This window comes from Occallatibacter gabretensis (assembly GCF_001449115.1).
Classification (GTDB): Bacteria; Acidobacteriota; Terriglobia; order Terriglobales; family Acidobacteriaceae; genus Telmatobacter; species Telmatobacter gabretensis.
Window position 1 is genome coordinate 1,246,114 of record NZ_LAIJ01000009.1, and the last position, 922,746, is coordinate 2,168,859.

Annotated in this window: 767 protein-coding genes, 8 tRNA genes, 3 rRNA genes, 2 other RNA genes and 5 pseudogenes (1 of these 785 only partly in view); 443 read left to right on the forward strand and 342 right to left on the reverse strand. The window is 57.8% G+C overall.

The features are described 5' to 3' along the window. Positions 1-591: 591 nt before the first annotated feature. Positions 592-3,357 carry a serine/threonine-protein kinase gene (locus tag VO84_RS11505; protein WP_058187745.1) on the reverse strand — a complete coding sequence of 922 codons (2,766 nt, stop codon included), beginning with the start codon at positions 3,355-3,357 and terminating at the stop codon, positions 592-594. Positions 3,358-3,424: 67 nt separating this feature from the next. After that, on the reverse strand, positions 3,425-4,015 hold the full coding sequence (locus VO84_RS11510) for an ECF-type sigma factor (RefSeq protein ID WP_058187746.1): 591 nt from the start codon (positions 4,013-4,015) through the stop codon (positions 3,425-3,427). A 483-nt stretch (positions 4,016-4,498) separates the two neighbouring features. Between VO84_RS11510 and VO84_RS11515 the strand changes: the two genes are divergently transcribed. The 3 genes and pseudogenes from VO84_RS11515 to VO84_RS11520 all read left to right on the forward strand — a co-directional run bounded on the left by VO84_RS11515 (position 4,499) and on the right by VO84_RS11520 (position 9,741). Then, positions 4,499-8,152 (forward strand): chitobiase/beta-hexosaminidase C-terminal domain-containing protein, encoded by a 3,654-nt coding sequence (locus VO84_RS11515; RefSeq protein WP_058187747.1) that lies wholly within the window; start codon positions 4,499-4,501, stop codon positions 8,150-8,152. Positions 8,153-8,229: 77 nt separating this feature from the next. Continuing rightward, a pseudogene (locus tag VO84_RS23320) lies at positions 8,230-8,427 on the forward strand (cysteine rich repeat-containing protein); the annotation flags it as partial. A 48-nt stretch (positions 8,428-8,475) separates the two neighbouring features. Next, entirely contained in the window at positions 8,476-9,741 is a 1,266-nt protein-coding gene (locus VO84_RS11520) for a hypothetical protein (protein ID WP_231737889.1), read from the forward strand. 364 nt (positions 9,742-10,105) lie between these two features. On the opposite strand, the gene VO84_RS11525 is transcribed toward VO84_RS11520, so the two are convergent. The 3 genes from VO84_RS11525 to VO84_RS11535 form a co-directional block, all read right to left on the reverse strand. Further along, positions 10,106-11,461, reverse strand: coding sequence for a glycosyl hydrolase family 28-related protein (locus tag VO84_RS11525; protein ID WP_157439842.1), 1,356 nt, complete (start codon positions 11,459-11,461; stop codon positions 10,106-10,108). Between the two features lie 111 nt (positions 11,462-11,572). Beyond that, positions 11,573-13,852, reverse strand: coding sequence for a GH92 family glycosyl hydrolase (locus VO84_RS11530; RefSeq protein ID WP_058187750.1), 2,280 nt, complete (start codon positions 13,850-13,852; stop codon positions 11,573-11,575). A 76-nt stretch (positions 13,853-13,928) separates the two neighbouring features. Beyond that, positions 13,929-16,208: a glycoside hydrolase family 3 N-terminal domain-containing protein gene (locus tag VO84_RS11535; RefSeq protein WP_231737890.1), complete on the reverse strand. Its 2,280-nt coding sequence runs from the start codon at positions 16,206-16,208 to the stop codon at positions 13,929-13,931. 295 nt (positions 16,209-16,503) lie between these two features. Here VO84_RS11535 and VO84_RS11540 point away from each other — a divergent pair, with 295 nt between their 5' ends. Continuing rightward, the gene (locus VO84_RS11540; RefSeq protein ID WP_058187752.1) at positions 16,504-17,919 is read left to right on the forward strand and encodes a hypothetical protein; all 1,416 of its coding nucleotides are present in this window, start codon (positions 16,504-16,506) and stop codon (positions 17,917-17,919) included. A 111-nt stretch (positions 17,920-18,030) separates the two neighbouring features. Here the strand turns inward: VO84_RS11540 and VO84_RS11545 are convergent, their stop codons facing one another. Next, a complete protein-coding gene (locus tag VO84_RS11545) occupies positions 18,031-18,810 on the reverse strand; it encodes a tetratricopeptide repeat protein (RefSeq protein ID WP_058187753.1) in 780 nt (259 codons plus the stop codon). Positions 18,811-19,037: 227 nt separating this feature from the next. Beyond that, positions 19,038-22,772, reverse strand: a complete 3,735-nt coding sequence (locus VO84_RS11550) for a TonB-dependent receptor (RefSeq protein WP_082661909.1) — start codon at positions 22,770-22,772, stop codon at positions 19,038-19,040. 1,032 nt (positions 22,773-23,804) lie between these two features. Between VO84_RS11550 and VO84_RS11555 the strand changes: the two genes are divergently transcribed. Both VO84_RS11555 and VO84_RS11560 read left to right on the forward strand, forming a co-directional pair. Continuing rightward, a complete protein-coding gene (locus tag VO84_RS11555) occupies positions 23,805-24,665 on the forward strand; it encodes a type IV toxin-antitoxin system AbiEi family antitoxin (protein ID WP_082661910.1) in 861 nt (286 codons plus the stop codon). Further along, on the forward strand, positions 24,655-25,566 hold the full coding sequence (locus VO84_RS11560) for a nucleotidyl transferase AbiEii/AbiGii toxin family protein (RefSeq protein WP_058187756.1): 912 nt from the start codon (positions 24,655-24,657) through the stop codon (positions 25,564-25,566). The genes VO84_RS11555 and VO84_RS11560 overlap by 11 nt, the downstream gene beginning before the upstream one ends. Positions 25,567-25,596: 30 nt before the next feature. Here the strand turns inward: VO84_RS11560 and VO84_RS11565 are convergent, their stop codons facing one another. Next, complete coding sequence (locus VO84_RS11565) at positions 25,597-26,559, reverse strand: LysR family transcriptional regulator (RefSeq protein WP_082661911.1); 963 nt, start codon at positions 26,557-26,559, stop codon at positions 25,597-25,599. 103 nt (positions 26,560-26,662) lie between these two features. Here VO84_RS11565 and VO84_RS11570 point away from each other — a divergent pair, with 103 nt between their 5' ends. From VO84_RS11570 to VO84_RS23330, 3 genes are all read left to right on the forward strand, one after another. Continuing rightward, a complete protein-coding gene (locus VO84_RS11570; protein WP_082661912.1) occupies positions 26,663-27,097 on the forward strand; it encodes a carboxymuconolactone decarboxylase family protein in 435 nt (144 codons plus the stop codon). A 173-nt stretch (positions 27,098-27,270) separates the two neighbouring features. Then, positions 27,271-27,600 (forward strand): winged helix-turn-helix transcriptional regulator, encoded by a 330-nt coding sequence (locus VO84_RS23325; protein ID WP_058187757.1) that lies wholly within the window; start codon positions 27,271-27,273, stop codon positions 27,598-27,600. Positions 27,601-27,713: 113 nt separating this feature from the next. Next, positions 27,714-27,959: a muconolactone Delta-isomerase family protein gene (locus VO84_RS23330; protein WP_058187758.1), complete on the forward strand. Its 246-nt coding sequence runs from the start codon at positions 27,714-27,716 to the stop codon at positions 27,957-27,959. A 37-nt stretch (positions 27,960-27,996) separates the two neighbouring features. Here the strand turns inward: VO84_RS23330 and VO84_RS11585 are convergent, their stop codons facing one another. Beyond that, on the reverse strand, positions 27,997-28,833 hold the full coding sequence (locus VO84_RS11585; protein WP_058187759.1) for an AraC family transcriptional regulator: 837 nt from the start codon (positions 28,831-28,833) through the stop codon (positions 27,997-27,999). Positions 28,834-28,941: 108 nt separating this feature from the next. On the opposite strand from VO84_RS11585, the gene VO84_RS11590 reads away from it, so the two are divergent. After that, positions 28,942-29,886: a CPBP family intramembrane glutamic endopeptidase gene (locus VO84_RS11590; protein WP_058187760.1), complete on the forward strand. Its 945-nt coding sequence runs from the start codon at positions 28,942-28,944 to the stop codon at positions 29,884-29,886. 400 nt (positions 29,887-30,286) lie between these two features. On the opposite strand, the gene VO84_RS11595 is transcribed toward VO84_RS11590, so the two are convergent. From VO84_RS11595 to VO84_RS11610, 4 genes are all read right to left on the reverse strand, one after another. Then, entirely contained in the window at positions 30,287-31,105 is an 819-nt protein-coding gene (locus VO84_RS11595; RefSeq protein WP_197413995.1) for an SDR family oxidoreductase, read from the reverse strand. Between the two features lie 71 nt (positions 31,106-31,176). After that, positions 31,177-31,998, reverse strand: a complete 822-nt coding sequence (locus tag VO84_RS11600; RefSeq protein WP_058187762.1) for an alpha/beta hydrolase — start codon at positions 31,996-31,998, stop codon at positions 31,177-31,179. Positions 31,999-32,101: 103 nt separating this feature from the next. Then, positions 32,102-33,100 (reverse strand): hypothetical protein, encoded by a 999-nt coding sequence (locus VO84_RS11605; protein WP_058187763.1) that lies wholly within the window; start codon positions 33,098-33,100, stop codon positions 32,102-32,104. A gap of 111 nt (positions 33,101-33,211) precedes the next feature. Next, complete coding sequence (locus VO84_RS11610; RefSeq protein WP_058187764.1) at positions 33,212-33,676, reverse strand: hypothetical protein; 465 nt, start codon at positions 33,674-33,676, stop codon at positions 33,212-33,214. A 583-nt stretch (positions 33,677-34,259) separates the two neighbouring features. On the opposite strand from VO84_RS11610, the gene VO84_RS11615 reads away from it, so the two are divergent. Further along, a complete protein-coding gene (locus VO84_RS11615) occupies positions 34,260-34,766 on the forward strand; it encodes a hypothetical protein (RefSeq protein ID WP_197413996.1) in 507 nt (168 codons plus the stop codon). A gap of 193 nt (positions 34,767-34,959) precedes the next feature. Here the strand turns inward: VO84_RS11615 and VO84_RS11620 are convergent, their stop codons facing one another. From VO84_RS11620 to VO84_RS11635, 4 genes are all read right to left on the reverse strand, one after another. Next, positions 34,960-35,841 carry a CPBP family intramembrane glutamic endopeptidase gene (locus VO84_RS11620; RefSeq protein WP_058187766.1) on the reverse strand — a complete coding sequence of 294 codons (882 nt, stop codon included), beginning with the start codon at positions 35,839-35,841 and terminating at the stop codon, positions 34,960-34,962. A gap of 234 nt (positions 35,842-36,075) precedes the next feature. Continuing rightward, positions 36,076-36,702 carry a DUF1700 domain-containing protein gene (locus VO84_RS11625; RefSeq protein WP_058187767.1) on the reverse strand — a complete coding sequence of 209 codons (627 nt, stop codon included), beginning with the start codon at positions 36,700-36,702 and terminating at the stop codon, positions 36,076-36,078. Beyond that, positions 36,699-37,094: a PadR family transcriptional regulator gene (locus VO84_RS11630; RefSeq protein ID WP_082661914.1), complete on the reverse strand. Its 396-nt coding sequence runs from the start codon at positions 37,092-37,094 to the stop codon at positions 36,699-36,701. The genes VO84_RS11625 and VO84_RS11630 overlap by 4 nt, the downstream gene beginning before the upstream one ends. A gap of 172 nt (positions 37,095-37,266) precedes the next feature. Continuing rightward, positions 37,267-37,971, reverse strand: a complete 705-nt coding sequence (locus tag VO84_RS11635) for a TetR/AcrR family transcriptional regulator (protein ID WP_058187768.1) — start codon at positions 37,969-37,971, stop codon at positions 37,267-37,269. 101 nt (positions 37,972-38,072) lie between these two features. Here VO84_RS11635 and VO84_RS11640 point away from each other — a divergent pair, with 101 nt between their 5' ends. Together VO84_RS11640 and VO84_RS11645 are read left to right on the forward strand one after the other, a co-directional pair. After that, entirely contained in the window at positions 38,073-39,146 is a 1,074-nt protein-coding gene (locus VO84_RS11640; RefSeq protein WP_082661916.1) for an alpha/beta fold hydrolase, read from the forward strand. A 107-nt stretch (positions 39,147-39,253) separates the two neighbouring features. Continuing rightward, a complete protein-coding gene (locus tag VO84_RS11645; protein WP_058187770.1) occupies positions 39,254-40,108 on the forward strand; it encodes a hypothetical protein in 855 nt (284 codons plus the stop codon). Positions 40,109-40,244: 136 nt separating this feature from the next. On the opposite strand, the gene VO84_RS11650 is transcribed toward VO84_RS11645, so the two are convergent. Continuing rightward, positions 40,245-41,627 (reverse strand): hypothetical protein, encoded by a 1,383-nt coding sequence (locus VO84_RS11650; RefSeq protein ID WP_058187771.1) that lies wholly within the window; start codon positions 41,625-41,627, stop codon positions 40,245-40,247. A 259-nt stretch (positions 41,628-41,886) separates the two neighbouring features. Here VO84_RS11650 and VO84_RS11655 point away from each other — a divergent pair, with 259 nt between their 5' ends. Then, positions 41,887-42,642, forward strand: a complete 756-nt coding sequence (locus VO84_RS11655; protein ID WP_058187772.1) for a class I SAM-dependent methyltransferase — start codon at positions 41,887-41,889, stop codon at positions 42,640-42,642. A 519-nt stretch (positions 42,643-43,161) separates the two neighbouring features. Here the strand turns inward: VO84_RS11655 and VO84_RS11660 are convergent. Beyond that, positions 43,162-44,121, reverse strand: a complete 960-nt coding sequence (locus VO84_RS11660) for a quinone oxidoreductase family protein (RefSeq protein ID WP_058187773.1) — start codon at positions 44,119-44,121, stop codon at positions 43,162-43,164. A gap of 101 nt (positions 44,122-44,222) precedes the next feature. Here VO84_RS11660 and VO84_RS22165 point away from each other — a divergent pair, with 101 nt between their 5' ends. Beyond that, on the forward strand, positions 44,223-44,669 hold the full coding sequence (locus VO84_RS22165) for a winged helix-turn-helix transcriptional regulator (RefSeq protein ID WP_082661917.1): 447 nt from the start codon (positions 44,223-44,225) through the stop codon (positions 44,667-44,669). Between the two features lie 68 nt (positions 44,670-44,737). On the opposite strand, the gene VO84_RS11670 is transcribed toward VO84_RS22165, so the two are convergent. The 3 genes from VO84_RS11670 to VO84_RS22170 form a co-directional block, all read right to left on the reverse strand. Next, a complete protein-coding gene (locus tag VO84_RS11670; RefSeq protein WP_197413997.1) occupies positions 44,738-45,625 on the reverse strand; it encodes a helix-turn-helix domain-containing protein in 888 nt (295 codons plus the stop codon). A 202-nt stretch (positions 45,626-45,827) separates the two neighbouring features. Then, positions 45,828-46,652 carry an alpha/beta fold hydrolase gene (locus tag VO84_RS11675; protein ID WP_058187775.1) on the reverse strand — a complete coding sequence of 275 codons (825 nt, stop codon included), beginning with the start codon at positions 46,650-46,652 and terminating at the stop codon, positions 45,828-45,830. An 87-nt stretch (positions 46,653-46,739) separates the two neighbouring features. Continuing rightward, entirely contained in the window at positions 46,740-47,024 is a 285-nt protein-coding gene (locus tag VO84_RS22170; protein WP_231737892.1) for a hypothetical protein, read from the reverse strand. Positions 47,025-47,350: 326 nt separating this feature from the next. Here VO84_RS22170 and VO84_RS23335 point away from each other — a divergent pair, with 326 nt between their 5' ends. Continuing rightward, positions 47,351-47,968, forward strand: a complete 618-nt coding sequence (locus tag VO84_RS23335) for a CGNR zinc finger domain-containing protein (protein ID WP_082661918.1) — start codon at positions 47,351-47,353, stop codon at positions 47,966-47,968. Between the two features lie 26 nt (positions 47,969-47,994). Then, positions 47,995-48,711, forward strand: a complete 717-nt coding sequence (locus VO84_RS11690) for an alpha/beta fold hydrolase (protein WP_058187778.1) — start codon at positions 47,995-47,997, stop codon at positions 48,709-48,711. Positions 48,712-48,782: 71 nt separating this feature from the next. Here VO84_RS11690 and VO84_RS11695 read toward each other — a convergent pair whose 3' ends face one another. The 3 genes from VO84_RS11695 to VO84_RS11705 form a co-directional block, all read right to left on the reverse strand. Beyond that, positions 48,783-49,145, reverse strand: a complete 363-nt coding sequence (locus VO84_RS11695; protein ID WP_058187779.1) for a ParB N-terminal domain-containing protein — start codon at positions 49,143-49,145, stop codon at positions 48,783-48,785. A gap of 83 nt (positions 49,146-49,228) precedes the next feature. Further along, positions 49,229-49,642, reverse strand: coding sequence for a DUF6908 domain-containing protein (locus VO84_RS11700; RefSeq protein ID WP_058187780.1), 414 nt, complete (start codon positions 49,640-49,642; stop codon positions 49,229-49,231). Then, positions 49,642-50,559, reverse strand: coding sequence for an ArdC-like ssDNA-binding domain-containing protein (locus tag VO84_RS11705; RefSeq protein WP_058187781.1), 918 nt, complete (start codon positions 50,557-50,559; stop codon positions 49,642-49,644). The genes VO84_RS11700 and VO84_RS11705 overlap by 1 nt, the downstream gene beginning before the upstream one ends. Positions 50,560-50,883: 324 nt before the next feature. On the opposite strand from VO84_RS11705, the gene VO84_RS11710 reads away from it, so the two are divergent. Further along, entirely contained in the window at positions 50,884-52,044 is a 1,161-nt protein-coding gene (locus VO84_RS11710; RefSeq protein ID WP_058187782.1) for an IS481 family transposase, read from the forward strand. A 442-nt stretch (positions 52,045-52,486) separates the two neighbouring features. Then, positions 52,487-53,557 (forward strand): PDDEXK nuclease domain-containing protein, encoded by a 1,071-nt coding sequence (locus tag VO84_RS11715; RefSeq protein ID WP_058187783.1) that lies wholly within the window; start codon positions 52,487-52,489, stop codon positions 53,555-53,557. Positions 53,558-53,779: 222 nt separating this feature from the next. On the opposite strand, the gene VO84_RS11720 is transcribed toward VO84_RS11715, so the two are convergent. Continuing rightward, positions 53,780-54,004 (reverse strand): helix-turn-helix domain-containing protein, encoded by a 225-nt coding sequence (locus tag VO84_RS11720; RefSeq protein WP_058187784.1) that lies wholly within the window; start codon positions 54,002-54,004, stop codon positions 53,780-53,782. Between the two features lie 343 nt (positions 54,005-54,347). Between VO84_RS11720 and mobF the strand changes: the two genes are divergently transcribed. After that, on the forward strand, positions 54,348-57,074 hold the full coding sequence (gene mobF / locus VO84_RS11725) for a MobF family relaxase (protein ID WP_058187785.1): 2,727 nt from the start codon (positions 54,348-54,350) through the stop codon (positions 57,072-57,074). 151 nt (positions 57,075-57,225) lie between these two features. Continuing rightward, the gene (locus tag VO84_RS11730) at positions 57,226-57,456 is read left to right on the forward strand and encodes a helix-turn-helix domain-containing protein (protein ID WP_058187786.1); all 231 of its coding nucleotides are present in this window, start codon (positions 57,226-57,228) and stop codon (positions 57,454-57,456) included. A gap of 27 nt (positions 57,457-57,483) precedes the next feature. On the opposite strand, the gene VO84_RS11735 is transcribed toward VO84_RS11730, so the two are convergent. The 5 genes from VO84_RS11735 to VO84_RS11755 form a co-directional block, all read right to left on the reverse strand. Continuing rightward, positions 57,484-58,680: a Fic family protein gene (locus tag VO84_RS11735; RefSeq protein WP_058187787.1), complete on the reverse strand. Its 1,197-nt coding sequence runs from the start codon at positions 58,678-58,680 to the stop codon at positions 57,484-57,486. Positions 58,681-58,806: 126 nt separating this feature from the next. After that, positions 58,807-61,362 (reverse strand): polynucleotide kinase-phosphatase, encoded by a 2,556-nt coding sequence (locus VO84_RS11740; protein ID WP_058187788.1) that lies wholly within the window; start codon positions 61,360-61,362, stop codon positions 58,807-58,809. A 15-nt stretch (positions 61,363-61,377) separates the two neighbouring features. Beyond that, positions 61,378-62,139 (reverse strand): nucleotidyltransferase domain-containing protein, encoded by a 762-nt coding sequence (locus tag VO84_RS11745; protein ID WP_058187789.1) that lies wholly within the window; start codon positions 62,137-62,139, stop codon positions 61,378-61,380. After that, the gene (locus VO84_RS11750; RefSeq protein WP_058187790.1) at positions 62,129-63,079 is read right to left on the reverse strand and encodes a nucleotidyltransferase domain-containing protein; all 951 of its coding nucleotides are present in this window, start codon (positions 63,077-63,079) and stop codon (positions 62,129-62,131) included. Before VO84_RS11750 ends, VO84_RS11745 begins: the two co-directional genes overlap by 11 nt. Next, positions 63,072-64,469: a 3' terminal RNA ribose 2'-O-methyltransferase Hen1 gene (locus VO84_RS11755; protein ID WP_058187791.1), complete on the reverse strand. Its 1,398-nt coding sequence runs from the start codon at positions 64,467-64,469 to the stop codon at positions 63,072-63,074. The genes VO84_RS11750 and VO84_RS11755 overlap by 8 nt, the downstream gene beginning before the upstream one ends. A gap of 258 nt (positions 64,470-64,727) precedes the next feature. On the opposite strand from VO84_RS11755, the gene VO84_RS22175 reads away from it, so the two are divergent. Together VO84_RS22175 and VO84_RS11765 are read left to right on the forward strand one after the other, a co-directional pair. Further along, positions 64,728-64,973: a helix-turn-helix domain-containing protein gene (locus VO84_RS22175; RefSeq protein ID WP_082661920.1), complete on the forward strand. Its 246-nt coding sequence runs from the start codon at positions 64,728-64,730 to the stop codon at positions 64,971-64,973. Positions 64,974-64,988: 15 nt separating this feature from the next. Beyond that, positions 64,989-66,170, forward strand: coding sequence for a tyrosine-type recombinase/integrase (locus VO84_RS11765; RefSeq protein WP_058187793.1), 1,182 nt, complete (start codon positions 64,989-64,991; stop codon positions 66,168-66,170). Between the two features lie 85 nt (positions 66,171-66,255). On the opposite strand, the gene VO84_RS22535 is transcribed toward VO84_RS11765, so the two are convergent. Then, positions 66,256-66,377 (reverse strand) — tRNA-Met (locus tag VO84_RS22535). A 122-nt stretch (positions 66,378-66,499) separates the two neighbouring features. After that, complete coding sequence (locus VO84_RS11775) at positions 66,500-68,038, reverse strand: aryl-sulfate sulfotransferase (RefSeq protein WP_058187794.1); 1,539 nt, start codon at positions 68,036-68,038, stop codon at positions 66,500-66,502. A gap of 492 nt (positions 68,039-68,530) precedes the next feature. On the opposite strand from VO84_RS11775, the gene VO84_RS11780 reads away from it, so the two are divergent. The 3 genes from VO84_RS11780 to VO84_RS11790 all read left to right on the forward strand — a co-directional run bounded on the left by VO84_RS11780 (position 68,531) and on the right by VO84_RS11790 (position 71,727). Continuing rightward, on the forward strand, positions 68,531-69,154 hold the full coding sequence (locus VO84_RS11780) for a hypothetical protein (protein WP_058187795.1): 624 nt from the start codon (positions 68,531-68,533) through the stop codon (positions 69,152-69,154). Positions 69,155-69,333: 179 nt separating this feature from the next. After that, positions 69,334-70,494, forward strand: coding sequence for a hypothetical protein (locus tag VO84_RS11785; protein ID WP_058187796.1), 1,161 nt, complete (start codon positions 69,334-69,336; stop codon positions 70,492-70,494). A gap of 39 nt (positions 70,495-70,533) precedes the next feature. Then, entirely contained in the window at positions 70,534-71,727 is a 1,194-nt protein-coding gene (locus tag VO84_RS11790) for a glycosyltransferase (RefSeq protein ID WP_058187797.1), read from the forward strand. A gap of 29 nt (positions 71,728-71,756) precedes the next feature. Here VO84_RS11790 and VO84_RS23340 read toward each other — a convergent pair whose 3' ends face one another. The 5 genes from VO84_RS23340 to gltX are packed head-to-tail and all read right to left on the reverse strand — an operon-like array spanning position 71,757 to position 75,188. Further along, positions 71,757-71,981: an AbrB/MazE/SpoVT family DNA-binding domain-containing protein gene (locus VO84_RS23340; RefSeq protein ID WP_157439844.1), complete on the reverse strand. Its 225-nt coding sequence runs from the start codon at positions 71,979-71,981 to the stop codon at positions 71,757-71,759. Between the two features lie 19 nt (positions 71,982-72,000). Then, positions 72,001-72,585, reverse strand: coding sequence for a hypothetical protein (locus VO84_RS11795; protein WP_197414000.1), 585 nt, complete (start codon positions 72,583-72,585; stop codon positions 72,001-72,003). A gap of 13 nt (positions 72,586-72,598) precedes the next feature. Continuing rightward, positions 72,599-73,168, reverse strand: coding sequence for a hypothetical protein (locus VO84_RS11800; protein WP_231737893.1), 570 nt, complete (start codon positions 73,166-73,168; stop codon positions 72,599-72,601). Next, the gene (locus tag VO84_RS11805) at positions 73,165-73,653 is read right to left on the reverse strand and encodes a protein-tyrosine phosphatase family protein (protein WP_058187800.1); all 489 of its coding nucleotides are present in this window, start codon (positions 73,651-73,653) and stop codon (positions 73,165-73,167) included. The genes VO84_RS11800 and VO84_RS11805 overlap by 4 nt, the downstream gene beginning before the upstream one ends. 5 nt (positions 73,654-73,658) lie before the next feature. Then, on the reverse strand, positions 73,659-75,188 hold the full coding sequence (gltX, locus tag VO84_RS11810; protein WP_058187801.1) for a glutamate--tRNA ligase: 1,530 nt from the start codon (positions 75,186-75,188) through the stop codon (positions 73,659-73,661). A gap of 87 nt (positions 75,189-75,275) precedes the next feature. On the opposite strand from gltX, the gene VO84_RS11815 reads away from it, so the two are divergent. From VO84_RS11815 to VO84_RS22180, 3 genes are all read left to right on the forward strand, one after another. Then, positions 75,276-75,905 carry an NAD(P)-dependent oxidoreductase gene (locus VO84_RS11815; RefSeq protein ID WP_058187802.1) on the forward strand — a complete coding sequence of 210 codons (630 nt, stop codon included), beginning with the start codon at positions 75,276-75,278 and terminating at the stop codon, positions 75,903-75,905. A gap of 65 nt (positions 75,906-75,970) precedes the next feature. Beyond that, a complete protein-coding gene (locus tag VO84_RS11820) occupies positions 75,971-76,249 on the forward strand; it encodes an AbrB/MazE/SpoVT family DNA-binding domain-containing protein (protein ID WP_082661922.1) in 279 nt (92 codons plus the stop codon). An 8-nt stretch (positions 76,250-76,257) separates the two neighbouring features. Further along, positions 76,258-76,659: a type II toxin-antitoxin system VapC family toxin gene (locus VO84_RS22180; protein WP_269431423.1), complete on the forward strand. Its 402-nt coding sequence runs from the start codon at positions 76,258-76,260 to the stop codon at positions 76,657-76,659. Position 76,660: 1 nt separating this feature from the next. Here VO84_RS22180 and thiL read toward each other — a convergent pair whose 3' ends face one another. Continuing rightward, the gene (gene thiL, locus VO84_RS11830; protein ID WP_231737894.1) at positions 76,661-77,680 is read right to left on the reverse strand and encodes a thiamine-phosphate kinase; all 1,020 of its coding nucleotides are present in this window, start codon (positions 77,678-77,680) and stop codon (positions 76,661-76,663) included. Positions 77,681-77,974: 294 nt separating this feature from the next. On the opposite strand from thiL, the gene VO84_RS11835 reads away from it, so the two are divergent. From VO84_RS11835 to VO84_RS11850, 4 genes are all read left to right on the forward strand, one after another. Beyond that, positions 77,975-78,952, forward strand: coding sequence for a peptidoglycan DD-metalloendopeptidase family protein (locus tag VO84_RS11835; protein ID WP_082661924.1), 978 nt, complete (start codon positions 77,975-77,977; stop codon positions 78,950-78,952). A gap of 73 nt (positions 78,953-79,025) precedes the next feature. Beyond that, complete coding sequence (locus VO84_RS11840) at positions 79,026-80,180, forward strand: glycoside hydrolase family 5 protein (RefSeq protein ID WP_058187806.1); 1,155 nt, start codon at positions 79,026-79,028, stop codon at positions 80,178-80,180. Positions 80,181-80,206: 26 nt separating this feature from the next. Then, a complete protein-coding gene (locus VO84_RS11845) occupies positions 80,207-80,482 on the forward strand; it encodes a hypothetical protein (protein WP_058187807.1) in 276 nt (91 codons plus the stop codon). A gap of 145 nt (positions 80,483-80,627) precedes the next feature. Next, entirely contained in the window at positions 80,628-80,885 is a 258-nt protein-coding gene (locus tag VO84_RS11850) for a type II toxin-antitoxin system VapC family toxin (protein WP_058187808.1), read from the forward strand. 85 nt (positions 80,886-80,970) lie between these two features. On the opposite strand, the gene VO84_RS11855 is transcribed toward VO84_RS11850, so the two are convergent. From VO84_RS11855 to VO84_RS11865, 3 genes are all read right to left on the reverse strand, one after another. Then, positions 80,971-82,299 (reverse strand): PQQ-dependent sugar dehydrogenase, encoded by a 1,329-nt coding sequence (locus VO84_RS11855; protein ID WP_058187809.1) that lies wholly within the window; start codon positions 82,297-82,299, stop codon positions 80,971-80,973. 72 nt (positions 82,300-82,371) lie between these two features. Then, a complete protein-coding gene (locus VO84_RS11860; protein WP_157439845.1) occupies positions 82,372-83,406 on the reverse strand; it encodes a hypothetical protein in 1,035 nt (344 codons plus the stop codon). 48 nt (positions 83,407-83,454) lie between these two features. Then, positions 83,455-84,309, reverse strand: coding sequence for a PEGA domain-containing protein (locus VO84_RS11865; protein ID WP_058187811.1), 855 nt, complete (start codon positions 84,307-84,309; stop codon positions 83,455-83,457). Positions 84,310-84,698: 389 nt separating this feature from the next. Here VO84_RS11865 and VO84_RS11870 point away from each other — a divergent pair, with 389 nt between their 5' ends. After that, positions 84,699-85,202, forward strand: coding sequence for a hypothetical protein (locus tag VO84_RS11870; protein WP_058187812.1), 504 nt, complete (start codon positions 84,699-84,701; stop codon positions 85,200-85,202). An 82-nt stretch (positions 85,203-85,284) separates the two neighbouring features. Then, the gene (locus VO84_RS11875) at positions 85,285-86,313 is read left to right on the forward strand and encodes an aldo/keto reductase (protein WP_058187813.1); all 1,029 of its coding nucleotides are present in this window, start codon (positions 85,285-85,287) and stop codon (positions 86,311-86,313) included. Between the two features lie 65 nt (positions 86,314-86,378). Here the strand turns inward: VO84_RS11875 and VO84_RS11880 are convergent, their stop codons facing one another. Next, positions 86,379-86,849: a type II toxin-antitoxin system VapC family toxin gene (locus VO84_RS11880; protein ID WP_058187814.1), complete on the reverse strand. Its 471-nt coding sequence runs from the start codon at positions 86,847-86,849 to the stop codon at positions 86,379-86,381. Then, positions 86,846-87,565, reverse strand: coding sequence for a hypothetical protein (locus VO84_RS11885; protein WP_058187815.1), 720 nt, complete (start codon positions 87,563-87,565; stop codon positions 86,846-86,848). Before VO84_RS11885 ends, VO84_RS11880 begins: the two co-directional genes overlap by 4 nt. A 488-nt stretch (positions 87,566-88,053) precedes the next feature. Here VO84_RS11885 and VO84_RS11890 point away from each other — a divergent pair, with 488 nt between their 5' ends. Beyond that, positions 88,054-90,564, forward strand: coding sequence for a hypothetical protein (locus VO84_RS11890; protein WP_157439846.1), 2,511 nt, complete (start codon positions 88,054-88,056; stop codon positions 90,562-90,564). Positions 90,565-90,576: 12 nt separating this feature from the next. Here the strand turns inward: VO84_RS11890 and VO84_RS11895 are convergent, their stop codons facing one another. The 3 genes from VO84_RS11895 to VO84_RS11905 form a co-directional block, all read right to left on the reverse strand. Then, positions 90,577-90,945 (reverse strand): PIN domain-containing protein, encoded by a 369-nt coding sequence (locus VO84_RS11895; RefSeq protein ID WP_058187817.1) that lies wholly within the window; start codon positions 90,943-90,945, stop codon positions 90,577-90,579. After that, positions 90,942-91,136 carry a type II toxin-antitoxin system VapB family antitoxin gene (locus VO84_RS11900; RefSeq protein WP_058188735.1) on the reverse strand — a complete coding sequence of 65 codons (195 nt, stop codon included), beginning with the start codon at positions 91,134-91,136 and terminating at the stop codon, positions 90,942-90,944. Before VO84_RS11900 ends, VO84_RS11895 begins: the two co-directional genes overlap by 4 nt. Positions 91,137-91,233: 97 nt before the next feature. After that, positions 91,234-92,418 (reverse strand): pyridoxal phosphate-dependent aminotransferase, encoded by a 1,185-nt coding sequence (locus VO84_RS11905; RefSeq protein WP_058187818.1) that lies wholly within the window; start codon positions 92,416-92,418, stop codon positions 91,234-91,236. A 227-nt stretch (positions 92,419-92,645) separates the two neighbouring features. Between VO84_RS11905 and VO84_RS11910 the strand changes: the two genes are divergently transcribed. Next, entirely contained in the window at positions 92,646-94,826 is a 2,181-nt protein-coding gene (locus tag VO84_RS11910; RefSeq protein ID WP_058187819.1) for a S53 family peptidase, read from the forward strand. Here VO84_RS11910 and VO84_RS11915 read toward each other — a convergent pair. Next, positions 94,820-95,668: a sugar phosphate isomerase/epimerase family protein gene (locus tag VO84_RS11915; RefSeq protein ID WP_231737895.1), complete on the reverse strand. Its 849-nt coding sequence runs from the start codon at positions 95,666-95,668 to the stop codon at positions 94,820-94,822. The two genes, VO84_RS11910 and VO84_RS11915, sit on opposite strands and share 7 nt — an antisense overlap. 189 nt (positions 95,669-95,857) lie before the next feature. On the opposite strand from VO84_RS11915, the gene lipA reads away from it, so the two are divergent. Then, a complete protein-coding gene (gene lipA, locus VO84_RS11920; RefSeq protein ID WP_058187821.1) occupies positions 95,858-96,760 on the forward strand; it encodes a lipoyl synthase in 903 nt (300 codons plus the stop codon). Between the two features lie 174 nt (positions 96,761-96,934). Further along, positions 96,935-99,109 (forward strand): hypothetical protein, encoded by a 2,175-nt coding sequence (locus tag VO84_RS11925; protein ID WP_058187822.1) that lies wholly within the window; start codon positions 96,935-96,937, stop codon positions 99,107-99,109. A 65-nt stretch (positions 99,110-99,174) separates the two neighbouring features. On the opposite strand, the gene gyrB is transcribed toward VO84_RS11925, so the two are convergent. After that, positions 99,175-101,778, reverse strand: coding sequence for a DNA topoisomerase (ATP-hydrolyzing) subunit B (gyrB, locus tag VO84_RS11930; protein WP_058187823.1), 2,604 nt, complete (start codon positions 101,776-101,778; stop codon positions 99,175-99,177). Between the two features lie 366 nt (positions 101,779-102,144). Between gyrB and VO84_RS22545 the strand changes: the two genes are divergently transcribed. From VO84_RS22545 to VO84_RS11935, 5 genes are all read left to right on the forward strand, one after another. Beyond that, positions 102,145-102,321, forward strand: coding sequence for a hypothetical protein (locus VO84_RS22545; protein WP_157439847.1), 177 nt, complete (start codon positions 102,145-102,147; stop codon positions 102,319-102,321). A gap of 63 nt (positions 102,322-102,384) precedes the next feature. After that, positions 102,385-102,561: a hypothetical protein gene (locus tag VO84_RS22550; RefSeq protein ID WP_157439848.1), complete on the forward strand. Its 177-nt coding sequence runs from the start codon at positions 102,385-102,387 to the stop codon at positions 102,559-102,561. A gap of 63 nt (positions 102,562-102,624) precedes the next feature. After that, on the forward strand, positions 102,625-102,801 hold the full coding sequence (locus VO84_RS22555; protein ID WP_157439849.1) for a hypothetical protein: 177 nt from the start codon (positions 102,625-102,627) through the stop codon (positions 102,799-102,801). A gap of 63 nt (positions 102,802-102,864) precedes the next feature. Then, complete coding sequence (locus tag VO84_RS22560) at positions 102,865-103,056, forward strand: hypothetical protein (RefSeq protein WP_157439850.1); 192 nt, start codon at positions 102,865-102,867, stop codon at positions 103,054-103,056. Between the two features lie 165 nt (positions 103,057-103,221). Further along, complete coding sequence (locus tag VO84_RS11935; RefSeq protein WP_197414001.1) at positions 103,222-104,073, forward strand: hypothetical protein; 852 nt, start codon at positions 103,222-103,224, stop codon at positions 104,071-104,073. A gap of 329 nt (positions 104,074-104,402) precedes the next feature. Here VO84_RS11935 and rpmA read toward each other — a convergent pair whose 3' ends face one another. The 5 genes from rpmA to VO84_RS11960 all read right to left on the reverse strand — a co-directional run bounded on the left by rpmA (position 104,403) and on the right by VO84_RS11960 (position 113,685). Continuing rightward, positions 104,403-104,666 (reverse strand): 50S ribosomal protein L27, encoded by a 264-nt coding sequence (rpmA, locus tag VO84_RS11940; RefSeq protein ID WP_058187825.1) that lies wholly within the window; start codon positions 104,664-104,666, stop codon positions 104,403-104,405. Positions 104,667-104,714: 48 nt separating this feature from the next. Continuing rightward, on the reverse strand, positions 104,715-105,041 hold the full coding sequence (gene rplU, locus VO84_RS11945) for a 50S ribosomal protein L21 (protein WP_058187826.1): 327 nt from the start codon (positions 105,039-105,041) through the stop codon (positions 104,715-104,717). 743 nt (positions 105,042-105,784) lie between these two features. After that, positions 105,785-107,242 carry an endo-1,3-alpha-glucanase family glycosylhydrolase gene (locus VO84_RS11950; protein ID WP_058187827.1) on the reverse strand — a complete coding sequence of 486 codons (1,458 nt, stop codon included), beginning with the start codon at positions 107,240-107,242 and terminating at the stop codon, positions 105,785-105,787. Between the two features lie 26 nt (positions 107,243-107,268). Further along, positions 107,269-109,785 (reverse strand): glycoside hydrolase family 31 protein, encoded by a 2,517-nt coding sequence (locus VO84_RS11955; RefSeq protein ID WP_058187828.1) that lies wholly within the window; start codon positions 109,783-109,785, stop codon positions 107,269-107,271. Between the two features lie 111 nt (positions 109,786-109,896). Beyond that, positions 109,897-113,685 carry a carboxypeptidase-like regulatory domain-containing protein gene (locus tag VO84_RS11960; protein WP_197414002.1) on the reverse strand — a complete coding sequence of 1,263 codons (3,789 nt, stop codon included), beginning with the start codon at positions 113,683-113,685 and terminating at the stop codon, positions 109,897-109,899. A 260-nt stretch (positions 113,686-113,945) separates the two neighbouring features. On the opposite strand from VO84_RS11960, the gene VO84_RS11965 reads away from it, so the two are divergent. Further along, complete coding sequence (locus tag VO84_RS11965; protein WP_157439852.1) at positions 113,946-115,214, forward strand: hypothetical protein; 1,269 nt, start codon at positions 113,946-113,948, stop codon at positions 115,212-115,214. 202 nt (positions 115,215-115,416) lie between these two features. Here VO84_RS11965 and VO84_RS11970 read toward each other — a convergent pair whose 3' ends face one another. From VO84_RS11970 to VO84_RS11980, 3 genes are all read right to left on the reverse strand, one after another. Continuing rightward, positions 115,417-117,108 carry a PASTA domain-containing protein gene (locus VO84_RS11970; protein ID WP_157439853.1) on the reverse strand — a complete coding sequence of 564 codons (1,692 nt, stop codon included), beginning with the start codon at positions 117,106-117,108 and terminating at the stop codon, positions 115,417-115,419. A gap of 165 nt (positions 117,109-117,273) precedes the next feature. Next, positions 117,274-117,765 carry a nuclear transport factor 2 family protein gene (locus tag VO84_RS11975; RefSeq protein WP_058187832.1) on the reverse strand — a complete coding sequence of 164 codons (492 nt, stop codon included), beginning with the start codon at positions 117,763-117,765 and terminating at the stop codon, positions 117,274-117,276. Positions 117,766-117,848: 83 nt separating this feature from the next. Next, a complete protein-coding gene (locus VO84_RS11980) occupies positions 117,849-118,484 on the reverse strand; it encodes a hypothetical protein (RefSeq protein ID WP_058187833.1) in 636 nt (211 codons plus the stop codon). Positions 118,485-118,685: 201 nt separating this feature from the next. Here VO84_RS11980 and VO84_RS11985 point away from each other — a divergent pair, with 201 nt between their 5' ends. Next, on the forward strand, positions 118,686-120,737 hold the full coding sequence (locus VO84_RS11985) for an LpqB family beta-propeller domain-containing protein (RefSeq protein ID WP_058187834.1): 2,052 nt from the start codon (positions 118,686-118,688) through the stop codon (positions 120,735-120,737). An 86-nt stretch (positions 120,738-120,823) separates the two neighbouring features. On the opposite strand, the gene VO84_RS11990 is transcribed toward VO84_RS11985, so the two are convergent. The 5 genes from VO84_RS11990 to VO84_RS12010 form a co-directional block, all read right to left on the reverse strand. Next, entirely contained in the window at positions 120,824-124,537 is a 3,714-nt protein-coding gene (locus tag VO84_RS11990) for a TonB-dependent receptor (RefSeq protein ID WP_082662070.1), read from the reverse strand. A gap of 370 nt (positions 124,538-124,907) precedes the next feature. Next, complete coding sequence (locus VO84_RS11995) at positions 124,908-127,610, reverse strand: ABC transporter permease (protein ID WP_058187836.1); 2,703 nt, start codon at positions 127,608-127,610, stop codon at positions 124,908-124,910. A 6-nt stretch (positions 127,611-127,616) separates the two neighbouring features. Beyond that, positions 127,617-127,967: a PadR family transcriptional regulator gene (locus VO84_RS12000; RefSeq protein ID WP_058187837.1), complete on the reverse strand. Its 351-nt coding sequence runs from the start codon at positions 127,965-127,967 to the stop codon at positions 127,617-127,619. A 222-nt stretch (positions 127,968-128,189) separates the two neighbouring features. Continuing rightward, positions 128,190-129,818: a serine hydrolase domain-containing protein gene (locus VO84_RS12005; RefSeq protein ID WP_058187838.1), complete on the reverse strand. Its 1,629-nt coding sequence runs from the start codon at positions 129,816-129,818 to the stop codon at positions 128,190-128,192. Between the two features lie 90 nt (positions 129,819-129,908). Further along, the gene (locus tag VO84_RS12010; protein WP_058187839.1) at positions 129,909-131,126 is read right to left on the reverse strand and encodes a glycoside hydrolase family 5 protein; all 1,218 of its coding nucleotides are present in this window, start codon (positions 131,124-131,126) and stop codon (positions 129,909-129,911) included. Between the two features lie 161 nt (positions 131,127-131,287). On the opposite strand from VO84_RS12010, the gene VO84_RS12015 reads away from it, so the two are divergent. From VO84_RS12015 to VO84_RS12025, 3 genes are all read left to right on the forward strand, one after another. Beyond that, positions 131,288-132,466 (forward strand): diflavin oxidoreductase, encoded by a 1,179-nt coding sequence (locus VO84_RS12015; RefSeq protein WP_058187840.1) that lies wholly within the window; start codon positions 131,288-131,290, stop codon positions 132,464-132,466. Between the two features lie 63 nt (positions 132,467-132,529). Then, positions 132,530-133,522, forward strand: a complete 993-nt coding sequence (locus tag VO84_RS12020; protein WP_231737897.1) for an MBL fold metallo-hydrolase — start codon at positions 132,530-132,532, stop codon at positions 133,520-133,522. A 146-nt stretch (positions 133,523-133,668) separates the two neighbouring features. Then, positions 133,669-135,291 carry a DUF5597 domain-containing protein gene (locus tag VO84_RS12025; protein WP_157439854.1) on the forward strand — a complete coding sequence of 541 codons (1,623 nt, stop codon included), beginning with the start codon at positions 133,669-133,671 and terminating at the stop codon, positions 135,289-135,291. 130 nt (positions 135,292-135,421) lie between these two features. Here the strand turns inward: VO84_RS12025 and VO84_RS12030 are convergent, their stop codons facing one another. Together VO84_RS12030 and VO84_RS12035 are read right to left on the reverse strand one after the other, a co-directional pair. After that, positions 135,422-136,270, reverse strand: coding sequence for a ferredoxin--NADP reductase (locus VO84_RS12030; RefSeq protein ID WP_231737898.1), 849 nt, complete (start codon positions 136,268-136,270; stop codon positions 135,422-135,424). A gap of 36 nt (positions 136,271-136,306) precedes the next feature. Next, complete coding sequence (locus VO84_RS12035) at positions 136,307-136,669, reverse strand: VOC family protein (RefSeq protein WP_082661926.1); 363 nt, start codon at positions 136,667-136,669, stop codon at positions 136,307-136,309. 150 nt (positions 136,670-136,819) lie between these two features. On the opposite strand from VO84_RS12035, the gene VO84_RS22845 reads away from it, so the two are divergent. From VO84_RS22845 to add, 4 genes are all read left to right on the forward strand, one after another. Continuing rightward, the gene (locus VO84_RS22845; RefSeq protein WP_197414003.1) at positions 136,820-136,975 is read left to right on the forward strand and encodes a hypothetical protein; all 156 of its coding nucleotides are present in this window, start codon (positions 136,820-136,822) and stop codon (positions 136,973-136,975) included. A 145-nt stretch (positions 136,976-137,120) separates the two neighbouring features. Next, positions 137,121-138,695 carry an amino acid permease gene (locus VO84_RS12040; protein WP_058187843.1) on the forward strand — a complete coding sequence of 525 codons (1,575 nt, stop codon included), beginning with the start codon at positions 137,121-137,123 and terminating at the stop codon, positions 138,693-138,695. Between the two features lie 41 nt (positions 138,696-138,736). Further along, positions 138,737-139,234, forward strand: coding sequence for a nuclear transport factor 2 family protein (locus VO84_RS12045; protein WP_058187844.1), 498 nt, complete (start codon positions 138,737-138,739; stop codon positions 139,232-139,234). Between the two features lie 51 nt (positions 139,235-139,285). Further along, positions 139,286-140,320 (forward strand): adenosine deaminase, encoded by a 1,035-nt coding sequence (gene add / locus VO84_RS12050; RefSeq protein ID WP_058187845.1) that lies wholly within the window; start codon positions 139,286-139,288, stop codon positions 140,318-140,320. A gap of 159 nt (positions 140,321-140,479) precedes the next feature. On the opposite strand, the gene VO84_RS12055 is transcribed toward add, so the two are convergent. Continuing rightward, positions 140,480-141,082 (reverse strand): hypothetical protein, encoded by a 603-nt coding sequence (locus VO84_RS12055; RefSeq protein ID WP_058187846.1) that lies wholly within the window; start codon positions 141,080-141,082, stop codon positions 140,480-140,482. A 110-nt stretch (positions 141,083-141,192) separates the two neighbouring features. Here VO84_RS12055 and mutL point away from each other — a divergent pair, with 110 nt between their 5' ends. From mutL to VO84_RS12100, 9 genes are all read left to right on the forward strand, one after another. Continuing rightward, on the forward strand, positions 141,193-143,199 hold the full coding sequence (gene mutL, locus VO84_RS12060; protein ID WP_058187847.1) for a DNA mismatch repair endonuclease MutL: 2,007 nt from the start codon (positions 141,193-141,195) through the stop codon (positions 143,197-143,199). 313 nt (positions 143,200-143,512) lie between these two features. Continuing rightward, a complete protein-coding gene (locus tag VO84_RS12065) occupies positions 143,513-144,721 on the forward strand; it encodes a hypothetical protein (RefSeq protein WP_157439855.1) in 1,209 nt (402 codons plus the stop codon). Continuing rightward, complete coding sequence (cmk, locus tag VO84_RS12070) at positions 144,718-145,425, forward strand: (d)CMP kinase (RefSeq protein ID WP_058187849.1); 708 nt, start codon at positions 144,718-144,720, stop codon at positions 145,423-145,425. Before VO84_RS12065 ends, cmk begins: the two co-directional genes overlap by 4 nt. Before the next feature lie 682 nt (positions 145,426-146,107). Next, a complete protein-coding gene (locus VO84_RS12075; protein WP_157439856.1) occupies positions 146,108-146,692 on the forward strand; it encodes a hypothetical protein in 585 nt (194 codons plus the stop codon). 96 nt (positions 146,693-146,788) lie between these two features. Next, entirely contained in the window at positions 146,789-147,358 is a 570-nt protein-coding gene (pyrR, locus tag VO84_RS12080) for a bifunctional pyr operon transcriptional regulator/uracil phosphoribosyltransferase PyrR (RefSeq protein ID WP_058187851.1), read from the forward strand. A 79-nt stretch (positions 147,359-147,437) separates the two neighbouring features. After that, positions 147,438-148,478 carry an aspartate carbamoyltransferase catalytic subunit gene (locus VO84_RS12085; protein WP_082661927.1) on the forward strand — a complete coding sequence of 347 codons (1,041 nt, stop codon included), beginning with the start codon at positions 147,438-147,440 and terminating at the stop codon, positions 148,476-148,478. After that, a complete protein-coding gene (locus VO84_RS12090; RefSeq protein WP_058187852.1) occupies positions 148,475-149,779 on the forward strand; it encodes a dihydroorotase in 1,305 nt (434 codons plus the stop codon). Before VO84_RS12085 ends, VO84_RS12090 begins: the two co-directional genes overlap by 4 nt. A 143-nt stretch (positions 149,780-149,922) precedes the next feature. Then, positions 149,923-150,519 (forward strand): RcnB family protein, encoded by a 597-nt coding sequence (locus VO84_RS23160; protein ID WP_269431424.1) that lies wholly within the window; start codon positions 149,923-149,925, stop codon positions 150,517-150,519. 222 nt (positions 150,520-150,741) lie between these two features. Further along, a complete protein-coding gene (locus VO84_RS12100) occupies positions 150,742-151,038 on the forward strand; it encodes an RcnB family protein (RefSeq protein ID WP_058187854.1) in 297 nt (98 codons plus the stop codon). 492 nt (positions 151,039-151,530) lie between these two features. Here the strand turns inward: VO84_RS12100 and VO84_RS12105 are convergent, their stop codons facing one another. Beyond that, positions 151,531-152,322 carry a hypothetical protein gene (locus VO84_RS12105; protein WP_058187855.1) on the reverse strand — a complete coding sequence of 264 codons (792 nt, stop codon included), beginning with the start codon at positions 152,320-152,322 and terminating at the stop codon, positions 151,531-151,533. Positions 152,323-152,352: 30 nt separating this feature from the next. Between VO84_RS12105 and VO84_RS12110 the strand changes: the two genes are divergently transcribed. Together VO84_RS12110 and VO84_RS12115 are read left to right on the forward strand one after the other, a co-directional pair. Then, positions 152,353-152,670, forward strand: a complete 318-nt coding sequence (locus tag VO84_RS12110; protein WP_058187856.1) for a hypothetical protein — start codon at positions 152,353-152,355, stop codon at positions 152,668-152,670. Positions 152,671-152,680: 10 nt separating this feature from the next. Further along, the gene (locus VO84_RS12115) at positions 152,681-153,607 is read left to right on the forward strand and encodes a Kdo hydroxylase family protein (protein ID WP_058187857.1); all 927 of its coding nucleotides are present in this window, start codon (positions 152,681-152,683) and stop codon (positions 153,605-153,607) included. Positions 153,608-153,760: 153 nt separating this feature from the next. On the opposite strand, the gene rnpB is transcribed toward VO84_RS12115, so the two are convergent. After that, positions 153,761-154,194: RNase P RNA component class A (rnpB, locus tag VO84_RS16295), an RNA gene on the reverse strand. Positions 154,195-154,410: 216 nt separating this feature from the next. Here rnpB and VO84_RS12120 point away from each other — a divergent pair. Both VO84_RS12120 and VO84_RS12125 read left to right on the forward strand, forming a co-directional pair. Continuing rightward, entirely contained in the window at positions 154,411-155,379 is a 969-nt protein-coding gene (locus VO84_RS12120) for an Ig-like domain-containing protein (RefSeq protein ID WP_197414004.1), read from the forward strand. 342 nt (positions 155,380-155,721) lie between these two features. Beyond that, positions 155,722-157,050, forward strand: a complete 1,329-nt coding sequence (locus VO84_RS12125; protein ID WP_058187859.1) for a M24 family metallopeptidase — start codon at positions 155,722-155,724, stop codon at positions 157,048-157,050. Here VO84_RS12125 and VO84_RS12130 read toward each other — a convergent pair whose 3' ends face one another. Then, on the reverse strand, positions 157,051-157,602 hold the full coding sequence (locus tag VO84_RS12130; RefSeq protein WP_058187860.1) for a GNAT family N-acetyltransferase: 552 nt from the start codon (positions 157,600-157,602) through the stop codon (positions 157,051-157,053). A gap of 80 nt (positions 157,603-157,682) precedes the next feature. On the opposite strand from VO84_RS12130, the gene VO84_RS12135 reads away from it, so the two are divergent. The 5 genes from VO84_RS12135 (at position 157,683) to VO84_RS12155 (ending at position 161,280) form a co-directional block, all read left to right on the forward strand. Then, positions 157,683-158,171 carry a YybH family protein gene (locus VO84_RS12135; RefSeq protein ID WP_082661929.1) on the forward strand — a complete coding sequence of 163 codons (489 nt, stop codon included), beginning with the start codon at positions 157,683-157,685 and terminating at the stop codon, positions 158,169-158,171. 43 nt (positions 158,172-158,214) lie between these two features. Beyond that, positions 158,215-159,048, forward strand: a complete 834-nt coding sequence (locus VO84_RS12140) for a DUF6236 family protein (protein WP_157439857.1) — start codon at positions 158,215-158,217, stop codon at positions 159,046-159,048. A 25-nt stretch (positions 159,049-159,073) separates the two neighbouring features. Further along, positions 159,074-159,412, forward strand: a complete 339-nt coding sequence (locus VO84_RS12145) for a histidine triad nucleotide-binding protein (RefSeq protein WP_058187862.1) — start codon at positions 159,074-159,076, stop codon at positions 159,410-159,412. Between the two features lie 123 nt (positions 159,413-159,535). After that, positions 159,536-160,972, forward strand: coding sequence for a phosphoglucomutase/phosphomannomutase family protein (locus VO84_RS12150; RefSeq protein WP_058187863.1), 1,437 nt, complete (start codon positions 159,536-159,538; stop codon positions 160,970-160,972). Positions 160,973-160,992: 20 nt separating this feature from the next. Next, a complete protein-coding gene (locus VO84_RS12155) occupies positions 160,993-161,280 on the forward strand; it encodes a Dabb family protein (protein WP_058187864.1) in 288 nt (95 codons plus the stop codon). Between the two features lie 12 nt (positions 161,281-161,292). Here the strand turns inward: VO84_RS12155 and tyrS are convergent, their stop codons facing one another. Then, positions 161,293-162,555 carry a tyrosine--tRNA ligase gene (gene tyrS / locus VO84_RS12160; RefSeq protein WP_058188740.1) on the reverse strand — a complete coding sequence of 421 codons (1,263 nt, stop codon included), beginning with the start codon at positions 162,553-162,555 and terminating at the stop codon, positions 161,293-161,295. 134 nt (positions 162,556-162,689) lie between these two features. On the opposite strand from tyrS, the gene VO84_RS12165 reads away from it, so the two are divergent. Genes VO84_RS12165 through VO84_RS12175 form a run of 3 tightly spaced genes read left to right on the forward strand, consistent with a single transcriptional unit; the run spans position 162,690 to position 165,008 of the window. Beyond that, the gene (locus tag VO84_RS12165; protein WP_058187865.1) at positions 162,690-163,124 is read left to right on the forward strand and encodes a MarR family winged helix-turn-helix transcriptional regulator; all 435 of its coding nucleotides are present in this window, start codon (positions 162,690-162,692) and stop codon (positions 163,122-163,124) included. Further along, positions 163,121-164,419, forward strand: coding sequence for an MFS transporter (locus VO84_RS12170; protein ID WP_058187866.1), 1,299 nt, complete (start codon positions 163,121-163,123; stop codon positions 164,417-164,419). The genes VO84_RS12165 and VO84_RS12170 overlap by 4 nt, the downstream gene beginning before the upstream one ends. 34 nt (positions 164,420-164,453) lie before the next feature. Then, a complete protein-coding gene (locus tag VO84_RS12175) occupies positions 164,454-165,008 on the forward strand; it encodes an isochorismatase family protein (protein WP_058187867.1) in 555 nt (184 codons plus the stop codon). A gap of 2 nt (positions 165,009-165,010) precedes the next feature. Here VO84_RS12175 and VO84_RS12180 read toward each other — a convergent pair whose 3' ends face one another. From VO84_RS12180 to recA, 5 genes are all read right to left on the reverse strand, one after another. Then, a complete protein-coding gene (locus tag VO84_RS12180) occupies positions 165,011-167,635 on the reverse strand; it encodes an ABC transporter permease (protein WP_058187868.1) in 2,625 nt (874 codons plus the stop codon). Positions 167,636-167,638: 3 nt separating this feature from the next. Further along, the gene (locus VO84_RS12185) at positions 167,639-167,974 is read right to left on the reverse strand and encodes a PadR family transcriptional regulator (protein WP_058187869.1); all 336 of its coding nucleotides are present in this window, start codon (positions 167,972-167,974) and stop codon (positions 167,639-167,641) included. 110 nt (positions 167,975-168,084) lie between these two features. Further along, positions 168,085-168,567, reverse strand: coding sequence for a pantetheine-phosphate adenylyltransferase (gene coaD, locus VO84_RS12190; protein ID WP_058187870.1), 483 nt, complete (start codon positions 168,565-168,567; stop codon positions 168,085-168,087). 72 nt (positions 168,568-168,639) lie between these two features. After that, positions 168,640-170,637 (reverse strand): PP2C family protein-serine/threonine phosphatase, encoded by a 1,998-nt coding sequence (locus VO84_RS12195; protein WP_058187871.1) that lies wholly within the window; start codon positions 170,635-170,637, stop codon positions 168,640-168,642. Positions 170,638-170,804: 167 nt separating this feature from the next. Continuing rightward, positions 170,805-171,875: a recombinase RecA gene (recA, locus tag VO84_RS12200; protein ID WP_058188741.1), complete on the reverse strand. Its 1,071-nt coding sequence runs from the start codon at positions 171,873-171,875 to the stop codon at positions 170,805-170,807. A gap of 338 nt (positions 171,876-172,213) precedes the next feature. On the opposite strand from recA, the gene VO84_RS12205 reads away from it, so the two are divergent. Then, entirely contained in the window at positions 172,214-173,377 is a 1,164-nt protein-coding gene (locus VO84_RS12205; RefSeq protein ID WP_058187872.1) for a VWA domain-containing protein, read from the forward strand. 531 nt (positions 173,378-173,908) lie between these two features. Here VO84_RS12205 and VO84_RS12210 read toward each other — a convergent pair. After that, positions 173,909-174,328 (reverse strand): antibiotic biosynthesis monooxygenase family protein, encoded by a 420-nt coding sequence (locus VO84_RS12210; RefSeq protein WP_058187873.1) that lies wholly within the window; start codon positions 174,326-174,328, stop codon positions 173,909-173,911. Here VO84_RS12210 and VO84_RS12215 point away from each other — a divergent pair. The 3 genes from VO84_RS12215 to VO84_RS12225 all read left to right on the forward strand — a co-directional run bounded on the left by VO84_RS12215 (position 174,327) and on the right by VO84_RS12225 (position 177,831). Next, complete coding sequence (locus VO84_RS12215) at positions 174,327-175,232, forward strand: energy transducer TonB (protein ID WP_058187874.1); 906 nt, start codon at positions 174,327-174,329, stop codon at positions 175,230-175,232. The two genes, VO84_RS12210 and VO84_RS12215, sit on opposite strands and share 2 nt — an antisense overlap. A gap of 132 nt (positions 175,233-175,364) precedes the next feature. Beyond that, positions 175,365-176,996: an AsmA family protein gene (locus tag VO84_RS12220; RefSeq protein ID WP_058187875.1), complete on the forward strand. Its 1,632-nt coding sequence runs from the start codon at positions 175,365-175,367 to the stop codon at positions 176,994-176,996. A 58-nt stretch (positions 176,997-177,054) separates the two neighbouring features. Then, positions 177,055-177,831, forward strand: coding sequence for a heparin lyase I family protein (locus VO84_RS12225; protein ID WP_197414006.1), 777 nt, complete (start codon positions 177,055-177,057; stop codon positions 177,829-177,831). On the opposite strand, the gene VO84_RS12230 is transcribed toward VO84_RS12225, so the two are convergent. The 3 genes from VO84_RS12230 to VO84_RS12245 form a co-directional block, all read right to left on the reverse strand. Further along, positions 177,828-180,749: an FAD-binding and (Fe-S)-binding domain-containing protein gene (locus VO84_RS12230; protein WP_058187877.1), complete on the reverse strand. Its 2,922-nt coding sequence runs from the start codon at positions 180,747-180,749 to the stop codon at positions 177,828-177,830. The two genes, VO84_RS12225 and VO84_RS12230, sit on opposite strands and share 4 nt — an antisense overlap. Positions 180,750-181,788: 1,039 nt before the next feature. Continuing rightward, complete coding sequence (locus VO84_RS12240) at positions 181,789-183,693, reverse strand: amidase (RefSeq protein ID WP_157439858.1); 1,905 nt, start codon at positions 183,691-183,693, stop codon at positions 181,789-181,791. Positions 183,694-184,050: 357 nt separating this feature from the next. Further along, the gene (locus tag VO84_RS12245) at positions 184,051-184,449 is read right to left on the reverse strand and encodes a hypothetical protein (protein WP_058187880.1); all 399 of its coding nucleotides are present in this window, start codon (positions 184,447-184,449) and stop codon (positions 184,051-184,053) included. Positions 184,450-184,553: 104 nt separating this feature from the next. Between VO84_RS12245 and VO84_RS12250 the strand changes: the two genes are divergently transcribed. Beyond that, entirely contained in the window at positions 184,554-185,357 is an 804-nt protein-coding gene (locus tag VO84_RS12250) for an ATP-binding cassette domain-containing protein (protein ID WP_058187881.1), read from the forward strand. Between the two features lie 71 nt (positions 185,358-185,428). On the opposite strand, the gene VO84_RS12255 is transcribed toward VO84_RS12250, so the two are convergent. Beyond that, on the reverse strand, positions 185,429-186,274 hold the full coding sequence (locus VO84_RS12255; protein WP_058187882.1) for an FKBP-type peptidyl-prolyl cis-trans isomerase: 846 nt from the start codon (positions 186,272-186,274) through the stop codon (positions 185,429-185,431). A 125-nt stretch (positions 186,275-186,399) separates the two neighbouring features. Between VO84_RS12255 and VO84_RS12260 the strand changes: the two genes are divergently transcribed. From VO84_RS12260 to VO84_RS12270, 3 genes are all read left to right on the forward strand, one after another. Continuing rightward, positions 186,400-187,194: a sulfite exporter TauE/SafE family protein gene (locus VO84_RS12260; protein ID WP_058187883.1), complete on the forward strand. Its 795-nt coding sequence runs from the start codon at positions 186,400-186,402 to the stop codon at positions 187,192-187,194. A gap of 86 nt (positions 187,195-187,280) precedes the next feature. Continuing rightward, positions 187,281-189,836 (forward strand): ABC transporter permease, encoded by a 2,556-nt coding sequence (locus tag VO84_RS12265; RefSeq protein ID WP_058187884.1) that lies wholly within the window; start codon positions 187,281-187,283, stop codon positions 189,834-189,836. A 269-nt stretch (positions 189,837-190,105) separates the two neighbouring features. Next, complete coding sequence (locus tag VO84_RS12270; RefSeq protein ID WP_058187885.1) at positions 190,106-191,824, forward strand: pyridoxal phosphate-dependent aminotransferase; 1,719 nt, start codon at positions 190,106-190,108, stop codon at positions 191,822-191,824. Between the two features lie 109 nt (positions 191,825-191,933). On the opposite strand, the gene VO84_RS12275 is transcribed toward VO84_RS12270, so the two are convergent. Then, positions 191,934-193,586, reverse strand: coding sequence for a metallopeptidase TldD-related protein (locus tag VO84_RS12275; RefSeq protein WP_058187886.1), 1,653 nt, complete (start codon positions 193,584-193,586; stop codon positions 191,934-191,936). Continuing rightward, positions 193,583-195,343, reverse strand: coding sequence for a TldD/PmbA family protein (locus VO84_RS12280; RefSeq protein WP_082661935.1), 1,761 nt, complete (start codon positions 195,341-195,343; stop codon positions 193,583-193,585). The genes VO84_RS12275 and VO84_RS12280 overlap by 4 nt, the downstream gene beginning before the upstream one ends. 48 nt (positions 195,344-195,391) lie before the next feature. Here VO84_RS12280 and VO84_RS12285 point away from each other — a divergent pair, with 48 nt between their 5' ends. From VO84_RS12285 to dnaB, 6 genes are all read left to right on the forward strand, one after another. Continuing rightward, complete coding sequence (locus tag VO84_RS12285) at positions 195,392-196,726, forward strand: M48 family metallopeptidase (RefSeq protein ID WP_058187887.1); 1,335 nt, start codon at positions 195,392-195,394, stop codon at positions 196,724-196,726. Positions 196,727-196,866: 140 nt separating this feature from the next. Beyond that, positions 196,867-197,250, forward strand: a complete 384-nt coding sequence (gene gcvH, locus VO84_RS12290) for a glycine cleavage system protein GcvH (RefSeq protein WP_058187888.1) — start codon at positions 196,867-196,869, stop codon at positions 197,248-197,250. An 86-nt stretch (positions 197,251-197,336) separates the two neighbouring features. Beyond that, entirely contained in the window at positions 197,337-198,683 is a 1,347-nt protein-coding gene (gene gcvPA / locus VO84_RS12295; protein WP_058187889.1) for an aminomethyl-transferring glycine dehydrogenase subunit GcvPA, read from the forward strand. A 4-nt stretch (positions 198,684-198,687) separates the two neighbouring features. Beyond that, complete coding sequence (locus VO84_RS12300) at positions 198,688-198,882, forward strand: hypothetical protein (protein ID WP_058187890.1); 195 nt, start codon at positions 198,688-198,690, stop codon at positions 198,880-198,882. Between the two features lie 50 nt (positions 198,883-198,932). After that, on the forward strand, positions 198,933-200,444 hold the full coding sequence (gene gcvPB / locus VO84_RS12305) for an aminomethyl-transferring glycine dehydrogenase subunit GcvPB (protein WP_058187891.1): 1,512 nt from the start codon (positions 198,933-198,935) through the stop codon (positions 200,442-200,444). A 121-nt stretch (positions 200,445-200,565) separates the two neighbouring features. Further along, a complete protein-coding gene (gene dnaB / locus VO84_RS12310) occupies positions 200,566-201,972 on the forward strand; it encodes a replicative DNA helicase (protein ID WP_058187892.1) in 1,407 nt (468 codons plus the stop codon). Between the two features lie 53 nt (positions 201,973-202,025). Here dnaB and VO84_RS12315 read toward each other — a convergent pair whose 3' ends face one another. Next, complete coding sequence (locus VO84_RS12315) at positions 202,026-202,733, reverse strand: Crp/Fnr family transcriptional regulator (RefSeq protein WP_058187893.1); 708 nt, start codon at positions 202,731-202,733, stop codon at positions 202,026-202,028. 372 nt (positions 202,734-203,105) lie between these two features. Between VO84_RS12315 and VO84_RS12320 the strand changes: the two genes are divergently transcribed. From VO84_RS12320 to VO84_RS12380, 14 genes are all read left to right on the forward strand, one after another. Beyond that, entirely contained in the window at positions 203,106-203,489 is a 384-nt protein-coding gene (locus VO84_RS12320; protein WP_058187894.1) for a response regulator, read from the forward strand. Then, positions 203,425-203,643 carry a DnaB-like helicase C-terminal domain-containing protein gene (locus tag VO84_RS23165; protein ID WP_269431411.1) on the forward strand — a complete coding sequence of 73 codons (219 nt, stop codon included), beginning with the start codon at positions 203,425-203,427 and terminating at the stop codon, positions 203,641-203,643. The genes VO84_RS12320 and VO84_RS23165 overlap by 65 nt, the downstream gene beginning before the upstream one ends. Before the next feature lie 486 nt (positions 203,644-204,129). Next, positions 204,130-205,392 carry a PQQ-binding-like beta-propeller repeat protein gene (locus VO84_RS12325; RefSeq protein ID WP_058187895.1) on the forward strand — a complete coding sequence of 421 codons (1,263 nt, stop codon included), beginning with the start codon at positions 204,130-204,132 and terminating at the stop codon, positions 205,390-205,392. A 23-nt stretch (positions 205,393-205,415) separates the two neighbouring features. Beyond that, a complete protein-coding gene (locus VO84_RS12330) occupies positions 205,416-206,951 on the forward strand; it encodes a hypothetical protein (RefSeq protein WP_058187896.1) in 1,536 nt (511 codons plus the stop codon). Between the two features lie 6 nt (positions 206,952-206,957). Next, entirely contained in the window at positions 206,958-207,455 is a 498-nt protein-coding gene (locus tag VO84_RS12335) for a hypothetical protein (protein ID WP_058187897.1), read from the forward strand. A gap of 30 nt (positions 207,456-207,485) precedes the next feature. Beyond that, positions 207,486-208,985: a hypothetical protein gene (locus tag VO84_RS12340; RefSeq protein ID WP_197414008.1), complete on the forward strand. Its 1,500-nt coding sequence runs from the start codon at positions 207,486-207,488 to the stop codon at positions 208,983-208,985. Between the two features lie 21 nt (positions 208,986-209,006). Then, the gene (locus VO84_RS12345) at positions 209,007-212,588 is read left to right on the forward strand and encodes a hypothetical protein (RefSeq protein WP_058187899.1); all 3,582 of its coding nucleotides are present in this window, start codon (positions 209,007-209,009) and stop codon (positions 212,586-212,588) included. After that, positions 212,585-214,225 (forward strand): hypothetical protein, encoded by a 1,641-nt coding sequence (locus VO84_RS12350; protein ID WP_157439860.1) that lies wholly within the window; start codon positions 212,585-212,587, stop codon positions 214,223-214,225. Before VO84_RS12345 ends, VO84_RS12350 begins: the two co-directional genes overlap by 4 nt. Then, positions 214,218-216,938 carry an Hsp70 family protein gene (locus VO84_RS12355; RefSeq protein ID WP_058187901.1) on the forward strand — a complete coding sequence of 907 codons (2,721 nt, stop codon included), beginning with the start codon at positions 214,218-214,220 and terminating at the stop codon, positions 216,936-216,938. The genes VO84_RS12350 and VO84_RS12355 overlap by 8 nt, the downstream gene beginning before the upstream one ends. Before the next feature lie 4 nt (positions 216,939-216,942). Continuing rightward, the gene (locus tag VO84_RS12360) at positions 216,943-217,650 is read left to right on the forward strand and encodes a nucleotide exchange factor GrpE (RefSeq protein WP_058187902.1); all 708 of its coding nucleotides are present in this window, start codon (positions 216,943-216,945) and stop codon (positions 217,648-217,650) included. Between the two features lie 9 nt (positions 217,651-217,659). Further along, a complete protein-coding gene (locus VO84_RS12365; RefSeq protein WP_058187903.1) occupies positions 217,660-218,880 on the forward strand; it encodes a S1C family serine protease in 1,221 nt (406 codons plus the stop codon). A gap of 66 nt (positions 218,881-218,946) precedes the next feature. After that, positions 218,947-219,390, forward strand: a complete 444-nt coding sequence (locus VO84_RS12370; RefSeq protein ID WP_058187904.1) for a hypothetical protein — start codon at positions 218,947-218,949, stop codon at positions 219,388-219,390. Positions 219,391-219,457: 67 nt separating this feature from the next. Beyond that, positions 219,458-220,864 carry a chitobiase/beta-hexosaminidase C-terminal domain-containing protein gene (locus VO84_RS12375; RefSeq protein WP_058187905.1) on the forward strand — a complete coding sequence of 469 codons (1,407 nt, stop codon included), beginning with the start codon at positions 219,458-219,460 and terminating at the stop codon, positions 220,862-220,864. 37 nt (positions 220,865-220,901) lie between these two features. After that, the gene (locus VO84_RS12380; protein WP_058187906.1) at positions 220,902-222,668 is read left to right on the forward strand and encodes a tetratricopeptide repeat protein; all 1,767 of its coding nucleotides are present in this window, start codon (positions 220,902-220,904) and stop codon (positions 222,666-222,668) included. Positions 222,669-222,743: 75 nt separating this feature from the next. Here the strand turns inward: VO84_RS12380 and VO84_RS12385 are convergent, their stop codons facing one another. Both VO84_RS12385 and VO84_RS12390 read right to left on the reverse strand, forming a co-directional pair. Continuing rightward, a complete protein-coding gene (locus tag VO84_RS12385) occupies positions 222,744-224,957 on the reverse strand; it encodes a TonB-dependent receptor domain-containing protein (protein ID WP_197414009.1) in 2,214 nt (737 codons plus the stop codon). A gap of 441 nt (positions 224,958-225,398) precedes the next feature. Further along, complete coding sequence (locus VO84_RS12390; RefSeq protein ID WP_058187908.1) at positions 225,399-226,103, reverse strand: helix-turn-helix domain-containing protein; 705 nt, start codon at positions 226,101-226,103, stop codon at positions 225,399-225,401. Positions 226,104-226,838: 735 nt separating this feature from the next. Here VO84_RS12390 and VO84_RS12395 point away from each other — a divergent pair. The 4 genes from VO84_RS12395 to VO84_RS12410 all read left to right on the forward strand — a co-directional run bounded on the left by VO84_RS12395 (position 226,839) and on the right by VO84_RS12410 (position 231,337). Continuing rightward, positions 226,839-227,378, forward strand: a complete 540-nt coding sequence (locus VO84_RS12395) for a sigma factor-like helix-turn-helix DNA-binding protein (protein ID WP_058187910.1) — start codon at positions 226,839-226,841, stop codon at positions 227,376-227,378. Positions 227,379-227,529: 151 nt separating this feature from the next. After that, complete coding sequence (locus VO84_RS12400) at positions 227,530-228,618, forward strand: alpha/beta hydrolase fold domain-containing protein (RefSeq protein ID WP_058187912.1); 1,089 nt, start codon at positions 227,530-227,532, stop codon at positions 228,616-228,618. 157 nt (positions 228,619-228,775) lie between these two features. Further along, the gene (locus VO84_RS12405; RefSeq protein ID WP_058187914.1) at positions 228,776-230,899 is read left to right on the forward strand and encodes a tetratricopeptide repeat protein; all 2,124 of its coding nucleotides are present in this window, start codon (positions 228,776-228,778) and stop codon (positions 230,897-230,899) included. 102 nt (positions 230,900-231,001) lie between these two features. Beyond that, positions 231,002-231,337, forward strand: coding sequence for a hypothetical protein (locus VO84_RS12410; RefSeq protein WP_058187915.1), 336 nt, complete (start codon positions 231,002-231,004; stop codon positions 231,335-231,337). A 67-nt stretch (positions 231,338-231,404) separates the two neighbouring features. On the opposite strand, the gene tgt is transcribed toward VO84_RS12410, so the two are convergent. The 3 genes from tgt to folK are packed head-to-tail and all read right to left on the reverse strand — an operon-like array spanning position 231,405 to position 235,345. Beyond that, positions 231,405-232,559, reverse strand: a complete 1,155-nt coding sequence (gene tgt / locus VO84_RS12415; RefSeq protein ID WP_058187917.1) for a tRNA guanosine(34) transglycosylase Tgt — start codon at positions 232,557-232,559, stop codon at positions 231,405-231,407. 34 nt (positions 232,560-232,593) lie between these two features. After that, positions 232,594-234,855: a TonB-dependent receptor gene (locus VO84_RS12420; RefSeq protein ID WP_058187919.1), complete on the reverse strand. Its 2,262-nt coding sequence runs from the start codon at positions 234,853-234,855 to the stop codon at positions 232,594-232,596. Next, complete coding sequence (folK, locus tag VO84_RS12425) at positions 234,812-235,345, reverse strand: 2-amino-4-hydroxy-6-hydroxymethyldihydropteridine diphosphokinase (RefSeq protein WP_082662071.1); 534 nt, start codon at positions 235,343-235,345, stop codon at positions 234,812-234,814. The genes VO84_RS12420 and folK overlap by 44 nt, the downstream gene beginning before the upstream one ends. A 54-nt stretch (positions 235,346-235,399) precedes the next feature. Between folK and VO84_RS12430 the strand changes: the two genes are divergently transcribed. The 4 genes from VO84_RS12430 (at position 235,400) to VO84_RS12445 (ending at position 240,495) form a co-directional block, all read left to right on the forward strand. Continuing rightward, positions 235,400-235,618, forward strand: a complete 219-nt coding sequence (locus tag VO84_RS12430) for a hypothetical protein (RefSeq protein ID WP_058187921.1) — start codon at positions 235,400-235,402, stop codon at positions 235,616-235,618. Continuing rightward, a complete protein-coding gene (locus VO84_RS12435; protein WP_082661939.1) occupies positions 235,578-236,729 on the forward strand; it encodes a Gfo/Idh/MocA family protein in 1,152 nt (383 codons plus the stop codon). Before VO84_RS12430 ends, VO84_RS12435 begins: the two co-directional genes overlap by 41 nt. A gap of 151 nt (positions 236,730-236,880) precedes the next feature. Beyond that, entirely contained in the window at positions 236,881-239,526 is a 2,646-nt protein-coding gene (locus VO84_RS12440) for a glycoside hydrolase family 3 C-terminal domain-containing protein (RefSeq protein ID WP_058187923.1), read from the forward strand. A 249-nt stretch (positions 239,527-239,775) separates the two neighbouring features. Beyond that, positions 239,776-240,495 carry an energy transducer TonB gene (locus tag VO84_RS12445; protein ID WP_058187925.1) on the forward strand — a complete coding sequence of 240 codons (720 nt, stop codon included), beginning with the start codon at positions 239,776-239,778 and terminating at the stop codon, positions 240,493-240,495. A 110-nt stretch (positions 240,496-240,605) separates the two neighbouring features. On the opposite strand, the gene VO84_RS12450 is transcribed toward VO84_RS12445, so the two are convergent. Then, positions 240,606-241,304 carry a thioesterase family protein gene (locus VO84_RS12450; protein ID WP_058187927.1) on the reverse strand — a complete coding sequence of 233 codons (699 nt, stop codon included), beginning with the start codon at positions 241,302-241,304 and terminating at the stop codon, positions 240,606-240,608. Positions 241,305-241,316: 12 nt separating this feature from the next. Continuing rightward, positions 241,317-242,261: a UDP-3-O-acyl-N-acetylglucosamine deacetylase gene (lpxC, locus tag VO84_RS12455; protein ID WP_058187929.1), complete on the reverse strand. Its 945-nt coding sequence runs from the start codon at positions 242,259-242,261 to the stop codon at positions 241,317-241,319. A 231-nt stretch (positions 242,262-242,492) separates the two neighbouring features. On the opposite strand from lpxC, the gene VO84_RS12460 reads away from it, so the two are divergent. Continuing rightward, positions 242,493-243,728 carry a M20 family metallopeptidase gene (locus tag VO84_RS12460; protein ID WP_231737901.1) on the forward strand — a complete coding sequence of 412 codons (1,236 nt, stop codon included), beginning with the start codon at positions 242,493-242,495 and terminating at the stop codon, positions 243,726-243,728. Positions 243,729-243,867: 139 nt separating this feature from the next. After that, the gene (locus tag VO84_RS12465; protein WP_058187932.1) at positions 243,868-244,575 is read left to right on the forward strand and encodes a hypothetical protein; all 708 of its coding nucleotides are present in this window, start codon (positions 243,868-243,870) and stop codon (positions 244,573-244,575) included. A gap of 107 nt (positions 244,576-244,682) precedes the next feature. Here the strand turns inward: VO84_RS12465 and VO84_RS22570 are convergent, their stop codons facing one another. The 3 genes from VO84_RS22570 to VO84_RS12475 are packed head-to-tail and all read right to left on the reverse strand — an operon-like array spanning position 244,683 to position 245,944. Further along, positions 244,683-244,820, reverse strand: coding sequence for a VOC family protein (locus VO84_RS22570; protein WP_157439862.1), 138 nt, complete (start codon positions 244,818-244,820; stop codon positions 244,683-244,685). A 9-nt stretch (positions 244,821-244,829) separates the two neighbouring features. Continuing rightward, positions 244,830-245,705 (reverse strand): septal ring lytic transglycosylase RlpA family protein, encoded by an 876-nt coding sequence (locus tag VO84_RS12470; RefSeq protein WP_231737902.1) that lies wholly within the window; start codon positions 245,703-245,705, stop codon positions 244,830-244,832. A gap of 20 nt (positions 245,706-245,725) precedes the next feature. Then, complete coding sequence (locus tag VO84_RS12475) at positions 245,726-245,944, reverse strand: hypothetical protein (protein ID WP_058187934.1); 219 nt, start codon at positions 245,942-245,944, stop codon at positions 245,726-245,728. Between the two features lie 290 nt (positions 245,945-246,234). On the opposite strand from VO84_RS12475, the gene VO84_RS12480 reads away from it, so the two are divergent. The 3 genes from VO84_RS12480 (at position 246,235) to VO84_RS12490 (ending at position 252,813) form a co-directional block, all read left to right on the forward strand. Further along, the gene (locus VO84_RS12480; protein WP_157439863.1) at positions 246,235-248,301 is read left to right on the forward strand and encodes a kelch repeat-containing protein; all 2,067 of its coding nucleotides are present in this window, start codon (positions 246,235-246,237) and stop codon (positions 248,299-248,301) included. A 211-nt stretch (positions 248,302-248,512) separates the two neighbouring features. Beyond that, entirely contained in the window at positions 248,513-250,603 is a 2,091-nt protein-coding gene (locus tag VO84_RS12485; RefSeq protein WP_058187938.1) for a radical SAM protein, read from the forward strand. 137 nt (positions 250,604-250,740) lie between these two features. Then, a complete protein-coding gene (locus VO84_RS12490) occupies positions 250,741-252,813 on the forward strand; it encodes an AAA family ATPase (protein WP_058187940.1) in 2,073 nt (690 codons plus the stop codon). Positions 252,814-253,229: 416 nt separating this feature from the next. On the opposite strand, the gene VO84_RS12495 is transcribed toward VO84_RS12490, so the two are convergent. The 6 genes from VO84_RS12495 to VO84_RS12520 form a co-directional block, all read right to left on the reverse strand. Next, a complete protein-coding gene (locus VO84_RS12495; RefSeq protein ID WP_058187941.1) occupies positions 253,230-253,457 on the reverse strand; it encodes a hypothetical protein in 228 nt (75 codons plus the stop codon). 42 nt (positions 253,458-253,499) lie between these two features. Further along, complete coding sequence (locus VO84_RS12500; RefSeq protein ID WP_058187943.1) at positions 253,500-253,793, reverse strand: hypothetical protein; 294 nt, start codon at positions 253,791-253,793, stop codon at positions 253,500-253,502. A gap of 225 nt (positions 253,794-254,018) precedes the next feature. Then, a complete protein-coding gene (locus VO84_RS12505) occupies positions 254,019-254,924 on the reverse strand; it encodes a DMT family transporter (protein WP_058187945.1) in 906 nt (301 codons plus the stop codon). Positions 254,925-255,283: 359 nt separating this feature from the next. After that, positions 255,284-256,399, reverse strand: coding sequence for a cytochrome c3 family protein (locus tag VO84_RS12510; protein ID WP_058187946.1), 1,116 nt, complete (start codon positions 256,397-256,399; stop codon positions 255,284-255,286). Beyond that, positions 256,374-257,429: a tetratricopeptide repeat protein gene (locus VO84_RS12515; protein ID WP_197414011.1), complete on the reverse strand. Its 1,056-nt coding sequence runs from the start codon at positions 257,427-257,429 to the stop codon at positions 256,374-256,376. Before VO84_RS12515 ends, VO84_RS12510 begins: the two co-directional genes overlap by 26 nt. Before the next feature lie 180 nt (positions 257,430-257,609). Continuing rightward, positions 257,610-258,041, reverse strand: coding sequence for a hypothetical protein (locus tag VO84_RS12520; protein ID WP_058187950.1), 432 nt, complete (start codon positions 258,039-258,041; stop codon positions 257,610-257,612). Positions 258,042-258,176: 135 nt separating this feature from the next. Here VO84_RS12520 and VO84_RS12525 point away from each other — a divergent pair, with 135 nt between their 5' ends. After that, on the forward strand, positions 258,177-259,247 hold the full coding sequence (locus tag VO84_RS12525; protein WP_058187951.1) for an aldo/keto reductase: 1,071 nt from the start codon (positions 258,177-258,179) through the stop codon (positions 259,245-259,247). A gap of 51 nt (positions 259,248-259,298) precedes the next feature. On the opposite strand, the gene VO84_RS12530 is transcribed toward VO84_RS12525, so the two are convergent. Continuing rightward, entirely contained in the window at positions 259,299-259,655 is a 357-nt protein-coding gene (locus VO84_RS12530; protein WP_058187953.1) for a DUF1493 family protein, read from the reverse strand. Between the two features lie 87 nt (positions 259,656-259,742). Between VO84_RS12530 and VO84_RS12535 the strand changes: the two genes are divergently transcribed. Beyond that, complete coding sequence (locus tag VO84_RS12535; protein WP_058187955.1) at positions 259,743-261,008, forward strand: aminopeptidase; 1,266 nt, start codon at positions 259,743-259,745, stop codon at positions 261,006-261,008. An 85-nt stretch (positions 261,009-261,093) separates the two neighbouring features. Here VO84_RS12535 and larB read toward each other — a convergent pair whose 3' ends face one another. From larB to VO84_RS12555, 4 genes are all read right to left on the reverse strand, one after another. Further along, positions 261,094-261,840 (reverse strand): nickel pincer cofactor biosynthesis protein LarB, encoded by a 747-nt coding sequence (larB, locus tag VO84_RS12540; protein WP_058187957.1) that lies wholly within the window; start codon positions 261,838-261,840, stop codon positions 261,094-261,096. Beyond that, positions 261,840-263,384, reverse strand: coding sequence for a nickel pincer cofactor biosynthesis protein LarC (larC, locus tag VO84_RS12545; protein WP_197414012.1), 1,545 nt, complete (start codon positions 263,382-263,384; stop codon positions 261,840-261,842). Before larC ends, larB begins: the two co-directional genes overlap by 1 nt. A gap of 37 nt (positions 263,385-263,421) precedes the next feature. Then, positions 263,422-264,288, reverse strand: a complete 867-nt coding sequence (gene larE, locus VO84_RS12550) for an ATP-dependent sacrificial sulfur transferase LarE (RefSeq protein WP_058187961.1) — start codon at positions 264,286-264,288, stop codon at positions 263,422-263,424. Positions 264,289-264,358: 70 nt separating this feature from the next. After that, on the reverse strand, positions 264,359-266,221 hold the full coding sequence (locus VO84_RS12555) for a capsule assembly Wzi family protein (protein WP_231737903.1): 1,863 nt from the start codon (positions 266,219-266,221) through the stop codon (positions 264,359-264,361). Positions 266,222-266,475: 254 nt separating this feature from the next. Here VO84_RS12555 and VO84_RS12560 point away from each other — a divergent pair, with 254 nt between their 5' ends. From VO84_RS12560 to VO84_RS12570, 3 genes are read left to right on the forward strand one after another with little or no spacing between them, the layout of a single operon-like run. Beyond that, entirely contained in the window at positions 266,476-267,891 is a 1,416-nt protein-coding gene (locus tag VO84_RS12560) for a UDP-glucose dehydrogenase family protein (RefSeq protein ID WP_058187962.1), read from the forward strand. A gap of 41 nt (positions 267,892-267,932) precedes the next feature. After that, on the forward strand, positions 267,933-268,379 hold the full coding sequence (locus VO84_RS12565) for a YybH family protein (protein WP_058187964.1): 447 nt from the start codon (positions 267,933-267,935) through the stop codon (positions 268,377-268,379). Positions 268,380-268,432: 53 nt separating this feature from the next. Further along, a complete protein-coding gene (locus tag VO84_RS12570; RefSeq protein ID WP_058187966.1) occupies positions 268,433-268,738 on the forward strand; it encodes a hypothetical protein in 306 nt (101 codons plus the stop codon). Positions 268,739-268,745: 7 nt separating this feature from the next. On the opposite strand, the gene VO84_RS12575 is transcribed toward VO84_RS12570, so the two are convergent. From VO84_RS12575 to dacB, 5 genes are all read right to left on the reverse strand, one after another. Beyond that, the gene (locus VO84_RS12575) at positions 268,746-269,279 is read right to left on the reverse strand and encodes a P-loop NTPase family protein (RefSeq protein WP_058187968.1); all 534 of its coding nucleotides are present in this window, start codon (positions 269,277-269,279) and stop codon (positions 268,746-268,748) included. Positions 269,280-269,284: 5 nt separating this feature from the next. Beyond that, positions 269,285-271,354: a S9 family peptidase gene (locus VO84_RS12580; RefSeq protein ID WP_082662073.1), complete on the reverse strand. Its 2,070-nt coding sequence runs from the start codon at positions 271,352-271,354 to the stop codon at positions 269,285-269,287. A 100-nt stretch (positions 271,355-271,454) separates the two neighbouring features. Then, positions 271,455-271,814 (reverse strand): hypothetical protein, encoded by a 360-nt coding sequence (locus VO84_RS12585; RefSeq protein ID WP_058187969.1) that lies wholly within the window; start codon positions 271,812-271,814, stop codon positions 271,455-271,457. Beyond that, entirely contained in the window at positions 271,811-272,161 is a 351-nt protein-coding gene (locus VO84_RS12590; protein ID WP_058187970.1) for a c-type cytochrome, read from the reverse strand. Before VO84_RS12590 ends, VO84_RS12585 begins: the two co-directional genes overlap by 4 nt. 146 nt (positions 272,162-272,307) lie before the next feature. Next, the gene (gene dacB, locus VO84_RS12595; RefSeq protein ID WP_197414013.1) at positions 272,308-273,843 is read right to left on the reverse strand and encodes a D-alanyl-D-alanine carboxypeptidase/D-alanyl-D-alanine endopeptidase; all 1,536 of its coding nucleotides are present in this window, start codon (positions 273,841-273,843) and stop codon (positions 272,308-272,310) included. Between the two features lie 92 nt (positions 273,844-273,935). On the opposite strand from dacB, the gene folP reads away from it, so the two are divergent. The 5 genes from folP (at position 273,936) to VO84_RS12620 (ending at position 281,518) form a co-directional block, all read left to right on the forward strand. Continuing rightward, entirely contained in the window at positions 273,936-274,856 is a 921-nt protein-coding gene (gene folP / locus VO84_RS12600; protein WP_058187972.1) for a dihydropteroate synthase, read from the forward strand. Between the two features lie 76 nt (positions 274,857-274,932). Continuing rightward, positions 274,933-276,282: an amidohydrolase family protein gene (locus tag VO84_RS12605; protein ID WP_231737905.1), complete on the forward strand. Its 1,350-nt coding sequence runs from the start codon at positions 274,933-274,935 to the stop codon at positions 276,280-276,282. Next, positions 276,279-277,616 (forward strand): amidohydrolase family protein, encoded by a 1,338-nt coding sequence (locus VO84_RS12610; RefSeq protein ID WP_231737906.1) that lies wholly within the window; start codon positions 276,279-276,281, stop codon positions 277,614-277,616. Before VO84_RS12605 ends, VO84_RS12610 begins: the two co-directional genes overlap by 4 nt. Positions 277,617-278,507: 891 nt before the next feature. After that, positions 278,508-280,877: a dipeptidyl-peptidase 5 gene (locus VO84_RS12615; protein WP_231737907.1), complete on the forward strand. Its 2,370-nt coding sequence runs from the start codon at positions 278,508-278,510 to the stop codon at positions 280,875-280,877. Between the two features lie 71 nt (positions 280,878-280,948). Beyond that, positions 280,949-281,518 carry a regulatory protein RecX gene (locus VO84_RS12620; protein WP_058187973.1) on the forward strand — a complete coding sequence of 190 codons (570 nt, stop codon included), beginning with the start codon at positions 280,949-280,951 and terminating at the stop codon, positions 281,516-281,518. 6 nt (positions 281,519-281,524) lie between these two features. On the opposite strand, the gene VO84_RS12625 is transcribed toward VO84_RS12620, so the two are convergent. Further along, the gene (locus VO84_RS12625; protein ID WP_058187974.1) at positions 281,525-281,830 is read right to left on the reverse strand and encodes a putative quinol monooxygenase; all 306 of its coding nucleotides are present in this window, start codon (positions 281,828-281,830) and stop codon (positions 281,525-281,527) included. Positions 281,831-282,015: 185 nt separating this feature from the next. On the opposite strand from VO84_RS12625, the gene VO84_RS12630 reads away from it, so the two are divergent. From VO84_RS12630 to VO84_RS12650, 5 genes are all read left to right on the forward strand, one after another. Next, positions 282,016-282,984, forward strand: a complete 969-nt coding sequence (locus tag VO84_RS12630; protein ID WP_058187975.1) for an ABC transporter ATP-binding protein — start codon at positions 282,016-282,018, stop codon at positions 282,982-282,984. Next, the gene (locus tag VO84_RS12635; RefSeq protein WP_058187976.1) at positions 282,984-284,303 is read left to right on the forward strand and encodes an ABC transporter permease; all 1,320 of its coding nucleotides are present in this window, start codon (positions 282,984-282,986) and stop codon (positions 284,301-284,303) included. Before VO84_RS12630 ends, VO84_RS12635 begins: the two co-directional genes overlap by 1 nt. Positions 284,304-284,439: 136 nt before the next feature. Next, positions 284,440-287,439, forward strand: coding sequence for an alanine--tRNA ligase (alaS, locus tag VO84_RS12640; RefSeq protein ID WP_058187977.1), 3,000 nt, complete (start codon positions 284,440-284,442; stop codon positions 287,437-287,439). 15 nt (positions 287,440-287,454) lie between these two features. After that, complete coding sequence (locus VO84_RS12645; protein ID WP_058187978.1) at positions 287,455-288,498, forward strand: A/G-specific adenine glycosylase; 1,044 nt, start codon at positions 287,455-287,457, stop codon at positions 288,496-288,498. A 39-nt stretch (positions 288,499-288,537) separates the two neighbouring features. Next, positions 288,538-290,202 (forward strand): M28 family peptidase, encoded by a 1,665-nt coding sequence (locus VO84_RS12650; RefSeq protein ID WP_058187979.1) that lies wholly within the window; start codon positions 288,538-288,540, stop codon positions 290,200-290,202. A gap of 287 nt (positions 290,203-290,489) precedes the next feature. On the opposite strand, the gene VO84_RS12655 is transcribed toward VO84_RS12650, so the two are convergent. Beyond that, on the reverse strand, positions 290,490-291,995 hold the full coding sequence (locus tag VO84_RS12655; RefSeq protein WP_058187980.1) for a hypothetical protein: 1,506 nt from the start codon (positions 291,993-291,995) through the stop codon (positions 290,490-290,492). Further along, positions 291,992-292,309: a PadR family transcriptional regulator gene (locus VO84_RS12660; RefSeq protein WP_058187981.1), complete on the reverse strand. Its 318-nt coding sequence runs from the start codon at positions 292,307-292,309 to the stop codon at positions 291,992-291,994. The genes VO84_RS12655 and VO84_RS12660 overlap by 4 nt, the downstream gene beginning before the upstream one ends. 88 nt (positions 292,310-292,397) lie before the next feature. Between VO84_RS12660 and VO84_RS12665 the strand changes: the two genes are divergently transcribed. The 8 genes from VO84_RS12665 (at position 292,398) to VO84_RS12700 (ending at position 298,482) form a co-directional block, all read left to right on the forward strand. Next, on the forward strand, positions 292,398-293,171 hold the full coding sequence (locus tag VO84_RS12665; protein WP_058187982.1) for an ABC transporter ATP-binding protein: 774 nt from the start codon (positions 292,398-292,400) through the stop codon (positions 293,169-293,171). A 40-nt stretch (positions 293,172-293,211) separates the two neighbouring features. After that, entirely contained in the window at positions 293,212-295,002 is a 1,791-nt protein-coding gene (locus VO84_RS12670; RefSeq protein ID WP_197414014.1) for a hypothetical protein, read from the forward strand. 70 nt (positions 295,003-295,072) lie between these two features. Next, complete coding sequence (locus VO84_RS12675) at positions 295,073-295,798, forward strand: M15 family metallopeptidase (RefSeq protein ID WP_231737908.1); 726 nt, start codon at positions 295,073-295,075, stop codon at positions 295,796-295,798. Between the two features lie 373 nt (positions 295,799-296,171). Further along, positions 296,172-296,603, forward strand: coding sequence for an OsmC family protein (locus tag VO84_RS12680; RefSeq protein ID WP_058187984.1), 432 nt, complete (start codon positions 296,172-296,174; stop codon positions 296,601-296,603). A gap of 81 nt (positions 296,604-296,684) precedes the next feature. After that, the gene (locus VO84_RS12685) at positions 296,685-297,149 is read left to right on the forward strand and encodes a YdeI/OmpD-associated family protein (RefSeq protein WP_058187985.1); all 465 of its coding nucleotides are present in this window, start codon (positions 296,685-296,687) and stop codon (positions 297,147-297,149) included. Positions 297,150-297,235: 86 nt separating this feature from the next. Then, positions 297,236-297,322, forward strand: a tRNA-Leu gene (locus tag VO84_RS12690). A gap of 231 nt (positions 297,323-297,553) precedes the next feature. Continuing rightward, positions 297,554-298,051, forward strand: a complete 498-nt coding sequence (locus VO84_RS12695; RefSeq protein WP_058187986.1) for a hypothetical protein — start codon at positions 297,554-297,556, stop codon at positions 298,049-298,051. Positions 298,052-298,182: 131 nt separating this feature from the next. Beyond that, the gene (locus tag VO84_RS12700) at positions 298,183-298,482 is read left to right on the forward strand and encodes a hypothetical protein (RefSeq protein WP_058187987.1); all 300 of its coding nucleotides are present in this window, start codon (positions 298,183-298,185) and stop codon (positions 298,480-298,482) included. A gap of 18 nt (positions 298,483-298,500) precedes the next feature. On the opposite strand, the gene VO84_RS22855 is transcribed toward VO84_RS12700, so the two are convergent. The 6 genes from VO84_RS22855 to VO84_RS12730 all read right to left on the reverse strand — a co-directional run bounded on the left by VO84_RS22855 (position 298,501) and on the right by VO84_RS12730 (position 305,846). Next, positions 298,501-298,770, reverse strand: coding sequence for a hypothetical protein (locus tag VO84_RS22855; RefSeq protein ID WP_058187988.1), 270 nt, complete (start codon positions 298,768-298,770; stop codon positions 298,501-298,503). A gap of 566 nt (positions 298,771-299,336) precedes the next feature. Then, entirely contained in the window at positions 299,337-301,535 is a 2,199-nt protein-coding gene (locus tag VO84_RS12710) for an FUSC family protein (protein ID WP_058187989.1), read from the reverse strand. Positions 301,536-301,543: 8 nt separating this feature from the next. Next, positions 301,544-302,794, reverse strand: a complete 1,251-nt coding sequence (locus VO84_RS12715; RefSeq protein WP_058187990.1) for an efflux RND transporter periplasmic adaptor subunit — start codon at positions 302,792-302,794, stop codon at positions 301,544-301,546. Positions 302,795-302,806: 12 nt separating this feature from the next. Next, positions 302,807-303,079, reverse strand: a complete 273-nt coding sequence (locus tag VO84_RS12720) for a YtcA family lipoprotein (protein WP_058187991.1) — start codon at positions 303,077-303,079, stop codon at positions 302,807-302,809. After that, positions 303,076-304,512: a TolC family protein gene (locus VO84_RS12725; RefSeq protein WP_058187992.1), complete on the reverse strand. Its 1,437-nt coding sequence runs from the start codon at positions 304,510-304,512 to the stop codon at positions 303,076-303,078. Before VO84_RS12725 ends, VO84_RS12720 begins: the two co-directional genes overlap by 4 nt. Before the next feature lie 89 nt (positions 304,513-304,601). Further along, positions 304,602-305,846, reverse strand: a complete 1,245-nt coding sequence (locus VO84_RS12730; RefSeq protein WP_231737909.1) for an MFS transporter — start codon at positions 305,844-305,846, stop codon at positions 304,602-304,604. Positions 305,847-305,912: 66 nt separating this feature from the next. Here VO84_RS12730 and VO84_RS12735 point away from each other — a divergent pair, with 66 nt between their 5' ends. Both VO84_RS12735 and VO84_RS12740 read left to right on the forward strand, forming a co-directional pair. Then, positions 305,913-307,910, forward strand: coding sequence for a hydantoinase/oxoprolinase family protein (locus VO84_RS12735; RefSeq protein WP_082661946.1), 1,998 nt, complete (start codon positions 305,913-305,915; stop codon positions 307,908-307,910). Further along, positions 307,907-309,448 carry a hydantoinase B/oxoprolinase family protein gene (locus VO84_RS12740; RefSeq protein WP_058187994.1) on the forward strand — a complete coding sequence of 514 codons (1,542 nt, stop codon included), beginning with the start codon at positions 307,907-307,909 and terminating at the stop codon, positions 309,446-309,448. Before VO84_RS12735 ends, VO84_RS12740 begins: the two co-directional genes overlap by 4 nt. Before the next feature lie 49 nt (positions 309,449-309,497). Here the strand turns inward: VO84_RS12740 and VO84_RS12745 are convergent, their stop codons facing one another. The 3 genes from VO84_RS12745 to VO84_RS12755 are packed head-to-tail and all read right to left on the reverse strand — an operon-like array spanning position 309,498 to position 312,512. Next, a complete protein-coding gene (locus VO84_RS12745) occupies positions 309,498-310,418 on the reverse strand; it encodes a dihydrodipicolinate synthase family protein (RefSeq protein ID WP_058187995.1) in 921 nt (306 codons plus the stop codon). 16 nt (positions 310,419-310,434) lie between these two features. Then, entirely contained in the window at positions 310,435-311,547 is a 1,113-nt protein-coding gene (locus VO84_RS12750) for an NAD(P)/FAD-dependent oxidoreductase (RefSeq protein ID WP_058187996.1), read from the reverse strand. After that, positions 311,544-312,512 (reverse strand): proline racemase family protein, encoded by a 969-nt coding sequence (locus VO84_RS12755; protein ID WP_197414015.1) that lies wholly within the window; start codon positions 312,510-312,512, stop codon positions 311,544-311,546. The genes VO84_RS12750 and VO84_RS12755 overlap by 4 nt, the downstream gene beginning before the upstream one ends. Positions 312,513-312,635: 123 nt before the next feature. Between VO84_RS12755 and VO84_RS12760 the strand changes: the two genes are divergently transcribed. Together VO84_RS12760 and VO84_RS12765 are read left to right on the forward strand one after the other, a co-directional pair. Further along, complete coding sequence (locus VO84_RS12760; protein ID WP_058187997.1) at positions 312,636-314,516, forward strand: glycoside hydrolase family 127 protein; 1,881 nt, start codon at positions 312,636-312,638, stop codon at positions 314,514-314,516. Positions 314,517-314,555: 39 nt separating this feature from the next. Next, the gene (locus VO84_RS12765) at positions 314,556-316,298 is read left to right on the forward strand and encodes a M1 family metallopeptidase (RefSeq protein WP_058187998.1); all 1,743 of its coding nucleotides are present in this window, start codon (positions 314,556-314,558) and stop codon (positions 316,296-316,298) included. On the opposite strand, the gene VO84_RS12770 is transcribed toward VO84_RS12765, so the two are convergent. The 8 genes from VO84_RS12770 to prpB form a co-directional block, all read right to left on the reverse strand. After that, positions 316,299-317,747, reverse strand: coding sequence for a metallophosphoesterase (locus VO84_RS12770; protein WP_058187999.1), 1,449 nt, complete (start codon positions 317,745-317,747; stop codon positions 316,299-316,301). 50 nt (positions 317,748-317,797) lie between these two features. Then, a complete protein-coding gene (locus VO84_RS12775; RefSeq protein WP_058188000.1) occupies positions 317,798-318,643 on the reverse strand; it encodes a LytR/AlgR family response regulator transcription factor in 846 nt (281 codons plus the stop codon). An 85-nt stretch (positions 318,644-318,728) separates the two neighbouring features. Beyond that, positions 318,729-319,253, reverse strand: a complete 525-nt coding sequence (locus tag VO84_RS12780; RefSeq protein ID WP_058188001.1) for a zinc ribbon domain-containing protein — start codon at positions 319,251-319,253, stop codon at positions 318,729-318,731. 164 nt (positions 319,254-319,417) lie between these two features. Further along, positions 319,418-319,915, reverse strand: a complete 498-nt coding sequence (locus tag VO84_RS12785; protein ID WP_157439866.1) for a hypothetical protein — start codon at positions 319,913-319,915, stop codon at positions 319,418-319,420. A 101-nt stretch (positions 319,916-320,016) separates the two neighbouring features. Next, on the reverse strand, positions 320,017-322,395 hold the full coding sequence (locus VO84_RS12790) for a M1 family aminopeptidase (RefSeq protein ID WP_058188003.1): 2,379 nt from the start codon (positions 322,393-322,395) through the stop codon (positions 320,017-320,019). Positions 322,396-322,671: 276 nt separating this feature from the next. Next, positions 322,672-324,120 carry a bifunctional 2-methylcitrate dehydratase/aconitate hydratase gene (locus VO84_RS12795; protein WP_058188004.1) on the reverse strand — a complete coding sequence of 483 codons (1,449 nt, stop codon included), beginning with the start codon at positions 324,118-324,120 and terminating at the stop codon, positions 322,672-322,674. Positions 324,121-324,254: 134 nt separating this feature from the next. Continuing rightward, positions 324,255-325,409: a bifunctional 2-methylcitrate synthase/citrate synthase gene (gene prpC / locus VO84_RS12800; protein ID WP_058188005.1), complete on the reverse strand. Its 1,155-nt coding sequence runs from the start codon at positions 325,407-325,409 to the stop codon at positions 324,255-324,257. Positions 325,410-325,797: 388 nt separating this feature from the next. Further along, positions 325,798-326,706: a methylisocitrate lyase gene (prpB, locus tag VO84_RS12805; protein WP_058188006.1), complete on the reverse strand. Its 909-nt coding sequence runs from the start codon at positions 326,704-326,706 to the stop codon at positions 325,798-325,800. A 163-nt stretch (positions 326,707-326,869) separates the two neighbouring features. On the opposite strand from prpB, the gene VO84_RS22190 reads away from it, so the two are divergent. Both VO84_RS22190 and VO84_RS12815 read left to right on the forward strand, forming a co-directional pair. Further along, entirely contained in the window at positions 326,870-327,448 is a 579-nt protein-coding gene (locus VO84_RS22190; RefSeq protein ID WP_197414016.1) for a DUF2911 domain-containing protein, read from the forward strand. Between the two features lie 94 nt (positions 327,449-327,542). Continuing rightward, positions 327,543-327,848 carry an FmdB family zinc ribbon protein gene (locus tag VO84_RS12815; protein WP_058188008.1) on the forward strand — a complete coding sequence of 102 codons (306 nt, stop codon included), beginning with the start codon at positions 327,543-327,545 and terminating at the stop codon, positions 327,846-327,848. A gap of 73 nt (positions 327,849-327,921) precedes the next feature. Here the strand turns inward: VO84_RS12815 and VO84_RS12820 are convergent, their stop codons facing one another. The 4 genes from VO84_RS12820 to VO84_RS12835 form a co-directional block, all read right to left on the reverse strand. Continuing rightward, positions 327,922-328,473: a fasciclin domain-containing protein gene (locus VO84_RS12820; protein WP_058188009.1), complete on the reverse strand. Its 552-nt coding sequence runs from the start codon at positions 328,471-328,473 to the stop codon at positions 327,922-327,924. A 104-nt stretch (positions 328,474-328,577) separates the two neighbouring features. Further along, on the reverse strand, positions 328,578-328,934 hold the full coding sequence (locus tag VO84_RS12825; protein WP_058188010.1) for a hypothetical protein: 357 nt from the start codon (positions 328,932-328,934) through the stop codon (positions 328,578-328,580). After that, positions 328,931-329,584, reverse strand: a complete 654-nt coding sequence (locus VO84_RS12830; protein WP_058188011.1) for an RNA polymerase sigma factor — start codon at positions 329,582-329,584, stop codon at positions 328,931-328,933. The genes VO84_RS12825 and VO84_RS12830 overlap by 4 nt, the downstream gene beginning before the upstream one ends. Before the next feature lie 62 nt (positions 329,585-329,646). Next, the gene (locus VO84_RS12835; protein ID WP_058188012.1) at positions 329,647-330,342 is read right to left on the reverse strand and encodes a YdeI/OmpD-associated family protein; all 696 of its coding nucleotides are present in this window, start codon (positions 330,340-330,342) and stop codon (positions 329,647-329,649) included. Between the two features lie 16 nt (positions 330,343-330,358). Between VO84_RS12835 and rlmB the strand changes: the two genes are divergently transcribed. Both rlmB and VO84_RS12845 read left to right on the forward strand, forming a co-directional pair. Beyond that, positions 330,359-331,222 carry a 23S rRNA (guanosine(2251)-2'-O)-methyltransferase RlmB gene (rlmB, locus tag VO84_RS12840; protein ID WP_331458412.1) on the forward strand — a complete coding sequence of 288 codons (864 nt, stop codon included), beginning with the start codon at positions 330,359-330,361 and terminating at the stop codon, positions 331,220-331,222. Further along, positions 331,223-333,148: a M1 aminopeptidase family protein gene (locus tag VO84_RS12845; RefSeq protein ID WP_058188013.1), complete on the forward strand. Its 1,926-nt coding sequence runs from the start codon at positions 331,223-331,225 to the stop codon at positions 333,146-333,148. 161 nt (positions 333,149-333,309) lie between these two features. Here VO84_RS12845 and VO84_RS12850 read toward each other — a convergent pair whose 3' ends face one another. From VO84_RS12850 to VO84_RS12880, 7 genes are all read right to left on the reverse strand, one after another. Next, entirely contained in the window at positions 333,310-334,251 is a 942-nt protein-coding gene (locus tag VO84_RS12850; protein WP_058188014.1) for a hypothetical protein, read from the reverse strand. 152 nt (positions 334,252-334,403) lie between these two features. Then, a complete protein-coding gene (locus tag VO84_RS12855; protein ID WP_082662075.1) occupies positions 334,404-335,438 on the reverse strand; it encodes a carboxypeptidase-like regulatory domain-containing protein in 1,035 nt (344 codons plus the stop codon). Positions 335,439-335,699: 261 nt separating this feature from the next. Continuing rightward, positions 335,700-336,365: a PspA/IM30 family protein gene (locus VO84_RS12860; RefSeq protein ID WP_058188015.1), complete on the reverse strand. Its 666-nt coding sequence runs from the start codon at positions 336,363-336,365 to the stop codon at positions 335,700-335,702. 46 nt (positions 336,366-336,411) lie between these two features. Next, on the reverse strand, positions 336,412-336,822 hold the full coding sequence (locus VO84_RS12865; protein WP_157439869.1) for a hypothetical protein: 411 nt from the start codon (positions 336,820-336,822) through the stop codon (positions 336,412-336,414). A gap of 139 nt (positions 336,823-336,961) precedes the next feature. After that, positions 336,962-338,380, reverse strand: a complete 1,419-nt coding sequence (locus tag VO84_RS12870; RefSeq protein WP_058188017.1) for a flotillin family protein — start codon at positions 338,378-338,380, stop codon at positions 336,962-336,964. A gap of 225 nt (positions 338,381-338,605) precedes the next feature. Next, entirely contained in the window at positions 338,606-339,190 is a 585-nt protein-coding gene (locus VO84_RS12875) for an NfeD family protein (RefSeq protein WP_082661947.1), read from the reverse strand. Positions 339,191-339,362: 172 nt separating this feature from the next. Then, positions 339,363-339,878, reverse strand: a complete 516-nt coding sequence (locus VO84_RS12880) for a helix-turn-helix domain-containing protein (RefSeq protein ID WP_231737910.1) — start codon at positions 339,876-339,878, stop codon at positions 339,363-339,365. Between the two features lie 537 nt (positions 339,879-340,415). Here VO84_RS12880 and VO84_RS12885 point away from each other — a divergent pair. Then, positions 340,416-340,772, forward strand: coding sequence for a VOC family protein (locus tag VO84_RS12885; protein WP_058188019.1), 357 nt, complete (start codon positions 340,416-340,418; stop codon positions 340,770-340,772). A gap of 111 nt (positions 340,773-340,883) precedes the next feature. On the opposite strand, the gene VO84_RS12890 is transcribed toward VO84_RS12885, so the two are convergent. Continuing rightward, entirely contained in the window at positions 340,884-342,359 is a 1,476-nt protein-coding gene (locus VO84_RS12890) for an RNB domain-containing ribonuclease (RefSeq protein WP_058188020.1), read from the reverse strand. A gap of 95 nt (positions 342,360-342,454) precedes the next feature. Next, positions 342,455-344,347 carry an Ig-like domain-containing protein gene (locus VO84_RS12895; RefSeq protein WP_082661948.1) on the reverse strand — a complete coding sequence of 631 codons (1,893 nt, stop codon included), beginning with the start codon at positions 344,345-344,347 and terminating at the stop codon, positions 342,455-342,457. A 173-nt stretch (positions 344,348-344,520) separates the two neighbouring features. Between VO84_RS12895 and VO84_RS12900 the strand changes: the two genes are divergently transcribed. Further along, positions 344,521-345,081 (forward strand): nuclear transport factor 2 family protein, encoded by a 561-nt coding sequence (locus VO84_RS12900; protein WP_058188022.1) that lies wholly within the window; start codon positions 344,521-344,523, stop codon positions 345,079-345,081. On the opposite strand, the gene mnmG is transcribed toward VO84_RS12900, so the two are convergent. Continuing rightward, positions 345,078-347,051, reverse strand: coding sequence for a tRNA uridine-5-carboxymethylaminomethyl(34) synthesis enzyme MnmG (gene mnmG, locus VO84_RS12905; RefSeq protein ID WP_058188023.1), 1,974 nt, complete (start codon positions 347,049-347,051; stop codon positions 345,078-345,080). The two genes, VO84_RS12900 and mnmG, sit on opposite strands and share 4 nt — an antisense overlap. A 106-nt stretch (positions 347,052-347,157) precedes the next feature. On the opposite strand from mnmG, the gene VO84_RS12910 reads away from it, so the two are divergent. Together VO84_RS12910 and VO84_RS12915 are read left to right on the forward strand one after the other, a co-directional pair. Beyond that, on the forward strand, positions 347,158-348,075 hold the full coding sequence (locus tag VO84_RS12910) for a hypothetical protein (RefSeq protein ID WP_058188024.1): 918 nt from the start codon (positions 347,158-347,160) through the stop codon (positions 348,073-348,075). Between the two features lie 147 nt (positions 348,076-348,222). Beyond that, the gene (locus VO84_RS12915; RefSeq protein WP_058188025.1) at positions 348,223-348,522 is read left to right on the forward strand and encodes a hypothetical protein; all 300 of its coding nucleotides are present in this window, start codon (positions 348,223-348,225) and stop codon (positions 348,520-348,522) included. Between the two features lie 2 nt (positions 348,523-348,524). On the opposite strand, the gene VO84_RS12920 is transcribed toward VO84_RS12915, so the two are convergent. The 5 genes from VO84_RS12920 to VO84_RS12940 form a co-directional block, all read right to left on the reverse strand. Beyond that, the gene (locus VO84_RS12920; protein WP_231737911.1) at positions 348,525-349,298 is read right to left on the reverse strand and encodes a DUF3108 domain-containing protein; all 774 of its coding nucleotides are present in this window, start codon (positions 349,296-349,298) and stop codon (positions 348,525-348,527) included. Between the two features lie 64 nt (positions 349,299-349,362). Next, positions 349,363-349,980 carry a methyltransferase family protein gene (locus VO84_RS12925; protein ID WP_058188026.1) on the reverse strand — a complete coding sequence of 206 codons (618 nt, stop codon included), beginning with the start codon at positions 349,978-349,980 and terminating at the stop codon, positions 349,363-349,365. Then, positions 349,977-351,116, reverse strand: coding sequence for a glycosyltransferase family 9 protein (locus VO84_RS12930; RefSeq protein ID WP_231737912.1), 1,140 nt, complete (start codon positions 351,114-351,116; stop codon positions 349,977-349,979). Before VO84_RS12930 ends, VO84_RS12925 begins: the two co-directional genes overlap by 4 nt. 12 nt (positions 351,117-351,128) lie before the next feature. After that, positions 351,129-352,121 carry a tetraacyldisaccharide 4'-kinase gene (lpxK, locus tag VO84_RS12935; RefSeq protein ID WP_058188027.1) on the reverse strand — a complete coding sequence of 331 codons (993 nt, stop codon included), beginning with the start codon at positions 352,119-352,121 and terminating at the stop codon, positions 351,129-351,131. Beyond that, complete coding sequence (locus tag VO84_RS12940) at positions 352,118-353,401, reverse strand: 3-deoxy-D-manno-octulosonic acid transferase (protein WP_058188028.1); 1,284 nt, start codon at positions 353,399-353,401, stop codon at positions 352,118-352,120. The genes lpxK and VO84_RS12940 overlap by 4 nt, the downstream gene beginning before the upstream one ends. A 51-nt stretch (positions 353,402-353,452) precedes the next feature. On the opposite strand from VO84_RS12940, the gene VO84_RS12945 reads away from it, so the two are divergent. Together VO84_RS12945 and VO84_RS12950 are read left to right on the forward strand one after the other, a co-directional pair. Then, on the forward strand, positions 353,453-354,121 hold the full coding sequence (locus VO84_RS12945) for a hypothetical protein (protein ID WP_058188029.1): 669 nt from the start codon (positions 353,453-353,455) through the stop codon (positions 354,119-354,121). A 68-nt stretch (positions 354,122-354,189) separates the two neighbouring features. Continuing rightward, entirely contained in the window at positions 354,190-354,915 is a 726-nt protein-coding gene (locus VO84_RS12950) for a class I SAM-dependent methyltransferase (protein ID WP_058188030.1), read from the forward strand. A 6-nt stretch (positions 354,916-354,921) separates the two neighbouring features. Here the strand turns inward: VO84_RS12950 and queD are convergent, their stop codons facing one another. From queD to VO84_RS12980, 6 genes are all read right to left on the reverse strand, one after another. Then, a complete protein-coding gene (gene queD, locus VO84_RS12955; RefSeq protein WP_058188031.1) occupies positions 354,922-355,299 on the reverse strand; it encodes a 6-carboxytetrahydropterin synthase QueD in 378 nt (125 codons plus the stop codon). Between the two features lie 41 nt (positions 355,300-355,340). Beyond that, on the reverse strand, positions 355,341-355,604 hold the full coding sequence (locus tag VO84_RS12960) for a hypothetical protein (RefSeq protein WP_058188032.1): 264 nt from the start codon (positions 355,602-355,604) through the stop codon (positions 355,341-355,343). 15 nt (positions 355,605-355,619) lie between these two features. Next, positions 355,620-356,255 (reverse strand): bifunctional nicotinamidase/pyrazinamidase, encoded by a 636-nt coding sequence (gene pncA, locus VO84_RS12965; protein WP_058188033.1) that lies wholly within the window; start codon positions 356,253-356,255, stop codon positions 355,620-355,622. Continuing rightward, positions 356,252-358,228, reverse strand: coding sequence for an ATP-dependent DNA helicase (locus VO84_RS12970; protein WP_058188034.1), 1,977 nt, complete (start codon positions 358,226-358,228; stop codon positions 356,252-356,254). The genes pncA and VO84_RS12970 overlap by 4 nt, the downstream gene beginning before the upstream one ends. A gap of 168 nt (positions 358,229-358,396) precedes the next feature. Beyond that, positions 358,397-358,645 (reverse strand): CopG family transcriptional regulator, encoded by a 249-nt coding sequence (locus VO84_RS12975; RefSeq protein ID WP_058188035.1) that lies wholly within the window; start codon positions 358,643-358,645, stop codon positions 358,397-358,399. 502 nt (positions 358,646-359,147) lie between these two features. Further along, positions 359,148-360,062 (reverse strand): LysR family transcriptional regulator, encoded by a 915-nt coding sequence (locus tag VO84_RS12980; protein WP_058188036.1) that lies wholly within the window; start codon positions 360,060-360,062, stop codon positions 359,148-359,150. Between the two features lie 104 nt (positions 360,063-360,166). Between VO84_RS12980 and VO84_RS12985 the strand changes: the two genes are divergently transcribed. The 4 genes from VO84_RS12985 (at position 360,167) to VO84_RS12995 (ending at position 363,309) form a co-directional block, all read left to right on the forward strand. After that, the gene (locus tag VO84_RS12985; RefSeq protein WP_058188037.1) at positions 360,167-360,895 is read left to right on the forward strand and encodes an SDR family oxidoreductase; all 729 of its coding nucleotides are present in this window, start codon (positions 360,167-360,169) and stop codon (positions 360,893-360,895) included. Between the two features lie 69 nt (positions 360,896-360,964). After that, positions 360,965-361,399, forward strand: coding sequence for an SDR family NAD(P)-dependent oxidoreductase (locus VO84_RS23050; RefSeq protein ID WP_231737913.1), 435 nt, complete (start codon positions 360,965-360,967; stop codon positions 361,397-361,399). A gap of 55 nt (positions 361,400-361,454) precedes the next feature. Next, complete coding sequence (locus tag VO84_RS23055; RefSeq protein ID WP_231737914.1) at positions 361,455-361,868, forward strand: Rossmann-fold NAD(P)-binding domain-containing protein; 414 nt, start codon at positions 361,455-361,457, stop codon at positions 361,866-361,868. Between the two features lie 394 nt (positions 361,869-362,262). After that, on the forward strand, positions 362,263-363,309 hold the full coding sequence (locus VO84_RS12995; RefSeq protein ID WP_058188038.1) for an IS630 family transposase: 1,047 nt from the start codon (positions 362,263-362,265) through the stop codon (positions 363,307-363,309). A gap of 112 nt (positions 363,310-363,421) precedes the next feature. Here VO84_RS12995 and VO84_RS13000 read toward each other — a convergent pair whose 3' ends face one another. Continuing rightward, on the reverse strand, positions 363,422-363,790 hold the full coding sequence (locus VO84_RS13000; RefSeq protein ID WP_157439870.1) for a hypothetical protein: 369 nt from the start codon (positions 363,788-363,790) through the stop codon (positions 363,422-363,424). Positions 363,791-364,645: 855 nt separating this feature from the next. Here VO84_RS13000 and VO84_RS13005 point away from each other — a divergent pair. Together VO84_RS13005 and der are read left to right on the forward strand one after the other, a co-directional pair. After that, positions 364,646-366,205: a diguanylate cyclase gene (locus VO84_RS13005; RefSeq protein WP_197414017.1), complete on the forward strand. Its 1,560-nt coding sequence runs from the start codon at positions 364,646-364,648 to the stop codon at positions 366,203-366,205. Between the two features lie 189 nt (positions 366,206-366,394). Next, on the forward strand, positions 366,395-367,909 hold the full coding sequence (gene der / locus VO84_RS13010) for a ribosome biogenesis GTPase Der (protein WP_231737916.1): 1,515 nt from the start codon (positions 366,395-366,397) through the stop codon (positions 367,907-367,909). A 139-nt stretch (positions 367,910-368,048) separates the two neighbouring features. Here der and VO84_RS13015 read toward each other — a convergent pair whose 3' ends face one another. The 4 genes from VO84_RS13015 to VO84_RS13030 form a co-directional block, all read right to left on the reverse strand. Next, positions 368,049-368,621, reverse strand: coding sequence for a carboxymuconolactone decarboxylase family protein (locus VO84_RS13015; RefSeq protein ID WP_058188041.1), 573 nt, complete (start codon positions 368,619-368,621; stop codon positions 368,049-368,051). A gap of 44 nt (positions 368,622-368,665) precedes the next feature. Further along, the gene (locus tag VO84_RS13020) at positions 368,666-369,253 is read right to left on the reverse strand and encodes a carboxymuconolactone decarboxylase family protein (protein WP_058188042.1); all 588 of its coding nucleotides are present in this window, start codon (positions 369,251-369,253) and stop codon (positions 368,666-368,668) included. Positions 369,254-369,281: 28 nt separating this feature from the next. Next, positions 369,282-370,637, reverse strand: coding sequence for an APC family permease (locus VO84_RS13025; protein WP_197414018.1), 1,356 nt, complete (start codon positions 370,635-370,637; stop codon positions 369,282-369,284). A gap of 120 nt (positions 370,638-370,757) precedes the next feature. Further along, positions 370,758-371,177 (reverse strand): hypothetical protein, encoded by a 420-nt coding sequence (locus VO84_RS13030; protein WP_197414019.1) that lies wholly within the window; start codon positions 371,175-371,177, stop codon positions 370,758-370,760. A gap of 80 nt (positions 371,178-371,257) precedes the next feature. On the opposite strand from VO84_RS13030, the gene VO84_RS13035 reads away from it, so the two are divergent. The 8 genes and pseudogenes from VO84_RS13035 to VO84_RS13070 all read left to right on the forward strand — a co-directional run. Next, entirely contained in the window at positions 371,258-372,628 is a 1,371-nt protein-coding gene (locus tag VO84_RS13035; RefSeq protein WP_058188759.1) for a DUF2252 domain-containing protein, read from the forward strand. Between the two features lie 64 nt (positions 372,629-372,692). Further along, positions 372,693-372,917, forward strand: coding sequence for a helix-turn-helix transcriptional regulator (locus VO84_RS13040; RefSeq protein WP_157439873.1), 225 nt, complete (start codon positions 372,693-372,695; stop codon positions 372,915-372,917). Beyond that, positions 372,914-373,150: a hypothetical protein gene (locus VO84_RS13045; RefSeq protein WP_058188045.1), complete on the forward strand. Its 237-nt coding sequence runs from the start codon at positions 372,914-372,916 to the stop codon at positions 373,148-373,150. Before VO84_RS13040 ends, VO84_RS13045 begins: the two co-directional genes overlap by 4 nt. A gap of 16 nt (positions 373,151-373,166) precedes the next feature. Continuing rightward, on the forward strand, positions 373,167-373,415 hold the full coding sequence (locus VO84_RS13050; RefSeq protein WP_157439874.1) for a hypothetical protein: 249 nt from the start codon (positions 373,167-373,169) through the stop codon (positions 373,413-373,415). 47 nt (positions 373,416-373,462) lie between these two features. Next, positions 373,463-373,648, forward strand: coding sequence for a hypothetical protein (locus tag VO84_RS13055; protein WP_058188047.1), 186 nt, complete (start codon positions 373,463-373,465; stop codon positions 373,646-373,648). A 51-nt stretch (positions 373,649-373,699) separates the two neighbouring features. Continuing rightward, a complete protein-coding gene (hemL, locus tag VO84_RS13060) occupies positions 373,700-375,010 on the forward strand; it encodes a glutamate-1-semialdehyde 2,1-aminomutase (protein ID WP_058188048.1) in 1,311 nt (436 codons plus the stop codon). A 9-nt stretch (positions 375,011-375,019) separates the two neighbouring features. Then, positions 375,020-375,310: a nucleotidyltransferase family protein gene (locus tag VO84_RS13065; RefSeq protein WP_058188049.1), complete on the forward strand. Its 291-nt coding sequence runs from the start codon at positions 375,020-375,022 to the stop codon at positions 375,308-375,310. A gap of 80 nt (positions 375,311-375,390) precedes the next feature. Then, positions 375,391-375,669: pseudogene (locus VO84_RS13070) on the forward strand (HepT-like ribonuclease domain-containing protein); the annotation flags it as partial. A gap of 13 nt (positions 375,670-375,682) precedes the next feature. Here the strand turns inward: VO84_RS13070 and VO84_RS13075 are convergent. After that, on the reverse strand, positions 375,683-376,429 hold the full coding sequence (locus VO84_RS13075) for a polysaccharide deacetylase family protein (protein WP_058188051.1): 747 nt from the start codon (positions 376,427-376,429) through the stop codon (positions 375,683-375,685). A gap of 577 nt (positions 376,430-377,006) precedes the next feature. On the opposite strand from VO84_RS13075, the gene panB reads away from it, so the two are divergent. Continuing rightward, the gene (gene panB, locus VO84_RS13085; protein ID WP_058188053.1) at positions 377,007-377,888 is read left to right on the forward strand and encodes a 3-methyl-2-oxobutanoate hydroxymethyltransferase; all 882 of its coding nucleotides are present in this window, start codon (positions 377,007-377,009) and stop codon (positions 377,886-377,888) included. A gap of 73 nt (positions 377,889-377,961) precedes the next feature. On the opposite strand, the gene VO84_RS13090 is transcribed toward panB, so the two are convergent. Then, complete coding sequence (locus VO84_RS13090) at positions 377,962-378,450, reverse strand: hypothetical protein (protein WP_058188054.1); 489 nt, start codon at positions 378,448-378,450, stop codon at positions 377,962-377,964. Between the two features lie 63 nt (positions 378,451-378,513). Continuing rightward, a complete protein-coding gene (ggt, locus tag VO84_RS13095) occupies positions 378,514-380,256 on the reverse strand; it encodes a gamma-glutamyltransferase (RefSeq protein ID WP_058188761.1) in 1,743 nt (580 codons plus the stop codon). A 128-nt stretch (positions 380,257-380,384) separates the two neighbouring features. On the opposite strand from ggt, the gene VO84_RS13100 reads away from it, so the two are divergent. Then, positions 380,385-380,849: a cupin domain-containing protein gene (locus tag VO84_RS13100; protein WP_082661951.1), complete on the forward strand. Its 465-nt coding sequence runs from the start codon at positions 380,385-380,387 to the stop codon at positions 380,847-380,849. 269 nt (positions 380,850-381,118) lie between these two features. Then, positions 381,119-382,387: a TIGR03435 family protein gene (locus VO84_RS13105; protein ID WP_197414020.1), complete on the forward strand. Its 1,269-nt coding sequence runs from the start codon at positions 381,119-381,121 to the stop codon at positions 382,385-382,387. A gap of 24 nt (positions 382,388-382,411) precedes the next feature. On the opposite strand, the gene VO84_RS13110 is transcribed toward VO84_RS13105, so the two are convergent. Further along, positions 382,412-383,221, reverse strand: a complete 810-nt coding sequence (locus VO84_RS13110; protein WP_058188057.1) for a hypothetical protein — start codon at positions 383,219-383,221, stop codon at positions 382,412-382,414. Positions 383,222-383,418: 197 nt separating this feature from the next. Here VO84_RS13110 and VO84_RS13115 point away from each other — a divergent pair, with 197 nt between their 5' ends. Then, positions 383,419-385,920: a valine--tRNA ligase gene (locus tag VO84_RS13115; protein WP_058188058.1), complete on the forward strand. Its 2,502-nt coding sequence runs from the start codon at positions 383,419-383,421 to the stop codon at positions 385,918-385,920. A gap of 457 nt (positions 385,921-386,377) precedes the next feature. Next, complete coding sequence (locus tag VO84_RS13120; RefSeq protein ID WP_197414021.1) at positions 386,378-390,079, forward strand: carboxypeptidase-like regulatory domain-containing protein; 3,702 nt, start codon at positions 386,378-386,380, stop codon at positions 390,077-390,079. An 84-nt stretch (positions 390,080-390,163) separates the two neighbouring features. Here the strand turns inward: VO84_RS13120 and VO84_RS13125 are convergent, their stop codons facing one another. Continuing rightward, on the reverse strand, positions 390,164-392,530 hold the full coding sequence (locus VO84_RS13125) for a pectinesterase family protein (protein ID WP_058188060.1): 2,367 nt from the start codon (positions 392,528-392,530) through the stop codon (positions 390,164-390,166). 356 nt (positions 392,531-392,886) lie between these two features. Between VO84_RS13125 and VO84_RS13130 the strand changes: the two genes are divergently transcribed. Both VO84_RS13130 and VO84_RS13135 read left to right on the forward strand, forming a co-directional pair. Next, entirely contained in the window at positions 392,887-393,969 is a 1,083-nt protein-coding gene (locus VO84_RS13130) for a sugar kinase (RefSeq protein ID WP_058188061.1), read from the forward strand. A gap of 17 nt (positions 393,970-393,986) precedes the next feature. Further along, complete coding sequence (locus VO84_RS13135) at positions 393,987-395,270, forward strand: glycoside hydrolase family 28 protein (RefSeq protein WP_231737918.1); 1,284 nt, start codon at positions 393,987-393,989, stop codon at positions 395,268-395,270. A gap of 70 nt (positions 395,271-395,340) precedes the next feature. Here the strand turns inward: VO84_RS13135 and VO84_RS13140 are convergent, their stop codons facing one another. The 5 genes from VO84_RS13140 to uxaC all read right to left on the reverse strand — a co-directional run bounded on the left by VO84_RS13140 (position 395,341) and on the right by uxaC (position 401,563). Beyond that, a complete protein-coding gene (locus VO84_RS13140; protein ID WP_058188062.1) occupies positions 395,341-396,117 on the reverse strand; it encodes an SDR family NAD(P)-dependent oxidoreductase in 777 nt (258 codons plus the stop codon). 115 nt (positions 396,118-396,232) lie between these two features. Continuing rightward, positions 396,233-397,546 carry a tagaturonate epimerase family protein gene (locus VO84_RS13145; protein WP_058188063.1) on the reverse strand — a complete coding sequence of 438 codons (1,314 nt, stop codon included), beginning with the start codon at positions 397,544-397,546 and terminating at the stop codon, positions 396,233-396,235. A 25-nt stretch (positions 397,547-397,571) separates the two neighbouring features. Then, complete coding sequence (locus VO84_RS13150; RefSeq protein WP_058188064.1) at positions 397,572-398,840, reverse strand: nickel-dependent lactate racemase family protein; 1,269 nt, start codon at positions 398,838-398,840, stop codon at positions 397,572-397,574. After that, a complete protein-coding gene (locus tag VO84_RS13155) occupies positions 398,837-400,156 on the reverse strand; it encodes an MFS transporter (protein ID WP_058188065.1) in 1,320 nt (439 codons plus the stop codon). Before VO84_RS13155 ends, VO84_RS13150 begins: the two co-directional genes overlap by 4 nt. Positions 400,157-400,171: 15 nt before the next feature. After that, entirely contained in the window at positions 400,172-401,563 is a 1,392-nt protein-coding gene (uxaC, locus tag VO84_RS13160) for a glucuronate isomerase (protein WP_058188066.1), read from the reverse strand. A 285-nt stretch (positions 401,564-401,848) separates the two neighbouring features. On the opposite strand from uxaC, the gene VO84_RS13165 reads away from it, so the two are divergent. Then, positions 401,849-402,616, forward strand: a complete 768-nt coding sequence (locus VO84_RS13165; RefSeq protein ID WP_082661953.1) for a FadR/GntR family transcriptional regulator — start codon at positions 401,849-401,851, stop codon at positions 402,614-402,616. Between the two features lie 9 nt (positions 402,617-402,625). Here VO84_RS13165 and VO84_RS13170 read toward each other — a convergent pair whose 3' ends face one another. Further along, positions 402,626-403,408: a DUF429 domain-containing protein gene (locus VO84_RS13170; protein ID WP_058188067.1), complete on the reverse strand. Its 783-nt coding sequence runs from the start codon at positions 403,406-403,408 to the stop codon at positions 402,626-402,628. Positions 403,409-403,564: 156 nt separating this feature from the next. Here VO84_RS13170 and rpmI point away from each other — a divergent pair, with 156 nt between their 5' ends. The 12 genes and pseudogenes from rpmI to VO84_RS13235 all read left to right on the forward strand — a co-directional run bounded on the left by rpmI (position 403,565) and on the right by VO84_RS13235 (position 414,183). Beyond that, a complete protein-coding gene (gene rpmI / locus VO84_RS13175; protein WP_058188068.1) occupies positions 403,565-403,762 on the forward strand; it encodes a 50S ribosomal protein L35 in 198 nt (65 codons plus the stop codon). A 168-nt stretch (positions 403,763-403,930) separates the two neighbouring features. Next, entirely contained in the window at positions 403,931-404,302 is a 372-nt protein-coding gene (gene rplT, locus VO84_RS13180) for a 50S ribosomal protein L20 (protein ID WP_058188069.1), read from the forward strand. 119 nt (positions 404,303-404,421) lie between these two features. Continuing rightward, a complete protein-coding gene (gene pheS / locus VO84_RS13185; RefSeq protein WP_058188763.1) occupies positions 404,422-405,525 on the forward strand; it encodes a phenylalanine--tRNA ligase subunit alpha in 1,104 nt (367 codons plus the stop codon). Positions 405,526-405,567: 42 nt separating this feature from the next. Next, the gene (locus VO84_RS13190) at positions 405,568-405,978 is read left to right on the forward strand and encodes a four helix bundle protein (protein WP_058188070.1); all 411 of its coding nucleotides are present in this window, start codon (positions 405,568-405,570) and stop codon (positions 405,976-405,978) included. Between the two features lie 32 nt (positions 405,979-406,010). Continuing rightward, positions 406,011-408,116: a phenylalanine--tRNA ligase subunit beta gene (gene pheT / locus VO84_RS13195; RefSeq protein WP_058188071.1), complete on the forward strand. Its 2,106-nt coding sequence runs from the start codon at positions 406,011-406,013 to the stop codon at positions 408,114-408,116. 183 nt (positions 408,117-408,299) lie between these two features. Beyond that, the gene (locus tag VO84_RS13200; RefSeq protein WP_058188072.1) at positions 408,300-408,698 is read left to right on the forward strand and encodes a hypothetical protein; all 399 of its coding nucleotides are present in this window, start codon (positions 408,300-408,302) and stop codon (positions 408,696-408,698) included. 6 nt (positions 408,699-408,704) lie between these two features. Then, positions 408,705-409,028: a cell division protein ZapA gene (locus tag VO84_RS13205; RefSeq protein WP_058188073.1), complete on the forward strand. Its 324-nt coding sequence runs from the start codon at positions 408,705-408,707 to the stop codon at positions 409,026-409,028. Positions 409,029-409,783: 755 nt separating this feature from the next. After that, positions 409,784-410,193, forward strand: a pseudogene (locus VO84_RS13215) (TlpA family protein disulfide reductase). Between the two features lie 367 nt (positions 410,194-410,560). Beyond that, a complete protein-coding gene (locus tag VO84_RS13220) occupies positions 410,561-411,352 on the forward strand; it encodes a prolipoprotein diacylglyceryl transferase family protein (RefSeq protein WP_058188076.1) in 792 nt (263 codons plus the stop codon). After that, positions 411,345-412,415: an RluA family pseudouridine synthase gene (locus VO84_RS13225; protein WP_058188077.1), complete on the forward strand. Its 1,071-nt coding sequence runs from the start codon at positions 411,345-411,347 to the stop codon at positions 412,413-412,415. The genes VO84_RS13220 and VO84_RS13225 overlap by 8 nt, the downstream gene beginning before the upstream one ends. A 16-nt stretch (positions 412,416-412,431) precedes the next feature. Continuing rightward, entirely contained in the window at positions 412,432-413,457 is a 1,026-nt protein-coding gene (locus VO84_RS13230) for a VWA domain-containing protein (RefSeq protein ID WP_082661956.1), read from the forward strand. Positions 413,458-413,667: 210 nt separating this feature from the next. After that, positions 413,668-414,183 carry a hypothetical protein gene (locus tag VO84_RS13235; protein WP_058188078.1) on the forward strand — a complete coding sequence of 172 codons (516 nt, stop codon included), beginning with the start codon at positions 413,668-413,670 and terminating at the stop codon, positions 414,181-414,183. Here VO84_RS13235 and ligA read toward each other — a convergent pair whose 3' ends face one another. After that, positions 414,184-416,232 carry an NAD-dependent DNA ligase LigA gene (gene ligA / locus VO84_RS13240; protein ID WP_058188079.1) on the reverse strand — a complete coding sequence of 683 codons (2,049 nt, stop codon included), beginning with the start codon at positions 416,230-416,232 and terminating at the stop codon, positions 414,184-414,186. 49 nt (positions 416,233-416,281) lie between these two features. On the opposite strand from ligA, the gene VO84_RS13245 reads away from it, so the two are divergent. Genes VO84_RS13245 through VO84_RS13255 form a run of 3 tightly spaced genes read left to right on the forward strand, consistent with a single transcriptional unit; the run spans position 416,282 to position 418,574 of the window. Continuing rightward, positions 416,282-417,367, forward strand: a complete 1,086-nt coding sequence (locus VO84_RS13245; protein WP_058188080.1) for a metal-dependent hydrolase — start codon at positions 416,282-416,284, stop codon at positions 417,365-417,367. Positions 417,368-417,405: 38 nt separating this feature from the next. After that, on the forward strand, positions 417,406-418,008 hold the full coding sequence (locus tag VO84_RS13250) for a DUF6580 family putative transport protein (protein WP_231737920.1): 603 nt from the start codon (positions 417,406-417,408) through the stop codon (positions 418,006-418,008). Positions 418,009-418,052: 44 nt separating this feature from the next. Then, positions 418,053-418,574 carry a Uma2 family endonuclease gene (locus VO84_RS13255; protein ID WP_058188081.1) on the forward strand — a complete coding sequence of 174 codons (522 nt, stop codon included), beginning with the start codon at positions 418,053-418,055 and terminating at the stop codon, positions 418,572-418,574. Here the strand turns inward: VO84_RS13255 and VO84_RS13260 are convergent. Then, the gene (locus VO84_RS13260; protein WP_058188082.1) at positions 418,558-419,181 is read right to left on the reverse strand and encodes a YqaA family protein; all 624 of its coding nucleotides are present in this window, start codon (positions 419,179-419,181) and stop codon (positions 418,558-418,560) included. The genes VO84_RS13255 and VO84_RS13260 overlap by 17 nt on opposite strands. Before the next feature lie 186 nt (positions 419,182-419,367). Between VO84_RS13260 and VO84_RS13265 the strand changes: the two genes are divergently transcribed. Continuing rightward, positions 419,368-420,456, forward strand: a complete 1,089-nt coding sequence (locus VO84_RS13265) for a cell envelope integrity protein TolA (protein ID WP_058188083.1) — start codon at positions 419,368-419,370, stop codon at positions 420,454-420,456. Between the two features lie 10 nt (positions 420,457-420,466). Here the strand turns inward: VO84_RS13265 and VO84_RS13270 are convergent, their stop codons facing one another. Then, positions 420,467-421,024 carry a hypothetical protein gene (locus VO84_RS13270; RefSeq protein ID WP_058188084.1) on the reverse strand — a complete coding sequence of 186 codons (558 nt, stop codon included), beginning with the start codon at positions 421,022-421,024 and terminating at the stop codon, positions 420,467-420,469. Between the two features lie 400 nt (positions 421,025-421,424). Here VO84_RS13270 and VO84_RS13275 point away from each other — a divergent pair, with 400 nt between their 5' ends. Next, positions 421,425-422,192, forward strand: a complete 768-nt coding sequence (locus VO84_RS13275) for a DpnI domain-containing protein (RefSeq protein WP_058188085.1) — start codon at positions 421,425-421,427, stop codon at positions 422,190-422,192. Positions 422,193-422,315: 123 nt separating this feature from the next. Here VO84_RS13275 and VO84_RS13280 read toward each other — a convergent pair whose 3' ends face one another. Together VO84_RS13280 and VO84_RS13285 are read right to left on the reverse strand one after the other, a co-directional pair. Then, complete coding sequence (locus VO84_RS13280; RefSeq protein ID WP_058188086.1) at positions 422,316-423,734, reverse strand: chloride channel protein; 1,419 nt, start codon at positions 423,732-423,734, stop codon at positions 422,316-422,318. 36 nt (positions 423,735-423,770) lie between these two features. Then, positions 423,771-424,868, reverse strand: coding sequence for an alpha/beta fold hydrolase (locus VO84_RS13285; protein WP_058188087.1), 1,098 nt, complete (start codon positions 424,866-424,868; stop codon positions 423,771-423,773). A 50-nt stretch (positions 424,869-424,918) separates the two neighbouring features. Between VO84_RS13285 and VO84_RS13290 the strand changes: the two genes are divergently transcribed. The 8 genes from VO84_RS13290 (at position 424,919) to VO84_RS23345 (ending at position 430,600) form a co-directional block, all read left to right on the forward strand. Next, the gene (locus VO84_RS13290; RefSeq protein ID WP_058188088.1) at positions 424,919-425,947 is read left to right on the forward strand and encodes a hypothetical protein; all 1,029 of its coding nucleotides are present in this window, start codon (positions 424,919-424,921) and stop codon (positions 425,945-425,947) included. A gap of 42 nt (positions 425,948-425,989) precedes the next feature. Next, complete coding sequence (locus VO84_RS13295; RefSeq protein ID WP_058188089.1) at positions 425,990-426,289, forward strand: type II toxin-antitoxin system RelE/ParE family toxin; 300 nt, start codon at positions 425,990-425,992, stop codon at positions 426,287-426,289. Next, a complete protein-coding gene (locus VO84_RS13300; RefSeq protein WP_058188090.1) occupies positions 426,289-426,579 on the forward strand; it encodes an addiction module antidote protein in 291 nt (96 codons plus the stop codon). The genes VO84_RS13295 and VO84_RS13300 overlap by 1 nt, the downstream gene beginning before the upstream one ends. A 42-nt stretch (positions 426,580-426,621) precedes the next feature. Beyond that, positions 426,622-426,834, forward strand: coding sequence for a hypothetical protein (locus VO84_RS22860; protein ID WP_058188091.1), 213 nt, complete (start codon positions 426,622-426,624; stop codon positions 426,832-426,834). A gap of 277 nt (positions 426,835-427,111) precedes the next feature. Further along, a complete protein-coding gene (acnA, locus tag VO84_RS13310; protein ID WP_058188092.1) occupies positions 427,112-429,931 on the forward strand; it encodes an aconitate hydratase AcnA in 2,820 nt (939 codons plus the stop codon). Positions 429,932-429,940: 9 nt separating this feature from the next. Further along, entirely contained in the window at positions 429,941-430,153 is a 213-nt protein-coding gene (locus VO84_RS13315) for a hypothetical protein (RefSeq protein WP_157439877.1), read from the forward strand. A 43-nt stretch (positions 430,154-430,196) separates the two neighbouring features. Then, entirely contained in the window at positions 430,197-430,412 is a 216-nt protein-coding gene (locus VO84_RS13320) for a type II toxin-antitoxin system HicB family antitoxin (protein ID WP_058188094.1), read from the forward strand. After that, a complete protein-coding gene (locus VO84_RS23345; RefSeq protein WP_082661957.1) occupies positions 430,409-430,600 on the forward strand; it encodes a type II toxin-antitoxin system HicA family toxin in 192 nt (63 codons plus the stop codon). Before VO84_RS13320 ends, VO84_RS23345 begins: the two co-directional genes overlap by 4 nt. 61 nt (positions 430,601-430,661) lie before the next feature. Here the strand turns inward: VO84_RS23345 and pyk are convergent, their stop codons facing one another. Both pyk and VO84_RS13330 read right to left on the reverse strand, forming a co-directional pair. Then, positions 430,662-432,176, reverse strand: a complete 1,515-nt coding sequence (gene pyk / locus VO84_RS13325; protein WP_058188095.1) for a pyruvate kinase — start codon at positions 432,174-432,176, stop codon at positions 430,662-430,664. A gap of 138 nt (positions 432,177-432,314) precedes the next feature. Next, positions 432,315-433,211 carry a YihY/virulence factor BrkB family protein gene (locus VO84_RS13330; protein ID WP_058188096.1) on the reverse strand — a complete coding sequence of 299 codons (897 nt, stop codon included), beginning with the start codon at positions 433,209-433,211 and terminating at the stop codon, positions 432,315-432,317. 259 nt (positions 433,212-433,470) lie between these two features. On the opposite strand from VO84_RS13330, the gene VO84_RS13335 reads away from it, so the two are divergent. The 4 genes from VO84_RS13335 to VO84_RS13350 all read left to right on the forward strand — a co-directional run bounded on the left by VO84_RS13335 (position 433,471) and on the right by VO84_RS13350 (position 436,690). Then, on the forward strand, positions 433,471-434,232 hold the full coding sequence (locus VO84_RS13335) for a TIGR00266 family protein (RefSeq protein WP_058188097.1): 762 nt from the start codon (positions 433,471-433,473) through the stop codon (positions 434,230-434,232). After that, positions 434,233-434,778 carry a hypothetical protein gene (locus VO84_RS13340; RefSeq protein WP_058188098.1) on the forward strand — a complete coding sequence of 182 codons (546 nt, stop codon included), beginning with the start codon at positions 434,233-434,235 and terminating at the stop codon, positions 434,776-434,778. 29 nt (positions 434,779-434,807) lie between these two features. Beyond that, the gene (locus VO84_RS13345) at positions 434,808-435,836 is read left to right on the forward strand and encodes an AI-2E family transporter (RefSeq protein WP_058188099.1); all 1,029 of its coding nucleotides are present in this window, start codon (positions 434,808-434,810) and stop codon (positions 435,834-435,836) included. 344 nt (positions 435,837-436,180) lie between these two features. Beyond that, positions 436,181-436,690 carry a hypothetical protein gene (locus VO84_RS13350; protein ID WP_058188100.1) on the forward strand — a complete coding sequence of 170 codons (510 nt, stop codon included), beginning with the start codon at positions 436,181-436,183 and terminating at the stop codon, positions 436,688-436,690. A 40-nt stretch (positions 436,691-436,730) separates the two neighbouring features. Here the strand turns inward: VO84_RS13350 and VO84_RS13355 are convergent, their stop codons facing one another. After that, positions 436,731-437,690, reverse strand: a complete 960-nt coding sequence (locus VO84_RS13355; protein ID WP_058188101.1) for a chitobiase/beta-hexosaminidase C-terminal domain-containing protein — start codon at positions 437,688-437,690, stop codon at positions 436,731-436,733. Between the two features lie 66 nt (positions 437,691-437,756). Further along, positions 437,757-439,418: a hypothetical protein gene (locus VO84_RS13360; protein WP_058188102.1), complete on the reverse strand. Its 1,662-nt coding sequence runs from the start codon at positions 439,416-439,418 to the stop codon at positions 437,757-437,759. 123 nt (positions 439,419-439,541) lie between these two features. Between VO84_RS13360 and ygfZ the strand changes: the two genes are divergently transcribed. The 5 genes from ygfZ to VO84_RS23060 all read left to right on the forward strand — a co-directional run bounded on the left by ygfZ (position 439,542) and on the right by VO84_RS23060 (position 443,894). Continuing rightward, positions 439,542-440,651, forward strand: coding sequence for a CAF17-like 4Fe-4S cluster assembly/insertion protein YgfZ (ygfZ, locus tag VO84_RS13365; RefSeq protein WP_157439878.1), 1,110 nt, complete (start codon positions 439,542-439,544; stop codon positions 440,649-440,651). A gap of 27 nt (positions 440,652-440,678) precedes the next feature. Further along, complete coding sequence (locus tag VO84_RS13370; RefSeq protein ID WP_058188104.1) at positions 440,679-441,284, forward strand: DUF1844 domain-containing protein; 606 nt, start codon at positions 440,679-440,681, stop codon at positions 441,282-441,284. Between the two features lie 6 nt (positions 441,285-441,290). Continuing rightward, entirely contained in the window at positions 441,291-442,118 is an 828-nt protein-coding gene (locus VO84_RS13375; protein WP_058188105.1) for an MBL fold metallo-hydrolase, read from the forward strand. A gap of 8 nt (positions 442,119-442,126) precedes the next feature. Further along, on the forward strand, positions 442,127-443,071 hold the full coding sequence (locus tag VO84_RS13380) for a bifunctional riboflavin kinase/FAD synthetase (RefSeq protein WP_231737922.1): 945 nt from the start codon (positions 442,127-442,129) through the stop codon (positions 443,069-443,071). A 178-nt stretch (positions 443,072-443,249) separates the two neighbouring features. Next, entirely contained in the window at positions 443,250-443,894 is a 645-nt protein-coding gene (locus VO84_RS23060) for a VOC family protein (protein WP_058188106.1), read from the forward strand. A 14-nt stretch (positions 443,895-443,908) separates the two neighbouring features. Here the strand turns inward: VO84_RS23060 and VO84_RS13390 are convergent, their stop codons facing one another. The 4 genes from VO84_RS13390 to VO84_RS13405 form a co-directional block, all read right to left on the reverse strand. Then, positions 443,909-446,317, reverse strand: a complete 2,409-nt coding sequence (locus VO84_RS13390) for a penicillin-binding protein 1A (RefSeq protein ID WP_231737924.1) — start codon at positions 446,315-446,317, stop codon at positions 443,909-443,911. 295 nt (positions 446,318-446,612) lie between these two features. Beyond that, on the reverse strand, positions 446,613-447,797 hold the full coding sequence (locus VO84_RS13395; RefSeq protein ID WP_058188767.1) for a S41 family peptidase: 1,185 nt from the start codon (positions 447,795-447,797) through the stop codon (positions 446,613-446,615). Between the two features lie 83 nt (positions 447,798-447,880). After that, the gene (locus VO84_RS13400) at positions 447,881-449,158 is read right to left on the reverse strand and encodes an MFS transporter (RefSeq protein WP_082661959.1); all 1,278 of its coding nucleotides are present in this window, start codon (positions 449,156-449,158) and stop codon (positions 447,881-447,883) included. A 105-nt stretch (positions 449,159-449,263) separates the two neighbouring features. Continuing rightward, a tRNA-Met gene (locus tag VO84_RS13405) sits at positions 449,264-449,340 on the reverse strand. Between the two features lie 273 nt (positions 449,341-449,613). On the opposite strand from VO84_RS13405, the gene kdsB reads away from it, so the two are divergent. Both kdsB and VO84_RS13415 read left to right on the forward strand, forming a co-directional pair. Beyond that, the gene (gene kdsB / locus VO84_RS13410; protein ID WP_058188107.1) at positions 449,614-450,363 is read left to right on the forward strand and encodes a 3-deoxy-manno-octulosonate cytidylyltransferase; all 750 of its coding nucleotides are present in this window, start codon (positions 449,614-449,616) and stop codon (positions 450,361-450,363) included. 595 nt (positions 450,364-450,958) lie between these two features. After that, a complete protein-coding gene (locus VO84_RS13415) occupies positions 450,959-452,026 on the forward strand; it encodes a bifunctional transcriptional activator/DNA repair enzyme AdaA (protein WP_058188108.1) in 1,068 nt (355 codons plus the stop codon). An 11-nt stretch (positions 452,027-452,037) separates the two neighbouring features. On the opposite strand, the gene VO84_RS13420 is transcribed toward VO84_RS13415, so the two are convergent. The 4 genes from VO84_RS13420 to VO84_RS13435 form a co-directional block, all read right to left on the reverse strand. Next, positions 452,038-452,247: a hypothetical protein gene (locus VO84_RS13420; RefSeq protein ID WP_058188109.1), complete on the reverse strand. Its 210-nt coding sequence runs from the start codon at positions 452,245-452,247 to the stop codon at positions 452,038-452,040. Positions 452,248-452,293: 46 nt separating this feature from the next. After that, on the reverse strand, positions 452,294-453,043 hold the full coding sequence (locus tag VO84_RS13425; RefSeq protein WP_058188110.1) for a glucose 1-dehydrogenase: 750 nt from the start codon (positions 453,041-453,043) through the stop codon (positions 452,294-452,296). 109 nt (positions 453,044-453,152) lie between these two features. Continuing rightward, complete coding sequence (locus VO84_RS13430; protein WP_082661960.1) at positions 453,153-453,506, reverse strand: ArsR/SmtB family transcription factor; 354 nt, start codon at positions 453,504-453,506, stop codon at positions 453,153-453,155. Positions 453,507-453,551: 45 nt separating this feature from the next. Further along, the gene (locus tag VO84_RS13435) at positions 453,552-454,490 is read right to left on the reverse strand and encodes an ArsR/SmtB family transcription factor (protein ID WP_058188111.1); all 939 of its coding nucleotides are present in this window, start codon (positions 454,488-454,490) and stop codon (positions 453,552-453,554) included. Positions 454,491-454,598: 108 nt separating this feature from the next. On the opposite strand from VO84_RS13435, the gene ahcY reads away from it, so the two are divergent. Further along, positions 454,599-456,023: an adenosylhomocysteinase gene (ahcY, locus tag VO84_RS13440; RefSeq protein ID WP_058188112.1), complete on the forward strand. Its 1,425-nt coding sequence runs from the start codon at positions 454,599-454,601 to the stop codon at positions 456,021-456,023. A gap of 86 nt (positions 456,024-456,109) precedes the next feature. Then, positions 456,110-456,973: a methylenetetrahydrofolate reductase [NAD(P)H] gene (metF, locus tag VO84_RS13445; protein WP_058188113.1), complete on the forward strand. Its 864-nt coding sequence runs from the start codon at positions 456,110-456,112 to the stop codon at positions 456,971-456,973. 210 nt (positions 456,974-457,183) lie between these two features. Here the strand turns inward: metF and VO84_RS13450 are convergent, their stop codons facing one another. From VO84_RS13450 to VO84_RS13475, 6 genes are all read right to left on the reverse strand, one after another. Beyond that, the gene (locus tag VO84_RS13450) at positions 457,184-457,951 is read right to left on the reverse strand and encodes a glutaminyl-peptide cyclotransferase (RefSeq protein ID WP_058188114.1); all 768 of its coding nucleotides are present in this window, start codon (positions 457,949-457,951) and stop codon (positions 457,184-457,186) included. 1 nt (position 457,952) lies between these two features. After that, positions 457,953-458,693, reverse strand: coding sequence for a DUF4397 domain-containing protein (locus VO84_RS13455; protein ID WP_058188115.1), 741 nt, complete (start codon positions 458,691-458,693; stop codon positions 457,953-457,955). A gap of 170 nt (positions 458,694-458,863) precedes the next feature. Further along, the gene (locus tag VO84_RS13460; protein WP_058188116.1) at positions 458,864-460,171 is read right to left on the reverse strand and encodes an NCS2 family permease; all 1,308 of its coding nucleotides are present in this window, start codon (positions 460,169-460,171) and stop codon (positions 458,864-458,866) included. A 69-nt stretch (positions 460,172-460,240) separates the two neighbouring features. Further along, the gene (hemB, locus tag VO84_RS13465) at positions 460,241-461,227 is read right to left on the reverse strand and encodes a porphobilinogen synthase (RefSeq protein ID WP_058188117.1); all 987 of its coding nucleotides are present in this window, start codon (positions 461,225-461,227) and stop codon (positions 460,241-460,243) included. A 126-nt stretch (positions 461,228-461,353) separates the two neighbouring features. Further along, positions 461,354-461,866 (reverse strand): zinc ribbon domain-containing protein, encoded by a 513-nt coding sequence (locus VO84_RS13470; RefSeq protein ID WP_197414023.1) that lies wholly within the window; start codon positions 461,864-461,866, stop codon positions 461,354-461,356. A 66-nt stretch (positions 461,867-461,932) separates the two neighbouring features. After that, complete coding sequence (locus VO84_RS13475) at positions 461,933-463,138, reverse strand: carboxylesterase family protein (RefSeq protein WP_197414024.1); 1,206 nt, start codon at positions 463,136-463,138, stop codon at positions 461,933-461,935. A gap of 444 nt (positions 463,139-463,582) precedes the next feature. Between VO84_RS13475 and VO84_RS13480 the strand changes: the two genes are divergently transcribed. The 12 genes from VO84_RS13480 to VO84_RS13535 all read left to right on the forward strand — a co-directional run bounded on the left by VO84_RS13480 (position 463,583) and on the right by VO84_RS13535 (position 477,209). Continuing rightward, entirely contained in the window at positions 463,583-464,440 is an 858-nt protein-coding gene (locus VO84_RS13480) for a cytochrome c3 family protein (protein WP_058188120.1), read from the forward strand. Continuing rightward, complete coding sequence (locus VO84_RS13485; protein ID WP_231737926.1) at positions 464,437-467,598, forward strand: TAT-variant-translocated molybdopterin oxidoreductase; 3,162 nt, start codon at positions 464,437-464,439, stop codon at positions 467,596-467,598. The genes VO84_RS13480 and VO84_RS13485 overlap by 4 nt, the downstream gene beginning before the upstream one ends. Positions 467,599-467,604: 6 nt before the next feature. Beyond that, complete coding sequence (gene nrfD / locus VO84_RS13490) at positions 467,605-469,038, forward strand: NrfD/PsrC family molybdoenzyme membrane anchor subunit (protein WP_058188121.1); 1,434 nt, start codon at positions 467,605-467,607, stop codon at positions 469,036-469,038. Next, a complete protein-coding gene (locus VO84_RS13495) occupies positions 469,038-469,580 on the forward strand; it encodes a DUF3341 domain-containing protein (protein WP_058188122.1) in 543 nt (180 codons plus the stop codon). The genes nrfD and VO84_RS13495 overlap by 1 nt, the downstream gene beginning before the upstream one ends. 119 nt (positions 469,581-469,699) lie before the next feature. Further along, positions 469,700-470,380, forward strand: a complete 681-nt coding sequence (locus VO84_RS13500; RefSeq protein ID WP_231737928.1) for a c-type cytochrome — start codon at positions 469,700-469,702, stop codon at positions 470,378-470,380. Positions 470,381-470,451: 71 nt separating this feature from the next. Further along, entirely contained in the window at positions 470,452-471,738 is a 1,287-nt protein-coding gene (locus VO84_RS13505) for a hypothetical protein (RefSeq protein ID WP_058188770.1), read from the forward strand. Next, positions 471,725-472,330: a hypothetical protein gene (locus VO84_RS13510; RefSeq protein ID WP_058188123.1), complete on the forward strand. Its 606-nt coding sequence runs from the start codon at positions 471,725-471,727 to the stop codon at positions 472,328-472,330. The genes VO84_RS13505 and VO84_RS13510 overlap by 14 nt, the downstream gene beginning before the upstream one ends. An 80-nt stretch (positions 472,331-472,410) precedes the next feature. Continuing rightward, complete coding sequence (locus tag VO84_RS13515) at positions 472,411-473,331, forward strand: SCO family protein (RefSeq protein WP_157439880.1); 921 nt, start codon at positions 472,411-472,413, stop codon at positions 473,329-473,331. 4 nt (positions 473,332-473,335) lie between these two features. Beyond that, complete coding sequence (coxB, locus tag VO84_RS13520) at positions 473,336-474,424, forward strand: cytochrome c oxidase subunit II (RefSeq protein WP_058188125.1); 1,089 nt, start codon at positions 473,336-473,338, stop codon at positions 474,422-474,424. Next, positions 474,421-476,100 carry a cytochrome c oxidase subunit I gene (ctaD, locus tag VO84_RS13525; protein WP_058188126.1) on the forward strand — a complete coding sequence of 560 codons (1,680 nt, stop codon included), beginning with the start codon at positions 474,421-474,423 and terminating at the stop codon, positions 476,098-476,100. The genes coxB and ctaD overlap by 4 nt, the downstream gene beginning before the upstream one ends. Then, the gene (locus VO84_RS13530; protein ID WP_058188127.1) at positions 476,090-476,833 is read left to right on the forward strand and encodes a cytochrome c oxidase subunit 3 family protein; all 744 of its coding nucleotides are present in this window, start codon (positions 476,090-476,092) and stop codon (positions 476,831-476,833) included. Before ctaD ends, VO84_RS13530 begins: the two co-directional genes overlap by 11 nt. A gap of 37 nt (positions 476,834-476,870) precedes the next feature. Beyond that, a complete protein-coding gene (locus VO84_RS13535; RefSeq protein WP_058188128.1) occupies positions 476,871-477,209 on the forward strand; it encodes a cytochrome C oxidase subunit IV family protein in 339 nt (112 codons plus the stop codon). A gap of 53 nt (positions 477,210-477,262) precedes the next feature. Here VO84_RS13535 and VO84_RS13540 read toward each other — a convergent pair whose 3' ends face one another. Further along, positions 477,263-477,772 carry a GNAT family N-acetyltransferase gene (locus tag VO84_RS13540; RefSeq protein ID WP_058188129.1) on the reverse strand — a complete coding sequence of 170 codons (510 nt, stop codon included), beginning with the start codon at positions 477,770-477,772 and terminating at the stop codon, positions 477,263-477,265. A 217-nt stretch (positions 477,773-477,989) separates the two neighbouring features. On the opposite strand from VO84_RS13540, the gene VO84_RS13545 reads away from it, so the two are divergent. Next, complete coding sequence (locus VO84_RS13545; RefSeq protein WP_058188130.1) at positions 477,990-483,206, forward strand: beta strand repeat-containing protein; 5,217 nt, start codon at positions 477,990-477,992, stop codon at positions 483,204-483,206. 148 nt (positions 483,207-483,354) lie between these two features. On the opposite strand, the gene VO84_RS13550 is transcribed toward VO84_RS13545, so the two are convergent. Further along, on the reverse strand, positions 483,355-485,844 hold the full coding sequence (locus VO84_RS13550; protein ID WP_082661963.1) for an LPS-assembly protein LptD: 2,490 nt from the start codon (positions 485,842-485,844) through the stop codon (positions 483,355-483,357). 277 nt (positions 485,845-486,121) lie between these two features. Here VO84_RS13550 and VO84_RS13560 point away from each other — a divergent pair, with 277 nt between their 5' ends. The 3 genes from VO84_RS13560 to vapC (VO84_RS13570) all read left to right on the forward strand — a co-directional run bounded on the left by VO84_RS13560 (position 486,122) and on the right by vapC (VO84_RS13570) (position 488,336). Next, complete coding sequence (locus tag VO84_RS13560; RefSeq protein ID WP_058188133.1) at positions 486,122-487,633, forward strand: RDD family protein; 1,512 nt, start codon at positions 486,122-486,124, stop codon at positions 487,631-487,633. A 74-nt stretch (positions 487,634-487,707) separates the two neighbouring features. Further along, a complete protein-coding gene (locus VO84_RS13565) occupies positions 487,708-487,932 on the forward strand; it encodes an antitoxin (RefSeq protein WP_058188134.1) in 225 nt (74 codons plus the stop codon). Between the two features lie 11 nt (positions 487,933-487,943). Then, complete coding sequence (vapC, locus tag VO84_RS13570; RefSeq protein WP_231737930.1) at positions 487,944-488,336, forward strand: type II toxin-antitoxin system tRNA(fMet)-specific endonuclease VapC; 393 nt, start codon at positions 487,944-487,946, stop codon at positions 488,334-488,336. Positions 488,337-488,397: 61 nt separating this feature from the next. Here vapC (VO84_RS13570) and VO84_RS13575 read toward each other — a convergent pair whose 3' ends face one another. The 4 genes from VO84_RS13575 to VO84_RS13590 all read right to left on the reverse strand — a co-directional run bounded on the left by VO84_RS13575 (position 488,398) and on the right by VO84_RS13590 (position 494,103). Further along, positions 488,398-489,744 carry a cytochrome P460 family protein gene (locus VO84_RS13575; protein ID WP_082661966.1) on the reverse strand — a complete coding sequence of 449 codons (1,347 nt, stop codon included), beginning with the start codon at positions 489,742-489,744 and terminating at the stop codon, positions 488,398-488,400. Positions 489,745-489,850: 106 nt separating this feature from the next. After that, complete coding sequence (locus VO84_RS13580) at positions 489,851-490,747, reverse strand: ROK family protein (RefSeq protein WP_058188136.1); 897 nt, start codon at positions 490,745-490,747, stop codon at positions 489,851-489,853. 60 nt (positions 490,748-490,807) lie between these two features. Further along, complete coding sequence (gene sthA, locus VO84_RS13585; RefSeq protein ID WP_058188137.1) at positions 490,808-492,217, reverse strand: Si-specific NAD(P)(+) transhydrogenase; 1,410 nt, start codon at positions 492,215-492,217, stop codon at positions 490,808-490,810. 200 nt (positions 492,218-492,417) lie between these two features. Next, on the reverse strand, positions 492,418-494,103 hold the full coding sequence (locus tag VO84_RS13590; protein ID WP_197414025.1) for a methyl-accepting chemotaxis protein: 1,686 nt from the start codon (positions 494,101-494,103) through the stop codon (positions 492,418-492,420). A gap of 615 nt (positions 494,104-494,718) precedes the next feature. On the opposite strand from VO84_RS13590, the gene VO84_RS13595 reads away from it, so the two are divergent. The 6 genes from VO84_RS13595 (at position 494,719) to VO84_RS13620 (ending at position 501,629) form a co-directional block, all read left to right on the forward strand. Continuing rightward, positions 494,719-495,663, forward strand: a complete 945-nt coding sequence (locus tag VO84_RS13595) for a SphA family protein (protein WP_197414026.1) — start codon at positions 494,719-494,721, stop codon at positions 495,661-495,663. Between the two features lie 63 nt (positions 495,664-495,726). Further along, positions 495,727-498,135, forward strand: coding sequence for an arylsulfatase (locus VO84_RS13600; protein ID WP_082661968.1), 2,409 nt, complete (start codon positions 495,727-495,729; stop codon positions 498,133-498,135). A gap of 564 nt (positions 498,136-498,699) precedes the next feature. After that, positions 498,700-499,251: a YceD family protein gene (locus VO84_RS13605; protein WP_058188140.1), complete on the forward strand. Its 552-nt coding sequence runs from the start codon at positions 498,700-498,702 to the stop codon at positions 499,249-499,251. Positions 499,252-499,355: 104 nt separating this feature from the next. Further along, positions 499,356-499,544 (forward strand): 50S ribosomal protein L32, encoded by a 189-nt coding sequence (rpmF, locus tag VO84_RS13610; RefSeq protein ID WP_058188141.1) that lies wholly within the window; start codon positions 499,356-499,358, stop codon positions 499,542-499,544. A 26-nt stretch (positions 499,545-499,570) separates the two neighbouring features. Then, the gene (gene plsX, locus VO84_RS13615; protein WP_058188142.1) at positions 499,571-500,623 is read left to right on the forward strand and encodes a phosphate acyltransferase PlsX; all 1,053 of its coding nucleotides are present in this window, start codon (positions 499,571-499,573) and stop codon (positions 500,621-500,623) included. Between the two features lie 43 nt (positions 500,624-500,666). Next, positions 500,667-501,629, forward strand: coding sequence for a nucleoside hydrolase (locus tag VO84_RS13620; protein ID WP_197414027.1), 963 nt, complete (start codon positions 500,667-500,669; stop codon positions 501,627-501,629). A gap of 67 nt (positions 501,630-501,696) precedes the next feature. On the opposite strand, the gene VO84_RS13625 is transcribed toward VO84_RS13620, so the two are convergent. Beyond that, positions 501,697-503,772, reverse strand: a complete 2,076-nt coding sequence (locus VO84_RS13625; protein ID WP_058188144.1) for a S53 family peptidase — start codon at positions 503,770-503,772, stop codon at positions 501,697-501,699. Between the two features lie 1,002 nt (positions 503,773-504,774). Here VO84_RS13625 and rpsL point away from each other — a divergent pair. The 10 genes from rpsL to VO84_RS13670 all read left to right on the forward strand — a co-directional run bounded on the left by rpsL (position 504,775) and on the right by VO84_RS13670 (position 511,795). Next, complete coding sequence (gene rpsL / locus VO84_RS13630) at positions 504,775-505,179, forward strand: 30S ribosomal protein S12 (RefSeq protein WP_058188145.1); 405 nt, start codon at positions 504,775-504,777, stop codon at positions 505,177-505,179. 127 nt (positions 505,180-505,306) lie between these two features. Beyond that, positions 505,307-505,777: a 30S ribosomal protein S7 gene (gene rpsG / locus VO84_RS13635; protein WP_058188146.1), complete on the forward strand. Its 471-nt coding sequence runs from the start codon at positions 505,307-505,309 to the stop codon at positions 505,775-505,777. Between the two features lie 79 nt (positions 505,778-505,856). After that, positions 505,857-507,941 (forward strand): elongation factor G, encoded by a 2,085-nt coding sequence (fusA, locus tag VO84_RS13640; RefSeq protein ID WP_058188147.1) that lies wholly within the window; start codon positions 505,857-505,859, stop codon positions 507,939-507,941. Positions 507,942-508,062: 121 nt separating this feature from the next. Next, a complete protein-coding gene (gene tuf, locus VO84_RS13645; RefSeq protein ID WP_058188148.1) occupies positions 508,063-509,250 on the forward strand; it encodes an elongation factor Tu in 1,188 nt (395 codons plus the stop codon). Positions 509,251-509,354: 104 nt separating this feature from the next. Next, complete coding sequence (gene rpmG, locus VO84_RS22200) at positions 509,355-509,504, forward strand: 50S ribosomal protein L33 (protein WP_082661970.1); 150 nt, start codon at positions 509,355-509,357, stop codon at positions 509,502-509,504. Positions 509,505-509,623: 119 nt separating this feature from the next. Then, a tRNA-Trp gene (locus VO84_RS13650) sits at positions 509,624-509,699 on the forward strand. A gap of 53 nt (positions 509,700-509,752) precedes the next feature. Next, entirely contained in the window at positions 509,753-510,055 is a 303-nt protein-coding gene (gene secE / locus VO84_RS13655; RefSeq protein ID WP_082661971.1) for a preprotein translocase subunit SecE, read from the forward strand. A 32-nt stretch (positions 510,056-510,087) separates the two neighbouring features. Continuing rightward, positions 510,088-510,708 (forward strand): transcription termination/antitermination protein NusG, encoded by a 621-nt coding sequence (gene nusG, locus VO84_RS13660; protein ID WP_058188149.1) that lies wholly within the window; start codon positions 510,088-510,090, stop codon positions 510,706-510,708. Between the two features lie 168 nt (positions 510,709-510,876). Continuing rightward, positions 510,877-511,314, forward strand: a complete 438-nt coding sequence (gene rplK, locus VO84_RS13665; RefSeq protein WP_058188150.1) for a 50S ribosomal protein L11 — start codon at positions 510,877-510,879, stop codon at positions 511,312-511,314. Positions 511,315-511,477: 163 nt separating this feature from the next. Next, positions 511,478-511,795, forward strand: coding sequence for a ComEA family DNA-binding protein (locus tag VO84_RS13670; protein ID WP_058188151.1), 318 nt, complete (start codon positions 511,478-511,480; stop codon positions 511,793-511,795). An 80-nt stretch (positions 511,796-511,875) separates the two neighbouring features. Here the strand turns inward: VO84_RS13670 and VO84_RS13675 are convergent, their stop codons facing one another. The 4 genes from VO84_RS13675 to VO84_RS13690 all read right to left on the reverse strand — a co-directional run bounded on the left by VO84_RS13675 (position 511,876) and on the right by VO84_RS13690 (position 516,437). Next, on the reverse strand, positions 511,876-512,505 hold the full coding sequence (locus VO84_RS13675; protein WP_058188152.1) for a hypothetical protein: 630 nt from the start codon (positions 512,503-512,505) through the stop codon (positions 511,876-511,878). A 164-nt stretch (positions 512,506-512,669) separates the two neighbouring features. After that, positions 512,670-515,645, reverse strand: coding sequence for a M14 family zinc carboxypeptidase (locus tag VO84_RS13680; protein WP_157439883.1), 2,976 nt, complete (start codon positions 515,643-515,645; stop codon positions 512,670-512,672). Between the two features lie 103 nt (positions 515,646-515,748). Then, positions 515,749-516,159, reverse strand: coding sequence for a type II toxin-antitoxin system tRNA(fMet)-specific endonuclease VapC (gene vapC, locus VO84_RS13685; protein WP_058188154.1), 411 nt, complete (start codon positions 516,157-516,159; stop codon positions 515,749-515,751). Next, positions 516,156-516,437 (reverse strand): antitoxin, encoded by a 282-nt coding sequence (locus VO84_RS13690; protein ID WP_058188155.1) that lies wholly within the window; start codon positions 516,435-516,437, stop codon positions 516,156-516,158. Before VO84_RS13690 ends, vapC (VO84_RS13685) begins: the two co-directional genes overlap by 4 nt. A gap of 488 nt (positions 516,438-516,925) precedes the next feature. Between VO84_RS13690 and rplA the strand changes: the two genes are divergently transcribed. From rplA to rpoC, 5 genes are all read left to right on the forward strand, one after another. Next, on the forward strand, positions 516,926-517,636 hold the full coding sequence (gene rplA, locus VO84_RS13695) for a 50S ribosomal protein L1 (protein ID WP_058188156.1): 711 nt from the start codon (positions 516,926-516,928) through the stop codon (positions 517,634-517,636). Positions 517,637-517,837: 201 nt separating this feature from the next. After that, positions 517,838-518,371, forward strand: coding sequence for a 50S ribosomal protein L10 (gene rplJ / locus VO84_RS13700; RefSeq protein ID WP_058188157.1), 534 nt, complete (start codon positions 517,838-517,840; stop codon positions 518,369-518,371). A 217-nt stretch (positions 518,372-518,588) separates the two neighbouring features. Beyond that, on the forward strand, positions 518,589-518,966 hold the full coding sequence (gene rplL / locus VO84_RS13705; protein ID WP_058188158.1) for a 50S ribosomal protein L7/L12: 378 nt from the start codon (positions 518,589-518,591) through the stop codon (positions 518,964-518,966). Positions 518,967-519,710: 744 nt separating this feature from the next. Continuing rightward, positions 519,711-524,186: a DNA-directed RNA polymerase subunit beta gene (gene rpoB / locus VO84_RS13710; protein WP_058188773.1), complete on the forward strand. Its 4,476-nt coding sequence runs from the start codon at positions 519,711-519,713 to the stop codon at positions 524,184-524,186. Positions 524,187-524,374: 188 nt separating this feature from the next. After that, positions 524,375-528,565: a DNA-directed RNA polymerase subunit beta' gene (rpoC, locus tag VO84_RS13715; RefSeq protein WP_058188159.1), complete on the forward strand. Its 4,191-nt coding sequence runs from the start codon at positions 524,375-524,377 to the stop codon at positions 528,563-528,565. 111 nt (positions 528,566-528,676) lie between these two features. Here the strand turns inward: rpoC and VO84_RS13720 are convergent, their stop codons facing one another. Together VO84_RS13720 and VO84_RS13725 are read right to left on the reverse strand one after the other, a co-directional pair. Next, positions 528,677-529,828: a multiheme c-type cytochrome gene (locus VO84_RS13720; protein ID WP_058188160.1), complete on the reverse strand. Its 1,152-nt coding sequence runs from the start codon at positions 529,826-529,828 to the stop codon at positions 528,677-528,679. Next, entirely contained in the window at positions 529,794-530,978 is a 1,185-nt protein-coding gene (locus VO84_RS13725; RefSeq protein ID WP_058188161.1) for a tetratricopeptide repeat protein, read from the reverse strand. Before VO84_RS13725 ends, VO84_RS13720 begins: the two co-directional genes overlap by 35 nt. A 411-nt stretch (positions 530,979-531,389) precedes the next feature. Here VO84_RS13725 and rocF point away from each other — a divergent pair, with 411 nt between their 5' ends. Then, positions 531,390-532,370 (forward strand): arginase, encoded by a 981-nt coding sequence (rocF, locus tag VO84_RS13730; RefSeq protein WP_082661972.1) that lies wholly within the window; start codon positions 531,390-531,392, stop codon positions 532,368-532,370. A 15-nt stretch (positions 532,371-532,385) separates the two neighbouring features. Here the strand turns inward: rocF and VO84_RS13735 are convergent, their stop codons facing one another. Next, entirely contained in the window at positions 532,386-532,832 is a 447-nt protein-coding gene (locus VO84_RS13735; protein ID WP_058188162.1) for a DUF1772 domain-containing protein, read from the reverse strand. A 182-nt stretch (positions 532,833-533,014) separates the two neighbouring features. Between VO84_RS13735 and VO84_RS13740 the strand changes: the two genes are divergently transcribed. After that, on the forward strand, positions 533,015-534,172 hold the full coding sequence (locus VO84_RS13740) for a D-alanine--D-alanine ligase family protein (protein ID WP_058188163.1): 1,158 nt from the start codon (positions 533,015-533,017) through the stop codon (positions 534,170-534,172). Positions 534,173-534,330: 158 nt separating this feature from the next. Then, complete coding sequence (locus VO84_RS13745; RefSeq protein ID WP_058188164.1) at positions 534,331-534,843, forward strand: hypothetical protein; 513 nt, start codon at positions 534,331-534,333, stop codon at positions 534,841-534,843. Positions 534,844-534,949: 106 nt separating this feature from the next. Here the strand turns inward: VO84_RS13745 and fabD are convergent, their stop codons facing one another. Continuing rightward, entirely contained in the window at positions 534,950-535,891 is a 942-nt protein-coding gene (gene fabD, locus VO84_RS13750; protein WP_058188165.1) for an ACP S-malonyltransferase, read from the reverse strand. Between the two features lie 141 nt (positions 535,892-536,032). Here fabD and VO84_RS13755 point away from each other — a divergent pair, with 141 nt between their 5' ends. Both VO84_RS13755 and VO84_RS13760 read left to right on the forward strand, forming a co-directional pair. Then, complete coding sequence (locus tag VO84_RS13755) at positions 536,033-536,791, forward strand: hypothetical protein (RefSeq protein WP_058188166.1); 759 nt, start codon at positions 536,033-536,035, stop codon at positions 536,789-536,791. A 132-nt stretch (positions 536,792-536,923) separates the two neighbouring features. Continuing rightward, positions 536,924-537,451: an FUSC family protein gene (locus VO84_RS13760; protein WP_058188167.1), complete on the forward strand. Its 528-nt coding sequence runs from the start codon at positions 536,924-536,926 to the stop codon at positions 537,449-537,451. A gap of 22 nt (positions 537,452-537,473) precedes the next feature. On the opposite strand, the gene VO84_RS13765 is transcribed toward VO84_RS13760, so the two are convergent. Further along, positions 537,474-538,316 carry a rhomboid family intramembrane serine protease gene (locus VO84_RS13765; RefSeq protein ID WP_058188168.1) on the reverse strand — a complete coding sequence of 281 codons (843 nt, stop codon included), beginning with the start codon at positions 538,314-538,316 and terminating at the stop codon, positions 537,474-537,476. Between the two features lie 87 nt (positions 538,317-538,403). Then, positions 538,404-539,873 carry a M20/M25/M40 family metallo-hydrolase gene (locus tag VO84_RS13770; RefSeq protein WP_058188169.1) on the reverse strand — a complete coding sequence of 490 codons (1,470 nt, stop codon included), beginning with the start codon at positions 539,871-539,873 and terminating at the stop codon, positions 538,404-538,406. 228 nt (positions 539,874-540,101) lie between these two features. On the opposite strand from VO84_RS13770, the gene VO84_RS13775 reads away from it, so the two are divergent. The 5 genes from VO84_RS13775 to VO84_RS13795 all read left to right on the forward strand — a co-directional run bounded on the left by VO84_RS13775 (position 540,102) and on the right by VO84_RS13795 (position 542,614). After that, on the forward strand, positions 540,102-540,305 hold the full coding sequence (locus VO84_RS13775; RefSeq protein WP_058188170.1) for a hypothetical protein: 204 nt from the start codon (positions 540,102-540,104) through the stop codon (positions 540,303-540,305). Beyond that, complete coding sequence (locus VO84_RS13780) at positions 540,302-540,688, forward strand: carboxypeptidase-like regulatory domain-containing protein (RefSeq protein WP_157439884.1); 387 nt, start codon at positions 540,302-540,304, stop codon at positions 540,686-540,688. Before VO84_RS13775 ends, VO84_RS13780 begins: the two co-directional genes overlap by 4 nt. A 166-nt stretch (positions 540,689-540,854) precedes the next feature. Beyond that, positions 540,855-541,274: a hypothetical protein gene (locus tag VO84_RS13785; RefSeq protein ID WP_058188172.1), complete on the forward strand. Its 420-nt coding sequence runs from the start codon at positions 540,855-540,857 to the stop codon at positions 541,272-541,274. A 134-nt stretch (positions 541,275-541,408) separates the two neighbouring features. Then, positions 541,409-542,332, forward strand: a complete 924-nt coding sequence (locus VO84_RS13790) for a PA14 domain-containing protein (protein WP_058188173.1) — start codon at positions 541,409-541,411, stop codon at positions 542,330-542,332. A 54-nt stretch (positions 542,333-542,386) separates the two neighbouring features. After that, positions 542,387-542,614, forward strand: a complete 228-nt coding sequence (locus VO84_RS13795) for a hypothetical protein (protein WP_058188174.1) — start codon at positions 542,387-542,389, stop codon at positions 542,612-542,614. A gap of 73 nt (positions 542,615-542,687) precedes the next feature. On the opposite strand, the gene gatB is transcribed toward VO84_RS13795, so the two are convergent. Genes gatB through VO84_RS13815 form a run of 4 tightly spaced genes read right to left on the reverse strand, consistent with a single transcriptional unit; the run spans position 542,688 to position 546,687 of the window. Continuing rightward, positions 542,688-544,163 carry an Asp-tRNA(Asn)/Glu-tRNA(Gln) amidotransferase subunit GatB gene (gene gatB / locus VO84_RS13800; protein WP_058188175.1) on the reverse strand — a complete coding sequence of 492 codons (1,476 nt, stop codon included), beginning with the start codon at positions 544,161-544,163 and terminating at the stop codon, positions 542,688-542,690. Positions 544,164-544,188: 25 nt separating this feature from the next. Continuing rightward, on the reverse strand, positions 544,189-544,848 hold the full coding sequence (locus VO84_RS13805; protein WP_157439885.1) for a hypothetical protein: 660 nt from the start codon (positions 544,846-544,848) through the stop codon (positions 544,189-544,191). Between the two features lie 12 nt (positions 544,849-544,860). Continuing rightward, complete coding sequence (locus VO84_RS13810) at positions 544,861-545,739, reverse strand: creatininase family protein (protein WP_058188177.1); 879 nt, start codon at positions 545,737-545,739, stop codon at positions 544,861-544,863. Positions 545,740-545,757: 18 nt separating this feature from the next. Next, positions 545,758-546,687, reverse strand: coding sequence for a VOC family protein (locus VO84_RS13815; protein ID WP_058188178.1), 930 nt, complete (start codon positions 546,685-546,687; stop codon positions 545,758-545,760). Between the two features lie 116 nt (positions 546,688-546,803). Here VO84_RS13815 and VO84_RS13820 point away from each other — a divergent pair, with 116 nt between their 5' ends. The 6 genes from VO84_RS13820 (at position 546,804) to galU (ending at position 555,878) form a co-directional block, all read left to right on the forward strand. Continuing rightward, complete coding sequence (locus tag VO84_RS13820) at positions 546,804-548,252, forward strand: M20/M25/M40 family metallo-hydrolase (protein ID WP_157439886.1); 1,449 nt, start codon at positions 546,804-546,806, stop codon at positions 548,250-548,252. Positions 548,253-548,284: 32 nt separating this feature from the next. Then, on the forward strand, positions 548,285-548,893 hold the full coding sequence (locus VO84_RS13825) for a thymidine kinase (protein ID WP_058188179.1): 609 nt from the start codon (positions 548,285-548,287) through the stop codon (positions 548,891-548,893). A 139-nt stretch (positions 548,894-549,032) separates the two neighbouring features. Further along, the gene (locus tag VO84_RS13830) at positions 549,033-549,479 is read left to right on the forward strand and encodes a hypothetical protein (protein WP_058188180.1); all 447 of its coding nucleotides are present in this window, start codon (positions 549,033-549,035) and stop codon (positions 549,477-549,479) included. 74 nt (positions 549,480-549,553) lie between these two features. Further along, positions 549,554-553,150: a transcription-repair coupling factor gene (gene mfd / locus VO84_RS13835; RefSeq protein WP_058188181.1), complete on the forward strand. Its 3,597-nt coding sequence runs from the start codon at positions 549,554-549,556 to the stop codon at positions 553,148-553,150. Positions 553,151-553,169: 19 nt separating this feature from the next. Next, on the forward strand, positions 553,170-554,924 hold the full coding sequence (locus VO84_RS13840) for a DUF885 domain-containing protein (protein WP_058188182.1): 1,755 nt from the start codon (positions 553,170-553,172) through the stop codon (positions 554,922-554,924). Positions 554,925-555,002: 78 nt separating this feature from the next. Next, a complete protein-coding gene (galU, locus tag VO84_RS13845; protein WP_058188183.1) occupies positions 555,003-555,878 on the forward strand; it encodes a UTP--glucose-1-phosphate uridylyltransferase GalU in 876 nt (291 codons plus the stop codon). 57 nt (positions 555,879-555,935) lie between these two features. Here galU and VO84_RS13850 read toward each other — a convergent pair whose 3' ends face one another. Together VO84_RS13850 and ruvB are read right to left on the reverse strand one after the other, a co-directional pair. Further along, positions 555,936-556,493, reverse strand: coding sequence for a thioredoxin family protein (locus VO84_RS13850; RefSeq protein WP_058188184.1), 558 nt, complete (start codon positions 556,491-556,493; stop codon positions 555,936-555,938). Positions 556,494-556,528: 35 nt separating this feature from the next. Continuing rightward, complete coding sequence (ruvB, locus tag VO84_RS13855) at positions 556,529-557,566, reverse strand: Holliday junction branch migration DNA helicase RuvB (RefSeq protein ID WP_058188185.1); 1,038 nt, start codon at positions 557,564-557,566, stop codon at positions 556,529-556,531. A 104-nt stretch (positions 557,567-557,670) separates the two neighbouring features. On the opposite strand from ruvB, the gene VO84_RS13860 reads away from it, so the two are divergent. Further along, positions 557,671-558,891, forward strand: coding sequence for a glycosyltransferase family protein (locus VO84_RS13860; RefSeq protein WP_058188776.1), 1,221 nt, complete (start codon positions 557,671-557,673; stop codon positions 558,889-558,891). A gap of 38 nt (positions 558,892-558,929) precedes the next feature. Here the strand turns inward: VO84_RS13860 and VO84_RS13865 are convergent, their stop codons facing one another. Then, complete coding sequence (locus tag VO84_RS13865; RefSeq protein ID WP_231737932.1) at positions 558,930-560,210, reverse strand: MFS transporter; 1,281 nt, start codon at positions 560,208-560,210, stop codon at positions 558,930-558,932. A gap of 198 nt (positions 560,211-560,408) precedes the next feature. Between VO84_RS13865 and gyrA the strand changes: the two genes are divergently transcribed. Next, entirely contained in the window at positions 560,409-563,246 is a 2,838-nt protein-coding gene (gene gyrA, locus VO84_RS13870) for a DNA gyrase subunit A (protein WP_058188186.1), read from the forward strand. A 95-nt stretch (positions 563,247-563,341) separates the two neighbouring features. Further along, positions 563,342-564,469 carry an alginate lyase family protein gene (locus VO84_RS13875; RefSeq protein WP_197414028.1) on the forward strand — a complete coding sequence of 376 codons (1,128 nt, stop codon included), beginning with the start codon at positions 563,342-563,344 and terminating at the stop codon, positions 564,467-564,469. Position 564,470: 1 nt separating this feature from the next. On the opposite strand, the gene VO84_RS13880 is transcribed toward VO84_RS13875, so the two are convergent. Continuing rightward, entirely contained in the window at positions 564,471-566,474 is a 2,004-nt protein-coding gene (locus VO84_RS13880; protein WP_058188188.1) for a glycosyltransferase family 39 protein, read from the reverse strand. A gap of 201 nt (positions 566,475-566,675) precedes the next feature. Between VO84_RS13880 and VO84_RS13885 the strand changes: the two genes are divergently transcribed. Continuing rightward, positions 566,676-567,800, forward strand: a complete 1,125-nt coding sequence (locus VO84_RS13885; RefSeq protein ID WP_058188189.1) for a DUF5715 family protein — start codon at positions 566,676-566,678, stop codon at positions 567,798-567,800. A gap of 104 nt (positions 567,801-567,904) precedes the next feature. Then, positions 567,905-568,678, forward strand: a complete 774-nt coding sequence (locus VO84_RS13890; RefSeq protein ID WP_058188190.1) for a YIP1 family protein — start codon at positions 567,905-567,907, stop codon at positions 568,676-568,678. 92 nt (positions 568,679-568,770) lie between these two features. Here the strand turns inward: VO84_RS13890 and fabF are convergent, their stop codons facing one another. Continuing rightward, the gene (fabF, locus tag VO84_RS13895; protein ID WP_058188191.1) at positions 568,771-570,018 is read right to left on the reverse strand and encodes a beta-ketoacyl-ACP synthase II; all 1,248 of its coding nucleotides are present in this window, start codon (positions 570,016-570,018) and stop codon (positions 568,771-568,773) included. 3 nt (positions 570,019-570,021) lie between these two features. Further along, complete coding sequence (gene acpP / locus VO84_RS13900) at positions 570,022-570,270, reverse strand: acyl carrier protein (RefSeq protein WP_058188192.1); 249 nt, start codon at positions 570,268-570,270, stop codon at positions 570,022-570,024. A 315-nt stretch (positions 570,271-570,585) separates the two neighbouring features. Between acpP and rmuC the strand changes: the two genes are divergently transcribed. Continuing rightward, positions 570,586-572,064 (forward strand): DNA recombination protein RmuC, encoded by a 1,479-nt coding sequence (rmuC, locus tag VO84_RS13905; protein ID WP_058188193.1) that lies wholly within the window; start codon positions 570,586-570,588, stop codon positions 572,062-572,064. 3 nt (positions 572,065-572,067) lie between these two features. Here rmuC and VO84_RS13910 read toward each other — a convergent pair whose 3' ends face one another. Both VO84_RS13910 and VO84_RS13915 read right to left on the reverse strand, forming a co-directional pair. Next, the gene (locus VO84_RS13910) at positions 572,068-572,496 is read right to left on the reverse strand and encodes a hypothetical protein (protein ID WP_058188194.1); all 429 of its coding nucleotides are present in this window, start codon (positions 572,494-572,496) and stop codon (positions 572,068-572,070) included. Positions 572,497-572,556: 60 nt separating this feature from the next. Further along, on the reverse strand, positions 572,557-573,450 hold the full coding sequence (locus VO84_RS13915; protein ID WP_058188195.1) for an aldo/keto reductase family oxidoreductase: 894 nt from the start codon (positions 573,448-573,450) through the stop codon (positions 572,557-572,559). Between the two features lie 87 nt (positions 573,451-573,537). Here VO84_RS13915 and VO84_RS13920 point away from each other — a divergent pair, with 87 nt between their 5' ends. Beyond that, on the forward strand, positions 573,538-574,179 hold the full coding sequence (locus tag VO84_RS13920) for a TetR/AcrR family transcriptional regulator (protein ID WP_058188196.1): 642 nt from the start codon (positions 573,538-573,540) through the stop codon (positions 574,177-574,179). Here VO84_RS13920 and VO84_RS13925 read toward each other — a convergent pair. Further along, positions 574,176-574,742 carry an HIT family protein gene (locus VO84_RS13925; RefSeq protein WP_058188197.1) on the reverse strand — a complete coding sequence of 189 codons (567 nt, stop codon included), beginning with the start codon at positions 574,740-574,742 and terminating at the stop codon, positions 574,176-574,178. The two genes, VO84_RS13920 and VO84_RS13925, sit on opposite strands and share 4 nt — an antisense overlap. A 449-nt stretch (positions 574,743-575,191) precedes the next feature. Here VO84_RS13925 and VO84_RS13930 point away from each other — a divergent pair, with 449 nt between their 5' ends. After that, positions 575,192-577,255 (forward strand): 30S ribosomal protein S1, encoded by a 2,064-nt coding sequence (locus VO84_RS13930; protein WP_058188198.1) that lies wholly within the window; start codon positions 575,192-575,194, stop codon positions 577,253-577,255. 106 nt (positions 577,256-577,361) lie between these two features. Here the strand turns inward: VO84_RS13930 and VO84_RS23350 are convergent, their stop codons facing one another. The 6 genes from VO84_RS23350 to VO84_RS13965 form a co-directional block, all read right to left on the reverse strand. Further along, positions 577,362-577,823 (reverse strand): protein-export chaperone SecB, encoded by a 462-nt coding sequence (locus VO84_RS23350; RefSeq protein WP_082661974.1) that lies wholly within the window; start codon positions 577,821-577,823, stop codon positions 577,362-577,364. Beyond that, positions 577,756-578,391 carry a type II toxin-antitoxin system HicB family antitoxin gene (locus tag VO84_RS13940; protein ID WP_058188200.1) on the reverse strand — a complete coding sequence of 212 codons (636 nt, stop codon included), beginning with the start codon at positions 578,389-578,391 and terminating at the stop codon, positions 577,756-577,758. Before VO84_RS13940 ends, VO84_RS23350 begins: the two co-directional genes overlap by 68 nt. A 792-nt stretch (positions 578,392-579,183) precedes the next feature. Then, entirely contained in the window at positions 579,184-580,374 is a 1,191-nt protein-coding gene (locus tag VO84_RS13950; RefSeq protein WP_157439887.1) for a hypothetical protein, read from the reverse strand. A gap of 322 nt (positions 580,375-580,696) precedes the next feature. Further along, the gene (locus VO84_RS13955; protein ID WP_058188203.1) at positions 580,697-581,017 is read right to left on the reverse strand and encodes a helix-turn-helix domain-containing protein; all 321 of its coding nucleotides are present in this window, start codon (positions 581,015-581,017) and stop codon (positions 580,697-580,699) included. Between the two features lie 67 nt (positions 581,018-581,084). Further along, positions 581,085-582,518, reverse strand: coding sequence for a hypothetical protein (locus VO84_RS13960; RefSeq protein WP_058188204.1), 1,434 nt, complete (start codon positions 582,516-582,518; stop codon positions 581,085-581,087). Between the two features lie 112 nt (positions 582,519-582,630). Further along, on the reverse strand, positions 582,631-583,212 hold the full coding sequence (locus tag VO84_RS13965; protein WP_058188205.1) for a TetR/AcrR family transcriptional regulator: 582 nt from the start codon (positions 583,210-583,212) through the stop codon (positions 582,631-582,633). 116 nt (positions 583,213-583,328) lie between these two features. Here VO84_RS13965 and VO84_RS13970 point away from each other — a divergent pair, with 116 nt between their 5' ends. From VO84_RS13970 to VO84_RS13980, 3 genes are all read left to right on the forward strand, one after another. Then, complete coding sequence (locus tag VO84_RS13970) at positions 583,329-584,315, forward strand: SDR family NAD(P)-dependent oxidoreductase (protein ID WP_058188206.1); 987 nt, start codon at positions 583,329-583,331, stop codon at positions 584,313-584,315. A 190-nt stretch (positions 584,316-584,505) separates the two neighbouring features. After that, positions 584,506-584,775, forward strand: a complete 270-nt coding sequence (locus tag VO84_RS13975) for a hypothetical protein (protein ID WP_058188207.1) — start codon at positions 584,506-584,508, stop codon at positions 584,773-584,775. After that, on the forward strand, positions 584,768-585,202 hold the full coding sequence (locus VO84_RS13980; RefSeq protein WP_058188208.1) for a TA system VapC family ribonuclease toxin: 435 nt from the start codon (positions 584,768-584,770) through the stop codon (positions 585,200-585,202). The genes VO84_RS13975 and VO84_RS13980 overlap by 8 nt, the downstream gene beginning before the upstream one ends. A 90-nt stretch (positions 585,203-585,292) precedes the next feature. Here VO84_RS13980 and VO84_RS13985 read toward each other — a convergent pair whose 3' ends face one another. The 4 genes from VO84_RS13985 to VO84_RS14000 all read right to left on the reverse strand — a co-directional run bounded on the left by VO84_RS13985 (position 585,293) and on the right by VO84_RS14000 (position 590,320). Continuing rightward, positions 585,293-586,126, reverse strand: coding sequence for a carboxypeptidase regulatory-like domain-containing protein (locus VO84_RS13985; protein WP_058188209.1), 834 nt, complete (start codon positions 586,124-586,126; stop codon positions 585,293-585,295). A gap of 16 nt (positions 586,127-586,142) precedes the next feature. After that, entirely contained in the window at positions 586,143-587,603 is a 1,461-nt protein-coding gene (locus VO84_RS13990) for an alpha/beta hydrolase (RefSeq protein ID WP_082661975.1), read from the reverse strand. Between the two features lie 49 nt (positions 587,604-587,652). Next, positions 587,653-588,930, reverse strand: coding sequence for an ankyrin repeat domain-containing protein (locus VO84_RS13995; RefSeq protein ID WP_058188211.1), 1,278 nt, complete (start codon positions 588,928-588,930; stop codon positions 587,653-587,655). Positions 588,931-589,084: 154 nt separating this feature from the next. Beyond that, positions 589,085-590,320: an MFS transporter gene (locus VO84_RS14000; protein ID WP_197414030.1), complete on the reverse strand. Its 1,236-nt coding sequence runs from the start codon at positions 590,318-590,320 to the stop codon at positions 589,085-589,087. Positions 590,321-590,363: 43 nt separating this feature from the next. Between VO84_RS14000 and VO84_RS14005 the strand changes: the two genes are divergently transcribed. The 9 genes from VO84_RS14005 (at position 590,364) to VO84_RS14045 (ending at position 598,583) form a co-directional block, all read left to right on the forward strand. Further along, the gene (locus tag VO84_RS14005; protein ID WP_058188212.1) at positions 590,364-591,809 is read left to right on the forward strand and encodes a MiaB/RimO family radical SAM methylthiotransferase; all 1,446 of its coding nucleotides are present in this window, start codon (positions 590,364-590,366) and stop codon (positions 591,807-591,809) included. A 44-nt stretch (positions 591,810-591,853) separates the two neighbouring features. Then, on the forward strand, positions 591,854-592,489 hold the full coding sequence (gene infC, locus VO84_RS14010) for a translation initiation factor IF-3 (protein WP_082661976.1): 636 nt from the start codon (positions 591,854-591,856) through the stop codon (positions 592,487-592,489). A gap of 727 nt (positions 592,490-593,216) precedes the next feature. Beyond that, on the forward strand, positions 593,217-595,391 hold the full coding sequence (locus VO84_RS14015; protein WP_058188213.1) for a S9 family peptidase: 2,175 nt from the start codon (positions 593,217-593,219) through the stop codon (positions 595,389-595,391). Positions 595,392-595,475: 84 nt separating this feature from the next. Next, complete coding sequence (locus tag VO84_RS14020; protein WP_157439888.1) at positions 595,476-596,243, forward strand: hypothetical protein; 768 nt, start codon at positions 595,476-595,478, stop codon at positions 596,241-596,243. 114 nt (positions 596,244-596,357) lie between these two features. Next, complete coding sequence (locus VO84_RS14025) at positions 596,358-596,732, forward strand: ArsR/SmtB family transcription factor (RefSeq protein ID WP_058188215.1); 375 nt, start codon at positions 596,358-596,360, stop codon at positions 596,730-596,732. A gap of 36 nt (positions 596,733-596,768) precedes the next feature. Beyond that, entirely contained in the window at positions 596,769-597,170 is a 402-nt protein-coding gene (locus VO84_RS14030) for a VOC family protein (protein WP_231737934.1), read from the forward strand. Between the two features lie 4 nt (positions 597,171-597,174). Continuing rightward, the gene (locus VO84_RS14035) at positions 597,175-597,723 is read left to right on the forward strand and encodes an SRPBCC family protein (RefSeq protein ID WP_058188217.1); all 549 of its coding nucleotides are present in this window, start codon (positions 597,175-597,177) and stop codon (positions 597,721-597,723) included. Between the two features lie 15 nt (positions 597,724-597,738). Beyond that, on the forward strand, positions 597,739-598,128 hold the full coding sequence (locus VO84_RS14040) for a DoxX family protein (RefSeq protein WP_058188218.1): 390 nt from the start codon (positions 597,739-597,741) through the stop codon (positions 598,126-598,128). A gap of 26 nt (positions 598,129-598,154) precedes the next feature. Further along, a complete protein-coding gene (locus tag VO84_RS14045) occupies positions 598,155-598,583 on the forward strand; it encodes a DUF1801 domain-containing protein (RefSeq protein ID WP_058188219.1) in 429 nt (142 codons plus the stop codon). Between the two features lie 9 nt (positions 598,584-598,592). Here VO84_RS14045 and VO84_RS14050 read toward each other — a convergent pair. Beyond that, a tRNA-Leu gene (locus VO84_RS14050) sits at positions 598,593-598,679 on the reverse strand. Positions 598,680-598,838: 159 nt separating this feature from the next. Here VO84_RS14050 and purL point away from each other — a divergent pair. Beyond that, complete coding sequence (purL, locus tag VO84_RS14055) at positions 598,839-601,289, forward strand: phosphoribosylformylglycinamidine synthase subunit PurL (RefSeq protein ID WP_058188220.1); 2,451 nt, start codon at positions 598,839-598,841, stop codon at positions 601,287-601,289. Next, positions 601,286-602,797: an amidophosphoribosyltransferase gene (gene purF / locus VO84_RS14060; protein ID WP_082661978.1), complete on the forward strand. Its 1,512-nt coding sequence runs from the start codon at positions 601,286-601,288 to the stop codon at positions 602,795-602,797. The genes purL and purF overlap by 4 nt, the downstream gene beginning before the upstream one ends. Here the strand turns inward: purF and VO84_RS14065 are convergent. Further along, positions 602,794-604,149, reverse strand: a complete 1,356-nt coding sequence (locus VO84_RS14065; protein WP_331458426.1) for an MFS transporter — start codon at positions 604,147-604,149, stop codon at positions 602,794-602,796. The two genes, purF and VO84_RS14065, sit on opposite strands and share 4 nt — an antisense overlap. 352 nt (positions 604,150-604,501) lie before the next feature. Between VO84_RS14065 and VO84_RS14075 the strand changes: the two genes are divergently transcribed. Further along, entirely contained in the window at positions 604,502-606,712 is a 2,211-nt protein-coding gene (locus VO84_RS14075) for an elongation factor G (RefSeq protein WP_058188222.1), read from the forward strand. A gap of 65 nt (positions 606,713-606,777) precedes the next feature. Here VO84_RS14075 and VO84_RS14080 read toward each other — a convergent pair whose 3' ends face one another. Next, the gene (locus VO84_RS14080) at positions 606,778-607,923 is read right to left on the reverse strand and encodes a glycoside hydrolase family 5 protein (protein WP_058188223.1); all 1,146 of its coding nucleotides are present in this window, start codon (positions 607,921-607,923) and stop codon (positions 606,778-606,780) included. A 27-nt stretch (positions 607,924-607,950) separates the two neighbouring features. Next, positions 607,951-608,100: a hypothetical protein gene (locus VO84_RS14085; RefSeq protein ID WP_157439889.1), complete on the reverse strand. Its 150-nt coding sequence runs from the start codon at positions 608,098-608,100 to the stop codon at positions 607,951-607,953. Positions 608,101-608,185: 85 nt separating this feature from the next. Here VO84_RS14085 and VO84_RS14090 point away from each other — a divergent pair, with 85 nt between their 5' ends. The 3 genes from VO84_RS14090 to glk all read left to right on the forward strand — a co-directional run bounded on the left by VO84_RS14090 (position 608,186) and on the right by glk (position 611,552). Further along, positions 608,186-609,658: a TolC family protein gene (locus VO84_RS14090; protein WP_197414031.1), complete on the forward strand. Its 1,473-nt coding sequence runs from the start codon at positions 608,186-608,188 to the stop codon at positions 609,656-609,658. Positions 609,659-609,735: 77 nt separating this feature from the next. Further along, positions 609,736-610,533, forward strand: coding sequence for a 6-phosphogluconolactonase (gene pgl / locus VO84_RS14095; RefSeq protein WP_058188226.1), 798 nt, complete (start codon positions 609,736-609,738; stop codon positions 610,531-610,533). After that, positions 610,530-611,552: a glucokinase gene (gene glk, locus VO84_RS14100; RefSeq protein ID WP_058188227.1), complete on the forward strand. Its 1,023-nt coding sequence runs from the start codon at positions 610,530-610,532 to the stop codon at positions 611,550-611,552. The genes pgl and glk overlap by 4 nt, the downstream gene beginning before the upstream one ends. Positions 611,553-611,606: 54 nt before the next feature. Here the strand turns inward: glk and VO84_RS14105 are convergent, their stop codons facing one another. Further along, entirely contained in the window at positions 611,607-612,263 is a 657-nt protein-coding gene (locus tag VO84_RS14105) for a CPBP family intramembrane glutamic endopeptidase (protein WP_058188228.1), read from the reverse strand. Positions 612,264-612,300: 37 nt separating this feature from the next. Beyond that, a complete protein-coding gene (locus tag VO84_RS14110) occupies positions 612,301-613,881 on the reverse strand; it encodes a carboxylesterase/lipase family protein (RefSeq protein ID WP_058188229.1) in 1,581 nt (526 codons plus the stop codon). 88 nt (positions 613,882-613,969) lie between these two features. Between VO84_RS14110 and VO84_RS14115 the strand changes: the two genes are divergently transcribed. Genes VO84_RS14115 through VO84_RS14125 form a run of 3 tightly spaced genes read left to right on the forward strand, consistent with a single transcriptional unit; the run spans position 613,970 to position 616,400 of the window. Next, positions 613,970-615,358 (forward strand): ethanolamine ammonia-lyase subunit EutB, encoded by a 1,389-nt coding sequence (locus VO84_RS14115; RefSeq protein ID WP_231737936.1) that lies wholly within the window; start codon positions 613,970-613,972, stop codon positions 615,356-615,358. Beyond that, the gene (gene eutC / locus VO84_RS14120) at positions 615,355-616,116 is read left to right on the forward strand and encodes an ethanolamine ammonia-lyase subunit EutC (RefSeq protein ID WP_058188230.1); all 762 of its coding nucleotides are present in this window, start codon (positions 615,355-615,357) and stop codon (positions 616,114-616,116) included. Before VO84_RS14115 ends, eutC begins: the two co-directional genes overlap by 4 nt. Then, positions 616,113-616,400: a hypothetical protein gene (locus tag VO84_RS14125; RefSeq protein WP_058188231.1), complete on the forward strand. Its 288-nt coding sequence runs from the start codon at positions 616,113-616,115 to the stop codon at positions 616,398-616,400. The genes eutC and VO84_RS14125 overlap by 4 nt, the downstream gene beginning before the upstream one ends. On the opposite strand, the gene VO84_RS14130 is transcribed toward VO84_RS14125, so the two are convergent. The 3 genes from VO84_RS14130 to VO84_RS14140 form a co-directional block, all read right to left on the reverse strand. After that, positions 616,394-617,533, reverse strand: a complete 1,140-nt coding sequence (locus VO84_RS14130) for a tetratricopeptide repeat protein (RefSeq protein WP_058188232.1) — start codon at positions 617,531-617,533, stop codon at positions 616,394-616,396. The two genes, VO84_RS14125 and VO84_RS14130, sit on opposite strands and share 7 nt — an antisense overlap. Before the next feature lie 190 nt (positions 617,534-617,723). After that, on the reverse strand, positions 617,724-621,203 hold the full coding sequence (locus VO84_RS14135) for a TonB-dependent receptor (RefSeq protein WP_058188233.1): 3,480 nt from the start codon (positions 621,201-621,203) through the stop codon (positions 617,724-617,726). Positions 621,204-621,694: 491 nt separating this feature from the next. Next, entirely contained in the window at positions 621,695-622,573 is an 879-nt protein-coding gene (locus VO84_RS14140; protein ID WP_082661983.1) for an RDD family protein, read from the reverse strand. Here VO84_RS14140 and VO84_RS14145 point away from each other — a divergent pair. The 4 genes from VO84_RS14145 (at position 622,572) to VO84_RS14160 (ending at position 626,127) form a co-directional block, all read left to right on the forward strand. Next, positions 622,572-623,555, forward strand: a complete 984-nt coding sequence (locus VO84_RS14145; RefSeq protein ID WP_058188235.1) for a stage II sporulation protein M — start codon at positions 622,572-622,574, stop codon at positions 623,553-623,555. The genes VO84_RS14140 and VO84_RS14145 overlap by 2 nt on opposite strands. A 135-nt stretch (positions 623,556-623,690) precedes the next feature. Then, a complete protein-coding gene (locus tag VO84_RS14150) occupies positions 623,691-624,776 on the forward strand; it encodes a thioredoxin family protein (protein ID WP_058188236.1) in 1,086 nt (361 codons plus the stop codon). A gap of 19 nt (positions 624,777-624,795) precedes the next feature. Beyond that, positions 624,796-625,374, forward strand: coding sequence for a peptide-methionine (R)-S-oxide reductase MsrB (gene msrB, locus VO84_RS14155; protein ID WP_058188237.1), 579 nt, complete (start codon positions 624,796-624,798; stop codon positions 625,372-625,374). Between the two features lie 264 nt (positions 625,375-625,638). After that, positions 625,639-626,127 (forward strand): GAF domain-containing protein, encoded by a 489-nt coding sequence (locus tag VO84_RS14160; RefSeq protein WP_157439890.1) that lies wholly within the window; start codon positions 625,639-625,641, stop codon positions 626,125-626,127. Here VO84_RS14160 and VO84_RS14165 read toward each other — a convergent pair. Continuing rightward, a complete protein-coding gene (locus VO84_RS14165; RefSeq protein WP_058188238.1) occupies positions 626,109-626,441 on the reverse strand; it encodes a CHY zinc finger protein in 333 nt (110 codons plus the stop codon). The genes VO84_RS14160 and VO84_RS14165 overlap by 19 nt on opposite strands. Before the next feature lie 57 nt (positions 626,442-626,498). Here VO84_RS14165 and VO84_RS14170 point away from each other — a divergent pair, with 57 nt between their 5' ends. After that, entirely contained in the window at positions 626,499-627,587 is a 1,089-nt protein-coding gene (locus VO84_RS14170; protein WP_058188239.1) for an aromatic ring-hydroxylating oxygenase subunit alpha, read from the forward strand. A 3-nt stretch (positions 627,588-627,590) separates the two neighbouring features. On the opposite strand, the gene VO84_RS14175 is transcribed toward VO84_RS14170, so the two are convergent. Both VO84_RS14175 and VO84_RS14180 read right to left on the reverse strand, forming a co-directional pair. Next, positions 627,591-627,959, reverse strand: a complete 369-nt coding sequence (locus tag VO84_RS14175) for a hypothetical protein (RefSeq protein ID WP_058188240.1) — start codon at positions 627,957-627,959, stop codon at positions 627,591-627,593. 31 nt (positions 627,960-627,990) lie between these two features. Beyond that, the gene (locus VO84_RS14180; protein ID WP_157439891.1) at positions 627,991-629,058 is read right to left on the reverse strand and encodes a hypothetical protein; all 1,068 of its coding nucleotides are present in this window, start codon (positions 629,056-629,058) and stop codon (positions 627,991-627,993) included. 143 nt (positions 629,059-629,201) lie between these two features. Here VO84_RS14180 and VO84_RS14185 point away from each other — a divergent pair, with 143 nt between their 5' ends. Beyond that, positions 629,202-630,239, forward strand: coding sequence for a DUF2235 domain-containing protein (locus VO84_RS14185; protein ID WP_058188242.1), 1,038 nt, complete (start codon positions 629,202-629,204; stop codon positions 630,237-630,239). Positions 630,240-630,408: 169 nt separating this feature from the next. Next, positions 630,409-631,272, forward strand: a complete 864-nt coding sequence (locus tag VO84_RS14190) for a transglutaminase-like domain-containing protein (RefSeq protein ID WP_058188243.1) — start codon at positions 630,409-630,411, stop codon at positions 631,270-631,272. 94 nt (positions 631,273-631,366) lie between these two features. On the opposite strand, the gene VO84_RS14195 is transcribed toward VO84_RS14190, so the two are convergent. After that, positions 631,367-632,527, reverse strand: coding sequence for an acyltransferase family protein (locus VO84_RS14195; RefSeq protein ID WP_058188244.1), 1,161 nt, complete (start codon positions 632,525-632,527; stop codon positions 631,367-631,369). A 129-nt stretch (positions 632,528-632,656) separates the two neighbouring features. Continuing rightward, a complete protein-coding gene (locus tag VO84_RS14200) occupies positions 632,657-634,336 on the reverse strand; it encodes a S53 family peptidase (protein WP_058188245.1) in 1,680 nt (559 codons plus the stop codon). Positions 634,337-634,559: 223 nt separating this feature from the next. Here VO84_RS14200 and VO84_RS14205 point away from each other — a divergent pair, with 223 nt between their 5' ends. Beyond that, positions 634,560-636,731 (forward strand): OPT family oligopeptide transporter, encoded by a 2,172-nt coding sequence (locus VO84_RS14205; protein WP_058188246.1) that lies wholly within the window; start codon positions 634,560-634,562, stop codon positions 636,729-636,731. A gap of 11 nt (positions 636,732-636,742) precedes the next feature. Here the strand turns inward: VO84_RS14205 and pstS are convergent, their stop codons facing one another. Further along, on the reverse strand, positions 636,743-638,170 hold the full coding sequence (gene pstS, locus VO84_RS14210; RefSeq protein ID WP_231737938.1) for a phosphate ABC transporter substrate-binding protein PstS: 1,428 nt from the start codon (positions 638,168-638,170) through the stop codon (positions 636,743-636,745). A gap of 104 nt (positions 638,171-638,274) precedes the next feature. Here pstS and VO84_RS14215 point away from each other — a divergent pair, with 104 nt between their 5' ends. Beyond that, positions 638,275-639,342, forward strand: coding sequence for a threonine aldolase family protein (locus tag VO84_RS14215; protein WP_058188247.1), 1,068 nt, complete (start codon positions 638,275-638,277; stop codon positions 639,340-639,342). Positions 639,343-639,392: 50 nt separating this feature from the next. Then, complete coding sequence (locus VO84_RS14220; RefSeq protein WP_058188248.1) at positions 639,393-640,148, forward strand: SDR family oxidoreductase; 756 nt, start codon at positions 639,393-639,395, stop codon at positions 640,146-640,148. Positions 640,149-640,202: 54 nt separating this feature from the next. Here the strand turns inward: VO84_RS14220 and VO84_RS14225 are convergent, their stop codons facing one another. After that, positions 640,203-641,912 carry a PDDEXK family nuclease gene (locus VO84_RS14225; RefSeq protein ID WP_231737940.1) on the reverse strand — a complete coding sequence of 570 codons (1,710 nt, stop codon included), beginning with the start codon at positions 641,910-641,912 and terminating at the stop codon, positions 640,203-640,205. Further along, a complete protein-coding gene (locus VO84_RS14230) occupies positions 641,852-642,388 on the reverse strand; it encodes a YfiT family bacillithiol transferase (protein WP_058188250.1) in 537 nt (178 codons plus the stop codon). The genes VO84_RS14225 and VO84_RS14230 overlap by 61 nt, the downstream gene beginning before the upstream one ends. A gap of 343 nt (positions 642,389-642,731) precedes the next feature. On the opposite strand from VO84_RS14230, the gene tldD reads away from it, so the two are divergent. After that, complete coding sequence (tldD, locus tag VO84_RS14240; protein WP_058188252.1) at positions 642,732-644,198, forward strand: metalloprotease TldD; 1,467 nt, start codon at positions 642,732-642,734, stop codon at positions 644,196-644,198. Positions 644,199-644,267: 69 nt separating this feature from the next. Here the strand turns inward: tldD and VO84_RS14245 are convergent, their stop codons facing one another. From VO84_RS14245 to VO84_RS14265, 4 genes are all read right to left on the reverse strand, one after another. After that, positions 644,268-644,819 (reverse strand): DUF4199 domain-containing protein, encoded by a 552-nt coding sequence (locus tag VO84_RS14245; RefSeq protein WP_058188253.1) that lies wholly within the window; start codon positions 644,817-644,819, stop codon positions 644,268-644,270. Positions 644,820-644,950: 131 nt separating this feature from the next. Then, a complete protein-coding gene (locus VO84_RS14250; RefSeq protein ID WP_058188254.1) occupies positions 644,951-645,436 on the reverse strand; it encodes a helix-turn-helix transcriptional regulator in 486 nt (161 codons plus the stop codon). Between the two features lie 194 nt (positions 645,437-645,630). Next, entirely contained in the window at positions 645,631-646,317 is a 687-nt protein-coding gene (locus VO84_RS14260) for an ankyrin repeat domain-containing protein (protein WP_197414032.1), read from the reverse strand. A 14-nt stretch (positions 646,318-646,331) separates the two neighbouring features. Continuing rightward, positions 646,332-647,495: a hypothetical protein gene (locus tag VO84_RS14265; protein WP_157439892.1), complete on the reverse strand. Its 1,164-nt coding sequence runs from the start codon at positions 647,493-647,495 to the stop codon at positions 646,332-646,334. A gap of 670 nt (positions 647,496-648,165) precedes the next feature. Here VO84_RS14265 and VO84_RS14270 point away from each other — a divergent pair. From VO84_RS14270 to VO84_RS14320, 11 genes are all read left to right on the forward strand, one after another. After that, positions 648,166-649,575, forward strand: coding sequence for a TldD/PmbA family protein (locus VO84_RS14270; protein WP_058188258.1), 1,410 nt, complete (start codon positions 648,166-648,168; stop codon positions 649,573-649,575). A 14-nt stretch (positions 649,576-649,589) separates the two neighbouring features. Beyond that, positions 649,590-650,840 (forward strand): excinuclease ABC subunit UvrC, encoded by a 1,251-nt coding sequence (locus VO84_RS14275; protein ID WP_058188259.1) that lies wholly within the window; start codon positions 649,590-649,592, stop codon positions 650,838-650,840. Positions 650,841-650,868: 28 nt separating this feature from the next. Beyond that, a complete protein-coding gene (locus VO84_RS14280; protein WP_231737942.1) occupies positions 650,869-651,477 on the forward strand; it encodes a DUF4126 domain-containing protein in 609 nt (202 codons plus the stop codon). A gap of 66 nt (positions 651,478-651,543) precedes the next feature. Further along, a complete protein-coding gene (gene rpe / locus VO84_RS14285; protein ID WP_058188260.1) occupies positions 651,544-652,212 on the forward strand; it encodes a ribulose-phosphate 3-epimerase in 669 nt (222 codons plus the stop codon). Between the two features lie 73 nt (positions 652,213-652,285). After that, positions 652,286-653,791: an outer membrane protein assembly factor BamD gene (bamD, locus tag VO84_RS14290; protein ID WP_058188261.1), complete on the forward strand. Its 1,506-nt coding sequence runs from the start codon at positions 652,286-652,288 to the stop codon at positions 653,789-653,791. 96 nt (positions 653,792-653,887) lie between these two features. After that, positions 653,888-654,772, forward strand: coding sequence for a carboxylating nicotinate-nucleotide diphosphorylase (gene nadC / locus VO84_RS14295; RefSeq protein WP_058188262.1), 885 nt, complete (start codon positions 653,888-653,890; stop codon positions 654,770-654,772). A 23-nt stretch (positions 654,773-654,795) separates the two neighbouring features. Beyond that, positions 654,796-655,584 (forward strand): biotin--[acetyl-CoA-carboxylase] ligase, encoded by a 789-nt coding sequence (locus VO84_RS14300; RefSeq protein WP_058188263.1) that lies wholly within the window; start codon positions 654,796-654,798, stop codon positions 655,582-655,584. 28 nt (positions 655,585-655,612) lie between these two features. Continuing rightward, the gene (locus VO84_RS14305; RefSeq protein WP_058188264.1) at positions 655,613-656,419 is read left to right on the forward strand and encodes a type III pantothenate kinase; all 807 of its coding nucleotides are present in this window, start codon (positions 655,613-655,615) and stop codon (positions 656,417-656,419) included. Positions 656,420-656,429: 10 nt separating this feature from the next. Beyond that, complete coding sequence (locus VO84_RS14310; protein WP_058188265.1) at positions 656,430-657,137, forward strand: hypothetical protein; 708 nt, start codon at positions 656,430-656,432, stop codon at positions 657,135-657,137. Continuing rightward, positions 657,134-658,426, forward strand: a complete 1,293-nt coding sequence (gene rlmD, locus VO84_RS14315; protein ID WP_058188266.1) for a 23S rRNA (uracil(1939)-C(5))-methyltransferase RlmD — start codon at positions 657,134-657,136, stop codon at positions 658,424-658,426. The genes VO84_RS14310 and rlmD overlap by 4 nt, the downstream gene beginning before the upstream one ends. Positions 658,427-658,462: 36 nt before the next feature. After that, positions 658,463-661,183: a ComEC/Rec2 family competence protein gene (locus tag VO84_RS14320; RefSeq protein ID WP_058188267.1), complete on the forward strand. Its 2,721-nt coding sequence runs from the start codon at positions 658,463-658,465 to the stop codon at positions 661,181-661,183. On the opposite strand, the gene VO84_RS14325 is transcribed toward VO84_RS14320, so the two are convergent. Further along, positions 661,180-665,058 carry a carboxypeptidase-like regulatory domain-containing protein gene (locus VO84_RS14325; protein WP_082661986.1) on the reverse strand — a complete coding sequence of 1,293 codons (3,879 nt, stop codon included), beginning with the start codon at positions 665,056-665,058 and terminating at the stop codon, positions 661,180-661,182. The genes VO84_RS14320 and VO84_RS14325 overlap by 4 nt on opposite strands. A 244-nt stretch (positions 665,059-665,302) precedes the next feature. On the opposite strand from VO84_RS14325, the gene obgE reads away from it, so the two are divergent. Continuing rightward, complete coding sequence (obgE, locus tag VO84_RS14330) at positions 665,303-666,325, forward strand: GTPase ObgE (protein ID WP_058188269.1); 1,023 nt, start codon at positions 665,303-665,305, stop codon at positions 666,323-666,325. Between the two features lie 10 nt (positions 666,326-666,335). Here obgE and VO84_RS14335 read toward each other — a convergent pair whose 3' ends face one another. From VO84_RS14335 to mltG, 10 genes are all read right to left on the reverse strand, one after another. Then, the gene (locus VO84_RS14335) at positions 666,336-667,715 is read right to left on the reverse strand and encodes a DUF58 domain-containing protein (protein WP_058188270.1); all 1,380 of its coding nucleotides are present in this window, start codon (positions 667,713-667,715) and stop codon (positions 666,336-666,338) included. Then, entirely contained in the window at positions 667,715-668,710 is a 996-nt protein-coding gene (locus VO84_RS14340; protein WP_058188271.1) for an AAA family ATPase, read from the reverse strand. The genes VO84_RS14335 and VO84_RS14340 overlap by 1 nt, the downstream gene beginning before the upstream one ends. Further along, positions 668,707-669,948, reverse strand: a complete 1,242-nt coding sequence (locus tag VO84_RS14345) for a DUF4350 domain-containing protein (protein ID WP_058188272.1) — start codon at positions 669,946-669,948, stop codon at positions 668,707-668,709. Before VO84_RS14345 ends, VO84_RS14340 begins: the two co-directional genes overlap by 4 nt. Beyond that, the gene (locus VO84_RS14350; protein WP_058188273.1) at positions 669,945-671,066 is read right to left on the reverse strand and encodes a DUF4129 domain-containing protein; all 1,122 of its coding nucleotides are present in this window, start codon (positions 671,064-671,066) and stop codon (positions 669,945-669,947) included. The genes VO84_RS14345 and VO84_RS14350 overlap by 4 nt, the downstream gene beginning before the upstream one ends. Then, positions 671,063-672,043, reverse strand: coding sequence for a hypothetical protein (locus VO84_RS14355; protein WP_058188274.1), 981 nt, complete (start codon positions 672,041-672,043; stop codon positions 671,063-671,065). Before VO84_RS14355 ends, VO84_RS14350 begins: the two co-directional genes overlap by 4 nt. Continuing rightward, positions 672,040-673,035, reverse strand: a complete 996-nt coding sequence (locus VO84_RS14360) for a hypothetical protein (RefSeq protein WP_058188275.1) — start codon at positions 673,033-673,035, stop codon at positions 672,040-672,042. The genes VO84_RS14355 and VO84_RS14360 overlap by 4 nt, the downstream gene beginning before the upstream one ends. Continuing rightward, positions 673,032-674,036: a hypothetical protein gene (locus tag VO84_RS14365; protein WP_058188276.1), complete on the reverse strand. Its 1,005-nt coding sequence runs from the start codon at positions 674,034-674,036 to the stop codon at positions 673,032-673,034. Before VO84_RS14365 ends, VO84_RS14360 begins: the two co-directional genes overlap by 4 nt. Next, a complete protein-coding gene (locus VO84_RS14370) occupies positions 674,033-675,085 on the reverse strand; it encodes a hypothetical protein (RefSeq protein ID WP_157439894.1) in 1,053 nt (350 codons plus the stop codon). The genes VO84_RS14365 and VO84_RS14370 overlap by 4 nt, the downstream gene beginning before the upstream one ends. A gap of 409 nt (positions 675,086-675,494) precedes the next feature. Then, positions 675,495-676,439: a DUF4292 domain-containing protein gene (locus VO84_RS14375; RefSeq protein WP_058188278.1), complete on the reverse strand. Its 945-nt coding sequence runs from the start codon at positions 676,437-676,439 to the stop codon at positions 675,495-675,497. Beyond that, on the reverse strand, positions 676,436-677,413 hold the full coding sequence (mltG, locus tag VO84_RS14380; RefSeq protein ID WP_058188785.1) for an endolytic transglycosylase MltG: 978 nt from the start codon (positions 677,411-677,413) through the stop codon (positions 676,436-676,438). The genes VO84_RS14375 and mltG overlap by 4 nt, the downstream gene beginning before the upstream one ends. A 175-nt stretch (positions 677,414-677,588) precedes the next feature. Between mltG and ruvX the strand changes: the two genes are divergently transcribed. The 4 genes from ruvX to VO84_RS14400 all read left to right on the forward strand — a co-directional run bounded on the left by ruvX (position 677,589) and on the right by VO84_RS14400 (position 680,720). Further along, a complete protein-coding gene (gene ruvX / locus VO84_RS14385) occupies positions 677,589-678,038 on the forward strand; it encodes a Holliday junction resolvase RuvX (protein WP_058188279.1) in 450 nt (149 codons plus the stop codon). Positions 678,039-678,079: 41 nt separating this feature from the next. Further along, positions 678,080-678,391 (forward strand): Asp-tRNA(Asn)/Glu-tRNA(Gln) amidotransferase subunit GatC, encoded by a 312-nt coding sequence (gene gatC, locus VO84_RS14390; RefSeq protein ID WP_058188280.1) that lies wholly within the window; start codon positions 678,080-678,082, stop codon positions 678,389-678,391. A 2-nt stretch (positions 678,392-678,393) separates the two neighbouring features. Next, positions 678,394-679,872, forward strand: coding sequence for an Asp-tRNA(Asn)/Glu-tRNA(Gln) amidotransferase subunit GatA (gene gatA, locus VO84_RS14395; protein ID WP_058188281.1), 1,479 nt, complete (start codon positions 678,394-678,396; stop codon positions 679,870-679,872). A 107-nt stretch (positions 679,873-679,979) separates the two neighbouring features. Beyond that, positions 679,980-680,720, forward strand: coding sequence for a hypothetical protein (locus VO84_RS14400; protein ID WP_058188282.1), 741 nt, complete (start codon positions 679,980-679,982; stop codon positions 680,718-680,720). A gap of 49 nt (positions 680,721-680,769) precedes the next feature. On the opposite strand, the gene VO84_RS22875 is transcribed toward VO84_RS14400, so the two are convergent. Continuing rightward, complete coding sequence (locus VO84_RS22875; protein ID WP_197414033.1) at positions 680,770-680,910, reverse strand: hypothetical protein; 141 nt, start codon at positions 680,908-680,910, stop codon at positions 680,770-680,772. A gap of 382 nt (positions 680,911-681,292) precedes the next feature. Between VO84_RS22875 and yajC the strand changes: the two genes are divergently transcribed. From yajC to VO84_RS23175, 12 genes are all read left to right on the forward strand, one after another. Next, the gene (yajC, locus tag VO84_RS14405; protein WP_408033307.1) at positions 681,293-681,604 is read left to right on the forward strand and encodes a preprotein translocase subunit YajC; all 312 of its coding nucleotides are present in this window, start codon (positions 681,293-681,295) and stop codon (positions 681,602-681,604) included. Between the two features lie 39 nt (positions 681,605-681,643). Continuing rightward, positions 681,644-683,257, forward strand: coding sequence for a protein translocase subunit SecD (gene secD, locus VO84_RS14410; RefSeq protein WP_058188284.1), 1,614 nt, complete (start codon positions 681,644-681,646; stop codon positions 683,255-683,257). A 137-nt stretch (positions 683,258-683,394) separates the two neighbouring features. After that, a complete protein-coding gene (gene secF / locus VO84_RS14415; protein ID WP_058188285.1) occupies positions 683,395-684,366 on the forward strand; it encodes a protein translocase subunit SecF in 972 nt (323 codons plus the stop codon). Positions 684,367-684,572: 206 nt separating this feature from the next. Next, positions 684,573-685,301, forward strand: a complete 729-nt coding sequence (locus tag VO84_RS14420) for an energy transducer TonB (RefSeq protein WP_058188286.1) — start codon at positions 684,573-684,575, stop codon at positions 685,299-685,301. 223 nt (positions 685,302-685,524) lie between these two features. Beyond that, positions 685,525-686,268 (forward strand): MotA/TolQ/ExbB proton channel family protein, encoded by a 744-nt coding sequence (locus VO84_RS14425; protein ID WP_058188287.1) that lies wholly within the window; start codon positions 685,525-685,527, stop codon positions 686,266-686,268. Positions 686,269-686,413: 145 nt separating this feature from the next. Then, the gene (locus tag VO84_RS14430) at positions 686,414-686,854 is read left to right on the forward strand and encodes a biopolymer transporter ExbD (protein ID WP_058188288.1); all 441 of its coding nucleotides are present in this window, start codon (positions 686,414-686,416) and stop codon (positions 686,852-686,854) included. Positions 686,855-686,904: 50 nt separating this feature from the next. Continuing rightward, the gene (locus VO84_RS14435; RefSeq protein ID WP_058188289.1) at positions 686,905-687,339 is read left to right on the forward strand and encodes an ExbD/TolR family protein; all 435 of its coding nucleotides are present in this window, start codon (positions 686,905-686,907) and stop codon (positions 687,337-687,339) included. Positions 687,340-687,384: 45 nt separating this feature from the next. After that, on the forward strand, positions 687,385-687,810 hold the full coding sequence (locus tag VO84_RS14440) for an ExbD/TolR family protein (RefSeq protein WP_058188290.1): 426 nt from the start codon (positions 687,385-687,387) through the stop codon (positions 687,808-687,810). Positions 687,811-687,955: 145 nt separating this feature from the next. After that, positions 687,956-688,792: a tetratricopeptide repeat protein gene (locus tag VO84_RS14445; RefSeq protein ID WP_058188291.1), complete on the forward strand. Its 837-nt coding sequence runs from the start codon at positions 687,956-687,958 to the stop codon at positions 688,790-688,792. A 195-nt stretch (positions 688,793-688,987) separates the two neighbouring features. Beyond that, the gene (locus tag VO84_RS14450; protein ID WP_058188292.1) at positions 688,988-690,655 is read left to right on the forward strand and encodes a CTP synthase; all 1,668 of its coding nucleotides are present in this window, start codon (positions 688,988-688,990) and stop codon (positions 690,653-690,655) included. Positions 690,656-690,668: 13 nt separating this feature from the next. Beyond that, on the forward strand, positions 690,669-691,496 hold the full coding sequence (gene kdsA, locus VO84_RS14455; RefSeq protein WP_058188786.1) for a 3-deoxy-8-phosphooctulonate synthase: 828 nt from the start codon (positions 690,669-690,671) through the stop codon (positions 691,494-691,496). A gap of 366 nt (positions 691,497-691,862) precedes the next feature. Then, complete coding sequence (locus VO84_RS23175; RefSeq protein ID WP_269431412.1) at positions 691,863-691,991, forward strand: hypothetical protein; 129 nt, start codon at positions 691,863-691,865, stop codon at positions 691,989-691,991. A 17-nt stretch (positions 691,992-692,008) separates the two neighbouring features. Here the strand turns inward: VO84_RS23175 and VO84_RS14460 are convergent, their stop codons facing one another. Beyond that, positions 692,009-693,067, reverse strand: coding sequence for a helix-turn-helix domain-containing protein (locus VO84_RS14460; protein ID WP_157439895.1), 1,059 nt, complete (start codon positions 693,065-693,067; stop codon positions 692,009-692,011). Between the two features lies 1 nt (position 693,068). Then, positions 693,069-693,695 (reverse strand): hypothetical protein, encoded by a 627-nt coding sequence (locus VO84_RS14465; RefSeq protein WP_058188294.1) that lies wholly within the window; start codon positions 693,693-693,695, stop codon positions 693,069-693,071. A 204-nt stretch (positions 693,696-693,899) separates the two neighbouring features. Here VO84_RS14465 and VO84_RS14470 point away from each other — a divergent pair, with 204 nt between their 5' ends. The 7 genes from VO84_RS14470 to VO84_RS14505 all read left to right on the forward strand — a co-directional run bounded on the left by VO84_RS14470 (position 693,900) and on the right by VO84_RS14505 (position 701,982). Beyond that, positions 693,900-695,969, forward strand: a complete 2,070-nt coding sequence (locus VO84_RS14470; protein WP_058188787.1) for a S9 family peptidase — start codon at positions 693,900-693,902, stop codon at positions 695,967-695,969. A gap of 265 nt (positions 695,970-696,234) precedes the next feature. Next, the gene (locus VO84_RS14480; RefSeq protein WP_058188296.1) at positions 696,235-698,853 is read left to right on the forward strand and encodes a hypothetical protein; all 2,619 of its coding nucleotides are present in this window, start codon (positions 696,235-696,237) and stop codon (positions 698,851-698,853) included. A gap of 83 nt (positions 698,854-698,936) precedes the next feature. Further along, a complete protein-coding gene (gene ribH / locus VO84_RS23180) occupies positions 698,937-699,836 on the forward strand; it encodes a 6,7-dimethyl-8-ribityllumazine synthase (RefSeq protein WP_269431413.1) in 900 nt (299 codons plus the stop codon). Beyond that, the gene (nusB, locus tag VO84_RS14490; RefSeq protein WP_058188297.1) at positions 699,833-700,252 is read left to right on the forward strand and encodes a transcription antitermination factor NusB; all 420 of its coding nucleotides are present in this window, start codon (positions 699,833-699,835) and stop codon (positions 700,250-700,252) included. Before ribH ends, nusB begins: the two co-directional genes overlap by 4 nt. A 106-nt stretch (positions 700,253-700,358) precedes the next feature. Beyond that, complete coding sequence (locus VO84_RS14495) at positions 700,359-700,721, forward strand: YtxH domain-containing protein (RefSeq protein ID WP_058188298.1); 363 nt, start codon at positions 700,359-700,361, stop codon at positions 700,719-700,721. 99 nt (positions 700,722-700,820) lie between these two features. Next, on the forward strand, positions 700,821-701,366 hold the full coding sequence (locus tag VO84_RS14500) for a hypothetical protein (protein WP_157439896.1): 546 nt from the start codon (positions 700,821-700,823) through the stop codon (positions 701,364-701,366). A gap of 16 nt (positions 701,367-701,382) precedes the next feature. Continuing rightward, a complete protein-coding gene (locus VO84_RS14505; protein ID WP_058188300.1) occupies positions 701,383-701,982 on the forward strand; it encodes a hypothetical protein in 600 nt (199 codons plus the stop codon). Positions 701,983-702,002: 20 nt separating this feature from the next. Here VO84_RS14505 and VO84_RS14510 read toward each other — a convergent pair whose 3' ends face one another. Both VO84_RS14510 and VO84_RS14515 read right to left on the reverse strand, forming a co-directional pair. Further along, complete coding sequence (locus VO84_RS14510) at positions 702,003-703,928, reverse strand: alpha-L-arabinofuranosidase A (RefSeq protein ID WP_231737944.1); 1,926 nt, start codon at positions 703,926-703,928, stop codon at positions 702,003-702,005. A gap of 164 nt (positions 703,929-704,092) precedes the next feature. Continuing rightward, a complete protein-coding gene (locus tag VO84_RS14515) occupies positions 704,093-705,553 on the reverse strand; it encodes an outer membrane beta-barrel protein (RefSeq protein ID WP_058188301.1) in 1,461 nt (486 codons plus the stop codon). Between the two features lie 151 nt (positions 705,554-705,704). On the opposite strand from VO84_RS14515, the gene VO84_RS14520 reads away from it, so the two are divergent. Further along, positions 705,705-706,766: a YncE family protein gene (locus VO84_RS14520; protein ID WP_058188302.1), complete on the forward strand. Its 1,062-nt coding sequence runs from the start codon at positions 705,705-705,707 to the stop codon at positions 706,764-706,766. Here VO84_RS14520 and mnmA read toward each other — a convergent pair. The 3 genes from mnmA to VO84_RS14535 form a co-directional block, all read right to left on the reverse strand. Next, on the reverse strand, positions 706,763-707,878 hold the full coding sequence (gene mnmA, locus VO84_RS14525) for a tRNA 2-thiouridine(34) synthase MnmA (protein ID WP_058188303.1): 1,116 nt from the start codon (positions 707,876-707,878) through the stop codon (positions 706,763-706,765). The genes VO84_RS14520 and mnmA overlap by 4 nt on opposite strands. Before the next feature lie 119 nt (positions 707,879-707,997). Then, the gene (locus VO84_RS14530; protein WP_058188304.1) at positions 707,998-709,152 is read right to left on the reverse strand and encodes a cysteine desulfurase family protein; all 1,155 of its coding nucleotides are present in this window, start codon (positions 709,150-709,152) and stop codon (positions 707,998-708,000) included. A 143-nt stretch (positions 709,153-709,295) separates the two neighbouring features. Next, positions 709,296-709,517, reverse strand: coding sequence for a hypothetical protein (locus tag VO84_RS14535; RefSeq protein ID WP_058188305.1), 222 nt, complete (start codon positions 709,515-709,517; stop codon positions 709,296-709,298). Positions 709,518-709,896: 379 nt separating this feature from the next. Between VO84_RS14535 and VO84_RS14540 the strand changes: the two genes are divergently transcribed. Continuing rightward, positions 709,897-710,346, forward strand: coding sequence for a PCYCGC motif-containing (lipo)protein (locus tag VO84_RS14540; protein WP_058188306.1), 450 nt, complete (start codon positions 709,897-709,899; stop codon positions 710,344-710,346). 89 nt (positions 710,347-710,435) lie between these two features. Next, positions 710,436-710,789: a transfer-messenger RNA gene (ssrA, locus tag VO84_RS22210) on the forward strand. Positions 710,790-710,811: 22 nt separating this feature from the next. Here ssrA and VO84_RS22575 read toward each other — a convergent pair. Next, a complete protein-coding gene (locus VO84_RS22575) occupies positions 710,812-710,985 on the reverse strand; it encodes a hypothetical protein (RefSeq protein WP_157439897.1) in 174 nt (57 codons plus the stop codon). A gap of 231 nt (positions 710,986-711,216) precedes the next feature. Here VO84_RS22575 and VO84_RS14545 point away from each other — a divergent pair, with 231 nt between their 5' ends. The 8 genes from VO84_RS14545 (at position 711,217) to VO84_RS14580 (ending at position 726,196) form a co-directional block, all read left to right on the forward strand. Then, a complete protein-coding gene (locus VO84_RS14545; RefSeq protein ID WP_058188307.1) occupies positions 711,217-711,552 on the forward strand; it encodes a hypothetical protein in 336 nt (111 codons plus the stop codon). 891 nt (positions 711,553-712,443) lie between these two features. Further along, positions 712,444-716,133 carry a TonB-dependent receptor gene (locus VO84_RS14550; RefSeq protein WP_082661989.1) on the forward strand — a complete coding sequence of 1,230 codons (3,690 nt, stop codon included), beginning with the start codon at positions 712,444-712,446 and terminating at the stop codon, positions 716,131-716,133. Positions 716,134-716,248: 115 nt separating this feature from the next. Next, entirely contained in the window at positions 716,249-717,244 is a 996-nt protein-coding gene (locus VO84_RS14555; protein ID WP_058188309.1) for a tetratricopeptide repeat protein, read from the forward strand. Continuing rightward, positions 717,241-719,034, forward strand: a complete 1,794-nt coding sequence (locus tag VO84_RS14560) for a CRTAC1 family protein (protein WP_058188310.1) — start codon at positions 717,241-717,243, stop codon at positions 719,032-719,034. Before VO84_RS14555 ends, VO84_RS14560 begins: the two co-directional genes overlap by 4 nt. A 30-nt stretch (positions 719,035-719,064) precedes the next feature. Beyond that, a complete protein-coding gene (locus VO84_RS14565) occupies positions 719,065-720,486 on the forward strand; it encodes an MGH1-like glycoside hydrolase domain-containing protein (protein ID WP_058188311.1) in 1,422 nt (473 codons plus the stop codon). Positions 720,487-720,560: 74 nt separating this feature from the next. Continuing rightward, positions 720,561-723,113 carry a beta-glucosidase gene (locus tag VO84_RS14570; protein WP_058188312.1) on the forward strand — a complete coding sequence of 851 codons (2,553 nt, stop codon included), beginning with the start codon at positions 720,561-720,563 and terminating at the stop codon, positions 723,111-723,113. A 103-nt stretch (positions 723,114-723,216) separates the two neighbouring features. After that, a complete protein-coding gene (locus VO84_RS14575) occupies positions 723,217-724,113 on the forward strand; it encodes a glycoside hydrolase family 16 protein (protein ID WP_058188313.1) in 897 nt (298 codons plus the stop codon). Between the two features lie 259 nt (positions 724,114-724,372). Beyond that, positions 724,373-726,196, forward strand: a complete 1,824-nt coding sequence (locus VO84_RS14580) for a glycoside hydrolase family 16 protein (RefSeq protein ID WP_058188314.1) — start codon at positions 724,373-724,375, stop codon at positions 726,194-726,196. 34 nt (positions 726,197-726,230) lie between these two features. On the opposite strand, the gene VO84_RS14585 is transcribed toward VO84_RS14580, so the two are convergent. After that, entirely contained in the window at positions 726,231-728,885 is a 2,655-nt protein-coding gene (locus tag VO84_RS14585; protein WP_058188315.1) for an ABC transporter permease, read from the reverse strand. Positions 728,886-728,892: 7 nt separating this feature from the next. Beyond that, the gene (locus VO84_RS14590; RefSeq protein WP_231737946.1) at positions 728,893-729,246 is read right to left on the reverse strand and encodes a PadR family transcriptional regulator; all 354 of its coding nucleotides are present in this window, start codon (positions 729,244-729,246) and stop codon (positions 728,893-728,895) included. Positions 729,247-729,352: 106 nt separating this feature from the next. Here VO84_RS14590 and VO84_RS14595 point away from each other — a divergent pair, with 106 nt between their 5' ends. Both VO84_RS14595 and VO84_RS14600 read left to right on the forward strand, forming a co-directional pair. Continuing rightward, complete coding sequence (locus VO84_RS14595) at positions 729,353-729,739, forward strand: PadR family transcriptional regulator (protein ID WP_231737948.1); 387 nt, start codon at positions 729,353-729,355, stop codon at positions 729,737-729,739. Between the two features lie 26 nt (positions 729,740-729,765). Continuing rightward, positions 729,766-732,414, forward strand: coding sequence for an ABC transporter permease (locus VO84_RS14600; RefSeq protein WP_231737950.1), 2,649 nt, complete (start codon positions 729,766-729,768; stop codon positions 732,412-732,414). Between the two features lie 42 nt (positions 732,415-732,456). Here the strand turns inward: VO84_RS14600 and VO84_RS14605 are convergent, their stop codons facing one another. Together VO84_RS14605 and VO84_RS14610 are read right to left on the reverse strand one after the other, a co-directional pair. Next, positions 732,457-733,869 (reverse strand): cytochrome P450, encoded by a 1,413-nt coding sequence (locus tag VO84_RS14605; RefSeq protein WP_058188317.1) that lies wholly within the window; start codon positions 733,867-733,869, stop codon positions 732,457-732,459. Positions 733,870-733,976: 107 nt separating this feature from the next. After that, the gene (locus tag VO84_RS14610; protein WP_197414034.1) at positions 733,977-735,146 is read right to left on the reverse strand and encodes a fatty acid desaturase family protein; all 1,170 of its coding nucleotides are present in this window, start codon (positions 735,144-735,146) and stop codon (positions 733,977-733,979) included. Between the two features lie 468 nt (positions 735,147-735,614). Here VO84_RS14610 and VO84_RS14615 point away from each other — a divergent pair, with 468 nt between their 5' ends. After that, positions 735,615-739,073, forward strand: coding sequence for a fatty acyl-AMP ligase (locus VO84_RS14615; RefSeq protein ID WP_058188319.1), 3,459 nt, complete (start codon positions 735,615-735,617; stop codon positions 739,071-739,073). A gap of 9 nt (positions 739,074-739,082) precedes the next feature. Here VO84_RS14615 and VO84_RS14620 read toward each other — a convergent pair whose 3' ends face one another. Next, the gene (locus tag VO84_RS14620) at positions 739,083-739,868 is read right to left on the reverse strand and encodes a hypothetical protein (protein WP_058188320.1); all 786 of its coding nucleotides are present in this window, start codon (positions 739,866-739,868) and stop codon (positions 739,083-739,085) included. 85 nt (positions 739,869-739,953) lie between these two features. Between VO84_RS14620 and VO84_RS14625 the strand changes: the two genes are divergently transcribed. Then, a complete protein-coding gene (locus tag VO84_RS14625) occupies positions 739,954-742,167 on the forward strand; it encodes an MMPL family transporter (RefSeq protein WP_058188321.1) in 2,214 nt (737 codons plus the stop codon). A gap of 205 nt (positions 742,168-742,372) precedes the next feature. After that, complete coding sequence (locus VO84_RS14630) at positions 742,373-743,170, forward strand: hypothetical protein (protein WP_058188322.1); 798 nt, start codon at positions 742,373-742,375, stop codon at positions 743,168-743,170. Positions 743,171-743,346: 176 nt separating this feature from the next. On the opposite strand, the gene VO84_RS14635 is transcribed toward VO84_RS14630, so the two are convergent. The 6 genes from VO84_RS14635 to VO84_RS14660 form a co-directional block, all read right to left on the reverse strand. Continuing rightward, positions 743,347-744,294 (reverse strand): sirohydrochlorin chelatase, encoded by a 948-nt coding sequence (locus VO84_RS14635; protein WP_058188323.1) that lies wholly within the window; start codon positions 744,292-744,294, stop codon positions 743,347-743,349. Between the two features lie 14 nt (positions 744,295-744,308). After that, entirely contained in the window at positions 744,309-744,554 is a 246-nt protein-coding gene (locus VO84_RS14640) for a hypothetical protein (RefSeq protein WP_058188324.1), read from the reverse strand. Between the two features lie 298 nt (positions 744,555-744,852). Next, positions 744,853-746,037, reverse strand: a complete 1,185-nt coding sequence (locus VO84_RS14645; RefSeq protein ID WP_082661992.1) for an HD domain-containing phosphohydrolase — start codon at positions 746,035-746,037, stop codon at positions 744,853-744,855. 432 nt (positions 746,038-746,469) lie between these two features. Then, a complete protein-coding gene (glmU, locus tag VO84_RS14650) occupies positions 746,470-747,903 on the reverse strand; it encodes a bifunctional UDP-N-acetylglucosamine diphosphorylase/glucosamine-1-phosphate N-acetyltransferase GlmU (RefSeq protein ID WP_331458421.1) in 1,434 nt (477 codons plus the stop codon). Continuing rightward, complete coding sequence (locus tag VO84_RS14655; RefSeq protein WP_058188793.1) at positions 747,900-749,336, reverse strand: M16 family metallopeptidase; 1,437 nt, start codon at positions 749,334-749,336, stop codon at positions 747,900-747,902. The genes glmU and VO84_RS14655 overlap by 4 nt, the downstream gene beginning before the upstream one ends. A gap of 83 nt (positions 749,337-749,419) precedes the next feature. Further along, positions 749,420-750,940: a M16 family metallopeptidase gene (locus tag VO84_RS14660; protein WP_058188326.1), complete on the reverse strand. Its 1,521-nt coding sequence runs from the start codon at positions 750,938-750,940 to the stop codon at positions 749,420-749,422. A gap of 133 nt (positions 750,941-751,073) precedes the next feature. On the opposite strand from VO84_RS14660, the gene VO84_RS14665 reads away from it, so the two are divergent. From VO84_RS14665 to VO84_RS14675, 3 genes are all read left to right on the forward strand, one after another. Continuing rightward, complete coding sequence (locus tag VO84_RS14665; RefSeq protein WP_058188327.1) at positions 751,074-752,351, forward strand: amidohydrolase family protein; 1,278 nt, start codon at positions 751,074-751,076, stop codon at positions 752,349-752,351. 76 nt (positions 752,352-752,427) lie between these two features. Then, a complete protein-coding gene (locus VO84_RS14670) occupies positions 752,428-752,832 on the forward strand; it encodes a hypothetical protein (protein WP_058188328.1) in 405 nt (134 codons plus the stop codon). 110 nt (positions 752,833-752,942) lie between these two features. Next, positions 752,943-755,399, forward strand: coding sequence for a 3-hydroxyacyl-CoA dehydrogenase/enoyl-CoA hydratase family protein (locus VO84_RS14675; RefSeq protein WP_058188329.1), 2,457 nt, complete (start codon positions 752,943-752,945; stop codon positions 755,397-755,399). Positions 755,400-755,633: 234 nt separating this feature from the next. On the opposite strand, the gene VO84_RS22880 is transcribed toward VO84_RS14675, so the two are convergent. Continuing rightward, entirely contained in the window at positions 755,634-756,008 is a 375-nt protein-coding gene (locus VO84_RS22880; RefSeq protein ID WP_058188330.1) for a hypothetical protein, read from the reverse strand. A gap of 291 nt (positions 756,009-756,299) precedes the next feature. On the opposite strand from VO84_RS22880, the gene VO84_RS14685 reads away from it, so the two are divergent. Then, positions 756,300-756,896 carry a hypothetical protein gene (locus VO84_RS14685; RefSeq protein WP_058188331.1) on the forward strand — a complete coding sequence of 199 codons (597 nt, stop codon included), beginning with the start codon at positions 756,300-756,302 and terminating at the stop codon, positions 756,894-756,896. 437 nt (positions 756,897-757,333) lie between these two features. Then, positions 757,334-758,518, forward strand: coding sequence for an acetyl-CoA C-acyltransferase (locus tag VO84_RS14690; protein WP_058188332.1), 1,185 nt, complete (start codon positions 757,334-757,336; stop codon positions 758,516-758,518). On the opposite strand, the gene VO84_RS14695 is transcribed toward VO84_RS14690, so the two are convergent. Beyond that, on the reverse strand, positions 758,515-759,009 hold the full coding sequence (locus VO84_RS14695) for a hypothetical protein (RefSeq protein WP_197414035.1): 495 nt from the start codon (positions 759,007-759,009) through the stop codon (positions 758,515-758,517). The two genes, VO84_RS14690 and VO84_RS14695, sit on opposite strands and share 4 nt — an antisense overlap. A 293-nt stretch (positions 759,010-759,302) precedes the next feature. Here VO84_RS14695 and VO84_RS23185 point away from each other — a divergent pair, with 293 nt between their 5' ends. After that, complete coding sequence (locus tag VO84_RS23185) at positions 759,303-759,431, forward strand: hypothetical protein (RefSeq protein ID WP_269431414.1); 129 nt, start codon at positions 759,303-759,305, stop codon at positions 759,429-759,431. 200 nt (positions 759,432-759,631) lie between these two features. Here VO84_RS23185 and VO84_RS14700 read toward each other — a convergent pair whose 3' ends face one another. Together VO84_RS14700 and VO84_RS14705 are read right to left on the reverse strand one after the other, a co-directional pair. Further along, a complete protein-coding gene (locus VO84_RS14700; protein WP_157439899.1) occupies positions 759,632-761,263 on the reverse strand; it encodes an alpha-L-fucosidase in 1,632 nt (543 codons plus the stop codon). 95 nt (positions 761,264-761,358) lie between these two features. Further along, positions 761,359-762,048 (reverse strand): hypothetical protein, encoded by a 690-nt coding sequence (locus VO84_RS14705; RefSeq protein WP_058188334.1) that lies wholly within the window; start codon positions 762,046-762,048, stop codon positions 761,359-761,361. Between the two features lie 89 nt (positions 762,049-762,137). On the opposite strand from VO84_RS14705, the gene VO84_RS14710 reads away from it, so the two are divergent. Together VO84_RS14710 and VO84_RS14715 are read left to right on the forward strand one after the other, a co-directional pair. Further along, positions 762,138-762,578 carry a hypothetical protein gene (locus tag VO84_RS14710; RefSeq protein WP_058188335.1) on the forward strand — a complete coding sequence of 147 codons (441 nt, stop codon included), beginning with the start codon at positions 762,138-762,140 and terminating at the stop codon, positions 762,576-762,578. Continuing rightward, positions 762,579-763,628, forward strand: a complete 1,050-nt coding sequence (locus tag VO84_RS14715) for an LOG family protein (RefSeq protein ID WP_082661994.1) — start codon at positions 762,579-762,581, stop codon at positions 763,626-763,628. It begins immediately after the preceding gene. A 67-nt stretch (positions 763,629-763,695) separates the two neighbouring features. On the opposite strand, the gene rpsT is transcribed toward VO84_RS14715, so the two are convergent. Further along, positions 763,696-763,971, reverse strand: a complete 276-nt coding sequence (gene rpsT / locus VO84_RS14720; RefSeq protein WP_058188336.1) for a 30S ribosomal protein S20 — start codon at positions 763,969-763,971, stop codon at positions 763,696-763,698. 256 nt (positions 763,972-764,227) lie between these two features. On the opposite strand from rpsT, the gene VO84_RS14725 reads away from it, so the two are divergent. Then, entirely contained in the window at positions 764,228-766,717 is a 2,490-nt protein-coding gene (locus VO84_RS14725) for an ABC transporter permease (RefSeq protein ID WP_058188337.1), read from the forward strand. Between the two features lie 105 nt (positions 766,718-766,822). Further along, a complete protein-coding gene (locus VO84_RS14730) occupies positions 766,823-767,554 on the forward strand; it encodes a DUF4184 family protein (RefSeq protein WP_082661995.1) in 732 nt (243 codons plus the stop codon). A gap of 36 nt (positions 767,555-767,590) precedes the next feature. Here VO84_RS14730 and VO84_RS14735 read toward each other — a convergent pair whose 3' ends face one another. Further along, positions 767,591-769,507, reverse strand: coding sequence for a DUF3857 domain-containing protein (locus VO84_RS14735; protein WP_197414036.1), 1,917 nt, complete (start codon positions 769,505-769,507; stop codon positions 767,591-767,593). 569 nt (positions 769,508-770,076) lie between these two features. Here VO84_RS14735 and VO84_RS14740 point away from each other — a divergent pair. From VO84_RS14740 to era, 5 genes are all read left to right on the forward strand, one after another. Then, a complete protein-coding gene (locus VO84_RS14740; RefSeq protein ID WP_058188340.1) occupies positions 770,077-771,108 on the forward strand; it encodes a PhoH family protein in 1,032 nt (343 codons plus the stop codon). Positions 771,109-771,170: 62 nt separating this feature from the next. After that, positions 771,171-771,719: an rRNA maturation RNase YbeY gene (ybeY, locus tag VO84_RS14745; RefSeq protein ID WP_082661996.1), complete on the forward strand. Its 549-nt coding sequence runs from the start codon at positions 771,171-771,173 to the stop codon at positions 771,717-771,719. Beyond that, complete coding sequence (locus VO84_RS14750; protein WP_058188341.1) at positions 771,716-773,032, forward strand: hemolysin family protein; 1,317 nt, start codon at positions 771,716-771,718, stop codon at positions 773,030-773,032. Before ybeY ends, VO84_RS14750 begins: the two co-directional genes overlap by 4 nt. A 115-nt stretch (positions 773,033-773,147) precedes the next feature. Beyond that, on the forward strand, positions 773,148-773,879 hold the full coding sequence (locus VO84_RS14755) for a polyprenol monophosphomannose synthase (RefSeq protein ID WP_058188342.1): 732 nt from the start codon (positions 773,148-773,150) through the stop codon (positions 773,877-773,879). Positions 773,880-773,961: 82 nt separating this feature from the next. Further along, complete coding sequence (gene era / locus VO84_RS14760) at positions 773,962-775,017, forward strand: GTPase Era (protein WP_058188343.1); 1,056 nt, start codon at positions 773,962-773,964, stop codon at positions 775,015-775,017. Positions 775,018-775,286: 269 nt separating this feature from the next. On the opposite strand, the gene VO84_RS14765 is transcribed toward era, so the two are convergent. The 4 genes from VO84_RS14765 to VO84_RS14780 form a co-directional block, all read right to left on the reverse strand. Continuing rightward, a complete protein-coding gene (locus VO84_RS14765) occupies positions 775,287-776,327 on the reverse strand; it encodes a GGDEF domain-containing protein (RefSeq protein WP_058188344.1) in 1,041 nt (346 codons plus the stop codon). A 100-nt stretch (positions 776,328-776,427) separates the two neighbouring features. Further along, entirely contained in the window at positions 776,428-777,462 is a 1,035-nt protein-coding gene (gene moaA / locus VO84_RS14770) for a GTP 3',8-cyclase MoaA (protein ID WP_058188345.1), read from the reverse strand. Positions 777,463-777,523: 61 nt separating this feature from the next. Continuing rightward, a complete protein-coding gene (locus VO84_RS14775) occupies positions 777,524-777,802 on the reverse strand; it encodes a hypothetical protein (RefSeq protein WP_058188346.1) in 279 nt (92 codons plus the stop codon). 639 nt (positions 777,803-778,441) lie between these two features. Then, positions 778,442-778,747 (reverse strand): hypothetical protein, encoded by a 306-nt coding sequence (locus VO84_RS14780; protein ID WP_157439900.1) that lies wholly within the window; start codon positions 778,745-778,747, stop codon positions 778,442-778,444. Positions 778,748-778,930: 183 nt separating this feature from the next. Here VO84_RS14780 and VO84_RS22885 point away from each other — a divergent pair, with 183 nt between their 5' ends. From VO84_RS22885 to VO84_RS14790, 3 genes are all read left to right on the forward strand, one after another. Then, the gene (locus VO84_RS22885; protein WP_197414037.1) at positions 778,931-779,101 is read left to right on the forward strand and encodes a hypothetical protein; all 171 of its coding nucleotides are present in this window, start codon (positions 778,931-778,933) and stop codon (positions 779,099-779,101) included. 26 nt (positions 779,102-779,127) lie between these two features. Further along, positions 779,128-779,493, forward strand: coding sequence for a VOC family protein (locus VO84_RS14785; protein ID WP_058188348.1), 366 nt, complete (start codon positions 779,128-779,130; stop codon positions 779,491-779,493). Between the two features lie 400 nt (positions 779,494-779,893). Further along, entirely contained in the window at positions 779,894-780,457 is a 564-nt protein-coding gene (locus VO84_RS14790; RefSeq protein WP_231737952.1) for a DUF4136 domain-containing protein, read from the forward strand. Here VO84_RS14790 and VO84_RS14795 read toward each other — a convergent pair. Continuing rightward, on the reverse strand, positions 780,447-781,136 hold the full coding sequence (locus VO84_RS14795; protein ID WP_058188349.1) for an ankyrin repeat domain-containing protein: 690 nt from the start codon (positions 781,134-781,136) through the stop codon (positions 780,447-780,449). The two genes, VO84_RS14790 and VO84_RS14795, sit on opposite strands and share 11 nt — an antisense overlap. Next, entirely contained in the window at positions 781,133-781,897 is a 765-nt protein-coding gene (locus tag VO84_RS14800; protein ID WP_058188350.1) for an RNA methyltransferase, read from the reverse strand. Before VO84_RS14800 ends, VO84_RS14795 begins: the two co-directional genes overlap by 4 nt. 66 nt (positions 781,898-781,963) lie before the next feature. On the opposite strand from VO84_RS14800, the gene VO84_RS14805 reads away from it, so the two are divergent. The 15 genes from VO84_RS14805 to VO84_RS14870 all read left to right on the forward strand — a co-directional run bounded on the left by VO84_RS14805 (position 781,964) and on the right by VO84_RS14870 (position 797,100). Then, positions 781,964-782,824 (forward strand): ATP-binding protein, encoded by an 861-nt coding sequence (locus VO84_RS14805; RefSeq protein WP_058188351.1) that lies wholly within the window; start codon positions 781,964-781,966, stop codon positions 782,822-782,824. Between the two features lie 65 nt (positions 782,825-782,889). Continuing rightward, entirely contained in the window at positions 782,890-783,534 is a 645-nt protein-coding gene (gene mtnB / locus VO84_RS14810) for a methylthioribulose 1-phosphate dehydratase (protein ID WP_058188352.1), read from the forward strand. Positions 783,535-783,612: 78 nt separating this feature from the next. Then, on the forward strand, positions 783,613-784,194 hold the full coding sequence (locus VO84_RS14815; protein WP_058188353.1) for a 1,2-dihydroxy-3-keto-5-methylthiopentene dioxygenase: 582 nt from the start codon (positions 783,613-783,615) through the stop codon (positions 784,192-784,194). Beyond that, a complete protein-coding gene (gene mtnC / locus VO84_RS14820; RefSeq protein ID WP_058188354.1) occupies positions 784,191-784,961 on the forward strand; it encodes an acireductone synthase in 771 nt (256 codons plus the stop codon). Before VO84_RS14815 ends, mtnC begins: the two co-directional genes overlap by 4 nt. Positions 784,962-784,995: 34 nt before the next feature. Beyond that, positions 784,996-785,685 (forward strand): MarC family protein, encoded by a 690-nt coding sequence (locus VO84_RS14825; RefSeq protein ID WP_058188355.1) that lies wholly within the window; start codon positions 784,996-784,998, stop codon positions 785,683-785,685. Between the two features lie 19 nt (positions 785,686-785,704). After that, on the forward strand, positions 785,705-786,535 hold the full coding sequence (locus VO84_RS14830; RefSeq protein WP_058188356.1) for a M23 family metallopeptidase: 831 nt from the start codon (positions 785,705-785,707) through the stop codon (positions 786,533-786,535). Between the two features lie 902 nt (positions 786,536-787,437). Further along, positions 787,438-788,937: ribosomal RNA gene (locus tag VO84_RS14835) — 16S ribosomal RNA — on the forward strand. Positions 788,938-789,221: 284 nt separating this feature from the next. Continuing rightward, positions 789,222-789,298, forward strand: a tRNA-Ile gene (locus tag VO84_RS14840). A gap of 27 nt (positions 789,299-789,325) precedes the next feature. After that, positions 789,326-789,401, forward strand: a tRNA-Ala gene (locus tag VO84_RS14845). Positions 789,402-789,846: 445 nt separating this feature from the next. Then, positions 789,847-792,763 (forward strand): 23S ribosomal RNA (locus VO84_RS14850). 313 nt (positions 792,764-793,076) lie between these two features. Beyond that, positions 793,077-793,192 (forward strand): 5S ribosomal RNA (gene rrf, locus VO84_RS14855). The 16S, 23S and 5S rRNA genes sit together here with 2 tRNA genes alongside, the layout of an rRNA operon. Before the next feature lie 353 nt (positions 793,193-793,545). Then, positions 793,546-793,899: a protease pro-enzyme activation domain-containing protein gene (locus VO84_RS14860; protein WP_157439901.1), complete on the forward strand. Its 354-nt coding sequence runs from the start codon at positions 793,546-793,548 to the stop codon at positions 793,897-793,899. Beyond that, on the forward strand, positions 793,857-794,642 hold the full coding sequence (locus tag VO84_RS23355; protein ID WP_082661997.1) for a protease pro-enzyme activation domain-containing protein: 786 nt from the start codon (positions 793,857-793,859) through the stop codon (positions 794,640-794,642). Before VO84_RS14860 ends, VO84_RS23355 begins: the two co-directional genes overlap by 43 nt. Next, positions 794,537-795,814, forward strand: coding sequence for an Ig-like domain repeat protein (locus VO84_RS14865; RefSeq protein WP_157439902.1), 1,278 nt, complete (start codon positions 794,537-794,539; stop codon positions 795,812-795,814). Before VO84_RS23355 ends, VO84_RS14865 begins: the two co-directional genes overlap by 106 nt. 59 nt (positions 795,815-795,873) lie before the next feature. Continuing rightward, positions 795,874-797,100, forward strand: a complete 1,227-nt coding sequence (locus tag VO84_RS14870; protein ID WP_058188359.1) for an Ig-like domain-containing protein — start codon at positions 795,874-795,876, stop codon at positions 797,098-797,100. Positions 797,101-797,124: 24 nt separating this feature from the next. Here VO84_RS14870 and VO84_RS14875 read toward each other — a convergent pair whose 3' ends face one another. Further along, positions 797,125-798,537, reverse strand: coding sequence for a serine hydrolase domain-containing protein (locus VO84_RS14875; protein WP_058188360.1), 1,413 nt, complete (start codon positions 798,535-798,537; stop codon positions 797,125-797,127). Between the two features lie 284 nt (positions 798,538-798,821). Between VO84_RS14875 and VO84_RS14880 the strand changes: the two genes are divergently transcribed. Both VO84_RS14880 and VO84_RS14885 read left to right on the forward strand, forming a co-directional pair. Next, positions 798,822-800,552 (forward strand): TonB-dependent receptor plug domain-containing protein, encoded by a 1,731-nt coding sequence (locus tag VO84_RS14880; RefSeq protein ID WP_231737954.1) that lies wholly within the window; start codon positions 798,822-798,824, stop codon positions 800,550-800,552. Positions 800,553-800,895: 343 nt separating this feature from the next. Further along, positions 800,896-803,223, forward strand: coding sequence for a hypothetical protein (locus tag VO84_RS14885; protein WP_058188362.1), 2,328 nt, complete (start codon positions 800,896-800,898; stop codon positions 803,221-803,223). A gap of 24 nt (positions 803,224-803,247) precedes the next feature. Here VO84_RS14885 and VO84_RS14890 read toward each other — a convergent pair whose 3' ends face one another. After that, a complete protein-coding gene (locus tag VO84_RS14890; RefSeq protein ID WP_197414038.1) occupies positions 803,248-804,318 on the reverse strand; it encodes a multiheme c-type cytochrome in 1,071 nt (356 codons plus the stop codon). 242 nt (positions 804,319-804,560) lie between these two features. On the opposite strand from VO84_RS14890, the gene VO84_RS14895 reads away from it, so the two are divergent. The 3 genes from VO84_RS14895 to VO84_RS14905 are packed head-to-tail and all read left to right on the forward strand — an operon-like array spanning position 804,561 to position 810,448. Next, a complete protein-coding gene (locus VO84_RS14895; RefSeq protein WP_058188364.1) occupies positions 804,561-804,917 on the forward strand; it encodes a PadR family transcriptional regulator in 357 nt (118 codons plus the stop codon). Then, positions 804,914-807,658, forward strand: a complete 2,745-nt coding sequence (locus VO84_RS14900) for an ABC transporter permease (protein WP_058188365.1) — start codon at positions 804,914-804,916, stop codon at positions 807,656-807,658. The genes VO84_RS14895 and VO84_RS14900 overlap by 4 nt, the downstream gene beginning before the upstream one ends. Before the next feature lie 51 nt (positions 807,659-807,709). Then, on the forward strand, positions 807,710-810,448 hold the full coding sequence (locus VO84_RS14905) for an ABC transporter permease (protein ID WP_058188366.1): 2,739 nt from the start codon (positions 807,710-807,712) through the stop codon (positions 810,446-810,448). Between the two features lie 211 nt (positions 810,449-810,659). On the opposite strand, the gene VO84_RS14910 is transcribed toward VO84_RS14905, so the two are convergent. After that, entirely contained in the window at positions 810,660-811,019 is a 360-nt protein-coding gene (locus VO84_RS14910; protein WP_058188367.1) for a hypothetical protein, read from the reverse strand. Between the two features lie 284 nt (positions 811,020-811,303). Next, the gene (locus VO84_RS14915) at positions 811,304-812,077 is read right to left on the reverse strand and encodes a helix-turn-helix domain-containing protein (RefSeq protein ID WP_058188368.1); all 774 of its coding nucleotides are present in this window, start codon (positions 812,075-812,077) and stop codon (positions 811,304-811,306) included. 212 nt (positions 812,078-812,289) lie between these two features. On the opposite strand from VO84_RS14915, the gene VO84_RS14920 reads away from it, so the two are divergent. Next, entirely contained in the window at positions 812,290-812,742 is a 453-nt protein-coding gene (locus VO84_RS14920; protein WP_197414039.1) for a response regulator, read from the forward strand. 92 nt (positions 812,743-812,834) lie between these two features. Here VO84_RS14920 and VO84_RS14925 read toward each other — a convergent pair whose 3' ends face one another. Further along, entirely contained in the window at positions 812,835-813,218 is a 384-nt protein-coding gene (locus VO84_RS14925) for a hypothetical protein (RefSeq protein WP_058188370.1), read from the reverse strand. Between the two features lie 125 nt (positions 813,219-813,343). Here VO84_RS14925 and VO84_RS14930 point away from each other — a divergent pair, with 125 nt between their 5' ends. The 4 genes from VO84_RS14930 to VO84_RS14945 all read left to right on the forward strand — a co-directional run bounded on the left by VO84_RS14930 (position 813,344) and on the right by VO84_RS14945 (position 815,933). Beyond that, the gene (locus VO84_RS14930; protein ID WP_058188371.1) at positions 813,344-813,805 is read left to right on the forward strand and encodes an SRPBCC family protein; all 462 of its coding nucleotides are present in this window, start codon (positions 813,344-813,346) and stop codon (positions 813,803-813,805) included. Positions 813,806-813,943: 138 nt separating this feature from the next. Then, complete coding sequence (locus tag VO84_RS14935; protein ID WP_231737956.1) at positions 813,944-814,648, forward strand: tetratricopeptide repeat protein; 705 nt, start codon at positions 813,944-813,946, stop codon at positions 814,646-814,648. Between the two features lie 203 nt (positions 814,649-814,851). Then, on the forward strand, positions 814,852-815,475 hold the full coding sequence (locus VO84_RS14940; protein ID WP_231737958.1) for an RNA polymerase sigma factor: 624 nt from the start codon (positions 814,852-814,854) through the stop codon (positions 815,473-815,475). Beyond that, the gene (locus VO84_RS14945) at positions 815,472-815,933 is read left to right on the forward strand and encodes a hypothetical protein (protein ID WP_058188372.1); all 462 of its coding nucleotides are present in this window, start codon (positions 815,472-815,474) and stop codon (positions 815,931-815,933) included. Before VO84_RS14940 ends, VO84_RS14945 begins: the two co-directional genes overlap by 4 nt. A 52-nt stretch (positions 815,934-815,985) precedes the next feature. Here VO84_RS14945 and VO84_RS14950 read toward each other — a convergent pair whose 3' ends face one another. Continuing rightward, the gene (locus tag VO84_RS14950) at positions 815,986-816,330 is read right to left on the reverse strand and encodes a phage holin family protein (protein ID WP_197414041.1); all 345 of its coding nucleotides are present in this window, start codon (positions 816,328-816,330) and stop codon (positions 815,986-815,988) included. A gap of 95 nt (positions 816,331-816,425) precedes the next feature. Between VO84_RS14950 and VO84_RS14955 the strand changes: the two genes are divergently transcribed. Then, positions 816,426-817,259 carry a hypothetical protein gene (locus VO84_RS14955; RefSeq protein WP_157439904.1) on the forward strand — a complete coding sequence of 278 codons (834 nt, stop codon included), beginning with the start codon at positions 816,426-816,428 and terminating at the stop codon, positions 817,257-817,259. 126 nt (positions 817,260-817,385) lie between these two features. On the opposite strand, the gene VO84_RS14960 is transcribed toward VO84_RS14955, so the two are convergent. Then, positions 817,386-818,918, reverse strand: coding sequence for a tetratricopeptide repeat protein (locus VO84_RS14960; RefSeq protein WP_157439905.1), 1,533 nt, complete (start codon positions 818,916-818,918; stop codon positions 817,386-817,388). Positions 818,919-819,017: 99 nt separating this feature from the next. Beyond that, a complete protein-coding gene (locus VO84_RS14965; protein ID WP_058188375.1) occupies positions 819,018-820,544 on the reverse strand; it encodes a tetratricopeptide repeat protein in 1,527 nt (508 codons plus the stop codon). Positions 820,545-820,715: 171 nt separating this feature from the next. Here VO84_RS14965 and VO84_RS14970 point away from each other — a divergent pair, with 171 nt between their 5' ends. Continuing rightward, entirely contained in the window at positions 820,716-821,006 is a 291-nt protein-coding gene (locus VO84_RS14970; protein ID WP_058188376.1) for a hypothetical protein, read from the forward strand. Between the two features lie 28 nt (positions 821,007-821,034). Here the strand turns inward: VO84_RS14970 and VO84_RS14975 are convergent, their stop codons facing one another. Continuing rightward, positions 821,035-821,586: a hypothetical protein gene (locus VO84_RS14975; protein WP_058188377.1), complete on the reverse strand. Its 552-nt coding sequence runs from the start codon at positions 821,584-821,586 to the stop codon at positions 821,035-821,037. A gap of 268 nt (positions 821,587-821,854) precedes the next feature. On the opposite strand from VO84_RS14975, the gene VO84_RS14980 reads away from it, so the two are divergent. Continuing rightward, positions 821,855-822,412 carry a septal ring lytic transglycosylase RlpA family protein gene (locus tag VO84_RS14980; RefSeq protein ID WP_082662001.1) on the forward strand — a complete coding sequence of 186 codons (558 nt, stop codon included), beginning with the start codon at positions 821,855-821,857 and terminating at the stop codon, positions 822,410-822,412. A 208-nt stretch (positions 822,413-822,620) separates the two neighbouring features. Continuing rightward, positions 822,621-823,454, forward strand: a complete 834-nt coding sequence (locus VO84_RS14985) for a class I SAM-dependent methyltransferase (protein WP_058188379.1) — start codon at positions 822,621-822,623, stop codon at positions 823,452-823,454. 51 nt (positions 823,455-823,505) lie between these two features. On the opposite strand, the gene VO84_RS14990 is transcribed toward VO84_RS14985, so the two are convergent. Beyond that, positions 823,506-825,500, reverse strand: a complete 1,995-nt coding sequence (locus tag VO84_RS14990) for a M1 family aminopeptidase (RefSeq protein WP_058188380.1) — start codon at positions 825,498-825,500, stop codon at positions 823,506-823,508. A 38-nt stretch (positions 825,501-825,538) separates the two neighbouring features. Then, complete coding sequence (gene lpxB / locus VO84_RS14995) at positions 825,539-826,762, reverse strand: lipid-A-disaccharide synthase (RefSeq protein WP_058188381.1); 1,224 nt, start codon at positions 826,760-826,762, stop codon at positions 825,539-825,541. 113 nt (positions 826,763-826,875) lie between these two features. Between lpxB and VO84_RS15000 the strand changes: the two genes are divergently transcribed. After that, complete coding sequence (locus tag VO84_RS15000; protein WP_058188382.1) at positions 826,876-827,280, forward strand: VOC family protein; 405 nt, start codon at positions 826,876-826,878, stop codon at positions 827,278-827,280. A 215-nt stretch (positions 827,281-827,495) separates the two neighbouring features. Here the strand turns inward: VO84_RS15000 and VO84_RS15005 are convergent, their stop codons facing one another. Beyond that, positions 827,496-828,608, reverse strand: coding sequence for a 3-deoxy-7-phosphoheptulonate synthase (locus VO84_RS15005; protein ID WP_058188383.1), 1,113 nt, complete (start codon positions 828,606-828,608; stop codon positions 827,496-827,498). Positions 828,609-828,986: 378 nt separating this feature from the next. Between VO84_RS15005 and VO84_RS15010 the strand changes: the two genes are divergently transcribed. After that, positions 828,987-829,256 carry a hypothetical protein gene (locus VO84_RS15010; RefSeq protein ID WP_058188384.1) on the forward strand — a complete coding sequence of 90 codons (270 nt, stop codon included), beginning with the start codon at positions 828,987-828,989 and terminating at the stop codon, positions 829,254-829,256. Between the two features lie 152 nt (positions 829,257-829,408). Here the strand turns inward: VO84_RS15010 and VO84_RS15015 are convergent, their stop codons facing one another. The 3 genes from VO84_RS15015 to VO84_RS15025 all read right to left on the reverse strand — a co-directional run bounded on the left by VO84_RS15015 (position 829,409) and on the right by VO84_RS15025 (position 833,394). Next, positions 829,409-830,347 carry a DUF1684 domain-containing protein gene (locus VO84_RS15015; protein WP_058188385.1) on the reverse strand — a complete coding sequence of 313 codons (939 nt, stop codon included), beginning with the start codon at positions 830,345-830,347 and terminating at the stop codon, positions 829,409-829,411. 57 nt (positions 830,348-830,404) lie between these two features. After that, the gene (locus VO84_RS15020) at positions 830,405-832,192 is read right to left on the reverse strand and encodes a VWA domain-containing protein (protein WP_058188386.1); all 1,788 of its coding nucleotides are present in this window, start codon (positions 832,190-832,192) and stop codon (positions 830,405-830,407) included. 71 nt (positions 832,193-832,263) lie between these two features. Continuing rightward, entirely contained in the window at positions 832,264-833,394 is a 1,131-nt protein-coding gene (locus VO84_RS15025) for an acyltransferase family protein (RefSeq protein WP_058188387.1), read from the reverse strand. Positions 833,395-833,555: 161 nt separating this feature from the next. Between VO84_RS15025 and VO84_RS15030 the strand changes: the two genes are divergently transcribed. From VO84_RS15030 to VO84_RS15055, 6 genes are all read left to right on the forward strand, one after another. Beyond that, positions 833,556-834,722 carry an HrcA family transcriptional regulator gene (locus VO84_RS15030; RefSeq protein ID WP_058188388.1) on the forward strand — a complete coding sequence of 389 codons (1,167 nt, stop codon included), beginning with the start codon at positions 833,556-833,558 and terminating at the stop codon, positions 834,720-834,722. A gap of 166 nt (positions 834,723-834,888) precedes the next feature. Further along, the gene (grpE, locus tag VO84_RS15035) at positions 834,889-835,494 is read left to right on the forward strand and encodes a nucleotide exchange factor GrpE (protein WP_231737960.1); all 606 of its coding nucleotides are present in this window, start codon (positions 834,889-834,891) and stop codon (positions 835,492-835,494) included. 113 nt (positions 835,495-835,607) lie between these two features. Next, entirely contained in the window at positions 835,608-836,747 is a 1,140-nt protein-coding gene (dnaJ, locus tag VO84_RS15040) for a molecular chaperone DnaJ (RefSeq protein WP_058188389.1), read from the forward strand. Positions 836,748-836,865: 118 nt separating this feature from the next. Continuing rightward, positions 836,866-837,936: a type III polyketide synthase gene (locus VO84_RS15045; protein WP_058188390.1), complete on the forward strand. Its 1,071-nt coding sequence runs from the start codon at positions 836,866-836,868 to the stop codon at positions 837,934-837,936. Then, positions 837,926-838,663 carry a methyltransferase domain-containing protein gene (locus VO84_RS15050; RefSeq protein WP_058188391.1) on the forward strand — a complete coding sequence of 246 codons (738 nt, stop codon included), beginning with the start codon at positions 837,926-837,928 and terminating at the stop codon, positions 838,661-838,663. The genes VO84_RS15045 and VO84_RS15050 overlap by 11 nt, the downstream gene beginning before the upstream one ends. Beyond that, complete coding sequence (locus VO84_RS15055) at positions 838,663-839,817, forward strand: NAD(P)/FAD-dependent oxidoreductase (RefSeq protein WP_058188392.1); 1,155 nt, start codon at positions 838,663-838,665, stop codon at positions 839,815-839,817. The genes VO84_RS15050 and VO84_RS15055 overlap by 1 nt, the downstream gene beginning before the upstream one ends. Here the strand turns inward: VO84_RS15055 and VO84_RS15060 are convergent. Both VO84_RS15060 and VO84_RS15065 read right to left on the reverse strand, forming a co-directional pair. Beyond that, positions 839,778-841,577, reverse strand: a complete 1,800-nt coding sequence (locus VO84_RS15060) for an ABC-F family ATP-binding cassette domain-containing protein (RefSeq protein WP_058188393.1) — start codon at positions 841,575-841,577, stop codon at positions 839,778-839,780. The two genes, VO84_RS15055 and VO84_RS15060, sit on opposite strands and share 40 nt — an antisense overlap. After that, positions 841,577-842,341, reverse strand: a complete 765-nt coding sequence (locus VO84_RS15065; RefSeq protein WP_058188394.1) for a 4'-phosphopantetheinyl transferase family protein — start codon at positions 842,339-842,341, stop codon at positions 841,577-841,579. The genes VO84_RS15060 and VO84_RS15065 overlap by 1 nt, the downstream gene beginning before the upstream one ends. A gap of 425 nt (positions 842,342-842,766) precedes the next feature. Between VO84_RS15065 and VO84_RS23360 the strand changes: the two are divergent. The 10 genes and pseudogenes from VO84_RS23360 to VO84_RS23365 all read left to right on the forward strand — a co-directional run. After that, a pseudogene (locus VO84_RS23360) lies at positions 842,767-842,934 on the forward strand (TubC N-terminal docking domain-related protein); the annotation flags it as partial. A 63-nt stretch (positions 842,935-842,997) separates the two neighbouring features. Next, positions 842,998-847,008: a non-ribosomal peptide synthetase gene (locus VO84_RS15070; RefSeq protein ID WP_231737962.1), complete on the forward strand. Its 4,011-nt coding sequence runs from the start codon at positions 842,998-843,000 to the stop codon at positions 847,006-847,008. A gap of 80 nt (positions 847,009-847,088) precedes the next feature. Further along, a complete protein-coding gene (locus VO84_RS15075) occupies positions 847,089-847,847 on the forward strand; it encodes an ABC transporter ATP-binding protein (RefSeq protein WP_197414042.1) in 759 nt (252 codons plus the stop codon). Then, the gene (locus VO84_RS15080; protein ID WP_058188397.1) at positions 847,844-848,659 is read left to right on the forward strand and encodes an ABC transporter permease; all 816 of its coding nucleotides are present in this window, start codon (positions 847,844-847,846) and stop codon (positions 848,657-848,659) included. Before VO84_RS15075 ends, VO84_RS15080 begins: the two co-directional genes overlap by 4 nt. 24 nt (positions 848,660-848,683) lie before the next feature. Then, positions 848,684-849,451, forward strand: a complete 768-nt coding sequence (locus VO84_RS15085; RefSeq protein ID WP_058188398.1) for a thioesterase II family protein — start codon at positions 848,684-848,686, stop codon at positions 849,449-849,451. Continuing rightward, a complete protein-coding gene (locus VO84_RS15090; RefSeq protein ID WP_157439906.1) occupies positions 849,444-852,857 on the forward strand; it encodes a beta-ketoacyl synthase N-terminal-like domain-containing protein in 3,414 nt (1,137 codons plus the stop codon). The genes VO84_RS15085 and VO84_RS15090 overlap by 8 nt, the downstream gene beginning before the upstream one ends. Next, positions 852,854-855,085 carry a type I polyketide synthase gene (locus tag VO84_RS15095; protein WP_058188400.1) on the forward strand — a complete coding sequence of 744 codons (2,232 nt, stop codon included), beginning with the start codon at positions 852,854-852,856 and terminating at the stop codon, positions 855,083-855,085. The genes VO84_RS15090 and VO84_RS15095 overlap by 4 nt, the downstream gene beginning before the upstream one ends. After that, positions 855,082-861,597, forward strand: a complete 6,516-nt coding sequence (locus tag VO84_RS15100) for a non-ribosomal peptide synthetase (RefSeq protein ID WP_058188401.1) — start codon at positions 855,082-855,084, stop codon at positions 861,595-861,597. Before VO84_RS15095 ends, VO84_RS15100 begins: the two co-directional genes overlap by 4 nt. Continuing rightward, positions 861,597-866,186 carry a type I polyketide synthase gene (locus VO84_RS15105; RefSeq protein WP_058188402.1) on the forward strand — a complete coding sequence of 1,530 codons (4,590 nt, stop codon included), beginning with the start codon at positions 861,597-861,599 and terminating at the stop codon, positions 866,184-866,186. The genes VO84_RS15100 and VO84_RS15105 overlap by 1 nt, the downstream gene beginning before the upstream one ends. Before the next feature lie 27 nt (positions 866,187-866,213). Continuing rightward, a pseudogene (locus VO84_RS23365) lies at positions 866,214-866,633 on the forward strand (IS481 family transposase); the annotation flags it as partial. Between the two features lie 75 nt (positions 866,634-866,708). Here the strand turns inward: VO84_RS23365 and VO84_RS15115 are convergent. Next, the gene (locus VO84_RS15115) at positions 866,709-868,391 is read right to left on the reverse strand and encodes a serine hydrolase domain-containing protein (protein WP_058188404.1); all 1,683 of its coding nucleotides are present in this window, start codon (positions 868,389-868,391) and stop codon (positions 866,709-866,711) included. A 231-nt stretch (positions 868,392-868,622) separates the two neighbouring features. Between VO84_RS15115 and VO84_RS15120 the strand changes: the two genes are divergently transcribed. Together VO84_RS15120 and VO84_RS15125 are read left to right on the forward strand one after the other, a co-directional pair. Then, on the forward strand, positions 868,623-869,117 hold the full coding sequence (locus tag VO84_RS15120) for a hypothetical protein (RefSeq protein ID WP_157439907.1): 495 nt from the start codon (positions 868,623-868,625) through the stop codon (positions 869,115-869,117). Between the two features lie 81 nt (positions 869,118-869,198). Next, positions 869,199-870,224 (forward strand): arabinofuranosidase catalytic domain-containing protein, encoded by a 1,026-nt coding sequence (locus VO84_RS15125; RefSeq protein WP_058188406.1) that lies wholly within the window; start codon positions 869,199-869,201, stop codon positions 870,222-870,224. 39 nt (positions 870,225-870,263) lie between these two features. On the opposite strand, the gene VO84_RS15130 is transcribed toward VO84_RS15125, so the two are convergent. Next, the gene (locus VO84_RS15130) at positions 870,264-871,535 is read right to left on the reverse strand and encodes a PAS domain-containing sensor histidine kinase (protein WP_058188407.1); all 1,272 of its coding nucleotides are present in this window, start codon (positions 871,533-871,535) and stop codon (positions 870,264-870,266) included. 279 nt (positions 871,536-871,814) lie between these two features. On the opposite strand from VO84_RS15130, the gene VO84_RS15135 reads away from it, so the two are divergent. Beyond that, positions 871,815-873,725 (forward strand): winged helix-turn-helix domain-containing protein, encoded by a 1,911-nt coding sequence (locus tag VO84_RS15135; protein ID WP_082662006.1) that lies wholly within the window; start codon positions 871,815-871,817, stop codon positions 873,723-873,725. Between the two features lie 21 nt (positions 873,726-873,746). Here VO84_RS15135 and VO84_RS15140 read toward each other — a convergent pair whose 3' ends face one another. Further along, positions 873,747-874,655 (reverse strand): VOC family protein, encoded by a 909-nt coding sequence (locus VO84_RS15140; RefSeq protein ID WP_157439908.1) that lies wholly within the window; start codon positions 874,653-874,655, stop codon positions 873,747-873,749. Between the two features lie 296 nt (positions 874,656-874,951). Here VO84_RS15140 and VO84_RS15145 point away from each other — a divergent pair, with 296 nt between their 5' ends. The 5 genes from VO84_RS15145 to VO84_RS15165 all read left to right on the forward strand — a co-directional run bounded on the left by VO84_RS15145 (position 874,952) and on the right by VO84_RS15165 (position 880,839). Continuing rightward, positions 874,952-875,611, forward strand: a complete 660-nt coding sequence (locus VO84_RS15145; RefSeq protein WP_269431427.1) for a hydrolase — start codon at positions 874,952-874,954, stop codon at positions 875,609-875,611. 73 nt (positions 875,612-875,684) lie between these two features. Continuing rightward, on the forward strand, positions 875,685-877,496 hold the full coding sequence (locus VO84_RS15150) for an amidohydrolase (protein WP_058188410.1): 1,812 nt from the start codon (positions 875,685-875,687) through the stop codon (positions 877,494-877,496). A gap of 49 nt (positions 877,497-877,545) precedes the next feature. Then, positions 877,546-877,806: a DUF1427 family protein gene (locus VO84_RS15155; protein ID WP_058188411.1), complete on the forward strand. Its 261-nt coding sequence runs from the start codon at positions 877,546-877,548 to the stop codon at positions 877,804-877,806. Positions 877,807-877,814: 8 nt separating this feature from the next. After that, the gene (locus VO84_RS15160; protein WP_058188412.1) at positions 877,815-879,236 is read left to right on the forward strand and encodes an alginate export family protein; all 1,422 of its coding nucleotides are present in this window, start codon (positions 877,815-877,817) and stop codon (positions 879,234-879,236) included. A gap of 223 nt (positions 879,237-879,459) precedes the next feature. Further along, the gene (locus VO84_RS15165; RefSeq protein ID WP_058188803.1) at positions 879,460-880,839 is read left to right on the forward strand and encodes a glycoside hydrolase family protein; all 1,380 of its coding nucleotides are present in this window, start codon (positions 879,460-879,462) and stop codon (positions 880,837-880,839) included. A 324-nt stretch (positions 880,840-881,163) separates the two neighbouring features. On the opposite strand, the gene VO84_RS15170 is transcribed toward VO84_RS15165, so the two are convergent. The 9 genes from VO84_RS15170 to VO84_RS15210 all read right to left on the reverse strand — a co-directional run bounded on the left by VO84_RS15170 (position 881,164) and on the right by VO84_RS15210 (position 891,013). Continuing rightward, positions 881,164-881,239 (reverse strand) — tRNA-Ala (locus tag VO84_RS15170). A gap of 53 nt (positions 881,240-881,292) precedes the next feature. Next, positions 881,293-883,722, reverse strand: a complete 2,430-nt coding sequence (locus tag VO84_RS15175; protein ID WP_058188413.1) for a hypothetical protein — start codon at positions 883,720-883,722, stop codon at positions 881,293-881,295. Further along, on the reverse strand, positions 883,719-884,492 hold the full coding sequence (locus VO84_RS15180) for a DUF3142 domain-containing protein (protein WP_058188414.1): 774 nt from the start codon (positions 884,490-884,492) through the stop codon (positions 883,719-883,721). Before VO84_RS15180 ends, VO84_RS15175 begins: the two co-directional genes overlap by 4 nt. Before the next feature lie 71 nt (positions 884,493-884,563). Further along, on the reverse strand, positions 884,564-885,841 hold the full coding sequence (locus VO84_RS15185) for an EAL and HDOD domain-containing protein (RefSeq protein WP_058188415.1): 1,278 nt from the start codon (positions 885,839-885,841) through the stop codon (positions 884,564-884,566). A gap of 122 nt (positions 885,842-885,963) precedes the next feature. After that, a complete protein-coding gene (locus VO84_RS15190; RefSeq protein WP_231737964.1) occupies positions 885,964-886,428 on the reverse strand; it encodes a hypothetical protein in 465 nt (154 codons plus the stop codon). 205 nt (positions 886,429-886,633) lie between these two features. Beyond that, positions 886,634-887,884, reverse strand: a complete 1,251-nt coding sequence (rho, locus tag VO84_RS15195) for a transcription termination factor Rho (protein WP_058188416.1) — start codon at positions 887,882-887,884, stop codon at positions 886,634-886,636. 399 nt (positions 887,885-888,283) lie between these two features. Continuing rightward, on the reverse strand, positions 888,284-888,505 hold the full coding sequence (locus VO84_RS15200) for a DNA-directed RNA polymerase subunit omega (RefSeq protein WP_058188417.1): 222 nt from the start codon (positions 888,503-888,505) through the stop codon (positions 888,284-888,286). A gap of 513 nt (positions 888,506-889,018) precedes the next feature. Continuing rightward, positions 889,019-889,228, reverse strand: a complete 210-nt coding sequence (locus tag VO84_RS15205) for a hypothetical protein (RefSeq protein WP_058188418.1) — start codon at positions 889,226-889,228, stop codon at positions 889,019-889,021. 225 nt (positions 889,229-889,453) lie between these two features. Then, entirely contained in the window at positions 889,454-891,013 is a 1,560-nt protein-coding gene (locus tag VO84_RS15210) for a YifB family Mg chelatase-like AAA ATPase (RefSeq protein WP_058188419.1), read from the reverse strand. Between the two features lie 186 nt (positions 891,014-891,199). Here VO84_RS15210 and VO84_RS15215 point away from each other — a divergent pair, with 186 nt between their 5' ends. The 3 genes from VO84_RS15215 to VO84_RS15225 all read left to right on the forward strand — a co-directional run bounded on the left by VO84_RS15215 (position 891,200) and on the right by VO84_RS15225 (position 894,878). Further along, complete coding sequence (locus tag VO84_RS15215) at positions 891,200-892,288, forward strand: GGDEF domain-containing protein (RefSeq protein WP_058188420.1); 1,089 nt, start codon at positions 891,200-891,202, stop codon at positions 892,286-892,288. Positions 892,289-892,304: 16 nt separating this feature from the next. Then, positions 892,305-893,699: an L-serine ammonia-lyase gene (locus VO84_RS15220; protein WP_082662011.1), complete on the forward strand. Its 1,395-nt coding sequence runs from the start codon at positions 892,305-892,307 to the stop codon at positions 893,697-893,699. A 444-nt stretch (positions 893,700-894,143) separates the two neighbouring features. After that, a complete protein-coding gene (locus tag VO84_RS15225) occupies positions 894,144-894,878 on the forward strand; it encodes a 16S rRNA (uracil(1498)-N(3))-methyltransferase (RefSeq protein WP_058188422.1) in 735 nt (244 codons plus the stop codon). 6 nt (positions 894,879-894,884) lie between these two features. Here the strand turns inward: VO84_RS15225 and VO84_RS15230 are convergent, their stop codons facing one another. Both VO84_RS15230 and VO84_RS15235 read right to left on the reverse strand, forming a co-directional pair. Further along, positions 894,885-895,613 (reverse strand): MIP/aquaporin family protein, encoded by a 729-nt coding sequence (locus tag VO84_RS15230; protein WP_058188423.1) that lies wholly within the window; start codon positions 895,611-895,613, stop codon positions 894,885-894,887. A 105-nt stretch (positions 895,614-895,718) separates the two neighbouring features. Beyond that, positions 895,719-896,792: a purine-nucleoside phosphorylase gene (locus tag VO84_RS15235; RefSeq protein ID WP_058188424.1), complete on the reverse strand. Its 1,074-nt coding sequence runs from the start codon at positions 896,790-896,792 to the stop codon at positions 895,719-895,721. Positions 896,793-896,853: 61 nt separating this feature from the next. On the opposite strand from VO84_RS15235, the gene VO84_RS15240 reads away from it, so the two are divergent. After that, complete coding sequence (locus VO84_RS15240) at positions 896,854-897,921, forward strand: isoaspartyl peptidase/L-asparaginase family protein (protein ID WP_058188425.1); 1,068 nt, start codon at positions 896,854-896,856, stop codon at positions 897,919-897,921. Positions 897,922-897,991: 70 nt separating this feature from the next. On the opposite strand, the gene VO84_RS15245 is transcribed toward VO84_RS15240, so the two are convergent. Then, positions 897,992-899,668: a S41 family peptidase gene (locus VO84_RS15245; protein ID WP_058188426.1), complete on the reverse strand. Its 1,677-nt coding sequence runs from the start codon at positions 899,666-899,668 to the stop codon at positions 897,992-897,994. A 263-nt stretch (positions 899,669-899,931) separates the two neighbouring features. On the opposite strand from VO84_RS15245, the gene VO84_RS15250 reads away from it, so the two are divergent. Beyond that, the gene (locus VO84_RS15250) at positions 899,932-901,731 is read left to right on the forward strand and encodes a peptidylprolyl isomerase (protein WP_197414044.1); all 1,800 of its coding nucleotides are present in this window, start codon (positions 899,932-899,934) and stop codon (positions 901,729-901,731) included. Positions 901,732-901,828: 97 nt separating this feature from the next. Further along, positions 901,829-902,812 (forward strand): 3'-5' exoribonuclease YhaM family protein, encoded by a 984-nt coding sequence (locus tag VO84_RS15255; protein WP_197414045.1) that lies wholly within the window; start codon positions 901,829-901,831, stop codon positions 902,810-902,812. Between the two features lie 100 nt (positions 902,813-902,912). On the opposite strand, the gene VO84_RS15260 is transcribed toward VO84_RS15255, so the two are convergent. The 6 genes from VO84_RS15260 to VO84_RS15280 all read right to left on the reverse strand — a co-directional run bounded on the left by VO84_RS15260 (position 902,913) and on the right by VO84_RS15280 (position 907,029). Continuing rightward, positions 902,913-903,194: a BrnA antitoxin family protein gene (locus VO84_RS15260; RefSeq protein WP_058188429.1), complete on the reverse strand. Its 282-nt coding sequence runs from the start codon at positions 903,192-903,194 to the stop codon at positions 902,913-902,915. A gap of 142 nt (positions 903,195-903,336) precedes the next feature. Beyond that, positions 903,337-903,462 carry a BrnT family toxin gene (locus tag VO84_RS23370; RefSeq protein WP_197414046.1) on the reverse strand — a complete coding sequence of 42 codons (126 nt, stop codon included), beginning with the start codon at positions 903,460-903,462 and terminating at the stop codon, positions 903,337-903,339. A 44-nt stretch (positions 903,463-903,506) separates the two neighbouring features. Then, entirely contained in the window at positions 903,507-903,890 is a 384-nt protein-coding gene (locus VO84_RS15265; protein ID WP_058188430.1) for an EVE domain-containing protein, read from the reverse strand. Positions 903,891-904,259: 369 nt separating this feature from the next. Beyond that, positions 904,260-906,272, reverse strand: coding sequence for an ArnT family glycosyltransferase (locus VO84_RS15270; RefSeq protein ID WP_058188431.1), 2,013 nt, complete (start codon positions 906,270-906,272; stop codon positions 904,260-904,262). Between the two features lie 87 nt (positions 906,273-906,359). Further along, complete coding sequence (locus tag VO84_RS15275; protein ID WP_058188432.1) at positions 906,360-906,701, reverse strand: helix-turn-helix domain-containing transcriptional regulator; 342 nt, start codon at positions 906,699-906,701, stop codon at positions 906,360-906,362. Continuing rightward, positions 906,685-907,029: a type II toxin-antitoxin system RelE/ParE family toxin gene (locus VO84_RS15280; RefSeq protein WP_058188433.1), complete on the reverse strand. Its 345-nt coding sequence runs from the start codon at positions 907,027-907,029 to the stop codon at positions 906,685-906,687. The genes VO84_RS15275 and VO84_RS15280 overlap by 17 nt, the downstream gene beginning before the upstream one ends. A gap of 173 nt (positions 907,030-907,202) precedes the next feature. Here VO84_RS15280 and VO84_RS15285 point away from each other — a divergent pair, with 173 nt between their 5' ends. Together VO84_RS15285 and VO84_RS15290 are read left to right on the forward strand one after the other, a co-directional pair. Next, positions 907,203-907,823 carry a hypothetical protein gene (locus VO84_RS15285; protein WP_157439909.1) on the forward strand — a complete coding sequence of 207 codons (621 nt, stop codon included), beginning with the start codon at positions 907,203-907,205 and terminating at the stop codon, positions 907,821-907,823. Positions 907,824-907,920: 97 nt separating this feature from the next. Further along, on the forward strand, positions 907,921-909,468 hold the full coding sequence (locus tag VO84_RS15290; RefSeq protein WP_058188435.1) for a Ppx/GppA phosphatase family protein: 1,548 nt from the start codon (positions 907,921-907,923) through the stop codon (positions 909,466-909,468). Here the strand turns inward: VO84_RS15290 and sixA are convergent. Next, entirely contained in the window at positions 909,420-909,947 is a 528-nt protein-coding gene (gene sixA, locus VO84_RS15295; protein ID WP_058188436.1) for a phosphohistidine phosphatase SixA, read from the reverse strand. The two genes, VO84_RS15290 and sixA, sit on opposite strands and share 49 nt — an antisense overlap. Positions 909,948-910,099: 152 nt before the next feature. Between sixA and VO84_RS15300 the strand changes: the two genes are divergently transcribed. Continuing rightward, on the forward strand, positions 910,100-910,960 hold the full coding sequence (locus tag VO84_RS15300; protein ID WP_157439910.1) for a hypothetical protein: 861 nt from the start codon (positions 910,100-910,102) through the stop codon (positions 910,958-910,960). A gap of 63 nt (positions 910,961-911,023) precedes the next feature. Then, positions 911,024-911,671, forward strand: coding sequence for a class I SAM-dependent methyltransferase (locus VO84_RS15305; protein ID WP_058188438.1), 648 nt, complete (start codon positions 911,024-911,026; stop codon positions 911,669-911,671). A gap of 148 nt (positions 911,672-911,819) precedes the next feature. On the opposite strand, the gene VO84_RS15310 is transcribed toward VO84_RS15305, so the two are convergent. The 6 genes from VO84_RS15310 to VO84_RS15335 form a co-directional block, all read right to left on the reverse strand. Further along, positions 911,820-912,080 (reverse strand): hypothetical protein, encoded by a 261-nt coding sequence (locus VO84_RS15310; protein ID WP_058188439.1) that lies wholly within the window; start codon positions 912,078-912,080, stop codon positions 911,820-911,822. Between the two features lie 585 nt (positions 912,081-912,665). After that, the gene (locus VO84_RS15315; RefSeq protein ID WP_058188440.1) at positions 912,666-913,745 is read right to left on the reverse strand and encodes a CPBP family intramembrane glutamic endopeptidase; all 1,080 of its coding nucleotides are present in this window, start codon (positions 913,743-913,745) and stop codon (positions 912,666-912,668) included. Between the two features lie 153 nt (positions 913,746-913,898). Beyond that, entirely contained in the window at positions 913,899-914,444 is a 546-nt protein-coding gene (locus VO84_RS15320) for a hypothetical protein (protein ID WP_058188441.1), read from the reverse strand. Continuing rightward, on the reverse strand, positions 914,438-915,337 hold the full coding sequence (locus tag VO84_RS15325) for a DUF692 domain-containing protein (protein WP_058188442.1): 900 nt from the start codon (positions 915,335-915,337) through the stop codon (positions 914,438-914,440). The genes VO84_RS15320 and VO84_RS15325 overlap by 7 nt, the downstream gene beginning before the upstream one ends. A 32-nt stretch (positions 915,338-915,369) precedes the next feature. Then, positions 915,370-915,570, reverse strand: a complete 201-nt coding sequence (locus tag VO84_RS15330) for a hypothetical protein (protein ID WP_058188443.1) — start codon at positions 915,568-915,570, stop codon at positions 915,370-915,372. A gap of 224 nt (positions 915,571-915,794) precedes the next feature. After that, complete coding sequence (locus tag VO84_RS15335) at positions 915,795-916,331, reverse strand: DinB family protein (RefSeq protein WP_058188444.1); 537 nt, start codon at positions 916,329-916,331, stop codon at positions 915,795-915,797. A 155-nt stretch (positions 916,332-916,486) separates the two neighbouring features. Between VO84_RS15335 and VO84_RS15340 the strand changes: the two genes are divergently transcribed. Then, entirely contained in the window at positions 916,487-916,825 is a 339-nt protein-coding gene (locus VO84_RS15340; RefSeq protein WP_058188805.1) for a GIY-YIG nuclease family protein, read from the forward strand. A gap of 123 nt (positions 916,826-916,948) precedes the next feature. Here the strand turns inward: VO84_RS15340 and ppk1 are convergent, their stop codons facing one another. Next, on the reverse strand, positions 916,949-919,219 hold the full coding sequence (gene ppk1, locus VO84_RS15345; RefSeq protein WP_082662015.1) for a polyphosphate kinase 1: 2,271 nt from the start codon (positions 919,217-919,219) through the stop codon (positions 916,949-916,951). A 343-nt stretch (positions 919,220-919,562) separates the two neighbouring features. Here ppk1 and VO84_RS15350 point away from each other — a divergent pair, with 343 nt between their 5' ends. From VO84_RS15350 to VO84_RS15360, 3 genes are all read left to right on the forward strand, one after another. Further along, positions 919,563-920,258, forward strand: coding sequence for a hypothetical protein (locus VO84_RS15350; protein WP_058188445.1), 696 nt, complete (start codon positions 919,563-919,565; stop codon positions 920,256-920,258). Between the two features lie 330 nt (positions 920,259-920,588). Further along, on the forward strand, positions 920,589-922,034 hold the full coding sequence (locus VO84_RS15355; RefSeq protein WP_058188446.1) for a TolC family protein: 1,446 nt from the start codon (positions 920,589-920,591) through the stop codon (positions 922,032-922,034). 1 nt (position 922,035) lies between these two features. Beyond that, positions 922,036-922,746, forward strand: partial view of an HlyD family secretion protein gene (locus VO84_RS15360; RefSeq protein WP_058188447.1) — the 5' portion only. Its footprint extends 516 nt past the window's final position; 711 of the gene's 1,227 nt are visible here — the first part of the coding sequence; its start codon is at positions 922,036-922,038; the stop codon falls past the right edge of the window.

Genomic DNA, 922,746 nt, shown 5'->3' on the forward strand with positions numbered 1-922,746 from the left:
TTGATCGGGCGTGTAATTTCCGTTCCACTGCCAAATGCTTAGTCTGGCACCAATTTAATCCGCGCGCTCTTTCATCCCTCGCAAACCCCAATGTCCATACAGTCCACCACATCGAACAACCTTGTTCAGAATCCCTTCTCCTACTGACATGGCCTACTACAGCGAACTCATTACGAGTATGTATTCTAGAGAACCTGCGAATACCCTTGCGGCATCCCAGCGCATGAAGCAACGTTTCGTCAATGGCAGGAGACCTCAGTGCGATTAACAACGCCGCGGAGCAGGCAGCCAGAACTAGGTCTCGATTCTAAACTTCGAGAGCTCAAGGCTCGAATGGGTGTCGTTCATTGCTGATCCTTTATGGGCAACGGACACCAATCATCAGCGAGCGCGAATGCGGCCCAGTAGTAAGCGGAATGCAATTCTGTGCTCGAAGCCAAATGCCGCTGCGCCGCTAACAGTGCCAGTTCCGGGGAGTGCGTCTATAGAGAGCCTGGTAAAACTGGCGTATCCATTCCGACGTGGCCTGGTCGTCAACTGCTCATAGCGTATCCGAGGCTGGCGCGGTGAGCATTTGCTACAAGAGCCTGTTCAACTGCTCAAGAGCTCAGTTCGTGATTCGATCTCGAGTAGCCTGCGTATACGAGGTTTCGTTGCTCCCGGCGGTAGAACTGGCAATAGAGCTAAACCTTCCTTGGCCGCGGCGCGGGCTTTCTCTATCTGCCCTGCAGCATGATATGCCTGGGCCAGCGAAAGCAGCCACTTCGGTGTCTTGCGGTGGCTCAAGGCAACTCCACGCTCTGCCCATTCGACGGCCAGGCGTGGATCCCGAAGCGAAGCAGGCTCGATCTTGAGGATCGCTTGGAGTGCGGAATCGAGAACCGCCTCAGAACCCGGATCTTTCTCTACCAAATCCTTCAGGACAGCGAGACCTTTCCTGGACAGAGCCTCCGATTCACCCGGCAAATGCAAGACCTGCCGAAGTGATCCGATGCGCACCTGCGCTTGGGCCAGGCCCACCTTCCAATCTTCGTTGGCAGAGTTTTGTCTCAGCATTTGCTCCGAGACTGCCGCGAATTCTTCAAGGGATCGCTCTGCGGAGAGCAGGTTGCGGCGCCGGTCCTCCAGGGAGGAGTTCAATAAGGGATTCGCAGCATCCTCGTAACTGCGCGCAGTATCTTGCAGTGTTACGCCGATATCGTAGATGGCGCGTTGATCATTCGGATCCGCAGCTGCGATCTGACGATCAATCTGAAGAACTTCCTCGAAGAGGCGAATAGCCCGCGCATGCTCTCCCAATTCTTCCAGGGCCATGGCTTTTTTGCGCTCGGTTATAGCGCGATTCCGCACTGTGATGAGACTCTTCCGATCGGCTTCGGGAACACTGTCGAAGTATTGCAATGCAATCTCGATATCTTTGAGGGCCTGGGCAGGATCCGTATCGAGCTCCACACTTCCGATTTTCATTTGAAGTGTCCCGATGCCCCGCCGCGCCCTCACATTGCCCGGTTCCAGACGTAGCACACGATTCTCGAAGTCGATGCCCTTCCGGTACGCGGCAATCGCAGCGGGCAAGTCCACCAGGCCAGCCGACCCGCGCGCCCACAGTTGGTCGCCCAGCGTGTTGTAGGCCCGTGATACCGCGAGGAGCTGGGCGGGAGTGACATTGGGCAAAGCTGCCAGCCGGTCATACGTTGCAGCGGACGCCTTCATATAGGCGATGGCTTCCTGCGGCTTCTCTGTTACGTTCCAATACTCCACCTCACTGCGCGACTCCTGCGCGTTGGCCAGTGCTTCAAGAACATCTCGATCGTCGGGGTTGGAAGCTACCAATGGCTGAGCAATTGCAATAGCTTTATCCAGACTGGTCATCGCTCCCGCGCTATCGCCCAGGTTCTGATCGTAGGTGTTGCCCTGGATATTTCCCAGCTGAGTATACGCATTCACCAGATCGAGTTCTGTAAGTCGGTCGCCACGTGCGTCCTTGGCCATGCGGTCGAGGTGCTCCAGTACGCGGGTAATCAGCAGTTTCTGCGCGCCGGTCGAACCGGGAAGCTGCTTGATTGCCTCATCCAGCTCCGACAACAAACTGTCACTCAATTGGCGCAGGTCCGCGGAGCGCGCGTCGGATTTTCGCCGCTCCTCATTGGCGACCTTTGCCTGCCACAAGACCCCGGCAATGCCGGCTGCGAGGGTTGTAGCCAACAATATGGCGCTTGCAAGACCCAGCGTGTGCCGGCGGATGAACTTGGCTGCTCGGTAGCGAATGGTTCCCTGACGCGCAGCAACGGGCTTCCCCTCAAGATAAGCGTGCAAATCGGAGGCCAGTCGCTCGGCGGTGAGATAACGCTGCTGCGGTTCCTTTCGCAGAGCTTTCTGCAGAATTGCTTCAAGATCGGAGTCGAGCCGCTTGCCCGAGTCCAGCGCCTGAACCTTGCGAGGCGGCTCGTTGCAGATTACTCGTACCATTTCTTCCGTGGTGAACTCTTTCAATTCGTACGGTAGTGCACCGGCGAGCAGAAGGTAGAGCAACACGCCGAGCGAGTACGTATCAGAGGCAGTGGTGATGGGGTTGCCAAGAACCTGCTCCGGGCTGGCGTACTGCGGAGTAAAGGACATTAATCCCAGACGGGTGAACTCGTTTCCCTGCCCCACCAGAGATGGAGAGAGCAGCTTGGCCGTCCCAAAATCCAGCAGACGAGGAGTGCCATCTTCAACGATGAAAATATTGTCCGGCTTCAAGTCGCGGTGGACCACGAGGTTTTGGTGGGCAAACTGGACGGCCTCGCAAACCCGCAAGAACAATTCGAGCTGTTGCCGCGCGGAAAGGTGCTGCTCTTCACAGAAGCGATGGATGGGAACTCCATCCACATACTCCATGGCTAAATACAATTCCCCGTCCTGGGTTACTCCACCATCCACCAAGCGGGCGATATATGGATGCTGCAAGCCGGCCAGAATCTGGCGTTCCTGGCGAAATCTATCCCGGAAAACTTCGCTCGCAAGCGGCAGATCAATTAGTTTAATAGCGACTTTTAGCTCGAAATGCCCGTCGGCGCGATGCGCCAGGTACACCGCACCCATGCCGCCGCGCCCCAATAGACGATCCAGCAGGTAGGGACCGGCTCGCTTCGATTCGGGTGCAAACTTCCGACCGGCTTCCGACTCCAACCGACACGATGCCGCTTCGTTTTCTTCTGCTTTGCAGGCTTCGAGCAGCGAATGGACTTCGGCTGCGAGAGACCGGTTCCCTTTGCATCGGGTCTTGATCAATTCATTCCGCGCCTCATCCGGCACCGCGCGAGCTTCATGGAAGATCGCCTCCGTGAGCAGCAAGTTTTCCGTCGTAGGTTCCATCTAACGACTACTCCGTCTGTGGTGTTTATCACTTACCTCAGTATGCGAGAAACGAAGCAAAACTGAATCACTGTCCTACTGCTTTCTCGATGACGCAAGGACGGATACGCCGATACAGCCAGGATTTGATGAATTTCAGTTCGCGATCGACGGTGGCCTTGGATATCTTCATCAGGGATGCGGTCTCCTCAGCTGTGCAACCGAGAAAGTAGCGCAATTCGACGAGTTGAACCTTGCCGGGATCGAGCGCGCACAGCTCGTCCAACGCGCGATTCAGGTCCAGTAATTCCGGACTATCGATGTTGACCCACGAAAGATCGTCGCTAAGTGGTACACGTTCCTGGCCGCCGCCCCGTATCTGTGTCTGGCTCTCGCGCGCGTGATCGATCAACATCCTGCGCATCACTTTAGCCGCAAAGGTGTAGAAGTGGCAGCGATCTTCGCCGACCGCCTTTTTCTGTTGCAGCAGACGCAGGTAAAGTTCGTGGACTAAAGCCGTGGCCTGGAGAACGTCGGGATTTCGTTCTCTGCGAATGTAGGCTGCGGCTACCTCACGCAGGTGAGGGTAGACCAACGGCATCAGCTGCTCGAAGGCGAGGAGATCCCCCTCTTTCCACTTTGCCAGAAGCAAAGTGATCTCTCCAGTGGATGGGACCATGACTATCTCCGTCCTTGGGGGAACCTGAAGCGCAGTCTATCACCCTTCACAGTGTTCGCACGGCAGATTTGCTTGCTTTCGCCTTGAAGCGCTCACTTCGAAAATTGTTGAGGCACTTTTTGTCCAATTCTCGCTGTCTTAGTGAACCCGACCACACAGAGATCTTCCCCCGAGGAGCGTCACTGAAATGAAACACCCTGGAAGAGTACCGACGATCATTGCATTCACCCCTGTCGGGATTGGCGCACGTTCGGCTACCGCACAAGAAAGCGTGCTGTTCGGCGATTTGGCGGCCGAGATTCCCTCGATCCCGGATGATGTGAGGCATTCTGCGCGATTTCCACGCATACTTTGTGCCGGTGATTCAGTTCTGGCTCGCCCTAAGCATGAAAGATCTGATTTCGAGCAGTTGGCATGGCCCCCTACAGATGCTGCCCTTTGGCTTGAAATTCCAACCGCGTAATTCCAAATGAGGTTTTGAGAATGCTACCTGATCTGATCAAACTGCGTGTTTCTTTTGCCCCGCATATTGCGGTACCCCTTGTTGTTCTAGTCGGACTGCTGGCGGGTGCCGGGCCGTTGGTGCGCGCGCAAAAATCTGAAGTGCGGAGCGTGGCTCCGGTGCGCCTGATTCACCCTATTGACGAGTTTGACCTGGTACCGCTGGAAGACCACGTGCGCCGGGGCCTGACCCCTGATCGCGATCTGGGGCCGGTGGAAGACTCAATGCAGCTGCATCTCTACATGGTGCTGCAGCGCACACCAGAGCAGCAGGCAGATTTGGACTACCTGATTGCCCGACAGCAGGAGCGGACTGCGCCTGAGTACCACAGGTGGCTGACGTCGGAGCAATTTGGGGCGCGGTTTGGGGTGCATCTGGACGATATTGCAACGCTGTCAAACTGGCTGCGATCGCATGGGCTGGAGGTCCGCAATGTGTTGAACAACGCCAGCATCATCGACTTTGCGGCGACCGCGGGCCAGATCCGGGAAGCGTTCCACACGGAGATACACTACTTCAATATTGCCGGGGGCAAGTATGCGGCTAATGTAGCGGACCCGCAGATTCCTGCTGCCCTGGCGCCGGTGGTAGCGGGTATCCACGGGATGGTGAAGATCCCGGCGCCAATGAACCACACGCCGATTGCCCAGACGACCTACGACAATAATACGCGCAGCTGGCATCGTGTGAATCCGGCCACGACAGGCCAGGCCAAGCCCGATAAAGTCAAAGCGGATTGGGATCCGGGACCCGGCAGCACCGGTCGGCCGGTGTCTCCGCATGACCTGTACACGATCTACGACATCAACCCGGTTTTCACCGAGGGCGACCTGGGGCAGACTGCGACTGTTGCGGTGGCAGAACAGAGCGACATGGCGTACGGCACGGTGAACAGCACGACGCACGCTGCCACTGGCGGCGACGTTGTCACATTTCGTAAGTTGTTCGGCGTGCCAGGTACGCTGAACATGCACGTCTATCACGGATATGGCAAGACGACCTGCACCGATCCTGGAGTCACTACGAGTGACGAAGCTCAAGCTACGATTGACGCCGAGTGGGCAAACGCAACCGCGCCTTCGGCAAACCTGGTCTTCATGTCGTGCGACGACAGTACCGATGTAGGAGCCCTGAGTTCCTTGTTAGCCGTCGTCGACAACAACCTTGCCGATGTAGTGAGCTTGAGTTACAACATCAGTGAGCTTAGCGCAACATCGTCGGTCTACGTCTTTCTGGACACGGTGGAGGCACAAGCGGCAGCCCAGGGCCAGTCGATTTTGGTTGCAGCGGGCAACGGGGGTTCGGACGAGAAGGACTCAGGCACCACAACAGTGGCGACCAGCGGAATCAATGTCAGCGCCTATTCCAGTCCGCTGGTGACAGTTGTGGGCGCTACCGACTTTCAGGACTTCTTCGATGATGAGGTTTTTGGCGGCACTCACACCCTGTCGAACTACTGGTCCACGACAAACACCGAGTACTATACGGATGCCCTCAGCTACGTTCCGGAGTCTGCGTGGAACGATAGCTGCGCCAGCAGCCTGAACGCGCTATACGAACCTTATGAGTCGGAAGGCAAGCTTTACGCGCCCACCCGATGGTGCGCACTTCATGGAACTGGAGACAACGGGACGGTGCTTGGCGGCGGGGGTGGAATCAGTACCCACTACGCCGTGCCGGCCTGGCAAGCGGGGATCTCCGGCTACTCGAGCGACTTCCGCTCCTCGCCGGATATTTCAAGCTTCGGCTCCGACGGTCGGATCTACAACCGTGAACTGCTGGTCTGCGACTCAGCTATTGCAACCGCCGTATGTACCAGCACCTCGACTTTCGGCGCCGGCGGCGGTACCAATTGGGTAGCCCCCTATTTGGCTGGCGTTGCCGGGCTTCTGGTTACCCACAGCGGGTCCCGCCAGGGGCTACTGAATCCGACTCTTTACGCTTTGGCCAAGGCTCAGTACACCAGTTCTCCCACGTCGTGCTATGCGAACGGTCAGGCAGAGAACGATGAACAAACCGCAGGTCTGCCGGCCGCAAGCTGCATCTTTAATGATGTAACCACGGGCGGCAACGATGTGCCCTGCTCAGCAGGCTCAACGGGCTGCGTGTTATTCGCTACCGGCGAGCCTTACGGGCTCTTATCTGTGGACGATACAGCACCAGTAATTCCGAATGCGTATGCGTCCGCGCCTGGATACGACCAGGCGACGGGCATTGGCAGTTTGAATGTCACGAACCTGATTACCAATTGGGATACGGCGTTTAAAAGTGCAACAACTTTGACGGCATCTTCGAGTGATATCACTTCGAGTGAGAACACAACTTTGAAGGCAACGGTGACCGGTGCGGGTGGGACCGGCTATGTCGATAGTTCTCCTGTGGCAACCGGAACGGTGGGCTTCAAAGCGGGCACAAAGGCTCTGGGCAGCTGCACGCTGAGCGGAGGAAGCTGCACGCTTGTAGTCGATGGGACGTCACTTGTTTCCGGTGCGAATTCAATCACGGCAACGTTCGCGGCAAGCCCGCAATATCCATCTTCAACATCGAGCGTTTTGACAATAACGGTAACGGAAGGATCCACAGCGACGCCTACCTTCACTCCGGCTGCAGGAACATACACGGCCAAGCAATCGGTGACCATCGCCGACGCCACAACCGACGCAACCATCTACTACACCACTAACGGTACTGCGCCAACCACAGCATCCACCAAATACACCGGCGCTATCTCCGTCTCTGCAACCGAAACTCTGGAAGCCATCGCTGTTGCCACCGGATACACCAACAGTGCGGTCGCTTCCGCCAAGTACACCATCGAAACCCCTGCCGCAACGCCCGTCTTCTCCGTAGCGGCAGGAACTTACGCTGCCAAGCAATCGGTCACCATCACGGATACCACCTCAGGCGCAACCATCTACTACACCACTAACGGTACTGCGCCAACAACAGCCTCGACCAAATACACCGGAGCCATCTCCGTCTCTGCAACCGAGACTCTGGAAGCCATCGCTGTTGCCACTGGATACACCAACAGTGCCGTAGCTTCAGCCAAGTACACCATCGAAACCCCTGCTGCAACGCCCGTCTTCTCTGTAGCTGCAGGAACCTACGCCACCAAGCAATCGGTCACCATCACGGATGCCACCTCAGGCGCAACCATCTACTACACCACCAACGGGACCACCCCAACCACAGCCTCAACCAAGTACACCGGCGTTATCAGCGTTGCTGCAACGGAGACTCTGGAAGCCATCGCCGTTGCTACCGGCTACACCAACAGTGCCGTGGCTTCAGCCAAGTACACCATCGAAACCCCTGCCGCGACGCCCATCTTCTCCATAGCGGCAGGAACCTACGCCGCCAAGCAATCGGTCACCATCACGGATGCCACTTCAGGCGCAACCATCTACTACACCACTAACGGTACTGCGCCAACAACAGCTTCCACCAAGTACACCGGAGCCATCAGCGTCGCCGCCACAGAGACCATCGAGGCCATAGCGGTCGCGGCAGGTTACACCAACAGCGCCGTAGCCTCGGCCAAGTACACCCTGGACCTGGCCACCGCGACGCCTACCTTCACACCGCCTGCCGGAACCCGTTCGCACGGTGGTGCGGTAGGGGTCGGCAGGTGACTGTTGTTCTCGTAGATCGAGAAGAAAGTCTCGGTTGATTTGTATCGACAACCAGTTCCATGTGACAGGAGGCCCTGATGTCGAGGTCTAGAACGTCTATCATTCTGTGCGTAATTGCTGTTTTCGCCGAGTGTCTAATTCTGCCGCAAACTTCGACCGCGCAGACTGCCTCGCCTCAAGTCTCGGACGCCCGCACCGCGTGTGCCGCCGACATACAGAAGCTTTGTGCCGGCGTGTCTCCAGGCGGTGGGCGAATCCTTGCTTGCCTTAAACAGCACAAAGATCAAGTTTCGAACGGCTGTAAACAGGCCATTCTTAGTGCCATGGGGAAGTCCGGCGACAGTGCGAGCTCCACCGCAAATCCCGCTCCCGCAGCGGCCAGCCCTGCTCCGCTTGCGTCTCCGGCTGGGTATGGCGACAACACCGGTTCTGCGCCAACCGCCCCATCCGGTTCGCAAGGCAAATCTGATTTGCCAAGTAAACAGAGCAGCGGCTCTTCTTCAACTCCTTCAGCCAACCCCGGAGAACATTACTTCGTAATGAAGAAGGTCCAGATCATCGACCAGGGCCTGGGCAAGGGAATGCCCGCCTATGACCTCATGATCCCGAAAGACTGGCAATTCAAGGGCGCGGTGAATGTCGGCGCGGCCGAAAGCGGATGCTTTGGAGACTGGTTCTCCGTTGTTGCCACCGCCAACAACGTGGACAACTCCATGGCTCTGCAGATTCTTCCCCCGTCCACCTGGCAGTACACCGACGACCCGGGCGGCCAGCAGCAGATGCAGGCGCAAAACCAAAGCGACATGAGGTACGGCATGAAGGCCTGTCCGGTCCGCGCGTCGGTCCGTGCACAGGATTTTCTTCGTCAGGACATGGCGAAGAAATGTACGGGTTGCACCGTCATCTCCGTCGAGCCCTTTCCGGAACTTGCGGAGATGGTCCGCCACCAGCTCGGGCTGCCCCCTGCGGCTGCCGGAGCCAACACCGGCAACACCCGCGTTGACGCCGCCCGCATGCGCATCGCTTTCAACAACGCTCAAGGGCAATCCTCCGAGGCATGGGTCACAGCAGCCATCGTTGTGCACGTCATGCCCGGCCGCGGACGCGGCGCGGCTTATGATTGGCACGCCGTCGATGTCATGACCTTCGGCACTCCCAAAGGCCAGCTCGACGCCAATGAAAAACTCTTCAAGCTGATCGTCAGCACCATTCATCCCGAATTGGAGTGGCAGAAAATGAGCAATGGCACAATTGCCTCCCTTTACCAGATGAAGGCAAAGCAGGTTGCCATCCAGCAGCAGGCCATCTCCCAGTTCCGGCAACATGCCGCCGACGTCATCAACGGAATCACTGCAAATCAGATCAAGGGCGCCAACCAGGCCAGCTTTGGCCAGGACCAGCTCGTCCGCGGCGTGCAGACTTTCCGCGATTCGGCGACCGGCAGAACGTACGAACTCAGCAACCAGTACGACCGCGCGTGGCTCAATGGCGCCAATGAGTATGTCATGAGCGACAACCCGAACTTCAATCCGAACGGCAATCTCAACGGCAACTGGAATCAGTTGGAGGTGGTGCGACCTCAACCTTAAGCGACTCTGACTGAGCTTGGCCGCGCAAAACGTATTTTGAGGAAACGGCGCCAGTGTTTGCTTTCCATGCGAGGCAGTTCTTGAGGCAGACCTCAAACAGCGGATGCCTTCTCGGCGCACAGCTTCGACTGCCTTCGGGGCGAGAAGATGCACGAACTGTTGGAAGCATGTGGAGCTGTTTGGTGTCCACATCTGGTTGGATTAAAGAAATCATCAATGCATTCTCCGCTTCAAGACGAGGCAACCCAAATGCCGGCGTGGCAAGCGGAAAGCTATTTAGTGTGGAGGCAAGAACGCTCAGTCTCGCCTGCTTTCGACTTCATATACCGGCAAATAAAGAGGACTTTGTTGGGCTTAATGCAACTTAACGCGACGCAGCATTCAATCCAATTTGGATGTCCATCGTTGAAGTATTCTCTATCAGCGCTGGGCCCTCGAATAGATTGCCTGTGATCACTGCGCGTTCGACGGATTGTCCAAGGGAGATGTGTCGCTTTCTCTGACGGAATTCACATCCCCGGATAAGCAGACTTCCAGAGTACGCCTGGATCGCGGCGCGATCTCCTGTATTGCTCCATTGGACGAACGTGCAATCACTAAAGCCCACTGTGCCTTGTCCGGAGACCTTGGCGATTTGATTGCATGGGCCCCAAAACGCGCTGTTGCTGATGCGAACAACTCCGGTATTGGTATTGCTAACTTCCAACATTGTGGGATCGTCGCCATGAAATGAGGTGAACTCTCCGTTCGCGATAAGAATGCCGTAGGGAGCAGATTGCTCCACCTGCATGGCGCGGTTGCAATCGTCCGCGCCGATTCCCAGAAAATTTCCATTGCACGCACCGGTCGCAGTCTCTACGAATTTGTATCCGACGCGATAACCAAAGCAGAAGGTGTTGAGCACGTACTCCCAATCTGCGCGGCCAAAGATGAACGCCTCACCATTCGTGGTTTGCCACCGATAGACCTTACTGTGCGAATTCCACCATGGGTTGAAATGAACGTTCTCGATACGGCCGATATCGTAGATGGCATCGACCCAGATTCCGCGACGCAACGGCTGGCCGGTAATGTTGCGAATGTTATGGCGTTCGTTTTGACTTGCATCGATACCCTGGTAAGGATTGAGCAGTTCCAGATCGAATGCTGCTGGATTCTTACCGCGCATGGCGATGGTCCACGGGTAGGGAACGGGATTTTCGTCCACAACCTGCTCAGGATAATAGACGGTAAGTCCGCTTACAGAGCTGTTTGTATTCAACGTGAGAAACGGCTTCCCCTCTTCGTTCCCGCGGCCGGCGGTGACAAATAAGGCACTGCCGTCGTCTCCCGGTTTCGGTTGCCCATGGTCTCGAATGCCGCTATGCGACGATACGCAGCCAAAGGAACCTCGAAGGCCTACTCCGTCGGGAATAGTGAGCGTCCCTTTAAAGAGATAGCGTCCAGGCGGCACATAGACTGCTCCGCCACCTGCCTTGTACGCGGCATCGAGCGCGCGTTGGAATGCGGCAGTATCATCGCTTGTTGCGTCGCCCTTGGAGCCGAATGTCTTGACGTTCAAAGAATCAGGAATGGCTCCATGGTTGCGCTCGGGATCACGCTCGGGGTCGCGCTCGGCTCCAAATGCAACTCCTGGCCTTCCCAAGAATCCCATCGCACCGGCGGCACCCAGGGAAAGAAGATCCCGCCGCGAAGAAGTTCCTCGATCGCGAAGTGTCATTCCTGCTCCTCTGATTTGCAATTTGCTGATTTGTGACTTGCGTTGATTGGAGAAATCCGGCTGCAGATATTCCGGCAACTTCAGCTATTCCGCCGCAGGCAAACCGGAGCGTTAGTCGATCGTCGACTGCGGAGCGTCCTCCTGCCTGCTGCCCCACTTCGGATTCGGTTTGTCGCCCATTTCCAGAATCAGTGACCCGCCATTTGCGATAGCCGAGTGTGGAAACCACGGTCTATTGAGCGGCTTGCCATTCAATTGAGCCGACTGAATATATTTGTTCCGGTCTGAGACATGATTCGCAACGATTGTGAACAGCTTTCCATTCCCCAGGCGAACAGCAGTCTTTGCAAAGATCGGACTGCCAATTTCATAAGTGGGCATGCCGGGGCATACCGGATAAAAGCCAATAGCACTGAGAACGTACCAGGACGAAGTTTCACCCCCATCGTCGTCTCCAGGAATACCCAGCGGGCCGTCCCCATACCAGACATCCATCAGTTGCCGCACACGCCGCTGCGTTTTCCAGGGTTGGCCTGAAAAGTCGTAGAGGTAGGGGATGTGAAAGCTTGGTTCATTGCCCTGTGCATATAATCCGACTAACCCGGTGGCATCTGGAAACTGGCCGAGAAAACTATACTTGGAGGTCCCATATTGCTCTACAAACAGTTGGTCCAGTTTCGCATTGAAGGCATCCCGGCCGCCGATGAGGCGAATGAGTCCAGGGACGTCATGTTGAACACCGAAGGTGTATAGCCAGGAATTGACTTCAGTAAAATATTCTCTTCCTCCCTGCCCGCCACCTAACTTTGGATCGAAGTGCTCTACCCACTTCCCATCGGCGTCCTTCGGGGCCATGAAACCTATGTCAGCGTTAAAAAGGTTGCGGTAGTTAAGTGCCAATTTGCCGAAGTAAGCGGCATCCTGTTGCTTTCCGAGAGCTTTGGCAAGCTGTTCCGCACACCAATCGTCATAGCTGCTTTCGATGGTTACGGAGACCGCCTGTCTGCGCTCCGGAGTTACCTGCGGAACCGTTTCGCTCTGCCCCCAATCCAGCGCAGGAAAAAAGCCCTTTTCGAAGTACACACGATCCAGACTTGTGAGCGGTCCGCGGCTCCACGGAAGTAACGTTGATTCTGTGGCATTTTTTCGAATGGCCGTATATGCTTCCTCAACATCGAAGTCGCGGTAGCCCTTGGCATAAACGTCTACGATGAATTCTGCCGCGTGATGGCCGATCATTACCGCCTGTTCGCCGGCCACGGATGGAAACGATGGGAGCCAGCCGCTTTGCTCATACATGCGGAGGTAGGAGCGGACCATATCCTCCTGTTGGCGTGAATTCAACAGAAGCTGCAATGGGTGAAGCGAACGGTAGGTATCCCAAAGTCCGTCGTCGATATAGAAGTCGTGTCCGTCTGCATCGTGCACCGAGTGATCGTAACCGCTGAAGTACTTCCCGTCCTCGGTAATGTCGGTCATGCGGCCGAGAGACCGGTAGAGCGCCGTGTAAAAGATGGTGCGTTGGCGTTCTGTTCCTCCTGTTACGTCTATACCTGTCAGCGCTTTGTTCCATATCTCACGAGTCTGGGACTTTACCTGCTCAAATGTCCCTCTGGGGATCTGGCTATCCAGATTTTTGCGAGCTTGTTCGGTGCTGATGTAGGAGATGCCAACTCGAACTTCAATCTGCTCTCCTGCCGTCGTGCCGGTCTCCGTGACAATTCCGATGTTGTCACCGGTCTGCTCTGCGGCATGGGAAAGGTCGTTCCCTTTCCAGCTCTGATAGGAGTGAAGAGGGCGAGAGAACTTCGCGTAAAAATATTCTCGCGTTTCTTTATCCGTATCCGATGTCTTCCCAACGGTCCCTATGATTCTCTGACTTCCTTGTATGCTGTCGGCCCCGATCACTTCGAGCTTGGCGCCTTCTGCGGCAGAGATGATGAGGTGGGCATGCTGGCTGGCCGGAAATGTAAACCGGTAATAGGCAGCCTGTTCGGTCGCGGTAAATTCCGATTGAATCCCCCAGGTTTGTAAATCGGCTTCATAGTAGTACGGGGTCGCAGTTTCAAAGTCGTGGTCGAAGTCCGATGCGTATCTTTCCGGGCGCGTCCCCACTTCGCCGACCGAGGCCATCAATGTGGCCGCGCCTATTGGAAAGCCATATATCTTGTCTGCTAGATACCTGTCAGTGATTCCGGGAGTAGTTATTGGCGCGAGCCGCGCCATGCCGTGCGGCCGTTGAACATACGGAATAGTCGGCGTGAGCAGTTGGCCGATGCCGCCAATGTTAGGAGATACGTAGTCAACCGGGTCCTTCTGCCGGTGCACCTGGGCAGAGGTAATATCGGTTAGAAGGGTCAGTAAGACCAACGTCGTTGCGAACGTTTTCATTCCTCTCTCTTTTCTTGTCTCAGTGTTTGGAATTGTCAGCGAAGAAATGACATTTCGCTCACGGCCCTGTTCCCATTTACCGGTGAATGACAAACCTGGTGGTTAATGAAGCTTGTGAAGATCCGCCGACCCAAAGGGTGTACTGGCCTTCTTCGACCGTCCATTTGCTTTCCGTGTCCCACACGGCGAGCTGGCCTTGAGGAATACGGAAGGTCACATGCTTCGTTTCCCCGGGATTGAGAGCAATTCGGGAGAAGCCCTTCAAGGAACGGTCAGGGGTTTCGACGCTGCCGACATCTTGCCGCGCGTACAGTTGAGCCACTTCTTCTCCTTGCCTGTCACCATCGTTGGTCACATCTACTGTTACCAGGATGTCTCCGCTGCTTCCGGGCGATGGAGTTTGCACTGCGAGGTGGTCGTAGCGAAAGGAGGTATAGCTCAGTCCGAATCCGAAGGGAAACAGCGGAACGCCGTCATCGTCGACATACTTATGGGTCCGCGATGGGTCGAAGTTATAGAAGTCGGGCAATTGTCCCACGCTGCGTGGAAACGTGATCGTGAGCCGGCCCGCCGGATTGTTGTCGCCAAAGAGAGTTTCGGCAATCGCTCTGCCTCCGAACTCTCCCGGATACCAGGCTTCGAGAATGGCCGGGACGTGCTCTTTTGCCCAGCCGATCGTCAACGGTCTGCCATTCTCGAGGACCATGACGACTGGTTTTCCTGCGGCAACCACAGCCTCCAGCAGTTGCTCCTGATTGCCGGGCAAACTAAGGTCGGTGCGGTCGAATCCCTCGCCTGAGATGCCTTGCCATTCCCCTAAACCTAGAATGACTACATCGGCGTCTTTGGCCTTGGCTGCAGCTGCTGCAATGTCCTTGCCGGCGTCGAATTCGACAGCCGCTTGTGGAACCAGTGCGCGAATGCCGGCCAGCATACTGATGCGCGCGCCGTTTGACTCTTTTTCGTAGTCACCGTACCGGGCAACGTCGACGTTCGGACCGATCACTGCAATCTTCTTCGTCGATTTCGAGAGCGGCAAGAGATGGCCATCGTTCTTGAGCAAGGTCATCGACTGGCGTGCCGCGTCAAGGGTGAGATCGAGATGAGCCTGCGACCGGTAGGTTTGGGCGCGCAGACCGGGATTCGTCATCGGGTGATCGAACAAGCCCAGCGCAAATTTCACACGGAGTACGGATCTGACAGCCCTGTCTAATTCCGATTGAGGAAGCGAACCCTCGCGAACGCAGTCCATGAGCGCCTTCTGAAAGACTTCATGCTCGAAATCGTAGAACTGCATGTCTACCCCAGACTTGATTGCAAGACAGACCGCCTCTTTCGGGGTAGCGGCAACGTGGTGCACATTGTAGAGACGCTGAATTGCTCCGAGGTCGGAGAGTACAAATCCCTGGAATCCCCACTCCTGACGCAGGATCTTCTTGAGTAGAAATGGATCGGCTGTAATCGGGATTCCGTCGATTTCGTGGTAGGCGGCCATCACCCCCATTGCCTTTCCATCCCGAATCGACGGCTCGAACGGCTTGAGCATGACAGAACGTAACTCGCGCTCGCCTATATGCACCGGCGAAGTATTTGTGCCGCCCTCAGGAGAACCGTGACCGGCGAAATGCTTAGGCTCGGCTACTACGCTGTGGTCGCTGCTTAAACTTGGCCCTTGCGCCCCCGACACATATGCCAACCCGAGTTGGCCGGTCAGGTAGGGATCCTCGCCGTAATCCTCCTCGACGCGCCCCCAGCGCGGCTCGCGTGCGAGGTCCAGGACTGGAGCAAGGATCATGCCAACGCCGGTCGCGCGCGCCTCAGCGGCGATGGCTGCTCCGACCTTCTGCACAACTCCGGGGTTCCAGGTTGCGGCAAGGCCGATGGGAGCAGGAAATACTGTTCCTGTATCGAACCCGTGTAATCCCTCTTCGATAAAAAGCGTTGGAATACCAAGACGATTGTGTGCGAGGACCCATTCCTGAATGGTGTTTGCCTGTTCCGGCGTGGGGTTCAGGTCATGGATGGCGCCTACACCGAGATCGCCCCACATTTCCTGTGCTTTGCCAGGAAGGAAATGGGCTTCGGAAGTAGCGTGCGTTTCATCTGTGTGCTGATCCACCAACGTAGTTGCCCCGGAATAGAGGTCGAGCTGCCGCACCTTCTCATCCAGCGTCATACGACGGAGAAGATCGTCGACGCGCCGATCAATCGGAGCGTCCGGCTGCTTGTACAAGGCATTCGAAGGTGTCGGTAAAACGGGGTTTTGGGTCCTGGCTGGCCCGGAGTGAACGGCTGCCAGGCACGCAATCGACAGCACCCAGATGGCATGTTCATTTCGCCTGTAGTGTTTCTTCAATTCGCACCCGATTCCCAGCGGTTCCTTCCGGCAGGGTTCACATTAAGCGGTCAGTGGAGGAAGTGACAAGGTTAGCGCGGTCCCGGACTCCGATGTATTTATTTGAAAATAAACAGGTTATTATTCATGCGTTCGACCTAACAGTAGATACCTCCGGGAAAAATGCGCAAACCGGGCAAATCGAAACAACGATACGTCTGGGAAATTGCTCTTCTGGTCTGACCTGTCTTGCAGGACATCCAAATGTAGACTTTGAGGTGGATGAGTGCGAGAATCGTACTCGCAGATTTTCGATATGTTATCTCCCTCTTCTACCGATACTCGGATCGCAGAAATCGCCAAAATTGCGGAAACAAAAGGCGGCCTTGCGTCTCTCCAGCAACACCTCAAGGAGGTGATTGAGGGTGACGTCTTCAAGGGGAGCCACCGCAGCGGCCAGTTTCTCCAGTACATTGTGGACCAGGCAGTTGCCGGCCACTTCGACTCGCTTAAGGAGCGAGTGATTGGGATGGAGTTGTTTGGACGCTCCGCGTCATACGATACCGGCGATGATGCGATTGTTCGCGTTACTGCCAGTGATGTGCGCAAGCGACTTCTGCAGCACTACGGGCGATACGGAGCAACATCGATGTTTCGCATCAGCCTGCCCGCAGGGTCTTACATACCGGAAATCTTGTGCGATTCCCTCGGCGAGGTCAGCTTGCCTGAGGTAGTGGTGAACCCCCAGGATCCGGGGCCGCCGCTTCAGGAGTCCGCGCTGGCTGTTGTGGACAAGCCTGTTGTCAACCCCTCTGCTTTTCCCCAACTTGAGACGGCACAGCCGAAACTCGCCGCGTGGCGTTTGCCATTGCTCTTCGGGATTTTTCTCGTGGCACTGAATCTCGCGCTGTGGGGCATTTTCTGGAGTCGTTCTCTACATCCCGAAGCTGCACGCATTTCTTCTCTTCCGTGGTCGGCGCTTTTCGGATCTTCTCATTCCGTAGAGCTGATCACGAGTGATCCAAACATCGCCGAGATCCAGGGAATTACTGGCAGCCCAGTCTCTGTCTCCGACTATGCCAACCGCAATTACATCCCCGTACCGAACAAGCTCACGCCCGCGCAAGAGTACTTCTGCAAGACTATTCTGCGGGGGGATAACTCGGCCGGGGTCGACGCACCGATTGTCGCAAAAGTTGCGGCACTCGCTCAAACCAATTCAAAAAGCATAGCTGTCCGCGCTGCTCGAAGCATTCAATTGATAGATTTGAAGTCCGACAGCAACTTCATTTTTCTTGGAAGTCCCCGTTCCGACCCATGGGTCTCCCTCTTCAACGACCAGTTGGATTTTCGGTTTGAACTTGCCAAGAACGCTCGATCGGAATTTATCCGTAACGTCCGTCCTCGCCCAAGCGAGCAGCCGCAATATATACCAACTGCTCCCGGCTGGGGCACGGGCGACTCATACGCCATCATCGCGCTGGTGAAGAATCCCGACCAAAGCGGACAGGTTCTCCTCCTTGCAGGAGCGAATGCAGAGGGCACCGAGGCGGCGGGAAAGCTTGTCACCGACTTTCCTCGCCTATCTACAGAACTCAGTAAATGCGGAATCTCATCTACTGGTCCGGTCCGGCATTTCGAGATGTTGCTACATCTGAACACCATGGCCGGCACTCCGAATAACGTCGATTTGGTGGCGTGCCATATCTTACCGGACGGTTCCGCTCGCTGACTGTTCCCTCTTTGGGCGACGGTTAACGTCCGCTGGCCGCGCTTAATGAAACCTGTCGCGCGATTTCCTCTCTCATGGCATGAACTGCTTGAATGGATGAATGAGGCCTGCTCATTTGAGTGTTGTCTCGGTATCTGCTTTGTATTTCTCCAAATAGGCCTTTGCCAAATCAGGCTGTTTCAACTTCGTATAGATTCTTGACAGTAGAAAATGAATCTGCGCATCCGTGGTGCCGAGATCTGGCAGAGTCAGGGCTAGTTCTGCTTCGCGTGCAGCATTTTTGAAATCTTCCTCTTGTTCAAATTCGATTGCCATCGCAAAATGCGCCTGTCGGGACTGAGGATCAATCTGAATGGACTGTCGAACTTTTTCAATGCCGTCCCCGGGTCGGCCCAGCATAAGCAGGAACCTTCCGTATGCGAGGAGAATCAATGCTCTTTGAGGCGATTTCTCAGGAGAGAGATTTTCAGCCTGCTGGTAGAGGTCCAACGCCTGGGGTACATCTCTCACGGATTCGTGTGCCATTGCAAGATAGAACACCGGCATGGGGTTGTCAGGAGAGAGCGCCCGGGCTTTCTCAAGCGGTGAAATCGCCAGGCTGAAGTCGTTTTGATTGTAGTAAAACACCCCTAGAAAGAACTGCGCTTCTTCGGATGTTGGATCGGCCGTGATAGCCGTGATCAGACAGCTCTTGGCAACATCCGCATGATGCGCAAAAATGGCCAGCCGGGCTTTGAGGACCAGGGCTGGAACCATGTACGGGCTCTCATGCAGAGTCATATTAACTTCGTTCACAGCCTCGGAAAATTTCCGTTGGGCAAAATCCTGTTTTGCGTTCTCGTAATGTTGTGCCGGGCTGACTGCGAGTTGGAGGGCGAGAAGCCAGATCATAGAAACTTACTCCTGGCCGCTAGAGAGCAGCACTTGCAAGTGCATATGAGTTCCAAGCGGGCCATGCGCTTGATCGCCCTGGGCGATTGAACCTGAATGCAGTCGGCCGATCCAGTTCTTGACTGCCGGCCCAATGTTTACCTTCCGCCAAGAATACGCCCCTGCAAGCGAACAGGCCGGATGAATTCATCTGGCCTGTTCGCTTGGTACTTCAACCGAGTTGGCGCTTAGAACTGAATCCTCGCAACAAACTCGCCACTTCTTGGAGCAAAGTTGCCACCTGCGCCGGAGATGCTGTTCCCCAGATAGCCAAAGCCGTTGGCAATGCTTCCGTCGGTGTTATATTGAGCTGCTTGTGCGAAATTTCCCGTATTGTTCAGGCCGGGATATGCCCAGCGGTTAAAGACATTGAAGAAATCCGCGCGGAGCGAGAATCTTAGCCCCTCCTTGAAGTTAATGGCCTTTCCAAACCCCAATTGTTCGGCGGGATATCTCGGGCCACGGTAATCGCCGAAGTACGGCTTGGAAGTGGAGTAGGTCCCTGGGACCGGGTTTGCCCACGCGGCCGGATTGAGAAAGAACGTGGTGTAGGGATCAATGTTGTGGCTGTTGAGACCATGCAGGAAGAGCTTCTGGCCTGGAACGCGATTCGCAAAAACGCTATTTCCATTATTGCTCGACGTAAACGTCACGGAGCTTAGAGCAAATGACGTCTGCGCATTGGGTACTTGAATCGGGAAACCGCTCTGGTAGTGGAAGATGCCGTCGGTTGTCCAGCCCGAAAACAAGGCCGCCTTCCAGCCGCTTTTCGCAAAGCCAAATCTCGGCACCTCATAATTGAAGTAGAAATTGAGCATCTGCGGCTGGTCGATAGCCAAATAGGTTTTCTGGCTCTTGGGTGGACGGGTGGGATCCTGTATCGGTACTGCCGTGGTGTAAGTCCCGGTGCTCGAGACTGTTCCCAGATCCTTCGACCAGGAGTAACCGAGGCCACCCGACAGTCCTTTGCTGATCCGCTTGGTAACCTTCACCTGAAGCGCGTCGTACCAGGTATTCCCGTCGCGCTCGTATTGGTCGCCGATATTGCCAAATTGCGGGAATGGCCGTAACGCCTGAGCCAGGGTCTGACCGGACGGAAAGCCGGAGTAAGGCGCCTTGAATCCTCTGGCAGCGACAGCGGGAGATGAGATCGGCGACGTCAGAAGTTGTTGGTCAGCCGGCTTGGTAACGTCCAAACCGTATTTCGCAATGGTCGCTACAGGGAGTTGGTTGATCACGAACAGCCCGTCGGATTCAAGCCAAACCCCACGGTTGTCGACGAAATATGCCTCAAGCGACAGATCCTTGACGATCTCACGCTCAAACCCAACGGTTGTTTGCACAAAGCGAGCCGGACGGCCGTTGTTTGGAACAGTAAAATTCGGGGGCGATTGGATTGAACCCGGTCCCGGATAGGCACCAGGGTCGAAGTCAGTAGCCGTTATTGCGCCCGGGGAATATGGTATGCCATTTGCAAACTGACCGGCGGCAAGGCCATACGAGGGGCTGTTAAGGAACGCCTGGTTGAAGCCAAATCCCTGGTTGCTATAGTTGATTTCATTCATGAAGAGTTGCTGGCCGGAGTAGAGTCCGGATCCCACATGGAGCACAGTCTTCGCATTCAGCGCATAATTGATGCCGAGGCGAGGCTGAATCATCCAAGGATAGAACTTCTCATAAATGCAATTGCAACGCCCCGTCCCATATCCTTCATATTCCGTTCCACCTAACAGGCCGCCGGCAGACGGATTCACGACGGTGGGGCTGAATTGGGTTTCCCGATCACGCTGTTCGTGCTGCATCTGCTCCAAATCCCAACGCAGTCCATAGTTCACCACTAGTTTGTTCGTGATCTTCCAGGTGTCCGTTGCGTAAAATCCGGACTCGTTGCGGTGAAACCATTGAATGTTATCGTTTCCGATACTCGCGTTGTTCAACAGGCCAAGAGCGAAGCTCGCGAAACCATCGCCAAGGCTGGCGCCATTGGGAAAGTTACCCTGGGTGGATGGCAGAGACGTCTGAGAGCTAGTGAAGCCATAGTTCCCAGCAGATAGGTCGTTGTGAGTGCCAAACGTCTGATGACGAAGATCGCCGCCAAATTTGTACGTATGAGCACCGTGGATCCAGGTCCCGGATCCAGTGTAATACTCGTTATGGTCGATAAATGGAGCGTTGTTGTTGCCCAATTGGGGGACGGACTGACGGTTGGTGGTGAGTCCGTAGATGATGGGGAAGGTGTTGGCAGCGCCGCCGGGCATATTTGCCGCCGTGTTCAATCCAAGAGTCGACGCCTTGAAATTTTGCACCGCTGAATTCTGCGCGGCATTGTGGCTTGTATAGTCGAATCCGCCATGAAGCACGAGTTTGGGCGTAGCCGTATAGTCCAAATTGAGATATACCTGCGGAGCTGGGGTTGTGTTCCACCGCGTCTGAGCCGCTGTGCCGTTAATGCCGTCAGCCGCATTGTCCTTATTGGATTGCTCGGCGATGTAATAACCCGACATGTGCCATTTTTCGGCGATTGAGTGATCGATCTTGATGCTCGTCAGGTACTGATATTTGTTGTTCGGCTGCAAATTTGGGTAGTTATTGTTCAGCGCGTTGGCCGTGGCCCCCGTTGGAGTAGGAATGAAGGGGAGAACCGCCTGCGCCACCGGATCCCAGGTGCTGGGCGCGCCGATGAAATTGTTCGGGAATGGATTGCGAACCGACGTACCGTCCGGGCATTGCGAAGTCGAATTTGGGTTGTAGACCGCGCCATTAATCAGTTGCCGGCCCAGGCAATCCACCATCGGCTGTCCATTGGAATCAAGAATGGGCCCCTCCAGAAGGGAGCTCAGATCGCCATTGCGATAAGCCATCGTAGGAACAGTAATGAGCCCCTGGTTGAGAATTTGCGTGTTGTGGTATTCCTCGTAAGCGAAGAAAAAGAAAGTCCTGTTGTGGCCGTTGTATATGTGAGGAATCACTACCGGTCCCCCAAAAGAGCCGCCAAAATCCAGCTGCCGCTGCACGGGATTGTACTTCTCATAGGGATCTGCAGGGTTGTCGTTTGTGTAGTTGAAGGGCTGTCCGGCATCCAGATCCTCATTCTCAAGGTAGGCGAAGGCCGTCCCATGTAGCCTGTTGCCGCCGGATTTCGAGGTGTAGTCGAAGATTCCACCGGCTGACTGGCCAAATTCCGCCGAATAGTTGTTCACCAGAAGAGTTTGCGACTCAAGCGATTCGACGGAGGGCTGGTTTTCATCGGAGATGGCGCCCTTGACCGCCGAGGTATCATCTAAGCCGTCCATAAGGACGCGGTACGTCGTTGCCGGCGAGCCGCTGATGTGGATGTCATTCCAGCCACCCACGATAGTTCCTGGCGCCAGTGCTGCAAAACTCATCGGGTCGCGTATCGATCCGATGCCGGCGACGTTGAACGGAAGCTCGTTCATGTCTTTCGTGGAGACTTCTATATTGTTCTGTGGGCTGTCGGTTTGGAGCAGAGGAGCATCCTCCGTCACCGTAATCGTTGTCGCGCTCTGCCCAATACCTAGTTGCAGGTCAACATGAGCTGTCTCTCCAACTGAAACCGTGATTCCGCTGCGGACCAGCGTGGTAAAGCCGGGCGCAACCACCGTGACTGCGTAGGTGCCCGCCGGCAATTCCGGGACGGTGTATTGTCCCACGCCAGTTGTGACGGTGGTGTTCTGCGTGCCCATAGCGGTATTGGTGACGGTTACCTTGGCCCCCGTGATTCCGGCGCCAGACGGATCAGTGACGATTCCTGACACGCTGCCACGATCACTTTGCGCGGCTGCAAATGTCCCTGCAAACAAGATCCAGGCGTAAAGAACAGTGATTGTGCCAACCATCAATCGGGAGTAGCCCCAGGTTGTTATTGTCCTTGCGCGGTAAAACAATGAACTGTTTGACGTCATCTCTTCCCCTTGAATGTCTGAATAAATCGCTTTTCGTGACCTTCTGGACTGTGCTTATTAGTCGGAGGACACATTATGCCGTGGTAGAGAGACTCGCAACGTTAGAGGGGAGTTCTAACGGTTCCCGTACGCGACTGAAAATAATAACGTTGGTGTTTGAGGAGAACCGTAACAGTAGCTACTGTAACGGCCCAAAATCAAAACCCTGCGATCCAATAAGAATGACTGAATTGATGGCACAAGCAATAAATCTTGGCCACTCTAGCCGCCAAAACAGAAGTGACTCCCATCCGACGGTCAATATGAGGATGGCTCGCCGAGCAAATCCTTAGCGCTGATCTCGATCACCTTTAGGCCACTCATAGATGCATCCCTCGCCGCACCTCCGCACCCGGAACTACCTCGTTTTGGCCAACCGCAGCCTTGATGGCGTCGCTGGACCTACACTGGACGAGCCTCGCACGGCATCAGGAAGTTCTCGCTCGGAGAGCGAGAATCCTGTCGTTGCAGTGGCACAGGTGAATTCCGAGAGGGCTCCCAACGCGACTGTAGAGCGTGCGGAGACGACCGAAGCGAAGCCGGTTCGTGGAGTGGTTTTGGAGTTTGCGACAAGGATGCGACAAAGTCGCGGAAGGGAGGTGGCGCTAAATGATTGAAATAATTGGTGGACCTGATCGGGATCGAACCGATGACCTCTTCCATGCCATGATGTGGGTCGGAAGCTAAGTTATTGACGATACAGTGGTTATGAGTCGGATAAGCCGGTAAAACCGGCATACTTGGCAGCATTTGCTGCCAAAATGCTGCCAAATTCATCATCGGGTAATCGGGCTGATCCGTGGGCGGACAGCCCGATTGATTGTGTGAACCGTCTTTCCGAGGTAGTTGGCTTAGGACTGTAGATCGCCCATTCCAGCTAAATGGCTTTGGGCGGTTAGGTTTGCTGTATGGCGCTTGCGTGCGTTCATGGCGCACAATGATTGGATTTTGTGAACTTGACATTGGGTTTATGCATATGTGAATATGTGCGTCATGGACGCACAAAGATCATCTCGACTAAACCGCCTACTTCTGAGTCTCCCGGAGGGCTTCTTGGCGGATAGCGCCTGGCTCCAAGACCAGGGGATCTCCCGTTCATCGATACGAGACTATGTGGACCGGGGTTGGCTCGAAAGGATAGCTCCCCGCGTCTACAGGCGGCCCAGCCAACTCACAAAAGTCAAAGCCACGCTACGGTGGGATGTTGTGGTGCTCTCCCTCCAGCATGTCATGCACAAGTCACTTCACGTCGGCGGACGAACCGCAATCGCACTGTACGGGTATGCTCATTACGTTGAGGCCGGCGACACTTCGCGAGTTTACTTGTACGGGTCGGGCCTCCCATCGTGGCTTGCCAAGCTCCCGATATCCGCTCAGTTTGAAACCCGTTCTTTTGGACTGTTTGCAAACTCCAGTAGCGGCGTTGAAGCGAAGCATTACGATCTGCGTTCCGGCGAAGCATCAGGATCGCAAAAGGATGCGGAATCCACGAGCCCCTGGGAATGGTCGCTGACCATGTCAGCTCCCGAACGAGCAATCCTGGAGATGATCGATGAACTCCCGCATCACGAGAGCTTTCATCAAGTCGATGTCGTCATGGAAGGCTTAGCCAATCTCCGTCCTCAACTACTAGGGAAACTGCTGCGGGAATGCAAGAGTGTGAAGGTAAAGCGGCTCTTCCTCTGGTATGCGGACAGGCATGGACACCCCTGGTTCAAACATCTGGATCAGACTTCCATCGATCTTGGGAAAGGAAAACGTCAACTGGTTCCCCAAGGTCACTTCGACTCGCGCTATCAGATCACGCTTCCAATGGAATTATTCAACGCTGGAGGCAGCAACGATGGCCAGTGAAATTTTCGAGATGCAGGTTGCCCTTCTCGTTCGTGTACTGCCATATGTAGCGATCGAGAATTGCTTCGCTCTCAAGGGCGGGACAGCGATCAATCTTTTCATTCGAGATCTGCCCCGCCTCTCGGTGGACATCGATCTGGTTTACCTGCCGATTGAGGACCGAGAGACATCGCTTATCGGGATACGGTCTGCCCTGAGTCGCATCACCCAGAAGATTCGTAAAGCGATCCCTGACAGCGTCGTCATTGACAGCGCCAACGCGGACGGAACTCTCGTCCTTGTTCGTCAAAGAAACGCCCAAATCAAGATCGAAGTGACTCCCGTTCTTCGAGGTACAGTCCATCCTGTTGATGTGAAGACTGTGCGGCCAATCGTAGAGGAACGATTTGGCTTCGCGGAAATCCAACTCGTTTCGTTCGCCGATCTCTACGCGGGGAAATTGGTAGCGGCTATAGATCGTCAGCATCCTCGGGACCTATTCGATGTCCAACACCTGCTGGCGAATGAAGGAATCGACAAGGTTCTCTACCAAACATTTCTCGCCTATATCCTGAGCCACAATCGTCCAGCACACGAACTGCTACAACCCCGCTTGAAGGACATACGGCAAGCCTTCGACAGAGAGTTTGTCGGGATGACGGTTGACGAAACCTCCTTGGACACGCTCCTCTCAACCAGAGAACAATTGATCGCGGAGATTCGCTCCCGATTGGATGAGAATTCAAAACTTTTTCTCACGTCTTTTCATATGCTCAGACCGGACTGGGAACTCACAGGCTCATCGACCATTCGCGAACTCCCAGCGATTCGATGGAAGCTGATGAATCTGGAACGCCTGCAGATTGAGAACCCAGAGAAATATCGGACAATGCTTCAAAAACTTGACGCGGCATTGTCCTGAACATTCCTTATAGCTACCCCCTCGCCGCCATCAACCCCGCCGAGACTGAACTACCTTAGTGGAATTCCTTGAGACTCTTTTTGAGGCCATGAGCTTCTGATCGCCAGGGCTCTGTTTAAAGTGCTGCATCAGAAAATCTACAAATGTCTGAATCTTCGGCACTAGATGCTGATCGGGAAAAGTCAAAAGATGCACCGGCTTGGGTGTTGGAGAGAAGTCAGGCAGTAGCCGAATCAGTCGCCCAACCTTAATATCCTCCGCGATCAGCACTTCAGGCTGCATGATGATGCCAAGACCGCTCAAGGCAGCCGTGCGAAGTGCTTCTCCGTTATTGACGGTCAGGGCGAGTGAAACGGGCACGCTCACCGGACCCTGGGGACCTTCCAGAAGCCATTTCCGACTGGCTAGCGGATGAGCAAATCCAAGGCAAGTGTGCCGAGACAGATCCGCAGGTTTCTTAGGAGTACCATTTCGCTCGATGTAGGAGGGCGCAGCGCACACCACAGAGCGATACGGGAACAGAGGTCGTGCTATTAGAGTTGAATCAATCAAATCCCCAATTGCGACCATTACCTCAAAGCCCTCTTCGACCATATCGACGGGGCGATCACTAACGACCAGATCGATGGCTACTTCCGGATATTTATCTAAATACTCCGCGCATGCCGGAGCAAGGGCATGCACACCGAAGGAAACCGGCGTCATCACCCGGAGGCGACCTCTCGGAACTGCCTGAAGAGTCGATGTGCGAGACTCCGCATCTGCTATGTCACCGAGAATTTGCTTGCAACGTTCGTAGTACAGCTTGCCAGCATCAGTCAGGCTTTGCCGCCGTGTCGTTCGGTTCAGAAGGCGAACGCCAAGATGGTATTCCAACGCCTTCACATGCAGGCCAACCATAGTTGCAGTGAGACGTAGATCCTCCGCAACAGTGGAGAAGTTTCCACGCTCTACAGTGCGAACAAAGACATCCATACTTTGCAAGCGATCCATACCACCAGATTACCAAGCAATACTTTGAAATCACTAGCCAAAATGGATGTTTATCTTTCAATCGCTTATGAGTGAGGATGGATATGAATTGGAGGTCACCTAAATGATTTCAACCCCCGAATTGCGGGATCGCGGCCTTGCACTCTTCGAAACGCTGTACGGAACAGGCGCGGGAGATGCTCTCGTGAAGGATATGGAAGGGCTGTGCCCTGACTTCACCGACATAACGATCGAATGGGCGATTGGGGGAATTCTCAGCCGCCCAGGGCTTGACCACATCACCCGCGAATTAGTCGTGATTGCGTCATGCGTAACGCTCGGACATGCAGTTCCGCAACTTCGAGCTCATACCCAAGCGGCTCTAACCGCCGGAGCGACCAAAGAACAGGTCGTCGAAACCATCCTGCAGCTACTGTTTTATGCGGGCGGCGCTGCGGTCCGAAATGCCTTGGTAAATGTAAAGGATCTGCTTCCTGTGACGACACCGGACCCGCGTGCCGATAGTCAAGGCGTCGTCTGTCAAGGAGACGCTGCATGACGACGGGCTCGGCAAAACTCTTCGCTCCTGCAGCGTCTGGACTTTGAGCAACAACGCAGACGAGATGGACAGCCACAGAGCGCTACTCGAAACAATTGCGGTGCGAAGCATGACTTTTCGCTCTGCTCGGTTTCTGTTGTTGGTCGAAGTTCGGTATATGAGGATCGCGAGAAATGCATGACGACTGTGTTGTCTACATTAAGAAAGTTACGAGAGTAAAGGAAATCCTGGACGGCAAATGGAAGCTCCAGATTTTATGCGCCATGCGGAGCGGACCGGTTCGATTGAGCCAACTAACACGTCTTGCTCCTGCCGCCTCAAAGAAGGGTCTTCGCGCGAATCTGAGGTCGCTCGAATCGTCGCACATTGTTGTCAGGCGTGACCTGAGTGATAGCGTTCTTCATGTTGAATATGACTTTGAGGACAGCGTGCGAGAGTCTGTCTGTTCTCTCCTCGATCATTTGGCGGCATGGGGAGACGTAGGAGATGTCACGAGCGTTTAAAGTGAGTCGAGAAACCGCCGCGACATTATGCGGGCGAGTCGGAATGAGCATTAGGCAAGGAGGCAGAATTGCAATTTCTAGTAGTCACAAGGCGCCGCTCTGAAGCGTTTCCATTGGCAGCTTGGACGCCTCAACTCCTCGAAGAAGAGGCAGAGCATGTTCGTGCGCTGTACTTGGAAGGCAGCGTTCGTGCAATATGGCGGAGAAATGATGAACCTGGGGCAATCCTGATCTTTGAAGCGAACACGCAGCATCAGGTTGAGCAGATCATGGCAAATCTTCCGCTAGCCAAGCGAGGCATGCTAGAGGTTGCCATGACCACTGAGCTTACTCCGTATTCTGGCTTTGGTCCCCGCTGAATGAGCAGTTTGCCGCGGAACGCCCGGCTGAGAGCGATCAGGACTGACGTGCGTGACCCACCCGAGATTTGAATTGTCGACGGTAGTTCAAAGGGGTGAGACCAGTATGTCTTCGGAAAACATTTGAGAAATGGGCATGGTCTGCAAAACCAGCTTCGAAGGCGATTTGCGCCAGCGCGGAATCAGTCTCTCTGAGCTGCTTTTTTGCGAGATCCACTCGACATTCCCTTACATACTCTCCGGGCGTGCGGTGAAACCAACGCTTGAACTCCCTTGACAGGTGAGCGGGGTGGACTTCCACGGAGCACGCGATACCCTCCATGGTTATAGTCTCCGTCGCAGTGTCATGCAGCAAATCCTTAGCCTGCTTAAGCCAGTGTGGCGGCATGCTTGCCCGATTTTGTTCCCTGCGGTGAGCAAACCCGATCGCACTCATAAACAGTCCTTCAAGGACAACTGCTGACATCGAGTCGGGGTTCTTCAATTCGCACAACATCTGAGTCCGGAGCTGCTGAGTATCTCCGGCTGCGAAGCTAATCGAAGCGGACGGCGTCAGACCTGACTCGCGGAGGCGATCTAGAAATGCCGCACTGAATTCAGCGGCTAGGAACGTCGTGGCACAAGGAAACGAATCTCGTTGCAATCCTTCAGGTGGAATGAATAAGCCCGAGTTTTGGCTTAGTTCAACAATTCGGCTTCCTAGCTGCTTAGTGCAATGACCAGTTTCCACGAACACCACAGAAGACTGTTCGTTGCCATGCCATGACAAGCGCATACCATCGTCGTAAATGATCCTGCGAACAGTAAGGCGGTCAGAGGACCAACTCTGAAGCTGAGTGCCATAATGCTGGCCAGCAGGCAAGATGTTCGGCAACCGGAACTCCTCTCCTCAATATGAGACAAGAACGCAAAACACGTTCAATACAGAATCCTTGTTGTAGATCATGCTGGAAAGAGTTATGAAGCTAACCAAAGGCGAGCTATGACTTCTTCAAGAAAAACTGCTTTCGAAACTCCGGACGTCGGGCATTCCCCGTCAACAGGTAAAAGAGAAAGAGTCAAAGGGTTCTTGCACTTCTTCCTTTTCGCAATTGTAATGGCTGCGATCTTGATCGGATTGAAGGTGACGCTCACCAAAATACCCGCAACGGCAGTCCTCCTGCAGCAGGCACAAGCTGGAACACTGACTATCTCGCTGATGCTCGCCATAGATGGCTTGGGTTTCGCGGCTGTGATCCTGTTCAGCATCCTCGCTTCGAGATTGCAGAATGTTCCCTTTAGTTCTTTTGGGCTTCCAGCCAATTCCTTATTTGCAAGGAGACTCTTTCAAGGGTTTGCGTGGGGAATTCTGATCGCTTCGTTGGATGTTGGCGCTACGTATCTGCTTGGGGGCCTGCACTTCGGTGGCCTCATGCAGCGTCCAGCAGATTCCTTCAAGTACGGGTCTCTCTGGGTAGTAACGTTCATCGTGATTGCCCTTTTTGAGGAGACCTTGTATCGCGGATACGCGCTGCGATCGCTGAGTGCAGTGGTTGGCTTCTGGCCGGCGGCGATCCTGCTCTCCGCTCTATTCGGAGGGCTTCACCTCATGAATCCGGGAGAGACTCTCGTAGGGGCGCTGGACGTAATGTGCTACGGACTTCTCGCGTGTTTCACGTTGAGGAGGACTGGAAACCTTTGGTTTGCAGTAGGGCTACATGCCGCTTGGGACTTTGCCCTCACGGTGCTTTACTCAGTACCAGGGAGCGGCATGCAAGCGAAAGGTCATCTACTACGCTCTAACCTCTCTGGTGCGCATTGGCTAACAGGAGGTTCAGATGGACCAGAGGGAAGCGTCATTGGTCTTGCGGTCCTAGCTGCATCTGTCTGCGCGTTCTGGATTGTCTTTCCAACGCGACCATCAGATTATGGAGAGTATCCCGCGTAGGCTGAGTCGCCACTTGATTACTGCGCCTGCCAAATCCTCCTTATGACCCAACCTTAACGGCTCATCTCAACTCCTACCAGCAATGCAACAGCCGGACGGTTGACGCCTATGATCCGACGATGAGATCAATGACTGCCGTCAGACCACAGCATTGACAGACCACCTTCCAGTGCCCACGCGTGACGCCAGACCTGACAGGATCCGGCTGGCGATCTCCGCGTAAATTTGCGCTCGTCGGTGAGGGGTTAGCTGGAAGGAATCAATGCAACTTCGCGATCCAGGCCAGCGGGATAGTATCTTTCGATTCAGATCTTGGCTCCGATCACAACCGAACAGCAGCGACCAAAAGGGTAGCCGACCTGCAAAAGGGTGTTTAATTGCTCGGAGACCAAGATCGAAACTAGCTGAAGTTCGCGAGTGTCTCCGCCATGAACGTGTGGTCATCCTCCTTGCGCCGCTTCTCCAGGAGGGGCGCAGCGTCACTGCCGGCAGGATATCGTAATTGGTCCGAGCCGTCCGTCGCGGCCTTGTAGATGATCTCCGCCACAACGAGTGGATCAGCTCCATTCGCCATCATGGGCTCCACGGCGGTCATAAGCCCTTTGACGATCTTCTGGTACTCGGCGAGCGACTCGTCGTTGCTGAAAGCAAAAGATCGAGTAGCGAAGTCGGTTTTGATCGCGCCCGGCTCTACGATTTTAACCTTCACACCGATCGCCTGCATCTCGTAGGACAGAGATTCGCTGATGCCCTCAACCGCAAACTTGGTGCCATGGTAGAGCGTGCCCAGCGGGAAGGTGACCTTACCGCCGATCGATGAGATATTGACGATCACGCCGGAGTGCTGGGCGCGAAAGTGTGGCAACACCGCCTTTGTGGTCTCCAGCAGACCAATGACATTGGTATCGAATTGGCGACGCACGGTCTCCATGCTGGTCGCCTCCAACGGTCCGTAGGCGCCAAAGCCCGCATTGTTGACGAGCACGTCGATCGACTGGAACCGCTTCAATCCAGTCTTCACGGCCTGTTGGATCGAGTCCGAGTTGGTGACGTCTAACGACGTCACTAGAACTTGATCGAGCGCCCGCAATTCCTTCCCATGCTCGGGGTCGCGCATGGTGGCGATCACATTCCAACCCTGCTGCTGAAAGTACAGCGCTGTCGCCTTGCCGATTCCACTAGACGCGCCGGTGATGAGAACTGTCTTGGACTTCGCCATGTTCATTCCCCTGTCTGCTTGTACATAGATGCAATCACGCTGTAAAAGGAGCGAAAGGTGAGCCGGCTCAATCAATTGGTCAACAGTGCCGCACGGAGTGCGTTCCCGAGAGAGCGAATCGCTGTTTCTTGCCGGGCTGAGGTGTGTTCGTCAGCATGACATGCCCCTGGGATGCTTTTAAATGTATGGGGAATGGGAAGCCGGTCGAGCGCTTCATGCAAGTAAACCGCACCATCGTGCAGGTTGAACTCGTCTTTCTCTCCGCAATCGATAAATATTTGTGGGGCTACCTTGCTAAGAGACACCAGATTGTTCCGCAATATTCCATATACGCTATTGCTCGCGTATGTAGCAATATCCGTGCCCATTGCAAGATTCAAATCGTTGAGCACCGAAGAGAGATTTCGCATCGGAACCCTCTCAGATGTTTCGGCCGGGAAGATGGCCGGACTGAGTGCCGCCACTGCGACGCAATTGGATGGGTTGCGTAGTGCCACCTTCAAGGCACCGTACCCACCCATGGAAGCGCCGATCGCAGCCCATTGCGGAAGGAGGGCATAGCGGTTAGCCAAGTGTCGCGGGAGGTCGAGACTAACGAGAGACTCCCAACTAGGTCCACCAACGTGATCGATGTAGAACCCGCCCAGGGTAGGCGTCGATGCACAGGCGACAATCGCGGGAGGCAATTCGCCTTTCTTCCAAGCGAGGTCATAAGCGGGAATTGCTGCTTCGAGGGACTTCGCAGAAGACAGGGCGCCGTGAAAATGCAGGATGAGTGGAAGGGCCTGACCGGCTCGTATTGCGTTCGGAACAAGGATCTTGTATTCAACCTCGGTACCAGTCGAGCTTGCCAGGAAGCTTTCTGTGACTAGATGGCTGGTCTGTTCGGTCATTTCTCGTTTCGTTTTCTTCGGCCTCGGGACAACGTGGTCTCCTCAACAAACTGACAAGGATATCGAGTTTGACGGTTAAGCCAACCAGCGTCCTGGATCATTGTTAGGCTTTCGGGGTGTTGATCGCTGCCTTCTCGGCGCGATTCAAAATGGCGACATAACGTTTGGCTACAGTCTTTGCAACTTGATCCGCAACGTCTGTGTCCTCGGTTTCGCCCCGCATCGTGGCGGTTATCTGCTTGCTGATATTTAGCTTTCCTGATGCGTCCGTAATAGTGACATCGAACTTCATTTGTGTAGTCCCAACAAACTCCCCGATAGACCCAAGGGCTGCGCGTTTCACGGAATCGCCTTGCTTGAACGTCACAATAGAGATGTGAACGGTGTACTCGGGACAGGTCCCGCGGCCATCGTTCTCGCCGTCCCTATACACATGTTCAACATCTCTTGCGTGTTGAAGCCGGTCGATTAGATGCTCATACACAAGAGCTCGGTAGGCAGCAGGCACCTCCGCGTTGCTCCAGTCCGGAGCAGAGACGAGCACGCTCTTGGGTTCGATCGGTGCATTTTGGCAGTTCGTGTCTGAGACTTGCCGATTTAGGGTGGGAGCTAGCGCGAAGTTCTGAAGAGCATGTTCGGCCTCGTTCGCAGGCAGGAAGAAGACCGCAGAGCGCTTGCCTTCCTTGCTATCGTTGAACTCAACCGTAAGGAGGTCCACGCGGTGATGCATGACGGCAGCCGCTGCGCTGCCGCCACCATCGGGGATGCTCATGCGCAGCAGTTTTCCGGGGATACCCCAGATTTCTACTCTCTGGTTTCCTACGCTCACGGCCGTTACAGAACTGCGTAAGACCGACGCGCTTCCCGACTTTGCGGTAAAGGTAAGAGCATTTGCACTGAGCGTCAGTGTTCCTTTTTTGTTGTGCTTGATTTCAGGGAATCCATAGACGTGTTCTGCCTGCGTGGACTGCCAGATCGCTGCTGTGGTGAGATTTGCATGTTCTTGAGTGAAAGGCTGGCTGGTTGCAGCCGAGACAAATGTTGGCGCGTAAAAAGATGCGTGAAGGATGAAGGCCAGCGAAACACCAGTTATGGCTTTCATAAATCTCCTTTGAAGGTGTAGCTTCTTTCTCGGATCTTTGACTCTGCCCTTGGAGTGATCGTCACTGTCTTCTCCTGCTTTCTATCAGGGTGAAAGACACGACCGGTGCCTTTAGACAGGGTGGTGGAAATGCTTGACAACGAGCGCAATCGGCAGACCTACGCAGAACATGTGAATGACGAACTGGGTGATGAAAGATACCTTTGAGAATGGACGACGAAGGGCACTCATAGGTAGAACGATAAAGGTCATGACGAGATGTATAAGAATGCCGTAGAGGAGGCCGGCTATGATTGCGTGATTGGCTAGCATCGCTGAGTAGGTAGCGGCGACGTAGTAAACGGCGCTAGCTGCCAGAGCAATAAAGAAATGGAAAGCGAGGCCTAATGCGGCACCATTTTTGCCGGGCTCGAACGCTTTGGGACCCATCTGCGCGCTTGCGATGGTCTGCAGCATACGTTTCGGTGGGACGCCCATCGACGCAATGAGGATCGTTGCAGCGATGAGATCCAGAACTCCGGAAGTCGTTGCTGCCAAAAGGACGACCTCTACACCTGATTGAATTGACAACGACATGAAAGACTCCTGGCCAAACCAAGTACTTGATTTGCTAATTGCTATGGAATTCGTCGCGCCTCAAGATGGTCCGGTGGTTTCTATTCCGCGGCACGCTTAAATTTCAGTGGAAGAAGTTTGAGTCGTCCTAAAATGAGGACCATCTACAACTGTGTATTATATACGCAGTTGTAGCCTGCAGAAAAAAGGCTCGGAGGGAGGCCGCTGCAATTTCACCGAGGATGTGTCCTTTACGTCGTATGGTCATTTGGAGATCTCGTTGGTGGGATGTGTCACGAAAGGCCTTCTCTCTGGAACTTCTATCGGCGATTTGGCAGAGAGACTGAAAGATCGCTTCCAAATGGGACTGCGTCTCGTCCTTGAGCAATAGGACCCGCAGCGGCCTAAACTTTCCCCAGAACGCAGACGTAGTTGATCGCGAATAAGAAGAGCAATGAATGATCTACAAATGTCCCCTTGGTTGGCCAGAACGGGGTCATGGGAATCTTTGTCGACGAGACGTTCGAAGCATGGGAGCGTCTACAACAATATTCGAGTGATATTTGAAACCTGGAGGATGGACGTGCGCAAACTTTATGGTTGGATGGCGGTACTGCTTTGCATGACGACTACTGTGCTGGCGCAGAACAAACCGATGGCGGTGGTGCCGGAAGACTTTCAATTTGCGGGCGCATGGGATTGCGTCGGTGCAATGGGCGGCGGGAAGACGGTACATAAGTCCACATTCGGTGGAGCGATGACGGTGGGTGGGAAATGGCTGGAGTTGACGGAGGAGGATGTGCAGCCGGCTACGGGGTACATCGCGAAGTACCTGATTGGCTATGACGCGGCGCAGGGAAGGCTGGTGGAATTTGACGCGAATAACTTTGGAGCGGCGTCATACGCGAGCGAGGACGGCTGGCAGAATCATGTGCTGACGATGATGTCGCCGGTGAGCCAGGATGCGAAGGCGGCGTACGCGGTGAACCGGTTCGTCTACACCACGAAGGGACCAGATACGTTCAGTGTCGATTGGCAGGTGAGCAAGACGGCAGCGTTGAGCTGGGTGCAGGGCGATCACCTGGAATGCAAGCGGAGAACGGAGGCTTAAGGGACGACGTTGCTAGTCGGCACTGAGCACTGTATCGAAGAGGCGGACGGAGGCGGTGGTGAAGATGACCAAGTAAGCGCGAGGCCTTTGATCCATGGGGTGGATCGAACTCGCCGAGGAGGACGCTTCGGCGCAAGCGCCATTGTTGACCAATCGCCAATGCGCGAATCGAATGTGCCTCGGATGGAAGGTGTTAGTCAGACGAATGTCTGGGGTCCGTTGTGAGATGGACGGTCACCGCGATGAGCAGCATGACTGGGATGACCAAAATGCTTCCTTCTGGACCGACGGAACCTCCACTAAGCAATTCGTTACCACTCATGTGCGATCTGACCAGATATCCATGTATTCGATTGCCACTGTCTGCGACTCCGTATAGATAGGATTGCGCCCAGTCCCAGGATGCGTGCAAACCGAAGGCGGCGGCCAAAGATTGAGTCCGCCAAACAATAAAGCTGAACATCAGGCCCGTAAAGAACAGCGCAAAGATGCCAAACCAGTTCTCACCACTCCCACTCAAATGGACAGCTGCGAAGAGTATGGATAGGCATACCGCAGCGGGCCAGACATTCATGCCACGGCTCAGAGTCACGAACAGATAGCCACGAAAAGTGCACTCCTCGCTAAAGGCAACCGCAGAAAATAAGAGGCCCCAAAGAATCGCATAAAGAAGTGCCGAGCTACCGTGAGTATGGATTCCATCGAAATGCCAGCAGCCAAGGCTCCACAAGCTCAAGATCATGAGCGATACAGCGGCCAAGCCCATTAGCCAGCCGCGCACACACCAGGCAAGGAAACGCGGTCCTGATAGTCCGTAGGCGAAGATGTCGCGACGTTCCACTTTCGACATTACCCACGTCGCACCGAGTGTAGCGATGAGTTGCAGAGCTTCACCGACTGCAGCAACATGAAAAGGAATCTCGCGCCCCTTATCAACGTGCAGGAGATGACGCGAAGGGAGTCCCACTGCTGCATAGAGTGCTAACCAGCACACGATGAACAAAAGAGCGCGCCAGCCAGTTCTTATCTGGTTCGCACCAACAAAAATCCACTTTATCGATTTGATCTTGGACATAACGGTTTCCTTGACGGCTTCGAGTTCCGATGGGGATAGCCGAGCGGGTATTCCCGCGTCAATGAAGCGGTGCCTGATGAGATGGAAACAAAACGACTAGTTTTCGTGTCGAGGGTGCGACTGGCTAACACATGGGTTGATGAATGGTCACGTAGCTTCGCCGCTGCCAAGCGCTATCTTCCCGATGGGGCATTCGTGTAGGGAATGTTTTCGACGAGATACCTTGAGATGGCTTCATTGCTGGTTTCCAATCGAAGACACAGGAACGGAACCTTCCGATCTGAAGGTTCCGTTTCGCCACTGATGCATATGGCCCAGTAACGAGCGACTGCCAAGAATCGTCAACGATAGCAACAGAAAGCCAGTGACGCCAGCGACCGGTGTATACCAGGCTCCAAGTTTCTCCGTGGCATAGGGCGGGGGCGACGAGGTGAATCCTAAAAGAAAATGATTCGCGCCGAGCCACAAACCAACGTGTGCAGGAAAGGCCAGTTTGACAAGGGCAGTGATGATCAGACCGGTGCTGGCCAGATAGCCGAAGACAGCAAAGAGGAGCGCGAAAACTCCCCAGAGACCTCTTCTCGCAAAGATCCATAACGCGTGTAACAATCGCACCGGCGAAATACTGGCCCGTGCGTGGTCAAGAATTGCACTTTCGCGATACTGATTAGCAATCTCCTCCGGCTTTCCCAGCGCTCCAAGGACTGCGGGTAGAGAGAAGTCGCTGGATTCCGCTCGATCTCGTATGTGTGCGCCTATCTCCTGGAGAATGTCGTCCTGCTCATCGGTAGGCAGACCCCTGAGGGCATTGCGAAGACTCTCCAGGTAAAGTTGGACATCTCTATCTTCTAACGGGCTCATCGCTTCTCCTCCTTTTGGCCTTTATGGTCCAGGACTGGCTGGATGAGCCGTCTTAGATTCGCTGAAAAATCCACCCAGACTGCTGCCATGTGGCGAATGCGTTCACGGCCTGAAGCCGTCAAAGAATAGTATTTTCGAGGGTGCCCAGCTTCAGCTTCGACCCATTCTGACGTGAGCAGTCCTTCTTTTTTCAAGCGGCTCAGAATCGGATAAATTGTTCCTTCGGCGAGTACAAGTTCGGACTTGGTTTCTAGAAATCTTAAAATCTCGAGTCCATAAAGCGGTCCAGACCAAAGCGCGGCTAAGGCCGCCATTTCCAGGGTGCCCTTCTTCAACTGAGCTTGCCATGGATCGGTTAGATTTTCGACCGACTTTTGGTTATTGAATGTCATCGCTCTCTCGATACATTGTATTGCTATGTATATTGCATTGAATGATACGTGTCAATGGCTAAAATCTCGCGATGGTCTTTTGAAGCGGGATACGAGCGTCGGGTATCGAAAGCAAATCTCAGGATTTTGTCAGATGTGGCGAGTTGTTTATTCTGACAGGACTTGCCCGGTGTTATTTGACACGCGCTCGGATTCCATCGAGGATACAGTCGACCGCAAAATCGAAGGCGCGTGCGGGCTTTTTGGAGAATGCGCCCGAATCGAGGGCTTTCAGCAGAGCCGGATAGCGGTCCGCTTCCGACTTGAGCACATGAGCCAAATCGTGGGTCCACTCCTGAGTGGATTCACCCTGTTTTTTGGTCTCCTGGAATGTGGCGTGGCCGCGTACTTGGCCGATGAGGGCAAGAAAAGCAGAATGCCTGTCTGCAGCCGCCAGGCCGGACTCAGCCAGCATTGCCAGCGCGGCCTCCATCCACAACAACTCATTCGGACCCATGATGCTGCGACGCGCCGACGTAGCCTCCAGAAACCAGGGATGGTTCTGATAAATTGCCAGGCAACGACGGGCCCATTCCTTCAATCGCGTACTCCATGGCGACGTGGGCTTGCCAAAGTTCGGAACGGAATCGCCCGCGGAATCAATCATCAGGTCCAGAAGGTCCGCCTTTCCCGGGAAGTAGCGGTACAAAGCCATGGTCGTGACCCCCACCGTTCGCGCGACCCGCTGCATTGTGATTGCCTCCAGGCCCTCCGCATCCGCAAGTTCGATGGCGGCACGCGCAATCTCAGTCGTGCTGAGCGCGGGTTTGGGACCACGGCTTGGAGGTGGTCTCTTGCCCCAGGCCTGATTTACCTTATTGGCGTTTTTCGTCGGCATAGTCTTTGTTTCTGATTCTCTCATCCAACGTTCGCGCTCTGACCCTTACTCTTGCAGCAATTCCATAACTGTGTATAGTGTACACAGTTAGGAGAACATAAATGCTCTGGATGATTTGCGCGGTCATCGCGGTTGCCGTCGTGGGCATCCCCACCGCTCTACTGATTCAAAGGAAAGTACGGCAGGGGAAAGCCGCTGCGCGGTTGAGGATTGAGAGTGCTTGCGGCATTTCTGAAGAGCGCTTCGTAAAAATTGGCGGAGTTGAGCAGTGGATCGGAATCAGGGGAGAGGATGAGGCCAACCCCGTACTTCTCATCGTCCACGGTGGGCCAGGCAGTAGCTGCTCCATGTTCACTCCGCACATACGTTCCTGGGAGAACCACTTCACCGTTGTTCAGTGGGACCAGCGAGGGAGTGGACGGACGTTCCGCCGATTGGGGCGGCGCGGCAGCGGAGAAATCAGCATGGAGCAGCTCACCCGCGATGGGATCGAAGTCGCAGAGTATCTGCGCTCGCGCTTGCGCAAGGACCAGATCTTCCTGCTTGCGAATTCGTTTGGATCCACGTTTGGAATTCAGATCGTACGCCGACGTCCGGATTTGTTCTTCGCCTACATTGGCGCCGACCAGAACGTCGGTATGGCGCGAGGGCGGGATGAAAACCGCACTGAAGTGATGGAACGGCTCAAAACCGTAGGCCTCGATAAGGGGGTGAAGGCGCTCGAACGAATCGGTACCGATCCGACGCACTGGACTCCCGACGACTTCACCGCAGTTGCACGCTGGACGATGAAGTCCGATCCGCAGGGATATCGCCGCACGATAAAGCTTCTGAAAGATGCGATTTGGTTCGCACCTGGGTGGAGACTGAAGGACATTCGCGCATTTGTTTCTGGAATGAGCTTCTCCCTCGAACAGCTCTTGCCTGAGGCATCCCAATATGATGCCTGGCAACAAGGCACGCGGTTCGAGATTCCTTTCTTCATTTACCAGGGAGAAAACGACGTCCTGCTGACGCCGAGATTAGCGCGTACCTACTTCAATGACGTCGTCGCGCCCATCAAGCGGATGGTGCTAATTTCCGATGCCGGCCATTTCGCAGCGTTCCTGCAGCCAACGCAATTCCTGGACGATTTGCTAACTCACGTTCGTCCGTTGGCATCGTTTCCGGCTTAGCTGTACTTTTGTTCCCGGCTATCTCATAACCCACAGGGGGCTGGTTCCACTGACAGAGGGATCGACGGAATACCGCATAAATCAACCATCAACTTCGGAGAGTAATCATGAAACGGACTTCGCTGTTGCATCTATCGCTTTTCAGTTTGGCTATGACCTATCCCGCGATGGCTTTGGGTCATTCGCAGAGCAGCGCTTCCACGGCGCCGGTGTCTGCAAGCACTCAGGCATCTGCCAGTACGGAGTCCACTGCGGAAGACTACCTTGGGTTGAAATTGAGCGTTGGGCAGAAGTTTGGAAACATCTTTTCCAAGACAGTCTCTTATCAGGGTGGCGGAATCGATGAGGACGCGGGCCATGTGGGAGGGAGCGAACTCTATCAGGTGGTCGATGCCTCTCCCGAGCATCCAATATTCCTGGGCAGTTACCGATATGACGGTCGGGGCGGCAATAGCGTCAAATCCGAAATCCGTAATACCGGCCAGACCGTGTGCTCCGTGAAGTCAGGAAAATGCACACAGTATCTGGACGACAGTGGAAGTATCTTCGACGCGTTTTTATGGGGCAAGCCGACGGGGAAGATCGCGCCGGGAATGACTTGGAAGGTAGAGATGGCCGTTCCCTGGGAGCTTGGCCCGCCGGGAATCGAGACTGTCACGGTGATTCGCGTCGATCCGATCAACCATGAAGTCATGCTGAAACGCGAGGGCAGCGGAGAAGGTTTCTTTGCAGGTGACAACAAGCAGATCACAGTGAAGAAGGGCGGCAAGGAGTATTCCGTGGGCGTCACTCCGGGGACGACGCACTGGGTCGGATATACCGTGTTTCGCGAGGGTCTGACCGTGAGCGACGAGTTGCTGGAGACTCGAACTCTGACCGTCAGTTCCAAGGATTTTGGGACGTCGACTATCAATGAGCGGCAGTTCACCCTGCTCAATCAGACACCGCCTGATCTTCTCTAGCGGAGGTGCATTCCATTCCTCGACGCTGCGGAGCAACTATAATTTTCAGGAATTTGATCTGCAACTCCGGTCAGCCCATGCTTCCGAGGCTTCAAGTGAAATGGCTGGCTGATGAATTGCCTTCGCGTTATGTGTCTCATAGCGCGCGTCCCTTCATCGGAATTGCCACAGCGTCTCCGCCGTCCAAGCTCTCAACCCGCGTTGCTTTTCGCTCTGCAATATGGAGGAACTCACCCCAGAGCGCCACTGCTGCACAGATAAAGAACAACGCATACGCAAATTGTGCACGCGATACGCCAGTATCGAATGGAAACCAGATGCCAGGTACACCGATTGCGCTAAGCTCCGGCGCGAACTGCCCCACACTGGCCAGCACAACAAGTACACACAGTAATGCTCTAGACCTGCATTTCGACCGGATCAGCAAGTACAACAGACAACAGGTGGACACGAGATAAAACAATCTCACGCTTGTGACGGCGATGTGCAACGTAGTGGAACTACGAAGCAACGGCATACTCCCGACAAGAGACGATCCAACGTACAGGATGGTCACGACAGTGAAAGCTCTCGCCCAGTAAACGTTCCTGATGTTTAAAAGACGGGACCAACCGACTGTCCAGGCAGACAGCGACAGGGGATAAAGAAGTCCGAGGCTGACGATTTCGAACATCGGAACGCTTTCGAACTGGGTCCAGGCAAACACTGCTTGATTGAGCCTATAGGCGCCAGTTAGCAGAAAGGCTGCGCAGAGCCAGTTGTACCGAGTGGTATGTTCGATCCGCCCGAGAAGCCAGACCGAAAAACAAAAGAATGCGAAGCCGCAGGCCTCAATCACCTCGACTATATAGCCGCGAAGGGTCTCGATCCATTGCGAAGTGTAGACCCCCTTGATGCCACTGGCGGTACCTAGCGTCGGAGCAATACGCATACCGCCGCCCTGAGCATCTCCAAGATCCCACGGTGCCATCCACACCCGTACCGCGAGCACGATGTCTTGCGCCTGTTCGCCGCCAGTCCTCCCCTGTGTAATGGGAAATAAATGCGGCTGAATGCTCACAACCTTCGGTGGAGTGCTGTGAAAGTCACCATCTTGGCCCAGCAGAGAACCATTCCAGAACACCTGATAGGAGCTATCCGCCGCAGGCGGGCCTGCCAACACGAGGCTATCGCTCGTCGAACTAGCTACGCGGAGATGAAGGCGGTACCAACCATAACCGCTCTGCCCGGCATGACCACGCGCGCCCCAGCCCGGAACATACCCGCTCAAACCAACATCATCGTCATGAGCGCCGGGAGGAGGGGTTAGTTCCACCGTTTCCCATTCTGAGTCGTCGAACCGAGGATCAGCCCATGCAGGATTGTCACCAAGGCGAAACTTCCATGGGCCAATCAATGGGACTGCCGCTTTGCCCAACGTGGTGGCCTCCCCCACTATGCCGGTCATCGCGTGAGCAGAGCCGCAGAGCAGGACCATTCCCAGGATGAAACCTCGGGTTGCAAATGAGAGAGAGTACATTGTCCACCTAGATTACTGCTCAGAGACGGCTCGGTCGAAACGATTTGTGTAACTGAACTACTGGAGCCAGTGCTCGCCAGATCACTGCGCTACGCCTCTCTTCAGAACCCTTTCTGTGCCTGGGGCCGGGAGAACTCTCCATAAGCGCTAAGATAAGCGTTTCCGAATAGCTCGTGCTAATGGGAGAGGTCACATTGTGATGGAGAAGATCCATCAGTTCCATGCACCTGTCGTGCAGTCCACTTGCTAGACTTGGCTCATGAGCGAAGTTCAAGATCACTACAGAAATTTCCTGGCAAGGCACTACACATGGATGTTTGGCACGCCATTTGCGGCGAAGGTGGCCGAGCAAAAGACGATCCTTGAGGATGCACTCCAGCCGACGGCGGCCAGTCGTGATCTCGGATTAGCGATAGATTTGGGCAGTGGATCAGGATTCCAAACGTTTGCGCTTTCTGAGATAGGATATTCTCCGGTGCTTGCCGTAGATTCGAGCGAAGCTCTTCTCAAGGAGCTTCAGGCTCATCAGGGCAGTCGGCCCGTGCAAACAATTTGCGGCGATCTCTCGAAATTGAACGGGTTTGTCTCTCCAGCGACAGCCCAAGTAATCGTGTGCATGGGGGACACAATCACCCACCTCAGTAACGAAGGTGCCGTTGAAGAGCTTCTTCGTTCGGTCGCCGACACGCTCATCCCAGGCGGCACATTTGTTATCAGCTACCGCGATCTGAGTGTAGAGGTTACCGGCCTCGACCGCTTTATTCCCGTTTACGCTGACGAAGGCAAGGTCATGACCTGCTTTCTGGAGTTTGATCGGCCAGATACAGTGCTGGTTCATGACCTGCTTTACAACCGTGAGGGCCAGCAATGGCGACTCGAAAAGAGCAACTACCGCAAGCTGCGCTTGCCTGTCGATTGGCTTGAGGATGCTATGGTGCGAGTGGGCTTTAAGGTCCATCGGGGACAAGCTGGGAGACTTCTTCGTCTCGTCGGGCATAAACCGCAAGCTAGGTAAGAGAACTCCTAGCAACAGTCGCCGCTTCACCGCAAGGAGCCTATCTTAGAGCTTATAGGGTCCGCCATAAGCTCTAAGACAAGGATTCGAGTTGTGGCCTTCGATTTCGGCTTGGTTCGCTCAGTGCTTCGGCGATTTCGTTCCAGCGTTGAATGACAGATGCGAGGGGCAACCGAGGGGTGATAGCCGCGAGCACTTGGTGGAGTGCGAACTCGAACTCACGCCACGGACTGGGCGTGGGACGGTTGCGGCAAGAGGTAAACCCAGGGGGAAATGGTCTTTCCATGCAACAGCAGTGTCCGCAACAGAGCGTCCACTGACGGGAAAACCACGCAACCGACGAACTGAGCCGCTACTCCTGCTCAACTGCCGCCAATCCGAAGGAAACAGTCCCAGCAGAATCTGCCAGTCATCGAGTTCTGTCATGCGAAAAGATTATTCAGAGTCCTGAAAAGAGTCGAATCCTTATCTTAGCGCTTATGGGAGAACTCTCCGGGCCACCTTGTGTTGCGAACCGAACTACGGTTTGAGGAGCAACTTGCCTTGCGTCTTCCTGCTCTCGATGTCGCGGTGTGCCGTGGATGCTTGTTCCAGAGAGTATTCGGTTGCTTCACCGATCTTGAGCCATCCAGCCTGGATTGCATCGACAACCGCAGCGCTTCGCGCTTGCAACTCATTCGGATCTTCAATGAAAGCGAAGATCGAAGCTCCCGCCAACCTTTTCGCCTGGGGGATAAGCTTGAACGCCTCGATCGCGGGAGGAATGCCGGAGGCCGATCCGTAGGAGACGGCTGTACCGCGCGAGGCAAGTGCCTCCACCGTATCCTGCAAAGTAGTCTGGCCGACGGCATCAAACGCGACATCGACACCACGGTTGTCTGTGAGGCGCTTCACCTCTTGAAGGAACGGAGTAGCCGCGTAGTTGATGACGAAATCCGCTCCCAACTGCTTCACGGTTACGGCCTTCTCATCCGTCGATACCGTCCCAATGACTCGCGCTCCGAGATGCTTCAACCACTGCACCAGAAGCTGGCCGACTCCGCCAGCGGCTGCATGGACGAGAGCCGTATCGCCCGACAGGATCGTCCGATATTCCGCCAGCAGATACTGCGCAGTGATTGCCTGGAAAAGCAATCCCTCATTCAAAGTGAATGTCTCGGGGATTTTGATCGCTTGTGCCGCTGGCAGAACCAACTGTTCCGCATAGGAGCCAATTCCATTGACCCAGGCAATTCTATCTCCTACCTCGTAGCCTGTCACTTTGCTTCCAAGAGCTGCAATGTGTCCAACACCTTCAAGACCAGGTGTGTATGGCAGAGGCAGCGGATAGATGCCCTTTCGTTGATACACGTCGACGTAGTTGATGCCTGCCGCTTCCACTTCGACCAGCAATTCACCCTCGGTACACCGTGGCGGAGGGGCATCTACAAGCTCCAACTGTTCAGGTCCGCCAATCTGATTGATTTGTACTTTACGCATGACACTCTCCTTTGGTACACCTTCTATTAACAACGTAGGACTGTTGGTATGATTTGTGAAGAAGGCACTTTCTAGTGGTATAGGTACCCAAAGGTGACTGGATGAAAAAGCATAGACTGCCCCTCGATGTCTTCAGTCCCAACTGCCCCGCTCGTCAGGTGATCAATCGCGTCGCCGACAAGTGGACGATCCTGGTCTTCATGGCCCTCAAGGACGGCAGCATGCGTTTTAACGAACTGCGTCGTCTTCTCCAAAATGTCTCGCAGAAGATGTTGACCCAAACCCTCCGTCATCTGGAGGAGGATGGTTTTATCACCCGCGAGGTAATTCCAACCGTCCCTGTCACGGTGAGCTATGAGCTGACACCACTGGGGGAAAGTCTGCTTGAGGTGGTCGATCAACTCCGCACGTGGGCTTACTCGCATATTCCTCAGATCGAGCGAGCAAGAGAGAGGAAAGCAAAGCGGCCTTCTGCGCTCTCGCCAATCATCGCGAATAGCAGAATGCGAGGACCGGCCGCTCGCGCGTCGGTTAGCGCTGTACTCTAGCGACTGACTACGGGGAAGGAAGTGAGTTCACCGCGTGTCAGAAGGGAAAACATTGGTAGTTGCAACCGCTACGGTCGGTCCGCACCTCGATCGTCCAGTCTCCTAAACCACTCTGCGGTCTCTTCATTCGCGGGCAGCAGCGATTCGATGAGCAGCTCAGACATCGTGATGTCGGTCGGCGTTCCAAAGACCATTGTTGTACTGACCAGCGTAAGCAGACAACCTCTGACGCGAAGTTGTAACGGGATGAAAGCAGTATTCCTTTCTCCGAGCAAGACTTCAACCTGTTTCCTTCTCTTAGGCTTTGGGTCTATGCCATTGAAGCTGAGTAGTTCGTTCCTGAGCTCTTTCAAGTATGGATCGTCGTCTGAGTCGATCTTCTCTTGCAGCAGGTGAATTAAATGAGAACTCCATTCCTCCAGGTTTACGATCTGCTTACGCAGGCCTAGAGGATGAAGGCTCAATCGAAGGACGTTTATGGGAGTCTGGAGCATTTCCTGGGGAACATCCACAAGTAAATGGCGAACTGCTCTATTGGATGACTTAATATTCCAGTGTTTATCCAATGCAATGCACGGATACGGCTCGAGTCCGCTGAGAACGAGTTGAACCGCCCGAACGGCGTGCTCAAGTTGAGGGTCGTCGAGTTGACGTTGCGGATGCTGGACGGCGAAGCCGGCGGCTGTCAAGAGAGAGTTCTGATTTCGCATGGAAAGCTTGAGGGGACCCGACAACCTAAGCACCATTTCGCGACTGGGCTGCGCGCGGCCACCTTCGAGGAAACTCAGATGTTTCGAGGAGATGTCAGCATCCAAAGCCAGCTCGAGTTGACTGAATCGACGTTTCTTTCTCCAGGCCCTTAAGAGGTTTCCAAAAGACTCGTCCTTGGAATCATTCATCATCTTTAAACCATAATCGTTCCGTGGCTTGACTGCGATTACCGCTAGATCAGTCAAATTAAGCAGCCTCCTGACGGGCTATTGTGACTAGGCGTGGTGAGAGTGTCTCCAGCATTTCTGCCGTCGCCGAGTTCCTCTTGTTTCCTGAAGATGCGCATCGGTACACGTTCCTTCCGCATAGAATTTCCGTCGGTGCAGTGCTTGGAGCCGCTACGTCCTCTTACTCGAAGTCGTTCGCTACGATCGCTCAAACTTTCGATCATGCGCAGAAGAACTCTTTGATCTGGCGATTTAAGCGGCGACGATGTGTGAATGGAAGCCCATGAGACGCTCCAGGATAAGTCGTCCAAACGCTGCCAGCGATCATCTCCTGGGTGCGTTGGCCGGTAGCCGCGATGGGCGCAAAGACGTCGCAGTCCCCATGTACGATAGAAGTCGGCATTGTGAAAGAGCCCATGTCTTTGCGGAAGTCCGTCTCGCTGCTCGCCCGAAAAAGTTCGATCATCGCCATCACGGGGTTCTGAAGGGCGATGCCGATCAGCCAATCTGCCAACGGTTGCGTGACGTCGTCCTCAGCAGCCGTTGGATTGAAAAATCCTTCCATCGAAGCGCGAAATATCTGCGGCCGATCGCTCATCAGAGCTGCTCGAAACGGGTCGTAATAGAGCTCCCGCTCAAGACCCTCGGGATTGTCCGCACTCTTCAGAAAACAAGGCGTGATCGCTGAGATGAGCATCGCCTTCTCAACCCGTGCCGCACCAAAATTAGAAAGGTACCTTCCAAGGACTCCAGCTCCGAACGAGAACGTGACAGCGGAGAAAATCTCCAATTGCAGGTGAGAGATAAGGCAGTTCAAGTCCTCTGCCAGTGTGTCGAAGTCATAACCGCTGCTTGGCCAGTCGGACCGACTGAAACCTCGTTGGTCGTACACGATACATTGGAAACCCTCTTCCACGAGCTGTGGGATCTGAAAGTTCCACATCTCAGAACCAATGTTCCCTCCGTGGATGAAGAGAAGAGGGCGTCCCTTACCCCAGACTGTGTAAAACAAGCGTGTACCGTCAGAAGCGTTGCAGTAGGGCATGAATATCTCCTTGTGAAGTTGCGGTGCAGGACATTTGCACCCGATGTGTCTGTCTGAGTCGTAGTTTGTATTACCTCTGGAATGCAATCAATTACCTGAGAGGTAATGGACTCGGATATTGCTGTCAATCCAGAATTGCAGGTTGCGGACGGGTAGCAGGATACGAGCGGGTTTCGATCCTCCGTTGTATACCTCCTTGAAACAGCCTTGAAGCGCGGCTTCATGCTGGTCGGCGGGCAGCTTCGCCAGCAACAGCGCATGGCCTACGCCAATCTGATCGGCATAGAAGGCATCGACCGCTGCGGGGACAAGGTCTGCCAATTTCAGATCCGTAGTACCTCGCCGGTAGCCGCGGGCGAGACTTTGCAACATCGGCAGCGGCTCTCCCACGAACGAGTCGTGGCGACTCTCCGACTCCGGATTCGGACGTTGGAGGAAATCAATCGCGAGCAGAAAGAGCAACTCGAAGCCGCCTACGGCAGACTTGCGGTGGCACAGCCCGAAGCTGGGTCACTACACCAAACGTCAAAATAGTGCGCCAATGACCTGCGATCGATGCTCCGGGGCACTCTGAGGTACGTAGTTACCTCTAACCGACTTTTGTTGAGGTTCCCCTGCCTTGCTGCTTGAGACATCGTGCCCCTTGGTCGCAGGATAAAAGCGTTGATAAATGCGACACCATACTATATGGTGTCGGTATGAGATTAGAACAGCCAGCAGCCGATGATCTCCACTCCTTCAGATTTCGCGGAGGTTGTCCCTGCCTGAACCTTGTCGCGACTATGGGTTGGCGAAGCGCATCAAAGCCTGTGGAACGACTTCGGTCAACAGGTGACCTTGCGGATTGGTTGATTGCTGTGCAGCTTGTGACAGTTCGGCCAAAGGTTATGCCAGACGAACTTACAAGCGCGCGCCGATTGCGCGAGGCGGTCTATCGTCTCGTCATGGCAACGATGAAGCACCGATTGCCCAATCCGAACGACATTGCACTCTTAAACCGCTGGTCTCGTATTCCCCAGCCGGTTCCAACTCTCAAGTTAAGAGATGGTCTACTGCATCTTCAGGAAATAACACCCCAGCCGACGAGAGCCGCTCTATCGGTGATCGCACGAGACGCAATACTCCTCCTCGGCAGCAAGAGCATCCTGCGGGTGAAAGAGTGTGCCCGGCCCGACTGCACGCTCTTGTTCGTGGACGCGTCTCGGAGCGGACGCCGTCGTTGGTGCTCTATGGAAGCCTGCGGCAATCGTGCCAAGACTGTCGACTATCGCAGGCGGTTGAAAGGCCTAGAAATCCCTACGAAGACACCAGCGTAATAGCAAACAATTGGAGGCGAAAGAGTATGAAATTGAACCTGCATGAATGGGGTACTGGAGACCGCACCGCGCTCTTGATCCATGGTTTGTTTGCAGATCATCAGAACTGGTACCGGGTCGGCCCCGCTCTCGCAGAACGCGGCTACCGCGTGATCGCTCCCGACCTGCGCGGTCATGGCGCGAGCCCCCGAGGAGCATACTCTCCCGAATTGTGGGCCGCGGATCTCATCGAGAGTCTTCCAAAAAACGCCGATCTTGCAATCGGTCATTCTCTCGCAGGCATGGCGCTTGCTCTGGCAGCAGAGGAACTCGCCGTGCGTCGGGCTGTATACGTCGATCCGACCTGGAAGATGAACAAGGAGCAGCATGTAAGCTTCGGCTCAACATGGCGTGGACAACTGGCATGGACGGAGGAGCAGTGGAGAGCGGCGAATCCACGGTGGGGTTCTGGTGATATCGAAGCTCGTGTTGAGTCGATGAGGACGTTCGATCCTGCTTGCATCGAAGGATTGGCCAGTGGCAACGGTCACGACCACATGCCAGAAAGAACAGACATTCCGGCCCTGATCCTGGTAGCCGATCCCAGTTCATTCATTACTTCCGAAGATGCTGTTATGTTGAGCAGCAGAGGATTCGACGTGCAAACGTTGAAAGGAACCAGCCATTCGATGTTTCGTGAAGACTTCGACGCATTTATGTCCGCCATGGATGAGTGGCTCGTCAGGGATGCGATTCGACGATAGTCGGATCTTTCGCACTAAACGTACGATTCTTGAGGTTGACGTGGGGACCAAAGCTCGACCCGGCACGTCGTTTACATGTAAACGACGTGCCGCAACGCGGAAAGACAAAGAAAACACTTGCGAACTATAGATAACTCGACCAATTGAGCTTCTAACGCGGCGGCATCGGAGAGATGAACGATGCGGACGGGCACGGTCGGGACTTCGGCCATCTGCGCGGCGCGGTAACGCCGTGCTCCAGCGATGATCTCGAAGCCATTCTCAGTGAGAGGACGAACCAGCAAGGGCGAGAGTACGCCCTGGGTACGGATGGACGATGTAAGTTCATTCAAGGCAACTTCTTCGAAAGTGCGGTGCGGATTGGTCTTGGACTCACTCAGCAAAGCGAGTGTTACGTTGCGGTATTCGGTGGCATTGACGATCTGCGTTCCCATGATGGGGTGCTCCTTTCGAGCGGTTGAAAGGTGAAGGGGTGCGGAGCGGAGACACGGTGGCTGTTCCGCTCCAAGGGAGCGGACTAGCTATGAATGCACTTGTCCGTGAAAGCCTCTGCGAATCCCTGCAAACGCAGGTTGTTATCCCATGTCGCGGCAAAGCGTTTGTGCTGCTCGTGAAGCTGGACGAGATGCACGTAGCGGTCGCGCACGATGTTGCGGCTCCACTGCTCGACGGCAACGTAATCGTTACGCCAGTACCAGGGATCGAGATGAGCGCCGCCCGCCATGCCTAGCTCGAAGCACATCTCCGGGTCGCGCATGAGGTCGCCGTTCTGTTCGCCGTAGTGCGCGACGGAAAGCGCGGGAAGTCCCATCGGGCCGGGCTCGTCCATCGCCTCCATAACAAGCTCCATATAGGGGGCGTTGTCGATCTTGAGATACAGGCCGGGGTGCCACCCTCCGGCCATCTTGAGGATTTGAAGGATGGTCTGCATTAGGCCACCTTCGCCAGTTCTGCATCGGGCATCGTCTCTTCGGCTGCGGACGACTCCAAGGCGGCAAGGATGACAGCGGAGGTCTGCTGAATGACTTCCAGCGACTCAATCAGCAATGATGCGTTGCCATGATAGAGAGCGATGTAATCGGCGCTCGCGGTTCCAACCTCAAGCCCTACGGCTTTGCCGACAACAAACGCGATAGCTTCGGCCTCTGTCTCGCGCACAACCTTGGTTGTGGTGGTGCGCCGCTCGGCCTTGTGCAACATCTCATGCGCCAGCTCATGGAGCAACGTGGCGAAGGTTTCGGCCTTCGATTGTCCCGGCAGGATGGCGATGCGTCCGCCGTAGCTCATGCCAAGCGCGGGGGCGATCTTCTCGGTATAGACAAGCTCGATGCCCTGACGTTCGATGAACGAAACAAGACGGTCGTGGTTCTCTCCTACGTCGCCGTACACCTCGCGCATTGCGGGAAGCTCGACGCCTTCGGTCTGCTCCACATCGAAAACATAGGCATTGCGGAAGCCAACAAGGACGCGGGTGTTCTGCTTGGTGATGTCCTTCTCTGCCTCTTCATCGGATTTGCGCTTGAGGCCGATGATGGGAGCTAGAATGCGAATGCCTTTCTCGCCCTTCTTCACGCGGCGTCCTAACCGGTTCCACGCATACATGCCCGCGACTTTCGTGGCCGTCGGGCGCTGTCTCGCGATCTCCAAGACATTCCCGAAGGAATACGAATGAAAGCGGCTCATCGCATTCAGGTACGCCGTGAGTGCGTCCGAGTGTCCGGCCTCTAACTGCTCGATGAGGCTCTGGACGTTGGCGGCGATCATCTCTTTCGCTGTTTGCCGTGGCTGCGTCTGTTTGGGGTTTGGCGTGGACGGGGTGACGGTGAGGGTGGTGGATGTGCTGTTCATGGGGTGCTTCCTCCTTGGCGGTTGCCGTTGCTTTTCATGCCATGCGTGGCATGTACCTACATGCCGAACGCCTCCTGGCGAAGGCGGGGCGGCAAAGCGCAAGGGGAGGGGTATCTCCCATCCGGAGCAAAGCGGAGGACGAGCGAAGCGAAGGTCTGCACAAGCGCAGCGCGGAAGACTGTTGGGAAACCCCTTGCGCTGCGCCAGGGCAGAGCCCTCAGTAGGTACCGAGGACATGGTTTACACGAAAGACCGGAGACATCGTTTACAGATACGGAGGTCTGAGGGCTCTTAAGCATTGGTTGAACGCAAGAAGATACGTTCATGCCTTGGAAAGAGAGTCGTATTGTGGATCAGCGCTTGCAGTTCTTATCGAGTTATCAGAAGGAAGAGATGTCTGTTACGGACCTGTGCCACGAGTACGGCATCTCTCGCCCAACCGCATATAAGTGGATCAAGCGATATAACGAAGTCGGGCCGGAAGGCTTGCTGGATATTTCGCGCAAGCCCCACGGCTGTGCTCACGCAACGTCGTTGGAGGTCGAGAACGAGATCCTTGCATTGCGCAAGCGCTTTCCATCCTGGGGAGCGCGGAAGCTGAAGGCTCGTTTGGAGAAGATCAACCCGAACGTCGTGTGGCCGGCGGCAAGCACCGTAGGTCAGATTCTGCGCCGGGCGGGACTCACCAACCCTATTCGCAAGAGACGTAGAACGACCCCGTACTCAGAACCCTTCGCCGAGGTCACCGCTCCGAACCAGCTATGGTGCATGGACTTCAAGGGATGGTTCCGCACTGGCGACGGGAACCGATGCGATCCCTTCACGATCACCGATGCCTACAGTCGCTATCTGATCCGTTGTCAGGCAGTGGCTCGCATGGATACTGCGCACGTCCTTGCGATCTGCGAGGCCGCCATGCGCGAGTACGGTGTTCCCGAACGGATTCGGACGGACAACGGAAATCCATTCTCTGGATTAGGTGTGATGGGATTGTCGCGGCTGTCCCTAAGCTGGGTGAGGCTTGGGATCGTGCATGAGCGCATTCAACCAGGCAAGCCGCAGCAGAACGGCCGCCATGAGCGCATGCACCGCACGCTCAAGCAGGATACGACCAACCCGTCGGCAAAGACACTCCATGCGCAGCAGAAGCGATTCGATGAGTTCGTTCGTGTCTACAACCATGAGCGTCCTCATGAAGCTTTGGGGAACGAGACTCCAGGCAGCATTTACGTCCCGAGCTCGCGGCTCCTGCCACGGTACACGAAGGCCCATCAGTACCCAGCTCACTTCCAGACACGGCGCGTGAACGATGCGGGAGACATCAGCTGGCATAAGAGCAGGGTCTTTATCAGCGAGGTCTTCCGTGGTGAAGATATTGCGCTTGAAAAAGTTGAGGAGAACTTCTACCGAGTGTATTTCTGCTCTTTGGAAGTCGGCGAGTTCAATGTCGACGACATGCGATTTCGGCCCGGGCTTCGCCCATGAAAGCAAGCGTTGGAAATGCCGAGGAGTGGAAAGCATGGAAAACCATACAGCCGGTTTTCCACCCTTTCCACTCCTCTTGGAAATCCCTTCGGGATTCCCACATTCCCAACGCTTCGACGGCGACGAGATATCTTATTAAGACCGGGCCTAGCCAGCCATAACCCTGAACCAGAGCCACTTCCTCCGCAAGGGGCTTGTAAACCATCTCCCCCGGTCTAAAACGTAAACACTGTCCCGCTTCGCTCACCTCAGCGAGGTTTGGCTACCTTATTCGCGCGCGTCAGCGCGCCGGATTTCAGGGAGGGCGTTGCGGGAAGGAACGGCCCGCAGAGATGGGAAGCGGAGAGCCGTAGGATCGAAGTGCGGGAGGATGCCTACTCCCGCCAATCATGTTGGGAAAATGGTGCGACCCTTTGTCTATGATGGAGATTGGAAACGAGCGATGCCCTCAAAACCCCCATCATCGAAGTTGAAAGTAACAAAGAAAGACGAAGCGGCGTTCTCCGAAGTGGCCAAGCTGATTGCCGCCTCCAAAGAGAAGGCATTCCAAGCAGTCAACACAACCCTGATCGATCTCTATTGGAATATCGGTGCCACGATTAGCAAGAAGATCGAAACTGCGGAGTGGGGTGATGGGGTTGTGGATCGGTTGGCTCAATTCATCGCGCGAACTGAGCCAGGGCTGCGTGGATTTACTCGCAGGAATCTGTTCCGAATGCGGCAGTTTTACGAGGCCTATAAGGAAGAATCGATTGTGACACCACTGGTGACACAATTGCCGTGGTCGCACCATCTCATCATCTTGGGGCAGAGCAAGCGCGTGGAAGAGCGCGAGTTCTATATCCGAATGGCCATTCGGGAGCGATGGAGCAGGCGAGAACTGGAACGTCAGTTCAATTCAGCCTTGTTCGAGCGCGTCATCCTGCATCCGCCTAAAGTGACACCACTGGTGACACAAAGATATCCAGACGCAATCAACGTCTTTCGAGATGCGTACGCAGTCGAGTTCCTCGACCTACCGGCAAGCCACGCCGAAGCGGATCTGCATCGCGGTCTACTCGATAAACTGAAGAACTTCCTCATCGAGCTGGGACGAGACTTCTGCTTCGTAGGTTCAGAGTACCCTCTTCAGGTCGGCAATCGGGATTTCGCGCTCGACCTGCTCTTCTTCCATCGAGGGCTAAACTGCCTGGTCGCCATCGAGTTGAAAGTCAGCGAGTTCGAGCCGGAGTTCCTCGGCAAACTGGACTTTTACCTGGAGGCGTTGGATCGGGACGTTCGCAAACCACATGAGCAGCCATCCATCGGCGTTCTGCTTTGTGCAAGCAAGAACGACGAAGTCGTCGAATACTCGCTCAGCCGCAGCTTGTCCCCAACGCTGATAGCGCAATACGAGACGCAACTACCCGACAAGAAGCTGCTCCAAGCCAAATTGCATGAGTTTTATCTACAGAATGCTATCGAGTCGAAACCTCGTCTCGGAAAACGTCCGTTGCATACGAAGAAACTTTAGCGCGTTTGGCGTCAAAAGCAGGGACCCGCAATTGTCCAGACAGCGTCTGGACAATTGTCCCTCTGCTGAATGACCCAGACGGTATCTGGGCGATGTGGAGGGTGCCGGAATCGTCAGCCGTTGTCTGACGTTTGCTTGGGATCTTGCAAAGGGGATGTATGTGGACGCAATCTTGGATTAGCCAGACATCGTCTGGCCAATATTGTGACGCAACTCAGACAGTCAGGACGCGACTTCGACGGAGATGATCTTGACGAGATCGGAGGCACGGAAACGCCAGAGCTTGCCAAGCTGGTAACCCCTCACCTCACCTCGTCGTGCCATGCGCTGGAGGGTCTTGGGGTGAATTCTGAGGAGTGCTGCGGCTTCTTCCGTGTCGATCAGCGGCTCGATCCGTGAGTCACTGATTGCCGAAACTCGTGCGGGTGGTTTCTTTGCGAAGTCCATTGTGTATCTCCCTTGGTGGGAGGGGCCATTCGTTCAAAATCCCTCACCTTTAGCTTCTTCGAAGGTTAAGGATTTTGTCCAATGACTATTGCGACTTCCGTTATTCCTCCCAGGAATAAGAAGCCCAAGATGCTCATACCAAAGGCCGTACCGTCCGCCGCAGAGCTTTCACCCGACACGCGAAGGCTTAATAGCGAACCACGTTATTTAAAGATAGGGCCATATCTTTAAATAGTCGCCGAAATTGGAGACGCCCAACTCAGCGGTCAGGTCGAATGTGGAGCATCGCCCAGACAATCCACCGAGCTTGCATTGCAATTTCGAACAGCCGTAGCGTCGCCTTATGTTGACGATTCGGGCGATGACGGGCGGAGCTGGCTACGCACAGAAGCATTTGGAGCACAGCGACTACTTCGATCAGAACCGAACGGTGCAGGGCGAGTGGCACGGTCGAGGAGCGGAGTTGCTCGGACTGAATGGCACGGTAACGCATGAGCAGTTCGAAGCCGTTCGTGAGGGGCTCCACCCCGAGACAGGTGAGTTCCTCCGTCCGCGCCATAGCGCGGATCGAATTGCTACTGATGGCGAGGTCGAAAGCAAGGCGCGTTCGCTTTATGACTTTACGTTTTCGGCTCCAAAATCTGTCTCAGTCCAAGCTCTCGTCGGTGGCGATGACAGGTTGCTGGAAGCACACCGTCACGCAGTGAATGTGGCATTGCAGGAGGCGGAGCGCTATGCGGGCACAAGGGTGCGTCTGGACGGGGCGAACCATGACCGTCAGACGGGGAATCTCGTCATCGCGGCCTATACGCACGACAGCAGCCGTCTGCTTGATCCCCAGCTTCATACACACGCGGTCGCCGCGAACCTGAGCTACGACGGAGTCGAGGGACGATGGAAGGCGCTCCAGGCGTCAGGGGTATATGAGCGCCGTGCCTACATCACTGAGGTCTATCGGAACGAGCTAGCGCGGGAGGTGCGTGGGCTTGGATACGAGATTGAGAGTCAGCGGAATGCAAAGGGGGCCCATAACGGATTCGAGATCGGAGGCATTTCCAAAGATGTACTGGAGCGTTACTCACAGCGGAGCGAGCAACGGGATGAATCCATCCGGCAGTTTACGGCGGAGCATGGACGGCAGCCTACGGACAACGAAGTCGCCGTCCTTGTGCGGGAATCTCGCCCGGACAAGCTACATGAGATTAGCTCGGCGGAGGTTCACCGATTGCAGGTAAATCGCATCTCGTCACAGGAGCATACCAACCTAATCGGTCTTCGGGAGACTTCTATCGAGCGTGGCCAACCGCTCGTTCCTGAACGCGCCTCTGCTGCCCGATCCCTACAGCACGCGGAGGAACACCTCTTTGAGCGCAAGACAGTTTCCAAAGATCACGAGCTGATGACGGAGGCCCTGCGTCACGGCAGGGGTAATCTCGACCTTGGCGACTTGCATGGCAGCTATGAGTTCGAGGTATCGCGGGGCAAGCTGCTTCAGATGAGCGGGAACGTCGCGACTCAAGCAAGTCTTGAGCGCGAGCGCAGCATGGTTGCCGTCGTCGATCAAGGCATTCATCGCTACCCGGCGCTGGGTGGCAGCGACCACTTTGAGCCGAAGGTGAGCCTTCGGACCGAGCAGCGTCACGCTGTCGAGACGATACTTGCGTCTCAAGATTTCGCAATCAACTTGCGAGGTGCCGCAGGCACCGGGAAGACGGCGACCTTGCAGGAAATTGATCGCGGCTTGCACGCTGCGGGACATGAGGTCTTGGCAGTCGCTCCGACGCGGAGTGCTGTCGAGGAACTGCGTAAGGTAGGTTTTGGAAACTCGATGACCGTCTCGCGACTACTGGAGGACCAGACCGCGCAGCAAAGCCTTCGCGGAAATGTGCTGATCGTAGACGAGGCCGGCATGGTTTCGGGTCGGCAGATGGAAGGGCTGCTCGACCTAGCCCGCCGTGAGGATGCGCGGATTCTGTTCTCAGGTGACACACGCCAAATACAGAGTGTCGAGTCTTCCGATGCTCTGCGGATTCTGGAGCGCGAATCGCACATGACCAGTGTTTCCCTGGCGGGCATTCAACGCCAGTCAAACCTTGAGTATCGAGATGCCATCGAAACCTTTCGTAGATCGCCCGATCAAGGTTTTGCCAAGCTGCAAGACATGGGAGCCGTGCGGGAGGTGCCGTATGTGGAGCATGCACAAGCCGTGGCCGACGTGTATCGAGCGTTGACGGCAGGGCAGAACCGCAAGGTGCTTGTCGTTGCGCCGACGCATGAAGAGATCGGGAGAGTGACACACGCTATCCGTGAAGATCTGAAGCAGAGAGCTGTCCTGTGCGACGGTGACACGCTTCACCGGCATATCCCGTTGCAGTGGACGGAAGCGCAGAAGAAGGACATCTCGAACTATCAACCTGACCAGGTGCTGGTGTTCCATCGTGCCTCACATGGAATTGAGAAGTATGAGGCGCTGACGGTGACTAACGTATCCGGCTCCAGCATCCACACGATGAACGAGCGTGGTGAAGATAAGTCCGTCAGTCTCACACAGGCAAGATCGTTCTCCGTGCATGAGCGCACAGAGATTGAAATTGCTGCCGGAGATAAGCTGCTGCTGATGGGCAATCGTAAAGAGCCGGGATTCCGAGCAACGAACGGAGAGCTGACAACCGTTCGGAGCGTAGAGCGAGGCATCATCAACTTGGAAGACGGTCGAAGCGTACCGGCAAATTATCGTGAGTTCACGCATGGCTATGCTATTACGGCGCACCGGAGCCAGGGCAAGACTGTCGATCATGTCATCGTCTCTGCGGACGTAATGAAGCAGGAGCTTTTTTACGTCGCCGCGTCGCGTGGACGCGAGGGCATTTCTATCGTCACGTCGGACGTAGAGCGCTTGGGCGAATCGCTGGGTGTTTCGATGGCGCGTCCTTCTGCGATTGAACTAGCGAACGACATAGCCAAACAAAAGGTTTCGCCCAATCAGGACATCGCCCAAAGCCCCAAGCCGGAGATCAAGCTTCCCATCAAGACCCCAGAGATCGGGTTTGAGATGGGATTGGGTTTGTAACGTTTCTCGCGAAGAAATATTTTGTGTATTGCCTAGCAATGCTGAGCAACGCATTGCGCTCGTGTGCAGCTCTGAGTAATCCGTTGCTAGTCGCAGCCCTCTGGACAAGCCCCGTAGTTCGCGGCATTGTGGATATAGGGAGTAATAGGCCATGCCAAGTCCTTTTATATCCAGCGAAGCATTCATGAATACCGACGAAGCAGCGGCGATGCTTGGTGTCCACCCAAAGACATTGCAGCGGCTGGCACGTTCGGGGCGCATCACCGCCTACCGTGTTGGCAAGCTATGGAGATTCCAAGCTCGCGACTTGTGGGCGGATGTCGCCGTACGAGTCGTGCCTTTGAATGGGCTGTATGACGGTGTCGCTACGACTAGCATTTGATCTCTGGTTGGTTCTGAGCTCTGTCGGTCAAACTTGCGGGTACAGTCTTGGGAATAGTTCTTCCAGTGCGCTCTCTGGGAAGCGAAGTGAGACGGAACCCTTTGGCGTGGAAGATGCCAGCAATCCAAGCTCTGTCACGTCAGCGAGAATGCGACGCGCGGTACGTTCTGGAAGGCCTGTGATGCGCGCAATCTCTCCTCTTTCAAATTCACCCCGCATAAGCGCCTCTTCCAAGAGAGCGGCAGCTTCCGGCTTTAGAGTGTTACTTCTTTGAACAAGGGTCCGAAGTCTTAGCCTCAACTCATTCAGGTCGAACAGCCCTGACATGAACTGAACTTGATCCAGGCAGACTCGAAGAAACCAAAGCACAAAGTCTTTCAGCGCCTTCAGTGAAAGGTTTCCTCGTCCGTCCAAGTCCCCCTGTCGTGGCATGTCCGCCAAGTCCATCATGCTTTTGTATTCGCCTCGACTCTCAAGTCCTCGTGCAAGGCCACGCGAGATTGACCAAAGCCCGTGCGCTCCGATGCCTATCTGGTGTGCCATTGCGTGACTCATCAAACGGCTCACACGCCCATTCCCATCAGGAAATGGATGAATGTAATTCAGACGGTGATGCGCGGCTGGGATGGCCGTGATGCGGCCGGCTGTTCCAAGCTGAGATAGGCTGTACCGCTGCTCAAAATACCGCATGAAGTCCGCCACGCGTTCGCTGGAAGGCGGCAAATGCCGACCCACCGCATTGTCGTGTTCGGGCCTCGAACGCCATTGGCCTGGGTCCATCACGATTTCCCGTTTTTCGTTCTTAAGGGTGAGCATCGCCGAGGAAGCATCCCGATAAAACTCGTTGTGAATCCACTGAACGAATCCAGCGGATGTCGCGGGGGGCAAGGTACCCTGGAGAAACATTCGGTCGATTTCTGACTGCACTCGGACATGCGCCGCCGCTTCGATCTGCAGGTTGCGGCGTTCTTCATTCTGATCCAGCTCGCCCGATAGAGCGCGTTCTATGTCGCGTGGCCGTGTATTGTGCCCTTCGATCAGATTGCTGTAGTAGGTGTTCATGATGCGTACAGCATCGGCCAAATTCGCGGCTGTGAGGGGATGCAAAAATTTACCGAGGATGGATACGGCGGCTGTCAGATCTGCAACAACGTCCGCAATAGCGGATGAGGGCTCGTCAATGAGAGCCGGTTCGATTCGACTTGTAGTCTCAATGTCTGACATGGGATGAATGGCCGAAGTTATCCAGGAGAAACACCCTGTATCCATTGATAATACGCCACTCTGTTCGCTAACATTGGCCGATGTTGTGGCCGATCTTGGGCGAGGTCAAGCTTGTAGGGGAACGGCCTAAAGTCGCGGATCGATTGGCTCGCTCTCTAACGCGAGAACTCCAAAGACGCACTCATGCGTAAGGCGTAGTGGTTCCTTGCGAACGAATCGCTCAAGCGCCTCTATGCCAAGTGCAAACTCCCGGCTGGCGAGGGAACGCTTGGCTCCGACGTTCCGCGAACGCAGCCGTTCGAGGTTCTCGGGGAGGAGATACTCCGGGCCATAGATGATGCGAAGGTATTCAGCACCCCTGCACTTCATGGCCGGTTGGGTGATGCCACGTTTGCCCTCTGCGATGAAGTTGAGAGGTTTCACAACCATGCCTTCTCGGCCTTGAGCTGTCATCTCCGTCCACCAGGCAACTGCATCCGAAGTGTTCGCCTCATCTTGAAGATCAACAACCTTGAATGGAGTAGCGAACAATATCTCCGAATCCGCAGCGCAGAGCCTAGCAATCGTCTCCATGTGCCAAGTGTGCGGCTTGTCTGTATGAACTGCGCCTTCACTTGCCAAAATATGGAACGGTGCGAGTTTGAGATCGCCTAATGAGCCGACCGGCCAGCAATACTGCCGATAGGCTTGGATGTAGTGCTCAACAGCATCGAGGCGTGCAGTCATCTGCCCAGAGAGGGCTCCCAAATCAGAGACGCGCTGCACAGCTTGATTGATGAGTTCGCTCTCAGCTCGAAGAGCATGGACGCCTGCATTGCCGACAGGCGCATACTGCTTCTGGAGCAGCTCCTGCGCCTTCGCAGACCAAGGCATCAGCTCGCAGTCCAGGCAGAGCCAGTCTGTGGCGAGTTCATCCCATAGACCAGACCTCTTGACTGCTGATTGCAGGCGGGCTAGGAACTGATATTCCAATGCCTCATCGGTGAAGAACCGGCGACCGGTGCGGGTGTAGACCGTTCCGAGTGATGCTTGTACGACACCGAAGCGCTTTTGCGAGACGGCCTCGTCTTTGCAAAGAACTACGACAGCGCGGGAGCCCATATGCTTCTGTTCGCAGATGACGGTTGCGATGCCTTCCTTGCGGTAGAAGGCGAATGCCTCGTCGGGATGTTCGAGCAGGTTCTCGTGCTTGCTTGTCTCTGTGGGTGACATTGTCGGCGGAAGATAGATAAGCCACTTGGGGTCGCTCGCAAACCGGCTCATGACCTCAAGCGCAGCGATAGCGTTTTCTTCTCGAATCGTGATCTTCGGCTTCAACCGCGTGTCGATGAGACGTTTGCCAACTACATCTGCAAGGTCAAGCACATCGTCCTGGGCGTGCTGCAAGGGCCGCTTAGTCTCGGTCGTTTCAGGCAAGAAGGGACGGGCAGGTTCGTAGTATGTCTGATGCGCTTTGACGGACACGATCTCGCGCTCGGGATAGCGCAGCGCTGTGAGCTGGCCCCCGAAGACGCATCCGGTATCGATGTTGACCGTATTATTGAGGAAGAGCGGCTCGGGTACGGGGGTGTGTCCGTAAACCACCAGAGCCTTACCGCGATAGTCCGCTGCCCAGTTGTAGCGAACGGGAAGGCCAAACTCGTCCGTCTCTCCGGTTGTCTCACCAAAGAGGGCGAATTCCCGCACTGCTCCTGACCCACGACCGTGCATGGACTCCTTGAGGCCAGCGTGGGCAACAACTAGCTTTCCGTCGTCGAAAACGTAGTGGCTAACGAGGCCATCGAGAAATTTGGCAACTTCGACGCGGAAATCATTCGACTCATTGCCGAGTTGTTCCATCGTCTCTGCAAGCCCGTGTGTGCGCTTCACGTCCTTGCCTCGTAACGCGCGTACGAGCTTGATGTCGTGATTGCCCGGAACGCAGAACGCTTGGCCGGACTGCACCATGCTGGATACGAGACGAAGAACTTGAACTGTTCCTGGACCACGATCTACAAGGTCGCCTACGAAGACGAGCTTGCGGTCGCCCGAGGATGACACCGAATACACATCATCGGTTCGATTCACGGTGTAGCCGAGCTGCGCCATCAGTTCGACAAGCTCATCAAAGCACCCATGAACATCACCGATGATGTGGAAGGGGCCGTGCTCGGTCTTCTTGTTATTCCAAAGTTGGTGGCGCTCAATCGTTACGGCGTCCACTTCCTCAGGGCTTGAGAGTTTGAAGACGTGGCGGATGCCTTCTCGCTCCAACCCGCGCAGGGAACGGCGGAGCTGCTGCGACTGGTTGCGAATGACATGCGGCCCGAACTGCCGGTCAGGACGGAGCACGTTGCGATCCTGACATACGCGCTCCGAGAGGTCGAAGACAATTGCCTCTGCGAAGAGATGAAACTCCTTTGCCAGTGCGATCAGAGACTTCCTTGCCTCGGGCTGGACATTCGTTGCGTCGACTACCGTCAGACGACCACGAGCGAGCCGCTTACGCACAATCTCATGCAGTAGATCGAAGGCATCTCCGGTAGCAGACTGGTCGTTCTCGTTATCAGAGACGAGTGCTCGGCAGAAGTCAGAGGAGACAACTTCTGTGGAAAGAAAGTGCTTTCGTGCGAACGAAGACTTGCCGGAACCGGAGGGGCCGACCAAAAGCACGAGAGACAGTTCGGGAACGCTGATCTTCATGGACGGTTTTGCTTTCTATGGCCTTTTGGCTAGGGAGGCCAGTCGCACTCTGACAAGAATATCGTTCAGTGCGGGTTGAGCAGTGTGGGATTCCGGCAGAGCGGTAATGGAGGCTTCTTCGATAAGGCGCGTGCGCAAACTATGGAATTCGCCCTCGTATTGGTCGATTTCGCCTCGATTTAGTGTTTGTTGCTCCGCCCCTGCCAGCTTGCGAGCAATGAGATCCGGAATGAATGGCAATCGATAAATCTCATTGAGCAAACCGAGGTTAGCCTCAATCTCACCAGATCGCATGAGATGAATCCCTGTGAGCAATACTCGAAACGTATAAAGCAGAGGCTTAACTCTGGGATGCTCCTCTTTTTGAAACAGCTTCCACTGGTTCTCAGCGAAGCCAAGGTAATGGTGAAAGTGATGTTTCGTTATACAGGCTGGCGCAAGCTGCTTCAGTTCCTCATGTTCGGCGGTTGTATGAACAATGATCGGCGATAGCAACTGCTCGAGCACATAACCATTCGGACGTAAAAGTAACTTGATGAACTTGCGGACATCGTGCGTGACTAGATCTAGTTCAATCTCATTGTCTTGAGAAACTTCGATTGTCTCTTCCAGAGGCAGCAGACTAACAACCTGTTCCACAGGAAGAATATGGACGCCTCTTAAGTCCCAATCCGAATTGGGTGATGGAAATCCATAGAGATGCGCGCCACTCACGGTGGCAAAGAGCAGTGGATAGCGATGCTCACGAGCTGCGGCCTTTACTTGCTCAGGAACCAAGCTTCACCTCTACCATCTTTCTGCGAGCCCAGACCAAAAGCCGGTTCGCCTCTACGTAATCGGGCGATTCCGGAAGGCGGGTCGATCGAAATGCCGATTCGAATTCCTTATGAAGTGACAAGCGCCATGCGTTCACTTCATCCCACCCTCGAACACCATCGCGCACTGCGAGGAGCATTTCGCGGTGTTCTGACACGCGCACAGGAACATAGGCTTCCGTTAGAACGCTTATCCCTTGGAGGAGCAGCCGAATAAGGTGCATTGCGTGCTTCCATTTCACCTCTCCTGTCGCTCGGAGATCTTGCTCCAGCCTCTTGAACTGCGACATTACGTATCCGTTGTATGTCTGATAAACCAGCTTCGAGAGGAAAATATGGCGTTTCGCCAGGATAGCGTCTGCGATCTCAGAACTTTGTTCGATCATGGGAGTGAACAAGCATTCGAGAATGTTCGGGTTCGCCTTTAGGGCGAGCACGAGAAATTTCTTGAGTTCCCAATAGCACTCTTCTGATTCGTGGCTCTCTATTTGCTCAGGAACTCCGTAGATTGACCATTCAAGTTCTGCTGGCGGAATGTAAATCCCCCGACGATCTACATCTGAACCTTCGCGGTTCAGTCCATAAGCTTGGGACCCAACGACGCAGCGATAAATCACGTACTGGTCTAACTCGTGTTCTGCATGAGCTGCCTGCGAATCTACGAGCGGTCCAGTCTTGACCTGTTTGAGAATGGAAAAGTGGTGGCGGTGGAGGCTGATCTCTGAGCCGTCAACCAAGCGGACCCGATATGCGTGCTGAGCGTCCGCTGGATAAGAGAGGATTTCTCCAACAGCACCTTGAGAATTCGCTTCAGTCAAGCCGACGGTAATAGCTTTGCGCACCACCACTTGCGTTCCGATAGGAACGATCAAGCTGGCCGAAAGTTTGTTTTTCTCATGCAATTGAAAAGACCGCCATCTGCGTTGGTGCCCCTCGTTCTGCATCGACTGGGCCTACTGGTTCGAATCGGACTGCGTATCCAAACCGCTCTGCAACTCCAGTTGCCCAGCCCTCAAACTCAGGACGCTTCCACTCGAAGCGATGGTCGCCATGCCGAAACTCGCCCGCTGGAAGAGTCTCAAAGACGGTGTTGTACTCCGCATTTGGAGTGGTCAGGACAACATGCGTCGGTCGGGCAAACTCAAAGACGATGCGTTCAAAGGTGGCGAGACGGGACACATCCAGATGTTCGATTACCTCCACGATGGCGGCTGCTTCAAATCCATTCAGCCGCTCGTCACGGTAGGTCAGCGATCCTTGGATTAACTCGACGCGACTGCGCTGCCGATCTGGAAGCTCATCCAATCGCAGGCGCTCCTTCGCCGTCTCCAGAGAACGCCAGGACACATCCATGCCAAGGATGGTTTCGAACTGTTTCTCCGACAGAAGCAGTTTCAGCAACTTGCCTTCACCGCATCCGAGATCAACAACGCGCTTCGCACCTGTCTCCCGTATGACCGACAGAACCGTCTGCAACCGCTGGTCGTGCAGGGAAGGTGCGCGTTCCCACGCAGGCGATTCAAGCGAAGGCAACTCGCCCGCTTCATCGGTCGGCATATCCTCTGCTAACAATCGGCTCAGTGCTTCTCGTGTGAGGCTCCGTTGGCGTTTTAGGTAGCGCGAGACGATGAGGTCTTTTTCGGGATGGCTGCCGAGCCATCCTTCACCACGCTTCAGCAGCTTCTCGATCTCGTCGCTGGCCACCCAGTAGTGCTTCTCATTGTCGAGGACAGGAATCAGGACATAGAGGTGTGTCAGCAAATCCTGCAGCCGAACAGTACCTGCGATGGTCAATGCGACATAGGGGGCCGCACCCCATTCAGGGAACTTGTCGTCAAGCTGTGAGCCCTGCATTTCTACGGAGTAGCCCAGCGGCTCGAACAGACGCTTGACCAAATCTTCACCGCCACGGGCAGCGATGACCGGTAGATGGGCAGTCAACGGAATTGCCGTCTCCGCCAGTTCGGGTCGATCTTTGCTCCGCCCGCTCATTGCTGTGCTGAATATCCGGCCCATCGCGACGCTGAGAAAAGAATTCGCAGCATACGGACGGTCATTCACGTACTGCTCTAATTGTCCGCCTTCACCGGCTGGCCCTCGACCGCGTACCAACGCCACCGGGTCAATCTCGACCAGCAGAGCTGCCGTGCAGAGATTAACGGAAGCATCGGGATAGAACAAATAGGCCTTTCCAAACGAAAGCTCTTCCGTCTGGAGACGCGCCGGGTTCTTGTGGAGCAGATAGCCGAGATCGGTTGCCGGCTGATGCGTGGTGGAGACTGTTAGGAGCATTGAGAACTAAGTTTACGTGACAAGGCTAACCACGCTAAGATCCCGGCTCTCGACCATCATGCAAGACTCGTCACCAACTATTTTTTGCTGGTTTTCCACAGGCGAATCGTGTCCGTAGAGTTCCTATGAATTCCTTAGAAGACACTGTAGCGACTGTAACGACTCCAGAGCGCCAAAGACCTCTGCCCTCGCCGCCTTGCCAGCCCATAGACAAATCCAAACGCACGTTCCATTGTGTGTTCAGGAGGCGTACGAGCAATGTCCGAATTCAAGCTTGTTTCTGAACCGTTCCTGGATAGCAATCAAGCCGCCGCTATCCTTCGCATTCATCCCAAGACCCTTCAACGCCTCGCGCGGTGCGGTCGTGTCACCGGCTACCGCGTCGGGAAGCTGTGGCGTTTTCACGCCTCCGACCTCGAAGGTCGCCACGATAGCTTCTCTTCCACACTCGACTCCGACACTGCCGAGCGGTACGCTTTAAGTACCACTTGTGTCCGCAACTAAACAGGAGGAATATCCATGTTTGTTCGGACACGATTTCAATATGGCAGTCTGCGGCTACGGAAGCGCGAGCGGAGCACCGACGTGTGGGAGTTTCGTTATTACGAGACCAGCCCGGTTGGCAAACGGATCAGGCAGAGCGTCATCCTTGGGGATCAAGCTCTCTACCGGACCGAGGCCGACGCACGGAAGGCAACGCAAGCTCTTCTCATGCGGCTCAACGACGAAGCTCCACGCGCTGAGATGGAAGCTCCGACGTTCGGGGCTCTGCTCGATAGGTATATCGAGCATGAGTTGCCAGAGCGACACTCTACACAGAGGTCGCATCTCTCGAACATTCGGAAACACATCGGGCCGCGTTGGAGCGATCAACCGATAAACAGGATGAAACCGATGGCGATGGAGCAGTGGCTGCGCGATCTGCCGCTGGCACCCAAGTCGAAGGTCCACATCCGAAGCTTGATGCACCTGGTTATGAAATGCGCTGAACGATGGGGAGTAATCGAGATCGGCAAAAACCCCGTCGCTTTGGTGCGCGTCAAGAATGCAAGCAAGCGGCTGAAGCGGCCTCAGATCCTCGAAGTGGCTCAGTTCTTCGAGATGCTCAAGCATCTCGCGGAGCCGTACCGAACGATGGTCATGGTGGCGCAGTGTACGGGGCTTCGCATCAGCGAAATCCTTGGCCTGCAGTGGGGCGACTTCGATTTTGAAGCGCACACCTTCATGGTTCAGCGCAGCGTTGTCAGCGGAAGGGTAGATGCGGTGAAGACGGAATATTCAAAGGACTACGTTCCGCTCGATCCGCGTCTTGAAGGACTGCTGTTGGAGTGGCGGACCTTCAGCGCATATTCCAGCGATGCAGATTGGGTTTTCGCCAATCCGCAGACCGGAAAGCCCTTCCACCAGGAAAGCCTCAAGAAGCATCAACTCCACCGGGTTGCCGAACTCATCGGCCTGCCGGACGGCATCGGGTGGCATACGTTCCGCCACACTTACCGTTCTTGGCTGGACGAGACAGGCGCTCCCATGAAGGTGCAGCAGGAGCTGATGCGACACGCCTCCATCCAGACGACGATGAACATCTATGGACGAGCGATGAACGACTCCAAACGCAAAGCCAACAGCCAGGTCGTTGGGCTGGCATTCGGCGAAACGATGGAATCGAGAAGGGAGGCATTAAGCACAACAGCCCTTCCGTAGAAGGGCTGAATCAGTGGCCATTTCCGATTAGGGGATAATGGGGACTTAATTGGGTTTTTCGTTTCTCGTAACTTATTGATTTGATTGGTTGCGGGGGTAGGATTTGAACCTACGACCTTTGGGTTATGAGCCCAAAGACCTTTGAATCTCCCGTGAGGCAGCGGTTGATCTGACGTTTCAGCCGAAGCTGGGCTGATCTACTCCGCATAAGATGCCGGGGCTGCCGCTTTTGTGGAGTATTTGGACGGATCTCCTGCTGTCGTCCGCAGAGCTTGTATCGTTTTCCAATGTGCCGCCCCAATGTGGAAGCCTAAATGTCGACGCAGTCTTTAGTTGATCTGGAGGTTCTCCATCGGAATCGGTATTGCATTCCAGGCGGCAAAGCACTCTCCGGGCGATTCATATTGAAAATCGAATACGACATTCTTGTTCGCGTCCAAACCAATCAATCGCGCGGTCAGGAAGTCGTCTGCGGTCGCGAAATCGGCCAGGTATGAATTTCCCGATTCGTAGCTGCTTCCACAAATTGGCGAGTAGATGCTCTGACCATCATTGAAGTTCCATACGTTCTGGGCCGTCATTGCAGCGGCATTTACCGAGTAGGCGGAGACTTCGCTGAAAGTCCGGGTAAGACCAGATGGCTCTCCGGAGGGCTGATTGAGACTTCCATATCCATCGTTCATCACCATGATGTAGCCGTCTGCTGTAATGGAAACCCCGTGCTGGCCGATCGGATAGTCACCGCCTGCGTTTAACGTGAGTGCTTTGGCCCTCAGGGATGGGAACGTATACCAGTACTTGGTGGGGTCGCCCAGAATCCAGATAATGGCATGCGTTGAGTAATTTACTTTGATCAGGAAGTTTTCGCGGCTGGAAATGATCACAGTATTATCACTCGGGTCATAGGTACTGGCATTGAGATGGAACCAGTCGGCGCCAGGCCGCACAAACGCGCTCGGGTCATCGCCATTCGCCTGCATGTAAGACGACAATATTTCCGCCATATCGAAGGTTTGAACCGGCGGCTGAGTGGAGGAAGGCACAAATTCAGCAACGATATCGTCAATACCGTCGCCGAGATAGTCGGTCCCGTTAAAGTCCGCCAAATAGCCGCTTGGACCAGGATCGATGTTATGGGTAAACGAGGAAAGAAGCGGTTGCGGAAGATTGGTTGGCGCTATTGACTGCGTGCCGTCGAATTGAATCAAGTTCACGACTGGATCGGTTTCGCTGCCAATGACAAATTGACCATTATCGTAGATGGCGCTTTCGCTGTTGCTGCCGGGAACGACCCAGCGGACCTGCGCATCGGTATCGACAATGACAGGGGAAGTGACCAAGGATTTCAACATGAAGAAATTGAATCCGAGGGTACTTCCTGGCGCGCGCGCCTTGTAGATGGTCGGATTTAGATAAATCCCGGTTGGGTCAGTATAGGGCTCGGTCGCAATCTGGTATTGCAACTGCTGGACTGAGCCGTCACCGAAAGTGAGCGAAAAACTGACTTGATTTTGATATCCGGCGTATAGGCCAAAAACCGGAAGATTGATGGTAAAAGGCTGCAGGTAGCCACGGGTAGACAGAGCCGCCGCGCTCCAGGTTACATTCACCGGTTGAGACGCTGAATTCGGCATAGGAGAGATGGCGAATGTCACGGAGGTCACTTCGGAGACACTTTGTCCAGAAAAGTGAACCGAGGAAATGAAAGGAGTGACGCCCGGTTGACTGTTGGTGATGGCGATGTCACTCTGTTGCGCCTCAGGCTCGTCTGAGGGTTGAGAAGTACTTAATTTTTGGGATCCTGCCCCGCATCCATAAACAATCAGACTCAGGCTTGCGGCCAATGCTCCCCTCAGAATGTTCTGCATCGCTATTGTGGCCAATGCTGGTACGCCCCCTTTGAAGTAACTGCTCAATATCCCCATGGATCAGCACAGGGGTCGAAAGAAAAAATGCTAGAGATGAAGAGAGATCACCTCGAAATTGAAGTGCATACGTTGCGTATGCAGAATTTGTACACTGCATCCATAAGAGTGCCGTGTCCTGGTCAAGCATCGACAAGAAACGAGAGCGGAAGATCTCAATTGGGCTGAACGCAGACTTTGCTAGGGCATTCGGATGTAATCCTGTTTTAGGAAAAGACGTACCCACGATTCGGAAGAGTACATCAAGAAAAGATTTTCTAGTGGGGTGCATCTGTAGACAAGATCTGGGACAAAGAAATGTCCGGGATGATGAATTGAGGCAGTATTTAGCCTGACGAAATCAACAGAGTTTTCCGCGCTCTCCGGATTAAAGGCGATGAAGCGCCAAGAAGAATTACGCCTGAGGTGCGGTCAGCCGAACAAGGAGTGCCTGCTATGCTGAAAATGAAAACCGTGGCGCCCTCCAATAAAGCTATGTTTCTTGTCTCCGCCGGGCTGATATTCAGCCTTACTTTCTCCGCCTGCCGCAAGCAGGAGCAGGAAGTGGCCGGTGCTGCCGCCAATGCGGCACACTCTGCGCAGCAGGCTGCGGCTCATGCCGCCCAGAGCGCCGAAACCCGGGCCCAGCTTGCCCGCACCTCCGCCACGGAGAGTGCCACCGAGCGAACGGCGCTGGAGCACATTCCGCTGCCCACCAAGAGCCTCTATGTCAACGTGCATGAGCCTGGGGAGTGGAAGAATCCCTTTCTGACCGTCGCTGCAGACCAGGTTGACGTGCGCGTAATCATGACGGACGCCAATCCCAGCCAGGCCGGCGCCGGCACAATGCTGCGTCCCGAGGCCGCCCGGCGGCAGGAATTGCAGATTCACCCAGCGGACCTGGCGAAGGCGCTAATTGCTCTGCCGGATGGCGCGTGGCGCTATGGCCGGGTGGTGGCCATTGCCGAGGCTCCCGATGCTGCGCGCAAGGAAAGACCGGCGATTCGCCGCAACATGGAAGCCGCTATCCAGAAGCTGAACGACATGGGTGTCGTGGTCGAGGAGTGGCCGGGGCGGTAAGAACACGCTGCCCTGGACCTCCGGCTTCTGTGCTCCTTGTCTCCACCCCCTCCCGGTACCTATACTGGTTCCTCGCCGATATTGAACGCCTGTTTTTCCACCGTTCACCGCGCTTTCACGTCGATTCTTGAAACTGAATAAGGATTAAGCGCTAGCAAATACTGGTTTAAGGAGAAGAAATGGCCCAATCGACCGTTTCCTATCTGTGGCGCGACCGCAAGGCCGCCGATGGATACCGCGCAGGTGTTTCGCTGCACAGCCACACGAATCAGTCCAAGGAAACGCTTGATTTTCTGGCGAACTTCGGCAATCAGTATCCGATCATGCGTCCAATTATTTCGGGTATGGAGCGCCGGTCCAAGGACAACCACAGCGTTGCCGTGAATTACGCCTCCAGCTACTGGACTCCGCCGATGACCCCCAAGCTGGCCTTCGATCTGGAGAGTAAACAGATTGAGGACCTGAATGTGGCGTCGATGGTTTCGATCTCTGACCACGACAACATCAAGGCTCCCATGCTGCTGCGCACCGTGCCCAGCGCGCGGCAGATTCCGGTTTCAGTGGAGTGGAGCGCGCCTTATGGAGGCGAGCAGGACTTTCACCTGGGCATTCACAACCTGCCCAGCGCCAGGGCCTCCGAGTGGATGGCAACCCTTGAGGAGTACACGAAGAACCCCAGCGATGAGCGCCTCGGCGAGATTCTGGCCGCGCTGAACGATGAGCCGAATGTGCTCGTCATCTTCAACCACCCGCTCTGGGATCTCTTCCTCATCGGCCGCGAGAAGCACAAGTTTCTGGTCAATGAGTTCCTGCTCAAGTACGGCAACTTTATGCACGCGCTGGAGCTGAACGGCCTGCGCAACTGGGAAGAGAATCGCGATGTGCGCCGTCTGGCCGAGAAGTGGAACATGCTGCTGATCTCCGGCGGCGATCGCCACGGTGTAGAGGCGAACGCGAACATCAACCTGACCAACGCCACCAGCTTTACCGAGTTTGTGCACGAGATTCGCAAAGAGAAGCGCTCGGACGTGCTCTTTATGCCGCAGTATGCGAACCCGTGGAAGCATCGTATTCTGCAGTCGACGCTCGATGCCGTCCGCCACTATCCTGACTTCCCGGTAGGCTCACAGCGTTGGGACGAGCGCGTCTATCATCCAGATGCCAAAGGAAATGTTCGCCCCCTATGCGAGCTTTGGCCGGATGGCAATGCGCCACCAGTGATGCGCTACGGTATCGCGCTGGTGCTGCTGATGGGCACCGCGCCTGTGTCCAAGAGTCTGCGCTTCGCCTGGAGCGAGTCGCGTCAGCTTCGCCTGGCGCTGGGCGAACAGGAAGGCTAACTCAGAAGCGGGGCCGGTCTTCCGGCTTTGCAAGGGATCATGATCGATTTCACGCCACGCATTGCTTATTTTCCGGACTCCTTCCACGAGATCAACGGCGTGGCGCACACCAGCCGTCACTTTGAGGCGTTTGCCCGCAGGCGAAACCTGCCGTTTCTCTGCGTGCGCGCAGGCGACCGCGAAGAAAACCTGATTCAGGATGGCAATGTCTGGACACTGGAACTGCCGCGCGGGATCTTCTCTTTCGCGCTTGAAAAAGACCTCCGCTTCGACCCCGCCTTTCCGCGCCACGTTCCGCTGATTGAGGAGACATTGGCGCGATTTTCGCCGGACCTGATTCACATTACCGGCCCCAGTGAAGTAGGCATGCTGGGCGCGGGCCTCGCGCATCATCTTGGTCTTCCGCTGGCCGCAAGCTGGCACACCAACGTGCATGAGTACGCCGCGCGGCGCGCCGACTGGTTCCTGCGCATGTTGCCCAAAGAGCGTGCCGAAGCTACCGAGCAGAAGATTGAAGAGTTGACGCTGACTGCTGCGGCCAAGTTCTATTCCGTGGCCCGCATTCTTTTTGCGCCCAACCGCAATCTGTGCAAACTGCTTGAGCGCACCACTGGCCGTGAGTGCCGCCTGATGCCACGCGGGGTGGACGCAGAGCTTTTTCATCCTGCAAAGCGTGTAAGGCGCACGGACGACAGGGAGTTTGTTCTCGGCTTTGTGGGCCGGCTTTCAATTGAGAAAAATGTTACTCAGCTCGTCGCCATCCAGGACGAGCTGGAGCGCATGGGAATTACGAACTTCCGGTTCCTGATCGTGGGGCATGGCGCAGAGCAGAACTGGTTGCGCGAGCGGCTCCATCGCGCGGAGTTTCCGGGCGTACTGCGCGGCGAGGCGCTCTCAGCCGCTTACGCCAGCATGGACCTCTTCGTCTTTCCATCGCACACGGATACCTTCGGCAACGTAATTCTGGAGGCAATGGCCAGCGGCGTTCCGGCAGTCGTCACACCGGATGGCGGCCCATGCACGATTGTGCGCGACGGCCAGACGGGGCGCATCGTTCCGGATGAGCGATTCTCCGCTGCGGTGGCTGAGATTCTTATGGACCCGACAAAGCACGAAGCCATGCGCAATGCCGCCCGCGCCTACGCGCTTACAGCAAGTTGGGATGCGGTCTTCGATGGTGTTTACGATGCGTATGAAACGCTGATTCCGCAGGTTGAGGTTCTCAGCGCGTAAATTCGAAGTGCATGAGCGCACGGTTTGTTCTAACGTTTCGTTGTAACAGCTACTTTTCGGCTTCGCTTGAGCGACAAAGGTCTATCAGACTTGCATGGAACGAGAAACAACATTCCGTTTGCTTCTTCGAAATAGACTTTTGTTCCGGCAGCCAAACCATACATCCTGCGGAAAATGGCGGGAATTGTTACTTGACCCTGCGAGTTGACAATTGCAATTCGACGCATAGCTCCATACTTTATCGGCAATCTCATGGCCGTTCGTTAGAGCAATTCACGAATTGGTATTTGAATCTGCTTTGCTAAGCCCCAGTGTCGTTATGCCGCTCGCATCGCCATGCAATAGTGAGGCGGGGCTGGGGTCAATCTTTCCGATTTCGGGGAATCTTCTGGCGATGGTATCGCGTATCGAGTCGGCTTGTTCACGGCTGATGCCCGGCAGTACGCAGGAGCTAGACCATCCATGTCGCACGTAAAGGCCGCTTGGCGAATGCTCGCCTCCGATGGCGTAGTCGATAGATTTCACTTCAGAGGTCAGAATTTTGATTTTTGAGTCGAAGGTTTCGTGCAGATTGCCGTCGGCGATGATCTGGTTCGGCGTTACGCTCAGGCGCGTGGACGGGCCTTGAACCCAGTTGATTATCAATGCTGCCCCGCTACAAATAAAGCACAAGAGCGCGAATACTTGAGATCCTTGTACCCACGCCATCACGGCAATGCCTATGCAGAGCGGCACTACGAAATAGTCCGCCCAACCGCGTTGGCGAGTGACGATAAAAGTCAATTCGTTATCCGAGTCGAAACTTTGAATATCAGTCTGGCCAAGGATGCGCATGGTTAGGCCAATATCGTATCGCAAGATCGGTCGTGTTTCAGTAACGAATTAGATCGCCCGTCTTCACATCCAGCGCAAACTCGGTTTCCCGATCCGTCATCATCTGCCAGCCGGTTCCACGCAGGAGGCCGTCTTCGACGCCGGTAATCGTCACACCCTCATCCGAGAGCTTGCCGCTCTGCCACGCCAGTCCTTCACTGCCCCACGCCAGAATGCTGTGATGCCCAGCGAAGAGCAGTAAACCGGCTTCGAGCGCAGGCCACACCTGCATCACTGGCCGGAAAGGAAGCATCGTGAAGTGCTCCGGCGCGGTCGTGTCGATCAGGTAGGCATATCCACCGGAGACTGCGCAGATTTCCTGGGAGTTCGGCGCAGACCATAGGCCAGAGGGAACTGAAGGATCGCGAAATCCCAGTGCACACGTGGCCAGGAACGGCTGTACGCCTTCACCGGCTGGCCGGATAAGGACTTCAAGCGCGCCGCGTTCTACCTCTTCGGCAGCCTGTGGATAGATATAAGTCCGCTGCGGCAAAATCAGCGGCCTTGCAGGCAAAATTTCCGCGACCCATGTGTGCGGAAAGCGGAAGTCGGTTTCAATGGCGATCACGGTTTCGCCTCGTAGCGCAAAATCCATGCTGTTTGTTCAAGCGTATCGGGCACAGGCACTCTCCGCGCTGTCTCGATTGCCATGATCGCAGCCTTCGGATTCCAGCCAAGATGAATCAACGTGCATGCGCCTGCAATCGTGGCTCTGCCAATGCTTGCCCGGCAATGGATGCCAACACGCTCACCGCTATTCAATCGCTCTGCAAGCCCCGAAACAAACTCACGGAAAGCTCCAGTGTCACTTGGCAAGTTGCGGTCATAAATTGGAAAGGACAGAAACCGCAAACCCGCGCCGTGCGCTCTTGCCGCTTCTTCTGCGAGTCCTAATGATGCAGCTTCCTGTGGCTCAAGCATAGAGACAAGTGTGTCGATGCCGTTTTGCTTCAATCGGCGCATCTCATCTTCAAGCCAGTCTTCGCCGCGTGGGCGCAGCACAATCGCCAACCGCGGAGCATCCTCGCCGTCTATCCAGAAGACATCTTGCACTGCGCTTACGCCCCCGTAAACTGCTGCATCCGCTCCTGCACGCTCTGGATGCCCATTCCAAGCGACGAGCCTTCTTCAATCAGCGGCAGCAGCTTGTCGAATTCAGGCCCCGAGTGCGCGCCGGTCAGAGCGATCCGCACCGGATGAAAGAGATCCTTGCCTTTGACGCCCGTTGCCGCCTTGATCTCGTTCATCCACTCCTTGAAAAGCTCTGGCGTGATGGGACCCATGTGCGCCCGCGTGCGGTGCGCGAACTCTCCCAGCACGATACCGACGGAGTCCGTATTCAGCAGCGGAGCGTTCTCGGGATTGGTGCGTCCGGCTTCGGCGTCGTAGTCGAAGATTGGCGCGGCCTTGGCGGGAAGCTGGTCAAGATGATCCACGCTGGGCAAAATCATTGCCAGCAGCCGCAGGAACCACGCCTCGGGCGGTGCCGTAGCCTGCGCCAGCTTCTCAGAAAAGTAGGGAAGCGCAAGCGCAGCAAGCCGCTGCGGGTCCGCCAGTTTGATGTAATGCCGGTTGAGCCAGTTCAGCTTGTCGAAATCAAAGACCGCAGGCGAAGGCGTCACGCGCTCAAGCGAAAATATCTGCGCCAACTCGTCGAGTGTGAAGGTCTCGGTCTTGCCGTCTTCCGCGCCCCAGCCAAGCAGCGCCAGATAGTTCACCAAGGCCTCAGGCAGATAGCCCATCTCGCGGAAGCTTGCGATGGACGTGGCTCCGTGGCGCTTCGAGAGCCGCTCGCGGTCCGCACCTAGAATCGTGGAGAGATGCGCGAACTCCGGCACCGTCCAGCCGAAGGCCTCATAAATGGCCACCTGCTTGGGCGTGTTTGAAATATGGTCATCGCCGCGAATCACATGCGTGATCCCCATCAGCGCGTCATCAACTGTGACGACGTAGTTATATACCGGCACTCCCTGCGAAGCGCCGCCGATAGCGGAGCGCACAAGGATCGGATCGCTTACCGTCTCCGGCGCAAACTCCACTTCACCGCGTACGAGATCGTGAAACTTCAGCGGATGGTTTTCGATTCTGAGCCGCACAGCGTAAGGCTTGTGGGCGACAAGGTTTTGGTCAATGGTTTCTTGTGAAAGACTGCGGCATTTGCCGGAATACACCTGCGGCTTGTGCTCGGCTGTAGCCTGCTTGCGTTCAGCCTCCAGCTCCTCTGGCGTACAGAAGCAACGGTAGGCTTTGCCCTCATTCAGCAGCTGCTCGGTGTGCTTTGCATAAATCTCCAGCCGCTCACTCTGCCGATATGGCCCATACGGTCCCTCGGGCGCGTTGCCCAGCCGGCCAGGGCCTTCATCCCAGTCCAGGCCCAGCCAGTGCAGGTCTTCAATGAGCTGCATCTCGTAGCGAACCTCGCTGCGCTCCAGATCCGTGTCTTCAATGCGCAGCAAAAACTCGCCACCCGTGCGGCGTGCAAAGAGCCAGTTGTAGAGCGCCGTCCGCGCATTGCCCACATGCACCATTCCGGTGGGCGAGGGCGCAAAGCGCACGCGAATCTTCTTCTCGGTTGTCACAGCATTCATGATAGCCGCTTGCTATGATCCTCTCGCGCGCAAAAAAGTGCGAGACGAGCAGCGAGGCTGCCGCATCCGATGCGAAGGAGAAAGACTATGAAGGTTGTTCTGTTTGGAGCCTCCGGCATGATTGGCAGCCGGGTCTTGCAGGAGCTTGTGAGGCGCGGGCACACCGTTATCGCGGCGGCCCGGAATCCGGAAAAGATTGCCAAGGGAGCAGGCATCACGGCGGTCGAGGCCGATGCGGATGATCCGCAGAGCGTGGCGGCGGCTGCCGATGGCGCGGACGCAGCGGTGTGCGCGATTGCGCCGTCGCATGATAATCCCGGTGCAATTGCAGGCGTTGTGTCGTCGTTGATGGATGGGCTTTCTCGCGCTGGCGTAAAGCGGTTGATTGTGGTGGGCGGCGCCGGGAGCCTGGAGGTTGCGACGGGAATCCAGATTGTGGATACGCCGGAGTTTCCTGCCGAGTGGCTCGCTGTTGCGCGGGCGCACCGGGAGATTCTGCCGCTGCTGAAGGCTTCACGGTTCGATTGGGGCTACTTCAGCCCGGCGGGACTGATCCAACCCGGCGAGCGGACGGGAAATTTCAGGATGGGCGGCAAGGAATTTTTGACGGATGCGAACGGCGAAAGCCGCATTTCCGCAGAGGACTACGCCGTTGCGCTGGTGGATGAGCTGGAGCGGCCACGGCGGCTGAATCAGCAATTCACGATTGCGTACTAGAAGGCGAGATTGCTTGCGATTGCAGGTAAGGAGCGGCATCCTTACCGTAAGGAGTACAGGTAAGGATGCCGTCTGCCACCATCACTAGTAAGGGCCAGATCACGCTGCCCATCGAAGTGCGCCGCCGTCTTGGACTAAAACAAGGCGATAAAGTCGAATTCGTCTATGACGAGGATGGGCGCACGGTGGTGCGTCCGGAAAAGACCGACGCCAATTCTCTGGGTAAATTGATCGGAGCATTTCCGGCATTCAAAACGCGCGAGGAAATTATTGCGTATTGGCGTGAAATGCGCGGACACGATGAACTGGATGCCAAGCTTTTCGGCTACGGGGACACGCCCTGATCACCGCCATCGATACCAATGTCATCTCTGCGCTCTGGTCCAACGAGGTCTCAGCCCCAGTTCTGCTTGCAAAGCTGGGCATGGCCTTGGAAGACGGACCCCTGGTCATAGGACCGGCGGTTTTTGGAGAGCTGCACGCCCATCCCAATGTTGTTGGCGGACCTTTCCGAAGCAATCTTCATGCTGCTGGAATTCGTATCGATTTCCAGATGGAGGAGCACATCTGGGTTCTCGCCGAGGAGCGATACGCAGGATATGCGAATGTCCGCCGTGCCTCGGGCGGTGAGTCGCCACGTCGAATATTGCCCGACTTTCTCATCGGCGCGCATGCGCTCGTCCATGCAGACCGGCTGGTGACCCTGGATGAAGGCATCTATCGGCGCTATTTTCCGGAACTATGTTTGCTTTGACTCAGGCAAAATGTTGCCAGCCGCGTGACTGGAGCGCAATTGAGCTGGATGCCGTGAATAAACTCACCCGGGGCTTGCCTGCCTTGCGCTTCACGATGCGTCCAATCTGTGTAATGGATACGCCGGCGATGCTGCGAGGCAGCTTCGTGTCAGGCCTGGCGGTGAAAAGCAGCTCGTAGTCTTCACCGCCATGCAACGCATCGTCTTTCGTCGCCCCGGGCGCAACGGGCAGGGAACTTTCGTCAATCTCCGCGGCTACGGCGGACTCCTCGCAGAGCCGTTCTAGATCGATAGAAAGCCCATCGCTCAGGTCCATTGCCGCAGTTGCCGCACTGTGACGAGCCAGCCAAAGCCCCTGCGCAATCCGTGGCTCAGGGAAAAGATGCGGCTTCAGCGTCATTGCGAGCCGCACAGGCGGCTTTTTCCCGCCCAAAGCATCCAGCGCCCGCAACCCTGCTGCCGCTCCGCCCAGCGCACCGGTCACATAGATTTCGTCGTCTGCCCGCGCTCCGGAACGCAGCAGCGCACGGCCCTGCCGCACTGCACCGACGAGCACAATATCTGCCAGAACCTGCGGAAACTCGGCCAAGTCACCTCCCGCAAGCGGGGTCCTGTGCTCTTCGGCCAGCGCGAGCAGTCCACCGTAAAACCTATCCACCCAGGTACTTGCGCCGCGCTGCGCTGTGGTGAGCTTCTTTGGCGCAGCCAGCGAGAGAAACGCCGCCACGGGCCGTGCACCCATTGCGGCCAGGTCGCTGAGCCCCCGCGCCAGCGCGCGATGCCCCACAGCCTCCGGCGCATGCCAGTCCAGCCGAAAGTGCCGGCCCTCCAGGCTTAGGTCCGTGGTGACAACCATCTCCTCGCCGCGACTGAGCCGCAGCACGGCGCAGTCATCGCCAATGCCCAGGCGCACGTCGCCGCGGCCGATTCCGGCCCCAATACCAGCCACACGCTGCCGAATTTTCCTCAGCAGCGCCAATTCACCGCTCGCCATTCCCGGTTTTTCTCTATCAGGCCGCATCCCAAGCAGGATAGCGTGACAGCATGCGGATGCAAAAAGTCCGCTAGGGGCTGCCTCTTTCCTGTGGAAAACTCAATTTTTAGGTTTCTTATCATTGACCTGTAAAAGGCCCTTTGATAGCCTGAACGAGCGTCTCCAGAAAGGGCATGTTGGCATTTGGCGAAGATAATTCGCCTCCATGTCTGACGGCTCGACAATAGACGCTGCAGTTTCGTCTTACATTCAGGACGGTAATTTGCGATTTTCCCCCGCTGGCAAGCTTAAAAGCGTACGGGAAGGATGTGTGGGTCAACGATGTTTCGTAAACGCTACTACATTCTCTTTGTTGCACGGGATGAAGATGGCCGGGTCCGCAAGATTCCGATCCCTCTGCATTATGCGTACGGGTTTGTAGCTGCAGCAGTCGTTGGCGCATTTACCATTGCCGGTCTCGCCGGGTCCTACACCCGCATGTTGCTCAAGACCGAGAGTTACAACCAGGTCCGCGAGGAGCGCGAAACCCTCCGCAAAAATTATCAGCAGATGGCCCGCATTGCGCACGACAAGGATGTGCAGGTGGCCTCGCTGGGTGCGCTTGCTAATGAAGTCACCGCGCTCTACGGCCTGCGCCAGAACCACGCTTCCGCACACGTAAATGCCGCCAAGGCCGCTGCCGCGCCAACGCCGGCGACGCTGGCCGTCTCGGAAGACCCAAGCCCTCAGAACGTGAAGCTTTCGATCGACCAGCTCTATGCGCTGCGTAACGACGCCATGAGCGGTCGCATATCCCGCGCGCTTTCAAGCGGCCTGACACCGAGCTTCGCGGGCGACTGGACACAGTATTCTGATGCGCCCTCGCTATGGCCTACAGAAGGCAAAGTGACTTCGAGCTTCGGCGAGCGCCAGGACCCGTTCAACGGCGAAGGCGCGTTCCATTCCGGCATCGATATTGCTGCACCTTACGGCACGACTGTGCGCGCTACCGCGGATGGCGACATCACCAAGGCCGGTTTCGGCACAGGCTACGGGCGCGAGATCACCATTGATCACGGCCATAGTCTCGAAACTCTCTACGGACATCTCTCATCCATCGCTGTGGTGGAAGGCGAGCATGTTTCACGCGGTCAGGTCATCGGTTATGTCGGCCAGTCAGGCCGCTCCACCGGCCCGCACCTTCACTATGAAGTGCGCGTGCATGATGTGCCGGTGAATCCGCATAAGTACCTGCGGGATACCTTCGAGCAGCTGGCCGATGCCACAACGGCTTCGGCATCCAAGGCTTCTGGCCGCTAGCTCGGCGCGGCGAATCAGTCCGGCATAGTATCGTTATCCCGAATTCAATTCCTGTATTCGGGAGCTTCTCCAGATGCGTTTTCTGCGCGCTTATTGCGATCCTCGCGCCATTCTTTGCGCTATTCTTCTGCTCGCCACCCTATCTGCGCTTGCCCAAACGCGCGAAGCAGATGTGAAGATCGCCTTTGCGCGCGCGCAGCACCTCCGTCATGGCATCAATGCTTCCATCTGGTTCGCGCAGCATGCCTCCGACTACTCAGCGCACCACACCGACACGGAGACAACGCCGGACGATATTGCCATCATGGCGAAGCTCGGCTTCGATAACGTACGTGTCAGCGTCGATCCGACACCGCTTGAGCAGTCAATGGCGGGCCATAGCGATTTCCTCACCCGGCTCGACAAAGCTGTCGATACCATCCTTGCCAATGGCATGGCCGTCGAGCTCGACATTCATCCCGAGCCGCCTTTCAAGCTGGCTGTGAAGACCACCGGAGACGGAGTGGACCGCTTTGTCGCAGTCTGGCGGCGGCTGGCCGCGCACTACGCTGACCGCGATCCCGAGCGCGTTTTCTTCGAAGTGGAGAACGAGCCTGAGGTCAATGATCCCTACCGTTGGGCAGGCATCCAGGCTCGCGTTGCAGCCGCCATCCGCGAGTCCGCGCCCAAGCAAACCATTATTGCCACCGGCGCCAACTGGAGCGACATCCAGGATCTGCTCGCCGTGGAGCCGCTGGCCGACGGCAACGTGATCTACAACTTTCATTACTACGATCCGCACGAGTTCACGCATCAGGGAGCAACGTGGGGATCGCTCTACTGGACCTGGGAGAAGAAGATCCCATATCCGTCGGATGAGGCAGTGATGGAGGATCGTTTGAAGCAGATTCCCGACGCAGTTTCCCGCTACCGGGTCAAAAGCTACTGGTTCGATCATTGGGACGCGCACCACATCCGGCTCATGATCGACTCAGCTGGTGAATGGGCGCGTGCCAATAACGTGCCGCTCATCTGCAACGAGTTCGGCGTCTTCCGCCAAGTCGTCGAGCCGGCAGACCGCCTGCGCTGGATTCACGACGTTCGCACCGCGCTCGAAGCAAACTCGATCGGCTGGACGATGTGGGATTACCACAACGGCTTCGGCGTCGCAGTAAAGGATGCGAATGGCAAGTCGGTCGTCGATCCGGGAACGGTGGAAGCGTTGGGGCTGAAGAAGCAGGCTGAATAAACCAGAATCGGAGTATCATTTTAGGTATGGCAACGATCCACATTTCGGAGGCTGAGGCTGCCCGCGACTTCGCCGGACTTATGGCACGCGTTCGCTCAGGTGCGGAGGTGGTTATCGAGAACGAAGCTAGCGCCGTGGCTGTTGTTCGTCCAGCCGATCCTGCTCCAGGCCGTCTGCTCTCCGAAATCCTCGCAGCTGCCGAGGCGCGTGGTTCTTCGGCGGTGCTCGATGGCAGTTTCGCTCGCGATCTGGAGGCTGTTGTCGCCAGCCATCCTGAGCCGCTCGAAAATCCATGGGACTGATACTTGACTCCAGCATCGTTATAGCTGCTGAGCGCCAACGCGAAGCCGTACCGCAATTAATTCAGCGAATTGTCTCAACGGCCGGTGACCAAAGGGTTGCGCTTTCAGCGGTGGGGCTCACTGAGCTTGTCCATGCTATTTATCCGTGACAAATCCTGCTCAGCGCCAGAATCATGAGCGATTTCTTGAAGATCTTCTAGCTGATATGGAAGTGGTCTCTTACTCCAGAGAGACAGCCTTGCTGGCCGGGAAGATTGATGGCCAACAACGCGCTCAGGGCATAACCATCCCTTTCGCTGACTTACTGATCGGAGTTACTGCTTTGGAGTATGGATATGCGGTAGCGACCGTCAATCTTCGTCATTTTCGTTTGATTCCCGGTCTTGAGATTGTGCAGCTTTAGGTTTTTTTCTTGATAGATAGACATTGCCCACGTCTCTAAAGCGAGACGTGGGCAATGTCGGATTTGCAGATAGGGTTGATTACGCTTACTTTCCTGTATAGCTCACATGCCAGATCGAGCGTGAGCCGTCATCCGACACAAACAGTGATCCATCCTTGGCCACCGTCACGCCTACGGGGCGTCCCCACACCGTGCCGTCCGCGTTCACAAAGCCGGTGAGAAAGTCCTCGTACTCGCCTGTCGCGTGGCCGTTCTTCATCGGCAGCCGGACCACCTCATAGCCTGAACGCTGCGCGCGATTCCATGAGCCGTGCTCGGCGGCAAAGCCATCTCCGCGATACTCCTTCGGGAACTGCTGTCCTTCGTAAAACAGCATCTCGAGGGAAGCAAAATGCGGGTTCACCAGAATGTCCGGCGTAATCACCTTCGACTGCAGCTCTGGATGCTTGCCTGGATGGCGCGGGTCCTGTAGTCCGCCTCCAGCTTGGCCGGCGATTCCGTGGTAATAGAACCAGGGCCAGCCGTAGAAGCCGTCTTCCTGCACATGCGTCACATAATCCGGCACAAGATTGTTCCCGAGGCCATCGCGTTCATTCGTCGAGCACCACAGCTCGCCGGTCGTAGGGTTAATCGCCTCACCCACGCAGTTGCGTATGCCGCTGGCGTACACCTTTACGAAGCTGCCCGTCGGCGTAAACTGCAGCACATCGGCGCGGTGCGTTTCCTCAGGATGCGTGTCCGCATCATCCACGTTGGAGTGCGATCCAACGGAGGCAAAGAGCTTCGTTCCGTCCTTGGAAAAGACCACATCGCGAGTCCAGTGGCCGCCTCCGCGCAGCCTGCCGCCGCCGGGCAGCTCGGCAATGTTCACCATCTCGCCCGTCGCCTTCAGGTCGCCATTGTGATACGGAAAGCGCACAATCTGGTCGGTATCGCCGACATAGAGATATTCCGGATTCGGCCCCAGCGGATAAAACGCAATTCCGAAAGGCTGATGCAGCCCCGTGGCGAAGACTGTCGTCGTCAGAGCTTTTCCATCCGTGCCCACGCCGCGAAAGATCACGATCTTGCCCGTCTCGCTCTCGGCCAGAAAAATGTCGCCATTGGGTGCGGTGCGGATCAGACGCGGATTGTCCAGGTCTGTAGCATAGAGCTCCACCTTAAAGCCCGCCGGAGCCTTGGGCCACGCATCATTCGCGCGTGGAACAACCTTCGGCCCATTGTCCACTGACTGCTCGGGCGCAGGTCCGGGCAGGTCCGCGGTGGTCAGGTGCCGGCGAGTTCCGGGCGACTCATGCTGCGCATCTGTAAATGCGGCCTGGCCGGTAAGCACGGTCTGGTTCTGAGCGATTGCGCTGCCTGTGAACACAACAGCGGCTGTAGCAAGAGCAGAAAGCACACGATAGTGGCGCATGAAAAACCTCGCGATAGTTTTTGCCTACGTTGTAAGGACGAGCGGAGCTGCAAGGAAGTCAGCGAAAATCTGTTACTTCGATGCGCTCCCTTGTGCCGGAGATGCCGCATCTTCTGCGGCAAAGGCCGACAATGCAGATTGAGTCAGTGTTGCCTTTACTACTACGCGCGTCCGATCCTGGCTTACCTGCGCGGTTTTGAGCAGCTCCTTCAGGCCGCGGTTGGCCGGCGTCTCACCCAGGGGAGCGGTCAAGATGCCGGCCACATCCACAAGCTGCTTCAAATCCGCATACTGCCTGGCCGCAACGGTTTCCGTCGGCGCAATCTCTTCCACGCGCAAGTGCAGCAGTCCCGACGAAATCGACAACCCAGGCGGCAGCCCCGGTGTCACGCTGGCAACAATCGTCGAGTCTGAGGCCAGCGGCAGCTCGAAGCCCAGCACATGAATCGTGCCGCTTTCGTTAAACGGCAACCCTATCTCCCCCACGCCCCACGCCAGCGAGAGCAGCGGCACGTCATGGTAGTGCGCAGCCAGCAGCGTTGAGTTGGCAAAAGGCAGTGCTGCGGTGCGGTGCCGGTCAATCATCGAGTGAATCTTCTCAGCCGTCGGATAATTCGACACCGCCATCATGTCATAGCCAATCTGCGTTACGCGCACTGTGCGGCCCTCGGAAGGGATGCTGTAGATCGTGTGGCCTGCGTAGGCCTCCTGTGCCGCCGCATGGCTCTCAAGCCAGCTTTTCAGCTTCGGCCCGGTGAGTTTGCCCACCAGCACCATGGAATACGCCACAGGGCCGTTCGGCCCGCGCGGATCATCCATACGATGCAGCGCCACCGCCACTTGGTCCAGATCCTGCTCCCAGTCAATACCCGTGGCGTCAATGAACTGCTGATACTCGGGATCGTGCGTCGGCGGTTTCAGATCACCGTGCCGGTCGCGGCGCAGAAAGGCGCGCATCGGCTGCAGATTCACATACAGAATGCCGTCGGCCTCGGGCAGCAGTCGCGCAGCCTCCGGCGGAGCTTTGGAGCGCAGAAAGATGGCCAGCGCAAGCAAAAGCAATACCGCGGCCACTGCCAGAAGTGTTCTGCGCGTGCGTCTATTCATTCCTTTGAGCCGTAAGCAGCCATCAGGAATAAAGCTAACATTCGGGGCCTATTGCGCGGGGACGGTTGTAGCAGTGAGTTCCGCGTCCAGGTGTACGCTCCCGCCGGTGACATTCAACTTCCTGTCCCAGTCAGTGAACCCCTTCTTTTTAACAGTTATCTCATGCGTGCCGGGAGCGACAGATACCGTAGAGGGAGTGTTGCCCACAAAAGCTCCGTCGATCTCAATATCCGCGCCGGGCGGGGCAGATTCAATGATCAGACTTGCCTGGCTAATGGGGGCGGCAACAGCTCCGACTGACGCCAGCGGGGCTGCACCGAAGCGCGACATATCCAGGTGCATATCTCCCTGAACAAAGGCGGTGATCTCCGTTCCCTGTGGAATCGTAATGTCTTTTCCATGTATGAAGAGAAATAGCGGCGCCGCTGGAAAGAAAACGATGGATGTGGCGACCATAGCGCCTGTCATAGCGCCCACATGTCCGCCGCCCTTGGTATCTTTCATTGCTCTCAGGGCTACCTTTTCCTGATCGGAAAGCCGGGCATAGCTAATGCTGATGTTGAGCTTTCCGGCGCGCCCCATGCTTCTCTTCGGGTTGGCGTCAGTCACAGTGCCGATCGCGGTTGCGCCTTTCGGCAGCACAACAATGTCATCTACCTTTACGTCTTCGATGACTTCAAACGGAATTTCCTGTCCGACTTTTGCATCAGCCGATGAGATCGATTGGCTTATGCGAAGCTTGATCGGCATACCGTCGAGAAGAGTATGATGCTGGGGCAGTCCTGCTGGGGCCTGCGCCTGTGCTTGCTCCGTTGCAAGCGTGGGCGTGCTTGGTGCAGGAATAGCTTGTTGTGCCAAGGCAATGGAGCAAGAAAAAAATACGACAACTAAGAGTGAACGCATGACTTCTCCTTAGGACTTTCAGAGCACAGGAATTAGGCCCAGAGGTGTGCAGAAATGATTGAACGAATCAGCGCAATTTGCAACGAATATCTGGCAAAACATTTATGTCCGTCGTTATTTATCTATAACGACTGCCTCTGCGATCGCTTTGTCCCTTTTCCCGCATTTGCTACCATATCTTTGTCGTATGTCCCGCCTTTATCCATCCCGCGCATGTTGTCGGTCGAACCACTTCGGCGGGTGGCCCCTCTAGTCTCCGATTTCCCTCTGGAAAGCAATTCCGGAACAATCGACTCCTGAAGAATGACACCCGCGTAGCTGCCTGAGGCTGTGCGATTCTTCGTGTGTGTTCAGCCTCCATCCATCCGCAAAACTTCATGGAGGCCCGAATGCCGCTCGCAGAACAACTCGTCCCAGCAAATACAAAAAACGCATCTTTATCCCAATCCAGCGAGCCAATTGCCGATGCCGGCGGCGGAAAGACCGCGCCGGGTCCGGTCACATCGATCGAGCGTCAGGCGCGCTGGCGTCATCGCGGCGGGGTGCTGGAATTGTCCGGCCCTGCTGTGCTCACCTATGCCATCGAGCGCTCGCTCCTGCTGGCGGGCGCGGCCACCGTACGCATTGATGTAGAAAACTGCGAGTTCGCTCTGCATCCGCAGCTTCTGGATACCATCACCACGCTGCAAACCCGCGCCGGCCTGCTCACGCTGCTGGTCCGCACGCAGCAGGATGCCGTGCTCACCGCGCACACGGCAGATCAATCCATCCTTCTTGACGTTTCCCAGCCCGACTTTGCACCATCCACCGCCGTCGCCGCCGTACACCGGCTCCTGTACGAGGCAAATATTCTCATCTCTCCGGAATTACTGGGGGAAGGATCGGGTATCTAACGAGCCCGGCCGCGCTCTTAGACCGTGCTGTAACACCACGTCTTTCCTGCATCCGCGGGCCACCTCCAGCATCCAAGCAGCCATGGAATATCGTCTTCTTGGAGGCTCCGGCCTCAAGGTCTCAATTCTCAGCTTTGGCGCTGCCACTTTTGGCGGCACCAATGAGTTCTTCCGCGCATGGGGCAACACAGACGTTGCCGAAGCAACGAAGATCGTCGATATCTGCCTCGAAGCCGGCATCAATCTCTTCGACACGGCCAACGGCTATTCGGACGGCGCATCGGAAACTATCCTCGGCAAGGCTCTCGAAGGCCGCCGCGACCAGGTCCTCATCTCCACGAAAGCCTTCTTTCCGACGGGTACAGGACCGAATGACGCTGGCTCCTCGCGTTACCACCTGCGTCGCGCGCTCGAAGACTCGCTCCGCCGCCTTAACACGGAGCACATCGACATCTACCACATGCACGGCTTTGACGCGCTCACGCCGATCGAAGAAGTGCAGGACACGCTGAACACATTCGTCCGCGAGGGCAAGGTTCGCTACATCGCCGCTTCCAACTTCACCGGCTGGCAGTTGATGAAGTCTCTCGCCGTGGCGGAAAAATATGGCTGGACGCGCTTCGTCGCCCATCAGGTCTACTACTCACTCGTCGGCCGCGACTATGAGTGGGAGCTGATGCCGCTCGGCCTCGACCAGAAGGTCGGCGCGCTCATCTGGAGCCCGCTTGGCTGGGGCCGTCTGACCGGCAAGCTCCGCCGCGGCGCAAAGATCCCCGACGAGAGCCGCCTGCATAAAACCGCCCAGGCCGGCCCCACCATTCCCGAGGAGTATCTCTACAACGTTGTCGACGCCATCGACGAGGTCGCAAAGGAAACCGGCAAATCCGTTCCGCAGATCTCGCTCAACTGGCTCCTCCAGCGGCCCACGGTCAGCTCCATCATCCTGGGTGCGCGTAATGAGGAGCAGCTCAAGCAGAACCTCGGCGCAATCGGCTGGAACCTCACGCCGGAACAGGTTGCCAAACTCGACGCTGCCTCCGCCGTCGTGCCTGCTTACCCCTACTGGTGGCAGCGCAACAACAATACCCAGCGCAATCCGCCAGTTGTGTAAAAGCTACTATAAAAACTGAGGCCCGCCTGCAAGAGGCGGGCCTTTAATTTTCCAATCAGTCCGGCTTATATTGCCCCGTCCAGCGCACCTTCCGCAACCGGGTCCACGACTTTAAAGCCCTCAGTCCGGGCAGCTTCCAGCATCTGTGCTGAAGCCGTTACAAACACAATCTCCGTGCCCGGAAACATCTCCCGCGTCACCTGTGCAGCGGCAATCTGCAGCGCATCGGGCCAGCGCAAAGCGCTTTTATCCAGCAGCTGCCGCGCCGCCTCCAAGACAGCCGGGTTCAGCGGCTCCTGCACTGTCCGCGCCGCCTCTGTCCGCAGGCTTTCGAGCGCTGCGCCCGCGTCTTCATGGCTGATGCCGCCGGTGCGCTCACGCCGCCGGATGGCCGCATACACCTCCAACGGCGTCGAGGCGGCGATCAGCTTGCGGTTGTCCTCCACGGACTCCACCAGCCGGATCAGCGCCTCAGTGCCAGGCTCCCGCACAAACAGCTTGGCAAAGGCCGTGGCTTCCAGAAAATAGCAGGTCACAGAGCGCCTCGTTCTTCGTCCATCACTGCGGTCAGCGTCTCACCTTGGACTGAAACCGGGTGGAAGCGGTGCGCCTCCTCCGGAATCCCTGCTTCAGAGCGATTCAGCCGGATCGTTGTCGTCGGATAGGCCGGCGTCTTCGGGTTGGCAATCTTGCTTGTCAGCACCACGCCACGCTGAATCGCCTCGGCCAGTATCGTCTGCCGCATCTCCGGGCTCTGGTTCCACCGGAAGCTCTTGCGCGGCAGAAACGAATCGCGAAACCACTTCAGCGCAATAAACGCATGTCCGCCGCGCTCCGCCTCTGCCAGTGCTCCGCACAGCTCCTTCACGCGGCCGTCCATGTCAGCCGGCAAAATCATCTCGTCTTCGCCGTCATCATCCTGGTAATGCACTTCATGCACAGGCACGGTTGCCCGGGTCGGCCTTACAGGAGCCTCTTCCCCATCCACGCGCTCAAAGTAAATTCGCAGCTCATCTTCTTCCGGCGACCACGATTCCGCCGAAGCGTTGCGGCGCTTGCTCCGCCCGCTTTCGCTGCACAATTCCACAATTGCCTGGTAGCCCGGCGGCGCCAGAAAATGCAGCGCACGGGACAAACCAGGATCCTGCGAGTACCCAAGCTCAGCCAGCGCTTCCTCGATCATCTCCTCTGCATCCGGAATGCTTAAACTACTTACATCTACATTGGCCTGATATGCCCTGCTCGGCTTCATCACTGACTCTCCGTATCCGCTTAACTATTCTTCTCGCAAGAATTCCAACGCACGGCCTGGCGGCCGGCTGTCTGTTATATGTGTGCCCTGTCTCATAGAGCGTTGCTTGTGGCTGCGCAACCTGCCCCGATGGCCCCCCGGCTGCTCCATGCCGTTGCGAGCGTTCTTATGTGCCGGTATATCTGAGAAAAGGACCTTAACTTAAATAAGGTCAAGATAGGGTTTACCTAAAGTTGTTCCTGAAACTACCCCGGTAGTGTATATGAATTTCATAAAGACCGACACCCTCGAAGCACGTCCACCTTCATTGCCTACTGGAATGGACGTATCAACACACTGCCAGGATTCGGTGTTTGATTGGGATTGTAACCTGATTTCTATCTAACCCAGTCAGAAATCTGCCAAATTTCCATCCTGTGGAACGCTCCTGCTCTTGTTTCCGGTCTCCTCGGCTGCCCCGTCCTGTCAATCCCTCGTACAATAGCACTATGCGTCGCTGTCTGTTGCTGATAGCCGGGCTTCTTCTACTTTCGCCCCGGTTCGTCCATGCGGACAACCCCGCCTTCGACCTGGTCGGACCAAAAGTCGATCTCCGCGTGAAGCGGGGCGACATAACGCTTCCGATTGCCCAAACTCCCAACCTGCTTCCCGGCGACCGGCTCTGGGTCCATGCCGATCTGCCCGAGACCCAGCTCAATCATTTCGTGCTTGTCGTCGCTTTTCTGCGCGGAGTCACGAATCAGCCGCCCAATGACTGGTTCACTCGTGTGGAGACCTGGAATCCGAAGGTACGCAGCGAAGGAGTCTTTATTACGGTGCCAGATGGGGCCGAGCAGGCACTCCTGTTTCTCGCCCCGGAGACCGGAGGCGACTTCACCACGCTCCGCAAGGCCGTCCACGACCGGCCAGGAATTTTCGTTCGCGCCGCACAGGACCTCGTCTTTGCAAGCTGGGAGCGCATGCGCCTCGATACTTATCTGGACGACGTCCGCGAGACCAACCAGATTGACGCCAAAGACCTGAAGGACCGCATGCAGTTGTCGGCTCGCTCGCTGGGCATCAAGCTCGATCAGCAGTGCTTCGATCGCCCCGTCGATCAGCAGGCCACCTGCCTTACCCAGCATACGGAAGGCGTGGTGCTCGACGACGCCAACGCACAGTCCCTGGTTACGCAGATCGCCAACGGTTCCACCGCCGACCTGATGAATCAGCTCAGCTATTCCAATATGGGCGGCGCAGGCCTGTACAGCCCGTACATCGGCGCCATCATCGATACGGTCAGGATTCTTTCTTCGCTCCATACCGCGCACTTTCAGTACATCCCCGCTCTTTCGCTGCCGACGAAAGACACCATGAATCTCCGGCTCAACGTTCCGCCTTCCTTCCGGGATCCCAAATCCGTCGTAGTAGTAGCCCTGCCGCCCATCGGCCCATCCAAGCCGCCACCGGTGCGCGATATCAACTCTATGGACGCCCAGTGCATCGAGAAACCCGATCTCGCTCTGCCCATCGACAACGCGCCGCTGATCTTCGGCACGGATATGGCGCATGATCTTAAATTGCATATCGAGAGTTCGCAGCCCTATACGGATTTGCCGGTCCGGGCTGAGTCCACTCGCGGCGGCCTGATTCTGACCGGCTCTCTACCCGCATTGCCTGTCGGCTCCTTTACCGCATCGCTGCACGGCAAATGGGGCTTCGATGACTGGGAAGGTCCGCGCTTCCGCCTCGTCACAGCTGTCTCCGGCAAATGGCAAGTGGCTCCCGCCGACCAGTCCGCGCTCGTCGTAGGCCGCGAGGACAAGCTGCATATTCAGGGCGAGACTGCACAATGCGTCTTCAGCGTGGCGCTTCGCGAAGGGCCGAACTCCTCGAAGATTGTTCATTTCAAGTCTTCCGGTTCAGACCAGCTTGAGGTCTCCGTGCCGCTTGAAAAGGCGTCTCCGGGCCAGGTAACCCTTGAAATTCACCAGTTCGGAACCGACAAGCCCGATACAGTCTCCGTGAACTCGTACGCCGAAGCCGCATCGCTTGACCGGCTCACTCTTTCAATTGGCGATCGCACGGCCACGCTCAAGGGAACTCGCCTCGACGAGGTGGCAAAAGCCGAATTTGAAAACATTGCCTGGACTCCCGACGGCCTGGCACGCGTGGAAGACTTTGATCGGCTCACGCTCAAAACCGACGCAGACACGGGTCGGCTCTCAACTACCGGCAGCTACAGCGCTAAAGTGAAGCTCCGCGATGGACGCGAGCTGAAGGTTCCGGTTACGGTGCGTTCATCCCGTCCCCACGTGAGCCTGCTTAATAAAGGCTCGCAGGTGGACGGCTCAATCCCGGTCCATCTGGGTAGCGCAGAAGACTTCGCTCTCGATGCCAAGCTCGTCTTCTTCCTCAAGTCGGAGATCCCGCAGAGCTTTCCACGTAATGAGAACGTGGAGGTCGCGGCGGCAGACGACAGCTTCCACACCATGCTTTCTATCTCCGACGGTTCTCTGGTCCTCGAAGACGCCCGCACAGCTCTCGGGACCATCGATCCGCTTGCCAAATTCGGCCCCTCGGCCTTTGGCCCTCTGCGCGCCCGCGCCATCTCAGCCGATGGTGTACCCGGCGAGTGGATGCCGCTCGGCACACTGGTCCGCATACCTGCTTTCAAGGAACTGCGTTGCCCGCGCTCCACGGCCAAACCATGCACGCTGACCGGCAACAATCTCTTCCTGGCCCAGACCATCGGAGCTACGCAGGATCTCTCGGCCGGAGTCGAGGTTCCTCCGGACTTTACCAGCGGCCAGCTCATCGTGCCCCACCCGGTCAACGGCCAGCTCTTTCTTAAGCTCCGCGACGATCCCGGGACCGTACAAACCCTGACGCTCCCCGTCACTTTAGCGCCGCCCGGAACCCAGACCGCCGCCGGCCAGCCTACACCGCCAGGCCCAGCCGCAGCTTCGGCCCCAGTCCAGACGCTCAATCCGGCTGACACCCAGCAAAAGCCGGAATAGTTCGGAACAGTCTTAGGAAATTGCAGCGCGAACGCCAAGTTCGTCAGCCAACTCACCGAGCCGCCGGTCTCTGGTCCAAATCGATATGGACTTGTCCAGAAGAGCCGAAGCTATCAGATGAAGGTCCGTGATACCGATTCCTCTTCGGAAGAGCTTCCGAAGTTCCACCAGAGCAAACAATTCATCAGTATCCGATACCGGAACCTGGTGTAACAGGGTCAAGTCATCCAGTACTTGTTCTCTGCGGGCGATTGAACCCAAGGCCAGCTCTAATCGAATGAGCGGATGTGTGGCAACTTCATCGTTTTGAAGCAGATTTTGTAGCGGCACTTCGGGTTTTCGCAAATGGTCAATCCAGACCGAGGTATCAACCAGGATCATTCTTCCGCCTTGCGTCGTGGCGCGGCTTCCGCTGCCGGATCACTTCCTCCAAGAGCCGCCAGCCGCCGTGCCGCTTCGTTTCGTACCAGCCGCGTAAGAGCCTCTCTTACCAAGGCAGCCTTTTCCTTGATGCCGGTGTAACGCTCGGCCTGCTGCATCAGTTCGTCGTCGAGTGCGATCGTTGTACGCATGGAAACCCCTGTATGCATATAATAGCATCAGTTTGATGCTTAAATTCGTGCCTCTACGAGAGTGTCGCAGTACGTCGCAGGAATATTGTTGAGTTTTTCAGCGTAACTGCCGCAGCCGCGCGCAGGCCTCGTCCAGGTCAACGTCTTTCTTCGCAAAGCAGAACCGCAGCAGGTTTTCGCCACGTCCTTTGGAGAAGAACGCACTGCCTGCCACTGCCGCTACTCCTGTCGCCTTCAGCAGCTCGCGAGCCTTCTCGGCAGCCGTCGCACCCGGAAGATTGGCCGCATCCGCCAGCACATAATAAGCGCCCGCCGGAACGCTCGGCGTCATACCCGCATCCCGTAGAGCTGACACAATCCGCTCCCGCTTCGACTGGTGATCCGCTGCAATCTGCGTATAGAAACTCGGCGGAAGCTGTTCAAGCCCCGCCGCCGCTCCATGCTGCAGCGCTGACGCCGCGCAGACATACGTCAGATCGTGGAAGTACGACATTGCGCCCATCCACTGCGCCGGTGCCGTTACATACCCAAGCCTCCAGCCCGTCACCGAAAAGGTCTTCGAGAAGCCGGAGATAACAATCGTCCGCTCTCTCATCTCCGGCAGCGTAGCCGGAGCTATGTGCCGCTGCCTGTCATAGACAAAGTATTCGTAAATCTCATCGGTAAAGAGAAACAGGTCGTGTTCGAGGCATACTTCTGCCACCGCTTCGGTCTCGGCGAGCGTAAATACCTTGCCGCTCGGATTTGCCGGCGTATTCAGAATGATGGCCCGAGTCTTCGCCGTCACGGCAGCTTTCAGCGCGTCCACATCCAGCGCAAAGTCACCATCGGCCAGCGGTACGAAAACTGGCTTCACGCGCATCGACTTCAGGGTCGCCACATGATAGCCGTAAAACGGCTCAAAGAGCAGGACCTCGTCGCCCGGATTCAATAGCGCCATCACCGCGGCATGCAACCCGGCCGTTGCGCCGGACGCTACAAGGACCTCGCTCTCCGGGTCATAGCTCAGCCCGTAGTCTCGCTCCTGCTTGACGGCAATCGCCGTACGCAGCCGGCCAATCCCGTCCAGCCGCGTGTAAATGTTATGCCCCTCGCGGATTGCCGCAATCGCAGCTTCTTCCACCACAGCCGGAACCGGCGTGTCGCAGATACCCTGCGCCAGGTTAATACCACCCATCGCGTCGCAAGCCAAGCTCATCGCGCGGATCTCGGACTGCACCGCTCCGGGCGCAAGCTGACTTAGGTAGAGCCGTGATACAACAGGCGCAATCGTTTCACTCATGAAAGGCGCTCCAGCTACATCTTATCGTTAGCACAATATGGCTATATTGTGTACCGTTTCTGGACGTCTGTAACGCCTTTTAAGTACCCCCGTGACGGGGACCCATGCAGTTTTCCACTCATGTTTTCCCGATCGTGGCTACATTAGAAGTAGTTAAGAACGGCCGCGGCGTGCATCTAACTCAATAAGTGCCGCAAGAAACTCTCCCGAAAGGAAGAGAACTCACTTTGAATAACCAGAGATTCTCCCCCACCGGAGCCTTTGCGCTCGCGGTAACAGTCTTTTTTGCATTTTTTTCCGTTTCCTTGGTTGTCTCCCAGGCTGCTCCTCAACGGCTCGCCGTCATGCGGCCTGACCCTCAGCCCGCGGTGCTCCCAGTCAGGCTTGGCCTCGGTCGAGATCTAGGGCTCCTCGCTGGCGAGACGCGGCTCGACCGCATGATTCTGCTCATGAAGCCCACGGCTGGCCAGCAGGCAGACCTGAACACTCTGCTCGCGGCGCAGCAGGATCCACACTCGCAGCAGTATCACCAGTGGCTCACGCCCGCGCAGTTCGGTGCACGCTTCGGCGCCAGCGCGGCAAACCTCGCGAAAGCCTCTGCGTGGCTCCGCGCGAACGGCTTTAGGGTAGATGAAATTCCCGCAGGCCGCGGCCTCATTTACTTCTCCGGCAATGCCTGGCAGGTTGAGGAAGCATTTCACTCACCCATTCATCGCTTCGTATCTGCTAACGGCGAACATATTACCAATGTGGTCGCGCCCGAGATTCCCGCATCTCTCTCCGGCTTTGTCGCCGGCGTGGTCTCGCTGAATAATCTGCGCCGCCAATCAGCGATCCAGATGCACAAGCAGCTTACCGCGCGCCCGCAGTGGAACCTTGACGAATCGCACTACGTTTTCCCCGGCGACCTGGCGGCAATCTACGATATCAACCCGCTTTACGCCAGCGGAACCACGGGAGCAGGCGTATCTATCGCCATTGCAGGCCGCAGTAATATCCTCACCTCTGACGTGGCTGCCTTCCGCGACGCCGCAGCGCTGGCTGCTAATAAGCCCACGGTAGTGCTGCCTGACGGCAATTTCTTTCCCTCGCCCGGCGACCAGGCCGAAGCCACGCTCGATGTCGAATGGGCCGGCGCCATCGCTCCCGCCGCCAAAGTAACGCTCGTCTCTGAGGAGTCCACGGCCACAACCGACGGTGTCGACCTTGCCTCCGCATACATCGTCAACAATGCTGTCGCGCCGGTTGTCAGTCTCAGCTTCACCTCCTGCGAGCAGGATATGGGCGCATCGGAACTCACCTTCTACAACAGTCTCTGGCAGCAGGCTGCGGCACAGGGTATGAGTGTCTTTGTCGCCTCTGGAGACTCGGGTGTGTCCGGCTGTGATCTTGGCTCCGCTCAAGAGGGAACCCAGCCTGCGGTCAACGGCCTGTGCTCTTCGCCATATGCCACGTGCGTCGGCGGAACGGAATTTTCAGAAGGATTAAACCCCAACCAGTACTGGTCCACCACAAACTCGGCAGGCAACGTCTCCGCGCTCGGCTACATTCCTGAAACCGTATGGAATGAAAGTGCTGTCAATGGAGGCACAGGCCTCTGGGCCAGTGGAGGCGGCATCAGTACTGTCTATCCGCAACCGTCCTGGCAGCAGGCAGTGAATGGCGCGGCAGCAGTAAACGGCATGCGCGCCGTGCCGGATGTCTCGCTCACCGCTGCCGGCCATGATGGATACATCATCGTAGAGGACGGAATTGAATGGATCGTCAGCGGAACCTCGGCATCGACGCCATCCTTCGCCGCCCTCATGGCGCTTGTTGTGCAGTCAAAGGGCGAAAGCCAGGGCAATGCGAATCCGGTCCTCTATTCGCTCGCCGAATCCACCTCCGGCACATCGCAGAATTTCTTTCACCCAACGCCCTCGGGAAACAACGATGTTCCTCGCCTGCAGGGCTACTCTGCCAATGGAGATACCTATAACCTTGCCACCGGATTGGGCTCCGTCGATGCCGATCTGCTCGTATCGAACTGGGGAGCGCCTCCGCCTCCGCCGCCAACACTCACTGTTGCGGCACAGACCCGCTTCGTCACGGTTCTGATCAACACAAGCTCTACTTTTAACGTCACGGTGGCAACGGGCGGGTCGTTCACCGGCAACATCGCACTCAGCGTAACTGGTCTGCCCCAAGGCGTAACCGCGTCCTTAAGCCAGACTCAGCTGCCGAGCGCGGGAACCGTAGCGCTGACCTTCGCCGCCGGACCCAATGCGTCCGCGGGATCGTATCAGGTTACCGTTCAGGCGCAAGGCGATGGAGTCATCGCTACGCAGCAACTCTCCCTCGCGATCGACGAACCTATCCTCAGGGGCCAGGCAAGACCAGTCTTCGGAGGAGTTCACACCGCTCAGTGAGCGGTTGCACCCGTCAGCTTTTCAAAGCCTGCCTTGATCTTCTCCGGAATCGACGCAGGCTCGTCGTTGAGCGAATAGCTGATCTCAAGCACGGTCGCCGGAAGCGCTGGCAATGACTGCAGCATTCCGGCGGTCTTTGCCCAGTCGATCGTGCCATCTCCCGGCCACAGATGCTCATCGCGCACGCCGTGGTTATCATGCACGTGCGTGGATACAATCCGCTTGCTAAGGGTGGAAACAGCCTCGTCAAGGCCAACGGTCGCATGCGCGTGGCCCAGGTCCAGGCATACGCCCACTGAATCCAGGTGCCCAAGATCGAGAATCGTCACCAGGTGTTCCGGCGTGGTCGGCTCGCTCATCAGGTTTTCCACCAGAACTTTCACGCCTAGCGGCCGCGCAAATGCTCCCAGATGCTCCAGCGCAGTCATCGCATACTCAATCGAGCGCGGCGACCACATATCCGTGCGCTCACCCAGATGCACCACCAGGTGACGCAGCGGAATGTGCTCCGCGGATTCAAGCGCACGCTTGATCTCGTCCATTGCGTCAATGCGGCGCGCCTTGTCCGGATGCAGAACATTCACAGCCGGAGCACCGGCGCGGCCCATCTCGCGGTCAGGAAAGAGCGGCGCGTGCATGGAGAACGGCTCCAGGGGATTCGAGCGGAACCAGGTGGCAAGCTCCATCACATGATCGCGGCTCGTATAGTCGAAATGCTGGCGGGCGGCAAAAATCTCCACCGCCTGCGCGCCTGCGCGCTCAGCCAGCTCCAACAGCCCCGGATGCAGGCGCTGATTCAGAAACAAGTGCGTGGAGAGAACCCGCAACATCAAATCGAACACCCCTGGTCGAATCTGCCAAACTGCGGAAACCCGGCCAACCCTACTCCCTATTGTCGCATTGTTTGAATAACTTACAGGTAGTGTCGAGTTAAAGTTCATGGTTACTCAACAGGCAACCATCCAAGCCGCGGATTCGGCCTCTACAATAAAAAGGTGCTGGAACCCGTCACGAATCCGGTCCCGAATCCAATGCAGACTGACCTGGTGCAGATTCAGCCCGTGCGCAGAACGCCTGCGCCCAAGCCTGACTGGTTGAAGGCGCGCGCCCCGCTCGGCGAGAACTATCACAGCCTTAAGCAGCTGGCCCGTTCGCTCAACCTGCATACCGTTTGCGAAAGTGCACAGTGCCCCAACATCGGCGAGTGCTGGAACCATCGTACCGCCACCTTCATGATGCTCGGCAATCTCTGCACACGCCGCTGCGGCTTTTGCGCCGTGCCCAAAGGCAGGCCGGAGCCGATCGATCTGGACGAGCCACGCCGCGTGGCCGAGGCAGTCGCTGCTCTCAATCTGAAATTCGCCGTCATCACCAGCGTCAATCGTGATGACGATCTTATCGGCGGCGCACGCGCCTTCGCCCTGGTCATTGAAGAAATCCGCCGCCAGTCACCCGGCTGCGGCGTTGAGGTTCTCATCCCCGACTTTCAGGGCAACCGCGAAGCCATTCGCATCGTCGTCGAAGCACACCCGGAGATACTGAACCACAATACTGAAACCGTGCCTCGCCTCTACCGCGTGGTCCGCTCTGGCGCGCGATACGAGCGCACCCTTGAGCTGCTGCGCTACTCCAAGGAGCTAAGGCCCACTGGGTTGACCAAGTCCGGCGTCATGGTCGGTCTCGGCGAAGAAACCCATGAGCTGCTTGAGGTCTTCCGCGATCTCGCCGCCGCGCACTGCGACATCCTCACCATCGGCCAGTATCTGCGTCCCTCGCGCGATCATCTGCCCATGGCGCGTCTCTACACGCCGCGCGAGTTTGCGGAGCTGAAGACTGAAGCGCTAAAAATGGGCTTCCGCCACGTCGAATCCGGCCCCCTTGTCCGCAGCTCCTATCACGCGCACGAACAGGCCGAAAGCGCCGTTACCGTCTAAAATTCCGACGTCCTTCAGCAACGCGTAGCCAATCTACATTGAAGAAACTCCGCACATGCCGCGCCTGCGGTGTAATCTGGGTTCCCGTGTTCGCTGATTTTTTACTTGCAGGCTGATCATCTTTCCGTGAAAGTAAGAATCCGGCTTCCGGCAATGCAAGGGCAAGGTGGAAAGATGGCCACAATCAAGCTAAGTGATATTTCGTCAGCCTCCGTCAACGCGACTGTGCTGGACGACTCCGCTCTTGGAAAAACCACCGCATCGGAAATGCATTTTCTGCGCTCTGATGCAATCGGCGCGCTGAGCCAGACGCTCGACCAGGTTCAGATCAACTGCCTTTCAATAGGCTTTGATTTTGAGCCGCCTTTTTCTCTATCCGGCTGCACGGCCAAATTCACGGCGGGCGGCGGCCCCACTGGAGAGCTCGATCTCTACAAGCCCGCGGCTGGCGGAGCCTCATGCCCGCTCATCAAGACCGATCAGTTCGGAACCAAAATCGAAATGGGGCGCAACTACTACCTGGCGCTCTCATTTCAGCTTGGCGTGAAGGCAGGAGGCAGCGCTAAGGACGGCGCTTACACTTTTACACCGTCCAGTTCCGCTACCGGAAGCGCAAAGCTCTATCTGCCCTTTGGCCCCGGCGTGAACGGAGCCTATCCCACCCTGCGGAACGCGCTTGAAACGTTGTTCGGAGCGTTTACCCTCCCGTCCTCGAAGGATGACCTCCTCGACAAAGACAAATTCCCCGTGGGATCTGTATTTGCGTATGACGCTCAGGGCACGATTGGATTCAAGGCGAAGCTCAACTTTCTGGCCGCTGTAAATCCCACGGCAACACCAGGAGTGAGCACCAGCTACGGGCCCATCAGTGTTACCACGGGACCAAGCGTGACTATCGGTGGGGGTTTTACGCTCAGCGGTGAGATTGAAACACGCATCTGGAAGAAATCAGCCACCGTGGTGCAGATCGGTTATTACAAGAAGCAGGGAAGCAGCTTCAACGTTTCCTTTAATGTAGGCGCAGCTGCGGATGTCACCGTCGGAGGATTCGACGTGGTCGCGCAGATCTACAGCCTTCTCGGCGATTCAGGAAAGCTCGATCCTGCATGGCTGAAGGCTCATGTTCCGGCTTCGGTGGCGACGGACGTACAGAATGCGTATAAGGCAGCGGTCGAAACGAAGCTTTCCATTGCCATCGACGCGGAGTGCGATACCTCGGTCACGGATCAGGCGGCGTTCTCCTGGAATTTTGATCTCTCTGCTCTGGATTCGACAGGCCAAAGCGCACTGTCAGACTTGCTCAACGGCGATCTCACCGCCCTGCTGAGCGGCGCGGACCTGCCTGCGGGCATCACAAAAGCCGGTAGCATCCTCGATCGAACGACGGACGTCAAACATACCTTCTCATTCAACTTTCTCGGCCTCTTCGATCATGCTTCCGTTAACGATGCCACGCTCGACATGTCCGCCAAGGTCTCCGAGGACGGGCAACTCATCATCACCGATACCGCGCACCTCACGCGCCTGGCAGCAACAGCCACTCCGCTTGTCAAAGGTGATCAGCTGCGCAAGGTCTATGTAGAAGATTGCGTTGCAACCATCGGCTATTCGGCCTCCTTCGGCAACTTTGTTCCCACGCTGAAGGTTGGCTACAACTATTTTTCGTACAAGCGCCATGCGCATCAGGCCGATCTCCAGCTATTTGTAGATACCGCCACGCAGCTCGGTGAGGCCAACGCCACAGGCGACTGGGCCGCGATGCTGCAGTCTAACTCCGTCAGCCAGGCGGCATCTCTGTTTGCATCATTGGGCTACGACGGTGCCTCCGGCAGAAGTCTCTTTCTCGATGCAGCTCAAAATCCGCGCAGCATCGCGGACTATCAGCAGGTCGGCCGCAATGCTCTGCTGAATACACCGGGCCTCGGACTGAGCCCGCAGTTTATCGCCGGCATGAACAACCCAACGGTGTGGCCGCAGCTCCTCGATGCAGGCTCATCCCAGCACTTCTATCAGATTCTCGGGGTCGATCTGGCCAACCCTCCGCAGTGGGCGGTGGTTTCCTTCACGTGGACGCTGCACGTCGTCTACTGGGCATCTGCCATGCATTCCACAGCCATGGCGCTTCAGAGCGTACTGCAATATCTCACGCAAAATCCGGGCATCTATCCACTACACGACGCCGGATTCCTGAGCAAACGCAAGACCTTTGCAAGCCAGCTCCAGAACGCCATTCAAAAAGCGCCATTGTTTGACGATGCGCTGGGACTCATGACAATCTTCAGCGCAGCAACGCCCCTAAGCAAGTCAGTCACGATCACCTACGCAAGCATCACAAAGACCTACGCATAAGCGCGGACAATAAAAAGAGGGCCGTTGCGTAACGGCCCTCTTTGAGTTTTCACCTACAGCGTCCGCTAGATATCCAGGTTCTTCACATCCAGCGCATTGTCCTCGATGAACTTGCGCCGCGCCTCTACGTCTTCGCCCATCAGCGTAGTGAAGATCGTCTCCGTCTCCGCAATATCCTCAAGCTTTACCTGCAGCAGCGTCCGCTTCTCCGGATCCATCGTCGTCTCCCAAAGCTGCGTGGAAGTCATCTCGCCCAGACCCTTATAGCGCTGCACCTGGTAGTCTTTCTTGCCCTGCTCCACGATGTACTCAAAGAGCTCGCGCGCCGTCTGCTTCTCTACCGGATCGCGCACAATACGTGATGTGCGTGCCGCCTTCGTCTCAGCCTTCGCCTCTTCGCCTTCGGCCTCTTCATCTTCCGCAGAGGTCTCCTGCGCCGCGCCACCCTTTCCCGCAAACTCAATCAGGAACGGCGGCTCCATGTACTCCTTGATCAGCGAGTACTTGGCCATCATCTGCCGGAACTCCGGGCTCGAAGCCAGCGTCCAGTCAATGCAACGCGTTGCCGCCTGCGAATCCGTGAAGCACACAGACCACGTCCGGTGCTCTTCATCGCGCACCGGCGTCGCCGGTTTGATCTGGAACTTCTCGGCGCTCTGCTCAAGTTGAGCGTGCAGCGCGGCAATCTTCGTCGGAATCGCATCTTCATCCGCGGCTGAAGAAAAGTCCGCGCGATGCGTCAGCTCGGCTCGCGCCAGCAGTTCCACCAGCCCCTCGTTGCGGATGCGCTTGTTCACCTTCTCCACAAATCCGAGATACTCGCTCAGCGTGCTCATAAAGCGTGTGCGGTCCGCTCCCTCGATCTTCTGCGCGTTCTCGCCATGGCGAATCGTCGTGCCTTCGCTCGCCCGCTTCACCATCACCTTCACAAACTCGCGGTCGTCCTTGATGTACTGCTCAAAGCGCCCCTTCTTGATCTTGTACAGCGGCGGCTGCGCAATATACACATTGTCCCGCTTTATCAGCTCCGTCATGTGACGGAAAAAGAACGTCAGCAGCAGCGTACGAATGTGCGAGCCGTCCACGTCGGCGTCGGTCATCAGAATGATCTTGCCGTAGCGCAACTTCGCCGGGTCAAAGTCATCCTTGCCAATGCCCGTGCCCAGCGCCGTAATCATAGCGCGGATTTCCTCATGGCCCAGCATCTTGTCGTAGCGGGCCTTCTCCACGTTCAGAATCTTGCCCTTCAGCGGCAGAATCGCCTGGAACTTCCGGTCACGGCCCTGCTTGGCCGTGCCGCCTGCGCTCTCACCCTCGACGAGATACAGTTCGCAGCGCTCAGGATTCCTCTCGCTGCAATCAGCCAGCTTGCCCGGCAACCCCCCGCCATCCAGCGCGCCCTTGCGCCGCGTCAGGTCGCGCGCCTTGCGCGCAGCCTCGCGTGCCCGTGCCGCTTCAATCGCCTTGTTGATAATGCGCTTGGCAATCGGCGGATTCTGTTCGAGGAACGCTCCCAGCCGCTCGTTGACAAACGCCTGAACGATGCCGGCAATATCCGAATTCAGCTTGCCCTTGGTCTGCCCTTCAAACTGCGGCTGCGAAAGCTTCACGCTCACCACGGCCACCAGGCCCTCGCGAACGTCGTCGCCGCTCAGGCTCTCTTTCATGTCCTTGAAGAGCCCAAGCTGCTGGCCAATCGCATTGATCGTGCGCGTAAGCGCCGAACGAAAACCGGAAAGGTGCGAGCCGCCATCTACCGTGTTGATGTTGTTCGCAAAGCTGAACAACGTATCCGAGTAGCTGTCGTTGTACTGCAGCGCAATCTCAATATCCACGTTATTGCGCAGCGCTTCCATCGTGATCGGCTTGTCATGCAGCACCTGTTTGCCACGGTTCAGGTGCTTGACGAATTCACTGATGCCGCCCGCGTACTTAAACTCCGTGCGCTTCGAGTCGCCGGTCTTCGCGTCCGCCGTCCGCTCATCGGTAAGCGTAATCTCCAGACCCTTGTTCAGAAAGGCCAGTTCGCGCAGCCGCTGAGCGAGCGTGTCGTAGTTGTACTCGGTCGCGGTAAAGATCGTCCTGTCGGGCAGAAAGTGGACCTTCGTGCCCCGCTTCTTGCTCGTGCCTGCCTCGCGCAGCTCGCTTACCGGATCGCCGCAGCTGAAGTCCATCTCCCACGTGTGCCCGTCGCGCCAGATCTCCACGTTGAACTCCTGGCTCAGCGCATTCACGCAGCTCACGCCCACACCGTGCAGACCGCCGGAGACCTTGTATGTCGAGGAGTCGAACTTGCCGCCCGCATGCAGCTTCGTCAGCACCACCTGCACCGCCGGCATCATCTTCCCGTTGCCCACCGGCATCATGTCCACCGGAATGCCGCGGCCGTCGTCAGTCACCGTGATCGAGTTGTCCACATGGATCGTAACTTCGATCTTGCTGGCATAGCCCGCCAGGGCCTCGTCCACTGAGTTGTCCACCACCTCGTAGACCAGGTGATGCAGGCCCATTTCGCCCGTCGAGCCAATGTACATGGCCGGGCGCAGGCGCACTGCCTCTAAACCTTCCAGAATCTTGATGTTGTCGCCGGTATAACTGTTCACCGGGCTCTGGGCTGGGTTTGGGACCTGGGTTGGATCGGAGGGAAGAGGAGTGCTCTCAGTCGCCATAAAATTCCATCTCGGCATTCGTTCCGGCAGTCCTACCCAAATCCCGCTGGCCGACCCGCTTTCCGGCGCCGCGGTTTTGGGCTTAATCGCTTGAAAAAACGAGGACTTTTGGACGACTTCGCCTACGTTAATTTTACCATGCTGAGAGGGAAAAATCTGTCTTTAATCGGGTGCTTTAAGAGGTAACCAATCCTGCCCAGGCGGGGTGCCTGTAGCAGGTCCGAAGGAGTCATTCCCGAAATGGGTAAACAGGTGCGGCAGGGCAAAAATTATGCTGAGCCACGCAGTACCTAGGTTACCATCCTATAGTAACAAGCAGTCTTTTTTCGCACTGCTGTTTTCCATACCAACCAGGAGAATATTCACATGAAACTCGCTATCCGTATTGCCGCCCTGACCGTTGTTCTTGCCGGCGCCGCCGCAGCCTCGGTCTCCTCTTCAAACTCGCATTTTAGCCCCAGCCGCCAGGCCGTCTCGGCATCCATGCCCGGCCCCGTCTGCACCCCCGGCATCCCGACCTGCCCCAGAAACGCCACCAACTAAACAGGGCCCAATAGTTCAACTGCGAAAGCCATAGCTGGATTTCCAACCAGGAGAATATTTCAAATGAAACTCGCCATCCGTATCGTTGCTCTGACCGTAGTGATTGCCGGTGCCACCGCACCCTCAGTCTCGTCCGCTTCTTCCCATGCCATCCCCAGCCGCCAGGCCGTCTCGGCAGGCATGCCCGGCCCCGTTTGCACCCCCGGAATCCCGACCTGCCCCAGAAACGCTACCAACTAAACAGGGCCCAACTATTTAACTACAAGAGCTTTACCAGAATTTCCACCCAGGAGAATATTTCAAATGAAACTTGCTATCCGTATCGCCGCTCTGACCGTTGTTCTCGCCGGTGCTGCCGCAGCCTCAGTCTCGTCCTCTTCTTTGCATGCCACCCCCAGCCGCCAGGCCGTTTCGGCATCCATGCCCGGCCCGGTCTGCACTCCCGGAATCCCAACCTGCCCCAGAAACGCCACCAACTAAACAGGGCCCAATAGTTCAAACGTGCAAGCCATATCAGAATTTCCAACCAGGAGAATATTTCGAATGAAACTCGCTATCCGTATTGCCACTCTGACCATTGTTGTTGCCGGTGTTGCCGCTTCCTCCGTCCCTTTGTCTTCTTCACATGCCACCCCCAGCCGTCAGGCTGTTTCGGCAGCTATGCCCGGCCCGGTCTGCACCCCCGGCATCCCCACCTGCCCGAAAAGCGTCGACACAATAAGTGTCAATAAATAGAGTCCGATAGCTTTTCCGTGGTGCTTGTGGGTAACTGAAAACTGACACGAAAGTGCCAGTTTTCTGATCACATTTTGATTGGTGCATAGTTTGTTTCGCGCTATTCTGGGACCAGCCTCAGAAAGGCGACGGATTTCTATGCAATTAAACCCTACAATGTGGGCCATGACTCTCGGCGAGCTTGGACTCTGGGCCGCACTTTCCCTAGTTTTTTGGAATAAAAAACTACACAAGCGTTTACCTGCGATGGGCTGGTACCTGGCCCTGCGCACTATATCTTCAGTGGTCTTTCTTGCGCTCCTTTTTATTGGAGGGCAGCCCTGGGGACATTGGGCGTTGGTTTCTTATTTCTATGTGTACGAAGCGAACTATTTCGCTTGCACGATCCTGGTCTTTCTCGTTTCGGTCGAGGTTTTCCGCTCCGCTCTGACAGGTTTTTCCGGTATCCAGCGCTTCGGTTCACTCATATTTCGCTGGGCTGCTCTTGCCTCTCTCATCATCAGCTTTTCCACGGTCAGCTTTGCCAGCCACGACTGGCGGATCGTTCCGGACATCGCCTATCGCCTGATGCGCTCGGTGAGCATTATTGAGCTCTGCCTGCTGGCCTTCCTCTGCCTCAGCATGAATGCCCTCAAGCTCTCCCCGCGCGACCTCAGCTTCGGCATCGCATTCGGCCTCGGCATCTTCTCCTCCAGCGACTTCATTCTTTCCGCCTTCCAGTCCTGGAAGGGCACGCTGACCGATCCGGCGCAGTTCATCAGCGAGGGCATTACGCTCTTCGCTCTCGGCATCTGGCTGGTCTATGCCGCGCTACCTGAGCCGGTGCGCAAGCCCGTCGTCGTCTCCGCCAACTCCACCATCTATCGCTGGAACGAGATTGCCTCGGCCCTCGGACACAAGAGCCCTCAGGTTGTCGTGCAGCAGCCAGCCAATAGCTTCTTCCTCACCGACGTCGAAAAGGTTGTCGAAAAGGTCCTCACCCGCACCGCCCTTCGCGAAGGCGAGTCCCGGTCGTAAGACACAGGCATCAGTAAACAGAAGGCTGCGGCAATCGCCGCGGCCTTCTTTCGTCTTTGATACTGTTCCCGCTTACTTGAACGGAGGCAGCCGGGGCCTTCAGGCCCCGGAATAATCAATCCAAAAAGTAAGGCCTTTAGGCCCGGGCCTTAGCCCTTTTCATCCTTAGGGAAACGCCCTTAATTACCCAGACACAGAGGGTGCGCCATCCTCGCCGTGTTCTTGTTTTTCCGGCTAGGGTAGGATCAACCATCGCAATTCCATCGACACAAACAAAGATGCCGCGGCGATCGCCGCGGCATCTTTGAAACATCTAAACCGTAAGCTGCTTACTCCGCTGCCACAGGCTCAATCGAGGCAAAGCGCCCGAAGTTGCCGCGGTCTGAAAACTTCACGCGTCCGCTGATCTTAGCGAACAGCGTATCGTCTGAGCCGATGCCCACGTTGGTGCCGGGCTTGATGCGCGTACCGCGCTGGCGAATGATGATCGACCCGCCGGTGACAAGCTGGCCATCGCCGGCCTTTACGCCAAGCCGCTGTGCATTTGAATCGCGTCCGTTTGTGGAGCTGCCTCCACCTTTTTTATGTGCCATTGCCGAATCCTCTTTTAAATCTGAAGTCTCGCCCCAGGAACTCTTGACCTAGTTGGCGGCGGTGTAGGTTACGCCGTCAGCCTCAATGGCCTTGATGCGAACCTCGGTAAAGTTCTGGCGGTGTCCCTGCAGCTTCTTGTACTGCTTCTTCCGCTTCAGGTGGAAGACCAGGATCTTCTGGCCACGGCCCTCGCCTACCACTTCGGCAGTCACCTTGGCCGCGCCCGGCTTCACAATGCCGTCGTCGCCGGAGACAGCGAGAACTTCGCTGAACTCAATGGTGTTGCCTTCGGTCGGAGTGACCGTCTCAATCTTCAAAACGTCGCCGGGGGCGACACGGTACTGCTTACCACCGGTGCGAACAACAGCGTACATAAATCCTCCGGAGCCTCACGCGCACGCGCGCCTGCTCCAAACAAAAATCCCAAAACACTCTGGGCGGAAACTTGCTAGCCTTTGGCCTGCCTCCGGTACGCTCAAGCTTTGGATACACTCTCAAAGCGAGCGCCCGAACTATGGCAACTGGCATGAATCGCCAAACTAAGGTAGTTTACCGGCTTTTTACCCTAAGGTCAATATCTCCGCAGCTTCCGCGCTGTCTCATTGGAGTTTGTCTTGAAAGGGCACGACTTTAGTCGTGCCGAAAGGGCAATTAAAGATGAATGGGGCTTTAGCCCCGGAGGCAGTTTCATCCACACTTCCCATTACTTTGGTCCATTGTCCTTTCGTACCGTTCCACCCGCTCAGAAAGTTTGCATGCGATTAACCCCATTTGTGCTCTACTCATAATCAGCAGAAGAAAAGCCACGGCCTGAACCCTCACCGGTTCGGGCCGTGGCAGTTTTAGGGAGGGGATGGGACCCCTCCCCCATCCCCTGTGCACCAATATTGGTGCAAGAAAGGTCGATTTCCGGAAATTTAGGAGGGTTTGCAGATCAACATCGCGACTGCTTTCGCGATAGGAAGGGCTTCTCAAAACTGTGCAAGCTGCACAGTCCCGGAATGAAGATCGCATAAAGACTCCCGTAGAAAGTGTGGAAGTTCTCGCAACCTTCACAAATTAAATGACTTCAGAAGCGGCTTTGCACAGGATAACTCGCAGCATTTCGCAAAGAACGCTACCGCGCCGTCATAACTCCAGTGGAGTAATAGAAGTTGTTGTACTTCGGCGCCGCCTCAATCGAATCTACTCCGCTCCCGGTCGCAATCACCTTGCCGCCTCGGATCAGCGCAAACTTCGGCGGACCTCCCGCCGCAAACGGTGTCTCAACATCCGTGCTTCCGGCCGGCAAATGCAATACCCGAGTCTGACCGCTAGATGTGACCCGCAGTTCAGCCCGAGCCGTCAGATTCGCCGTAATGTAAATCACGTCCTTCACCGGCCCGTACGGATGCGCCATCGTCGGTGTGCCGGCATCCACATCTTTCGGTTGTGTTCGATAAAAGTAGTAGACAGCATCGCGCTTGATCTCTGGCCTTAGCCCGGTCTTGTACCACTCGATGAAGTACGGCAGCAGCGCCGCAGCGCCCGCATGCGAATGAAAGTACCCTCGCGTCCCAACCGGAACTCCGCTCGACCCAAGGAAGCTCGCATTCGGATATTTATTAGGATCATCGATGGGGCTGATGTAGGTTCCCTCAATGAAGTCATTCCAGGTGATAATCTCCACCCACTCCGGGTGGCTCCGCTCAATCGCGTCCATCCACTGCGCGCGCATCCCCGCAGCACCCGAATATTCGTAGTACCTGTTAGCATTCGATCCCCAGAACTGGAGAGCAATCGGAGCCATGTAGAGCATTCCGTCCTTGTGCAGCGCATCTGCATAAGCACGAGAACTTGCGGCAGTATCGAGCGACCCACCCGATGCCGGCACACCGGCGATGCCCCAGTACAGCACGCCATCCAGTGTGGACTTCCATTGCGAAACGCCTTTGGCTACATCGTCTGAGCCGGGCGTTTCGCCACCAAAGAAAAACGCCGGAACAAGGAAAGTGGCAAGCGGCGCATTCGAGGGCGTACCGCGGACAGCATCCTGCGCATTCGATGCGGTATGTGTTGAGAGATTCGCGCCCGTGGCCAGATCGGAGCGAATCTTCTGCCAGCCCGCAACGCCGAACTTGTCGCCAGCAAAGGTGGATAGCACCGCGCCGCCTTTGTAGCGAAAGTACACATCGGCATAGCGCGGATTCCCCGCGAAACGCCGCATCATATCTTCGGCTTCGTCGATCGTATTGCCGCAGCAGAAATCGGCGGAGAAAAAGAGCTTGAAACCGGAGTGCAAGCGCAGCGCGGCCTCAAACATCTGCGCCGCATAACGGATGTAATATGGCTCGCGGAACCAGCCTCCCGCATTCAATGCAAAACCATCAATGCCTATCGCCTGCGCCTCGAGAATCTCGCGTTCATAGGACGCGATCTTCAGATCCTGTGTGGGATCAGTGTCACCCTGGTAATCCTGATTGGTGAGCATGTAATGCGCAAAGACCATCCGCTGAGCCGGGGCAAGCGTTGGAACAAGCCCCGGCACGAGCAGCAGAAGCGCAAAGAGGAGGCGGCGTTTGGCTGGAGCTATCATGGCGTCGAAGCGCAGGCATCAGCCTATCACTCAATTTCAAGCGTCGCTGCAGCGCTCGAAGCCGGAATCGTGAACAGCACAGTGTTTCCCACGCGCTCCACTTTCGGATTCGTCGCGCCATCCATGCGAACTGTTCCGTGCCTCGGCTGCCAGCCGTACACAACCACGCGAATCTCCTTCCACCAGGGTGTATAGCTTCCTTCGCGCGCCGAGAGTTGAATCGTTAAGCATTCAGCGGTGACGAAACAGGTGAAGCTCTGACGCAGATACTCGCCACGCTTATAAGCAAAGCTGCTGCCGTCATCCGTATAGAGCGAGCCTCGGCAGTCTGAGCCCGCATATACGTGCAGTTCGAGCGGCCCATGCGGTGTCTCCTGTGTGCTCTGCACCAGCGGCTGCAGCGCGAGAATCGCGCCGCCGCGAACATACACCGGCAGCGCGTCTAACGTCGGGTGTACATCGGTCGCCAGCGGAACCAGCTCTGCAGGCGAGCGAGGCGCATTGGGGTCCGGATGAGGATTACGCGGCGCAGGCTCCACGCGCTCGCCGGTCCAGTAGTCGAACCACTCTGCCGTAGGGAACTCGACACTATATGCATCCGGTGTGTCAGGAAACGGAGATGGCGCGACCAGCAGATCATGTCCCAGCAGAAACTCGTTATCGACATCGTTGTCCATCGGATGCTTATCCGTAGCAGCCTCCGGATAATCAAGAAACAGTGGACGCATCATGGGAATCCCGGTGCGTGACGTCTCTTCGGCCAGCGTGTAGAGGTAGGGCATCAGCCGATAGCGCGCCTCAATGAAACGTCGGCGAATGTCTTCCTGCTCCGAGCCTCCGACCCACGGCTCCTGGTCTCCGGTGCCTTTTTCCGTATGGTCACGATCGATTGGTTCAAAGGCCCCGACCTCAAGCCACTTGGTGAGCAGATCCGCCGTTGCGGTTCCCGCAAAGCCGCCCACGTCTGCGCCGCTGTAGCCAAAACCGCTGAGGCCAAGGCTCTTAAGTTGAGGACCGGATTCACGCAGATGATTCCATGTGCTCGTATTGTCGCCGGTCCAGGTAGCCGCGTAACGCTGCCCGCCTGCATAACTGGCGCGTGTGAGCACAAAGGGTCGCGTGTTGGGCTCCAGCTTGAGTAGTCCCTCATACGTTGCTCGCGAGTTCTCCATGCCGAATACATTGTGAATCTCTGCATGCGGCGCGGTGCGAGTGCGAAAGCCCGGCTCATCGATGCGATGCACAACATCGAGTGGCATCGTGCTGGTAGGCGTTTTAAAGATCGAAGGCTCATTCATGTCGTTCCAGAAGCCGTCGAAGCCAAGAGCGATGAAGTCCTTATAAAGCGTTCCCCACCATGCACGGGTTTGGGTTCGCGTAAAGTCTGGAAAGACGGCGGGCCCGGGCCAGACAGGGCCAACAAAAACTGAGCCATCCGGATTGTGGACAAACTGATCGCCCGCAACACCGGAGTCGTACGGCGCATAGTTCTGGTCGGGCGCGTGCGCAATGTGAAGGTCCGTAATCGCCACTACGTGAAAGTTCATCGTATGCAGCTTCGCTAAAGCCTCACCGAGATTCGCAAAGTCTTTCGTGTTGATCGTGAAAGGCCGGTTGCGATCCTGGAAGTCAATGTCGAGATAGAGCGCATCGGCGGGAATGCGATCCGCACGCAAGCGATCGGCAATCTCCATTAACCGCGATTCCGGTGTGTACGTATAGCGCGACTGCTGAAAGCCCAATGACCATCGCGGCGCTAGAGGCGGTTTGCCGGTGAGCCATGCATACGTTTCCAAAACAGCGCGCGGTGCGGGCTCAGGAAAGATGTAGTAATCGACTGGACCATCTGCTGCGCCGAACGAATAGCTCGTCGCCGACTCCGCACCGAAGTCGAAGCTTGACCGGAAAGTATTATCGAGAAAAACTCCGACTGCAGTTCCCGCACGAAAGCTCATGAAGAACGGAATGCTTTTATAGAGCGGATCGGTGGACTCCTGAAAGTGATACGCATCCGTATTCCACAGCGAGAAGGCGCGGCCGCGGCGATCTGTCGGGCCGGTCTTATCGCCGAGTCCGTAATAGTGCTCATCGGCGGGCATGGCCTCCGCAATACGAAAGGCCGAATCTTCCAAGCGTAGCGGCTGCGCGTCCTGTTGAAGTATGCGGCCATCAAGGTTGCGAACGGTAAGACAGAGCGTCTTGCGATCGATCTCGATATGTAACGACTGTGTGCGAAATCCCACTGTTACGGCAGTATTTTCCGGTGTAACCGGAACCGATGCAGTGCGTGATTTCTCGAGGACTGCCCACGATGCATCTTCTGGAAGCGATGCGCCTGTAGAAGCGCGCACGCGCACTACGTCATCCCGCAGAGCAGTAATCTCTTCGGTGCCTCCACTTGTCGTAAGAATGCGGATCCCATTTTCAAGCGCTGTTACGCTGGAAACACTGCCGAGCGTATGCGGGCCGGTCCCGGCGAAGACCGCTGCGGACAGTGCGACAAGAACTCCTGCTCCGCAAATAAGAATGCGAAGTATGCGCATGATTCCTGCTTTCAATAAGAGCGAAAATCCTGCCGGAAAAATGAATGTGTTTACGCGAATGCAAGGAAATTACCGGGAGTCTCAAGGCCCTTGAGTCTCCCGGTAATTGGTCTAGAAGGTGAACTTCGCCGAAACCTCCATCAAGCGACGGCCCAGCTTTTGTGGAGCGAAGCCGAAGCCCGAGGCCGGATCATATTTCGCCGAGCTCAGCGTGCCGCTCGGCGAGGTGTCGGAGAGCACCAGCGTAGTCTGCGAGGCATATCCGGTGCCGAAGCTGTTGAGCGGATGATTCAGGAAGTTGAAGCCCGCGATACGGAACCTCAGGCTGCGTTCGCCGCCCAGTGTGATGCCCTTCTCCAGCGTCAGGTCGGAGTTAAAGTACATTGGTCCATGCGCGTACGGGAAGATGTACTGGCCGTTGGTGCTGAAGTTAGGCAGCTTGAAGCATGCGCCGTTGATGAACTGGTGGCTGGTTAGCCCACTCCTCGGATTGCATGTCAGTACCGGCTGCAGACTCACATCCGGCGTGCCCAGAACCACCGTGTTGTTTACATTGATTGCATTCGCCCCCGTATTCACCGTGCCCTGCAGGTAGAAGTTAGGTGAAAAACTTACACCAGTCTGCATGTTGCCGCCACTCTGGAGGGATGTGATTCCTGAGATGAGCCACTGGTTGATGAATCCGCCCAGGAGACGGTTGTTTGTGAATTTGCCGGTTTGGTAGGAGTAATTCGCGTTGAGAATGTGGCTGCGATCAAAATTCATCGGACCGTAGTTGTGCTGGATATTGAATGGATCCACCGGCGCGGTGAAATTGAAGTCCGCAGCGGAACCGAGAATGCCCAGCGCCTTCGACCACGTGTAGTTGACGCCGTAATTCAGACGCCCTGCCTGCTTCTGCAGCAGAACTTGCAGCGCGTTGTAGTTGGCATAGGTGTTGTGGCGCGGCACAATAATCGAGCCGTACTCTGGGTATGGACGCACATACTGAACACTTGGGTCGCCCGGGTAGCCCGCCGTGAGGTCGAGTCTTGCAACCTGTTGCGGTGTGCAAGCTGTCGGATCGCAGAAGTTATAGCCCAACTTACTGTTGATCGTCGTTGCGCTCTGCTGCGTATAAAGCGTTCCTACAGGAATTGCGTTTACGTTGTTCAGCACCACCGATTGCGTAGTGCCGTTGTTCATCAACGAGCTGGAGTTGTTGCCGACATAGGAGACCTGTGCCACCGTGTTGTATCTCAACTGCTGTGCCACGCTGAAGCTGTAGTTGTTCGTTATAGGAATCTTGCGATCCGTCGGATCAAGGCCGGTGATAGAGGTGACTGCAGCCAGCGTCTCCGTACCGCCCGCCTGGCCGTAAGTTCCCGGATCCAGCTTGAGAGAGCTGATGCCTGCCAGCGTCGCATTACCGAAGCCGGCCAGCAGAGCGTCACGCATTCCGCGTGATTCCTGGAATGCACCATCCACATCCACTTCAGCATCGTGGAAGCGGTACATGCCGGCACCGCCACGCAGCACTGTCTTGCCGGTACCGAAGACATCCCACGCTACGCCAACGCGCGGCGATGCCCATAACGCTTGTGATCCCGTACCGGAGTTAGGAATGGAATTATCGAGCTTGTGCCAGAGCAGGCCGGGCACAGGGTTTTTAACAATGTCAAATGGTGTGGTGATGGTCGAAGGCGACCACACGGCCGCGCCAATACCGTGCGCGTCCGTCCATGCGCCCAGATGCTGCAGGCGCACGCCATATGTCAGCAGAACGCGCGGGTGGACTTTCCATGTGTCCTGCGCATAGAAATCTGTATCCCAGAAATAAACATTGGTGCGCGGCAGAATGTTTTGCTGGTCAAAGGTCTGAACATGACCCTCGAAGAAATCCGCCAGCCAGTTGCCGCTGTTGAAATGTGTCGTAGGATCATAGGCCGGCGAGCCGTCGGGATAGGTGCCAAGGTAACTATGGAATTGCGTGCCGGCTGGGCCGAAGTAGTAGTTCTGGATGGCGCCATTCGAATTGCCGTTGGTGATGTTTTGATTGTTGGTCACATGCTCGGCAAAGATACCGAACTTGACTGTGTGATGGCCCCAAACCTTGGTCAGATTATCGCCCCCGTTCGGTTGGAACTTCTTGAGCGAAGGGGAGCCGAAGGAAAAGTCGGGCCAAAGGCCCAGCGGTAGTCCGCCCACGGCAGCATATGTGCGAAGTTGCGGATACTGCGTGCTGCCGTTGTTGAATGCGCCCTGGTAGGGATAATTGATTGCCGAGTTTTGGAACGCGCTTAACTGCCGCGGATCGAATGCCTCTGTGAAGTAGGTGAGCGTTCCGAAAAGCTCGTTGGTTAGTGAAGGCGAAAAGACGGTTACATAGTTGGCGGCGGCAGAGTGGACATGAATGTCGTTCAGCACGCCATAGCCCGGTGTGTTTACCGCGCCCAGAATTGAAGAGGCCGAGGGCGAGTAGTAGGGAATCTGCGGCTGGCCCTGCTTGCCCTTCTCATAGTTGTAGCGTGCAAAGAAGCTGTTACGCGGCGTGATGGCATAATCCACGCGGGCCGCGGCCTGGAAGATGTTGTTGTTGACAAGATTTTCGTTAACCCAGTTAAATCCGCTCGTGTCCGTGGCCTTGGTCGGCATCGGCAGCGTGCCATTGATCAGTGCCAATGCGCCGGGATCAAGAAATGACCCAATGTTGCCATTGGTGACCACCGAACCATCATCGCCAACCGTGGGCACGGGTGAAATGTCCGCATATGTGCCGCTGGTGTAATTCGGTCCAAGATAGTTCTGCAGTGAGGTCTGACTGAAGTCGCCCTGGCGCATGGCCTGCGTAGGAACGAGCGCGTGAACAATGGCGCCCGATGCGCTGTTGTAGGCGTAAACGTTGCGCTGTGCATCGTACTCCGCGCCGCCAAAGAAGGTGAGCTTCTTGAGCCCTGGAACAGGGCCGCTGAAGGTACCGCCCGGATATACATAGCGGTCATCTGGCCGTCCGATGTCGTTGAACTTGGCAAGCCAGTCATTGGAATTCAGTTGCGAGGTGCGGGCGTACGTGTAAAGCGAGCCGTGATAACGGGAGGTGCCAGATTTGGTAACTCCGGTGATGATCACGGGACCATTTGACTGATCCGCACCAAAGTTTGAGGTCTGCACCTGCACTTCGCTCACCCAGGAGTCGTTGATGTTCTGCAGGTTTGCGCCGAAGTTGCCAGCGTCTGTCAGGCTGGCGCCATCGAGCTTAAGTGTGATGCCCGCAACCGGCGCGCCGTTTGAGGCATACGGAGTGGCCTGGCCGATCTGCAACTGCGAAAAGTCGGAGGCCGAGTTGGTGGAATCCTGGCTGCGAATGGCAAAGCCGGGAAGAATCTTCTGCAACTCCGTGGCATCGCGGCCCGAGACGGAGAGGCGCTCGATGTCGGCGCTCGAAATAGTAGAAGACAACTGGCCGCTGTCCAGTGGAAGTCCGGCAACGGTATCTGCAACAGTTACGGATTCCGTACTGCCGCCGACTTGCAGATTTATGTCGTTCAGACTGGTGCTGTCGCCGGGGTTCAGGTGAACCGAAGTCCGGATGAAGTTTTTGAAGCCCTTGGCAGCGACGGTCAGGTTGTAGTCACCCGCCGGGAGGCCGGCGAAGGTGAAGTTTCCGGTTCCGTTGGTTGTGGTGGTGCGCTGTGCTGCGCTCAGTACGTCTTCGACACTCACTGCAGCACCCGAAATTGCGGCGCCACTGGGGTCCTGGACAAATCCACTCAGGGTAGCGCTGTTGACCTGTGCCCGTAGACTGGGAACAACCGCGAGCAGAATCGCCAGCATCCCAAGGAACATTGTGCGGGTAATGACCCGGCTGAGGAATTGGCTCCAGCTGTGGAGCTCGTATTGTCTCTTGTGCGTCGTTTTCAAAGCGTGCCTCCCGGCAAAGCATCCATCTTTGCGCATGGAGGGCATGAGAGCCAACCGACGTGAAGATGGAATTTCATGCAACGTGCCCTTATAGGCAGCTGGCAAAAGAGTTGATAAGGTCCTTGCGGATAGTGGGAGGATTTCTTTACTGTAAAGTGCCGCAAGTCATTTATTTTGATCGTCTTTTACCCGTCGAAAGATTCAGTCTTTACCTCATGTAAAGGCGTATAATTCCCTTCGAACGCGAGGTGATGCACGGCATGACGGCTGCAGGGACGCAGGAAAAGGTGGATGCGACGCAGGTGCGTCGACAGCTCGACCGCCTTCTGAGCGACCCGCACTTCAGCCACAGCCGTCGCTTTCCTGACTTTCTGCGGTTCGTGGTGCACCACACGCTGGCCGGCCAGACTGAGACGCTCAAGGAGCGCACGGTCGGCATTGAGGTCTTCGGCAAAGAGGCGGATTACGATACGGGCACGGACCCCATTGTGCGCGTGACGGCGGCGGAAATTCGCAAGCGCATCGCACAGTATTACCAGGAGCCGGGGCGGGAGAGCGAGCTGCGAATCACGCTTCCGTCGGGCAGCTACGTGCCAAAATTCGATTGGCCGACAACGAATTTAGATACGAATGCCACAGCTAAACCCGGCGAAAACTTGCATGGCCAGACTGCTGCCGATGAAGGTCCGCAGGCAGAGGCGCAGATAGATGCCGTGGCCAATGGGACTGATCGGGCGCAGACAATCCGTTTTCGTGTGATCGTCGCGGCACTGATCTGCGTCAGCTTGGCTTTACTGGCCATTGGCGTGAATTTTGCCGTCCATCAGGCGCGCGAATCGGCTTTTAACTTCTTCTGGCGGCCTATATTGAGTTCGCCGGACCCGGTTCTGGTTTGTATTGCGGACCAGCTCCAGTACTCGGAGATTTCGCTGCGCGATGCGGCGAATCCGTCGCATCAAGTGGTGCTGAAGGACTCATTGGTTGCGGCTATCTTCGACGACCTGAATGCCGCCGTGAAGGTTGCGGGGATTCTGCAGGCGGCGGATAAGCGATACAGCCTCAAGAGTGAGGGTGTAACCGGACTTGAAGACCTGCGCGCCGGGCCGACGATTTTCATTGGTGCGTTCGATAACGCCTGGACGCTGCGGCTGACGAATTCGCTGCGGTATCACTTTGCGAATTCGCCGGATATGAGCCAGTTCCGGATTGTGGATTCGACGAATCCAGGCCAGAATCGCTGGGTGGTCGATCGCAATGTGCAGATCGCGACGAATAACTACCGGGACTACGCAATTCTGGCGCGGTTTACCGACGTGAATACCGGCAAAGTGGCGGTGATTGCCGCGGGCATCGGGCGCGGCGGGACGATTGCGGCGGGTGAATTTCTGAGCAACCGCGAGCTTCTTGACCAGTTGCGGCGCGCGGCGCGGGATGCCGGGAACAAGACCAACATGGAAGTGGTAATCAGCACGGAGATTATCGGTGGCGCGCCCGGATCTCCGCGGATGGAAGCTTCGTATTTCTGGTAGAGATTGAAGAGATCCCTGCCGCAATGATCGAGCTTGCCGTCGATGTAGAAATTAAATGGAGTCCGGACGACTGCCAGGTCGTGGTCGATACGGACCTCCGGATCGTGAATGCGTTCTTCGATGTGCGCTAAGCTAACAAAACTTCAGGCACAAATCTTCGCGAACGCCACGTTCTCCTTGCACAAACGGCCGATTGTGCCTGCTACTTCAAAATTCCGCACGACTTTACAGTGCCGCTATCGACAGTAAGAGTGACAGTGGTGTTCAGTGGCACCAGAACGCCACCCAAAGGCGACTGGATCATCACATCGCCAGGATTAACGCAGTCTTTACTGAACCTCACTACTGGAATGAGTCCGAGAGCCGTAATGGCCGCAGTGGCGTTCTTTTGCGGATATGAGAGCAAGTTTGGCACAATTGCACCCCCGGTGGACACGGTGAGTTGGACCGCCGTATTGGGTAACTGAATGATGCCAGCCGCCGGGTTTTGTGCGGTGACTGTACCCGCCTTGGCCGTGCTGAGAATTGTGAGGCCGTTCGCTGCGACAACGTAGCCCGCTGCCGTAATGGATTGCGCCGCATTCGTTTGGTTTGCCCCGACGACATTTGGTATCGCGCGAGCCACACCCTTCATTTCTTCAATCACAAAAGCATGAGCCAGGGTTCCGCTTCCATTACTGTCGGTTGCGTCGATTTTGATTGGATCGCCTGATACATAGTCCACGACCACCTGCAGCCGGAACGACCGTGACGTGCAGTCAGGATAGACCGGAATGTCCTGCAATAGGTAATTCAGCGCATAGTGATGCGCGGGCGTCGTGACTGTGGATTGAATCGGCAGGCTTTGGTAAGTCTTGCAGACAGACGAGTCGTTATTGAGCTGAAACACTTCCAGGTATGAGTTGATAGTCGTCGGTCCCGACCCTTTCACGATGGGAGTCAGGCCTACGTTAGGCCCCCAGTTGTTTTTTGTGCACGCTCCTGTACCGTAGTAGCACGTCGTGACAGTCACTCCTGCCACTGCATCCAGAAAGGCTGCATCTGCCGGAGCTTGCCAGGCTGGAACAACCGTACCGTCGTCGGCAAATACCAACGATTCCATTTTTTGAGTCGACGCATCCTGGCCGAGGTAAGTACAAGCCGAAAATCCGGTTGTATCGCAGGGTGGATTTTGTAACCAGAAGCCCGCATCATCCGTTTGGTCGACGATCAGCCATGTCAGGCTCTCGTGTCCATCCGTGGCCACCGCAGTGAGTGTTGGTGTATCCCCATTCGTGACGAAAAGCTGACAATCATATTGCCCGTCGCTGGGCGCCGTGAACAGCAACGACGGATACAGTGCCAGGATGCCCTGAGACGGATAATTCGCAGCGATAGGCGCGTTATATCCTTCATGATTTTCTGCGGCGCCACCAATATCTCCCACGAAGTTGCCCGACAGCTGGCATCCGACCCGCGCCTCAGCATATGCAATCGTACTCGCGGCACTGCTACTCAGTTCGACGCTACCCATCAATCGCCGAATCTCATTTGCCTTCAAGGTAATGGTCTGATGGATGAGAGTCACTATCCCATCCGCCTCTGTGAATTTGATATCGCCAGGCAAGGGAATCCGCTGCGGAGTGAGTACGGATGTCGGCGCCTGGGCCACTAAGATCCTGGAAAGAAGGAGGGCTGCAAGCGCCGCCAAAAGCCAGGGCTCGGTGAGCCTTGCAAGCACGCTTCGACGATTGCGAAGACGACACGCCTTGAATCCCACACTTCCGATACTCCTGCAATCGGATTGAAGGAAGTCGCAACCGAATAAGTTGAACGTTAACGGAGACACCACAGCATGACAGATGGGATCGCCACTGGAACCGATTTTGATTTGGGTGTCTCCTGCGCTGGTCATAAAAATCCCCACTCGTGAATTTGGAAACGAGGCCCGTGCCCTATGCGGGAAATTGCCCTGTCTATCCTCTTGCGTGAAACGAGACGGGCGAGTGCAATGCGTTACTGAGATTCGTCATAAAGCCTGCCGGAAAGACGACGCGTGAACACAACCGGAAGGCTGAGATCAGTTCGCAGCACAGTCCGTCCGGGTTGTAGCGGCCAATGCGACAATCTGCCATTTGCCGTTTTTCTGGTTGAGATTGAAGAGATCTCTGCCGCAATGATCGAGCTTGCCATCGATGTAGAAATTGAATGGAGCCCAGACGACTGCCAGGTCGTGGTCGATGCGGACCTCCGGATCGTGGATGCGTTCTTCAATGTGTGTGGTCCCCGATGTCGCTACGCGATTGGCCCAGAACTCCACCGTGAGTTGGCTCAGCACGCCACTTTGCACCACGACCAGAACTCCGCCCGGCAGCCAGGGAGCCTTGATGGCGGCAGCATCGCGATGTGCCATTCCATCGAACATGGCTTGTACTGGAACAAGGACAGCCGCTTCGTCTTTTTTGCCAGAGCAGCCGCCGAGCAGGCTAGTCAAGAGGCAGACTTGCAAGACGCAAAGAAGAGATTGTGCCGGGATGCTCCTGAGATATTGCGGCTCTCGCCTTCTAACCATGACTTGTAACTCCCTTCCACATTTTGGAGCAAGGAAGACAGTGCGTTGAATCGTTCCGTTGTCAGAAATGACAACAAGGTCGCTTACCAGCGACCTTGTTGATGCTCGATTTCGTTGGCTTCCGGTTTACGCACGACGCCGTGAATGGCCTGCGCCCCGAAGTGCATCACCGCGGGCCCTGCGAAGACCATAGTAATGTTTGAATTCACGACCGAGTACCGGATGTCATCCCCTCCGGTGATGCAGACCTGAAGCGTCGATGAAGGCGGATTCGTCTCGAATGGGGCGATACTTCCATTTCCTGTCAAGAGGCTGACCGTGTCGTTTAACTGAAAGCCCATCATGGTGGCTGGAGGCATATAGGCAGGGCAGCCACTCATATCCCAGATAATTTTCGTGTTCTTCAACTCAATGTGATGGGTGTGAGGATTCACCAGCGGCTGAGTCGGATCGACGGCGCCCATCGAAGTCTTCCCATAACCAGACATCGTCATATCCGCTGAGAAGTCAGCGGTTTCCCATCCCCGGTGAACGTCCATTGTCCATTGACCGTGCATTTCCCATGGGCTGCCTTTGACGGTCGCATTCAGTGGTGAATAGTCATTGATCAGGCCCGTGAAGTGTAGTGGCCTGCGCTCCTGGGCGAAACCATGAGGGGCTGAAACCAACAAGAGTAAGGTGAGCACGCATAACGCTGAGGTCAGAATTTTGTGTTTCATGATGATCTCCAATTTGAGATTTGTTCGTGATCCATGGACACAGTCGGGTATCTTGCGGGTTAGTTCAAGCAGTAAGGTGCAGACTCGCAGCCGATTCCTCGATTTACCGTCGAATGCAGCCCTTTGCCGTGCCTTCTCAGGGCAGCGGTACAATTCAATTCCCGGTTCATGAGGGTTGCAAACCCACCCCTGGAGAGCGTGATGAGCGAACGAGCACCTGGCATAGCGCCCTCCGAGAGACTGCCTGAAGACCTTCTCGATTCGTGGAAGGAGATCGCGGAATACCTCAGCCGCGATGTGACGACAGTCCAGCGCTGGGAGAAACGGGAGGGGATGCCCGTTCACCGGCACGTGCATGACAGGATGGGCTCGGTCTACGCCTCCCGGGCGGAACTGGATGCGTGGATGCGCAGCCGGAAACTTCGAGCAGCGCAGGAGATTGGAAACAGTGCCATCTTGCCCGACCCTCCGGCACAATCTCCCCTGATAGCGGTATCGACTTCGCGAACAAGGTGGAGGTTGATCTTACCGCTGGCAGCGACGGCAGCGGCCCTGGCGATTGTCGCAAGCTTCTGGCTTTATAAAACGGAATACTTCTGGCGAAGCCCCCTGGCCAACGCACGCTTTCAGACGGTTACGGATTTTGGCGGGTCGGAGCAGGCCGCGACGCTCTCCGGCGACGGTCATTTTGTTGCGTTTCTATCAGACCGGGATGGACCGATGGACGTCTGGGTGACACAAGTGGGCTCGGGTGAATTCCATAACCTGACCCACGGAATGGCTCCTGACCTCGTGAACTCATCCATTCGAACCCTCGGGTTCTCGCCGGATGGCTCCCTGGTCACCTTCTGGGTCCGCAAACAGAACAACTCAGGTAACAGCGACATCAGTGTCTGGGCGGTGCCCACGCTGGGCGGCGAACCGAGAGCATACCTACAGGGCGTGGCCGAGTTTGACTGGTCTCGCGACGGTGCCCGGCTGGCATATCACACGCCGGGTCCCGGAGACCCGCTTTTCGTTTCAGACGGTGGACTGCGATCGGAGAACAAACCCATCTTCACAGCGCCTGCCGGGCTCCACGCTCACTTTCCGTTATGGGCGCCCGATGCAGCATTTATCTACTTTGTTCAGGGCGAACTCCCGGATAAATTGGACATCTGGCGCATCCGCCCTGGCGGTGGAACTCCTGAACGGATCACTTCGCACAATGCGCGGGTGACTTATCCGGTGTTGTTGGATCGGCGCACTCTGGTTTATCTCGCCAGCGATCCCGATGGTTCAGGGCCCTGGCTTTATAGCCTGGACCTCGAACGCCGCATCCCTCACCGGCTTACCTCTGACCTTGAGCGATACACTTCGTTGGCAGTCAGCGCCGATGGTCGACGGCTGGTTACCACGCGCACTGCCGCTGATAGAACACTCTGGCGCATGCACATCGAGGATTCATCGGCAGAGCTATCGGAGGCTGAGCGAATCCCTCTGACCACCAGTCCGGGATTTTCCCCACGACTAGGTCCCAACTATCTTCTGTATGTCTCTGCGACCGGCACCGGCGAGGGCGTCTGGAAGCTGGCCAACGGGACAAGCACTGAGTTGTGGCGCGGTGAGGGAGCGAAGGTCTTTGGCGCTCCGGCCATCTCTGCCGATGGGCGACAAGTCGCATTCTCGGTCCGGCAAAGCGGGCAATCGCTCTTGTACGTAGTGCAGGCGGACGGTACGAATGCGCGAGTGGTGGCTGGTTCGCTGGATCTTCAAGGCAATCCGGCATGGTCACCCGACGGCCAATCGATCACTACGGCCGTGACTGATCAAGGCGTTCCACATCTCTTTCGCATACCAATCGATGGCCGAGCTCCCACTCCCATTGTCCGTGATTACTCAATCGATCCCGCATGGTCGCCCGACGGGCACTTTGTTGTCTACTCGGGCCCTGACATCGGCAGTACATTTTCCCTGAAAGCCTCCACAAATGAGGGCGCACAGCATCCGCTGTCCACGCTGACCATGACTCGCGGGGCTCGACGCGTGGCTTTTCTGCCGGGTGGTCACGCACTCATGCTCCTGCGCGGGGAGATTCAACATAAGAACCTCTGGCTCATCGACCTGGAGACGGGGGCCGAGCGGCAGCTGACTCACCTCGCTCCTGAATCAGACATTCAGGATTTCGACATCTCGCCAGACGGTCATGAAGTTGTCATCGAACGAGTGCAGGAACGTTCGAATCTGGTGTTGCTCGATCTACAGCGACCATAATCCAATATAAATTCGCGATCGATGTGAGGATTCCACCCCTGGCTGCGGAAGCAACGGCGCAGACAGGGGGGATCGGTTTTTAAAAGTTAGAAGCTGTAGCGCAGGGAGAGTTGCAGTCTGCGCCCCTGGGTGAGCAGGGCGGTGTATTGGCCGTAGGTTGCGGGGCCAAAGTACGGGTCGTTGGAGACGCTGGCGGGGTCGAAGCGGACAGAGTTGGTGACGTTGAAGGCTTCGGCGGCGAATTTGATGGTATGGCGCTCGGTGATGGAGAAGGTTTTGGAGATGCCGGTGTCGATGGAGAAGTAGCCGTCGCCGCGATAGGCGTTGCGCTGGCCGCTCTCCGAAGCGTAGGGCGGGCGGACGTCGGCGATGGCCTGTGGCTGGTTCTTGAAGGCGTTGGGTTGTCCGAGGGCGTCATATTTATGGCCGCCGGAGGCTATGGCAGCCGTGCTGACGTTCCAGCTCTGATCGGCCCAGTCGGTGTTCCAGCCGAGGCCGTCGATGGAGCTGAAGGGCAGGCCGCTGGTCCAGTGGGTGAGACCGCTCAAATTCCAGCCGCCGATGAAGAAGTCCGTGAACTTGTTGACCTGGCTGCCAATGAGACGGTTGCGACCGAAAGGCAACTCATCCATGACGTTGACGGAGACCGCGTGGCGGACGTCGTAGTCGGAGACACCGCGGTTGCCTTTGGGATTGTAGACATTGATGATCTGGCTGGAGTAACCGCCGAAGCTGGTGGCGGAGGGACCGCTGCGCTCAGCGTCGGAACCGAGGTCAATGGATTTGGAGAGAGTGTAATAGGCGTCGAACTGAAGGCCATGTATCGCCTGCTGGTGGAGGGCGAACTGCAAGCCGTTGTAGCTGCTGGTGCCCATGGAGGACCAGGTGTAGAGGGAGGAGTACTGCGGATCGAAGTAACGGGTGCAGAGGCCGCCCGGGCTGGGGTTAGTGCAGGGTGTGTCGAGATCGAGGACGAAGAGGGCCGAGGACTCATTACCGCGGAAGCCTGCGTAGGGGCCAGGACTGTTGCCGAAGTAAGTCTGATAGACGGCCTGGGTTGCGGTCATGCCGGTGCCCGCCATCCAGGGGAACATATTCTCCCAATAAGGGATGGGCTTGACATTGGCGATAGGGGTAGAGGCGTCGTTGAGCTGGTCGATCTGCCTCTCGGCGGTGAAGTAATCGGTTCCGCTGACGGGGTCGGTGAGGTTGGTGGGGGTGGCTATGTCGCGCATCTGGAGAAGATGACGTCCGAGGCGGCCGGTGTAGGTGGATTCGACCATGAGGCCCTTATGGAGCTGGAGCTGGTAGCCGAGGTTGAAGGCGTAGGAGTAAGGGCTCTTGAGACTCTGATCGACTCCCCAGGCAAGGGCGAGATTGTCCCCCGGTAGGAGGCTGGTGGAGTCAATGGGCGGGACAATGCTGGTGGGAACGGCGGTTTCCGAGCCGAAGCGGGGAGCGGTGTCAGCGTCGGCTGCGCCAACGGGAGCCTGGTTTGAGGTGGCGATGCCGAATTCGCCGGATTGATCGAAGGAATCGACGATGCCCTGGCCGAAGTGATCGTAATACACTCCGAAGCCGGCACGGATGTTCATCCTGGTAGAGGGCTGCCAGGCGACGGCGAAGCGGGGAGCGAGGTCGGCCTTGTCCATGTTCCAGAAACCGGGCTTGTTGTTGGCGCGCCCGCCTGCGGTAAAGCCAAACTCGGGCTGCACGACCTGGCCCGCGGTGGCGCCTTTCCAGCGGTTGTTGAGCCACTGGCCCATGTTGACGGTGGGAACGACTTCCTGGCCGTTCCGCTCATAGGGCACCTGCAGGAGCGTGTGGCGCAGGCCGAAGGTGAAGGTGAGATTGGGGCGGAGCTTCCAACTGTCCTGGCCGTAGTACTCGGCCTCATTGGTGAGGAAATGGCGGTTTACCCACTGCCCCGGAGGAAGCGGGTCAAGCTGGCCGTTCGTGAGGCTGTTGTTGTAGTACTGCGTGGCGGAGGTGATCATGCCAGTGGCGGCCGCGATGGCGATGTTGTAGGAGGAGTTGGAGGTGACGGTGGGAAAGCCGAAGGCGTCCGGGTCAAGGCTGGAGCCGGTGCCGGCGATGGCGCCGTAGCCGAGCAGCTCGTAGGTGACCTCGGCGTGGTTGAAGAGGGTGGCATCAGCGGAGCGGTTGTTAAGGATGAGGCGGTAATTGGCGCCGAACTGCAGGGTGTGGTTGCCTTTGACCCAGGTGAGATCGTCGGCAAAGTTGTGCGTGGGAACGGAAACGATGGAGGAGGTGTATCCGGTGCCGACGAGGGTATCAATGCCCTGGAAGCTGACATAAGGGCTGGTTGTGCTGCCGCGGTTGGCGTAGCCCTGGCGTACAAAGCCGTAGCGGAAGTTGTTGACCAGAGATGGCGAGAGAGTCCAGGTATCTCCGGCGGCCAGGCCCTTTGAGTTGTCTACGATGCTGTAGTTAGGCGGCGCACCGGGGAACTGGATGGGCCCGGAGGTGTGATCTTCCTGAAAGTTACCGCGGGCGAAGAGATGATGGCGGTCGCCGGGGGTGTAGTCGAGCTTGGCGATGAGGGTGTTGAGGTTGATGGGATTGGGCGAGGCGAAGGTATAGGAGGCGAGGTTGATGCCGTCGCCGGTCTGGACGCCGTTGGGGGCCGGAAGCTGCGCGTAGTAGCTCATCGCGGCGGGATCAACGCCGGGACCGAGTGGACAGGAGCCAAGCGACGAGCAGAGTGGATCCATGCTTGCGATATCCGTCGGCGTGAGGGTGACCGAACCTCCGGAGCTGCTGTAGATGACGTTGCCGGAGCGAAGGCTGTCTGTGGGAACACCGCGGGTCTGCTGCGCGCTTTCAGCGGTATGCTGGCCCTCGTAGGCGACGAAGCCGAAGAGCTTGTCTTTGAGGATGGGCGCGCCGAATGAGCCTCCGAAGGTGTTGCGAAGAAGCTTGCCGGGGATGTTGGGCAGGCCGCTGGAGAGCTCGGCCTGCTTGTTGAACCAGTCATTGGCGACGGTGTTGGTGGGGCGGTAGTACTCGTAGGCGCTGCCGTGGAATTTGTTAGTGCCGCCGCGGGTGACGAGGGCGACCTGTGCGCCGGAGGAGCGGCCGGAGTCAGCGTTGGCGTTGGTGGTGACGACGCGGAATTCTTCTACGGAGTCGCGGGTGGAGCGGAGGACGCCGGAGAAGGCATAGCCCTTGTTCTGGTCGTTATCGTCGAGGCCGTCGAGGGTTACGTTGCTCTGGTCGGAGCGCGCGCCGTCGACTGCGCCGGAGCGGGAGTCTGAATCCTGCTGCTGGGTGGTTTTGTCGCCGAGGAAGAGGACGCCGGCCTGAAGGCTGAGCAGATCAAGGACGTTATTGCCTTCAAAGGGAAGCGACTGAATCTGCTTGGTGTCGAAGGGGGTGCCGATGGTGGCGTCGTTGGTGTTGAGGGCTGAGAGAGTATCGACGACTTCGACGGTTTCCGCGCCGGAAGAGGCGACGCCGAGCTTGAAATCGATGGTACGGGGCTGGTTGACGAGCAGCTCGACGATTTGTTTCTGCGGAGCGAAACCGGGAGCATCGGCCTGCACGGTGTAGGTTCCGGGCGTGATCTGCTCGAAGGCGTACTCCCCGCGATCGCCGGTGATGTGCTCTGACTTGAAGCCGGTGTCGGGGTTGACGATGGAGAGCTTTGCCTTGGAGATCACCGCGCCTGAGGGATCGGTGATGGTGCCGTGCAGGGCGGTGACGGCGGTCTGGGCGACGACCGCCATGGGCGCGGCGACGGCGCAGAGGAATAACAGGAGCGTGCGGTAATGCCTCATATAGATTGCCTCCGAAAGTGATACAAAATGCGACTCCGCTGCGCCCGCTTGCGCGGTGAGCGGCATGGTTTCTGAGATAGCGGTGCGCTCTCCGCGAGCGAGAATTGCGAGGAGTTGGCGCGAAGTTATGAGTGCTGTAATCGTTCGGTCAGCGAAGGGCCAAGCAAGTGATCTTCAGGGAATTGGCTTAATGGGAGGCTGTCAGGCGGGGTATGGTGAACGCATAAAGATAAAGAATTTCGATGGCGGGGAGAAAGACAGCTTTTAGGAGGGAGTTCGTAGTTTGATAGCGAGAGAACGTGCGGAAGTGCTGTCCCAGGTCCGAAAACACGGACCTGGGGCACCCGGAATTGGCGACGATGTGAGGAATTTAGCTGTTGCGCAGGGCGACCATCGGGTTGATGCGGGAGGCGCGGCGCGCGGGTAGATAGCCGGAGAGAACGGCGACGGCGATGAGGGTGAGCGCCATGGCGATAAATGTGGCTGTGTCCCATGGGGAGACGTCAAAGAGCAGCGCGGCGATGAGACGAGCTGCGCCGAGCGAGGCCGCCGTGCCAAGGACAATGCCGACGAGCGCAAGGCGGAGTGTGCCGACGAGAACCTTGCGCTGGACGCGACCGGCGCTGGAGCCAAGAGCCATGCGAATGCCGATCTCCTGCGTCTGTCGTGTAACGGAGTAGGAGATGACGCCGTAGATACCGAGCGCGGCGAGAATCAGGCCGAGCGTGGCGAAGGATACGACGAGCAGCATGAAGAAACGGCGCGGCGAGTTGGCGTGATCGATAAGCGTCTGGATGGGCAGAAACTCGGCATTAGTCTGCTTAGGGTTGAGGTCTTTGAGGACGTGCATGACGCTGGTTGCGAGAGCTGCTGGCGGCAGCGTGGTGCGCAGGACCAACTGTGCCCCGTTGGGACCGGTCTGCATCATGGGGTAGTAGATCTGCCAACCGGTGGGGGCTTCCACGTTGTCGGCGTGGACGTCACCCACGACACCAACGACGCGTGCATGATCGAATTGACCGGCGTTGATGAGGATTTTCCCCACCGCGTCTTCATTGGGCCAGAGGTAGCGGGCCATGCCGGCACTGATGAGCACGACGCCTTCGCCTGCAGGACCGTCGTCCCATGTAAAGTCACGGCCGTGCACTCTCATGCCCATGGCGCGGACGTAGCCGGGAGAGACCACGTAGACGAGCGGACTGTCTGCACCGCGAAAGTCGTCGGGGTTGCGGCCCTGCGGAGTTGGCACTCCCCATGCGCGGTTACGGCCGAGCGGCAGGTAGTCGGAGGTTCCGGCAGCCTCAATGCCGGGAATGGCGGTGACGCGAGAGATGATCTGCTGAAAGATGACGCCGCGCTTCGCGGCGCTCAATGCACCTGTTCTGTCGTTGGGAACGTTGTCGTCGTAATCGACGTTGACGGCGGCGGAGTGCGCTGACTCAAAGCCGAGGTCGAGATTGACGACTTTGAGGAAGCTGCGGAGCAGAAGGCCTGCGCCAACTAACAACATGCAGGCAAGTGCTACCTCTGTAACGACGAGGATGGAACGAACACGCTCGTGTTTGCGGCTCTGGCCGGTTCCAGTGCCGGAATCCTTGATAGCTTCCTGCAGATTGACGCCTGCCATGCGAATACCGGGGAGAAGACCGAAGCAGGCAGCTGTGACGATGGCGATCAGGACGGTCCAGAGGAGGGAGCTCATGTCAATGTGCAGCGTGGCGAGCAGCGGCAAAGCGACGGAGCCCTGATGCGAAAGCCAGAAGAGCAGCGTGCCTGCGAGCACGAGACCGAGTACGGCTCCAGCGGCGGAGAGCATGAGGCTTTCTGTGAGGAGCTGACGGATAATACGCGCGCGGCTTGCGCCGAGAGCGCCGCGCATGGCGAACTCCTTGGAGCGGGCGGAGGCGCGAGCGAGCAGAAGGTTGGAGAGATTGACGCAGGCGATGAGGAGGATGGCTCCGACTGCCGACCAGAGGACGATGAGCGAACGCCGGAGCTTGCCGCTGACGTAGTCCTTGAGTGGGACGGGAACGAGCGAACCTGTGTATTGTCCAAGCGTGTTGGGTATTGATTTGCGGAAGTAGAGCCTGGGCGCGACGATGGCGGCTTCCGCCTTTGCCTGTTCCACGGTGACGCCGGGCTTCATGCGGCCGAGCAATGTGACGATGTTGCCGTAGTTGCGGTCCTGGTCGAGGTTGAGCGGCGTGAAGGCGTCGTACCGCGAGCCGGGCTGGAAGACCGCGCCGAAGTCGAAGCTGGCAGGCAGTACGCCGATGACGGTGGTCTGAGTGCCGCTGATGTCGATGGCTTTACCCACGATGTTGGGGTCGCCATTGAACTGGTGTTTCCACCATCCATTCGAAAGAAGAATGACTGGCGCCGCGCCGTTTCGAGAGTCGGCGGGCGTGAAGAGGCGGCCCATCTGCGGCTGCACGCCGAGAACCTGGAAGAAGTTGGTGATGACGTCGATGCCGGTGGCGGGAATGGGATCGCTCTGGCCGATTTTGAGACTCAGATTGTCAGGGCCGGAGAAGGCGAAGTAGCCGGTGATGTCCTGATAGGAGCGGCTCATGTCGCGGAACTCTTCATAGCCGTCTGAAGAGTAGGTAGCGCAGGACTGGCCGCACTTGGTGGGGGGCGGGGCGATCCAGACAAGCTGATGCGCGTTGGGAAATGGCAGCGGACGCAGGAGCAGCGTGTTTACCACCGAGAAGACGGCGATGTTTGCGCCGATGGCGAGGGCGAGAATGAGCACAGCGACGGTGGTGAAGCCCGCGTCGCGACGGAGAGTGCGGAGAGTGTAACGAATGTCCTGGCCGAGGTCATTCCAGTAATCCACGAGGTGCTTTTTGCGTTCCATTTTGTCTCCCATGTGTACGCCGATTTCTTCGATTTCCTGAACCCGGCCAAATTGGCGGTATGCTTCATGGCGCGCTGCTTCGGGACTCATTCCGTCGGCAATGAGATCGGCGATTTTGGACTCGATGTGAAAGTCGAGCTCATCGCGAACATCTGCTGCGGAATCGTGACCGAAGAAGCGGTCGTAGCGCCGCCAAATGGGCAGTTTGTTTATGGCTTACTACTCCGTAAACGCGAGCTGAGTGGCGCCCAGCACACGAGAGACGGCTTCAGCATACGCCTCCCAGGCGGCGCGCTCCTCATTGAGCTGCTTTTTGCCCGCCGGCGTGAGGCGATAAAACTTGGCCTTGCGGTTGTTTTCCGACAAGCCCCATTCCGAGACGAGAAATTCTTTACTCTCCAGCCGCCAGAGGGCCGGATAGAGAGTGCCTTCTTCGACGAGCAGGACATCCCCACTGTGCTGGCGGATGAAGGATGTGACAGCGTAGCCGTGCTGCGGACCCCAGAAGAGGGCTTTGAGGATGAGTACGTCGAGGGTTCCGCGAAGGAGTTCGAGTTTGGTTTTTTGCATTGGCTCCCCTTTGGTTACTAGGGGAGTGTCGCATGATTCCCCTAGGAATGCAAGGGGAAGTTAAAACTCATTTATTTTTTCTATGGGTTACGATCATCCGCATGGCTGCGAGGGCGGCGGATGCGCCCATTACGAAGATGGAAAGAAGCGCGGAAACGGCAAGAATAGTTCTGGTCTGCCACGCGTGTCCTGCTGCGGTAGGTGGGCACGTCACACCATGCGTTATGGCTTCGATGTTTCTTGCATCTCCGTGATAGCCTTTTTCGCGCCCTCACTGTCCGGCTTAAGCGCCAACGACCGCCGGTAGGCGTCCAGCGATTCCGGGATATGGTTACCCTTCCGCAGAGCTTCCCCGTAACTGTCCCATACGTTCCAGCTTTGTGGGAAAAGCACGGTATTGGTGTGCAGCACATCGATAGCAGCATCCAGATGAATGTCTTCGGGCAGATGATAGTAGTTGTTCGCCCCCATCAGCTCATAGGCCATCGAATTCATCTCGTCTTCTGACAGCTCAACCGTGCCTGCTTCATTGCGCAACGTTGGGAGCAATTGATGCGCAGCGTCCGGGCCATCCTTCAGGAGAGTCTGTACATACAGCCGGGCGGCGCTCTTACGCGGTGCCGCTACGGCTTGCCCATTGAGAATCTTCAGCGCACGGCTAGCGATTTCATGCGCGTTCGAATGGGTATTGTCAAAAACAATCACAGTCTGGTCGCGAGTGAGGTTTCGCAACAGCACACAACTTAGGCCGGTAGCCCCGCCACTGTGATACACCACATGGCCCAATACCGAATCCGGCTCAATTTCCCATCCCAGCCCGAAAACATCCGTCTTCTTCGGTTCTAACCGGGGAACGATCGGCGTGTAGGCAAGCTCCTGCATCAGCTTGCCAAGAAGCAACCCGCGCCTGAACGCTGTGTCGAACTTTAGCAGGTCTCGCATTGTGCTCACATAGTCGCCAAAGCCCGAAAATGCATAACTGTGCCAGTACTGGCGGATATAAGGAACCGTATTGGCCCGCACCGGGGTATCGGAGTAAGGGTGTGCGTAGATGTGCGGGTATGCAAATGTCTTTGAATCAAACTCGTTGTACTGCAGCGGCAATGGAATGAACTTCGTATCATGCATGTCTGCAGGCCGCAGTATGTGTTTCTCAATGTAGTCCGGATAAGGCTCACCACTTACTTTCTCTAATACCAGGGCGAGCACGATGTAATTGATGTTGTCGTAATTTTCCTTGTCGCCCGGAGCATAAAGTAACGGGATGTGACTTGCACTGACGACCGAAAGAAAGTCTGCATTCGTAAACACGCGTTCCTGCGAAGCATGCCAAAGGGGATCGAAATAGGTGTTGTACGACGGAAGACCAGACTTGTGAGAGAGTAGATGCCGCAGCTTGATCTCCCGGTACGGAAACGTCGGCAGATAGTCGGTAACCGGATCGTCTATATGTAGTTTTCCAGCTTGAGCGAGTTGAAGAATGCCCGTAGCGGTCAGGAGCTTGGATATGGAAGCAATCGGAAACTGAACATCTGGAGTGTTCAGCCGGTGGTCTGAAAAATCAGCATATCCAAAGGACTTTTCGTAAACAACTTTGCCACTCTGAGTAATAAGCACGCCGCCATTGAACTGCCAGTTCTCTACCAGGATACGGAAATCCTCATCGAGTGCTGCCTGCTGCCCAAACCCATAGCGTGAGCTGAACAGGGTCAGAAATATAAGTACCGGAAGCCAAGCCAGCCTGCTACTCCCTCGTCGGTGCATGCTCGCAGCAATGCCATAACTGTGCTGCGTACCCCAGGCGAGGGCTTTCAGTGTGTCGCGAAGGCGTTCGAGCTGAAGTTTAGGCATTGTCTCCCCTTTGGTTGCTAGGGGAGTGTCGCATAGGTTCCCCTTGGACTGCAAGGGGAAAGAGATTTTCTTACGCGCGATGCATTTGCGCTATGGCGCTTTCCTGCCCAGCGCTGTGACGTATCCAGGATTGACTCGTTCACCGCTGAAGGTAATCTTCTTCAGAAGATCATCAAACGCTTTCTGCGCATCTTCAGGTGATGGCCGCGTGGCGATGCGTTTTTCGGCATTTCCTGTTCCGCCTGGCATCTTGCTGAGCGCAATGATGGCGTCCCATCCCGCCGGGCGATCGAAGGTCACAACGCTCGATGGAACGTCCATCTTTTTGTACGGCCAGAAGCACCAGCCCACGTGGTTCTCTTCAAGCGTTTTTACAAATGCGGAAATCCATGCGTCGTTGTTCTCGCCTGATTCGCCAAGCCAGATGGGCACCTGCCACTTGTCGCGAAAATCGAGATACTCGCGGATGACGTCCGCGTCCGTCGTCTTTGTCCAGTACTTGTGGAAGGTGTACATGACGTTCGCATCCCACGGTTTGCCGAATACCTTGAAGTTCGTATCCCACTGTGCGCCGCCCAGAATGAGTACGTGATGCTTGTCTACTGCGCGCACGGCGGAGCCAATTCGCTTGTAGAGCGGCTCAAGATCGCTGTTGTATCGCTGCAGTGCGGGAAAATGCGGTATGGGCTCATTGAGAAGGTCATAGCCAAGGACGGTTGGCTCAGCACTGTAATGCCTGGCGATCCCCTGCCAGATCTCGATGGTCTTTTTCTGCGCGGCGGCGTCGAGGTAGAGCCATGGGTAGCCATCACTGTCATCGATATTGGTGCCTGTCTGGCCGCCGGGAGCGCAGTGCAGATCGAGGATGACGTAGATGTGATCCTTCTTTGCCCACTGGACGAGATGGTCCACGAGACGGAATCCTTCGGCTCCATCGCCGTCAAAGAACTTCCAGTGCATGGGCACGCGCACGGAGTTGAAGCCCATTGCCGCGATGCGGTCGATATCCGCTTCTGTGATGTAGTTTTCGCGCCACGTCTTCCAGAAGGTGTCGGCCTTGGATGGACCGATGAGTTCCTGGCTCAGTTGGAGGATTTCGCTTGGGCTTTGCGCACCGTCCTCGAAATGGAACATGTAGCCTTCCGGCTCAAGCCAGTTGCCGAGGTTGGTTCCACGCAGCATCAAAGGTTTGCCTGCCCCGTCTACCAGTTCAGTGCCCTTGGCATGCACAAATCCCGTTTGTCCGTGCAGCACTGTGCAAGCGCACACTGCCGCCAAACTCAGAACACTTAACCATCGCATCCGCATCGCGGATTGAGTATACGGTCGGGCAGGGTGGGTGAGCGCAATCAGAGACTGTAGGGGTACACTTCTGATAGCTGTGATAGATGATCCGCACGCTTGGGTCAGCATCCCGGTGAAGGCGCGCATGGTGCCTGCCGGTCCGCCCAAAGGAGAACAAAAAACGGATGCAACTCGAGGCGAACCAGGCCACGGAAGCCCGTGGCGCAGAGCACTCTTCTATTTACTCCCGCAAGAATCCATATACTGCCGCTGTTCTGATGAACCGCCTGCTGACTGGTCCAGCCTCAGAGAAAGAGACCCGGCATATTGAGGTGTCGCTGGAAGGATCCGGCATTCAATACACTCCGGGAGACTCGTTAGGTGTCCTTCCCGAGAACCGTTCTGACATGGTGCAGGAAGTGCTGCAGCTTCTGAATTTCAGAGGCGACGAGGCTGTGAAGGATTTTTATGGCGGAGCGCTTCAGCTTCGCGAGGCGCTGACATCCTGGCTGGTGCTCGGCAAGATGTCCCACTCCACCGTCAAAGCCTGGTCGAAACTGGCGGACAACGTAGAGCTGGCGGCACTTGTATTGCCGGAAAACAAAGTCCAATTGGAAAGTTATCTCTGGGGGCGGGAGTTCCGCGATTTGCTGGAGCAATTTCCGGCGAAGTTGGAGGATCCTCAGCAGCTTTTCAAAATTCTCCCCCGGCTGGCTCCAAGACTGTATTCGATCTCGTCCAGTCAGGCGCTTCATCCGGCGACTGTACACATGTCGGTGCGCATTGTGCGCTACGAGAGTTATGGGCGAGAGAGGCTTGGAGTCTGTTCAGGACAGCTCGGCGAACGCTCGCCCCTTGGAGCGGCGCTACCTACCTTCATTCATTCCAATCAGCTATTCCGTTTGCCAGAAAATCCGGATGCGCCGGTGATTATGGTGGGGCCGGGCACGGGACTCGCGCCATTCCGGGCGTTCCTGGAACATAAGCAGGCTGGGCTCGGACGCTGGCCGATGTGGCTCTTCTTTGGCGAGCAGCGTGAGCAGCAGGATTTTCTGTATCGGGAAGAAATGTACGCGTGGCTGGAAAACGGCGTGATGCAGCGCCTGGACACCGCATTCTCGCGCGATCAGCAGAAGAAGATCTATGTGCAGGATCGGATTCGCGAGCAGTCCGCACTGCTATGGGAGTGGCTGGAGCGCGGCGCATACTTTTATGTCTGTGGCGATTCCAAGCGGATGGCTCCGGATGTGGAAGCGGCTGTTCTGGAAGCCATTGCTCAGCATAGCGGCAAGGGACCGGAATATGCGGCGGCATTTGTGGCGGACATGAGGAAGCAGAAGCGCTATCTAAGGGACGTGTACTGAGCATTCGCCGGCTGCGATCCCCCATATGTTGGATCGTTGCTGAATGCGGATCATCAGATGAGTATGCTCGAACCTGCACGGCGTCGCGGCCGTCAATACCTCAATCCTGTGCCGACGAAGGTTGGCGGCTTCTCCACCATATTCAAGATAGGGCCGAAATTCTTTTTTGGTACAAAGGCTCGTTCGCCACAAAGCCCGCTTGGCCCATTTCGCACAGATGCTGAGGTCTATTCAACGAGGCCGCATTCGGGGCTGCGGGTCACATGGATGGGGCACTCCACATCGATTCTAGAGATTGACGGTGTGCGTATATTGATCGATCCGGTTTGGGACGAGCGAGCATCCCCAACAACATGGAGCGGACCTAAGCGGTTCTTTCCTGCACCGCTGGGATTGGATGAGATTCCGGACATCGATGCGGTGTTGATATCGCACGATCACTACGATCACCTGGGCGCAGAATCTGTGCGCGCAATGGCAAGCCGACCCGCATTTAGAGAAGCGCAATGGATCACGCCGCTCGGCGTTGGCGCGATCCTCGAGAAGCTTGGAGTACCGGCGGAACATTGCCGGGAGTTGAACTGGATGGACAGCGTGGGCGTGGGTGGGTTGCAGATAACGGCGTTGCCGACGCGACACTTTTCAGGCCGGAGCCTCTTGAACCGCTTCGAGACGCTGTGGGCGTCATTCGCCATCGTTGGCCCGCAACATCGCGTTTATTACGGAGCGGATTCCGGAGAGTGGTCCGGCTTTCGCGAGATCGGAATGCAGTTCGGCCCGTTCGACTTAACCATGCTGGAAATTGGCGCTTCCGATCCATTATGGGCGGATATTCACATGGGTCCGGACGGCGCGGTTCGCAGCTTTCAAGCATTGGGTGGTCATGGTTTGCTCATGCCGATTCATTGGGGATTATTCGATCTCGCTCTGCATTACTGGACACAGCCGATTGAGAGGATTTGGGGCGTTGCGGAGCTGAAGCTCTGGTCTCCGGCTCCCGGCGTCCCTACCGAGGTCGTTAAAGGCGAAGAGCTGCGATCCGAATGGTGGCGCTAAAGCAATGTGTATAGAAAGTTGCACATTACAGTAATGGCGCTCTGCCTAAATGGCCAGGTCAGTCGTATCGCAGATTTGAGATTGGCAGGCCGGGGGTTCGGAGCTTCCAGCTATAATCTCCTTTCGCCGGGACAGGAGATTTGTATTTGACTCATAGAGCTTTTCTGCCTTCGTTCATCGTGCTGTGCGCAGCGCTTATTGGTCCAGGTTTTTCACCCTCGCAAACGCAATCGCGTCCAGCAAGTTCTCCCATACCGCGCATTGAGAAGCGCAATGGTCATTACGCACTCCTGGTAGACGGCGCGCCATATCTGATGCTGGGTGCGCAGATCCATAACTCCAGTGCGTGGCCCGCGATGCTACAGCAAGTCTGGCCGGCCATTGACGATCTCCATGCGAACACCGTGGAAATGCCCATCTATTGGGAGCAGTTTGAGCCTGCACAGGGCCGCTTTGATGATTCCTTATTGCTCACCCTGCTCGCCCAGGCGCGCCAGCATAAGGTGCATCTCGTTCTGCTCTGGTTCGGCACCTGGAAGAACGGCAGCGCGCATTACACGCCAGAGTGGGTGAAGCTCGACAACGCAAAGTATCCACGCGTGATCTGCTCGGATGGCAAAGTCATGGACTCACTTTCGCCTCTGTTTCCCGCTACGCTGGAGGCCGACCGCACTGCATTCAGCGCATTTATGCGGCACCTGAAGGCCGACGATCCGCAGCACACGGTGCTCATGGTCCAGGTAGAGAATGAATCCGGCACTTGGGGCTGCGTGCGCGATTTTTCGCCGACGGCACAGAAGCTGTTCGCGGGCTCTGTTCCAGCAGAACTGCTTGCGGGCCTGCATAAGCAGCCGGGCACCTGGCAAGAGGTTTTTGGCGATGAAGCCGACGTGGCTTTTCACGCATGGTATGTCGCGCATTTTGTCGGGCAGGTGACTGCAGCCGGCAAAGCGCTTGATCCACTCCCCATGTATACGAATGCTGCGCTGAGGCCGGTCGGTCACGCGCGGCCCGGCACATATGAGAGTGGCGGCCCTACCGATAATGTGCTCGACATCTGGAAGATCGCCGCTCCGGCGCTCGATCTGCTCGCTCCGGACATCTACGACCCTGCTTACGACGACTACATGTATTATCTCGATCACTACAGCCGACCTGATAATCCCCTGTTCATTCCGGAGACCGGCAATCAGCGGCCATACGCGCGTTATTTCTTTGCCGCGCTGGGCCACGGCGCCTTCGGTTTTTCTCCCTTTGGCATGGATTTCACCCGAACCCGCAACGAACCGATCGGTGCGACGGAGCTTAATCAAGAGGCGCTGGCCCCGTTCGCATTGAATTATGAGCTGGCGGAGAAGATGGATCGCGAGTTGGCCGCGTTGAATTTCGACGGCAAGCTGCAGGCTGTCTCTGAAAATCCCGCCGAGCATCGCCAGACGCTTGACTTCGGTTCGTGGCAGGCGATTGTTTCATACGGAATGCCACAATTTGGAATGGGCCGTGAGCCCCAGGGAAATCCTCAGCCTGACGGAGGGGCGCTCGTCGGCAAACTCGGCCCAAACGAATTCCTGGTCTCAGCCATCCATGCGCGCGTTGATTTCCGGCCTGCCGAAACCGGCAAGCAACGGCAGTTTGTCCGCGTAGAGCAGGGTTATTACGAACACGGCGTTTGGAAGTTTGAACGGATCTGGAATGGCGATCAGACCGACTACGGCCTCAATTTCACTTCGGCCCACGAGGTACTACGCGTCACTTTAGCGACATATTGAGCACCGATGCATGCAGGTCAACGTGCTCATTTGTGGTCGATTCAACCTCAAATCAGCTGATCGGTATTAGCTGTCCATCAGGCGCAAGCTTGAATAGCGCACCAAGCGTACTCTGCCGTGTGCACAGCGCTCAGTCGTAGCGCTCAGCGACAATTTGCTTTCTATGCCAGCCGTAGCTTGCGAGTTTCTCGCGCACGGAAGTGATCATGTTGCTGAGGCCGCAAACGTAGGCGTTGATGTCGAACTTGAGGTCATTGGGCCGGATTGCGGGATCAACGGGAGCGAGGGGCAGCGCGATGCCGAGTTTGGCGGCACGTTCTTCGATGATTCTGGCGACGTGCTCCTGGACGTGGCCGCGTAGGCCGCTCCATTCTTCTCCGGCGCGGCTGAGCGTGGGAATGTAATGAAAATTGGGGTGTTTGGCAGCCAGAGCTTCTAATTCCTCGCGGTAGTAAAGCTCGGACTCATGGCGGGTGCCGTAGACGCACCAGATTTCCTTGCCTTCGCTGCGATCCTGTCCCGCATCAGGGCCGTTCTCAGGGAAGAGCCACTGTGTGAAGCCGCGAATGGGCGCGATGCCGGTGCCAGTGGAGATCAATATGGAATCGGTAACGGGCTGCTTGAGCACAAAATAGCCGTATGGGCCGTGCATGTCGATGATGGAACCAATGGGTATGTCCGCGAGGAAGTTCGAAAAGAAGCCGCCCTCTGTGCGATTGGCACATAGGTCCAGTATGTTCCCAGAGCGCACATTACCGGATCGGCCGCTGTTGTGGGCGGAGGCGATGGAGTAGGCGCGGGTCTGTTCCTTGCCACTGGGATCGGTGGCAACGAGCGAGACGAACTGGCCTGCCGTAAAGGGGAAATCCACCACGTTATCGACTACAAATTCAAAGTGATAGCACTGGGCGGATTCCGAGATGCACTCTTTGCGTTCGAGCCGTGCGGTATATAGGGTTCGTTCCAAGTCTGTGCTCATTTACAAGACTAGGATAAAGCCCGAAACAAAGGCTCGTCAGCGGCTGGATAACTGGATGGGATTGCCGTCGGGGTCTTTGCCGTCGCAGAGGCAGAAGATTTCGCCCTCGCGGACTTTTCCGAACTTTGCGCCGCGGGCCACGAGGGTTTCGCGGAGTGCGGCAACGTCAGCGGAATGGAAGGCGATCTTGGGGCCTTTGCTTCCGGGCGATGCGGGGCCAGAGTGCAGAGCAATGGATGCGCCGCCGGCGGCGAATTCGCGCCAGCCTTTCTCCTCGGAGATGAGTTTCAAACCGAGAATGCGGCCGTAAAAGTCACTCATGAGGTCCATTTGTGCGGTGAAGAGGATGACGCGCGCCATCTTCATGGGAGGCATTTTGGTGGGTGTATTTGCGGCCATGCGTCGAGGATAGCGCAGAGATTTGGACCGTAGGGGGCTGGTTTTGCCTTGGTTTCAATCGAGATGGCTGATACGATAGACGTTATATGTGCGGGCGGCGTAGTTTCTTTGGCCGGGCGCAGAAGATTTTTGAGGAATGAGGAATTTGCAGTGGCGAATACCACCAAGATTGAAGACAAGGCAGAACGCAAAAAGGTAAAGCGCACGGCGCGCAAGAAGGCTGCTCCGAAGCCGAAGCGGACCACCCCGCGCGGCAGCAATAAACAGAAGGTCAAGCAACTGTCGCGCGGTCAATCGAAGCGCTAGTTTAAGCAGTGGCAGGATTCGCGCCCGGCGGAGTGACTCAGCCGGGCGCGAGGTTTTTGCGGCTCCTTCGCGGCATAAGGAAATCTCCATTTCGGAAGCGGGTACTGGCGTGTATGCTGAATCTTCTCGTAAATGAGAAGGGGAGATGCATCTGGCCAGCCAACTGCTCGCCCGTAAATCCATTGACAAGCTGATCCGGGATTCGGAATCACCGGAGCACGCGCTGAAGAAGACGCTTGGGCCCTGGTCATTGACCGCGCTGGGCATTGGCGCGGTGATCGGCTCGGGAATTTTTACCGTGATCGGCACGGCGATTGCCGGCGAGCAGTTCGACACCTCCAGCATTGTGAACACGCCGCTGGCAGATTACCTGATTCATCACACAGCTTTGGCTGGACGGCCCGGCGCGGGACCGGCGATTGCAGTTTCGCTGATGCTGGTGGCGATCGTGTGTGCGCTGACGGGGCTCTGCTATGCGGAGCTGGCGTCGATGATTCCGATTGCGGGTTCTGCATACACGTACACCTATGCAACGCTGGGCGAGCTGGTGGCGTGGATCATCGGATGGGATCTGATCCTGGAATATGCCGGATCGAATATGACGGTGAGCGTGGGCTTTGCCGCGCACGTGGTGGATCTGCTGGACTGGTTTGGGCTGCACCCTCCGGCTACCTGGATTTCGCCTGCGTATCTACCGGGCGGGTTGCAGGACCTGGCAGGGAATTGGATTTATCAGCCGGGATGGCACTTCGGGTTTAATATTCCGGCCTTTCTGGTGGTGCTGTTTCTTACCGTCATCCTGGTGCGGGGCATTCGCGAATCGGCTTCAACAAACAACATGATGGTGGGCATCAAGCTGATTGCCATCATGATCTTTGTGACTGCGGCGATCCACTTTATTCACCCGACCAACTGGCATCCGTTTATGCCGAATGGGCTGAGCGGAGTGCTGACGGGCGGGTCGATTATTTTCTTCACCTATATTGGGTTCGATTCGGTTTCGACGGCAGCGGAGGAGTGCAAGAGGCCGCAGCGGGATCTGCCGATTGGAATTATTGCCACGCTGATTGTCTGCACGGTGCTGTACGTTGCCGTAGCGGTATGCCTCACAGGGCTTGTGCCGTGGAATTCCATGGTGGGCGATGCGGCGCCGGTGGTGAATGCGCTGAAGAAGCTTTCCGGGCTGCCGGGTGGGCATCCGCTGCACTGGGTGCGGCTGGTAATCCTGGTCGGCGCGCTGATGGGCATGCTGTCCTCGCTGCTGGTGTATCAGCTTGGCCAGTCACGCGTGTGGTTCTCCATGTCGCGCGATGGGTTGCTGCCGAAGGTCTTTTCGGACGTCCACAAGATTTACCGCACGCCTGCGTTTTCTACGTGGGTGGCGGGATTCGTGGTGGCGATTCCTTCAGGACTGTTTGACATCGGCACGCTGGCAGACCTGTCGAACATCGGCACGCTATTCGCGTTTGTGCTGGTATCGATCGGCGTGATCGTGCTGCGGTATCGCGAGCCGGAGCGCCACCGCGGTTTTCGCGTGCCGGGCGGGCCGGTGATTCCGGCGCTGAGCGTAGTTTTCTGCTTCCTGCTGATGTCGGGACTGCCGATTATCACGTGGCTCCGATTTATAGTCTGGCTGGTGATTGGGCTGGTGGTCTACTTCCTTTACAGTCGGCACCGGTCGGAGTTTGCGCGCGCACCGAAGGCGACAGGGTCAAGATAAATCAATAGAAAGCACTCGCCAAGAAACTGAGGAGATTGTGCATGCAGCGAACAAGGTTCGATGTGCAGTGGATGTGTCGATGTGCTCTCGCGGTCCTGCTTGCGGCAACCAGCCTCACGACTGCTACAGCGCAATCAAGCGCGGGCCGCTGGGCTGACGCGAACGACCCGGTGGCAAAGCAACTCATCGAGCTCGAGCGAAAGTGGGCCGTGCTGGAGTGCGAACCAAGCAATGTAGTGGCCGAAGCCGTGGCCGAGGACTTTGTGGGCACAGCGCCGGAGGGCCCGATCTACACCAAGGCCGACCTGATGAAGCGGCATGAGAAACGCGCTGAAGCGAGCGGCTGCAAGCTGCTTGGCGCGCGCGTTCGGTACTATGGGCCTGACATCGCCATCATCTACGGCAGCGAGACCTCAGTGCGTAAAGACTCCAACGGCAAGCCCATCGACCGCGGCCTTACCTGGACTGACACCTGGCTCAAGCGCAATGGCAAATGGCAGATCATCGCCGTACAGGATATGGCGACGCCGAAGCGGTGATCGAGTGCGGGCGATGTCGGGCGCACCCCCTGGCCACTAAACTGAGAAGTAATGGATCGCACGGTACCTCAATCTGATGTGCAAGGCTTCATCCGCAGACTGCCGAAGGCGGAGCTGCATCTGCATCTCGAAGGCACGATTACGCCAGCAACGTTGGTGGAGCTGAGCGTGCGTCAGGATGAAAAGCCGCTGACGCTGGAAGATGCGGAGAAGCTGTATCAGTTCACAGACTTCACCGGATTCATTGAGGCATTCAAAGCCGTGACGCGACTGCTGAGCGGGCCGGAGCACTATGAGCTTGCCGCGTGGCGGATGTGCCAGCGGCTCGCAGAGCAGGGCGTGGTGCATGCCGAGGTGTATATCTCGGTGGGCGTGATTTATATGTGGCGCAACCATGCGCGGGGCGTGTTTGAGCCAATCTTTGAAGGACTGGAACGGGCGCGCGAGCGGTCAGAAAAAGAACTTGGACTCTCTCTCTACTGGATCTTCGACGCCGTGCGGCACTTTACGGTTCCCGAAGCCGAGCGGGTCTTCAAAAAAGCTGCCGCGATGCGCACGCAGTATCCATCGATCATCGGAATTGGCCTGGGCGGCGATGAGCGGCAGCGCGGCTCAGAGCCGTTCCGCGAGATGTACGCCGAAGCGAAGGCTGAAGGGTTGAGGCTTACGAATCATGCGGGCGAGACGACGCCGGCTTCTGCGATCTGGGAGGCGCTGGCGATTGGTTCCGAGCGGATTGGCCATGCCCTGTCCGCACAGGATGACGAGAAACTGACCCTAGAGTTAAAGGACCGGAAGGTTCCGGTGGAGCTGAATCCGACTTCCAATGTGCGGACCGGGAATTGTGCTTCGTTTGCGGCGCATCCTCTGCGAAAGTATTTCGATGAAGGGCTGCTAGTGACGCTGAACTCGGATGATCCGGCGTTTTTTGGCTCGGATCTTGAGAACGAGTATCTGCTGGCGGCGACGGAGCAGGGATTTACGCAGGAGGAATTGCGTCAGCTTGCGGCGAACTCGATTACAGCGAGCTTTCTTCCCAAAGAGGAAAAGAAACGCTGGCTGGACCAGATTCACACAACAGAGTAACGAAAGTGCGCGTCTGCCTGGACTTACGAGCCAATCAAAGGCAAAATGCGCTATTATGCGTGCAAGGGGGCCGTTCCAATTATGTCCAGAGAATCGGAAATACTTTCCATTGTTGAGCCGCACAGCGAGCGCAAAGCGCTGCGCGTGGTGGGATGGTTCTCAGCGGGCATGGCTCTGGCTGGACTGAGCTTCCTGGTCGGCTATGAGTTGCGGTGCCGGTATAAGTTCAACAAGCGGACGCCGTATGACTTTTTCTCCCATGCCGAGGGAGAGCAGCAAACGGCGAATGAGTTTGGGGTCGGTATTTAGCTGCTGCGCGCAGGGCGGACTGCGCCTTCGGCGCCATCTGTAGGCGCATTTGTTAATCCAGCCAAGATAACTCCACATCAGCAACTGCAACATGGATGCTGGAGTGCCAATCAAGAACGAAAAAGGAATAGCAGAGTGCTTGAGATGGGATGGTTTTTGCCAGCTCTTCCGGTATTGTTTGCGGTTCCATTCTGCTGAAACTGAACCATAGTTTCCCGGATGTTTGAACGCAGATTCAAAATCTGGACTCTCGATTATGCAAAACAAAACGCCACGAAAAAGCAATTCTGCTTGCCGGTAGCGGCTTCGATCTTGCGGAGGCATATCGGGCAATCCAACCAGAACCTCAATCTTGAACTTGAGTGTGGCGTGGATGTAATTGTGTGTAATTTCGCTGATAGTGGCGTCGTGGAATCCGTTTGGTAGCGTCTGATCGATGTCTTCTAAAGTCATTCGGTATTTTCCTGATTGCAGCTAAGAATAATCCAAATTGAATAACGGACTACTTTTCCTACCTTCATGTACGCCCACTGATTCTTCGCTTTGCGTTAGGCTGAAATCTTATGGGCCGCATCCGAATCCTCTCTGACCAGGTCGCAAACCAAATTGCCGCGGGCGAAGTTGTAGACCGGCCAGCATCGGTGGTGAAGGAGCTGCTGGAGAATTCGCTGGACGCTGGTGCGACGCGCATTCGAGTTGAAGTGGAAGCCGGCGGGCGCAAGCTGATTCGAATTGCGGATGACGGAATCGGGATGAACCGCGACGATGCGCTGCTGGCCTTTGAGCGCCATGCGACGAGCAAGCTGAGGACGGCGGACGATCTGCTCTCGATTGCGACGCTGGGGTTTCGCGGGGAGGCTCTGCCTTCGATTGCATCGGTTGCGCGGGTGAAGCTCGAGACCAGTGACGATGAGGCAGGAACGCGAATCGAGATTGCCGGCGGGAAGATTCTGCATGTGGAAGATGCGGCCCTGGCGCGCGGGACGACGATCAGCGTCTCAGACCTGTTCTTCAATACGCCGGCGAGGCGGAAATTTCTGCGGGCGGAGGCGACAGAGCTCTCGCATGTGACAGCGCTGGTGACGCATTACGCGCTCGTGCATCCGGAAAAGCATTTTGAGCTGGTTTCGGCGAGTCATACGCTGGTTTCCGCACCGCCGGTGACGCGGACGGCGGAGCGGGTGTACCAGATTTTTGGCAAGGACACGCTTGAGAAGCTGCTTCCGGTGGCTGCGGAGCTGAAACTGGAGCGTGGGGGATTGCCGGAACCGCCGCCGTGGAAGGTGGATCCCGATGAGCCGAAACGCGCCCCGGGACAGTTGCGGCTGACGGGGTTTTATTCCAAGCCGGAGCTACAGAAACTGAATCGGAATTCGATTTATATCTTTATCAATAAGCGGCTTATTCGCGACCGGCTGCTGCTTCATGCGGTGTCAGAGGCGTACCGGAACATTATTCCGCCGACCTCTTTTCCTGTTGTACTGCTTTTTCTGGAGATGCCGCCCGAAGAGGTGGATGTGAATGTGCATCCGGCGAAGACGGAAGTGCGGTTCCGGCAATCGGGCGTGATTCACGATTTTGTGCGGGACAGCCTACGGATGGCGCTGGTGAAAGCGCGGCCTGTAGCGGCGTTTGCGGCTTCGCTGGATGCACCGAATGCGAGCCCATCGCTGATGCCTCCGGCAGAGTCGAGGCTTCCGGGCTCGTCTATTTTGGGTCCTCCACAGCCGGATTCCGAGCCGGTGGGCGCGGCAGAGGCTGAGCCATTTCAACTGACGGAGTTTGAGCTACCTCCGGAGCCAGTGCGGCTGCCGTTTACCTCTCCAGTTCCAGACCTGGCGGGCGGCTTGGCTGCGCTCGCAGAAGCTCTGGTTTCAAACGCAACGGAATCAAATGATTACGCGGTGGCTACAGCGGAGGTGGAAGCGCGGCAGGCGGCGGAGACGCTGAATCATCTGGCGGGGCTGAAGCCTTTGGGGCAACTTAAGGAGTCGTTCATCCTGGCGACTGGGCCGGAAGGGCTTTGGATCATTGATCAGCATGTCGCACACGAGCGGGTTTTATTTGAAAAAATTTTGCGCGAGCGGGCTGTGGAAAACGTGCAGCGCCAGAGGCTGCTCATGCCGCTTCTGGTAGAGCTAAAACCGGCGCAAATGGTTGTATTTGCAGAGATTGCGGCTGAATTGGAGCGGAACGGGTTTGAGGCGGAGCCATTTGGGCCGCAGACGCTGGCGGTGAAAGCCGCGCCGGTGGGTCTGGAAGGCGCGCAGCTGGAGCGGATGCTGCAGCAGGTGATTGAGCAGACGAGTGGAGCAAGCGGCGCGGGCGTAGATACGGAAGTTCACGAAAACGCGCAGAATCATAGCCTTAGCGCGCTCAAGACGCGTATTGCGGCGTCCATTGCATGCCATGCTGCGATTAAGGTGAATACGCCACTTGACCCGGCGATAATTGAGTGGCTATTGTTGGAGTTGGCCAGGACAGAACACCCAACCAGCTGCCCACATGGACGTCCAATCGCTTTGTTGTATTCTTGGAGAGAGATCCAGCGGGCCTTCCACCGTATTTGACAGGTAATAGGAAGGCGGCAGCCCACCCCCAGGGGGCGGGACTGCCCGGCGAGAACGCCAGCCTTGGAAAAGAGGTTCTTCTTTGACATCGGAGCAATTGGAAGCAGCGCGCGCCGAACGGATGCGCCAAAATGGAATTGGGGCCCTTACTTTGGAGGATGCCCGGACGTGGATTGAAGAGACGGGCTTGTGTCTCTTTTTGCCGCGGAAACAGTCGACCCCTTCGCTTGCACCTTCGTTTGTGGAGGCGGTAGCTGGGGAGAGGAGTTCGGCACCGGGCCCAAAACAGATTGCGCTGGCTGAGGAATTGCTGGTGCGACTCGAGCTGGACAATGTGGCGGTTCGACTGAACCTGCTAGGCCAGCCGGGCGAACAGCCGGATTATATTGTGGCAACGTGGGTGCTTCCCTATGTGTATGCACTCCGCGGCGATCGTGACTGGCGCAGGGTTCCGCAGTTGACGGGATCGCGTCAGGTTTCTCCGCTGGCCATTCAGGCTTACAAGCGCCTTGAGCAGGGCGAAGCAAATATCTCCGAATTAAAAACGATTCTCGGCCAGGGCGTGACCGAGGTGGCGGTGCTGCGCGCCATTACAGAGCTGTGGCAGCAACTGCGCATTATTCCCGTAATTGCGGCGCCGGGCAAGGCTGCAAAATGGCAGCTTCTGCGGGTGCGTTTCCAGAAGGCGATTGCCGAGGGAGCCTCAACTTCGCAGGTAACGGCGATTTCAGTATTGGCATCGATCTTCCTGCAGGCTGTGATTGCCGCCAGCATGGAAGAGGTGGAGCTGTTCCTGGCGGCGCTGACAGCGCGGAGCAAAATCCGTGAAGTCCTGCGCGGACTGGTGGCGACGCGGCAGGTGCATACGCTGTCGATGGGACATGCGCCTCATTTCTACGTGGCAGGAACGCTGCCGGAATTTAGTGTGGCTCCGCAGATCTACGCCAGCGCGACGCTGGGCGGATATGGCTACGGTGCATCCGGTTATTCCGGCAGCTATGGAAACGGATACAGGTCCGGCGGCGGCGGGTACTATGGCCGCGAGGAAGAGCTGGAAGACAGCCACGTGGAACCGGTAGAGACGGTTTCCGCCGGGCGCGAGGAAGAGAGTGCTGTCCGCAACGGCGGCGCGAAGAACAAGAACGGCGCGCGTCCGCACTTCAGCCGGAATGGGCACGGTTCATCCGGCCATGGAGCTGCACACGCAGCAGGAACGCGCAAGCCCGGAGCGACGACCAGCAGAGCCCGGTCGGCGGAAAGCCGCCCGGCAAAAAGCGCTGGAAGCAAGACCGCGAGCAGCAATGGGCATGTGCGGAGCGGCAGCAGCCGTCCGGCGAGCAGCAACAGGCCAGGAAGCAGCAGACCTGGAAGCAGCAGGACGACTACTTCGGCGAAACCGGCTTCCGCGGTGCGCCGTGGCGGGCTGAGCCGCACTGCAGCAGGAGCCGCGGGCCCGAGGCGGAAACCGGCGCTGGCTGGTAGCAGCTTCCGTGGCAAGCAGGGGACCAAGAAGCGCGGATGAGCACGGAGTTTCATTCAGAACACTCGTCTGCATCTGCTCCAAAGATCATCGTTGCGATTGACGGCCCCGCAGGGGCCGGCAAGAGCACGATTGCGCGCCATCTCGCGCGGCACTTCGGGCTGCTCAATCTGGAAACCGGGGCGATGTATCGCGCGTTTGCGCTTAAGGCGCTGCGTGCGGCACTCTCTCTGGATGAAAGCAGCGCTTTAGAGCGACTTGCCGGAGAAACCATCATTCATCTTGTGCCTACATCGGGGGAGAATCGCGTCTTTCTCGACGGCGAGGATGTGACCGGGGAGCTGCGAAATGCGGCTGTGACGGATGCGGCCTCGCGCGTGAGCGTGTTTCCTGTGATCCGGGCATGGATGGTGCGTCTGCAGCAGCAGATGGGCTCTGCCGGCGGCGTGGTGATGGAAGGCCGCGATATTGGAACGGTGGTTTTTCCGCACGCGGACGTGAAGATTTTTCTGGATGCCGCGCCCGAGGTGCGGGGAATGCGGCGATTCGAGCAGATGGGCGCGCATACCGAACGGCAGCCGGATGAAGTGATTCTGGAGTTGCGCGAACGCGATAAACGCGATCGGAATCGCGCGGATTCACCGCTGAAGCCGGCTGAGGATGCGGTTGTGCTGGACTCGACCGATATGACGCTGGCTGAGGCAGTGAAGGTGGCGGAGCGGCTTGTCGAGGCCCGTCTGGCCTGAAGAGTGTTTTTCAAAAAAAGCGCATTTAACAATGGGGCGGAGTAAGTTTGCCATGTGGATTTTTAGAAATAATTTACTAAATCGACTATCAACTGTGTCACTCTAGGGGTACTTCCCCTTTTGGGATTCTGGCCTTGAGCCGACCATATTTCAGACAAAACTAGAATAAAGACTAACAATGAGCTTTTGGCCAGACTTCGCTGCGCGTCGTTTCTAAGCTCGAATCGCCGAACGGAAAGTATGGGAGTGTTGGTATGTCGTTGCCTGTGTGTCGAAGCTGTGGGTCCCAGGAGTTTCGCATTTCACATCTCCGCCGAGCGGATCTAAGCAGATTGCTGGTTCTGCGTTATCCGATTCGCTGCAAGATCTGTAAGGAACGGGATTTTACCTATCTGGGAACGGCGCTTTCTTTGCGTCACAAGCGCAAAAAGAAGAATCACGTTATTGCTCAGAACGGACATGCCTGATCTAATTTCCTTCCGCTTTCATATCTCTTCTTTCTCATTTGCACTGACTACCTGTTGGGTGCTCTGCCGGAAAAGTACGATAGGCTCTTAACAGAGCGATGGAAATTACCTGTAGCCGCTGTCATCAAGCCATCCCCGCGGATGGCTTATATTGTCCCTCCTGTGGACTCCCTCAGCTGGTGTATTCCAGTGAAGAAGGAGCTGTGCCTTCGCAGGTGAACCAATGGGACACGGTGCTGCACGAGCCGGGCGCTGTGGAATGGAAGCCGGCGCTGCGCGTGGCTCTCCTGCTGGCGATTCCGGCGGGGTTGATTTTCGGAACATCCTTCCTGGGACTTCTGGGACTGGTTTGGATTGCTGCCGCGGCTGCGTGGGTCGTGTTGCTGTATGTGCGCAGGCAGCGCGCTGCGAAGCGTCCAGTGCTGTTGACGACCGGCGCAGGTGCGCGCATCGGGCTGGTGACAGGGCTTATTACGGGATGGATTGCCTTTGCTTCGATGGGAACCTATCTCTATCTCGAACGTTTTGCTTTTCATCAGGGCAAGGACTTCGACGATTTCTGGCAGACATTTGTGGCGCAAACCTCCCTGCAATGGCAGCAGGCAAGCGCGGCCAGTCAGGATCCCCAGACGACAGGTGCGGTCTTCAAGTCATTGACAGCATGGTTGCTTTCTGCGGAAGGACGAGCGGGGTCTACGATTGGCGGCCTGATGCTGATTGAGTTCATGCTGGTGGGCCTGGCCGTGGCGGGCGGTGCGCTGGGCGCGAAGCTGATGATGAGGACACAGGCGAGGAACTAAGGACGAAGATGTTTTCTCGTTCCTGGCACTTTGCTTTACTTGTCCCACCCCTGCCTCGTATCATCCGTCGAGAAGCGGAACAACGAGAATACCCCGATGAGTGAAGCTACTGAGAAAACTTCCCTGCGCGTGAAGGGCAGGCTGATGTCCGCCTCGGAGATCGAGCGCACGCTGGTGCGCCTGGCGCACGAGATTGTCGAGAAGAGCCAGGGCGGCGAAGGCATGGTGCTGATCGGCATCAAGCGCCGTGGCGTGCCGCTGGCGGAGCGCCTGGGCAAGCTGATTTCGACGATCGAGAAGACGCCTGTGCCGACGGGCGTGCTGGACATTCAGTTCTATCGCGACGATCTTTCGACTGCCGGACTGAAGCCGGTTGTGACCGTGGGCGCTCTGGGCGTGGACATTGTGGGCAAAGATGTCATTTTGTGCGACGACGTGCTGTACACCGGACGCACGATTCGCGCAGCTCTGGATGCGCTCTTCGATCATGGACGGCCGCGGCGTGTACAGCTGGCCGTGCTGATTGATCGCGGCCACCGCGAACTGCCCATTGAAGCGACCTATGTGGGCAGGACTATCCCGACGAGCAGCCGGGAGATTATCGAGGTAAAGTTTCAAGAAGTCGATACGGACGAGCAGGTTTTGTTAGTTGAGCGAATTGATTGAAGAATGTTCACCGCGTTTATCCAGAAGCTTGGCTCAAAGCAAAAAGCTAAGAGCTGATAGCTAAGAGCTAGAAGCTAACATGACAGCTGTACGCCGCAAGTCGAATACTCCGCCTGTTTCCGCATCCCCTTTTCCTTACAATCCTGGTTCGCTGCTCTCGGTCAACGATCTCTCGCTCGATGAGCTGAACCACATTCTTGAGCGAGCGACGGCGCTTGAAAAACAGGACCCGCTGACGCGCGACCGCATACTGATCAAGCGCCGCGTGGCGCTCCTGTTCTACGAGGCTTCCACTCGGACAAGAACCAGCTTTGAGCTGGCGGCCAAGGCTCTGGGCGCGGATACGGCGCTGGTGTCGAATCTTTCCTCAAGCATTGAGAAGGGCGAGAGCCTGAAGGATACGGGGCTGAACCTGCGGGCACTGGGCGCGGAGGCAATTATCCTTCGGCACAGCTTGTCGGGCGGGGCGTGGTTGCTGGAAGAGTCGACGCGGCTGCCGGTGCTCAATGCCGGCGATGGGATGCATGAGCATCCCACGCAGGCGCTGCTCGATCTGCGGACGATTCTGGCACACCTGGTTCCGAATAGCGGGAAATCCGTCGGGAAGAAGGTGGGGCCAATCGCCGGACCGGAGACGCTTGCCGGCGTAACAGTAACCATTACGGGCGACATTCTGCACAGCCGCGTGGCGCGGTCGAATATGCTGCTACTGCCGCGACTGGGCGCGCAGGTGTTGCTATGCGGCCCAAAGGAGCTGTTGCCGGAGATTGCTGTGGCGGAAACACCGGGTGTGAGAATTGAGCGGGATTTTGAGGCGGCGCTGAGCCGCTCGCGGGTGGCAATGATGCTGCGCATTCAGGCGGAGCGGCTGGCCGGCTTACAGCTTGATCTCGACGAGTATAAAGCGGGGTATCAACTGACCGGCGAGCGCCTCGCGCGGTTAGCGCCTAAGGCTGTCGTGATGCATCCGGGGCCGATCATTCGCGGCCTGGAGATTACGGGCGGCGTGGCGGATGGGCCGCAGTCCGCGATTCTGGAGCAGGTGACGCACGGACTGGCGATTCGCATGGCGGTGATTGAACGCGCGCTTGGCGCAGGCAGAACGGAGAAGCGCGTATGAGTCCGACGAGTGCGATTGCCATCAAGGGCGGCCATCTGATCGATCCAGGCACGGGAATCGATGCGCCGAAGGACATTCTGCTGAAGGATGGCCGGGTTGCGGAAGTAGCCGCGCCGGGAAAATTGAAGCAGGCAGCAGGCGCGCAGATTCTGGACGCAAAGGGGCTGGTGGTTGCGCCGGGCCTGATCGACATTCACGTGCATCTGCGAGAGCCGGGCCAGGGTTACAAAGAGACGATTGCGACAGGGACGGCGGCGGCGGCCGCGGGTGGATTTACGGCTGTGGCGGCGATGCCCAATACGATTCCCGTGAATGACTCGCCGGAGATTACGCGGTGGATGCAGTCGCCCGAGCGCGGCGCCAGCGTGCGTGTATTCCCCATTGGTGCGGCAACGCGCGGATCGAAGGGCGAGACGCTGAATGACTTTGCCGCGCTGAAGGCTGCGGGGTGCGTTGCCGTGACCGATGACGGGCATCCGATTCTGAAGGACAGCGTGATGCGCGATACGCTGGCCGCAGCGAGCCGCGTGGGGCTGAGCGTAATTCAGCATGCGGAAGATACGCGGATGACTGTGGGCGCAAGCATGAATGTGGGGCCTGTGGCGTTTCGGCTGGGACTGCGAGGAATGCCCGTGGAGGCCGAGTCAGGGCTGGTGGAGCGCGACATCCGGCTCGTGCAGGATCTGCGCTCAGACAAGGTGCACCTGCATGTGGCGCATACCTCAACGTCAAAGGCGATTGAGGCAGTGCGGCAGGCGCGGCGGAACGGGTTGCGAGTGACATGCGAGGTGGCTCCGCACCATTTTCTGCTGACGGATGAGCATGTGGGCCACTACGACACGCACTGCAAGATGAATCCGCCGCTGCGAAGTGCAGCGGACCGCGACGCGATGCTGGAAGCGATTATGGACGGCGTGGTGGACGCGATTGCCACCGATCATGCGCCGCATGCAAGCCACGAGAAGGAAGTTGAGTTTGAGCGCGCTCCGAATGGGATTACGGGCCTGGAGACTGCGCTGGGACTATGCCTGGCATGGCTGCATCGTGAGGCGAAGATGCCGTTGGGACGGGTGCTGAGCCTGCTGAGCGCACAGCCTGCGGCGGTGCTGGGGCTGAGAGGGCGCGGAACGCTGGCCGTGGGCAGCTTTGCTGATGTGATTGTCTTTGACCCAAATGTAGAGTGGGTGTACCGGGCGGCGGAGGGCAAGTCGAAGTCGCGGAACACGCCGTTTGATGGCTGGACGATGCTGGGCAAAGTGCGCTGGACGGTGAGCGAGGGGCGCGTGGTGTACGGCAATTAAGCCGGCGCAAAAGAATAATTTGCGGCAAGGGCGAATCCAAACTACTATGGGTCCGGAAATACGTGAGGGAATCTATGCGGTTCGCACGCAACGCACGCAAAATGCTCGCCCAGTCCCTACTGGGCACGATGATGGCTGGCGGCATGGGGATCGCACAGGGGCCGCCGCCTAATAAGCCTGGCTCACCTTCCCAGGGGCCGAGCAAACCATCGCGCCCGCCGTCTCAGGGACCAAGCCGGCCACCGAATTCATCGAAACCGCCTGGCCAGCCGGGCAGACCACCAGGACAACCCGGTAAACCACCCGGACAGCCGGGTAGACCGCCCACGCAGCCTGGCAGACCACCGGCACAAGGGCCGAATCGGCCTCCGAAACCGGGGCCATCCCGCCCGCCCGGTCCACCGCCTGGGCATGGTGGCCCGTCGAGACCGCCCGGACCGCCGCCACGTCCACGTCCGCCGGGTCCAGGTCCGTCGCGCCCTCCGGGCCCGCCACATCAGTGGCATCCACCCAGGCCACCAGGAGGGGGTGGAGGATATATTCGCCATGACAACTGGCGCAGAGGATACCGCCTGCCGCCTGACTACTGGCGGAGGGGCATGGTGATCAACGATTGGCACCACTACCACTTGGTTCAACCGCCGTATGGGTATGAGTGGCGCTATATTGATGGGAACTTTGTGCTGGCCGCAGTTGCTACCGGGATCATTTCCTCGATCATTGCAGCGGCGATGCAATAAGCTGCACAGCTCAAAACGGAAACAAAATCCCGGTGGCCCGAAAAGGCTGCCGGGGTTTTTGTTTTGTGGGTGCAGGCTAAGTGCCCGCGAATCCCGAGGATACAACTTGCGCTCTTCCTAATGTGGAAGGTTGTGCCGGCGGAAAAATCCAGAGGGGCAACACGGACGCAATCCTGAGAATCAAATGGTCCTGGAAGTACTTAGATTATTCGAGGAGAATCTATGCACCGTATTCAGAGACTCGCCGCTATCCCATTGCTGGGCATAGCACTTATGGGAACGAACGTAGTCCTTGCTCAAGACCATCACGACAACGGTCATTATGTTCACCATGCTGAGTGGAAGAAGGGATACCACATGAAGCAGGAGGACTGGGGCCGCGGAGACCACATCGACAATTGGAAACAGTACAAGCTGCGCCAGCCGCCGAACGGTTACGAATGGCGTCGTGTGGACGGCAACTTCGTGTTGGGCGAGTCATCCAGCGGCGTGGTTGCGTCGGTAGTCATAGCTCACTAAACGCACAGGGTTGAACCTGGCGTAAAAAAGCGATTGCGGGTAGTCCCGTCAGCCGCTTTACTCAACGTTACTTTCGTGCAAAAGTGCCCTCAGAAAGTTTGCATAGAATAAAGTCCATCTATGCCACACTCATAATCAGACCTAAAACAAGGCCCGAATCCAAGGATTCGGGCCTTCATGTTTTTCTGCCGCAAAGATTCTCCGCCAGGAAGACAGGTTGGACTTCAAAAGTGGTATTTTCACCGGGTTTTGACCGCATTTTCGCAGCTTTTTTCTAAGCATAAAATTGGTATAAACTATATAAAAATGAATAACTTGCGCCGGGTGAGAAAAAGAAAAAGCAAAATTTTTCCCCCGTACAGATTCTGTAAATCTGTAATTCTTTAAGTCTCATGAAAGCTTAAGTCTATGAAAAAGAAACGGATAGCGAGATCGCGCATCCGTTCTTCTCAACAGATTCGGTAAATTGGCAAATCGTTGCCGTGCCGGAAGTTAACCCTTGCGCCGGTAAAGGATCTGGAACTCGAAGCCGGGATTGGCGGGAAAGAGATTGGCAATGTGGCGGAGGCGCTCCGCGAGGGCGGGAGCGGCGAGAAGCGGGTACTCGCGCTCACGCAGGTCGTGGTAGTCGAAATCCACCGCGAGAGCAAGCATGTAGATGGCGAGCGCGTCTGAGAATGTGGCCTCGGCGTACTGGCTGCGGGCTTGCTCGTCTGTCATCGGCTTGCTGTCACGGGACCGCTTGTGATCGTCGTTCGGCAGCCTGGAAGCGAGCCCGGAGTTGAGCGCACGGCGGCGGGATTCCCATGCGTCCACGCTGGTTTCTCCCCGAACCTGAGCCTGGGCCTGCGACCAGACGAGATCGCCGAAGCTGCCGGGGACGCCCGCGGCGTCGACAAAATTGTGCGCGATATTGATGAAGAATTCAAAGGCGAGGCCGAAGCGGTCTTCGACGAGACGCGTAGAGAGAAAGACAGCATCCGTTGTGCCTAAGCTGGCGTTGCGATGGCAGACGGCACGGTCGCCGAGATCGACAGTGTAACCGGGAGCGATGAGGGTTTCGCCAGTGTCTGCAATGGCAAGCGGCACAAAGTAATAGGTGCGGCGCGCGAGAGCGTCGGACATGGAGGCGGGAACGGCGCTGACGAGGCGTTCGAGATCCGATTCGGGAAGACGGGTCTCCCCCCATGAGGTGTAACGGATGCCATTCGAAGCAGTGGAGACGCTGGCTTGCGAAGCCACTTTCTCCGCCTGCCATAATTCGATCTGAGCGCTCGATGTCATACAGAACTTGTATTCTAGATGAGTGACCCTATGACGGCGATACAACAGACAGAATTTCGGCAACCCGGTAGTGAAAAGGGCGAGTCAGGAAAGATTTTTGGATTTCCGCTCAAGGGCTTTGGGCTTTTCAGCAGTCTGCTGCTCTCGTTTGCTTCCGCAATCATCACCTTTTGCTTGACGACGATGGTGGCGATCTTTTCGCTGCTGGTGTGGCGGATGGCAGGGCATGCGGGAGTGGATTTTGCGATGAGCTACCGCGATGTGGGCTTTCCCGCGTCGATGGGGGTGCTGGCACTGGCGCTGCCGTTTTTTCTCACGCTCTGGGTTCGAGCCAAGTTCTTAAAGTAGAGGCAATGCGATGCCTGTCTATTCGATTTCAAAAGATGATCTCGAGCTTGCGAGCACAAATGGCGGCGAGCCGATTCGCAACTGGTGCGCCGCGCTTGAGGCCGGGCAGGTCGTGTATTTTCCCCAGACGCCGGTAGCGATCCCCGAAGGCGACCTCAAGACGCTGCTCACCGGTGAGCAGACCGACAGCCGGCTGCATAAAAACATCGCGTACAAGCCGAACCGAGATGAATTGACTGGCGTGGATGAGAAAACTTCGCCGCCGGAGGCTGTCCGGGAGCTGCACGCGATTATGCGGCGCTATTCAGCGAGCGTGGAAGAGTTTCTGATGCGGTTCCTTGCGCCATATCAGCGCAGATGGACACTCGATTACGCGAGCTACCGGCCAATTGAAGAACAGGGACGCGATCTGAGCGTGCGGAAGCGGAACGACCTACTACATACGGACGCGTTTCCGACTCGGCCGACAAAGGGTTGGCGAATTCTCCGCTTCTTTCACAACATTCACCCCACGCGGACACGGGACTGGGTGACGGGCGAGCCGTTTGCAAAGATCGTGGGACAGTTTGCGCCGGCAAAGATTGCGGTTCCGCAGCCTGATAGTGGTTTGGCGCGTGCAGGCAAACAGATCGCGCAGGCAGTAGGGCTGGACAAAGCCGTTCCGCAGTGGAAGCGCACCCCATACGACGAGTTCATGATGCAACTGCACAACACCATGAAGGAAGATGCAGCTTTTCAGGCCGGCTGCGTACGAGAGGAAGTGCGCTTCGCACCTGGCTCAAGCTGGATGGTGTACACGGAGACGGTGCCGCATGCGGTGCTTGCCGGGCAATATGCGCTGGAGCAGACGTTCCTGGTGGATCCGGCAGCGATGGTGACGCCGGAGTCCGCGCCCGTAGCGGTGCTTGAAAAGATGGCCGGCGCAAGGCTGGTTTAAGCGGTGGGAGCCAATTTTCTCGAGTTCTAGGAAAGAGGAGCGACGCATACCCTGATGTATGCGAGCGACAAGTGACAACGAAATCGGAAAATTGGCCCCGCCACAAAATGGCTCGGCCCCGTCAGGGATATACCTGAGCGGGGCCGATCATGAACAGCAAGAGGACTCATAAGCCGAATTCTGTTTATGCGGTCATTCCTCTAGGCGAAGCGTTACCGCTTACGCTCATCAGCGACCTACCCGGAGGTTTCGGCAATTGCTCAAGCCGCCTTGCCGCATCGGGCCGATACGGAGCGCGCCGTGGCTCTTTTAGCGCGCTTTCCTCCCTATTTGGTCTTGCTCCGTGTGGGGTTTACCCTGCCTGCCGCGTTACCGTGACAGCGGTGCGCTCTTACCGCACCTTTTCACCCTTACCTGACTGGCCGCGAGGCCACTCAGGCGGTATCTTCTCTGTGGCACTGGCCGTCCACGGGCCTTGACGCCCGCGTCCCGGACGTTATCCGGCACACTGCCCTGCGGAGTTCGGACTTTCCTCCCCCGAAGTCATGCTTTCGCATTTCTTCGGCAGCGACCGCCCGGTCCTCCTGCCAGTGCTAGTGTACCGGAAAGCAGGGATCGGGAGTCAGGCAGCAGTGGATTCTCGCGATACTTCCGGATTGCGTGCTGATACGTCCAATGCTTATCCGTATGCGTAATTGCCGGAGGTGTGGTTCGCCCCACCGCAGGCAGTCCGATACAATGGTTTCATTCGGCTAGTGAGCAGAAATAAGAGAGATTTTTTGAGAATGCTGGAGCAGGCGCACGTGAGAGGTACGATTGGCCGCGGTCTGCGGCTTATGTTGGTGGGGTCATTGAGCGTGATGGGGAGCGTGGCGCTCGCCGCGACGGATTCCCCTGCCACACAGACGAGGCTTGAGGCCCACACGCGTATCGAGAGCCGCAATGGGAGCAATCTCACGCAGGGAGTCTTTACGGTCTCCGTCACGGGAGAGGACGGCAAGGCAGCTGCGGGCACGGTTACGCTGGAGGACGGCGGTAAGCCGCTGGCCGGCACGGCGCTGAATGCCGCAGGGCAGGCAGAGATCACACTGGATCTGGCTGCGGGCACGCATACGCTGCGCGCCATTTACGCAGGCGACACGGCTCATGCGGGATCGAACTCCGCGACCGCGCAGGTGACGGCAGAGGCTACCGGAACACCGGATTTCCAGGTGGCGCTGAATCCGGCCTCCATGACGCTGACGCAGGGACAGAGCGGAAGCTCGGTTGTATCGCTGACGCCGGTGGATGCGAGTGCATTGACCGGTCCGATGTTTGTGACGCTCTCCTGCTCGGGCTTTCCTGACCAGTCCTCTTGTACGTTTACGCCGCAGAATGTGGAGATTCAGCCGAATACGACGGCGGCGGTGACGAGCGATATGGTGGTAGCCACGCAGGCTACGGGAAAGCGTGGAGCAATGCTGCAACGCAGCAATAGCATGGCGCTGGCGATTCTGCTGCCTGGTGCTGCGGGGTTGGTGGGACTGGCATTTGGAGCACGCAAGCGCGGCTGGGCACGGCTGATGCTGATTGCGCTGGTGGGCGTGGCGACTTCTCTGGGTATGTCGGCTTGCTCGCCGCTTTACAACTACTACAATCACGGGCCGAACCCTAACCTGCCCACACCGGCGGGGACCTATCAGTTGCTGGTAACGGCACAGTCGAGCAATGGCGTTTCGGCGACAACACATTCAACACAGTTTGCGCTGACGGTGAATACGCTAGCGAACTGACTCTCGTGAACTAGAAGAAAAAGCCGCGCATCGTGCGCGGCTTTTTTGTTGTGATTGAGGGTCAGATTCGACGCAGTGTGAAGCGCTGAACTAGACTTCTTCTGCAATGAACAAAGCGATTTATTGGGGGCTTTTTCTGGCGCTGGCAGAGTCGGCGGCTGCACGGGGATAACTCGGCGCGATTCTCTGCGCCGGATATTGATTTGAAGCCCGGCGACACGATTACCATCGAAGGTGTGCCGGATAAAGGCGACCCGGCGGCATTGGATTACATCGAGCTGATGCCGGTACAGTAACTTATTCTGAATGTTCCTGCACGAATTTCTGAATTTTAGGAGAGCTATGTCTTTCTCACGCCGCCGTTTTCTCTCGACTACCGCCGGAGCTGCCTTTGCTTCTTCTGCCGCACCGCTCGCATTGGCTCATGCTGAATCGAGCATGGTGCAGTCTCAGTCCCAGTCATGGCCTGAGATTACGAGCCTGCCGAAGCTTGCGGGACAATCACGGCCATTTACGAATGCTGAGCGACTGGCTCGAATCGATCGCGCGAAAACACTGATGGCGGCGAACAAGATCGATGCGATTGTGCTTACGGGCGGGACTTCGTCGGTGTACTTTGCAGACCTGCGGCTTTATGGCAGCGAGCGGCTATGGGCTCTGGTGATTCCTGCCAAGGCAAAGCCGTTCCTGGTGGTGCCTGCGTTTGAGGAAGACCGTGCAAGGGAGATTCTGGATGCGGGGCCGTTTGGCAAAAACGCCGACATACTGACGTGGCAAGAGGATGAGAACCCGTTTGCTTTGGTTGGCAAGGGGCTGCGCGACCGAGGCATATCGACGGGCACTGTGGGCGTTGATGAGAATACGAAGTTTGTCTTCGCGGATTCGATTCGTGCGGCGAATTCGCATTTGACGATCGTTTCCGCGACGCCGGTGACTGCGGGCTGCCGCATGGTGAAGGATGCACACGAGATTGAATGCATGCGTCTGGCCTGCAAGGCGACATTGCTGGTCTATCGTGCGGTGGCGCGGTCCGTGCATCCCGGTATGACGAATGCGGATGTTGAGAAGCTCGTAGATCTGGGCTACCGGCAGGTCGGTTTTCGGGGAGATGCGTCACTGAATATCGATGAGTTTACGGCGCTGCCGCATGGCTCGCCCAAGCCGCAGACACTGAAGGACGGATCGATTCTGATGCTCGATGACGGCTGCGTGGTAGAAGGCTATACCTCCGACATTACGCGGACCTTTGTGCTGGGCAAGGCGACGGACAAGATGAAGAAGGTATTTGATCTTGTGAAGGCGGCACAGACGGCTGCGTTGAAAACGGCGCGGCCGGGGGTGGTGACGGGCGATGTGGATGCTGCTGCACGCAAGGTGATTGTGGATGGCGGCTATGGGCCGGCGTTCACGTACTTTACGCATCGCGTGGGGCACGGCATCGGCATGGATATGCATGAGTGGCCGTATTTTGTGAAGAACGATATGTATGGGTGGGATCTTGCGCCGAAGCTGAAGGCCGGGATGACGCTGAGCGACGAGCCAGGCGTATATATCAAGGGTGAGTTTGGCGTGCGGCTGGAGGACGATCTGCTTGTCACGGAAAACGGCGCAGAGCTGCTGACCCCGCAGAGTCCGTCGATTGAGGATCCGTTTGGGGGGATGGGGTATTAACTACTCCGCGCTCTTAACCATCTTGACGATGGGCAGTGCGTCACCATTCCAGAGCGGGACTGCGATGCGTTCGGCTTCGACATAACCTTTGAGTGTGTAGAGCGGGACGCCGGTGAGTGTCGATCCCATCTCGAAGCGGCGGAAGCCTGCGGCGCGGGCGGCGTCTTCTACTGTGGAGAGAATAAGTGAGCCCAAGCCCTGACGAGCGAAGTCTGGATGCACGAAGATGGCGCGGACTTTGGCTGCGTCTGTGGCGGGGTTGAGTAGCTCCGGCTCACGTCCCGGGCCACGGTCTGAGCCGAAGAGGGTCTTGCGCTTCGACCATCCGCCACAGGCAACCAATCGATTTCGCTCGGGAGATTCAGCTACGAAATAAGTCTGATCTGCGATAAGTTGCGTGTCCACGCCGAGCACGGTGCCGAGAGCGCCTTCGATTTGCGAAGGCGTGTAGTCATTGGCCTGCAGGCTTCGTACGGAGGCTTCAATCAGCGCGTGCAGGGCGGAAAGGTCGGCAGGCGTGGCGAGGCGTAACTTGAATCCAGAAAACTCCATAGAAACCTTGAATCATTGAATGTAGAAGCCGTGAATCATTGTAAGCTGAATGCGACTTTTACTTGACGGAGGCATATTGTATGAAATCAGCTCTTCTTGCTGTTGTGCTGGTGGGTACAGCTTGTGCTGCGCTAAGCGCGCAAACCGCGCCCGCTGTGAATCCGGCTGCCGCAGAGGCTGCCAAGGCGGACTCAAGCATTCGCGAAGCTATTACAGCGCAGGCTGATGCGTGGAACCGCGCGGATGTGGATACGTTTATGCAGACCTATGAGGATTCGCCCGACACGACGTTCATTGGTATGACTCTGCGCAAAGGCTATAGGCCGATCCTGGAGCGATACAAGCAGAGCTATACGACTGCAGAGCAGATGGGAAAGCTGACCTTTACCGATCTGGACATACGGCTGCTGCCGGGTGCATGCGGCAAAGCTGAGCTGGCACTGGTGACGGGGAAGTTTCACCTTGAGCGCACGGCCAAGGGCGAAGCGAAGAAGGATGACGGCATATTCTCACTGGTATGGCGCAAAGGACCGAAAGGGTGGAAGATCATTCTGGACCACACGAGTTGAAACCTTTGCTGTGCGCGGCACACGATTCATTCAGGAGGTTGCCATGGAAACCTGGGCCACACTCTCCATTACCGACCACCGCAAGCCGATCTATCGCCAGGCGCTTGCACTCTTCGACAAGATCGTCGTGCCGATTCCCTCTTCGCCCATCGGCGACCAGACTGCTGAAGAACTTGATCGGCTCGAAGCCGACGTTGCTTTCCTTGAGCAATCTGGCGCCGCACGGCGCTACGAGTGGGACACGAAGGAATATGTTGAGTGGCGCTCTCCGCTGATGGCTGAGGCCCTGGCGCGCGGCATCCGTCGCGATACCTACATGGATACACGCATCATGCTAGCCAAGAAGATGACCGTCGACGGCGTGGAGGCGGTGCCTGTGTACGGAAACATGGCAACCTATGGCATGGCACGCGGTGCGATGGGCCTGGTGAGCTGGGGCGAAGTCAACGAAGCCTTGACAGTGGAGATTGCACAGACTCTTCCGGTGCCGGATCATGACACCCCGCTTGAAGACCTGATTCGCATGCGCGAAAGCGCCGCATTTCAACAGGCGATGAAGGATCTAAACGAATGGAAGTATCTTCGCATCCCTGCCATTCTGCTCGCGCCCGATCACGAAGGTGGCTTGCGTCGCGCGATCCAGGACTTTAATGAGATGGCGGATAAGTACACGGCGGCCATGAAGGAGCAGCAGCGTACAACGCGGGTCAAGATTCTCTCGATTCTTGTCTCGGCAGCAACCGGCGATGCTGTTGGTGTCCTCAAGGAGGGTGCTACATGGTTCAACGAAAGTCGCACACCCCGCTGGATGGAATTGGCGGAGCGCAAATGCGCTCCCGGCGGGGTTGTCTATCATTTCGAGGAAGCCGTCCACTGAACTCCGGTCTTGTACACTGAGCACGATGAGTTGCCTCTTTTGCCAGATTATCGATGGAAGCATTCCTAGCACAGCTGTGTACCAGGATGAGCAGTGTTACGCCTTTGCGGACATTAACCCGCAGGCGCCAGTGCATATTCTCATTGTGCCGCGTGTGCACATCGCCTCTTTAGCGCAGACGGGGCCGGAAGACACGGCGATGTTGGGGCACCTGATGGCCGTGTCAGCAGAGATTGCGCGCAGCAAGGGATTGGGCGCAGGGTATCGCGTGGTGGCGAATACCGGTTCGGATGGTGGACAGACTGTAGGCCACTTGCACCTGCATCTGCTGGGTGGTCGGGGACTCGGCTGGCCGCCGGGCTAAAATGGCATTGCTGCCTGGCGATTGTTTCTCGATATATTTTTGATTTCTCAGGGCTGCATTGATCACAATGCGGAGCAAATTAGATATTTCCTATTTTCGCTTATTAAGGAGAGAAGGTTCACGATGCCTCATCTTCAAATCAAGTTTGGCACCGACGGCTGGCGCGGTGTAATTGCAGACGACTTTACGTTTGCGAATGTGCGCACAGCGGCGGAAGCGGTTGCCGCGTATGTACATGCCAAGGAGGACCATGCGAAGGGGCTGTGCATTGGCTACGACACGCGCTTTGGATCGAAGGCCTTTGCGCGGACTTGTGCCGAAGTCGTTGCGGCTACAGGGATTCCGGTGCTACTGGCGGATCGTATTACGCCAACGCCGGCGCTGAGCTATGGGGTGCGTGGGCGGAAAGCCGCCGGCGGCATCATGATTACCTCTTCGCACAATCCGGCGCAGTGGAACGGCGTGAAGTATAAGGGCTGGTATGGTGGGTCGGGAAAGCCCTCGATGATTGCGGAGATTGAGAGCTTTCTGGGGGCGCCGGTGCCTGCGGCGGCTAAGTCTGCGGCGATTACGGAAGTGAATTTTCTACCGGATTATCTGGCGGCAATTGAAAGCTTCACGGATCTGGGACAGATTGTGAAGTCTGAATTTAAGTTCTGCATTGACTCGATGTATGGCGCGGGGGGAACGATTCTTTCAGAGATCTTTACGCGGCTGGGCGTGGAGCACGTGCAGATTCGCGGCGAGGTGAACCCGCTCTTTCCGGGGATTAACCCGGAACCGATCGAGCCGCATATTCGCGCGCTGGGTGAGGCGGTGGTGACGCATGGATGCGATGCCGGACTTTGTACGGACGGCGATGCGGATCGCATTGGCGCGACGGACGAACATGGAAATTTTGTCGATCCACACAAGATTTTCTCAGTGCTGTTGAGCTGGGTGCTGAAGCGCAAAGGCTGGCCGGGCGCGGTGACGCGGGCCTTCAACACGACGAAGATGCTGGATCGGATTGCGGCGAAATACGGGCGCGAGCTGATTGAGCACGGGATCGGTTTTAAGTACGTCTGCGACCTGATGCTGGAGCGCGAGATTGTGATGGGCGGTGAGGAATCGGGCGGCATTGGCTTTCAACGGCATCTGCCGGAGCGTGATGGCTTGCTGAATGCGCTGCTGCTGGCGAACGTGATGGCGGAGGAAGGCAAGACGCTGGGGCAGCTTGTGGCCGATCTGCAGGCTGAGTATGGCGAGCATCACTATGGACGCATCGATCTGCATATTTCTGACGAGATCAAAAATGGTGCGATTGCGCGGGCTAAGGCGCTTAAGACGGGCGATGTTGGTTTTGCGGGGATGAAGATTCTGCGGCAAGAGACGCTGGACGGGGTGAAATTCTATCTCGACAATCCCGAAGCGGCGACGAAGCCCAATGCCGCAGAGACCTGGATTCTGCTGCGCGCCAGCGGCACGGAGCCGTTGATGCGAATTTACACCGAGTCGACTTCGCCGGAGAATGTGAAGAAGTTGTTGGAGTCGGCGCGGAGCTTTGCGCTGGGAAACTGAGCCTGCGAGAGGAGACACGAATGTTTATCCACATTTTTGGTTTTCGCTGGAGGCCAGAAGCCGCTGATAGCCAGAAGAATAGCGCGAAGGACGCGATCCTCGCATTTCGCGGTGCGATTCCAGGGTTGATCGACGTGCATGTCGGTGAGAATGTCTCGCCGCGCAACCAGGGATTTACCTTTGCCGGGTTGATGACCTTTACGGACAAGGCCGCTGCGGATGCGTATACGATTCATCCACAGCACCAGGCGCTGCTGGATTGGCTGGTCCCACTGATTGAGCCGGTAGAACTGGATTTCGAGGCTTAATCTACTCGCGGGCTAGACACCTTCGCCTACGCCGCCGATGATTGCGATTTTGGCGCGTTTGCCCAGGCGAACGACAAACTTTGCAGGCAGAAAGTCGATGGGAACGAGCGAGTTGGCGGCGACTTCACCGTCGAGCTTGACGGCCTTTTCGGCGATCTTCCGACTGGCTTCTGCGCCGCTGACGGCGAGGCCTAGCTGGATCAATAATTTCGGCAGACGGATCTGCAGGATTTCGGCGGGGCCTTCGACATCGGCGAAAGCGATGTGGACCTCTTCGAGGTCTTCGCTGGCAGTCTTCTGCTGGAACATGCGGGCCCAGTTTTCGTCGGCAGCCTGCGCGGCGGCCTCACCGTGGAAGCCTGCCGTGATGGTGCGCGAGAGGCGCTTTTTGGCTTCCATGGGATGCAGGGTTCCGGCAGCGACTTCTTCTTTCATTGCGTCGACTTCACTCTGCTTCAGGTCCGTCAGGAAAACCCAATACTTCCACATCAATTCATCGGAGATGGACATGAGCTTGCCGTACATTTCGGATGGCGGTTCCTGGATACCGATGGCATTGCCGAGCGATTTCGACATCTTCTGCGTGCCGTCGAGGCCTTCGAGGATCGGCGTCATGAGCACGATCTGCGGCTTCTGATTGTAGTGGCGCTGGAGCTCGCGGCCAGCGCCGAGATTAAAGCGTTGGTCGGTGCCGCCTAACTCGACATCGCATTCAAGAGCCACGGAGTCATAGCCCTGCATGAGGGGGTAGAGGAGCTCGTGGAGGCTGATGGGCTGTTCGTTCTGGAAGCGCTTGTGGAACTCGTCGCGCTCGAGCATTTGCGAGACGGTGAAGTGCGACGCAAGGCGAATGGTCTGCTCATAGCCCAGTTTGCCCAGCCACTCGGAGTTGTAGCGGACTTCGGTGAGCTTTTCGTCGAGAATCTTGAAGACCTGCTGCTGGTAGGTTCTGGCGTACTCGTCGATCTGCTCCCGGCTCAGCGCCTTGCGGGTCACGTTCTTCCCGGTCGGATCGCCTATGAGCGAAGTAAAGTCTCCCACCAGAAAGATGACTGTGTGCCCCAACTGCTGAAAATGCCTAAGCTTGCGCAGCAGTACGGTGTGGCCCAGGTGCAGGTCGGGTGCGGTGGGATCAAAGCCGGCTTTGACGCGCATCGGGCGTCCTGTCTTGCGGCTTTCTTCAAGGCGCTCGCGCAGGTCGGAGACGCGGATGATTTCGGCCGCGCCCTTTTGCAGTAAATCCAACTGTTCGTCTACGGGTAGAAACGCGCTCATACTTCTATCAGTATAAATTTGCCGCGGCACGGTTCGCTTTTGCTTCATCTCCCCGACATTTCCGCGGGTAATTCTCTCTAAATATTAAACAGGTAAACTTGCAAGTTAAACTTCTAATATGTAAAAATTATCGTATGGCGAAAAGATCGCTCGATACTGCCATCTCGGATTTGATCCAGGCTATCGGTCTCCTGGTGCGCCGCGTGCGCTCGGCTGCGATCATGTCATCGAATGAACTTTCGATGACGGAATCACTGGTACTGGGACGGCTCGAAAAAGAAGGTCCTGCGACGACAGCCGAGTTGGCGCGCGCAGAGAGTATGCGGCCGCAGTCGATGGGAACAGTGGTTGCAGAGCTTGAGGAGCAGGCTCTGATTGAGCGATCGCCGCATCCCTCCGATGGCCGCCAGATGATTCTCTCGATTACGGGCAAGGGAGCGGCAGTACGCGCAAGCGTGCGGAGCGCGAAGCACTCATGGATGATGCGGGCAGTTGCTGAACTAAGCAAAGAGGATCAGGAGACGCTTTTTGCAGCTGGAGAGATTCTCCGGCGGATGGTGCAGAAGTGAGCGAAGCGCGGTTTTCGCATGCGTGGCGGGCGCTATGCTCGCCGAACTTTCAGCTCTTCTTTGCGGGTCAGAGCATCTCCGTTATTGGAACGTGGATGACGAGACTGGCTGCGAGCTGGCTGGTTTATCGACTCACAAACTCGGCGCTGCTGCTGGGTGTCGTGAGTTTTGCGGGACAGATAGTCTCCTTTCTATTAGGTCCATTTGCGGGCGTATGGGTGGAGCGGCTCAATCGCCGCAAGTTGCTGGCCTGGATACAGGCCGCATCGGCAATGCAAGCTCTTGTGATGGCCGCGCTGACGCTGACACATCAGATCAATCTCTGGGAGATTCTTGTTCTTACTGCTGTACAGGGCATCATTAACGCTTTCGATATGCCGGCTCGGCAATCGTTCCTGGTACAGATGGTGGACGACCGCAATGACTTGAGTAATGCCATCGCCATCAGCTCGTCGATGAACAGCGGTGCGCGCCTGATTGGCCCGGCGATTGCAGGCATGGTGATCGCGGTCTGGGGCGAGGGCATTTGTTTTCTCATCGACGGCATTAGTTACCTGGCCGTGATTGCATCGCTATTGATGATGCATATTGAGCGCGAGGCCGTCACGCGCCATACGCGCACAATGCTGGAGCAGATGCGCGAGGGATGGGATTACGTTCGCACCTTCGAGCCAGTTCGCACGACGCTAGTGGTCTTTGCGCTTACAAGTTTGATGGGATATCCGTTTGCGGTGCTGCTGCCGGTCTTTGCTGCGCAGGTGTTACACGGCGGTGCGCATACGCTTGGTTGGCTTTCTGCTGCGACGGGGGTTGGCATGATGGTCTCCGCGCTCTTGCTGGCGGCTCGAAAATCCGTTGCCGGACTTTCCAGGGTGATTCTGTCCGGAATTGCGGTGACAGGCGTTGCGCTGATCTTCTTTGGCTTCTCAAACTGGCTGTGGTTATCGCTTGTATTGATGTGCTTTGCGGGCTATGGCCTGATGCAGTGCGCATCGGCAAGCAACATGCTGATTCAGTCGCTGGTGAGCGAAGATATGCGAGCCCGCTCGATGAGCTACTACACGATGGCGTTCTTTGGCTCCGCGCCATTTGGCAGCTTGATGGTAGGGGCACTGGCGCACTGGATAGGCGCGCCGCGTACCGTGATGTTGACCGGAGCGTGCTGCGTACTTGTCGCTATCTGGTTTACGTTTCGCCTGCCTCGCATGAATGCATCGATGCAGTCTATCTATTGCAAGACAGGGCAGCTTCCTTCTGACGAGTTAGAACCGGTCGCTGAGGAAGCCGCACATTGAAACCCTTACTTACACTTCCCGAAAGGAAAATAAGATGCCACTGACACAACTTGATTCCGCCGCCGCCCTGATAGTGATTGATCTACAGAAAGGAATAACCGGCTTTACTGTTGAACTTGGCTCCGCCGATGTAGTGAGCCGCTCGGCTGAGCTGGCAAAGGCGTTTCGCGAGCGCGGACTGCCTGTGGTGCTGGTGAATGTGACTGGCCGCGCACCGGGGCGCGTTGACCAGGGATTCGGAAATCGTGCCTTTCCTCCAGACTGGGCGGACCTGGTACCGGAGCTCGATGCGCAGCCTTCGGACATTCTGATCAGCAAGCAGCGCGTGGGAGCGGTTCTAGGAACGGATCTCGACGCGAAGCTGAAGGAACGCGGTGTGACGCAGGTGTTCATGACCGGCATCGCTACCAGCATGGGTGTTGAAGCAACAGCGCGTAGCGCATTTGATCTTGGCTACAACGTGGTCTTTGTTTCAGACGCAATGACGGACCTGAATCCTGTTTCGCACAAGCACACTTTGGAAACGACGTTTCCGCGCATGGGTGAAGTGGACACGACGGATAATGTGCTGAAAGCGTTGCGCGGGTAAACCTACTCAGCGCGTAAGGCTGCCAGAGGGTTAATATGCGTTGCCTTCCAGCCGGGGGCCGATGCTGCTGCGATCGCAGTAAGCAGAAGCAGCAGAGAAGCTCCGCCCAGGCTTGCCGGATCCATGGGTTGCACGCCTACCAGCATGGCTGAAACAAGCCTGGCAAGCAGCAAGCTCAACACCAATCCTGCTGCAATGCCGATGCCGGCGAGGATGGCTGCATGGCGCAGAATGGCGCGGAGAATGACAGCGCGATTCGCGCCAAAGGCCATGCGGATGCCGATCTCGAAGGTGCGCTGCGCGACTGTGTATGCCATTGTTCCGTAGACGCCAAGCATGGAGAGTAGCAGGCCGGCGGCAGCGAAGAGCGAGATAAGCGCTGCGCGGAATCGCTGCGCGGTAATTGATTCATTCACGATCGAGTCCATGGTGGTAAAGCGCATGGCGATGAGTGGATTTGCCCGCGCGATCTCCGAATGTACGGTGTTTATCAGCGTCAGCGGTTTTACGTGGGTTCGCAGAACAATATGGATCTGGTTTGCGTAGGCCGGATGTTGTTTCATCGGCATATAGAGCGCAGGCCCAGGGTTTTCTGCGGGCGAGTTCTGGCGAATGTCGCCGACAACACCGACGATTGTCATCCACTTGTCGGAATCAAGCCCGCATTGAATCTGTTTGCCAATCGGATCGATGTTGCCAAAGCTCTGCTTTGCGACAGACTGGCTGATGACGACAACGAACGGATTGTCGTAGGCGTCCTGCGCATTGAAGTCCCGACCGCGCAGCATAGGAATGCCCATTGTCTGGAAATATTCAGGGCTGGCTACGCTGAAGATCGCCTCTGGCGCGTGATGGGATTCCACAGGCAGTCCACCACGTGTGTTGTAGTTGCCATTTGAGCCATACGGCCCCATGGGCAGGCCCATTACGCCTGCCACATGTTCCACGCCAGGTATGGCCGCCAGGTTGGCAAAAATCTCGTCGAACTGCCGCAACATGCGGCGATAGTCATCGTCAGTATGTGCAGGATTGTCGGCATCCACGACTAGCATCCGCTGCGTTTCAAAACCCAGATCACTGGTCATCAGTGTGGACATGGTACGCAGCAGTAGCGCTGCGGCCACAGCCAGAACAAAGGTTGCGGCGATTTCCGCAATGACCAGGCCATCGCGCAGCCTGGCCGCACCCTTACGCTCCATGCCGCGAGAGGCATCCTGCTTCATCGCATCGGCTGCTGCTACCTTTGCCGCGCGCATTGCCGGAAGGATCGACGAAACCAGCGCTGTCAATACTGAGATCGCCATCGTAAATGCCAGCACCCATCCGTTCAGATGAATCTCGCCGGCTCGTGGCAATTCCTTGGGAGCCATTGCGATCAGTATTCGGACAGCAGGCAGAGCCAGAAGCAAGCCTGCTGCGCAGCCCAGTATTGCGAGCAGAAGACTCTCCAGCAGCACGGGCCGCATGACCTGCCAGCGTGAAGAGCCAAGCGCCTTGCGAATCGCAATCTCACGCTGGCGCGTCATGGAGCGCACCAGCTGCAGATGCGTCACATTGACGCAGGCAATGAGCAGGATGATGCCTACTGCGCCCCAAAGTAGCATCAGGGTGGGCCGCGCGCTGCCGGTCAACGCTTCTGTCATTGGCAGAGCCACCATTTGCTTGTTGCGATTATCTTCGGGGTAGGCCGTTTGCAAACGTTGGGAAAGGCTATTCAATTCCGTTTGCGCTGTCTGAAAGCTCGTGCTTTCCCGCAGCAGAGCCACAGCTCTGTAGTTAAAAGCTGTGCGCGATTTCGATTCTGGTAGAAGAGAAAATGCTTCCCACACCTCGGTCTTGCCTGGTTCATGAAAGCTGCCCGGAAGAACGCCGACAATTTCAATTGCTTCGTTTTCAATGTGAACGGTCTGGCCGAGCGCAGCCTGCGCGCTGCCAAAGTTATTGCGTGCAAACTGTTCGTTCACCAAAGCCGAGCGATGCGACTCGGCATCCGAGAAAAGCCTTCCCGCGATGGGCTGCAAACTGTAAACACGCGGAAAATTCTCATCCACCCAGGTGACTTCGGTATATGTAGCGTGATCCCGCAACTGCACGCCTTCCTCGCCGCCGGCCATCAGGCTTACCGCTTCGAGACTCTTCGCCTGATCACGTACGTCTACGCCATCCGGTCCGGTGACGCGCCGTGTTGTGCGCCCAGTGTTACTGTAGCGCGTGCCTAGAACTGCGAGCCTGTCGGCATGATTGAACGGAAGCGGAGCGAGGAGGATGGAATCAATTGCCGTGAAGATAGCGGCGTTGGCTCCGATGCCGAGCGCCAGTGTAAGTGTGGCAGTCACCGTAAAGGCGCGATGCCTGGCAAGTTGACGTGCCGCGAATCTGAGATCAGAAAAAAATGAGCTGACGGAATTTTCCCAGCCATACGAATTTGCCTGCGCCCTTGCTGAGCTCATTGTTCCAGCCTCCATGCGGATGGTGCGCCGCGCCTCTTCGGCAGTCATGCCGTGCTCGACCTGCGCAGCTGCGGCCTCTTCAAAGTATCGCTCTATCTCGTCGGCGATATCGCGCTCACGCTTTGTGCGCCGCAGCAGATTTCGAATGCCATAGATGAGCGAGCGCAGGAAAGCCATGCGTTACGCCTCCACCTTGAGTAGACGCGCTACCGCAGATGCTCGGCGCGCCCAATCAGCGGTTTCCTTTTCGAGCTGCTTCTTGCCGGCACGGGTGAGCGAGTAGTACTTGGCTCGGCGCGAGTTCTCTGTCTGTCGCCACTCTGAGTCAAGCCAGCCGGCGCGTTCAAGACGTTGCAACGCGGTCAACAGAGAGCCGGGGTTGATCTTGAAGACCCCGCGCGATACCTGCTCCATGCGCCGCGTAATACCAAAGCCGTGCATCGGCTCCAGGCTGAGGGTCTTGAGAATCAGCATGTCGAGCGTGCCCTGGATTACGTCTGTGTTTTCATCCGTCATGACAATGACAGTAGATTGTGTACTCTTGAGTGTCAAGATGTGATTTGCAAGATAAATAATCGACGGATAGATTCTCTGAAGGAAAACTGAAATGAAATTGTGAGATTTTGCTATTTAGGCATGCGGCTGCGCAGGCGCTTGAGGACGTTGGGAGGCACGAGGCCGGAGATGTCGCCGTGAAAGCTGAAGACTTCTTTGACCATGCGCGAGCTGACGAAGGAGTAGCGGCCCGCGGGCTGGAGGAAGACTGTCTCGATTTCCGGCGCGAGGCGGCGGTTCATGAGCGCCATCTGGAATTCGTATTCATAGTCGGAGATAGCGCGGATGCCACGCAGCACGGCCGAGGCACCGATGGAGCGGGCAAAGTCCACCATGAGGCCATCAAAGGTAGCCACCGAGACATTGTCCAGCGCGCGCGTTGCCTCCTGCAGCATTTCTACACGTTCCAAGACAGGGAAAAGCGGATTCTTGCCGGGGTTATTGAGCACGGCGACGGTGAGATGCTCAAAGAGCTTGGACCCGCGTTGGATCAGATCCACATGGCCGTTGGTCGGCGGGTCAAATGTTCCGGGATAAAGTGCCTTAGCGCTCATGGTTGCGGCTCTTGCGCGATTTTACGGTATTTGCGTAGATATGTATCCCACATCCAAGGAGCACGGCGGCACTCAGCTGGAATAGGCGGGCTCTTCGTTGTCCTTGTGCACGGTGCGCGAGGAGAAATAGAGAGAGACGACGGTGATGTCATCCGTCTGCCCGAAACGTTTGGCGGTCTGGGCTATGTAGCGGGCGGGTTCGTTGCTGACCTGCTGCGTGCGCTCGAAGCCAAAGAGCTCTCCGGCCTCATTGGTGGCTTCGACGACGCCGTCGGAGAGGAAAACGAGACGCTCGCCGCGATTGAGCTGGAACGTAATCTGCTCATAACGGTTGTCGGCAATCACGCCGAGAGGCAGGCCGGGAGGCAATTCGATTTCGCGGCCGTCACGGTAGGGACCGAGGTGGCCGGCATTGGCGATAGTCATCTCCCCGTTGGGATACACGCGCGCGCAGAGGCAGGTGGCAAAGCAAGGAGCAGCATCGAGTTCCGGGACTGCGCCGGGCGCGGAAACGGCGCCAAGCAGCACGCGATTGAGATGTTCGAGCACAGTGGCGGGATCGTGGGACAGTTCATTGCGGAACGCGCCGACCAACGTGCTCGAATTCATGGCTGCCTGCAGGCCCTTGCCGCTGACGTCGCCCACGACGATAAAAAGCGATTCGTCCTTGAGCGGAAGCACCTGGAAGAAGTCGCCACCGACGCCGTTGACAGGCAGATAGGCGCTTTCCAGCATGAAATTGCGGGTAGAGGGAAGCTGCGTTGGAATCAGTAAGGCCTGCACGCTGCGTGCGGCAGCGACTTCTGCATTGGAACGCTGTTCGTCCTGGCTGACGCGGATGAATCGATAGAGAATGACCACGACGAGACTGATGAGAAAGATGGAAAAAGAGACAGTGCCAGGGCCAAATGCAACTGGTCCGATGTGGAATCTCAGAGACTCAAACTGCTCCGGAAGCCAATGTTTGTTGGCTGCGTATGTGAGAACGTTATCGGTGGAATCAGCTGTGGCAGCAAGAAGGAATGGCAGGAGCATTGCGCCCGCGTCGCCGCGACGTTTACGCCAGGCCAGGAAAAGCAGGACGCAGGTAAGGGAGCAGAACACGATTTCAATAGCGACCGAGAGGAAGTCGTATATCTGATCGAAAGGGGTGAGCGCCAGAAAGGGCAGAAGAAGCACGGCGATCTGTACGCCACGGACGAGTTTGCGATAGGGACTGGCCGTGAAGCGAAGGACAAACTCAAGCGTTACTGCCATGAAGATGCGGCCAATAAAGCGCGAGAGAATTTGATACGCGGGAAACGACAGCACATCCAGGCCAAAGCATGCGTCGACCGCTCCTGAGATGGAAACGGCTATGCAGAGCAGTGAGAGCCAGAGGTATTCCGAATGATTTCGCTGCGCCAGAAAAAGGGCCGCGCCTAGCATGGCTGCGCACAGAAATAAAAATGCGACGACGATGGAAGCAGTGGCGTGCTCGTTCCATTGAGTGGCGGAGGACTCCGCCAGTTTGTCCGAGATTTCGGGACGAGTACCGAGCTCCACCCTGACAAGCAGGCCTCGATGTATAAAATCTTTCGGACCGGCCCAGGTGCGGATCGCGAGCACTCGCCCGCCAGAGGCATCCGGCGCATAGAGCGAAGCGTCAAACGGCGGCGACTGGTACTCCACCGGATGCTCGGTCATTCCCTTTGTGTGGCCGGTCTCTACTCCATTTGCGAAGACGACGAGCTGTCCGGCGGCATTGCCGGTGATGAGCAGCTCCAACGGAGCGTTGGTGGAAGAATTGCCGAAGGCAGCGACCTGAGCGCTGCTAAGATGCAGCCGATACCATCCATAGCCGGTGTAGGGCTCGAATCCCTGGCTTGTAAGCGGCTGGCTCGGATCGACGACTGACCAGGTGGAATCGTCAAAGCCGGGCTGGGCCCAGCTCGGATCGTCGCCGATCTGAAAGCGCCAGGGGCCGGTGAGGTTGATGACGCCGCGCAGATTGATTGGCGCAGAGGCCACGGTAGTGGAGGGCGCAGGAGTTTGCGCGCCCGCATGACAGAGCGAAAGGGCACAAAGCATTACTAGCCAGCGAAAGATCCATCGCGAGGAGTCCTGCACTGGCGCTCGCCGGGTCATTGTCATGTGCTTTACACGCCCCGAACTCAATTTGCCCCGAGGAAAACCTGAGCACGGTGTTCGGGGTGGCCTTGCTATTTGTACGCGCTGAGTGGTTCTGTGGTTCCCTGTCAGCGCCGCGCTTTCACGGCTTCCTTAGCTTCGGCCGTGCCGCCGGCGGGGACTTCAGGAACTTCAGCCTTGGATGCGGCGCCGATGTTCAGCTTTTTCCGCAATTCCGCGTCCATTCTGGCAAAGGTTTCCTTGTTTTCCTTGAGGAAGTTGCGGGTATTCTCGCGACCCTGGCCGATGCGCTCGCCTGCATAGCTGTACCACGCGCCGGACTTCTCGACGATGTTATTGGCCACTGCAAGATCGAGAACGTCGCCTTCGCGGCTGATACCTTCACCGTAAAGAATATCGAACTCGGCCTCGCGAAAAGGCGCGGCGACCTTGTTCTTGACGATCTTCACTTTGGTCCGGTTGCCGACTACGACATCGCCATCCTTGAGCGCAGAGATGCGGCGGATATCGATGCGAACCGAGGAGTAGAACTTGAGTGCGCGGCCGCCGGTGGTGGTTTCCGGATTGCCGAACATGACGCCGATCTTTTCGCGTATCTGGTTGATGAAGATCAGAGCCGTGCGCGACTTCGAGACAGTGCCGGTGAGTTTGCGGAGCGCTTGCGACATGAGCCGCGCCTGCAGGCCCATATGCGATTCGCCCATCTCGCCATCGAGCTCGGCCTTGGGCACCAGCGCGGCGACGGAGTCGACGACGAGTACGTCAATTGCGCCGGAGCGGACGAGTGCTTCAGTGATTTCCAGCGCCTGTTCGCCGGAGTCCGGCTGCGAGACCAGCAGGTTGTCCACGTCTACACCCAGCTTCTTGGCGTAGCCGGGGTCAAGTGCGTGCTCAGCGTCCACAAAGGCTGCAAGGCCACCGTTTTTTTGCGCCTCGGCAATGATCTGCAGCGTGATCGTGGTTTTGCCGGAGGACTCAGGACCATAGATCTCAACGACGCGGCCACGAGGAATGCCTCCCACGCCGAGCGCAGCGTCAAAGCTGATGCTACCCGTGGAGATGACGGCGATAGGAATCAGCGCCTCACGCGAGCCGAGCCGCACGATAGAGCCTTTGCCGAATTGTTTTTCAATTTGTGAGAGGGCGAGTTCTACTGCTTTGGCACGGTCGTCGGCAATGGCCATTTGGCACGTCTCCTTATGCGGTCCTCAGAATAGAGCTTGCGCGTACCACTGTTCAACAGAACAACACTCTCAGCGCGCATGGGCACTTTTTGCGGTCAACCACATTTCCTTGAGGGTAGTTTGTGGAAGCGAGTGTAACAAGGTTCAGATTACCAAAGATAGCGTACAAACGGCGAAATTCGGGGACGAATTCAAGATTTTTACGTAGCTCATGAGTAACCAGATGCAATCCAGCGCAGGATTGCATCCTCGACCGCAGATAGGCCGTCTTAACAAAGGGGAAAGCCTGAAAAGCAAGGGCTTCATGCGTTTGCCGCTCAGGGAGGAGTTTTATGCAATTCCATCGTTCTGCGGCTGGTTCGTCTTCCGGGGCATCGATACGGCGTTTTCTGCTGACTTCTGCGACAGTTGTCGTGCTGTTTATTGCCGCTCAGCGGGCACACGCCGCAGTGTCAGAGGATCCCACAAAGCCAAATCTCATTACATTGGATGTCTTTGTGGCGGACAACCTTGGCCATCCTTTGCACGGGCTTGATCAGCAGAGCTTTACCTTGATGGACAATGGCCAGTCACGCCAGTTGGTGAGTTTTCGTGCCGTGGATCCAACTGCGGAACCGAATAGTCTTAGTGTCCTGCTGGTTGTGGACATGCTGAATAACACAGTCACTCAGGTGGGGCGACAGCGAGAACAGATCAGCGAGTTCTTCAATCAGGATGGCGGCAGGCTTGCACATCCCATGGGGCTGGCTGTAATGACGGAAAACGGCGTGAAGATGATGAACGGATACAGCCGGGATGGTCACGAACTGCAGAACGCTTTTGAGAAGGTACAGTCTGAAATTCGTCCAGTTGGCCGTTCAGCCGGTTTCTATGGAGCTGCGGAACACTTGCAGGAGTCGCTCAGAGGACTTCAGGAGATTGCCGCCTTTGAAGCGAAACAGCCGGGACGCAAGCTGGTATTTATGATTGGCCCGGGATGGCCGATGCTGGTGAATGCGGGCGTGGAAGCCAGCGACAAACAGCGCGCATGGGTTTTCAATACACTCGTAGAGATCTCCAACAGCTTACGTGAGGGGCGTGTTGCGCTTTACAGCCTCGATCCGTTTGGCCTGGGTTCGCCGGGAGGGCACGCGGATCCGTTCTATTACCAGAGCTACCGGAAACCGGTGACAAAGGTGAATCAGGCCGAGTATCCGTATCTGGCGCAGCAGGTGCTTGCTGAGCACTCCGGCGGCCGCGCGCTCATCTCATCGAATGACACTCTGGGCGATCTCAACTCAGCCATGCGGGATGCCGGCGCGTACTACGAGCTGACTTTTGAGGCCCCCGCTGCTGCAAAGCCAAATGAATATCACAAGCTGGAAGTGCGCGTGGACAAGCAGAACGCACAGGTCCGCACGAACGCGGGCTACTATGCGCAGCCGGGGGCGATTGGCGGCAAGACCACACCGCCGGAAAAGGTTCCTGAGCCGGATGCCGGGTTTCCAAAGCCGTAGTACAAAATCCCGACTTCTGAAATTGCCCTTGTGCGGCGTAAACAGGGGTAAAGATTTCAGACTTACAGAATCTGTGGGGAAAAGCTAAGACGCTCCGGAGCTATCCGTTTCTTTTTCAGCGGTTTAAGGTTCTGCGACGGGTACAGAATTACAGATTCTGTAAAGGAGAAAATTTTGCGTTTTTTGTTTTCATTTCATGTAAGTTGTTTATTTTAAAATAGTTGAGATCACTTTTTGAGCTGAAAAAGGGTGTCTTAATGCGGTCTAAAGCGGGTTTAAATGCCATTTTTGTGCGTCAAACTTCATCCTGAAATGCTGTCGGCGAGATGTCGGGGGTGAAAAATACGAAGGCCCGGTCTATGAGGACCGGGCCTTTTTTGACTACAACACGAGTATGGCACAGATGCGGATAATTTTACGCAAACTATTTGGAAGGAATTTTGGGTGCGAGAGGGCAACCCACGCAGTAACGTGCGATGGCCTGGCCTCGGGTATATCTGCCTGGATTCTGCTGTAGCTGGAGCCGTGGACTCAGATCGCGTAAGCGCCGATGCGAGTTTCGCGTGTGGTCAACGCGTCGGACTGGCGGTCGAGAGCTTCGTAGGCTGCGTCGTGCTCTTTACGAAAGCTGCGGAAGGCCTCTTCGCTGGTCCAACGGTCAATGGTGAGATAGCTGCCGTGTACATAGGCGTCGCGCAGCAGCTCTGTGCCCTTGTACTCGGGAGACTCGCGGAAGAGCTGTGACCATGGGCCTTCAGAGCCGTAGGCGGCTTCAAAGGCGGCGATATTTTCTTCGGCGATTTCAAACTGCCAGACGACGATGAACATGATTTGGTCCTGCATTCCATCGTAGCTCAGGTAAATTGCTGCGAAAGCATGAAGGCGGCATTTGAGCATCTCAATTCCCGGAATATTCAAGATATGATGAGAGCGCTCCCCGGAGACTTCCATGCAATTTCGTTTATTCGTATTTGCTGCCTCGTTCATCGCCACAATGACATTCATCGCAGGCGCTCAGGATTTTCTCACTGTGGATGAATCGGCGATTCGGCACCATGCCCAGCAGCAGGCTTCCCCGGTGTATCCACCGATTGCCAAAGCGGCGCAGGTTCAGGGCACAGTAGTGCTTTCCGTGAAGATAGACGCGTCTGGCCGCGTTGAATCCGTCCAGGCACAAAGCGGACCCCCGATGTTGCGGCAGGCAGCGATCGACGCATTCCGTCAGTGGACCTTTCAGCCTTTCGAAAAGGATGGCAAAGCCGTCAAAGCTACCGGTTCCATCTCAATTGCATTTGATTTGGGAAAAGACGGGTCGACACCGGATGAGCTCAAAACAGCGAAAGAGTATTTCGCTGTTGATGGTGAGTGCCGGAAGGCAGTTTCAAACCATTCGGATGTCACGAATGCTGCATCGGTCTGTGATCATGCCGCAAAAATTGCCGAGCAGTTCCCATCGGATCGGCGCTTTATTGAAAAGCGCTCAGCCTATGTATGGGCCGCATGGGCAACGATATATAACAATGATTTCAGCGCCGGCTTGAACTGGGCAAAGAAGGCTGTCATGGTCGTTCAGCTAAAGCATGACGACAATTCCGGCAGCAATGCTGCTTATACGGTGCTCGCCCTTGCAGAGGCTAAGTCAGGTGACCTGCAGTCTGCAGATAGTAGCTTTTCAACGGCTGAGGATTTTGGGAGAAAAGCCATTGCGTGGGCCAAACAGGTTGGCTTTGAGCACGGTGACTCCTATAGACAGAGCTTGAATCAGGATTTACACCTTCATGCACAGGTGTTGCAGGTGCTGAACCGGCCGCAAGACGCGCAAAAGAAGCTCGATGAAGCTGCAACGCTCCAGTAAAGCTACTTTACTTTGGTCGCTCTACGGCAGTTACCTCGATGCTTTGCGCTTAGTAGCGGTGGTATCGTTTGGAGTACGCTGCGGAAGCGCGAGCTTGCGCTCTTCGATCCTGCAGCGGAAGACGAGGTGCCTATGAAGAAGCGCTGGCTGATGATTACAGCGGGAGCAATTGCCGCGGTACTGCTGGCGCTGGTGGCGCTGCCCTTTTTGATCGATGTGAATCGTTTCCGCCCGGAGCTTGAGGCGAAGGCAAGCGAGGCCCTGGGGCGCGAAGTGAAACTGGGCAACCTGCGGCTGTCGATCCTTGCCGGCAGGGTTATCGCCGACAACATCGCGATTGCCGACGATCCGGCGTTCAGTCAATCCGCTTTTCTTCAAGCTAAATCTGTCGAGATTGGCGTGGAGCTGAAGCCTCTGATCGTTTCCCGGCAGTTGAACGTTACCGAAATCATCATCGATCAGCCGCAGATCTCCATCCTTAAGGCGTCGGATGGCACTTATAACTTCTCATCGCTCGGGGGCGCTTCTCATACGAGTCAAGCCGTGCAACTCCACAACGATGCCCGGCTCTCAGTGGCCCGGCTCAGAGTCAATCATGGAAAGCTAACTGTGGCGGGTGTCGGATCGCAGCGAGGGGTCCAGGTCTATGACGATTTCAACATCTCTGTGACAGACTTTTCCGCAACTTCGCAGTTTCACTTCGAGCTCACCAGCAAGCTGCCCGGCGGCGGCGACGCCAGGCTTTCCGGCAAGGCTGGACCTATCCGCTCTGCAAATGTTGCGGCAACTCCGTTGGACGCCTCCGTGGCTATACACGACCTGGATCTTTCCGGGTACGGATTGATTGACCCCGCGAGCGGCATCTCGGGGCAGATGAGCCTGGATGGGAACTTGTCCTCGGATGGAACTACGGCAATCGTAAGTGGCGCAGTTACCGGGACGTCGATGACCTTTGCGCCCAAGGGCAAACCTTCGCCGAAAGTGATCGCCATTCAAAGCAGGGCGGAGGTGGATCTGAGCACTCAACTGGTCAAGATTACGCAGTCCGATATAGCTGTCGGCAATGCGAAGTTCGAGATGACCGGGACGATCGAGAGTAAACCTGATGGGCCGGTGGCGAATCTCCGATTGACTGGCAAGAGTGTTCCGATAGACGATCTTCAGGCGGTGCTGCCTTCCGCTGCTGTTCGCCTGCCGCTGGGCTCTCATCTGCAGGGTGGTACGCTGTCCGTCGATTTCACGATTACCGGGCCGCTGGCCTCCGCAGTCGCCGCGGGGCATGTGCTGGTGATCGATACAAAGCTGGTTGGCTACAACCTGGGTGAACAGCTGGGCTCGACAGCGGCGTTTGCGGGGAAGGCCATCTCGAAACCGGATACTTCCATTCGTCGGATGTCCTGTGACTCCAAGGCGACGCGGGCAGGCTCGACATCGACGAACATCGAGTCCGACATTCCCGACGTTGCTTATTCAACCGGCTCGGGAACCGTAAGCCCGGATGGCGCGCTCCACTATGTCATACAAAGCTACCCTTCGAGCGGCGTGGCTGGTGGACTGACGAAGATGGCCTCAGTTGGCAGCGGACAGGGTTATATTCCGGTGACCATAGTAGGCACGGTGGAGAAGCCGATCTATGTGGTGGACACGAAGGCTGCTGCGCATATCCTGGTCAAGCAGACGGCAAAAGGGGTTGTCTCCGCAACCGGGAATGCGATCAGCGGGCTCTTCAAAAAGAAGAAGAAAGATGACGACAAGCCGAAGTAGCCGGAGCGGTATGCTGCTGAGGCGGTCTTGCGGTTCTTACGCGGTCTTCGGATTTTCTATGCGCCATGTCGTCCTAATTTGCCTCTTCATCGTTTCCTCGCTTCTAGCTTACGCACAATCTTCCAGGCCGCCGATCGACGTTTATGACGGCTTTGAAGGACCTGTTCTGAGCGACCTCTGGGCTACAGAAAGCCTCGTCCCGAGTTCCGTCAGCATAGAATCGAGCATTGTTCGTGCAGGGCACAGCGCCCTTCGTATCGATCTGCACCCAAATGACGTGTTCTGGCGTGGCGTTGGCGGCGATGCCGATAGCGAACGAGATGAACTTCGGGAAGCGCGGCCTCTGACAACCCGCGAAAACAGGCTGTATGAGTTTTCGTGGAGCATGTATCTTCCAAAGGACTTCCCAATCGTTCCTGTCCGGCTTGTAGTCGCGCAATGGTTGGAGTATTGTCCCCATCCCGACTTGCCCTGCTTCAACAACAGCCCTGTTCTTGCCGTGCGCTACATCAATGGAGTGCTCCGCATTACGCAGGATCTCAATCATCGCTTCATCGTTCTGTATGAGAAGAAGCGCGACCTTCGTGGGAAGTGGCTCGATCTGCGCTTCCAGGTGCGCCTTACTCCAGCGACAAACGGCATTGTGCGGACATGGCTGGATGGCAAGCAGGTCGTGGATTACAGCGGCATAACTGCCAATACTTCAGGTGATGCAACTGGTTATCCCGTACCCGGCTATTTTCCTTTCAAAATGGGACTCTACCGGAACGTGATGCCGCAGCCGATGACGATCTATCTTGATGAATATCGCAAGCGCGAGATTCCCGATAACTAGCGTTCTGGTGTGGCCAGTGCTTCGGCGAAGTGTATTGCTTCGCGGTGGCTGAGTTGTGCGATCTGTTCGCGGCAACTGAATCCGTCGGCTACGATGATCGTTTCTTGAGCGGCGGAGTTGATGGGGCCGAGCAGGCCCAGGTTTGCGATGGTTTTTGAGACTTCGTACTTTTCTGCTTCAAAGCCGAAAGGGCCGGCCATGCCGCAGCAGGTGGTTTCGATGGGCTCGACGGTAGCGCCAGCGGCGCGGAGCAGGGCGATTTCGCTTTTTGGCCCGCCGAAGACGGCCTTGTGATGGCAGTGGCCGTGGATGAGCACGCGCTTGCCGGTGAGGCGGCCAGCTACGGACTCGGGGGCTTTGGCTGCGAGCCAGTCGGCGAGGAGCCAGACATTTTCTCTTAGCCTTGCTGCGCGCGGATCGTTGGGTAATAACTCAGGCAGTTCATCCTTGAAGACGCTGGCGCAGCTTGGCTCAAGGAAGATGAAGGGCAGGTTTGAGTCGATTTCGGGAGATAGCCGGGTGAGTACGTCTGACAGATAATTCTTTGCCGCATCGAGCAGGCCGAAGTCGTAGAGCGGGCGTCCGCAGCAGATATGACCGCGTGGCGTTTGCAGATGGAAGCCTGCATCCGACAGAAGCGATTCAGCGGAAGCGAGTGTTTGGGGATGGTAGTAGTTGTTCCAGGTGTCAGGCCATAGGAGCACGGGTGACTGCGCGGTGCGCGCATCACGTTTGCGTGAGCTTATGTAGGGCTTTGCGGCGAGCTTTGGTAGCTCGCGCTCTTTTGCGATGCCGACGATGCGCTTGATGAGTGGGCTGGTGAGTGGTCCGTTCAGAATTGCATTTGTGAGGCCGGGCGTGATCGATCCCCACTTTGCGAGCTTGTCTGCGAAGCCGAAGACGTAATGGCGAAGCGGGTGGGGCTTGCCCTTGTAGCGCTGGGCCAGGAACTCGGATTTGTATTGCGCCATATCCACTTGCACGGGGCACTCGGTCTTGCAGGCTTTGCAGCTTAGGCAGAGGTCGAGTGCTTCATGCACGGCGTGGCTCTGAAAGCCTTCAGAACGCAGGTCACCGGAGAGCATCTCCCAGAGCAGGCGGGCGCGGCCGCGGGTGGAGTGCTGTTCGTCGCCGGTGGCGCGGTAGCTGGGACACATGACGCCGCCTTCGGTTTTGCGGCATGCGCCTACGCCGACGCAGCGCTCGGTGGCGTGTTCGAGTGAGCCGCCATCGCGTGAGAAGGCGAAGTGGGTTGTGAGTGCGATGTGGGGCTGCGAGGGACTGTGGCGGAGATTCTCTGCAGGATCGTAGACGCGAACGGCGTCGATGAGCTTGCCGGGATTCATGCGGTTGGCCGGGTCCCAGAGCATCTTGAACTCGCGGAGGCCCTCCATCAACTCGGGGCCGAACATCTTGGGGAGCAGAGCCGCGCGTGCCTGGCCGTCGCCGTGTTCGCCGCTGATGGAACCGCCGAAGCTGAGGACGAGATCGGTGGCGCGGTCGAGGAATTCTCTAAAATCCCGGATGCCTTTTTCGCTGCGGAAGTCGAAGTTGATCCGAAGGTGGACGCAGCCCTGGCCGAAGTGGCCGTAGAGGGCACTCCGGTACCCGTACTCGGCCATGAGGGTGGTGAGTTTGCGGAGGTATGCGCCGAGGTGCTCGGGTGGGATGCCGGCATCTTCCCAGCCTTCCCAACCTTCGGGTTCGCCGGGGACGAAGACAGTGGCTCCGAGGGCGGACTCGCGGACGGACCAGACGCGCTTCGCTTCATCGGCGGCATAGATTCGAGCAGAAGGTACTACGGGCCAGTCCTGAGCGGCTTTGACCAGCGCTTCGGCTTTGGATTGCGCTTCTTCGGGAGTCCATGCGCCCATCTCTACGAGTAAGAAGCCGCCGCCTTTGGGCAACAGGCCGAGGTTTTCTACGGCGAGATTTTTGCGCTGCATGAAGCTGAGGAGCAGGTCGTCCATGCCCTCGAGGCCGATGGGTGAGTGTTCGAGCGCTTGCGGTACGGCGTCCGCGGCGAGGAAGGCGTCGGGGAAGCCGAGTGCGGTGAGCACGCGGTACGGCGGGCTGGCTACGAGGTTGAGCGTGGCGGAGACGATGGTGGCGCAGGTGCCTTCCGAACCGATGAGTGCGCGGGCTACGTGGAAGCCGTTTTCCGGCAGCAGCTCGTCGAGGTTGTAGCCGGAGACGCGGCGCGGGATGCGCGGGAATTTTTCGCGGATCAGCGGGGCGTAGCGATCGCGGATGCGGGCGAGACCAGCATAGATTTTGCCTTCACGGCCACTGGCTTTGATCTTTGCGGCTAGTTCTTCGTCGCTTGTTTTGCCGACGGACATACGGGTGCCGTCGTAGAGGACGATGTCGAGGCGCTCGACGTTGTCTACGGTTTTGCCGCCGAGCAGGCCGTGGACTCCGCAACTGTTATTGCCCATCATGCCGCCGAGGGTGCAGCGCGAGTGCGTGGCAGGGTCGGGTGCGTAGGTGAGATGGTGCTCTTCGGCGGCTTCGCGGAGGCGGTCGAGGACGATGCCGGGCTGGACTACGGCCAGCTTTGCTGCCGGGTCAATGGAGGCCAGGCGGTTCATGTGCTTCGAGTAATCGAAGACTACGGCGACGTTGGTGCATTGGCCGGCGAGGCTGGTTCCACCGCCGCGGGCGAGGACGGCAGCGCCGACGGAGCGGCAGGCTGCGAGCGCGGCTTCGACGTCGTCGTCGTCGCGGGGCAGGATGACGCCGACGGGAAGCTGGCGGTAGTTCGAGGCATCGGCTGCGTAGAGGGCGCGGGAGCCCATGTCGAATTTGACTTCACCACGGACGACTGCTTTGAGCTGGGACTCAAGCTCACGGTGGGCGTCGAAGCGCTCGTGGTCGAGAGGTGGCTGGTTGAAGATCGCAAAGGGCGAAGTGGTCACGCAGACAGGTTACAGGTTATGGATGAGAGTCGACAGTGATTTTGATTTCACTGTGGCAGTGAAATGGGATGGGGGAGGGGTGGTGGTGGCTGATTCAGCCTGCTTTTTCACTGTCGCAGTGAAAAGAGGGGGTGGGGTCCTGGTAGCCTTTGGCGCGGAAGATTCCGGGATGCCTCCTCTGTTCGTAGCGGACGAGTTCTTCCGACATTTCAGCGAAGTTGTACTCGCCGGAGTTTTGGACAATGTGGCGGAGGTGGGGGGAGTGAAGTGCTAATCCTACCTTTCGCGAAGAACGTGAAGGATGGGGCACCCTTTGTGGTGGTCCTACGGGCGAAAAACAACGGCAAGTGCAACCGCAGGTCCTTCACTTCGCCTTAAGAAGACGGCTTCGTTCAGGATGAGGGGCGGTGGTGAGGAAGGTGAAGTGCCCTTGGCGAAGAGTGCGAAGGATGGGGCACTCGGCGAGGGTGGAGCGCCGTTTTAGAGAGAATATTTCCGGACCTAAAGGCCGGATTTTTGAGCCAACTTATTACGGGGCCTGAAGGCCCTGACTCCCTCCGGAAAGACAGCAGGTTTGGTTTTGTGGTTTCCCATGTCTCCCAAACCGGGAGACATGGGAAACCCAGGTGTTGTGGTGGGATGGCGAAAGCAAAAGCAGGTCTTTCACTCCTTCTCCACCCCAGCGACGAAGACCTGTCGCCGGGGACCCGGGCCTGAAAAACGGCTACGTTCAGGATGACAAATTTTTGGTGGATATATGAATCCTGCGGGGGCTAAAGCCCGGATGTTTTTGTGTCTTTTTCGGCACGACTAAAGTCGTGCCCTGTTACGAAGCTCAAGTTGGCGGGTGTGCTATCCCATCCATGGCGCAAAAAACGCGCCATGGATGGGGCACCCAGCGTTGCGGTGGAACTCACAAGCAGCAACAGCAAGAACAACCGCAGATCCTTCGACTCACCACCCCAGACTGAAGAAAACGTCTGGGGTGGTGAGTCGAAGGATGACACTTGTTTGGCAGGGAGGTGGGGGAGCGTGGTGGTTAGTCGAGTTTGGGGTGGAGTTTGTGGAAGCCGGTGGCCTCCTGGTAGGCGTGGCCGAAGGCGGCTAGTTTTGCGTCCTGGTAGAGGCCGGCGAGGAAGGTGATGGAGACGGGGGTGTTGGGGCCGCCGATGTTGTCGTTTTCGCCCGAGTCTTCTTTGGGTGGGTGGGGTGCGTCGATGCCGCGGAGGCCGTTGGGGACGATGAGTGCCGGGTGGCCGGTGAGGTTGGTGGCTACGAGCTGCAGGCCGCTGGTGGGGGCGACGATGATGTCGACTTTTTCGAAGAGGGCCGATACCTGCTGGCAGGCCAGCGTGCGGGCTCGGGCGGCCTGGACGTATTCGACCGCGGGGTAAAAGCGGGCGATGCGGAAGGTGTTGGGCCAGTCGTCTGCGGATTGCTCGGTGAGGAGCTTGTCGCGGCCGGAGCGGGTGAGGTCATCGAAGGCGGCGGCGGCTTCGGCTTCGAGCATGGGCGTCATGGCGTTGTAGGGGAGATCGGGCAGCTCGACGGGGATGAGATTGATGCCCATGGAGCGAAGCTTGTCGAGTGTGGCGAGATCGTATTTGCGGTCGTAGTCGCGGCGGGCGCGGTTGACCGTCATGCTCGCGATCATTTCTTCCCGCTTTTTCTTTTCTTCGGGGGTTTCGTTGGGCTTGGGTTCGTGTTGGGTCGGCGGCTTGGGTGGGTCGAAGGCGGATTTTATGTAGCCGATGCGGAGGGTTTTCCAGTCGAGGTTGGGGTCCCAGAAATACGCCGCCGGATAGACGGAGGTGTCTTTGCCGTCGGGGCCGTGGATGGCGTCGAGGACCAGGGCGCAGTCTTCGGCTGAGCGGGTGATGGGGCCGAGCTTGTCCATGGTCCAGCTGAGGGCCATGGCTCCGGTGCGGGGAACGAGACCGAAGCTGGGTCGAAGGCCGGAGACGCCGCAGCGGGTGGAGGGGGATGCGATGGAGCCGAGAGTCTCTGAGCCGATGGCGAAGGCGACGCAGCCTGCTGAGACGGCGCTTGCTGAACCGGCAGAGGAGCCGCTGGAGCCTTGTTTGGGATTCCATGGATTGCGGGTCTGGCCGCCGAACCATTTGTCTCCCATGGCGAGCGCGCCGAGGGTGAACTTGGCGATGAGGATGGCTCCGGCTGCGTCGAGGCGCTGGACTACTGTGGCGTCTTCATCGAAGGATTGATGCTCGAAGCCGCCTGCACCCCAGGTGGTGGGATAGCCTTTGACGGCGAGGAGGTCTTTTGCGCCCCAAGGAATGCCGTGGAGCGGGCCTCGGTATTTTCCGGCGGCGATTTCGGCGTCGGCCTGTGCGGCTTGTTTGAGGGCGCGGTCTTCGGTGAGTGTGACTACGAAGTGGAGTTTGGAGTCGTAGCGTTTTAGGCGGGTGAGGTACATCTTTGTGAGCTCGAGGGAGGTGATTTTGCGGGCCGCAACCAGCTTCGCCAGTTCATTCACGCTGGCGAAGGCCAGGTCTTCAATCTGAGATGGACGATCCGGAGCAGAAGGCGGTGTGAGGAGCCCACCTCCTAATTCAATACGGTCAAACTCCTTGCTGGAATCAGTCTTGGTCGACGGAACGGGCTTCGCTGCGGGCTGCGGATGAAAGACGAATGCCGGTGCGACTGAGTTGGGGATGTTGAGCTTGCGGATGGCTTTCATCGACCCGTTTACGTTCACGAGCGAGTCGATCATCATCTGCTTCTGTTCGGCGGTGAAGGGGCCGATGCCGGCGAGGATGGCGGCCTGGTCGATCATCTCCGGGGTGATTTGCGGGGGCTTGGATTGGTCCGTTCCCGAGGCTTCCTGCGCTTGTATGGAGAGGGTGTAGAGGACGCCGGGAAACAGGGTGGACGAGACGCCTGCGAGGGTGGAGGCGGAGAGAAAGCGGCGGCGGTCGAAGGTCACTGGGATCCTCTACGAATGGGGATGATGTCTTTTCGACACTATAGCGGAGTTTGTTCAGGTTACAGGTTGGAGAAAAGCAGAAGCGGGTCCTTCGACTCACCACCCCCCGAGCTGCAATACGCTCGGGGCCCCTTTCGCTCAGGATGACACTTGGTTTTGTGGGGAGTGGGTGGGAGTGCTATCCCACCCATGGCGCAAAAAACGCGCCATGAATGGGGCACCCGAGGGTTGTGGCGGAACTGGCGAAGAGCAAAAGCAAGGGCAGGTCCTTCGACTTCACAGGCCACGAAAGACGTGGCCTGCTTCGCTCAGGATGACAAACCATACCTATCATTCAGATGACGGGCGTTGATGGGGCTAGCTGCCGTAAGACTCGAAGGGATCGAAGTGGACGGCGTTGTGTGTGTCCTGGACGAAGTTATTGATTCCTTCATTTGTATTGGGGCCATGAAAGGTCTGCGTGGCTCGCGCCTGGAGATAGGTCCTGTTGTTAAAGAGGTATCCACCTATCGTCGATCCGAAAAGTGACGGCAGGGTATTGGGCGGCGGGCTGTTGTAGGAAGGAAGCCGAGACCCGGTTGTGTCGTTGATATGCGCGATTCCCTGGTTGACTCCGTGCGAGTAGAAGGGATCTGCGAGGCCTCCGACCACATCCGACATGACGTCGCGGACGGAGTTGCCGACGAAACGATTGCCCAGGAACCGAGCTACATAGGGCGTAGCTCTCGCTCCCAGTTGACCTGGAATTGTGGCCATAATCCCTTCCCCTGAAATTCAATTGAACTGCTGTGCAGGCCATCCTATCGGAGCGGACGGCAGTGAGCAACTGGAATTTTCCGCGAAGCATTTAGTATCGGCTCATGGCGCTGGTTGAAGTGCAATCGGTAACGAAGAGTTATCTGCGGCGGGCGGGCTTGAAGACGGAAGAGCGCACGGTGGTGGACGACGTGTCGCTGGAGATTGAGCCGGGCGAGACGCTGGGGCTGGTGGGCGAGTCGGGTTCGGGCAAGACGACCGTGGCGCGGATGATCCTGGGACTGGTGAAGCCGACGAGCGGAACGGTGCGCGTGGGCGGGGTGGATGTGGCTGTGGCGCGGGGCGCGGAGATGAAAAAACTGCGGCTTGAAATGCAGCCTGTGTTTCAGGATCCGTATGCGGCGCTGAATCCGCGGATGCAGGTGCTGGAGATTGTGACGGAGCCGTTTGCGATTCATAAGCCAGGAATGGGCCCGAATGCGCGTCATGCCGAGGCAGTAATTCTGCTGAAGCAGGTTGGGCTGGATGAGAGCGCGCTGGGACGGTATCCGCACGAGTTTTCTGGCGGGCAGCGGCAGAGGATCAACATTGCGCGGGCGCTGGCGCTGAGGCCGAAGTTGCTGATTCTGGATGAACCGGTATCGGCGCTCGATGTCTCGGTGGGCGCGCAGATTGTGAACCTGCTGCGTACGCTGCAGCGCGAGCATGGGCTGACGTATCTGTTTATTTCGCATTCGATGCCGCTGGTGCGATACCTAAGCACGCGGATTGCGGTGATGGAGCGCGGAAGACTGGTGGAGATGGGCGAGGCGGTGGCTTTGTGTGAGGAGCCGCGGGAGGCTTATACGCGGCAACTGCTGGCGGCTACGCCGGAGTTGAAAGAGCAGGGACAAGGGAATAGGGAATAGGGAACAGAAAAGCCGGGGCGGAAACCCCGGCTTTTTCTGTTATGCATCAGCGCTGTACTTATGTTTTCTCTCTACTGACCAGGCGGTGGAGTTGTTGGCTTGGGCTGAGGCGCCGGGGTTGTAGTTGCTGGCGGCGGCGTTGTCGTGGTGGGCGCGGTTGCCGGAGCGCTGCCGGGAGTGGTTGCCGGGGCTGATGGCTGGCCCGCCGCAGGGGGTTGGCCGGGAGTTCCGGGTTGCCCGGGTCTTGGTGCGGCTCCGGGTGCGCCGGGCATCATTCCGCCGGGACGTGGCATGGGTGAGGGCGGTGGCGCGGGTATCTCCGATACGCCTACGAGTTCGACGTCAAAGATGAGGTCTGACTTGGCGGGGATGCCGGGGTGCTCCGCTCCGCGGTCGGGGATGGCGCGGTATCCGTAGGCCAACGCCCAAGGGATGAAGATACGGCGTTTGCCGCCTACGTGCATGCCTTCAATGGCGAGGTCGAAGCCAGGGATCATGCGGCCGACGCCATGGGGAAATTCCATGGGCTGTGCGGCACCCATTTTGGGCTTGCCGTCCGGTCCCATGACCGGCTTGCCGTCCGGTCCGAGGGCGGGCTGAGGGTGATCATCCCAGGCGTCAAACTTTACGCCGTCAGCGGCGCGCCAGCCGGTGTACTTTACGTGCCAGATCTGCTTGTCCTGGCCGAGAGGGCCGGTGCCGAGCTTTGTGTCCTGATACTTGAGCGCGAGGGCGGTCTTAACGATTCCGCGCGCGGGCGGAACGCCGGGCGGCAGTTTGATGGCGCCTGCTGCGGCGGTGGAGGTTGTCGAAGCATGGGCTGCAGGCGCTGCGGGCTTGGAAGCTGTTGGGGCCTGTGCGGGAAGGATGGCGGCGAATGCGGCTGCCGTGACAAGCAGCGAAAAACTGGATTTCATTACTTTATTTCTACTCCGGGATGGCTTTCACATCGGAGTTTAGCACTCCAGGTGCGGCGGCCAGGCGATTTGCGCAGTGAGTCCGATATTCCATCTTTATATGGCTGCCTTTATGGTGAAGAAATATGTCTCTACATTTTGTGGATGTAGTGCGCTGGCTCTGGCTGCCGGTAGCATCTTTTTTTGCCGGAGCTCTGAATACGATTGCCGGCGGAGGGTCGTTTCTCACGCTGCCGGCGCTGTTCTCCGCCACCGGCGCGGTGGGGGTGGGCGCGGTTACGGCGCAGGCCACGAACACTGTGGCGCTGTGGCCGGGGCAGCTTACTTCACTGGTGGCATTTCGCAGGCATCTGCGCGCTTATGGCTGGAAGATGGCGCCGATTGCGCTGGCGAGCGGGCTGGGCGGCTGGATTGGCGGCCGGTTGCTGCTGATTACGTCGAACCACTGGTTCAAGGAGCTGCTGCCGTGGCTGCTGCTGTTTGCCGCGTTGATGTTTATTGTGAGCATGCCGCTGGGCAAATGGCTCGCGACGCGCTCGGGCGGCAAGCGCTATGAAGTGGCACTGGTGATCGGCATGGTGGCGGTGAGCGTGTATGTGGGCTACTTTGGCGCAGGCGGGGGATTTCTTGTGATGGCGCTGCTTGGAATTTGCGGCGTGCATGACATTCACGAGATGAATGCGCTGAAGGTGCTGACGGCGGTGGTTTCGATTGGGATTCCCGCGTTGACTTTCATCCTTGCGGGGCGCGTGGATTGGCGCTTCTGCCTGGAGATGGCGGTGCTGGCCGCGGTGGGCGGATACCTGGCTGCGCGCTTGAGCCCGAAGGTGAACCAGCGCGTGATGCGCTGGACGGTGGCTTCGATTGGATTGTTGACGGCGGCGTATTTCTTTCTGCAGAATGCGCTGATGCATGGGTAAAGCCTGGTGCAGGGGTTTCGCTCGCCTGGCGGCCGCTATAGCGGCGACATAAGAATCCGCACTGCTATGCCTGTAGAATTTCTCCGATGACATTCCTGCTTGATCTTCGTTACGCTGTGCGGCAGTTGAGGCTTGCGCCGATGTTTACGGCGACGGTGGTGTTGACGCTTGCGCTTGGTATTGGCGCGTGCACGGCGATCTTCTCGCTGATTGATGCGGTCATGCTGAAGTCACTGCCGGTGACGGACCCATCGCGTCTTTACCAGATTGGCATTGGCAAGGCGTGCTGCCTGATGAACAGCCCGGAGGGAGACTGGGGACTTTACTCGTACAAGCTGTACAAGCAGCTTGCGGTGGCCGCGCAGCCGGAATTCGATCAGGTTGCCGCCTTTCAGGCGCAGCCCGGTGTGCTGAGCGTACGCTACGGCACGGACGCAGATCGGGCGCAGGCACGCGCGCTGATGGGTGAGTATGTGAGCGGCAACTATTTTCAGACGCTGGGCGTGAATGCGATTGCCGGACGTATGCTGAGGCCGGAGGACGACAGACGTGGCGCTCCGCCAGTGGCTGTGATGAGCTATCGCACCTGGAAGAACAGCTATGGCGGCGATCCGAAGATCATTGGCGCGACCTTTCAGATTGAGACATTTTCTTTCACCATTGTCGGCATTGCGCCGCCGGGATTTTTCGGCGAAACGCTCAGTAGCAATCCCATGGACCTGTGGGTTCCGTTATCGGTGGATTACCTGACGGATGCCGAGGCTCCATACTGCGATGTGCCTTCAATGGCATGGCTGCGACTGATTGGCCGGCTGAAGCCCGGCGCGACAACAGCGGGTGTATCGGAACGGCTGACTGCTTATCTGCAACACTGGCTTACCGGCGAGGGCGCAATGGCGCCGCAGTTCGAGACGCAGTTGAAAGACGAGCTTTCGCGGCAGGTGATTCGGCTGGGGCCAGGCGGACAGGGCATTGGCGAGATGCGCGATTCCTATCGCAGCAGCCTGTATATTCTTTTCGGCATCTGCGCGGCGGTACTGCTGATTGGGTGCGCGAATGTGGCGAATCTTCTACTGGCGCGCGGGATGACGCGGAGCCCACAGACGGCATTACAGCGTGCGCTGGGAGCGTCTATGGGGCGGATTCTGCAGCAATCTTTTCTTGAAAGCATGTTGCTCTCTGTCATGGGCGGTGTGCTGGGTGTAGTGGTTGCCTGGGCCGGCGCGGGACTGATTGTGCGCCTGGCATTTCGTTATGCCGTGGTGGCTCCGGTGCATGTTTCGCCATCGCTTCCTGTGCTGGGGTTCTGCCTGGTGCTATCGATTGTGACCGGTCTGATTGCAGGGATGGCGCCGGCGTGGCTGGCTTCGCGCACAGACCCGATGGTTTCAATGCGCGGGGCCAACAGAACTATGCGGGGCGGCGCGGGTTTGCCACAGAAGACGATGATTGTGATGCAGACGGCCGTTTCACTGGTGCTGGTGGCCGTGGCTGGCATGCTCTCGCATAGCATCTCGAACCTGCGCCATCAGGATTTTGGCTTTCACGCGGAGAATCGCGAGATTGTGACTATCGAACCGCCGCTGGCTAAATACACGGTTGCGGATCTCGATAGGATGTATCGCGCGCTGAAGATAAAGCTTGAGGCTCTGCCTGGAGTTCGCAGCGCGAGCGTGGCGCTGGATAGCCCGATGGATGGGCACTGGGAAGAATATGTGCTGAAGCCCGGGGAAGGCGTGCCGCCAAGCGATAGCGCACACAGTGTGGACTACAATCGCGTGGGCCCGGACTACTTTGCCACCATCGGCCAGCCGCTTGTGGAAGGACGCGGCATCCTTCTCTCGGATCGCGAAGATACGCAGCATGTTGCCGTGGTGAATCAGGCCTTTGTGCGGCGGTTTTTTCCGGAGGGCGATGCCATTGGCCGCCACTTCGGCTTTAATCTGCCGGCCAACAGCGACAGTTTTGAGATTGTGGGGGTGGCGCGTGACGCGAAATACGCAGACCCCGCGCTGCCGCCAGCGCCGATGGTCTTCGGCGCGCTCTCGCAGAGCATTGCTTACACCGACGGCGCGCTGAAGGAAAACGAGAAGTGGGCGCACTTCATCAACGGCGCCCAGTTGTGGATTGATGGCGATATGGGCCGCCTGGAGCCACAGGTCCGCAAGGTCTTTGCGGAAGTCGATCCCAATCTCGCAATCATGAATATGCACCCGCTGCAGCAGCAGATCGATGTGCACTACGAGCAGCAGCGAACGGTGGCTGAGCTGAGCACGCTTTTTGGCGGGCTTGCGATTTTGCTGGCGTCGATTGGCCTGTATGGCGTGATGGCGTATGCGGTTGCGCGGCGCACGATGGAGATTGGTGTGCGTATGGCGATTGGGGCATCGCGAGTCAACGTGGTCCTGCTGGTGCTCCGCTCAGCGCTTGCGCAGGTGGTGGTGGGGCTGGCATTGGGATTGGGGCTGTCCTTTGTTGCAGGGCGCATGCTGCACTCAAGCCTGTATCAGGTGGGCGAAGTCGATCTGAGTGCGCTGGGTATTGCGACCGCTACTCTGCTTCTGAGCGCGTTGATTGCGAGCTTTATTCCGGCGCAGCGCGCGGCAAGCGTGGAACCGGTAACGGCGCTGCGCGCGGACTGATGGAGACAGGCTGAATTTCGAGTGCGGAGTATTTCTTTCTGCGGAATGCGTTGAAGCGTGGATAGGGGCAGGGAACAATGGAAGGTGGTTCACTCTCCGGGTTGAATTCCCAAAGCTCTCTTGGACCATTTCTCAAATTGTGACAGTTAGAAAGCTGTCACAAAGTATCGACGATGCATTCTCCATGAGTCATATACTTCGTCCATGACGTGACTTCTGCGGCGCTATTCCGGAATCCATAAGTTAAACAGCGGAGATTGCAATTGCTTATGAGCTCGCAATCGGTGGATGCACGATATCTGACGATAGCCCTTAGTTCTCCGAAGGACCGCAAACAAATCTACTCCGCGCGGCATGAAGTCTACGCTCTCGAGTTACATCAGCATCAGGCAAGTGAAGAACGCCTGCTTCGCGACGCGCTGGACGAACGCAATGAGTACATTGTGGTGAAACAGCGCGATGAATTGCTGGGTTTTGTCAGCGTTACGCCACCAGGTGCCAGCTACTCGGTAGACAAATATTTCAACCGCAGCGATATCCCCGTCAGCTTTGACCAATCTCTATATGAGATTCGCCTTCTTACGGTTTTGCCTGCGCATCGAGGGAGAATCATCGCGCCGTTGTTGATGTACGGGGCACTTCGGTACATCGAGTCGCACGGCGGATCGCAACTGGTAGCAATTGGCAGACGAGAAGTCGCCGGCATGTATTCGCACTGCGGAATGAAGCGGACAGGCGCCTCCGCCCGCTCTGGCGCTGTTGAATACGAACTGATGACCGGAAATGTACAACAGGTGTATCGGGCAACTGCTGCGATGACACGCAGTTTCGAAAGGCTCACCGACGCCGTAGATTGGCAGCTCCCGTTTGCATTCAACCGATCCGATCACTGCAATCATGGCGGCGCTTTATGGGAGGAGCTTAGCGGAGATTTCTCAGACCTCGGCCGCTCGCAGCAGATCGTTAATGCCGACGTGCTTGACGCATGGTTCGATCCGGCTCCTGCTGTCCTCTCCGCCATCTCGAGAAACCTGCCGCTTCTGGTTCGGACATCTCCTCCTACTCATGCGGAAGGATTGGTAAAGGCCATCTCTCATGCACGCGGAGTTCCGGCACCGTGTATCTTGCCCTCTGCCGGATCATCGGCTCTGATTTTCATGGCATTCCAGTCGTGGTTCCGTCCGGACTCGCGCGTACTTCTTCTCGACCCTATGTACGGCGAGTATCGTCACGTGCTCAAGAACGTAACCAGGTGCGTAGTGGATTCCGTCGTTGCCAGGGCTGAAAACGCTTTTCATTTTGACCTGCGCGAAGTGGAAGAGCGACTCAATGAAGGACAGGACGCTGTAGTTCTTGTCAATCCAAATTCGCCCACAGGGACCTTGTTGCCGCCGGAGTCCCTGGCCGAATTGATTGCGCGTTTTCCAGGCACTCGTTTCTGGATAGATGAAACCTACATCGAGTTTTGTGGCGCTGAGCATTCGCTGGAGAGGTTTGCGAGTGAATCCGTCAATGCCTTCGTGTGCAAGTCTATGTCGAAGGTCTACGCTCTTAGCGGCCTCAGGGTGGCATACCTGGTGGGGCCTTCCGCGGAGATTGCTGAGCTCTCACGGCTGGCGCCGCCCTGGGCGGTTTCGTTGCCAGCCCAGATTGCAGCGGTCGCAGCTCTGGACGAGCCCTCCTACTACGCGACGCAGTATCGTGCCACGTCAGAACTCCGCGAGCAACTGGCGTCAAGATTGCGAACGGAGTGCGGAATCGCAGTATTCCCAAGCGCCACGAATTGCCTGTTATGCGCTCTGCCTCCGGACGGTCCCGGCGCAGATGAAATTGTCAATCGCGCGCGCAAGCACAACTTATTCATTCGCAGCGGAGCGGGGATTCATCCTTCGCTCGGACCGCATACAATCCGCATAGCAGTGAAGAGCGAGTCCATGAACGAGAGGATCGTCGCGATTCTCCGGGAACTACTCTCAGACATTGCGTAAGCTAGTGAGGCTAACTCAACCCCAGTTCACCTTTGGGCAAGACAGCGCTTTCTGGCGGCAAACGGGCATGCCGAGAAGGTGGTTCAAGACCCGTTCTACGCCCGGCGATTTAATCCGGCGGGGGATAGTAGGGCAGCTTGTTGTTCTTCTCGTTGGCGCGCTTTACGGTGACGTCGCTGAGCAGGAGCGCGGGAGCGAGCACGGTTTCCGGAATCGCGGAGTTGTAGTTGGCGACCCAGGGTTTGTTGCCTGCTGCCTCAATGCCGGACCGGAGAGCGCGCTGATCGATATCGGCGAGGGCTGCGCCGCGCACCAGCTCACGCTTGCCATCTGATACAGAGACTTTGTAGAGCACATGCGGCGAAAGCCCTGCGCCGAGGGTGGCTACGTAATACACGTTGGTGAGGCCGCGGTCCTTGGCTATATCGAGCAGCTTCTTGTTGAGGTCATCGTCGGAGAGGCCGTTATCGGCTGAGATTTTGAGCACTCCGATGACAGGCCGCGCCGGGCCGGAAACTGCGGCACGCGCGTGACCGTTAGATTGTGGCAGGTCGCGCACCGGCTCGCGGCCGATGAGGTAGTTCTCGAGCTTACCGGCGGTGACAAGCTCTACGGCTTTGGCTGCCACACCTTCATCATCGACATCGTATGCGCCCGCGAGATCCTTGCCGTCAAAGGTCTTCAGGCTCGGATCATCTACTGCGTTGAGAAAATCGGGCAAGATGCGGGCGTGATAGCTGGATGCGAAGGGTCCGTTGGTGCGGGCTTCGGTGCCGAGGCGCGGGCGCGTGGCCGCAAGCCCGGACGCGAGAAGCGTGTGCATGGCCTCAGCGCCGGCGTGGGAGGAAAGCAGGAGCGGTCCATGGTACTCCTCTTCAACCAGCGGCGCATTACGCAACTCGGCCAGCGAGGCCATCACGCGCTCGGAATGTTTCTCGAATTCGTCGGGCGCGTCAAGCGAGGCGAGGGATTTTCCGCCGGAGGCGTTGGTGCGGTCGATGCGCATTCCGTCCGCGGCCTGGACGCCGGCGCCGAAAGATTCCTGATAGCTGGAGGTGGTCTTCCGGACGATGGTGCCTTCGCTGTTGACGAGCCATGTGGTGACGGCGCGCGCGGAGAAGGAGGCGACGCAGTATTGCAACTGGCTATCCTTTGCCGCGTTGCGGTAGAGGCCGCTGGCGTGTGCGATGCGGTCGCTCCATGTCTTCTGCGCCTGGTCGTTCAGGTCGAGAACTGCGGGCGCGGCGAGCGAGATGAGCGGCTTTTCCTGGCTGAAGTCATCGGCCTGGGGAGGCGTCTGCACCTGCTTGAGCTCGGCCTGCTTACGCGCGTAGGCGTCGAGAGCTGCCTTATAGGCGGTGTCGGCGGCGGACCAGAGGGAGGAGCGCAAGGCGATGGGGTCGTCGTCGATGGTGGTGATTTCGACTGCGCCATCTCCGCGCGCGGAGGAGCTGTCGGTTTTGTAATTTCCTATGCGAACGGCTACACGTGCGATGCGCTGATGGCCGCTTTCGGAACCTTCGCTTGAGCCGAACTCGGCGCGCGTCTCAAAGGTGGCGGCGTCTTCGATGCGGAACTCGATGAAGAACGGCTTTTGAAAGCCCTGAAGCTGAAGGCCGGCCTTGCTGCGGTCCATCTCGGTGAGCATGGCTTTGAGGACGGGATCTTTTTCGGCGTCGGCGCGGGTTTGTTGGGCGGTGGCTGAAGTGCAAAGAGCGACCACGAGGAGCGCAAAGGAAGATATAGAGCGGATGGTAATCACTTTGTACCTCCTGTGGCCGAGGGAATGGGCAGGATTGGCGGCCGCGCGGTGCCCTGCGGCTGGCGCTGCGTTTCCATCTCGCTGACCAGCATGGCCGGAGCGACGGCGCTGACTGGGATTGAGCCTGATTCTGCGCCGCACTCGCCGTTAAAGACTTCGGGCTTATCGCCAGTAGCGACGATGCGCTTCATCGCGGCGAGCGGCGTGCCGACGATGGAGACGCCGCGCACGAGTTCATCGGGGCGGCCATCGACATACACGCGATAGACGACCAGCGGAATGACCTGAAAAGCCTGCGGCGAGGAGCGCGTGGTGACGGCGAAGCCGGAAGAGATGTCCTCAAAGTAGAGGCCGAAGGGCTTGTTCTGCTTCTTCGCTTCTTCAATGAGCTGCTTGCGCAGATCGGCGTCGGTTTCCGTCTTTGTGGAGGTAACAATCAGGTTGCCCTGGCGGCCTGTGGGCACGCGGCCGGACTGCGCGCGGCCGTGGCCGTTCGACTCCGAGAGGCTGGCGATGGGCAGGCGCGACATGAGGAAGGTTTTGAGCACGCCATCCTGGATGAGGTCGACTCGGCGAGCCTTCTGGCCCTCGTCGTCATACGCGTAGGTGCCGCTGAGCCATGTGCCTTTGAAACTTGAGATGGTGGGGTCGTCTGACACAGAAAGAAAGCTGGGAAGAATGTCCTTGTTGAGTTCCTTGGTGAAGGTCTGGCCTTCTTCATCGCCGCGCTGGCGCTGGCCTTCGAGACGATGGCCGAGCACCTCATGAAAGAAGACTGCCGCGGCGCGTCCGGAGAGAATTGCGGGGCCGTTGAAGGGCTCAGTTACGGGAGCTTTTCGGAGCGCTTCGAGGCTCTTGCCCAGATCTCGCACTGCGGCTTCCAGCTTGTCCTGCGAGGGAAGGCCGTCTGGCGTTTCCGCCTCAAAGGTCTGCGCGCGGAAGAGGTCCATGCCATCGTCTGCTTTCGTAACGGCGAGGATCATCAAGCGCACTGCAACGTTGGGTGTAACGATCTTTGAGCCTTCTGACGAAACGAAGTAATTGGTTGTGTTGGTGACCGACAGGATGGCTGCGTTCTGATAGACATCAGGAAATTCGCGGAAGACGCGCGAGAGCGCTGTGACGCGCTTTTCCCATGCGGCGCGGTCGATGGCGATCTTTAACGCGGGCGTGCCGATGGCTGTCTGAGGCTGCTCCTGGCTGAAGTCCGGCGAAGTGTCCTCTTCTTTGGCGCGAACCTGTGACTCGGTTTGTACGCGTAGATAATTGTCGAGCGCGGAGGCATAACCGGCATTGGTGGCGAGCCAGAGCGTGCGCGAGAGCGCCTGATGGTCGTCGCCGAGCGGAAGCTGGAGGCTGTTGACCGCGGAGGCGCGATGATCGCCATGCGTGTTGTCGAGCTTAGGGTCGCCGATGCGCACCTGCACATCCGCCATGCGCTCATGTGTGGCGGCGCTGCGTGCCAGCGCTCCGTATTGGGCCATGACGAAGACGCCGTCGTTGTCGCGCACGGAGTAGCTGAGGAAGTACGGTGGCGGCTGCTTTTCATCGCCCTGCTTGCCGAGCGAGGTGAAGGCGCGATGCAGCTCCGTGCTCATGGAGTCCAACAAGACCGGAGAGGATTGGGAGTGGATCTGCGCGGCGGACGCGGCGACGAACAGGCCGGGAAGGACGAACTTGAGCGGGCGCAGGAGACGCCTTGTGGAGATGGCGCGGAGATTTGTATGTGCGGAAGGAGCAAAATCGGGTAAAAACATCGGTAGCCAGATTCTCTCAGACTCCGGGGCTTTACAAAGGAGAATTCCATGAGATTTGTTCGTTGTGTTGTACTCGCGCTTGCTGCTCTGACTTGCGGCCTAAGCCTGTGCATGGGCCAGGCGGCAGATGCTGCTCAACCTGCTCCGCAATCTTCTGCTCAGGCCACAGCGGCGCAACCCGCATCTACGGACGCTTACACCTTGACGCCCGAGAAACTGGCTCAGGCCAAGGCGCTGAATCGAATTCGGCTGACGCTGGAGATTGTGGGAACGCTGTGGGGGCTGGCGGTGCTTTGGATTCTGCTTGCCCGGCGCTGGGCTACCGGCCTGGAGAAGTGGGCCGGGAGCATTGTGCGCTTCCGGTGGATTCAGGGGCTGATCTTCTTCGCGGTTTTTACGGTAATCACGACGATTGCCAGCCTGCCGCTGGACGCCATTGGTCACGCCGCCAGCCGGCATTATGGCATCAGCGTGCAGCAGTGGGGGAGCTGGCTGGGCGACCAGGGCAAATCTCTGGCCCTTGGCATCCTCATTGGTTCGCCTATTCTGCTGCTGTTTAACTGGATTGTGCGCGTCTCGCCGCGTCGTTACTGGATATGGGTGTGGATCATCTCTCTGCCCTTGATTGTGGCTTCCGTTGTGCTTGCGCCGCTGGTGACCGATCCACTGTTTAACAAATTTGAGCCGCTGATGAAGACGCACGCACCGCTGGTGACGAAGTTGGAGACGGTTGTGGCCAGGACCGGAACCAATATTCCCCCGGAGCGCATGTTTCTGATGAAGGCGAGCGAGAAATCGAACGGCATCAATGCGTATGTGACCGGCCTGGGCGCGACGAAGCGCTTTGTGATGTGGGATACGACGACGGATCGCATGCCGGATGACGAGATTCTGTTTGTCTTTGGCCATGAGAGCGGGCATTACGTCCGGAATCACATTCCCAAGATGCTTGCGATCTTCTCCGCCATGCTGTTCTTTGTGTTCTGGGGGTGCGCGCGCTTTGGCGAGTGGCTGGTGAGGCGTTTTGGAGCACGCTGGGGCATTGAGTCTGTTGCAGGGCGAGCGGGGTTTCTGACGCTGATTTTTGCGATTTCGATTGTGGGCTTCTTTCTGACGCCGGTGACGAACACCATAAGCCGTCACTATGAGCATGAGGCGGATATTTTCGGCCAGGAAGCGATTCACGGGCTGGTGCCGGACCCGGTGAAGACATCTGTTTCTGCGTTCAACCACCTGGGTGAGGCGTGGCTTGAGGATCCTGATCCAAGTCCGATTGTGGAGTTCTGGGATTACAACCATCCTTCCGTGCAGACCCGCGCTAAGTTTGCCCGGCAGTATGATCCGTGGGCGAATGGAGGGAAGGGCAAGTTCTTTGATAAGTAGGGGCGAAGGACGAATGATGAGGGGCGAAAAAATGTATGCGGTCGATTCGTTCGTCCCTCGCCGGGATCTGTTTTTGAGGCTTCCCGCCGCGAGGCCGTAAACTGGAACTTCGCTATTCCTGGAATGTATAAAGGAGCGCTATGGCTTATCCCACAAACTACCGCTATACCCGCGAGCACGAGTGGATCTCGGTCGAGGGCAAGATTGGCACGATTGGCATTACCGACTACGCGCAGAACTCGCTCGGCGACATTGTGTATGTGGACGCGCCGAAGGTGGGGGATACGGTAACGGCCCACGCTACATTTGGATCCGTTGAAAGCGTGAAGGCTGTCAGCGATTTGTTCTCGCCCGTTTCCGGTACGGTGACGGAGACGAATGAGTCGCTCAAGACCGAGCCGGACAAGATCAATTCTGCTCCGCACGAGACATGGATTATCAAGGTGGAGCTCTCCGATCCGGCGCAGTTTGATGGGCTGCTGGATGCGGCGGCATATGAAGCGTTTATCGCGGAAGAGCAGTAGATAAAAGACAGGGACTAGAAGGACGAAGGGACTCAGGAGACTGGGTCCTTTCGCAACTTTCCGCTATACGAAGGAATCTATAAGCTATGCGCTACCTCCCTAAATCCCCCGCCGAGCGCGAGCAGATGCTTGCCGAGATTGGCGTCTCTTCGATTGACGAACTTTTTTCCGTCATTCCTGAGGAATATCGGCTGACTCGCGACCTGGATGTTCCCCGCCAGCAGGCTGAAAGCGAAATTATTGCTTACTTCAACGAGGAAGCTGCGAAGAACATCATTGGCTATGCCAGCTTTCTTGGTGGGGGCGCATATCGCCACTTTCGGCCGATCATTATTGATTCGCTGGTGCAGCGCGGCGAGTTTCTGACGAGTTATACGCCGTACCAGGCGGAGATTACGCAGGGCACGCTGCAGGCGATCTTCGAGTTCCAGACGATGATTGCCGAACTGACTGGCATGGATGTGGCCAACGCCAGCATGTATGACGGCTCGACCGGCGCGGCAGAGGCTGTGCTGATGGCGATGCGCATTACGGGACGGTCTAAAGCTGTGGTGGCGCGCACGGTGCATCCGGAGTATCGCGAGGTTCTGGCCACCTATCTCCGTCACCGCGACATGGCAACCAGTGAAGTTGCGTACACCAAGAATGGCCGCGTGGATCTGGCTGCGCTGGAAGAGTCAGTGACTGAAGAAACCGCGGCGGTGCTGGTGCAGAGCCCGAATTTCTTTGGCACGATCGAGGACATTCCCGCGATTGCGGAGATTGCGCACAAGAAGGGCGCGCTGCTTGTTGTTTCGATTGCGGAGGGAGTATCGCTGGGCATCGTTCGTCCGCCGGTTGAGGCAGACATTGTCAGCATTGAGGCGCAGAGCTTTGGCGTGGCGCTCAGCTATGGCGGTCCCTATGTCGGCGTGCTGGCGACGAAGGAAAAATACCTTCGGCAGATTCCGGGACGCCTTGTAGGCCAGACGACGGATTCGAATGGGAACCGTGGGTTTGTGCTCACGCTCTCGACTCGCGAGCAGCATATTCGGCGCGAGAAGGCGACTTCAAACATCTGTACCAATCAAGCGCTTGTGGCGCTGATGGCGACGATCTTTCTGACTGTGTATGGCAAGGAAGGCATTCGCGAGCTGGCCGAGCACAACCTGGCCAAGGCTGCGTTTGCGGCAGAGACGTTCAAGCTGCAATCCGGAGTGAAGCTGCTCTTTGAAGGCGCGCCGCGATTCCATGAGTTTGTGATTGATACTGCGGAGGCTCCTCCGCTCTGGAGCCAGCGGCTGCTGAATGAAAAGATTGTGGGCGGCATTGAGCTGAAGAAGTGGTATCCGGAGCTGGGCAATGCCACGCTCTGGTGTACGACGGAGCCGATTAAGCGGAAGGACATTGAAGCGGCGGCGAAGGTGCTGGCTGCGGGATTGGCGGAAGGATAGGTGCGTGATCGAATCTAAACTTACAAAACTGATCCCCCTCCTCATCATAGTCTGGGGTGTCGGAATCGTAGGTTTTGTATTGTCTCTTGGTTGGGGTAAAACCTCGGGTAGAGAAATGGATCGCGATACCGTGATTTTTCTGGCAAAGGTGTGGTCTGGTATTGCGTTATTTGGAACTATTGTCGGATTCATCGTGTGAAGTTTGCCCTGTTACAAAGTATTGGAGCAGCGGCGCAGAGAGGCAACAGAATGTCAACAATAGAGACACCCGCAGTGAATAAGGCCATTGGCAAGGTTCGTCCGCATCAGACGCAGAACGAGCGGCTGGTCTTTGAGAAGTCCTCGCCGGGCAAGAAGGCTTACAAGCTGGCGCCACTCGATGTGCCTGAGGTTGATCCTGAAGCGCTGCTTGGCGATGCCGTCCGCAAGGACCCGCCGGGTCTGCCGGAGCTGAGTGAGATTGAAATCATTCGGCACTTTACGCGGCTTTCAACGTGGAATTACGCCATTGATCTCGGCATGTATCCGCTTGGCTCATGCACGATGAAGTACAACCCGCGCGTGAATGAGTGGGTTTCGCGCATCCGCGGTCTGGCTGAGGCACACCCTTACCGGCCCGATTCGCTGGCGCAGGGCATCCTCAACATAATTGACCTGTTGCAGAAGTGCCTGATTGAGATCACCGGCATGGATACGATCACGCTGCAGCCCGCGGCGGGTGCGCATGGCGAGTTTACCGGCATCCTACTGGTTCGGGCGTGGCATGAGTCGCAGGGCAATGCGCGCAAGAAAATCATCATTCCGGATTCCGCGCACGGGACGAATCCCGCGACGGCGGCCATCTGCGGATACCAGGTGGAGAATCTGAAGTCAAATGCCGAGGGCGGCATCGACCTTGAAGCGCTGACTGCGCAGGTGGACGAAGAGACGGCTGCGCTGATGCTGACGAACCCTTCGACGATTGGCGTTTTTGAAGAGCAGATTCACAAGATTGCAGACATTCTGCACGACAAGGGCGCGCTGCTCTACATGGATGGCGCGAACATGAATGCGCTGGTAGGCAAAGTGCGGCCCGGCGACTTTGGCGTGGATGTGATGCACCTGAACCTGCACAAGACCTTCTCGACGCCACATGGCGGCGGCGGACCGGGATCGGGGCCTGTTGCCTGCAAGAAGTTTCTGGAGCCGTTTTTGCCGACGCCTGTTCTGGTGCAGGATGAGAACGGGATGAAGACCTGGAACTATGACAGGCCACAGTCAGTGGGGCGTGTTCGCGCGTTCTACGGCAATACGGGCATGTTTATCCGCGCGCTGGCGTACATTCTGGCGAACGGGCCGGACGGGCTGCGGCAGACTACGGAAGACGCCGTGCTGAATGCGAATTACATTCGCAAAAAGCTGGAAGATGTGTACGAGCTCCCTTACAAGACGCCGTCGATGCACGAAGTGGTCTTCAGCGATAAGAAGCAGGTTGCCAAAGGCGTGAAGACGGGCGACATTGCGAAGCGGCTGATCGATTACGGCTTCCATCCGTACACGGTGAGCTTTCCACTGATTGTGCCGGGCGCGCTGATGATTGAGCCGACGGAGAGCGAGTCGCTGGAAGAGCTGGATCTATTCATTGACGCCATGCGCTCCATTGCGAAGGAAGTGGAAGAGACGCCGGAGCTGGTGAAGTCCGCGCCGCACTCCACGCGGATCTCGCGGCTGGATGAGGTGAAGGCGGCGCGCAAGCCGGTGCTGCGGTGGAAGCCGGAGTAATCCGTAAGGAGATGCATCCCGCGCATCTCCTTACATTTCTATAAGTTCGTCCTGTTTTCCAAGTTTTCCGAAGTATCCTCGCTTTTATCTATAGGTCGACCCGGCCTAAACTCGAAAAAATATGGCAACGCTTTCCAACTTTTCCGGCTCCAGCTTTTCAAACTTTGACCAGGGGCTGCCTGCTTCGATCGACGCTGAGAAAACCATTCTTGGCGCGATTCTGCTGGACAATGCCGCTCACTCCGAGGCTGCGGAGAAGCTTGAGGCCGACGACTTTTCGCTCGACTCGCACAAGCGGATCTACACCCGCATGAGCGAGCTGATGGATGAGCAGCGCGCGGTGGACATTGTCACGCTCTCGCACCAGCTGGCCAAGTACAAGGAAGTCGAGTCTGTCGGCGGCGTGGCGTACCTGGCGTCGTTGACGGAAGGTTTGCCCCGCAGGCCGGTCATTGAAGAGTACATCCGCATCGTCAAGGACAAGAGCCTGCTGCGCCGGCTGATGATGATCTGCTCGGCTGCGATTGCGCGTGCGGCGGACCAGAGCGAGACGGCACTTGAGGTGTTGGGCGCGGCTGAGGCGGGGCTGCTTGAGGTGAGCGAGAAGGGCGTGGGCGATGGTTTTCAATCGCTCGATCAGATTGTCGCCAACTCCTTCGGCACCATCGACAATCTGTACAAGCAGAGCAGGGAAGTTACGGGGCTTGCCACGGACTTCTATGAGCTGGACCGCATGATGAGCGGGTTGCAGAAGGGCGAGCTCATCATCATTGCTGCGCGCCCGTCGATGGGCAAGACCGCGTTCGCGATCAACATGGCGCAGAATGCTGCAGTGAATCACGGCGCGGTGGTTGCGGTGTTCAGCCTGGAAATGAGCAAGGAGTCGCTGCTGCGACGCATGCTGGCCTCGCAGGCGTGGGTGGATCAGCGGAAACTGCAGACCGGCTTTATTGCGCGCGAGGATCAGGAGAAGCTGCAGCGCGCGTTGAACGATCTTGTCGAGTCGAAGATGTTTATTGATGATACCGCCGGCATCTCGCTTGCGGAGATGCGCGCCAAGTCACGCCGCCTGCGGCAAAAGGCTGGCAAGATTGACCTGATAGTTGTCGATTATCTGCAGCTTATGTCTGCCACGCTGCCCTCAGCTGGCGGAAAGAAATATGAGAACCGCGTGCAGGAGGTTGCGGCTATCTCACGCGGCCTGAAGGCGCTGGCCAAGGAGCTGGATGTGCCGGTTGTGGCGCTCTCACAGCTCTCGCGCGCCAGCGAAAAGCGCGGCGATGATAAGCGTCCATTGTTGAGCGATCTGCGCGAATCGGGCTCGATTGAGCAGGACGCGGACGTTGTGGCTTTCATTCATCGCGAGGCCTACTACAACCGCGATGAAGAGCAGTCCGCCGCAGACAAAGCGAAGTCAGAGATCATTATTGCCAAACAGCGCAATGGCCCGACGGGTGTTGTGTATCTGAACTTCCTGTCGAGCTTTACGCGCTTTGATAATCCGGACTCTGCACACGAAGGCATGTAAAACAGCTGTAGAGTTTTTCAGCCTGGGAAGCCGAGTTATAACTCGGCTCGCATCTAGAGAAGCCCGAGACGAACGTACTCTTCGTACACGGATTGATAACATTCGCAGGCGGCCTCACCCAGGCCTTTGTGATTTTGGATGGTCACACTACCGCGCGAATAGGTGATAAGCCCCGCCTTATGCAAGATGCCCGCTGCTATGGTGACCGAGCTGCGTCGCGTACCCAGCATCATCGCAAGAAATTCGTGGGTTATCGGAATGTCATCGGATTGAACCCTGTCAGAGCACATCATCAGCCAGCGGGCCAAACGCTCTTCGAGTTCGTGGATTCGATTGCATGCGGCGGTCTGCGCAGTCTGCACAAGATAGCCCTCAATGGCCAGATACAGAGATGAGCGCAGCTTGCTGGACAACTCGATCTGTTCACGGAGAATCTTGGCTTTCATGCTGAAGCCACGTCCGGGCAGCTGTATGAAGGTCCGGTTTACCGCGTGGCCACTGCCCATCACTGCCGGCAGGCCTATCACACCGTCCCGTCCGATTAGACCTACTTCGACGGTGCTGCCATTTTTCACCGTGATTACAACTGATGCAACGGCATCCTCCAGGAAGTAGACAGTCTCTATCTGTTCTCCCGGCTCATGCAAGCTACGCTTGGACTTGAAGATTGTAGGCACGAGATGGGCGGCAAGGCGTTGGATATCCAACCCCGTAAAAGAGGCAAGTACACGATTCTTGTAAGGCAGCACAACCGACGGCATCGATCTCCTTTGCGCGGCGAAGTAAAGACTTCGCATCCGAATGGGCACAGGAGCCGGGCCAGGAGGCAGACGTGCAGATTTAGACTTACAGCGATCCTACGCTTAAATTCGTAGCTAGAAGGTTCGATAAACGACAGACGCCATTAGAGTTGGCAGTTAAATTGAGGTGGACGACAATGATTTCATCCGCCTCATATGCAAAGCGACAAGATCGCAAATCATTCAAAATGGATGATTTACGGGGGGGGTGCGTTCGTTGTCCAGCGATGAGCATCGAGCCGCATTCTTTCAAGAAAGAAGGTCTGCAGGACCATTGGAAATCAATACGGATAGAACGCAAGGTACGCAATTTTGCGGAAAGGAGGCCACTCAATGCCGCAGACTCTCGTTCTTTCAGTCGGTTCGGACCCGACAATATTGGGCACGCGCAATCTGATCCTGCGATCTGCGGGTTACATCGTTGTATCGGCCAAATCCATCCAAGAAGCGGTTCATCTCTTTCAGGAGAGTGATTTCGATCTCATCATCCTGTGCCATACCCTCCCCCAAGAAGATTGTGAAGATCTGATCCGTTTCATTCGTGCATCCGGTTCGCGTATTGCAGTAGCCTCCGTTTCCGGAGGACTCGTTGAATACGATGCTTTTGCGGAGATGATCCTCGAAAAGGAGCCGGCCGCATTCCTCGCTGGTATTGGAGATTTACTCGCCAAGCAGGCCCAGATGCATTCGACTGGAATTCCCATCCCCGGTAAATAGCCGTGAAGCCGTTTTTAACAATCTGCGCGAATCGGGCTTGATCGAGCAGGATGCGGGCGCTGTGGCCCTCATTCCCCGCGAGGACTACTGCAATCGTGAAGTAGAGCAGTCCGCTGCGGACAAGGCGGAGTCAAAGATCATCATTGCCAGATAGCGCGATGGTCCGACGGAAGTTGTGTATTTGAATTTCCGTTCGAGCTTCACGCGCTTCGGCAATCCTGATACTGCGCATGTAATGCATACGTAAAAGATGTGAATTTATGCCACTTTTTTTTAAATAATTTTGTGAGGATTTGAAACCTCTTTCGAGAGTTCGCTCCAGCGATTCTCTGAGTACTGCGTGATGGTTTTATCTCATTAAGAATTCATAGGTTAGAAGAAACCATGCGCTCATCTTGGCGAGTGCTCTTTCTTGCTGCGCGCTAAATTTCTTGACGCGATACCAGAGCGCGGCTAGTATTCGCCTACGGCCCTTTTTCCCCAGTACAGATTATGAATTATGGCTTCTTCAGTCTTATCGACGATTGTGGTCCATTCTTGCCCCTACGCGTTGTGTGAAGTTTCGAAGGAATCAGCAAGTTCTTCCCTCGTATGTGCATGTGAGCTTCGCAGGGTAATCGCAGTGTGCCCGAAGTGTGCAGTGCGAAATCGCGCTGGGGCGCACTATTGCCGTAAATGCCACACCTATCTTGAACCTCCTGTTACAGCCACACTCTCCGGCGCTGCTTCGCAGGCTGATTTTCTCTCGCTGCGGGGATGCTTTCGCCGACCGCCGCTGCTGATGAACGGGATGCTGTATGCGCTCGATACCGCAGGCAGGCTGCTCGAGATTGCGCCTCGCACTGGATCGGAGGCGCGAGAGGTGGCGCGGCTCAAATCAGGCGAAGCAGGTTTTAATTCCGGCTGTGTTGTGGAGGCGGCGGCCTCGGCAAAAGGGCTGCGCGGATATCTCTATCTCGCGGTAAGCCCATCGAAGTTGGAAGCTGTCTCGCTGGCTACAGGAAAGGTATCTCTGCTGTATGAGCCGCGAGACGGTGAGAGCATCGTTGCCAACTCCTCGGAGACGGATTCGACGGCTTTTAAGGGCGTAGCCGCGACTCCGGGCTGTGCTGCCATAGCGGTGCGCACGGCGGCTGGAGAGATTGCGCTCACGCTGGTGTATTTTTCCGGAGAGCGGGCCACCGAGCAGCCGCTCAAGATAACGGGAACTAACGTGTGCGGTCCGTGGCTCAGCGGCCGGTTCATCACTCTGTGCACTGAGGAGTCTGCCGGCGTCTACGATCTTGAAACTGGACGCGCCTTTGTGGCTGCACTGCCGGATGACTTCCGGCCCATGATGAACCGCGAGAAAAAAGGGATTGGAGTTTCGCCGGGACAGATGCCCCTGTCAGCGATTGTGGGCGAAAGCGGGATTGAGGCATGGATCGCCGGATACCAGGCGGACCGAGCGCGGGGCCGCGATGCCGTGCGCCACGGACTTCTGCGAATCTCTATGGAACACAGCGCATATTTCTTTAGTGGTATTGCGGACGGCGAGGATTTCTGTTTTTATGGCCTGCCGGAAGAAAAGTTCTTTGTCGGCACCTTCGCTGGAATTGAATTTCCAGGACAGAGCAATGAATCTGCGCTGCGCGAGACGATGAAGGGCGGAATGCCGGTCAGCCTGGATTCAGGTACGGCAGCATATTTTCGCAATGATCCTGATCAGGGCTGGCATCAGATCGCCATCGGTTCGGGCGCTTCGGCTGCGACGGCGTTTTTTCAGGATGCGGAAAACGAGTGCGATGAGGATTCCTGTTGCGGAATTCTTATCGACGGGCCCGATGTTGTCGTTCCATTTCTCAGAATCTCGTCAGACCCGGCTGCAGAGGGTCTCAAACTGGCGCACTGGCGCTTTGCATAGAGTCTGGAAGGGGTTGCCCGTACATGGCACGTGGTTCGTTCATTGGATGTTCGGCGGCTGGTCTGTTATCTATTGCGATGATTGTGGGGTTGGCGGGATGCAAGACGACACCGCCATCAAATCTTGAAGTGCCTGCTGAGGCCAAAGTGACCACGGACGGCAAACTAGTTGCCGCGGACTCTTCTGTTCCGTCCAATCTTGTCGTCAAGGTGTATGTGGATGGATCCGGCTCGATTGAGCACTTTCTGCATAATCCCCAGAAACAGCAGGAGAACGACCTTCCCGCCGCCAGCGGCACGAACTATCTCTACAATCTGCTCACCCATATTGAGACCAAGTGGGGCACTCATAAGACTGAGTTCTGGCGCTTTGGTGGAAAATGCCCATCGCAGCTGGATAAAAGCGATCTGGATAAAGGCACCGTCGCTCAGATGGCGACACAGCCCGCCGGAAGCTTTTCGGAGCCGAATACGCTGCTCGACATTCCGTATGAGGATGACCCGACGGCACAGTGCCCCGGACATGCGCATTCAGAGAAAAAAAGTGATGATGCGGATGCGGCTTCGGCGCCACCTGAGCTGCGAATCCTGATCTCAGATCTCTACGTGAGTGACCCGCAGCATCCGAAGGTATTGAACGAGGTGGGCAAGAGGATCGCCGACAAATATCTGGGGAGTGATTCCACGGCAGTCGGCATTCTGGCGATTCGCAATCCGTATTTCGGGCATGTCGAAGATCTTCCTGATCAGGGCAAAGCCAAGCCGGTCGCCACTTCGATGCCGTTCTATGTGATTCTTGCCGGGCCGGCACCGGCTGTGCAGTACGGCGTGAGAGTGCTGCTGGACGAGGTCGGCATGTTGAGCGCGTTTGACGATCAAAAGGCGCGGCTCTTCTACTTCGGCAAGGATCAGAATTTTTACGACGGCTCCAAGGCAACCGTGCCTGAGCATGAGAAGGACCCGCACCGGGTTCATAGTTTTCACGAGAAATATAACGGCACGGCGATTCCGTTTTACATGCTGGACAAAGGAACGATGACGGCGCGCTGGACAGAGCCCTCCGGCGTGACATGGGCAAGCGCCAAGGAATGGAAGCCTGAGTGGTCTACTACGGCAGGCGCGGTAAGCGGCGATAAGATCAGCGCGGTTCTGTATGGCGGCAAGAAGGGAGCTGCGAATTCTCCTGCCGATGATCCGACAGGAACGCAGGCGGCTTCCTCCTGCACCATCGGCCTCACGGCTTGCGTCACGATCAATCGCGCCGGGCTGCTGAATGGGCAGAACTATCGCTTCCGTATAGATGTGTTGAAGTCGCAGTCGTCAGACTTCGATGCCAAAGCTCTGGCTGTGCGGAACTGGAATATCGAGCTGGAAGACGCTGCAGCCGTGAGCCAGAATCCCGGCGGACGTTTTTCGCGCATTGACAAAATCGACGATCGGAGCCCGGGACTGACTCCTGCGTTTGCGGATTTTCTGACTGTTCTGCAGCTTGGAATCTTCTCTGACAGTACACAGAAGCAGGTTGCCAACCACCACTACATTTTTGTTCACGCCAATTGAGGAGCCATGAAAACGATACTGTACGAAATTCTCGGCGCGCTTGTGCTCTACGGCCTTGTCTTTGCGGCCATCTGGATTCTTCGCTATTCGGTTGATCCCTTCCTGCTGGGCACCGGGTTGGTCGCGGACGAATCCAGCGTGAACAACCAGCTCTCCAACCTCATCGACACCTTCCAGCTCTATGCCTCCATCGTTCTGGGCGTCTCGCTGGTCTGCTTCTTCCTCTGGTATCTGCTCGGATCGGTCGTCATTCGGGCCACAGCGCCGTCCTCGACATGGATCATTGTCTGGTTCCTCTTTGTAGTTGTCATTCTGGCGGCGGCCGGTGTTGTGACGTTTTACTCCCAGCTGAAGATGGACGAAATCACTGCGGACTACCAGCAGGGGTATGTCGCCGGGTTCTACTTCCTTTTCGGATTCCTGCTCTATTACCTGGCTTCGGTCTTCTTTTCGCCGCTCCATGCGCGCTATCGCATCTGGCCGGCAAGGCATGTGCGCCGCTAACCGGTCTCCAAGGCAAACAAGGGGGAAACTTTGAGCTATTTCATGATTGGGGTCGGCGGCACAGGTGCCAAGCTCATGCAATCGCTATTGCATGTGAGCGCGGCGGGCCTGCTGCCCGGCAACGGCAGTCTCACATGTCTTCTTGTGGATGCGGATGAGGCGAACGGCAATGTGTTGGGCTGCCGCGAGGTCTTTGATTCTGTCAAAGCCTGCAAAAGCCTCACCCTGGGCGATACCACCCTGTTTAAAAACAGCTTCAGTCTAACCGGTCCATGGACACCCGTTACCGATAACGACGTGCAGTCCTTTGATGAGTTCTTTCAATACACGCAGAAGGCGAGCCGCGGCACGGATGAAGCAGCGCTGATGGAGCTGCTCTATGAGCCGAAAGAGCGAGAGATGCAGGTCCGCCAGGGATTCCGCGGACGCCCAGCGATTGGCGCGTCGATCTTCTCGGATCGCATCGACTTTGATAAGCGCGGAGACGATTGGTATCGGATGGTTGACAGCATGCGTTCCGCCTCAGCGGGCGGCCCTGTTCCTGTGCTCTTTACCGGCTCAGTTTTTGGCGGAACCGGAGCTGCCGGCGTACCCACTATCTTCCGTGTTCTGGATAGAGAGCTGGAAAAAAAGAGAGTCAACAACAGGCGCCTCGGCCTCATCCTGATGCTTCCTTACTTCACCTTCGGCAACGTGGAAGGCGAAGCCATACAGGCCGATCCGCATTCTTTCGCTGAAGCCACTGCGGAAGCCCTGATGTATTACCACGAGCGCGATTTTCTCTCCATGAGCAACTCCATGTACGCGCTTGGAGAATCGATCCCGGCTCGCATGCCTGTGGCCGCAGTTGGTGCAAAGCAGCAGAAGAACCCGCCTCATTTTCTTGAACTGATTGCCGCTCTTGGAGCAGTCCGCTTTTACTCCGGCCTGCCGAAAAGGGGCGATGAGCACACCCTTTCGATCGCGATGCGCGCAACCGAGTCGAATCTTGGATGGGCGGACCTGCCGTTCGAGGATCCGATACGCGCCACGCAGATTGCCTTACTGAAGCAGATGATTCTCTTCGCAGTGATGTTCCGCTATGTTTACAGCCCGTATATTTTGCGCGAAGCGAAAAACGACAGGGCTCTCAAAGGGTCCAACGCAACTATTATCCGGAAGCACGTGGTGCCGTACGGAGTGACAAGCGGAGATGTCGCGCGCGATGTGGGGTATGTGAATGATTATGTGGAGAAGTTCCTGAGCTGGCTGCTTAGCCTGTCCACTTCTCATCGTGAAGGATTCCGCGCATCGCTGACCAATATCGGCATCTACGCCGTACCGGAGGGCAAGGGCTGGCGCTTAAGAACGGTTGAAGAGTTCCGGGACAAGGACTTTGATCGCGACGGCCTCTTTATCAATGATGCCGTCAAGCTGAATCACAGCACTATCCTGAATCGCGCCACAGTGATGGAGATTCAGGGTTCCCAGCCACACGGCACGGGCTATCTGGTCCGCGCGCTGTATGACGCCTGCAAGTTATTCAACTGATCGATTTCAAGACGAGGGACTATGGCTATTCTCTATCTTCCAAGACTCAAGGAGAACCGCGAGGACGGGCTTGTGCCGCCGGCTCGCGAGGGCTTATGGAGCGACGAGCAGGCGCGCGGACGCATCGAGATTCTAGCCGGCGCTCTCGCTACGCAAGCCGATGAAGTCGAGCAGGATCAGCAGAAGCAACCGCGGCAGGAGATTCACTCCATCCCTGATCCCTGGGGCAGGTTTCTTCTCTTCGCGCGTGCGCTCAAGGAAGACGATCATCCGTTGCACGAGACCATTCGCGGCGAGTGGAGAGGCATGCTGGCGCTCTTCGGGCTCCGCGAGATCCGGCGCTTCGATTTTCTTGACCTGAAGCTCGTAGATCTGTCGAGCGCGGAGGATGAGGGATCGGGAAGCTTCTCGCGCGTGCTGGCGCGCCTGATGCCCGGCGAACAGGATCAGATTGATCCGGAGACAAGCTTCTTCAAGTTTTATCTTGTGAAGGCGCACTCCAGGCCGCGCGGGATGAAGCCGCCGCGCGTTTTCGGAATCACTTCGCCGACCACGCTTGTCGCCACCGGCGCTCACTATGACGGCATCTTCGACCCCAAGGTTGTGCCCTGGTTTGACGGCGAGAAACTTGTCGATCCATGCGGTCAATTGAACAACCGCGCCATTCTCAATGATCACGAGAGAACGGCTCTGGCTGAATGGGTACAGCGGCTGAAAAAAAGCATCAGCGTGGTGAAATCCGATTCGCCGTATCACAGAATCATTCTCGAGCGGCTGGCGGAATATGCCACTGCGCTCGACCGGCATGCCAACGCGGATCCCGGACCTGAGATTATTTCCGACGCATTGCCGTTAAAGCTGGCCGAAGGGATCTTCAAGTCTCTGGCTAAGGCCCACCGCGGCAGCAGCGGCGTTGTGACCGAACTGGAGATTGTTAGAAAGGTTAAAGGCACCGAACAGTACGAAGGCACCGGTTATGTGCTCATCGATCCGCTCATCGCGCCATTGTTGAGCGAAGACCATAAGCCTGTCCGGTCATTGAATGAGATCGTTGCGTACGACAACTACACACTGGAAGCTGCGGCAGCTCTCGCCGGCAAGAAAATCGCCGGAGAGTTTCCTGGGAATTCGGGAATGAGGTGGTGCACTCCGGCGTTTATCTTCCAGAACAGCATCATCTGCGAAGAGACTCCCAGGTCTCCCAAGGTTCCCGGTAACGGCAAGAGCAATCAAAAAGATGAGGACGCGTTTCCCGGCTGCTATAACGCAAAGTCGGCTGACTCATCCTCGCCATCCGATGACGTGGTGCGCCAGATCGCTTTTCCGCTCACTACGGCCGCGCTGAATTTGTTTTCCGTCGATGAGCTTGTCGATAGTTTTCGCGTGAAGTGGGAGGAAGATGGCAGCGCCGTCTGCGGGCTCACTTTCGCCGTGCGCACTGTGGCTAAAGGCACTCCCGTAGCAGGCGCGGAGCCGCCGCCGATGCGCAGGATCACGATCGAAAAGTCATACAAAAAAGAGGACATCGTCCGCCTGCGCCGCATTCCGCCGATCTATATCTGGCCGGACTTCCGTTTCCAGGACGACACGAACGGCAACAATCGCTGGAAGAAGTATTACCTCTTCGAATCCTGGCGCGGGATGAGCGATACGCGGACCTTCGCCGTTAAGCCGCTGCATGGCGACGACAAAGATCAGCGGGTCATTGCGCTCGGCGACGAGCAGTTCCAGTTGTACCCGATGAAGAGCTTTCCGGAGGTGCTTGTCTGCAGCACGCCACGCGGCGGCGATCCTCGCTCCATTGATGGCGATCCTCCGGAAGGCCTGCTGCTTCTCAAGGCCCCGGCAACCAAGGGCCCTGGGCGCGGCCAGACGGCTATCGTCGGCATCGACTTCGGCACTACCGGCACCAGCGTCTACCGGCGCATCGACGGCCACGACAGCCCGGATGCAGCGGCGCGCGTCACCTTCAACAGCCATCTCTTTCCGGTTACTGTTGGCGGCAACGAGCAATTTCTTGGCCGTATCACGCGCCAGCTCTTCATCCCGCAGGAGATGGGTATCTCCAAGGCGGAAAACGCGGGCAGGATTCTCAGCGTCTATCAGAATTTTCCAAAGAACAGCAAAGACCATCCGGGGGACAACACTCGGACGACTGTGCGCGACGGCCATGTTCTGTTTCCCGAGCCGAATAACGCCAGCGGTTTCTTTGTGGGCGATGACAAATCCGTCCACGCAGATATGAAGTGGGGCCACGATCAGGAGAATGAGGCGGCGCAGGGTTTTCTTACCCAGATCTGCATGCAGACGCTGGCCGAGCTTCTGATTATGGACGGCGTAGAGAAGGTCAAGCTGCGTTATTCCTATCCCACGGCCTTCGGCAGCAGGGATCGGACACGCTGGGTTTCAAACTGGGATACGATCGTCGGCAATCTTAAAGACGTAACCAGCATCTCGATTGAGCCGGATCAGAAAGAGCTGCTCTGCAGGGAAGCCGTGGCTGCCACGCACTACTTTTCCAAGCGTGAAGGACTGGTTATCCAGCAGGGCGCAGTTACGCTCGATATCGGCGGCGGAACTACCGACATTGCGGTCTGGCACAAGGATGCGGACAAGCAGCCCTCACTTCTGGCTCATCTCTCGGTTCTCTTTGCCGGCAGAGACGTCTTTCTTAACCCGCTGGGCAAACAGCCAAAGATACTCACCATACTCGACGAGAACATCGACACTTCAAAACTTGCAGCCTCAGGATCGCATGAGCATGACAATGCCTCCGGTGCGTTCCTCAATGCCGTGATTGCAGCCCACGGCGACACGATGAAAAACCACATCGGGACCAAGGCAACGACTTCTCCTGTCGCTGAATTTCTCCAGATCCTGGAGATCGGGCTTTGCGGCATCGGTTTTTACGCAGGCCTGCAGGTGGGCAAGCTTGTGCATGATGGTTTCTATCGTGATCCGGAGACGATCTCGGTCTTCATCGGCGGGAATGGTTCCAAGCTCTTCGACTGGTGCAGCCTGGGAGCATTCAAGCCCGACAGAGCTTTTTACAAGAGCTTTCCCAAGAGCTTTCTTGCCGGCGCGCGCTATGCGGTGCCTGAGCTGAACGCGAAGATCGAGGTTCATCTCAGCCCGCACCCGAAGGAAGAAGTTGCCGCTGGAATGGTGACCTCAGGCATGCCGATCAACCTGAATACGAAAAAGAGCAAGGAAGAGGAAGACCGGTTCCCTGATCCGATGGCCGGCGAGGCGTTCACCATCTCAGGCAAGGAGGCTTCAAAGGAGCAATGGGCAGAGTCCATTGAGGCGATCGACGTGGCAAAGCGGCGCGTCGAGGTGGATGAAAGCATGCCTGTCTTTGCCCGGTTCATCGAATCGTTGGACCACGTGCATCTGAATCTCTCACTTTCTCCCACCGAGATTGCTCGTTTCAGCGGTCCGGCTCAGAACAGGCTCAACGAGCTGGCCGGCGAGATGACAGACCAGAACAGCGAGCACCCGGAACGATCTCTTGCGGCCGATAAGCTCAGGCGATCCCCGGTCTTTTTCGAGGCACTGCGCGCGTTTCTCCAGAAGCTGGAGACGGAACGGTTGGCCAAATGATGACGAACCGGCACATCTCGCGCTATTCGTGTGTCTTCGCGGCGCTTTTCGTGCTGCTTGGTTTTGCAGGGCCGCAATCGTTTGCGGCGGACGTGAACGCTCCTGGTTATCCGATGGACAGCACCACGGCGGTTAAGCTGACCGGCAGCCTTAAACAACTGCTTGCAGTATCGAGAAAGGCCTGTCAAAGTGCGCAGCGCGTGGTGGATGGAGGAGCTCCTCAATCCGCCGCACTGCAAGCCGCCATTAACAATCTTACGAATGCATCCATTGACCAGCTTACTTTTCGTAACCAACAGAAGAAATCCATTATTCGTTCGTTTGGCGACCCCTGTGCAGGTTCCGATACAAGCGACCCGAATACAGACATCAAGAGCCTGGGTTCTCCGCTTACCGTCAAGGACACGAAAGGTCAGTTTTCGTCGTCTATGAAGGATTTGGCGATGAAGCTTCAAGGCCTGGTGAAAGCCGGCAACGATCTTATCGCATCCTCGCAGGACGGCTCAGACATTGGCGGGCTGAAAACGGATCTTCAGACCATTGCCGCGCCGTGGGCACAACTCAAGGATGTTGGAAACAAGCTCTCACAGTCGAGTGAAACTAAAGCTATTGGCTTTAGCCTCGGCGTCCTGCCGGCCATTGCAACAGCCGGGACTGGATTCCAGGCAGATGCTTCCCAGACCACTCCAGTGACAACACCCGCTGCGGATGCGGGCGTCAAGGTGACTGACCAGAAGCAAAACACGAAACAAGACGAGCATAAATCCTTGCTCAGCTCGCCAGTTCCAAGTCTCCTTTTCGATGTGATTCTGTTCGTGCTCCTCATCGTCATTCTGCTGAAGATGCGTGACAGCAAAGTTCTTCAGTTGAGCGGTACGCAGGAGCAGGCGCTGGCCTCCGCTACTGAGAGCGTGAATGCTTTGTCGACTCGAGTGAGCGCGCTCAACCAGCAGGTTCAGACACTCATGACGAACCTGACGATCTTTGAGCAGGAGCAGAACAAGCGCGCGCAGGCGTCTTCGCAGGCATCGCAAGCATCGATCGATGCTGCCGTCGAGGCCCGCCGTCAGGCCGCGGCTTCCACGCCTGCACCACCGCCGGCTCCGCCTATCGTGCGGGCTTTCAAGAATGATCCGTCTCCGGCAACTTTCAATCCGGCATTGGATGAATCCTCGACTGGCAGCGGTTCGGGGCAGAATGTTCCGGCAGACATCGGGCTCGCAGCCGCCGAGCCCGCGTCTGATCCGGATGCGCCCAGCGGGGATCCTGTGAAGGACTACAACCGCGCGCGGTCCATGGGCGGCGACGGAGAATCCTGGTTCCGCAGTCATCACAGTCCCACTGACCTTGCCTGCGAAAATCTGGACGCATTAAAGGCGAGCAGCTCCGCTCAGGTGCGTTTTGTGCGCGACATTCGCGGGTCTTTTCTGGCTGTCAGAAGTATCGGAGATGCGGACTCGTATTTTGCTTTTCCCGCTTTCACCTTTGACCCCGGCTCATCTCGCCAGGAGTTCGAGGGCGTCTTCACTTACCGCAGCGCCGGTGGCAGCAGGCCTCGCCTGATCAGGGCTGCGGTTCTGCTGCAACGCGGCGACAAGTGGTATCTGGACGAGGCGGGAGAAATTCAGAATGGCTGAGGCACGCATCTGTGAGAGCTGCCAGGCCTGGCTCTGCGCGCCGCAGGACGCATGGTGCGGCTATTGCGGTTCTTCCTGCGCGCGGCTGGATGTGATAGCGAGGCCTTCGATTCTGGTGGCGGGCGAGATTGCGCCGAAGATCGGCATTCGCCTGTTCAATCCCACGCTCTCGCAGCTCTCCATCGTTTCCGTCCATACGCCGCAATGGATGATCATCGAGCCGTGCATCGGGCAGACCGTGGCCCCCGGCGAGCAATGCCTTCTATGGGCTGAAGCGTCCACGTACGGTTTTGCCGAGCCGCAATCGGGAGAAATCGCGATTGCCACCACGCTTGGCCCCGCAGCAGCAGCAGTGAGCATTATCGATGAGCATCCGGCGATTGTCTGCACGCCGCAGGAAGTTGAGGTGTGGACTTCCCAGTCGCAGACCACGAGGCAAATCACCATCGAATTAGCTCCCAGCGGTGGAGACCTCGTCATTCATTCCGTCAACCAGGGACCGTCCGGCGGCTTGAACGTGATTACGGCGCTCAAACAGCCATTTCGCGCTTCCCCGGAGCGCCGCCTTGCTCTCACGCTCAATGCGAAGAGCGAAGTGCTGGTCAAAAAAAGTTACGCTTCGCTTACCGTGCGATTTGAAGGCGCGCATGGACTGCGCGAAACCGAAGTCAAGATCGGTTCTTCTGAGCGCAAGCCGCCGCAGATCACCTGGGCCGACGGCAGCAAGGCCCCGGAAACCCGCTTTCAGACCGGCGGCCAGACTCTTCGCCTTGTTCTGCGCAATCAAGCCGATCACGACCCTGAAGGCGGCCGTGGAAACGCAAAGTTGGTGGTGAAGTCCGCCGTACTGACACCTCCGCAGAATTGCCCCGCGGCCATCGTCCAACTGCAGACCAAGCTTCCGATCGAGATCCTCGGCGGCAACGAAGGCGCACTTGAGTTCAGTCTGAACCTGGAAGGCATGAAGCTTGCACAGCAGGAGCTCTTTCACTTCGATCTCGATGTGGAAGCGAACATCCCTGTTGCCCGCCGCCGCGTTCCACTATTCATCCGCCCACTGCCGTTCTTCGACGGTGTGCTGGCCATTGACTTTGGCTCGAGCAACACCACAAGCGCCACTGTTGAAACAGGCCGCGACCTTGAGATGATCCCGCTTGATCATCAGCAGCCTGTCTCACCCACTTATATCCAGTATGTGGATCTCTCGACGGCTGTGCCGGAAGTACGCATTGGCTCTGAAGTGAAGACGTTTGCAGCCATCGATGAAGATGAGTCTGCCAGCACGCTGAGCGGGCTTAAGCAGAAGCTTGGAGAGCCAAACGCCGTGCTGCCCGTGCGCCCCAAGAAGAGCGCTGACTGGATGACGCGCAGCGTTTCGCTTGCCGCTGCCGACTACCTCCACGAAATACGCCGCACCGCCGAGTCTCAAAGAAAAGCTATCTTTCGTGACTTCATCTTCACCCATCCAGCGGTCTGCTCTCTCGATCAGTTCCGGAATCTCAACTGGGCTGTCCGGCAGGCGTTCGGCGAAGCAAACATCCGGCTGCTTCAGGAGCCTGTTGCCGCTGTCATTCCGCTCATTACAGATCTCGTAGCCAATCCCAAAACTCCCGGCCACGATTTCACTGTCGCCTCCTTCGACCTTGGCGGTGGAACCACAGACATCGCGATTCTCATTGTTCACCGCGAGTATAAAGACGGCAGCGGTTTCGAGATTCAGCCTCGCATAGCGAACTCTCAGGGCGTGCGCTTTGGTGGAGAAGATCTCACCGCCTATCTTGAGGAACGCCTTCTTGCCAACTGCAATCTTTTGCTCTCTTCAAGGATGCCGGGGTTTCGCGTGGTGCAGGGCTGGATCAGCGGCGTCTCGCAAGGCGCTACGTTTCTGAACAAGTCCGCGCTGCATGAAGCCGCTGAGTACATCAAAGAGAGTCTCAGCCGCGAGGCAAAAAAGGACCAGTCCTCGCGGGCAATCGATCTGCATGTGTATTCCGAAGAAAAGCGCGTGGCGCGGTATGAGTCTTTCAGCATCCCTGATCTCATTGCAGCCGGAGGCCGCAATCTCTGCACGGATTTCATTGAGCATGCGCGCGAAAAGATCGATGAGCTGGCCCAGCTATTGCTTCGCTGCACCGCGGAGGTTTTAGCTCTCGACTACATTCATCTTTCGGGAAAGACATCTCTTTTGCCCGTTGTAGAAGAAACCATTCGAAAAGCATTCCCGAAAGTGACGATCATTCCGGCGAGAAATCCCAAGGAATGCGTTGTTGCGGGAGCTTGTCTCTCTATCTCCATGCGGTCGGGAACGGCACGCCGCCTTGTCCTTCCTTCCGGAGCGCAGCGCACTACATCGAGCATCGGCGTCTTTGACGTTGTCACGCGCCTCTTCCGCGCCATCCTGCCCGTCAATACGGAAGTTCCTGTCGATGGACTGCTCCGGGAGCTTCCCGGCTACTGGTTTGGAGAGGAAAAAATCGCGCTTTGGGAGAATCTTGCACTCAGCGGCGAGGATATCGACTCAGCCCTGAGCAAGAAGCTGCTCACAAAGCTGGGAACATGGATTCCGGAGCGGTCCGCGCCTTCAGCCGATAGCAAGCCCTGGACGCTTCGGCTTGTTCTCAAGGATTTTCAGCTCAAAGTCTCTGCGATTGGCCCTCGCGGGGAGCAGATTGCCTTCCATCGCGAAGGTGAAGATAGCCGGCCAAAGGATTAGTGGAATGAATGCCCTCATTTCCATTGCCGCAGTCGTGTTGCCGGTGTGTGGAATCGTGCTCGCCGTGCTGATTCTCGTCCGTCTCAGCGAGACCATTTCACGTGCCCAGGCTATGCAGACGCGCTTTGCCGCCTTCCAGAGCGCAGTCGCCATGTTCGGCATTACTGCTGCCTCAACGAGTTTCAAAACTGAGATCAAACGTCTTGCTGGGCATCCCGCGATGGTTGCACCCGGCTTGGCTAATTCTTCTCCGTCGGGCGTGCCAGCACCGCCCCTGCATCCGGCTGATATTTTTCTCAACGCACTTCAACGTTGTAAGGATGCTGGACTTCGGCTCCAGGATCAGGTAAACGCCTGGGCGAATGAGATTGACAGCGCGCTTCAAAAGCAGTCCCGCCGCCTTCCGGAGATCTTCCGGGATAATTCCGCGAACATCCTTAAGGCCGTGATTCAGGTTGCGGACAATCAGGTCGACGTAAAACGGCAGAATTTGGCGCTGCAGGATGCACTCGATGAGATGGCTGCGCTGGCGGGCCTTGAATTTATCGTTCCGAATACGGGCGACCCCAGGAATGACCGGCTGCACAAGGCATTTCAGGCCGTTCACGAGCCGGACCGTCAACGCGGCGCTATTGCATCTGTCGCTATCCGCGGACTGATGCGGCCGCCTGGCGCCGTGATTTTGAAAGCTCACGTAAATCTCTTCAGCTGAGGGGTAGATATGAATCGCAGATGGCTTCTTCCGGGTCTCATCGGGCTTATGTTTCTCTCCGCCTGCCGCACTGCGCCGGTATCCCTCACGCCGATGCAGATTGCGGAAAGGGCCAAGTCCGCCACGGTGCTTATTTTTACCAAGGTCAATGCCACCGGAACGATTCCCAACTTAGCCCTCAATACAAACCATCTCAAGACGGATGCCTCTGCACGATTCCGCGCCGGCGACACCGATAAGGACATGCAGGAAAAATATGTGCAGACGTTTCTCGACAGCCCGGAAGATTATCTTCGCGAAGGAGATGATACTTTTTCCGTTAAGACGGAAGTCGGGATGTTGGGAACGGGCTTCATTGTGACTCCGGATGGCTACGTCCTCACCAATGCTCACGTCGTCAAGCCGGACAAGCAGGAACTGGCCAAGGCCGTTCTTGAGAAACTCTCCGACGAAGTCAATCATGAAGTCGACGGCATCAAGCAGAATATTGACGGTATGCTGCCCGGCGAGGCCATTTCCGAGAGCGATGCCAACCGCCTGAGAGCTGCCCTCCTCAAGCAATACGCCAAAGACGCCGACCTCAATTTCCAAACCGAGGTGCTGGTCGTGCTCTCTCCCAAGACTCCGGGCGGCGAGCCTGACACGCGCCGCTGCGATATAAAAAAGCTGGGCGAAGTCACTCCGGGCAAGGACGTGGCAGTACTCAAAATCATGGGGAGTAATCTTCCCACGCTGCCCCTGGCGCAAGGTATCGAGGCCGGCGGAGTCAGTGTCGGTTCCGATCTGCTCATCATGGGGTACCCCGGCCAGATCTTCAAGGACCCTGACATGACAGACGCGAGCAAGCTCCAGCCCTCGCTCACCATTGGCCATGTAAGCGGCATCCGCGATATGGCCGCCGGGTTTCATGTGATCCAGACGGACGCCACCATTAACCACGGCAACAGCGGCGGTCCCGCGCTCAATGACTTTGGACAGGTCGTGGGCCAGGCCACCTTCATGGAGGCTGATTCGCAGGGATTGAACTTTGCCATCGATATCGGCGTTGCGCGCGAGTTTCTTCAGGAGCTGAACGTGAACGTGAACTCGCCGTCGCACGGAATGGCATCCTCGGTTGCGTCAGCGCACGGGGAGTCGGGGCATCGCAGTTTTCCTATCGGCATCGTTCTGTTGTTCGTTCTTGTCATCGGCGCGGCTGTTGTTGTCGCCATCGTTGTCAGCCGCAGCTAGCGGCTGTGGTGCAGCTTCAACCTGAACCGAAGACGCCCGCATGAGGGCGCGAGGGGAATGTATTGCATGATTCACCGGCTCTACCGGTTCCGGATTCTGCGTGAGGAGCCTTCGCCGCTCATCGCTGCTATGGATGAGGCAGATGGCGCGCAGGTCTGGCTTGCTCCCATTCAGTTCGACCCTGACCGACGCGCAATCCAGACGGAGGAGCTTGTTGCTATCGCTGAGTCGCGGAAAGCGGAAAATTTCACCGCCAACGGACACTTCTATCTTGTCGCCTCCTCAGAAGCTGAGGCTCTCGATCTGCTGACGGACGCCCTTGCCTGCATATCCATCGTGGATGAAACGAAACCGGAGATCAGCGACCAGGATCATATTAGGAAAAGTGACCTGGAGGATACCACTGAACCGCAACCAGCCAAGTCCGACCGCGTTCGTATTTTTCTGCTCGTTGCATTGGCTGCAGCCGCGGTGCTCGTTGTGATATTTATCATCGCCAACAGTAGATAGCGCTCTCGGCGCTGCTCAATTGGAATCAAGACGCTCGCATGAGGGCGCATTTTGGGGGAACGACTGCATGATTGACCGGCTTTACCGGTTCCGGATTCTGCGTGAGGAGCCTTCGAAGCTCATCGCCGCCATGGATGAGGCCAATGGCGCGCAGGTCTGGCTCGCTCCCATCCAGTTCGATCCCTCCCGCCGCGCAACCCAGACAAAAGCGCTGCTTGCCGTGGCTGAAACTCTGAAAGCGGAGAAATTCACTGCAAACGGGCGCTTCTATCTTGTCGCTTCCTCAGAGGCTGCGGCTCGCGATCTGCTTTCTGCAGCTCTCGAATCTCTATCCGCCAAGCCCGCGAATCCAACTGCGGTTTTTCTTGACGCTCTCAAGCGCTGCAAAGCAGCTGGGCTCGTCTTACCGGAGCAGGTAAATATCTGGGCAAAAGAGCTCGAAGATGCAGCACAGATCCGCTCCCGCAGACTGTCCGAGCTCTTCAATGAAAATTCCGCACACATTCTTGAGGCCTTGATTCAGGTCGCTGACAATCGGTTCGACAAAAACAGACAGAATTCCTCGCTGCAGTCTGCGCTTAAGGAAATGGTCTCCCTGGCGGGTCTCAAGTTCATCGAGCCGAAAGAGGGCGCCCGATTGGATGACCTGCGGCACACGTCTTTGCGATCCATTCACGAGGCCGGACGCGAAGACGGAACCATCGCATCGGTCACCATTCGGGGACTGATGCGCCCGCCCAGCACGATCATTTTGAAGGCCCACGTAAATCATTTCGGCGGTACTAACGAGAAGAAGAATGCCGGCAATAAAAGCTGGCTCAAGGTCTTTGTCGGCGCGGCCGTTGCCGCCATCCTCGTCGTTACGGTCATTGCAGTGTGGCCTTCAAAGACAGCTACGCCGCAGATTCAACAGAACAACACGGCGTGGGGGCATGTCATACAATTCAGCGACGCGACGGGCGGTGCGACGATTTACTACACCACCGACGGATCAACGCCGACTACTTCATCCTTGCGTTATGACAACTACAACGGAGTCGGTGGACTTTCCGGAGGAACGACCGTCCGCGCCATCGCTAAGGCATCAGGGCACACCACCAGCAATGTGGCCGAGAGAACTGTTTACATAAGCGATGCGGAAGGCAGTTTTAACCGGGGCAAGTACTTCTACGACCACAGAAGATACATGCAGGCGCGCGAGCCGCTGAAGGCAGCATGTGACGGAAATTTTTCCCTGGCCTGCAACTATCTCGGCGCCATGTATGCCGAAGGCCAGGGCCTGTTCGGAGCGAATAATGCTGCGGCACACGTCTACTTTCAGAAAGCCTGCGATGCGGGCATTGCCACAGGCTGCACCAATCTAGGCGCTATCTATGAGCGCGTGGGAATGACCTCCGAGGCTCGCGATTCTTATAAAAGGGCCTGCGACAGCGGAAACGACAAAGGCTGCAATGCGCTGCGACGTCTTCCATAAGCACTTCCATTTGGGCCCCCGAACTCAGGAGCCGGCAATGCCAAATAAATACGTATTCGCCTTCGTTCTCGTTCTGCTTACGCTCGGCGGCTCCCTCGCCCACGCGCAGGATGAAGGACCCACCATCGATCCTCATCCCAAGTCGTCGAATCCACACCCGCCAGGCAATCACCCGCAGGACCTGGTTCTCACTGTCACCTGCGATATGCCCTGCAAGTGGAGTCTGGACGGAATTCTCCAGGCTACCCTCCGCGGTCAGTCAGATACTGCGCGAATCCGTATCAGCAAGCATACGGTCACTGCGGAGTCTCTCGATGGATTGGATCATGCGACGCGCGAATTCACTGCGACCGATACAACTCCGGTGACCCAGCACATGTTTCTTGGTCCGGCACGGGAGGCCCGTTTTAAAGCCGCGAGAGATAGACAGGAGCAACAGGACAAGGCCATCCGTGATGCTGCCACGCAGAAGACACGGCAACAGGCAGAATCGGATGGCAAAAGCGCCGAGACTGACTACGAGCAAAAAAACTACAGTGGCGCGGCTATCTTCGCCATTTCATCCTGCAATGCGGGGAACATAGTCGGCTGCCGCGTACTCGGGCTTCTTTACCTCACCGGGGAGTCTGTTCAGCGTAATTATCCCCGCGCCCGTGCGCTCTTCGAGCAGTCCTGCAAAGCGAATGATGTGCGCGCATGTAATGACGTTGGCTGGATGGCCATGCGCGATCTGGACCAGCCTCATGACTACACAAAGGCTCGTACCTATACTTCTGCGGCATGCAACGCAGGTGAGATGCGCGGCTGCCTCAATTTCGGCGATCTTCTCGCAAATGGCCTCGGTGGCGACAAGGATGGCCCTCGCGCGCTCACGATGTACACCACAGCGTGCAATGGCGCATACATAGAAGGATGTGCTTATGAAGGAGAAGGCTACGCAAACGGCTTAGGCGGATCACCGAACGCTCTTATGGCCCACGTCTATCTCGAAAAAGCCTGCAACGGAGCAAGCGACTACGGCTGCGCGTGGCTTGGCGTTCTTGTCGAAAACGAACACGATTTCGTCAAAGGGCGCGCTGTATTCGAAAAGGCCTGTAGTGGACAAGACGCGATAGGCTGTGTCGGAGCTGCGCAAGATGCCATATTCGCTCGCGGCGGCGCGCGTGATCTTAGCAAGGCAAGAGCCGAGCTTCGCAAATCCTGCGACCTGGATAACACGTACGCCTGCAACACGCTTGGCGAAAACTACTCCCTCGACGCGCAACAGGACTTCAATCATGGCCTGGAACTGCTGCGCAAAGCATGCCGGGGTGACAACTACGACGGCTGTTTCGATCTGGGTCTTGACTATGAGCTCGGTTACGGAACGACGGATGACCTTGCCCTCGCTCGTCAGGGGCTTCGCAAGTTCTGCCAAAAGCCGGACGACGACGCCTGTAAGGAACTTAACGTCCTGCATGACAACGTCACTTTTATCGCGGAACCATACTCCGAAGACGCGTACATAGCCTACGCCTCGCAATGTCAGGGTCTGAACCTCATTGCCTGTGAGATTCTGGTCAAGCTCCCAGTGCAGAAAAACCTTCCATTATGGAGCAATGCCGCAGACACTTACCACACCGTGCAAAGTGCTCTTCTGGCTTCCTGCATTGCCGGAAATCCACGCGCGTGCGCCAGCCTGGGCGAGATATTCGACAAGGGATTAGGGATCTATCGGGACGCAAAGCTTGCCAGGTATGAATTTGGAGTTGCCTGTAGTCATGGCCTGCGGGATGCATGCTTCCGGCAAAAACAGGTGCGCTGAAGTGCACCCTGTACCTGGGCTCCGGAGCTGAATTGACGTATGCCGGAGCCCCTGAGCCCATACAGAAGGCGACCGCTAGAACTGCCAGCGTACACCGGCCACGGGAAACGCCGGCATCTGATTGACCCGCAGCATGGGCAGGCCATCCAGGCTTGCCAGGCAGGCCGGAGTCTGGTTGCAGCGGTCCAGCCAGATGTAGCCTAGAAAATTTTTGCGATCCAGAATGTTCTGCGCCCCGCCGTAAAGATTCAACATGCTCCGGTGTATACGAAAGTCATGGTCAAAGGCGATATCTACGCGGTTGTATGCCGGGCCGCGCAACGCATTCACCTGGCTCAGGTCGTAGATGCCGCGATCCTGCGCGGCAGAGAGCGGAATGTCATAAGGCGTGTATGGCCGCCCCGTGGTGTAGCTGTCGCGCACGGAGAGGTTCCACTCGCCGGGCAGGCGATAATTCACAAGCGCATGGCCTATGAGCGGAATATCGTAATTGCCTGAGCGCAGCACGCCATCGAGCGCGGCATACTTCGATCGCGAGTAAGTAAAGGAAGCAAGTGCGGAGAGGCGCGAGGCGAAGTGCCCGCGCAGCATTATTTCAATTCCGCTCGATTTACCGCTGCCGGATGAGGCAAGCGGCAGCCAAACAAACTGCTCGCCCGGCGTGTAGATCATGTTAGCCAGCATGAGGTTTGGATACTGCGTGCTCACCGGCTCGTTAAAGTAGCGCTTCCGATAAACTTCCACGCTGAACGTCAGCGCGCTTGTACTCCACACATTGCCGCTCGCCGATAGTTGATCCACGCCGACAGGCTTGAGAAGCTGATTCTGCGAATAGCTCAGCAGATCGATATACGCAGGGAGCTGCGCTGAACGACGCCACGCAGCATGAATTGCCTGATGATCATTAATGCGGAATCCCGCTCCGGCATGTGGCTCAAGCGCGCTCGCATGAGTCATACCATAGGTCTCTACACGCATTCCGGCAGCGGCCGTCCAGCGCAGACCAAGCGGTCCGGCTAACTCGGCGTAACTGCCTGTCTGCGTTGTGAGCGGAGAACTCTGAAAGCTGTCGGCGTCACTCCACGTTGGGTCGGGATTGAACGGAGACTGCGTTCCCGCAGGCTGGCTCACCGCGTAGTTGAGATTGACAATCTCGCTCGTCGATCCGACCGAGAGCAGCCACTTATGCACGTCGTGGCGTAGGTTGTAGGCGAGAGTCGTCATGCGGTCCACGGTGTTTTCCGCATAGACCGGAGCGGTCGGCGTCTGGCAATTCTGCGCTCCGGAGGCCCGCTGATATACGCCGTTTACAAGCTGATCCTGTTGATTGATCTCGAGTCCCTGCGAAGCATAACCCACCGTGAATTTCGAAACCGTGGTCGAATCATGCGTATGAAGCCACGTAAATCCACTTGTGGAACGCATCCCGCCGTACTCCGTGTCGATGTAGAGTGACTCCAGGTGATCGCCTGCGCAGGGCATAATAGCAATCGAATCGGCGCCGCTCAAATTAAGAAATGAGAGATGATCCGCCGCATCCGGAGACCACTCCAGATGCGCCATGCCGTTCGTGAAGATCGGAACGCCATCCAGTCCCAGATCGCTGGTAGCCAGATTCATCAGGCTGCGATCGGCGGAGAGTAGCAGATTGCCGCGCTCGCCAAGATGCCGCTCCCAGAATCCGCCCAGTCCCGCGATGCCAACGCTGACCTCGCTCGTTTCGAGCGCTTCATCGTGCCGTGTCTGTATATCGATGAGGGAGGAGAGACGGCTGGAATACTGTGAGTCATACAAGCCCGGCTGCAGCGATACCTTGTCAATCGAGCTGGTGTTGAGCATGGGCGTGAAACCGCTCGTTGTCCCCTCCACGGCAAAGTGATTTATATATGGCGTCTCGAAGCCGTCTATCACATAGAGATTCTCTGAAGGATGCCCGCCGCGAACGAGGATGTCATTCATGGAATCGGAGTTGGCGCTGCCGGAAACCCCGGGCATCATCAGGAGATAGCGCGAGAAATCGCCGTAGGTTCCGGCTGAGGACTGAATATCGGCTCGCACTGCTTCTCGCGCCGGAGCGATATTGAGGTCGGAGAGATCGACGGCGTGTACCTCTACGCTGCTGGTGACTGTTCCAATAGCGCGCTTAGCCGTGGCCGGCGAAGCAGCCTCTCCCGATGCTGCGGGCTGAGGCGCTGCATCGTGCGAGGCCGGGACAGCTTTGTCTCCCAGTGCGTTGTAGGCGACGTTCCGTGGCTTTGGCTGTATGTCCTGCGCGGTTGCGAAAGTCATCGGGATGGCACAGGAAAGAAGTGCGAAATACAAAGGCAGAGAGAAATTTTGCGGACGCATGGCAATCCTCGTTTCCTTGTCTGGCGCACGGGGGCGCGCAGGAGCTTGTATGAAGGCACGCAGCGAAAACGAAGGCACACGGATGACTTTGGCCGGAAGGCAAGGCTCGGCGTTTGGGCACAGATTTCGTGTGGCCCGCGCAGGACGCGCAGGCATGACGCTGCATCTGATCAATGAAGGCTGGTCCGCCGCTTGTTTATGGATTTGTATGTTTTGGCGGAAAGCAGACTTGTCCATGCGTGATGCGCATGGAGTGCCACACCGCGGGTAGACCGATTAGAAAAATCTCAGATTCCCTGCCGCCTTGGATCGGAACGATCGAACCCGAAAGGATCGGATGGGGTTTGACAGGCGTGACACGAGCCGAGTCACTGCAGGCTTCTACGGCTCATTCAGGATCAGCGCCACGCGGCCCACGATCAGATCGTTCGGTGTCTCATTCACTCCCACCTCGATCAACTCCACCGGAAACGCGATGCTGTGCGGACGCAGCACAAGCCGGTTGAGCTGAAAGTCCACATAGCGCAGCTTGAGCCGGGCATCGTGCCGCACGGCATACAGATTGGGCCGGTTGGCGCGATAAGGCAGAAGGGAGTTGTAATGCCGATCCAGCAGCACAAGCGCATTGGCCAGCACCAGCGGCTCCATGGCCTGCGCCTCCTGCGCGGAGATGGCCACGACCACGAACCGCTGCCAGGCTTGACGCGACTTTGCAGGGCGCGACGGCGCGGCGCGCAGCATACCGCCCGGCAGGTGCAGCATAGATTGCACAGCGGAAGGACGCACATGCGGTTCAAAGAGTGCGGTTGTATGCGATACCACAGGCACAGCTCCGCTCTCCTCGCCTTCGCGATACTCCATGCGCCGCGATGGGGTGGCCAGCAGATCGGCGGCGGACATACTCTGCGCAGCCAGAATGCGATCCATCGCTTCCAGCGAAAGCTGCCGTCTTCCATGCAGAAAATTGGACAGGTGTGATTGTCCGAATCCCGTTTGCCGAGCAAGGAGGGAGACGCTGAGAGTGCCCCGTTGTATTCTCCGCTGCAATTCCATGCGGAGGCGCTCGTGCATTTGGGTGAAGTTCATCCTGTTGAAAATCCGCCGCCAGCAATAGGAGAAAAGGTCTCTCCTTTGCTGTAGGAAAACCTGTGCGGGCCGATTTCCCTTTATTGTCAGCGGAACCGCTGCGCATAGAGAAGTGGCGGAAAGATTTCGGCCTGGCGCTGTTGACGCTGGGGATACTGGCTTTTAGAGTAGCGCTACTTACCTCATAAAGGCTTGTGGTGCTACCACGTGCATATGATTCGCATCCGCGAAGTCGAGCGGTCTGTTCTCCATTTGTCTCTGGAGCGGCCCGATAGAAGAACGCCGGAGGGTGACGCAACCATCCGGCAATCAACTCTCTGCCTTCAGGCCGGTCGCGGTGCTGCGGGTCGGCTATGCGGATTTACCAGATACTGCGCGCTATTGGTCATGACATTCAACAAGAGAAAGCCGCCAGCGTTCCCCCATCGGGCCGTTAGAATCCCGAGTCGCATTGGCTGTTTCCCTCTACCCCGGCAAACAAACCGAACAACTAGATTCAGCTGGGTGCTCGACCTACGGAGAACTGGTCATGGAACTGCGCGTGCAATTGAAAGTTTGCGAAGGGTGCGGTTGCCTTTGGTATCGTACTCAAAACCTTGGGACTGTTTATTGCAGATCTTGTGAGACAAAACTTCTGGACTTTCCCGCGCCTGAAAGCAGAAAGAGGCGTGGACGTCCGGTGCGGAAGCCGGTGCTCAGCGTCTGGGCAGTGGCGGAAGCAGCAGGAGGTGTGCGATGAGCGCAGCCCTGCAATTTCCAATCGTCTGGAGAGCCGCTACAGCTCCGGCATACTGGCCGGAAGAAGAAACAAACTTAGTCAGCAGTCAGGAGGAAGAGTTACCGGCGTCACTGCAGGTGGATTTTGCGGAAGACGCTGAGGAGGAATCAGAGCAGGAAGGCCCATCGGCCAGCCTGGCCTTCTACAGGAAACATACCGAGAGCCTTCTCCGGCGCTATCTGTATGTCTCCATGCAGGTGGCACGCACGCCATCGGCTATGACAGAGCCGGTTGAACGTGGAAACGTCTCTCACCGCCGCCTCCGCACCTTTGAGGATGCCGTCATCTTCGTTCTCGACGTGGAAGCCTGCCTGGGCAAGCTCTCCGCTCTGGAGCGCATCCTCCTCAACCGGATCGTGCTTCAGGAGTACACGCAGTCTGAGGTCGCGGACATGCTTGGAATAAGCATTCGCGCCGTGAACTACAAACTGCCCGACGCGCTGGACCGCATGACGAGAGTGCTTCTCGACTCGGACCTGCTTCAGTTCACCTACTGAAGCCGCGCGAAGGTGAAAAAGCAAATGGGGCGCGCTCTGCGCCCCATTTTGTCGTCGTATGGACCCCTTGGTAATCCCCTCTGTTATCGTGGACAGGGCCTTCCGCAAGCGCTCTCTCAGAAGGCGAACCGAATTCGTCCCGAGGCATACCATGCGCATTTTTTCTCGTTCCGTTGTTCGCCTGAGCTTGCTTGCGCCCGTCCTGCTTGTGCCATCTCTTCTCTCTGCGCAGCAACCCGCGCCAACCACAGAAGCAGATGCTCCCAAGCGCGACACCAGCTTCATTGATGCGCAAGGCACCGCGCATATCACGCGCGTGATTCCCGTGCCGGAAGACCTGAGCCCGCAGGCCCGCCTGATGCTTGGCCATGTGGATCTTGATCAGGGTCCGCCGCAGTCGCTCGCCGATCGCCGCAAGCTCACCGATGAATACACCGCGCGGGCGCGCGTCGCATGGTCGCACCTGCTGCCCAATACGCTTGTCGACGACAAGATCGCAAGCGTTCCAGTGCACATCGTCACGCCGGAGGGGATGCCCGAAGTCAACAAAGACAAGGTGCTGCTCTGCCTGCATGGCGGCGGCTTTAACTCCGATTCCGGCTCGTATACCGAATCGATTCCCATCGCTGGCTACACAAAAATCAAGGTCGTCGCGGTCCTTTATCGTCTCGCGCCGGAGTCTCCATTTCCCGCAGCCGTGGATGACTCCGTGGCCGTTTACAAAGAGCTGCTCAAGACTTATAAGCCGGACCACATCATCATGTATGGCACATCGGCAGGAGCCATTCTCACGGCTGAAGTTGCGGTGAAGCTCAAGCAACTCGGCCTTCCCCAGCCCGCGGCACTCGGCATCTTCAGCGGCATGGGAGACTTCGCGCGCGCCGGCGACTCGACCGCCATCTACGCTCTGCGCGGTTTCTCCGGCCATCTCGACCCGCCCGATCCCAGCCACCATGGTGATACGTACGCAGGCTCAACCGATCTGAAGGATCCGGTTCTCTCGCCCATCTATGCGGATCTGCATGGCCTGCCGCCAACGCTCTTCATCACCAGCGGCCGCGATATTCTGCTGAGCGGCACATCCAACCTTCACCGCGCCTTTCTGCGGGCGGGTATTGACGTGCGCCTTGTCGTCTTCGATGCGCTGCCGCATGCCTTCTGGTATGATCCGCGCCTGCCGGAAGCGATTGAAGCCAACCAGATGATGGCCGACTATTTTGTAAAAGCTCTGAAGAAATAGCGCGGCCAATTCAAGATTCCCGAATCAACACGAGTACATATTCAGGAAACATCTGCGGTTCCTCGATCACGAAAAAGGTAATTGTCCTTGAATCTCTGTCGTACGCCTCATAGCGTGCGAACCAGGGCATAGGAATTAAGCCCACAGGATTCGTGTCGTGATTGCGCAGACCCAGCACCCGCCTCTACAAAAGCTGAATCAGCGCGCAAATCAGGCGCCGCAGCTCACCACGCGTTTGCGTGAGGTTGCGCAGTGCTACCAGCAGATTCTTGCTCACAATCCACGCCACGCTGAAGCGCTTGCGGGCATGAGCCTGATCGCGCTTGCCAGTCGTCAGCCTGATGCGGCTGTCCGCATGGCGCAGGCCGCTGTTACGGTTGCGCCGGCTATGTCGCATGCGTGGGTTGTGCTTGGTCAGGCTCTGCGCGCCGCCGGTCAGCGCGATGCTGCGCGAGATGCGTATGGCTCCGCGCTGCGTCTTGATTCCGGCAATGCTCTCGCGCACACCGGCCTGGGAGAGTTGGAGATCGCTGCCGGCAAGCCGGAAGACGCGCTCCCGCATTTCACACTTGCGCTCGAGCGCGATCCCTCGCTTCTTGCCTCTCGCATGGGGCTCGGCCACGCCCTTGGCTGTCTTGACCGTTTTGCGGAAGCTCTCGTCCACTATGAGCAAGCGCTTGCATGCAGCCGCCGGCTGCCGGAAGGGGAGTTTGCCGTAGGCTTTGCTCTCGCGCGTCTTGGCCGCATGGAGGAAGCCGAGCGCCGTTACCGTCGCGCCATCTCGCTGCGGCCCGATTTTGCCGCTGGATGGATGAATCTCGGCTGTCTTCTTCGCGACAAGGGAAGCGATCTCTATGCCGAAGCCGCGCTGCGTCACGCAGTCGAGCTGCGCCCCGATCTTATCGCCGGCTGGGTCAGTCTCGCCGTTTTCTTGCGCAGTGAGAACCGTATGGAAGAAGCGGAGCAGTGCCTGCAGCGCGCCGATTCACTTGATCCTGATCGCGTGGAAACACATATTGCCTGGGCGCAGTTGTACGTTGCGCAAAAGCATCTCAAGACCGCGTGGGAGTGGCTGGCCAAGGCGCAAAGTCGCGAGGCCGAGCATCCTGAAGTCGTGAACATGCAGGGCATACTGCTTCATAATGAAGGCCGCTTTGCTGAAGCTGTCTCCGCATTCGATCGCGCGGAAGCTCTCGGAAGCATACAGGCCGTCTCCAATCGCGGAAACTCGCTGCTCGACCTCGGACGCGTGGAAGAAGCACTTGACGCGCACCGCCGCGCCGCTGACGCGGATCCGGTCAATCCGGGCATGCAGTACAACCTTGCGCTTACGCAGATTCGTTCTGGCCAATGGGCTGAAGGTTGGGCTAATTATGAGGCTCGTTGGCGCTTCCGAGAAGTTCATCGCAAGCCGTGCATCTTGAATCGTCCGCGCCTGACGCGCGAGCGATTACTCAGTGGCCCGTTGCACGGCGAGCGTGTACTTCTTCACGCCGAGCAGGGGCTGGGCGACACCATCCAGTTCTGCCGCTACGCTGCGCTGATCGCCGCGCATGGAGGTTTTCCTGTTCTACAGGTGCAGGCCCGCGTCGAACGTCTTATACGCTCGCTTGCAATTGTCCGCTCAGGCGATGCTGAAGTTTGCTTACTCGGCGCCGCACCATCTGACTTCGATCTAGAGTGCCCGCTGATGAGCCTGCCTGCGCTCTTCGGCACCACCGTCGATACGGTTCCATGGGAAGCTGCCTACTTGAGCGCCGCACTTAAGGACATCGAGGCGCATGCTATGCCGTTCCCAGACGGCGACTGCGGTTATCCGCGAATTGGCATCGCATGGGCAGGCAATCCGCGCTACAAGGCTGACGCGCGCCGCTCGACAACGCTGGCCACATTGCAGCCTCTGCTTGAGACGCCGGGCATCGACTGGATCTCACTGCAGAAGGGCGAGGCTGTCGCACAGCTTGCCGCGCTCTCGCCGGAGATTCGTATTGCGGACGGCGTAAGCAATGATCGCGATCTGGCGGACACAGCTACTCTCATCTCCACGCTTGATCTTGTCATCACCACGGACACATCTATTGCGCATCTGGCCGGCTCGATGGCAAAACCAGTTTGGATTCTGTTGCCCTGGCTCTCTGATTGGCGCTGGATGCAGCAGACCGAGACAACTCCGTGGTATCCCACCGCGCGCCTCTTTCGCCAACCGCAGCAGGACGATTGGAAAAGCATCCTTCGCCGCGTAGCAAAGCATCTGACTTGTCGGGATGAATTTTTATCCTGAATTCGTGGATGTGGCCTGTGCTGAGTGAGTTCGTGCCTCAATTACTACTCACGATATTTATTTCAATGACCGCATCTGCTCCTATATAGAGGTGAACGACATATGACTCTGAATCGATTGGTTCTCAATAAGTTTTCGCTATCGCTCGTGGCGCTCGCGCTCCTTATGGCGTGTCCCTCACCGGCCCACAGTCAACCGCCAAACCAACAGCAGGGATGGGATGCGCCTCCTTCCGACTTCAACGACATTCAGCGCCGCGGGTTCCATGAAGGCGTTGAAGGCGCGCGCAAGGACCACGAAAACCACCGTAAGCCGGATCCCAAGAATCGCGACGAGTATCGCCATCCGCATGATATTCCAGCGGGTTTGCTGGATTCCTATCGCGAAGCCTTTATTCGCGGCTACTCGAAGGGCGTAAATCGCTACTATGGCGAATAAGGTTCACGTCGTAGCCGCCGTGACATCTCTGGTCTATGGCGCTATGTGATGGAGCAGTTTGCAAATTTCAACTCGCAACGGGAGAGCCGGGTGTTGAACCAGACTCTCCATTTTTTGTTTCGAGCTCCGCGCGTACGCGCTTCATGATGCCCAGATAGTACGCAAGATTGTGAATCGAATTGAGCGTGGCCGAAAGCGCCTCGCCCGCCTGCATCAAGTGCCGCAGATAGGCGCGCGTGTATCGCCGGCACACCATGCAGTCGCAGTTGGGATCAGGCGGGTTCTGATCTTCGGCAAACTTTTTGTTCTTGATCGTCATGCGCCCTTCGCTCGTAAAGAGCAGCCCATGGCGTGCGGCACGTGTGGGTAGCACACAATCCATCATGTCCACGCCCATCTTTGCGTACTGCTCAATCTCATCCGGATAGCCCACGCCCATCACATAGCGAGGTTTGTCCTTTGGCAGCAGTGGCAACACCTCGGAGATCATCTCCAGCGTCAGATCGCGTGGCTCGCCCACGCTCAGCCCGCCGATAGCGTAGCCATCAAAGTCCATCTCCATCAGCCGCTCCGCGCTCTCTTTGCGCAGGTCTCGATACATGCCACCCTGCACAATGCCGAAGAGGCTTTGCGTGCGGCCCCCAAGTTTGGAATCGCCCTCGTCGTACCACGGCACATCCGTCTGTCGTGCGCGAAAGTGATCGAGCGATCGCCGTGCCCAGGCCATCGTCAGCCGCAGGCTTTCTTCCGCGCGGGTGCGTTCCGCCGGATACTCCGTGCATTCATCGAACGCCATTGCAATATCCGCGCCCAGAGCAATCTGCACATCCATCGAATGTTCTGGCGTAAAGAAATGGCTGCTTCCATCGAGATGCGAGCGGAATCTCACGCCTTCATCCGTCACCTTGCGCAGCGCGCTCAGGCTAAAGACCTGAAAGCCGCCGGAATCGGTAAGCATCGCGCGGTCCCAGCTGATGAACTTGTGCAATCCGCCCATGCGCCTTATCGGCTCATGCCCGGGGCGCAGATAGAGGTGATAGGTATTGCCGAGAATGATCTCCGCACAGAGCTCTTCCAGCACATTTTGCGGAACGGCCTTCACCGTGCCGGCTGTTCCCACTGGCATAAACACAGGGGTTTCCACCCGCCGATGCGGCAGATCGATCTGCGCGCGCCGCCCGCCCGCTTCCGTTGTATTCGAGAGATTGAACTTGAGTCCCACACTGTAATTCTATCGGTCTGCGTCGACCCCGATGTTACTTGGCCGCTCCCAGCGTCAACGTAAATCCCGCTCTCACCGTGCGCCGCATGCCCAGCGTCGTAGTTGGCGTCTTCGCAACTTCAATCGTTCTATCCAGCAGATTTTCGGCCGCCGCAAAGGCCTCTACACGTCTGCCAAACGTGTGCGCCGCATACGCATCCAGCTTGAAGTACCCATGCAGCAGATATGTATTCGCATCATCGTCAAACTGATGCCCGCTCAACCGGCTCTGCAGGCTCAGAGAGCCCCATCGTACCTTCTCAGCACGCAGGTTCAGCGAGGCCATATTGCGCGCAACCTCCGGAATCCAGTTGCCCACGTCTTGAGAGCCTGATTCCTCGGTTCCCCTTGTCACCGTTGCATGCGCGTACTGATAGCCGCCATCCATCGCCAACCATTTCCGCGGCGCAATTTGAAAATCAACAGAAACTCCGCGGCTCGTAATCTGTCCCAGGTTCTCCCGCTGCAGCAATATAGGAGACGAATTCGGATTGATCGTCACCGCGCTGATCGGCCGATTGATCTCCGTCAAGAAATAGCTCGTCCGCACTGTGCCCCACGCCCGCTGCGAAGCCACGCCTGTCTCCCATCCGGTGGCCCGCTCGCTTTTCAGCGCGCCATTTGCCAGCGTCAGCTGATTGCCCACCTGCGTTGAGCGATACAGTTCGCTCGGAGAAGGCGCGCGAAAGGCGCGAAAACCCGATGCCGAAAGCGCCCAATGTTCACTCAGCTTGCGCGAAACGCCCACACGCGGATCAAAAACATGCTGCGTGAGCTGCGGCAGCGTGGCTCCCGGCGTCCACGCATTATTTTTCTCCACCATCTGCTGCACGTCGTAATTCTGGAACCAATCCATGCGCGCGCCAGCCGTCACCGTCCATGCTCGATGCGTGTACAGGCTCTCCACATAGGCGCCGGAATCGCGCTGATGCACACTCGTATCCGTCAACGCAGCAGACGAGCCAAAGGATTGCTCATCATCCCACACGCGTACATCGTGCGTGTCCGCGCCTGCCAGCAGAACCCATCCAGCGGTCAGCGGCTTGCTCCAATGCGCCGCGCCGCCAAGCTCGTTATCTGCAATCAACGTAAACTTCGTCGGCGTCTCTCCGCAGCGATAGGCGCAGCTCGCATCTCCAAAATCAGGAAGATTCGAAATGCTTGAAAAGGCCTGCCGGTAATGCTCCGTTGAGCCATACAGCCTGAGGCTTGCAGTTGCGCCATTTGCGCTCTGCCAGTCACCGCCCGTCGCATAGCGCCACAGCCGCGTTCCGTTCGTCTGGTACGGTGTTCCATTCGCTCTCGCTTCGTTGAAGCCGCTTCCGCGCACAAACAAACGCAACTCGTTGCGCTTGTGCTCCGCCAGCAGCAGCCCATTCTGCGCATGTACATTGGACACCGTATCCACTGGACCGCGCTGCCACGGAGCCTCCTGAATGTAGCCATCGGTTCCCGTTGCGCCGCCCGAAGCCAGCACACCCCACGCATGATGTATAGCCTGCCCTAGCGCATCGTCCGCATACGTACCCAGGCCGCCGTAGCTTGATCGCAATGCAAAAGCATTCGCGGCAGGCTCCGCCAGATGCACATTCACCACACCGCCAATTGCGCTCGAACCATACAGGTCGCTGGCTCCGCCGCGCAGCAGTTCAATATTTGCAATCGCAAGCTGCGGCTGCTCCAGCCAATGAATCCACGCGCCCACAGGATCATTCAGCGGAACATCATCCAGCGTCAGCAGCGTTCGGCTTGCCGAAGTTGACCCAAGCGCACGCAGGCTGATCCCTTGCGAAGAGGGATTTGCGACCAGAGAGCTTGATCGCCGAAACAGCTCCACACCCGGCAGCTGCCGAATCTGCCCATCCGCGGTAATTGCGGCAGTCGATTGAAGCGCATTTTGCGTCAGAACCCGCGTCGTTACCGGGCTTTCGAGCTCTCCCATTGGCGCGCGATACGCCGTCACCGTCACCTGCTCCGCATTGCCCGCAGGCGCAAGCTGCACAATGCTCTCCGCATCCGCTCGAACGTTTTTAGCCACAAAGCCCGCAGCCTCCACGCGCACCGCACACGGCGCATTGCATGCAAAACTTGCGCGTCCTGCTGCGTCACTGCGCGCCAGCGCCTTGCCTACCGCATCGCGTACCTGCGCATCAGCAATCACGTGCCCGGTGCTGTCTTCGATGGTCAGCGTGCGCGCTGTCTGCGCTTGTGCGTTAAGCGCCAGCCCAGAGATTGCTATCGAAAGCAGTAACGGCATCGGTTTTATGTGTAGCATTCGCATATAGGCTTTCGAGCAATTCTTTCACGCTCCTGTTCAAACCCGGCACAACCACCTCCGGCGCAATCTCACTCAGCGGAACCAGCACAAACGCGCGTTCCGCCAGCCGCGGATGCGGCACTTCGATCCCAGGCTCACGCAGCAGCAGCTGTCCATAGAGCAGAATATCCAGGTCCAGCGTACGCGGGCCATTCGGAATCGCATGTGCACGATCCCGTCCGAACTCGCGCTCAATCCCCAGCAGCGCGTCCAGCAGCTCTCGTGCTGAAAGATCAGTCTCCACCGCCACCGCTGCGTTCACAAACCGCGGCTGATCAGCAAATCCAACAGGAGCCGTCGAGTAAAGCCGCGAGCGCCGCACCACGCGTCCCAGCGTGCCCAGCCGTACCAGAGCAGCTGCCAGCGTTGCCTCCGGCTCGCCCGCCGAGCTCGGCACATTCCCGCCCATTCCAATGTATGCAATCTCCATCCACTTCAGACTATCGCCTGTCATCCGATAGAATCACTCTTCGGAGAACTCATCATGGACGCAATTGCTAACAGCTCGCTCGGCGCACGCCGCAATGAAGATATCGCGCTCGACCTCTTGAAGTTCGTTTCCGGGGTTGCCGGCGTCGGCAAAACCACCGGCGGTTCCACCGGCTTCAACGCTCCCTCCACGCCCAAGCCTGAGGAGCACGTTACCGAGCTGCTTGAGCTCTATGGCCGCTGCCTCAAGGCCATTGAAGGCAAGGGAGAGTAGCATCAGCGGCAAAACCCATCTGCGCGTTGCCGTAGCAGGCTGCGGAGCCTTCGGCCGCAACCATCTTCGTGTCTACCGCGAGCTGGAACAGGCAGGCGAAGGCGTGCAGCTCGTCGCCGCACTTGAGCCGGACGAAGCCCGCGCTGCGGAGACGCACGCGCAGTACGGCATCCCAGTCTTTCTTTCGCTCGACAACCTGCTTGAGTCTGATCTTCAAATAGACGCTGCCTCCGTTGCCGTGCCCACCATGCATCATCACGGTGTCGCTGCGTCGCTGCTCGATGCTCATATCGACCTCCTCGTCGAAAAGCCTCTCGCAGCGACGCTCGCTGAAGCGGATGATCTCATCGCTCTCGCGGAAAAAAACAACTGCATTCTGCAGCCCGGCCATCTTGAGCGCTTCAATCCCGCCGTGCTCGCCGCGGAAGCCAGCCTGCGCCGCCCTATGTTCTTTGAGGCGCATCGGCTTTCCATCTTCACTCCGCGCTCGCTGGATGTAGACGTTGTGCTCGACCTCATGATCCACGACCTCGACATCGTGCTCACCTTTGCCAAGTCGCCTGTGCGCGAGGTTCGTGCCGTCGGCCTGCCGATTCTCTCGCCCAAGGTCGATATCGCAAACGTTCGCGTGGAATTTGAATCGGGCTGCGTAGCCAACTTCACCGCATCTCGTGTTTCAACAGAGCGCGTCCGCAAGCTCCGCTACTTTGAGCCGCGCCAGTACGTCTCCATCGATTATGCACGCCGCGATCTGCTCATGATCCGCATGGACTCGCATCTGGCGGAGATGGTGCAGAACCTTCCGCCTGAAATCGCAGCTGCTCTCGACGCCGGGAAAGTTGATCCGGCGCTTGTCGAAAAGATTGCTGCCAGCGCGTCTGTATCGCCATCGCCCAATCCCGGCCTCAACTTCGTCAAGCCTGAAGTGGCCGCAGGCGAGCCACTACGCCTCGAAATTGAATCCTTTCTCTCGTCGGTCCGCACCCGGAAGCAGCCCCACGTCACCGCGCGCCAGGGCCGCGATGCTCTGGCTCTCGCGCTTGAGATCCAATCCGCCATGGCCGCCCACGCGCACAGCGCGGGTCTCGGAACCTTTTTCGAGCCTGCTTGACGGGCACCGCAAATAAAGCGATTTTCTAGGCCACATTTCTTAATATTCCTCCGCTTGACAACCCATTCCTGCGCCCTTTAGCGTTGCCTCCCAAAGAGCGAAAAGCAATTTCTCTGCTTGCTAGATTTTTCGTTCACCCTAGAGGGAATCCATGAAGAAATTTTTGAGCTGCATCCCAGCCTTTGCTCTCGGAGCGTGTGCGCTTTTCTCCGCACCTGCCCGCGCTCAAGACAAGCCCGCGTATCTTGACACCTCGCTTTCGCCGGAGGCCCGCGCGGCCGATCTCGTCAAGCGCATGACGTTGGAAGAAAAGGCCTCACAGCTCATCAACCAGGCCCGCGCCATCCAGCATCTCAATGTTCCGGCTTACGATTGGTGGAGCGAGTCGCTCCATGGCGTTGCCACCAACGGAACGACAGAGTTCCCTGAGCCCATCGGCCTCGGCGCAACCTTCGATCCTGATGCTATCCACTCGATGGCCGTTGTCATCGGCACGGAAGGCCGCATCAAGCACGTGCAGGCCGTGCGCGCCGGCCACAGCAACATCTTTGAGGGCCTCGATTTCTGGGCGCCCAACATCAACATATTCCGCGATCCGCGCTGGGGCCGTGGCCAGGAGACTTACGGCGAAGACCCGTTCCTCACCGGCCGCATGGGCGTTGCCTTTGTTACCGGCATGCAGGGCGACGATCCCGCGCACTACCGCGTCATCTCCACGCCCAAGCACTACGCTGTGCACTCAGGCCCTGAGCCGGAGCGCCATCGCATTGATGTCACCACCAGCAAGCACGATGAGTTCGATACCTATCTTCCCGCCTTCCGCGCCACAGTCACAGAAGGCCACGCCGGCTCCATCATGTGCGCCTACAATCGCGTCAACGGCCAGCCAGCCTGCGCCAGCGACTTTCTTCTCGTCGATCAACTCCGCGGTAAATGGGGATTCAAAGGCTATGTCGTCTCTGATTGCGACGCAGTCGATGACATCTTTCACACGCACCACTACACCCCCGGCATGCCTGAGGCTGTTGCGCTAGCTATCCAGCACGGAGAAGATAACGAGTGTGCCGACTTCTTCCAGAAGGTCAAGGACGATCACGATTACAAGCCTTACATTGACGCCGTACATCAAGGCCTGCTCAAGGAATCTGATCTCGACACTCCGCTCATTCGCCTCTTCACCGCGCGCGTCAAGCTCGGCATGTTCGATCCGCCGGAGCTTGACCCGTATTTCAAAATCGATGAGAAGCTTCTCGACTCCGCCGAGCATCGTGCGCTCGCCCGCAAGCTCGCCAATGAGTCCATGGTGCTGCTCAAAAACGATGGCACGCTACCCATCAAGTCCACCGGCACAAAGCTTCTCGTCGTCGGCCCGCTAGCAGATCAGACTCACGTCCTGCTAGGCAACTACAACGGCATTCCCAGCCATACCGTCACAATTCTTGAAGGCATCAAGAAGGAATTCTCAAACGTCACTTATGTTGAAGGCACACAGTTCCTCAGTGACAGCGCAACGCAGGTTCCCGCAAGCGTACTCACCACAGACGGCAAGCCCGGCGTAAAGACCAGTTACGCCGATATGGCCTCCGTCAATCTCTTTGATCCCAAGCCACCCACGCCGCTCGCCACACGCGTGGAGCCGCAGATTGACGCCGCACAACCCACGCCCAATGAGCTCAAAGGCAAGCGCGCCGCCATCCGTTGGGAGGCCACACTCACCGCGCCTGACACAGGCGAATACAACCTCGGCATGCGCGGTAACGGCTTCTTCCGCGTTGCGCTCGACGGCAAAGAAGTCGCAAGCGGCTTCAGCTTCTCCGGCACGGAAACACACCTGGGCCGCGTGCAGCTTGAAAAGGGCCACACCTACAAGCTTGAAGCATCATGGGGCCAGCCTGAAGGCAGCACACCGGAAGCAAAGCTTATCTGGACCAAAGTGGATCTCGCTCCGCAGCCCGCAGCCATTGAAGCCGCAAAGACGGCCGATGTCATCGTTGCTGTCGTCGGCATCACCAGCCGCCTTGAAGGCGAAGAGATGCAGGTCACGGAGCCTGGCTTCAAAGGTGGCGACCGCACAAGCCTTGATCTTCCGAAGGCCGAAGAGGATCTCATTGAAGCGCTCGCCAAAACAGGCAAGCCTCTCGTCGTCGTCCTCACCAATGGCTCTGCGCTCAGCATCAACTGGCCCTCGCAGCACGCCAACGCGATACTCGAATCCTGGTACGCAGGTGAAGAAGGCGGCGCAGCCGTGGCGGAAACCCTCAGCGGCAAAAACAATCCAGCAGGCCGCCTGCCTGTCACGTTCTATGCGGGTGTCGATCAGCTTCCAGCATTCGAAAACTACTTCATGCGCGGACGCACCTATCGCTACTTCACCGGCAAGCCGCTCTATCCCTTCGGCTACGGGTTGAGTTACACGACGTTCTCCTACAGCAACCTCTCGCTGCCAAGCTCTGCCACGCAAGCAGGCTCACCGCTCGCGGCAGATGTCACTATCACCAACACCGGCAAGGTTGCAGGCGACGAAGTCGCCGAACTGTATCTCAGCTTCCCTAACGTGAAGGGTGCTCCCATCCGCGCGCTGCGCGCCTTCAAGCGCGTGCATCTCGATCCCGGCGCAACCACTACCGTTCACTTCGATCTCAAGCCGCGCGACCTCAGCATGGTCACCGAAGCCGGCGAGATAGTCATCCCTGAGGGTAAGTATTTGCTCTCCATCGGCGGCGGCCAGCCCGATACCGGTGCGCCAACTGCTTCCGGAAACTTCATCATCACCGGCACGGAGAAGCTTCCGGAATAATTCGCACAGTACACGCAAAAGTAAACAGGGCGCTCTCATTATGAGAGCGCCCATTATTTTTTTGCTACTACAAGCGGGAACACTTTGCGATTCTCCGGTGTCTACACAAGCACAGTGGTTTTGATCACAGTGGTTCCAATGAGAATCAGCAGAGCGTCCTGCATTACGCTCTCACGCCGTAACGCGCGGCTGTGAGCGCACGCCTTCCTGTTTCCATCGGAGCCGCGATGGAAACACAGGAGAGCCGCCATGTTTGAAGACGCAACTTTTGAATCTCAGGGCCGAATCCACACCGGCAGCAGAAACTGGATGCTCGCCACGCTTCTCTTCAATGGCAGCATTCTTCTCACCCTCATCCTCATTCCGCTGCTTCACCCGGACTCACTTCCAAACGAGCTGCGAAAAATCGTCATCACCACTCCCGCTGCTCCTCACTCCGCCCCGCAGTCCGTGGCGCACTCGTCGTCACAATCTGCAACAGCTCCGCGCCCGATTGAGATACCACTAATCAATGCACCTGGCCAAATCCACATCAATCTTCAACCTTCCGGCCCTGCGCCCAATGCGTCCAGCGCTTGCTGCGCGGACTCTCCCATTGGCACAGGAACCGGCAACACTATTGGCGCAGATGCCTTCGCGCACTCCGTCAATTCCACTCCTCGCGTCGTCCACCCGCCAAGCCGCATCACTGTCTCAACAGGCATAGCTGAAGGCATGTTGATTGCGCGAATCGTTCCCGCATACCCACCCATCGCAAAAGCCGCAGGCATTCAAGGCACCGTCGTTCTGCAAGCCACCATCTCCAAAACCGGCGCTATCGAAAACCTGCGCGTCCTCAGCGGCTCGCCGATGCTACAGCAGGCCGCCCTCAATGCCGTGCAGCAATGGCGCTATCGCCCCTACCTGCTCAACGGCGACCCCGTCGAAGTGGAAACCACCATCAACGTTATCTTTTCGCTCGGGCGGTGAGGTGCGGAGGAATCAGAAAGATGAATGCTGACCTATCAACTTCTCAACCATCGCCCGATGCGGCGCTCGCGAGCAGGCTGGCCAGAATGTGGCCGCATCGGGCACACGAGTCAAGCGCAGTTACCGGACTCTTGTGCCGCACAGGTCTGCATTTCTGGCGTCAGCTCGACGTCGAAAATATAGCGCCAAATCGAAAGGTCCGCTTTTGCTTTTGGTGTACGAAAGTGTCGATCGACGGCGCGCACTATGAGCCGTAGCATCTTTCGCAGCCACGCCCCCTGCAGCTTCTCTCGCGTCAGCTCATTCCACGTCGCAATCGCTTCCGGCATTGGTGGACTCGCGATGCCGGGCTCAATCGGCTCCAGCACTGTCTGCGGGTCCACAATGCCATCGCGTCCAAGCAACGCGCCCTTCACCCAACCGATAGCTGCCAATCCCTGCTCGCCGGTAAAGGTTTGCTCCATGTAAAACCATCGCTCATCCCAGCACACCAGCCGCGTATCCAGCGTGAACCGCGCAAAGAGCGGCAGCGACCGCCGGTACGTCATCCATACCGCACCCACCAGAGGAGTCCATCGCGCGCGCAGCACAGCCGGCAGCACCTGCGTCCGCGCCAGCAGGTGCATCCGCCCGTAGTCCATCACGGAGAGATATCGCGCGTTATTTAGATGAAAGTTGAAATCAATGCCGCTCGGCCATACGCGCATCCTCAGCCGGTCTTCCTTCAACAGGCCCAGCTTCGGCAGCGGCCGAACCAATGACCCAATCGCCAGCGCCGGTATGCGAATAAAGCTGATGTAATGGGACAAACGTGCTCGCGATCAAACGCCCTGCAGCGCCGGCACTCCCAGCCCCGCATGCTTGCTCTCTTCCTTGTGCACCTTCTCAGCAGAAGCCGTAGCCAGCTCCCACGCTGAGCGGTCCTTCAGCAGCCGCGAAACCAGCGCCGTATGCATCGCGTGGCCCGCACGTTCTGCCACCACGCGTCCTTCAATCCGTCGCCCGGCCAGCGCCAGGTCGCCGATCAGATCTAGCACCTTGTGCCGCACATACTCATCCGGAAAGCGCAGCGGCCCGTTCACCGGTCCTGTTGCGCCCAGCACAATCGCGTTCTCCTCGCTCGCTCCGCGAATCAACCCCATATCGCGCAGCTTCTGCTCGTCCGCCTTGTAGCCAAAGGTTCGCGCCGGGGCAATCTCCGCGCCATAGGTCTCCGTCGCCAGGTCCACGCTCGTGTACTGCTGCCCAATCGGAGCAGGAAAGTCGATCGCGTACTCAATCGAGTAGCCCTCGCCCTTATCCGCGTGCGGATATACGCCGATAAACTTGCCGCCCTCGCGTACCTCCACCGGCCTCAGGATCCGCATGTACTCGCGCCGTCGCCGCTGCGGCTTGATCCCCACCGTCCCGATGGCTTCCACATACGGCAGCGCGCTCCCATCCAGAATCGGCAGCTCCAGGTTGTCCAACTCCACAATGACGTTGTCCACCGACATGCCGATCAGCGCCGACAGTAGATGCTCCGTCGTAGAAATCAGCACGCCCTGCCGCATCAGGCTCGTCGCGTAGCTCACCTTCGCCACGTTCCGCCCAATAGCTGAAATCTCAAAGTTGTCCAGATCGGTTCGCCGGAAGACAATTCCCGAACCCGCCGGCGCGGGCAAAAGCCGCATCGCAACCGGCGCGCCAGAGTGCAATCCGACTCCGGCAAACTCCAGGGGCCCGGCAATGGTCTGTTCCAAATGTGCTCTATGAGCCAAAATCATCGCTCCAAACTGAGAACGTCAGGCAAGCCTTACAAGCACTACAGAGATTGCAAACGTCAGATTAGACGGAGTCTGCCTCTTTTAACTGTGGTATTTTTGCCACACTGCGTGGTTTGTGATTGTTGTGAAATGGCAGAGCTCCGTCCAAAACGACAAAAACGTTTAGAATCTGTAAAATCGCGGTAGTCGGCATCATATCGGCGGCTTTCTCAAAAACAGGCGCGCACCCACATGAGCACCCCATCCCAGCCCGCAATCGTCCCCGAAATCAGCATGCGCGCCCTCCTCGCCGGCGCACGCCGCAAGGAAACGCAGCTGCTCTCCCTGGCTGAAAAGCTCGTCCGCGCCGAGTCGCCCTCCGACACCAAATCCGCTGTCGACGCCTGCGGCCAGCTCGCCATCACCCACGCCCGCAACCTCGGCGGCCGGGTCAAGGTCCACAAGCAGCGCGCTCATGGAGACGTTCTCGAACTCAGATTTGGCCCCAAAGGTAAAAGCCCGGAGGGTCGCACGCTCCTGCTGAGCCACATCGATACCGTCTGGCCCATCGGAACAATTCAGTCCATGCCGTGCAAAATCGCGCCGGATTCCGCAGGCCAGCCCCGGCTCTGGGGCCCTGGCACACTCGACATGAAAGTCGGCGTCGCCATGGCCTTCACCGCCATCGAGATGCTCATCGAAGCGGATCTTCAAAACAGGGAAATCATTCTGCTGCTCAACACGGATGAAGAAATCGGCAGCCCCGTCTCGCGCCCCATCACGGAGAAGCTTGCCGCAGAGTCAAGCGCCGTCTACGTCCTCGAACCCGCGCAGAATCTTCCTCAAGGCGAAGCCGCATACAAGACCGCCCGCAAGGGCACCGGCAACTGGCGCATTGAGGTCACAGGCATCGCCGCTCATGCCGGTGTCGATTTCGAAAAAGGCGCAAACGCCCTCGTCGAGCTCGCCCGCATCATTCAAACCATCAACTCATGGACGGAGCTCGCCCGCGGCCTCACCGTATCGGTCAACGTAGCGGCCGCAGGCAACAAGACCAATGTCATCCCCGCCACCGCCTGGGCTGAAGTCGATGTTCGCCTCGCCCGCAAAGCCGACGGCCCCCGCATCGCGCGCAAATTCGCCTCGCTCAAGACCTCTTTCAAAACTATGGACAAGCGCTGCAAGCTCACCATCACCGGCGGCGTCAACCGCCCGCCCATGGAGCGCACTCGCGGCACAGTCGCACTCTACAAACAAGCCCGCGCCCTGGCCGCCGATCTCGGCTTCGAACTTGCGGAAGCCTCCACCGGCGGAGCCTCCGACGGTAACTTCACCTCCACCATCGGAATCCCCACACTCGACGGCATGGGCGCCGTAGGCGATGGCGCTCACGCCTCGCACGAGTCCGTGCTCATCGCACCCCTCGCCCCCCGCACCGCACTCATTGCCGCCATGCTCGCCGCCGCTTCGAAAAAATCGAAGTCGTAGTTGTAACGGCAGGGTCTCCGAACGCACTGAGTAATAGCCAACTCCACAAATATCGGAACGGCAGAAACAAATCTGCGGTAGAATTTCTCCCATCAACTTGGGCAAATCCCCGGGATCATTGCAAGCTGGGAGGTCATTCGTGAAAGCAGCCCATGTCCTGTCCTCTATTCTCCTCGTCATTGCCGGTTCCGCTTGCGCGCAGCACCTGCTCGCTCAAAGCTCGTTTGAGTCTGACGATCTGAAGGCGGGAAAGATACACGTGAAGCGCATTGCGGTGTTGCCGATCTGCGCCAGGATCGACAGGCTCGACTGGGCAAATCGGATCACGTCGGATGAAGATGCATCCCAGCAGATCCCGAAGGACCTGTGGCCGGTTGTAACCGACGCGCTCGGCCAGGTTGGATTCTCGGTGGATAAAGAGACGTATTCGCCGGAGGCTCTTACCAGGAACCCTGAGCTCAGCGCCCAGGTTGGGCGTCTGCAGAGCAAATTTGGGTCTGTCGACGCGGTCGGTCAACACAAGCAAAAGGAGTTTCAGCAACTTCTGCCGGATCCGTTCCGCGAAGAGGTCGGAGGACTGCATGCGCCGGCCGAAGTCGAGGCCATTGCGGTGCCGCAGATCAACTGCACGGTTGAGACAAAGGGCCATAAATGGGCGCCGGGATCGGGCTTGCGTACGAACGGAGGTTGTTATGTGCAAATCGGGCTGATTGACCCCAGAACCGGCGCTCTCATCTACATCGCCCGGTTTCAAGGCAATGACGATTGGACCAGGAAACCCGAGAATGTCGCGCCGCATATCCTGAAATCCTTCGAAAAGTTCACCAGGGACAGTAAGGGCCCATAGAGCATTTTCGGAATACAGGTAGTCTTTTTGAGGCCAATCCCTACAAACTCGCCCCAAAACACCAGTAACCGCCCGCCGCAATCCTTCACCACAAACTCACGCGCACCCTAGGGCGTGTCTCCAAGCTCTAGCGTGAACTCAATCCCCTTGGCCGCATACTCGGCATGTAGCGCGTCCACATCGTCCACTTGAATGTACGCATCCAGCACAGCCCTTAAGTCCCTGGAGTCCCTTAGTCCCGGCACCTGCTTCGCCTAATCCAACCGCGTCAGATAAGCACTAGCATCCGCATCCTTCAGCCTCAGCTTATGCACAATCCGCTCGGCCACCTCGCGGTTGTCGCCCGCAGGCCGAATCCGCACCCAGTAGCTATCTGTTCCCGGAAACTCAATCACATTCGCATCGGGGTACGAATCCTCCAGCTTTGACTGCAGCTTGCGCGCCTCGTGTTCTTTGTGGAACGCGCCAATCTGCACGCACCACCGCCCGCCCGTCTCCATCGGCTTAGGCGTGCGGTACACATCAATCCGCACCTGCGCCAGCCCCGCGCGATACACCCCGGTCGCCATCGCCGAGGCCTTCGTCATATCCAGCACGCGCCCCTCCACAAATGGCCCGCGGTCTGTAATCCGCATCGCGCTTGTCTGTCCCGTCTTCAGGTTCGTCACCACCACCAGCGATCCCATCGGCAGCGTCCTGTGCGCCGCCGTCAGCGCGTTGTCGTCAAAGACCTGCCCGTTCGCAGACTTCCGTCCTTTATAAGGAGCGCTGTACCATGTCGCCAATCCCTCTTCGCTGTAAACCGGCTGATGCGTGTTGATGAAATCGCGATCGTCATCATCAATTCCGCCTTCCGGAGCCGGCGTCGGCGCAATCCTCGCTGGAGGCCGTGTATTCAGTGGCGGAGTCGCGCTCCGCGGCACATTCGGCGCAGCATTCCCCGCCACGTTCACCGGTCCAGAATCCCCCGGCGGATACTGGCTGATCGGAGGCGCAGTCTGCCGGCTCTGCTGCGCTTTATGTCCGCATCCGGCAGCCAGCAGCATCAGTCCAGCAGCAGCTGTTATCGCTGCTGCCCGCCGTCGGCTGCCACGCAGTTCATATCTGCCCAGTTCGTATTTGCCCGACAAGTGCGTTTCAGCTGCCTCCATCATGCCTGCGGCCCTTTCGATACAGGCGGCTCCATTCGGTCGGCCATCTCGCGCAGCTTCTCTGAGATCGTCCGCATCGCCACAATCGATTCATGCCGTACCTGCGGAACCACGTTCTCATTCACATACGTCACGGCGCCGCGCAGCTCGGTCTCCATCCGCGACACCATCTCGTCAATCCGTTGGCCAACGCTGGGCCCCTGCGAACCTGAACTCATCAGCAAACTCCCAAGATGTATCTGGCAACTCGCATGCCATAAGCTGGGACGCACTTACCCAGCTTTAGTCTGATGCTGTGGAAAAGATCCGGTCAACGAAAGACCAGCACTCCGCACCCCACTAATCAATACAGCTGTAAGAGAATCCATCCCTGCTTCGGCGCTCTGCTTCCACTCTCAGTACCGTCAGCACAATCAGGCCCTCCTCAGCGCACCTGCAGCACTGTGCACATCGCACATTGTCATTAGCTTGTCTTTATTGCATTGAATTTGACCATGAAATCAGAAGCGTGACGTACACTGCGCACAGCATCATCCAGATTCGGAGAGCTTCGTTGCAAGCCCGCACGTCATCCTGCCTGCGTTCATTCGCCATCTTTCTTCTTGTGCTTGGTGCATTCGCGCCGGCCCATGCGCAAACCAGTACAGCCAATCAATGGACATGGATGGGCGGCAGCAATACATTAGGCGCCACCGGCTATCAAACCGGCGTTTTCGGAACCCTCGGAGTAGCATCTCCCACCAACTTTCCCGGAAGCCGTATCTGGCCCCAGACCTGGACAGATACCAATGGCAATCTCTGGCTCTTCGGCGGGTTTCTCGCCGCAGGAAACACCCTGTATTACCTGAACGATCTCTGGAAATACGATCCCAAAACCAACGAGTGGACATGGATGAGCGGAAGCAATGCACCACCATGCGCTATCGTCGAGGGCAATCCCTCCTGTGGCCAGGCCGGAGTCTACGGAGCACCGGGCACAGCCGCAGCCGGCAACACTCCAGGCGGCCGTGAGTATGCAGCCTCCTGGACGGATGCCAATGGCCATCTCTGGCTCTTCGGTGGCAATGGCTTTGATTCCTCAGGCAATCTTGGTGTGCTTAACGATCTATGGGAATTCGACCCCTCCACAAATCAGTGGACATGGCAAGGCGGGGGCAACACGGTCCCGGGATCAGGCTATGGACTCGCCGGCGTATTTGGCACGGAGGGAGTTTTCTCTTCGTCCAATCACCCCGGCGGCCTCATGCTCGATGTCGTCTGGCATGACCATAATGACCACGCGTGGCTCTTCGGCGGCTGGGGCGATGACGCAACCGGCACCAATGGCCTACCCAACAATCTCTGGCAATTTGAGTCTTCTCCCGCGGAATGGGCATGGATGGATGGCAGCAGCAATTTCTCCGCTGTATGGCCCCAGCCGACCGTCTATGGCGCCATGGGCACTCCTGCCGCTGGCAACCTCCCGGGCAGCCGCTGGGAAGGTACAACCTGGACTGGCCCCGATAACAAACTCTGGCTCTTCGGTGGTCAGGGCTATGACTCCAAAGGAAACTCCGGTTACCTGAATGAGTTCTGGCAATACGATCCCTCCACAAACGAGTGGGCATGGATGGCCGGCAACAGTACCATGAACTGCGCTCCGGGAAGCGAGAATCAGAACTGCGGAATCGGCGGCGCCTATGGCACTCTTGGCGTACCATCAGCAGTCAATCTGCCCGGCGGTCGTACCGATGCCTCCCAATGGACCGACGCCGACGGAAATTTCTGGCTTTTCGGCGGCTACGGATACAACGGCAACAGCATTTATTCCGTGTTGAATGATCTCTGGAAATTCGATCCGCAGAAAGCCGAGTGGACCTGGATAGGCGGTAGCAGCCTCGGCGACCAGGGCGGGACCTACGGCACTCTCGGCATACCATCCTCAGCCAACATGCCCGGCAGCCGCCACGCCGCCGCAAGCTGGACCGATCTCGACGGCAATCTCTGGCTCTTCGGCGGAAATGCCCTCGATGCCAACGGCACAATAGGTGAGCCCAACGATTTCTGGCGCTACACCCCTGCTACGACTACCACCCCGCCACCACCACCCGCCGATTTCACCCTCGCCCTCGGCGCACAAGCCGTCACCGTAAAGTCCGGCCAAAGCACCTCCACCACGCTCACCATCACTCCGCAAAACAGCTTTTCCTCCGCCGTCTCCTTCACCTGTTCTGGCCTTCCCGCTGGAGCAGCCTGCAGCTTCTCACCCGCCACCGTCACCCCATCCGGCTCACCGGGTTCAGCCACACTCACCGTCTCCACCTCCGCCACGACCAAATCCAGGCCAGGCTCGCTTCTCCCCATCCCTGCCGCCGCGCTCGCCCTGCTCCTCTTCTGCACCCGGCGCAAACTCCGCCTGCGTCTCCCCATCCTTCTCGTCCTCACCGTCGTCGCGCTCAGCACCCTCACCGCCTGCGCCAGCTACACCCTCGCCAATCCAGTTCAGCCCATCCAGCCGGTCGTCTCCACCGTCACCGTAACCGCCCAATCCGGCTCACTCATCCACAGCGCAACTCTCACCCTCACAATCGAATAGCCCTCCCTCCCTCCCCGCCGAACTCCCCTCAATCCCCATTCACTCCCCAAATTCCCCATTCGCTGTTTCGTCTTTGAATTGCCCACCCCGGCCAGTTACGATAGACCCTGCAATCTCAGACTCCGGACGTGCGAACGACCAAAACCGCCGGAGCCCAGCCTGGGAGCTGAAAACAGCCCAGGCCACTGATTTCAAAGGAGAATCGCCCATCATGGGAAAAGCGATTAAATACGCGGAAAAAGGCGCAGTGTACGCGGCCAAGGCAGCATGGGTCGTCTTTGAACGGCTCAACCGTATCAGCCCCAACTCCTCGTTCATACCCAAGTGGAGCGACAAGCCACTCCTCAAGTCCTACCAGAAGGAAAAGCCGCCCCTCGGCTGGCCCCGCACCACGGACTCCCTCTGTCCCAAGTGCGTCCCCGAAATCCGCCAGCAGATCCTCGACGGCAAGCTCCCGCATGAAGTCCTTCTCAATGAGAAGGTTGGTGAAATCAAGGCCCAGATCATCGAGCGCGACGGCCAGATCCTCATGGTCAAGGACTGCCCCAAGCACGGCCATTTCGAAGACGTCATGTCCATCGATCCGGCCTTCTTCAAGCACCTTGAAGAGACCTTCCCCGGCCGCGACATCCGCGCCCACAACGACGAAAAGCTCCACAACCACGGCACCAGCACCGTCACGCACGGCCGCGGCTCGGTCCTCACCATCGACCTCACCAACCGCTGCAACATGATGTGCGATCCCTGCTTCATGGACGCCAATCAGGTCGGCTTCGTCCACGAGCTCACGTGGGAAGAAATCAAGACCATGCTCGACAACGCCATCACCATCAAGCCGCGTCGTCAAATGTCGGTCCAGTTCTCTGGTGGAGAGCCCACGCTCTCGCCCTACTTCCTTGACGCCGTAGCCTATAGCCGCAAGGTCGGTTACAACTCCGTCCAGGCCGCTTCCAACGGCATCGAGTTCGCCAAGTCCAAAGAGCTCTGCCGCGCCGCTGCGGAAGCCGGTCTCCGTTACGTCTACCTTCAGTTCGATGGCATCGGCAACGCCGCCAACTCGCACCGCAAGGTCGGCAACATGTTTGACGTCAAGCTGCAGGCCATCAACAACCTGCATGAAGCCGGCGTCGATATCGTGCCCGTCACCACCATCATCAACGGCATCAACAATGAGCAGGTGGGCCGCATCATCGAGTTCGCCCTCGACAACCCCAAGAAGATTTCCTTCCTCAGCTTCCAGCCCGTCTCCTTCACCGGCCGCGATGAGGAAATCACAGACGAGCGCCGTTTCGCACAGCGTTACACCCTCTCGCACATGGCCCACGACATCAAGAATCAGATGGGCCTCGGTGAGCCTGAGCGCGACTGGTTCCCCATCTCCTTCATGTCCACCTTCTCTGACTGGGCTGACATGGTTCACGGACCCAACGCCGAATGGGGCCAGCTCTCCTGCGGATGCCACCCCAACTGCGGCATCGGCATGGCGCTCATGATCGATAAGGAAACCAAGGAAGCAGCGCCCGTTACGGCCTTCCTCCACATGGATCAGGTGGCCAAGGATCTCGCCAAGGTCAATGACGCTGCCCGCGGCAAGTGGCTCTCGGTCATCGGCTTCGGCCTCGCGCTCATGCGCAATTACGATCCGTTCATGTCGCCCACGCATTTCAAAATCACTGACATGCTCAAGAAGATGGACAAGACCTTCAACGCCACCGGCCGCGACTACGGCTCCGTCAAGGGCGACCGCACCATGAAGGACATCGAGAAGCGCCGTTCCGATCGCTGGAACTTCCTCTTCATCGCCGGCATGTGGTTCCAGGATCTCTTCAACTACGACTTCCGCCGCACCGAGCAATGCATCATCCCCTACGCCACGCAGGAAGGCGAAATCTCCTTCTGCGCCTACAACACCGGCGTAGGCTGGCGCAACATCATCGAGAAGATGCACATGACCTCCACCCTCACCAAGTGGTATGAGGAGCACGGCCGTCATGAAATCTTCGCCGGCGGCAAAAAGGTTGGCATGACCTTCGTCGGTCACGAGCTCAAGCTCAACATGGAGCACGTAAACTCTGAAGCCAACCACACCCTCGACAACCTCGGCATCGCCAAGAACGCCCGCGAAGAAAAGATTCGCGCCCGCGACGAGAAGCTCAAGCAGGATTCTGAAAACCAGAAGATGGCCAAGCTCTACCGCGAGCACGTCCTCGGCGAAAAGCCCATCGAAGGCCTCGTAAGACTAGACGCCATCGCCCCCGCCAAGCCAGTCGTCCAACCCGCCGAACCCGTAGCCGGGGACTAGCCGTCCAGGCGTCCGCGCTTCGCGCAAAAAACACAAAGGCCGCTCCGAAAGGAGCGGCCTTTGTGGTTTTCTAAGACTACCTTGAAGATTTAGTGTAGAGTTGCGGTAAATTGCCATGGTATTTAGCGGAGACAGTAATGCATTTAGAGAAGCTTGAGGTGTCAAATTTTCGTGCGCTAACAAATCTCACTGTTAACTTCAAAACAGGCGCAAATATACTTGTCGGACCGAATGCAGTAGGCAAAACCACAGTTCTTGAAGCTATCCGACTTAATAAGGCAATGTTATCCGCGCGTACTCCACAAGAGAGTAAAAATGTTTTGATCTCCCTCAGTGTTACAACGCCTCAGCTGCCTCAAGCTCTGAATTACTCTGCAATTGCAGGTGATCCGCAACAACAAATAGTAATAAATAGTACTTATAGACTGACTGATAGTGAAATAGGGGAAATCCCTGGAATGGTCGACGAGTTATCTCGATCAATAGCAGCAGCGCAGGTGGGGTTGCCCTTGAATGAAGGACCACAATTTCAAGCTATCCAATTCTTTGCCTCTCCAATGGGTCAACAAGCCTTGATTAACGCAACGCGATTTGTTCAAGAGAACATTGTCAGAGTTACGAGCAGCGGTCAGTGTCTCCTCAGCCTCATCGTCGATCCTAACGGATGCCAATTTCGTGGAAATGACATTTTCTCGCAAATGCTTTTGAGCCAACTCGATTCTCGTCTAAGCCCTTATAAATCCAAGTTTAGTTATTTCACTGCCGATAGGGCATTACCATTTGGTGACCCAGCAATACAGATCGGGTCGGTGGACGCACAACAGCAGATGGAGTCACACAACTCGAATCCCAGCCTAAAATTTCAGAGGTTCAAAAATACGATTTTTTCTGCGTTTGTTGAAAGCCCAGAAAGTCAAAAAGAATTGAATGAGACCTTCAAACTTATTTTTCGTGAACTGCTGAAAGAAAAGGAAATTATCGGGTACAGCATAAATAGGTTCGGACAGGCATCAATCTCTATTAAAGATACAAAGACTGGAAAGGTATTTGATATTGATTCTCTAAGCAGTGGAGAAAAGGGGGTAATTCTTACATTTCTTATCATCTCAAGATCGATCTCAAATGGTGGTCTTGTGTTAATTGACGAGCCGGAGCTTCACCTTAATCCCGCGGTATGTAAGGAAATGCTTCCGTTTTTGGTGAAAAATTACTTAAAGCCCTTGGATATCCAGGCAGTAATCTGCACCCATTCACCTGAAATGCTTAGTGCAGCGATGCGCATGGAAGGATGCAATGTATTTCACGTACGCCAAAGCGGCTCATTATCACCTATCAGAAAGCAAGATCAACCTGAAGTGATCCAAGCGCTGAAGCTGCTCGGAACTTCGGAAGTGGAAGAGATGCTCTATGATGCAGTGGTTTTCGTTGAAGGTCCAGACGACGTTGAACTTCTCGAAATCGCATTTCCGAACGTACTCTCTCGAATTAAGTTTCGCGAATTGTTTGGACGGGCCGAAGTTGAAAAGCACATCCAAAGCTTGCAAGACGCGGAAAAGAATGGTCAAAAGGAAAATATCTCCTACTTTTTGTTTGACCGAGATAGAAAGCTAACAGGGCTATCAAGCAGTAAGAAAGTGAAGGTAAAGCAATGGCACCGATATTGTCTAGAAAATTATTTGATAGAGCAGGAGATTCTGTTTGATTTGCTCAACGGTGGCGAATTCAAGACGGACAAGACACCAACAAATCTCGGCGAAGCATTTGCGCGCTTTGCAAACGTAGCGAAGAAACAGCTCAGGGAAATTGTCATTGAAGATGTATATGCAGATTTCGCATTCGATGGTGTAGGCATGAGAAAAAAGGATCGAGATGGGAAATCGTTCGTACAAGCGGCTGACATACTTTTCGGGAGAATCGAAGCGGTCAAGAACCAGCTGAGTCCGATCACTGAGGCGGATTGGAAAAAGCAATTCATTGCAAAATGCGATGCACTAGTCGCGCAGCGCGAACAAGAATGGAATTCTAACTGGATTGAAAAGTGCAGTGGCAAGCAATTTATCAGTGATTTATATCCAGAATTTGAACTTAAGAAATCACCTGCTCTGCTCAAGAAGAGATTGTTACAAGAAAATAAGTATGCGAACAATGGACAAGGCACCGAAAGTTGGAAGCTGCTTGCAGCTACAGTCAGCGATCTTATCCAGTCCTGACTAGCGATGGGTGGCGGGTGGCCCCGGTCTTAAAGCAGTTGGTCTTGCCTCAAACTGTGGGTGCCCCAGGTCCCTGATTTTGGGACCTGGGATAGCAAGAACCTCAACCATCCAGCTTTCATTGGCACACGGTTTCCTGCGTTAAAGAACATATGTCAATTTCTGACATATCCCGGCGGGTGGCCCAGGTCTTAAGTCGGTCTGTTCTCCCACGGGCGGGTGGCCCACCCATAAATTTGGGTGCCCCATTCATGCGCGGCTTCATCGTGCATGGGTGGGATAGCACTCCCGGCGGGTGGCCCAGGTCTTTAGGCAGTGAGTTCAACCACAAATAATGGGTGCCCCAGGTCTCTGCAGTTGGAGACCTGGGAGAGCAAGAACCTCAACCACCCTGGCGCTTACCCCACCTGGCTAGTCTATTTTTTTACAAGCTTCCCCGACGCGACGTGCACGTGATGACCATTCTGAATATCCATCAACGGCAATGCAGCCTGATCGGCATCCAGCTCCACTTCGAGCACGGAAAACCCCGGCCTATCAATCTTCACTTCCAGTTTGCCCTTCAGGTTTGCCGGTGCCCGTCCCACGGACACGATCTTCCCGGAAGTATCGTGGATGATGAACGCTTTTGCTGAGAATTCCATGCTCATATCTCCTATGGAAGGGCGCGTTATCGCGCCCCTTCTTTATTGCCACGCGGCAATCACATCAATCGTTGAGTTTCCCGAACTGCTGGGCTGGCCGGACTGGCCGCTATAGTTCTGGACGGTAATGATGTAGGCGAGAGTAGCTGAGTTTGGTTCGGCGGGAGGCATGTAAGTGTTGACCCCGGAGATAGACGCGACCCCCTGGTTAAAGCCCTGCTCATAAGATGGCGTTGCCTGAAAGGAATGGAACACTCCCCAATCGTTCGTCCACCACCACAGGGTGAGACTAAAGTTAGGGGGCGCCGACCACGTATAAATGGTTGCCGTATTCATAGAATGTTTTCCCTCTGCTGTGTAGTGAAATTCACCAGCCAGGCGTATCAAGGGGTAGGTGGCCCGTCTCTTAGATCAGTCCGTTTTGCCAGAAATGTCGGGTGTCGCTGAGCCCGTGCCGTCAGCGTAATCATCACATCGGGACGCGAGTACCATAGTCAGCGGCGACCATCGGGAGCCCCACAGAAGCTGACAGGAGACCGAAGGTCGCAGTCGCCCGGACGGCTAGTCCCCGGCAAAAAACTCAGGATTGGAATGATGCTTCTGCCCCATAGCCACCGCCATCAGCAACCCGGCAGCAACAATCAGCACCGCCCCGCCAATCATGAACACCGTAGGCGTCTCCCGCCAGAGAATATACGTAACAATCGCCCCGGTCACAAGCTGCGTATAGTGGCACTGCGAAACATGCACCGCCGAAGTATGCTTCAGCGCGAAGAAGAAGCACATCGTCCCCAGCGTATAAAAGATGCCCACGGCCAGTAGCGTCGCCGTCAGCCGCATCGTCAGCGGCTCGGCATGCCACAGCAGCATCAGCGAACCAAAAACCGTCAGCATCATCCCCGAAGAAAACGTCAGGCTTTCCGGCGTCTCTGTCTGCGTCAGCACCCGCGACCAGACCATATTCGCCGAAAAACACGCCACGCAGACCATGCATGCCGCATAGCCGATCCAATCTCCCTGCCGCGCCGCGCCAAACGGATTCACCGCCACTACCACGCCCGCAAACCCCAGCAGCACCGCCGCAATCTTCTGCCAGCTCAACCGCTCCCGCAGAAACACCGCCGAAAGCAGCGCTGTAACCATCGGCGCCAGAAACACCAGGATGTAAAACAGCGTCAGCGGCAAATGCCGCAGCGCCACCACCACGCAAAGGTTATTCGCCAAATCCAGGCACGACCGCACCGCATGAGCCTTGATATTCCGCGGCCGCAGCGCCTGCAGATTCCTCTGCACAGTCGCCCGCAGAAACAGCGCCACCACAGACACCAGCCCCATGGACATGGAGATCTCGTAAACCGGCAGCCGGGAGTTCCCGGCGAGCTTGATGCTCGTATCCGTAAACACCCAGAAGGCAAATCCAGCCAGGGCCAGCCCAATGGCTTCCCAATGCGAAACACGGCGCGTCATCACGCCTCGCCAGCGGAACGGCTGGTCAACACGGCCAAGGTAAAGAGAAGTAAGAGAGAGGGGCCCATCTCTCTCAAGGCTACCAAAGCCGCAAGCATTACTTTGGTCCATTGTCCTTTCGTGCAAAATCTCCGCCAAATAGTTTGCGTAGAATTAACCCCGAATATGAAACACTCATAATGAACAACAAAAAAGGCCCGAACCGGACGGTTCGGGCCTTTCGTTTTTCCCCACAGCGCACTTGCACAGTCTCAGAATGAAGATCGCATAAAGATTTCTCCAGAAACTGTGCAGTCACCCACAACCGCAACAAAACAAATAACCTAAAAAGCACAGTCGCACAGGATAACTCCAGAAAATCAATGCGGATACGCCTCTCCCGGCTTCACAATCCGGATGAAGTGATCCGTAAACTGCAGGTTTCCGGTCGGCAGCGTCACCTTCTGCATATGGCAGCTCGTGCAGTTCGCCTTCGCCACCGGGCAGGTCTTCGGCGCAGCCTCAGCTGCTCCCACAGACGCCACGGTCGCACTGCCGGAGTGGCACGCCAAACATTTCTTGTCGTAAGACGCCGTATCGTGGTTCACCGGCTGATGCGGATCGTGGCAAGCCAGGCAGCTGATCCGCGCATCGTTGCCGCTAAAGCACCGGCTCAGCGATAACCTGTACGGCGCAAAGCGCACAAAGGGCGGTCCATGCCACCCATTCCGAATCACCGTATCAAATGACCGATGGCACTGCCCGCAGAAGCCGGACACACTCTCCGCATCCATCTTCTTCAGGCTCACCGGCAGCGTCTTGAAGTTCCCCGCCTGCGCGTCCGCCATGTGCTGCGCTGTGCCCTCATGGCAATGCTCACAATCTAGTCCCGGCTTCAGCTTCTCCGGCGTAAAGACTGCGCCGACCTTCATCCCGGTGGCATGGCATTCAAAGCAGTCCCGCGTCTCCCACACCGGCAGCTCGCGCCCCATCGCCTCGGCCACCGTATGCGGCTCAATCTTGTCGTCCCCCGGCGTAGTCGCCAGCCCATGAATTCCTGGGAAGTAGCTCACCAGGCCTTCATAAAACTTGCCGTCCTTCTCCAGCACCCACGTCTGCGCCCGCATGCCAAAGTGCCACCGCAACGGCAGCGTCAGCGTCTCCTTCCCATCGGAAACCGTGTACGTGCTCTTCCCATCCTTCGTCTGAATCCTGTAGGAATACCCGCGCTGCTCAATCCTCAAGTCTGGGTTCGCATCCAGCACCGGGTCAGCTCCCTCCGGCTCCATTGCATGCCGCATTGGCGCATGGGCAAAGTCGTTCACAACCTTCGCATGGCACGTTGCGCAAGTCACCGGAGCGCTCGAGACCTTCTGCTTCTGCGCCGCTCCCTCTGCGGTAATCGGGGCAAGCAGCCGCGCTGCCAGCGGAGCCAGCAGTGCAGCTGCAATCGCCGCCGCCCGCACCGCGTTACTTCGCCATGGCCAGCCGCTCACGCCGCGCCTCCTCACTCCGCCCCGTATGCGAGTAAATCGAAATCAGCCCCATCAGCACTTCCGGGTTTTTCGGATCCTCTGTCAGCACCCTCTTCAGCATCTCCTCACCGCGCGCATACTCGCCTGTTTCGCCCAGCGCGCGTCCCAGTGCAATCTGCGCCATAGCCATCCCCGGCTCCTCGGTCAACGCCTGCTCCGCCGCCGCTCGCGCCTCCACATAACGCCCGGCAATCATCAGCGTAAAAGCCAGCATCCCGCGCGCCGCGGTGTTATTGGGAGCCACCGCCAGCTCCTGCTGAAACTGGTCCAGCGCCATTGCGGAATCATGCGGAAACAGCATGTAGCCATACATAAAATGCAGATTTCGCGTCGTGGGATACTGCGTAAACAGCTCTCGGAATCGCGCATCCGCCTGCATGGTGTTGTTGGCTAATAACTGCCAACCGGCGCGCCCGGCAGCCTCATACACCACACGGTCCGCCGCCGTAGCATCGCTCACCAGGCCCGGGGTGCGCATTCCCGCCATCCCAATCCCCGCATCCAGATCCGGATCTTCGACCCTTCCCAGGGCAAAGAAACTGTACTGTGCCAGCGCATCCTGAAAGCGCGACGCACGCGTCAGCAGCTGTGCAAGATGAACGCGCAGTATCAGCGCATTGCGCGGATCGCTGGCCGCTCCATGCACCACAGCCGTATCCAGGTCGCGCAGTGCGTCGTCATAGGCTGCAGTCTCAAACTCGCACAGTCCGCGCAACGCCATCGCCGGCACAGCGTGTGGCTCAAGCTCCAGCAAGTGCGTAAAGGCGTCAATCGCCGGCGGATACTGGTTCGCGCTATAGTGCAGCAGGCCCTGGTACCACCAGCCCTCCTGCCAGTCGGGCTTCGCGGCAGTGGCCTGCTGGTACAGCTCCACCGCCTGCGTCAGGTTGCCTGCATCCCGAGCCCGTGCCGCTCGCGCCGCAAGATCTTCAAATTGCGCCCCCGCCTGTGCCCCCACCGGCACTCCAAAGACGAACAAAATGGCAGCCATACCCAGCAAAATGCGCGTACAGGCCCGCTTCCGGTCTCTGCGAAGAAAAATGTCTTTCGTCGCGGAGGCGGGGATAGGCACGGAGAACATGAAAGGTGGAATTCCTCAGCAGGAATGCTATGAACCCCATACTAGCAGGCAGGTGGAGCCCATATCCTCGCGCCCCCGGTCAGTAAAGCTTCACTGTGGCTTCGGGCTGTCCTTCGCGCCGCTCTTGGCTCCATTCACCGCGCCCTTGGTGGTGTCTTTAGTCTTGTCGTAAGCCTTCACGGTACCCTTTTTTGTGGCGTCAGCAGCCTTCACCGTGCCCTTCTTGGTGGCATCAGCTGCTTTCACGGTTCCGTTCTTGGTCGCATCAGCCGCCTTGACAGTGCCATTCTTGGTAGCGTCAGCTGCTTTCACGGTACCTTTTTTGGTTGCGTCATAGGCCTTTACGGTGCCCTTTTTGGTACCGCTTGCAACCTTCTTCGCCGCGTTGGATGTGTCCTTGCCGGCGTCTTTTATGTCCTGTCCAGCGGTGCTCTGAGCAGCTGAAAAAGGTTGAGCCGCAATCGCTCCGCAAGCCAGAGCTGCGCCGAGAAAAAGAGAAGGGAAGTAACTATTCAGTCTCATGATCAGGACTATACCTCACTGATTTTCACTGCCGCCAGAAAATTTCACGTAGCTGTAAAGCCTCCGCCGAGCTCATAGCTCCGGTGGGCTATCATGGACCCATCAGAAAGACACAGTTGTGCAGGGGAGCAAATCATGAGCGAGCAGCCCAATAGCTTCAAGACCGGACGTCGCGAATTCCTGAAAACCGGCGGCGCAATCACCGCCGCACTGCTCACGCCCGGCATAGCCTTGGCCGACGGCCCGCATCCCCTGCCCGCCATGCCGTCGAACCCCGTCACGCTCAAGGCCATGCCCACGCGCAACCTGGGTAAGACAGGCTACAAGGTCGGCATCTTCTCGCTCGGCGGCCAGGCCGCTCTTGAAAAGCCCAATAACTTCGACGTCGCCGTACCCATCGTCGAGCGCGCCCTCGACCTCGGCGTCAACTACATCGACACCTCTTCCATCTACGGCGGCCCCGACCGCTGGAGCGAGCAATACGTCGGCAAAGTCATGGCTCGCCGCCGCAGTGAAGCCTTCATCGCCACCAAAACCAAGGAGCGCACCCGCGACGGCTCCATGCAGATGATCGACAAGTCGCTCAAGCTCCTGCAGACCGATCACGTCGATCTCTGGCAGCTTCACGATGTCGGCACCATGTATGACGTCGATCAGATCTTTGCCAAGGGCGGCGCCATGGAAGCCCTGCTCGAAATGCAACAGCAGAAGGTCGTGCGCTATCTCGGCTTTACCGGCCACTACCGGCCTGAGTCGCTCATGGAGTGCATCAAGCGCCACGATTTCGACACCGTCCTCATGGCCGTCAACGCCGCCGATCCGCATCACTTCAGCTTCGACAAAGACCTGCTCCCGCTCGCCGTCGAGCACCAGATGGGCATCATCGGCATGAAGATTCCCGGCCGCGGCCGTATCCTTTCCAGCTGGACTCCGCAGCCGCTTGAGCAGCAGAAGCATATGTGGGAGGGCATGGTCCCCGCGCCAACACCCGGCACCATCACCATGCAACAAGCCATGTACTACACCCTCTCGCGCCCTGTATCGACAGTCATCATCGGCTGCGACAACATTGCCCAGCTGGAGCAGAACGTCCAGCTGGCCCGCGACTTCACCCCACTCACCGACAAGCAGCAATCCGAGCTGGTCGCCAAAGCCGAGCCAGTAGCCAAGCCCTCGCTCTTCTTCCGCTTCTACGACCGCCCGTAACTTTACAAACAGCGATGAATACTTTAAGCCCCGTCATTCGACGGGGCTTACTTATTGAGCGGAAGGGAATTGTTTTGCTTGTTCTTTCAGCACGGCCTTATGCAGTTCACCTACTGTGAAGGAACGCACCTCAGGGATCGGCTTACCAAAAAGGGATTGAATAAAGACAGGAAATGCATCAAATCCTTCGGAATTGAATAAGTATTCATTGAATTCAAGACCAAAAGATTCGTGGGTAAACTCGACCTGATATTGCTTCTCTACAGCTTCCAGAAGCTCTCCCCCATCATCTCCCGTAATCCCCAGGTCGCGTTCAAATTGCGTATCAGGATCAATATGTTTATCTTTCCGCAAGCCGCATTCTCTGCGAATGCATTCAGCTAATTGTTCAAATGATGGAGTATTCATTCGTCTTTCTCGCAGAATACCAACTATATAGGTCCTGAAGTTTAAGGCAAAATCGCGTTAGGTAGTGAGCGCTACAATCTTCTAGTCATGTCACTCACCGCCGCGCCATTCACGTCCTCTCCCGCCTTCACCGAAAAACTCGACCAGCTAGCTGAAGTAGCCATCAAAGTAGGCCTCGGCCTCGCTCCCGGCCAGGAGCTCGTCATGACCGCTCCTCTCGATGCCATACCGCTGGCCCGCAAAATCGCCGAGCATGCCTACAAAGCCGGAGCCTCGCTTGTCACCACCATCTACGCCGATGACGAAGCCACGCTCCTGCGCTACAAATACGCTCCCGACGCGGCCTTCGACAAAGCCGCCGCGTGGCTTTATGACGGCATGGGCACAGCCTTCAAAAGCGGAGCCGCACGCCTCGCCATCACCGGCGCAAGCCCGCTCCTGCTTTCCAATGAAGACCCCGCCAAGGTAAGCCGCGCCAACCGCGCCGTCTCCATCGCGTATCGCCCCGCGCTCGATCTCATTACCCGCCACGAAATCAACTGGACCATCGTCGCCGCAGCCACACCCGCCTGGGCCGCCGCCATGTTCCCCAACGACTCGCCGGAAGAGGCTCTCGCCAAACTTTGGGAAGCCATCTTTTCAACCACTCGTATCGGCGGCAGCGTTGACCCCGTCACCAACTGGAAGGCCCACGACGCCGGCCTTCACAAGCGCGCAGCATTCCTCAATGAAAAGCGCTACTCCGCGCTGCAATACACAGCTCCCGGCACAGACTTCCGCCTCGGCCTCTCCGACGATCACGTCTGGATGGGTGGCGGTACCACCGCTGGCAATGGCCTCTACTGCATCCCCAATATGCCCACGGAAGAGGTCTTCACCACGCCGCATAAAGACCGAGCCGACGGCACAGTGACCGCCTCAAAGCCGCTCTCGTATCAAGGCACCATGATCGAAGGCATTCAAGTGAAGTTTGAAGCCGGCCGCATTGTCGAAGCCCACGCCACCAAAGGTGAAGAAGTCCTCAATCAGCTCATCAGCACAGACGACGGCGCGCGCCGCCTCGGCGAAGTTGCGCTCGTTCCTCACTCCTCGCCCATCTCGCAGAGTGGCATCACCTTCCTCAACACTCTCTTCGACGAAAACGCCGCATCGCACATCGCCCTCGGCCAGGCCTACACTTCCTGTATCAAGGATGGCGACAAGCTCAGCGAAGACGAACTAGCAGCAAAAGGTGCAAACAAGAGCCTGATCCACGTCGACTGGATGATCGGCTCAGGCGAACTCGACATCGACGGCATCACCGCCACCAACACCCGCGAACCGCTCATGCGCAAAGGCGAATGGGTCGGATAGGCAGAACAGGTAGGCCGGGATTTATCCCCGGCAATCAAGAACGGAGAGCATTGGGCTTCAGCCCCTGAGGTATGCTTTTCTTCCACTACAGCCGATTAATCAACGTCGCAATACTCGCCGCGCCAAACCCATTATCAATATTCACCACGCATACGTTCGGCGAACAGGTATTCAGCATTCCCAAGAGTGCAGCCACGCCACCAAACGAAGCCCCATAACCCACACTTGTCGGTACGGCAATCACCGGCGCATTCACCAACCCGCCAACCACCGTCGGCAGCGCGCCTTCCATCCCCGCGCATACAATCAGCACGCGTGCCGATTGCAATGATTCCCGTTGCGCCAGCAGCCGGTGAATCCCCGCCACGCCCACATCGGCAATCAGCTCGACAGTATTTCCCATCAGCCGCGCAGTAACAGCAGCTTCTTCCGCCACCGGCAGATCGCTCGTTCCCGCGCACACCACCGCCACCGTTCCCTTGCCGACAATTGCTGAAGCCTGCGCAAGCGTAATGCACCTTGCCGTCTCGTGATACTCAGCCCTCGGCTCGGCCTCAGTGACAGCCTCAAAGCACGCCCGCGAGGCTCGCGTTGCCAGCACATTTCCGCCCGCCGCCGCCATCCGCGCAAAGATCTTCGCCACCTGCGCATCCGTCTTGCCTGAGGCAAAAATCACTTCCGGCATCCCCGTTCGCAGCGCGCGATGATGATCGAGCTTCGCAAAGCCCATATCCTCAAACGGCAAATTCCTCAACCGCTCGAGCGCCTCGGCAACCTCGGTCTTTCCCTCGCGCACTGCCGTCAGCAGCGCTTCCATCTGCGCGCTATCCATCACAGCACCTTCTTCGCGTCAGTCCGCGCCATGTACGCCTGCACTGCCGCCTGCATAACCTGCTTCAGCGGAACGCCGCGCTCCTCCGCAATCTTCCTGCAATCCTCATACTCCGGCTGCGCATTTACAACCTCACCAGCCGCAAGCCTTGCCACTTTCATCCGAACCGCGCCCCATTCCGTCTGAACCTCAGCAAAGTCGCGCTTCAGCGCCATCTTGGTCTCAATGCGCCAGTGCGCACCAATCGTCGTCGTCTCGCGGAAAAGAATCTCGCGCAGTTCCTGCAACTTGTTCGGCGCACACAATACCGTCATCTGCACACCCGTCCGCCCCTTCTTCATCTGCACCGGCACGCGATACACATCCCACGCGCCCGCCGCCAGCAACAACTCACTCACATACGCCAGCAGCTGCGGCGTGGAGTCATCAATCACCGTCTCCAGAATCGCAATTTTTTCTTCGTTCTGGTTTGCATCTGCGCCTTCGCCAACAAGCACCCGCAAAACATTTGGCTCGCCTGCCGTATCGCGCCCGCCCGCTCCATAACCAGTGGCTAAAACCCGCAGCCGCGGCAGCGTCGCATACTCCGCGCCAAGCATCTTCAGAATCGTCGCGCCCGTCGGCGTCACTCGTTCCATCGCTGGCCCCGCCGCATACACCGGCGCATCGCCCAGCAGCTTCAATGTCGCCGGAGCAGGCACAGGCAGCGTGCCATGCGCGCACTTCACCGTTCCACTGCCCACATTCAGATCAGAAGCAACCCACTTGTCCACTCCAAGCCATTTCGCGCCCGCCGCCGCGCACACAATATCGACAATCGTATCCACCGCGCCCACTTCGTGAAAGTGAACTTCCTCAACAGGCATCGAATGAATCGCCGCCTCAGCCTCACCCAGCATCTCAAACCCGCGTATCGCGCGCGCCCTCACACCCTCATCCAGCGCGGCTCCACGCAGAATGCCAACAATCGTCGACAGCGAACGATGCTCATGCGAATGCTCATGGTTGTGCGTATGCTCATGCAAATGTGAGTGTTCATGCGTATGCCCATGTTCATCTGAATGAGAATGCGAGTGTTCATGCGAATGACTGTGCCCATGTTCGTCAGCGTGAGCATGACTATGTTCATGTGAGTGCCCCTGTTCATGCTCATGGGAATGGGAGTGTTCGTGCGAATGTTCGTGAGAGTGAATATGCGCATGATCTTCATGCTGATGACTATGCCCATGCGAGTGTTCATCTGAGTGCGAATGCTCATGCTCATGGCTGTGCGCATGTAGAGCCTCAGTCCCTTGGTCCCTTAGTCCCTTGGTCCCTGTCACCTGTTCATGCTCATGCGAATGAGCCGTCTCATCCGTCACCACATCCACCTTCGTCGCCGTGATTCCCGCGCGCATCACCTTGCGCGCTTCCAGCCGCGCACCCACATGCAGCGCAGCTGTCACCTCAGCCAGATGGCTCAATGGCACGCCCGCATCCACCAGCGCGCCCAGAAACATATCTCCGCTAATGCCGGAGAAGCATTCCAGATATCCAATTCGCATCAAAGGAAATTCTACAGAAGAAGCCTGGTCTGACGAATCAGGCTCCGCGCCGCAGCAGCACATCCACCGGCAGCACGGCATTCATCGATCCAGAGCGAAACCCCGCAGCATCCAGCGTCACATACTGAAAGCCAACCGCCTTCAGCTCCGCTGTTATGCGGTCCAGCATCGCCATATCCAACGCCTGCGGCATCTCCGTTCGCGCTACTTCCACCCGCGCCAGCGGCCCATGGTGCCGCACGCGAAACTCACGAAAGCCAAGCCCGCGCATCGCGTCTTCGCCGCGCTCCACCTGCTCCAGCACCTCGCGCGTCACAGGCCGTCCATACTCCACGCGAGAAGACAGGCACGGCGCAGCCGGCCGGTCCCACAGCGTATAGCCCGCCGCCTTGGCAAACGCCCTCACTTCCAGCTTGCTCAAACTCGCATCGGCCAGCGGAGCCAGCACGGCATGCTCTTCCGCCGCCCTTTGCCCAGGCCGAAAATCCCGCGTGTCATCCGAATTCATGCCATAAGCGATATTCGTAAAGCCTAGCTCGCGCCCCAGCGTCTCCATACCCGCAAACAGCTCCGTCTTGCAGTGAAAGCACCGGTTCGCATCATTGCGTTGATATTCAACTTTTTCAAGTTCTTCAGTCTGAATAATCTTCAGCGGCATCCCAATCGTCTGCGCAAACGCCACAGCCTGCTCCAGATCGCGTCGCGCCAGGCTCGGGGAATCAGCCAGCACCGCAATCATCCGCTCGCCAAGAACCCTGTGCGCCGTAGCCGCGAGAAATGCCGAATCGACGCCGCCGGAATAGGCCACCATCACAGAGTTCAGCTCGCGGAGCTGAGCCTCCAGCGCGCGCAGCTTCTGTATTGAGCCGTGCTCGGCAACCTGCTCGTGTGCTGCCTCAATCATGCGGCGATTATACTCGCGATCATATTCACAAGATTTGCGCCGAAGGCGCCGATGCCTGGACGGCAAGTCCCTAGAAACTCGTCCGCCGGCTCGGATACCACGTCAGCTGAACACTGGTGTTCGTCACCGTCTGCTTGTTCTGCAGATAAATCGGCGCAAGATAGTGCTCGAACGTAAAATTCCCATTGATCTCGAAATCCTTGCCGATGCGCTTCACCATCTGGAACCCAACATCATCCAGCGTCGTGCCGTACTGCGTGGAGTTGGGAATCGCAATAAAGTCCTTCGCAACCTTCTGCCGCCGGTAGTTCAGCTGCAGCCACTCATTGCCACTCAGATGGTAGGTAAGCCACGCCTGTCCGCCCTTACCCTCGCGGCCCACCCAGTCGCCAAAGATCTGTCCCTGGTTGGTATAGCCCTGCCGCTGGACCGCTTCAAAGTACATAAACCTTCCGAAATTGCTGCTGCCCACCGGCGGATCGGTGTACACGCCCTCAGTGCGAAGATCCAGACGCGGCGCACCCGGCACATGCGAGAGATACAATCCCGATCGCCAAGCCGCGCGCCGTGGCGCATCAATCGGCGACACATCGTCATGCACCTCGCCGTCCGCATACAGCGTTAGCCAGTTCCGCATGTAAGGCAGGCGATAGGAAAAGTCGAACTGGCCAAAGCGTGCGCCTGGGTCATCACGACCATCCTTCTCCACGGCAGTTACATTATGAAAGCTGAAGAAGCTCTTCAGAAAGCTATGAATCGTGATCGGTACATGGCCCTGGCCGCCCCAGATCACCGTTCGCGAAAAGCCGAATTCCAGGTTTTCCGTCGGCCGCATGCTGACCTTCTCAACATGCACCCACGGATCGCCAGGCGTCGTCACGTTGGGTTGTGCCCCTGGATTTCCCATGTAATTTACGTTCGGAATGTACGTATGTCCCCGCAGCCCACCCACCAGAAACTCATAGCGAAATGGCCCCGTCAGCCGCGAGAGCAGCGGAATCCGCAGCGGTTCCACGCGGTTGATCTGAAACCCATAAATGTTTTCAGCATTATTCGAGTAAGCAAAGGAACCGCCCTGCGCCGGGCCCAGCCATTGGTCGTGCTTGCCGAAGGAGATCTCATGATTCCACACATTCGCGGAGATCACGGCCTCCTGGATGCGCCCATGAGATATGTAATTAATCTCTCCCATCGGAATCGTGGCCTGGTTGTAATACACATTGCCCGTGTTCTGCCCGTATGTGCCGTCAATAGACGCCAGTATCTCCGCCAGTGAGGTCGAGTATCCAGCCGCAGAAGGTGCCTGCTCAAACTCTCCGCGCACATACAGTGAAAAACGCCCCGCGGTCGCGTATCCGCTCATTCCGATGTAGCTATTGAAGCCCGACTCATACGGCCGGCCATAATCGTTAATGATGCTCGATCCCAGGTGGTAGCTGTCACGCAGCGGCGTGCCCGTCATGCCGCGCAGCGTCGTATAGACTGACTCAATCCGCGCCTGTCCCTTCAACGCACTGCAAGGCCCCGCAATGTCATACCGCAGCTCATGCAGCAGCGAGTCGTAAATCTCCTGCGCCTGGTCGCCCTCTGGTGTGCCTTGTCCATCGTCAATGCGATCCGCCATATTCTCCAGCATGTGGGCCACACTCGTGCGCGTCCACGGCCGCATTCCCAGGAACACCGCGTCCACGTATCCCAGGGAATAAAGACGGTAGATGGCCGGATAAACCCAGCTGTCCACCGGTATGTAAGGAGACCCCATCCCGGATATCTGGCACTGGGCTGCGGGAACAGCCTGGCCGTCAAGACCTGCTTCGGGCTCTGCAGCGGGCGCAAGCCCCGCAGCCATCAGGCCTGCCGAGGTTCCGAAAAAAACAGCTGCAAATGTAACGATCGTACGCAGCCTCTTGGCCGCGACAGGTCTCGTCTTCATATTCCTCACTCTACCATTGCAAGTGCGGCTGTTTTATGCCGCAAAGACATAGATATACGTACTGTCATAAGCCCTTAATCTGCGGCTCCGGTTACGCTGGTTACAGCGCAGTTAAGACTTAGACGCGGCGAAAAATCCACAAATACCCTATAATTCAAGAAGCCGGTATAAAGCTTCACTTCCATCATTTCATACGATTAGATTCATTTCCATCCCGCCGCGCTCCCGCGAGCAAAGATAGGAGAACCCTCAATATGTCGACACCAGTGTCGATTTGCGTGATCGGATCCGGGTATGTAGGACTCGTTGCCGCAGTTTGCTTTGCTGAAATGGGCCACCAGGTCATCTGTGTGGACAACGATAAGACCAAGGTCGAAACGCTGCGCTCCGGCGGCGTGCCCATTTACGAGGAGCACCTGCCTGAGCTGCTCGGCAAGCATCTGGGACGTGGAGTCGAATTCACAACCGACCTCGCCGGTGCGGTTGAGAAGTGCGCGGCCATCTTTATCGCCGTCGGCACACCGCAAGGCGATACCGGCGCGGCCGATCTCTCCTATGTCGAAGCGGTAGTCTCTGAAATTGCCCGCTCTGTCACCGATTACAAGGTGATCGTTGAAAAAAGCACCGTGCCGGTCTACACCAATGAGTGGGTGCGTCGCGTGCTCAACCGCCATGGCGTCGACGCCGCACACTTCGATGTAGTCTCGAACCCCGAGTTTCTGCGCGAAGGCACCGCCATCATCGACTTCCTGCATCCGGACCGCATCGTTGTCGGTGCGGGCACGGAGCGCGCCGCGCAGCTTCTGCAGCGCATCTATGCTCCGCTCACCAGCGGCACCTACTACGATCAGTCTGGCGCGCTTCCCGGCGTCTGCTCAGCCGCGCAACCGGCTCGCATCCTCGTTACCTCGGCGCAAAGCGCGGAGATCATCAAGCACGCCTCCAACGCATTTCTTGCGCTCAAAATCTCCTTTATCAACGCCGTCGCGAACCTCGCTGAGACCGTCGATGCCGATATTGAAGATATTGCCGCTGGCATCGGTCTTGACAGCCGCATCGGTCCTAAGTTCCTTCGCGCCGGCATTGGCTACGGCGGTTCCTGCTTCCCCAAGGATGTCGCTGCCTTCCACTACGTCGCGCAGCAGCAGGGCCTCAACTTCCAGCTGCTTGAAGAGGTGCGCCGCATCAACGACGCGCAGCGCGACGTCTTCTTCAACAAGGTCCGCTCATCGCTTTGGACCCTCCGCGGCAAGCGCATCGCAGCTCTCGGCCTGGCCTTCAAGGGCGATACCGATGACATCCGCGAGTCTCCCGCCATCGACACTATCAAGCGTCTCGTCGAAGCCGGCGCAACCGTCGTCGCCCACGACCCCGCAGCCATTGATCGTGCCAAGGCTGTCCTGCCGCCCTCAGACAAGCTCATCTATTCGAGCGATCTTTACGAAACAGCGCAGAACGCGGACGCCCTGCTCATCCTCACGGATTGGAAGGAATACTCCAAACTCGACCTGCCGCGTCTCAACCGCGCCCTGCGCTTCCCCATCATCATCGACGGCCGCAACCTCTACAAGCCGGAAGAGATGTCCGATCAGGGCTTTACCTACGTCAGCATCGGTCGTCCCGCCACATACAACGCACAGCAGGGCAAGCCGAAAAAGCTGGTGCTGTAGTAGTCGTAGCCGCCGCGCAGGAAAAGTAGTATCCTGCCGGCATGATTCGCCTCGCCCTTCTGCTCGCACTCGCTTTGCCGGCCTCCGCCGGCAATGACCTCACAGCGCTACGCGAGCAGTGGGCGCATAATTTGCATGACAAGCGCGTAGAAGCCTCCATCGCGCAATATGCGCCAGAAGCCGATTTCCATGACCCAAGTGGAGTCGTTACGCACGGCACAGCCGCTCTACGCCTGCTCTTTCAAACCATAACGGACACATTCGACAGCGACATCACCTTTCTCGATCATCGCTCTGAGACCTCTGGCAATCTCGCCTACGATGCCGGAATCTATCAGGAAACTCTGGTCAAACGCGCAACGGGCCAAAAGCAGCAACTGCATGGCACCTACCTAACCGTCTATCGAAAAAATGCGGAAGGCCGCTGGCTGATCGTCCAGCAAATGTGGACCGTCGCCCCTGCCGATACAAATCCGCCTGTCCGGTAATACAATCTCTCCCTGCGCACGAAACTCTGCATCTCACGGCATGGGAGAAGGTTATGAAGACAACTGGTCGTTTGTTTATCGCGGCCGTGGCTCTGCTTACAGGTGGCTTGTGGACCCTGTTGAGCTACTGTAACGGCGCCACCAGTTTTAATTTCGGCTGGCCGGCAGACGGTTCCAAGCTCAGCGTCAACATCACCACCATAGGAACTGCCGTGTGGGTCGGCCTTCCGCTCATCCTCGTCGGAGTGATCGTGCTGGCCATCGCATTCGTTGCGGCGATCGTGATCCAGTTCATGCCCACCCACAGACACGATTACGAAGAGACTGAATCCGTTCGCCTGATTCCGCTCGACGAATAGCCGCGCATCACGCCAGCTTGAATGCTCGCGCAATCGCCCGCGCCGTCTCTGCCGGAGTGCATGTGCTCGTATCCACCGTAATCTTTGGCGTCGGCATCACCAGCACATCAAAACTCCGCGCCGCATGCATCTCCTCAAACAGCTCCACCGATGCCAGCTTGCCGTACTCCCGCCGCGACGGCTCCGCAATGCGCCGCCGGATCTCATCCAGCGGACAAACCAGCTCAGCAAACTCCACCGTCCCGCCCTCGCCCTGAACGGTCTCGACAAGTGTTGGAATAAATGTAGCCCGCACCGTCGCCTCAGGCGCAAAGGTAAAGATCAGCCCCGGCTGCTTCGCTCGCGCCGCCTCGCGGAAGAACGAAAGCCATATCTCCTCGCGCAGCTCCACAAACGGCGCGCTTCCAAATTCAAAGGTCGAAAGCAGCAAATCCACCACAAGGTGGTTATGAAACAGCGGCAGGCCCGTAATCGCCTTCAATTCCTGTGCCACAGTCAGCTTGCCCGCCGCCGGCATCCCATACAGAACAATCAGCCGCATCTTCGCTACTTCTTCCTGTCCGCCGCGCTCGCCTTATCCGGCTGCAGATACTTGTCCCACCATCCCAGCCACCGCTCATAGCGGTCCTTGATAAAGCTCGGCTTGGTGAATCCATGAAACTGCCCCGGATACACCACCAGCTCTGTCGGCACGCCCAATGACTTCAGAGTCTGGTACATCTGCTCGCCGCCCAGCAGCGGCACATTCATGTCACTCGTGCCGCCCATAAACATCGTCGGCGTATGAATCCGCTTGCCCGCTTCCAGAAACGGATAGCTGATCTTCTCGTACAGCTTCAGGTTCTCCCACGGCTTTCCGATCTCGTTGTCATATTGCAGGATGTACTGATCCACGCCATAGAACGAGAGCGCAAACGCCGTCCCGGCCCCGCTGATCGCGCACTGGAAGCGCGTATCGCTGGCAATCATGTAGTCCGTCAGAATGCCGCCATAGCTCCATCCCGTCACGCACATCTTTTTCGGGTCCGCCACACCCAGCGCAATCGCCTTATCCACGCCGGCCTTGATATCCAGCACTTCCTTGTTGCCCCAGTCGGCAGAAATCGCAGCGGAATACGCCTGCCCGCGCCCACTCGATCCGCGGTAATTCACATTCAGCTCGGCATAACCCTTCGTTGCCAGCCACTGCCGCTGAAAATCAAAGCTGTGCGCATCCTGGCCGTTTGGCCCGCCGTGAATAAACAGGATCATCGGCACTGCCGTACCGGCCTTCCAATCCGCAGGCTTCGTAATCAGCCCATGCGCGTCGTTTCCATCAGAAGCCTTGAACTCAATATCCTCCGTCGGAACTAAATTCAGCTCCGCCATCAGCGCTTCGTTGTTGTGGGTCAGCTTCCGCAGCGCTCCGTTTTCAAAGGCATATAACTCAGTCGGCGTTGCATCGTCCGTGTACGACACTACTGTGTGCCCACCAGCCGTCTCCCAACCTGTCACCACACCCTTCACATCCAGCAGCTTCTTCGTGCCCGGCCCATCCAGTTCCACCTGCGCCGGATACTCATAGCGGTCATCATTCACCAGGTAGCTCAGCGTCCCATCCGCTGCCCACCGCGGCGCGCTCACCGCCCTATCCAGCTTCGTCGCCGGATAGCTCACCTTTCCATCCAGCGTCACCACCGCTGGCTTTGACTGCGAATACTCCAGCAGCTTCAGCTCCGCACCTTCCTGAAACGCAATCGACTTCGAATCCGGGCTCCACGCAATCCGCCCGCCATCCGGACCCTTCCAATCCGTCAGCTTCTTCGCCGCCGAACCCGCCTTCGGCGCCACCACAAACACATCCGTATTGGTGCTGCGATCCGGGTCCGCATCATGGTTGCTCACATATGCAATCCATTGCCCATCCGGCGAAAAAACCGCACCTTCCTCATTCACGTTCTTGTCCGTGGTCAGCTTCTCCGCCTTCTTCGTCGTCAGATCCCAGAGATACAGCGCATCCCACTGGTCGTTGTGAATGTACCCCTCCACATCTTCCTTGAAGTGATAGCGATCCACCACAATTGGCTGCGGCTTCGCAGGTTTGCCCTCTTCCGCATCCGGTTCGCTCTTGGGATGCAGCGTCAGCAGCAGCTTCTTGCCATCCGGAGCCCACACATACCCGGAAATCTCCATGTCTTTCCCATCGACGCTCTTCACATCGGTCAGCTGCTGCGGCTCACCGCCACGCCGGTCCATCACCCACACCTGGCTGCCCTTCGCTGAAGTGGCCGTAGGCCCGGGTCGCGAAGACAGAAAGCTGATGTACTTCCCATCCGCCGAAAATTTCGCATTGCCCGCGCCTTCCTTGCCATAGGTCAGCTGTATCCGCTCTGACCCATCCCACTTCACCATCCACAGGTGGCTCTCGTTCTTGTCTTCCTTGAAATCCGTCTTGCTCACGGAATAGAGAAGCCACTCCCCATCCGGAGACAGAGCCGCCCCACCCACGCGCTCAAGTTTTCCCACGTCCTCGAGCGTGATCGCACGCTTTTTCGGCGCGTCTTGGGCAAAGGAAAAGACAAGACCGGCAGAACACACGGCCACGCAGGCAGCAAGTTTTCGCAGAAATAAAAGCATGGGCAGAAGAGTAACATCCGCGCGCATAAGGGCGCATAAAAATGTAGATCAGGATGTACGATTTCTTAGTCTGAACTGTTGTGAAAGGGCATAGCTTCAACTACCTGAGCCGCGCCCGCACCTCAGGCCGAATCAAATACAGAAAGAACACCAGGTTCAGAAACCCCTGCACCACCGCCGCAGCCTGCTGCTGCTGCGAGAAGACCCAGAAGTTATACCCCATCAGCAGAAACACCGCGGCCAGCGCCAGCACCCACGCCCAGCGAAACCCGACAATCAGCCCGCCGCTCGCCGCAATAAACGCTGCCGAAAAAATCAGAAAGCCCCACGGATAGTGCCCGCCGTTTACTACGCCAACCACAATCGTTCCGGCAATCAGCATCAGGTATAGGGCAATCGCCGCCACACCGGGCATCGGCATCTCGCGCTTCTGTTCGCGTTGGGGGCTCGGCTCTGTCATAACGTATGTAGATAAGCCAACAAATCGTGCAGCTCGCCATCGCTCAACGCCGCCGCCGGCATCATCCCTCGCCCATGCAGAATCGTTGCCGTCAGCCGCTCATCCGTCGGCGGCGCGCCGCTCGGCATCGCCTTCACCTTCGTAATTGCCTGTAGCCCCGGCCCCTGCTTGGCCTGCGTCGTCGTTGGATTATGGCACCGCGTGCAATTCACTTGAAAAATCTCTGCGCCACGCGCCTCGCTTGCAGTCCACTCTGAGGCCGGCTTCGAAGGAGGCAGATCATGGCATCCCGCAGCCAACAGTCCCGCAGCAAAAGCAAACCCACCAGCAATCAATCTCAAGCCCATTCTCTCTTGATGATACAAGTGCACAATGCAGAATAAAACGTGTCATCCTGAGCGAACGGGGCCCCAGACGTTTTCTTCAGCGCGGGGGTGATGAGTCGAAGGACCTGCTTTGGCTTTTCTGATCTCTGATCTCTGAACCCTGATCTCTACTCCGCCGCCGCAATCGCCTCCACAATCCGGTCCATCGCATGCATCTCATCATTGCTTCCCGGCCTGTGCCCGTTCACAAGAATCGAAAACACCAGCGTCTTCCCCGAATCCGCCTGCAAATACCCCGAAAGCGCATTCGTCCCATTCAGCGTCCCCGTCTTCGCCTGCACGCGCCCCTTCACCGGCGATTTCTGAAACCTCCCATGAATCGTTCCGTCCACGCCGCTCACGGGCAGGGAAGCGCGCCACCCCGCACCCCACGGCTGCGTCGCCGCATACGCCAGCAGCGTCGTCAGCGCCCGCGGAGCAATCCTGTCGTCATTGCTCATCCCGCTGCCGTCATAGAGATAAAAATCCCCATCATTCACGCCCGCGCTCACCAGAAACTGCCTCACCACCCGCGCCCCCTGCGCAATGCTCCCATCAGTCCCAAACAGCCTGCCCAGCATCCGCAGCATCAGCTCCGCGTGCAGGTTCTCGCTCAGCTTGTTCGTCATCACAATGTCCTGCTGCATCGGCACACTCACCCGTGTAGCCAGAACCTGCCGCCCCTCCGTCGGCATCGCAATCGTCGTCAAATCCGTCCGCGGAGCCAGAGCGACAGCCTCCGCTCGCTCCTTGCCAAAGCTCTCTGTATCCAACAACTCCCTCTGCGCTGTTGTCGCACCGTTCGCAACAGAAATCCCCGCAGTCTGCAACGCCTGAACAAACGCCTGCGCCGTCAGCAGCCCCGGATTATCTACAGCGACATCCCCATGCCATCCCTTCGCGCCCAGCGTCCCAAACGTGCGAACCGCATTGCTCCCCGGCTGCAAATCCACACCCACATGCGCCTCCGTACCAGCCGGAGCCACCGTCATCGCATTCGTAACGGTGTAATAGTTCACCGCCGGATTCCACGTAGCCGCAACCTTCCCCGCATCCGGCATCAGAGCCAGCTCAATCGAATTCTCGTTAAAGCTCAACGCACTCGCCGCCGCGCCATCACTCCACGCCAAATCCTCCCAGCTCCATCCCGTCCCCCACCTGTCCATCGGAAAAAAGCTTTCATCCCCAACCACCCGCCCCGCAACTTGCTTCACCCCCACCTTCGCCACCTGCGCCGCCAGCTCATTCAACGGCCCCAGCGGGTCAGGCTTCGCCGCAGGCACAGCATTCGCGGGCAGCGGAGTCGCCTGCGGCGCCTCATACGGATACTTCCTCGCACTCAACGTAGGATCTCCCGCGCCCAGAATCACCAGGTCCCCATGCAACACGCCATCCGTATCAATCGACCCCGTCGCCACCACCTGCGTCGTCCAGGTCAGCGTATTCACCGGCAGCAACGCCGATACCGCCGCCGTAGTCGTCAGCTTCGTATTCGAAGCCGGCACAAACAACCGCCCCTCATTGTGCCCATACAGCAGCTTCCCATCCAGCGTCGTCACGCTGACCCCAAACGTCGCATGCCCCAACTGCGGCTCCGCCAGAATCGCCTCAACCCGTGCACCAAGCGCAGCATCACTCCCACTCTGCGCAGAAAGAGCAGGCAAGCAAACAAGTAAAGTGAGCAATAAACAGGGAAGGGAACGACGCACCATATTCATGGCCGGAGTTTACAAGAATGCACCCTTAGAATCGGAATGTGAGCCCGCTCCGCCCCATCACCGAATGGCACCTCCGCACCCGCCATCTCTCACTCGGTTCCCGCACCCTCATCTGCGGCGTAGTCAACATCACCCCCGACTCCTTCTCCGACGGCAATCTCTTCCTCGTACCCGATAAAGCCATATCCCACGCCCTCCAACTCATCGACGAAGGCGCAGACATCCTCGATCTCGGAGCCGAAAGCACCCGCCCCGAATCAAAAGCCGGCACAACCGCCGCCCTTACAACAGAAGAAGAGCAATCCCGCCTCCTTCCCGTCCTCGAAGGCATCCTCAAAGTCCGCCCCGACGCCATCATCTCCATCGACACCTACAAAGCCCCCACCGCCCGCGCCGCGCTCCTTGCTGGTGCCGAAATCATCAACGACGTCAGTGGCTTCATCTGGGATCCCGCCATGCCCGCCTGCTGCGCAAAAGCCCAATGCGGCGTAATCCTCATGCACACCCGCGGCCTGCCCCACGAATGGCGCACCCAGCCCCAACTCCCACCCGACGATTTGCTCCAACTGGTCCGCAACGGCCTGACCGAATCCCTCGCCATCGCCCACGCCGCTGGAATCCCACCCGAAGCCATCGTCCTCGACCCCGGCTACGGCTTCGGCAAGCGCCTCAACGAAAATTTTTCTCTTCTCGCACAGCAATCGCTTCTGCTCGAATTGAATCGCCCTCTCCTCGTCGGCCTCTCTCGCAAATCCTTCCTCGGCCACACACTCGCGCCCCTCTACGCAGGCACTCCAGGCAGTCCAAAACAAAGAGAAACAGCAACCATCGCCGCCCACACCGCCGCTATCCTTCACGGAGCCTCCATCATCCGCACCCACTCCGTCCGCCCCGCCATAGAAGCCGCCCTCATCGCCGACGCCATCATTGCTGCAACAAAAAATCGCCTGGACGGCTAGTCCTCCTGTACCATCCTCGTCAAGGAATCACCACGAACCACCCCAACATCCACTCTGCATTCCAGGAGACACCCTGATGCACCCTCATCGCTCCGCGCAATTCCTCACCTGCGCCATACTCTTCGCTTCTGCAACCATCGCGTCGCAGGCGCAATCAGCCGCACCGCAGATGCCCGCAACCGATCTCGTCATCAAAAACGCCACAGTCATGACAGCCAGCCACGGCACCATCCAGAGCGGTTCCGTCTGGATCCACGCGGGCAAAATCGCCGGCGTCGGCGCCACCGTAAGCGCGCCCGCATCAGCCGTCGTCATTGACGCCACAGGCCTCTGGCTCACCCCCGGCATCATCGACCCCCACTCCCACTCCGCGCTCGATTCCGACGTCAACGAGGCCACCAGCCCCGTCACGCCCTCCATGCACATGGTCGACGCCTTCGATAACCGCCAGTCCGACCTCTACTACGCGCTCGCCGGCGGCGTCACCACCGAGCTCCTCTTGCATGGTTCCGCCAACATGATCGGCGGCCAGGCCGTCGTCATCAAAAACAAGTTCGGCCTCGACCGCGACCAGATGATCTTCCCCAACGCGCCCGGCTCCATCAAGTTCGCCTCCGGAGAAAACCCCAAGCGTGTCTACGGCTCGCGCGACCAGCTCCCCTCCACCCGCATGGGCAACTTCGAAGTCATGCGCATGGCCTTTGAAGATGCGAAGCATTACATGGCCGACTGGGACGCCTACGACGCCAAGGTCAAAAAGGGCGACAAAGACGCCACCGCCCCCAAGCGCGACCTCAAGCTCGAAGCCCTTGCAGACGTTCTCCGTGGCAAGCTCTACGTCCAGATCCACTGCTACCGCGCCGACGAGTTCCTCACCGAAGAAGCCATCGCCAAGGAGTACGGCTACAAGATCCGCGCCTTCCACCACGCGCTTGAAATGTACAAAGTGGCGGACAAAATCGCGCCCACAGAAACCGCCATCGCCACCTTCTCCGACTGGTGGGGCTACAAGGATGAAGCCTGGGACGCCATCCCCTGGAACGCCGTCATGTCCATGCGAGCCGGAGTCCGCGTAGCCCTCAAATCCGACTCAGACGACCACATCCGCCGCCTCTACGCCGAAGCCGGCAAAATGATCCACTACGGCGGAGCCACCGAGGACGAAGCCATCCGCATGATCACCCTGAACCCCGCCTGGATCATCGGCGTGGACGACCAAACCGGCTCCCTCGACGTCGGTAAGGATGCCGACCTCGTCCTCTGGAACCGCGACCCGCTCTCCACCTACGCCCGCGCGCAAAAAGTCTGGATCGACGGCGACCTCTTCTTCGACAACTCGCTACCCGGTCTCGGCACCACCCACTTCCACGGCGTCATGCACGACGGCGGCGGCTTCGGCTCAGACGACCAGGAGGACGGCCAGTGAAACTCTCAATGATTAACCAACAAGCCGGGTGCCCCTGGTCCCTCGCACTTGGGGACCAGGGAATGAAGCTCGCTCTCGCACTAACGCTCGCAATCGCACCAACGCTTCTGGCAGCCCAATCCACCCCCATCGCCATCACCAACGGCAAGCTCCTAACCATCACCCACGGCACCATCGAAAATGGCACCCTCATCCTCTCCAACGGCAAAATCTCAGCTGTCGGCGAAACTGGCAAAGTCACCATCCCCTCCGGCGCAACCATCGTCGATGCCAAAGGTCTCACCGTCTACCCCGGCCTCATCGAGCCCGAATCCAACTTCGGCCTCACAGAAATCTCCGCCGACGACAGCAACAACGACCTCGTCGAACGCTCCGACGAGATTATGCCCCACATGCACGTCTATGACGCCTTCCACGCTGAAACCGAGCTCATCCCGGTCGCGCGCCTCAACGGCATCACCAACGCCGTCGTCGCCCCCGCCAGTGAGGACTCCATCTCTGGCCAGGACATCTTCATCCAGCTCTACGGTCGCGACCGCGATCAGATGATCCTCGGCAAAGACGTCGCCCTCGCCATGAACTTCGGCGGCGATCAGCGCCGCCGCGGCGCTCACAGTTCCTTCCCATCCACCCGCATGGGCCTCGTCACCCAGCTCCGCCAAACCTTCCTCGACACGCAGGAGTACATGCACAAACAGGAGGCCGACACCAAAAAGGGCGAGAAGCCCAAACCGGACCTCAAATACGAAGCCCTGATCCCCTATCTCAAAGGCGAGCGTCCCGTCGTTCTCGGCGTCTATGAAGGCTACGAAGTCGAAGTCATCATGCAGCTCGCCCAGGAGTTCCACCTCAAGGTCATCCTCAACCACCTCACCCACACCCAGGACGTCCTCGACAAGATCGCCGCCTACCACGTGCCTGTCATCATCGGCTCCATCTACGATCAGCCCCGCGCAGGCGAGCGCTACGACTCCGTCTACACCCTCCCCGCAGAACTGGCCAAGCGCGGCGTCAAAATAGCCATCTCCTCGGCAGATGCAGGCGGTCCCGTCTCCAGCCACTCCGCCCGCAACCTGCCCTACGCTGCAGGCTTCGCTGTAGCTTATGGTTTGCCTTACGACGAAGCCCTAAAAGCCATCACCCTCAACGTAGCCGAAATGTTCGGCTTCGGCGACAAGCTAGGCTCCCTCGACGTCGGCAAAACGGCCAACGTAGTCCTCGCCAACGGCGACCCCCTCGACGTTCGTACTGACGTCAAGCAGGTCTACATCGAAGGCATAGCCGTCCCCATGACCAGCCGCCAAACCAAACTCCGCGACGAATACAGCAAATAATCACATAGCCGTACTCACCACCACCGCCGGGTGCCCCCAGGTCCGTGTTTTCGGACCTACGATACCTCAACCGCCGTTCTCCCACTCCCAGTTCTCCCACAAAAACAGCGGTGTCATCCTGAGCAAAGCCGGTCACGCATCGCGTGACCGGCAAGTCGAAGGACCTGCGGTTGTTCTTGCCCTTGTCTTTCGCCCGCACCGCCACCAATAACGGGTGCCCCATCCATCGAGCGCATTTTGCTCGATGGGTGGGATACCTCAACCGCCCGTTCTCCCACTCCCAGCTCTCCCACAAAAACAGCTGTGTCATCCCGAATGGAGCCGTTTTCTTCAGGCGAAGTGAGGGATCTGCGGCTGCTTTTCGCTTTGAAAGGGCACGGCTTCAGCCGTGCCGCAGCGTCTCGCCAAATTACCTGGGCTTTAGCCCCTGAGGGATGTTTTTCACCTCTCATTCTCATTCCAAAATTTTCCCAAAGAAAGTTTGCGTGCAATTAAGGGGTTTTCTGAAACACTCATAATCAGCAGAAGAAACGGCCGCGGCCCGAATCCCAAACGGATTCGGGCCGTGGCCGTTTCAGGGAGCCAGCCACCCACCCCCTCCCCCATCCCCTCTGCACCAGAAACGGTGCAAAACAGCATGAACCAAGGAAGCAATCCACAAAAACCCGTGGAACAAAGTGACATTAAGGCCGCAATAAGGCAGCATTAAGACACCCTGATTTCAGATCGCAAATTATTCAATAAAAACGAGTTAAAGATAAAATCAACGACAAAACGCAAAATCTTCCGTACAGAATCTGTATTTCTTTACGCAGCCGGCAATCGCAGCCGCTACAAAATCATCGGCACAGGAGGGATATAAACTTGCACATTACGCCAAGGGAAACAAAAATGACCCATCGCAAGCCGTTCCTTCTCGCCGTCATCCTGTGCGCCTTCGCATCCCTCGCCTCAGCTCAAACAAAACGTCCCATGACCTTTGAAGACATGATGGCCATGAAGCGCCTCGGCGAAACCGCCGTCTCACCCGACGGCCAGTGGCTCGCCTACTCCGTCGCCACGATCAACATAGAAGCCAACAAATCCACCTCACAGTGGTACCTCCAGAAAATCTCCGGCGGCAAACCCGTACAGCTGAGCTCACTCAACCCCGGCGACTCCGGCCTACAGTTTTCTTCGGACGACAAACAAATCCTTTTTATTTCCAGCCGCATAGGTTCGCAATCAATCTGGATTGCTGACTTTGATGCTGCAACGGGAACGATCTCAAATCCCGTCAATACGGCAATGGATCGGCGGCTTCGCTCGAACACCACAGACAATCCGCCGACTTATTCACTGGATGAAGACAACGCCCGCTGGTCGCCAGACGGCAAGTTCATCATCTTCACATCAGAAGTGTATCCAGACTGTCCTGCTATCAGCCTTGAGAACTCAAGCGCAGCGAAATGCACAATAAATCGCGACAAAGCCGCCGCCGACACCAAAGTCAAAGCACAAATCTTCACCGCACTCCTCTACCGCCACTGGAACCACTTCACCGGCGAGAAACGCAGCCACCTCTTTGAGCTATCCGTAGACGACAGCCAAATCCGCGACCTCACGCCAAACGACACTCATGACGTCCCGCCCTTCTCGCTAGGCGGCGACGGCGGCTTCAGCATCTCTCCCGACTCCAAAGAACTAGCCTTCACCGAAAACCCCGACGAAGTCCCCGCCACGTCCACCAGCGCGCAAATCTACACCCTCGACCTGACCAACCCATCCGCCAAGCCAATAAAAATCAGCACATCAGCCGGCGGCAACTTCTCACCCGCCTACTCCCCCGACGGCAAATACATCGCATGGCGCTCGCAAGCCCGAGCCGCCTACGAGAGCGACAAATTCCGCCTCGCCCTGTACGACAGGCAAAAGCGAACGTTGGAATATCCTTTGAGTTCCTCTGTCGTGTTCGAGGCCGGTCCCAAACCAGCCAACTTTGATCGGTGGGTTGACGAGTTCTCGTGGCGCGATGATTCGAAACTCATCTACTTCACTTCGGGATACGACGGCGAAGCACCGATCCAGAGCATTTCGTTAGAACCGATTCCCCATGACGCAGAGCAGGCTCTGCACGAAGATGCCGCTGCCCCACGCCCTGCTCAATCAGCGGAGGGAGGGCGTTCCACTGTTCATAGGCAGCTTGATCGATACGGAAAGATTCGTGGCGAGTGGAGCGGAATTCACGGCGTGATCGTGAATGGGAGATTTAGACTGCTCGGCACTCTAATGCGTGTGGACATGCCGAGTGAGGTGGTGCTCGGCGATCCGCTCGAGATCAATGACTCTGAAAGAACAGCGATTGTGACATTCGGTAACCCTGGATCGGTTCAGGAGACAACAAAGGAGACATACGAGCCAACTCTTATCACGCACCTCAACGACACACTCCTCTCCCAACTCGACCAATCCAAGCTCGAATCCTTCTGGTTCCCCTCCAAAGACGGCACAAAGGTCCAGGGCTTCCTGATCCGCCCGCCCAACTTCGACCCCGCCAAAAAGTATCCCGTGAAGTTTTTAATCCACGGCGGCCCGCAAGGCGCATGGGGTGATAGCTGGAGCTACCGCTGGAACGCCGAGCTCTTCGCCGCTAACGGATACGTCGTCGTCATGATCAACCCGCGCGGCTCCACAGGCTACGGCCAGGCATTCATAGACGGAATCAACGGCGACTGGGGCGGCAAGCCCTATCAGGACCTCATGACCGGCCTCGACTACGCCGAGCAACATTATTCCTTCATCGACAAATCCCGCGAATGCGCGCTCGGCGCAAGCTACGGCGGCTACATGGCTAACTGGATTCTCGGCCACACCAACCGCTTCAAGTGCATCGTCTCCCACGACGGCATGTTCAACCCCGAATCCGCCTTCGGCACCACAGAAGAGCTCTGGTTCAACACCTGGGAGTTCAAAGGCGCACCCTGGGACTACTACGGCAAACCCGACAGCGAGAACCCCTTCCGCAAATGGTCGCCCGCACTCTCGGCCAAGAACTTCAAAACCCCAACGTTAGTCATCCACAGCCAGCTCGACTACCGCCTCGACGTCTCGGAAGGCTATCAGCTCTTCACAGCCCTGCAACTCCAGCACGTCCCCAGCAAATTCCTCTACTTCCCCGACGAAGGCCATTTCGTCCAGAAGCCCCAAAACTCCCGCCTCTGGTACAGAACCGTCAACGACTGGGTAGACCAATGGGCAAATAAGATAGGCCCGGGCTGGTAGGCCGGGGATTTATCCCCGGCAATAATATCCACAAACGATTGGGGCCTTTAGGCCCTGAGGTATGCTTTCCGATGCCGTTCGCCCGCAAATCCTCGAAGCCGAAGGCCCCACTCAACGAAGCTGGCCTCTACGACTACGCCATCAAATCCCTCGGCCGCACCATGCGCACCGAAGCCGAACTCCGCCGCCTCATGCGCCAGCGCGTCGAACCGGGCGAGGCCGGTCAGCCCGTCATCGATACGGTTATAGAACGCCTCAAAGAGCACGGCTACCTAGACGACAAATCCTTCGCCGAGACCTTCACCCGCCTCCGCGTAGAAAACGAGAAGCTAGGTCAGCGCACCGTCCGCCAGAAGCTCACACAGAAAGGCGTCCCGGCACCCATCGTCAACGAAACCATTGAAGCGCGCTACGCCGGAACCGACGAAGAAGCTCTCGCCCGTCAGCACATCGAGCGCAAGCGTCTCAAGAAGCCCGAAAACGAAAAGGAAACCGCCCGCATACTGCGCCGCCTCATCGCCGCCGGCTTTTCCACCCGCGTCATCTACAAAATCCTCCGCCAGTGGGACGTCCCCGAAGAAACCTTGTCGGCCATCGAAACCATTCAAGACTCACTCGAAGACGAGCCACTTAACGAATGAGCCCCGTTAAACCTTCGGAACCTTGCTCGCCAGAATATCCAGCATTTCCACCTGCGGCGGCGTAGCAAACAGTTCCTCCGCCTTGGCAAAAAGTGCCTTGGCGATCTCGCCCGTCAGGTGGGCATTCCGGCCCTCTACGTCCTTGAACGTATCGAAGATGCCGAATTTCGCCGGTCCCAGCTTTACGGCATACCAGCTCGTCGTTCCGGTCTCCTGCTCCGCCAGCGGTTGCGCTGACTTCAGGAACTCTTCTACTTCGTTTTCTTTTCCAGCTTTCGCCTCAAGCAGTGCCAGAATCGCCAGTGTGTCCATGTTTTGTCCTCCAGATTTTTCGCTGCTCTTATGAGACGTATCGCCAGCCAATCGAGTTACATTCGCGCGCCTGTATTCGCCATGTATTCATACGCCGACGGAACTCGCGCCCGCCATGTGGCGTATCTCGTGTGGCGTATCTAAGGTACGATTGCCTCACGCTCCACTGAGAGGAGTTCCGCATCGTGTCCGCAACAACCGTCAAGCTGGCATCGGCTGCAGCGATTACCGGCGCAACTCTGCCGCTCGAGATCGCCGGCCTGGTCAAGCGGTTCGGCTCGCTCACCGCAGTAGACGGCATCTCGCTCACGCTCGCGCCAGGAGAATGTCTCGGTGTGCTAGGCCCCAACGGCGCAGGCAAAAGCACGCTCATCCGCTCCATCGTTGGCCGCGTCATCCCCAACAGGGGAACAGTTTCGATCTTCGGCAGCGCCGCCCAAAGCACAGCCGCCCGTCAGGCCCTGGGCTGGATCCCGCAGGAGCTAGCCATCTACCCGCGCCTAACCTGCGCCGAGAACCTCATCGCCTTCGGCCGCTACCACGGCCTCTCCGGAAGCAAGCTCAAAGAGCAATCCACCTGGTGCCTCGAGTGGGCCGCACTCACAGACCGCGCCAAAACCGTCGCCGGCGAGCTCTCCGGCGGCATGAAGCGCCGCCTCAACATGGCAGTCGGCATCATCCACCAACCCAAAGTGGTTCTCATGGATGAGCCCACCGTCGGCGTCGATCCGCAGTCCCGCAATCGCATCTTCGAAATGATTGAAGCCCTGCGCGCTCAGGGTGCTTCGCTCATCTACACCACGCATTACATGGAAGAGGCCGAGCGCCTCTGCGATCGCATCGCCATCGTCGATCATGGCCGCATCATTGCGGAAGGCACATACGCCGAGCTCGTGCGCAGCTCCTTCGGCTCCCGCAGCCAGGTCATCGCGCGCGTCACCGGCTCGCCGGAAACCATCGCAGCCTGGACAGCCCGCCACAACGGCCGCATAGTTGAAGGCGCAGCCGAATTCACCATTGAGCAATCGACGGAAATCTCCACGCTCCTCGCCGACGCCGCATCCTCCGCGATCGAGCTCGAAGACCTCGCCCTCCGCCGTCCCAATCTTGAATCCGTCTTCCTTCATCTCACCGGAAGGGAGCTCAGAGACTGATGTTTGCCATCCTCCAAACCGCCTTCGCCAGCCTGCGCCGTGACAGAGCCGCGCTCGCCCTCGCCTTCATTCTGCCCATCGGCTTCTTCAGCATCTTCGCCGTCATCTTCGGCAGCATGCATGACACCGTGCCCCGCGTAAAAGTCATCATCGTCGACCAGGACAACTCCGAAGCCTCAAAGAGCCTCGTCAACGCGCTCCTACACGAAGACACACTCCGCGTCAGCACTCACCCTGAAGCATCGAAAGCCCAGCCCAACCCGCCTGATTACACCGCACAGTCAGCGGAGGCATCCGTCAAAGCAGGCGACGTCTCTGTTGCGCTCATCATTCCGCAGGGCTGGGGCGCAAACCCGATTTCCTTTGGTCAAGGGCAGGATCAAAACACACACAAAATCCAGCTCCTCAACGACTCCAGCGACGCCATCGCCCCGCAGGTCGTCAGCGGAATGCTGCAGAAGGCCGCAATGACCTCGCTTCCCGCCACCATGGCTGAGATGGGTCAGAAGTACACGGAAAAATACATAGGCACACTCACGCCCGAGCAGCGCAAGCAGTGGAACGACAACCTCGCCTACCTCAAAAGACTCCAGCAGGATCGCACGCAAACCAGCGCAACTACCGCCAGCGCCAGCCCAACTTCATCCTCCTCCGGCTCCGGCTTCAACGGCATCATCAGCGTCCAAACCCGCTCCGTCGTAGGCGAATCGCAGAACAAGCCGATGATCTCTTACTACGCCGCCGCCGTCGGAGTCATGTTCCTGCTCTTCACCGCATCCAGCTCCGCGGGCGCGCTGCTCGATGAAGCCGATAGCGGCACGCTCGACCGCGTCCTCAGCTCGCGCATCGGCATGACCACCCTGCTCGCCGGCAAGCTCACCTACAACACGCTGCTCGCTTTCACGCAGCTCACCGCCATGTTCGTCTTCGGCTGGGCCGTCTTCCACCTTGATCTCTGGACACACATTCCCGGCTTCCTCGTCATGGGCCTCAGCACAGCCTTCGCCGTCGCAGCCTTTGGAATGCTCCTCGCCAGCCTGGCCAAAACCCGCGCCCAGCTCGGAGCCATCTCCACGCTGCTTATCCTCACCATGTCCTCCATCGGCGGCAGCATGTTCCCGCGCTACCTCATGAGCGATGCCATGCAAAAGGCCGGCCAATTCACGCTCAATTCCTGGGCCATTGACGGCTTCACGAAAGTCTTCTGGCGCGACCAGCCCGTCACCGCCCTCTGGCCGCAAGTAGCCGTCCTACTCGGTGCCGGCGCAGTGCTCTTCCTGCTAGGCCGCCGCTTCGCCCGCCGTTGGGAGTTCTCTTAGGCGCGAGTGACGAAGAATGATGAACCAATGGGTGCCCCAGGTCCGGATTTTCGGACCTGGGATAGCAGCTCTCATCCCCCGCACGAATCGCGCGAAGCGCCGCCCGCCCCACGCGCAGTGGTTACACTGGAAGCGTATGCAATACCGCTCGGGAAACGAAATCCGCGAAACATTTCTGCGCTTTTTTGAGTCGAAGTCGCACCGCCGCGTGCACTCTTCCTCACTGGTGCCTGCCAACGATCCCACGCTGCTCTTCACCAACGCGGGAATGAACCAGTTCAAAGACGTCTTTCTCGGCGCCGAAAAGCGCGACTACGTCCGCGCCGCTACCTCGCAGAAGTGCGTTCGCGCCGGCGGCAAGCACAACGACCTCGAAAACGTAGGCTTCACGCGCCGCCATCACACCTTCTTTGAGATGCTGGGCAACTTCTCCTTCGGCGACTACTTCAAGAAGGACGCCATCGCCTACGCATGGGAACTCATCACCAGCCCCGAGTGGTACGGCATCCCGAAAGACAAGCTCTACGTCACGATTTTTGAAGGCGCAGGCGAAGTCCCCCGCGACAACGAAGCCGAGCAGTTCTGGATCGAAGTCGGCGTACCCAAAGAACGCATCTTTGAGTACGGCGTCAAAGACAACTTCTGGCAGATGGGCGAAACCGGCCCCTGCGGCCCCTGCTCAGAAATCTTCTACGACATGGGCCTCGAAGCCAGCGAGCACGGCAAAGATTTGCCCTTCGGCCAGGACGACGCCCGCTACGTAGAAATCTGGAACCTCGTCTTCATGCAGTTCGACCGCTCGGCGGTAGTAACAAACGGCAGAACCACCGGCTACATGCTCACCCCGCTCCCCAAGCCATCCATCGATACCGGCATGGGCCTGGAGCGCGTCTCGGCAGTTCTTCAGAGCAAGCTCTCGAACTTCGAAACCGACCTCTTCACGCCGCTGATCCAACGCGCTGGCGAATTGACGGGCCTCGTAACAGGGCACGACACGAAAGGCTCCGAATCAAGTCCGGCTGAAGGCTTTGTAACAGGGCACGACTTTAGTCGTGCCGAAAGCGCACCCCAAAAAGATGGGGCTTTAGCCCCTGTGGGAATTGAATCGCTGGTACAAAATGCCAGCCTCCGCATCATCGCCGACCATGCCCGCGCGGCAACCTTTCTCATTAACGACGGCGTCGTGCCCTCAAACGAAGGCCGCGGCTACGTGCTCCGCAAAATCCTTCGCCGCGGCATCCGTCACGGCCGTCTGCTCGGCCAGGAAAAGCCTTTCCTCTTCGAAATGGTCTACGCTGTTCGCGACCTGATGAACGGCGCTTACCCAGAACTAAACGATTCCACCGACCGCGTAGCCAAAGTCATCGAAGCCGAAGAGAAGCAGTTCGACCGCGTGCTTAAAATCGGCCTCACGCGCCTCGACGACCAACTTTCGCAATTGGTCGAGAAAAAACGTCTCTTGTCGGAATTCGTAGCTTTGGAAAAAGCTACGAATTCACTCTCGGGGAACGACGATGTGAGCCGAATCAATGACCTCTATGACGTAATTCAGGGAAAGTATTCAGAGTTTCGAGGCGAATACTGGGGAAATGAATGCGGCACAAACCACCTCCTTCATCAGAAAGTAGCCTTCCCAGGAACAGATGCCTTCCATCTCTACGAAACCTTTGGCTTGCCACTCGATTTCATGGTCGATGCAGCCCGCGATGCTGGCATCGGCTTCGACATGGAAGGTTTTGAGAAGGCCCGCGCCGAAGAACAAGCCCGCGCCCGCGCAAGCTGGAAAGGCGGCAGCCAGAAGACCGCCAGCCCCGCCTACCGCGAGCTGCCAAAGACCATCTTCGAAGGCTATAAGCAGCTCACTTCGACGAACTCCGAAGTCCTCGCCATCGTCAAAGATGGCGCAGGCATCCCCGCCGCCAAAGCAGGCGAGCTCGTAGATGTAGTCCTCGACCACACCAGCTTCTACGGCGACTCCGGCGGTCAGATCGGCGACACAGGCGTCTTCCTCTCCACCGATGGCAACACGACCGTCGCCGAAATTCAAGGCTGCGTCCTCCCCGTGCAGGGAGTCCGCGCTCACCGCGCGCTCCTCAAGCAGGACCTCGCCGTCGGCGACCACGTCAACACAATCGTCGATGGCCAACGCCGCGACTCCATCAAGCGCAACCACACCGGCACGCACCTGCTCCACGCCGCGCTCCGCCAGGTTCTCGGGCTCCACGTAAAGCAAGCCGGCTCGCTCGTCGATCCCACGCGCCTCCGCTTCGACTTCTCCCACTTCGCGCAGGTCGCCGACGAAGAACTCCAGGAAATCGAAACCATCGTCAACCGCGAAATTCTCTCCAACGCCGCGGTCGTTACCCTCGAAGACGTGCCCATCGACGTAGCCGTCAACGAGTATCACGCCATGGCCCTCTTCGGAGAAAAGTACGGCGACAAGGTCCGCGTCGTAAAGCTTTCTGACGGCTTCTCGACTGAGCTCTGCGGCGGCATTCACACCGCAGCCACCGGCGAAATCGGCCTTTTGAAACTGACCAGCGAAGGCGCAGTTTCCAGTGGCGTCCGCCGCGTCGAAGCCATCAGCGGCTTCGGCTCGCTCGACACCTTCCGCCGCGACTTCGAAGTCGAAAAGCTCGCAGCCCGCCTCGCGCCATCGCCAACTCTCGGCCCCGCCGAAGCCCTCGATGCCAGGTTCGTCTCACAAGAAGAGGAGCTCAAGAAGCTCCGCCGCGAGCTCGACGAACTACGCATGAAGTCTGCTTCCGGAGGTCTCGACGAAGTCCTCGCCTCAGCCGTCGAAGTCAAAGGCGTCAAGGTCCTGCGTCATCGCGCCGACCAGCTAGAACGCGGCCAACTCCGCACCCTCGTGGACAACCTGAAGCAGAAAGCCGGCGAAGCCATCGTCGTTCTCGCCAGCGCCCAGCCCGAAGGTAAAGTCGCCATCATCGCCGGCATCACTCCCGACCTGGTAAAGCGCATCCAGGCCGGCAAGCTAGTCGGCGCAGTCGCGAAGCTCGTCGGTGGCTCCGGCGGCGGCAAGCCGGAAATCGCAGAAGCCGGCGGCAAGGACCAGGCTCAAATCGGCGCAGCTCTCGATGCCGTCCCGCAAATCGTCAGCGACCTTCTCGCCTGAGAGGAGGCCGCTTTTATGCAGCTAGCCGACGTCCCATCTCTCCGCGCCGCCCTGCTCACCTGGTACCACGCCAACAAGCGCGATCTCCCATGGCGCAGAACCGAAGATCCATACGCCATCTGGGTTTCGGAGATCATGCTGCAGCAAACACGCGTCGCCGCAGTCATTGACCACTTCAAAATCTTCATGGATCGCCTTCCAACCGTCACCGCACTCGCTCTCGCATCGGAACAAGAGGTCCTCGCCCTCTGGAGCGGCCTGGGCTACTATCGCCGCGCCCGAATGATGCACAAGGCCGCACAGTCTCTCGTTGCCAATCATCAAAACGCGCTGCCTTCTACTTCGGTGGACCTCCGCAAGCTCTCCGGCATCGGCGCATATACCTCCGCCGCCATCGCCAGCATCGCTCACGGCGAGCCCATCGCGGTAGTGGATGGCAATGTCGAGCGCGTCATCTGCCGCCTCGCCGGCTGGGAAGAGGCTTCCGGCGCCGGAGCGACCGCACAAGACCGCGAAATCGGATCACTAGCGAATCGCCTTCTCGATCCCGCGCATCCCGGCGACTTCAATCAGGCCATGATGGAGCTGGGCGCCACCATCTGCCTGCCACGCAATCCGCAGTGCACCGCCTGTCCGCTGTTTACCGAATGCAAAACACGCGGCGAACACAAAACCACGCCCCGGCCCAAAATGCAGAGCCGTCCCATCGGCTATGCGCTAGTCCTCCGCAAAACCCGCAGCCGGCAAGCCACGCAGGAAGTCTTGCTTGAGCAGCGCCCCGCCGCACAATCCGTCATGCCCGGCTTATGGGAACTGCCGATGCTGAACACGCCAGAAGTTCCAGAGGAAGACCTGCTTCTCGCTGTCCGCCACTCCATCATGCAGGTTAATTACAACGTTCAAGTCCGTTCCGCCACCGCCAAAACCGTCCGTGCGCACACCGTCGAAGGCGGCGAGCGCCACTGGATTTCGCTCACTCAAGCGGCATCACTGCCGCTCACCGGCCTCGCTCGAAAGATACTTAAGCGTCTGGAACTCCTCCCGGCAGCGTTATCGTAGAGACAGGCATCCGCTCCAATCCCTTCTCCAGGAAATCCCATGAACCTCAGGCTCATCGCCCTCGCCACCGTGCTTACCATCCCCGCAGCCGCCCAGCAACTGACGGTTCCCGCCGTCTCTGGTCTTCCGCCCGCCGCGCACCAGGCAGCCGAGTCCATCAACCCCGAGCACATGCGTGCCCACGTGCACTTTCTCGCGCTTGATCTGCTGGAAGGCCGCGGCCCGGGCACTCGCGGTGACCAGCTTGCAGCCGAATACATTGCCACGCAATTCGCCCTGAATGGCCTTACTCCCGCTGGCGATGGCGGAAGCTGGTTTCAGAAGGTTCCGCTCTACGCTGTCCACACGCTTGAGGACAAAACCACCTTCTCATTCGCTCCCTCCAGCGGCGCACCCATCTCCCTGGCCTACAACACCGACATCGTCTCAAAAAACCAGACCGGCCAGCCATCCGCCGATATCGACGCTCCCATTGTCTTTGTCGGCTATGGCATCCACGCCCCCGAGTACAACTGGGACGATTACGCCGGTATAGACCTCAAGGGCAAAATCGCACTCGTCATCGTCAACGAGCCGCCGTCAGACGATGAAAAATTCTTCAAAGGCAAAACGCTCACCTATTACGGCCGCTGGACTTACAAGTACGAAGAAGCCGCTCGCCGAGGAGCTGTGGGCGTGCTCATCATTCATCGCACAGATCTCGCCAGTTACGGCTGGCAGGTCGTCCGCGACTCGCAGATTATCGAAAAGAGCTATCTGCAAGGAGATCCTCTCGCCACGCTCCGCGCTGCCGCATGGATTCAGCATGATGTTGCGCAGAAACTCTTCGATGCAGCGGGCATGGGCAAGATGGACGAGCTTATAGACAAAGCCGGCAAGCCAGGCTTCCACGCCGTTGAGTTGCCCATCCGGCTCAAAGGCCACATCGAAAGCCGCGTGCGCCGCTACAACTCTACTAACGTTGTAGCCAAAGTCCCCGGCGCGGCCTCCGGTTCAAACGCCGTCTTCTACACCGCGCACTACGACCACCTCGGCATCGATCCGAACGCCAAGGGCGATGGTATCTATAACGGAGCGGCAGACAACGGCACCGGCTGCGGCATTCTGATCGAGATGGCTCGCGCCGTTGCGCAGTCGAAACAGCGCCCGCCGCATGACATGTACTTTGCCGCCGTAACCGCGGAAGAGCAGGGCTTGCTGGGCTCACAATATCTCGGCATGCATCCACCTGTGCCCGCAGGACAGATCACGCTGGATCTGAACTATGACATGCTGCTTCCCATCGGCATCCCACGCTCGGTCACGCTTGGCGGTGCGGAGCGCATCAATTTCTGGCCCACCGTGCAGTCCGTTGCCAAAGACTTTGACCTCAAGCTCCAGCCCGACCCGACTCCGGGCGCAGGGCATTACTATCGCAGCGATCATTTTTCACTCGCCCGCGTGGGCATTCCGTCCTTCTCGGTCGATCAGGGCGAACTCTTCGAGGGCCACGACGAATCATGGGGACGGGCGCAGGCCGAGGATTATGTGGCTCACCACTACCATCAGCCCTCGGATGAGTACGACCCTAAATGGGACTTCCGCGGAAACGCCAAATTAGCTCAGTTCGGCTTTGTGCTCGGCTGGCTGGCCAGCGAACAGCCAATGCCGATCGAGTGGCAACCGGGCGACGAGTTTGAGGCAGCGCGGAAGAAATCTCAGTAGATTTGCGTAAGTTATCCTGTGCTGCACAGTTTTCCAAGTGACTTCTTTTGTATAGATTGCAGACGATTGCACAGTTCTTATTTGGATCTTTATGCGATCTTCATTTCAAGACTGTGCAACTTCGTGACTCTATAACTGTAGAAAATAAAAGGCCCGGCTTGAGAGCCGGGCCTTTTATTTCTTCTACTGATTATGAGTATGGCAGAATCCGCGAATTATTGTGCAATAGTTTTCCACAGTTTGAAGAAATATTTTTCCGGCACAAGAGCAAGACCCGAGCTTCGTAACTAGAGGGTCAGGTCAGCGAACAAAAACTCCCACGAGGTATCGAGATAGAGCCACCGCTGCGCGCCAAACCAGCTCGTCGGCAGAGAGGGAACGTGCAGCAGGGTGTGCCCACCGACGCAGATCATCTCCGTTCCATTCCAACCCAGGAAGGTCTGTGAGGCGAGTCCGACTCGGGCGGGGTGCGTTACGCGACGCAGGCACACCGGGCATCGTTGACGCTGGTCCATCAATGCCCATCGAAAGCCGAAGAGGCAAAGCAGGAAGTTTGCCATCAACTGCATGAGCTCAGCCGTTTCCGAATACCCTCCGACGCGCGCGTATGCAATATCAAGTGAAGCAAAGTAAGCGATAGAGGAAATCAGCGCAAGTTTTGCGCAGAGAAAGAGCCAGCGCGACATACTTTGCTTCCACGATGGCCGATGCGAGCTGAAGCTTGACTCGCTCATGGAGAGCGAGGTCACGGCAGGCAGCGCCAGAGCGGCGAGGAAGAGCGCAAAGAGATAAATCCTCCACGGGCCTGTCGCGTTGCCGTTAATCGCGATACCGCAAAAGGACGGCTCGTGATCTCCCATGCCACGCACCGTAACGGAAATCCGTTCGGTGTCCATCGCCTGCTGCCCTATCTTCGTCAGATGCGCCACCACGTAGCCGGAGGCGTCCTGATTTCCAGAAGCAAGCTGCGCGTCCGGTACAAGAAGCCAGAGATCAGGATTAACAGGCGGCTTCCATGAACTGCACGGAAGCACTCCGGCGATCCTGACGATCTGCTCTCCAATCCGTATCGTCCGTCCGGCGGCATGCGGGTCAGAGCCAAAGCTGCGAACCCACATGTCATAGCTCAGAATCACCTGTGGAAGGCTCCGGTCTGTATCCATGGCTATATTGGCACCGCGAACCGGAAGCCCCAACAGGGTCATCATATTTGTGCTAGCGAGTGCCACAATGAATTTGCCATTGCGAGTTGCTGAGAGAGCTACTGTCTGTGTATCCGTGCGATAAAATCCGAGTCCGTCGAAATATCGCTGGTAGCTCGATCTCCAATTTTGAAACTCCGCATAGGTAATCGCCGGTACCTGGTGGTCATCGAAATTCGTTGCCGCAATCAGCAACAGATTCGGTCGCACCGGATGAAGAACAGTATCGTATTCCGCACGAACACCTGGAAGTAAACACGCGAGTATCGCGCAGAGCACGAACAGAGATGCCAGCCACAGCAGACATTGCATGGCGGAACTGTGCACATTCACAGCTTTCGATTGCTCATCCCATGCCTGCCGCCGCAGGCACTGCGCATCCGCAAATGAGCCGAGGCAGAACGCGGCCACCTCCCGCTGCGTGTGCCAGCAGAACGCGCTCCGCTCAATGCGCGCATCTGCCACATGCCACAGTTCTGCTTTCCATTCGCTGAGCCATTCTTCTCGCCGGTCCACCGACACCAGCAGAGAGGCTGCATACAACATGCTCAGATTCATTGCGCGGAAGGCAAGATTCAAGTTGAGGTTCATACCTGCTGCGCCTCCTCGACGGGGAAGAGACGCTCCAGTAGTGGATAGCGCTTGCGGGAGGATTCAAGGGCAGTCTTTCCAACCGCAGTGAGCTTATAGTATTTGCGCGGCGGTCGTTGTTCAGAGTCGGCAATAGACTGGAGTTCCCACTGCGAACGAATCAGCTCGTCACGCTCCAGGCGGCGCATCGCCGGGTAGACGGTGCCGCTGGGCAGACCCGTCACCTCCATAATGCTGAATCCGTACACGTAGCCGGCATGGATTGCCTGCAGGATCATTGCGGCCGTATGGGAGAGTTTTGTCTCGGCAGCCATGGCGGAATTCTACCTATGTAGCAAACTACTTGACAACAGGAAGATTCTGATTATGCTGAATGCTACATAGGGTTCCGGAGGGCTCACCATGCTGGAAGCACAACACCTGTACCGAAGTTTTCGCGGCATTGCTGCTGTCAGTGATGTGAGTTTTCGGCTAGCACCAGGTGAAATTGTCGGCTTTCTAGGGCCGAACGGCGCTGGAAAATCGACCACGGTGAAGATGATCACCGGCATGCTCCGCGCCAACGATGGCCACGTGCTATTTGAAGGCAAAGACATTCGCGAAGACATGGTGGCGTACCGCAGTGTGCTCGGCTATGTGCCGGAAGAGGCGCATCTTTACTCATATCTTTCCGGGCTTGAATATCTGCAGCTTGTTGGCCGGTTGCGCGGAATGGGCGAGGCGCTGATTGAAACAAAAGCTACGAGTCTGCTGCGCCATCTGCAACTGGAGTCATGGCAACACTCGCCCATTTCGACCTACTCAAAGGGCATGCGGCAGAGAGTGCTGATCGCGTCCGCCTTGATCCACAATCCCCGGCTGTTGATCTTTGACGAACCGCTTTCGGGATTGGACGTGTTAACAGCGCGGCTGTTCAAAGACCTGTTGGAAGAGCTGGCCGCGCAAGGTAAGGCCATCCTTTACATTTCGCACGTGCTTGAAGTGGTGGAGCAGATCTGTAATCGCGTCATTGTGATTGCGAAAGGCAAGGTGCTGGCCGATGCGCCGCCGTCCGAGTTAGCCGCCATGATGAGCCTGCCAAACCTGGAGCATGTGTTTGCGCAGCTCGTGCAGCAGCAGGATACGCGGTCAGTTGCGCATCAGATCACGGAGGTCATGCAGATCACTCATGCCTGAATTCATTCAGCGTATTTTTCAGCGATCCGATTCTTCGGCCATGTCACTCAATACGCAGGCTGCGCTGGGGCCGGTGCGTCAGCCGGAGCGAAGCCAGGTTTCACATTTGATCCGTCATTTCCTTGAGCGGTTCTTCAATCATGAAACGGCATCTGCGGATGGAGATGCGAAGACGCGCATGGTGTTGATTGCCTTCGCGGCTGGTCTGCCAGGTTTCGTTGTGGCGCTCTATCTATGGCCGGTATACCATCCGCTGATCCTCCGCTCAACGCATCCAAGTGGTGTGCTGCCTCCCCGCCCTCCATACTGGGTGCAGGTCAATCACCATTTTTTCTATGTGACCTACTCTCTTGTTGTGATGGGATTGGCTGTTGTTTACGAGTGGGACATGTTCTTCCCTGATCTGCTGGATGTGCTAGTGCTGGGAGCACTGCCGATCTCTCGCACCAGGGTCTTTCTTGCGCGTGTTGGAGCGATCGCCGTTCTCGTTTCGGCCTTTCTCTTTGATGCAAACTTTCTTGCACCCATGACGCTTGTTGCTGCCACCGATCCTCCGAATATGCCGCGGTTTCTTGTGGGACACTGCGTCTCTGTTGTGATGGCCGGACTGTTTTCGGCAGCCGCGATTCTGGCGTTTGAGGGCCTGTTGATCACAATTCTCGGCGACCGGCTATTCCAGAAAATTTCTCTCGCCGTGCAGGGAGCCGCAGTCACTGTGCTGGTGATGGTCTTGCTGCTGTTTCCAGTGCTTGCCGGAGTTACGCCTGCTCTGCTGCAATCGCACAGCGCGATTGTGCTGTGGCTGCCGCCTTACTGGTTTCTCGGCGTCGATCAGTGGTTCCTTGAAGGCACGGCCGCATTGCCTATGTATGGGACGCTGGCAAAGATGGCGTGCGTAGGAACGCTGATGGCAACTGGAGTCGCGGCTGTAACCTATCCGATTGCGTACTTTCGGCGTGAGCGTCAGCTTGTGGAGGGTTCAACGGCGCGTTCGCGGGCGAGAAGCGGAATTGCTCCGCTCCGCTGGCTGCTGCATAGAACGGCGGTGCGATCTCCGGCGCGCCGTGCCGTGTATTACTTCATTCAGCAGACGCTGCAACGCGTTCCGCGATACAGAATTTATCTGGTGCTGTATGGAGGCGTGGGCTTGTCGATTCTGGTCGCAACCGTACTGCGCCTCACGGTGCACAAAGGAATGCTTCACGCTGAAATTTCGGCAGACGGGGTTAGGGCTTCCATTGGCATGGTGGCCTTCTGGGTGGTTGCCGGTTTGCGCACTGCCTTTGGCTCTCCGGGGAATCGGCAGGGAAGCTGGGTATGGCGTTTTGTGCATGGCAGCCCTCCACAGCTTGAACTGACACTGGAGAAGCTACTGGCTGCAAGAGTGTGGGTGATGCTATGCGGCACTGCGCTGACGATAAGTACGATTGCGGTCTTCCACATAATTGCGCCGGTGGAGCTGCTTGGGTTCCAATCCACGGTCGCGCAGTTGATAGTTGCAATCGGAATGTGTCTTTTACTCACGGATGCTGGCTTTCTGCATGTTGTTTCGGCGCCGTTCACGGGAGCAGCGCCTCAGACGGAAGAGAATCTTGCATTTACTTTGCTGCGCTTTTTCACCTTCTTTCCATTGACGATCTGGCTGTCAGAGGCTTCTGAGCAATGGATTGAGGCTAACTGGCTGCATGCCGGGGCTGCCGTGACGGTGATTGTGGTGGCACATCTGTGGCTGCGGTGGAAATACATGGATATTGTGCGGATTCATTGTGGCCTGATCGAACTTGAAGAAGGAGAAGATGATTTTCCGATGAAGCTTGGGCTGCGTTATTGATCGAAAGATTTGGCGCAATACCGCGTATGCTGTCAGAAGTTCTCCATGGGAGCGCGGAGGTATGGCTGCGGTGAAATCGATAAAGTCATGGATGCGTTGGTCTTGTTTTCTCTTTCTGCTGCAAATTGGTTTTGCGCAGGAGGTCAGCTTTCATATCACTCCGCTGCGCCCAGTGGAGGAGCTGCGTGCGGAGGCGCTCAAGGATCAGCCGCCTCACGAAGAGGGAAGCTTTCGTAAGCCCGACCTGGTGGAGCTTGTAAAACTTGACCCGACCATCAAGCTGGATATTCGCTACGCAACGACCAACAATTTTCTTGGTACGCCGGTGTACACGCAGGCGCGGGCCTTCCTGCAGCGTCCGGCGGCAGAGGCGCTGGTGCGCGCGCATCGCGAGCTAAAGAGCCGTGGATACGGCCTGATTATTCACGATGGCTATCGGCCGTGGTATGTGACGAAGATTTTCTGGGACGCTACTCCGGACGATAAGAAGATCTTTGTCGCTGATCCGGCTAAGGGATCGGTACATAACCGCGGATGCGCCGTCGATCTGTCTCTATATGACCTGGCCACTGGCAAGGAAGTAAAAATGCCGAGCGGATATGACGAGATGACAGAGCGCGCGTATGCGGACTATGCGGGCGGCACGGAGGGCGAGCGAGCTCTGCGTGAGCTTCTGCGGCAGGCGATGGAAGCCCAGGGGTTCGCTGTCATTCCCAAAGAGTGGTGGCATTTTGATTACAAGGATTGGAAGCAGTATCCGATCCTGAATGTGCGATTCGAGGATCTGGGGTTATAGACGTTCAATAGTAATCCGCGCAACTGAGGTAATAACCGCAACAGGTGCAGACGAGCTTGCAGCGGTGGCTGGTGAGTCGGTGGCTGCAGGTGGGACATATCTGGCAATGGTGATCAATCGGGGCTTCCACGACGCCGGATTCGAGCTCGCAAGCTGCGGTCGATTGTGAAAAATCGTCGATTATGCCGGATTTCAGGATGCCGGGCGCGTGGGGCAGCATGGGGAAGAGGTTAGCATGGAGTAGAGGGCAGACAGGCGGAGAGTATTCCGCGCGTGCCCGAACCATTAACCCCGGCTACTCTGCTGCGCTGTGACGCATCAGGGACGAAAGTCGGCGGCAACAACCACATGAACCCCCCAAGGAGGAAGCATAATGGCAAGCAAAGCTAGCGCGGTTTGGACAGGTTCCCTGAAGGAAGGCAAAGGCACGATTTCGACAGCAACAGGCGTCCTGAAGGACGCCAATTACTCGTTCGCCACACGGTTTGAGGGCGCTGACTCGGGCACCACGCCGGAAGAGCTGATTGCCGCGGCGCACGCGAGCTGCTTCTCGATGGCACTGGGCGCGCAGCTTGGCGGCTCAGGGCTCACGCCGGAGTCGATTGAGACCGAAGCGGCAGTAACGCTGGCCAAAGTGGATGGCGGCTTTGCGATCACCAAGATTGCGCTGACGACGAAAGCGAAGGTTCCCGGCGCAACCAAGGAAGTTTTTGACACAGCGGCGGCGAATGCCAAGGCTGGCTGCCCGATCTCGAAGCTGTTTGCGAACAACACCGAGCTCACGCTGGACGCGACGCTGGTGTAGTTTCGCAACGGGTACTGTTTTTGCAAGAGGCCGATTCCGTGAGGAGTCGGCCTTTTTGTGTTGCGGTAAACTTGTGCGCATATGAAGACCTATAAGTTCAAGGCGAAGATCGGCGGTGAATCGGGCGACAGTTGCTCTGTCTACTTTCCCCACGACGCAGAGAAGGAATTCGGCACACGCGGCCGGGTTCCGGTGAAGGCCACCTTTGACGGCGTGCCTTATAGCGGATCGTTGATGAAATATGGCTCCGTACAGCACCTCATTCCGGTCATCGAAGCCATTCGCGCGCAGATCGACAAGAACATCGGCGATACGATTGACGTGACGATTACCAGGGATGAGACTGAGCGGACGATCGAGACGCCTGAGGATTTTACGAAGCTGCTGAAGAAGGAAAAGCTGCAGGCGATCTTTGAAACGCTGAGTTACTCGCATCGCAAAGAGTATGTGCGATGGATTACGGAAGCGAAGAAGGAAGAGACGCGGCAACGGCGGCTGATAAAGGCTGTGGAGATGCTTCGGGATGGGGTAAAGACGCCCGGCTGAAGGGCCCGGCTAAATTGACATACCGGGCGCAATCTGCGAAACTCGAAATTACTGCCGGTCGGCTTCGTGCCTGACTTGTGTCCCGTGCCGAAGTGGCGGAATTGGCAGACGCGCGTGGTTCAGGTCCACGTACTCGCAAGGGTGTGGGGGTTCGAGTCCCTTCTTCGGCACCAATCTGCTTCACCAATCACTTACAAATCATTGAGTAACACAGTTGCCTCAGAGACATTCTTTGGCCGATTGTCTCAGAAGCTCGTAGAGAAGATGGCTGCGTCGGGGATGCTCTATCAGTCAAATGCATAGAGCTGTTGCCCGTGAGATTTAGGCAGATGACTGCATATCTTTCGTCCCAGGCGTGCACAACTTTTCTCAGCACGTGGGTTTTTACAGAGCGAGGATCATCCATGAAACGTAACTTCTTGATTGCCTTGGTATTCGTGTGCTCCGCAATACTCTCCGGCTGCCACTTCGACGGAAAACTCTATCCCATACAGGGGCCGCTGGCCGCTCAGCAGCCGCCTCCGGCTTTCCCCATTCAATTTACCGCCGGATTCAGCAAGTCGGGAGGAATCTCCGCTACCCTGGTCAACGGCGAAACACTCAAAGGAAGGTGGATGGAAACTGCCGATGCTCCCGCAAATGGAACCACGAATCCAGGCAACGGGAATACCCCGGCGAACCTGTCCGCAGCGTGGGATGCAGTTTTTGGCAGCGGATACTACACCGCTCATGTGCTCGGACGACGGGATGTGATTCGCGGGACATTGACAGGAGAACATGGAACCACGCTTACGATTGAGGCGTTCCAGGCCGCGCAGAACCCGGCCCCGGGCACTGCGGCCTCCGCTGTGAGAGGCGTTGCAGCGGACAGCAACGGCAACGTGTACAAGCTCACATTTTGAGTGCTGGCTGAGTCGAGGTTGCGGGGTGAGGATCAGACCGAAAACCCAAGCGTGGCCTATGTCATCGGCGAATAATCTTAAGTTGTATGGACTTTTAAAGCGGATTTCGATGAAGCTGTAACCACACTCCTATGCTGAACCAGATGTCCGATCTTCTATTAGACAATGACGACCTTTCTCATCTGCAAAGCCTCTCTGCGAATCGTCCGCACAGAGTTAATAGTTTTGTTATCCATGCGCAGGAGACACTTGCTGAAGGCGGTAAGGTGATTCTCTTTCACACTGAAGACGGACAAAAAATCAAAGACGAAACTGTGAGCACCACAGCAGAGTTGGACGACTTCATCGGGAAACACTTCCCCGCCTACCTGGAAGAAACCAACGCAATCGTAGACGCCATACGTCGCGAGTCTGAAGGCCGTACCAGCTGAGGCTGTCGCGCCACAACATTAAACGGTCTTATCTATGTATTCGCTGGACGCGCCACGTCCGAGGAAAGCCGTTAAGCAAATATTTAGGTGTGAAGGATCATGTGCTACATCCTTCGTCCAGCTATCCGCGATACGCATAGGTTCTCCCCGCAACATCATCGTTGCCCCGTTGTCAGGGCCTTCGAGGTTGTGTTTGGTCTTGACATCCCAGGCCAGTTGCAGTTCCTCTAAAGCGGCCAAGGATTTCATCAATAGACTGACGTGCTCGCCGTCAGTCGAAACCAGCAATTCTGCATGTATAAAAATGACGCTCTAAGACTGGCATCGCTTATACCGAATGCCGTGGACCCGGCTAAGAGCCGATCACTGTGAATGTTTGACATGGTAGCGATCGCCTTTGAATCTCCCTCAATGCAAAGCCCCGGCCAAGCGCCGTTTTTTTTATGCTTTCTTTCTTGCTGCCATTTCTGCCATTGTGCCTCACCTTCGTTCCCATAGCAGCGCAATTTTCAGTACCAGCCAGCTCCAAAGCCTCAGAAGAAAGTTGAAAAATCTGTCCCCTGTTGACCGCAGCATCGTATCCGTCGCCGTTGGCCGCATGGGGTCTAACTCGTGCTCTGCCTGGGGACGATCCACCTCGTGCTGTACTTTCCAGTCCACGATCCCTCGCTATGGCCATCGCCAAACGTGACAGCTTTGCTAATGCCTGTGACGCGGGTGAGTTTAAGGGGGGTACTGGACAAAGTTTACAGAGTATCTTGTAAGGATTTTGTTTTGAATCAGCGGACTTGCCCCATCAAGGTGATCGGCTCAAGAACCCCGGAGCGGACCGGTCCGATCGGGCAGCTGTCAGGCTACTCAGTGGAAAATAGCGGCTCGGCGGCGGTCTCCTGCTCCATGCGGTCCACAACACCGCCAATGGTGCGGGCCATGCGGAAGAGAGCTTGCTCGCGCTCGCTGAAAGGCTCCTTGCACTCAGCTTGCAACGCATCCAGCAGTGGAACAAGTTGTGGAACGGGGTCATGGTGTACCTCCGCCGCGGCTGGTGAGGTGGTGCCTTTCGACCCGGAGCCGGCCTGGCTTTCAAGATGTTCTGCCATGTGGCGAAAGATCTGGCCGCAGGTGAGACGAAACTGGTTCTCAATGCCGTAAAAGGGGCGGTTGCGCTGCGCCGGATTGGCAAACACGCGAAACTGAAGCAGCGGGGATTGCAGCAGGTAAAAGGTTCGCTCCGCGGCCTGCCAGCGGCGGATGCGATCACGCGCCGCCATGTGCCCGGCGCGTTCCGGTCCGGTCTCAAAGGGCACCGCGTCAGATTGCGCATTGACCTCACCAAAACCACTGTTGATGCGGTCGCGTACATAGCGGACGCGCACGATGGTATTCGCGTCTGTCTCTACCACGGTCATCTCGGCCAGTTCGGCAAGGAGGCGCGTGTTGCGGATAAATTGGTTGACCATCTCATCCATGGCAGGACGGCGATAGAAGCGCTCAAAGACGAGCCACATCATGAAGGTGCCAAGCAGCACGCCAAGAACACGATCGCGCGCGCCAGTGAGCGATATGTTGGACGGGTCGCTGAGGATGATGAGGTAAAAGGCGAGCGCAACCTGCAGACCGGCGTACGAGAGGCGGGAGCTTGCAGTTGTAATCCATGCAGCCACTGCGGAGACAGCGGCGCAGAGCAGCGCGAATCCGCCAATGTTATCAATAAAGGGCAGAACGAAGATCTGCGCGCCCATGCCGAAGACGAATCCTCCGAGGACTGCGCCTGTGAGGCGAAGCACCTGTCGCTGACGTGAGGAACCGATGTTCGTAAGGCCGGTGAGCACGCAGGTGGTGACTGAGGTAGCGAGCGCCGGCCAGTTAAGTCCCATGTAGAAGACGTAGCAGAGCATGGCGGCAAGCGTGCCGGCGAGCGCATAGCGAACATACTCGGGATTTGTGAAGGCGTCGCGAACAAGGATGCGCGACTCCTCCTTTGGAGTATCCAGGATTTCAAAGCGCGGATCGAGCGATGTATCGTTGGACAAAACCGAGGGAAGCAGCGACATGATGATTTCCAGCTCGCTGAGCAGCGGCGTGGATGTAGATTCCGACTCCGGCTCCCATTGTGCCGGCTGATGCTGCGGCTGATTGGGCATGGCCAGACCATGGCGAATCTCCGCAATGCGAAGGGCGAGGTGGCCCATGCGTTCGCGCTCGTCAGGCGTGCAATTCGGCATAGAGGCAGCTATGGCAGCGGCGAAGTCGATGGAGCGGCCAGTGAGCGAGAGAAGGGTGCTCATCCGCATGCGATGGATGGGCTCGTCTGCAGTGCGGGCGATGTGGCGGCGTAGAGCGCCTGCGCCTACCACGGCATAGCGCGCGAGTTCCCGGTTGACGGCGGCCGGAACCGGCTCATCTGCAGCATAGGCCAACATCAATTCTTCGATGTGCTTGAGGCGGTTATCGACGCCGGTGATGACCTCATCATGCTTGTTGAAAGCATAGTAGACGAGTTCCACGGCCAGCGTGACCAAAGCTCCAACGCAGGCCGCGGCCACCTGCCAGAGAGTGTTCTCGACATTGCGTTCGGCCGGGCCGGGGAGATACCAGATGGTAAGAATGTTGGTGACAACCAGGCAGAGCGTGGACGCGACAGCGAAGTTCGTCAGAATGCGGAGCAGATAAAAGCAGAGAAAGATGCTGATCCCCTGCCAGAGAAAGTGCATGATTGGCACAGATGCGAAGAGGCGGCCGCCGATTGGCACGAAGAGCGCAACAAGTGCGAATGCGAGGACGCGAAGACCAGCAGAGTACGTGGTGGAAACAATGTCTTCACGAGAGAGAATCATCGCCAGTAGCACGGCGATGGACCCACCGGGAATGCGGAAGACGACAACGAGCACAGCAGTGATGGTGGACGCAATGACCATGCGCGCCACGATGGCTCCGCGGCCCGGATAGGGCGCGAGTTCTTTGCGCAGAAAGTCTGGAAACCAGGCAGAGACGCGCTCGTCGTGAGGAAGTGCGTGCGAGGCCGCGCGAGTGGTGTTACCAGTTGGACTCATAAACGCGCTCAGTGGTGCGGTACGGCATGCGGGATTACGGACGTGTCGCCACGAAGGATGACAATGGCCGATTCGCCAAGGCGAAAGAGTTCCGGCGGCGGATTATCGATGCGCACCCGAACAGGAAAGCGCGATGCAAGGTGGACCCAGTTGAGCGTGCGCTGCACATCGGGCAGGCCGGGCTGCGTGAGTTTGCCCACGAGCTCCGCATCCGGCGTGACGCCAAACCCGACGCTGTCCACCGTGCCTTCAAAGCGAACATTGGGTCGCGACATGATGTAAACATCCGCCTTCATGCCGGGTTGAATGTGGCCAAGCTGCGTTTCTCGGAAGTTGGCAACAGCCCACCATATCCGCGTGTCAATGAGCGTGAAGATATGCTGGCCTGCGCTTGCGTAGGCGCCTTGCGAGAGCGTGAGGTTGGTTACACGGGCGTCAAATGGCGCAATGAGGCGGCTATTTTCGAGGTTGTATTGCGCTATATCGATTGCTGCCTGGCGTCCCCCAAGCTGTTCACTGTATGGCGCAAGCGTGGTGACCGAGTGCGTGGCCTGCTGCACTCCGTGCGTGCTGCCAATCACATTTGCCTGCCCCTGAAGATACAGTGCGTTCGCACCTTCGAGGCTTGCTTGCGCGAGTGCAAGCTGCGCGCGGGCCTGTTCAACAGCCTGCGCGCGGGCAACAGAAGTGGTACGCGCCTGATCCACCTGGTCCACAGTGACGAACTGCTTGGCGAGCAGCGGCTCAAGACGGTGGAGATTGTTGTCCGCATAGGCCTGCTCGGTGATGGCCCGGTCGAGCGCAGCTTTTGCATTACCCACTTCCGCATTGGCTTGTGCAATGGCAGCGTTTGCGTGATGCAAAGCCGCTTCTGCGCTTGCGGCGCCGGCTTTGGCAACGTCGACTGCGGAGCTTTTGGAAGCAATGATGCGACGCTCATCGTCGATCTGGCCTTGCAGTGTGGCCTTGTCGGATTTTGCATGAGCAAGCGCGTAAGCATAAGGACGCGAGTCGATTTCAAGCAGAGGATCGCCGGCCTTGACCAGCTGATTGTCGGCTACATAGAGATGCGTGATGGGGCCGCTGACCACGGGAGCCATGCCGATGTAATTGGCGAAGATTTCGGCGTCGTCCGTCCGCGGGTTGTCATTGATCTGGCGCAGCACCAGCAGGCCTGTGATGGCGGTGACAAGCAGAATACCCCCGCTGACGATGTAGCGCAGTACGCCGTGTTCGTTTTGTGTCTCTTCATTCGCCATAGGTCATGCTCGCTAACTGAAAAATATAAGCCAGAGAAGAAATGAAAAGAAGGCGGCCAGGCAAGGGTAGATCAGCACAGGCCAGGCGATGAGCTTTTCAAGCTTGTAACGTGTTAAAAGCCAGTTGACCAGCGCGGCCAGGCAGATGCCTACGATGAGGCACAGCAGCCATGAAGGGAAAAACGAGCCGAGAATATTGAACGTGGGCGCATGCGAGCAGCCGGTCAGAAAAAGAACGGGCGGCAGTGCAAGCAGCAGCGCCGAAATTTTGCGTGCGTGCTTCATGGGGTTCCTTTGCCGGGCGGAAGCTGGATCAGGTCGCCGGTGCGGAAGGCGAGCGTGGCCGATTGCAGCAAAAGCTGCGTGCGGGCGAAGACGTCTTCCGAGCGCGCCTGCGCAAGGGTCTTTTGCGCAGTGATGACATCAATGATGTTGCGGACGCCGTAACTATAAGACTCGCGCGTAGCATCGTATGCCTCGCTCGATGAAGCCAGCAGCGCAGCGGCGGCCTGTTGCTGGCGCAGAGCAGTCTGCATGTTGGTGTATGCGGCCCACACCTCATTCGAAACCTGGTCGCGCAGCGAGTCAATGCCGGCTTCGGCAGCTTTCTTTTCGGCCTTTGCGCGGGCCATCTCGCGCTCCCGCCGCAGGCCGTCAAAAAGCGTCCAGCGCAGCTCCAGGCCTGCGGTCCATATTTCGCCCTGCGCATAGGTGCGCGGGAACTGGTCAAGCTCGCCGTATGCGCGGGCCATGCCACCATCTCCAGTCAGGTTCAGAGATGGAATATATGCGGAACGCGCCCCCTTGATGGATGCCGATGCAGCCCGCAGGCGCGTGACCTGCGTGAGCAGCTCCGGGCGTTGTGAAAAGGCGCGTTCGATCTCCTTGTCCACCGAGTCTGCCATTGCGGCAGGCTGCTGCACCTTGTCGATTTCCACCACGGCGAACTCTGTCTCGGGTGGCAGGCCCATGGTTGTGGCCAGCTCACCGCGCGCAATAGCTTCTGCTCCAATGGAGGCCTGTAAATCGTATTCGGCCTGCGCGCGGGCGGCTGTGGACTCCAGCAGATCAGGCCTGGTAGCCAGCCCGTTATCCAGCCGGCTGTGAGCCTGATCTTCCACTGCCTGCGCGTTCTTCAGGCTCGCCTCTTCGGCCTCGCGTTGTCCCCGCGCGTTCAACAGATGGTAGTAGGCTGAAGAAACCGCGTAGATGAGCTTGCGATGTGTGTCGTTAAAACTCACATCGGCGGCCAGCAGATTGGCTTTGGCAGTGTCGATCGTTGCGCCGCGCTCGCCGCCGTCAAAGACGAGCCATGTGACGTGCAGCTCGGGAATAAAAAGACCCTCGGTCTGGCGGTCAAAGTGAGAAGAAAGCAGCGCAGCCTGGCGAAGAGAGGACGCAAGGACCACCGCGGTCAGAGTGGGAAAAAGCTGGCTGCGGGCAATGCCAAGAGCATCGGCCTTAGCGCGTGCGGCCTGCCAAGCCTCGCGGGTCTCCGGATTATGCCGCTGGGCCAGATCGATCAGTTCCGCTAGTGAGTAGGCGTGCGTCGCGTCAATCTCGTATTTCTGCTCGGGGTGCGCTGTCAGATCGCGGCTCAGGCCGTGCTCGGCAGGCGCGTGCCACACCTTATCCGGCACCGGAGGCGCAGACTGGGCCGCCGCGGAAGCGCTGGATACGAATACGAGCAGGATTAGGGCCGAGGGGAATTTCGCCATAGCGTTAAAACCGGAGAATACGTTACGGCAGGGTCAGTTGCAAGACATGTGTGATGTGCAGGCAATTAGGTTTTCAGCGAAGATGTGCATTATGCAATGTCGAGCGCTGCCCTACTGGTCTCCGGCAGGAACAGGCCAAAGAACGCAGCCAGCGCGAAGGCCACAGCGGAGACCGTGAAGGCTGCGGCAAGCCCGTGCCGTTCTGCCAGCACACCGATCGTGAAAGGCGCTAGCGCGCTTAGTCCGCGGGCCAGGTTGTAGGAGATGCCAAGCGCGGTAGCGCGTATCGAAGTGGGAAATATCTCCGAAGCAATAATGCCTGAGCCTGTAAAGAAGCCAGTGCCGAAGAACGCAGAGACGCAGGCGGACAGGAAGATGGCCACAGGCTGGCGCGCAGAGGCAAAGAGCGCCACAGAAGCCGCTGCAGCTGAAAGATAGACTACAAAACTGAGGCGTCGTCCAAAGCGATCCGCAATCACGCCGAAGAGCAGATAGCCGGGCAACATTCCCACCAGATTCAGCGCCACGAGAAAGCCGGTAAGATTCATTAGGCTGAAGCCGCGGCCTCCATGCGCGCCATCGAGCACAAGATAGGCGGGAATCCACGTAAACAGCCCCCACCATGCAAACATGCCGCAGGTATTGGCTGCGGTGAGGATTGCGAGAGGCTTCCAGTAAGCACGCAGAGACGAGCGCGGAGTAGTGGCCGAGCGCGCCTGTAGAAAGACCTCCGGCTCCGGAACCTCGCGGCGAATCCAGAGAACGGCAATCGCCGGTAGAATGCCCACAAAGAAGGCATAGCGCCAGCTGAAATGCACCAGAATCAGCCCCGCCACAAGCGCGGAGAGCGCATATCCCACGGCCCAACTGCTCTGCACAATGCCCAGTGCGCGCCCGCGCAGTGCAGTGGGCCATGTCTCGGCCACAAGCGTCGCGCCGGTGTTCCACTCGCCGCCCATGCCCAGGCCCAGCAGAAACCGGCACACTGCCAGCGCGGGGATCGTCGTGGAAAGCCCGCAGGCTGCGGTAAAGACGGAATACACAAGGATCGACAGCGAGAGCATTGGCCGGCGCCCAAAGCGGTCCGCAAGCAAGCCGAAGAGAATTCCTCCGATCGCTGACGCGACGAGGGTGAGCGCATTGAGCAGCCCGGCTGTCGACTTGCTCATGCCGAAGGCCGACATCAGGCTCGCCAGGATAATCGAGTAGAGCATTACGTCGAAGGCATCCAGCATCCAGCCGAGCCCAGCCGCGATGACGACGCGGCGCTGTGCCCGAGTGGCTGCGGACCAGCGAAAGGATTGTGAACTGACGCGCATAAGGCGAGATTTCACTCTCTCATTCGGGCGCTCGGCAGTCCAGCAGAAAAACACGCGCCGCGCCTGATATGTTGGCTTCTGATGAGCAAGCGAATTGTCATTGCCGTCGATACCGGTGGCACATTTACCGATTGCGTCTTTCGCGCAGGCGGGCGCATTCAAGTGGTAAAGGTGGCTTCGACGCCCGAAGACCCCGGTCGCGCGCTGCTGGAAGTAGTAGCGCAAATCGCCGTGCAGGCAGGCGCGGACGAAGTGGAAGTGCGCCACGGCACGACGGTCGGGACGAATGCGCTTCTCGAGCGCAAGGGCGCGCGCGTGGCCTTTGTAACCACCGCAGGCTTTGAGGACATCCTGGCTCTAGCGCGGCAGGCGCGTCCCAGTCTGTATGACTGGAATGTGCATCGCACCGAGCCGCTGACTCGCATCTGTTTCGGCGTAGCGGAGCGCATCGGTTCAGACGGCAAAGTGATACGTGCTCTCGATGAGGCTGCACTGATTGAGCTGCGTGAGCAGATTCGCACCAGTGGCGCGGAGTCCATTGCCGTATCGCTTCTGTTCGGCTTCGCAAATCCAGTGCATGAGCGCGCGGTGGGCACAGCGCTCACGCAGCTTGGTCTGCCAATCAGTTTGTCGCACAAAATTCTGCCGGAATTCCGCGAGTACGAGCGTGCTTCCACGGTTGTGATCAATGCATACGTCGCGCCAAAAATGGAACGCTACATCCGTGGCATGGAAGATAAGCTGGCCGGAAGACTCAGCATCATGCAGTCTTCCGGCGGCATCTTGTCGGCGCACGCCGCAGCAGAGGAACCGGTAAGGACGATTCTCTCCGGTCCCGCGGGCGGTGTGATCGGCGCGCTGAGCGTGGCCAGGCGTGCGGGCATTGCACAGGCATTGAGCTTCGACATGGGTGGTACCTCGACCGACGTGGCACTCCTGGAAACAGGGCGCGAGCCAGAGGCGACCATCGAAGGTGAAGTAGCAGGCCTGCCCGTCGGCGTGCCCATGTTGGACATTCACACCGCAGGCGCAGGCGGCGGATCGATCGCCCGCTTTGATTCAGGTGGCCTCTTGCGCGTGGGTCCGGAATCTTCTGGCGCTGTGCCGGGACCTGCTTGCTATGGACGAGGCGGAGAGCGAGCAACGGTAACAGATGCAAATCTGGTTCTAGGACGACTTGCGCCGGAAAATTTTCTCGGTGGTGGAATGCAACTGGATGCAGACCGCGCTCATGCTGCGCTTGATCGGCTGCTTTGCGAAACCGATGCGATGGAGTCTATTGAAGCGCTGGCCGAGGGCATCGTGCGCGTGGCAAATGCGGAAATGGAGGCGGCTCTGCGCCGCGTTTCGGTCGAGCGGGGACAAGATCCGCGTAGCTTCACGCTGATCGGCTTTGGTGGCGCCGGGCCGCTCCATGCCTGCGAATTAGCACTTGCATTGGGCATGAAGCAGGTTGTAATTCCTGCCGCGCCGGGTGCGCTGTCTGCGTTAGGAATTCTCGATGCAGATGTAAAGCGTGAGTTTGCGCGGACTGTGATGATGGAGGCGAAGGATACGCGCGTGGCGCGGATTTTTCGCGAACTCGAAGCAGAGGCAAAGGCAGCCTTCGCCACAGACGGGTTAAAGCCCGAGATGAAGCGATTTGCAGAGATGCGTTATCGCGGCCAGGGCTTTGAGCTGCGCGTGCCTTGGAGTGCCGACGCTGCGCGGAGTTTTCACGCGCTGCATGAAAAGCGCTACGGCTACAAGGATGCTTCGCGCGCGGTAGAGATCGTTACATTGCGCGTAATGGCGACTGCGCGAACCGCGCCTCCACGCATGCGTCCCGAAAAACTCAGGCCCGGCGACGCACGGCAGGCGCGACTCGCAGCGCATCGCATCTATGAAAGCGCCCGCTGGCGACGCGCATGGCTGATTGATCGCGAAAAGCTACGCGCCGGAGATCGCTTCGCCGGGCCTGCAGTGATCACGGAACTGTCTGCCACCACATTTGTGCCATCCGGCTGGACCGGCACGGTGGATGCGCACAGCAATCTGATCTTGAAGGCTGAAGTCTTGAGAACCGGAGGCAAGCGATGAAGCGCACACGCAAAAATACACCTGACCCTGCGGAGATAGCGGTCATCGCTGCGGCACTGCACTCTGTCGCTGTCGAGATGGGTTCCGCGCTGCGCCGTACCGCCTTCTCGCCCAATATCAAGGAGCGCCGCGATTATTCTTCGGCAGTCTTTGATGCGCGCGGCGAGCTGATTGCCATGGGCGATGACATGCCGGTGCATCTGGGGTCGATGCCAATGTCAGTGCGAGCGGCACTCGACGCCTTCGAGCTTCGACCAGGCGATGTAGCGCTGCTCAACGATCCGTATCGCGGCGGCACGCACCTGCCCGACCTGACGATGGTGGCGCCGGTCTTTATCGGCCGCGAGCGCAAGCCCGCGTTTTACGTGGCCAATCGCGCGCATCACGCGGATGTAGGCGGCATGTACCCAGGTTCCATGGGCCCATGTCGCGAGATCGCGCAGGAGGGGATTCGCATTCCGCCTGTGAAGCTGATGCACGCCGGCAAGATGGACGCGCAGGTGATGGCAATTCTATTGGCTAACGTGCGCACGCCCGCAGAGCGCGAAGGCGACCTGACTGCACAGATGGGTGCATGCCGCGTGGGCATCGAGCGTATGCGGGAGCTTGCCGCGCGCTTTGGCCCCACAGGCTCCAAAGACACCCGGCTCGATGCGGGTGTGCGCGCGCTTCTTGCAGGCTCGGAGAAGCAGATGCGCACCATGCTGGCCAGGCTCCCTGCCGGCGAATTTCGCGCCGAGGATTTTCTGGATGATGACGGCGTACATGCGGAGCCGATCGGCATTCGCGTAGCCGTGCGAATCGATCCGAAACGCGGCAAAGCCGAGGTCGATTTCACCGGCACGGACCCTCAGGCAGCAGGCAGTATTAACGCGGTCTATGCCATTACATGGTCAGCGGTCTTTTATGCCCTGCGATGCCTAATGGGCGCGCAGGGCCACGCAACAGCAGGCCTCATGCGGCCCGTTCGTGTCATCGCTCCTGAGGGAACCGTCGTCAACGCGCGGCCTCCCGCAGCTGTCGCGGGCGGGAATGTTGAAACGTCGCAACGGATCGTGGATGTAGTGCTGCGCGCGCTCGCGGCGGCATGCCCGGACCATGTTCCGGCAGCAAGCTACGGCACGATGAATAACCTGACCATCGGCGGCATCGATCCCAGAACAAATCTGCCCTTCACCTACTACGAAACCATCGCCGGCGGCCATGGCGGCTCGCCGCAAAGCACGGGAGCCAGCGGACATCATGCGCACATGACCAACTCGCTGAACACGCCGGTGGAAGCTCTTGAGTACGCCTATCCCTTTCGCGTCACGCGCTACTCGCTGCGGCGCGGATCAGGAGGCACCGGCAGTCATGCAGGCGGCGATGGAGTAGTACGCGAGATCGAATTACTTGGCGATGCGCAGGTCACGCTGCTGGCCGACCGGCGCACGATGCAGCCTTGGGGACTGAGTGGCGGTGAGTCCGGCGCAAGGGGAATCAGCCGGCTGCGAATCGAGTCGCCGGGCGGCGGCGGATGGGGCAAGCCACGCCAATAAGCCGCGCCTGCAGCGCAAAGCAAGTCGTGAAGCCGATCGTCCCCTTCGTTTATTTTTGGAACGGTGTGCTTACGCTTGCGCCTGCAACACGATTCGCCAGCGCATGAGCCACAACCGCGCGTGTCTCCGCAAGCTCCGCGTCCACCACCTGCAGCCGTGGCGGCCTCACTCTAGCGCTGCCCGCGCCCAACTCCTCCTGCACCTGCTTAATCAGCTGCACAAACTTCGGCACAGTATCCATGCGCAGCAGCGGCAGAAGCCAGCGGTAAAGTGCAAACGCCGCCTGTTTGTCGCCCTTCGCAGCCAGGTCAAAGACATCCACCGATTCACGCGGCAGCGCATTTACCACGCCTGCAACCCAGCCCAGAGCGCCTGCTTCGATGCCTTCCACAATCGCATCGTCCACGCCCATAAAAATCGCCAGCCGGTCGCCTGTGAGCGCACGAATCGCCGTCACACGCCGCACATCCGTCGAGGATTCCTTCACCGCAACAAGATTGGGAAACTCATCGGCCAGCTCAGCAATCTGTTCGGGAATAAAGTCCGTGCCGTAGGCCACCGGATTGTTGTACAGCATGCCTTGAAGCGGCGTGGCCTTCAGGATCGCAGCCACATGCGCCCGCATCTCGCGCCAGTCGCCCTTGTATACATAGGGCGGCAGAATCATCAGCCCCTGCGCGCCAACCCCCGCAGAAGCCTCTGCCATTTTCACTGCCTCTGCCGTCGAAAGCGCAGAGATGGCCGCCACTACGGGAATCGCAGGCGAAACCGCATCCACGACAGTCTTCACAATGGCGATCTTTTCATCAAAGGTCAGCGTTGCGGCTTCGCCAAGCGAGCCAAGACAGATGATGCCGGTGCAGCCATTCTCAATCAACCAGCGTGCGTGCCGCGCCACAAAGCCATGATCCACGCTGAGCTGCTCGTCAAATGCCGTCGTCATCGCCGGCATAACGCCCTTCCACTGCATAAGAAACCCTCTTTGCTTAGTTGTCGAATCGTGCAGGCAGATACGGCTCAATTGGAATTTCCAACTTGTGCCCCGTGAGCGCCGCTGCAATCAGCGCCGCCGTGCCGAGCGATGTCGTAATGCCCAGTCCCTCATGCCCGGTGGCGAGCCAAAGCGTCTCATCGTCCGGAACAGGGCCAATCAGTGGCAGCTTGTCCGGCGTAGCCGCGCGAAAGCCCACTCGGGTCGTCGCCATTTTCTTTGTGGCTAGTGCAGGTATGTACTGCGCCGCGCGCTTCAGCAGCGCCTCCACGATGCGCTTGTCTACGCCCGTATCCTCATTGTCATACTGACGTGAGGCGCCGATAAGGATCTGTCCGTTCGGTCTCGGCTGCACATTAAACACCACGGAATCGGACTCCGCGGCCTGCGTGCTCTTCAAATATCCAAGCTCGGCCACCTGGTGCCGCACAAGGTCCGGATATCTTTCCGTGAGGACCAGATGCCCTTTGCGCTTCCGGATCGGCAGGCCGGGATTAAGGTCTGTCGCCCATCCGCATGTGGCATTGACGAGTAGCGGCGCGGTCAGCCGCACGCCTTTATCAAGCACAGCTTCGCCTCTGCGGAGTGCGTTAATCTTGCAGCCCAAAAGCAGTTCAGCACCATGCGCCAGCGCCTGCGTCACCAGGTGCATCGCCACTGCTGGTGGATTGACAATCGCATCCTGCGGCACAAACATCCCGCCCGCAAGCCCGGCGCGAAGATTGGGCTCGTGCTCGGCCAGATTGCTGGGACTCAGCACAGTTGCAGGCACTCCGCGCTCGTTGTAGTAGGCGCTCTTCCGCTCCGCTTCTGCCAGCTCTTCATCATCGGCCGCCACCCAAACGGTGCCCAGAGGCTCATATTCCGCCTCCGCCGCAAGCGTCGGCGCAAGCTCCTGCCATAGACGTTGCGAGTAGCGCGTCAGGGCAAACTGCGCCTCGGAGTCGTCGAGAACCACAATGTGTCCCATACCCACGGAAGTGGTTTCGCTGCCGACTCCGCCGCGGTCCACAAGCGCCACGTGCATTCCCGCCCGTGCCAGACTTGCAGCGCACGCCGCTCCCACAATGCCAGCCCCCGCAACAATTGCGTCGAAATGATGGTTCATGCGCCAATCCCGTTCTGGAATGGATCTTCCGGGTCGAAAAGCAATGTAGCCTCTGCCGTTATATATGCGGAACCTGTAATGGAAGGATGCACCACATCGTTTTCCACACGCGCACGGCCTTCAAACACCGTGCCCAGGATCCCTTCCTGCCGCCACGCTTCACCTGGTGCAATCTTGCCATCGGCAATCAGGCACGCAAGTTTAGCGCTTGTTCCTGTTCCACACGGTGAGCGGTCGTACGCTTTTCCCGGGCAGAGTACGAAATTCCGGCTATGATTCTCCGTGTCCAGAGGTGGGGAAAATAATTCAATATGATCAATCTCTACATCATTCGCGCCTGTAATGCCTTGCGCCTTAAGCTGCGTGCGAATCTGCCACGTATACTCCGTTAGATGTTCTACATTCTCGAGCGCAAGCTCTTGCCCGTGATTTTGTGCGAGAAAAAACCAATTTCCTCCCCACGCCACATCGCCTGTCACTGCAATGCCGCCCGGCAGGCTCACGCGCGCGCCCATCTTATATCGATACGCAGGCACATTTTCCACCGTAACCGTATGTGCGTCTCTGAGATGTACCTGCACCACGCCCACTGGCGTCTGTAATCTATGCGTTCCCGCCGCAATGCGGCCAAGATATGCCAGCGTTACAGCCACGCCAATCGTCCCGTGGCCACACATGCCAAGATAGCCTGCATTGTTAAAGAACACAACTGCCGCCGCACAATCCGGCTCATCCGGTTCCAGCAGATAGGCGCCAACCAGCACGTCGGACCCCCGCGGCTCGCACAAAATCGCCCTCCGCAGATCGTCATGCTCGCGCTTCAGTCGCTCCACACGCTCGGCCAGGGTGCCTGCGCTCCTCCTAAAAACAGGCTCCGGCACTCCCGCCAGCACGCATCGCGTTGGCTCGCCCGCCGTGTGCGAGTCAATCACAGTCATCTTGCGAATGGATTTCTCGGTCTTCATAGCGGTTCGCTCAGGGATCGGTCAGTAAAGCACATATAGAATACAATCGGAACGCTCAAGCTCACTCAGCCATCGCTCCGCTAGTCTATTCAGTGCCGGCTTTTCACATAGGAGCAACCTGCAATGCGTCCCATCTCACGCCGCCATTTTATCGGGTCCTCGGCCGCGCTTGCGGCAGCCGCTGCCTTCACGCCTCGAAAGATTTTTGCGGCTTCGGACGCGGTCACGGAAACCATTCCCTGGAAGGCGCAGCCTTTTCCCATGTCGCAGGTGCGCCTGCTCTATGGCCCGTTTAAAGAGGCGCAGGAACGCAACCGCGTCTATCTTTTCATGCTGCCGAACGACCGCCTCTTGCATAACTTCCGTCTTACTGCCGGGCTTCCGTCCAATGCGCAATCCCTCGGCGGCTGGGAGCTGCCGAACAGCGAACTGCGGGGCCATCTTGCCGGCGGCCACTATCTTTCCGCCTGTGCACTGATGTTCGCCTCCACGTGGGATGAAGCACTGCGAGCCAAAGCGATCAATCTGGTGGAAGAGCTTGCCAAATGCCAGCAGCCCAACGGCTATCTCGGCGCATATCCTGAAAACTTTTACGATCGCCTCCGTCATTACAAGGAGGTCTGGGCGCCCTTCTATACCTACCACAAGATCCTCGCCGGCCACATTGACATGTATGTCCACTGCGGCAGCGACACTGCCCTCAAAACTGCCACGCGCATGGCCGACTGGGCCATCAACTGGATCGGACCGCTCTCCGACGAAGAACTTGCGCGCGTGCAGCTGGTCGAGCACGGCGGCATGAACGAAGCGCTCTTCAATCTCTACGCAATCACCGGCGAAAAGAAGTATCTCGACGGTGGCCTGCGTTTTGAACACAAGAAGTTCTTCGACCCGCTGGCCGCGCATCAGGACAATCTCGACGGCCTGCACTCCAACACCAACATTCCCAAGGTCATCGGCGCGGCGCGCGGTTATGAGCTCACCGGCAGTGAGCGCTATCACACCATTGCCGAGTATTTCTGGTCCACTGTCGTCGATCACCACACCTTCGCAGCCGGCGGCACCTCCAACGCCACCGAAGGCTGGAGTGCGCCCGACACCGCAGGCGCACATCTGGAAGCGGCTGGGCAGGAGTGCTGCTGCAGTTACAACATGCTCAAGCTCACGCGCCATCTCTTCGGCTGGAATCCTGAAGCGCGCCGCATGGATTACTACGAGCGTCTCCTGTGGAACGTCCGCATGGGCACGCAAAACCCCGAAGGAATGCTCATGTATTACGTGCCCACAGCCGCCGGCGCATGGAAGACTTTCGGCAGCCAGTTTGATTCCAACTGGTGCTGCACCGGCTCCGGCATCGAAGAGTACTCCAAGCTCATCGACACGCTCTACTTCCGCGATGCCGAAAGCATTTACGTGAATCACTTCGCTGCCTCTTACGTGGAGTGGCCGGAGAAGCATCTTCGCATCGAGCAACACACCTTCTTCCCCGAAGAAGAAAAAACGACTCTCGTACTTCACGCCACTCAGCCGACGGTATTCACCATGCGCTTGCGCAAGCCTGGCTGGGCAAACGATGCCCGCGTTACCGTCAACGGCCACGCCATCTCCTTCGCAACTGAAGCCGACGGTTACATCGCCCTCCAGCGCACGTGGCACGATGGCGATCGTGTTGAAATGACTTTGCCCATGAAACTGCGTGAGCTGTCTGTCCCCGGCAGCCCCGATCTTGCCGCAGTTGCTTACGGGCCGCTGACGCTCGCCGCAGCCATGGGACGCGATGGCCTGACGCGCTTGCTCATTGAAAACCACGAGGGCCCTGATATGAGCAAGCTGCCCGCACTCGCCATGCCGCGTATTCAGCGCAAGCCCGGCGAAATGTGGGTCGAGAAGGTCCCCGGAGCCGCGCTCGCCTTTGAAACGCGCGGACAGGCCGAATCGATTCGGCTCAAGCCGATGCATAAGGTACTAGACGAGCGTTACTCCACTTATTTCCAGATCGGCTGACAAGCTAAAAGGACAAAGATACAAATGTGTGCAATGCGGATGAAGCGCTTTTCAATGTTTGCGGCCTCGGTTGCGATCAGCTGCGCAGCGGTGGCGCAACAGAACGGCCAGAACGCGAATCAGGGCACAGGGCAGGGAACTGGACAAGCAGCAGGGCAAGCAACAGGACAAACGCAGACACAACCCGCCAAGCCGCAGCCGCGCATCCGGCCCAATGACGCGGGCGCGCCCATTCCCATCCGCGCAGATATGCTCCGTGGCGCCTACGGGCCATACCGCGAGAACAACAAGCTGCTCTACTACCACCTCGACATCCGCCTCGATCCGGAAAAGAAATACATCAGCGGCAAAAACACCATCCGCTTTCGTATGCTCAAAGCCGGCAATCGCATCCAGCTCGACCTGACGGACAAGCTGAACATCGACAAGATTCTCTTCGGCGACACGCCGCTTAAATATGAACGCGACGGCAGCGCCGTCTTCGTCAACTTCCCGTCTATGCTGCGCGTCGGGCAGGTTGTATCCATCGACCTCTACTACTCTGGCAATCCACCGGAGGTCGGGCGTTTTGGCGGCATCACCTTCAAAAAAGATTCTTCCGGCCACGACTGGATCAACACCGCCTGCGAGGGCGACGGCGCAAATGTCTGGTGGCCCAACAAGGATCAGTGGCGCGATGAAGGCGAAAGCATGGACCTGAGCGTCGCCATCCCCACTGGTCTAGTCGATGTTTCAAATGGCAAGTTCGTGAGCAAGACCGACCTGGGCGATGGCTATACACGCTGGGATTGGCATATCAGTTACGGCATCAATAACTACGATGTTTCGCTGAACATAGGCAACTATGTTCACTTTTCCGATAAGTTCGGCGACCTGCCGCTCGATTTCTACGTGCTTCCCGAAGATCTTGACAAAGCCAAAGCGCAATTCTCGCAGGCTAAAGGCATGATCGAAGCCTACACCCATTACTTCGGCGAGTATCCCTTCGCAAAAGACGGATATAAGCTGATCCAGGCTCCCTACACCGGCATGGAGCACCAGAGTGCCGTCACTTACGGTAATTTATTCAAGAATGGCTATTACGGCCGCGACTGGACCGGCGTAGGCATCAGTCCCAGGTTCGACTTCATCATCATTCACGAAAGCGGCCATGAGTGGTTCGGCAATAGCATCACCGCCGTGGATCCATCCGATATGTGGATTCACGAAGGCTGGGACACTTATCTCGAAAGCCTGTATGTCGAATACCGCTGGGGTAAGGCCGATGCTATCAAGTATCTAAGCGGCTACAGGCCTAAGATACATAATCTTCGCCCGATCATCGCTGAGCGCGGCGTCAACGCCGATCCCACGGAAGATCAGTACTTCAAAGGCGCGCTCATGCTAAACACGCTCCGCAGCGTGATCAATGATGATGCAAAATGGTTCGCGCTGATCAAAGGACTCTATCAGCACTTTAAGCATCAGCAAATCGAGACGGAAGATATCGTCGCCTACTTCAATCAGCATTCCGGCATGAATCTCACGCCCATCTTTAACCAGTACCTTCGCCGCGCACACATTCCACGGCTTGAGCTGCTCTTTGGCGAGTCCCCAAATCTGGTCATGTACAAATGGGACGCCGACGAAGACGACTTCGCCATGCCGATACGTGTAGGCACGCCCGATCACTGGCAGATCATTCATCCCACGACGAAATGGCAGTGGATGCAATCACCGCTCAGCAAGGATGACTTTCAGGTTGCGACTGATTTCTACTACGTGGACGTGAACAAACAATAGCTACTTCGCCGGGCAGCGGCATGCGCGATACGCATCCGCGCTCATATTCGTGAGCGCGCATGTGTACTGCGGCCAGACGAATGTCAGTTCCGCCGATTTGTCGCCTACAAAGTAATCGCGCAGATAGCTCCGGCTCTCGGCGGACTTCGCTCCAGTGTCCGCAGCAAATTCATCAGCCAGCGCCTCCACATCCGCAAGCGCAAAAGCCTGCCGATGGTAGACCTTTGCGTAGTCGTACTCTTCACTCCAATTCGTATCCACGCCCGTCTGGTTCGATCCAGCAATCACGCGGTAATCACGCAGCGTAGCCGTAGCCGGATCAACCGTCGCAATCGTGAACGCCGGATTATTTCCATTCACAGGCGAGATCGAAGGAACCATCTTCAGGGCAACAGGCTCGTCCTTCCCGTTGAGCGGAAACTGCTCAACCACGCGCATCTCATCCATGTGTGTATGCCCAAAGATCGCCAGCCGGATCACATCGCCATAGTTGTCCAGCGTATTGGCCAAATCATCTGACGAGAGAAACATCTCCGGATCCTTGCCTCCGCAGACATTCCGCATCCTGGAGATAGTCGTATAAGGGTCCACGCCTGGTGGAATGTGTCCCATCACCCATATCTTCTCGTGCTTCTGCCTCGCTTCATCCAGCTCGCTCTTGAGCCACGCAATCTGCGCCATAGCGCCGGAAGAATCCGTCTTCCCCCCGCAGGTCTGGTACTTCTTCGATTGAAAAATGTCATTCAAAATCAGCAGCAGCGTATGCTCAAAAGGCGCAGGCAGCGCAACACGGAAGTCGCCGCGCGCCGCAAAAGTTTCTTCCGCAGCCTTGCGCTCCGTCGCCGGCAGCTTCTCTGTAAAAACCTTGCTCGCCGCGGCAAGAAAGCTGCTGTTCGCATCGACCTTGTAGTCCCCGCAACTCGAATCATTATTGCCCAGCGCTGCATACACCGGCGTCGCTGGAAACTCCGTGCGGAACGAACTCAGCACATACTCCAGCGTCTTCACCACAAAGGCTTCATACTCCGCAGGCTTCGCATTCGGCATCGCTGCCATCCATTTGCAGGAGAACGCATGGGAAATCAGATCCCCACTGATGGTGACAAACTGCGCATCCGCAGCCCGCGCTCGCATAGCCTTCAGGCTCGAAGCCAACAACGTGTAGTTCGTATCCACGCCGCGCGCATTGCATGTCTGCTGCAATGCAGCAAACCGCTGCGCCTGATCCGCCGAGGGCGGCGCAGCCAGGATCGTCTTCCACTCGCTCGCCGGCGCGGCAGCAAGCTGCGGCACCTTTGCTGGATCCCAGAAAGGCTCAAAGTGTACATCGCTTACCAGCAGCGCTGTGACTCCAGCAGTTGCGGGTTCGGCAAACATCTCTCCGCAAAAAACAAGCGCAGCGGCCAAAAGGACAGTTAGCTTGAGCGAAGGCAGCAAACAACGGGCCATGCAAGGCTCTCCATGCGTGGAATTTTCTTTGGAAGCTGCTCAACGAGCAGTTACAGATTGAACAACTCGCGCAGATGACGCGTCTGCGAGCGGCTTACCGGAATCTCTGTCTGCTTTTTGTCGTTCATGCGAAGCTGGTAGCTCGATTTGAACCACGGAACCACCTCGCGTATGTGATTGATGTTCACCACAAAACCGCGATGCGCGCGCCAGAAAACCGCGGGATCAAGTTGTTCTAATAGCTCCTCGAGCGTGCGGCACTTCGATTGCCCTTCAAAATGCTGCGTCACCACATGAATCACGCCCTCGTCAATCGAGGCATAGCAGATCTCCGCCTGGTCCACCAGCAGCAGCCGGCTCTGCGCCTGCACAATCAGCTTGGCATGCTGCGCCGCGGCGCCCGGCCTGCCGCCCAGCAGCTTCAGCAGCGCGTCAATTTGCGATTGGGATTGCGACGGCGCGTGCGTCGCGGTACCTGCCTCCGGCCCGCCGGCCATGCGGCTCTTCACGCGCTCCACGGCCTGCTGTACTCGCGCTCGGTCAAACGGCTTTAGCAGATAATCGGCGGCGTTCACATCAAAGGCGCGCACCGCGTACTGGTCGTATGCCGTGGCAAAGACAATCTGTGGCAGCGGCTCCAGCTCCTCACCGGCATTTCCGGCAGCCTTCGCCGTGCCGCGCTCCGCCAGTTGCTTCAGCACTCCAAAGCCATCAAGCCCCGGCATCTGCACGTCCAGAAACACCAGGTCCGGGTGGTGCTCCTCAATCAGCTCAATCGCTTCAATGCCGTTGGCGCCCTGCGCCACAACATCCACGCCGCCCACTTGGTCGAGCAGATATTTCAGCTCGTCGCGAGCCAGTTGTTCATCATCGATGATGAGCGCGGAAAGTGCCATGCCAAGCACGATTGTAGAGGAAAAGCGCGCTCCAGGGCCGGTGCGCGCTCAGGGTCAATTGACGATTGACCCCGGAGCTCTGTTTTTAGCCCATCAAGTGCAGCCGCGCAGGCATGTGGTCCTCGGCCAGCTCGTGGCCGCAGCGCGTGCAGTACTGGTCTGTCGAGCGCACAGTGCGGAAGCAGTTGCCGCAGCTTGCCGTCAGCTGGTAGTTGCATTGCGGGCAAAAATGGAAGTCGCTCTGCGTAAACGTTCCGCACGCCGGGCAGGCCGAAACCAGCGGCTGCCGCAGCAGAAAGTACAGGACTGCGCCAATGCCGCCCGGCATCACAAAGCAGAGCACCATCCAGAAGCGCGCGCTCATCGCCCGGCGCGGCGCATCCTTGCTCACATAGCCAATCATCAGGAAGTAAATCGCCGCCAGCAGTCCCCATGACAGGTTGAAGTAGATACGGAAGCCCAGCGGCGGCGGGGCATGGTGGCGCGTGGCAGGCAGCACCATCCAGAAGTAGTACTCCACAACGGCAAATGCCACCACAGCCAGGCCTATCGACCAGGCTGGAATCAGACGTGCGTCATTATCGACTTGGATGGCTTCCGGGTTATGCATGGCAAAGGCCCTCCCGCAGACTCTCCCTGGAGCGTGACGGGAAGTTCGAGTGTGCTCCTATCTTACTGACGGGGCCGTCCTGTGGGAAGTTGCGGCTGCCGGGCTCCGAACGCAATATTGATCGCATTTTTTCCTCCCATACCACCGTCCCTGCATGTCTGGACCTACCTGCTAAGCGTTACAAACTGTCGCCCCAGATAAAAGCGGTACCCGCCTCCGGTGGAGATAAACTGCAGAGGAATCGGGTGTTTCATCGCGTCGTCTGTAGCCATCGGCGAAGTCAGCACATCGTGGCCGCCCACATCCGTCAGCACAAATTTGCCGCCCACAATCCCGGCCCCGTAAATGCCCGCCGGCAGCACCTGCCCGCCAAGCTTCACTGCCACTTCCGTAATGAAATACGCCTGATACTTCGCAGACACATCGCTCGAGTAGCCGCTCGTGTCCACCATTGCGGCCAGTACATTATAACCATCGCCAAACTTCACTCCGCTGGAGTTGCGAAGCTGCACCGGCGCGGACTGCCCCTTGTAATACACCGTAGCCGGCAGCAGCTTCTGCATGTCGGCAGGCTTAAGGACGGTGCCCGACTGGGCCGATGCCACAACAGCGACTGAAATCACCACCGCAGCGGCAAATGCGCGAAGTCTCGTGAAATGCATGGTCTTACCTCTATCAGGAATCATAATTCGTGAGGAGTATACCGCAGCAGCCGGCACTCCACTCGTAATCCTGCTCGCACCTCTCCAGGCTGCTTCTCAGGCTAGTTTTCCAGGCTCAGCACGTCGTAGTTGTAGTTGATCCACACCTTCTTGATCGGCGCCGGCGGCTTCGGTAGCGCAACCGTGTGTTCCAGCGTCGTGTTGCCATTCATCCGCACCGACCCCAATTCCGACACCTTGCCGTCCTGCAACTCCAGGTAAATCGGAACAATACTCCGGAAGTTATCCGGCACGCCAGACTGCACAAGCTTGATATGCAGGCTCACTCCTCCGTTGTCGGCCGTTGTCACCTGTGACTCAAAGTGATACACCGGCAGGTCCGTTCCATACACATACTGCCGGAAGAACCAGTCCATGGTGTGCGTCCCATCCATGTCCATCCCAGGCGTCATGTGCTTTTCCACAATCGCCTTGAAGTCCTCCGTCGTAGCGGCCTGCAGCCGATACGTGGCCACAAAGTCGTGCATCATCTCCCGGAATCGAGCATCGCCATCCGCCGGTTGCCACATCATCATGCGGAGCATGTGCAGAATGAATGCGCCCTTCGGATACACAAGATTCTGATAAACATTCCAGCCCGTCTTCTCTGTCGCCAGCCGGAAGCCCATCGTCACCGGCCCCACATCAATCGGCCGGAACCCTTGCGCGTTCTTCTCCGTAATCAGCTTGCGCTGCTGCTTCCAGAACTCGTGAAAGTCGTTGTTCTTCGCACGCGTGGCCTGCAGAAACATCGCAGCCGAGGCGTCGGCGAATCCTTCGCTCATCCACTGATCGCGGTAGCTCCGGAAGCCCACTGTCTGGCCCCACCACTGATGCGCCACCTCGTGCGCCGTCACCACCTTCCAGTACATGTCCTCCGGGTGCAGCCCCATAAAATGCTGCTGCGTCGAGTCCAGAAACCCGCAGATCGGCAGATACACCAGCATCGGCCAGCTCTGCCCGTAGTCGCACGCAAACTGCTGCGTCAGCGCCACCTTGGCATACGGAAGCGGCCCAAAGTAATTGGTATAAATCTGCGCCGCCGCTTCGCCCTCGCTCAGCTGCTGCGGCAGCATCCCCGGAGCATTAAAGTTCCCCAGGCCGGCGCTGCCCATGTTTTCAAACTCATCCGGCGGGGTCGTATTCGCATACGCGTCAATCGTCAGGTTGTCGCCCAGCTTGCCCGGCAACACGCCTTCTTTCATCGTGAACCGGCCAAGATTAAAGCCCACCACCGGCATCGGCACATCGGTCTTCCACTCAGAGGTTGTAATCCTTCCGTCAGTTGTTTCATTTACGCGTGTGCCCGTGGCAATCAGGTTCAATCCCTTCGGAACATGAAAAAGCATGTGATATGTTGCGTAGTCGCCCAGCCCGCGCGCCGCATTCGGATACCAGCTTTCGCGCGCCGTGGGGTAGTAGTTCGCGTTGCCCTCGTTCGTCACCACATCCTTGCCGCCATAGGTAATGCGAATGGAAACATCCTCGCCCTTCTTCAACGCATGCGGCAGAATCACGCCAAAATCCGCATCCTCTTCCTTCTTCTCCTGCACAAAATCCATTGCCTCGCCGCTCGCGCTAGCCACGTTGCTCACTCGCAGGCTCGGAAACAGCGACAGCCGCGCCGCCGCCACGCCATCCTGCTGCGCAACCACGTGCAGCGTCGCCATGCCGGTCAAAAACCCGCTCTTCTCAATTGTTGTGTCCAGATCCTCACGATCAATGCGATACGCGCCGCTGTCAGACCGGCTCCTCGCGTGGGCGTGTCCTTCGCCGGATGAAAACGCGCACAGATACGTTTCGCCCCAGTCATTCAGCGTCAGCAGTGAAACCTCTTCCGGAGCCACATGCCGAGCCCCGTCCGGGTCCACCGTAAAGATCAGGTGCGGATTTTTCTTCCCATGCATCGCGGCCATAAAGAATCCGCCATCAGCCGGGCTCAACACATCTTCGAGCAAGCGCAGGTCGATATTCTCAAACAGCTTCAGCCGCTGAAAGGCATGCAGTTCCATCGCACTCTGAATTAGCGGCTTGCTATCGCCGCCCTTGCCCGCACCCGCCTGATGCAACTCCGCAGCGGTCTTATCCGTAAAGCGCAGCACCGCCTGGTCAAAGTCCTCATCGAACTCCTCCGCATGGCTCAGAATGCGCAGATTGTGCCGCTCCTCCAGCGTCGGAGGCGTCAGATGCAGATGACCCTGCCCGCGAAACACCGCGCCCGTCACCTTGCCGTTCACCTCGCCATAAAACGAGATGTCGCCACTCTCAAATGTGAAAACCGCGGCATCACGCTTCAGCTCCAGGTGATGCACAGCAATCACTTCACCGCCGGGCAGCAGATTCCTGAGCTGCTGATAATAAGCATTGGAATTGGGTGGCCGCTGTGCACAGAGGGATGTGCTTCCCAGTACAGCGGCAAACAGAACAAGGCACAGAACCAACGGGCAACGAGAACGAAAATCCAGCAAGATACACCAGCACAAAAATTAGATTTGGAGGTGACATTATTATCCCCTCTCACCGTTCATTGCGCGAAGAAAAATTTGCCGTCCACTGCTGCCTGGTCCCCACACAAAGTCCGTCATCCTGACCGTAGCCGTTTTTCAGGCGGAGGGAAGGACCCGCTTTTGCTTTCCGCCCGTTCCACCCCAACACGCGGGTCCTCCAGGTCTCTATTTTGAGACCTGGGATAGCACTCCCGTTCACCGACCCGGACATCACGGCAAATACAAATCCACATACTCATTCACCGGCATCGCATCCAGCCGTTTCGTATCAAGCGAAGCCTCATGAATCCGCTCCTGCTGTGCAGCAGGGAAGCGCCGCGCCAGGTTCGTCCTGAACTTCTCCACCAGCAGCGGCAACCCAGCCTCGCGCCGCCGCCTGTGCCCAATGGGATACTCAACTGTTTGTTCCAGCAGGTCTCCATTTGCGAGAACGACCCGAAGCGCATTCGCAATCGACCGCTTTTCCGGATCGTGATAATCGCGCGTAAACTGCGGCTCCTCCACGCACGTAATCTTCTCGCGCAGCGCATCAATCCGCGCATTAGAGGCCACGCCATCCTCGTAATCCGCCGCAGTAAGCCGCCCAAAGATCAGCGGAATCGCCACCATGTACTGAATGCAATGGTCGCGATCCGCCGGATTCACCAGCGGTCCCTTCTTGTCGATAATCCGCAGGCAAGCCTCATGCGTGCGAATCGTGATGCTCTTGATCGCATCCGCCGTCAGCCCACGCTCATCAAGCTGCTTCCGCAGCGTCATCGCCGCCTCTACCGCCGTCTGCGAGTGAAACTCCGCCGGATAGCTGATCTTGAACAGCACATTCTCCATCACATACGTGCCATAAGGCCGCTGAAACTTGAACGGCTGCCCTTTGAAGCTCACATCGTAAAAGCCCCACGTCTTCGCCGTCAGCGCCGTGGGATAACCCATTTCTCCAGACTGGGCCATCAGCGCCAGCCGCACCGCGCGGCTCGTCGCATCGCCCGCCGCCCAGCTCTTCCGGCTTCCCGTATTCGGCGCATGGCGATACGTCCGCAAACTCTGCCCATCCACCCACGCCAGAGAAATCGCGTTAATCGTCTGCTCCCTCGTCAGCCCCAGCAGCCTGCTCACCACGGCAGTCGAAGCCACCTTCACCAGCACCACATGGTCCAGGCCAACTTTGTTGAATGAGTTCTCCAGCGCAATGCATCCCTGAATCTCATGCGCCTGGATCATCGCACCCAGCACATCGCGCATCGTCAGCGGCTGCTTCCCTTCAGCAATGTTCGTGCGCGAAATCCAATCCGCCACCGCCAGAATCCCACCCAGGTTGTCCGAAGGATGTCCCCACTCCGCCGCCAGCCAGGTGTCGTTAAAGTCCAGCCACCGAATCATCGCGCCAATATTGAAAGCCGCTTGCACCGGATCCAATTGATACGGCGTCCCCGGCACCCGAGCCCCATTCGGCACAACAGTGCCCGGCACAACCGGCCCCAGCAGCTTCGTACAGGCCGGATATTCGAGAGCCTCAAGCCCACATCCCAGCGTGTCAATCAAACAAGCCCGCGCAGTAGACCACGCCAGCTCGCTTTCAATCGAGTAATTCAGCGCGTAATCAGCAATATCAACAAGCACCTGATCCGGCGCAGGACGGTCATTCGAAATATGAGAGGACAAGTAAGACTCCTGATCTTAGGCAATATTTGGTCGATCGTCTTGGATAGGTTTTGTAACAGGGCACGACTTTAGTTGTGCCGAGAATGCGGCAAAAATAGCGGGCTTTAGCCCCTGAGGGAATCTCTTGCCTGAGGTTAGATCCGCTGCTCGATTGCCACAAACTCCAGATTTTCCGGACCCGTATAATTCGCACTCGGCCGAATAATCTTTCCATCCGCACGCTGCTCCATCACATGCGCGCCCCATCCCGCCGTCCGCGCAATCACAAACAGCGGTGTAAACAGATCAATCGGCACGCCCATTTCGTGATATGCGACCGCAGAAAACCAGTCGAGATTCGGAAACATGCGCTTCGTCTCATGCATCACCGCTTCAATCCGTTCCGCAACCGCATACAGCGTCATACCGCCGGCCTCATCTGAAAGTTCGCGCGCAATCCCCTTGATAATCTCGCTCCGCGGATCGCTGATCGTATACACCGGATGCCCGAAGCCGATAATCACCTCGCGCTCCGCCACCCGCCGCCGAATATCCGTCTCAGCCTCATCCGCAGATGCATAGCGCTCCTGAATCTCCAGCGCCACTTCATTCGCGCCGCCATGCTTCGGCCCCTTCAGCGCGCCAATCGCCCCCGTAATGCATGAATAGATATCCGATCCCGTCCCCGCAATCACCCGCGCCGTAAACGTCGAAGCGTTGAACTCATGCTCCGCATACAAAATCAGCGAGGCCTGCATCGCCGCCACCCACTCCGCGCTCGCAGGCTTGCCATGCAGCAGATGCAGCAGGTGCGCCGCAATCGAATCATCATCCGTCTCAATCGCAATCCGTTTGCCATGCCGCGCAAACTGCAGCCAGTAGCACAACATCGAAACCAGCTTCGAGAGCAGCCCATCGGCAATCGCCGTTGCGGCTGCCGCATTATGGTCCAGCCCCTCCGGCTCAACGCACCCCAGCACGGAAACACCCGTCCGCAACACATCCATCGGATGCGCCGTAGCAGGCAGCAGCTCCAGCGCCTTCAAAACCGCATCTGGAAGTCCGCGCGCCGCCTTCAACTCACTTTTGTAAGCAGCCAACTCCGCCGCCGTAGGCAGCTTGCCATGCAGCAGTAGATATGCCACCTCTTCGTACTCACAGTGCGCAGCCAGATCATGAATGTCGTACCCGCGATAATGCAGGTCGTTACCCGTATGGCCCACGGTACACAGTGCAGTGTTCCCGGCAGGCGTCCCAGACAGCGCCACAGATTTCTTCGGCTTAAATGTCGCAATTGCAGCTTCGCTCATCACACAACTCCCGAGAGCTTCACCGTATCGAACGCTGCGTACGGGTGTCTAGAGTCAGTCAATCGAAACTATTTCCGAGGCCGTCGGCTTCTTCCGATAATTTTTCTGAGTAGAAGCAGCACAACCCAGCAAAGAATGAAATGGAGGAATGCATTGATGAGTGCACCGGGAACTAATGAGCCAGTAACCGCCGCTACATAAAGCCCTGGAATGAGAAGAATTGTTAAGCCTGTCTGAGCGGTTGCAACCACAGCATTCTCGGAAAGCGCCGAAATCGGACCCGCAGCAAACGTCAAGCACCCAAACAATATTCCCCAGATCCCAGCAATGGAATATATCCGTCCGTAACTCAAGAAACGATGGTCTGTCTCGCTGGAATCAGGCTGGCTCATCCTACTTCGGGTCTCTTCCCCTTCGCAAACAACTCATCCAGCTTCTGCTCATACGCGTGATACCCAAGATATTTATAAAGATCCGCCCTCGACTGCATCGTCTCCACCACGTTCTTCTGCGTGCCCTCCGCGCGAATCGTCTCATACACCTTCAGCGCCGCGGCATTCATCGCCCGATACGCCCCGCAGCAATAGAGAACAATATCCACACCAGCCGCGCCCAACTCCTCACGCGTCCACAGCGGCGTCTGCCCAAACTCCGTAATATTCGCCAGCACCGGCACGCCCACAGCCTTGCGAAACTCCGTATACTGCCCCAGCTCCGTAACCGCCTCGGCAAAAATCATATCCGCACCCGCAGCCACATACGCCTGCGCCCGCGCAATCGCCGCAGCCAAGCCCTCACTCGCCAGCGCATCCGTCCGCGCCATAATCACAAACTGCGAATCCGTCTTCGCATCGACAGCAGACTTGACGCGATCCACCATCTCTTCCGCAGGCACAATCTCCTTGCCCGGCCGGTGTCCGCAGCGCTTCTGTCCCACCTGGTCTTCCATATGCACAGCAGCCGCGCCCGCTTTGATCATCTGCCGGATCGTCCGCGCAATGTTGAACGCCCCGCCCCAGCCCGTATCGATATCCACCAGCAGCGGCAGCGCGCTCGCATCCGTAATCCGCCGCACGTCGGTCAGCACATCCTCCATCGTGCTGATGCCCAGGTCCGGAATCCCCAGCGAATTCGCCGCCACGCCTCCACCCGAGAGATACAGCGCGCGAAAGCCCGCAGCCTCCGCCAGCTTCGCCGTGTAAGCATTGATGGCTCCAGCCACCTGCAGCGGTTTTTCTTCTTTCACAGCAGCGCGAAATCGCGCGCCGGGAGTGAGTGTAGAATTCGAGTCGGACATTGCTCGCCTTATATCGTGTCTGGGCGTCATCATAGCAGGATATTCGCTCGCGCTTAACATATGCACTTCCCGGCTACAGGGAGGGTCACATCAGAATTGCGGCGCCGAGGCGTATTCGCCTGCACGGCCAGTCCTCAACCTTCAACCAAGGAGCAAGAAATCCATGAAACGTCTTCTCTGTTGTCTCACCCTCTGTTGCGGCATCTTCGCCGCCGCCATGCCCGCCTCTGGGCAAGCTATGATGGCCGCCAAGCCCAAAGCTCCAGCCAGCCCGCCAGCCGCAGCTGTAAGTGTCATCGGCAACAAGTCTTTCTGGATTGCCTACTCTTCGCCAGGCGTCAAAGGCCGCGCAGGCAAGATCTTCACTGCGGATGGCCTCATCAAGACCGCCGGCGGCTCGCAATATCCCATCTGGCGCACCGGAGCCAACTCTGCCACCACCCTCATCGTTGACGGCAAAGTAAAGATAGGTGACATCACCGTGCCGTCAGGCGCCTACACGCTCTTCGCTGACATCTCTGACCAGAACAACTGGACGCTCATCATCAGCAAGAAGACCGGCCAGTGGGGCTTGTCCTACGACCCCGCCGATGACCTGGGCAAAACCAAATTCACCATGTCCGCACCGTCCTCCATGGTCGAAAACCTGAAGTGGGAAATCACCGACAAGGGCAACGGCATGGGCGCCATCACGCTGAGCTGGGAGAACCACACCGCCACCGTCGATGTCGACACGCACTAAACGTATCGCTGGGAACAAGGGCGGAAATTTACGCAAGTTTCCGCCCTGCCCGTAAAATAGATACAGAAGATTTTCCCTTCTCCGGAGCACCAAGTTGCCTTTGTATGCCTATCGCTGCACCCAGTGCGGTTACCAGTATGAAAAAATTCAGAAGTTCAACGCCGAGCCGGAGACCATCTGTCCCCAATGCGGTGGCCCGCTGGAGCGCCCGTTAACCGCGCCCGCCCTCCAGTTCAAGGGCGCAGGCTGGTACATCAACGACTACGCGCCCAAGCCCGCAGTCGGTAGCGCTGCTAAAACCGCTCCGGACAACGCCGCTAAGCCAGCCGGCGATTCCCCCGCAAAGACAGAATCCCCCAGCACTCCCGCGCCATCCGCGGCTCCGTCCAAGTCGGAGTGAAACAAAATAAGCTACCCCTCACGCGAGTTGTGCGGGAGGGGTAGCGTGGGTGGGTAAGCTCTGCGCTATAGACTCAGTTCGGCAGCAGTACCGCATCCACCACGTGGATAATGCCATTCGACTGGTAAACGTTGGGGATCGTTACAACCGCCATTCCGCCCTTCTCATCCTTCAGAACCACATGGCCGTCGTGGATCATGGCCCAGAGCATTCCTCCGCTCACGGTTTTCAGCTCCGCCTTGCCGTGGCCGTCTTGAATCATCTTCTTGAGATCATCCGCCGTGACCCTGCCCGCAACCACGTGATAGGTCAGGACCTTCGTCAGCATGTCCTTGTTTTCCGGCTTGAGCAGATTGTCCACGGTGCCCGCAGGCAGCTTGGCAAAGGCTTCATTGGTCGGCGCAAAGACTGTGAAGGGCCCTGGACCTTGCAGCGTGTCCACAAGACCGGCAGCCTTCACCGCGGTCACAAGAGTCGTATGGTCCTGTGAATTCATTGCGTTTTCAACGATGTTTTTGTTGGCGTACATGGCCGCGCCGCCAACCATTGGGTCCTGCTGACAGAATGCTGCGGTCGATACGGCCAGAATGAGCCCTGCTAGAACACTACGATAACGGGATTGCATGGAATTTCCTTTCCCGAGCAAAACTCGGTCTGCTTGTATATCGCGCGAGAAGGGAAATCGGATTTAAAAGAATGCGGATTGTATTAGGAGCTTCGCTGCGGAGGTTATCGCTTCCTGAGCCAGCCCGCGATCAGCGCCGCCGCCAGTAGCGCCGGGCACAGAATGCACACCCACAGGCTGAATTCGCTTGTCAGGTCGCCCATGTGCTCACCGGAAATCAACGTCTCGGCCGCCCACCACAACAGCGGCCCCACCACCAGCAGCACAATCAGAGTAGCCGCCAGCGCTAATGAGCGCACGCGCTTCCGGCCCGCTCTCTGATCATTCAGCACACCGGCAGAGGCCAGCACCACCCGCCGGGTTTTGTGCGCTACCTCGCGGTCGCGCTCGGCTGACATGTTTGCAGAGATCGAAGCGGCCAGTCCCTGCTCGGACTCCGGCCCCTTCGCTATCTGGTTCATCCCGCTGCCTCGCTGAAGTTATGGTCTTCCAGCTCCGGTCGAATTGCCGCCAGGCCCCGGTACAGACGGCTCTTAACCGTCGAAAGCGGCGCCCGCGTGATCGCGGCAATTTCCTGTAGTGAAAGCTCTTCATGGAAGCGTAACACCAGAACCTCGCGGTAGAGCATATCCACCTGCAGAAGCGCCTGCGAAACCCGTTCGCGGTCCTCGCTCGTCGCCATGCGGTCAAAGGGCGTAGGCTGCCCGTCCGTCAACTCAAAGCTCATCGGCCGGTCATCGTCCCCCGAGCCTTCAAAAAGCTCATCCAGGCTGGATAACGTGCGCTTGCGCCGGAAATCAATCACCAGGTTGCGCGCAATCGTAAAGAGCCACGTATCAAAGCGCGACTTGCCATTGAACTGATCGCCGCGCAGCAGCACCCGCATCCATACTTCCTGGAACAGGTCTTCGGCCAACTCGCGGTTTCCGGTCAGGTACACCAGGTAGCGCAGCAGCCGATGCTGGTACCGCACAATCAGCTCATCCAGCAGCCCTACCTCGCGGCGCTTCAACCCGCCGGCAATCGCCAGATTTTCCTGTCGTACAGCCTCCTGCTCAGCTGTGGCTGCGCTGCGGGTAAACACTGACTGAACTGTGGCAATGGCTCGCATCTGTGTGTATAGACGACAGGTTAATCGCTGGAGATGTATATTATTCCGTACTTTACAAAACTTTACGTACTCTTGTGCCTTCTCCGCGCCCGCTCAGCCACGGCCAGGGCCTCCTCAATCATCTGTTGCAGGCGCTTTTCCCGGCTCTCCGGCGTCCGGTAATAGAAGATCCCCAGCAGTTGCCGCCTGCGCTGCACAATCGTCATTGCCTTCCAACCCTGTTCCGCCAGCGGATGCCTCTGAAAGGCCATCTTTAGAATCGGCGGCGTCTCCACTTCACCCTCCATCGTCAGCATCAGCCGCTCCGCCATCTGCTCTGCCCGCCGCTCGCGTGTTTCCGCCGATTTCGCCTGCCCGATAAAATGCCCAATCCAGCTCCTGTCCGACTGGCTCAGCGATTTTTCGAACCACTTTCGCAGCTCCCGCTCGCCCTTGAGAATCCGCGCAAACTCATCCGGCAGAATCACCTGCCGTTGCTCAAAATCCGGCTCCAGGGTCACCTTTACCTCGTCCCCAGGCTTCACGCAGGCCTCGCGCTGCATCTTCTTGTAAACCACAATGCAGTCGCCGTCACCCTTGGCAATCGTCAGCAGCGAGGTGCGAAAGCCGACACCATTCAGCGTGCCTTTCACTCGTCGCCGTTTCATCTCCGGCCACGTATTCGCTGCGTCAAACGGCACGCGCACCACGGTCCAGTTCATGTAGTCCCTGACCAGTTCCAGCCGGGCGCGGAAGTTCTTTGCTTTTGGAGCAGCCATCGCAAGTAAAAGCAGTATGCAATTCCAACGCGCGAAAGACAATCTGCTCCGCAAAATAGCCTTTTACACTGGATACATGGAGATTCTCTACGGCGTCCATTCCGTTGAAGAGGCCTTAAAGGCCGGTCGCCGCCGTTTTGACCACGTCATCGTCGCCCGCGAGCGTCAGGACGTACGACTGGAACGCCTCGTCGCTGCCTGCCGTCAGGCTGGCGTCCGCGTCCGTCAGGAGTCGCGCGAGCAGCTTACCCAGGTCGCCGGCACCGCTGGCCATCAGGGCGTGGTCGCCCTGGTCCGCGCCGCTGAATTCCTATCGATCGAAGACTTATTTGAGCCGCAACAACCCGGCCAGCCTCGTCTCGTCCTCGCGCTTGACGGTGTCGAAGATCCACAGAACCTCGGCGCTCTGCTTCGCGTCGCGGATGGCGCAGGCGTCGATGGCGTCGTGCTCACCGAGCGTCGCTCCGCGCCAATCAGCCCCGTTGCCGTAAAAGCCAGCGCCGGCGCGGCCGAACACCTCCGCATCGCCCGCGTCGTCAACCTTGTCCGCGCTCTTGAAGAGCTCAAAGAGCAGAATCTCTGGATCATTGGTCTCGACGAACGCGGCGAATCCGATTACGACCAGTTCGACTTCACAGGCGATTGCGTCCTCGTTCTGGGCCGCGAAGGCGCAGGCCTGCACGATCTCGTCAAGCGCACCTGCGACCACATTCTCAGCATCCCCATGGCAGGCGGCGTCAGCTCGCTCAACGTCTCCGCCGCAGGCGCCGTCGTGCTCTATGAAGCCTCCCGTCAGCGCCGCGCAAAACTCCGCGCTGCTTCCGCACCGGCCTCCGCATCGTCCAAGCCTCAAAAGAAACAGAAGGGTCTCGGTTCGTAAATGAAGTTTTTCCCAGCAGCGGCGCAGTGTCTTCTCGTGCTCGCAGTCAGCGCAGCGCAAAACCCGCCGCAAGCCCCACAACCTCCCGCATCACCATCACAGCCCGCTTCGCAGCAGCCCGCTCAGCCAGCCCCCAGCGGCAAAGTCATCTTCTCCCGCTCCACCGACGAAAACGGCCAAACTACTACGGAAGCCTCGCCGGAAACAAAGCTCGCCAAAGCTCCCGTCTCTACGGACGAGGAACGCCAAGCCGTTACCTTCACCGCCTACGATCTCGATGTCCATCTGCGCCCCGCCGAACACCAGATCGCCGCACGCGCCCAGCTCACCGCCCGCAATGACGGCAAAACGCCCCTAGCCCGCATTCCGCTCGAAATCTCCTCCACGCTGAACTGGGAGCGCATCCGCGTAGCGGATAAAGATGCTGCCTTCGAGGTCGCCACGCTCAACTCCGATTCCGACCACACCGGCCAACTCCATGAGGCGGCCATCGCGCTCAGCTCCCCGCTCGCTCCCGGCGCAACCATCGCGCTCGATGTCACCTACTCCGGCATAATTGAGCCTTCCGCCCAGCGCCTCATCTCTGTCGGCGCTCCGGAAGACGCCGCTCTGCACTCTGACTGGGACCGCATCGACACCGAATTCACCGGCCTGCGCGGCTTCGGCAATGTCGCCTGGTATCCGATCTCCGCGCCGCCCGTCATCCTCGGCGATGGCTCGCGCCTCTTCGATGAGATCGGCGATCAGAAGTCCCGCATGGCCCCCGCGCGCTTCCATCTTCGCCTCACAGCCGAGTTTCCCCATGGCCAGGCGCCCACTATCGCGCTCATCAATGGCCATCCTGTCCCGCTCGCTGTCACAGACACAGAAACTTCAGGCATCGAAGTCTCCGGCGTAGCCACGGCAGAATCGCAGGCCGCACCGCTCGGCTTTGAAGCTCCCAGCCTCTTCGTCGCCATCCGCACGCTGCACCCCGGCGCAAACCTCACCGCATTCACCCGCGCTGAAGATGACGCCTGGGCCTCCTCATGGACACTGGCCGAGACGCCCGTGACGGCATTCCTTCAGCAGTGGCTTGGCGACAAGCCGCGCACGCAGCTCACCGTGCTCGACCTGCCCGATCCCAACGACGCACCCTACGAGACCGGCCCGCTGCTCGTCACAGCCATCAAAGACGCTGACCCGGAGCAGCTCAAATTCACGCTCGCTCACGCGCTCACGCATGTATGGCTCCAATCGCCGCAGGCCCCGCCCCAACAAGCATGGCTCTCGGAAGGCATCCCTTATTTCGTGGGCACCCTGTGGACCGAGCAGCAGTATGGCCGCGCCAGGGCCCTCGAAATGCTGGAAGGCGGCCGCTCAGCCCTTGCGCTCGCCGAGCCCGAAAGCCCCGGCCAAAGCCCCGGCCAACCGCTCAGTTCCGCTTCCACGCCGGCCTACTACCGCACCAAGGCGGCCTATGTCTTCTGGATGCTCCGCGACATCGCAGGAGACGATGCGCTCTCCGCCGCTCTGCGCACCGGCCCTCAGTCCGCCGCCGATTTTGAAGCAGCGCTCCAAAAATCCGCCAAGTCAGATCTGCACTGGTTCTTTGCCGATTGGGTCGATGCCGACCGCGGCCTTCCCGATCTTTCCATCGAAAGCCTCTTCACCAGCCCGCAGCAAGGCGATAACTGGCTCACCGCCGTCCACCTGTCCAACTCAGGCTATGCCGGCGTGGACGTCCCCGTCATCGTTCGCACAGACACCATCTCCATCACGCAGCGCGTGCAGATCCCCGCGCACGGTAAAACCATCGCACGCATTCCCATCCATGGGCGTCCCGTCGAAGTGCGCGTTAACGACGGCTCCGTTCCGGAGACCAATGCCACCGTGCACGTAACCAAAGTCGGCCCTGCAAGCACATCCGACTCCGCAAAGCCCTGACGCGTCTGAATCTCACTTGTATGGGATTGAAAGGGTACGGGCTTTAACTCTTACATACCTGTAACGCCGGGTGCCCATTCATCGAGCGCTTTTGCTCGATGGGTGGGATACCGCAAACCTTCGCTGAAAAATTCGTGGGCTTTGCCCCTGAAGAGAGCAAGCTACTGCTGCTGATCCTGCTTCTTCTGCTGATTCGCCTGCTGCCCCTCATCGATCTGCTGCGCGGTCTTCTTCTGGAACCTCTTCGCAATATCCCAGGCAAACTCCTGGAACTCCGAGCCGATAATACCCGTTGCTGTATTTACAAGTCCGTCGCCAAAGGTGTGCTCCAAGCCCTTCTGCTCCCGCGGATAGTAGAGGTTAGAGATTCCGCCCGCAATAATGTTGCCGATCACGTTCGAATAATTCGGCTCCCACCGGTCTGTGCCGTCATGCTTGCATCGCACCGCGGAGATCGCCGCATAGAATGCGCGATGGACGACATTTCCATGTCCCAGCCGGAAGTAACGCGGCTCCTGGTGCCATATACCAGGCAAAAAACCATTGCCGATCATGTTTCCCAGGAACGAATCCGCATACGCTGAGCCGGCACGCTTGAAATACCCCTGCACACCCCAACCGTATCCGTAGTAGTTATCCCCCAACTCCCGGTAGCCGCCAATCAACGCCTGCTGCGCAAAGGTAAACGGATCGATCGACCCGCGAAACGCGAGCTTCATCTTCTGTCCCTTGGTTAACGGGACCACATCTTGAGTAAACGAGGTGTTGAAGGACGGAATGATTCCGAAAGCGCGCTGTGACTCCTGCTTCTTGAGCTGCTGCTGCGCCTTATCGTACTGGCTCTGGTCCGCAGGTTGCTGTCCCGGCTGTTGAGACCCTGAACCCGATTGAGACCCGGCCTGAGAACTCGATTGACTTCCATTATTGCTAGGCGCAGGTTGCTGCTGCTGGAACAGTTCCAGCTCCGCCATCTGTGGCTGAGGCGCATCCGGCAGCTCAGTGGCGGGGGCGTTCTCCTGAACATGCGGAGGACTCTGCGCAATAACGCCAGCCGCAGACAGAATCACCGCGCCGAAACATATCGCCCGAAGGAAATACTGCATTCATCACCAGAAAAGCCGGACCGGGACCGTCTCCAGTGTGCGGCGGGAGTAGGGAGTCCCGGCAGCCGACGGAAGAACAGGCCAGCCTCTCCGGAACGAATCACCCGTCTCTTGAGGTTAACCCACAAGTTATAAAAAGATTGTTTTAGCCGTTAGTTCGTTTTCCTTGAGCCCGGCGTCAGCCGCCGCAGCACAAACTCCTGCAGCACCGTGCTCAGTCCCCGCTCAGCTGTGCCAATCGCAAGATTCGTGAAAACCAGGCCGACACCGCGGTTCGACGGCGGATAGTACAGATTCGACAACCCGGCCGAAATCAAATCTCCGCCAATCGTCGAATAATTCGGCTGCAGTTTCCCGTTATCCCCTTTGCAGATAAACGGGTAAGCCAGCGCATGCTTCAGCCGCGAGCTCGTCGTTCCCGTCCCCTGGTAGTAGTAGCGCGGATCCTGGTGCAGTAGCGCCGGTAGAATTGCTCCGCCAAACATGATATCCGTAAACCCATCCGCGTATCTGGCTCCAACCCGCTCTCCAAATCCCCCCCAGCCCTGCGGATAATTCGGCGAATCCGAAGCCTGATCTACAGTACCCAGGAACGCCGCGGCTGCAAAGCTCACCGGGTCTACAGCCACCCTGAAAGCCAGTTTGAACTTCAACTTGGCCGGCAGCGGCACAGCATTCTGTGCGTCATACACCACGTAGAAATTCGGAATAAACCCCAGAACGCGCTGCTTCTCTGCCACCTGTATCTGTTCGGTCGCAATCTGCAGATTGTCGCCGTATACCGTCACGGAAGTAGAAGCTTCTGACAGCTTCAATTGGATTCCCGTCACCGTGGCAAACTCGCCCGGCTTGACAACCATCTCCTGGGATTTCCAGTCCGCAAAGTCCTTGCCACGAATCGTCACATGGTAAGACACTCCCGGCCTTACCCCGGCAAACTGAAAGAATCCGTTATCGTCACTGTCAACCGAGCGCTGATCCGTAATCGTGCCATCATCCAGCACCACCGTGGCGCCCACCACCACGTCGCCGTATGTATCCACAACCGTGCCTGTGATATGCCCGGGCTGCGCATCTGGAGCCGCCGGCGTCGCCTGTGCCTGCCCCGTCTGTTGCGGCGCTGCCGGTTGCTGCACCTCAACGGGAGCCGTGGCAGGCGGAGCAGAATCCACCTGCTGCGCTGACATCGCCGCCTCAAAACTCAGAATAAAAAAGACAAAAAAGGCTGCGGCAGTCCAGGTTCTTAAGAAAGTACGATTCCAGTACATCATTCCACCAAATCAAAGATTGCCAGTCAGGAATGGCTTGTAAGAAGAAAGACACACACCTTAAAGGCTTTACGCACCTCATCTCCTTTTCGCATATGCAAAAAGGGCGAAGATCCTACTCAGGCGTAACCTCCTGATTAGACGTTTCTCCGCCCTTGCCGCTCCATTTTTTTCGTCGTTTTAACCTACAGCTGTCTGTCGCTCCTTTATCTCCTTTAGCAGCAACTCCACCCGGTCTTCGCTCTCCAGCGCCCGGAACCGCTCTTCCAGTGATTCCTGCTCCAGCACCTCGCTCGCCGCCTCGCTCTCAGCCGAGCGCGCATGCACCTTGCTCTGCATCCGCTCCACGGCGTGAGCCTTGTCGACACCCGCCACCCGCCGCGCCTCTGCGGCACGTCCCACAGCCTTTGCCCGCCTGTGTTCGGCCACCAGCATCTCCGCCCGCGCCCGGGTCTCGCTCAGCTTCTGCTCCAGCTTGCACAGCGCCTGCCGCAAATGGTCCGCCTCCTGCCGCTGCTCCACCACCTGCATCGCAAACCCCTTCTCCAGCGCTTCATGGCTCAGCGAGCGCTCCAGGGCCGCCCTCGCCATGTCATCCTGCCCTTTGCCCACGGCAAGCTCCGCCTTCCGCCGCCAGTCCGCGGTCTCGCGCTCCTGCTCGCCGCGCTTCTTTTCCAGCAGATGCTGATCCGCAATCGCAATCGCCACCTGCGTCTTCAGCTGCATCAGCTGGTTCTCCATGTCCAGAACAATCTGCTTCAGCAGCTTCTCCGGATCCTCCGCTTTGTCGACAAGCTCATTGAGATTGGCGCGCAACAACGTTCCCACTCTTTCAAGTAACGACATAAAAACCTCCTCGGCTACTCGCTCGTCCTGTTACTCGTTCCTCTTGCTACTTGCTCTTCTCCTGAGGCTGCACCGGCTCATCCACTGTCTTCACCAGCGGAATCCCGTTGTTGCCGCTCGGAATGTAAATCGTTGTGTGATTCGGGCTGTTCGCCATCTGTTCTTGAGCCTGAATCGCCTCATGCTGCAGATACCGGTCCGTCAGCGTCGCATTGATAATCTGCTGGGATTTCGCAATGCCTTCTGCGTCCACAATGCGGATCTGAGCCTTCTGCCGCTCCACCTGCACAAGCTGCTCCGTTTGCTGAATCAGCAGCTCGTTCACCTGGATCTTGTTGGCCTCATTCGCGCGCGTCTGGTAGCGGCCGTACACCGGGCCACCCCAAAGCACCAGCCCCAGCACCATCAAGCCGCCAATCGCAACTACCCAAAAACCACGCGCTAAACTCTTTCCCATTTCGTTTCCAGTAACCATAATGTCCTCGTCGATCCCATCCATGTTGCCTACGCAACATTCGTTCTGAACTCTGTCGATTCAGCCTCAGCTTCCAGCTCCATACATTGAGAGCTGAAAGCTGACTGCTGATAGCCAATAGTTAGCTCTTCGTCTCACCATTCGCAGGCTTGTCCTTCATCGCCTTCACGTTCGACATCAACTGCTTGATGTCCATCCCGCTCAGCGCCTCAAACAGTGCCGGAACCTGCGCCGCAATCTTCGTCATGTCTCCGGTGATCTTGTGCACGCCGGCATCTCCGTCGTTTCCAGTGGACACAATCGTGATCTTGTCCACCTTGCTCAGCGGCTCCGCCATTGCGCGAACCACATCGGCCATGTTGGTCAATAGCTTGTCCACAACAGCCGCCTGGTTCCATCCCTGGTAAGCCTCAGCCTTCACCGTCATTGCCTTCGCTTCGGCCTCGCCCTTCTGAAAGATGATCGAAGCCTCAGCCTCGCCCTGCGTGCGAATCGCAGCGGCGCGGCCTTCTGCTTCGGCGGTCAAACGATTCTTCTCCGCGGCAGCCATCGTCTCAATCCGCTGACGGCTGATCTCGGCTTCCTTCAGCACCGTGGCAATCAGTTCCTTCTCATGGCGCGCAATTTCCGCTTCCTGCACCTTGATCTGGCCCTCCTTCTCCACCTGCTGCACCTTCACCTGTTCAGCCGTCACCTGCTGCTGCATAATGTTCGTCTGAATCTCATAAGCCTTATCCGCCTGCGCCTCCTGCCTGCGGCTCTGCTCCGTGTACTCGGCCTTCTTGATATCCAGGTCGCGCTGCGCCTCAGCCTGCCGTGTCTGTGAAGCCGTCTCCGCAATCACGCGGTCCTGGTCAGCCTGCGCCTTGGCTACCGCGGCTTCGCGTGTCGCCGTGGCCCGCAGAATGGCGGTATCGCGCTCAGCTTCGGCGGTCGCCATCTCCGCATCGCGCTTAATCCGAGCAATATCCGGCCGGCCCATATTCGAGATGTACTCGTTCTTGTCGCGAACCTCCTTGATCGTGAACGAAATCACCTCCAGCCCCATCTTGCTCATGTCGTCCGCGCACGTCCCGCGCATCCGATCGCCCACCATCTCCGGCTCTTTCACAATCTGCTCAACGGTCAACTGACCAATAATCCCGCGCAGATGCCCCTCCATCACCAGGCGAATCAATCCCTCGCGCTGCTGCGGAGCCTTCGACAAGAACTGTTCTGCGGCAGTAAGAATCGAAGACTGATCGCTCCGCACCTTGATCTGCGCAACAGCTTCCACCGTCACAGCCACGCCTTGCTTTGTATAAAGGTCCTGCTGCGGAGCCACATCAAAGCTCATCAGCTCAAGGCTCAGTTCCCGGCAGTTCTCCACCATCGGAAAGATCACCGTGCCATGTCCCTTGATCACGCGCGGTCCGCGAAAGCCATACACAATCAGAGCCTCATTCGGGCCGGCCTTGCGATACATCCGCGCCAGAATTCCGATAAGAAGAATCAATGCCAGGACTGACAGTCCAGAAATCAACACAATTTGGTTCATCATTGCATTCCCAGTCCCTTCAACCAGGAAAACGACTTTGTTAAAGGTTCACGTCACATGCCAGGTACAACCACAGTAATCAGGCCTCCTGAGTTACTGTCTGGCGCCGTTGCGTTTACGCGGATAGAGCTTAGCAAGCAGTCCGGCCAGAAAAATCACCACCAGAACGCCCATGTCAGCGAAAATTACCGCGGTGTTGCTCATTGCAGTCCTCAATTTCGGTTGCGGCTAGCGCACGCTCTCGTCCCAGCGGCGAACATACGCAATGCCTTTTTCATACCGCACCACAAAGACCTCTTCCTGTTTTGGAATCGGTAGTCCATCCTCGGAGCGCGCCGGTGCCGAGCGCAGCGCTCCCATTTGCTGGTAAATAATCTCCCCCGTTCCGCCCGTCTGAATCACAGCGGAAACCTTTCCCACCGCTCCAACAACCGCGGTCTCATCGGCAGTCAACTCGCGCTCATGCGGCAGCAGCACGCGTGTCAGAAAGACAAAGACAATCGCTCCTCCTGCTACGCCGCACACCGCCGCCAGCGCCAGCACCACCCCGGCCACAAATCCCCCATACTTCGTCAGCAAATATCCCGAAGCGCCAAACCAGCAGAGAAAAATCATTGCGCTGAAGCCGTTCCACCACGGAACCTTCATCTGCGCCGCGCTCGAAACTCCGTGCGCTGCTCCCGCCACGCTGTGCGGAATATGCACGTGCACATGCCCACCAAAATGCAGATGCCCCATCCCGCCCAGCAGCGCCACCACGCTCAGCATCAACCCAGCCACAAAACAAATCAGGTAAAACATTTCCCAGTTCATAACCACTCCCGACTATTCAAAAGGTCGTCATCCTGACCGTAGCCGTTTTTCAGGCGGAGGGAAGGACCCGCTTTTGTCTTTCTTTCCGTTCCACCACGGCAAGGGGTGCCCCATCCATGCGCAGTTTTTCGCGCATGGGTGGGATAGCACGAACCCTCGCCGTACCTCGTTCTTAGCCCCTTACTCCCTCAGTCCCTTTATTCCCCGGCTTTCTGAGCACCTCAGAAAGCCTATCCACCAACCCCGGCGTCTCAATCACCGCCTCCAGCAGCATCAAACACTCCCGCGTATTCTCATGCTTTGCCAGCGTCAGCAGCGCGCACCGCAAATCCGGATCTCTCCGGAACCGTTCCGCGCCACCCACCAGCCACAGATCCAGCTTGTCCTCCACATCCCGCAGTGGGCTCTCAAGCTCCGTCGAATAACCCTCGGGATCATCCACCAGGTAGCCCGGATGCACCTTGAAAAATGTGGAAAGAGTCTGTCGGCTGGTATTGGTCAGATGGGGCCGCGCTCCGCTTTCAATCTGGGAAAGGTAGCTCTGGCTGATCTTGGAGCCGGTCTCGGCCTCAATGGCCCTTGCCAGCTCCATCTGGCTCATTGCGCGGTCCAGGCCTCTCAAACTGCCTTCCACCTCGCGCAGGTATCGAATTTTGTCGCCGAGCGTCATAACGTTTCTTAAAACCATCCCGCGATTAGGAGTCTTACGAAACGGCCTATCGCAATCCGTAATAACTCTATTGCGAATTGCAATAAACGTCAAGAGGTACGATGCAAATATTTTTCAAAGCCTGTGGAAAACTTTGCATAAGATTATGGCCCTTTGTGGCAGACTCATAAGCAGCAGAAAAAGAAGGCCCGGTCCATCAGGACCGAGCCTTCTTTTTCCAGCCGCAAACATCGCAAAAAAGATGCAGTAAATGTGTATTTTCGCCGCATTTTGGCCGCAAATTCGCAGCCTATTTTTTCCTGTAAGTCTATCAATAAAAATGATTTATACGCAATTTAAATGAAAATACTGATTTTTCTGTATAAATTCTGTATTTCTGTATTTCTGTACCGATGCTACGGGGGGACATTCCAAAGCATCGCCCAGGGGCATCAGGCCTGGGCCCCGGAAAGGCCGTCTGACCCTTCGCCGGATTTTCATTCGCCTCACTCGCATGGCGCGGAGTAAATTGATCGCTGCTGTTATTTCCCTGGATTCAGAAGGAGCACGAAAACCATGCCTAACCCGGTTGTTCACTTTGAAATCATGGGCAAAGACAAACCCGCCCTCGAAACCTTCTACAAGGCAGCCTTTGACTGGCAGCTCCAGCCTGTCATGGATGAATACTCCATGATCTTCCCCGGCTCAGGCCCCGCCGGTGGCATCGGCACCTCGCCCAATGTCGACCACTACGTCAGCTTTTACGTCGAAGTCCCCAGCGTCGCCGCTCACCTTGAGAAAATCGAGTCCCTCGGCGGCAAAAAGCTCATGGGCCCCATGCAGGTTCCCAACGGCCCCGTCATCGGCATGTTCAACGACCCCGCCGGCAACATGGTCGGCATCTGCGAGCCCTTTACGCCACCAGGCATGTAGTATTTTCTGCAATTCAGTCGGGTGCCGGGTGCCCCATTCATCGAGCGCTTTTGCTCGATGGGTGGGATACCTTAAAAGCTCGCTCTCCCACAGAAGGGCTAAAAGCTGCTTTCACGCTGCTGCAAAATCAATAAACCCGCGTGCCGGATTCGTCCCAACCAGCTTCACCTTCACGCGGTCGCCCACATCCAGGCCTTTGGCCCCATGTATCAGCATGCCTTCCACGTGCGGATCAAGCGCCCGCACAAAGGTTCCATGCTGGTTTACGCCGGTGATAATGCCGTCAAAGATCTGCCCGATCCGCGGATGTAGCACCACCGCCGCAATGCGTTTCTGCATATCGCGCTCCACGTGCCGCGCCGCGTCTTCCATCTCCGTGCACCGAGTCGCAATCGCACCGAGCTGCTCTTCGGAGTAAGGCTTCGCCTCACCGCCAACCAGAGCCTTAAGAATCCGCTGCGCCACCATGTCGGGAAACCGCCGGTTCGGCGCCGTCGAATGCGTATAGTCCTGCACCGCCAGGCCAAAGTGTCCCGGCGCTTCAACTCCGGGCCGCACCAGCACGTACTCGCCCGGCCCCATCAGCTTCACCACGGAAAGCGAGAGGTCCGGAAACCGCTCCGGATCAGCCTTTTTTCTCTCCAGCAAAAACTCATTCAGCGCCTTCGAATCCGGCTCCGCGGGCAGCGTCGTTCCCAGCCCTTCGGCAAGCTGCACAATTCTGTCCCACCGCTTCGGCACCCGCACCACGCGCCGAATCGATGCCACCTTCGCATCCTCAAAGTGCCGCGCCATCACGCCGTTGGCCGCCACCATGAACTCTTCAATCAGGCTTGTCGCGCGGTTCTTCTCCTGCCGCGCAATATCGGTCGGCTGGTCTCCCTGCATCACCGGCCGCGTCTCCATCGATTCAAGGTCCAGCGCCCCATGCTGAAACCGCGCACCCACCATCCGCCGCGCCGCCTCATCCTGCAGCTTCAGCTGAGCGGCCAAATCCGCATTCGCAGCCACCTTCGCTGGAGCCTGCCCGGTACCCTCAAGCCACGCGCCAACACTCGGGTAAGCAAGTTGCGCCCGGTTCCGCACCAGCGCCCGATAAGCCTTACCGTCGCTAGCCGCGCCGCTGGCGTCGACGCAATACTCAATCACAATCGCCGCGCGATCCTCATTCTCATTGAGCGACGTCGCACCCTCCGAAAGCTCCGCCGGCAGCATCGGAAACACCTTCACGCCGGTATACACCGAAGTCGTCTCACTCTGCGCATGCTTGTCGATCACGGAACCGAGATGCACCCGCGCATCCACATCCGCAACGCCAACCAGCACACGAATCCGCCCGTCCGGACCTTCATCGGCCAGCTTCTCCGCCCACTCAATCTGATCCAGATCCTTGGAGGTGTCATTGTCGATTGACGACCACAGCAGCGAACGAAGGTCCTTCGGTCCTTCGGGCAGGCGATCATCAGAGAGAATCGCCGCCAGCTCCTTGTCCGTTCCTTGCGGGAAATCCGGCTGAAATCCATGTTCCAGCATTGCCGCATGCGCCGCGGCCACAAGATTAAAGTGCACAGGCTGACCTGAACTCATCTATTCAACTCCGGTTCGCAACTCGCAGCCTATCACTTCACACCATGGCTCATGGATTTTCCTGATCCCTGACCCCTGATCTCTGATCGCTGTCTTTAATCCGTCGACGGAATCACGTTGACCGTCAGGTACACGCTGTGGCTCACCACCGCGTTATCTATATAAGCCGTAGCCGTCAAAGTCACCGTTGTCGTGCCAAGCGGAGTTCCCGCACCGTTCGAACCTTTATTAGTACTGTTGCACCCCACGCCGGCACCGCACAGTCCAGCCAGCAGTAGAACCAGCGCCCCAAATCGCCGCAACCGTCGCGCCCTGCGTCCCACTGGCGCAAGCAATACAACCAGCGCCAGAGCCATCCCGCCGCCCGCGCGCAGCCACATCGGACCATTGCCGCGGTGTGCCGAGCTGCTCGATGGCCCGCCAGTTTTATACGTCTGCACCGTGAAGGTGACCGTCCCCGTAGGCGTCACCTGCACCGGATTCGGCGTACACGTCATATCGTCCTGCGGCAGCACATTGCACGTCACCTGGATCTGGCTGGTGTAGCCCGCCAGTCCCGCAACAATAAAGGCCGCTTGCCCCGAATCTCCTTTGGGAATCGTCAGGCTCGCCGGAGGCGTCACCGGAGCGATCGTGAAATCCTGTACCGTCACCGTCACAGCACTCGATGTTCCCGGCGCAAAATACGAATCTCCCACATAAACAGCCGTGATCGTGTCCTGTCCCGCAGGCAGCGTCGCAATGGTGAAAGTAGCCGTCGAGCTGTTCCCAAGCGCAATCATCAGCGTGCCGGTGCCAATCACTGTAGTGCCGTTGTAGAAGGTGACTTTGCCGGTGGGATTTTGTTCGTACGTCGCAGGCGGCGCGGTAGTCGGCGTCACCGTAGCTGTAAAGTTGATAGCCTGCCCCGGACCGGCAACCGTCGGCGCCGCTGTGAGCGTCACCGTATCCGGCAGCAGCGCAGCCGTCAGGCTCACAGCATTTGAGGTGCTGCCCGCATAATTCGTATCGCCGGAGTAAACCGCCGTGACCAGGTGCGATTTGGTGGTGTCGAGCATGAGGTTCGACAGCGTAGCGCTGTAAGAACTCACCTGCTGCGTTCCCAGCAGCGTCGCTCCGTCATAGAAACTGACGGTTCCAGTCGGCGCAATCGATGTCGAGACACCAGCGGCAGCATTGACAACAGCCGTCAGAGCTACCGGAATACCCACCTGCAGTGTGGTCGGAGCAGCAGTCAGCGTTGTGGTTGAGGCAAATTTTGAAACGGTAATGGTCACAGCAGGCGAGGTCGAAGACACGTAATTGTCATCGCCGTTGTACACCGCCTGCAGAGCGTGTGAGCCTGCGGCAGGAGCCGTAATACTGAACGATGCTGCGGTAACACTGCCCGCGGTTGCAAGTGCTGCTGTCCCCGTTGCCTTGCCGTCCACATTCAGCGTAACCGCGCCTGTTGGATTGTCCTCGCCAATCGGTGGCGTACCAACCGTGACAGGCACAGAAACCGCAAGGCTTGCGCCTCCAACGGGAGTCGTCGTCGCTGGCGTCACGGTAAGCGATGTGGAGCTCTTTTCCATCGTCACCACAACCTGCTGCGAATCCTTCGCGGCGTAACTGGAATCGCCGGAATAGCTCGCGATCACATTGTTGCCGCCAACCGCTAGTCCGGAGGTTACGGCCAGAATCGAAGTTCCCGTGCCGTCCAGCTGCACCGGACTGCCCGTAAGCTGCGCGCCGGTTGTCGCATTGGTAAATGTGACGCTCCCAGTCGGCGTGGCTCCGCCGGTGTTCGAGATCACCACGCACGTGAAGGTGACCTTTGCGGAAGGATTGTACGTATCGTTGGCTACCGTGGGGCTAAAGGTAAGCGAAACAGTAGTGTCGCCCGTGCCGTTAGCGTCAGGATTTTGGGCAAAGCTGCTGCTCGTCGCCGCCATCCAGGCGAAGGCAAGCAATGCAGCCATCCATCCCAAGCTCTTTCTCAGTGCCATTCTCTGCTCTGGTGCGCCTGACGGTTGCAACAGGTTCTATTGTCGGGTGAAAAGCCCTTTGATGCTTATCACTTTCGTGGATCAGTGCTAGCTGGCACTGATTGTAGCGTGGCTGCCCACAATGCGAACTTCATCGTCAAACAGTTATCATTAGAAGGGAGCTTTTTCCAACAATGATTCGTCGTCTTGCCCTCTTTGCTCTTGTTCCGCTTTCGTGCTCTGCCGTATTTGCCCAATCTCCGGCCGCGCCGGCAACCCCGCAGATAGTCGGCGTCGCATCCGCCGCTGGTCCGGAGCTGATCGAGTTCCAGAAGGTCGAAGACTCGTGGTCTGCCTCCATCAACAGCCGCGATCAGTATGGTTTGGAACTGGTGCTCTCGCCCCTATACGTCGATATTGCCGCCAGTGGCGACGTAACCACTCGCAACCAGCAACTGGCGCAGATCATCAACGCTGAAGACAAAACGATGCACCTTGACCAGCATGCCATCACCGTTCGCACGCTCGGCGATGTGGCCGTGGTGAACGGTACTTACACGCTGCATCACAAGGGCGCAACCGGACCCGTGGACGAAAAAGGCATCTTTACCCACGTCTTCCAGCGCGTACACAACAGCTGGCTCTGCATCAACGCCCAGCGCACAGTGCTACGGGAAGATGGGCCGCCAACCAAAACCAAGAAGAAAACAGACGCGGAGCTGCCCTTCCACATTCCCATCTTCAGCAAGAACTAGCCGGGAAGGCTGGCCTCTTTAGGTCGCCGAGCTCCCTGCACCCTAATCGACACGTGCACCAGGCTCAGCGCCGCGGGCGTCACACCCGGAATCCTGCTGGCCTGCCCAATGGTGCCAGGCCGTACACGCTCCAGCTTTTCCTGCATCTCCCGTGAGAGGCCGCTGATAATGCGGTACTCCAGCCACGCGGGAATCTGCACGCCCTCCGCCGCCTTGAGCTTCTCGATCGACTTGCGTTGCTGGTCCAGATACCCGGCAAACTTGATCTCCGTCTCAACAGCCCGCGCCTCATTGCGGAAGACCGCGCGCTCGACTGGATCCTGCTCCGGCAATTCCGCGCCGAAGGCGCCACTGCCTGGACGGCCAGTCCACTGCACAGCAAGCAGCACCGGCTCAATTTTCACCTCAGGACGCTTCAATAATTGTGCCCAGGTCTGCCCCGCCACAGAGGTCAAACCCTCAAGCCCCGCCGCGCGCAGTCCCGCTTCATCTGCCTTCTTCGCCGTCAGCAGCTTTTCCAGTGCCGTCATCCGGGCCTGCTTCTGCTCAAACTCCGCCCACGCCGCATCGCCAATCAAGCCCAGCTTGCGCCCATACGGTGTCAGACGCCGGTCCGCGTTGTCGATTCGCAGATGCAGTCGAAATTCCGCCCTTGAAGTGAACATTCGATACGGCTCGTTGGTTCCCTTCGAAATCAGGTCGTCGATCAGGATGCCGGTATAACCCTCCGTCCGGTCCATAGTGAAAGGCGGCTCGCCCTTCACCCGAAGCGCTGCATTGATGCCCGCCATTAGCCCCTGGCACGCAGCCTCTTCATACCCACTCGTTCCATTGATCTGGCCGGCCAGGTAAAGGCCCTCCATGCTTTTCACACACAGGGCACGGTCCAGCTCCGTTGCGTCCACGCTGTCGTATTCGATGGCATAGCCAGGCCGCAGCATCTCCGCCTCATCCAGTCCAGGAATCGACCGCACGATCTGCCACTGCACCTCCATCGGCAGGGAAGTGGACATGCCATTGACGTACACCTCATGCGTGTTGAGGCCCTCGGGCTCAAGGAAGAACTGGTGCTGTGTCTTGTCCGGAAACTTGACGACCTTGTCTTCGATCGATGGGCAATACCGCGGCCCAACACCCTCGATCTGGCCTGAATACATCGCGGAGCGATGTACGTTCTCGCGAATCACCCGCAGTGTCTCCGGCGTGGTGAAGGCAATATGGCAGCTCACCTGCGGCTGCACAATCTTCTTTGTACGGAAGCTGAAGGGCGTCGGCTCAGCATCCCCCGGCTGTTCCTCAAACATCTCCCACTTGATCGTCCGCCCATCCAACCGCGGAGGCGTTCCGGTCTTCAGCCGCGTCGTTCGCAACCCAAGCCGCCGCAATGCCTCACCCAGCAACACGGACGCTGGTTCACCGGAACGCCCCGCCGGATAGCGCTCCTCGCCGCAGTGAATCAGCCCATTCAGGAACGTCCCGGTCGTGATAATCGTCGCCCCAGCCAAAAGCTGCCTTCCATCCCGCAGCTTCAACCCCAGCACGCGGCGGTGTCCCTCGTCCCTCGTCCCTTGTCCCTCTTCCAGCACCAGATCGACGACTTCAGCCTGCCGGATATGCAGCCCCGCCTGGCCCTCCAGCACCTCACGCATCTTCACGCGGTACAGCGCCTTATCGCACTGAGCCCTCGGACTCCAGACCGCAGGCCCGCGCGATGTATTCAGCAGCCGGAACTGGATGCCGACGGCGTCAGCGACCTCGCCCATAATGCCGCCCAGGGCGTCCACCTCGCGCACCAGGTGCCCCTTCGCTATGCCGCCGATGGCCGGATTGCAGCTCATCTGCGCAATGAGGTCGAGGTTCATCGTAATCAGCGCCGTTTTCAGCCCCATCCGGGCAGCCGCCATCGCCGCCTCGCAACCAGCGTGACCCGCGCCCACTACGGCAATGTCGTAACGCTCCGTAAAAACCATTCACTTTTATTCTAGCGGCGATTACATTTTCATGAGCGGCATACTCAGCCGCCAACATGAGCAATAGTCACGATCTCCATCTCTCATACGGAGGAACCGACTGATTATGTTCGCAACCCGGCTTAGGCAACCTCAATCTTCCCAGCGCTCTGGAGCGTATGCAAATCCGATTGCGCGCGAAGAGACACCGCACGCGGCCCGCGTGCAGCCTGCCTGGAACTTCGGCGGCATCTCGATTTTCGGTGAGAAAACCAGTTCCGATCGCAACAACGAAGAGGACATGCGCGTCGACGGGCCGCAAAAAGGAGAGACGGACCAGCACGGATCCGGTTCTGGAAGCGGATCTGGATCGGGCTCAGGGGCAGGTTCCGGCTCAGGCTCAGGCTCTGGATCGGTGGCCAGTGCGGCGGCCACGCCTGTGGCCGTTCGCAATGGCCCGCACCACACGCCTATCGACGATCCAGACAACGTTGGTATGGCGATTGCCATCACGCTTACCTCATCGACAGGAAAAGACGAGGATATGAGTGTTGTTCAGGATAGTGAGCAGGTTAGCGAATCTAACAATCACACGGGGAGCTGTAAAGACCTTCCAGCAAGCCACTCCAACAATAGTGACTTCATGACCGGTTTTCCAATTCCAGACGATCAGCATGGAACCCCTCGCAGCAAGGTGCTCGACCGCGCCGACAACCATGGCGGCGATGGATCCTATGATCGCGCTCAACTCGACATCTTTAAGGGCGCGTCGGGTGGCACGCCCCATGTAATTCCTCACTCCGGCTACGTCGTTCGCAGAAGCATCATCACAGGCGCGGGGAAAAGCATCGTTCTGCGCACGGAGAAATCCCCAAAGGCTGCCACGATAAACAGCTTTTCCACCGAAGCCGGTCCTTCGGCGGCACAGCATGAGGATGTCACGGTCAGGGCGGCGACACGCGCCCCCGGTGGTGGAGGAAGCGGATCAGGCAGTGGCTCAGGTGGCGGATCGGGCACTAGAACGGGCAGCGGCTCAGGACACTGATCTGTGCCGCAGGAACTCCCGCATGAATCTTCTTCGCTACCCCATGCTGCGGTTGTGAGCGGAATGAGGACTGGAAAAATCTCCGCCCCCGGAATACCATCCTCGCAATGCACGCCAAAATCCCGCTTCAGGGAGGCCACTCGTCGCATGGGTTCAACACACTGCAATTGGGAGCAACAATCTGCTCCTCCCGTTTCCCCCGTCGCTCAATCTCCGGAAGAACTCAAGGAAGAATCTCGCAATATTCGCCGCCTGCAGATGGTGGTCAACATGGTCGCGCAGGTCATCGCGCAGGATGCTTCGATCTCTGTTGAGCAAGCCTCGGAGATGGTGGCAGATACACGCCGTCTCGCTCTGGGAATGTTTCCAGACAAGGAGCTGGCCTTCAACCTGATCTTCTGGCCAAGGCTGCAGCGGCTGATGCGCGAGCGCTACCGGATGCAATAAACCTATTTATTGTCCATCGCAGTGAGCTGGAAGGTAATAGTGCCCCAGAAGAGACGCGCCCGCATTTGGACGGGCAGATGCCGGTCGTCATCTGTGTACCAGATCCAAATGTTGCCGCGATTTTTTACTACTCCGGCGTCTGCTGTGGGCTGCACGCGCAGAGTCTTGAACGTCCCTAGCGGCGTCTTGATCTGCTCGCGGCCCTCTACTTTGAGCGTCACCGGCACTGTATGCATTGCGTCTACAACTGGAACCACAAAGCTTTGGCCCACCTCCATCGGCTGCGAGGCGGCGTAAAAGACGCCAGTCAACAGGTCCGTCAGGCAGCCAGTGATGGGCTGCTCAATGTGCTTGGTCTGCCCGGTGACCAGGTTTTTTTCGTCCAGCACAGACTTCGTAGCGCCGTAGTCCAGTCGCAGGGTGGAATTGACCTGACGGCGACCCTCCACTGTCTGCTTGTCGAACTCATAGGTGCAGCCCTTGGCGCGGTCGAAGCTCGACTGGAACTTGTCGGTGACGTGGAAGAGAAGGTTGATGGCGCCTGCCGTGTCAGCGGTGGCGGAGATCTTCTCGCGGTCGCCCGCCGCTTCAAAGTGAAGGACCGCAGTCCCGGCAGGGAAAACACGCCAGTCTACGGAGTAAGTCAGGGTCTGTTTTTGTGGAAAGCTGAAACCGGGCCGAGGTGCTGGAAGTGCGGCAGTCTGCTGCCCGAAGAGGGGAGCGGCAAGCGCAAAAACACACAAAAAACAGGCTGGAACCCTTGTATACTTCGTCACCGGCGCTTTTCAGGCTCCTTAACAAATTTCACGTGGTCATTGGACGATTGCCGCACGGAATCGTTCATGGCCGCCCGCGCAAAAGCTCACTCATAACCGGCCGGAGGAGGACCAGGCTCAAATACAAACAGATTGCTCCCAAAAGAGCATTGTACTCGCGGTGTTTAAGGTAGAGTGCCAGAGAAAAGCTGCCTCGTTCGCCTTCTTGGGGAGCGCGTACCAAAGTGATACGCGGAATCAAACGAGGAACTTGCCGGCAGTAAGCGTCAAAGCCCGGAAATGTGGCTCGGAGAAATCGCTCTTCGGAGATGATAACTGGGACATAAATGGCTACAAACATAATGGTTAGCGCCAAAGCTACGGCCCAACTCTCGAGCGCTACGGCAAAGCCTGCTGCAATCAGGATTGAACCGAGGTAGAGCGGATTTCGCACCCATGCGTAGGGCCCCGTGATGGTAAGCTCTTGATTTTTCTTCACGTACCCCGAGGCGTAACCGCGCAGCCATAGGCCCGGAATCACAAGCGCCAGGCTCCAGGTCACAGCTCTCGGATCCGGTTCACGCCGCCATAGCTCGAAGAGATAAAGCGCAGCCGTGGCAAAACCCAGTGGCACGCGAATCCTCCGCGCAATGCGCTGCCAGCGAGCAATCCAGTCGTTTCCGGTTGTTTTATTCCCGCTCATCGCACTGCCTCCCCATCGCGAACTCCGCCCCGCAGTTCGTCGGCGGCTTGTAGCACTTCCGCCGGCTGAATCGTGAGCAATCCGGCCTCTGGCTCCGCGCGCCGGGTATGGTCGCGGCGGCTTTCCGCACTTCGCAGCACCCGAAATCGAGCCCAGCCACGTGCGCCGAAGGGCCCGTTCCGCGCCGGATCCGTGGGGCCAAAGATGCCCACGACCGGCTTACCAAGGGCACAGGCTAAATGAAGCGGGCCGGTATCGCCTGCAATGGCAAGACTTACCCGCCGCGTGAGTGCAATCAGCTGGCTGAGCGAGCAGGTTGCGGGCAGAGCTGCGCCGCCGGATTGCGTGCGAATGGCTTCGGCAAGCTCTTCTTCACCCGGTCCTGCATTCACCACCACGGAGAAGCCGCGCTCGACCAGTCCGCGCGCCACCGCCGCATAGCGCTCTACCGGCCAGCGTTTGGCGCCCCAGCCAGCCCCGGGATTGAGAAGGGCAATCGGTTGAACAGCGTAATCCGAGCTCCTGCGCGAGCCCGCAGCAGGTTTCACGCCGAGCAACGTGTCGCACCAGAATTCCGCCTCCGGATCGACAGGCAGGAGCGGCAGAATCGGTTGCAGGGCGTCACCAGCTACAGCGGAGGCCACTTCTACATCCTGCTCAATGACATGCACCCCGCAAGTCTCCACCCGCTCGGTAAAGAGCCACTTTGCTGCGGGTTCACGCGGAATAGCCTCGCCAATAACCCGACGGCATCCAGCCAGACGCCCAATCATTGCCGAGCGGATCGCGCCCTGAAAATCGAGAACTGCATCGTAGCGGCTGGCAAGCAGACTGCGTCGTAAACTGCTGATCTTACGGATCGTGTTTCTGCTCAATGGACTGCGTGCCCATGCCTTCACCGCCGCGGGATGGATGTTGTCCACCAGCGGCTGATCCGGTCCTCGGTCGAATCGTGCCCCGGATTCCGATATAGGCCGTGCAGTTAGAAGAGGCGCCCAGGCCGGTTCCACCACCCAGTCGATCTGCCAACCCGGATGCGCCTGGCGAAGAGCCGTAACCGCGGGAAGGGCGTGAAGAATGTCCCCCATGGCGCCCAGACGAACCACGAGTAGACGAAACTGGGACTGCGTACGCAAGTTTCCATTTTCTCATAGGGAGCGATCTGCTTCGCCGCTCTGAATCTTGCCAATCAGCCAGTCGATCGCTGCCGATTCGTTCTCGATCTCGGTTCGCAGAGGGACGCTTTTCAGTGACAGGCCGTTGGCCATTTTGCCAAGTCGAACAGCATCTTTTTCCGTGGTGAGCAGGGTGGACGCCCTGGTGCTCTCTAGAGCAGCCCGCAGCTTCTGGAGATCGCTTTGCGCGTAAGCATGGTGATCCGGGAAGGGAATTCGTTCGGCAAGTTGCACTCCTGCGGCTTCGAGCCCCGCGAAGAACTGCTCCGGACGCGCAATGCCGCAGAATGCGACGACTGGCCCATCCACACCAGGCACATCCATGCGGCGATGCAGCTTCCAGATGGGCTTATCCCAGCCCCCTCTTTGCAGCTCGGCTTCCAGTGCGAGTTCATCGGCAGGAATTGCTACCACATCGGCTCGCTTGATCGCGTTTCGTTCTTCCCGCAAATTGCCGGCCGGCAAAAGTCGATCCCGCCAATCATGCTCGTCGAGCAGCAAAATGTCCACATTCCGGTAAAGCTGGCGATGCTGAAAGCCGTCATCGAGAAGATGCACCGCAGGGCCATCCGGCGTCTGTTCAGACTCTGCCAGTAATCCTGCCTCATACCGCTCCGCATCCACGTACACCGGCACGCCGGCCTCTCGTGCAATCAACATCGGCTCATCCCCAAAGTGCTGCGCACTGCCTTGTTGTTGGACGAGCGCAGTGTCTCTGTCAGCGCGCCCATATCCTCGGGAAAGTACGTCCACATGGAAGCCTCTGGCCGTCAGCGCTCGCGCGAGAGCAATTGTCAGCGGAGTCTTGCCCGTACCGCCTGTCGAGAGATTTCCAATGCTAACAACAGGCCATTCCAGTTCCCATTCCACCTCACGCCCGGATGCCAGCCTCCGCTCGCGCAGGGCCAGGCCTAGCTTGTAGAGCGGCACAAACGGGGCAAGCCATGCACGCGTGAACTGATTCATGAGTCTCTCCCCAGAAGCGTGCGAATCGCTTCAACGCTGCGGGCGGTCGCTCCAGCTTGCCGCTCAAAGACCTCACGGGCGCGTGCGCCTAAGGCTTCCGCAGCGACGCGGTTGTTCACGAGATCGATCAAAGCATCGGCAAAAGCCTCTTTGCCGGCGATCCGGATGGCATTGTGGGTGCGCAGGTCGTCTACCATCGCGCGGAAGTTTTCATAGTTCGGTCCCATCACAATCGGCACTCCAAACTGCGCTGGCTCCAGGGGGTTATGTCCGCCGGCGGCGACGAGGCTGCCACCGACAAAGGCGATGGATGCCAGAGAGTAGACCGAAGCCAACTCTCCGATCGTATCCAGAAGAATAATCTGACCCGCCTGCAATGTCTCAGAAAACGGGCCATTCCAGGTAGAACGTCGTATCCAGTTATGGCCTGAAGCATCAAGCAGGGCGGCAACCGTCCCGAATCGCTCCGGATGACGCGGAGCAAGGAGGAGAGCGAGATTGGGATCGGCGGCCAGCAGTTTCGGCCAAACTTCAAGGAGAGCGGTTTCCTCGCCCTCGAGCGTGCTGCCCGCGATGAGGAAGCGCAGATTTGTCCCGCGGGCCTTTAACTCGTTTGTCGCCTTTGATTCTCCGCTGGAGCGCACGTCAAACTTCAGGTTTCCCGCCACCGAGACCCGCTCCGGTGTACAGCCAATCGTCTTGAGCCGCTCCGCGTCGAGTTCGCTCTGAGCCGATACCAAGGTGAGCTGCGCAAGAAACGGCTTCCATAGGCTGCGGAGCGCTCGATACCGCGGCCAGGAGCGGTCAGAGATGCGCGCATTTACGACCGCGACCGGAATTCCGCGCCGGAAGCAGCCATTAAGCAGATTCGGCCAAAACTCGGTCTCGGCCAGAATCAGGAGTTTTGGCTGGATAGCGTTGAGGTATGCCCGGACGGCCCAGGGTAGATCGAGCGGACAGTAGAAGACGCGATCAGGGCCGAAGCGTTCGCGCGCGAGAGCCTGTCCGGTCCGGGTTGTGGTTGAAATCAGCAGCCTATGGTTCGGAAACGCGGCGTCAAGTTCTTTGACCAAGCGTGAGACTGCCAGCACCTCCCCCACCGAGACCGCGTGCAGCCAGATCACAGGCTTACCAGCCAGGCGAAGCCCGTGCGGAATACTCCCAAGCCTTTGTCGGATGCCTTCGCGGTACTTCGCCGTCGTGGCAATCTGCCATAGCCACCACGGCAGACCAAGGATGAGCACAGCAAGCAAGGCGAGGTTGTAGAAAAATAGAATCATCCGCTACGAATTTCGCCTTCTTTCGGTCTAATCCATCAAATGATACAGTCGATGGCGATGAGAGTTGCGCGCTTGTTTTCGTTGCTTGCCCTGGTTTCGGTGCTGTGGTTCTCTCCTGCGGTTGAGGCGAATGATCATGCGCAGCCGCCGGTGCAGCCCGCTACTACCTTTGCCGCCGTGGAGGTTCATGCGGACGAGAAGGTTGCCATTGCCGCTGAGCCGTACGACACCAAAGAGAAAGAGGCGCTCTTTCGCGTGGATTACCTGGCCCACGGTGTGATGCCGGTGCGGCTGATCGTGACCAACAACGGCGACAAGCCAATTTCTTTGCGCGACGCACGCATTCTCTTTGAGACGGCGGGCGGGGATCGCATCCAGACGGCGGAGCCTGAGGACGTGGAACGGCTGATGACGCGCAAGGAGCGTGAAGGCGGAAAAGTTCCGATGCCTGGCCCTATCCCCTCCATCAAGCTCAAACCGAAGGCCAGTAACAAGGACATTGAGGCGGACTTCAACACGTTTGAGTATGGAGCACTTGTTGTCGAGGCGCACACCACGCGCGCCGGATTTCTCTTTTACGACGTGTCGCAGCTTGACCATCCGCTGAAAAACGCCAAGCTCTATCTGTACAAGTTACGGAATGCCGAAGGCGACGAGCTGTTTTATTTCGAGATTCCTTTCGACAAGTATTTGCAGTCGAAGTCCAGCCAGATGAACTGAGCTGATATGCCAGGGGATGTTAGGATGCACTCGTCGTAGTGTGTTTACTTTGGCAGTTGGAGTTGAGTTTGGCTCGTAAACCGGATTATGGCATTGATGCTCCGGGCGTGATCCGGAATATGTTCATCGCAGGGGCTCTTTTTCTCGTTGTCGCGCTGGTCTTTCCGAAGGTGACCATCGGTCCTCTCGTGTTTCTGCTTATACCGGGCTTTTTCTGGCCTGCCGGATGGTTTTTCCTGACAGGCATCTTGATGCTGATCTATGCGCTGGCCGGAAAATTCCGCCATCGCGAACGGATGCTGGCCAAGGTGTCATGGAATAGTTCTGAGCAGGTGTTGGATGTAGGCACGGGGCGTGGGTTGTTGCTCATCGGCGCGGCCAAGCGCCTGACAAGCGGACATGCGACGGGCATTGACATATGGAACGCGGAGGACCTTTCGGGCAACGGGCCAGAAGGATTGAAGGCGAATATCGCCATGGAAGGCGTGGGCGAGCACACGACTATTCTGAGCGAGGATGCGCAGAAGGTGAGTTTTGCTGATGGGACGTTCGATGTGGTTCTCTCGAATCTCTGCCTGCACAATATCTACAACAAGCCGGGTAGGGCGAAGGCCTGCAGCGAGATTGTGCGCGTGCTCAAGCCAGGTGGAGTGGCCGTGATCTCCGACTACAAGCATGTGAGAGAGTACGCGAGCGAATTTACGAAGAACGGACTGCGCGTGGAGTTGTGCTCTCTGGACTGGACCGGAACTTTTCCGCCGTTGCGGATGCTGGTGGCGCGGAAGACGGCTTGAGCAGTGCTATTCGTAATAGGTAGCGGAGGTGGTGTCCGTTTCCCAGATGGTGCAGTCCTTGACGCGCACGCGGCCCGATGTCATTTCGTGGAGCTGATCGCTGGTCTGATCGTAGAAGTAGCGGGCGAGGTTCTCGGCTGAGGGGTTGATCTCTGTGAACGGCTCCAGGTCATTCAGCATCTGGTGGTCGATGCGGTCGATGACCGGACGCATGACGTGTTTGAGCTGCTTGAAGTCGAGGAGAAGGCCGGTCTGGTCAAGCTCTTTGCCGATCAGCGTGACGCGCACCTTGTAATTGTGTCCGTGAGGGTTTTCGCAGCGGCCGTGGTAGTTGCGGAGATAGTGGCCGGAGGAAAAACCCGCGTCTACTGTGACTTCGTACATGATTCGTCTTAAACTCGCGGGAAAGGGTCCCTGCTTTGATTTTAGTAGTTCTTGCCGCGGCGTTTCTGTCGTGCGGTCAGGCGGGCTTCTTCGCTGCGGCGGTCTACTTGTTCAAAGAGGTGGCTCATAGTGCCGATGAGTGCTGAGGCCAGGCCGGCGAGCATCAGCAGGAGGGCGACGGTGCGCCATAGAGAGCCGTTGGCCGGCAGCCCCGGCTGAAAACCGGAGGGAATGAGCGACATGCCGCCCGCGATCAGCGCGAAGAAGGCAAGAACTGCGGCAAGGATGTAGAAGTTGCGGGACATGGCTCAGCTTCAATTTTACGCGGCGCGAATAAGCGAGACCGAGTCGATGATGTCTACGCTAGCTGCGAGGAATTCAGATTCCATGCGGGCGACTGAGCCATTGAGGTCGATGGCTCGGCAGGCGTCGCGAAGGATGGCGGCGGGCAGGCCGAGACGGCGGGCGTCGAGTGCGGAGAAGCCGACGCAGTAGTCATAGGCCAGGCCGGCGAGAAAGATGCGGGTGAGGCCGCGTTCGCGGAGATAGCCTGCTAGGCCGGTGGGTGTGGAGCGATCGTTCTCGAAGAAGGCGGAGTAAGAGTCGATCTCCGGGCGGAAGCCTTTGCGGAGGATCAGTTCCGCTTGCGTTAGCTTGAGGTCGGGGTGGAACTCCGCGCCGGGGCTGCCCTGGATGCAGTGGTCCGGCCAGAGGGTTTGCGGGCCGTAGCTCAGTTCGATCTGCTCGAAGGGATGCTTGCCGGGATGTGCTGAGGCGAAGGACTTGTGGCTGGGCGTGTGCCAGTCCTGCGTGAGGATCACGTGATCGAAGAGCGGGGCGATGCGCTGGATGATCGGGACGACTTCATCGCCGCCGGTGACGGCGAGCGCTCCGCCGGGGCAGAAATCGTTCTGGACGTCGATAACGAGGAGTGCGTCGGTGGGTGTGATCTTCATGGCTCTGGTTCCTGCTCGAAGAACCGTTCTACGTCGCGTATTTCGGTGGTGACGCGGTAGGGCGGCAGGGATTGCAGGAAGGTCTGGCCGTAGCGTTGGCGGCGGATGCGCGGGTCGAGGAGAACCAGCACACCGCGATCTTCCAGCGAGCGGATGAGACGGCCGAAGCCTTGCTTGAGGGTGAGGACAGCTTCGGGAACCTGGTAGTCGAAGAAGGGTTTGCCGCCGGCTTCTTCGATGGCTTTCATGCGGGCCTGGACGACAGGGTCGTTGGGAACGGCGAAGGGCAGCCGGTCGACGATGACGCAGCTGAGCGCTTCGCCCTGCACGTCTACACCCTGCCAGAAGCTGGAGGTGCCGAAGAGGACGGCGTTGGGCGTCATGCGGAACTCGTCTAGCAAAGCGTGGCGCGGAGCGGTGCCGTGGAGCAGGATTGGGTAATCGAGCACGGGCAGGAGGCGCTCGTAGAGGTCTCGCATCTGGCTGTAGCTGGTGAAGAGGCAGAAGGCGCGGCCTTTGGTGATGTCGAGGATGCGGCGGATGCAGTCGGCGGCCATGGCGGGGAAGTCGGGATCGCGCGGGTCGGGCATCTCGGGCGGGAGATAGAGTACGGCCTGCTCACCGTATTTAAAGTGCGAGGGAATGACGAGTTCGCGCGCGCCTTCGAGGCCGAGTCTTTTCTCCAAGTGCTGAAAGCCGCCTTGGACGGTGAGCGTGGCCGAGGTGAGGACGACTGTGGGGATTGCTTCGAAGACCAGTTCGCGGAGGAGTTCAGAGACATCGATGGGTGTGGCCTGGACGAAGGTGGCACGGTTGCCTGTGTTGCGGCCGCCGGAGGCGCGGCGTTCGAGCCAGTAGACGAGGTTCGAGGCGTCGGACTCCATGACGAATTCGAGCTCGCCACGGAGGCGGGCGATGCGCTTGCGGAGGCCGGGGACTTCATCGGCTTTGACGCCTTCGAGGTCGGCTTCCATGCGCTGGAGGGTGGCGCGGACGCTGAGGTAGAGGTCACCGGAGGTTTCGAGGAATTCTTCGCGCTGGGCGAAGGGCTGGCGTCCGTCGCCGATGGGCAGAGCGGAGAAGAAGAGCCGGGCGCGGTCGCGGAGCTGCTGGGTTACGCCAACGAGATTGCCTGCGCCTTCTTTGCCGCGGAGCTGCACATCGAGATCGCGGGCCAGCTCTTCGAAGCGGATGTTTGAGACGGAGAGGCCGAAGTAGCTGGAGGCAATTTCTTCGAGCTCGTGGGCTTCGTCGAAGATCACTGCGGCGGCTTCCGGGAGTATTCCGGCATCGGGTGCGCCGGCTGCTTCGCGCTTGACGGAGAGGTCGGCGAAGAAGAGGTGGTGGTTGACGATGAGGATGTCGGATTCAAGGGCGCGGCGGCGCATCTCCGTGATGAAGCAGCGCTGGTAGCTGGGGCAGGTCTGGCCCAGGCAGGCCTCGGAGCGGGCGTCGAGCTTGTGCCAGAGGGCGCTGGACTCGGGCAGGCCGGAGAGCTCGGCGCGATCGCCGGTTTCGGTGGTCTGTTCCCACTCGGCGATCTGGCGGTACTGGTCGATTTCTTCAAGGCCGTTGAGGATGGGTTGATCGCGGAGCTGGACGAGCTTGTGGCGGCAGAGATAGTTGGCTCGGCCCTTCATGTAGCAGACGTTCAGATCGCCGAGGAGAGATTCGAGGAAAGGGATGTCACGGAAGTAGAGCTGATCCTGTAAAGCCTTGGTTCCAGTGGAGATAATGACGCGCTGGCCGGTGCGGAGAGCGGGCAGGAGGTAGGCCAGCGTCTTGCCGGTGCCGGTGCCTGCTTCCACGATGAGGTGGCGGCGCTCCGAGAGCGCCTGCTCGATGGCTTTAGCCATCTGGAGCTGGCCGGGGCGGTATTCAAAGGGTAGTTTGGATTGCGCGAGGATGCCGCCGGAGGAGAAAAACTCGTGCAGGGAGGGCAAGGTGCGCGGCTGGGAAGCTGTCGAGGCCATCGGCGGTTCTTTTCATCATAGAGTGGATCGCCGGTTTTACAGATTTACAGATTCTGGTGGCGAGGAGGGGGGTACCCCCTTGCTTACAGATTTACAGAATTACAGGTTCTGGTGGCTGACAGGGGGGTGGGGGGCACTTCTATCCGCATTCTCAGTGACGGGCGCGGCTCATGTGCTGAATGTTCCTGCGGTGCTGTTCCATGGCCAGTCTTTCGGCTTCCATTGCGACGCTGAATTCACGCCTGGACCAGAAAAGGTCGTCGAAGGTCTGGCCTGGAGGAACTGCTGAGCGGGGTCGTTCTGAGTGGTGAGGAGCAGGGCGCGGATCATGGCGGAGACGGACATATTGCGGCGCGCGGCGGCGAGGCGTGCGTGCTGGTAGAGCTCGTCTGAAACCTGGATGGTGATGTTGGGCATAGTGGCTCCTTAAGGCAGGGAATAGGGGACGGGGAACAGAAAAGAAAAAGGCCCGAATCCGCGAGGGGATCGGGCCTTTTTCTGCTGCTGATTATGAGTGTTTCAGAAAACCACTTAAAGATGTGCAAACTTTCTTTGGGTGGGGACGTTACGAAAGGACATGGACGAAAGTAATGGGTGACAAGGACAAGAGCCGAATCACGAGGAACGGGAAACAAAAGCAGACCTCTTCCGCCTGAAAGACGGCTAAACACCCATCTGTCACTGGGCACTCGTATGTGAGGTACTTAAGGGTTTTATAGAGCCTTCTCTCGAGACATGGGGTCGGGGAACTCAATGTAGAAGTAGAAGAGCTTCGTTTTAGAGTTGTACGGCGAGTGGTCTGAGTTTGCCGATGAGTGCATTGGCCTGTTCGCACCATTCGAGAATTACTTCCGGCTGCCCGTGAGTCGGGAACCGCTTGCGGAGTCGCCCTAGTCCATCCGATCATCCGCCACGAAGATCACGAACTTATCGTCTTACCGATTCTCCTGATCTCGCCCCGGAGCCATGCGTGTGCGGCATCAGTATTGACTCTCGGATGCCAGATCATCAGGTACTTAAAGCCGGTCATTTCTCCCGGCGCCTTCAGCACCTTGATTTTGTGATTTTCGGCCTCCAATGCTGCGAATCGCCGGGGTGCGGTCAGAATCAGCTTAGTTCCCGGAATGCACCGGGTAGCTGCTCCAAAATATGGCAGCGTAATCACAGTTCGACGACGATGGCCGTGCGCTGCAAGACGCTTCTCCGGTATATGTTGTGAACCTTCGACGACGTCGACGCCGATGTGCTCGGCCGCGAGGTATTGCTTCAGCGTCAGTTGGCGATGGTAGGGCGCGTCCGCTGCAACAATGCAGACAAGCTCTTCCTCGTAGATCACTTCAGTCAGCAGCGGCGAGGGCACATTGCCTTCATCGCCAATCAGGGCGAGATCGAGGCGGCCGTGAGTCAGGTCCTCGAAGACGTCGCCTCGCCAGCTTACGAACGTGAAGCGAATCAACGGCGCCACCGGGAGAGACTCGCGACAGAGAACGGGAGCAATGATCGAGGTCGCATTGTCTGTGGCTGCGATCCGGAAGGAACAATGCTCCGTTACCGGGTCAAAGGTCGAACCAGAGATGAGCCGATCCAATTTCGGCAACATGATCTCAAGCTCCTGCAGGATACGTTCTCCCTGCGGCGTTGGTTCATAACCCTTTGCGGTCCGCACCAGCAGATCATCGTGAAACGTATCGCGCATTCGTTGCAGGGCGCGGCTCACCGCAGGCTGGCTCAATAACAACCGCTGCGCGGCACGGGATACGTTGCGCTCCTCGGCGAGCACCGAGAACACAACCAGGAGATTCAAGTCGGCCTGACGTAATTGCGTTATACGCATAATTAATATTAGTACTATGCATTGGACGTATATCTCTGGCAGGTTCAATCTCTTTTTAGCGACGGACTTCAGGTTCAAAGAAGCCGCCCTAAAGGAGAACCACCATGAGAAAGACAGCTATCGTAACCGGCGCATCCCGCGGCATTGGACGCACCATCGCTCTTCGCCTCGCGGCGGACGGATTCGGCGTTGTGGTCAACTATGCCGGCAACGCAGCCAAGGCCGAAGAGGTCGTCAACGAGATCACCAGTTTGGGTGGACGCGCGCTCGCAGTCCAGGCTGACGTGGCCAGCCCCGAAGATGTCAAGCAGCTCTTCGAGAAGACCCTCAAGGCCTTCGGACAGATCGATGTCGTGGTCAACAACGCAGGCATCATGCCTCTTTCGCTCATCGCCAAAGGCGACGTGGAGACCTTCGACAAGGTGATCGCGACAAACCTGCGCGGGACTTTTCTGGTCCTCTCGCAGGCAGCGCAGCGCGTTGCGGAAGGCGGTCGCATCATCGCTTTCTCCAGCAGTGTTCTTGCCAAAAACTTCCCCGCCTACGGTCCCTATATCGCCTCCAAGGCAGGTGTTGAAGGGCTCGTCCACGTCCTCGCCAACGAGCTTCGCGGACACAAGATTACGGTCAACGCGATTGCCCCCGGACCTGTCGGGACGGAGCTCTTCTTTGACGGCAAGACGGATGAGCAGATCAAGCAGATCAGCAACATGGCGCCGCTTGAACGGCTCGGCCAGCCAGATGATATCGCCGGCGTTGTCTCCTTCCTTGCCGGACCTGATGGCGGATGGGTCAACGCGCAGGTGCTTCGGGCAAACGGGGGCTTCGCATAAACAGCGCACACCGCTTGCACACGATCACGACATTCACGCACGTCGCACGGACGTCAAAGGAGGATCAATATGAAAAGCATCATCGTCATCACAGGAGCTTCGAGCGGCTTTGGCGCTCTCGCGGCACGCGCTCTCGCTATCGCAGGTCACACCGTTTACGCCAGCATGCGCGAGACCACTGGCCGCAACGCTGCGCAGATGGAAGCTGCTCAAGAGTTCGCGGTCGAGAACAAGGTAGATCTCCGCACGATCGAGCTGGACGTCGCCTCTCAGGAATCAGCCGACCAAGCCATCAAAACCATCGTCGAGAAAGGCGGTCGTCTCGATGTCGTCATCCACAACGCGGGACACATGGTCTTCGGCGCGGCGGAAGCCTTCACTCCCGAACAGCTCCTGCAGGTCTATGACATCAACGTGCTCAGTACGCAGCGCGTCAATCGTGCCGCTCTGCCACAACTGCGCAAACAGATAAAGTGGTTTAGTGCTATGGGTCGGAAGCACTAGTACGCGCGGAGGCACGCCGCCTTATCTTTCACCCTACTTTGCGGCGAAGGCAGCTATGGATGCGCTCGCTGTCAGCTATACTGCGGAGCTGAATCGCTGGGGTATCGAGACGTCCATCATCGTTCCCGGTGCCTTCACCTCCGGCACAAACCACTTCGCACACGCTGGCTCACCAGCAGACAAGGCTCGCCAGGCCGAGTACGATAACGGCCCTTACGCCCATCTTGGTAACGACATCATGAAGGGGTTCGCTGCTACCGCGCCTGCCGATGCCGATGTGGCCGATGTCGCCAAAGCTATCGTCAGTGTGGTGGATTTGCCCTTCGGTAAGCGTCCGTTCCGCGTGCACATCGATCCCGCGCAGGACGGTGCGGAGATCGTCAATGGAGTGGCAGATCGTGTTCGCACCGAGATGTATCGCAACATCGGTCTGTCGGATCTGCTGTCGCCTGTTGCGTTTTCGCTCTGATTTTGGCCTCGGAGGAGAGGAGTTCGCACTAGGTTCTCTCCACTGGATCTTGGTTTGTGCCGGGATATGAAGCGTCGTCGCTGTCGAGTGTTCGGCAATCCGCAAGCAATGCTGAGCCGATCATTCTCAGGGGACGCAAAATCGTCAAGGCACTCAATGAGAAGCGACGAGTACCCATGAGCATCTCGTGGTGTGTGTGACACATTTCACAGGGTGGGGGCACATCGGTTTGTCCAGCATTTGTCGTGCGAAAAGCAGGCCATGGAAATGAGAGAGTATGGGAGGGTGGAAAGCCAAGAAGCCGGCTTTCCACCCTCCCACATTCCCACGGCCTTGACGACTAGTGGCCTGTCGCAGAGTAAACATTACTATGCGTGCTGACGTCTAATGAGATGTGTCCAGCGATTCTCTTGTTCTCACCGACATCCAGCAACTCGAACTCAGCCGTATCGCCCAGTCGCGTTCTCTGCCTGCCGGATATGTCTTCCGTGCCCGGCTTGTCCTGATGCTGGCTGAGGGCGCTTCTTACAACACTATTAAGCGGCATTTGAGAACCACCGCTCCGACCATCAGCCGATGGAAGCAGCGCTTCCTTGCTTCCGGGGTCGATGGGCTGGACACCAGTCATCCCGGTCAGTCGGCTTCTGTGCTCACTGCGAAGCTGCGGGCGCGGATTCTCTCGGCCACCCGCAGAAAGCCGAAGGACGGTTCCACGCACTGGAGCTGCCGCAAACTGGCTGCTGAACTGGGCGTCAGCAAGGACGCTGTGCATCGCGTCTGGAAAGAGGCCGGTCTGAAGCCGCATCGTCTGGAGCGGTACATGGCCAGCGACGATCCGGATTTCGAAGCCAAAGCGGCCGATATTATCGGGCTGTACCTGAATCCGCCTGAGCATGCGGCGGTTTTCTGTGTGGATGAGAAGACCGCCATTCAGGCCCTGGACCGGCTCGATCCGGTGCTGCCGCTTTCGCCCGGCCGCGCCGAGCGTCACGGCTTCGAGTACTACCGGCACGGCACGCTGTCTCTCTACGCCGCGCTGGAAACGGCCTCCGGCCGGGTGCACGGAAAGACTGCCGCGCGCCATACCAGTCAGGATTTCGTCGCTTTCCTGAAGGAAGTCGTCGCACTGTGCCCACCGCGGCAGCAGATCCATATCATCCTCGACAACCTCTCGGCTCACAAGACGGCCCTGGTGCGGGAGTTCCTGGAACAGCATCCCCACGTCCACTTCCACTTCACGCCCACATATTCCTCGTGGCTGAATCAGGTCGAACTCTGGTTTTCCAAAATCGAACGTGAAGTCATCGCTCGCGGTGTTTTCACCTCGGTTGCGGATCTGGCCCGCAAGCTGCGCCGCTACATCAATGCCTATTCGACCAACGCCAGACCAATCCGGTGGAAGTACTCAGACCCTCTGAAACGCATCTCCGGTAACGCGTAATGGTGCAGTTTCCGGAAAGTCGGTCACTCACCCGAACCGCTGCCCGCCCAAGACTCGGCACGAATGACACCGCTGAAATAACGGAAGCGCAGTGCGAAGAGCTGACAAACGTCTAAACCAGTTCCTTCTTGCCCTTGAGTTGGAGGCGAATCGTGAAGTAAGCGATGATCATGACGAAAGGCGCAGCGACGGCAATGGTCACGACGAATCCATGGAATGTCTCCGCTCCTATTAGCCCCAGGCGCAGGGCCGAATAGAAGAGCGTCAGAGATCCACCCAACATTACTATTGCCATTCCCGCCAGAGCCGGACGGATATGTATGCGGCCTGGTTCTTTATTTGCCGCCCAGAAGAATGGCCCGGCGGCTGCAAACATCGCAATTGCCAGCAACCCCGGTAAAAAAAGCTCACGCGGTGCCGTCTGCACTGAAAGCGCGGCGATCCCGCAGGTAAGAACAACAAGGCAGACTGCGGTCGCCATGAAGGCTCCGTACCAGCCGAGCTTTCGCGTTAGCCAAGCGTTGAAATCCTTTCGCCAGCCCATGTCCAGCCACCATCTCAAGAAACGGCGACAAGTCTACCTGATGCCGTGTAACAAAGAATTTACACCAACGGTCGCATCGTCGCGAACCGAAAACTGCACCACTATCCGGTAATGAATTCCCTGCGACAGTCCACTAGATATATGTCTTCTCGTGCCTCCTCAACTCGAACCGTCGCCACCACAATGGGCTTGTAACCGATGCCTCAGGTCCACAACGTAATGCATGTCCCGGTGCACTCATACTGTCTGGATGACATGCGATTTTTGTGGAAGAACTTTAAGAGTGGAAGAACAGGCGGCGGAGGTATCCCATTCTAGGCGCAAAAAGACGCGCCTAGAATGGGGCACCCGGATGTTGTAGTGGAATGGATGAAGGGCAACGGCAAAAGCAACCGCAGCTCCTTCGACTCGCCGGTCACGTGATACGTGACCGGGTTCGCTCAGGATGACACGGTGTGGTGGGAGTCCAGACTGTAGAGGTATCCCAGGTCCCAACATCAGGGACCTGGGGCACCCAGCGAGTTGGCAGGTCGACGAAGAACAAAAGCAGGTCCTTCGGCTCACCACCCCCAAACTCTGCCCCAAATTGCAAAGACCGCTCTTTAGTGCCCCGTTCGCTCAGGATGACACCGCCTTTTTTGAGATTGAGATCGAGCGGGCGCGCGCTGCAACCAACCTGTAATCGAGTCACTGTAGAATGGGCTTAGAGTGGCTTAGTTCGGTTGAAAGTCTCTCCCTGTACCGAAACGCCCTATGATTCAAGCCCTTGCGCTTCCGCGTCCACTTGTCCGGATGCAATTCCGGAGCGTTGTTGTATGGGCCATCTGCGGGATTTTCGCACTCCATTTTCTATTGATTGTGTTCTCGCTGGCGCATGCGGGGCCGGTTTCCCGTTCCTGTACCGGGGCGATTGCGGCGCTTGCCTCGATCAGTCTCCTGGCGCGGCTGAGGCTGCTGCCGGTGCGGGAGCGCGCGACGTGGTTCTGGGCCGCGCTGGGCATGTTGCTCTGGGCTGTTGCGCATGTAGTGGAGATCTTTCTGATTGCGCCTGCCGGAACTGCCGGGGCGAGCAATCTCTCGGTCGATGCTTCGGATTTTATCTACGTTGCCGCGATCTTTCCTCTACTGATGGCCTTCTCGACGACGCGCGAGCTGCAATCGCAGCGGGTGGTTTTTTTCTTTAACTGCGCGCAGGTCCTGCTGGCCTGCTTTTTGACCTATGTGCTGCTATACCGCATGGCGCTGGCGCCAACGGTGGCAGAAACAGTGATGGGCAAGGTGTACGGCGTGGCGTGTGTGCTGCTGGCCGTGATGTCTGTGATGCGGAGCTTTACCTGGGCTACGCAGGAGGAGCGCCAGTGCTTTCACCTGATCAGCATCTTTCTGTGGACTTACCTGCCGATTGAGCTGGGAATGGACTACCTGACGCAGTATCGCGGACTGCAGGCGGGGACGGTGCTGGACCTGGCGTGGAATATTCCGTTTGCGGTGACGGGATGGAAGGCGCTGACGCTGCCGCTGCCGGAATTTGATGTGATGGAGCGGGATTCCGCCGGGCGGTCAGAGCTGCAGCACGAGGTGAGCAGGGGACGGCTGCTGGTGGAGTGCCTGTGCCCGCTGTTGATGAACGCGGGAATCTTTGCGCTGGCGGCTGCGGTGATGCGGCAGCACATGCTGCTGGGGATTGGCTCGCTGCTTGTGTTGCTGGTGATCCAGGGAGCACAGGCGGCGGTGATCCAGATGAATTATCTTGCAGGACGCGAGCTGTTGCTGGAGCGCGAGCAGGCCCTGCGGGTGGCGAATGAAACACTGGCGGACCTGGCGCTGATGGATCCGTTGACGGGGATTGCCAACCGGAGGCGATTTACCTCGGCGCTGGAGGCGGCGTGGCGGCTGGCGGTGCGCGAAGGCCGCACGATTTCTCTGCTGGCGATGGATGTGGATTTCTTTAAAGGGGTGAATGACCATCATGGGCACCCGTATGGCGATTCATGCCTGATTCATATTGCGCGCGTGCTTGGGAAGCAGGCGCAACGGGCGGGCGACCTGGTGGCGCGCGTGGGCGGCGAGGAGTTCATGCTGCTTTTGCCGGAGACGGATGGGGCGGGAGTGGCTATTGTGGCCGAGAGTATTCACAGAGCGGTTGACGAGCTGGCGCTTGAGAATCATGCTTCGCCGTTTCAACGCATCCTGACTGTGAGCATTGGCGTTGTTTCATGCGGGCAGTGCGCGCCTGGGCCAGGGGAAGCGAGTTCGATTACGCCTCGGAGGCTGATTGAGGCTGTGGACAAGGCGCTGTACCAGGCGAAGGCAGAGGGGCGGAATCGTACGGTTGCGGCGACTATGGGGTGAGCGAGGGGTTTCGCAGAAGGCTTCCCTCAGGGGCTAGAGCCCGGATGCTTTTGTGCCCTCTATCGGCACGGCTGAAGCCGTGCTCTTTCAAAACAATTCAGTTTGCGAGATTGCTCGTTGGATAATGGATAGATATGTACGCCGTCTTTCCCGTCCTTGTGTGCGGACGAGCGGCATGAGGAGATTTTCGTGCCAAGTTATCGCAGATCCGTGATTCCAGCCAGCGCTGACGCGCAGGGGCTTCCGCTGGTGGCCATTGTGGGACGGCCCAATGTGGGCAAATCCACGTTATTTAATCGTCTGACGAAGACGCGGCGCTCGATTGTGGGCGACGAGCCGGGGATTACGCGCGACCGCATCTATGGCGAGTACGAGTGGGCCGGGCGGCGGTTCCGGGTGGTGGATACGGGCGGAATTGTGCCGGATGATCCGGCGCTGATTCCTGCGGAGATTTACAACCAGGCGAAGGTGGCGCTCCAAGAGGCAGACGCGCTGGTGATGGTGGTGGATGTGCGGACGGAGCTGGCGAGTCCGGACTATGACCTGGTGCGGTTGCTGACGCGGAGCCGGAAGCCGGTGTTTCTGGCGGTGAACAAGGTAGAGGGCGACGCGATGGAGTCAGTGGCGGAGAACTTCCGCCAACTTGGCATCAAGGAGGTGTACCCGATCAGCTCGGAACACGGGCTTGGGATTGGAGAGCTGCTGGATGCGCTGGCGGCGGTGCTGCCGGAGCGTGAGGAGACGGTTCCCGAGACGGACGAAGTTGAGGCGGACGAAGAGGCTGAAGTCGAAACGGATAAGGATGCCGCGGCGGAAGAGGTGGACGGCGATGAGAAGGTGCATCGCACGCATGGTGAGTATGAGCAGCATGAGACTTCAATTGCGATTATCGGGAAGCCCAATGTGGGCAAGTCGACGCTGCTGAATGCGCTGACGGGGACAACGCGGGCGATTGTTTCGCCGATTGCGGGAACGACGCGCGATGCGGTGGATGAGGTGGTGGAGTTTGAGGGACAGACGCTGCGGTTTGTGGACACGGCGGGAATTCGGCGCAAGGGCAAGACGCACCTGATGGCGGAGAAGCTGAGCGTGGTGATGGCTCGGCGGCATCTGGAGGCTGCGGATGTGGCGCTGCTGGTGATTGACGCGACCGAGGGCGTGACGGCGAGCGATGCGACGATTGGCGGCTACGCGCATGAGAGCGGACGAAGCGTCATCATCATTGTGAACAAATGGGATGCGGTGACGACGGGACGCACGGATGGGAAGCCGCCGGCGGATCGCGAGATCTTTGAGAAGCAGACGCGGAATGTGCTGAAGTACCTGAGTTATGCGCCGCTGATTTTTATTTCCGCGCTGGAAGCGACGAACCGGGAATCGAAGAGCCTGGCCCGCGTGCTGCATGAAGTGATTCGTGTGGCCGCCGAGCGGCGCAAGCGCGTGACGACAGGGCAGATGAACAAGTTTGTGCAGAAGGTGGATTTTCAGCGCGCGCCAGTGCCGATGTCGAAACGGATACGGATTTTTTATATGACGCAGGCGGCGGTGGCTCCGCCGACGTTTGTGCTGTTCACGGACCGCGATATAAAGCTGCACTTTGCGTTTGAGCGGTTTCTGGAGAATCAGATTCGGGCTGCGTTTGGGTTTGAGGGGACGCCGATCTGGTTCAAGGTGAAGGCGCGGAATGAGAAGAAGGACGACTAGATAGGTACCGAGGGAACAAGGCACCAAAACACCCGTAAAAGCAAAATCGGGTCCTTCGACTCACAACCCCCAGGCTGAAGAAAACGCCTGGGGCCCCGTTCGCTCAGGATGACACGGTTGTGTGGTGGGTCAGCGCACTTCAACTTGCGACGGCTTCTTCTACGGGGTGCTTGACGGAGGGGGCGCGGTAGCCTTCTTCGGCTAGATGCTTGCCCATTTGCGCGTACATCTCAGAGTTGTCTGGCTGCCAGGTGCCGAGGCCGTCGACGTAGCGGTTGAACATGCTGAAGGCTGCGGCGATTAGGACGGTGTCGTGGATTTCGAGGTCGGTTGCGCCTTCGCGGCGGGCGGCTTCGACATCGGCCGAGGTGACTAGCTTGCCGTCCTGGCGGACTTTGCCGGCAATGTTTAAAAGAGCTTTGAGCTTGGGACTGATTTCTGCACTGGTGAAATCTGTTTTTACCTGCTTGACTAGGGTGTCGTCTCCGCCTAGATGAGCGGTGGCGGCGGCTCCGTGGCTTAGGGCGCAGAACTTTGTGTTGTTGCCGGCGGAGACATGGGTGGCGATGAGCTCGCGTTCGGCGGGGGCGAGGGAGTTGGGCTCGTGCAGGAGGATGTGGGCGAGTTCGCGCATGGGCTTTGCGGTTTCGGGGCGGTAGGTGAAGCCGGCGCTGATGCCGGGATAGCCTTCGGGCAGTTCGATGTGCGGCATGGGGTAACTCCAGAGATCAGGGTTCAGGGATCAGCAAGTGCGGATTAGCTATGAGCTGCCGCTGCATGGTTGGCGAGGTACTCTTCGCTGACGGTGACGTAGCCGTCTCGGGCGACGCGGCGGCCGCGGTCGCGATAGAGGGCTTCGTCGTCGGGCTGATGGGTGCCGAGGCCGTCGACGTAGCGGTTGTACATGCAGAAGGCTGCGGCGATAAGCACGGTGTCGTGGATTTCGATGTCGGTTGCGCCTTCGTGGCGGGCGGTTTCAACGTCGGCTGAGGTGACGAGCTTGCCGTCCTGCTGGACTTTGCCGGCAATGTTGAGGAGGGCTTTCAGCTTGGGGCTGATTTCGGCCTGGGTGAAGTCGGTCTTGACTTGCTTGACGATGGCTTCGCTGGCTGCGGTTCCGCCGAGGTGCGCGGCGGCGATGGCGCCGTGGATGCTGTGGCAGTAATGCGTGCAGTTGCGGCTGGAGACGTAGGTGGCGATGAGCTCGCGGTCGCCTTTGGAGAGTGAGTTGGGGCCGGTGAGAAGGATTTCGACGATCTGGTTGAGGGGGCGCGCGGTTTCAGGCCGGAAGGCCATGGCGCCGCGGATGCCGGGAAGATCAGCGGGAAGCGGAATGTGAGGCATGGGAACTCCAGAGATCAGAGATCAGGTTTCAGAGATCAGTTGTGAGTGAGTCCGCGGCTGGAATGGCGCGGGCAGCACCTTTCGAGCGGGTGAGTAAGGCGCGCAGAGGCAGGCCGGCGAGGACGATGGCTGCTCCGATGAGCGAGGGAATGGGGCTGTGCGCGAGGAGCAGGAGAGCGAGAAGCCCGCAGCCGACGAGGAAGACGATGGGAGCGAGTGGATACCACCACCGATCGACCGCGATGCCGCCGCGGAAGAGGGTGGCGACGGTGAGTGCGAGAAAGACCACGGATGAAAAGACGATGAAGGCCAGGATGCGATCGAATGCGCCGAGGAAGAGTATGGAGAGGGCCATGACGGTTTGCAGGACGATGGCGTTGGCGGGGGTTTGGAAGCGGGGATGAAGGCGTGCGAAGGCGGCGAGAGGGCCGGTGCTGGAGGATTCGGCGGAGGCGAGCGCGTAGGTGACGCGCGGGACGACCATGGTGAGCAGGATGAGGCCGCCGAGAACGCAGAGGACCACAATAGCGGCCAATATACGTGCGCCTGCGGAGCCGAATAATGCCTGGCCGAAGGCAGAGACGAATGCGGTGTCTGACCCGATGCTGCCGAGCGGGACGACGGCGACGAAGGCGAGGCTGACGAGAAGATAGAGCGCGGCGACGATGAGAACTCCGCCGGTGAAGGCGATGGGCAGGGTGCGGGAGGGATTGCGAAGCTGGCCGGCGATCTTGCCGGCTTCCCACCAGCCGCCGAAGCAGAAGTAGGCGCTGACGGCTGCGCCGGCGATGGCGGCGATGAGGGGATCAGAACCGGGGCGGCGTGCTGCGATGGGTGCGAGATTGGCGAATGTGGCGTGGCCTGAGACGAGCGCCCAGATCGCGAGGCCTGCGAGGACCGGTGCCTTGAGCCAGTTGAGGGTGGTCATGACGCCGCTGCTCATACGCGCGCCGCAGTAGTTGAGTGCGGCGGCGGCGATGAGCAGGATGGCGGGGAGAAACGGAGTGAGCGAGGCGGGGATGGGGAAGAGCGCGCGGAGATACGGCACGCTTCCGACACAGAGTGCGGCGGCGACGCCGGGATACATGACGATGGCGGCCATCCAGCCGTAGAGAAAGGCAACGCGGGGACCGAAGCCGCGGCGGAGGTAGACGTATTCGCCGCCGTCATGAGGGTTGCGGACGGCTAGTTCTGTGAAGCAGAGTGCGCCGGCGAGCGTGATGAGAGCCATGCCTCCCCAGACGGCTGCGATGAGCGCGGGTGAGCCGAGGGATTTTGCCATGCCTGCGGGCGTGAGGAAGATGCCGAGCGAGATGGCTTCACCGGTGACGGCTGCGGTGGCGGCCCATGTGCCCATCTGGCGGATTGGCGCTATAGTCCCCATATTCGCCCATCGTAGGGAGGACGGGTGGAAGGGCGCATCCATCTTTGGGTGTAGAGGAAGTTCGTGTGATCGAACTGCGCGCTGGTTATCGAACAGAATGTTTCCGACAATGTGCGCAATCTACTCCAACAGCTTCACATCCGCCAGAGAGCACACTGCTTGCTCATCTCCGTCGATAACGCCTAGGGTGACGTGTTGGCCGTCCGTGACTTCTGCTTGAACTATCGAGACCTGATGTCCAATCGACCAATCACCTACACCTGGCTTCACGATTTCGGCTCTGATCGGCAAATCGTGTCCGAGCGAATATGGCGCACTCCGGCCATACGGTATGTAATAGATCGCCGTACCAGAATCGAAGTCTGCCTTTGTTGCCGTGCGTCCCTGAATCAATGGCTTTTTCACGCTCTTTCTATTCACTGTCCGCTCATTGTGATCTTTCATGCCATGGCATGCCTGGAACGAAGCAACGCTAAGAACTCCGATTAGCAGAGAAATGGCCACTACGATCCGGTTAGCAGATGAATTTTGGGGCGGCATGAGAGCAGTATAGATAGCTTCGGACCACTTACACACAAGTTGCTATGCAGCAGGAAGGTGCAGGTTGTATGGTGCGTGACATGAATACGACAAATTCGGATTGGTTGAGCCCTGCGGACCGGCGCAAGCTGGGGCAGTCGCGGCGCAAGCATGTGGGCAGGCAGACGAACAACGAGTTGAAGGACAAGGCGCGGCCGGCGGATGCGCTGAAGCTGCTGGAGCGCGCGGCGAAGGGGCGCGTGCCGGCGCTGGTGAAGCTGAAGTTTCAGTTGATGTCTGTTTCGCCGTTTGGGTATTTTCGCGGAGCGGTGCCGGTGATGGCGGCGGACCTGGCGGCGCTGCCGAATACGGGAATTGTGACGCAGCTCTGCGGGGATGCGCATGTGCGAAACCTGGGAGCGTTTGCCGCGCCGGATGGACGGCTGGTCTTTGACATCAACGATTTTGATGAGACGATCCGCGGGCCGTTTGAGTGGGATTTGAAGCGTATGGCGGCATCACTAGTGCTGGCCGGGCGCGAGGGCGGGCAAAAGGACAGCAGTTCAAGAGCGGCAGTGGAGGCGTGCATCCGGCGCTATGCGGAGATGATGCGGAGCTTTGCTGAGATGCCGATTCTGGAGGTGGCGCGGCACCAGGTGCATGTGGAAGGCGCGGTGATGCATGATGCGCTGCTGAAGGCTGAGCGCGCGACGCCTCTGCATACGCTGGAGCAGATAACTGAGCTCGCAGACAGGAAGGCGACACAACGCGAGGCCCCGCGGCGGTTCAAGGAGATTCCGCCGATGCTGACGCGCGTGACGGGTAAGCAGGCACAGGATGTCATTGGCAGCCTGGGACCGTACCGAAAGATGCTGGAGCCGCAGAGGGTGCATCTGCTCTCGCTGTACCGGCCGGTGGATGTGGCGTTCAAGGTGGTGGGCACGGGATCGGTGGGGCTGAGGGATTACTGCGTTTACCTTGAGGGCAATGGGCCGGGTGATCCGCTGTTTCTGCAGATCAAGGAAGAGACGGCTAGCGGTTATGCGGCTTATCTTCCCCACGCAAAACCTGCGCGCCAAAACGGGCAGCGCGTGGTGGAAGGGCAGAAGGCGATGCAGGTGCAGTCAGACCCGTTTCTGGGATGGACGGAGATAGATGGGCGGCACTACCTGGTACGGCAGCTCAACGACCACAAGGGCAGCGTGGATATGAACGATTTTGCCGGCAAGGGGCTTACGGCTTATGCGCAGGTGTGCGGTGAGCTGCTGGCGCGGGGCCATGCGCGGTCGGGGGATGCGTTGTCGATTGCGGGCTACGTAGGGGTGGGGGATGGGTTTGCGGAGGCGCTGGCGGAGTTTGGCGCACGATATGCCGACCGGACGGAGAAGGACTGGCTGGAGTTGAAGCGGTCTGGGAAAGCTCGCCCGACTAAAACAGGCTCTGCCGGTAAGAAGCAGCTTAGTACGAAATAAATGGAAAGTATGCTTGACATCTATGTGGGCCGTGTCTAGGATTACCTAGTAAAGTTTGCTTGACATGTCGGCTCAGATTCCATATCGAATTGCGAATAAGGTGAAGGAGCTTCGGCTGGCTCGCGTGTGGACGCAGGAGCAGCTTGCGGCGGCTGCCGGCGTATCGCGGCAGAGCATTATTTCGATTGAGCGCAACCGGTATGTGCCGAGCCTGGAGTTGGCGCTGATTTTTGCGCGTATATTTGCCTGTTCAACAGACGAAATTTTTCATTTGGAGGCGCTCAAATGAGCCATCCCTTAACGCGTGTTCCTTTTCTAGGGCAGTTTGTCGATGAGCGGTTTTTGGAGCATCGGCGCAAGGCGTCGAGTGTGGCCGGAATTATCACGGCGGTGCTGGCTCTGGTTGTGTTCGAGTACCGTCTGCTGCGTTATGGCGTTTTCGACTGGGAGCTGGCGGCGGTGGCTCTCGTTTTTGTGGCGATCAAGATGGGGCTGTTTCTGTGGTATCGGTTTCGCGACTAGAGACTTTGAACTGCTTTTGAGAGGAGAGATGATTATGTGTGGGATCGATAACAAGGATTCTAAAAAACTGCGCTGGATACTTGCGCTGGCCAATGGCAGCATGGCTGCGGGATTGATGCTGCGGCTCTTTGTTCCTGCAAACGGGATCATTTCGCCTGCTGCGCTCCATTTTTTGGTGGGTATGCTGCTCGGCGTCTCCATTGCACTGAATTTCCATGTTGTGTGGATGCGCAGGCGCAACCGCAAAAATGATCTGGCAAGATAGGCGGGAAGCAGTGTAAATAAAGTAAGTATTGATCGAAAAGGAGATAGATGGCTAAATCCGGTGGCAGGCGAACTCATTTGTTGCAACTTGGAGGCGTTTGTCTTGCGGCGGGTGTGTTGTTGTGGCTGTTCAGGCACCCTGTTGGGATGCACTCAAGGGAATACATGCATCTGATCGATGGGTTTCTGGCGGGTCTTGGTGTGGCGTTTTTGATTGCCGGTCTTGGTGATTGAGGCTCTGATGTAAGTTTCGTGCCGCGGTGTGACTTTTATACTTAGATCGAGATGACTACGCCAACTGCAGTACCCGTACGCACACGTTCCCAGGCACTACAAGAGCGCGCTGAGCGCGTGTTTCCCGGAGGGGTGAACTCGCCGGTACGCGCGTTTCGCGCGGTGGGCGGAGGCGCGCCGTTTGTCGAAAGCGCGGAGGGCGCTTGGCTGACGGATGCGGATGGGAACCGGTACATCGACTACTTTGGCTCGTGGGGGCCGATGATTCTGGGACATGCGTTTCCGCCGGTGGTGGAGGCGATTGAGCGCGCGGCGCGGAAGTCGGCCAGCTTTGGGGCTTCTACGGCTGCCGAAGGCGACCTGGCCGAGCGCGTGATGGCGTGCTATCCGGCGATTGAGAGGCTGCGGTTTGTTTCAAGCGGGACGGAAGCGACGATGTCGGCGATTCGGCTGGCGCGGGCGGCGACTGGGCGAGATGTGATTGTGAAGTTTGAGGGCTGCTACCACGGCCATGCGGACGGGCTGCTGGTGAAGGCCGGGTCAGGTGTGGCGACATTTGGGATTCCGGGTTCGGCGGGCGTGCCGGAGGTGGTGGCGAAGCTGACGCTGGCGCTGCCGTACAACGATCTGGGTGCGGTGAAAGCGGCGTTTGCTGCGCATACGGGCGAGATTGCAGCGGTGATTCTGGAGCCGGTGGTGGGGAATGCCGGGTGCATTCTGCCGGCTGATGGGTATTTGGAAGGATTAAGGGAGATTACGCGGCGTGAGGGTGCGCTGCTGATTGCCGATGAGGTGATGACGGGTTTTCGGCTGGCGCTGGGCGGAGCGGTTGAGCGCTACAAGATGGCCCCGGACTTGATTACGCTGGGCAAGATTGTGGGCGGCGGGCTGCCGGTGGGGGCGTTTGGCGGCAAACGCGAGATTATGGATTTGCTGGCGCCGCTGGGGCCTGTTTACCAGGCCGGAACGCTGAGCGGGAATCCGCTGGCGATGGCGGCGGGGATTGCTACGGTTGGCTATCTGCAGGGGCATGCGGGTGAGGTGTATCCGCGGCTGGAGGCTACGGCGAAGGCTGTGTTTGACGGCGTGGCGGCTGAGGCTGCGAAGGCTGGTGTGGAGCTGACGACGAATCGCGTGGGGTCGATGGGGACCTGGTTCTTTACTGCGGATGCGGTGACGGACTACGACGAGGCCGCGAAGTCGGATACGGCGGCTTTTGGGCGGTTTCATCGGGCGATGCTGGATGCGGGTGTGTGGCTGCCGCCGTCGCAGTTTGAGGCGGCGTTTGTGAGTGCGGCGCATGGGGACGCGGAGATTGCGCGGACTGTTGATGCGGCGCGGATTGCGTTTCGGTCGCTGTAGAATGTCTGCATGAGGCCCTCGGAAGTTCTGCTTGAGCATCGGGATGCGATCCGCCAGATGGTGCTGGAATCCGGCATGGCGAATCCGCGTTTTTTCGGCTCAGTTGTGCATGGCGAGGACAGCGAGACGAGTGATTTGGATCTGCTGGTGGACCCATCGCCCGAGACCAGCCTGCTGGATATTGCGAAGCTGCAGGTTCGCCTGGAGGCTGTGACCGGCATCAGGATCGATCTGCTTACCCCAAAGGCTTTGCCGGGCAATTTTCGCGAGAAGGTGCTGACGGAAGCTGTTCCGGTATGATCGATCGCAATTTGCGGGCGCGTGATTATCTTGGGCACATGCTGGATGCTGTGCGCCAGATTTAGACATACACAGATGGCAAGGCGCAAGAGGATTTTCAAGCTGAGCGACTCTTGCAGGACGCGGTGATTCGGAATATTGAGATTCTCGGCGAGGCATCACGCAAGTTGCTCGAGGTTACGCCGGATGTGGCTGCCCGATTCGGATCGATTCCATTTGCTGCAATCTATGCGATGCGCAACCAATTAGCACACGGCTATTTCACTGTCGATCTGGGAGTAGTGTGGAGAGTCGTTGAACACGACCTTCCTGAACTTTATCGGCAACTGAAAACAGCCATCGCTGAATTCGACCAGTAAATTCTCCCGCGTGTTATCCCCAGGCATCAACCGTGACAAATTTGTGTGTTTTTGCGTAGTGCTCTAATAGCTGCGTGGCGGCGGTGATGGAGGGTTCGCGGTTGGCTGCGGGCTCGCGGTGGCTGCCGTCGTGGAGGACGATGTTGGTGGCGTAGCCACGGCTCTGGAGCTTGTCGACTTTTGCACTGAGCGTGGCGGCGATGCGGTTGGCGGAGGGTTCCTCCCAGTCGTTGGTCATGGCGTTCCAGGTGACGGGTTCCAGTCCTAGCTCACGTGCGGTGTGCAGGACGTGGGGTCGGCGGGCGCCGAAGGGCGGGCGGAAGAAGCGGATGGGCTTGCCGATGATCTGCTCGAGTGCGTCGCTGGTGGTGCGGAGTTCTTCGCGGACTTTGTGCGGAGCGGTGCTGGCGAGATTTGGATGCGACCAGGTGTGATTGCCGATGAGATGGCCGTTCTCTGCGATGAGACGGGTGAGGGCGGATTCTTTGCTGGCGTATTGGCCGACCAGGAAGAAGGTGGCTTTGACGTTGTGGCGGTCGAGGAGGTCGAGAAGGCGCGGGGTGAAGGCGGGGTTGGGGCCGTCATCGAAGGTGAGGGCGATTTCGCCAGGCTTGCCCGGAGCAAGTTTCGGCGCTGTGAGGGTGCGGCCAAAGATCTGCGAGGTGGGCCAGAGGGATGCGTAATAGTAGCCGCCGATGGCGAGGCCGGTGACTGCCGCAACGGCCGTTGCTCCTGTGATCAGGCTTAACCCAGTTCCCATCTATCAAGTTTGCTTGAGCCGTGTGCCGACTGGCAATTTAGAGGGCTCTGGGTAATGGATCAGTTTGAAATCTTCCTCGGGAATAATGCCGAAACAGCCAAAAGGAGCACTGCGATGAGGAAACATTTATCCAGTGCCCTATCTGTGTCCCAAAGAGCTGCTAAATCTTCCCCATAGAAGTGAACCTCAATATAAAAATGCGCGACGAGGAGTATTGCCGCCACGATTGCAGTAATCCGAATTGAAAACCTGGCCAAGAGCAGAGACGGAGCAAGAAGCGTCCACGTGAAGGTGTGCGGCCAGCATGAGATTGCGGATGGCCCGGAGCACAATCCCATGAAGGCCGTACCTAGAAGGGATACGTAGAGACTAATCGGTATCGCGGCAACAAACACTATCCAACGAGGTTGCAAAAGGCTCTTGTCCATACATCAAATGTACCGTTTGCCGAACCCACGCGAAAACCTCAGATTTCAAACTGACCGCCACTATCTGCAATTGGCATCTGTATCGACGGGCGGTATACTGCCTGTGTACGGGCTGCATCCTGAATTTGCGGAGCGGCACTGGAGATGCGATGAGTCTTACCAACTTCCTTGCCGGTGGCAATCTGCCAACCGGAAATCCCACGACAAAAGTGACTGTGCCTGCGCTGAGCGAGATGAAGCGGCAGCTGAAGCCGATCTCTGCGCTGACGGCGTATGACTATGCGACGGCGCGTCTGGTGGATGAGGCGGGGATCGATTTGATCCTCGTTGGCGATTCGCTGGCGATGGTGGTGATGGGCCACGAGAACACGCTATCGATTACGGTGGACGAGATGCTGCACCACACGCGGGCCGTTCGGCGGGCTGTGCGGCGCGCACTGGTGGTGGCGGATATGCCGTTTGGCAGCTATCACGGGACCATTGCCGAGGGTGTCGCGAATGCCGTGCGCTTTGTGAAGGAAGCGGGCGCTGAGGCTGTGAAGATCGAGGGCGCGCGTGTTGAGTTAGTAGCTGCGCTGACGGCTGCGGAGATTCCCGTGGTGGCGCATCTGGGGCTAACGCCGCAGAGTGTGCATCGCATGGGTGGATACCGCGTGCAGGCGAAGACGGCGGAGGCTGCGATGCGGCTGAAGGCCGATGCGCTGGCGCTGGCTGAGGCTGGTGCGGGTGCGGTGGTGCTGGAGGGTGTTCCGCGCGAGGCTGCTGCGGCGATTACGGCGGAGCTGACGGTGCCGACGATTGGGATTGGCGCGGGGCCGGAGTGCGATGGGCAGATTCTGGTTTTCCACGACCTGGTGAATCTGAGCTTTTCTCCGCAGGCTAAGTTTGTGCGGCGGTATGCGGATGCTGCCTCACTCTTTCGCGGAGCGATTGAGCGCTATCGCGAGGATGTGGAGCATCGCGCGTTTCCGAATGATGCGGAGAGCTATCATTTGCCGAAGCCGGAGTTGGCGCAGGCTAAGACTGCTTGATTTGAGCGTGGTTCTATTTCAAGTCGCAAAATGAGGGATCTGGACACACGCTGACCTACATACGAAAGCTAATCTACGGTTCCGCTGGAGGTGCGTCGGGGCAGCGTGCCGCTGGTGTCAAATGAAAATTGCTTGCATGAAACTGTCGACGCTTCTTGATTATGTCGCCATTTCCGTCAAATACCTCGTACCAACCAGCAAAAGACGCAGGGTGATATTCGCCTTTAGGATCGCCCTTAGGCAAAGCTTGATAGCTGTAAACGTCGACAAGGTACATTCGATCTAACTTTTGCAGCGTCCGGTGGTAGGGATCAGACCGGCCAGACAAAGAGCCTTCGGAGTCCATAAATTTTTGTTCTTTGAACTCCCACTGAGGTGGAACCTTGCATACAGTCAAGGGAATCACGCCCCAAGTGTCGATTTGGAATGTAGCAAGCGCACCGTCGGCCGGAATACTCAAGCCATCGACAGTCAGTAATGCCCGTTGAACCTGCCCAACACCCGATTTAGTTCCAATGAGCAGTATGAGTAGAAATGCGGCCAAATAGAGAATGCGCTTCATTTGTTTCACCTGCGGAATTGCCGAAAATCTTTGAGAAAACGATAGCTCAACTTTGATGACCCCTTAATATCCCGAAGCTTTGCCATAGTGGCTGCGGTGGTCCTGGCCGCCCTGGAGTTCGCCGGTTTTGGGGTCGATGGCGATGCATTCGCCGTTAGACCAGTGGCCTTTGCTGATGGCGATGTCGTAGCCCATTGCTTTGAGCGCGTCTACTGTTTCCGGCGCGAAGCCCAGTTCCATGTACAGCTTGTCGGGAAGGTACTGGTGGTGGAAGCGCGGGGCGTCTACGGCTTCCTGGATGTTGAGGCCGCCTTCTGTTGCTGACAGGAAGATGTTTGCCACGGTGGTGATGATGCGCGGGCCGCCGGGTGAGCCGAGGACGTAACGCAGCTTGTTGTCTTCAAGCACGATGGTGGGCGTCATGGCGGAGAGTGGGCGCTTGCCGGGGGCGATGGCGTTGGCCGGTCCCTGGATGAGGCCGAACATGTTCGGCGTGTTCATCTTTGAGGCGAAGTCGTCCATTTCATCGTTGAGCAGGAAGCCGAGCGAGCCTGCGGTGACGTCCGAACCAAAGCTGTTATTGAGCGTGGTGGTGACGGAGACGGCGTTGCCGTCTTTATCGACGACGGAGTAGTGCGTGGTGTTGTTCGACTCATGGCGCGAGCCTGCGCTGGTGGGTGCGGCGGGGAGGAATCCTGCGGGACGGACGAGCTTGGCGCTGGGCGTGGCGGCGTTCGTGGCTGGATTCGAATCTATGGTCGTGCGCCAGGCGTCGGCGTATTTCTGCGAGATCATTTCGGTGGTTGGGATGTGGTTGTAGTCGGGATCGCCCATGTAGTCGGTGCGGTCCATGAAGGCGCGGCGATAGGCCTCGGTGATGAGGTGGATCTCCTGCGGGGAGCGGTCGCCTAGCTTGGAGAGATCGTAGCTCGACAGAATATTGAGCGTGGTCATGAGCACGATTCCGCCGGAGGATGGCGGCGGCGAGGAGATGACCGTGTAGTTGTGGAATTTTCCGACGATGGGCTTGCGCTCGGCGACTTTGTACTGCGCGAGATCCTGCAGCGTGAGGAGGCCGCCGCCTTTTTTTACTTCATCGACTAACTGATGCGCAATTTTGCCGTGATAGAAATCCTTCGGATTGTCGGCGATGCGCTGAAGGGTGCGGGCGAGGTCGGGTTGCTGGAAGAGGTCGCCGTCTTTGTAGAGATTGCCGTCGCGCTGGAAGATGCGCTTGGAGTCGGCGAAGTCGGCGAGGCCGGGTGTGGCTAGTTCGCGGGCTTCTTCTGATGTGAGCAGGAAGCCTTCTGACGCGAGCTTGATGGCGGGAGCCATGACTTTTTTGAGGCCGAGCTTGCCGTATTTCTTTTCCGCATAGACGAGGCCTGCGACTGAGCCCGGCGTGGCGATGGCTTTGTAGCCGGTGACGCTGGCGCCGGGGAGGATGTTCCCTTGCGCATCCTGGTACATGGTTTCTGTGGCGGCTAGCGGGGCTTTTTCGCGGTAGTCGATGAAAGTGGATTTGCCGTTGTGTCTGCGGAGCAGCAGGAAGCCGCCGCCGCCCAGGTTGCCTGCGGCTGGATGCGTGACGGCGAGCGCGAAGCCGGTGGCTACGGCTGCATCAACGGCGTTGCCGCCTTGCTGCAGAATTTGTACGCCTGCATCGGATGCGAGATGATGCACGCTGACGACCATGCCATGCTGCGTGCGGGTGGGCTGCTCGCCTTTGTAGTCGAGAGACTGTTGGGCGGTTGCTGTTGTGACGGCGATGGCGGCGAGGAGTGCAAGGGTGGCGCGGTTGTTCATCGGTGAAGTCAGGATAAAGGACTGGCCGTCCAGGCGACAGCGCCTTCGGCGCCTGAAAGTTCCTTTCTTTGTTTGCATGACGCATAGTGCTGAGGCGTAAATTTGATTCGTTCCTTTGTGGAGGGTTGATGTTTACACGTAGAGATGGATTGGTGGCGTTGGTTGCGGCGGTGTTGACGGCTGGTGGCTTTGCTGTGGCGCAGCAGGCTGAGGCGGTGGGGAAGTCTTGGGCGATTGACTGGAACAGCGTTCCGGCGAAGACGACGGAGGTGGGTGTGCTGCGGACGTTCTTCAATGGGCCGACGGCGACGCTGGCGGATCTGGATGTGCATGTTACTACGCTGAATCCGCATGCGGCTTCGCATCAGCCGCATAAGCATCCGAATGAGGAGATGCTGATTATCAAGGAAGGCCAGGCGACGGTGCTGATTAACGGCGAGTGGAAGACGGTGGGGCCGGGGTCGGTGGTGTACCTGGCTTCGAATGTGCCGCACGCGGCGCGGAATGATTCGGGTGCGCCGGTGACGTATACGGTGGTGAATTTCCGGATTCCGGGAGCGCCGGATGTGAAGCCGGTGTTTGTGAATCCGTAGGACTGGCCGTCCAGGCGACAGCGCCTTCGGCGCGATTCCAAAGATGCAAGTGATGAGGGAATCTGCGCTTCTGCATTTCGATATGCTGACGCAATGGCTTGGCAGGCGGGCGGCAGGTTTTGTGCGGGTGCGGAACACGTGAGGCGGCAAATGCGTAAGGACAAAGAGAAGACGATTCACTCATGATTTCGTCCATGCAATACATTCATTTTGTCCCTGGAAAAATTCAGAAGCCTCGATAAAGGAGCAAATCATTGCAGAGAAAGCGTGTGCATAGGTGTCTCTTTTTGATTGCGCCGGCGGTTGCGTGTGCGGGTGTGGCTTTTTCGCAGGCGGCGATGGCGAACAAGAATCTGCCTGCGGTGGGCAACGCTGCTCCTGAGCTTTTACTGACGCAGGTGATGCAGGCTCCGGCGGGAACGAAGACGGATTGGGCTGCACTGCACGGCAAGGTGATAGTGCTGGAGTTCTGGGCTACGTGGTGCGCACCTTGCATTGGTGAGATTCCGGTGCTGAATGCGCTGAATGCTTCGGTCGATCCATCGAAGGTGCAGATTGTCTCGGTGGATGATGAAGATCCGGCGGTGGTGCAGGCTTTCTTAAAGAAGAAGCCGATCAGCGGGTGGATTGGTCTCGATACTTCAGGTAAAGTTTTCGATCGATATGGGGTGTATAGCCGTCCGGAGACGATTATTGTGGGGCCGGACGGGCGCGTGGCGAGTACGACAATGCGGCCTGAGTCGCTGAACGCTGCGAATCTGTTGGCGCTGGCCAATGGCGCGCCGCTAAAGCCCGCTGCGCCGAATGCGGCAACGCAGTCCCAGCTTGATCAGGCGACGGCGCAGGCATTTTCCGATCAGGTGAGCAAGTCTGCGACAACTGCTGGAGCACTGTTTGAGATCAGCTTGACGGCGGCGGGACATGTTGAAGCCGGCAAGGAGCCGGAGACGCATCTGATGATGCGCGGGCCGGGGCAGATGGATGTGACCAATGCCTCAGCTACTGTGCTGCTGAACATGGCCCTGGGAATTCCAGCGACGCGCATTACGGGCGCGAAGGAAATTGACAACGCCTTGTACAACCTGCACGTTGAGGCTCCGAATGCAGAGCCGAAGCAACTGGCGAGCGCTGTGGAACTGGCGATTGCCACAGGAGCGCACCTGCGGATTGAGCGGCAGACGGCAATGAAGGATGCCTATGTGCTGACGGCTACGCCCGAGGCTGCGGGGCACCTGACACATCCGCCGGGAGGCGGCGCGGCTTTTTACAGCACAAAGCGTCAGGTTTTGCAGTGCCTGAACGCTACGCTGAGCCAGGTGGCGGGGGGACTTGAAAAGGCGCTGGAGATGCCGGTGGTGGATGAAACGGGACTGGATGGCATGGTGATGGATACGCTTAAGATTGCGCCGACGGATGTGGCGTCTGCCAATGCGGCGCTGGCTACGCTTGGGCTGAAGCTGGCGGCGGCTAAGCGGCCGATTGAGACATTGACAGTGACGGCGGAGCCGTTTCCGGCTGGGGCTCATGCGGCGAACTGAGGGCTGCAGGACTTCTGCGGGAATCTATCGATGCAGCTGAATACCGCGCCCGAGGACGAAGATGAAAACCAGTGAGAGAAATACGGCAACCGCGATCCACGTGTAACTCCGGCGAATGATTTGGGAGCCACGTTCGGGAACAATGGATTTTGGAATGTAATATCTCATCCAAAGCAGGCCGCACTGCGCGCCTGCGGCTGCCGGCAGGGCGGACTGCCATACGAGCTGGATTCCAATTGGATTCATGAATCCTGCGGCGCACAGCAGGAACACGGATGAGAGGTATGGCAGCAGCGTAAGCCTTCGCATACGGCTCAGGTCGTTTTGTTGTACTCCGACATAGCGCACCAGCGCAGAGCCGATGATCCGCACGGCTGCATAGTAGGTCGCGATGCCCACCACGATAAGCAGGCCTCGCCAGAGCCAGTGCGGGCTCATGCCGGCAATTACGGTTGACCAGTCGCCGAAGTCAGTGACACCGGAAAAGAAGAAATATCCGGTGCCGGTAAACAGATTGAACGCGAGAGATGTGAACAGAAAGAAGCGCCATGGTGCGGATGCGTCTGTTGCGATGCGGAGCGCAAGCCAGAGTATGAGGCCTGCGGCGATGTTCACGAGCGTTCCTCCCGCTGCGACGAGCCGCGAATCGAAGACACTGGACCATGCGACGGTGGAGAGCACGCCGGATTGCGCGCCGGTGACGAGAGCCACGGCGGCGTGGCCCAGTGCTTCATGCAGGACGTCGGAGACGATAGTCGAGAGCAGGCTGATGGCGCAGACAGTTAGAGCGTCATCGATGGCTGGCGTGGAAATCGGATTTTCGGTGGCGGCCATTTCTGCTTCTCCGGTTGGTGTTCGTGCCTGTGGACTCAGATTGTCACATAGCCGCGCTGCGACGCGTATTCCGGCAGATAGTGCGCTCCTTTATAATCAAGTTCTTGGCCCTGTATCGCTGTTTTCCCCGTGCAACTGCCGGGTAATGACTGAAAACTGCTGAATTCTGATGGGGCAGGGAAGCGAACCTGAAATCTATGCAACTTGAGACCGAGAGCCGGCTCCCGAAAGAGATTGATACAGCCGAAGTGGAAGCTTATTGCCAGCGGCTGTGGGATGAGCTGGGCATTTATCTGTATGACCCGAATGAGGCCGGCGAGGTGTTTTCGATTGACACGCCGCCGCCGTATGTTTCCGCTTCGCACCTGCATGTGGGCCATGCGATGAGCTATGCGCAGGCTGAGTTCATCGTGCGCTACCACCGCATGAACGGGCGGAAGATTTTCTATCCGATGGGCTTTGACGACAACGGGCTGCCCACGGAGCGGTATGTCGAGAAGACTTTCAAGATCAACAAGTCGAAGACAACGCGGAGCGAGTTTCGAGCGCTGTGTTTGCAGACGACGACCGAGGGCGCGAAGGAGTACGAGAAGCTGTGGCGCGCGCTGGGGTTGAGCGTGGACTGGAATCTGCGCTACTCGACGATTGATGATCACTGCCAGAGGACTAGCCAGAAATCGTTTATTGAGTTGTTCAAGCTGGGGCGGATTTATCGCTCGCATGAGCCGGTGTTGTGGGATCCGATTCTGGAGACCTCGCTGGCGCAGGCCGATCTCGAAACGATTGAGCGCAAGAGCAAGCTGCATGACATTGTCTTCAAGGGTGTGGATGGAAGTCCGCTGACGATTTCAACGACGCGGCCGGAGCTGCTGCCTGCTTGCGTGGCGCTTTATTGCAACAGCAAGGATGCGCGCTATACACATCTGCTGGGGCAGACGGCGACAGTTCCGCTTTTTGGGCAGACTGTGCCGGTGCTGGCGGATGACGATGTTGACCCGGCGTTTGGCACGGGCCTGATGATGGTTTGCACCTTTGGCGACAGCGAAGATGTGCGCCGCTGGAAGCGTGATGGGCTTGGGCTGCGGGTTGTGGTGAGCAACAACGGGCGGCTGACGGATTTGGCGGGCGAGTTTGCCGGGATGAAGACGGATGAGGCTCGCGGCAAGATTGTGACAGCGCTGACAGAAGCTGGTGCGCTGACTGGCTCGAAGGCTGTGGACCAGGTGGTGAGCGTTTCTGATCGCTCGGATGCGCCGGTTGAGTTTGTGATGGCTCCGCAGTGGTTTATCCGCGTGATGGACATGAAGGATGAGCTGCTGGAGCGCGCGAAGGAGCTGAGGTGGTTTCCGGAGTGGATGCAGATTCGGCTGGAAGACTGGATCAAGGGCCTCAAGTACGACTGGAATATTTCGCGACAACGCTTTTACGGTGTGCCGGTGCCGGTGTGGTTCTGCGCGAAGTGCGGCGAGGTGGTATTAGCGGATGAGGCTGCGCTGCCGGTTGATCCGGTGGAGTCGAAGCCGCCGGTGAGTGCATGTGCGAAGTGTGGAAGCGCGGAGTTTGTTCCTGATGCGGATGTGCTGGATACGTGGATGACTTCGTCGGTGTCGCCGCTGATCAATTCGAACTGGGCGGGAACGCCGGGACGGATTGGCGATGCGAGCGTGTATCCGATGACAGTGCGCGTACAGGCTTTTGAGATTATCCGCACGTGGCTTTTCTACACGGTGGTGAAGAGCCACCTGCATACGAAGAGCCTGCCGTGGGAGAGTGTGATGATCTCCGGCTGGGGGCTGAACGAGAACGGGAAGAAGATTTCGAAGCGCGACCTGGAACAGTACACGGATGCGAATGGCTACAACCGCTACGATCCGTATGCGGTGATTCAGAAGTTTGGCGCGGACTCGTTGCGGTACTGGGCTTCGGGAGGCTCGCTGGGTCACGATCTCCGCTACAACGAGAAGGATGTGCAAATTGGCCGCAAGCTCGTTGTGAAGCTTTGGAATGCGGCGCGGTTTGCGGACCTGCAGATGGGCGCTTACGATCCGGTGAAGGATTTTGTGCCGTTTGCGGCGCGGACGCCGGAGGATCGCTGGCTGCTGGCTGAATTGAACAAGGTTCTCCCTGCGGCGAAGAAGGCGTTTGAGGGCTACAGCTATCATGAGGCGCGCGAGGAGACGGATCGCTTCTTCTGGAGCGTCTTTTGCGATGACTACCTGGAGCTGATCAAGGACAGGTTCTGGACGCCGGACAACTATGTGGAGCAGACGCGGGCTTCGGCGCGGACGACGCTCTTTGAGAGCCTGCGGATTGTGCTGGGGCTGTATGCGCCGTTTCTGCCGTTTGTGACGGAGTATCTGTATCAGCAGTTCTACAAGGGGCATGAGCAGGCGGCTTCGCTGCATAAGTCGGCGTGGCCGCAGGCGAATGCTGAGTGGGATGTGACGGTGCCGGAGATGGAAGTGCTGTCTGCGATTTTGCGCGCGGTGCGCGGGCTGCGGACGACGGCGAAGGTGAGCCAGACGCGACGGCTGGCGAAGGTGACGCTGGACGTGACCGGTGCGAAGCCCGAGATTGCGGCGACTGTGGAGCGGATGCAGGCTTCGATCAGCGCTGCGGTGCGGACGACGGAGCTTGTATACGGGACTGCTGAGACGGCTACTGATCTGGAAGGTGTCAGGGTCGATATTGTGGTTTAAATTTCCGTTTCTTTCCAATGAGCAGGGCGCGTCCTTCGGGGCGCGCTTTGTTGTTTTTGGGGTCCTTGAAGACATCTGGAGGAGCATTTTTGTCTCCAAGTGGTCGGACCAGTAAACGAAATTCTAAAAATCCACGTGTATCGTGTCTCGGAATTTTCGGTTTCCAAACAGAAACTGTTTCAGAGCGACCCGCTCAACTCCCGTTTGACAACTCTACCCAAGCAGAGAGAGAATTTTCGACGTTCGCATACAAGTTCAATTCAGCAAAATTCTGAAGGAAAAGGACGCCAGTGCAATGCATATGAAGACTTGGTTTGGGGTCGTACTGGTAAGACCACTCATGAAAATAACAAAGAGAACGGTCGAGCCATCTGAAAAAGGGTTGATTTCAAGATTCTGCGCAGAAAGCCGCGGCAGATTCGTTTTTGCAGGACTGACGTCACTGTGCGCTGTCCTGATGTTGCTGTTGCCTGCAAAGGCCGGAGCGCAGATTGGCGGCACCGGCACCATTGAGGGAACTGTCACCGATCAGACGGGCGCGGTGGTTGCAGGCGCGAGGGTGGTGGCGAAGAACACGGGCACAGGCGCGGAGATGGTTCGCACGACCAACACCGATGGACGCTATAGTCTTGCGCCGCTGGATGTGGGCACGTATACGGTGACGGTGACGGCGAAGGGCTTTGAGACGCTGCAGCGCCCGGAGCTGCATGTAAACGGCATGCAGGTGTTGGGACTAGACCTGCCGCTGCAGCTTGGCGCGGCGAGCGTGACTGTGACGGTGACCTCGGCGCCGCCGGCGCTGGAGACTGAGAATGCGACGCTTGGCGCGACGATGGAGAACGACACGTACACTTCACTGCCTCTGGAGATGGGCGGCGCGAATGGCGTGAGTACCGATCAACGGCGCGTGACGGATTACGCGATCATGATGCCTGGCGCTACGAACAACGAAATCAAGAACAACGAGTCGGATGAGCCGATGGTGGTGAATGGCTATGGCTCGGGCACAACGATGTACGTGGAAGGCATTCCCCTGGAATCGGCTTCAACGGCGGGCGATCCGCGTTTTATCTGGCCGGCGTTTTCGGTGGAGACGATCGACCAGTTCCAACTGAAGACGACGGGTTATTCGGCGGAATACCAGGGGATTGGCGTGGAGAACTTCACTGTGAAGGCGGGCACGAACCATATTCACGGGACGTTCTACGATATTTTCCGCAACACCGCGCTCGATTCAGCGGGCTTTATTCCGGCGCAGTACCCGGCCAACTATCCTGACACGTCTCTGGCCAGCACCTATTACAAACCGCCGGAGCACATGAATGAGTACGGCATGACGATTGGCCTGCCGTTCTGGAAGAACAAGATTTTCTTCTTTGGCAACTACACGGGTTTTCGCTACTCGACACTGACCAAGCCGCAGGTGCAGACGAATCCTACACCGGCGGAGCAGTGCGGCGATTTTTCGGCGCTGGGCGTGAATATCTACGATCCGACGACGCAGACTCTCACGGGCGGCAGCTATAGCCGTACGCAGTTCCGCGGACCTACATGGACCAGCGCGGGTTGCGGCACGGGGCCGGTGGCAACGAATGTGATTCCACAGGACGAGATTTCTCCGATTGCGCAGTACCTGCAGAAGTTTATGCCTGCGCCAAGCAATTCAAACCTGACGAACAACTACTGGGGCTCATATAACTGGGGCCTGAACAACTGGTCGACGGCGGATCGCCTGGATGTGCACATCAACGACAAACACAGCGTGAGCGGAATCTTCGGCTGGGGTCGGCAGGGGCTGATTGGTCCGGCAGGAAGCCAGACGACGAACGTGGCTCCGCTGCCATACCTGTACGCGAAGAACTACACGCCGATCTCGAAGGTGGGGATCGTGCAGGACACATACATCCTTACCGACAACCTGGTGAACCAGTTCAAGTTTGGCGCGGCGCAGTATCACTCGCCGGATCACAACCCCACCTACGGTATTGCGGAGTATGCGGCATCGACTGCCGGAATCACCGGCCTGCCTACGGGCCAGGCAGCAGGCAGCTTTCCGTATGAAAAATTCAGCGGCGGTCCGCAGAGCTTTGCAAGCTGGGGTCCGCAGACCGGCTATGTGGGCAACACGGATGCCTTTACGCTGCTGGACAACGTGCAATGGATCAAGGGCAGGCACTCCTTTACCTTTGGCGGACAGATGGAATGGATGCAGTACAACTACCTGTACGCGATTGGGGGCAGCACGCTGGCCACGACGAACTTTGCGGTAACGGAAACTGCGCAGGTGAGCGGCTCGACGGCTAAGGCTACTTCCAACACCGGCCTGCCGTATGCCAGCTACCTGCTGGGCGCGGTAGACACGGGCAGCTACACGCAATATGCGCCCATTGCACAGGAGACGGGCGCGCGGTATCGTCCCTACGCTTTCTATGCCACGGATGACTGGAAACTGACGACCAAGCTGACGGTGAACGCCGGGCTGCGCTGGGATGTGATGCCGCCGATGACGGAAGCGGAGAATCGCTTTTCTTTCCTGAATCCGACGGCGACCAATCCTGTAACCGGCAATAACGGCATTCTGCAGTTTGCCGGCAGCGGACCTGATAGCTGCAACTGCTCAACCCCGATGCAGACCTATTACAAGAACCTGGGTCCGCGCCTAGGTTTTGCCTACCAGATGGGCAACAAGCTTGTGCTGCGCGGCTCCTACGGCATCTATTATGGCCACGGCGGCGGCACGTCGGGCGGGCAAACCACGCTTCCTACCTCCAGCAATGGCGAAATGGAACTGGGCTTTGCCGCTGCGCCAAGTCCGGTAAGCCCCGGTGACTCCCTGCCGGCGTTTTACCTGAACAACGGAACGTACTTCACTGGTGCGGGCATTGCGAACACGGCTTTTGGAACCAGCACCGTTGCTGCTCCTCCGGTCTTCAATCCCGCTTACGCGACCTACTACTCGACGGCGGCGGTCTCGCCGTACAAGATTTCCTCGACGCTGGCCTATCTTGATCCGAAGTATGGAGGACGCACGCCGACATTTGAAGGATGGTCGCTTGGCTGGCAACTGCTTGTGACCAAGGACATGACGGCCACGGTGAGCTACGTGGGCAACCAGGGACATTTCCTGGTGCCGACCGGCGCGCCGCGTGGCTACTGGAGCAACCAGCTCGATCCGCAGTATCTATCTCTGGGAGCTACGCTGGGTGCTACGGCTACTTCGGCCAACACTCCGAATGGGTTGCCTTATGCAACTTTCAATAACAAGGTGAGCCAGGCGCTCCTGGCATTCCCGCAGTACAGCGGCGTGGCGGACACGGTGCCCGCAGTGGGCAACTCCAACTACAACTCGCTGCAGCTCTTCATCCAGCAACGTTTGAGCCACGGTTTGAGTTTCATGCTGAGCTATACCTACAGCAAGACTATCGACGATGTGGGCACCTTCCGCACCGGCTATGCGATTCCGTCGGGCGCATTGGCCAACAGCGGGAAAGCCTGGGCGATTGATCGGATTGAGCGCTCGCTCAGCACGCAGGACCAGCCGCAGAACCTGGTCTTTACGAGCACTTACGATCTGCCCTTCGGCAAGGATCACATTGGCGGAGGCAACGCGATTGTTCGCGCAATTGCCGGCGGATGGCGGCTCTCCGATGTATTCACTTATGTGTCGGGCAATCCGCTGGCGCTGACGGGCAGCACCTGCACCGGCGTTGTGGGCCAGGGAACCTGCATGCCGGCTTACAACACGGCTTTCAGCGGCCCGGCGCGCCAGAACGGCGGATGGGGGCATGGCGCAACGCGCACGAACCTGAGCTCCATGCAGTACATCAATCCGGAGGCTTTCGTGCAGACCGGTTCCTTGAGCAACGAATACGTGTTGGGTGACGTGGCCCGTACGGGCGCTGACGGACTGCGCGGACCCGGCAACTACAACATTGACGGCAGCTTGCGCAGGACCTTCAGTCTGTGGAGGAACGAGCGCGTGAAGTTCGTCTTTGACGCGGCCGTTTTCAATGCGGTGAACCATGTGTGGTTTGGAAGCACGGCGGCAACGGCGGATGGCTCCATCGGCTCGACAGTCGGCTCGGGGTCGTTTGGCACCATTGCGGGCCAGGCGAACAATCCGCGCCAGTTCCAGATGGCGGGTCACTTCAACTTCTAACGAGGCTTCTTAGAATCAGGCTTGAAGATAAGAATTTTCTCGCAGCGGCGCGAACCCAGCCAGGTTCGCGCCCATTTTCTTTTGCTATTGCGCGGGAGGAGTTGCAGCGGTTGGGCTCCAGTGGTCGCTGCCGGTCAGGAATGCAGCGGGATCATATTGCGCGGCTTCCTGCGGTGTGAGCATATGCGTGTGCGGCTCGCGCGCGGAGTTGTTAGCGCCGGGGCCGGTAGAATCGAACTCGGCGTAGTAGACCGTATCGATCGAGTGCGTTTCTCCAGGATGCCATTCGCGCCAGCCTGCGGGATCAATGTGCGCGCCCATCTCTGTATGCATAAAGATGACGCGTGCATACGGACGCCATGGACGGCCGAGATAAATCTGCGGCTCGGCTGCGGGGTCCGCGGTGAGCTTGCAATGGTTAAAGACGAAGCCTGAATCCTCTTCCGGGTAGTGTTTGGATTGCGCGGTGAGATAGCCACCTTTATGCGATGTGGAATGTATCTCACAGCGGTCAAAGACGGCCTTGGCATCGCCGAAGATGAAATCCACATTGCCTTCGATGTAGCAATCGGCAAAATATTGACGCGTGGGAATGCAGTTTGCGCCGTCGGGCGTGCAGTTGCGGCTGCCTGCGTAGACGGTGTCCTGGTTGCCGAGCAGGCGCACGTTGCGGAAGATGGCGCGGTCGCTGATGACGCGCAGCGCGAGCGCCTGCGAGCCCTGCGGGAGTTGAGGATGCGTGCGGTTAAAGTCGTTTGCGAAGGTGATGTTCTGCGCGAGAAAATCGTCTGCCGTGACGTTTACCGTGGCTGAGTGCAGCGTGCCGCCGCTGGTGCCGGCGCTCAGGTCGTTCACGATGACGGTTTTGGATGGATCTGGCGAGGAGCCGCGGATTTCAATGTGCGGCTTATCAACCGCGATGACTTCGCGATAGATGCCGGGACCAACGAGAACAAGGCCGCCAGTGGTTGGAGCGGAGTAAAGAGCTTTCTGAATGGATGAGTAATCGCCCGTGCCGTCGGCTGCAACGTACAGCGTGCGATCTTCGTCGGGGATTTTGCCAGCCATTTCAGGCGCTGTCTTTAGGGTTGGAAATACGGCGTAGTGCGCGCTGCAATTCATTTCGCTGCCTGCGACTGTGCCTGGCATTTCTGCGGCGGAGGAGCCATCGCCGGATGGCGCGAGATTGCCACGGCGCGGACCTATTTTGAACTCCGCATTGCTGACGTCCATGAAGGCGTGAGAGAGGTCGTCTGCGAATACGTTGTCGAATTGAAGGCCAAGCTTATGCTCCGCATCCAGGCCCACGAGCGTGTAAATGCCGGGCGTTTCAATCCGGACATCGCTCAAAGTAATGTTGCGATAGATGGGCAGAAGATTGCCATCGAAGGTGGTGTACTTTGGCGTAAAGAGAAGCGGATTTTTTACGTTACGAATGCAGACGTTGCGATAGAGAACGTCCTGCACGAGGCCGCCGCGGCTGCGGTCGCTCTTGATGCGGATGCCGTTGTCTGCGCCGTCGATGGTGAGGTCGTTCACCAGAATGTGATCGACGCCGCCGCTGGTTCCGCTGCCGATAGACATGCCGTGGCCGGTGTAGAAGTGATTGTGCAGTATGGAAATGTGCGAGGCTGAGTTTGAGCCGCCCGACTTGATGGCGACATCATCATCGCCTGTGTGAATGAACGAATACGCAATGGTGACGTTGGTGGAAGAGCCGGGATCAATGCCGTCGGTATTGCGCGCGGTGGCGGGCGTCATGATCTTTATGCCCCATGCGGTAAAGCCGTTGGTCTGATTGATGGCTACGTGAAAGTTGGGCGAGTTGCGCAGTGTGATGCGATAGAGCGTGAAGTTGTCTGCCTGCCGCAGCGTGATCATTTGCGGCACACTCTGTTGCTTGTCAGTGACTTTGGCTTCATGCGCGAGATCCCACCAGGACGACTTTTGTCCGAGCAGTGTTGCGCCGCCGCGTCCGTCGATGGCACCGTCACCCATGATGCCGCTGTTCGTTGCGTGATCTGCTGTGATGAGCGGTTTGCAGCCGTGACCTTTTTCGCCCACGATACCGCAACTGCCCGGCGTGAGATCGTAGATGCGCGGATCGCGTGAGGCTGCGAGAACTGTATTGGCGGCTATGACGAGCGTGACTCCGGACTGCAACTGAAGCGGGCCGGTGAGAAAAACATTACGGCGGCCCTGCGCCTTGAGCACAACGGCCTTTCCGGCTGCACAACGATCCATCGCGTCCTGAATGCGCGTGGTGTCGAGCCGCTGTTCGTCGGCTGGAGAAAGCTGGCCATTGTGCGCTTCGAGTTGCGCATTCAGCGTGACGCAGGGCGCGGGGATGCGTGGCTCGGTGACGCTACGCGTGTCTTGTGCAGGCGCGGAATGAACTGCCGTGATGAACAAAAGGACGACAGAAATTGCAGGAAAAGAGCGAATCTGCATACATCTCCTCAAGGGAATAAAGGGATCAAGAGGACAGACCACTTGACGACACCATGAGAATTGTTGCCGCTTAGTTCAGTCAAGTTAAGGTTGCTCGATCCACCACGCTGATCTTGAGTGTTACGCATTATCCTGAATGATTGAGCGAAATGTGTGCAGGCTTTGCCGACATAATAAAGTTTATTTGATATAGCAGATTTGCGGTTGATGGTCAGACCTCTTGGGCGATACAATTCTTCTGTCAGTTAGAAACAACATTCGCTCGACCCTGATCTGCGAGCATACAGTGAAGCTATAGCCGTAAGATTCTGCGCGGTCTAGTTGTCAGCCATTTTTCGCATGGGAGAAGTTTTGCGATGAACCTTGGGTTCGAAGTTCCACAGAAAGGCGCGCTCGATTTGTTGTCTCTTGGCGCGCTCGTGCATCGGATCGATCCGGGCATTATTCCTTTTCGCAAGGCCACGGAGGTGAAGATTCATGTCAGTGGCGGCGAGTTCAACGTGGCGGCGAATTTGTCCGATTGTTTTGTGCAGCGCACGGCGATTGCCTCGGCGATGGTGAAGTATCCCATCGGCGATCTGATTGCGGAGCGTGTGCGCGGAATGGGTGTGCGGCCTATCTATCGCATGTTTGAACATGATGGCGTGCGCGGGCCGAACATGGCGACGGTGTATAGCGACCGCGGGCTGGGCGTGCGCGCTCCGGTGGTGTTTTACAACCGTTGCAATGAGGCCGCGGCGCAACTGAAGCCGGGTGACTTTGACTGGACGGCGATTTTTGGCGAAGGCGTGCGGTGGTTTCACTCCGGCGGTATTTTTGCGGCGCTCTCAGAGACGACGGCGGAGCTTGTAATTGAAGCGATGAAGGCGGCGCGCAAGGCTGGTGCGATCACTTCGTTTGACCTGAACTATCGCGAGAAGCTGTGGAAGATTTCAGGCGGGATTGACCGCGCGCAGAGCGTGCTTTCGGCGATTGTCGAAAACGTGGACGTGCTGGTGGGCAATGAAGAAGACCTGCAGAAGGGTCTGGGGCTCACGGGTCCGGAGGTCCATACGAAGTCGAAGCTCGATCCGACGGCGTTCTTTGCCATGATGGGCACGGTGGTGCAGCGCTTCCCGAATGTGAAAGCCGTGGCTACGACGCTGCGTGAGGTGCATTCGACGAACCATCATAGCTGGAGTGCTGTTGCATGGGTAAATGGGCAGCAACTGCACGCACCGACTGCGGAGTTGACTGTTTATGACCGCGTGGGCGGTGGCGATGGCTTTGCTTCGGGGTTTATTTACGGGCTGCTTGCGGGCGAAGCACCGGAGGAAGCGATCAAGCTGGGCTGGGCGCATGGCGCATTGCTGACGACATTTCCTGGTGATACGACGATGGCCACGCTTGAGCAGGTGAAGGCCTTTGCGGCGGGTGGGTCGGCGCGTATTCAGCGATAGAAAATCAACGAAACGGAATGATGATGAACCGATTCATCTATAGGGCGCCGCTGCTGATTGCAGCGGCGTTGTTTTTCTTTGCGGCTGTGGCGCTTCATGCAGCCGCGATATGCGATGCGCGAACGTACGGAGCCAGGGGCGACGGTGCGACGAAGGACACAGCGGCGCTGCAGGCGGCGATTGATGCATGTGCGGCGAAGGATGGCGGCACGGTGCGGCTGACGGCGGGTATATACCTGAGCGCGCCGATTGTGCTGAAAAGCGGCATCACTTTGCAGCTCGATAAAGGTGCAACGCTGCTGGGATCGCCAGATCATAAGGACTATCCAGCGAAGACAGAGTTTCGTGCGCCGGGGATGCAGTCGCTGGTGAGCGCGACGAATGCGGAGCATGTGGCGATCACGGGTGAGGGCACGATTGATGGCAACGGCGAAAGCTGGTGGCAGGAGGCGCGCGCGTACAAGGACTCGGGGATTCTGGGCGCGGAGCATACACGACCGCGGCTGGTGGTTTTCGATCATTGCAAGCATGTGCGCGTGGAAGGCGTGACGATTCAGAACTCGCCGATGTGGCAACTGGTGCTGTATTACGCGGATGATGTCGTGGTTCGCAATATCAAGGTGCTGGCGCCGGCGCACTCGCCGAATACGGATGCGATCGATCCATTTTCATCGAGCCATGTGACGATCGATCATGTGTTTGCCGATGTGGGCGACGACAATATCGCGATCAAGTCAGGCATGATCAATTCGCCGGGGCCGGATGCGCCGAGCCGCGATATTACGATTACTGATTGCACGTTTCTGCATGGGCATGGGCTTTCAATTGGCAGCGAGATTGCGGGTGGCGCGCAGAATATCCGCGCGGAGCGGATTCATTTTGAGGGCACGGATAACGGTATTCGTGTGAAGGCAAACCGCGATCGTGGCAACGATGTGGGGCATCTCTTCTTCAAGGATATTGAGATGAAGGGCGTGAAGAATGCGCTCATCATCAGCGAGTACTATCCTAAGGTGCTGCCGCCGGAGGGCGATGGGCCACAGCCGGTGACGCGGCTGACGCCGCACTTTCATGACATCACGCTGGAGAATGTGACGGCCGTGGATAGTGTGTCTGCGGGCGCGATTGTGGGACTGCCCGAGGCTCCTGTGCTGGCTGTTACGCTGCGGAATGTGAGGATCAGCGCGCAGCATGGGATGAATGTGGGATATGCGGAAGTGACCGGCAGGGGATTCGTGGTGACGGCTGGGGAGAATCCTGCGATTGTTCAGGCGGCGGGGGCGAAGCTGAATCTGCATTGAGTTTGTTCTCATGCAAATGGAAAATGCCGCGCTGCGAGCGCGACATTTTTGTTGAGCAATGGCGCGAAGCTTATTGGTTCACGCCGCTGGATAGGAAACCGCCGTCGACGACGATGGTTTGTCCGGTGACGAAGGATGCGGCGTCAGAGGCGAGGTAGAGCGCTGCGCCAATCAGTTCTTCTGTTTTGCCGAAGCGGCCCATTGGCGTGCGCATGAGCAGCTCGTGGCCGCGCGGTGTGCCTTCAAGCAGTGCGGCGTTCAGTTCTGTTTTAAAGACGCCGGGTGCGATGGCGTTTACGGTAATTCCTTTGCGCGACCACTCTACGGCGAGCGAGCGCGTGAGTGACGAGACGGCGGATTTGCTGGCGGCGTAGGCTGCCACTTCATGCAGGGCCACGTAGCTGTTGAGCGATGTGATGTTGATGATGCGTCCGTAGCCGCGATCGAGCATGGGCTTGCCGAAGACCTGGCAGGCGCGCAGTGTGCCGGTGAGATTGGTGTCGATGATGGTGTTCCAGTCTTCTTCTGTTACATCCATCGTGGGTGTGCGCTTGATGCGCCCGGCGCAGTTGATGAGGATGTCGACTTTGCCGAACTCTGCGAGTGTGGCGTCACGCAGGGCGATGAGCGAGGCGCGGTCGGTGACGTCGGATTCGAAGCGGAGGGTTTTGCAGCCGAGGGCTTCGATGGCTGCGGCTGTTTCTTCTACCTGCTGCTTGCGGCGTGCCGTGGCGATGACGTCTGCGCCGGCCTGTGCGAGACCGAGGCTCAGTGCGCGGCCAATGCCGGATGTGCCGCCGGTGATGACGGCGACTTTACCTTCAAGATTGAGAATGTTTTCGCTCATTTTGTTTCCAATATTGCGATTGGGTGGTGGGTTAGTTAGAACGCGGGGGCTAAAGCCCCATTCTTCTTTCAGCTATTTTCGGCACGACTAAAGTCGTGCGAAACACAAATCAAATTCAAACTGATTTGCTATCTGCGCCTGCGTGCGCCGTAACTGCTGCATTCGCCGCGCTGCCGAAGAATACAGGAACGATGTGGCGGTCGTAGAGATTTTCCGTTACGTTTTTTGCGATGACAGGCTCGTTGGCTTCGAGCAGATCAAGATAGCGCTTACCCATTTTGGCTGCAACCTTGAAGCCGACGTGCAGGAGCTGGCGGAGGCTTGGGTTGTAGTCTGGATCGCTCTGTACGTGACGTAACGCGGAGGTGTATTGCGTTGAGGTCCAGCTATTGACCGTCTCTGGATTGGGCAGCTTTGCGGGATCGATGTCGATGACGGTGGCGTATGGTGCGCATAGCTCTTCACGGTGCGCGAAGGCTTCAGCATAGATCTCTTTGGCGAGCGCTAGAGCTTCGCCTTCGGCTTCTGCAAGGCCGATGAGCTCTTCGAGCCAGGTGGTTCCGGCGGTTTTCAAATGCACGCCCGCGTCAAACTTTTTGAGTGTTGCGTGAATGGCCGGATAGATGGAAAACTTGTCGCTGCCGGAGTGCACGCTGAGTTTGAGATTTGCGGGCAGGCCAAAGGTTTCGACGGCGTAGGCGATGGCTGCAACGTCGAGCGAGAACTCGCGCTCGAACTGCGCTACGTCACCAACGTAATCGACGCCTTTGTTGAAGCGGCCGCTGAATTTCGGTGCGATGGTCTGGATGGGGATGCCTTCGGATGCAATGGCAGCGAGGATGATGAGTAGCTCAACGGGGCTTTGAGCGCGGTCGGTTTCGTCCATCGAGATTTCGGGTATGAAGTTGTCTTTGCCCTTGACTGAAGCGATCTTGCGATAGACGTCGCCGGCGATTTTTACGGCGTAGAGAAACTTGGTTGCTGTCTGGTGCAGATCCTCTTCGGTGATGGAAATCGCATCGGCAACGCCGTGCAGCTTGAGTGTGCCTACGAGTCCGCGATGCGCGCGGACGAAGGCTTCAATCTCATCCGCGGGCGCGGGTTTGCCGATGAAGTCTGCGACGTCGATGGTGTAGAAATCGCAGACGGAGATGAAGCGATCGACGGTGGTGAGGCCGATGTGATCCGCGTCGAGAAAGTAGGGCAGCTTCCAGTTGAGTGCTTTAACGGCGGCATCGGCGGCTGCGCGCGCGGAAGTTGGCTCCGAACCGATGATGATGTGCTCGCGATTGGATTTATTCCAGACGGGAATGATCTCGAGGCCGGCATCAAGCGCTTTGAGGCACGCGGCGAGCTGCGCCTTGGCCTGATGCGCGAAGCGATCGCCGGTGCCGAGCGAATATTTCGGTAATGTGAGTGGGGTACTCATAGTTCTCCTCGATTTATAAACGGATTTATAAGCGGCTTTGGTGCGCCCACAGGCCCAGGCCCGGATTGGCAATAAAAAATATCTCTTCTCCGCCGACTTGATTTACGCCGTGAGCGAGTGTCTGCGGGTTGTAGCGATCGAGCATGGAGGCGAGCTCTCCGTATCCGTAGCCCACGCCTTCTACTTCGTCTTTGTTGAGGTGGCCGGGGCACCAGGTGATGCGGAAGCGGCCTTCCGACGAGCCGTGAATGAGGTGCGCGGCGGCGCTGAGATCGTTGGCCAGCTCGGGGTCGGATTCGACGGCGCGCAGTGTGGCGGGCGTGCCGCGATAGCCGTATTTGCGGATGAGTTGGTCGATGATTTTGTCCTCGCCGAATTCTTTGACGCCGGGGGCGAGGATGATGAGCTCAGCGTCATCGGCTAGCGCCATGCGCGTGCGGTAGACGGCCTTGTTGCCGAGCCATGTGGAGTGGAATTCATGCGGGTCGAGATAGACGACGGCTTTTTTGAGTGGCTCAGGGACGATTTCGAAGTTGACCTTGAGGCTGAGCTCGGCGGCTTTGTGAAAGCACTCGATATCGTCGCCGATGAAGAGGCCGCAGACGGCGAGCTCGCCTGTTCCAGTGCGACGGACGACGGTGTGCACGTAGACGATAGGAAGATGCTTCAGGAAATGATCGGAGGCGTAGTTGAGCACGTTGCGGACGGGATTGTCCGCGCGGCCGAGGATGCGCTCCATGCCATAGACCGCACCGAGATAATGGCTGCGGTTGATGCCTTCACGGCCGCCTGTGCCGACGAGAACATTCTTGTTGTAGTTGGCCATGCCGATGACTTCATGCGGCACGACCTGGCCGATGGAGAGAATGAGATCGAAGCCGCCGCGCGAGATGAGCTTGTTGACCTGCGCGGGCCATGCGTAATTGAGCAAGTCTTCGGATTGCTGATGGATGTATTCTGCGGGGACTTCGCCGAGTGTTTCGATGTCGGTGCGCCAGTTGTGTACGTGGAAGAGATTGAGCGGGATGGCACCGAACATGTATGCAAGCTGACCGTCACTCATGGGCGCGTGTGTGCCGAGTGCGGGGAGAATTGCTTTGAGCTTGTCGCCGTAATGTTGCCATGCGAAGCGTGTGAGGTCGCCGGCGCGGGAGTGCGCGCGAGTCTGATCGGGCGGTATGACGAGCACGTTGTTGCGCTGGCCTAGCTTGCTGAGTGTTTCGATGAGCAGAGCGTTCAGGCGCTCGGAGTCGAGCGTTGTTTCCGGAGATCCAATGGCGCAGTACAAACTCATGCGGCAAACTCCGCTTTACGCAAGCCAGGAGCGAGCAGGTTCAGGAACGCGAACGCGACCAGGTAGGCGCTGGCTGCGATGCCGAAGAGAACGGTGTAGTTGCTATGAGTCAGCTGCAGGACATAACCAACGAAGATGGCGAAGAGCGAACCGCAGGCCGAGCCTGCCATGCCGCCAATGCCCGTCACCGAGCCCACTGCGCTCTTTGGAAACATATCGCTGGCGGTCGTATAGATGTTGGCCGACCATCCCTGATGCGCTGCAGTGGCCAGGCTAAGCAGCCCGATGGTGGCCCATTCAGAATTGAGCGAGTTGACGATGAAGATGGGCGTCACGGCACAAGCGCAGATGAACATGGCTGTAAGCCGCGCAGCCACGGCGGAGAGGCCGAATTTGCGGAGTGGCATCGGTAGCCATCCGCCGCCGATGCTTCCGATGGAAGATGCGGTGTAAACCACGATCAGCGGCAGGCCCACATGCTTCAGGTCAAGGCCGTACTTCTTGCTGAAGAAATCCGGCAGCCAGAAGAGGAAGAACCACCAGATGGGATCGGTGAGACCTTTACCGATAGCGAAGGCCCATGTCTGGCGATAGCCGAGCAGGCGCATCCACGGGACCGACGGGCCCATCTTTGCGGCGGCTTCTTCATAGATGAAGCGCAACTCCGCGCCGGTAAGCGTGGGGTGATCCTGGGGCTTGCGGTATTTGCTGTACCAGAGACCAATCCAGGCGGCGCTGAAGACTCCGGTCACCAGAAAAGCCGCGTGCCAACTGTAGTGCAATGCAACCCACGGAACGATAGCCGGAGCAAGGATAGCGCCCATGTTTGCGCCGGAGTTGAAGATGCCCGTGGCGAGCGATCGCTCGCGCTGTGGAAACCATTCGGCTACGGTCTTGATGGCGGCGGGGAAGTTGCCGGACTCACCAAGGCCAAGACAGACGCGGGCAATTCCGAACTGGAACATCGAGTTGACCAATGCGTGGCCCATGGCCGAAAGGCTCCAGACGGCCATGATGGCCATGTAGCCGATGCGGGTGCCGACCTTGTCCACAAAGCGGCCTGCAGCGAGCAGGCCTATCGCGTACGAGACCTGGAAGGCGGCCATGATGTAGCCGTAACCGACTTCCGTCATGCCGATGCCGCCAAGCGCCGGGGCGTGCATCAGCGTGGGCTTGAGCAGTGAGAGAACCTGCCGGTCCATGTAGTTAATGGAGGTGGCGGCGAAGAGCATGGCGCAGATAGTCCAGCGGACTTTGCCGATGCGCGCGCCGGGGGCTAGTTCTTTCTGCGGAGACTGCTCTGATGTGATATTCATGGGCGTCTCCGAGGATTACAGTTTGTATGCTTTCTTGACCAGCGTGTATGTCAGATCGCGCGCTACTTCATAGGCTTCGTCTTCGCGCAGGCGGTGTTCGACGACCATCCTGGCAAGGAACGAGCAGTCAGTCCGCCGCGCCACGTCATGCCGCGCGGGGATGGAGAGAAAGGCCCGTGTGTCGTCATTGAAACCGACGGTGTTGTAGAAGCCCGCGGTCTCGGTGGCCTGCTCGCGGAAGCGCATCATGCCTTCAGGGCTGTCATTAAACCACCATGGCGGGCCGAGACGCAGGCAGGGATAATGGCCTGCCAGCGGCGCAAGCTCGCGGCTGTAGGTGGTTTCATCCAGCGTGAAGAGAATGAGGGTGAGCCTGCGCTCGTTGCCGTAGCGGTCGAGAAGGGGACGCAATGCGTTGACGTAATTGACGGCCTGCGGGATATCTGCGCCGGCGTCGCGGCCATATCGTTCGTATACCGAACGATTGTGATTGCGAACGGAGCCGGGATGAATTTGCATCACCAGACCGTCCTCCACGCTCATGCCGGCCATTTCGGTAAGCATCTGTGCGCGGAAGAGTTCGTTGTCGGCTGGGCTGCTCTTGCCGGTGCGGACTTTTTCATAGAGCGCTGCGGCTTCTGATGGATTGAGATCGGCGGTAAGTGCGGTCGGGTGGCCGTGATCCGTAGCCGTCGCTCCTAATGAGCGGAAGCGCGCACGTGAAAGGCGCAGCGCATTCAAATAGCCGATCCAGGTCTCCGTGTTTTCGTGCGTCTGCGTGCCAAGTTGAGCCACGCGCTCGGCGAACCCGGCAAAATCGGGGTCCACGACTGTGTCGGGCCGGAAGGCGGGAATCACGCGGCCTTTCCAGCCGGAGTTGCGCAGCGCCTTGTGATCGGCGAGCGAGTCGAGAGGGGAGTCGGTGGTGGCGAGTACTTCCATACGGAAGCGCTCATAAAGCGCGCGGGGCAGAAACGCCGGCGTGCTGAGCTTCTCCGCGATGGTGTCGAAGTAAAGATCGGCGGTCTTCTCGCTGAGCGGCTCGGAGAGGCCGAAGAGCTCCTGAAACTCGTAATCGAGCCACATGGCTGTTGGCGTGCCACGGAAGAGCCAATAATTGTTGGCAAAGATCTTCCAGACGCCGCGCGGGTTTTCAATCTCCGGCTTGCCAATCTCGAGATCGTCCATGGAGATGCCCTGGCTATAGAGCATGCGATAGACGTAGTGGTCCGGCTGCACAAAGAGCTTGGCTGGATCAGGGAAGGGCAGGTTGTGCGCAAACCAGGATGCCTGCGTGTGGCCATGCGGGCTGATGATGGGCATCTCGACAATATGTTGATAGAGCGAACGGGCCAGCTTGCGCGTGTCGGGGTCGGCGGGAAAGAGTCGATCTGGATGGATGAGCATGTCGTTGTTGCTCCGTAGCCGCACGCTTCAATAGCAAAACCAGAGAGAATGCGTCCGATTGAGTATCGCGTAAGACCGCCGCTCCATGCTGGCCGCCTCAATTTGAATATTCTGACTTCGGATTATCGCATCTCTGATTTTTCTTTAAGTGGTCAGACCACAGTATACATGGCCGACTGGTAATTTGAGCGTGCAGCAAGAAAATGATTCGGTTGTGCGTTCATTTAGTGGTACTCTCGACTTGATCTGCAGAGTATTGAGTGTTTCCGAGAGCAATTTCCGTCTATGGCCAGAGCGAAACCGGACCAGCAAGAATCGCACCGCACAATGCAAGTGGTCAACCACGTGCGCGCCATGATCGAAAACGGAACGCTCAAGCCGGGCGACAAGATTCCGCCGGAGCGAGACCTGGCGCGGACGCTGCTGATCAGCCGTGCAAGCCTGCGCACGGGCATTGGCTATCTGGCCGCGCTGGGCGTGATGAAGATCAGGCACGGAGTGGGCACCTTTGTTGCGGATGGACCGCCGGATTTCGGGCAGGATTCCCTGAGCTTCATCGGCGCGCTGCACGGGTTTCAATCCTGGCAGATGTTTGAGACGCGCATACTGCTCGAGACCGGGCTGGCCGCGCTGGCCGCCGAACGCAGCAGGGATGAGCACCAGGCCGCGCTGGCCGAGGAAGTGGCCGAAATGTTTGCCTCCGTGGATAACCCCACTGAATATCTGATTCACGATGTCGCCTTCCATCGGATCATCGCGCAGGCATCGGGCAACCCGATCCTGGCCGCCATCATGGAAACCATCGTATCGTCCATGTATGACAGCCGGCGAAAAACCGTGGAGCGGTCGATTGATTTGCGGGAATCGGCGGGGATGCACCGCGAGATTTACCGGGCTATTCGTACACGCAAACCCGCCGAGGCGCGCAGATTGATGGAACAGCACCTGCGCATGGCCCAGGAGGCGCAGGGGCTGGAACGGCCGGTTGGCAAGCGCGGCCCCACGAGCGGGGAAAAGAACGGCTCTGCCGACGAAAGCCAGAGCGCTCTCTAACGATCCTGCCTAACGCAGCCAATTCAGGTTTCCTGTGCGCCGCGGCGGCAGCGGGAGAACGATAAAGCCCTCGCGCCAGTGACCGTCTTCGCGGCGCGGCGGCTCGCCCACAAAACGCGCGCCTGTGGGGTCCTGGGATTCGAGAGCCAGGCCGGGCAATCCGCCCACAATCGCCTGGAGCTGATCGTGGTTTGGCGGGCGGTTTACGGTAAGCGGAACGAGCGTCTGGAGCGCGGCAAAGCTGGCCGCTAGATCGCTGACGCGGGCGCGGCGCTTGGACGGCAGCGGCTGGATGCCGAGCGAACGCCATGCCGCGTGAGGATAGCTTTCGACCAATACGCGTTCCGGGATGTCACCGGGGCGTTCTTGTGTGGTAAGCCGTTTCCATCCGCGGCGGCAGAGGGCGTCGTAAAGGTCCACACAGAACTCGGCAAAGGTGCGATAGGTGGCAGGCTTGACCATGCCGGGAAGGCCGGTTTTGGCGGCACAGTTGAGTTGGCGCTCGCTGAGACGCGCATGGGCGCAGCCATTGCTTTCGGACTTCCAGGCCTGGGGGCCATCGAGCAGCAGAACGCGGATGCCGCGGACGTTGGCGAGGTAGTTGAGGCGGCCGGCGAGGATTTCGGCGTGGACTGGGCCGGGATGAGGCTCGTCGAGATCGGAGCCGTCCCACGAGATTAGCTCGCAGTCGATCGGCGCGGGCAGCCCATTTTCGCCTATAGTCTGGTTCAGAATTGCGATTCCCAGATCGGACCAGCGGCGGTAGGCGAGATCGACGGACAGGATGGACATGGCCTATCCAGCATCGAGCATGGAGGTGCGCTCTACAAGCCTGTAGCGCGAAGATTAAAGCTGGGTTATACTGATTTGGTGCGCCTTCCGCCGGATTTCCCTCCGTGGGAGGCAGCTATTGGATGGATATGAAGTCCGTCCAAAAACGAGAAGAAAATGCCCAAGTTGAAGACTCATACGGGCGCGGCCAAGCGCTTCAGCAAGACTGGTACCGGCAAAATCAAGCGGAACCAGACGAAGGTGCGGCACATCCTTACGTCGAAATCGCCGAAGGTCAAGCGCAAGCTCGGTAAGAGCGTGCTTGTTTCCGATGGCGATTACAAGAAGGTCGCGCGCATGATTCCCTACGCCTGATAGTAAGCGAAAGCTTACAGGGCCTTGAGTGGCAAGGCCCCGCACTTCGTGCCGTATTCCTTTTGGGAGCGCAACGGAGTGTAGAGTTCAGGATGAATGAGCGAGTGAAGAGGCACATCCTGCCTCCAGCCGCGTAACCCACATGCAACACAAACGGAGAACATAGCAATGCCTCGCGTAAAACGCAGTACAAAGCGCAGCGACCGCCGCAAAAAGATTCTTAAGCGCGCAAGCGGTTACTTCCTCACGAAATCGAAGCTCTACCAGGCAGCCCAGGAAGCCGTGGAGCGCGGCCTGAAGTTTGCCTATACCGGCCGCCGCCAGAAGAAGCGCCAGTTCCGCTCGCTCTGGATTGTCCGCATCTCGGCCGCCGCCAAGCTCAACGCCATCAGCTACTCGCAGTTCATCAACGGCCTCAAGAAGGCCGGCGTCGAGCTCGACCGCAAGATTCTGTCCGATATCGCAGTCAAGGACGCTGCAGGCTTTACCAAGCTGGTGGAGCAGGCGAAAGCCGCTCTGGCCAGCCAAGCAGCCGCCTAAGCGAGCGAGCCAGTAAGCCACAAAAGGCCCCGCATCGCGGGGCCTTTTCCTTTGCCCACAGGTCTACGTCCGCCATCCTTTCAATGTCCATCCGTGAAGTATTCTGAGACTTACGCATGATGAACGAACCGATTCCTACTTTAGAGGCTTTTGACGAAGCCTCACTCGATAAAGCCTTTGCTGCGCTTGAGAAGCAAGCGCGCGAGTCAGCTGCTGCGATGGATGGCCCTGAGGCCGTTGAAGCATTTCGCCTGGAATGGCTGGGCCGCAAGCAGGGGCGGCTGAATGATGTTTCCGGCTTGTGGCTGAAGGCTGCGCCGCCGGAGGCCAAGAAGCTGCTTGGCCAGCGCTTTAATGCGCTCAAAGCTACGGTGGATGGGTTGCTGGAGCAGGCGTTGGGAGCAGGGCCCAGCGATGCTGCGCTGGCTGCTGAGGCTATCGACATTACGCTACCTGGAACGCAGCGGCTCACAGGAGCCGAGCACCCGATTACGAAGACGCTGAATGAAATTGTCAGTGTCTTTGCCGGGCTGGGTTTTTCGGTCGGCGTCGGGCCGGAGGTCGAGACCGACTTCTACAACTTCGAGAGCATGAACTTTCCGCCGGGGCATCCGGCGCGCGATACGCAGGACACGCTTGTCATTGCCAACCAGGAGCGTCGTTCGCTTCGCGATAGGCTTTTGCTGCGGACGCATACCAGTCCCGTGCAAATGAGGACAATGGAGCAGCAGCCGCCGCCGGTGCGGATCGTGATTCCCGGCAAGGTGCACCGCAATGATGCGGCGGATGCGACGCACTCGCCGATCTTCCACCAGGTGGAAGGGCTGTGCGTGGATACGAACATCACTTTCAGCGATTTGAAGGGAACGCTGGACCATGCGATGAAGGCTTTGTTTGGTTCGAGTGTGAAGACGCGCTTCTTTCCTTCGTTCTTTCCCTTTACGGAGCCGAGCGCGGATGTGCAGATCAGTTGCATTTTCTGCGGGGGCAAGGGCTGCCGCAAGTGCAAGAACTCGGGCTGGATTGAGCTGCTGGGCTGCGGCATGGTGGACCCTGCGGTCTTTGCCTTTGCGGCGGAGAAGCAGCCTGCTTACGATCCGAAGAAGATTTCGGGCTTCGCGTTTGGAATGGGAGTGGAACGTATCGCAATGATGAAATATGGAGTTAGTGAAATTGGACAATTCTATGCCGGCGATATGAGGTTCTTGAGTCAGTTTGTTTAGCGGGTTGGCGCGCTGCGCGCGTGGCGAGTTGGCAGGTTGGCGATGAGCAGAACGAGACATTATCGCGATTTGATTGCCTGGCAGAAGGCTATGGAACTGGCCCGGTTTATTTATGCGCGGACGGAGGAATTTCCTAAATCTGAGACCTTCGGATTAAAGATGCAACTGCGCCAGTCAGCTGTGGGAGTTGCGAGCCATATTGCAGGAGCACATGGACGCCTGAACGATTCTGAAATGCGGAAAGGACTCGGGGCAGCTCGTGCGGCCATTAACGAGTTGCAGACGCAAATTGAGCTGGCGGCCAGCCTTGGTTATTTTGAAAGTTCTTTCAGTGAAGAACTGCTGGATATTGGTTCTCGTGTCGCCAAACTGATAAATGGACTTCTGGGTGTGCTTGAAACGGATGCTGAAGAAACTGGCGCGCGCGAACCTGCGAACTCGCCACGCGCGTAGCGCGCCAACTTGCGAAGAGAGCAATTGAACCGATGAAGATATTGACGAAATGGCTGCAAGCTTACCTGCCGGGGCTGCTTGTTGACGACACGCAGCTCGCGGAAGATTTGACTCTGCGCGGGATTGCAGTCGAAGGCGTGTACGATCTTGGCGCGGGCAACGGCTCGCTGTACGAGATGGACATTACGACCAACCGCGTGGACGCGATGAACCACTACGGCGTGGCGCGCGAGGCGGCGGCTATTTACGGGCTGACGCTGCAGCCGCTCGTATTCGAACTTCCAAAGGGTCAGCCGTCCGCCAAGGACTTCGACGTGAAGATTGAGGCCGAGGACGTTTGCGGACGGTTTACCGCGCGCGTGCTGCGTGGCATCGATGTCAGCGAGACGAAGGACTGGTTTGCGGGCGCGGAGGTGGCGACGTACTTCGGCCTGCTGGAGCAGAAGAAGATTTCGAGCGCTGTGGATGCGACGAATTTCGCATGGCTATTGATGGGGCAGCCGACGCACGCCTTCGATCTCGACAAGATTGAAGGCGGCATTGTGGTGCGCCGCGCGCGCAAGGGTGAAAAGCTCAAGACGCTGGACGGCGTGGAGCGCATGCTTGAGGCGGAAGATCTCATCGTTGCCGATCATGTGAAGCCGCTTGGACTTGCAGGCGTGATGGGTGGATGGGACACGATGATTACGCCGGAGACGAAGAATGTGCTCGTCGAAGCGGCGTGGTTCGATCCCATCGCGGTGCGGCGTATGGCGCGGCGGCATGGGCTGCATACGGACGCGAGCCATCGCTTTGAGCGCGGTGCGGATTTCAATGCCGGGCCAGTGGCTTCGGCGATTGTGACGAGTATTCTTCTCGCCAGTGGTGGGCACATCGAAGGCGAGTTTGTGGATGTTCGTGTGGCTGCGATCGAAGAGAAGACCGCGCAGCGTAAGCCGATCGCGCTGGCGCTGAGCGAGGTGCAGCGCATCCTGGGAACAACACTCGACAAAGAAGGTATTACCGCGAAGACTGTCGAAAAGGTTCTGAGCGCGTTGGGCTGTAAACTCGCGCCGCAGCAGGATACTGCATGGCAGGTGACCTTGCCGAGTTGGCGGCTGGACATAGCGCGCGAGATCGATCTTATTGAAGAAGTGGCGCGCGTTTATGGCTACAACCGCTTTGCCAACACGCTGCCCGCATTTGGCGAGGGTGTGAAAGCTCTGCCGTGGGCTGCGGCTGAGGCTGCCGTGCATGAGACGCTGCGCGGAGCGGGATTCCACGAGGCGATTGGCAGCACCTTCTGTTCGGCGGCAGATGCTGCGCTGACCGCGCCGCAGCCGGGGCTGGTTGTTCCGCTGGGCAATCCACTCAGTGAAGAGGCTGGTGTGCTGCGGCCGTCGCTGGTGCCTGGAATGCTAAGCATGATTGCGGGCAATCTGCACCGCGATGTGAGCGATGTGCGTCTTTTTGAGTTGGGCACGGTCTTCAGCGGGACCACTGAAAAGGTAGAAGAGCGGCCTGCGCTTGCCTTTGGAGCTGCTGGTGCGCTGCCGGAGCAATCCGCGCTGCATACACCTCGCGCAATCGATTTCCACGACATCAAAGGCGTGGTGGAGCAGGTTCTCTCACGTTTCGAGATGGATTCGGTTTACTTCGACCGCTTCCCGGCAGAAACTGCCCTAACTCCGGCGTGGCTCCATCCGTATCGTTCGGCGCGCATTGCCGCTGATGGAGTTACCGTGGGCTGGTTCGGTCAACTGCATCCCAAAGAAGCAGCCGCACGCAAACTTAAGGACACAGTGCTTGTCGGCGAAATTTATCTGGATCGGCTTTACAGATTGCCGGTACGTAAACCTGCTGCGCGGGAGGTTTCGCGCTTCCAGCCGGTGCGGCGTGATTTTTCGCTGGTCCTGGACCAGAGCGTTGTGTGGGAAAAGATCGATGCCGCAATTTCTTCGCTGGCTATTCCGGAACTGGTGGAGTGGCGTCCGCGCGAGCTCTTCCGCGATCCCAAACTGGGCGCAAATGAGTACGCGCTGTTGTTGGGAGTGACCTTTCAGGCGGGGGACCGCACACTCCGGGATGAGGAATTGCAGGAGTGGCAGACCAAAGTGGTTCAGGCAGTTGGCAAGGCTGGTGCGCGCCTGCGTTCCTAACTCCGAGTGCGCTCTACTCGCGGTCTATACTCATACAGAAATAACGGCATTTTCAGAGAAACCGTGCCGTCTCAAACGTTGTTCAAGGTCGCTGCCCCTTGATGGTCGCGTCGACTTAGCATGGCGGATTCGGGATTGACAATCTCTGAAAATGTTATTGCCCGTGAGTGGAGGGTTTTCGCCATGTCGGAAGTTACGGTCGAGTCCGAGATGTTTCCCGAAGTTGCCGAATCCGAAGTTACTGAAGAAGTTCAGGAGCGTGGCCAGGAAGCCACGCACCCTGAGGCGCTGGCGCTGAGCGTGGATGAGTTTGCAGCTCTCGAAGAGCGGGTGCTGCGTGCCGTAAACCTGGTGAAGCGCGAGCGTGTGGCGCGCGTGGCTGCTGAAGAGCAGGCCCAGCAGATGGAAGCCAAGCTGGCCGAGCATGCAGAGAAACTGAATCAGCACGAAACGCATCTTACCGAACACCTGGCGCAGGTGGATCAGTTGCAGGGCGAGGTGAAGACGCTGCGGGCCGAGCGCGATCATGTTCGTCAGCGCGTGGAGCGGTTGCTCTCGCAATTAGACGCACTGGAGATTTAAGGCAATATGGAGAATCCCCACTCCAATTACGTAACGGTTGAGATTTACGACCAGACCTACCATCTCTTCGGCCACGATGCGGAGCACATTCGCGCGCTGGCCGCGGAGGTGGATGCGAAGATGCGCGCAGTGGCTGCGCAGGGCCGCACCGTGGACTCGCTTCGCGTGGCTGTGCTGGCCGCGCTGAATCTGGCCGACGAGCTCTCACTGATGCAGAAGAGCAACGACGGCGCCAAGCTGGGCCACGTACGGGCCGCCGCGCTGCGCGGGCTGCTGGATGAAGTGCTCGTTGAAGAGCAGATTCCGGCAGAGCGCAAAACCGGCTCGTAAATTTCTTCATTCCGAGCTACACTGCTGCCATCCTGAATTCTGGAGCAAGAGTAGCTGTCATGATTCGTGCGCTTCGCACTTTATCTCGCCTGAGTTGCGCCTTTAGCCTGGCGTTTTTCGCATTTTCTTTCCATCTGCATACACTGAGTTCGCAGCAGGCTCCCAAACCGGGTGAGCCGACCAATCCCAAAGCTGTCAAGACATATCAGGGCGCGCTGAACTGGCAGAAGCAACGTGCTTACTCGCAGGCTATTGGTGATTTCCGCAAAGCAAACCAGCAGGATGGCGGCCATTGCACTGAGTGCCTGCAGCGCGCCTATTCACTTGCTCTCGAAATTGGCGCGTACAAGGACGCTGCCGACATTGCACGGGAGAAGCTTGCCGGGGTATCCACGTCCACTGAGCAGGCGATGGCGCATTATCAGTTGGGAACTGCACTGCAGAAGCAGGGGCTGGACGAAAAGAAGGATAAGTGCTTTGAGGAGAGCTGCGGCGAGTTTAAATCGGTGATCAATACCGCGCCGAAGACTCCGCTCGCTCACTATGCGCTTGGTGTTTCGCTTGCGCATCTGAAACAGGATGATGCTGCGAAGCAGGAGTTCTCCACGTATCTCGATCTTGACAAGAGCAACCAGGATAAGGTGAGTGTTGCTCTTCATGACCGTGTCTCGCGCTACATGGAGAACATCAACCTGGCGCGGTCTACCATGGCTCCTCCTTTCTCGCTTGTTACGCTGGACGGCAAACCGGTCACGATGGACGGCCTGGCCGGGAAGGTAGTGTTGATTGACTTCTGGGCTACGTGGTGCGGGCGCTGCCGCGTATCAAGAAGATTGCAGAGAAGTTCAGCGAGCAGCCGCTTGTTGTGCTGAGCATCAGCGTGGACACGGACGATGCGAAGTGGCGCGACTTTGTGGCTAAGAACCAAATGACCTGGCCGCAGTATCGTGACGCAGGAATGGACGGAAAAATCGCCACGTTATTCGGCATTCATGCTATTCCGGCGACGTTTTCGATTGATGCGGATGGAGTGCTGGAAGATCAGCACGTGGGCGAGGCGGACATTGAAGGCAAGCTGAAGAAAATGATTGCGCGCGCTGCTGAGCTGAACAGTCGCAAGAGCTCCGATGCAGTAGCGCTGAAGCCGCGGACAGAAACAAATTAGGGGCAGATTGGCTCGGTTTTGTGCCCTTCCGCGTGCGTCGGAAGGATTCCCAAAATTGGCCTAGCACAATGCGCCGCGCCGCACAAGACTTGCAATTCTCAGCCAACAGCCCTACTATCCGCATTAGAAACCGGCCTGCGAAGCAGGTGTTCGGTCAACGCTGGATGAACCAACATTCATTGAACAGGGGCTCGACTCGACAATCGGTTTTGTGTGCAGTGTCCGCCAGTCCGGAATGCCTAATGAACCGCGGAGAGCTCCACCGTCTTAGGACGGGTTCACCAGCGCATCGTGCACGGCCCAGTGGGTCGGCTTCTACTCATCGCGAGCCGGATGCAACTGTGTTGAATAACGTATTCTGACACCTGTGCATCCGGTTCTCTTCCACATCGGCGCTGTTTATATTCCGAGCTATGGCGCGATTGCTGCCATAGGCGTGCTGCTCGCGCTTCTACTGGCGCAGCGGCTGGCGGCGATTGTGGGCATCGCTCCTCAGCACGTGTGGAATCTTTCTATTCTTGCGCTTTGCGCCGCGCTCATTGCCGCGCGGCTGCTGCTTATCGCGTTTAACTGGCGCGATCTGCTCGTGCATCCCATGTGGATGCTGGGCCTGGCCATGATTCACAATCCGCTGCTGGCGGGTGCGGGCGCGTTGGCCGGCCTGCTGGCCGCGTGGATCTATACGCGGAGAATGAAGCTGCCTTTGCTCATCACTGCGGATGTGCTGGCTGCGCCGGTTGCGTTGGCACTTGCTTTTGAGCAGGTGGGCGCGCTGCTGGCCGGTTCTGGTTATGGCATGCCCGCATCGGTTCCGTGGGCTGTAACGTACACAAGCCCGCTTACCGCGCGCTGGAGCGGCGCTCCGCTGGGCGTTGCCGTACATCCGGTGCAGGCGTACGCGGCTTTCGGCATGCTCACGCTGGCAATGGGGCTTGCGGCAGTTGTGTTTATGCGGCGCAGGGCGGGAGATGCCGCAGGCATCGGACTGCTGGGCGGCGGTGTAGTTCTCTTTGTCACTGAGTTCTGGCGTGACTGGGAGGGCCGCGGTGCGGTTTTGCATGGGGCGCTGGATGGCCCGCAGATCGCAGCGGTCATACTGGTTTTAGCAGGTGCGCTGTTGCTGCTCGAGCGCCGCAGGAAAGAGGCAAGCTATGCCTGAGATACAAACGATCGTCGTCCCGGCAGAGGCTGCAGGCCAGCGGCTGGATGCATTTCTCGCCTCGCAACTCGACGGCGTAAGCCGTTCTCGCGTGCAGCTGCTGCTGGACCAGGGCGGCGTGCGCGTCGATGAGGATGTACCAAAGGCCTCGCTTAAGCTGCGTGGCGGCGAGCGGATCGAGATTTCCGGCGAGCCGCGTCCAGTGCCACTCAAAGCCACGCCGGAGGATATTCCGCTGAGCGTTGTTTACGAGGACACCAATCTTGCCGTGATTGATAAGCCCGCCGGCATGATGGTGCACGCCGGGTCCGGAGCGAATGACGATGAGCGTAATAAAGGCACCCTGGTGAATGCGCTGCTGCATCGCTTTCAGAAGCTCTCTGCGACCGGCGGTGATCTGCGCCCCGGCATTGTGCACCGGCTCGACAAGGAGACCAGCGGCCTGATTGTCGTCGCCAAGAACGACCGCACGCACGCCGCGCTGGCCAAGAAATTTTCTGCGCGCGAGATGAAGAAAACCTACATCGCGCTGGTGCAGGGTGCGGTGGAGCGTGAGCGCGGCACCATTAACGCGGCCATTGCCCGTGACCCTGCTCGCCGCACGCGCATGACTACGCGGATCGCCGCTGACGCCGAAGATGGCCAGGCGCGCTCGGCCGTTTCGCATTACACGGTGCTGCGCCGTATTGCCACGCGTTTTGGCAAGTTCACGCTGGTCGAGGTTCGCATCGAGACCGGCCGCACGCATCAGATTCGCGTGCACATGGCGTCCATTGGGCATCCCGTGGTGGGCGACACACTCTACAGCGCATCAGGTCATCTGACCGACCAGGTGGCCTCGAATGTGGTGACCTCTCGGGCGGCGCGGCGAAACAGGCCTGCCGAGCGGCTGAAACTCGAGCGTAACTTTCTGCATGCCGCCGAGCTGGAGTTTGCTCACCCCATCACGGGCAAGCCAGTCCATCTAAAAGCACCCCTGCCGCCTGAGCTCACTGATTTTCTGGCCAGCCTGGAAGCGGCCCAGGGATCGAGCCCGGACACGAACCGGGACAGAGTGGATTGATAGAATTAAGAACGACATGATCGTAAAGTTTCCTGATTCAGCGCCGGCACGCCACCGGCTGGTCCGTGCCGCAGCTTGCGCTGTGCTTGCCGTCTCTGCTTTTCTGTCGCTTGCCGCGCAGCAAACCGCTCCGCCAACGCCACCGGCGCAACAGCAGCCTCCGGCCCAGCCGCCCGCTCAGAATCAAGCTCCAGCCCCTTCGGACGCCGATCAGGTATTGCGCGTCGGCGTAAACGAAGTCAGCCTCATCTTTACCGTTACGGACAGGCACGGGCGCTACGTTTCCAACCTGCAGCAGAGCGACTTTGCGCTGCTCGATGATCAGAAGGCTCCGGCCAAGGTGACGTCCTTCCGGCAGCAGACCAACCTGCCCATGCGTGTGGGCATTGTGATTGATGCCAGTACTTCGATCCGCACACGCTTCCAATTCGAGCAGCAGTCGGCGGTGGAGTTTCTGCTTTCTACGCTCAAGCCGCAGAACGACAAGGCCTTTGTAATGGGCTTTGATGTGACGCCGAATATTACGCAGGACTGGACCAACAACCTGGATGGCCTGGAAACCGGCATTAACCGCCTGCGTCCCGGCGGCGGAACGGCGATGTTCGACGCTGTTTATACCGCCTGCCGTGACAAGCTGCTCTCACAGCGCGGCGTGGAGCCGGTTCGCAAGGCCATGATTCTGATTACCGACGGCGACGATAACCAGAGCCGCGTGCATGAGGATGAAGCCATCAAGATGTGCCAACGCGCGGAGACGATCATCTACGCGATCAGCACCAACTGGACACCGAGCCGCGGCAGAGGCGATAAAGTCCTGGCGGATATGGCCACGGCTACCGGCGGCCAGGTCTTCTTTCCGCCTTCGGTGGAGGAGATGTCCGCCAGCTTCAAGGATATTCAGGCCGAGCTGCGCAGCCAGTACCTGCTGACGTATACGCCGGCGGATTTCAAACTGGATGGCGCTTTCCGAACCATCTATCTCTATTGCAACGACCGCCGATACCAGGTACGCGCCAAGAAGGGCTACTTCGCTACGCCGTAGTGTGTCTGCATGGAATCGCAACGCCCGCCCGGATAAGGTCCACTTGGACAACTCTGCGGCGGGCGTTTTTGTTTTGGGAAGCGAACGCTCCATTTGTTCCCGAATTGGCGTCAGAGTTGCCGCGCCTTTGCTGACGCTCGCGTTTCATGACGCCCGAACGATAAATGGAGAACGACGCGACTCCGGCCGCGTTGTGAGGAGACGGTTCGAGTGATCCGACTGGCCATTTCATGCGATATATGCGGAGCCGAGAAGAAGCAGACCAATCACTGGTTTGTGGCTTACGAGCACGCAGGAGAGCTTCGCATTGGCGGCTGGAAATCGCGTTACTGCAAGCGCGCCGGTTCTCGTCATCTCTGCGGCCAGACATGCCTGCATAAGCTGGTGGATGAGTTCATGGCACAGGCCATTGCAGAAGACCGCGAGATGGCTGCCGCGGAGCAGGCTTCGCTTGAGCCGCAATCCGTTCCGCAGGTAGCGCCAGCGGTGCCGCCTGCAGCACTTCAATCTGCTGCATGTAAGGGTGAATACGGAGATGAGTACGGGGATGAATATGGCTCTTCGGCGCGGCTCATTCCTACGCCCGCCGATGTAAGCGAGATGCGGGCTACGCGCACGCCGGAATCTCCCATACCGCCGGCAGCTGAGACGTCGAAATATATCTCGCATCAGTGGCGCAGCAGCGCGTGGGAACGCGAGCGCAAGCGGGAATCCTTCGGCAGATAATTACTTTTTGAGCATCTCCAGCAGTCCGGCTTCGTCCAGCACAGGAATCTTCAGTTCATGCGCCTTGTCCAGCTTCGAACCGGCCTCTTCGCCCGCTACAATGTAGCTCGTCTTTTTGCTGACCGAGCCTGAGACCTTTCCGCCGGCGGCTTCAATCTTCTGCTTTGCGTCGTCGCGGCTCAGTGTAGGAAGCGTGCCGGTGAGCACAAAAGTGAGTCCGGCAAGTTCGGCGGAGCGTTGCTTTTTCTCCGCTGTCATGTCGACGCTGGCAGCATTGAGGCTTTCGACAAGCTTCACATTCGCAGGCAGAGCAAAGAAGTCGAGAATCGCCTCCGAAATGCGCGGTCCAACCTCCTCAACTCGCTCCAGCTCTTCTGCGCTCGCCGCCATCAGCGCGTCGATCGAACCGAATTCGTCAGCGAGTTGTTGGGCGGTGCGCTCGCCGACGAAGCGGATGCCGAGGCCCATCACGACGCGCGCCAGACCGGCCTTTTTCGATCGCTCGATCTCAGCAAGCAGTGTGCGCGCCGATTTCTCCCCGAAGCGTTCGAGGCCGACAAGCTGCTCTTCCGTTAGCGTGTAGAGATCGGCCACGTGATGCACCAGGCCGCGATCGAGGAGCTGCGATACGACCGCTTCACCAAGGCCCTCAATGTTCATCACATCGCGCGCGCCAAAGTGCAGCAGCGTCTCGCGTATCTTTGCCGGGCAGTCAGCATTCACACAGCGCCAGTCTGCTTCATCTTCTTCTCGCACCACAGGGTTATGACACTCAGGACAGTCCGAAGGGAAAGAGAAACGGAGTTTCCCGCGCGGATGCTGCGCGTCTTCGATCACCTCTACGACCTTGGGGATTACATCGCCGCTGCGTTCGATGCGCACCCAGTCGCCGATGACGAGGCCCATGCGCTCAATGAAATCGGCATTGTGCAGAGTGGCGCGGCTCACTGTGACGCCGCCCACAAACACCGGCGTCAGCATCGCCGTCGGCGTGAGCTTGCCGCTGCGCCCCACCGTGATCATGATGTCCTCAAGCTGTGTGACTGCCTGTTGAGCGGCAAACTTATACGCGATGGCCCAGCGTGGCGCGCGGCCTGTGTAGCCCAGGCGCAGTTGCGTTGCGTGCGAATCCACCTTGATGACTACGCCATCGATCTCATAGCCCAGGGTGGCTCGCTGCTGCTCCGTGGACGCGATAAATCGCAGCATGGCTTCCACGTCGTGCATCTTTTCGCGGTGCGGATTCACACGGAAGCCCAGCGCCGTAAGCGCGTCGAGCGTGGCGTTCTGTCCTGTGGCCAGATATTCGCCATCGGTCAGCAGAAAGTATGCGAAGAAGACCAGGCGGCGTGCCGCGACAATGTTTGGATCGAGCGTGCGCAGCGTTCCAGCCGCTGCATTGCGCGGATTCACTGCCGGCGGCAGGCCCTGCGCTTCGCGCTCCTTGTTCAGCAGCTCAAAACCCTTTTCAGGCATCACCACTTCACCGCGCACCTCAAATGCCTGCGGCAGGCGGAGCTTTTGGAGGAGTTTTTTCGGGATACTAAGGGGCACGCTGCGGATGGTGCGGATGTTTGTTGTTACGTCCTCGCCGATTTGTCCGTCGCCGCGCGTCAGGCCAAGTGCCAGGCGCGCACCGCCGTCCCCTGCTGGCTCGTAGTGCAGAGCCACGCTCAGGCCATCCAGCTTCAGCTCCGCCGTGTACTCCACGGGAAGACTTCCAGCCAGCTCATGCACGCGACGGTCCCAGTCGCGTAGCTCTTCTTCGTTGTAGGCGTTGTCCAGGCTCAGCATGGGCCGCGAGTGCGCCGCCTTCACAAAGCCCTCTGCGGGTTTGCCTCCCACTCGCTGCGTCGGTGAGTCCGGCGTGATCAGCTCCGGATGCGCGGCTTCGAGCTTCTTTAGCTCATTCATGCGCTTGTCGTACTCGGCGTCGCTGATCTCAGGCGCGTCGAGCACGTGGTACAGGTGCTCGTGATGGCGCAGATCGGCGCGCAGTTCCTCTATTCGTTTCACATCGTTATGTTGTGCTCGCTCTTTCCCGCTCATGGGCAGGATTATAAGAGGCCGCACGCAAGGTAAGATTGTCGGCAGACGTATGGAACCCATCACGCACTTTCTCGCCGGAGCCTGCATTGGCCGCGCCGGGCTGAACCGCAAGACGGCTTACGCCACGCTGGCTGCTGTGCTGGCCGCTGAGGCCGCGGATCTTGACGTCCTCTGGGGCCTGCGCGGGCCGGTTGAAGAGCTCAAACATCATCGCGGCATTACGCATACGCTCATCGGCGCGCCGGTGGTCGCGGCGGTTGTTGTGGGCGCGGTGGCGCTGCTGCATCTTGCGCGAAAGCGCCGTCCCTCCTCCCAGTCTGGAGACCAGCCGATTCAGTGGGCGTGGCTCTACGTTACGGCTCTGATCGCGGCTCTCAGCCACATTCTGCTGGACTGGACGAACAACTACGGAGTGCGTCCGTTTTTTCCATTCAACTCACGCTGGTATTCGGGCGACATTGTTTTTATCGCGGAGCCGATCCTGTGGGCGCTCTTTGCGCTGGCGCTCATTCTGCCCTTGATCTTCGGTGCGGCGGACCGAGAGATCGGCGCGCGCAAGCAGCGCTTCCGCGGGCGCGGCTGGGCCATCTTTGCGCTAGCCGGGATGGTTGCGCTCTGGAGCTGGCGCTGGTTTGAGCAGGCGCAGGCGCGTACGCTGCTCGGTCACACGCAGGTGGTCACCGCGCCAGTGGTTCGCATCGCGCTTGAGCCTTATCCGATCAACCCGTGGCGCTGGCATGCGATTCTCGAAACGCCGGCTTATTATCGGACCGCCGAGGTCAATACTCTTACCGGTACCGTTGAGAGTGATTCGAATGCGGACATTCTCTACAAGCCTGAATGGACTCCCGCCGTCGAAGTCGCCAAACGCACATCCCTCGGGCAGGTTTATCTCGACTGGTCTACATGGTCCGTCGTGCGCGATCTCGGGCAGTCCCCGGTTCCTGGAATCGACCCGCCGAAACTTCCCCCCGATCGCACCTGGACGACGGTTGAATTCAGCGATCTGCGATTTTCCTACGCTTTCCTCCCAGGAGACAGCCGCCGACCTCCGGCTGGCCTTAACGGATGGGTGTACATCGTGGACGGCCACGAGGAAGCGGCCGAAGGAATGGGTTCAAAGGAGCAGAAATAGGGTTTCTACGGTTGACCTTGCTGCCTCGACGCCGCAGAATGAAAGTAGACCGTTCTTCGCCTGCGATGCTGGAAGCGGAGAACCTGAACGCCATCGAGGTACCCATGCCTGCTTATCTTCTGCTGATTGTTGCCGTGCTGAGCCGTTTCATTCCCCACGCGCCGTTGTTTAACTTCACTGCCGTGGGTGGATCGCTGCTCTACTTCGGCGCGCGGCGCTCCTGGCGGGAGATGCTGGTGCCCATGGCCGCGTTCATGGCTACCGATTATGTGCTGACGGCGTTTGTCTATCGCTACGACTTCCACACAGCGGGCTACGTCCTCACATGGCTCTGGTACGCGGCAGCGATGGTGCTGGGACGCATTCTGCTGCACGATAAGACCACCGTGGCACGCCTGGTTTCGGCTGTTGTGCTTGGACCTACATCGTTCTTCCTGGTTTCAAACTTCGCGGTCTGGATTGGCAGCGATATGTATGCCCACACGTTGGCTGGACTGGGCGACTGCTATGTCGCGGCGCTTGCCTTCCATGGCTACGAAACCGATCTGATCTCGACGGCTATCGTCGCAGGCCTTGCCTTCGGAGTTCCCGCGCTGATGCGTCGTAACTCTGCGGCGCAGGTTGCTCCGATATCGCGCTGATCGCTCTGGTTTTGCTCTAAAATCCTCGCAAGGAGGATCGTTCCATGGCCGCTGCCGCTCAGCTTCCCTTTGTGCCGCTCGAAGTCTATCTCCGCTCCTCCTATGAGCCGGACGCAGAGTACGTGGACGGCGTGATAGAGGAGCGTTCGGTGGGACAGTACGATCATTCTTCCTGGCAACACGCGCTTGAGATGTGGTTTGCCCAGCACGCAAAGGAATGGGACATTCGCGTACGCCCTGAACTGCGTATCAGGGTTCGGAAAACAAACTTTCGTATTCCCGATGTCACTGTCCTCGACCGCAGTCTTCCCGTCGAACAGGTGGTTACGCGTCCTCCCATCGCAGTCTTCGAGGTTCTCTCGCCAGAAGACTCGGTGACGCGCATGATGACCAAGCTTGCCGACTACGAGCAGATGGGCATCCAGACGATTCTCGTGCTGGACCCCGATGGTAAGCACTTCCGCTTCCGGGCCGGGGCGCTTGAGCCGCTTACAGAAACAGCTTTCGATCTTCCGGGAAGCAAGTGCCGCTTCGATCTGGCTGAGATCATTAAGCTGCTGGATTAGTAGTAGCCGCACGCTTGCGTTTCATCCACCATGCAATTCCGCCAGCCACCACCAATAGCGCAAAAACCGCAGCTACAAGCGGTCCGTGATGAGCCACAACGTTCACCGCATCCGGCCCTAGCTTCAGCACCAGCACGGAGAGCAGTCCCCAGCGAACGATGCGGCCTACAAATACTGCCAGCAGGTACAGCGGTACGCGCATCTCAAAGACTCCGGCTGCAAAGGCGAAGGCCTTCCACGGCGTAGGCGGCGGCAGCATTGAGGGAATCGCCATGGCCCAGAATTCCTGGCGCGCAAAGCGGTCGCGCATCTGCTCAAACCGCTGGCGGTTCACTCGTTTCAGCAGAAAGAGCTCCCCACCGGCGCGTCCAAGCCCATAGGGCAGCAGCCCGCCAATTGCCGAGCCTGCGGACGCCAGCAGAACATAGAGCCAGCAATTCGGCTTGTCGTTCCACACCCAAACTGCGAGAATCGCGTCCATCGGCACAGGAATCGTCGAGGCATCCACAGCGGAGATTGCGAAGGCTCCCCAGAAGCCAAGCTTCACAATTGCGGGCAGGAGGATGAGATTCCATTTGCTCAGCAGGTGGACAAAAAATTGCTTCAAACCGTTCCCTTTCAGCGCGCCAAACCGTCAATAAGACAAGGTACATTGTACGTTGCGCGTCTTCCCGGGCCGCCGTCGTGGTCTGTGCTTTCCCTCACACGGCCACAATGAGAGAATAGGAAGAAAGGAACCCAGCCGGAGCCGCGCCGCGCACCCTGAGCGAGCGGCGGACTCTTTGCCCCGCGAATGCCCACATCCGTAGTGCCAACCAGCAGCAACACCCCGGGCGCAACTCCGCCTGGCGAGCCGGAGCTGCCGCCCTCCTCGGATCAGAACGAGCCATCCACAGGTAGTTCCGGCGGTCGCAGCACCTCGCGCTGGGTTGATTACGAGACCCACGAGCTGCTGGAAGTGATCTCCGGGATGGAGGACGAGCGCCGCTGGGCGCGCCTCCGCGAAGGCATTCTCTGGGCTATTCTTTTTCACATTCTGCTGATCTCCGCTCTCACCTGGATTCCGCGCTACGTTTTAAGGCAGCCGGCTGTTATCGACCCGTTTGCTGCCATCAAGGAACGCAAAGACCTGAAGTATCTTGATTTACCGCCGGATTTGGTGCAAAAGTATCAGCCCAAGGTAGCCATCAAGCCAGTTACGCCCAAGCCGCAGATCGACCGTAAAACGCTCGACACGCTGCAGCGCGAGGAAGCCGCCAAGCCCAAGCCTCCGGTTCCGCAGCCTGAGCCGCAGTTGCCGCCGCAGCAGGCCAAGATCGATCAGCCCGTTCTGCCGCAACCCCAGCCTGCGCCTGTGGCTCCGCAGCCCGCGGCTGAGGCTCCGCGACCCTCCTCTGTGCCGGCAAAGGCCTTCCAGCTTGGCTCGCAGAATCCCGCTGACCAGCTGAACCAGGCCATGCGCGGCGCGGCGCAAAAAGGCAGCTACAACGCAGGCCAGCTTCCCGGCAATGGCGGCAGCGGCATGGCCGCACATCCCGGCGCGGGCTCTGGCGGCGTGCAAGTGCTTTCTGACACGCAGGGCGTCGACTTCAGCAATTGGATTATCCGCTGGCACCGCGAAACAGAGCGCACTTGGGACCCGCTGATTCCCGATGAGGTTAACCCGCCCATCCTCAAGGCCGGCATAGTCGTGATCCGCTTCAAGGTGCTACCCAATGGCCAGGTTACGGACATGACCCTTGACGGCCGCTCCGGCGATACAGGTCTGGATCGTGCCGCCTGGGGCGCCATCCGCGGCTCCAGCTATCCGCCGCTGCCGCGCGAGTTCCACGGACCGTTCCTGGAGCTGCGAGCGGTGTTTATGTACAACCAGAAGCAGTGAGAATCGGCAGTCACTGTTGCTGGAGTTGCCGACTCCTTATGTGTTCCGGATACCAGCGCGTAAATTTGATTGCACCCACAAGCGCAATGACGATTGCGGCGATCCCGACCGCGTTGGGAAAGTTGGGAACGTACAGCAGAGCCAGTTCGGCGATCACCATCACAGCGAACGCCAGCGCCCAGGCACTCGAAATAACATAATTCACGCGAATAAACTCCGAACTATTCCAGTGCTCCCGAGCTACCCTTTCCCGGGCATATTGCAGAGTAAAGGGCCGGCGAACCAGCATCGAAACAAGAACGATTACGAGCAAGCCGGCGTCAACGCGGACGCGGACGCCGATCACCGTCCAGGCAGGATGTCCGAACCATCCGTACAAAGCCAGGCCGCAAAACAGCACGAACGTGCCTATCTCAAGAATCTTGGGAGAGCGATTGGGAGCGAGCATATCTCGCAAAAGTAAAACGGCCGAAGTGGCTGCAGCTGCAGCCAGGCCAATCTCCGACCCGGCCAGCCTGTTCACAATGGCGAAGACAAGGAACGGCGCAAAAGCAAGCAGGATTACCATGGTTGAGCTAGTGTAGCCGTGAATTCGCCGAATTCTCCGAAATCTTATAATCCCCTTCCGTGTAAGATCTGGGCTATCGCAAACGGAGGGTAAAAGTGCTTGGGCGATAAACTGTTTGCGCTGGAAATTGAGCCGAAAGAATAGTCATGCTTGGAAATCAACCTAAACCTATCGCTGCCCCCCGTTGCCCGAATTGCGGTGGCAATGATGTGACAGTCCAATGCGACGCATATGCAAATTACGCGCTCGTAGGGTTCGATAGAGAAAGTGACCCGATCCTCGCAGATGAGCCAGAGGTACATACGTTCGATGACCGGCGATATGTTTGCGACGAATGCGGCTATGAAAACTCTAGCTCCGAGAAATTCCTACCAAGTCTGGCTTGACCGGGAACCGCGCGATGAAATTTGAATGCGATATTGATTTCGCCGCAGGGTACAAGAGCCAACAGCAGATTTCGCGCGTGTTGTCAGAGCAGTGGTTCGGCGTAAATGGTTATTGCTTGGCCTGCGAGAGTGATCAACTCTTCCCGACGCCTGCGAATACCCAAGCTTCGGATTTTTCATGTCGCAATTGCGAACAGATATATGAACTTAAGGCTTTTCGTATAAAACCAAAGAATCGGTTGGTAGACGGTGCATACAGTGCGATGATTTCGCGAATCAAAAGCGGTTCCGCGCCGACGCTATTGCTCTTAGAGCGCACGGACAGCTGGCGCATTCAAGGCCTCACCGCGGTGCATCATCTATTTCTTACGCCAGAGATTATTGAGATGAGGAAGCCCTTATCTTCAATGGCTCGTCGAGCCGGATGGGTCGGTTGCAATATTCGTCTCGACACGATCGGTCCGGACGCACAGATTTCACTTGTTAGTAGTGGAGTTCCTGTCGATCGCCGTATTGTTCGCGAGAAATTTCAGGAGTTTGAAAGACTCAAGAACATTCCAGTCCGGCAACGTGGTTGGACGACATTCACATTAGGAATTATTAGAAATCTTCAATGTACGGAATTTTCGCTGAATGACGTTTATTTGCGCGAACGCGCATTTGCAACCGCCTATCCTAATAACCATAACGTTCGAGCAAAGATCAGACAGCAGTTGCAAGTCCTCCGCGATCTAGGCTATTTGGAATTTCACGGGTATGGACAGTACAGGCTCCTCATCTGAAATGAGATCGGTGCTTATGTTTCAGAGCAACCTTACCGTGCGGTAGTGGAACCGTCAGGGCAGACCGGTGCATATTATCGCAAATCGGCATGCATTAAAAAGCTGAGAGTTAACAACCGCCTTCTACACCGTAGCGTCCTGGGTCTGGTTCCCCGGATACACCGGAAGCACCTCCGGCGGCGCGCCGCCATGCGGCAAGTGGATACCATCCTGCTCAAGCAGTGCCTCATAGATCTGCAGCGGACGCCAGTGGCGTGCCAGCGCAAAGGCGCTCATGTTGGCGATCATCAGTGGAAGCACCAGCCCGTAGCCGCCCGTCATCTCAAAGACGATAAGGATCGAGGTCATGGGCGCGCGGATAATGCCCGCAAAGACCGCTCCCATGCCTACCACGGCAAATGCGCCAATCTCCTCTGCCGGGTGGTGAAAGACAGCTACATCCAGCCAGCCCACCGAGCCGCCGAGCATGGCTCCCATAAAGAGCGCCGGGGCAAAGATGCCTCCCGAGCCGCCGCTGCCGTAAGAAAAGATGGTGGCCGCAAACTTGAGCACGCAGAACGCTCCCATCAGCGCCAGCGGCATGGCTCCGGTCAAGGCCCAGGTCAGCGTTCCATAAGGGTCACCGGCAATACCGTTGTGGTGAAAAAACTGGAAGCCCAGCACAGCCAGCGCACCAGTGGCCAGCCCGCCAATGCCCGGATGCACCCACTTCGGCACAGCGGTCCATTGCTTGAACCTTCCCCGCAGCCAGATCAACGACTCCTGAAAAGCCACCGAGACAACCGCTGCCAGAACACCGATCAACGCATACCACACCAGCGACGAAGCGTGTTTCAGTTGATAAGGCTGTGAAATGTGAAAGATGGGATTGCCGCCCCGGATCCAGTGCTCTACCACCGCGGCCAGCGCCGCGGCCACAATAATGCCGGAGAGCATCGTCTGATCAAGATCGCCAATCAGCTCTTCAAGGGTAAAAGTAATGGCTGCAATCGGCGCATTAAACGCCGCCGCAATGCCCGCTGCCATGCCCACGGAGGCCATGCGCCGCTGATAGGCCGGGCTGAGCCGCGCACCACGGGCCAGCAGGCTGCTCACTCCGGCACAGATCTGCACCGTAGGGCCTTCCAGACCCAGGGAAGCGCCGGAGCCAAGCTGCACGGCACAGAGCACAAATTTCCCGACTGTCTCTCGGAGCGAAACCAGCCCGGAGCGCAGCTCGTATGCAACCTTGACCTGCGGAATCCCGCTGCCCGCCGCCGCCGGAGCCCAATAAACGAGTCCTACGCCCACAACAAGGCCGCCCAGCGCCGGCGTCAGAATCGTCCATAAGATCCACCAGTGGCCGGGCGCGGCGTTGGCGCGGTCAATCATCAGCTTTTCCAGGGTTTGGATAGAGCCGTGAAAGGCTACCGCAGCAAGCCCGCACAATCCGCCCGCAACAATGGTGAATACCAGTAACCGCTGTTTTTCGCTGGGCATACGGCGCGTGAGCCACGCCAGAAATCGCGACCAAATGCCTGCAAGTCCTTCCGAATCATTCATGGGGGAAGAAGACCTCGTCAACAAACAGTATAAAAGCTAGTGATTTGGCTCCGTCTCACGCATGAACTGGGCCAGGTAGTCCTTCCAGATCGCAGCCATGGTGTGTGTCCCATGCCCGCGTGTCTCATCGGTAATGGGCAGCAGAATAAAGCGCGCATGCGGCATGCGCTTCACCTGCTTCTCTGCAATACCAAGCTCCGGCGGATTGATGAAGTCATCCGCGGAGTTGATCCACAGTACCGGCGCGGTGATGCTTTCGAGGCGCGGCGAGGGATCGTAGTTGCGGCTCGCGTTGAAGTAGAAGATCAGATTGTTGGCGTCAGTCGTCGTCATCACACGGTCCAGGTATCGGTCTACATACTGCTCCGCCTGCTGGCGCGTAGGCGCCTGCTTCTGCATCTGGAGCGGGCTGGAGCCCATGATCATGACAATCTCGTTCGCGGCGCGAAGCCCCTGCACCGGCTGAGTCCTGTAATCTCCGTTCATCCATGCCGGATCGTCTTTGACGGCCTGAATGGCCATGTAGCGCATCATCCTATTGCGCCCGGCAAGCTGCACCGGCAGACAGGCAAAAGGCGCCAGGGCATCGGCGAATCCGGGATAGGTTTCTCCCCAGACAAAGCTCTGCATGCAGCCCATGGAGGTGCCGAGAATCAGCCGCAGATGATCGATCTTCAGGTCGTCCAGCATCATGCGCTGGCTGCGCACCATGTCGTCGTAGTCGTAGGCAGGGAAATGCGCGTGCAGGCCGTCGGATGGCTTGGAGCTCAGCCCGTGGCCAATATCATCCGGCAGGATGAGGAAGTATTTCTTGATATCGAGAATGCCTCCCGGCACAAAGAGGACATTCGAGAAGGCAGGATTAAGCAGAGAATGCGCGTCGCCTCCGGTGCCATGCAGCAGCAGAACGGCGTTGTCCACATGGCCTGCGGCATTGCGGTGCGGCATGCCAAGCGTCAGGTAATGCAGTTTAAGCTCAGGCAGCGTTTCGCCCGTGCCGAACTTGAAGTTGGGCAGAGCCACCCAGCCACTCTGCGTAGGCCAGGAGGGAGCGACAGCTCCCGTCTGGGCGATGCCGGAGATTCCCGCGCCAATCAGAAAGACAAATAAACAGTAGGCTGCACGTAAGGACATGGAACACTCTCCTATGGCAATGTAGATTGAGCCTATAACAAGAACCAGAGATGCCGTCTCCCGAAGCCAAAACGGTTGAATTGACGCAATCCGCCGGACAGCCATCGAGCCGTCCCTGGCTGGCGCTGGCTCTCACCTTTCTGCTGCTGGGGCTCGGCTTCAGCCTGCCGTTTTCATTAGTCAAAAGCGTTCCGCCTGGAATCTGGAGCGGAGCGATATCGCCGGAGGTCCTGAACCTCTATGCGCTCACAGCCTTTGCCGGCTGGGCGCATTTTCTCTATGCGGGGCGCGGGCAGTGGGGAGCGCTAGCGAGGCTCAAATGGCAATGGAGAGCTGGCTATTGCGCGTTGGTTGCCGTGGCCATCGCGATTCTTGTTGGTCTGCGCGCTCTCCTCGGGGTGGGCCTCTTCAGCGCTCTGGTCTGGATCTGGTTCATCGCGCACTTCGTTCGGGCGGAGGTAGTCTTCGCGGGGGACACCGCGCCGCGGAATACCAGCGCCTGGCGAACTTCGCTCCCTACGGTCGTCTCATTCTCATGGCTCTCGGCGGTATTGTTTAACGCGGGCCACATTCAGCAGCATCGATGGCTGCTTTTCATGGGGACATTGGTGCTGGCGGGGGTGGTGCTGACTCTCGGCGGCTGGCGGCAGCTTTTTCACGGCGGCCAGAAGCTGGCACTAATAGCGCTCTTCTTCCTCGGCGAATCGTTGGTCTGGGGAACCTACGGAGCCTACATGACGCCCGCCTTTCGCACCGGCGTGTACGTCTTCCACGTAGCCGGAGCCAGCTTCTTTCACTACATGGGCAGCTACGCCTATGGCCGCGAGCGTACCCGCGACCGCCTGCTCGCCATCGGCCCGATCCTGCTTGTGAACGTCTGTGTCATTGCGCTTGGTTGGGCCGTTTCTGCTACCTGGCCGGTTCCCGCAATCCAGTCAGTCCAATGGGTGCTTACGCCAATCCTTGGCATTGGCTGGTTCACTCTCTGGGTGGGCTGCATCTGGCTGCAAGTGAGATTTTTCCTGGATGGAAGCGAATTGCTCTCAGAAGTTTCGGAGTTGCGCGAATGTAACTTTTAGGTTACAGTAAAAGAGTCGTTACGCGGAGAGGGTAGAAAGTTTTTGCGGATTCTTCGAACGAGGCAATTTGATGATTGGCTCAAGAGCCTCCGGGATCTGCGAGGCCGCTTCAAGATTCTGACGAGAATACAGCGAATGGAAGATGGCAATCCGGGCCAGACAAAAAGCGTTGGCTCCGGCGTTTTTGAAATGAAGGTCGATTTCGGGCCAGGATATAGGGTCTATTTCACGCAGCGCGGGCAAGTTCTGGTTGTGCTTCTATGCGGCGGGGACAAGAGCACGCAGGAGAAGGATATTGCAAAGGCGAAGGAATTGGTGATCGAGTGGAAGGAGGAAGAGTGATGGCGCTCAAAGTAGCTCCCTTTGATGCAGTGGAGTATCTGACGGATGACGAGACGATTGCGGCGTACTTGACGGTAGCGCTCGAAGAAAACGATCCGACTTTTCTTGCCAAGGCTCTCGGTACGGTTGCGCGTGCGAAAGGTGGTATGGCATGGCTGGCGCGTGAGACGGGCATATCGCGCGAGGCTCTTTATCGGGCGCTCAGTGAGACAGGGAACCCTGAGCTTGGCACGGCGCTAAAGGTGATGCATGCGCTCGGTGTACGCCTCACCGCTTCGCTCTCGGCATAAGTTGGCAAAGCAATGAATAGTCTCGAATAACTGCTGCAGTTCTTGGAGCAGCTTCAGCGTCTGGAAATCAGCTACCAGTTAGATTGCGTGCGGGATGCAATTATGGTGATTGTGCCCACACCATCGAAGTATTACGAAATTGAGTTTTTCGCGGATGGCCATATCGAGACCCAATTATTTGGACCGCAGAGCAGCGTTCAGAGGCAAACAGTTCAGGAGATTACGGAGGCTATTATTCAAGACGTCAATGGTTGACTGTATCTTTCGAGCCCATTTCCACCCTTTATTCAATCGCGCTAAAATTATGTCCGAAATCCATGCGCGTTTTTCACACACATTCCGCCCCTCCCAGGTTCAAGCGCTTCCATCGCGGCCGTCACGACCGTGGACGCTGATCCGTCTCGCTGAGTAAGCTGTTTCCGACAAAATTTTCCGGCTTGTCCCGCCGCGTAGCGAGTCCCGATGGACCGTGTAGAAGAGACGAGCCCATGTCATCGGCCCGCATGCGTGAGCCGAGAAAGGTCATGCAACGATGAATAGCTTTGCCAGCCGGTCCACACTGCACTCCGGCAGCCGTTCTTACACCATCTATCGCCTACCCGCCCTGGAGGCCAAGGGCTTCAACCTGAGCCGCCTCCCCTTCAGCCTCAAGATCCTGCTTGAAAACCTGCTCCGCCGCGAGGATGGCGTGAACGTCACCGCCTCCGATATCGAGTTCCTGGCACAGTGGGATGCCAGGGCGGAGCCCAGCCGAGAGATTGCCTACATGCCCGCCCGCGTCCTCATGCAGGACTTCACCGGCGTGCCTGCCGTAGTCGATCTGGGCGCGATGCGCGACGCCGTGAAGGCTCTTGGCGGCGATCCTGAGCGCGTGAATCCGCTCATTCCAGCCGAGCTGGTGATCGACCACTCCGTGCAGGTGGATGAGTTCGGCACCTCGCAAGCGTACGAGGCCAACTCGCTGCTTGAGTTCCAGCGCAATCGCGAACGCTACGCCTTTCTCAAGTGGGGCCAGACGGCCTTCCGTAATTTCTCCGCCGTGCCGCCGGGCATGGGCATCTGCCACCAGGTGAACCTCGAATATCTGGCGCGAGTGGTGTTTACCGCTGAGATCGATGGGGAGCAAGTGGCGTACCCCGACACGCTCGTCGGCACCGATTCTCACACCACGATGATCAACGGCCTTGGTGTTCTCGGCTGGGGCGTCGGCGGAATCGAGGCTGAGGCCGCCATGCTGGGTCAGGCCGTCTCGATGCTCGTGCCGCAGGTCGTCGGTTACAAGCTCACCGGCAAGCTGCGCGAAGGCGCAACCGCCACCGATCTCGTCCTCACCGTCACGCAGGCGCTACGCAAGCTCGGCGTCGTCGGCAAATTCGTCGAGTTTTACGGCCCCGGCATCGCGGAACTGCCTTTGGCCGACCGCGCGACCATCAGCAACATGGCTCCCGAGTACGGCGCAACATGCGGCATCTTCCCTGTGGACGCCGAAACCCTCCGCTACCTTCGCCTCACAGGCCGCAGTGAAGATCAGATCGCACTCGTCGAGGCCTATTACAAGGAGCAGGGACTCTTCCATACCTCCGCCACGCCAGAGGCCGAGTACACGCAGACACTCGAGCTCGATCTCGCGACCGTGGAACCAAGCGTTGCCGGACCCAAGCGCCCGCAGGATCGCGTGCTGCTCAAGGACGCCGCAGCCAGCTTTGCGCAGCAGCTTCCTTCACTGCTTGCACCTACGGCCAAGCCGCTCGGCACGCGTACCGCCGCCGCATGGGAGCGTGCGACGAGCGTGACCGACTCGGCCATTGCTGCCGAAGAAAACGAAGGCCCGGCGACATCGTCCGCCACGACTCCCACAGTGCCGCTGCATGTTACGACGACCGTGAAGGAGCGCTTCCACGTCGATCCTGACAAGTATCTCGATCACGGCGCGGTCGTGATTGCGGCGATTACAAGCTGCACCAATACCTCGAATCCCTCCGTCATGATCGCTGCAGGCATTCTCGCCAAAAAGGCCGTCGAAAAGGGCCTTTGCGTACCGCCGTGGGTCAAGACTTCGCTCGCGCCCGGCTCCCGCGTCGTCACGGATTATTACAAGAAGTCCGGCCTACTGCCGTATCTCGAAAAGCTGCGCTTCAACGTCGTCGGCTACGGCTGCACCACATGCATTGGCAACTCCGGACCGCTGCCGACGGATGTTTCGAAGAGCATCGATGAACACGGTCTTGTCGCCGTCAGCGTTCTCAGCGGCAACCGCAACTTTGAGGGCCGCGTCAACGTGGATGTGCGCGCGAACTATCTTATGTCGCCACCGTTGGTTGTCGCTTATGCACTCGCCGGCAAGATCGGCCATAACTTTGACACCGATCCGCTCGGAACGGACCAGACCGGCGCGCCGGTCTACCTCAAGGACATCTGGCCTACGCAAGCTGAAGTCGCTGCTGCTATCGAGAAGGGAATTAGCAGCGAAAGCTTCCGCAGGGAGTACTCAACTGTCTCGCTCGGCGACGCCAGCTGGCAGGGCCTCAAGTTTCCCACTGGCGACGTGTATCAATGGGAGCCGGACTCGACCTACATCCGCCAGGCTCCGTACTTTGATGGCATCACGCTCAAGCCCGCGCCCATCAGCGACATTCTCAACGCGCGTGTCCTCGCTGTGCTGGGCGACTCAGTAACAACCGACCACATCTCACCCGCAGGCTCCATCAAGGCGAACGGGCCGGCAGGGAAGTATCTCTCCGAGCACGGTGTTAAGACTGCGGACTTCAATTCGTATGGTTCGCGCCGCGGCAATCATGAGGTCATGGTGCGCGGCACCTTTGCCAACGTGCGCCTGCGTAACAAGCTCGCTCCCGGTACGGAAGGCGGCGTCACGCGCCTGCTGCCCGAAGGCGAGCAGATGTCGATCTTTGACGCGAGCGTGAAGTACGCCGAGCGCAAGACGCCTCTGGTGATTCTCGCCGGCAAAGAGTATGGCTCGGGCTCCTCGCGCGACTGGGCTGCAAAGGGTCCAAATCTGCTCGGCGTCCGCGCCGTCATTGCCGAAAGCTTCGAGCGTATTCACCGATCGAACCTTGTGGGCATGGGCATTCTGCCACTGCAGTTTGCGGAAGGTGAAAACGTTGAGTTGCTTGGTCTCTCAGGCGAAGAGGTCTACGACTTCGCAGGCCTTACCGATCTGCTCAAGAGCAAATTCGCCGGTGGCCGCACGCTGACGGTGAAAGCCACATCCGCCGATGGCACGGTGAAGTCCATCACCGCAAAGGTGCGCATCGACACCCCGCAGGAGATCGAGTACTACGAGCACGGCGGCATTCTGCAATACGTGTTGCGGCAACTCGCAGCGAAGTAAGATGAGCGTGTGAGTGATTCGCGCGAACAAAACATGAAGGCCCTGCTGCCGATGGTGTCTAAAGCGCTTTTCGGATTGGCAGGGCTTTCGTTTCTCATCGGCGGCGGTTTAATTCATGCCGTCTGGGGAATCGAAAGGGGATTCGCGGAGATGGAAGGGATCAGCGCTGCAGTCGTATTCGGCGCTCTTGCTGTCGTGCTTCATTCAGCTTCCGATTCGTAGGCGCGTTGCACCTAGGCGTCTTCTTCTGGTCTATACTCTTGCCATGCACAATGAATTCACGGCCGTAATCGAGCGCGATGGCGAATGGTTTGTAAGCTGGTCGCCGGAGATTCCTGGCGCTAACGGCCAGGGCCGCACGATTGAAGAGTGTCGCGAGAATCTCGGCGAGGCCATCCAGTTGATTCTGGAAGACCGGCGCGAAGATGGACTGCGTGGAGCGCCTCCCGATGCGCTGCGTGAGACGGTCACGATCCAGTGAAGCGTGAATCGCTGCTGCGCCATTTACGTCTTCACGGATGTTATCTCAAACGCGAAGGCGGCTCGCATTCCATCTGGTGTAATCCAACGACGGGACAGATCGAAGCTGTTCCTCGTCATACAGAAGTTGCTGATCTTCTCGCACGCAAGATTTGCCGAGGACTTTCGGTTCCTGAGATCGGAAAATAATGACATAAACACAAACGCCGCCCCATCCGGAGCGGCGTTTGTTCTTTCCTGCAGCCCGCACTTACTTCTTCGCGCCCACCGGCTCAGCCTCTTCATGCACAGTGAGAAAGTTGTCCTCGTCCATCTCCTGCTCGCCCATCACATGCAGACGCATAAAGTTCGTCGAACCGGACCGAGTCCGCGTGCCGGCCACAATAGCGATCACTTCATTCGGCTTGACGTAGCCTTCGGCTTGCAACAGCTTCTCCGCCGTGTCCACCATCTCTTCAGAAGAGCGCACCTTGGTACAACGCACGGGAATCGTTCCCCACAGCATGGTCAGGCGGTTGATCGTAGTTTCAATTGCGCTCATCGCAAAGATCGGCGCACCTGGGTGGTATTTCGAAAGCTGCCGCGCCGTGGTTCCGGATTCCGTGAAGAGCGCAATGCCGGAAAGATGCAGGTCCTCAGCGGCATGCGCCGTCGCTTCGCAAATCGTCTCTGCAATCGACAAGTCCGTCGTGTGCTGCCGCCGACGATCATGCGCGTTCTGCGTGTCAATCGTCCGCTCGGCCTCGCACACAATGCGGGCCATCATGGAGACGGCTTCCACCGGATACTTGCCCATGGCGCTTTCGCCGGAGAGCATGACCGCGTCAGTGCCGTCATAAACCGCGTTTGCCACGTCGGATGCTTCCGCACGCGTCGGCCGCGGATTCTCAATCATAGATTCCAGCATCTGCGTAGCCGTGATCACCGGCTTGCGATACTCCGCTGCCTTGCGGATCATCAGCTTCTGCAGGGCCGGCACCTGCTCCGGCGGAACTTCTACGCCCAGGTCGCCGCGAGCCACCATGATGCCGTCCGCTTCTTCCAGAATGCTGTCCAGATGCTCCAGCGCCTGCGGCTTTTCCAGCTTCGCAATAATCCATGTCTCTGAGCCAAGATCCGCCACGCGCTTGCGAACCAGCCGGATGTCATCCGATGTGCGAACGAACGAGACCGCAATCGCATCCACGCCGCTCTTCAGCGCAAACTCCAGGTCGATCTCATCTTTTTCCGTCAATGAGGGCACCTTGACCGGAATCCCCGGCAGGTTGATGCCCTTGTTTTCGCCCAGCATTCCGCCATTGATAATCTCGCAGACCACGTCCTGGCCCTGCACTTCAGCCACGCGCAGTTCAATCAGGCCGTCGGAGAGCAGAATTCGCGATCCCGCCTCCACGTTTTCCGCCAATGTCTTGAAGGTCGTGCCCACCAGCTCCGCCGTGCCAAGAATCTCACGCGGAGTGATGGTCAGCCGCTCGCCGGCCTTGAGCAATACTGGCTTGCGGTCCACCAGCTTGGCGGTGCGAATCTTCGGGCCTTGAAGGTCGCCCAGGATGCACAGGGGCTTCTCTTCCTCGCGGCTCACCTTGCGAATCATCGCAATCAGCGCAAGCTTTTCCTCGTGTGTTCCATGCGAGAAATTCAGGCGAACAACGTCGACGCCAGCGCGCACCAGCTCGCGGAAAACGGTTTCAGTGTTGGACGCGGGCCCTAGGGTAGCCACGATCTTTGCGCGGCGATTGGCAGGACTAAAAACAGCTGAAGACATGGAAAAGCTCCGGATAAGATTGCGGCAAAAGCGAATCGGTTTATAAAACAAAGAGCAGATCGGGGTATGAATGGATGACCGGATTTATTGTACATTGCGGCAACGCCGTCTGGTCAGACCAGTTTATCTTCTTTAAATTCAAAAACTTGTAAGCGCCTCGCTTGTGGTCTCCTGGGCCTGCCCGGCCGCAGCAGCCCCTTCCCGCACCAGCCTGTCATGGAAGAGAACGCCGTTGAGCTCCGCGCCAACCAGTGCGCTGAACGAGGTCAGGTATAGCCACACCAGCGTGGCAATCCCGGCCGCAAAGGAGCCGTAAAACCGCGTGTAATTTGCAATGCGCGTCACATACCAGCCAAAGGCCAGAGTTACCGGAAACCATATGGCAGTAGACGCAATAGCACCGGGAAGAACGCGTGACCAGTGCTCTGTTCGGCGTGTACCAAAGTGGTAAAGCGCCGAGAGCACTGCTACCGTGGTGGTCATCGCAACCCCCCAGCGCACCAGGCGCCAGAAGAAGATCACCAATAGCCGCAATTCGTGGTCGGCGTTGGCAACCATCCACGTTTCAATCTGGTGGCCAAAGACCAGCAGCAGGCTGGCCAGCCACAATGGCAACAGGGAAATGGGAACCAGCAATATCCCCCTTAGCCTCTTTGCCCAGAAGCTCCAGTTATCGCGCGGCAGCTCATAAGCGCGCCGAAAGCCCTCCATGAGAGAAAGCATCACGCCCAGGCCGGCAAACGCCGTCAGAATCGTAGCTGAGAGAATAACCTGCGTGGAACGAATGGGGCCCGTATCGAGCGAGTTCTGCAAAAGTGCCAGGGATTCAGGCGGCAGCACCTGATCAAAGCTTCCGCGCATCACGCCGATGATCGATGGCCCTTCATCCACACTGGCCAGCACCGTGGTAAGCACCAGCACAGCGGGAAAAAAACACAGCATTCCGGAATAGGCAGTCGCCTTGGCCGTGTTGAACACGTCATGGTCGATTGCCTTTGCCAGAGTCAGCCGGAAATGTGAAAGAACGTTCCGCATGTTGTTCTGAAGCAAGAGTAGAGCAATTCAACTTGTTCGCGCGAGTGTCTTTTTATGCCCGTGCTGCCGTTCCACCGGATGCAGCTTTCTCTGAACGCTGTAGACGGTATCCGAGAGATACAGGTTGCGGTGGGGCGGCGTTTCCTGCACACAGAACCGGACGGCGCTCGATTGCGTAAGTAATTTTTCACGCAGGACTTCGCCCGGCGGGTACACTGTTCGCACCCGGGCGCACCCGAAATCGAAGGAGATAAGCGCAATGCAGGCAAGGACTCAGGGAACCACCATGCCGGTGCTGGAGATCCAGCTCGACCCGAACGAAAGCGTCTTTTCCGAGAGCGGCGAGCTCTCCTGGATGACGCAAACCATCCAGATGACCACGCATACACAGATGGGCGGGGGTGGCGGCTTCTTCGGCGCACTCAAGCGCGTGGCCGCGGGCGGCAGCCTCTTTATGACCGAGTATCGTGCCTACCAGTACCCCGGCGAAGTGGCCTTTGCCACCCGCGTTCCCGGCCACATCGTTCCCGTGCAGCTCGGCAACGGATACGAGTACATGGTGCATCGGCACGGCTTTCTCTGCGCCACTCCGCAGGTCACGCTCAACATCGGCTTCCAGCAGTCCCTTGGCGCAGGCATCTTCGGCGGCAGCGGCTTTATCCTCCAGCGCGTGGGCGGCGCGGGAACCGCGTGGCTTGAACTCTCCGGCGAGCTGATCCAGAAGGAACTGGCGCCGGGCGAAATACTCTATGTGCATCCCGGCCACGTAGGCGCTTTCATGACCTCCGTCTCATTCCAGATCACCACAGTGCGCGGCATCAAGAATGTGATCTTCGGCGGAGACGGCATCTTTCTCGCACAAATGACCGGCCCCGGCACAGTATGGCTGCAGACGCTGCCTCTTTCGCGGCTCGCGCATGCCATTGAACAGTATCTGCCGCACAACTCGCGCGAGGTTCCGCAGGCAGCTGCAGGAGGCGTCATCGGAGGTATCGTAGGCTCCATCTTGAGCGGAGAGTAAATGCGATTGTTTCGATTCATGACGCAGGCAGCTCTTTCGCTTGCCGCAGCCGGCGCCTTGGCTCTTGCACCTCAGGAACAAGGCGCGAAGCCTCCTTCTGCCATCCCCTCGGGATTCCACTTTGAAGGCTCGTGGAATTGTGCGGGAGCTTTTCGCAACGGCAAGCCGCATCGCTCCAGCATGACAGGCTCGATTGTCGTCGGCGATAAGTGGCTGGAGCTCATGGAGCAGGACATCGAACCTGCCACGGGTTACGTTGCAAAGTATCTCATCGGTTACGACGCACAGCAGAAGCAGCTCGTCGAGTTCGACGCTAACAACTTCAGCGCAGCCACATACTCCAGTGCGGAAGGCTGGAAAAGCGATGTACTTACCCTGACCTCACCCATCAGCAGCGATTCCAAAGCTCCCTATGCTGCCAACCGCTTTGTGTTTTCTATCGTGAACCCGGATACCTTCACAATGGACTGGCAGGTCAGCAAGAGCGCACAATTCAATTGGATACCTGCCGATCACCTGGTCTGCAAGCGCAGCACGCAATCTTAGCTTCAATCCTAGCTCTCGAAGGATATTGAATGGCGGCAACTGAAGAACGGGTGCAGACGCTGCGCGGTGCTATCGTCTTCGCCTTCGGTCTCGCGCTCGCCTGCTATCTGGCGTGGCTGCTGCGGGCAGAGCTGCTTCTGCTCTTCGTCAGCGCGCTCTTTGCCATCGTACTGCGCCCCCTGGTGGAGTTCATCGCAGGCTTCAACATCCGTGGCTGGCGGCCCTTTCGCAAGTCTGCCATCGTCGTACTGATCTTTGCAGTCATCGCGGGATTGGGACTTTTCGTCTATCTGGCGCTGCCGCCGGTTTTGCGCGATCTGCGCGCCTTCGCACAGGAGATGCCCTCGCGCCTACCGGAGATTCAGGCCAAATTGCAGAAGGTTCCCTTTGCCGACCAGATCGATGCCGCCGGACTCGTCACCCAGGCGCAGGGAGCGCTTACGCAAAGCGCCAGCTTTGTCCTGCTTTCCATTAAAAATTGGGCCAATACTCTCTTCACCCTGGCCATGGGCCTCATTCTCACCGTCTACTTCACGCTGGAAGGCGACGTCGCCTATCGCTGGGGGCTTTCCTTCTTTCCGCCGCTCAGCCGCATGCGTCTGGATGCTGCACTGCGTCGCGCCCAGATTCGCATGGGCCGCTGGCTGCTGGGCCAGTGCTCGTTGATGCTGATCTTCGGTGTGCTCAGCGTGATTGTTTACCTGCTTCTCGGCGTGCGCTATGCCTACGCGCTCGGCGTTCTCAACGGTCTGCTGAACCTTATCCCGGTCCTTGGCGGAGCTGTCTCTATCGCCCTCGCGTTGCTGGCCGCGGCAGTAGATTCATGGGGCCGCGTCCTCGGCGTGGCCGTTTTCTATCTCGTATATCTGCAGATCGAGAATTCCATCCTCACGCCGCGCATTATGCGCCACAGTGTAGGTCTACCCGGTCTCGCCATCCTCGTCGCTCTGTTGATCGGCTCAGCGCTGGCGGGCATCGTCGGAGCCCTCGTCTCTGTGCCCACGGCGGCCCTCGTCGCCGTGCTGGTGGATGAGTATCTGGTCTCGAAAGACAGCTAGGCTCTGTTCGCCGAATCTGTGCGTGGGTTCTTTGTAGCTCGATGTCCAGGAAGTCCACAAAGTCCAGGCTGTTAGCGCAAATTAGCACAAATTTATTGCAGAACAACGAGACAGAACCTGCCCCGCAAGCTCACAATTGGCGACAATGCTGGGACGCCGGCGCGGGAAACAGAGCACTGTTCCCGCAGGAACAGGGTCCCAATCCGAGAAGACTCCGCGTTGTCACGATTGGATCACTGTTATCACCTTTAGTGTGACGCACTCCACAGCGGTACAGTTTGAGTCGGCCTGAACAAGCTACACGGCTCTGAATCACAGATGACTAATCAAGAGAGGAAAATCGAATGACGCTTTACGAAACTCTGCTGGCCGGACAATTCAACGGGTATATTCTTCTGGCAAAACAAGGCTCCCAAACAACCTTCTTCGGTCGGGATCTGCAATACGGTCAAACACCCCAACCCTGGAGACTGATTCCGGCCTCCTTTGACTCAATCGTTGGAGCTCCACCAAATGACTGGAAGAAGACAGCGGGGTATGTCGTTTGCACGCCGGGCGAGCCCAAGTGCTGGACAGTACTTGGCACTGGGCCATATTCGATCAGCTCTCGGGATCTGCTTGCGAGCGGCATCCCGGATGATATTGATATATTCGGCGGCGAGGCCGCAGATCCAACAGCGGGAACAGTGAAAGTTTCCTGGGCGGCGCGCAATATTTATCTCGCGAACGCTCCGGACGGCTGGGTCTTCGGCGAAGGCACTCCTGAGGTATTCCAGGTGGGATTCCCATCCTACGTTGGGGGTATAAATTCAGGATTCAAATTGCCCTCGTCAATTATCTGGGGTAACCAATAGCCCGTAGGCAATTGTGCCGAAAAGAATTGCCCAAGTACAACTAACGCGATCCTGTACCAGCCGCCGCTGCTGTAGCCAGCAGCGGCGTGTCGGTCTGAACGGTTACACAGAAGGTCATCCCTGGCTTGATCACGGCCTGGTCGCCATGCGCCAGTAGTGTGGCAGGGCCAATCCCCGGAATCATCAGCAGGCCAACTGTGCGCTTCAGATGGTTCGGTCCTTCCATCGTTTCTCCGCCAAGCACCGAAATGGTAATGCCGTTGGCGGCCAGCGCATTCACCTCGAAGACAATGTCGCCGGGTATGCCCGCGTGTCCCGGCGGGTCTGCCTGCGTCACCAGCGCATCCACGGTTGTCCCTTTGGCAAGGATCACCTTATCGCCTGCCATAATGTCCTGATCGAGCTGCAAAGGCAGCCTGTCGCCCACCTGCACGGCCTTCGAGTTAACTTGTGTGGCAGTCACCAGCCGCAGCTTTGTACCTGCGCGCAGCACGCCATCCGTGCTCAACGTTGCAGGCAGTACAGGGCTGCTGCCGGGAACCGTGTACTCTGCACGCGCGATCACGCTGTGCGTCATATTGGGAGCAATCGCCATGGCCTGCAGAACCGTGTCATGGCTGATCTTGACCGGTCCGGTGTACTTCTTTGATTTCGTTGTCGGCGACCAGCCATCGGTCGTGTAGTAAATGGTGGCGTAATGCGAGGGGCTGGTGATGCGCACCAGCGTACCGGTCGTTAGCTTGCCGGAACCGGAAGAGAATTTCGGTGCGCGCGTCATGGCCACCGCCGGAGCCTGATTCTGGGCCGCGTTCTGCGCGTCCTGCATTGCCTGCTGACTGGCTTGCTGCGAAGCCTGCATGGCCTGCTGATTCGCCTGCTGTGCAGCATCCATCGCCTGTTGAGCGGCCATCATGCCTGGATCCTGCGCGCAGGCAACAGAGACGGCAGAAGAGAGAACTAGAGCAGAGAAAACAGAGCAGCTGAGCAAAAAGGCTTTCATACTTTCACCCCTGCTCCTAGTGACGCTAGTGCGGGACCAAAAGTTGTGGTAGCTCAATCGAAAGTCTTACTGAGCCATCTGCGCCGCGTTCTTTGCCGCCCGCACTGCCGCCTTCATCGCGCCGCTCTCCGCAAACAGATGCACCAGTCCGCCGGAGAGTGTTGAGCCGCCAACAGCCTGCCCCGCAGGCGCGACATCTGGCCCCGCGCCATACGCCATGCGCATCTCGCCCGTGCCCTGCATATCCAGAATCATCGCAGTCAGCTTGCGCGCCACCGGTAGCTCAAAGCTTTCGGCCACAAAGACCAGCTTGCCCCGCGTCGTAATCACCACCGGCCCTTCGTTGGTGGTGTAAACCAGCTCTTCCGTCCCCGCAGGCAGGTCCGCAGGCGGTGCCACAGAAACATCCTTCTTCAGTCCGGAATACTTTCTGCCCAGCGCGTTCGCATAGAGCTGCGCAAAGGCCTCCGCCGACTCATCGTTCTTCCACGCGGAAAGATAAAACAGCGCAATCGACTTCGTGTTTGCCTGCTCCTGCGGCGTCTTTGCGCTCTTAAGCTGCCCAGCCCAATAAATGCCGCCATCCCACGCCGGAGTCAGGCTTTTCGCTGCCTCGTCGCCACCAAACAGCTGCGTAAGAATGTGCAGGTCCAGTTGCCCCACCTGCCCAATGTCGTACGGCTTATACGTCCCATCCAGCAGCGGATGAATATCCGGCAAGAGCGGCACCGCAGGTACATGCGATTTCTCAAACTCCAGCGGGTTGATGATCTCCCAGCTTGAAGAGGGCGGTTTATCCAGCGCGCCCGCAAACGCCGCCTCACGCCCGCGATCCATCCAGATGTCCTGCTCAAAGCTCAGCCCTTCGCGGTAAGGAAACATCAGCGACTCCGACAGAAGCAGCGGCGCGCGTGCCATCACCGGCGAGCTGTCCGGGTCCGCCATCTGCTGCTTCAGAAACTCCACTACCTCGGGATCTTTCAGCAAACTCCTGCCATGCGGCTTCAGCTCGTTGTCCACCATCACCGCTGTCGCCTGGCCCTCCGCCACGGCTTCGCGTGCGGTGTCAATCTCGTCCTTCGCCAGGTGGTCCGTATCTTCATGCGAATTCAGGGAGACATCGTTCGGCGTTTGGTCGTTCCACTTCTCCAGATCCACACGCTGATCCTGCAGCGCGTGCGTCAGCTCATGTGCCAGCACCGACTCCTGGTCATCCGGCTGCATCCAGTCCAGCAGATACACCGTCTTGGTCTTCGAATCGTAATAGGCCTCAATCTGCTCCGTCAGCAGCGCCAGCAGAAACGGCTTCATGTCGAAGTCATGGTCCAGCAGTCCAAACTTTTTCAGCACAATCTCGCCGCGCTGCAGCCGCTTGGCGCCCTCGTCCTCGTCGAACTTGCCCTTCAGGTAGCTCTCCACCTCGGCGCGGCTGGTCAGTTTCCGCCCTACGGTCGCTTTCACAGTCAGCCCGGTCTCATCCGAGGAGAACTTCAGCAACTGATCCACCATGGCGAAGAGCTTCTTCGCCTGTTCCGGCGTAATGCGGGTCTCAGGCTGCCCGGCTTTGGATTTTTGAGCACTCTTGCCGGACGGATTCTGGCTCTGATTCTGCCCCGCTGGCGCTTGCTGGCCGGTGCCCACCCCCGAACACAGCGCCGCGCTCAAGGTAAGAAGCGCCGCTGCCTGCCAGCCGCTGCTCCGGAAACGCGCTCCAAACCCACTTGCCATCCCGCTCTCCTTGAGTCCTGCCCGCAAACTCCGCATCTCTATCAAAGCTATAATCAACTGTTGTGATTGCGCAGCGAGGGCCGCGAAAAAATCCACGCCGCGCTGCAAAGTTCACTCAAAGATATGACGGAAACCGCACTTGACGCTACGCTTACCGAAACTCCCCTGGCCCGAATCCTCGCCGCCAGCGGTGCAGCTGGTCCATTCGCGCCCTTTCGCGGAGTCATCTCCATTGCCCAATTGGACGCGCCCCAGACCGAAATCGCTGCACTGTCTCACGGAGCCGCCGTTCACGACCTCGGCTGGCTGCGCCGTACCCAGGTGCGCGGAGAAGACAGCTTCCGCTGGCTCAGCGGCATGGTCACCAACACCGTCAGCGATCTGCCTGCCCACGGCGGCGCATGGAATCTGGTCCTCAACGCGCAGGGCCGCATCCAGGGCGATCTGATGGCGTGGCGCAGCGATGACGAGCTCGAAATCGAAATCGCCGCCGATCAGTACAACAAACTTCTCACTCATTTCGACCGTTTCATCATCATGGACGATGTTGAACTGGTGCCCGTCGAAGGCGTCACAGCCATCGGACTCACCGGACCCAAGGCTGCCGAAATCCTCACAAAAATCGGCGTCACTCCACTCGCCGAACCCCTGACCCAGATTCAAGCCCAAGCTGGCGGTCTCAGCCTCATCGTCCGCCGCAACTACGGCGCGCTCGCAGACCATTACACGCTCTGGGTCGCGGAAGACGACGCGCAGAAGCTCTGGCACGCTCTTATCACCGCTGGAGCGCAGCCCACCGGCATAACCTCGCTCGATGCCTTCCGCATCGCAGAAGGCATTCCGGTCTACGGTATCGACATCGCCGAGCGCGACCTGCCGCAGGAGGCCGTCTCTCAACAGACGGGCCAGCTCCACGCCCTGCACTTCAGCAAGGGCTGCTATCTCGGCCAGGAGATCGTCGAGCGCATCCGCTCCCGCGGCAACGTCCACCGCCATTTGCGCCCAATCGAGATCGACGGCCCCTTGCCCGCTCCGGGCACGGAATTAACGCTGGAGAATACCGCCGCAGGTACAATCACATCGGTCGCTGAGCTTCAGTTGCCAGCAAGCACGCGCCGCTTCGCTCTCGCCATGATTCGCGCCGAAGCCGAAGCCCGAAATCTCCCACTGTCCTATGCTGCATCTGAAGACTCAGGCACAGTCCGCATTCTCACTGCGCCGCCAACCTTATAAATTTTTTTGCGAACGGAAATAGAAACCATGAGCGATACCCCTAAGTTCGAAGTCATTGACCGCCGCAAGCGCAAGCTGGAAGAAGAAGCCGCCGAAGCCCCTGCTGCCACTCCTGCCGCAACTACTGAGCCGCAACCGGAACCGAAGCCCGAACCATCCGCAGGCCCGCGCCTCGTCGTCAATGAGCCCGTACAGGCGCCGCCTGACGCAGAGCCGCAGGCCGACGGCGACCCACTGACCGAAGCCCCAACCGCCGAGGAGAGCCGCGCGCAGAAGTCCGCCTATGACGCCTCCGCCGAGCACCTCGAGGACCTCATCCGCGCGCAAAACCCCGGCGCCGGCCCGTTGCCCCCAGTTACGTTTGACAGCCTGGTGCAACAGCTTTATCTCTCCACCATGATGCAGATGGGTGCCGGCACGCAGGAAGGCCAGCGTCCACGCGTCGACATCCTCGGCGCGCGCCAGACCATCGATCTGCTCGGCATTCTTGCGGAAAAAACCAAGGGTAACGTCACCCCGCAGGAAGACCGCATGCTCCAGACTGTGCTCTTTGAAACCCGCATGGCCTTTCTTGAGCTCACCAACATGATTACCCTGCAGCCGCCTCCTCCGCCGCCGGTAGGGAAAAAATAGCGACGAATGCAGGCACGCCTAACATTTCTGGGCAGCGGCACCTCCATGGGCGTCCCCACGCTCGGTTGCCGCTGTGCGGTCTGCACCAGTACAGACCCACACGACAAGCGGCTGCGACCATCCGTCGTCATCGATTGGACGGGTGTTGAAGGCCAGCAGCGCACCGTCCTCGTCGATACCGGCCCCGACTTCCGCCAGCAGGCCCTGCGCCACGGAATCACGCGTGTAGACGCCGTTCTCTACACGCATGACCACGCCGACCACATCCTCGGCATGGACGATCTGCGCCCCTACAGCTTCGCTGCCTTCCGCGCCGGCGGCCCTATCCCTCTTTACACCGATGCCGGCACTGCAAGCACGCTGGAGCGCATCTATCACTACACGCTCGCGCCCGGAGCCACCTACGCCAACCGAGCGCGCGTGGAGCTGCATCCGCTCACCGATCGCATCCGCATCCATGAGCTCGAAATCATTCGTATCCCCGTCGTGCATGGCCCGCAGGAGATCTCGGGATTTCGCTTTGGGGATGTGGCATATCTCACGGACGTCAGTTTCATCCCGGAATCAAGCTTCGATCTGCTCACCGGCCCCGGAAATTGCAGTCTAGAAAACCTCGTCCTCCCCTCGCTGCGCCACACTCCCCATCCCAGCCACGCCAATGTCGAGCAGGCTGTTGCCTGGGCAAAACGTATCGGAGCGCGCCACACCTGGCTTACTCACATCGCGCACGAGCTCGGGCATGAAGAGACCAATAAGATGCTCCCCAGCGGCGTAGCGCTTGCGTATGACGGCCTCGAAATCCCAATCAATTTGAGCGAAGCGGGCCAGGAATGAGTCAGGGCATGATCCCCGTTTACCGCTCCCTCGCGGAAATCCCCGCAACCCTCGGCCCCACCGTCGCCGCCATCGGCAACTTTGATGGCGTGCACCTCGGCCATCGTCAGCTTCTCGGCGCTGCAGTTGCGGAAGCCCGCCAGAACGGCTTCCGCGCAATTGCCGTCACTTTTGAGCCGCACCCCGAGCACTTTCTCCGCCCCGACAAGGCTCCGAAACGCATCACGCCAAAGGATGAGCGTCTGCTCCTGCTCGCCGAAACCGGGATTGACTCGATCGTCGTGCTGCCATTTGACGCCGCATTCGCCCGCCTCACCGCCCGCGAATTCGTTGAACAGGTCCTCGTCCGCGCCCTGCAGATTCGCAGGCTGCATGAGGGCGGCAGCTTCCGCTTTGGTCACCGCGCTCAGGCCGGAGTAAAAGAGCTTGCGGAATTTGGCAAAGAATTCAGCTTCGGCCTCACCATCCACGAGCCGGTTCACGTCCACGGCCTCGAAGTCTCAAGCTCCGCCATCCGCGCCGCCGTCACCGCAGGCGATATGAAGTGCGCACGCTGGATGCTGAACCGCCCGTTCGTCATTCGCTCCACGCAGGCACATGGCAGAGGAGTTGGCTCGCGCCTTCTCGTTCCCACCGTCAATCTCGCCGCCTACGATGGCCTGCTGCCCGCCTTCGGCGTCTACGTCACGCGCCTCACCATTGGCGAGCGCTGCTTTGAATCCGTCAGCAACGTCGGCAACCGTCCCACCTTTGAAGGCGCAGGCTTCAGCATAGAAACCCACATTCTCAATTTTGAGCCAGTCGACCTGACCGACGAAACTCCACTGGAGTTGGAATTTCTTTTCTACCTACGCGAAGAAATCCGCTTCCCCTCGGTCGATGCCCTCAAGGCGCAAATCGGTAAAGATGTAGCCCGCGCCAAACGCTACTTCCGCCTCGCCCATCTCCCATAGAAGTTCGTCATCCTGACCGTAGCCGTTTTTCAGGCGGAGGTAAGGACCTGCTTTTGTCTTTAGCTTTCCGTTGACAAACCGGCCCGCCGCGGAACAATCTGGAATCGTGGCGTAGGACGCATCGGCGCAGGTCGAAAGGGCAAGGCCCTCCTACAGAACATGAACACCATTTGCGCCGATGTCGAATCTCGAAAACCTCAAAAAGCAAGCCAAGCAATATCTGCGATGGCATCGTGACCGGTATTATCCAGTCGCAGCCATGATCCGGGAACACCTGCCCCGGTTTCGCCAGCTTTCCGATCCGGAAATTCTGGCGGCGGCATTCCGGCTGGCTGACGCGCAGGAGCTAGTTGCGCGTAAAGAGGGATTTGAAGGATGGCAGGCGCTGAAAACAGGAGCCTCAATCGCCATGTCCCAGACGCATACGCACTCTCAGCCCATCCTCACCTCGGTCGCCGCGCACCTCTACGTTCGCGACCTCAAAGCATCCACCGATTTCTTCACCACCAAGCTCGGCTTCACCATCGATTTTGTCTACGGCGATCCGCCTTTCTATGGCCAGGTAAGCCCTGACAACGCCCATCTCGCGCTGCGTCACATGGACGAGACTTTCTTTCGCGAAGATGTACGCGAGAGGGAACAGCTGCTCTCCGCCTCCATCACACTGGCAAGCGCAGAGGAGATCAAAACTCTCTTCTTGACCTATCAGGCAGCGGAGGTAACTTTTGCGCAGTCCCTGAGAAACGAACCCTGGCAGGCCAAAACCTTTATCGTGAAAGATCCCGACGGCAACCTGATCCTCTTCGCCGGACCAGCTAATTAGCGCGCGTCCTTGATCTAATTCAAAATCGAATCCAGCTTATTGGCCGTCGCCGGACTCACTACCGGCGGCGGCTTCTTCGTAGCAGGCTGCGCACTCGCCGGTTTCACAGGCGTAACAGGTTTCACAACATTCGCGCCTGTATTCGCACCCTGACCGGCAGTACCTACAGCAGGTTGTGTCGTCGCAGCTTTCGCCACGTCCACCGTCGATCTTGGATCATCCGACAAGAATTTCTCGTCGTCTTTGCCCACAATCGCCTGCTTCATCACCGTCATCCAGATCGGCAGCGCAGCCTGTGCGCCGGTCTCCTTCTCGCCCAGCGACTCGCGGCTGTCAAAGCCCACCCACACGCCGCAGGTAATCGACGGCGTAAAGCCCAGGAACCACGCGTCGGTATAGGAGCTCGTCGTGCCTGTCTTGCCCGCCACCGGATGATTCAGCTTCGAAGCCGCTGCGCCCGTGCCATAGGCAGTCACCGCCTGCAGCATCTTCACCATCGTCCGCGCCGTCTTCGCGCTCACCACTTCCTGAATTGCCGCAGGCTGCTCCCAAAGCGTAATTCCATCCGCGTTCGAAACCTTGCGAACCACTCGCGGAGCCACCCGCACGCCGTCATTCGGGAACACCGAGTACGACGCCACCTGCTCCTCAAGCGTGATCTCCGCCGCGCCCAGCGCAATCGGCAGATACGCCGGGATATTCGACGTCACGCCAAAGCGGTGCGTCATGTCGATGACCTTATGAATCCCCACCTGCGCCGCCAGCTTCACAGCCGGAATATTCCTTGAGTGCGCGAGTGCCGTCGTCAGCGTGATCGCGCCCATGTAGTCGTTCTCGTAGTTATGCGGAGTCCATCCGCCAAAACTCACCGGCGTATCCAAAACCAAATCATCCGGACGCGATCCATTCTCAATCGCCGTGGTGTACACATACGGCTTAAAGCTCGAACCCGTCTGCCGTTCAGCCTGCGTAGCGCGGTTGAACTGCGAAAGCGCATAATCGCGTCCGCCCACCATCGCCAGCACGTCGCCATTCGCGTTATCAATCGCCATTAGCGCGCCCTGCGCACCCGTATCCTGCTCCAGCGTCCCGCGCAACTCCTGGGCTTCTTTGCCATCGGTCAGATGCACGTAGATGACATCGCCCGGCTTTACCAGCGCATCCGCATACCGCTGCCCCGTCCACTGCCAGTCCGCCGGCTCCAGCAGAATCTCCTTCGCGCCCATGCGCGCATGGATCTCCATCGGCAGCACCCGCGTCACCACCGCGTGCACATAGTCACCGGGATGCGCCTGCGTCACCCAGTCCGGATGCTTATAGTCCTCAATGGAAGTCCCTGTAGCCAGCACATTTGGCTGCTTGTTCTTCCAACCATGCCGCCGTTCGTAGGCCGCCAGCCCATCGTCCACAGCCTTGTTCGCTGTCTCCTGCAGGTCCAGGTCGAGCGTCGTATCCACTCGCAGCCCCGCCTCATGCACCTGCTCGGCGCCAAACTGCTTTTCAAGCTCCTGCCGCACTTCTTCCTGGAACCACGGCGCCACAGCACCCTCTGGTTGCGCGATATTCAGTCCCAGCGGGGATTGCCGCGCCGCCTCGGCCTGCTCGTGCGTAATCTTCCCGTCGCCTTCCATCTCGCTGAGCACCAGGTTCCGCCGCGTCAGCGCCTTCTCCGGATTCAGAATGGGCGAATACGCAGACGGCCCCTTCGGCAGCCCAGCCAGCAGCGCCGCCTCAGTCAGCGTCAAATCCTTCGCCTTCTTCGAGAAGTAGTACTCGCTCGCCGCCTCAAACCCATACTGCCCGCTGCCCAGATAGATCTGGTTCCCGTACAGAGTAAAAATCTGCTCCTTGGTAAACGAGCGCTCAATCTGGATCGCCAGGAACGCCTCCTGAAATTTGCGGCCAAAGGTGCGCTCTGACGAAAGAAACAGGTTCTTCGCCAGCTGCATCGTCAGCGTCGATCCACCCTGCGCCCTCCCATGGCTACGCAAGTCATGCCACAAGGCTCCCACAATGCGGAAGACGTTAATTCCGCCATGCGACTCGAAGTTTTTATCCTCAATCGAGATCACAGCCTGCCGCAGGACCGGCGGAAAATCCGGATAATTCACCACCACGCGACGCTCCAGCGCGAACGAGCCAACCCCGCGCCCCTTGCGGTCATAAAGCTGCGTCGTAGTAGAAGGCCGGTAGCGCTCCAGATCGTGAATCTGCGGCAGGTCCGACGAGTACACCAGCGTCAACCCTGCCAGTGTCCCGGCCACCGCCGACAACACCAGCAGCAGAATCAACGCCGGCCTTCCGGCCAGCTTGTGCCTGTTGTTTCGGAACGGCTTTTCGGATGGATCAGGCGGCAGCAGATGGCTACGCCCTAAAGTGTGGTCGCGAGGAGGTTCTGAAATCGGATTGGGGGATACAGCCAAGCGGGTCAAGCCTCATATAAGTCGAGCAAAAACGCAGTCAATAAAAGACAAAATCTTCTAACACTCAGAGCCTAGCACGGCATCAGATGCGCTGGCCGACCGAACCGCCACCCCCGAACCAGCGTGTACAAGAATGGGATAAAGACAGAGATCAGGAATCAGGGTTCAGAGATCAGTTCTTCAGCTTCAGCGGATAATCAGCTTTTGCTTCCTGACGCGCAAACAAAAACTCCGTCCGCGAATAGCCGAACGGAGCTTTTTCTGATCTCTGAACCCTGATCTCTGATCCCTGCTTTTATCCCTTCGCCTTCAACAGCTCCAACCCCTTATCCAGCATCGGGTCGCCTTTACTCGGGGTGTCCTCATCTCCATCGTCCTCGGCAGGAGCAACCCGGACATTCGGCATCACCGCCTCGTCCTGAATCTTCTTGCCCGCCGGACCTTCGTACTTGGCAATTGTCAGCAGCAGCGCCGCACCGTCCGGCAGCTCAATCGTCTTCTGCATGGAGCCCTCGCCAAAGGTCCGCTCGCCCACCACATCGCCGCGCTTGGAATCCTCAATCGCCGATGCCACCAGCTCCGCCGCACCATACGTGCCGCGATTCACCAGCACCACCACCGGAGCCTGCGTCAGGCTTTTTGCCGGGTCCGCCGCAAAGGTCTGCTTGGGAAACTTCTGACCCTCCAGCTGCGCCAGCGTGCCGCTCTGAATAAAGAAATTCGCCAGCCGAACCCCGTCCTCTTCCTCACCGCCTGAAACATCCCGCAGGTCCAACAGAATCTTCTTCGCCTTCGATCCCTTGATCTTCGCGCCCAGCTCATCCACGCGCGCCTTGGAAATCACGCCCGGCTTCAGGTACAGAATTGTCGAGTTCTCATACTGCGTCTCGCTCAGCGACGGAACCTGCGTCAACGCCCGCGTCACGGTCACCTTCTCCGGATCAGCCTTCCGCGGTTTCACCACCGTCAGAGTCACACTCGTTCCAGGCTTGCCTTCCAGCATCATCCGCGTCACGGCCAGAGACGCCTCAAAGGTCGAGGTATCGCCGATCGACTCAATCACGTCGCCGCCGGCCAGGTGCTCGTGGTCCGCCGGCGAACCCGGCGTCACATCCACAATCGCCAGGTAGCCGCCACGCTTGGAGACCGTAATCCCGATCTGCCCCACGCCCGTCGTCGGACGATCCTTGTAGATCTTGTATTCGGCCGCCGTCAGGTAGCTCGAGTCCGCATCGAGGCTCTCCAGCAGCCCGTGCAGCGCGCCCGTCGTCACATCCGTAATATTCGGCTCCGTCACATAGTCAGACTGGATGCGCTTCAACACCTGCGCATACACGCTCATCTGCCGGTAAGCGCCATCCTGGTCGCCGCCCGCATGAACGCCAAGGAAGCCGAACTGCCCAAAGAGGAAGCCCAGGCCGAGAGCGGCAAAAACCGCCGTGCCGAGCACAAAAACAAGCCGCTGAAAGAATCGAGACACGCACACCACCATCGCAGGTGTGCCGAAAGCACACCGCCGTTGCTATATAGACGCAATCATAGTCGAAACGGGCGGTTTTTTGCTCAACCAGCCGCCCGTTCAACAGCCCCAGGCCGCCGCTTTGCCTCAATATCCGGCAAAAATCCCGTAAGCAGCCCAATCGCAGGAAGATACGCGCACAGATGATAGACGTTGATAATGCCGGTCGTATCGGCAAGCTTGCCCAGCACCGCCGCGCCAATGCCTCCCATGCCGAAGGCAACTCCGAAGAACAGCCCCGAGATCATGCCCACGCGCCCCGGCAGAAGCTCCTGCGCGTAGACCAGGATCGCCGAGAAGGCCGACGCAATCACAAAGCCAATAATGACTGACAGCACGCCCGTCCAGAAGAGCGAAGCATACGGCAGAATCAGCGTAAAAGGCAGCACGCCAAGAATCGAGATCCAGATCACCAGCTTGCGGCCCCAGCGGTCGCCCGCCGATCCACCAATCAGCGTGCCCACAGCCGCAGAGCCCAGAAAAGCAAACAGCATAAGCTGTGAGGTCTGCACCGAAACACCGAACCGCTGGATCAGGTAGAAGGTGTAGTAGCTCGACAGACTGGCCAGATAGAAATATTTCGAAAAGACCAGCGCAATCAGGATCGCAAGTGCCAGTACCACGCGTCCCCTGGAAAGCGAAACCGTGGCATGCTTCTCCACCTGCTTCTTTGCCACGCCGTCGCGGTTCCGCTCCCGGTACCAGCGCCCCACGCGGTAGAGCACCGCAATCCCCGCCAGAGCCGGAATCGCAAACCACGCCATGCCCCTCTGCCCCTGCGGCAGAACAATAAATGCCGCAAGCAGCGGACCAATAGCAGAGCCTGTGTTTCCGCCCACCTGAAAAAATGACTGCGCAAAGCCATGCTTGCCGCCAGAAGCCATCCGCGCAATGCGAGAGCTTTCCGGATGAAAGATCGCCGAGCCCATTCCCACCAGGCAGGCGGCAACAATCAGCCAGCCGAAGGTCGGCGCCGTAGCCAGCAGAAGCAGCCCCGCCAGCGTAAACGTCATGCCCACAGGCAGCGCAAACGGCATGGGACGCTTATCCGTGTACTGGCCCACCAGCGGCTGCAGCAGCGAAGCCACCACCTGGTAGGTAAAGGTCAGCATTCCCAGGTGTACAAAATCCAGGTGAAACTGGCTCTTGAGAATCGGATAGATCGATGGCAGCAGCGACTGCACCATGTCATTGAGCAGATGGCAGAAGCTGATCGCGGCCAGCACACGGAACAGCGCCCTCGAAGGCTGGGTGGGAGCCTCATGCAAGGTCTCCTTCAGTTCAACGTCGGGAAGAGCAGCGGTAGAGAGAGATGTATTCATGGAATCAGTAACTTATCGATGCGGTCAATCATGCCCTGTTGAGGACGGGATCGCACTCAAGCCGTTTGGCGGCCTTCAGGCCGCAGTTCGCCGTGCGCGAAGCACTGGTGGCGGAGGGCAGGATCGAACTGCCGACCTTGGGGTTATGAATCCCACGCTCTAACCATCTGAGCTACTCCGCCAAGGGAACGGGCCTCAGAGTGGAGGTCCAGATATAGATTTTACGGGCGCACGGGTTCATGGTCAAACGGGCCTCGCGGTCAAACATCGCCAGCGTCTCATGCACTCCCGCGGAATGTTGTAATTCAGGACAACTCGCTCGCAAGGGCGGGCATCAGATTGGGTATAGCAAGCCCTCCCCATAGATTAAAAAACTTTCCTTCTCCGGTTCGAAAGATGAACCGGAGAAGGATTTGTTTTCAGTGCCCAGTCTTCCCCATTAAACTCAGACAGTCATGGCATCTCCCCTTCGCATTGCCGGGGTTATTCCCGCGCGCTTAGGCTCCACGCGCCTCGTCCGCAAGGTCCTGCGTCCCATTGCAGGCCGTCCCATGGTGGAGTGGGTCTGGCGCGCCGCCGCAGAAAGCGGTCTCATGGACCCGGTCATAGTTGCCACAGACTCCGAAGAGGTCGCAGCCGCCTGCCGCGAGCGCAATATTCGCTTCGAAATGACCTCGCCCGACTGCGCCAGCGGATCAGACCGGGTGAGGGAAGTCGCGTCTCGTATCGACGCCGATATTTACGTCAACATCCAGGGCGATGAGCCGACCATGACACCGGATTTCTTCACCCCATTGATTAAGCTTTTTGACCGTCCCGAAGTCCAGGTCGGCACTTTAGCCGTACGATGCCCGGCGGAGGACATTATCAATCCGAATGCGGTAAAAGTCGTGACCGCCTCCAATGGTCGCGCCCTCTATTTTTCCCGCTCCACGATTCCCTTTGACCGCGACGCCTCCGGATTTGCCGGCTATCGCAAACACCTCGGCATCTACGCCTATCGGAAGTCAGCATTGGAGCAATTCGCCGCCCTCCCACCCGGTTGGCTAGAGACGGTCGAACGCCTCGAACAATTGCGGCTCCTCGAAAACGGCATCGACATCTACGTCGCCTCCGCGCCTGCCGACACCATCGGTGTCGACACCGAAGAAGACCTCGCCCGCGCCGAAGCCCTGCTGTTTACACGCAAAACGATGTCATCCTGAACGTAGCCGTTCTTCGGCGGAGTGAAAGACCTGTTTTTGCCTTTCAGTCTCCTTAGTCACTTAGTCCCTGTCTTCCTCCTCATTACCAAAGTCCAATACCCCTTCGTACCCTCGTCCCCTCCAGAAACTTTGCATGCAATTAACCCCATTTGTGCTTTACTCATAGTCAGCAGAAGAAACAAGGCCCGAATTCATGCGGATTCGGGCTTCACATTTTCCAGCTTCGAGTCGCTGGCAGCGGGCTGAAAAATTGAAAACATGTTCAGTAAAGTTGTATTTTGATCGCATTTTGGCCGTATTTTCGCACCCTTTTTTCGTGTAAAAATCTCTCGCAAGTTATTTATATGTAACGACTTATAGAATTAAAACAGAAAGAAATCGCCGTTTTTTTTAGCGTACAGAATCTGTACCGCCTGCACCAGAAACTCCCTATCTAACAGCAAATAAACGGGTTGCAGGACGATAATCGAATTCTTCCGTCTCGCAATATGGGAAATGCGCTCTTTCGGCCTTAGGCCTGTTCGCGCTGCTACCGTATGGAATTGCGCGCAAGAATCGGAGTGTACTTCTTCGCCATCCGAGCCATGATGCTTCTATGACCGCAACCGCACAACTCGCACCGCAGCTCAATCCAGACGCCGCCTGGGAAAAGCTGATCCGCCGCGACAAGGACGCCGGCTTCCTCTACGCCGTCCTCACCACCGGCGTCTTCTGCCGCATCGGCTGCGGCAGCCGCCCGCCGCGCCGCGAGAACGTTCGCTTCTTCGGCACCGCCGCCGAAGCCAGCTCTGCAGGATTCCGAGCTTGCCAACGCTGCAAACCAACCGGCCCTGCCGGCAGCAACTCTTTAGACAGGGTCCGTAAACACATCGAGGCCAACCTCGACCGCGCTGTCCCGCTTGCCGAGTTGGCCCGCATCTCGGGCCTAAGCCCCTTCACCGTGCAGCGGAACTTCAAACGCGAATTCAGTATCAGCCCGCTCGCGTATCAACGCGCTCTCCGCGCAGGCCGCTTCCGCGCCGCGCTCAAGGAAGGAGACTCCGTGACAGACGCTGTCTATAACGCCGGATTCAGCTCGCCCAGCCGCGCCCATGAGGCCGCGCAGCTTGGCATGACGCCCGCACGCTTCGCACAAGGCGGCAAAGGCGAGCGGATCAATTTCGCCACGGCATCGACGCCATTTGGATGGATGATTGTCGGAGCAACGGACCGTGGTCTCTGCTGGCTTGCCCTCGACAGCACAAAGGCGACAGCAGAAGCCACTCTCCGCGAAGAATTTCCACTCGCGGATCTGCGCCGCGACGCTTCACTTTCAAAGTTGATTGATGCCGCACTGGCCAGCGTTCACGAAGGCTCGGACCTGAGCCACAGCCTTCGTAGCGTGGAAGCACTTGATTTGAGAGGAACCGTCTTCCAGCTTCGCGTCTGGAACGCTCTGCGACAGATCCCGCGCGGTGAAACGCGCACCTACTCGCAGCTCGCCCGCGAGATGGGAATGCCAAACTCCACACGCGCCGTGGCCCGCGCCTGCGCACTCAATCGAGTCTCAGTGCTGGTGCCATGCCACCGCGTCGTAGGAGTCAGCGGTTCACTTACTGGATATCGTTGGGGCGTCGAGCGAAAACGTAAGCTGCTCGACGCTGAGACGGAAAGAACAAAGTAGGAAAGAAAAAGTTAAGCGCAGTTTCCGGTGCGCGTCACGGGTCGCCACGCATCCAGTCCGTTGCTGTTGTTCGTTGGGTTATAGCTCCACACTACGGCTTTACGCTCCGCATCCGCGCAGGGGTTGCGCTTCAAAGATGGAATACGGAGCTTGTCGCCGGCCTTCGCGGCAAACAGCGCTACCGCTGCCGCCGCGATTTCTGGAAGGAATGCAAAATTCATTTTGCTGCCTCTTGTTGTTACTCGTTTGAGTGCAGCGTGTCCACACTCAGAGTGTGAATCCGCCCGCAGCGTAAATTGCCTGTCCATTGATCCATGCTGAGTCTTCTGATGCCAGGAAGGCTGTCGCAGTCGCAATATCCTTCGGCTGACCAATGCGGCCAAGCGGAGTGCGCTTCTCGGCTTCTTTCTGGAAGTCGCTGCCGATGAAGCCCGCTGCATGCGTGCCTTCGGTTTCAATGATGCCGGGGTTAATGGAGTTGACGCGAATTCTCTTCGGTCCCAGCTCCTTGGCCAGCGCCGCAGTAATCGTGTCCACCGCGCCCTTGGTCGCGCTGTAAACAGAGGCTCCTGGAACGCCGTCCACCACCACCGAGCTGACGTTTACAATGCTTCCGCCGGCAGGGTTGAACTGCTTCACCGCAGCCTGGGTCGTAAGCAGAAGGCCAAGAACGTTCACGTTGAACTGCTTGTGAAAATGCTCCGGCGTAATGTTTTCAAGCGGGCCAAACTCATAAATGCCTGCGTTGTTCACCAGCACGTCGATTGGTCCGAACTCTTTCACCACAGCATCCACCAGCGGCCCGATTGTCTGCGGCTCAGCCACGTTGGCATGTATGGCAATCGCCTTGCCGCCGTTGGCCTTGATCTCGTTGACAACTTTGTCCGCACCAGCCTTATCGCTCGCGTAATTGACAGCCACAACAGCTCCGCGGCTTGCAAGCTCCTTCGCAATGCCCGCCCCGATGCCCTTCGATGCGCCGGTTACCAGCGCCACTTTTCCAGTAAGAGTTGCCATTTTCGTATCTCCTTGTGTCAGGAACGCCGGGCCGTCATCGGTTCGACATTTCGACAACTATCGAATTGATTAGCCAGACAGCAAGAAGATTCAGAACTGCTGTGGAAATTTATTTTTTGTTTTTGCTGGCGGCGTTGGGGCAGGCCGCGCTGAGCGCTTGTAGCGTCTCAGCCATAGCTTCCAGAACGCCGGGCTGCACGCTGAGCATGTGGTACTTGCCCTCGCGCTGCACATGGATCAGGCCCGCGGTTTCCAGCTCTTTCAGGTGATGCGAAAGCGTAGCCGCGGCGATCGGCAGGTCAGCAAGTGTCTGCGAACAGCTGACAGCGCAGCTTGACCGCGCAATGCGCTCCAGCACCTCAAAGCGTCTTGGATCAGCCAGCGCCTTCAGGATGGCAGTCCTTTGCTCGCCCGTTAGAGTGGACGATTTTGCTGCTGCGCCGGTTTGTGTCGCCAGAGCCATAAAGTGAACTTCAGTTATTTAGATGTATGGTATCCCACCGGTGGTTCAAGCGCTCTTTATGCCGAGCCCCAGTAGCGTCTGAAACTGCGGCGCTTCGGCATGCTTATCGACAACGGTAACTTCCACATCCATGAATCCGGCCTTGATCAGCATCTCTTCTAACTCCGCCTCGCCAAAGCCCAGCCATTCGTCCGCATACAGTTCGCGAGCCTCTTCAAAGCGATGCTTGGCCAGGTCCAGCACAGCCACGCGGCCGCCGGGGACAAGCACTCGAGCCGCTTCCTTGAGCGCCAGCGCCGGATGCAGCGCATGATGCAGCGACTGCGAGAAGAACGCGAGATCCACCGATCCCGAATCCACGGGCAGCTCTTCCATATCGCCCAGCCGAAACTCGATATTTTCAATTCCCGCGCGAGTTGTTTGTTCGCGGCTCACCTCAAGCATCTTTTCACTGGAGTCAACCGCAATCACGCGCTTCGCCCGCGCCGCGAGCAGCAGAGAAAAACTTCCATCGCCCGCGCCCAGATCGGCAATCGTCATCGGCGGCATCAGCCGTAGCAATGCCTCGGCAACGCTCTTCCAGCTTTTTCCGGGAACGTAATCCCGCCCCAGCCGCCCGGCAACGCTGTCAAAGAAGTTCCGCATCCGGTCCTGGCGCTTCTTCACTACGCGCCGCATCGCAGTCTGGTCGCTTGTAGACTCTTTGGTCTCACGCGCTGCTTCAGTAAGGATCTCCGCCAGCACGCCATTTCCGTTCGTAGTGATGAGCCGGTAGAAGCTGCTCTTGCCGGTTCGTCGATCCTCAACCAAGCCGGCCTGCTTCAGCTGCGCCAGATGCGTGGATATCGTGCTCTGGCCCATGGTCAGAATTTCCTGCAGCTCAGCCACAGATAACTCTTCTGCTTTCAGCAGCAGCAGAATTCGCAGCCGGTTGGAGTCCGCTGCGGCGCGCAGAATTTTCACGATTGAGGGTGTTGACGCCATAGAAATTTACAAAGCCGCCTTGACGAATCGACTCAAGCCCTGATACATATCAACATATCACGATACGTCGATAGAATCATTCGATCGGACGTGAAGAGAGGGTTCCTCATGGCGACAACGCTGGAAATTGCTTCCGATTACAAAGTGGCTGACCTGAGCCTGGCTGACTGGGGCCGCAAAGAGATTGACATTGCCGAGCACGAGATGCCCGGCCTTATGGCTATTCGCAACAAGTATGCGGCGGAAAAGCCGCTCGCAGGCGTCCGCATTACCGGTTCGCTGCATATGACCATTCAGACCGCAGTGCTCATTGAGACGCTCGTGAGCCTCGGTGCAGAGGTTCGCTGGGCAAGCTGCAACATCTTCTCCACGCAGGACCACGCGGCCGCAGCGATTGCCGCCACCGGCGTTCCGGTCTTCGCCTGGAAGGGTGAGACCCTGGAAGACTACTGGGAGTGCACCTGGCAGGCTCTGAATCACAAGGGTGGCACGGGTCCGGAACTGGTCGTTGATGACGGCGGCGACGTGACGCTGCTCATTCACAAGGGCTATGAGCTGGAAAACGGCGACAAGTGGGTCGATACTCCCTCTGGCAACCACGAAGAGCAGGTCATCAAGGATCTGCTGAAGCGTGTTCACGCCGAGAATCCGAAGCACTGGCACAAGGTCGTCAAGGCGTGGCGCGGCGTTTCTGAAGAGACTACGACAGGCGTGCACCGCCTCTATCAAATGCTCGAAAAGGGCAAGCTGCTCATTCCCGCCATTAACGTCAACGACTCGGTCACCAAATCCAAGTTCGACAATCTCTACGGCTGCCGCGAGTCGCTCGCCGACGGCATCAAGCGCGCCACAGACGTGATGGTCGCCGGCAAGGTTGCTGTCATCGCCGGCTATGGCGACGTAGGCAAGGGCTGCGCGCACTCGCTGCGCGGCATGGGTGCTCGCGTCATCGTTACCGAGATCGACCCCATCAACGCACTGCAGGCCGCGATGGAAGGTTTTGAAGTCACCACGCTTGAGGACACACTCGGTCGCGGCGACATCTACGTCACCACCACCGGCAACGTGGACATCATCACCTACGAGCACATGCAGAAGATGAAGGACCAGGCCATCGTCTGCAACATCGGCCACTTCGACAACGAGATCCAGATGGACCGCCTCAACGGCGACAAGGCCGTGAAGAAGCTGAACATCAAGCCGCAGGTGGACAAGTACACCTTCCCCGACGGTCATGAGATCTTCGTCCTCGCTGAAGGCCGCCTCGTGAATCTCGGCTGTGCTACCGGCCATCCCAGCTTCGTCATGTCAAACAGCTTTGCTAACCAGACGCTGGCGCAGCTCGACCTGTGGAAGAACAAGGATGTCTACAAGGTCGGCGTCTACGTGCTGCCCAAGAAGCTGGACGAGGAAGTGGCTCGCCTGCACCTTGAGAAGATCGGCGTGAAGCTGACGAAACTTTCGAAGGCACAGGCTGACTACATCGGCGTACCGGTCGAAGGTCCGTACAAGCCGGATCATTACCGCTACTAGCTGTTAGTGGATGGTGGTTAGTGATTGGTCTTCGTTTGACTAGTCACTAACCACATACCACGAATCACTAACCACCGAGCACTGTGATGACTACTCTGCCTCCCATCTCGTTTGAGCTTTTCCCGCCGCGCACTCCTGAGGCTGCGGCCAAGCTCCCCGATGTTGTCTGCCAGCTTGCAGAAGCCAAGCCGCTCTACTTTTCCGTTACTCATGGAGCAGGCGGCTCAGATCAAGATGGCACCTACGAGACGTTGCTTACCGTGGCGCGCTCCTGTGGAGCTGAGGCTGCGCCGCACCTTACCTGCATTGGGTCCACGCGGCAAAAAATCGGCTCGCTCCTTGACCGCTACCGCGAAGCCGGCGTCAAGCGCATCGTGGCATTGCGCGGCGATTTGCCTGCTACCGCTTATAGCTCCGCCGCGCCGGGTGAGTTCCACTACGCCAATGAGCTTGTCGCGTTTATCCGCGAGGAGCACGACGATCACTTCAAGATCGAAGTTGCAGCTTATCCGGAGATGCACCCGCAGGCTCCAAACGCCGATGCCGATTTCGACAACTTCCGCCGCAAAGTGGACGCCGGGGCTGACGGAGCCATCACGCAGCTTTTCTACAACGCTGACGCATATGTTGATTTCGTAGAGCGCTGCCAGAAGGCCGGCATTAAGATTCCCATTACTCCAGGCATCATGCCCGTCACCGGCTTTGCCAATACTGTTCGTTTTTGTGCGGGCTGTGGCGCCGATCTGCCCCGGTGGATCAAGCTGCGTCTCGAGGCCCTCCAGGATGACAAGTCGGCTCTGCTTGACTTCGGCCTCGCCGTCGTTTCCCGCCTCTGCGAAACACTGCTGAAAAACGGCGCGCCCGGCCTGCACTTTTACACTATCAATCAGGCAGACCCGTCCCTGCGCCTCTGGGCCAATCTCTCGATTGCAGCCGAAGCGCGGGCGTAGCTAGCCCTCCCTGAGTTCCCGAAGGTAACCGCCTGTCCGCCGTTTTTCGGCGCAGGAGCCCCCCGTAGGCCCTCAAAGCCCTCTCTGGATACCAAGTGAATGATTGTTGACAGCAAAAGTAACGTATTACTTTCGGAGTGCGCAAGAGGAAAATCGCTTTTCTTGAATTTTTTTAAGAACTAATTCTTTCGTTTCATTTTTGGTCTAGCCTCAGCGCTGCCTAGCAGGCTTAATTACGCGAATCTCATACAGGCGCGGCCAGAGCTTCCCGGTCACAAATAGCCGGTCATGCGCCGGATCATAGGCAATCCCATTCAGCACTGCTTCTGGAGAGGAATGCAGATTCGCGGGAAGCAGGCCGGCCAGGTCGATCCACCCTAATACAGCGCCCGTTCGTGGCGAGATTCGCGCAATCCGGTCCGAGTGCCACACATTGGCATAAATCTCGCCGTGCACCATTTCCAGCTCGTTCAATTCCTGCACCGGTTTGCCATGGTCCTTTACCGTCACGCGCCGCAGCTCATGGAATGTGGCTGGATCCAGAAAATGCAGATCTGGGGTTCCGTCGCTCAGGATCAGCTCTTTGCCATCGGAGGTTAGTCCCCAGCCTTCCCAGGGATAGCTCATCGTTCGCAGCTGCCGGAAGCTGAACCGGTCATAGACAAAGGCCACATGGCTCGTCCAGGTCAGCTGCACCAGCGTACTGCCCCACGTCGCCAATCCCTCGGCAAAGTACTCCTTCGCTACCGGCTGCTCCTGCAGAATGTGCCCGGTTTCCAGGTCCACCATCCGTAGTGACGATTGCCCATTCTGCCCCGTGCTTTCATACAGGCGTCCGTCCGCAAAGATGAGCCCCTGCGTAAAGGCGTGCGGATCGTGAGGATAGGTATGGATGATTTTGTAGCTCTGCGCTCCCGCTGCCGCACAGGCAAGCGCGCACAGAAGAATCAGTGCAAAGCGATGGCAGGAGAACCGCATTCTAGTTCACGTCGTCGGCAATCAGTGCCTGTACCGGAGGGTTCGTCGTTAGCTGGCTGTCCACGGCCACTACCGTACGCACTTCGCCGCCAGTCAGAGCCAGCGCGGCCGAGGTGTACTTCGGCGTTACCGTTCCGGTAGGCGTAATCACCATTGTCACTGTCTGCGAGGTAAAGCTGATGTAGGCCGTGGATGCGCCGAGGGCCAGGTTCGTTACGAGCGGAATCGTATCCGTAATCTCACTTCCACTTGGCACCATGTAGATGTCCACGGCTCCGGTGCGCGGTGCCTGGTTCAGGAAGCGGAATGTCGAATGTCCAATCGCCGCTGCTGTGTCCTGGTCCTCAAGCACCGTCAGCACGTACTGGGTGGCAGATTGCCCGTTATCCGTAATAAAGACCGTATGCTGCGTGCTTGCATTCAGCGTGACCGCGGCAGAGGCTGTCGGAGTGGTTCCCGTAACCGGCGATACCGACACGGTTGTGGCTGCCGAGGGCGTCACAGTGCCGTAGTTGGAAATATATCCCTGTGCAATATTGCCGGCGAAGAGCTTGTTCTCGATAGACACATTTGCCGGTGGAGCAATATAGGAGGCGTCAATCACTCGCACCAGCGCGATGGGGGTAGTTCCCTGCACGTGCTGGCATCCCGCAAGGCCGAAGGCCGTCAACAGCGCGCAGGTTGCAGCCGCAGCGAGCTTTGCAGCACCCGACCAGCCGCCAGCCTGTTTTTCCAACACCATGGTCGCCTTCCTGGGTTCCGGCCTTCTGCTCATAGTAACTGGATGCCGGGCTTTTCCGGTATCTCTTTTGTGCTCAGCGGTGCGCGCGTGCACATCCCGCGGCAACTCTTTCGAGCAGGCCACCCGAGATATTTCCAGCACAAAAATATTGATGAGACAGTTTTCGGGCTTCAGCCGTTGCCCATATAGATAAACCGCGCCAGGAACAGCGCTGCAAGGATATATAACAGCCAGTCCTGCCGGCGAATTCTGCCGGTTAGCAGATGCAGCAATGCCCATGCAATGATGCCAAAGCCCAGCCCGTTGGCAATCGAGTACGTCAGCGGAATCGTGATCAGTGTCAGGAAGGCTGGGACCGCCACCAGAGGCTCCGTCCACGGAATCTCCGTAATCGAGGCCGCCATCAGTGAACCGACCAGGATTAACGCCGGTGCCGTTGCCGCTGTCGGAACAATTCCAATGAAGGGCGCAAATCCAATCGCTCCCAGAAATAAGAGTCCGGTCACAATCGCCGTGATGCCGCTTCTGCCGCCCGCCGCCACGCCCGCTGTCGATTCGACATAGCTCGTCACAGTCGATGTGCCCGTCAACGAGCCCACAACAGTCGCCGTTGCGTCCGCAAAGAGAATCCGATTCAGCCGCGGAATCGAATGATCCGGCGCAAGCAGTCCCGCGCGCTTGGTCACAGCCACCAGCGTGCCCAGGTTGTCGAAGAGGTCTACAAAGAAAAAGACAAAGATGATTTCCAGCAGCCCTTTGTTCAGCGCGCCGCGAATATCCAGCTTGAACGCCGTCTGAGTCAGCGCTGATATGCCACCCGGCGTAGGCGTCCAGTGTGCAGCGCCGATGGCCCATGCCAGACCGGTAATCGCCAGCACGCCAATCAGGATGGAGCCGCGCACCTTCTTCACTTCGAGAGCCGTCATCACCACCAGTCCCAGCAGTGAGAGATACGCCGTCGGGTTCCGGATATTGCCGAGTCCCACCAGCGTTGCCGGGTCGCGCACCACCAGTCCCGCACGCTGAAAGCCAATGAATGCAATGAACAGCCCGATCCCGCCCGCCACCGCGGCATACAACTCATGCGGAATGGCCCGCAGAATCATCTGCCGGATGCCCACGCCCGTGAGCAACAGAAACACCACGCCCGAAATGAACACCGCACCAAGCGCCGTCTGCCATGGCACGTGCATCTTAATGCACACCGTATAGGCAAAGTACGCATTCAGCCCCATGCCCGGCGCGAGCGCAATCGGGTAGCGGGCCACAACGCCCATCAGAATCGATCCGAAGGCCGCCGAAAGGCACGTGGCGGCAGTGACTGCGGGTAGCGGAAGCCCGGCGTCCGCAAGGATGGCCGGATTCACCAGGACAATGTAGGCCATGGTAACGAATGTCGTTACTCCGGCCAGAATCTCCGTCCGCCAGTTGGTTTTCAGTTGTTCAAATTCAAAATAGCGCGCAAGCGATTGCAGCATGGATTCTTAAGAAGACCATACCTATGCACAACACCCAATAGTTTTTTCGTAAGGATTTCTCAGTTTTGGCTAAAGAAGCTTAGCGGCGTCTTTGGCAAAGTACGTCACGATAAAGTCCGCGCCCGCGCGCTTGATGCCAAGCAGTGACTCTAGCATGGTGCGGTCGCGCTCCAGCCAGCCTTTTTCAAACGCCGCATGCAGCATGGAGTATTCACCGGAAACTTGATAAGCGCCCATTGGCACGTCGAAGCGCTCGCGCGCAGCGCGCACCACGTCCAGATACGGCATAGCCGGCTTCATCAGAATCATGTCCGCGCCTTCAGCCAGGTCCAATTCGATCTCGCGCATCGCCTCGCGCACGTTAGCTCCATCCATCTGGTAGCTTCGGCGGTCGCCGAATTGTGGCGCTGAGTCTGCCGCTTCACGGAACGGCCCATAAAACGCTGAAGCAAACTTCGATGCATAGCTCAGAATCGGCGTCTGTGTCTGCCCGCTTGCATCGAGCGCCGTGCGGATCGCTGAAACGCGCCCATCCATCATGTCGCTTGGAGCCACAATGTCCGCCCCAGCTTTAGCAAGGCTGGCCGCGGTCTTCGCCAGCAGCTCCACGGAGGGGTCGTTGTCTACTTCCCAGTTGTCGCCGGTCTTGTGAATCAATCCGCAGTGCCCGTGACTGGTGTACTCGCACAGGCAGACATCGGCGATCAGGACCAGTTTCTTGGCAAGGCTGGATGCTTTCAGCGCGCGCAGTCCCTGCTGGACGATTCCATTTGCATCCCACGCGCCTGTGCCTTGTTCGTCCTTCGATTCCGGCAGGCCGAAGAGCAGCAGGCCACCCACGCCCAGCGCTGCAGCTTCCTCGGCTTCCTTCATCGCTTCGTCTATGGAGAGATTGAAGACGCCAGGCATCGAGCCGATAGCCTTCCGCACGCTCTCACCGGGACACAAAAAGAGGGGATAGATCAGGTCGCCGGGATCGAGTGTGGTCTCGCGCACCAGCGCACGAAGGCTCTCCGTACGGCGCAGCCGGCGCATGCGGTTTGCGGGAAAACTCATGCCCTGATTGTAAAGGCAGCTTCCAGCCGCTAGCTTCTAGCCGTTAGCTTGAGCAACGATCCATGAAACAACCACAATTCAGCGCGGAAAAGCTAAAGGCCAGGAGCTAATGGCTAGAAGCTGTACTTAGAGCTGGTCATACAGCCTCGAATTCCGGTAGCCCAGCAGCATCACCATTGTCCAGATGGCTATCGCCGTGCCGAAAGGGAAGTGAAGGAGGTTGAGGATAGCCGCGATAATCGCCACCACGCGGCCCCATGGCGCACGTTCCTGCAATCCCCATCCTGCGGCAACGCACAGAGCGGTGCGGAACAGCAGGATAACCCAGGCAAATTTTAGCCAGACCAGGGGGAACCAGTTATGGCCCAGCGGCCAGTCATTGCCATGCATCCACCAGTTCCAATGGTGGGAGAGGGCCGCATTGGCAAAGGCCAGTCCCATTGTTCCCAGCGCCAGCCCAAGCGCGGCATAGATAAACCACACAATGCTCAGCGCGCGAATCTGACCGGAATAGTTGTGAAGCTGCAATTCGTAGCCGGGAATCCCCGCAGGAGCTGCCACCATTACTACGGGCCGCCCGCACTGTGGGCAAAACGTCTGTCCGGGAGCCAGTCCAACACCGCATCCACTGCAATACATTGCACCCGCCTCCTCTACGCAATCATGAAATACGCAAAGAATCAGGCTGCGGTTCCGGCGGCCGTACTACTGCTTGAACGAAACGTCCTTTTTCGCCACCGTCACGCGCTTCCGTTCCCAGCGTTCCTCATGCCGGTCATCGCGGAAGATCAGCCCTGTCACGTGCCCCGTCGTATCGCGCTCTACAAGCAGCCGTGTCCAGTAGCCGCCCAGCGGATAGAAGAAGGACGCGGGGGATTCGGCCTCAAGCCCCGTTACCTGACCGTGCGGGTCTCTCTCGAACAGTTGATCCCCTTGCCGAAAGATCGTTGCAGCCGGATGTCCGGCAGCGTCGTGATAGTCGCCCACAATCAAATCGAGAGCCGCTGTCGTCAGCCTCACTGCCACCGGGTGCATCGGAATCACCATCCGCTCTGCAAAGGGCTGCGCAGCCTGGTTTGCCTGGTTCGGGTCGGGCGGGTTCAGCCGATGCATCAGCAGCCAGTGCGGCAGCTCCTGTTCATTGAAAGCCCGTGACCAGGAATCATGCTGCAGCCCCTGGTAGACCCACAGCCGCACATTTCCGCCATTGGCTTTGAGCGCCGCAAACATCATCTCGCTCTCTTTCGGAGGGACCACCGGGTCATCACTGCCATGAAAGAGCCATACCGGTGTGTGGCCCACCGCGCGCACATAATCATTCGGCAGTGTCGCGGCCTCCAGCCAGCGTTCCGGCGCGTAGCTCCAGAAGATACCTCCGGAAGCAATTGCAATCGCCGCCCACCGCTTCGGGTACAGCTTCGCCAGCTCCCACGCTCCGTAGCCGCCCATCGACAATCCGGTTAAATAGGTGCGGTCCGGGTCGGTGTGGAACTCCTCCTGCTCCTGATCCAGTTCCGTCATCGCCAGCGTCAGCATGTCCGGATCGGTCCAGAAGTTCGGATAGGGGCACTGCGGCAGAACAATCACAAACGGCCAGCGCTCCGGGTGGTCACGCAGCGACAGCGGCAGCCCGATCTGCGTCTGCCACATCCCCTCCGCACCGCGCTCGCCGCGTCCATGCAGAAACAGAACCATCGGCCAGGGCTTCTTGTCGTCCCGCCGGAACTCCTCCGGCAGATACACCTGAAAGCGATATGTGACTCCGTGGAACTCGATGCGCCGGTTCAAAAAGCCCGTTTCCTGCAGCGGCAGAGGCTTCGGCTTGCTGCTGCCTTCGGCAAGCGCGGAGCTGCCCGCGCTCGCGGATAGAAATCCGCTGGCCAGTATCAGGCAGGCTGTTAGGAGTCGCACGCGGCAGCGCATGTGTAATTCCATCATAAGAGCATCTGTCAAATTTCAGCGTTATAAATTACAGTCGTTCACGCATGGATGCTGCTCCGGCAGAAATTCGCCGCTCCGTAGTCCGGGAAATGCCCCTTTTTCTGGGACACAAGCATCTAAACGATGAACCGAAATTCCTGCTCATAAAACCACTTTGGAACTCCAGTTCTTTCTGCGGATTACATCATGAGATTCGGAGCCAATTTTTTTGCCGAAAACAGCCGTGACGAGCAACCCAGACAGGGGGCGGCTGCTATAGTAATTTTTCGGGGTTACCATCCGTCAGCTGGACCTTGACCCCTTCTTATAGAAGCGACACAGTTTGCAGGCAAGCACATAGGGTGTGTGTTCGCACGTTCCAACGAGCGTTCTCCGCCACATAACAAGCTCAGGTAAGACCAAGGGAAAGCATTCATGGCGCAGATATTTGACCGCAACTCCAATGCACTGGCTCGCATGAGCCTTGTGCTGACGGGGTTGATCGTGATCGCCCTGGGAGTTACGCTCGATCAACTGCAGCGTTCGCCCTGGGTCACGCGGCAGGGGCAGCGCGCGGACCAGCCCGTGCCGTTCAGCCATAAGCACCACGTGCAGGGTCTCGGCCTTCAGTGCCAGTACTGTCACACGACAGTCGAGAAGTCCAGCTACGCCGGCATTCCGCCCACCAAGACCTGCATGAACTGTCATTCGCAGATCTGGACCAACGCGCAGCTGCTCGAGCCGGTTCGCCAGAGCTGGGCAACGGGCAAGTCCATCAACTGGACCCGCGTGCATGATCTGCCTGACTTCGCTTACTTCAACCATGAAATTCACGTAAATAAGGGTATGGGCTGCGCCACCTGTCACGGCCGCGTGGACCAGATGCCGCTGATGTACGCGCAGAACACCCTTCAGATGGAGTGGTGCCTCGACTGCCACCGCAATCCCTCGAAGAACATTCGTCCCACGAGCCAGATTTACAACATGGCCTGGGAGAAGCCGTCCTCTGAGCGTCCGGTCTGGTGTGCCGTCAAGGACGGGAAGAATGATGCGCCCACTGCGCAGTCGGTTGATTGCGTGACAAAGGATCCCAAGGATTCCGGCCCACAGGTAGCTCTCATGCAGACTGCTGCTGATAAGGGCATGGCGACAGATGCGCCCGCTGCGATGCTGCCCGCCGCATTGAACTATCAGAAATTCGATAGCCAGGACGCGCTTGGTCACTTCCTGGTAAAGCAGTACAAGATTCGCACTCCGCACGATCTCACCAGCTGCGAGGTTTGCCACCGATGAGCAATCTGACGAGCAGCGTAGGGATTGGGCCGGAGGCCAACGGAAACAACTTTATGGGGAGCAGTGTGGATAACGAAAACAAGAATCCGCAATCTGCCAACTCCGCGCCGGCGACACCAGTTTCTATGAGTCTGGTGCAGGTGCGTGAGAAGCTGAAGAACGTCAAGGGCAAACGCTACTGGCGCTCTGTCGATGAGCTGGCCAATACGCAAGAATTTCAGGCCGCCGTCGAGCGCGAATTTCCCGCCGCAGCGCAGGAATGGGTTGATCCTGTCTCCCGCCGCGGATTCATGAAGCTCATGGGCGCCAGCATGGCCCTCGCCGGCCTTGCCGGTTGCGCCAAGCAGCCCGACGAGCCGATCTATCCCTACGTCAAGGCCCCGGAAGACCTCGTCCTCGGCAAGCCCAACTACTTTGCCACGGCATTCCCTTTCGCTACCGGCGCGCTTCCCACGCTGATCAAGGCTGACTCCTTCCGTCCCATCAAGGTCGACGGCAACCCGGAGCATCCTTATAACGTAGGCTCCTCGGATGTCTTCGCGCAGGGTTCGCTGCTCGATCTGTATGATCCTGATCGCTCGCAGAAGAGTACCTATGACGGCGAAGAGCGTCAGTTTACGGAGTTCGCCCAGAGCCTCCGCCACGCCGCCACGGAATCGAAAGACGGCACCGGTATCTATTTCCTGAGTGCGACCGTCACCTCGCCCACGCTGGCCCGCCAGTGGAGCGAAGTTCAGAAGGCATTCCCCAAGGCAAAGCTGGTTCAATATGATCCCGCCGTCGCCGGTACCGCGCTCACAGGCTCGACCTCGACGCAATACGCGCTGGCGGATGCTGACGTGATCGTCTCGCTCGATGCCGATTTCCTCTCCGGCGCAACGTACCCCGGCTTCCACAAGCTCGTCCGCGATTACGCGACTCGCCGCAAGAGCCCCGGCACCCTGAATCGTCTCTATGCCATCGAGTCTTCGACGACCACGACGGGCATGAAGGCGGAGCATCGCCTCGGCCTTCGCGCCAGTGAGATCCCGGCCTTTACTGCCGCGCTTGCCGCTGCTGTTGGAGCTTCTGGAGCTTCGGCCCCCAGCTACTCCTGGACTGCTGAGCAGCAGAAGTTCCTCGCCTCTCTGGCCAAGGACCTCAAGGCTCACGCCGGCAAGTCCGCTGTCATTCCGGGCCTGTATCAGGACCCCTCGGTCACCGCGCTAGCCGCCGCTATCAACCAGGCGCTTGGCAATACCGGCAAGACCGTTCTTGTCTCCTCGCAGCCGGTCAATCCGCTGCCGAGCGACCAGATTGCCGACATCAAGGCGCTCGTTGCGGACCTGAACGCGGGCAAGGTCGATTGGCTGGTGATGCTCAACACCAATCCGATCTACAACGCTCCCGCTGATCTCGAATTCGCCTCGGCCTTCAACAAGGCGAAGATCACGGCGCATCTAGGCTCGCATCTGGATGAAACCGGCCAGATCGCCGATTGGCACATTCCTGCGGCGCACTCGCTTGAATCATGGTCCGATGCCCGTGCCTACGACGGCACTGTCAGCATCGTTCAGCCGCTCATTGATCCGCTTTATAGCGGCAAGACTTCTCATCACGTTTTCCAGGCCCTGCTCAATCAGCCGCTGCTGAGCCCGTACGACGCAGTCCGTGAAACTGCCAAGACTTCCATCAAGGGTGATTTCGAGACCGGCTGGCGCAAGGCTCTTCACGACGGCTGGATCGACGGCACGGCTTTTGACGCCACGAAGACAAGCACGGATGTCGCCATCAAGGGGCAAGTTCCGACGCCATCTTCGAAGGACGCTATCGAAATCATCTTCCGTCCCGATCCGAACGTCTACGATGGCCGCTATTCGAACGTCGGCTGGCTGCAGGAGCTGCCCAAGCCGGTCACGAATCTGAGCTGGGATAACGCCGCCATCGTCTCCGGCGCCACGCTCACAAAGCTCGGCGTTGAAGAGGACGACATCCTCGAGATCACGGTCAATGGCCGCAAGGTCAAGGCTCCGGTCATCGTCGCTCCCGGCCATGCTGATAACTCGGTCACGGTTTACCTTGGTTATGGTCGCCAGTTCGCGGGCCGCGTCGGATCGGGCGCAGGTTTCAATGCCTACCTGATCCGCAGCACAGACGCTCCGTTCTACGCCACCGGCTCCGTCAAAAAGATCGAAGGCAAGTGGGGCCTGGCTGTCACCAAGTCACACTTCCAGGATCACCGCGGTGAGAAGTTCGGCCAGCAGGGCAACGGCAACAACTCGCTTGAGGCCGACGAGGCGATCGGCGAGCGCGGCATCATCCGCTACGCCACCCTCGACGAATACAAGCAGCATCCCGGTTTCGCCAATGAGGGCGAGGGCCACGAGAAGACCGAAATGGGTACTTCCATGTTCCCCAACTGGAATTACACCGAAGGCAATGCATGGGGCCTGTCGATTGACATGAACTCCTGTACCGGCTGCAATGCCTGCATCGTCGGCTGCTATGCGGAGAACAACATCGCCGTCGTTGGCAAGCAGCAGGTTCGCATCGGCCGCAACATGCAGTGGCTGCGCATCGACACCTACTTTGAGGGCGATCTTTCCGCGCCGCGCGCGCACTTTCAGCCCATGACCTGCCAGCACTGCGAGAACGCGCCCTGCGAACAGGTCTGCCCCGTCGGCGCAACCATCCATACGCCGGAAGGCCTCAATTCGATGGTCTACAACCGCTGTGTGGGAACCCGCTACTGCTCCAACAACTGCCCCTACAAGGTGCGCCGCTTCAACTTCCTGCTCTTCTCTGACTTTGAGACCGAGAGCCTTAAGCTCATGCGCAACCCGGACGTCAGCGTCCGCTCGCGCGGCGTCATGGAGAAGTGCAGCTACTGCGTGCAACGCATCCAGGCCGTCAAGATCGAGTCCGACAAGGAGAACCGCACCATTCGCGACGGAGAAATCCAGACCGCATGCCAGCAGGCATGCCCGGCGCAGGCGATCACCTTCGGCAATCTCAACGACAGGAACAGCAGGGTGGCAAAACTCCGTGCCGACGAGCGCACCTATCAGGTACTCGCCGACATCAACACCCGTCCGCGCACCACGTATGTGGCTGCGGTAATCAACCCGAACAGCGAACTCGAAGAATCGCCGGTGGAACACGCGCCGGCAAAGGGTTAAGCCACGATGGCAACGAGCGAACTGAAACCTGGCAATCCGGACCACGGGCGCTGGATCGATCCGGCGACAGGTGAATTCCGGGTTCTTGAGCCCGGACAGACCTTCAAGTCTGTCACCGCCAAGATCAGCGACATTGTGCTGACTCCGCACACGCCCCTCGGCTGGTTTGCGTTATTCGGCATTGGCGGCGCGGTTGCCACCTTCCTGCTGACCGCCGTGACTTGGCTCTTCCTCAAGGGCACGGGTATCTGGGCCGTCACCCAGCCCGTCGCCTGGGGCTTTGCCATCATCAACTTTGTCTGGTGGATCGGCATCGGCCATGCCGGCACGCTGATCTCGGCCATCCTGCTGCTCTTCAAGCAGGGCTGGCGTAACTCCATCAACCGCTTTGCTGAGGCCATGACGATTTTCGCAGTCGTCTGCGCCGGCATGTTCCCGCTCATCCACGTCGGTCGTCCGTGGCTCGGTTACTGGCTTCTGCCGTACCCCAACTCTATGACGGTCTGGCCGCAGTTCCGTTCCCCGCTTCTCTGGGACGTCTTCGCGGTCTCGACCTACGCCACCATCTCCGTGGTCTTCTGGTACATCGGCATGGTTCCCGACTTCGGCACCATGCGCGATCGCGCCAAGACCCCGATAGCACAATACTTCTACGGCCTCATCTCGCTCGGGTGGCGCGGCTCGGTCCGCCACTGGATGCGCTATGAGACCGCATCGCTGCTGCTTGCCGGCCTTGCCACGCCGCTGGTGCTCTCCGTGCACACGGTCATCAGCTTCGACTTCGCAGTGGCCACTCTGCCCGGTTGGCACACCACCATCTTCCCGCCCTACTTCGTTGCCGGCGCTATCTACTCCGGCTTCGCCATGGTGCTTACACTGGCGATTCCGCTGCGCAAGTTCTACCACCTTGAAGCCCTGGTCACAGAGCGCCACATCGACAATATGGGCAAGGTCATGCTCGCCACTGGCCTCATTGTGGCGTACGGCTATGGCATGGAAGTCTTCATGGCCTGGTATTCGGCCTCGCACTGGGAATACTTCATGATGTGGAACCGCATGTTCGGTCCTATGGGCTGGTCTTACGGCGTGCTGATCTTCTGCAATATCGCCTTCCCGCTCACCACGCTCTGGGTCCGGAAGCTGCGCACGAACATCGGCTTCATGTTCCTCATTTCCATCGTGGTCAACACCGGAATGTGGTTTGAGCGCTTCGTCATCGTCGTCACCAGCCTCTACCGCGATTACCTGCCGTCCAGCTGGGGCACATACCGGGCCACGAAGTGGGACTTCATGACTTACATCGGAACCCTGGGCCTCTTTACCGCGCTCTTCCTGCTCTTCGTGCGCTTCCTGCCCATGATTCCCATGAACGAGATCAAGATGATGCTGCCGGGGGCCAAGATCAAGCCCAAAGAAGCGGTAGCGGGAGAGAGCCACTAATGCCTCCTCGGGAAGGAACCTACGGCCTGCTGGCCGAATTCGATACGCCCTCCGATCTCGTTCGCGCGGCGCAGAAAGCGCGTCTGGATGGATGGCGGCGTCTGGACTGCTACACGCCCTATCCGGTGGAGGAAGCGGCTGAAGCCATCGGCTTCCATCGCAACAAGGTGCCGCTCGTCACGCTCATCGGCGGCCTCATGGGCCTGGTAGCCATGTTCTCGCTCGAAACATGGGTCTCGACACTAGCATATCCTTTGAATATCGCGGGACGTCCGACCTATTCCTGGCCGGCCTTCATCATACCCGCCTATGAATGGACCATTCTCTGGGCCGGTCTCTCTGCGGCCTTCGGAATGCTGGCGCTCAACGGCCTGCCCAGCCCGTATCATCCGCTCTTTAACGCGCCCAACTTCCGCGCAGGCGCGCTCGACGACAAGTTCTTCCTGTGCCTGGAGGCGCTGGACCCCAAGTTCGACCTGCTCGATACCCGGGCTTATCTCGAGACGCTTGCTCCGGTTTCGGTCGTGGAGGTGGAGTACTGATGTACAGGGATCAGAGATCAGGGATCAGAGATCAGTTCCGCCCCGTTTCGCGAATGGGTAAGCCGTTGGCTTTCGCATCGCTCGCTGCCTTACTTGCGCTCGCGGGCTGCCGCCAAGACATGCAGAATCAGCCCAAGATTTTTCCGCAGCGCGGCTCGGTCATGTTTGACGATGGGCGCGGCGCTCGTCCGCAGATTGTTAATACCGTTGCCCGCGGCCAGCTTCATGAGGACAGCTACTTCTACACTGGCGTCGTTCAGGGAGCGAACGGCTACCGCGAAGAGCGCAATGAGCTGCCGGCAGAGATTCCGCTGACGCTCGACGTGCTGAAGCGCGGCCAGGAGCGCTACAACGTTTACTGCACGCCGTGCCATTCGCGCGTCGGCAACGGCCTCGGCGAGATCGTTCAGCGCGGCTACAAGCCCGCCGGCAACTTTCACGATCAGGTTCGCACCGCGCAGCCGCTCTCGCACTACTTCTTTGTTATGAGCAACGGCTACGGCGCCATGCCCGACTACTCCATGCAGCTCACGCCTGCTGACCGCTGGGCCGTCGCGGCTTACATCCGCGCCCTGCAGCTCAGCCAGGCCGCCAGCCAGTCGGACGTGCCCTCCGGCGTCAAGGTAGAAAGCCTCAGGGACATCGCGACACAGCAAGGCCTGCCCGCAAGCTATGCGCAGCCCTGGGTATTGCCGGGAACAGCAGTTCAGGCCTATCCGAGTATCGACAAGGAAGGCAAACCTGGCATGGCTCCGGCCAATCCGGCTGACCCCATGATCAAGATTCCGGCGGGCAAGTAAAGGCCGAACCAGCCCGGACATTGGGCGCAGGCAAGAAACAAACGTTGGACGAGGAATTTAAGGACGAATCGATGGCTCACGAATCTCACACGAAGACGCTGCCCGCCGATCTCAGCGCACCTCCGGTGGTCAACACCTGGAGAACCCGCGCACTCATCGTCGGCGTTGTCTTCTCGGTCATTGCCGCGGGTCTGGCCTTCGCCGACGGGTCGATTGACCATGTCCTGCGCGCGTGGCTCCTCGGCCTTGTGCTCACGTTCGGCTTCGCTGTCGGCGGTCTCGCGCTCCTGATGGTGCAGTATGTCACCGGCGGCAAGTGGGGCCTGCTACTTCGCCGGCCGCTTGAAGCCATGAGCCGCACCCTCCCGCTCGTCTTCGTTTACTGGATTCCGATTGCAGTCTTTCAGGGCAAACTCTACATGTGGGCCAACCACGGCATCGTCGATCAGGCCCTGAAGCTCGGCCAAATTACCCAGGATCAGGTAGAAGCCATCGACCACGCCATCAAGTGGAAGGCTCCTATGCTCAACCCCACGTCCTTTGTCGTGGTCAGCGTCATCTGCTTCGCCATCTGGGGCTTCTACACCTGGCGGCTCAACTCGCTCGCCCTCAAACGCGACGCCGATTCGCCCGACAACACCCCATTCTGGATCAAGAAGTTCGAAAACCTCTCCGGCTTCGGCATTCTCGTCTACTCGCTCACCATGACCGCGGTCGTCATCTACTGGGTCATGTCGCTCGATGTTACCTGGTACTCCTCGGTCTATGGCCTGCTCTTCCTCGTCGGACAGGGGTATCAGGTTCTTGCCTTCGCCATCCTCATCTCCATCGCGCTTTCGCAGTACGAGCCCTTCAAGACCGTGCTTCGCCAGACTGAGCAGCATGACCTCGGCAAGTTTACCTTCGCCTTTGTCATGCTCAACATTTACCTCGGCTTCGCGCAGTTCCTCATTATCTGGTCGGGCAACCTGCCGGAAGAGATTCCCTGGTATCTGGACCGCATCCGCGGCCACTGGGGCATTATCATCACGCTCGATTTCATCTTCCACTGGCTCATCCCGTTCTCGCTTCTGCTCTCGCGGGACATCAAGCGCAACAAGAAGCGCCTCACTCGCATCTGCCAATGGATGATCTTCGCCAAGGCATTCGATCTCTTCTGGCTCATCGAGCCCAACTTCAAGGATGCCGCACGCAATTTGCACTTCTCCTGGGGAATTCTTGAGTACATCGCCGTGCCTGTGGCTTTGACGGCCTTCTGGTTCGCCTTCTTCACCACGCGGCTTCAAACCCGCGGCCTGGTGGCGATCAACGACCCGCACGTGGTGGAGATTCTGGAGCCTGAACATGCACACGCCTAAAGGCCACACACCCGAACCCGTCGACACATCCGCCGGCTACGAGCTGTCAGACGTTCGCGTTACGGGCATCGTCGTTTTCCTCACGGCGCTGTCGATCCTGGTTGTTGTCACCGCAGTCCTGAGCTGGGGCATCGGCAAGGCCATCAACACCGTGCTTAACCACGAGGACGGCCCGAACAACAAGTGGACCAAGACCGCTGACGTCCGTGAGCTTGGCAACCTGGCCAACAATCCTGAGATTCAGAGCAAGGTAGCTCAGCTCACACAGCAGTTTCCCTCGCCGCGTCTACAGAACGATCAGGGAGATGGAGCACAGGATATCGCCGACCTGCATGAGCACGAGGATCTTCTTCTGGAGCACTATTCGAAGATCGATGGCTCGGAAAAGGTTCGCATTCCGATCGAGCAGGCAATGCAGCTGATCGCCCAAAAGGGTCTGCCCGCCGCAACCGCTGTAAATACTCAGAAGCCCATGACCGGCGATTCCATCCCCGGCGTTACCGCGCCTCTGACCAATGGATTTGCCCTCACCGGCTACGAACAGGATGAGGCATTGCACAAGCAGGCCGAACAAGCTCGGCCCGAGAAGTAGCCACGCCGGAAGGATTTCGGCGTGAAACAGGAATAAGGAACAAGGGCGGTAGCCCCGAAGGTATAGAGATCAGGATGTTGATGCAGAGCACAATTCGGAACGCTGGCCGCGTGGTACTTTTCACTGCCGCCCTTGCGATCGTGCCTGCATGCCTGATTGGAACGGCAGCGGCTCAGGTCTCCGGCTACGGCGAAAAGCAGATGGGGCCGGCGAACGTGAAGCCCTCCATCACTTCGAAGATCTCGATCGCCCAGCATCTCAATCAGCAGCTTCCGCTCAGCACAGTCTTCACCGATGAGACCGGCAAGCAGGTTCAACTCGCCAGTTACTTTGGCCAGAAGCCCGCCATTCTCGCTCTCGTTTACTACCAATGCCCTATGCTTTGCTCGGAAGAGCTCAACGGCCTCACCGGCGCACTACAGATGGTCGATGAAAAGCCCGGGCGCGACTTCAACGTAATCGTCGTCAGTATCGATCCTTCGGAAGGCCCGGATCTCGCGGCATCCAAGAAGCGCAGCTACCTCAAGCGCTATGGCCATCCCGAGTCTGCCGGCGGCTGGCACTTTCTCACCGGCACGCAGCCCAATATTGATGCGCTTACCCAGGCACTCGGCTTCGGCTACACGAAGATTCCCGGCCCGGACGGCAAGCTCACGCAGTTCGCACACGCCAGCGCTATCCAGATCATCACGCCGCTGGGCAAGATCGCACAGTACTACATGGGCGTCGAATACAGCCCCAAGGATCTTCGCCTCGGCCTCGCCGAGGCATCAGACAACCGCATCGGTTCGCCGGTGGATAACATTCTGACCTACTGCTACCACTACGATCCCGGCACAAACAAGCATTCGCTGATTGTCGCCCGCATCGTCCAGTTGGGTGGTCTGGTCACAGTGCTCACGCTCGGCGGATTCATGTACCTCATGTTTCGCGCGGACGCAAAACGCGACAAACAGCCGGAAATATCGCTTCAGCGCCCAGCAACAAAGGTGAACGGATAACGGAATGGATCATATTAGCCCAGTACTCTGGCAATTTCTCGTCAAGTGGATGACGAACTTCGCGCTCTTCCCACCGGAAGCCTCGAAGATCGCTCCGCAGATGGACGCGCTGTACTTCTTCATGGTTCTGGTCAGCCTCGTGGGCCTCACGCTGGTTGGCCTGCTGATCGTCGGGTTCTCCATCCTCTACAGCAAAAAACGCCATCCGGTCGCCGTGCAGATCGAGGGCTCTACGCTGCTTGAAGCCACCTGGACCATTATTCCGCTGGGCCTCTTCCTCATCATGTTCGTCTGGGGCTCGCTCATTTATTTCCGTATCTACACGCCGCCTGCTAACGCCATGAACATCTATGTGGTGGGCAAGCAGTGGATGTGGAAGGCCGAGCATCCCGGCGGCCAGCATGAGATCGACGCGCTGCACGTCCCCACGGGCCAGCCGATTCAGCTCACGCTCATCTCGCAGGACGTCTTCCACAGCTTCTCGATTCCCGCCTTCCGTGTAAAGCGCGAAGCGATCCCCGGCCGCTATACCTCGGTCTGGTTTGAGGCCACCGAGCCCGGCCAGTACCACCTCTTCTGCACGCAGTACTGCGGCACAGATCACTCGCACATGATCGGCACCATCACCGTGCTCACGCCCGAGGATTACAAGAAGTGGCTCGCGGAATCGACCTCCGGTATGAGCCTTGCGCAGAACGGCGAGCGCCTCTTCGCATCGCTGAGCTGCAATGCCTGCCACAATGGCAGGCCCGATGCTCGCGGCCCATCGCTTGCCAACGTCTACAACTCCAAGCTTCGCCTGGCCAACGGCCAGGAGACCATCGCTGACGAGGCGTATCTCCGCGATGCCATCCTCAACCCCTCCGAGCACGTGACGCAGGGTTACGCGCCGATCATGCCTACCTATCAGGGCCAGGTCAGCGAAGATGGCGTCATCTCGCTCGTCGAATACATCAAGACACTCAACTCGAACTACCGCGTCGAACAGACGCTGAACACAACCGGTTTGCTGCCGGAGAGCGAGCCTACGTCGAAATCGCCTTCGACGCCTAAGGCAGCTCCCCCCGCAGCAAAAGGGACGGTGACACCATGAGCAGCGCAACAATTGTCAGTCTTCCCGACCAGTCCACAGCCCGCATTCCGAAGACCAACTTCATTACGAAGGAAAACGGTCTTCTGAGCTGGCTGTTGACCGGCGATCATAAGCGGATCGCAATCCTTTACCTGATTTCGATCACGTTCTTCTTTGCTATTGGCGGCTCGCTCGCCGGCCTCATCCGTCTTGAGCTGCTCACGCCGCAGTCGGATCTGATGGCCACGGACACCTACAACAAGGTGTTCACCATGCACGGCGTGATCATGATCTTCCTGTTCCTGGTGCCATCGGTGCCGGCCACACTGGGTAACTTTCTTATCCCCATCATGATCGGAGCCAAGGATCTCGCCCTGCCCAAGGTCAACCTCCTGAGCTGGTATCTCTATATCGCCGGTGGCACCCTGGTGCTCTACACCATGATGACCGGAGGCGTGGACACGGGCTGGACCTTCACCACTCCGCTTTCCACGCATTACGTCAATACCAACGTGCTCAGTACGGGGCTCGCGATCTTTATCGCCGGCTTCAGCTCCATCTTCACCGGCCTCAACTTCATCGTGACCATCCACAAGATGCGCGCTCCGGGCATGACCTGGTTCCGGCTACCGCTCTTCGTCTGGTCCAACTATGCCGCTTCCATTCTCATGGTCCTTGGCACGCCGGTTCTCGCCATCGCCATCGTTCTGGTAGCTCTTGAGCGCACCGTCGGCATTGGGGTATTTGATCCTACCAAGGGCGGCGACCCGCTGCTCTTTCAGCACCTTTTCTGGTTCTACTCGCACCCTGCCGTTTACATCATGATTCTTCCCGGCATGGGCGTTATCTCTGAGGTCATCTCAACCTTCTCCCGCAAGCGCGTCTTCGGGTACACGGCTGTTGCATTCAGCTCGGTCGCCATCGCGGTCTTCGGCTTCTTCGTCTGGGAACACCACATGTTCATCATGGGCGTCTCGAACTATTCGACGCTGGTCTTCTCGCTCCTGACGATGCTGGTTGCCGTGCCCTCGGCTATCAAAATCTTTAACTGGTCCTTCACGCTCTACAAGGGTTCCATCACATTCGAGACGCCGATGCTCTACGCCTTCGGCTTCATGGGCCTCTTCACCATCGGCGGTCTCACCGGCGTCTTCCTCGCCGCCACCGGCACCGACATTCATCTCACCGAGACCTACTTCATCGTCGCCCACTTCCACTTTGTCATGGTCGGCGGCATGTTGATGGCCTTCCTCTCCGGCATCCATTTCTGGTGGCCCAAGATGACCGGCCGCATGTACCCGGAGAAGATCTCGCAGCTTGCAGCCGTGGTTACCTTTATCGGCTTCAACCTGACATTCTTCCCGCAGTTCATTCTGGGCGAACTCGGTATGCCGCGCCGTTATGCGTCTTATCCGGAAGAGTTCCAGATTCTCAACGTCTTCTCAACCGCCGGCGCTACCGTCCTCGGCGTGGGCTACCTGCTGCCGATCCTCTACCTCACGTGGTCGCTCAAGTATGGCGAGATCGCGGGTAGCAACCCCTGGCAGGCCACCGGCCTTGAGTGGCAGATTCAGTCTCCTCCGCTTACCGAGAACTTCGCCGAGATTCCGATCGTCGATCACGACGCCTACGACTACGAGTGGCTGGAAAAAATGGAACTGGCCAAGAAGCAGCAGGAGGTTTCCAGTGTCGGATAGCTCTACTTTGGTTCAAGCTGATCACGCGCACGAGCATCCGCCGTATCAGCGTCATCACTTTGAGACCATGCAGCAGCAGGTGGATGCCACCGGCTTTGCCATGTGGCTCTTCCTGCTCACGGAAATCATGTTCTTCGGCGGCATGTTTACCGCCTACCTCATCTATCGCAACTGGTATTATCCGGCCTTCGTCGCCGCATCGCATCAGCTCAACATCTTCTGGGGCAGCCTCAACACACTGATCCTCATCAGTTCCAGCTTCACCATGGCCATGGGCGTGTGGAGCGCACAGATGCGCAAGCAGGGTACGCTTGTGCTCTGTCTCGTGCTCACCTTCATCCTCGGCCTCGGCTTCCTTGGCATCAAGACCATCGAGTACAAGGAGAAGTTCGAGAAGCATCACGTCCCCGGCGCGCACTACAGCCTGAATTCCTTCCTGAATCCGGATTCGGACAAGGAAGCGAAGGATGCCGGCGACAAGCCGTTGCCGCTTGACATGGCTCGTCACACCGAAATTTACTTCTCGCTCTACTTCGCCATGACCGGCATGCACGCGCTGCACATGATCATCGGCATCTGCCTGCTCGGGTATATGATCTTCCGCGCCAGGCAAGGCGCATACACCACCGGTCACGTCAGTTTTGTCGAGTACTTCGGCCTTTACTGGCACTTTGTTGATATCGTCTGGATTTTCCTGTTCCCGCTGCTCTATCTGATCAGCCGGCATCAGTAAGAAACGTAATCAGAATCGCTTTTCAGGAATTGAAATCATGAGCGAACATCACGAATCGCACGCACCCGAAGGTCACGATGACGCACTTGAAGGCCACATCGTCAGTCCTGTCGTTTACATCATCATCTTCATTGCCCTGTTGATTGGCACTGCAGCCACGATTGGCGCGTCCTATCTCGATCTGCATGAGTGGAACCCGATCATCGCCATCGCCATCGCCGTCACCAAGGCCACGCTTGTCGTGCTCTTCTTCATGCACGTCAAGTACAGCCCCAAACTCACCAAGCTGACTGTCGGTGCGGGACTTTTTACCTTTCTCGTCCTCATCTTCATGACGCTCTCGGACTACATCAGTCGCGCCTGGGGCCGCTGGTAGAACAGGGATCAGTTGTCAGAGATCAGCACAAAGGCCGCCACGTGGCGGCCTTTTCATTTGCTTCCATTCAATAGCATCTCGTAATAAATCAGCGGCGCACCGCGATACTCTGCTCGCGCTACCTCCGTAAATCCGCACTTCGCATAAAACGGCCCGGCTCCAGCAGGCACATCGTAGGCATCCAGCCGAATCACATCTCCGCCCGCCGTCAGCGCAATCCGCCGCGCCTCGTGAATCGTCTCTCGTCCCACTCCGAGCCGCTGAAATTCAGGATGCACCGCCATATTCGTCAGGTAGAACGGTTTTAATCGCGGCTCAAAGTAGCTCAGGTCAATCGCCCACGGCTTGCGTGCCGCCAGCGCCAGCGTGGCCGCAATCTCGCCGCGATGCCGCGCCACATACACCTGAGCCTGCCGCACCGCTGAGAGCGCTCCATGCTCGGTGAGCGCCATGCACCAGAATCCCGGCCCAAACTTCTCCACGAGACGCGTATTCACTGCCTCGCGCAGTCGCACCAATCCCGGCGCGTCATCATCGTTCGCAAGCAGTAGCTGGATTCGCATCAGGATTCAACCATTCAGGATTCACCGAGGTCAGCTACAGAATAATCGCGCGCAGCTCGCACAGCCGCACTCCATGTCATAAAATGCGATTAGAAAACACACATAAGCAGCACACTTTTTTTGTCCCTGGAACTGCGTGTCTCCACTCAGCCGTTTTATCGGAACTGCACTCCGCCTTCTGAGAAAGGTTTAGGAACAGATCCCGGGCGGCGAAGGGATGCGTGTGTTCATCATCAAGGTATTCTTCCGGGCAGGCGTTGCAAGCCTGTGTGCAGTATTTTGCCTGGCAATCCTATTCGTCTATCTCGCGCAAACGGCCGCCGCGCAAACACCGGTTGCTGCGCCCGCTCCCACGCATCCACTTCCGCCGCGCGTTCTTCAGGCCCAGCGATTTCTTGGCCGCCGAGGCCTCAAGCCCGGCATGCAGAGCAAGTCTCTTCGCCCGCGCCGCGCCGCCTCCGCACTCGCGTCTCCTGAATTTGCAGCCGGAGAATCCATCTGGCAGCCGCTGGGTCCTCAGAGCATCGTCACGCCCTACTACGGAGCCGTCACCGGCCGCATCGCTTCCATCGCCATTGATCCTTCGGACTCGACAGGCAACACCGTCTATATCGGATCCACCGGCGGAGGCGTCTGGGCCTCGCAGAATGCCGCCACCTCCAACCTCGCCAACATCCTCTTTTCGCCTCTTACGGACTCCACCAGCGCACTGAACGGCGCATTCGATCCCTCCATCAGCATCGGCGCGGTCACCGTTCAGCCCGGCGGCACAGGCGTCCTGCTCGCCGGCACCGGCGACCCCAACGACGCTCTGGATTCCTATTACGGCGCGGGCATTCTCCGCTCCACGGACAAGGGCGCTACCTGGACGCTGATTGAGCAGAGCTCCGATTTTGAAACCGGCGCCGGCTCCCATGATTTCCTCTTTACCGGCCTTGGTTTTGCCGGCTTTGCCTGGAGTACGGCGAACACGCAGGTTGCCGTCGCCGCTGTCTCTGAGGCCTATGAAGGCCTGCTCGTCAACGCCCAGCAGCCCGGTCTCAGTTTTGCCGGTCTTTACTACTCCGGAGACGCCGGAGCCACCTGGCATCTCTCGCGCATTGTCGATCCCAACGGAGTCGACGTGCAGGGCCCCGACGACAGTATCGGCAACAGCGAGGGCAACTCAGCCACAGCCGTCGTCTGGAACCCCATCCGCAAGCTCTTCTTCACCGCCATTCGCTACCACGGCTACTATCAGTCAGCGGACGGCGTTACCTGGACGCGGCTTGCCAACCAGCCCGGCGTCAACCTTACCACCACCCTGTGCCCCACCAATGCCACCACCACCGGCTCGCCTGCCTGCCCCATCTTTCGCGGAGCGCTCGCCGTTAACCCGCTCAGCGGCGATACCTTCGCTTGGAGCGTTGATCTCAATAACCAGGATCAGGGTCTCTGGCAGGATGCCTGCGCCATCTCCGGCGGTGCCTGCCCCAATCCCATTCCCGCCTTTGGCACGCAATTGAGCACTGCCTTGCTTGAATCCAATACATCTCAGGGCCCGCAGACCATCTGGAACGGCGACTACAATTTCGCGCTCGCCGCCATTCCATCGCAGCAGGACACGCTGCTCTACGCCGGAGCCAATGATCTCTGGAAGTGCTCCGTGGCCGCCGGATGCCCCTGGCGCAACACCACCAACGCGCTCACATGCCTCAGCGCGCAGGTCGGTCCATACCAGCATGCTCTCACCTGGAATCCCGCCAATCCGACCGAGCTCCTCATCGGTAATGACAGCGGCCTCTGGCGCAGCCTCGATGGCATCGGCGAAACAGGTTCTGTCTGCGCCTCGACAGATGCAAGCCACTTTCAAAATCTCAACTCCAGCCTCGGCTCACTCGCTGAAATCGAATTCATGCCACCGCCGGGCCTCTCGCCCTACAACACTCTGCTCGGCCTCAGCGTAAACGGGACTGCTGGCGTCAAGGGCGCATCCGCGCCCACCGCGCAATGGCCGCAGATTCTCTCTGGCGAAGGCGGTCCCGTCGCCATCGATCCCTCCAGCTCCAACAACTGGTATGTGAACAATGGCGCAGGCGTCTCCATTCATCTCTGCTCCAGCTCCAGCGCTTGCACCGCGTCGGACTTCGGCCTCAGTCCTGTCGTAGGCAATTCGCAGGTCGCGAACGATGGTCTCACCATGACCACTCCCGCGCCCTTTCTCGTCGATCCCGCCGACCCCACGCAGCTTCTCATCGGCACCTGCCGCATCTGGCGCGGCCCCGCCAATGGAAGCGGCTGGACCTCCTCCAACGCCATCAGTCCCATCCTCGACACCGGTTCCACCAGCGGTTACTGCAATGGCGACGCCCTCATCCGCACCCTCGCAGCCATGCCGCTCGCCGGGGACGGGGAAGTGGTTTACGCCGGCATGTATGGCTTCCTCGACGGCGGCGCGCGCCTCGCCGGTGAGGTCTTCAGCGCCACCATGAGTTCTACGGGCGTCTGGTCCGCCTGGACCAATCTCTCCCTCAATCCCGTCGTCAACGGCACCGTCGGGCTCAACGCCTTCCAGTTCGACATCTCCAGCATCGTCATCGATCCCAGCGACCCGACCGGCAATACCGTTTACATTACCGTGGACGGATTTCCCACCGGATCGGAAACCTTCAGCACCATCTACCGTTCCACCGACAGCGGCGCACACTGGTACGGTCTCATCTCCAATCTCGAAACCGTTCCCGTAAATGCTCTCGCCATTGATCCCAACGACCCCAATACCGTCTACGTCGCCACGGACTTCGGGGTCTATGCAACGCGCCAGATCAGCTCCTGCGCCACTCTTCCATCCACATGCTGGCAGCCCATGGGTGCGGGCCTTCCCGGTGCGCCCGCAGTGGCTCTCGGAGCCACGCCTGCTGCTTCCTCTACGCCCGTCCTCGTCGCTGCCACATACGGCCGTGGCCTCTGGCAAATCCCGTTGCTGACCGCGGGAACGGAGCTCACCTCCGCATCGCTCTCGCCCTCGTCTCTCACCTTCGCTGCGCAGTCCGTCGGCTCATCCAGCAGTCCGCAGACCATCACGGTCAAGAACACTGGAGGCTTCGGTCTTTCCATCACCTCGGTCTCCGTCTCCGGCAGCTTTCTGGAGAATGATGACTGCACCGGCCAGGAGATTGTCGCTGGTTCCTCCTGCACCGTTCAGGTGTTCTTCGTTCCCACCGCCACCGGCTCTGCCACGGGTCAACTCACCGTCTCCGGCAGCATCACCGGCGGCTCACTGACTGCCTCGCTTACCGGCACCGGCATTCCCGCTGGCTCCGTCACCATCGCTCCCGGCGTACTCGCTTTCGGCGATGTTGAGGTCGGCTCGCAATCCTCAGCGCAGTCGCTTACCGCGCAAAACGCCAACTCCACTCCGCTTACCGTCACCAGCCTCGTGGTCACGCCGCCTTTTGTTCTGATCTCCAACGGCTGCGGAGCTTCGATCGCGCCTACATCTGATTGCGCGCTCTCAGTCGGCTTTAATCCCACAGCCGCTGGCAGCGCCAACGGAACTCTCACCATGTCCGATGGAGCGGGAACGCAGGTCGTACAACTTACCGGAAGCGGAACCACGCCGCCCACCGACGCACTCTCGCCCTCGTCGCTCTCCTTCTCCGGAACTGTCATCGATCAGCCCAGCAGCGCACAGACAGTTACCCTCGCCAACACCGGCCAGAACATACTCACCGGAATCTCCATTTCCATCTCCGGACCATTCCAGCAAACCACAAGCTGCGCTGCCCAGCTTGCCGCGCAGTCCACTTGCCCTATCAATGTCGTTTTTGTGCCCACAGCCGCGGGCTCTGCCACAGGCACTCTCACAGTGGCGGATGGCCTCAGGACGCAGACAGTCTCCCTCACCGGCACGGGCCTCAATCCGCCCGTGATCTCCGTCAGCTCCACCGCCTTCAACTTCGGCCAGCAGCCGGCCGGTGTCGCCAGCTCGTCGCAAACCCTCACCGTCACAAACACCGGCGGCGCGTCTATGGCCAATATCGGCTTCCAGATCACCGGAGCCTCATCCACTGCCTTCTCTGTCGCCTCCACCACTTGCGGAGCAAGCCTCAACGCCGGTTCCAGCTGCGTTGCGCAAATCGTCTTTACGCCCACCGCCATCGGCGGAGCTTCGGCCTCGCTGGCTGTTTCCTCGTCCACCACCGGTGTTAGCGCCGCCACAGTCTCGCTCAATGGAAACGGAACCGGAGTCGGCCTCAAAGTCACTCCCGCACAGCTCACCTTCGCTGCTCAGGAACTCGGTCAGACAAGCGCCGCTCAGACCGTCACCATCACCAACACCAGCGGCGCCGCTGCCACAGGTTTCAGCCTCGCCGTCTCCTCTTCCTTCGGCCTTACCGGCAGCACCTGTCCATCCAGTCTTGCCGGCGGAGCGACATGTGCCGTCGGCGTCACTTTTACGCCGGAGTCCGGCGGCCCCATTACTGGTCAGCTCTCGGTCAACTCCACCTGGGCACTTGCTCCCGCTACCATCTCGTTAGCGGGAACAGGCGGACTCAACGGCGCTGTTCAGTTCAAGCCCTCTTCTATCGCTTTCCCCGTGGTCGGAGTCGGTCAGACCAGTGCTGCCACCACCGTCACCATCACCAATGTCGATCCCACGAATACACTCTCCAGCCTGAACCTCTCAGCCTCCTTCGGCTACGCGCTCGTCAGCAATACCTGCGGCTCTGCGCTTGCGCCCAATGCCAGTTGCACCGTCGGCGTTGAGTTCGAGCCCATCGCCGCGGGTCCGGCCACCGGGAATCTCATCGTCTCCAGCCCTATGCTCGGCTCTCCCGCGATGATTCCACTCACCGGCACGGGATTCGACTTCACCGTCGCCGCTGACGGGCCCTCCAGTGTTACCGTAGCCAGTGGCCAGACCGCTGGCTACGCGCTTACCATCACACCTCTCGGCGGAATCTCCGCTAGTTTCGCCTTCCAGTGCGGAACCCTTCCTCAGTACGCCGGTTGCACCTCTACGCCCGCCACGCTCAGCGTCGCTGCAGGCGCCTCCGGCACAGAAACCGTTGACATCACCACCAGCCAGACCACTGGCGCACTCAGCCTTCCTTCGCGGTCCAACTTCCGGCCCAACCCGCGTTCTGCCTCTCACTCCGGTTCAGTCAGCCCATTCGCAGCTCTGTGCTGTGTTCTTCTTCTGCTTCCGCTTGCCGCGCTGCGCAGATTCCGCAGAGCCGTGTTGCTCGCCGCGGTGATCATGCTCTCTACGTGTGTGGTCAACAGTTGTTCCGGCTCCGGCGGAGGTGGGGATGGCAAAGGCGGCGGAGGAAGTGGAGGGGGTGGTGGAGACACCACGAACACAACTCCTGCGGGAACTTACACCATCCCCGTGCAGGTCACCGCTAACGGCGTCCAGCATTCCATCAGCCTCACGCTTGTCGTGGATTGAAAAACAGGATAAGGGAATAGGGACAAGAATGTATCACTCACCCTGTAGCTATGCCAGGCTGAGCGCTGATAGTGGACTGCGGTCTTTCCCTTGTCCCTATTCCCTTGTCCCTGCCTTTGCAGCAAGCGATTCTCGCTTGCTGCAAAGGCTAATACGCCGGCGGCAGAGTCGCATCCCGGAAGATCGTCGTCGAGTGCCGCACATTTCCCGGCGATCCAAAGTTCGCAAACGTAAAGCTGTACAGGTACTGCACATCGTCGCCGCGCAGCGGCCCCAGATCGAACTTCCTGTATCCCAGCGAAATCCCGCAGCAGTTCCAGTTGTAGACGCCTAGAATCCCCGCATACTGCAGCGAGCCTTGTGCAATGTCGTAACCCGCGTTAGCCGCCAGGTTGAACCCGGTGCGGTTCTGCTTGCCGATCTCCAGGAACGGATTAATCTGCTGGCTCTGGATCGTCGACGCCGTCGCACCCTGCTCATCCACCGCGTTCAGCAGCGAGTGTCCCACCCCGATCGTCGTGATCCCCCAGCTGTATCCGGCAAACACATTGTCCGCTGTAAGTTTCCCGGCATGAGGATCATAGTCCAGGTCCCACTCCAGACGCAGATTCGGCACCGCCTCAAACCGCATTCGCGAAATCACAGGTGACAGATTCCGCGCTCCCGTCAAAAACGCAATGCCCGTCAGATCCAGCGTCGGCTCCAGAATGTTGCGCCGGTCATTGATGATCGCTCCGCCAAAATTCGAGTCCAGGTAATATCGCTGCGCAATCTGCCAACTCGCCCACTCCCGCGGATGCGCCGTGCAATCAATCTCGATCGTTTCATCGCAATTCTTGTCAACCGATCCGGCAGGCGGCTTTACATAAAACCGCTGCGTCAGGCTGTAGCCCACCTCGTTCGTATCAGAGGCAATATCCGTCGTGTCAAAGAGCAGCACATCCTGTGTCTTCACGCCAATTCCGCCCACGTACCGGTACGTCAGCTCAGGCTCAATCACGTGCCGCAGCACACGCCCGCCGCCCAGCGAGAAATCCCGCTCCACCGCCGGCGGCCGTATGTCCATTCCGGCCTCCAGATCGAGCCGGTTCAGTGATTGGTGGTTCACAAACGGTATGCCGCCATTGACTCCCGCCAGATCCGGTGTCTGGCTTCCGGTATAAAACGTCTCCCGGAACGCTGCCTCCGGCACAAAGCTCCAACCACCGGCCACAATCGGCATCGAGATATGCGGATACAGATCGAGCCGCCCCTCGTTATGCGCGTGAAAGCCGGGCTCAGAACGCCCCAGGTACGCCATGCTCGAATCCATCCCCCAATACACCGGGCTCGCGCCCAGCGCCCTGTCCAGCACCTCGTACCGCAAGCTCGGCAGCTTCAGAATCCTCGCCTCTTGTCCCTCCGTCGAGCTCGCAAAGTTCTGCATCCGGTAAAACTCGCCGGACGCCACCAGGCCGTTATGCTCATTCGTCACCGCCAGGTCGCTCTTCACCTGGGAGGCAATCGCCAGCCAGTAGTTATCGTTAAAAACCAGCCGGTACAAATAGCTCGAAAGGTACTCCACGTTCCCCGAGATTCGCGTGTCGTCCGAAAGGTCCTTCCGTCCCAGCGCCACAATATCCACGCCGCCCTGGTTCACCAGCACCGTCTGGCCCGCCTGCGGTCCAGTGGTCTGCAATTCCTCCACTCCGCGATCCAGCAGCGCATTCCACCGCGCCGTCACGTGGTCCAGCCCCAGTCCCTTGTAGCGAAAATCTCCGTTCGGCGCAAAGCCACGCCTCGAGTAGTACTCGGAGCCAATCAGCATATCCATGCTGCGGCTGATCGCCCAGTAGTACTGCACGCCCATTGTGTATCCGCGAATCGAGTTGTAATTGCTCGGCAGCACCGGATTCACAAACCCGCTCTCCCGCCCTGACTCATCCGTCGGATGTTGCAGCCACGGCAGATAAAAGATCGGAATTCCCAGCAGCATCAAATGCGCGTTCTTCGTCGTCGCCTTTTCGTCCTCAACACGAATCTGCCGCGACAGAATCTGCCAGTCCGGCTTCGGCAGCCGGCAGTTGGTCATCGTTCCGTCCACAATCTGGTACTTGCCCTCGCCGCTCTGCACCAATACGCGGCCCGTAAACACAAACGGGTTCACCGTCGAATACACCACTGACCGCCCAGTCGAGCGCACTCCTATTGTTCCCGTCACGCCATAGAACCGCCCGGTGTGCGTGTTCAGCTGCATCTCGCCGTGGTCGGCCATCAGCACCAGGTCGCCTGGCCCGCCCACCATTCGAACGTGCCCCTCGGCCTCGAGATCTGTCGTGTCCTGGTGATACACCACCTTGTCCGCGCTCAGGACGTAGTCCTTGTAGCGAAACTCGGTCACGTTGTAGAGGGTGGCAATCTTGTTTCCAAAGGTCTGCCGGTCAGCGATCCAGCTCACCGGCTCCCCTCCTGCCGGCACCGGCTCCGGCTTCGCCAAAGGCAGCGCTTCCAGCCCCGGATCGTCCGGCAACAGTTGGTTCTCCCCGGTCTGGGTAGCAGGCTGCGGCGAGGGAGGTAACCCATTGGTCAACGTCTGTCCCGTAAGTTGCAGGTGACAGAGCATTATTGCCGTGATAAACAGAAAATTGCGCAGGTGCATCCTTCAACCAAGGCTCAGCATAGCAAATGCAGCGTCTTGTTTAAGGACGCTTCCCGCGCGGCTCTGGCAACAGGAAAATTCGGCTCAGGTTTAACCTGGTTCCACACGAGTCAACCGCCGCACATTCAGCGGTTTGCCCGCGCAGCCCTGTATTTTCCGCGAACTCGACCTTTCAAGCGAGCAACCGGCTGGCCGGAAGGCCAGTCCAACATGAGCGGCTCTGAAATCTGCAGAAAGACCGAGATGGATGAGGAGCCAATTTGAAGGGAAGACACGATTGAGTACACTCGGCCAGCCCATCGCCCCCGAATGGCGGCAGGAAGTGAACCGCCGCCTCGCGGAACACAAAAACCGCAAGGTCAGCAACTCGGATGCCTCTGCTCCGGTCCAGCCGATAGCCCCCGGCGCCAGTCGTGCAGCCCAGGCTGCTGCCCGCGTCGCCGCGCGTTATGCCCAGGCTAAAAGCTATAGCCAGATGCAGGCTGAAGAAGCCCGCATGGCTGTCCGCGCAGCGGAGATCGCCACCCAGGTAGCTCTCGAAGCTCAGTCCGCCGCCGAGTCCGCGCTCGCCGGGCTGCACGCCGCCTCTGTTGAAGCTCCCGCACGTCCAGTGGCTCCGGTTGTCACCATGTCGCGCGAAGCTGCCCGCCAGCCCGAACCGCCTGCGCCAGCCGAATGGGAATGGCGCAACGACACCCTCGTTCCTGAGCAGGTTGCCAACCAGCCTCTCGATCTTCATACCGGTTTCTACGCTGAGCCCTACACGGCAACAACCATCCCCGAGACTGTCGCTCCCGCACCACTTCCAGAGCCGCCATCCGGCCCCGTCACCAGCGCAAAAGACGGCTCCGGCAATCTCCTGCACATTCGCTGGGAGCCGGACATGCCGCTCCGCGAGGCTGCCACATTTGCATCCGAGCCTCTCGATCTCAGCACAGAAGACTGGTTTACTCCCGCCGAAACGGCTCACAATCAGCACGAGCCGCTTGAGATTGAAGCCCACACCATCCACGCCAATCTCATTCACTTCCCGCGCGAGCTGGTCGCCACACGCCGCATGCGCCCGCGTCTCGCTGAAGGCATCACTCAGCCGGAGCAGCCCGGCTCGCAGCTCAGCATCTTTGAAGTCGATCCCGGCTCGGTTCAGGCTGGTCTTACTCAAATTGATCTCATCCAGGCCGAGACGCCCGATCCGACCTCATATCCTGACTACGCGCAGCCGGAGTCACACACCGAGCCTGCAAGTGAGCCCGTCGCAGCCTCGCAAGCTGTTCGCCAACCCGCAGCCCTCCCATCCGTTCCCTGGTCCACGCCTGTGTGGCATGGCATGAAGCTAGACGCTCAGGCTGTTCCCGCCTCTGCCTTCAGTGCGCAGAATAAGCCGGCTCTAGCCGGTCTTAACCGCCGCCTCATGGCGGGCACCGTCGATATCGCACTCGTCACCGCGATCGCGTCCTTCCTCTGGTTCACGATGGCCCTTGGCATGGCCAGCCCGCTTGTGCCCCGCACGGCGGAGCTGCTTGGCGCGGGCATCTTCGCTCTCGCCGGCCTCTCGTATCACGCATTCTTCTGCCTGCTCTCGCTTCGCACTCCCGGAATGCGCTACGCAGGTCTCTCGCTCTGCACCTTCGATGACTGCATCCCTTCGCCCGAGCAGATGCGTCGCCGCCTGGGAGCGATGACCGTCTCCATGCTCCCACTTGGCCTCGGCATGCTCTGGAGCCTCTTCGACGAAGACCGCCTCAGCTGGCACGACCGCTACTCGCAAACCTACCTCCGGCATAGCTAATTGCGCAGATTCTGGCCCCAATCGCCGGTGTGGCATATACTTTTGTATATGCCACACCGGAGGGGCCTCAATTCATGCAGCGCACAGCAAAAATCTTCATGAACAATCGCAGTCAGGCCGTCCGGATTCCCCGCGAGTTCCAGTTCTCGACGTCTGAGGTCTACATCCGAAAGGAGGGCGAGAATCTCATCCTCTCGCCACGGCCGAAAGACTGGTCTGCTTTCCTCGCAGGCCCCCCCGCACCGCCAGACTACATGGAAGGCTATGAAGATCTGCCGCCCGAGGACTTTGAACTCTAATGCCCCGCTATATGCTCGATACAGATATTGTTTCTTATGCAATGAAAAAGACGAGTCCGAAGGTTTTACACCGGCTTGCGCAAACGGCCCTCACGGATATTTGTTTGTCTTCAATTGTGTTAGCGGAGTTAGAGTTTGGAGTCGCGGCTTCTGTTGCGCCGATTCCATATAGAAGCCGGTTGGACGATTTCTTGCGCTACGTTAATGTACTTGATTTCCCAGTCGAAGCTGCGCGCGACTACGGTACAATTCGCGCCGATCTCAAGATCCGCGGTCAAATAATCGGCTCCAACGACCTTTTGATCGCCGCTCATGCCCGCTATCTTGGATTGACCTTGGTGACAAATAATATTCGCGAATATACTCGCATTCCAGGCCTCAAGCTGGAAAACTGGGCCGAATAGTCAGCTTTTAAGAAGGCTTGTGGAAGCTATGCGTACCGTTTGCCAATGACCCTTCTGCTCTTCACGGTAGGCGAGTCGGCATCAACGCCTCAATAAAATGCGTCTTCTGCTCTGAATCATTGACTGTCGGATGCTCTTCCGCCAGCCCCGCCCCGCCAAATCCCCGATATGCGCTTGCCTGTCCCGTTGACGCAACCTGCACAAACTCCACACTGATCGGCGCATCCGGAATCCTTGCTCCGAACCAATGCGGATCATCGCGCTGGGCCCACGTTACCAGTGACAGCACAGCTCCTGCCGGATATTGCGAAGCCTGCGCCATTGGTCCACGCGCACTCACAGCTTTCATCGCCTGGTCATTGCCAAACAGCACAGCCGTGGTGCGCCGCTCCGGATCGACATACGTCGTAATGACGTTCCAGCCGAGAGGCTGGTAAGGCAGGCCGGCTGGGAATGCCGCCGCGTGCCGATTGACAATTTCCTCTCCGCCAGCCGCAGCGGAAGTGACCGGCAGCGTATAGACATAGTCATTTCCCCGCACGGGCAGGTGGCAGCTTGTGCATTCGTTCACGAACGCCGCATCTTTTCCATAGGGCGTAAGGCCGAACCCCCTCCATCGTCCCCAGCCCCAACCCTCCGTGTCCTTGTAGCGTGCGTGGTCCTTCACCATCAGCTCTATCTGCACAAAGCTTCCGGGATAAATTAGTCCATCCTCGCCGGTCTGTTGCTGCCAGGCAATCTTGGCAATGCGCGCTCCGTCCGGCCACGGTGAGAGATTGCCCCTCTGAACAGCCTGCATGGCAATCTCGTTGCCCAGAATTACGCGCAAGGTGTTATTGTCGCCGCGATCCGTGATACTGAGCAGCTTCCAGCCTTCAAAGGCCGCATCAAAGGCCTGGCCGTTGAACTCGGGCTGCACCGCGTCAAGATTTACCAGTGCTTGCGTCGCATTTTGCAGAGTAGCGGCGGCATGTGGCGGCTTTATGCTCCATGGCGCAAGGTAATTCTTGAGAATAGCCATGTCCTCAGGCATAATCTTCGCCTCAGGATGCACCTTTCGAAACGACGGCAGAGGCATAGCCCCCAGCTGAATCATGTTCACAGCTTCAAATAGTGTTGCTCTTTGGACCGCTGCGGGTTTGGAGCCCAGAGTCGAGAAATTCAGATGCTCTCTCGCGGTCAAAACATCATGCCGCACCAGCCAGTAAGCCGGCACAACCTCGTCAAACCACGCCAGCTTTCGCTCATCGGAGTGGCAGCTGTAGCAGCCCTTCTCCAGCACCTGCCGAACCTCTGGAGGCGCCTGTACTTCCGCCGTTGCAGGTTGTGAAGGGATGCTGGGCCGCGCCAGCTGTAGAAGCGCAAACGCAACGGCCAGAAGAAGAATGACAACAGCAAATTTCTTCATCGGGAAACTCCTCGGCGGAATCAGATCCTGTTCTACCGAGTTTCCGCCAATGCAATCGCCATGTCCAAGCAGAAATTCAAATAACCCATCAGAAAAACTAGGCGGCTTACCAGGTCAGCGCCCGCAGTGCACTCACGCCCGCGCCCAGCAGCGCCGTCTCATCATTTGGCTCCAGCACTTCCAGCGAATAGCTCTGCAGCGGGCTCAGCCTCACCATCGGCTCCAGGCACTCTCGCAGTGTGCCCAGGTCCAGAAAGCCCACATTGTGTCCGGTGTAGTAAAATCGTCCCGGCCCCGCCAGATGAATAAAGGAAGCCGTTGCCGCCGCCAGCGCCCGATGCCACAGTGTCACAAACTCTCGGCATTCACGGTCGCCCTGCTTCGCCGCCGCAAAAACTTCCTCCGGTTCCTTGTCCAGAAACCGCAGGCGCATCGCGCGGTAGCCCATAATGCCTTCCAGGTGTCCCTGACCGCCGCAGCCGCAGAAGCGTTCCTTCGGGTCGAGAGTGACAGTAATGTGCCCACCCTCCCACACGCCTTCCACATACGGCCAGCGCCCATATCCAATGCCGTTTCCAATCGTCCACACGCGCGTCAGCCGGTCAAGCTGTCCGCGGGTTGCCGCTACGCCCGCAGCAATCGCGTCAGCGTCATTGGCAATATGCACCGGAGCCTTGATTCCGCGCTTCTCAAGCAGCGCGCCAAGGTCCTCCGCCATATGCATGCCCTTCAGCTGCACCAGGTTCGGGCTGTCTTCCACAATTCCGTGCCGCACAATTCCCGGCACCGCCACGCCAATGGCATGGACCGGCTCGCCGTTGTTCGCCAGGTCGGTAATCTGCGCCGCAAGCATCTCCACCAGCTCGCTGCCCGGTACCGCAATCAGCGCATCCAGCTCGCAGGAGTCCGCCGGAAAACGCACCGGTTTATCCACCAATTTGTGATCTTTAAGGCGTCCCGCCACAAGATGTTCGGTCATCACAACGCCGATCGCTACCGTCATTGCGTTCCCCTTTAAATGAGCCCAGCTTGTATGAGACCAGCTTCCCCGAGGCGGGCCTGCTCAGGCCTGTACCTGGTACTTTCCAAGCCGTCCCAGTCCGTTAAATGCGGCCACTTTATAGCACTCGGCCAGAGTCGGATAGTTGAATACCGTCTCCACAAAATAGTCAACTGTGCCGCCCAGCGTCATCACAGCCTGGCCAATGTGCACCAGCTCGCTGGCGCCTTCGCCAATAATATGTACGCCCAGAACCTTCCGCGTATCGCGGTGAAAAATCAGCTTCAGCCTGCCCGTGGTATCTCCGCGAATCTGCCCTCGCGCAGTCTCGCGATAATACGCCATACCCACCTCGTACGGCACGTCCTCATCGGTTAGCTGCTCTTCCGTCTTGCCAATAAAGCTGATCTCAGGAATCGTATAAATTCCGTACGGATAAAAACTCGGGTTCGATGCCGCCGCAGTATCGTCAAACGCCCGGTGCGCCGCAATCCGTCCCTGCTCCATCGATACCGAAGCCAGCGCCGGAAAGCCCACCACATCGCCAACCGCAAAGATATGCGGCACCTTCGTCTGGTAGTGCTCATCCACCGGAATCCTGCCCCGAGAATCCGACTCCAGCCCCGCCGCTGCCAGGTTCAGCTCATCCACCGCGCCCTGCCGCCCAATCGCATACAGCAGCGCGTCGCCGCTCACCCGCTTCTTGCTTTCGAGATTCGCCACCACGCTGCCATCCGGCATCTCTTCTACCGTGGAAACCTCTTCGCCCAGCCGCATCGTCACCCGGCTGTCGCGCAGGTGGTAGCTAAGCGACTCCACAATCTCCTGGTCGGCAAATTCCAGCAGCTTGGGCCGCTTCTCAATAATCGTCACCCGCACGCCCAGGATCGCGAACATGCAGGCATACTCCACGCCGATCACGCCGCCGCCCACCACAATCAGGGTCCGCGGCAACACCGGCAGATCCAGCACCTGGTCCGAGTTCACAATCGTGCGCCCGTTGATCGGCACCTTCGAGCTCGAAGCAGGCTTCGTTCCTACCGCAATAATGATCCGCTCGGACTCGATCGTCGCATCGCCCGTCGGTCCTTCCACGCGCAGCGTATTCGGATCGGTAAAGTGCGCAATTCCATGCACTACGTCGATCCCGTTCCGCGACAGCTGCGCCTCGGTCACATCCACCTCGGTCTTCACCACCGATTGCACCCGGAAGGCCAGGTCGGCCATCGTAATGCGTTCCTTCACCCGGTAGTTCATCCCGTAAACCGACTTGTAGTTGTATCCCGAAAGATGCAGCACCGCTTCGCGCATCGTCTTTGACGGAATCGTGCCCGTATTCACGCACACACCGCCCACCACCGACCGCGCCTCAATCACCACCACGCGCTTCTTCATCTTTGAGGCGGCCACGGCAGCGCGCTGCCCGCTCGGGCCCGAGCCAATGATAGCGAGATCGTATTTCACGGCGTTCATGCGTCTCGTTCTCCCCTGAACAGCCTTCCGGCTCCGTAGCAAGGTCTGGAAAAGACCCCACAAATCGGAGCCTAACATATTGCTCTAAGCAGGTATGTGAAGACAAATGAAAAGCCCCGGAAGATTCCCAGGGCTTTTTGGAGTATATTTAGCGGACCAGTTCGGGAAGGGCCTTCTTTTCTCGTCACTCGTCCCTGCCTTTACGCCGTAATGGTCTTCATCGCCGGCTGCCACGCGCAGCTGTCCATCCGTCCGCCCTTCTGCGAATCATCCCCCAGGTGGAACTGCTTGATCATTCCATCCAGCTGGCTTGCCAGGCTCGCCAGCTCCTTCAGCGCGGCCACAGACTGCTCCGATCCCATCGAATTCTCATGTGCCAGATTCGAAATCTCACCCGCCGACATCGAGATCTCGCCCGCCGCAGCCGTCTGCTCCGTCGCCGCCGCCGCAATCAGCTGAATCTGCTGCTCCACTTCCTTCGACGAAACAATGATCTCCTCCAGGCTCTTTCGCGCCCGGCCCGTCTCGCCCAACCCGGTCTCCACAGCTGTCTTGCTCTCTTCCATCACAGACAGCGTCGCACGCGTCTCTACCTGGATGCTCTGAATCGTTCCCGCAATCTCCTCCGTCGCGCCCTTGGTGCGTTCCGCAAGCCGCCTTACCTCGCCCGCAACCACCGCAAATCCGCGTCCATGCTCGCCCGCCCGCGCCGCTTCAATCGCCGCATTCAAGGCCAGCAGGTTCGTCTGCTCGCTGATGCCCTGAATTACGCTCACCACCTTGCCAATCTCCTCACTCCGCGCCGCCAGCGAGTTCATCTTCTCCGCCACCAGCCCCGTCGCCTTGGCAATCTTCTCCATCGTCGCTGCCGCGGCCTGCATCACCGCGCCGCCCTGCTCCGCCGTCTCGGCAGAAATCCGGCTCGCCCCCGCCGCCTGCTCCGCATTCTTGCCAATCTCTCCAATAGTCGCCGTCATCTCCTGCGCCGCCGCAGCAATCTGGTTCGTCCTGCTCGATTGCGTCTGCGCATTGCCCAGTGTCTGCACTGCCTTCGCGCTGATCTCCTCAGAGGAATTCGTCAGCGTCTCAGCGCCCTGCGCCACCGCCCTCAGAACCGTCTGCATGGATTCCACGCACGTATTCAGCGCTGTCCCCAGCCGTCCAATCTCGTCCTCGCCCTTCACGTCCGCATGAACAGAGAAGTCCTTCTCCGCCATCCGCTCCAGCAGCGCAATCCCCTTCGCAATCCTCGGAGCAATCAGCGCCGTCAGCACCCGCCCAATCAGCGCGCACATCAACACAATGAACGTCGTGATCGCCACATTGATCCACGTCGACCGCTGGCTCGCCCTCGTCACCTTGTCCGCGCTCTCGGTGCCAAACTTGATGTTCAGATCCAGATCTTTGCTCGCATCATCCAGCGCACTGTGAAACAGCGCCTGCGTCGCATCGGCGGTCAGCGTGTCCAGCCCGTCGGATGCATTATTAGCCGCCATCAGCGCAACACCCTTGTTGCTCTTCTCCACGTACTTCGCCCAGTTGGCCGTAAATCTCTGGTACACCTCGCGCTCGCCCGCATACGCAATCAGCGGCTCATACCGCTTCTGCGCCCCCTCCAATTCTGCGAGTGCATCCTGCCGCTTCGCCGTATGCGCCGCCGTACAGGCCGCATTCTGGCACAGCAGAATGTCCAGGTCCTCCAGGCGAACCGTATCAATCGCGCCGCGCATCTTCGACAGCTCCACCACGGCCGGCAGCGCCGAGCTGCTCACATCGTGGCTGCTCACGGCAATCGAGTGAAACGTAAGAAACGTGTACACGCCCAGCGCCACGCACAGGCCGCACACCATTCCAAACGCATATACAAACTTGGTCGAAACAGGCATATTCTTCAGGTTGACCATAAACAGGAACTCCCTCCAACAAGCGACATCCCCGTTCATCGGCGCGTTCAAGAGAGGACTTGAGTCACACCGTTGCCTATCTCTCAGCTACGCTCCTTCAATTCCCAAACCAAGCCGTTTCCAGACCACAGCCCGTCCCCCTGAACGTAGCCGTACTTCAGGGGGAGTGAGGGACCTGCTTTTGCCTTTGTCTTTGCTTCGTAACAGAGCACGGCTTCAGCCGTGCCGAAAGCAGCTGAAGAAATGAATAGGCCTTTAGCCTCTTAGGGATCTTAGAGGCATATCATTCGATTCATCGGACGCAGCCTGCGCCCTTAGAGAACAAGCAAAAGAATTTCCAACCGATCGTTAACCTGTCAATTCTGCCAGCGTTGACATACAGCACATTGCGCGTATGATGTCCGCGAGTCGGCGATGATTCCCTAAATGGTGTCATCCCCAAAGGACCTGCAGTAACAACAGGTGCATCCTTTTTCCTAACACAGGCCCCGTCGTGCACACTGCACCTTACTCCGATTTTTCTGCCATTGAATCGAAAACGAGAAATCGCATGTCAAGGCCTTAAGTTCCTGGGATGCACTGTTGATGGAGGTTTTTTTGAAGCTCCATGCGCGCGTATTTCTCGTGATTTCGGTCGCACTCTTGATCCCGGCTTTCCTGTCGGTGCACAGAGCTTTCGGACAACAGGCTGGCCACTACATCGGCGGAGCCACAGGCCTTGAGAATGGATCCACGGCACCCCCCGGTTTCTTTCTTTCTTTTCTACCCGTTGTTGAGCGTGTCGATGCGCTGAAGGGACCGGGGGGAGCAACGATCGCGAAACCTGACATCAACGTCATCGCAAACATGGTTGCGTATGCGGTAACTACGCAGAAGAAGATTCTCGGAGCAGACTACGGACTTAGTGTCATCATCCCTGTGGTCAACACACGCTTCACCGCAAATCTCTTCAATGCTTCCGCTGAATCCGCCGGTTTGTCGGACATCTATTTCGCCCCTCTCGTGTTTGGCTGGGAAAAAGGGAACGCAAATTACACGGTCAATTACGGCTTCTACGCGCCGAGCGGCGATTTTGATCCGGCATCGCCGCTGAATCCTGGCCTGGGGTTCTGGGAGCACCAAATCCAGGCCGGTGCGACGTACTCGATTGGCAAGCCAAAATTATGGAACACCTCTTTCCTCACAACCTGGGAGATCAATCACAGCAAGATCGGTCTAGCTGTTACGCCCGGCCCCATGCTCACCGGCGAATACAGTTTTGGCCGCCGTTTTGACAAATACCAGATGAACGCCGGCATCGCTGGCTACGGCTACAAGAAACTGTCGGCGGATTCGGGCAGCGGCATCAATCCACTGCTCGCCGGAATTACTGACCGGTCCTTCGGCATCGGCCCCGAATGGAAGTACACCAAACTCAAATGGCGTCTCGGCTTCGACCTGCGCTACGAGCAACAGTTCGCGGTGCAAGCCAAGACGTCAGGGAGTGTGTTTGTCATCGGTATCACTTATCTCGACCTCGCTCCACCCAAACCGAAGAAGTGAAGCCAGATCGAAGATCCGGAGGCGAATCGGCACGCCTCAAGACATCTAGGAAGGGACGAACCCATGAATATGCAAAGGCTTTGTATCGCAGGCGCAGCGGCGTTTCTGGCCATCTCGTTCGCAGCAGCGCAAGAAGTACTGCCCAAACCCGAGGCGGGCTTCAAGGACGCAAAGATCGGACGCACCTACAAAGATTCAACACCAGGGAAGCTCACTCTCACCACAGCACCCGCCGGCGCACCCAACGTGCTGTACATCCTGATCGATGACGCCGGGTTCGGACAATGGGGCACGTTCGGTGGTCAGGTCCCCACGCCAAATCTCGATCGCCTGGCGAGGATGGGCCTGAGCTATACGCGCTTCCACACTACAGCTCTCTGCTCGCCGACGCGCGCGGCCCTTCTCACAGGGCGCAACCACCACTCGGCCGGAACCGGAGTCATCGTAGAGGTCGGCGACGGTTATCCGGGATATAGCGGACAAATTCCCAAGAGCGCCGCGATGTTCGCCGAGGTGCTGCGTCAGGGTGGCTACAGCACCGCATTCATCGGCAAGAACCACAACATCGCCGACTGGGAGACAAGCATTGCCGGCCCATTTGACCGCTGGCCGAACCTGCAGGGTTTCGATTATTTTTACGGTTTCATCGGTGGAGAGATGGACCAGTGGCAGCCGACCCTTTACCGGGGTACGACACCGGTAACGATGGAGATCCCGAAGGGGCGGGAGGGCCATTACACGTTGAACGATTCGCTTGCCGACGACACGATCCGGTACATGAACCTGGAAAAATCCACGACACCGGACCGTCCCTTCTTCATCTACTACGCTCCCGGTGCGACGCATGCTCCGCACCATGTGCCGCCGGAGTGGATCGACAAGTTCAAGGGCCAGTTCAACCAGGGCTGGGACAAGTACCGCGAGGAGACATACCAGCGGCAGCTTAAGCTGGGCGTCATTCCGGCCGATACGAAGCTGACTCCGCGGCCTGCTGAGATTCCCGCGTGGGATTCTCTCTCGCCGGACGAGAAGCGCGTTGCCTCGCGGCTGATGGAGATCTTTGCCGCGTACACCGCGCAGACGGATTATGAAGTGGGACGCGTTCTGGACAATCTCGAAGTGATCGGCCAGCTTCACAACACGCTCATCTTCTGGGAGATTGGCGACAATGGTGCTTCCATGGAGGGAACTCTGAGCGGATGTTTCAACGAGCTTGCTACTTTACAGGGCGTCCCGGAAGACGCGTCGTTTCTGGTTAAGCACATCGACGAGTTAGGCAGCGCCAAGGCATCCAACCACATTCCCGTTGGTTGGGCATGGGCCGTGAACACTCCCTTCCAATGGGGCAAGCAGGTGGCGTCGCACTTTGGCGGCACGCGCAACCCATTGGTCATAGCGTGGCCGGACCGCATCAAGGACGCGGGCGGCATACGCACGCAGTTCCACCATGTCATCGACATCTCGCCCACGATTCTGGAGGCAGCGCATCTTGCGCAACCGGTGGAGGTGAATGGAGTGAAGCAGAAGCCCATTGAGGGCGTAAGCATGATGTATAGCTTCGATAACCCCAAGGCCATCAGCCCCCGCCACATTCAATACTTCGAGATGTTCGGAAACCGCGCTCTCTATAAAGATGGCTGGATCGCCACCGCTCGTCACGGGCGGCTTCCCTGGGTGAACATGGGCGGTAGCACAGGAGACTTCGACAACGACAAATGGGAGCTCTATAACCTCGCCGACGACTTCAGCGAAGCGAACGATGTCTCGGCCAAATATCCGCAGAAGCTGAAGGAGCTACAGGATGATTTCTGGGTCGAGGCGAAAAAGTACGATGTTCTACCGCTGGACGACCGTTTTGCGGAGCGCGGAGACCCCAGTCTGCGGCCGAGCTTGATTGCCGGACGAACCGACTTCACCTATTACCCCGGCGCCACTCGGATACCGGAGCCATCCGCCGCGAATACGAAGAATACATCGCACACCATCACTGCCACCATTGAAGTGCCGCAGGGCCGAGCGGATGGAGTGCTCGTGGCTGAAGGTGGCGCGGCTGGCGGGTACACGCTCTACGTCAAGGATGGAAAGCCCGTCTACGAGTACAACTTCATGGCACATGAGCGATACAAGATCGCGAGTTCCGAGGCGCTTTCACCCGGTCCTGCTGTCATTCGGGTCGAGGTCAAATACGACGGCGGAGGCATCGGAAAAGGAGAGACCGCCACTCTCTTCATCAATGACAAAAAAGTCGGCGAGGGCCGGATCGACAAGAGCGTGCCTGGACGTTTCGGGCCCGAATCCTTCGATGTGGGCATGGACAACGGCTCCCCGGTGAGCGAGGCCTATGAACCGCCGTTCACATACGCCGGGACGATCAAGAAGATACAGATCAACATCCAGCCTTCAAACCTCAGCGCGAGCGATCAACAAACGGTTCGTGATGAGGAAGGAGCAGCGGCGCTGGCTATCGAGTGACCTCTACTGCAAAAGAATGGGCACGGGTGGGTCGCCGTAGCTTTGTGCTTTACTACGATCCTTCTGCCGCTACAGAGGCACATTGGGCAGATTTATTTTGCGCGCGGACTGATCAAAACTCCTCGTTTTTCTCGTTCCTGGTCCCTGGTTACTTTAGTCCATTGTCCTTTCGTACCGTCTCAGTTCTTCAGATAGTTTGCGTAGTATTAGGCCCCTTTGTGAAACACTCATAATCAGCAGAGAAAAAAGACGGCCCGAATCCACTTGGATTCGGGCCGTCGTCATTAAGGGAGGGGAGGGGACCCCTCCCCCACTCCTTTTCACTGGCAAAGTGAAATTCTGTAAATCTGTAGTTGCACAGTCCCGGAATGAAGATCGTATAAAGATTTTTATAAGAACTGTGCAATCGTTCGTATCTTAAAGAAATAAAATCGCTTAGAAATCTGTGCTGCACAGGATAACTCCTGCAATTGTCCAAAATCGAACAGTTCCAAATCTGATACTTAAACCCGCTCGCCGCATCTATCAATTGACGCCCCCGACAACGGAGCCTACGCTTAAATCATGGAATTCAAAGTCATTGAGCTGGAAAAAGAACCGATCGATTTCGATCTCCAGTTCCAGCCTGGCAGCATCGATTACGTCGAAGAAGCCGTACAATCCGGCCCGCTCTCAACCAGCGGACGCGCCGAAGTCCTCCACGAGCACCACGGACCGAAACAGATCATCTCCGATATTCGCCTCAAAGGCCATTTCGCAGGCAACTTCGAAGTTCCCTGCGCCCGTTGCGTCGAACCCGTCGCAACCAGCCTTCAGGGTGATTTCGACCTGATCTTTCGCCCCGTCGGCGCCGATTCCGGTCGCAGCGAGCGATCCATAACTGCAGAAGAAACAGAAATCGGGTATTATCAAAAGGACAGTCTGTTGCTTGAAGATGTGCTGCGCGAACAGGTGCTTTTGTCCCTGCCGGCCAGAACGCTGTGCAAGCCCGACTGCAAGGGACTTTGCCCGCGCTGCGGCCTGAACCGCAATACAGACTCCTGCTCCTGCGAGCAGGAAGCAAGCGACCCCCGCTGGGAGGCGCTTGCCGGACTCCGTGGCACGATAAAGTCTTGAAAAATGAGTTTTTCAACGATTTTTAGGTGTTTTGCCCACCGGGATCTTGTGCTGGCTAGTTGACTGGACGGCCAGTCCGGGCGGAACACGAAAGGAATTGCACCATGCCTAATCCGAAACGGCGCCACTCTACGCGCCGCACCGCCCTCCGCCGCTCTCACGACTTCCTCACCGCTACCGGCCTCTCCGAGTGCCCGGTGTGCCACGAGAAGAAGCTGCCCCATCGCGCCTGCCCCAAGTGCGGCGAGTACAAGGGCCGCCAGGTTCTCGAAGTGAAGGAAGCAGCCAAGTAGGTTCCGGAACAGGTATTCTGGGCACCATGCTCATCGACATAGCTCTCGACGCCTTCGGCTCCGACAAAGCCCCCGAACCTGAAATTCGGGGCGCTATACTCGCGTGCCGCACGCTGCCAGTCCGGGTGCATCTTATCGGCCCGGAGCCGGAGTTGCGCGACCTGCTCGACGAGCACCTTCAAGACGAAGATCTGCCGATCATCATTCATCACGCTTCCGAGCGCATTGGAATGGACGAAAAGGCCGCGCACGCCGTCCGCACTAAAAAGGACAGCACCATGCGCGTCGGCCTCAAGCTTGTCCGTGAGCGCAAGGCAGTTGGCTTTGTCACTGCCGGCAATACGGGCGCAGCAATGGCTACGGCCAAGATGGTCCTCGGCGCATTGCCCGGCGTTGATCGGCCCGCGCTGGCCACACCCATGCCGACCGTAACCGGCAGCCCCTGTGTTCTGCTGGATGTCGGCGCCAACGTGGATTGCAAGGCGCACAATCTCGAACAATTCGCTGTAATGGGCGAAATGTATTCGCGAAGCGTATTCAAGGTCCGCTCGCCGCGCGTAGGCTTGCTTTCGATCGGTGAGGAAGAGACCAAAGGCAACGAGCTTACGCACGAAGCCACTCCGCTTCTGAAGGCGCTTCCACTCAATTTTGTCGGCAACGTCGAAGGCCGCGACATCTTTAATGGCAATGCGGACGTAATCGTCTGCGACGGCTTTGTCGGCAATGTAGCCCTTAAGACCAGCGAAGGCATCGGACGCTTTGTCCGCGATGCATTGCGCGCTTCACTGAATACGACCGTCACAGCCAAGGTGGGCGCGCTGCTTTCCCGCCAGGCGTTCAATGATTTCCGCCGCCGGCTAGACTACACCGAATATGGCGGCGCACTGCTGCTCGGCGTGCGTGGCGTTTGCATCATCGGTCACGGCTCATCCAATGACAATGCCATTTTCAATGGCATCCGCGTAGCCTACGAGTTCGCCAAGTCCGGCACAAACGAGAAGATCGAACGCGAATTCGCCAGCCGCCCCCAGCGCCCTTCTAATCCTCCCGCCACCGGTCCGGACGCCACGATTCAATGATTCAGCAGCCGCACCGGTTAAAGTGGTGTGCATGAGATTTCCGGTGCGACTCTTGTTCGTTTGCGTCCTGGTGCAAATCGCTGTTTTTGCCTCATGCGCCCAGAGCCAACCTGCGGCATTACCATCAGCAGGAAAACCGCAGCTCGTTCTTCTCGACACCGACATCGGCGACGACATCGACGATGCCTTCGCGCTCTCTCTTCTCATCAAAAGCCCCGAAGTAAAGCTTCTCGGAATTACCACCGCCTACGGTGATACCGAACTTCGTGCCCGCCTTCTTGACAGATACCTTACGGCTGTTGGCCGCACGGATATTCCCATTGCAGTCGGCGTCCATACCGCGCAGACCAATATCTTCACGCAGGCTACTTATGCTCGTCGTCAGCCGGATCGTAAATATCCGGACGGCATTGATTTTCTACTCGGTCAGATCCGGCTACATCCTGGCGAGATCACGCTGATTGCCATCGGCCCGCTGAATAACATTCATGCGGCCATCGACAAAGACCCCGCTGCCTTTCGCAAGCTTAAGCGCGTCGTAATTATGGGCGGTAGCGTTCATCGCGGCTATGGGCTCACCGGAACGCCGCCGCAGGTAGAGTGGAATACCGGCCGCGATCCAGCCGGTATGCGGGCACTTCTAGCTTCCGGCGTTCCGGTCTTTGTTATGCCGCTGGACTCGACTCAGATTTCTCTTCCACAAGCTGACCAGGACCAGATCTTTTCATATGGTTCGCCGATGACGGACCAACTCACGCTGCTCTATTACCAGTGGAGGGCATTGAATGACTGGCATGGCGCCTCCCCAACGCTCTTTGACCCTGTCGCCGCAGCCTATGCGTTTAAGCCTGATATTTGCACCATGCAGTCCATTCGTCTGGATGTAGACGACAAGGGAATGACCGTGCCAGTGGGTGGCGCGCCCAACGCTCAGGTCTGTCTCAAGTCGGATGAAAAGGGTTTTCTGGAATTGCTGGGGGGACGAATCGCGCCCAGCGCGCACTAAGTGCCGGGAAAATGCAGACGACGCGCCGGAAATCCTCTGGCGCGTCGTCTTTCGTTCATCTTGCTTGTTATTTTTCAATCCTTGCTTGCACCTTCTTCACCGCACTCTTGGCCTTCTCATTGTCGAGAATTGCGAAGTAGAAGGGCAGGCCGTTCGGCTCACCATAGCCTGTAACGTTATCCCAGCCTTTGGTGACCGTGAGTGAGGAGTCAGTCCCAAAGCTCAACACGGCAGCATCTGATGAATCGAATGGCAGGAGGCCGCTGGTAAACTGCGTCTGGCTATACAGCAAGCCGGTAAATAGATCCGCAGCAGAGTAATCCGTAGTGCCGCTCGAATCCGTAACCGAGCCGGCAGGGTTATTCCCGATAATCGAGTTCGTTGGCAAGACATCGGTGATCTGTCCTGCTTTGAGTTTGGCTATCGTGGGGGAGGCAAAACCAAGCGGTTTGCCGTTGATCTGATCTCCAATAGCCCAGAGTGCAGTAAAGAGCGGACTGGCAAGACTGGTGCCACCAATTCCAGCCTCGACAAACTGCGTTCCCTGGGACGTTACGACAACTACAACTCCGGTATTTGGATCGGCAAGAGCGGAGACATCCGGCACCTGACGCCATTTGCCCGGCACACCCGTCTGCCAGGAAGGCTTGGCAAAGAACTGGCTCTGCCCGCCACCTGCTCCACCAAGGAAGCCGAGCGCAAACGGCGGATCAAGCGCGCCTCCAAGAGCAACGTATGCGGCATTGTTGCCCCAGCCTGTGACGATGTCGCCTAAGCCGATCGGGTTATTCAGAATGCTGGTGCCACCCACAGCTACGGCATAGGGAGAGTCCGACGGCACCTCAACCGCGCCAACCGGTGTTCCCAGGCCAAGGTCGCCGCCGTCGCCACTGGAGAATTGGAAAGAAATACCAGCAGCGGCACCCTTTTTGAGCACGGAGTTGAAGGCATCGAGTTCGGCAGGACCTGCGATGATCTCGTCGTCATTTTCCCAACTGCTGGAGACAGTGTTGGCCAGTTTTTTGCTGATGATGTACTGCAGTGAGGCGATCTGATCCTCGTTATCTTGTCCCGCTGAGGCGACGACCAGGATTTTGGCGCCCGGAGCTATCGAGTGAGCGGTTTGGATATCGAGTGCAATTTCAGTTGTCCAACCGGTCAGGTCCGCAGCATTGGGGTTTAGAGGCTTTCCTTCGGGATAGATAACCTGGAAGTTCTTCGAAGTAAGTGCAGGCAAGCCAAAAAGCGTAGAAAACGCATTGGCGTCGGTTTCTGCGGCTGCATAGCCGAAGGCCTCCACCAGCGCGATAGTCTGGCCGCTTCCGTCGAAGCCTTCCTCTATGAGGGGGATAAGGCCATAGTGCGTCTGCAGATCTGTTGGCGTGTAGGAAACGATCAGATTCGAGTTTTGATCGTAGACCGTCCCGGTGTAGGTCGCTGTAGGCAGCGATGCTCCAGGAGTGGTGTAGTTAAACGTCTCAGACGCCGACAGCGGCAGCTCACTAATCTGGCTCAGGATTCCACCGCTGTCCTTCACGCTAACGAGAGTCTTCTTGAAGCGCGGTTGGCCGGTTTTGTAGTTCTTCTGATAGACGAGTTGAGGCTGGGCCTGGTGCCGTTCAAGGCCTGCCACTGCCTTGACCAGCGGCGCTGCGGGGCCGGTGAGGACGGCGTCGCGCGTGTGTGCCTGGAAAATGCGACCGTTCTTCAATTGGAACGAATGAATTTCAGTCTGAAAGGCGCTCTCTGCGTTGCCGACCGTGCCGTGCACGCGAATCGAGAAACGGTTGGAGTCTGAGGAGATAACAGTAAAACCCTGATTGATGAGCTCGCGTTTAACGCTGTCGAACTCCTCCTGAGTGGGAGCATATTTTTCGAAATCAGAGTCGGTGAACCATTGGTGGAATGTGGGAGAAGCGGGATCGTAAAGGGCGTCGACGGCTTTGTCGTATTCGGCTTCGTTGTGTGGTTGGAGAACTACCGTCAGGTTGACCTGGTTTGAAGGATTGACGTGGCCGAGGTCCTTCGTGAGCGAGACGGCACGAGGGACATTATGGGAGGGAAGCTGTGACAGAGAGTAGCTGGAGGCAAAGAAAGCAATTGCCAGCGATGCCACCGCAGTGCGAAGGGCTGAAAATTTCATTGCATCTCCTCGAGTGAAAACGGGTTAGATAACTGCATGTAGCTGGCGGTGAGCGGTCAGAAGACACGCCGGCGCTCAACGCAGGATGCGCAGCTCAGGGATAAGGACGACAATCGAAGACCCGTGGCGAAGCGAGCTTTGGCGCTCGTGGAGCGCTTTCAGGAGCAATCGTGCGGTCTGAAGCGCAGTACCTCGCCGTTATTGCGCGGCAGGGAGACTCCTGCTCTAGGAATGTTTTGAAGTAGGCTCAGTCCGTGGGAGGCCAAGGCAGCACAAAGAAATTGCTACGGACGGGCCTGAAAGGCAGGCATTAACAACAACGCGCGGCGTCTTGGGTAGGAAGCGTCGGGATTACGGGTTCGAACGCCATGTCCGGGATTGTAGCAAGGGTCTCTATGCTGTCAATAGGAAATATTTCTGGAAACCTAGTTTCCAGGCGGCAATTTGTCATGCGGATTCGTAGGATTTTGACTGTTTCATCTCAAAAAGAATTGACCCTCAGAAAAATCCTTGTTATTGTTAGAAGGTTCCGCAAGAACACCCCTTTTCGTGTGTCATGACGAAACAGGGGCGAACAGGAGCCCAGTTTGTGTTCAAACTTGAGCTAATCTGGGGTCGATGAAGGTTTTTCCGGCCAGACAAGCTCTGAAATTAGCTCTTATTCTTGCAAGAGCAGGGGCATGAAGTCGAAGGCGCGCAGTTTTTTGAAGTAGAGCGCAACCTTCGCAAATATTCGCTACGGTGCTCGCGCGTTCTTCACCTTGAAGGGCTATGCGAGCCGGAACCGCGAAACGGAACTGACTTCCAAGGCTTGATTAAAGCTTGACGGAACGTGCAGTCACCGTCACGGGTCTCGTCTGAACGGGAAGAAAGCAGACGCGAAGCAGCTATTGGGCTTCTGTGCGTTTTGTCGGGCTTAATTGCCTTTCAAAACCATGAGAGCCCGAAGAGTGTGCGGCGCGCTGTAATGAAGTTGAGGGTTTTTGGGTAAGGAGTTTCGGTTTGCCTACTTTTAATCAGCTTGTTCGCAAGGGGCGCACGGCGCCTCGCTACAAGACGGCCTCGCCGGCGCTGCAGGCCTCGCCGCAGCGGCGCGGCGTATGCACGCGTGTGTACACCCAGACGCCTAAAAAGCCAAACTCGGCGCTGCGTAAGGTGGCCCGTGTTCGGTTGACAAATGGCATCGAAGTGACGACCTACATCCCGGGTATCGGCCATAACCTGCAGGAGCACTCGATTGTGTTGATCCGCGGCGGCCGTGTGAAGGACCTTCCTGGCGTGCGCTATCACGTGGTGCGCGGGACGCTTGACTCGGTGGGCGTGGCCAACCGTAAGCAGAGCCGCTCGAAGTATGGCGCCAAGCGCGCCAAGGCTGGTGCAGCAGCGCCGACCAAGGGTAAGAAGTAGGCACTTCGTGCCGTCCTGATTTTGGACTGGCAAGGGTGCTTGATTGAGACGGTTCCCGGACGGAGCATGGTGCCGGGACTGGGGTAGCAGAAGCAGCGCACTGAGCGCGAAAGGGTTTTGACGAACTATGCCGAGAAAAGGGCACATTGCGAAGCGGGAAGTAGCGCCGGATCCAGTTTATGGATCCACGCTGGTCACCAAGTTTGTGAACTCGATGATGTGGGGCGGAAAGAAGTCCACCGCGCAAGGCATCTTCTATCAGTCGATGAAGAATCTTGAGTCGAAGGGTGGCGATGAGGCCCTGAAGCTCTTTAAGAAGGCTGTCGAGAACTGCAAGCCTCTGCTCGAAGTGAAGACCCGCCGCGTGGGCGGCGCCAACTATCAGGTTCCGATTGAAGTGAACCCGGAGCGGCGCACCTCGCTTGCTATTCGCTGGCTTATTACTTACGGCCGTAGCCGGGGTGAAAAGGGCATGGTAGACAAGCTTTCGAATGAGTTGCTGGATGCGGCCAATGGCCGCGGTGCTGCGATGAAGAAGAAGGAAGATGTGCATCGCATGGCTGAAGCAAACAAGGCCTTCGCGCACTATCGCTGGTAAAGCCCTTCGGGCTGTCCTGGTTTTGGGTTGAGATTGTTGAAACGAATAACGGCGGTTGATACCGCAAGGAAGAATTGACGTGGCTCGCACTATACCTCTGAATCGTTGCCGCAACATCGGCATCATGGCGCATATCGACGCCGGTAAGACGACAGCGACAGAGCGCATCCTGTTTTACACGGGCATCACGCACCGCATCGGCGAAGTGCATGAAGGCACCGCGACCATGGATTACATGGAGCAGGAGCAGGAGCGCGGTATTACGATTACGTCGGCCGCGACAACCTGCATGTGGAATAACATCCGCATCAATATCATCGATACGCCAGGGCACGTTGATTTTACCGCTGAGGTGGAGCGCTCGCTTCGTGTTCTGGATGGCGCCGTTGCCGTGTTCGACTCGGTGAGTGGTGTTCAGCCCCAGACTGAAACGGTGTGGCGTCAGGGCGATAAATACAAGGTGCCGCGTATTTGCTTTGTGAACAAGATGGACAAGAACGGTGCTGATTTTGAGCACGTGATTGATACCATCCGCAAGCGGCTGGGCGCGCGTCCTGTCGCACTGCAGATTCCAATTGGCGCCGAGGCGAACTTCAAAGGTGTTGTGGATCTGATCGAGATGAAGGCGATCCTCTGGCACGACGAGACGATGGGCGCAAAGTACGACGTGGAAGAGATTCCCGCCGACCTGGTGAAGAAGGCCGAAGCTTTCCGCACGCAACTCATCGAGACCATCGCCGAGACCGATGATGTGCTGCTCGAAAAGTTCCTCGAGGGCGACATTCCGACGATTGCCGAGCTCAAGGCCGGCATCCGCAATGCCGTGAAAGAGTTGAAGGTCTTCCCGGTAATCTGCGGTTCGGCCTTTAAGAACAAAGGTGTACAGACGCTGCTCGATGCGGTGGTGGATTATCTTCCCAGCCCGCTCGACAAGCCTCCGGTCGAAGGTATTAACCCTTCGAACCCTACCGAGATTCTGATCCGCAAGGCTGAGGACAGCGAGCCGCTTTCGGCGCTGGTCTTCAAGCTGATCAACGATCCTTTCGGCAAGCTCTCGTTTATCCGCATCTACTCGGGTGGGCTCAAGACGGGCGACACCATTCTGAACCCCCGCACTGGCAAGACCGAGCGCGTGGGCCGCCTGGTGAAGATGCACGCCAACAAGCGTGAAGACATTACCGAGATCTATGCCGGCGACATTTGCGCCTGCGTGGGCCTGAAGGACCTGAAGACAGGCGACACGCTCTCCTCGCCACAGCATCCGATTGCGCTCGGTGCCATCACCTTCCCGGAGCCCGTGATCTCTGTGGCTATCGAGCCCAAGACCAAGGCTGATCAGGAGAAGATGGGCATTGCGCTCTCACGATTGGCAGACGAGGATCCCACCTTCAAGGTGCGGACCGATGAGGATTCGGGCCAGACGATTATCAGCGGCATGGGCGAACTGCACCTCGAGATTCTTGTGGACCGCATGAAGCGCGAGCACAAGGTCGAGGCCAATGTGGGCGAGCCGAAGGTCGCGTTCCGCGAGACCATTCGCAAGATCGCCGAGGCTGAAGGCAAGTACATTCGCCAGACCGGCGGCTCGGGCAACTACGGCCATTGCAAGCTGCGCATCGAGCCCAACGAGCCGGGCAAGGGCTACGAATTTGTCAACGAGATCAAGGGCGGCTCGATTCCGAAGGAGTACATCAAGCCCATCGATCAGGGCGTGCAGGGCGCGCTGGAGCTTGGCATCCTGGCAGGCTACCCCATCGTGGACGTGAAAGTGTTCTTGTTCGACGGCAGCTATCACGACGTGGACTCGAACGAAATGGCCTTCAAGTTCGCCGGTTCGATTGCGTTCAAGGAGGCGGCGCGCAAGGCTTCGCCGGTTCTGCTCGAGCCTGTCATGGCGGTTGAAGTTACCGTGCCGGAAGAGCATATGGGCACCATTATTGGCGACATCAACTCGCGCCGTGGCCGCATCGAAGGCATGGAACACGCCGCCGGTTCGCAGGTCATCAAGGCCATTGTGCCGCTGAAGGAAATGTTTGGTTACGTGAACGACATTCGTTCGTCCACGCAGGGTCGCGCGTCGTATTCAATGCAGTTCGCACGCTACGAAGAGGCTCCTCGCATGATTGCCGATGAGATCATCGGTCGCGCGCAGGGCGGTAGATAGGGTTTTCAGGCTTCGCGGCATTACAGCGAAGCATGTGGAAAAGTTTTGGGGCTGGAGCCGCGTGGGCGGCGCCCCGATGTGAAACAGGCAGTAGGAGCTACGAAAGGGATTCGGGACTTTTATGGCGAAGGAAAAGTTTGATCGTTCGAAGCCTCATGTGAACGTGGGAACGATTGGTCATATTGATCATGGCAAGACGACTTTGACGGCGGCGATCACGAAGGTGTTGTCGAAGCACAACCCGAAGATCGCGTTTCGTTCGTTTGATTCGATCGACAACGCACCTGAGGAGCGGGAGCGCGGCATTACGATTGCGACGGCGCACGTGGAGTATGAGACGGCGAACCGTCACTATGCTCATGTGGACTGCCCCGGTCACGCCGATTACATCAAGAACATGATCACGGGCGCGGCGCAGATGGACGGCGGCATTCTCGTGGTTGCCGCGACCGACGGCCCGATGCCGCAGACCAAGGAGCACGTGCTTCTGGCCCGCCAGGTGGGTGTGCCGTACATCGTGGTGTTCCTGAACAAGTGCGACTCGGTGGAAGACGAAGAGCTGACGGACCTGGTGGAGATGGAAGTTCGTGAGCTTCTTTCGAAGTACCAGTTCCCGGGCGACGACGTTCCGGTGGTTCGCGGTTCCGCCCTGGGCGCGTTGAATGGCGATCCGAAGTGGGAAGCGAAGATCGACGAGCTGATGGATGCGGTGGACAAGAACGTGCCGCAGCCGGATCGCGCGATCGATCTGCCGTTCCTGATGCCGATTGAAGATATCTTCTCGATCTCCGGCCGCGGCACTGTGGTGACGGGCCGTATCGAGCGCGGCAAGGTGAAGGTGGGCGAGGAAGTTGAGATTGTGGGCTTCCGCGAGACGCGCAAGACGGTAGTGACGGGCGTGGAAATGTTCAAGAAGCAGCTGGACGAAGGTCTTGCTGGGGACAACGCCGGTCTGTTGCTGCGCGGCATTCCGAAGGAAGACGTGGAGCGCGGGATGGTACTGGCCAAGACCGGTTCGATTACGCCTCACACGCGCTTCAAGGGCGAAGTTTACGTGTTGTCGAAGGAAGAAGGCGGCCGTCACACACCGTTCTTCAAGGGCTACCGTCCGCAGTTCTACTTCCGCACGACGGATGTGACGGGCACGGCGGAGCTTCCTGAGGGCGTGGAGATGGTGATGCCGGGCGACAACGTGCAGCTTGTGGTTGAGTTGCACACGCCGGTGGCCATGGAAAAGGGCCTCCGGTTCGCGATTCGCGAAGGCGGACGTACCGTCGGCGCAGGTACCATTTCGGAAATTCTTAAGTAAGTGACTCAAGGGACTGAGGGACCAGGGGACTGGTTCTTCAGTTTCTGAAAATTTCAGGATTTGGCGGACAGGAACGAGCGCGCCGGATCAGTTAGGATTGAACCATGCGGGAAATCGTGACATTGCAATGCACTGAGTGCAAAGAGCGGAACTACTCAACGACGAAGAACAAGAAGACGACCACTGGCCGTCTCGAGTTCAAGAAGTTCTGCAACCGCTGCCGTAAGCACCAGGCGCATCGGGAAACAAAGTAAGACAGAGGCCAGTTTTCAGAGATCAGAGATCAGTTAGTGCGGTAAAGTGTTAGCCTTAGCGGGTTACCCAACTAAGAAGAAACTGATCTCTGACCCCTGAGCCCTGTTCCCTGCGTTACAGGGGCGTAAGCTCAATGGTTAAACTGTCGGTCTCCAAAACCGAACTTGTCGGTTCGAATCCGACCGCCCCTGCCAGATTTTGCGGTGATCCCTCGGCATGAATGCCTCGGGAGCGAAGGAATGGAAGTATGGCTTCAAAGACAGCAGTTGTGAATAGGGAAGAGCGCGGCTCTTCAATTAAGCGTCAGGAGCCGAACGCCGTGGGAAACTTCACCGGCAACGTGACGTCGATCTGGGGACGGTTTACGACCTTCCTGGGCGAAGTGCGCTCGGAGATTCGCAAGGTGGTTTCGCCGTCGCTCAAGGAAGTGCAGGCGACAACGACGGTTGTGATCATAACTGTATTTATCTTTGGCCTGTATTTCTGGTTGACTGACTTGGTTTTCAGCAATGCGGTGCGGCAGATTCTGCATAAGCTGGCCGGCGAGTAGTTGCAGGCTCAAAGCCGCGAAACGAGAACATGATGGAAGAAGAACTGAAACAACCGGACCTCGAAAATAACGGCGGAGGCGACGGCGCGGAGACGCCGCATCTGACGCCCACTAACGAGCGTTTCAAGTGGTACATTCTCCACGCCTATTCGGGCTTTGAGCGCAAGGTGAAGGAATCCATCGAGAGCCGCATACAGGCTTTTGGCCTGCAGGATCGCGTCGGCAAGGTGATGATTCCGATGGAGCCGGTGACGGAGATTGTCAACGGCAAGAAGCGGACAGTGGAGCGGGTGTTTCTGCCTGGCTACGTACTGATCGAGATGGAGCTGGACAACAACCTCTGGCATGTGTTGAAGGACACGCCAAAGGTGACTGGCTTTCTGGGCACGGGCGACAAGCCGGTGGCGCTCAGCGAGGAAGAGGTCAGCTCGATCCTGTACCGCAGCGAAGTGTCGAAGGATAAGCCGCGGCTTAAGATCAAGTTTGAAAAGAACGAGTCCGTGCGGATTACCGACGGGCCGTTTGCGAATTTCAACGGCGTTGTGGATGAGATCAACGAGGATCGCGAGACACTGAAGGTGATGGTGACGATCTTCGGGCGGTCCACGCCGGTTGAACTGGAGTTCAGCAAAGTCGAAAAGATTGAAGATTGAATAGTTGCAGCTTCTAGCTACTAGCTTCTGCTTCTAGCCGGCGCGGTGACCTGGTAACCGCCGGTTTGATGGCGAACGCTTGGGCAGCAACATCAAAATTTACACAAGAAGTAACCAGCGAGAGGCTTATAAGCCAGGAGCCAGCAGCTGGTTTGCGAAGGAAGCATAATGGCACCCCCGAAGAAAGTATCCACATACGTCAAGCTGCAGATTGAAGCCGGCAAGGCGACGCCGGCTCCTCCGGTTGGCCCGGCGCTCGGTCAGGCGCAGGTCAACATCATGGAGTTCTGCAAGCAGTTCAACGCGCGGACGCAGAACAAGGAGATGGCTGGGCTGATTATCCCGGTCGTCATCACGGTATATGCTGACCGCAGCTTTACCTTTGTCACCAAGACTCCTCCGGCAGCTGTGCTGCTGAAGAAGGCCGCCGGCCTGCAAAAGGGCTCTGGCACACCGAACAAGGACAAGGTGGGCAAGGTGACCGAGAAACAGGTGCGCGAGATTGCCGAGCAGAAGATGCCGGATCTGAACGCGGGCTCGGTCGAGACGGCCATCAAGAGCATCAAGGGCACGGCGCGTTCGATGGGCATTGAAGTCGTCGCGTAAGTGCTGGTTGATTGGATGTGAAAACGCCTTCCCGATTGGGAGGGCGTTTTTGTTTTGGGAAGAGAAGTTTCTTGCCATGGAGGGTATTGGGAAGTATGCTTCTCGCGCGGCGGAAGTCGCATGGAAGTTGAGACGGCACAGATTTAGTTAAGGAGAATTTCGCATGAAGATCAATCGACTACTCTCTGTATCCATACTGATGGCTGCGCTGGCCATTGGCATGGTTCCTGCAATCTTTGCTGCGGCACCCGCGGCTGTTACTGCTGCGCCACCGGCTGCGGCGGCGCTGGTGGACATTAATTCTGCCACTGCGGATCAGTTGAAGGCTCTGCCTGGAATTGGGGATGCGTATGCGGCCAAGATTATTGCCGGGCGTCCGTATGCCAACAAGTCGCAGTTGAAGACGAAGAGCATTATTCCGGCGGCTACCTATGCGAAGATTTCGAGCTTGATTATTGCGAATCAGCCGGCGAAGAAATAGGCTGCTGCTTTGGATGCAATGCAAAAACGCCCTCCCGGTTGGGAGGGCGTTTGTTGTTTGAGGCGTTTTCGTCTTACGCGTTATCTGTGCCGCAAAACGGACGAGCGCATATCCTGAACGGTATAGCCGAGAGGGACTTCGAAAAGATGAGCATCGGGTTGGCCCAGGGAGAGATTCGAAAGCCGGATGACCTGCTTTCCCTCTATTGGGTCGGTACGGCTCACCAGAAGGTTGGTCTGCAGTTCGTTGGAGTACCAGAATTCGTTCACCGAGACGAGAGGACGCTCATTTCCCTTTACACCTTGGTTAACCGTGACGGTCTCGCGAGTGCCGCTTACGCTCAGGCCCTCTATTGAATCCGACCCCAGACTTTCGCGGGCAAGTGTTTTTGTCCCATTGTCATAGGGGCCAGCCTGCTGGGTTTCAAAGAATGTGTGTGGCAAATAATCGGTCACGACGCATTTCATGGAATGCGTGGAACAAATGATTTGGTAACGGGAACGCGGATCATAAATATGAATCTCATAAAGCGGGGATTTCTCGCCTGAATTTGCAGGGACAAATGTGTGATTCTCGCGATAGACGCGGCCCACGCTGTCGCGCGCCAGCATAGCATCCAGATGAGTCGTGACCGTGCTGCCGTCTTCCAGGGTTTTGGTCCAGTCGGTACTGGTCCTGGCTGAAAAAGGTTTGTCGGGAATATTGAGCACCACCACTCCTGAGACGTGAGTGGTGGCCCGCCGTCGGGACCGCGGTAAGGCTCCTGCGCGGCAAGTGCGCATAATGAAAGAGCCCATGCCAAAAGAAAACAAAGGGTCTTTCGTCTCATTTGCCTTTCCCATTTCAAAGTTGAAACTTGACGTCATTATAAAAGCTATTTCGTAGATGCGGTGTGGGCGAGGTGGTCATGATTCAAAATCGCGTTGAAGACCAAGGCGTAGGAGCCGATGGTTTCGCCGCGGTAGATGGGGTTGTTGGCGAAGAGGAGCACGTTGCCTTCGCCCAGGTGCGCGTCGACGACGATGGCGTGTTCGGCGATGGAGCCGCCCTTATCGAGCAGGCCGGAGACTAGCAGGGATTTGCCGTCAGAGAAGCGCAGGATGACGTCAGGCCGGTATTGCGCGGGGATGACGGAGACGTTGTTGCGCATCTGCTCTTCATTGAGTTTGCGAGGCTGCCAGGGCTGCTGCTTTTCTAGCGCTTCGGCGGCGGTGAGGGTGCGGCCCTGCGGTTGGTCGTCTTCTTCGGTGGTTCCGCGGCCGGTGGGGCGCTGGGAATAGGGGTCCATGAGGATGCGGCCACCGCCGCGACCGACGGTGTTCGAAACATTGAAGGCCATGCCGTTGGCGCTCATGACGGCGAGGTTATCGCCGTAGCCGAAGGCAACCGGGCTGTCATGTGAGACGAAGACGGAGTTGAGGACGGTGCCGACGACGCGGGCGTCTGCGGAGGGTGCCACAGAGACGCCGGGTGCGAGGCCCATGTCGATGGCGAAGGCAGATGTGTCTTCGCAGGTGACGAGCAGGCCGCCTTTTTCGATGAAGGACTTGAGGTGCGCGAGGCCGTCATAGCCGAGGCCGGGGCGGGTGTCTTCCGTCGAGTCGAAGCCGGGGGCGACCAGGTTGGGTGTGAGGTCGGATTTTTGCCATGGCAGAGGGTTGCTCCACATCGGCATGCCATTGATGATGTCCGAGGACGCGGCGCGCCCGACCGGGGCGAAGATGATGACGTCGTATTTGGAGCGCAGGTCGTCGGTTTTGGCGGCGGTCTGGGTGGAGATGTATTCGAAGGGGACGCCGGCGGAGTCAAAGGCGAAGCGCCACCAACCTTCTGTCTGCGTGGCGAGCCAGGTGTGCATGACGGCGATGCGCGGGGCAGTGACGGGATGCGTCGGAACGCTGGGCGCGACGCTGAGGGTGGTTGCGTTGAGGGCCAGCGATTTGAGGGCGTCGGCGAGCTGTTTGGAGTCTGCGCCGGAGATGAGGAGCGAACCGGCAGGGAGATTGTCGGCGGCTTTTTCGGTGACTTCGACCTTTGCGTCCTTGAGCTTATAGAGGAGCGCGAGGAGCGTGGTCTGGCCGTGGTTGGCTACTGCGGTGATGGAACCTGAGCCGGAGACCGTGCCAGCGAGCGAGGCTGGATCATCGACGGGCTTCATTGCGGCTTTGAGGATGGCGGGATCCGTGATGCGCGTGGTCTTGACGTTGAAGAGCGCCGGGAAGCTCCAGCCGGTGTCGTCGTAGGGATGCTTTTGCGGGTCGTCGGGGGCCCAGAACTGCTTGTCGAGAAGAGCATCGGCGGCGCGCGCGAAGGGTTGGTCCATACGGACAACGATGCTGCCGGCGGGGAAGTTGGTGTCGGCGGGCTTATCTCCACGCTTGGCTCCGGCTACGGGTACGGTGACGGCGGAGGTGAGCTGCGAGATTTCGATGTGCTGGAGCTTGAGGACGGTGGCGAGGCTGACGAGGCGGTTGGAGCTGGCTTCGTCGCCGGAGATAACGTAGGCGGATGGGCCTTCGAGTGCGGGCTTCTCGATTGAGTGCTTGCTCTTGAGGTAGTAGTTCTCAAGGAAGTGGCGCGTGTTGTGGGAGAAGTAGGAGATCGTCGTCAGGAGCGCGGATTCTTCGTAATTATTGTTATCTCGCTGGGACCAGGTGACGATGGGCAGAGGCGGGTTCTGGCGATACCAGGTGCGGGAGTATTCCTCTGGCGTGAGAATGCGCTTTTCGGTGTCCGCGCCGCCGTTGCCGAAGGTTTCATAGAGACGGCTGATGCCGTTGTGCATGGCGGCGAGGAACATGAGATAGCCGGGCGACCAGGTGTCGAAATCGCCGTGGGTGAAGACACCGGGCATGCCGAGTGCCTGCATCTGGGCGATGTTGTTCCAGCCGAGTTCCTGCCATTCATTTGTGAGCATGGGGTCGACCCAGGCGTTGTAGGGGCCGTCGCCGACGGTGTTGTCGTAGAGGAAGGGGACGGATTCGTGCAGGTCATGGAGGACCTGGGCGTGCCAATCGATGTAGGTGTCGAGGACGTTGCGCGTGAGGTTGAGGGTCATGCCCATGGCGTCACGGTTGTTGTCATGCGCGACGTAGTGGCCCCAGTAGAGCAGGCGCGGGAAGGTCTTGTCCGGATTGGCCTTGTGCCAGCGGTAGATGTCCACCTGACGATCGCGGCCGTCGACTTCAACGACGGGCGTGATGAGGACGATCATGTGCGAGCGGATGTACTTGATGTAGGGGGAGTCGTCGACGGCGAGGCGGTAGGCGAGCTCCATGAGCGCGGTGGGCGCGCCGGTCTCCGGCGAGTGGATGGTGCCGGTGATGTAGTAGACCGGGACCGAGGCGTCGATGAGGGACTTGGCCTTGGCGTCGTCGAAGTTGATCTTACGGGGGTCGCCGAGCTGGGCGAGACGCGCCTTGTTTTCGGCGGCGTGGGCCAGGATTTCAGGATCGGCGATGGCGGCGGCGATCATCTCACGGCCTTCTTCGGAGTGGCCGATGGTGTAGACCTTGACGCGCGGGCTGGAGGTCTCAAGCAGGCGGAAGTATTTGTAGACATCCTCTGCGTAAGGCAGGAAATTAGGCGCGCCGGAGACGTCGCCGAGGACCTTGGCTGGCGTGGGAACGGTCTTCGAGGCGGGCAGATAGTCCACGAGCGGCGAAAGGAAGCTGGGCGCCGTGGTGTACTGCTTGATTTTGGCGGTGTAGTCGTCGTCGATGGGCTGCTTGGGGTCACGGGCGTAGTCAGCGCTGAGTGCGGCGTTGGGCGACTGAGCTTGATTGGTCCGGGGTGCGGCGAGGGATGCGGCACAAAGGATGAGCGGAAGGACAGACTTCAGCGATTTCATAGGCCTCAAAAGAAGGAGCTTGCAAAGTGGAATGTTTTCGTGAAGTACAACAATGCCACGGCGAGGCGGGGTTTGCAATGAAGAAGATATGAGGAATGGAGGGTTATTGCGTCCAGTCTTCTAGCTGGAGGCCCTGGACGCGGTGGAACTCGCGGGTGTTGGCGGTGACGAGAGTCATCTGGCGGGCTAGGGCCTGACCGGCGATCAGGGTGTCATATTCGCCGATGCGGGTGCCTTTACGTTCCAGTTCTGCGCGGATCTGGGCTGCGGCGAGGGCATCTTCATTGGAGAAGTTCAACACCTCGATGTCTTCTGCAATGAAGGAACGCAACTTCCGACTGTTGCGGTTCTGCTGGCTGCTCTTCTCCACTCCATACCAAAGCTCATGCATGCAGATGGACGACGTTGCGAGCGGTATGCCAGCCAGGACGGCGTGAGCATAGAGAGAACGGACCTTTTCGGAATTCCCATTCATGAGCGCGATGCAGACGTTGGTGTCGAGGAGAAAGCTCACTCGAAATACTCGCGGATAGGAGCGAGATTCTGCTTGCGGCCTTCCGGAAAGATTGGATCGCCGCCTAAGGCGTCAAGCCGTACGAACCAGGCTTCAATGCTCTCTTTCGTTCTGGGATGTTCTTCGACGGGTTCGATGAGGACTCCCTTGCCCACGCGGGAGATGCGGACATGGTCGCCTTCGAAGCGAAACTCCTTGGGCAGGCGGACAGCCTGACTGCGGCCATTCCAGAAGAGCTTGGCGTCGGTGTGCTTGGGAGCGGCTGGTTTTGGGCTCATGTAGCCTCCCGTAAATGATATATACCTAAAGTATATATCATTTACGGCACATAATTCGATGGCGGGGCGAAAAATCTATCTATGTTGAAGCTATTCAGCTCAACACTCTCAACGATCAGCGGGCCTAGCATGAGAGCATGGTGGGCATGGCCTTCATCTTGTTGAGCGGAAGCTGGATGCTGATATTCCTAGTGCTTGGAATGTATGCTCTCATCTTGTGTGCGCCAATAGTTCTAATCGTCTGGTTTGTTAAAAGGTTCAAGGCTCGTTAGATATCGATCGCGATTGCAAACTCCACACAACTTAGCCGTCACGCTAGTTGCATTCCTGGTTCCGGTTCTGTATTATCAATAGATGTGTCCGGGGTGTTTCTTCGGACAGTCAATTTCACTACGGCATTTGGGCTTCTAGTTGTTGAGACAACGGAAGTTGTCTCCGGCGAAGTTCCCTGAAAAGGGCTGGCAGATGCGGTGGGAGACGAGGGAAGAATGGCAAAGAAAGCCAGCAAGAATATTGCGAAGTCGCGTGCTGCTGTAACGGCCGATGTCTACGCGCTGCCGGATGCGGTCAGCCTCCTGCAGAAAGTCAAGTTTGCAAAGTTTGATGAGACGGTGCAGGTTTCGCTGCGCCTGGGTGTGGATACGCGCCATGCGGACCAGATGGTTCGTGGCACTGTGGTTCTGCCTCATGGCCTCGGCAAGACCAAGACCGTTGCTGTGATCGCCACCGGCGACCGCCAGAGGGAAGCGCAGGAAGCAGGCGCGGATTTTGTGGGCGGCGAGGAGATGGTAGAGAAGATCCAGAAGGAAAACTGGACCGATTTTGATGCGCTGATCGCCACGCCGGACATGATGAAGGTGGTCGGTCGGCTGGGTAAGGTGCTCGGTCCCAAGGGCCTGATGCCGAATCCGAAGACGGGCACGGTGACCACGGATGTGGCCGCGGCTGTCAAGGAGATCAAGGCCGGTAAGGTGGAGTTCCGCGCGGACAAGACCAGCCTGGTGCATGTTGCGGTGGGCAAGCTGAGCTTCTCTGCTGAAAAGCTGGTGGACAACGCCAACACGGTGGTTGCGGCTGTGGTTCGCGCCAAGCCTTCAGCGGCCAAGGGCAAGTACATCAAGAGCCTGACGTTGAGCTCGACGATGGGCCCCGGCGTTCCGCTGGATACGGCTACGGCTGAGGCGTCTGGCAAGCACTAAGGCAGAGATCAGGGGTCAGAGATCAGGGATCAGGGATCAGTTGGTTGATCACCTCGTTTACTTTGTGCTCTGATTCGACGGTTTAAGAACGGGATTTGCAAGAGCGCCAAGATGGCGCAGCAGGAACAGGACAAGTTGGTGGGATTAGTTTGCTGATCCCTGATCTCTGACCCCTGATCCCTGTCGAGCGGAGCGAGACATATGGCAATTTCGAAGGCGAAAAAGGCGGCAAAGGTTAAGATTCTGACCAAGGAGTTGGAGTCTTCGACGACCGCGATCATTGGCACCTTTGCCAAGCTGACAGTGGCGCAGGATTTCGAGCTGCGCAAGGTGGTGCGCGAAGCGGGCGGCAAGTACCGCGTGCTGAAGAACAAGCTGGCTCCAATTGCCGGCAAGGGCACCAAGGTTGAGGACGCGCTGAAGGGTCTGAAGGGCGTGAGCGCCGTGGCGTTCACCTCGGGCGATCCGGTGGCGCTGGCCAAGGGTTTCGCAAAGTGGGTCGGCAACAACGCAGAGTTCCAGTTCAAGCTGGGCATTGTGGATGGCGAGCTGCTCACGGTGGAAGAAGTGAAGGCTCTGGCGACTATGCCGGGCAAGGAAGAGATCTTCTCGAAGCTGCTGTACCTGATCAATGCTCCGGCGCAGCGGTTGGCCACGGTGATCAATGCCACCGGGCGCGACCTGGCGGTAGTTTTGAACCAGGGCGTGGAGAAGGAAAAGTTTCAGGCGGCATAGCTGCCGCCAGTTATTAGCTTGTAGCTCGTTTGCGGGAGCACCGGCAAAGTCGGTTCTGCGAAGACAAAGCTAAAAGCTGGTGGCTAGAAGCTGAAAGCTGTTTTTAAGGGTTTAGGCAGGAAGACATTCAGAAGGGGCGCTTGTCTGGCGCATCGGAACTCTTCTGAATTGAGCTTGCTGCCGGGGAAAGACAAAATCAAAGGTTGGAGAAGAGAAAATGGCGATTCGTCCAGAGTTAATTGAAGAGATTGTCAGCCTGAGCCTGCTGGATGCGGCGGCTCTTGTGAAGGAGCTTGAAGAGAAGCTCGGCGTTTCGGCGGCAGCAGCGGCCCCTGTGGTTGTGGCTGGCGGCGCAGCGGCTGGCGCAGCTCCGGTGGTTGAAGAGAAGACTGAGTTCCAGGTCATTCTCAAGGATGCCGGCGCGAACAAGATCAACACCATCAAGGCCGTTCGTGAAGTTACTTCGCTCGGTCTGAAGGAAGCCAAGGACCTGGTCGATGGCGCGCCGAAGGCACTGAAGGAGAGCGCGACCAAGGATGAGGCTGAGGCCATCAAGAAGAAGTTTGAAGGCGTGGCCACGGTCGAGATCAAGTAGTTCTCGATCCCTCGAAAGTTGCAAGCCCGGAAAAGACGCGCTACAATCATGATTGCGCGTCTTTCCGTTCCTTTTCAGGATTTTTCCCGAAATCGAACGGAACCGGGCGCTGTTTTTTCGAGGTGGTTTGCGGGTTTTGAGCGGATTTCCGTTGTCGTAGGACGTGCCAAGCGTTTCCGGCGGCGGGATAAAGCGGAAGATTCAAGCGCTTTGCGGGCAATGGTTTAGCTGATAATTGCCAGGCGAAGCGCCGACGGGTCGGCGGCGAAGCGAAGCGGGTTTTTGAACAGGCGGAAGCGGGTATTTTGAGAATTCGAATGGGAGCATAGGCAACGAGCCGCGCTCGTGAGGCATCGCGTCCTCACGGGCTTTTCGTGTCTCTCATCTCTGTGGGTTGCTAAAATCCACCCCCGACGCTCTTTTAAGATGAGCGTTCCCTTCTTCCGGATGTGCGCAGTCTAGCGCACCTGTCAAATGCCCGGCAATGGCCGGCTGTGAATTTTCCGCTCCTCCATGCCCGTATTGGCACTTGGCGAGGATGCCCCGGCGTGTTTGGCCGGGGGTGAGCAGGATTGGGCCGAATCCCAGCAGTGAGCTGGCTTGGATTTTGGCCTGGATGGCAGCAACGATACGAATTTGCTGGTTCGCGATGAGACTCACGCGGCCGGCCCGGATGAAACATCAGGCCAAGCCCAGGTCAGGCGTTTCGCTCCGGCAATGACAAGAGCCTCATGGAGTGACTTCATGCCAAACGAGAAGCGCGCGATTCGCAGCCGGCTCGATTTTTCCAAGATTCCCACTGCAACCCAGATTCCTAACCTGATTGAAGTGCAGCGCCGTTCCTATGAGCGGTTCCTGCAGATGGACAAGCTGCCGAACGAGCGCGATGACTCGGGTCTGCAGTCTGTGTTTACGTCGGTCTTTCCGATCACCGATTTCCGCGGCATCTCGCAGCTTGATTTCGTGGATTTCTCGATCGGCAACTGGGAGTGCAAGTGCGGCCACCTGAAGGGCCTGCATCACCTGCGTACCGCCTGCTCGAACTGCGGCAACATGGTTATCACCGATCCGTTCCACTCCGGCGATGTGCTGTGTACCAAGTGCGGTCACTACAACAAGAACACGCCGGACTTTTGCAACAAGTGCGGCGACCCGGTGAGCCTGCAGTTGAAGTACGACCAGCAGGAGTGCGAAGAGCGCGGCATGACGTTTTCCGCGCCGCTGAAGGTCACGGTTCGCCTGACCATCTATGACAAGGACCCGGAGACGGGGACCAAAACGATCCGCGACATCAAGGAGCAGGAAGTTTTCTTCGGCGATATTCCGTTGATGACGCCGAACGGCACCTTTATCGTGAACGGCACGGAGCGCGTGATTGTTTCACAGCTGCACCGCTCGCCGGGCGTCTTCTTTGAAACGGCGAACAACCGTACCTACTTCCTGGGCAAGATCATTCCTTACCGCGGATCGTGGGTGGAGTTTGAGTTCGACCAGAAGAGCACGCTGTATGTCCGCATTGATCGCAAGCGCAAGTTCCTGGGCACGATCTTCCTGCGCGCGCTGGGTCTGAAGAGCGATGAAGATATTCTGAAGACCTTCTACACGGTCGACAGGATGACGATTGCCGACGGCAAGATCTTCTGGACAGTGAAGCCGGAAGGCGCAACGCATCTGACGGGCGCCAAGCCCGCGCACGCCGTTCTGCACAAGGGCGAAGAGATTGCTCACTCGGGCCGCAAGGTGACGGCGCATACCCTGAAGGCGATTCGTGCGGCCGGTATTGAGAAGGTTGAGATTGAGCAGGCGGAGCTCGATGGCACGCTGACGGCTGCCGACGTTGTCGATACGACGACGGGTGAGGTTGTTGTTGAAGCTAACGTGGAGTTGACTGCTGACCGCCTGCACAAGATTATGTCGAGCGGCGCGGCGAGCTTCGAGGTCTTCTTCCCCGAGCGCGACGATGTAGGCAACATCATTACGAACACGCTGCGGCGCGATGCGATTCGCAAGCCGGAAGAGGCGCTGATCGAGATCTACCGCAAGCTGCGTCCGGGCGACCCGCCGACGCTGGATACGGCGACTGCGCTCTTTGAGGGCATGTTCTTCGATCCGCGCAAGTACGACTTCTCGCGCGTGGGCCGTTTGAAGTTCAACATCAAGCTCCACGAGAACCAGGAGTACACGCCGCTCGATCACCGGACACTGACGGCGGATGACTTCTATTCGACGATCCGCTACCTGTTGAAGCTGCGCAAGAACATCGGCATCGTGGACGACATCGATCACCTGGGCAACCGCCGCGTAAGAGCGGTGGGCGAGCTGATGGAGAATCAGTTCCGCATTGGCCTGGTGCGCATGGAGCGCGCGATCAAGGAAAAGATGAGCGTGTATCAGGAATTGAATACGGCAATGCCGCATGACCTGATCAACGCGAAGCCTGTGATGGCGGCGATCCGAGAATTCTTTGGTTCTTCGCAGCTTTCGCAGTTCATGGACCAGACCAATCCGCTTTCCGAGATCACGCACAAGCGGCGTCTGTCGGCACTTGGACCGGGCGGTCTGAGCCGCGAGCGCGCGGGCTTTGAAGTTCGCGACGTTCACCCGACGCACTATGGCCGCATCTGCCCGATCGAGACGCCGGAAGGTCCGAACATCGGCCTGATCAGCTCGCTGAGCTGCTTTGCGCGGATCAACGAGTACGGCTTCATCGAGTCGCCTTACCGCAAGGTGAAGGACGGCATGATCCTGGACTACGTTGAAATCGTCAATGCGGGCGAGAGCGGACTGCGCGTCGGCGATCACATCGACAAGGAAGAATCGATCAAGCTGGCTGCCAGCCTGAAGAAGGCCAGCAAGCGGACGATCGATACGATTCCGTACAGCTTTTATCTTTCCGCATGGGAAGAGGATAAGCACACCATCGCGCAGGCCAACATTGAGTTCAATGACGAGGGCGTAATCACCGAAGATCTGGTGAACGCGCGCCGCCAGGGGAACTTTGTGCTGGTGAGCAAGGCTGAAGTCGACTACATCGACGTTTCACCGAAGCAGCTTGTTTCGGTTGCGGCATCGCTGGTGCCGTTCCTGGAGCATGACGACGCAAACCGCGCACTGATGGGCGCGAATATGCAGCGCCAGTCGGTGCCGCTGCTGGTGGCCGAGGCTCCGTTTGTCGGAACCGGCATGGAAGGCGTGACGGCGCGCGATTCAGGCGCGGTTGTGCTGGCCAAGCGTAACGGCATTGTTGACTCGGTGGACTCTGAGCGCATCATCGTGCGTGTCGAAGGCGAGCATCATCCCACGCAGCTTTCGCGTGAGGTGGGTTCGGACATTTACACGCTGATCAAGTTCAAGCGTTCGAACCAGAACACGTGCATTAACCAGAAGCCCGTGGTGCGCGAAGGTGATCGCGTGCTGAAGGGTCAGGTGATTGCCGACGGACCTTGCACGGAGCAGGGCGAGCTGGCGCTGGGACGCAACGTTCTTGTGGCGTTCATGCCCTGGCGCGGTTACAACTTTGAGGACGCGATCCTGATCAGCGAAAAGCTGGTGCGCGAGGACTACTACACCTCGGTGCACATCGAAGAGTTCGAGATCGAGGCGCGCGACACGAAGCTGGGACCTGAGGAAATCACGCGCGACATTCCGAACGTGAGCGAGCACTCGCTGCGCGATCTGGATGAGAGCGGCGTGATCCGCATCGGCGCACAGATCAAGCATGGCGACATTCTGGTGGGCAAGGTTACGCCGAAGGGCGAAACGCAGCTGACGCCGGAAGAGAAGCTGCTGCGCGCGATCTTCGGCGAAAAGGCCGGCGATGTGCGCGATGCTTCACTGACCTGCCCTCCGGGTATCGAGGGAACGGTTGTGGATGTTCGCATCTTCAGCCGCAAGGGCCAGGAGAAGGATGAGCGCGCCAAGCAGATTGAAACGGAGTACGTGTCCAAGCTCGAAAAGAACCTGGGCGACGAAATCCGCATTCTGACGGACGAGCGTTTGAAGCGTCTGGAAGCAATTCTGGGCGAGAAGGTGGTTCTGGCCGACCTGCACGACGAGCGCACCAACAAGCGTTTGTTGACAAAGGACGCGATCCTGGACCGCGAGACGATCGAGCGCATCTCGACGAAGAATCTGAAGCGCATCCGCTATGCCGATAAGGACCCGCGGGTAAACGAGCAGATCGACGAGATCGAAGAGATGACCTCGCGCCAGATTGAAGTGCTGCGCAAGATCACGAACGAGAAGATTTCGAAGCTGGCGAAGGGCGATGAGCTCCCGCCGGGGGTGATCAAGCTTGTGAAGGTCTACGTTGCAATGAAGCGCAAGCTGAGCGTGGGCGACAAGATGGCAGGCCGTCACGGCAACAAGGGCGTGATTGCGCGCATTCTTCCGGAGGAAGATATGCCGTACCTGCCCGATGGCACTCCGGTGGAGATTGTGCTGAATCCGCTGGGCGTTCCTTCCCGTATGAACGTGGGTCAGATTCTGGAGACGCACCTTGGTTGGGCTGCTGCAGGGCTGGGCAAGAAGATTGCCGCGCTGCTGAAGCAGAACAGCGATGCGAATTTCATTCGCGAAGAGGTGAAGAAGGAGTTTGCAGGCACGGCGACGCTGCGGCAGCTGCTTGAGCTCGACGACGAGATGCTGCTTCGCGTTGTGGCTGGTATGGAGAAGGGCATCTGGTTCGGCACGAACGTGTTCGACGGCGCGCAGGAAAGCGAAATCAAGGCGCTGCTGACGGCTGCGGGTCTTCCGACCTCCGGCAAGACGGCACTCTTTGACGGCATGACTGGCGACGAGTTTGAACAGCCGGTGACGGTGGGCTACATCTACATGCTCAAGCTCTCGCACCTGGTGGACGACAAGATCCACGCTCGTTCGATCGGACCGTACTCGCTGATTACGCAGCAGCCTCTGGGCGGCAAGGCGCAGTTCGGCGGACAGCGCTTCGGCGAAATGGAAGTGTGGGCGCTCGAAGCATACGGCGCTGCATACATCCTGCAGGAACTGCTGACGGCGAAGTCGGATGACGTGTATGGCCGTACGAAGATTTACGAGGCCATTGTGAAGGGCGAAGCGGCGATTGAGCCGGGCGTCCCTGAGTCGTTCAACGTGCTGATTCGCGAGTTGCAGTCGCTATGCCTGGACGTGGAGCTGATTAAGCGCGCGGACCTTATTCGCAAGGCCCCGGCGCCTGAACTGCCTGCGGTTGCTGACTAACTGATTGGTATCCCACCCTGGCCGCAAGAACAAAAACGCGGCGAGGGTGGGGCACCCTGAAGTCGTTGAGTTTTCGGGTTCTTCTTAAAGCGGTGAAACAAGCCGCTTTCCCGGGAGAGAAGAACCTTTAAAAAAGTCCCGGGAGTTGCCGCGGCAGAGCAAAAACACGCCTGCCAGGGAGGGTCACCTTGTTCCGATCGAACCCATTTGAGCTCACCAGCCCGATTACCGATTTCGACGCTATCCGCATCATGCTCGCATCGCCGGAGAAGATCCGCAGCTGGTCGCATGGCGAAGTGACGAAGCCGGAAACCATCAACTACCGCACCTTCAAGCCGGAGCGCGATGGCCTGTTCTGCGCGCGCATCTTTGGTCCCGTGACGGACTGGGAGTGCCTGTGCGGCAAATACAAGCGCATGAAGCACCGCGGCGTGATCTGCGACAAGTGCGGCGTGGAAGTGACCGTAAGCAAGGTGCGCCGCGAGCGCATGGGCCACATTGAGCTGGCTTCGCCCTGCTCACATGTGTGGTTCTTCAAGGGCCTGCCTTCGCGCATCGGCCATCTGCTCGATATTTCATTGCGCGACCTCGAAGGCATTCTCTACTTCGAGTCGTATGTTGTTGTCGATCCGGGCGACGCGCCGGTGCGCGAGCGCGAGATCATCAAGGACGAGCTGAAGTTCCGCGAGCTCGATCAGCAGTTCCGTCCCTCGGGCTTCAAGGCCATGATGGGCGCAGAGGCGATCAAGGAGCTTCTAAAGCGCGTGAACGTGGAGGAGCTGGCCGTTGAGCTGCGCGACCGCATGAAGACCGAGACGTCCGCGCAGAAGAAGATCAAGTACGCCAAGCGGCTGAAGGTTGTGGAGGCATTCCGCAAGTCTTCGAACAAGCCGCAGTGGATGATTCTCGATGTGCTGCCGGTTATTCCTCCAGAGCTGCGCCCACTGGTGCCGCTGGATGGCGGCCGCTTTGCCACGTCCGATCTGAACGATCTCTATCGCCGCGTCATCAACCGCAACAACCGGTTGAAGAAGCTGATGGACCTGCACGCGCCTGAAGTGATTGTGCGCAACGAAAAGCGCATGCTGCAGGAAGCTGTGGACGCGCTGTTTGATAACGGCCGCCGTGGCCGCGTGCTGCGTGGCGCAAACAACCGCCCGCTGAAGTCGCTGAGCGATACGCTCAAGGGCAAGCAGGGCCGTTTCCGCCAGAACCTTCTGGGCAAGCGCGTGGACTACTCGGGCCGTTCGGTGATCGTTGTGGGTCCGGAGCTCAAGCTGCACCAGTGCGGTCTGCCGAAGAAGATGGCGCTTGAGCTATTCAAGCCCTTCATCTATCACCGCCTGGAACAGACGGGCCACTGCACCACCATCAAGCAGGCCAAGGAAATGGTGGAGATGCAGGAGCCGGTGGTGTGGGACATCCTTGAAGAAGTCATCAAGGACCACCCGGTACTGCTGAACCGCGCCCCAACCCTGCACCGCCTGGGCATCCAGGCATTTGAACCGGTGCTGGTGGAAGGCAAGGCAATCAAGATTCACCCGCTCGTTTGTACCGCGTTCAACGCGGACTTCGACGGTGACCAGATGGCCGTGCACATTCCGCTGTCGCCTGAGGCGCAGATTGAAGCCAGCGTGCTGATGCTCGCCTCGCACAACATTCTTTCGCCGGCGTCAGGCCAGCCGATTACCGTGCCCACGCAGGACATGGTGCTCGGACTGTACTACCTGACCAAGGAAAAGAAGGGCGGCAAGGGCGAAGGACGCACTTTTGCGAACGTGGAAGAAGTGCTGATGGCGCTTGAAGCGAAGGAGCTGGAGACGCTTTCGCCGATCCGCCTGCGCTACACGGGCAAGGTGCTGGACATGACGACGGCGTACGACGATCAGGATCTGACGCACACCGAGCCCGTCGAGTTCAACAAGGAATATATCTCCACGACCGTGGGCCGCGTGATTCTGAACGACGCGCTGCCGCCGGGAATGCCGTTCATCAACGGCCTGCTCAAGAAGAAGGGCATTGGCCAGCTGGTGAACTACTGCAACCAGAACCTCGGACTCGAGGTAACGGTGCAGATGCTGGATCGCATCAAGTCGCTGGGCTTCAATTACGCCACGAAGTCAGGCCTCTCTGTGGGCCTGGACGACATGGTCATCCCGGCGTCGAAGTACACCGTGGTGGATGAGGCCGATCAGAAGGTGATCGAAGTTCAGAAGCAATACCTGGACGGCGCCATCACCAACGGCGAGCGTTCAAACAAGGTCATCCAGATGTGGTCGACTGTCACCGACAAGGTGGCGGACGAGATGTTCAACAACATGAAGCGTGCCGACCAGGAAGGAGCCATGAATCCGATTTACGTCATGGCCGACTCCGGCGCTCGTGGTTCGAAGCAGCAGATTCGTCAGCTCTCGGGCATGCGCGGACTGATGGCCAAGCCTTCGGGCGAGGTTATCGAGACGCCAATTACGTCAAACTTCCGTGAAGGCCTGACAGTGCTCGAGTACTTCATCTCGACGCACGGCGCGCGTAAGGGTCTGGCCGATACGGCGCTGAAGACGGCCGACTCGGGCTACCTGACGCGGCGTCTTGTGGACGTGGCGCAGGACGTGATTGTGACCGAGTATGACTGCGGCACGCGCGAAGGCATCGATGTGGGCTCGATTGTTGAGTCCGGTGAAATCATCGAGCCGCTGCGCGACCGTATCATCGGCCGCGTCTCACTCGAGAAGATCAAGGACTACGACGGCAACGTGGTGATCGACATCAACGGCGCCATCGATGAGGATTCCGCCTCGGCGATTCAGGGCGCAGGTGTCGAGAAGGTGAAGATCCGCTCAGTGCTGACTTGCGAGTCCAAGCGCGGCGTTTGCGCTCTGTGCTATGGCCGCAACCTCGGCTCAGGCCGCATGGTGGAGCTTGGCGAGACTTGCGGCGTAATCGCGGCGCAGTCGATCGGCGAGCCGGGCACGCAGTTGACCATGCGTACCTTCCACGTGGGCGGTACGGCCAGTCGTGTGCAGGACCGTTCACGCCTTGACGCGAAGAACAATGGCAACGTCCGCTTCATCAACCTGAACACGGTTGAGGCTAAGGACGGCGCACTGGTGGCGATGAACCGCTCCGGTTCGATTGCCATCGTGGACGATCGCGGACGCGAGAAGGAGCGCTACCAGGTGGTTTACGGCGCGCGCTTCCTTGTGAAGGACGGGCAGAAGGTTGCACTGGGCCAGCAGTTGGCCGAGTGGGACCCGTACACCTACTCGATCCTGACCGAGATCGGCGGCACGGTAACGTTCAAGGACCTTCAGGAAGGCATCACGCTGAACGAAGAGGTCGATGAAGTTACGGGTCTGTCGCGCTGGGTTGTGGGCGACTCACCGGATGAAAAGCGTCAGCCCTCGTTTGTGGTCAAGGGTGCGAAGGGCACCAAGCGTTATCTGCTGCCGAAGGGCGCGCACCTTATGGTGCAGGATGGCGACGAGATGGGTGCCGGCGACGTGCTTGCGAAGATTCCGAAGGAGTCGACGCGCACCAAGGACATCACGGGCGGTCTGCCGCGCGTGGTCGAGTTGTTCGAAGCCCGCAAGCCGCGCGAAACCGCGATCATCAGCGAGATCGATGGCGTGGTTCGCTTTGGCGAAGTGCAGAAGGGCCAGCGGAAGATTTACGTCACCGCCGACAACGGCGATGAGCGTGAATACTCCGTGCCCCGCAATATCTACGTCAACGTTCAGGAAGGCGAGCGTCTGCGCGCCGGCGACCCGCTGATGGATGGGCCGCTGAACCCGCACGACATTCTCGACGTGCTGGGCGAGCAGGAACTGCAGAAGTACCTGGTGAACGAAATCCAGGAAGTCTACCGTCTGCAGGGCGTGGCTATCAGCGACAAGCACATTGAAGTGATTGTGCGCCAGATGCTGCGCTGGGTCCGCGTGGATGAGGTGGGTGATTCGAACTTCCTGCTTGAGCAGCAGGTGGATCGCTTCCGCTTCAAGGAAGAGAAGGACCGCGTGGAGAAGGAAGGCGGTCGTGCTCCTTCTTCTCACCCGCTGCTGCTGGGCATTACGAAGGCGTCGCTCTCGACGGATTCGTTCATCTCCGCGGCCAGCTTCCAGGAGACAACGCGCGTGCTGACGGAGGCTTCCATCAACGGAGCCATCGATAACCTGCGCGGCCTGAAGGAGAACGTGATCGTGGGACGCTTGATCCCCGCGGGCACGGGCCTGGAGTACTACCGCAACGTGCAGCTTTCGCCTGAGCTTGAAGAGGCGGCGGCTCGCGTACAGCAAGAAGTAACGGCGGAGATCGAAGCCGCGGAGCGCGAACTGGAGCTGATGCGCCAGGAAGGCGAAGCGGAAGAGATGGCGGCAGAGTAAGCGCTGCTCCGATCAACGCAGGAAACTAAAAAGGCCCGGCAGAGATGCCGGGCCTTTTTTATTACAGCAAGTTCTGAAACGCGTAGAGCTTTGAAATGCGTTGAGCAATATTTAGTCCGGATACGACTCGCCGGTGCGGACGATGCGGATCTGATGATCCGTGAAGACGCCGTGGCCGCCGGGCAGCGTGACTTTGGGCATGTGGCACGTGACGCATTTTGTCTTGCTTACCGGGCAGGTCTTTGGCGCTGCAGCAAGGGCTGTTTCTTTTACTTCACCAGCCGCCGCATGTGACCCACCTGTCGCGTGGCAGGCCAGGCATTTCGCATCATAGAACTCGACACTGGTGCTCTCAGGCTGGTGCGGATCATGGCAGGCGACGCAGCTGATTCTGCGATCCGTTCCAAGAAAGCATCTGCTGTTTGCCAGCCTGTAGGGCTGGAAGCGCACATCCGCTTCCCCATGCCAGTGGTTGCGCACGACCGTATCCCATGTGCGATGGCATTGCCCACAAAATTCTGAAGTTTCCTCGGCGTTCATGGTCTTCAATGATCTTGGGCGGCTGGCAAAGTTACCGTGCAGCGCATCCTGCATGTGTTGATCGGAGCCCTGATGGCAGCGTTCGCATCCCAGACCGAGGCTGAGCCGGTCAAGAGTCAGTTTTTCGCCTTCAGTGGCATGTGTGGCGTGGCAATTGAAGCACTGCAATAGCTCCCATTGCGAAACCTTGCGGCCAATAGCGTCAGGGACGCTCTGCGGCTGGAGATTTTCATCGCCGGGCGTAGCGGCCAGGGCCTGTTCCCGGTGGAAGTAGCTCACCGCGCTCTCGTAGAAGGTTCCGTCTTTCTCAAGTACCCAGGTCTGGGAGTGCTGGCCGAAGATCCAGCGAACAGGCAATGTAAGAGAGTCTTTACCGTCTGAAACGGTGTAGGTGCTCTCGGCGCCTTTGGTTTCGATGGCATAGGAGTAAGGGCCCACCTGCGCATGAAGGCTTGGATGGGATTTCAGAACCGGATCAGAGCCCTCTGGCTCAAGTGCATGCTGCATGCCAGCGTGTGAATAGGATGAAACCACTTCCGCATGGCATTGAGCGCAGCCCGCGGCCGGAGTCGTTGCATTTGTGGAACTGGATGTACGCGAACCCGCCATTGCCGTTCCGCTCCAGCGCATGCCGCTCAGCAGCAGGAGCAATGCTGCGATAGCCGCAGTCGCGAGCAATATGCGCAGGCTACTTTTCCAGGCGGAGGCAAGCCATGCGCTCACGATACTCGTCCTCCCTTCGTCCGGTGCGGGAGTAGAGTGCGGCCATCGCCATATGCGCTTCAAGGTTGTTAGAGTCGCGCGACAGCACCTGGTTCAACAGCCCCTCGGCGCGCTTGTCATCGCTTGGTCCAGTTCCGGTTTCAATCAGGCATCTGCCCAGCGCAATCTGGGCCATCTCCAGATCCGGCTTCTGCTCCATGGCTTTCTCTGCTTCTGGCCTGGCCTCGGCAAAGCGTCCGGCAATCATCAATGTGAAGGCCAGCACGGCGCGCGCATAGCCGTTGTCCGGCATGGCTGCTACTTCATTGCGGATGGCGTCGATAGCGAGATTGGAGCGGTCGCGATAGAGCAGCGTTGCGTAGAAGAGATAGAGCTGGGGCGAAGAGGGATATTGCGTAAACAGGGTATTGAACAATCTTCCGGCCCCTTCATTGTCGCCGGAGAGAAAGGTGTAAGTTGCCCTGCCAACATCTTCCAGCATGGGCCGTTGTTGCGCAGGCACCTCGCTCATCAGTATTGCCGTTCTGGTTCCAACCAGCCCCAGGCCCGCCAGGAGATCTGGATTTTCGATGTGGCGATCGGCAAAAAACTGGTACTGCTTCATCGCGTCATCAAAGCGTCCGGCGCGCGTAAGCAGTTGAGCATAGTGGAAGCGAATGATCTGCTCGTTGTGCGGATCGTTGGCAGCGCCATGCAAGACAGCCTGCTCTAGATCACGCAGCGCGTCGTCATAAGCGCTGGATTCAAACTCGCTCAATCCCCGCAAAGCCATGACTGGCGGCACGCCGGGCTGAAGCTTGAGAAAGCTGGTGAAGGCCGCAGTCGCATTTGCAAATTGATCGGATTCGTAATTGAGTAACCCGAGATAAAACCAGCCCTCTGCCCAATCCGCTTTCTGCTGCACGGCCTGATGATAAAGACTGATCGCAGCGGGCAGATTTCCGGAGTTGCGAGCAGCGGTAGCGCGCTGCGGCAGATCATCTACCGATGCAGCGCCCTGCGCGCTCAGGCGCAGCGGACTGATGAAGATCAGCGTGCAGAACAAAGAGAGCGCAAAAAGTCTGACGCAAAGATGGAATGACCGTGAACCGCCCTTGGAGCGAATGGATACACTAATGGCGTGAAGGGCAATGGGGGATTCGTCAGTCATGTTCGTCCGTACTCGAAGATCTGCGAACAGGCGAGTCTTTTTTATAGAGACGAAACATCCCTGAGAACGGTTGCATATCGATGCCACAATACGATTCAATAAGCGTAAACTGCGAAATCTCCAGTAATAGTGCGGCTTTCGTAAAACCTATAAGCATTCGCTTCGTCTAATAAAATTACCCTCGTGCAATACTTAGAGTTAAGACGAAGTTTCAGAAGATGAACGAGGCGATCTCTTCTTTGAATCTTGAAAAGAGGAATCAGAAGCTCTTACATATCTTTGCTTTTTCGAATTTGATACGCCCAGGCACTGACCAATCTTGACGTAGCTCTGCTCTAATAGCGGGTTTGGGTTTAGAACCCATGCGAGACCATCTTTCAGAATCGTGTTTCAGGATTGGAGCAGGTTTATATGTCCGGCAGCGGTGAAAACATCTTAAAGACTCCAACATTTGCTTATGGCAGCCCGCAGGCCGCGCCTGTCCGCAAGATTCGCGTGCTTGGCGTTCCGTTAGATATGGGCGCCAGCCGCCGCGGAGTGGATATGGGGCCATCCGCCATGCGTGTGGCGGGTCTTGAGGCACGGCTTGAAGCACTTGGACATCAGGTTACGGATGGCGGCAACATTCGTGTGGAGATTGCTGAGACGCAGGCGCTGGGCAGCAAGAGCGCGCGATATCTGAAGCAGATTGCGGAGACCTGCGAGCGCACGGCGGAAGCTGTGGTGAAGGCACTGGAGGACGGTGTGACTCCGCTTGTGCTGGGAGGAGACCACTCGCTTGCAGCGGGCTCCGTATCAGGCGTTGCGGAGTTCTATCGCAGGCAGAAGCAGAAGATCGGCGTGATCTGGATCGATGCGCACTCAGACATCAACACGCCTGAGTCTTCGCCGTCCGGCAATGTTCACGGCATGCCGCTGGCTGCGCTGCTTGGGTTAGGGCCGGAGCGGTTGGCGAATCTTTTTGGATACAGTCCCAAGATTGCTCCGCAGAATACAGTCCTTATTGGCGTGCGCGACATTGACGCGGCGGAACGGGAAAACCTTCTCCGCGCGGGTGTAACGGAGATTTATACGATGCGCGACATTGACGAGCGCGGCATGCGCGTTGTGATGGAAAAGGCTTTGCGCGCGGCAAGCAAGGGAACGGCGGGGTATCACGTGTCGCTCGACATGGACTGGATTGATCCGGAAGATGCGCCGGGTGTGGGCACGCCGGTGCGCGGCGGCGCTACCTATCGCGAGGCGCACCTTGCGATGGAGATCGTCGCCGACGACGGCAAGATGCTCAGCATGGAAATCGTTGAGGTGAATCCGGTGATTGATGAACATAACCGTACCGCAGACCTCGCGGTGGAACTGGCTTGCTCGGCGTTTGGGAAGAAGATACTGTGAGCAGCTGATCCGAATTCACTGCACGATGGCAATCAGTACCAGAACCATTGCTGTGATTAACGCCAAGATGCGAAAACGGTGCAGGCTATCCCATTTATGATGTTCGCTCCGGGCACTATCGGATGACGAAGAAGCTTCTGTCCGCGCGAGCCGGTTGTTGATGGGCACCAGAAAAAGCAGGGTGAGAATGATCACCAGCACCCATAAGCCGCTGGCAATGGCGAGCAGGAATATATTGTGCTGATGCCAGCGGAAGAATGTCTCGACCAGTAGAAGCAAAAGTCCGAGCGCATACCAAAATGGCATCACGAAGCCAAGCTTCTTTGCGAACAGCCGGATCGTCTGCATTTGAGCGCCGCTCTCAAGCTTCCACAGCACAGGATTGATAAACGCAGAGACGGCAAATTCCACGCCGACCATCAGGCCAATGCAAACGATCGTTGTGACGTCCAGGATCAACATCCGCCTGTTTCCTCTAAAGAGTCAGATGCGGGGACAAAAAGACTGCCGCAAATAAATTTGCCGGCGAAATGTGTGTTTGTCAGGTACATGCTTGTTTGCTGTTGCCTTGTGAGCGACGATTCCCGCTCTAAACTGAAAGCTGCCGCCGGCAATGTGCGGCATAAAGGAAGTTGCTAGAGCGAATGGCGAAGAAACTGCGGGTTGGAGTGGTGTTTGGCGGGCGGAGCGGGGAGCATGAGGTTTCGCTGCTCTCGGCGGCGTCGATTTTGAAGGCGATTGACCGCAAGAAGTTTGACGTGGTGCCGATTGGCATTACCAAAGAGGGCCGCTGGTTGACGGCGGGCGAGGCGGACAATCTGCTCGCGGGGAACGGTGAAACGGCGAAGCAGTTGCGTGCTGGTGATCCTCATGCTACGCCGGGGGCGAAGATGCTGAACCAGGGAGTTCCGACGCTGCTGTCTCCGGAGCCAGCTGCACTGGCTGCAACGGACACGAAGAACCAGTTGCTGGATGTGATTTTCCCTGTGCTGCATGGGACCTTTGGCGAGGATGGCACGATCCAGGGGCTGTTTGAGTTGGCCGGGATAGCGTATGTCGGTTCAGGCGTCCTGGGCTCGTCAGCAGGCATGGACAAGGATGTGATGAAGAAGCTCTTTGCCCAGGCCCGGCTGCCGATTGTGAAGCATGTGACGCTTCTGCGGCATGAGTGGGAGACAGCGCCACGCAAGGCGGTCCAGAAGATCGAGGCAGCGCTGAAGTATCCCGTCTTCGTGAAGCCAGCGAACCTGGGTTCGAGCGTAGGCATCAGCAAGGCGCATGACCGCAAAGAGCTTGGGCCGGCGCTGGACGAGGCGGCGAAGTATGACCGCAAGCTGGTGATTGAGCAGGGCGTAGGCGGCAAGGGCGGCGTGAAGGCGCGCGAACTCGAAGTAGCCGTGCTGGGCAACGATGATCCGAAGGCGAGCGTGGTGGGCGAGATCATTCCCGGCAAGGAGTTTTACGACTACGAGGCGAAGTATCTCTCGGAGGGGTCGGTGCCGGTGATTCCGGCAAAGCTGACCGCGGCGGAGACAAAGCAGATACGCGCGATGGCGGTGGAAGCGTTCCGCGCGTGCGATTTAGCCGGCCTCGCGCGCGTGGACTTTCTGATGGAGCCCGATGGAAAGCGGCGAATTTACCTTAACGAGGTGAATACGCTCCCTGGGTTTACGCAGATCAGTATGTACCCCAAGCTGTGGGAAGCGACAGGCGTGAAGTATCGCGACCTGATTACGCGACTGATTGAGCTGGCGGTGGAGAGGCAGAAGGAGAAGGAGAGGAATTCGTATTCGAGGGAATAAGGACGACCACCCAGCGAGTAAAGATCGCAGGGGACCCCGGATTGACGAAGGATGAGGGAACAGATGACGCGCCGCCGGTGTCTAAACTGGAAGCGGGAATGCTTTTAGTCCCCTAGGCCCGATAGTCCCTTAGTCTCTGCTTTTGATAGGAGCTCTTCATGACCCTGCTCGATGCGCCGAAGTACGATGAGGCGAAGGCGCGGCGGAATCAAACGATTCTCTGGTCCGGCGTGGTGTCGTTTTTTCTGCTGGTGATTGTGTATTGGTTAGTTGCGGCGCGTCCGGTGGATTGGCCCTGGAACTGGCAGAATCATCTCTTTGGGCGATCATCGGCCAATCGCTTTCTTGAAGCTGTCGAGAAGAACGATCTGGAAACCGCGTACGGCGTCTGGACGCACGACAAAAATTGGAAGCAGCATCTGGACAAGCACACGACCTACCCGTTTCCACGCTTTCAGGACGACTGGAGCCAGACGAGCCCGGACAATGAATACGGCGTGATTCAGTCGCACAGAATTGCAGCGGCTCGGATGTATGGGAATCAACTGCTGATGGCGATTCTGATCAATGGACGCAAAAGCAAGGCGCTGAGCCTGGACTGGGACCCGCATGATGGCACACTCAGTTTTGCGCCGCCGGATATAGAGATCAATCCGGAATCGTATAAGTAAAACAGGGACAAGGGACTGAGGGAAAAGGGACAAGGGTTATAAAAAAGCAAAGACTATAAGTATCCCACCCTGGCACAAAATATGCGCCAGGAACGGGAGACTCTGGTTACTTCAGCTCAGACAAAGTCTTTTCCAGGCTTGCGGCATCTTCCACATTGAGCGCTTTCTGATCCGGCGCTATCTGTTTCATCAAGCCGGTGAGGACCTTGCCGGGGCCTGCTTCCACAAATGTATTTGCGCCGGCGGCGACAAGAGCACTGACGCAATCCACCCACCTTACTGCTCCAGTCACCTGCTGAATGAGGGCGTTACGGGCTTCTTCGGCCGTGGTGACGAGCTTGCCTGTCACATTCGAGGCAACAGGGATTGCCGGATTTGAGAGCGCGATGCCACCAAGCACGCGGGCGACTTCTTCCTGTGCGGGCTGCATAAGTACGCAGTGGAAGGGCGCGCTGACAGGGAGCATCACGGCGCGGCGTGCGCCTTTGGCTTTGGCAATCTCGGAGGCTTTTTCGACAGCGGCCTTTGCGCCGGAGATCACGGTCTGCGATGGCGAATTGAGATTGGCGGCGGCGACAGGTTCGCCGGTTTCGGCGGCTGCTTCGACGCAGGCTTCCGCTACCAGAGCGGGATCCAGCATAAGGATAGCTGCCATGGCGCCAACGCCTGCCGGGACGGCCTGCTGCATGGCGCGGCCGCGGGCCTTGACGGCGCGAACAGCATCAGCAAAGGACAACGTGCCGGCGGCAATGTGCGCGGACCATTCTCCGAGTGAGTGCCCGGCGGCGAGAGCGGGCTGAATGCCATGCTGAATCAGGACGCGCCAGGCTGCCACGGAGACAGTAAGTATTGCAGGCTGCGTGTTTTCCGTCAGGCGAAGGTCTTCTTCCGGGCCCTCAAAACAGACTTTGGAAATAGCGAAGCCAAGGGCTTCGTCTGCCTCAGCAAATGTGGCGGCGGCAACCGGAAAGCGGTCTGCCAGTTCGCGGCCCATACCTACGGTTTGTGAGCCCTGTCCGGGGAAGAGAAAAGCTATTTTCGTGTTCATAGCATCTTAATAGATTGTATTTGCTACAACCGGCCCCGGGGCGAACGGGCTTGTTTAGATGTAGAACTCCTAATTCAATTACGAGACACGGGTTATATCCAGAAGGAAGACAAAAAATTGAACGTTAAGTACTTATTTTCCATGAGATTTTCTTTCGGCGTGGGCCGTTTATTGCAGACTGCTCTTTGCGCGACTCCCCTTGTGGCGGCATCCGGAGTTTCGGGTCAGCTTCCGGATGCTCCTGCGCCTGTTCGGCAACAGGAAATGGTGGAGCGGACGCATGGAGGGGGTGGTGGCGACACAGATCACAAGCCGCTCTTCAGTGTCATACCGGATCTTGGCACGGCGTCCATCGATGATCAGTTGCCGCCACAGACGGCCTCAGAAAAGTTCATGGTTCCCACGCGGAACACGCTGAGCGTATTGGCCATAGTAAAGCCGGCAGTTGCCGGAGGCTTCAAAGAGGTAACAAACAGGGATCCGCAGCTTGGGCATACTGCCGATGACTTTGGCCGGTACTACTGGCGCACGGCGGTGGATGAGGTATCGGAGAATTACCTGGTGGAGGGCGTGTTTCCGGTACTGATGCATCAGGACTCGCGGTATTACGCAATGCGAGAGGGAAAGTTCTGGCATCGCACAGGATATGCGCTGAGCCGCGCCTTTGTAATACGGAGTGATTCGGGCAGGGAAGTCTTCAATAGCTCTGAGATGATGGGTGCGGCATCGGCGGCGGGGCTGGCGAATCTGTACTATCCGAGCCAGCAGACCGGACCTGGTGTTACGGCCGAGCGATTTGGTCTGAATATCGGCTTTGATGCGCTGACGTATGCGGCCAAGGAGTTCTGGCCGGATGTGAACCGGAAGCTATTCAAGGGAAAGCTGCAACTGGCGAGATAGAGACTTGGGAACCTTCAGCAACACTCAGGGCAGAGACAAGTGCGGCCGGATATGAGCCGCGGAGATCACAGCTACTCTGGCCGGCTCGCGCTAGACTGATTCAGCGTTGCTATCGGCAATCTGAATTGCGCCATGCAAAATGAGCTGGCTCGCCATATCGCTTTCGTTTTACGCTGTTCGGCTGCGGCTACCGGCTCATATATGCTGGCGCAGGCAGTGGGCCTGCCGCATCCTGTATGGGCGGCAATGTCTGGCGTGATCGTCAGCCAGGAAAATCTCACTCAGACGCATAACGCGACTGTGGGCCGGCTCTCTGGGACTGTGATTGGAATAGTGATCGCGGTTGCGGTGGGTCGTCTTCTTGTTCCGCTTCATGCCGGAGTGGCCGTGCAGATGGCGGTTGCCGTTGCGCTGGCGGCTGTGGTGGCGCGCCGCTATCCACTTGTAAGAGTGTGCATGTGGACCTGCCCGATCGTGTTTCTTTCGGACCAGGCGATGCCGCTGCTGATGGTGGGTTTTTATCGGGGTGCGGAGGTGCTGCTGGGCGGGCTGATCGGCGCGGCGCTGCACTGGATTTCGGAGAGAATCATCGCTATCATGGCGCCCGCACCGCTGATAGCGCCGGAGAAGCCGCCTGTGGCTATGAACCTGGAAGATTGAGGCGCACAGGGCGCGGGCCGGCTCAGTTCCAACGCCCCCGGTTGTTGTGCTCATCATCGTCATCGTCTATCTGACGGCCGCGGCTGTCCAGGCGAACGGTGCGGCCCTGCTTCTTCATGTAGACCTCAAACTTGCGTCCGGCGCGGCGGCGCTTCCAGCGGTAATAGTTGTTGCGCAGGGCGTACCAGCGCTCGCTGAAGGAAAAACCGATGCCGCGCTTTGAGCTTTGCAAGCCGGCGCGAGCGGGAGCAAGACGAATGTAAAGCAGCGCGGCCAGCGCTCCGCCAATCTGGGCGAAGGCGATGAGCCTGTTCTGGCCGAAGAGCGTGGCGAAGGTGATGAGCGCGTAAATGGCGGCCAGGTACTTGGCTTTGATGCCGATCACGAAGAACATGAGGAACTGAACGTCGCCGAAGAGAACGCCGATGGCGATGAGCATTCCGAAAACTGCGCCCATGCAGCCGGCGAGCGGCGCTTCAGGTAGATCGAATCCGAACCTGCCCGCTGCGAACTCCAGAAGAATGGCGGCGGCGGCGGTGCCAAGAACGCTCCAAATGTAGAGGCCGGTGACAAAGCGCGAACCACGATGGCTCTCAAGAAAGCTGGCGAGAAACCAAAGCGAAAGCAGCTCCAGGAGCGTATTGAGCAGCGCTGGGTGAACGAGACTGTAGGTGAATGGCTGCCAGAACCTGCCACTGAGAAAATCTGTCGGGGTAAGCGCCAGATGCAGGACGATTGCATTCCCGTAGTGCGCCAGATTCAGGATGAGCAGCGCGAAGAAGGCGGCAAGATTGATGAGGACGAGGCGACGCGTAGCTCCGCTGAAGTCGGGAAAGGCGAGAGGTAGTTGGCCCATGCGAGGCATCGTTTGCAGGTTCCAGTTTACAGGCCCGGGGGGCGGATGACAGCGGCTGAGGCAATCCTCCGCTGTCATCCGTAATGAATTGTCCCGCTATGGAACAACTACCAGGCTGCGGTGGCCGGCGGCATCGACGGCGCGGACGCCGAAGATGACGTTGTCCTTGGAGACGGGGACAGTGATCGTAATGGGGCCTGGCTCGATGGTGGCTGGTACAGGCACTCGCTGCGCATATTGCCAGTAGAAAGAAGTGGTTTCGCGCCAAAGCAACTCGTAGTAGTCCACGGTACCGGGTGAAGGATCCCACTTGAGCGTGGTGCCGTTTTCGAGCTTCTGAGTATCCAAAGTGATTTTGGCCGGCGCGCCGGGGGATGAGGCCAGCGTGGCGAGCGTAGCGGCGTTGAGGCGCGCAACTCGCGCCACATAATTGGTGTCTACGAACTGCAGCAGGTCGCCTTTGATGGGCGTATCGCTGAGCACAACATTCTGGTGCTGATGGTTGTAGTCTTCGCGCCATTCAGTAAAGCGAACAGCGGCAAAGCCCTGCTGATTGAAGGAAGAGTGATCACCGCCGCGAAGATAGCGATCCGGGCGCGCGACGAGGAAAGGAGCAAAAGCATCTGTACCGGAGGCCGGCAAGTAAGCCCGGGCGATATCCGCAATAGCGCGGGCAAGCTGCCGGCTGGGCGAGTCACTCTCCCCGCCAATGGCGCGGATGCGGCGAGCCTGCTCCGGCGTAGCTGCCACGGGAACTCCTTCAGAGAAGACGCGGACGCGATCCTTCATCTGGAGCGTGTCGCCGGGTGTAGTGTTGCCGCCCACGATGTCGTTGTTGAGGACGGCGTCAAGTTTTCCATTTTCGCCCTGCCAGCCCTCGTCTTTCATGAGCTTGGCCAGATGCGCGGAGCCGAAAAGGCCCTGTTCTTCGCCGGGAACGGTGAGAAAGATGATGGTGCCAGGAAAGCGGAGCTTGGAGAGCGCACGGGCGGACTCGATGGAGACAGATGAGCCGGAGGCATCGTCATTTGCGCCTGGCGCGTCGCCGGAAGTGTCACCCCAGTTCTTGAAGGAATTAGAGTTCATGGAGTCGTAATGACCTGTCACCAGGACGATGTGTTTGGCGAGTACAGGATCTGTTCCACGAAGAATGGCGTAGATATTGGTCAGCTGCGTCGGCTTGACGATGCGGCTGCGAGGGCCGGAGTCCGGCTCCTGGATGAAGATGTCGCGCTTGACCTCAAGACAGTTGCCGCACGCGGTGGAAATACGCGTGAACTCGTCGAAGATCCAGTCAGCGGCGGCCTGCACACCCTTGCCGGCGGGCAGAGTAGAGTCATTGACGGAGGCGGTGTTACGCGTGCCGAAACCAACTAGAGTTTCAATCGTCTGATGAATTCGAGCAGCGTCAATGGAAGAGATGGCGCGGGCGATGGCCGGATCGGCCACGGGCGCGGGAACAGGCGCGGCGTTGAGCGTATAGTCGGGCTGCTGGGCAATGGTGTTTGGAGCGGATGCGAAAGCTGTAACGAGCGCGGAGGCAAGAAGAAGGAGCGAGGGTTTCATGAACAGGTCTCCGGATGGCATGATAGGGAGAGCAAATGCACAGATTTTGACGTCCGAGCCTCTTGACCTGACGGGGTGGTCCGTCTAAAACTAGCCAAGCGTACCAAGCTATCTCCGGCATCTTGGAAGAGGCCGAAAGTCCAATAGCATGGAGATAACTTCAAAAGCAGTATCGCCATCGTACAGGACGGCGAAGAAATTTTCATTGGGAAGGATGAGGAGGCTGCCATGACCAGCTGCCCTGAGTGTGATAACGAACTGGACCTTGAACTCGACGAGATCGCGGAGGGCGATGTGGTTGCCTGCGATGAGTGCGGTTCGGAGTTTGAAATAGTAGCCGTGGAACCGCTGGAGCTTGCACCCGTGGGCGACGAGCTTGACGAGGACGAGGACGAGTACTCCGACGAAGAGGAAGAGGAAGACGAAGAATGAGGAGTGGAGTACGACTTGCGGTACGAGGGCTTTGCTTCGGCATGCTCCTTGGCTTGGTTGCGCTGGCGCCTGATACAGGACTGAGCGGGCGAGGCCTGACCGCATACGCGCAGACGAACTATGGCCAGCGCGTGGTGAATGGCGTGGTGCTGAGCGCGGATGGTGTCGTGCTGACCAGCGCCACGGTATTTCTGCAGAATACGAAAAACAAGTCGATCCGCAGTTATACAACCGCGGCCGATGGGCATTTCCGCTTTGCGCAGGTGAATATGTCAGAGGATTTCGATCTATGGGCGGAAAAGGACAGCAAGAAAAGCCCTTCCAAGACGATCAGCTCATGGGATTCCCGCAAGGACGTGTCAGTGGAGCTGCGAATCAAGTAGCGCCACCCGATAGTGAAGACAAGGCAATTTTTGTTCAGTCATACTGGCGGGCCGGAACGATTGTTCCGGCCTGTTCACTTTTTGTGCAGAGGTTTGCCGCGCGCATTTGAGCGCACTCGAATTTTTCCCTTAACAACTTTCAACGGCATGCGATACAGTGCTTGCCATGCCGATCCAGCAAGAACGGAAACGCTCTCTTTGGGCCGCCTTATGCCTTGTTCTCTCCACTGCGCTCCCCGCGCTAACACAGCAAAGCCAGCAACCGCCGCCGCTGGCGGATGCCGGTCCGGTTCTCCATATCAGCACGCGTGAAGCGGTGCTGGATGTGATCGTGCGCGCCAAGGACCGCACTGCCGTTGCGGATCTGGCGGAGAGCGACTTCCAGACATTTGACGTTCCCAAGCACGGAGACAAGACTCCGCGCCGCATTTTGTCCGTGCGCGTGATTGATCCGAACAAGGATGCAAGCCGCTCAGGCGCCAATGAAAATGGCTTCCATGTCAGCTCTGGAGCTGTGTGTGCGCTGCAGGCCACCACGCATTACCAGATTGCGATCCAGGCCGCGCCAGAGCCGGGATATCACTAGGTGCCGGTAAAGACCATGCGGCCCGGCGTGACCCTTTCCTATCGGCGGCGGTACTACGTGGGGTTGGCGCCGGATCAGGCCAAGCCAGCCGATCGCAAGGCCGCTACCGAGGATGTTGCGCTGGGCGAAGCCGCATGCTGGCCTCAACCTTTCCGGCCACGCTTGCGGTTTCCGCTCATGCTCTGGCAGCGCCGGGCGGCAAGGCCACGCGGTACATCGTGGTTGTAAAACCGGAGTCGCTTGCAGACATTGGCCTTGATGACACCAACCGGCATGTGCAGCTCGATTTCGGCTTGTGTACTTTTGACTCCAGGGGCGGCCTGCTGCAGTATCTGCATTCGGCCTCAGACCGACAATTGACGGCTGAAGACGCGCAGCGCGCCCAGACGCGCGGCCTGCCGAACCTGCTGGAGGTTCCGGGCGATCAGCCGCCGGCCATGGCGCGGCTGGTGGTGCGCGATCGCACAACGGGAAGCATGGGCATTGTGGATGTATCGCGTCCCGTCTCACTGGACAACGCTGCAAAGGAACTGATGGCTCCCAACGGCAACGCCCGCGTGTTTGGCGTGATTACGCCGCATGAGAATGCCTTCTGCGGCGATGTGTATGAGCTATCGACCGGCATATCCATGCTGCCTGATTTCTGGAATATCGAGCCGGTCGGGTCCATCTACACTGACAAGCTGGAGGTGTGGGATCAGGATATCTACGGAACGGAAGGCATTCCCGGAGCTACACACTCCAATCTGTACTTCGGCGTGGATTATTTCGGCGAGTTCTATGTGAGCAAGCCGGGCGAATATGCCTTTGATCTGCAGGCCGACGACGGGGCCAAGCTCGAGATCGACAATCAGCAATTGATCGACGACGATGGCCTTCACCCAGTGCAGGCCAAGTCAGCGCATGTGAATCTGGCGGTGGGCAAGCATACGATTCATGTGCCGTATTTTCAGGGAACGCCGACGCGGCTGGCTCTGGTGCTACAGGTGAAGCCGCCGGGCGGCTCTATGCACGTGTTTAATATGCAGGAGTTTGCGCCGCCAAAAGCGACGCCGTAAGAACATGACTAAAGTCCTGTGCCGCTGTGTCGATAACGGACATGGAGGGACTTTATGGCTGGTATTTCATTGACCTCAACAACTGCGTCCACTGTGAATGAGCTGATGTCGAACGCTGCATTTTCAACAACCGTGAACGGCAAAACCTACAGCGGGCAGGTGACCTACTCCGATGGCGAATATGTGGCCAGCGCCTCCGGAGTGAGCGGCGCGGAGGCCACGGGTTCCAGCGCCCAGGACGCGGAGAACAATCTTTCGGTACGAATCGATCAAGTTGTCTAGGCTCTTCTAACCTGGCATAAAAGCCCGCGCACTGGAGTTCCAGTGCGCGGGCTTTTGCATCCTTGGTTTTGCTTCAGGCGTCGAGTTTCTTTGTGACCAACTCGTTGAGCAGCGCCGGATTTGCTTGTCCTTTTGAGGCCTTCATTACCTGGCCGACGAAGAATCCCGCAACCGTTTTTTTGCCGCCCTTGTACTGCTCCACCTGCTTCGGATTCGCGGCGATGACCTCGTCGATGAGCTTTTCAATCGCAGCCGTGTCGGTAATCTGCTGCGGCTTCTCGCGCTCGTAAACAACGGGGAAGTCTTCGCGGGTTTCAAAGCTGGTATCGAGAAGCTGTTTGAGCTGTTTGGAGCTGATCTTGCCCTCATCCAAAAGATCGGCGGCAAGCACGATGCCGGTCATGGAGACGGGCGACTGCTCCTGTTCGAGACCCAGCGCCTTCAGGCGCCCGCCCACTTCGCTCAGCAGCACGTTGACCACGCGGCGCGGATTCTTCGCTGTCTTTGCCGCAGCCTCAAAGCGATCGGCAAATTCGCGCGAAGCCGTCAGCGTACGCGCATCCTGTTCGCTCAGGTCATACTCTGAGATCATGCGCGCGCGGCGCGCCTCCGGCAGCTCCGGAAGATCTCTTTCGCGCGCAAGGATCCAGTCCGGCGTAATCGTCAGCGGCGGCAGGTCCGGCTCTGGAAAGTAGCGGTAGTCATGCGCCTGTTCCTTGGAACGCATGGAGTAGGTGCGGCCTTCGCCTGCGTTCCACAGGCGTGTCTCCTGCACCACGCGGCCGCCGGATTCGATGAGCTCAATCTGGCGCTCGATCTCGTACTCCAGCGCAGCGCGAATATAGCGGAAGCTGTTAACGTTCTTCACTTCGGCCTTGGTGCCGAACTTCGGCGCGCCCTTCAGGCGGACGCTCACGTTGGCGTCGCAGCGCAGTGAGCCTTCTTCCATGTTGCAGTCGGAAACGCCGGTATAGAGCAGAATCTCTTTGAGGCGTGTGAGGTACTCGAAGGCCTCATCCGGCGTACGGATATCCGGCTCGGAGACGATCTCGATCAATGGGGTCCCGCAGCGGTTCAGGTCGAGATACGTGCGCGAATTCGAGTCGGCAAAACCATCGTGGATGCTCTTGCCCGCGTCCTCTTCCATGTGCAGGCGCGTGATGCCGATGCGCTTCATGCTGCCGTCTACCGTGGGTACGTCGATATAGCCGTGCTCGGCCAGCGGCTTGTCGAACTGCGAGATCTGATAGCCCTTGGGCAGGTCGGGGTAGAAGTAGTTTTTGCGCGCAAAGATGGAGCGCTCATTCACGGTGCAGTGAATGGCGAGCGCAGCCTGCGTAGCAAACTCTACGGCCTTCTCGTTGAGCACCGGCAGCGCGCCAGGCAGCCCCAGGCAGACCGGGCAGATGTTGGTGTTAGGCTCCGCGCCGAACTTGTTGGCGCAACTGCAAAACGCCTTAGTGTTGGTGAGTAGCTGCACATGGACTTCAAGCCCGATCACGGGCTCATATTTGGCGAGGATTTCAGGAGAGATGCCTGCGGCGAGCATAAGTTAATTTTAGCGCCTGGGCCGACTATTCCGGATGGGAGCGGATGTATTGATTTAACTGCTTCTCGCTCCAGTGCTGGCGAATCTCTCCAGTTGCAGCGTCCACTACATAACCTTCGGTATGGCCCATTTCCTTGCCGCAGTCGGAGGTGTCGTAAACGGAAAACACTAGAACCAACTGACGGGAATCAGGCAACCAGCGGTAGGCTTGCACATTATCTCCGCGTGTTTCGCACCAGTGGCGTGCTTTGAACGCTTCGAACGCCTTAGAGACAGCGGGAAGTTCTGTGACAGTATCGCCGTCAATTCGGAAAGCGCGAACGCAAAAGCCGCCGATTGCTCCTCCATCGCTCCAGGTCACTGCGAAGTGCCGGCTATCGTCCGCCCAGACAACGCTTACACTAGCGGACAATTCCTTGAGAGGAGTTCGTAGTAGTTCTTTGTCGGCGCGACGAAGGACGAAAAGAGCATCAATCTTATCGCTGGTTGCATCGACGGTGTAACTGAGATTTCCTCGCGTAAATGTATGCTCGGCACCCAATGGAAGCCATGTGCAGGTGTGATGCGCACACTGTGCATATCCCGCATCGCTGAAGACTGCAGGTGCGGGAAGTTGAGCGCGGACAGGCAATGCGCCTGATAGCAGAAATACGGCTGCGTGAATGGGCATTGCCCGTGTGTTCATGATGAAGTCAGCTTACTGCTTCGTATCGATCGGATGCTGTGTCTTCTCGAAGAACTCATTCTGCAGCTTCAGGCTATCGGTGTCAGCCTTAATCGCCTTGAGTGCTTCGGCAATCTGCTGCGACCAGAATTTCTGGCCGGCCTCGCCATATTCCTTCGTAGCTGCAGAGCCTTCGCCGGCGTAGTGGTCAGGAAATTTGGCGTACCACCAAATGCCTGTGTACACCGTGTTCGGCAGACCCTTGAGGCGGTTCTGGTCGGCGCCGGACTCCTGCTCGGCGCGGTCCATGTGGACGAGATCGGGCCGCGCGGCAAGCATCGCGGCGGTCTCGGTTTCGCCGGCATGCATGTCGCTCCTGGGGTCGGACTTGTGCTTGGGTCCGCCGGGCGCGTTGCGGCTGGGGATGCCGAAGAGGTAGACAACATAGTCGCGCGGCGTGGCCAGTTGCGCCTGCGCAAACAGCGGCAGAAGGTACTCATTGCCGCCGTGGCCGTTGACGATCAGTACCTTCTTGCAGCCGTTACGCGCCATCTCCTTCACGGTTTCCTGCAGCAGGATAAGCTGCGTGGAAAGGCTGTAGGCCACGGTTCCGGGCTCCTGCTGCGCCTCAAAGATCTGGCCGAAGTAATACTCCGGAAAGACGACGGCATACTCCTGCTTGACCGCGTTCAGCGCGGCAAAGCGCACGTCGAGCAAGTCAGTGCCGAGCGGCAGATGCGGGCCATGCTTTTCAAGAATTCCGAACGGCAGCACGCATGTTCCCTGCGATTGATGAATTGCCGTGACGAAATCGGGCGCAGTCAGCTCTTCCCACTTGGGTGAGAGGGTTTGCGCGTACACAGCGGATGCAGCAGCGAGCAGAGACACAATAAGCGCAAGTCTGCGAAGCATAAGCGAATTCTCCTGTACTTATTCTGAAGGCGTGGGATCTTGCGCAGTAAAGGCCGAGCAGCAGGGCTTCTCGGTGGCGTGCCAATTCATCAGCTCCAGCCGAATGCCGTCCGGATCGTAGAGATTGAACTGACCCTTACCGTCTTTGCCAATCTGCGTATGCGCGTCGGTGCGGACATCCACAAGCCGGCCACCGCTCTTGAGCGTAGCGTAGCCTGTGTCCACGGAATCCTGCCCGATGGAAAGATGATCGAGCACACCGAGCGAGCGCTGCGTAATGTTGGCCGGGATGCCATTGCCGGGACCGCTGCTCAGCATGTATTCCAGCCAGTCGTGCGCATCCGGCACCTGCTGGCTGACCCAGTCAATTTTTTCCGGATTCATGCCGCCGAACCAGTAAGGCTTGAAACCGAGAATCTCGCGGTAGAACGTATCTTCTTTAGCGCGGTCATGAACTGCAAAGCCAAGGTGAATGATGTGGTGGCCGATGGCATTTGGCGCGTCTACCTTCGCCTTCGGGTTCGGCTGCACAAATTCGACCCTGTTGCCTTCGGGATCGAGCACGGCGAACCAGCGGCTGCCGTCGGAGCCTTTGCTCACGGCTGCGGGCACCTTCCAGCCTTTGGCGGCGAGATACTTCCGCATGCCTTCGGCAGATTCGGTGTTGTATGCGGTGTGGTCCAGGCGATTCACGCCCGCATCGGCGGGCAGCGGCAGCACCTCAACGTACTGCGTGTCGGAGAGCGCGTACTTCACGCCCTGCGGATTCTCCGGATCAGGCATTTTTACCGCGCCAATGATGAAGGTGTAGTAGCGTTCCGTGGCTTTCGGGTCCGACGTGTAAACAGCCAGATGGGAGATGCCGGTGATTTTGGGGCGCGCAGGTTGAGCGACGAGCATGGCTGCGGAGCAGGACATTAAAACGGCGACAAAGATTTTGGAGCGCATGGATACCTCGATTTTCTGGACCGCACCACGATAAATCGATTTCTATGAACGGCGCAACGTGAAGCGAACTCAAAATTACGATCGGATTTGCCAAGTTGAAGCCTTACAATTCGCACATGCCCTTGAAAGCCTTTGCCTCCTTTGCTGTTATTGGATTGTTTTCTGGCCTATATGTGCAGGCACAGAGCCCGCTTCCCACCACATCTGCCGCTGACCGCGCCGAGGCGCGCGAAATCTTCAAGCAGCTGATCGAGATCAACACCACGGACACGCCGAAGGGAAGCGTGACCGCCGGGACCACGGCGATGGAGAAGCGCTTTCTGGATGCGGGCTTTGCGCGCGAAGACGTAAAGCTGCTTGGCCCGGCGCCGCACAAGATGAACCTGGTGGTTCGCTATCGCGCCGCAGGCACGCCGGATGCAAAGCCGGTGCTGTTTCTGTGCCACATGGACGTGGTGGAGGCTCTGCCCTCGGACTGGCACACCAATCCCTTCGAGTTTGTGGAGAAAGACGGCTACGTGTACGGCCGCGGCACGCAGGACATGAAAGACAGCGACGCCGCACTGGTGGCCACTTTTTTGCGGCTGCATCGCGAGGGTTACAAACCCAAGCGCGACCTGATTCTGGCGCTGACGGCGGACGAAGAAGGCGGCGAGTACAACGGCGCGCAGTGGCTGGTGCAGCAGCATCGCGATCTGGTGGGTGCGGCCTATGTCATCAATCCGGATTCGGGCGGTGTGGAACTGGAGCACGGCAAGGCGGTGGTAGCCGCCGTGGAAGCAACGGAAAAGGTCTATGCCGACTACCAGATCACGGCGACGAATCGCGGCGGACACAGCAGCCTGCCGCGGCCTGACAACGCAATCTACGAGCTGACGACGGCTCTGAACACGCTTTCCGGCTACAGCTTTCCCTTTGAGTTGAATGAGGTGACGCGCACCTATTTTGCGAGTCTCGAAAAGCAGGAGCCCGAGCAGACCGCGGCAGACATTCACGCCATTCTTGCCACGCCGCCGGACCTGTCTGCTGCGGCGCGGCTGAGCGCGGACCCGAGCATGAATTCGAATTTCCGCACCACCTGCGTGGCCACGCGCCTCTCAGCCGGACACGCCAACAACGCGCTGCCGCAGACGGCGCAGGCCAACGTAAACTGCCGCATCTTTCCGGGCCACTCGCCGGAGGAGATTCGTCAGCAGCTGATTACGCTCTTTGGCGACGAGAAGCTGACGGTGAAATATGTGACGGATTCCGGCCATGTGCTGGAAAAAGCCTCGGACAGAAAGGCAATGGACCCGCCTAAGCCGATTGCAGAGGTCTTCGAGCCGTTGACGCGGCTCACACAGGCCATCTGGCCGGGCGTGCCGATCACGCCGATCATGGAAAACGGCGCGAGCGATTCGATTTACTTCGCCTGGGCGGGTATTCCCTGCTATGGCTACTCGGCGGTCGCACTGGAGCGCGGCGACGAGCGGGCCCACGGACAAGACGAACGCCTGCCAATGGATTCATACTGGAAGTCGCTGGACTTCTTCTATGCGTTTGCAAAGGAAGTGGGCGGGAAGTAAGTTTTGTCTTGGAAATCGGGATATAGCAAAAAATGACGGGCAAGCTGGAACTGATTGTAGGCACCATGCGCAGCAACAAGACGGCGGAACTGCTGCGCCGCGTGGAGATTCGGCGGCAATACGCCAAGCAGCACGTCATGGTGCTCAAGCCCGGCTCTGACACCAAGTCTGCGGCAGGCGTGGTGGAGAGCCGGAACACAAACGGCTGCTCGCGGATGGAGGCAGCGGAGTTTCCCTCGTCGAATCCGTGGTGCCTGCTGGAGACAATTGCGGAAACGGAAAGCAAAATTGGCCAGAAGGTGGATTGCATTGCCATCGACGAAGGCCAGTTTGTGCAGGAGCTGTTTCTCTTCACCAAGCGGCTGCTGGAGCAGGGTTACGACGTGATGGTTTCGGGTCTGGAGTTGGATTTCCGCGGCCTGCCCTTCGGCGAAATGCTGTCGCTCTCCTGGCTGGTGCGCAATTCTGCGGGCAACATCACGGAAATGGTGGCATATTGCCACTGCGGTGCGCGAGCGCTTTACCCGCAGCGGCTGATTGACGGCAAGCCTGCGCCGTATGACAGCCAGGTGATCCTGGCCGGCGATGGCTACGAGCCGCGCTGCGAGGAGCATTTCGTGCTGCCCGGCAGGCCACATTAAGTCGAAAAAGGGCCAACCTGCGGAGAGCCTCTATTTCGATTGTCAGTTCAGTATGGGGCTGTGGTAGGCTTCTGCCCGTCAATCCTGACGAGTCCAGATTGTAGCCAGTTTCTTTGGCGCGCCAGTAAAGGAGAGAGCCTTGGGTTACAAAGACGACTTCTACGTTGCCGCAAACATTATCGGGTACTCCGGGAATATAAATTGGTACCCGACCGTGTATTTTCAAACACCGGTTCTATTTGGCCATATCACGCAGTCGCACGGCTATAGTCAGAATGTAGGGCGGCAAGCGGTGGAAAGCGCGGTAGGTTACACCATTGGCAACCAAAATGTTGGCGGTCAGATGAAGCTTGTGGAAAGCATGAATGGTCGCGTTTTCCATGAAAGCAGGAGCACCCTTACCGCCGTAAATCCGGGTATACTGCCTACTCTGCAGCAAGCGATACAGAATTATCCGGATGAAAAACTAATTTCGGAATTCAGCGAAGAAGTACAGGACACAATTGGCGATTCCGAAAGTGTCAAAGAGAATGCCTTCAAGATGATCATCGACAAGAAATTCGCGCTGAAAAAGACGGGCGTGTAGAAAAGCCTGGCCGAAACCGCGAAGGTCCGGAACAGCGCAGGCGTTTGCAAAGCCCGCTGATAAACTAGCAGAGCATGATTCTCCCCTTCGTCCGCGAAATCTTCGCGGATTTGGAGCACTCGTCCGCATTTGAGCGCGTGCAGAGGCATTTGAGCCTCAGCGCGGGGCGTCGTCGTGTCTCCGGACTTACTGGCACAGCGCGCGCGCTTTACATTCCGCTCATGGCAAAGGCCGCGCGGCAGCCGGTAATCGTCATCGTGCCGGACAACAAAGCTGCCGAGACGTTGGAACCGCTGCTAAAGGCTGGCTGCGAGCTCACGGGAGCCGTCGATCCCAAGCGCGTAGTACGGCTGCCGGCGCACGATGTGCTGCCGTTTGAAAATCTCTCGCCACATCCCGATGTGCAGGAGCAGCGCGCCTCCGCGCTGTGGAAGCTCGCCACCGGAGCTGTCTCCATCCTGATTGTGCCAGTGGAGGCTGCAGCGCTCCGCCTCTTTGACCGCGACTACTACGCAAGCCTTGCCGTGACGCTGCGGCGCGGCGAAGAAATCGATATCGAAGTGCTCACGGCGCACCTGGGTAGCGTGGGTTACACGCAGATGGATCTCGTCGAGATGCCGGGCCAGTTCACGCGGCGCGGCGGCATTCTTGATGTGTACTCGCCGGAGGCGGACAGGCCGATTCGTCTCGAGTTCTTCGGCGATGAAATTGAGACCATCCGCAAATTCGACCCCGAAACGCAGCGCTCGCAATCCGGCCTGGATGAGGCGCTGCTGCTGCCGCTGACAGAGACGCCTGTGACGGAGCGGCTACTGGCCGGCGTGCACGCGCGGCTGAATAAGCAGCGCATCAGCGTTGATGGCCCCGCTGGTTCGGATCAGGATGAGGCAAGCGAAGAGTTCGCCATTGAGGCTGCAACGGCGGGTGGCGTAAGCATCTTTCCGGGTTGGGAATTCTTTGCGCCAGTCTCCGGGGCGGAGAACCATATACTCAAGCTCGCGCCAAAATGCACGCTCTTCGTCGATGAGCCCGGCATGGTGCGCAACCAGATTGACCGCTGGTGGGAGAAGGTCGAACAGCGGCATGAGCGCAGCGGCATCGGCAATCTCATTCGCCCGGAAGACATTTACGTGCGCCCCGAAATTCTGCAGGGATTGTTGCAGGCACACTTCGGTCTGGACCTCGACCAGCTTGGAGCAGTGGACATTCTCGATGAAGACACCACGCTCGGCGAGATTGAGCTGAACACGCGGCCTACGCTGCGTTTTCATGGCTCCATTCCCGCACTCGTGGAGCAGCTTCGCAAGCTGATGGAAGTGCCCACGCGCGTCGTCATCGCCACAGCGCATCAGGGTGACGTGGAGCGCATGGCCACCGTACTGCGCGAATACCAGGTCCCGTATCGGCTTGGCAGCCGTATGGTGCATGCAGGTAGCGACATGGTGCTGGAAGAAGCGAGCTATCTTGCCGACGATCTGCGCGTGCCGGTCATCGTGCGCTCGCCGATTGCCGCTGGCGTAAGCTTCGTCGATGCAAACCTGGTCCTCTTTGGCGCAAACGATCTAAATGACGATGCCGATGTCACAGCGCGGCTGGAGCCGAAGAAATCAAAGACCGCGGCATTTGTCTCGGACTTCCGCGATCTCGCCATGGGCGATTACGTCGTCCATGTGGAGCATGGCATCGCGCAATACCAGGGTCTCAGGGAGATTGTGCAGGACGGCCTGTCCATCGAGTTCATGATTCTGGAATTTGCCGAAGGCGCAAAGCTGTATGTGCCACTGACGCGACTCGATCTCATCCAGAAGTATCGTTCGACGGACGCAGGCCCCGCGCCGATATTGAACAAGCTGGGCTCGCAGCAGTGGGCCAAAACCAAGGCTCGCGTGCGCAAGGCCATGCAGGACATGGCCGACGAATTGCTGAAGCTTTACGCCGAGCGGCATGATGCCAAAGGCACAGCATTCTCGCCGGACAATGAGTTTCAGCGCGAATTTGAAGACGCCTTCGACTACACCGAAACCGACGATCAGCTCACGGCCGTACAGGCCATCAAGCAGGACATGGAATCCACCACGCCCATGGATCGCCTGCTCTGCGGCGACGTAGGCTATGGCAAGACGGAAGTGGCCATGCGCGCAGCCTTCAAGGCCGTGCAGGATGGCAAGCAGGTGGCAGTCCTCACGCCGACAACGGTACTGAGCTTCCAGCATTTTGAGACATTCAAGAAGCGCTTCTCGATGTTCCCCATCAAGATCGAAATGATTTCGCGCTTCCGCACCGCGAAGGAACAGAAGCTGATTGTGGAGCAGGTGGAGACAGGCAAGGTGGACGTGCTGATCGGCACGCACCGGCTACTCTCAAAGGACATTAAGTTTCAGGATCTCGGCCTGCTCATCGTGGATGAAGAGCAGCGCTTCGGCGTGCGCCACAAGGAGCGGCTGAAGCAGCTCAAGAAAGAGATTGATGTGCTGGCCATGAGTGCCACACCCATTCCGCGTACGCTTCACATGTCATTGGTGGGCCTCCGTGACATGAGCGTCATCGAAACGCCGCCGAAAGATCGCATGGCGATTCAGACCGTCGTTGCAAAGTTTGATGAGAAGCTGGTGCGTTCGGCAGTTGAGCTGGAACTGGAGCGCGGCGGACAGATTTACTTTGTGCACAATCGTGTGGAGACCATCTATGAGATTGCAGCGCGAATTCAGGAGCTCGTTCCCGCAGCACGCGTTACGGTTGGCCACGGGCAGATGGGTGAAACCGAGCTCGAAAGGGTGATGCTCGCCTTCATGCATCACGAGTACGATGTGCTGGTGGCCACCACGATCATCGAAAACGGCTTGGATATTCCGCTCGCAAATACGATCCTCATCAACCGCGCGGACCGGCATGGATTGAGCGAGCTCTATCAGTTGCGTGGACGCGTGGGCCGTTCCAACCGCCGCGCCTATGCGTATCTCCTCATTCCGAACGAGAAAGAGCTGACTGAAATTGCGCGTCGCAGGCTGGCTGCCCTCAAGGAATTCAGCGATCTCGGCGCGGGATTCAAGATTGCAGCGCTGGACCTGGAACTTCGCGGTGCGGGCAACATGCTGGGCGGCGAACAGAGCGGCCACATTGAGGCCGTAGGCTTTGAGCTGTACACGTCAATGCTTGAGCAGGCTGTAAAGGAAATGAAGGGCGAGGGCGTTGAAGAGAAGCCAACGACGCAGCTCAATCTCGGCATTGCACTCCGCATCGACGAGAGCTATGTAGAAGAAGAAAATCAGCGGCTGCGGCTCTATAAGAAAATCGCAGGAGCCGAAAGCGAGGCTGCCATTACAGAGCTTCGCGCGGAGATGGAAGATCGCTATGGTCCGCTGCCTGACCCAGCCGTGTACCTGCTTGAAGCAGCGTCACTGCGCCTTGAGTGCGAGCGCATCGGCGTCGCGCAGGTTGACCGCAAGCGCGCTGAGTTACAGATTCGCTTTACGCAGGAGGCTGCGACTGACAACGCCGCAATCGACCCCCAGCGACTGATGCGCCTGGTAGCGCGGAACGCGAAGCGCGGCGCGCAGTTTACTCCGCAGGGCCTGTTGAAGTTTCCGCTTAAGGCCAGCAGGCCAGATGAGGTTCTGTTGGAAATTCGAGATTTGCTAAGCCAGCTGGAGCGCGAGCCTGTTCGGGCATGATAGGAAAATTGAGGAAAGTATGAAATCAACGATCAAGCAGTTTGCAATAGCAGCATGTATGGCCTCGGCGATTGCAACATCGGCTGCTGCAGAGACTGCGCAGCAGCAGTTTCAACGCGCGTCAGATGATTATCTGGACAAGGTCTACTTCCCCTATCAGCCCACGGGTGGAACGCTGTCGGGTTATCACCAGTACGATACGCAGCTCGAGGACTTTTCTCCGAAGACCATCGCTGCCGAGGTAGCGGCCCTCAAGAGCTTTGAAGCGCGCATCGCTGCCATTCCCGCTGCAGGATTAGATCAGGTCTCACGCGGCGACCGCGAGTTGGTGCTGGGCACAATCCGTTCGGAGCTGCTTACGCTTGAAACGATTCGCCCATTGGAGAAAAATCCAGACACATACTCCAGCTCCATCTCCGGTTCCATCTTCTCTTTGATGGAGCGCAAATTTGCTTCGCCCGATGAGCGGCTTCGTTCCGTCATCGCGCGCGAGAAGCTTGCGCTGGGCAGGCTTGATGAGGCACACACAAATCTCAAGAATCCGCCGCGAATCTACACGGAAATTGCGATTGAGCAATTGCCCGGAATTGTGAGCTTCTTTCAGGACGATGTACCGCAGGCCTTTGCCGATGCAAAAGACGCTGCGCTGAAAGCGGAGTTCGCAAAGTCGAACGGCGCAGTGATTGCAGCGCTCAATAGTTATCAGAACTGGCTCAAGACGGATGTGCTTCCGCATTCACAGGGCGACTTCCGCATCGGTGCAGATACATTCCAAAAGAAGCTGGCCTACGACGAGATGGTCGACATTCCGCTCGATAAGCTGCTGGAAATCGGTTGGGCGGATCTAAAGAAGAACCAGCAGCACTTCAACACGCTGGCCAAGGAGCTGGAACCAAACAAAGATCCGCGCGAAGTGCTGGAGGAGCTTGGCTCCAATCACCCCGTACCAGGTAAGCTGCTCGACGCATTCCGCGCAACGTTTGACAGCCTGATCGGCTTCATTCGCACGAATCACATCGTCACGATTCCATCTGACATTCGCCCCATCGTCGAAGAGACGCCGCCCTTCATGCGCGCCACCACCTTTGCCAGCATGGACACGCCGGGCCCATTCGAAGCGCATGCAACCGAAGCGTACTTCAACGTGACGCTGCCTGATCCCGGCATGACGCCGACGCAAGTTGAAAGCTTCATGCATGCCTTCAACATAGGCACAGTGATTTCTACGGCGGTGCACGAAGCGTACCCTGGGCACTACATTCAGTTCCTCTGGGTGCCGCAAGCGCCAAGCCGCGTTCGCAAGCTACTGGGCGCCAGTTCCAACGCGGAAGGATGGGCGCACTATTGCGAGCAGATGATGCTCGACCAAGGCTACGGCCAACCCGGCACAGGAGCGAAGGATGAGCGTGAAGCAAAGTTCCTTCGCCTGGGCCAGCTACAGGATGCACTGCTCAGGAATGCGCGCTTCATAGTAGGCATTCAGATGCACACAGGCAAGATGAGCTTCGACGAGGCTGTTGAGTTCTTCCAGAAGGAAGGCTATCAGTCGAAGGAGTCAGCGCTGGTTGAAACCAAGCGCGGCACCTGTGACGCAACCTATCTTTACTACACGCTCGGCAAGCTGGAGATTCTGAAGCTGCGCGAGGATATGAAGAAGAAGCAGGGCTCAGCGTTTTCGCTCGAAGAATTTCACAACAATTTCCTTCGTCAGGGATTTCCGCCCATCAAGATTGTGCGTGAAGCAATGCTGGGCGATGGATCGCCAGTGCTATGAAACGCAGGCGGCAACGCAATCGAATTTTGCATCTCAACCCATAGAAAACTTAACGATAAGAAAAGTGAGGATTAGAAGATGAGCAAGCAAGTTCGGACGGCTGTTTTTCCCGCCGGTGGCTTGGGCACACGTTTTTTGCCCGCGACAAAAGTAATTCCCAAGGAAATGCTGGCGTTGGTCGACAAGCCGATCATCCAGTACGGCGTAGAAGAAGCGCTTGCTTCAGGCATTGAGCACATCATTTTCATCACGGGGCGCGGCAAGGGCGCCATGGAAGATCACTTCGACATCAGCTATGAACTCGATGCCACGCTTGAGAAGAAGGGCAAGAAGGAGCTGCTTGAGCTCTCGCGCAAGATTTCGTCCATGGCGCGCGTAAGCTATGTGCGGCAGAAGGAACCACTCGGCCTGGGTCACGCCGTGCTCTGCGCCAAGCAGCTTGTAGGCGATGAGCCATTCGCTGTTCTGCTGCCCGACGACGTGATTGACGCCGAACCTCCCTGCATTAAACAAATGATCGGCGTGTATGAGGAGCACGGCGGGTCCGTGCTTGCCACCATGACAATCGACGGCCCCAGCATCAGTGCTTACGGCGTTCTGGCAGGCTCGCAGGACAGCGCCAATCAACGCCTTTACAACTGCACCGGTATGGTGGAGAAGCCGAAGTTTGAAGACGCGCCGTCAAAGCAGGCAATTATCGGCCGCTACATTCTTACTCCCAAAGTCTTCGAGCTGCTCGAAAAGACAACGCCCGGCGCAGGCGGTGAGATTCAGTTGACGGACGGTATTCTGGCGCTGCTCCAGCACGAGAAGGTCTTCGGTTTCACCTTTGAGGGCAAGCGCTTCGATGCGGGCGATAAGTTCGGAATGCTGCAGGCAACAGTGGAGTTCGCACTCAAGCGTCCGGAGTTTGGCGAAAAATTCCGCGAGTATCTCAAAGGACTTCCGCTGTAATCATCCGCATTCGCGCCAAACATGAAGCCGGCACGCATTGTGCCGGCTTCGTTGCTTTTATGCCTTCCACTTGATATTGCAACCAATCGACGGCTTCTGATCCTCCGCCGCAGGCTTACCGGCAAGTACCGCATCCACTGCCGCGCGCAGATCAGCCCCAGTGACAGGAACGCCATTACCGGGGCGGCTTCCATCGAATTGCCCGCGATAAGCAAGCTTCCAGTCCCTGTCAAAAAGGAAAATATCCGGCGTGCAGACAGCGTCATAAGCCTTTGCCACCTCCTGCGTCTCATCCAGGAGATACGGAAAGTTGAAGCCAAAAGTCTCGGCCTGCTGTTTCAGTCCCGCAGCATTGTCTGCCGGATATGCCACAGCATCATTACTGCTGATAGCTACAACAGCAAGCGGCTTACCCGCGTAATCCTTGCCGAACTGCGCAAGTTCCTTCTCAATGTGCTTCACAAACGGGCAATGCGCACAGATGAAGAGCACAAGAAGCGCGTCGCTTCCCTTGAAGTCATCGCGGCGCACAGTCTTACCAGTTACAACATCCGTAAGCGCAAAGTCCGGCGCTATCGTCCCGAGCGTGAGCATGGTGGATTCAGTGCGAGCCATGCGAGTTCTCCTTTGTTTTCAAAATTGAGATGAGGTTAGAAAAGCCCCGGCTGCCTGCCCGGCATCGCGATCCCAAAGTGCTCATAGGCAAGACGCGTTGCCACTCGCCCGCGTGGCGTACGATCCAGAAAACCAATCTGTATCAGGAACGGCTCATAGACTTCCTCAAGCGCGTCTTCTTCTTCAGCCAGCGTGGCGGCCAGCGTGCCCAGCCCCACCGGGCCGCCATCATATTTCTGAATGATGGTCAGCAGCAGCTTGCGGTCAATCTCATCAAAGCCGTGCGCATCTACTTCGAGCATCGTAAGTGCAGCATGTGCCGTGGGCCTATCAATCACGCCTGTGCCGCGCACCTGCGCATAATCGCGCACGCGGCGCAGCAGGCGATTCGCAATACGTGGTGTGCCACGCGAGCGTAGGGCAATCTCTGCGGCGCCATCCGTGTCGATAGGCACGCCGATCACTTCCGCAGAGCGCTCGACAATGATGCGCAGATCATCTTCCGTGTAGAACTCAAGCCGCAGCAGAATCCCAAAACGCGAGCGCAGTGGCGAAGAAATCAGCCCCGGCCGCGTCGTCGCGCCAACAAAGGTGAAGGGCCGAATCTCCATCACATGCGTGCGTGCCGCCGGCCCCTGCCCAATAATGATGTCCAGCTTGTAGTCCTCAAGCGCCGTGTATAGCTTTTCTTCCAGCACCGGCTGCAGGCGGTGAATCTCATCGAGAAACAGCACCTGCCTCTCGCGCAGGTTGGTAAGAATCGCCGTCAGATCGCCCTGAATCTGCAGCGCCGGCCCGGAGGTCTGCTGGAAGCCCACGTCAAGCTCGTTGGCAATAATCGTCGCCAGCGTCGTCTTGCCCAGTCCCGGCGGTCCAAAGAGCAGCACATGGTCCAGCGCTTCGCCACGGGATTTCGCAGCCTCAAGCGCAATGGCAAGCTGTTCCTTGGCCTTCGACTGCCCGATAAACTCGCCCAGCCAGCGCGGCCGCAGCTTCAGCTCAAAATTCTGCTCTTCTTCGGCGCGGGAGGCGCTGACGAGCCGTTCCGGTAAGTTGTCGTGGGCAATGGCCATAGATGGATTCGCAACCGTTGGGGTCAGTGTAGCCGTTGCGGGTGCAATGCGGAAAGGTCGCCTGAAACCCGCCATTTAAACTAAAACTATAGCTAGACTCAGTGATGACACGTCCGTTCGCCCGCCTCCGCCGTTTCCGATTCAATCTCCCGCAGCGCGTCGCCGCTGTGATGCTCGCGCTCTTTCTGGCACAGGGTTTCTGGCTCATGAGCAGGCAAACGCTTACGGACCGCGACTACCAGTACGCGCGCTGTGGCCGCGAAATGTGGGAGAAGCCATCGCCGCTCGCCGGGTATTTCACAAGTTGCGGCAACATCCATGACGGCGTTCTGGCCTATCGCGCAGCCGGCCTGCCGCTCACGCTGAATCTGCTCGCGGAGCGCGGCCTCGATCACTTCCGCAAGCCGGAAGACCGTGTAATCCAGACAGCCCAGACCGAAGGGACTCAACTCAGCACATGGGAGCTGCGGCATCAGATGCCATATGTACTCACTCTGCTGCGGCTGCCGTTTCTCTTTGTCGGCGTAGTTCTGGGCGGTGCGCTATGGTGGGTTACGCGGCGGCTCTACGGCAACTGGGGCGGCTATACCGCACTTGCTCTCTACTGCTTTTCACCTTCAATCATTAAAGCCAGCATTACGCCGGGGCCTGAGATATTGGCAACGCTGGGCGTATACGGCGGCATATACACCTGTATTGGTGTGGCGCATGCCATGCAGGGGCCGCGCAAAAAATGGCGTCCGCGCATTGTGCTGCTCACATGCATCTTTGGTGTGGCAGCAGCCGCGCATATTGCTGCGCTGCCGGTGGTGGCGCTGCTGGGCATGCTGCTCATGCTGTGGATTGCCGAAGGCCGGCGCAGCCAGGCGTTGCCCATCGTGATGATGGCCGCGGTTGGCGCATTGCTGCTGGTGTTTGCGTGCTATGGCTTTTCGCCGGACGCCTTCAGTTATCTCTTCCGTTCAGCATCGGGCTTCATGTGGTTCTCGTTCGACCCCATCCTGCGCTTCTTCACCACATTCAGCAATGCCGGCATCACCATCGCCGCGGCAGCATCGGTAATTTTGTATCTTGTGCTGCGGCGCTCGCGTTACTTCGGCAACACAGCTCCGTTGTTTTGCACCATGGTTTGCTTCATTCTCGTAACCACAGGCGTCCACGCCACACCGTGGTTGTGGGCGGTGCCGTTTCTGCTTACCTTCATCGGTGGCGTCTTTGCGGATGCCTATGAAGGGCCGCGGCCTAAGCTCGCGTTGGCCGCAGGCGGCGCTGTGGTTCTGCTGCAGGCCGTCTTCTGCTTGCTGAGCCTGCCCGGACTGCTATAAACCACCCCAGGGACGAAGACCTGTCCCCGGGGACCCCGCTATAGCGTCTCGTCCTTGGTCTCGCGGATCATGAACAGCCCGATCAGCGTAAGAATCGCAGAGGCCGTCAGGTAATAGCCCACATACTGCAGCCCATAATGCGAGGCCAGCCAGCGAGCAGCATACGGCGCCAGCGATGCGCCAAGGATTCCCGCCGTCGAAAATGCAATCGAGCTGCCGGTGTAGCGTACCGGCGTGGGAAAGAGTTCCGAAACCACCGTGCCCAGCGGTCCATACGTAAGGCCCATCAGCGAAAGGCCTACAAGCAGCAGGACGAGCGGGTGGAGCGTGAACAGAGGCGCCAGCGCAAAGCCAAACACCGCAATCAGCACGGAGATGACAATCATGGTGCGGCGGCGGCCACGCTCCGCAATCCATGCGGCAATCGGAATCGTCAGCAGAAACGCAGCCGTGCCAATGAGCTGATAGACCAGGAACGTGTTGCGGCTGTAATGCAGCTCTGTGGTGCCCCAGTCCAGCGTGAACACGATCATCAGGTAAAACAAAACGAACGTTGACAGGCAGACCAGGATTCCCGCAACAACCTGAAGCGCATGATGACGAAACACCGAGAACAGCGGCACGCTCACTGGATGCATGTGCTTGCGTGCCTCCTCAAAGACCGGCGTTTCGGTAATCTTGAGTCGCACATACAGCCCAAGCAGCACCAGCGCTGCTGAAGCCAGAAACGGCAGCCGCCAACCCCAGCTTAAAAACTGATCGTTGCTCAGCCAATCCGAGAGCAGCAGAAAAATCCCGCCGGAGAGCGCAAATCCAATGGGCGCGCCAAGCTGCGGAAACATGCCGTAAATCGCGCGCCTTGAAGGCGGCGCGTTTTCAACCGCCAGCAGCACCGCTCCGCCCCACTCGCCGCCCAGGCCAATGCCCTGGCCAAAGCGGCACAGCGCCAGCAACATCGGAGCGGCAATCCCAATTGCGGAGTAGCCGGGCAGCACGCCCACCAGAAACGTAGACACGCCCATGGTTGAAAGTGCCAGCACCAGCGTGCGCTTGCGGCCAATGCGATCGCCAAAGTGTCCAAAGAGAGCCGAGCCGATAGGCCGCGCAAAGAACGCCACCGCAAATGTCGCCAGCGAGGCAAGCATGGCCGTCGAAGGATCGGATTTCGGAAAGAACAGGTGCGGAAAGACCAGGATGGAAGCCGTGGCGTAAATGTAAAAGTCGAAAAACTCGACCGCCGTTCCAACCAGGCTGGCAAAGAGAACCTGGGCCGGAGTATTGATGCGCGTTTCTGGTGAATTTCCGGTTGCGATGGGCACGCAAAGATTCTATCGGACCGGTCTGCGCCGAGCGGCCGTAACGAGCAGTGTTCCCTGTCTCCAAAATAAAGAAAAATAAAGGTTTATTCGCATTCGTTTACCTTGCTGAAATCTGCTTTGAACGCGTAAAATAGATGCAGCACTTGCCGCATTTCGGCTCTTTTTTGCCGCACTCGTGCAACGTGCGTAAAAACATTTATGGCAGACGATCAGAACCCGCAGCTTCCCCTCGACGGCGGCACTCCGCCCGGCGGCTCCAACCCGAGTCTCATTCCCATCAATATCGAAGATGAGATGCGCCGCTCCTACCTCGATTACTCAATGTCGGTCATCATCGGGCGCGCCCTTCCGGATGCCCGTGACGGGCTCAAGCCCGTGCATCGCCGCGTTCTCTACACGCTGAGCGAGATGGGCCTGGAGCACAACAAGAAGTACACCAAGTGCGCCAAAGTTGTCGGTCAGGCTATGGGTGTCTACCATCCCCACGGCGACTCCGCCATTTACGACACGCTGGTCCGCATGGCGCAGCCGTTTTCGCTGCGCTATCCGCTTGTCGATGGGCAGGGCAACTTCGGCTCTGTCGACGGCGATCCGCCAGCCGCCATGCGTTACACCGAGTGCCGCATGCAGCGCATTGCCGGCGAGCTGCTTGCTGACATCGATATGGAAACCGTGGACATGGTGCCGAACTACGACGAGTCCACGTTTGAGCCCTCGGTGCTGCCCACGCGCATCCCGAACCTGATCGTCAATGGCTCCAGTGGCATCGCCGTCGGAATGGCGACAAATATTCCACCGCACAACCTCACTGAGATCGTCAATGCGACGATCGATCTTGTGAAAAATCCCAAAGCCGGCCTGGCTGAAGTGCTCATGCATGTGCAGGGGCCTGACTTCCCGACTGGTGGATTCGTCTACGGTCGCAGCGGCATCGCGCAGGCCTACCGCACTGGCCGCGGTCGCTTCATGATGCGCGCTCGCGTGGCCACGGAATTCCTGACCAAGGAAAAACAGGCGATCATCGTCACCGAGATTCCATATCAGGTCAACAAGTCCAAGCTCATCGAGCGCATCGCCGAGCTGGCCAACGAAAAGATCATTGACGAGATCAGCGACGTGCGTGATGAGAGCGATCGCGACGGCATGCGCATCGTCATCGAACTCAAGCGTGGCTCGCAGCCGGAGATCGTGCTGAATCAGCTCTACAAGCACACGCAGATGCAGGAAAGCTTCTCCATGATCTTCCTTGCCGTTCTGCACGGTCAGCCGCGTGAGCTTGGGTTGGACCAGGCAATTCGCGCGTTTATTGATCATCGCGTGGAGGTGGTGCAGCGCCGCACCGTGTATATGCTCCGCAAGGCGCGCGAGCGTGAACACATCCTCGAAGGCTACAAGATCGCGCTCGACAATCTCGACACGGTCATTAAGATCATTCGCGGGTCCGGCTCTCGCGCAGAGGCCCGCGAAAACCTCTACGCCTGGGGCAAAGGCAGTGAGATCGTCATCAACCTTAATCGCGAGCGTCTTTCTCAAGAAGAGAAGGGCCTTACGTTACGCCAGGTTGACGCAGTTCTCGAACTGCAGCTCTATCGCCTCACGCAGCTCTCTGTCGATGAAATCCTCAGTGAGCTCGGCGAGATCCGCAAGAAGATCGCCGAGTACGAATCCATTCTCGCCAGCGACACAAAGCTGCGCGCAGTGATCATTAAGGAACTCGAAGAGGTTCGCGACAAATACGGCGACGCACGCCGCACGCAGATCGTCGATGAGTCCGCCGAACTCCAGCTTGAGGACCTGATTGCAGACGAGCAGGTTGCCGTAACCGTCAGCCATCAGGGTTACCTGAAGCGCACCCCCATCAGCACGTATCGCCAGCAGCGACGCGGCGGCACCGGTCGCATGGGCATGAAGACGCGCGAAGAGGATTTCGTCGCGCAGCTCATCGTGGACTCCACGCACGCGTATCTGCTGTGCTTCACCAACTCGGGCCGCGTCTACTGGCTCAAGATCTACGAGATTCCTGACGTGGGTGCTGCGGGCAAAGGCAAGAGCATGGCGAGTCTGCTGAGCCTGCAGCCCGGCGAAACTGTCCGCGCCATTCTTCCCGTGCGCGATCTCGAAGAAGAAGGCAAGTTCATCTTCTTCGCCACGCAGCAGGGCGTCGTCAAGAAAACGCCGCTCAAGGACTTCTCAAATGTCATGGCGCGCGGCATCATTGCCATCGCCATCGACAAGAACGACGATCTCGTCACCGCTGACATCACCAATGGCAAGCAGAACATCTTCCTCGCCACACGCGAGGGAATGGCCATCCGGTTCCAGGAGGAGTATGACGCCGAGCGCAGCGGTATAGGCCTGCGTCCCATGGGCCGGAATGCCGCCGGTAACAAGGGCATCACCCTCAAGAAGGGCGACTACGTCATCGGCGCTGCCATTACGGACTCGGACGAAACCCGCGATAAGGAACGCGATGAGTGTGCCAAGGAACGGAATCTGACGGACAAGCTCGCCGCCTTACGTAAGGTCTATAGCGACGCGAAGGATGCTCTGCACAAGGCCCGCGAAGACCGGCGCGGCGGAGAATCTGAAGACGAGAAGCTCAAGACCAGCGAAAAGAATGCCGAGAAGGCGGTCGAAGAAGCATGGTCCGCGCTGAAGGAACTCGACACCAAGCTGTGCGTCACGCGGTCGCTCATTCTTTCCGTCACGGAGAACGGCTTCGGCAAGCGCACAGATGTGGATGAGTATCGCCTGACCGCACGCGGCGCACAGGGTGTAAATAACCTGAAAGCCACGCCAAAGGTGGGAAAAACCACTTCCATTCTGTTAGTCAATGAAACCAGCGAGCTGATGGTCATCAGCCAGTGGGGCAAGATCATTCGCCTCGACACCAAGACGGTGCGCGCCGCAGGTCGCGCCACGCAAGGCGTGCGGTTGCTCAACTTGGATGCGGAAGACAAGGTTGCCGCCGCCGTAATCATCCCGCCTGACGAACTAAACGGCAAGGACGACGAGCAGGGCACACTAATCCAATAAAAATTCGCTTCCCGGGTTTCTTTCAGAGAATTCGGGAAGCGGTTTTTTCATCCCCTGTAAGATGATCATGCGTAGAGCGAGGCCACCGGATGCGCATGCAGTTTCACAAACTCTTCCTGCCCCTGTTCCTTTCCGTGCTGGCGTTGCCCGCTACTGCGCAAAAAGATCTCCTAGATAAAGCCAGCATCACCAATTCCTCGGCATCATTCATCGACGTCGCCTCGCGCCGTTCTGCGCTTGCCTCGGCAACGAATCCGCGCGTCATTGCAGCCCTCAAAGACAAGTGGGGCTGCACCCGCTCGGAGCAGCCCGCGCCGCCCACCGGCCGCATGATCATTCCGCATCACTATCTCAGCGGCAGCAATGGGCCCATTAATCCGGAAGAGGCAAAGGCTACCGTCCCATATCAGAAGCTTCAGGATGCAGTGACAGACGGCGCAAGCCGTTATGTGGCTACGGGCGATCATGCTGAAGCCGTTTGCGTCGCCAACCTGCTCGCCCGCTGGGCCGCGGCCAGAACACTGCTCGATTACACCTCGAAGGAAAGCAGTCAGGCATGGTACCAGGTGGAGTGGACGCTCAGCTCCATCTCACTCGCCTATTCCGTCGTGCAATCGGACTCCGCCATCCCTGCGGATCAGCGCAAGCAGATTGTTAACTGGATGCACGATGTGACCATCTACATGTTCGATCAGGGCCCGCGTCCGGATGACCACACGCGCGAGAACAATCACTCCTACTGGCGCGCACTCTGCGCCACATCGGTCGGCGTGCTCGCTTCGGATAACAGTCTCTACCGCCGCGGCCTGGAGCAATATGTGCGCGCTATCGGACAGATGAATCCCGATGGCTCACTGCCGCTCGAAATGGCCCGCCACGAAAATGCGCTGCACTACCAGAGCTTTGCGCTTGAGCCTCTTGCCATGGTAGCCGAGCTTGCCGCGCGCCAAGGCACAGACCTCTATAGCATTCGCTCAAACGGCCACACCATTGCGGATGCCGTCGACTTTCTTGTGCGCGCCTCCGCAAATCCCGACCTCATGAAGCAATACGCATCGGAGCCGCAAAGCTTTTCGCTCTTCTCTGGCAAAAAGCCGCCGGCATGGGTTGAGTTCTGGGCTGCACATCATCCCGGCGAACCTTGGAGCACACTGCTGAATCAGCCCTTATCCGATTCCGTCATCGGCGGCAATGCCACGCTCTATGTAGCGCCCGCGAAGTAGACTACAGCTTACTCAGCTTCGCCTCCAGCCCCGGCACATAGGCCGGCTGCGCGCCGGCCTCCAGCTTCTTCGCTTCATTCAGAGCCGCGGTCCATGCAGTGCGCGCTTCATCTTTCTGCCCGTTTGCATTCGCCGCATCGCCCAGAGCCGCCTGCGCGTCAATGACCGTTGGATCCATCGCCACGCCTTCACGCGCCAGTGTCAGAGCTTCCTGCATCCTGCCCGCCTGCAGTGACAGCAGTGCGAGTTGAGCCCGGCTCAGCGCGGCAGCCTTCTTCATATCAAACGTTCCGCGATAAACAAACACCGCATCATCGATGTACTCCTGCGGCTCAATACCCAGAAAATTTTGATATGGATTCAACGCTCCGGTAGGCCACTCGCAGCCGCTGAGGTCGCCCGCGCTCATCAGCACCGTCCCATGGATCACGGGCGGGGTAGCCTCAGGTCCGCCCCATGCATATGTGCCCTGCCATAAGGTGTCCGTCGTAGGCAGATGATGGCAGCGGATGCCATACGTTGCCGTATCCACCTCCGGATAAGCAAAGTAAGCAAACCAGCACTCCTCATTCGGATGCGCGTCCTGCCACTTTTTCACGGAGATCAACTGCTGCCCCCAATCGACATTCGCATCACTCAACAGATTATGCAGGTTCTTCGGGCCGCCCCATGCTTCATTCGCATACGCAATATCATTTGGAAACACCACAAGCGCGGAAACAACATGCGCCGCAATCAGCACGCCGCAAACCCACGCCCATGCTTTGCTCTTCGCACTCAGCGCCACCACACCAGCACCCGAAAGAATCGCAGCCAGCGCATACAGCGGCAGAATATGCCGCGAGCCAATGTTCATGCCGGAGAGAATCGCCACGGCAAGATACACGATCCAGGGAACCAGAATGTATGTCACCTCGCGTGCCTTGTTCAGCTTTCGCGTAAGAATGGCAAAGAAGCTCAGCAGTACCAGCCCGAGCAGCCCGAGCGTCGTTTTCATCGTAATGACGATAGGGAAGTACCACCACACACCATGGGGAATCTGCTGGCCCAGAATGAATGTGGGATAAAACTGCGCCATGCGCTTCACATCCACCAGGCCCATCAGGTAGCTCTCCGGCAGCAGATGCAGATGCGCAATCGTCATCACGCCTGTCTGTTCAAAGTGGCTCAACGGCATCACGTAATCCGCCAGCGAAGTGGTCAGTGCCATTCCCGCTGGCCGCGCCGCATAGCGGAATCCATAAAACGCCCACAGCACCACCACGCCAATCACAACAACAGCGGCAAATGCTCCGCTCAGCCGCAGAGCCGTGCGCCCGCGCGTGCCCTTGGCCGCAACAAAGACCTCATACGCAATCAGCAGCACCAGCATAGGCGCCAGCAGAATGCCGGAGTGCTTCGTAGCCAGCAGCAGCCCCGCGGCAACGCCCGCAAGCGCCAGCCGCAACAGCGAAGGCTGCTTCACATAGCGATAAAACGCATAGACGCTCAGCAGAAAAAAGAGCGTTACACCCACATCGGTCGTCACCAGTGCGGAGTGGCCAAGAATATTAGGTTCAAACACCACAAGCACCAGTGCAATCAGCGCAGCGCTCGCGCCAAACCACTCACGCGTCGCAAAAAACACAACCAGTGACAGCGCAATCGCCAACAGGCCCGCAGCCATCCTCATCCGAAAGACAAGCCGTTGCCCCGCGCCATCATTACGCGCCAGCCATTCGCGCCCGTCCTGGTACGCCTCAGTCTTGAAGTCGCGATCCTGCCGCACCGTAGGCACCCACATCTTCTCGCCTAGCAGAGGCAATGTGGCCAGCAGCTTCACAAGCGGCGGATGCTCAGGATTCAGCCCATAGTCGCCGGCCTTCCACATCTCGTAACCGGCAAACATGTGGTCGTCCTCGTCCCACGTCAGTGACTCGCGGTGCACAACATAGGCAAACTGGGCCACCTGCACCACAATCAGCAGGGCAACAATAATCCAGATCCAGCGTTTCGAGAGGTTCATCGTACATCCTTCAAAAGAGTCGAAGTGAAACGTTTGAGTGCAGCGAAATTCTACACAGGCTCACAAGAGTCTGGCACGGTCGTCCAAGCTTAAGAAATGTAAGCGGTATGTTATCGGACATAGCCGCATCCGGATAGATACTCTCCCTGAGACCCATGTGTGGCATAAACTGAAGAAGCTCTGGAATCTCCGCACACTTCTATGAAGTTCAGGAATGTGTGCCTCATCTTTACGCTGGCAGTTTTCGCTGCGGCCTCCGCCCTCGCCACTCCGGTCACGCGAGCGCATAAGCGCGCGCCGGCACTCGTGCCGCCTCGTAAGCCGTCTCATGCGGCTCCCACAAAATCCAGCACAAAACCCGCTTCAGCAAAGTCTCGCAGTGCAACCAGCGCCTCGGCAACTTCAACGGCAGGCCGTCACGCAAACACGCGCAGCGCAGCAAGCAACACTCAGAATCGCCCCCAGAATCGTACTATCGCGCGTTCCGCCAGCCGCGCACCTGCGCCTTCCGCAAATGCCCGCTCACAACGCAACGTACGTACTTCGCCACAGCCCCGCTATCTGCCGGCAGTTCGCCGCCGTATTCGGCGCGAACCGGTGCCGCAACCCGAAACAGAGTCCACTCCCGACCCGCACGTAGAGATAGCTTCGCTCAATACGGAAAGCATGACGCTGCCTTCTACGCGCCATGCAGCGTCCAGAGCCGTCTCCATGCCCGCGCCGCTCAAAGGCTCCTTTGAATCCCTGGCGCGCCAGAATGAAAAGACCGAAGAAGACGGTCTTGAACGCATTCTCGACGAACAAGACCTGCAAGACCGCATCGACCACAAGCTGCTGGTACCTGTTCCGGTCTCCGCTTCACTCAGCATCAACAACAATCTTGCCGAGACGCATCGCTACGTGCGGCCCTGGACCGCGACCTTCCTGGGAGATCTATCCAAAGCTCATGCGCAACGCTTTGACGGCCCCATCCAGGTCACCTCCGCCGTGCGTACCGTGGATTACCAGAAGCAGCTGATGCATGTGAACGGCAACGCCACGCAGGCTGAAGGCGACGTTGTCAGCCCGCATCTCACCGGCGCCACCATCGACATCGGCAAGAACACTATGAGCCGCGCCGAGCTGGCCTGGATGAGGAATTTCCTGCTTCCGCTGCAGCTTGACGGCAAGATCGACGTGGAAGAAGAATTCCGCCAGGCCTGCTTCCATATCACCGTTTACAAATCCTACGTGCCGCCGCTGGCGCCGGCCACGTCTGTCGCGTCTGCCCGAAAAGTCCGCAGCAAAGCCAGCGCGCAAGTAGCCTCTACGGACGACCCGCAATAATCTCCCTGCAGCCTCCTCAAGCGGCGCGAAATCATCGCGCCGTATGCCGTTTCACGATACAATCGCGCACAAGTAGCTAGTGCATATTTTTTGTGAGGCATACGATGAGCGATCCGATAGTGCAGCCTGTCTCTGAACTAATTTCCCCGCCCGGCCCCCGTCTTTCACAGATCCAGCGCGTGATCTACACCTTCACCGCGCCGTCCAAAACATTCAATGACATCAAGGCAGGTAACAGGAGCTGGTGGATGCCATGGTTGATCGGCCTGCTGGTCGGATACCTCTTCTTCGCTGCCGTTTACACCAAGATCGGCATGCGGCAGGTGGCGGAGAACTCGATCCACATGAACGCCAAGCAGGAAGCCCGCATGGCGGATATGCCGGCAGACCAGCGCGAGACGAGCATGAAAGTCACCGTCTACATTACGGAGGGCGTCTTCCTCGCAGGTCCGGTGCTCCTGCTCGCCATAGTGGCCATAACATCGCTCGTGCTTATGGGGACGATTAACTTCGTCTTCGGCGGTAAGGCCAGCTACGGCAGTATCTATTGTGTCTCCATGTATGCAAGTTTGATAGGAGTCATCCAGGCGCTCCTGGGAATCATTGTGGTCTTTGCCAGTTCGGCGCCGGAATCATTCAACATCAATAACTTTGCCCCGACCAATATCGCTGCATTCCTCAGTGCTATCGATACAAACAAGGCGCTGTACGCATTGCTCAAATCGCTGGACGTCATCACCATCTGGAATTTGGCGCTGACCAGCATTGGCATTGCGATTGTGGCGGGCGTCAAGAAGACATCTGGCTACATCTCGGTCTTTAGCTGGTGGGCAGTTATGGTGCTTATCGGCATAGGCGTTGCTGTCGCAACAAGCTAAACGAAGTTCACAAACAACAACGGCGCGCATCGTGGGATGCGCGCCGTTGTTGTTTGAGCTGGACGCTAGAGGCTAGAAGCTGAAAGCTGCCTTTACTCCGTCCACCGCCGCATAATCAGCGTCGCATTAATACCGCCAAACCCGAACGAATTCGACAACGCCACATCAAAGCTGTGCGGAATGGCCACATTCGGCACATAATCCAGTACGCACTCCGGGTCCACATTATCCAGGTTGATCGTCGGCGGAAGTATCTGGTTCTGCAGCGCCAGCACGGTGATGCCGGCCTCCAGTCCACCCGCGCCGCCCAGCAGATGGCCCGTCATGGATTTCGTGCCGCTCACCTTCAGCTGCTTTGAAAGCGCACGCTCGCCAAAGACCAGCTCAATCGCCTTCGATTCATTGCCGTCGCCTGCAGGCGTCGAGGTGGCATGCGCGTTCACATAGCCCACTTCATCCGGCGCAATGCCCGCATCCTTCAGCGCGGCCCGCATGCTGCGTTGCGCGCCCGCGCCTTCTGGCGCAATCCCCGTCATGTGGTAGGCATCGGCGCTCATGCCGTAGCCAATCACCTCGGCCAGAATCTTCGCGCCGCGCTTCCTGGCAAACTCCAGCTCTTCCAGAATCACCATGCCCGCGCCTTCGCCAATCACAAAGCCATCGCGATCTTTATCAAATGGCCTGCTGGCCTTCGTCGGCTCGTCATTGCGTGTGGAAAGCGCGCGCATCGCCGCAAATCCACCCACAGACAGCGGTGTGACAGCCGCCTCCGATCCTCCGGCAATCATGGCATCCGCATCGCCATGCAGAATCATCCGCACCGAGTCGCCAATCGAGTTGGCGCTTGTGGCGCAGGCCGTAGCCGTGGCTGAAATCGGTCCCTGCGCACCATAGCGAATGGAAATGAAACCGGCGGCCATATTGACGATAGCCGCGGGAATGAAGAAGGGCGACAGCTTGCGCGGGCCGCCGCTCAGCATGTTCGAGTGCTCGCGCTCAATGATTTCGAAGCCGCCAATACCCGACCCGATAAACACCCCAACGCGCTCGGCATTCTCGGGCGTAATCTGCAGACCGGACTGCGCCATTGCCTCCGCCGTCGCGGCAAAGGCAAAGTGCGTGAATCGCCCCATCTTTCGCGATTCCTTCTTGTCCACAAAATTGAGCGGATCGAAGTTCCGGACCTCGGCGGCAAAGGTGACAGGGAAGCCGGTGGTGTCAAAGCCCTGGATCGGGCCAACGCCGCTTCTTCCCTCAATCAGCCCCTGCCACACTTCGGGCGCGGTGTTGCCCACACCGCAAACCAGCCCAAGGCCGGTAATGACGACTCTTCGGGTCACCGATTACTTGCCTTTCGCTGTCTTTTCGTGCTTCTCGATGTAGTCGATCGCATCCTTGACCGTCTTGATCTTTTCCGCGTCTTCGTCTGGAATCTCCAGGTCGAAGGCCTCTTCGAACTGCATCACAAGCTCAACCACGTCGAGCGAATCCGCGCCCAGGTCTTCCTGAAAGCTGGCGCCGGGCGTCACTTCCGCCTCATCCACCTGCAGCTGCTCAACAATGATCTGTTTTACTTTCTCTTCGACGGCCATGCGTGCTTCTCCTCGTTGAATCTGTTGGAAATCCGGGGAATCGCCCGGGGATAAAAATCCGTTCTCCGCCTGCCTACAATACCCGTCTGCGGCGGGGAATACAACCGGGGCAGATAAAAAAACTCCCACGGTCCCGAAACTCCAAGTCTAACGGTCCGATTCGCAGTGTGTAAAGGCGGGGAACAGGGAATAGAAACAGCTGGAATGCGCAGCCTGGGTGCTCCCCCTTGCGCGCTTTTTGCGAAAAGGAGGGGATAACTGAATTCCATCCAGAATTTCACAGCCAGCAGGCGTAAATTAAGCGAAGAGGAAATCATGCAGGCACTTATTGCGGTCATTGCAGCATTGGCAGGCATCGCTGTTGGCTTCTTGTTGCGGAACGCCTCGGCAAAAAGTGAGAAGGCGCTCATCGAAGCGCTCAACCAGAAGCTGTCAGCAGACGCTGAGACCCTGAAGACGCAGCTCACAGAGGCGCAGGGAAGAGCACAGTCGGCCTCCGCGGATCGCGCGCGCTTTGAGGCCACGGCAGAAGAGCGGCAGAAGACTCTAGACACGCTGGCCCGCGAACGCGAATCGTTACAGGCAGATCTCCAGACACATACCGCGACAGAAAAGCAATCCGCCGCCCGCATCCGCGAGCTTGAAACCTCTCTGGCAAATGAGCAGAAGAACATGGCGGAAAAAGTAGCCCTCCTTGAAACCGCCAAGACCGCGCTCGCCAATCAGTTCGAAGCCCTCGCCGGAAAAATCCTCGACGAAAAATCAAAGACCTTCGCCGACGTCAGCCAGAAGGATCTCAACAACCTCCTCGATCCACTGAAAACTCAAATCAAAGAGTTCCGCGAAAAGGTTGAAGCAGCACAAAAGGATTCCAATACCGGAGTAACCAAGCTCGAAACGCTTATCGGCTCACTCAGCATGCTCAACGTACAGCTTGCAGAAGAAGCAAAGAACCTCACCACCGCGCTACGCGGTTCCACCAAAACGCAGGGCGACTGGGGCGAATTCATCCTCCGCGATCTGCTGGAGAAGGCCGGCCTGCGCGAAGGCGAGCAATACAGCTTTCAGCAGTCGTTCACAGCGGCAGACAGTGAAAACAGCGATCGCACCCGCACCGTGCGTACAGACGTCATCGTGTATCTGCCCGGCAGCCGCCATCTCGTCATCGATTCCAAGGTTTCGCTCACCGCATACACTGACTGCGTCAGCGCCACAGACGATCTCACCCGCTCCGCCGCGCTCAGGCAGCATCTGGCAAGCGTACGCGGCCACATCACAGGCCTTGGCAAAGCCGGCTATCATCGCCTCTCTGGTGTCGAGTCGCCCGATTTTGTCGTGATGTTCATTCCCATCGAGCCGGCCTTTTTGCTCGCGCTCCAGAACGATGAAAATCTCTGGGCTGACGCATACCGGCAGGGAATTCTCCTCGTCGGCCCCACCACGTTGCTCTACGTCATCCGCATCGTCCACGTGCTCTGGCAGCAGGAGCTCCAGGCAAAAAGCGTGCAGGAAGTAATGGATCGCGGCACAGCGCTCTATGAAAAGTTTGTAGGCTTCGTCACGGATATGGAGTCCATCGGCAGAGGCATTCGCTCCGCAGATCAAAGCTACTCGAACGCCATCAAAAAACTCTCTGAAGGCCCCGGCAATCTTGTCCGTCAAGTGGAGATGCTCAAGAAACTCGGCATTCGCAGCACCAAGTCACTGCCCAAGAATCTGCTCGACGCAGCAGAAGCAGACGAGCCCTCACTTGCCCTGGCCGCCAGTGCCGACGATTCCACAACTCAGGATTAGCAATTACATCGTCGGCTTCGGCGCAGGCGCATCCACCTTCACCCGCTTCAGCGTCAACTCGCCCGGCGGAAAGCTTCCATCGCTGGCCTTCGTGCTCAGCTTGATCGTGTCATCCGCATTCACGGTGCCTTCGTTGTTGATCGTCATGTTATTAAAGCTCACATCAAAGCTGAACTTGTCGCCATCCACCTTGCCGTTGTCCAGGTTCAGCGGATCGCCCTGCGGTCCCTGCACGCTTCCTGTCAACTTCGCGCCATCCACTTTAAAGGTGTAGGTCAGCGTAAAGCCGTTGCCATCCGGAGTCGTCAGGTCGCCGGCCCAGGTGCCCGTAATATCGGTCGCGTTGGTCTTCGTCGCAGCAAAGGTACCGCGCGCGGCAACTGCTGCAAGCAGCACCGCGCACACTGAGAAGAGAAGGAAAATACGCTTCATTGTGTTCAGTCTCCAGGGGAAATCCGTGGAGGAATGATACACAACGATCCACACAACACGTCAGCCAATCGAATCCAGCTCCGCCAGCGTCTCCGCCGAAAGCTCCAGCTCCGCAGCCTTCAGATTTTCGCGCAGATGCCCCACTGACGAAGTCCCCGGAATCAGCAGAATATTCGGCGAGCGATGCAGCAGCCACGCCAGCGCCACCTGCATCGGCGTTACGCCAAGTGCCGCCGCAATCTCATCCAGCTTGCCCGACTGCAGCGGCGAAAATCCACCCAGCGGAAAGTACGGCACATACGCTATGCCCTGGCCGGCGAGCGCATCGACAAACGCATCATCCCCGCGCTGTGCCACGTTATAGAAGTTCTGCACGCACACAATCGGCGTAATCTTCTGCGCCTCAGCCACCTGCGCTGCGCTCACCGTGCTCATGCCAATGTGTTTGATCTTGCCCTGCTCCTTCAGCTTCACCAGCGCCGTCAGTGGCTCTTCAAATGGCTCATCCTCCGGCCCCGAAAACCCACCCAGCCGCAGATTCACCACATCCAGCGCATCCAGCCCAAGATTGCGCAGATTGTCATGCACCGCATCCGTCACATCCTGTGCGGATCGTGCATGAGGCCACTCGCCATTCGGCCCACGCTTCGCACCAACCTTGGTCACAATCACCAGCTTCTCCGGATACGGATGCAGCGCCTGCTTGATAATCTGGTTCGTCACATGCGGCCCGTAGAAATCGCTCGTGTCGATATGGTTCACACCGGCCTCAACCGCCTCGCGCAGCACTGCCAGCGCGCCCGGCACATCCTTTGGCGCACCCCACACCAGCTTCGCGCCATCGCGCCCCGCCAGCTGCATCGCGCCATAACCCAGGCGATTCACCGTAAACTCCGTGCCCGGAAACGTAAACGTTCCGCCCAATTTTTCTGATTTCAGATTCGCTTCAGTCATCTCTCTCCTCAAACGCGCGGAAGATTTTCGCCTTCACATCCGCGTACAATCCTTAGATGAAGGAAACTTCAGGTTTGGAGTTCGCATTTGCCAGGCGCAGTCGCACCCTCGCTAACCCCGCGTAAATCGCCCGTCCAGCAGCGTTCTTCCGCCACGGTCGAAGCCATTCTTGAAGCCACCATTCAGCTTTTGCTCAAAGAAGGCAAAGAGCGCCTCACCACCACGCGCGTTGCAGAACGCGCCGGAGCCTCCGTCGGAACCCTCTATCAATACTTCCCCAACAAAAGCGCGCTCCTGCAAGCTACCTTGCGTCAGCACATGGATGAAATTGCGGAAACCATCCGGAAGGTCTGCAGTGAGCAGCGCGGAAAACCCATCGCAAAGATGGTCCCAGCCCTCATCGACGCATTCTTCGCGGCCAAGATGCGCGACCCGAAGGTAAGCGCGGCGCTCTATGCAGTCAGCTCGGATGTTGACGGATGGAGAATAGCGCAACAAACCAGCAAGCGCGCGCTCAAAGAAATCGTCGCGATGCTTGAAACCGCACCTGAGCCGCTGACAAGGGAACCGGAAATGATTGCCTCCATGCTGCAAAGCATGATGACCGGCGTCAGCCGCAAGCTCCTGGAATCTCCCGCGCCGGAAAAACACTTCCCGGCAATGCGGCAGGAGCTGCTCTTCCTCGCAGAAGTCTACGTCCAGGCCTGCTCCGCATCAACAGCGGCCTAGCTCGCCGCAAATCCCTCGCGCAACCGCTTCCACGTAATCTCCAGCGACTCAGGAATCACCCGCGTCTCGCCCGTCACGGTCATGAAATTCGTATCGCCCACCCAGCGTGGCAGCGCGTGCAGATGCAGGTGTCCCGCCACGCCCGCTCCTGCCGCCTCGCCCAGGTTCAGCCCGAAATTCAGCCCATGCGGCCGGTACGTCGCCTCCAGAACCCGCTCCGTCCGCTGCGCCAGCTCCACCAGCTCGTGCGCAGCCTCCACCGGCATTGCGGCAAGCCGGTTCAGATGCTCGTAAGGCATCACCATCACATGCCCGCTCGCATACGGAAACGCATTCAGGCATACAAAGCATCGCTCGCCGCGATACACAATCCCCCCGGCTGCCTCAGCCTCGTCGCGGTCCATCCCATGCTCAATCGCATAATCCACCGCGGCCAGCAGGTTGCAGAAAACGCAGCCCTTGTCGCCCGGCCACGCCGCCAGCTTCGCCGGCACGCCCGGCTTCGCCGTTCTATCAGCGCCCGTAATGTAGCTATACCGCCAGGGAGTCCACAAAATGTCCATTGCTTGAGTAGTATAGGCAGCCCCGCGTCAGGCTCGCCCTCAACTTTTACAGGATTTTTTTCTCCGCGCCAGTCCCGCCGTCCCGCCACACATTCCTCAATCCCCAACATTTCGCGGGAATTGCCCCGGTATTTCCGGTCCTTCACCGGCTCCACCATCCGGAATAGTCCCGAATTGACTCAGGCTTCCCATAAAGCTACACTTATCTATGTAGCTTCCTGCGCGGAAACCGACTTGGGAGCGCTCCGAAACGAGCGCAAAATCCTACGTCGGAAACCCTCACGGAGACGAGCCGTTCGCAGTCCCCAGCGGGGCTCGTCAAACGGTACCCCCGGATCACCCGCCCATGACAAGGACTATGCCATGCGGACTTCCGGTGGATGTGGCCGCGCGATAGCAGGAAGCGAAGGCCGGCTTGCGCCGGTGCGTAATTCCTGGAGCTAGCAGTGATGGCAAACGTCCTCAATCCCGAAACCGAGAGCATAACCCTGAACACCGAACTTGAAACCCCTGTCCTTGAGCCTGAGACGGAGCTGGAACAGCCGTCCCACGAATCCACGTCCACACCCGAGCCCGAAGAAATCACAGCCCCTGCGCTGGACGCCGATGCCGCACCACAACCCGTAGCTGCCACCCCTGAAGTTGAAGCCTCTGCAGTAGAGGCCCCGGAAGTGGAAGCCCCGGTCGCGATTTCGACCCCGGCACCTGTGCATGAGGCGGAAGCGTCAGTTGCAGAAGCGCATGTCGCAGAAGCACCCGCTGCGGAAGCGTATGCCGCGGAAGCTGAAGCAGAGCATAGTGAGTTCCACGAGCACGGTGAGTCGATGGATGACTTCTCCGCGGCTCTTGAGGCCTTTGAGCGCGAGCAGGCTGCTGAAGCCGCTGCGGTTGAAGCCTACGGCGACAAAGTCGTCTCAGGCACAGTCCTCAAGCAGACGGAAAAGCATCTCGTGGTCGACGTGGGCCTCAAGTCTGAGGGCCTCGTGCCAATCGAGCAGGTCACCGATCACACCGGCACGGTCAAGTTCACCGCCGGCGATGTCATCGAAGTGGTCATCGAGCGTGAGGAGCCGGAGGGCGGTTATCTAGTCAGCTACGAGAAGGCGCAGCGCCTCCGCGTCTGGGATTCCATCGAGAAGGCAGCCAACGACAAGACTCCGGTTATCGGAACTGTCGTCAGCCGCGTCAAGGGTGGCCTGACTGTCGATATCGGCATCAAGGCCTTCCTCCCCGGTTCGCAGCTTGAGATTCGCCCCGTTCGCAACCTCGACGGCTATCTCGGCCAGCAGATCGAAGTCCGCGTCATCAAGCTCAACAAGAAGCGCGGCAACGTCGTCGTCTCCCGCAAGGAGATCCTCGAAGAGGAAGTCGCAGCCAAGCGCGGCCTTACCCTTGAGAACCTCGACGAGGGCGCGATCCTCACCGGCACCGTCAAGAACCTCACCGATTACGGCGCATTCGTCGATCTCGGCGGCATTGACGGCCTGCTGCATATCACGGACATGAGCTGGGGCCGCCTCACGCACCCCCGCGATCTGGTCAACGTCAGCGACGAGATCCAGGTCAAGGTCCTCAAGTTCGACAAAGACAAGCAGCGCGTCTCGCTCGGCTTCAAGCAGCTCACGCCTGATCCGTGGCTCGATGCCACCGAGCGTTACCCCGTCGGCGCACACGTCCGCGGCCGCGTTCTCTCGGTCACTGACTACGGTGCGTTCGTCGAGCTCGAGCAGGGAATCGAAGGCCTCGTTCACCTCTCTGAGATGACCTGGTCCAAGCGTCTCAAGCACCCCTCCAAGCTGGTCAAGGCCGGCGACGAAGTCGAAACTGTCGTCCTCGCCGTCAACCCCAGTGACCGCCGCATCTCGCTCGGCATGAAGCAGCTCCTCGAGAACCCCTGGGAGCACCTCACGGAGCGTTACCCGGCCGGAACCATCGTGGAAGGCCGCGTTCGCAACCTTACTGACTTCGGTGCCTTCATTGAGATCGAAGACGGCATTGACGGACTCGTCCATGTCTCGAACCTGAGCTGGACCAAGCGCGTCAAGCACCCGTCTGAAGTCGTCAAGAAGGGTGAAAAGGTCAAGGCAGTCGTTCTCGGCGTCGAGCCGCAGAATCGCCGCCTCTCACTCGGCATCAAGCAGCTTCAGCCCGATGTCTGGGAGAGCTTCTTCGCCACCCACCGCGTCGGCGATGTCGTCCACGGCAAGGTGCTCCGCACCGCGCAGTTCGGCGCATTCGTTGAAATCGCGGACGGAGTCGAAGGCCTCTGCCACATCTCAGAAGCTGTAGATGACAGCGGCACGCCGGCCAAGATGGATCAGGGCGACGAGCACGAGTTCAAGATCATCAAGATCAACGTGGAAGAAAAGAAGGTAGGCCTCAGCCTGCGTTCCATCGGCCACGAAGCCAGCCGCCAGGCCGTAGAGAGCTACAAGGAGAGCGCCCACAAGGCCCCCGTCTCCAGCTCCACCACCACCCTCGGCGACCTCATCAACTGGAAGAAGAGCGAGTAACTTCACTCTCAGTTCCACAAACGACAACTGCCACCCTCCGGGGTGGTAGTTGTGTTTTACAGCGAGCATTCCATACTAGTTTAACAATTAGCACAAGCAGGCAATGCTAACTCACGATCAGAGGTAGAGTAATCGTTCCTATATGCATTCGAGCTGTTGTGTCAGATACTATTTGTCGAAGGTAAGGCCAGAAAATTAGCTTAGCCTCAGCCCCCGCAAATCCATCTGCTTCATTTCGGGACATACTTTTCGTAGGATGAAAGTGGCCAGAAACTTTGACGTCCAACGCGAGAATAGGTTTTTCAGATTCAACGACATTAATCCGTAGAGATAGAGTAGCTGTGACGTCGAAGTGTTCTTTGCTATATTTCGACACCTCGTACCTGCTGTCGAAGCTACGCTTGAGATGATCTTTACCTTTTGAATAGTACGCTTTTGCATAGTTGGATCGGTCAAGGTTCGCACTTATGGAATCTAGCCCAATCGCGAAAAGGTCTAGCCTATCGACCAACGAGTTCGAGCGGCTGGGTGGTGTTCCAGTTTCCGTGAGTTTCTTCCTTGTCGCCACTTTTTAGCCCTCTTCTAGTTAAGTTCGAGTCTGCTGCATGATGTTTACTTAGGAGCGAGCGAATACCATGATCTCGCTTACGGCGATCAAGCGCTGAGTCAGTATGCGCTTCCCACTCGATCGGTTCGTTCCGAGAATCGATGAACCACGGATCGATACTTCCAATCGTAATCAGAGCAGCTGAGACGCCTTTGTCGTGTCGCGCGGCTTTATCTCCGGCGGCTTCTGCTAGCACCGCAGTAACAAATTGATTAAGGCTTACGCCTTCATTCTTCGCTAAATGAATCAGCTTAAGATGTAGAGAGCGCGGTACTCGTTGAAGCCATTTGCCGCTCGGTAGTTCGATCTCTTCGAAGGGCTCAGGAACCGCATCGCCAGATTCGATGCAATCCTCAATCCAAAGCTGCATGCTATCTCGCAGGTTTGAAAGGGCCTCAGGTTCAGTATTTCCATGTGCTGAACATCCGGGTAGTTCTTCCACGCGCGCTACAAAAATCTCGTCCTTAACATCCCTGCGCAATACGATTGTGTAAGGAAGGGCAAGATACTCTTCAATTGTCTTCGCCATACTTAACTCGATTCAGTCATACAGACCCAATTCGATCATCAGATTCCTGAAGTTATCGACTGAGTATTTGGGAACTGTAGATTTTCCATTGCTGTGTTCGTTGACCGTGAACCTGTGTCCTGGCAGCGTGAACATACGCGTGTGTTTAGTTGAACGCTCAGAAGCGCCCAATTGGTCCATTACCCACTTGATTTCTTCAAACCGCACATTATACGGTCGACCGACTATGTCAGCGATTCTTTCCTGAATCTTTGCAGTAGACGCCATTTGCGTTCTCGCCTCAGTTCCACTAGAAAGTTTCCCCTATTTGTCATGATCCCTCCTCCGTGCCGATCTCCGATTGATACTGCCTACAGCAGAGAACAATACTACAGGTGATATCGTCTTGTCACCTTTTATATAGACAGTACGGCCTGTAGGTTTTTAATCCAGTCGAGTCCGATTCCAACTCTTGCTTATTTTTGATACTACATATAGTATCAAAAATAAGCAAACAGGCTATTCTTCGGCGGGTGGCCCAGGTCTTACCTTGTTCATTCCACCACAAAACTCGGGTGCCCCAGGTCCTTGCAGTTGAGGACCTGGGATAGCACTCCCACCAACATTCCACGCCACACGTCTGCCGTCTACAGAATCCGCATTTCCCACCGGCCCATCAAGCATCCAGCGAAGCAATCCCCGCCAACACAACCGGCTCCCGGTCCGGAAACTCAGCAATCAGGGCGGGTGGTCCAGCCATAAATTTGGGTGCCCCATCCATGCGCAGCTTCATCGCGCATGGGTGGGATAAAGCTACTTACCACAATCGCCCTTACGCCCCATCGAGCAGGCCTTCGCATAATAAGCTTTCGCAGCCTGCGGATCTTTATCCGCCCCGTAGCCATTCTCAAGATCGTAGCCGGCCATCTCGCACCCCTTCGAATCGCCCGCCGAGCATTTCTCCAGAAATTTTGAAAGAACCTTCCCCGCGACACCATCGTGAACAACCGGCACAGGAAGCGCGGAGCTGCCCGCTGAGACAGGATTTGCTTGCCCCGCAGACACGACTGGCGATGGCTGCACACCAGCCGCGCCGGAAATGGAACCAGCGGTCCCCGTCTCAGCCGCTTTTCCGGTGGCCGTGCTGAGATCAATCTTGGCAATCTCCTTGCCCATCGGATAGGAGTCATAGATGGACATGCCGGTGACGCGGCTTGAAAATACCACCACAGGATAGTTCGGTCCCTGAAAGAATTTCGTGCCATCCCCGGAGATCTCCAGGTTCAGAACGACGTAAGCTGCACGGCCCGGATGCTGCTCAATGTACTCTCGCGCGGCAGTCTGGTCCATCTTCACCCTATCAAGTGCAATCGGACTAAAGGCGACTTCATATACAAGCGTAGATTGGTTTAGCTTGTTTGTTGGTCGCAATGTAAAGTCCAGCGGAATTGCAGTCGGACAATGCGTTATTTTCACAGTTCTCCCCGCAAAGTCTGCATAGTCGATTGAAAGACCTTGCGTCGCATGCCCACCACCGCGCGCGTCCGGATGGAGTCCTGTAAGCATCTGCGGTAGTCCGTGCACAACAATTGGAAAACTGCTGCTTGCGAAATCGTACTGATCCAGCGCAATCTGCACTCCTACGCGAATGCGGGATGGAACATTCGCAAGAATTGCAGATACATTGTCCCGGTAAAACGCCGATATCTGAGCACCATCAAATTCGTTTTGCATCTGTGTTGCAGTTTTGTGATCTCCGCAAGTGACCAGCTCAATGTAAGACCTGAACATCCGTGGATCGCTGAGTGCAGTAGGGGTAGTGCGTAAATAAAGCAGTGCAAGCTGATAGTCAGTTTCGGAAAGCTCAATGCCTGCTGCCGGGTCGACGACGGGGTAAGCACCGGAGGGCATCTTCTTTCGCTCCGCTGCATTTGCAGAAGCAGCTTCCGCCGTGTTGCCACCAGCTTGCTGCACATACAGGGCCGGCCCAACTTCTGTTGGCATCGCGTCAGCAGTTGCAAAACTGGCTATGATCAGCCAGCAGGCGCTTATGCAGAAACACACGGTAATCCCACGCACGGAAAGGCACTTGCGACCCATGAGATAGCCTCACAAAATTAGAAATACAGGAACTAGAGGAGAGGAATTCAGCGGAATCGTAGCACGCCATTCAGGAAATGCAAAGCGCGGGTGGCCCAGCTCTTACCCCGTTCATTCCATCACCAGAACCCGGGTGCCCCAGAGCCTGCCCTGAGCGCAGCCGAAGGGTCCTTGCAGTTGAGGACCTGGGATAGCACTCCCGCCAACTTCCCGGCATCCTCACCCATCAAGCATCCAGCGAAGCAATCCCCGCCAACACAACCGGCTCCCGATCCGGAAACTCGGCAACCAGCGAAAGCTTTCCACCCATCGCCTCAATCGACCGCCGCAGCGTCGAAATGTGCATATCAGTTCGCTTCTCAATCTCCGAAATCTGCTTCTGCGCCACGCCGAGATTCTTTGCCAGCCGCACCTGCGTCATGGCCCGCGCCCGGCGCAGCTCCTTCAATGTCATCTCCTCGGCAATCAGCTCGGCTGCGCGCTTCTCAATCCTGCGCCGGCGGCTTGCCGGTAGGCTCTGGATAATTTCCTCAACATTGCGTGGCATGATTTACCTCTTCTCTTTTCCAATCCGGGCAACGTGCGTCCCATCGCGTCTCGATCCCGGAATCAATTCATTGCCAACGAAGCAGCAACGCCGTATAACCATCAATCGAAAAGGCGCTTCCCGATGGCGCTTTCACCTCAGCAAACGTAACTCCATCTTTCGCATCGAGTCCGGGCCCGCTCAGGCGCATGGTATGGCCGGCGCCATGCGCGCCGATGGCTCCCTTGAGTTGCACCTCCACCGGCGCTCCATCCTTGTTGATCAAAGCCAGCTGACGCTCTTTACCCTTGTGAGCGAGCCACGCTGTGAGATTTGCCTCTCCGACAACGGCGCAACTCTGAAGCTCCCATCCCGCGAACTGCTCGGCGAACTGCATGCCGAAGTAGAGCGGTCGTAACTCCGTCGAGAGATTTTCTCCAACCGCAATGGGAGCATAGAGGCCATCACCGCCGCCGTGCAGGTTTACCCCGCAATATCCTCCCGCAGCACACGTCAGCATGTAATCTGCCCCCCACAAAGCGGATGCGAATGCGTCACTGACACCCGGCTTTCCTCCTCCAAAGCAGGAGTTACCCTCCGTCATCCGGAAGCGCAAGCCGTCAGAGTGGCCAACAGCCTGTTTCGCCTGTTGGATCTGCTGGTCGAGCCTCTTGTTGTGGGAGAGCAGAAAGGCTGTATCCATGCTGGGGTCCTTTGCCGGCCCCATTGCGTAAAAGTGGCTGGAAAGCATCACAGCTGAGGTGCCCACGCGCTGGCCAAAGCGATCAACCCAATCCATATTGGTGGCCGTATCCGGTCCCGCAAAGGGAGCCCGCGGAACCTTGGCGCGCACCGCATCGACAAACTCCTTGTACTCCTGAAAGTACTGATCGAATTGATACGGCTTCTGCCGGAAGAGCGGCCGGCCTCCAAAGAAGTCAGCTTCATTGCCCACCTGAAAGGCCAGAAGGCGGTCACCCGCCTCCTGCGTAACGTACATGGCCTCCTCGGCAGCGCGCTCAGGCGAACCGCATCCGAAGTTCAAGCCATAAATCAGCTTCCAACCCGTCGCATGGAGAAAACGGCCCAGGTTTCGAATCGCTTCCGGCGTGATCGCACCATCCTTGTTCGCTCGAACACTAGGGTCGGTCAGCTTCCACTCCCAGTAGGTCTTACCGTACTCAATGCCGGCAGTCTGCTTCGGCGTGGAAAAATCCCCATTCGGTCCCTTCCACCGGGTCACATCACTCAAGTTGCCGCCCAGGCGCAACACTCCGTGCGAGCTCAGCTTGCGGAAGGCCTTCACCAGACTTGTGTTGGCTTCGGAGAAGTAAGCGGGGTTGTAGAGCTGCGGGGACTCGTAACTTAGCCCCGTGTAGTCCACTGGCACTAGCCCCAGCCGTTCCTCTCCCATCACAATCTGCACTTTCTTCAGGTCGGGTTCGGCGCGGGCAGACGTCACCCCACGAGCCAGTTGCGCAGCTCCTGCCAATGAAAGAAAGAGGAAATGACGACGGTTCATGTTCAAGGAGACTCCAGTCGTAAAATGTCGAACTTCATGCTATCGGAATAGCGGCAAGTGCCCTAGTCATGAATTTGGGTGTCATAACCACAAGCCCAATCAGCCAGCATCCTTAGCGCACTCGCGACCCATGAATCAAAATATCCACCAGCCGCTTGGCTCTCTGCGGCCAGTCCGGCGCGGACGCAACGGATGAAACGCCATACACCGCGCGCAGCAGATCCATCGCGTTGATATCGGCCCGAATCTCCCCGCTTGCAACCGCACCCGCCACCAGCGCTTCGATCGCTCTGGTAACCAGGCCGCCAGTGGATTGAAAGACCTTCGGCGATGCGCCCAGCAGCGTGTACAGCGCGGGCGCAATAATCTGCTTGGCGGCAATGTAGTCCACAAACAGCAGCATCCACGCCCGCAGAGCCTCCACCGGCTCCATGGTCTTGGAAAATTCGCGTTGCACGGCGGCCAGCTTCTCCACTTCCGTCTGATAGACGGCCTCCAGCAGTGCCTCCCGCGTGGGGAAATGCCGATAGAGCGTGCCCGCGCCCACTTTGGCTCGCCGTGCTATCTCGTCAAGGCTGGCGTCCGCGCCGTTCTTCGTAAAGCCAGCCTTCGCTGCCGCCAGAATCCGCTCGCGGTTCCGCAGCGCGTCGGCGCGCAGCGTGCGAGCAGCGGGTTTGGATTTTTTCACAGTCATTTCACAGAAAATTTGCAACCGGAGACACTCTCCGGTTATCTACCTCTTATACGGAGACACTCTCCGTTTTATTCGCAGTTCAAGCGCACGTCAACCCCTGCGCAGGAGATAAGTAAATGGCAGACAAGTTTGGAGCAACCTCAACCACCGACGAAGTTCTCTCCGGAGTGGACCTCAAAGGCAAGCGGATTCTGGTCACCGGCGTCTCCGCAGGCATCGGCGTCGAAACCGCCCGCTCGCTCGCCGCACATGGAGCCCATGTCGTAGGCGCAGCCCGCGATCTCAAGAAAGCCGAAGCCGCAACCGAAGAAGTTCGCAAAGCCGCGTCAGCTAATGGCGGCAGCTTCGAGCTCATCCAGCTCGATCTCGCCGACCTCGCCAGCATCCGCGCCGCAGCCGATGCGCTCATAGCCAAAGGCGAGCTCTTCGATATCGTCATCGCCAACGCCGGAGTCATGGCCGCGCCCTTCGGCCACACCAAGGATGGCTTTGAGACTCAGTTCGGCACCAACCACCTGGGCCACTTCGTCTTCGTCAACCGCATTGCAAAGCTCATCCGCGATGGCGGACGTTTCGTAAGCCTCGCCTCCTCCGGCCACCGCTTCTCAAACGTTGACCTCAACGACCCGAACTTCGAGCACACGCAGTATGAGCCCTTCATCTCCTATGGCCGCTCGAAGACCGCAAACATTCTCTTCGCCATAGCCTTTGACGCACGCCATCGCGCCCGCGGAGTTCGCGCCACAGCCGTGCATCCCGGCGGCATCCAGACCGAGCTCGGCCGCCATCTCGAGAGCACAAGCCCCGGCTGGCTTGAAAAGATGATTACGCAGATCAATGAGGGACTCGCGGCGGAAGGCAAAGGACCGTTCCAGTTCAAGACCATTCCGCAGGGCGCGGCAACCTCGGTCTGGGCCGCCGTCGTCGCTCCCGCGGAGGAGATCGGCGGAAAGTATTGTGAAAACTGCGGTGTCGGCCCGCTGGTGTCGGATGATGCAGTCATCACTGCTGTCAGCGAAGGCGTGCGCAGCTACGCTCTCGACCCCGCCAACGCCGAAGCTCTCTGGAAAAAGAGCGAGCAGATGGTCGGCGAAACCTTCTAAACGAGCAGTAAGCTCTCACCGTTCCCCCACAAATTTGGGTGTTCCCACCCATGCGCAGCTTTATCACGCATGGGTGGGATAACTACCAGCTCAATTAAGCAGCAGCATCTTAGCGTTCTTCTTCCTCTGAGTCCAAGCTGCGCATAAATAATAATACGCGCATAAATATAATTCGGTGCATAATTGCATTATGGCCACCTCAATCCGCACCAACGTCAATCTCGAACCGCACGCCTACGACTTTGCTTACGCCTATGCCCGGGCCAACGGCATCCCACTCGGCAAGGCCATCAGCGAACTCCTCCGCAAAGCCGAGAACACACAGCAGACCCTAGTGCCCTCACCCAGGCTGGTGCGTAACGAATACGGCTATCTGGAACTTCCCGCCACCGGCCATCCCATCACCCCGGAGATGGTGAAGGAGCTTTCGGAGGACGATCCGGAGGACGATTTTGCCTAAAGACACATTTCTTCTCGATGTAAATGTTCTGCTGGCTCTATTGTCCATGAATCACTCGTATCACCAGATTGCGAAAGATTGGTTCTACCGGACTCCGCGGCTCAAATGGGCAATCTGTGCCTTTACGGAAGCAGGTTATCTCCGCATCGCCTCCCGTCCGGGGCAACACACCGTCGCTCAGGCCACGGAGTCTCTTGCCAGTTTCAAAAAGCACCCGGGCTACCACTACATCCCCATCCGCTCCGACTGGGACACTCTCTGCAGCCGCTTCTTCAAGCGTCTCTACGGCACTAAACAAGTGACCGATGCCTACCTTCTAGGCTTGGCCATCGAAGAAAACCTGATTCTGGTCACGCTGGATCGGGGCATCATGCATCTGGCCGGCGACGAATTCGAAAAGCACGTGCTGCTACTGCAAGCCAAATAAGCGGGTTGGTAATTTCCCAATCACAAATTTGGACGGTGGGTGGCCCGGCTATGAATTTGGGCGCCCCACTCACTCTTTTCCGCGTAGCCTTCATTTATCCCCAATCGCAGGGTGAAGAACTCTCGAACTATATCTCTTAAGTACGTCAAGGTGCGTCTGCAGTAATTTCGGATCCCATGATCTCTGATCTTGCGCTCGAAACGCTTCGTCGCGAATAGCAAGAATGGCGTCCTCTAATTCCTGCGAATCCTTAACCACACCATTCAGTTGGATCTGCGAAACAATCTCTAACCACGTAACATCTTTGAATTCCGGTGCTGTAGGGCCACGGTCTTGCTGGCCATACCAGAGATACCCGATATGATCGATCAGCGAAACCTGATCAGAATGACTCCTCACCGCGTCAGCAAGAAGCTTCTGAGTCCTCTGCGCGTCGTCTACCCGGTAATCGAATTCAAGAACAAGCTTGATAAGTTGCGCATTCGCCGTTGCTGAATGGGTCGCATGAGCATTTTGAAGCGGAACTTCACTCGGTTCAAGTTTGATGTCAAGAAACCGGAAGCTGCCTTCCGAAGGGTTCACATCTTCAGAGTGCGGCAGATGACCATTCGCTTGAACAGACAACGTAAGTGGAGTTGCAGTGATGTGATCGGCATGAAAATCGCCCCCTGACCGGCTGATGACTTGAATTGTTCCTGTACCTGCCTGGTCGATTGTGACCTGAGCGCTAATGACCGGGCCATTTCCATCCGTAATTCTCCCGTCGATCGACACCTGTTTTTCAGCTTCAGGTTTCGCGTGGGGCCGATTGATAAAAGCTACGGTGATTCCTCCCAACACGGTCACAATCGCGACATACAAGGCCCACTTATTTCCGCCTTTTGCCCCACCGTCAGTGGCAGGTGGCTCAGCTGTCTCGCCCATTGTCGACCCTCCTCAATCACGCTCCCCGAAACGCATAATACACACCCGCAGCCGTCTGCCGTATCTCCATGCCAACCCTCCGCGCCGCAGGCTCGGCATTCGCCAGCAGCGCATGGATATCCGAGAGCAGTGCCCACGTATCGGCAAAGTATCCGTGCCCTAGAAAATCCGTATCCACAGATGAAGCGTCAATCGTATCCATTCCCGCGATCACCAGAACGGGTTCGCCGGCCCGCGGATTTCCATGGATTTTCTTCGAAGCCATCAATGCCTTGTCCTTTGACGATTGGTACAGCGTCACATTCTTTGAGAGCCTCCCCAGCATTGCCGCCAGCTCTTTGAAGGTATCCGCATCCATATCCGGCGCGGCCAGAACAATCTGGCTCAGCGCAACCGGATTATCCGCCTGCAGGCTCAACTCCTTCAGCGCCCCGCACACGACCCGGTTGCCCATGCTGTGCGCAATCACATGAATCTTTGTCGCCGCCACATGCTGCGCCATCAGGCACAGGAACCGCTTGAAGTGGTCCTGCGACCATTGCGCATTGGTCTCGTCAAAGGTGTAATCCTCCACGCGTCCATTCGAAGGCCAGCTATAGAAGATCGGCGCGCCCACAAAGTTCAGGTCAAAGGCAATCTGCCCCGTCCTTCGCGCAGCATCTTCAAACTTCACGTTGTACCCATGCACAAACACAAACGCTTCCTGCGTCGCTGACGCTGCCACCGCATCCGAGACAGTCTTGAGAAATGCCTCTTCCTCCAGCGATTCAATCGAAGCCAGCACAATATGCTTCTGCGGATCGGGAGAGAATTCCAGCCGCATGATCGACGGGCTCTCCAGCTTTCCCTGCTTATGCGTCTTGGGAATGGAAATCTCGCACTCTCCGTAATGCAGCTCCCCAGCCTGCGATCGCCCTGGCCCATACTCCGGCGGCAGACCGGGCAGAGTCAGTTGTTCCCGGTCCGTCGAATAGAAGACCCTCACATACGAGAGATTTGCATCTGCATCCCACCCACCCCTCACCCGGTTCAGCTTGTGATCCGAAGAATCTCTTCTCCCTGCCGAAGCCGCCGGAGCCATCGGAGGGATAGGCAGCGATGTCGATCCTCGCCATGCGCCACCGGGCTGCACGGTAGGTGCTATGTATGGCAGCAGATCCCGTGTCTCAGCCTCCATCGGCAAGCTCACGGTAATAGGAGGTTTTATGCTCAAAACAACAACAGGCTGGTCAGCCTTCCCGGAAGTAAAATCGAGCTCCCAGTACAGATACAAGCCTTTCCAGTCGTCGATCTTCGTGCACTGAACGGTATGTTCTCCCAATCGCTCGACACGATACTCCGTCTCGCTCGGAACGAAATACGCATCTGCCTTCAGCGCGTTGATGATCTCGGCGATATCTTTGCGAACTGAATCGGGAACCGAAATCATCAACCATGCGAAATTACCTGCCGGACGAACGGTATACGGTGGCGGCATAGTCACCTCTCGGGAGCATTTTGATAGGAACCCATCCTAGCATTCGCATCTAAACCACCCCTCCATGCGTAGCAATCAGCTCCAGAGCCGCCCGATTCACCAGCTTCTGAAAGTGAAATTGCTCGCCCCAACCCCGCGGAGTAACATTCCGATACACCCGCATGCCCGGAATCTCGTATCCCGGATGCAGCTCTTTCCGAAGCGAAGCCCGCACATTCGGGTCAGCCCCATACTCCAGCAGCAATTGAGTAAAAGGCGCAGTCGGCGCTTCACCATGATGGTTCATCCAGAAGTTCGTCTGCGAAACCACGGTCGAAAACAGCGCCGTATGCCCCCCAAACCCATCTGCATCCACCGCCGCTCGCGCATCCGGATTCATGCCGCGCTCCAGCAGCCAGCGCGCAATCTCCAACTCACCGTAGTCAGCACACATATGCAGCAGCGTCGTCCCGCCAAGCGGAGTTCCATACGTCTCATGCAACTCATCGTGGCATCCCATCTCCGGCGGATAGATCTCGTCAAACCGAAAAGTCCGCGTTAGCAGTTCCGGCTCGCGTCTCAAATGCTCTTCCAGCAGATCGATCCGCCCCCGATGCAACGCCATCGTCAGCGTATCCGGAAACACAAATCCATACTCCGCATATAGCTCCAGGATGCGATGCTTGTCCTCCGGCCTGCGGCTATCGGTCCCGAGCACCACATCCACCGGCGCAATCCGCCCGCCGTTTTCGTCATACACCCGCGCACCAAGCTCCAGCAGCAGAGATGTCCCGGTAACGCTGAGCGTATACGCTGCCCCATCCAGCGCTCCATTCGACGGAATCGGCCCGCCCATCATCGCATGCAGCTTCCGCGCAGTCTCAATCCGTCCCTGCAGGCACGCACGCCCGAACGCGAATTCCAGATCGGCAGCCCCCAACCCACGCAGCATCTCGATGACACCATCCTGCCCAAGATTCGCCGCGTAAGACAGCGGAGGTCCCCAGTTGCCCTTCACGCCGCGCGCATCCTCCTCCACCAGTTCCGGAGAACGCAGCACCAAAGCGCGAACCGCCTCCACATCTCCGCGCCAGATCGCATCCGTCATCTGGCAAGCAGTCACAAGCCGCGGCCAGCTTGGCAGCCCATAACTCCGCGCCAGCGCCAGCTGCGCATCCGCAAGCTTCGCGGGCAATTTCGTCGCAGCCAGCTCAACCGCCTTCGGGTGATTCTCAACGAAATCCGCAACAGCCTCAGCCTCTCCGCGATGCAGCGCACGCAGAAAATCCTTGGCCTGGTGTTTCAGTTGAATGAGATTAGGACGAACAGGGAAGTGGCGTTTCGCCATGACAAACCTCCTTTGGTCTATGCCCGTGGTCCGCTGCCCGGGGCGAAAAGGAGATTCGTAAAGAACCTTGAATTTTGCATTTCACAGGTGGACTCGGTCCTGTCCGCGGACGGGCGGCGCCCTGTGCGCCACCAACAGAGTACACCAACCGCGTTTACGCCACAGCTTGATCCCGCCTGCGCAGCACCAGCACAATCCCCAGCGCCGCCACCACGCAGATCAGCGCAAACAGAAACGCGCTCGCATAGCCAAACGCGCCAATAATCGCACCCGCCGCCGGCCCCACCAAAAAGAACGACACATCCGAGAAGCCCGTATACACGCCCAGCGCCGATCCGCGATTCTGCTCCGGTACCTTCTGCACCGCCTCCACGCCAAGCGCCGGAAAGACCAGCGAGAACCCAAACCCGGTAAGCGCCGCCGCCACCGCCGCCACCCACGGAGTATCAGCCTGCCACATCACCAGCGTCCCCACAGACTCCACGCTCAGGCAGACAATCGCCACCGGAAACCCGCCAAACCGCGGTATCGCATGAATAAAAAGAATGCGCGCGGCAATAAACGCCACGCCAAACGCCGTCAGGCAAAGTGCCGCGCCATCCCAATGGCGGCTCGCGTAAAACAGCGTCACAAACGTAGCCAGCACGGAGTAGCCAACACCGCCCAGCGCCAGTGCCATCCCATGCGGAGCCACGCGCCCCAGCACGCTGCGAAAGCTCAGCGCCTCACCATGCACCACTGGAATAGGCCGCTTGCCCGCCGCCAGAATCAGGCTCACCAGGCACACCACAATCGTCAGCACGCCGATGGAACCAAACCCCCACCGCCCCTCCAGGATCACTCCCAGCGGCGCGCCCAGCGCAATCGCTCCATAGGTGCTGATGCCGTTAAACCCAATCACGCGCGCCGTATGTTCATGCCCCACCGCGCTGATGCCCCACAGCGTCGAACCCGTCGACCCCAGGCTCTCGCCTACACCCAGCACAAGTCGGCTGGCAATCAGCGCCGTCATACTGAGCCACGGCGAAACATGCAGCAGGTCTCTACTTAAAAGATCGGCGCCCAGCAGCAGCGCACCACTCGCCGCGCACATCGCCATACCCCACAGCACCGCTACCTTGGCGCCCGCGCGGTCAGAGATATGCCCCGCCCATGGCCGGCTGATAAACGTGGCAATGTATTGAATCCCAATCACCAGCCCTGCGAACGCCGCGGAAAACCCCATTCGCAAATGCACATGCGGAGGCAGAATCGCCAGCGGCAGCCCAATCGCCAGGTACACCACAAACGTAAACGAGGTGTAGCCAACAATCCGCAGCGTAGTCGCCACCTGCTCCGTGCTGGTGTGCGGAGGCCGGCCTGCTGAAAGATTGGAGACGGGGGTGGTCAAGCCTCAGTATAAAACTTCAGTTGACCGTAGACTAGAAGAAGAGATGACTTCCGGCTTCCACATCGAAAACTTCGGCTGCCGCGCCGCACGCGCCGATGGCGAAGCGCTCTCCGCGCTCCTACGCTCTGGAGGGCTTCAGGGCAGGGAAGCGCCGGAAGCCGAAGTCGTCATCGTAAACACCTGCTCTGTCACAGCAGAAGCCGACCGCGAAGCCCGCGCCTACATCCGCCGCACGCATCGCCTCAACCCCGACGCGCGCATCCTCGTCACCGGCTGCTACGCCCAGCGCGCTCCGCAGGAGATTGCTGCCCTTGAAGGCGTCTCCGCCGTAGTAGGCAACAGTCACAAAGCTCTCGCGCCGCAAATCGCCATGCGCCTCGCTGCGGGCGAAGCGGATACAGCCGCAACGATCGTGCCCATCAGTGCTCTCACAAGCTCCGGCGCGGCAATCTGGGCAGACGACGCCTTCGCCCACTCTTTCCTGGAAGAAGCACAGGTCCTGCCCGGAGCTCAGACCCGCCCCAATCTCAAGATTCAGGAAGGCTGCTCGAATCGCTGCACCTTCTGCGTCATTCCGCAAACCCGCGGCAACTCACGCAGCCTCTCGTCCGAATCCATCCTCCGCCAGGTCCGTAACTTCGTCGAAGCCGGCGGTAATGAGCTTGTCTTTTCAGGAATCAACCTCGGCCGCTGGGGTCGAGATTGGCCGCGCGATCTCGACACAAAACCCACGCTCGCCATTCTCATCCGCACCATCCTCACAGAGACCAAGCTGCCTCGCTTGCGCCTCAGCTCCATTGAGCCCATGGACTGGGACGCCGACCTCATCGCTCTCTTCCGCGACTTCCCGCCCTCGCGCCTTGCCCGCCACGCGCATCTGCCGCTACAGTCCGGATCGGACGCCGTACTTCGCCGCATGCACCGCCGCTACCGCCCCTGGCACTACGTTGAAAAGGCCGCAGCACTCTCGGCAGCTTGTGGAGACACGCTCACTCTCGGCGCAGACGTCATGGCTGGCTTTCCCGGCGAAACCGATGCCGAGTTCACTGAAACCTACGAGCTGATTCGAGCTCTGCCCTTCGGCTATCTGCATCTCTTCCCCTTCTCGCCGCGCCCCGGCACGCGCGCCTGGGAGCTGCACCGGCAGTGGCCCGTTCCGCCCCGCGTTGTCACAGAACGAATGACCGCTCTCCGCACTCTCGCTCGTGAAAAGACCCGCACACACCGCCAATCCATGATCGGCCGCACACTGGACGCCATCACGCTAAACACGCCGGATTCCCTTGCTGGCGATGGCTGTACCGCTGCACTCACCCAGAACTTCCTCCCCGTCCAGACCCGAAATGCGGATGGGAGCATCACAGCCCCAAATAGCCTCGTGAGCGTCCGGATCACAGCCCTCGCAGACGATCTCACTCTCGCCGCAACCCTTGTCAGCCAGCACCCCGTGGTAGATCGCGTTTTCCCCCGCCCGCATGCACATTCGTAACCAAACCAGTGCTATACTCAGGGTGCGTTTCCCGCTGCTGAGGAATGAATCCTCTGCGGGAACGACAATGGAGGAGCATCATCGCATTCGATAAACGAGCAGCTAAGTCCTTTATCCGCATCAACGACAGGATTCGCGCGCGCGAGATCCGCGTCATCGACGAAAATGGCGAACAAATGGGTATTCTGGCGCCTTTTGAGGCGCTGAAGATCGCTCGCGAGCGCGGGCTTGATCTGGTCGAGGTTTCGCCGAATGCCGTACCGCCCGTCTGCCGCATTCAGGACTATGGCCGTTTTCTCTACGAGAAGGACAAGAGCGACCGCGCCGCGCGCAAGAAGCAGAAAGTCATTATCGTCAAAGAGGTCAAGTTTTCTGTCACTGTTGACGAACACGACTACCAGACCAAGAAGAACCAGGCCGTCAAATTCCTCAATGGTGGAGACAAGGTCAAGGCCAGCCTCCGCTTCCGTGGTCGCCAGATGGCTCACCGCGACTTGGGGTACAACATCATCAACCGCCTCATTCAGGACATAGGCGAGGTTGGCGTTGTCGAGTTCATGCCGCGCATGGAAGGCACCATTCTGCACGCCATCCTCGCGCCCAGCAAAAAGGCTGAGCCGCCCAAGCCTAAGCTCGTAGCACCCGCGCAGCCAGTTGCCGCCACACCAGTCGCCCAGTAGAAAGCCTGATAACCATTGCAAAAGCCGCCTGAAAAGGGCGGCTTTTGTGTTTCGTTACGGGACATAGCAAAAGTGTAAAGTGTCATCCTGAGCGAACCGGGGTCCCCACGGATAGGTCTTCGTCCGTGGGGTGGGAATGGGGCTCCAGACGTTTTCTTCAGTCTGGGGGTGGTGAGTCGAAGGACCTGCTTTTGTCTTTCAGTCCCGGTAGTCCCTGTCTTCTCCCCATTACCAAGGTCCAATACCCCTTCGTACCGTGCCGCCCCTTCAGATAATTTGCATGCAATTAAGGGCATTTGTGCCACACTCATAATCAGCAGCAGAAAGACGGCCCGAATCCGCGGAGATCCTGCGGATTCGGGCCGTCGAATTTAGGGACGGTACGGTACCCCTCCCCCATCCCCCTTGCACCAGAATGTGTGCAAAACCAGAAAACTCAAGGCAAAGGAGCAGGTTTTCAGCCCCTGAAACAGTCGTAAACAAAAATAAGGAGCCTCAGCCCGGGCCTTAATTGGGACATGGCTTGGAAAAAAAAGGAAAAAATTCTATTTTTTAAAAAAAGGTAACCAGTTTAAACAAATGTTTACAAGTCAGTAACCCCTGAAAATAAGACATAAATATATTATTATCAACATTTTATGATTTAAAGTTGAGACGCTGGAAATCGCAGGCCCTGGCCCCACTTTCCTTAGCTGGCCCACATTTCCCCCCGTGTATGCTTATTGCCATGCCACGCAACCTGCCTTCCCGCTTGCAGTTGTCGCTCGCCCTTTTTTTGTCTTTCGGCGTTGCTCTCCATGCAGCCGATTCGCCGCGCTTTCCCACCACGGACGATCTGCGCCATCTGAAAGCCTTTGGCGCGCCGCAGCTCTCGCCTGATGGTTCTCAGGTGTTGTTCACCGTGACCAATTCGACCGCTGACGGCGCGGCAAGCCATCTATGGGTGGTCTCCACTTCCGGCGGAGCTGACACGCTTCGTCAGCTCACCTTTGGCCCTCCGGCAGACAAGCGTGGCGAGCGCGGCGCACAATGGTCACCCGACGGCAAGGCCATCTTCTTCCTCGCCCGGCGCGGCGAGCACACGCAGCTTTTTCGTCTCGATCTGCGCGGCGGCGAGGCTTCGCCTTACGATCTGAAGATTGTGCCTCCGGTCGATGAGTCGAAGGAGAAGAACTTCATTCCCCCGCCGGGTGCGGACAAAAAGAAAGACGAAAAGAAAGACGAGAAGAAAGACGAGTCCGACGACAAAAAGGACAAAAAAGACGAGTCGCTGCCCATGGACGTTGGCAACTATTCCATCTCTGAGGACGGCAAATGGCTGGCCATAACCGCTCACGACCCGCAGACGTCCGGCGAAAAGAAAGGAATCGATGCCAAAGCCGATGCCGACTGGGTCAACCACGAAACGCACGGCACGCGCCTCTATCTGGCGGCTATCAAGGCGGACGGCTCGCTCGACGGCGGCCTGAAGGTCGTAGCCATTGCGCCCGAAGTGCACGGAGCCGTCTGGTCGCCGGTCTCGGACAAGCTGTTGGTGTTCACCGGGCCTCCAAATGACCTCTCCGACTTGGGCCCTGCAAGCAAGGCGTGGGTGGTCGATGCGTCGGCTCTGGACAAGCCCGAACAGTTGAAGGCGATTCCGACCACGGCGGGCGGCGGAGCATGGTCGGCCGACGGCAGCAAAATTGTCTTTGCCGCGCTCACTCCGGAAGATGCGCCTCCGGGCTATGACGAGCTGTTCGTCCTGCCCTCGCTCAGTGCGGAAAAGCCCGTCAGCCTGACCTCCGGTTTTGCCGGGCAGGTAAATGCCGGCACGCTTTACTTTCCCGCTGGCCAGCCCAACATGCTGATCGCCGCCGCGGGCATCGGCACGCGCACCGCAGTCCTCCGCGTTGCGCTCGATGGCACGGGCAAGCCCGTGCCCATCGACCTGGGAGCACCTGCCATCAGCGGCCTTACCACCAACCGCAAGCAAACCGGCTGGCTATGGACGGCGTCGAGCGGCGCACAACCCGCCAAGCTATGCTTCGCCATCAAACTGGGCGACGCGTGCACCCTGTTGCCTGTGCCGGAGATGGGATCGGCGGATCTGAAGGCCGTGGAGCCCGAGTTGGTGAGTTGGAAGAGCGGCAAGTTCATCGTCGAAGGATTGCTCTACCTGCCTCCGCAGGCTCAATCCGGCAAAGTTCCTCTCATCGTCGACGTGCACGGTGGCCCTTTTGGAGCCTTTGTGAACCGCCATGATGTCTTTGCCGACTTCCTGCTGGGCCACGGCTGGGCGATTCTGCGGCCCAATCCACGCGGCTCGTCGAATTACGGAGTCGCTTTTGGCGCGGCCAATAAGAATGACCTGGGCGGCGGCGACTACCAGGACATCATGGCCGGCGTGGACTATGTTCTCTCGAAATATCCGCTCGATTCCACCAAAATGGCTTTGATGGGCTACAGCTATGGCGGTGAAATGGCTGGCTTTGTCGAGGGCAAAACCGACCGCTTCAAGGCCATCATCTCAGGCGCGCCGGTTATCGATCAGTTCAGCGAGTACGGCACAGAAGGCGGCTCGTGGTACGACCGCTGGTATTACGGCAAGCCATGGGAGCACATGGAAGACGCCTGGCGGCAGAGTCCGCTCTCCGGCGCGGCCAAGGCCAAAACACCCTTTCTCTTGATTCAAGGCCAGAGCGACACCACCGACCCGGTCGGCCAGGCGCAGGAGATGTACCGCGCCCTGCGGCAAGAGGGCGTTCCGGTCGAGCTGGTCACCTATCCCCGCGAAAACCACGGCCCTCTGGCGCAGGGAATCTTCGGCAGCCCCTCGCCTGAACCCTGGCACGGCTACGATGGCCGCCAGCGCATCGTCGAGTTCCTCAACAAAGCCTTTGGCGTGACAGGAAACCAATAGCGCAAAAATCCGTCCTATGAAGTAGCTGTCCGGGGGCATATATCTTTGACAAAATCCTGGCTCGTTCTGGGGTTCGTTCTTCTCTTGTCGGTCCCATGTAGCCGCGCTCGGGCTGCAGACGCTCCTCAGCCCGCAGCAAATGCCGGCTTCGATGCCTATCTGGAGAAAGTAGAAGCGCGACTCGCGCATCAGCATCAATCACCAACAGGCTTTCTCGCTGGCCTCGATTCGGCTCGGGATCGCCTGCGTGGCGGAGAACTGGTCAGCGAAAATCTCAACGCCGGCTCGAACACCAATCTGCCCGGCGCCATGCTGCACCACTGGCGTGGCACGGCATTTGTCCCAAACGCACAGGTCGCAGACTTTGAGCGGCTGATGAAAAACTTCAACACGTATCCGCAGCACTTTTCGCCGGACGTGCTGCAGGCAAAGGTGCTCAGCGAACGCAACGACAACGGAGTGGACCACATCGACGCATCGATGCGGGTTCGTCAGAAGCATGTCCTCACCGTGGTCATGGACATGAACTATGACGTCGTCTTCGCCCGCCTTGACGCTCAGCACGGTTACAGCTCTTCGCGAAGCACGCGAGTTGCGGAGATCGGCTCCGCTGGAACGAGCAAGGAACGCGCACTCAGCGATGATGAGGAACATGGATTCCTGTGGCGACTGAATACCTACTGGAGCTACGAAGAGGGTGACGGCGGGCTCTATATGCAGATTGAAAGCGTCTCACTGACGCGGTCGATCCCAACAGGGCTCGCTTGGGCGATCAAGCCCTTTGTCGAAAGCGTTCCGCGGGAGTCCCTCGAATTTACGCTACGTTCCGCTTGCAATGACCTGAAAAAGTAACCAGCGCAGAGGCCCGCCAGCCTCAATCTCCGTTTCATGAAGAATTTGTTTGACAGAAAATTGGCCGCGCCGTACATTTAACCAATCGGTTATTTAATCGATTGGTTTATTAAAATGCATGATCGGCTCAGTTTGACTTTTGCAGCGCTCGCCGACCCCACCCGGCGCGCCATTCTTGCCCGCCTTGCAATGGGCGAGGCTTCTGTGACTGAACTGGCCGCGCCCTTCGAGATGTCGATGCCTGCGGTCTCAAAGCACCTGAAAGTGCTTGAGCGCGCCGGGCTCATCGCACGTGGGCGCGAGGCGCAGTGGCGGCCCTGTCGGCTCGACGCCTCGCCGTTGAAGAGTGCCTCCCACTGGATCGAGGAATATCGCCAATTCTGGACGCCGTATGTGGATGCGCTCGAGCGCCATCTGGACCGCATGGAGCAGAGCCGATTGAAGCAGGCGACACAAAAGAAAGCTGTACCCACGAAAAAGAAGAAGTGACGCGGCGTTGCCCGCGATCTGACGATGCGAGGAAAAATGATGAAGATCAAATTGACGAGCGTATTTGTAGATGATCAGGAGAAGGCACTCCGCTTCTATACCGAAGTGTTGGGCTTCGTGAAGAAAGCAGACTTCAGCCAAGGTCCGTTTCGCTGGCTCACAGTGGCCTCAGCAGAAGAACCGGAGGGCACGGAACTGCAGCTAGCACTGAACAACAATCCGGCAGCAAAGACTTATCAGGATGCCATCTTTCAGCAGGGGCAGCCTGCGGCCAATTTCTTTACTAGCGACATCGAGGCTGACCACGCGCGCATGAAAGCCAGTGGCGCAGAGTTCACCATGCCGCCAACGGATGTGAAGTATGCCAAGATCGCCATGCTGAACGACACCTGCGGTAATCTCATTCAGGTCACACAACTGGCAAGCTGGCAGGGATGAAGCCATGACCGATCGCACTCCATATACGCCAGGTCCGGCGCACGGTGCGCAGGTACAAAAGGACGGCGAGAAATGGACCCTTGTCCTGGTGAGAGAACTGCATCACTCACCGGAAAACGTCTGGCAGGCGCTCACAGATCCAGCGCATCTGCGCGAGTGGGCGCCCTTCGAAGCGGATGGGAACCTCGGCACGGCTGGAAGCCCGGTGAAGCTTAGCTGGGTGACAACAACGCGGGTCACCGAAACAAAGGTGGTGCGCGCTGACGCTCCCCGAGTGCTGGAGTATAACGACATGCGATGGGAACTGGAGCCGCTTGCAGGCGGCACACGCCTGACGCTATGGCACAGCATCGATCGCCACTTCATCGCATGGGGCGCAGCAGGTTGGCACATCTGCCTCGATGTGATGGATCGATCCCTCTCAGGGAATCCAGTCGGACGCATTGTAGGAGCCGACGCCATGAAATTCGAGTGGCAGCGATTGAACATCGAATACGCCGAGCAATTAGGTGTGGAGACGCCCAACTGGCAGCCACCAGCCACAAAATCCTGAAGAAAGGCAGTTCTTATGTCCCCATCCAAGCCGCCCAAAATCTCTTTCTGGATCGTCACCGGCCTCTTCTGCCTGTGGATGGCCTTCACCGCCTTCGCGCAATTAAAACTCCCGCAAGTAGCAGAGGCTTTCAGGCAGCTGGGCTTCCCCGGCTACTTCCGCATCGAACTCTCCTGGGCCAAATTCCTCGGCATTGCCGCACTGCTCTTTCCCGTCCCCGCCCGCGTTAAAGAGTGGGCCTATGCGGGATTTGGCATCGTCTGTATCTCCGCGTTCATCGCTCACCTTTCCGTAGGCCAAGGCCCCGCCCAGTGGCTCTGGGCTCTTGTCGCCTTTGTCCTCCTCGCGATCTCATATGTTCTTAGGCTGCGTATCGAGGCCGCAGAGCCACATGAGCACATCTAAATAGGTTGCGAAAATTGGAGCCGTTTATGAAAACACCTATTCCGGCGGAATCGGCTTCCGCACTCATCGACGCAAAGATCAATGAACTCGGCGACTGGCGCGGCAAGACACTCGCGAAAGTACGTTCAATCATCCACAGAGCAGACCCTGAGATCGTAGAAGAGTGGAAGTGGCGCGGAACGCCCGTCTTTTCCCATGCCGGCATCGTCTGCACCGGTGAAACCTACAAGAACGCCGTCAAGCTGACATTCGCTAAAGGAGCTGCGTTGCCAGACCCCAAAGGTCTCTTCAACTCCAGCCTCGACGGAAACGTCCGGCGCGCCATCGACATCCACGAAGGCGACAAGATCGATGAGACAGCCCTGAAGAACCTGATCCATGCCGCAATCGCGCTGAATCTGGCAAGCAAAAACAAAACGAAACCCTCTCGGACGATAGCAAGCAGATTTGACTGATTGACTTTTTGGTGCCGGGAGGGGGGGTCGAACCCCCACGACCTTGCGGTCGGCGGATTTTGAGTCCGCTGCGTCTGCCAGTTCCGCCATCCCGGCCTGCCTTGGCGGCAATTTGGATGGGCAGATTAAAGTATCGCACAGGCGTAACTTGACCTGCTACAGCGTCCTTAGTTCCTGTCCCTGCTTCCTACAAACGCGTACATGACACGGCCTGCGCGGGAATTGTGAATATCATGCGACAATGGGATCAGAGCGATGAATCCTATCCCCTCTGCTGTTGTACCTCCCGAGCCCGTTGCGGTGACCCCGGAGCTGTTGACCCAGCACAGCATTACTCCGGAAGAGTATGACCGCATCCTTAAGGCACTCGGACGCGTTCCCTCCCTCACAGAGCTTGGCATTTACAGCGTGATGTGGAGTGAGCACTGCTCATACAAATCTTCCAAGGTACATCTGCGCCGCTTGCCCACAAAGAGCGACCGGGTCGTCCAGGGGCCGGGCGAGAATGCCGGCATTATCGACGTAGGGGACGGATGGGCTTGCGCCTTTAAGATCGAAAGCCATAACCACCCCAGCTATATTGAGCCGCATCAGGGCGCCGCAACCGGCGTAGGCGGCATTCTGCGCGACATTTTCACCATGGGCGCACGGCCGCTGGCAGTCATGGATTCTCTGCGCTTCGGCCCAATCGATTCCGATGCAGCGATCGAACCGGAGCTTATTCGCAAAAACCATTCCATCGTGGAAGGTGTCGTCGAAGGCATCGCCAGCTACGGCAACTGTTTTGGCGTGCCCAACCTCGGCGGCGAAACTAAGTTTGAGGCCTGTTACAGCGGAAATCCGCTTGTGAATGCCTTTGCTCTCGGCCTGGTCCGTCAAGACGAGATCTTCTACGGCAAGGCCAGCGGTACCGGTAACCCCGTGATTTATGTAGGCGCAAAAACTGGTCGCGACGGTATCCACGGTGCCACTATGGCCAGCGAGGAATTCAAGGAAGGCTCTGAGCAAAAGCGGCCCAATGTGCAAGTAGGCGATCCCTTCATGGAGAAACTGCTCCTCGAAGCCTGTCTCGAAGCCATGAAAACCGGCGCAATCGTAGGCATTCAGGACATGGGCGCGGCTGGTCTCACCTGTTCAACTTGTGAGATGGGCGCGCGTGGCGGCGTGGGCCTCGACGTCGAACTCGATTTCGTTCCGCAGCGCGAAACCGGCATGACCTCCTACGAGATCATGCTTTCTGAAAGTCAGGAGCGCATGCTGCTCGTTGCCGAAAAGGGCCGCGAAGACGAAGTCCTGAAGGTGTTTGCCAAGTGGGGCCTGGATGCAGTCGTCGTCGGTACGGTCAAGCCGGAGTCACGGCTGCGCATCCGGCATCATGGCGTGCTGGTCGCAGACATCCCCAATGAGTCGTTGACCGATGATGCGCCGCTTTATCATCGTCCCGTTGGCACGTGGAAGACGCCTCTGCCTGCCGAGCCTCCCGTGCACGCGCAGGAAGAGCTCACCAAGGACCGCGACTACACCGCCGATCTCATGAAGCTGCTGGGCAGCGCAAATATCAGCTCCAAGCGCTGGGTGCACGAGCAGTACGACACCATGGTGCAGACCAACACTGTTCAAGGCCCGGGTGGCGAAGCAGGCGTCATGCGCATCAAGGGCACCGGCACGCCAGGTCACGAGCGCGGCCTTGCCATGGCTCTCGACGGCAACGGGCGCTGGTGTTATCTGGACCCAAAATTAGGCGCAATGCATGCAGTGGCGGAATCCGCCCGCAAAGTCGCGCTGACAGGCGCGGAACCCGTGGCCGCCACCAACTGCCTCAACTTCGGCAACCCAGAAAAGCCCGAGATCATGGCGCAGCTTTCCGCAGCCATTGACGGCATAGCTGAGGCCTGCACGGCGCTAGGCACGCCCATCACCGGCGGCAATGTCTCGCTTTACAACGAGACCCGCGGCGAAGGAATTTATCCCACGCCGGTTCTCGGCATCGTCGGCATACTGGACGATGTGACCAAAGCCGTTCCAGCGGATTTTCAGCAGGCAGATGACGCCATTATTCTGCTTTGGCCGGTGCCCCGCGGCGAAGAACCAAATCCCGACCTGAAGGTGCCGTTTACGCCAGAGCCTATGCGCTATCCAGTCGTGGAAGCAGAGGCGGAAGTTGTAGCCGATGCCGACTCCGAAGATCCCGAAGCGACGGCCACCGCAGAGCTTGCAGCCTTTGGTAGCTCGGAATACGCCAAGGTCGTTCTCGGCGGAGTCTGGGGTACCCCGCCGTCGCTCGACCTCGAAGCCGAAGCCGACTTACATACATTGCTTAGGGCAGTCGCCGAGCGTGAGTTGGTGCACTCTGCCAAAGACATCTCAGACGGCGGCATCGCCATCGCGCTTGCAGAGTCCGCGATTCGTAGCGGCATCGGCGCAAAAATTGATCAAGATGAATCGCTGCTAATTCATCCACTCTTTGGACTCTTTGCTGAGCCAGCTTCAACCGTGATACTGACAGCAAAGTCCGCGGATGTTGACGAGATTGAAAAGCTCGCCGATGAGTACGGCTTTATCGCTGCGCGCATTGGCGTCACAGGCGGCGGCAACCTGGAGATCAGCGTGAACCACGAGCCATTTATCTCCGCTTCACTTGCCGAACTCCGCGAGCCTTGGGCGGAATCTCTTGAAGCCGCACTCCACCGTGAGGTCTTGGCATGAGCCGGTTGATGTATCAGGGCGTTCCGGGCGTGGAAGACACTTCCTTCGCGGAAGCCGAACTATGCACGGCTCACGATACGCGCTTAACAGACGAAGATCCCAAGCTGCGTGAAGAATGCGGCGTATGCGCCATCCACGGCCACCCAGACGCGGCGCGGCAGGCATACCTTGCGCTTTACGCGTTGCAGCATCGTGGGCAGGAGTCGGGTGGCATCGCCACAGCGGATGGCCATCAACTCGCAAACATCAAGGGCATGGGCCTCATCTCGGAGATATTCACCGATGATGTACTGCGTAAGCTGCCCGGCTCCATGGCAATCGGTCACACGCGCTACTCCACCACCGGTGACTCGGCCCTGCTGAATGCGCAGCCCATCCGCGTCGAATCCACCAAGGGTCTCATCGCCATCGCGCATAACGGCAACCTGATCAACCTCGGCAATCTGCGCACCAAGCTTGAGCGCGACGGAGCACTCTTTCAGACGACCTCTGACTCCGAAATCATCGTCCAGCTCATCGCGCACTCCAAAGCCGGCACACTGGTGGATGCCATCGCCGACTCGCTCGCACAGGTCGAAGGCGCATTCTCAATCGTCATGATGACCCGCGACCGTGTCTTCGCCGCCCGCGATCCGCGCGGCTTCCGTCCGCTGTCGATGGGACGCATTCGCAACACAGACGGACCGGACACCATCGTCTTCGCCTCTGAAACCTGCGCCTTCGATCTTCTTCGCGCCGAGTATGAGCGCGACGTGCTCCCCGGCGAACTGGTCATGGTCACGCAGGATGGCGTCACCAGCCGGCAGTTTGCCAGCGGCGTGCCGCAATCGAGCTGCGTCTTTGAGCACGTGTACTTCGCTCGCCCCGATTCCAAAATCTACGGCCGCTGGGTGCAGGAAAGCCGCGACCAGATGGGCCGCCAGCTAGCACGCGAATCCGGCGTCCCAGCGGATCTCATTGTCCCGGTACCGGACTCTGGCGTCACCGCGGCCCTGGGCTACGCTGAAGAAAGCGGCATCCCGTTCCGTTTTGGCCTCATTCGCAACCATTATGTTGGTCGAACCTTCATTGAGCCGGAGCAGCGCGTCCGTGACTTCGGCGTCAAGCTCAAGCTCAATCCGGTCCGCAATCTTCTCGAAGGCAAGCGCGTCATCCTCATCGATGACTCCATCATTCGCGGCACCACTTCACGCAAAATCGTCCGCATGGTGCGTGGGGCCGGCGCGACGGAAGTACATCTGCGCATCAGCTGTCCGCCCACCATCTCGCCGTGTTTCTATGGTGTGGACACACCGAGCAAGCGCGACCTGATCGCCGCCAATCAATCCGTCGAGGAGATTCGCCAATACATTGAGGCGGACTCGCTTTCCTATCTCTCTCTCGACGGCATGCTCAAATGCTGTGACGGCGGCCAAGGAACCGGCTATTGCGTAGCCTGCTACACGGGAGAATATCCAACCCAATGGGTAGATGTGGATGAGATTCTACCCGCCACGGCAAGCGTTTAAGCCTTCAGGTCGATTTTTACGCCATCCATGCTGGACGCATCAACCGCACGTGCCTTCAGCATTTTCGTGCGCCGCAAACTCCACGAAAGCAGACACATCATCCCTGCCGCGCACAGGCTGCTTAGAACCAGCCCACGCAGCCCAACGCGATAATCGCCGGTCTTATCTTTCATCAGGCCCATCCAGTATGGAGCCACCAGGCCGCTGAACATCGTAATGGTATTCATGGCGGCAATTCCCGCAGCCGCTGCGCGGCCACTCAGAAACTGCATGGGGATAGCAAGCGACGGTCCTTGAATCGCGTTATACAAAAGGAAGCTCAGACCCAATGGCAGAACCATGGTCCAGACGCCGTGTCCATAGCTCGCAATGAGGTATCCAACGCTCATGCCGAGCGCGGGAACAATCGTATGAAAGGTGCGCTCGCCGGCCCGATCTGAGCTGGCCGCGCCTATCAGCATTCCCACTGCCCCCGCAACGCCGAAGATCGCTATCACGTAGCCCACCGTGGCCACGCTCCAACCCGTGGCGCCCTGCAGAATAGCCGGAGCGGAAAAGCTAAACCCGTAGCTGCATGTGAGCAGGAAAAACATGAACAGGCCCATCATCCACACCTTGGGATAAAGCAGCGTGCGGAGAATTCCTGAGTCGTGGCCAAGATGAGCCTGCGCTCCATCCGCGGCCAGCACGCGGCCCATCGCTGCTTTTTCATCCGGTGTCAGCCAACGTGCTTTTTCCGGGCCGTCGGGCAGCGTCCGCAGCAGCACAAAGCTGAAGAGGACGGGCGGAATACCTTCCAGCAGGAAGAGCCACTGCCATCCCGTCAGTCCGAACTTGCCGTTCATGCCCAACAGCCATCCAGCCAGCGATCCCATCACCGTCGAGCTCAGCGGCAAAGCGATATAAAACCGGCTTACCGCCCGAGCCCGCATCCGGACCGGGAACCAAAGCGTCAGGTAGTAAATCACACCTGGAAAAAAGCCTGCCTCCGCCATGCCGAGCAGAAAGCGCAGAATGTAAAACTCAAGTGGCGTCCGCACGAACATCATCGCCATAGCCAACAGGCCCCAGGTGAACATGATGCGTGCCAGCCACCGCTTGGCTCCAAAGCGCATCAGCAGCAGATTGGATGGCACCTCGCAGAGCGCATAGCCAACGAAGAACAAGCCTGCGCCAAGCCCGTACACCGTTGCGCTCAGGCCCAGGTCGCGGTTCATGCTGAGTGAAGCAAAACTGATATTGACGCGATCCATGTACGCCAGGCAGTATCCAATGCCGAGCAGCGGAATGATCCGTAATGAAGCCTTGCGCTGCGCGGATGCGGCAACTCCGGAATCGTCAGAAGGATCCAGGTGCTCACCTCATGGCTGGAAGTAAGACTGCGGAGAACGGCGTGGGATGAGCCGACTGTACCACAGAGCGGGGAATGCATCGGTGATAAAAACACTTGACGGCTAACCCCTCCCCTTGTGATAGCATCCGGTACCTAATCAAGCCGCGCCGGATGCGTCTCTCTAAACAGACGTAATTTCTGCGCCCCGGAGTCTCTTCGCATGGATGAGGCAGACCCCAAAGCCGGATCCCGAGTTGTCCAACTCGGCCAGCCGGACGCCCCAACGGACGCCCTGCTGATTTCCCTGCGCCTCCGCCCTAGCCTCCAGTTTGCTCGTCCATTCCATCTCCCACCTTCGAGGGAAACCAGCCATGAAAACCTATCCGGGAAGTGAAGTCCGCAATGTCGCCGTAGTAGGACATTCGCACAGTGGCAAGACCACGCTGGTCTCAGCGCTGCTCCACGCCGCGCACATGACGCCTACGCAGGGCCGCGTTCAGAACGGTACTGCCGTCACAGCCTACGACGAGGAAGACGTCGCCCGCTGCACCACGATGCAGAACGCCGTGGCCTTTGCCGAGTGGCAAGGCGTCAAGATCAACCTCGTCGACACGCCCGGCTTCCATATCTTTTGCCATGAAGCCCGCGCCGCGTTGCTTCCCGTTGAATCCGCCGCAGTTATCGTCAACGCGCAAAACGGCGTTGAAGCAGTCACGGAACGCGTATGGAAGTACGCCGAGGAAGCGAACATCCCACGCATCGTGGTCATCAATCAGATGGATCATCCCAAAGCCGGCGGCAACGGTGGTCTCGCCTCGCTCATTGAAGATTTGCATGAGCGCTGGGGCCGCACCTGCGTTCCGGTGCAACTGCCCATTTCCGACGGAAAAGGCTTCCACGGAGTGGTAGATCTGGTCACGATGGAGGCCTTTTACTACACGCCGAATGGCGATGGCCAGGGCAAGATTGGCGAGATACCAGCCTCTTTGTTTGCGTCCGCCAAGGCCGCGCACGAGGCGCTGGTAGAGCTCGTGGCCGAGGGCAAGGACGAGCTCATGGAGGAGTTCTTTGCCCAGGGCACCATTCCCGAGCAGCACCTGATTTCCGCTCTCCATGAGGCCATCCGCGAGGACCGCATCTTCCCCGTGCTCTTTGTCAGTGGAGAGACAAACGTAGCTACTGATCATCTGCTGGATTTCCTGAAGGTCTATGCTCCCGCGCCCATTGAGCGCGCGCCGTTTGCAGTTCACGCGCCGGCGGCTTTTGCCGCTGTTCAGGTTAGTGGAGGCGATGGTGTGGCAGTTGCGACCAATGGCCACGGCAACGGAGACGGCGGTCAGAGCTCGGGCCTGGGTGAAGCAGCACTGGGCGGAATCGGCTTTCGCCTCGTTGCCGACTCAGAGCCCACGTCGCTGGTTGTCTACAAGACCATGAGCGATCCCTTTGCCGGCCGAATCAGCTTCTTCAAAGTCATCAGCGGCGTGGTCAAAAACGATGCCACGCTCGAGAACTACACCCGCCGCGGGCAGGAGCGTCTCTCGCACCTCAGCGTGATGCAGGGGCGCAAGTCCGTGGAGGTGAAGGAGTTGCACGCAGGGGATTTGGGCGCAGTGGCCAAGCTGCGCGACACACTCACCGGTGACATGCTCGGCCAGAAGGGCGCAGAGATTCAGGTAGACCTCTACCCGTTCCCTGAGCCGGCAATGACCTACGCTATCGAGCCTAAGTCGCGCGCCGACGAGGACAAGCTCGCACCCGCGATTCACAAGCTCATGGAAGAAGATCTACTCATTCGCTTCTACCGCGATCCCCAGACAAATGAGTTCCTGATCGCCGGGGCAGGTCAGCCGCATATTGAGGCCATCGTCTCCCGCCTTCACAAGCGCTATCACGCCGCGGTCACACTAAAAGCTCCCAAGGTGCCGTACCGCGAGACCATCCGCGGGAAGACCGAAGCGCAGGGCCGCCACAAGAAGCAAAGCGGGGGACACGGGCAATTCGGCGACTGCAAAATTCGCATCGAGCCGCTGCCTCGCGGGTCAGGCTTCCAGTTTTCGAGCGAAATCTTCGGCGGCTCCATTCCGCGGCAGTTCGTCCCGGCAGTGGAGAAGGGAATTGTCGAATCCGCCTCGCGCGGCTGGCTCGCCGGTTATCCGGTCGTCGACTTCAAAGCCACCGTCTATGACGGCAGCTATCACGATGTCGATTCAAACGAACTTTCCTTCAAAATGGCCGGCCGCATCGCCTTCCGCAAGTGTATGGAACAGGCAAAGCCCTGCCTGCTTGAGCCTGTCATGAAGGTGGAGATTGAAGCTCCGGATCAGTTTGCCGGCGCTCTGATGGGCGACCTGAACAGCCGCCGTGGCCGCGTGCAGGGCATGGAAGCGCGCGGAAAGGCCACAATCATCAATGCCGAAGTCCCAATGGCTGAAATGCTCGCCTACGGCATCCATCTCACCTCCATGACCCAGGGCAAGGGCACCTACCGCATGGAGATGGACCACTACGACATTGTTCCCCAGTTAGTCGCTGACAAAATCCTGGCCAGTGCCAAGCAGCCGGTAGAGGAAGAGGAAGAATAGATCCCCCGTCGGAGGAATTGCGGCTGTGCTCTAACAGAGCAATACCAGCCAAGCCCCTGCAGAGCTTACCTCACCGCTGGCGGTGCAGCCGCAGCTTCTTTGTGCATGGCATCGACAAAGAATTTGCCGGCGTCAGTGAGGTCCATGGTGTCCCAGGAGCTAAGCATGGTGGGGCCCCATTCGGGATCAAAGCACCAGACGACCCAACTGATATTCCGCGATTCGAGATAGCCGGTGATGGCGGAGCCGTATGCGAGGCCCTCGCCTGCAGGGCCAAAGCGGGTGCTGAAGCCGATCTCGGTGGCGATGACGGGATAGGTGGAAGCAGCAAAGCCGAAGTCTTCTTCCCACTTTCCTGGCCAGGGCTGCGGGCGCTTGTTGGCGTAGGGGTGGGTAACATAGCCGATGTTCGTGGCGTGGACGGGGCTGTCGCGCAGCGGTGCCAGGTCGTAGGCCCAGTCGAGCCCGGCGACTAGTGGGATAGTTTCCTTGTCATAAGCGCGGATGAGGGCAATCATCTCCTCGTTAATATCGCGCCACTGATCCCAGGTGATTGTGCCGAGGCGGCCGCGGAAGTTGGTGGGCTCATTGAAGAGCTCAAAGAAGGCCACGGTGTGATTACCATTGAAGTGGGCCGCTATGGTACGCCAGAAGTTGAGCGTCTCGGGCAGGCTGGTTTCGTACATCGGGTCTTGAAAAAGCCCTTCCTTGAGGTTGCCGATCGAGTGCCAGTCGATATCGACGTAGAGGCCGAGGTCGGTCGACCACTGGACGGCCTGATCAAGGAGCGCGAGGTAGCCTTTCACGCCGCGTCCGCGCCACGCGATAGGATGCACGGGGATACGAACAACGTTGGCTCCAGTGTCCTTGACCTTGACGAAGAAATCCTTGCTCCAGTGGCCTTGGCTTTCTATCTTGTCGGGATCAGCGATGTTGACCCCGCGGAAGAGCATGGGCTTGCCGGTGGGATCGACGAAGCGATTGCCGCTGACCGAAATGAGCGGGAGCTTTTTGCCGTCCGGGCTGTTGAGCGGACGCGTAAAGTAGGCCTGGTGCCACCAGTCGTGGGGTTTGCCAGGTGCGGGAGCGGCTGGAGCAGTCTGACCAGTTGGACCTGTAGCAGCGGCCGGCGCCTGCGCTGCGGTTTGCGTCTGCCCGGTAAGACCCAAAAGAAAAACGAGGCTGAAGGTGACTGAGGAAAATAGCTTCATGATGTTGGAGTTCCTTCTAACAGGCTCCTAATGGAAGTGATGAGCCCAGTATGTTGCATTGCTGAGGATGCGACGAGAGTTGCTCCATCCTATCGCCATGCTGGCTGGATTGTCGAAGGGCGCGCCGAGGTGATTTTGCGCTTCTCCTGCCTCTATGTAGCCGTTTTGGCTACGCACGGTAATTCTCTTCATCAGATAGACGGATTTTTCCACCTCCGCCGAATCTCCGGTCGCTCCAAAATCATCTGAGAAAATGATGATTGTGAGCAGAACTTCTAATTCTGCCGCTAAACTGGCGGCAATCGCCGTGATATTTGCGGCTGTACGCGTCGTGCCGACTCTCCGCGCGCAGGTAAACCCATCTTCTGACTCCAATTACTCTTCCGCCGCGAACTCCTTTTACGGCAGCGTAACCGTACAGCCAGTGACGGACGAGGAGCTGAAGCTCTCGCTGGATGATGCCGTTCGGCGCGGTCTGGACACGAATCTGGGCCTCAAACAAGCTGAGTACTCCGAGAAGAATCTGCGCGGGCAGTACAACCAGGCCGTACAGCAGTTTTTGCCGACGATATCCCTCGTTGGCGATGCCGGCTATCACATGTACAACCTGGCGGCGCTGGGTTTCGGTCCGGGCCTCGTCCAGAAAATCCTGCCCATTCTGCCGCCCGGCACAAATATCGCTGGCCTGTCGTTCATCACCCGCGCTGAAGTCACCGAAGGGCAGCTCAAATACGAGCAGACACTCTTCTCCGGCCCCGTTATTGCAGGCTATAAGGCCGCGGGTGCGGGAATGCGAGCCGCATATTTCGCCAAAATGTCTGCCCGCGGCGAAGTTGTCCAGCAGGTAGCTTCGGTCTATCTCCGCGCCATTTCTGCAGCCAGCGCCGTGGAAAACGCACGTGCTCTTGAAGAGGCGGACCGCGTCGCGTTCAACAACGCACATGAGGCACACTTGGCTGGTACCGCCGCCAATCTCGACGAGCTCCGCGCCCGAGTGCAGTACCAGACCGAGCAGCAGGCGCGCATTCAGGCCGAAAATACATTTCAGAAGGATCTGATCCTGCTCAAGCGTGAGATCGGCCTCGATCCCGGCCAGAAGATCGTTCTCATAGACCGTGCGCCGTATAGCGAACTCGCCGTACAAACGCCGGAAGAAGTCCGCGCCATCGCCTACAAGAACCGCCAGGATTATCAGAACATGCAGAACCAGGTCCAGGAGCTGAAGGCCGTCCATCAGGCATACCGTGCGCAGCGCCTGCCCACGCTCAGCTTCAATGGCTACTATGGCGTCACAGAAGTAACCAGCATCGGCTCGCACGGCAATTTTGCGGCCACCGGAGAACTGAAGTTCCCCATCTTCCGTGAGGCGAGTCTGCGTGGCAATATCGATGCGTCGCAGGCGCAGTCTGACTCGGCGGAGGCGCAGCTCAGCGATCTCCGCGTCAAGATCGATCAGCAGGTGCGCACAGCGCTGCTTGACGTGGCAGCAAACAAGAAGCTCGTCGATGTAGCCCAGTCCAACGTTGAACTCGCCACGCGCGCACTGAGTGACGAGACAGATCGTGTCAACGCGGGCGTGGACGACACTCTGCCGCTCGTGGACGCGCAGGCATCGCTTGCCACCGCCCAGAATAACTACGTCGAAAGCCTTTATCAGTTCAACATCTCCAAGCTGATCCTGGCGCGCTCTGCCGGCATACTGGAGCAGCAGTACCGCGATTATCTGGGACGTTGATCCGGACCGCAAATCTGGTCGTTAATCGCACCTTTACTCCCACCTTGTAAGCTGGTATCCGGAGGATGATTTCCCGTATGTCCAGCAACCTCACAGTCGAATATTTCATCGAGCCGGACTCAGCCGCACTCGCGCGCCGTGCAGCACAGGAATTTCTCGGCAAAGTCCAGCAGGCTGTCGCGGCACGCGGACTTGCGCGCATCGCCATCAGCGGCGGATCCACTCCGAAGGCTGCATTTCAATTGCTCGCCAATCCCGCCGAGCCATTCCTCTCCGCCATGCCTTGGGACAAGCTCCAGCTCTACTGGGTCGATGAGCGCACCGTTCCGCCCACAGACGCCGACAGCAACTATCGCATGACCAAGGAATCGCTGCTCGACCACGTGCCGCTCAAGCCTGAGCAGATTCACCGCATGCAAGGCGAACTCGACCCTGAAGTCGCAGCTGCCCGCTACGAATCCGAGCTGCGCAACAGTTTTCGTCTCGAAGGCGCCGAGACTCCAACCTTCGATCTGGTCGCACTCGGCATGGGGGACGACGGCCACACGGCCTCGCTCTTCCCGCGTACTCAGGCCATTCACGAGATGGGCAAACTCGTCACAGCCAATCACGTCCCGCAGAAAGACACTTGGCGTATCACGCTCACCTGGCCGGTCATCAACCAGGCGCGCAGCGTCTTTTTCCTCATCGGCGGCGCGGATAAGACTGAGCGGCTGAAAGAAGTTTTCCTCGGGCCCCGCGATGTCGAAACACTGCCCAGTCAACTCATCTGGCCCGCAAGCGGTATACTCACGTTGTTTCTGGATAAGGTCGCTGCGGCGCTCTTACCTGCACCCGATGCGGAAGGCCGCGGTATTTTGGAGAGAGTGCGATGATTCTTGCCGGAGATGTAGGCGGCACTAAAGTTCACCTTGCGTTGTACGACTTTGCCAACGGGCAACTCATCCATATTCGGGATGAAAAATATCCGGCCAAAGAATATTCCGGCCTGGAAGAGATCGCAAAAGAGTTCCTCGCCGCCGACAAGCCCACCTCTGCCTGCTTTGGTGTTCCGGGCCCGGTGCGTGACGGGCGGCTGCGCCTGACCAATCTGCCTTGGACTCTCGATAGCCGCGAACTGCAGACCGGCCTCGATATTCCCTATGTGTTTCTCATCAATGATCTCGAAGCCAATGGCTACGGAATAGCCGAGCTCAAGCCCGACCAGGTTTACACCCTCGCCGAAGGCGACCCCAGCCAGACCGGCAACCGCGCTCTGATCGCCGCCGGCACAGGCCTCGGGGAAGGCCTGCTCACATGGAACGGACGGCACCATATGCCGTATCCGTCGGAAGGCGGACATGCCGACTTTGCTCCTCGCAATGAGGACGAGATCGACCTGTTGCGTTTCCTCCAACAGAAGTACAACGGCCGCATCAGCTGGGAGCGTGTCATCAGCGGCATGGGCATGACCAACATCTTCGAGTTTCTGCGCGATGTGCGCGGGCTCGAGGTGCCGGCATGGCTCGGCGAACAGATTGCCGCCGCGCACGATCCCAACTCCGTCATCACGGAAAACGGCCTGGCTGCCAAAAGCGAAATCTGCGAGAAGACACTCGATATGTTCGTCTCTGTCTACGGCGCGGAGTCGGGCAACCTCGCACTCAAGATTCTCTCCGTTGGCGGCCTGTATGTCGGCGGCGGCATCGCGCCACGCATCCTGGAAAAGCTTAAGGACGGCACCTTCATCAAGGCCTTTACAGATAAGGGGCGCCTGAGCCAGCTGCTCATCAACATGCCGGTCCGCGTAATTCTGGAGCCGTACGCAGCCGTGATCGGCGCTGCCGCCTACGCTGAAGCCCGCGCAGCGGAAATCAGCGGCATCTCGCCCCGCGCCGCCTCCATCCAGTTTTAGCAACCGCTGAAATCAAAAACGCCTCGACTCGCAAGAGCCGGGGCGTTTTTTTGCTCACCGTTTCAGCGCCGAACCCACTGTCGCAATCATCCCATGATAGAAGTATTGTCCTAACCCTACAGTAAACAGCCAGCACCCATAGAGCGCATGCTCAAAGCTCGACGTCGCGAGCGACCCAGTCTCCGCATAGCGCCACGCAAAGAGCAGTCCTCCGGCAAATGTGAGCCCAACCGCAAGCCAGTTGCGAAAGATCAAATGCATAAAAGCGAAAGCCGCCGCGCTCGCCAAAATCATCGCCCAGCGTGAAGGAAAGAATGCCCCGTATCGCTCGAAGAAGAATGCTCTATAAATAATCCCTTGCGGATAAACCGACAGCACCGGGTAAGCCACCATCACAATCGCCCAGAAGCCAGGGTGACTGCGCACAAAGCCCCACTCCAACTCTGGCGCAAACCTTCGCACGCCAAGCCAGATCACCACCGCCACAACTACAAAGATCGCCAGAATCAAACCCACGCGTCCCGGCAGCGCACCAATATTCCACAGCCGCCCGCGATCGAATCGTGCGTCGCGCATAAGCTGCCACAAAGCATACGCTGTAATCACCCACAGCACCGGCAACGCAGGAATTCTGACCGGCGCAAAACGATACCCCAGCGGCAGACCCACAAATAGCAGCAGAAATTCCAAAATCAACGCGATGCGTTGCATGTATCCTCTGCGGTGTGCTCAAGCTCAGCGCAGCAACTCACTGCGCATCATGCAAAAAGCTATCCAGCATCTCCCGATACAACGCGCACTGCGGTTCCCGCAGCAGCGACGCACGCGCTTCCGCATGACCATCCAGCATGAACTCAAGGTATCCGCCCGCTTCGGTCAGACGCGGCCAGTTAGGAATATCCTTTGCATTTGGATTGCCCGTTTTCGCAAAGTTGGTCCAGTAAGTCTCCATCAGATCGGCAAGCTGCATATCCACGTCAGTAAATTTGCCGGCAATATTCCCGGATTTCGGAAAGTATCCAAACACATAAGGCAAATCTGCGGAGTGAACAGCCCCCTGCGCCTCCTGTCCGGGAATCGGATGATCAAACTGGTAGAGATACACCGGCTGCTTCGCCTTGCTCTGCCACGCGCCCTCAGTCGCAACCGGGCAATGAAAACGCATATCCGCGGCCCACTGGTCGCTGGGCTTACCATACAAGGGATCGGAAGTGTTATCGCTCATCGGATAAAGCTTCAGCGCCTCTTCCGCATGGCTACCCGCAATCATTTTGATATGTGCAGTCAGCCGTTCCGGCGTCACATCGCTTCCAAATTCGCGCGTCGTAACGCCCAGCAGCATCGGAATCTGCGACTGATGCCCGGCAGCAAAAACCTCTGCAGGCGATTGCGTAATGACCCATCCATCCACAATCGGCCCGACACGCGGCCGCCGTTTAACATCGGGATCCATCACGGCCTTCAGCAACTCCTCAGCGCTGAGCCCGCGCAGAAATTTCACTGCATCTCCGCCCTCCGGCGCGTTCATCGTCGACGCAAATGCAACGCCAGCCTTCTCGGCCTCCTCCAGCTTGGGCACTGGAGCCAGGAACGCGGCACCGCTCTCAGCAATTGCCTTATGAAACTCGTTCTTTGCAAAGGAAGTCATCAGTAGGCTTGTATCTACCGCGCCCGCGGACTGACCAAAGACAGTAATGTTGTCTGGATCGCCGCCGAACCGGGCAATATTCTGCCGCACCCAGCGCAGCGCCAGAATCTGGTCCTCCAGCCCATAGTTGCCGCTGCTTCCATGCGCCGATTCGCGCGTAAGACCCGGATGCGCAAGAAATCCAAAGACGCTCAGACGATAGTTCACCGTCACCAGCAGAATGCCGTGACGAATCAGCGTTCCATCTTTGTACAGCGCACCTGAGGCAGACCCTCCGGCATTCGCGCCGCCATGCAGCCACAGCATCACCGGTAGTGGCTTCTTCTGCGCCGGCCACTCGGGCGTAATCACATTGAGAAAGAGGCAGTCCTCTTTGCCCGTAGCCGCATCATGGCGATTCCACGCTCCCAGGTCTGGCTGCGCGCACGGAGAGCCGAACTGTGTTGCATCACGAACACCCGGCCACGGCTTCGCAGGAATAGGCTCATGCCACCGCAGGTTGCCCACAGGGGGTTCAGCGTAAGGAACGCCGAGAAACTCCGCCCCACCACCCGTACGTGAAACGCCGCGAATTTGTCCCGCGGATGTGCTAACCACCAACGGATCCGATGTCTGTTGGCCGTGCGCGGTTAGGAGCGTGGCTGCCAGAACAAATGCCGCAACAATATTAGAACGGTTCACGATATCTTCTCCAGACAAGCAGATCAGGTGAAGCAACTACGCGAGAATTCTAGCAATCAACCCCGAACCAGGCCCGCAGGATGCAGCTATGCTGAATGCAATGAGCTTCGCGCACACCGTCGGCAACATTCGCCACCACTTTCCGGGTCTGCCCACGCTGCTGGCCAAAGCCACGCCGGAGCGTAGCGGAGACATACTCGCCGGAATTGCCGCGAAATCAGCCGAAGAGCGCGTAGCTGCGCAGTGCGCACTCGCCGACCTGCCGCTCCAACACTTCCTCAACGATCAGGTCGTACCGTACGAAACCGACGAAGTCACGCGGCTCATCATCGACACCCACAATGCAAAAGCATTCGCGCCGGTGCAATCGTTAACCGTCGGCGAACTCCGCAACTGGCTGCTCTCCGACGAAGCCACGCCGGAGCGCCTCGCCGCACTTGCTCCCGGCCTCACACCAGAGATGGCCGCAGCCGTAAGCAAGCTCATGCGCCTACAGGATCTCATCGTCGCAGCGGCAAAAATCCGCGTCGTTACGCGATTTCGCACCACAGTCGGTTTACCCGGCAGACTGAGCGCACGCCTCCAACCAAATCACCCCACTGATGATCCCGCAGGAATAGCCGCATCCATCCTCGACGGCCTTCTTCTCGGCTCAGGCGATGCAGTCATCGGCATCAACCCGGCCGGCGACAGTCCAGCGGTCACAGCGCATCTGCTCCGTCTCATCGACGCCCTGCGCCAGCGATTTTCCATTCCCATACAGAGCTGCGTTCTGGCTCATATCACCACACAAATGGCCGCTCTCGAATCCGGCGCACCGGTTGATCTCATCTTTCAATCCATCGCAGGCACAGAAGCAGCCAATCGCAGCTTCGGCATAAATCTCGCACTACTGAAAGAAGCCAACGACGCCGGCCAGAAGCTCAACCGTGGAACTGTCGGCGACAACGTAATGTATTTTGAAACCGGCCAAGGCTCCGCACTCTCCGCCAACGCGCATTACGGAGCAGGTGGTTTGGGCGTCGACCAGCAAACCCTCGAAGCCCGCGCCTACGCCGTCGCTCGCGCCTTCTCGCCCATGCTCGTCAACACAGTCGTCGGCTTCATCGGCCCCGAGTATCTCTACAACGGCAAGCAGATCACACGCGCCGGTCTCGAAGATCACTTTTGCGGCAAGCTTCTCGGCCTGCCCATGGGCTGTGACGTCTGCTACACCAATCACGCCGAAGCCGATCAGGATGATACAGACGCCCTTCTCACGCTCCTCGGCGCCGCAGGCGTCAACTACATCATGGGCGTTCCCGGCGCAGATGACGTTATGCTCAACTACCAGAGCACCAGCTTCCACGATGCGCTCTACGTGCGCCGCATTCTCGGCCTCAAACCCGCACCCGAATTCGAAGCATGGCTCGCCGGCGATGAATATGCCCGCCTCATGCTCGAAGCAACGCATCCGGAGAGGCTTTTAACCGCATGAGCGATCTTGTTCATAACGGCATCGCCGCAAAGCTGCAATCGCTTACTCCCGCGCGCGTCGGCCTCGGTCGCACAGGCATCAGCCTTGAGACGCGTGATGTGCTCGAGTTTCAACTCGCCCATGCTCGCGCACGCGACGCAGTCCATGCGCGTCTTGATGTCGCAGGCCTCGCAGCAGCCATCGAAACCACAACCTGCTCCACTGTCCTGCAACTGCACTCCGCCGCAGCAAATCGCGTGCAGTATCTGCAGCGCCCCGATCTTGGCCGGCAGCTGAACGAAGCCAGTCGCAAACTACTCTCCGCGCAGTCATCCGGCGCGGACCTTGTTCTCATCGTCGCCGACGGACTCTCCTCATTCGCTATCGAGCGTCACGTCCCAGCCGTCCTCAACGAACTGCTTCCTCGCCTCGCTACCACAAGTCTCGCGCCCATATGCATCGTCGAGCAGGCCCGCGTAGCCATCGGCGACGAGATCGGACAGACACTCGGCGCGCAGCTTTCCATCGTATTCATCGGCGAGCGCCCCGGTCTCAGCTCGCCCGACTCGCTCGGAGCCTACATCACATGGCAACCAAGGTCAGGCCGCACGGATGCCGAGCGCGTCTGCATCTCAAACATCCGCACCGAAGGACTCAGCTACACACAGGCAGCCTCGCAACTCGAACGCGCGATTACCCAGGCGCGCGAACGCCGTCTCACCGGCGTAGCTTCCCATTCGATTCCAGCCTCGCTCCCCGCAGGAGAAGAAAAGCTATGATGCGTTATCTGCGTATTGCCGCCATTGGGCTTCTCATCGTCGCCGCAGTTCTCTACGTAGGCGACTGGCTCATCTACAAACTGCGCGGCTCACCAAGAGACACCGTGACGGTAAGCCTCTTCGTCTCCGCGTCGCTTAAAAATGAAAAGCAGGAAATCGACTACATTGGCCAGGAACAGTGGACCTGCACGCGGAGCCTGTTCCCCTTTCCGCCATATCAGCAGAATCAGTCAAGCCCCTGCTGGTACCTGCGCACGCACACCAACCAGACCACAGCTTACTGAGGCGGTAACGCAGGATTCTTTGGACGCATCTGGCGCACCAGTACTTCGTCCGACGCTTGAGTCAACGTGGAAGCTTTGCTGAACTCTGTCTTGGCCTCGGCGGTTTTGCCCATGGCTTTGTATAGCCGCCCAAGACGCATGTGAACACTCACTTCACTCGGCTGCTGTTTGTCAGCCAGCAGCAACTGGCGCAAAGCCTCATCGTTCTGCCCTGCATCGGTCGCCAGTATGCCAAGATCAAGATGCACCCGCCACTGCGAGGGATCGGCCTGCTCAGCCTGTTCAAGAAATGGCCGAGCCTTCTCCGGCTGGTTCAACTGCAGATATGCGTCGCCCAGATAAAGCATGGACTGTGTATGTTTGGGATCGTTCGTCAACTCCGCCTGAAACTCCGTAGCGGCTTCATCAAGATGCTTCTGCGTCCATAGCAGGTATCCCAGGCCGAAATGCACCTCTGGTTCGTTTGGGTTAGCCTTGACGGCAGCACGAAATTGCTCAATGGCATCGGCATGATCATGCAGCTCATCGGACGCTTCACCGGCCAGCATGTCGGCTTCAGCCGACTCGGCATTCAACGCGAGAATTTCGTGGTAAGTATCCAGCACGCATGGATATTGCTTGGACCACAGGCAGCTATGGGCAAGCGTCATCAGTAGGGTCAGGTTCTGCGGATCATGTGTGGCAGCCAGCTTGAGCAGCGGAACGGCCTGGGCATATTCTTGCGCGCCATAATGAGACATCGCCAGCAGAATGGTATAGCGTTGTGCGTCTGGAGAATCTGGCGCAGCAGACTTGAGAAGCTGTGCAAAGACCGGCACGGCCTCCTTCATCTCGCCGTCCTTAAAAAGTGCAAGCCCAAGATTCAGTTGCACGCCGGGCAGTTTGGGATTGATCGCAAGCGCCTTACGATAGTACGCAGCGGCATCCTTGTAGTGTTCCTGGCGACTCGCGACAAGTCCGAGATGTGCCAGCGCCTCTGCATTGCCGGGCTGGGCTTTCAGAATCACGTGCCACGCAGCCTCAGCATCGGCAAGCTTGCCCTGCTGTTCTAGATTCAACGCGGCTTCACGCGAGGCATTCACATTCGCCGCGTTCTGCGCCAACGCAGGCGCGACAAATAAAAAGGGAATCAAAGCGAGAGATAAAACTCGTGGCACGCTTGCCTCTGTTAAGACTGCGGAATTGATTTTCTCAGTTGTCCCAATCTTCTCGCAAAAAGACATGCGACGAAGATGCATCACCAGCCGTTACAAAGGATGCCAAATTCCAACAAAGAAAAAGCGCGGCAGGCAAACGCCCGCCGCGCCAGGTTGAGTTTGCAGTTTAGAACAGGAACTTGCCGCCAAACTGCAGTGTACGAGGATCGTACGTGCTGGTTGCCTGACCGAAGTTCTTATCCTCCAGGGTCGTATCCAGATTCTGGAACTCGGTATGGTTGAAGGTGTTGAAGGACTCGACGCGGAACTCGAATCGGGGACCTTCATGAGAGGTGAGGGCAAAGCTCTTGAACAGGGCGATGTTCCAGTTAAAGAGCCCCGGACCGACTACAGCATCCTTGCCGGCATTGCCGAAGCCTTGGTTACCGCCTCCATCCCAGGGGGCGGCGGGAGAAGAAAAGGCCGACGAATTGAACCATGCCGTCTGTTTCTTCGGTCCTTTGGTCCGGCCGGAGAGGTTAGGCCGGTTGACCGTTCCGCCGCCAAGTCCCAGAATGTCTGGACCGTTGTAATAGGCTTGCAGCGGTGAACCGGCCTGTGCCACAGTAACGCCGGAAATCTCCCAGCCGCCTAGTGTCGTGCGGGCAAGCGCATTGCTGTTCCGGAAGAACGGCAGCTTGTAATCATAGTTGACGTTGAAGATATGCCGGCGGTCGAGCACACCCGAGCCGCGGTCATAGGTTGGGTTGAAGGGGTTTGAGATAAAAGCCTGTCCCCCCGGTGCGTTTGTCGATCCCTCGTCGCCGCTCGCAATGTCGATTTCATGCGAGTAGGTATACGAGAACTGGGCATTGAGGCCGTGCTTGTTTTCAAAGCGCAGTCCTGCCTGCAGTGAGTGGTAGTTGGAGTTCGTGATGCTTTCTACCTGGGTGATTCCACCAAAGCCGGGATAGATTCTGTACTGGTTGGAGAGGCCGCTGTTATTTGCCACTGCCTCGCGTTGGTCGTAGGTGCCGTTGCTCGGGTCCGTCAGCGGCAGAGTGTTGATGCTGCGCTCATTGTTCTGGTCCCAGCCAACAGATCCAACGTACTGCACCACCGCCACAACGGACGGCTGAAGCTGCTGTTGTACACCCACGCTGAACTGTGCCGTGCCAGGATTTGGATAGTGGCTGGCAAGGCTTCCTGGGCTGCTTGGGTTAAGCGGGCTGGTGGCCTGCGCACCGGTTGTGACGCTCTGGTTCGGATTGGTGAAGTAAATGCCGTTCACCTGCGCATTGACTGCAAACGGAGGATTCGAGCTCAAGCCATACATATCGTTGCCCTGAACGCGTTCGTAGAAGATGCCGGCGCCGGTACGCAGAACTGTTTTACCAGTGCCAAACACATCAAACGCAGCACCGATGCGAGGCTCAACGGTGTTGTAGTCATTGTTCACCAGTCCGCGCGGTGTGCTGCTCGAGCCGCCTATCGCAATGCCATTCATGTAGAAAGGCGTTCCGTTGATGTTCTGAACTCCGGGTCCGGTCGGATTCAGAGAGCCGGTTGTCGGGTCCGGAACCTGTGCAGCATTAGCGCTGAACAGCGCCGGATTGAAGTTCGATACGCGGTTGTATTTTTCATAGACATGCGGCAGTGCGTCATAACGTACCCCAAGATTCAGGGTCAGGCGCGGCGTCAGGTGCCAGTTGTCCATGCCATAGAAGGAGTAAGTGTTGTTCAGCCAGTGTGCCGTAGAAATATTCTGGAGCTGTTGGAATTGATCCGCAAACCCCATAAGGAAGTTCAGGTAGGAGTCACCTGAATAGTCCGATCCAAAGTTATAGGTTCCCTGGACCAGAGCCTGTTGCTCCTGATTTTTGTCCACACGCATATAAGAGAAGCCAAACTTCAAGCCGTGCCTGCCCCTCTCCCACGACAGATCATCACGAAGCTGATAGTCGAGGAACGCGTTGTGCCATGGATCATAATTCTGCGTCCACTGCGTATTCAGTGTGCCGGAGAACGTCAATCCAGGCAGTTCCTTGAGTGCGTCATTGCCTGTAAAGCCAGCCAGAGGCTGTGCTGTCCACCCCGACGGCTGTTGAGAGATGCCCACCGGGCTCCAGACGATTGTGTTGCCGTTCACGTTCAGAGACGTCTCGTTGAGCAGTGTTGGAGAAAGCTCTTGGCTCAACTTGATCACAGAGGCCCACGACGGGTTGGCAAACACCGTGCCCACCGTGTAGTAGCTGCTGCCGCTCCATTCGCTGGGGAAGATGGTTTGCGACATCTGGTCATGAATCCAGTGACCCATCAAGTGGTACTTGGAAGTAATGTCATGATCGATGCGGACCACGTCCTCGCGAACGTATGTGGGCTGTTTGGGCGCTGAGAATACCAGCGGGTTGGCGGTGCTGCCCGTGCCGTTGGACGCGTGCGGAATCGCTCCCGTTCCCATAAACAGCACGGCGTTGGGGTCCAGCACGCTGGCCGGAATCGTATAGGTTCCATCTTCGTTTGCCGGCATCGGCTGCCCGGGAACCCAGTTGCTTGGATACTTGGCAAGCTCATTCGGGTCCGAAGTAACTGGGACAATCGGCGCTGTTTTAAGGTTCCATGCAACGTAGTTCAGAGCCTGTCCGCCGGTCGGGAAATCCGCGTCCGGAACCGTTGCGGTGGATACTGGATTCGCGCCTGCAATATAGCGACGCCATTCCTCGCTCTCGAAGAAATAGGTTCTGCTCTTCGATTTTGGATAAACGCCGGGAATGAATACGGGCCCACCGATATCGAAGCCGAAAATGTTCAGGCGAAGCTCCGGCGTGGGCGTGTTCGATTGCTTGGAAAAGTAATTGGCGGCATCGAATGCGTCGTTACGATTGAATTCCCATGCACCGCCGTGAAAGTTCTTGGAGCCGGACTTCAGCACCATGGTGACGGTGCCGCCGGAGCTGATGCCGTAATCCGGGCTGTAGTTGCTGCTCAGCACCTGGAACTCGGCCAGAATGTCCATGGTGGGCATCAGGTCGAACTTGCCGCCCGAGCCGCGGTCATAGGCTTCACCGCCGTCGATCAGCCAGTTGTTGTGGTCCGGTCTCATGCCGTTGAAGCTGAGCCCGAATCCGCTGCCCTGCGCCGTGACACCGTTAAACGACATGATATTGCTCGAAACGCCCGTACCCAGCGTAGTCAGCGAAACCATGTTGCGGCCGTTGGTGGCCAGCTGGGTAATCTGATCGCCGGTAATCAGGTTGCTGACTTCATTGGTTTCCGTCTGCAAGTGGAGCGCGTCGGCTTCCACCGTCACCGTCTGGTTGTTGGTGCCAATTTCAAGCACCGCATTTTCGGCCACCGTTGAGGCCACGTTCAGCACAACGTTGGTCTTCTGGTACTGCTTGAATCCCGACGCCTCTACCTTCAGGACGTAGGTGCCGTGGTTCAGCCCCGAGAAATCGTAAAGGCCCGCGCCATTGCTTGGCGTCGACCGCGTCTCTCCAGTGGCAGTATTGGTGATGGTAACTTTTGCATTCGGTATCACAGCGCCCGTGGGATCTGTGACGCTTCCTGTCAATTCAGCGTTTTCCTGTGCGTACGCGCCCAATGACGTTGCTAGGGCCAGTAGCAACAGCAGAAGGATGTGTCTCCCTGGCAATTTGATTCTCATCTGACCTTCCTTTTCAAAAAGGCATGGTGCCTGGTTGCACTTCGTTTTTGTTGGTCTGTCCTGTTGGTCTGTCCAACAATCCAGCCTGGGAACGATCGTTGTCTTGTCTCCCATTTCTCACCGCACTGCTTTCAGGGGACTCCTGAGCATTCCGTAATTCCGGAGAAATCCACCAAAGCGGATAGTGCGGATTTGCTGGTTCTGCTTTTTTGTAGGAAGCCACTTAATCGATTAAGTTGGCTCCTCAAAAAAAAGCGGCCTTCCAGCCGCATGTGATTTAACTCTCTTCAGAAACGCAATGTCAAGAAATTGTCATATCATTTTTATGAACGATTGGAAACGAAGGGGTTACTTAAGTCGCAAGAAATTAAGTTAAACGTTTACAGCGGCTTGCCGCCGAAAATGCATTGGCGGAGAGTCAAAATGAGGAAAATTAGCACCTCTTAAAGTGCAAACGTTTTCATTTAAGGGTTACTCGTGGGCGACTTCCCCTAACCCATTCGGGTTATGTCACGTAGTTGCCGTGCCGTCGCCTCCAGAAACGTCTCCGTGCTCACTCCGGCAGGCATCTCCAGGCCCGATTTAGCCCTCAGCGCGACTGAAATTCGCTCCGCCAGAGTCGCCCGCGTGCCAAGCGGCATATCGAGCCGCCGTGACAGAAAGTTCTCCAGCACCTCTAGATCGCCAGCAGCCAGTTTGGCGATATTGACAGGCGGCAGGCTCACGCGCATGTGTGGTTCAGCCGGCAGGGTCAGCGGAGTTACGCTGAAAGCCGTAAAAATGCGCGAGCCCGAATCCCCCCACAGCGGAGCTTCTTGGGGCCGATCCCGTACAACAATCGTTCCCGCCACCAGATCCCCCAGCCGCTGGTTCTGCCGTGTCACAAACACCGTCACAATGCCCACCGCATAGAACGTAGGAATCTGGTCCACAATCCGAATGAAATTGCGGGCCATCGATTCCAGAATGCCGATAGGGCGCCCCGAGCGCTGAATCACGCGAATCCTGGCAATCTTTTTGCCCGGAGTCTGCCCATTCCAGAAAGCCTCAAACAGCGTGAAATAACCCCACTGCAGCAGAAACACCAGGAAGATGACAATCCCCGTGATCCACTGCTCAGACAGGCGGCTGAACGCATGAAAGGCCGGCGCTAAAACGCTGAAGACAATGATCAGCACGAAAAGGCTCACGACCCAGAGCAGGGAATCGATCAATATGGCAATAAAGCGGCTGCCAATGCCCGCCAACGGCATCTCAATCGCCACCAATTCCGGTGTATCGATCGCGTGGCGTTCCGGATTCATGGCCTCTGCGTTAACCTGATCCAGTCCCATCTGTTCCAGTCTTGTCGAATTAGGGTTCGTACTCATGGCAAATACTATTGTCTCCAACCTCTGGCTCCAAAAGCGACGCCCTTACTGGAGCCGCCTTGAAGCGTTGCTCGCCGCTGTCAACTCCGGGGGCATCAAGCAGCTCTCCCGCGCCGAAATGCGGGAGATGACCCTGCTCTACCGGCAGGTAGCCTCTGATCTCTCCGTGCTCCGCCGCGACGGAACCGCACAGACCTATGCTACCCATGTCAATCAACTGCTGGCTCGCGCCCACCATATCATCTATGCCGGTCGTAAAACGAGCGCAATACATCTCCTCCGCTATCTGCGCGACGAATACCCGGAGATCTTCCGCCGCAATCTTGCCTACGTCGGGTTCTCCGTCGGTATAACACTGGCCTGTTGCGCACTCGGCGCAATCATCACCAGCACCCACATTGACTTCATGCGCCACTTCCTCGGCCCGCAGATGATCGCCACCATGGAGCGCCACGAAATGTGGACGCACTCCGTCGTCAGTGTCGCTCCCACCGCCACCAGCGCCATCATGACCAACAATCTCTCGGTCAGCTTCGTCACCTTCGCCGGCGGAATCACCTTCGGTCTCCTCACCCTGTTCTCGCTCTACAACAACGGAATGATGCTCGGTGTCATCGGTGCGGCCTGCCACCACTACGGCATGTCCGTCGCACTCTGGAGCTTCGTAGCTCCCCACGGCTCTTTGGAACTTCCCGCAATCATCTTCGCCGGAGCAGCCGGCCTCCGCCTCGCACACGGAATGGTCTTTCCCGGCGCACTGCGCTGGAAAGACGCCGTCGCCCAGAGCGGCATGGAAGCCGCACGTCTCGTCTCCGGCACCATCCCCATGCTCGTCGTTGCCGGCTGCCTCGAAGGTTTTTTCTCGCCATCCTCAGCTCCCGTCTGGCTCAAGTTCACCGTAGGCGGCATGCTTTTCGCCTTCCTCAACGCCTGGCTCTTCGGCGCAGGCAAACAATCTGCAGACTCCAGTTCCACAGTCTGAGCCAGGGATGCAGGTTCCGGACGCAGGTCCCGTAACTTTTTTCTCGTTCAGAGCGTATACACAGAGGATCGAGACGGATAGAAGCCTTGAATTCGTCCGATTTATAGTTGCTCTAGGAAGGGGTCGAAGCCCACGATGCATTCCGTCATCCATCCAAATAGACAGGCCTCGCGCCTGCTGTCGCTCATCGCCGCCATCTGCATCCTGCTTATCGCCGCTCAAACCGCAGCCACAGCGCAGGATGCCCCCAGCATCATCGGCACCTCACCGCTAGGCGGCCTCTCCGGCGCAACTGATTGGATCAACTCCAAGCCGCTGACAGCAAAAGAGCTTAAAGGCAAAGTCGTTCTGATCGATTTCTGGGCCTACTCCTGCATCAACTGCATCCGCTCCGTTCCATATCTCCGCGCCTGGGCAGATAAATACAAAGACAGCGGCCTCGTCGTCATCGGAGTCCACACTCCCGAATTCGACTTCGAAAAGGAACTCCCTAACGTCCAGCACGCCGTCAAAAAATTCAACATCACGTATCCCGTTGCGCTCGATAGCAACAACGCCATCTGGGACGCCTTCCACAACCAATACTGGCCTGCCTCGTACTTCATCGATGCCACTGGAAAAGTCCGGTATACCCACTTCGGAGAAGGTGAATACGATCAGTCTGAGCACCACATTCAGGAGCTGCTCAAAGAAGCCAACGCCAAGTCCATGCCCGCCGGCACCGTCAGCGTGGAAGGGCAGGGAGCCGAAGCCGCAGCCGATATGAAGGACGTCAAATCGCCCGAAACCTATATCGGATATTCCCGCGCCGACCACTTCGGCTCGCCGGAAGGAATGATGCGCGATATGGATCAGGTCTATACCATCCCCAATGACCTGCGCATCAACGAGTGGGGACTGGCGGGGAAATGGCATGATCAGGAGCAGGTGGCCGTTTTAAAAAGCTCCACCGGCAAAATCGCCTTCCGCTTTTACGCCCGCGATCTCCATCTCGTCCTCGGTCCCACCGCAAGCGGCAAGCCAGTCCGCTTCCGCGTCACAATAGACGGCCAGGCTCCCGGCGATAATCACGGAATCGATACCGACGCGCAAGGCAACGGCGTCGTCACGGAGCACCGTTTGTATCAACTCGTGCGTCTAAAAGGTGCGGTAAAGGACCACGTCTTCGTCATAGAATTCCTCGACCCCGGCGTCCAGGCATTCTCCTTCACCTTCGGTTAAAGCCCGACAGAGGTACCCCATGTTCAAGTCAGATATCGCGTCCCCCCACATCACTCGTCGCGCTTTTTTTATTGCCGCCGGCGCCACTGCCGCAGCCGCTGTATTCACCTTGCGTAAAAACATCGTTTACGCCGCCGCGCCGCCTAAAGAAGTCAAAATCGTCCAATTCACTCCCGCCGGCCAGCGCGGCGATGTCGTCACACTGCCCGTCGTCGTCAAATCCGATGCCGATTGGAAAAGCCAGCTATCGCGGGACGCCTATGAAGTCACGCGCCACGCAGGCACAGAGCAGCCCTATAGCGGCCAGTACTGGAACCTCCACGACAAGGGCATCTATCACTGCATCTGCTGCAATATCCCGCTCTTCAACTCCGACACCAAGTTCGAATCCGGTACCGGCTGGCCCAGCTTCTGGCAGCCCATCGCCAAGGAAAATGTTCGCGAAAGCAACGATCTCTCTCTCGGCGTGTTGCGCACTGCCGTCAACTGCCGCCTTTGTGACGCGCACCTCGGCCACGTCTTCGACGACGGCCCCCAACCTACAGGCCTCCGCTATTGCATGAACTCAGTCTCACTCAAATTCGCAAAGCTAGCCTGATCGCCAGCGTCAGGTTTTTGTATCAGGCGATGGCTTTGCAGGTTGCGAAAAAGTCATTGCTTTGAAAGGGCACCGCTTCACAGGCTGCGGAAAAACTCCATGCTTTGAAAGGGCACGGCTTTAGCCGTGCCGTAAGTCGAGCAAGATGAATGCGGCTTTAGCCGCTGAGGGAAGGTTTTTGCGGTTACTGCGACAAAATGGGTCTTTTTCCGCACTCTGTTCAGCCGTGCCAACCACTGAAGCTCACCAGTGCAAAATAGAAATATGTCTGAGATGGACTTTACCCAGATCCTCATCGAAGTCAGCGCATTCGCGAAATCCACCATCGATCTCGCTGCCCTGCAGAACTTCATCGTCGAGATCATCCCCGAGCGCCTGCCGTACTACAACTGGACCGGCTTCTACATGCTCGATCCCAACGACCCGGATACGCTCGTCCTCGGCCCCTATCGCGGAGCGCCCACCGAGCACGTGCGCATCCCCGTCACCCAGGGAATCTGCGGAGCCGCCGTCGCCCAAAACAGCACCGTCATCATCGACGATGTGCACTCCGACCCGCGCTACCTCGCCTGCTCACTCGAAACCAAATCCGAAATCGTCGTCCCCATCCGCGCCCACGGCGCAGTCGTAGGCGAGATCGACATAGACAGCCACGACCTCGCAGCCTTCACCGCACATGATAGTGAATTCCTGGAGCAATGCGCCGCCATCGTGGGCAGCTTCATCGAAACCAATCAACCAGCCTCAAAGTAGAACTGGTAATGCTTCCTGCACCCGGGATTAAACGTCGCCCCACACGCAGGGCACTCATAGCCGCTCGCCATGTATTGCTCAATACTCATCTCACGCCCGCACGCGCCGCAAAGCACCGCGGTCTCACCCCACTCCGCCCGCGGCCACACCTCGATCGCGTGACCCGCAAGCGCCTCGTGGCAATCCTTGCACGCGTAATAAACCCCGCAGCACTTCATCTTGATCGCAATAATGTCCAGATCACTCCTGTAATGCGCGCACCGCGTCTGCGCATCCAGCTCCACTCCGCAAACCTCTGGCCGTAACACCGTCATAGACCCCAGATTACCGAATCCTGTTGATTCACCATCTAGTGCGCCCCATAATGATGCATGGCGTCCTCTTCTTCCTTTATCCCATCTTCAGAACTGGCTGCCCCCGCCGCGCAGCCCCCACTCCCGCGCGAATGCTCCTTCACAGAATCCGACTGGCGCGCTCTCGCCGTCTTCTGGTACCCCGTCGCCCACTCCCGCCAGGTCACCGACAAGCCCTTCGCCGTCCGCCTTCTCGATGAACGCGTAGTCCTCTATCGCCTCTCGAACGGCACCGTCTCGGCCGCCCGCGACATCTGCTATCACCGCGGCGTTCCGCTCAGTCTCGGCCATGTGGAAGGCGACGAGATCATCTGCAAATACCACGGCCTTCGCTACGATTCCACAGGCCGCTGCATCTGCATCCCCGCGCATCCCAACGGGCCCATCTCTCCACGCCTGCATCTCGACATGTATCAGGCGCAGGAAAAGTACGGCCTTATCTGGGTTCGCCTCTTAAATAACAATCTGGACAACGGCCAGCAGGAACTCCCCGAGCTAGCCGAATGGGAGGACCCCGACTACCTTCAGGTCCATCTCGACAGCGTAGATATCAAAGCCGCCGCGGGCCGCCAGGTCGAAGGCTTCCTCGACGTCAGCCACTTCGCCTTCGTCCACAAAGAGAGCTTCGGCGAGCCCGACAACCCCGTTGTGCCCGACTACAAAGTCACCAAAACCAATCGCGGCTTCATCGCCGACTACATCAGCTCTGTCAGCAACTACGCCCACGGCTACAAGCACCTCGCTCCGGCGGACTTCCCCTGGCATCGCCGCTTCGAAGTCTATCTGCCCTTCACAGCCAAGCTCACCGTCATCTTCCCCGGCGGCGGCAAGCTGCAAATCCTCAATGCAGCATCGCCCGTATCCGCGCGCAAAACCAAACTCTTCGTCCCCATCTGCCGCAACTTCGACAAGGACGCGCCCATCGAGAACACTCTCGACTTCAACTACCAGATCTTCGCCGAAGACATTGAAATAGTAGAGACGCAATACCCTGAAGACCTGCCGCTCAATCTCCACGATGAAGCGCACTTTCCCGCAGACCGCAGCTCAGTCACCTATCGCAAAGGTCTAGCCGCACTCGGCCTCGGTCGCACCTTCACCGCATGAATTCTAAGTGGATGTCACTACAGACAGAACTTTGTTGATCGCCGCAATGATCTCGCCGGCCATCGCAAAGTGTGACGCAATAGCCGCTATCTGGCCGCGTAGTTGCGTAATGCCATCATTCACGGTTTTGATCTGTTTCTGCAGGCTCGCAAAGATATTCGTGTCCTTGCTGAACGTGTACTCATCGTCCTCGTCCAGAACCAGTCTCACCTGCGGCTGCCATTGATTCAGCGCCTCAACGGTCGCAAGATCCATCGTGCTGTCAATTGCGTCTTGTATTTTGTTGTAGAGGTCCACATACGCCGCTCTTACTTCAGGTGTCAGCGGAATAGTGTAAGCCGGAAGAGGAGTGCTTCCAATCGGTGTCGCCATATCCTTATTCCTTCAAATCGAATTCGTCGGCCTAGTCGGTGGGTAATGACGAGTAGAACTTGCCAAGCGAGTCGCCCGCAGCTTTCAGATCGCCCAGCTTATTCGTCAGCGACTCAGGATTGTTATGCTGCGCCTCTGCCGCCAGCGCATGATGCGTCAGCGCAAGGTTGTTCAGCGCATCATGAAGCGCCGCCAGCCGTTCATGTGCCTGCTTCTGCTGACGCGCAATCTCGGGCAGCTTCATTACCTCCGCCCGCCACTCCTGAGGATTTACATCCTTGCCGCTCTGCTGGTCTGCCAGTATGTACTGCTTCTCCAGGTTCAGTATCCGGTCGTAGTCACGCTGTCCGATACCATCCAGAGCCATAATGTCATCATTCAGCGTCTTGCAGAATGTTTGAATCGTAGGGTCCATTGCCTCAATCTTTGCCGGCAGCTCTTTCTCCACAACTCGGCTGGTGAAATACTGCCCCAGCGCGTTTACGGCGGTGCTGATGCCATTTTGCGCCTCAGTGGAGAGCAGCGGAGCAGCGCTCGTCGAAGTGGATGAAGTTGTTGTGCTGGTCGACCCCGTTACCGTGGTAGTGGTGGTGGTCGTGGTTGTGTCCGGAGCCGCCGCAATCCCGAGTACATTTTCGATCGACGGCGCAAGATTGTTTCCCAGCGAAGTCAAATTGCCACCCACAGACTTCGAAGCCGCATCAAGCGCCGGAGAATCAGAGCTCTTCGTAATCTCAATCAATGATTTGGCATACACCTGCAGCGCCGCAAGCACAGCCAGCCTCGTCTGAATATCCTTCTCTGAGAGCAGCGTCGGCACATTGCGCGGGTTGTAGCTGGCATCTTTATTCGTGTAAGCCACTACCGCTTCGTAATCGTTGCGAAGATTATGCAGCGCCACCGCATCGCGATAAGCAGCGGCCGATTGATCCACCACCGGAGCAAGCGAAGCTGAAAACGCAGTCGCGTGCTTGTTCAATGGCGTCGTCGAGCATCCGGTCACCGAGATGCACAGCGCCAGCAAGCCGGCCATTGGCAGGGCGACAATGCCAACCCGCACATGCGTAATACGGGACTTCCAAAGATTGCCGCAAATCATGGACGCATTATTGGAGCACCACATGCAAAAGTCAATGCAGGAAAGACGGAAAGCGTCGTAACGCTGGCGTTTCGTAATTCACTATCTCAAGTTAGGTGTAGACTTAGGACGCAATTTAAACCCTCATGTAAGCGAAGCTCTTTATGTCGAAACGAATCGTTTTCTGTTCAGACGGTACCTGGCAGGCCCCGCTCAACAACACTAACGTCTATCGCCTCTATAAGGCATTAGCGGTTGCGGACGATCAGATCACCTTTTACGACGACGGCGTCGGCGCAGATGCCACAGGCCTGTCCCGCATTCTCGAAGGCGCATTTGGTCAGGGTCTCTTGCAAAAAATTCAGGACTCCTACACGAAAATTGCGCACGTCTACGAGCCAGGCGATCAGATCTTCCTCTTTGGTTTCAGCCGTGGCGCGTACACGGCTCGCAGTCTTGCCGGAATGATCGCCACCTGCGGCCTTCCAGGTGGCTCGTTCACCAACGACTGCGTCACACAGGCCTTCACGGCGTATAGAACACCCACGCAGCGCGCATCTATCCTCGCGGGCCTGAGCGCAAGCAACCTTCAGCAGGCTTCCATCCAGATGGTCGGCGTTTGGGACACCGTAGGTTCGCTCGGTATTCCCGCCATCTTCGGCGGAATCAACGAGAGCCAGTACGGCTTCCTCGATACGTCGCTCCATCCATGCGTTAAAAATGCATTCCAATGTCTGGCGCTCGATGAAAAGCGTATGCAGTTTCCCGCAACACTCTGGGATGGTCCCGCTGCTCCCGGCCAAACCCTCGAGCAGGTCTGGTTCTCCGGCTGTCACGGAGACGTAGGCGGCGGCACAGCGCAAGGCGGCCCAATGGATGCTGGCACGCGGCTTTGCGACGTCACCATGGGATGGATGGTTTCACGCGCCCAGCAATGCGGCCTCACCTTTGTTGATGGAACAACCGCACAGTTCGCCACGCTCCCAGCAGACTCTGCTCTCGACCTCATCCGCGAAACCTGGACGCCCGCAGATGGGCCACCTCACCTCCGTCCAGTCGCTTCCACTGCAGAGGTCGCAAACAGCGTAGCCGTGCGCCTCCAGTACGCGCTCACGTACGTCCCAGGCTCCCTCACCGTAACCGACGGCGAGTTAGCCGACAGCTACGCCATCCAGACCATAGTCAGCGAAAACGCGTTTTAGGTCCGCGGCCGTCTTTGTTCTTGCTCTTCGCCCGCACCACCAACAGACCTCCACCTCCGCCACCTGTTCGCCGTAGTTCGCCAAAATAGCCCCATTCCCACATCCTGCATCTAAGCTTGGATACGTTTGTGCATCCCCCCAATGCGCATAAACCCCAAGGACCACATAAATGCAGATCCGTGTCGGATATCAAATTGAATTCAAACTAGTTGAAGAAACGGCCATGGTGGCCATGCTGAATGTGTACCCCGCTCGAGCGATTGATCTGCTTGAGCCCGATGAGGTCCATACAGAGCCCCAATTGCCCCTCAACTACTATTTCGATAGCTTCGGAAACCGCTGCGTCCGTTTCACCGCTCCTGCAGGCCATATCCGGCTCTCCGGTTCGACACTCGTTCTGGATAACGGTCAGCCAGACCCTGTCGAACTGTCTGCCCGCGAGATCCCCGTGGGCGACCTTCCCGAAGAAGTCCTCACCTACCTCCTCAACAGCCGCTATTGCGAAGTCGATCGCTTCAGCAACGTTGCTTATGAACTCTTTGGCCAGACTCAACATGGCTGGTCGCGCGTGAAGGCCATCTGTAACTGGGTCCATGAGAAAGTGCGCTTTGATTACGCGACAGCGCGTCCGACCAAGACAGCACTGGATGTTTTCACCGAACGCGTCGGTGTCTGCCGCGACTTCCAGCATCTGGCCATCACCTTCTGCCGTGCCATGAACATCCCAGCGCGCTATGCCACCGGCTACCTCGGAGACTTCGGCGTTACACCCAACGGTCCCATGGATTTCAGCGCATGGTTCGAGGTCTATCTCGAGAATCGCTGGTGGACCTTCGATGCCCGTCATAACGTGCCACGCATTGGCCGAGTCCTGATGGCCGTCGGACGGGATGCCTCAGACGTCGCCTTGACTACATCCTTCGGTCAGGCCGATCTATGCCATTTTTCCGTCGTCGCGGAGCAGGAGGAATCGAACAACTCTCTCGCGGTTCTCGTCTCAAACACTAATAAACCTTTCGGACTCACAAGCTGACGAGCGCGCCTGCGTCTATACATAATCAACTAAAATGAAAAGGCCCGGTTCTTCGGAACCGGGCCTTTGTTTTTCTAACCACGAACGACTGCCTTCACACCTTCACAAAAATCCTCTTCCGGTACAGCACCCACACCGGAATAAAGCAGACCGCCGTAAACAGCACAGACCAGGAGAACGCTGCCCATCCGGGATCAGGGATCTTCACGCAGACATGCATAAAGAACCACGCCGCCGGCGACACCATGCGCCCGCCATCGGAGACATGGAAGAGATCGAGAATGCCGGGCAGCAGCTCGCTCACCATGTAAGCCATAATGGCGTTCGAGCCGAAAACGAGCCACGGCCATGTCCATCCCTTGCGCCAGTTTCCTACTTCCACAATCCAATACACAACAGTCAGCAGCGCCAGCGAATAGCCCGCCGCCACAAAGACGTAGGAACTCGTCCACATCTTCTTGTTCAGCGGGAACCAGATAGACCAGATATAGCCAATCGCAAGGCAGGCAACGCATCCGGCAATCAACCCCAACGCCTTGGACTTCGTAGACCGGCTGGAGCGGAGAAAGATCCCCGTCATCATGCCAAGCAGCGCAGTGCCAATTGCGGGAATGTCGCTCAGCAGGCCTTCAGGATCACGCGTGTCGTGCGTGCCTCGCTCTTCATAAAGGTGGCCAGGCATAAGCTGACGGTCAGCCCAAGCCACAATGTTCTGATCCTTGTCGAGTAACGGCACATCGCGGCCCGGAATGCCCGCTCCAGGCACAGGAACAAGAGTGACCAGCGCCCAGTAGCCAACCACACATGCAATCAACAGTGCAGCCTTGCTCCAGAAGCGCCTGTCCACCAGATAGAAAAGGCCTACGACCAGATAGCAGATCCCAATCCGCTGCAACACGCCATAAAAACGCATGTGCACCAAATGGAAGTACGGAAAACTGTTGACCAGAATACCAAGAAGAATCAGAACAACAGTGCGGATCACCGTATGCCTGGCAAGTTCACCTTTAGCCGCGCCCTTTGCCAGGCGCGCTTCTGTGCCAAATACAGTCGTCACGCCAACCAGGAACAGAAAAGTGGGAAAGACAAGATCAGTAGGCGTCAGGCCGTTCCACGCCGCGTGGTTCATGAACCACCAGGAACCAGCGCCGCCATTGTTATTGACCATGATCATGAACGCGATAGTGATGCCGCGCACAATGTCGATCGAAATGACGCGTTGAGGTTTGGCGGCACTAAGGCCAGGTGAGGTCATAAGCTGCTCCGGCAAGAAAGATGCTGTTGTTCACCTTATGCGGTAGGCCCGGAAATCGCCAAATAGAAAGCAGCAAAAAGAGCCCGGACCATACAGGCCCGGGCTCTCCTGTTGAACCGCAGCGTTCATTTATTGCGCCGCCAGTTTCGTAATGAGAGCAGCCTTGGGACTGCCCCAGCCGGTCACAAGGTCATATCCGGTAACAGCCGAGTAGCTGCCGGATTTGCCGCTGGTGATGTCATGGAAATCAGCCGAGTAAGTGGCTGCGGTCAAGTTTTCGGAATAAATGGCAGGGTTGATGAATCCAATGGTCGATTTGCCATTGGCCACTCGCTGCTGATTCACTAGCGCAATAAAGCCCGCCCACATGGGAGCAGCAAAGCTCGTGCCGCCATATTCGTTGGCTGTGCAGGTGGTCTGGTCCGCGCAAACGTAGAAGGTAAAGTTAGCGTTAGCTGAAACATCCGGCCCATTGCGGTACTTGGTCGAGCCTTTGTTGGTGGATGTGATAACGCCTGCGGCCGCCTGCCATGAGGGGATACCAATCTTGTCCGGCGAGATGCCGCCGCCGGAATCAGCCCACGCGGTTTCGGACTTCCACGCTCCCCCGGCGGAAGCCGTGGTCAAATCCGTACCGCCGACAGAGACAACATTGGCGTCATCGGCAGGCCATGCTTCGTTGCGGGTGGACCAGGTCGAGTCATCCCCCGATGCCGCAAAGAAATTCTGCCCCTGCGCTGACATCTTCTCGAAATACGGATCGAGTGTGCTCGGATCGTCCGGCGTCCATCCCCACGAGCAGCCAATGGTCGTAGGCAGCGGGCTATGCGTGGTCATGGCAGAAATGATCGCCGTGTCCGTGGAACCGATATATACGACAAGGCTCGACAGTCCCGGAGCCATGCCGGCAGCCTGCGTAATGTCGAGCGTCTGTTCTGTGTCATCGCAGCGTCCGCCTGCCCTCGAGTCCACGCAGCTCGTACTGGTCCCATCGGTCGAAAGCAGCGAGATGGGAACGCTGTTAGTTTGTTTGACATTTTTGTAGTAAGTCGTCACGTCTGCAAGATCGGTTCCTTCGAACTCAAACAGACCCAGGTTTTGCCCAGCGCCAGTCAGTGCAGTTCCACCATAATAGGCAGCACGCATATCGCTGCCCAGGAACGAAGCCGACGGCCCGGAACCCGTAGTAGCGTGGCTCACAAGCGCTTCAGCCTGAATCCCGCGGGCGGCGGCTACTTCACTGCGTTTGGAGTAGAGCGGGTGGGGCACAGAGAAGTTGTTAAGCCCGGAGATATGCCAGAGGCTGAAGGGCAGATCAACCGTAGGCTCGCGATCCGCGCTGTAGAAAATGCGATCCTCCGTGGGATGAAGATAGCTGCTCATGCTCACGTGAAAGGCGGTTTCAATCGCAGCTACTGATCCCTTGACCTGCACTTCCATGCCATCGCGGGAGCCGCCCACAACCTCAAGACCATAGTTCTTCGCAAACTGGAGCACGGTCTCGTAGTCCTGCTGTGTGGGGCCAAAACGCTCAGTAAACTCCGCCGGCGTCAGGAATTGGTGATAAACAGAGCTCTTTGGATTGTAGACATTGGCCAGAAACTGCTTGAGACCCGCAGCATCCCGAAGGGGAAGTACGAGATCAAGCTGCAGAACCTCAACCGGATTCATTCGCTCAACGTAGAGTGCGTCTCCGGTAATCACGGAGTCGCGGACATGGTGGGTTAGGACAGATTGAGCAATGGATGCGGTTGTCACCGACGACATGACCGCTGCAAGCGTGAGAGTAAACCTTGCTGCATTTCGCATTGGATCCCTCCAGATCTGTGATTTGAGGATTGACGGTACTGCGCGCACAGGCGAGTATGGCCTTGAGCGTGGATGAATTCTCCATGAACTTGAGGTGAATGTAAAAGAACGAAAGGACTAGGCGGGCGTTAGTACCTCTGTTGGTTACCTCAGGCGCTCCCTGCTAAACTCGGCCTTTCAGCAATCCCTACCTGAAGTTTGCAAATGTCCCGGAGGAACCCACGTGTCTGAATTCCAGCCTTTTGTGCCCGCCAATGAGAGCCGGCCTGAGCTTACCTTCCGGGCGCTGTTGCTCGGCTCGCTCTTTGGAATCATCTTCGGCGGCGTGACGGTATACGTGGGGTTGAAAGCCGGATTGACCGTGGCTGCATCCATCCCGATCTCGGTGCTTTCCATCAGCATTCTCCGCGCCTTCGGCAAGGCGTCGATTCTCGAGAACAACATTGTTCAGACCACCGGCAATGCAGGCCAATCGATTGCTTCCGGCGTAATTTTCACCCTTCCAGCCCTGGTATTCCTGGGTTTTGACCTGGAATATTCGCGCATCTTCCTGCTGGCTTTAATTGGCGGATGGCTCGGGGTCCTCTTCATGATCCCCCTCCGCCGCCAGCTCATCGTCCAGGAGCACGGCGCTCTCCCATATCCAGAGGGCACAGCCTGCGCCGAAGTCCTGATCGCGGGCGAAAAAGGCGGATCGCTGGCCAGCCGGGTATTTTTCGGCCTGGGGCTAGGCGCGCTGTACACGCTCTTTCAGAATGACAACATCTTCAAAGCGTGGCCCGGCACACCGGAGTTCCAGCCCGACTTCGGCCCGCAAAACATCTTGAAGGGCGCCTCCATCAAGGCCGACGCAACACCGGAATATCTCGGCGTCGGCTACATCATCGGCCCACGCGTAGCCGGCGTGATCTTCGCCGGCGGCATCTTTTCCTGGCTGGTCCTGATGCCCCTGATTTACTTCTTCGGCAAATCACTCCCAAATCCAATCTATCCAGGCACAATTCCGATTTCACAAATGGGCCCAAGCCAGTTGTGGTCCACCTACATCCGGCCCATGGGCGCAGGCGCGGTGGCCGCAGCGGGATTGATCACGCTACTCAAAACAGTCCCGACAATCATGAGCGCACTCACCGCAGGTTTCCGCAACATGAAGCCCGGTGCCGCGAAGAAGACCCCAATCCGCACTGAAGACGATCTCTCCATGAGCGTAGTGGTCTTCGGCTCTTTGGCCCTGGTCGCACTGATGTTTGTCTTCCTGGAGTTCAAGCCGGTTCCAGGCGCATTCGTAGGCTGGGCAGCAAACCTCGCGGCGTCGCTGCTCGTAGTGGTCTTCGGATTTCTCTTCGTCACCGTCAGCTCGCGCATCGTCGGCCTCATCGGTAGCTCAGCCAGCCCAGTCTCCGGCATGACCATCGCCACGCTGATGGCAACCTCCGCCATCTTCCTCGTGCAGGGCTGGACCGCTCCGGCCTTCGGCGCGCTGGCCATCACCATCGGCGGCGTAGTCTGCATCGCCGCATCCAACTCCGGCGACACCTCTCAGGACCTCAAGACCGGCTTCCTCATCGGCGCAACCCCATGGAAGCAGCAGGTAGCGCTGATGATCGGCGTGGTCATCTCGACCTTCGCAATCGGGGCCACGCTCAACCTCATGAATACAGGCCTGCAGCAGTTCAAAGCAGCGCCAGAGGCTTGGGATCTGTCAGCATCGCATCCCGGCGTAACCGTCCAGCAGGATGTAAAGCACCTGCCCGAGCAGTTTCCGGTCATCAACGCCGACAAGAGCACAGCGACCCATCATAAGAGTGAATACGTGGTGCTGAATTCTGTAGGCTCAGCCGAGCTTGCAGACGGCAAGTACCTTTATTCACCAGCCACAGGCAAAATTGAGGTGCAGTGGATTCAGGGCATCGGCAGCGAGAAAGCCGCCGCCCCGCAGGCCCGTCTCATGGCCACAGTCATCAGCGGCATCCTCAGCCGCAAGCTGCCCTGGGGCCTTGTGATGATGGGCGTCTTCCTCGTCATCGCCGTAGAGCTGCTCGGAATCCGCTCGCTCTCCTTCGCCGTAGGCTCCTATCTTTCCATCGGAACCACATTGGCAATCTTCTGTGGCGGCGTAGTCCGCTGGCTCGTCGATCGCGCAGCAGCGCGCGAAGGCGACGATACGTCCGAGGTCGAAAGCGAAATCTCACCAGGATCGCTCTACGCCTCCGGCCTCATAGCAGCGGGCGGCATCGTCGGACTGATGGGCGTAGCCCTGTCAGCAATGGGCAAAGACGGCCTCGTACGTTTCCCTGAGACCAACTTCCTCAATCACACCTGGGTCTCAGTGCTAGCCTTCGCCCTGCTCGGATATTCGCTCTATTACTTCGCCCGTAAGCCCCTGAAGAAGTAAACATCGGCGCCTTACTTCAGCCCATCCACCTCGCGCAGCGCCCGCACCGCAACCTCCCGCGGCAGCGGCGCATACCCAAGCGAACCACAATCCTTCTGTCCCGCAGTCAGCATCCACCGGAGCAGGGAAGAGACAGCCTCTTTCTTCTGTCCATCGAGCCCCTGTGAAGGCACCAGCAGCCATGTAAGCGTGCTGATGGGATAAGCCGATTTGCCCGGCGCATTCAAAATGGAAAACCGGAAACCCTTCTCGGAATTCTCACTCGCAAACTGCGCAGCAGCTGTAATGCTGGCCAGATCAGCCTTGATGAACTGTCCCGCCGGATTTTCGACAGCCGCATAATTCAGCTCATGTTGAATCGCATAAATCAGCTCCACATACCCAATGGAATTAGGCGTTTTTTGAACCATTGCCGCAATGCCATCGCTGCCCTGCGCGCCGGTTCCCACAGGCCAGATCACATGCGTGCCGGAGCCCGCGCCAGCTTTCCATCCCGGACTGACGAGTGAAAGATAGCTGGTCCATACAAACGTAGTTCCGCTGCCGTCAGACCGATGCACCACCGTAATCTCCGCATCAGGCAAATGCTGGCCGCCATTCGCGGCACGAATGCGCGAATCATTCCAGCAATGAATTGCACCGGAGTAAATCCCCGCCAGAACCTGCGGCGTAAACCGCAGAGAACCGCTCACGCCAGCCAGGTTGTAAATAGGCACCACCCCGCCTGCAAGCGTAGGAAAATTCGTCACGGCAACGGAAGCGGAAGCTGTTTCCGGCGTGACCGGCATGTCGGAAGCAGCAAAATCAACTTTGCCGGCGGCAAGCTGTTCAATGCCTCCATCCGATCCAACGGCGTAATAACTCACAGCCATGCCGGCAGACTTGAACCACTTCAGGTAAATCACCTGGGGAAGCGTAGCGCCGGCAGCGCGCAGTGCCACATGTTTGGTTGCACCGGCTGCGGGCAAATCGGCTCTCAGCGAGCCTGAGCGCACGGCGTCAATCAGCCGCTCTGCACCGTGATCAGCAAGATCATGCATAATGCCGTCCGTGCGAAAGCGGCTCGGCGTCACAAGATACGACCAGAGCGGTTGGTTATTCTTGTCGACAAGCTCCAGCGAAAGATAACCCTGATAATCCGTCTGGCGGGAGGCGCTTGAGCGCGGGTTCATAACCACCGAACCAGTAGCCCAGATATTCGAGTCCCCCCGCAGCACAGCATCCGAGGCAGAGGCGTTGTCCACAACTTGAATCTGACCGCTATGGTTAAGCCGTTCTACAACCCTGTCCCGCAGCGCCGCGGCATTGCTCCCCTGGCCAAATCCTTCCACATGAATCGTGTGAAGCTGCGCGGGAGCGGCAGACTGGGCAAATGAGGGAAGAACTACGGCCAGCGCGGCCACCGCCAGAATGATTCGTCCAAAAATCGTATTCAGCACGGAGAATGAGCCTCTAAAAGTAGAGTGCAATACATTTTATGCCTGTTTTGTGAATTCTCATGCCGGTATGAGCCGGGCGCTTCCAGCGCTATTCTTAAAGCAAGATGAGCACAACGGTTTCCCCTTCGACGGCCTCAACAGAGCAACAGTTCGGCAGCGACAATTACGCGGGCATCTGTCCGGAGGCTTGGGCGGCCATGGACGAAGCCAATCGCGGCTTTGCCCCCGCCTACGGTGACGATATCTGGACCGAGGGCGCAGCAGATGCCTTCCGCAAGCTCTTTGAGACCAACTGCGATGTCTTCTTCGTTTTCAATGGGACAGCCGCCAATTCGCTGGCTCTGGCTTCGCTGTGTCAGTCCTATCACAGCGTCATCTGTGCCGATTCATCGCACGTCGAGACAGACGAGTGTGGCGCACCGGAGTTCTTCTCAAATGGTTCCAAGCTTCTGGCCGCGCAGTCAGACGATGGCAAGATATTGCCGGAGCAGATTCATGAACTGGCCGTCAAACGCCAGGATATCCACTATCCCAAGCCGCGCGTCGTCACCATCACGCAATCGACTGAGACAGGGCGCGTTTATACGACAGCCGAGACAAGGGCAATCGCCCTGGCCTGTAAAGCGCACAACCTCTCACTGCACATGGACGGTGCGCGCTTCGCAAATGCCTGCGCCTATCTAGGTGAAACACCGGCAGAGATGACATGGAAGAGCGGCGTGGATGTGCTCTGCTTCGGCGGCACAAAGAACGGAATGGCAGTAGGCGAAGCAGTGATCTTCTTCAATCGCAAGCTGTCAGAGGATTTCGATTATCGCTGCAAGCAGGCAGGCCAGCTAGCTTCCAAGATGCGCTTTCTGTCCGCACCATGGGTCGGGATGCTGGAGACAGGCGCATGGCTCAAAAACGCTCGTCATGCAAATGCCTGCGCCCAGCACCTCGCGCGACAGGTGGAAGGAATTCCCGGCGTACAAATCAGTTCGCCGGTAGAAGCCAACGGCGTATTCCTGCTGGCTTCAGAGCAAATTCTCAACAAGCTGCGAGCGCGCGGCTGGCGCTTCTACACCTTCATAGGTGGCGCAGCGCGATTCATGTTTGCCTGGGATGCGAGTCTCAAACGCGTGGATGAATTGGCAGCCGACATTCGCGAATGCGCAGGCGCTGGAAACTGACCTGCGCGAGGGAAATTACGGACGTATGATTCTCGGGGAGGGAATCAGAAATGAATCCAGGTGGGAACACAATTCTGGTCACCGGCGGCGGATCAGGCATCGGCCGCGGACTGGCCGAGGAGCTGCAAAAGCTGGGCAATCACGTCATCATCGCCGGCCGGCGGCGCAGCGTTTTGGACGAGACAACAGCGGCCAATCCCGGCATGAGTTCCATGGTCTTTGATATCGAGCAGGCAAGCGGCATTCGTTCCTTCGTGCCCGAGTTGCTGGCCCAATTCCCCAAGCTGAATGTGGTCATCAACAACGCGGGCATCATGCGTCCGGAAAAGTTGCTGGAGCAGCCCGAGGATCTCGCGGATGCTGAGGCAATCGTGACGACAAATCTCCTCGGTCCAATCCGGCTTATCGCAGCGTTGCTTCCGCATTTCCAGCAGCAGCCCGGCGCGACAATCATCAATGTATCGTCAGGCCTCGCATTTGTGCCCCTGTCGGCCACACCCACCTACTGCGCCACAAAGGCAGCGATTCACTCCTACACGCAATCTCTGCGCGAACAGCTGAAGGCGACAAAGATTGAGGTCTTGGAAATCATTCCGCCCTATGTGCAGACAGACTTGATGGGCGGAGCAAAAGATCCACGCGCCATGCCGCTCACGGATTTCATCGCCGAGACAATCGCGTTGCTCACCACCCAGCCCACGCCACCAGAGATTGCCACTGAGCGCGTCAAGTTCTTGAGCCAGGCAGCAAGTCGCGGTGAATACGAGAAGGTCTTCGGCATTCTCAACGCGCAGCACTTCGAATAGCACGAACAATAGGTAGCAATCAGCGCGTCCGATCAAATCTCCGGCGCGCTTCTCTCATGCACTGCGTTTGCGAAACACAATACCAAGCTCCTCGCGCCAATGTTCATTCAGCGCGATCAGCTCCCATTCGATCTCCGGCGAAAAATAGCGCAGCACGGGCTCATTCGCCGGATGAATCCGCAAAGCCGGCGCAGCAAGCAGCAGCCGCGGCGGCAGCTGCGAAACACGCTCTCCATCGAAATAGCCATGCCGCTCAAACGCGGACAGAGCATTGCCATCCCCGCCAATCGGACGGTCAGCATTCAGAGATCGCACACGGATCCAATAATCCAACGCCTGCATCGGAAGATGGAGATCCTCATGAGCCTTGATCTCCATCACCACGAGGCGGCCATTGCGATCGATCGTAAGAATATCCAGCATCCCACGGTCGCCCGAGGAAAGCGCAGGCACCTGCGAATAGATCAGCTCGCCGCGCAGACCCGGCAGAAGCTCAGGCAGCTCGTGGCGCAGGCGCGACTCCAGCCATCGTTCAGCCTGGATGCGGAAGAGTGGATCTTTGTGATCGCCATTGGAATGCCGGCTCGCAAAAAGCCGCGTGAAAAGCTCGCGGGCCAGGGGCTCAGTCTCCTCGGTTAGCGGAGTTTCATGCGGACCCGCGCCAAAGCTGATCTCATTCTGCTGCACAAAGGAATTAGCAGCAAATCCACAGCGCACACGCGCAAACTCCAGCCCATGAAGCGCAAGCGAGACCTCACCGGCAGAGCGAGCCTGCACCTCCGTGCGTTTTTTGCCGCCCTCTGGCAGCAATGCAAATATCTGGTCAATCCCGGACTGGCAGCGCTCCACAGCAGCCTGCACGGAGAAGGACTGCATCAACCGTGACGATGCGTTTCCGGTGTCGCGGAAGTCAACCTGAGTCAGCTCTTCGCTCCGTTCATCCAGCGTGTATAGCTCAAAATTCGCAGCAGCATGGTTGAGCCACGCCATACGCTCCGCAGTCACGCGCCATGTATTTGCCGGAACAATGATCTTCAGCCCGCCAAAGTGTCGGCGAACATCTGAGTGTTGGCGGCAATAATCCAGCCAGAGAATGCCAAGAGTGAGAATGCCTTCGACGATCGCGCTGGATTCATCTTCCCCGGCCCCGATCACGGCCTCGGCCGTCGTGCCCTTGAGCAAGCGGCCGCGCACATACGCAGGACCGAAGCTGTGCTCCAGGTCCATCGCATTCCGGAGCCCATCCACCTTGAATCCAATAAAGCTTCGCGAAAGCACGCGCTCCAGCAGTCGCTGGTAGTTGCGGCGCGCGGCTTCGCGAGCAGTTGGCGTCCGGCGGTCACTGTTCGGAACAATCTCAAGCGCTTGCGGCTTAGCTGCGCCCATCTTGCGCGTCAGAATGCGAAGCGATTGCGCGCGATGCTCCACTCCGACCACGGTACGCATAAGGTTGCGCTCATCGCTCCATAGTTGCAGCAGGCAGCGCCCATGCGATTCAGTAACGGAGTACCGCGCCAGCCGCATATCGAAGAGTCCGCGGCCCTCCTCAAGAATGGCAGCCTCGGGATGCGCCGCAAAGTACTCTTCGAGCTCACGCGCCAGCTTCTCCGGCGCAATCTCTTCCCCAGACATCTTTTCCCGCACAGTACTGCTGCTCTTGCGAGCACCCAGTGACGAGCCCTTGCCTGCCAAGGCCATCGGAGCTACCAGCCCATCCGTTCGCGAAGCGTCGTGATATGCGCAAGGTGGTGGCGTGCGTGCCAATCGTATGAGGCCAGGTTGCGCTCAACGGTCATCGGGCCGCGTTCGGGATGCTGGAAGGTGCACTCGAACTCCCCTTCCGGCAGAGACTCGAGCAGCGCGACCAGCCTCGCATGAACACCGTCAACAATCATCAGAGAGGGATCGATAGGCAGGCTGCTGTCGGGCAGCATAGCCCAGGCAGCTTCCTCGTAGGGTTTAATGATGGGGTTGTCTTCGGTCAGCGCAAGCTTAAAGCGGATATAAGCGTTGGCATGACTGTCCGCTATATGATGCACAAGCTGTCGAACAGTCCAGCCGCCTTCGCGATATGGGGTATCGAGCTGGGCGTCGCTCAGATCGTAAACAGCGGCGCGGAGTAGCAGAGGAAACAGCCGGAGGGTTTCTATCTGCTCCGCGCGTGTGGAAATGACTGCAGCAGCATCAAAGCGGCCAATTGGATAGCGCAGGTCTTCCAAAACCAGCGTGGGGGAGGTCATGAGCAAACCTTACCATGAGCACGCCACATAAGCGCGAGAGCCAATAGCAGCGCCCGTCTCAACTGGAATTAGGCCGCCTGGCGCCGACTCCGGTCTTTCTTTGGGAGTCGGCTCAGGGTTACGCGGCGTGGTGATGGTGATGATAGTGGTGATGGTGATGATGTGCAGCAAACGCAGGCGTGGCAACGGCCGCAAGCACCAGGACAAGCAGGGAGGAGACAAACAGCTTCTTCATACTGTGACTGTAGCACTCACCGATAGAGAGCGGAATACAGCGGACGATGCAGTTTTGATGGCGTGGAATCAAGTAAGCAACCTGGAACAGGCGTAAACTTAAAGCACGATGAGTATTCCGGAACCATCCCCCCATCCCGAATCCAACTCCGGCCACAAGCGTTATTTTTTCGAGAAATTTGGCATTACGGAACGGCTCCTGGAACGCTGTCTTGGCGAAGCTCTTTCAGCAGGCGGCGATTACGCGGACCTCTATTTTGAGTCCGTGACGGCCATAAGCCTCGGCGTAGACGAGCAGATTGTGAAGTCGGCCAGCCAGGGCACCAGCGCCGGATGCGGAATCCGCGTCCTGAGCGGCGAACGGACAGGGTACGCCTACACTGACAACCTCAATCCCGATCGACTGCTCCACGCGGCAAAGACCGCAGCCCTGATTGCCTCCGGACCGTCAAAGCAGCCAATTCAGGGGTTTACAGAAGCTCCAGCGGCGGACCTCTACCCCGTCCCGCTCGGCGGATTCGATCTCGACCTCGCAGCCCGTCTGGAGCTGATTCTGCGCGTTGACCGCGCCGCGCGGGCCTTTGACGCGCGCATCACCCAGGTACGCGCCAGCTACAGTGAAGAGCTGCGCCGGATTCTGATAGCCGCCTCGGACGGATCGTTCGCCAGCGACACGCAGCCACTCTGCCGTCTGAATGCATTTGTCATCGCCAAGGATGGCGTGCTGACAACCAAGGGTTCAGCTGGAGCAGGCGGCAGAGCTGGTTTGGCACAATTTACAGGAAGTAAAAGCCCGGAGGGCCTCGCGCGAGAGGCAGGGCGCGGCGCCATTCTGCAGCTTGGCGCAGTGCATGCGCCCGCAGGCGAAATGGAAGTGGTGTTAGGCCCAGGCTGGCCGGGCGTTCTCCTGCATGAAGCGGTAGGGCATGGCCTGGAAGCGGATTTCAACCGCAAAGGAACCTCAGCCTTCAGTGGACTCATCGGGCAAAAGGTAGCCAGCGCCAAGGTCACGGTAGTCGATAACGGCACCATGGCCGGCCGTCGCGGCTCACTGAACGTGGACGATGAAGGCTCGCCGACACAGGAAACCGTGCTGATCGAGAACGGCGTGCTGAAAGGCTATCTGACAGACAAGCTTTCAGCGCGGCTCATGGGCACAGCCAACACCGGCTCAGGCCGGCGCGAAAACTACCAGTCCATCCCCATGCCCCGCATGACCAATACCTACATGCTGGCCGGCGAGGATGAGCCCGAAGACATCATCCGCTCCGTCAAACGCGGCCTCTACGCGCCAAACTTCGGCGGCGGCTCCGTCGACATCACCAACGGCAAGTTCGTCTTCTCCGCCTCAGAGGCGTACCTCATTGAGGACGGCAAAATCACCGCCCCCGTCCGCGACGCCACCCTCATCGGCAACGGCCCTGAAGCGCTCAAGTATGTCTCCATGGTCGGCCACGATCTCAAGCTGGACGAGGGCATCGGCACCTGCGGCAAGAACGGCCAGAGCGTGCCGGTAGGCGTAGGCATGCCCACCGTCAAGCTGGACCGCATGACCGTAGGCGGAACAGGCAGGTAGCTTCCTCCGGCAAGTAAACTCACAATCCAAAAGCAGAAAGGCCGGAGCCCACGCCCCGGCCTTTCTGCTTTATGCAGTCATCGCTCCAGCGGCGGCAGCAGGTTCAACAGAGGCTTTGCGACGCAGCATGGCAGCGGAGATGAGCGTGATGAGAAGACCAACCGGCAGCGGCTCCATAAAGGTGTAGGCCATGTTGATAATGGGGGTCTGATAGCTCTGCTGAGATTGCTGAATAGCCGCTACCTTCGCCGCCGTGGTGGCGGGATCCAGTCCGGCGGACTGGACCTTGTGAATCTGCGCGGCCCAGTAGCCGTCCATAAAGTGGGGCATGAAGTTGAAGTAGAGTATCTCCCACGTCGCGACATAGCAGACGCAGGTGATCAGGGTGATCAGGAGCCCACAAGTAAAGGCGCGGCCAAAGGAGATCCGGCCGGCCAGGGTGTTGTCTCGGTAGCTGCGAATGCCGAAGTAAACCAGCAGGAATGACGCCACCATGATGGTGTAGCCAAGAACCATGCTGTGGCCGGAGCCGATCTTGCTGGAAAGCAAAAGCGAGCTGTCCATGAGGACGGAGATCATAAGGCCGGCGATGAGGCCAAAGGTAAGGACGGTTTTCTTCATGTGAGGCTCCTGTTGCGAGTGAGGTGCGAGTCAGAATGAACTCACCATGCCGTGTACCGGATCCGGATGTCGTCATACTTTCGCATGATTTTGCGGGATTCAAGCCTAAATCGTGCTTTCGGATGACTCAGTCACGGCAAAAGGCCCAGTTCTTTGCCGCGCAGCACCGCCTGGGTACGGCGGGCAGCTCCCAGTTTGTCGAAGGCGCGGGCGCAGTGCGTCTTCACGGTGTTTTCAGAAACAAAAAGCTGAGTGGCAATCTCGCGATTGCTGAAGCCGCGGGCCACCAGGGCGAGGATTTCGAGTTCGCGCGCCGTGATGCCAAGACTCCGCTGCTGCGCCCTGTCGGGAGCAAAGGGAACCGTATCGGTAGCAAGCGGGGCAGGTGCCTCCGCGGGAACAAGCACCTCCCGCACCACCACCCTTTCGCGGACGATCTCACGCCTGCGCGTAATGCGCAGCCCCAGCCAGATGCCGAAAGCCGCGAAAAGGACAGCGACCAGCGCGCCATAAAGCTCAATGGAGTGCTCAATGACGACGAAGCGGTATTCGGTGTATTGCAGGGTGGCAATGAGCAGGCCGCCCACGAGACCGAAGATGAGAACATGGCGCTTCATAACGCGTTTGTAAAGAAGTGTATCTCCGCCAACTCCGGCTCCTCAGACCTCAAGGCTCCTGCACAAGCATTACTTCCGTCCATAGTCCTTTCGTGCAAAATCTCCTTCAGGAAAGGCGTAGGCATGCCGACGATTAAGCTGGACCGCATGACGGTCGTCGTAAGAGGCAGATAGCCGGTCTGCGCAACCATGCATTACTTATGCCCGCCATGTGCCTGCAGAATAGTGACGATCTTCCCATTGTCCGCATAGAACATCGGAGGATGGTGCGCCAGGTCCTGAGCATTCGGGTCTGCGCCGAAATCCAGCAGTATCTTTAAAATCTCAATCTTGCGCCCCAGCACCGCCCGGTGCACCGCAGTTTGTCCGTTAAAGATCGTATAGTCCGGATTCGCGCCATTAGCCAGCAGCACCTGCACATCGTACGGAAGATTCCGGTCAATAGCGAGCGAGAGCGGCGTATTGGCATTGCTTAGCTCCACATTTACATCGGCTCCATGCGTCACCAGCAGTTCCACCACCTCCTTGTGGTAGTAAGACTGAAGGGCAAGCGTAAGAGGCGATTCTCCATAGTGGGACATTCCTCCGTACTCTGTTACGTATCTCACGTCTGACTGTGCGTTTACATCCGCGCCGTTGGCCAGCAGCAGCGCCACAATCTCCGGCCGGTCGTATTTAGCCGCCAGATGCAGGGGCGTGTAACCCAGGCTATCTCTGCTTGAAACCAGGTCGGGATTCTGCTTGAGCAACGCAATCACCGTCGCCTGGTCGCCCTTCCGCGCCGCCTTGTGGATCGGGCCGGCAAGCGCAGCCTCACTCACAGCCAGCAGGAATACCAGCACTACTGAAACGGGAATGCATCGGGCAGCAGTCCGGGTCAATCGGCACATGGCATTTACGGCTGCGGCGTCTCTGCGCCAGCGGCAGTGTCCGGGACGATTCTCCATGTGGAACCAAGCCTGTGGTAGTCGGTAAATGTAGTCCGATTCAGATACATGCGTTTCACAGTGCTGATGCTGTGCGTCTGCTGCGTGCAGTCGTTGAATCCAACCACGCTGAAGGCCAGGCTGCGGATCGGGCAGTTATAGACCTTTCCACCAATCTCCACCGGACCGTACTCCACCACGGAAGCAATGTGCGATAGCGGGTCGTCAGTGTTCGAGTCCGCCTCAATGGTGACGCGCAAAACCGTGCCCGATGCGGGGTCAAGCGCAATTGTTCCATGGTATGCAGGTTGGCCGTGAAAGGTCGATTTTCCAAGACAGGCATAATTCACGTCGAAATGCGATTCCTGCTGCGGCACCGAATATCGAAAAACAGCACTCGCGCCCGTCAGACCTTTTTCCCAGTGATCGAACGCGATGGTGTCCGAGGTCACGTCAGTCAGAACCACTGCAGGCTCCGGTCCAAACTCTCCCGAGCTTTCCAGGCCAAGCGATAGCGCCGTTTGCTGGCCCTGAGAATTCTTCATCGGATCGATCAGCTCTTTTCCGTCACGAAAGGTGATCTCCCGGCTGTACTTCCCGCGTGGAAGCAGGCCGACCATCACCGGCCGGCTGAGTTCATTCAATCCCGGAGGAATGCCGTAATACCTTTCCGTCGCCCGCGTTGCAAAGAAATTCGGAAGACGCGCAAGTGTCTGTGCAACGTAAACGCGCGCTTCTTCCAGCATCTGCTGCTGATGGCTCGCATCGGGCGGCGGCATATCTGGCAACTCGCTGGCCGGCGGATTAAGCAGTGCGGAGCGATCTGCAAGCAACTGCAGCGCCTGCTTTGCATGTGGCCCCACTGTGTTCTTTGCCTCAATGTCTGCCAGCGTTACAGAGGTAAGCCGTTCTGAGAGTTGGAACTGGTTGATCTCGGTTGCCACATTGTCATCCTCAAGCTTCGCAACCGGGTCCGCGCCTTGGCTGGGATGAGCCAACAAGGCATCCGCAAGCTTTTGCCGCAGCTCACTCACGGGGATAGGCGCCTGCGTGCGTGCGGAGATGCCCTGAGCCGTCACCGCCGCACTCAGCGCGGCCAACAGAAGAATCAGAATGGATGCTCGAAACCTCAAAATCACCGCTCTGCAGCAAAGGACTCTAACCAACCGCGCCCACCACGATAACAGATTTGCGCAGCCGCGTTGGAAATCGGCGATGTTTCACTTTGAAGGGTCTTCAGCCCGTACATCAAATGCGCTGAATCAAGGGGGCTTTAGCCATGAGGGAAGATTTTATTCAAACTGACTCGGCAAGCATTACTTTGGTCTATAGTCCTTTCGTACCGTCCCGCTCCTAAAGAAACTTTGCGTGCAATTAGGGGCATTTGTGCCACACTCATAATCAGCAGCAAAAAGACGGCCCGAATCCTCAGGGATTCGGGCCGTCTTGTGAAGGGACGGTACGGTACCCCTCCCCCATCCCCTCTGCACCAGGGTTGGTGCAAAACCGAACCGTCCCACGCTGTCTTCAAAAATGAATTTGCAACCAGCAAGCCGGAAGGATAGCAGTAGTTAATCTGCGGAACCTCGTAACGTATTGATTTATATGGCATAGGGGAAGTCAAGGCGAACACCTCCGGGCGCCCCCATTTTCGTCCATAAGTATAATAGAAATCAAAAACTTGCAGGCAAATGTGCAAATTTTTTTTATAAATTTGGTAACCTGCTTCTGTTAATTATCTGGTAACTCCCACATCGGCGAGAGAGTCACCGCTCGTAACGCCGCATTTGATAGCTTCAAATCATGCCAGAAGTAGTTTCACAATCGGAACATACTGACCTCGATCTCGAGTCGCTAGCCTCTGACGTCGTAGCAATGGCGATGAAGGCCGGCGCAAGCGACGCCGAAGCCGTAGCACGCGAAGGCGACGAGTTCAGCGTGGACGTTCGCATGGGCCAGGTGGAGACGCTGACGGAATCAGGCTCGCGGGCGCTCGGACTGCGCGTGCTCTTCGGCAAGCGGTCAGCATCAGCCTCCACCAGCGACCTGACGGCTGACGGAATCCGCCAGCTCGTTGAAGGCGCAGTGGCACTGGCACACATCACGGAGGAAGACCCGTTCACCGGCCTGCCTGAGACAAGCGAGTTTGGCACGACACCGGGCCCAAATGGAGACGACCTGCGCCTTTACTTCGAGGATGTCTACTCACTGCCCAATGAGCAGCGCATCGAGATGGCCCGATCGGCCGAGTCCTCAGCGCTCGCGTACGACAAGCGTATTACCAATTCCAATGGCGCCAGCTTCAATGCATCCACCGGCCGCAAGGTCCTCGCCAACTCACGCGGCTTCGTAGGGAGTTATCGCTCCAGCTATGCAGGCGTTTCAGTTGTGCCTCTGGCAAAAGATGAAAACGGCCAGATGCAGCGCGATTTCTGGCATTCAAGCGCGCGCCGTCTCATCGATCTTGAATCACCGGAATCCGTAGGCCGCGAGGCTGCCCGCCGTACTCTGCGCCGCCTCGGCGCACGGCGCATGCCCACGCAGCAGGTGCCAATTGTCTTTGCTTCAGAAGTAGCGCGGTCGTTGATCGGTTCCGTCTTTGACGCCGCATCGGGAGATTCCGTCTGGCGCAGCGCCTCGTTCCTCGCCGGCAAGCTGGGCCAGGCAATCGCCGCATCGAGCCTCACCATCGTCGACGACAACATCATGGTCTTCCCCAGCGGCGTGGCTGCCTTCGGCACCTCGCCATTTGACGATGAGGGCCTGCCAACGCGACGGACCGTTATCGTCGAGGACGGCACCCTGCGGAGCTATCTGCTCAACACGTACACAGCGCGCAAGCTCGGCATGAAATCCACGCACAACGCGGCGCGCGGACTTGCCGGGACGCCCGGCATCGGCTCAGGAAACCTCTATATGGAGCCCGGAACGCAGACCCCGGAGTCCATCATCGCCGCAATCCCGAAGGGCCTCTATGTGACCGGCCTGATGGGCCAGGGCGTCAACCTTGTAACCGGTGACTACTCGCGCGGAGTAACCGGTCTATGGATTGAAAACGGCGAGCTGACCCATGCCGTAGAAGAGGTAACAATAGCCGGAAATCTGGCCGAAATGTTGCAAAACATCTCCGCCATCGGCAACGATCTCGTCTTCCGCAGTTCAGTCGCCGCGCCCACCCTGCGCATTGACGGCATGACACTCGCAGGCGCATAAGTCAGACTAGATTCGTGCAGCCTGAATTCCAATCTATTCCGTTCGATCCCGCCGAGCCCAGAGCAGCGCTCGGTGAGCTTCCCCGCGAGGCTGCAGTCTTCGCGCTCTATGGGGAAGCCGCTCACGCCGAGCCCTACATCGGTCGCACACCGAACCTTCGCGGACGCCTGGAGCGGTTGCTCATTCCATCGCCAAGCCATCCCAGGCGACTGCAGCTCGCCAGCCGGGTGCGCCAAATCGCATGGCGCGCGACAGGATCAGACTTTGAGGCCCTGCTGATCCAGTTTGAACTCATCCAAAAGGTATATGGGCCAAAGGCCTTGGAGAGGATGCATTTACGCATGCCGGCCTTTGTGCGGTTTCTCGGCGGCAATCCGTATCCTCGCGTAACCATAACCAACCGTCCCAGCCTGCGTGAGGCCGAATGGTCTTACGGCCCGTTCGCATCGCGAGCAGCAGCGGAGCGCTTCGCCGACGAAATGCTGAAGCTCTTTCTCCTGCGCCGCTGCACAGACGACCTGAACCCTGATCCCAGTCATCCCGGCTGCGTCTACTCGGAGATGAAGATGTGTCTCGCGCCCTGCTACAAGGGCTGCAGCGATGAACGTTACGCCGAGGAATCCAACGAGGTAGAAAAATTCCTCGCCACCCGCGGCGAAAGCAAGCTGGTGACTCTAAAAACGCAGCGCGACGCAGCTTCGGCAAATCTCGAGTTTGAGTCCGCGGCAGCCATGCACGCACAAGTGCAGAAGGTCGAAAGCGTCCGCGCCCTTGCCCCGGAATTGGTAAAGCCGCTAGACCAGCTGAGCGCCGTCATCCTTCAGGAATCGGCGCAGCCCGACGAGGTAGCAGTCTTTCTCTTCAACCAGGGCCAGCTATGCGGACCAGCCGCATTTTCAACACTAGGAATGCGAATTCAGAACGAGCAGTCTGGCTCCAGCTCACTCTTCGCCCAGCCCATGGCGCTTGCCGCCATCCCTGAAAACTCCTCCGAAGGCCCTGCCTCGCCGCTGGTGGCGCGCAACATGCTGGAAGAGCGCATGCAGACCATCCTGACGCAACTTGCCGTGCCCTCGGCGCAACCTGACGTCACAACTCGTCAGGGCCATCTGGCTTTGCTGAAGCGCTGGTATTACCGCCCGGAGGTCAAGCGTCCGGGAGAAATATGTTTCCCCGACGCCGAAGGGCACTGGCCCATCAAAGCCATGCTGCGCAGCATCGGCCGCGTAGCAGCCAAAAGTCTCGCTGCGGCAAAATCTTCTTAGTGGCGACGTCTACGCCTATACTTGCTCCGTGAGTGTTTTGGCCATTCCCCCTCAGGAACTCGTCGCCCTGCTCATCGCGGTCTCCTTTGCCGCTGGGCTGAACGTGTATGCCACCGTGGCCACGCTGGGCCTGCTCGCGCACACGCACTGGCTGGCCTTGCCGCCCTCGCTGCAACTGCTCGGCAGCTGGTGGATCATCGGCGCAGCCGCCGCTCTCTTCGCCGTCGAATTCTTTGCGGACAAGGTCCCGGCCTTCGACCTCGTCTGGAATGCGCTGCACACCTTCATTCGCGTCCCGGTAGCCGCCCTGCTGGCGTATCAGGCAAGTGCAGGCCTATCGCCCCTCGAACAAGCCGCAGCCGCCGTCATCGGTGGAACCATCGCCCTCGCCGCGCACGGCGGTAAAACTGCTGTTCGCGCCGCAGTCACACCCTCGCCCGAGCCGCTTTCCAACATTGCCCTCAGCTCGGTCGAGGATATAGGCGCAGTAGGGCTCACCTGGCTCGCCACGGCGCATCCATACGTCGCGGGTGGCATTGCGCTCGCCGGCGTGGTTGTAACCATTCTGCTCATCCGGCTCATCTGGAAGGCGCTGAAGAGTCTCTTTCGCGGCGCCGAGCACGTCTTTGCACAATGAACTGTAGAATTGGCTTGATACACTGAGCTTCTGAACAGGCATTCCAGGGAGTCTTGATTCCGAAACATGGTTGAACTGCTGCCATCCATTCTTTCTGCCGACTTTGCCCGGCTCGCGGACGAAATTGCCGCAGCAGAGCGCGGCGGCGGCACTGTCATCCATGTTGATGTGATGGACGGGCATTTTGTCCCCAACATTACGATCGGCCCGCCGGTAGTGGCCAGCATCCGGAAGCACACCAAACTGCCGCTCGATTGCCACCTGATGATCGAAAACCCAGACGAGTTCATCCCCGCCTTTGCCGATGCCGGCGCGGATTGGGTGAGCGTGCATTTTGAGGCGTGTCGGCACCTGCACCGAACCATCCAGTTAATTGAGGACCACGGAATGAAGCCCGCCGTGGTGCTCAACCCGGCCACGCGCGTGGACCTGATCCGCGACATCCTGCCCATGCTGCATCACGTCCTCATCATGAGTGTCAATCCGGGCTTTGGCGGGCAAAAATTCATAGAGTTTTCGCTGGATAAAATCCGGCATTTGGCCGAGCTGCGCAAAGAGCTGGGGCTGGCATTTAAGATTGAAGTTGACGGCGGCGTGGCTCACGATACGGTGGAGCGGGTCGTCCAAGCGGGTGCGGAGCTGTTGGTCGCAGGCAATGCTGTTTTCGGCGCAGGCAGGGCGGAAGAGGATGCCCGGGCGCTGCTGGCAGTGGCGCGCAAGGCTGCGGGTGAGTAAGATTCAGTTTTCCCCGGAATTATCGGATGAAATGAGGCGGAGCGGAAGGAATGCTCTGCTGCAAAGAGGTGTTATGAACCGGTTGTCCAACAGGATTGTCGCGGCCGCGCTGGCCGCCCTCGTCGTACCAGGCGTGCTTGCCTTTGCAAGCGACCAGAAGCCCAAGCAAAAGAAAGATCAGGATCTAAGCGCCAATCCGCTGGCAAACGTGAATTCCAAGCAGCCGGATAAGGAACTCTTCGACAAGGCGATGGCCGCTATGAAGAAGGGCAAGTTCGACGTGGCGCGGCTGGATCTGCAGACTATGCTGAATACCTATCCGGACTCCGAGTACCGCATGCGTGCCAAGCTGGCCGTGGGCGATACCTGGTTCAAGGAAGGCGGCACAGCGGCGCTGACGCAGGCCGAGGCCGAGTATAAGGACTTCATCACCTTCTTCCCGGATGCGCCTGAAGCCGCCGAAGCGCAGATGAAAGTGGGTGACATCTACTACCAGCAGATGGAGAAGCCAGACCGCGACTTCACGAATGCACTCGAAGCTGAAAAAGCTTACCGCCAGATGATCAACCTGTTCCCGGATTCCACGCTGATCCCGCGCGCCAAGCAGAAGCTGCGCAACGTGCAGGAAGTTCTGGGCGAACGCGAGATGCAGATTGGCCTTTATTACAGCAGCCGCGAGGATTTCCCGGCGACGATCGCGCGCCTGCAGACGGTAGTAGACGCATATCCGCTCTATTCCAAGAGCGATCTGGCCATGCTGACCATTGGCGATGCTTATGCCGGGGAAGCAAAAATTTACCGCGGGTTAACGGCGATGCCTGGCGCAATGCGCGAGCGTCTGGCCTCACTGTATTTGGATAAGGCCGCAGCCGCTTACGACAAGGTGATCACGAAGTATCCTATGGCTCCGCGCGTGGAAGACGCAAAGGATCGCTTGGTTGCAATGAACCGCCCGGTACCCGAGCCGACCAAGGATGCAATTGCTGAGAGCGAGGCCGAAGAAGCCAGCCGTCAGCCGATTCACTTCACCGATCGCACGCTGGACATCATTAAGCACGGTCCCATAACGGTCGAAGCAGCACACGTAGGCGATCCGACTCTTGAAACACCCAAGCGCACGCTGGCTCCGGATATCACCAAGGAAAATATCGCTCTCATTACAGAAGCACGCAACGTCGGCAAGCCCGCAGCCGAAGCAACAGCCGCAACGCCCACCGGCCCCAATGAGCCTCCGCGCAGCGATCAGCCTTCCGCCGCTCCTTTGCAGGGTGGTGGCGCGCCGGGTGGCTCCGGCGTAGGGGTGCAGATTCTGAATGCGCCTTCCGGCGTAGCAGCGGATCCTAGTAATGCGCTGGTCAAGCCTGTTGTTCCTGACAACTCTGGAAATATCCCGGCGGCAGAAGCTCCGGCAACTGCTCCGGCGCAGGTAAACGAAATCAAGCCCGGAACGGCACAGCAGACGCCAGCTCAGAGCGCCAATAGAAAGGACATGTCGAAGAAGCCCAAGACGGATTTGGGCGACGAGTCCTCAAGCAAGAAGAAGAAAAAGAAGGGTCTTGCCAAGCTGAATCCCTTCTAAGCGAATTTGCTCTAATGCTTTAAGGGCCGCGTTTCTTATGTAACGCGGCCCTTACCTGTTGAGCGCAACAGGAATTTCATTGTGAATTGAACAAACATGGATTGGAAGAGCAGCCGCATCGACGCCGTGCTGGAGCAGGCCCTGGTAGAAGACAGGGCAGCAGGCGACCTGACGACAAATCTCACCATTGATCCCAATCTGCGTGCCTCAGCATCTATTCTTGCCAGGCAGGATCTGGTTGTTTGCGGCCTTGGCGCCGTGCCGCGCATCCTTGAAATCCTCACGCGGTTGGATCGACGCCCGCAGGCACAAACGCGCTTTGAGGTAGTAAGCCATCCGGAGATATTCGATGGCGTGCGCGTCAAGAAGGGCCAGGTGTTGGCCGTCATCCGTCACAATGCGCGGGTGCTGCTTAGTTGTGAACGGGTCATTCTGAACTTCATGCAGCATCTCAGCGGCATTGCCACCAACACGCGCCGTTTTGTGGACGAAATTAAAGGTACGAACGCCCGTGTGCTCGACACGCGCAAAACCGTGCCAGGCCTGCGCGCGCTGGAGAAGTATGCAGTGCTTTGCGGCGGAGGCACCAATCACCGGCTCGATCTGGCAAGCGGAATACTTATCAAGAACAATCACATCTCGCTTGGCGGCGGTCTGCCCGTAGCTTTGCGCAATGCCCTTGAAAAGCGCGAAGGCACACAGCGTGTACAAGTGGAAGTGCGCAACGTGCGTGAGCTGAATGAAGCTCTTGAAGGCGGTGCGGAGGCGCTTCTTCTCGACAACATGACGCCGGCGCAGGTGAAGGACTGCGTCGATCGCATCAAGACGGAAAATCGCTGGATTCCGACCGAAGCCTCTGGAGGCATCGTGCTCGAAAACATTCGCGCCTACGCAGAGACCGGCGTCGACTTCATCAGCGTCGGTGCGCTCACGCACTCCGCCATAGCCGCGGATATTTCTATGAGCATCGTGGCGGAGTAATCTCAGGAGCGTAAACAGGCCCTATGTACGATCTCCCCGCGCTCGATGCCTCGCTCGCAGCTTCCATCTATGCCGGCAAGCTTCACTACGCTCCGGTCACTGGTTCCACCAACACAGACGCATTAGCTGCTGCACGCAGCGGTGCTCCGCATGGCTCCGTTTACTTTGCCGATGAGCAGACAGCCGGACGCGGACGTGGCGATCACGCATGGCTCTCGGTCGCAGCACAAGGCATATATGTGAGTGTGCTCTTTCGGCTTGCGCTCCCTGTCGAGCGCCTGCCACTGCTGCCACTTGCTGCAGGACTGGCCGCCGCTGAGGCCATTCGCGCTGTCAGTGGGCTCGCCGTCGATTTGCGCTGGCCGAATGATCTGCTCCTCGATGAGCGCAAGACCGGCGGCATTCTTGCCGAAGCCCAGACAGAAAACACCCCAGGCGCTGCCACATTGAGCTACGCCGTAATCGGCATCGGTATCAACGTGCATCAGAGCCGCTTTCAACCTGGATTGGCTACACCTGCCACATCGCTGGATCTTGAATCAGGCCGTTATATCAGCAGGCAGGAGCTGCTTGTCGCCCTGCTAGAATCGCTGGAGCGCGAGGCGCTTGCACTGCTCGATTCTGCCGGTGCCGCAACGATTCCCTCACGTGTGGAGCAGGCTTCGACATGGGTGCGCGGACGGCGCGTGGAAGTGCACGGTCCGCAGGCTTGTGTGGGCATGACAGAAGGGCTGGACGGCAACGGCTTTTTGCTCGTTCGCGGCGAGAATGGACTTGTGCGCGTGCAAACCGGCGGCATTCGCTCCGCTTGAAGCACGCAGATTTTAGGGAGACACGGAAATGCTGCTTGCTCTCGATGTGGGAAACACCAACACGGTACTGGGCCTCTATCGCCTGGAAGATGAAAAGGCCGGCGAGTTGGCAGCTCACTGGCGCGTCACAACACATCGCACGCAGACAGCAGATGAATACGGCGTTCTCTTCGTGAATCTCTTCACCATGAGCGGCCTGAGCGTGGACGTGGTGAAGCACATCATGATCTCGTCCGTAGTGCCGCCTGTGGAAAGCACCTTGCGGCGCGTCTGTGAGCGGTATTTTCATCTGAAGCCGCTTTTTGTGGAACCCGGCATCAAGACCGGAATGCCTGTTCTGGTGGACAATCCCGCAGAACTGGGAGCCGACCGGCTCGTCAATGCGATTGCCGCATTCGAGCGCTATGGCGGCCCGTGTATCGTCGTCGATTTCGGCACTGCAACAACTTTCGACGTGATTTCGGCCAAGGGAGAGTATCTTGGCGGAGCCATCTCGCCTGGCCTTGGTATCAGCGCGGATGCGCTCTTTGCGCGCGCAGCGCGGCTGGGCCGCGTGGACATCAAGCGTCCAGTAAAGGTCATCGGCACCAACACAGTGACGCATCTGCAGAGCGGGCTGTATTACGGCTACATCGGTCTGGTGGATGGCATTCTCGATCGCATGATTGCAGAGCTTGGCACAGAGGCGAAGGTAATCGCCACCGGGGGCCTTGCCCGTCAGATCAGCGAAGACTCACGCTTCATTACGCAGATTGATGACATGCTCACCCTCGACGGGCTCAAGATTCTCTTTGAGCGTAATCGCACGGCGCGCCCCCGCCCGCGCGCGCACTGAGGCGCATGCAGTGCGCAACTATTTCAATTACTTCACTGAGATTGAGGAGCGCTTTCAAAAGCGTCGCGGATCGCTGCTCCTGTTATCCACGCTCGACTGGGCGCTGATTGAAACCTGGCGCGAAGCCGGCATTCCCCTCGACTCAGTGCTGCGCGGCATTGACGCAGCTTTCGACAAATATGAAACTCGTCAGGCGCGCGGACGAGTGCGGCGCATCAATGGCCTGGCATGGTGCGCCCAGGCCGTCATGGAAGCCGCTGAAGAATCGCGCGAAGCTGCGGCAGGCACAAATAGCGAAACATTTGCGGCTGAAGCTGAATCCGGTTTTGAACGCGAGCGGGTTATAGCGCATCTGGAATCCGTCGCCGACGTGTATCAGGCACCGCATATCACTCCGGAAGCCGCTCAATCCACTGCCACGCGGCTCCGCGAGTTAGCCTCAGTGCTTCACGCGGAAGACGGCACAAAATTCGATATGGAATCGCTCGAGCGTACGCTTATCGTGCTCGAAGAAAAATTCTTTGCAGCGCTCATGGCCGCCGCGCCGGAAGAATTGCTCGTCGGCCTGAAAGAACAAGCCTCGCGCGAACTTGCGCCGTATCGTAGCCGCATGGGTGCAGTACAGTTGCGGCAGGTGGAGCGGCAATTCACGCAGAAACAGCTGCTGGCACACTATAACTTTCCACGGCTTAGCCTTTTTTACATGAGTCAGCAATGAAGCCTTCAGATTCCACTCAGCTTGTCCATATCGAAAAGCCGATCTACGGCGGCTCGTTTCTTGCGCGCGAGGCGGGAAAAGCGATCTTTGTCCCGATGGCGTTACCCGGCGAAGAGGCACGTATTCGCATCGTGCAGGACAAGAGCAAGCGCGGCTATGTGACGGCAGAAGTGGATGAAATTATCTCCGCGGTGCCAGAGCGCGTGCAGCCGAAATGTCCGCACTTTGGCCCCTGCGGCGGATGTCACTATCAGCACGCGGATTATGCCGCACAACTTCGCTACAAGCAGGAGATTCTACGCGAGACATTTGCTCGTGGCGGCGTATCTGCTTCGGAGCAGATCGATGTGCTTGCAGGCGAGCCGTGGGCCTATCGCAATCGCATACGGCTGGCTTTTGACGCGTCAGGCAGGCCTGGTTATCGCGCGCACAGCTCGCACGCCATCGTTCCCATAAAAGAGTGTCCGATCGCCGCACCGTCACTGGTTCGCGCCGCCCTAGCCTCAGCAGAGATCCTGCGTGCTATGCAGCCGAAGCCGCGTGTCAGTGAGATCGCGCTCTTCTGCAATGCAGAAGAAACGGAGCTTCTCGTAACGGTAGTCCTCCCTGCGCCGGCAAGGTTGCATCTGGACCAGTTCATCGCAGTACTGAAGGAGCAGATTCCTGAGCTCACAGGCGTCGAGCTTGCCATTGCAGGCACCGCGTCGCTACCGCCTCGCGTGCTTGCGAGTTGGGGCACGGAGTCGCTTTCTTACAATGCGGCTGGCTTTGCCTATCGTGTCGATCACGGCGCATTTTTTCAGGTGAATCGCCGTCTGGTGGATGCACTGGCAGATCGAGTCGTGAATGGCCAGAGTGGCAAACTTGCCTGGGATCTCTTCGCAGGCGTGGGCCTCTTTGCGCGTCAGCTCACGTCACGGTTTAAGCAGGTCGTCGCTGTCGAATCCGCACCATCTTCCACACAAGCCCTGCAGGCGAATCTTGCTGGAACCGCAAGCGAAGCTGTCCGCTCCAGTACCCTCGATTTTCTCCGTCGGAATCGCAGTACAACACGCCCCGATCTCATCGTCGTCGATCCCCCGCGCGCAGGACTGGGCGCAGAGGTTACCGCTGAGCTCGCTCGTATCGCAGCGCCATCCATCGTGTATGTCTCCTGTGATCCAACCACGCTCACGCGCGATCTGCGCGCATTGATAGCGTCGGGCTACACGATGGAATCCGTCGCCCTGGCCGATCTCTTTCCGCAGACATTTCATCTGGAAACCGTGGTCCGCCTGCGGCATCTCTGATAGCCTCAAGAGCAAGAATTCTTTTCATTCAGCGCCATGCCACCGGACTCCCCCATCTCCGGCCAGCCTGCTGCCGTATCGCGTGCTTCGCCGCATACCGGCACACCGCTCTTTCATGCGGCGTGGCTCTTTGCCGCCGGTATCGCATGCAGTCGCGTAACATGGTTGCGCCCTGGCATCCTGCTTGTTGGACTACTGACTATGATGGCGCTCTGTGCGTGGGTCGCATTTACCGCGCTACGTCTCCGTTGGCTCACCCTCAGTGCGCTTTGGATTCTACTGGGCCTATGGTGCGCGCAGATGCAGCCGGCACCTGCGCCAGCGCCTGATCTGCTCAATGCCTCGGATAAGTTGTTGCGTACCGTAGAGGGAGATGTCACCGATGTCGGCATGCTTCGTACGGAAGCTCTGCAAAGTGAGAGCGGCTCCGCATCGAGTGCTCCCTCGCAACGCATTGATCTGCGCGTAACTTCGTTGGAAATTGTCGATGATACGCAGGATGTGCAACGGCCCGAGTCAGGCGGCGTGCGTCTCACCGTCCGCTGGCCTGATATTGCGTCGCTTCCCCCGCAGACCTTCCATTGTGGCGAGCGCGTTCGCGCGCTGGCACGCCTTAGCCCGCCCGAAGTCTATCGCGATCCAGGCACATGGAGCCGTCAGGAATATTTACTCGACCAGGGCATCACATCGACAGCATCCGTGAGTATCGAGCACGTGGAGCGGCTAGGTGTGGCGCCGGATAATTTCTTTTCCTGCCACCTGAGCCAGTGGCAGCATGAATCCAGCGCGCGTCTGCTCGCGTTGCCCGCGGCCACGCATAACTTTCCCACTCTGCTTCGGCTGAGTGACAACGACGCGATTCTTCTGACAGCTATGATCACCGGAGACCGCACCCTGCTCGCCCCTTCTCTGCGCGCGGGCTTTGAGCGCACAGGTTCCTTTCATATGCTGGTGGTCTCCGGGCTGCATCTGGGTTTGGTTGCAGGCTTTATTTTCTGGCTTGCGCGCAAACTGCGAACTCCGCGCATCCCTGCCACACTGCTGACAATTGCGACGGCATGTGCATACGCGCTCTTTACAGGTTTTGCTGCGCCGGTGCAGCGCTCCCTGTGGATGGTAAGCCTCTATTTGGTGGGCAGGCTCTTCTTTCGGGACCGCAGCGGATTGAACACCATCGGCTTTGCCGCTCTCATCATGCTCGCGGCAAGCCCGCACAGCCTCTTTGAAGCCAGCTTTCAAATGACATTACTTGCGGTAATCTCAATCGGCGGCATCGCTGCGCCAATCCTGCGGACGACAATCGAGCCATACCGCATCGCAACCGAAGATCTTCGCGCCGTCGTCCTCGATGCCAGGTCCTCGCCTAATCTTGCGCAGTATCGCGTCATTCTGCGTATGTTTGCCACTCAGCTGCAACGCTTGGCAGGCAAATGGATTGGGTGGACTATCTTTCCGTGGGCCGTCAGTACAACACTGCGAGTTGCAGAGATGCTAACCGTCACAGCAATCGTAGAGCTTGCCATGGCGCTTCCCATGGCCGTGTATTTTCATCGCGTCACCCTGTTTGCGTTGCCGGTGAATCTCCTCACTCTGCCGCTTCTTGTGATACTGGTACCGCTGGCGATGCTAACGTGGGCCGCATTGATCGCAGGACCTGGCATAGCCTCTATCCCCGCTGCGGCCACCGCGCCGCTGCTGCATATTGGCGTCGGCATCGTACATTTCTTCGGCGCATTTCCGCTGGGCGATTGGCGCATTGCCACTCCGCAGGCGTGGCAGGTGGCGGCATTTTGTGCATTTCTGGTGCTGGCGCTCGCGCTCGCATCGTGGAGTCGCAGGCGGCGCGGTAGCGCATGGATCGCGCACGTCTGGGCAGCAATAGTTGCAGCAGCTTTCTTCGCTGTTGTTCCGCGCGCCATTCAGCATCCTCCAAAAGCGCTGCTGATGGAAGCCATCGATGTGGGCCAGGGCGATTCTCTGTTGCTCATTACGCCTGACGGCAAAACGCTTCTGGAAGATGGCGGCGGTTTTGGCGGAGCCTTTGGCGCAAGCATGTCCCACGCCGCGCAACCGATCGACATCGGCGAAGAGGTTGTGTCGCCGGTACTCTGGGCGCGTGGCATACGAAAGCTTGACGCGGTGGCGCTTACCCACGCACACGCGGATCACATCAGCGGGCTTTCCGCCGTGCTGCGGAATTTTCATCCTGATGAGTTATGGGTCGGCAACAATCCCCATGGGCCGGAGTACGACGCGCTGCTGAAGGAAGCCGCAGAGCTGCACATCCGCATACGGCAGCTACATGCGGGCGATGAAATGCTGCTAGGTGCGGCTCAGGTTCGCGTACTTGCTCCGCAGGCGGACTATCAGCCTTCCGACGAGCCGTCGAATAACGATTCCCTGGTCCTCAGAGTGGCTTATGGCGCCACCTCAGTACTGCTCGCCGGAGACGCGGAAGCGCCGGAAGAACGCGCCATGTTGCTGCAGCCGGATTTGCTCGCCAGCACGTTGCTCAAAGTGGGCCATCACGGCAGCCACACCTCCACGACACCGGAGTTTTTCTCGCGTGTAGCGCCGCAGTGGGCAGTCATCTCCTGCGGGCTGCAAAACATCTATGGGCACCCGCACGAAGAGATATTGCAGGAGCTACAGGATGCCGGAGTAAAAACCCTTAGCACGGATATTCACGGCGCCACATGCTTCACTCTCGACGGAAAAAATGTGATAGCGCAGACCGAGTGCGGAATTGTCCCCTAGGGAACAACCGCCGGCTGGTCGAAGAACCTGAACCGTACGCCAAAATCGATCTGCCGCGGACGATAAAAGTCCGTAGCGTTCACATTCAGGGGCTGGCCAAACTCGGTCTGGCCAGCCTTGAGCCCTGTCATAAAGTTCAATGTCGGCAGACCGCCGGATGTGCTTCCCGGCTCAATGTAATAGCCGGTCGTTTCCACCTCGGTGACGTTTTGATGATTGAAGAGATTGAAACTCTCGGCCATCAGTTCCAATACACTTCCATGCGGCAGCGTGAATCGCCTGCCCAGTCGCACATCGGCCTTCCACGTGGCCGGATAGCGGAAGGTATTCCGTCCCACTCCATAAACGCGGTTATCTCCGCCATAGCCATTCATGCCGGGGCCGAGACCGATGATTGCAGCGCCGGAAGAAAGAAATTCCTCCGGAATCGAGCCGCTCACGCGCATGGTGTATGGCAATCCACTGTTGTAATGTCCGGTTGTTGCAAGCGTCCATCCATTCGCCAGCCGTCCACTCATGCCGCTCAGCTTCCACGGAGCCTCCCACAAAACAATGCCTGAAGCAGAATGCCGCATATCCAGGTTGCCCGTGCCGTACTCCTGCTGAAAATCATTCGGGGCCAGCACGCTTGGCCCCGACACCTGCGCAGTTTCATCCGGATTCCAATCCATCGCATGAGCGTATGTGTAACGCAGGTGCAGACTCAGTCCCTTCGCCACATTACGCGAAAGCCGCACACTGCCCGCTTCGTAAGTCGAGTTGGCTCGGCTCATCAGCTGTACGATCTGCTGATAACCAGGATTGAGCCGCCCATTGCCGCCCGTAGGCGAGGGCCAGCTCGCATAGAACGGAACGGTAATCGTAGGCGTCTTGATTGGACCAGCGCCAATAGCATCAAGCACCGAATACGTAAGCGTTCCGGGGTTAACCGAAGGATCGTAGTTCTCGTCGAGCGTAATTGGCAGCCGACGCGCCAGACTTGCCTGCGCGCTCACGCTCAGCCGCACACGCCCCGGCAGCGTCTCTTCCAGACCCGCAACAGCCTGGTGAATCTCCGGATTTCGGAATCGTTGAGCAAATTCCACTGCACCAGGTTTCACAAACGTGCCTGGTTCTCCGGCCAGCACATACGGAAACGGTGGCGCGCCACCAGTACCTCCGGGCAGATTGTCCGTCGGGCGCAGAAAGAAGTTCAGATCGCCGTTGGGCGATCCAGTTTGCGTCAGCGCCGCCTCCAGAACAGAGTTTCCCGTGCGGCCGTAATACATTCCGTATCCCAGTTGAAGCACTGGCCAGTGGCTTTCGCGTATTCCCCACGCCAGCCCGATACGCGGTGCAAACTCACTACCCATGCCGGGAACTCTTTGCGTGAGCGGCAGGTCTGGATTGTTCACCAGCGCAATCGGTGGCGGCATCTGCTCCAGTTCCCAGCGCATGGATGCCGTCAGCACAAGTGTTTTAGCCGCCTGCCACTGCGTCGTTGCAAACCCGGCCCAGTCATTTGTGCTCAGGTTCCACTCCGTCGGTCCCAATGTCTGCGAGTACCACGAATAACAGGGCAGATAACCAAGCCCATGCAGTTGCCCGCTTGCATCGCGCCATGCCTTGCCGCGTTCATCGCAGTTGTGCTGGTCGTACGGATTCAGTTCTCCAGCGATACCGTACTGCGCAAAGACCAGAGCGTCTGAGGCAAAATTCTCGATACGCGAATAGTGATAGGTGCCCGTGTGGTTCCTCAGCAGGCTCGTGGCGTCAGTGCTGTGACGCACATCAAAGCCGGCCTGCACCATGAGCTTGCCATGCACCCAGTCGACACCTTCCTGCGCCTCGTAGAGATGCTCATCCGGGTAGCTCCCCGTGCCAAAGCGGGAAGGATTGCCAATCGTGAAACCATACTGCGAATCCACGACGATCTGCGGCAGCTGGCCCCAGGTATTGATATTGAATGCCTGTTCGAATGGCGAAGGCGTCTCAGCTGGCTGTGAGAGTATCTGTCGTCCCATGGAGCCTTGCGTCACGGCCAGCAGGTTCGGCGTCAGAAATGCCTCCCAGCGTCCCAGCATCCACTCGCCGCTTACGTGTTGTGCGCCAAAGCTGTGGCTTCCGTAGCTCTCTGCGGCGCGTGTGAGCCCACCGCCCGGAGCATCCAGCAGGGAGCCGCTGCCTTCCAGCATGAAGCGGTGCCTCTCTGCCGCATTCCAGTCGACGCGCCCAAAGCCCGACCAGTGATTCGTTGAGCGCGGCGCGGGACCGAGCAATCCGGCAAGCGTATCAAGCATGGCGGAATAGGCCGATAGCCCCTCAACCACAGGGTTGGTGCTGCTCAGGGCCAGCCGCGCGCTCAGCACCTGCATTTCGTCATTTGCCGGCTGGGCAAAGAAATCCTCCGGATGCTTCACCGTCGCCATGCCGGGATCACTGCGCTCTTCGCCCTGTACCGCCGCAAACCATGTCATCCGATACCGCCGCAGCGGGCCGCTCAGGCTCGCGCTCCAGATCAATTCGTGATTCGCGGGGGTGTAGGGAACCGGCGTAAACACCGGCACTGTCGTAGGCGTTGCAGGCGCGGTCTGCTGAGTCCATTGCGAGAAGGGATTTTGCGCATCCCAAAGGCTCTGGCGAGAAAAGAGAGAGGCTTCCGAGTGGATTTCGCGCCCGCCGCTGCGTGTCTCCACATTCGTGCGCCCCATGCCCGCTGCGCTCTGGTCCGCTACTTCCACCGCATGAATCGCGGCTTCGTTTCCTGCCGGTCCCATCGTGGTTTCGGCGGTCTTGCCTGTGTTGGCTCCGTCCACCAGAATCCGGCTGGCTCCGCGTGCTTCCTCGCCAAACTCCGATCCCTCGGCCCCATTCGGCTGATTTCCAGCAGGCGGTGCGTCCAGGGTGAACTGTCGCCAATCGCGCCCTGCAACGGGAAGCGAGCGAATCTCCTCGCCAGTCAATGTCGCCTGCGAAGTCGAAATCGACGGCGTTTCGAGAGCCGGAGCTGCCGCGCCGATACCTCGCAATGCGCCCTGGATTGTAGTCAGACTGGCAAAGCCAATACGCACGTGCTCCGACGCTGCAGCCATCTCCGGCGCATTCTCCGCATTGCCTGGCTCCAATGAAGCGACTGCAAGCGGCTCAGGTGCAGCGGTGCTCATCATCGGCAGAGTCGGCGGTACAGCCTTCGCCACCAAAACCACCGGCTCGGCGGGGATTACAGCTGCCTTCGCCACAGGTGCCGATGCAGTCGGAATAGCCGCATTCGCAATCGATGCAACCGTCTCAGTTTCCGCGGCTCGTGCCGAAGATAGCGCCTCCTCGGACTCAATATGCGGAGCCAGTGTGAGCATCTGCGGATTAAGTGGTGTTATCGGCTGCGGGATCAGAGCGGCCTCAACCGGCGGTGCAGGCGTTGCGGAGATCTCATGCGCTTCAGAAACAATTACGGGATTCATGCGCGATGCAGGCGCAGCGGAAGTCGCTGCCACCGGCGCGGAAATCAGCGGCGCTAATTCAGCCAGAACAGGTGATGACGCAGGAGCAGCCTCAAACTGCACGGCTGTCTGAACTCGTGCTTCATATCCCGCACTGATCTCAATGCCGCTTGCGCGTCCCTGCCCAAGCTGTGGACTGTCGGCCTCAAGCGTGTACTCGCCCGGTGCAAGTCCGGAGATACGATAAGCGCCATTCCCCGCAGTCGTCGCGCATGCCTCAGCACCAGTAAGCGTATTGCGGAGAATCACCGTGACGCCGCCGATTGGCTTTGAGTGCAGGTCTGTGAGCCTGCCCGCCACGCCGCCCGTGGGCGCGGTCTGCGCGTACACCAACGCCGCGCCTTGCAGCGCCGCTGCCACCAGCCATCGCACACACTTCAATCGTGTTACTGCCATGCACCATCCCGCGCGTGGCAGACCAGGGTTCCCGGAAAGCGATTTTTGCTTTCTGGGATGGAGAACCGAAGGGAGATCACACAGCCGGGCCGCTCTTTAGGCCAGCTCCGGAATTACTTTGGGAAGTTGCTCCGATTTTATTCTGAATCCGGCATCCGGTAAACTGAAAAGACGGCATTTTCGTTCTGGAACCGACAGTGAGCGCGGCCCGAGCAATTCAAATGAGCCGCAGGGCAGGAAAACCATGTTCATCGATGAAGTAAAGATTCGTGTCAAGGCTGGCGACGGCGGCAACGGCTGCATGGCTTTTCGCCGCGAGAAGTTCGTTCCCCGCGGTGGACCCTCGGGCGGCGACGGCGGCCGCGGCGGCGACGTTGTCATGGTCTCCTCGCAGCGCCACAACACGCTCATCCACTTCCGCTACAACCCGGAGCACAAGGCGCAGCGCGGCGAACACGGCATGGGCTCCAACTGCTCCGGCTCTGACGGCCAGGACATCGTCCTCCAGGTGCCCGTCGGCACTGCAGTCTACGATCAGGAGACTGGCGAGCTGATCCATGACTTTCAGCAGCCGGACGAACGCGTCGTCGTCGCCAAAGCCGGCCGCGGTGGCCGTGGTAACCAGCACTTCGCCACGTCCACGCACCAGGCTCCGCGCGAGCATGAGATGGGCCGCACCGGCGAAGAGCGAAATTTTCGCCTCGAATTGAAGCTGCTGGCCGATGTCGGCCTCGTCGGCTATCCCAATGCCGGCAAGTCCACCCTGATCTCGCGCATCTCCGCCGCCAAGCCCAAGATTGCCGATTATCCCTTCACCACGCTGGAGCCGAATCTCGGCGTCGTCACGGTGGGCGAGGAGCCGGATCAGGAATCGTTCGTTGTCGCGGATCTTCCGGGACTCATCGAGGGTGCGCATCTCGGCCAGGGACTCGGTGTGCAGTTCCTGCGTCACATCGAACGCACGCGCGTACTGGTGCATCTCGTCGATGTCTCCGACGCTTCGGGCCGACTTGATGCCGTCGAAGACTTCAAGGTCATCAACAAGGAACTGGAAAGCTTTGGCAACGATCCAGAAAACAAACTGGACAAGAAGCCCATGATCGTCGTCGCGACCAAGATTGATGTGGCGAATCCTGAAAAGCTGAAAAAGCTCGCCGCACACGCCAAGCGCCGGAAACTCGAGTTCCATGCCATCTCGGCGGTTACGGGGCACGGAATTGAAGATCTCAAGTGGGCGCTCGCAAAGCGCCTGCGCCGGCCTGAATAAACCGGAACGACTACACCATCGCGCGTTCTTTCACCTTGAGGTACTGGTTCAGCACCGTCGAGGTGAGAACTTCCGGATCGAGATCGAGAGTCAGCGCGCCCTGTTCAGCCAGTTGGGCCAGCAGCAGTTCGCGCCGGCCCGCCATTTCCTGCGCCGCGGCGGAGCGGAACATATCCTCTACATTTTTCGGCCTCGCATGTGCAATGCGCTCCACTTCGGGCTGTGCCATCGCCACAAACAGCAGCACATGCCGCCGCAGCAATTGCATTGCGCCGTCAATCACCTCCGGCCGCATCGCTGTCTCCGCCAGATCCGTGATCCAAAGAATCAGCGATCGCCGTGGCTGCAGGCGGCTCAACACTGCCGTCGCACGCAGATGATCGGCCTCGCCAATCTCCGTCCGCACCTGCGCCAGCAGCTCAATCATCTGCCTCAGGTGTGACGCGCCGCGCCCCGGCAACAGCCTCTGCTGTATGCTCTGCCCGTAAGCCAGCAATCCCACGCGGTCTCCCGAATAGAGCGCCACCTGCGCCAGCGCCACCGCAGTCGCGCAGGCGTGATCCAGCTTTGAGTGCTTCCCATCCGGCTGTGACCGCATCAGCCTTCCGCAGTCCAGCACGATCCACACCGCCTGGCTGCGCTCCGTCTGATACTGCCGTGTAATCAGGCTTCCGCGCCGCGCCGTCGCAGTCCAGCAGATGTCGCGCAGGTCGTCGCTCTCAAGGTAGTCACGCAGGCTCTCAAAATCGCGACCCAGGCCGCGCTGCCTTGCCTGGCGGAGCAGCAAATCAATCTGCCGGCTGCGTGCGAGAAAGATTTGCTGCTCCTCGCTCGACCGCAGAGCCGGATAAACGCGCACCGTCTGCGTCAGCTTCGCCTTGGCCCACTTCTCGGCAAGCCCCAGCGGCGAGCGGTAGCGTATGTAAAGGCCGCCAGTTTCATAATCTCCGCGCTGCTGTGGAGTCACACGATACCGCTTCCGCGCAGGCACCCGGGGAAATGCCTGCATCCGCAGCTTCGCAGGTTCGCTGGCAAGCGTCACGGGCAGATCGTCCACAATGCGGCAGTCCAGCACCATACGGCTCTGGTTCTCAATCGCAATCTCGATCTCAGTCTCGCTGTCGAGCGCAGGCGCGTTGGACCAGCTTCTCTCGGCCACAATCTTCGCGGCCTTCGGCAGCCTCATTCCATCCAGCAGGCAGGCCAGCAAAATCAGTCCATCCCATACAGGCATGGCGTAGCTTAGCCGATCTACATAAAACCCCGGAATCAGCAGAAGAAATCCCGCCACCAGCAGCACTAGGGCTCGCGGTGTGAGCGCAAACGCCCACCGGCGCCGCGGTTCGCATGCGGCGCGCACTGGTTCGGGATGAAGCGAGGGCGAGATCACTATTTCGTCGCTTCCCTCGGCACCGGAACCCCGGCAATCACATCCGTCAGCACGCGGTCAGCGTCAAAGCCCTCGAGCTCAGCTTCCGGCTTGAGCATCACGCGGTGCCGCAGCACCGGCAGCACAGCGCGCTTCACGTCGTCAGGAACCAGGTAATCGCGCCCTTCAAACGCCGCCGCGGCCTGCGCCACCAGCATCAGGCTCAGCGCAGCGCGCGGGCTTGCGCCAAGCAGCAGCGTGGGCCACTCGCGGGTGCGCCGCGCCAGCGCCACAATGTAGCCATACAGCTCCGGCTCCACGCGAATGGCGCGCACTTCGGCACGTGCTGCCGCCAGCAGGCCTTCAGAAACAGGCACAATCGCGGCTTCTTCCAACAGCCCCGCGCCGCCACTTGCATGATGCCGCTGCAGGATCTGCAGCTCTTCCGCTTCCGAAGGATAGGAGACGCGGATCTTGAGCAGGAACCGGTCGAGCTGAGCCTCCGGCAACGGATAGGTGCCCTCAAAATCCACCGGATTCTGCGTAGCAAAGACCGTAAACCATCCGGGCAGCGCATGCCGTACGCCATCCGCCGTTACCTGCCGCTCTTCCATGCACTCCAGCAGCGCGGCCTGCGTGCGTGGAGGCATACGGTTGATCTCATCCACGAGCAAAAGATCGGTAAACACTGCCCCGTGATGGAACGTAAAGGTATCCGTGCCGGGCTTCAGAATCGTAGTGCCCAGAATGTCGGCCGGCATCAGGTCCGGCGTAGCCTGCACGCGTTGAAAGCCCAATCCCAGCAGTCGCCCCAGCGTCTTCACAGTCAGCGTCTTGGCAATGCCCGGCACGCCTTCCAGCAGTGCGTGGCCCTGGCACAGCACGGCCATAATCACCTGCTCAATGACATCGTTCTGTCCTGAAATCACGCGGCCCAGCTCCGTGCGCACCTGTGAGATGAGTTGCTGCGTGGCGCGCAGCGTTTCCGCGTGCGTGAATGAGATTTCCTCGCTCATGAAGCCCTTTCGTGAATTACCCCATTATCGATCGTGTGTTCAACCGCTGCTCTTTGTGGCCCCGCAGCGGACTTCAACTTATCCCAGTGTGCGTTGAGCAGCTGGATCAGCCGCAGGGCCTCGCGAGGCTGCAGAGCTTCTTCCTTTGCGCTTTGCTCACACGCAGTCAGATCGGCCTCCAGCGCTTCGTCTGCCAGAGGAAATCGCCGCCGCAGCACAATGGCCAACTCCGCCGCTTCCATCTTCGGCGCTCGTATGCCGCATAGTGCCAACGCCTGCCTACGGAAGCGTTCCCATGCAATCGCCACTGCCGTCGAAGAAGCCCCCGCACCGCGATACAGCGACCCAAGCGCATCGATAAACTCAATCGGAGTTGCCCGCGCCGGCAGCGGCAGCGCGCGCAGCGGCCCGCTCCTGCGGCTGAAGCTGAAAATCACCAGCAGAGCCAGCACCGGCAGGCTCCAGCACAGGATCGTCATTGACGGTCCCCACGCAAACGTCCATACGGAGCGAATCTCCCCGTGCAGCGATTCATCCCAGTAAAACTTGTGTCCCGCCTTCGGTCCCAGCGAGTTCAACAGCAGATCAAGATTCTGCGCGCGGCTCAGAGAGCCATTTTCAAGCGGCGTGGAGCTGGCCCACCACACTACGTGACCCTTGCCCCAGCCGAACTCCACCACCGCGGGCTTGCCTGCGCAGGTGTACTGCACGCGGTCTGTCGGATTGCCTAGTTGCCAGCTTGCCTGCGGCACCATCCAGATTTCGCCGGTGCTGGCAAGTGCGTCCAGCCCATTCGGCTCCAGCTTGCACGCCGCAAAGGTAAGGTCGGAGGGCGCCGCGGGAGTTCCGCGCGGCAGCAGAAATCCTCCCTCAAACCCCGTAGCCACCACGCGCCCGCCACGATCCAGAATCTGCCGTATCGCCCGGATGTCCGCGATGTCGCGCGACATAGGCTGCGCAAAGAGGATTACCGTCTCCGGTCCCGCAGTCTCAGCCAGCTCGCCCAAAGGCCGCTCCCAGCGTTCCAGCGGATAGCCGGACTGCAGCAGCGTCTCATACGCTGCTAGCGCACCGTGCTGCCCACTCAGGTAACTCGAAGGCAGTCGGTTCGCATCCTCATTATTGGGCGTCAGTATTCCGGCAGCAATCGCCAGCACCAGCGCAATACCAACGCACCACAGCAGCAGCTTGCGGTCGCCGGCATCGAGCCCTGGCATCAGTCGAGACAGCCACTTCATCGCGCCCGTCCCCCATCCGCCGCGCCCGCGCCAATCAGCGCCGCCGTCAACTCATCCGCCTGCCTGTAATCAGTCTCAGCCGCAGCCCGCCCGCCATACCACGTCCGCTCAAAGCTCCCCGTAAGCGCAGTCAGTCCAGCCTTCCGCGGATCTTCCGGAGCCACCAGCGCCAGGTACTCGCGCGGCGTGCGAGCCCGATCCGCAGGCCAAAGCCGTTTTGATTCCAGGCGCGAGATCGCCGCCCAATACAGAAAGTGAATCGCCTCGCGCCACAGCCCAGCCGCTGCTGCCTTGTGCGCATCCGCCAGCCATAGCTGCCAATCTCGTGCAGAGGCCGCTCCCGGAGCCGGTGCTTCCGTTTCTGGAACCAGGCGGATCCTCCACCGACGCTCCAATTGCAGTAACGCCCACGCCAGCCCAATCCCCACCGCCAGCACAAAACCCCACACCAGCGCGCGTCCCAGCCACTTGGCCCCTTGAGTCAGGCGGCTGATTCCTCCAAATATCGAGTTGATCCAGTCGTTAACCTTCTCAAGGATCGAATCGGTAGAGCTCTGCCCCTTGAGCCTGCGAAACTCGCGCTCCGAGAGCACCTTCTGCATGGCGTCGGCCTCCGCCGGGTGTCCGGTAACAGTCGCAACCTGCCCGCCCGCCTGCCGCAGATCGTCCGCTAAGCGCGTCTGCGCCGCCTCCAGCAGTTGCGAGGTGGTCTTCGGCTTCGGCAGAGACGAATCATTCTGCAGTTGAGCATTTCCCATCACACCCGCGGCCTGCTGTGCTTTATCCGGCTCCTGCGCGTGAGCAAACAACACTCGCAACCATTCATAGCTAATAGCGCGTTGTTCAGAACCAAGCCGCACATGCTCATCCTGCTCAATACTCTGCGCATCGCAACTCTCCACATTGCGCCCCTTCGCACACTTCTGTGTCAGCGAAATCAGCGCCTCAAGATGTTTGCGATAGCCATCGAATGAGGCATTAGCCGCTCTACCTTGCGCCGCAGCCTGCGCCGGCTGCGGCGCAACAGCAAAGCACCGCGCCGCGCCCATCGTGCTCAGCAGAACCAGCACCGCAATCGCAGCAGAAGAAGTCTTCGCGCAAACCCGCAGCAGAATCATCCTTGCGGAGCCTCCACTGGCAGAGACGGAGTCACAACATTCTCTTCCGCGATCCACCCCGCCGATTGCATCATCTGCTCGATGTCGTAACCCTCTTTGCGTATCCGCTGATCATAGTAGATAAGTGTCAATGCGATAGGGTAAATCGGGCCAAGCAGGCTGGAGATCACAAATGCTCCGCTCGATACCAGAATGGTGTACGCGCGAAGTACAGCCGTGTGGTTCAAGTACTTGAGTCGTAAAGGGCGAGTCAAAAAATGAAGTGCAATCAGAGATGCAAATGTTAAAGACCACCACAGGACCGCCTGAGCTAACTGTGCCGTTAAGAGTTTTCGAAGTGCACCGCGCGAAAGCCGCCTGCCTCTGCCCAACGCTTGCCACGCTGCAAGCTTTTCTAGGCGGCAAGCACACCAGCTAAGACCAAACCAGCCTGAAAACAAGAAGAAGCAGACGAAGCCCAGTAAGATACTGGTTGCCATCTCGGGTGCCCAGATTGGCCCGAACGCCGTGGTGTCAATTCTTGCGGCCTGGGCAAGTGCGCCGCTGCACGCCTCCAGCAGAATGATGACAATGAATGGAAATATTATTACGCAGCAGAGTACGAATAAAGCTAATCCTATATTTGCCAGCCAGCGATTAAGTATGCTTCTGAGCGCTGTCGATAAGCTGCAAGGACTATGGAGAATCTCTCCCGAACTCAGATGCGTCATGGAGGGCCTGATGAGAAAGTCAAACAGCGTTTGAATCAGAAAAAGGAGCAGCATCCACATCACTTGCTCCATGTAGATAAGACCGAAGACCCGAAAGCCTCTTGCTGAATCCAGCTTCCACCAGGATTCCATCGCGAACCTGACGGCTATCATCACCAGCGCCGGCAAAGCCGCAATTCCCACAAACACCCAGAACCGCGACTTATAAATCTGAAATGTCCGGTCGAGAATCTCCCCAAGATTCATCGGCCGCAGCGGCTGCCTCATGCAGGAACAATGCCTCCTGCAGACGGTCCAAATCCACTCGTCACAGCCCCATCCACCCTCCACCGCTGATCGCAATACACAATCGTAAAAGTGATGGAGTAAGCCGACCATGCCAGCGCTGTATACAAAAACATCAGCACCATAAAAATCAGCGCCGCAAGCACACCCAGAGCAATCCCCACAGCCATACTCAGATGCAGCAGTTGGAACAACACCACGCCCAGCGCAGCAACGCCAAAGACAACGAATTCCACCACCAGCACCACCGCATAGCTGATAGCAGCGACCACCACCAGCGTCAGAAACAGTTTGCCCTTGACCCCGAAGCTGAGCCGCGAGCTGCGCTTGAGCGCCGCAGCAGCGGGCAGGTCCTCCGCCACCGATGCCGGAAATGCCAAGCCAAGGCGTAGAGCCATCCAAATGGCATACACCATCGCACCCAGGTAAAACAGAAAGAACAACGGGATGGTCACAAACAACACCGCAGGGTTGGGATGGGTGCCAATCTGAATCAGTCCCATCAGCACGGCCACAAGCATCATCACCACCACGATCGGTCCCGCAACCCACAGGTAATGCAGAATCATCAGCCAGCAGTAGCGTCCAGCCTTACGCCACGCCGCAGCGTAAGCTTCGCGCATCGTTATCTGTTGCCCTCTTGCTTTGCTGAGCGTGGCAAAAGCCGTGGCCGCCTGATACAAAGCAAAGACGAACAAGTTTGGAATGGACCCAATGAACATGGCGCAATAGACCCAGAAAAAAGCCCGCAAGTCAGGCATCACTCCTGGGTGCATCGGAAAGATCCCGCTAACAAAGAGCGCCCCGGCATAGAGCGCCAAAAATAGAATGCCGACCGCAGCCAGCGGAGAGCCAAGCCACAGGTACAGCTTCCAATTGCCGCGCAGCGTCTTCCATAGCTTGTCCAGCACCTCACCCGTGCTGATGGGCAACGGCGTCGTCGAAACAAACGGTGCAAAAGGATAAGTACTCATATCTGCGCCCCCGGCAAAATCTCAGGATTCGGAAGTGGCTGGCTCACGGACTCCGCATTCGCCGTCAACCCCGCCCGCTCCATCATCCATTCAATGTCATAACCCTCATTGCGAATACGCTGATCGTAATAAAACAGCACCAGCGCGATGCCATAGACCGGCCGTATCAGCGCCTGTACCGCGAATCCCGCCGCATAAGTGCCAAAGAGAATGATCGACCCCATCATCTGCGAGTGCTGCGGCGAGTTCATGCCCGGGATCAGCGATACCGCGATGATCACCGGAAGCGTCACCAGCCACGTCAGCATCCAGCCGCACACCGCGCCCATCACAAACAGCAGCAGAATCCTCCAGCGCGTCCCCCGGCTCAGTGTCCATCCGCGCTTCAATGACTCCGCCACGCCCGCTTTCTCAGCCACGGAGGCAGCAAACGACATGCACAGACGCGGCAGCATCCACAGCTCGTAAATCATCAGCAGTGCGCCAAGAGCCACGATTGCCAACACCGTCGCGTTACCCGCATCGCCGCCGGCAGCGGCTGCCGCCACTCCAATGCCGATGGAAAGAGCAAACAGAACAATCCCCGGAGCCACGCCCAGGATCGCAAAATCCAGCGCAAACAGCCCCAGATAGCGCCAGCCATGCGGCCATGCTTCGCGGTACATGCCGCGGATCGTCACCGGCTCGCCGAAGAAACGCTTTTTCGCTGCCTGACTCAACGCCGCAAAGCCGAATGCGCTAGCCGCAATGTAGAGCGGCACTCCCACCGCCAGCAACGCCAGAAATCCCAGCCCCAGGAGCAGGTTCGCAGCCGTCCCCCCGCCATGCGCAAAAAGATACAGCAGAAACCCTGCGGCAAAGCATCCCAGCACCACGAGAGACGGTCCCGCCGCAATGCCGGCAAAGAGCAGGAACTGCCGCCGGTAGATTTGCACTGTCCGGTCCAGAATCTCGCCCAGGTGCATGGGCCGCAGCGCGTCCGGCATGAGCGTATCTGTCACGGTTGGTCTCCGTGTGCCTGCTGCTCCGCTCCGTTTGTTTCGGCCTGCGGCGTCTCCGCAATTTCTTCTATCGGTGCGGCACTTGCGGGCGGTTCCGGTGGCGCGGCAGTCACATCGAAGCCGGCGTTCATGCCCGCCGCCTGCATCATCCACTCGATGTCGTAGCCTTCCTTCCGCACGCGCTGGTCATAGTAGAAGAGTGTCAGTCCCGTTGAAAACATTGGCGCGATGAAGGAGGTCGTTGCAAAGGACACAAATTGCTGCGCCACCGCCGCCCACGTTGGCAGCACAAGATGATTCTTGAATGCCAGAAAGATGAAGAATGACTGCGTAATACCTACCAGCGCGATCTCAATCACAGTCACCAGCAATCCCAGCACAAAGATGCGCCCGCGCGATCCCAGGCTGAGATCGATACTGCGTCTCAGAGCCGTACGCGCCTTCAGCTCTTCCACCACACACGCCGGAATCGCTAGCGCATAGCGCAGCCCCATCAGTACCGCATACACGAGTGCTACAAATGCCACCGCAAAGAAAATCAGGGCCATCATGCCGAACAGGATGGCCGCCTGTGGGTTCGCCTGCCCACCGGCCTTGGCCAGCGGCTTGTACCAGAAGAATGCTATGGATGCGAACCCCCCATAGCAAAGCGCTAACGGTGTCCACACTACAAACGTAATGATCGTCATCAGCCACAGAATGCGTCCCAGCCGCGGCAGCACGCTCATATAAGCGCCGCGGGTGGTGGCTCGCTGGCCCAGATGCACCCACGCGACGGCGCGGTTGTTGGCCGCTATCGCCAACCCGCCAATGAGAAAGATGACCATCCATTGCAGTAGCACCGCGCCAATATTCAGCCATAGAACCAGTTGCGTCCAGTGCATTGCGCCCAGCAACGCGTCCAGCCCGATGCGCACCAGCCCCACCACCATCAGTGCGCCGGCATAGACTGCCGCGATCCCCGCAAAGAGCAGGAAATTCGTGCGATAAAGCTGTGCCGTGCGGTCCAGAATCTCGCTGAGCGACATTGGACGCAGTTGGGTGTCCATGAAAGGTGTCCTTGGAAGCAGAATGGAATCAGGAATCGCGTGCTTGGCCGGATACTAGCACACAGGTCCAGCTGCATAAATCCGGCCTTCCGCATAAGCGCACATTTTTCCAGTAGCGCGTCGTTTTTACGGGGTCCACTCGCCGTTAACGCCCGTATCTCCTGCCATTGCAGCAGAATTCGTTTGGCGTTTTAGATGCATCTAACCAGAGGAAGCAGGCGACCCGGTCGGGATGTACTGAGCCAAGACCGCGTCGCCCATATCTATATGAAGATAAGAGAGGTTAATTAAAGATGGAGAAACACTACAAACGCTGGTTGGTTGTCTCGCTTTCCATTGCCTTCCTGGTATTAGCTACGCGACGACTGGAAGACGGCGCTAATCGCACCTAGGAATTTCTGATGAGCGGCTATTGCAGGGTCTGAATCTTGACCTCAGGCGGAATCTCGATCTGAAATTGATCATCCTTCAGGTCAAGATTCTCCTTGACGGTTTCTACCGTGAGCACAATCTGGAACTCATCCAGCGGCCGCTTGATGGTTACCGTCTTGGGATATCTGCTGCCGCCGAAGTCCTCATAGTTGCCATAGAGCACCTCTGTTTCCAGGTTTCCCTGCTCGTCGTAGAGGTCCTGCTCGTAGGGCATCAGGTCATCGCGGTGGAAATGAATTACACGGATTGGCCGCAGTTCCTGGCTTCCCGGCTTATGCTCCATGACGCTCAGGATGTACTCCTGAACCAACAGCAGGTGTTTCTTCTTGGCGTCTTCCACCGTATCGTTGTCCGCGGTCTTCATGTACTCGTCTTCGGGCTTCAATCCGCGCACTATGAGCGCATCCAGAAAGAACCCCGGACGAATGTTTTCAATCGTGTTTGCCGACTTATGCGTCACAACATACGGTCCCTTATACGCAACGTTCTTCGCATTCTCGTACAGGGTGAAGGTTTTTCCATCGCTCGCCATGTTGAACATGGGAGACCCGATGACCGGAACGCGTCCGTACACACGCAGCATCTCCGGCTTCCGCATCATGATGATCCCCGGGAATGAAGACCAGCTCTTTTCCAGGCCTTCTTTGGACTTCTTGGTGGTCAACTGCACATCCACCTTCGCGTACAGCGTCTTCAGCCCATCCCAGCGTTCATTCAGCTTCTTCACCAGATCTTCTGCCGACGCTGTCTGCGTCACGGACGGTGCCGTCGGAACAGGCAATTTGCGCGTCGTAAACAGGCATCCGGAAAGCGGAAGAATCGTCAGGGCCATCGCACTCACCCGCGAAATGGCGCGGGGAAGCCGCCACTGCCTGGACGGCCAGTCCCGCGAAGCGCCGTCCACCCTGTGCGCAGCAGTCACTGGTCACCTGCTTTTTTCACTGCGTCGCGATACTCACTCACGTTACGGTTATGCTCTTCCAGCGTCTCGGCAAAGAGGCTCTGGCCTTGGGCATTCGCCCCTGCCGCAACAAAGTAAAGATAGTTCGTCTGCGCGGGATCCATCGCCGCCTTCAGAGACTTTAACCCTGGATTGGCTATCGGCCCTGGTGGCATACCCTGGTGCAGATAAGTGTTGTACGGGGTGTCGCGCTGCAGATCGCTGGCGTAAATGGTTCCGCGCCACGCTCCCGCCAGTTGCAGCCCGTAGATCACGGAAGGATCCGTCATCAGCGGCATATTCTTTTCAAGCCTGTTCTCAAACACGCTGGCCACCAGGGGCCGCTCCTTGTCAATCGCTGTCTCCCGTTCTACCAGCGAGGCCATCGTCACTACATCGTGCACATTTCCGTGGAGTCCCAACTGCGTGGCCGCCGTCCGGAAGCGCTTCACCATCAACGCCGCAATCTCGATCGGTTTTGTCTTCGGGGCAAAGCGGTATGTGTCGGGAAACAGATATCCCTCCAGACTTGTGGCCTGGGAATCCAGATCCTTGATCAGTTCCGTCTCGGTCTTCGCGGCTGTCAGAAAATCCGCCGCCGGGCCGAGCTTCGCTCCTTGCAGGCGCGCCGCTATTTCAAACACCGTTGAGCCTTCCGGAATCGTCACTGCAATGGTGTATACGTCGCCGCGATGAATTCGTTCATAGATATTTGCTGTCGTATCCGGCCCCGCAAAGCGGTAAGTGCCTGCCTTGAGCACCCCGGCCTTCACAATGCGCAACGCGTCAAAGGCATACTGGCTCGGAATCACGCCGGCCTGCTGCAATTGTTTGCCAATCTCCAGCGTTGGCGAGCCGGGGATGATCTCCACAAACGTTTCCTGCGTGGGCCCGTACGGCACCAGCCAGACAAAAGCCGCTGCGCCCGCGCCGCACAAAAGGAGCAGAAGCAGCATCCAGCCCACTAGCCGGCCAAACCAGCTTCTTTTTTTACTTATGTTTTGCCTGCTGCCCATCTGCCTCCGTAGCCTTCTTTCATCAGACGCACCGGACAGCCGGGAGATGCCTCTGAATATCTTTATTGTATCGGCGCGGATACGAACTCCCCCGGCGATCCCGTATCCTCAAGCCATGCCTCCCCGCTATCTCGCTCTCGACGTCGGCACAAAGCGCATCGGCGTTGCTGTCTCCGATGAGCTTGGCCTTACCGCACAACCGGTGCTCACGCTTGAAGTACGCCGAAATCGCCGGGATGATCTCCGCTCCATTGCCCGGCTGGCGCGTAAGTTTTCCGTCATCGGCATCGTGGTCGGCAACCCGCTTCACCTTTCCGGCGACCAGAGCGCTCGCGCCGCCAAGGTTCAGGCCTTTGCCGCTCAGCTTGGCGAACTGTCTGGCCTGCCCATCCATCTCTGGGATGAGCGTTTGACCACAGAAGAGGCCCACAGAATTCTCTATGAGGCCGGCCACAGCCGCCAACAGCACGCGCCTATTGTCGATCAGGTCGCCGCAACGCTCATCCTGCAGTCCTTTCTCGATGATCCGCACGGGGTTGGTCCCCTTAGTCTCTCAGTGCCATAGTCCCTGTCTCACCCTCTATACTGGAGCTTCGGCAAAAACACATGACAGCCAAAGTAACCACTGAAGAAGTAGCCCGCGTAGCTGAGCTGGCCAGCCTGGAGCTGACTCCCGAGGAGATCCCCGGCATGGTCGGCGACCTCAACGCCATCCTGGATTACGTCGCCGAGCTGAATGAGCTCGACACAACGGGCATTGCTCCATTGGCCCAGATCAGTGAACTTCCCGGCGCCGGCGGCTCTGCCTCGTTGCGCAAGGATGCAGTTGAGCCCTCGCTCAACCGCGCTACCGTCATGCCGGAGGCGCCTGAGTCTGACGGCCGCTTCTTTAAAGTGCCCAAAGTGATTGAGCGATAGCGATGACAACGGAATTGACTTCAGGAAAATACGTCGAGAAGCCGAAGACCCTGGCTGCTCTCAAGAGCGAAATTGCCGAAGGCCGCACGAAGGCAGTCGACCTGGCAGCCGCCTACTTCGACCGCATCGGGACTGTGAACCCCCAGCTCAACGTCTACCTGAGCTTGACCAAAGATCGCGCCATCGAGCAGGCCGCTCGCATCGACGCGCTTGCAGCTAAAGGCTACGCGCTGCCGGCTTTGGCCGGAATTCCCATCGGTATCAAGGACGTTCTCGTCATGAAGGGCGCGCCTGCCACCGCCGGCTCCAAAATTCTCAAGGACTATGAGCCACCTTACGACGCGACCGCCGTTACAAAGCTCGAATCGGCCGGCGCTGTGCTGCTCGGCAAGCTCAACTGCGATGAATTCGCCATGGGATCTTCGACCGAGAACTCTGCTTATGGTCCCGTTCGCAATCCCGTCGATCCGGAACGCGTTCCGGGAGGCTCCTCGGGCGGTTCAGCGGCAGCGGTGGCTGCTAATCTCGCTGTCGCCTCGCTTGGATCCGACACGGGCGGCTCCATTCGCCAGCCCGCCAGCTTCTGCGGCGTAGTGGGTGTGCTGCCTACGTGGGGCCGCGTCTCGCGCTACGGTCTCATCGCTTTTGCTTCCTCGCTTGACCGTATTGGCCCTTTTGCGGGCAACGTTCGCGATGCCGCTACGCTGCTCAATGTGCTGGCCGGCCACGATCCCAAGGACGCGACCAGCTCTCCGGCTCCTGTCCCTGATTACGCTGCCGAGAGCGATAAAGGCGTCTCAGGCCTCCGCATTGGCGTGCCCGCCGAGTATTTTGCTGAGGGTCTCGATCCCGAAGTTCGCGCTGCCATTGAGAAGGGAATTGAAGACCTCAAGGCCGCAGGCTGCACCATCAAGCCCATCTCGCTGCCGCATACAAAGTACGCGATTCCTACGTATTACCTCGTCGCCACCGCTGAGGCCAGCGCTAATCTTGCTCGCTTTGATGGCGTGCGTTACGGCTTTCGCTCGCCCGCCAGCGAAAACCTTGCCGCTATGTACCGCCATTCCCGCGAGGAGGGCTTCGGCCCCGAGGTCAAGCGCCGCATTCTGCTCGGGACATATGCGTTAAGTGCGGGCTACTATGACGCCTACTACGGTAAGGCGCAGCAGGTTCGCCGCCTTCTGGCCGAAGAATTCCTCCGCGCTTTCGCTGAAGTTGACGCGATTGTGACTCCGACTTCTCCAGTGCCGGCGTTCAAACTCGGCGAAAAGTCGGGCGACCCGCTTTCCATGTACCTCGCCGATATTTACACTGTGACGGCTTCACTGGCTGGCATCTGCGGTGTTACGGTGCCGTGTGGCACGACTTCGACAGGTCTGCCGGTGGGAATGCAGGTTCTGGCTACGCACCTCGGCGAAAGCACCGCTTTCCGCGTGGCGCGGGCGGTGGAAGCGGCGCAGGATAATTTTCAGCTGCCGTAGCCTGCGCGGCACCTGCTACACTGCTCGCAACAATAACAAAACACAGTTTCAGCAACCATTTTTTCCCCAAGTTCCTGCGTAATCCTCCGCTACCGGAGCGTGCAGTCATGCGCCTTGGGATCCGATTCGCTTTCGTCGCCGGTCTACTGACCGCACCCATCCTCAGCCCTTCCGCCTTCGCCGCTACCGCACATAAACAGCACGTCATTGCGCTCGGTGCGCCCAAAAAAGTCCCCTATTCCAAAGCTGGCGATCCATCCGGCGCGCTTCCTGGGGAAGAGTGGCTGAAAATCCGCCCTCTCCTCGTCGATGACCAGGTCAAGGAATGGACTGCCGGGGACTCCCACGATGTCACCGATCGCACGTTTGTCGTCCGCCGCGCCGTGCGCCTCAATGACGCGCTGCCCGGAGACAAGCCCGGCGCTCAGAAAGAGCACTGGGTCTGGCAGCGAGGTCCCTGGCTCATGATTGACCGCCTCACAGGCCGCGTCACCGCCCTCAAGCTGCCTGACTATGAGCCCGGTGTCAGTCAGGTCACATGGTTCCGCGACTACGGAGCCTACTGCGGCCTCACCTCCAGCGGCAAAGGCCTTTACGCAGTCGTGGCCCAGTTAACCGCCCGCAAACCCATTCTCGTCAAGAAGCTTGACGTCTACGATGCTGATCCAGCGGCGCATTCCGATCCGGCCTGCATCCCGCCCGACTGGCAGCGCGACCCCCTGCGCATCACCTTTCACCAAGTCGGCAAGGGTGACTTCATGTACGAGATCGTTCCGGGCTCCGCTGTTCTTGTCGAAGACTCCGGTGACGAGCCGGAGACACCGGCTGCTGCAGCGCCATCCAACTGAATCCGCCCACAATGGTCAGAGTTTACCGTCTCAGCAGGGAATCGTTTGCCTATCGTCGTTTATGGCTGTCCTGCCATAGATGCCACAGAATCCACAACATCACCGCCTCTGCCAGCACAAATGGGATCAGTAGAAGCAGCCATAATTCCGACGGCATGGAGAACATCACGACAGCCGAATGCAACAACATGGTGTCTCAAGAAGAACTCCTGCGCCGTAAACCCGCGCCAATGCTTCTATAAGGCTTTTGCAAAGCGGCGCTATCAGCACCTTGACACGCCCGCGTCTTGCCGTTTCTTATCGTGCTAGGCAATCTTTCGGGAGACATGTTCGCTTTTCGCCTGCGCAAACCGCGCTTGGCTGGCCGCAAATCTCCTCAGAGCAAGCCGTGTCGAACAGGAAGCCGACGGTGAGCGGGCCGCAATTTGCACCCGTATATGCCGAGTCTGAACCCGGGTGCGCCATCCGCCTGCCCGGTGAGGAAATGTTCCCGGAGACAAATTTCGCGTTCGAGTCCGGCTGATACGCCGGAAGCCCCGTGCCTCCCAAAGGCAGGGCAGTAAAGGATGAGTGTGGCAATCGCTTTAGCAGTTTATGCGGCGCCGGCTGGTGGAGGCATTCTCGGAATGCTCCCCATCCTGCTCCTGATACCGATCATGTACTTTGCAATGATCCGTCCGCAGCAGAAGCGGCAAAAGCAATGGCAGCAGATGCTGGCAGACATCAAGCCCGGCGATAGAATCACCACATCCGGCGGCATCCGCGGCACGATTCTGTCCATCAAGGACGACGGCATCATCATCAAGGTGGCTCCCGACGGGATCAAGATGGAAATAGCCAAGAGCGCCATCGGCTCCGTTACCACGGAAGACAAAGCATCCTAGGGTGCTCCGCACTTTTATTCTTTGGACTAGAGAACTTGAATGAAAAACGTTAGAAACAGAGTTTTGCTGATCGTCGCTGTCCTTCTGGTTTGCATTTACGGCATCCTTGGCATTCCCAAAGGTCTGAGCGGCCCGGCGCTTCTTGAGGCCATCACCAAGAACATTCACCTGGGCCTCGACCTCAAGGGCGGCGCGCATCTCATCCTGCGCGTGAAGGTACAGGAAGCCGTCTCCGCTGAGACCGACAACACCGTCGCGCAGCTCCAGCAGGATTTGAAGAAGGCCAATACCGCCTTTACTCGCATCTACAAGCCGGACCCAGCCAAACCTACCGTCATCTCTGTTGAGGGCGTTCCCGCTGCCGCCGCCAGCCAGTTCCGTACCGCGCTGGATACAAAGTACGGCACGGAGTACGACTACTCGAGCGCCAACGGCACGTACACGCTCACAATGAAGCCGACCTACCAGTCCGACCTTGAGAAGCGTACCCTCCAGCAGTCCATCGAGACCATTCGTGATCGCGTCGATACCCTTGGCGTTAGCGAGCCTGTAATTCAGGAGTACAACCTCGGCGCCGATCAGATTCTCGTTGAACTGCCCGGCGTATCGGACCTCGAGGGTATCAAGCGGCTTCTTCAGGAAACGGCGCGTCTTGAAATTCACGCGGTCGTCGGCGGTCCGTTTCCCACCGAGCAGGCTGCCCTCGCATCCGTTCCCGGCGGCGTCATCCCGCCTGACCAGGTCATGCTTCATGCCCCTGGCGCCATTGGCAGCCGTTCGGACGCTGACAGCGTCTATCTCCTCCAGCGCGCGGCAGTGGTCAAGGGCAATGACTTCCGCTCCGCTGAGTCAGCCACCAACCCCGACACTGGCCAGCGCATGGTCCGCTTCACTCTGACCACGGACGCCGGCGACACCTTCTACGAGTACACCAGCCACAACGTCGGTTCCGCTATGGCCGTCGTTATGGGCAGCACTGTCCGCGAAGTCGCCAACATCCGGAGCGGCATCCGCGATCAGGGCGATATTGAAGGCTCCTTCAGCGAAGACGAAGTCGCCTCACTCTCGAAGCTCCTCCGCACCGGTGCTCTGCCCGCTTCGCTTGAAGAGATTGAAACCCGGACAGTAGGCGCGTCGCTCGGCGCGGACTCCATCAAGGAAGGCGTTACGGCAGCCGTCGTCGGCGTGCTCGTCGTGATGCTCTTCATGCTCGTTTATTACAAGGGATCAGGCATCAATGCGGATCTCGCGTTGCTGCTGAACCTGCTGATTCTTCTTGGCTTCATGGGCTTCTCCACGGCGACGCTTACACTGCCCGGCATCGCCGGCGTCATCCTGACCATCGGTATGGGCGTCGACTCGAACGTGCTGATCTTCGAGCGTATCCGTGAGGAAATTCGCGAAGGCAAATCGGCAGCCGCCGCTGTTGAGCAGGGATTTGGCCACGCATGGATCACCATCGTGGATACTCACGTGACAACGATCGTCTCAGCAGCCATCCTGTTCCTCTTCGGCACTGGCCCGGTCAAGGGCTTCGCCACCACGCTGACATTCGGCTTGCTGGCCAACCTCTTCACCGCGGTCTTTGTCTCGCGCACCATCTTTGACGCGCACCTGAACAAGCTCAAGACCGGACAGATGGTCTCCATCTAGGGTCGAATGACGAGGGACGAAAACCCATCGTCATGGGGAACTAAAAATTTTGAAGGGGCACGGTTTGAGCCGTGCCGAGAACGCAAAAAAAGATTCCGGGGGCTTTTAGCCCTCGCTGCAGGAAGGCAGAAACTTCAGTGGAACTTTTTCACGGTGTCAACATCGACTGGCTTGGAAAGAAGTGGTATTTCCTCGCCTTTTCGTTGATCTTCAGCGTCGCTGGCCTCATTTCCATGGGCATTCATCTCGCTCAGACTGGCAGTCCTGTGCCTCTGGGCGTGGACTTCCGCGGCGGCACAGAGGTTCAGGTTCAGTTCGCCAACCCGCCGGACATCGGCGCCATCCGCACAGCCGTCAGCTCCGCCGGCATCACAGACGCCAAGATCCAGTCCTACGGCGGCGATGTCAGCCGCAACGAGGTCCTTATCAGCCTTCCCGAGCAGAAGAATGAGACTTCGCTCGATCAAGGGCGCCAGGCGATCGTCAGCGCGCTCAAGACGCACTACAACAACCCCTTCGATGAGGCCAAGGGCGTCAAGGTCGATGTCGTCGGCCCTACAGTCGGCAAGCAGCTCCGGAATAAGGCCATCATGGCCACGCTCTACTCACTGCTCGGCATGCTGGTCTACCTCTGGTTCCGCTTCCAGCTCATCTATGGTGTGGCCGCCGTCATTGCCTGCTTCCATGACACGCTTATCACCATTGGTTTTTTCTCGCTCACCGGCCAGGAGATCTCGCTCACCGTCATCGCAGCTATTCTCACCCTCGTCGGCTATTCCATGAACGACACCATCGTGGTCTTTGACCGCATTCGTGAAAATCTGCGCATGAACCGCCGCGAGGAACTCCCCGATGTCGTCAATCGCAGCATTAACCAGACATTAAGCCGAACGGTTTTGACCTCAGGATTAACTTTTCTTACCGTGCTTTCGTTGTATATTTTCGGTGGCCAGGTTTTACGCGGATTTTCGTTCGCTCTGGTGATCGGCATTCTGATTGGCACCTACTCTTCCATCGCAGTAGCCGCGCCTATGCTGGTGGCATATCAGCAGTGGCGGGGGAAAAACGGCAAGGCAGCAATACTTCCGGCTGCTCGTCGCGCTCGCTAGGCATGTGTGGCCGGCAAATCGATTTTCCGGCCACGCATGAGGTTGGTATAAAGTTGCACCGATTTTGAGGCAGCGTTTTGCAACCTGTATGTTCGTTCTGATATAGGTTGAGCACGCTGATTGCAGTTGGCGGGATGCTCCGGGAACATTCAAGGTTTCCGTGGTGTCTAAATAGAGGAAACCAACACCCCGATTCGAGGCTGGCTATGTTTGAAGATTCCACATTTGAATCAGGCGGCAAGATCAAGAGCAAAGCAAAATTCTGGATGATGGTTACGCTTCCATTTTGCTTGTCGATCATCACGGTCATCATCTTGATTCCGCTGATCTATCCGGAGGCGCTGCCCAAGGCCATGATGCAGACGCTTCTCGTTGCCCCTCCGCCACCTCCGCCTCCGCCGCCGCCGCCACCGCCGGCAGCGCCTGTGCATGTTGTCCACGTCCAGTCGGAGATGATGAACAACCAGCTCGTCGCTCCCACCAAGATTCCTAAAGACATCAAAAACGTTAAGGAGCAGGAAGCTCCTCCGCAGAGCTTCGGCGTAGCCGGTATGGAAGGCCTAGGCAACGGCGCGCCCGGCGGCGTGATCGGCGGTCTCTTCTCGGGCTCCGCTCCCGCGCCTAAGGTCACCAAGGAAGCGCCGAAGAAGGTCACCATCTCTCAGGGCGTTGCCCAGGGTCTGGCGATCAGCCGGCCTTCGCCGACCTATCCTGCCATCGCCAAGGCCGCGCGCGTTTCCGGCACTGTCGTGCTCCGCGCCACCATCTCCAAGAGCGGCACCATCGAGAATCTTACTGTGGTGGAGGGTCCCCCGATGCTGCGTCAGTCCGCTCTCGATGCCGTTCGCAGCTGGCGTTACCGTCCTTACCTGCTCAATGGCGAGCCGGTCGAGGTCGACACCACCGTCAACGTGATATTCAGCCTTGGTGGATGAGGTTTTCGCGTCCCTTTTCCGACAGGAAAAGGGACGCATGTTTTTCAGCCGGATGACGTTCCATACAGAACCTCGTCCTTACTGCAGCTACAATCGGTTTTATCGGCAGCAGTGGCACTGGAAACAATTTCAGACGCCAAACTTCCGGAGTCCCTTGTAGATGCGCTTATAAACTTTGTAACCCCCGTACTAAAAAAGCAAACTCCCTAGGAGGAACGATTCAGTGATTCTCGCTCAGCTCGCACATTTTGCTTCGCACTCGGTCAACAGCCTGGCCTTCTTTCAGGAAGGGGGCGGCACGGTAAGCTTCAGCCTCCTCGGCCTCTGGGGCAACATGGGATGGCTGGCCAAGTGTGTGGCCATCATTCTCTTCGTCGAGTCCGTCTGGTCTCTGGCCGTCATGATTGACCGCTACCTGTACTTCTCGGCAGCCCGCAAGCAGTCCCGCGAGTTCGCTCCCAAGGTTGCCGGCGCTCTCAAGGACGGCAAGCTCGAGGAAGCCATCAAGATTGCCGACCGCAACAAGAAGTCGCACCTTGCTGAGGTCGTAACCGCTGGCCTGCAGGAGTTCCGCGTTTCCGGCGGCAACCCAACCGAAGACACGATTGCCAGTTCCGAGCGCGCTCTTGAGCGTGCCGAGGCCATCGTGCATGCCAAGCTGAAGCGCGGCCTCTCGGTACTTGCCACCATCGGTGCCACCGCACCGTTCGTCGGCCTATTCGGCACCGTCGTCGGTATCCTGAACGCCTTCCAGCAGATCGCCACCCAGAAGACCTCCGGCATCGGCGCAGTCGCCGGCGGTATCTCGGAGGCTCTGGTCACCACGGCATTCGGTCTGCTTGTGGCCATCCCTGCCGTTATGGCGTTCAACTACTTCACAGGTCGCGTTGAGGCGTTCGACGTCGAGATGGACAACTCGTCGAGCGAACTCATCGACTACTTCATCAAGCAGAGCCACAAGAAGTAACTGGATCTGCCTGAGCTGAGCGGGATATTTTGGCGCGGGGAGCGGATCGTCTCCCTTCCCCGCTGCCAGTTTTGCATGGTTCCCTGAAGCGCACCCGAACCGGTATTCAGTACGGTTCAAGAAATCCAAAAGATGGAGCCCCGCGATGGGAGTTGCAGTTCGTAACGAAGCAGCCAATGTCAGTTCCAACATCAACGTCACTCCAATGGTCGACGTCATGCTGGTTCTGCTCATCATCTTCATGGTCATCACCCCCATGCTCCAGAACAAGGTGCAGGTGGAAATGGCCACGGTCGAGAACCCGACCAATATGCCGGACGCCGACAAGGAAGACGCCATTGTTGTGGGTGTCACCCGCGATGGCAGTGTGTACCTCGGTCAGAACAAGATTGCTCTCAGCGAACTTGGCTCTGCTGTGCAGGGCAAGCTGGCGGACAAGCCTGGCAAGACCGTCTTTTTCCGCGCAGACGCACGCGCCAAGTACATCGACGTGGAAAACGCGATTGATGCTGTTCGTACAGCGGGAGTGGAAGAGGTTGGCCTCTTGACTCAGAAGAAGGAAGCAGCTGGAGCTGGCGGCGAGTAGTCATTCGCTAATTTTTGGATACGTTTTTATAAAACGAGGAGTTTGAAGCCATGGCAATGTCAAGCGGTAGCAGTGGTGGCGCGATGGGCGACATCAATGTCACCCCGATGATCGACGTTCTGTTGGTGCTGCTCATCATCTTCATGGTGATTGTGCCGGTAACCCCCAAGGGACTGGACGCGCTCGTACCGCAGCCGCCCAAGAACCCGCAGCAACAGCAGCCCAATGATCGCACCATCGTGGTACAGGTTGTCTCGAACAAGAACGGGGCTCCGTCCTACAAGATCAACGAGACCCCCTACGCTAAGAGCGAGCTACAGCAGAGGCTGACCGACATCTATGCCAACCGCGCCGAGCGCGTCATGTTCGTCAAGGGTGACGATGACGTGAACTTCTCGTATATCGCGGAAGTCATTGATATCGGCCACGCCGCCAACGCGGATCACATCGGCCTTATGACGCCGAAGATTCTCGCAGGCCAATAAGTCTATAAGCCGCAGTTCCCTCACGGGAGAAGGGAGTCTGAAGCCATGACGATGAGTAAATCCACAAATGGAATGCAATCGGAGATCAATGTAACTCCGATGATCGATGTTCTGCTGGTCCTGCTGATTATCTTCATGGTGATCGTCCCTATCGTCTCCAAGGGTGAACAGGCGCTTGCGCCCAAACCCGCCACGCACTCCCTGAACCCACCATCCGATCCAATCGTTCTGGAGCTAACGGCCGGTAAGGGAAGTGAGCCGGATTATCGGATTAACAACCAGGCAATTGCAAAGCTCGATTTACCTGCCCGGCTCTCAGAAATCTATGCGGCCCGTGCAGATCGCTTGTTGTTCGTCAAGGCAGACGACAAGCTGGCTTTTACGCAGGTTGCTCAGGCTATTGACATGGGCCACGCCGCTGGTGTCGAACACGTGGCGCTCATCACTCCGGGTGCGGCAGCCGCGCGTTAAGATTGCGGCAGCTTTCGGCAGCACTCTCGAATGTAGTTTGAAGTACAAAGTTCAATAATGCGCGTAAGATTCCATTTCGCGCCAGACTGATGTTAGTTCCAGGCGCGCAACCGCCGGGTACCCCTGCAAGGAGAAGAACAGAGACATGAATCGACCCGCACGTATGATGGCACTCGCGGTTGCCCTGGGCGGAATGGTGCTTACGTTAGGCGGTTGCAACCGGCTTGCCGCTCGCGACCACCTCAACAAAGGCGTGGAAGCATTCAAGAGCGCGCACTATGAAGAAGCCATCAACCACTTCCAGCAGGCCACGCAGCTTGATCCCAGCCTTCCTATGGCAAAGACCTATCTGGCCACGGCACTGGCGCAGAACGTAGTTCCCGGGGTCACCTCCAAGGAGAACCTGGCGAACGCCGATCATTCAATTTCGCTCTTCCAGGAAGTCCTCGACAAGGACCCGACGGACGTAAACAGCGCAAAGCAGATCGCTGCTATCTACTTCCAGCTCAACAATTTTGACAAAGCCAAAGAATGGCAGAAGAAGGTTCTTTCGGTCGATCCCAAGGACGCCGAAGCTGCTTACACCATTGGCGTAATCGACTACACCGTCGCCTATAAGAACGCTAAGGACGCGCTTGCTGCAGCAGGCCAGAGTGACGACGGCGAAGGCAACGTCAAGGCCGGCAAGAAAGTTCTTCAGGACATTAAGGATAAGAACCAGGCTCTGGTGGATGAAGGTCTCCAGTACCTGAACCAGGCCATCCAGAATCGCGCCAATTACGACGACGCGATGGTCTACATCAACCTTGTCTATCGCCGCAAAGCCGACCTGGACTATCAGGATCCGAACGCGGTGAAGACGGACGTCGCTACTGCGAAGGACTGGGCAAGCAAGGCGCTCGGCGCTCGTAAGGCCAACGAAGAGAAGAAGAACGCTGGTCCCGGCGGCATCGTCATGGATTCCAGCGGCAACATGAAGTAAAACTCCCGGCCTCCACCGGTCCGGCTTTATCACGGCCTCCGCTTTGGCGGAGGCCGTGCTGTTTTATGTACATTCGCGTCGCAGGGGCAGTTGGCTGGGCAACCAGTCCTTGCCTCGACGGCCAGTCCTTTGGCATACTTGATTGTGCCCACCAGGTACGTCCAATCCATACATTCAAATCAAGAGGTCGCACCAATGTCTGCAAAGTATGTGTTTGTGACGGGCGGAGTCGTGTCCAGCCTCGGCAAGGGTCTTGCCGCCGCCTCCATTGGCTGTCTGCTGGAAAGCCGCGGCCTTCGCGTCAACCTCATGAAGTTCGATCCCTACCTGAACGTTGACCCCGGCACCATGTCGCCCTTTCAGCATGGCGAGGTGTTCGTCACCGATGACGGCGCGGAAACCGACCTCGATCTAGGTCACTATGAGCGCTTCACCCATGCGCCGCTCTCCCGCGACAACAATCTCACCACCGGTCGCATTTATGAGCAGATCATCCTCAAGGAGCGCCGTGGAGACTACCTGGGCAAAACCGTCCAGGTCATTCCCCACGTCACCAATGAGATCAAGAACGCCATGCGCAAGGTCTCCGCGAACGGCGCTGACGTGACGATCGTTGAGATCGGCGGCACCGTCGGCGACATCGAATCGCTCCCATTTCTTGAAGCTATCCGCCAGATGCGCCAGGAACTCGGTCGCGAAAACACCGTCTTCGTTCACCTCACGCTCGTCCCCTGGATCGCCGCCGCGCAGGAGCTCAAAACCAAGCCCACGCAGCACTCCGTCAAAGAACTGCTCAGCATCGGCATCCAGGCCGACATCCTTCTCTGCCGCGCCGACGTCAATCTCTCCCGCGAAATCAAGCAGAAAATCGCCGCCTTCTGTAATGTTGAAGAGCGCGCCGTCATTGGCGCCACCACCGTTCCCTCCATCTACCAGGTTCCGCTCAACTTCGCCGAAGAAGGTCTCGACGGCCTCATCCTGAAATACCTCCACAAGGAAGCTCCTGAGGCCGACCTCAGCCGGTGGAAGGACCTCGCTCATCGCTACGCCAATCCGAAGGATGAAGTCAAAATTGGCATTGTCGGCAAGTATGTGGAATACGAGGACAGCTACAAATCCCTCAAAGAAGCGCTCACGCATGGGGCGCTCGCCGAAAACCTGAAGCTCAACATCACCTGGATTGAATCCGAGGGCCTGGAAAGCGAATCTCCTGACGACCGCTCTTACGAATCGCAGCTCGAGGGCTTCGACGGCATTCTCGTTCCTGGCGGATTCGGCAAGCGCGGCATTGAAGGCATGTTGAACGCCATTCGCTACGCCCGCGAGAAGCACGTGCCTTACTTCGGCATCTGCCTCGGCATGCAAACCGCCTGCATCGAGTTCGCGCGCAACGTCTGCGGCCTCAAGGAGGCCAACTCCAGCGAGTTCGACCCCTCCACGCCGCACCGTGTTATCTACAAGCTCCGCGAACTGCTGGGTGTCGAAGAGATGGGCGGGACCATGAGACTGGGAGCCTGGACCTGCATTCTGACGCCGGAGACGCTGGCCTCAAAGATCTACAACAACGAAACTGAGATCAGCGAGCGCCACCGGCATCGCTATGAGTTCAACCGTGAGTATGAAGCTCTGCTCACCGGCGCGGGGCTTCGCATCAGCGGCACCACGCCAGACGCCACGTATGTCGAAATCGTGGAGATCCCGGGCCATCCCTTCTTCATCGGCTGCCAGTTCCATCCGGAATTCAAATCGAAGCCGCTTGAGCCGCATCCCTTGTTCCATTCCTTCATTGCGGCGAGCTATAAGAACAGGCAAACAGACTCCGCGAAGCAGGTTGCGAACAAGACAACATCTGCCCGCAGTTAGATAGGATTTGTTCGTGACTCATTCTTTTGAAGTCGGGCCGGTGCATGTTGGCGCGGGCAAGCTGTTTCTCATTGCCGGGCCATGCGTCATTGAGTCGGAGAAGCACGTTCGCTTTATGGCTGAGCAGATTCAGCGGATTACTGCTGATCTTGGTGTTCCGTACATCTTCAAAGCGAGCTATGACAAGGCTAATCGCACCAGTGTGAAGAGCTTTCGCGGGCCGGGACTGGTGGAAGGTGCGGCCATTCTGGGACGGTTGGCTAAAGATACTGGTCTTCCGGTTCTTACGGATGTTCATGAGCCTGGGCACTGCGAGGTAGCGGCGGAGCATGTGGATGTGCTGCAGATTCCGGCGTTCCTTTGCCGGCAGACTGATCTGCTTGTTGCGGCGGGGAAGACCGGGCGCGCTGTGAACATCAAGAAGGGGCAGTTTGTTGCGCCGTGGGATATGAACCATCCGGTTGAGAAGGTTCGCTCGACGGGGAATGAGCGGGTCTTTCTTACGGAGCGGGGCGCCAGCTTTGGGTACAACACGCTTGTGGTTGATTATCGTGCGCTGCCGGTGATGCGGCGGCTTGCGCCGGTGGTGTTTGATGGAACGCATTCTGTTCAGCAGCCTTCGGCGGCTAATGGTGTTTCCGGTGGGCAGCCGGAGTTTATTCCGCTGCTGGCGCGGGCGGCGGTTGCTGCGGGTGTGGATGGACTCTTTCTTGAGGTCCATGATGATCCGGCAAATGCAAAGTCCGATGGGGCTAATGCGCTTCAGCTTGATCTGCTGAAGCCGCTGCTGGAGACTTTGCTGGCTATCCATTCTGCTTCAAACCAGGCTGCGGCGAAGTAGCACAGACTCACAGTTCTGGAAGTTACCCTGTGCGGTGCTGATTTCGAAGTTATTTTATTTTGTGCAAGTTACGGGCGGTCCCACACTCCTCACAGAAATCTTTATGCGATCTTCATTTCGTAACTGTGCAACTGCTGAATGGTGAAATGGGGCCATTTGCACAAATTCTGGTGCAGCGGGGATGGGGGAGGGGTACCGTACCGTCCCCTGAAAACGGCTACGGCCCGAGTCCTTTTGGGGATTCGGGCCGTAGCTGTTTCTTCTGCTGATTATGAGTATGACAGGTTCAGAGAAATAATATGCAAACTCGGTGGAGATTTTTCTCTTTAGAATCAGCGGGTTAGAAAATATTTTCGAGGAGAGGGCTTGACAGGATTTCCACAGGGCGGCTGCTTCGATCCCGGTGGAGAGCGGGCGGTGGTGCTATCCCAGGTCCCCATTCCTCGCTTTTCGCTCGGAAGCTGGACCTGGGGCACCCGGCCTAGCACCCGCTAGAGGCCCTCCGTTTTTCCCTATCTTGCTACCAGCCGAAGTCCTCTGGGTTCATCGTGGATACAAAGATCAGCGAACGCATTTGGTTCACAAACCGCTGCGTCAATCTCCCTTTCTGTGTACCCAAGAGTCTCTTTGTGAACTTTAACCAACTCTTTCAGCAGCGTTGGGCTCTCAGGCGGAATCTCAACTGGTTCGTGTGAGCGGTATCCCGCTTGCCCCATTCGAAACCATAAATATGACTTCCTCCTTTCATCGATCTGTTTTAGCTCAGCGGCTCTATACAGGAGCGCAGCCATGGACACTCTCCAATAAGGCTTCATTGCTGCCAATTTGGGAATATCGACTGAGGACAGGTACGGGCGAATGTCCTTTTCTGGCATAAGAAACTCGGCAGCGAATTTGTCTGCTTCGCGCTCCATGTTGTCCGTAAGAGTCGCGTGCATACAGATGTGACCCAATTCATGGGCAAGACTGAATCTCATCCGATCAGTTGGAATTGATTCATTGACCATAAAAATTGGTGCCTTTTGACCCGGCAGCCATTGACTCATGGCGTCGACTTTGTTTGTTCCAAAACCGCACCGAATAACGATACCTCCGGCATCTTCAATTGCACGAATAAGATTCTGCAAAGGACCGGGTGGGATCTGCCAAAGAGCTCGAACGAGCCTTGCAATTTCCTCTGGTCCACCTGCATGCTCATCAATATCGAGACGAGGAAATGAATACGTTGCTCTGTCTTCTACAGACTTAAGCAGGTGTTTCACTTGAATCCTTCGTACGTTGATGATGGCAAGCAGTTGAGTGAGCTTTGAGTCTGTTGCACTTTTTCTCTTGCGATGGTAAGCACAGTTTGACCCGAAATCCCTCATAGACTCGTTGAGGAAGAAAAAATCGACCGTGTAATGCAGCCGATTAGACATTCGCCGGATTTGATCATCCGATGGAATCTTCAGGCCATTTTCAAACTTCGAGATTTCTGCCTGAGAAATTCCAACTTCTGCTCCGAGTCGTGTTTGTGTCAATCCTCTCGACTCCCGAGCAAGCGCAAGCATTTCGCGATTAAATGCTGGCACGTTAGGCGCTACCTCCCTCCGCCTCTGCGGGCTTCTCTTGATTTTGAGCCTTTGCAACAAAACGAGGTTCACTGGATGGGATTGGTGGAGTTGATTGCGGCGGCATAACAATGAGCATCGCAGCAGGTCCAGCGATTTGAATTTGCCATAGCACTTGATTGTCAAGCTGGCATACGACTGCCTTGCGCACGATTTCCTGCTGCAGGGCGTCTAGTTCGTATCCAGCATGAACCAATGTCCCATCGAGCATTCCTGGAAGCTGTAATTGAGCAAGAAAAAGTGCCTGAGTCTTGGTGATGATGTTGCTGCACCGGCCTTTCTTACCCATTTTCTTAAACCGCAGCGTGATCTGTTCGCCAATGAATATCGTGATCGTTCCCGTCCGACGGAGGACTTTTACATTGGCCAGTTCAAAAAAGGCATTCTCTGCGCGGTGGGCAATTTCACAAAATACAATGGCAGCCCGTGCCCGCGCATCGAGTTTATGGTGCATCGGAGCATAGTCTTTCTTCCATGCTTCCCAGCCATCGTCAATACACCTGTTGAGGGTGTCGAAGTAGGGTTGCAGGACACTTTCTGCCTGCTCCTCTGTGATAAGCGCCTGTCCGGCGAGGCTGCTGTTAAACATATCTAGACTCTATCATGGGTTTAAAATTTTGAGCACAAATTATTCCATTTTTTATTTCATGATCTTTTTGAGCACTTCGGCCACGTATTCGAGAATCTCAAGAAGGGTGAAGTTCTGCGTCACGTGCATCGGATCTAGTACACTTGGCCCGGACCAACTAGGAAGTCCAGGGGCATGCGCGGTTTGGCTGTTAGCATCTTTTTCATGACCCGCATTGTAGTTTTCCGTCGCATCGCGGCCGGCCTCATTCTGCTTCTCTCCAGCGTCGCTTCGTCCGCGCAGACTGCTCCTGACAAGGCTCATATTGATGAGGTTCTTCGTGGGCTGAATCGTGGGCGCAGTGTGGGGCAGGTGGCTGTTTCGCCGGATGGGTCGCGGCTGGCGTGGATCGACCTGGGGCCTAACCCTGGTCTGCGCATTGCGCCTATCTCGAATATCTCGACGGCTGAACCTGTGCAGGTTAGCGGGCGCTGCTCGGAGAGCGATATTCTCTGGCGGCCGGATTCGAAGGCGCTTGCCTTTTTCGCCTCGTGTGGGGATGCCAAGCAAGCCGATCTTTATCTCTCGCATCTGGATGGGCAGCCTGCGGTGCGGTTGACGCAGCTTACCGGCTATACCAACGAGGCCGCTTTCTCGCCCGATGGTACAAAGATGGCTTTTCTGTATGTGGAAGGCGCGACGCGGCCTGCGGGTGCGCTGGCTGCCATGAAGCCTTTTGCTGGGGTTATTGGGGAAGATGGGATCGAGATTCAGCGCATTGCTGTGGCCGATGCTACGGCGGGCGAGGCGCAGAAGCCGCAGCAGGTGACGCCTGCGAATCTTCATGCTTTTGAGTTTGGATGGTCGCCGGATTCGAAATCTCTGGCCTACACTGCCGCTGAGCCGCCGGGGGAGAACAACTGGTGGACGGCGAAGCTTTACGCGCAGACGATTGGTGCGTCTGCGCCAGAGGTCATTCTTGCTCCTGCTGAAGTTCCGGGGCCGCTGCATGGGCTGCAGATGGCTGTTCCACGCTGGTCGCCGGATGGGAAGAACATCGCCTTTATCGGCGGTCTGATGAGCGATCAGGGTTCGACCGGCGGCGATGTGTGGCTTGTGCCTGCCAGCGGCGGTGCGCCGCGCAATCTTACTCCAGGTGCGCAGTCCTCCGTGGCATGGATTGACTGGGCGGGGGATAGCACGGCGCTGTACGTGGTCCGGGTTGTGGGCGGGGAGGATGAGCTTGGCATGATCCGGGCTGGCTCCAATTCGAATGTCCTTGTACAGCTGAAGCCGCCTGTCTTCCGGGTGGCTGGCAGCATTGGCGACGGACGCATTTCGCACAGCATCTCCTTTACCGCCGATCACAAACTGGCCGTTTTTCGCGCTAGCAGTTTCGACCACCCCACGGAAATCTATGCTGTCCGGACCGACGCTCAGCCGGGAGCGACTGTCACTACGCTTGCCGGTCTCACGCAGCTTTCGCACCTGAACGACGGAGTTGAGCCTGCATGGGGCAAATCGGAATCGCTGAGCTGGAAGTCTGACGGCTTCAACGTGCAGGGCTGGCTGCTGCTGCCTAAGAACTACGATCCGAGCAAGAGGTATCCGCTCATTGTTCTCGTTCACGGCGGCCCGGCCTCAGCCGTCGAATCGCGTTGGGGCGCGGGCGGTGGTATTAATGCTCCGGCCTTCTCTGCGCTGGATTATTTTGTTCTGCAGGTGAATCCGCGCGGCAGCTATGGGCAGGGCGAGGCATTCGTTCAGGCGAATCGCAAGGATTTCGGATATGGTGATCTACGCGACATTCTTGGTGGTGTGGATGCTGCTGAGAAGAAATATCCGATTGATGACAAGCGCGTGGGGCTGACGGGGTGGAGTTACGGCGGCTTTATGAGCATGTTTGCCGTGACGCAGACGCATCGGTTTCGCGCGGCTGTGGCGGGGGCTGGCATCTCCGACTGGCAGAGCTACTATGGCGAAAACTCTATTGGTCAGTGGATGATTCCGTATTTCGGCGCAAGCGTCTATGACGACCCTGCCGTTTATGCGAAGAGCTCGGCCATCAACTTCATCAAGAGGGTAAAGACGCCGACGCTGGTGGTTGTGGGCGACCGGGACGGCGAATGCCCTGCGCCGCAGTCTTTCGAGTTCTGGCATGCGCTGCGCGATGAGCATGTTCCCACGCAATTCGTCGTTTATCCCAATGAGGGGCACGGCTTTGTCGATCCGGCGCATCGCCGTGACGTGATGGAGCGGGCCGTGGATTGGTTTGCCCGCTATATGCCGGAGTGACGGGACCGGTTACGGTTTGGGGCTGCATGAGTCTATGTGAGTACGGAAATAAAGATATTCGGTCAGGACGGCTTCACAGGTTCTGGCTCGTTTGATTCCGGCCTGGCTCGTTCGGGATCATTTGGCCCTGATACACTTTGGATTGGAAGAACAGCGGATTTTTTCCTCTCGCCCACGCTGGCGGGACGCGCTTTCAAACAAAATTTTGTGGCGTAATTTAGGAAAGACCGTTCCGCGGTTACGGAATGCGGGGCGGGGAGGATTCATGCGGCGGTTTTTGACGCTTGTTTGTTTGCTGGTGTTGGCTGTTCCGGCCGGTATTACTATTGCCGGATGCACGCGCAATCCAGCCGGGAATTATTGCAACGGTTTGGGTTACGGCCCCAAGATTACCGAGCTCTCCTATATCACCCTCGGGCCTCAGTTCACGGGCATCTCGCTGGCCTTTGGCCAGACGCGCCAGAGCAACGCGCCGTCCGCATTTACGTGCAAGAACACCGCCTTCAGCGTTACGACATGGAGCTACGGCACCACGAATAACCGGTTGGTTGATATTTCCCCCACCGGCAATATTTGCGCCGGCACATGGAACCGGAATTCCGGCGGCGGCATTGCGGATTACACCATTTGCAGCGCGCCCAACCCGGTGCCCAATAACGGTGACCTGCCTTACGGCGTGGCGTATGAAACCGCCTCCGCCAATGGCGTGACTTCCAATCCTGTGCCGGTCTACATCCATACACCCGTCACTTCGATAGCGCTTGCGGGCCCACAGCAATGTCTATCGCAGGGGCAATTGGCACAGCTTGACTCTCAGGCCTGCTACTCGAACAACGGTGTACAGACCCTTCTCTGCGCTCCGGCGGGCCTCCCATCGACGCAGTATGCGTGCCCGGCGCGGGCCGGCACCACCGTGCCCACCTGCGAGAACTCCATTGGCACCATGTCTTATGCCGTGGGCAACCCTTCAGTGGCCACTATTAATGCTGAGACCAACCAGATTACCGCGCAGCTCCCGGGCACCACAGTTATCACGGCGAACCTCGCCGGCTCCGGATCTACCGCGGGCTACTTCTCCACCTGCCCGCCGAAGTCCATCTCCGTTACGCTCAATGGCGCAACCAGTGGCACGGTGACCCAGGGCGTAGTGCAGAACCTGGTCACCAACGTCACCGATACACAGGGCAACACCATCACCGGTCTTACGCTCAATTACCAGTCCACCAATCCGCAGAATCTGTCGGCTTCGAGCGCCGGCGCGATCACGGCCAGCTTCCCCGGCGCGGCCAGTGTCTATGCCATCTGCCAACCGGCGACGTGCAATCCCGCGCCTATTAATGAAATTGGTGTCTTTGGCACTGGACTGCCCATTTCTTCGAATCCTGTCGACATTACGATTCCCGGTTCCACAAGCGCCTTCGTCTGGTACGCTGCGCCGGGCCAGTCGCAGTACTTTGTTCCCTTTGAACTGCTCACCGGCACGCCCGGCAACACCGTGCGTTTGCCCTACGTGCCTAACTCGCTCGTGATGGATCGCCTAGGCACCAATCTCTACTTCGGCTCACAGACTGAGCTTATGGTGTACAGCGCCACGTCCAACTCTCTTGCAGGCCAATACACCGGCATCCCCGGTGTTGTGCTCGGTGTCTCTCCCAGCAATTCAAGTGTGCTGGTCAATGATCAGAAGCGCCGCATCTTCTATCTCTTCACTCCCAGCAGCGCCACTGTGACCGGTACTTTCGGCGGCCTTGGCGTTACCGCGCAGTGGACACCGGATTCGCAGACGCTCTACGTCTCTGACAGCGCCGCGGCCAATATTCTGCCGGCCAATGTTTCTGCCGGCATCACAAGCCACACCGATACCCTTTACGTCTTCAACGCCAACACGGGCTGGACTACTTACCCTCTGTCTTGCTCGAACGGCGGGCCGACGACGGCGAATCCTTGCATTTCTTCCGGCAGCAACACATCGAACGGCGCGCAGAGCATCGCTATCACAGTACCCAGCGTCGGCGCATACTTCAGCGGTAATCCCACGGTTGCGCATACCTGGTGCCCCGCAGGCAACGTTGGTCAGTACGCCAACATGCTCTTCTATCCGCAGATTGATAACGTCGCCGGCGACTCCGTCTCCGAGGATACCGATCAGCTTGCCGCAACCGTCGATGGCAACCACATCCTTGGCGCGACGCATACCGGCAGCGCTGGATCGAGCGGTCCGCTCACCTTCACCGACATCGACGTGACCGTTCCTTCCGATAGCTGCCTGCCGCCTGCGCCAGAGGACGGCATTTACCCAAGTGACACGCTGGAGCTCGGCAGCCCCTTGCAGCCGCTGCTGCTCTCGCACACTGTCACCAACCAGCAGATCCCTGTTGACGCCACTCAGGTCAATCAGGTGGTTACTTCGCCTGCTGCTGTCACCAACGGTACGGCAATCTCAGCGCAGAGCCTCACCTTTGTTACGTACAACGCTGCAGCGACGCCCGGCGCAACAAGCAACGCCGCACTGCCCTACTACCTTCAGACCGTGGCTTCCACTGCCAACGCGGGTACGCTTGGCTCCGCTACATTCACGTGCGCTCCTCCCAATGCTCCCGATAGCTGTATCCAGAAGAACCTCACCTCTTACATCACTGCGCCCATAGCCGGAGCCTTCAGCATCGATAACACGCTGTTCTTTGTCTCCACTTCAGGCGACAACCTGGTGCACACCATTAACACCAGCACCCTGCAGGAAGTACCGCAGCAGCTCATGGCTCCTCAACTGCCCGCCTGCACTCCGGTCTCCGCGGGCGGAACAGACACTGACTGCCTCTACACGGGCACAGCCAGCATCGTCCCCGCAACCGTCATCACTGTGAAGCCGCGCGCTACCAACTAGCACAATACAAATCCTGAAGTGTCCCATCCTTGCGAATTTTTTCTTCGCGAGGGTGGGATGCCCTGCCACGATAGAATCAAAAAGTGATCAAGAGCCTCGCATTCCTCCATTCCACTGCCAGTGCTGCAGACCACCAGAAGTTAGCCAGCTTTCTGGCCGCGATCGGCTTTGAGCCGGGCTCCACGTGGGACGAGGAAGCCTCGCAGGGAGCCTTGTTTTTTACTCCTCGCGGCGGCATCGAGCTGATCTTCGGGGCCATGCCATTCTTCTCCGAATTTTCAGTTGAAGTCACTTCCGTTGATGCCGCTTATCAGGCCGCAGCCGCATGGCTTCGCGCCGATTCCCCCAGTCCAGAAGCACTCGAACTGGAATCGCTCCTCACACCCGTGGCGGATACTGACTGGAAATCCCGCTACTTCACGGTTGAGCCCGTGCCCGGCCACAAATTTTCTTTCTGGGCATGGGATGCGACGAAGACAGATCCGCTCAAAGGCAAGCCCATCGCTGTCGAAGGCGATCTTTCTGCTGCTGGCATGAAGTTCGCGATCGTTGTCTCGCGCTGGAATGCCGTCATCACCGACCGGCTTCTGGAAGGCGCAATTGACGGGCTTCTCCGTAGCGGCGCGCAGCAAGCTGATATCGGAATCGTCCGCGTTCCCGGCGCATGGGAGATCCCTGCCGCCGCCCGTACGATTGCGGAGCAGGGGAGTGTCGACGCCATCATCACCCTCGGCTGCCTCATACGCGGCGAAACCGCTCATTACGAAGCCATCTACAACGAAGTCGCTCGCGGCATTGGTCAGTCGCAGCAGGAAACCGGCATTCCGCACAGCTTTGGCGTGCTCACCTGCGAAACGCTGGAGCAGGCGCTCAACCGCGCCGGCATCAAGGCCGGAAACAAAGGCTTCGAAGCTGCCGTCGCCGCCCTTGAAATGGTCAGCCTCAGCCGTAAGCTGGCACAAGTGAAAGCGAGCGCGCAATGACTACAAAAACACGCCGCAAGTCCCGCGAGCTGGCCATGCAGATGCTCTTCCAGGCCGATATGGGACACCAGTCGGAGGATGAGGTTCGCGCCACCTTCTGGCGGGCCGGAGATCCCGTTGAAACCGAGGTCCGCGGCTTTGCGGAAGACCTCTTTCGCGTTGCGATGGTCCGTCAGGCGGAGATTGACGAACTCATCCTCAAGAACTCAAAGAACTGGCGCATCGAGCGCATGGCCGGTGTCGATCGCAATCTCCTCCGCATGGCGATCGGAGAGATGCTCGGCTTCAAGTCCACGCCTTTTCCGGTCGTCATCAATGAGGCGCTTGAAATTGCCCGCCGATACTCCGCATCGGAATCCATCAACTTCCTCAACGGTCTTCTTGATGCTGTCGCGCACAGCCTTTTGCCCAAATAACCGTTCATTTCCAATTCCCAAGCGACAATTCGCGCCCATAGTGCATCGATTGAGTTAGCATGTTGCTCTGATCTTTGTCATCTTGGAGCGAAAAAGGAGAGGGATTATGTCAGAAGATAATGGAATCAATGGAATCGCGTGGTTTTTGGCCGGATTGGGCGTTGGTGCCCTAGTAGGCGTTTTGTATGCACCCAAGAGCGGCAGGGAAACCCGTGAAGATATCGCCGCAGGCGCCCGTGAAGGCGCGGATTATGTCCGTGTCAGGGGCAAGCAGGCAGCAGAATACGCTGGCGATATTTATGAAAAGGGCAAGCAGTACGCCGGCGAATATGCAGATCGTGGCCGTCAGCAATGGGACACCCTTGTGGATCGCGGTCGTGATGCGGTCACAGATCAAACCTCGCGCGTTGCGGCAGCCGTGCAAGCCGGCAAGGAAGCCTATCGTACCGGCGAAACCAGCGGAAGCTAACCGAAATACAACATACAACTCAATTCATCGAAATCACTCTCCGGCGGGCTTCATCGCTCGCCGGAGAGTGACAATTTGTGCAAGATTTCGAGGCAGAACGTGACAACGGAAACATTTCATCTTACGGTTGTAATTATTGCAGGCGTCATCCTGCTCATGCAGCTTGCGGTGCTCTCGGCCATCCTTCTGGGCGTTGTTAAGCTTTCGCGGACAGCTCGTGAAAAGACCAGCGAACTGAGCGGCACCATCATGCCGGTGCTCAACAGCTCCCGCGAGCTACTTACATCCGTAAACTCGCTCATCGCCAAGATTGAACCGCGCCTTGACGCGGCCGCTACGGACCTGGCAACAATCACACGGTCTGCGCAGGCTCAGGCTGTCCGTTTCGAATCCACAGCGAACGATCTTCAGCAGCGCGTCCATCTTCAGGCTGTGCGGATCGACGGCATGGCGACATCCGTTCTGGATAGCGTGGATTATGCGAGCCGCAAGGTGACTGACGCCGTGCGCGGTCCTGCTCGCCGCGTCTCCGGAGCTATTGCCGCTGTCAGCGCCTTTGTCGATACCCTCATGAAGCCCGCACCGCGCAGAGTGGTCACGCCCACACCGGCATCTGCTCCGGTAGACAAAGACGTCGTGGTGTAAAGTAAATTGTTCATTCATGCAACGACTCACCATTCTGGCTCCGCTTGCCATGCTCGTGGCTATTGCTCAGCCGGTTTCCCAGAGCTGGCTACCTAACCTGACCGAACAGCCAGATGCATTTATTCAAAGGTTTTACCGGCAAGTAGTGGCGGCCCATGATCCGGGCGGTGTCCCTTCCGGTGCAGACTGGAAAGCCTTGAAACCTTTCCTCAGTGGAGAATTAATCAAGAGTATCGATTTAACCCGCTCGTGTCAGGAAGACTGGCTACGGAAAAATCATGGGCAGATGATTAAGGCGCCATTCGCATGGGGCGAAGCAGGCTTGTTTTCTGGAGCTAATGAAAGAACGGCCCCTCAGGCTTTTCAGATTGAGAAAACGGAATTGAAGAACGATGAAACATCTCTCGTATATGTCAGCCTGCGAGGAGGAGGGCCACCAGAAAAGCCGTGGACATGGGAGATCGCGGTACGAGTGGTTCAGGACAATGGGCATCCAGCCGTGGACGATGTCACATATCTAAAAGACGAAGACGGAATTGACGAATACAAGTTGTCCCAGGTTTTGGTAATGGGCTGCAACGGGCCTCATTGGGTCGGCTCTCATGACAAGCTCTGATCCGTGGCGTCTAAGTCCCTCTATTCCACGTCTGCCACAATCACCTCAATCGAGTACTTCGGCATCGTGTGCTTCACGCGACCGCCACTTACCGCAATCGCGCTTTCAACCGGCACAATCCGCTTGGGATCGGTGATGGAGTTTGTCTCCTGCGTATCTGCTGCGCTTAGCGTCACCAGCTTGGTCTTCCCGGTAGTCTTCACTCCGTCAATCGCCACATCCACAGTCTGCGGCTCAGAGGACGCATTCACCAGCTTCAGGTATAGCTTCTTCTTCGCCGCACTTCCTGTAATCGAATAGAAAAACTTCTCGCCTGCGCCGCTCAACTTTGAAGTCAGCACCTGATCGCCCAGGTACGAGCCAAACAACACCTGCGCGTAATATGCCGGCGATCCATAGCTGGTCTGCGCATCGTAGCCGATCAAGTCTGTCGCCCACTGCATTCCACCCGGATTCACATTCACCAGCAATGGCGCGTATGCGGCCATGATCACCAGGTCGCTGTTTCGCTCCATCCCCGTCATCCAGGCCGCATCCCCCAGCGCCGCGCCCATGTTCGGAGTCGGCGATCCCTCGCGCGTGGCCCACTCGCCTACAAAAATCTTCGGTCCGCTGCGGTCGGCCTTGTCGTAGCGCCCATTGCCCCACACTGGTGCTGCTGAGCCTGCCGCTGGTTCATCGTAGTGGTTAGCATCGTGAAAATTCTCCGTCGCGCGCACATAGAAGTGCTCATCCAGCACATCCGGCTTGGCGCTCTTCACCGGCGCTGTGGCAATCAACTGCAGGTCGGGATACTTCGCTTTAATTGCCTTGGAGAATTGCGTATAACGCGCATCGTAGCTGCCGGACTTGTCGAACCATTCCTCGTTGCCAATCTCCACGTATGTCAGCTTGAACGGCTCCGGGTGCCCGTTCTGAGCCCGCACCGCGCCCCACTTAGTCGATGTCGAACCCGTCACATACTCAAGCTCCTCCAGCGCAGATTGCACATAGGGCTCCAACTTTTCGCCTGGCTCCACATGCTCGCTGGCCAGCGAGTAGCCCGCATACACTGCCAGCACTGGCTGCATCTTCAGGTCCTCGCACCAGCCCAGAAATTCCAGCAGCCCCATTCCATCGGATGAGTGGTAGTTCCACGGGCTCGGATGCGTCGGCCTGTCCACCAGCGGACCGATCGTCTTCTTCCAGTCGTACCAATCGACGATTCGATTTCCCTCCAGGTAATTTCCGCCGGGGAAGCGCAGAAACTGCGGATGCATTGCCGCCATCTTCTCCATCAGATCCACGCGGCGGCCGTTCGGCTGGTCGTGATAGGTTGGCGGAAACAGCGAAACAAGCTGCAGCCACAGCGTCCCGGTCTTGCCCACTGTAATCTCCAGGTGGTTTGTGCTCGAAGGCTCAATCGCTCCCGTCTTCAGCGTGAAGGGAAACTGCTTCCACTCCGTTCCCACGCCCGTTACCTGTGCAGACGCCACGGCCTTGCCTGTCTTGTCATTCACCAGGCTCACTGTCACCGGCCCAATCTCCGCTCCGGCCTTGGCGTACAGCGATCCCTTGTAGCTTGTCTCCGGCCGCAACGCCATACCCCACCAGCCGGTGTTCAGTACACCCGCCTGGCTCTGCGCGCTTGCCCGCGTTACGTCAATCTTCAAGCTTCCCGTCAGCGCCTTGCTCGGGCCTGTCGCATGGTCCGGCGTCATCTTCGCCGCCGCGTCGCCCTTCTCCACCAGGTACCAGTCCAGCAGCCCGCTCCAGTCGCCGCGGAAGGTCCGGTTCCGCACCATCTCCGCATACAGGCCGCCGTCGAAGGCGTAGTTGATCTCTTCCGTCATCAGGCCATACAGGGTTGGGCTCACCGCATGCACCGGCTTGTCGGCCTGGATGGTTAATGTGACTGGATTTTGAGCGGAAGCCTGAGCCGGCGCGATCGTGCAGCCCGCGGCCATGGCACACAGTACAGCGCAATGGGAAAAGAGATTTCTACGCATGGCTGCCATCCTAATGCTGGAGTCCCGCTCCGCGCAAACGTTTACTTGAAATATTTCAATGAAAATATCGGAGTTTTCAGCTCGTCTTGAGGGAAGGTTTCCTTGTGTCAGGCTATGGTTTCTTACCACGCCCCTTGTTTGCCGCCGTACCACCAGACCACGCTCGCGCCCAGAGTGTCCTGGTGCGTTGCTGGAGCCGCCGGATTGTTCGTCACAAAGTAGGGGATATTCGTCCAATCGCGCCGGTATTCAAGGAACACGGCGAAATTATCGCTCACGTTATAGCGATATGTCGCCGTGCCTTCCTTCAGAGCCTGGGTCGCATTGCTGAACATTCCTCCGCGGTCCGATAGATACTCCGTTCTAGCCGCAATCGAGTAGCGCGGAGTGAACTGATACTGCGCATATCCCGCACCGCCATCCACATGCTGCGGAGCCGACCCTGTATATGTTCGCTGAATCACATAATCGCCCTCGCCGGCCAGCGTCAGCTTCGGCGTCGCGTTCCACGTCACGTAGCTGTCAAAGATATGCAGCTTGCCATTTTCCGGATTCGTGAGCGGCTGGTAGCACAACCCCGGCTGCACCGGCACCGTGCAGTTTGTCGCCGCTAGTGCGTCCGCGTGCTCTTGCCCCAGGTAGTAGTTAAGCGTCCAGCTCACCGTCTTCGTCGGCGCTGCCACAAATCCGAACATCTCATCGCGATAGCCATTCGTCGGCTCGGACTGGTTTGTCCCATTCACAATCCAGTAGTTCACCCCGAACTTGTCGTTGAAGTTGTAATGCATCCGCATGCCCAGGTGGTAGAAGGGCAGGAAGTTGAAGTAGTACGACCGCGAATAATTGATCTGGTCTTTCGTGTAATTCCCCTCCATTCCCAATGAACTCGACCACTTGCCGAAATCCATCTGGAGCCCTTTACCCAGGGGCGCAATATACGTCCCATACGCCTGGAAGATATTGCGATAAATCTCCGGCCTCTGCTCATTCGCGGGATTGCCCTGCAGCGTCTCCGTCGCCTGCCCAAACTGCAGATCAATCCGCACTCCGTATCGCCGCCCCGCAGCCACATCGGGGGCCAGTGCAAAGACCACATCCGCCTGGTTCAGGCTGAAGGTCCGGCTCAGCACGTCGTATGCGCGCAGATCATTTACCCTGCCCGTTGGATTGTTGAAGTTGTTCTCAAAATATCCGTCGAAGTAGTAATTCAGTGTTGCGCCGCCGGGCAGTGTCAGCGGAGCCGGAGCCTTCGCTGACGCTTCGGTCGAAGCCACTGCGCTCTGCGTCTCTAAACGTGTTTCTGCTTCCTCTGTCCGCACTTCCGTCGCGTAACCCGTCCGCACCAGATGCGCCGCAGTGGCCAGCCTCACGCCATCTTCCGCGCTCATGCTCGCAGGGGCCACGCCATTTCTCTTCTCCATCGCCGTCATCCGCTCTTCCAGATTCCCCACCAGCGCCGTCAGAGACCGTACCTGGCTCTTCAGTTCCGCCACTTCCTCGCTGCTGCCCTGCGCGTCAAGACTCAGGGATGAAAACAACAGCATGGTCGCTACAGCAAATAATGCAAAACGCAAACTACGCATCACAACTTCCTCCCGAATCCCGCAACCCTCAACAGTAGTTCGGAAATCGTAAGGAAGTTCAAAATATGCATGAAATCGCAACACGAGCGGAGGCATATTCATCCGGCAAGGCCATTCTGCTCTAATCTTTGCTGTACGCGGAGAATTTACCATGCGCCTTCCTCTCGCTGCCGCATTTGTCGCGCTCTGTTCTGTTGTCGCTGCGCAAACCCCAACCGGCGGGCATCTGCTTGTGCTTTCCAAGCGCGATCACACCCTCGCTATCGTCAATCCCGCCACGCTCATGGTTGAGGCCCGCGTTCCTGTCGGCGACGATCCGCATGAAGTAGTTGCCTCGACTAATGGCCGCACCGCCTATGTCTCCAACTATGGCTTTGGCGCCTTTCACACCATTACCGTGGTCGATCTTGTTGCCGCGAAGCAGGAAAAAGTCATCGACCTCACGCCCCTTCGCGGCCCGCATGGCCTCTTCTTCATCGATGGCAAGCTCTGGTTTACCGCAGAGGTGAACAAAGTCATCGGCCGCTATGATCCCGCTTCCGGCAAAGTCGACTTCATCCTTGGCACTGGCCAGAACCGCACGCACATGCTTTACGTTTTGCCTGAAGGGAAGCGTATCGTCACCGCCAACGTCAACTCCGGCACGTTATCGATCCTGGATCGTGTGGACACGCCAGCAGCCCCGCCGCCACCACCGGGAGCCATGCCCACGCCGCCGCCTGCTCCACCGGGTTATCCGCAGGGAGCCATCCTTCCGCCTGGCGGCGACTGGTTTCCTGTTGTGGTTCCGGTTGGTTCGCGTGGAGAAGGCTTCGATGTTTCGCCCGATGGCAAAGAGGCATGGATTGCTAGCGCCGGTGATGGTACTGTCACCATCGTGGACCTCGCCGCGAAAAAGGTCTCCGCAACGCTTAACACTGGTACGAAGTCCGCGAACCGGCTCAAGTTCACGCCCGATGGCAAGCATGTCCTCATCTCCATGCTTTCGCAGCCAGACGTGGTCGTTCTCGACGTTGCAACGCACAAGGAAATCAAGCGCATCCCGATCGGCCACGGAGCCGCTGGTATTCTCATGCAGCCTGACGGGGCTCGCGCTTATGTCGCCTGCACGCCTGACAGCTATGTCGCTGTGATTGATTTGAAATCGCTTGAAGTGGTGGGACACATTGACGCGGGCAATCCCGACGGTCTTGCGTGGGCTGTGATTCCTTAGAGAATCCAGCCCCCGCCGACGACTTCATCGCCGTCGTAGAAGACAGCCGACTGGCCCGGCGTTACCGCTCGCTGCGGCTCATCGAACTCAGCCCGCACTTCGCCGTTTTCCGCCGGGATCAGCGTTGCCCAGGCCGGCTCATGCCGATGCCGAATCTTGATCTGTACTCGCATCTGCCCGGTAAGCTTCGGAATGCTGATCCAGTTAACCTTGCCCGCACGCAACTCGCGCGTAGCCAGATCCGCATCGCCGCCGACCGTCACTTGATGCGAAGCCGGATCGATATTCAAAACATAAAACGGCGTCGGCGAAGAAATCTTCAGCCCCTTGCGCTGGCCAACGGTGAAGCCTGTGATGCCTTCATGCCGGCCGATCACTTCGCCTGTTGTCGTTACCAGCTCGCCCGCGGTCTCCGGCATCGTCTCGTTCTGCTCTTCGAGATATGCCGTCAAAAACTGCTTGTAGTCCCCGCCGGGAATAAAGCAGATCTCCTGCGAATCCGGCTTCTCCGCCAGCGCCAGCCCTCGCTCACGCGCCGCCTCGCGAACCTCCGGCTTGTGCATGTGACCGAGAGGAAACAGCGTATGGGCAAGCTGCTCCTGCGTGAGGCCAAAGAGGAAATATGTCTGATCCTTCGCTCGATCTGTTGGCCGCTTTAGAATCCAGCGCCCGCGGGCGGGGTCGTATTCATTCACTGCATAGTGGCCAGTCGCAATCTTCGACGCGCCAATCGACCGCGCCGTCTTCAGCAGCTGATCAAACTTCAGATGGTTGTTGCACAGCGAGCAGGGAATCGGCGTTCGTCCGGCCAGATACTCATCCACAAAGGGCCGCACCACGTCCTTCTCGAACCGCTCTTCCTGATTGACAACGTAGTAGGGGATCCCCAACGTCTCCGCCACGCGCCGCGCGTCATAGACGTCATCCAGCGAGCAGCATCGCCCGGCCTTTGGAGCCTCAGGAATTCCATGCTTCCCGGCAAGGCGCGACTGATCCCAAAGCTGCAGCGTCAGCCCAACGACGTCAAGTTCCTCGCGCGCCAGCAACGCCGCAACGGTCGAGGAATCTACTCCTCCCGACATCGCTACGGCAATTGTTTCCTTCTGCATCATGCCTTCCTTTGAGGATATTGCTGGGGAGCTTCTTGAGATCATTTCCTCGAGACTGGTCTCAGACTTAATTGATGCCGTTCTCGACTGCAAATCCCGCGTCGATTCCCTAACGATTCCTCTTAACCCAGCGTCCCCGCCTCTACCGGCGAAACCGCCCTCAATCTTTCCACAGCCTGCGGCACCACAGACACAACATAATCCACATCTTCCGCAGTCACTGTCTTCAGCAGACTGAACCGCAGACTCGTCCGCGCCCGCTTCTCATTTACTCCCATCGCAAGCAACACATGGCTCGGCTCGGTCCTGCCGGAAAGGCACGCCGATCCGCCTGAAACTGCGATGCCTTTCAGGTCCATCGCAATCACTAGCGCCTCGCCCTCCAGGTTGTCGAACCAGATATTCGTCGTGTTCGCGGCCCGCGTGGCTGTGCCGTTGAGTCCCGTGCCCGGCAGTTGCAGAATCTCCTGCTCCAGCCGGTCGCGCAGTTCAGCCACGCGATCCATTGTGCCGTCTTCCAGGCTCTTCAGCGCCAGTTCCGCCGCTTTACCCAGCCCTACGATTCCAGCCACATTCTCCGTGCCCGCGCGCCGCCGCCGCTCATGGCTTCCGCCCACAATCAGCGACTCTACCGGCGTCCCGCGCTTCACATAGAGCGCGCCGATGCCCTTTGGGCCATATACCTTGTGCGCGCTGATGGAGAGCAGATGGCATCCGATCTCCTGCACGTCAATACGGATCTTACCCGCGCCCTGCACCGCATCAATATGGAAGAACGCTCCCGCTTCTGCGGCAATTTGCCCAATCTCGTTGACGGGCTGCAGGACTCCGGTTTCATTATTCGCCAGCATCACGCTGATCAGCTTCGTATTCGGCTGCAGGGCCTCGCGTACGGCCTCCGGTGCAATCAGCCCGCTCGCTTCAGGAGCCAGATACGTCACTTCCACACCGCGCTCCGCCAATCGTGCTGCCGACTGCAGAATCGCCGAATGCTCAATCGCCGTCGTGATCAGGTGATCGCCCGGCTTGAGCAAGCCAAACAGCGCCGTGTTGTCCCCCTCCGTTCCACCGGAGTTAAACACCACCTCTGCTTCGCGGCACCCAAACAGCTCTGCCACAGCCTCGCGCGCCCGCTCCACGCCCCGCCGCGCATGCTGCCCCGGTAAGTGGATCGACGATGCATTCCCGAAGAACTCGATCCAGTACGGGTGCATCGCCTCCACTACCTCTGGCAACAGAGGTGTCGTGGCATTCGCGTCCATGTATACATGCCGCATCGCAAAATCCCCTTTCTATTCTACGTGGAATCGGATTTTTAAGCGCATGGATTGGCCTGCATTACTCCTGCACGAAGTCGGATCAACAGCTTCGACATCACATTCACTAAGGGCTGAGAAGCCGGCAATCAGCGCGAAAACTTTCAAATTTCATCTTCTAGCTCTTTTTCGGTACGGAAATTGGAATCTTCCGATTCTAATTCTGCTGCCTGTATCCGCCTCAGTGTCTTGCGGTAAAACCACGTCGCTGCCAGCCCTCCGGCCAGCGCGGACACCGCGGCTACGGCCCCGACTTTCACCCAGGACGAGGCCTGTTCCGGCTTCGCCGGAAAGTCCTCTCGCGTCTTGTAATCCTTTGAATCCAAGTAGTTTGACCTTTCCAGCAATGATTGTAACGCGCTTTGTATTTAGCTCGCGGGGAATCTTCTCCATTCGCAATCTTTCCCGCTCGATCCGTCCGATCTTTCACTCAGCATTCAAATGACTTCTCTAATCCGTAGGCCTTCACCCTGTGCAAAACTTAGCCAAAAATCTCTAAAATTCTCAAATTTTGTATTTGCATTCATCTGCGTCTATGGTATGGTGTATATATTCCGTTGTGAAGGGGTAGTTTCCTGACCCTCCGTAACGGAAGTAGTTTGCGTCACTGGCCTCCCGGCACGAACAGAAAACGTTCGTGCCGTTTTTTTTTGCTCGCGCAAACCAGCCATGCCTACGTCTAAAATCCATACCAGAGGGCCTCTCATGAAGTTCTTCCAGCAGAAGTGGTTTCTGGGGTTTGCCGTAGCCGCCGCCACCATGGCCAGCTACGCGCAGTTCTCCAATCCCGCCAATGACGTTCCTGCATACCACCCCTCGGCGCCGCTCAAAGTAGCCGAACTGCCGCCCATCCTCTCCGGAGCCAGGCTCACCGGCGACAACTTTCGTTATGCATGGCAGGCCCATGTCTACCAGCAGGCCGCCAAGGTTGGAAACGTAATCTATCAGCTTCCCTGCAACTGCCGCTGCGATCGGAACCTTGGCCACACCAGCCTGCGGAGCTGTTTTGAAACTCTCCATGGCGCCGAGTGCTCCACCTGCGCTAAAGAGGGCTTTTACGCTTATCAACAGACTAAGCTCGGCAAGACTCCGACCCAGATCCGCGCCGGTATTGCCGCCCATGCTTATGAGTCCATCGATCTCGAAAAGGAATAGGCCGGGCGCTTAAGCTGCTTAATGCTGAATTCGGAGTAGAATAGTAGTCAGCAGCATCGCCAGTCTCTCCGACTGGCGCTCACCAATATGGGGGCGTCACGGTTTCGACGGGATCGATTGCGGCTTAGGAGACATGCCGGGGTGTGGGCACCCGTAATCGCTTACAAAACTAAAGTTGCCAACGATAACCTGGCACTTGCTGCTTAATTAACTAAGTAGCCGTCCTCCTCGGCTTTGCCTATGGGCTGAGAGCGGGCGTCGCACAGTAGGCTGGCGCGAGCGGCTCGGTCCGTGCGGCTTTGCGCAAGATCAACCGGACTAGTTTCAGGTGCATCTTGTCCGTTCTGAGTGCCTGCGGCGAAACCTTCGGAATCGGACACAGCATGGACTCTCCTGGCTGACAGCGATTTCGGACGCGGGTTCGACTCCCGCCGCCTCCACCATATATTTATTTGCAATCCTTCGTTATTTGTTTTGCTCCAAGGTGTCTACAAGAAGAGTCTGTAATTCCTGGACCCAGCGAACCGGATCGACATTTGAAGGAAAACGCCCTGGCATAGTCACATCCCAACAGATGTTGATGGCTTTATGTAAAGCTTCGCGAATATCCTGAAGTTTCCTGGTTTCAGAGTCTGGCATGAAAGACCTCATCCATCTTTTTTGATCCGCTTCTTTTTGCTAACTTTACACCTAAACAGGATTGTGGTTTGCGCCTGTGCGCCGGAGGGTGGCTCCCGCCGCCGCCTCCGTCCCTCGTACTATTTAAATTCTGCATCGCGTGGACTGTCAGAGTTGATAGTTGTTTCCAACTCCGGCCTATGCAAGACTATCTCCCAGGTCAGGAATCAGTTTTGAAATCGAGGAAAACGTATGAAGAAAATGATCGTTCTGGCGCTTATTGCCGGCATAGCAGTTCCGCTTTCAGCGGAAAAAATCAAAGGCTCCGGGGTTCTCAAGGATTGCCAGCCCATAGCCCAGGCTCCTGATAAGGAACATAAACATCAGGCATACGATCTTTCTTTTCGGGCTGAAGGCAAGAGCTATACCTGCAGAACCGATACGGATCACTCCATGAATGCGACGGACTTTGTTGTGGGCGAAACGATGAGCTATGAGATCGACGGCAAGAAGGTCAAAATCTCTACCCCGGCAAAGAAGCACGTCGAATGCAAGGTCGTTCGCGTCGAAAACGCCCCCGCCCTCTAGCCCGACCTTCGGAATCTCCGCCAGTTTGAGTTGGATATAAAGCCGACTGTCCCTGGCCGTTGCTTCCTCCGATTGAGCTGCCCCTTTGCCCATTGCGGCGACATGGTTCTGTCAAATCAACGCGATACGGGAGCTATTTACCCCGTAAATCGGCACGATTCAGGGGCGATTTACGGGTAATAATATGCGCGTTTGCTGTTGCGTGAGGAAGCGGCTTCTCCAGGGCACGCATCTTGGCTCACTCGCGGCATCTGTTCAGGAATTCCAGACAGTTTGCGCTAAAGCTCAGCCTCGGCCGCGCGATTTCCGAGGAGGGCGAGTCCTTATACGCCAGTGAGCCGACCTTCCATGCTGCGAATCTTTCCTGAAATTGTTCAACTTACCGGCTCAATCCCGGCAATCGCTCAGGATTCCTGGTAAGCCTTCAGGAGATACTCATACTCTGCGCGCTGCCAGTTGGCCGGCGGATGCAAGTGACCGTTTGTGAACGATCTGCCTCATTCAGGGCGTTGCTGGGAATACGCCTCGGATCGAGCCTTCAGGGAGGAGTGTTCCCCCGGACACTGGCCGGTAAATTTATCCCTTCCTTACGTTTCCAGTCGTATCGAGCCGCATGTTCAATACGTGAGATTCAACAAACCCTATGTGGACGTTGTTCTCCAGTATTGCCAGTCCCGGTCGGCCGATTTCCAGACACTGCAAGTTGCGGGTGATTCCGGAACAAAAATCGTCTCGATGCAGCCTGTGGCGCGAGCGGCCGGTCATGGCCCAGGGGAACCTGCACTTGGCGCGGCAGGTCAACTTTGGCAGGCGGTATTGGGCAGTTCACTCGACACGAGACCTACCTCATAGGCGACAAGAGTCGACGTAGTAAAGAATTCAGGAGGCTGTATGCGTGCGTTTTGGAAAGTACTACTAATGCTGATTGCCTGCACACCCGCGTTGTTATGGGCACAGGTGGATCGCGGATCGATCACGGGAACCGTCACAGACTCATCGGGTGCTGTTGTGCCGGGGGTTACGGTCACCCTGGTTGAAACTGAAACCGGTGTGCACTATGAAGGCGACACGAGCAACGGACAGGGCGTTTACCGCGTTCTGAACCTGCCCGTGGGCAAATACGTCCTGACATTTGCCAGGGACGGATTCAAGACCTACTCGCGTGCCGGCGTAACTGTTTCAATCTCACAGAATGTCACATTGAACGCCAAGCTCGAAGTGGGCAACCGGATCGACACTGTCACTGTCACCGCCGATGCTGCCCTTCTGGATACCCAGGATGCGACTCTTGGCAGTACGGTCAGCGGCGGGGTGCTGACGGATTTACCGCTGACTGCCGACGGCGGGCGCGATGCCCGTAACTTCGCGCGATCCGTGGTGGCGACATTCAGCACCGTACAAGGCCCGCAGCTCGGGTACAACAACAGCGTCGCAGGATCGCAGATTGTTTCTCTGGCAACATCCGTGGACGGCACGAGCGCCGATTCGGGCATCATGGGCATCGTCAACGCTCCGGGCATGGATTCAATCGACCAGTTCCAGGTACAAACCAGCGGCATCACTGCGGCCTCTGCCCAGACCGGCGGCGGCGAATTGATGTACGAGCTCAAATCGGGTAATAACAAGTTCCACGGCAGCGCCTTCGGGTTCCTGGCCAACGAGGATCTGAATGCCAACGGTTGGGACAGCAATTATTTTCTATCGCAGTGCGCAGCGGGCGACGCCGTCTGCCGGCAAAATTATGCACGACCCCTTGATCGCTATCACGACTTCGGCTTCAGCGCTGGCGGCCCTATCTGGAAGAATCACACCTTCGTGTTCGGCTCATATGAGCGTTTTCGTAAGCAGAATCTGACGTATTCTCCGGAGCAGGCAACGGTTCCCACGACCAAGATGCTCAGCGGAGATTTCAGCGAGCTTCTCAATGCCGTGACAACCAACCCCATAACTGGAGCCCCTTGCACCGCGCCGTGCCCTACCGGCCAGCTCGACGCGTCGGGAAATCCGATCTACTACGGCGCCATCTTCAATCCGCAGAGCCCAGGGAACGTCTTTCCCGGAAACATCATTCCTTCGGGAAGCATCAGCGCACAATCGCAGAAGGTGATGCAGATCTTCCAGCAGGATTACGCGCCGGAAAACGGCAACCTGACGAATAACTACTGGGGCTTCGCGACTTTCGGTAATTTCCCGATCAACACAAACTACCATCTCGATCTGAAAGTCGACCACAACTTCTCCGAGAAGAATCACGCGAGCGTCTCCTACAACCGTTACCAGGAGACTCCGATTGAAACCAGCGGCCTGTGGCAGCATGGTAGCAGCGACGGCGGCCCGTTTACGCAAAGCTATGTACAGGGCACACTCGGTTGGGAAGTGCGGGTACAGGACTATTACACCTTTAACGCGAACCTGGTGAACTTTGCTTCGGCCGATTACAATTACTGGCTGCGGTGGGATGTCACCTCGCATCCAGTGGACAACACCACGCTTGGTTTTCCGTCGACCAGCAGCGGAGCCGACAACTTTCCCAATATGAGCTTTGGCGGAAATAACAACTTCGGTGAGCCGGGCCTGGGCGCGAACAAGGCGGATCACCTTCCCTACTATCAGGGGCACTATAAGGATGAGCTCTCGTGGGTCCACGGACGCCACGTTATGAAGTTCGGCGGGGAGTTCATTGGCTATGGCGCTAACAGCACCGAGGCTGACGGCTATCTGAACTATGGCTTCAATTCCAACACGGGAGAAACGCTGGCAGTCGCAAATTCGGTCATTGGTCCGTATCTCGGCTTTGGCTTCGCCAACTTCGAGCTCGGCGAGGTAGGCTCCGCCTCTAAGGCAGTCGGCGGGCATCTACGCGGCCGCCGCAAGGGACTGGATTTTTACGCCGATGACACGATCAAGCTCACGCCCAAGCTGACGGTGGACGCAAGCATCCGCTGGGATTTCAACACCGCGTGGAAGGAAGTCAACGGCCAGTGGTCGAACTTCGATACAACCGGCAGCAACTCAAGCTGGCCGGGCTTGCCGGGCGCGTACGAGTTTCTATCGAACGGCGGCCAGTCTTTCGAAAAGGACCAGGACCTGCATCTCTTCTCGCCGCACGTTGGCGCTTCCTACCAGATCACTCCGAAACTCGTCGCCCGCGGTTCCTACGGACTGTTCTATGTGCCGCTCGGTATTAACCAGTGGGGTGGCGCTCCGTTCGCGGGAGAAGCTTCCTTCGGATACCTTGGCCAGGACATTATGCCTGCAGCGCCCACGCCAGTGCAGCCGATCTATCAGTGGGATACCGGATCGACCTATCCCGGCAATCCGCAGCCTGGAACCCGCAACCCGAACGCAAACATCATCTGCCCGTATTGCACCATCTCGGTGGATCCCACCAAGCTCACCCTTGGCCACACCAACAACTGGAACGTGGGTGTGGAATACGAAGTGGCCAAGAACACGGTCCTCGATGTGAACTACATCGGCAACCGTGGTGGACATCTCCACGACGGCTCGGATGATCCGCGCAACTCGGCCACCTGGGGCAACTATCAGCCGCTACTGCAGCGCAACTGCGGCACGGATTCACAGTACTCCTCATGCGCAGGCCAGTTTATTGGCAGCCAGTCAGATGCTCAGAATGCGGGCGTGAACTGGTACCCGTTCCTTACCACCATGACAAACGGCCCCGGCGGCTACAGCGCAACGGATGCCCTTAAGCCTTATTCGCAGACGGGCTCCAATGGCGGCATCATGTTCACAGATTCTCCAATCGGCAGCAGCAGGTACGATGCGCTGGTGACTGAAATCAAGCGCCGGTCCAGCAACGGGCTCAGCACGGACCTCAGCTACACGTTCTCGCATGAGGCAGGCAACGTGAATCGCGCCAACGGCAACTTTGCCGAGAACTGGGGCGGCGGCGATCCATACCAGGATCCCTATGCGTTGGATTCGTTGAAAGATCTGATCTCACCCAATGACGTTCGCCATGAAGTAAAGGGATATGTCTCGTATGCGCTTCCTTTCGGCGCCGGTAAACGGTGGCTGTCAGGCGGCAATCAACTGACGAAGCAGCTTGTGGGGGGATGGAACCTTGCAACACAGGTTGACTATCACGCCGGGCAACCGATGGGAGCAGTGCGGCCCAGCTTCTGGAGCTATCCCAACTGGGGCAACACGTTTGCCAATCTCGTCAAGACGCCAGGCGCTCTGAAGAATAACTTCAAGCATCTGGACCTGAACAATCTGAACGACCCGAGCAATCAGTTTGTGAATCCGTCCAGCTTTACCGATCTCTTTGCCCCAGGCGGAACGGGACAGTACCTTGGAACACTGGGCAATCAGCTTCCCTTCAACTCCGACTGGAGAGGATGGGCGTACTACAACGAAGACCTGAGCGTACTGAAGAAGTTTGGCTTCCATGATGATCGCATTCGTGCGACATTGCGGGCCGAGTTCTTCGACGTCTTCAACCGGCACCATTGGAGCTCACCAAACACCAGCAACATCGGAGCCCAATACTTCGGCAACGTAACCGGTGTCAGTGGCAGCCGCCAAGGCCAGGTTGGCGCACGTATCGAGTGGTAGCGCTCATCGCGTATCCCCGATGATCCAAAGGCAGGCAGTCCATCCAATGGGCTGCCTGCCTCTGGCCTGCACACACCTTTCAGCGATAGTATTCGCTCCATCTACGGAGACATGGATGTTCCATTCCACTTGCCGTCGCTCTTTTGTCAGTGGTCGTGCGCAATTCTTCTGCGCATTGCTGGCAATCGTAGTGCTGCTCGCTGGTTCATGCCGTGCCACGTTGGCGCAGGCTGCCGCGGCGGGCCAGGCAAAATCGGACAATGCAAGCACAGTATCTGCAAGTGATCTCGACCAAGCAAAGAGCCTGCTTAGCACATCGCACTGGAATGATGCTGCGCCGCTCGTGCAAAGCTATCTGGTCCAGCACCCTGAGTCAGCAGACGCGCACGCTCTGATGGGATTGATTCTCTACCGTCAGCATCAGCCGCGCGAATCCATGAAGGAATTTATGCGCGAGTCAGAGCTGGCAGATTTATCGGCATTCGATCTGCGGGTATTTGCTCTGGATTGCGCCGCAATTCCTGACCTGCCTGAAGCGGAGAAATGGCTGCAGCGATCTCTGGATGTAAATGATCAGGACGCCGCGACATGGGAAGCGCTTGGCCATGTCCGTTTTTCCTCGCAGCACTATGAATCCACGATTGAAGCCTTGAACCGAGCGTTAGAGATTGCTCCGCGCACTGTTTCCTCTGAGGCGCTTATCGGCCTCGCCAATGAGCGCCTCGCGCATCTGGATGCCGCAGAGGCGGCATACCGGCAGGCGATTGCATGGCAAGCGGACCGCGAGGTGAAAGACTCGATCCCTTTTGTGGGCCTGGGCCGCGTACTGCTCAACAACAACCAGCCGCAGGATGCGATTCCATTCCTGCAAGTGGGAGCAAAGGCTCCGCAGCCTTCTTCGGAAGCGCACGAGCTGCTCGGTCTTGCGTACTCGAAGACAGGACGCAATGGCGAGGCTGCCGCGGAACTTGAAGCGGCTATCCGCATCCAGCCGCATGAGGCGCGTCTGCATCTCATGCTGGGAAGAATCTATCGCACGCTGGGAGCCAAAGAAAAAGCCGATGCTGAGCAGGCGCAGTACGCGAAGCTCAAAGAAAGCGCGGCTCCATGAGATACAAGCCTGCGCTGAATGTAGCATCAGCTCGACTTTGCAATCCCTCTGCATGGAAAGCCGCGGCTCTTGTGGCTTGCATCCTCTGCAACGGAATCCAGATGACCCACTCGCAGAGCTGCGACCAAAGCCTGGGAATCCATTTCACAGAGAAGGCCGCTGCCTACGGAGTGAACTTTCATCATCGCGCCAACCATACATCCATGAGTTATCCGCTGGAGGTCATGGGGTCAGGCGTCGCGCTGCTCGATTACGACAACGATGGACGGCTTGACATCTTCCTCGTCAACGGTGCGGCATTTCCTGATCCCAACCCTTCCAAGCAGGCTCCGCAAAAAAGCGGCCCTGAATACTGGAATCGTCTCTACCATCAGAAGTCCGATGGAAGTTTTGAAGATGTAACCGCAAAGGCAGGATTGGCCGGCGAAGGCTACGGCATGGGCGTTGCCGTTGGCGATTACGACAATGACGGAAATGAAGACCTGTTTGTTACCGGCTTCCCGCACAATCATCTCTATCACAACAATGGCAACGGAACCTTCACAGATGTAACTGATGCCGCAGGCGTTGCCGGCGAAGGATGGTCCACCAGCGCGGCATGGGTAGATCTGGATCAGGATGGTTTTCTCGATCTTGTGGTTCTGCGTTATTTCAAATGGGACTTTGACGACAAGGATTGCCCGACGCCTGATGGAGTGCGGAGCTATTGTGATCCCAAAGTCTTTCCGGCGATTGAGCCGCTGGTGTATCGCAATGACAAGCATGGGCACTTTGTAGAAGTAGCTCGGAAGATTGGCATCGACAAGCCCAGCAAGGGACTCGGTATCGCAATCGCGGATTACAATCGCGACGGCAAGATCGATGTGTATGTCGCCAATGATGGGATGGACGAATTTCTTTACCGTAACAAAGGCAACGGAACATTTGAAGAAACGGGCGTGAGCGCAAACGTCGCCACGGACGAAAACGGACGCAACTTCGCTGGCATGGGCGTGGTGTTTGAGGACCTCAACAATGACGGCCTGCCGGACATCGTGGTCACTGATCTCGCGCAGCAGACCTATCCGCTCTTTCTGAACCAGGGCAACGGAACCTTCGACTACGCAAGCTCCACGGCGGGCCTGACGCGATTGACCATGTCGCATTCAGCATGGGGCATTCAGGCGCTCGATGCAGGAAATCGCGGAGTCAGGGATCTGATTGCTGCTCAGGGCCATGTCAATGTCGACATTCAGAAAGACAATCCGCAACTGAATTACCTGGAGCCTCCGCTGCTGCTGCGCAATGCTGGCCGCGTGTATCAGGATGCTTCCGCCTGCCTTGGCGATATTTCCAAACAGCCATTTGCGGGACGTGGGCTTGCAACAGGTGACCTGGATAACGACGGCCTGGTGGATGTGGTGATGACAGGTAACGATGGACAGGCTTACATCCTGCATAACGAGTCCAGCAAGGCGCGCCATTGGATCACGATCCAGCTCGTTGGAGTTCAAAGCAATCGCGATGGCATTGGCGCGGAGGTTCGCGTTACCACGGCAAAGACAAAACAATTTGCAACAGTGAGCACAAGCGGAAGCTACGAATCCTCCAGCGATAAGCGCGTTCATTTCGGACTTGGCGACGAAGACTCCGTAAAGTCCGTAGAGATTCGCTGGCCCTCTGGCGCTAAACAGACCATTGTTCCACCTTCCACGGATCGCTTTTACACCGTGACGGAGGGCAAAGGCGTTACCGCCGTATCTTGCGGCAAGCATCCATGCGCCACGCAGCCGGTCCATCCATCGGCGTAAGAAAACGAAATTATGGAGAGAAAGTTTTTGATGAAGCATATTGCTAAGAATCTTGCCGAGCCATCTTCGTTTGCGTATCCCACACGCCGCGATGTTCTTGGCGGCTTAGGCGCGACGGCGCTGACGCTCGCGCTGCCGAACGCAGCTACAAGCCAGGCAGCAAAGCTCAATCGCAGCCAGATCGAGCAGATATTAAAGCCTCTGTTAATTACCGATAATCCGGCGATGTGGCGGTTTGCCGTGGATGTGTATGAACACTGTATCTTCGGCCGCATGCAGGCAGCGGAGCCGCCTCTCAAACATCCGTGGCTTGTGCCGGGCGGAATCTATGTAGGCCAATGGATATGGGACACAACGTTTTTGACGGACCTGCTTGCCATCGTGCCGGACCAGCGGGATTATATCCGTGGCATCTATGCAAACTACTGGGATTCGCAGGCGCGATGGGACAAGGCGAAGCCGGATTACGCGCAGGGCATGGTTGCTAACTTCATCGCGCCTGACAGCGGCCCTCCCGGCTTCACCGGCAAAGACTGGCTCACGTTTCCGGGTTACTCACAGGCGCCTCTACTGGCCTGGGGAGTGGAGCGGGTCTATCGGCGCAACCACGACCTTGAGTTGGTGCGCGCTGCCTTGCCGCATCTTGAGGCGTTTCACAACTGGTACTGGCGTGAGCGCGATCTCGATAATGTAGGACTCGTCACAGTCGGTGCGTACGATGGATCACTGCTGCATGCGCGCTACGAGACCTATGACAATGAGGTTGACCTTGACACGCTGAAGCTTACGCCGCATCCGGGAAGAAAGCCAGGCCCCGATAACGGCCTCTGGTACGGCGACATCTATATTCCCGCCAACACGGGATACCTGTTGCTATCTGAACAGAGCTTGATCAACCTGGCTGAAGCCGCAGGCGAAAAAGAAATCGCAGCCCGCCGTCGTCCCATCGTTGCCAAAGGAATTGCGGCCATGCGCAGCCATATGTGGGATGAACAGCAAGGCTGCTTCCTCGGCGTTCGCCGTGATGGCCTGCGCAAAATATCGACCGCGACAATCGGCGGCATGGTTCCGCTGCAGGCTCGCATCCCCACAACCGCACAGGCCGCGCGCATGGCATCCGCGCTGGCCAGCCCTCACTGGAACACGCCCGTACCAATTCCATCCGTCGATACCGCGGACCCGCAATACAAGAGCGACGGATTCTGGCGCGGCGATGTGTGGCCCTCGTCGGTGTATCAGACGCTGGAAGGACTTGCGTCATTTGGTCATCGTGAGCTGGTAGGGCAACTCGCAGGGCGATTGATCGATAACGCAATCAAGGTGGGCATCAGTGAGCACTATGACTCACATACGGGTGAGGCTCTCGGTGTACCCAACCTCGGAATGTCCGCTGTGATACTCACCATCGCGCTCGAACAACTGAGCCCACGACACGTCATTCACGTGGCCTGAAGTGCCGGCCACATCCATCATTGCTGCAACCCATACCTAATAACTGCAGTTAGTCATTCAAGGAGAGTCATATCATGCACAAATACCGCTGGAAAAGCCTGCTAAGTTATCTCATCCTCTTCTCTACAGCCGGCGCAGCGACGACATTTGCCCAGGGCCCGATTCCAGACAGCCCGGCTATCGAACAGCGCGTCGATGAGATGGTCGCAAAGCTCACATTGGAGCAAAAGATCCGTCTCATCGGCGGTGAGGACAGTCTGTTCATCCGCGCCGAGCCCGCAGTTGGCTTTCCCCGCATCAAGATGTCCGACGGACCGATCGGCGTGCGCGGATGGGGACCAATCACCTCGTTCACTGCTGGAATCGGCATGGCCGCGACCTGGGATCCGGAACTGGCCCAGCGCGTCGGCGCTGCCATCGGGCGGGATGCACATTCGCGCGGCGTGCACATCGTATTGGGGCCGGGAGTCAATATTTATCGCGCTCCCATGGCAGGGCGAAACTTCGAGTATTACGGCGAAGATCCATTTTTGTCCTCGCGCCTCGTTGTCGGATATATCAAGGGCATGCAGAGCCAAAACGTGATTGCGACGGTGAAGCATTTCGCTGCAAATAACCAGGAGTACGACCGCCACAACGTTAGCTCCGACCTGGACGAAAGGACTCTCCGCGAGATCTATCTGCCCGCCTTTGAAGCGGCAGTCAAGGAAGGCGGCGTAGGTGCCGTCATGGACTCCTACAACCTGATAAACGGCCAGCACGCAACGCAGAACTCGCACCTGAACAACGACATTCTCAAAAAGGACTGGGGCTTCAAGGGAATTCTCATGTCTGACTGGTGGTCCACATACGACGGCGTGGCCGCGGCTAACGGAGGGCTTGATATCGAGATGCCCGACCCGAACTTCATGAATGCGAAAGTCCTGATTCCTGCTGTCAAGGAAGGCAAGGTTCCTGAGTCTGTCATCGACGACAAGATACGCAGAATCTTTAGAACAGCAATTCGCTTCGGATTCATCGATCACGACCAGCAGGATTATTCACTTCCTACTTATAGCCAGGAGAACCGTCCGGTTGCTCTTGAAGAGGCGCGCGAAAGCATTGTGATGCTGAAGAATGAGCACGCCACGCTTCCGCTTGAGATGAGCAAGGTGAAAACCATTGCCGTGCTCGGGCCCGATGCCTGGCCTGCAGTTACAGGAGGCGGCGGCAGCTCGCAGGTAACGCCGTATTCCGCGCCCAGCCTCATGACGGGATTGAGCGATTACTTTGCCGGCAAAGCTAAAGTCCTCTATTCTCGCGGCGTTCCCCCCATGGACGAAATGCTTTCGAAAACAAACTTCATGCTGCCTGAAAAGATCGCCGCCGCTGAACTTCCCGCGGCGCAGGGCCATGGCGTCATGGTGGAGCAATTTGATAACGCCGATTTTTCCGGAACGCCGGTATCCACCAGGTTTGTTGATCGTGTAGACACAATCCTGAATCCTGAGAACGCGCAATTTCCCACGCCCAAAGGCGTCCGCTACTCGACACAATTTCGTCCCGCCAAGGACGGCATCTACATGTTCCTGGCCACTGCCGGCGGAGGCGGGGCCTATAACCTCTACGTCGATGGCAAGCAGCAGATTCAACAGATCTCACGCGAGGGCATTGAACCGCTATGGGTTGAGTTGCCGCTGAAGGCAAACCAGACCGTCGCGGTTCGGCTTGATTACATGCCGAATGGACCGAACCTGCAGGCCGGTCTTGCGATCCGCTCTCTTGATGAGCTTGTCACGGTCGAGGCGCGGAAGATCGCGGCCCTGGCCGATGTCATCATCGTCGATGCCGGCTTCGATGGCACAACGGAATGCGAAGGCTACGATCGCACCTATGCGCTTCCCTGGGGCCAGGATGAGCTGATTGAAGCAGCGCTGGCCATCAATCCCAAAACTATTGTTGTGCTCACCGGCGGCGGCGACGTTGACACACATCGCTGGATTGAAAAGACGCCCGCTCTTCTGCATCAGTGGTATTCCGGCCAGGAAGGCACAACAGCACTGGCAGATATCCTCTCCGGCGTCCGCTCGCCGGAAGGCCGTTTGCCCATCACTTTTCCGCATAGCTGGGAAGAGAATCCTACCCACGACAGTTACTACGCTCCCGTGGTCCCTACCGGCGCCACGCCGCATGTTCGTTACTCTGAAGGAGTGTTTGTCGGCTATCGCTCCTTTGTAACGACCGGCAAAAAGCCACTCTTTCCCTTCGGCTATGGCCTCACATATACCACCTTCGCATTTTCAAACTTGAAGGTTGAGCCCGGCGTAACAAACGGCCATGCGTCGGCGCAGGTATCGTTCGACCTGACCAACACCGGCAAGGTGGCCAGCGCCGATGTGGCACAGGTCTATGTCGGCGACCCGTCCGCAAAGATCGAGCGGCCCCGGATCGAGCTGAAGAACTTCAAAAAGGTGCGGTTATCGCCCGGGCAAAAACAACACGTCACGCTCTCTTTGGATGAACGCTCGTTTTCTTACTGGAGCGAGAGCGCGAATCAATGGAACTGGGATCCGGGGAAGTTTGTCATCGCTGTAGGAGATTCCTCAGAGAACACGCCTCTCACCACGGAAATTGAGCTGAAAAAGTAGCCGTATACACAGGACAGCGCGCTGTTCTGTGTAGAGCCAGTGAGAACATCGAGGACAACGTCCTCGGTGTTCTCAGCTGTCCAAAAGCAAATGGAGAATAAAAATGTTTCGGATCAACCCGCGTCTTAGTGGGCTTGTTGCAGTACTCATCGCTGGTTGGCTCTTATCGATGAACGCCGCGCATAGTAGCGGCGCAAAGGGATCTCATGGAAAGCCCTCCACAGGCGACAACTGGACGCTGGTATGGAGCGATGAATTCAACGGTCCGGATGGAAGCTTGCCGGACGCCGCAAAGTGGCATCAGATTCAGGGCGGCTCCGGCTTCGGCAACGGCGAGCTGGAATACTACACAGGCTTGCCTGCCAACATTCACCAGGACAATGGGAACCTGGTCATTACAGCAAAGAAGGAAGACTACAAGGGGCCCGATGGCCTCTCCCATCCTTATACTTCCGCTCGCATTGAAACCAAGGGCCGGTTTCAGCAAAAGTATGGCCGAATGGAGGCACGCATCAAGATACCTAAAGGGCAGGGAATCTGGCCCGCATTTTGGATGATGGGCAATAACTTCGACACCGTAGGATGGCCGGACTGCGGAGAGATCGACATTATGGAAAACGTAGGTTTTGAGCCTTCTTCCGTGCACGGCACCCTGCACGGTCCCGGATACTCCGGTGGTGAGCCATTGACGGGCACTTTCACACTCCCTCAGCAGGCTCATTTCAGCGACAACTTCCATGTCTTTGCCATCGAATGGGATCCCCAGGAGATCCGCTTTTATGTGGACAACACGGTGTTTGAGACGCAGTCTGTGAAGAACCTTCCTGCCGGCAAACACTGGGCCTTTGACCACCCGTTCTTCATTCTTCTGAACGTGGCGATTGGGGGATACTGGCCCGGAAATCCTGACGGCACCACGGCATTCCCCACCAGCATGCTGGTTGACTACGTGCGTGTTTACCGCCCGAAGAGCACAACGGACACAGCATCTCATCCCTGAAAAATCGAGCTTCCAGTCAAGGCCGGCGTATCCCTTTAACCCGACAATCCGCTGGCCTGGATTGAGATTTCAGGCGCTCAGGTCGTGTCCAGACAGCTTGTACCTAATCGAATTTCGTATTGATACTGCCAAATGCTATGATCAACACGTAATTTCCAGGGCCAACGTCTTCAACGCCATCCTTATGACCTGCACTGTTACTTCGGTCCAGATGCCATTCGTTGCGTTCGCCTTTGCAGGTAGGGTGCAATAGACCGAAATGCATCTCGAGACATCCAGCGAGGGACATAGAAGCTCCGAGATTGTCACGTCGCCTGAGGGGCAGGATCCTGGCGTTTCCCCGGATTTCAAAGAAGAAAGAGCAGAACTGGAGTGGGTGCTTTCTCATCCGGAGATTAGCCGATCCACCAATCTGGTTCGCTTCCTCTCGTTTATCTGCAACAAATACTTCAACGGTGAAACGCGCGATATTCGCGAGCACGCGATTGCCATTGAAGCCCTGGGCCGCAAGCAATCGAGCTTTGATTCGCACGTCGATCCCATCGTGCGCGTGACTGCGCGGACGCTCCGCAAGAAACTTCAGACCCTGTATCAGACCGACGGACAGGCGCATAAATTGCAGATTGTGCTGCCCGTTGGGCACTACATTCCGCAATTTCTGCAGCGCGAAGACGTAGACACGGAATGGACCGCTTCAGTGGAAGCAGTTTCACCCGAAGAACCATCTCTCGAAAACGCTGCCGGACAAAACAATCTCGATCTTCCAGTTCCGCATGAAGCCGGAAATATCGAACAGACGCCTGCGCACACGCCGCACGGTTTTTCTCTGAACCCGTTGACAGCCTGGAAGCTGGTCGCCGCCTTGGCTGCGGTGTCGGTAATCTTCTTCGTCGGTTTCTTGCTTGGCCGGCAGACAAGCCGCCTGCCGCAAATCGCCAAAGAAGGATTCAAATGGGGAGAGCCCGTCTGGAGTGACGAGTTTGACGGCACCGCGCAGCAGCTTCCCGACCCAGCCAGGTGGGGCTACGACGTCGAGGACCAGGCTGGAATTGGACCCAACGAGCGACAGGTTTACTGTTCCCCTCAAGCCGGTCATTCCAAAGAATGTGATCCGCGACGTCCGAATGCTTTCCTCGATGGTACGGGGCATCTGGTGCTTCGAGCTCAGAAAAATCCAGATGGTGTCTGGACGCTGGTTCGGGTTACGACCAAAGGACTGCAGAATTTTCAGTATGGCCGTATTGAAGCTCGCATGAAGTTCCCCGTCGGAAATGGTTTGTGGCCTTCCTTTATCATGGCCGGTGCAAACAAGGACACGGTCGGCTGGCCCGCTTCCGGCTCCGTAGACATTGCAGAGAATGTCTCCGTTTCGCCGGGCTCCAACGGTCTTGGCCCTTCCATGATCCGATCTACGATGCACGGGCCAAGGTATTTTGGCTCCAATGGCTTATGGCACGATTTCAAGCTGCCGAATGGCGCCAGGGTAGATGACGCAAGCTTTCACACCTACGGCGTCATCTGGTCTCCCGGCATGATTCAGTTTTATGTGGACGATCCCGCCAACGTCTACCTGGTCCATGACGCCAGCGATGTTCCTGAAGGCGGAGCGTGGGTCTTCGATCATCCCTTTTATCTGATGATGAACCTTGCCATGGGCGGCGATTGGGCAGGGAACTCAGACTCGACCACGCCAAATCCCGCAGACATGCTGGTGGATTACGTTCGCGTTTATAAAATTCCACCGCTGCCTGCACCCCGCATCGAATGGCAATCGGTGCCGGTCAAGGCGGGCTCCTCTGCAGCCAGCATTGTTTCGCTTCACGCCTCCAGCTACACCGGCCGCGTGCGTCTGACCTGCACCACCGATGTACCTACCGTGCCTTGCTCACTAGCCGCGGCTGTCCTCAACTTCTCTGACACACTCTCTCTCGAAGACACGCTCACGCTTTCCACGGAAACCTTCGCTGAAAAGGGCAAGGTCGTAGCGTCACCGGGGCACTATAAAGTCACGATCACGGCAACCACGATGAGCGGCGCCCATTCAGAGATTACTGTTCCTTTTGAAGTAAAAAGCAGCGAATAAATCCCATCGGTAGAGCTATCCTTGATAGCGAAATTTATTCCGCCCGCAATGCCGTCATCGGGTCGGCATTCGCCGCGCGCCGTGCCGGCACGTAAGACGCTATCAACGCCACCACCAGCACCACAAAGGCCACGCTCGCAAGAATGAGCGGGTCCGCGGCACTCACTCCATAGAGCAGGGCCTGCATCACGCGCCCCATGCTTAAAGCCAGCGCCAGCCCCACAATCATGCCCGGCACAACCAGTCGCGCGCTCTGCATCAGCACCATGCGCAGCAAGTCTCCATGCTGTGCGCCCAGTGCAACGCGCAAGCCGAACTCCTGTGTGCGCTGCGCCACGGTGTAGGCAATCACGCCATACGCCCCGATGCCAGCCAGCACAATCGCCAGCGCCGCAAACAGACTCACCATCACAAACGTAAATCGCGGCGCGGAGATCGACGCATCCGTCACCTGGTTCATCAGCTTCACATCGGCCACTGCCAGCGCCGGGTCCAGCTTGTGCACCGCCGCGCGCAGACTGTCTGCAACCTGCCGTGCATCGGAGCGCGTGCGAATCACAACTGACATATCCAGCTGCGCCCGCTGTAGTTCCGGCCACCAGAATGCCGGCTCTGCACCCGTGCTGTTTGGCTGGTCCTTTACATTGCCAACAACCCCCACAATCGTCAGCCAGTCCGCATCTGTCTTAGGCTCGTCCTCAAATGTGATGCGCTTCCCAACCACGTCTTCATTCGGCCAGTAGCGTTGCGCAAGCGCACGGTTGACGACTATTACAGCACGGGCTCCCTTTCTGTCTCCCTCGGTAAAGAAACGTCCCTCCAGAAGTGGAATCTGCATAGCGCTGAAGTAGCCCGCCGTAGCCCTGTGATAACGCGCATGAAAGTAGTCGTTCGGCGCGGGCTTCTTACCTTCAATCCCGAATCCCGCATTTTCGTCGTAGCCGGTCCATGGCAGATCGCTCCCGGCCCCGGCGCTCTCCACTCCAGGAAGCGTATTCAGACTGTTCGTGAGATTGTCATAGAATTGCGCCGTCTGCTCGTCGGTTTTGTATTGAGCATGCGGCAGAGAGAGATTGGCAGTCAGCACATTCTCTTCATGAAAACCGGGATCAAGATGCACAAGGTTGAGAAATGTGCGCAGCATCAGTCCCGCCCCCACCAGCAGCACACTGGCCATACTCACCTCAGCAATCACCAGCGCACTCCGCAGCCGGTTCTGATGCCGGCTGGCAGTCGTAGTTCTGCTGCCCTGCAATCCCTTCTTCGGGTCAGTATGCGAAGCCTGCATCGCCGGAGCTAGGCCGAACAAAATCCCGGTCAAAAGGCTGATGAGCAGCGTAAACACAAGCACCGGCCAGCTCACATGAATATCATGCGCCCGCGGAAAATCTGCAGGAAGCAATGCGACAAGCGCGCGCACCCCGCCAAGCGCAAGCAGCAGGCCAAGCACTCCGCCCGTCAGCGAGAGGATGAGGCTCTCCGTAAGAAGCTGCCGCACCACACGCACCCGCGGCGCGCCCATGGCAAGCCGAACTGCAATCTCGCGCTGACGGGCTGAAGCGCGCGCCAGCAGCAGATTCGCCGTGTTAGCGCATGCAATCAGCAGCACCATGCCCACCGCGCCAAGCAACACAAACAACATGCGCTGCCTCGCGCCCACGATCTCTGAGTACAGCGGAACAACAAGTAACGTCCAGCCGGTATCGTTGCCCGGATGCTCGCGTCCAAGCTGCGTCATCATGGCATTCATCTCGGCAGCCGCCTGCCCCACGCTCACACCGGCCTTCAGCCTTCCAATTCCTTCCATAAAGTGCGAGCCGCGTTGATTGGAGCTCCCCTCAAACGGGAATGGCCGCCACACATCCACGCTGTCCCCATACGCCACCGCGTGATAGTTGTTGCCCGGATGTTCCGTGCCCGCAGGCATGACACCAGTCACGATATACGGCTGCGTATCAAGCGTAATCTTGCGGCCAATAATATTTGGATCCGCGCCGAACTGGGTTCGCCACACGCGGTCGCTCAGAATCACCTGCAATCCATTGCCCGGAATCTCCGCATTGAAATCAAACTCTCGACCTAACTGCGGCTGCAACCCAAGCACACGAAAATATCCGGATGTGACATAGAACCCACTCAGATGAACCGGCTCGCTCGCACTGGAAAGCTGCACATCGCCACGCGTAAAAGCCGCCATCGATTCGAACGAACGATTGCGTGCGCGAAAATCAAGAAAGTCAAAAGGGTTCAGCGGGAACTTTGGAAAGTCTGCACTGGAAAGAAAAATGCGCGTAAGCCGCTCAGCCTGCGGATATGGAAGACGCTTGAGCAGCACGCCGTTAATCACGCTGAAAATTGCACTGTTCGCACCAATGCTGAGAGCAAGCGTCAAAATCATCACCAGCGAAAAAGTAGGATTCGCCCAAAGCTGCCGCAGCGCATATTTCGCATCCTCAATCGTCGTCTCAATCACGCTCGTCCCCCGTGCCTCGCGGCAATCTTCCTTTACCTGCTCATGCCCGCCAAAAACAATCCGCGCGCGGCGCTTCGCTTCTTCCTGCGTCATGCCCGCGCGCATGTGCTTCTCTACTTCTGTGTCAAAGTGAAAGCGAAGCTCTTCTTCGAGCTCATCTTCCACAGCCTTGCGCAGAAACAGCGCACGCACGCGATAGCGCAAATCATTCAGCATGACAGGCTCACGCTCCTTCCAGAATCTGCTCTACAGCCAGCGTCAGTTTCCGCCACGTTTCCGTCTCCAGTTCCAGTTGCTGCTTACCGCTGCGCGTGAGTTCGTAAAATTTCGCCTTGCGATTGTTCTCTGAAGTTCCCCATTTTGCCTTGATCCATCCGCGCCGCTCCAGCCGATGCAGCGCCGGGTACAACGACCCCTGCTGAATACTCAGCACTTCACTCGACACCTGCTGCACGCGTTCCGAGATTGCCCACCCGTGTTGCGCTCCCGGCAGCAACGTACGCAAAATCAGCAGGTCCAGAGTTCCTTGCGGCAGCTCGATTTTTCCCGTCAACGTGTTCCCCTTCCGCTTCGACAAAAGTGTACGAAACTTCCTGTAGAAGTGCAAGGGGAATGTGAATTTAGATGGCAGGGCTCAATTTCTCAGAGGATTTTCGTGATTGGTTGTCCTTTGGACATTCCAAATGAGTTCTGATATCTTCTTTGCGATGGCCAAAGGAGCGATCTTGAGCGCCGATAAATCTGAAGTTCTGCAAGGCACGCTGGATATGATGATCCTGAAGACCCTCCACGTGCTGGGTCCGCAGCATGGATTCGGGATTGCACGCCGCATCGAGCAGGTAAGCGAGGATGTTCTCACTCTGAATGAGGGCACGGTGTACACCTCGCTGCTGAGGCTGCAACAGCAGGGATGGATCGAATCGGAGTGGGGCACTTCGGAGAACAACCGCAAGGCCAGGTTCTACTCGATCACCAGGCGAGGGCGAACACAACTTACGGTCGAGACGGAAAACTGGGAGCGGATATCCGGCGTGATCGGCCGAGTTTTGCGTTTGGAGGCGGAGAAATAAACATGACTTCCTCAATTTTTCGACTTATGTCCAGAGTGCGCGGTCTTTTCGGACGGAAAGAAGCGGATTCCGAATTTGACCGGGAGATGCAGACGCATCTTCAACTGTTGACGGAGCAATTCATTCGGCAGGGAATGGATCCCAAAGATGCGTGGTCAGCCGCTCGCCGTCAGTTCGGCAACACCACACTGCTGCGGCAGCGCCAACGCGAATCGCGCACGTTCTTGTCATTCCCAAATATCTTGCAGGATCTGCGCTACGGCTTCCGCATGTTATGGAAGAGCCCGGCTTTCTCGGTGATTGCGGCGCTGACGCTGGCCCTGGGAATTGGAGCGACGTCTGCGGTCTTCAGCTTGATTCAGGGCGTATTGCTCACCCCGCCGCCCTATCAGAAACCGCAACAACTCATGCTGATTCCATCCGTGCGCACGGACGGCCGAAAGACGGACAGCACGCGAGGCTGGGCAGCGCAGCAGTGGCTGGAATGGAACGAAAAGGTGGGAGCGTTTCAGGGAATAGCGGGATATGGTTGGACCTTCAATTTCCTGGTTCGCAATGACGGCAGCCAGTCCATGCAGGGCATGGAGGTAAGCAAAGAATATTTTCGAGTCATGGGTCTGAAGACGGCGTTCGGACACGGTTTTGACGATTCGGATTTCGGACAAGGGCATGTGAAGTCGATTTTGCTGGGATATGAGTTCTGGCAACGCGCGTTCGGCGGCGATAAGCAGATTATCGGGAAGACGGTGCGCATCAGCCGCTGGGATTCGTCGCCGGTTGTGGTCGGCGTGATGGAGCCGGGAGTGCGATTCCTGCCGTCGCCGGGAGCGGCCAAGGAGCCGAATTACGACGTCAACGCGACAGTGGATATTTGGGTGCCGGCGGATCCGGACCCGAAGAATATGAAGGATCCCGGTTGGTACGTGGTGGGTCGGCTGCGGGATGAAGTAACACCGCAGCGCGGCCAGCAGGAACTGGCCGCACTCACGGCAAGCGAGGCGAGCGCAGAGAAGGACTTTGAAGGATTCTCACCCCAGCTTGAGCCGTTAACGGACGAAATGAACCGGGACGGCAGACGGATTCTCTTGCCGCTGCTGGGCGCCTCGGTACTGGTGCTGCTGATTGCTTGCGGCAACGCCGCAGCTTTGCTGCTGGTCCGCGGGCTGCAACGGCAGCAGGAATATGCTGTGCGAATTGCAATGGGCACGGGCCGCATTGGTCTTCTACGACAGGTTTTGACGGAAGGCTTGATCCTGGCGATATTCGGCGGGACGTTGGGCGTTGGGCTAGCGGTTTTCGCCGTACATTTGTTCAAGGTGGTTGCCGGACATGCCGTTCCACGCCTTGATGCAGTGACAGCAGGCTGGGCAGTTTTGGGGTGGGGGCTCGGATTGGCGGTGCTGGCGGCATTCATTGCAGGAGCCATTCCGGCCCTGCGCGCCTTTCGGTTAAATCCGATGGAGGTGCTGAAAGATGGGGGGCCGAGGGGAACGGCGGGAATCGGAGAGAGGCGTCTGCTGCATGGGGTCGCAATGCTTCAAATCTCGTTGACGTTGGCGTTGCTGGTGGGCGCGGGTCTGTTGATTCGCACCATGGTAAAGATCGCCGAGGTGTCGTCGGGCTATAACACCAGCCGAATACTGACCATGAGCGTTACGGAGGTGCAAGACCAGGCGGCTTGGGGCCCATTTCACCGGCATGCGCTTGAGCGCGTCGCGGCGATTCCGGGTGTTCAGTATGCTGCCTTTGCCTGGGGTGTTCCGCTGACGGGGAACAATTGGCATGGGACGATGGACATTGAAGGCCAGCCACCCCCGGCAAAAGAGAGCGACAAAATAGAGCTGCCGATGCGCGCAGCGACACCTGACTATTTCAAATTGATGGGATTGCCGCTGACCGACGGACGGGAATTTCGACAGACGGACGATGATAAAGCGCCGAGTGTGGCTATCGTGAACCAGGCATTTACACATCGCTACTTTCCCAATAGCAACTCAGTAGGGCGAAAAATCTGGTTTGGCAGCCGGGATAAACCGGGCATCCAGATCGTCGGCGAGATCGCGAACGGACGGACCGACGACCTGACACAGGAGCCATTGCCGGAGGTCTATCTGCCACTATGGCAGGCACACGCGTTCTCAAAGCATCTGGTGGTACGGACAACGGCAGATCCGCGCACGGTGGTGGTTGCGGTCGAGCGCGAACTGCGTGCCGTGGATCCTACGGCGGCCATTGAGAACGTGAAGACGCTGGAGCAGATTCGCGACGAATCACTGGCATCTCGGACCTTTGCAATGCACTTGCTTACGGGGTTTTCGGTGTTGGGAAGTGTGCTGACGCTGGTAGGAATCTACGGCGTGATTTCGCTGTCCGTGGCCTCACGACGCCGTGAGCTGGCCATCCGCAGCGCTGTGGGCGCGCAGCAATCAGACATACGCAGGCTAATCTTCGGAGAAGGCTTCCGGTTAATCGTCGGAGGCGTGCTCGGGGGTATAGCGCTGGCGGTTGTTCTATCGGGAGTGTTGAGATCTTTCCTGTTCGAAGTGCAGCCCAGCGATCCTGCGACATTCATCGTTGTGGGAGCATTATTCGTGGGAGTTGGACTCCTGGCGTGCTGGGCGCCGGTGCGGCGCGCTGGGAAAGTCGATCCACTGGAGGCGCTACGCTACGAGTAAATCGTGCCAGGCTCTACAACCGATCTTCCAACAATCGCCGTCTTAACCGTGTGCCACAGGACAGCCAGTTGCGTGTTCCACTCGGTAGGGTTTCGGCGTGGGCATTTCACGCGCGGCAGCCTTGGTAAACGTCATGCGGATTCCGTTCTTTGGCCGCAGAATCACCATCGCGCGTTCTTCGATTGTCTGGCCCGGAACCAGCTCGAAATCATATTTTCGGAGCACAGCACTCAGAATCATGAGAATCTGCAGCATCGCATATTGATTCCCAATGCAGACCCGCGGTCCGCCTCCAAAGGGCAGATAGGTAAACGGCGCGCGCAGCTTCTCATTCGCTTTGGTAAAACGTTGCGGGTCGAAACTCTCGGGATTCTCCCAGTACCGCGGAGCGTGATGCGCTCCATAGACATAAACAATGACCGTAGAGCCTTTGGGTATGCCAATCTCCCCGACACTGTCATCCTCAACAGCCACGCGATCCACCATCCAGAAGGGTGGATAGAGCCGGAGACTTTCCTGAATGATCTGCGTGGTGAATTCAAATCTGGACACGTGTGCGTGGCTTAAAGGCTCGTTGCCACAGATCGAATCAAATTCTTGGCGAACTTTTTCAAGACAATCGGGTCGCGAACTCAACAGGTAGAGAAGCCATGACAGGCCATTCGATGACGTCTCATGCCCGGCCACCAGCAACTGCATGCTCTCGCTCAGCACCAGCTCATCGCTCATACCTTGGCCATCGCTGTAACGGGCGTCCATCAGCGTCTGCAATAGATCGTGACCCGGTTCCTGGCCGCGGCGCTGTTTGATGTATGCCATCAGGACGCTGTCGGCGCTGGCGCGCATCTCTTCATGCCGGCGCAGCTCACCGGAGGCAGCAAACCAAGGATTTAGGTAAGGCTGAAGCGTCTGCCGAACAATAAATTCCTGAACAGTGCAGATCGTGTCGCTGACCAGGTGAATGTCTTCGTCCTTCAGCTTGGCGCCAAACAGCGAACGGGCGACCATCGCGAAGGTCATCTTCATCAGGTGAGGGTAGATATCTACAGGGCCTGCCTGGATTTCCCTGTCAAAATCCTCGATCGACTCAGTGAGGGAGTCCTGCATGATGAACGACAGAGCTTCCAGTTGTTTTGGAGCAAAGCCCGTCTGGATGAGCCGCCGCTGTGTGCGCCACGCTTCTCCATGGGTCGTCAGCAGACCTTTGCCCAGGAAGTGGCCCATCCGCTTCACTTGAATTTCGGATTTCTGGTAGTTCTCCGCATTCGTCTTCAGCACATGCTGAATGACGGCTGGATTGGTGGTGATGATGACTTCTTTCAAACCACCCAGGTAAAAGCGGAATGTGTCGCCAAGCTGTCCTGTGTACTTTGACAGAACCTCCACGGGATTGCGGGCCATGGCTGGCGAATCGGCAAAGGAGCGAAATCGGGAAACTGCAGGTATCGACGGCAACGTTACTCCTCGCTGCCCGGGTACGTGTCTGGACGCCTGCATAGAACCGCGGAGAGTCCCATTTTCGTCTGCCGGAAGCGGTCGGATAGTCCCAGGAAAACAATCAACTATTCAAATGAGTCTTGGTTTCCCAGTTGCTTCAAAAGTATCAGATGATGCCAGACTGCGCGGGTCATGGTGGGATGCTGCCGGTAAGCAATGCCAAACTCTTCCGCGGTCTGCTTCACAATCCGGGTCAGTGGAGCATAGTGCGTATGGCATACAAAAGGGCATAAATGATGCACGATGTGATGATTGAGCCCGCCGGTAAGCCAGCTTACAAGCGGGCTTTCCGTCGCATAATCAGCCGTCGTGGCAAAGATGTGATAGACGCCGTTCTCAAACTCGCCGCGGCCCGCGGGAAAGTACGTGCTGTCGATCGTATGCGTTGTCTGGAAGACCAGCGCCACGCTCAAGCCGATGATCAAATGGACCAGCACAAACGCCACAGCCACCAGCAGCGGCGATTTGCCCAGCACCAGCACCGGCAAAATGAGCATATACGTCAGGTAAAAGGCCTTCCCCGCAAAGAGGATCACGTATTCCCGCGCCGGATGCCGCGTACGCCTCAGATACTCATGGGTCGGGAAGAAAAAGCATTCGAAATCCCGCACGAAAACATAGTCGAGCGAAAATATCGCGTACAAAAATAGCGCATAAATGTGCTGGAACCGCTGCAGGGGCTTGCGCGGTTCATGGGGTGTAAACCGCAGAATGCCGCGTCCGGTCAACGCGTCGTCTTCGCCGTGAACGTTGACGCAGGAATGGTGGCCGCGATGATGCAGAATGCGCCACATATACGAGCTGATTCCGCAGAGATCGAAGACATAATTCAGCGTCTTGTTGACCGACGGCGCGGATGAGATCGCGTTGTGGTTGCTGTCGTGCGCGATGTTGAGCAAAAGGAAGGTCTGCGCCAAACCGCCCAAAACATAAAGGGCGACAAACACCCACGCATTCGGTCTCAGCGCGTACAGAGCAATCCAACCGCCTGCCAGCACCGCCAGACCTGCGGCAATCTTGATCCACATCGCGCTGTCAGCCTTAGGCGAGAGGTTCTGGTCGGCAAAAAATCTGTCCAGGCGGCCGCGCAGGACCTTCGGAAACGAAGCCGTAACTTCCGGTTCGCCGCCGGTTAGTCGCGACGAGGCCGCGGCTTGCCGAAGCAGCAGCTCCGATGGCACAAGATCCTCTATTTCCGGCTTGAGAGTAATTACCGCTTCAGTTTCAGACGTCACCGGCGCCTCCGCCAATCCTGTTGAGTCGATCCGGCGCATCTGAATCCGCGGAATGCGGGGCCTTTAGCATCGGCGGGCCCAGCCCGAAAGCAGATCGGCAGCGGAGTGGATGCCCACCGCCATCAGCGTCTATTGCTGATACTAGCGTGAAGATTCGCCGTGAATCAAGTAAACGCTGTCAATCACTCAAATTAGGGTGACTCGGCTGCTTCGCTGCCAAAAATTTGCCTGCCATTTAGACCCATTGCTCTGCTAACATAAGTCGCATTGCTTCACGGCTCTGCTAACATTGATACACAGGATCGAGCGACTTCCGGGCGCGCTATCTTTGCGCCTTGCCCTGCGCTCCAATTCCGCACTCCGAGCCCTTGCCGCATTTCCTGTCCCCGGGACCACCGGAGCAACGAGATTCGGGGCACCGAGGCTTTCAGTTTTTCCATTCAACCGCGGGGGTATTGCTGAACAAATATGGCGTCGATCTTAGACCAACTGGACCGGTTGGGGGATGAGCACCCACATAAACTCCTTTACTCATATATCGACCTGAACGGTACTCAAATCGAAGGCTATACCTACGCCCAATTTCTCCAGCGGACGAAGGCCATTGCCGGACATCTGAAGAAGCAGCATCGTTTTGCGCCCGAGGACCGGGTTCTGCTCGCGTATCCGGCGGGCCTCGAAATGATCTGCGCGTTTTTTGGCTGCGTTCGCGCCGGCCTGATTCCCGTCCCCGTTTATCCCCCCAGTTCCCGCGGCTTCCAGAGCGCTCTGTACAAAATGGTCCACATTGCCAAGGACTGCCAGGCAGCGGCGATTTTGACCAGCAGGGACTACCACGCATCTCTCAAGACCAATCTCGCCCGCAGCGGAGTAGCGGCCTCAGGCGTGGATGTTGACTACATCTCCAGCCTGCCGTGGATTGTCACCGAAGACTTCGTGGACATGATTCCGGACGCGCATTTGAACGGCTCGTCGAATGGCGCTCTGCACAACGGCCTGAATGGCGCTTCGCACAACGGTTTGAATGGCAATTCGCATGGCGCTCTGAACGGTGCGTCCAACGGTGTCGCCCACGCCCTATCGAATGGCTATTCAAATGGCGCATCGAACGGCAACGGCAACGGTCACGCCAAGTCGAAAATCCTGTTCCTTCAGTACACTTCGGGATCCACTATGGAGCCCAAGGGCGTCATGGTGACGCACCAGAACATCCTCGAGACCTGCCCGCTCGTCATCGATCACACCTCGCCAGTGGTTGTTTCCTGGCTGCCTCAGTATCACGATATGGGACTGATCGGCTGTTATTTGTATCCCGCGCTGAGAGGCGGAACGACCTACGGCTTTTCTCCCACGGACTTCATTCAACGCCCGATCCTGTGGTTTGACGCAATCCAAACCTATCGCGCCACGGCAACAGCGGCTCCTAACTTCGCGTACGACTTCTGCCTGCGCGCGGGAAGGCTCTCCAAGGAGAGCATGGAAGGCTGTGATCTGAGTTCGCTGCGCGTGTTGATGTGCGCCGCGGAACCCGTCAAGCCGGACACGTTTACGCGATTCCTGGAAGCGTTTCAGCCCTACGGGCTCAAGTCGGAGAGTTTTTACGCCGCCTACGGGCTGGCTGAAAACACTCTGGCGGTTTCGCTCGGCGGCCGCACCATCGTATCGGTCAACAAGCGTGCCCTAGCGCTGGGCAAAGCGCGCATGACCACTGAGGTTTCGGAAATCGATGCGTCCGCGCAGATTGTCAGTTGTGGAACCCCACTTGCGGGTCTTGACGTCAAGATTGTGGACCCGGAACAGCACAATGCGCTCGCGCCCGGCCATGTCGGCGAAATCTGGCTTGCCGGAAGCGGCAAGTGCCTGGGCTATTGGAATAACCCGGAGCTGACGCTGAAGCAATTCCGCGCCCGCCTGGCGGACGACAGCCCCTATGACGACGGCTATCTGCGCACCGGCGACATGGGATTCATGCATGACGGCGAGCTCTTCGTCTGCGGCCGCATCAAGGACATGATTATCCTTCGCGGGCAGAATTATTACCCGCAGGACATTGAGAACGTCGTCGAGCGCGCCTCCAGCCTGATCCGGGGCAACTGCGTCGCCGCGTTCCAGATTCACGAAGACAGTGAGCCCGCGCTGGCCATCGTTGCCGAAGTCAAAAATCCCAAGTCGCTTCCCGATGCGCGGAAGATCGCCTCGGCGGTTCGCAACTATCTCAACGTGGAAGTAGCGTTGATCTCCTTCATCGCTCCCCGCGCCATCCCGAGAACCAGTTCCGGCAAGATCATGCGCCAGAGGACCCGGCAAATGTGGCTCGACGGCGAGTTCACAGTCCTCACCGATTATTCGCGGGAAAAAGACGCCGGCGCCTGCGCTCCCGATTCCGGCATCCAGTCATCCTTCGGCGTATTGAAGGCCCGCTACAACCTCACCGGTCAGGAATCCTACAACCTGGTCGAAGCCGGCCTTGATTCCCTCGATCTCGTTGTCTTCATGCACGAGCTCAAGGAACTCCTCAAGGACAAGGGCGCAGAGATGCTCGCCCGTCAGGTGGATATCGGCGTCATTCAGCGCGTCAGCGTGGCCGAGCTGTTCCAACTGGCAGAACATCTCGAAAGCGCTCCCGAAGAGGCTCTGGTTCAGTTGCGTTCTTCGCTTGCAGTCTTCCGTGAAGAACAGCGCGCAGCGGAAAAAGAGATGATGAGCAACGATACAAAGCTCGTCTTCACGCCTCCGGCTCTTTCGCCCGTCCCCGCAACACCCGCCATGAATCATGTTCTGCTCACCGGCGGTACCGGATTCATCGGACCGTTCCTCATCAAGAGCCTGCTTGAGCAGACGCGCGCCAGAATCTACGTCCTCGTTCGAGCCTCCGATGAAGTGCAGGGCATGTCCAGACTGCGTGCGGCAATGGAATCCATGGGCACTTGCCCGGCCGGCCTGATGCAGTCCTTTGAGGCGCGCGTTACTCCCATCTGCGGCGATCTCGGCCAGCCAAACCTTGGCCTTGCGCAGGATGCATGGGATTTCCTTGCCAGTGAAATGGACACCGTCTTCCATAACGGAGCCACGGTCAACTACCTCTTCAACTACGACCGCATGCGCGACGCAAACGTTCAAGGGACCAACGAGGTCCTGCGGTTGGCATTTGAACAGCGCACCAAGGAATTCAATTACGTCTCCACCACCTTCGTCTTTGGCTGGGCCGTCAAGAGCGTCCTCTACGAGACGGACATGAATCAGGACATGGAGCTGCTCGATTTCGGATACAGCCAGTCCAAATGGGTCGCCGAACAGGTGGTTGCAGACGCCCGCAGCAAGGGACTCCCGGTGCGCATCTTCCGGCCCGCGCTCGTCAGCCCCTCCATCAACGGCGGAGGCAACAACTTCGATATCGCCGTGCGCCTGGTTGCCTTCATGATCAATCACGGCATCGGAGTCGATGCCTTGAACCAGGTGAGCTTCACTCCCGCTGACATCGTGGCCAACAATATCGTTGCCATTTCAAACACTGCGGGCACCGGCAACAAGACTTATCATATTGTCCGCGACGATTACGCCAACATGCTCGACATTACCGGCCTCATCACCAAGTCCACAGGCCGTCAATTCGACATCTTCAGCGTGGACGATTTCGTTCCCGAGCTTATCCGCAGATGCCGCAAGGAAGACCTGCTCTTCCCGCTGCTGGACTTCCTGGTCGGTTCCGTGGACAACATCACTGCCATGGAGTTCAAGCGCTACGACAACTCTGAATATCAGGCGGCTCGCGACGCTTCCAAATGGGGCATACCGGATCCACCGCTCGAAGACGTAGTTAGCGGCATCCTGAAATTCATGAACCGCAAGGGAATTATTTCGATTGCGGCTCGTGAGCCCAGTGAAGCGGCTTCGCCTGCTGACAGTCTTGCTTTGAAGGACGTATAAACCGGTCAGCTACTGCTTTTGAAACACCAGCTTCTCGGTTACATGTTGGCCGGTTTCCAGAGTTCCGGTGGTGGTAAGCGTCATCTGCTTCCCATCGCCGGAGACCACCCACCTGTCCTTCTGCGCAATCTGATTGTCCCGCCGGTACATCGCATCCACAGTGTGAGCGTCCACAAGCTGAAGCGTTACCGTATCGTTGCGGGAGTTCTTCAGATCGTATTGCTTGCCGTCAAAACGGGCCGTGTAGCTGAAATCCCCCGAAAAGCGGACCCCACCCCCTCCATCGGCCTCAATCTTCAGCGCCAATCCCTGCCGCATACGGCTCTTGTTCTCATCCTGGGTCCACTCTCCGGCCAAAGGGTCAGTAACGCTCTTTGCGCCTCCGCTGCGCGTCCAAACTGTAATTTGATCGGTCGGCCCCTTGCCGGCAGCCGTGCGGGAGGTCGTAATCGTCAGCTCGTTCCCATCATTCGAAAGCTTGTTGTGAACCGTCGCTACCAACGCGCCATCTTTCGTCTCTTTGGCCTCAAACTGCTTCTTATCAATTTTATGCAGCTGAACCTGATCGAATCCCAGGTTGCCCGGCGCTGGCGATTGGTGCCCGTTTGGTTTCGCGGTGAAATCAAAGTGGGTTTCACCCGACATCACCACATGCACTCCGCCATGAGCTGAAGTGACGGTAAGTTTGTTGGCCGGATCCAGGGCAGACTGCGCCGAGGTAAGCGTCCAGGAGCCAATGCGGGGGTCCTGCTGAGCATTGGCGGCTACAGAGGAAACGGCAAGCAGTGCGAGCAAGGGGAGTTTAAGAATTGGTCCTCCTAAGCTGGATGGGCTCATCCAACGGGTCCAATGTAGCAGGTTTGTATGACATCATGGGCACATGCATGTGCGCCGCTTCTGGGTGGCCGGGGTAGTCCTTGTAGCCGTCCTCGCGCTTCTTCCATTCTCGTTTCACGCCGAGCGCCATCTGGAGACGGCGACCCGCGTTGAAGGCAGCGAAGCGGAAACTGTCCAGCAGGAGCTGGCCACTCGCTTTCGGTCGCCATTTGTGGACCGCGTAGTCCTGGTAATCCGGGGAGTTCCCCCTGCGGATTCGCAGGAAGGCGAGCAGGTATTAACCACCATTGTGGCGGCATTGCGCCAGGAGCCCGGCGTCTCCGGAGTTGTCTCTCACCTCGATCTGCGCGATTCGGTTTTCCTGGGCAAGGGCGGCGGAACGTTTGTCCTCATAGGGCTTGAGTCCACAGACGGGTCCCTGGAATCGCTCGTTCCAAAACTGCACCAGCTCGACAGCTCTCTTGAAAATCAGCTCCGTGGCCGATATCCGGCGATAAAGCTCCAACTCTCGGGCGAGCTCCCACTGAACTTTGATATCCGCAAAGCAAGCGCCGACGATGTGCGCCACGGCGAAACCCTGGTCATTCCCGCCACCCTTATACTTTTGTTGCTGGCCTTCGGCAGCCTATGCGCTGCGCTGATTCCATTGGCCGTCGGCGAGCTAGCCATCGCAACAACCCTCGCCATCGCCGGATTCATGGCCCAGCGCTGGCACCTGTCCATCCTGGTGCAGAATCTGGCCACCATGCTTGGCCTTGGCCTAGGAATTGACTACGCGCTCCTCATGGTCAGCCGCTTTCGGGACGCCATCTGCACAGGGTGCCCCGGACCGGAAGCGTCGGTACTGGCGGCTCGTCAGGCTGGCCGCACACTCTTGATTTCAGCCTCCACCGTGGCCATCGGATTTCTGGCTCTTCTGACCGTTCCCATCAGCGAAATCCGTTCCATCGGCATCGCGGGAGTCCTGGTGGCAGGATTGTGCGTGCTGCTGACCAACACTCTCGTTCCGGCAGTCATGGCCCTGCTTGGCCCACGGATTGACGCTGGCCGGTTGCCCTTTACTCCCAAGCTGGATCCGCAACGCCTGGAGCGCGTGGGAAGGCGCTGGAGGAAATGGGGAACGGTGGTTATAGCGCATCCCTGGCGCGCCCTCTTTATCGCGGGCATCCCCATGCTCCTGCTCGCCTGGCAGGCCACTCGGCTCGATACCAGTGTTCCCAGGGGAGATTGGCTTCCAAAAACTGCGGAATCCGTCCAGGCGCTCCACGCCCTTGAACAGATGGACCGCGCCGGCGTGGTTCAGTCCCTGCGCGTGATTGTCGAGCTTCCTGCGGATTCCATAGCCCAGACCGATGCCGGGTGGAATGCCATCGATCGCATCTCCAAACGCCTCGCCGGCGACCCTCGCTGCGCCCGCGTCATCTCCATCACCACCATTGCGGAAGGCAAGCGGGATAACCTCAGCGGCCTCCCACGCGAGACGCATCGATCGTTTCTCAGCAGTGACGGGCACGCGGCGCTGCTTGAGGTAATGCCCGCAACTTCGCTCGCCATGCGCGATCAAGTCGATTGGGTTCGCCAGATTCGCAGCACCGGCGCGGCGACTCTTACAGGCGTTCCCGGCGCCACACTCAGCATCGGAGGCATCCCGGCACTCAACGCGGACTATCAGACGATTATCGGGAATCACTTCGCGCCGGTGACCGCAATGGTGGTTGTGGGAACGCTCGTCGCGCTCCTGTGCGGCTTCCGGTCGCTCTTTGCCGCCATAAAGGCCATCTTGCTGAACCTGCTCACCGTTGCGGCCTCCTTTGGAGCATTGATTCTGGTGTTCCAGTTGGGATACGGAAGCAGATTCCTCGGAGTTCCCGGTGGAACCGGGAGCATCTTCCCCCTCGTTCCCATCGTCACCTTCGCCATCGTCTTCGGCCTCAGCATGGACTACGAAGTCTTCCTGGTGGCGCGCGTCCTGGAAGCGCGGCGCAGCGGAATGAGTGAAGAGGACGCTATCCCGGAAGGCTTGGCCAGAACCGCGGGCCTGATCACCAGCGCCGCCGCAATCATGATCGTGGTCTTCGCCGCATTCACCTTCGGCAATTTCCTGGTGGTCAAGATGATCGGATTTACGCTCGCCATCGCCGTGTTGCTCGACGCCACGCTTGTCCGAATCGTAATCGGTCCCGCGCTCCTTCGCATTGCAGGCGATTGGAACTGGTGGCCAGGCGGACTCGCCCCATCACGCAAGCACACGTTATAGCGGACAGCGGCTCCTGCCCGCCTCCGACCAAGCTATTGAAATCAAAACTTGCGCCATAAATCGTCCCGCCCAGAGTCGGAAAAATTCCGCGTATCAATTAAAAATTTGTCTTAGATCGTGGCTTCTCTCAACTCCCGGCCAAACTAATCGTCCATCGTGTTAGAGCAGTTCTTATGCTCATCGTTTCTTACTTGAAGAGGTTCCTATGCGCAGACTACAGTTTGTCTCCATCCTTGCCGGTCTCACCATCGTTCTTTCCGGTCCCGCCCTGTTCGCTCAGGGGCCCGGTGATGGTCCGGGGTTCTTTCACCGTTTCGACCGCGGCGATCATTTCGCAGGACAGGCAAAAGGCCCTTACACCGCCACCTGGTCCGAGCAATCGGTGCAGCCGCTGACCAACGGCACCACAATCACCCATACATCCACTACGAAGATTGCGCGCGACACCAGCGGCAGAATCTATGAAGAGGTTCACCGCACAATGGCCACGCGTGAGAACAACACGCCGCATGAAGTCGTGTCGTATCACGTTCATGATCCCGTAGCCCAGACAGAAACCTCCTGGAGTTCAGAGACGAAGACGGCAACTGTCTTCCACCGGCCCGGTTCCGCAGCGGCTGATGCGCGGCGCGGTGCCCGTATGCAGCCGGCGGGAGACGCGGAGCAGCCCGCAACAGGCAGCCGTCCACAGCCAGACGTGCAGCGCGAAGATCTCGGCGCAAAGACCATCGCCGGTGTCGCTGCGCAAGGCACGCGCACCACGCATGTGATTCCCGCCGAGCGGCAAGGCAACGACGCGCCCATCACCTCAACGCGTGAAGTATGGCGTTCCGCAGAAGGCGTCATCCTGGCCAGCACCGAGACCGATCCGCGTTTCGGAACCAGCACGCGCACGGCAACTGCATTTCAGGCAGGCGAGCCCTCTGCCGCGCTCTTCCAGGCGCCGCAGGGTTATGCGCTGCAGCCTGCAACGCGGCCGGAGCACGGACCCGCCGTTCAGTAAAGACCGAAACTCATCTGCGCAAGAAGGAATATAGAAATCGGCATAGCAGAGCGCATAATCGCTTTTGCTATGCCGATTTCCTTTTGTCGATTCTGTCTCAATCTCAACTCAAACAATCCCACCCGGTCGGCAATTGTTGGGGAAGGGAACCCCGCGTCATTTCATCTCCAAACGTGTCAATGAGACGACTGCGATGCTTCTTCTGCAATCACCCAGTTCACAATGCGTTTGTCCGGCAGCAACGCCTGCGAAGGCATTCTGTAGCTAAGGCCATCCAGCCGCTTCCGTAACCCATCTTCAATGCCTCCGTAAGAAAGCAGCAAAGGAACAATCAGAGCCGTATTCCCATCCTTCGTAACTTGCTCCACCTTCTTCCGAAGCTGCGCAGTCGCAGCATCCCGCACAAGATCATCCGCGTTGTCACGCGGCGTCAGGCAATCAATCGCGGCATAACGGTTCGTTGCACGCATGCGATCCGCGAGAAGACCCATATCGTCCAGCCAGAGCTTGTTATCGTCATCCGGCACCGGCCCATGCGCAACAAGGATCACAACCTCATGCGCTGGATCGTGGCTGATCGAAGCAGCGCGATCCATGAGAATATTGGCAACAATGGGATGCGCGTCGAGCGCCGACGCCATCCGGATGGGAACCGGCGATGTGATTGGCTTCATCGCTGCGGCCGCAGCTGCGGAATCCTGCATGGCACCGTGGTCCATCGCTCCCGTCATGGACCCATGATCCATGCCGGCAAATTCCTTCAAGTCCTCCGGCATCTGCGTCCGCAAGCCCAGCAGGTATGCCTGGCTCTCGATCACCGAGCTGTGCGAACTGACGAACAACGGAACCGCGACGATCTCCGTAACCTTGCGGCTCGCCAGCCGTTCAATCGCCGCCTGGATGCTCGACCGCGTAGCCATCCCGAAGGCAACTTCCGTCGGTGCCTGCAAGTCCACCTGATCCGCCACATGACGGACTTCTTCGTTCCAATCCAAAGATCCGCCATGCGCCAGCAGCAGAATGCCGGGGCGCGGAACCTTTTGCGTCGCAGCCGGAGGGGTCTGCACAAGCGCCGTAATCGGAATCAGAGCCATCAGGACGGATGTAAGCAGGATCTTCTTCACTATCTAAACCTCTTTCAATGAGTCAGCCCGCTCTTCGTCTCGGGAAACATCCGGAGATTCCCACCCACATCTTCACTCGATTCGTGAATCTTCGTGAGCTTATTCGCGGCAGCGGTCATCAGCGTGGCCATCTGTTGAAACGCGGTCAGATCAAGATTGATCGTGACCGGACCGACACTGACATGGATCGAATTGCATTCACACATGCGAACCCGCCCCAATCCGGGACGGTCAGCAAGGATGATGTTGATGTCGTGCATAGGGTTCTCCCTGTCTTGTGATTCGCACGGAAGTACTTCCGAAGCGCTTTTTAAAATACGACCAAATTAGTCCGTATTTGTTTTACACTAACCCACCCGCCGAATTCAAACAAGGGGAAGATCGCTCTTTGTCTCACAATTTGCCGGCAAGTTCTTCCTGGCCTGGATGCGTCTCCAGTGCGGTAGAAGCATTCACGGGTAACTGGCAGCAGGTTCCGGCTTGAAAGTTGGCGAATCGCCGTTCAAGGCCGATCTACGCCGATGAGTTGTAAATTTAGGGGAATTTAGGGGCGCTTTTCTATTGCTTATCTGCCATTTGCCGGGCCAGCGCCTCGGCCGCCATATCCGCGGTAGTGTATCGCCTGGCTTGTCCATTGATCTCTGCGCGCAGCTCGTACCACAGCTCGTTCGGAATTTTAAGAAACGCTTCCACAACGGACGGATCAAATTGCGTTCCGGAGCAGCGCAATATCTCGGCCCTCGCCATGTCAAAGCCCCCCGCCGCGCGATACGGCCGGTCGCTGGTAATCGCATCCAGCGTATCCGCCACGGCAAAGATGCGCGACCCAACGGGAATCTCCGTTCCGCGCAGCGCGCTTGGATAGCCCGTGCCGTCAAAGCGCTCCTGGTGGCTGAAGACAATCTCCGCCGACCCGCGCAGAAACGGAATCTTCCGCAGAATATGGTAGCCGCGCGTGCAGTGCTCGCGCATAATCTCCTGCTCCGGATCAGTCAGCGGGCCCGGCTTCCGCAGAATGTTGTCCGGAATCGCCATCTTCCCGATATCGTGCAGAAATGCTCCGCGCGCAATCGTTTTAATTTCTTCCGGAGTCAGCCCCATCGCCCGCGCCAGCGCAATCGTGTACGCCGTCACGCGTTTCGAGTGGCCCTCCGTCTCGGCGTCTTTCAAATCAAGCGCGTCGCCCAGCGCCTCCAGCGTAATGTCATACGAGTGTTCCAGGTCCTGCATCGCCTGGCGCAGCATCTCTGTCCGCGCCATTACGATCCGTTCCAGGTTCTCCTGGTAACTGCGATTTTCGAGCATCTGATGGCTGTGTTCGAGCGCCCGATGCACAGAGGCCACCAGGTGTTCGCGCTCAAACGGCTTCAGCAGATAATCAAACGCGCCTCGCCGCATTGCGTCGATGGCCACGCTGATGTCGTGTACCGCCGTCACCATAATGACCGGCAGGTAGGGATGTTGCGCCCGTATCCGCTCCAGCAGCGCCAGCCCGCTGCCATCTTCCATCACAATGTCGGTGAGAACCGCATCGAAGGTATCCTGCTGAAGCATCTCCAGCGCTTCACGCCCATTGCTCGCAAGATGTACATGATGGCGGTGGTGCTCCAGCGTAGCGCCCATCATGGCGCGCACATTCGCTTCGTCATCCACTATAAGGATTCGGCCCGGACCGCTACTCTTTGCTGCGGAGCCCTCGGGGGCTTCCGCGCCTGGTGCGGTTTGTGTCGCATTGCGGCGCATTTGCAATCTTTGCAGCTCCTGACAGCCTGTAACGGTGCGGCCTGTTTTTAGCGACTCCAGACTGACTTTCCGTCAGCCCACCGTCGTCTCAGGCCACCCTTTCTGTTGGATATGCGTAAACCGCTCTTGCTGGTTCCAATCTCTCATGCGCTTTAGGGTAAAAGCGAACCATGGAAGCAGGCATAGCATAGTGTATATCGGCGAATACCGCAAAAACTTTCCCGTGGTCGCGAATAATCAGCCGTACTCATCACCGCTCTATGCAATTCCATACTAAAGACACACTGCAAAAAGAGTTACTAAATAGACTGATGCGTTGTTACGCTATTTCGATCCCAATGTATAGAAAATATTTCGTACTGTACATCATGTAATAAACGAAGATCCCATTTTCGTTGATCCACGCGTAATCCAATCATAATCCGGCCAGGATCATCCTTTTTCCTGCTCCTGCCGCATCCGCTTGGACGCCGCCCAACCCTCTTTCGTCACCTGTCGTGCGCGTCCCACCGCCAGTGCATCGGCCGGCACATCGCGCGTAATCGTCGAGCCCGCTCCGATCAGCGCTCCATCGCCCACCGAAATCGGAGCCACCAGGATCGAGTCGCTCCCGACAAAGACTTTACTGCCAATCTTCGTCTTCGACTTCCGCACACCGTCGTAATTGGCCGTAATCACTCCCGCGCCAATATTGGTTCCCCCGCCAACCTCGGCATCGCCAATATACGCAAGATGATTCGCCTTTGTCCCCTTACCCAGCACGGCGTTTTTCGTCTCCACAAAATTGCCCACATGCACGTTCTCGCCCAGTTCCGTGCCTTCGCGCAGCCGCGAGAACGGGCCAATCTGCGCCCCGCTCGCCACCTTGCTCTCCACCATCACGCAGCTCTGCCGCACCAGCACCGCATCACCAAGGACGCAGTTTTCCAGCACCGAATAGGACCGGATCCGGCACTCACTTCCAATCACCGTCTTTCCCAGCAGCTGCACAAACGGCTCAATCACCGTATCCGGCGCAATCTGCACATCGGCGTCAATCACGCACGTCTCCGGACGAAAAATCGTCACTCCCTCCGCCATCAGCCTCTTTGCCGTCGCCATGCGCAGCGTCTGGTCCAGCGCCACAATCTCGGCAATCGTGTTCGCGCCCAGAATCTCCACCGCATCCGGGGCTTCAATCGCCACCACGCGCTCACCCGAGGCCCGCAGCAGCGCCGCCATATCCGTCAGGTAAAGCTCGCCTGCGCTATTGTTCGCCGTCAGCCGGGGCAAGTGCTCCAGTAGGGTCTTCGTGCGAAACACATAAATGCCGGAGTTGATTTCCCTGAGTCCATCCAAGTCACCATGCTCAGCCTTCAGGTCCCTCTGCTCCACAATCGCGGTCACTTCAGCCGATTCCGGACCCGCCCGCAGCACGCGCCCGTATCCCGTCGGGTCTTCGGGAGCAGCCGTCAGAATCGTCATCGCCGCGTGCTGCATTTGATGAAACTTCCACAGCTTCTCCAGCGTTTCCGTTTGAATCAACGGCACATCACCTGAAAGCACCAGGGTATTTTCGTAATCCTTGATCGCATCCGCCGCGCATTGAATCGCATGTCCCGTGCCACGCTGCTCGGTCTGTTCTACAAACTGCACGCCGGTCGCCGCCACGGCAGCCCGCACGCGCTCCGCCTGGTGCCCCACCACAGCAAAAATATGAGCCGCGGGCACAATGTGCTCCGCCGCCGCAATCACATGGGCCAGCAGCGGCTTGCCGCCAATCTCATGCAGCACCTTGGGCCGCCGCGATTTCAGCCGCGTCCCCTTGCCGGCGGCCATAATCACAATCGCCAGCTCTTTGGCGTCCACTTCCATCTCCTTACTCACTGCTGCTGCGCTCCGCCATCCCCAGGGCCGCCCTTCGGCATGCCGGGAATCGTCACATCCAGCGTATGCACCGTCCCCAGTTTCAACTCATCCAGCCCCGGCTTGATCTCCTGCTTGTTTCCCACCACCAGCACCGCCAGCTTGTCCGGATGAATATACTTCTTCGCTGCTGCTGACAGGTCCGCAAGCGTCACCTTGGGAATCGCTGCTTCATACTTTTCGAGATAATCAGGCGGATAGCCATAAAACTCAAGCCGCACCTGCTCGGCCAGAACCTTTTCCCTTGTGTCATAGCGGAAGAGGAATCCATTCAGAATGTCTTCCTGTGACCGCTTCAGCTCTTCCTCAGTAAACGGCTGCGTCGTCAGCCCGGCAATCTCATCCAGTGCCGCCTTCGTTGCGTCCACCGTAGAGACGCTCTTGGTCAGCACCTCCACATTGAAGATTCCCGGATGGTCATAGTCGAACGAGATACCACCGCCTACCGCATAGGCATCACCCATCTCGGTGCGTATCTTTTGAAAGAGCCGGCTCGAAAATCCACCGCCCAGAATGTCATTCATCACCGCCAGCGTCGGCACATCCGCATTGCGCCGGTCCGTGCCCAGCCCCACAATCTGCACATTGGACTGATTCACGTCTTCCTTGTCCACAAAGTAGAGAGCCGGCTTCGGTTCGCTGAAGCTTTCATGCCGCTGCGGCTCAGCCTTCACAGCGGGCAGCGATTCAAAGGCCGCGCGCAGCTTGGCCTCCATAGCCGCCCCGTCGAAATCTCCGCTCACCGCAATAATCAGCTTGCCCCCGATCGTTCTCCTGTGCCACGCCTCAAAGTCCGTCAGCTTCACCGCGCCAATCGTGGCCAGCTCCGCTTGTCGCGCATACGGACTCGCCGGTCCGTACACCAGCTTCGTTGCCTCGCGCCCCGCAATTCCAGCCTCATCGTCATTGCGGCGCACAATCCCAGCCGCCGCCTGTTGCTGCGCCAACTGTAGTTTTTCGGCGTTGAATTTCGGATGCAGAAGCAGATCCAGAGCCAGCGAAAACACCTGGTCCGAATCGCCTTTCAGCGAATCCCAGGACAGCCCGGTCGAATTCTCGCCGCCGGTTGTCTCGATATGCGCCGCGCGAGCCTCCAGAAAATCGTCCATCGCGTCGCCGTCCATCTTTGCCGTGCCGCTGGTGCGCCACGCCTCTCCGTACAGCGACACCATGCCGGTCTTGGCTGCATCCTCATCTCGCGCTCCGCCCGGAATCAGCACTGACCCGCTCACAAATGGCAGCTCATGATCCTCCTGCAGAAAGATCACAATTCCATTCTTCAGCTCCACGCGCTTCGGCATCTGCGGCTTGAACTCACGCAGCGGCGGAACCGGAATCTTCTCCCACGGCTTGCTCTGTTGCGCGCCAGCTATCACCGGAGCAATCATGGACATCAAACCCACCACAAGAATCGCAACGGCACGCACTGCTGCTACTTCAGTTCTGATCTCTGGTCTCTGATCTCTGATCTCTTTCCTCATTCCGCACCGCCATTCTTCGCTGCGGGAGCCGCTTCCGTCTCAATCCACGCGCTTGTCCGGTTGCTTGCCACAAACACCTCATTCGCCACGCGCCGAATATCCGCCTTCGTCACCTTATCCACTTTGTCGAGCTGCTTGAACAGCTCCCGCCAATCGCCGTATCGCGTCTGGTACTCGGCCAGCGCATTCGCCAGACCCTGGTTATCCGCAAGGCCGCGCAAAAGATCGGCCCGCGTCCGGGTCTTGAACATCTTCAGCTCGTCGTCGCTCACGTCCGTTGTCTTCAGCTTCTCAATCTCTTTATGAATCGCATCCCGCATCTCCGCAGGCGCATGCCCCGGCAGCGGAACCGCATAGAACGCAAACAGCCCCGGATACTTGTCTCCCGGATACGGACTGAATCCTTGTGCCTCCGCCGCAATCTGCTGATCCCGCACCAGGCTCCGGTACATCCGCGAGACTCGCCCATTCGACATAATGTCCGCAATCGCGTCATACACCGCGTCATCCGGATCACGATAGCTCGGCCTGTGGTATCCCTCGATGTAAAACGGCTGCGTCTGCTCCTTGATCGCCACCGTCTTCTCGGCAAACTGCTTCGGTTCCACCGTCGTCATCTCTTCCGGCTTCGGCCCGGCAGGAATGCGGCTGAAATACTTCTCCAGCATCGGCATCACTTCTTGAGCCTTCACGTCTCCCACCACCGCGACAACCAGATTCGAGCCGACATAATACTTCTTGTGAAAATCCATCGCCTCGGTCGCCGTAATCTGGCCCACTTCGCTCGGCCAGCCAATGCTGCTCCGCCCATAGGGATGTGCCACATAGGCCGTCGCCAGAAACTGCTCCAGCAGCCGCCCAATCGGGTCCGAATCCGTCCGCATCCGCCGCTCTTCCATCACCACGTTGCGCTCGGCATAAAACTCCCGCGGAACCACATCGGCAAGACGGCCACTCTCCAGCCAGGCCCACAGCTCCAGCCGGTTCTCGGGCATTGACCAGAAGAACAGCGTCTCGTCCAGGCCCGTCTCCGCATTCAGCCCCGCCGCGCCATTCCGCTCCGCAACTTCAGTAAACTGGTTCGGAATCACAAATGTATGCGCCTCATCCTGCGCCGCCTTGAACTTCGCCGCCAGTTCCTTCAGCTTCTCGGGATTCGCGCCCAGCGCATTCAGCTTCTCCGCCTCAAAGGCATTATTCGCGGCCTCTACCTTTTCGAGCGCCACCTTCTCCGCCGCATAATCCTTCGTCCCAATCTCCGTCGTTCCCTTGAACGCCAGATGCTCGAACATATGCGCCAGCCCACTATCACCCGACGGGTCGTCCACATCGCCCGCATCCACAAACGTCACATAGCTGAAGACCGGCGCCTCTGGCCGCTCGCAGATCAACAGCGTCAGCCCATTCGGCAGCACCTTCGTCGTAATCCGCTGTTCAAAGCTCTTCTGATCCTGCGCGCTCGCAATCCCGCACACAGCCGCCAGCGCCAATCCCGCCACCCAATGTCTAAACGCCATTCGATTCCCTCATGCTCCTTCCAACGTATTGTTCGTAGCCCCGCGCGTCAAACTACCGAACCACATCCTGCGCGCTTGCGTATACTTCGGCAGCAGCAGAAAACCTCGTCCCATCTGCTTTCAGGAGCCACTCATGCGGAAATGGATTCTACGCGCCGTCATCGCTCTCATCGTCCTCATTCTGGGCTTCGTTGCCGCCGCATGGCTCGTCTTCATCTATCCGCGCCGCAACTCCCATCCGCCGCTGCGCCTCGCCCACGGCACGCTCGTCATCCAGCACGCCCGCATCTACACATCGCCCACAGATCCGCCCATCGATGACGGCACTGTCCTCATCAAAGACGGCCTCATCGCCGCCGTCGGCCCCAACATCCCCATCCCAACCGACGCAACCCAAATCCCCTGCGATCACTGCATCGTCACCGCCGGCTTCTGGAATGTCCACGTCCATTTCACTGAGCCCAAGTGGTCCGGCGCTCAATTTCAGCCCGACGCCAAGCTCAACTCCCAGCTCGCCGACATGTTCCTGAGCCGCGGCTTCACCACCGTCGTCGACACCGGCTCCAATCCCTCCGATACCTTCGACATCCGCCGCCGCATCGAGCTCGGCCAGCTCACCGGCCCTTATATCTTCACTTCAGGCACGCCACTCTACCCTCCGCACGGCATCCCCTTCTACATCCGCGAATCCGCGCCTAAATGGCTGCAATCCCTCATGCCGCAGCCCGAAACCTCAGCCGAAGCCCAGCGCATCGTCCGCGAAAACCTCCACTCCGGCGCAGACATCACCAAGCTCTTCACCGGCTCATGGATTCAGCGCGGCCACGTCTTGCCCATGCCGCTCCCCATCGCCAAAGCCGCCGTCGAAGCCACGCACCTCAACGGCAAAATCGTCTTCGCCCATCCCTCCAACCTCGCCGGAATGCAAGTCGCCATCGACGCCGGAGTCGATGTCCTCGCCCACGCCGCCGACGACACCCGTGGCGTCACCCCGGAACTCCTCGCCAACGCCATCCACCACAACATGGCCATGGCCCCCACGCTCAAAATGTTCACCACCACCGTCACCATAGACCCGCACTACATGGACCCCATCTACAACGAGGTCCGCACCTTCCACTCCCTCGGCGGAACCCTCCTCTTCGGCACAGACGTTGGCTATATGACCGACTACACCACCGAAGGTGAGTTCGAAGGCCTCGGCAAATCCGGCCTCGACTGGAAAGACGTCCTCGCCATGCTCACCACCAACCCCGCCACCCGCCTCGGCCAATCCGATCGCAAAGGAACGATCACCCCCGGCAAACTCGCCGACATCACCATCCTCAGCGACGACCCCTCCACCGCACTCACCAACTTCTCCCGCGTGCAAACCGTCATCCGTTCAGGAGCAGTCATATGGCAGCACTGACCTCCCGGCAATCGCGCAGTCTGACTCCCCCGAAAGAGGAAGGCCGCAAAATCAAGAGTTTTGCTACTATCGAGCCATGAAAAAGTCTCTTCCGGTGGCGCTTTTCGCCCTCCTCCTCACCTGCGGCACTCTCTTCGCACAGTCCACCCTGATGCTCTCGAATGTGCGCCGCATCTACATCGAGAAGATGGCCGACAATCTGGACCAGTACCTGGCATCCTCCATCTCCAGTAAATTCAAGGGCAGCGTCACCGTCGTTCTCGACAAAAAAGAAGCCGACGCCGTCATGAAGGGCATTAACATCGGCGCGCAGACCACGGAAAAAGCCACCGTTCAGCTTGTCGACCTCGGTGAGCGTCAGGTCCTCTGGTCAGGCACCGCAAACGACCGCACGCTGATGACCCTCGATATCTCCCACGGCGGCCAGCAAAAAATCGCAGACAACCTCATCGGTCAGTTAAAGAAGGCGATGCGCAAGTAGCACAGCTTCTGCGGCAGCCCATCCTTGACCGCCTTCGCCGCGCCTCCGTATCCTCGCAGTCGAGCCGGCGCGTATGAATTCCGCGCGCCCACTCTGAGTCAGGAGCACGCATGAGCGCCACCATCCCCGCCGTCACCAACCCACTTGCCGAGTCCATCAGCACCCAGCCCCTCCTCATCCGCCGCGCCGCAGTCCTCGGCGCCGGAACCATGGGTTCCCGCATCGCCGCTCATCTCGCCAACGCCGGCATCCCAGTCCTGCTCCTCGACATCGTCCCTGAAGGCGCAAAATCCAAATCTGAGCTGGCAATCAAAGCCCTAGAAGCCCTCGCCAAATCCAAACCAGCCGCCTTCTACGATTCTTCCTTCGCCTCCCGCATCACCCCCGGCAACTTCGAAGAAGACCTGCCAAAACTCACCCAGTGCGACTGGATCATCGAAGCCGTCGCGGAAAATCTCGCCATCAAGCACGCACTCCTTCAACGCGTCGTCCCGCACCTCGCCCCGCACGCCATCCTCACCACCAACACTTCGGGTTTACCAATAAGCCAGATCGCCGAAATACTCCCATCCGAAGCAAAGAAAAAATTCTTCGGCACGCACTTCTTCAATCCGCCCCGCTACATGCGTCTGCTTGAAATCATCCCCACCCCGCAGACCGATCCCGCCCTCGCAGCATCCTTCGCCGCCTTTGCTGACCTCCACCTCGGCAAAGAAACCGTCTTCGCCAATGACACCCCAAACTTTATCGCCAACCGCATCGGCGTCTCCGTCATCTCCACCGCCGCCGCGCTCATGCTGGAGCAGGGCCTCACCATCGAAGAAGTAGACGCCCTGACCGGCCCCGCCATCGGCTGGCCGCGCACCGGAACCTTCCGCCTCGCCGATATGGTCGGTATCGACATCCTCGCTCACGTAGCAGCCAACTTCCCGCAGGGCGCAACGCAAAGCCCCTTCACGCCCATCCTTCAGGAAGTCGTTAAACGCGGCTGGCTAGGCGACAAGTCAGGTCAAGGCTTTTACAAAAAATCCCGCGCCGCCGATGGTTTCGAAGAACGCTCAGCACTCGATCTCAAAACCCTCGAATACCGCCCTCTCGCCAAAGCCGCCATCCCCGCGCTCGACATGGCCAAGAGCGCCCCCAACACCGCCGAAAAGCTGCGCCTTCTCCTGGCTGCCGACCCAACAAAAGACAAAGCCGCCCGCTTCCTCTGGCCGCTTTTAGCCAATCTCTGGAACCTCTCGGCCTCGCTCATCGGCGAAGCCGCCAACGACGCCCCATCCATCGATGCCGCCATGCGCGCCGGCTTCAACTGGGAGCTCGGCCCCTTCCAGATGTGGGACGCAGCAGGCGTCAAAGAAACCGTCGCCCGCCTGAAGGAGTTAAATCTCCCCGTCCCTCCCGCCGCCGAAGAACTCCTGCAATCCAAAAACACATCCTGGTACGCCTCAGACGGCCCACAATGCTTCAATCCCGTCTCCAACCACTGGGAAACCATCCCCGCCCAGCCCGGCCACGCCCGCGTCGCCGACTTCCGCCGCAGTCACAAGGTCATCCGCTCCAACTCCGGCTGCTCGCTCGTTGATCTCGGCGACGGCATCGCCTGCATCGAGCTCCACACCCTCAAAAACGCCCTCGGCACAGACGTCACCAGCTTCATTGCCTCCGTCCTCAAGCCAGATTCGGAAGCCGTCCGCGACTTCTCCGGCTTCGTCATCTCCGGTGACCGCGAACACTTCTCCGTCGGCGCAAATCTCATGCAGCTGCTCCTCGCCGCGCAGGAAGGCGAGTGGGACGAGGTCCGCGGAGCCATCGCCGCCTTCCAGCGCATGACCTCCTCCATCAAGTTCTGCCCCCGCCCCGTCGTGACAGCTCCGTTCGGAATGACCCTCGGCGGCGGAGCCGAAATCAATCTCCACGCCGCCCGCCGTCAGCCCCACGCCGAAACCTACATCGGCCTCGTCGAAGCTGGTGTCGGCGTCATCCCCGCCGGCGGAGGTACCAAGGAACTCCTACTGCGCTCCATCGACGCAGCTGCCGCCCTGGCGCCACCCGACCCCAAAGACCCACCTTCCCGCTTCGCCCAATCCGCCGAGCTGCTCACCGCCCTCAAGCGCTCTCTCGAAACCATCGCCATGGCCAAGGTCTCCACCTCCGCCTTCGACGCCCGCTCGCTAGGCCTGATGGCCCCCTCAGACCGCATCACCCTCAACCGCGACCGCCTGCTCCTCGACGCCAAAGCCCAGGCCCAGGCCCTCGCCGAATCCGGCTATGCGGCTCCAATCCCGCGCACCCAGATTCCCGCTCCCGGTCTCGCCGCCCTGGCCACGCTTGAAACCGGCATCTATCTCATGGGCGAAGCCGGCTTTGCCTCCGAGCACGACCAGAAGGTCGCAAAGTGGGCCGCCTACATCCTCTCCGGAGGCCGCATCACCGCCGGCGCCCTAATCTCCGAGCAATACCTCCTCGACCTCGAGCTCGAAGCCTTCCTCTCCCTCTCCGGCGAACGCAAAACCCAGGAACGCATCGCCCACACCCTCAAAACCGGCAAGCCATTGCGAAATTAAGAAATGGTTTGTCATCCTGACCCCTGGCCGCCGCTCTCCCACAAAGACTTGTCATCCCGAACGGAGCCGTTTTCTTCAGGCGAAGTGAGGGATCTGCGGTAGCTCTTCGCTCGTTCCACCCCAACATTCGGGTGCCCCAGGTCCCTGTCGCTGGGACCTGGAATACCACAAAAGCAAACCTGCGATCGTGGGTAGGGTGGGATAGCACTCCCGTCTGCTCCCCACCAACGACCCTCACGCTTGCATTGGCGGAATAGCTTCCGCAAGCACACTTTGTATAGGCCGGTTCTTATACACGCAAAAGTAATAAATCAGTGCTCCGATGATGCTTGTGAAGACCAAGAGAACTAGCCACAACCCCTTCGACCAAATCGGCAGATTACTTGTAAATGCGCAATCCAAAATCATTCCGAGCCAAGCCACAGTAATGCCAATCGCGAAGAACGAGCCAATCAGACAAGGAAGAATCCAGACGGCCAGCGGCCACGTTTCGATCGCATTGGAGGTGTCGAAGCCGCACAGAACAGCGACGATGCAGAAGGCCAGCATAATTCCAATTAAGGAAGGGGTACGAATAAACACAATCCGGTAGAAGGTTCGCAGTGCCATTTAAGTTCTCGCTAGTTCGGCGTCGATTGTAAAGAAATTGGTTCAGTCTAGGCGCATCTTTTTCGCGCATGGGTGGGATAGCACTCCCGTCCGCTCTCCCACCAACGACCATCATCCTGACCGTAGCCGTTCTTCAGTCAGAGGGAAGGACCTACTTCTGCTTTTATCGGAGGGAGCCGGGGCCTTCAGGCCCCGGAATAACAATCGCGAAAAATCGGGCCTTTATGCCCGGAGACAAAAGCGGCTCAAAGGCAGTTGCCTTTCCACCCCATCCCGCATAAAGTTTCCCTGATGCTTGTACGACGCGGATTCTTGATCGCCATCTTCGCTGCGGCCCTCAGTTCCGCTCAGCAACCCCTGCCGTCCAATCTCGTCACCACCGGACACCACCCCCTCAACGGCACAGACCTGCCTTACACCATCCACCACCTCCCCATCAGCTCATTTCCCGATCTCCCCGCCCCCACCGCGGACACCCTTACCCGCCGCGGCTGCCTCATCCCACAATCCGCAGAAGCGCACCACCCGGAAAACGTCATTCACGGCAGCTTCGAGCACCCCGGCTCCTCGGACTGGGCCGTACTCTGCACGGAGAAGGATGGCGGCGTCTCCCTGTTCGTATTTTTTTCAAGTGATCCGGCTGCACCAGCTATTGTCGAGAGCGCACCCGAGCAAAGTTTTCTCCGCCCGCTCCCCAATCAGAGGGAACTCGGCTTCGGCCTCGCCATCGACGCAGCCTCACCGGCCCGCGTCCATGAAGCCCAGTTAAGCCTCACGCCTCGGCCGCCGCGCCCCGACCACGATTCCATCTCCGAGTCCTACGTGGATGGACCGACCGTCTACCGCTACTTCTCAGGCGGCGCATGGACCAGGCTGCCGCTGCCCTGATTCAGTCCCGAAAAATATTTCTCAAATCTGTGGAAAACCCTTGCGTAGAATTAACCCCGTTTGTGAAACACTCATACTCAGCAGGAAGAAAACGGCCCGAATCCATACGGATTCGGGCCGTCTGGTTCAGGGACGGTACGGTACCCCTCCCCCATCCCCCCTGCACCAGAATCGGTGCAAATGATCCCATGTTGCCCTTGAGCAGTTGCACAGTCCTGAAATGAAGATCGCATAAAGATTTTTATAGGAAGTGTGCTGCCGCCTATAACCGGCAGAAAAATAAATAACTTAGAAATCTGTGCTGCACAGGATAACTCGCAACAATCACCCTGGAACCGAAATTTGACGCCTGCATGGCTGCCCATCTATCAATGTCGCAGCAGCCAGGTGGTCTTTATCTGATCTCTGACCCCTGATCTCTGATCTACGGAGTCCCCATGCTCGAAGCCGTAATCGTCAGCGCCGTTCGCACTCCCGTTGGCCGCGCCCCCAAAGGCACACTCGCCACCACCCGCCCGGATGATCTCGCCTCTATTGCCATCACCGGAGCTTTGGACAAGGTTCCCGCGCTCGACAAATCTGAAGTCGGCGACGTGATCCTCGGCTGCGCCCAGCCTGAAGGCGAAGCCGGCTTCAACATGGCGCGTTTTGCCGCCCTCCGCGCCGGCCTGCCGGTCGAGGTCTCCGGAGTGACCGTAAACCGCCTCTGCGCCTCCGGCCTCGAAGCCATTGCCCAGGCCGACATGCGCATTCGGTCGGGCTCAGAAAAAGTAGTCATCGCCGGCGGAGCCGAATCGATGAGCCTCATTCCAATGGGCGGCCTCAAGCCCAGCCCGAACCCCTGGCTCGCCGAAAATTACCCCGCCAGCCTGCTCACTATGGGCCTCACCGCCGAGCGCGTAGCAAAGCATTACAACATCAGCCGCGAAGACCAGGACGCCTTCGCCCTCGCAAGCCACCAGAAGGCACTGGCCGCACAGTCCGCAGGCCGATTCGCCAACGAGCTAGTAACAGTAAAAATCACCACAGCCATTCCCGGCACAAAAGCAGGCAAGCCAGTCGTTACGGAGACAGATTTCACCGCCGACGAAGGCCCACGCGCCGACACATCCGCCGAAGCCCTGGCCAAACTCAAGCCGGTCTTCCACGCCAAGGGGTCGGTCACAGCAGGGAACTCCTCACAGACCTCAGACGGAGCCGCAGCCACAATCCTCATCGAAGCCAGCCGCGCAAAAGAACTCGGCCTCAAGCCACTCGCCCGCCTGGTAGCCTACGCTGCCGCCGGCTGCCTGCCGGAAGAGATGGGCGTAGGCCCGATTTTTGCCATTCCCAAAGTCCTCAAACTTGCCGGCCTAACCCTCGACCAGATCGAACTCATCGAACTCAACGAAGCCTTCGCATCGCAATCCCTAGCCGTGATCCGAGAACTCGGCATCGACCCATCAAAGGTCAACGTAAACGGCGGCGCAATCGCCCTCGGCCACCCGCTCGGCTGCACCGGCGCAAAGCTGACGGCGACGTTGCTAGGCGAAATGCAGCGCCGCAACGCCCGCTACGGCATGGTCACAATGTGCGCAGGCGGCGGCATGGGCGCAGCAGGAATTTTCGAAAGGTTGAGCTAGTTGCTAGATTCAGCCGCTGGAGTCTCGGACATTTCTTCTTTTATTGGCAGGGTAAAGAAGCCGGCGAACAAGGTGCGAATCTCGCTTGTCGGTTTATCACCGCTCGTGACGTCCACTAGAAGAGCAAGCATTTGCATTCGGTGATAGGTGCGCACTGTGATCTGCCACAACAGCTGATCCTGCAATTCAGGTACGGTGCGCACACCAACAAGAAAATCGGCATTGTACCCTTCGGACTGAATTGTCTCGCGTGCTTCAATGGCATGTTGAACAGCTTCTTCCGTGACATCCCCAATGGCGCCGCGAGCGATAAGTTCGGACCAGCAGCGATTGAAAAAGAGCATGGTGTTGTTGCGAGCGGACGAACATCCCAAGCGGGCAGAACGCTCAGCTTTTCCAGCTGCTTGATGGCGAAGAGCACATTTATGTCTGCCAGTTTGTAATTTGGCTGCTCGGTAAGCGGCGTAAGCGCGCCAAGCCCGAGAACCCATCGCAGAACAGTAAAGCACTCCCAGGATTGAAAGGCTCGCTGCTTCAGCTCTTGAGGCCAGTGGCCATCGGGCGCGAGAAGAATGTCGCGCAACTCTGGTTCGAGGTTGTCGCGAAGGTTGAGCTCAGCCAGCCGGTCGAGAAGTACGCGGCGCGTAATGACTTCGATGTCTTCCGGTAACTCCTTTTCCATGCCAATTTCACTACTGAGACGTTCGAGCAAAATAGCCAGGAGGCAGGCCTCGCGGTAGATGGCGAGCTTTGTTGTGGCGGGAACGGCAGGATTGTCGCGGTCTTGCGCGCGTCTTTCGAGCCTGCGTTGAAGAATGCCGACAAGGATGAAAATGAGAAGGAAGAATGGGATTATGCCCCATACGATCAGATTGCCGATCCTGCCGAAGTCAAGGGACAGGCCGAGGAATAGATTGCTGTAAAAGACCACTATGGCAATCAGGTAGGCCAGAAATAACAGGAGCCGCAATAGGTTTAGGCGGGCTCGCGGGTCGCGGCGTGAGCGGCGCAGTGCGACCCATAAAGCCATCCAGCCCTGTTTACTGAACCAGAACAACCAGAACTTATGGGGGCTCATGCAATGAAGGTATCGAACGCCGCGTCACTTTGCCATCATTTTGCAGGCGTGAGCTTAAGCGTATAGGCATACTGGCAGCTAGCACCAGAGGGCAGCGTGACCGTGAGCGCATCCGCACCCTGCGTCCACTTCACCTTATCGCTGGAGCCAATCAATTCCACGCCGCCGACCGGAAAGCCAGCAGCCTCATGCGCCCAACCAAGCGAATGAATTACAGCCTTGCCATCTTTCGGGCAAGCCATGCCAATGGCATAGACCGCGCCGCCCTTGGCCGTGAAGCGGAAGTCCTGCGACGTGTAGGGGCGTGTGTCGGTATCGGTGAAGGTGCCGGCCTTGATCTGCGTCGGGCCTTCGCCGAAGGTGACCCACGGCGTAGTGGAGTAAATAGCATCGCCATTGACCTTGAGCCATGCGCCAATAGCCTGCAGGCGTTCGCGCGCCTCGTCAGGAATGGTGCCGTCTGCCCTGGGGCCGATGTTGAGGAGCAGGTTGCCGTTTTTGCTCACGATATCAACGAGCTGATGAATGATTTGTTCCGAGGTTTTGTATGTATCGTGCTCCACGTAACCCCAGCTTGCATTTGAGATGGAGGTGTCAGTCTGCCAATGCGCTGGCTGAATCTTGTCCTGCGCACCGCGCTCAAAGTCGCGTGTCCCCGCCTTCCACGGCAGGTCGTCGATCTTGATGTCAATGGCCGCGCCGAAGTGATTAGCGGCAGCGTAGTTGTAATAGAAGGCGGCAAATGTGGTCATCTCGCGGCGGTAGCCAGGCTGGCCTGCCCACCAGTCGAAGTAGAAGACCTCAGGGTGGTACTTCTGGACAAGCTCAGAGGCGCGGGCAAGCCAGTCGCGGGCAAACTCAGGCGAGACATAGGTGAAGTCCTGCTGCATAAAGTCGGAGTCGCCGCCATCAATGCGATGGTGTGCTGGTCCGTAAAGCGAAGCATATTTCGGATCGTTAACGTCCGAGCGGATGGCGCGGCCGCCGTCGAGGAACCAGTCGTGCTCAGCGCGATGATAGCTCAAGCCAAAGTGCAGGCCCTGCGCACGGATGGCTTTGGAGAGCTCGCCGAGCGTGTCGCGCTTGGGACCCATCTTGACGACGGTCCAATCAGAAAGCGCGGAGTCATACATGGCAAAGCCGTCATGGTGTTCAGCGACGGGGATGACGTACTGCGCGCCGGATTGCTTGAAGAGCTCAGCCCACTGGTTGGCGTCAAACTTTTCCGCTTTGAAAAGCGGGATGAGGTCCTTATAACCCTTGGATTCGTCACCGTTGGCAAAGTGGTCGCGATAATTTTTGTAGGCACCCTCTTTGGGGTAGTACATGTTGCGCGGATACCACTCGTTCTCCGCCGCAGGAACCGAGTAAACGCCCCAGTGGATGAAGATGCCGAATTTGGCGTCTTTGTACCATTGCGGCTGCTGGTATTTGCCGATCATGGTTTCCCAGTCGGCGCGATAGGGACCTTGGTCGGCAATCCGGTCGGTTTCCGCGAGAACCTTGGCTCGGGTCGCATCGTACTTGGCAACGGACTGCTGCCATTCGCGGTCAATTTCCGCAGCGGACTTGGTTTCGCGCGTAGGCGCGAGGGGATCAGACTGAGCAGTGAGAAGCGTGGCAGCGGCGAGAACAGTCAGAGGAGCGAGGCGAACCAGATTTACCATAGGGTCGCAGATTAAATGGCGGGCGGCTTAGATGTAAACGGAGGTAGGAAGCGACTACGCGGTATACGGATCTGTTGATTGGCGCTAGTGCAGAGCTACTTCGCCATGCCGACAAGCATGAGCGGGCTGGGCGTGGCTCGGCAGCCGGAGTTGGAGGCGAAGGATTGCGTCGAGCCGTCAGCGAAGGTGACGGCATTCAGCGTGATGGAGTCGAGGAGAACGAAGCCCGGGAGATAAAGATCGCCTGAGACTGTGTTGTTATCGCCGGAAGCAAATTGGACGGTCAGTGTACGAGTCAGGAGCGGACGTGGAGATGAATCTGGATTCGGAACACGGTAGAGAAATTCGCCAGGGGAGTCATCGTCGTCGTGTTTTCGTTCACGTGCCTGAAGAAGAGTCGTTCCCTTATTTGGACCTGAGCCAAGAGCGGTGACGGATGCTGAAACGATGCGCTGATCCTGTGGATTGTGCAGTGTGAGGCTGGGGCTCATGAAGGGCTGCGAGGACGTTTTCTCATCCTTCTGAGCACGGAGGATGTGCAGGCGGCCACCCTGGCGAGCTTCCATGGCGATGGGGCAGCGGCTGACGGCATGTTCAAGCTCCGCCGCAGCGAGTTTTTGAGCTTCGGCGGTGAGTTTTTGATCGATTGGATTGCTGCTGGTGCCCAATCCTTCCATGCCTGCGACTCCGAAGCTCTGGTTCGCATTCTGGTGAGGCGGCGTGTACTGGGCGTGGAGGCTCGCGGCGTAGAGGAGTATGACAGGCAGGAACAAGGCCGGTTTCATCGCATGCCTCCTATGAGAAATGGCGGACAGGAACACCATACGCCGGGCGGCATGGGGACGCAACGATTAAGCGTGGTGGAGCGGGGCGTATGTTAGTGTTTCAGTACGGGCGTAGCTTTACGGTGCGGCCGGGCATCGAACGCATGTCTCAGCAGCCTGAAGTGACGACAATTTCCCCGGAACCAATGGCTCCTCCGATTATGGGACCGATCGTGGCGGACCCGGCCCGGCAGAAAGCTGCGGGAGGCACTCCGCAGAATCCCAATCATGGCCACGGCCCGCAGCGCATTCCGCACTGGCTGGAGCGCGCGGAGCTGTTTCTGCGTGTTCTGCTGCGGATGTATATCGGTATCGCCGTGGCGTACGTGCCATGGTCGCATCTGTTCTGGGATCAGAATCCACTGTTTACGCGGTTTCCCTCTCTGTCGGTGTATGCCGCGCATGGAGCGGTACGGGGCTTGATCTCAGGATTGGGATTACTGAATCTGTGGATTGCGTTCCGCGATGCAGTCCGGCACAGGGACGGATAAATGCAGGAACCAGGGAACCAGGGAACAGGAAACAAGGATCGCGGATCAGAAGTTGCCGCTGAGGCCGCACCGGCTCCGCTCGAAAGGGCGCCGCTGGCGTATGAGAACCCCGCTTTTTTGAACAGTGCGGACGGCCGGTTGATTCGCGTCATGGCGGAGTATTCCGAGCCGCTGGCGCGTTTCCGGCGGGAGCGGATTCAGGACACGGTGGTGTTTTTCGGGTCAGCGCGGTTCCGGGGGCTGGAAGAGGCCGAGGGCGCGCTGGAACTGCTGGAAAACAGCTATGCCGCAAAGACCGCATCGAGCGAGGAGCAGCCTGCGAGTCCGCAGGAGATTGCCTCTGGGACTGCTACAGATCTGCAACGCAAACGGGCGGTTGCTGCGGTGGAGATGGCTCGGTATTACGAAGACGCGCGGCGGCTGGCGTTTCTGCTGACAAACTGGACTAAGACGCTTTCCTCGCGCCGGAGCCGGTTTGTGGTGACCTCAGGCGGCGGACCGGGAATTATGGAGGCCGCGAACCGGGGGGCGCACGAGGCAGGCGGCAAGACGATCGGGCTGAATATCCGGCTGCCGTTTGAGCAGGCTCCAAATCCATACATCACGCCGGCTCTGAACTTTGAGTTTCACTACTTCTTTATGCGCAAGCTGTGGTTTGCATACTTGGCCAAGGCGCTGGTGGTCTTTCCTGGGGGGTTCGGAACACTGGACGAGATGTTCGAGATTCTGACCTTGGCGCAGACCCACAAGCTGGCCAAGAAGATCACGGTGCTCGTGTACGGCTCGGAGTATTGGAAGCGGGTGCTGAATATTGAGGCGCTGGTGAACTCGGGGGCGATTTCACCAGGGGATCTGGAGCTGTTTCAGTTCGTAGACACGCCGGAGCAGGCGTTTGACCTGTTGAAGCAGGGACTTACGGATAACCACCTGAAGCCGGAAGCCGCCGCCGCCGGAAAGCTGCCGGATACCCGCACATCAGAAACGGAATTGATGGCAGGTGTGAGCGTGGAAGAGTTTCTTGGGCCGGACATGGCGAAGACACAGAATTAGTCTAGAAAGCAGACAAAACAAAAACAGCCGGGGCAAGCCCGGCTGTTTTGTTTTTAGAGCATGAAAGCTACGCCTTGGCGGTGGCCAGAGCCTTGAGACGCGCGTTGAGGCGGCTCTTGTAGCGGGAGACGGTGTTCTTGTGGAAGACGCCCTTTTGAACACTCTTGTCGAGCGCGGAAACTGTCGCGCGGTACTGCTCCGCAGCGGCCTTGACTTCGCCCTTGGCGAGCGCCTCACGGAGAGCACGCAGGCTGGAGCGAACGCGGCTGCGGTTGGCGCGGTTCACCGCGGTCTTCTTTTCTGTCTGACGGGCGCGCTTGAGCGATGAAACGTGGTTTGCCATGAAATGAAATCCTTAAAAATCGCCTAGGCTCCCGTTACTGATTCAGGGTCCGCAGGTCGAAGAGATGATGCGGGATGAGAAAGCAGGAAATGCCGCATCCCTCGCAATTACTTAGTCTACTGGAAAGTCAAAAATCCGGCAACAGGAAACCAGAGTCGCAAGTCAGTGCTGAAAAGGGTGGGTTCCCAAGGAACTTTCACAGCGCCTATACGTTCTAAAGGAATAACAGCTATAACCAATTTGCTCGGGGAGCCGTATGCCTACAATCTTGTCTGACTTGAAGCTGATCTTTCGGCGTTTGCTTAAATCTCCGGGCTTTACGGCAACGGCCGTTCTCATGCTGGCCTTTGGCATTGGCGCCACGACTGCCATCTTTTCGATTGTGGATGGTGTGCTGCTGCGCCCGTTACCGTTTCCTGGATCTGACCGCCTGGTGACTCTGGGCGACCACGTGAACGGAACTGATTGGGGCCAGCATGACCCGGGCCCGGTCACAGCACGCGAAGTGAACACTTATATCCAGAATACCCACTCCTTTGAGAGCTTGGGCGGTTTTGGTTACACGGGCTATGAGCTGGCTGGGACAGGCAATCCAGTGCAGGTAAATGCTGCGCGGTTGACACCTTCGGTGTTTACCACCCTCGGAGTTGCACCGCTGATGGGCCGTGTCTTTACCGCACAGGAGGACGAGCAGAAGGAACAAGTCGCAGTCCTCAGCTATGCCACATGGAAGGATCGTTTCAGCGGAAACCCAAACATCCTGGGCACAAAAATTCTGCTCGATCGCAAGCCATATCTCATCATTGGCGTCATGCCGCGCAGCTTCGAGTTTCCACTGAATTCCGGTCGTCTCAATCGCACCGAGCTGTGGGTCCCCATGAGCTTTTCCGCGCAGGAACTTGCTCCCGAATCCGCTGCCAGCTGGAGTATGGGTATGGTCGGCCGTCTCAGGCCCGGTATCACCGTCGCTCAGGCAAAGGACGATGCTGGCCGCGTGGCGGCGCAGATCATGCGCACCTTCCCGCCCGATTTCGCCAACTTTCGCTTTACGCCCATCGTCTATCCGCTCCAGCAGATAACGGTGCTCGATACCAAGCCGCTTCTTCGCGTATTGTTTCTGGCTGTCGTAGTGGTGCTGCTGATTGCCTGCGCGAACCTCGCAGGGCTGTTGCTGGTGCGGGCGATTCGCAACCAGCGGGAGATCGCGGTGCGCCTGGCTATTGGGGCGTCTGCTTCTACGATTCTGAGGCAGATGATTCTTGAAAGCCTTGTTCTGAGCATAGTTGGAGGCCTGCTTGGTATCGGGCTTGCCGCGCTGGCGTTGGCTGTCGGTAAGAATTACCTGCCAGAGACGATGCCACTGATGAGTGCGATCACGCTCAACTGGGCCGTGGTAGGTTTTGCGCTTTTGCTTGCCGTGCTGACGGGATTTTTCTGCGGATTGGCGCCCGGCTTTGCTGCCCTTCGCACCAATGTCAACGAATCTCTGAAAGAAGGCGGGCGCAGCGGCTCCGTCAGCGGAAGCCATGCGCGGCTTCGTTCTGCGCTGGTGGTGATGGAAATTGCGATTGCGCTGGTGTTGCTGGCAGCCTCAGGCTTGCTGCTGCGCAGCTTCAGCAAGATGAGCGAAGTGGACCTGGGATTCCGGCCCAATCATGTGACCACGGCAGCTTATTCGCTTCCGCAGAAGCAATATCCCACACAAGCCCTGATCGATAATTTCAACAGCCGTCTGCTGCAGCAGTTGCAGCAACAACCAGGCGTAGAAGCCGTGGGGCTGACGAGCACGCTTCCCACCACAGGCGATGGCATAGAGTCGTTCGTCGCCGAAGGCTATGTGGACCCGCGCGGTCCCGACCAGATTGCCGCGTCGCCCTCACAGGTCATTGGAGATTACTTCAAGGCAATGGGAATTCGCCTCACTCGCGGGCGATATTTTACGGACTCGGATAACGCGGACAACCAGCTTGTGGTTATTGTGAACCACGAATTTGCCCAACGCTATTGGCCGAATCAAAACCCAATCGGCAAACGGATGCGGGTTGGCACACTGAAGACACCGACTGTATGGATGACTGTGGTTGGCGAGGTGGCCGATGCCAAGCTGACCAGGCCGGATGCCGATGCGTCGGAGCAGTTCTACCAGCCTGTGGCGCAGCTTGAAAAGGATGCCGGCACGACGGCCCAGCCCGGGGATCTGAACGGCAATGGCGGATATGTTGTTTTACGCTCGGCACTGCCTGCAGACCAGATGGAAAATATCCTGCGCACGGTCGTGCGGTCCATCGATCCACAACTGCCGCTGACGCAGGTGCAGACCATGGACGAGGTAGTGGCTCAGAGCGAGGCTCCGCGGCGCTTCAACACCATCATCATTTCGAGTTTTGCGTTGGCTGCGGTTCTGCTGGCGGTGCTGGGAATTTACAGCATTATTGCGTTTTCAGTGGCATCGCGGGTGCAGGAGATGGCGATTCGCATGGCGCTGGGTTCACAGCGATCGGATATCGTGCGTCTGGTTCTGTTCTCCGGGCTTAAGCTGGCTGTGATTGGGTGCGTGATTGGACTCGCGGCTGCTGCCGCTGCCTCGCGAATTCTCAGCACGTTTTTGTTTCAGGTGAGCGCATTCGATCCGCTGGTGATGGCTCTGACAGCGCTTGCGGTTTTTGCGTTGGCGCTTGTGGCTTCTGCGTTGCCAGCGCACAGAGCTGCTTCAGTCAATCCAAATGAGGCACTTCGCGGAGAGTGAGACGGAGCAGGATCGATCAGAGTTTGTCTGAGGTGCTTTGAGAGTTAGTTATTCTCAGAGAGAACCACAGGCCGTCTTCTCAAGTCCAATTCACCAAGAGGTTCCGTGCCGTTTACTCCTGCGCATGCTGTCGCAGCGCTTCCATTCCGAAAGACGCGGCTGAACTTGCCGGCGATGGTGGTGGGGTGTCTTTCGCCGGATTTCGAGTATTTTTTTCAGCTTGCCCCGCAGGGCAGCTTCGGGCATACCTGGCTAGGTGTTCTGGTGGCCGATCTGCCCGTGTCGCTGCTCGTTCTGTGGCTGTATCAGAGCTACCTGAAGGCTGGTCTATACGCGGTTGGGCCGGGGCTGTTTCCCTTCCGGGAGGAGGGACGGAAGGCCGAGCCGATTGCGCGCGGGGCGATGCAATGGGTGATCGTTGTGGTGTCGATTCTTCTGGGTGCGGCGACGCATATCGTGTGGGACGCTTTTACGCACAAGCACCTCTGGCCCTACGACCATATAGCGTTCCTTAGGACCCACTTTTCGGTGTTCCGCTGGCGCGTGGATATGTGTAACTTTCTGCAGACAGCCAGCTCGGTGGCAGGGATGGTGGTGCTTCTTGTGATGTGGACAAGATGGGCTGGAGCAGCGCGGCAGCCGGGTATGCCCACGGTAAGGCGGTTGGGCGCGGTTCTGGCTGCTATGGCGCTTCTGATTGCGGTTTTGCGCACGGTTGCCATGGCATATTTGTTCGGCAAACTGGTTCTCACGATTATCGGCGTTGTTACGTTCCTTACGACGTTGCTGCTGCTTGTGGGTCTGACTGGCGCGTGGCGGAGATGGATGCCGGAATAAGCAACTGCTCGCGGCCTAGCTTTGAGTGATTACAGTTCAATTTCCCTTTGCGGCGTCTCCTGCAGTCAGCACTACCTGTTGCTGGGTGGCGGCGGCCACCTTCTGATAGAAATCGCGGAGCTGGCCGTACTCGCCGGGATCGAGGATGGTGAAGGCGCGCGTCAGGGCAGTGCCAATGTTCAGGCCGTTGTCGGACTGCGCGGGCTTAAAGACATATACGGCGTGGTTGGGCCACGGGATGTTGGCTGCGGCAGGTGCGGCTTCCACCGTATAGCCGGCCGGCAGGTGGTAAAGAACTCCGTCCTTGACCTGCGCGGCGTATTCCATGTCGACGGGCAACTGGCGATTGGCTTCCGAGGTGAAATTTCGGGTTTCGCCGTTGGTGAAGAACGCGGCGGGGAGCAGGATGCGCTTGCCGGCGACGGAGCCCGGCGTGCCGGTAACGGAAGCTTCGGCGGTCAGGCCTGCGGCGGTGTTGTCGAGATTCGAGAAGCTGACAAGGTGAGCTTGAGTTCCGGCGGGCACCTGAGTCTGGAGCCAGCGGTCGAAGTCATTATGCACAGCAGGGTCGTCCACCCGGAGGGCGAGCTGGCGCCAATGAAGAGCCTGCTGACCGATGAAGGTGAAGTTGAGCTTGCCGGTGACGGAGCCATCCTGCGCGATGGTCAGGGTAGCGCGGCGGGTAAGAGTGTTCGCTGCGTAGGGGAGCAGTGGAGTAATGCCGGATCCGGCTCCCGATGAGGTCTGGCGAATGCCGCCCGCGCCCGAATGCCGCCAGGAGACCAGGCCGAAGGGGCACATCTTCTCTGCCGGGTCGAGGACGACTTCTTTGCCGCCGACCTCAAGGATGATGACAAGTGAATCGAGCTGATTGGCCTCAAGGTAATTGGGGTTGAAGGTGTTGTACCTCCGGTCAACTACCTTCATGGGATAGGCGTTGAGGCCGGCAGCCCGCAGCAGTGCGAGATAGAGCAGGGCAATGTCCTGTCCTGAGCCGGACTTCTGATTCCAGGTGTCGTCAGCGCGCTTGGCAACTCGGAAGCCCCGGGCCTTGAGCTCTGCCCTTCCTTTGGCACGGGAAAAGTCAGTGTTGTCGAGCGCCTGAATAGCTGAATAAAGCTTTTTGGCTTTGTCGAGATCGGAGTCAGAAGGAGAGACGATGCCGGCTGCTGCGCTCTTAATGGCATTCGATGTGTCTGCAAAGCGGTTCACATCGCCCAGAAGGTATCTGGCCTGCTGCGCCCAGTAAACATCCGCGGTATTGCCGGCCGTGAAGTAAAAACGGACCTCATATCTGTGGCTCTCGATGGGAGGCATCCAGGCTTCGTTCGGCAGTGGCGGGATGTCGGAAAGATCGAGGTCAAAGCGTTTGGCGATGGAGGGCTGCAGGGTTTTACCCGCGGGAAGATGCGTATACCAGGAGAGGTTGTAGAGCATCTGGCCGTGTTCGTCCATAATGCCGAAGCCGCCGACCCCCGCAGCACTGTCCAGCACGCCAGGGCAGGGAGCGAAGGAATAATGGGCCTTGCGCACCGGATAATTTCCCTGGATCTCCCAGACAGGGTTGGAGCACATCCCCCCGCTGCCGGTACCGCTTTTGGCGGCATAGCGGAGCTGGTAATAGTACTCGATGATGGAGCCGGTTTCGACGGAAGGAAGATTGAAGACCACCTCGTGGATTTCGATTTCGCCCTGCTTGGCACGCATGAGGTCGGCGGGTTTAACGGCGAGGTCCGTGATAGAGCCGTCCGGGTGGATCGTGCGGCCCTGGATGGCGGCGACCTCCATGCCTCCGCGAAGGTAGCCGAGGCTGACGGTAGCCATCTCCTTGGCAGAATCCTTGAGGATCTTAATGCGCTTGTATGTGCTGGTGTAGTGGACGATGTCGTCCGTTTTTTCTTCCATGTTGAGGATAACGGCAGCCGCGTCAGGGTATTGCGGGTCAGCAGTCATCTTGAGCTCTTGATCGGTAGGTTTTTGGAACTGTGCGTGAAGGCTGGCGAAGGAGGCAAGGAAAACCAAGGCAACGAGAGAACACAGAAAACGAGTCGAACGCATGAACAAAGTCCTTTGAAGGTTCCTTTATCTGGATGGCGAGCAGTGTAGCGCACGGGGAGTGCGGGTGGGGAGTGAAAACTTTAGAGATTTTTGCAATGAAGTAAACAGCCGCCGAGGGAACCTTTGGAGTCACTTTTTCATCAAAAAATAGCTAGAGTGTGCATTGACGGATTGTTCCGGCGGCGCTACTCTCAGCGCAGATAACGTTTGGTCACTTACGCCAACCCGCGGTTCGGCACTTCAGTCAGGAAGAGCATCGGCTCAGGTCTGAATTGCGCGGACCGATTTCCGCTCCATCCCACGAAAAAATCTTGCATTGTTCTGTCGTCCGTATGCCGGTCCACGCCTTTCGGCATTGGGCTGGTCCTGTTCCCCATCTCTGCCGATAGGTCCCGCAAGGGATTTGCGGCGTGGTGCGGCATAAGCCGCGCGCTGACTCACAACCTCGGAGGCCACAGAAACCATTGAAGATTGCACTGGAAATCACGCCTAACCTTGAGCCCCTGTTCGGGACTCGCGATGAAAACCTGAGGCTGATGGAAGACAAGCTGGCTGTGCGGATCGATCTGCGATCCGACGCTGTGCAGGTGCAGGGCCCGGAAGAAAGCGTGATGCGAGTCCGGGGCATCTTTGAGGATTTTGAGGCGCTGCGAAAGCAGGGGATTCATCCACACAATGGTGAGCTAAACGGAATGCTACGGTTGGTGACCGCGGATCCTTCCGTGACGTTGAAATCGCTGGCTGACAGCGGCAAGCAGCGCTCCGCGGGCGTGAAGCGGACGGTGCAGCCAAGGTCAATCAATCAGCGCAAGTATGTCGAAGCGATTGAAGCCAACGACATGACCTTTGGCGTAGGGCCGGCGGGCACGGGTAAGACATACCTTGCCGTGGCCATGGCTGTGGCGGCAATGAATGCAAAGAAGGTGAGCCGGATTGTGCTGGTGAGGCCGGCGGTGGAGGCCGGCGAGAAACTGGGTTTTCTGCCTGGAAGCCTTCAGGAGAAGGTAGACCCGTATCTACGGCCGCTCTACGACGCGCTGTACGATCTGCTGGAGCCGGAGCGCGTGGATAAGATGCTCGAAAAGAACGTGATTGAGGTGGCTCCGCTGGCATTTATGCGCGGGCGCACGCTGAATGACGCCTTCATCATCATGGACGAGGCGCAGAACACCACGATCGAGCAGATGAAGATGTTTCTGACGCGCCTTGGGAACAGCTCGAAGGCCGTGATTACAGGAGACATTACGCAGATCGACCTGCCGAACCCGCGCAAAAGCGGGCTGGTGGATGCGATTAATGTCCTGGACGGCGTGGAAGGGATTGCCTTCTGTCACTTCGAAGATGGCGATGTGGTGCGGCACGCGCTGGTGCAGCGAATTGTGCGTGCCTACGATGTAGCCAAGCCGCAACAGCAGGAGCTTCCACTTGCGATTGGCGAGGCCCTGGATGTGGAGGGCCGGACGATTCGGCCACCCGCGGTCCGGAAGCCGCAGTAAGCTTCTAATATGCGTAGAATGAGTGTGAGCCGGGCCGTCCGCACTGGACGGTCCGGTCAGCGATGATCCTCTTCGATACAGAACTGTCTTCGGACTCGGTACCCGATCGACAATCGGCAACAGCTTCGCGGGCGGAGCGCGTGCCTTCGGCGCGGACGCTGAGCCGCTTCTTGAGCGAGGCTATCGCAGCGGTACGCCTGCGCGGACAGGTGACTGTGTTGCTGACCTCGGATTCTGCGATCCGGCGGTTGAACCGGCAGTTTCGCGGAAAAAATAAGGCGACGGATGTGCTGTCATTTCCAGCGCTTGAGATGGTAGAAGGCGTAGCCGGCGATCTGGCGATCAGCGTAGAAACGGCGCGAATGCAGGCGCACGACCAAGGGCATGCGCTTGGAACCGAGATCAAGGTGCTGATGTTGCACGGGTTATTGCATCTGGCGGGATACGACCACGAGAAGGACCATGGCGAGATGGCGCGGCGGGAGCGGTTGCTGCGCGGGCGGCTGGGTCTGCCGCAGGGGTTGATTGAGAGGGCAGGGACAAGGGACAAGGGACAAGGGAAGAGAAAAGCAACGCTTGCGGCTCCCGCTGCTTCTGGAGCGAAACGATGAGTGTGCTGGCGATTGTGCTGGTGGCAATTCTGGCGCTGGTAGTGGCGCTTGCGTCGTACATTGTTCGCATCTATGCGGAGTACGGCAAGATTCTGTCGCGCGAGGTGGAGGAGAATCTTGACTCGTGGGAGGAGACGGTTGAGCCTCAGTTAGGGCTGGGCCGCGATCATGCGGAACTTTGCGCGTCGCTGGCGCAACTGCTGGCACTGGGGCTGATTGCGCTGGAGTTTGGCGCGGTTCTATTTGACCGCGACTCGCATATGGGCAGGCCAACAGCGGCGGAGATTGTGCAGGCCGTGCTGGGGGTGGTGCTGGTAGCGGTCTTCTGCGGGCAGGTATTTCCGTGGCTGCTGTTTGAGCGGACGCGCGGCAAATGGGTGAAATGGGCGATCTGGCCGATACGGCTGCTGCTGTGGAGCATGACGCCGATCAGCGTGCTGGTGCGGTTCTTCTATTCGCTTGTGGCCCTGTCTGAAGAGCCGGTGAGCCTGGAGGATGAATCCAGCGGCGATGTCGAGGCGCTCCTGGAAGCAGGCGAGGAAGAGGGAATTTTAGAAGAGACGGATCGCGAGCTGGTGCGTTCCGCGGTGGAGTTTGGCGACACGCTTGTGCGCGAGATCATGACGCCAAGGCCAAAGATTTTTGCGGTTCCGGCAACGCTCACGCTGGAACAGTTTCTGATGCAGCTCAAGGAAAAGAACTTTTCGCGCGTGCCGGTCTATGCAGGATCGCTGGACAACATTACGGGCATCGCGTTTGCACATGATCTGCTGCAGATTGCCGATGTGGAAGCGCGGACGCAGACCGTCGAGTCAATACAGCGGCCTGCGGCGTTTGTGCCAGAGACCAAACGCGGGTATGAGCTTTTGCGCGAGATGCAGCGTGAAAAGCAGCATATGCGGATTGTGATTGACGAATACGGCGGCGTGGCCGGACTGGTGACGATCGAAGACCTGCTGGAGCAGATCGTTGGCGACATCCGCGACGAGCATGAGGAAGAGACGCCGGTGGAGGATCCGCAACGGGAACGCGATGGCGCATGGATTGTTCCGGGCGGCTTTGCTGCGGGCGAACTGGGAGATTTGTTCAATACGCCTGTGGAGATAGACGGAGATTACGAGGCCACAACGGTGGGCGGCCTTGTGAGCGAGATAGAGGGGCGGATTCCGCTGCCTGGTGAGGTGGTTCTGCTGGAGTCGGCAGGATTGCGGATCGAGGTGATCTCTTCAACTGATCGGAGGGTGGAGCGAGTAAGGGTGTTTCCGCCGGCTGGCAGCGGGTCCGCATTGGATCAAGACGCAACTCAGGCTTAATCCTGTAAGACATACGATAATTTCCCAATGCTAGAGAAGATTGTTATAGATTGTTCAGTTGCTTTCGCCGCCTCCACCTAGTTAACTGGATAGAGCAAGCCTTCAGGGACCGAATATGGCATTTGAGCTGGCGATCGTAGTGCCGACGCTGAATGAAAGCGAAAATATTGCTTGCCTGGTCGATCGTCTTGAAGTAGCGCTGGCGGGCATTCACTATGAGGTGATCGTTGTAGACGACGATTCACAAGATCAAACGGCGGCGGTTGTGCGGCGTCTGGCCCTGAGCCGTGAAAATTTGCGCGTTCTGCAGCGAATCGGACGCCGCGGACTTTCTTCGGCCTGCACAGAGGGCATTCTGGCATCCAGCGCGCCAGTTGTCGCAGTAGTAATAGATGCTGATATGCAGCATGACGAGCTGGTGCTGCCGAAGATGCTGTACCAGCTTCGCGAGCAGAAACTCGACCTGGTGGTTGGTTCGCGCAATATTGCAGGCGGAGGGATGGCTGAGTTTGCGAAGGGCCGCGTATGGTTGAGTCATCTTGGAAGGCTGCTCAGCAGGATCTGCGCTGCGCACCAGTTGAGCGATCCGATGAGCGGATTTTTCATGATCCGCTTTGAGGTCTTCGAAAAGATTGCCCAAAGGTTGTCGGGAGTGGGATTCAAAATTCTTCTCGATATCGTTTCGTCTGCCGGGCCGCACTTGCGCATCGGTGAAGTGCCGTATCAGTTCCGCAATCGCACGCATGGAGAGAGCAAACTCGGCTACATGGTGGGCCTTGAGTATCTTTACCTGCTCTTCGACAAGCGCTGGGGTAGATGGCAGGTGCGCAAGAACAGCGCCAGCTGAGGTCTGCGCTTCTGGTTCCGATCTACTTTTCCGGGCCGGCTTTGATGGAATGCCGTACACTCGGGCAGGAGCATAGAAGCCTTTGCGATCTGGATTTGTTGCGATTCTGGGCCGGCCGAATGCCGGAAAAAGTACGCTGCTGAATGCGCTGACCGGCGAAAAGGTCGCCATCGTGACCGCTAAACCGCAGACCACGCGTAATCGCATTTTGGGCGTGGTGGAGGTGGCTGCGCGGAAGAAGGTGCATGCGGCGGCGCAGATTGTTTTTGTGGATACGCCGGGAGTACATAAGCCGGGCTCGCAGCTGGATCGGCGCATGCTGCAGGAGGTTTACGAGGCGCTTGAGACGCGCGACCTGGTTCTGGTGCTGATGGATGCGAGCAGGCGAGTCGGATTGGAGCCTGAGGAAAACAAGGACAAGGGACAAGGGACAAGGGACAGCGCATGGGCGAGTGAGAATGAGTTTTTGTTTTCCTTGGTGAAAAAGCTGGATTGCCCGGTGTTTCTGGTCCTGACGAAGATTGACCTGGTAGCGAAAGACAAGCTTTTGCCGATGATTGAGGCGCTGACGAAGCAGCACAACTTTGCTGAGGTGATTCCGATCAGCGCGCGGAAGCAGGACAACCTCGATCTGCTGCTGCGGAAGATTGTGAATGTGCTGCCTGAAGGCGAGCGCTACTTTCCGAAGGACCAGTACACGGACCAGCCGCAACGATTTATGGTGGCGGAGTTGATTCGCGAGCGGATTCTGGTGGAGACGGGCGAAGAAGTTCCGTATGCCGCGGCGGTTGTGATTGAGCAATATGAAGAACCGGAGCCTGTTACGCCGCCGAAGAAGAAAGGCGCTCCTGTGAAACTGCCGCTGACGCGGATTGCCGCTGCGATTTACTGTGAGCGCGACGGGCAGAAGGCGATTCTCATTGGCAAGGGCGGCGCGAAGCTGAAAGAGATCGGCACGGGAGCGCGCAAGCAGATCGAGTCGCTGTTGGGAACACGGGTGTATCTGGAGCTGCGCGTTATTGTGGAGAAGGATTGGCGGGAATCGAAGAGCTTTATCGAGTCGCTGGATTGGCGCAATCAGCTGGAGCGGATTGCTGAGAAGCAGTCTGGCGATCATCCTAACAAGGAAGATCACTAAAGACTTGTGAAACGCCTTGAGACGTTTGTGATTGTGGGTTTTATTTTTGGAGCGTTCGTCCCAATTTTCTGGCTCGCATTGAGTTTTCTATTGTTCAATGCGCCGGAGGGTAATTTCGCTACAGCCTATTGGAACGTTGTGCATATTACCTGCCGGTGTTGGGATTCGATAGGACGCACTCCTCTTGTTTGGGTCATGCTTGTGAACGCTTGTATGTACTCGTTCCTGTTTGCAATTGCCTGCGCTGTTCCAATTTACGTGCGTAAATTTCAGGCGCCGCAGACGGCGCCGCGGCCGCTGGCTTTTACCTGATACATACGCGCATCGGCTGTGGCAATGACTTCATGCATGGTGGTTCCATCTGCGGGTGCGGTGGAGACGCCAACACTGGCCTGCACGCGGAGTTCGATTCCGTTCGACATTCGGAAGCGAGTATCCATGAGCGCCTTGTTCAACACGGTCATGTGCGCCAATGCTGCCTCCGGACCTGCCTCCGGCAGGAGAATGGCGAACTCATCACCGCCGTAGCGGAAGCAGAGGTCGCTCGAGCGGCTCAGTTCGCGCAGGCGATTGCCGGCGCGGGAGAGCAGTTCGCTGCCGATGAGGTGTCCGTGTTCATCGTTGACGAGCTTGAAGCGGTCGAGATCGAGAAAGGCAAGGCTGAGCGGCAGTGCGGATCGGCGGCTGGCATTGAGCTCACGGCCGAGTGCGTCATAGAGGTGGCGTACGTTGTAGAGGCCGGTGGTGTCGTCCGTGATGGTGAGCTGCTGGATGCGCGCGTGGACGTTGGCATTCTCGATGGCGATGGCGGCGTGGTCGGCGAGGATATGCAGGAAGGCGATGGTGTAGTCATCCATCTGCCCGGCGCGCGGATTGAGAATCTCAATCACTCCGAGCGTGCCGGTGCGTCCCTTGAGCGGCAGTGCGATGACAGAGCGTACGCGGCGGGTTTTGCCGGCGCGGAGCGGCACGGTGTCCGCGGCTTTGAGGCGCGGGTCGCTTTCGGTTTCCGGGATGATGAGCGTTTCTCCGTGTTGCGCAACCCAGCCGGCTACGCCCTCGCCGACTTTGACGCGCAGGTCGCGCAGTGCGGATTCCTCGCCGCCGGCTGCGATGGCGTAATACAGCTCGCCGCGCACGTCGTCCAGCATAAGAAGCGTCCATAGCTCAGCCTGAATCTGCCGCTCCATGTGATCGAGGATGGTGCGCAGAATTGTTTGCAGGTCGAGGCTCGATGTGAGCGAGCGCGCCAGGCGGTGGAAGACGAGGAGATCGTCGAGCGGGATGCGCTGTTCTGTTGCGTTTGCCATTTGCAAAACAACCCAATCCTGGGAAGTGCTAATTACAAGGGGAGTCTACGAATCGTATCTCATGGGCGGGCATACGAGTGCAAGGAATTTATAAAGACAGCTATCCGCCGATATGGACCATGGAGCGCGAGGGCTTGAGGAACTCCGGCTCGCCGATGTGATGGCGGGCTTCTTTGGCCTGAACGGTATGCACGATGTATTGTTGCAGCTCTGCGTCCGTTGCGCCGGCTCTCATGCGTCCGTAGAGGTCGTGGTCAATCTGCGAGAAGAGACAGGTGCGGATTTTGCCATCGGATGTGAGGCGGATGCGGCTGCAGGCTCCGCAGAATGCATTTGTGACCGGCGCGATGATGCCGAACTCGCCTTCACCGTCTGCGAATCCGTAACGGCGGGCTGTTTCGCTGGTGTCATGGCGGGGCAGTTCGATGATTGGCAGCGCGCGTCGGATGCGGTCGAGGATTTCGCGCTGGCCTACGACGATCTCCGGCGACCAGAGACGGTCTTCTTCAAGCGGCATGAATTCAATGAAGCGGACGATGACTTTCTCTGAGCGGGCGAAGTGGGCGAAGGCTTCGATCTGGTTGTCGTTGAAGCCGCGGAGCAGGACGCAGTTGATTTTGACAGGGCCGAGGTCAGCCTGTTTTGTCGCGCGGATGCCGCGCAGGACGGCGTTGTAGCTGCCGGGCACGCGGGTGATGCGCTCGAAGACGATTTCCTCGACGGCGTCCATGCTGACGGTAATGCGCGCGAGGCCGGCGTCTTTGAGCGGTTGGGCCAGGCCTTCGAGAAGATGGCCGTTGGTGGTGAGCGCGAGGTCCAGCTTTTCGCCGCTCAGGGTGCGGAGTGTAGAGAGTTCGCGGATCAGATCGAGCAGGCCGCGGCGCAGAAGCGGTTCACCGCCGGTGAGGCGCACCTTAGTGATGCCGAGTGAGACGAAGAGACGGATGAGGCGGAGATATTCTTCGATACCAAGTTCTGGGAACTGCGCTCCGTCATTGCCGGTGCGGCAGTAGATGCACTTGTAGTTGCAGCGGTCTGTGATGGAGACGCGTAGGTCGTGGATGATGCGGCCGTGACTGTCTGTCAGTATGTCCGCTTGATTGGAAGCTACGGGAATGGAAACAGCAACGGCCATACGTTTTAATAGGCTATACCAGCCTATTAAAACGTATGGCCGCTAGTAGAGGCTGCAAATGCTAATCAAGGCGCGGCGTTCCCTTGCGGAGAGCCATGCCGGTGATGCCGAAGGTGACCACAATCGTGATGGCGACGGCGAAATAGTAAGCCATGGGATGCGCCCAGCCCGGCGAGTAGCTGAGATCCTGGCCGACCCAGAGCAGAAGCACTGTGGCGATGACGGAAAACTGTCCAGCGATCACCAAAAGGGTGTGACCCAGCTCGCGGCGCTTGTCCAGGGCTTCGACCTGGTCGGGGGTCAGGTTGCGCTCTTCGGGGGGCAGCAGGGAATTGGCCATTTGTATCTCTCCAGAACTGGTGCTTACAGTTTCGATTCAATCATATGACGGTGCGAGTGCGCTACTTCGAAGTGCGTCCGTCTGGATTTCCATTCCCATAGGGCCTGCAAAGCTGGAAGGAAGGCCCATGTTGCGCCGTTGTGCTCATTTTGTACCATTATGCGATATGGTGATGAGCTGGAAAATGTCCTATAACTGCTATTGAATGAGCAATTTGAATAGATCTATGTTGTTGGGAGTTCCTTCATTGCAGGGGAGGGGGGGTGTGTGTGCTCTTTTTCTTCACTAAGATCCGGACTGGGAAAGACTGGCTTGTATCAAGCAGAGGAGCTATTTTTCTACCTGTTATGAGGATGGCATAAATGGGTGTAATTTTATGCAAACTTTCTGGGGGAGATGCAGGATACGAAAGGACACTGGACTTTGGTAATGAGGAATGAGGCATCAAGGGGACTGGAAAGTAAAAGCAGGTCCTTCGACTCACCACCCCCAGACTGAAGAAAAGGTCTGGGGGCCCGTTCGCTCACGATGACACTTCGTTGGCGGTAAGTGTGGGAGGGAGTGCTATTCCATTCATGGCGCAAAAAACGCGCCATGAATGGGGCACCCCGAGGATTGTGGTGGGGCAGATGGCGTCGTTTAGTCCTGGAGGAAGGCGAGCGTTTGCAGACCGGCGATGTCGAAGGGTTTGCGGCAGCGGACGTTGAGGCAGGAGAGCTTGTCGTCGCGGCGGACCATGTAGGATTGGGCCTTTGCGAAGCGGGCGCGGTCGCGCTCATCGGCGTTGCGGGGAAGCTGGGCGCGCTTGCGGCGTACGATCCACGTGACTTTGTACTCGGCGGCCTGGCCGCACTTGGGGCAGGTAAGGTTGTGGGTGCGCTGCTCGGTGGATTCTGTAAAAAATTCGCGCTCTTCCATGGTGACTGCTCCGGGTGGGCTTCTCACCGAAGCCAACCTCATACATACTCGTTCCTGAGGGTTGGTGAGAGCAAGAGACTGGCGCTGTCGCACCGGGACTGAGGGACTGAGGGACTGAGGGACTGAGGGACTGAGGGACTGAGGGACTGAGGGACTGAGGGACTGAGGGACTGAGGCCGGGATGCGAATTACATAGGTGGGGATGATTGGATGGCTAAGAAAAAGAAAGATGTGTTTTCGGCGGCTAAGGCGGTGAAGGCGAATGCGCGGGAGCGCGTGGGTCAGCCGAAGGCGGCGCGCGTGGTGGATGACACGCCGCGGACCGGGCGCCAGACGAAGCACAAGCCGAAGTTGGAGCAGGTGATTGAGCAGTCGGAATAAGGTACAGTGCGAGTGAGAGGGACTTCATGGCAAAGGCAGTAGGCATTGGCGGGGTGTTTTTGAAGGCGCGCGATCCGAAGGCGCTGTCGACGTGGTATGCGGAGCATCTTGGGATTGTGCCGCAACACGGCATGCTAATCTTTGAAGGGCCGGAGGCGGCGGGTACGACGGTCTTTACGCATTTTCCTGCGGATACGAAGCACTTTGGTGAGGGAGATCAACCGGCGATGGTGAACTTTCGCGTGGACGATCTGGATGCTCTGCTGGCGCAACTGGAAGCGGCAGGGGTGAAGATCGACCCGAAGCGGGATGATGCTGGTTTCGGCAAGTTTGCCTGGATATGGGATGGCGAGGGAAACCGGGTGGAGCTTTGGGAAGAGGCGAAAGAGTAGGGAACAGGGATTAGGGACAAGGGACAAGGGGCAGCAAAGGCAGGCCCCTCGCTTCCACCCCAGCAAGCAAAGATCGCTTGCCGAGGATCTTGCTCCTGTGCCTGGAGAACGGCTAACCACCCCACGGACGAAGACTTGTCCGTGGGGACTCCGGTCCGCCAGAAAAATGACTACGGTGGGATGACGGGTTGGCTTTTGTGCTATCCCACCCTAGCGCCAAAAACAAAGACGGCGCGAGGGTGGGGCACCCGGCGGTTGAGGCTTGTCAACCAGTTCTATTTGTCCTGTCAGTTCTGTCAGTTCAGTGCGATACACGCGCGGAGTACAAGAGAGTTGCGCCGATGGCCATTCGAGCCGTGGCGTACCGGGCGTGTTTTGCCGGAACGAGAGGATGCTGGTGATGACGAAGCGGTTTTTGAGGGGCGTGCAGACGGGTGGGATTGGCTTGATGCTGGCCGTGCTGATGTGCGTGGCATTCTGCGGGATGGGGGTTGGGCAGGATGTGAAGACCAACTCCATGCCGGGAACGGATTTTACGAAATTTCACACCTATAAATGGGTTGTTGTTGAGGGAGCGAAGTATCCAAACCAGATTGTGGATACGCAGATCAAGAATGCGATTGATCCGCAACTGACGGCGAAGGGGCTGACGAAGACGGATGCCACGACGGCCGATCTCTACGTGTGCTACCAGGTGTCTGTGCAGCAGCAACAGCAATGGAACGCGTATGGAATGGGCGGCGGGATTCGCTGGGGCGGCGGAATGGTGACGGCGGACAGCACGACGATCAAGACGGGAACGCTGGTGCTGGATATGTACGACCCTACGCAGAAGAAGCTGGTATGGACGGGGAGTGCGACCAAGACGCTGAACCCGAGCAATGACCAGGATAAGAATCAGAAGAATCTGAATAAAGCGATGCAGAAGCTTCTGAAGGACTATCCGCCGAAGGCTAAGAGCTAGAAGCTTCGTCGAGGCTGCGGGAGACGAGCCAGTCGGCCAGTTCGATGTGGCCGCGCTCGCGGGCGAAGTCGGCGGGAGTCTTGTTCTGATCGCTGCGCAGGTGGGCGTGCGCGCCGTGGCCGAGAAGAAGCTGGGCAAGGTCGCGGCGATTGGCCGTAGCTGCGGAGAAGATGGGCGAAAATCCGCCTGTCTGAAGGGCGTCAGGGTCTGCGCCTGCGGCTAATAAAAGCTGGATGGATTCGGCGTTGCGGCTGAGGGCGAGCGCGGCGTGCAGGGGTTGGTTGGCCTGTGGGTTTTTGGAGACGGCATCGACCTTTGCGCCGTGCTGAAGCAGGAGCTGGACTGCTTTCGGCGTGGCGAAGGCTGCGGCGAGATGGAGCGGTGTCCAGCCATCAGTGGAGTAATTATTCACTGTCTGGGGATCGGCGATGAGGATTTCCGTAAGGCGCGCGGTGTTGCCTGTGGCTGCGGCTTCAAAGATGTCGAGATCCACGTGCTGATGGATGAGCTCGGCGAGGATGAAGTCGCGGGCGAGAGCCTGGCCGGTGTAAATAGACCACATGAGCGCTGAGACTCCGTTAGAATCTCGGAGGCGAGCGAGCGAAGGGTCATTCTGTACGACGTCCGCAAGTTCTGCCGTGGCTCCGGACTGAATCAATTTGAAAAATGTCTGACTCATGGTTGTGTGCCTTTTCTGGAGTTTAGCCGATTCAGGATACGGCGGAAGAGGCCGAAGATGCGGCGCGAGTCGAGCGGCGCCAGGTTGAGGCGACGGAGCAGGACGCGCAGGTCATGGCGGTTGGTTTCGTGCATGGACTTGGGTGAGTAGCGCGCCGCGAGCATGGTTTCTTCGATGAGGTTGGCGAGGCGGTCGAGGTTAGCTGAGTCGGCGGCAAGGTGGGTGGCGGGGGGCTGTTGGATGGGTTCGGCGGCGGTGCGGGTGCCGATGCAGGCCAGTTCGTAGAGGCAGACGGCGGCGGCCTGGCCCAGGTTCATGGAGGGTTGGCGCGAGTCGGTAGGGATTTCGACGAGGGCGTGGCAGTATGAGAGCTCGTCGCGCGAGAGACCGCGCTTTTCTGAGCCGAAGAGGATGGCGATGCGACCATTGCGGTCGAGCTCCTGCTGGATGAGCGGGCTTAGCTGCGGGAGTTGGATGATGGATTGATCGGGCTTGCGGTAGTGGAGTGAGCCGGTGCCGAGGATGAGGGTATTTGGGGCGATGCATTCGGCCAGGGACTCCGTGCTCGTTGCGTTTCGGAGAAGTTCAGGTGCTCCGACGGCTGATCGGGCTTCGCGCCAGTTGGGATCGTGGGCGGAGACGACGGAGAGATTCGCGAAGCCGAAGTTGGCCATGGCGCGGGCTACTGCACCGATGTTGAGCGGGTTGCGCGGGGCGACGAGGACGATGCGGATGCGGTCGCGTTGGGCGGGAGTGAGCAAGAGTTCATTGTAGAGCGAAGGATTGTTGGCGAGGTCGAATCAAGACGCTGTTATTCTTGTGTCCTTATGTTCGACATTCTGCTGAACGCGGCGAAGCTTGCTTTATCGGAGGACGGGAGGAAGAGTGTTTCAGCGATTGTGGATTTCATCAAGCGATCGCCGGAATGGCAGAAGAATATCTGTGTGCTGGAGGCGAAGATTGAGCAATCGCACCAGGAGCACGCCGCGCTGCTGGCGGGGCTGACGGCGACGAAGCTTGAGAGCATGGGTTATACGGGGGAAGGCATTCACGCGTTTCAAACGGCGTACATGGAATTGGTCCGCAATGCGTTTGAGCATGGATGCAGTTCGGGGCAGGCGATCCGTGTGACGATTGAGGTGTCGCATGTGTATGTTTCCGTAACGGTGGAGAATGCGCGGGAACATCGTTTTGAGGCTGCTTTAGAACTGGCTTTGCGGCAGACGGCTTTGAGCGGCGATCCCAAGAGTTCGCGTGGACGCGGGCTGGTTCTGGCGAGTGATCTGGCGGATGATTTTCAGCCGGTGGCTCCGCGCGGCGTGAAGGCTGTTTTCTACAAAGACCGGGTGGTGGTGGAAAGCTCACATTTTTCCGAGCGGGCGCTGATCACGGTTCGGGTGGATGGCGGGAAATATAATCCGTCTCTTAACCGGCGCGTGAATGCTGCATTGTCGAAAGCCTTGAAAGAGGCGGATACGATACTGGATATCAGCGCGTTTCGTGAGTCGCTGACTTTGGCGACGGGAGATGTGATCGCGCTGGATATTGTTGCGAAAGGAATTGGGCGCGGGCTGGTTGTGATGATTGATTCTGGTGCGATGAATACTGCGGCGTTTCTTCGGGATGCAGGTCTTTTGATTGCAACATCGTGGCCGGAGGCTCTGAAGAAGCTGGAAGAGCGTGTGTGAAGATGAATGGCTGAATCGGAGCACGAGGAGAAGGATGGACACTCGTTGCTCGATTTGAGGTTGGTATGGCAATCAAGGCTGAACCGCTAAGGGAAGAAGCAGAGGCACTGTGTGAGACGGCGCGGTGGTGCGCGGCGCGGGGATGGGTTCCGGCGACGAGCGGGAACTTCAGCGTGCGGGATGCGCATGCTGGGCAGTTTCTGATTTCGCGGAGCGGGCTGGATAAAGGGCAGATGACGGTTGCCGATCTGCTGGTGCTGGATGTAGCCGGGCACGTGGTGCGCGGGCCAGCTTCGAGTGAGATTGCCAAGCCTTCTGCGGAGACGGCGCTGCATGTGGTGATTTATCGCGACCGGCCAGAGGCGAAGGCGATTCTGCATGTCCATACGATCTGGAATACGCTGATCGGGACGCGGTTTGCGGGCTCGGGGCAGTTCCGGATTACCGGCTATGAGCTGCTGAAGGCGCTGGACGGCGTGGCAACCCATGAGCATCGTGAGGTGGTTCCCGTGTTGGCGAATTCTCAGGAGTACGGAGGGCTTTCGGTGAAGCTGGCGGAGGCTTTGAAGGAGAATGCGGGCGCGCATGGTGTTTTGCTGAGCGGGCATGGGCTGTATACGTGGGGTAAGTCAGTTGAGGATGCGCGGCGGCACCTGGAGGCGCTGGAATTTTTGTTTGAGGTAGAGGGCCGGCGGATTTTTGGGAGCTGAGCTTTGAGTTATCTCACCCTGGCCGCAAAAACAAAAGCGCGGCGAGGATGGGCGCTCTAAGTTTTTGAGAGGGATGTTATGGCGGTTCTTCGTTTTCCGGATACGAACGTGATGTTTGAGGGCGAGGCTGCGATTCGGGCAGAGCTTGGGGGGCTGGGCATTGATTATGAGCGCTGGAACCTGGATCGCGTGCCGGCGGACAGCTCCGCTGAGCTTGTTTTGGACGCGTATCGCGATGAGATTGACGAGATGAAGCGGCGCGGCGGGTATGTGACGGCGGATGTGATTGATGTGACTCCGGAGACGCGGAACCTGGACGCGATGCTGGCGCGGTTTGATAAGGAACATACGCATGCTGAGGACGAGGTGCGATTCATTCTGGCTGGTCGCGGCATATTTTTCCTGAATATTGCGGGGAGGGTGGCTTCTGTGGAGGTACACCCGGGGGACTTGCTGCGCGTGCCGAAGGGGACGACGCACTGGTTTACGCTCTGCGAGGATAAGCGGATTCGAGCGATCCGGTGGTTCCAGGAGACTGCAGGATGGACGCCTTCCTATACCGATTCGGGTGTGGATGGTGGGTATCAGCCGCTTTGCTTTGGGCCGGCGTATGTGGGTGCGAGGGTGGCTTCGCCGTTTGAGAAGATTTTGGGTGCATGAGCGATACGAAGCTATATTTGCTGGATGTGGAGGGAACGGTTGCGCCGGTGACGCTGACCGGCGAGGTGCTGTTTCCGTATGCGCGGAGGCATTTTGAGGAGTTTCTGCGTGAGGGGCTGGTTCGGGAGATGGAGAACCTGAAGCCAGAGGATTCGCCTGAAGGCATGATCATGCTGGATGTGGCAGGGCTCATGCAGGAGAACCAGGCGGAGGCGGATTCTGACGCGCCGTGGATTTTGTCGCATGATGGGGCCGCGATGAATCCGGCGAATGCGATTCCGAGGATACTTGCCTACGTTTACTGGTTAATGGATCGGGATAGGAAATCCACGGCGCTAAAAAGCCTGCAGGGGAAGATCTGGAAGGCGGGATTTGAGAGCGGCGAGCTGAAGGGGACGCTCTTTGATGATGTGCCGGGAGCTTTCGAACGATGGGCGTGTGCGGGGAGCGTGGCGATTTATTCCTCCGGGTCGGTGGAGGCGCAGCGGCTGCTGTTTCGGTATTCGAGTTTTGGCGATTTGTCGGGGCTGATTTCGGGTTACTTTGACACGCGGATTGGGGCGAAGCGGGAGAGAGCAAGCTATGCGGCGATTGCGGCGGAGATGAAGGTTGCGCCGGGTGAGGTGCTGTTCTTCTCGGATGTGGTGGCGGAGCTGGATGCGGCGCGGGATTCGGGATGCGGGACACGGCTGGTGGTGCGCGAAGGGAATGCGCCGGTCGCGGATGCACATGGGCATGAGCGGATTGAGTCTTTCGAAAATTTGTAGCTGTGCCTGTGTGCCGATGCGATAGGCTGAACGCGTGTACCTCCAGAATCCAGCTGCAACGGCATTGCATGAGCTGCAAACTGCGCCCTGGGTGCGGTTTGCGGCGCTGGCGCTGAGCTCGATCTTTTTTCTGGTCGATCCGTTTGCGGCGATCGGGTCATTTCTTGCGATTACGGCGAATGCGGATGCGGAGAAGCGCAGCCGGATGGCGCGCAAGGCCTGCATTACCTGCTTTATTGTCCTGACCAGCTTTGCGCTCTGCGGACAGCTCATCTTTCGGATGTTTGGGATTACGCTGCCGGCCTTTGAAGTGGCGGGTGGGTTGATTCTGCTGCTGATCGGTCTGGACATGCTGGAGGCCAAGCGCTCCGCGACGCAGGAGGCGAGCGGCGATACAGAAGAGGCGAGCCACAAGGAAGATGCGGGCATTGTGCCATTGGGGATTCCCATGCTGGCGGGGCCGGGCGCGATCTCATCTGTCATGGTGCTGGTGGGACAGGTGCCGAAGTTCTTTGGGTATGAGATGGGGCTGATTCTGGGCGCGATTACGGTTACGTGTCTGATCAGCTATTTTGTGCTGGCGGCGGCGGGGCGGATTCGCCTGGTGCTGGGCGAGACCGGCATCCGGATTCTGGTGCGCATCATGGGGTTGCTGCTGGTGGCGCTGGCGATGCAGTTCTTCGTGAACGGGCTGACGGACCTGGGCGTGATTGCGAAGCAGTGATAGTGATGAAGGAGTGCGGATGCCGGACTGGGCAATGCTGGTGTTGTATTGGGCGGAATTGATGGCACCGGGGCTTGTCGTGGTTTCGGTGCTGCTGCCGGTGAGCTTTCGGTTTTGTGTGATGCGCTGGGCGATGTCGGCGTTTGTGCTGTTAGTGGGATTGAGCCTGGCAGATGGCCTTGGACAACGGGCGCTGGCGGGGTTGATCGGGCTCGCGATTGACATAGCCGCAGTGGTGTTTGTGGCGCGGGGATGGTCCGAGTCGCTGCGGTTTAAGGCGGCGTGGCTGAAACGTTTTAAGGCTGGCGAGTCTGTCATGCTTAAGGCCCCGTTTGAGGGCAGGTGGAAGGCGCTCGAGACGGGACCCTGGGCGGCACGGAATCATCACCTGGCGGCGCGGGACCAGTGGTTTGCCGTGGACTGGGTGCGGGTGGATAGAGCGAGCTGGGGAAGCAGGATTCTGTCGCCGGTGGATGGGGTGGTGGCATATGTGGAGGATGGGCATCGCGACAAACCGGCACGACGCTGGATCCAACGGGATCTGGAGCATCCGGCTGGGAATTATGTGGCGATCCGGATTCTGAACGGGGCAGCGGACTATGAGAAGGCCTTTGTGATTCTCGCGCATCTTGAGATGGGATCGGCCGCGGTACGGGTGGGCGATATGGTGCGATCCGGGGATTTGATTGGACGATGCGGAAATAGCGGGAACACGACGATCCCGCACCTACATCTGCATGTACAGCCGGAGGAACGGTTTCGAGCTGGAGGCTTTTGGGGAATTCCTGTGCGCTGGAGTGGTTTCGAGGCGTGGATGCGACCTGGCGAAGTAGCGGGAGAAGGGATTTAGCCCGGCGAACGCCAGCGTTTATGCGGGTGGGGCGGGCTTTCCCACAATTGATCTTGTTTTTACACAGCATAAAAGCTTGCCATACGGCCGATTGGTTGCTATTCTCAGGAAGTCGCAATGAGCGGTTGCAAGCAAGTGAGCGCTGCGAGTTGCAAATGAGAGAGGCATGTGCTAATCTCAAAAAGTTGTTGATGTGAAGGGTAGCTTTCCGGTGGCCGTTGGGCCTGCCTGTTAAGGAAGAGGAAAGCCGGTTCGTAGGGTAGGGTGAGTCAAGCCGAGATTGAAAGTCGGCCTAGCCCCAGACCCCTGTAGGGAATCCCGCAGAGAACAAACCCAATATATGACCCCAGAGTCTCTCTTGGAGACATTCTGGCGCGCCTCTAGCGGCGTGAGTATGGCTGGTCGTTGTTTGAAAAGATTTTTGCGCAAGGCGCGTGTTTTGAGAGGCAGTTTAGCCGCTCAATCGTGAGCTTCAATGCATTTCGCTCAGTGTCCAATTGGGACCAGGGAACGAACCGCCGGCATGGTGTCCGGGCGGCCCAGTCAACCGATTTGGGGAGCGAAAATGGCAAAGAAAAATAACGATTGACACAAGGTTAAAAGTTCGATACTCTTAAAAAGTTCGCGCAAAAACGCCGAGAGGCACTGAGAAGTGCAAAATTGGCGTAGCGCATCAAGTTCGGGGACACTCAAACTGCAAGGTTTGAGCCTCGATCCAGGGGCACCGCTTAGGTGGATCGTCCTTAAGGATCTTTGACAATAAGGTTGAACGTGCCAGTCGTGAGAATCGATCAAGTTTGGCTTGATCATCTCACAAGGTAAGGCATTCAGGTACTTAAGCAGTCCTGAATGCGGTCGATGTTATTCGGACCTCCGTCCTGAATAAGCATCGACAACAGGTTTCAAACGAGAGTTTGATCCTGGCTCAGAATCAACGCTGGCGGCGTGCCTAACACATGCAAGTCGAACGAGAAAGTGGAGCAATCCATGAGTACAGTGGCGCACGGGTGAGTAACACGTGACTAACCTACCCTTGAGTGGGGGATAACTTCGGGAAACCGAGGCTAATACCGCATAATACCTACGGGTCAAAGGAGCAATTCGCTTAAGGAGGGGGTCGCGGCAGATTAGTTAGTTGGCGGGGTAATGGCCCACCAAGACAGTGATCTGTATCCGGCCTGAGAGGGCGCACGGACACACTGGAACTGAAACACGGTCCAGACTCCTACGGGAGGCAGCAGTGGGGAATTTTGCGCAATGGGGGAAACCCTGACGCAGCAACGCCGCGTGGAGGATGAAGTCCTTCGGGACGTAAACTCCTTTCGATCGGGACGATAATGACGGTACCGAGAGAAGAAGCCCCGGCTAACTTCGTGCCAGCAGCCGCGGTAATACGAGGGGGGCGAGCGTTGTTCGGAATTATTGGGCGTAAAGGGTGCGTAGGCGGTTTGGTAAGTCTGATGTGAAATCTATGGGCTCAACTCATAGTCTGCATCGGAAACTGCCGGGCTTGAGTATGGGAGAGGTGAGTGGAATTTCCGGTGTAGCGGTGAAATGCGTAGATATCGGAAGGAACACCTGTGGCGAAAGCGGCTCACTGGACCATAACTGACGCTGATGCACGAAAGCTAGGGGAGCAAACAGGATTAGATACCCTGGTAGTCCTAGCCCTAAACGATGACTGCTTGGTGTGACGGGTACCCAATCCCGCCGTGCCGTAGCTAACGCGTTAAGCAGTCCGCCTGGGGAGTACGGTCGCAAGGCTGAAACTCAAAGGAATTGACGGGGGCCCGCACAAGCGGTGGAGCATGTGGTTTAATTCGACGCAACGCGAAGAACCTTACCTGGGCTCGAAATGTACAGGAATCCGGTGGAAACATCGGCGTCCCGCAAGGGACCTGTATATAGGTGCTGCATGGCTGTCGTCAGCTCGTGTCGTGAGATGTTGGGTTAAGTCCCGCAACGAGCGCAACCCTTACTTCCAGTTGCCATCATTCAGTTGGGCACTCTGGCAGAACCGCCTCGGATAACGGGGAGGAAGGTGGGGATGACGTCAAGTCCTCATGGCCTTTATGTCCAGGGCTACACACGTGCTACAATGGTCGGTACAAACCGTCGCAAACCCGTGAGGGGGAGCTAATCGGAAAAAGCCGACCTCAGTTCGGATCGTAGTCTGCAACTCGACTACGTGAAGCTGGAATCGCTAGTAATCGCGGATCAGAACGCCGCGGTGAATACGTTCCCGGGCCTTGTACACACCGCCCGTCACATCACGAAAGTGGGTTGTACTAGAAGTCGGTGAGCCAACCGCAAGGAGGCAGCCGCCCAAGGTGTAATTCATGATTGGGGTGAAGTCGTAACAAGGTAGCCGTAGGAGAACCTGCGGCTGGATCACCTCCTTTCTAAAAGAGAATCGGTGGTACAGTTACTCCTTCCGCGATAGCGGAGCGTCACAAGACGTAGAGTAAAGGTGCTATCCAACCACATAGCTGTAACCTGCAGTCACTGTGGAATTCAAATCAAGTCTTCTTTTACTTAATCGACTATCGCACGATCGTCATGAGCGGCGTAGCTGCTCAGCATGTTCAACCTTGTCCTCGAAACCCTTTAGCATGGAATGAGATATGTAAGAGCCGCTGTATTTTCAGTTGTTTGGAGTTGGTATGGCGGTTGGGGCGGCCAACACGGGCCTGTAGCTCAGTTGGTTAGAGCGCACCCCTGATAAGGGTGAGGTCGGTAGTTCGAATCTACCCAGGCCCACCATAACTTGGCTGAAAGCGCCTTTAAAACGGGGCTGTAGCTCAGTTGGGAGAGCACCTGCTTTGCAAGCAGGGGGTCATCGGTTCGATCCCGGTCAGCTCCACCAGATTCTCATTCATTGCTTCCAGATAGATATCAGTTTTACTGGTTTCTATCTGGGAGCATGCCGAAGATTCCGTTTGGTCTTTATACGGAGTCAGAGTAGGCAGGTTTCAAGCGCCTGAGGGCGCGCCTCTGATTTTCCTTTTTGGGAAAGCACAAGAGGTTTTGATGTTTGACAACAAAATTGATTGGGTAACATGCAGATAATGTTCTTCTGTTCGCCGTGAGGCGCAGCTAGGAGAGCGCAAGATATCTGGATGTGACATACAAGGCCGAGCATAAGCCGTAGGTTCTTCGTACAAAAAAGAACCGAGGCAAATGTTCGAAAAACAAGAAGTGTCTTTAGATATTATTTGACGTGATCGCAAGTTGATCACGCAGGCGAATAACAGGAGTTATCTCTTAAACAGGCTCGCAGTGATGCGGACCCTGCCTGGAGTTAATTCTATGGTCAAGCTACTAAGGGCGCACGGTGGATGCCTTGGCAGAGACAGGCGATGAAGGACGTGGCAAGCTGCGATAAGCTTCGGTAAGCCGCACACAGGCGTTATAACCGGAGATTTCCGAATGGGGCAACCCTCCTAGGTAAACCCTAGGAACTACTCACTGAATACATAGGTGGGATAGAGCGAACTCAGGGAAGTGAACCATCTCAGTACCTGAAGGAAAAGAAAGAAACCTCGATTCCGAAAGTAGTGGCGAGCGAAATCGGAACAGCCCAAACCCGTAGCATTTCGGTGCTTCGGGGGTTGTAGGGCCGGCAACAGTAGAGTTACCAATCTGGGTGTTAGTCGAATCCTCTGGAAGGGGGATCCATAGAGCGTGATAGACGCGTAGACGAAAACACTCCAGACTCGAAGCCGGTACCTGAGTAAGGCGGGGCACGTGAAACCCTGCTTGAATCCACGGAGACCATTCCGTAAGGCTAAATACTAGTCTCTGACCGATAGTGAACCAGTACCGTGAGGGAAAGGCGAAAAGAACCCCGTCGAGGGGAGTGCAAAGTACCTGAAACCGTGTGCCTACAAGCAGTGGGAGGACTATGCCCGCAAGGGAATGTCTGACCGCGTGCCTATTGCATAATGAGCCGGCTAGTTATTCTTGTCAGCAAGGTTAAGCGTAAGCGAGCCGCAGCGAAAGCGAGTCTTAATAGGGCGAATCAGTTGGCAGGAATAGACGCGAAGCGGGATGATCTACCCATGGCCAGGTTGAAGGTGGGGTAACACCCACTGGAGGACCGAACCGGTGTTTGTTGAAAAAAGCTCGGATGAGCTGTGGGTAGGGGTGAAAGGCTAATCAAATTCCGTGATAGCTCGTTCTCTCCGAAATAGCTTTAGGGCTAGCCTCGGACGAATTGCACTGGTGGTAGAGATATGGATGGACTAGGGGGCTTTCCGGCTTACTGAATCCAACCAAACTGCGAATGCCAGTGACAACATATCCGGGAGTCAGACGGTGGGGGCTAAGCCTCATCGTCGAGAGGGAAACAGCCCAGACCGCCTGCTAAGGTCCCAAAGTTACAGTTAAGTGGGAAAGGAAGTCGGAACGCTCAGACAGCCAGGAGGTTGGCTTAGAAGCAGCCATCCTTTAAAGAAAGCGTAATAGCTCACTGGTCAAGCGGTCCGGTGCCGACAATACAACGGGGCTAAAACTGTACACCGAAGCAGCGGATGCACACACTAGGTGTGTGCGTGGTAGGAGAGCATTCTCAACAGCGTCGAAGCCAGACTGAGAAGACTGGTGGAGCGTTGCGAAGAGACCCTGCCGGCATAAGTAGCGATAACGGAGGTGAGAACCCTCCGCGCCGAAAGTCTAAGGTTTCCTGAGGAAGGTTAATCCGCTCAGGGTTAGGCGGTCCCTAAGGCGAGGCCGAAAGGCGTAGTCGATGGACAGACGGTTAATATTCCGTCCCTCCCAATGTTCGTTTGACGATGGGGTGACGCAGAAGGATAAGCATGACGCACTATGGCTATTGCGTTTGGCATGCACAAGCTGGATCTGGCAGGCAAATCCACCAGGTTAACAGTGAAGCATGTCACAGTCCCAGTGGGGCTAGGATGCTGATTTCACGCTGCCGAGAAAAACCTCTAAGGAGAACAAAGGGAACCGTACCCCAAACCGACACAGGTAGACGAGGAGAATATCCAAAGGCGCTCGAGTGAAAGCTCGTTAAGGAACTCGGCAAATTGGCTCCGTAACTTCGGGAGAAGGAGCGCCCACCTTTGGTGGGCCGCAGTGAAGCGCGTACGGCGACTGTTTAACAAAAACACAGGTCTCTGCTAAGTCGAAAACGACGTATAGGGGCTGACGCCTGCCCGGTGCCGGAAGGTTAAAAGGAGAGGTTAGCGCAAGCGAAGCTTTGAATTGAAGCCCCGGTGAACGGCGGCCGTAACTATAACGGTCCTAAGGTAGCGAAATTCCTTGTCGGGTAAGTTCCGACCTGCACGAATGGCGTAACGATCGTACGACTGTCTTAACGAGTTGCTCGGCGAACTTGTAGTACCGGTGAAGATGCCGGTTACCCGCAGCTAGACGGAAAGACCCCGTGCACCTTTACTACACCTTAACTATGGGTTATGGCATTCGTTGCTCAGAATAGATGGGAGGCTTTGAGATCAGGTTCTCGGACTTGATGGAGCCGTCGTTGAGATACCATTCTACGTGTGCTGTGATCCTAACCTCCACCCGTGATCCGGGTGAGGGACATAGTTAGGCGGGTAGTTTGACTGGGGCGGTCGCCTCCTAAATTGTAACGGAGGCGCGCGAAGCTACTCTCAGACTGTTTGGAAATCAGTCGTCGAGTGCAAAGGCATAAGAGTGGTTAACTGTGAGACTTACAAGTCGAGCAGGTGCGAAAGCAGGCCTTAGTGATCCGGTGGTTCTGTATGGAAGGGCCATCGCTCAACGGATAAAAGGTACGCCGGGGATAACAGGCTGATCATTGCCAAGCGTTCACAGCGACGCAATGGTTTGGCACCTCGATGTCGGCTCATCGCATCCTGGAGGTGTAGAAGCTTCCAAGGGTTAGGCTGTTCGCCTATTAAAGCGGTACGTGAGCTGGGTTCAGAACGTCGCGAGACAGTTCGGTCCCTATCTGCTGTGGGCGTAGGAAATTTGAGGAGGGCTGTCCTTAGTACGAGAGGACCGGGATGGACGAACCTCTTGTGTTCCAGTTGTCCTGCCAAGGGCACGGCTGGGTAGCGAAGTTCGGTTGTGATAACCGCTGAATGCATATAAGCGGGAAGCACGCTCCAAGATGAGATTTCCCTGAAGGGCCCAGGAAGACCACCTGGTTGATAGGCTGGAGGTAGAAGCGCAGTAATGTGTGTAGCTTACCAGTACTAATCGCCCGTTCGGCTTTACCATAGAATTAACTCCGCGCAGTTAAGTTATTCGCGGACACTTCTAAGTAGGCCTTGCAAAGAAAGAAATACCCAATCAATTTTGTTTGTCATCAACTCGAATACGAGCAAGTTTGTTTAGCGCCAGAATGCAGTACGCGTTCCTGCCGGCTACCGGGAGAAACTATCCGGGACAGGCAGATGTCGCACATCAGCTGCGGGCAACCACCCGCCAGGCGCTACCAAAAATCAAAGGCGTGAAATCCTTCGCTATCGCTAAGGATTTCAGCTCAAGGGGCAGGTTCGAAATACCAGTCACCTTGAAAACGCCTCAATTTGCCGGTGACCATACCGCGAGGGATCACCCGTTCCCATCCCGAACACGGAAGTTAAGCCTCGTTGGGCCGATGGTACTGCACGGGCGACTGTGTGGGAGATTAGGTGATCGCCGGCAATTAGTTAAGCAAAAGCCAAGCCTTTGGGCTTGGTTTTTTGCGTTTATGGCAGATTTTGGAGCTACGTCACGAAGATTTTGCAGGGCTGCAGAGAGATCTGATTTCGAGGCCGGCTGAGCGGATAGACATTTCCCGACAGCTGATCATGCATCTTGAATCGATTGCCTATCCAGCGAACTTATTATTCTCACATTTCAGGGGGATGGGATAGTATTGGTTCGCCTATCAAACCTTCGCGTTCTAATCTTGCTGAATTCATGCTTCAGGATGCGTTGATGCGGGAGAAAGTGCCGTGCGGCGTTTTTGTACCTGTTTACCTTGGATCGTAGTGTTTTTTCTGGTTGTTTTCCCGTTGCCTGCGCATTCACAGGCATGTCCTTCTACCGGAGTTGGCGCCGCTCAAGCGTCGATTGCAAGCAAAAAACCACTCATCACACTCAGCGGCAATGTGCATCCGCTGGCGCTGCCGCAGTACGATCGAGGTCCGTCCAGTGGCGCGATGCACACCGGACGGCTGATGCTGATCCTGAAGCGCACTTCGCAACAGGAGCAGGAGCTTCAGCAGCTTCTAAGCGACGTACAGAACCCGCGCTCATCAAGTTTTCATAAGTTTGTTACACCGGAACAATTCGGCCAGCGTTTCGGCGTGGACGACGCCGGTCTATGCCGCGTAGGGGATGGCTTCAGAGCTACGGGCTCGCCGTAAATCGCGTCCACACAGGACGCACGGCAATTGAATTTTCCGGAAGTGTGGATCAGGCGCAACAGGCCTTCCATACGATGATTCACAAGTTTGTGATTGGCGGCGCCTCACACTGGGCCAATGTTTCAGAGCCGCGGATTCCGGCATCCCTGGCTGTGCTGATCGGCGGCGTTGCCAGCCTGAACGATTTCAAGCCGCGGCCCAATGTCGTGAAGGGACCGGCGGCTAAGTGGGATCCCGCTCGGCACCGTTTTTTTCCGCAGCTCACGGCGACCAGTAGTTCGGGCACGGTGTTCCTAGTTGGTCCCGGGGACGCCGCAACTCTCTACGACACTCCAAACTCATTTAATTCGCACTTTGCCACGGGACAAACCGTCTATGACGGGACCGGCGTTACGATCGGCATTGCCGGAACCACCCCGATAAACGATGGCGGCAATTTCTTTTTTACCGCAACTTCTTCGGTCTTCCGTCCTTTGCCAGCTCCACTACCGTCTATGACGGCGATCCAAGCGACTTTGATCCGAACGCCGACGAGACCGAGGCGCTGCTGGATACGGAAGTGTCCGGCAGCCTGGCGCCTAATGCGAGCGTCATTTATTACGCGGCCGGCGATACAGCTTTCCAGTCTGGCCTTTTCTTGGCGATCTATCGGGCCATTGACGATAACAATGTCAACATTCTTAATGTCAGTTATAGCGCCTGCGAGCAGGAACTCGGAGCAGCCGGCAATCAGCAGGTGCTGAACGCCTGGGAACAAGCCGCCGCGCAGGGGATTACCGTGACGGTATCCAGCGGAGACAATGGCTCGGCTGGTTGTGATAACCAGAACACCGCTACCGCTGCCACAGGTGGATTTGGCGTGAACGGACTTGCATCCACGCCATACAACATCGCAGTGGGTGGAACGGATTTCGATGTTCTCAGTGGTAAATTTTCAACCTATGTGGGGAGTTCCAGCATGGCTCCTTACACGACGGCTCTTAGCTACATTCCGGAAAACTCCTGGAATGACTCCACCAGCGTAAATAGCACGCTTGCCTCAAATGTGGCGCTTCTCAGCAATGGAAGCACGAGCATCTGGGTGGGATCCGGGGGAGCAAGCCGCGCGAGCAACGGCAGCACTGGCTATGCCAAACCCGCCTGGCAGCAGCAGTTTTCGCCGAGCGATACTGACACTGTGCGCGATCTGCCAGATGTCTCCTTGTTTTCCGGCGCTGGCCACTATGGAGCCCTGTGGGCGTTATGCGAAAACAGCGATTGCGCAGAGGGGGCCGGTTCAAGCATTCATGGCGTAGGCGGAACTTCGGCTGCGGCTCCAGCATTTGCCGGAATGCTTGCGCTCATCAATCAAAAGGTGGGAGCTTCCACGCGCCTTGGCCAGGCTAACTGGATTCTCTATGATCTGGCAGCAGCGGCGCCTGGTGCGTTTCATCAGATCACCACAGGCAATAACTCCGTCGTCTGCAAGTCTGGAAGTCCTGATTGCGGCAGCAATGATTTCATGACTGGCTATAACGCCGGATCGGGCTACAATCTCGCGACCGGGCTTGGCAGTGTGGATGTGAGCAAGCTTATCCAGGCCTGGGGCGATGACTCACTCACCGCGACCAGCACCAGTCTTTCGCTGGGCCAGACTACATTTACCCATGGCACTCCGGTCGGTATTTCCGTTGCGGTCACGCCATCAGGAACCGGCAGTGTGGCCATTGAGACGAATTACGCTTCGCAGGCAGCGGCAACAGGCGGCGTTTCTCCCACCTCACTCACCCTCAGCGGAGGAACGGCTTCCGGCAGCTACGGCCAGTTCCCCGGCGGCAGCTACAACGTCACCGCCAACTATGGCGGTGATGGAAGCCATTCAGGAAGCGTCTCTCAACCTGTTCAAGTTACGGTTAGCCCGAGAACAGCGTTCTGAATTTCTCCGTCTACTCCCAGAACACAAATGGCCAGCTGACGAATGCCACTGGAACGACTATGCCACTCGGTACCCTGATCTCCTTGAACGCGCTACCGATCGGCATCTCACAAGAAAGTAGTTCCAATCCCATCAGCAATGCCACCGGTAGCGTTACCTTTACTGATTCAGCCGCAAGTGGGCCCTTGGCAGGGTCCGGTTACCGTAACGTTCCTTTCGATTCTTCCGGCGTTGCCGAAGTCAATCTGAATTTCATGCCGGCGGGATTTCACTCTGTCACTGCTGCTTACTCCGGTGATCTGAGTTATAACGCGAGCACTTCAGATGTTGTCAGCTTCCAGGTGGCACAGGGAACTACTAGTGCAATAGCCACGACGAATACATCTACCGTCATCAATGGGCAGCAGCTGGTACTTGGGGCGCAACTCACCACAACAACGCCCGCCAACGCCTCATTGGCTCCCACGGGGACCATTACCTTCACCGATACAACCAACAATACGGTTCCTGGCACCACCTCGGCTTCGATCGGCTTCTCGTGCCAAGGAGCAACAACTTATTGCGTCAGCACCGCTATCAATCCCGATTCCACGCAGTTTGTGGCAGGAAACAACAGTATTGTTGTGTCTTATGGCGGTGACAGCAATTTTCTGCCTTCCGGGAACTCTCCGGCGATCACCGTGAACTGCCAGGCAGGCTGCTACAACGCCTCCGGCTACACACTTGGGCTGGCGTTCTACAGCCTGACTTCGGGCATTATCTCGGCCGGAGGCAGCGCTACCACCACCGTCGATGTAGGCCCGGGCGGAGGATTCACCGGCAACGTCAACCTCACCTGCACTGTGACGGGAACCAGCAGCAGCGATCAGTATATTCCCACCTGCAGTTTCAATCCGACTCAGGTGAATATCACGAACACCCAGGCCGTTGAATCCACTCTCACGATCAATACGACAGCAGCCTCCACCAGCATGCTTAGACGCAATGGTTCCGGCAATCCCATTGCGGCAGGCACGGTTGCTCTTACGTTCCTGGCGTTGCTGGCTCTGCCTGTACGTCGCATCCGGCAGTGCTACCTGCTGGCCGTAATCACACTGCTGCTGGTGCTCTCTGGTGTCAACGCTTGCGGAGGAGGCGGTTCGTCCGGTGGCGGCAGCGGTGGCGGCGGCGGTGGAACAAGTGTTCCCGGCACTACGGCAGACACATATACAGTCACCTTCAAGGCAGCGGACGCTGCCACGGGCACGGTTACTGCACAGGACTATTTCAAAATTACCGTGAACTAGCGGAGGAATTATCTTTGCAGCGAGTCATTTCGGGGCCGCATTGCCGTTCGTCGCATCCGGCTTCTTTGCTTCGGGGATTCGGTTGAAGACGGTTCCTGAGATTGGGGAGTAATTTAGAAATCCGAATTGGCCCGGGATGTGTGCGTCGAAGACGATTTCTGTTTCCTGGTTTGATAGATAGAACCGCTTTGCGGATTCGGCGCGGAGCGGAAGTGCGGGGCCGGTGTCGTTCTGGATGAAGAGCTTGCCGTCGCGGAAGGTGAGCGTGATGTATATGGGGTTGTCCGGGTTGACGGAGAGATAACGACCGGTATAACCGCGAAGAACTTTCTCCGCGATCTGCACTTCCTTGCCTTCTGACGGCAGGAGCATGTTTTCGTCGATTGCCAACTGAACCAGTTCCGTATCGAGCGCGAGTGTCCCCGGAGATGATTGGTTTCCTTCCGCGACCTGATTGGAAAGTACGACGACCGTTGTATGGGTTGCGGGCAGGTAATCGAGGCACGAGAAAAATCCTTCGACCGTGCCGTTGTGACTGATGTCCAGCTGCGCACCTTCTCCGTCGATGCTGAGACCGTAACCGTAGCCGTCGAGAAAGGGTGTAGTCATCTCGGTAAGGGAGGCTTCCGAGAGCAGACTTCCTCCGTGGAGAGCTTCGGTCCAGCGGATCAGGTCGTCTGCTGAGGAATAAAGGCTGCCGGCGCCGGCGAGACCGGCGAGGTCATTGTCTTCAAAGGCGACCGGACCTTGGGGCGATGGATGATGGCCCTGCGCGCTGTGGGCGACGCGCGGGTTCCATGCGCAGCCGGTTTGCTCGAGCTGGAGGGGGCGAAAGATACGATCGTGAAGGAATTGGCAAAAGGGCTTGCCGCTCACGCGTTCCACAACGGCGCTGAGGAGCATGTAGTTGGTGTTGGTGTACTCGAATTTTGTCCCGGGCTGAAATCCGAGCGGTTTATTCAAAATATCTTTCAATAACTCTTCCGGTTGATTCGGCGAGTCGCGGTGAATCCGGCCGAAGTCGAAGTCCGGGATTCCGGAGGTCTGGGTGAGAAGATTGCGAAGCGTGATGGTGCTCCATGCGGCTGAGGCGTTTTGATAATAAAGACGGAGTGGATCGTTCGTCTTCAGTTTGCCGTCATCTTGAAGCAGCAGGATGGCGGCAGCCGTGAATTGCTTTGAGAGAGAGCCGATGGGAAAGCGGGTCTGCTGCGTGAATGGCGTTTTGGATGCGACATTCGCATAGCCATACCCCGATTCGTAGATGAGGTGGTGGTCACGTTGAACAGCTACTACTCCCATAAAGCCATCATGATTGTGATAGAACTCTGCTGCGCGTTGGATCCGCGTGGGCATTTGTGACTCAGACCGCGCTGGTGCGGGCACTATCGAAAGCCCCAGAGATGCGAGAATCAGCGAGATCAGCAACGAACGCATGTGAGGCTCCGGATGAACCGAGCAGATGTTATGAGGTTATCAAAGGAGATTCGAAATTGTGAGATTCGGGAAGGCAGGTCTTCGCCTCATACGCCTTTTTAGCTTTTTGCATTTGCGCCATTCAATGTTTGTATCGCCGGCATGCCGGCAGAGGAGATACGAGACACTGGATAGGCATGAAATATATTTTCTTTATTTTTGTAATATCCTGCGGGGCAGTTTATTCAGTTGCACAGCAAAACCCGCCAGCAGCTTCACAGACTGTTCCTTCTGCAACACCATCGGTGAAAGAAACAGTCATCGTCGTGGGTGAGCCTGAGCCGGTGACGCGGGGTGAGTCGCCGCGGTCTGTGGTGGTGATCGATGCGCAGCAACACCCGCTGGCATTTGAGGCTCCGGCGGATTATCTGCGGATGGATCCTTCGATTTATATTGAGCAACGCGGCGCGGGCGGCGGGCAGGCGGATATTTCGATGCGCGGTTCTTCGTTTGAGCAGACGCTGGTGTTGATGAATGGGCTGCGGATCGATGACGCGCAGACCTCGCATCACAACCTGGATTTGCCGGTGCCAGTGGAGGCGATGCGCGGGATTCAGGTGCTGCATGGGGCGGGTTCTACGCTGTATGGCTCGGACGCGCTGGGCGGTGTGGTGGATTTTCTGACGGCTGAGCCGCAGGCGACGAGCGCACGCTTCCGCGCCGGCATGGGCAGCTTTGGGGAGAACGAGCAGTCGGCCCTGATCGGCGCGGTTGGGAGGCGATGGGATGGGATGCTGACGGGCACAAGGAATTTTTCCACCGGCTTTATTGCGGACCGCGATTATAGGAATGAGTCGGCGAGCTTTGAGCCGCGTTTGAAGAGCGCGCCTGGCGCTACGGATGTTTTGCTTGCCGGGAGCGATCGCTCGTTTGGCGCGAATCAGTTTTATGGGCCGTACGATTCTTGGGAGCGCACGAAGGGATGGCTGGCCACGGTACGGCAGGAGCTGGGCGGCAATACCGAGGCAGCTTTTGGATACCGGCGGCATACGGACGAATATGTCCTGCTGCGCGATGATCCTGCGTACTACGAGAACAACCACATCGATTCGAGTTGGCAGGCGGTGCTGCGGCGCAAGGATGCGATTGCGCATGGCGGCATGTTGTTTTACGGGCTGGAGGCGAATGGCGATGCCATCGATAGCAACAATCTTGGACGTCATGCGCGAAATGAGGGTGCGGGTTACATAAGCGCGGAGATACGTCCGGCGCAGAGGTGTAATTTTTCGGCTGGGCTGCGTGGGGAGATTCTGAGCGGCGGCGCGCAGATGGTTTGGAGCCCGAACCTGTCCGCAAGCTGGATGGTGGCGCAAAATGTGAAGCTGAGGGCTTCCGTAGGACACGGGTTCCGGCTGCCGACGTATACGGATCTTTACTACAGCGATCCGACGACGATTGGGAATCCAAACCTGAAGCCGGAGTCGGCGTGGTCAGTGGACGGCGGCGTTGACTGGTATGCGAATGCGAAGACCGCAGTTTCGGTGACGGTGTTCTACTCGCGGCAGCACGATGCGATTGATTATGTGCGGGCAGATGAGAGCGATCCGTGGCAGGCGACCAACTTGCAAGGGTTGCGTTTTACGGGCGTGGAAGGCTCGCTGCGCTGGACGCCGACGCGAAACCAGACGGTGCAACTAGGATGGACGGGGATCAGTGGGGCGCAGAATGCGCTGCATGGGCTGCAGTCGGAATACGTCTTTAATTATCCGGTAAACAATGCGAGCTTTGAGTGGGCGGATGTGCTGAAGGGGGCATACCTGGTGCGCACGCGCGTGGCGGTGGCGCAGCGCTATGAGGAGACGCCGTATCCGGTGTGGGATGTCGAGACAGTTCGCGAGAAGGGATGGCTGCATCCTTATTTGCGCGTTGCAAATCTCAGCAATACAGGCTACCAGGAGATTGCGGGCGTGCCGATGCCGGGGCGCAGTTTTCAGGGCGGTCTGGAAGTGCAACTTGCGCACTTAAGGAAAAAGTAGCGACGGATCAGTTACGACTCAGTCCTCTGGAATCTCTCTTTGACGATTGAAGAGAGACTTGGTGTTCTTCTTCCCCGGATTGCCAAGAAGAGAGAGTGAGGCCGCCGAAACAGGAGAATCAGCGAGATCAGCAACGAACGCCCGTGGGGATCCTGAGGAACCGAGCGGATGAGTAGGAGGTTATCAAGGGAGATTCGAAATTGTGGAAGTCTGAAGGAACGACATGTTGCCAGGGCACGATTTTCTAATTTAGGTGTCTAAGCCATCAGGAATCGAATGATTTAATTTTCGATGGGGCCACTTGACCTGTAGCTTTTGTGCGCTTGGTGTACGAGGAGATTGAATGATCCGAACCGGGCCTGCCTCACTCCTTCTATGGACTGCCTTCTATAGCTCTGCACTGTTTGCGCAAGGCTCGCCGGGGCAGGAACCTGCGGACTTGAAGGTTGAGCTGCGCACTTCCACTGGATCGAACCGATTCCAGCTGGGCGAAATAATTCCGCTAGAGGTTCTGATTTCCAGCAGCACGCCCAACCGTTATCTTGAGCCGTGCACCCTGTTCCGGGAGAGCTGCTTTGGGTATCCACGGTGCCGGTTCTTTACGCGCTGGTCGCTCGATGTGATTCCCGAGACTGGACGGGCAGATATAGGCTGGCATGGCTGCGGCGCAATGAGCGGACCCATCGAGGAGGTCCAAAGCTCGGATCTGACGGCGGAGCCGAAGAAGTACTCGTATACGCTGACCGACAAATTCCGATTCGACGCTCCAGGAAAATATACCGTGCGGTTGTCATTGACGGTGGGGCTGGACGATGACACCAACAAGATCGAGAATTCAGAGAATTCCGCGGTGAAGCACAATTCGGTGAGTAAAACCGTGGAGATGGTCTTAGAGATCGTTCCCGCGGAAGAGGAGTGGAAACGTAGGGTTGTTGCGCAAGGGGTGGTTGCGTGGACCGCGCCTCTACCGGCTTATAGTGCGCCCCCATCGCCGGAGTATTTGAAGCATCAGGAGGAAAGAGACGCGCTATGCAATCTAGGCACGCCGGAGGCAGCGGTAGCACTGGCGGGGCTCCTGGGCAAGGGAATCGATGTTGCGCATTGCCTGCGGAACAATTCGCATAGCGACGTGGAAGAAGCGGAGATGGGCCGTCTGCTGGTCGACCCGAATACAGGTGTACGTCCAGTCTTCTTTGCGGCGTATGCCAGGCTCCTCGGCTCACGTACGGAGAAGAATGGCGAGATTTCAGGCGTGCCGGTCAAGGTTGTGAATGAGGTGCGGGAGACGCTGTTTGCGTCGCTGCCGAAGAAGACGCCCGAGGCGATGATTCCGTCGCTCGACACCGTACTTCGGAACCCGATGAACGGTTACTGGGTGGCAGTGGGTTCGGCTTACGATCAGCGCGATCCTTATTCGACTGAAATCATTGCAACGGCGGCGGCAAATTTCGATCATCTGCCGGAGCAAAGCCAGGCGGCGCTGCTCGATACCGACTGGGATCACCTGCGATCTCCGCTGATGCTGCCCGTTGTCCGCAGCAAGGCTGAAGCGGGCAATGGCCACGCGCTGCTGAGATGGAGTGAACTCGATCGCCCCGCCGCAGAGGCTTTCATACGGCAGGAAATCGTTCGGCCGGCACCGCGCTTTTCTTCGTTGTATCTGAGATTGACCGACGAATCGCTTCCGGCGCAGGAGCAGCAGATCGCCGCGAACTTTGTGGCGCTCAGTGCGCCTAAAGACCTGATACGAGCGGCGACCTTGCTGGAGCGCTATACAACGAGGGCCACACTGTCCACCGCCCTTCCGTTTATTGATCAGCATCTGACCGAGTGGCCCTGCAATGTCCAGATCCCTGTTCTGGCTTATCTGCTCAAGGTTTCGCCGGAGGAGGCCACGCCCAGGGTACAGCAGGTGCTTTCCAAGGTGCGGCCGCCCTATTGTCCGCGGGGAGAATTCTTCCCGAGCTTTGGACTCTTCTTGCAGGCAAGTCCGGTGCTCGACACTTTGGCCGCTAGGCAAGTTGAAAATGGAACGCCGCTGGCTGCCGATGCGGTGGGCTACCTGGAGAGATATGGAAGCCCAGCCATGAAGCCGGAGGTGTGGGAGCAGCTCTCCCGCTGGCACAAGAAGTATGAAGAGAGCGGAGCGCAACTCCGCATGGAGAGCCAGAACAGCATGCAGAGCGGAACACAGCTCCGCATGGAAGGCCAGAACAGCGAGCAGGATGACTGGCAACTTTACAATCTGGATTCGAAACTGCTAGCAGCGTACGTTAATGCGCGGGGCTGGACGCTTTCGCTGGAAGATGTGGTTAGCATTTCAAAGTTGATTGGAGATAAGAAGACGAAAGAGCTTGCCTGCGCGTTCAGCTGCGGCAGCGAGATAAGCCCAGGGACCGCACCCGGCAATTACTACATTTACGGCCGTGCCAATGATCCGGTGCCTCCAAGTGATGCGCGAATCGACTATCTCATGCCCAGTGAGCAGTTTCGTTATTCGGTGAATCAGTACAAACGCATGAATTTGAAAGCTCTTGAACAGAAGCTGCTGCAGTTTCCAGCGGGCTCAATATTCAGCGTCGCGCGTACTGGAGACCCTCATGACGGGCAGGGAGATTGGGCTGAGATCGGCCCGTTCCTCAAGAGCCATGGCTACTCATTCAAGGATTAGCCGCGGATGCAGCGGGAAGCGAACCTATCTGCGGTATTCCTCTCCCGGTTGTACTACGCGAATGAAGTGATCCGTCATCGTTGTGTGCGCAATTTTCAGCTCATAGCGAGGCATGTGGCAGGAGGCGCAGTCCCTGGCGGCAACCGTGCAAGCCGGAGCCTGCTTCGCCGTAGCCCGATGCCCTGTCGTGGCGTGACATTGCAGACACTTGCTGTCATAACTGGCGGTATCCGTTACCAGGGGCTTGTGAGGATCGTGACAGGCCATGCAGGTGATGCGCGCATCACCGGAGGCTCCCCAGCAGCGGCTGCGCTGCAGGCGATATGCGGAGAAGCGGATGCCAATGATACCGAGGTTCTCCGGCATATCTACCGCTACGTCTGCAGAAGTGCGATGGCATGCGCCGCAAAAATCGACGGAATCGCGAGGCGATAGCGTCGCAGGATTGAACGGGATAGCCGCGTGGCCTTTGCCCTGTCTCGCCGCCAGCACATGAGCAGCACTTGGCCCATGGCAGGCCTCGCAGCCAATTCCGGGTGTCGAGTTGTCCGCGTTAAAGGATCCGGAGACGGTAGAAGCCGTGGTGTGGCACCCGAAGCATCGCTGAGCGGTTTCCGGTTGCTGTGGATCGCCTACGGCCTGCAGCAGCGTTGCCGGAAGCTTATGGGAATGTCCGGGAGTAATGTCGAGAGTCGATAGCGCGGGAAAATAGCTCAACCGGCTTTCGTAATACGTATCGTCTTTTTTCAGCAGGTAGGTCTGCCCGATTTGATTGTTTCCCATTGCCCAGAGCACGGGCGCTGAGAGAACGTGTGCCTTATTTTCTATCCCCAGCGTTACCCGATCATTCTGCCGGGTCAACGCATAACGAAAATCGCCTTCGCTGAAATCCAGATTTGGGTGCTCTCGTAAGACAGCTGCATCTTCCGCGCGGCTAGCCGCTTTGAACATCGGGGTCTGCGCTTGCAACTGGGCAATCTCGCGATGGCAGGCAGCGCAAGCGGCAGAACCGGCATATGCGCTGCGAGGGGCTGTGCCTTTGGTCGGCCACCACGCAGAACCGGCAACATGCTCCGACGTGGTCCGTGGAACCATGGAAGTCGATGTATCCTGGCCGCGCGCAGAATTGAGGAGCGCGATCAGGTACACAAGTCCTGCAAGCCGGAGCCGAGCCGGACGAAATAATCCACGGTGCGGGGTCAACATGAGCAATGGGCCCGAATACTCCTATAGACGGACGCGAGAGCCCACAAGTTGAAAGCGTAGCCTCGTCATTCCCCTTGACGATCTAGGAGAGTTTTTGTATTCTTCTCTCCTAGATTGTCAAGGGGAGAAGAATGGCGCAGCCGAAGCAGGAAAAGCAGAACGACGTGCTGCAGGGGACGCTGGACCTGCTGATTTTGAAGGCCGTTTCCCTGGGGCCGCTGCATGGGTACGGGGTGCTGCTGCGGATTCAGCAGATTTCGGGCGAGGAGCTGGTGATTCAGCAGGGGTCGCTGTATCCGGCGCTGTACCGGCTGGAGCACCAGGGCGCGATTGCGAGCGAGTGGGGCGAAAGCGAGAACAATCGCAAGGCGAAGTACTACAAGCTGACCGCGGCTGGACGTCAGCGCCTGCAGACGGAGACGGAGAAGTGGAACCGGATGTCGAATCTTATCGGGACGATTCTTCGCGTGACCTCGGAGGAGATATGAGCCTGCGCAGCCGTATTGCCACACTGTGGAAAGCTCTTACGCGGCCGGAGGAGTTTCACCGCGAGATGACAGAGGAGCTCTCCTTTCATATTGAGCAGCGCGCGGAGGACCTGATGCGGGGCGGGGTTTTGCGCGAGGATGCGCTGCGGCGAGCGCGTATTGAGTTGGGCGGAATACCGGCGCAGACGGAGACGATGCGTGCTGCATGGGGGACGCGTATGTGGGATGACTTGTATGCGGATATTCGGTATGCGCTACGGAGCTTTGCCAGGACGCCCGGCCTGACGGCGATTGCCGTGATCTCGCTGGCGTTGGGCATCGGCGCGAATACGGTCATCTTTGGCGTCACGAAACATATTCTGCTCGACAGGCTGACGGCTTATAAGCCTGAAGAGCTGCGTCTTTTTGCATGGATATCCCCAAAGAAAAGCGCTGTGCATAGCTCGTGGGGAATGTCGACCCGAACGCCGGACGGGAAACGCCTTTCCACGTCGTTCACGTATCCGGTTTATCAGCAGTTGCGGCGGCAAAATCGGGTCTTCGATGACGTATTTGCCTTCAAGGAGTTTCCGCGTCTCACGGCTACGATTGATGCGCAGTCTGAAGCGGTGTCAGCGCAGATGGTTTCAGGAAACTTCTACCGGACGCTGGGTGTGCAGCCTGTGCTTGGAAGGCCGATTCTGGATTCCGATGATGGCGCTTCGGGTAGCGGCCCGGTTGCGGTGATCAGTGACGAATTCTGGACGCGGCGCTTTGGGCGCTCGCCTGGCGTTGTGGGTAAGACGATTCAGCTGAACCTTACGCCGATCACGATTATTGGAGTGAACCCGCGAGGATTTACCGGGGCATCGAGCACGCAGGAAGCTCCGGACGTGATTATCCCATTCAGCATGGCTTCTATTGCCACGCCTGTCTGGTCGAAGAAGCCGCTGCTTACGGACCCTGATCTTTGGTGGGTGCCAGTGATGGGGCGCGTGAAGCCGGGTGTTTCGGACGAGCAGGCGCGTGCTGCGCTGGATGTGGTGTTGAATGCCGCGGTGCGCTCCACTGCGACCATTGGTAAAGACGAGACGGTTCCCAGCCTGATATTGCAGGATGGCAGCCGGGGCGAAAACTACGCGAGCGTTTTATTCTCAAAGCCTGCGTACGTGCTTATGGCTCTTGCCGGCTTTGTTCTGCTGCTGGCGTGCGCCAATCTTGCTAATTTGCTGCTTGCACGCGCGAGCAGCAGGCAGCGGGAGATGAGCGTACGTCTTGCCATGGGCGCGGGGCGTTCGCGGATTCTGCGGCAGATGCTTACGGAGAGTTTGCTGCTTTCCTGTGCTGGAGGCCTTGCGGGGCTTGGGCTTGGTTACTGCGGCCGCAATATGATTCCGCATCTTTTGTCTTCATCCTGGCATGCCTTCACATCCGATATTGAATTTGACTGGAAGATTTTCGGTTTTACCGCAGCCATCTCGATCCTGACCGGCCTTCTGTTTGGACTTGCGCCAGCATGGCATGCGTCGCGCACGCAGGTTTCGAGCGGACTCAAGGACAATGCACAATCGGTGACGCAGCGCAGTCGCAACGTGACAGGGAAGACGCTTGTGGTGGTGCAGGTAGCGCTATCGATGCTGTTGCTTGTGGGCGCGGGCCTCTTTGTGCGCACGCTGATGAACCTTAATGGCAGTCATCTCGGTTTTCGTCCGGATGGGATTCTGCTCTTCAATCTTCAGCCGCCGCGCACTCGCTATTCCGAGCCGAAAGATCTTGCTTTTTATCACCGCGTGGAAGAACGGCTCCGCTCGGTTCCCGGCGTGAGCGCGGTCACGCTCTCAGACATGACGCTGATTGCCAACAGCAACTCCGACACGGACTTTACGCCGGATGGATTGCCGAAGAAGCCGAACGAGGAGGACCAGTCGGCCAATGTGATGTCTGTGGGGCAGGATTTCTTCTCGACGATGGGCATCCGCATCCTTGCGGGACGCGCCTTCAACGCGACGGATACAGAGACCTCGCCGCTGGTGGCTATCGTCAATCAGACACTTGTGAAGGAATTTTTTCCATCCAACATCAATCCCGTTGGTAGAACTTTCACACAAGACAAGCAGCACATCACGATTGTGGGCATTGCAGGCGACGCCAAGTACAGCAACTTGCACGCAGATCCTCCGGCCACTTTCTATTTGCCTTACCGGCAACAGTTGAGCGGCAAGCAGAGCATGACCTACGAAATTTCCACCCGTATGAAGCCCGCGGCGATTGTGCCCGCACTGCGCAGTGCCGTTGCGTCGGTGGATAAGGACGTTCCACTGCTTGACGTGCGCACACAGCAGGAACAGATTGATGACACGACCAAGCAACAGCGCATCTTTGCCTCGCTTACCAGCGGCTTTGGTGTGCTGGCGCTGATCCTGGCTTGCATCGGGATCTACGGGATCATGGCTTATTCAATCTCGCGGCGCACGAATGAGATTGGTATCCGCATGGCGCTGGGAGCACAGCCAGGCCGTGTGCAGCGGATGGTGCTGCGAGAGGCGTGGTGGATGGCGCTGATTGGCGTGGCTGCGGGATTGGGCGCGGCGCTGGCGATGGGGCGGCTGATTGCTTCCATGCTGTATGGGCTGAAGCCGTGGGACCCGGTGACGCTGGGCGTTGCAGCGCTGCTACTTGTAGCAGTGGCGCTTGCTGCAAGTTGGGTTCCGGCGCTGCGGGCAGCGAGCGTGGAGCCTATGGAAGCGTTGCGGCACGAGTAGCGACGAAGGACGAGTGACGAAGGACGAACGGACGATTGCGAGGTGGGGTGGATGATTTCGGAACTGAAGTCGTGGATGCGGGCGATGACGCAGCGGGGCAGGCTTGAGGCGGAGATGGAGACGGAGCTTGCGGAACATGTGGCTCATCGCACAGAGGACCTGATGCGGGCGGGCATGACGAGAGATGACGCGGCGCGGCAGGCACGCGTGGAGCTGGGACCGATGTTGATGCATAAGGAAGAGATGCGGACTTCGCTGGGATTGAAGTGGTTTGATGAGTTGGCGAGCGACCTACGTTATGCGCTACGGCTGCTGCGGAAGAGTCCTGGGTTCACGTTGATTGCGGCGGGATCGCTGGCGCTGGCGATTGGGGCGAATTCGACGATCTTTGCTGTGGGACGACAACTGCTGTTTGGGCGCGTGACGGTTCCGCACCCGGAGGAACTGCGGAATTTGAACTGGCTTGGCGGTAAGCACACGCCGGGTTTCGGCATGTGGGGCGAGTGGTCTCCGGCGCCGGAGGGAGGAACAATAGCGCCGATCTTTTCCTATCCCATGTATCAGCAGTTGAAGGCTGAGAATCATGAGATTGGAGACCTGGTAGCGTTCAAGGGAGACAGTATGAATGCTACGGTGCATGGGGATGCACAGCGGGCCGATGTGGTCCTGGTATCGGGAAATTTCTACGAGCAGATGCAGGTGCGCGTGCAACTGGGCCGGCCGCTTGAGCCCGCTGACGATGTGAAGGAGGGCGCGGGGACGGTCGTAGTGATCAGCGATGGGCTCTGGACCCGGAAGTATGGGCGCTCGCCGGCTGTGCTTGGACAGATTGTGCGGGTGAATCAGCAACTGATGACGATTGTGGGCGTAAATCCACGCGGGTTTACGGGCATTAAAGGAGCGATGGACTCGCCGGATCTGTTTGTGCCGATCACCATGCTGCCCGTGATCGATCCCAAAAACTGGGGCAAGCAGCCAGTGATGACAGATCCGAATATGTTATGGGTGAATATTGCGGCGCGAACCAAACCCGGGATTAAGGATGATGCTGCGCAGGCAACGCTGGGGGCGAAGTACGAGTCGGCTCTGCGCGGGACGGTGAAGTTGAAGGATGGGGAGACGCTGCCGAAACTTGTGTTGGCGGATGGAAGCCGCGGTCTTCACATGATGGATGAAGAGATTGAGAAGCCGATTTATGTGCTGTTTGGGTTTACGGTGCTGCTGCTGCTGCTGGCGTGTGTGAATGTAGCGAATCTGCTTTTGGCGCGTGGCGCACAGAGGCAGCGCGAAATCAACGTGCGCATGGCGATGGGCGCGCGGCGGGGAAGGATTGTGCGGCAGCTGTTTACGGAGAGCCTGCTGCTGGCAGGGTTGGGCGGTGTTGGCGGACTGATGTTGAGCATTGCTGGACGCAACCTGCTGCCGCGGCTAATGGAGAATCCGTGGGAGACGGACACGGCGCAGATTCCGTTCGACTGGCTCGCATTTGGATTTACGCTGCTGGTGACGTTTGCTACGGCTACAATCTTCGGGCTGCTGCCGGCGTGGCTGGCGGCGCGGAATGAAGTGAGCAGCCAGCTTAAGGAGAGCGGGCACCAGGCTACGCGGCGTCGCAAGGCATGGAGTGGCAAGGGGATTGTGGCGCTGCAGATTGCGCTTTCTACTGTGCTGGTGATTGGCGCGGGCGTGTTTCTGAGAACGGTGCTGCAACTCAATTCGGTGGACCTTGGATTCGATCCGAATCATGTGCTGATGTTTGATGTTCAGCCGCCGGCGAAGAAGTACGCGGATGGCAGAGACGTGCTGTTGCATAAACAACTGGAGCAGAAGATCGCGGCTGTGCCTGGCGCAGAGTCCGTGTCGCCGGCGTGGATGCCGCTTGCATCCGGCAATATGATGAATTCGGACTTTGTAACCGAAGATAAGCCAGCAGATGGCAAGAACCCGCCGGAATTCCTGAATGCGGTGGGCAATGATTACTTCCATACAATGCGAATTCCGATGATTACGGGACGGGCATTTGGTCCGCAAGATACGAGCAGCTCCGTGAAGGTGGCGGTGATCAATCAGGCGCTGTCGAAGAAGCGGTTCCCGAATGGCAATCCAATCGGCAAGCGCTTTCGCACGGATGATCCACCGAAGGGCGAGTGGATTCAGGTGGTGGGTATTTGCGCGGATACGCGGTATGCGCAGCTGAAGGATGAACCGCCGCCGGTGTTTTATCTGCCGTATGTGCAGCAGAAGGAGGTGGGCGGAATGACGTACCAGATTCGCACGCATACGTCTGCTGCTGCGCTGGCGCCTTCGATACAGAGGATTGTGCAGGGGCTTGATCCGGATCTGCCGATGATCGACATTCGTACTGAGCGGGAGCAGATTGACGCGACGATGCAGATGGAGCGAACGCTGGCGACGTTGACAACAGGGTTTGGCTTGATGGCGCTGATACTGGCTTCCGTGGGGATTTACGGGATTATGGCGTACACGGTGTCACAGCGGACGAATGAGATTGGGATTCGGCTGGCGCTGGGTGCGGAGCGAGGGCAGATTCGCGGAATGATTCTTGGCGAGAGCACGTGGATCACGGCGACGGGTCTGGTGGCGGGCGTTGCGGGAGCGCTGGGGCTGGTGCGACTGGTGAAGTCGATGCTGTTCGGGATTGCGCCGTATGATCCGGTGACGCTGGGTTGCGCTGTGACGGTAATGCTGGGAGTGGCGGTGATGGCGAGCTGGATTCCGGCGGGGCGTGCGGCAGGCGTGGAGCCGATGGAGGCATTAAGGCATGAGTGAGGCAGGGGAAAAGGTACAGAGGGACTAAGGGACTTAGGGACCTACGAACTGACATAGGGGCAAGGTTGCGGAGGATTGCGGCCTTGTTGTTGCACTAAAAATGGGGCAAAGTGAGAAAATGGAAAAATCAATGTAACAACTTACATTTAAATAAGTTGTCTATATTCTTTTACTTGTACGCGATGGTTACTGAAGTTCGCAGAAATTTTTTTCAAGTCGCGCTGCTTGATTGCAGGCTGGTTTCGGCTCTCAGTACGGCCTTTTCTGCTGCTGAAAAGCATTGGCTGGCGATGCGGGCGGCGGCGAGCAGTTTTGCGGCTTCATCCTGATCAATGGCTCGGACGAGGATGCCGCGACCGACGCACGCTATGAAGTCCTGAACCTCGGCAAGTCCAGTCAGATCAGGCATGGCATCGCGATAGGCATCATGAGCAGCTTTGCTGGCGAAGTACTCCTGTGTGCCTCGGGAGATGGCCTTGTCGTAGGCCTCCTTCCATATTTCGAGGCAGAACTGAACGGCCTCGTTGGAAGTTGGCCGCTTGATGGCTTTGAAAGAGACTCCAGTGGTCATAGAAATAGCTCCTTGCCGACCGCGAGGCCGGACGAAAAACGTGTGACTTTTTCGGGATATTTCAAGTATCGCAGAAACGGGGATAATTCTACGCAAATTGAGCCAAGTTTTTTTGTCTTTAGAATGAGCGGGTTAGAAAATATTTTATGGAAAAGGGCTTGACAAAAGATTTCCACAGGGCAGAAAACGGAGTTCGGGTTGGTGATCCCATCCTTCCATAAACGTGGAAGGATCGGCTACCGGGTATCGGGTGGGATGAAAATGAAGAACGGGATTGAGAAAACTTATCCGCTTGCAGAATCTTTCGACAGCCACCACACGACCTCGCCGACCGCTTTCCATGCGGATGAATCGGTCACGTCGACGGGCAAGCAGTGATAGTTTGCGGAGACCATAATGTCCGCGGCGGAGACACGACGTAGGCGCGCTACCTTGAAACCGTGGTCGCGGTGAGAGAAGACGGCGATCTTGCGGTTCAGCTGTTCGCGATCTGTTATTGCGGTATCCACGCAGATGATGGAATCATCCGGAATGAGCGGCATCATGGAATGGCCGGAGAGCTTCATGCAGAGAGCATGTTCCGGGTGCGGGCACCAGCTTGCAGGAGCGATGAAGAGATCAACGATCTCGGCTTTTGCGATGGTTATGTGAGGTCCAGGAGGATACTCGTCGCCATAGGCTTTAATGTTGAACAGCGGTACGAGGACCATCTCATGCGGTTGATTGAGGATTTCCCTGCTTCTCTTTCCCGCGAGGAAGATCCTGAAGTCCTTGAGGCTGACCTTAAGCGATGAGAGTGTGGCGTTGAGTTTGTTTCCTGAGAGATTGGCTGGATCGAGCCCGGCTCTTTCCCAAAAGTAGGCTCCGCCGGGAAGTCCGAGCAGGTTTCCCATCGCCATATAAGAAGCCGCAGTGGGTTCGTGGGTTCCGTTAAGCCAGCGAGTCACGGTCGGAGGGGATACGCCTACAAGTGCGGCCAGGCGCTTCTGCGACAGATCCAGCTTACCGAGGAGCGACCGGACCTCTTGCGACCACTGCGATTTTTCCTGCTTGGCCATGTCGTCCTGTCTGTCGCCGGATTTTCATTGGTGCAATTTCACTAATGAAATCAATAACTTATAGCAACATGAGTAATGCTACCAGCATCGAAAAGGTCGTAGCTAGAGGTTTCATAATTTGTGACGAGATGGAATTAGCGGATGTGATTTAACCTCATCGATTGCATTTGTGCTGTTTGGAAATATCGCCTTCGAGGTTCTCTCCTTCCCAATTGCGTTTCCGTTCTGTCCTAGATGAGCTTGGGAAAACAGGTGTTCCAATGGCGAGTGAAGCAGGTGCTGCCAAGATTCTGGTGGTGGAGGACGAAGAGACGATCGCAGAAACTCTTCAGAAGATATTTGCCATTGCCGGATACGAATGTCATACATTTTTTTCGGCAGAGAAATTCCTGGATCAGGAAGACGCAGGCTGGATTCCTGACTTTGCGTTGCTAGATGTAATTCTTCCAGGAATGGATGGTCTGGAACTCGCTTTCCGCTTGCAGAGCCGCTATCCGAAGACCAGGATTACGCTCTTTTCCGGACATACTCAAACAGAAATGATTCTGAAAGAGGCCAAGAAGCGAGGCCACGATTTTCATATCGTTGCCAAGCCGATCCATCCCGATGCGTTGTTGGAGTTGATTTGTAACGCACTGGCGGGAAAAGAAGAAAAGCGAGTATAAGGCCGTCTTTGTCGCGGCAGAACCGGCTTAGCGACTGTCAACGATGCGTGCGGGGAATCTGCGGGTTTCCTTGCAGCGAGAGATGAGGGCTGTTATGCGTTGATGCCGACGGGGAGTTGCGGGATGTTGCCTTCGGATTTGGCTTCGTCGACTACGGCGTCGAGGTGTGAGAGGACTTCTTCAACGGTCATGGTGTAGATCTCGCGGCGGGAGTCGTAGCCCTCGCCGATGATTTGCTTAAGGTAGCGTCCGGCGATCTGCGCGGCGAGCTGATCGGTGATGACTTTGCCGGTGCGCTTCTTCTGCTCGACCCAGGCGATGGCGGGCATGGCGATCCACATGGGGCGATCGTTGACGTCGAAACGGATGTCTATGGCGTCGGCGTGGCGCGTGGCGATGGCGACGATGTTAGCCTTCCAGCGGCAGTGCAGGTCTTCGCTCGTCCAGCGGTCAGAAACGTGGAAGTCTTCGTACATGAGTTAAGCGTATCGCTCCGGGTGGCTTAGCGCAACTAAAGACGAGGGGCGAAAAAACAGGAAACTGATTCTCTGAGGTTGATTTCTTTTCGATAAAGGACATCCAAGCTTTTGAGGCGAAATTGATGATTTATCGGCTGGAGAGAGTGACATTCATTCCAAGATCGAAAAGAGAAGTGTTTGCGTTTTTTTCAGAGGCGCACAACCTGGAACGGATTACGCCGCCGTTTCTGAAGTTTCACATCCTTACGCCAGGGCCGATTGCGATGCAGGCGGGGACGTTGATCGATTATGAACTGACGCTGCATGGCCTGCAGATGAGATGGAGGACGCGAATCGAGGAGTTCGTGGATGGCTCGTATTTTGCGGATGTGCAGTTGAAAGGGCCGTACCGGATGTGGCGGCACAGGCATGATTTTGAAGATGCGGAAGGCGGCACGCAGATGACGGACCGCGTGGGTTATGAGCTGCCCTTTGGGCCGCTGGGGCAGTTCGCACGATGGCTGTTTGTGCGGCGGCAGGTGGAGCAGATTTTCAACTATAGGAACGAAGTGATTGTGAAGGAGTTTGGGAGTGCGGCGGCTTAGTGGTTGCCGGCTATATGGGGTGGGTGGACGCTCATTCTATCGCGCTGATAGACTAAACAGGTTGCATTGGCAGTGCCTTTCTACGTTGTTGGACCCGCCTGCACCGAATCCAGAGTAAGGAAAAGACAGAAACCGACCGTGGACACACAGACCCGTCATGCGCTGAAACAAGATAAGTTTGCCCAGGCTACCGCCAGTGGCGTGAGCTGGATTGGCGAGCATCGCTCCAGCGTTGTGCGCTGGGTGATTGCCGCTGTTGTGGTGCTGGTGGTAGTGGTTGGCGCGGTGATTTTCTGGACTGTGCAGTCGAACGCTGCGGAGAATGCTCTGGGCGCTGCGATGGATGCCTATTCGGCCCCGCTGAATACGCCGGGCGTGCCTGCGCAGACCGGGTTTTATAACACCGCAGCTGAGCGGTCAAAGGCTGCGAACCAGAAGTTTGCCGATGTGGCCAAGCAGTATGGCTACCTGCCGGTGGCAGCGAAGGCGCATTACTTTGCCGGGATTACGTTTCAGGAGCTGAGTCAGACTGGTTCGGCGGAGACAGAGCTGAAGACCGCCGCAGGGGCGTGGGACAAGAACACGGCAAACCTGGCCAAGCTGGCGCTGGCGGGGCTTTATCATCAGACGGGCCGCGATAGCCAGGCGATTGACCTGTACAACGAGCTGGTCAGCAAGCCTTCTGCGACGGTGACGGCTCCGGTGGCGCAACTGGCGTTGGCGGATCTATATGTGGCCGAGGGCAAGAAGGATCAGGCGCGCGCGTTGTGGGCGAAGATCAAGGACGGCGACAAGGATGGCATGGCGGGTTCGCTGGCTGGACAGAAGCTGGCGGGGCAGTAAGACAGGGACTAGAGAATAGGGACTAGGAAAAACATCCCTCGGGGGCTAAAGCCCCGCTCTATTTCCGGCGATTGTGGCAGGGCTAAAGCCATGCCCTTTCAAAGCAAAGACAAGCTAGAATCGGAGGGGCTGCCTGAGGGCAGTCCTTTTCGCGTTTTCAGGCATGCGATGAGCAGGTATGCGGACTGTTGCGTCAAGTGTTTATGAGCAGCGCCGGCCTGACAATGGGACCAGCATTTCTGCCAACATGGGCAGGAACGACCGGGAGCGCCGTGGGCGACGAGACGAACGAACAGGGCTCGAAAGAGATTTTGAGCGAACAGGCGCTTGCCGCCATGGTGGGGCAGTATGCCTCCACGCTTTACCGTGTTGCGTACTCCGTGCTGCGGAATGCCGAGGATGCCGAGGATGCGGTGCAGGAGGCGTTTCTGCGGGTGCTGCGTCACCGGGACACGCTGAGCGAGGTGCGTGATCATCGCGTGTGGCTGATCCGGATTGTATGGAACATTGTGCTGGACAAGAAGCGCCGGGTCAAGACGCGCCCTGAGACGGATGATGTGGCAGAGCTGGAGCGGGTGCTGCCTGCGAGCGGGCTGACCGCGGAGGAGCGCGCGGCTGCGGCGCAGCATCACGGTCATGTGCTTGCACTGGTGGAGACTCTGCCGGGCAAGGAGCGCGAGGTGCTGGTTTTGTCAGCATTTGAAGAGCTTTCGAGTGTGGAGATTGCGACGGTTCTGGGGATTACGGAGTCGAGCGTGCGGTCGCGGCTATTTCGAGCGCGAAACCTGATGGCGGAGCTGCTGGAGCGGCCAAGGAGTGGACGATGAATAATTTGGATCGGAAAAAGCTGCAGGCTGGTTTTCAAGGTGAGGCAGATGCAACGTTACGGCTGATTGCGAGCCTTCCTGCGCCGGAGAAGCTGGTGGAGCGGGTGCGGGATGGGTTGCGTACGGGGGCTTCGCCCAGGGGCGCACGAGTGCTGGAATGGCCGGTAGCTGCGCGGCAAGGTTTCGATTGGCTGCGTGGAGCGGCGGCTGCGGCAATTGTCGGTGTGGTGGTGGGCGGTGCGTGGTGGATTTCCGCGAGCGCGCCTGCATCGGGTGGAAGCGCGGTTGCGACGCCGGTGCATGTGCGGCCAGCGGGCGGGTTCTCAAATGCGGGCGCGATGCGTACACCGGATACGCTAAACGGGCCAGTGCTGAAAAAACAAGGATCTAAGGACCCAGGGACAAGAGACAAGGGACAAGGGATAAACGCTCCGCAGGAGCTGAAGTCCCCTCGCTGATCGGGTCAGCGGCGTACGGGCTTTAAAAAGCCCGTACGGTTCCAATTGTTGGCTATGCTTCTTTCAGGATGGCGCGGATAAGCATTCCCAGAAGCGCAAGAATGATAGCGCCGATGAAGGCCGGCAGCAGTCCCGTGACATGGAAACCGCGCACGATGCTGGATGCGGCGAGGATCATCAGGGCGTTGATGACGAGCAGGAACAGGCCCAGGGTGAGGATGCTGATGGGAAAGGTAATGATCTTCAGCACGAGCCCGAGGGTGGCGTTGAGTAACCCAATGACGAGCGCGGCTATGAGCGCAGCGGTTAAATTGCGGACTTCAAAGCCGGGAACCAGCTCCGCGGTGACGATAAGGGCTATGGCGCTCAGCAGCCAGTGAATCAGTAGTCTCAACATTACATGCACTCTCCTTGCGAAGCTATGTTAACCGAATCTCAGCGGATGGCAAGCGTCTATTCTGAGAGCAGCCTTTGGTGAATGCCTGGATGCCGATGAGACGATTTACCGCTGCTTTCGCTGGATTTGTTTTGACCACCTGTTTACTTGCTGCGCAGGCGAGCGCGCCGTTGCCGGATGTGCACCAGTTGATGCGCGAGGTGGTCGAGCATCAGAAGCAGCTGGACAAGGTGCGCGAGAGCTATACCTATACTTCGCTGCAGACCACGCAGGACCTGGACGCCAATGGCAAGGTCACCAAGACCGAATCGACGGAGAATGAAGATTTCTTTGTGAATGGTCATGCCATTGAACGCGCGGTGAAGAAGGACGGCCAGCCGCTGAGCCCAGGCGAAGAGAAAAAAGAGACCGAACGCATCACCAAGCTGGTAGAGAAGGCGGAGAAGACACCGGCCGATCAATCGCTTGAAGGGCAGACGGTAAGCATCAGTCATCTGCTGGAGGTTATGGATGTGAGCGCGCCGCGTCGCGAGAGCTATCGTGGCCGTCCGACGATTGTCTTTGATTTTGTGGGCCGCAAGGATGCGAAGACGCACGGGATGGTGGAGGATGCTTCGAAGAAGCTGAAGGGGTCGATCTGGATTGACGAGGCTGACCGGCAGGTGGCGCATCTGGAGGTTGTGTTCGCGGATAACTTTCATGTAGCGGGCGGGCTGCTGGCGAATATCCAGAAGGGAACGACCTTTCACTTTGATCAAGCGCCGGTGGCGGACGGTCTTTGGCTGCCCACGGGCGGCGAGGCGATGGTGCAGGCCCGCGTGCTGCTGCTCAAAAACATGCGGCAGCACTTTATGGAGAAGGTGTACGGCTATCAACGTTTCAAAGTAGAGACAGAGCAGGCGAAGGATGCGAAGGTGAAGAAAGACTAGGGATTAAGGGAACAAGGGACTGAGGGACAAGGTCTATATATAAAAGGCAAGAATTATAGGCGGCTATAGATATACAAAGGACGCTCTTTGCGCCGTTCAAGATCACCACTGTATTTGCCTGCTGTACTACGGATTCGTCGTGTTGCCGCAGGCGGCAAACATGGAGTTGAGTTCGGCGTCGGAGGGGTCGCGTCGTGCCGCGCGGCGCAGCGGGGTGATGGCCTGGGAACAGTCATGCGCGGCGAAGGCAGCGCGGGCCCAGTTGCGGTCTATACCGGGGAGAGACGGATTCCACTGGGCGGCGAGAGCAAATTGCTTTGCGGCTGTATCAAATTTTCCTGCCATGGCGGCGTGGACGCCGAGATTGTTATAGCTGCCGGCGATGAGAGGCGTGAGGTGCTGCAAAAATTCTTGAAATGCAGCGGTGTCCTGCGCTGAGGCGATGCGAGTTGTCGCGAGTTGATCAATGTCCACTTCGAGGCCTGTGATGCGCTGCTCCTGCTGTTTCCTGCTGCGGTCGAGTAACGATTGGGAGATGGAGAGCTCGCGCGCGGCTTCGTCCTGATTGCCTTTGGCAGACAGGATGCGTCCGAGCTGATAGTGGGCACGCTGAATCTCCCAGAAGTTGTGCTCGGGATTGACGGTGAGCTCGATGGCGCGACGGAGGAGTGGCTCGGCATCCTGCGGACGGTTGAGATGAAAGTAGAGCGAACCAAGGTGCAGGAAGTTTGAGGAATTGCCGGGAGCGAGCTCGGTGGCGCGCAGAAAATCAAATTCAGCCTCTTTGTTGTCACCGCGCCGCTGAGCGATGAGACCGAGTTGCTGATAAGAGAGGGCGTCGTCTGGGTTGAGAGCCAGTTCTTTGCGGAATTCATTTTCCGCGAGGGCGACGTTGGCGTTCGTTTCGTCCATGTAAGCGGCGCCCAACGAGTAATGTGCGGTGGGTAAGGACGAGGCCAGCTCGAGAGCGCGCTGGAATTCGGGGACCGCGTCGTCCGGATACCTGCATAGACCGTAGGCTCGGCCGATGTCCATGTGATGGCGTGCGGAGTCTCCGTAGGTATTCAGAGCAGCGGCGAAGATGGGCTTTGCCTGAGTGTTGCCGCGAATGGAGAGCATGGCGACGGCGAGAGCGTACATGTTGTCATAGCTGGGATCAGAGTAGGCTGCAGCCAGGTAGGCATCGAGTGAAGCCTGATGATATCCCAGAGCATGGAGAGCCTGGGCGATGATTTTCTGCACACGCGAGCGCTGAATTCGGGTGAGCGGTGCAGCACCGGGAGCGAGCACCGGTGTGAGAACCGCAAGCGTCTTACGCGGATCGTTACTGTCCATTGCGGCGCGAGCGTAATCGTAGATGAGCGAAAAATCCGCGGGCGCAAGGGTAAGCGCTTCGTTGTAGACTGGCGCGGCATGAGTGTAGTCGCCAATGTTGGCGTAGCCAGTGGCGACGCTTTCAAGCGCGGCGAGCAAAAAAGCAGTATGCTCCGCATCGGCCTGGGCGAGATCGCCCTGATCCTGCATGCGGTAGGCCAGTTCGTAGTGATGTTGCATACGACTGGTTGCATCTGTCGGGCCCGGCGGTGAATACGGCTGTTGCCCATAACAGCTTAAGAGCGTGACGCCAAGCAGGATGGGCAGCAGAGAACGAACCCACACAGCAATCTTCTTGCGCGTTTAGTTTCAGCTTGCGAACGACGCGGGCAAATAAAGACGGGAAAGTCTCTCGCGTGGGAATCGAGACTGTCAATCAATATTTCAATGGGCTGCATTGCAGGTGGCGAGCATGGAGCTGAGTTCCATGTCAGAGGGGGCTTGTTGTGCCGCGCGGCGCAGCGGCGTGATTGCCTGGGAACAGTCATGCGCGGCGAAGGCGGCGCGGGCCCAGTTGCGGTCTATGCCGGGGAGAGACGGATTCCACTGAGAGGCGAGTGCGAATTGCTTTGCGGCTGTGTCGAATTTTCCAGCCATGGCGGCGTGGACACCGAGGTTGTTGTAACTGCCGGCGATGAGCGGCGTGAGGTGCTCACGAAACTGCTGAAAGGCGGCGATGTCCTGCGCTGAGGCGATGCGGGTTTTCGCAAGCGGATCGGCAGTTACTTCAAGGCCTGAGATTCGCTGGTCCTGCTGGCTCTTGCGTTCGAGCATGGATTGCGAGATGGTGAATTCGCGCTCAGCTCCGGCCTGGTCGCCGCGTGTGGCGAGGATGCGTCCGAGAATGTAGTGTGCGCGCTGAATCTCCCAGTTATTGCGTGCTGGGTTCACTGTGAGCTCGATGGCGCGGCGGAAGGCAGCTTCGGCGTCCTGGGGGCGTTTGAGGTGATCGTAATAGAGCGACGCGAGGATCATGTAGTTGGATACGTTGTTGGGGGCAAGCTCGATGGCATGGCGGAAATCTAGCTCGGCTTCATGGTCGTCGTTGCGCGCAAGCGCGATGCGACCGAGTTGCTGGTAGGAGAGAGAATCGTTGGGATTGAGGGCGAGCTCCTTGCGAAACTCTTTTTCGGCGAGTTCAGGAGGAGAGTTTCCGCTCATGTAGGCCGCGCCGAGCGAGTAATGCGCGCCGGGGAAAGAAGGATCGAATGCGAGAGCCCGCTTAAACTCCTCCACTGCATCGTCTGCATAATTGGTTTGGCCATAAATGCGGCCTATATCCATGCGATGACGGGCTGAGTCGCCGTAGTTTCGCAGCAGTACAGCAAACAGGGGCTTTGCCGCATCGTCACCGCGAATGGCGACCGTGGCTGCGGCGAGTGAATACAGGTTTTCGTAGCTGGGCTCAGCATAAGCGACGGCCAGGAAGCCGTTGAGCGCGGGCTGAAAGTGGCCTTCTCCATAGAGCGCCTCAGCAATACTCTTCTGCGCCTGAATGATCTGGACACGAGTAAGCGAAGAAGCGCCTGGCGCGAGGAGGGGCTGGATAAGCGCGAGGGCTTTGCCGGAATCTTTCGCGTCGATCGCGGCGCGGGCGTAGTTGTAGCGGATGGTGAAATCGTTGGGCGCCAGGGTAAGCGCATCCTCATAGACGGGGGCTGCGTGGGCGTAGTCTCCGGTGTTTGCGTAGCCGGTGGCGACGCCTTCAAGAGCCTCAATGAGAAAAGCGGTATGTTCCGCGTCAGCGTGCGCGAAATCACCCTGCTCCTGCAGCCGATAGGCCGCTTCGTAGTGGAACTGCATGGGGCTGACGGTGTTTCGCTGGGCGGGGGGCGGGGAAGGCTTCTGCGCGTAACAGCTTGCGAGCACGACGCCGAGCAGGACGGAAGGAATTGTGCGGAGCCTGATCAATGTTGCCCTGTGCTTGCCGGTCAAAGCGTGTGGGGAACGCGGTTGGAACGAAAAATAGGAAGATCGCTGTGCTTTTGCATGTTTCGCGTTCGGATGCCGAGTTGTCAACCGCTATTCGTTTGAGGGCGCTGCAATAGACCGGTTGCAGGATTGCTGAGTAGACTCGCTGGTATGTTCGTGCGCAGGCTGGCGGTAGAGCGGGTGGATGCGACTGGGATGCGAGAGGCTTGCCCGGTAAAGTGGATCGACAACTTTGCGATGCGGAACTTTACGAACGACGCGATCTTTGACGATACGCTTCCGGTGGGCGATGGATTGCTGGAGGCAGGATTCCGCATTCCGCTGGACAATCTGACTGTGGCGATGGAGGAGTGGTTTCGGCGCAAGGGATATTTGAAGGCCGGGGAACGGCTGGAGGTTCGGGAATTAGAGCGTGCGGTGGTTGGCCAGGGCGGGGACTGAGGGAATTTGAGCCGCCTTGGATGCCGATTCACGGGGTTGAAGATGGGGTAGCGGATTGGGGCCGGGTCAGGCTCTGAAAGTCCTGCACGAGCCGGGCGATGGCGTCGTCGAGATTGCGGTCGTGGGTCTTCTGCAATAGAGCAACGTCCACTTCCTCAGAAAATGCCCAGAGAACATAATGACTGGGTCGGTCGTAGATTTTTACTGAGACGGTGGGCAGTGGATCTGCTGCGCCTTTTTGCTTGTTGGCGTTAGCGGGACCGAGCGGCGCCTGTACCTGGAACTCGAGGACAAGATCGGCTTCTGAGGGGTTGGAGACAATGTCGTACTGGCTCATGCCGCGAAAGGCGGAATAGAACTGATCGTAGCCGTGAGAGGTACTTCCGCTGAAGGGACTGGGGAAGAGACCGGCATCGGCTCCACCATTTGCGATGAAGAGTTTTCGTGCGGAGAGGATTGTAGTTGGGACGGGAGCATGCGGCCCGGCAGGGGTTTGTGCATGATCGAATGTTGCAGTGAGGCAGGCTACGATGAGCGCGATTTTAAGTGCACTGTGAGAACCAAGACGAAAGGCTTGCATGGGCGATCCTCTTTCGTTGATGAGGACGCTGGGCGGAGGGGGAAGGTTTCGCGGGCCGAGTGTCGGAGATTGTTTTTTGTGAGCTCGTTTCAGGCGATGAAAAAGGGAAAATAGAAGCGGCTGAGGCAAAAAAATCGCTCAAAAAGTAACTATATAACTCAAGTTATCTGAATAGTTTGCCGATATGGGATTGGCATTTTGGCCGGAAACGGACAGTCTGGGGTTGCCAAGGGGTGTCTTTACACCCAGATTTCGATAAAATGGGGGGATGGAAATTCGACGTGGTTCAGGAACCCCCAATCTGATGACTCCGCTCCGAATTTGGCTTCTGTCAGGTGTGACGGCGATTGCGTTCACTGCTGTGGCGGTGAACGTGTGGCTGGTTCCGGTGCATGCGAAGATCGCCCTGCCGAATCCTGGTGCGACTTTGGCAGCTACCGCGCCAACGCTGCAACATGCGGCACCCGTGAAGCCAAAGTTGACGCTTGCTGAGCAGCGCAAGGCTTTATTGCGCGGAATTGCAAGCTGGTATGGCGATGCCTTTGACGGCCAGACGATGGCGAATGGAGAGACCTTCGACGAGACCAAGATGACAGCCTGCCATCCGACACTGCCTTTCGGTTCGGTGGTGAAGGTGAAGAACCTGCGGAATGGCCGCAGCGTGATTGTGCGGATTACGGACCGCGGCGCGCTGGCTGCCGGAAGGATTCTGGATCTTTCTCATGCCGCGGCGGAGAAGCTGGCAATGAGCAACGCCGGACTCGCTCCGGTGGTGCTGGAAGTGCTTTCACGGGGCGACGGAGAACGGAGAGCGCCAAGTTATTGAATCCCAGAAAAATTCTGTGACAGAACGGCCATCGCACAGCGCGATGGCTGTTTTGTTTTTGCGCTGATGGCTACGATTCTCCCGATTTCTTTCGATGAATTGCACGGGCATTTACAAAGCGGAGTACAAAAATATACATAATTCGTGCGATATAAAGTCCATAATCCATAAAAGGCCCATAATAGCTTTGCATCAGGAGACGTCCTCCATGTCGCTCAACGCGGATCTGCCGCAACAACATGGTGTGTCCGACGCCGCATCGGTCAGCGCGGAACCAGTTGAATTACAGAAGCTGGAAAGCCTCGACGACGCGGCGGCGATCCAAGCCGCTTATTACAGACAGACAGCCGAGCGATATGATGCGATGCATAACTCCGAGGAGGGGCATGAGCATAACATATCGCTTGCGTTTATCGATGCCATCAGCAGCCTGTATCAGTTGGAAACGTTTCTGGATGTGGGAGCAGGCACTGGTAGAGGAGTGGAGTTTCTTACCTCCTGCGGGAAGAGCGTGAAAGGTATTGAGCCCGTGGCGGAGCTGATTGCAGCTGGTGAGCGGCGCGGTGTGCCCATGGGTTCGATTCTTCAGGGGAGCGGAGCGAGCCTGCCTTTTGCAGATGTATCGGTGGACGCTGTGCTGGAGTGCGGAGTTCTGCACCATGTGCCGGAGCCGGAAAAGGTGATTGCAGAGATGATGCGGGTTGCGCGGAAGGCGGTATTTCTCTCCGATTGCAACCGTTTTGGACAGGGGAGGCCACTGGCACGGCTGGTCAAGCTGGCGCTCTACAAGGCGAATCTCTGGAATGCGGCGCGGTACGTTCAGACCAAAGGGAAGATGTACAGCATCTCGGAAGGCGATGGGCTGTATTACTCCTACAGCGTGTACGATTCATACGCGCAACTGGCGGGCTGGGCGGACAAGATCTGGCTGATGCCGGCCCATGAAAGCGGAGCCAAGCAGGCCGGAAATTGGCTGCACCCGCTGCTGACTTCATCGCATGTGCTTTTGTGCGCGGTGAAAAGCGACGCGCAAAAAGCGTGATCAACTGAGGTAGCCACGGTGCTCGCGTGCGTGCGGCCGGGTGATTTCGAGCTACTCGGTTTCGGGACGGATGTACGGTTTCTGAAGGTACAGGCGAGCTTCGTTCAGGGCGCCCTGGGTGTTGTCGTTGGTCTGGACGGCGAGTCGGTACTGTTCTACGGCGCGGTCGCGCTGGCCGGTGAGATCGAAGATTTTGCCGATCTCGATGTGGCTCCAGACTTCGGTCCAGCGGGGCTCGTCGTCGCCGCGAAGGGCGTCACGGTAGGAGTTGATGGCGGACTGGTAGTTGTGCTGGGTGAGAAGAACTTCGCCGATGCGATAGCTTGCGAGCGAGCTTTGCGGGTTGGCTTCGAGGGCCTTCTGATACTCATTGAGGCCGCCGGTGAGGTCGCCTTGGGCGACGAGCTGCTGGCCTTTGAGAATAGCGATGCGGACCTGGAGATCGGGCGTCGATTTCAGGAGCCAGTTCTGCGGGTCGATGGTGATGCGGCGCGGGCGGCCAAAGGTGTCGACGACGTACTGCGATTCAGTACCGACGACATCGACGCGCTTGATCTCTGTCTTGCCTTCGGTTTCAACGCGCAGCTCGACGGGCATGCGGAAGAGATCGAGATCCTGGTTGATTTCGCCGATGGTACGGAAGCCTTTGTTATTGCCGAGGCGATAGACGGCGTATTTGTTCACGAATGTGGGCGCGCCGGTGCCATCGACCCACTGGGCGAAGAACGGCGTGAGGTTCTGGCCGGTCTGGGCTTCACAGACTTTGGTTAAATCAGAGGCGCGGATACCCTGGTCGGTGTATTGCGAGAGAGTGCCTTTGAGCGCGGCGAGGAATGGCTTGTCGCCGACTTCCCAGCGGAGCATGTGGAAGATCATGGCGCCCTTCCACTGCGTCTGGGACTGAAATTCGGGCGAGAAAGGGCTGAGGCGGCCCGCGGTGGAGAGCGGTGTGATGTCGTAGGCGAGCGCACCGGCTGCGACGTCCTGGAGAGCGGTATGCATGGCGCCCTTGCCCTGCTCATCTTCGACGTACATCAGCTCGGCGTAGCTGCTCATGCCGTTGGTGATCCATGCATCGGAGAGGGTTTTGGGGCTGACCTCAGAACCCCACCACTGACGGGCGAGGGTGTTGGCGAGAAGACGGATCCCGGATTTGTCGCCTGTGCGAGAACCCATGATGGCGGCAATCTCGGGGGCCCAGAAGGCCGGGAGCGTGTCATCGGGCAGCTCGACAACATTGATATGGGTCGTTTCTGGCTGGCCGAAGCTATCGGTGAAGAAGTTGAGTTCCTTGGCGGCGGTCTGGGCTAGCTGCTCGGCTGCGGAGCGATGGGAAACGGTGAGATAGACCTTGATGGGGCCGGCGGTGGCGGGGTCGACGTAGCGGCCGGCGATGACGGTGCCGGGAAAGCCAGGTTTGTTCCAGTTGAAGTCGTATTGGTCGCCGGGCTTGCCATTCGCCAGGCTCGCGCTATGCGGGGAGCCGGTCTGGCCGCTGGCGAAGACGCGCATACCCTGCGGGACGCGGATGTGCATCTGCGCTGTGAAACGGTTGGTCATGTAGCCGGTGGAGGGGAACCAGCGGGAGGGATAGAAGAGGTAGGTGATGGGCTCCTGAATGGCTGCGAGCTTGAGGCCTTCAATGGGGCCGTCTTCATTGCCGGTGATGACGCCCTCGTACTCAAAGGTCCAGTGGGCGGGGACGCCGGAGGAGACTGGAGAGTTGGGCACGATGCGGACGGAACCATCCGCTGTGCGCTCGCCGGTGAGGATCTTGCCGGAGTCGTCGGTGATCTTGGAGATTTTGAGGGCTGGATGGAAGCCGAAGTTGATGAGATCGGAGTTATCCGGCGCTGTGAAGGTGACGGTGACCCTGGCCTGCAGGTGGTGCGTGGCGGGGTCGATCTCGGCGTCAATGGTGTAGGCGGAAACGGTGAGGGTGGGACGCTCGATACGCTGGGCCGCAAGGAAATCGGTGGACAGCAGGATGAGAACGGCGAGGAGTGCGGAGAAGCGGCGGGAAGACGTGATGGTCGAGCTGGTCATTATTGGGATCCTTACGGCGCACAATCCTTGCGGGAATCTTAACTCTTTTGGGCGACAGCAGTGGCAGAGGGCGTAAGGGAGAGCTGTTGAAGGACGATTTCTGCGACGCGGTCGATGGCTGTCTGACCGTGAGGTGGATGAAGCATGCCCCGAAGAGCGGCTAGCCCCTGCATCATGGACGCTCGTTCGGGGCCATCGGATAGCAAGGGACGTAACTCCGTCACGATATTGGACGCGGTGAAGTCGTTCTGGATGAGTTCGGGGACGAGACGCTTGCCGGCGATGAGGTTGGCCATAGCAACGTGAGGGACAGTGACGACGCGCTTGGCGATGGCGTAGGTGAGCGGAGAAACACGGTAGACGACGACGAAGGGATTGCCGATGAGGGCGGCTTCTACGGTGGCTGTGCCGCTGGCGACGATAGCGGCGCGGGCGTGGAATAGAGCGGCGCGGGCGTCGGAGACGAGATGGACGGGCAGGCCGGGCGTATGTGCGGTGATGATCTGGTGGACTTCTTCACGCTGAATGGCGGTTAGCGTGGGAGCGAGTGGGAGAAGGAATTCCGGCTCGGGGTACTGGAGGCCGAGGCGCGCGTTTTCGGCGTAATCGTCGTAGAGGAAGAAAGCGGCTTTGAGCATCTCGGGGAGATTGGCGCGGATTTCCTTGATGCGGCTGCCGGGAAGTAGGCCGATCCATTGCTTGGCGGGATCGAGGGTATTTTCGGCGGCGAACTTTTCTCTGGTTTCAGTTGGGAGCGGTAAATCCGCTAACGGGTGGCCTACGAATTCTGCGTTGACCTTGTGCTCGCGGTAGAAAGGTTCTTCGAAGGGAAAGATGACGAGCATCTTGTCGATGTATTTCTGGACGAGTTTGATGCGGTGCTTCTTCCAGGCCCAGAGCTGGGGGCTGACGAAGAAGATGACCGGGATGCCAAGGCGGTGGAATTCCTTGGCGAGGGCGAAGTGGATGTCGGGGAAGTCGATGAGGATAGCGAGGTCTGGTTTGCGGCGGCGGATGGATGCTTTGAGCTTGCGGAATTCGGCGTAGATGCGCGGCAGGTGGCGGACGATTTCCGTGATGCCCATGACGGCTACGTCTTCTGCGCGGACGATGCGGTCCAGGCCCGATTCCACCATGCGCGGGCCGCCCATGCCTATGAAGTTCAGTTTAGTAGGGGACTGCTTGCGGAGGGATTCCATGAGCATTGCACCGTAGTGTTCGCCGCTGGCTTCGCCTGCCGAGATGAAAAGCGTTGGGGGCATGGTGCTTAGGTGATGATAGCGGAGCTGGTAAGAGGAATGGTTGCGGAGGTCTTATTTATCGCTGGCAATGGCTGGGGGTAAAGTTGTTGGATCGGTATGGAGGTGGATGGGGTATGACGGAGTGGTTTGCGCGCACTATTTTTCATGTGAGAGATGTTGAGGCTTCGCTTCGGTTTTATGTGGATCAGCTTGGGTTTACGAGTCCCTGGCGGTATGACGAGGATGGAAAGGCGCGCGTGGCGCAGGTGGATCGGCAGGGGGCTGCGTTGATTCTTACGAGCACCTGGGCTGATACCTCGCCGGAGAAGGTTGGCAAAGGGCTGCTCTTTATTTCGCTGAATACGGAGCCGGAGACGCCTGAAGCCGGGATTGCTGCGATTGATGCGGTGCGCGCGGAGCTAGAGGCTAAGGGCGTTCCGGTGAAGGATGGTTCGTGGGGATATCGGTTGATTGTGGTGGATGATTTGGATGGGAATCAGATCTTGTTTAATTATCCGCATGAGGAAGTTAGTGGTTAGTGGTTCGGAAAAGCTGGTTCTTCGCTTCCGCTAAAGAAAGGCTTCGTTCAGGACGGCACGGTCTGCTTCCCAGGTCCGAACACACGGAGCTGGGGCACCGAAGGCCGTGCTGAATTAACGAAAGGCAAAAGCAAGAACAACCACAGGTCCTTCGACTCGTTTGGCGCGGGCGCGCCAAATTTCGCTCAGGATGACAGCTTGATTCATCGATCTAGCTATTTTGCGAGGGCTGAGGCGGTGGTGTCGGCGGGCTGAAGCTGGGTGGCGGTGCGGCGGGAGCGGACTGCGGCTGCTAGCTCGGTGAGCATGCCGTGGGTGGTGGGCCAGTCGACGCAGCCGTCGGTGATACTTTGGCCGTAGACGAGATCACTGAGGGGCTTGCCGGCGATGAGCTTCTGGGTGCCTGCGACCAGATTGCTTTCGATCATGACGCCGAGGATGTCTCGGTTTCCTGCGGAAACCTGTTCGGCGATCTCATGGCAGACGATGGGCTGGCGGTTGTAGTCCTTGCTGCTGTTGGCGTGGCTGCAGTCGATCATGATGCGCGGGTCGAGACCGGCGGCGATCATGCGGCGGCTGACTTCATTGACACTGGCGGCGTCGTAGTTAGTAGTATTGCGGCCGCCGCGCAGGATGATGTGCGTGTCTCGGTTGCCGGTGGTGCGGAAGATGGCGGACTGGCCGTTCTTGGTGTGCCCAAGGAAAGTGTGCGAGATGGCGGCGGAGAGAAGCGCGTCAATGGCGATCTGGACATTGCCGGAGGTGCCGTTTTTGAAGCCGACGGGGCAGGAGATGCCGCTGACCAGCTCGCGGTGGCCCTGGCTTTCGGTGGTGCGGGCTCCGATGGCTCCCCAGGCGACGAGGCCGGCGAGGTACTGCGGCGAGATCATGTCGAGAAATTCGGTGCCGGATGGGACGCCCATCTCGTTGAGATCGAGGAGCAGATTGCGGGCAAGGCGCAGGCCGTCGTTAATCTGGAAGGATTCGTTGAGAAACGGGTCGTTGATGAGACCCTTCCAGCCGACGGTGGTGCGGGGCTTCTCAAAGTAGACGCGCATGACGATGCGGAGATCGCGTCCGAATTCCTTGATGGCGTTTTGCAGGAGACCGGCGTACTCGACGGCGGCCTTGGTGTCATGGATGGAACAGGGACCGACGAGAACCAGCAGGCGCGAATCGCGCTTGGCGAGGATCTGCGTGATGTCGATGCGGGAATTGAAGATGGTGGCGGCGGCGTTTTCCGAGACCGACCGCTCTTCCTCGAGGAAAATCGGGGGTAGGACTACTTTGTTGGAGAGAATCCGGAGGTCTTCAATTAGCGGCTGCATGGCGCAAGTTCCTGACTCTAATGTACCAGTAATCGAGGGCGGCACGGGGCCTGGAAGCACTGCCGGGCAGCCAAAGAACAGCGGTTCTTCGTTCGCCGGGGTGATGAGGCGAGGAATTCACATTTGCTGACTCCCTTGCCCGGATACAGATTTACAGAACCTGTGGGGAAGAATGGAGATGCGAAGATGTTATCCATTTATTTTTCATAGGTTTAAGCTCCTGCGAGACTTACAGATTTACAGAATTACAGATTCTGTGAGGAGCGAAAATCATGCATGTTCTGTTTGATTGATTCTGTAAGTTGTTTATATTCATGTATTTAATGGAGATTTTTCGCGGATATAAGGGTGCGAAAATGCAGTCAAAATGCGGTGAAAATGGCAATTCTTGAACTCCAATTCATGCGGAGATGCTCGCTGGGAGATCATTTTCGGCTGAAAAAATACGAAGGCCCGGTTCTTGAAGACCGGGCCTTTTTGACTTCAGAAAAGAGTATGGCACAGATGACGGTAATTTTGTGCAAACTATCTTTTGGCGTTTTGCACGAAAGGACAATGGACGAAAGTAATGTGTTGCTGAGGGACAAGGGAGCAGGGACAAGACAAAGGCGGCAAGTTGGCGCTGCGCGTGGCGAGTTGGCGGGTTAGCGGAAAGGCAACAGCAGGTCCTTCGCTTTCCACCCCAGCAAGCGAAGATCGCTTGCCGGGGCCCCGGCTCTCCGCCTGAAAGACGGCTACGGTCACGATGACGGTCGTTGCCGGGTGTGGGGACGATTCTGCTTGGGATGACAGCCGGATTTCTAGTGGGAGTAGCGCTGCTCGCCGGCCTCAATGGGGATAGTGAGGCGGTTTTGCGGAGGCGGGAGCGGGCAGGTGGCGTAGGGGGTGTAGGCGCAGGGCGGGTTGTAGAGCTGGTTGAAGTCGAGGATGAGGGTTCCGGGCTTGTCGAGGCCGTGATCGGGGAATGGGGTGCGGAGGAAACGCGCGGCTTCGTAGGTGGTGGTCTTGCTGGTGTCGTCGCGGAGGATGAAGAAAAGAGTGGAGTCGTGCGGGTCTTCAATGACGGGCTCGAGACGAAGGGTTTTGCCGTTGAGGGTGAATTCAGCGAGGCCGGGCGCGGGCAGGTTGAGCGTGGTGCCGATGATGGTGGGGATCTTTTCGGTGTGCCCAGGCGGATAGGGGATCCATTTGGCTTCGACGGCGTAGTTGAGGTCCGGAGCGTACCAGTGGAGGCCGTTGAAGCCAGTACGGGCGGGCGAGTTGGCGTCCTTGATGCGAAGGGCGTAGCGGTCGCCTCGCGCGAGGACAACCATGGTGATTCCGTGCCAGGTCATGGTGGAGGGGTTATCGCCGTCGGTCGTGAGCTGGCCTTCGCGGGCCGGTTTGCCGTTGATCTGAAAATCGGCGGGGAACCCGGTGGGGTAGGAGAGAAGCTGAATGGTTTTGCCGGAGACAGTGAGGATGCCGAAGTGCTCCGGGGCCTGAGCTTTGATGGGGACGGAATTGTCGGCTGCGGCGCCGAAGCTGTTGCCGCCGGATTTAAGCCATTCGAGGCCGATGAGCGTGAGCCAGCCGTCGGGCGCGGAGAGCTCTTTGTCGCGTTGCGCGCGCCAGACGGCGATGCGCTGCTTCCATTGGGCGGAGGCGTCGGCGGCGGTTTTGGGCGCGGCGGAGGTCTGCGCGAATGCTGCGGCGGTGGAAGCGAGGAGGGTAACGGCCAGGATTGAGCGCTTTAGCATGGCGTTTCTATTATGACGCTTTAAGCGGTACGGCGCAGGCCGGGAAGACGCACAAGTTTATTTGCCGGCCTGGTGCGGCGGGGCGACATTGAGAGGGATTTCGATGGAACCGGAGCGATTGCCGCTTTCGTCCACGATGGCGGCGCGGAGGAAGACGTAGCCGCTGGGGAGATCGATCTCCTGATGAAACTGGAGGCCGGAGGCAAGGTATTTCTGGTACTGCGCGGGATCGAGGGCGATGTCACCGCCGTCTTTGGCCTGATTGAGTAGCTTTCCGGCGGTGTCATAGGCGACGAGCACGAGCGAGAAGGCACCTTTGCGTGAGCCGTCCGCCTGCTGCGTGAAAGGGATGCCGTGGAGATCGACCGTCCAGTTGATGCTGTAGGGCGTGGTGGCGGCGTTGGCGGCGGGTTGGGCGTCTTCTTTGGGTGTGGCGCGGAGCTTGAAGAGGATTTGTGTCGATGAGGGTGCGCCGTGGAGCAGGGCGAAGGAGACTTCTGTTGGAGCGGGCATTCTGGCGGTAGATGGCAGCCTGGTGGGGTCTTCTGCGAAATAGCCGCGGCGGTAATCGAGGCGCGCTTTGGGGGAATCGACTTTGATGGCGATCTTGCGGAATTTGCCGTCGTAGGAGGTGTTGGTGGGGGCGTAGGCGATGGTGTAGTAGTGCGCGCCGAGCTGCTGTACGGAGCGGATGGCTGCGCCGAGATCGGTACTGGAATAGAAGGCACGGCCGCCGGTCTGGTCGGCGATGACGTTCATGGTTTCGTGGGCGCTGATTTCGTCATCGGCAGGGGTAGAAGCCCGCTCGAGAACGCCATTGGGGTCAGTGGGGGAGTTGTGCGGCGCACCATTCAACTGACGATCCACGTCAAAGTGGCTGTTCACGGATGGTCCGCCGGCGAGGACGGGGTAGATGGCTGCGCGAGCTTGATCCAGCATTTTGCTGGCAGCGGTCACTTTGTCGGAGTAATTGCGTGCGTCGGAGATGCTGGTGCTCAGTGTTGCCTGCCCTTGCCGGATTGTGTCCTGGGTGGTGACCGCGAGCGGAAAAGAGCCGGAAAACCAGATGACACTTTTGCGGCCCGGTAAGGCGCCAAGGTAGGTGGCAAGGCTGCCAAAGGTTGCGAGCGTTAACTCCATGCGGGCATCGGCGCGATAGGACCCTTCATTCGCCACATAATTTGCCTGCAGGCCCTGGGCTTCTGCCGCTATGCCGCTGCTGCCACCGCCGCCGAAGTTGGGCTTGGGGATGGAATCGGCGTAAGAGTCGTGGCCGGGATCATCCGTGAGGCGGGATTGCTTGGGCTTGGCATCAAGCTGTTTCAGCGCGGCGGTGAGGACGGCGGGATCTGTGTTGAAGCCCTGGACCATGCTGAGGTGTTCGTTGAGGGCGAAGATGGCGATCTGAATTCCCGGCGGGATCTGGTGGAGGTATTGGAGCATTGCGAGGCGCACCTTTGCCTGGTCGGCTAAGGGCGTATTGAGGGAGTCCATGAGCAGGATAAGAAGCGGACCGCGGGCGGGTGCTGATTGGAAGTTGGAGTAGACGTTGGGTGGGAGCTGGAGAGGCGCGGGTGGTGCGGGTGTGTTGGCTACGGGTGCGTCGTTGTGTTCCTCGAAGAATGCGATGGTTTGTGGCGCGCTGTTTTCGGTGATATGGAATTGATCTTTTGTAAGGCCCTGGATGGGCTGGCCGTTTTTGTCGGTGACGACGATGTCTACGAGGACATTGTTGACGGTCTGTTTGAGGATGGTTTGATTGTCAGGTGATGGGGGAGGCGCTTGGGCAGTGGAGAGCGAGGCAGCGACTAAGAAAGGAATGAGCGAGCCTGAGTGTTTCCGCATGAGTGAGAACAGCCTTCCGGACTCAAGAGATTGCCGGCTTCCATTATGACGTCAAAGAGCAACTACAAGTTTTAGACGATGCGGCGCAGGCCGGGGAGGCGGACGAGTGGGTCGCTTAGTAGCCAGCAGGCGACGATGGTGAGCGAGCCCGTGGCGGTGAATTTGATGAGCGCGGGGGCTGCCCAGCCATGAAGGAGCAGTGAAATGAGGACCAGAATTACAGGATGGATGATGTAGACGGCGTAGGCGCGGCGGCCGAGCCAGGACCACAGATTGGAGGGCTGGTTTTGCCATTTGCGGAAGGCCAGAAGCCATGCGGCGATGAGTCCCCAGGCTACTAATGGTTCCCAGAAGGCGTAGAAGATGGCGGACACGGAGAGGCCGCTGGGGACGTTGGATTTGCCGCTGCCGCCGCCGCTATGCGTGGCGAGGAAGTAGGTGGCGACGGGCATGGCAATCCAGAAGAGGGTGGCGCGGAGGATGGACAAGCGGGAGTTTTTCCATGTGAGCTGGCGGAGCCAGTCATGGCGCCATGCGGCGATGCCGAGGGCGAAGAGGAAGATGTAGCTGGAGAAGTAGGCGAGCTGGAGTCCCCATACATTGACGCCGACGGGTACGAACTGGCGGATGAGAAGCGCTATTGCTCCGACGGCGATGGCGCTGATGATCCACCAGATGTTGGATGGGACTAGTTTGGGTGCGCGTTCGGATTGGGTGAGCGGCGCACCGGCTAGTTTGCGCCAGAGGCAGTAGGCGAGGGAGAAGATGAGCAGAGCCTGTGCGAACCAGAGTGGGCCGTTGATGAATTGCTTGTGATTCCAGAGCCAGACGAAGGTGCCCCAGAAGCTGCGGCCCTGGAATGCTTCGACGATGGCGGCGGTGAGAGGGCCGAGGAAGAGACCGAAGGCCAACAGTGGGATGCCGAGGCGGAGGAAGCGATCGCAGAGGAAGCGGGCGTAGCCTTTGCGCTCCAGCGAGAGCGGCGTGAAGTAGCCGGCGAGCAGGAAGAAGAAACCCATGAAGTAGGCCTGATTGGTGGTGCAGAAGAGAATCAGCAGGCGGCTTGAAACGGAGGCGGAGGGATCGAGTTCACGCCAGAACCAGCCGCCGATAGCACCGTAGGTGAGGGCGGTGTGGTGCAGGATGACGAGGGCTGTCATGACTACTCGCAGGCGGTCGATGTAGAGCTCGCGTCCCGGCATTGGCCTATCCTACACGGAAATAGGCTAAACTCTATGCACACCTTGACAGTAACAGGCGCAGATTTTTACACTTATAGAGGATATCTTCATCTATATTTCGGCCAAGTTTATTATTTTGTTGTGCTTAGGCTGGGATTGGGAGGAAGCGAGGGTGTGGCGCGATGAGTGAGACGCGCGTCAGTACGCGAGAGCGGCTGGTGCTGACGGCCATCATCGAACTCTATATTGCTACCGGCGAGCCAGTGGCCTCGCAGGCGGTTGCACACGTTTTTGCGGACCGTGAGGGGATGAGCTCGGCGACTATCCGGAATGTGATGGCGGCGCTGGCTGATGCGAGACTGCTGGAGCAGCCGCATACTTCGGCGGGACGAGTGCCGACGGCGGCAGCATTTCGCTATTACGTGGAACAGATTACGCAGACAGGGCGCGTGGCTGCGGGAGGCGTGGCGGGCAGCGAGCCGGAGCGGAATGCTTTGACTCCCAACACGCTGAACGCGAATTCACTGAGTCAGGAGCGGCGCGAGCAGATTGAGGACAGCTTTGCCGGGGTTTCGAGCACGAATGATTACCTGCAGCGGACCTCGCAGATGCTGGCGCTGCTTTCTGGTGGACTTGGTGTGGCGCTGGCGAGCACGTCAGGAATACAGATACTGGAGCATATTCATTTTTCGCGGTTGGCCGCCGGGCGCGTACTGGCAGTGCTGGTAACGCAGGCCGGGGCGGTACACGACCGCGTGCTGACGCTGGATCGGGAGATGGCGCATGTGGAGCTGGAGACGGCGGCGCGGTATCTCAACGAGAGTTTTCGCGGCTGGCCGGTGGAGCGGATTCGGGTAGAGGTAACGAAGCGCATGGAGGCTGAGCGCGAGGTGTATCGCGCGCTGCTGACCAGCGTGGAAGAGCTTTGCCGGAAGGGTGCGCTGACGAGTGATTCGGGGCCGACACTGTTTGTGGAGGGGATGGCAAACCTCATTGCGGCGGAGGTGGATCGCGAGCGGTTGCGGCAGATGCTTATGGCTCTTGAAGCCAAGCAGCGGCTGGTGGAGCTGTTGACGGCGTACGTGGACGGGCGGGAGCAGGAGGTTCGCGTGGTGGTGGGCCTGGATTCGGCTTTGCCTGGAAGGGATGCGACATCGCCCGCGATGCCGCATGCCATGCAGGATCTTGTGCTGATTGGCTCACAGGCGCGGCTGGGCGATGCGAGTCAGGGCTCGGTTTTGGGAACGGTGGCGCTAATTGCGCCGACGCGCATCCAATACCAGGAGATGATTCATGCGGTGCGGTACATTGCGCAGCTCTCGGAGAGAATTGTTGGAACGAGGGAATAAGGAACTGAAATCAGGGATCAGAAAAACAAAGCAGGTCCTTCGCTACGCCTGATAACGGCTGCGCTCAGGATGACACTTATTTGTGGAAACCACGGCGAAGAGATGGAATCTATCCTTGAAACAACGAAGAAATATTGGTGAACAACTAGGGAAGTTTTGGAAACGTATGCCTGAACAGGAAATAGACGTGAAGGAAGCTGAAGCAAAAATGGGTGAGATGCAACCTGAGGGGCTGGAAACTTCGGCGGAGGCTGATGCGATTCAGCAGGCCGGAGATGAGAGTGTGCCTCGCACGGAGCTCGAGCAAGCGAAGGGCGAACTGGCGCAGATGAAGGGCGAGCGGGATCAGTTGCTGGATCGGCTGGCGCGGCTGCAGGCCGAGTTTGAGAATGCGCGCAAAAGGGCCGAGCGCGAGAAGACAGAGTTTCGGGATTTTGCAACGGGCAACGTGGTGGAGCAGTTTCTGCCGGTGCTGGATAACTTTGAGCTGGCGTTGAAATCGACGGGTTCGACGGAGCAACTGCGGAGCGGCGTGGAGCTGATTGTGAAGCAGATGGAAGAGGCTTTGCAGAAATTGCAGGTGACGGCGATTCCGACCGTGGGCGAGCCGTTTGATCCGCGGGTGCATGAGGCCCTGGGTCAGGTGGAACGCGAAGATCTGCCGGATGAACATGTGGCTGAGGAGATTCGGCGCGGGTACAAGATTCGTGAGCGGATGCTGAGGCCGGCGATGGTGCGTGTGGTGTCGAACCCCAAACAGGTAGCGGATTAGGCACTGGGGCTAAAGCCCCATCATCTGCCGAGCTTATTGGCACGACTCTAAAGTCGCGCCCTGATACAAAACCGGATCATCCGGACAAAAGTAACGTTTGCGGAAGAGAGACAGTGGCAACAGTGGCGAAAGCGGATTATTACGAGGTGCTGGGCGTCTCCCGTGAGGCGACCGAGCAGGAGCTGAAGAGCGCGTACCGGAAGCAGGCGCTGAAATATCACCCTGACCGCAATCCGGGGGATCATGCGGCCGAGGAGAAGTTCAAAGAGGCCAGCGAGGCTTACCAGGTACTGTGCGACGCGGACAAGCGCGCGGCGTATGACCGTTATGGTCATGCGGGAGTGAATGGGCCTGCGGCCGGCGGACCCTTTGGAGGAGGTTTTTCAGGTGCTGTCGATCTGGGGGACATCTTTGGCGATCTGTTTGGCGAGATGTTCGGAGGGGGCGGCCAGGCGCGTGGAAATGGACGCACGCGAGTGCATCGCGGCGATGATTTACGCGTGGACCTGACGATCAATTTCGAGGATGCGATCTTTGGCCATGAGACGGAAGTGAGGCTCCGCCGGCTGGAGGCGTGCGAAACATGCCATGGAAGCGGGAGCGCATCCGGGCGCGGGCCAGTGACCTGCCAGCAGTGCCAGGGGCGCGGGCAGATCCGGTATCAGCAGGGGTTTTTCTCCGTGGCGCGCACTTGCTCAGCATGCGGAGGGGCGGGAAGCGTGGTGGTCGATCCCTGCACAACCTGCCGTGGGGAGACGCGCGTGAGCCGGGAGCTGAAGCTGAATGTGAAGGTTCCCAAGGGCGTGGAAGATGGGACGCGAATCCGCTACTCCGAAGAGGGCGATGCGGGGCGCAGCGGCGGGCCGAAGGGCGATTTGTATGTGGTGCTGTCGATTCGCGCTCATGATGTGTTTGAGCGCGAGGGCAACGACTTGAAGTGCGTGGTGCCGATCAGTTTTCCGCAGGCGGCGCTTGGAGCGGATATCGAGATTGACGGCATTGACGGGCCTGTGAGCCTGAAGGTTCCTGAAGGCACACAGAGCAGCAGGGAGTTGCGCGTGCGCGGGCGCGGCGTGCCGATGCTGAACGGCAAAGGCAATGGCGATCTGCTGATAACGGTGGTGGTGCAGGTGCCCAAGAAGCTGAGCAAAGTACAGCGCGAGCTGATGCGGCAACTGGAGGATTCGCTGAAGGTGGAAAACAAGCCTGCGGCGCCCTCGTTCATGGACAAGATGAAGGACCTGTTCAGCTAGCTCAAATGCGACATTGACAATGAAATGACAGCCCGGCGGGCATCCTGCCGGGCTTTTTTGTGTCCATTGGGCATAGCATCAAACTGTACATGCAAGACCTTTCAGGAGAACGTACAGGATGACGACAGCACATATTCATCGCATTGCCACAGCGGTTCCACCGAACGATGTGCACCGGCCGTTTGTGGAATTTGCGGAAACGATGCTGCCGGAGGGAACGGTGCGGAGCTTATTCAGGCGCATGGCAAGAATGTCGGCAATTGAGCACAGGTACTCGTTTGTGGAGCCGGTGGAGAACGGGGATGCGACGTGGCGCGACCGCGACGGGCTCTATGTGACGGGGGCGTTTCCGACGACGGCGCGACGGATGGAGGCATATGAAAAATTTGCGCCGCGGCTGGCAGAGAATGCGCTGGACAGGCTGGCTCTGAGCGAGGAAGAACGGCGCAGCGTAACGCATGTGATTGTGACTTCCTGCACGGGTTTGTATGCGCCGGGACTGGATTTCGATATTGTGCGGCATCTGGGACTGAGCACCTCCGTAGAGCGGACAATGATCGGGTTCATGGGTTGTTATGCGGCGATCAATGCGCTGAAGGCAGCGCATCACATTGTGCGATCGGAGCCAAAATCCAAGGTGCTGATGATGAACCTGGAGCTTTGCACGCTGCATTTGCAGGAGACTGAGAATATTGAGCAGCTACTCTCGTTTCTGCTCTTTGCCGATGGGTGTGCGGCGTGCCTGATTGGCGCGGAGCCTCAGGGGCTGGCGATCGACAGCTTTCTGGCGGTGAATCTGCCGCAGACGAGCGGGTTGATTACGTGGAAGATCCGCGATGGCGGCTTTGATATGCATCTTTCCGGGCAGGTGCCTGGGGAGATCAAGCGCGGGCTGAAGGATGTGAGCCGCGAGGTGTTGCGCGGAAAAGAGATTGCGGATGTGGACTTGTGGGCAGTACATCCGGGAGGTCGCACGGTGCTGGATGCCGTGGAGCATGCGATGGAACTGCCGGAAGAAGCGCTGCGCTTTTCACGGAGCGTGCTGGGACAATTTGGGAATATGTCGTCGGCGACGGTGATGTTTGTGCTGGCGGATGTGCTGGCGCAGGCGCAGGCGGGGCAGCAGGGCTGCGCGATGTCGTTTGGGCCAGGTGTGACGGCGGAAACGATGTTATTTCATGCTGCGTGATACGTTGACGCATTCAGGTGAGTTGGACTTCAGCCGCAGGGCGCAGTTGCGCGAAATCATGGATGAGCCGTGCGAGCGCGAGATGCTGCGCGAGTATCTCAAAGCCCTGGCACAGGTGAACCGGTGGTTTCTGGCGATGCGGCCGACTTTTGCATGGCTGGATAGTTTGCAGTTGCCGCAGGATCGCGGGCCGGTACGAATTCTGGATGTGGGCTGCGGATATGGCGATGGGCTGCGGCGCATTGAGCGGTGGGCGCGTGAGCGAGGGATTCACGTGCAACTGACGGGGCTGGATCTGAATCCGGATGCGACGGCGATTGCAGCAGAGGCCACGGGAGCCGAGAGCGAGATCGAATGGGTGACGGGAGATGTGCTTGCCTATGTGCCACAGCAGCGCGTGGACATTGTGGTGAGTGCGCTGTTTACGCATCATTTGAGCGATGAAGAGGTGGTGCGGTTTGTGCGCTGGATGGAGCGCCATTGTGTGATGGGGTGGTTCATCAACGATTTGTCGCGGTCAGCGGCGTCGTATTACCAATTCAAATGGTTTGCGCGATTGGCCGGTCTGCATCCGGGTGTGCAGCATGACGGACCGGTGTCAATCAGGCGAGCGTTTGTGGCGAGCGACTGGCGGAACTTATGTGCCCTTGCGGGATTGAGCGTGCAGGACGTGACGATTGCCGGATGGAAGCCTGCGCGGCTGTGCGTTGGCCGAAGGAAGCCGTGATGAGCAGGGTCGAATGCCTGGTGATTGGCGGCGGCTTGGCCGGCGCGATGGCGGCGATGCGGCTGGCGCAAGCGGGGCGAGAGGTTTTGCTGATAGAGAAGGAACATGCAACGCAGCACAAGGTGTGCGGGGAGTTTTTGAGCCCGGAGGCGGTGGTTTATTTGCGCGAAGCGGGCGTGGAGCCGCTGAAGCTGGGCGCGGAGCGGTTGCTGCGAGTAAGGTTGGGGGCCGGAGAAAAGATTGTCGAAACGGCACTGCCGTTTACGGCGCTGTCGCTTTCACGCAAGGCGCTGGATGAGGCGTTGCTGAGGAAGACGGCAGCGGCTGGATGCGTGGTTCGGCGGGGCGCCGCCGTGGAGCGTCTGGCACAGGACGGAGATGGATGGCGCGTGGAGCTTGCGGATGGAGCATCTGTGCGAGCCGCGAAGGTATTTCTTGCAACGGGGAAGCATGATCTGCGTGGGTGGAATCGCAGGCCGGAACGTGGTGCAGCGCAGAGCGATTTTGTGGGATTCAAAATGCACTGGAAACTGTCGTCGGCGGCTGCAGAAAAGTTGCGGGACACGATGGAGATGTTTCTCTTTCGCGGAGGGTATGGCGGGATTTCGTTGATTGAAGATGGGGCGGCGAATCTGTGCCTGGTGGTAAGGCGAGCGATATTGCATGCCGCGGGCGGATGGACAGGGCTGATGGCGGGGATTTGTGCGGGGAACAGCTTACTGCGCGAGCGGCTGGATGGCTCTGAGCCCAGGTGGGAGCGACCGCTGGCCGTGGGATGGATTCCGTATGGGTATCTGGCGCATGAGCCTGATGGAGTGTGGAGGCTGGGAGATCAGGCCGCGGTGATTCCGTCCTTTACCGGCGATGGGATGGCAATTGCACTGCACTCGGGCGTACTTGCGGCGGAGATGTACCTGACGGGAGCGAGTGAGGCGGAGTATCAGTGCAAGCTGGCGGGGCAATTGCGGCAGGGAATGAGGCTGGCGACAGCGGTTTCGAGAGTCATGGTGAATCCTGTGGCGCAGGGAATGGCGCCTGGGCTTCTGCCGGTGCTGCCGTACGCGATGAGCTGGATTGCCGCGGTGACGCGTATACCGCGGCGGGCGCTGGTTACTCAGCCCGCCTTTTCCGTTAGCTCGGCCCAGCGCGCGTAAAGCGTATCGATTGCATGCTGAGCTGCTTCGAGTTCGGCGAGTGCTTGCTGGAGTGCTGTTGCGTCGATGGCTACGGTCGGATCTTCAACACGCGCGTGGGCTGCTATGAGCCGTGCGTCGGCTTCTTCTACGCGCTGCTCGATGGTTGCGAACTCGCGCGCTTCCAGATAGGACAGCTTCTTTTTGGATTCCTGTTTCAGAGCAGTCGCGGAATCAGCTTTGGGAGCGGTCGTTGACTGTGGAGTCTCGGACTCTGCCTGCCAGTCTTCCCATTGCGAGTAGCTGGCGAATTGTTCCGCGCTGCCATTGCCATTGAGGCCGAGCACGGTTGTGGAGATGCGGTCGAGAAGATAACGATCGTGGGTGACAAGCACGAGCGCGCCGGGGAACTCGAGGAGGCTTTCTTCGAGGATGTCGAGCGTGGGGATGTCGAGATCGTTGGTTGGTTCGTCGAGGAGAAGAAGATCGGCGGGTTCAAGCATGAGGCGGGCGATGAGCACGCGTGCACGCTCGCCGCCGCTGAGACGATCGACAGGCTGATTGAGCTGTTCCCCAGTGAAGAGGAAGCGCGCGGCCCAGCTTGCGACGTGGATCTGGCGGCCCTGATAGATGACGGCATCGCCATCGGGGGCGAGAGCGCGGCGAAGGGTGAGTGAGGAATCGATTTCGCGGAGCTGGCTAAAATAAACGGTCTTGAGAAACTCGGCGCGTTGAATTGTGCCTGAGGTTGGTTCGATCTCTCCACGCAACAAGCGCAGCAGCGTGGTTTTGCCGCTGCCATTTGCGCCGACGAGACCGACGCGCGTGCCGGCGGTGAAGACGAAGTTGAGATTTTCGAAAAGTGTGCGACCGCCAATTTTGCAGGAGACGTCTTCGAGCGTGATGAGGCGCTTGGTTTTGCGGTCGCTGGCCTGGAAATCGATGCCTGCATTGTTGACGGTGGAGCGCGAGTCCATGTCGGCGAGCTTGCGAATCATTCCATGGGCCGTGTCGATGCGGGCTTTGCTCTTGGTGGTGCGAGCTTTGGGGCCGCGTCGCAGCCATTCGATTTCTGTGCGCACTCGGTTGCGCAGGCTCTCCTGTTCACGCGAGTTTGCTTCAAGCCAGGACTGGCGCTCTTCGAGGAAGCGGCTGAACTTTCCGCGCACACGCAGCAGGCCGTCCGGGTAGATGCGGTTCAGCTCAACGATTTCATTGGCGACATTTTCGAGGAAGTAGCGGTCGTGGCTGACGATGACGGTTGCGAAGCCGGCATCTTCGAGAAGCTCTTCGAGCCAGCGGATTCCGGCGAGATCGAGATGGTTGGTTGGTTCATCGAGAAGAAGCACATCGGGAGAGAGTACTAGGGCTTCCGCGATGGCGAGACGTTTGCGCCAGCCACCGGAGAGGGATGCGGCCTGGGCGGTGAGATCGATGAAGCCGGTGCGGCCGGCAAGCTCGCGAAGACGGCCTTCATGATCGTTTTCGGCAACATGTGCTTCAGTAAGCGCGCGTTCGAGCACGTCGCGTACGTTGAGGCCGCCCGGATAGAACGAATCCTGCGCGACATAGGCGACCCGCGCACGTTTGCGTGTTGCTACTTCTCCAGAGTCAGGCGACTGAATTCCGGCGAGCACAGAGAGTAGAGTCGATTTTCCCGCACCATTCGGGCCGATGAGTCCGATGCGGTCGCCTTCATTTACGGTGAGCGAGATGTTACGGAAGAGAGGCGCGGCACCGAAGGCTTTAGAGATAGTTTGAGCGTTAAGAATTGGAGGCATTACATATCTAGTGTAGTTTCTGATTGCGACGTGGCGATATCTGGCCGGAGCGCGGGGGCATTTCCAGGTGGTTGAGCTTCCCATATTTGCAGGCGGGGATCAATTTTGCTCTCGACGGCAAGGGCAACGCGGTGTTCCACAAGATTGAAGAGGCGAAACTGCCAGCGCGCCGGATCGTCGTCGTCGAGGACGCGATCTATTTCAAGATGGAATTTGTTTGATTTGTCATAAACGAAGGAAAAGTGCTTGAGCGGCAGGGAGAGACCAAGCCCTCGCGCCTTGATGTAAGACTCCTTCAGCGTCCACAACGATAATGCACGAGCTGGTCTTTCCGGATCGGACAAATCCTCGAGCTGTGCCAATTCGCGAGGCGAAAAGACATCAGAGGCGAGCTTTACTATGTCTGGTGCACGATCCAGCGGCTCAATGTCGACACCGAGTTCAACATCTTTGGCGATAAGACAAACGACTAACTCCGTGCAGTTGGATAAATTGAAGCGCAGACCGCAATCCGGGTCGGTGGCGGGTTTTTCGTAGGGGTTTGTCTGAAACTTCCACGCATGCGGAGGAAGTGGATGATAGTAGGACAGTGCGTTGCGCACCAGGAGCCGGGTAGCCAGATATTCACGACGATGTCTTTCAAATCGAAAGGTTTTGCTGCGCAAGAGCTCTTCTTCGCTGAGAATTCGTTCGGAATCCTCAGCGATTGTCTGTGCAGAAATATCCTCCGGACGGGTATACCAGAGGTTCAATGCAGTTCCCATCCGGAAATCCCCCAAGCTATCTTTGGACAGCAGCTAATAGCACTATAGAACCATGGTAACTGAGCCAGTGGACGGCAGGAGATGTTACTAAGTGGGTATCGAAATGGCCCTGGAGTGCTAAAGTCACGGTAATGAAAGATTGCTAACATGATGATTGCCTTGGTGGTTGTCTGACGAATTGAACCAATTATTCCCAGTGTCTGCACGGCCGTAATGGGCCGTTGCAGTTTTGCCGGGTGGATTCGTAGACAAGGCGCAGCTCTTAATTCTTTCCATGCGGCCGATGAAGCTCATGAGCCGGCAGGAGGAATTGCTGATAGAAGCGTCAGAAGGAAGCTACGTCGACCACCGCTGACGATATGTGCACGATCCCGGCAGGGCTCTATGCCCGATGTTTTTCCTGGCGGGATACCAGACGAGACAACATGGTCAGCTCTGTGGAGCATTTGAGTACCGTACAGTTCTTATCGGAACTTCGCCGGCTTGACATTCATGTGAGTGTCGAGGGTGGGAGACTGCGCTGTAACGCCCCAGCGGGGCGCCTTACGAAAGAACTGGAAAAGGCTCTTGTCGAGCACAAAGCAGAGATCATCCAGACTCTCCGCGCTTCGAATGCATCCTCTTCTATTCCCAGACGATACGAACCAAACAAGCGAATGCCTCTGTCCTTTGCCCAGGAGCGCTTGTGGTTTCAGCAAAATCTAAAACCGGAGAGCACAGCTCACAACATCACTGCCAGGCGCCGTTTGCAGGGTGCGGTGAATGCGGAATTGCTGGAACGTGCTTTGCGTACCCTCGTGCGGAGGCACGAGATTCTGCACACGCGTGTTGTAGAAGCAGATGGAGTTCCTGCTCAAGAAGTGCAACAGGATCTGTTGCCCACTGTTGAGGTTTATGACCTATCTCATCTTGCAGGAACTGAGCAGATGACGGCGGCGGAGTCAACGATACGGAAGTTCTCAGCACGACGGTTCAATTTTGCAAGCGGAGGTCTCTTCCGCGTGGCCCTCATTCGTCTTTCCAGCGATGATTGCCAACTCGTAATGGCTGCCCACCATATCATCTGCGACGGCTGGTCTCTGGGCATCTTTTTTACGGAGCTCTGCTCACTGTATGAAGCGGGGCAGCGCGGACAGGCGATCGAATTAGCGGGGCTTCCGATTCAGTATGGCGATTACGCGCTATGGGAGCGGGAGCGGATGAACTCGATGTCGCTGGCTCCTCAGCTCAAATACTGGAAGGACAAGCTGAAGGGAGCACCTGCTTCTCTTGAGATTCCTCTGGACCATCCGCGTTCAGCATCGCTTGAATACAAGTCGCGACTCGGTTCATTTCAATTGGATGAAGTCACCTCGGAATCCCTGAGACGACTGGCTCGAGAGAGCGCCGCAACTCCCTTCATGATGTTGCTGGCGATTTTCAAAGCGCTGCTGGCCCGGTATACCGAACAGGGCGATATTGTTGTCGGCACTCCAGTGTCGACGCGAACCTTGCCGGAACTGGAAGGGCTGATTGGATGCTTCATCAATACACAACTGCTTAGAACCGCGGTAGCCCAGAGTATTACAGCAAGAGAACTGGTCAACCGTGTCCGCACCACGGTGCTCGAATCGCTGAGCCATGCGGATGTTCCTTTTGAGGTATTGGTTCGGGAGCTTGTGACCAAGCGTGATCTGTCCCGTTCCCCGCTTTTTCAGATTGCGTTCGTTCTGCTCAATACGCCCCGGGCACAGGAATATGAGGTAGTAAGCGGCGGGACCGATCTGGACATGACGCTGTACATGTGGGAGGCAGAAGGCAAATTTTATGGTTCCCTGGAGTACGATGGCGCGCTCTTCGATCCTGCTACTATTTCGTGCTTCACAGGCTGCTTTCAAACTTTAGCCGCGCAGATGGCGTCTGAGCCCGATACACAGCTCATGGATCTTGCCCTGGTGTCTTCCGACCAGGCCGAGGAGTGGTTTTCCGGGCAGAACGGTCCATCCGTGCCGCTACCTGCCGACACTGCACATGAATGGGTGCGGCGACAGGCGGAAGCGTCTCCGGAAAAGATTGCGGTTGTCTGCGGCAAGGAGCAGCTGAGTTTTCGAGACCTGTGGGCCAGGGCGGGCAAGCTGGCTTATCAGCTGCGGCTGCTGGGCGTGGGCCCCGGAAGCCGGGTTGCACTTTGCCTGAATCGAACAGTGGATCTGGTTGTCGCTCCACTTGCGGTCTGGCAGGCCGGCGCGGCGTATGTTCCGCTTGATCCTGACTATCCCGCGGGCCGGCTGGCATACATGCTCCGAGATGCCGGGGTTTCCGTTCTGGTGACTGAGAGCGATCTGCTGAAGCGCTTACCCAGCGCCCTGCCTTCATTTATCTGCCTGGATCGAGAACGGCACGGGCATCTGAGTGAGGCTGAAAGTCTGCCTCCGGTTTCTGTGAAACCTGACGACCTTGCATATGTCATATATACGTCCGGATCGACCGGAAATCCGAAGGGAGTCGAAATCCGCCATCGGTCGCTGGTCAACCTTCTGGCCTCAATGATGCAGGAGCCAGGAATTGCCCATGCGGATCGGCTGCTGGCAGTGACAACCTTGTCTTTTGATATAGCCGGCCTGGAATTGTTTCTACCGCTGGTGAGCGGAGCTCAAGTGGTGGTCGCGCCAAGGAGTGCGGTTGCTGACGGAGCTGCTTTGGCTCGGCTGCTGACAGAATTCAAGATTACTGTGATGCAAGCTACGCCGGTGACCTGGCGTCTGCTTCTGCAGTCCGGCTGGAAGGGAAAACCGGGATTCAAGATTCTCTGCGGCGGTGAAGCACTTCCGCGCGATCTGGCGGAGCAACTGCTGGAGACCGGCGCAGAACTGTGGAACCTTTACGGCCCGACTGAGACTACCATCTGGTCTACCGTACAGCGTATTGAGGCTCCCGTTGATCGAATCGCCATTGGTCATCCTATTGCCAATACGCAGATATGCGTTCTCGATGAGGGCGGTCGTCCGCTGCCGCCTGGTTTGACGGGTGAGCTCTTCATCGGCGGAGCGGGGCTGGCAAGGGGCTATTGGAATCGTGAGGATCTGACGTCGGAACGGTTTGTGGCTGGACAAGACCGCTATTCAGGAACGCGTATGTATCGGACTGGCGACCTGGTGCGAAGGCTGTCTGGCGGCAATGTGGAATATGTCACTCGAGCGGATGATCAGGTGAAGTTCCGCGGCCATCGCATCGAACTGGGCGAGGTGGAGACCACGCTGGGACGCCATCCGAGTGTGGCGCAGGCGATTGTTACGGTTCGCGAAGATAAGCCGGGAGATAAAAAACTCATCGCTTATTGGACAATGCGTGGCCACGGAAAGGTCGATGCCGCTGAACTTCGCAAGAACCTGCGCAGACAGTTGCCAGACGTAATGATTCCCGCAGTATTCATCAAGCTTGATAGCTTTCCTCTGACTCCGAATAATAAGGTCGATCGAAAGGCTCTCGCCAGTTCCAAGTTTCGGTCGATGCTGGAAGAAAATGGGAATGGCAAACGGGGGCGTAGTGAGGCGCTTCCGGTTGAGGGATGGATCACGCCTGAGCGCGTCATGCCAAGCAATTATGTGGAGGCTGTTCTAGAGGAGATCTGGCGCGGGGTGCTGCAGGTCGAGCAGATTTCCGTACACGACAATTTCTTTGAACTTGGGGGAGATTCTCTCACTACGGCGCGAGCTGTCTCGGATATTCGAGCCGAGTTGGATATGGATTTACCTCTGCGATCGATCTTTGTTTATCCGACGATCGCCAGTCTTGCGAGCCACATTTCTTTTGAGCCATCCACTCGCCGATACAGTTATACGAGCGAGCAGACGCACTGGCAGCGCCTGGTGCCCGCGCAACCACGCGGCAGCCGCGCGCCGTTCTTCTTCCTTGCCGGATTTTATAGACCGGATGGCCCACTGCTTGTTCTTGCCCATTTGATTCCTCACCTCGGCAAGGATCAACCGGTCTTTGGATTCCAGCCGCGCTGGATGGAGGAGGGCGGAACCGACTATGACAACGTGGAGGAACTGGCGCGTGAATATATAGCGGAATTGCGCAAGGTTCAGCCAACGGGGCCTTACTTGCTGGGTGGCAACTGCGTGGATGGCATCGCGGTTTTGGAGATGGCAAGGCTTCTGGAAGAGGCAGGCGAGGAAGTCAGACGGGTGGTGCTGTTAGATACTGTACGGCCATCCTCGCGGCGGCTATTACAGATGGATCTGTTTTTCTTCAAGAAGAGGCTGGAACACATCCGCGACGTGCTTTTCGGAATTGTGAGCGCCAGAAACGGAGAACGGCTCCGCATGTTTCGCCAGGTGGCGAATCGAAAACTGGGAGTTGCAATATCCTCGGAAGACCGCGAGATGGGTCGTTTCGACAAGCGGAGAGATCGCTATCGGCGATTGCTGAGCAGACACAAGCTCAAGAGCTGGTCCGGACGCATCACTCTGATCAGGAATGAAGAGGAATTTAACCTTGGCCACGACTTTGGCTGGACTGGCTTTTCTGACGCAGGATACGATGTTCACGTCGTTCCAGGGGAACATGAAACGATGCTGAGCGAGCACGGAAAAGAGGTTGCGCAGATCATCCGCCGATGCCTGGACGAGACTACGGCTGAGCGTTCCGAAGTGAGGGAATATAGAGAGGCCGGAGTTTTGTGACAACAGCGAACGCGCCCTCTGCCACGATCTCGGATAGTTGCCAGGGCGAATCCCCACTCATTGCGGTTGAGAATGTGACGATGCGTTTTCCTATCCCGAAGCGGTATCGGGAATGGGTGCTGGCGCCCCACCGGAGACGGCGTGTGTGTACTGCGCTTTCCAATGCGAACCTTGAGGTGCAAACCGGCGATCGCATTGCGGTGATGGGGCCGAACGGCGCCGGCAAGACAACTCTGCTTAAGCTGATTGCAGGAGCTTTGCTGCCCACTGAGGGGAAAGTGTTTGTGAATGGGCATAGCACACTTGAGCAGAGCGCGGCCGCACGGAGATCGGTGGGATTTGTCTTTAACGAAGAGCGCAGTTTTTTCTGGCGATTAACGGGCGTGCAGAATCTTGAATTTTTCGGAGTACTCGACAACCTCTACGGGAGACAACTGCGCGAACGCATTGATCATGTCCTGGAGCTTGTGGGTCTGTCGGACGCTAGAGACAAAGCGGTCTACACATACAGCAGCGGGATGAAGCAGCGTCTGGCAATTGCACGAGTGCTGATTGCGGAACCGGATGTGTTGATTCTGGACGAGCCTACCCGCGCACTCGATCCGGTGGCCTGCGATCAACTCGTTGAACTGATTCTGTCGACCATTCATCGCAATTCACGGAAGACTCTGTTAATCGCCACGCATCGGCCCGAAGAAGCTTCGTTGCTGTGCAACAAGGTTCTGGTTGTCGGGGGCGGAAACATCCTGGGCAGGGAATCCATTGGCGGACTCGATGCAAAGGGAACTACTGTGCTTGAGTATTACCGGCAGCTCATGGTGAGCGGAGAGCGCTCATGATGCAATTGCTAAGAAAAGCCTTCGCATTCATCCGACGCGATTTTTGCATAGAGTCCGGCTATCAGGCCTCGTTTGTGATGGGCTTGATGGAATCTTTGATGCTGCTGATCATTCTGCGCTTTGTGGGCCGGCTGGTCTCCCCAACGGCGTCAGGCACCCTTAGCCATTCGGGATTGGCCTACTTTCCCTTTGCGCTTGTTGGGGTGGCATTCGCCCGCTACTTTGACCTGATGCTGAGAATGTTTTCCGATTCGATTCGTACGGCTCAAGTCACGGGCTGCTTAGAGGCAATGCTGTGCAGCCAAACGGACAGTATCACAATCGTGATGCTGTCATCGCTCTACAGCTTGATTTCCGGAGGAATACAACTACTGCTCATTCTGCTGGGCGGAGCATTTCTGTTCGGAGTGGATCTGCGGCATGTGGATGTGCCTGCGACTTTGCTTGTGCTGCTGGTCTCGGTTGCAATTTTCATAGCATTCGGAGTGCTCTCGGCAGCTGCGATTGTGTGGCTAAAGAAGGGCGATCCGGTCACGTGGGTTCTGGGCGGACTAGGCAGCATTCTGGGCGGAGCTTATTTTCCGATTGATGTGATGCCGGCCTGGATGCAGAAGATCTCCTTTCTGATTCCAGTGACGTATTCTTTGCAAGCGCTGCGGCTCACCATGCTCAAGGGTGCATCGCTGGCCGAGGTGGCGAAACCTGTTAGCACACTTGCGATCATTGCTGTGGTGATTCTGCCGGCCAGCGCTGTCATATTTGCTGCCACTATACGACGGGGCAGAAAAGAAGGCACTTTAACGCAGTACTAACTACCTTGGCCACCGGCGGGATATATGCTCAGGCGAACTCGATATCGGGACAATTCAGCTGTTCAGCTGTTCTGCGTCCCGCACGCCGGAAATGGCCCTGCCGTATTTCGTGGATGGGCAGACCGATTAGCTCCCGAGATTGAAACTGTCGTCGTCGAACTGCCCGGACGAGAGTCGCGCTTCTATGACGTACCCTATCAGCGCATGGAGCCGCTTGTGAATGACCTCGCGGACGCGGTGATCGACTGCTTGTCAGCTGATCGGCCGTTTGCGTTTTTCGGTAACAGCATGGGAAGCGTAATTGCATTTGAGACATTGCACGAGATACACCGGCGGACCGGACGCGAGGCTCTGCACCTGTTCGTATCGGCTTGTGGCGCTCCGCATTGTCGATCTATTCTGCCGCCGATGGGCCACCTGGAAGATGAAGAGCTAATTCGTGAAGTGGACACACGCTACGGAGGCATTCCTGCACCCGTTTTGGCCGACAAAGAATTCCTTGCGCTGGCCCTACCCACTTTACGTGCCGATATCTGTGTGCTCGAAGCGTATCGACAGGATGAGCCTCAACCGCTGAAGTGCCCGATCACGGCCTTCGCCGGCAGGTTCGATGCAACTATACCTTTGGAGCAGGTGGAAGCATGGTGCGAGCAGACTTCAGCCACGTTCCAAAGTTTTGTCCTGGAGGAGGGACATCTTTATCTGGATAGCGCGCGTGATGTACTGTTGCGCAATCTGAGCCAGGCTTTGCTGGTTTCCGCCGCGTGCGAGAGAGAGGTTCCCAGTGACTAGTAGTGACCAGCGCCGGGAACCGATTGCCATCCTTGGAATGGCTCTGCGGCTTCCGGGCGAAGTTTCATCGCCGGAACAGTTCTGGGAGGCGCTTGAGAAAGGCCAGGATCTGATAGGCACGGTTCCACCGGAGCGCTGGAACGCTTCTTCCTTTCAAGGCTCTGACCCTGATGAAATCGGCACGATGTACGACATTCATGGCGGGTTTATTTCAGCCGTCGATGCCTTCGATGCGAGCTTTTTTGAGATGCATCCTCGCGAGGCCTCGAAAGCTGATCCCCAGCAGCGGCTGCTGTTGGAGCTCACATGGGAGGCGCTCGAGCGGTCATCCATCAATGCGCAGAGCCTGGCTCGCTCCGAGACTGGAATATGGGTCGGGATATCCAACAATGACTGGGCGCGGATACTGGTGGAAGATCCGCGGAAGATTGATGGTTATACAGGTATTGGCGGCTCAGGGAGTGTTGCGGCTGGGCGGATTGCACACTTTCTGGGGACCTATGGTCCGGCCGAGGTGATCGATACGGCGTGCTCCTCATCGCTGGTTGCCATTCATCACGCGGTGCAAAGTCTGCGCCTGGGAGAGACGAATCTCGCAATCGTTGGGGGCGCGAATCTGATCCTTTCTCCGGATCTGCACATTTGTTTCGCACGCAGCGGCATGTTATCGCGCAGCGGGCGGTGCAGTACGTTTGATAATGCCGCCGACGGCTATGTGCGTAGCGAGGGTTGCTGTGTCGTTGTATTGAAACGGCTGAGCGATGCACGGCGCGATGGCGACCCGGTACTGGCAGTCATCCACGGAACGGCTGTGAATCAAGATGGACGCAGCGCCCGCCTCACAGCACCGAATATTCGGGCGCAACAGAAGGTGATGCGATCGGCGTTGGCGGACGCTGGAGTTGAAGCCACTGCGGTGAATTATGTTGAAGCGCATGGGACGGGCACGCCGCTTGGCGATCCGATGGAGTTTCTCTCGATAGGGGCGATCTACGGCGAGAAGCGCAGCACACTCAGTCCACTTCGCATCGGATCGGTGAAGACGAATCTGGGCCATGGCGAAGGCGTATCGGGTCTGACCAGCCTGATCAAGGTCGTTCTGATGCTACAGTCAGGCCATTGCATTGCACCGCATCTTCATTGTTCTTCGCCGAATTCCCGCATTGACTGGAAGCGTTGGCCGATCGAAATCCCTCATACATTGACGCCCTGGCCGGAAGAGGATGGCGTTCATTTTGCCGGCGTCAGTTCATTCGGTTTTAGTGGAACGAATGCCCATGTGATTGTGGGTTCTGTCGAGCAAACGACGGATGCTGTGCCGGTTGTCGTAGCGCCTTCATCCCAGGAGGCGCTGCTTTGCATTTCTGCGGCCAGCCCGCAGGCGTTGCGGTTGCTGGCCGCGAGTTATATCGAATTTTTGCGAAAGACGGATGAGAGCTTTGATGGTATCTGCGAGAGCGCGTTGCGTACACGTGCCAGGCTGACGCAGCGCCTGGCAGTGAGAGCTTCCAACGCATTGGCCGCAGCAGATTCCCTGGAGAAGTGGCTTGCCGGAGATGCGGCTTGCGGAGTGGCGACAGGAAGCAATGGCGCGATTGAAAATGCTGCGTCTGATGATGCTTTGGCGCGGTTCGCCATGGAGTTTTTAACGGGCGAGAAGCTGCGGATTGAGTCTGCAAATTCAGGACGCATTGCATTGCCGCTCTATTCGTTCCAGAGGCAACGGTTCTGGTTTGGAGAGGCTCCGGAGATTCAATGGAGGCGTGAACGGGAGCAGGTTTGGCAAGCGGTTTGCGCTGAGGCAACGCGACAGAGCTTCCTGGGTCCTCTGGGATGGAAGCCGGAGAGTTATCCCGAGCGTTGGGCGGCGCTTGAGCGGCTGACTATAGCGTATGCGCGCAATGTTCTTTTTCGTGCCGGTGCATTCCCTGAGGGAGCCGCTGCAACGGTGAGCGATGTGATGGGGAGCTGCGGCTTTCAGCCCATCTATCGCAGGCTGGTTGGCCGATGGCTGAAGAATCTGGCTATCGCTGGAGTGCTTGCCGAGTCGAATGAGCGATATAGCCCAGTGGGGAAACTGGTCCCTGTTGCGCTGGAAGAGCTTTGGCGCGATGTGGAGAAAACACTCGGGGCAGAGCCTGGGCAGCTGACCTATTTCCGGCGCTGCGGAGATCTTCTGGGAGATGTGCTGGTGGGGAGAAGCAGCCCACTGGAAACGCTTTTTCCCGCTGGGTCGTTCGATTTGGCGGAAGCGCTCTATCAACAATCCCTGGAGGCACGATACAACAACGCCATTGTGGCGAATGGTATTCGCACCGCGGTACAGGGTTGGGGAAAAAAGCGCAATGTACGCATTCTGGAGATAGGAGCAGGAACAGGAGGTACCACATCCGCTGTGGCGCCTTTGTTGTCGCCTGAGGAGACGGAATATTGGTTTACAGATGTCTCTGAGATGTTCCTGCGTCGTGCGCGGCAAAATTTCGCACAGTTTCCATTTATTCGTTACGGTCATTTCAATCTTGACCGCGAGCCCGAGCAACAGAATGTGCCGGTCGGCTACTTTGATGTGGTTGTGGCAGCGAATGCTCTACACGCTTGCCGCAATCTTCCTCTGTCCCTAGGCCGAATTCAGCGAATGCTTTCGCCGGGCGGCATCCTTATCTTGATCGAGACGACGGTTCACCAGACGTGCTTTGACATGTCGATCGGCCTGATCGAAGGATGGCAGCATTTCGAAGATTCAGAACGCGCCGAAAATCCGCTGCTCTCCGAGAGCAGATGGTGCGAGGTTCTGATGGAGAACGGATTTGAGCATGCGATAAGCTTTCCGGGGAAGGATTCGCCGGCGTTTTTTGTGGGTCAGCATGTGGTGCTGGCGCAACGCCATTTCGGATCTTCGCATGATGATTCCCATGTTGCGGTTGGCGACCGCGTAACCGGAAAAGATGCAGACGGGCAACCGCAGGCAAGCGCGCCAGCTTTGTTCGCGGAATTGGGTGAACGCACGGAGGCTCGATGCGCAGATGCGGTTGACGGCGTTGTGCGTCAGGTGATTTGCAGGGTGTGCCGACTAACTATTTCTCCGGAGGAATTGAACGATCGGGATCGATTGGGCGATCTGGGAATGGATTCTTTAATCGCACTGGAGCTTCGCAATGAATTAGGCAAGGCTCTGGGGCTGGAAGGAAAGATTTCGGCGACGGTTGCTTTTGACACCGGCACTGTGGGGGAATTAACAAATTTGCTGGTGAGTCTTGTATCTCCAGTGATAGCGTCCGCTTCTCCGGCAAGAGGGCCGGAGAGCATTGCGGCTGCTCAGTCGAAGATAGTAAGTGCTGAGGCTTTGGAGGACATGACAGATGCCGAAGTGGAAGAGCTACTGAGGGAGCGATTGGCGGAACGATGAATTATCCGGATCAACCAAGGGAACCGCTCTCTCCAGTGAAGCTGGCGTTTCTGAAACTACAGGAGGCGGAGGCGCGCATTCGCGAGCTGGAAGCTGAGCAGTCGGGTCCAATAGCAATTGTCGGGATTGGCTGCCGCTTTCCCGATGCTGAAGAGGGGCCTGATTCCTATTGGCGTCTTCTCAGCGATCGTCATTGCGCGATCTCCGATGGAATGCAAGATCGATTGCGTACTACGGATGGCGTGGTGCAGTTGCCGGATTCAGCACGTGGCGCGGCACTGCTAAAGCAAGTCGATCTGTTCGATCCGCAACACTTTGGAATCTCGCCCCGCGAAGCGGCTGCCATGGATCCGCAGCAAAGACTTTTGCTTGAGGTGAGCTGGGAAGCGCTGGAGCATGCGGGTATTGATCCCTTCTCGCTCTACCAGACCAGGGCGGGAGTTTATATCGGAATTACTTCGCATGATTATGCGCAGCTGCAGACAAGAGGCGGCAATCTCAAAGAGCTTCATCCGCACTCCGCGGTCGGGGTGGCATCGAGTATTGCCGCCGGCCGGATTGCCTATACTTTGGGGCTGCATGGCCCGGCGATTTCAATCGACACTGCATGCTCATCGTCACTGGTTGCGGTGCATCTGGCGTCCGAGGCCTTGCGACGGCAGGAGTGCTCGATGGCTCTGGCCGGAGGCGTGAACCTGATCCTTGCACCAGAAGCGTCTGTAGCGTTTGCTCAGGCAGGTATGCTATCGGCAAGCGGCACCTGTGCTCCGTTTCTTAGTTCAGCAGACGGATTCGTGCGTGGCGAAGGCTGCGGCATTGTTGTGTTGAAGCGACTGAAGGACTCCGAAGCAGCCGGTGATCGAATCCTCGCGGTTATTCTCGGGTCTGCAGTCAACCAGGATGGACCGTCGAGCGGCTTGACGGCGCCGAATGGTTTGGCTCAACAAGCGCTGTTGCGTGAGGCACACCGCCGTGCCGGTATTGCGCCAGAGGAAGTGAGATATGTGGAGGCGCACGGCACCGGCACAAAGCTTGGAGACCCAGTGGAAAGTGAAGCTCTAGGAGCTGTATTTGCGGGAAGATCGGAAAAACTCGCTATCGGTTCTGTGAAGGCAAACGTCGGGCATCTGGAGGCGGCTGCAGGAGTGGCTGGACTGATCAAGCTGGTATTGAGCCTGGTGCATGGAGAGATTCCGGGGCAACTTATGAGACGCGGCTTGAGCGAGTACATTCGGTGGGATGAGCTTCCGCTTGAATTACCGGCGGAGACAAGCGCCTGGATGCCCATAGCAGGGCGCCGCATCGGCGGAGTGAGTTCGTTCGGATTCAGCGGCACCAATGCACATGTAGTGGTGGAGGGATGGTCGAGCGAAGAAGATCAACGTGAAGTGCCTGAGGGATCTGACGTTTTGATGATCTCGGCACGAACTGAAGGTTCACTGCGGCGGTTGGCTGAGAAATATTCGATGTATTTGAGAGAAACAACGTGGAACTGGAGCGAGATTTGCCACACTGCGAGCGTAGGGCGCGCGGCGCTGGCGGAGCGGCTAGCTGTGGTTGCGGGCAGTCGAGACGAGGCCGCCGAGAAGCTGTCGGACTGGCTGAGTGGGAAAGCGGCAAACGGAGTTTACCGAGGGCATGTAAAAGCTGCGCGCCGCGGAAATCAGGGGCAAACGGATGAGTTGACTCCAGAAGCTTTCGCGGAACTTTTTGCCCAGGGCGGCGATGTGAATTGGAAGCGGCGCGGAGCCGGTAAAGGACTGCGCAGGGCGGAGTTGCCAATATATCCGTTTGAGCGAGAGCGCTACTGGTTCAAGGAGCGGAGTCTGGATCGCGAAGAAGCGCCAATGATTTCGCTTGGATCGACGGAGGCTAAACCGCACCTGGAGGATCTTCGATTCCTCCTCACAGATGCATCTGACGAGGAACGATTGGGAATCATCCGTAATTTTCTGCGCGGCGAGATTGCAAAAGTTTTGGAAATGAATGTGAGTGCAGAGCTGAGGGAAGACAAGCCTCTGGCGGAAATGGGTATGGATTCACTGATGGCGCTGGAGCTGAAACACAGCGTCCAGCAATCTTCCGGAGTGATGCTGCCTGCCAACTTCATGTTTGAATATCCCACAATTCAACAGGCCGCTGCATATTTGAATGCAATGATCGGGTCAAATCAGAAAGAGCCACGTTCGCTGACTCACTCTGCCGACTATGAGGACATCGCGCTATGAGATCGCTGATCGAGATGCTTTCCGATTTGCGCTCGCGCGGAGTGGTCCTGTCAATGGAAGGAGACCGCCTGCAATGCAATGCGCCGAAGGGAGTGATCACCTCGGAAATTCGCAGCGAGCTAGCTGCGCGAAAAGAAGAGATTCTCAACCTGCTAAAGACTTCGCTTGAAAACAACAGCCATGAGTCCAACGTGGACGCGGCTGAATTTTCACTGTCGAGTTCACAGCGCAGGCTCTGGTTTATTCAAAAGATGGATCCGCAGAATCCGGTTTATCACATGGCAGTGGCCATTCAGATGACCGGTGAATTGCAATGGGGTGCTCTCGAGAATAGTCTTCGCATTCTTGTCAACCGGCATGAATCTCTTCGAACTGCTTTTCATGAGAGCGATGGCAAACCATTCGCACGGATCATAGAGAGCAATACGTGGAATCCTGCTTTCGTTGATCTTGCTTATCTGGAGCCCAAGGCTGCCCAAGACGAAGCGACTCGGCGGGCGGTTGAAGAAGCTCGGACGCCTTTCGTGCTGGAGCAAGCACCGCTTTTTCGCGCAACTCTTTATCGCACCGACTCTGATCATCATTTGTTGATGCTGGTGATGCATCACATCATTTCCGATGGATGGTCGCTTGGCATTCTCGCGCGCGAGCTTGGGATGATTTATTCCGACCTGCGCTCTGGTAAAGAGCCATCGCTTCCGCCTCTAATCTCACGATTTCGCGATTTCGTACGGTTGGAGAGTGATGCGGTGCAGCGAAATTCCGAGGCTCATCTCGGGTACTGGCTGGAGCGCCTCAGAGGACCTTTGCCGCTCTCGCAGCTTTCCGGCCGACGCAGACCTGCCGTGCCGAGCTTTCGCGGACAGCATTCCTCCGTGACGATCGATGCATATCTGCGTGATTCAGTTGAAGAGCTTTGTCGTGACAACGACGTCACTCCATTTATGTTTCTGCTCGCTGTCTTTGAAGTGTTGCTCTACCGCTACACGCGACAGACGGACCTATTGGTAGGAACTGCGAATTCCAATCGATCGCGAGGGGAGTTTTCTTCGGTCGTTGGATTTTTTGTCGACAATCTGGTCCTCCGTTGTGACATGAGCGGTAATCCGCGATTTCAGGACCTGCTGCGGCAGGTTCGGCGCGTTGCGCATGAGTCTTATGCTCATGAGGAGCTTCCATTCAGCGTGTTGATGGAAAGGCTGCAACCGGCCAGGGAATTGAGTCGAAATCCTCTGTTTCAGATTGCCTTCATCATGCAGAATGTCCCATTGGAGCCTATCCAGCTAGAGGGCCTTCGAATTGATGCGAAGCCACTCGACATTGGTATTTCTCCAATGGACCTCTCGATCGCAGTATGGCCAGAGGGCGGTGCGTACCGCCTCGATCTGGAGTATTGCACAGATCTTTTCGATAAAGAGTTTATTCATGACCTTCAGTCACAATACTTGAATCTGCTGCGACAGTTGTTGGACGATCCCAGGCAGCAGATTGACGATGTGCAGCTTGTGACGGAAGTGGAAAGCCGCAGGTTACTTGTCGATCTGAATGTTACAGCGCATCCGTATCCGTCTTCGCCCGTACATTCTGTTTTCGAAGAGTTCGTGCGGACACAGGGAAACGCGACAGCTTTGACGTTTGCCGACGGCGAATTCAGCTACGAGGAACTGAATCAGAAGGCGAATGCGATCGGCGCATGGCTTTCAGAGTACGGTCTCAATGCTGGATCCTTTGTGGCGGTGTGTGCGCCTGGAAGTCCGCTCGGCATTGCTGCCTTCCTCGGCATACTCAAAGCTGGGTGCGCGTACTTTCCGGTCGCACCGAGCGATCCACCTGAACGGCTCAGAAAGATGATGCAAGATGCGGGGACAACAGTTCTTCTGACCACCGCTGCTTTTCGAGAACGATTGATTTTACCCGAGGCCGTGTCTACCGCTTTGCTTGAAGAGATTTCCGCAAAACCCTGCGCTGAGTTTGCCGGCCCGGCTATCCATTCCGATGATCCCGCGTGTCTGCTGTTCACTTCCGGATCTACGGGGAGGCCGAAAGGGGTTGTGGTTCCGCATCGGAGTATCATGCGGCTGGTGCGAGGAACAGACTACGCGCGGTTTGCGTCCGATGAAGTCTTTCTGCAAGCTTGTACGCTGTCTTTTGATGCTTCAACTGCAGAGATTTGGGGAGCACTGTTGAATGGGGCGCGACTTGTGCTTATTGACTCGGAGCGGCCCAGTGTTGAGGAAATCAGTCGAGCGATTCGTGATCACGGCGTGACAACGTTGTTTATCACAACGGCTTTTTTTCATCATTTCGCCGCCTATCATCCAGACGCGATTGCTTCTTTAAATCAGGTTATTGTTGGCGGAGATGTTCTCTCGCCCACTCACGCAGCCCAGTTGCTTTATAAGTCGCCTGATATTCATCTAGTGAATGGTTATGGTCCGACGGAGAACGGGACGTTCACGACGACTTGTAAAGTGAAACTTGATTCGCTGGATGGAAGTGCCATCCCGATCGGGCGTCCAATTTGCAACACTCGTGTTTTTCTACTGGATGCAAATCGAAAACCCGTTCCTGTTGGTGCGACCGGTGAGTTATATACAGCCGGTGACGGCCTTGCGCTCGGCTATTTAAATGCGCCCAAAGAAATAGAATCACCTTTTGTGACGCTGAATTTTGATGAGGTGGGAACTGTACGGGCGTATCGTACCGGCGATCTGGCGCGCTATCGGTCGGACGGTATGTTGGAGTTTCTGGGACGAACGGACAAGCAGGTAAAGGTGCAAGGTTACCGTGTTGAGCCTGCAGAAGTGGAAGAAGCGCTGCTCTCGATTGATCGCGTCAGAGCCGTAGTGGTTTCGACGCGTATAGCAGCAGATGATAGTAAGCAGTTGGTTGCCTACGTTATCAGTCAATCCGAATCTGTTTTGTCTTCGGGTGATTTGCAACTTCAACTTCGCCGGGTTTTACCTCGCCATCAGATTCCTTCAACGTTTTTATTCATCGAGGAGATTCCGCATACTCCAAATGGCAAGATCGACTATGCGGCGCTTGACGCGCTTCCTCTTGAGTCAAAGATGGAAGGACGCGAGGTTCGCCTGCCGTCGGGTGAAATAGAGAAGAAACTTCTTGGCGATTTCAAGGACTTGCTCCACGCCAATGCGGCGACGGTTGAGGATGATTTGTTCTCTTTGGGCGGACATTCTCTGCTTGCGATGCAGCTTCTGTCGCGCATCACAGCCGCTTTCGGGGTGACCCTGTCTGTAGCAGATATTTTTCAGAACCCCACAGTGGAAGGGCTGGCGGCTCGCGTTCAGGCTGCGGGCGGAGTACCGGCGAAGGCACCATCCAAGAACACGAGAGTAAAAGATCCAGTCAATAGCAAAGAGCATGGGCTATCGCGTGCGCAACGGCGGTTATGGTTCCTCGATCAGATGGATCCCGGCAATCCCGTTTATAACATCGCGATTGCGCTCCGTCTTGATGGCCCACTTGACCGCGTTGCTTTTGAAGAGACATTACAAACGATCGTCAGCAGGCACGAATCGTTGCGCGCGCGGTTTTTGCAGCGGGATGGCTTGCCCTATGTCGATGTCGATGATACGCAGAGATTGTCCATTGACTTCGTCGATCTAGCCTCCCTTGCTTCAGAAGCCCAAGAGGATCAACTGAAGCAGTTGTTTTCCGTCGAATCTCAACGCCCCTACGTGCTCGACCAGGGGCAGCTATGCCGTGTATCGCTCTATCGGAAGAATCATCGTGAGCATGTGGTTCTGCTGGGAATGCATCACATCATTTCTGATGGCTGGTCCATTGGTGTATTGGCGCAGGAGCTTGGTCGTATTTACGAAGCAACAGTCAGGCGGCTGCCATGTCCATTGCCTCCACTGCCGATTCAATTCCGTGATTTTGTTCAATGGGAGTCGGAGCAGGAGAAACTATCATCTGGCAACGATCTGACATATTGGCGGAATCAACTCGGTGGTGAATTACCTTTCCTGGAATTGCCAGCCGATCGCCTCAGAGCGCCTGTGCAGGCTTTTCAAGGACAGCGGATTTTTGTTGATATTGATGCGGGCCTTGAAGAAAAGCTACAAAAAATAGCACGAGAACACAACGCCACATTCTTTATGGTCCTGCTTGCTGGCTTTAGCGTGATGTTACATCGCTACTCACGGCAGACGGATATTCTGATTGGCACCCCAACCGCCGGACGTACGAAGAGCAGCTTCGAAGGGCTGATCGGATTTTTTGTAAACAATCTGGTCTTACGAATTGGTTTGGCAGACAATCCCAGCTTTTCAGAATTGTTAAGCCACGTACGCAGCGTGGCGCTGGAAGCGTTCGAGCATCAAAGCACGCCATTCGATCAACTGGTGGAAATACTGCAACCGGAGCGAAATCTCGATCGAAGCCCCATATTCCAGGTTCTCTTTACTCTGCAGAATACGATGATGCCGCGCCTGCAGTTCGATGAGATGGTCATGGCGCCATTAGAGATTGAGCGGCTTCATGCTCGCTATGACCTTGCTGTGGATATTTATCCGCATGAAGGTCATTTCCGTTGTAGTTTCGAATTCAACACTGACATTTTTGAAGAGACATCCATTCGGCAGATGCTGCGGCACTACATTCGCATTCTTGAGATGGTTTGCGATAACGCACAACAGCAGATCGGCAACCTGCATTTGCTCGATGACGCAGAGCGGTGTCAGCTTATCCATGATTGGAATCGCACTGCGATGCCCGCGCCCGCTTATTCCAACGTGCCATCATGGTTCCGGGCGCAGGCTCGCACCAGTCCTGAAGCAATAGCTGTTGAGATGGGCGATCGTTCGCTCACATATCAGGATCTTGATATTGAATCCGACAGGGTCGCCGCCGATTTGCGCTCAGGTGGCATCGGACGCGGAACTATCGTTGGGATCTATATGCAGCGCAGTTCTAATATGGTGGTCGGACTGTTGGGCATCCTTAAGGCCGGGGCGGCTTACCTTCCTCTTGATCCAGCGCTGCCTTCCCACCGAATTGAGTTCATGCTTTCAGACGCGCAGGTTCCTCTCATCCTGACAGAGCGCGAACTACGCGATACCTTGCCGGCAACCGCTGCGGTGATTTGGCCGATTGAAGATGTGAGTAAGGAAGGCGATGCGCAGGTTCCTGATGATGTATGCAGTTCGGATCTTGCGTATCTGATCTATACCTCCGGATCAACCGGGAATCCGAAAGGAACAGAGATTCAACACGAGGCCTTTGTGAATCTCTTGCGATCCATGCTGAAAGATCCTGGCTTGAGAAAAGAAGATACGCTGGTGGCGATCACTACGATTTCGTTCGACATTGCGGGACTGGAGATATTTGGTCCCCTGATGTGCGGCGCGAAATTGGTGCTAGCTACGCGAGAACAGACTGTTGACCCTGAGCTACTGGCCGAGCTGCTGAACTCGACAGGCGCCACGGTTGTGCAGGCGACTCCGTCGACCTGGCGCATGCTAGTTGAGTCCGGATGGACGGGCAGGCCAATGCTGCGCATGTGGTGCGGCGGCGAGGCGCTATCGTTGAACCTTGCCGAGAGCTTGCTGGCGCGCGGCAGTGAGCTTTGGAATCTCTATGGTCCTACTGAAACGACGATCTGGTCATCGGTACATCGCATTCGAAGCGGTGAGACACAAATTTTGATCGGACGTCCAATTACAAATACCCAAATGTACATTCTGGATGACAATCTTGAACCGGCCCCGCCGGGCGTTGCAGGAGAGTTGCATATCAGTGGGGACGGAGTGGCCCGGGGATACTGGCGACGCCCCGAACTCACCGCGAGCCGTTTTCTGCCTGATCCTTTCGATACGATCGACGCTCGCAGAATGTATCGAACGGGTGATCTTGCGCGCTATCGCCGTGACGGTCAGATCCAATTACTTGGGCGAACGGACCATCAAATCAAGTTGCGCGGACACAGAATTGAGCCTGGCGAGATCGAGATTGCAATGGAACGGCATCCGGCTGTTCGGCAGGCAGTGGTTGTGTTGGATGGTGAGGGTATTGAACAGCGGCTGGTTGCATACGTTCGTTTTGAAGGCTCGGACGATGCCGATCAGCTTCGATCCTGGCTGCACCCAATCCTGCCGGACTACATGGTTCCTTCCATGATTGTGCCGCTTCAAGAAGTGCCTTTGACTCCTAATGGCAAGATTGATCGCAAACGCCTGCCCGCTCTGCGGGGAACATTGCCCGATCGGAGCGTCGACTCTATTTCAGCCCGAAACCGTACCGAACAGAGACTGAGCGAACTTTGGTCTGATCTTCTGCATGTCGAAAGGCCGGGCATCCGAGAGAATTTCTTTGATCTTGGAGGGCATTCGCTTTTACTGGTTCAACTCCACGCACAATTAAAACGTGAATTCAGCGCTAACATTGCTGTTGTGGATTTGTTTCGTTATCCCACAATCGAGGCACTCGCGTCGTTTTTAGACCGCAGAAGTGCCGAAGTCTCGTTGCCTGTGGGAGCTAATGCTTGATGAGTTCGTCCAATGAAATCAATCCATTGATGTCAGCCACATTTTCAGAGTCCATATCGAATTCGGAACGGTGGCCCGATGGCATTGCCATCATCGGCATGAGTGCGCGCTTTCCGCAATCACGCAATGTGCAGGAATTCTGGCAACATCTGGTTGCCGGTGACTCACTGATCGTAAATTTCAGTGAGGATGAGCTTCATCAGGCTGGCATTGATCAGGCAATGCTCAGAGATGCGAACTATGTTCGGCGCGGCAATGTCATTGAGGATGCAGATCAGTTCGATGCCGGCTTCTTCGGTCTGAGCCGCCGCGAAGCAGAAATCCTCGATCCACAGCAGAGGATATTTCTCGAGTGTGCCTGGGAAGCTCTGGAGAACGCAGGCCATACCGGCGAGGGTGAGCGCGTCGGTGTCTTTGCAGGCGTGGGAATGAACACCTACGTTCTTCAATTACTGCGGAATCCGGGAGTGCTGGCGAGCGTGGGCGAGTACCAGATGATGCTGGCCAGCGATAAGGATTATCTTGCTACACGCGTTGCGTACAAGCTTGATCTGCGCGGGCCCGCTGTTACGGTGCAGACTGCCTGCTCCACATCGCTTGCCGCTGTGCATCTTGCCTGCCGCAGCCTTTTGAGCCGCGAGTGTTCGATGGCACTCGCCGGCGGAGTTTCGATCTCTTTTCCGCAGGGAATTGGTTATTCCTATATTCCTGGCATGATTCTTTCGCCGGATGGGCACTGTCGCCCATTTGACGCGAATGCAGAAGGAACTGTGCCCGGACGCGGCGCCGGCATTGTCGTTCTGAAGCGGCTGTCAGAGGCAATTGCCGATGGAGATTCAATTATTGCGGTTATCCGAGGCTCCGCCTGGAATAACGATGGAGCCGGTAAGGTAGGCTACACGGCACCCAGCGTCGACGGGCAGACAGAGGTCATACGAGCAGCGCAAGCCGCGGCGGGTATTGATGGCGCACGCGTGGGATACGTAGAAACGCATGGCACGGCGACTGAACTGGGGGATGCGATTGAGTTCTCCGCTCTCACTCAGGTCTTCGCTACTGAGGAGCGCAAGCATCCTCTTGTGCTCAGCGCCGTGAAGGCGAATATGGGGCATGCAGATGCAGCGGCGGGCATTGCTGGTTTGATCAAAGCTGCGCTTGCAGTGGACACCGGAATCATTCCGCCTACTCCGGGATTCGAGATCCCCAATCCAGCGCTCGGAATTGAGAAGACGCCCTTTGTAATCAGTTCTTCTTCTCTAGATTGGGCGGGCGATGCAGAGCGTTGGGCGGGCGTCAGCTCCTTCGGAATCGGAGGCACCAACGTACATGTTGTCTTGAGTGCAGCGCCTGCGGCTGCAAGCAGCAATGCAGAACCGGTGCGATCACATATCTTTCCCGTCTCGGCGAAGAGCGCCTCTGCATTAAGCACTGCGTGCGAGCAGTTGTCGCAACGGCTGGCAGCAGAGAGTGACTTATCGGCCTCTGATGTTGCTACAACACTTCAATTGGGCCGGCGATCCTTCGGATTCAGGCGAGCAGTGGTTGCAGACAACTGCAGCGAAGCTGCAAAGCTTTTGATCAAGCCCGCCAGAAAACTCGAGCCAGGGACCCATTTGGACCGGGATGTCATATTTCTCTTTCCTGGACAGGGGCAGCAATTTCCGGGCATGGTCGAGGACCTGTATCGCAAAGACAGCGTCTTCCGGCGGACGATCGATGCAGGGTGCGACTTCCTGAAGGAATATGCAGAACTGGATGTGCGTTCACTTCTTGTAAACGGGGAGAGGACGTCAGAATCGTCCACCCGTCTGCGCGATACGCAGGTTGCACAGCCTGTGCTGATGCTTGTGGAATACGCTTTAGCAGAACGGTTGCGCTCTCTGGGAGTAGAGCCAGCCGGTTTACTTGGGCATAGCATTGGCGAACTCACTGCGGCCTGTGTTGCAGGTGTGTTTTCCTTTGAAGACGGCCTTCGACTTGCCGTCGAACGCGGCCGTCTCATGGCGCAGACTCCACCGGGAATCATGCTGGCTGTGATGCTGCCTCCTGAAGATCTGGCGCGCTATCTCGATCATGGTCTTTGGCTCGCTGCTGAAAACGGCCCGAAAATGTCAGTGGCATCAGGGCTTGTGGATGCGGTGGAAGAGCTTGAACGCAGGTTGGCGGTCGAGAGAGTGGCGACTATTCGCCTTGCCTCAAAAAATGCATTTCATACGCCGCTTATGGCCGAACCCGCAAAGACATTCCGGGGAATCGTAGCTGCTACTGTTCGCCATGCGCCCAGTATTCCGTGGGTTTCCAATGTGAGCGGCGGCTGGATCGGATTGGCGGAGGCGCAGGACCCGCAATACTGGGCAAATCAGATTATTTCGCCGGTGCGCTTCACTCGTTGTCTGGCGACCCTGGCTGAGCGTCGCAGGCTGCTGATCGAGGCAGGGCCAGGCGAAGCTCTGATCGGGATCGCGCGACAGCAGTTGTCGACCAGTGTCCTGATTCCTGTTCTGGGGGCAGATAATCGCAGGGCAACGGATGGTGTAATTTTCCATCAGGCTGTGGCCACTGCGTGGGAATGCGGCGTTAACATCCAATGGGAACGACTCAGTCCTAAACCAGCGGGACGACGGGTTCCTCTTCCGACGTATCCTTTTGAACGGCAGCGCTATTGGGTCGAGCCCGCATCTTCTGTTAACGAGACCGCGGTTTCGACAGCGACGCCACTCCTATCTCCTTTGCCCGCTTCCGATAGCGATTCTCCGGCGAAGCACGAAGACATCTCGAAGTGGTTTTATGCTCCCTGTTGGCAAGGGACGCCACCGGCCGGCAATGTTTTGCGTGCACGAAGCAAATCTGTTGAATGCTGGCTGGCGTTGGATGGGGAAGATCCACTTAGCAATGCATTGGTTTCGTCTCTTCGCGCGCAGGGATCAAAGGTCATCTGCGTGAAAGCGGGCGAACAGTTTCACTGGCAGGACGGAGACGTACGTGTAAATCCGTCCAGTCCGGCCGATCTGAAGACGCTGTGGGAGCAGATTGAGGCTGCAGGACTACGACCGGATGGGCTTCTATGTCTTCCCAGGTCCGGGCTCGAAGGTAACAAGGGATCTCGCTATGATTTCATTCTTCAGCTTCTGCAGATGGCTGGTACGCGCCAGCGATATCTGCGAAGGTTTGAGTTCATTACGAACTCGTTGGTAAGTGTGAATGGAGAGCCTGTCACGAATCGGGAAGATGGTGAACTGCTGGGCCTGGCGCGTGCACTGCGGGCTGAACTGGTTGGCGTGGAGTGTCGCTCTATTGATATCGAACTGCCTGAGGGCAACGTTGAGCCGTTGGTGCAGAACGTTCTCGACGAACTGTCTACATCTGGTCCGGGCCTCTCAATCGCTTATCGGCGCGGGCAGCGCTGGCAGAAGATATGGACGCAGGCAGCTCTGAAGGCAGACGCTAAGTCGCCGTTCCGGAGCGGCGGCGTTTATCTGATTACGGGTGGCGTGGGCGGCATTGGTTATGTTGCGGCGAAACATCTGTTGCAGGACCACGGTGCCCGTGTGGTTGTTGTGGGGCGGACCATACTTCCAGACCGGAGTGAATGGGAGTCCTGGGTTTCCGCACATGGAGAAGATCATGCAACATCGCGACGTATTCGCAGGATGCAGGAGCTTGAAGGCGCCGGTGGAGAGGTACTGTTTATGGCTGCGGATGTTGCTGATCGCGATGCCATGAAGGCTGTCATAGACCAGACACAAGCGAAGTTCGGACCAATTCATGGAGTGATCCACTCGGCGGGCGTTGCCGGCGGAAGCAGGATATTGTCCCAGCCAGTTGAAGAGGCTCGTGAGATTCGCAAGCCGAAGATAGAAGGGTCGCGCGTGCTTGCTGAGTTGCTACGCGATAGCGGCATTGATTTTCTTCTCTTCTGTTCTTCTATCAGTGCCAACTTTCCGCCTGCTTCGCAGAGCGCATATTCTTCTGCGAATGCTTTCCAAAACAGCTTTGCTGAATATTGTCGCGGAAGCTTGAAGATTCCTGCGTTTGCCATCGGATTTGATGCCTGGCGAGAAGTGGGAATGATGGCCGAGCTAGTGCTTCCTGAAGGGATGGAATCCTTCCGCGAGCAGGGAATGCGTCGTGCTATGACGAACGCTGAGGGTATCGAAGTCATTAGCCGTGTATTGGGGCAATGGCGTGGAGCGCACATTCTTGTGAGCACCTGTGATCTGGATGCTTCGGTCAACTCGACTACTCCCGCTGCTGTCGAGTTGCCGGATTCCGACGATGCGGTTTCCGCGGTTATTGACTCCAGTGAGTTGAGTGTCATTCTTGAGATATGGAAGGATTTGCTGGGCACCGATGCCATTGATCCGTCCGATAATTTCTTCAACCTCGGCGGGCATTCGCTCATGGCTACGATGATGATCTCGCGGATTCGGGAGCGGCTGGGCGTTACGCTTTCGCTGAAGGGTATCTTTGAAGCGCAGACGCCTGCGGCCCTGGCTGAGCTTGTGCAGATTGTGAGCGGACAACCGGCTGCCGGAGAGCATTCGGAAGCGCCGACGGAGGGTGAGGAGCGGGAGATATTTGAGATCTGATAAGCGCTTGGTTGTGGTGTTCGATTGCGGATGCATCGCACGCTAAAAGGGGACACGACGAAACCACCTTCGGCATCCCTCCGCGCACAGCAGAGCCGCTTCGATAACTTTCGCTATGTGTTTAATAACGAACGTCCGCATGAGGGCCTGAACAACCAAGTCCCAGCGAGCCTCTACCACCCCAGCTCGGTCCGACTACCACGCAAGTTACCGGATTTTACGTACCCGAAGAGTCTCCTTCTGCGACGGGTGAACAATAGCGGCGACATCAGCGGGCACAAAAACAGAGTCTTCATCCGCGAGGTATTTCGCTTCGAAGAGTTGGCGTTCGAGTTGATCACACCAGGGTTTTATAGAGTCTTCTTTCGAGACATGGAGATCGGAGAATTCAATGCGAACGAACTTCGTTTTAGAGCTGCACGACGAGTGGTCCGAGTTTGCCGATGAGCGCATTGGCCTGAATCGATGCGTTGGCGCAGGCTTGGAAACCGAGGACTCCAGCCGCAAGAGGCGGCTTTCATTTTATTTGAGTTTTGCGAGAGCCGTCCGCGCATGTTCGTTCGTCGGGTCTAGCGAAAGCGCCCTTTCGTAATTTGTCTTGGCTGCTTTCGTATCGCCGTTTACTTCGTAAGCCTCGGCAAGGCTATCGAAAGCATTGGACGACGAAGGATGCTCCTTGGCGTTGAGTTCGAACACCTTGATGGCATCAGCTCCCTTGTGGTCGGCGTACAAAACTCGGTAGCCGAGCGTGTTCAGCTCTCCTTCAGAGAGATCGTAATCTTGGATCGATTTCTGTTTTAGCGTCTGATAGGTGGCGAGGACGCCAGCTATCCCGGAGGATCGGTATACACCCTCCAACTCCACTGCTCCGGAGCGCTTCGGATAGGTGAACGGCGACCCATCGAGAATGTTATTGATCGCGGCGCTAATCTCGATCCTCTTGCTGTTCCCTATGTTTGTGAGCATGATGACGACGCGACGGTTCGCGAGCCGTCGCTCAAAATAGGCTCTGAAGCCGGCCGTGCTCCCTGTGTGCCAGACTCGTTTACCTGGTCCGGTATCCTCGATATTCCAGCCTAACCCGTAGGTTGTGGATCCCTTCCGCACCGTTGCTGGTGTGAACATCTCATCAAGCGTCGTCTGAGTGACCAGACTGCCACGGTACAAGGCTCGGTCGAACAGATAGAGATCTTCTACCGTGGAGTACATCCCTCCATCCCCTGTGACAAACTCGGCATAATCATCGAGGTCCCCGAAATCGTTATAGGCCTTAGCCGTTCCGCGAGTTTTCTGTCCTTCGTGTGTCAGAACGAATGTTTGCTTCATCCCGACCGGCTGCAAAATGCGCGTACTAAGAAACTGGGGGAAGGGCATCCCCGACGCCTTTGCAACCGCTGCTCCGAGCAATACGTAGCCCGAGTTGCTGTAGCTATATTGTTGTCCTTGTGGGAACTCAAGGTGATCGAGCGTGCGGAGTGCGTGGAGAACCTCCTCGGTCGTAACGTCAGGATGTTCAATGTTGGTATTTCCATAGTCAGGAATACCAGAGGTATGGTTGAGGAGCTGCCTAATGGTCACGCTCGCAATAGGCTCCTTTAGACCATCGACGTATTTCGAAACCGGGTCGTCAAGCCGAAGAGAGCCATCTTGTACAAGCATCATTATGGCAAGCGCTGTAAAAGGCTTCGACACAGATGCGAGGCAGGACTGCGTTTCAGTCGTGAACTTCGTCCCGGCTGGGCGATCAGCTTGACCAAAAGCTGCCTCGTACAGAATTCCATTCTTGTCGCCAACCAAGATCGCACCATTGAACTGTCCGCGTTCGTGCAAGGTGCGCAAGAAGTGATCGATTTCCTGCCTGGAATCATCGCTGGACGAATGAGGAACGCCACAGACGCCAGGTAAGCCACAGGCAAGAAAGAGGACCGGAAGAGCCAGACGAAACCACCAACGATTCCGCCAACCGTTGCATACGCATTCCGAGACCATAATTGACTGATCTCCTTGATCCGGGTACGCAGGGAGTCTTGTCTTGGTTCCGGGGTTTTCGCCGCTGTAGAAGGGATAGTGGGCGATGCGGAGGCCGCCGGATGGATTCTGGGATTGCGCTAAATCACCACTAAACTCATTGACGCGATGAGCATCTCGCGGCGAGTGTGGCACATTGAACTGGAGCCAGCATATCGGTTTATCCAGCACTTCCATCCGCGAAATAATGTGCAAGGTGCGAAGGTTTTTGTATTTAGAATAAGCGAGTTAGAAACTATTTTGCACCGGCCCCTTTGACAAGAAAGGCGGAGGCAAGGGAATCGGGGGTGTGAAATCCGGTTTCTTATTCCCGCGTTTCGGTCGATTCTCGAACGGGCAATTTGCCGGTTCCTGGCATCCAAGCGGACAGAGGTATGGGATATGAACGTTGAGCTAGCTGAGGAACTGGTGGATGCGCTGGGATCGTCTCTGGAAGATCTCGAAGCCAGTCAGGCCGCCCTTATTCAATTTCTGAAAGATCAAGGCATCGTTACTGATGAGCAATTTGCCGCTTATCTAAAGCAGGCCGGCAAGGCGAGCAGCGTGAGGTGGCGTGCTGCCCGCGTCAGGCTCCAGCACCTTATTGAGGGTGAAAAGGCAAGAGAGGAAAAAGCTGCCGAAGAGAAAAAGCGAGAGGAGCAGGAAGAAGAGAAGAAAAAGAAGGAAGAGAAGGCTCCCATGAGTGATGGCGGCGACAGTGCCGCACCGAGGTCTGATCCGCCGAAGGACAACGCTTCCGCGCAGCCTGATCAGGCCAAGGACGATGCCTCAGCGAAGCTGGATGCGCCAAAGGATAATGCCGCTCCTCAACGTGAGCAGGCTAAAAACGATGGAGCCAAGGCGGAAGGGCAAAGCGCCGATGCGCAATCCAATTCCGCGAAAGATAAAACGGACCAAAAGTAAAACCTCAGGTGGATGCCTGAAGGCGCGGAACCTCTGTTGAGGTGTAGAATTGCGCCGATTTGATTTGCGTGCGGAGGCTCGATGCTTATTCGGAATCGTCGGCTCACTTTGGTTCTTGGATTGTTGTGCTTCTTTTCACTCATTCCTGTTCAGTCGCAGCCGAAAGCAACTGCGTCGAAAAAGCCTTGTGATATTTATCAGGCCGCGCGTACACCGTGCGTGGCTGCGATCAGCACTACTCGCGCACTGTACTCGGCTTATTCCGGGCCGCTGTATCAGGTGACGCGCGAGTCCGACAAAACTACCAAGGATATCCGAGTCCTTCCAGATGGATATGCAGATGCGGTCAAGCAGGATAGCTTCTGCGCGAAGACGGCCTGTACGATCACAAAAATTTACGATCAATCCCCGAGACACAATGACCTTACTGTTGCTCCTGCGGGCGGGGCTGCTCGTGGCAAAGGTCCAGATGGCCAGGATCTGCCCGCAGTTGCAGATGCACTGCCGATCATTGCTGGCGGGCACAAGGTATATGGCGTTTATATTGCGGCGGGAATGGGCTACCGGAACGATAAGACCTCAGGCATTGCGGTGAATGGGCAGCCTGAGGGAGTGTACATGGTTAGCTCGGGCACGCACGTCAACAGCGGATGCTGCTTTGACTTTGGAAATGCCGAGACGAACAACCTTGATAATCGTTCGGGTCATATGGACGCGATCAGTCTGATGTGTGACAAGGACAATGCTTGCAATCCACATGTTGGACTCGATATGGAGGACGGAATCTATCCTCCTTTTCCGGTGCCTGCGAAGCTGGCGTTTGTAACGGCTATGGGCGCAAACGATGGCCAGCACAAATATGTCCTTTACGGGGGTGACTCACGGAAGGGCAGTCTCACCTCAACTGGATGGATTCCTTTGCCGCCCAAAGGATACTCGCCGATGAAGCAGGAGGGGGCGATCATTCTCGGCATTGGCGGAGATAACAGTAATTCGTCTATAGGATCGTTTTTTGAGGGCGCTATGACAGCCGGCACTCCATCTGAGGCGACAATGAAAGATGTGCAGGCCAATATCGTTACAGTGGGGTATGCGATTCCCCATTAGCAATTCCGCGAGTCACTGCAGAATATGAAGAGCTGCGGATCAGCCTGAATCGCGCACATTTGAGCGCCGGGCAACATTCGATCCCGAAGTCTCCGAGGTACTCGCCTTACCTCGATTTCGATTCGGATTTCCATTTACCGGCGAGAGCGGCAGGGCTACATTGAACTTCGCGCCGCCATCCGGGCAGTTCTCCGCCCAGAGCCGCCCGCCATGCGCTTCCACAATCGAGCGTGACACCGCCAAACCAATCCCCATACCCTTTTCCTTTGTCGTCACAAACGCGTCGAAGATCTTTTCCGGATCATTCACTCCTGGACCATTGTCGATCACTTGTATGACGACTTCGTTCTGATCTGTTACGGCTGCCCGCACTTTAATCAGCGGAGGAATTGGATAGTTCTCCAGAGCTTCAATCGCGTTTGAGATCAGGTTGATGAAGACCTCTTGAATCGGTATGTGGTCTACGGGGATTTTGGGGAGATCGAAGGGCCAGTCGATCTGGATTTCAGGCTTATTGGGATCCTCCTGTACCAGGCGAACAGCCTCTTTCAGCATGTCCAGTATGCTTGTTTCCTTCTTAAGGACGGGTTCCTGTTTGAAGAGTGCCCGGATATATTGCATGGTTTCGTCTGCTGCGCGTGCGTCTCGTATGATTCGCTCAATCGACTTATTGGCTTCTGTGATGTTCGGCGTGGAGGCGTTTAACCACCTCCGGGCAGCCTGTGCGTTTCCAAGTATCGACGTAAGCGGCTGGTTCAGCTCATGAGCGATGGAAGCTGCGAGTTCCGCGACGGCCGCCAGGCGTGAAGCCTTGGCGAGCTTGATACGCGTGTCGCGAAGATGATCCTCTGCGCGTTTTCGCTCATCGATGTCAACCGAGAGTCCGTACCACTGAATAATCCTGCCATCCGAATCACGGAGGGGCTCACCGCTTGCGTGATGCCAGCGATATTCTCCATCTCTACGCCGTAAACGGTGCGTTGCGCTGTACGGCTCCCCAGTCTTGATTGCCCAGAAAAATGCTTTTACGGTGTCTTCGAAGTCGTCAGGGTGAATAAAACACTTCCAGCCGAGGCTCAGAAAGTCCTGGTATGAGAGGCCGCTATATTCGAGAACCCTTTGATTGAGGTGAGTGATTTCTCCCGTGGGGGATGCCGACCAAAGCATCGAGGGAATGGTTTCGAATTGCTCCTCGGCTCTCTTCCGGTCATCCATGTCGATATTCGAGCCATGCCATTGGATGATATTTCCGTCTCTATCCAATCCAGGCATTTTCTGGCTTTTGGGGAATTCGATCGTTTGCCCTGCCATGTGTCCGACCTCCCCAAGCGTTAGGGGTCCCTGTAGATTGGTTCAACGTTCTATTCTTCGCTTGCCAGTGCGTCGAAAAGCCAATGGCCGCATTTTGCAGGAAGGATGGCGGGAAGTCCTTTAGGAAACTCTGAAAAAGAATGAAAAACTCTGAAGGCTCATCCTGAAGGGCTTAATGGCGCTGTAGTCTTCTTGCAAGGAAAAAACTGGCGTTTTATTGCCCCAGCAGAATAAGTAAATTCAATCAATAATGGTCACTGTACCTCACTTTTGGGTCTTATGGCACACAATGTGTATCGTTTCGGAGAGTTCACGCTGGACCCTCGGCGGCGCACTTTATTGCGTGGTGAATCCCCTGTAACTCTCACCCCAAAGGCTTTTGACGTCCTTTTCTTTCTCCTCAAAAATCCCCACCGCCTGGTCAGCAAGGAGGAATTGCTTCGAGCTGTGTGGGGAGACACGTTTGTCGAAGACGGGAATCTGACACAATACATCTCACATTTGCGCAAGGCTCTGGGGGACAACCCAGAAGACGCTCGATTGATTGTGACGCTCGCTCGCAAGGGATACCAGTTTGCCGGAGACGTTGCTGTTGCCCAAGTAGAACCTGCCACTGAAGGCGAGGATACGGCTGCTGGGACTGAGGGATTGCGAACGGATGCGCCGCCCGTCTCTGATTTTTCGAAGATAGAGGTGGTTCCTATCAAGGCGAAATCCTGGCGCAAAGTGATGGTCGTTGCTTCTTCGATCCTGCTTTTGGCGTTGGTGGGCTATATGTTCTGGCGGCACTCTCAGTCCACGACACAGCTCAAGACGGGAAGGGTCATGCTCGCGGTTCTGCCGTTTGAGAATCTTACGGGCGATCCCGGTAAGGAGTATCTTGCGGACGGTCTGACCGAGGAGACGATTTCGCAGCTGGGTAGGCTCAACCCGGAACAACTGGGTGTGATCGCGCGGACATCTGTGATGGGATACAAGCACAAGGACGAACGCCTGGACCAGATTGGACGCGATCTTTCTGTGCAGTACGTGCTGGAAAACAGCCTTCGCGAAAGCGGAGACCACATACGCCTTACGGCGCAGCTTATCCAGGTGAAGGACCAGACTCACCTGTGGTCACAGGATTACGATTATCCGGCGAAGGACATATTGGATGTCGAAGACAATGTGGCCAAGGCGGTTGCGCACGAAATCGGGGTGCGTTTGACTTCGCAACAACAAGCAGCATTGGGTCAGTCACACCCAGTCAATCCGGAGGCTTTAAATGCCTATATGGAGGGCTACTATTTTTTTGAGCGGGACACCAGCAATGATGCGGATATGGCAGCAAAGTATTACGAACGAGCGATACAACTTGATCCTTCGTATGCTCTGGCCTGGGTGGGGTTGTCTCGGATACGCAACTGGCAGGTCAATATAGACGTTCTCCCCGCTGAGGAGGGTCACAGGCTTGCGCGTGAAGCGGTGGAGCGAGCTTTAGCGTTGAACCCGAACCTGGCAGAGGCGCACGCCCAAATGGGACGGATTCAGCAACAGGCAGACTTCGATTGGGCTGGAGCGGATGCTTCCTTTCGGCGGGCGATTGTTCTCGAACCCGGAAATCCCGAGTTTGTCAGACTGGCGGCTGGATTGGCGGAAGATCTCGGCCGCTTTGACGAAGCTCTTCAATTGGCTCGACGGGCCGTGGACCTTGATCCGCTCAATGCAGACAGCTGGGCGGTTCTTGGAGAGATGGAATATTTTGACGGCCGGCTGGATGAAGCCGCAGCGCATGCCAAGAAGGCGCTGGAGCTGAGTCCCGATGTTTGGCCGGGCCCTATCCTGTTAAGCAAAATCTATCTCATGCAGGGACGGCCACGCGATGCCCTGTCTGAGATTGAGCTCGTACGCTTTGACTCCGCACGTGAGGGGTTGAATGCGATTGCGTACCATGCGCTTGGTCGAGAAAAAGAGGCGGACGCGGCATTGAGGGAGTTAATTGCAAAACACCATGAACCGGTGGTTGTCGCCCAGATCTATGCTTGCCGGAACCAACCAGACAAAGCGTTTGAATGGCTGGACCGGGCTTATGCTCAACGCGACACTGGTCTCGTTTCTGTGAATTTGGACCCCTTCCTCAAGAGCTTGCACAACGATCCGCGATTTGCCACGCTGCTGAAGAAGCTGAACCTGCCGGCGTGGCATACGTAGCAGGCTTCTGGATAAGGAGCACTACTTACTTATCTGGTGGATCTCTGCAACATATCCACCTGGGAACTGGACGACGGCAGCGGCGCGCCCACTCGAGGAATATGGCTGAACAAGAATGTGGACGCCCAGCGACTCAGCCTTTGCGAGCGTATCTGTCAGGGTTGAAACTTCATAACCGGTTATTTCCCATCCATACGGATAGGGCAGCTGGCCATCGGTAACCAAGACTGTGAGCTTGCCGAAAAGCGATTCGACGCGAACACGCCGGAAGGTGTCATGTGGCCCGCCGATCTCAATTCCGGACGCGTGAGGATCATCGGAAGCGATCTTGCCATGAGAGAAGGCAAGGAAGCCTTTCAGGAAGGCGTCAGCGCGAACGGGCGAAACATAGACGCGGTTCTCGGGAATTGTCTGCAACGCTGCGTATGAAGGCTTTGCTGTATGCCAGTAGAGCTGCATGTTGATTCCGCCTGGCCACTGAATGACTGCATCGCGCCCGATGGGATCAGGGAACGGAGCGACGAGGACATCGGCTCCAGCGGACTTCGCTGAAGCGACGGCACTGTCGAGATCAGTGACAAGATAGCCGGTCCTTTCCGCGCCGAAGGGATGCGGAATGGGAGTCTTGAATCCAAAGAGCGACACTGTGCCTGCCGGCGTTTGCAGAAGCTGCGAGCTTGTACTGCTTGGAGTGGGCGTGACCGTTACGACGACTTGCTTTGTGCTGGCGCCTCCGAAGGTGCCAAGGAAGGCCTTCACGAAGGCGTCCACGTTTTCCGGCGCGACGTAGACGTGCGTTGTGTCGTATTGCGGGCCGACGGCAACAGCGCGTGTCGCTTGTGCGGGGCGCGTTTCTGACAGAGCAGATGAAGCACAGAAAACCAAAAGCATTGCGGCGCTGAAGCGAAACGTAGAATGCAGTGCTCTCATCGGGATCTCCTCACGACGCTGTGGTTCCGGCTTCAGGGATCAACATGCCATGAGACTACCAAACGAATTGCATTCCGTGGAGGGATGCAATTAGCAGAAACATGTAATTTCGATGTTCTTTTCCTGTTGCTACTATCGCGTTCGTTGACTGTGGCCATCGATGCGAGATGCGTCAGTGTCGAATCGTCACGAGATTTTCGACTGCGCTGAGGCAAGAACCGGCGAGCTATTTCAGGAATATGTGAAAAGAGCGGGAGGAACCATGAAGCTGAAACCAAGAAGCGAAAAGGGGGCTGCTGACTCCGGACAACTGTGTCATTACGCTCATTGACCATCAGCCGCAAATGTTGTTTGGCGTCACCAGCATCGACAGGCAATCTCTGATTAACAACGTTGTTGGCTTCGCCAAGGCCGCGAAGATCTTTGGCGTTCCCCTTATCTTGAGCACAGTTGAAACGAAGTCATTCAGCGGAAATATCTGGCCTCAATTGCAGGCAATTTATCCCGATCAAACACCGATTGAACGCAGCACGATGAACTCCTGGGATGATGAGAAGTTTGTGTCTGCGGTGACGAAGACGGGGCGCAAGAAGATTGTGATCGCTGGTCTTTGGACGGAAGTGTGCGTGGCATTCCCCACGATTCAGGCAATCCACGACGGCTATGAAGTGTATGTGGTTGAGGATCTGTGTGGCGACCTGGATGAGAAGACCCATTTAGCAGCGATGCGGCGGGTGGAGCAGGCCGGAGCGAAACCTGTGACCTGGATTCAGGTGATGCTCGAGTGGCAGCGCGACTGGGCCGAGAGGGATACGTACGACGCAGTGATGGATGTGGTGAAGCACCATGCTGGCGGATACGGTATGGGAGTCGAATATGCCTACACGATGGTGCATGGCGCTCCGGGCACTGTTCATCCTGGTTGGGAAGTCCCTGCGGAACAGGTTCACGCCTAGCGGGCTTAGACCGGGGGCCGGTCGATCGGCCGGCCCCTGGTCTGCAGACAAGACCATACACGCAGAGGCATCCATGGGAAATCTGAAGATCTTTCATAATGGCAAGATTGCGACCAATTCAAAGCCATATTTCGCCGAGGCCATTGCTGTCGAGGACGGGAAGATCTCTTCGGTGGGGCGGAACTCCGACGTTCTTCGTTGGAAGAAAGCTGACACGGGGACGATTGACTTGCGCGGTCAAACAGTCATTCCCGGGTTGAATGATTCGCACCTGCATATTATTCGGGGTGGTTTGCATTACAACCTGGAGCTTCGATGGGACGGAGTGCCTTCATTGGCCGATGCGCTGCGGATGCTGAAAGAGCAGGCGGCGCGCACTCCGGCGCCACAGTGGGTGCGTGTTGTCGGCGGATGGAATGAATTTCAGTTTGCTGAGCGGCGTATGCCCACGCTTGACGAAATCAATGCGGTTGCTCCGGAGACGCCGGTCTTTGTTTTGCACCTTTACGATCGCGCGTTCCTGAATGCGGCTGCTTTGCGTGCTGTGGGATATACGAAGGACACGCCCAATCCTCCGGGCGGAGAGATTCAGCGCGATAAGAAAGGCAATCCTACCGGCATGCTGATCGCGCGGCCAAATGCGGGAGTTCTTTATTCCACGCTTGCCAAAGGGCCGGTCCTTTCGTTTGAGGATCAGCTCATTTCGACACGACACTTCATGCGTGAAATGAACCGCCTTGGCGTAACCAGCGCAATTGATGCGGGCGGAGGATTTCAAAATTATCCTGACGATTATGGCGTGATTACCGAGCTGCATCGCCGCAACCAGATGACTGTGAGGGTTGCCTATAATCTCTTCACGCAACGCCCCAAGCACGAACTCGATGACTTCAAACGATGGACCGGCAGTACCAAACTTTACCAGGGAGACGGCACACTCCGGCTGAATGGAGCAGGTGAGATGCTGGTGTTTTCAGCTGCGGACTTTGAAGACTTTCTGGAGCCGCGACCGGACTTGGGCGGAGTGCTGGAAAGTGAACTGGAAGCAGTCATTCGCCACCTTGCGGCAGCACACTGGCCGTTCCGCCTGCACGCGACTTATGACGAATCCATAGAGCGCTTTCTGAATGTTTTCGAGAAGGTGAATGGCGATATTCCGTTCAAGGGATTGCACTGGTTCCTGGATCATGCGGAAACAATCAGCGATCGCAACATAGAGCGAGTGGTTGCGCTGGGTGGCGGCATTGCTGTGCAACATCGCATGGCATTTCAGGGCGAGTATTTTGTGAACCGCTATGGTGCTGAAGCGGCGCGAAGGACGCCGCCCATTCGAAGGATGTTGGAGCTGGGATGTCCGATAGGAGCTGGAACAGATGCGACTCGCGTTGCCAGCTTCAATCCATTCGTGAGCCTCTACTGGCTGGTGACTGGAAAGACGGTTGGTGGGCTGGAACTGTACCCGGAGAAGAACCGGATGACACGAGAAGAGGCGCTGCGGCTTTACACGGAAGGGAGCAGCTGGTTTTCTACCGAGGATGGTACGAAAGGCGAACTATCCGAAGGCCAGATGGCGGACTTTGCCGTGTTGACCAACGACTACTTCAAGATCCCGGCCGAAGAGATCAAGAATCTTGAATCTCAATTGACGGTGGTGGCAGGAGAGATTGTTCACGCGAGCCACGACTTTCAGCCTCTGGCGCCGCCGCCACTGCCGGCAGCGCTGGACTGGGCTCCAACCGCACATTATGGGGGGTATCATCAGGTAATCCCCGCCACCGCAGCGCCACACGTTCATCGCTGCGAAGGGCACGCATACCCTACGCCGAATCGGCACAAGTTAGGGGAAGCGATCTGGGGATTGGGATGCGATTGTTTCGCATTCTGACTGAATGCGTTTCGTGAACCGCAGTTCGCGAGAGCCGGAGAAAGAAGCGATGAAAGGTCTACTCATATCATTTGCAGTTGGAGCATTTGTGGGCCTGCTCTATGGATTCATCAAGGTGAAGAGCCCCGCACCACCCATCATTGCTTTGCTAGGATTGCTCGGCATGGTGATAGGTGAGCAGGTGGGTAGTTGGGTTCACACCAGGAATGCCAATGTGGCTCACGCAGCAGAGACATGCCTTTCCGGAAAGTGCTGGGATGCACCTGTCAAGGTGACAGAACGCGTTTCCGATTCATCTCGAGCCGAGTGAGAAGTTGTTTGACCAGGTTTCTTGGTACGACAGCCATACTTCTGTTTGTCGGGTCAGCGTTTCCTGCGCTGCGAGCACAGCAGATTGCGCCCGCACCGGCCCCTGATCGAAGCTACAAGCTGATTCGATCGGATGAGGACTGGAACTTTTTGCGCAATAAGGATGTGCGCGACGACTTCTGGGACCCGATCAAGTACATTCCGCTGCGGAAGACGGACAGCAATTGGTTTGTGACATTGGGCGGTGAAGCGCGCGAGGTCTGGGAACAGATCGGGAACGATAACTGGGGCCAGTCGCCTTTCTGGAACGGCTATCTCAATGAGAGATACATGGTCTATGCCGACCTCCACTATGGGCCTCATGTCAGGACTTTCTTTGAACTGAAGAGCGGGATTAATTCGTGGCGCGCGGGTGGGCCGCGGCCTATTGATGAGAAGAGGCTGGATTTTCAGTCAGGATTCCTGGAGGTTGGCGGTGCGACTTCATGGGGATTGGTGCAGGTGAGAGCCGGGCGGCAGGAACTGGAGTATGGCTCTGGCCGGCTTGTGGATGTGCGCGAAGGTCCCAATGTGAGGTTGAGCTTCGACGGGTTTCTGCTGCGTACCAAGACCCATGCGTGGCTGGTGGACGGGTTTGCTATGCGGCCTGACGAAGACAAGCCGGGATTTTTCGACAACGCTCCGGATCACACCGTAGGCTTCTGGGGCGCGTATGCGACCGGTTCTATTCCTGACAAAATGCAGTTGGATCTTTACTACCTCGGGCAGGATCGGAAAGACGGCGCATTTGAGAGAGGGACGGCGCGTGAGGTTCGCCATTCCTTCGGCGCGAGAGTGTCAAGGCCCGTGGCCAGTGAACGTCCGGGCTGGGATTTTGATGATGAAGCTCTTTGGCAAGTTGGCAGCTTTGGAGCGGCAGATATTCGCGCATGGACCGTTGCAACGGAGACGGGCTATAGGATTCCCACGATTGCGTTGAAGCCGCGGTTCAGCGTAAAGGCTGATGTCTCGAGCGGAGATCATCCAGCGACGAATACGCTGAGCACTTTCAATCCGCTCTACCCGAAAGGGAATTACTTCGGGGTCCTGGCGACAACAGGTCCTGGCCCAATCAACTTCATTGACGTTCATCCTCACGTAGAAGCATTTGTTCCGCACGATGTCTCGTTGTCCTTCGACTGGATCTTTCAATGGAGACAGAGCCTGGACGACGGTGTTTATGCTGTACCCGGATTCCTGATTAGAGCTGCGGATGGTAGCCGCGCACGATTCGTTGGAAACAGGCCTGGCACTGAGATTCGATGGCAGGCGAATCGTCACTTGTGGTTTCAGGGAGACTACGGAATCTTTTATGCGGGCCGTTTTCTCAAGGAAACACAGCCGGGGCGCAATCTGAACTACTGGGCACTTTGGGCGGGCTATAAATTCTGATATAGGTGGAGGTGAGCGAGGTGGAACCGCTAGCGGTTCCACCTGACGTATTCAGGGAGTACGCATGATGTGTAGAAGGCTGACTATAGAGTATTTGCAAGTTTCAAGGCAATTCAGATCTTTCGTCCGGTTGGTACTTGGCGGCTCCACATGTATCGCCGCGATCACTTCCTTGTATGCACAGCAGACGGCCCAGATCAAGATCCAGTGGGATAAGACTGTGATGATCTCAAAGTCCACACCGACGTTGCAGGTGGTTGTGAATCCACTTTTGCGCCCCGGAGAACCCCTGAGCGCGGCCTCCTATAAAGCACTCAAGGAGTTGGGAGCAGACTATGTGCGTTACGTGCCCTGGCTTCCATATCCCCGACTGGCAGTCGCCGAGTTGGAGCCGCCCACTCCGCAGAAAACTTCGTGGGATTTTAGTGTGATTGACCCAATGACCAAGGATTTTTTCGCGGCAACGGAAGGGCATTCCACGGTCATGAACTTCAGTACGATGCCAACCTGGCTCTTCAAGACGGATAAGCCAGTTACGTATCCTGCAGATCCGAACGCGCCATTCTGGAACTACACGCAAGGCACAGAGTTGCGCGATCCCACCGGAAAAGAGGTTTCTGACTACTACGAAAGGCTTGTGAGTTGGTATGTCAAGGGCGGATTCACGGATGAGAACGGAGTGCGTCATGAGTCCGGATATCACTACAAACTGCCTATCTGGGAGGTATTGAATGAGGTAGACGCAGAGCACTCCATGACACCGGAGGACTATACCAGACGATACGACTTCATCGTCGAAGGAATTCATCGTGCCAGCCCGACGACCAAGTTCATGGGCCTGGCGTTGGCAGCGCCCAGAGACCGTCCTGATTTCTTCGAATATTTCCTGAACCCGGCAAATCACAAGCCAGGCATTCCGTTGGACTACATCTCCTACCACTTCTACGCTACGCCCACACGCTCCCAGACCATTGATGATTGGCAGTACACCTTCTTCGATCAAGCAGAAGGATTCCTCAGCACAGTTCGTTACGCCGAGAGCATCCGCAAGCGGCTATCACCAACGACGAAGACAGATCTCAATGAGCTAGGCGTGATTCTCCCAACAGATAACACTGCTGCGGACAAGGTTCCACCGCCTGCCGGTTACTACAATCTCGCCGGCTCACTCTATGCTTATCTGTATATCGAACTGTTACGGCTCCAAATCGACGTCATCGGCGAATCGCAACTGGTGGGTTACCCGACACAGTATCCCAGCGTGAGCATGATGGACTGGATAACGAACAAGCCCAATCCACGTTTCTGGGTACTCAAGCTGATCAAGGACAACTTTCATCCTGGAGACAAGATAGTCGATACAAACCTGGGAGGACCGGCCTCCGGCGAAGTCGAAGCACAGGCTTTTATCACGCCTGCCGGTCACAAATTGCTGCTCGCAAACAAGCGAAACCAGGCGATAGAGATCAAATTTCCAGATGCTCAGAATGCCTCTGCGCTAACGGTGGATGAGTCGACCGGTGACGAACCACCGGCCAAGATGAAGTTGGTTGACAGCAGAATCGTGTTAAATCCATTTTCCGTGATGGTGATTAGCTGGTGATGTTCAATCGTTCGTTGCGCTATCGACCGGGAGTGATAGATCACCCGCGTGGTATGACGATGCTATCTGCTGTTGCATGGACCGTACTAAATTTCGATATTCGGATTTGTCGCCCCCAAAAGGATGCGAGTCAAGAGTGGTAAATGCAAGCCGTCTTAAAGTGCCGTTCGCTTAAGATTGGGTGCCGTATGAGCACTCAATCGAGAGCTGAATCATAGCTGGAGTTATGCCGCGGAATGGGCGGCTGGATGAGAGGAGGATTCTTAATGGCCTCAGATTGGACCCGGATCGTTGGAACGAGTGTCTCTAAGTTATTGGTCTGATTGGTGGAGCTGAGCGGGATCGAACCGCTGGCCTCCTCGTTGCGAACGAGGCGCTCTCCCAGCTGAGCTACAGCCCCACGAGACTCATTTGATTTTAACAGCGATGCAGCGCTTAGGCAAAGACGCCGGGCTAGAAATAGTACGGCGTCTTTGCTGTCCAGGGTGAGTTTGGGAAGTTCTTGTGCAGAAGCTGGAATGCGGCTTTGCTGGTGGGGCTGTGGGACGAGGATTGTGGTGAGTTGTTTGGGTTGGGTATGGTTTTGGCACAGCCGTAGCGAGTGGCGCGGACTGTGAGGTGAAGCGCTTCGGGGAGGTTGGGGTCAGCCGGGTTTGTTTTGGCGTAGTCCAGGACTCGCTGTCCGAGAAGGTCTGCTGAATCCGGGAGCTGTTTGAGACGGACGGACTCAGCTGCGGCTTGCTGCTGATCCTGCGATGTAAGGATGCCGGAGGGTGGAGGCAACGCGGGTGCGGGCATTTCTGACGTCCAATAGCGCTGATTGAGCCATGAGGGAAGGCCGGAGGGTGGAGTGGACGCATTCATCTGACCGGGATTCCTTGTGGGCTGGCACCACCAGTTGTCGCTGTAGTTATCGAACTCGCTGTAGCTGGCAACGCGTGCGATACCTGGCTCGAGATAGGGACGGATGCCTTCATTGCGGAGGATGGCGAGCGTGGCGGGTAGGCCGATGCCGGTAGTTGCGGTGATGCCAAGTGATTTTGGCAGAAGCGGGGCGAGGATAGCGGCGGATTTTGCGTCTTCGAGCATGATGGCGCGGGTCCAGGCGATGATGGCGATGTTTTGACGCAGATGCGCGGGCATGATGGGTGATTGTGCGGCTTCAATCAGGCGGATTAGTGGGGTTTTCTCATTGAAGATGGTGGCTGCGTCGGCGTCGAAGGTGAGAGCGTGGTCAAGCTCAGGGCAGGGAGCGGGCTTGGTTTTGCCGTCGAGTACGACGCCTGCGCGCGTGTTGCAGAAGCCGCGCAGATTGTCCGCGGCCTGTGAGCCGGATTCGAGCGCGGTGCGTGGGGCGTAGGTGAGGAACTCATTGAAGTCGCGGGCGGCGGAGAGGCGTTCCGCGAGTAGCGCATTGCGCCATGAGTCAGGCGTGCTGGATTTGGTTGCGGCGAGGGCGGGATCGAGGAGTGCGCGGGCTTCGTCGAGATGATTGAGTTCGAGGAGCAGACGCACGCGATGGTAGAAGACGGTTTGATAGGCCGGTGACGTGGAAGGGATGGCTGCCGCGGCGGAGAGAAGCTCGGGGATGGCGGCGGAGTCGAATTTGACATTGGCATTTGCGATAGCGACGACTAGCCAAGGGAGTGCGTGGGATTGCTGCCAGTTGGTAAGCATGGTGGAGGTAGGCGTAGGGCCGCGCCATGCGGCGATCCACTGGATGAGTGCGGGTTGCGGGGCGGAGTCCATCTGAAGATAGTTCGGCTTGTCTTTCTGCGGAGTGTTGAGGGCTCCTTTGATGAGGATCCAGTTGAGGTCGGCGAGGTTTTGTGCGAAGTGCGGATCGTGTGCGGGGCCGGTGAGCGCGGCGGAGATTTCGGCGATGCGCTTGGCGAGTTCAGTGCGGATGCGGATGAAGTTGAGCTCGGCTGTGATGGCTTCGCGTGAGGGGACTGGGTGAGGCTCGGCCAGTAGGGATTCGAGCATCTGCTGGGCTTGTTTCATGGTGGCGGGATCGAAGTTGGCGAGATCACCGCTGTATGGGTCGGTTGTCTTGCCCGTCGCGAAGGCTTTGCGGACTGTGGCGCGGGCGGCGAGGTATGTGCCCCAGTCGTGCCAGGGAGAATCTTTGTCGCCGGCTATGGCTGTGAATTGCTGGGCGGCTTCGTCGTATTTTTTCGCGTAGAGATTGGCGGCGGCGATCTGGTAGGCGCGGTCGGCGCGGAGAAGTATGGGTGAATTGGCTAGTGCGGGGGAGGGAATGGTTGTAGTTTGACCATTGCAATTTGAGAAGACTGTATCTTGTCCGCGAATCCAGTCGAAAAGCGCCGGACTGGAGTTGCCCCATGTGGCGGCACGCTTGCGAAGAGTTAAGAGGGCGTTGGCATACGCGGGATCGGGGCAGTTGAGGTAGTCGCCCTGGAAGATGATAGCGCCTGCTGCATTGGTGAATCGGTCTGGCTGACTTGGATCGATTGGGTGGGCTGGTGCGCTGGCGGGCAAAATTTCGTTGCGAGCCTTTCGCCACTGATTCGGAGGCAGCTCTGCTGCAGCGGTTTTGTCGGCCTCTTCCTGCGCGGTGTATTCCTCATCCGTGGCTTCATGTGGAGAGGGCTTAACAACAGATTGCTCCTTTGCATCGAGTGTGCCGCCGTTGAGATAGCGATACGCGATGGCGTATTCGTCGGAGTCGAAGCCGGGCTGAATAATGCCTAATTGGCCCTTGGCAAACGCAGCCAGGTTGTCGGGCATGGTGTTGCGGATGAAGACCTCTGGCTCAAAGAAGGGGCCGCAGGCTTCTACGCGGCCGTTGGGTGAGAGCAGGGCGGCGAGGGTGAAGGCGGCGATGGCCAGGGTGCGGCGGCGGTTGAGGGTGGCGTTCACGGGAGTCTCCGGATGAGGTCGGCGGGCGAGTCTTTTTGCCAGCCGTTGTCGGGAAAGATGTAGAGGCGTTTGCCTGCGAGATTATCGGGCCAGGGTTCGGTGGTGGAAAGGCCGACGGAGCCTAAGCAGAGTGGTTCGCGGATGTTGTAGGTTTCGAGATCGCCGGGATGGCGGCCGGGTTCCATGCGGAAGAACATGGGGACGGCTTCATCGGGTCTGGCTTCCGGAGGCAGGGTACGGAGCCAATCGTCTGCACTACACCAGGAGGCCAGCGCGGTGATGGAGAGCGGGAGATTTGCCGGGAGTTGACGGCGGAGGTCTGTCAGCAGGGCGCGATAGAAGGCGCGCTGGGAGCGGGTGGCGTCGAAGTCGATTTGCAGGGCGGAGATGCCGGGTTCAGCAGCAACTTCGAGGAGTTGGCGGACAACTTCAGCGCGGTTTGCATCACTGAGATCGACGTAGGGCAGAGTTTCTATGCGGACGACCGGGATGCGTGAGGCTATGGCAGGAATGATGAGTGTGTCGCGTCGAGGTTGGCTAACGACAATGGAGCCGATGGTGAGGGTGCGATCGAGATAGGCGATGGCGAAGCGATGCGTGTCGAGGGTGTGGAGGTCTTCACGACGTTCCCATGCCCAGAGGGTGACGCGGGGAAGGGCTGAGAGGCGGGAATGGAAGTGCGGCAGCGCGTCTGAGCGCACGCAGAAGGCGCAGAGGAGGGCGGCTGCAGCGAAGGCGAGATCGTGAGCGATGGATGTGCGGCGCGGCACGGTGGTTGCAGTACAACAATGAGGCAAGTGGGGCAGGAAATCAAGAGGAAGGTTACGCCGCCGCATTCTCGTTATGTTCTGGCGAGGATGCCGTCGGTCCACAGAGTTGCCATGTTCAGGGTGTGCTCTAAAACATGGGGTTCAAATCCGTGAGTGGCCGCAAGTGCGTCGCAGCGCGCGAAGTCTCCGTGTTCGTGGCTTTCAAGCCATGTGAGCGGGGAGCGATGATTGTTCTTTTCTCCCAGGAGTGCCGCTTGAATGGACGCCGGCAAAGAAAGAGGTGCAAGCGCTTCTTCCATGGGGATCTGGAGCATGGCATCGAGAAGACTGAAGAGGCCGAGCAGGTACTGCGCTGTTGGTTCGAGATGGCAGAGCAGAGCCGTGGTCTCACAGAACCGCGCGCGCAAGAGAGCCATGCGCAGGATCTCAGGGGAAGGCCCGGTGTTGAGCTCAACGGTGATTGCAAGAGTAGCCAAGCGGCGGAAGAGGTCTTCGCCCATGACGAGCAAGGCTGTGGTGATGGATGTGACCTCTTCCCTCAGGCCGCAGGCTGCTGAGTTGACGTACTGAAACATCCGGTAGGCGAGGGCTGGTTCCGATTTGATGATTTCACCCAGTGCCTGCATATCCATTGGATCTTCCTGAAGCCGGCGCATGAGCTGAAGATGCACCAGATGGTTGGAAGGCACGGCATTCTTGCGGATGAGCGCAGGTTTGCAGAAGTAATAACCCTGAAAAAGTGTGAAGCCTTCCTCGGCAGCTTCCTCAAACTCCTCGCGGGTTTCCACTTTTTCCGCCAGATACTCGCCCTTGAAATGGGTTAGAGCTGAAATGAGAGTTTGCCGGTCAGCAGCGGGCGTGCTGCGAAAGTCCATTTTGATGAAATCGGCGACTTCAACCAGGGGATCGATAGAAGGGCTGTAGATAAAGTCGTCCAGCGCGATTTTGTAGCCTTTTTGCTGTAATCGAATGCAAGCTCGCACGACGTCTTCGGTTACTTCGATATCCTCGAGCACTTCGAGAACGGTGGATGAGGCAGGCAGTAAGAGGATGTATTCGCTTGAAAGCGTGGCCGCTGTGCAGTTGATAAATGCAGGTAGCCCAGCGGTCAGTTTTTCCAGTCCATAGACCATTGCGTTATCGATCATGGTCAGGCTTGCGGCGTCTCCTGATCCATCGAATGCGGAGAGGTTTGCGCTTCTGAAGAGAAGCTCATAGGCTACGACGCGTCCTTGCCCATCGAGGATGGGCTGGCGCGCGAGATAACGCATGACGCCGGAGGGCGATATAGCGGCAGCATCGTGGCCTTCAAGGCCGGGAAACGGATTGCTGCCACGATGCGACTGCATGTGTTGTATATCGGGAGGTTTTGGGAGCTTCTTAAGCGTTTCGGCGATTTTCTGTGGCTCGGGTCGTGAAATTAGCGAACCAGGGGGCCGGATAGCTCCAGAATCAAGCCGCAGAATCAACATCAACGCACGTAAGTATAGGTTCCGCAGAGGCTGGTTGAGTGCGAGATGGCTTCGAAGGTGAAGACGGGGACTGCTTCGCCGGAGAAGAAGGCCACCTGCAGGGTCTTTCCGCTGGGCCAAGTCACCATGTAATGCGTGTCTTCCGATCCGCAGAGTGTGTTTTTATGCTCGAAGCGCTGCGCGCCCGGCACGTTGAGCCGGTAGACGGCGCCGGGGCCGGCGGTGTTCGCGTCGGCATCGAAGATTGCGCTGACTTCCTCCGACTTGAGGCTGCGAATGGGCGCGATCACGTAGTTTACGAATCCAATACTGAGCTTGGACCCTGAGATAGTGAGGTCGCCGGTAACGCTTGTGGCTGTGTTGCTGGCAGCATGCCAGAAGCCGCGATCCGGCTGCTGCGCAACGCCATGCAGCGAGGTTGCGAGTGCCAGCGTTGCGACAGTTGCTTTGAGAATGTTTTGCATGTGTACTCCTGCTGGGATGTCAGGTAGTGGAGGTTTGAACGCGGGGGCTAAAGCCCAGGATGTCCTAAACGCTCCTGTCGGCACGACTAAAGTCGTGCCCTGACACAAATCCGAATCGCTCTAATAACAATATTTGCAGTAAAGGCCGGAGCTGAGCTCCGGCCTTTGCCTCATGGTGTAGTTGCTAGACCACCTAGACCCACACCTAGAGCTGGTTCATGTTCTGGAGAAACTCGGCGTTGTTGCGGACCTTCTCCAGACGGCTGATGAGGAGTTCCATGGCTTCAACCGGTGAGAGCGGGTTGAGGACCTTGCGGAGGACCCAGATGCGCTGCAGGTCTTCCTTGGGGATGAGGAGCTCTTCCTTACGGGTACCGCTGCGCTGGATGTCGATGGCCGGGAAGACGCGCTTGTCGACGAGCTTGCGGTCAAGGATGATTTCCATGTTGCCGGTGCCCTTGAACTCTTCAAAGATGACTTCATCCATGCGGGAGCCGGTATCGACGAGAGCGGTGGCGATGATGGTGAGCGAGCCGCCTTCCTCAATATTGCGCGCTGCGCCGAAGAAGCGCTTGGGGCGCTGGAGGGCGTTGGAATCGACGCCGCCTGAGAGGACCTTGCCCGAGGGAGGAACGATGGTGTTGTAGGCGCGAGCGAGGCGGGTGATGGAGTCAAGGAGGATGACGACGTCGCGCTTGTGTTCGACGAGGCGCTTGGCCTTCTCGATGACCATTTCCGCGACCTGGACATGGCGTGCGGCGGGCTCATCGAAGGTAGAGCTGATGACTTCGCCCTTGACGCTACGCTGCATGTCGGTGACTTCTTCGGGGCGCTCATCGATGAGCAGAACGATGAGGACGACTTCGGGATGGTTAGCCGTGACAGAGTTGGCGATGGACTGCAGGAGCATCGTTTTGCCGGTACGCGGCGGGGCGACGATGAGCCCACGCTGGCCTTTGCCTACGGGCGTGAGCAGATCCATGACGCGGCCACTGGTGGCCTCGCGCACGGTCTCCATCTTGATGCGCTCCTGCGGATAGAGCGGGGTGAGGTTGTCGAAGAGGATCTTGTTGCGTGTTTCCTCGGGCGACTCGAAGTTGATGGCCTCGATTTTAACGAGGGCGAAGTACTTCTCACCTTCGTGGGGCGGGCGGACGTTGCCGCTGATGGAGTCGCCGGTCTTGAGATCGAATTTGCGAATCTGCGACGGAGAGACGTAGATATCGTCGGGGCCGGGAAGGTAGTTGTAGTCCGGCGAGCGGAGAAAGCCGTAACCGTCGGGGAGGATTTCGAGGACACCGTCGGCAAAGATGTGGCCCTCTTTTTCACTCTGGGCCTGAAGGATCTTGAAGATCAGATCCTGCTTGCGAAGGCCGCTGGCGCCGGGAACTTCGAGAGTACGCGCGATGCGGCTCAGTTCGGTAATATTTTTTTCTTTGAGTTCAGAGATGGTCATGTTCACCTGCAAAGGGAGGGATGGATTGGAGGAAGAGATTGGGATGGGAAGTTGTGCTCCGAGAAATGAGGCGGGGCTTACGACATTTTCAGCAAATCCGTGCTCTTACTGCCGTCTTTCAAGATTGACGCTTCCTGCGATGGCTGCTCCATCGAGTAAATTGCTCGCTGGAAGCCTCGGGTCGCATCGACTTGAGTTTGCGGCTTTGAGATACAGCGTTTCTAAAAATGCTTGATGCTGAATGCAGTATAAATCGGTCGAGCCAGAATACCGTTGCCGGAAACTGAACAATTTGATTAAGAGCTGTGGCTGGTTAAAGGCTTGAGTGGGTTAAGGGCTGGGGCGGCTTTTGCTCAGAAAGCTGCCGCCCACAAGCCATTGCGGGTGAGGATGTTATGTTTATGCGGCGCGGCGCTGCTGCACCGGCGTTGATGCAACCGGCAAAGCAGGGGTAATGGCGGCAGGATTCGAACCATGAAAGTGGGACAGGACTTCGTTCGTAGTGTCCTGCAGACGAGTAGTTGGCTTATGCAGCTTGCGGGTCGCCTTGCTCGCCAGCTGACAGAGCTGATAACGATTGGACACATGAGAGAGTGCCCCAAAAACTAAATCAGAACGCATTTGAATTTCTCCTTCTCATTTCTGCCCGGTCGGAACATCGATAGCACCGTCAGTGCAGCCGGCAGCCTGTTTATCTGGCCGCCTTTATTCCATTCCAAGGGTTTAGACGTACGCCCCTGGTCCAGAGTTCAAAATATTTGATGCGATTCCGCACAATGTGGAACCAGATTTTTATGAATCATTCCCAAAATTCAGCTTGATCGGAAGTCCAATTGGCTTGCCGTACAGGCCTTGGGTATTGGGATGAAACACAGCGATGCACCAACGCCCGAGCCGAAGCTTCTCAACTAGTTAAGATGCGGGGAAAGAGCGGATGGACGCGCCAGCCAGACTATACATTCTCCACTAGGGGGATGGCACTCTTGACTTTATACCCGCTCATGTTTCGGGTCAATAGTTTTTTCGCGAGTAAATGTTCCTCGGCCAAAGCGATCCCGGTTCATTTATATAGTTGATTTTTATGAAGTTATAGTCGCTTTGGCCGAAGCTGTTAAATGCCGGTCGAGCGGAGTATCAATCCCGGTCCCAGGGGCGTCCATCAGGGTCAGTCATCACTGCATGCAAGTTGGTTTGATTGACCGAAGCGAGAGCGCGGGCGGGAGGCTTGGTTTTGCCGCGCGCCGCTGTGACATCGAGCTTGAAGATGCTGGCGACGAGCAAGAGGATGATCGGGAAGACGCAGAGGAATGTCTGAAGATTGCTGGGCTGAATTGTGGGGGTCATTGGAAATGTCCTGAGGTTTTGCTGCTTATTATTCAGATGCCGGGTTCCCGTTTCAGGAGTTGTTCCGGCCTGGGAAGCAGAACCTGTTTTTCTTTTCGTCGGGAACGAAAAAGGCATGAAGAGAATTGCGGGAACAGCGAGGCGGGCTGCGTACCAAAGTAATGGAAGGCAATCGAATGGCGCGGATCAGGACAGCCAGCCAAGGGACTGGCCATTGCGGCAGTATCAGGACCAGTAGCTGCGATCGAGAGTGCGGTACTGGATGGCTTCTGCGAGGTGCGAGACGGCGAGATCTCCGGCGCCTTCAAGGTCTGCAATGGTGCGGGCAACCTTGAGAATGCGGTCGTGAGCGCGGGCGGTAAGTCCCTGTTGCTGCATGGCGCGCTCAAGGAGGCGCTCGGCGTCGGGCGGGAGCTCGCAATAGGAGCGAATCTGGCGGGTGGTCATCTGGGCGTTGGAGTAGATTTTTTCGCCATGTTGCGCAAATCGGGCCCGCTGGCGCTCGCGCGCGGCAAGGACGCGGCCGCGGATTTCGGCTGAGCCTTCGGCGGCGGTGCCTCCGCGCAGCTCCTTATATTGAACGGCTGGCACCTCTATATGGATATCGATGCGATCGAGGAGTGGACCGGAGACCTTGGCGACGTAGCGCTGGATCATGGGCGGAGTACACATGCACTCGCGGGATTTGTCATTGAAGTAGCCGCAGGGGCAGGGGTTCATGGCGGCGGCGAGCATGAAGCGGGCGGGGAAGCTGAGTGACATGCTGGCGCGGGCGATAGTGACGGTGTGGTCTTCGAGCGGCTGGCGCATGACTTCAAGGACGTTGCGCGGGAATTCGGGGAGTTCGTCGAGAAAGAGCAGGCCGTTATGCGCGAGGGAGACTTCTCCGGGGCGCGGGACGGCTCCGCCGCCGATGAGACCTGCATCGGATATGGTGTGATGCGGCGAGCGGAACGGGCGCTGGGTGACGAGGCCTGCGGCTGCGTCAAGTACGCCGGCGACGGAATGAATCTTGGTGGTTTCGAGTGCCTCCTCGAAGCTGAGAGGCGCGAGGATGGATGGAAGCCGCTTGGCGAGCATGGTTTTGCCGGAGCCGGGCGGGCCGATCATCAGGATGTTGTGGCTGCCAGCCGCGGCGACTTCAAGTGCTCGCTTGGCCGTCTGCTGGCCGCGGACATCTTTGAAATCCACGTTGAAATGCTGGAGTTCGCTCAGCAGCTTCTCTGTGACCGAGCAGAAGGGAAGCCGCTGAGGTGCACCTTTCTCGGAGCAGTTGAGGAGATCGACGACATCGAGGAGCGAAGTGACCCCGTAGACACGAACACCTTCGACGACCGCGGCTTCTGCGGCGTTTGAAGCGGGAAGGATGAGGTGAGGGATGCCTTTTTCTCGGGCCATGATGGCCATGGGCAGCACGCCGGGAACGGAGCGGACACTGCCGTCGAGTCCGAGCTCGCCGACCAGGAGGTAGCCGTTGAGATTGTCGAGGCGCAGAGCGCCGTAAGCGCCGAGAATGCCGATGGCAATGGGCAGGTCGAAGCCGGAGCCCTCTTTGCGGATGTCGGCGGGGGCCAGATTGATGGTGATGTGCGTGGGGGGGATCAGGTAGCCGGAGTTCTTGATGGCGGAGCGGACGCGATTTCGGCTTTCGCGGACGGCGGCGTCGGGAAGGCCAACGGTGTGGAAGTGATCCTGCTCGGAGACTGCGCCGCTGTAATCGACTTCGACGTCGATCAGGTTGGCATCAATCCCATAAACGGCTGCGCTGAAGGATTTAAAGAGCATGATGGGGGATTTGAGGCGAGTGTATCACTTGTGTGGGATAGATCGCGCGGCGAATTTACCCGAAAATTGAGATTGAGCGATAGCACGTCTCGCTCGGGCAGATGTGGCGCATAGGGAAATGTACGGTGTATCGGGCATATTCCCGGGCGATCCACGTGTGCCGGAGTAAATCCGTAAGGGTGTTCTATGGCAATGCAGGCAAATCCGATGTCAGCCGTGGCGGCAGTTCCTTTCGACTACACGCGTGCAATGGAGTACCTGATCGATGTGGTTCAGGATCTCTCGCTGGCGCGCGATCTGGACCATGTGATCCGAATTGTGCGTCACGCCGCGCGCATGCTGACCGGCGCAGATGGCGCGTCCTTTATTCTGCGCGACGGCGACCAGTGCTATTACGCGGATGAAGAGGCGATAGGACCGTTGTGGAAGGGACTGCGTCTTCCTATGCGCGTGTGCGTTGGCGGCTGGGTGATGACGAACCGCACGCCCGTAGTAATTGACGATATCTTTGCCGATTCACGTATCACGGTGGATTTTTATCGACCCACGTTTGTACGAAGCTTGGCAATGGTGCCAATTCGCACAGTTGATCCTGTGGGCGCGATCGGCAACTATTGGAGCTATACCTATACGCCGACGGTGGAGCAGGTACGGATTCTGCAGGCGCTGGCAGATATGACGGCGGTGGCTCTTGAAAATGTGCAGCTTTATGGAAGCCTGGAACGGCGCGTGCGCGAGAGAACGGCTGCGCTGGTGGCGGAGAACGAGCGAGTCCACATGCTTTCGCTCACGGATGACCTGACAGGTTTGTTTAACCGGCGCGGCTTTATGGTGCTGGCAGCGCGGCAGCTTCGCGTGGCCCGCCGCGCGCTTGGCAACGCGTGGGTCCTGATGGCGGATATGGATGGGCTAAAACCCGTGAACGACACCTTTGGACACGACGCGGGCGACAAGCTTTTGTGCGCAGCTGCTCGAGTGCTGCGGTCATCGTCACGCGACCTGGATATTGTGGCGCGCATCGGAGGCGACGAGTTCGCGATCTTTGGAGCGGGCGAGCAGTCGCCGGCAGGTCTGGTGGAGCGTGTGCAGGGAGCAATTGACCTGCATAATATGCGCGAGGAAAAGGGATTGAAGCTCTCGATGAGCATGGGACTGGAATACTGCGAGCCAACACATGACACCTCGCTTGAATCGATGCTGACACGAGCCGACAAGGCGATGTACGCGATCAAGGGCGTACGTTCCGGCCGCGGGATGCGAGGAACCTGGTCTTAAAGCTACAATTTCTCTTGTGACGACAAGTCTTTTTGATCTTTACAAGGTGGGCGTCGGTCCTTCGAGTTCCCATACGATGGGGCCGATGCGCGCGTCGTTCCGATTTGTGCGCGGGCTGGCGGAGCGAGGATTGCTGGAGCGGGTTCGGCGTGTGCGGGCAGATCTATATGGATCGCTGGCGCTGACGGGAGTGGGCCACGCGACGGACCGCGCGGTACTGCTGGGGCTAGCGGGCAGCGAGCCGGCAACGATTGATCCCAATGCAATGGAAGCGACGGTTGGGACGATCCGCGCGAGCAGGCGAATCGTGCTTGATGGCGTTCATGCGATTGGGTTCGACGAAATTAATGACCTTGTTTTTCACAGGGACACGATGTTTCCGCCTGGTGCGAAGACGCAGCATCCCAATGGATTGCGGTTGACGGCTCTCAATGCGGAAGGCGCGACGGTGGAGGAGCGGACGTATTTCTCTGTTGGCGGCGGGTTCATTGTGGAGGATGGGGCTGCTGCTGAAGTACAGGATGGCGCTAGAGGAAAAGAAAAATATCCGTTCCGAAGCGCTGCCGAACTTTTAGAGATTGCAGCAGCAAACAAGTTAGCCATTCATGAGCTGATGATGGCGAATGAATGTGCTTCGTCGAGCGAGGCTGAGGTTCGTGCGGGCATTGAGCGGCTCTGGCAGGCAATGAAGGCTTGCATGGAACGCGGCATGGCGACGGAAGGCATTCTGCCAGGGGGATTGAATGTGAATCGCCGGGCATTCAAGCTGGCGAAACGACTGCGCGATCGCGAGAGTGAAGGCAAGGCCGGCGATCCTCTGGCTCCGCTGGACTGGGCAAAGGTATTTGCAATGGCCGTGAATGAGGAGAATGCGGCCGGCGGACGCGTGGTGACAGCGCCGACGAATGGCGCAGCGGGTTTGGTTCCTGCGGTGGCCCGCTACTATGAACAATTTGTGGAGGGCGCGGATGGTGAAGGAATTCTGCGCTACTTTCTTACCTCTGCCGCAATCGGGATTCTCTATAAAGAGAACGCCTCGATCAGTGGTGCGGAGGTGGGATGCCAGGGTGAGGTGGGTGTTGCCTGCTCCATGGCGGCGGGCGGCCTGGTTGCTGCATTAGGCGGAACGAATGGTCAGGTTGAGCATGCCGCGGAGATTGGTATGGAGCATAACCTGGGCATGACATGCGACCCGATTGGTGGTCTGGTGCAGATACCGTGCATTGAGCGCAACGCGATGGGTGCGGTGAAAGCGGTGCATGCAGCGCGGCTGGCGATGGATGAGGATGAAGGGCACAAGGTATCGCTCGATCAGGTGATCCGCACGATGTATCTGACCGGGATGGATATGCAGTCGCGTTATAAGGAGACAAGTCTAGCGGGGCTTGCATTGAATGTGATTGAGTGCTGAGTCGCGGAGTTTGCGCTGGCAGGCGAGCCGATTCATTGCGAGAAGTCTGAGTGTTATTTATCGGCGCAGGCAAAAGATAGGTTCAACCAAAATCGACAACGTGTTCCTAAAGAAAAAATTGTTGCCACTTTTTCCACTCTTAGTGTGTTTTTTTCTTGACACTTGTTTTGCGTGAATCTATACATTCCTCATCTGCAATTCACATTGCAGGATCGATGCAACTCATCGAAAAGGGAGAATAGGCAAATGGCAACGAAGAAGGCAGCCAAGAAGGCACCTGCAAAGAAGGCGGCAAAGAAGGCCGCAAAGAAGAAGTAATCGGTACCATTCAACAACAAGGCAACGTTGAAGGGGACGCTCAAAGCGTCCCCTTCAACGTTTTGCGCGAGATGTAGTCGAGAGCCTGCGGATCGCTAGAATCAATATGTTTGAAGGGATACCGAGATGACACGCCGCCGCTGGATTGCCGAGCACTGGGATGAAGCCACAGCCACACTGACCGGAACGCAGGCTGAACACCTGGCGCGGGTGTTGCGCGCACAGCCTGGAATGGAAGCCGATGTGGTGGCGGGTGGGTTTGTGTTTCATGCGGAGATTGCAGCGGTTTCACCAGAAGAGGTTCGCTTCAATCTGCTTGCGGAACTGGAGGCTGATCCGGCTCTGCCGATTACGCTGGTGATTTCGATCTTCAAGTTTGACCACATGGAGTGGGGCATTGAGAAGGCGACGGAGCTGGGCGTGACAACGATTGCGCCGGTGATTGCGCGGAGGACGGAGAAGCACCTGGCGCAGGCTGCGGCGAAGCGCGTGGAGCGGTGGCGGAGGATTGTGCATGAGGCGGCGAAGCAGTCGCGGCGATCAGATGTGCCGCTGATACTGGAGCCACAGCCGCTGGCAGAGCGAGTGAAAGCTGCTGGGGATGATGGGATGCGCATTGTGCTGGCGGAGCAGGAGCGCGGTGTGACGCTGCGCTCGGTACTCGCAGAGGCGATGAGTGCGTCTAGCAACGAGATGCCGAAGCTGGAGCTGGCCTTTGGTCCTGAAGGCGGATGGGCTCCGGAGGAAGAAGCGCTGTTTGATGCGAATGGCTGGCGCGCGGCTTCGCTTGGACCGCGGATTCTGCGTGCGGAGACTGCAGCGATTGCGGCGTTGGCTGTGGTGGGATCGTTTCTTGAGTAAGTGCCGTTAGAAATTAGCGAAGCGTAGGAAGAAGCCTGCGAGTGCGCCGCCGATGAGTGGGCCGAGGACTGGAATGGGTGCGTAGCTCCAGTTCGATCCGCCTTTGTCGGGGATGGGCGCGAGTGCGTGCACGAGTCGAGGACCGAGATCACGCGCGGGATTGATGGCGTAGCCCGTGGTGCCGCCGAGCGAGAGACCGATTCCCCAGACAAGGCTGGCGACGAGCCATTGCCCGACTCCTGCTGCGGGACCGTTGGTAGCGACTCCGCGCGAAGAGATGGCTGCCGCGACGATGATGAGCACCGCGGTGCCGATGATTTCGCTGAGGAGATTGAAGGGCGTGGCTTTGACGGCGGGAGCGGTGCAGAAGATGCCGAGCTTCGCAGACTGATCGGGCGTGTGGCTCCAGTGCGGCCCGTAGTGAAGCGCCATGAGCGCGGAACCGGCGATGGCGCCAAGCATCTGCGCGGACCAGAGTGAGAGAAGCTGAGAGAAGTCTCCTGCGCGGACGGCGGATGCGAGCGAGATGGCGGGATTGAGATGTGCGAACCCACTGCCGCATGCCTGCGCGACGAGGACACCGCAAAGTACAGCGATTCCCCAGCCGGTGGTGACGACTATCCAGCCTGAGTCAGCGGCGTACGACTTGCGGAGGGTGACGCCGGCGTTGACGCCGTTGCCGAGCAGAATGAGAACCAGCGTGCCTAGAAATTCGCCGAACCAGACAGAGTGCATGCGCGGTTGTCCTTGCGTTAAACGTTGAATTGTAGAACCCAAGCATTGTTGCGTATGCGGGTGACATTCGCCAAGGTCCTTGGCAGACGGCGGATGTGGATTCGATTAAGGATGTGATTGCTGCGGCAAAGCAACTGCGTATTTCGACCAGTTGGTTAGTAGCTCATTCACGACGGTGTGGCCGACGACGTACGCGGCTTCAAGCGAGGGGAGATAGGCGCTGTAGGTTCCGACGCGTTGCTCGGCGAGGCTCTCCGACGCGGTCATGCCGCGGGGCTGGCGATCGAAGTTGCTGACGGTGCGGAGGACGAGGATACGCGACAAATCGATGCGGCCCGCGTTGGCAAGGAAATGGAGCGATTGAAGTGTGCCGGTGTCTTCCATGGCGGTGGTGGCGAAGTTGCCTTTGTCGGCGGTGAAGTAGCGGGTCCATTCAGCGGCCCATGCGTCAAAGAGCTTGCCGTGCCAGTAGGTGGAGGATGAGACTTCGTCGCCGAGGGTGACGAAGGGAGGTTTCTGCGCGGCGGCTCCGTCAAAATTTGAGCGAACCTGTTTGAGCTTATCGGAGTCAGCGAGTGGAGTGTCTTTGGTGAGGGTGAAGGCCCACTCGGCGAGGCCCGCGTTGAGCTCGTAGAGCTGACCGGGAAGAGCGACGGCGGGCTGTTCGAAGGGACGCGTCTTGCGGAGAGGAATGAAGCCGGTAGACCAGTCAGGTGGAATCTCACGCGCGTCGATCTCATAGGCGAGATCTCCATCAATGACCCAACGCGCCCATGCGGCTGAGCCGAGAGAGATGCGATCGGGGCTGCCGCCGGCGATGCCTGCGATGATCCAGTAGGCATGGGAGAAGTCAAAGCGTGGGTCAAGACCCAGGGCCATGATTGTTGAGGCTGCAGAGGCTGTTCCCTGGCCGGTGAGGATGGCCATTTCACCGCGGTCATTCATGCGCGCGGCGTGATAGGCGGCAGGGAGCGGATAGATATGGTCGAGATGATCGCGCTCCACCCAGTACTGCAATTCGCCGGGCTTGTCTCCTGTGTCCTCGCCGAGCTCAAACATGGCGACGATGACAACCTTGACTGGAATGGGCGCGGATTGTGCGTTGACCAGACAACAGGAGGCGAAGAAAGCGCCGGTAAAAAGTGCGCGAGCAAAGTGGGGCAAGATACGGCGAGTCATGGCTGCGATGGTAAATGCGATAGTAGGATGGATAAAAATAAATGTGAAGGGAATACGCGCGATGAAACGATTCTGGCTGGCAGTGGCGACGATGGCGGTTTGTACGGCAGCAGGAGCGCAGCAGGCGGCAACGCATAAGTGGACGATTGTGGTGCATGGCGGCGCGGGTGTGATTGAACGCGTGGCGCTGGGGCCGGAGGGTGACAAGGCGTATCGCAAGAGCCTGACAGAGGCCACGATGGCGGGCGCAAAGATTCTTGACGCGGGCGGCACTGCTCTGGATGCGGTTGAGGCTACGCTGCATGTGCTGGAGGATGATCCGTTGTTTAATGCGGGGCGCGGAGCGGTATTTACTGCAGAAGGCAAGAATGAGATGGACTCCTCGATCATGGATGGCGCTACGTTGAAGGCCGGCGCAGTAGCGGGTGTGACCAAGACGCGGCATCCGATCAGCCTGGCGCGGGCGGTGATGGATAAGTCGCCGTATGTGATGATGGTTGGCCCTGGTGCGGACAACTTTGGAGCGAAGCAGGGGCTGAAGCAGGAGCCTCCGAGCTGGTTTTTTACGGAGTCGCGGTGGCAGGCGCTGGTGAAGCAGCTTGCCAAAGAGGGTAAGCCGATTCCTCCACGGCCTGAGGGCGTGCCGCCGGAGCCGGGCAAGACAGTACCGGTTGCGTTCTACTATGACGAGGCGGCGGACCCGCGCAGCCATGGGACAACGGGTGTTGTGGTGCTCGACCGTAACGGCAACCTTGCCGCAGGAACTTCGACAGGCGGATTGCAAGGCAAGATGCCGGGGCGTGTGGGCGACTCGCCGATTATTGGGGCGGGGACGTATGCGTCGAATCAATCATGCGCAGTTTCTGCGACGGGGTCGGGCGAATACTTTATCCGGCTGGGCGTAGCGCGGGAGATTTGCAACCTTGTGCGGTTCAAGGGAATGAAGATACAGGACGCGGCCGATGAGGTGATTCATCATGAGTTGGAGGCGCTGCATGGAGACGGCGGTGTGATTGCGCTTACGCCTGACGGACAGACGGCGTTCAGCTTTAATACGCCGGGAATGTTTCGTGCTCGGTTGGCGGAGGGCGGAAAGATTACTGTGGGGATTTATAACGACGAGCAGTGAGAGAAATCCTGCAGCAAAGCAAAACGGACCGGCGATTGCCGGTCCGTTTTGCTTTGCGACGTATGTGTGATTAGCGCTGGGCACCCGTGGCGGCAGGAGTTTCGTTGCGCGCCTGGGCCTTTTGTGTCAGCACCTTGTGAGCGGTGTCTTCAAGCGACTGCGCTTCAGGCAAGAAGGTGAGCGCCTTCTGAATCATCGGATCCCAGTCTGCGAGAACGCGCAGGCCGGCAACGGAGCCGAACTGGCTGCCTAGAACGCCGTCCTTGATATTGACCTTGATCCAGTCCAGATTGTCGGCGATGTCTTTGTCCGTATACTGCACGCCTTCATTGGTGAGGTACTGCTTGAAGCTGGTGATCACGGAATCGTCTACCTGGAAGCTGCGGTCGACGGAGGCGTGGGTGGAGAAGTAGAACGGCGCGTAGTGGAAGAAGGCGTTGTGATACAAAACCTCGTCCTGGAAGTGGTTGGACTTGGGCGTTTCAACCTTCTCGTCAGGAGTGATTCCGCCTCCGCCATAGACGGTGCGGCCAGCATCGGTCATCTTCACTTCGCGATTGTTGCCGTCGGCGGCGCCGGCATGATTGTAGTAGTAATCGTAGAGCGAAACGCCTTCGTAGTTGCGCTGGATGAGGCGGCCGGATGGCGTGTAGTAGTGATACGTGGTCAGCGCAAGGCCGGTGTTCTCGCTCAGGTTGTACACGGTCTGCACCAGACCCTTGCCGAAGGTGGTTTCGCCAACGATGAGAGCGCGGTCATGATCCTGCAGCGCACCAGAGACAATCTCCGCGGCTGACGCGGTGTTGCGATTGACGAGAACAACGATTGGGAATGTCTTGCCGCCGTTGCCATGTGTTGCGGTGTAGTTCTGATCGGGATAGGCGCGTCCGCGCTGCGAAACAATCGTCTGACCCTTGGCGAGCAGGTGATCACAGATCTCGACCGCCTGGCTGAGCAGGCCGCCGGGATTTCCACGCAGGTCAAGAACGAGTCCCTTCAGGTTGCTGAAGCCATCGACGGCGTCATCGACTTCCTGTGCGCTGGTTTCCATGAACTGCGTGAGGTGGACGTAACCGACGCCTGGGCGGATTTCATACTTGAGATCGACGGAGGGATGCGGAATCTCGTCCCGGACGAGATCGAAGACTAGCGGCTTGGGCTGGCCGGCGCGCGACATGCTGACCTGCACATGCGTGCCTTTGGGGCCCTTAAGATTTTTGGCCACGGAGTCGGAGTTGTTGATGATGTTGGGGTCATTGCCATCCGGGCCAACGGTGACAGGCTTGCCATCCACGGAGACGATGACGTCGGCCGGGCGGATGCCGGCGCGGAAGGAGGGAGTGCCTTCATACGGCGTGATGACGACGACCTGATCCTTGCCGGTTTTCGGATCACGCTGCTGCTGGATCAACATACCGACACCGTAATAATGGCCGCGCTGATCCTCGCGCATCTTGGCGTAGGACTTGGGATCATAGAAATTGGAATGCGGATCGAGGGTTCGCAACATGCCGGGGATGGCACCGTCGTAGATGGCAGCATCCGCCTTGTCGCCAGTGATGGGTTCGGCGTAGTTCTGCTCCACGAGAGAGTAGACATTGGTGAAGGTCTTGAGGCTGTCGCGGATCTGGCTTTCATCCTCTGAGGATTGCGCGCCGACCTTGCGCTGCAGCACGGAGCCGGCAACGGCCATGACGGCGAAGAAAAGGACGAGGAAGAAAAGTGCGCGGCGGGCGCGGGGAGTCATATGCAGCTGGAACCTCCGGGCGCAGGCTGAGGCGCGAGCCACGATATGGCCCGCCACAGCATGAGCCGTGAGCTAAAGTATAGCACCGGCTTTATGGACGCCGCGGCGGGTGCGGCGGTTAGCAATACGCGTTCCAAACAGATTTTGGAATATATGCGGGCCAGGGTCTGCCTATTGCCGATTCTGCTCCGCGGATGGCTCTCCCGGCATTTACAATGACGTCTATAAGACAGGTGATTCCATCTGTGCCTGTTATGTGCCGAATGATGACATTGAGATTGCTTCGTACTCCCGCGGTGTCTGCGTCCATGCTCTCCATGGTTGGCGCCATGCTGCTCGCTGTTCCGGCCTTTTCGCAGGCCAAACCCGTTGCCGAGCCGGCCAGCCCTTATGGCGGCGCGACCGTGGAAGAGATTATCGCCCGCGTGAACGACCAGATCATTACGCGCTCTGACTATGACCGCGCGATGAAGGAACTGGACGATGAAGGCCGCCAGCGTGGGATGACCATGCAGCAGCTCTCAGAGGCGCATAAGGATCTGCTGCGCAATCTGGTCGACCAGCAGCTTTGGCTCTCCAAGGGCAAGGAACTGGGAGTTACCGGCGACACGGAGCTGGTCAACCGGCTGAACGAGATTCGCAAGCAGTACAACCTGGGTTCGATGGATGACCTGGCGAAGGCGGCTCAGGAGCAGGGCGTTTCTTTTGAGGATTTCAAGGCGAATATTCGCAACCAGATCATTACGCAGCAGGTGATGCGTGACGAGGTGGGCCGGCGCATCAACGTTACACCGGGTGAGGCACAGCGCTACTTTGAGGAGCACAAGCAGGATTATGTGCAGCCGGAGAGCGTACATCTGAACGAGATTCTGGTTTCGACCGGCACCGGCGATGCGGACGAGGCGAAGACAGCAGCAGCCAAGGCCAAGGCGGATGATATTGAGGCCAAGCTGAAGGGCGGCGCTGATTTTGCGCAGCTGGCGCGCACTTCAAGCGATGGGCAGACGGCGGGCGAAGGCGGCGAGCTGGGTGAGTACAAGCGCGGCGCGCTGGCCAAAGTGCTGGAAGATGCAACCTTCGGCCTGAATGCGGGGCAGTACACCGAGCCGATTCGGACACGTCAGGGTTATGTGATTCTGAAGGTCACGCAACACCACACGGGGGGAGCACCGGAGTTTAAAGACGTTCAGGGTCAGGTAGAAGAAGCCTATTACATGACCAAGATGGAGCCGGCCATGCGCGAATATCTGACCAAGATGCGCGAGGACTCCTACGTCACCATCAAGCCAGGCTACGACGACACGGGCGCGACGACGAACAAGCGGATTAACCCTATCGCTTACTCGACATATACTCCACCGGCTCCGAAGAAAAAGAAGAAGGTGGAGCGCACGCGGTTCCGCGAGAACGCGCATTTCCGCGAAAAGTCGCCGCAGGTCGTGAATGTTTCCGCAACCACGACTACGACTACTCCCGCAGCCGCGAAGAAGACCACGCAAGCTGCCGAGAAGCCGGGTAAGAAGGAAAAGATTCGCTTCGGCAAGGCTCCGACGAAGACGCTGCCTACAGCTGCTACAGCAACTCCGACAGAAGATGCAAATGGAGCTTCGGGAGCAACGGCAGCCACGGCGACAGCAGGCACGCAGGTGGCGCAGAATACCGAGCCGGACAATCCGCTGGAACAGGCTGCGCCGCAGAAGAAGTCGCGCTTCAGTGAGCGCGCGAAGCAGCCGAAGCAGCCTAAGCCAACTGCGACATCTCTGAAAGACGCGCAGACTCCTGCGCCGGCAGAAGCGAGCGAGGTTGCAGATCGCCAGACGCAGTCGCAGCCGCTTGGCCTGGGTGGCGCTACTGACGCCAAGAAGAAGAAGGACAACGCTACAACGGGCGAGAAGACGCGCTTCAGCCAGCGGAAGCCGGATGATGCGCAAAAGAGCGGCGAGCCTGCGCAGCCCACGCCGATTCCGCAGGCACAGGGTGCACCTGCTGCACAGCAGCCGCCAGCCCAAGCTCCGGCACCGGCACCACAACCGCAAACTCCAGCACCGCAACCGCAACAATAAAAGCAAACGTGCGGCAAAGGCCCTCAGTGCGCTGAGGGCCTTTGCTTTTTGTGACACGCTGTCCGAGACCGGTCTTGTGCTTTATCCTTCCGTAAAGATGAAGACATTGTTTGTTTCCGATCTGACTTCGATGCGCGAGGGAGATTCCGTCGAAGGTTTTTTCCTCGTTCTTGAAAAGCAGCAGCGTACGGGTAAAACCGGAAGCTCTTACTTCTCCGTACGGCTCGCGGATAAATCGGGCGACGTGGATGGCCGTATCTGGAGCCCTGCCGACCCGGAGATCAAGGAGTTCGAGAAGGGCGAAATCGTAAAGATACGCGGCGCGTATAGCCCTTTCAACGACAAGCCGCAGCTGAAGGTCGATAAGCTTCGTGTGGCTAAGCCGGACGAGGTTGATAAAGCCGACTACCTGCCGACGACGACGTACGATGTGGCGGCGCTTTGGGCTGAGCTCGAGGGCTTTGTGGCGAGCTTTACGGAGCCGCATCTGAAGCTGCTGATTGAGACTCTGATCCATGATGAGCGGATCGGCGGCAAATATCGCGAGGCTCCTGCGGCCAAGCAGTTGCATCATGCGTGGCTGGGCGGGCTGCTGGAACATGTGGTGAGCTTGCTGAGGCTGGCTGATCGCGTGATTCCAAATTACCCGATACTGAATCGTGATCTGGTGCTGACGGGCGTGATTCTGCATGATATCGGCAAGGTTCAGGAGCTGGCCTGGGAGTCGGGCTTCGAGTACACGGTGGAGGGCGTGCTGCTAGGCCATATCCAGATGGGATATGAGCTGGCGGCGAAGACGATGGATACGCTAGCCGATTTTCCGCCTCGGCTGCGGACGCTGGTGCTGCATCTGATCCTGTCCCATCATGGCAAGCTTGAATTTGGTTCGCCGAAGCTGCCGATGATTCCTGAGGCGCTGGCATTGAGCTTCGTGGACGATTTCGACGCGAAGATGATGGCTGTGCAGCAGGAGTTCGACAAGTGCGCCCGCGAGGGTAAGGCTGCGGATGAGATGACGGGCAAGGTTTGGGCGCTGGATCAGCGACAGTTGCTGAATACGAAGGGTTGGCTGGCTAAATGATTTCCGTAAGCAGGGCAGTGGATAGATTGTGGGTTGTAACTCTGCAGTGCTCCCACCGTCTGGCTTATATGGCTTGCCATTCGTAAAAATCCTCGTGTTTTCAAGCATGCCCTTGATGCTGTTTGACATATTCGCGAAGCGCTGTATTCATGCGCGTTTGATAGCCAGTACCCTGTTTCTGGAACCAGTCGATAATATCGGCGTCAATGCGCAGAGAAAGTGGTTTCTTAATTGGGCGGAAGAGCGCGCTGCGAACGCCTTCGCTCCAATTCGTAATCTCCGGCATCTCGGAGGTGTCTATTTCACTCTCAGGCATTGCCGCAAGCGCATCGAGCTCCATCTGCAGCTTTTTTGTCAATGGTTTGCGATTATCTTTCTTCATATGCAAGTTTCTCCCGGCTTGTTGCCTGTCTCGCACTGATAATTCTTCCGGGTTCGCCTTCGTCATTCGGCCATGTGTGAACGACATAGAGAACCAGACGGCCATCGGGTGATGGCGAGCATAGTGTTGTCCACCGCGTTTCCTATGGATACGGATTCGGATATGTCATCGCGAACGGATCGTCCAGTGCATATTCGGCCAATTTAAAACTTACTTTGTGCTTCTTCAGGTTCTGTGTTGCTTTTTTGGTGTCCCAGGTCCAGTGCAAGTGGCTCTCCTGTATCTACAGTATTGTATATACAATACTGGAAGTCAAGCAATGAACCAGTTCCACTGCTCGGTAGTCAGCGGCACTACGGATAGACGGCCGATTATGACGAGCGGTGAGTCTTTGAAGAGTGGCTCGGCTTTGATGGTGGCTAGTGTTTTCGGCGTCTTGAGGCGCTTGCCTACTTTGACTTTGACCACAGGGACCTTGGGGTCGGTTGGGTCGACGCTGACGACTGTGGCGGTGCCTACGGCGGTGCGCTCTTCGCCGGTGTGGTAGAAGATCCACTTCGTTCCGGCTTTCATTTCGCGCAGATGCTTGACGGCGGTGGGGTTGGTGACGCCGTCCCAGATGGTTTCCTGGTCGCGGAGGAAGTCGTCGAAGGAGTAGACCTCGGGTTCGGTCTTGAAAAGGAAGTAAGCGGACATGGGGACATGGTACTCGATGGGATCTGCTTTATGGGGTTGATGCTTCGGGACTCCCGCTTCGATTTTTCCCCTATTTTGCGTCGATATTTTTCAGAGTTAAATTATCGGTAAATCATTTATATATAATCATTTACGATGATTTTCCCGTTCGAAATGCGAGGGGGAGGGGTGGGGGTGCCTCGATTGGGAGGATTTTCCGGCTTGCAACATTGCAGATTTACAAAATCCGTGAGGGAAAAAGCCGAAAACGAATTTTTTACGGAAAATGCAACAGCCCGATTCCGGAGAATCGGGCTGTTTTGTCTGCTGATTCTTACTATGGCATAAATCCCCGTAATTCTACGCAAGGGTTTTCCACAGTTTTGAGATTTATTTTTCGGGCTGTGCGGAGAGTGGCCTATCGGTCCAGAGCGCTTTGTCGGCGATGGACTGGACGGGATAGAGGCGGCCGGCTAGAAGCTGCTGCACTTTGGGCTGATTGGTGTCCTGTGCGAAGAGCCATTTGCGTTCGCCTGTGCCCCATTGTTGACGGAGCTGGTCTTCGGTGAGGAAGATCTTCGGCGCGTCCGGCCAGCAGGAGCCCCATAGAAGCGATGAGCCTTCACCGAATTGCGAGCAAGGCTGCATGACGATATCGGCGGGCTTCCTGAAGAAATTATGCGTGTAGAAGATGACGGACGAGGCGTCGGACTGGTCGTGGTAGATGATGAGCGTGTCTGCGGGCGAACCCTTGGCGAGGATGGTATCGGCTAGCTGCCTGGAGCTGAGCATGGGCTCAAAGCGCGCGAATGCGATATGTGCGGCGACGAGAAAGATGGCTGAGGTGAGAGCGAGGGCTGTGGTGGCGGCGAGATGTTTGCGCCTGAGGCGCAGCCACCAGCTCACAGCCGGGCCGATCAGCAGCGTTATCGCGGCCAGAAAGGCGGGCAGGCGGAGCGCTGCGAACGAAGGGCCGGTGAGATCGAAGAAGTGCGAGGTAGCGAGTGTGTAATCGCCTACGTCGCGGTGAGCGAGTAGTGTTCCGATGTCGGCAACGAAGGGAAGATGACGCGACTCCCAGAGTCCCCAGCTGAGCGCCAGCGCTGCCAGCACGCCGACAATGGCGAAAACAGCCTGTGCGCCGGTGAGCCATGTGAGCGAGAGCATGGGGCGGCCTTTGTCACCGCCGGTGGGGTCGCGGCGCTCCTCGGTGTTGGCCAGGAGACCTGCGATGAGGATGAAGAGCGCAGGCCATGCCGGGAAGGTGTAGTACTCCTGATTCGTTGAGAGCGAGAAGAAGAGCAGGATAAAGGCCGCGTAGAGGCCGAGAAGCCAGTTGGTGCGGACGCGGAACTTGAGCCGAGCGACGTAGGTGGCTACGTCCTCGCGGGCGGCATTGTCGAGATAAAAATCGACAGTCTGGCCGGCATCGCGGCGCAGATGCTGGAGCCAACCGCGGCGCGTCTTCCATGCAACGACGAGGAGCGCGGGCAGAAAGAGGCTCCAGGGGAAGAGCCAGACAAGGTGGGCGAGCCAGTACCAGGCAACGGGCATGCGGTTATAGTCATGCGGCCAGCGGCTGCCGAGGAATCGGAAGACGTGCTCGTTGAGGAAGTAAAAGTACGTGAAGCCGTGCACGTTGCCGGGCGTGGGGTGATTGCCGATGGGATGGCCCTGGGTGGGGTTGGCGAGCCCGGCGAGAATGTGCCACGGAGCTGCAATGACAAGAAACAGCAGAATGCCGGAGAAGGGCTTGAGGCTGCGCCAGCGGCGCCACTGGCCGCTGAGTGCGAGCAGTGGAATAGCGGCGGCAAGGAAGAAGACCGGCGCGATGAGGCCCTTAGTGAGCGTGGCGAGGGCGAGCGCGGCCCACATGCCGTAGAAGCGGATAGGGCGCTGGCTTTCAAGGCCGGAGAGGAAGCTGTAGAGCGCAAAGAGCAGCAGGAAGCTCAGCAGAGCTTCAGGAATGGAGAAGCGGGTCCAGAGAAATGGCCCAACGGCGGTGAGCACGCCGAGAGCTGCGTAGAAGCCCGCTCGTCGACCCCAGGCACGAAAGGCCCACAGATAAGCGATCCAGGCGCAGCCGAGTACGGCCAGTGAGTTGGACAGGTGCGTGGAGAAGACATTTTCGCCGAAGACGCGGTAGAAGCCAGCGGCGAGCCAGTAGGGCAGCGGCGGCTTTTCGAGATAGCGGATGCCATTGATATGGAGCGTGACCAGGTCGCCGGTCTCGGCCATATATTGCGCAGCCTGAGCGTGGCCGGCGTCTACGTCATCGAGGAGCGGCGGGGTGAACAGGGAGGCAAAATAAACGACGACGAAGATGAGCGCCAGAGAGAGCCATGCGGCAATCGGGGAAGGCCCGGAATGTGTTCGATTTTCTTGCAGAGATTGTGTGGTCATTGCGAAAAGTACAGCCTTATCAGGATAACAAGGTTATCTGCGAGTGGTTTTGCAATGGCGGACGGGAGTGCGAGCCTTATGAAAGATTTATGCGGCTTTGCGTTTGACGGCTTTTGCTTTTACCACTCGGACTTCAAATGCAATGCCGTCAGCTTTTTGCAGATATGCAATCAGTTCCAGGAGATTTCGCGCCTGAGGATTGCCGGTGGCGCTGAGCATTCGCATGAGGCTCTTGGGCGAGCGGTTGAGGGCCTTGCCTGCGGCGATGAAGCCTACTGTGCCGTTGATGTATTCGCGGAGCATCGTTTTGGCGAATTCAAGGTCGCCTGTAAGCAGGTCGTCGATGATTCCCTGAAGGAATGCACGGCGATATTCTTTGTCCTGCAGTTCTTCCATTACGGACTCGCGAAAACTACGCGTGAGGGGCATTTGGCGCTCCTTTCTTACGTTTCTTGTATTCATCCCAAAGCTGTTTTGCCAGCAAAATATCATCTTCTTGCCGCCGCTTTGTGCCACCAGCGAGAAGGACAACAATTTCCGAGCCGTCCTGACCGAAGTAAATCCTATATCCAGGTCCGAAATCGAGCCCCAGCGCAGATACTCCCGCACCTTCCGGCTTTACGATCGAGAAGTTACCCTGGCCCAATCTGAAGACTGCCCGATCGATCCTAGTCCGAATACCCGCATCGAAGGCTGCGAGCCATGTGCGATAGTGATTGCGGCCGCTTTGATCAATGTACTCACGCACCTCAATCATCTTTGCTATGGTAACGCGGGCGTTACCATATGTCGAGAGGTTTTCAGACGGGAACGGAAACAGTTGCGTTGTGACGTGGCCGCGTGAATTTTTTATCAGGATGGTACGCGTTTAACGGTGGCTTTGGTCTAAGCTGGCAGGGGCACTCCGAAAATTCAGAAGAGGTGATTGTGATGCGGATTTTCTGCAGGCGCATCGGTTTTGGGTCTTTCGTGGCTTTGTTGCTTGCGCTCCTGGGCGGGCGGGCGCTCATGGCGGCTGTGCCGTATGCAATCACAGCTACGAATGTCACTATGCCGAACGGTGGTGGCATGGCCATAACGCATTACACCGTGAGCGGAATTCCCCTGGATGGAACACTCGCCGTGAATTGCGCGTACAGCGGACCGACGACGACGGCTCATTTACCCACATGCGTTTATGGGCCGTTGACTGCGCCTGCGCCGGTAATGGTTGGCCAGACGGTGACAGGGAGCATTAATTTTTATCCCTATGGCTCGGCGGTTCCGGTGACCGCGCAGCGCACGAAACCAGTGTGGCCGGCGGGCGGCATTCTTGCGGCCGGCCTGCTGATCGGGTTCGGTTTTCGCAGGAAGATGCCGCACTGGCTTGCAGCGGTAGTGCTGGCTGTGGCAGGCGTTGCCGGAGCGGTTGCGGTCACGGGCTGCGCTGGCGGCGGCAATGGCATGACGCCTGGCACATACGCTTACACGCTCACGGCGAGCAACGAGGCTACGCCGAATACGCCGCTCGGTGTGGCAGCCACCACAACGATCCATGTCACCATTCCCTGATTTCCATTGAACTGAATTTCTGTCGCGTTTTGCACGTTGCAGAATTGCAACATGGGTCGTGTATTGTCATGTGTGAAGAGCACTCCCTATTGACCTCATGCCTGTATTAGCCGCGATAGATATTGGATCGAACTCCTGCCGGTTGAAGATTGCACGGGTTGTCGCGCACCAGCTTAAGACGGTGCACGAGGACCGCGAGGTAACACGGCTGGGATCGAGCGTGTTTGAATCCGGGCTGATTTCGCCGGAGGCGATGGCGCTGACGCTGCGCGCGCTGAAGCGATTTCAGCGAGCGGTGCAGGCTCATGCTGCGGATGAAATTCGTGTGGTGGCGACTGCGGCGCTGCGCGATGCGCGTAACGGAGAGGCCTTTCAGGCGTGGGTGAAGGCTGAGACTGGCTGGAGCCTGGAGATCATATCGGGCCTGGAAGAAGGACGGCTGATTCATCGCGGCATTATGAGCGCGGAGCCGGGTGTGGCGGGCCGCGTGCTGCTGGTCGACCTGGGCGGCGGAAGCTGCGAGATTACGCTGAGCGAGCATAAGCGAGTCAAGGAGACGGTGAGCCTGCCGCTAGGCGCGGTGCGGCTGACGGAAGGGTTTCTGACGACTGATCCGCCGACGGCTGAGGAACTGGCGCAGATGCGGCAGTTGATTGGGCGCGAGCTGCGGCGGGCGAGGCGGAAGATTACGGTCGAACGTGTCTCGCTGGTGATTGCTACAAGCGGCACGGCGGCTGCACTGGCGGAGGCGAGTGCTGCGGTGGCCAAGGCGGGTAAGGCGTCCGTGAAGAGGCTGGTGCACGGGCCCGGTGTGGCTCCAGCGCTGCTGGTACGAAAGCTGGCGGCCAGGCTGGCGAAGATGACGCTGCAGGAACGCGAGGCGATGCCGGGGATCGGACCGCGGAGGGCGGAGATCATTATTGCCGGGGCGCAGGTGTATGCCGAGTTGCTGGATCACTTTGTGCTGCCGGGATTTCGCTACTCGCCGCTTGGGCTGCGAGATGGAATTCTGGCGCAGATGCTGGCTGAGCAGGACACGAGAGCCAGCAGCCACGTGGAGTTTGAGCATGAGCGGTGGGAGAGCGTACTGGCTACGGCCAAGCGCTACGGCGTGGACGCGCGACAGGCAGAGCCGGTGCGGGCACACGCGATCCAGCTGTACCGCGATCTGAAAAGCCTGCATGAGCTGCCGGGCGATTATGAGCACTGGCTGGCGGCTGCGGCGCTGCTGCGCGACACGGGTAAGTTCATTAACCACCAGGGACATCATCGGCATACGCAGTACATCATTTCGAGCTCCGAGATGTATGGATATACGCCGACGCAGCGGACGATTGTGTCAGCCATTGCGCGATACCAGGGCAAGAGCCGACCGGGGCCGGAAGATCGGGCGCTGAGGAATATTCCGACGGACGAGCACCGGAATGTACACCGCGCGGTGGTGCTGCTGCGGCTGGCGGTGGCGCTGAATCAGGATCGGGCGAGCGACGTGCTGAAGGTGACGGCGAAGATGTATCCGAAGCGCGTGTATCTCGAGATTCGGCCGGGGCGGACGGGCGCGGAGCTGGAGCTCTGGTCGCTGCGGAAAGAGGCCGACTACTTCCGCGAGGTCTTTGGACGCGAGCTCTTTCCGACGCTGGCGTAGATGCTGCGGATAAGCCGCGGATCGATGAGCCAATGGAGCTGCGCCGGATGGCGGTCGAGATCGATGCGGGCGATGGCTCCCTTACGAAGACGGAGGCTGGCGCCACCGTTGCCGGTGACGAGCTTGCCCATGAACTCGAAGAGATTGGGATTGTGGCCGACGGCGAGGAGGCCTTCCGCTTTGGAGTACTTGGCCAGGAGAGCCTGAAAGTCGGCGTATTTGCCGTCGGGCGCGAGCGCGGTGCTGATTTCGACCTTTGCTTCGTGGCCCAGCTCGGTGGCAACGAACTGCGCGGTCTGCTGGGCGCGCTTGAGCGGGCTGGAGACGACAGTGTCGATCTGGACCTTATAGGCGCTGAGGGTGCGGGCCATGAGAACGCACTGATCCTTACCGTCTTTTACGAGCGCGCGCTTGGCGTCAAGGGAAGGGTTTGGCCGGCGGAGACCGGCGTTGGCGTGGCGCATAAGGTAAAGAATCATAGAGAGCCGTTTCGGCGGGGTCGATCGGAGACGCCTGCGCTAGAAAGTCAATTTTAACATTTTTGTAACATTGGTGTCCGGTTCGAGGCGTGGAAAAGCTGCGGCCTACAATAGAGATAGTGGCGACACTGCTGAATTCGCCTTCCCGGGCAATGAGTTTGCGCCTCCGCGCGCTGATTGAGCCGGTGCATCTCTGGCATCTGGCCAGTCTGGACGCGCCGACGGTGGCGGTGGTGTGGGCGTGGGCCTTTGCGTGGGCTGCGCATGTGAGCCTGCCGGGGTGGATGACGGCGGCGCTGGCGCTGATTGTGTGGACGATCTACATTGGCGACCGTCTGCTGGATGCGAGGGCCGGGTTGCGGACTCCTCCTGAACATGAGCTGCGGGAACGGCACTACTTTCATTGGCGGCACAGGCGGGTACTGTTGCCTGCCGCGGCGCTTGCTGCTGTGGCGGCTGCGGTGGTGGTGATGTCGCGGCTGCCGGCGCGGAGCATCCGGCCGGATTCGATTGTGGCGGCGGCAACGCTGCTATGGCTGACCAGTGTGCATACGCGGCGGCGGATGTTTTCCGGGGGTGCGGCTCATCTGCGGGGGCGGGTGGCGGAGATTGTGGTTGGCGCTCTGTTTGTGATTGGGTGTGCGTTGCCGGTTTGCTCGCAGGTGGGCGCGGCGCATAGTGTGGCGCAGTTCCTGCGGCTTCCGCTGGCGGCGATTGTGGTTTTTGCGGCGCTGGCGTGGCTGAATCTGCATGCGATTGCAGTGTGGGAATCGCAGCGGGCGGCGCGGGTGCGTTGGGCGGCTGTGGTTCTGGCGGTGACGGCGCTTGGGCTGGCTGTGTTCTGTGGGCCGAGGTCCGGTCCACTGCTGATTGCGGCTGCCTGTTCGGCGTTGTTGCTGGCGCTGCTCGATTGTTTGCGCGGGCGGATTTCGGCGTTGAGTCTGCGGGCGGCTGCGGATCTGGTTTTGCTGACGCCGGTGGTGTTGCTGCTTGAGAAATACCTCAGGGGCTAAAGCCCGACCCGTTATTGTGGCGTGATTGCCGGGGATGAATCCCCGGCCTACCTATACTTCCAAATGGTTCCCGATACGAATGCAAATTTCGACAGGTTGGCCGGCGCTTATCGCTGGATGGAGTGGCTCAGCTTTGGGCCGCTGCTGCAACGATGCCGGTGCGCGTTTCTGGGTGAGTTGGAGACGGCGCGGCGCGCGTTAGTGCTGGGCGATGGCGATGGGCGGTTTACGGCGGAGCTACTGAGGGCTAATTACGCGGTGCGGGTTGATGCTGTGGATGCTAGTCCTGCCATGTTGCGGGCATTAGTTGAGCGGGCTGGAGCGAGTGCCGGGCGGGTGCGGACGATTGTGGCGGATATTCGTTTATGGCGACCGGAAAGTGCCGATGCGTATGACCTAGTGGTGAGCCATTTCTTTCTTGATTGCCTGGCGACAGAGGAGGTTGTGGCGCTGGCTGGCTCCGTCAGGGGAAGCCTGACGGAGGGCGCGCGTTGGGTTGTCTCCGATTTTGCTGTACCCGAGGGTTGGGCTGGCCGGCTTGCGGGACGGGTGGTGGTTGGGTTTTTGTATCGCGCTTTCGGGCTGCTGACGGGGTTGCGAATCCGACGGCTTCCGGATCATGCGGTGGCGCTGAGGAGCGCTGGGTTTGTACTTGAGGAGCGGAAAGAGATGCTGTTTGGGTTGTTGTTCAGTGAGGTTTGGAGAGCATAAAGCTACAAAAACAGAAGCAGGTTCTTCGACTCATCACTCCCAGACTGAAGAAAACGTCTCCACCCCAGCGAGCAAAAATCGCTCGCCGGGGACCCCGGTCTGGGGACCGCGGTTCGCTCAGGATGATACCTTATTTTTTATTCAGAAATCAGGCGTTGGCAAGAGTTTCGGTGACCAGGTTGTGGATCTTCTTGTTGACGTCATTGACGCTGATGAAGAAGGGCGACTTGAGGCACTGAAGGCTGAGCTGCTGCGAGTCGGGTGAGTAGTCCCAAGCGACTTCGATGCCCATTTTGGAGGCGGAGCCGGAGTTTCCGGAGATGGGGATGCCGGCGGCTGCGGCCTTTTGCTGGAGCACGGCGAAGTGGGCCGGAGAGATGTTTTGAAAGAGCTGAGGTGCGTTCGACATATTCTTTCCTTTCAGTTGATCACAGTTGCGCAGTTTCGTGAGTTACCCTGTGCGGGCTTCGATTGCAAGCAATTCAATTCAAGAGGCTTATGTGTGACTTCACAGTTTCTGTGAGGAGCGGCATGGCTGTGAAGCTGTGAGAACGCGTGGAAGAGTTCTGTAAATCCCCTATTTTCAATTGCTTCCGCCTTCTTCTTCACGCGAAAGTTTCCAGTGCGTAAGGTGTCTTCACAGTTTGTTGCTTCCTAAAAGGCAAAAACCGCCAGCCCGGAACGGGAGTGGCGGTTTTCTTCTCTCATCTTTTTTAGTGTGCCATAAAGGGTGGTAATTCTACGCAAAGTTGGCAAAGTTTTTCGCGCTTTAGAATCAGCGTGTTAGGAAATATTTCTGAAAGAAGGGCTTGACAAGATTTCCACAGGGGTTGGGAGGATCGGAAATCAGAGGCTGGAAATCCGGATCCTTAACTGCAAGGATCTCCACCCCACGAAGCAGAAGGCGCTCCGGCTCCGTGGGGACGCCGGACCTGGGGCACCCGGCGAGCAAAGATAAATCGGGGCTATTTGGGTATCTGCCAGGCGCTTGTCGTCAGGTTTTGGTTTCAAGAGGCGGCTGCGGCGAGGAGTGCGTGAAGAACAGTACGACAAGGACGAGGAGCAGCACGGGGATACAGAACACGCTGCCTTCAGGGCCAGCCGTCCCTCCGGAAAGCACAGGATTTCCGGATGCGTGTGTGGCAAAAAGCCGTCCCTGCATAAGGCTGCCGCTATCGGGCACACCGTAGAGGAAGGATTGAGTCCAGTCCCAGGAAGTATGGAAGCCGATAGCCCACCAGAGCGAGCCGGTACGCCAAAGTGCTGCAAGGAAGACGAAGCCGACGAGGAACACCTGCAGGAGCCCGAAGAGGTTTTCGCCGTTGTTGGAGGTGTGGGCCAGAAGGAAGAGCGCAGAGGTGCCGGAGGAGGCAAGCCAGAAGGAGATCGCGCGAGCATGGGGTTGGGAGATCAGGTTGCCGAGGCCGACCAGGCCACGCGTAAGGGTGAACTGAATATAGCCACGAAAGAGGTATTCCTCAGAGAGGCCAACACCTAAGAAGGCGAAGAGTTGAATTGCGCCCCAGATAAGGATGGCGGGGCCATGCTCAAGACGTGCGTCAAAGCTAAGCAAATGCAGGCTATATAAGACGACGATGAGCAGTGAAATCGCTAGAACCCCCCAAACAGCTCCGATGAGAAAGCGCCGGAAGGGATGGACGCCTCCCAGGCCGAAAGCGGAGAGCTTGCGACGTTCCACGGCGGCCATGATCCAGCTCAGCAGAAGAAGAATCGGGAAGATCGCCCACTCGAGGAAGGTGCGGGTCAGCATAGGGGCGTCCGCAAGCCGCTTTCCAGCCGGTGCAGGTGCGCCAGTTGTCTGTCTGGCCGCCGCGGTGGCAGGATGCGCAGCCGCGACGGAATGCCGGACGACGACAAAGATGGAGACGAGGATCGCGGCAAAGATTGCGAAATAGATCAGCAGGCTCCAGCCGGCACGGAGACCGAAGGGACCGATAAAGACGCGGCGCGCAATGGAGGATGGCGTAGAGGAGCCGAGCTCGACCCGAAGCGCCGCAGGTCGCAGCGAATCATGCCGCTCAGGAATGGATGGCTGTGCGGGGGGCGAGTCCATTCAATTATGGTCCTCTTAAAAACTGAGATATGCGTCTTGGTACTCAAGCTTAGACGACTCCAAGGACGTGATTGTTCCTGAAAGCTGCATTGAGTCCTGAGAATTCAAACTAATCCAGCACCCATCGTTTGCTGGGCTCCAGGCGTGCTCCACTCAGCGATGACACACACTTGTACAACTGACGTGGCGGGGTGAATCGGATGGTGGGCCGATGGTCAGGATGTAGCGGGCGCAGCGGTCGGACTTGGGGAGTTCCGTGCCCTGGGTGAGGGCGGTGAGCACGTGGTTCGGGTCGCGGTCCCAGAGGATGAGTGCGGGGTTTTGCCGGGTGGCGGAGGGGACGAGGCATTCTAGCTCGAAGGCGGCTACGGATCGGAGAAGACGGTCGGGGTGCGCGGCGAGCGAGGTGAGGAAGTGCCGGGATAGCTCCTCGATGGCGGGTGGGGTAGGGTTCCGGCTGAAGTGATCGTCGATATAGGTTGCGTAGCATCCCATGTGCTTCATGAGGCGCGAGGTGTAGATGCATTGCGACTCGACCTGGAAGCGCAGCCACCAGGAGGCGATTTCGCGGGTCATGGCGAGGCCGGGGGAGTGCATGACTTCGTTCAACCATGGGTCGGTCTGGGCTGAGGCTTCGGTGACTGGTGTGCCAGTGAGAATGCGGCGGAGGGATTGCTGCTGTTCGCGGAGGGTCAGCATGAGGCCAGCTCTGCCGGGATGTTTGCGATCTCGGCGCGGATGCGGGTGAGCTCGGCGCAGGTGATGCTGGCGCCGAGGGCTGGGGCGGCTTCTTTGAGGAGCTCCCAGGTGACGACTTCAAGATTGGGGCAGCGAGCGAGGATCCGATGGGCGAGAGCGATAGTGGAGTCCGCGGTGGGCCGGGAGTGAATGTCGAGCTGGAAGCCGTGGTGCTCGAAGCCTCCGGCGAGGTGCATCTCGCGGACCGGATGGAGATTGAGCTCGTCGAGGAAGGACGGGATATCGAAGCCGAAGTTGTGCGCGTCACATTCGAGGTTGTAGGCGTCGAGGATGAGGCCGCAGCCGGTGCGTGAAGTGAGCGCGTTGAGGAACGCGGCGGGAGTGTATTCGGCGGGGGCGTCGGGAAGCAAGTGGATGATGTGCTCGACGAGAAATGGGACCTTGTAGCGCTCCTGAAGGATGCGGATGCGCTCGCAAAGCAGGTCCAGCATCTCTTCAGTACGTGGAAGCGAGAGCATGGTGTCGAGGTTTTCCCCATCGACGGTTGTGTAGCCGAGATGCTCGCTGTGCCAGCGCGGGGTGAAGCGGGAAAAGAACTCATCGAGCAGGCGGATGTAGGAGCTGTTCCATCCGTCGGCGGTGCCGATGGAGAGGCCGATGCCGTGGACTATCAGTCCGGTATGCGGAGTAGCAGAGGCAATCTGGTCGAGAAGTTCCGGGCGCAAGGCGCCGGCGTGGCCGTTGCTGGTGCGCGAGATGCTGTCGGGCGCGATCTCAAGATAATCGACGAGCGGAAGGACCTGCTGAAAGAGGTCGCTATCCATGCCCTCGTAGGTAGTGGCCAGCGCGGGCGTAGGAACACGATGAGGTGTGCTTTCGACTGTGCCGGCCATTGAACCCTCCGAAGGCGATTGCATTGATTTGCCTAGGCGGATCTGACGCCAGTGACGTTTGCGAGCTCGTAGGGGTCGCCTTCATCGCCGGTGAGATGGAGATCGATGCCCATGAGGCCGCAGGTGCGACACCCATAACGGCCACCGATGGTGCTGATGATTTTGGAGAGGGCTTCCACATCTACTTTGGGCTGCACGTGGACGCTGACTGTGGTACGTGATGCGCTGCTCATATGTCTTTCTCCTTTGGTTTACGGACTCCTCGGAGGCAGAGCGTTGGCGAGTAGTGATTTTGGGGGCGGGGGCGTTACGGATAAGGACGAATGACGAGGAATGCAAAGCGGGTTCTTTCTTCCGCCTTAGGTATTGCTGCGGTGAGGATGACAGGTTGGCTTTTGTGGGATCCCAAGTCCCAAAACCGGGATCAGACGGAAGGGCCGGTTTTGCCAGACTGGTCCTAACGGAGTTTCATTCTTTCCAGCCGGGCTTGATGATCCGGGGCCTTGTCGAGCCAAAGGTCCCAGGTGCAGGGGCCGATTTCCTCGTCGTCGAAGGGATGGCCAGCGGCCTTGAGGGCGAGTTTGATCTGTCCGTGGTGGTAGCCCTCATGCCAGATCATGTGCTGGAGGTAGAGGAGGGGGTTGTCGTAGTGGAGCAGCATGGGCGTGCCGGAGAGGAGGAGACTTTCGACGGCATGGCGGACGGCTTTAGCGCTTGAGTCGAGCTGAGAGGCGATCTCCTCCGGGTCCACGATGTCGAGCCATTCGCGGTCTGGAACTTGGGGAGTGAACTGTGGAGCGTCTTCTGCGAGGAAGATGAGCCGGACGTAGTGCATGTGGGTGAACATGCGGGCTACGGTGGGACTGGTGGGGAGCGCACGGGCCTGAAGGCCGCCGGGCGGCAAGGCGCGGAGGAGATTGATGAGGATCTGGTTGTTGCGGTCCCAGGAGTCGAGGATGAGGGTGAGGAGATTATTTTCGTGAGCTGGTGTCATGGAAACTCCATTGGCGGGAGTGCGGCGCCTGAGATGCGGATATGTTCAGGATGATAAGCGGTGGTGGAAGCGGGTGGGAGTGCGATTGCTCCGAGGGACTGTGGGGAAGCAAAAACTACATTGTCGAATTGCACTCTGGCTTCTACGATGAGGCAATGGCTGAGCGCATTTACTTCACCTACATCATGGCCAGCCGCAGCCATACACTTTACATCGGTATGACTGGGAACCTTCGTCTTCGCGTCTTTCAACATAAATGGCACGAAAAAGATGGTTTCACTGCCCGGTACAATTGCGATCGCCTTGTCTGGTTTGAATCCTTCAGCGATGTATCGCTGGCCATCCAACGAGAGAAAGAGCTGAAAGGGTGGCGACGTGAAAAGAAAGTTGCTCTGATCGAGCAAGCCAATGTCACGTGGCAGGATCTGAGCAGAGGCTGGTATGACGTAGAGCCTGCGGATTCCAAGCGGGCTCTGGACAGGATGGATGCCTGAAAGGCAACCGCAGATCCTTCACTTCGCCTGAAGAAAACGGCTCCGTTCAGGATGACACGCGTTGGTAGGTGGACGGCTGATCTCAGGATGACACCGCAGGGGTGGGGGTGAGTGAAGGAACTCTTAGTCGGCGACGGCGGTGGCGACGGCTGCTTTTGAGGCGCGTTTGGCTGCGGGGCGGCGGGGTTTGGGTGTGGGCTTGCCGTTTGTCGCTTCAGGACTTCCGGCTTCAGTCGTCGCGGCTTCGTGACTGGAATGTTTGTGGTGATGCGTGTGGACCTGGGGGCAGGGCGGAGGGATTTCGGAGAGGTCGGATTTGCCTTCGGCGTATTGCATCAGGAAGTCCTGGCTGGAGAAGCCGGGAGCATCCGGGTAGGCCTTGTGGACGCAGGTGTAGGCGCCGTCGGATTGCTGGAGGCGGCCTTTGCGGGTATCGGCGAGCAGGGCGGGGATGATTTCGTCCTGGATGCGGGCTTTGGTGGCGGCGTCGCGGATGGGGAAGACGACTTCACAACGCTCGAAGAGGTTGCGGGGCATCCAGTCGGCGGAGCCGATGTAGACCTCGGCTTCACTTGGATTGGCACCGCCGTTCAAGAAGGTGAAGATGCGGGAGTGCTCCAGGAAGCGGCCGACGATGGAGCGGACGCGGATGTTTTCCGAGAGGCCTTTGACGCCGGGTTTGAGGATGGAGAGGCCGCGGATGATGAGGTCGATGTGGACGCCGGCCTGGGAGGCGTCATAGAGGGCTTCAATGACGCTCGGTTCGAGGAGCGCGTTCATCTTGGCGACGATGCGGGCGGGCTTGCCGGCGCGGGCGTGGTCGGCTTCGCGGCGGATGAGGCCGAGGAAGCTTTCCGCCATGGTGAGCGGGGCTACGAGGAGCGGACGATAGTCGTCGATTTCCGCGTGCGCGGTGAGGTAGTTGAAGACGGTGTGGACGCGCTCGGTGATTTCGGAATTGCTGGTGAGGAGCGAGAGATCGGTGTAGAAGCGCGAGGTGATGGGGTTGTAGTTGCCGGTGCCGAGATGGCAATAGCGGCGGGTGACTCCGTCTTCATCGTGGCGGACGAGCATGGCGAGCTTGCAATGGGTCTTGAGGCCGACGACGCCGTGGAAGACCTGGACGCCGGCGTCTTCCATGGAGCGGGCCCAGCGGATATTGGCGGTCTCGTCGAAGCGGGCCATGAGTTCGACTACGACGGTGGTTTCCTTGGTGGCCGCGGCTTCAATGAGGGCCTGGAACATGAGCGAGTCGGAACTGGTGCGATAGAGGGTCTGCTTCATGGAGAGGACGCGGTCATCGTGCGCGCCGTGCTGGATGAAGGAGACGACAGGATCGTAGGAATCGTAGGGATGGTGCAGGAGGATGTCGCGCTGGCGCAGCTCTTCAAAGATGTTGGCCGATTTGCGCGAGAGCGTAAGAGGCTTTGGCGTGAAGGGCGGGTATTTTAGATCGGGGCGCTGGACGTCTGAGTAAAGAAAGAAGAGGCGCGAGAGATTCACAGGGCCGTTCGTGGAGAAGACCTGATCTTCATCGAGCTCGAAGTTGACGCGGAGGCGCTCGACGATCTCGGGGTGCGCTGCGGTTTCGATTTCGAGGCGCACGGCGTCGCCTTTGCGGCGGTTGTGGAGCTCGAAGCGGATGGTTTCAAGAAGCGAGCGGGCCTCTTCTTCTTCGAAGTAGAGGTTGGAGTTGCGGGTGACGCGGAAGGCGGCGTGGGCGAGGACTTCATAACCGCGATACATGCGTGAAAGATTCTGCGCGATGAGGTCCTGGAGAAGCAGGTAGTCGTATTTGCCTTGCTCGGAGGGCAGGCGGATGAAGCGCGGCAGCGCGCGCGGGACGGTCACGACGCCGAGGACCTGCGGGCCGGAGGATTTGCGCTTGAGGCGGAGAAGAAGCGCGAGGCACAGCGCCTTGTTGAGGACGCGCGGGAAGGGATGCGCGGGATCGATGGAGATGGGCGTGAGGAGCGGGTCGACTTCGCGCTGGAAGTAGTTCTGGGCGAAGGCGCGGGCTGGTTCATCGAGCTCGTTCCATTCGAGGAGGCGGATGCCTTGCTTGCGCATCTCGGGCAGGAGCTGCGTGGTCCAGCACTCGTACTGTGCGGTGACGAAGGTGTGGATAGCGCTGGTGAGGGCGGTGAGGGATTCCTCTGGGGTGAGGCCGTCATAGCCGAGCTCACGGCCGCCGTCTTCAATGCGCTGCATGAGGCTGGCCTGGCGGATCTCGACGTACTCGTCGAGATTGGAGCCGGTGATGGCGAGGAATTTGACGCGCTCAAGAAGCGGGTTTGCGGAGTCGGCGGCTTCTTCGAGGACGCGGCGGTTGAACTGCATCCAGGATTCGTCGCGGCCGTTGAAGTGGGATTGCCGGGTGGTGGTCTTTGGCATGGGAATTGGCACCTGCGCGGTGATGTGAAGTCTATCGCGTTACGGTCTCAAGGTACTAGCTAACAGGATTGGGGGCGGGGAGATGTTAAGGGGAAGAGAATTTAAGGACGAATGACGAATGACGAGGGAACGATCAAGACAAAGCAAAAGCAGGTCCTTCGACTCATCACCCCCAAACTGAAAAACGTTTGGGGGCCCGTTCGCTCAGGATGACACCTCGGAGGTGGTGGATATTTATGTGGAGTTGATGTTCCGAATGGATGTTTGACCTTGGTGCCTTGGTGGGTTGAGGATGGAGGAGACAGGCCCCACTCCTGATCATGCTGGTAAGGAGCGTTTGCAGATGAGCAAGGAAACTCAGAACAGCAATTCAAATCTCGATCTTTCATTGCCGGTTCCGGAGGGCGCTGAGGAGTTCAAGCGCACGATGACGAACCTGCTGGATGGCAAAGAGAAGGATGAGGCGACGGTGGAGCTCGCGTTTGAGGGTCAGGATGGGATGTTCGACCTGATTGCGGCGAAGCTGTACAGCATTGCTTCGATGCTGGTGGGCGAAGGCGAAGAGAGCATTCAGCTTGTTGAGACTGCAATTGCGGACTCCGAGGTGACCTGCTGCCAGAATGCGGCTCAGGCGGGGTTGAGCAGCAAGCGGGTGCTGGCGCGCGAGGCTCTGACGCAGATTTCGGCGCGAGATGTGGATGCGCTGGCTTTTCCTGAGGACCTGGCGCATGCGCAGACCTGTATTGAAGACGACGACCTGGATGCGGCCAGCGAGCATGGCGAGGAGTTTGAGCGGGCGATTGCCGGGCCAGACCGGGAGCGCGTGCGGACCTGGCTGGAGAGCCTGCCGGCGGCGATGCGGGTGATCTTTACGCTGCGGGCCGTGGCGGGGATTCCCGCGGGCGAGACGGCGGCGCTGCTGGCGGCTTATGGCGGACCGAAGGGTGCGGGCTGGACGGCGGATGCGGTGAGAGAGCTGTTTCAGCAGGCGCTTTGCGGGCTGGCTTCGCAGCTTTTGCAGGATGGAATCAAGAGCTAAGGAACAGGGACCGAGGGAGCGATAAAGACAAAAGTGAGTTGGCTTTTGTGGTATTCCAGGTTTCAAAAGCGGGACCTGGGGCACCCGATGGTTGTGGTCAAACTTGCGAAAAGCAAAAGCAAGAACAACCGCAGGTCCTTCGACTCGTTTCAAGCTCTGCTTGAAACTTCGCTCAGGGTGACAAATTTGGGGTGAAGCTGGGCTAATTGCTGGTCTCCGATAAACTATTTTCAGAACCTTCGAGGCGGGCGGGTGCATCTGTAGAGAAGCACACGATTTTAAGGGAATTCAGCCTGCGGTCTTTTGCGCAAATCAGGTCGAAAATCATTGATGCCGTTAGAGAATTCAAGAAAGTTTAGGGTTGGTCCCTGTGCCTGCGCTGTTTTTGCGGCGCTGATGCTGGGGAGCCTGTCTGCCGGAGTTGCCGGGGCGCAAACGACGCCGACCGCTGCCGGGCCGACGGCGCAGAGTTTCCAGGGCAGCGTGGCGGAAGGTACGGCCAACGGACAGGTGATGGATCTGACGCTGGATGACGCGATTCAGCGCGGTCTGCGGACGAACCTGGGCGTGATTTTGAGTGGTACACAGACGGCATCGGCCAAGGGGCAGCGGCTGAGCCAGTTGCAGAACCTGCTGCCGTCGGTGGATGCGTCCTTCAAGGAAAGCTATCAGCAGGTGGATCTGGCTGCGGAGGGTATCCGGTTTCCGGGCTTTCCGACAATCATCGGACCGTATGGATTTACGGACATTCGCGCTTCGCTGACGTGGAGCCTGGTGGATGTGAAATCGCTGAGGAGCTACATTGCGGCGAAGCACAACTTTGCGGCGGCGCAGCTGACTGCGGATGACGCGAAGCAGATGGTGATTCTGACGGTCGGCAATGCGTACCTGCTGGTGGTGGCCGATGAGACGGAAGTGGCCAGCGTGCAGGCGCAGGTGACGACGTCCAAGGTTTCACTGGACCAGGCGGTTGCGAACCACGAGGCAGGCACGGCTCCGAAGATTGATGAGCTGCGGGCGCGTGTGGATTACCAGACGCTGGAGCAGCAGTTGATCAGCGCGCAGAATGCTCTGGAGAAGGACCGGCTGTCGCTGGCGCGGACGATTGGATTGCCGCTGGACCAGAAGTTCAATGTGGCGGACAGGGCTCCGTATGCGGCGTTTGACGAGATTGATTTGAATGCTGCGCTAAAGCAGGCGCATGTGGATCGCAAAGACCTGGCGGCGATGGTGGAGCAGACGAAAGCCGCTGAGTTGCAACGCAAGGCTGCGACGGCGGAGCGCTTTCCAATGTTGAAAGTGGATGCGGATTATGGCGACATTGGCGTGAATGTCGGCAACTCGCATGGAACGGTGGATGCGTCGGGCAACTTCAGCGTGCCGGTGTTCAAGGAATTCGGAATTCGCGGCGATGAGCAGCAGGCGCAGAGCCAGCTCGATACGGCGAAGGCGCAGTTGAGTGACAAGAACGCGCAGGTGGATGCCGATGTGCGCGATGCGCTGCTGGATATTGAGAGCGCGCAGAAGCAGGTGGAAGTGGCGAAGTCCAATGTGGATTTGGCGAGCGAGGCATTGAGCGAGGCTCAGCAGCGCTACAAGGCCGGAGTGAGTGACAACCTGCCGGTGAGCCAGGCGGAGCAGTCCGTAGCACAGGCCAACGATCAGTATGTAAGCAGCTTGTACCGGCACAATGTGGCGAAGCTGAGTCTGGCGCGCTCACTGGGCGCGGCCGGGCAGTACAAGACTTATCTGGAAGGCAAGCAGGGAGGAAAGTAACGTGGCGGATACACCGAAAAATCCCGCGGAGGAGCAGCAGCAGACGGAGTCCGCGCCGCCGAAGAAGAGCCGCAGGGGAATCATCATCGTGGTTCTGTTGGTTGTGGCCGTGGCTGCGCTTGGGTTCTGGTGGCACTCCACCTATTTTGAAGATACGGATGATGCGCAGGTGAGCGGTCACCTGATCCAGATCAGCGCGCGCATCCAAGGCCAGGTGGCGAAGGTCTACGTGGATGAGAACCAGTTTATTCATAAGGGCGATCCGATTGTGGACCTGGACCCGCGTGACTTTCAGGTAGCGGTGGAGAATGCGCAGGCTGCCCTGGCGAGCGCGCAGGCGAATGCCTCGGCGGCGAATGTCAATGTGCCGATCACGGACATCAACACGGGTGCGAATTTACGTTCGGCGGGCGCGGATGTATCGGGCGCGAGCGCAACTGTGCAGCAGGCGCGCGGGCAGCTTGATGCAGCCAATGCGCAGGTGCTGCAGGCTGCGGCGAACAATACGAAGGCGCAGCAGGACCTGGAGCGCTACAAGCCGCTGGTAGAGAAGGATGTGATCAGCAAGCAGCAATACGACGCTGTTGTGGCTGCTGCGGCGGCTGCCCAGGCAACGCTGACGAGCTCGCAGGCGAGCGCCGCGGCGGCGAAGGATGCCGTGGGAGTGGCGCAGCAGCGACAGGCTTCAGCAAATGCGCTGTTGAAGTACGCT

Bases quoted from the DNA above. Each gene is read 5' to 3' on its own strand.
- VO84_RS13930 (WP_058188198.1), top strand. From the start codon at position 575,192: ATGGCAAACGTCCTCAATCCCGAAACCGAGAGCATAACCCTGAACACC.
- VO84_RS13605 (WP_058188140.1), top strand. From the start codon at position 498,700: ATGGAATTCAAAGTCATTGAGCTGGAAAAAGAACCGATCGATTTCGAT.
- VO84_RS13090 (WP_058188054.1), bottom strand. From the start codon at position 378,450: ATGAAGCGCATTCTCTATTTGGCCGCATTTCTACTCATACTGCTCATT.
- VO84_RS11720 (WP_058187784.1), bottom strand. From the start codon at position 54,004: ATGGACTTCGCAAAGAAACCACCCGCACGAGTTTCGGCAATCAGTGAC.
- VO84_RS13115 (WP_058188058.1), top strand. From the start codon at position 383,419: ATGCAACTTGAGACCGAGAGCCGGCTCCCGAAAGAGATTGATACAGCC.
- VO84_RS23355 (WP_082661997.1), top strand. From the start codon at position 793,857: ATGCCGCGTAGGGGATGGCTTCAGAGCTACGGGCTCGCCGTAAATCGC.
- VO84_RS12175 (WP_058187867.1), top strand. From the start codon at position 164,454: ATGCCACTGACACAACTTGATTCCGCCGCCGCCCTGATAGTGATTGAT.
- VO84_RS12335 (WP_058187897.1), top strand. From the start codon at position 206,958: ATGAAAACGATACTGTACGAAATTCTCGGCGCGCTTGTGCTCTACGGC.
- VO84_RS11630 (WP_082661914.1), bottom strand. From the start codon at position 37,094: ATGACATTCAATAACCAAAAGTCGGTCGAAAATCTAACCGATCCATGG.
- VO84_RS12505 (WP_058187945.1), bottom strand. From the start codon at position 254,924: ATGACGCGCCGTGTTTCGCATTGGGAAGCCATTGGGCTGGCCCTGGCT.
- VO84_RS12720 (WP_058187991.1), bottom strand. From the start codon at position 303,079: ATGAAGCACGCACGCAAAATTTCGGCGCTGCTGCTTGCACTGCCGCCC.
- VO84_RS14950 (WP_197414041.1), bottom strand. From the start codon at position 816,330: ATGTTGAGACTACTGATTCACTGGCTGCTGAGCGCCATAGCCCTTATC.
- VO84_RS13880 (WP_058188188.1), bottom strand. From the start codon at position 566,474: ATGAACCTCTCGAAACGCTGGATCTGGATTATTGTTGCCCTGCTGATT.
- VO84_RS12670 (WP_197414014.1), top strand. From the start codon at position 293,212: ATGTCACTCAATACGCAGGCTGCGCTGGGGCCGGTGCGTCAGCCGGAG.
- VO84_RS11705 (WP_058187781.1), bottom strand. From the start codon at position 50,559: ATGAACAGCACATCCACCACCCTCACCGTCACCCCGTCCACGCCAAAC.
- VO84_RS11570 (WP_082661912.1), top strand. From the start codon at position 26,663: ATGATTTCAACCCCCGAATTGCGGGATCGCGGCCTTGCACTCTTCGAA.
- VO84_RS12155 (WP_058187864.1), top strand. From the start codon at position 160,993: ATGTTTATCCACATTTTTGGTTTTCGCTGGAGGCCAGAAGCCGCTGAT.
- VO84_RS22555 (WP_157439849.1), top strand. From the start codon at position 102,625: ATGAAACTTGCTATCCGTATCGCCGCTCTGACCGTTGTTCTCGCCGGT.
- VO84_RS14870 (WP_058188359.1), top strand. From the start codon at position 795,874: ATGCCACTCGGTACCCTGATCTCCTTGAACGCGCTACCGATCGGCATC.
- VO84_RS14975 (WP_058188377.1), bottom strand. From the start codon at position 821,586: ATGCAAGCCTTTCGTCTTGGTTCTCACAGTGCACTTAAAATCGCGCTC.
- VO84_RS12180 (WP_058187868.1), bottom strand. From the start codon at position 167,635: ATGGCTTTCCTGCGCTCGCTCATCTATGGCATTCGAAATCTGCTGCGG.
- VO84_RS13745 (WP_058188164.1), top strand. From the start codon at position 534,331: ATGACCCTGCTCGATGCGCCGAAGTACGATGAGGCGAAGGCGCGGCGG.
- VO84_RS15045 (WP_058188390.1), top strand. From the start codon at position 836,866: ATGACGACAGCACATATTCATCGCATTGCCACAGCGGTTCCACCGAAC.
- VO84_RS13350 (WP_058188100.1), top strand. From the start codon at position 436,181: ATGACGCTTTACGAAACTCTGCTGGCCGGACAATTCAACGGGTATATT.
- VO84_RS22550 (WP_157439848.1), top strand. From the start codon at position 102,385: ATGAAACTCGCCATCCGTATCGTTGCTCTGACCGTAGTGATTGCCGGT.
- VO84_RS14710 (WP_058188335.1), top strand. From the start codon at position 762,138: ATGTTAGTGTTTCAGTACGGGCGTAGCTTTACGGTGCGGCCGGGCATC.
- VO84_RS14505 (WP_058188300.1), top strand. From the start codon at position 701,383: ATGCAACGACTCACCATTCTGGCTCCGCTTGCCATGCTCGTGGCTATT.
- VO84_RS12390 (WP_058187908.1), bottom strand. From the start codon at position 226,103: ATGAACTTCACCCAAATGCACGAGCGCCTCCGCATGGAATTGCAGCGG.
- VO84_RS14370 (WP_157439894.1), bottom strand. From the start codon at position 675,085: ATGGACACCCAACTGCGTCCAATGTCGCTCAGCGAGATTCTGGACCGC.
- VO84_RS11790 (WP_058187797.1), top strand. From the start codon at position 70,534: ATGATCGATTTCACGCCACGCATTGCTTATTTTCCGGACTCCTTCCAC.
- VO84_RS13735 (WP_058188162.1), bottom strand. From the start codon at position 532,832: ATGTTGATCCTGGACGTCACAACGATCGTTTGCATTGGCCTGATGGTC.
- VO84_RS12375 (WP_058187905.1), top strand. From the start codon at position 219,458: ATGATTGACCGGCTTTACCGGTTCCGGATTCTGCGTGAGGAGCCTTCG.
- VO84_RS11505 (WP_058187745.1), bottom strand. From the start codon at position 3,357: ATGGAACCTACGACGGAAAACTTGCTGCTCACGGAGGCGATCTTCCAT.
- VO84_RS12650 (WP_058187979.1), top strand. From the start codon at position 288,538: ATGAACCTCAGGCTCATCGCCCTCGCCACCGTGCTTACCATCCCCGCA.
- VO84_RS11615 (WP_197413996.1), top strand. From the start codon at position 34,260: ATGGCGGTACTGCTTTGCATGACGACTACTGTGCTGGCGCAGAACAAA.
- VO84_RS14915 (WP_058188368.1), bottom strand. From the start codon at position 812,077: ATGGCCAAGCAGGAAAAATCGCAGTGGTCGCAAGAGGTCCGGTCGCTC.
- VO84_RS23160 (WP_269431424.1), top strand. From the start codon at position 149,923: ATGGGGATCGCACAGGGGCCGCCGCCTAATAAGCCTGGCTCACCTTCC.
- VO84_RS13380 (WP_231737922.1), top strand. From the start codon at position 442,127: ATGATCCCCGTTTACCGCTCCCTCGCGGAAATCCCCGCAACCCTCGGC.
- VO84_RS13205 (WP_058188073.1), top strand. From the start codon at position 408,705: ATGGAGAATCCCCACTCCAATTACGTAACGGTTGAGATTTACGACCAG.
- VO84_RS13515 (WP_157439880.1), top strand. From the start codon at position 472,411: ATGCAGAGCACAATTCGGAACGCTGGCCGCGTGGTACTTTTCACTGCC.
- VO84_RS13460 (WP_058188116.1), bottom strand. From the start codon at position 460,171: ATGCTGCAATCGCTTGCGCGCTATTTTGAATTTGAACAACTGAAAACC.
- VO84_RS14940 (WP_231737958.1), top strand. From the start codon at position 814,852: ATGAGCAGCGCCGGCCTGACAATGGGACCAGCATTTCTGCCAACATGG.
- VO84_RS14990 (WP_058188380.1), bottom strand. From the start codon at position 825,500: ATGACCAGCTCGACCATCACGTCTTCCCGCCGCTTCTCCGCACTCCTC.
- rpmF (WP_058188141.1), top strand. From the start codon at position 499,356: ATGCCTAATCCGAAACGGCGCCACTCTACGCGCCGCACCGCCCTCCGC.
- mobF (WP_058187785.1), top strand. From the start codon at position 54,348: ATGTTGACGATTCGGGCGATGACGGGCGGAGCTGGCTACGCACAGAAG.
- VO84_RS13020 (WP_058188042.1), bottom strand. From the start codon at position 369,253: ATGCCTCACATTCCGCTTCCCGCTGATCTTCCCGGCATCCGCGGCGCC.
- VO84_RS11565 (WP_082661911.1), bottom strand. From the start codon at position 26,559: ATGGATCGCTTGCAAAGTATGGATGTCTTTGTTCGCACTGTAGAGCGT.
- VO84_RS22880 (WP_058188330.1), bottom strand. From the start codon at position 756,008: ATGGCACTGCGAACCTTCTACCGGATTGTGTTTATTCGTACCCCTTCC.
- rplL (WP_058188158.1), top strand. From the start codon at position 518,589: ATGGCGATTCGTCCAGAGTTAATTGAAGAGATTGTCAGCCTGAGCCTG.
- VO84_RS13170 (WP_058188067.1), bottom strand. From the start codon at position 403,408: ATGTCCATCCTGTCCGTCGATCTCGCCTACCGCCGCTGGTCCGATCTG.
- VO84_RS13480 (WP_058188120.1), top strand. From the start codon at position 463,583: ATGGCGCAGATATTTGACCGCAACTCCAATGCACTGGCTCGCATGAGC.
- VO84_RS15250 (WP_197414044.1), top strand. From the start codon at position 899,932: ATGATGACATTGAGATTGCTTCGTACTCCCGCGGTGTCTGCGTCCATG.
- VO84_RS12770 (WP_058187999.1), bottom strand. From the start codon at position 317,747: ATGGCCCGTTGTTTGCTGCCTTCGCTCAAGCTAACTGTCCTTTTGGCC.
- VO84_RS12910 (WP_058188024.1), top strand. From the start codon at position 347,158: ATGTTCGCAACCCGGCTTAGGCAACCTCAATCTTCCCAGCGCTCTGGA.
- VO84_RS14325 (WP_082661986.1), bottom strand. From the start codon at position 665,058: ATGGCAGTAACACGATTGAAGTGTGTGCGATGGCTGGTGGCAGCGGCG.
- VO84_RS14300 (WP_058188263.1), top strand. From the start codon at position 654,796: ATGTACGATCTCCCCGCGCTCGATGCCTCGCTCGCAGCTTCCATCTAT.
- VO84_RS11935 (WP_197414001.1), top strand. From the start codon at position 103,222: ATGACTCTCGGCGAGCTTGGACTCTGGGCCGCACTTTCCCTAGTTTTT.
- VO84_RS11510 (WP_058187746.1), bottom strand. From the start codon at position 4,015: ATGGTCCCATCCACTGGAGAGATCACTTTGCTTCTGGCAAAGTGGAAA.
- VO84_RS22560 (WP_157439850.1), top strand. From the start codon at position 102,865: ATGAAACTCGCTATCCGTATTGCCACTCTGACCATTGTTGTTGCCGGT.
- VO84_RS12020 (WP_231737897.1), top strand. From the start codon at position 132,530: ATGCTCGAACCTGCACGGCGTCGCGGCCGTCAATACCTCAATCCTGTG.
- VO84_RS15230 (WP_058188423.1), bottom strand. From the start codon at position 895,613: ATGCACTCTGTCTGGTTCGGCGAATTTCTAGGCACGCTGGTTCTCATT.
- VO84_RS12255 (WP_058187882.1), bottom strand. From the start codon at position 186,274: ATGAAATCCAGTTTTTCGCTGCTTGTCACGGCAGCCGCATTCGCCGCC.
- gatA (WP_058188281.1), top strand. From the start codon at position 678,394: ATGACAACGGAATTGACTTCAGGAAAATACGTCGAGAAGCCGAAGACC.
- VO84_RS14985 (WP_058188379.1), top strand. From the start codon at position 822,621: ATGTCGCTCAACGCGGATCTGCCGCAACAACATGGTGTGTCCGACGCC.
- VO84_RS13885 (WP_058188189.1), top strand. From the start codon at position 566,676: ATGAAGTTCAGGAATGTGTGCCTCATCTTTACGCTGGCAGTTTTCGCT.
- VO84_RS11900 (WP_058188735.1), bottom strand. From the start codon at position 91,136: ATGCGTACAACGATCGCACTCGACGACGAACTGATGCAGCAGGCCGAG.
- VO84_RS11600 (WP_058187762.1), bottom strand. From the start codon at position 31,998: ATGACCGAACAGACCAGCCATCTAGTCACAGAAAGCTTCCTGGCAAGC.
- VO84_RS15340 (WP_058188805.1), top strand. From the start codon at position 916,487: ATGGCTGAGCGCATTTACTTCACCTACATCATGGCCAGCCGCAGCCAT.
- VO84_RS13625 (WP_058188144.1), bottom strand. From the start codon at position 503,772: ATGAAATTTTCAGCCCTTCGCACTGCGGTGGCATCGCTGGCAATTGCT.
- mtnC (WP_058188354.1), top strand. From the start codon at position 784,191: ATGAGCGATACGAAGCTATATTTGCTGGATGTGGAGGGAACGGTTGCG.
- VO84_RS23325 (WP_058187757.1), top strand. From the start codon at position 27,271: ATGCATGACGACTGTGTTGTCTACATTAAGAAAGTTACGAGAGTAAAG.
- VO84_RS15265 (WP_058188430.1), bottom strand. From the start codon at position 903,890: ATGTCCGCTTACTTCCTTTTCAAGACCGAACCCGAGGTCTACTCCTTC.
- VO84_RS13110 (WP_058188057.1), bottom strand. From the start codon at position 383,221: ATGGCCGCCACCGAAAATCCGATTTCCACGCCAGCCATCGATGACGCT.
- VO84_RS11710 (WP_058187782.1), top strand. From the start codon at position 50,884: ATGCCTTGGAAAGAGAGTCGTATTGTGGATCAGCGCTTGCAGTTCTTA.
- VO84_RS14510 (WP_231737944.1), bottom strand. From the start codon at position 703,928: ATGGCCGCGGGCTGCACGATCGCGCCGGCTCAGGCTTCCGCTCAAAAT.
- pyk (WP_058188095.1), bottom strand. From the start codon at position 432,176: ATGTCTTCAGCTGTTTTTAGTCCTGCCAATCGCCGCGCAAAGATCGTG.
- VO84_RS12090 (WP_058187852.1), top strand. From the start codon at position 148,475: ATGAGTCCGACGAGTGCGATTGCCATCAAGGGCGGCCATCTGATCGAT.
- VO84_RS15100 (WP_058188401.1), top strand. From the start codon at position 855,082: ATGAGATCGCTGATCGAGATGCTTTCCGATTTGCGCTCGCGCGGAGTG.
- VO84_RS12575 (WP_058187968.1), bottom strand. From the start codon at position 269,279: ATGCGGCTGATTGTTCTGTATGGGATGCCGGCGGCGGGCAAGCTGACT.
- VO84_RS12980 (WP_058188036.1), bottom strand. From the start codon at position 360,062: ATGCGTATAACGCAATTACGTCAGGCCGACTTGAATCTCCTGGTTGTG.
- VO84_RS12925 (WP_058188026.1), bottom strand. From the start codon at position 349,980: ATGAGCGGGAATAAAACAACCGGAAACGACTGGATTGCTCGCTGGCAG.
- VO84_RS13495 (WP_058188122.1), top strand. From the start codon at position 469,038: ATGCCTCCTCGGGAAGGAACCTACGGCCTGCTGGCCGAATTCGATACG.
- VO84_RS14890 (WP_197414038.1), bottom strand. From the start codon at position 804,318: ATGGTTCCACGGACCACGTCGGAGCATGTTGCCGGTTCTGCGTGGTGG.
- VO84_RS22545 (WP_157439847.1), top strand. From the start codon at position 102,145: ATGAAACTCGCTATCCGTATTGCCGCCCTGACCGTTGTTCTTGCCGGC.
- VO84_RS13415 (WP_058188108.1), top strand. From the start codon at position 450,959: ATGACCGCAACCGCACAACTCGCACCGCAGCTCAATCCAGACGCCGCC.
- VO84_RS15095 (WP_058188400.1), top strand. From the start codon at position 852,854: ATGAATTATCCGGATCAACCAAGGGAACCGCTCTCTCCAGTGAAGCTG.
- VO84_RS13250 (WP_231737920.1), top strand. From the start codon at position 417,406: ATGAAAGTAGACCGTTCTTCGCCTGCGATGCTGGAAGCGGAGAACCTG.
- VO84_RS13005 (WP_197414017.1), top strand. From the start codon at position 364,646: ATGCAATTCCGGAGCGTTGTTGTATGGGCCATCTGCGGGATTTTCGCA.
- VO84_RS15225 (WP_058188422.1), top strand. From the start codon at position 894,144: ATGACACGCCGCCGCTGGATTGCCGAGCACTGGGATGAAGCCACAGCC.
- VO84_RS13120 (WP_197414021.1), top strand. From the start codon at position 386,378: ATGTTGCTGTTGCCTGCAAAGGCCGGAGCGCAGATTGGCGGCACCGGC.
- add (WP_058187845.1), top strand. From the start codon at position 139,286: ATGGATCGCACGGTACCTCAATCTGATGTGCAAGGCTTCATCCGCAGA.
- glk (WP_058188227.1), top strand. From the start codon at position 610,530: ATGATTCTTGCCGGAGATGTAGGCGGCACTAAAGTTCACCTTGCGTTG.
- VO84_RS12460 (WP_231737901.1), top strand. From the start codon at position 242,493: ATGAGCACCCCATCCCAGCCCGCAATCGTCCCCGAAATCAGCATGCGC.
- VO84_RS12035 (WP_082661926.1), bottom strand. From the start codon at position 136,669: ATGGCCGCAAATACACCCACCAAAATGCCTCCCATGAAGATGGCGCGC.
- lpxK (WP_058188027.1), bottom strand. From the start codon at position 352,121: ATGAATCAGTTCACGCGTGCATGGCTTGCCCCGTTTGTGCCGCTCTAC.
- VO84_RS12500 (WP_058187943.1), bottom strand. From the start codon at position 253,793: ATGAATACGGCAACCATTTATACGTGGTCGGCGCCCCCTAACTTTAGT.
- VO84_RS13565 (WP_058188134.1), top strand. From the start codon at position 487,708: ATGCAGCGCACAGCAAAAATCTTCATGAACAATCGCAGTCAGGCCGTC.
- VO84_RS23060 (WP_058188106.1), top strand. From the start codon at position 443,250: ATGTCGAATCTCGAAAACCTCAAAAAGCAAGCCAAGCAATATCTGCGA.
- VO84_RS13545 (WP_058188130.1), top strand. From the start codon at position 477,990: ATGCGTGTGTTCATCATCAAGGTATTCTTCCGGGCAGGCGTTGCAAGC.
- mutL (WP_058187847.1), top strand. From the start codon at position 141,193: ATGGGCCGCATCCGAATCCTCTCTGACCAGGTCGCAAACCAAATTGCC.
- VO84_RS13275 (WP_058188085.1), top strand. From the start codon at position 421,425: ATGAAATTTGAATGCGATATTGATTTCGCCGCAGGGTACAAGAGCCAA.
- VO84_RS13670 (WP_058188151.1), top strand. From the start codon at position 511,478: ATGAAGATCAATCGACTACTCTCTGTATCCATACTGATGGCTGCGCTG.
- VO84_RS12210 (WP_058187873.1), bottom strand. From the start codon at position 174,328: ATGGAAGTCTCCGGGGAGCGCTCTCATCATATCTTGAATATTCCGGGA.
- VO84_RS14565 (WP_058188311.1), top strand. From the start codon at position 719,065: ATGAAGCATATTGCTAAGAATCTTGCCGAGCCATCTTCGTTTGCGTAT.
- VO84_RS13455 (WP_058188115.1), bottom strand. From the start codon at position 458,693: ATGGTGTTGGAAAAACAGGCTGGCGGCTGGTCGGGTGCTGCAAAGCTC.
- rlmD (WP_058188266.1), top strand. From the start codon at position 657,134: ATGAAGCCTTCAGATTCCACTCAGCTTGTCCATATCGAAAAGCCGATC.
- VO84_RS14955 (WP_157439904.1), top strand. From the start codon at position 816,426: ATGAGACGATTTACCGCTGCTTTCGCTGGATTTGTTTTGACCACCTGT.
- VO84_RS13430 (WP_082661960.1), bottom strand. From the start codon at position 453,506: ATGGCTCTGGCGACACAAACCGGCGCAGCAGCAAAATCGTCCACTCTA.
- VO84_RS12085 (WP_082661927.1), top strand. From the start codon at position 147,438: ATGACAGCTGTACGCCGCAAGTCGAATACTCCGCCTGTTTCCGCATCC.
- VO84_RS15205 (WP_058188418.1), bottom strand. From the start codon at position 889,228: ATGACCCCCACAATTCAGCCCAGCAATCTTCAGACATTCCTCTGCGTC.
- VO84_RS13280 (WP_058188086.1), bottom strand. From the start codon at position 423,734: ATGAATGATTCGGAAGGACTTGCAGGCATTTGGTCGCGATTTCTGGCG.
- VO84_RS11640 (WP_082661916.1), top strand. From the start codon at position 38,073: ATGCTCTGGATGATTTGCGCGGTCATCGCGGTTGCCGTCGTGGGCATC.
- rpsG (WP_058188146.1), top strand. From the start codon at position 505,307: ATGCCGAGAAAAGGGCACATTGCGAAGCGGGAAGTAGCGCCGGATCCA.
- rocF (WP_082661972.1), top strand. From the start codon at position 531,390: ATGTCCGGCAGCGGTGAAAACATCTTAAAGACTCCAACATTTGCTTAT.
- VO84_RS13265 (WP_058188083.1), top strand. From the start codon at position 419,368: ATGCCCACATCCGTAGTGCCAACCAGCAGCAACACCCCGGGCGCAACT.
- VO84_RS14775 (WP_058188346.1), bottom strand. From the start codon at position 777,802: ATGGCCAATTCCCTGCTGCCCCCCGAAGAGCGCAACCTGACCCCCGAC.
- VO84_RS14925 (WP_058188370.1), bottom strand. From the start codon at position 813,218: ATGTACGAAGACTTCCACGTTTCTGACCGCTGGACGAGCGAAGACCTG.
- VO84_RS14445 (WP_058188291.1), top strand. From the start codon at position 687,956: ATGAATCGACCCGCACGTATGATGGCACTCGCGGTTGCCCTGGGCGGA.
- VO84_RS14245 (WP_058188253.1), bottom strand. From the start codon at position 644,819: ATGAAGAAAACCGTCCTTACCTTTGGCCTCATCGCCGGCCTTATGATC.
- VO84_RS12570 (WP_058187966.1), top strand. From the start codon at position 268,433: ATGAAGACAACTGGTCGTTTGTTTATCGCGGCCGTGGCTCTGCTTACA.
- VO84_RS15305 (WP_058188438.1), top strand. From the start codon at position 911,024: ATGGTTCCCGATACGAATGCAAATTTCGACAGGTTGGCCGGCGCTTAT.
- VO84_RS13125 (WP_058188060.1), bottom strand. From the start codon at position 392,530: ATGCAGATTCGCTCTTTTCCTGCAATTTCTGTCGTCCTTTTGTTCATC.
- obgE (WP_058188269.1), top strand. From the start codon at position 665,303: ATGTTCATCGATGAAGTAAAGATTCGTGTCAAGGCTGGCGACGGCGGC.
- mtnB (WP_058188352.1), top strand. From the start codon at position 782,890: ATGGCAATCAAGGCTGAACCGCTAAGGGAAGAAGCAGAGGCACTGTGT.
- VO84_RS14555 (WP_058188309.1), top strand. From the start codon at position 716,249: ATGTTCCATTCCACTTGCCGTCGCTCTTTTGTCAGTGGTCGTGCGCAA.
- VO84_RS13785 (WP_058188172.1), top strand. From the start codon at position 540,855: ATGCCGATCCAGCAAGAACGGAAACGCTCTCTTTGGGCCGCCTTATGC.
- VO84_RS22190 (WP_197414016.1), top strand. From the start codon at position 326,870: ATGAAACGTCTTCTCTGTTGTCTCACCCTCTGTTGCGGCATCTTCGCC.
- tldD (WP_058188252.1), top strand. From the start codon at position 642,732: ATGAGTATTCCGGAACCATCCCCCCATCCCGAATCCAACTCCGGCCAC.
- VO84_RS12625 (WP_058187974.1), bottom strand. From the start codon at position 281,830: ATGGACACACTGGCGATTCTGGCACTGCTTGAGGCGAAAGCTGGAAAA.
- VO84_RS14180 (WP_157439891.1), bottom strand. From the start codon at position 629,058: ATGATTTGCGGCAATCTTTGGAAGTCCCGTATTACGCATGTGCGGGTT.
- VO84_RS13130 (WP_058188061.1), top strand. From the start codon at position 392,887: ATGAACCTTGGGTTCGAAGTTCCACAGAAAGGCGCGCTCGATTTGTTG.
- VO84_RS12740 (WP_058187994.1), top strand. From the start codon at position 307,907: ATGAAGCGCACACGCAAAAATACACCTGACCCTGCGGAGATAGCGGTC.
- VO84_RS15200 (WP_058188417.1), bottom strand. From the start codon at position 888,505: ATGCGTTCTGATTTAGTTTTTGGGGCACTCTCTCATGTGTCCAATCGT.
- VO84_RS14830 (WP_058188356.1), top strand. From the start codon at position 785,705: ATGCCGGACTGGGCAATGCTGGTGTTGTATTGGGCGGAATTGATGGCA.
- VO84_RS12725 (WP_058187992.1), bottom strand. From the start codon at position 304,512: ATGGCGAAATTCCCCTCGGCCCTAATCCTGCTCGTATTCGTATCCAGC.
- VO84_RS14595 (WP_231737948.1), top strand. From the start codon at position 729,353: ATGAGTTCTGATATCTTCTTTGCGATGGCCAAAGGAGCGATCTTGAGC.
- gcvPA (WP_058187889.1), top strand. From the start codon at position 197,337: ATGCGCTACCTCCCTAAATCCCCCGCCGAGCGCGAGCAGATGCTTGCC.
- VO84_RS15325 (WP_058188442.1), bottom strand. From the start codon at position 915,337: ATGGCCGGCACAGTCGAAAGCACACCTCATCGTGTTCCTACGCCCGCG.
- coaD (WP_058187870.1), bottom strand. From the start codon at position 168,567: ATGAGCGCTAAGGCACTTTATCCCGGAACATTTGACCCGCCGACCAAC.
- VO84_RS14875 (WP_058188360.1), bottom strand. From the start codon at position 798,537: ATGCGTTCGTTGCTGATCTCGCTGATTCTCGCATCTCTGGGGCTTTCG.
- VO84_RS12590 (WP_058187970.1), bottom strand. From the start codon at position 272,161: ATGGGCTTGAGATTGATTGCTGGTGGGTTTGCTTTTGCTGCGGGACTG.
- VO84_RS13760 (WP_058188167.1), top strand. From the start codon at position 536,924: ATGCAAAATGAGCTGGCTCGCCATATCGCTTTCGTTTTACGCTGTTCG.
- VO84_RS14440 (WP_058188290.1), top strand. From the start codon at position 687,385: ATGACGATGAGTAAATCCACAAATGGAATGCAATCGGAGATCAATGTA.
- fabD (WP_058188165.1), bottom strand. From the start codon at position 535,891: ATGAACACGAAAATAGCTTTTCTCTTCCCCGGACAGGGCTCACAAACC.
- VO84_RS12960 (WP_058188032.1), bottom strand. From the start codon at position 355,604: ATGTCCCGCAACTTCTACATCCTTGCCGCAGTTCTTGCCTTCTTCGCG.
- sthA (WP_058188137.1), bottom strand. From the start codon at position 492,217: ATGAACGCCGTGAAATACGATCTCGCTATCATTGGCTCGGGCCCGAGC.
- VO84_RS14735 (WP_197414036.1), bottom strand. From the start codon at position 769,507: ATGACTGCTGACCCGCAATACCCTGACGCGGCTGCCGTTATCCTCAAC.
- VO84_RS12130 (WP_058187860.1), bottom strand. From the start codon at position 157,602: ATGGAGTTTTCTGGATTCAAGTTACGCCTCGCCACGCCTGCCGACCTT.
- VO84_RS13030 (WP_197414019.1), bottom strand. From the start codon at position 371,177: ATGCCGCCCCAAAATTCATCTGCTAACCGGATCGTAGTGGCCATTTCT.
- VO84_RS12280 (WP_082661935.1), bottom strand. From the start codon at position 195,343: ATGTTTTTACCCGATTTTGCTCCTTCCGCACATACAAATCTCCGCGCC.
- VO84_RS13975 (WP_058188207.1), top strand. From the start codon at position 584,506: ATGGCCACCTCAATCCGCACCAACGTCAATCTCGAACCGCACGCCTAC.
- VO84_RS14580 (WP_058188314.1), top strand. From the start codon at position 724,373: ATGCATCTCGAGACATCCAGCGAGGGACATAGAAGCTCCGAGATTGTC.
- VO84_RS15010 (WP_058188384.1), top strand. From the start codon at position 828,987: ATGGCAATTCTTGAACTCCAATTCATGCGGAGATGCTCGCTGGGAGAT.
- VO84_RS14200 (WP_058188245.1), bottom strand. From the start codon at position 634,336: ATGCGAAATGCAGCAAGGTTTACTCTCACGCTTGCAGCGGTCATGTCG.
- VO84_RS15320 (WP_058188441.1), bottom strand. From the start codon at position 914,444: ATGCTGACCCTCCGCGAACAGCAGCAATCCCTCCGCCGCATTCTCACT.
- VO84_RS12715 (WP_058187990.1), bottom strand. From the start codon at position 302,794: ATGGCGAATGAAGAGACACAAAACGAACACGGCGTACTGCGCTACATC.
- VO84_RS13590 (WP_197414025.1), bottom strand. From the start codon at position 494,103: ATGCCTGTTTCGACCAAGTTTGTATATGCGTTTGGAATGGTGTGCGGC.
- VO84_RS12515 (WP_197414011.1), bottom strand. From the start codon at position 257,429: ATGGCTGCCATTTTGTTCGTCTTTGGAGTGCCGGTGGGGGCACAGGCG.
- grpE (WP_231737960.1), top strand. From the start codon at position 834,889: ATGCCTGAACAGGAAATAGACGTGAAGGAAGCTGAAGCAAAAATGGGT.
- nadC (WP_058188262.1), top strand. From the start codon at position 653,888: ATGGATTGGAAGAGCAGCCGCATCGACGCCGTGCTGGAGCAGGCCCTG.
- VO84_RS13245 (WP_058188080.1), top strand. From the start codon at position 416,282: ATGGAACCCATCACGCACTTTCTCGCCGGAGCCTGCATTGGCCGCGCC.
- VO84_RS14695 (WP_197414035.1), bottom strand. From the start codon at position 759,009: ATGGGTTCTCGGGCTTGGCGCGCTTACGCCGCTTACCGAGCAGCCAAA.
- VO84_RS23335 (WP_082661918.1), top strand. From the start codon at position 47,351: ATGAGATTAGAACAGCCAGCAGCCGATGATCTCCACTCCTTCAGATTT.
- VO84_RS12710 (WP_058187989.1), bottom strand. From the start codon at position 301,535: ATGAGTCCAACTGGTAACACCACTCGCGCGGCCTCGCACGCACTTCCT.
- nusG (WP_058188149.1), top strand. From the start codon at position 510,088: ATGGAAGAAGAACTGAAACAACCGGACCTCGAAAATAACGGCGGAGGC.
- VO84_RS11525 (WP_157439842.1), bottom strand. From the start codon at position 11,461: ATGACACTTCGCGATCGAGGAACTTCTTCGCGGCGGGATCTTCTTTCC.
- VO84_RS15280 (WP_058188433.1), bottom strand. From the start codon at position 907,029: ATGATTGAGGTGCGTGAGTACATTGATCAAAGCGGCCGCAATCACTAT.
- acnA (WP_058188092.1), top strand. From the start codon at position 427,112: ATGAATAGCTTTGCCAGCCGGTCCACACTGCACTCCGGCAGCCGTTCT.
- VO84_RS15190 (WP_231737964.1), bottom strand. From the start codon at position 886,428: ATGCAAAACATTCTCAAAGCAACTGTCGCAACGCTGGCACTCGCAACC.
- VO84_RS12140 (WP_157439857.1), top strand. From the start codon at position 158,215: ATGGAAACCTGGGCCACACTCTCCATTACCGACCACCGCAAGCCGATC.
- VO84_RS23055 (WP_231737914.1), top strand. From the start codon at position 361,455: ATGGATGCGCTCGCTGTCAGCTATACTGCGGAGCTGAATCGCTGGGGT.
- VO84_RS15085 (WP_058188398.1), top strand. From the start codon at position 848,684: ATGCTCAGGCGAACTCGATATCGGGACAATTCAGCTGTTCAGCTGTTC.
- VO84_RS14400 (WP_058188282.1), top strand. From the start codon at position 679,980: ATGCGCCTTGGGATCCGATTCGCTTTCGTCGCCGGTCTACTGACCGCA.
- prpB (WP_058188006.1), bottom strand. From the start codon at position 326,706: ATGTCCGACTCGAATTCTACACTCACTCCCGGCGCGCGATTTCGCGCT.
- VO84_RS13450 (WP_058188114.1), bottom strand. From the start codon at position 457,951: ATGCGGTTCTCCTGCCATCGCTTTGCACTGATTCTTCTGTGCGCGCTT.
- VO84_RS11885 (WP_058187815.1), bottom strand. From the start codon at position 87,565: ATGAAGCCGAGCAGGGCATATCAGGCCAATGTAGATGTAAGTAGTTTA.
- VO84_RS13300 (WP_058188090.1), top strand. From the start codon at position 426,289: ATGGCGCTCAAAGTAGCTCCCTTTGATGCAGTGGAGTATCTGACGGAT.
- secD (WP_058188284.1), top strand. From the start codon at position 681,644: ATGAAAAACGTTAGAAACAGAGTTTTGCTGATCGTCGCTGTCCTTCTG.
- VO84_RS11555 (WP_082661910.1), top strand. From the start codon at position 23,805: ATGGACGCACAAAGATCATCTCGACTAAACCGCCTACTTCTGAGTCTC.
- VO84_RS14420 (WP_058188286.1), top strand. From the start codon at position 684,573: ATGTTTGAAGATTCCACATTTGAATCAGGCGGCAAGATCAAGAGCAAA.
- VO84_RS12055 (WP_058187846.1), bottom strand. From the start codon at position 141,082: ATGACTTTAGAAGACATCGATCAGACGCTACCAAACGGATTCCACGAC.
- VO84_RS11605 (WP_058187763.1), bottom strand. From the start codon at position 33,100: ATGAAAGCCATAACTGGTGTTTCGCTGGCCTTCATCCTTCACGCATCT.
- VO84_RS13535 (WP_058188128.1), top strand. From the start codon at position 476,871: ATGAGCGAACATCACGAATCGCACGCACCCGAAGGTCACGATGACGCA.
- VO84_RS12270 (WP_058187885.1), top strand. From the start codon at position 190,106: ATGAGCTCGCAATCGGTGGATGCACGATATCTGACGATAGCCCTTAGT.
- VO84_RS15155 (WP_058188411.1), top strand. From the start codon at position 877,546: ATGAAAGGTCTACTCATATCATTTGCAGTTGGAGCATTTGTGGGCCTG.
- VO84_RS13575 (WP_082661966.1), bottom strand. From the start codon at position 489,744: ATGAAGAAATTTGCTGTTGTCATTCTTCTTCTGGCCGTTGCGTTTGCG.
- VO84_RS11645 (WP_058187770.1), top strand. From the start codon at position 39,254: ATGAAACGGACTTCGCTGTTGCATCTATCGCTTTTCAGTTTGGCTATG.
- cmk (WP_058187849.1), top strand. From the start codon at position 144,718: ATGAGCACGGAGTTTCATTCAGAACACTCGTCTGCATCTGCTCCAAAG.
- VO84_RS11765 (WP_058187793.1), top strand. From the start codon at position 64,989: ATGTTTGTTCGGACACGATTTCAATATGGCAGTCTGCGGCTACGGAAG.
- VO84_RS22170 (WP_231737892.1), bottom strand. From the start codon at position 47,024: ATGTTGCAAAGTCTCGCCCGCGGCTACCGGCGAGGTACTACGGATCTG.
- VO84_RS14035 (WP_058188217.1), top strand. From the start codon at position 597,175: ATGACCGATCGCACTCCATATACGCCAGGTCCGGCGCACGGTGCGCAG.
- VO84_RS11845 (WP_058187807.1), top strand. From the start codon at position 80,207: ATGGCAACGATCCACATTTCGGAGGCTGAGGCTGCCCGCGACTTCGCC.
- rplA (WP_058188156.1), top strand. From the start codon at position 516,926: ATGGCAAAGAAAGCCAGCAAGAATATTGCGAAGTCGCGTGCTGCTGTA.
- folK (WP_082662071.1), bottom strand. From the start codon at position 235,345: ATGGAGATTGCATACATTGGAATGGGCGGGAATGTGCCGAGCTCGGCG.
- VO84_RS14895 (WP_058188364.1), top strand. From the start codon at position 804,561: ATGGCGCAGCCGAAGCAGGAAAAGCAGAACGACGTGCTGCAGGGGACG.
- VO84_RS12185 (WP_058187869.1), bottom strand. From the start codon at position 167,974: ATGACGGATGAAAACACAGACGTAATCCAGGGCACGCTCGACATGCTG.
- VO84_RS23340 (WP_157439844.1), bottom strand. From the start codon at position 71,981: ATGAGATTGCCGATAAAGTATGGAGCTATGCGTCGAATTGCAATTGTC.
- gyrA (WP_058188186.1), top strand. From the start codon at position 560,409: ATGGCAGACGATCAGAACCCGCAGCTTCCCCTCGACGGCGGCACTCCG.
- larE (WP_058187961.1), bottom strand. From the start codon at position 264,288: ATGATTGAGGCAGCACACGAGCAGGTTGCCGAGCACGGCTCAATACAG.
- VO84_RS11540 (WP_058187752.1), top strand. From the start codon at position 16,504: ATGTTATCTCCCTCTTCTACCGATACTCGGATCGCAGAAATCGCCAAA.
- VO84_RS13470 (WP_197414023.1), bottom strand. From the start codon at position 461,866: ATGTATTGCAGTGGATGCGGTGTTGGACTGGCTCCCGGACAGACGTTT.
- VO84_RS13425 (WP_058188110.1), bottom strand. From the start codon at position 453,043: ATGGCAACTCTTACTGGAAAAGTGGCGCTGGTAACCGGCGCATCGAAG.
- VO84_RS13370 (WP_058188104.1), top strand. From the start codon at position 440,679: ATGAGCGATACCCCTAAGTTCGAAGTCATTGACCGCCGCAAGCGCAAG.
- VO84_RS15330 (WP_058188443.1), bottom strand. From the start codon at position 915,570: ATGAGCAGCGCATCACGTACCACAGTCAGCGTCCACGTGCAGCCCAAA.
- VO84_RS12760 (WP_058187997.1), top strand. From the start codon at position 312,636: ATGCGTCCCATCTCACGCCGCCATTTTATCGGGTCCTCGGCCGCGCTT.
- VO84_RS13360 (WP_058188102.1), bottom strand. From the start codon at position 439,418: ATGGCAAGTGGGTTTGGAGCGCGTTTCCGGAGCAGCGGCTGGCAGGCA.
- VO84_RS12535 (WP_058187955.1), top strand. From the start codon at position 259,743: ATGTCACTCACCGCCGCGCCATTCACGTCCTCTCCCGCCTTCACCGAA.
- VO84_RS14005 (WP_058188212.1), top strand. From the start codon at position 590,364: ATGACTTCCGGCTTCCACATCGAAAACTTCGGCTGCCGCGCCGCACGC.
- VO84_RS13035 (WP_058188759.1), top strand. From the start codon at position 371,258: ATGAATACGACAAATTCGGATTGGTTGAGCCCTGCGGACCGGCGCAAG.
- VO84_RS15055 (WP_058188392.1), top strand. From the start codon at position 838,663: ATGAGCAGGGTCGAATGCCTGGTGATTGGCGGCGGCTTGGCCGGCGCG.
- VO84_RS12265 (WP_058187884.1), top strand. From the start codon at position 187,281: ATGACATTCCTGCTTGATCTTCGTTACGCTGTGCGGCAGTTGAGGCTT.
- lpxB (WP_058188381.1), bottom strand. From the start codon at position 826,762: ATGCCCCCAACGCTTTTCATCTCGGCAGGCGAAGCCAGCGGCGAACAC.
- VO84_RS12435 (WP_082661939.1), top strand. From the start codon at position 235,578: ATGGCCGCTGCCTCAAGGCCATTGAAGGCAAGGGAGAGTAGCATCAGC.
- VO84_RS14600 (WP_231737950.1), top strand. From the start codon at position 729,766: ATGTCCAGAGTGCGCGGTCTTTTCGGACGGAAAGAAGCGGATTCCGAA.
- VO84_RS12195 (WP_058187871.1), bottom strand. From the start codon at position 170,637: ATGCTTTGTGCCCTTTCGCTCTGTCATGCGGGCGCGCAAACTCCTGCG.
- VO84_RS11595 (WP_197413995.1), bottom strand. From the start codon at position 31,105: ATGGCGAAGTCCAAGACAGTTCTCATCACCGGCGCGTCTAGTGGAATC.
- VO84_RS14360 (WP_058188275.1), bottom strand. From the start codon at position 673,035: ATGAGTACTTATCCTTTTGCACCGTTTGTTTCGACGACGCCGTTGCCC.
- VO84_RS13435 (WP_058188111.1), bottom strand. From the start codon at position 454,490: ATGGCGTCAACACCCTCAATCGTGAAAATTCTGCGCGCCGCAGCGGAC.
- VO84_RS13485 (WP_231737926.1), top strand. From the start codon at position 464,437: ATGAGCAATCTGACGAGCAGCGTAGGGATTGGGCCGGAGGCCAACGGA.
- gyrB (WP_058187823.1), bottom strand. From the start codon at position 101,778: ATGGCGACTGAGAGCACTCCTCTTCCCTCCGATCCAACCCAGGTCCCA.
- VO84_RS15240 (WP_058188425.1), top strand. From the start codon at position 896,854: ATGAAACGATTCTGGCTGGCAGTGGCGACGATGGCGGTTTGTACGGCA.
- rpmA (WP_058187825.1), bottom strand. From the start codon at position 104,666: ATGGCACATAAAAAAGGTGGAGGCAGCTCCACAAACGGACGCGATTCA.
- VO84_RS13965 (WP_058188205.1), bottom strand. From the start codon at position 583,212: ATGACTGTGAAAAAATCCAAACCCGCTGCTCGCACGCTGCGCGCCGAC.
- VO84_RS14030 (WP_231737934.1), top strand. From the start codon at position 596,769: ATGATGAAGATCAAATTGACGAGCGTATTTGTAGATGATCAGGAGAAG.
- VO84_RS11815 (WP_058187802.1), top strand. From the start codon at position 75,276: ATGAAGGTTGTTCTGTTTGGAGCCTCCGGCATGATTGGCAGCCGGGTC.
- VO84_RS14660 (WP_058188326.1), bottom strand. From the start codon at position 750,940: ATGGCGTTTAGACATTGGGTGGCGGGATTGGCGCTGGCGGCTGTGTGC.
- VO84_RS23050 (WP_231737913.1), top strand. From the start codon at position 360,965: ATGAAAAGCATCATCGTCATCACAGGAGCTTCGAGCGGCTTTGGCGCT.
- VO84_RS14105 (WP_058188228.1), bottom strand. From the start codon at position 612,263: ATGCAACGCATCGCGTTGATTTTGGAATTTCTGCTGCTATTTGTGGGT.
- VO84_RS15255 (WP_197414045.1), top strand. From the start codon at position 901,829: ATGAAGACATTGTTTGTTTCCGATCTGACTTCGATGCGCGAGGGAGAT.
- VO84_RS22175 (WP_082661920.1), top strand. From the start codon at position 64,728: ATGTCCGAATTCAAGCTTGTTTCTGAACCGTTCCTGGATAGCAATCAA.
- VO84_RS15335 (WP_058188444.1), bottom strand. From the start codon at position 916,331: ATGACACCAGCTCACGAAAATAATCTCCTCACCCTCATCCTCGACTCC.
- VO84_RS14355 (WP_058188274.1), bottom strand. From the start codon at position 672,043: ATGAGGCAGCCGCTGCGGCCGATGAATCTTGGGGAGATTCTCGACCGG.
- VO84_RS13065 (WP_058188049.1), top strand. From the start codon at position 375,020: ATGAGGCCCTCGGAAGTTCTGCTTGAGCATCGGGATGCGATCCGCCAG.
- VO84_RS12135 (WP_082661929.1), top strand. From the start codon at position 157,683: ATGAAATCAGCTCTTCTTGCTGTTGTGCTGGTGGGTACAGCTTGTGCT.
- VO84_RS15260 (WP_058188429.1), bottom strand. From the start codon at position 903,194: ATGAAGAAAGATAATCGCAAACCATTGACAAAAAAGCTGCAGATGGAG.
- VO84_RS15215 (WP_058188420.1), top strand. From the start codon at position 891,200: ATGGCAATGCAGGCAAATCCGATGTCAGCCGTGGCGGCAGTTCCTTTC.
- VO84_RS13140 (WP_058188062.1), bottom strand. From the start codon at position 396,117: ATGAGCGAAAACATTCTCAATCTTGAAGGTAAAGTCGCCGTCATCACC.
- ruvB (WP_058188185.1), bottom strand. From the start codon at position 557,566: ATGGCCATTGCCCACGACAACTTACCGGAACGGCTCGTCAGCGCCTCC.
- VO84_RS13810 (WP_058188177.1), bottom strand. From the start codon at position 545,739: ATGCTTCGCAGACTTGCGCTTATTGTGTCTCTGCTCGCTGCTGCATCC.
- gatB (WP_058188175.1), bottom strand. From the start codon at position 544,163: ATGCTCGCCGCAGGCATCTCTCCTGAAATCCTCGCCAAATATGAGCCC.
- nrfD (WP_058188121.1), top strand. From the start codon at position 467,605: ATGGCAACGAGCGAACTGAAACCTGGCAATCCGGACCACGGGCGCTGG.
- VO84_RS12825 (WP_058188010.1), bottom strand. From the start codon at position 328,934: ATGAACCAGATAGCGAAGGGGCCGGAGTCCGAGCAGGGACTGGCCGCT.
- VO84_RS12000 (WP_058187837.1), bottom strand. From the start codon at position 127,967: ATGCAAAAAACCAAACTCGAACTCCTTCGCGGAACCCTCGACGTACTC.
- VO84_RS11690 (WP_058187778.1), top strand. From the start codon at position 47,995: ATGAAATTGAACCTGCATGAATGGGGTACTGGAGACCGCACCGCGCTC.
- VO84_RS12380 (WP_058187906.1), top strand. From the start codon at position 220,902: ATGCCAAATAAATACGTATTCGCCTTCGTTCTCGTTCTGCTTACGCTC.
- VO84_RS12005 (WP_058187838.1), bottom strand. From the start codon at position 129,818: ATGCCTAAACTTCAGCTCGAACGCCTTCGCGACACACTGAAAGCCCTC.
- VO84_RS13025 (WP_197414018.1), bottom strand. From the start codon at position 370,637: ATGGGGACTATAGCGCCAATCCGCCAGATGGGCACATGGGCCGCCACC.
- VO84_RS14640 (WP_058188324.1), bottom strand. From the start codon at position 744,554: ATGCACGACATCAACATCATCCTTGCTGACCGTCCCGGATTGGGGCGG.
- VO84_RS11865 (WP_058187811.1), bottom strand. From the start codon at position 84,309: ATGCGTTCACTCTTAGTTGTCGTATTTTTTTCTTGCTCCATTGCCTTG.
- bamD (WP_058188261.1), top strand. From the start codon at position 652,286: ATGAACCGGTTGTCCAACAGGATTGTCGCGGCCGCGCTGGCCGCCCTC.
- VO84_RS12755 (WP_197414015.1), bottom strand. From the start codon at position 312,512: ATGAAGACCGAGAAATCCATTCGCAAGATGACTGTGATTGACTCGCAC.
- VO84_RS12885 (WP_058188019.1), top strand. From the start codon at position 340,416: ATGCCTAACCCGGTTGTTCACTTTGAAATCATGGGCAAAGACAAACCC.
- VO84_RS13875 (WP_197414028.1), top strand. From the start codon at position 563,342: ATGCAGTTTCACAAACTCTTCCTGCCCCTGTTCCTTTCCGTGCTGGCG.
- VO84_RS11870 (WP_058187812.1), top strand. From the start codon at position 84,699: ATGCCGCTCGCAGAACAACTCGTCCCAGCAAATACAAAAAACGCATCT.
- VO84_RS12440 (WP_058187923.1), top strand. From the start codon at position 236,881: ATGAAGAAATTTTTGAGCTGCATCCCAGCCTTTGCTCTCGGAGCGTGT.
- rpmG (WP_082661970.1), top strand. From the start codon at position 509,355: ATGCGGGAAATCGTGACATTGCAATGCACTGAGTGCAAAGAGCGGAAC.
- VO84_RS14125 (WP_058188231.1), top strand. From the start codon at position 616,113: ATGATGCGTTATCTGCGTATTGCCGCCATTGGGCTTCTCATCGTCGCC.
- VO84_RS14025 (WP_058188215.1), top strand. From the start codon at position 596,358: ATGCATGATCGGCTCAGTTTGACTTTTGCAGCGCTCGCCGACCCCACC.
- VO84_RS15300 (WP_157439910.1), top strand. From the start codon at position 910,100: ATGAGTTTGCGCCTCCGCGCGCTGATTGAGCCGGTGCATCTCTGGCAT.
- VO84_RS13200 (WP_058188072.1), top strand. From the start codon at position 408,300: ATGTCGGAAGTTACGGTCGAGTCCGAGATGTTTCCCGAAGTTGCCGAA.
- ahcY (WP_058188112.1), top strand. From the start codon at position 454,599: ATGGCGACAACGCTGGAAATTGCTTCCGATTACAAAGTGGCTGACCTG.
- VO84_RS12385 (WP_197414009.1), bottom strand. From the start codon at position 224,957: ATGACTTTCGCAACCGCGCAGGACATACAGCCAAAGCCACGGAACGTC.
- infC (WP_082661976.1), top strand. From the start codon at position 591,854: ATGAATCCTCTGCGGGAACGACAATGGAGGAGCATCATCGCATTCGAT.
- pyrR (WP_058187851.1), top strand. From the start codon at position 146,789: ATGAGTGAAGCTACTGAGAAAACTTCCCTGCGCGTGAAGGGCAGGCTG.
- VO84_RS12745 (WP_058187995.1), bottom strand. From the start codon at position 310,418: ATGCAGTGGAAGGGCGTTATGCCGGCGATGACGACGGCATTTGACGAG.
- VO84_RS14795 (WP_058188349.1), bottom strand. From the start codon at position 781,136: ATGAGTCAGACATTTTTCAAATTGATTCAGTCCGGAGCCACGGCAGAA.
- VO84_RS14165 (WP_058188238.1), bottom strand. From the start codon at position 626,441: ATGACGGTGTTACGGCCAGAGGTTTGCGGAGTGGAGCTGGATGCGCAG.
- VO84_RS12015 (WP_058187840.1), top strand. From the start codon at position 131,288: ATGCAACTCGAGGCGAACCAGGCCACGGAAGCCCGTGGCGCAGAGCAC.
- VO84_RS13000 (WP_157439870.1), bottom strand. From the start codon at position 363,790: ATGGCGACCGCAGTCTGCCTTGTTGTTCTTACCTGCGGGATCGCCGCG.
- VO84_RS14885 (WP_058188362.1), top strand. From the start codon at position 800,896: ATGATCCGAACCGGGCCTGCCTCACTCCTTCTATGGACTGCCTTCTAT.
- VO84_RS15070 (WP_231737962.1), top strand. From the start codon at position 842,998: ATGCCTCTGTCCTTTGCCCAGGAGCGCTTGTGGTTTCAGCAAAATCTA.
- VO84_RS11635 (WP_058187768.1), bottom strand. From the start codon at position 37,971: ATGCCGACGAAAAACGCCAATAAGGTAAATCAGGCCTGGGGCAAGAGA.
- VO84_RS12110 (WP_058187856.1), top strand. From the start codon at position 152,353: ATGACGGCGATACAACAGACAGAATTTCGGCAACCCGGTAGTGAAAAG.
- VO84_RS13255 (WP_058188081.1), top strand. From the start codon at position 418,053: ATGGCCGCTGCCGCTCAGCTTCCCTTTGTGCCGCTCGAAGTCTATCTC.
- VO84_RS15075 (WP_197414042.1), top strand. From the start codon at position 847,089: ATGCGTTTTCCTATCCCGAAGCGGTATCGGGAATGGGTGCTGGCGCCC.
- VO84_RS13860 (WP_058188776.1), top strand. From the start codon at position 557,671: ATGACACGTCCGTTCGCCCGCCTCCGCCGTTTCCGATTCAATCTCCCG.
- VO84_RS14970 (WP_058188376.1), top strand. From the start codon at position 820,716: ATGTTCGTGCGCAGGCTGGCGGTAGAGCGGGTGGATGCGACTGGGATG.
- VO84_RS14015 (WP_058188213.1), top strand. From the start codon at position 593,217: ATGCCACGCAACCTGCCTTCCCGCTTGCAGTTGTCGCTCGCCCTTTTT.
- VO84_RS14520 (WP_058188302.1), top strand. From the start codon at position 705,705: ATGCGCCTTCCTCTCGCTGCCGCATTTGTCGCGCTCTGTTCTGTTGTC.
- VO84_RS11545 (WP_058187753.1), bottom strand. From the start codon at position 18,810: ATGATCTGGCTTCTCGCCCTCCAACTCGCAGTCAGCCCGGCACAACAT.
- VO84_RS14630 (WP_058188322.1), top strand. From the start codon at position 742,373: ATGCGCAGACTACAGTTTGTCTCCATCCTTGCCGGTCTCACCATCGTT.
- VO84_RS11620 (WP_058187766.1), bottom strand. From the start codon at position 35,841: ATGTCCAAGATCAAATCGATAAAGTGGATTTTTGTTGGTGCGAACCAG.
- VO84_RS11780 (WP_058187795.1), top strand. From the start codon at position 68,531: ATGCTGAAAATGAAAACCGTGGCGCCCTCCAATAAAGCTATGTTTCTT.
- VO84_RS13290 (WP_058188088.1), top strand. From the start codon at position 424,919: ATGCCGTCTCCCGAAGCCAAAACGGTTGAATTGACGCAATCCGCCGGA.
- rplJ (WP_058188157.1), top strand. From the start codon at position 517,838: ATGGCAATTTCGAAGGCGAAAAAGGCGGCAAAGGTTAAGATTCTGACC.
- VO84_RS12565 (WP_058187964.1), top strand. From the start codon at position 267,933: ATGATTCGCCTCGCCCTTCTGCTCGCACTCGCTTTGCCGGCCTCCGCC.
- VO84_RS12040 (WP_058187843.1), top strand. From the start codon at position 137,121: ATGCATCTGGCCAGCCAACTGCTCGCCCGTAAATCCATTGACAAGCTG.
- VO84_RS13330 (WP_058188096.1), bottom strand. From the start codon at position 433,211: ATGCGGAACGTTCTTTCACATTTCCGGCTGACTCTGGCAAAGGCAATC.
- VO84_RS13795 (WP_058188174.1), top strand. From the start codon at position 542,387: ATGGCTGGTATTTCATTGACCTCAACAACTGCGTCCACTGTGAATGAG.
- VO84_RS22885 (WP_197414037.1), top strand. From the start codon at position 778,931: ATGGCTAAGAAAAAGAAAGATGTGTTTTCGGCGGCTAAGGCGGTGAAG.
- VO84_RS12585 (WP_058187969.1), bottom strand. From the start codon at position 271,814: ATGACAGAGCCGAGCCCCCAACGCGAACAGAAGCGCGAGATGCCGATG.
- VO84_RS12115 (WP_058187857.1), top strand. From the start codon at position 152,681: ATGCCTGTCTATTCGATTTCAAAAGATGATCTCGAGCTTGCGAGCACA.
- hemL (WP_058188048.1), top strand. From the start codon at position 373,700: ATGACTACGCCAACTGCAGTACCCGTACGCACACGTTCCCAGGCACTA.
- VO84_RS14215 (WP_058188247.1), top strand. From the start codon at position 638,275: ATGAGCACAACGGTTTCCCCTTCGACGGCCTCAACAGAGCAACAGTTC.
- VO84_RS13100 (WP_082661951.1), top strand. From the start codon at position 380,385: ATGTTTACACGTAGAGATGGATTGGTGGCGTTGGTTGCGGCGGTGTTG.
- VO84_RS13270 (WP_058188084.1), bottom strand. From the start codon at position 421,024: ATGGTAATCCTGCTTGCTTTTGCGCCGTTCCTTGTCTTCGCCATTGTG.
- mnmG (WP_058188023.1), bottom strand. From the start codon at position 347,051: ATGGTTTTTACGGAGCGTTACGACATTGCCGTAGTGGGCGCGGGTCAC.
- uxaC (WP_058188066.1), bottom strand. From the start codon at position 401,563: ATGCTCATCCATCCAGATCGACTCTTTCCCGCCGACCCCGACACGCGC.
- VO84_RS11530 (WP_058187750.1), bottom strand. From the start codon at position 13,852: ATGAAAACGTTCGCAACGACGTTGGTCTTACTGACCCTTCTAACCGAT.
- VO84_RS11715 (WP_058187783.1), top strand. From the start codon at position 52,487: ATGCCCTCAAAACCCCCATCATCGAAGTTGAAAGTAACAAAGAAAGAC.
- VO84_RS11515 (WP_058187747.1), top strand. From the start codon at position 4,499: ATGCTACCTGATCTGATCAAACTGCGTGTTTCTTTTGCCCCGCATATT.
- VO84_RS11560 (WP_058187756.1), top strand. From the start codon at position 24,655: ATGGCCAGTGAAATTTTCGAGATGCAGGTTGCCCTTCTCGTTCGTGTA.
- dnaB (WP_058187892.1), top strand. From the start codon at position 200,566: ATGGCAACGCTTTCCAACTTTTCCGGCTCCAGCTTTTCAAACTTTGAC.
- VO84_RS14190 (WP_058188243.1), top strand. From the start codon at position 630,409: ATGCAGATCCGTGTCGGATATCAAATTGAATTCAAACTAGTTGAAGAA.
- VO84_RS11860 (WP_157439845.1), bottom strand. From the start codon at position 83,406: ATGAATAGACGCACGCGCAGAACACTTCTGGCAGTGGCCGCGGTATTG.
- VO84_RS14945 (WP_058188372.1), top strand. From the start codon at position 815,472: ATGAATAATTTGGATCGGAAAAAGCTGCAGGCTGGTTTTCAAGGTGAG.
- VO84_RS12780 (WP_058188001.1), bottom strand. From the start codon at position 319,253: ATGCATAACCCGGAAGCCATCCAAGTCGATAATGACGCACGTCTGATT.
- VO84_RS12665 (WP_058187982.1), top strand. From the start codon at position 292,398: ATGCTGGAAGCACAACACCTGTACCGAAGTTTTCGCGGCATTGCTGCT.
- VO84_RS12485 (WP_058187938.1), top strand. From the start codon at position 248,513: ATGGGAAAAGCGATTAAATACGCGGAAAAAGGCGCAGTGTACGCGGCC.
- VO84_RS13840 (WP_058188182.1), top strand. From the start codon at position 553,170: ATGAAATCAACGATCAAGCAGTTTGCAATAGCAGCATGTATGGCCTCG.
- VO84_RS13820 (WP_157439886.1), top strand. From the start codon at position 546,804: ATGCCCTTGAAAGCCTTTGCCTCCTTTGCTGTTATTGGATTGTTTTCT.
- VO84_RS14195 (WP_058188244.1), bottom strand. From the start codon at position 632,527: ATGACCTCACCTGGCCTTAGTGCCGCCAAACCTCAACGCGTCATTTCG.
- rmuC (WP_058188193.1), top strand. From the start codon at position 570,586: ATGCAGGCACTTATTGCGGTCATTGCAGCATTGGCAGGCATCGCTGTT.
- VO84_RS13225 (WP_058188077.1), top strand. From the start codon at position 411,345: ATGCCTGAGATACAAACGATCGTCGTCCCGGCAGAGGCTGCAGGCCAG.
- VO84_RS14465 (WP_058188294.1), bottom strand. From the start codon at position 693,695: ATGTTTAACAGCAGCCTCGCCGGACAGGCGCTTATCACAGAGGAGCAG.
- VO84_RS12145 (WP_058187862.1), top strand. From the start codon at position 159,074: ATGAGTTGCCTCTTTTGCCAGATTATCGATGGAAGCATTCCTAGCACA.
- VO84_RS13015 (WP_058188041.1), bottom strand. From the start codon at position 368,621: ATGCCGCACATCGAACTGCCCGAAGGCTATCCCGGCATCAGCGCCGGC.
- VO84_RS12785 (WP_157439866.1), bottom strand. From the start codon at position 319,915: ATGCATTTCACGAGACTTCGCGCATTTGCCGCTGCGGTGGTGATTTCA.
- galU (WP_058188183.1), top strand. From the start codon at position 555,003: ATGAGCAAGCAAGTTCGGACGGCTGTTTTTCCCGCCGGTGGCTTGGGC.
- VO84_RS11820 (WP_082661922.1), top strand. From the start codon at position 75,971: ATGCCGTCTGCCACCATCACTAGTAAGGGCCAGATCACGCTGCCCATC.
- VO84_RS12370 (WP_058187904.1), top strand. From the start codon at position 218,947: ATGATTCACCGGCTCTACCGGTTCCGGATTCTGCGTGAGGAGCCTTCG.
- VO84_RS12285 (WP_058187887.1), top strand. From the start codon at position 195,392: ATGAGATTTGTTCGTTGTGTTGTACTCGCGCTTGCTGCTCTGACTTGC.
- VO84_RS15005 (WP_058188383.1), bottom strand. From the start codon at position 828,608: ATGCAGCCGCTAATTGAAGACCTCCGGATTCTCTCCAACAAAGTAGTC.
- VO84_RS15285 (WP_157439909.1), top strand. From the start codon at position 907,203: ATGCGGATTTTCTGCAGGCGCATCGGTTTTGGGTCTTTCGTGGCTTTG.
- VO84_RS12360 (WP_058187902.1), top strand. From the start codon at position 216,943: ATGAATGCCCTCATTTCCATTGCCGCAGTCGTGTTGCCGGTGTGTGGA.
- VO84_RS13850 (WP_058188184.1), bottom strand. From the start codon at position 556,493: ATGGCTCGCACTGAATCCACCATGCTCACGCTCGGGACGATAGCGCCG.
- VO84_RS15270 (WP_058188431.1), bottom strand. From the start codon at position 906,272: ATGACCACACAATCTCTGCAAGAAAATCGAACACATTCCGGGCCTTCC.
- VO84_RS14250 (WP_058188254.1), bottom strand. From the start codon at position 645,436: ATGAAGCGCCATGTTCTCATCTTCGGTCTCGTGGGCGGCCTGCTCATT.
- gcvPB (WP_058187891.1), top strand. From the start codon at position 198,933: ATGTCAACAATAGAGACACCCGCAGTGAATAAGGCCATTGGCAAGGTT.
- VO84_RS15000 (WP_058188382.1), top strand. From the start codon at position 826,876: ATGACGGAGTGGTTTGCGCGCACTATTTTTCATGTGAGAGATGTTGAG.
- VO84_RS12985 (WP_058188037.1), top strand. From the start codon at position 360,167: ATGAGAAAGACAGCTATCGTAACCGGCGCATCCCGCGGCATTGGACGC.
- VO84_RS12365 (WP_058187903.1), top strand. From the start codon at position 217,660: ATGAATCGCAGATGGCTTCTTCCGGGTCTCATCGGGCTTATGTTTCTC.
- VO84_RS12420 (WP_058187919.1), bottom strand. From the start codon at position 234,855: ATGCCGTTACTGCTTTCGATAGCAATCTCTGGGCTGGCGCTTAACGCA.
- purF (WP_082661978.1), top strand. From the start codon at position 601,286: ATGAGCCGGTTGATGTATCAGGGCGTTCCGGGCGTGGAAGACACTTCC.
- VO84_RS13040 (WP_157439873.1), top strand. From the start codon at position 372,693: ATGTCGGCTCAGATTCCATATCGAATTGCGAATAAGGTGAAGGAGCTT.
- VO84_RS14480 (WP_058188296.1), top strand. From the start codon at position 696,235: ATGCGGCGGTTTTTGACGCTTGTTTGTTTGCTGGTGTTGGCTGTTCCG.
- VO84_RS12580 (WP_082662073.1), bottom strand. From the start codon at position 271,354: ATGCTTTTATTTCTGCGAAAACTTGCTGCCTGCGTGGCCGTGTGTTCT.
- VO84_RS14930 (WP_058188371.1), top strand. From the start codon at position 813,344: ATGATTTATCGGCTGGAGAGAGTGACATTCATTCCAAGATCGAAAAGA.
- VO84_RS12680 (WP_058187984.1), top strand. From the start codon at position 296,172: ATGGCAAGCAAAGCTAGCGCGGTTTGGACAGGTTCCCTGAAGGAAGGC.
- VO84_RS11965 (WP_157439852.1), top strand. From the start codon at position 113,946: ATGACGGCTGCAGGGACGCAGGAAAAGGTGGATGCGACGCAGGTGCGT.
- VO84_RS14700 (WP_157439899.1), bottom strand. From the start codon at position 761,263: ATGGTAAATCTGGTTCGCCTCGCTCCTCTGACTGTTCTCGCCGCTGCC.
- VO84_RS14270 (WP_058188258.1), top strand. From the start codon at position 648,166: ATGCCAGAAGTAGTTTCACAATCGGAACATACTGACCTCGATCTCGAG.
- VO84_RS13335 (WP_058188097.1), top strand. From the start codon at position 433,471: ATGCAGGCAAGGACTCAGGGAACCACCATGCCGGTGCTGGAGATCCAG.
- VO84_RS13345 (WP_058188099.1), top strand. From the start codon at position 434,808: ATGGCGGCAACTGAAGAACGGGTGCAGACGCTGCGCGGTGCTATCGTC.
- VO84_RS12350 (WP_157439860.1), top strand. From the start codon at position 212,585: ATGATGACGAACCGGCACATCTCGCGCTATTCGTGTGTCTTCGCGGCG.
- VO84_RS12850 (WP_058188014.1), bottom strand. From the start codon at position 334,251: ATGCAGTATTTCCTTCGGGCGATATGTTTCGGCGCGGTGATTCTGTCT.
- VO84_RS12260 (WP_058187883.1), top strand. From the start codon at position 186,400: ATGTCTCTACATTTTGTGGATGTAGTGCGCTGGCTCTGGCTGCCGGTA.
- pheT (WP_058188071.1), top strand. From the start codon at position 406,011: ATGAAGATATTGACGAAATGGCTGCAAGCTTACCTGCCGGGGCTGCTT.
- VO84_RS12695 (WP_058187986.1), top strand. From the start codon at position 297,554: ATGAAACGTAACTTCTTGATTGCCTTGGTATTCGTGTGCTCCGCAATA.
- VO84_RS14170 (WP_058188239.1), top strand. From the start codon at position 626,499: ATGGCGTCCTCTTCTTCCTTTATCCCATCTTCAGAACTGGCTGCCCCC.
- VO84_RS11840 (WP_058187806.1), top strand. From the start codon at position 79,026: ATGCGTTTTCTGCGCGCTTATTGCGATCCTCGCGCCATTCTTTGCGCT.
- VO84_RS12645 (WP_058187978.1), top strand. From the start codon at position 287,455: ATGCAGCTAGCCGACGTCCCATCTCTCCGCGCCGCCCTGCTCACCTGG.
- VO84_RS12890 (WP_058188020.1), bottom strand. From the start codon at position 342,359: ATGAGTTCAGGTCAGCCTGTGCACTTTAATCTTGTGGCCGCGGCGCAT.
- VO84_RS13510 (WP_058188123.1), top strand. From the start codon at position 471,725: ATGCACACGCCTAAAGGCCACACACCCGAACCCGTCGACACATCCGCC.
- VO84_RS12865 (WP_157439869.1), bottom strand. From the start codon at position 336,822: ATGGGAAAGAGTTTAGCGCGTGGTTTTTGGGTAGTTGCGATTGGCGGC.
- VO84_RS13400 (WP_082661959.1), bottom strand. From the start codon at position 449,158: ATGAATACATCTCTCTCTACCGCTGCTCTTCCCGACGTTGAACTGAAG.
- VO84_RS14900 (WP_058188365.1), top strand. From the start codon at position 804,914: ATGAGCCTGCGCAGCCGTATTGCCACACTGTGGAAAGCTCTTACGCGG.
- metF (WP_058188113.1), top strand. From the start codon at position 456,110: ATGACTACTCTGCCTCCCATCTCGTTTGAGCTTTTCCCGCCGCGCACT.
- VO84_RS15140 (WP_157439908.1), bottom strand. From the start codon at position 874,655: ATGAGAGCACTGCATTCTACGTTTCGCTTCAGCGCCGCAATGCTTTTG.
- VO84_RS11700 (WP_058187780.1), bottom strand. From the start codon at position 49,642: ATGCAGACCATCCTTCAAATCCTCAAGATGGCCGGAGGGTGGCACCCC.
- VO84_RS13805 (WP_157439885.1), bottom strand. From the start codon at position 544,848: ATGAACACACGGGCAATGCCCATTCACGCAGCCGTATTTCTGCTATCA.
- VO84_RS15315 (WP_058188440.1), bottom strand. From the start codon at position 913,745: ATGGACTCGCCCCCCGCACAGCCATCCATTCCTGAGCGGCATGATTCG.
- VO84_RS12490 (WP_058187940.1), top strand. From the start codon at position 250,741: ATGCATTTAGAGAAGCTTGAGGTGTCAAATTTTCGTGCGCTAACAAAT.
- VO84_RS22165 (WP_082661917.1), top strand. From the start codon at position 44,223: ATGAAAAAGCATAGACTGCCCCTCGATGTCTTCAGTCCCAACTGCCCC.
- VO84_RS14230 (WP_058188250.1), bottom strand. From the start codon at position 642,388: ATGACCTCCCCCACGCTGGTTTTGGAAGACCTGCGCTATCCAATTGGC.
- VO84_RS12165 (WP_058187865.1), top strand. From the start codon at position 162,690: ATGGCGAAAAGATCGCTCGATACTGCCATCTCGGATTTGATCCAGGCT.
- VO84_RS14805 (WP_058188351.1), top strand. From the start codon at position 781,964: ATGTTCGACATTCTGCTGAACGCGGCGAAGCTTGCTTTATCGGAGGAC.
- eutC (WP_058188230.1), top strand. From the start codon at position 615,355: ATGAGCGATCTTGTTCATAACGGCATCGCCGCAAAGCTGCAATCGCTT.
- VO84_RS11590 (WP_058187760.1), top strand. From the start codon at position 28,942: ATGACTTCTTCAAGAAAAACTGCTTTCGAAACTCCGGACGTCGGGCAT.
- VO84_RS14655 (WP_058188793.1), bottom strand. From the start codon at position 749,336: ATGTCCATGATTGCTCCGGTGATAGCTGGCGCGCAACAGAGCAAGCCG.
- VO84_RS15185 (WP_058188415.1), bottom strand. From the start codon at position 885,841: ATGCAGTCGCATCGTGGCAGCAATCCGTTTCCCGGCCTTGAAGGCCAC.
- pgl (WP_058188226.1), top strand. From the start codon at position 609,736: ATGTCCAGCAACCTCACAGTCGAATATTTCATCGAGCCGGACTCAGCC.
- VO84_RS13320 (WP_058188094.1), top strand. From the start codon at position 430,197: ATGCACAATGAATTCACGGCCGTAATCGAGCGCGATGGCGAATGGTTT.
- VO84_RS12945 (WP_058188029.1), top strand. From the start codon at position 353,453: ATGGCGATGAGAGTTGCGCGCTTGTTTTCGTTGCTTGCCCTGGTTTCG.
- VO84_RS14545 (WP_058188307.1), top strand. From the start codon at position 711,217: ATGAAGAAAATGATCGTTCTGGCGCTTATTGCCGGCATAGCAGTTCCG.
- VO84_RS12860 (WP_058188015.1), bottom strand. From the start codon at position 336,365: ATGTCGTTACTTGAAAGAGTGGGAACGTTGTTGCGCGCCAATCTCAAT.
- VO84_RS12765 (WP_058187998.1), top strand. From the start codon at position 314,556: ATGAAGCGCTTTTCAATGTTTGCGGCCTCGGTTGCGATCAGCTGCGCA.
- VO84_RS15050 (WP_058188391.1), top strand. From the start codon at position 837,926: ATGCTGCGTGATACGTTGACGCATTCAGGTGAGTTGGACTTCAGCCGC.
- VO84_RS13500 (WP_231737928.1), top strand. From the start codon at position 469,700: ATGCAGAATCAGCCCAAGATTTTTCCGCAGCGCGGCTCGGTCATGTTT.
- mltG (WP_058188785.1), bottom strand. From the start codon at position 677,413: ATGCTGCTTCTGCTCCTTTTGTGCGGCGCGGGCGCAGCGGCTTTTGTC.
- VO84_RS11755 (WP_058187791.1), bottom strand. From the start codon at position 64,469: ATGCTCCTAACAGTCTCCACCACGCATCAGCCGGCAACCGATCTCGGC.
- VO84_RS12530 (WP_058187953.1), bottom strand. From the start codon at position 259,655: ATGAATACTCCATCATTTGAACAATTAGCTGAATGCATTCGCAGAGAA.
- VO84_RS13135 (WP_231737918.1), top strand. From the start codon at position 393,987: ATGATGATGAACCGATTCATCTATAGGGCGCCGCTGCTGATTGCAGCG.
- VO84_RS13580 (WP_058188136.1), bottom strand. From the start codon at position 490,747: ATGACGGTAGCGATCGGCGTTGTGATGACCGAACATCTTGTGGCGGGA.
- VO84_RS11985 (WP_058187834.1), top strand. From the start codon at position 118,686: ATGAGCGAACGAGCACCTGGCATAGCGCCCTCCGAGAGACTGCCTGAA.
- VO84_RS14075 (WP_058188222.1), top strand. From the start codon at position 604,502: ATGAAAACCTATCCGGGAAGTGAAGTCCGCAATGTCGCCGTAGTAGGA.
- VO84_RS15150 (WP_058188410.1), top strand. From the start codon at position 875,685: ATGGGAAATCTGAAGATCTTTCATAATGGCAAGATTGCGACCAATTCA.
- hemB (WP_058188117.1), bottom strand. From the start codon at position 461,227: ATGAGTTTTCCCGCAAACCGCATGCGCCGGCTGCGCCGTACGGAGAGC.
- VO84_RS13550 (WP_082661963.1), bottom strand. From the start codon at position 485,844: ATGCACCTGCGCAATTTTCTGTTTATCACGGCAATAATGCTCTGTCAC.
- VO84_RS11675 (WP_058187775.1), bottom strand. From the start codon at position 46,652: ATGCCCTACTGCAACGCTTCTGACGGTACACGCTTGTTTTACACAGTC.
- VO84_RS14790 (WP_231737952.1), top strand. From the start codon at position 779,894: ATGACGAAGCGGTTTTTGAGGGGCGTGCAGACGGGTGGGATTGGCTTG.
- VO84_RS14765 (WP_058188344.1), bottom strand. From the start codon at position 776,327: ATGGCAAACGCAACAGAACAGCGCATCCCGCTCGACGATCTCCTCGTC.
- VO84_RS12250 (WP_058187881.1), top strand. From the start codon at position 184,554: ATGGCGCTGGTTGAAGTGCAATCGGTAACGAAGAGTTATCTGCGGCGG.
- VO84_RS12495 (WP_058187941.1), bottom strand. From the start codon at position 253,457: ATGGAATTCTCAGCAAAAGCGTTCATCATCCACGATACTTCCGGGAAG.
- VO84_RS12875 (WP_082661947.1), bottom strand. From the start codon at position 339,190: ATGAACTGGGAAATGTTTTACCTGATTTGTTTTGTGGCTGGGTTGATG.
- VO84_RS11775 (WP_058187794.1), bottom strand. From the start codon at position 68,038: ATGCAGAACATTCTGAGGGGAGCATTGGCCGCAAGCCTGAGTCTGATT.
- purL (WP_058188220.1), top strand. From the start codon at position 598,839: ATGAATCCTATCCCCTCTGCTGTTGTACCTCCCGAGCCCGTTGCGGTG.
- prpC (WP_058188005.1), bottom strand. From the start codon at position 325,409: ATGAGCGAAGCTGCAATTGCGACATTTAAGCCGAAGAAATCTGTGGCG.
- mnmA (WP_058188303.1), bottom strand. From the start codon at position 707,878: ATGATGCAGAAGGAAACAATTGCCGTAGCGATGTCGGGAGGAGTAGAT.
- VO84_RS15350 (WP_058188445.1), top strand. From the start codon at position 919,563: ATGAGCAAGGAAACTCAGAACAGCAATTCAAATCTCGATCTTTCATTG.
- VO84_RS12830 (WP_058188011.1), bottom strand. From the start codon at position 329,584: ATGCGAGCCATTGCCACAGTTCAGTCAGTGTTTACCCGCAGCGCAGCC.
- VO84_RS13725 (WP_058188161.1), bottom strand. From the start codon at position 530,978: ATGACTGACGAATCCCCCATTGCCCTTCACGCCATTAGTGTATCCATT.
- VO84_RS14625 (WP_058188321.1), top strand. From the start codon at position 739,954: ATGCATGTGCGCCGCTTCTGGGTGGCCGGGGTAGTCCTTGTAGCCGTC.
- VO84_RS11835 (WP_082661924.1), top strand. From the start codon at position 77,975: ATGTTTCGTAAACGCTACTACATTCTCTTTGTTGCACGGGATGAAGAT.
- VO84_RS14040 (WP_058188218.1), top strand. From the start codon at position 597,739: ATGTCCCCATCCAAGCCGCCCAAAATCTCTTTCTGGATCGTCACCGGC.
- VO84_RS13955 (WP_058188203.1), bottom strand. From the start codon at position 581,017: ATGCCACGCAATGTTGAGGAAATTATCCAGAGCCTACCGGCAAGCCGC.
- VO84_RS11650 (WP_058187771.1), bottom strand. From the start codon at position 41,627: ATGTACTCTCTCTCATTTGCAACCCGAGGTTTCATCCTGGGAATGGTC.
- VO84_RS14350 (WP_058188273.1), bottom strand. From the start codon at position 671,066: ATGATTCTGCTGCGGGTTTGCGCGAAGACTTCTTCTGCTGCGATTGCG.
- vapC (WP_231737930.1), top strand. From the start codon at position 487,944: ATGCTCGATACAGATATTGTTTCTTATGCAATGAAAAAGACGAGTCCG.
- VO84_RS13940 (WP_058188200.1), bottom strand. From the start codon at position 578,391: ATGGCGAAGACAATTGAAGAGTATCTTGCCCTTCCTTACACAATCGTA.
- VO84_RS12940 (WP_058188028.1), bottom strand. From the start codon at position 353,401: ATGATTCTATTTTTCTACAACCTCGCCTTGCTTGCTGTGCTCATCCTT.
- VO84_RS12355 (WP_058187901.1), top strand. From the start codon at position 214,218: ATGGCTGAGGCACGCATCTGTGAGAGCTGCCAGGCCTGGCTCTGCGCG.
- VO84_RS15115 (WP_058188404.1), bottom strand. From the start codon at position 868,391: ATGGAAGTGCTGGATAAACCGATATGCTGGCTCCAGTTCAATGTGCCA.
- VO84_RS13770 (WP_058188169.1), bottom strand. From the start codon at position 539,873: ATGAAACCCTCGCTCCTTCTTCTTGCCTCCGCGCTCGTTACAGCTTTC.
- VO84_RS14665 (WP_058188327.1), top strand. From the start codon at position 751,074: ATGCGGAAATGGATTCTACGCGCCGTCATCGCTCTCATCGTCCTCATT.
- VO84_RS14685 (WP_058188331.1), top strand. From the start codon at position 756,300: ATGCTTGTACGACGCGGATTCTTGATCGCCATCTTCGCTGCGGCCCTC.
- VO84_RS15125 (WP_058188406.1), top strand. From the start codon at position 869,199: ATGCTTATTCGGAATCGTCGGCTCACTTTGGTTCTTGGATTGTTGTGC.
- VO84_RS11625 (WP_058187767.1), bottom strand. From the start codon at position 36,702: ATGAGCCCGTTAGAAGATAGAGATGTCCAACTTTACCTGGAGAGTCTT.
- VO84_RS15020 (WP_058188386.1), bottom strand. From the start codon at position 832,192: ATGCGGAAACACTCAGGCTCGCTCATTCCTTTCTTAGTCGCTGCCTCG.
- VO84_RS14145 (WP_058188235.1), top strand. From the start codon at position 622,572: ATGGCAAATACTATTGTCTCCAACCTCTGGCTCCAAAAGCGACGCCCT.
- moaA (WP_058188345.1), bottom strand. From the start codon at position 777,462: ATGGCCGTTGCTGTTTCCATTCCCGTAGCTTCCAATCAAGCGGACATA.
- VO84_RS13790 (WP_058188173.1), top strand. From the start codon at position 541,409: ATGCTGGCCTCAACCTTTCCGGCCACGCTTGCGGTTTCCGCTCATGCT.
- VO84_RS12525 (WP_058187951.1), top strand. From the start codon at position 258,177: ATGAGCGAGCAGCCCAATAGCTTCAAGACCGGACGTCGCGAATTCCTG.
- VO84_RS12125 (WP_058187859.1), top strand. From the start codon at position 155,722: ATGTCTTTCTCACGCCGCCGTTTTCTCTCGACTACCGCCGGAGCTGCC.
- VO84_RS13150 (WP_058188064.1), bottom strand. From the start codon at position 398,840: ATGAGTTTGTACTGCGCCATTGGATCTCCGGAAACAACGCTCGACTCC.
- VO84_RS14570 (WP_058188312.1), top strand. From the start codon at position 720,561: ATGCACAAATACCGCTGGAAAAGCCTGCTAAGTTATCTCATCCTCTTC.
- VO84_RS14430 (WP_058188288.1), top strand. From the start codon at position 686,414: ATGGGAGTTGCAGTTCGTAACGAAGCAGCCAATGTCAGTTCCAACATC.
- VO84_RS13285 (WP_058188087.1), bottom strand. From the start codon at position 424,868: ATGTCCTTACGTGCAGCCTACTGTTTATTTGTCTTTCTGATTGGCGCG.
- VO84_RS11730 (WP_058187786.1), top strand. From the start codon at position 57,226: ATGCCAAGTCCTTTTATATCCAGCGAAGCATTCATGAATACCGACGAA.
- ctaD (WP_058188126.1), top strand. From the start codon at position 474,421: ATGAGCAGCGCAACAATTGTCAGTCTTCCCGACCAGTCCACAGCCCGC.
- VO84_RS15080 (WP_058188397.1), top strand. From the start codon at position 847,844: ATGATGCAATTGCTAAGAAAAGCCTTCGCATTCATCCGACGCGATTTT.
- VO84_RS13690 (WP_058188155.1), bottom strand. From the start codon at position 516,437: ATGAGCCCAAAACCAGCCGCTCCCAAGCACACCGACGCCAAGCTCTTC.
- VO84_RS12970 (WP_058188034.1), bottom strand. From the start codon at position 358,228: ATGGCCTCGACAGCTTCCCAGCCGCGCACCTTGCCCTCCCTGCACGAG.
- VO84_RS12700 (WP_058187987.1), top strand. From the start codon at position 298,183: ATGCTGAACCAGATGTCCGATCTTCTATTAGACAATGACGACCTTTCT.
- VO84_RS11660 (WP_058187773.1), bottom strand. From the start codon at position 44,121: ATGCGTAAAGTACAAATCAATCAGATTGGCGGACCTGAACAGTTGGAG.
- VO84_RS14675 (WP_058188329.1), top strand. From the start codon at position 752,943: ATGAGCGCCACCATCCCCGCCGTCACCAACCCACTTGCCGAGTCCATC.
- VO84_RS15165 (WP_058188803.1), top strand. From the start codon at position 879,460: ATGATCTCAAAGTCCACACCGACGTTGCAGGTGGTTGTGAATCCACTT.
- VO84_RS11905 (WP_058187818.1), bottom strand. From the start codon at position 92,418: ATGAGTGAAACGATTGCGCCTGTTGTATCACGGCTCTACCTAAGTCAG.
- larB (WP_058187957.1), bottom strand. From the start codon at position 261,840: ATGGATAGCGCGCAGATGGAAGCGCTGCTGACGGCAGTGCGCGAGGGA.
- rplU (WP_058187826.1), bottom strand. From the start codon at position 105,041: ATGTACGCTGTTGTTCGCACCGGTGGTAAGCAGTACCGTGTCGCCCCC.
- VO84_RS22875 (WP_197414033.1), bottom strand. From the start codon at position 680,910: ATGTTGTTGCATTCGGCTGTCGTGATGTTCTCCATGCCGTCGGAATTA.
- VO84_RS12520 (WP_058187950.1), bottom strand. From the start codon at position 258,041: ATGAGACTGAATAGTTACTTCCCTTCTCTTTTTCTCGGCGCAGCTCTG.
- VO84_RS15060 (WP_058188393.1), bottom strand. From the start codon at position 841,577: ATGCCTCCAATTCTTAACGCTCAAACTATCTCTAAAGCCTTCGGTGCC.
- panB (WP_058188053.1), top strand. From the start codon at position 377,007: ATGAGTCTTACCAACTTCCTTGCCGGTGGCAATCTGCCAACCGGAAAT.
- lpxC (WP_058187929.1), bottom strand. From the start codon at position 242,261: ATGATTTTGGCTCATAGAGCACATTTGGAACAGACCATTGCCGGGCCC.
- larC (WP_197414012.1), bottom strand. From the start codon at position 263,384: ATGCGAATTGGATATCTGGAATGCTTCTCCGGCATTAGCGGAGATATG.
- gatC (WP_058188280.1), top strand. From the start codon at position 678,080: ATGACAGCCAAAGTAACCACTGAAGAAGTAGCCCGCGTAGCTGAGCTG.
- rlmB (WP_331458412.1), top strand. From the start codon at position 330,359: ATGCAATTCCAACGCGCGAAAGACAATCTGCTCCGCAAAATAGCCTTT.
- VO84_RS13970 (WP_058188206.1), top strand. From the start codon at position 583,329: ATGGCAGACAAGTTTGGAGCAACCTCAACCACCGACGAAGTTCTCTCC.
- VO84_RS11955 (WP_058187828.1), bottom strand. From the start codon at position 109,785: ATGCGCATACTTCGCATTCTTATTTGCGGAGCAGGAGTTCTTGTCGCA.
- VO84_RS13950 (WP_157439887.1), bottom strand. From the start codon at position 580,374: ATGCCAACAGAAGTTGGGCCGGCCCTGTATGTGCAGCAAGCTGGTGGC.
- VO84_RS11890 (WP_157439846.1), top strand. From the start codon at position 88,054: ATGCGTCGCTGTCTGTTGCTGATAGCCGGGCTTCTTCTACTTTCGCCC.
- VO84_RS14530 (WP_058188304.1), bottom strand. From the start codon at position 709,152: ATGCGGCATGTATACATGGACGCGAATGCCACGACACCTCTGTTGCCA.
- VO84_RS12915 (WP_058188025.1), top strand. From the start codon at position 348,223: ATGGGTTCAACACACTGCAATTGGGAGCAACAATCTGCTCCTCCCGTT.
- VO84_RS12735 (WP_082661946.1), top strand. From the start codon at position 305,913: ATGAGCAAGCGAATTGTCATTGCCGTCGATACCGGTGGCACATTTACC.
- VO84_RS13890 (WP_058188190.1), top strand. From the start codon at position 567,905: ATGAGCGATCCGATAGTGCAGCCTGTCTCTGAACTAATTTCCCCGCCC.
- VO84_RS11990 (WP_082662070.1), bottom strand. From the start codon at position 124,537: ATGAGGCATTACCGCACGCTCCTGTTATTCCTCTGCGCCGTCGCCGCG.
- VO84_RS14575 (WP_058188313.1), top strand. From the start codon at position 723,217: ATGTTTCGGATCAACCCGCGTCTTAGTGGGCTTGTTGCAGTACTCATC.
- VO84_RS11855 (WP_058187809.1), bottom strand. From the start codon at position 82,299: ATGCGCCACTATCGTGTGCTTTCTGCTCTTGCTACAGCCGCTGTTGTG.
- rpoB (WP_058188773.1), top strand. From the start codon at position 519,711: ATGCCAAACGAGAAGCGCGCGATTCGCAGCCGGCTCGATTTTTCCAAG.
- VO84_RS15030 (WP_058188388.1), top strand. From the start codon at position 833,556: ATGAGTGAGACGCGCGTCAGTACGCGAGAGCGGCTGGTGCTGACGGCC.
- VO84_RS11970 (WP_157439853.1), bottom strand. From the start codon at position 117,108: ATGACCAGCGCAGGAGACACCCAAATCAAAATCGGTTCCAGTGGCGAT.
- VO84_RS13775 (WP_058188170.1), top strand. From the start codon at position 540,102: ATGACCAGCTGCCCTGAGTGTGATAACGAACTGGACCTTGAACTCGAC.
- VO84_RS12100 (WP_058187854.1), top strand. From the start codon at position 150,742: ATGCACCGTATTCAGAGACTCGCCGCTATCCCATTGCTGGGCATAGCA.
- VO84_RS12750 (WP_058187996.1), bottom strand. From the start codon at position 311,547: ATGAACCATCATTTCGACGCAATTGTTGCGGGGGCTGGCATTGTGGGA.
- VO84_RS12835 (WP_058188012.1), bottom strand. From the start codon at position 330,342: ATGGCTGCTCCAAAAGCAAAGAACTTCCGCGCCCGGCTGGAACTGGTC.
- VO84_RS11785 (WP_058187796.1), top strand. From the start codon at position 69,334: ATGGCCCAATCGACCGTTTCCTATCTGTGGCGCGACCGCAAGGCCGCC.
- VO84_RS11950 (WP_058187827.1), bottom strand. From the start codon at position 107,242: ATGATAGCTCCAGCCAAACGCCGCCTCCTCTTTGCGCTTCTGCTGCTC.
- VO84_RS14140 (WP_082661983.1), bottom strand. From the start codon at position 622,573: ATGAGTACGAACCCTAATTCGACAAGACTGGAACAGATGGGACTGGAT.
- VO84_RS13355 (WP_058188101.1), bottom strand. From the start codon at position 437,690: ATGAAAGCCTTTTTGCTCAGCTGCTCTGTTTTCTCTGCTCTAGTTCTC.
- VO84_RS14175 (WP_058188240.1), bottom strand. From the start codon at position 627,959: ATGGCGACACCGATTGGAAGCACTCCTCTTCCGGCTTACACTATTCCG.
- VO84_RS22575 (WP_157439897.1), bottom strand. From the start codon at position 710,985: ATGCCAGACTCTGAAACCAGGAAACTTCAGGATATTCGCGAAGCTTTA.
- VO84_RS13925 (WP_058188197.1), bottom strand. From the start codon at position 574,742: ATGGACATTTTGTGGACTCCCTGGCGGTATAGCTACATTACGGGCGCT.
- VO84_RS11895 (WP_058187817.1), bottom strand. From the start codon at position 90,945: ATGATCCTGGTTGATACCTCGGTCTGGATTGACCATTTGCGAAAACCC.
- VO84_RS14910 (WP_058188367.1), bottom strand. From the start codon at position 811,019: ATGACCACTGGAGTCTCTTTCAAAGCCATCAAGCGGCCAACTTCCAAC.
- VO84_RS12900 (WP_058188022.1), top strand. From the start codon at position 344,521: ATGATTCGTCGTCTTGCCCTCTTTGCTCTTGTTCCGCTTTCGTGCTCT.
- VO84_RS12245 (WP_058187880.1), bottom strand. From the start codon at position 184,449: ATGGCCACAATTCCAGGTCAACTGGGAGCGAGAGCTACGCCCTATGTA.
- VO84_RS14150 (WP_058188236.1), top strand. From the start codon at position 623,691: ATGCATTCCGTCATCCATCCAAATAGACAGGCCTCGCGCCTGCTGTCG.
- VO84_RS13755 (WP_058188166.1), top strand. From the start codon at position 536,033: ATGAGATTTTCTTTCGGCGTGGGCCGTTTATTGCAGACTGCTCTTTGC.
- VO84_RS12555 (WP_231737903.1), bottom strand. From the start codon at position 266,221: ATGAAGACGAGACCTGTCGCGGCCAAGAGGCTGCGTACGATCGTTACA.
- VO84_RS12320 (WP_058187894.1), top strand. From the start codon at position 203,106: ATGCCGCAGACTCTCGTTCTTTCAGTCGGTTCGGACCCGACAATATTG.
- lipA (WP_058187821.1), top strand. From the start codon at position 95,858: ATGCAGACTGACCTGGTGCAGATTCAGCCCGTGCGCAGAACGCCTGCG.
- VO84_RS13680 (WP_157439883.1), bottom strand. From the start codon at position 515,645: ATGAAATCGCTGAAGTCTGTCCTTCCGCTCATCCTTTGTGCCGCATCC.
- secE (WP_082661971.1), top strand. From the start codon at position 509,753: ATGGCTTCAAAGACAGCAGTTGTGAATAGGGAAGAGCGCGGCTCTTCA.
- VO84_RS14615 (WP_058188319.1), top strand. From the start codon at position 735,615: ATGGCGTCGATCTTAGACCAACTGGACCGGTTGGGGGATGAGCACCCA.
- VO84_RS14725 (WP_058188337.1), top strand. From the start codon at position 764,228: ATGCCTACAATCTTGTCTGACTTGAAGCTGATCTTTCGGCGTTTGCTT.
- VO84_RS15245 (WP_058188426.1), bottom strand. From the start codon at position 899,668: ATGACTCCCCGCGCCCGCCGCGCACTTTTCTTCCTCGTCCTTTTCTTC.
- VO84_RS14435 (WP_058188289.1), top strand. From the start codon at position 686,905: ATGGCAATGTCAAGCGGTAGCAGTGGTGGCGCGATGGGCGACATCAAT.
- VO84_RS12010 (WP_058187839.1), bottom strand. From the start codon at position 131,126: ATGCGGATGCGATGGTTAAGTGTTCTGAGTTTGGCGGCAGTGTGCGCT.
- VO84_RS12445 (WP_058187925.1), top strand. From the start codon at position 239,776: ATGTTTGAAGACGCAACTTTTGAATCTCAGGGCCGAATCCACACCGGC.
- rplT (WP_058188069.1), top strand. From the start codon at position 403,931: ATGCCTCGCGTAAAACGCAGTACAAAGCGCAGCGACCGCCGCAAAAAG.
- ruvX (WP_058188279.1), top strand. From the start codon at position 677,589: ATGCCTCCCCGCTATCTCGCTCTCGACGTCGGCACAAAGCGCATCGGC.
- VO84_RS15135 (WP_082662006.1), top strand. From the start codon at position 871,815: ATGGCACACAATGTGTATCGTTTCGGAGAGTTCACGCTGGACCCTCGG.
- VO84_RS12410 (WP_058187915.1), top strand. From the start codon at position 231,002: ATGACTCTGAATCGATTGGTTCTCAATAAGTTTTCGCTATCGCTCGTG.
- VO84_RS15275 (WP_058188432.1), bottom strand. From the start codon at position 906,701: ATGCCCCTCACGCGTAGTTTTCGCGAGTCCGTAATGGAAGAACTGCAG.
- ggt (WP_058188761.1), bottom strand. From the start codon at position 380,256: ATGAACAACCGCGCCACCCTTGCACTCCTCGCCGCCATCGCCGTCACA.
- VO84_RS11740 (WP_058187788.1), bottom strand. From the start codon at position 61,362: ATGAAGATCAGCGTTCCCGAACTGTCTCTCGTGCTTTTGGTCGGCCCC.
- rplK (WP_058188150.1), top strand. From the start codon at position 510,877: ATGGCACCCCCGAAGAAAGTATCCACATACGTCAAGCTGCAGATTGAA.
- queD (WP_058188031.1), bottom strand. From the start codon at position 355,299: ATGTACGAAGTCACAGTAGACGCGGGTTTTTCCTCCGGCCACTATCTC.
- VO84_RS11695 (WP_058187779.1), bottom strand. From the start codon at position 49,145: ATGGGAACGCAGATCGTCAATGCCACCGAATACCGCAACGTAACACTC.
- VO84_RS11735 (WP_058187787.1), bottom strand. From the start codon at position 58,680: ATGTCAGACATTGAGACTACAAGTCGAATCGAACCGGCTCTCATTGAC.
- VO84_RS12225 (WP_197414006.1), top strand. From the start codon at position 177,055: ATGCGCCATGTCGTCCTAATTTGCCTCTTCATCGTTTCCTCGCTTCTA.
- VO84_RS12855 (WP_082662075.1), bottom strand. From the start codon at position 335,438: ATGTCAGCGCAGCAGGTGGATTCTGCTCCGCCTGCCACGGCTCCCGTT.
- VO84_RS13420 (WP_058188109.1), bottom strand. From the start codon at position 452,247: ATGAATTTTGCATTCCTTCCAGAAATCGCGGCGGCAGCGGTAGCGCTG.
- VO84_RS13765 (WP_058188168.1), bottom strand. From the start codon at position 538,316: ATGCCTCGCATGGGCCAACTACCTCTCGCCTTTCCCGACTTCAGCGGA.
- VO84_RS14755 (WP_058188342.1), top strand. From the start codon at position 773,148: ATGGCATTTGAGCTGGCGATCGTAGTGCCGACGCTGAATGAAAGCGAA.
- VO84_RS14705 (WP_058188334.1), bottom strand. From the start codon at position 762,048: ATGAAACCGGCCTTGTTCCTGCCTGTCATACTCCTCTACGCCGCGAGC.
- VO84_RS14115 (WP_231737936.1), top strand. From the start codon at position 613,970: ATGCTGAATGCAATGAGCTTCGCGCACACCGTCGGCAACATTCGCCAC.
- VO84_RS13055 (WP_058188047.1), top strand. From the start codon at position 373,463: ATGGCTAAATCCGGTGGCAGGCGAACTCATTTGTTGCAACTTGGAGGC.
- VO84_RS12620 (WP_058187973.1), top strand. From the start codon at position 280,949: ATGCCGTTCGCCCGCAAATCCTCGAAGCCGAAGGCCCCACTCAACGAA.
- VO84_RS13230 (WP_082661956.1), top strand. From the start codon at position 412,432: ATGATCGTAAAGTTTCCTGATTCAGCGCCGGCACGCCACCGGCTGGTC.
- VO84_RS12330 (WP_058187896.1), top strand. From the start codon at position 205,416: ATGGCACGTGGTTCGTTCATTGGATGTTCGGCGGCTGGTCTGTTATCT.
- VO84_RS14495 (WP_058188298.1), top strand. From the start codon at position 700,359: ATGTCAGAAGATAATGGAATCAATGGAATCGCGTGGTTTTTGGCCGGA.
- VO84_RS12880 (WP_231737910.1), bottom strand. From the start codon at position 339,878: ATGGTTTTAAGAAACGTTATGACGCTCGGCGACAAAATTCGATACCTG.
- VO84_RS11610 (WP_058187764.1), bottom strand. From the start codon at position 33,676: ATGTCGTTGTCAATTCAATCAGGTGTAGAGGTCGTCCTTTTGGCAGCA.
- pncA (WP_058188033.1), bottom strand. From the start codon at position 356,255: ATGAAGATCACACCCACCGACGCACTCCTCGTTATCGACGTCCAGAAC.
- VO84_RS14905 (WP_058188366.1), top strand. From the start codon at position 807,710: ATGATTTCGGAACTGAAGTCGTGGATGCGGGCGATGACGCAGCGGGGC.
- VO84_RS13815 (WP_058188178.1), bottom strand. From the start codon at position 546,687: ATGCGCTCCAAAATCTTTGTCGCCGTTTTAATGTCCTGCTCCGCAGCC.
- VO84_RS13780 (WP_157439884.1), top strand. From the start codon at position 540,302: ATGAGGAGTGGAGTACGACTTGCGGTACGAGGGCTTTGCTTCGGCATG.
- VO84_RS14345 (WP_058188272.1), bottom strand. From the start codon at position 669,948: ATGAAGTGGCTGTCTCGACTGATGCCAGGGCTCGATGCCGGCGACCGC.
- VO84_RS12975 (WP_058188035.1), bottom strand. From the start codon at position 358,645: ATGCCCAACATCACCATCCAGGTTTCAGACGAGCTCTACCAGCACGCA.
- ligA (WP_058188079.1), bottom strand. From the start codon at position 416,232: ATGAGCGGGAAAGAGCGAGCACAACATAACGATGTGAAACGAATAGAG.
- VO84_RS12150 (WP_058187863.1), top strand. From the start codon at position 159,536: ATGCCTCATCTTCAAATCAAGTTTGGCACCGACGGCTGGCGCGGTGTA.
- VO84_RS13075 (WP_058188051.1), bottom strand. From the start codon at position 376,429: ATGGGAACTGGGTTAAGCCTGATCACAGGAGCAACGGCCGTTGCGGCA.
- VO84_RS12215 (WP_058187874.1), top strand. From the start codon at position 174,327: ATGCAATTTCGTTTATTCGTATTTGCTGCCTCGTTCATCGCCACAATG.
- VO84_RS14135 (WP_058188233.1), bottom strand. From the start codon at position 621,203: ATGAGAATCAAATTGCCAGGGAGACACATCCTTCTGCTGTTGCTACTG.
- thiL (WP_231737894.1), bottom strand. From the start codon at position 77,680: ATGCGGCCTGATAGAGAAAAACCGGGAATGGCGAGCGGTGAATTGGCG.
- VO84_RS14320 (WP_058188267.1), top strand. From the start codon at position 658,463: ATGCCACCGGACTCCCCCATCTCCGGCCAGCCTGCTGCCGTATCGCGT.
- VO84_RS11550 (WP_082661909.1), bottom strand. From the start codon at position 22,772: ATGACGTCAAACAGTTCATTGTTTTACCGCGCAAGGACAATAACAACC.
- VO84_RS13985 (WP_058188209.1), bottom strand. From the start codon at position 586,126: ATGGGCGAGACAGCTGAGCCACCTGCCACTGACGGTGGGGCAAAAGGC.
- gcvH (WP_058187888.1), top strand. From the start codon at position 196,867: ATGGCTTATCCCACAAACTACCGCTATACCCGCGAGCACGAGTGGATC.
- VO84_RS14715 (WP_082661994.1), top strand. From the start codon at position 762,579: ATGCAGGAACCAGGGAACCAGGGAACAGGAAACAAGGATCGCGGATCA.
- VO84_RS14450 (WP_058188292.1), top strand. From the start codon at position 688,988: ATGTCTGCAAAGTATGTGTTTGTGACGGGCGGAGTCGTGTCCAGCCTC.
- VO84_RS14185 (WP_058188242.1), top strand. From the start codon at position 629,202: ATGTCGAAACGAATCGTTTTCTGTTCAGACGGTACCTGGCAGGCCCCG.
- alaS (WP_058187977.1), top strand. From the start codon at position 284,440: ATGCAATACCGCTCGGGAAACGAAATCCGCGAAACATTTCTGCGCTTT.
- VO84_RS15310 (WP_058188439.1), bottom strand. From the start codon at position 912,080: ATGTCGAACGCACCTCAGCTCTTTCAAAACATCTCTCCGGCCCACTTC.
- VO84_RS12395 (WP_058187910.1), top strand. From the start codon at position 226,839: ATGAGCGCAGCCCTGCAATTTCCAATCGTCTGGAGAGCCGCTACAGCT.
- VO84_RS15290 (WP_058188435.1), top strand. From the start codon at position 907,921: ATGCCTGTATTAGCCGCGATAGATATTGGATCGAACTCCTGCCGGTTG.
- VO84_RS15130 (WP_058188407.1), bottom strand. From the start codon at position 871,535: ATGGCAGGGCAAACGATCGAATTCCCCAAAAGCCAGAAAATGCCTGGA.
- VO84_RS13910 (WP_058188194.1), bottom strand. From the start codon at position 572,496: ATGAAGCGTATTTTCCTTCTCTTCTCAGTGTGCGCGGTGCTGCTTGCA.
- VO84_RS13340 (WP_058188098.1), top strand. From the start codon at position 434,233: ATGCGATTGTTTCGATTCATGACGCAGGCAGCTCTTTCGCTTGCCGCA.
- VO84_RS13990 (WP_082661975.1), bottom strand. From the start codon at position 587,603: ATGCCGCCACCGTATACCGTTCGTCCGGCAGGTAATTTCGCATGGTTG.
- VO84_RS14750 (WP_058188341.1), top strand. From the start codon at position 771,716: ATGAGTGTGCTGGCGATTGTGCTGGTGGCAATTCTGGCGCTGGTAGTG.
- ygfZ (WP_157439878.1), top strand. From the start codon at position 439,542: ATGACGGAAACCGCACTTGACGCTACGCTTACCGAAACTCCCCTGGCC.
- coxB (WP_058188125.1), top strand. From the start codon at position 473,336: ATGGATCATATTAGCCCAGTACTCTGGCAATTTCTCGTCAAGTGGATG.
- VO84_RS14305 (WP_058188264.1), top strand. From the start codon at position 655,613: ATGCTGCTTGCTCTCGATGTGGGAAACACCAACACGGTACTGGGCCTC.
- VO84_RS13740 (WP_058188163.1), top strand. From the start codon at position 533,015: ATGGCGAAGAAACTGCGGGTTGGAGTGGTGTTTGGCGGGCGGAGCGGG.
- VO84_RS13375 (WP_058188105.1), top strand. From the start codon at position 441,291: ATGCAGGCACGCCTAACATTTCTGGGCAGCGGCACCTCCATGGGCGTC.
- VO84_RS14160 (WP_157439890.1), top strand. From the start codon at position 625,639: ATGTCTGAGATGGACTTTACCCAGATCCTCATCGAAGTCAGCGCATTC.
- VO84_RS13155 (WP_058188065.1), bottom strand. From the start codon at position 400,156: ATGAATATCACATCAGAGCAGTCTCCGCAGAAAGAACTAGCCCCCGGC.
- VO84_RS12205 (WP_058187872.1), top strand. From the start codon at position 172,214: ATGCAATTCCATCGTTCTGCGGCTGGTTCGTCTTCCGGGGCATCGATA.
- VO84_RS15065 (WP_058188394.1), bottom strand. From the start codon at position 842,341: ATGGGAACTGCATTGAACCTCTGGTATACCCGTCCGGAGGATATTTCT.
- VO84_RS12400 (WP_058187912.1), top strand. From the start codon at position 227,530: ATGCGCATTTTTTCTCGTTCCGTTGTTCGCCTGAGCTTGCTTGCGCCC.
- VO84_RS12655 (WP_058187980.1), bottom strand. From the start codon at position 291,995: ATGAACCTCAACTTGAATCTTGCCTTCCGCGCAATGAATCTGAGCATG.
- VO84_RS15355 (WP_058188446.1), top strand. From the start codon at position 920,589: ATGCCGTTAGAGAATTCAAGAAAGTTTAGGGTTGGTCCCTGTGCCTGC.
- tyrS (WP_058188740.1), bottom strand. From the start codon at position 162,555: ATGAGCGCGTTTCTACCCGTAGACGAACAGTTGGATTTACTGCAAAAG.
- VO84_RS13165 (WP_082661953.1), top strand. From the start codon at position 401,849: ATGGCCAGAGCGAAACCGGACCAGCAAGAATCGCACCGCACAATGCAA.
- VO84_RS11520 (WP_231737889.1), top strand. From the start codon at position 8,476: ATGGGGAAGTCCGGCGACAGTGCGAGCTCCACCGCAAATCCCGCTCCC.
- VO84_RS14470 (WP_058188787.1), top strand. From the start codon at position 693,900: ATGACCCGCATTGTAGTTTTCCGTCGCATCGCGGCCGGCCTCATTCTG.
- VO84_RS14560 (WP_058188310.1), top strand. From the start codon at position 717,241: ATGAGATACAAGCCTGCGCTGAATGTAGCATCAGCTCGACTTTGCAAT.
- VO84_RS13190 (WP_058188070.1), top strand. From the start codon at position 405,568: ATGAGCAGAACGAGACATTATCGCGATTTGATTGCCTGGCAGAAGGCT.
- VO84_RS14515 (WP_058188301.1), bottom strand. From the start codon at position 705,553: ATGCGTAGTTTGCGTTTTGCATTATTTGCTGTAGCGACCATGCTGTTG.
- VO84_RS14340 (WP_058188271.1), bottom strand. From the start codon at position 668,710: ATGAGCGAGGAAATCTCATTCACGCACGCGGAAACGCTGCGCGCCACG.
- VO84_RS13825 (WP_058188179.1), top strand. From the start codon at position 548,285: ATGACGGGCAAGCTGGAACTGATTGTAGGCACCATGCGCAGCAACAAG.
- VO84_RS12820 (WP_058188009.1), bottom strand. From the start codon at position 328,473: ATGCAATCCCGTTATCGTAGTGTTCTAGCAGGGCTCATTCTGGCCGTA.
- VO84_RS12775 (WP_058188000.1), bottom strand. From the start codon at position 318,643: ATGGCACTTTCCGCGCTCATCATCGATGATGAACAACTGGCTCGCGAC.
- VO84_RS12895 (WP_082661948.1), bottom strand. From the start codon at position 344,347: ATGGCACTGAGAAAGAGCTTGGGATGGATGGCTGCATTGCTTGCCTTC.
- VO84_RS12560 (WP_058187962.1), top strand. From the start codon at position 266,476: ATGTCGACACCAGTGTCGATTTGCGTGATCGGATCCGGGTATGTAGGA.
- VO84_RS12870 (WP_058188017.1), bottom strand. From the start codon at position 338,380: ATGATGAACCAAATTGTGTTGATTTCTGGACTGTCAGTCCTGGCATTG.
- VO84_RS12105 (WP_058187855.1), bottom strand. From the start codon at position 152,322: ATGACATCGAGCGCTCAGATCGAATTATGGCAGGCGGAGAAAGTGGCT.
- VO84_RS13960 (WP_058188204.1), bottom strand. From the start codon at position 582,518: ATGAACCGTCGTCATTTCCTCTTTCTTTCATTGGCAGGAGCTGCGCAA.
- VO84_RS12030 (WP_231737898.1), bottom strand. From the start codon at position 136,270: ATGAGCACAGACTTGGAACGAACCCTATATACCGCACGGCTCGAACGC.
- VO84_RS12635 (WP_058187976.1), top strand. From the start codon at position 282,984: ATGTTTGCCATCCTCCAAACCGCCTTCGCCAGCCTGCGCCGTGACAGA.
- plsX (WP_058188142.1), top strand. From the start codon at position 499,571: ATGCTCATCGACATAGCTCTCGACGCCTTCGGCTCCGACAAAGCCCCC.
- VO84_RS13505 (WP_058188770.1), top strand. From the start codon at position 470,452: ATGGCTCACGAATCTCACACGAAGACGCTGCCCGCCGATCTCAGCGCA.
- pheS (WP_058188763.1), top strand. From the start codon at position 404,422: ATGAACGAACCGATTCCTACTTTAGAGGCTTTTGACGAAGCCTCACTC.
- VO84_RS14785 (WP_058188348.1), top strand. From the start codon at position 779,128: ATGGCAAAGGCAGTAGGCATTGGCGGGGTGTTTTTGAAGGCGCGCGAT.
- VO84_RS13915 (WP_058188195.1), bottom strand. From the start codon at position 573,450: ATGACTGAAGCGAATCTGAAATCAGAAAAATTGGGCGGAACGTTTACG.
- VO84_RS12315 (WP_058187893.1), bottom strand. From the start codon at position 202,733: ATGCCGTCGGTTGTGCTGCCTTACAAGAATCGTGTACTTGCCTCTTTT.
- VO84_RS13600 (WP_082661968.1), top strand. From the start codon at position 495,727: ATGAATATGCAAAGGCTTTGTATCGCAGGCGCAGCGGCGTTTCTGGCC.
- VO84_RS14550 (WP_082661989.1), top strand. From the start codon at position 712,444: ATGCGTGCGTTTTGGAAAGTACTACTAATGCTGATTGCCTGCACACCC.
- VO84_RS12685 (WP_058187985.1), top strand. From the start codon at position 296,685: ATGAAGACCTATAAGTTCAAGGCGAAGATCGGCGGTGAATCGGGCGAC.
- VO84_RS11925 (WP_058187822.1), top strand. From the start codon at position 96,935: ATGGCCACAATCAAGCTAAGTGATATTTCGTCAGCCTCCGTCAACGCG.
- gltX (WP_058187801.1), bottom strand. From the start codon at position 75,188: ATGAATGCTGTGACAACCGAGAAGAAGATTCGCGTGCGCTTTGCGCCC.
- VO84_RS14815 (WP_058188353.1), top strand. From the start codon at position 783,613: ATGGCGGTTCTTCGTTTTCCGGATACGAACGTGATGTTTGAGGGCGAG.
- rho (WP_058188416.1), bottom strand. From the start codon at position 887,884: ATGACCATCTCTGAACTCAAAGAAAAAAATATTACCGAACTGAGCCGC.
- VO84_RS14980 (WP_082662001.1), top strand. From the start codon at position 821,855: ATGGAAATTCGACGTGGTTCAGGAACCCCCAATCTGATGACTCCGCTC.
- rpsT (WP_058188336.1), bottom strand. From the start codon at position 763,971: ATGGCAAACCACGTTTCATCGCTCAAGCGCGCCCGTCAGACAGAAAAG.
- VO84_RS12045 (WP_058187844.1), top strand. From the start codon at position 138,737: ATGCAGCGAACAAGGTTCGATGTGCAGTGGATGTGTCGATGTGCTCTC.
- VO84_RS12475 (WP_058187934.1), bottom strand. From the start codon at position 245,944: ATGAGTTCAGGTTCGCAGGGGCCCAGCGTTGGCCAACGGATTGACGAG.
- VO84_RS15025 (WP_058188387.1), bottom strand. From the start codon at position 833,394: ATGCCGGGACGCGAGCTCTACATCGACCGCCTGCGAGTAGTCATGACA.
- VO84_RS12345 (WP_058187899.1), top strand. From the start codon at position 209,007: ATGGCTATTCTCTATCTTCCAAGACTCAAGGAGAACCGCGAGGACGGG.
- sixA (WP_058188436.1), bottom strand. From the start codon at position 909,947: ATGATTCTTTACCTTATGCGCCACGCCAACGCCGGTCTCCGCCGGCCA.
- VO84_RS14585 (WP_058188315.1), bottom strand. From the start codon at position 728,885: ATGCTGAATGATTTGCGCTATCGCGTGCGTGCGCTGTTTCTGCGCAAG.
- VO84_RS14645 (WP_082661992.1), bottom strand. From the start codon at position 746,037: ATGCGCCGCAATGCGACACAAACCGCACCAGGCGCGGAAGCCCCCGAG.
- VO84_RS15015 (WP_058188385.1), bottom strand. From the start codon at position 830,347: ATGCTAAAGCGCTCAATCCTGGCCGTTACCCTCCTCGCTTCCACCGCC.
- VO84_RS12615 (WP_231737907.1), top strand. From the start codon at position 278,508: ATGACCCATCGCAAGCCGTTCCTTCTCGCCGTCATCCTGTGCGCCTTC.
- VO84_RS14045 (WP_058188219.1), top strand. From the start codon at position 598,155: ATGAAAACACCTATTCCGGCGGAATCGGCTTCCGCACTCATCGACGCA.
- VO84_RS13540 (WP_058188129.1), bottom strand. From the start codon at position 477,772: ATGCGAATCCAGCTACTGCTTGCGAACGATGATGACGCGCCGGGATTG.
- VO84_RS15105 (WP_058188402.1), top strand. From the start codon at position 861,597: ATGAGTTCGTCCAATGAAATCAATCCATTGATGTCAGCCACATTTTCA.
- nusB (WP_058188297.1), top strand. From the start codon at position 699,833: ATGACTACAAAAACACGCCGCAAGTCCCGCGAGCTGGCCATGCAGATG.
- VO84_RS12220 (WP_058187875.1), top strand. From the start codon at position 175,365: ATGAAGAAGCGCTGGCTGATGATTACAGCGGGAGCAATTGCCGCGGTA.
- rpmI (WP_058188068.1), top strand. From the start codon at position 403,565: ATGCCCAAGTTGAAGACTCATACGGGCGCGGCCAAGCGCTTCAGCAAG.
- VO84_RS11975 (WP_058187832.1), bottom strand. From the start codon at position 117,765: ATGGTTAGAAGGCGAGAGCCGCAATATCTCAGGAGCATCCCGGCACAA.
- VO84_RS12430 (WP_058187921.1), top strand. From the start codon at position 235,400: ATGGACGCAATTGCTAACAGCTCGCTCGGCGCACGCCGCAATGAAGAT.
- VO84_RS13045 (WP_058188045.1), top strand. From the start codon at position 372,914: ATGAGCCATCCCTTAACGCGTGTTCCTTTTCTAGGGCAGTTTGTCGAT.
- kdsB (WP_058188107.1), top strand. From the start codon at position 449,614: ATGGCATCTCCCCTTCGCATTGCCGGGGTTATTCCCGCGCGCTTAGGC.
- VO84_RS14540 (WP_058188306.1), top strand. From the start codon at position 709,897: ATGAAGTTCTTCCAGCAGAAGTGGTTTCTGGGGTTTGCCGTAGCCGCC.
- VO84_RS11655 (WP_058187772.1), top strand. From the start codon at position 41,887: ATGAGCGAAGTTCAAGATCACTACAGAAATTTCCTGGCAAGGCACTAC.
- msrB (WP_058188237.1), top strand. From the start codon at position 624,796: ATGTTCAAGTCAGATATCGCGTCCCCCCACATCACTCGTCGCGCTTTT.
- ppk1 (WP_082662015.1), bottom strand. From the start codon at position 919,219: ATGCCAAAGACCACCACCCGGCAATCCCACTTCAACGGCCGCGACGAA.
- ybeY (WP_082661996.1), top strand. From the start codon at position 771,171: ATGATCCTCTTCGATACAGAACTGTCTTCGGACTCGGTACCCGATCGA.
- VO84_RS14080 (WP_058188223.1), bottom strand. From the start codon at position 607,923: ATGAAGCTATTTTCCTCAGTCACCTTCAGCCTCGTTTTTCTTTTGGGT.
- acpP (WP_058188192.1), bottom strand. From the start codon at position 570,270: ATGGCCGTCGAAGAGAAAGTAAAACAGATCATTGTTGAGCAGCTGCAG.
- mfd (WP_058188181.1), top strand. From the start codon at position 549,554: ATGATTCTCCCCTTCGTCCGCGAAATCTTCGCGGATTTGGAGCACTCG.
- VO84_RS12845 (WP_058188013.1), top strand. From the start codon at position 331,223: ATGAAGTTTTTCCCAGCAGCGGCGCAGTGTCTTCTCGTGCTCGCAGTC.
- VO84_RS13995 (WP_058188211.1), bottom strand. From the start codon at position 588,930: ATGGCGAAACGCCACTTCCCTGTTCGTCCTAATCTCATTCAACTGAAA.
- rpe (WP_058188260.1), top strand. From the start codon at position 651,544: ATGGTTGAACTGCTGCCATCCATTCTTTCTGCCGACTTTGCCCGGCTC.
- VO84_RS12660 (WP_058187981.1), bottom strand. From the start codon at position 292,309: ATGGCTGCCGAGACAAAACTCTCCCATACGGCCGCAATGATCCTGCAG.
- VO84_RS13145 (WP_058188063.1), bottom strand. From the start codon at position 397,546: ATGAGTACCCCACTCACATTACCGAAATATTCGCTCGGCACCGGCGAT.
- VO84_RS15235 (WP_058188424.1), bottom strand. From the start codon at position 896,792: ATGACTCGCCGTATCTTGCCCCACTTTGCTCGCGCACTTTTTACCGGC.
- VO84_RS11875 (WP_058187813.1), top strand. From the start codon at position 85,285: ATGGAATATCGTCTTCTTGGAGGCTCCGGCCTCAAGGTCTCAATTCTC.
- VO84_RS14670 (WP_058188328.1), top strand. From the start codon at position 752,428: ATGAAAAAGTCTCTTCCGGTGGCGCTTTTCGCCCTCCTCCTCACCTGC.
- VO84_RS11980 (WP_058187833.1), bottom strand. From the start codon at position 118,484: ATGAAACACAAAATTCTGACCTCAGCGTTATGCGTGCTCACCTTACTC.
- tuf (WP_058188148.1), top strand. From the start codon at position 508,063: ATGGCGAAGGAAAAGTTTGATCGTTCGAAGCCTCATGTGAACGTGGGA.
- VO84_RS14690 (WP_058188332.1), top strand. From the start codon at position 757,334: ATGCTCGAAGCCGTAATCGTCAGCGCCGTTCGCACTCCCGTTGGCCGC.
- VO84_RS15210 (WP_058188419.1), bottom strand. From the start codon at position 891,013: ATGCTCTTTAAATCCTTCAGCGCAGCCGTTTATGGGATTGATGCCAAC.
- VO84_RS14220 (WP_058188248.1), top strand. From the start codon at position 639,393: ATGAATCCAGGTGGGAACACAATTCTGGTCACCGGCGGCGGATCAGGC.
- VO84_RS12605 (WP_231737905.1), top strand. From the start codon at position 274,933: ATGCACCCTCATCGCTCCGCGCAATTCCTCACCTGCGCCATACTCTTC.